789 protein-coding genes, 19 tRNA genes, 2 pseudogenes, 1 CRISPR repeat array and 3 riboswitches (2 of these 814 only partly in view) are annotated in these 922,746 nt (G+C 34.7%); of the genes and pseudogenes, 372 read left to right on the top strand and 438 right to left on the bottom strand.

The window, feature by feature from the left end; all coding sequences use genetic code 11:
- The 17 genes from rpoB to N4T20_RS09875 form a co-directional block, all read right to left on the bottom strand.
- A protein-coding gene (gene rpoB, locus N4T20_RS09955; RefSeq protein WP_260672854.1) for a DNA-directed RNA polymerase subunit beta crosses the window boundary here: on the bottom strand, nt 1-1,338 show its beginning. The gene continues 2,475 nt to the left of window position 1, outside the view; the window shows 1,338 of its 3,813 coding nt (coding positions 1-1,338); its start codon is at nt 1,336-1,338; the stop codon falls past the left edge of the window.
- Between the two features lie 265 nt (nt 1,339-1,603).
- A complete protein-coding gene (gene rplL, locus N4T20_RS09950; RefSeq protein ID WP_008466917.1) occupies nt 1,604-1,975 on the bottom strand; it encodes a 50S ribosomal protein L7/L12 in 372 nt (123 codons plus the stop codon).
- Between the two features lie 89 nt (nt 1,976-2,064).
- The gene (gene rplJ / locus N4T20_RS09945; RefSeq protein ID WP_073410851.1) at nt 2,065-2,565 is read right to left on the bottom strand and encodes a 50S ribosomal protein L10; all 501 of its coding nucleotides are present in this window, start codon (nt 2,563-2,565) and stop codon (nt 2,065-2,067) included.
- 22 nt (nt 2,566-2,587) lie between these two features.
- Nucleotides 2,588-3,277: a 50S ribosomal protein L1 gene (rplA, locus tag N4T20_RS09940; RefSeq protein WP_008466920.1), complete on the bottom strand. Its 690-nt coding sequence runs from the start codon at nt 3,275-3,277 to the stop codon at nt 2,588-2,590.
- A 13-nt stretch (nt 3,278-3,290) separates the two neighbouring features.
- Nucleotides 3,291-3,728, bottom strand: coding sequence for a 50S ribosomal protein L11 (rplK, locus tag N4T20_RS09935; RefSeq protein WP_008466923.1), 438 nt, complete (start codon nt 3,726-3,728; stop codon nt 3,291-3,293).
- A 67-nt stretch (nt 3,729-3,795) separates the two neighbouring features.
- Nucleotides 3,796-4,347: a transcription termination/antitermination protein NusG gene (nusG, locus tag N4T20_RS09930; RefSeq protein WP_008466925.1), complete on the bottom strand. Its 552-nt coding sequence runs from the start codon at nt 4,345-4,347 to the stop codon at nt 3,796-3,798.
- A 10-nt stretch (nt 4,348-4,357) separates the two neighbouring features.
- Nucleotides 4,358-4,555 (bottom strand): preprotein translocase subunit SecE, encoded by a 198-nt coding sequence (secE, locus tag N4T20_RS09925; protein WP_008466927.1) that lies wholly within the window; start codon nt 4,553-4,555, stop codon nt 4,358-4,360.
- Nucleotides 4,556-4,573: 18 nt separating this feature from the next.
- Nucleotides 4,574-4,644: transfer RNA gene (locus N4T20_RS09920), tRNA-Trp, on the bottom strand.
- A 55-nt stretch (nt 4,645-4,699) separates the two neighbouring features.
- A complete protein-coding gene (gene tuf, locus N4T20_RS09915) occupies nt 4,700-5,887 on the bottom strand; it encodes an elongation factor Tu (protein WP_091492765.1) in 1,188 nt (395 codons plus the stop codon).
- Nucleotides 5,888-5,942: 55 nt separating this feature from the next.
- Nucleotides 5,943-6,014 (bottom strand) — tRNA-Thr (locus N4T20_RS09910).
- A gap of 91 nt (nt 6,015-6,105) precedes the next feature.
- Nucleotides 6,106-6,186, bottom strand: a tRNA-Tyr gene (locus N4T20_RS09905).
- A 52-nt stretch (nt 6,187-6,238) separates the two neighbouring features.
- Nucleotides 6,239-6,312 (bottom strand) — tRNA-Thr (locus N4T20_RS09900).
- Between the two features lie 90 nt (nt 6,313-6,402).
- Complete coding sequence (hpf, locus tag N4T20_RS09895) at nt 6,403-6,705, bottom strand: ribosome hibernation-promoting factor, HPF/YfiA family (RefSeq protein WP_008466930.1); 303 nt, start codon at nt 6,703-6,705, stop codon at nt 6,403-6,405.
- Between the two features lie 32 nt (nt 6,706-6,737).
- The gene (locus N4T20_RS09890) at nt 6,738-7,631 is read right to left on the bottom strand and encodes a tyrosine-type recombinase/integrase (protein WP_260672853.1); all 894 of its coding nucleotides are present in this window, start codon (nt 7,629-7,631) and stop codon (nt 6,738-6,740) included.
- An 88-nt stretch (nt 7,632-7,719) separates the two neighbouring features.
- A complete protein-coding gene (rpsU, locus tag N4T20_RS09885) occupies nt 7,720-7,914 on the bottom strand; it encodes a 30S ribosomal protein S21 (protein WP_026730435.1) in 195 nt (64 codons plus the stop codon).
- Between the two features lie 147 nt (nt 7,915-8,061).
- Complete coding sequence (locus N4T20_RS09880) at nt 8,062-9,201, bottom strand: acyl-CoA dehydrogenase family protein (protein WP_260672852.1); 1,140 nt, start codon at nt 9,199-9,201, stop codon at nt 8,062-8,064.
- Between the two features lie 14 nt (nt 9,202-9,215).
- The gene (locus tag N4T20_RS09875) at nt 9,216-10,040 is read right to left on the bottom strand and encodes a helix-hairpin-helix domain-containing protein (RefSeq protein ID WP_313771888.1); all 825 of its coding nucleotides are present in this window, start codon (nt 10,038-10,040) and stop codon (nt 9,216-9,218) included.
- Nucleotides 10,041-10,366: 326 nt separating this feature from the next.
- On the opposite strand from N4T20_RS09875, the gene N4T20_RS09870 reads away from it, so the two are divergent.
- The gene (locus N4T20_RS09870; RefSeq protein ID WP_260672850.1) at nt 10,367-11,839 is read left to right on the top strand and encodes an APC family permease; all 1,473 of its coding nucleotides are present in this window, start codon (nt 10,367-10,369) and stop codon (nt 11,837-11,839) included.
- 53 nt (nt 11,840-11,892) lie between these two features.
- Here N4T20_RS09870 and N4T20_RS09865 read toward each other — a convergent pair whose 3' ends face one another.
- The 7 genes from N4T20_RS09865 to N4T20_RS09835 form a co-directional block, all read right to left on the bottom strand.
- Nucleotides 11,893-12,120, bottom strand: coding sequence for a PspC family transcriptional regulator (locus tag N4T20_RS09865; RefSeq protein WP_008466940.1), 228 nt, complete (start codon nt 12,118-12,120; stop codon nt 11,893-11,895).
- Between the two features lie 77 nt (nt 12,121-12,197).
- Nucleotides 12,198-13,469 carry a DUF2851 family protein gene (locus tag N4T20_RS09860; RefSeq protein WP_260672849.1) on the bottom strand — a complete coding sequence of 424 codons (1,272 nt, stop codon included), beginning with the start codon at nt 13,467-13,469 and terminating at the stop codon, nt 12,198-12,200.
- 72 nt (nt 13,470-13,541) lie between these two features.
- A complete protein-coding gene (locus N4T20_RS09855; RefSeq protein WP_260672848.1) occupies nt 13,542-14,024 on the bottom strand; it encodes a 3'-5' exonuclease in 483 nt (160 codons plus the stop codon).
- Between the two features lie 80 nt (nt 14,025-14,104).
- Nucleotides 14,105-15,466, bottom strand: coding sequence for a pyridoxal-phosphate dependent enzyme (locus N4T20_RS09850; RefSeq protein ID WP_260672847.1), 1,362 nt, complete (start codon nt 15,464-15,466; stop codon nt 14,105-14,107).
- A gap of 49 nt (nt 15,467-15,515) precedes the next feature.
- Nucleotides 15,516-17,501: a putative porin gene (locus N4T20_RS09845; RefSeq protein WP_260672846.1), complete on the bottom strand. Its 1,986-nt coding sequence runs from the start codon at nt 17,499-17,501 to the stop codon at nt 15,516-15,518.
- 236 nt (nt 17,502-17,737) lie between these two features.
- Nucleotides 17,738-19,252 (bottom strand): SusD/RagB family nutrient-binding outer membrane lipoprotein, encoded by a 1,515-nt coding sequence (locus N4T20_RS09840; protein WP_260672845.1) that lies wholly within the window; start codon nt 19,250-19,252, stop codon nt 17,738-17,740.
- A 3-nt stretch (nt 19,253-19,255) separates the two neighbouring features.
- On the bottom strand, nt 19,256-22,543 hold the full coding sequence (locus N4T20_RS09835; protein WP_260672844.1) for a SusC/RagA family TonB-linked outer membrane protein: 3,288 nt from the start codon (nt 22,541-22,543) through the stop codon (nt 19,256-19,258).
- 661 nt (nt 22,544-23,204) lie between these two features.
- On the opposite strand from N4T20_RS09835, the gene N4T20_RS09830 reads away from it, so the two are divergent.
- Entirely contained in the window at nt 23,205-23,867 is a 663-nt protein-coding gene (locus N4T20_RS09830) for a ribonuclease HII (RefSeq protein WP_260672843.1), read from the top strand.
- Nucleotides 23,868-23,916: 49 nt separating this feature from the next.
- On the opposite strand, the gene N4T20_RS09825 is transcribed toward N4T20_RS09830, so the two are convergent.
- The 4 genes from N4T20_RS09825 to N4T20_RS09810 all read right to left on the bottom strand — a co-directional run bounded on the left by N4T20_RS09825 (nt 23,917) and on the right by N4T20_RS09810 (nt 27,383).
- On the bottom strand, nt 23,917-24,768 hold the full coding sequence (locus N4T20_RS09825; protein ID WP_260672842.1) for a nuclear transport factor 2 family protein: 852 nt from the start codon (nt 24,766-24,768) through the stop codon (nt 23,917-23,919).
- 288 nt (nt 24,769-25,056) lie between these two features.
- On the bottom strand, nt 25,057-25,755 hold the full coding sequence (gene lipB / locus N4T20_RS09820; RefSeq protein ID WP_260672841.1) for a lipoyl(octanoyl) transferase LipB: 699 nt from the start codon (nt 25,753-25,755) through the stop codon (nt 25,057-25,059).
- Nucleotides 25,756-25,760: 5 nt separating this feature from the next.
- Nucleotides 25,761-26,513 carry a hypothetical protein gene (locus N4T20_RS09815; protein ID WP_260672840.1) on the bottom strand — a complete coding sequence of 251 codons (753 nt, stop codon included), beginning with the start codon at nt 26,511-26,513 and terminating at the stop codon, nt 25,761-25,763.
- Nucleotides 26,514-26,579: 66 nt separating this feature from the next.
- Nucleotides 26,580-27,383 carry a hypothetical protein gene (locus N4T20_RS09810; RefSeq protein ID WP_260672839.1) on the bottom strand — a complete coding sequence of 268 codons (804 nt, stop codon included), beginning with the start codon at nt 27,381-27,383 and terminating at the stop codon, nt 26,580-26,582.
- Nucleotides 27,384-27,676: 293 nt separating this feature from the next.
- Between N4T20_RS09810 and lysS the strand changes: the two genes are divergently transcribed.
- Both lysS and N4T20_RS09800 read left to right on the top strand, forming a co-directional pair.
- Complete coding sequence (gene lysS, locus N4T20_RS09805; protein ID WP_119789452.1) at nt 27,677-29,380, top strand: lysine--tRNA ligase; 1,704 nt, start codon at nt 27,677-27,679, stop codon at nt 29,378-29,380.
- Between the two features lie 92 nt (nt 29,381-29,472).
- Complete coding sequence (locus N4T20_RS09800) at nt 29,473-29,613, top strand: hypothetical protein (RefSeq protein WP_260672838.1); 141 nt, start codon at nt 29,473-29,475, stop codon at nt 29,611-29,613.
- 58 nt (nt 29,614-29,671) lie between these two features.
- Here N4T20_RS09800 and N4T20_RS09795 read toward each other — a convergent pair whose 3' ends face one another.
- Together N4T20_RS09795 and N4T20_RS09790 are read right to left on the bottom strand one after the other, a co-directional pair.
- Complete coding sequence (locus N4T20_RS09795) at nt 29,672-30,268, bottom strand: hypothetical protein (protein ID WP_260672837.1); 597 nt, start codon at nt 30,266-30,268, stop codon at nt 29,672-29,674.
- Between the two features lie 27 nt (nt 30,269-30,295).
- Complete coding sequence (locus N4T20_RS09790; protein ID WP_260672836.1) at nt 30,296-31,297, bottom strand: 2-hydroxyacid dehydrogenase; 1,002 nt, start codon at nt 31,295-31,297, stop codon at nt 30,296-30,298.
- A 190-nt stretch (nt 31,298-31,487) separates the two neighbouring features.
- On the opposite strand from N4T20_RS09790, the gene N4T20_RS09785 reads away from it, so the two are divergent.
- Nucleotides 31,488-31,928, top strand: a complete 441-nt coding sequence (locus N4T20_RS09785) for a hypothetical protein (RefSeq protein WP_260672835.1) — start codon at nt 31,488-31,490, stop codon at nt 31,926-31,928.
- 45 nt (nt 31,929-31,973) lie between these two features.
- On the opposite strand, the gene hemL is transcribed toward N4T20_RS09785, so the two are convergent.
- From hemL to N4T20_RS09765, 4 genes are all read right to left on the bottom strand, one after another.
- Entirely contained in the window at nt 31,974-33,260 is a 1,287-nt protein-coding gene (hemL, locus tag N4T20_RS09780; RefSeq protein ID WP_260672834.1) for a glutamate-1-semialdehyde 2,1-aminomutase, read from the bottom strand.
- Between the two features lie 75 nt (nt 33,261-33,335).
- Entirely contained in the window at nt 33,336-34,235 is a 900-nt protein-coding gene (locus N4T20_RS09775; RefSeq protein ID WP_260672833.1) for a glucosaminidase domain-containing protein, read from the bottom strand.
- Nucleotides 34,228-35,136 (bottom strand): 1-aminocyclopropane-1-carboxylate deaminase/D-cysteine desulfhydrase, encoded by a 909-nt coding sequence (locus tag N4T20_RS09770; RefSeq protein WP_260672832.1) that lies wholly within the window; start codon nt 35,134-35,136, stop codon nt 34,228-34,230. Before N4T20_RS09770 ends, N4T20_RS09775 begins: the two co-directional genes overlap by 8 nt.
- A 79-nt stretch (nt 35,137-35,215) precedes the next feature.
- Complete coding sequence (locus tag N4T20_RS09765) at nt 35,216-35,557, bottom strand: hypothetical protein (protein ID WP_260672831.1); 342 nt, start codon at nt 35,555-35,557, stop codon at nt 35,216-35,218.
- Between the two features lie 115 nt (nt 35,558-35,672).
- Between N4T20_RS09765 and N4T20_RS09760 the strand changes: the two genes are divergently transcribed.
- From N4T20_RS09760 to ilvA, 4 genes are all read left to right on the top strand, one after another.
- Nucleotides 35,673-35,858, top strand: a complete 186-nt coding sequence (locus N4T20_RS09760) for a DUF5522 domain-containing protein (RefSeq protein ID WP_073418076.1) — start codon at nt 35,673-35,675, stop codon at nt 35,856-35,858.
- A 591-nt stretch (nt 35,859-36,449) separates the two neighbouring features.
- Complete coding sequence (locus N4T20_RS09755; RefSeq protein WP_260672830.1) at nt 36,450-38,426, top strand: urocanate hydratase; 1,977 nt, start codon at nt 36,450-36,452, stop codon at nt 38,424-38,426.
- Nucleotides 38,427-38,538: 112 nt separating this feature from the next.
- Nucleotides 38,539-39,075, top strand: coding sequence for a DUF4136 domain-containing protein (locus N4T20_RS09750; protein ID WP_260672829.1), 537 nt, complete (start codon nt 38,539-38,541; stop codon nt 39,073-39,075).
- Between the two features lie 241 nt (nt 39,076-39,316).
- Nucleotides 39,317-40,561 carry a threonine ammonia-lyase IlvA gene (gene ilvA, locus N4T20_RS09745; protein ID WP_260672828.1) on the top strand — a complete coding sequence of 415 codons (1,245 nt, stop codon included), beginning with the start codon at nt 39,317-39,319 and terminating at the stop codon, nt 40,559-40,561.
- 82 nt (nt 40,562-40,643) lie between these two features.
- On the opposite strand, the gene N4T20_RS09740 is transcribed toward ilvA, so the two are convergent.
- The gene (locus tag N4T20_RS09740) at nt 40,644-43,061 is read right to left on the bottom strand and encodes an RICIN domain-containing protein (protein ID WP_260672827.1); all 2,418 of its coding nucleotides are present in this window, start codon (nt 43,059-43,061) and stop codon (nt 40,644-40,646) included.
- 376 nt (nt 43,062-43,437) lie between these two features.
- On the opposite strand from N4T20_RS09740, the gene N4T20_RS09735 reads away from it, so the two are divergent.
- The 3 genes from N4T20_RS09735 to N4T20_RS09725 all read left to right on the top strand — a co-directional run bounded on the left by N4T20_RS09735 (nt 43,438) and on the right by N4T20_RS09725 (nt 46,263).
- Nucleotides 43,438-43,848, top strand: coding sequence for a group III truncated hemoglobin (locus N4T20_RS09735; RefSeq protein WP_260672826.1), 411 nt, complete (start codon nt 43,438-43,440; stop codon nt 43,846-43,848).
- Nucleotides 43,849-43,923: 75 nt separating this feature from the next.
- A complete protein-coding gene (locus N4T20_RS09730) occupies nt 43,924-44,367 on the top strand; it encodes a hypothetical protein (RefSeq protein WP_260672825.1) in 444 nt (147 codons plus the stop codon).
- Nucleotides 44,368-44,505: 138 nt separating this feature from the next.
- Nucleotides 44,506-46,263 carry an aromatic amino acid hydroxylase gene (locus N4T20_RS09725; RefSeq protein ID WP_260672824.1) on the top strand — a complete coding sequence of 586 codons (1,758 nt, stop codon included), beginning with the start codon at nt 44,506-44,508 and terminating at the stop codon, nt 46,261-46,263.
- Between the two features lie 152 nt (nt 46,264-46,415).
- Here N4T20_RS09725 and N4T20_RS09720 read toward each other — a convergent pair whose 3' ends face one another.
- The 4 genes from N4T20_RS09720 to N4T20_RS09705 form a co-directional block, all read right to left on the bottom strand.
- Nucleotides 46,416-47,045, bottom strand: a complete 630-nt coding sequence (locus N4T20_RS09720; RefSeq protein ID WP_260672823.1) for a DUF4230 domain-containing protein — start codon at nt 47,043-47,045, stop codon at nt 46,416-46,418.
- Between the two features lie 211 nt (nt 47,046-47,256).
- Entirely contained in the window at nt 47,257-49,572 is a 2,316-nt protein-coding gene (locus tag N4T20_RS09715; RefSeq protein ID WP_260672822.1) for a BamA/TamA family outer membrane protein, read from the bottom strand.
- The gene (locus N4T20_RS09710) at nt 49,556-54,667 is read right to left on the bottom strand and encodes a translocation/assembly module TamB domain-containing protein (RefSeq protein WP_260672821.1); all 5,112 of its coding nucleotides are present in this window, start codon (nt 54,665-54,667) and stop codon (nt 49,556-49,558) included. Before N4T20_RS09710 ends, N4T20_RS09715 begins: the two co-directional genes overlap by 17 nt.
- A 185-nt stretch (nt 54,668-54,852) precedes the next feature.
- Nucleotides 54,853-55,815: a GSCFA domain-containing protein gene (locus tag N4T20_RS09705; protein ID WP_260672820.1), complete on the bottom strand. Its 963-nt coding sequence runs from the start codon at nt 55,813-55,815 to the stop codon at nt 54,853-54,855.
- Between the two features lie 299 nt (nt 55,816-56,114).
- Between N4T20_RS09705 and N4T20_RS09700 the strand changes: the two genes are divergently transcribed.
- On the top strand, nt 56,115-57,860 hold the full coding sequence (locus N4T20_RS09700) for an ABC transporter ATP-binding protein (RefSeq protein ID WP_260672819.1): 1,746 nt from the start codon (nt 56,115-56,117) through the stop codon (nt 57,858-57,860).
- A 340-nt stretch (nt 57,861-58,200) separates the two neighbouring features.
- On the opposite strand, the gene alaS is transcribed toward N4T20_RS09700, so the two are convergent.
- Complete coding sequence (gene alaS / locus N4T20_RS09695) at nt 58,201-60,840, bottom strand: alanine--tRNA ligase (RefSeq protein ID WP_260672818.1); 2,640 nt, start codon at nt 60,838-60,840, stop codon at nt 58,201-58,203.
- A gap of 277 nt (nt 60,841-61,117) precedes the next feature.
- Between alaS and N4T20_RS09690 the strand changes: the two genes are divergently transcribed.
- The 8 genes from N4T20_RS09690 (at nt 61,118) to N4T20_RS09655 (ending at nt 68,643) form a co-directional block, all read left to right on the top strand.
- Complete coding sequence (locus tag N4T20_RS09690; RefSeq protein WP_260672817.1) at nt 61,118-62,095, top strand: M23 family metallopeptidase; 978 nt, start codon at nt 61,118-61,120, stop codon at nt 62,093-62,095.
- A 49-nt stretch (nt 62,096-62,144) separates the two neighbouring features.
- Complete coding sequence (locus N4T20_RS09685) at nt 62,145-62,477, top strand: MerR family transcriptional regulator (RefSeq protein ID WP_012023968.1); 333 nt, start codon at nt 62,145-62,147, stop codon at nt 62,475-62,477.
- Nucleotides 62,478-62,511: 34 nt separating this feature from the next.
- Complete coding sequence (locus N4T20_RS09680) at nt 62,512-63,096, top strand: LemA family protein (RefSeq protein WP_260672816.1); 585 nt, start codon at nt 62,512-62,514, stop codon at nt 63,094-63,096.
- A 53-nt stretch (nt 63,097-63,149) separates the two neighbouring features.
- On the top strand, nt 63,150-63,587 hold the full coding sequence (locus N4T20_RS09675) for a TPM domain-containing protein (RefSeq protein WP_260672815.1): 438 nt from the start codon (nt 63,150-63,152) through the stop codon (nt 63,585-63,587).
- A 3-nt stretch (nt 63,588-63,590) separates the two neighbouring features.
- Nucleotides 63,591-64,427 carry a YgcG family protein gene (locus tag N4T20_RS09670; protein WP_260672814.1) on the top strand — a complete coding sequence of 279 codons (837 nt, stop codon included), beginning with the start codon at nt 63,591-63,593 and terminating at the stop codon, nt 64,425-64,427.
- Nucleotides 64,428-64,520: 93 nt separating this feature from the next.
- Nucleotides 64,521-64,934 carry an RrF2 family transcriptional regulator gene (locus N4T20_RS09665; RefSeq protein ID WP_012023964.1) on the top strand — a complete coding sequence of 138 codons (414 nt, stop codon included), beginning with the start codon at nt 64,521-64,523 and terminating at the stop codon, nt 64,932-64,934.
- Between the two features lie 257 nt (nt 64,935-65,191).
- Nucleotides 65,192-67,753, top strand: a complete 2,562-nt coding sequence (locus N4T20_RS09660) for a TonB-dependent receptor (protein ID WP_260672813.1) — start codon at nt 65,192-65,194, stop codon at nt 67,751-67,753.
- 146 nt (nt 67,754-67,899) lie between these two features.
- Nucleotides 67,900-68,643, top strand: a complete 744-nt coding sequence (locus N4T20_RS09655) for a DUF2490 domain-containing protein (RefSeq protein WP_260672812.1) — start codon at nt 67,900-67,902, stop codon at nt 68,641-68,643.
- Nucleotides 68,644-68,831: 188 nt separating this feature from the next.
- Here the strand turns inward: N4T20_RS09655 and N4T20_RS09650 are convergent, their stop codons facing one another.
- The 3 genes from N4T20_RS09650 to era all read right to left on the bottom strand — a co-directional run bounded on the left by N4T20_RS09650 (nt 68,832) and on the right by era (nt 74,130).
- A complete protein-coding gene (locus tag N4T20_RS09650) occupies nt 68,832-71,510 on the bottom strand; it encodes an outer membrane beta-barrel protein (protein ID WP_260672811.1) in 2,679 nt (892 codons plus the stop codon).
- 157 nt (nt 71,511-71,667) lie between these two features.
- A complete protein-coding gene (gene der, locus N4T20_RS09645; RefSeq protein ID WP_260672810.1) occupies nt 71,668-72,981 on the bottom strand; it encodes a ribosome biogenesis GTPase Der in 1,314 nt (437 codons plus the stop codon).
- A 267-nt stretch (nt 72,982-73,248) separates the two neighbouring features.
- Complete coding sequence (era, locus tag N4T20_RS09640; protein ID WP_260672809.1) at nt 73,249-74,130, bottom strand: GTPase Era; 882 nt, start codon at nt 74,128-74,130, stop codon at nt 73,249-73,251.
- A gap of 117 nt (nt 74,131-74,247) precedes the next feature.
- Between era and N4T20_RS09635 the strand changes: the two genes are divergently transcribed.
- Nucleotides 74,248-74,320 (top strand) — tRNA-Met (locus N4T20_RS09635).
- Between the two features lie 64 nt (nt 74,321-74,384).
- On the opposite strand, the gene N4T20_RS09630 is transcribed toward N4T20_RS09635, so the two are convergent.
- From N4T20_RS09630 to N4T20_RS09615, 4 genes are all read right to left on the bottom strand, one after another.
- Nucleotides 74,385-74,885 (bottom strand): DUF1772 domain-containing protein, encoded by a 501-nt coding sequence (locus tag N4T20_RS09630; RefSeq protein ID WP_260672808.1) that lies wholly within the window; start codon nt 74,883-74,885, stop codon nt 74,385-74,387.
- A 2-nt stretch (nt 74,886-74,887) separates the two neighbouring features.
- Complete coding sequence (locus N4T20_RS09625) at nt 74,888-75,514, bottom strand: NAD(P)-dependent oxidoreductase (protein WP_260672807.1); 627 nt, start codon at nt 75,512-75,514, stop codon at nt 74,888-74,890.
- Nucleotides 75,515-75,591: 77 nt separating this feature from the next.
- Nucleotides 75,592-76,362 (bottom strand): helix-turn-helix domain-containing protein, encoded by a 771-nt coding sequence (locus tag N4T20_RS09620; RefSeq protein ID WP_313771887.1) that lies wholly within the window; start codon nt 76,360-76,362, stop codon nt 75,592-75,594.
- A gap of 172 nt (nt 76,363-76,534) precedes the next feature.
- Complete coding sequence (locus N4T20_RS09615) at nt 76,535-77,086, bottom strand: GNAT family N-acetyltransferase (protein ID WP_260672805.1); 552 nt, start codon at nt 77,084-77,086, stop codon at nt 76,535-76,537.
- 331 nt (nt 77,087-77,417) lie between these two features.
- On the opposite strand from N4T20_RS09615, the gene N4T20_RS09610 reads away from it, so the two are divergent.
- The 5 genes from N4T20_RS09610 (at nt 77,418) to N4T20_RS09590 (ending at nt 82,143) form a co-directional block, all read left to right on the top strand.
- Nucleotides 77,418-78,980, top strand: a complete 1,563-nt coding sequence (locus N4T20_RS09610; RefSeq protein WP_260672804.1) for a serine hydrolase — start codon at nt 77,418-77,420, stop codon at nt 78,978-78,980.
- 285 nt (nt 78,981-79,265) lie between these two features.
- Entirely contained in the window at nt 79,266-80,363 is a 1,098-nt protein-coding gene (locus tag N4T20_RS09605) for an exopolyphosphatase (RefSeq protein WP_260672803.1), read from the top strand.
- Nucleotides 80,364-80,863: 500 nt separating this feature from the next.
- Nucleotides 80,864-81,190 carry an ArsR/SmtB family transcription factor gene (locus N4T20_RS09600; RefSeq protein WP_260672802.1) on the top strand — a complete coding sequence of 109 codons (327 nt, stop codon included), beginning with the start codon at nt 80,864-80,866 and terminating at the stop codon, nt 81,188-81,190.
- A 58-nt stretch (nt 81,191-81,248) separates the two neighbouring features.
- Nucleotides 81,249-81,722: a DUF6428 family protein gene (locus N4T20_RS09595; protein ID WP_260672801.1), complete on the top strand. Its 474-nt coding sequence runs from the start codon at nt 81,249-81,251 to the stop codon at nt 81,720-81,722.
- Between the two features lies 1 nt (nt 81,723).
- Nucleotides 81,724-82,143: an arsenate reductase ArsC gene (locus N4T20_RS09590; protein WP_260672800.1), complete on the top strand. Its 420-nt coding sequence runs from the start codon at nt 81,724-81,726 to the stop codon at nt 82,141-82,143.
- A 149-nt stretch (nt 82,144-82,292) separates the two neighbouring features.
- Here the strand turns inward: N4T20_RS09590 and N4T20_RS09585 are convergent, their stop codons facing one another.
- Nucleotides 82,293-82,598: a hypothetical protein gene (locus N4T20_RS09585; protein ID WP_260672799.1), complete on the bottom strand. Its 306-nt coding sequence runs from the start codon at nt 82,596-82,598 to the stop codon at nt 82,293-82,295.
- An 87-nt stretch (nt 82,599-82,685) separates the two neighbouring features.
- On the opposite strand from N4T20_RS09585, the gene N4T20_RS09580 reads away from it, so the two are divergent.
- Complete coding sequence (locus N4T20_RS09580; protein WP_260672798.1) at nt 82,686-82,898, top strand: helix-turn-helix domain-containing protein; 213 nt, start codon at nt 82,686-82,688, stop codon at nt 82,896-82,898.
- A gap of 233 nt (nt 82,899-83,131) precedes the next feature.
- Here the strand turns inward: N4T20_RS09580 and N4T20_RS09575 are convergent, their stop codons facing one another.
- The 6 genes from N4T20_RS09575 to N4T20_RS09550 all read right to left on the bottom strand — a co-directional run bounded on the left by N4T20_RS09575 (nt 83,132) and on the right by N4T20_RS09550 (nt 89,065).
- Nucleotides 83,132-84,196, bottom strand: coding sequence for a hypothetical protein (locus tag N4T20_RS09575; RefSeq protein WP_260672797.1), 1,065 nt, complete (start codon nt 84,194-84,196; stop codon nt 83,132-83,134).
- Between the two features lie 77 nt (nt 84,197-84,273).
- Entirely contained in the window at nt 84,274-84,753 is a 480-nt protein-coding gene (locus N4T20_RS09570; protein WP_260672796.1) for a hypothetical protein, read from the bottom strand.
- A 52-nt stretch (nt 84,754-84,805) separates the two neighbouring features.
- Nucleotides 84,806-85,285, bottom strand: coding sequence for a YybH family protein (locus N4T20_RS09565; protein WP_260672795.1), 480 nt, complete (start codon nt 85,283-85,285; stop codon nt 84,806-84,808).
- Nucleotides 85,286-85,366: 81 nt separating this feature from the next.
- Complete coding sequence (locus N4T20_RS09560; protein ID WP_260672794.1) at nt 85,367-86,434, bottom strand: type II asparaginase; 1,068 nt, start codon at nt 86,432-86,434, stop codon at nt 85,367-85,369.
- A 24-nt stretch (nt 86,435-86,458) separates the two neighbouring features.
- Entirely contained in the window at nt 86,459-87,907 is a 1,449-nt protein-coding gene (locus tag N4T20_RS09555; protein WP_260672793.1) for an aspartate ammonia-lyase, read from the bottom strand.
- A gap of 36 nt (nt 87,908-87,943) precedes the next feature.
- Nucleotides 87,944-89,065, bottom strand: a complete 1,122-nt coding sequence (locus N4T20_RS09550; RefSeq protein ID WP_260672792.1) for a DcaP family trimeric outer membrane transporter — start codon at nt 89,063-89,065, stop codon at nt 87,944-87,946.
- A gap of 538 nt (nt 89,066-89,603) precedes the next feature.
- Between N4T20_RS09550 and N4T20_RS09545 the strand changes: the two genes are divergently transcribed.
- Entirely contained in the window at nt 89,604-91,184 is a 1,581-nt protein-coding gene (locus N4T20_RS09545) for a tetratricopeptide repeat protein (protein ID WP_260672791.1), read from the top strand.
- 24 nt (nt 91,185-91,208) lie between these two features.
- Here the strand turns inward: N4T20_RS09545 and N4T20_RS09540 are convergent, their stop codons facing one another.
- Both N4T20_RS09540 and N4T20_RS09535 read right to left on the bottom strand, forming a co-directional pair.
- Nucleotides 91,209-91,481, bottom strand: coding sequence for a hypothetical protein (locus tag N4T20_RS09540; RefSeq protein WP_260672790.1), 273 nt, complete (start codon nt 91,479-91,481; stop codon nt 91,209-91,211).
- Between the two features lie 187 nt (nt 91,482-91,668).
- Nucleotides 91,669-93,135: a glycoside hydrolase family 130 protein gene (locus N4T20_RS09535; RefSeq protein ID WP_260672789.1), complete on the bottom strand. Its 1,467-nt coding sequence runs from the start codon at nt 93,133-93,135 to the stop codon at nt 91,669-91,671.
- Between the two features lie 189 nt (nt 93,136-93,324).
- Here N4T20_RS09535 and N4T20_RS09530 point away from each other — a divergent pair, with 189 nt between their 5' ends.
- Nucleotides 93,325-93,864: a helix-turn-helix domain-containing protein gene (locus N4T20_RS09530; RefSeq protein ID WP_260672788.1), complete on the top strand. Its 540-nt coding sequence runs from the start codon at nt 93,325-93,327 to the stop codon at nt 93,862-93,864.
- Nucleotides 93,865-93,952: 88 nt separating this feature from the next.
- On the top strand, nt 93,953-94,891 hold the full coding sequence (locus N4T20_RS09525; RefSeq protein ID WP_260672787.1) for a hypothetical protein: 939 nt from the start codon (nt 93,953-93,955) through the stop codon (nt 94,889-94,891).
- Between the two features lie 28 nt (nt 94,892-94,919).
- On the opposite strand, the gene N4T20_RS09520 is transcribed toward N4T20_RS09525, so the two are convergent.
- The gene (locus N4T20_RS09520) at nt 94,920-95,315 is read right to left on the bottom strand and encodes a hypothetical protein (RefSeq protein ID WP_260672786.1); all 396 of its coding nucleotides are present in this window, start codon (nt 95,313-95,315) and stop codon (nt 94,920-94,922) included.
- Between the two features lie 254 nt (nt 95,316-95,569).
- Here N4T20_RS09520 and N4T20_RS09515 point away from each other — a divergent pair, with 254 nt between their 5' ends.
- Nucleotides 95,570-96,115 carry a DUF4494 domain-containing protein gene (locus tag N4T20_RS09515; protein WP_260672785.1) on the top strand — a complete coding sequence of 182 codons (546 nt, stop codon included), beginning with the start codon at nt 95,570-95,572 and terminating at the stop codon, nt 96,113-96,115.
- Nucleotides 96,116-96,203: 88 nt separating this feature from the next.
- Here the strand turns inward: N4T20_RS09515 and N4T20_RS09510 are convergent, their stop codons facing one another.
- Nucleotides 96,204-96,623, bottom strand: coding sequence for a hypothetical protein (locus tag N4T20_RS09510; RefSeq protein WP_260672784.1), 420 nt, complete (start codon nt 96,621-96,623; stop codon nt 96,204-96,206).
- Nucleotides 96,624-96,856: 233 nt separating this feature from the next.
- Between N4T20_RS09510 and N4T20_RS09505 the strand changes: the two genes are divergently transcribed.
- From N4T20_RS09505 to N4T20_RS09495, 3 genes are all read left to right on the top strand, one after another.
- Nucleotides 96,857-98,389 carry a glycosyltransferase family 39 protein gene (locus N4T20_RS09505; protein ID WP_260672783.1) on the top strand — a complete coding sequence of 511 codons (1,533 nt, stop codon included), beginning with the start codon at nt 96,857-96,859 and terminating at the stop codon, nt 98,387-98,389.
- Nucleotides 98,382-98,906: a DUF4269 domain-containing protein gene (locus N4T20_RS09500; protein ID WP_260672782.1), complete on the top strand. Its 525-nt coding sequence runs from the start codon at nt 98,382-98,384 to the stop codon at nt 98,904-98,906. The genes N4T20_RS09505 and N4T20_RS09500 overlap by 8 nt, the downstream gene beginning before the upstream one ends.
- Nucleotides 98,907-98,997: 91 nt before the next feature.
- Nucleotides 98,998-99,070: transfer RNA gene (locus tag N4T20_RS09495), tRNA-Met, on the top strand.
- On the opposite strand, the gene N4T20_RS09490 is transcribed toward N4T20_RS09495, so the two are convergent.
- From N4T20_RS09490 to N4T20_RS09470, 5 genes are all read right to left on the bottom strand, one after another.
- Nucleotides 99,030-100,586, bottom strand: coding sequence for a recombinase family protein (locus N4T20_RS09490; RefSeq protein WP_260673106.1), 1,557 nt, complete (start codon nt 100,584-100,586; stop codon nt 99,030-99,032). The genes N4T20_RS09495 and N4T20_RS09490 overlap by 41 nt on opposite strands.
- Complete coding sequence (locus tag N4T20_RS09485) at nt 100,543-100,752, bottom strand: hypothetical protein (protein ID WP_260672781.1); 210 nt, start codon at nt 100,750-100,752, stop codon at nt 100,543-100,545. The genes N4T20_RS09490 and N4T20_RS09485 overlap by 44 nt, the downstream gene beginning before the upstream one ends.
- 283 nt (nt 100,753-101,035) lie before the next feature.
- Nucleotides 101,036-101,353 carry a hypothetical protein gene (locus tag N4T20_RS09480; protein ID WP_260672780.1) on the bottom strand — a complete coding sequence of 106 codons (318 nt, stop codon included), beginning with the start codon at nt 101,351-101,353 and terminating at the stop codon, nt 101,036-101,038.
- A 28-nt stretch (nt 101,354-101,381) separates the two neighbouring features.
- Nucleotides 101,382-101,720 (bottom strand): hypothetical protein, encoded by a 339-nt coding sequence (locus tag N4T20_RS09475; protein WP_260672779.1) that lies wholly within the window; start codon nt 101,718-101,720, stop codon nt 101,382-101,384.
- Nucleotides 101,721-101,731: 11 nt separating this feature from the next.
- A complete protein-coding gene (locus N4T20_RS09470) occupies nt 101,732-102,589 on the bottom strand; it encodes a hypothetical protein (protein WP_260672778.1) in 858 nt (285 codons plus the stop codon).
- Nucleotides 102,590-102,762: 173 nt separating this feature from the next.
- Here N4T20_RS09470 and N4T20_RS09465 point away from each other — a divergent pair, with 173 nt between their 5' ends.
- A complete protein-coding gene (locus N4T20_RS09465) occupies nt 102,763-103,155 on the top strand; it encodes a helix-turn-helix domain-containing protein (protein ID WP_260672777.1) in 393 nt (130 codons plus the stop codon).
- A gap of 92 nt (nt 103,156-103,247) precedes the next feature.
- On the opposite strand, the gene N4T20_RS09460 is transcribed toward N4T20_RS09465, so the two are convergent.
- On the bottom strand, nt 103,248-104,657 hold the full coding sequence (locus tag N4T20_RS09460; RefSeq protein ID WP_260672776.1) for a HEPN domain-containing protein: 1,410 nt from the start codon (nt 104,655-104,657) through the stop codon (nt 103,248-103,250).
- A gap of 584 nt (nt 104,658-105,241) precedes the next feature.
- Here N4T20_RS09460 and N4T20_RS09455 point away from each other — a divergent pair.
- Complete coding sequence (locus N4T20_RS09455; RefSeq protein ID WP_260672775.1) at nt 105,242-105,634, top strand: MobC family plasmid mobilization relaxosome protein; 393 nt, start codon at nt 105,242-105,244, stop codon at nt 105,632-105,634.
- Nucleotides 105,622-106,866: a relaxase/mobilization nuclease domain-containing protein gene (locus N4T20_RS09450; protein WP_260672774.1), complete on the top strand. Its 1,245-nt coding sequence runs from the start codon at nt 105,622-105,624 to the stop codon at nt 106,864-106,866. The genes N4T20_RS09455 and N4T20_RS09450 overlap by 13 nt, the downstream gene beginning before the upstream one ends.
- Before the next feature lie 310 nt (nt 106,867-107,176).
- On the opposite strand, the gene N4T20_RS09445 is transcribed toward N4T20_RS09450, so the two are convergent.
- From N4T20_RS09445 to N4T20_RS09415, 7 genes are all read right to left on the bottom strand, one after another.
- The gene (locus N4T20_RS09445) at nt 107,177-107,716 is read right to left on the bottom strand and encodes a hypothetical protein (RefSeq protein ID WP_260672773.1); all 540 of its coding nucleotides are present in this window, start codon (nt 107,714-107,716) and stop codon (nt 107,177-107,179) included.
- 12 nt (nt 107,717-107,728) lie between these two features.
- Nucleotides 107,729-108,622, bottom strand: a complete 894-nt coding sequence (locus N4T20_RS09440) for an RHS repeat-associated core domain-containing protein (RefSeq protein WP_260673105.1) — start codon at nt 108,620-108,622, stop codon at nt 107,729-107,731.
- Nucleotides 108,623-108,698: 76 nt separating this feature from the next.
- Nucleotides 108,699-109,376, bottom strand: coding sequence for an IS1 family transposase (locus N4T20_RS09435; RefSeq protein WP_260672772.1), 678 nt, complete (start codon nt 109,374-109,376; stop codon nt 108,699-108,701).
- A gap of 259 nt (nt 109,377-109,635) precedes the next feature.
- The gene (locus N4T20_RS09430) at nt 109,636-110,238 is read right to left on the bottom strand and encodes a hypothetical protein (protein ID WP_260672771.1); all 603 of its coding nucleotides are present in this window, start codon (nt 110,236-110,238) and stop codon (nt 109,636-109,638) included.
- A gap of 8 nt (nt 110,239-110,246) precedes the next feature.
- Nucleotides 110,247-111,101: an RHS repeat-associated core domain-containing protein gene (locus N4T20_RS09425; protein WP_409559630.1), complete on the bottom strand. Its 855-nt coding sequence runs from the start codon at nt 111,099-111,101 to the stop codon at nt 110,247-110,249.
- Between the two features lie 252 nt (nt 111,102-111,353).
- Nucleotides 111,354-111,515, bottom strand: coding sequence for a hypothetical protein (locus N4T20_RS09420; protein ID WP_260672770.1), 162 nt, complete (start codon nt 111,513-111,515; stop codon nt 111,354-111,356).
- Nucleotides 111,467-112,087 (bottom strand): zeta toxin family protein, encoded by a 621-nt coding sequence (locus tag N4T20_RS09415; RefSeq protein ID WP_199174577.1) that lies wholly within the window; start codon nt 112,085-112,087, stop codon nt 111,467-111,469. Before N4T20_RS09415 ends, N4T20_RS09420 begins: the two co-directional genes overlap by 49 nt.
- A gap of 212 nt (nt 112,088-112,299) precedes the next feature.
- Here N4T20_RS09415 and cas1 point away from each other — a divergent pair, with 212 nt between their 5' ends.
- Entirely contained in the window at nt 112,300-113,214 is a 915-nt protein-coding gene (cas1, locus tag N4T20_RS09410) for a type II CRISPR-associated endonuclease Cas1 (protein WP_260672769.1), read from the top strand.
- Nucleotides 113,190-113,519 (top strand): CRISPR-associated endonuclease Cas2, encoded by a 330-nt coding sequence (gene cas2 / locus N4T20_RS09405; protein ID WP_260672768.1) that lies wholly within the window; start codon nt 113,190-113,192, stop codon nt 113,517-113,519. The genes cas1 and cas2 overlap by 25 nt, the downstream gene beginning before the upstream one ends.
- A gap of 134 nt (nt 113,520-113,653) precedes the next feature.
- A CRISPR array of direct repeats spans nt 113,654-115,928; the repeat unit is 36 nt; unit sequence AATATCGTGTTTTCTAATCTTTAATCAAACCACAAC.
- An 85-nt stretch (nt 115,929-116,013) separates the two neighbouring features.
- On the opposite strand, the gene cas9 is transcribed toward cas2, so the two are convergent.
- The 8 genes from cas9 to N4T20_RS09365 form a co-directional block, all read right to left on the bottom strand.
- Nucleotides 116,014-120,378 carry a type II CRISPR RNA-guided endonuclease Cas9 gene (cas9, locus tag N4T20_RS09400; RefSeq protein WP_260672767.1) on the bottom strand — a complete coding sequence of 1,455 codons (4,365 nt, stop codon included), beginning with the start codon at nt 120,376-120,378 and terminating at the stop codon, nt 116,014-116,016.
- A gap of 244 nt (nt 120,379-120,622) precedes the next feature.
- Nucleotides 120,623-121,498 carry a site-specific integrase gene (locus N4T20_RS09395; RefSeq protein ID WP_260672766.1) on the bottom strand — a complete coding sequence of 292 codons (876 nt, stop codon included), beginning with the start codon at nt 121,496-121,498 and terminating at the stop codon, nt 120,623-120,625.
- Nucleotides 121,499-121,509: 11 nt separating this feature from the next.
- Nucleotides 121,510-122,427, bottom strand: a complete 918-nt coding sequence (locus N4T20_RS09390) for a tyrosine-type recombinase/integrase (RefSeq protein ID WP_260672765.1) — start codon at nt 122,425-122,427, stop codon at nt 121,510-121,512.
- 181 nt (nt 122,428-122,608) lie between these two features.
- Nucleotides 122,609-124,279 carry a hypothetical protein gene (locus tag N4T20_RS09385; RefSeq protein ID WP_260672764.1) on the bottom strand — a complete coding sequence of 557 codons (1,671 nt, stop codon included), beginning with the start codon at nt 124,277-124,279 and terminating at the stop codon, nt 122,609-122,611.
- 4 nt (nt 124,280-124,283) lie between these two features.
- Nucleotides 124,284-124,847, bottom strand: a complete 564-nt coding sequence (locus N4T20_RS09380) for a hypothetical protein (RefSeq protein ID WP_260672763.1) — start codon at nt 124,845-124,847, stop codon at nt 124,284-124,286.
- Between the two features lie 381 nt (nt 124,848-125,228).
- Nucleotides 125,229-125,621, bottom strand: coding sequence for a hypothetical protein (locus N4T20_RS09375; RefSeq protein ID WP_260672762.1), 393 nt, complete (start codon nt 125,619-125,621; stop codon nt 125,229-125,231).
- Entirely contained in the window at nt 125,575-125,913 is a 339-nt protein-coding gene (locus N4T20_RS09370; protein WP_260672761.1) for a hypothetical protein, read from the bottom strand. The genes N4T20_RS09375 and N4T20_RS09370 overlap by 47 nt, the downstream gene beginning before the upstream one ends.
- Nucleotides 125,914-125,927: 14 nt before the next feature.
- Nucleotides 125,928-126,785: a hypothetical protein gene (locus N4T20_RS09365; RefSeq protein ID WP_260672760.1), complete on the bottom strand. Its 858-nt coding sequence runs from the start codon at nt 126,783-126,785 to the stop codon at nt 125,928-125,930.
- Between the two features lie 173 nt (nt 126,786-126,958).
- Between N4T20_RS09365 and N4T20_RS09360 the strand changes: the two genes are divergently transcribed.
- Nucleotides 126,959-127,381 (top strand): helix-turn-helix domain-containing protein, encoded by a 423-nt coding sequence (locus tag N4T20_RS09360; RefSeq protein ID WP_260672759.1) that lies wholly within the window; start codon nt 126,959-126,961, stop codon nt 127,379-127,381.
- A 90-nt stretch (nt 127,382-127,471) separates the two neighbouring features.
- On the opposite strand, the gene N4T20_RS09355 is transcribed toward N4T20_RS09360, so the two are convergent.
- From N4T20_RS09355 to N4T20_RS09295, 12 genes are all read right to left on the bottom strand, one after another.
- The gene (locus N4T20_RS09355) at nt 127,472-128,131 is read right to left on the bottom strand and encodes a hypothetical protein (RefSeq protein WP_260672758.1); all 660 of its coding nucleotides are present in this window, start codon (nt 128,129-128,131) and stop codon (nt 127,472-127,474) included.
- A gap of 58 nt (nt 128,132-128,189) precedes the next feature.
- A complete protein-coding gene (locus N4T20_RS09350) occupies nt 128,190-128,813 on the bottom strand; it encodes a hypothetical protein (protein ID WP_260672757.1) in 624 nt (207 codons plus the stop codon).
- Between the two features lie 71 nt (nt 128,814-128,884).
- A complete protein-coding gene (locus N4T20_RS09345; protein ID WP_260672756.1) occupies nt 128,885-129,484 on the bottom strand; it encodes a hypothetical protein in 600 nt (199 codons plus the stop codon).
- A gap of 194 nt (nt 129,485-129,678) precedes the next feature.
- Nucleotides 129,679-130,356, bottom strand: a complete 678-nt coding sequence (locus N4T20_RS09340; RefSeq protein ID WP_260672755.1) for a DUF6904 family protein — start codon at nt 130,354-130,356, stop codon at nt 129,679-129,681.
- Between the two features lie 122 nt (nt 130,357-130,478).
- Nucleotides 130,479-131,090, bottom strand: coding sequence for a hypothetical protein (locus N4T20_RS09335; protein ID WP_260672754.1), 612 nt, complete (start codon nt 131,088-131,090; stop codon nt 130,479-130,481).
- A gap of 347 nt (nt 131,091-131,437) precedes the next feature.
- Nucleotides 131,438-131,560, bottom strand: a complete 123-nt coding sequence (locus tag N4T20_RS09330; protein ID WP_260672753.1) for a hypothetical protein — start codon at nt 131,558-131,560, stop codon at nt 131,438-131,440.
- A 192-nt stretch (nt 131,561-131,752) separates the two neighbouring features.
- Entirely contained in the window at nt 131,753-132,094 is a 342-nt protein-coding gene (locus N4T20_RS09325; RefSeq protein WP_260672752.1) for a hypothetical protein, read from the bottom strand.
- 656 nt (nt 132,095-132,750) lie between these two features.
- Nucleotides 132,751-133,062 carry a hypothetical protein gene (locus tag N4T20_RS09320; RefSeq protein WP_260672751.1) on the bottom strand — a complete coding sequence of 104 codons (312 nt, stop codon included), beginning with the start codon at nt 133,060-133,062 and terminating at the stop codon, nt 132,751-132,753.
- 59 nt (nt 133,063-133,121) lie between these two features.
- Nucleotides 133,122-133,727: an SMI1/KNR4 family protein gene (locus tag N4T20_RS09315; RefSeq protein WP_260672750.1), complete on the bottom strand. Its 606-nt coding sequence runs from the start codon at nt 133,725-133,727 to the stop codon at nt 133,122-133,124.
- Nucleotides 133,728-133,732: 5 nt separating this feature from the next.
- Entirely contained in the window at nt 133,733-134,452 is a 720-nt protein-coding gene (locus tag N4T20_RS09310) for a NucA/NucB deoxyribonuclease domain-containing protein (RefSeq protein ID WP_260672749.1), read from the bottom strand.
- Nucleotides 134,453-134,632: 180 nt separating this feature from the next.
- The gene (locus tag N4T20_RS09300; protein ID WP_166921310.1) at nt 134,633-134,815 is read right to left on the bottom strand and encodes a hypothetical protein; all 183 of its coding nucleotides are present in this window, start codon (nt 134,813-134,815) and stop codon (nt 134,633-134,635) included.
- 372 nt (nt 134,816-135,187) lie between these two features.
- Nucleotides 135,188-135,451 carry a helix-turn-helix domain-containing protein gene (locus N4T20_RS09295; RefSeq protein ID WP_260672748.1) on the bottom strand — a complete coding sequence of 88 codons (264 nt, stop codon included), beginning with the start codon at nt 135,449-135,451 and terminating at the stop codon, nt 135,188-135,190.
- A 112-nt stretch (nt 135,452-135,563) separates the two neighbouring features.
- Between N4T20_RS09295 and N4T20_RS09290 the strand changes: the two genes are divergently transcribed.
- Complete coding sequence (locus N4T20_RS09290) at nt 135,564-135,935, top strand: hypothetical protein (RefSeq protein WP_260672747.1); 372 nt, start codon at nt 135,564-135,566, stop codon at nt 135,933-135,935.
- Nucleotides 135,936-135,958: 23 nt separating this feature from the next.
- Nucleotides 135,959-136,570, top strand: a complete 612-nt coding sequence (locus tag N4T20_RS09285) for a hypothetical protein (RefSeq protein WP_260672746.1) — start codon at nt 135,959-135,961, stop codon at nt 136,568-136,570.
- A 74-nt stretch (nt 136,571-136,644) separates the two neighbouring features.
- Here N4T20_RS09285 and N4T20_RS09280 read toward each other — a convergent pair whose 3' ends face one another.
- The 9 genes from N4T20_RS09280 to N4T20_RS09240 all read right to left on the bottom strand — a co-directional run bounded on the left by N4T20_RS09280 (nt 136,645) and on the right by N4T20_RS09240 (nt 150,934).
- Nucleotides 136,645-137,511 carry a tyrosine-type recombinase/integrase gene (locus tag N4T20_RS09280; RefSeq protein WP_260672745.1) on the bottom strand — a complete coding sequence of 289 codons (867 nt, stop codon included), beginning with the start codon at nt 137,509-137,511 and terminating at the stop codon, nt 136,645-136,647.
- 12 nt (nt 137,512-137,523) lie between these two features.
- Nucleotides 137,524-138,441 (bottom strand): tyrosine-type recombinase/integrase, encoded by a 918-nt coding sequence (locus N4T20_RS09275; protein ID WP_260672744.1) that lies wholly within the window; start codon nt 138,439-138,441, stop codon nt 137,524-137,526.
- Nucleotides 138,442-138,551: 110 nt separating this feature from the next.
- Entirely contained in the window at nt 138,552-140,234 is a 1,683-nt protein-coding gene (locus N4T20_RS09270; RefSeq protein WP_260672743.1) for a hypothetical protein, read from the bottom strand.
- A 4-nt stretch (nt 140,235-140,238) separates the two neighbouring features.
- Nucleotides 140,239-140,805, bottom strand: coding sequence for a hypothetical protein (locus tag N4T20_RS09265; protein ID WP_260672742.1), 567 nt, complete (start codon nt 140,803-140,805; stop codon nt 140,239-140,241).
- 477 nt (nt 140,806-141,282) lie between these two features.
- A complete protein-coding gene (locus N4T20_RS09260; protein WP_260672741.1) occupies nt 141,283-141,858 on the bottom strand; it encodes a tyrosine-type recombinase/integrase in 576 nt (191 codons plus the stop codon).
- A gap of 363 nt (nt 141,859-142,221) precedes the next feature.
- Complete coding sequence (locus N4T20_RS09255; protein ID WP_260672740.1) at nt 142,222-142,866, bottom strand: hypothetical protein; 645 nt, start codon at nt 142,864-142,866, stop codon at nt 142,222-142,224.
- A gap of 497 nt (nt 142,867-143,363) precedes the next feature.
- Nucleotides 143,364-143,882 (bottom strand): immunity 26/phosphotriesterase HocA family protein, encoded by a 519-nt coding sequence (locus N4T20_RS09250; RefSeq protein ID WP_260672739.1) that lies wholly within the window; start codon nt 143,880-143,882, stop codon nt 143,364-143,366.
- A gap of 11 nt (nt 143,883-143,893) precedes the next feature.
- Complete coding sequence (locus tag N4T20_RS09245; RefSeq protein WP_260672738.1) at nt 143,894-149,083, bottom strand: RHS repeat-associated core domain-containing protein; 5,190 nt, start codon at nt 149,081-149,083, stop codon at nt 143,894-143,896.
- Nucleotides 149,084-149,269: 186 nt separating this feature from the next.
- Nucleotides 149,270-150,934 carry a T9SS type A sorting domain-containing protein gene (locus tag N4T20_RS09240; RefSeq protein WP_260672737.1) on the bottom strand — a complete coding sequence of 555 codons (1,665 nt, stop codon included), beginning with the start codon at nt 150,932-150,934 and terminating at the stop codon, nt 149,270-149,272.
- A 484-nt stretch (nt 150,935-151,418) separates the two neighbouring features.
- Between N4T20_RS09240 and N4T20_RS09235 the strand changes: the two genes are divergently transcribed.
- Nucleotides 151,419-154,715, top strand: coding sequence for a hypothetical protein (locus N4T20_RS09235; protein WP_260672736.1), 3,297 nt, complete (start codon nt 151,419-151,421; stop codon nt 154,713-154,715).
- Between the two features lie 234 nt (nt 154,716-154,949).
- Nucleotides 154,950-158,978, top strand: a complete 4,029-nt coding sequence (locus N4T20_RS09230; protein WP_260672735.1) for a T9SS type B sorting domain-containing protein — start codon at nt 154,950-154,952, stop codon at nt 158,976-158,978.
- A gap of 361 nt (nt 158,979-159,339) precedes the next feature.
- On the opposite strand, the gene N4T20_RS09225 is transcribed toward N4T20_RS09230, so the two are convergent.
- From N4T20_RS09225 to N4T20_RS09215, 3 genes are all read right to left on the bottom strand, one after another.
- On the bottom strand, nt 159,340-160,053 hold the full coding sequence (locus tag N4T20_RS09225; protein ID WP_260672734.1) for an XAC2610-related protein: 714 nt from the start codon (nt 160,051-160,053) through the stop codon (nt 159,340-159,342).
- 99 nt (nt 160,054-160,152) lie between these two features.
- A complete protein-coding gene (locus N4T20_RS09220; protein WP_260672733.1) occupies nt 160,153-161,109 on the bottom strand; it encodes a hypothetical protein in 957 nt (318 codons plus the stop codon).
- Between the two features lie 600 nt (nt 161,110-161,709).
- A complete protein-coding gene (locus N4T20_RS09215) occupies nt 161,710-161,922 on the bottom strand; it encodes a hypothetical protein (RefSeq protein ID WP_260673133.1) in 213 nt (70 codons plus the stop codon).
- Between N4T20_RS09215 and N4T20_RS09210 the strand changes: the two are divergent.
- The 5 genes and pseudogenes from N4T20_RS09210 to N4T20_RS09190 form a co-directional block, all read left to right on the top strand.
- Nucleotides 161,879-162,279 (top strand): annotated as a pseudogene (locus N4T20_RS09210) (conjugal transfer protein TraG); the annotation flags it as partial. The gene N4T20_RS09215 and the pseudogene N4T20_RS09210 overlap by 44 nt on opposite strands.
- Before the next feature lie 419 nt (nt 162,280-162,698).
- Entirely contained in the window at nt 162,699-163,397 is a 699-nt protein-coding gene (locus tag N4T20_RS09205) for a hypothetical protein (protein WP_260672732.1), read from the top strand.
- Nucleotides 163,398-164,274: 877 nt separating this feature from the next.
- Nucleotides 164,275-164,778: a hypothetical protein gene (locus N4T20_RS09200; RefSeq protein ID WP_260672731.1), complete on the top strand. Its 504-nt coding sequence runs from the start codon at nt 164,275-164,277 to the stop codon at nt 164,776-164,778.
- A gap of 236 nt (nt 164,779-165,014) precedes the next feature.
- A complete protein-coding gene (locus tag N4T20_RS09195; RefSeq protein ID WP_260672730.1) occupies nt 165,015-165,833 on the top strand; it encodes a LamG domain-containing protein in 819 nt (272 codons plus the stop codon).
- Nucleotides 165,834-166,157: 324 nt separating this feature from the next.
- Nucleotides 166,158-167,495 carry a T9SS type B sorting domain-containing protein gene (locus tag N4T20_RS09190; RefSeq protein WP_260672729.1) on the top strand — a complete coding sequence of 446 codons (1,338 nt, stop codon included), beginning with the start codon at nt 166,158-166,160 and terminating at the stop codon, nt 167,493-167,495.
- Nucleotides 167,496-167,771: 276 nt separating this feature from the next.
- Here the strand turns inward: N4T20_RS09190 and N4T20_RS09185 are convergent, their stop codons facing one another.
- The 5 genes from N4T20_RS09185 to N4T20_RS09165 all read right to left on the bottom strand — a co-directional run bounded on the left by N4T20_RS09185 (nt 167,772) and on the right by N4T20_RS09165 (nt 172,088).
- On the bottom strand, nt 167,772-169,940 hold the full coding sequence (locus N4T20_RS09185; RefSeq protein WP_260672728.1) for a peptidase domain-containing ABC transporter: 2,169 nt from the start codon (nt 169,938-169,940) through the stop codon (nt 167,772-167,774).
- A gap of 8 nt (nt 169,941-169,948) precedes the next feature.
- Nucleotides 169,949-171,091 carry an HlyD family secretion protein gene (locus N4T20_RS09180; RefSeq protein ID WP_260672727.1) on the bottom strand — a complete coding sequence of 381 codons (1,143 nt, stop codon included), beginning with the start codon at nt 171,089-171,091 and terminating at the stop codon, nt 169,949-169,951.
- Between the two features lie 123 nt (nt 171,092-171,214).
- Nucleotides 171,215-171,682, bottom strand: a complete 468-nt coding sequence (locus tag N4T20_RS09175; protein WP_260672726.1) for a CPBP family intramembrane glutamic endopeptidase — start codon at nt 171,680-171,682, stop codon at nt 171,215-171,217.
- A gap of 65 nt (nt 171,683-171,747) precedes the next feature.
- Nucleotides 171,748-171,912 carry a hypothetical protein gene (locus N4T20_RS09170; RefSeq protein ID WP_260672725.1) on the bottom strand — a complete coding sequence of 55 codons (165 nt, stop codon included), beginning with the start codon at nt 171,910-171,912 and terminating at the stop codon, nt 171,748-171,750.
- Nucleotides 171,913-171,929: 17 nt separating this feature from the next.
- Nucleotides 171,930-172,088, bottom strand: a complete 159-nt coding sequence (locus tag N4T20_RS09165) for a hypothetical protein (protein ID WP_260672724.1) — start codon at nt 172,086-172,088, stop codon at nt 171,930-171,932.
- Nucleotides 172,089-172,413: 325 nt separating this feature from the next.
- Here N4T20_RS09165 and N4T20_RS09160 point away from each other — a divergent pair, with 325 nt between their 5' ends.
- From N4T20_RS09160 to N4T20_RS09140, 5 genes are all read left to right on the top strand, one after another.
- Nucleotides 172,414-174,129 carry a helix-turn-helix domain-containing protein gene (locus N4T20_RS09160; RefSeq protein WP_260672723.1) on the top strand — a complete coding sequence of 572 codons (1,716 nt, stop codon included), beginning with the start codon at nt 172,414-172,416 and terminating at the stop codon, nt 174,127-174,129.
- Nucleotides 174,130-174,274: 145 nt separating this feature from the next.
- The gene (locus tag N4T20_RS09155) at nt 174,275-174,445 is read left to right on the top strand and encodes a hypothetical protein (RefSeq protein WP_260672722.1); all 171 of its coding nucleotides are present in this window, start codon (nt 174,275-174,277) and stop codon (nt 174,443-174,445) included.
- A gap of 73 nt (nt 174,446-174,518) precedes the next feature.
- Entirely contained in the window at nt 174,519-176,222 is a 1,704-nt protein-coding gene (locus tag N4T20_RS09150) for a S8 family peptidase (RefSeq protein ID WP_260672721.1), read from the top strand.
- On the top strand, nt 176,219-178,423 hold the full coding sequence (locus tag N4T20_RS09145) for a lantibiotic dehydratase family protein (protein WP_260672720.1): 2,205 nt from the start codon (nt 176,219-176,221) through the stop codon (nt 178,421-178,423). Before N4T20_RS09150 ends, N4T20_RS09145 begins: the two co-directional genes overlap by 4 nt.
- Nucleotides 178,424-179,287 (top strand): thiopeptide-type bacteriocin biosynthesis protein, encoded by an 864-nt coding sequence (locus N4T20_RS09140; protein WP_260672719.1) that lies wholly within the window; start codon nt 178,424-178,426, stop codon nt 179,285-179,287.
- 205 nt (nt 179,288-179,492) lie between these two features.
- Here N4T20_RS09140 and N4T20_RS09135 read toward each other — a convergent pair whose 3' ends face one another.
- Nucleotides 179,493-179,870, bottom strand: coding sequence for a nuclear transport factor 2 family protein (locus tag N4T20_RS09135; protein WP_260672718.1), 378 nt, complete (start codon nt 179,868-179,870; stop codon nt 179,493-179,495).
- A gap of 471 nt (nt 179,871-180,341) precedes the next feature.
- Here N4T20_RS09135 and N4T20_RS09130 point away from each other — a divergent pair.
- Nucleotides 180,342-180,413: transfer RNA gene (locus N4T20_RS09130), tRNA-Glu, on the top strand.
- 107 nt (nt 180,414-180,520) lie between these two features.
- On the top strand, nt 180,521-181,720 hold the full coding sequence (locus N4T20_RS09125; RefSeq protein ID WP_260672717.1) for a PQQ-binding-like beta-propeller repeat protein: 1,200 nt from the start codon (nt 180,521-180,523) through the stop codon (nt 181,718-181,720).
- A gap of 70 nt (nt 181,721-181,790) precedes the next feature.
- On the opposite strand, the gene N4T20_RS09120 is transcribed toward N4T20_RS09125, so the two are convergent.
- Nucleotides 181,791-182,096 carry a hypothetical protein gene (locus N4T20_RS09120; protein ID WP_260672716.1) on the bottom strand — a complete coding sequence of 102 codons (306 nt, stop codon included), beginning with the start codon at nt 182,094-182,096 and terminating at the stop codon, nt 181,791-181,793.
- 259 nt (nt 182,097-182,355) lie between these two features.
- Entirely contained in the window at nt 182,356-183,198 is an 843-nt protein-coding gene (locus tag N4T20_RS09115; RefSeq protein WP_260672715.1) for a Two component regulator three Y domain protein, read from the bottom strand.
- Nucleotides 183,199-183,377: 179 nt separating this feature from the next.
- Between N4T20_RS09115 and N4T20_RS09110 the strand changes: the two genes are divergently transcribed.
- On the top strand, nt 183,378-183,866 hold the full coding sequence (locus N4T20_RS09110; RefSeq protein WP_260672714.1) for a DUF1761 domain-containing protein: 489 nt from the start codon (nt 183,378-183,380) through the stop codon (nt 183,864-183,866).
- Nucleotides 183,867-183,984: 118 nt separating this feature from the next.
- Nucleotides 183,985-185,130, top strand: a complete 1,146-nt coding sequence (locus N4T20_RS09105; protein ID WP_260672713.1) for a GNAT family N-acetyltransferase — start codon at nt 183,985-183,987, stop codon at nt 185,128-185,130.
- 173 nt (nt 185,131-185,303) lie between these two features.
- Here the strand turns inward: N4T20_RS09105 and N4T20_RS09100 are convergent, their stop codons facing one another.
- A complete protein-coding gene (locus tag N4T20_RS09100) occupies nt 185,304-186,173 on the bottom strand; it encodes a diacylglycerol kinase family protein (RefSeq protein WP_260673104.1) in 870 nt (289 codons plus the stop codon).
- 61 nt (nt 186,174-186,234) lie between these two features.
- Here N4T20_RS09100 and N4T20_RS09095 point away from each other — a divergent pair, with 61 nt between their 5' ends.
- Nucleotides 186,235-187,197, top strand: a complete 963-nt coding sequence (locus N4T20_RS09095; protein ID WP_260672712.1) for an App1 family protein — start codon at nt 186,235-186,237, stop codon at nt 187,195-187,197.
- Nucleotides 187,198-187,517: 320 nt separating this feature from the next.
- Here N4T20_RS09095 and N4T20_RS09090 read toward each other — a convergent pair whose 3' ends face one another.
- Nucleotides 187,518-189,440 carry an ABC-F family ATP-binding cassette domain-containing protein gene (locus tag N4T20_RS09090; protein WP_260672711.1) on the bottom strand — a complete coding sequence of 641 codons (1,923 nt, stop codon included), beginning with the start codon at nt 189,438-189,440 and terminating at the stop codon, nt 187,518-187,520.
- Between the two features lie 64 nt (nt 189,441-189,504).
- Between N4T20_RS09090 and N4T20_RS09085 the strand changes: the two genes are divergently transcribed.
- Complete coding sequence (locus tag N4T20_RS09085) at nt 189,505-189,888, top strand: DUF983 domain-containing protein (RefSeq protein WP_260672710.1); 384 nt, start codon at nt 189,505-189,507, stop codon at nt 189,886-189,888.
- On the opposite strand, the gene N4T20_RS09080 is transcribed toward N4T20_RS09085, so the two are convergent.
- From N4T20_RS09080 to topA, 8 genes are all read right to left on the bottom strand, one after another.
- Nucleotides 189,869-190,942, bottom strand: a complete 1,074-nt coding sequence (locus N4T20_RS09080) for an NAD(P)/FAD-dependent oxidoreductase (RefSeq protein ID WP_260672709.1) — start codon at nt 190,940-190,942, stop codon at nt 189,869-189,871. The genes N4T20_RS09085 and N4T20_RS09080 overlap by 20 nt on opposite strands.
- A 77-nt stretch (nt 190,943-191,019) precedes the next feature.
- Entirely contained in the window at nt 191,020-192,009 is a 990-nt protein-coding gene (gene gldN, locus N4T20_RS09075) for a gliding motility protein GldN (protein ID WP_260673103.1), read from the bottom strand.
- A gap of 179 nt (nt 192,010-192,188) precedes the next feature.
- Nucleotides 192,189-193,178 (bottom strand): gliding motility protein GldN, encoded by a 990-nt coding sequence (gene gldN, locus N4T20_RS09070; RefSeq protein ID WP_260672708.1) that lies wholly within the window; start codon nt 193,176-193,178, stop codon nt 192,189-192,191.
- 43 nt (nt 193,179-193,221) lie between these two features.
- Nucleotides 193,222-194,763 carry a gliding motility protein GldM gene (gene gldM, locus N4T20_RS09065; RefSeq protein ID WP_260672707.1) on the bottom strand — a complete coding sequence of 514 codons (1,542 nt, stop codon included), beginning with the start codon at nt 194,761-194,763 and terminating at the stop codon, nt 193,222-193,224.
- A 52-nt stretch (nt 194,764-194,815) separates the two neighbouring features.
- Nucleotides 194,816-195,463 (bottom strand): gliding motility protein GldL, encoded by a 648-nt coding sequence (gene gldL / locus N4T20_RS09060; RefSeq protein ID WP_260672706.1) that lies wholly within the window; start codon nt 195,461-195,463, stop codon nt 194,816-194,818.
- A 56-nt stretch (nt 195,464-195,519) separates the two neighbouring features.
- Nucleotides 195,520-196,914, bottom strand: a complete 1,395-nt coding sequence (gene gldK / locus N4T20_RS09055; RefSeq protein ID WP_095928630.1) for a gliding motility lipoprotein GldK — start codon at nt 196,912-196,914, stop codon at nt 195,520-195,522.
- 262 nt (nt 196,915-197,176) lie between these two features.
- The gene (locus tag N4T20_RS09050) at nt 197,177-198,328 is read right to left on the bottom strand and encodes a formimidoylglutamase (protein WP_260672705.1); all 1,152 of its coding nucleotides are present in this window, start codon (nt 198,326-198,328) and stop codon (nt 197,177-197,179) included.
- 8 nt (nt 198,329-198,336) lie between these two features.
- The gene (gene topA / locus N4T20_RS09045; RefSeq protein WP_260672704.1) at nt 198,337-200,853 is read right to left on the bottom strand and encodes a type I DNA topoisomerase; all 2,517 of its coding nucleotides are present in this window, start codon (nt 200,851-200,853) and stop codon (nt 198,337-198,339) included.
- A 348-nt stretch (nt 200,854-201,201) separates the two neighbouring features.
- Between topA and miaB the strand changes: the two genes are divergently transcribed.
- From miaB to N4T20_RS09000, 9 genes are all read left to right on the top strand, one after another.
- Nucleotides 201,202-202,647 carry a tRNA (N6-isopentenyl adenosine(37)-C2)-methylthiotransferase MiaB gene (miaB, locus tag N4T20_RS09040; protein ID WP_260672703.1) on the top strand — a complete coding sequence of 482 codons (1,446 nt, stop codon included), beginning with the start codon at nt 201,202-201,204 and terminating at the stop codon, nt 202,645-202,647.
- Nucleotides 202,648-202,727: 80 nt separating this feature from the next.
- Nucleotides 202,728-203,099: a GxxExxY protein gene (locus N4T20_RS09035; protein WP_260672702.1), complete on the top strand. Its 372-nt coding sequence runs from the start codon at nt 202,728-202,730 to the stop codon at nt 203,097-203,099.
- A 110-nt stretch (nt 203,100-203,209) separates the two neighbouring features.
- A complete protein-coding gene (locus tag N4T20_RS09030; protein WP_111422832.1) occupies nt 203,210-204,469 on the top strand; it encodes a sigma-54 interaction domain-containing protein in 1,260 nt (419 codons plus the stop codon).
- A gap of 73 nt (nt 204,470-204,542) precedes the next feature.
- Complete coding sequence (locus tag N4T20_RS09025; protein ID WP_260672701.1) at nt 204,543-205,046, top strand: LptE family protein; 504 nt, start codon at nt 204,543-204,545, stop codon at nt 205,044-205,046.
- A gap of 85 nt (nt 205,047-205,131) precedes the next feature.
- Nucleotides 205,132-206,835, top strand: a complete 1,704-nt coding sequence (locus N4T20_RS09020; protein WP_260672700.1) for a tetratricopeptide repeat protein — start codon at nt 205,132-205,134, stop codon at nt 206,833-206,835.
- 3 nt (nt 206,836-206,838) lie between these two features.
- A complete protein-coding gene (gene secG, locus N4T20_RS09015; protein ID WP_260672699.1) occupies nt 206,839-207,180 on the top strand; it encodes a preprotein translocase subunit SecG in 342 nt (113 codons plus the stop codon).
- Between the two features lie 144 nt (nt 207,181-207,324).
- Nucleotides 207,325-207,600 carry a co-chaperone GroES gene (gene groES / locus N4T20_RS09010; RefSeq protein WP_008467105.1) on the top strand — a complete coding sequence of 92 codons (276 nt, stop codon included), beginning with the start codon at nt 207,325-207,327 and terminating at the stop codon, nt 207,598-207,600.
- 84 nt (nt 207,601-207,684) lie between these two features.
- Nucleotides 207,685-209,316 carry a chaperonin GroEL gene (groL, locus tag N4T20_RS09005; RefSeq protein WP_260672698.1) on the top strand — a complete coding sequence of 544 codons (1,632 nt, stop codon included), beginning with the start codon at nt 207,685-207,687 and terminating at the stop codon, nt 209,314-209,316.
- A 336-nt stretch (nt 209,317-209,652) separates the two neighbouring features.
- Nucleotides 209,653-210,858, top strand: a complete 1,206-nt coding sequence (locus N4T20_RS09000; RefSeq protein ID WP_260672697.1) for an ectonucleotide pyrophosphatase/phosphodiesterase — start codon at nt 209,653-209,655, stop codon at nt 210,856-210,858.
- A gap of 259 nt (nt 210,859-211,117) precedes the next feature.
- Here N4T20_RS09000 and N4T20_RS08995 read toward each other — a convergent pair whose 3' ends face one another.
- Entirely contained in the window at nt 211,118-212,647 is a 1,530-nt protein-coding gene (locus N4T20_RS08995; protein WP_260672696.1) for a SulP family inorganic anion transporter, read from the bottom strand.
- Between the two features lie 246 nt (nt 212,648-212,893).
- A complete protein-coding gene (locus N4T20_RS08990; RefSeq protein WP_260672695.1) occupies nt 212,894-213,139 on the bottom strand; it encodes a hypothetical protein in 246 nt (81 codons plus the stop codon).
- Nucleotides 213,140-213,699: 560 nt separating this feature from the next.
- On the opposite strand from N4T20_RS08990, the gene N4T20_RS08985 reads away from it, so the two are divergent.
- From N4T20_RS08985 to N4T20_RS08945, 9 genes are all read left to right on the top strand, one after another.
- A complete protein-coding gene (locus tag N4T20_RS08985) occupies nt 213,700-214,305 on the top strand; it encodes a sensor histidine kinase (RefSeq protein ID WP_260672694.1) in 606 nt (201 codons plus the stop codon).
- Complete coding sequence (locus tag N4T20_RS08980) at nt 214,281-214,994, top strand: LytR/AlgR family response regulator transcription factor (protein WP_260672693.1); 714 nt, start codon at nt 214,281-214,283, stop codon at nt 214,992-214,994. Before N4T20_RS08985 ends, N4T20_RS08980 begins: the two co-directional genes overlap by 25 nt.
- 396 nt (nt 214,995-215,390) lie before the next feature.
- On the top strand, nt 215,391-215,783 hold the full coding sequence (locus N4T20_RS08975; RefSeq protein ID WP_260672692.1) for a hypothetical protein: 393 nt from the start codon (nt 215,391-215,393) through the stop codon (nt 215,781-215,783).
- Between the two features lie 968 nt (nt 215,784-216,751).
- Nucleotides 216,752-217,999, top strand: a complete 1,248-nt coding sequence (locus tag N4T20_RS08970) for a TMEM143 family protein (RefSeq protein WP_260672691.1) — start codon at nt 216,752-216,754, stop codon at nt 217,997-217,999.
- Nucleotides 218,000-218,002: 3 nt separating this feature from the next.
- The gene (locus N4T20_RS08965) at nt 218,003-218,518 is read left to right on the top strand and encodes a DUF2199 domain-containing protein (RefSeq protein ID WP_260672690.1); all 516 of its coding nucleotides are present in this window, start codon (nt 218,003-218,005) and stop codon (nt 218,516-218,518) included.
- Nucleotides 218,519-218,564: 46 nt separating this feature from the next.
- Nucleotides 218,565-219,029 carry a DUF962 domain-containing protein gene (locus N4T20_RS08960; protein WP_260672689.1) on the top strand — a complete coding sequence of 155 codons (465 nt, stop codon included), beginning with the start codon at nt 218,565-218,567 and terminating at the stop codon, nt 219,027-219,029.
- Between the two features lie 137 nt (nt 219,030-219,166).
- The gene (locus N4T20_RS08955) at nt 219,167-220,027 is read left to right on the top strand and encodes a hypothetical protein (RefSeq protein WP_260672688.1); all 861 of its coding nucleotides are present in this window, start codon (nt 219,167-219,169) and stop codon (nt 220,025-220,027) included.
- 30 nt (nt 220,028-220,057) lie between these two features.
- Entirely contained in the window at nt 220,058-220,249 is a 192-nt protein-coding gene (locus N4T20_RS08950) for a hypothetical protein (RefSeq protein ID WP_260672687.1), read from the top strand.
- Nucleotides 220,250-220,297: 48 nt separating this feature from the next.
- Nucleotides 220,298-220,849: a GNAT family N-acetyltransferase gene (locus N4T20_RS08945; RefSeq protein ID WP_260672686.1), complete on the top strand. Its 552-nt coding sequence runs from the start codon at nt 220,298-220,300 to the stop codon at nt 220,847-220,849.
- A gap of 200 nt (nt 220,850-221,049) precedes the next feature.
- Here the strand turns inward: N4T20_RS08945 and N4T20_RS08940 are convergent, their stop codons facing one another.
- A complete protein-coding gene (locus tag N4T20_RS08940; RefSeq protein ID WP_260672685.1) occupies nt 221,050-221,742 on the bottom strand; it encodes a hypothetical protein in 693 nt (230 codons plus the stop codon).
- A 56-nt stretch (nt 221,743-221,798) separates the two neighbouring features.
- Entirely contained in the window at nt 221,799-222,545 is a 747-nt protein-coding gene (locus tag N4T20_RS08935) for a hypothetical protein (protein WP_260672684.1), read from the bottom strand.
- Nucleotides 222,546-222,734: 189 nt separating this feature from the next.
- On the opposite strand from N4T20_RS08935, the gene N4T20_RS08930 reads away from it, so the two are divergent.
- From N4T20_RS08930 to N4T20_RS08915, 4 genes are all read left to right on the top strand, one after another.
- The gene (locus N4T20_RS08930) at nt 222,735-223,832 is read left to right on the top strand and encodes a YbjQ family protein (protein ID WP_260672683.1); all 1,098 of its coding nucleotides are present in this window, start codon (nt 222,735-222,737) and stop codon (nt 223,830-223,832) included.
- A gap of 51 nt (nt 223,833-223,883) precedes the next feature.
- Nucleotides 223,884-224,741, top strand: coding sequence for a hypothetical protein (locus N4T20_RS08925; RefSeq protein ID WP_260672682.1), 858 nt, complete (start codon nt 223,884-223,886; stop codon nt 224,739-224,741).
- Nucleotides 224,742-225,109: 368 nt separating this feature from the next.
- Complete coding sequence (locus tag N4T20_RS08920; protein WP_260672681.1) at nt 225,110-225,613, top strand: hypothetical protein; 504 nt, start codon at nt 225,110-225,112, stop codon at nt 225,611-225,613.
- 216 nt (nt 225,614-225,829) lie between these two features.
- Entirely contained in the window at nt 225,830-226,738 is a 909-nt protein-coding gene (locus tag N4T20_RS08915; RefSeq protein ID WP_260672680.1) for a hypothetical protein, read from the top strand.
- Between the two features lie 96 nt (nt 226,739-226,834).
- Here the strand turns inward: N4T20_RS08915 and N4T20_RS08910 are convergent, their stop codons facing one another.
- The 5 genes from N4T20_RS08910 to N4T20_RS08890 form a co-directional block, all read right to left on the bottom strand.
- Entirely contained in the window at nt 226,835-228,580 is a 1,746-nt protein-coding gene (locus N4T20_RS08910; protein WP_260672679.1) for a hypothetical protein, read from the bottom strand.
- A 4-nt stretch (nt 228,581-228,584) separates the two neighbouring features.
- Nucleotides 228,585-230,447, bottom strand: coding sequence for a hypothetical protein (locus N4T20_RS08905; protein ID WP_260672678.1), 1,863 nt, complete (start codon nt 230,445-230,447; stop codon nt 228,585-228,587).
- A 197-nt stretch (nt 230,448-230,644) separates the two neighbouring features.
- Nucleotides 230,645-231,889 (bottom strand): relaxase/mobilization nuclease domain-containing protein, encoded by a 1,245-nt coding sequence (locus N4T20_RS08900; protein ID WP_260672677.1) that lies wholly within the window; start codon nt 231,887-231,889, stop codon nt 230,645-230,647.
- Nucleotides 231,874-232,269, bottom strand: coding sequence for a MobC family plasmid mobilization relaxosome protein (locus N4T20_RS08895; RefSeq protein ID WP_260672676.1), 396 nt, complete (start codon nt 232,267-232,269; stop codon nt 231,874-231,876). Before N4T20_RS08895 ends, N4T20_RS08900 begins: the two co-directional genes overlap by 16 nt.
- Before the next feature lie 297 nt (nt 232,270-232,566).
- The gene (locus N4T20_RS08890) at nt 232,567-232,710 is read right to left on the bottom strand and encodes a hypothetical protein (RefSeq protein WP_260672675.1); all 144 of its coding nucleotides are present in this window, start codon (nt 232,708-232,710) and stop codon (nt 232,567-232,569) included.
- Between the two features lie 594 nt (nt 232,711-233,304).
- Here N4T20_RS08890 and N4T20_RS08885 point away from each other — a divergent pair.
- Complete coding sequence (locus N4T20_RS08885) at nt 233,305-234,366, top strand: hypothetical protein (protein ID WP_260672674.1); 1,062 nt, start codon at nt 233,305-233,307, stop codon at nt 234,364-234,366.
- Nucleotides 234,367-234,441: 75 nt separating this feature from the next.
- Here N4T20_RS08885 and N4T20_RS08880 read toward each other — a convergent pair whose 3' ends face one another.
- Nucleotides 234,442-234,849: a helix-turn-helix domain-containing protein gene (locus N4T20_RS08880; protein WP_111422510.1), complete on the bottom strand. Its 408-nt coding sequence runs from the start codon at nt 234,847-234,849 to the stop codon at nt 234,442-234,444.
- A gap of 173 nt (nt 234,850-235,022) precedes the next feature.
- Between N4T20_RS08880 and N4T20_RS08875 the strand changes: the two genes are divergently transcribed.
- From N4T20_RS08875 to N4T20_RS08850, 6 genes are all read left to right on the top strand, one after another.
- Entirely contained in the window at nt 235,023-235,871 is an 849-nt protein-coding gene (locus tag N4T20_RS08875) for a hypothetical protein (RefSeq protein ID WP_260672673.1), read from the top strand.
- 71 nt (nt 235,872-235,942) lie between these two features.
- On the top strand, nt 235,943-236,347 hold the full coding sequence (locus N4T20_RS08870) for a hypothetical protein (RefSeq protein ID WP_260672672.1): 405 nt from the start codon (nt 235,943-235,945) through the stop codon (nt 236,345-236,347).
- Nucleotides 236,348-236,545: 198 nt separating this feature from the next.
- Nucleotides 236,546-236,719 carry a hypothetical protein gene (locus N4T20_RS08865; RefSeq protein WP_260672671.1) on the top strand — a complete coding sequence of 58 codons (174 nt, stop codon included), beginning with the start codon at nt 236,546-236,548 and terminating at the stop codon, nt 236,717-236,719.
- The gene (locus tag N4T20_RS08860; protein ID WP_260672670.1) at nt 236,706-237,044 is read left to right on the top strand and encodes a hypothetical protein; all 339 of its coding nucleotides are present in this window, start codon (nt 236,706-236,708) and stop codon (nt 237,042-237,044) included. The genes N4T20_RS08865 and N4T20_RS08860 overlap by 14 nt, the downstream gene beginning before the upstream one ends.
- Before the next feature lie 213 nt (nt 237,045-237,257).
- On the top strand, nt 237,258-237,590 hold the full coding sequence (locus tag N4T20_RS08855) for a hypothetical protein (RefSeq protein WP_260672669.1): 333 nt from the start codon (nt 237,258-237,260) through the stop codon (nt 237,588-237,590).
- Nucleotides 237,487-239,049, top strand: coding sequence for a recombinase family protein (locus N4T20_RS08850; protein ID WP_260673102.1), 1,563 nt, complete (start codon nt 237,487-237,489; stop codon nt 239,047-239,049). The genes N4T20_RS08855 and N4T20_RS08850 overlap by 104 nt, the downstream gene beginning before the upstream one ends.
- Here N4T20_RS08850 and N4T20_RS08845 read toward each other — a convergent pair.
- The 15 genes from N4T20_RS08845 to N4T20_RS08775 all read right to left on the bottom strand — a co-directional run bounded on the left by N4T20_RS08845 (nt 239,003) and on the right by N4T20_RS08775 (nt 255,832).
- Nucleotides 239,003-239,076, bottom strand: a tRNA-Arg gene (locus tag N4T20_RS08845). The two genes, N4T20_RS08850 and N4T20_RS08845, sit on opposite strands and share 47 nt — an antisense overlap.
- 94 nt (nt 239,077-239,170) lie before the next feature.
- On the bottom strand, nt 239,171-239,620 hold the full coding sequence (locus tag N4T20_RS08840; protein ID WP_260672668.1) for a GatB/YqeY domain-containing protein: 450 nt from the start codon (nt 239,618-239,620) through the stop codon (nt 239,171-239,173).
- 198 nt (nt 239,621-239,818) lie between these two features.
- Nucleotides 239,819-241,795, bottom strand: a complete 1,977-nt coding sequence (gene ftsZ / locus N4T20_RS08835) for a cell division protein FtsZ (protein ID WP_260672667.1) — start codon at nt 241,793-241,795, stop codon at nt 239,819-239,821.
- Nucleotides 241,796-241,874: 79 nt separating this feature from the next.
- Entirely contained in the window at nt 241,875-243,281 is a 1,407-nt protein-coding gene (gene ftsA, locus N4T20_RS08830) for a cell division protein FtsA (protein ID WP_260672666.1), read from the bottom strand.
- A 6-nt stretch (nt 243,282-243,287) separates the two neighbouring features.
- Nucleotides 243,288-244,010, bottom strand: coding sequence for a cell division protein FtsQ/DivIB (locus tag N4T20_RS08825; protein ID WP_260672665.1), 723 nt, complete (start codon nt 244,008-244,010; stop codon nt 243,288-243,290).
- On the bottom strand, nt 243,997-245,346 hold the full coding sequence (murC, locus tag N4T20_RS08820) for a UDP-N-acetylmuramate--L-alanine ligase (RefSeq protein ID WP_260672664.1): 1,350 nt from the start codon (nt 245,344-245,346) through the stop codon (nt 243,997-243,999). The genes N4T20_RS08825 and murC overlap by 14 nt, the downstream gene beginning before the upstream one ends.
- Nucleotides 245,347-245,477: 131 nt before the next feature.
- Nucleotides 245,478-246,566: an undecaprenyldiphospho-muramoylpentapeptide beta-N-acetylglucosaminyltransferase gene (murG, locus tag N4T20_RS08815; protein ID WP_260672663.1), complete on the bottom strand. Its 1,089-nt coding sequence runs from the start codon at nt 246,564-246,566 to the stop codon at nt 245,478-245,480.
- A gap of 45 nt (nt 246,567-246,611) precedes the next feature.
- Nucleotides 246,612-247,922 carry an FtsW/RodA/SpoVE family cell cycle protein gene (locus N4T20_RS08810; protein WP_260672662.1) on the bottom strand — a complete coding sequence of 437 codons (1,311 nt, stop codon included), beginning with the start codon at nt 247,920-247,922 and terminating at the stop codon, nt 246,612-246,614.
- Nucleotides 247,923-248,005: 83 nt separating this feature from the next.
- Nucleotides 248,006-249,337, bottom strand: a complete 1,332-nt coding sequence (gene murD / locus N4T20_RS08805; RefSeq protein ID WP_260672661.1) for a UDP-N-acetylmuramoyl-L-alanine--D-glutamate ligase — start codon at nt 249,335-249,337, stop codon at nt 248,006-248,008.
- Nucleotides 249,338-250,570 carry a phospho-N-acetylmuramoyl-pentapeptide-transferase gene (gene mraY / locus N4T20_RS08800; RefSeq protein ID WP_260672660.1) on the bottom strand — a complete coding sequence of 411 codons (1,233 nt, stop codon included), beginning with the start codon at nt 250,568-250,570 and terminating at the stop codon, nt 249,338-249,340.
- A gap of 79 nt (nt 250,571-250,649) precedes the next feature.
- Complete coding sequence (locus tag N4T20_RS08795) at nt 250,650-252,113, bottom strand: UDP-N-acetylmuramoyl-L-alanyl-D-glutamate--2,6-diaminopimelate ligase (RefSeq protein WP_260672659.1); 1,464 nt, start codon at nt 252,111-252,113, stop codon at nt 250,650-250,652.
- On the bottom strand, nt 252,110-254,116 hold the full coding sequence (locus N4T20_RS08790; RefSeq protein ID WP_260672658.1) for a penicillin-binding protein: 2,007 nt from the start codon (nt 254,114-254,116) through the stop codon (nt 252,110-252,112). Before N4T20_RS08790 ends, N4T20_RS08795 begins: the two co-directional genes overlap by 4 nt.
- On the bottom strand, nt 254,107-254,454 hold the full coding sequence (locus N4T20_RS08785) for an FtsL-like putative cell division protein (RefSeq protein WP_260672657.1): 348 nt from the start codon (nt 254,452-254,454) through the stop codon (nt 254,107-254,109). Before N4T20_RS08785 ends, N4T20_RS08790 begins: the two co-directional genes overlap by 10 nt.
- A gap of 21 nt (nt 254,455-254,475) precedes the next feature.
- On the bottom strand, nt 254,476-255,384 hold the full coding sequence (rsmH, locus tag N4T20_RS08780) for a 16S rRNA (cytosine(1402)-N(4))-methyltransferase RsmH (protein ID WP_260672656.1): 909 nt from the start codon (nt 255,382-255,384) through the stop codon (nt 254,476-254,478).
- Nucleotides 255,359-255,832, bottom strand: coding sequence for a division/cell wall cluster transcriptional repressor MraZ (locus tag N4T20_RS08775; protein WP_035691746.1), 474 nt, complete (start codon nt 255,830-255,832; stop codon nt 255,359-255,361). The genes rsmH and N4T20_RS08775 overlap by 26 nt, the downstream gene beginning before the upstream one ends.
- 377 nt (nt 255,833-256,209) lie before the next feature.
- On the opposite strand from N4T20_RS08775, the gene N4T20_RS08770 reads away from it, so the two are divergent.
- The 3 genes from N4T20_RS08770 to N4T20_RS08760 all read left to right on the top strand — a co-directional run bounded on the left by N4T20_RS08770 (nt 256,210) and on the right by N4T20_RS08760 (nt 258,343).
- The gene (locus N4T20_RS08770; protein WP_260672655.1) at nt 256,210-256,974 is read left to right on the top strand and encodes an alpha/beta fold hydrolase; all 765 of its coding nucleotides are present in this window, start codon (nt 256,210-256,212) and stop codon (nt 256,972-256,974) included.
- Between the two features lie 43 nt (nt 256,975-257,017).
- Entirely contained in the window at nt 257,018-257,638 is a 621-nt protein-coding gene (yihA, locus tag N4T20_RS08765) for a ribosome biogenesis GTP-binding protein YihA/YsxC (protein WP_260672654.1), read from the top strand.
- Between the two features lie 549 nt (nt 257,639-258,187).
- Nucleotides 258,188-258,343: a hypothetical protein gene (locus tag N4T20_RS08760; protein WP_260672653.1), complete on the top strand. Its 156-nt coding sequence runs from the start codon at nt 258,188-258,190 to the stop codon at nt 258,341-258,343.
- 151 nt (nt 258,344-258,494) lie between these two features.
- On the opposite strand, the gene gldC is transcribed toward N4T20_RS08760, so the two are convergent.
- Nucleotides 258,495-258,827 (bottom strand): gliding motility protein GldC, encoded by a 333-nt coding sequence (gene gldC, locus N4T20_RS08755; RefSeq protein ID WP_008467164.1) that lies wholly within the window; start codon nt 258,825-258,827, stop codon nt 258,495-258,497.
- Entirely contained in the window at nt 258,827-259,783 is a 957-nt protein-coding gene (gene gldB / locus N4T20_RS08750; RefSeq protein WP_260672652.1) for a gliding motility lipoprotein GldB, read from the bottom strand. The genes gldC and gldB overlap by 1 nt, the downstream gene beginning before the upstream one ends.
- A 99-nt stretch (nt 259,784-259,882) precedes the next feature.
- On the opposite strand from gldB, the gene nadE reads away from it, so the two are divergent.
- Nucleotides 259,883-260,689 (top strand): NAD(+) synthase, encoded by an 807-nt coding sequence (nadE, locus tag N4T20_RS08745; protein ID WP_260672651.1) that lies wholly within the window; start codon nt 259,883-259,885, stop codon nt 260,687-260,689.
- A gap of 92 nt (nt 260,690-260,781) precedes the next feature.
- Nucleotides 260,782-261,411, top strand: coding sequence for a response regulator transcription factor (locus tag N4T20_RS08740; protein WP_008467169.1), 630 nt, complete (start codon nt 260,782-260,784; stop codon nt 261,409-261,411).
- A gap of 92 nt (nt 261,412-261,503) precedes the next feature.
- Here N4T20_RS08740 and dnaG read toward each other — a convergent pair whose 3' ends face one another.
- From dnaG to N4T20_RS08715, 5 genes are all read right to left on the bottom strand, one after another.
- Entirely contained in the window at nt 261,504-263,570 is a 2,067-nt protein-coding gene (dnaG, locus tag N4T20_RS08735) for a DNA primase (RefSeq protein ID WP_260672650.1), read from the bottom strand.
- Nucleotides 263,571-263,697: 127 nt separating this feature from the next.
- Nucleotides 263,698-264,789 carry a hypothetical protein gene (locus N4T20_RS08730; protein WP_260672649.1) on the bottom strand — a complete coding sequence of 364 codons (1,092 nt, stop codon included), beginning with the start codon at nt 264,787-264,789 and terminating at the stop codon, nt 263,698-263,700.
- A gap of 33 nt (nt 264,790-264,822) precedes the next feature.
- The gene (locus N4T20_RS08725) at nt 264,823-265,569 is read right to left on the bottom strand and encodes a hypothetical protein (protein WP_260672648.1); all 747 of its coding nucleotides are present in this window, start codon (nt 265,567-265,569) and stop codon (nt 264,823-264,825) included.
- The gene (locus N4T20_RS08720; protein ID WP_260672647.1) at nt 265,556-266,116 is read right to left on the bottom strand and encodes an RNA polymerase sigma factor; all 561 of its coding nucleotides are present in this window, start codon (nt 266,114-266,116) and stop codon (nt 265,556-265,558) included. The genes N4T20_RS08725 and N4T20_RS08720 overlap by 14 nt, the downstream gene beginning before the upstream one ends.
- Before the next feature lie 199 nt (nt 266,117-266,315).
- Complete coding sequence (locus N4T20_RS08715) at nt 266,316-267,293, bottom strand: polyprenyl synthetase family protein (protein ID WP_260672646.1); 978 nt, start codon at nt 267,291-267,293, stop codon at nt 266,316-266,318.
- 160 nt (nt 267,294-267,453) lie between these two features.
- Between N4T20_RS08715 and N4T20_RS08710 the strand changes: the two genes are divergently transcribed.
- Nucleotides 267,454-268,314 carry a hypothetical protein gene (locus tag N4T20_RS08710; RefSeq protein WP_260672645.1) on the top strand — a complete coding sequence of 287 codons (861 nt, stop codon included), beginning with the start codon at nt 267,454-267,456 and terminating at the stop codon, nt 268,312-268,314.
- Between the two features lie 119 nt (nt 268,315-268,433).
- Here N4T20_RS08710 and N4T20_RS08705 read toward each other — a convergent pair whose 3' ends face one another.
- The 3 genes from N4T20_RS08705 to rlmN are packed head-to-tail and all read right to left on the bottom strand — an operon-like array spanning nt 268,434 to nt 270,902.
- Nucleotides 268,434-269,357 (bottom strand): IS3 family transposase, encoded by a 924-nt coding sequence (locus N4T20_RS08705; protein WP_260673091.1) that lies wholly within the window; start codon nt 269,355-269,357, stop codon nt 268,434-268,436.
- Complete coding sequence (locus N4T20_RS08700) at nt 269,267-269,800, bottom strand: helix-turn-helix domain-containing protein (RefSeq protein WP_260671639.1); 534 nt, start codon at nt 269,798-269,800, stop codon at nt 269,267-269,269. The genes N4T20_RS08705 and N4T20_RS08700 overlap by 91 nt, the downstream gene beginning before the upstream one ends.
- Nucleotides 269,801-269,858: 58 nt before the next feature.
- Nucleotides 269,859-270,902 (bottom strand): 23S rRNA (adenine(2503)-C(2))-methyltransferase RlmN, encoded by a 1,044-nt coding sequence (rlmN, locus tag N4T20_RS08695; protein ID WP_260672644.1) that lies wholly within the window; start codon nt 270,900-270,902, stop codon nt 269,859-269,861.
- A gap of 360 nt (nt 270,903-271,262) precedes the next feature.
- On the opposite strand from rlmN, the gene N4T20_RS08690 reads away from it, so the two are divergent.
- The 7 genes from N4T20_RS08690 to N4T20_RS08660 all read left to right on the top strand — a co-directional run bounded on the left by N4T20_RS08690 (nt 271,263) and on the right by N4T20_RS08660 (nt 276,907).
- Nucleotides 271,263-271,823, top strand: coding sequence for a YceI family protein (locus N4T20_RS08690; protein WP_260672643.1), 561 nt, complete (start codon nt 271,263-271,265; stop codon nt 271,821-271,823).
- A 290-nt stretch (nt 271,824-272,113) separates the two neighbouring features.
- On the top strand, nt 272,114-272,698 hold the full coding sequence (locus N4T20_RS08685; protein ID WP_260672642.1) for a YceI family protein: 585 nt from the start codon (nt 272,114-272,116) through the stop codon (nt 272,696-272,698).
- A 5-nt stretch (nt 272,699-272,703) separates the two neighbouring features.
- Nucleotides 272,704-274,095 (top strand): hypothetical protein, encoded by a 1,392-nt coding sequence (locus tag N4T20_RS08680; protein WP_260672641.1) that lies wholly within the window; start codon nt 272,704-272,706, stop codon nt 274,093-274,095.
- Between the two features lie 6 nt (nt 274,096-274,101).
- Nucleotides 274,102-274,653 carry a hypothetical protein gene (locus N4T20_RS08675; protein WP_260672640.1) on the top strand — a complete coding sequence of 184 codons (552 nt, stop codon included), beginning with the start codon at nt 274,102-274,104 and terminating at the stop codon, nt 274,651-274,653.
- Between the two features lie 175 nt (nt 274,654-274,828).
- Nucleotides 274,829-275,227: a hypothetical protein gene (locus tag N4T20_RS08670; protein WP_260672639.1), complete on the top strand. Its 399-nt coding sequence runs from the start codon at nt 274,829-274,831 to the stop codon at nt 275,225-275,227.
- A gap of 110 nt (nt 275,228-275,337) precedes the next feature.
- Complete coding sequence (locus N4T20_RS08665; RefSeq protein WP_260672638.1) at nt 275,338-275,979, top strand: O-methyltransferase; 642 nt, start codon at nt 275,338-275,340, stop codon at nt 275,977-275,979.
- A gap of 208 nt (nt 275,980-276,187) precedes the next feature.
- Nucleotides 276,188-276,907 carry a phytanoyl-CoA dioxygenase family protein gene (locus N4T20_RS08660; RefSeq protein ID WP_260672637.1) on the top strand — a complete coding sequence of 240 codons (720 nt, stop codon included), beginning with the start codon at nt 276,188-276,190 and terminating at the stop codon, nt 276,905-276,907.
- A 280-nt stretch (nt 276,908-277,187) separates the two neighbouring features.
- Here the strand turns inward: N4T20_RS08660 and N4T20_RS08655 are convergent, their stop codons facing one another.
- The 7 genes from N4T20_RS08655 to N4T20_RS08625 form a co-directional block, all read right to left on the bottom strand.
- Nucleotides 277,188-277,751 carry a phosphatase PAP2 family protein gene (locus tag N4T20_RS08655; protein ID WP_260672636.1) on the bottom strand — a complete coding sequence of 188 codons (564 nt, stop codon included), beginning with the start codon at nt 277,749-277,751 and terminating at the stop codon, nt 277,188-277,190.
- On the bottom strand, nt 277,751-278,098 hold the full coding sequence (locus N4T20_RS08650; RefSeq protein ID WP_260672635.1) for a twin-arginine translocase TatA/TatE family subunit: 348 nt from the start codon (nt 278,096-278,098) through the stop codon (nt 277,751-277,753). The genes N4T20_RS08655 and N4T20_RS08650 overlap by 1 nt, the downstream gene beginning before the upstream one ends.
- Before the next feature lie 153 nt (nt 278,099-278,251).
- Nucleotides 278,252-280,495 carry a M1 family metallopeptidase gene (locus N4T20_RS08645; protein WP_260672634.1) on the bottom strand — a complete coding sequence of 748 codons (2,244 nt, stop codon included), beginning with the start codon at nt 280,493-280,495 and terminating at the stop codon, nt 278,252-278,254.
- Nucleotides 280,496-280,561: 66 nt separating this feature from the next.
- The gene (locus tag N4T20_RS08640) at nt 280,562-281,068 is read right to left on the bottom strand and encodes a DUF6702 family protein (RefSeq protein ID WP_260672633.1); all 507 of its coding nucleotides are present in this window, start codon (nt 281,066-281,068) and stop codon (nt 280,562-280,564) included.
- Nucleotides 281,065-281,820 carry a hypothetical protein gene (locus tag N4T20_RS08635; protein ID WP_260672632.1) on the bottom strand — a complete coding sequence of 252 codons (756 nt, stop codon included), beginning with the start codon at nt 281,818-281,820 and terminating at the stop codon, nt 281,065-281,067. The genes N4T20_RS08640 and N4T20_RS08635 overlap by 4 nt, the downstream gene beginning before the upstream one ends.
- Nucleotides 281,810-282,538: a carboxypeptidase-like regulatory domain-containing protein gene (locus N4T20_RS08630; RefSeq protein WP_260672631.1), complete on the bottom strand. Its 729-nt coding sequence runs from the start codon at nt 282,536-282,538 to the stop codon at nt 281,810-281,812. The genes N4T20_RS08635 and N4T20_RS08630 overlap by 11 nt, the downstream gene beginning before the upstream one ends.
- Nucleotides 282,525-283,292 (bottom strand): carboxypeptidase-like regulatory domain-containing protein, encoded by a 768-nt coding sequence (locus N4T20_RS08625; protein ID WP_260672630.1) that lies wholly within the window; start codon nt 283,290-283,292, stop codon nt 282,525-282,527. The genes N4T20_RS08630 and N4T20_RS08625 overlap by 14 nt, the downstream gene beginning before the upstream one ends.
- Before the next feature lie 164 nt (nt 283,293-283,456).
- Between N4T20_RS08625 and pepE the strand changes: the two genes are divergently transcribed.
- Entirely contained in the window at nt 283,457-284,164 is a 708-nt protein-coding gene (pepE, locus tag N4T20_RS08620; RefSeq protein WP_260672629.1) for a dipeptidase PepE, read from the top strand.
- Between the two features lie 138 nt (nt 284,165-284,302).
- On the opposite strand, the gene N4T20_RS08615 is transcribed toward pepE, so the two are convergent.
- Together N4T20_RS08615 and N4T20_RS08610 are read right to left on the bottom strand one after the other, a co-directional pair.
- Nucleotides 284,303-284,375 (bottom strand) — tRNA-Gly (locus N4T20_RS08615).
- Nucleotides 284,376-284,469: 94 nt separating this feature from the next.
- Nucleotides 284,470-284,542 (bottom strand) — tRNA-Gly (locus N4T20_RS08610).
- A gap of 135 nt (nt 284,543-284,677) precedes the next feature.
- On the opposite strand from N4T20_RS08610, the gene N4T20_RS08605 reads away from it, so the two are divergent.
- Together N4T20_RS08605 and N4T20_RS08600 are read left to right on the top strand one after the other, a co-directional pair.
- Nucleotides 284,678-285,115 (top strand): GNAT family N-acetyltransferase, encoded by a 438-nt coding sequence (locus N4T20_RS08605; RefSeq protein WP_260672628.1) that lies wholly within the window; start codon nt 284,678-284,680, stop codon nt 285,113-285,115.
- A 1-nt stretch (nt 285,116) separates the two neighbouring features.
- The gene (locus N4T20_RS08600; protein ID WP_260672627.1) at nt 285,117-286,700 is read left to right on the top strand and encodes a murein L,D-transpeptidase; all 1,584 of its coding nucleotides are present in this window, start codon (nt 285,117-285,119) and stop codon (nt 286,698-286,700) included.
- Here N4T20_RS08600 and N4T20_RS08595 read toward each other — a convergent pair.
- Nucleotides 286,689-287,414 carry a murein L,D-transpeptidase catalytic domain family protein gene (locus tag N4T20_RS08595; RefSeq protein WP_260672626.1) on the bottom strand — a complete coding sequence of 242 codons (726 nt, stop codon included), beginning with the start codon at nt 287,412-287,414 and terminating at the stop codon, nt 286,689-286,691. The two genes, N4T20_RS08600 and N4T20_RS08595, sit on opposite strands and share 12 nt — an antisense overlap.
- Nucleotides 287,415-287,873: 459 nt before the next feature.
- Here N4T20_RS08595 and gpmI point away from each other — a divergent pair, with 459 nt between their 5' ends.
- Nucleotides 287,874-289,391: a 2,3-bisphosphoglycerate-independent phosphoglycerate mutase gene (gene gpmI / locus N4T20_RS08590; RefSeq protein WP_260672625.1), complete on the top strand. Its 1,518-nt coding sequence runs from the start codon at nt 287,874-287,876 to the stop codon at nt 289,389-289,391.
- A 184-nt stretch (nt 289,392-289,575) separates the two neighbouring features.
- Here gpmI and N4T20_RS08585 read toward each other — a convergent pair whose 3' ends face one another.
- Nucleotides 289,576-290,829, bottom strand: a complete 1,254-nt coding sequence (locus N4T20_RS08585; RefSeq protein ID WP_260672624.1) for a DUF445 domain-containing protein — start codon at nt 290,827-290,829, stop codon at nt 289,576-289,578.
- A 236-nt stretch (nt 290,830-291,065) separates the two neighbouring features.
- Here N4T20_RS08585 and map point away from each other — a divergent pair, with 236 nt between their 5' ends.
- The 9 genes from map to N4T20_RS08540 all read left to right on the top strand — a co-directional run bounded on the left by map (nt 291,066) and on the right by N4T20_RS08540 (nt 302,200).
- Complete coding sequence (gene map / locus N4T20_RS08580) at nt 291,066-291,884, top strand: type I methionyl aminopeptidase (RefSeq protein ID WP_260672623.1); 819 nt, start codon at nt 291,066-291,068, stop codon at nt 291,882-291,884.
- Between the two features lie 133 nt (nt 291,885-292,017).
- Nucleotides 292,018-293,313, top strand: a complete 1,296-nt coding sequence (locus tag N4T20_RS08575) for an ATP-binding protein (RefSeq protein ID WP_260672622.1) — start codon at nt 292,018-292,020, stop codon at nt 293,311-293,313.
- Nucleotides 293,314-293,355: 42 nt separating this feature from the next.
- The gene (locus N4T20_RS08570) at nt 293,356-293,814 is read left to right on the top strand and encodes a hypothetical protein (RefSeq protein WP_260672621.1); all 459 of its coding nucleotides are present in this window, start codon (nt 293,356-293,358) and stop codon (nt 293,812-293,814) included.
- A complete protein-coding gene (locus N4T20_RS08565; RefSeq protein ID WP_119789342.1) occupies nt 293,815-294,588 on the top strand; it encodes a class I SAM-dependent methyltransferase in 774 nt (257 codons plus the stop codon).
- A 123-nt stretch (nt 294,589-294,711) separates the two neighbouring features.
- The gene (locus N4T20_RS08560) at nt 294,712-297,618 is read left to right on the top strand and encodes a DEAD/DEAH box helicase (RefSeq protein ID WP_260672620.1); all 2,907 of its coding nucleotides are present in this window, start codon (nt 294,712-294,714) and stop codon (nt 297,616-297,618) included.
- Between the two features lie 74 nt (nt 297,619-297,692).
- A complete protein-coding gene (locus tag N4T20_RS08555; RefSeq protein WP_260672619.1) occupies nt 297,693-298,946 on the top strand; it encodes a DUF5103 domain-containing protein in 1,254 nt (417 codons plus the stop codon).
- A 79-nt stretch (nt 298,947-299,025) separates the two neighbouring features.
- Nucleotides 299,026-299,412 (top strand): Co2+/Mg2+ efflux protein ApaG, encoded by a 387-nt coding sequence (gene apaG / locus N4T20_RS08550; RefSeq protein WP_008467225.1) that lies wholly within the window; start codon nt 299,026-299,028, stop codon nt 299,410-299,412.
- Between the two features lie 155 nt (nt 299,413-299,567).
- A complete protein-coding gene (gene pruA, locus N4T20_RS08545) occupies nt 299,568-301,193 on the top strand; it encodes an L-glutamate gamma-semialdehyde dehydrogenase (RefSeq protein WP_260672618.1) in 1,626 nt (541 codons plus the stop codon).
- Nucleotides 301,194-301,468: 275 nt separating this feature from the next.
- Entirely contained in the window at nt 301,469-302,200 is a 732-nt protein-coding gene (locus tag N4T20_RS08540; protein ID WP_260672617.1) for a hypothetical protein, read from the top strand.
- Between the two features lie 57 nt (nt 302,201-302,257).
- On the opposite strand, the gene rsmG is transcribed toward N4T20_RS08540, so the two are convergent.
- Nucleotides 302,258-302,887: a 16S rRNA (guanine(527)-N(7))-methyltransferase RsmG gene (rsmG, locus tag N4T20_RS08535; protein ID WP_260672616.1), complete on the bottom strand. Its 630-nt coding sequence runs from the start codon at nt 302,885-302,887 to the stop codon at nt 302,258-302,260.
- A gap of 107 nt (nt 302,888-302,994) precedes the next feature.
- Between rsmG and N4T20_RS08530 the strand changes: the two genes are divergently transcribed.
- From N4T20_RS08530 to N4T20_RS08495, 8 genes are all read left to right on the top strand, one after another.
- Nucleotides 302,995-304,092: a fatty acid desaturase family protein gene (locus tag N4T20_RS08530; protein WP_260672615.1), complete on the top strand. Its 1,098-nt coding sequence runs from the start codon at nt 302,995-302,997 to the stop codon at nt 304,090-304,092.
- Nucleotides 304,093-304,163: 71 nt separating this feature from the next.
- The gene (locus tag N4T20_RS08525) at nt 304,164-305,354 is read left to right on the top strand and encodes a pyridoxal phosphate-dependent aminotransferase (protein WP_260672614.1); all 1,191 of its coding nucleotides are present in this window, start codon (nt 304,164-304,166) and stop codon (nt 305,352-305,354) included.
- Nucleotides 305,355-305,723: 369 nt separating this feature from the next.
- Nucleotides 305,724-306,179 carry a ferritin-like domain-containing protein gene (locus N4T20_RS08520; RefSeq protein ID WP_260672613.1) on the top strand — a complete coding sequence of 152 codons (456 nt, stop codon included), beginning with the start codon at nt 305,724-305,726 and terminating at the stop codon, nt 306,177-306,179.
- Nucleotides 306,180-306,318: 139 nt separating this feature from the next.
- Entirely contained in the window at nt 306,319-306,864 is a 546-nt protein-coding gene (locus tag N4T20_RS08515) for a dihydrofolate reductase family protein (protein WP_260672612.1), read from the top strand.
- 138 nt (nt 306,865-307,002) lie between these two features.
- Nucleotides 307,003-308,871: a peptidase U32 family protein gene (locus N4T20_RS08510; protein WP_260672611.1), complete on the top strand. Its 1,869-nt coding sequence runs from the start codon at nt 307,003-307,005 to the stop codon at nt 308,869-308,871.
- Nucleotides 308,872-309,581: 710 nt separating this feature from the next.
- Nucleotides 309,582-310,742 (top strand): formate-dependent phosphoribosylglycinamide formyltransferase, encoded by a 1,161-nt coding sequence (purT, locus tag N4T20_RS08505; protein WP_260672610.1) that lies wholly within the window; start codon nt 309,582-309,584, stop codon nt 310,740-310,742.
- Between the two features lie 2 nt (nt 310,743-310,744).
- Nucleotides 310,745-311,065, top strand: coding sequence for a DUF6370 family protein (locus N4T20_RS08500; RefSeq protein WP_260672609.1), 321 nt, complete (start codon nt 310,745-310,747; stop codon nt 311,063-311,065).
- A complete protein-coding gene (locus tag N4T20_RS08495; protein ID WP_260672608.1) occupies nt 311,065-311,640 on the top strand; it encodes a Crp/Fnr family transcriptional regulator in 576 nt (191 codons plus the stop codon). Before N4T20_RS08500 ends, N4T20_RS08495 begins: the two co-directional genes overlap by 1 nt.
- A 69-nt stretch (nt 311,641-311,709) precedes the next feature.
- On the opposite strand, the gene aceA is transcribed toward N4T20_RS08495, so the two are convergent.
- Both aceA and aceB read right to left on the bottom strand, forming a co-directional pair.
- Nucleotides 311,710-312,990: an isocitrate lyase gene (gene aceA / locus N4T20_RS08490; RefSeq protein ID WP_260672607.1), complete on the bottom strand. Its 1,281-nt coding sequence runs from the start codon at nt 312,988-312,990 to the stop codon at nt 311,710-311,712.
- Between the two features lie 302 nt (nt 312,991-313,292).
- Complete coding sequence (gene aceB / locus N4T20_RS08485; protein ID WP_260672606.1) at nt 313,293-314,894, bottom strand: malate synthase A; 1,602 nt, start codon at nt 314,892-314,894, stop codon at nt 313,293-313,295.
- Between the two features lie 209 nt (nt 314,895-315,103).
- On the opposite strand from aceB, the gene N4T20_RS08480 reads away from it, so the two are divergent.
- The 6 genes from N4T20_RS08480 (at nt 315,104) to N4T20_RS08455 (ending at nt 319,777) form a co-directional block, all read left to right on the top strand.
- The gene (locus N4T20_RS08480; protein WP_260672605.1) at nt 315,104-316,585 is read left to right on the top strand and encodes a helix-turn-helix domain-containing protein; all 1,482 of its coding nucleotides are present in this window, start codon (nt 315,104-315,106) and stop codon (nt 316,583-316,585) included.
- A gap of 6 nt (nt 316,586-316,591) precedes the next feature.
- Nucleotides 316,592-316,951, top strand: coding sequence for a hypothetical protein (locus N4T20_RS08475; protein WP_260672604.1), 360 nt, complete (start codon nt 316,592-316,594; stop codon nt 316,949-316,951).
- 121 nt (nt 316,952-317,072) lie between these two features.
- Nucleotides 317,073-317,483: a DMP19 family protein gene (locus N4T20_RS08470; protein ID WP_260672603.1), complete on the top strand. Its 411-nt coding sequence runs from the start codon at nt 317,073-317,075 to the stop codon at nt 317,481-317,483.
- Between the two features lie 501 nt (nt 317,484-317,984).
- Nucleotides 317,985-318,701: a pirin family protein gene (locus N4T20_RS08465; RefSeq protein WP_260672602.1), complete on the top strand. Its 717-nt coding sequence runs from the start codon at nt 317,985-317,987 to the stop codon at nt 318,699-318,701.
- Nucleotides 318,702-318,866: 165 nt separating this feature from the next.
- A complete protein-coding gene (locus N4T20_RS08460; RefSeq protein WP_260672601.1) occupies nt 318,867-319,094 on the top strand; it encodes a (4Fe-4S)-binding protein in 228 nt (75 codons plus the stop codon).
- A gap of 149 nt (nt 319,095-319,243) precedes the next feature.
- Entirely contained in the window at nt 319,244-319,777 is a 534-nt protein-coding gene (locus N4T20_RS08455; RefSeq protein WP_260672600.1) for a YceI family protein, read from the top strand.
- A gap of 233 nt (nt 319,778-320,010) precedes the next feature.
- Here the strand turns inward: N4T20_RS08455 and N4T20_RS08450 are convergent, their stop codons facing one another.
- Nucleotides 320,011-320,874: an AraC family transcriptional regulator gene (locus N4T20_RS08450; RefSeq protein ID WP_260672599.1), complete on the bottom strand. Its 864-nt coding sequence runs from the start codon at nt 320,872-320,874 to the stop codon at nt 320,011-320,013.
- A gap of 192 nt (nt 320,875-321,066) precedes the next feature.
- Here N4T20_RS08450 and N4T20_RS08445 point away from each other — a divergent pair, with 192 nt between their 5' ends.
- Both N4T20_RS08445 and fabD read left to right on the top strand, forming a co-directional pair.
- The gene (locus tag N4T20_RS08445) at nt 321,067-321,429 is read left to right on the top strand and encodes a DUF983 domain-containing protein (RefSeq protein ID WP_260672598.1); all 363 of its coding nucleotides are present in this window, start codon (nt 321,067-321,069) and stop codon (nt 321,427-321,429) included.
- A 70-nt stretch (nt 321,430-321,499) separates the two neighbouring features.
- Nucleotides 321,500-322,372 (top strand): ACP S-malonyltransferase, encoded by an 873-nt coding sequence (fabD, locus tag N4T20_RS08440; RefSeq protein ID WP_260672597.1) that lies wholly within the window; start codon nt 321,500-321,502, stop codon nt 322,370-322,372.
- A 95-nt stretch (nt 322,373-322,467) separates the two neighbouring features.
- Here the strand turns inward: fabD and N4T20_RS08435 are convergent, their stop codons facing one another.
- The 5 genes from N4T20_RS08435 to N4T20_RS08415 form a co-directional block, all read right to left on the bottom strand.
- Nucleotides 322,468-322,794 carry a hypothetical protein gene (locus N4T20_RS08435; RefSeq protein ID WP_260672596.1) on the bottom strand — a complete coding sequence of 109 codons (327 nt, stop codon included), beginning with the start codon at nt 322,792-322,794 and terminating at the stop codon, nt 322,468-322,470.
- Nucleotides 322,779-322,973, bottom strand: coding sequence for a hypothetical protein (locus N4T20_RS08430; protein WP_260672595.1), 195 nt, complete (start codon nt 322,971-322,973; stop codon nt 322,779-322,781). Before N4T20_RS08430 ends, N4T20_RS08435 begins: the two co-directional genes overlap by 16 nt.
- A gap of 51 nt (nt 322,974-323,024) precedes the next feature.
- Nucleotides 323,025-323,930 (bottom strand): DMT family transporter, encoded by a 906-nt coding sequence (locus N4T20_RS08425; RefSeq protein ID WP_260672594.1) that lies wholly within the window; start codon nt 323,928-323,930, stop codon nt 323,025-323,027.
- Nucleotides 323,931-324,011: 81 nt separating this feature from the next.
- The gene (gene galE / locus N4T20_RS08420) at nt 324,012-325,028 is read right to left on the bottom strand and encodes a UDP-glucose 4-epimerase GalE (protein WP_260672593.1); all 1,017 of its coding nucleotides are present in this window, start codon (nt 325,026-325,028) and stop codon (nt 324,012-324,014) included.
- 40 nt (nt 325,029-325,068) lie between these two features.
- Entirely contained in the window at nt 325,069-326,202 is a 1,134-nt protein-coding gene (locus N4T20_RS08415; RefSeq protein WP_260672592.1) for a DegT/DnrJ/EryC1/StrS family aminotransferase, read from the bottom strand.
- Nucleotides 326,203-326,341: 139 nt separating this feature from the next.
- On the opposite strand from N4T20_RS08415, the gene N4T20_RS08410 reads away from it, so the two are divergent.
- Nucleotides 326,342-327,571, top strand: coding sequence for a 3-deoxy-D-manno-octulosonic acid transferase (locus N4T20_RS08410; protein ID WP_260672591.1), 1,230 nt, complete (start codon nt 326,342-326,344; stop codon nt 327,569-327,571).
- Between the two features lie 337 nt (nt 327,572-327,908).
- Entirely contained in the window at nt 327,909-328,124 is a 216-nt protein-coding gene (locus tag N4T20_RS08405; RefSeq protein ID WP_008467260.1) for a hypothetical protein, read from the top strand.
- 146 nt (nt 328,125-328,270) lie between these two features.
- Here N4T20_RS08405 and N4T20_RS08400 read toward each other — a convergent pair whose 3' ends face one another.
- From N4T20_RS08400 to mutS, 4 genes are all read right to left on the bottom strand, one after another.
- Complete coding sequence (locus N4T20_RS08400; RefSeq protein WP_260672590.1) at nt 328,271-328,654, bottom strand: DUF1508 domain-containing protein; 384 nt, start codon at nt 328,652-328,654, stop codon at nt 328,271-328,273.
- A gap of 136 nt (nt 328,655-328,790) precedes the next feature.
- Nucleotides 328,791-328,876 (bottom strand) — tRNA-Leu (locus tag N4T20_RS08395).
- A 15-nt stretch (nt 328,877-328,891) separates the two neighbouring features.
- Nucleotides 328,892-328,964 (bottom strand) — tRNA-Gly (locus N4T20_RS08390).
- Nucleotides 328,965-329,126: 162 nt separating this feature from the next.
- Nucleotides 329,127-331,733, bottom strand: a complete 2,607-nt coding sequence (gene mutS, locus N4T20_RS08385) for a DNA mismatch repair protein MutS (RefSeq protein ID WP_260672589.1) — start codon at nt 331,731-331,733, stop codon at nt 329,127-329,129.
- 158 nt (nt 331,734-331,891) lie between these two features.
- Here mutS and N4T20_RS08380 point away from each other — a divergent pair, with 158 nt between their 5' ends.
- The 3 genes from N4T20_RS08380 (at nt 331,892) to N4T20_RS08370 (ending at nt 335,157) form a co-directional block, all read left to right on the top strand.
- Entirely contained in the window at nt 331,892-332,323 is a 432-nt protein-coding gene (locus N4T20_RS08380) for a DUF1573 domain-containing protein (RefSeq protein WP_008467274.1), read from the top strand.
- A gap of 74 nt (nt 332,324-332,397) precedes the next feature.
- Nucleotides 332,398-332,934, top strand: a complete 537-nt coding sequence (locus N4T20_RS08375) for an RNA methyltransferase (RefSeq protein ID WP_260672588.1) — start codon at nt 332,398-332,400, stop codon at nt 332,932-332,934.
- A 42-nt stretch (nt 332,935-332,976) separates the two neighbouring features.
- Nucleotides 332,977-335,157 (top strand): T9SS type B sorting domain-containing protein, encoded by a 2,181-nt coding sequence (locus N4T20_RS08370; RefSeq protein ID WP_260672587.1) that lies wholly within the window; start codon nt 332,977-332,979, stop codon nt 335,155-335,157.
- Nucleotides 335,158-335,237: 80 nt separating this feature from the next.
- Here the strand turns inward: N4T20_RS08370 and folK are convergent, their stop codons facing one another.
- Nucleotides 335,238-336,371, bottom strand: a complete 1,134-nt coding sequence (gene folK / locus N4T20_RS08365) for a 2-amino-4-hydroxy-6-hydroxymethyldihydropteridine diphosphokinase (RefSeq protein WP_260672586.1) — start codon at nt 336,369-336,371, stop codon at nt 335,238-335,240.
- Nucleotides 336,372-336,509: 138 nt separating this feature from the next.
- On the opposite strand from folK, the gene sppA reads away from it, so the two are divergent.
- From sppA to N4T20_RS08350, 3 genes are all read left to right on the top strand, one after another.
- Entirely contained in the window at nt 336,510-338,267 is a 1,758-nt protein-coding gene (gene sppA, locus N4T20_RS08360; protein WP_260672585.1) for a signal peptide peptidase SppA, read from the top strand.
- 12 nt (nt 338,268-338,279) lie between these two features.
- A complete protein-coding gene (locus N4T20_RS08355; RefSeq protein WP_260672584.1) occupies nt 338,280-339,227 on the top strand; it encodes an alpha/beta hydrolase family protein in 948 nt (315 codons plus the stop codon).
- Nucleotides 339,228-339,402: 175 nt separating this feature from the next.
- Nucleotides 339,403-342,006, top strand: coding sequence for an AsmA-like C-terminal region-containing protein (locus tag N4T20_RS08350; protein ID WP_260672583.1), 2,604 nt, complete (start codon nt 339,403-339,405; stop codon nt 342,004-342,006).
- A gap of 125 nt (nt 342,007-342,131) precedes the next feature.
- Here N4T20_RS08350 and N4T20_RS08345 read toward each other — a convergent pair whose 3' ends face one another.
- The gene (locus N4T20_RS08345; protein WP_260672582.1) at nt 342,132-343,214 is read right to left on the bottom strand and encodes a glycosyltransferase family 9 protein; all 1,083 of its coding nucleotides are present in this window, start codon (nt 343,212-343,214) and stop codon (nt 342,132-342,134) included.
- A 257-nt stretch (nt 343,215-343,471) separates the two neighbouring features.
- Nucleotides 343,472-344,266, bottom strand: coding sequence for a DUF2797 domain-containing protein (locus N4T20_RS08340; protein ID WP_260672581.1), 795 nt, complete (start codon nt 344,264-344,266; stop codon nt 343,472-343,474).
- A 242-nt stretch (nt 344,267-344,508) separates the two neighbouring features.
- On the opposite strand from N4T20_RS08340, the gene N4T20_RS08335 reads away from it, so the two are divergent.
- Both N4T20_RS08335 and N4T20_RS08330 read left to right on the top strand, forming a co-directional pair.
- Nucleotides 344,509-346,020 carry a GH3 auxin-responsive promoter family protein gene (locus tag N4T20_RS08335; protein WP_260672580.1) on the top strand — a complete coding sequence of 504 codons (1,512 nt, stop codon included), beginning with the start codon at nt 344,509-344,511 and terminating at the stop codon, nt 346,018-346,020.
- A gap of 21 nt (nt 346,021-346,041) precedes the next feature.
- Nucleotides 346,042-346,284: a redox-active disulfide protein 2 gene (locus tag N4T20_RS08330; RefSeq protein WP_260672579.1), complete on the top strand. Its 243-nt coding sequence runs from the start codon at nt 346,042-346,044 to the stop codon at nt 346,282-346,284.
- 576 nt (nt 346,285-346,860) lie between these two features.
- Here the strand turns inward: N4T20_RS08330 and serB are convergent.
- The 6 genes from serB to N4T20_RS08300 form a co-directional block, all read right to left on the bottom strand.
- Entirely contained in the window at nt 346,861-348,090 is a 1,230-nt protein-coding gene (gene serB, locus N4T20_RS08325; RefSeq protein WP_260672578.1) for a phosphoserine phosphatase SerB, read from the bottom strand.
- A gap of 156 nt (nt 348,091-348,246) precedes the next feature.
- On the bottom strand, nt 348,247-348,684 hold the full coding sequence (locus N4T20_RS08320; protein WP_260672577.1) for a VOC family protein: 438 nt from the start codon (nt 348,682-348,684) through the stop codon (nt 348,247-348,249).
- A 71-nt stretch (nt 348,685-348,755) separates the two neighbouring features.
- Nucleotides 348,756-349,193 carry an SRPBCC domain-containing protein gene (locus tag N4T20_RS08315; RefSeq protein ID WP_260672576.1) on the bottom strand — a complete coding sequence of 146 codons (438 nt, stop codon included), beginning with the start codon at nt 349,191-349,193 and terminating at the stop codon, nt 348,756-348,758.
- Nucleotide 349,194: 1 nt separating this feature from the next.
- The gene (locus N4T20_RS08310; RefSeq protein WP_260672575.1) at nt 349,195-349,605 is read right to left on the bottom strand and encodes a VOC family protein; all 411 of its coding nucleotides are present in this window, start codon (nt 349,603-349,605) and stop codon (nt 349,195-349,197) included.
- Nucleotides 349,606-350,179: 574 nt separating this feature from the next.
- Nucleotides 350,180-350,584 (bottom strand): SRPBCC family protein, encoded by a 405-nt coding sequence (locus tag N4T20_RS08305; RefSeq protein WP_260672574.1) that lies wholly within the window; start codon nt 350,582-350,584, stop codon nt 350,180-350,182.
- A gap of 45 nt (nt 350,585-350,629) precedes the next feature.
- The gene (locus N4T20_RS08300; protein ID WP_260672573.1) at nt 350,630-351,040 is read right to left on the bottom strand and encodes a VOC family protein; all 411 of its coding nucleotides are present in this window, start codon (nt 351,038-351,040) and stop codon (nt 350,630-350,632) included.
- Nucleotides 351,041-351,181: 141 nt separating this feature from the next.
- Here N4T20_RS08300 and N4T20_RS08295 point away from each other — a divergent pair, with 141 nt between their 5' ends.
- Nucleotides 351,182-352,147 carry a GlxA family transcriptional regulator gene (locus tag N4T20_RS08295; protein ID WP_260672572.1) on the top strand — a complete coding sequence of 322 codons (966 nt, stop codon included), beginning with the start codon at nt 351,182-351,184 and terminating at the stop codon, nt 352,145-352,147.
- 237 nt (nt 352,148-352,384) lie between these two features.
- Here the strand turns inward: N4T20_RS08295 and clpX are convergent, their stop codons facing one another.
- From clpX to N4T20_RS08265, 6 genes are all read right to left on the bottom strand, one after another.
- Complete coding sequence (gene clpX, locus N4T20_RS08290) at nt 352,385-353,617, bottom strand: ATP-dependent Clp protease ATP-binding subunit ClpX (RefSeq protein ID WP_008467306.1); 1,233 nt, start codon at nt 353,615-353,617, stop codon at nt 352,385-352,387.
- A gap of 187 nt (nt 353,618-353,804) precedes the next feature.
- A complete protein-coding gene (gene clpP / locus N4T20_RS08285; RefSeq protein ID WP_201998525.1) occupies nt 353,805-354,479 on the bottom strand; it encodes an ATP-dependent Clp endopeptidase proteolytic subunit ClpP in 675 nt (224 codons plus the stop codon).
- Between the two features lie 327 nt (nt 354,480-354,806).
- Entirely contained in the window at nt 354,807-356,129 is a 1,323-nt protein-coding gene (locus N4T20_RS08280) for a trigger factor (protein ID WP_260672571.1), read from the bottom strand.
- 113 nt (nt 356,130-356,242) lie between these two features.
- The gene (locus N4T20_RS08275; protein ID WP_260672570.1) at nt 356,243-356,587 is read right to left on the bottom strand and encodes a phage holin family protein; all 345 of its coding nucleotides are present in this window, start codon (nt 356,585-356,587) and stop codon (nt 356,243-356,245) included.
- Nucleotides 356,588-356,627: 40 nt separating this feature from the next.
- Entirely contained in the window at nt 356,628-357,116 is a 489-nt protein-coding gene (locus N4T20_RS08270) for a YdcF family protein (protein ID WP_260672569.1), read from the bottom strand.
- Between the two features lie 49 nt (nt 357,117-357,165).
- A complete protein-coding gene (locus N4T20_RS08265) occupies nt 357,166-357,930 on the bottom strand; it encodes an alpha/beta fold hydrolase (RefSeq protein ID WP_260672568.1) in 765 nt (254 codons plus the stop codon).
- 213 nt (nt 357,931-358,143) lie between these two features.
- Here N4T20_RS08265 and N4T20_RS08260 point away from each other — a divergent pair, with 213 nt between their 5' ends.
- The gene (locus N4T20_RS08260; protein ID WP_260672567.1) at nt 358,144-359,487 is read left to right on the top strand and encodes a hypothetical protein; all 1,344 of its coding nucleotides are present in this window, start codon (nt 358,144-358,146) and stop codon (nt 359,485-359,487) included.
- A 38-nt stretch (nt 359,488-359,525) separates the two neighbouring features.
- On the opposite strand, the gene N4T20_RS08255 is transcribed toward N4T20_RS08260, so the two are convergent.
- From N4T20_RS08255 to N4T20_RS08235, 5 genes are all read right to left on the bottom strand, one after another.
- Nucleotides 359,526-360,389: a DUF4249 domain-containing protein gene (locus N4T20_RS08255; RefSeq protein WP_260672566.1), complete on the bottom strand. Its 864-nt coding sequence runs from the start codon at nt 360,387-360,389 to the stop codon at nt 359,526-359,528.
- Nucleotides 360,390-360,393: 4 nt separating this feature from the next.
- Entirely contained in the window at nt 360,394-362,667 is a 2,274-nt protein-coding gene (locus N4T20_RS08250; RefSeq protein WP_260672565.1) for a TonB-dependent receptor domain-containing protein, read from the bottom strand.
- A gap of 81 nt (nt 362,668-362,748) precedes the next feature.
- Nucleotides 362,749-363,315 (bottom strand): DUF1016 domain-containing protein, encoded by a 567-nt coding sequence (locus N4T20_RS08245; RefSeq protein ID WP_260672564.1) that lies wholly within the window; start codon nt 363,313-363,315, stop codon nt 362,749-362,751.
- A 56-nt stretch (nt 363,316-363,371) separates the two neighbouring features.
- Nucleotides 363,372-363,734, bottom strand: coding sequence for a DUF1016 N-terminal domain-containing protein (locus tag N4T20_RS08240; RefSeq protein ID WP_260672563.1), 363 nt, complete (start codon nt 363,732-363,734; stop codon nt 363,372-363,374).
- Nucleotides 363,735-363,765: 31 nt separating this feature from the next.
- A complete protein-coding gene (locus N4T20_RS08235) occupies nt 363,766-364,479 on the bottom strand; it encodes a pyridoxine 5'-phosphate synthase (RefSeq protein ID WP_260672562.1) in 714 nt (237 codons plus the stop codon).
- Between the two features lie 115 nt (nt 364,480-364,594).
- On the opposite strand from N4T20_RS08235, the gene N4T20_RS08230 reads away from it, so the two are divergent.
- The 8 genes from N4T20_RS08230 to murI all read left to right on the top strand — a co-directional run bounded on the left by N4T20_RS08230 (nt 364,595) and on the right by murI (nt 373,045).
- On the top strand, nt 364,595-365,254 hold the full coding sequence (locus tag N4T20_RS08230) for a CBS domain-containing protein (RefSeq protein WP_260672561.1): 660 nt from the start codon (nt 364,595-364,597) through the stop codon (nt 365,252-365,254).
- Between the two features lie 99 nt (nt 365,255-365,353).
- On the top strand, nt 365,354-366,238 hold the full coding sequence (locus tag N4T20_RS08225; protein ID WP_260672560.1) for an NAD kinase: 885 nt from the start codon (nt 365,354-365,356) through the stop codon (nt 366,236-366,238).
- 173 nt (nt 366,239-366,411) lie between these two features.
- Nucleotides 366,412-367,104: a DUF6089 family protein gene (locus N4T20_RS08220; protein ID WP_260672559.1), complete on the top strand. Its 693-nt coding sequence runs from the start codon at nt 366,412-366,414 to the stop codon at nt 367,102-367,104.
- A gap of 3 nt (nt 367,105-367,107) precedes the next feature.
- Nucleotides 367,108-367,848, top strand: coding sequence for an isoprenyl transferase (locus N4T20_RS08215; protein WP_260672558.1), 741 nt, complete (start codon nt 367,108-367,110; stop codon nt 367,846-367,848).
- On the top strand, nt 367,781-370,519 hold the full coding sequence (gene bamA, locus N4T20_RS08210; RefSeq protein ID WP_260672557.1) for an outer membrane protein assembly factor BamA: 2,739 nt from the start codon (nt 367,781-367,783) through the stop codon (nt 370,517-370,519). The genes N4T20_RS08215 and bamA overlap by 68 nt, the downstream gene beginning before the upstream one ends.
- A gap of 42 nt (nt 370,520-370,561) precedes the next feature.
- A complete protein-coding gene (locus N4T20_RS08205) occupies nt 370,562-371,602 on the top strand; it encodes an OmpH family outer membrane protein (protein WP_260672556.1) in 1,041 nt (346 codons plus the stop codon).
- A 14-nt stretch (nt 371,603-371,616) separates the two neighbouring features.
- Nucleotides 371,617-372,120, top strand: coding sequence for an OmpH family outer membrane protein (locus N4T20_RS08200; protein WP_170830271.1), 504 nt, complete (start codon nt 371,617-371,619; stop codon nt 372,118-372,120).
- Between the two features lie 148 nt (nt 372,121-372,268).
- Nucleotides 372,269-373,045, top strand: a complete 777-nt coding sequence (murI, locus tag N4T20_RS08195; RefSeq protein ID WP_260672555.1) for a glutamate racemase — start codon at nt 372,269-372,271, stop codon at nt 373,043-373,045.
- 4 nt (nt 373,046-373,049) lie between these two features.
- On the opposite strand, the gene N4T20_RS08190 is transcribed toward murI, so the two are convergent.
- Together N4T20_RS08190 and N4T20_RS08185 are read right to left on the bottom strand one after the other, a co-directional pair.
- On the bottom strand, nt 373,050-374,285 hold the full coding sequence (locus tag N4T20_RS08190) for an aromatic hydrocarbon degradation protein (RefSeq protein WP_260672554.1): 1,236 nt from the start codon (nt 374,283-374,285) through the stop codon (nt 373,050-373,052).
- On the bottom strand, nt 374,286-375,611 hold the full coding sequence (locus tag N4T20_RS08185; protein ID WP_260672553.1) for a DUF4270 domain-containing protein: 1,326 nt from the start codon (nt 375,609-375,611) through the stop codon (nt 374,286-374,288). It abuts the gene before it with no gap.
- A 231-nt stretch (nt 375,612-375,842) separates the two neighbouring features.
- Between N4T20_RS08185 and N4T20_RS08180 the strand changes: the two genes are divergently transcribed.
- From N4T20_RS08180 to N4T20_RS08160, 5 genes are all read left to right on the top strand, one after another.
- Nucleotides 375,843-376,685, top strand: coding sequence for a DUF6268 family outer membrane beta-barrel protein (locus N4T20_RS08180; RefSeq protein WP_260672552.1), 843 nt, complete (start codon nt 375,843-375,845; stop codon nt 376,683-376,685).
- A gap of 14 nt (nt 376,686-376,699) precedes the next feature.
- Nucleotides 376,700-377,707 (top strand): Kelch repeat-containing protein, encoded by a 1,008-nt coding sequence (locus N4T20_RS08175; protein WP_260672551.1) that lies wholly within the window; start codon nt 376,700-376,702, stop codon nt 377,705-377,707.
- Nucleotides 377,694-378,026 carry a DUF4907 domain-containing protein gene (locus N4T20_RS08170; protein ID WP_260672550.1) on the top strand — a complete coding sequence of 111 codons (333 nt, stop codon included), beginning with the start codon at nt 377,694-377,696 and terminating at the stop codon, nt 378,024-378,026. The genes N4T20_RS08175 and N4T20_RS08170 overlap by 14 nt, the downstream gene beginning before the upstream one ends.
- Entirely contained in the window at nt 378,027-379,142 is a 1,116-nt protein-coding gene (locus tag N4T20_RS08165; protein WP_260672549.1) for a sensor histidine kinase, read from the top strand.
- Between the two features lie 132 nt (nt 379,143-379,274).
- The gene (locus tag N4T20_RS08160; RefSeq protein WP_260672548.1) at nt 379,275-379,988 is read left to right on the top strand and encodes a LytR/AlgR family response regulator transcription factor; all 714 of its coding nucleotides are present in this window, start codon (nt 379,275-379,277) and stop codon (nt 379,986-379,988) included.
- An 84-nt stretch (nt 379,989-380,072) separates the two neighbouring features.
- On the opposite strand, the gene N4T20_RS08155 is transcribed toward N4T20_RS08160, so the two are convergent.
- Together N4T20_RS08155 and N4T20_RS08150 are read right to left on the bottom strand one after the other, a co-directional pair.
- Nucleotides 380,073-380,591 (bottom strand): gamma carbonic anhydrase family protein, encoded by a 519-nt coding sequence (locus N4T20_RS08155; protein WP_260672547.1) that lies wholly within the window; start codon nt 380,589-380,591, stop codon nt 380,073-380,075.
- 10 nt (nt 380,592-380,601) lie between these two features.
- A complete protein-coding gene (locus tag N4T20_RS08150) occupies nt 380,602-381,591 on the bottom strand; it encodes a type IX secretion system membrane protein PorP/SprF (protein WP_260672546.1) in 990 nt (329 codons plus the stop codon).
- Nucleotides 381,592-381,734: 143 nt separating this feature from the next.
- Between N4T20_RS08150 and N4T20_RS08145 the strand changes: the two genes are divergently transcribed.
- Nucleotides 381,735-382,634 carry a NifU family protein gene (locus N4T20_RS08145; RefSeq protein WP_260672545.1) on the top strand — a complete coding sequence of 300 codons (900 nt, stop codon included), beginning with the start codon at nt 381,735-381,737 and terminating at the stop codon, nt 382,632-382,634.
- Between the two features lie 184 nt (nt 382,635-382,818).
- Here N4T20_RS08145 and N4T20_RS08140 read toward each other — a convergent pair whose 3' ends face one another.
- The 7 genes from N4T20_RS08140 to N4T20_RS08110 form a co-directional block, all read right to left on the bottom strand.
- Nucleotides 382,819-383,469, bottom strand: coding sequence for a hypothetical protein (locus tag N4T20_RS08140; RefSeq protein ID WP_260672544.1), 651 nt, complete (start codon nt 383,467-383,469; stop codon nt 382,819-382,821).
- Between the two features lie 11 nt (nt 383,470-383,480).
- Nucleotides 383,481-384,479: a hypothetical protein gene (locus N4T20_RS08135; protein WP_260672543.1), complete on the bottom strand. Its 999-nt coding sequence runs from the start codon at nt 384,477-384,479 to the stop codon at nt 383,481-383,483.
- Nucleotides 384,480-384,481: 2 nt separating this feature from the next.
- Nucleotides 384,482-385,156 carry a phage baseplate assembly protein V gene (locus N4T20_RS08130; RefSeq protein ID WP_409559629.1) on the bottom strand — a complete coding sequence of 225 codons (675 nt, stop codon included), beginning with the start codon at nt 385,154-385,156 and terminating at the stop codon, nt 384,482-384,484.
- 308 nt (nt 385,157-385,464) lie between these two features.
- Complete coding sequence (locus tag N4T20_RS08125; protein ID WP_260672542.1) at nt 385,465-386,418, bottom strand: hypothetical protein; 954 nt, start codon at nt 386,416-386,418, stop codon at nt 385,465-385,467.
- Nucleotides 386,418-387,542, bottom strand: coding sequence for a hypothetical protein (locus N4T20_RS08120; RefSeq protein WP_260672541.1), 1,125 nt, complete (start codon nt 387,540-387,542; stop codon nt 386,418-386,420). The genes N4T20_RS08125 and N4T20_RS08120 overlap by 1 nt, the downstream gene beginning before the upstream one ends.
- Nucleotides 387,543-387,548: 6 nt before the next feature.
- Complete coding sequence (locus N4T20_RS08115) at nt 387,549-387,890, bottom strand: hypothetical protein (protein ID WP_260672540.1); 342 nt, start codon at nt 387,888-387,890, stop codon at nt 387,549-387,551.
- Between the two features lie 6 nt (nt 387,891-387,896).
- Nucleotides 387,897-389,705 (bottom strand): type VI secretion system Vgr family protein, encoded by a 1,809-nt coding sequence (locus N4T20_RS08110; RefSeq protein WP_260672539.1) that lies wholly within the window; start codon nt 389,703-389,705, stop codon nt 387,897-387,899.
- Between the two features lie 219 nt (nt 389,706-389,924).
- On the opposite strand from N4T20_RS08110, the gene N4T20_RS08105 reads away from it, so the two are divergent.
- Both N4T20_RS08105 and N4T20_RS08100 read left to right on the top strand, forming a co-directional pair.
- Nucleotides 389,925-390,332: a YtxH domain-containing protein gene (locus N4T20_RS08105; protein ID WP_260672538.1), complete on the top strand. Its 408-nt coding sequence runs from the start codon at nt 389,925-389,927 to the stop codon at nt 390,330-390,332.
- 85 nt (nt 390,333-390,417) lie between these two features.
- Complete coding sequence (locus N4T20_RS08100) at nt 390,418-391,230, top strand: mechanosensitive ion channel family protein (protein WP_260672537.1); 813 nt, start codon at nt 390,418-390,420, stop codon at nt 391,228-391,230.
- 4 nt (nt 391,231-391,234) lie between these two features.
- Here N4T20_RS08100 and tsaB read toward each other — a convergent pair whose 3' ends face one another.
- From tsaB to N4T20_RS08065, 7 genes are all read right to left on the bottom strand, one after another.
- The gene (gene tsaB, locus N4T20_RS08095; protein ID WP_260672536.1) at nt 391,235-391,909 is read right to left on the bottom strand and encodes a tRNA (adenosine(37)-N6)-threonylcarbamoyltransferase complex dimerization subunit type 1 TsaB; all 675 of its coding nucleotides are present in this window, start codon (nt 391,907-391,909) and stop codon (nt 391,235-391,237) included.
- Nucleotides 391,910-392,017: 108 nt separating this feature from the next.
- The gene (locus N4T20_RS08090; RefSeq protein ID WP_260672535.1) at nt 392,018-393,310 is read right to left on the bottom strand and encodes an efflux RND transporter periplasmic adaptor subunit; all 1,293 of its coding nucleotides are present in this window, start codon (nt 393,308-393,310) and stop codon (nt 392,018-392,020) included.
- A gap of 6 nt (nt 393,311-393,316) precedes the next feature.
- Nucleotides 393,317-394,768, bottom strand: coding sequence for a TolC family protein (locus N4T20_RS08085; protein WP_260672534.1), 1,452 nt, complete (start codon nt 394,766-394,768; stop codon nt 393,317-393,319).
- Between the two features lie 84 nt (nt 394,769-394,852).
- Nucleotides 394,853-395,974, bottom strand: a complete 1,122-nt coding sequence (locus N4T20_RS08080; protein ID WP_260672533.1) for an efflux RND transporter periplasmic adaptor subunit — start codon at nt 395,972-395,974, stop codon at nt 394,853-394,855.
- Nucleotides 395,975-396,012: 38 nt separating this feature from the next.
- Nucleotides 396,013-397,278 carry an ABC transporter permease gene (locus tag N4T20_RS08075; RefSeq protein WP_260672532.1) on the bottom strand — a complete coding sequence of 422 codons (1,266 nt, stop codon included), beginning with the start codon at nt 397,276-397,278 and terminating at the stop codon, nt 396,013-396,015.
- Between the two features lie 2 nt (nt 397,279-397,280).
- Complete coding sequence (locus N4T20_RS08070) at nt 397,281-398,525, bottom strand: ABC transporter permease (RefSeq protein ID WP_260672531.1); 1,245 nt, start codon at nt 398,523-398,525, stop codon at nt 397,281-397,283.
- Nucleotides 398,518-399,219 (bottom strand): ABC transporter ATP-binding protein, encoded by a 702-nt coding sequence (locus N4T20_RS08065; protein ID WP_260672530.1) that lies wholly within the window; start codon nt 399,217-399,219, stop codon nt 398,518-398,520. Before N4T20_RS08065 ends, N4T20_RS08070 begins: the two co-directional genes overlap by 8 nt.
- Nucleotides 399,220-399,395: 176 nt before the next feature.
- Between N4T20_RS08065 and N4T20_RS08060 the strand changes: the two genes are divergently transcribed.
- Nucleotides 399,396-400,802 (top strand): DUF4403 family protein, encoded by a 1,407-nt coding sequence (locus N4T20_RS08060; protein WP_260672529.1) that lies wholly within the window; start codon nt 399,396-399,398, stop codon nt 400,800-400,802.
- Between the two features lie 14 nt (nt 400,803-400,816).
- On the opposite strand, the gene N4T20_RS08055 is transcribed toward N4T20_RS08060, so the two are convergent.
- The 30 genes from N4T20_RS08055 to N4T20_RS07910 all read right to left on the bottom strand — a co-directional run bounded on the left by N4T20_RS08055 (nt 400,817) and on the right by N4T20_RS07910 (nt 449,824).
- Nucleotides 400,817-401,077 carry a hypothetical protein gene (locus tag N4T20_RS08055; RefSeq protein ID WP_260672528.1) on the bottom strand — a complete coding sequence of 87 codons (261 nt, stop codon included), beginning with the start codon at nt 401,075-401,077 and terminating at the stop codon, nt 400,817-400,819.
- On the bottom strand, nt 401,067-401,609 hold the full coding sequence (locus tag N4T20_RS08050) for a DUF420 domain-containing protein (protein WP_260672527.1): 543 nt from the start codon (nt 401,607-401,609) through the stop codon (nt 401,067-401,069). Before N4T20_RS08050 ends, N4T20_RS08055 begins: the two co-directional genes overlap by 11 nt.
- Nucleotides 401,610-401,611: 2 nt before the next feature.
- On the bottom strand, nt 401,612-402,298 hold the full coding sequence (locus N4T20_RS08045) for an SCO family protein (protein WP_260672526.1): 687 nt from the start codon (nt 402,296-402,298) through the stop codon (nt 401,612-401,614).
- Nucleotides 402,299-402,309: 11 nt separating this feature from the next.
- Nucleotides 402,310-402,951, bottom strand: a complete 642-nt coding sequence (locus tag N4T20_RS08040; RefSeq protein ID WP_260672525.1) for a hypothetical protein — start codon at nt 402,949-402,951, stop codon at nt 402,310-402,312.
- A 79-nt stretch (nt 402,952-403,030) separates the two neighbouring features.
- A complete protein-coding gene (locus N4T20_RS08035) occupies nt 403,031-403,381 on the bottom strand; it encodes a cytochrome C oxidase subunit IV family protein (protein ID WP_260672524.1) in 351 nt (116 codons plus the stop codon).
- Nucleotides 403,382-403,399: 18 nt separating this feature from the next.
- Nucleotides 403,400-404,383 (bottom strand): cytochrome c oxidase subunit 3, encoded by a 984-nt coding sequence (locus tag N4T20_RS08030; protein ID WP_008467364.1) that lies wholly within the window; start codon nt 404,381-404,383, stop codon nt 403,400-403,402.
- A 42-nt stretch (nt 404,384-404,425) separates the two neighbouring features.
- Nucleotides 404,426-405,013 carry a heme-copper oxidase subunit III gene (locus N4T20_RS08025; RefSeq protein ID WP_260672523.1) on the bottom strand — a complete coding sequence of 196 codons (588 nt, stop codon included), beginning with the start codon at nt 405,011-405,013 and terminating at the stop codon, nt 404,426-404,428.
- A gap of 2 nt (nt 405,014-405,015) precedes the next feature.
- Entirely contained in the window at nt 405,016-405,918 is a 903-nt protein-coding gene (gene cyoE / locus N4T20_RS08020; RefSeq protein ID WP_260672522.1) for a heme o synthase, read from the bottom strand.
- Nucleotides 405,919-406,077: 159 nt separating this feature from the next.
- Nucleotides 406,078-408,201 carry a gliding motility protein RemB gene (locus N4T20_RS08015; RefSeq protein ID WP_260672521.1) on the bottom strand — a complete coding sequence of 708 codons (2,124 nt, stop codon included), beginning with the start codon at nt 408,199-408,201 and terminating at the stop codon, nt 406,078-406,080.
- Between the two features lie 19 nt (nt 408,202-408,220).
- Nucleotides 408,221-408,964: a deoxyribose-phosphate aldolase gene (gene deoC / locus N4T20_RS08010; RefSeq protein ID WP_260672520.1), complete on the bottom strand. Its 744-nt coding sequence runs from the start codon at nt 408,962-408,964 to the stop codon at nt 408,221-408,223.
- 115 nt (nt 408,965-409,079) lie between these two features.
- Nucleotides 409,080-409,463, bottom strand: coding sequence for a VanZ family protein (locus tag N4T20_RS08005; RefSeq protein WP_260672519.1), 384 nt, complete (start codon nt 409,461-409,463; stop codon nt 409,080-409,082).
- On the bottom strand, nt 409,456-409,836 hold the full coding sequence (gcvH, locus tag N4T20_RS08000) for a glycine cleavage system protein GcvH (RefSeq protein ID WP_260672518.1): 381 nt from the start codon (nt 409,834-409,836) through the stop codon (nt 409,456-409,458). The genes N4T20_RS08005 and gcvH overlap by 8 nt, the downstream gene beginning before the upstream one ends.
- Nucleotides 409,837-409,922: 86 nt before the next feature.
- A complete protein-coding gene (gene sprA, locus N4T20_RS07995) occupies nt 409,923-417,134 on the bottom strand; it encodes a cell surface protein SprA (protein ID WP_260672517.1) in 7,212 nt (2,403 codons plus the stop codon).
- Between the two features lie 24 nt (nt 417,135-417,158).
- Nucleotides 417,159-417,740 (bottom strand): Holliday junction branch migration protein RuvA, encoded by a 582-nt coding sequence (ruvA, locus tag N4T20_RS07990; protein WP_260672516.1) that lies wholly within the window; start codon nt 417,738-417,740, stop codon nt 417,159-417,161.
- A gap of 78 nt (nt 417,741-417,818) precedes the next feature.
- Entirely contained in the window at nt 417,819-420,110 is a 2,292-nt protein-coding gene (locus N4T20_RS07985) for an NADP-dependent malic enzyme (RefSeq protein WP_260672515.1), read from the bottom strand.
- A gap of 155 nt (nt 420,111-420,265) precedes the next feature.
- Nucleotides 420,266-420,691: a CBS domain-containing protein gene (locus N4T20_RS07980; RefSeq protein WP_250834132.1), complete on the bottom strand. Its 426-nt coding sequence runs from the start codon at nt 420,689-420,691 to the stop codon at nt 420,266-420,268.
- Between the two features lie 376 nt (nt 420,692-421,067).
- Nucleotides 421,068-423,080, bottom strand: a complete 2,013-nt coding sequence (locus N4T20_RS07975) for an OmpA family protein (protein ID WP_260672514.1) — start codon at nt 423,078-423,080, stop codon at nt 421,068-421,070.
- Nucleotides 423,081-423,088: 8 nt separating this feature from the next.
- Entirely contained in the window at nt 423,089-424,000 is a 912-nt protein-coding gene (locus N4T20_RS07970; protein ID WP_260672513.1) for a type IX secretion system membrane protein PorP/SprF, read from the bottom strand.
- A gap of 48 nt (nt 424,001-424,048) precedes the next feature.
- On the bottom strand, nt 424,049-434,512 hold the full coding sequence (locus tag N4T20_RS07965; protein ID WP_313771886.1) for a gliding motility-associated C-terminal domain-containing protein: 10,464 nt from the start codon (nt 434,510-434,512) through the stop codon (nt 424,049-424,051).
- Nucleotides 434,513-435,022: 510 nt separating this feature from the next.
- Nucleotides 435,023-435,946, bottom strand: a complete 924-nt coding sequence (queG, locus tag N4T20_RS07960) for a tRNA epoxyqueuosine(34) reductase QueG (RefSeq protein WP_260672512.1) — start codon at nt 435,944-435,946, stop codon at nt 435,023-435,025.
- Nucleotides 435,946-437,292: a cytochrome P450 gene (locus tag N4T20_RS07955; protein WP_260672511.1), complete on the bottom strand. Its 1,347-nt coding sequence runs from the start codon at nt 437,290-437,292 to the stop codon at nt 435,946-435,948. The genes queG and N4T20_RS07955 overlap by 1 nt, the downstream gene beginning before the upstream one ends.
- Before the next feature lie 11 nt (nt 437,293-437,303).
- Complete coding sequence (ruvB, locus tag N4T20_RS07950; RefSeq protein WP_260672510.1) at nt 437,304-438,326, bottom strand: Holliday junction branch migration DNA helicase RuvB; 1,023 nt, start codon at nt 438,324-438,326, stop codon at nt 437,304-437,306.
- Between the two features lie 106 nt (nt 438,327-438,432).
- Nucleotides 438,433-440,235: a cbb3-type cytochrome c oxidase subunit I gene (locus tag N4T20_RS07945; protein WP_260672509.1), complete on the bottom strand. Its 1,803-nt coding sequence runs from the start codon at nt 440,233-440,235 to the stop codon at nt 438,433-438,435.
- Nucleotides 440,236-440,265: 30 nt separating this feature from the next.
- Nucleotides 440,266-441,456, bottom strand: coding sequence for a cytochrome c oxidase subunit II (locus tag N4T20_RS07940; RefSeq protein ID WP_260672508.1), 1,191 nt, complete (start codon nt 441,454-441,456; stop codon nt 440,266-440,268).
- Nucleotides 441,457-441,475: 19 nt separating this feature from the next.
- Nucleotides 441,476-442,870, bottom strand: a complete 1,395-nt coding sequence (locus N4T20_RS07935; RefSeq protein ID WP_260672507.1) for a quinol:cytochrome C oxidoreductase — start codon at nt 442,868-442,870, stop codon at nt 441,476-441,478.
- 27 nt (nt 442,871-442,897) lie between these two features.
- Complete coding sequence (locus tag N4T20_RS07930) at nt 442,898-443,443, bottom strand: c-type cytochrome (RefSeq protein WP_111379237.1); 546 nt, start codon at nt 443,441-443,443, stop codon at nt 442,898-442,900.
- 8 nt (nt 443,444-443,451) lie between these two features.
- Nucleotides 443,452-443,976 (bottom strand): DUF3341 domain-containing protein, encoded by a 525-nt coding sequence (locus tag N4T20_RS07925; protein ID WP_008466841.1) that lies wholly within the window; start codon nt 443,974-443,976, stop codon nt 443,452-443,454.
- Nucleotides 443,969-445,372, bottom strand: a complete 1,404-nt coding sequence (nrfD, locus tag N4T20_RS07920; RefSeq protein ID WP_008466839.1) for an NrfD/PsrC family molybdoenzyme membrane anchor subunit — start codon at nt 445,370-445,372, stop codon at nt 443,969-443,971. Before nrfD ends, N4T20_RS07925 begins: the two co-directional genes overlap by 8 nt.
- A 34-nt stretch (nt 445,373-445,406) precedes the next feature.
- Nucleotides 445,407-448,457, bottom strand: coding sequence for a TAT-variant-translocated molybdopterin oxidoreductase (locus tag N4T20_RS07915; RefSeq protein WP_260672506.1), 3,051 nt, complete (start codon nt 448,455-448,457; stop codon nt 445,407-445,409).
- A 32-nt stretch (nt 448,458-448,489) separates the two neighbouring features.
- A complete protein-coding gene (locus tag N4T20_RS07910; RefSeq protein ID WP_260673099.1) occupies nt 448,490-449,824 on the bottom strand; it encodes a c-type cytochrome in 1,335 nt (444 codons plus the stop codon).
- Nucleotides 449,825-450,044: 220 nt separating this feature from the next.
- On the opposite strand from N4T20_RS07910, the gene N4T20_RS07905 reads away from it, so the two are divergent.
- Entirely contained in the window at nt 450,045-450,434 is a 390-nt protein-coding gene (locus tag N4T20_RS07905; protein WP_111379241.1) for an SPOR domain-containing protein, read from the top strand.
- Between the two features lie 87 nt (nt 450,435-450,521).
- Here the strand turns inward: N4T20_RS07905 and N4T20_RS07900 are convergent, their stop codons facing one another.
- The 5 genes from N4T20_RS07900 to rimP all read right to left on the bottom strand — a co-directional run bounded on the left by N4T20_RS07900 (nt 450,522) and on the right by rimP (nt 456,780).
- On the bottom strand, nt 450,522-451,034 hold the full coding sequence (locus tag N4T20_RS07900) for a DUF4920 domain-containing protein (protein ID WP_260672505.1): 513 nt from the start codon (nt 451,032-451,034) through the stop codon (nt 450,522-450,524).
- 72 nt (nt 451,035-451,106) lie between these two features.
- Nucleotides 451,107-451,883: a phosphatase PAP2 family protein gene (locus tag N4T20_RS07895; protein WP_260672504.1), complete on the bottom strand. Its 777-nt coding sequence runs from the start codon at nt 451,881-451,883 to the stop codon at nt 451,107-451,109.
- 226 nt (nt 451,884-452,109) lie between these two features.
- The gene (gene infB, locus N4T20_RS07890) at nt 452,110-454,983 is read right to left on the bottom strand and encodes a translation initiation factor IF-2 (RefSeq protein ID WP_260672503.1); all 2,874 of its coding nucleotides are present in this window, start codon (nt 454,981-454,983) and stop codon (nt 452,110-452,112) included.
- Nucleotides 454,984-455,042: 59 nt separating this feature from the next.
- Nucleotides 455,043-456,296, bottom strand: coding sequence for a transcription termination factor NusA (gene nusA, locus N4T20_RS07885; protein WP_125722262.1), 1,254 nt, complete (start codon nt 456,294-456,296; stop codon nt 455,043-455,045).
- A gap of 19 nt (nt 456,297-456,315) precedes the next feature.
- Complete coding sequence (gene rimP / locus N4T20_RS07880) at nt 456,316-456,780, bottom strand: ribosome assembly cofactor RimP (RefSeq protein WP_260672502.1); 465 nt, start codon at nt 456,778-456,780, stop codon at nt 456,316-456,318.
- Between the two features lie 175 nt (nt 456,781-456,955).
- On the opposite strand from rimP, the gene N4T20_RS07875 reads away from it, so the two are divergent.
- From N4T20_RS07875 to N4T20_RS07865, 3 genes are all read left to right on the top strand, one after another.
- Nucleotides 456,956-457,780, top strand: coding sequence for a universal stress protein (locus N4T20_RS07875; protein WP_260672501.1), 825 nt, complete (start codon nt 456,956-456,958; stop codon nt 457,778-457,780).
- 157 nt (nt 457,781-457,937) lie between these two features.
- Nucleotides 457,938-459,359, top strand: a complete 1,422-nt coding sequence (locus tag N4T20_RS07870; RefSeq protein WP_260672500.1) for an aldehyde dehydrogenase family protein — start codon at nt 457,938-457,940, stop codon at nt 459,357-459,359.
- A gap of 62 nt (nt 459,360-459,421) precedes the next feature.
- Nucleotides 459,422-460,228 carry a helix-turn-helix domain-containing protein gene (locus N4T20_RS07865; protein ID WP_260672499.1) on the top strand — a complete coding sequence of 269 codons (807 nt, stop codon included), beginning with the start codon at nt 459,422-459,424 and terminating at the stop codon, nt 460,226-460,228.
- Between the two features lie 254 nt (nt 460,229-460,482).
- Here N4T20_RS07865 and N4T20_RS07860 read toward each other — a convergent pair.
- Nucleotides 460,483-460,553 (bottom strand) — tRNA-Gln (locus tag N4T20_RS07860).
- 109 nt (nt 460,554-460,662) lie between these two features.
- Nucleotides 460,663-460,733, bottom strand: a tRNA-Gln gene (locus N4T20_RS07855).
- Between the two features lie 246 nt (nt 460,734-460,979).
- On the opposite strand from N4T20_RS07855, the gene N4T20_RS07850 reads away from it, so the two are divergent.
- On the top strand, nt 460,980-464,258 hold the full coding sequence (locus N4T20_RS07850; protein ID WP_260672498.1) for a DUF2723 domain-containing protein: 3,279 nt from the start codon (nt 460,980-460,982) through the stop codon (nt 464,256-464,258).
- Nucleotides 464,259-464,359: 101 nt separating this feature from the next.
- A complete protein-coding gene (locus N4T20_RS07845; protein ID WP_111368015.1) occupies nt 464,360-465,001 on the top strand; it encodes a polysaccharide deacetylase family protein in 642 nt (213 codons plus the stop codon).
- A gap of 21 nt (nt 465,002-465,022) precedes the next feature.
- On the opposite strand, the gene N4T20_RS07840 is transcribed toward N4T20_RS07845, so the two are convergent.
- From N4T20_RS07840 to N4T20_RS07815, 6 genes are all read right to left on the bottom strand, one after another.
- Nucleotides 465,023-465,325: a thioredoxin family protein gene (locus tag N4T20_RS07840; RefSeq protein WP_008466807.1), complete on the bottom strand. Its 303-nt coding sequence runs from the start codon at nt 465,323-465,325 to the stop codon at nt 465,023-465,025.
- Between the two features lie 73 nt (nt 465,326-465,398).
- Nucleotides 465,399-466,634, bottom strand: coding sequence for a metallophosphoesterase (locus N4T20_RS07835; RefSeq protein WP_260672497.1), 1,236 nt, complete (start codon nt 466,632-466,634; stop codon nt 465,399-465,401).
- 162 nt (nt 466,635-466,796) lie between these two features.
- Entirely contained in the window at nt 466,797-466,985 is a 189-nt protein-coding gene (locus N4T20_RS07830) for a hypothetical protein (RefSeq protein WP_260672496.1), read from the bottom strand.
- Between the two features lie 104 nt (nt 466,986-467,089).
- Complete coding sequence (locus N4T20_RS07825; RefSeq protein ID WP_260672495.1) at nt 467,090-468,418, bottom strand: sensor histidine kinase; 1,329 nt, start codon at nt 468,416-468,418, stop codon at nt 467,090-467,092.
- Between the two features lie 10 nt (nt 468,419-468,428).
- A complete protein-coding gene (locus N4T20_RS07820) occupies nt 468,429-469,103 on the bottom strand; it encodes a response regulator transcription factor (RefSeq protein ID WP_260672494.1) in 675 nt (224 codons plus the stop codon).
- A 185-nt stretch (nt 469,104-469,288) separates the two neighbouring features.
- Nucleotides 469,289-469,501, bottom strand: coding sequence for a hypothetical protein (locus N4T20_RS07815; RefSeq protein ID WP_260672493.1), 213 nt, complete (start codon nt 469,499-469,501; stop codon nt 469,289-469,291).
- Nucleotides 469,502-469,825: 324 nt separating this feature from the next.
- On the opposite strand from N4T20_RS07815, the gene polA reads away from it, so the two are divergent.
- Together polA and N4T20_RS07805 are read left to right on the top strand one after the other, a co-directional pair.
- Entirely contained in the window at nt 469,826-472,663 is a 2,838-nt protein-coding gene (gene polA / locus N4T20_RS07810; protein ID WP_260672492.1) for a DNA polymerase I, read from the top strand.
- Between the two features lie 139 nt (nt 472,664-472,802).
- On the top strand, nt 472,803-473,915 hold the full coding sequence (locus tag N4T20_RS07805) for a hypothetical protein (protein ID WP_260672491.1): 1,113 nt from the start codon (nt 472,803-472,805) through the stop codon (nt 473,913-473,915).
- A gap of 41 nt (nt 473,916-473,956) precedes the next feature.
- Here the strand turns inward: N4T20_RS07805 and N4T20_RS07800 are convergent, their stop codons facing one another.
- Entirely contained in the window at nt 473,957-474,982 is a 1,026-nt protein-coding gene (locus N4T20_RS07800; RefSeq protein ID WP_260672490.1) for a LacI family DNA-binding transcriptional regulator, read from the bottom strand.
- 207 nt (nt 474,983-475,189) lie between these two features.
- Here N4T20_RS07800 and N4T20_RS07795 point away from each other — a divergent pair, with 207 nt between their 5' ends.
- The 6 genes from N4T20_RS07795 to tsf all read left to right on the top strand — a co-directional run bounded on the left by N4T20_RS07795 (nt 475,190) and on the right by tsf (nt 479,913).
- Entirely contained in the window at nt 475,190-475,936 is a 747-nt protein-coding gene (locus tag N4T20_RS07795; protein WP_260672489.1) for a ferritin-like domain-containing protein, read from the top strand.
- A 25-nt stretch (nt 475,937-475,961) separates the two neighbouring features.
- A complete protein-coding gene (locus N4T20_RS07790; protein ID WP_260672488.1) occupies nt 475,962-476,774 on the top strand; it encodes a ferritin-like domain-containing protein in 813 nt (270 codons plus the stop codon).
- 194 nt (nt 476,775-476,968) lie between these two features.
- Nucleotides 476,969-477,424 (top strand): 50S ribosomal protein L13, encoded by a 456-nt coding sequence (gene rplM, locus N4T20_RS07785; RefSeq protein WP_008466793.1) that lies wholly within the window; start codon nt 476,969-476,971, stop codon nt 477,422-477,424.
- A complete protein-coding gene (rpsI, locus tag N4T20_RS07780) occupies nt 477,424-477,810 on the top strand; it encodes a 30S ribosomal protein S9 (protein ID WP_008466792.1) in 387 nt (128 codons plus the stop codon). The genes rplM and rpsI overlap by 1 nt, the downstream gene beginning before the upstream one ends.
- A 229-nt stretch (nt 477,811-478,039) precedes the next feature.
- Complete coding sequence (rpsB, locus tag N4T20_RS07775; RefSeq protein WP_111367996.1) at nt 478,040-478,807, top strand: 30S ribosomal protein S2; 768 nt, start codon at nt 478,040-478,042, stop codon at nt 478,805-478,807.
- A 143-nt stretch (nt 478,808-478,950) separates the two neighbouring features.
- Entirely contained in the window at nt 478,951-479,913 is a 963-nt protein-coding gene (gene tsf / locus N4T20_RS07770) for a translation elongation factor Ts (RefSeq protein WP_260672487.1), read from the top strand.
- A gap of 57 nt (nt 479,914-479,970) precedes the next feature.
- Here tsf and N4T20_RS07765 read toward each other — a convergent pair whose 3' ends face one another.
- Nucleotides 479,971-482,034 carry a M3 family metallopeptidase gene (locus N4T20_RS07765; RefSeq protein WP_260672486.1) on the bottom strand — a complete coding sequence of 688 codons (2,064 nt, stop codon included), beginning with the start codon at nt 482,032-482,034 and terminating at the stop codon, nt 479,971-479,973.
- A 162-nt stretch (nt 482,035-482,196) separates the two neighbouring features.
- Between N4T20_RS07765 and N4T20_RS07760 the strand changes: the two genes are divergently transcribed.
- The 11 genes from N4T20_RS07760 (at nt 482,197) to N4T20_RS07710 (ending at nt 491,427) form a co-directional block, all read left to right on the top strand.
- Nucleotides 482,197-482,859: a queuosine precursor transporter gene (locus N4T20_RS07760; RefSeq protein WP_260672485.1), complete on the top strand. Its 663-nt coding sequence runs from the start codon at nt 482,197-482,199 to the stop codon at nt 482,857-482,859.
- Between the two features lie 30 nt (nt 482,860-482,889).
- A complete protein-coding gene (locus tag N4T20_RS07755; protein ID WP_260672484.1) occupies nt 482,890-483,570 on the top strand; it encodes a hypothetical protein in 681 nt (226 codons plus the stop codon).
- Nucleotides 483,570-484,142 carry a DNA-3-methyladenine glycosylase I gene (locus N4T20_RS07750; RefSeq protein WP_260672483.1) on the top strand — a complete coding sequence of 191 codons (573 nt, stop codon included), beginning with the start codon at nt 483,570-483,572 and terminating at the stop codon, nt 484,140-484,142. The genes N4T20_RS07755 and N4T20_RS07750 overlap by 1 nt, the downstream gene beginning before the upstream one ends.
- 85 nt (nt 484,143-484,227) lie before the next feature.
- Nucleotides 484,228-484,324: riboswitch (TPP riboswitch) on the top strand.
- 66 nt (nt 484,325-484,390) lie between these two features.
- Nucleotides 484,391-484,597 carry a sulfur carrier protein ThiS gene (gene thiS / locus N4T20_RS07745; protein WP_260672482.1) on the top strand — a complete coding sequence of 69 codons (207 nt, stop codon included), beginning with the start codon at nt 484,391-484,393 and terminating at the stop codon, nt 484,595-484,597.
- Between the two features lie 146 nt (nt 484,598-484,743).
- On the top strand, nt 484,744-486,567 hold the full coding sequence (gene thiC / locus N4T20_RS07740; protein WP_260672481.1) for a phosphomethylpyrimidine synthase ThiC: 1,824 nt from the start codon (nt 484,744-484,746) through the stop codon (nt 486,565-486,567).
- A gap of 73 nt (nt 486,568-486,640) precedes the next feature.
- Entirely contained in the window at nt 486,641-487,252 is a 612-nt protein-coding gene (locus N4T20_RS07735) for a thiamine phosphate synthase (protein ID WP_260672480.1), read from the top strand.
- Complete coding sequence (locus N4T20_RS07730) at nt 487,210-487,962, top strand: hydroxymethylpyrimidine/phosphomethylpyrimidine kinase (RefSeq protein WP_260672479.1); 753 nt, start codon at nt 487,210-487,212, stop codon at nt 487,960-487,962. The genes N4T20_RS07735 and N4T20_RS07730 overlap by 43 nt, the downstream gene beginning before the upstream one ends.
- Nucleotides 487,955-488,593 (top strand): thiamine phosphate synthase, encoded by a 639-nt coding sequence (locus tag N4T20_RS07725; protein ID WP_260672478.1) that lies wholly within the window; start codon nt 487,955-487,957, stop codon nt 488,591-488,593. The genes N4T20_RS07730 and N4T20_RS07725 overlap by 8 nt, the downstream gene beginning before the upstream one ends.
- A complete protein-coding gene (locus tag N4T20_RS07720; RefSeq protein WP_313771885.1) occupies nt 488,574-489,350 on the top strand; it encodes a thiazole synthase in 777 nt (258 codons plus the stop codon). The genes N4T20_RS07725 and N4T20_RS07720 overlap by 20 nt, the downstream gene beginning before the upstream one ends.
- Nucleotides 489,351-489,498: 148 nt before the next feature.
- The gene (thiH, locus tag N4T20_RS07715; RefSeq protein ID WP_260672477.1) at nt 489,499-490,614 is read left to right on the top strand and encodes a 2-iminoacetate synthase ThiH; all 1,116 of its coding nucleotides are present in this window, start codon (nt 489,499-489,501) and stop codon (nt 490,612-490,614) included.
- A 102-nt stretch (nt 490,615-490,716) separates the two neighbouring features.
- The gene (locus tag N4T20_RS07710) at nt 490,717-491,427 is read left to right on the top strand and encodes a HesA/MoeB/ThiF family protein (RefSeq protein ID WP_260672476.1); all 711 of its coding nucleotides are present in this window, start codon (nt 490,717-490,719) and stop codon (nt 491,425-491,427) included.
- On the opposite strand, the gene N4T20_RS07705 is transcribed toward N4T20_RS07710, so the two are convergent.
- From N4T20_RS07705 to N4T20_RS07690, 4 genes are all read right to left on the bottom strand, one after another.
- Nucleotides 491,424-492,218, bottom strand: coding sequence for an MOSC domain-containing protein (locus N4T20_RS07705; RefSeq protein ID WP_260672475.1), 795 nt, complete (start codon nt 492,216-492,218; stop codon nt 491,424-491,426). The two genes, N4T20_RS07710 and N4T20_RS07705, sit on opposite strands and share 4 nt — an antisense overlap.
- A gap of 3 nt (nt 492,219-492,221) precedes the next feature.
- On the bottom strand, nt 492,222-492,860 hold the full coding sequence (gene aat / locus N4T20_RS07700) for a leucyl/phenylalanyl-tRNA--protein transferase (RefSeq protein ID WP_260672474.1): 639 nt from the start codon (nt 492,858-492,860) through the stop codon (nt 492,222-492,224).
- A 156-nt stretch (nt 492,861-493,016) separates the two neighbouring features.
- Complete coding sequence (locus tag N4T20_RS07695) at nt 493,017-493,388, bottom strand: DUF3127 domain-containing protein (protein ID WP_260672473.1); 372 nt, start codon at nt 493,386-493,388, stop codon at nt 493,017-493,019.
- A 34-nt stretch (nt 493,389-493,422) separates the two neighbouring features.
- Nucleotides 493,423-494,298 (bottom strand): flavin reductase family protein, encoded by an 876-nt coding sequence (locus N4T20_RS07690; protein ID WP_260672472.1) that lies wholly within the window; start codon nt 494,296-494,298, stop codon nt 493,423-493,425.
- Between the two features lie 160 nt (nt 494,299-494,458).
- Between N4T20_RS07690 and N4T20_RS07685 the strand changes: the two genes are divergently transcribed.
- The gene (locus N4T20_RS07685) at nt 494,459-495,610 is read left to right on the top strand and encodes a sensor histidine kinase (protein WP_260672471.1); all 1,152 of its coding nucleotides are present in this window, start codon (nt 494,459-494,461) and stop codon (nt 495,608-495,610) included.
- A 94-nt stretch (nt 495,611-495,704) separates the two neighbouring features.
- Here the strand turns inward: N4T20_RS07685 and N4T20_RS07680 are convergent, their stop codons facing one another.
- Nucleotides 495,705-496,094, bottom strand: coding sequence for an HIT family protein (locus tag N4T20_RS07680; protein WP_260672470.1), 390 nt, complete (start codon nt 496,092-496,094; stop codon nt 495,705-495,707).
- 49 nt (nt 496,095-496,143) lie between these two features.
- The gene (gene greA, locus N4T20_RS07675; protein WP_008466743.1) at nt 496,144-496,620 is read right to left on the bottom strand and encodes a transcription elongation factor GreA; all 477 of its coding nucleotides are present in this window, start codon (nt 496,618-496,620) and stop codon (nt 496,144-496,146) included.
- 157 nt (nt 496,621-496,777) lie between these two features.
- Here greA and N4T20_RS07670 point away from each other — a divergent pair, with 157 nt between their 5' ends.
- Nucleotides 496,778-497,194 carry a Rieske (2Fe-2S) protein gene (locus N4T20_RS07670; RefSeq protein WP_260672469.1) on the top strand — a complete coding sequence of 139 codons (417 nt, stop codon included), beginning with the start codon at nt 496,778-496,780 and terminating at the stop codon, nt 497,192-497,194.
- A gap of 48 nt (nt 497,195-497,242) precedes the next feature.
- Here N4T20_RS07670 and N4T20_RS07665 read toward each other — a convergent pair whose 3' ends face one another.
- The 5 genes from N4T20_RS07665 to N4T20_RS07645 form a co-directional block, all read right to left on the bottom strand.
- Nucleotides 497,243-499,426 carry a TonB-dependent receptor gene (locus N4T20_RS07665; RefSeq protein ID WP_260672468.1) on the bottom strand — a complete coding sequence of 728 codons (2,184 nt, stop codon included), beginning with the start codon at nt 499,424-499,426 and terminating at the stop codon, nt 497,243-497,245.
- A 270-nt stretch (nt 499,427-499,696) separates the two neighbouring features.
- Complete coding sequence (gene arfB, locus N4T20_RS07660; RefSeq protein ID WP_260672467.1) at nt 499,697-500,101, bottom strand: alternative ribosome rescue aminoacyl-tRNA hydrolase ArfB; 405 nt, start codon at nt 500,099-500,101, stop codon at nt 499,697-499,699.
- 1 nt (nt 500,102) lies between these two features.
- On the bottom strand, nt 500,103-502,217 hold the full coding sequence (locus tag N4T20_RS07655) for a DUF4301 family protein (RefSeq protein ID WP_260672466.1): 2,115 nt from the start codon (nt 502,215-502,217) through the stop codon (nt 500,103-500,105).
- On the bottom strand, nt 502,178-502,801 hold the full coding sequence (pnuC, locus tag N4T20_RS07650; RefSeq protein ID WP_260672465.1) for a nicotinamide riboside transporter PnuC: 624 nt from the start codon (nt 502,799-502,801) through the stop codon (nt 502,178-502,180). Before pnuC ends, N4T20_RS07655 begins: the two co-directional genes overlap by 40 nt.
- Nucleotides 502,802-502,821: 20 nt before the next feature.
- A complete protein-coding gene (locus tag N4T20_RS07645; RefSeq protein ID WP_260672464.1) occupies nt 502,822-503,550 on the bottom strand; it encodes a geranylgeranylglyceryl/heptaprenylglyceryl phosphate synthase in 729 nt (242 codons plus the stop codon).
- Nucleotides 503,551-503,644: 94 nt separating this feature from the next.
- Here N4T20_RS07645 and N4T20_RS07640 point away from each other — a divergent pair, with 94 nt between their 5' ends.
- From N4T20_RS07640 to N4T20_RS07630, 3 genes are all read left to right on the top strand, one after another.
- Nucleotides 503,645-504,241, top strand: a complete 597-nt coding sequence (locus N4T20_RS07640) for a Crp/Fnr family transcriptional regulator (RefSeq protein WP_260672463.1) — start codon at nt 503,645-503,647, stop codon at nt 504,239-504,241.
- A gap of 82 nt (nt 504,242-504,323) precedes the next feature.
- Nucleotides 504,324-504,611, top strand: coding sequence for a hypothetical protein (locus tag N4T20_RS07635; protein WP_260672462.1), 288 nt, complete (start codon nt 504,324-504,326; stop codon nt 504,609-504,611).
- Entirely contained in the window at nt 504,608-505,006 is a 399-nt protein-coding gene (locus tag N4T20_RS07630; protein ID WP_260672461.1) for a group III truncated hemoglobin, read from the top strand. Before N4T20_RS07635 ends, N4T20_RS07630 begins: the two co-directional genes overlap by 4 nt.
- A gap of 38 nt (nt 505,007-505,044) precedes the next feature.
- Here the strand turns inward: N4T20_RS07630 and N4T20_RS07625 are convergent, their stop codons facing one another.
- On the bottom strand, nt 505,045-505,695 hold the full coding sequence (locus N4T20_RS07625; protein ID WP_260672460.1) for a 4'-phosphopantetheinyl transferase superfamily protein: 651 nt from the start codon (nt 505,693-505,695) through the stop codon (nt 505,045-505,047).
- An 18-nt stretch (nt 505,696-505,713) separates the two neighbouring features.
- Between N4T20_RS07625 and N4T20_RS07620 the strand changes: the two genes are divergently transcribed.
- The 12 genes from N4T20_RS07620 to N4T20_RS07565 all read left to right on the top strand — a co-directional run bounded on the left by N4T20_RS07620 (nt 505,714) and on the right by N4T20_RS07565 (nt 516,128).
- Entirely contained in the window at nt 505,714-505,839 is a 126-nt protein-coding gene (locus tag N4T20_RS07620) for a hypothetical protein (protein ID WP_260672459.1), read from the top strand.
- Between the two features lie 134 nt (nt 505,840-505,973).
- Nucleotides 505,974-507,290: an adenosylhomocysteinase gene (ahcY, locus tag N4T20_RS07615; protein ID WP_111367939.1), complete on the top strand. Its 1,317-nt coding sequence runs from the start codon at nt 505,974-505,976 to the stop codon at nt 507,288-507,290.
- A gap of 186 nt (nt 507,291-507,476) precedes the next feature.
- The gene (locus tag N4T20_RS07610; protein WP_260672458.1) at nt 507,477-509,795 is read left to right on the top strand and encodes a patatin-like phospholipase family protein; all 2,319 of its coding nucleotides are present in this window, start codon (nt 507,477-507,479) and stop codon (nt 509,793-509,795) included.
- A gap of 258 nt (nt 509,796-510,053) precedes the next feature.
- Complete coding sequence (locus N4T20_RS07605; RefSeq protein ID WP_260672457.1) at nt 510,054-510,338, top strand: hypothetical protein; 285 nt, start codon at nt 510,054-510,056, stop codon at nt 510,336-510,338.
- A 52-nt stretch (nt 510,339-510,390) separates the two neighbouring features.
- Nucleotides 510,391-510,723 carry a DMT family transporter gene (locus tag N4T20_RS07600; RefSeq protein ID WP_129748497.1) on the top strand — a complete coding sequence of 111 codons (333 nt, stop codon included), beginning with the start codon at nt 510,391-510,393 and terminating at the stop codon, nt 510,721-510,723.
- A 41-nt stretch (nt 510,724-510,764) separates the two neighbouring features.
- Entirely contained in the window at nt 510,765-511,724 is a 960-nt protein-coding gene (locus N4T20_RS07595; RefSeq protein WP_260673097.1) for a Fic family protein, read from the top strand.
- A gap of 26 nt (nt 511,725-511,750) precedes the next feature.
- Entirely contained in the window at nt 511,751-512,212 is a 462-nt protein-coding gene (locus N4T20_RS07590) for a GNAT family N-acetyltransferase (protein WP_260672456.1), read from the top strand.
- A 158-nt stretch (nt 512,213-512,370) separates the two neighbouring features.
- The gene (locus N4T20_RS07585; RefSeq protein WP_260672455.1) at nt 512,371-513,213 is read left to right on the top strand and encodes a methylated-DNA--[protein]-cysteine S-methyltransferase; all 843 of its coding nucleotides are present in this window, start codon (nt 512,371-512,373) and stop codon (nt 513,211-513,213) included.
- Between the two features lie 159 nt (nt 513,214-513,372).
- Complete coding sequence (locus N4T20_RS07580) at nt 513,373-514,128, top strand: SDR family oxidoreductase (RefSeq protein WP_260672454.1); 756 nt, start codon at nt 513,373-513,375, stop codon at nt 514,126-514,128.
- Nucleotides 514,125-514,829: a 2OG-Fe(II) oxygenase gene (locus tag N4T20_RS07575; RefSeq protein WP_260672453.1), complete on the top strand. Its 705-nt coding sequence runs from the start codon at nt 514,125-514,127 to the stop codon at nt 514,827-514,829. Before N4T20_RS07580 ends, N4T20_RS07575 begins: the two co-directional genes overlap by 4 nt.
- A 458-nt stretch (nt 514,830-515,287) precedes the next feature.
- Nucleotides 515,288-515,533 (top strand): Ada metal-binding domain-containing protein, encoded by a 246-nt coding sequence (locus tag N4T20_RS07570; protein ID WP_260672452.1) that lies wholly within the window; start codon nt 515,288-515,290, stop codon nt 515,531-515,533.
- On the top strand, nt 515,520-516,128 hold the full coding sequence (locus tag N4T20_RS07565) for an alpha-ketoglutarate-dependent dioxygenase AlkB family protein (protein WP_260672451.1): 609 nt from the start codon (nt 515,520-515,522) through the stop codon (nt 516,126-516,128). The genes N4T20_RS07570 and N4T20_RS07565 overlap by 14 nt, the downstream gene beginning before the upstream one ends.
- 5 nt (nt 516,129-516,133) lie before the next feature.
- Here the strand turns inward: N4T20_RS07565 and N4T20_RS07560 are convergent, their stop codons facing one another.
- Together N4T20_RS07560 and N4T20_RS07555 are read right to left on the bottom strand one after the other, a co-directional pair.
- Nucleotides 516,134-516,451: an MmcQ/YjbR family DNA-binding protein gene (locus N4T20_RS07560; RefSeq protein ID WP_260672450.1), complete on the bottom strand. Its 318-nt coding sequence runs from the start codon at nt 516,449-516,451 to the stop codon at nt 516,134-516,136.
- Between the two features lie 30 nt (nt 516,452-516,481).
- Entirely contained in the window at nt 516,482-517,237 is a 756-nt protein-coding gene (locus N4T20_RS07555) for an NrtR DNA-binding winged helix domain-containing protein (RefSeq protein WP_260672449.1), read from the bottom strand.
- A 280-nt stretch (nt 517,238-517,517) separates the two neighbouring features.
- On the opposite strand from N4T20_RS07555, the gene N4T20_RS07550 reads away from it, so the two are divergent.
- On the top strand, nt 517,518-517,775 hold the full coding sequence (locus N4T20_RS07550) for a hypothetical protein (RefSeq protein ID WP_260672448.1): 258 nt from the start codon (nt 517,518-517,520) through the stop codon (nt 517,773-517,775).
- Nucleotides 517,776-517,924: 149 nt separating this feature from the next.
- Nucleotides 517,925-519,946 carry a hypothetical protein gene (locus N4T20_RS07545; protein ID WP_260672447.1) on the top strand — a complete coding sequence of 674 codons (2,022 nt, stop codon included), beginning with the start codon at nt 517,925-517,927 and terminating at the stop codon, nt 519,944-519,946.
- A gap of 179 nt (nt 519,947-520,125) precedes the next feature.
- On the opposite strand, the gene N4T20_RS07540 is transcribed toward N4T20_RS07545, so the two are convergent.
- From N4T20_RS07540 to N4T20_RS07500, 9 genes are all read right to left on the bottom strand, one after another.
- Nucleotides 520,126-522,354 carry a glycoside hydrolase family 3 N-terminal domain-containing protein gene (locus N4T20_RS07540; RefSeq protein WP_260672446.1) on the bottom strand — a complete coding sequence of 743 codons (2,229 nt, stop codon included), beginning with the start codon at nt 522,352-522,354 and terminating at the stop codon, nt 520,126-520,128.
- Nucleotides 522,355-522,365: 11 nt separating this feature from the next.
- Entirely contained in the window at nt 522,366-523,790 is a 1,425-nt protein-coding gene (locus N4T20_RS07535; RefSeq protein WP_260672445.1) for a glycoside hydrolase family 30 beta sandwich domain-containing protein, read from the bottom strand.
- 2 nt (nt 523,791-523,792) lie between these two features.
- On the bottom strand, nt 523,793-524,632 hold the full coding sequence (locus tag N4T20_RS07530) for an endonuclease/exonuclease/phosphatase family protein (RefSeq protein ID WP_260672444.1): 840 nt from the start codon (nt 524,630-524,632) through the stop codon (nt 523,793-523,795).
- A gap of 72 nt (nt 524,633-524,704) precedes the next feature.
- Nucleotides 524,705-525,778 (bottom strand): glycoside hydrolase family 16 protein, encoded by a 1,074-nt coding sequence (locus tag N4T20_RS07525; RefSeq protein WP_260672443.1) that lies wholly within the window; start codon nt 525,776-525,778, stop codon nt 524,705-524,707.
- Between the two features lie 135 nt (nt 525,779-525,913).
- A complete protein-coding gene (locus N4T20_RS07520) occupies nt 525,914-527,383 on the bottom strand; it encodes a glycoside hydrolase family 30 protein (RefSeq protein WP_260672442.1) in 1,470 nt (489 codons plus the stop codon).
- 28 nt (nt 527,384-527,411) lie between these two features.
- The gene (locus N4T20_RS07515; protein ID WP_260672441.1) at nt 527,412-528,863 is read right to left on the bottom strand and encodes a glycoside hydrolase family 30 protein; all 1,452 of its coding nucleotides are present in this window, start codon (nt 528,861-528,863) and stop codon (nt 527,412-527,414) included.
- Between the two features lie 93 nt (nt 528,864-528,956).
- On the bottom strand, nt 528,957-530,411 hold the full coding sequence (locus N4T20_RS07510) for a glycoside hydrolase family 30 protein (RefSeq protein ID WP_260672440.1): 1,455 nt from the start codon (nt 530,409-530,411) through the stop codon (nt 528,957-528,959).
- Nucleotides 530,412-530,580: 169 nt separating this feature from the next.
- Nucleotides 530,581-532,089: a RagB/SusD family nutrient uptake outer membrane protein gene (locus N4T20_RS07505; protein WP_260672439.1), complete on the bottom strand. Its 1,509-nt coding sequence runs from the start codon at nt 532,087-532,089 to the stop codon at nt 530,581-530,583.
- 15 nt (nt 532,090-532,104) lie between these two features.
- A complete protein-coding gene (locus N4T20_RS07500) occupies nt 532,105-535,215 on the bottom strand; it encodes a SusC/RagA family TonB-linked outer membrane protein (RefSeq protein WP_260672438.1) in 3,111 nt (1,036 codons plus the stop codon).
- A gap of 469 nt (nt 535,216-535,684) precedes the next feature.
- On the opposite strand from N4T20_RS07500, the gene N4T20_RS07495 reads away from it, so the two are divergent.
- Nucleotides 535,685-535,861, top strand: coding sequence for a hypothetical protein (locus N4T20_RS07495; RefSeq protein ID WP_260672437.1), 177 nt, complete (start codon nt 535,685-535,687; stop codon nt 535,859-535,861).
- Between the two features lie 352 nt (nt 535,862-536,213).
- On the opposite strand, the gene N4T20_RS07490 is transcribed toward N4T20_RS07495, so the two are convergent.
- The 3 genes from N4T20_RS07490 to N4T20_RS07480 are packed head-to-tail and all read right to left on the bottom strand — an operon-like array spanning nt 536,214 to nt 541,987.
- Complete coding sequence (locus tag N4T20_RS07490; protein ID WP_260672436.1) at nt 536,214-537,005, bottom strand: hypothetical protein; 792 nt, start codon at nt 537,003-537,005, stop codon at nt 536,214-536,216.
- Nucleotides 537,006-537,033: 28 nt separating this feature from the next.
- On the bottom strand, nt 537,034-538,740 hold the full coding sequence (locus N4T20_RS07485; RefSeq protein WP_260672435.1) for a RagB/SusD family nutrient uptake outer membrane protein: 1,707 nt from the start codon (nt 538,738-538,740) through the stop codon (nt 537,034-537,036).
- 16 nt (nt 538,741-538,756) lie between these two features.
- Nucleotides 538,757-541,987: a SusC/RagA family TonB-linked outer membrane protein gene (locus N4T20_RS07480; RefSeq protein ID WP_260672434.1), complete on the bottom strand. Its 3,231-nt coding sequence runs from the start codon at nt 541,985-541,987 to the stop codon at nt 538,757-538,759.
- A gap of 345 nt (nt 541,988-542,332) precedes the next feature.
- Here N4T20_RS07480 and N4T20_RS07475 point away from each other — a divergent pair, with 345 nt between their 5' ends.
- Nucleotides 542,333-545,212, top strand: a complete 2,880-nt coding sequence (locus N4T20_RS07475; RefSeq protein ID WP_260672433.1) for a triple tyrosine motif-containing protein — start codon at nt 542,333-542,335, stop codon at nt 545,210-545,212.
- Nucleotides 545,213-545,247: 35 nt separating this feature from the next.
- Here N4T20_RS07475 and murF read toward each other — a convergent pair whose 3' ends face one another.
- Together murF and gldJ are read right to left on the bottom strand one after the other, a co-directional pair.
- Entirely contained in the window at nt 545,248-546,531 is a 1,284-nt protein-coding gene (murF, locus tag N4T20_RS07470; RefSeq protein ID WP_260672432.1) for a UDP-N-acetylmuramoyl-tripeptide--D-alanyl-D-alanine ligase, read from the bottom strand.
- A 118-nt stretch (nt 546,532-546,649) separates the two neighbouring features.
- Nucleotides 546,650-548,335, bottom strand: coding sequence for a gliding motility lipoprotein GldJ (gene gldJ / locus N4T20_RS07465; RefSeq protein ID WP_260672431.1), 1,686 nt, complete (start codon nt 548,333-548,335; stop codon nt 546,650-546,652).
- Between the two features lie 212 nt (nt 548,336-548,547).
- On the opposite strand from gldJ, the gene porU reads away from it, so the two are divergent.
- The 8 genes from porU (at nt 548,548) to N4T20_RS07425 (ending at nt 561,009) form a co-directional block, all read left to right on the top strand.
- Nucleotides 548,548-552,381, top strand: a complete 3,834-nt coding sequence (gene porU, locus N4T20_RS07460; RefSeq protein WP_260672430.1) for a type IX secretion system sortase PorU — start codon at nt 548,548-548,550, stop codon at nt 552,379-552,381.
- Nucleotides 552,382-552,429: 48 nt separating this feature from the next.
- Entirely contained in the window at nt 552,430-553,635 is a 1,206-nt protein-coding gene (gene porV, locus N4T20_RS07455) for a type IX secretion system outer membrane channel protein PorV (RefSeq protein ID WP_260672429.1), read from the top strand.
- A gap of 78 nt (nt 553,636-553,713) precedes the next feature.
- Nucleotides 553,714-554,196 (top strand): cytidine deaminase, encoded by a 483-nt coding sequence (gene cdd / locus N4T20_RS07450; RefSeq protein ID WP_260672428.1) that lies wholly within the window; start codon nt 553,714-553,716, stop codon nt 554,194-554,196.
- A gap of 159 nt (nt 554,197-554,355) precedes the next feature.
- Entirely contained in the window at nt 554,356-555,354 is a 999-nt protein-coding gene (gene pdhA, locus N4T20_RS07445) for a pyruvate dehydrogenase (acetyl-transferring) E1 component subunit alpha (RefSeq protein WP_260672427.1), read from the top strand.
- Between the two features lie 5 nt (nt 555,355-555,359).
- Nucleotides 555,360-557,006 carry a pyruvate dehydrogenase complex dihydrolipoamide acetyltransferase gene (locus tag N4T20_RS07440; protein WP_260672426.1) on the top strand — a complete coding sequence of 549 codons (1,647 nt, stop codon included), beginning with the start codon at nt 555,360-555,362 and terminating at the stop codon, nt 557,004-557,006.
- 124 nt (nt 557,007-557,130) lie between these two features.
- Nucleotides 557,131-558,978 (top strand): hydrolase/aminopeptidase, encoded by a 1,848-nt coding sequence (locus N4T20_RS07435; RefSeq protein ID WP_260672425.1) that lies wholly within the window; start codon nt 557,131-557,133, stop codon nt 558,976-558,978.
- 522 nt (nt 558,979-559,500) lie between these two features.
- A complete protein-coding gene (locus tag N4T20_RS07430; RefSeq protein WP_260672424.1) occupies nt 559,501-560,031 on the top strand; it encodes a carboxymuconolactone decarboxylase family protein in 531 nt (176 codons plus the stop codon).
- Nucleotides 560,032-560,130: 99 nt separating this feature from the next.
- Entirely contained in the window at nt 560,131-561,009 is an 879-nt protein-coding gene (locus N4T20_RS07425) for a helix-turn-helix domain-containing protein (protein WP_260672423.1), read from the top strand.
- On the opposite strand, the gene N4T20_RS07420 is transcribed toward N4T20_RS07425, so the two are convergent.
- Entirely contained in the window at nt 561,006-562,250 is a 1,245-nt protein-coding gene (locus tag N4T20_RS07420; RefSeq protein ID WP_260672422.1) for a glycosyltransferase family 4 protein, read from the bottom strand. The genes N4T20_RS07425 and N4T20_RS07420 overlap by 4 nt on opposite strands.
- A 113-nt stretch (nt 562,251-562,363) precedes the next feature.
- On the opposite strand from N4T20_RS07420, the gene N4T20_RS07415 reads away from it, so the two are divergent.
- Together N4T20_RS07415 and N4T20_RS07410 are read left to right on the top strand one after the other, a co-directional pair.
- On the top strand, nt 562,364-562,945 hold the full coding sequence (locus tag N4T20_RS07415; RefSeq protein WP_066032854.1) for a tRNA-(ms[2]io[6]A)-hydroxylase: 582 nt from the start codon (nt 562,364-562,366) through the stop codon (nt 562,943-562,945).
- Nucleotides 562,946-562,996: 51 nt separating this feature from the next.
- Complete coding sequence (locus N4T20_RS07410) at nt 562,997-565,759, top strand: AsmA-like C-terminal region-containing protein (RefSeq protein ID WP_260672421.1); 2,763 nt, start codon at nt 562,997-562,999, stop codon at nt 565,757-565,759.
- 87 nt (nt 565,760-565,846) lie between these two features.
- Here N4T20_RS07410 and N4T20_RS07405 read toward each other — a convergent pair whose 3' ends face one another.
- The 3 genes from N4T20_RS07405 to rplU form a co-directional block, all read right to left on the bottom strand.
- On the bottom strand, nt 565,847-567,142 hold the full coding sequence (locus tag N4T20_RS07405) for a hypothetical protein (RefSeq protein WP_260672420.1): 1,296 nt from the start codon (nt 567,140-567,142) through the stop codon (nt 565,847-565,849).
- Between the two features lie 137 nt (nt 567,143-567,279).
- Complete coding sequence (rpmA, locus tag N4T20_RS07400; RefSeq protein ID WP_008466657.1) at nt 567,280-567,540, bottom strand: 50S ribosomal protein L27; 261 nt, start codon at nt 567,538-567,540, stop codon at nt 567,280-567,282.
- 24 nt (nt 567,541-567,564) lie between these two features.
- On the bottom strand, nt 567,565-568,002 hold the full coding sequence (gene rplU, locus N4T20_RS07395) for a 50S ribosomal protein L21 (RefSeq protein WP_026728576.1): 438 nt from the start codon (nt 568,000-568,002) through the stop codon (nt 567,565-567,567).
- Between the two features lie 273 nt (nt 568,003-568,275).
- Here rplU and N4T20_RS07390 point away from each other — a divergent pair, with 273 nt between their 5' ends.
- Nucleotides 568,276-569,598, top strand: coding sequence for a M16 family metallopeptidase (locus N4T20_RS07390; RefSeq protein WP_260672419.1), 1,323 nt, complete (start codon nt 568,276-568,278; stop codon nt 569,596-569,598).
- Nucleotides 569,599-569,610: 12 nt separating this feature from the next.
- On the top strand, nt 569,611-571,659 hold the full coding sequence (locus N4T20_RS07385; protein ID WP_260672418.1) for a pitrilysin family protein: 2,049 nt from the start codon (nt 569,611-569,613) through the stop codon (nt 571,657-571,659).
- A gap of 261 nt (nt 571,660-571,920) precedes the next feature.
- Here the strand turns inward: N4T20_RS07385 and N4T20_RS07380 are convergent, their stop codons facing one another.
- Nucleotides 571,921-572,787: a DMT family transporter gene (locus tag N4T20_RS07380; protein WP_260672417.1), complete on the bottom strand. Its 867-nt coding sequence runs from the start codon at nt 572,785-572,787 to the stop codon at nt 571,921-571,923.
- 101 nt (nt 572,788-572,888) lie between these two features.
- Between N4T20_RS07380 and N4T20_RS07375 the strand changes: the two genes are divergently transcribed.
- Nucleotides 572,889-573,266, top strand: a complete 378-nt coding sequence (locus tag N4T20_RS07375) for a heavy-metal-associated domain-containing protein (RefSeq protein WP_260672416.1) — start codon at nt 572,889-572,891, stop codon at nt 573,264-573,266.
- 290 nt (nt 573,267-573,556) lie between these two features.
- Here N4T20_RS07375 and gldD read toward each other — a convergent pair whose 3' ends face one another.
- Genes gldD through mutY form a run of 4 tightly spaced genes read right to left on the bottom strand, consistent with a single transcriptional unit; the run spans nt 573,557 to nt 576,964 of the window.
- Nucleotides 573,557-574,117, bottom strand: a complete 561-nt coding sequence (gldD, locus tag N4T20_RS07370; protein ID WP_066032864.1) for a gliding motility lipoprotein GldD — start codon at nt 574,115-574,117, stop codon at nt 573,557-573,559.
- A 1-nt stretch (nt 574,118) separates the two neighbouring features.
- Nucleotides 574,119-575,414, bottom strand: a complete 1,296-nt coding sequence (locus N4T20_RS07365) for a gliding motility-associated protein GldE (RefSeq protein ID WP_260672415.1) — start codon at nt 575,412-575,414, stop codon at nt 574,119-574,121.
- Nucleotides 575,415-575,440: 26 nt separating this feature from the next.
- Nucleotides 575,441-575,881: a single-stranded DNA-binding protein gene (locus N4T20_RS07360; RefSeq protein ID WP_260673096.1), complete on the bottom strand. Its 441-nt coding sequence runs from the start codon at nt 575,879-575,881 to the stop codon at nt 575,441-575,443.
- A 36-nt stretch (nt 575,882-575,917) separates the two neighbouring features.
- The gene (mutY, locus tag N4T20_RS07355) at nt 575,918-576,964 is read right to left on the bottom strand and encodes an A/G-specific adenine glycosylase (RefSeq protein WP_260672414.1); all 1,047 of its coding nucleotides are present in this window, start codon (nt 576,962-576,964) and stop codon (nt 575,918-575,920) included.
- A gap of 140 nt (nt 576,965-577,104) precedes the next feature.
- On the opposite strand from mutY, the gene N4T20_RS07350 reads away from it, so the two are divergent.
- Nucleotides 577,105-577,395 (top strand): HU family DNA-binding protein, encoded by a 291-nt coding sequence (locus N4T20_RS07350; protein ID WP_007805026.1) that lies wholly within the window; start codon nt 577,105-577,107, stop codon nt 577,393-577,395.
- 413 nt (nt 577,396-577,808) lie between these two features.
- Nucleotides 577,809-579,353, top strand: a complete 1,545-nt coding sequence (locus N4T20_RS07345) for a ribonuclease E/G (RefSeq protein WP_066032867.1) — start codon at nt 577,809-577,811, stop codon at nt 579,351-579,353.
- Nucleotides 579,354-579,524: 171 nt separating this feature from the next.
- Here N4T20_RS07345 and pbpC read toward each other — a convergent pair whose 3' ends face one another.
- From pbpC to N4T20_RS07325, 4 genes are all read right to left on the bottom strand, one after another.
- Entirely contained in the window at nt 579,525-581,900 is a 2,376-nt protein-coding gene (gene pbpC, locus N4T20_RS07340; RefSeq protein WP_260672413.1) for a penicillin-binding protein 1C, read from the bottom strand.
- Between the two features lie 144 nt (nt 581,901-582,044).
- Complete coding sequence (locus tag N4T20_RS07335) at nt 582,045-582,635, bottom strand: transposase (RefSeq protein ID WP_260672412.1); 591 nt, start codon at nt 582,633-582,635, stop codon at nt 582,045-582,047.
- A gap of 123 nt (nt 582,636-582,758) precedes the next feature.
- On the bottom strand, nt 582,759-588,446 hold the full coding sequence (locus N4T20_RS07330) for an alpha-2-macroglobulin family protein (protein WP_260672411.1): 5,688 nt from the start codon (nt 588,444-588,446) through the stop codon (nt 582,759-582,761).
- Between the two features lie 192 nt (nt 588,447-588,638).
- Entirely contained in the window at nt 588,639-589,082 is a 444-nt protein-coding gene (locus N4T20_RS07325; RefSeq protein ID WP_260672410.1) for a nucleoside deaminase, read from the bottom strand.
- A 60-nt stretch (nt 589,083-589,142) separates the two neighbouring features.
- On the opposite strand from N4T20_RS07325, the gene N4T20_RS07320 reads away from it, so the two are divergent.
- Genes N4T20_RS07320 through N4T20_RS07305 form a run of 4 tightly spaced genes read left to right on the top strand, consistent with a single transcriptional unit; the run spans nt 589,143 to nt 593,459 of the window.
- Nucleotides 589,143-589,949, top strand: a complete 807-nt coding sequence (locus N4T20_RS07320) for an energy transducer TonB (RefSeq protein ID WP_260672409.1) — start codon at nt 589,143-589,145, stop codon at nt 589,947-589,949.
- Nucleotides 589,949-590,584 carry a hypothetical protein gene (locus N4T20_RS07315; RefSeq protein WP_260672408.1) on the top strand — a complete coding sequence of 212 codons (636 nt, stop codon included), beginning with the start codon at nt 589,949-589,951 and terminating at the stop codon, nt 590,582-590,584. Before N4T20_RS07320 ends, N4T20_RS07315 begins: the two co-directional genes overlap by 1 nt.
- A 53-nt stretch (nt 590,585-590,637) precedes the next feature.
- Complete coding sequence (locus N4T20_RS07310) at nt 590,638-592,425, top strand: 1-deoxy-D-xylulose-5-phosphate synthase (protein ID WP_260672407.1); 1,788 nt, start codon at nt 590,638-590,640, stop codon at nt 592,423-592,425.
- Between the two features lie 32 nt (nt 592,426-592,457).
- A complete protein-coding gene (locus N4T20_RS07305; protein ID WP_260672406.1) occupies nt 592,458-593,459 on the top strand; it encodes a DUF3078 domain-containing protein in 1,002 nt (333 codons plus the stop codon).
- A 72-nt stretch (nt 593,460-593,531) separates the two neighbouring features.
- On the opposite strand, the gene N4T20_RS07300 is transcribed toward N4T20_RS07305, so the two are convergent.
- Together N4T20_RS07300 and N4T20_RS07295 are read right to left on the bottom strand one after the other, a co-directional pair.
- The gene (locus N4T20_RS07300) at nt 593,532-594,878 is read right to left on the bottom strand and encodes a deoxyguanosinetriphosphate triphosphohydrolase (RefSeq protein ID WP_260672405.1); all 1,347 of its coding nucleotides are present in this window, start codon (nt 594,876-594,878) and stop codon (nt 593,532-593,534) included.
- A 228-nt stretch (nt 594,879-595,106) separates the two neighbouring features.
- Nucleotides 595,107-595,568, bottom strand: a complete 462-nt coding sequence (locus N4T20_RS07295) for an Lrp/AsnC family transcriptional regulator (RefSeq protein ID WP_260672404.1) — start codon at nt 595,566-595,568, stop codon at nt 595,107-595,109.
- Between the two features lie 157 nt (nt 595,569-595,725).
- On the opposite strand from N4T20_RS07295, the gene metE reads away from it, so the two are divergent.
- The gene (gene metE / locus N4T20_RS07290) at nt 595,726-598,047 is read left to right on the top strand and encodes a 5-methyltetrahydropteroyltriglutamate--homocysteine S-methyltransferase (protein ID WP_260672403.1); all 2,322 of its coding nucleotides are present in this window, start codon (nt 595,726-595,728) and stop codon (nt 598,045-598,047) included.
- 481 nt (nt 598,048-598,528) lie between these two features.
- On the opposite strand, the gene N4T20_RS07285 is transcribed toward metE, so the two are convergent.
- Nucleotides 598,529-599,116, bottom strand: coding sequence for a porin family protein (locus N4T20_RS07285; protein ID WP_260672402.1), 588 nt, complete (start codon nt 599,114-599,116; stop codon nt 598,529-598,531).
- A gap of 193 nt (nt 599,117-599,309) precedes the next feature.
- On the bottom strand, nt 599,310-599,888 hold the full coding sequence (locus N4T20_RS07280; RefSeq protein WP_066032877.1) for an outer membrane beta-barrel protein: 579 nt from the start codon (nt 599,886-599,888) through the stop codon (nt 599,310-599,312).
- A gap of 148 nt (nt 599,889-600,036) precedes the next feature.
- Between N4T20_RS07280 and gldA the strand changes: the two genes are divergently transcribed.
- Entirely contained in the window at nt 600,037-600,933 is an 897-nt protein-coding gene (gene gldA, locus N4T20_RS07275) for a gliding motility-associated ABC transporter ATP-binding subunit GldA (protein ID WP_260672401.1), read from the top strand.
- A gap of 371 nt (nt 600,934-601,304) precedes the next feature.
- Entirely contained in the window at nt 601,305-603,425 is a 2,121-nt protein-coding gene (locus N4T20_RS07270; RefSeq protein ID WP_260672400.1) for a TonB-dependent receptor domain-containing protein, read from the top strand.
- Nucleotides 603,426-603,516: 91 nt separating this feature from the next.
- Here the strand turns inward: N4T20_RS07270 and N4T20_RS07265 are convergent, their stop codons facing one another.
- The 14 genes from N4T20_RS07265 to N4T20_RS07200 form a co-directional block, all read right to left on the bottom strand.
- Complete coding sequence (locus tag N4T20_RS07265; RefSeq protein WP_260672399.1) at nt 603,517-604,917, bottom strand: pyridoxal phosphate-dependent decarboxylase family protein; 1,401 nt, start codon at nt 604,915-604,917, stop codon at nt 603,517-603,519.
- A gap of 81 nt (nt 604,918-604,998) precedes the next feature.
- Nucleotides 604,999-606,222: a dicarboxylate/amino acid:cation symporter gene (locus N4T20_RS07260; protein ID WP_260672398.1), complete on the bottom strand. Its 1,224-nt coding sequence runs from the start codon at nt 606,220-606,222 to the stop codon at nt 604,999-605,001.
- Nucleotides 606,223-606,360: 138 nt separating this feature from the next.
- Nucleotides 606,361-607,014: a class I SAM-dependent methyltransferase gene (locus N4T20_RS07255; RefSeq protein WP_260672397.1), complete on the bottom strand. Its 654-nt coding sequence runs from the start codon at nt 607,012-607,014 to the stop codon at nt 606,361-606,363.
- Nucleotides 607,015-607,153: 139 nt separating this feature from the next.
- Nucleotides 607,154-608,110: a methylenetetrahydrofolate reductase [NAD(P)H] gene (metF, locus tag N4T20_RS07250; protein WP_260672396.1), complete on the bottom strand. Its 957-nt coding sequence runs from the start codon at nt 608,108-608,110 to the stop codon at nt 607,154-607,156.
- 173 nt (nt 608,111-608,283) lie between these two features.
- The gene (gene metH, locus N4T20_RS07245; protein WP_260672395.1) at nt 608,284-610,959 is read right to left on the bottom strand and encodes a methionine synthase; all 2,676 of its coding nucleotides are present in this window, start codon (nt 610,957-610,959) and stop codon (nt 608,284-608,286) included.
- Between the two features lie 141 nt (nt 610,960-611,100).
- Nucleotides 611,101-612,105 (bottom strand): homocysteine S-methyltransferase family protein, encoded by a 1,005-nt coding sequence (locus tag N4T20_RS07240; protein WP_260672394.1) that lies wholly within the window; start codon nt 612,103-612,105, stop codon nt 611,101-611,103.
- A 326-nt stretch (nt 612,106-612,431) separates the two neighbouring features.
- Nucleotides 612,432-612,547: riboswitch (SAM riboswitch) on the bottom strand.
- A 341-nt stretch (nt 612,548-612,888) separates the two neighbouring features.
- Entirely contained in the window at nt 612,889-613,941 is a 1,053-nt protein-coding gene (locus N4T20_RS07235) for an NAD(P)/FAD-dependent oxidoreductase (RefSeq protein WP_260672393.1), read from the bottom strand.
- A gap of 186 nt (nt 613,942-614,127) precedes the next feature.
- Nucleotides 614,128-614,709 (bottom strand): bifunctional precorrin-2 dehydrogenase/sirohydrochlorin ferrochelatase, encoded by a 582-nt coding sequence (locus N4T20_RS07230; RefSeq protein ID WP_260672392.1) that lies wholly within the window; start codon nt 614,707-614,709, stop codon nt 614,128-614,130.
- 156 nt (nt 614,710-614,865) lie between these two features.
- Nucleotides 614,866-615,639 carry a uroporphyrinogen-III C-methyltransferase gene (gene cobA, locus N4T20_RS07225; protein ID WP_260672391.1) on the bottom strand — a complete coding sequence of 258 codons (774 nt, stop codon included), beginning with the start codon at nt 615,637-615,639 and terminating at the stop codon, nt 614,866-614,868.
- Nucleotides 615,632-617,722, bottom strand: a complete 2,091-nt coding sequence (locus tag N4T20_RS07220; RefSeq protein ID WP_260672390.1) for a HEPN domain-containing protein — start codon at nt 617,720-617,722, stop codon at nt 615,632-615,634. Before N4T20_RS07220 ends, cobA begins: the two co-directional genes overlap by 8 nt.
- Before the next feature lie 168 nt (nt 617,723-617,890).
- Nucleotides 617,891-619,135 (bottom strand): sulfate adenylyltransferase subunit 1, encoded by a 1,245-nt coding sequence (locus N4T20_RS07215; RefSeq protein ID WP_260672389.1) that lies wholly within the window; start codon nt 619,133-619,135, stop codon nt 617,891-617,893.
- A gap of 145 nt (nt 619,136-619,280) precedes the next feature.
- Nucleotides 619,281-620,180, bottom strand: a complete 900-nt coding sequence (gene cysD / locus N4T20_RS07210; protein WP_008466601.1) for a sulfate adenylyltransferase subunit CysD — start codon at nt 620,178-620,180, stop codon at nt 619,281-619,283.
- 182 nt (nt 620,181-620,362) lie between these two features.
- Nucleotides 620,363-621,073 (bottom strand): phosphoadenylyl-sulfate reductase, encoded by a 711-nt coding sequence (locus N4T20_RS07205; RefSeq protein WP_260672388.1) that lies wholly within the window; start codon nt 621,071-621,073, stop codon nt 620,363-620,365.
- A gap of 25 nt (nt 621,074-621,098) precedes the next feature.
- Nucleotides 621,099-621,986, bottom strand: coding sequence for a sulfite exporter TauE/SafE family protein (locus N4T20_RS07200; RefSeq protein ID WP_260672387.1), 888 nt, complete (start codon nt 621,984-621,986; stop codon nt 621,099-621,101).
- 312 nt (nt 621,987-622,298) lie between these two features.
- Between N4T20_RS07200 and N4T20_RS07195 the strand changes: the two genes are divergently transcribed.
- Entirely contained in the window at nt 622,299-623,081 is a 783-nt protein-coding gene (locus tag N4T20_RS07195; RefSeq protein WP_260672386.1) for a sulfite exporter TauE/SafE family protein, read from the top strand.
- 89 nt (nt 623,082-623,170) lie between these two features.
- On the opposite strand, the gene N4T20_RS07190 is transcribed toward N4T20_RS07195, so the two are convergent.
- The 10 genes and pseudogenes from N4T20_RS07190 to N4T20_RS21810 form a co-directional block, all read right to left on the bottom strand.
- Nucleotides 623,171-623,581 carry an RrF2 family transcriptional regulator gene (locus N4T20_RS07190; protein ID WP_008466594.1) on the bottom strand — a complete coding sequence of 137 codons (411 nt, stop codon included), beginning with the start codon at nt 623,579-623,581 and terminating at the stop codon, nt 623,171-623,173.
- 258 nt (nt 623,582-623,839) lie between these two features.
- Complete coding sequence (locus tag N4T20_RS07185; RefSeq protein ID WP_260672385.1) at nt 623,840-625,012, bottom strand: trans-sulfuration enzyme family protein; 1,173 nt, start codon at nt 625,010-625,012, stop codon at nt 623,840-623,842.
- A 134-nt stretch (nt 625,013-625,146) separates the two neighbouring features.
- Nucleotides 625,147-625,572, bottom strand: a complete 426-nt coding sequence (locus tag N4T20_RS07180; protein ID WP_026728534.1) for an OsmC family protein — start codon at nt 625,570-625,572, stop codon at nt 625,147-625,149.
- A 128-nt stretch (nt 625,573-625,700) separates the two neighbouring features.
- Nucleotides 625,701-628,115 carry a bifunctional aspartate kinase/homoserine dehydrogenase I gene (gene thrA / locus N4T20_RS07175; RefSeq protein ID WP_260672384.1) on the bottom strand — a complete coding sequence of 805 codons (2,415 nt, stop codon included), beginning with the start codon at nt 628,113-628,115 and terminating at the stop codon, nt 625,701-625,703.
- A gap of 1 nt (nt 628,116) precedes the next feature.
- Entirely contained in the window at nt 628,117-629,100 is a 984-nt protein-coding gene (locus N4T20_RS07170) for an alpha/beta fold hydrolase (RefSeq protein ID WP_260672383.1), read from the bottom strand.
- Nucleotides 629,101-629,177: 77 nt separating this feature from the next.
- Nucleotides 629,178-629,285, bottom strand: a riboswitch (SAM riboswitch).
- A 189-nt stretch (nt 629,286-629,474) separates the two neighbouring features.
- On the bottom strand, nt 629,475-629,690 hold the full coding sequence (locus N4T20_RS07165; RefSeq protein ID WP_260672382.1) for a hypothetical protein: 216 nt from the start codon (nt 629,688-629,690) through the stop codon (nt 629,475-629,477).
- 651 nt (nt 629,691-630,341) lie between these two features.
- A complete protein-coding gene (locus tag N4T20_RS07160; protein WP_260672381.1) occupies nt 630,342-631,430 on the bottom strand; it encodes an aspartate kinase in 1,089 nt (362 codons plus the stop codon).
- 237 nt (nt 631,431-631,667) lie between these two features.
- Nucleotides 631,668-632,972, bottom strand: coding sequence for an O-acetylhomoserine aminocarboxypropyltransferase/cysteine synthase family protein (locus tag N4T20_RS07155; RefSeq protein ID WP_260672380.1), 1,305 nt, complete (start codon nt 632,970-632,972; stop codon nt 631,668-631,670).
- A 68-nt stretch (nt 632,973-633,040) separates the two neighbouring features.
- On the bottom strand, nt 633,041-633,217 hold the full coding sequence (locus N4T20_RS07150; protein WP_260672379.1) for a hypothetical protein: 177 nt from the start codon (nt 633,215-633,217) through the stop codon (nt 633,041-633,043).
- Between the two features lie 337 nt (nt 633,218-633,554).
- Nucleotides 633,555-636,402, bottom strand: a pseudogene (locus N4T20_RS21810) (TonB-dependent receptor plug domain-containing protein).
- A 550-nt stretch (nt 636,403-636,952) separates the two neighbouring features.
- Here N4T20_RS21810 and metK point away from each other — a divergent pair.
- Nucleotides 636,953-638,203 (top strand): methionine adenosyltransferase, encoded by a 1,251-nt coding sequence (gene metK / locus N4T20_RS07135; RefSeq protein ID WP_260672376.1) that lies wholly within the window; start codon nt 636,953-636,955, stop codon nt 638,201-638,203.
- A 127-nt stretch (nt 638,204-638,330) separates the two neighbouring features.
- On the opposite strand, the gene N4T20_RS07130 is transcribed toward metK, so the two are convergent.
- The 3 genes from N4T20_RS07130 to N4T20_RS07120 all read right to left on the bottom strand — a co-directional run bounded on the left by N4T20_RS07130 (nt 638,331) and on the right by N4T20_RS07120 (nt 644,314).
- Entirely contained in the window at nt 638,331-640,592 is a 2,262-nt protein-coding gene (locus tag N4T20_RS07130) for a CDC27 family protein (protein ID WP_260672375.1), read from the bottom strand.
- A 94-nt stretch (nt 640,593-640,686) separates the two neighbouring features.
- Nucleotides 640,687-643,374 carry a carboxypeptidase-like regulatory domain-containing protein gene (locus tag N4T20_RS07125; protein ID WP_260672374.1) on the bottom strand — a complete coding sequence of 896 codons (2,688 nt, stop codon included), beginning with the start codon at nt 643,372-643,374 and terminating at the stop codon, nt 640,687-640,689.
- A gap of 49 nt (nt 643,375-643,423) precedes the next feature.
- Complete coding sequence (locus tag N4T20_RS07120) at nt 643,424-644,314, bottom strand: GLPGLI family protein (protein WP_260672373.1); 891 nt, start codon at nt 644,312-644,314, stop codon at nt 643,424-643,426.
- Nucleotides 644,315-644,535: 221 nt separating this feature from the next.
- On the opposite strand from N4T20_RS07120, the gene N4T20_RS07115 reads away from it, so the two are divergent.
- A complete protein-coding gene (locus N4T20_RS07115) occupies nt 644,536-645,342 on the top strand; it encodes a hypothetical protein (protein ID WP_260672372.1) in 807 nt (268 codons plus the stop codon).
- A complete protein-coding gene (locus N4T20_RS07110; RefSeq protein ID WP_260672371.1) occupies nt 645,342-645,956 on the top strand; it encodes a deoxynucleoside kinase in 615 nt (204 codons plus the stop codon). Before N4T20_RS07115 ends, N4T20_RS07110 begins: the two co-directional genes overlap by 1 nt.
- 184 nt (nt 645,957-646,140) lie before the next feature.
- Here N4T20_RS07110 and N4T20_RS07105 read toward each other — a convergent pair whose 3' ends face one another.
- The 5 genes from N4T20_RS07105 to N4T20_RS07085 form a co-directional block, all read right to left on the bottom strand.
- Nucleotides 646,141-648,660 carry a sodium-translocating pyrophosphatase gene (locus tag N4T20_RS07105; protein WP_260672370.1) on the bottom strand — a complete coding sequence of 840 codons (2,520 nt, stop codon included), beginning with the start codon at nt 648,658-648,660 and terminating at the stop codon, nt 646,141-646,143.
- A gap of 113 nt (nt 648,661-648,773) precedes the next feature.
- Nucleotides 648,774-649,304 (bottom strand): inorganic diphosphatase, encoded by a 531-nt coding sequence (locus tag N4T20_RS07100; protein WP_111288276.1) that lies wholly within the window; start codon nt 649,302-649,304, stop codon nt 648,774-648,776.
- A gap of 111 nt (nt 649,305-649,415) precedes the next feature.
- Nucleotides 649,416-650,015, bottom strand: a complete 600-nt coding sequence (locus N4T20_RS07095; RefSeq protein ID WP_260672369.1) for a DNA-3-methyladenine glycosylase family protein — start codon at nt 650,013-650,015, stop codon at nt 649,416-649,418.
- Nucleotides 650,016-650,223: 208 nt separating this feature from the next.
- Nucleotides 650,224-652,725, bottom strand: a complete 2,502-nt coding sequence (locus N4T20_RS07090) for a DUF5686 and carboxypeptidase-like regulatory domain-containing protein (RefSeq protein ID WP_260672368.1) — start codon at nt 652,723-652,725, stop codon at nt 650,224-650,226.
- Nucleotides 652,726-652,794: 69 nt separating this feature from the next.
- Complete coding sequence (locus N4T20_RS07085) at nt 652,795-653,772, bottom strand: pyruvate dehydrogenase complex E1 component subunit beta (protein ID WP_008466560.1); 978 nt, start codon at nt 653,770-653,772, stop codon at nt 652,795-652,797.
- Nucleotides 653,773-654,274: 502 nt separating this feature from the next.
- Between N4T20_RS07085 and N4T20_RS07080 the strand changes: the two genes are divergently transcribed.
- The 4 genes from N4T20_RS07080 (at nt 654,275) to N4T20_RS07065 (ending at nt 657,892) form a co-directional block, all read left to right on the top strand.
- Nucleotides 654,275-655,021, top strand: a complete 747-nt coding sequence (locus N4T20_RS07080; RefSeq protein ID WP_008466558.1) for an electron transfer flavoprotein subunit beta/FixA family protein — start codon at nt 654,275-654,277, stop codon at nt 655,019-655,021.
- Nucleotides 655,022-655,166: 145 nt separating this feature from the next.
- A complete protein-coding gene (locus N4T20_RS07075) occupies nt 655,167-656,135 on the top strand; it encodes an electron transfer flavoprotein subunit alpha/FixB family protein (RefSeq protein WP_260672367.1) in 969 nt (322 codons plus the stop codon).
- A 165-nt stretch (nt 656,136-656,300) separates the two neighbouring features.
- The gene (locus tag N4T20_RS07070) at nt 656,301-656,924 is read left to right on the top strand and encodes a bifunctional nuclease family protein (RefSeq protein WP_008466556.1); all 624 of its coding nucleotides are present in this window, start codon (nt 656,301-656,303) and stop codon (nt 656,922-656,924) included.
- 116 nt (nt 656,925-657,040) lie between these two features.
- Nucleotides 657,041-657,892 carry a thymidylate synthase gene (locus N4T20_RS07065; RefSeq protein WP_260672366.1) on the top strand — a complete coding sequence of 284 codons (852 nt, stop codon included), beginning with the start codon at nt 657,041-657,043 and terminating at the stop codon, nt 657,890-657,892.
- A 36-nt stretch (nt 657,893-657,928) separates the two neighbouring features.
- Here the strand turns inward: N4T20_RS07065 and N4T20_RS07060 are convergent, their stop codons facing one another.
- Nucleotides 657,929-658,225, bottom strand: coding sequence for an isoamylase early set domain-containing protein (locus tag N4T20_RS07060; RefSeq protein ID WP_260672365.1), 297 nt, complete (start codon nt 658,223-658,225; stop codon nt 657,929-657,931).
- Nucleotides 658,226-658,464: 239 nt separating this feature from the next.
- On the opposite strand from N4T20_RS07060, the gene N4T20_RS07055 reads away from it, so the two are divergent.
- From N4T20_RS07055 to N4T20_RS07040, 4 genes are all read left to right on the top strand, one after another.
- Complete coding sequence (locus N4T20_RS07055) at nt 658,465-658,809, top strand: 2TM domain-containing protein (RefSeq protein ID WP_260672364.1); 345 nt, start codon at nt 658,465-658,467, stop codon at nt 658,807-658,809.
- 11 nt (nt 658,810-658,820) lie between these two features.
- A complete protein-coding gene (locus N4T20_RS07050) occupies nt 658,821-659,303 on the top strand; it encodes a dihydrofolate reductase (protein ID WP_260672363.1) in 483 nt (160 codons plus the stop codon).
- A gap of 579 nt (nt 659,304-659,882) precedes the next feature.
- Complete coding sequence (gene ubiE, locus N4T20_RS07045) at nt 659,883-660,614, top strand: bifunctional demethylmenaquinone methyltransferase/2-methoxy-6-polyprenyl-1,4-benzoquinol methylase UbiE (RefSeq protein ID WP_008466549.1); 732 nt, start codon at nt 659,883-659,885, stop codon at nt 660,612-660,614.
- A 1-nt stretch (nt 660,615) separates the two neighbouring features.
- Nucleotides 660,616-661,326 (top strand): porin family protein, encoded by a 711-nt coding sequence (locus N4T20_RS07040; protein WP_260672362.1) that lies wholly within the window; start codon nt 660,616-660,618, stop codon nt 661,324-661,326.
- Between the two features lie 9 nt (nt 661,327-661,335).
- On the opposite strand, the gene N4T20_RS07035 is transcribed toward N4T20_RS07040, so the two are convergent.
- Nucleotides 661,336-662,064 carry a TrmH family RNA methyltransferase gene (locus N4T20_RS07035; protein WP_260672361.1) on the bottom strand — a complete coding sequence of 243 codons (729 nt, stop codon included), beginning with the start codon at nt 662,062-662,064 and terminating at the stop codon, nt 661,336-661,338.
- Between the two features lie 37 nt (nt 662,065-662,101).
- On the opposite strand from N4T20_RS07035, the gene N4T20_RS07030 reads away from it, so the two are divergent.
- The 3 genes from N4T20_RS07030 to accD all read left to right on the top strand — a co-directional run bounded on the left by N4T20_RS07030 (nt 662,102) and on the right by accD (nt 666,770).
- On the top strand, nt 662,102-664,675 hold the full coding sequence (locus tag N4T20_RS07030; RefSeq protein ID WP_260672360.1) for an outer membrane protein assembly factor: 2,574 nt from the start codon (nt 662,102-662,104) through the stop codon (nt 664,673-664,675).
- 61 nt (nt 664,676-664,736) lie between these two features.
- Nucleotides 664,737-665,804, top strand: coding sequence for a class II fructose-bisphosphate aldolase (fbaA, locus tag N4T20_RS07025; RefSeq protein WP_008466540.1), 1,068 nt, complete (start codon nt 664,737-664,739; stop codon nt 665,802-665,804).
- Nucleotides 665,805-665,915: 111 nt separating this feature from the next.
- Complete coding sequence (gene accD, locus N4T20_RS07020) at nt 665,916-666,770, top strand: acetyl-CoA carboxylase, carboxyltransferase subunit beta (RefSeq protein ID WP_111367748.1); 855 nt, start codon at nt 665,916-665,918, stop codon at nt 666,768-666,770.
- 143 nt (nt 666,771-666,913) lie between these two features.
- Here accD and N4T20_RS07015 read toward each other — a convergent pair whose 3' ends face one another.
- Nucleotides 666,914-667,801 (bottom strand): cupin-like domain-containing protein, encoded by an 888-nt coding sequence (locus N4T20_RS07015; protein ID WP_260672359.1) that lies wholly within the window; start codon nt 667,799-667,801, stop codon nt 666,914-666,916.
- An 88-nt stretch (nt 667,802-667,889) separates the two neighbouring features.
- Nucleotides 667,890-669,137, bottom strand: coding sequence for an ABC transporter permease (locus N4T20_RS07010; RefSeq protein ID WP_260672358.1), 1,248 nt, complete (start codon nt 669,135-669,137; stop codon nt 667,890-667,892).
- Nucleotides 669,138-669,302: 165 nt separating this feature from the next.
- On the opposite strand from N4T20_RS07010, the gene purH reads away from it, so the two are divergent.
- The 6 genes from purH (at nt 669,303) to rodA (ending at nt 676,570) form a co-directional block, all read left to right on the top strand.
- Complete coding sequence (gene purH / locus N4T20_RS07005) at nt 669,303-670,829, top strand: bifunctional phosphoribosylaminoimidazolecarboxamide formyltransferase/IMP cyclohydrolase (protein ID WP_260672357.1); 1,527 nt, start codon at nt 669,303-669,305, stop codon at nt 670,827-670,829.
- Between the two features lie 56 nt (nt 670,830-670,885).
- On the top strand, nt 670,886-671,914 hold the full coding sequence (locus N4T20_RS07000; protein ID WP_008466528.1) for a rod shape-determining protein: 1,029 nt from the start codon (nt 670,886-670,888) through the stop codon (nt 671,912-671,914).
- A 108-nt stretch (nt 671,915-672,022) separates the two neighbouring features.
- The gene (gene mreC / locus N4T20_RS06995; protein WP_260672356.1) at nt 672,023-672,847 is read left to right on the top strand and encodes a rod shape-determining protein MreC; all 825 of its coding nucleotides are present in this window, start codon (nt 672,023-672,025) and stop codon (nt 672,845-672,847) included.
- On the top strand, nt 672,840-673,346 hold the full coding sequence (locus N4T20_RS06990) for a rod shape-determining protein MreD (RefSeq protein WP_260672355.1): 507 nt from the start codon (nt 672,840-672,842) through the stop codon (nt 673,344-673,346). Before mreC ends, N4T20_RS06990 begins: the two co-directional genes overlap by 8 nt.
- Entirely contained in the window at nt 673,343-675,319 is a 1,977-nt protein-coding gene (mrdA, locus tag N4T20_RS06985) for a penicillin-binding protein 2 (RefSeq protein WP_260672354.1), read from the top strand. The genes N4T20_RS06990 and mrdA overlap by 4 nt, the downstream gene beginning before the upstream one ends.
- A 15-nt stretch (nt 675,320-675,334) precedes the next feature.
- The gene (gene rodA / locus N4T20_RS06980; RefSeq protein ID WP_260672353.1) at nt 675,335-676,570 is read left to right on the top strand and encodes a rod shape-determining protein RodA; all 1,236 of its coding nucleotides are present in this window, start codon (nt 675,335-675,337) and stop codon (nt 676,568-676,570) included.
- Nucleotides 676,571-676,831: 261 nt separating this feature from the next.
- On the opposite strand, the gene N4T20_RS06975 is transcribed toward rodA, so the two are convergent.
- The 6 genes from N4T20_RS06975 to xrtF form a co-directional block, all read right to left on the bottom strand.
- Entirely contained in the window at nt 676,832-677,512 is a 681-nt protein-coding gene (locus N4T20_RS06975; protein WP_260672352.1) for a DedA family protein, read from the bottom strand.
- A 134-nt stretch (nt 677,513-677,646) separates the two neighbouring features.
- Entirely contained in the window at nt 677,647-677,988 is a 342-nt protein-coding gene (locus tag N4T20_RS06970) for a heavy-metal-associated domain-containing protein (protein ID WP_260672351.1), read from the bottom strand.
- Nucleotides 677,989-678,018: 30 nt separating this feature from the next.
- The gene (locus tag N4T20_RS06965; RefSeq protein WP_260672350.1) at nt 678,019-680,025 is read right to left on the bottom strand and encodes a TonB-dependent receptor plug domain-containing protein; all 2,007 of its coding nucleotides are present in this window, start codon (nt 680,023-680,025) and stop codon (nt 678,019-678,021) included.
- 120 nt (nt 680,026-680,145) lie between these two features.
- Nucleotides 680,146-680,544, bottom strand: a complete 399-nt coding sequence (locus N4T20_RS06960) for an HYC_CC_PP family protein (RefSeq protein ID WP_260672349.1) — start codon at nt 680,542-680,544, stop codon at nt 680,146-680,148.
- Between the two features lie 46 nt (nt 680,545-680,590).
- Complete coding sequence (locus tag N4T20_RS06955; protein ID WP_260672348.1) at nt 680,591-681,037, bottom strand: exosortase F system-associated membrane protein; 447 nt, start codon at nt 681,035-681,037, stop codon at nt 680,591-680,593.
- Nucleotides 681,027-681,563 carry an exosortase family protein XrtF gene (xrtF, locus tag N4T20_RS06950; protein ID WP_260672347.1) on the bottom strand — a complete coding sequence of 179 codons (537 nt, stop codon included), beginning with the start codon at nt 681,561-681,563 and terminating at the stop codon, nt 681,027-681,029. The genes N4T20_RS06955 and xrtF overlap by 11 nt, the downstream gene beginning before the upstream one ends.
- Before the next feature lie 70 nt (nt 681,564-681,633).
- Here xrtF and N4T20_RS06945 point away from each other — a divergent pair, with 70 nt between their 5' ends.
- The 14 genes from N4T20_RS06945 (at nt 681,634) to rpe (ending at nt 701,206) form a co-directional block, all read left to right on the top strand.
- The gene (locus tag N4T20_RS06945) at nt 681,634-682,089 is read left to right on the top strand and encodes a GAF domain-containing protein (protein ID WP_260672346.1); all 456 of its coding nucleotides are present in this window, start codon (nt 681,634-681,636) and stop codon (nt 682,087-682,089) included.
- Between the two features lie 33 nt (nt 682,090-682,122).
- On the top strand, nt 682,123-682,818 hold the full coding sequence (locus tag N4T20_RS06940; protein ID WP_260672345.1) for a hypothetical protein: 696 nt from the start codon (nt 682,123-682,125) through the stop codon (nt 682,816-682,818).
- A gap of 176 nt (nt 682,819-682,994) precedes the next feature.
- Entirely contained in the window at nt 682,995-683,261 is a 267-nt protein-coding gene (gene rpsO, locus N4T20_RS06935) for a 30S ribosomal protein S15 (RefSeq protein WP_012023524.1), read from the top strand.
- Nucleotides 683,262-683,440: 179 nt separating this feature from the next.
- Entirely contained in the window at nt 683,441-685,585 is a 2,145-nt protein-coding gene (locus N4T20_RS06930) for a polyribonucleotide nucleotidyltransferase (protein ID WP_260672344.1), read from the top strand.
- A gap of 264 nt (nt 685,586-685,849) precedes the next feature.
- Nucleotides 685,850-686,650, top strand: coding sequence for a hypothetical protein (locus tag N4T20_RS06925; RefSeq protein WP_260672343.1), 801 nt, complete (start codon nt 685,850-685,852; stop codon nt 686,648-686,650).
- 19 nt (nt 686,651-686,669) lie between these two features.
- Nucleotides 686,670-689,432 carry a TonB-dependent receptor gene (locus tag N4T20_RS06920; protein ID WP_260672342.1) on the top strand — a complete coding sequence of 921 codons (2,763 nt, stop codon included), beginning with the start codon at nt 686,670-686,672 and terminating at the stop codon, nt 689,430-689,432.
- 42 nt (nt 689,433-689,474) lie between these two features.
- Nucleotides 689,475-690,623 carry a DUF4249 domain-containing protein gene (locus tag N4T20_RS06915; RefSeq protein ID WP_260672341.1) on the top strand — a complete coding sequence of 383 codons (1,149 nt, stop codon included), beginning with the start codon at nt 689,475-689,477 and terminating at the stop codon, nt 690,621-690,623.
- Nucleotides 690,611-692,287, top strand: coding sequence for a hypothetical protein (locus tag N4T20_RS06910; protein ID WP_260672340.1), 1,677 nt, complete (start codon nt 690,611-690,613; stop codon nt 692,285-692,287). The genes N4T20_RS06915 and N4T20_RS06910 overlap by 13 nt, the downstream gene beginning before the upstream one ends.
- A 285-nt stretch (nt 692,288-692,572) precedes the next feature.
- Nucleotides 692,573-693,316, top strand: a complete 744-nt coding sequence (locus N4T20_RS06905) for a hypothetical protein (protein WP_260672339.1) — start codon at nt 692,573-692,575, stop codon at nt 693,314-693,316.
- On the top strand, nt 693,317-696,100 hold the full coding sequence (locus tag N4T20_RS06900; RefSeq protein ID WP_260672338.1) for a TonB-dependent receptor: 2,784 nt from the start codon (nt 693,317-693,319) through the stop codon (nt 696,098-696,100).
- A 4-nt stretch (nt 696,101-696,104) separates the two neighbouring features.
- Nucleotides 696,105-697,334, top strand: coding sequence for a DUF4249 domain-containing protein (locus N4T20_RS06895; protein ID WP_260672337.1), 1,230 nt, complete (start codon nt 696,105-696,107; stop codon nt 697,332-697,334).
- Nucleotides 697,335-697,351: 17 nt separating this feature from the next.
- Entirely contained in the window at nt 697,352-699,142 is a 1,791-nt protein-coding gene (locus N4T20_RS06890; RefSeq protein ID WP_260672336.1) for a hypothetical protein, read from the top strand.
- A 174-nt stretch (nt 699,143-699,316) separates the two neighbouring features.
- On the top strand, nt 699,317-700,180 hold the full coding sequence (locus tag N4T20_RS06885) for an RNA polymerase sigma factor RpoD/SigA (RefSeq protein WP_007804760.1): 864 nt from the start codon (nt 699,317-699,319) through the stop codon (nt 700,178-700,180).
- Between the two features lie 363 nt (nt 700,181-700,543).
- Nucleotides 700,544-701,206 carry a ribulose-phosphate 3-epimerase gene (gene rpe, locus N4T20_RS06880; protein WP_260672335.1) on the top strand — a complete coding sequence of 221 codons (663 nt, stop codon included), beginning with the start codon at nt 700,544-700,546 and terminating at the stop codon, nt 701,204-701,206.
- A 66-nt stretch (nt 701,207-701,272) separates the two neighbouring features.
- On the opposite strand, the gene glsA is transcribed toward rpe, so the two are convergent.
- From glsA to N4T20_RS06865, 3 genes are all read right to left on the bottom strand, one after another.
- Nucleotides 701,273-702,283: a glutaminase A gene (glsA, locus tag N4T20_RS06875; RefSeq protein WP_260672334.1), complete on the bottom strand. Its 1,011-nt coding sequence runs from the start codon at nt 702,281-702,283 to the stop codon at nt 701,273-701,275.
- A 59-nt stretch (nt 702,284-702,342) separates the two neighbouring features.
- Nucleotides 702,343-703,128: a DNA/RNA non-specific endonuclease gene (locus N4T20_RS06870; protein ID WP_260672333.1), complete on the bottom strand. Its 786-nt coding sequence runs from the start codon at nt 703,126-703,128 to the stop codon at nt 702,343-702,345.
- Nucleotides 703,129-703,224: 96 nt separating this feature from the next.
- Complete coding sequence (locus tag N4T20_RS06865) at nt 703,225-705,408, bottom strand: carboxy terminal-processing peptidase (protein WP_260672332.1); 2,184 nt, start codon at nt 705,406-705,408, stop codon at nt 703,225-703,227.
- Nucleotides 705,409-705,621: 213 nt separating this feature from the next.
- Between N4T20_RS06865 and surE the strand changes: the two genes are divergently transcribed.
- The 5 genes from surE to N4T20_RS06840 all read left to right on the top strand — a co-directional run bounded on the left by surE (nt 705,622) and on the right by N4T20_RS06840 (nt 710,422).
- A complete protein-coding gene (gene surE / locus N4T20_RS06860; RefSeq protein ID WP_260672331.1) occupies nt 705,622-706,401 on the top strand; it encodes a 5'/3'-nucleotidase SurE in 780 nt (259 codons plus the stop codon).
- Nucleotides 706,394-706,663: a hypothetical protein gene (locus tag N4T20_RS06855; RefSeq protein WP_260672330.1), complete on the top strand. Its 270-nt coding sequence runs from the start codon at nt 706,394-706,396 to the stop codon at nt 706,661-706,663. The genes surE and N4T20_RS06855 overlap by 8 nt, the downstream gene beginning before the upstream one ends.
- Nucleotides 706,664-706,726: 63 nt before the next feature.
- Nucleotides 706,727-707,848, top strand: coding sequence for a lipid-A-disaccharide synthase (lpxB, locus tag N4T20_RS06850; RefSeq protein WP_260672329.1), 1,122 nt, complete (start codon nt 706,727-706,729; stop codon nt 707,846-707,848).
- Between the two features lie 6 nt (nt 707,849-707,854).
- On the top strand, nt 707,855-708,340 hold the full coding sequence (locus tag N4T20_RS06845) for a C40 family peptidase (RefSeq protein WP_260672328.1): 486 nt from the start codon (nt 707,855-707,857) through the stop codon (nt 708,338-708,340).
- 51 nt (nt 708,341-708,391) lie between these two features.
- A complete protein-coding gene (locus tag N4T20_RS06840; RefSeq protein WP_260672327.1) occupies nt 708,392-710,422 on the top strand; it encodes a ComEC/Rec2 family competence protein in 2,031 nt (676 codons plus the stop codon).
- A 2-nt stretch (nt 710,423-710,424) separates the two neighbouring features.
- On the opposite strand, the gene N4T20_RS06835 is transcribed toward N4T20_RS06840, so the two are convergent.
- From N4T20_RS06835 to N4T20_RS06810, 6 genes are all read right to left on the bottom strand, one after another.
- A complete protein-coding gene (locus tag N4T20_RS06835) occupies nt 710,425-710,874 on the bottom strand; it encodes a thioredoxin family protein (protein ID WP_260672326.1) in 450 nt (149 codons plus the stop codon).
- Between the two features lie 262 nt (nt 710,875-711,136).
- On the bottom strand, nt 711,137-711,589 hold the full coding sequence (locus N4T20_RS06830) for a thioredoxin family protein (RefSeq protein ID WP_260672325.1): 453 nt from the start codon (nt 711,587-711,589) through the stop codon (nt 711,137-711,139).
- Between the two features lie 213 nt (nt 711,590-711,802).
- A complete protein-coding gene (locus N4T20_RS06825; RefSeq protein WP_260672324.1) occupies nt 711,803-712,270 on the bottom strand; it encodes a thioredoxin family protein in 468 nt (155 codons plus the stop codon).
- A gap of 46 nt (nt 712,271-712,316) precedes the next feature.
- A complete protein-coding gene (locus tag N4T20_RS06820) occupies nt 712,317-713,801 on the bottom strand; it encodes a peptide MFS transporter (RefSeq protein WP_260672323.1) in 1,485 nt (494 codons plus the stop codon).
- Nucleotides 713,802-713,806: 5 nt separating this feature from the next.
- Complete coding sequence (locus N4T20_RS06815; protein WP_260672322.1) at nt 713,807-715,483, bottom strand: peptide MFS transporter; 1,677 nt, start codon at nt 715,481-715,483, stop codon at nt 713,807-713,809.
- Nucleotides 715,484-715,519: 36 nt separating this feature from the next.
- Complete coding sequence (locus tag N4T20_RS06810; protein ID WP_260672321.1) at nt 715,520-717,691, bottom strand: S9 family peptidase; 2,172 nt, start codon at nt 717,689-717,691, stop codon at nt 715,520-715,522.
- Between the two features lie 180 nt (nt 717,692-717,871).
- On the opposite strand from N4T20_RS06810, the gene N4T20_RS06805 reads away from it, so the two are divergent.
- Both N4T20_RS06805 and N4T20_RS06800 read left to right on the top strand, forming a co-directional pair.
- Complete coding sequence (locus N4T20_RS06805; RefSeq protein ID WP_260672320.1) at nt 717,872-719,185, top strand: hydroxymethylglutaryl-CoA reductase, degradative; 1,314 nt, start codon at nt 717,872-717,874, stop codon at nt 719,183-719,185.
- A 112-nt stretch (nt 719,186-719,297) separates the two neighbouring features.
- Nucleotides 719,298-720,206, top strand: coding sequence for a GYDIA family GHMP kinase (locus tag N4T20_RS06800; protein ID WP_260672319.1), 909 nt, complete (start codon nt 719,298-719,300; stop codon nt 720,204-720,206).
- 18 nt (nt 720,207-720,224) lie between these two features.
- Here N4T20_RS06800 and N4T20_RS06795 read toward each other — a convergent pair whose 3' ends face one another.
- The 7 genes from N4T20_RS06795 to N4T20_RS06765 all read right to left on the bottom strand — a co-directional run bounded on the left by N4T20_RS06795 (nt 720,225) and on the right by N4T20_RS06765 (nt 727,176).
- On the bottom strand, nt 720,225-720,626 hold the full coding sequence (locus tag N4T20_RS06795; protein ID WP_260672318.1) for a hypothetical protein: 402 nt from the start codon (nt 720,624-720,626) through the stop codon (nt 720,225-720,227).
- A gap of 318 nt (nt 720,627-720,944) precedes the next feature.
- Nucleotides 720,945-723,044, bottom strand: a complete 2,100-nt coding sequence (locus N4T20_RS06790) for a peptidylprolyl isomerase (RefSeq protein ID WP_260672317.1) — start codon at nt 723,042-723,044, stop codon at nt 720,945-720,947.
- Nucleotides 723,045-723,151: 107 nt separating this feature from the next.
- A complete protein-coding gene (locus N4T20_RS06785) occupies nt 723,152-724,408 on the bottom strand; it encodes a hemolysin family protein (RefSeq protein ID WP_260672316.1) in 1,257 nt (418 codons plus the stop codon).
- A 3-nt stretch (nt 724,409-724,411) separates the two neighbouring features.
- Nucleotides 724,412-724,606 (bottom strand): hypothetical protein, encoded by a 195-nt coding sequence (locus tag N4T20_RS06780; RefSeq protein ID WP_260672315.1) that lies wholly within the window; start codon nt 724,604-724,606, stop codon nt 724,412-724,414.
- Between the two features lie 4 nt (nt 724,607-724,610).
- The gene (lptC, locus tag N4T20_RS06775) at nt 724,611-725,168 is read right to left on the bottom strand and encodes an LPS export ABC transporter periplasmic protein LptC (RefSeq protein WP_260672314.1); all 558 of its coding nucleotides are present in this window, start codon (nt 725,166-725,168) and stop codon (nt 724,611-724,613) included.
- A gap of 51 nt (nt 725,169-725,219) precedes the next feature.
- A complete protein-coding gene (locus tag N4T20_RS06770) occupies nt 725,220-726,449 on the bottom strand; it encodes a hypothetical protein (RefSeq protein ID WP_260672313.1) in 1,230 nt (409 codons plus the stop codon).
- The gene (locus N4T20_RS06765) at nt 726,442-727,176 is read right to left on the bottom strand and encodes a type III pantothenate kinase (protein WP_260672312.1); all 735 of its coding nucleotides are present in this window, start codon (nt 727,174-727,176) and stop codon (nt 726,442-726,444) included. The genes N4T20_RS06770 and N4T20_RS06765 overlap by 8 nt, the downstream gene beginning before the upstream one ends.
- A 99-nt stretch (nt 727,177-727,275) precedes the next feature.
- Between N4T20_RS06765 and N4T20_RS06760 the strand changes: the two genes are divergently transcribed.
- The 3 genes from N4T20_RS06760 (at nt 727,276) to N4T20_RS06750 (ending at nt 729,489) form a co-directional block, all read left to right on the top strand.
- Nucleotides 727,276-727,348: transfer RNA gene (locus N4T20_RS06760), tRNA-Phe, on the top strand.
- A gap of 397 nt (nt 727,349-727,745) precedes the next feature.
- Nucleotides 727,746-729,239, top strand: coding sequence for an MFS transporter (locus N4T20_RS06755; RefSeq protein ID WP_260672311.1), 1,494 nt, complete (start codon nt 727,746-727,748; stop codon nt 729,237-729,239).
- A gap of 16 nt (nt 729,240-729,255) precedes the next feature.
- Complete coding sequence (locus N4T20_RS06750; RefSeq protein ID WP_260672310.1) at nt 729,256-729,489, top strand: DUF6814 family protein; 234 nt, start codon at nt 729,256-729,258, stop codon at nt 729,487-729,489.
- Between the two features lie 141 nt (nt 729,490-729,630).
- Here N4T20_RS06750 and N4T20_RS06745 read toward each other — a convergent pair whose 3' ends face one another.
- The 4 genes from N4T20_RS06745 to N4T20_RS06730 all read right to left on the bottom strand — a co-directional run bounded on the left by N4T20_RS06745 (nt 729,631) and on the right by N4T20_RS06730 (nt 738,328).
- Nucleotides 729,631-732,507, bottom strand: a complete 2,877-nt coding sequence (locus tag N4T20_RS06745; RefSeq protein ID WP_260672309.1) for an alpha-amylase family glycosyl hydrolase — start codon at nt 732,505-732,507, stop codon at nt 729,631-729,633.
- Nucleotides 732,508-732,590: 83 nt separating this feature from the next.
- Nucleotides 732,591-733,688 (bottom strand): SusE domain-containing protein, encoded by a 1,098-nt coding sequence (locus N4T20_RS06740; RefSeq protein WP_260672308.1) that lies wholly within the window; start codon nt 733,686-733,688, stop codon nt 732,591-732,593.
- Nucleotides 733,689-733,706: 18 nt separating this feature from the next.
- Nucleotides 733,707-735,311: a RagB/SusD family nutrient uptake outer membrane protein gene (locus N4T20_RS06735; RefSeq protein ID WP_260672307.1), complete on the bottom strand. Its 1,605-nt coding sequence runs from the start codon at nt 735,309-735,311 to the stop codon at nt 733,707-733,709.
- Nucleotides 735,312-735,346: 35 nt separating this feature from the next.
- On the bottom strand, nt 735,347-738,328 hold the full coding sequence (locus tag N4T20_RS06730; RefSeq protein WP_260672306.1) for a TonB-dependent receptor: 2,982 nt from the start codon (nt 738,326-738,328) through the stop codon (nt 735,347-735,349).
- A 236-nt stretch (nt 738,329-738,564) separates the two neighbouring features.
- On the opposite strand from N4T20_RS06730, the gene N4T20_RS06725 reads away from it, so the two are divergent.
- The 14 genes from N4T20_RS06725 (at nt 738,565) to N4T20_RS06660 (ending at nt 756,382) form a co-directional block, all read left to right on the top strand.
- Nucleotides 738,565-739,596: a LacI family DNA-binding transcriptional regulator gene (locus N4T20_RS06725; protein ID WP_260672305.1), complete on the top strand. Its 1,032-nt coding sequence runs from the start codon at nt 738,565-738,567 to the stop codon at nt 739,594-739,596.
- 174 nt (nt 739,597-739,770) lie between these two features.
- Complete coding sequence (locus N4T20_RS06720; RefSeq protein ID WP_260672304.1) at nt 739,771-741,126, top strand: MFS transporter; 1,356 nt, start codon at nt 739,771-739,773, stop codon at nt 741,124-741,126.
- 19 nt (nt 741,127-741,145) lie between these two features.
- Nucleotides 741,146-741,799: a beta-phosphoglucomutase gene (gene pgmB / locus N4T20_RS06715; RefSeq protein ID WP_260672303.1), complete on the top strand. Its 654-nt coding sequence runs from the start codon at nt 741,146-741,148 to the stop codon at nt 741,797-741,799.
- Nucleotides 741,800-741,996: 197 nt separating this feature from the next.
- Nucleotides 741,997-744,300 (top strand): glycoside hydrolase family 65 protein, encoded by a 2,304-nt coding sequence (locus N4T20_RS06710; RefSeq protein ID WP_260672302.1) that lies wholly within the window; start codon nt 741,997-741,999, stop codon nt 744,298-744,300.
- A 25-nt stretch (nt 744,301-744,325) separates the two neighbouring features.
- A complete protein-coding gene (locus N4T20_RS06705) occupies nt 744,326-746,440 on the top strand; it encodes a glycoside hydrolase family 97 protein (protein ID WP_260672301.1) in 2,115 nt (704 codons plus the stop codon).
- A 126-nt stretch (nt 746,441-746,566) separates the two neighbouring features.
- Nucleotides 746,567-748,426 (top strand): glycoside hydrolase family 13 protein, encoded by a 1,860-nt coding sequence (locus N4T20_RS06700; RefSeq protein ID WP_260672300.1) that lies wholly within the window; start codon nt 746,567-746,569, stop codon nt 748,424-748,426.
- 526 nt (nt 748,427-748,952) lie between these two features.
- Nucleotides 748,953-749,630, top strand: coding sequence for a glycerophosphodiester phosphodiesterase (locus tag N4T20_RS06695; protein WP_260672299.1), 678 nt, complete (start codon nt 748,953-748,955; stop codon nt 749,628-749,630).
- Between the two features lie 77 nt (nt 749,631-749,707).
- The gene (locus N4T20_RS06690) at nt 749,708-750,916 is read left to right on the top strand and encodes an NAD(P)/FAD-dependent oxidoreductase (protein ID WP_260672298.1); all 1,209 of its coding nucleotides are present in this window, start codon (nt 749,708-749,710) and stop codon (nt 750,914-750,916) included.
- Nucleotides 750,917-750,921: 5 nt separating this feature from the next.
- Nucleotides 750,922-751,569 (top strand): HAD family hydrolase, encoded by a 648-nt coding sequence (locus N4T20_RS06685; protein WP_260672297.1) that lies wholly within the window; start codon nt 750,922-750,924, stop codon nt 751,567-751,569.
- A gap of 95 nt (nt 751,570-751,664) precedes the next feature.
- Nucleotides 751,665-752,738 (top strand): hypothetical protein, encoded by a 1,074-nt coding sequence (locus tag N4T20_RS06680; protein WP_260672296.1) that lies wholly within the window; start codon nt 751,665-751,667, stop codon nt 752,736-752,738.
- Between the two features lie 100 nt (nt 752,739-752,838).
- Entirely contained in the window at nt 752,839-754,209 is a 1,371-nt protein-coding gene (locus N4T20_RS06675) for a hypothetical protein (protein WP_260672295.1), read from the top strand.
- Nucleotides 754,210-754,231: 22 nt separating this feature from the next.
- Nucleotides 754,232-754,813, top strand: coding sequence for a Crp/Fnr family transcriptional regulator (locus N4T20_RS06670; protein ID WP_260672294.1), 582 nt, complete (start codon nt 754,232-754,234; stop codon nt 754,811-754,813).
- A 61-nt stretch (nt 754,814-754,874) separates the two neighbouring features.
- Nucleotides 754,875-755,549: an MBL fold metallo-hydrolase gene (locus N4T20_RS06665; protein WP_260672293.1), complete on the top strand. Its 675-nt coding sequence runs from the start codon at nt 754,875-754,877 to the stop codon at nt 755,547-755,549.
- Between the two features lie 77 nt (nt 755,550-755,626).
- Entirely contained in the window at nt 755,627-756,382 is a 756-nt protein-coding gene (locus tag N4T20_RS06660; protein WP_260672292.1) for a hypothetical protein, read from the top strand.
- 5 nt (nt 756,383-756,387) lie between these two features.
- Here the strand turns inward: N4T20_RS06660 and N4T20_RS06655 are convergent, their stop codons facing one another.
- The gene (locus tag N4T20_RS06655) at nt 756,388-756,864 is read right to left on the bottom strand and encodes a TspO/MBR family protein (protein ID WP_260672291.1); all 477 of its coding nucleotides are present in this window, start codon (nt 756,862-756,864) and stop codon (nt 756,388-756,390) included.
- Between the two features lie 458 nt (nt 756,865-757,322).
- On the opposite strand from N4T20_RS06655, the gene N4T20_RS06650 reads away from it, so the two are divergent.
- From N4T20_RS06650 to N4T20_RS06620, 7 genes are all read left to right on the top strand, one after another.
- Nucleotides 757,323-758,405, top strand: coding sequence for a diphosphomevalonate/mevalonate 3,5-bisphosphate decarboxylase family protein (locus N4T20_RS06650; protein WP_260672290.1), 1,083 nt, complete (start codon nt 757,323-757,325; stop codon nt 758,403-758,405).
- A 30-nt stretch (nt 758,406-758,435) separates the two neighbouring features.
- Entirely contained in the window at nt 758,436-758,654 is a 219-nt protein-coding gene (locus tag N4T20_RS06645; protein ID WP_260672289.1) for a hypothetical protein, read from the top strand.
- Nucleotides 758,654-758,824, top strand: coding sequence for a type II toxin-antitoxin system RelE/ParE family toxin (locus tag N4T20_RS06640; RefSeq protein ID WP_260672288.1), 171 nt, complete (start codon nt 758,654-758,656; stop codon nt 758,822-758,824). The genes N4T20_RS06645 and N4T20_RS06640 overlap by 1 nt, the downstream gene beginning before the upstream one ends.
- A 137-nt stretch (nt 758,825-758,961) precedes the next feature.
- On the top strand, nt 758,962-759,900 hold the full coding sequence (locus N4T20_RS06635; protein WP_111367624.1) for a mevalonate kinase: 939 nt from the start codon (nt 758,962-758,964) through the stop codon (nt 759,898-759,900).
- Nucleotides 759,901-759,964: 64 nt separating this feature from the next.
- Nucleotides 759,965-760,555: a DUF502 domain-containing protein gene (locus N4T20_RS06630; protein WP_260672287.1), complete on the top strand. Its 591-nt coding sequence runs from the start codon at nt 759,965-759,967 to the stop codon at nt 760,553-760,555.
- Nucleotides 760,556-760,613: 58 nt separating this feature from the next.
- Nucleotides 760,614-761,570, top strand: coding sequence for a geranylgeranylglycerol-phosphate geranylgeranyltransferase (locus tag N4T20_RS06625; protein WP_260672286.1), 957 nt, complete (start codon nt 760,614-760,616; stop codon nt 761,568-761,570).
- Nucleotides 761,571-761,907: 337 nt separating this feature from the next.
- Nucleotides 761,908-762,816 carry a pseudouridine synthase gene (locus N4T20_RS06620; RefSeq protein WP_260672285.1) on the top strand — a complete coding sequence of 303 codons (909 nt, stop codon included), beginning with the start codon at nt 761,908-761,910 and terminating at the stop codon, nt 762,814-762,816.
- A gap of 60 nt (nt 762,817-762,876) precedes the next feature.
- Here N4T20_RS06620 and N4T20_RS06615 read toward each other — a convergent pair whose 3' ends face one another.
- Entirely contained in the window at nt 762,877-763,479 is a 603-nt protein-coding gene (locus N4T20_RS06615; RefSeq protein ID WP_260672284.1) for a DUF937 domain-containing protein, read from the bottom strand.
- Between the two features lie 277 nt (nt 763,480-763,756).
- A complete protein-coding gene (locus N4T20_RS06610) occupies nt 763,757-764,263 on the bottom strand; it encodes a DUF456 domain-containing protein (RefSeq protein ID WP_260672283.1) in 507 nt (168 codons plus the stop codon).
- Nucleotides 764,264-764,309: 46 nt separating this feature from the next.
- On the opposite strand from N4T20_RS06610, the gene N4T20_RS06605 reads away from it, so the two are divergent.
- Complete coding sequence (locus tag N4T20_RS06605; protein ID WP_260672282.1) at nt 764,310-764,693, top strand: hypothetical protein; 384 nt, start codon at nt 764,310-764,312, stop codon at nt 764,691-764,693.
- A gap of 34 nt (nt 764,694-764,727) precedes the next feature.
- Entirely contained in the window at nt 764,728-765,213 is a 486-nt protein-coding gene (locus N4T20_RS06600; protein ID WP_260672281.1) for a hypothetical protein, read from the top strand.
- Between the two features lie 568 nt (nt 765,214-765,781).
- Here N4T20_RS06600 and N4T20_RS06595 read toward each other — a convergent pair.
- Nucleotides 765,782-766,885 carry a glycosyltransferase family 2 protein gene (locus N4T20_RS06595; protein ID WP_260672280.1) on the bottom strand — a complete coding sequence of 368 codons (1,104 nt, stop codon included), beginning with the start codon at nt 766,883-766,885 and terminating at the stop codon, nt 765,782-765,784.
- The gene (locus tag N4T20_RS06590; RefSeq protein ID WP_260672279.1) at nt 766,882-767,826 is read right to left on the bottom strand and encodes a flippase-like domain-containing protein; all 945 of its coding nucleotides are present in this window, start codon (nt 767,824-767,826) and stop codon (nt 766,882-766,884) included. Before N4T20_RS06590 ends, N4T20_RS06595 begins: the two co-directional genes overlap by 4 nt.
- Before the next feature lie 90 nt (nt 767,827-767,916).
- Between N4T20_RS06590 and ruvC the strand changes: the two genes are divergently transcribed.
- The 8 genes from ruvC to N4T20_RS06550 all read left to right on the top strand — a co-directional run bounded on the left by ruvC (nt 767,917) and on the right by N4T20_RS06550 (nt 772,988).
- On the top strand, nt 767,917-768,471 hold the full coding sequence (gene ruvC / locus N4T20_RS06585) for a crossover junction endodeoxyribonuclease RuvC (RefSeq protein WP_125723175.1): 555 nt from the start codon (nt 767,917-767,919) through the stop codon (nt 768,469-768,471).
- An 89-nt stretch (nt 768,472-768,560) separates the two neighbouring features.
- The gene (hemW, locus tag N4T20_RS06580) at nt 768,561-769,706 is read left to right on the top strand and encodes a radical SAM family heme chaperone HemW (RefSeq protein WP_260672278.1); all 1,146 of its coding nucleotides are present in this window, start codon (nt 768,561-768,563) and stop codon (nt 769,704-769,706) included.
- A 108-nt stretch (nt 769,707-769,814) separates the two neighbouring features.
- On the top strand, nt 769,815-770,192 hold the full coding sequence (locus tag N4T20_RS06575) for a GxxExxY protein (protein WP_260672277.1): 378 nt from the start codon (nt 769,815-769,817) through the stop codon (nt 770,190-770,192).
- 51 nt (nt 770,193-770,243) lie between these two features.
- Nucleotides 770,244-771,035, top strand: a complete 792-nt coding sequence (locus N4T20_RS06570; RefSeq protein WP_260672276.1) for a cyclase family protein — start codon at nt 770,244-770,246, stop codon at nt 771,033-771,035.
- Nucleotides 771,036-771,087: 52 nt separating this feature from the next.
- Nucleotides 771,088-771,489 (top strand): GNAT family N-acetyltransferase, encoded by a 402-nt coding sequence (locus tag N4T20_RS06565; RefSeq protein ID WP_260672275.1) that lies wholly within the window; start codon nt 771,088-771,090, stop codon nt 771,487-771,489.
- Nucleotides 771,486-771,836: a DUF4260 domain-containing protein gene (locus N4T20_RS06560; RefSeq protein WP_260672274.1), complete on the top strand. Its 351-nt coding sequence runs from the start codon at nt 771,486-771,488 to the stop codon at nt 771,834-771,836. Before N4T20_RS06565 ends, N4T20_RS06560 begins: the two co-directional genes overlap by 4 nt.
- A 6-nt stretch (nt 771,837-771,842) precedes the next feature.
- Nucleotides 771,843-772,214: an MmcQ/YjbR family DNA-binding protein gene (locus N4T20_RS06555; RefSeq protein ID WP_260672273.1), complete on the top strand. Its 372-nt coding sequence runs from the start codon at nt 771,843-771,845 to the stop codon at nt 772,212-772,214.
- A 72-nt stretch (nt 772,215-772,286) separates the two neighbouring features.
- Nucleotides 772,287-772,988 carry a PH domain-containing protein gene (locus N4T20_RS06550; protein WP_260672272.1) on the top strand — a complete coding sequence of 234 codons (702 nt, stop codon included), beginning with the start codon at nt 772,287-772,289 and terminating at the stop codon, nt 772,986-772,988.
- A 177-nt stretch (nt 772,989-773,165) separates the two neighbouring features.
- Here N4T20_RS06550 and N4T20_RS06545 read toward each other — a convergent pair whose 3' ends face one another.
- Nucleotides 773,166-774,266 carry a DUF4407 domain-containing protein gene (locus N4T20_RS06545; protein WP_260672271.1) on the bottom strand — a complete coding sequence of 367 codons (1,101 nt, stop codon included), beginning with the start codon at nt 774,264-774,266 and terminating at the stop codon, nt 773,166-773,168.
- Nucleotides 774,267-774,502: 236 nt separating this feature from the next.
- On the opposite strand from N4T20_RS06545, the gene N4T20_RS06540 reads away from it, so the two are divergent.
- Both N4T20_RS06540 and N4T20_RS06535 read left to right on the top strand, forming a co-directional pair.
- Nucleotides 774,503-777,313, top strand: coding sequence for a TonB-dependent receptor (locus tag N4T20_RS06540; RefSeq protein WP_260672270.1), 2,811 nt, complete (start codon nt 774,503-774,505; stop codon nt 777,311-777,313).
- 73 nt (nt 777,314-777,386) lie between these two features.
- Nucleotides 777,387-778,445, top strand: coding sequence for a phytase (locus tag N4T20_RS06535; RefSeq protein WP_260672269.1), 1,059 nt, complete (start codon nt 777,387-777,389; stop codon nt 778,443-778,445).
- Nucleotides 778,446-778,568: 123 nt separating this feature from the next.
- Here the strand turns inward: N4T20_RS06535 and pckA are convergent, their stop codons facing one another.
- Both pckA and N4T20_RS06525 read right to left on the bottom strand, forming a co-directional pair.
- Nucleotides 778,569-780,173, bottom strand: a complete 1,605-nt coding sequence (gene pckA, locus N4T20_RS06530; protein ID WP_260672268.1) for a phosphoenolpyruvate carboxykinase (ATP) — start codon at nt 780,171-780,173, stop codon at nt 778,569-778,571.
- A 301-nt stretch (nt 780,174-780,474) separates the two neighbouring features.
- On the bottom strand, nt 780,475-780,861 hold the full coding sequence (locus N4T20_RS06525) for a DUF423 domain-containing protein (RefSeq protein ID WP_260672267.1): 387 nt from the start codon (nt 780,859-780,861) through the stop codon (nt 780,475-780,477).
- Between the two features lie 188 nt (nt 780,862-781,049).
- Between N4T20_RS06525 and N4T20_RS06520 the strand changes: the two genes are divergently transcribed.
- Nucleotides 781,050-782,414, top strand: coding sequence for a saccharopine dehydrogenase family protein (locus tag N4T20_RS06520; protein WP_260672266.1), 1,365 nt, complete (start codon nt 781,050-781,052; stop codon nt 782,412-782,414).
- A 217-nt stretch (nt 782,415-782,631) separates the two neighbouring features.
- On the opposite strand, the gene N4T20_RS06515 is transcribed toward N4T20_RS06520, so the two are convergent.
- From N4T20_RS06515 to N4T20_RS06495, 5 genes are all read right to left on the bottom strand, one after another.
- Nucleotides 782,632-783,855, bottom strand: coding sequence for a M56 family metallopeptidase (locus tag N4T20_RS06515; RefSeq protein ID WP_260672265.1), 1,224 nt, complete (start codon nt 783,853-783,855; stop codon nt 782,632-782,634).
- Nucleotides 783,852-784,226: a BlaI/MecI/CopY family transcriptional regulator gene (locus N4T20_RS06510; protein WP_260672264.1), complete on the bottom strand. Its 375-nt coding sequence runs from the start codon at nt 784,224-784,226 to the stop codon at nt 783,852-783,854. Before N4T20_RS06510 ends, N4T20_RS06515 begins: the two co-directional genes overlap by 4 nt.
- Nucleotides 784,223-785,185 carry a DUF6624 domain-containing protein gene (locus N4T20_RS06505; RefSeq protein ID WP_260672263.1) on the bottom strand — a complete coding sequence of 321 codons (963 nt, stop codon included), beginning with the start codon at nt 785,183-785,185 and terminating at the stop codon, nt 784,223-784,225. The genes N4T20_RS06510 and N4T20_RS06505 overlap by 4 nt, the downstream gene beginning before the upstream one ends.
- An 18-nt stretch (nt 785,186-785,203) precedes the next feature.
- Nucleotides 785,204-785,632 (bottom strand): hypothetical protein, encoded by a 429-nt coding sequence (locus tag N4T20_RS06500; RefSeq protein ID WP_260672262.1) that lies wholly within the window; start codon nt 785,630-785,632, stop codon nt 785,204-785,206.
- Between the two features lie 291 nt (nt 785,633-785,923).
- Nucleotides 785,924-787,312: a dipeptidase gene (locus tag N4T20_RS06495; protein WP_260672261.1), complete on the bottom strand. Its 1,389-nt coding sequence runs from the start codon at nt 787,310-787,312 to the stop codon at nt 785,924-785,926.
- A gap of 110 nt (nt 787,313-787,422) precedes the next feature.
- Between N4T20_RS06495 and N4T20_RS06490 the strand changes: the two genes are divergently transcribed.
- The 4 genes from N4T20_RS06490 to N4T20_RS06475 all read left to right on the top strand — a co-directional run bounded on the left by N4T20_RS06490 (nt 787,423) and on the right by N4T20_RS06475 (nt 790,355).
- Nucleotides 787,423-787,504: transfer RNA gene (locus tag N4T20_RS06490), tRNA-Leu, on the top strand.
- Between the two features lie 254 nt (nt 787,505-787,758).
- Nucleotides 787,759-787,998, top strand: a complete 240-nt coding sequence (locus tag N4T20_RS06485; RefSeq protein ID WP_260672260.1) for a helix-turn-helix domain-containing protein — start codon at nt 787,759-787,761, stop codon at nt 787,996-787,998.
- A complete protein-coding gene (locus tag N4T20_RS06480) occupies nt 787,982-788,944 on the top strand; it encodes a hypothetical protein (RefSeq protein ID WP_260672259.1) in 963 nt (320 codons plus the stop codon). Before N4T20_RS06485 ends, N4T20_RS06480 begins: the two co-directional genes overlap by 17 nt.
- A 43-nt stretch (nt 788,945-788,987) precedes the next feature.
- Entirely contained in the window at nt 788,988-790,355 is a 1,368-nt protein-coding gene (locus N4T20_RS06475) for a DNA cytosine methyltransferase (RefSeq protein ID WP_260672258.1), read from the top strand.
- Nucleotides 790,356-790,641: 286 nt separating this feature from the next.
- Here the strand turns inward: N4T20_RS06475 and N4T20_RS06470 are convergent, their stop codons facing one another.
- From N4T20_RS06470 to N4T20_RS06425, 10 genes are all read right to left on the bottom strand, one after another.
- Nucleotides 790,642-791,301, bottom strand: a complete 660-nt coding sequence (locus N4T20_RS06470) for an HAD family hydrolase (RefSeq protein WP_260672257.1) — start codon at nt 791,299-791,301, stop codon at nt 790,642-790,644.
- A gap of 117 nt (nt 791,302-791,418) precedes the next feature.
- Nucleotides 791,419-792,411: a hypothetical protein gene (locus N4T20_RS06465; RefSeq protein WP_260672256.1), complete on the bottom strand. Its 993-nt coding sequence runs from the start codon at nt 792,409-792,411 to the stop codon at nt 791,419-791,421.
- Between the two features lie 105 nt (nt 792,412-792,516).
- Entirely contained in the window at nt 792,517-794,100 is a 1,584-nt protein-coding gene (locus tag N4T20_RS06460) for an MFS transporter (RefSeq protein WP_260672255.1), read from the bottom strand.
- 1 nt (nt 794,101) lies between these two features.
- Nucleotides 794,102-795,151: an HlyD family secretion protein gene (locus N4T20_RS06455; protein WP_260672254.1), complete on the bottom strand. Its 1,050-nt coding sequence runs from the start codon at nt 795,149-795,151 to the stop codon at nt 794,102-794,104.
- 161 nt (nt 795,152-795,312) lie between these two features.
- Complete coding sequence (locus N4T20_RS06450) at nt 795,313-796,602, bottom strand: TolC family protein (protein ID WP_260672253.1); 1,290 nt, start codon at nt 796,600-796,602, stop codon at nt 795,313-795,315.
- A gap of 325 nt (nt 796,603-796,927) precedes the next feature.
- A complete protein-coding gene (locus N4T20_RS06445) occupies nt 796,928-797,749 on the bottom strand; it encodes an AraC family transcriptional regulator (protein ID WP_260672252.1) in 822 nt (273 codons plus the stop codon).
- A 169-nt stretch (nt 797,750-797,918) separates the two neighbouring features.
- Nucleotides 797,919-797,992: transfer RNA gene (locus N4T20_RS06440), tRNA-Asp, on the bottom strand.
- 631 nt (nt 797,993-798,623) lie between these two features.
- Nucleotides 798,624-798,697: transfer RNA gene (locus N4T20_RS06435), tRNA-Asp, on the bottom strand.
- A gap of 86 nt (nt 798,698-798,783) precedes the next feature.
- The gene (locus N4T20_RS06430; protein ID WP_260672251.1) at nt 798,784-799,710 is read right to left on the bottom strand and encodes a DUF58 domain-containing protein; all 927 of its coding nucleotides are present in this window, start codon (nt 799,708-799,710) and stop codon (nt 798,784-798,786) included.
- Nucleotides 799,707-802,283 (bottom strand): M1 family aminopeptidase, encoded by a 2,577-nt coding sequence (locus N4T20_RS06425; RefSeq protein ID WP_260672250.1) that lies wholly within the window; start codon nt 802,281-802,283, stop codon nt 799,707-799,709. The genes N4T20_RS06430 and N4T20_RS06425 overlap by 4 nt, the downstream gene beginning before the upstream one ends.
- 157 nt (nt 802,284-802,440) lie before the next feature.
- Here N4T20_RS06425 and N4T20_RS06420 point away from each other — a divergent pair, with 157 nt between their 5' ends.
- The 5 genes from N4T20_RS06420 to N4T20_RS06400 all read left to right on the top strand — a co-directional run bounded on the left by N4T20_RS06420 (nt 802,441) and on the right by N4T20_RS06400 (nt 807,604).
- Entirely contained in the window at nt 802,441-802,791 is a 351-nt protein-coding gene (locus N4T20_RS06420; RefSeq protein WP_260672249.1) for a hypothetical protein, read from the top strand.
- A gap of 428 nt (nt 802,792-803,219) precedes the next feature.
- Nucleotides 803,220-803,651: a DUF4625 domain-containing protein gene (locus N4T20_RS06415; RefSeq protein ID WP_260672248.1), complete on the top strand. Its 432-nt coding sequence runs from the start codon at nt 803,220-803,222 to the stop codon at nt 803,649-803,651.
- Nucleotides 803,648-804,115 (top strand): DUF4625 domain-containing protein, encoded by a 468-nt coding sequence (locus tag N4T20_RS06410; RefSeq protein WP_260672247.1) that lies wholly within the window; start codon nt 803,648-803,650, stop codon nt 804,113-804,115. Before N4T20_RS06415 ends, N4T20_RS06410 begins: the two co-directional genes overlap by 4 nt.
- Nucleotides 804,116-804,125: 10 nt before the next feature.
- Entirely contained in the window at nt 804,126-806,330 is a 2,205-nt protein-coding gene (locus N4T20_RS06405) for a TonB-dependent receptor (RefSeq protein ID WP_260672246.1), read from the top strand.
- 50 nt (nt 806,331-806,380) lie between these two features.
- Entirely contained in the window at nt 806,381-807,604 is a 1,224-nt protein-coding gene (locus N4T20_RS06400; RefSeq protein WP_260672245.1) for a hypothetical protein, read from the top strand.
- Nucleotides 807,605-807,765: 161 nt separating this feature from the next.
- Here N4T20_RS06400 and trxA read toward each other — a convergent pair whose 3' ends face one another.
- Nucleotides 807,766-808,083: a thioredoxin gene (gene trxA, locus N4T20_RS06395; protein WP_008466289.1), complete on the bottom strand. Its 318-nt coding sequence runs from the start codon at nt 808,081-808,083 to the stop codon at nt 807,766-807,768.
- Nucleotides 808,084-808,315: 232 nt separating this feature from the next.
- Between trxA and N4T20_RS06390 the strand changes: the two genes are divergently transcribed.
- The 4 genes from N4T20_RS06390 to N4T20_RS06375 all read left to right on the top strand — a co-directional run bounded on the left by N4T20_RS06390 (nt 808,316) and on the right by N4T20_RS06375 (nt 813,715).
- Nucleotides 808,316-810,787, top strand: a complete 2,472-nt coding sequence (locus N4T20_RS06390; RefSeq protein WP_260672244.1) for an AsmA-like C-terminal region-containing protein — start codon at nt 808,316-808,318, stop codon at nt 810,785-810,787.
- A 95-nt stretch (nt 810,788-810,882) separates the two neighbouring features.
- Entirely contained in the window at nt 810,883-812,118 is a 1,236-nt protein-coding gene (locus N4T20_RS06385) for a DNA cytosine methyltransferase (RefSeq protein ID WP_260672243.1), read from the top strand.
- On the top strand, nt 812,115-813,428 hold the full coding sequence (locus tag N4T20_RS06380; RefSeq protein WP_260672242.1) for a restriction endonuclease PLD domain-containing protein: 1,314 nt from the start codon (nt 812,115-812,117) through the stop codon (nt 813,426-813,428). Before N4T20_RS06385 ends, N4T20_RS06380 begins: the two co-directional genes overlap by 4 nt.
- A gap of 20 nt (nt 813,429-813,448) precedes the next feature.
- Nucleotides 813,449-813,715, top strand: a complete 267-nt coding sequence (locus tag N4T20_RS06375; RefSeq protein WP_260672241.1) for a hypothetical protein — start codon at nt 813,449-813,451, stop codon at nt 813,713-813,715.
- A gap of 49 nt (nt 813,716-813,764) precedes the next feature.
- Here the strand turns inward: N4T20_RS06375 and N4T20_RS06370 are convergent, their stop codons facing one another.
- Nucleotides 813,765-813,998 carry a hypothetical protein gene (locus tag N4T20_RS06370; protein ID WP_260672240.1) on the bottom strand — a complete coding sequence of 78 codons (234 nt, stop codon included), beginning with the start codon at nt 813,996-813,998 and terminating at the stop codon, nt 813,765-813,767.
- 341 nt (nt 813,999-814,339) lie between these two features.
- Between N4T20_RS06370 and N4T20_RS06365 the strand changes: the two genes are divergently transcribed.
- Nucleotides 814,340-814,654 carry an HPF/RaiA family ribosome-associated protein gene (locus N4T20_RS06365; RefSeq protein ID WP_260672239.1) on the top strand — a complete coding sequence of 105 codons (315 nt, stop codon included), beginning with the start codon at nt 814,340-814,342 and terminating at the stop codon, nt 814,652-814,654.
- 226 nt (nt 814,655-814,880) lie between these two features.
- On the opposite strand, the gene N4T20_RS06360 is transcribed toward N4T20_RS06365, so the two are convergent.
- Nucleotides 814,881-815,540, bottom strand: coding sequence for a hypothetical protein (locus tag N4T20_RS06360; protein WP_260672238.1), 660 nt, complete (start codon nt 815,538-815,540; stop codon nt 814,881-814,883).
- A gap of 230 nt (nt 815,541-815,770) precedes the next feature.
- Between N4T20_RS06360 and N4T20_RS06355 the strand changes: the two genes are divergently transcribed.
- The 5 genes from N4T20_RS06355 (at nt 815,771) to N4T20_RS06335 (ending at nt 819,864) form a co-directional block, all read left to right on the top strand.
- Nucleotides 815,771-816,259 carry a nuclear transport factor 2 family protein gene (locus tag N4T20_RS06355; protein ID WP_260672237.1) on the top strand — a complete coding sequence of 163 codons (489 nt, stop codon included), beginning with the start codon at nt 815,771-815,773 and terminating at the stop codon, nt 816,257-816,259.
- A 263-nt stretch (nt 816,260-816,522) separates the two neighbouring features.
- Nucleotides 816,523-817,905 carry an ammonium transporter gene (locus N4T20_RS06350; RefSeq protein ID WP_260672236.1) on the top strand — a complete coding sequence of 461 codons (1,383 nt, stop codon included), beginning with the start codon at nt 816,523-816,525 and terminating at the stop codon, nt 817,903-817,905.
- Between the two features lie 139 nt (nt 817,906-818,044).
- A complete protein-coding gene (gene trmB / locus N4T20_RS06345) occupies nt 818,045-818,722 on the top strand; it encodes a tRNA (guanosine(46)-N7)-methyltransferase TrmB (RefSeq protein WP_260673095.1) in 678 nt (225 codons plus the stop codon).
- A 41-nt stretch (nt 818,723-818,763) separates the two neighbouring features.
- The gene (locus tag N4T20_RS06340) at nt 818,764-819,402 is read left to right on the top strand and encodes a LysE family transporter (protein WP_260672235.1); all 639 of its coding nucleotides are present in this window, start codon (nt 818,764-818,766) and stop codon (nt 819,400-819,402) included.
- 135 nt (nt 819,403-819,537) lie between these two features.
- Entirely contained in the window at nt 819,538-819,864 is a 327-nt protein-coding gene (locus N4T20_RS06335; RefSeq protein ID WP_260672234.1) for an MGMT family protein, read from the top strand.
- A gap of 106 nt (nt 819,865-819,970) precedes the next feature.
- Here the strand turns inward: N4T20_RS06335 and N4T20_RS06330 are convergent, their stop codons facing one another.
- Together N4T20_RS06330 and N4T20_RS06325 are read right to left on the bottom strand one after the other, a co-directional pair.
- Nucleotides 819,971-821,296 (bottom strand): PAS domain-containing sensor histidine kinase, encoded by a 1,326-nt coding sequence (locus tag N4T20_RS06330; RefSeq protein WP_260672233.1) that lies wholly within the window; start codon nt 821,294-821,296, stop codon nt 819,971-819,973.
- Between the two features lie 145 nt (nt 821,297-821,441).
- Nucleotides 821,442-822,806 (bottom strand): sigma-54-dependent transcriptional regulator, encoded by a 1,365-nt coding sequence (locus N4T20_RS06325; RefSeq protein ID WP_260672232.1) that lies wholly within the window; start codon nt 822,804-822,806, stop codon nt 821,442-821,444.
- Between the two features lie 159 nt (nt 822,807-822,965).
- Between N4T20_RS06325 and N4T20_RS06320 the strand changes: the two genes are divergently transcribed.
- The 3 genes from N4T20_RS06320 to N4T20_RS06310 all read left to right on the top strand — a co-directional run bounded on the left by N4T20_RS06320 (nt 822,966) and on the right by N4T20_RS06310 (nt 827,651).
- Nucleotides 822,966-824,210, top strand: a complete 1,245-nt coding sequence (locus N4T20_RS06320) for an efflux RND transporter periplasmic adaptor subunit (protein WP_260672231.1) — start codon at nt 822,966-822,968, stop codon at nt 824,208-824,210.
- A 172-nt stretch (nt 824,211-824,382) separates the two neighbouring features.
- The gene (locus N4T20_RS06315) at nt 824,383-825,090 is read left to right on the top strand and encodes an ABC transporter ATP-binding protein (RefSeq protein WP_260672230.1); all 708 of its coding nucleotides are present in this window, start codon (nt 824,383-824,385) and stop codon (nt 825,088-825,090) included.
- 134 nt (nt 825,091-825,224) lie between these two features.
- Nucleotides 825,225-827,651 carry an ABC transporter permease gene (locus N4T20_RS06310; RefSeq protein ID WP_260672229.1) on the top strand — a complete coding sequence of 809 codons (2,427 nt, stop codon included), beginning with the start codon at nt 825,225-825,227 and terminating at the stop codon, nt 827,649-827,651.
- A 66-nt stretch (nt 827,652-827,717) separates the two neighbouring features.
- Here N4T20_RS06310 and N4T20_RS06305 read toward each other — a convergent pair whose 3' ends face one another.
- Nucleotides 827,718-829,319, bottom strand: coding sequence for a murein L,D-transpeptidase (locus N4T20_RS06305; protein WP_260672228.1), 1,602 nt, complete (start codon nt 829,317-829,319; stop codon nt 827,718-827,720).
- A gap of 418 nt (nt 829,320-829,737) precedes the next feature.
- Here N4T20_RS06305 and N4T20_RS06300 point away from each other — a divergent pair, with 418 nt between their 5' ends.
- From N4T20_RS06300 to N4T20_RS06285, 4 genes are all read left to right on the top strand, one after another.
- Nucleotides 829,738-830,868 carry an Mrp/NBP35 family ATP-binding protein gene (locus N4T20_RS06300; RefSeq protein WP_260672227.1) on the top strand — a complete coding sequence of 377 codons (1,131 nt, stop codon included), beginning with the start codon at nt 829,738-829,740 and terminating at the stop codon, nt 830,866-830,868.
- Nucleotides 830,869-830,945: 77 nt separating this feature from the next.
- Nucleotides 830,946-831,185: a NifU family protein gene (locus N4T20_RS06295; RefSeq protein ID WP_095929732.1), complete on the top strand. Its 240-nt coding sequence runs from the start codon at nt 830,946-830,948 to the stop codon at nt 831,183-831,185.
- Nucleotides 831,186-831,400: 215 nt separating this feature from the next.
- The gene (locus N4T20_RS06290) at nt 831,401-831,880 is read left to right on the top strand and encodes a hypothetical protein (RefSeq protein ID WP_260672226.1); all 480 of its coding nucleotides are present in this window, start codon (nt 831,401-831,403) and stop codon (nt 831,878-831,880) included.
- A 60-nt stretch (nt 831,881-831,940) separates the two neighbouring features.
- Nucleotides 831,941-832,258, top strand: a complete 318-nt coding sequence (locus N4T20_RS06285; protein ID WP_091490641.1) for a 2Fe-2S iron-sulfur cluster-binding protein — start codon at nt 831,941-831,943, stop codon at nt 832,256-832,258.
- Between the two features lie 66 nt (nt 832,259-832,324).
- Here the strand turns inward: N4T20_RS06285 and N4T20_RS06280 are convergent, their stop codons facing one another.
- The 4 genes from N4T20_RS06280 to N4T20_RS06265 form a co-directional block, all read right to left on the bottom strand.
- The gene (locus N4T20_RS06280) at nt 832,325-832,831 is read right to left on the bottom strand and encodes an SMI1/KNR4 family protein (RefSeq protein ID WP_260672225.1); all 507 of its coding nucleotides are present in this window, start codon (nt 832,829-832,831) and stop codon (nt 832,325-832,327) included.
- A gap of 119 nt (nt 832,832-832,950) precedes the next feature.
- Nucleotides 832,951-833,940, bottom strand: a complete 990-nt coding sequence (locus N4T20_RS06275; RefSeq protein ID WP_260672224.1) for an aspartate-semialdehyde dehydrogenase — start codon at nt 833,938-833,940, stop codon at nt 832,951-832,953.
- A gap of 177 nt (nt 833,941-834,117) precedes the next feature.
- Entirely contained in the window at nt 834,118-834,495 is a 378-nt protein-coding gene (gene mscL, locus N4T20_RS06270; protein ID WP_260672223.1) for a large conductance mechanosensitive channel protein MscL, read from the bottom strand.
- Between the two features lie 204 nt (nt 834,496-834,699).
- Nucleotides 834,700-837,171, bottom strand: a complete 2,472-nt coding sequence (locus tag N4T20_RS06265) for a bifunctional UDP-N-acetylmuramoyl-tripeptide:D-alanyl-D-alanine ligase/alanine racemase (protein ID WP_260672222.1) — start codon at nt 837,169-837,171, stop codon at nt 834,700-834,702.
- A 449-nt stretch (nt 837,172-837,620) separates the two neighbouring features.
- On the opposite strand from N4T20_RS06265, the gene N4T20_RS06260 reads away from it, so the two are divergent.
- Nucleotides 837,621-838,226 carry a hypothetical protein gene (locus N4T20_RS06260; RefSeq protein WP_260672221.1) on the top strand — a complete coding sequence of 202 codons (606 nt, stop codon included), beginning with the start codon at nt 837,621-837,623 and terminating at the stop codon, nt 838,224-838,226.
- On the opposite strand, the gene N4T20_RS06255 is transcribed toward N4T20_RS06260, so the two are convergent.
- Nucleotides 838,221-838,925, bottom strand: coding sequence for a porin family protein (locus N4T20_RS06255; protein ID WP_260672220.1), 705 nt, complete (start codon nt 838,923-838,925; stop codon nt 838,221-838,223). The two genes, N4T20_RS06260 and N4T20_RS06255, sit on opposite strands and share 6 nt — an antisense overlap.
- 224 nt (nt 838,926-839,149) lie before the next feature.
- On the opposite strand from N4T20_RS06255, the gene N4T20_RS06250 reads away from it, so the two are divergent.
- The 4 genes from N4T20_RS06250 to N4T20_RS06235 all read left to right on the top strand — a co-directional run bounded on the left by N4T20_RS06250 (nt 839,150) and on the right by N4T20_RS06235 (nt 845,527).
- A complete protein-coding gene (locus N4T20_RS06250) occupies nt 839,150-839,503 on the top strand; it encodes a hypothetical protein (protein ID WP_260672219.1) in 354 nt (117 codons plus the stop codon).
- A gap of 162 nt (nt 839,504-839,665) precedes the next feature.
- Complete coding sequence (locus N4T20_RS06245) at nt 839,666-841,873, top strand: TonB-dependent receptor (protein ID WP_260672218.1); 2,208 nt, start codon at nt 839,666-839,668, stop codon at nt 841,871-841,873.
- Nucleotides 841,874-842,003: 130 nt separating this feature from the next.
- Nucleotides 842,004-844,112, top strand: coding sequence for a prolyl oligopeptidase family serine peptidase (locus N4T20_RS06240; protein WP_260672217.1), 2,109 nt, complete (start codon nt 842,004-842,006; stop codon nt 844,110-844,112).
- A gap of 422 nt (nt 844,113-844,534) precedes the next feature.
- Nucleotides 844,535-845,527, top strand: a complete 993-nt coding sequence (locus N4T20_RS06235; RefSeq protein ID WP_260672216.1) for a Gfo/Idh/MocA family protein — start codon at nt 844,535-844,537, stop codon at nt 845,525-845,527.
- Nucleotides 845,528-845,668: 141 nt separating this feature from the next.
- On the opposite strand, the gene N4T20_RS06230 is transcribed toward N4T20_RS06235, so the two are convergent.
- Both N4T20_RS06230 and dnaE read right to left on the bottom strand, forming a co-directional pair.
- Nucleotides 845,669-846,640 (bottom strand): outer membrane beta-barrel protein, encoded by a 972-nt coding sequence (locus tag N4T20_RS06230; protein WP_260672215.1) that lies wholly within the window; start codon nt 846,638-846,640, stop codon nt 845,669-845,671.
- Nucleotides 846,641-846,817: 177 nt separating this feature from the next.
- On the bottom strand, nt 846,818-851,353 hold the full coding sequence (gene dnaE / locus N4T20_RS06225) for a DNA polymerase III subunit alpha (RefSeq protein WP_260672214.1): 4,536 nt from the start codon (nt 851,351-851,353) through the stop codon (nt 846,818-846,820).
- 334 nt (nt 851,354-851,687) lie between these two features.
- Here dnaE and N4T20_RS06220 point away from each other — a divergent pair, with 334 nt between their 5' ends.
- The 6 genes from N4T20_RS06220 to leuB all read left to right on the top strand — a co-directional run bounded on the left by N4T20_RS06220 (nt 851,688) and on the right by leuB (nt 859,261).
- Nucleotides 851,688-852,491 carry an SDR family oxidoreductase gene (locus N4T20_RS06220; RefSeq protein WP_260672213.1) on the top strand — a complete coding sequence of 268 codons (804 nt, stop codon included), beginning with the start codon at nt 851,688-851,690 and terminating at the stop codon, nt 852,489-852,491.
- Between the two features lie 240 nt (nt 852,492-852,731).
- On the top strand, nt 852,732-853,652 hold the full coding sequence (locus N4T20_RS06215) for an AraC family transcriptional regulator (protein ID WP_260672212.1): 921 nt from the start codon (nt 852,732-852,734) through the stop codon (nt 853,650-853,652).
- A 519-nt stretch (nt 853,653-854,171) separates the two neighbouring features.
- Nucleotides 854,172-855,566 (top strand): 3-isopropylmalate dehydratase large subunit, encoded by a 1,395-nt coding sequence (leuC, locus tag N4T20_RS06210; RefSeq protein ID WP_260672211.1) that lies wholly within the window; start codon nt 854,172-854,174, stop codon nt 855,564-855,566.
- 175 nt (nt 855,567-855,741) lie between these two features.
- Nucleotides 855,742-856,338 carry a 3-isopropylmalate dehydratase small subunit gene (leuD, locus tag N4T20_RS06205; RefSeq protein WP_091490627.1) on the top strand — a complete coding sequence of 199 codons (597 nt, stop codon included), beginning with the start codon at nt 855,742-855,744 and terminating at the stop codon, nt 856,336-856,338.
- 234 nt (nt 856,339-856,572) lie between these two features.
- Nucleotides 856,573-858,096, top strand: coding sequence for an alpha-isopropylmalate synthase regulatory domain-containing protein (locus N4T20_RS06200; RefSeq protein WP_260672210.1), 1,524 nt, complete (start codon nt 856,573-856,575; stop codon nt 858,094-858,096).
- Between the two features lie 109 nt (nt 858,097-858,205).
- A complete protein-coding gene (gene leuB / locus N4T20_RS06195; protein WP_111425943.1) occupies nt 858,206-859,261 on the top strand; it encodes a 3-isopropylmalate dehydrogenase in 1,056 nt (351 codons plus the stop codon).
- 208 nt (nt 859,262-859,469) lie between these two features.
- Here the strand turns inward: leuB and N4T20_RS06190 are convergent, their stop codons facing one another.
- Nucleotides 859,470-859,817, bottom strand: coding sequence for an RNA recognition motif domain-containing protein (locus N4T20_RS06190; RefSeq protein ID WP_260672209.1), 348 nt, complete (start codon nt 859,815-859,817; stop codon nt 859,470-859,472).
- A gap of 114 nt (nt 859,818-859,931) precedes the next feature.
- Nucleotides 859,932-860,426 carry a DUF6252 family protein gene (locus N4T20_RS06185; protein WP_260672208.1) on the bottom strand — a complete coding sequence of 165 codons (495 nt, stop codon included), beginning with the start codon at nt 860,424-860,426 and terminating at the stop codon, nt 859,932-859,934.
- Nucleotides 860,427-860,615: 189 nt separating this feature from the next.
- On the opposite strand from N4T20_RS06185, the gene N4T20_RS06180 reads away from it, so the two are divergent.
- The 3 genes from N4T20_RS06180 (at nt 860,616) to N4T20_RS06170 (ending at nt 862,779) form a co-directional block, all read left to right on the top strand.
- Nucleotides 860,616-861,176: a 30S ribosomal protein S16 gene (locus N4T20_RS06180; protein WP_260672207.1), complete on the top strand. Its 561-nt coding sequence runs from the start codon at nt 860,616-860,618 to the stop codon at nt 861,174-861,176.
- A gap of 16 nt (nt 861,177-861,192) precedes the next feature.
- Nucleotides 861,193-861,717 carry a ribosome maturation factor RimM gene (rimM, locus tag N4T20_RS06175; protein ID WP_260672206.1) on the top strand — a complete coding sequence of 175 codons (525 nt, stop codon included), beginning with the start codon at nt 861,193-861,195 and terminating at the stop codon, nt 861,715-861,717.
- A gap of 354 nt (nt 861,718-862,071) precedes the next feature.
- On the top strand, nt 862,072-862,779 hold the full coding sequence (locus N4T20_RS06170) for a tRNA1(Val) (adenine(37)-N6)-methyltransferase (RefSeq protein WP_260672205.1): 708 nt from the start codon (nt 862,072-862,074) through the stop codon (nt 862,777-862,779).
- Nucleotides 862,780-862,834: 55 nt separating this feature from the next.
- On the opposite strand, the gene N4T20_RS06165 is transcribed toward N4T20_RS06170, so the two are convergent.
- From N4T20_RS06165 to N4T20_RS06140, 6 genes are all read right to left on the bottom strand, one after another.
- Nucleotides 862,835-864,130, bottom strand: coding sequence for an HlyD family secretion protein (locus N4T20_RS06165; RefSeq protein ID WP_260672204.1), 1,296 nt, complete (start codon nt 864,128-864,130; stop codon nt 862,835-862,837).
- 2 nt (nt 864,131-864,132) lie between these two features.
- Nucleotides 864,133-866,325, bottom strand: coding sequence for a peptidase domain-containing ABC transporter (locus N4T20_RS06160; protein WP_260672203.1), 2,193 nt, complete (start codon nt 866,323-866,325; stop codon nt 864,133-864,135).
- A gap of 316 nt (nt 866,326-866,641) precedes the next feature.
- Nucleotides 866,642-866,833 (bottom strand): hypothetical protein, encoded by a 192-nt coding sequence (locus N4T20_RS06155; protein WP_260672202.1) that lies wholly within the window; start codon nt 866,831-866,833, stop codon nt 866,642-866,644.
- Nucleotides 866,834-866,898: 65 nt separating this feature from the next.
- On the bottom strand, nt 866,899-867,039 hold the full coding sequence (locus tag N4T20_RS06150; protein ID WP_260672201.1) for a hypothetical protein: 141 nt from the start codon (nt 867,037-867,039) through the stop codon (nt 866,899-866,901).
- 69 nt (nt 867,040-867,108) lie between these two features.
- Nucleotides 867,109-867,291 (bottom strand): hypothetical protein, encoded by a 183-nt coding sequence (locus tag N4T20_RS06145; RefSeq protein WP_260672200.1) that lies wholly within the window; start codon nt 867,289-867,291, stop codon nt 867,109-867,111.
- Between the two features lie 64 nt (nt 867,292-867,355).
- Entirely contained in the window at nt 867,356-868,912 is a 1,557-nt protein-coding gene (locus tag N4T20_RS06140) for a vitamin K epoxide reductase family protein (RefSeq protein ID WP_260672199.1), read from the bottom strand.
- Between the two features lie 587 nt (nt 868,913-869,499).
- Here N4T20_RS06140 and N4T20_RS06135 point away from each other — a divergent pair.
- The 5 genes from N4T20_RS06135 (at nt 869,500) to N4T20_RS06115 (ending at nt 870,464) form a co-directional block, all read left to right on the top strand.
- Nucleotides 869,500-869,640 carry an rSAM-modified peptide gene (locus N4T20_RS06135; RefSeq protein ID WP_260672198.1) on the top strand — a complete coding sequence of 47 codons (141 nt, stop codon included), beginning with the start codon at nt 869,500-869,502 and terminating at the stop codon, nt 869,638-869,640.
- Between the two features lie 69 nt (nt 869,641-869,709).
- Nucleotides 869,710-869,859, top strand: coding sequence for an rSAM-modified peptide (locus N4T20_RS06130; protein WP_260672197.1), 150 nt, complete (start codon nt 869,710-869,712; stop codon nt 869,857-869,859).
- 53 nt (nt 869,860-869,912) lie between these two features.
- Nucleotides 869,913-870,062 (top strand): hypothetical protein, encoded by a 150-nt coding sequence (locus N4T20_RS06125; protein ID WP_260672196.1) that lies wholly within the window; start codon nt 869,913-869,915, stop codon nt 870,060-870,062.
- A gap of 53 nt (nt 870,063-870,115) precedes the next feature.
- Nucleotides 870,116-870,265 (top strand): hypothetical protein, encoded by a 150-nt coding sequence (locus N4T20_RS06120; RefSeq protein ID WP_260672195.1) that lies wholly within the window; start codon nt 870,116-870,118, stop codon nt 870,263-870,265.
- Between the two features lie 52 nt (nt 870,266-870,317).
- A complete protein-coding gene (locus tag N4T20_RS06115) occupies nt 870,318-870,464 on the top strand; it encodes a hypothetical protein (protein WP_260672194.1) in 147 nt (48 codons plus the stop codon).
- Between the two features lie 10 nt (nt 870,465-870,474).
- Here the strand turns inward: N4T20_RS06115 and N4T20_RS06110 are convergent, their stop codons facing one another.
- Complete coding sequence (locus N4T20_RS06110; protein ID WP_260672193.1) at nt 870,475-872,256, bottom strand: AraC family transcriptional regulator; 1,782 nt, start codon at nt 872,254-872,256, stop codon at nt 870,475-870,477.
- A gap of 166 nt (nt 872,257-872,422) precedes the next feature.
- On the opposite strand from N4T20_RS06110, the gene N4T20_RS06105 reads away from it, so the two are divergent.
- The 6 genes from N4T20_RS06105 to N4T20_RS06080 all read left to right on the top strand — a co-directional run bounded on the left by N4T20_RS06105 (nt 872,423) and on the right by N4T20_RS06080 (nt 877,830).
- Nucleotides 872,423-873,601, top strand: coding sequence for an acyl-CoA dehydrogenase family protein (locus N4T20_RS06105; protein WP_260672192.1), 1,179 nt, complete (start codon nt 872,423-872,425; stop codon nt 873,599-873,601).
- 91 nt (nt 873,602-873,692) lie between these two features.
- Nucleotides 873,693-874,475: a DUF3050 domain-containing protein gene (locus tag N4T20_RS06100; RefSeq protein WP_260672191.1), complete on the top strand. Its 783-nt coding sequence runs from the start codon at nt 873,693-873,695 to the stop codon at nt 874,473-874,475.
- Between the two features lie 69 nt (nt 874,476-874,544).
- Complete coding sequence (locus N4T20_RS06095; protein ID WP_260672190.1) at nt 874,545-875,309, top strand: SGNH/GDSL hydrolase family protein; 765 nt, start codon at nt 874,545-874,547, stop codon at nt 875,307-875,309.
- 81 nt (nt 875,310-875,390) lie between these two features.
- Nucleotides 875,391-876,215, top strand: coding sequence for a helix-turn-helix domain-containing protein (locus N4T20_RS06090; RefSeq protein ID WP_260672189.1), 825 nt, complete (start codon nt 875,391-875,393; stop codon nt 876,213-876,215).
- A 69-nt stretch (nt 876,216-876,284) separates the two neighbouring features.
- On the top strand, nt 876,285-877,250 hold the full coding sequence (locus tag N4T20_RS06085; RefSeq protein WP_260672188.1) for a nitrilase family protein: 966 nt from the start codon (nt 876,285-876,287) through the stop codon (nt 877,248-877,250).
- Nucleotides 877,251-877,323: 73 nt separating this feature from the next.
- On the top strand, nt 877,324-877,830 hold the full coding sequence (locus N4T20_RS06080; RefSeq protein WP_260672187.1) for a GNAT family N-acetyltransferase: 507 nt from the start codon (nt 877,324-877,326) through the stop codon (nt 877,828-877,830).
- Nucleotides 877,831-877,832: 2 nt separating this feature from the next.
- Here the strand turns inward: N4T20_RS06080 and N4T20_RS06075 are convergent, their stop codons facing one another.
- The 10 genes from N4T20_RS06075 to N4T20_RS06030 form a co-directional block, all read right to left on the bottom strand.
- Nucleotides 877,833-878,852, bottom strand: coding sequence for a hypothetical protein (locus N4T20_RS06075; RefSeq protein ID WP_260672186.1), 1,020 nt, complete (start codon nt 878,850-878,852; stop codon nt 877,833-877,835).
- Nucleotides 878,830-880,458, bottom strand: a complete 1,629-nt coding sequence (locus N4T20_RS06070) for an NAD(P)/FAD-dependent oxidoreductase (protein ID WP_260672185.1) — start codon at nt 880,456-880,458, stop codon at nt 878,830-878,832. Before N4T20_RS06070 ends, N4T20_RS06075 begins: the two co-directional genes overlap by 23 nt.
- Nucleotides 880,433-881,953: a polyamine aminopropyltransferase gene (locus tag N4T20_RS06065; RefSeq protein ID WP_260672184.1), complete on the bottom strand. Its 1,521-nt coding sequence runs from the start codon at nt 881,951-881,953 to the stop codon at nt 880,433-880,435. Before N4T20_RS06065 ends, N4T20_RS06070 begins: the two co-directional genes overlap by 26 nt.
- Nucleotides 881,946-882,161 (bottom strand): DUF350 domain-containing protein, encoded by a 216-nt coding sequence (locus N4T20_RS06060; protein WP_260672183.1) that lies wholly within the window; start codon nt 882,159-882,161, stop codon nt 881,946-881,948. Before N4T20_RS06060 ends, N4T20_RS06065 begins: the two co-directional genes overlap by 8 nt.
- Before the next feature lie 13 nt (nt 882,162-882,174).
- Nucleotides 882,175-882,354, bottom strand: a complete 180-nt coding sequence (locus N4T20_RS06055; RefSeq protein WP_260672182.1) for a hypothetical protein — start codon at nt 882,352-882,354, stop codon at nt 882,175-882,177.
- A gap of 1 nt (nt 882,355) precedes the next feature.
- Nucleotides 882,356-883,585 carry a DUF4178 domain-containing protein gene (locus N4T20_RS06050; protein ID WP_260672181.1) on the bottom strand — a complete coding sequence of 410 codons (1,230 nt, stop codon included), beginning with the start codon at nt 883,583-883,585 and terminating at the stop codon, nt 882,356-882,358.
- A 3-nt stretch (nt 883,586-883,588) separates the two neighbouring features.
- Nucleotides 883,589-883,951 carry an S-adenosylmethionine decarboxylase family protein gene (locus N4T20_RS06045; protein WP_260672180.1) on the bottom strand — a complete coding sequence of 121 codons (363 nt, stop codon included), beginning with the start codon at nt 883,949-883,951 and terminating at the stop codon, nt 883,589-883,591.
- A 345-nt stretch (nt 883,952-884,296) separates the two neighbouring features.
- Complete coding sequence (locus tag N4T20_RS06040; protein WP_260672179.1) at nt 884,297-884,863, bottom strand: transposase; 567 nt, start codon at nt 884,861-884,863, stop codon at nt 884,297-884,299.
- A gap of 221 nt (nt 884,864-885,084) precedes the next feature.
- Nucleotides 885,085-885,171, bottom strand: a tRNA-Ser gene (locus N4T20_RS06035).
- Between the two features lie 48 nt (nt 885,172-885,219).
- Complete coding sequence (locus tag N4T20_RS06030; RefSeq protein ID WP_260672178.1) at nt 885,220-886,101, bottom strand: LysR substrate-binding domain-containing protein; 882 nt, start codon at nt 886,099-886,101, stop codon at nt 885,220-885,222.
- 90 nt (nt 886,102-886,191) lie between these two features.
- On the opposite strand from N4T20_RS06030, the gene N4T20_RS06025 reads away from it, so the two are divergent.
- On the top strand, nt 886,192-887,433 hold the full coding sequence (locus N4T20_RS06025) for an MFS transporter (RefSeq protein WP_260672177.1): 1,242 nt from the start codon (nt 886,192-886,194) through the stop codon (nt 887,431-887,433).
- 414 nt (nt 887,434-887,847) lie between these two features.
- On the opposite strand, the gene N4T20_RS06020 is transcribed toward N4T20_RS06025, so the two are convergent.
- From N4T20_RS06020 to N4T20_RS05995, 6 genes are all read right to left on the bottom strand, one after another.
- Nucleotides 887,848-888,876 carry an asparaginase gene (locus N4T20_RS06020; protein ID WP_260672176.1) on the bottom strand — a complete coding sequence of 343 codons (1,029 nt, stop codon included), beginning with the start codon at nt 888,874-888,876 and terminating at the stop codon, nt 887,848-887,850.
- Nucleotides 888,866-890,002 carry a 1-acyl-sn-glycerol-3-phosphate acyltransferase gene (locus tag N4T20_RS06015; protein ID WP_260672175.1) on the bottom strand — a complete coding sequence of 379 codons (1,137 nt, stop codon included), beginning with the start codon at nt 890,000-890,002 and terminating at the stop codon, nt 888,866-888,868. The genes N4T20_RS06020 and N4T20_RS06015 overlap by 11 nt, the downstream gene beginning before the upstream one ends.
- A 64-nt stretch (nt 890,003-890,066) precedes the next feature.
- A complete protein-coding gene (locus tag N4T20_RS06010) occupies nt 890,067-890,846 on the bottom strand; it encodes a TatD family hydrolase (protein ID WP_260672174.1) in 780 nt (259 codons plus the stop codon).
- 401 nt (nt 890,847-891,247) lie between these two features.
- Nucleotides 891,248-892,897, bottom strand: coding sequence for a S41 family peptidase (locus tag N4T20_RS06005; RefSeq protein ID WP_260672173.1), 1,650 nt, complete (start codon nt 892,895-892,897; stop codon nt 891,248-891,250).
- A gap of 131 nt (nt 892,898-893,028) precedes the next feature.
- Nucleotides 893,029-893,754 (bottom strand): tol-pal system YbgF family protein, encoded by a 726-nt coding sequence (locus tag N4T20_RS06000; RefSeq protein ID WP_260672172.1) that lies wholly within the window; start codon nt 893,752-893,754, stop codon nt 893,029-893,031.
- Nucleotides 893,755-893,756: 2 nt separating this feature from the next.
- Nucleotides 893,757-894,341: an RNA polymerase sigma factor gene (locus N4T20_RS05995; RefSeq protein ID WP_260672171.1), complete on the bottom strand. Its 585-nt coding sequence runs from the start codon at nt 894,339-894,341 to the stop codon at nt 893,757-893,759.
- A 131-nt stretch (nt 894,342-894,472) separates the two neighbouring features.
- Between N4T20_RS05995 and N4T20_RS05990 the strand changes: the two genes are divergently transcribed.
- The 5 genes from N4T20_RS05990 (at nt 894,473) to N4T20_RS05970 (ending at nt 901,113) form a co-directional block, all read left to right on the top strand.
- On the top strand, nt 894,473-894,772 hold the full coding sequence (locus N4T20_RS05990) for a hypothetical protein (RefSeq protein ID WP_260672170.1): 300 nt from the start codon (nt 894,473-894,475) through the stop codon (nt 894,770-894,772).
- A 185-nt stretch (nt 894,773-894,957) separates the two neighbouring features.
- Nucleotides 894,958-895,941: a hypothetical protein gene (locus N4T20_RS05985; RefSeq protein ID WP_260672169.1), complete on the top strand. Its 984-nt coding sequence runs from the start codon at nt 894,958-894,960 to the stop codon at nt 895,939-895,941.
- A gap of 112 nt (nt 895,942-896,053) precedes the next feature.
- Nucleotides 896,054-898,006: a PKD domain-containing protein gene (locus tag N4T20_RS05980; protein WP_260672168.1), complete on the top strand. Its 1,953-nt coding sequence runs from the start codon at nt 896,054-896,056 to the stop codon at nt 898,004-898,006.
- Between the two features lie 97 nt (nt 898,007-898,103).
- A complete protein-coding gene (locus tag N4T20_RS05975; protein ID WP_260672167.1) occupies nt 898,104-900,731 on the top strand; it encodes a CHAT domain-containing protein in 2,628 nt (875 codons plus the stop codon).
- A complete protein-coding gene (locus tag N4T20_RS05970) occupies nt 900,676-901,113 on the top strand; it encodes a retropepsin-like aspartic protease (protein ID WP_260672166.1) in 438 nt (145 codons plus the stop codon). The genes N4T20_RS05975 and N4T20_RS05970 overlap by 56 nt, the downstream gene beginning before the upstream one ends.
- Before the next feature lie 153 nt (nt 901,114-901,266).
- On the opposite strand, the gene N4T20_RS05965 is transcribed toward N4T20_RS05970, so the two are convergent.
- The 6 genes from N4T20_RS05965 to N4T20_RS05940 all read right to left on the bottom strand — a co-directional run bounded on the left by N4T20_RS05965 (nt 901,267) and on the right by N4T20_RS05940 (nt 909,678).
- Nucleotides 901,267-902,517: a TCR/Tet family MFS transporter gene (locus N4T20_RS05965; RefSeq protein WP_260672165.1), complete on the bottom strand. Its 1,251-nt coding sequence runs from the start codon at nt 902,515-902,517 to the stop codon at nt 901,267-901,269.
- 156 nt (nt 902,518-902,673) lie between these two features.
- Complete coding sequence (locus N4T20_RS05960; RefSeq protein WP_260672164.1) at nt 902,674-905,850, bottom strand: efflux RND transporter permease subunit; 3,177 nt, start codon at nt 905,848-905,850, stop codon at nt 902,674-902,676.
- A 96-nt stretch (nt 905,851-905,946) separates the two neighbouring features.
- A complete protein-coding gene (locus N4T20_RS05955; RefSeq protein WP_260672163.1) occupies nt 905,947-907,014 on the bottom strand; it encodes an efflux RND transporter periplasmic adaptor subunit in 1,068 nt (355 codons plus the stop codon).
- Nucleotides 907,015-907,026: 12 nt separating this feature from the next.
- On the bottom strand, nt 907,027-908,358 hold the full coding sequence (locus N4T20_RS05950; RefSeq protein WP_260672162.1) for a TolC family protein: 1,332 nt from the start codon (nt 908,356-908,358) through the stop codon (nt 907,027-907,029).
- Nucleotides 908,359-908,448: 90 nt separating this feature from the next.
- Nucleotides 908,449-909,048: a TetR/AcrR family transcriptional regulator gene (locus N4T20_RS05945; protein ID WP_260672161.1), complete on the bottom strand. Its 600-nt coding sequence runs from the start codon at nt 909,046-909,048 to the stop codon at nt 908,449-908,451.
- Between the two features lie 108 nt (nt 909,049-909,156).
- The gene (locus tag N4T20_RS05940) at nt 909,157-909,678 is read right to left on the bottom strand and encodes a YceI family protein (RefSeq protein WP_260672160.1); all 522 of its coding nucleotides are present in this window, start codon (nt 909,676-909,678) and stop codon (nt 909,157-909,159) included.
- A 266-nt stretch (nt 909,679-909,944) separates the two neighbouring features.
- On the opposite strand from N4T20_RS05940, the gene N4T20_RS05935 reads away from it, so the two are divergent.
- Both N4T20_RS05935 and N4T20_RS05930 read left to right on the top strand, forming a co-directional pair.
- Entirely contained in the window at nt 909,945-910,919 is a 975-nt protein-coding gene (locus tag N4T20_RS05935; RefSeq protein ID WP_260672159.1) for a polyprenyl synthetase family protein, read from the top strand.
- A 39-nt stretch (nt 910,920-910,958) separates the two neighbouring features.
- A complete protein-coding gene (locus N4T20_RS05930) occupies nt 910,959-911,312 on the top strand; it encodes a hypothetical protein (protein ID WP_260672158.1) in 354 nt (117 codons plus the stop codon).
- Between the two features lie 107 nt (nt 911,313-911,419).
- Here the strand turns inward: N4T20_RS05930 and N4T20_RS05925 are convergent, their stop codons facing one another.
- Nucleotides 911,420-911,971 carry a hypothetical protein gene (locus tag N4T20_RS05925; protein ID WP_260672157.1) on the bottom strand — a complete coding sequence of 184 codons (552 nt, stop codon included), beginning with the start codon at nt 911,969-911,971 and terminating at the stop codon, nt 911,420-911,422.
- 117 nt (nt 911,972-912,088) lie between these two features.
- On the opposite strand from N4T20_RS05925, the gene N4T20_RS05920 reads away from it, so the two are divergent.
- From N4T20_RS05920 to N4T20_RS05900, 5 genes are all read left to right on the top strand, one after another.
- Entirely contained in the window at nt 912,089-914,866 is a 2,778-nt protein-coding gene (locus N4T20_RS05920) for a 2-oxoglutarate dehydrogenase E1 component (RefSeq protein WP_260672156.1), read from the top strand.
- Between the two features lie 93 nt (nt 914,867-914,959).
- Nucleotides 914,960-916,198, top strand: coding sequence for a 2-oxoglutarate dehydrogenase complex dihydrolipoyllysine-residue succinyltransferase (gene odhB, locus N4T20_RS05915; RefSeq protein ID WP_260672155.1), 1,239 nt, complete (start codon nt 914,960-914,962; stop codon nt 916,196-916,198).
- 189 nt (nt 916,199-916,387) lie between these two features.
- Nucleotides 916,388-919,021, top strand: coding sequence for a L,D-transpeptidase family protein (locus tag N4T20_RS05910; protein WP_260672154.1), 2,634 nt, complete (start codon nt 916,388-916,390; stop codon nt 919,019-919,021).
- A gap of 4 nt (nt 919,022-919,025) precedes the next feature.
- Nucleotides 919,026-920,180, top strand: coding sequence for an SH3 domain-containing protein (locus N4T20_RS05905; protein WP_260672153.1), 1,155 nt, complete (start codon nt 919,026-919,028; stop codon nt 920,178-920,180).
- Between the two features lie 338 nt (nt 920,181-920,518).
- A protein-coding gene (locus tag N4T20_RS05900; protein ID WP_260672152.1) for a TonB-dependent receptor crosses the window boundary here: on the top strand, nt 920,519-922,746 show its 5' portion. 262 nt of this gene lie beyond the right edge of the window; 2,228 of the gene's 2,490 nt are visible here — the first part of the coding sequence; it begins with the start codon at nt 920,519-920,521; its stop codon lies beyond the right edge, outside the window.

Raw genomic sequence — 922,746 nt, 5'->3', positions numbered from 1 at the left:
CACCTCGTTATCTCTAACGTTCATTCTCTCACGAATAGTTCTAGCCATACGTGCTAAACCAACACCGAATTGTTGAGACAATTGTTCACCAACTGTTCTAACACGACGGTTTGATAAGTGGTCGATATCATCAATCTCTGCTTTAGAGTTGATCAATTCAATCAAATATTTAACGATTGTAATGATATCCTCTTTAGTAAGCACTTGCTTATCCATAGGGATATCTAAATCTAATTTTTTGTTCATTCTGTAACGACCTACCTCACCTAAATTGTAACGTTGATCAGAGAAGAACAATTTATCTATAATACCACGAGCAGTTTCCTCGTCAGGCGGTTCAGCGTTACGCAACTGACGGTAAATGTGCTCTACAGCTTCTTTTTCAGAGTTAGTTGGATCTTTTTGTAATGTGTTATGGATAATAGCATAATCTGCTTGGTTATTATCCTCTTTGTGTAACAAAATAGATTTAACGTTAGAATCGATGATCTCCTCAACATTATCTTTGTCGATAATTGTATCACGATCAAGGATGATTTCGTTACGTTCGATAGAAACTACCTCTCCAGTATCCTCATCAACGAAATCCTCGTGCCATGTGTTCAATACACGCGCAGCAAGTCTTCTTCCAATATATTTCTTAATTCCTGTTTTAGAAACTTTAATTTCCTCAGCTAAGTCGAAAATTTCAAGGATATCCTTATCTCTTTCGAAACCGATAGCACGGAATAAAGTTGTAACAGGTAATTTTTTCTTTCTATCGATATACGCGTACATTACGCTGTTAATATCAGTAGAAAATTCTATCCAAGATCCTTTAAAAGGAATTACTCTCGCAGAATAAAGTTTAGTTCCATTTGCGTGGAATGACTGTCCAAAGAAAACCCCTGGAGAACGGTGTAATTGTGATACTACAACACGCTCGGCACCATTAATAACAAAAGTACCACTAGGAGTCATGTAAGGAATTGTTCCAAGATAAACATCTTGTACAATAGTTTCAAAATCTTCGTGTTCTGGATCTGTACAGTATAGTTTTAACCTAGCTTTTAAAGGCACACTATAAGTAAGACCTCTCTCTATACATTCTTGAATTGTATAACGTGGCGGATCAACAAAATAATCTAGGAATTCCAATACAAAGTTATTTCTTGTATCTGTGATTGGGAAGTTTTCCATGAAGGTGTTGTATAACCCTTCGTTGCCTCTTTCGTCAGATTTCGTTTCTAATTGAAAGAAATCTTTAAAAGATTTAACCTGAACATCCAAGAAGTCTGGATAGTCAGGAATATTTTTTGTAGAGGCAAAATTCAATCTTTCAGTCTGATTTGTTATCATCAATGGACAAAATTTTGATTAAAAAAAAGTAATTTATTTTTGTGTAAAAACACACTGTTTAATCTATACTTTCTTATTATAATCAATACATCTTTAAAAATAGAACATAAATAGAGCTCCATTTTCTTTCTTCGTATTGATCAAAAACTTTTTCGTATTTTAAACTATGGGATAATAAAATTTGATATATTTTATTATACGAAAAATGGTTTAGGCCTTTGAGTGTTAACTCAAGACCTAAACCTAGTTCTTAAACTGAGTTTAATTATTTAAGCTCAACAGTAGCTCCAGCCTCTTCTAAAGATTTTTTAAGACCTTCAGCCTCTTCTTTAGAAACACCTTCTTTAACGTTGCTTGGAGCACCGTCAACTACATCTTTAGCTTCTTTAAGACCTAAACCAGTTAATTCTTTAACTAATTTTACAACAGCTAATTTAGAAGCTCCTGCATCTTTCAATACAACTGTAAATTCAGTTTGTGCTTCTTCAGCAGCACCATCTCCTCCACCAGCAGCAACTACTACAGCAGCAGCAGCAGGCTCGATTCCGTACTCATCTTTTAATATTGTTGCTAATTCGTTAACTTCTTTAACTGTTAAGTTAACTAATTGTTCTGCGAATTGTTTCAAATCTGCCATTTTTTCTATCGTTTAAAATGATTTGTAAAAATATAATTTAATTATTGTGCGCTAATTAAGCAGCAAGGAAGCAAGCTCCCTTACATTTATTACTCTGCTCCTTCTTCGCTTCCTGCGAATTTGTTTTGTAAAGCAGAAATAATTCTTTGAGCTGGAGATTGTAATAATCCAATGATTTCTCCAATAAGCTCTTCTTTAGATTTAATTGTAGCTAATGCATCTAATTGATTATCTCCAATATATACTTCAGAATTGATGTAAGCTCCTTTTAAAACTGGCTTATCAGATTTCTTACGGAAATCTTTGATAATTTTTCCAGGTGCGTTTGCAACATCAGAAATGAAGATAGCACTGTTACCTGATAAAACAGTTGGTAAATCACCATAATCATTAGAAGAAGCTTCCATTGCTTTTGCAAGCAAAGTGTTCTTTACAACCTCTAATTTGATACCTGCTTTAAAACAAGCTCTACGTAAGTTTGAAGTTGTCTCTGCGTTTAAACCAGAAATATCAGAAATGTAAATGATATTTGTACCAGCTAACTGCGCAGTTAAATTTTCAATCGCGATTGATTTTTCTTCTCTAGTCATACTAAAAATTTTTAACTACCAATTATACTGCTTTTGGGTCTAATGCAATAGCAGGACTCATTGTGCTTGTAAGGTGAATACCTTTGATGTATGTACCTTTAGCAGCAGTTGGTTTAAGTTTTATTAATGTTTGAATAATTTCGTGTGCGTTCTCAACGATTTGCTCAGCTCCGAAAGAAACTTTACCAATACCAGCGTGAACGATACCAGTTTTATCAACTTTAAAGTCAATTTTACCAGCTTTAACTTCTTGAACAGCTTTAGCAACATCCATAGTTACTGTACCTGTCTTAGGGTTTGGCATTAAACCTCTAGGTCCTAAAATACGACCTAATGGGCCTAATTTACCCATAACAGCAGGCATAGTAATGATTACATCAACATCTGTCCAACCGTCTTTAATTTTTTGTAAGTAATCGTCAAGACCAACGTGATCTGCTCCAGCTTCTCTTGCTTCAGCTTCTTTATCTGGAGTAACCAATGCTAATACTTTAACGTCTTTTCCTGTTCCGTGAGGTAAAGTAACTACACCTCTAACCATTTGATTCGCTTTTCTTGGATCAACACCCAAACGAACTGCGATATCAACAGACTCATCAAATTTTGCAGAAGCAACAACTTTAATTAATGCAGCAGCATCTTTTAAAGAGTATAATTTGTTCTTTTCAATTTTTGAAGCAGCCTCTTTTTGCTTTTTTGTTAATTTTGCCATTTCTTTTTCTTAATTAAAAAGGAGCATCTCCTGATACAGTTATACCCATAGATCTAGCTGTTCCAGCAACCATACTCATAGCTTTTTCAATTGTAAAAGCATTTAAGTCTGGCATTTTGTCTTCAGCAATAGTTCTAATTTGTTCCCAAGTAACGCTAGCTACTTTTTTACGATTAGGCTCACCAGAACCAGATTTTAGCTTTGCAGCTTCCATTAACTGAACTGCTGCCGGAGGAGTCTTAACAACAAAATCAAATGATTTGTCTTTGTACACAGTGATTTGCACTGGACAAATTTTGCCAGGTTTATCTTGAGTTCTAGCATTAAATTGCTTACAAAACTCCATGATGTTAACCCCAGCAGCTCCTAAAGCAGGTCCAACCGGTGGCGACGGGTTCGCAGCACCTCCCTTAACTTGTAGTTTAACTACCTTACTAATTTCTTTAGCCATTTTTAAAAAATTTAACATTGCAATCAATGGAAGCGATTACAATGGTTTATTATAGTGTAACAAAAAATTATACTTTTTCTACTTGCATAAAGCTTAATTCTAATGGAGTTTTTCTTCCGAAAATCTTAACCATTACCTCAAGCTTACGCTTCTCTTCATTGATTTTCTCAACAGATCCATTAAATCCATTGAAAGGACCATCAATAACTTTAACCGTTTCACCAACACTAAATGGAATAGAACGAGTGTCTGTATTAACAGCCAATTCATCCACTTTTCCTAACATACGGTTCACTTCAGAAAGTCTCAAAGGAACAGGTTCACCACCTTTAGTCTCTCCTAAAAATCCAATAACACTAGTAATTGACTTAATAATATGAGGAATCTCACCAACTAAATTAGCTTCGATCATAACATATCCAGGAAAATACACTTTATCCTTAGATGATTTTTTCCCATCTTTTACAGTAACCACTTTTTCAGTAGGTACTAAAACCTGAGAAACATAATCCTCCATACCTAATCTCGCAATCTCAGTCTCGATATAAGCTTTCACTTTATTCTCTTGGCCACTAACTGCTCTAACTACGTACCATTTTTTCACATTATTATCTGCCATCACAAAAAAATTATCCTTTTAACCAGTTAAAAAATCCAGCCAAAGCTTTTGCAAAAAATTCGTCTACTCCCCAAGTTGCCAAAGCGAATAAAATCGAAAATACAGCCACAACAATTGTCAATTTCTGTACTTCAGCCCAAGCTGGCCAAGTAACATTTGACTTTAACTCTTCGAAAGCCTCTGATAAATAATTAGTAACTTTTGTCATTTGATATATTTTTTATTGCACGGGCGGAGGGATTCGAACCCCCATCAACGGTTTTGGAGACCGCTATTCTACCCTTGAACTACGCCCGTAATTAAAGCCAGTGATTAAAAAATAATCACTGGCTTTTTATTTATTTTAATAGAATTACTCTACGATTTCAGTAACCTGACCAGCACCAACTGTTCTACCACCTTCACGGATAGCGAAACGTAAACCTACGTTCATAGCGATTGGGCTTAATAAAGCAACTTCAATAGTTAAGTTATCACCTGGCATTACCATCTCTACACCTGCTGGTAAAGAAATAACTCCTGTTACGTCAGTTGTACGTACGTAGAACTGTGGACGGTAGTTATTGTGGAATGGAGTGTGACGTCCACCTTCTTCTTTTTTCAAGATATAAACCTCAGCTTTGAATTTAGAGTGTGGTTTTACTGAACCTGGCTTAATGATAACCATACCTCTTTTGATGTCTGATTTATCAATACCTCTTAACAATAAACCTACGTTATCTCCAGCTTCACCTCTATCAAGGATTTTACGGAACATCTCAACTCCTGTAATAGTAGAAGTTAATTTTTCAGCTCCCATACCAATGATTTCAACAGGATCTCCAGTGTTAGCAACTCCAGTTTCGATACGACCTGTAGCAACAGTTCCACGACCTGTAATTGTAAATACGTCCTCAACTGGCATCAAGAATGGTTTAGCAACGTCACGCACTGGCTCTTCGATCCAGTTATCAACAGCTTCCATTAATTCGATAATTTTAGGTACCCAGTTTGGATCATTGTTTAATCCTCCTAAAGCAGAACCTTGAACTACAGGACCATTATCTCCATCATACTCGTAGAAAGATAATAAATCTCTAATTTCCATTTCAACAAGCTCTAATAACTCAGCATCATCAACCATATCCACTTTGTTCATGAAAACAACGATTCTTGGAATACCAACCTGACGTCCTAAAAGGATGTGCTCACGAGTTTGTGGCATTGGACCATCTGTAGCAGCAACTACTAAGATAGCTCCGTCCATTTGAGCAGCTCCAGTAACCATGTTCTTTACGTAATCCGCGTGACCTGGACAGTCAACGTGAGCGTAGTGACGGTTAGCTGTTTCATACTCTACGTGAGATGTATTGATAGTAATACCTCTTTCTTTCTCCTCTGGAGCGTTATCGATTTGATCAAACGATTTTGCTTGACAGTAACCAGCATCTGACAATACTTTTGTAATTGCAGCAGTTAATGTAGTTTTTCCGTGATCTACGTGTCCAATTGTACCTATGTTTAAGTGCGGTTTGGAACGATTAAAATTCTCCTTTGCCATTTTACTTAATTTTTAATCTTAGTTATATATTAATTTTCAATTTCCTACTTACTTGAGCCAATGTCGGGATTTGAACCCGAGACCTCTTCCTTACCAAGGAAGCACTCTACCCCTGAGCTACACCGGCAGAGAGTTCTGATTTTAGATTTTTGAATTCAGATTTTAGTTTTTTTTTCAAACCTAAGACCTTAAATCCCAAATCTTAACTTCTTTTTTTGTGGGGAGAGCAGGATTCGAACCTGCGAAGTTCACACAGCAGATTTACAGTCTGCCCTCGTTGGCCGCTTGAGTATCTCCCCTATTCCCTTTATTTTAAAGAACTTAATTTCAAATCGCATTTGAAATTTCTTGAGCCGATAGAGGGACTCGAACCCACGACCTGCTGATTACAAATCAGCTGCTCTAGCCAGCTGAGCTACATCGGCGAATACATTAAAAAAGTCCGCTATTTCTAACGGACTGCAAATGTAGCTATTTTATCTTTTAATCAAAACATTTTTTGAAAAAAATTTCAATTAAATGTGCGCTCTAATTTTTTCCTTCCTTTTTACAAGCAAACGTTCTAATGACTCTGCAGAAAGCTCAACTGCCTCTTCAAATGTTTTACACTGTTTTTTAACCAAAAAATCATCACCAGGAACATTAATCTTTATCTCCACCACCTTATTCTCTTTATCACTTGTTCTTTCTACTTTTAAAAAAACATCTGATGAAACCACTCGATCGTAGTATTTCTCTAGCTTACCCATTCTTTCTTGGATAAAATCGACCAATTTTCTGTCGACAGTAAAATTAACTGCATGAACATCTACCTTCATAATAAAAATTTTAGGATTAACATTGAGAACCATTATTTACTTCTTGGATGCGCACCTCCATATACTTTTTTAAGCTCCGCAAGACTATTATGAGTATAAACTTGTGTAGACGCCAAACTAGAATGCCCTAACAGTTCTTTAACTGAATTCAAATCTGCCCCATTATTTAAAAGGTGAGTTGCAAAAGTATGACGAAGCACATGCGGACTTTTTTTCACCTTTTCTGAGACCCTACTAAAGTATGAATTTATTAAACGATAAACAAAAGATTCGCTCAATTTTAACCCTTTTTTCGAAACAAAAAAATAGCCCGAATCAACTAGATTCTCCAAACCCCCTCTCTCCTTTATATACAAATCAATTTGATCTGCAATAATTGGCAAAATAGGAATAATGCGTTCTTTGTTTCTTTTTCCTAAAACCTTTATTACACCGCCCGACCGATCCACATTTTTAACCATCAAATGAATTAATTCTGCCCGACGCATTCCCGTTACATAAAACATTTCCACAATAAGCTTATCTCGAATTTCTTCAAAGCCAACAGGAACTTCTATCAGATCCAGCAAATCCTTTAATTCTTTTTCCGAAAAAGGAACTTGAACCACTTTCGGCGTTTTCAAAGATTTATGCTTCAGCATCGGATTAACTTCAATCTGCTTTGCCTTCAAAAGAAACTTATAAAAAGCTTTTAAAGAAGCCATCTTTCTATTAATCGAAACATTTGAAATTTCCCGATCAACCAAAAAAACGATCCAGCTTCTCACTTGGCTATAATTTACCAAATCAATACTTTCCTGACCAAAAGACTCCTTTATAAAGGACTCAAAAGACATTATATCATTTAAGTATGCTCCGACAGTATGCGAAGAATATTTTTTTTCCAATAAAAGATAATCCGAAAAAGCTTCTTTATTCGTTTTCATAAATCAAAATATTAAGCATAAAAAAACCGTTAGCATCAAAATTAAAACATTTTGACCACTAACGGTAATTATTTTCGAAAAGCTAATACTAACTTTCTAAACTATCTTTCAAGCCTTGAATGTAAGCCGCTTTTTGGATTTGAGCTCTTTTGATAACAGAAGGCTTAATAAAAGCAGTACGTGCTCTTAATTGACGAACAGTTCCTGTTTTATCAAATTTTCTTTTATAGCGCTTTAATGCTCTATCGATATTTTCTCCGTCTTTAATTGGTATAATTAACATAATATAGACACCTCCTTTCGTTAAGGCTGCAAATGTATATATTAATTATGGATTATGAGCCATAAATTTTGAATTATTTTTTGACTTAAGGCTTAAAATCAGAAAGAAGACTATTCTTCATGTGCTTCATTTGCCTTTTAAACGCTATTATTTCAACAAATTTCTAGAGATAACCAGCTTTTGAATCTCAGTTGTTCCTTCTCCTATTGTGCATAATTTAGAATCTCTATAGAATTTTTCTACCGGAAAATCTTTAGTATACCCATATCCGCCATGAATTTGAACGGCATCATTAGCAATTTTAACGCAAGCTTCAGAGGCATACATTTTTGCCATTGCTCCAGATGTTGTTACAGGTTTGTGTTTTTGCTTTAAGAAAGCCGCTTTATGCAATAATAGTTCAGATGCTTCAATTTCTGTTGCCATATCAGCCAATTTAAAAGAAATTCCTTGAAAGTTACTAATTGGCTGTCCAAATTGATGTCTTTCTTTTGAATACTTCAATGCTGCTTCATACGCGCCTTTTGCAATTCCTAATGATAATGCCCCAATAGAGATTCTTCCTCCGTCAAGAATTTTCATCGCCTGAACAAAACCTTCACCAATTTCTCCCAATCTATTTTCATCAGGCACTCGACAACCATCAAAAACCAATTCGGCTGTTTCACTAGCTCTCATTCCTAATTTATTCTCTTTTTTGCCAGACGAAAAACCTTTCATGCCTTTTTCAAACACAAAAGCAGTCATTCCTTTAGAATCACCTTTTTCTCCCGTGCGGACTATCACAACAGCTATATCTCCAGAAATACCATGCGTAATAAAGTTTTTTGCACCATTTACAATCCAATGATCGCCATCTCTAACAGCGGTTGTATTCATTCCTCCTGCATCAGAACCTGTATTGTGCTCAGTCAATCCCCAAGCACCTATAAACTCGGCCGTTGCTAGTTTTGGAAGCCACTTTTTCTTTTGCTCTTCATTTCCGAAGGTTAAAATATGATTTGTACATAATGAATTATGCGCCGCAACAGATAGCCCAATTGAAGGATCCACTTTTGAGATTTCTTCTATTACTGTTATATACTCGTGATAACCTAAACCTGAACCTCCATATTCTTCTGGAACTAAAACCCCCATGAAGCCCATTTCGCCAAGCTGCTTAAACAATGGAATTGGAAAAATTTGCGCTTCATCCCATTCCATTATATAAGGTCTAATATTTTTTTCTGCAAAGTCTTTTATAGACTGAGCAATCATTATCTGCGTTTCGTTGTAATCAAAGTTCATGAGTTAGTTTCTTTTTAGAACTCCAAATATAAACTAATTATTTTTGCTTTTTCAACAGGAAAATCTTTAATTTTTATCAAATCCTCAATATTCTTAAAATTTCCGTTCATACTTCTATAGGTTACAATTTGTTTTGCTAGGCCATATTTGAAATACGTAAATTGCGCCAATTCTTTTAACGATGCTTCATTTATATCTATTTTCTTCAAATTTGGCGGAATTACAGCTTTAAAATGATCGTTCAATTCATTTATAACTTCTGGAGAAAGTCCCCATATATCTTTCATTTGCTCCATTGATACAAACGAACCCAAGATTTCTTTCTGATTTAATATTCTAGAAGACAATCCTTCTCCAATTCCATAAATTTTCATTAAATCTTCTTTGGTTGCCTGATTGATATCTAATACTACAAGCTTTTCTTTTTTTGAAAAACTTTTTACACTGAAATCTTTTGCATAAGCGCTATGATTTGTTTTGTATTGTTTCCAATCCGGAAATTTAAATAAAGGGGCAATCTTATTTAATAGGGAATCTGAAATTCCTGTAACTTTCTGAAATTCTTCTGCTGAGTTTACATATTTATTTTCTCTGCGAAATGCCATCAAACGATCAATCTCTTCAACGGACATTCCAAGTTTGTATCCTTTATAATCGGAAATAAAATTAGGATTAAAAAGATATCTGATTGGCTTTTCGCTTTTTGCAATCAATTTCTTCTGATCAATTTCGGATTGAAGCGCAAGCCATTGTTCTTTTTCTGCACTTTTGTTTTCTGAAATATTAAAATCGGATAGCAAATAAAACAGCTCTAATCCTATCATTATAATAAAGAGCATAAAAATACCTATTCGCTGTTGTTTTGTAAAATGTAAATATTGACTTAAAAACTTAAAATTCATATGCGAAAATATAACTCAAAAAATAAAGATAAGAAAAACCTTTCAAGTTTATTAAAAAAACAGCAAAAAAAGGTTTTTTAAAAAATTATTGAATCTATTATAAAAGGCCAATTAATTTAATGAATGTCAATACTTAGAGAATGTTTCTTACGACAATTGTAAAAAAATCAAAGATTTTATAACTTAAAAGATGATAATTGTTTTTATTTTTTACAAAAAACAATACATTTGGCACTTAATAACAAATAAACCAATAAAATAATATGTCAATTTGGAGAGTTAAACCTATATCAGCCTTTGAGGCCGATATGAAAAAAAGTGATTTAAAGAGAGTCCTAGGTAAATGGAGTCTTACCGCGATTGGTGTCGGTGCCATTATCGGTGGGGGAATTTTTGTACTTACGGGTACTGGGGCTTATTACCATGCAGGTCCAGCATTAGCAATTTCGTTTATCATCGCAGGTATTGCTTGTGTTTTTGCGGCACTTTGCTATTCTGAATTTGCTTCTATTTTGCCTGTCGAAGGATCTGCTTACGCATATGCTTATGGTACGATTGGAGAAGTTTTTGCATGGATTATTGGATGGGGATTAATTCTCGAATATGCAATGGGATCTATGACGGTAGCGGTTTCCTGGTCCGGGTACTTTAACAAATTGCTAAAATTATTTCATATAAAACTCCCTGAATGGCTCACAACCGATCCTGCAAGTTATACTGGAGAGGGTTTCTCTATGAATCTTCCTGCTTTCTTGATCGTTATTTTAGTTATTTCATTGCTTATTAAAGGTACAAAAAGTGCAGCAAAAGCAAATAATGCTATTGTAATTCTTAAAGTTTCTGCAGTTATTTTCGTAATTATTGCTGGTCTTTTCTTCATAAACACAGCAAACTGGAGCCCTTTTATTCCTGAAGCGACGCAGATTGTTGAAAAAGAAACTACTCACAATGCGTATGGAATTGGAGGTATCATTTCTGGAGCTGCCGCAATTTTCTTTGCTTATGTTGGTTTTGATGCTGTTTCTACACAAGCTGGAGAAGCTATTAACCCTAAAAAAGATGTTCCGTTTGCGATCATTGCTTCTTTATTAATCTGTACTACTTTATATATTCTTGTTTCTTTAGTATTAACAGGAATGATGAATTACCAAGACTTTAACCCACTAGGAAAATATCCTGAAGCTATTAAAGCTCCTGTTGCTTACGCTTTTGATATTGCTGGGCAAGGTTGGGCAGGCTTTATTATTACTGTTGCCGCTACTATTGGTTTAGTTTCGGTATTAATGGTTATGATTATGGGACAATCTAGAATTTTCCTTGGAATGTCTAAAGATGGTTTAATTCCATCTGTTTTCTCTAAAGTAAACCCTATTTCTGGAACTCCTAAAACAAACTTGATGATTCTTGGCGTTATTATCGCAACTGTTGCTGCTTTTACTCCAATCAACAAATTGGCAGATATGACGAGTTTTGGTACTTTGTTTGCCTTTACTATGGTTTGTATTGCTGTTTGGATTTTAAGAGTAAAACAACCAGGATTGACCAGAACATTTAAAGTTCCTGCTTTACCAGTTATTGCGGTATTAGGAATCGCAATCAATTCTTATTTAATTTTTAATTTAAGTAAGGATGCACAGTTGTTATCTTTTGGATGGCTTCTTCTTGGTATAATTGTATACTTTGGGTATAGCAAGAAAAGATCTAGACTTAATAATACAGATGCGGATATTGAATAGTTTTCAATTGTAATCATATAAAAAAAGCTCCAAAGTAAAATTTGGAGCTTTTTTTATAAATCAAATACTGATGTTCTTTTTGAACGGATTAAGTCTTTCAATCTAATCCAGAAAGCAAGAGTTAAATAGACTCCAAATCCTAAACCGGCTGTAACAAAGGAAATGTAGATAAAAAACAATCGCACACTCGTTACGCGCATTCCGAGTTTATCTGCTAGTCTCGAAGAAACATGAAAACCGTATTTTTCAAAAAAGAATTTAAGTTTTAGAATTGCTGACATCTTTAATATTAGGTTTTAGATTTCCTTTACTTCATGGCAAAAGTACAAATTATCTCATTATCACATTTTCCATTTATTTAATTATTTTTTAGAAGCTCAATACCCAAAGCACATTTTAAGCAAGCTTTCTGATTGCAATATTCATTTTTAAGTTCTATTAACGTTTGAGTTTCAAATGCATTCTTAGATTTTATTCCAAAGAAATCGAACTTGTCGATAATAGCATTTTTCTCTGGCGCAACTTCATTCATAAAATCAATTAAACTTTCGACGATTGATTCTCCTATTATATTAGAATAGGCAAATTGAAGGGGTATTATAGTATTGATAATCACTAAATCTATAAATGCCTTAGAAAGCACTTTAGATTTCTTAGGGCTTTCTTTATCAAACTGATAATGGTTTTGCCAATACAAGCTTGCAGAGACGTTCAGCAAACGATATACTTGATCGGCAGATTTTAAATCGATTATTTTTGAAAACAGGTTTTGCTGCTCATGATATAAAGACGCTAACTGAGAAAGCCTGATTGTCGGGAAATTATCTGGACGAAGTTTGAAAAACTGGACAGGGTCTATATAAGTACGTTCTATTTGATATTTATGCAGCAAAAAGAAATAGCGAAACTTTAAATCTTTATAATACACATCCTCTTTATCTGCTTCTAGCAAACCAGAAGTTCCCAAAAGCAATGCCTCTAGATTTTCGACTTCAAAACTTTCTTTTCTAATTATTGAAAACGGAATTGCCTTTGACAGCTGTAAAAAGGAACTTCCGTTGATGTTTAAGCCAAAATTCTTTGCCAGGAGACAAAATAAGACTGCTTCCCAGTCTTGATTGGTTTCTTCCAGCAATTGGTAAATAAACTTGGATTTTCGCTCTAAACGCTCAAAAAACAGTCTTTCCTGCCAGTTTGTAAGAAGAAATTTTTCAATCTCTTTCAATTGCTTTTCGCAAGAAATCCAAGTTTTGGGAGAAACGAGCGCATGATAACTTTCAATTATTTCTTTTGAAACATAGTCTTTAAGAACCAATACGGGAATTTCGGTATTATTTTCTCTAAAAATTGCCGTATCGTTTTCCCATACAACATGAAGAATCACATTTTTATAAGCAGCATCTTTTTCATGGTTATGCAAATACCAGTCTGAAGATTTTACATGAATCTCTACATTGCCAGCCCACTTTTGATTTCCGATTTCAATATGAGCATTAAAGAAATCAGGCCCCGAAAGCTCTAGATAATCGCCTGTTTTAATAATAGTTATTTCTTCTCCTTGAGCAGATTTCAAATTCAAGCTTTCAAATTTCTTGAATTTCCAGAGATAATGAAGGAAGTCTTCTTTCATTTTAGATTTTATAATGGAGTTACAAAATCTAAAAGTAATTAAATTTTAATATTATTCTTACAAAATTTAAAACTATTTAAGCAGATATAATTTAGCGCAGGCTCTAGCATCTGATAATGCTTCATGGTGGTTGAGCTGAATATCCATTTCACGGCAGCAGTCACTCAATTTAGTAGGTTTTACACCTTTTGCTTTGTATATTTTTACTGTGCATTCCCATTTTGCAGCAATATTCAAATCATCGTAATTTAAACCATGAAGCAGCATTGTTTTCATTAAAACATTACGGTCGAAACTTTCGTTGTGCGCTACGACAACCCTATTTTTAAGCCTCTTTTCTATCTCAGGATAGATTTGAAAGAAAGACTTTGCGTTGACGGTATCTTTGGGATAAATTCCGTGAACGCGAATTGTAAAGGGATTATACTCATTATTTGGAGGTTTTATCAAGGATACAAATTCATCAACAATAATTCCGTTTTCTACTGTAACAATCCCAACAGAACAAGGATGATATCCTGTCGCGGTTTCAAAATCAATAGCTGTAAAATTCATTTTCTATTTTTTAAAAAGACAAATCCATAAACCTTATCGCAAAACAATTAGGTTTATGGATTATCATTATTTGTAAAGGCTTATTTTATTGAGCCGATAATATCATATTTTGTAATAATGTGGTGGTGCCCGTTTCCTAAATCGACCAACACAGCGTCATTTTCTTTTGTAAAAAGTTTAGAAACTTCTTCAATTGGTGTTCCTAATTTTACAATTGGGAAAGGTTTGCCCATCACTTCTTTTATTGGTTTTTCGGCAACGTTTTTATCGGCAACATAGCTTCTAAATAAATCGGTTTCGTCTACAGAACCAACAAAGCCATTGATGTCAACAACTGGAATCTGCGAAATTTTATATTTTCGCATACGCTCGATCGCATGAGAAACCAATTCTTCTGTACGCACTACGATCAGTTCTTTATCGATATGATCTTTGATAACATCTTCGGCTTTGGTTACATTTTCTTCTAAGAATCCGCGCTCACGCATCCAATCATCGTTAAACATTTTTCCAACATAACGACTTCCAGAATCGTGAAATAGGACTACTACAACATCATCTGGTTTAAAATGCTCTTTTAACTGCAATAACCCTTTTATGCAGGCTCCTGCAGAGTTTCCGACAAAAATACCTTCTTCAAGAGCAATCTTTCTGGTATAAACTGCAGCGTCTTTATCGGTTACTTTTGTAAAGCCGTCAATTAACGAGAAATCAACATTTTTAGGAAGAATATCTTCTCCAATACCTTCAGTTATATATGAGTAAATTTCGTTTTCGTCGAAGATTCCTGTTTCATGGTATTTTTTGAAAACAGAACCATAAGTATCAATTCCCCAGATTTTAATATTTGGATTTTTCTCTTTCAAGTATTTTCCAACTCCAGAAATAGTTCCTCCTGTTCCTACTCCGACAACAAAATGTGTAATTTTTCCATCTGTCTGTTTCCAGATTTCAGGTCCCGTCTGTTCGTAATGTGCTAAGGAATTAGAAAGATTATCATATTGATTTACGTACCAAGAATTTGGCGTTTCTTCTGCCAAACGTCTTGAAACTGAATAATAGGAACGTGGATCTGTAGGTTCAACATCTGTAGGACAGACAACAACTTTTGCTCCTACAGCACGAAGAATATCCATTTTTTCTTTAGACTGCTTGTCTGAGATCACACAAATTAATTTGTACCCTTTTACGATTGCAACAAGTGCAAGTCCCATTCCTGTGTTTCCAGAAGTTCCTTCAATGATAGTTCCTCCAGGTTTTAGTCGGCCATCTGCCTCCGCATCTTCAATCATTTTCACAGCCATTCTGTCTTTTACAGAATTACCTGGATTAAAGGTTTCGACTTTTGCCAATACTAACGCATCAATTTCAGCAACAATTTTGTTGAGTTTTACCAATGGCGTGTTACCAATTGTTTCTAAAATATTATTTGAAAAGTCCATTTTTATTTAAGTTTTATTAAGTGGTTCTAAATAAAAAATAAGCCAGTTTTTATTGGAAGAAATTCCAAACCAGACCAAAACGCAATACAAAATCACGGTACGGATTATGTGGCGCTGCATAGTAGTTGCTTTGCGCAAATAAAGCATTAAAATGTTCCGCTTTTAAATAAAAACGGGTCTGGCGTATTCTGGCATTCACAAAGAAATCGAATGTAGCAAAGCCACCGATTTTTTTATCCTGCTGCACAAAAAATTCAGCAATAACAGGGTTATAATCATCTCCATAATATTTTGTGAGATAATTAAATACAAGTCCTGTTTGCATAAATAGTGCTTTTTTAAAGAAATGATTTGAATAATAAAATGTATTTCTAGTCACAAAATCAGGCACATTTAAAATTAAATCTGACTGATCTACCTTCTGATATAAGAGTGTATTATCTAGAGCAAAAGGCCCAAATTTAAACTCTCGGCTTGCTTTAATTTCTAAATAATTAATAGCATTTCCGTATTGAAATGGTTTAACAATCTGTTCAGAATTTGCTTTCTGTTGAGCATTTGCATCATCAGCAAAATACAAATGGTCTTTTAATACTGTGTACTGAACCTGTCCTGTCAGCCAAGGAGTTGTAATTTCTGCGCTTAACGAATTAATTTTTTCATTTTTAAAATTATTCGACCAATTGTATGAAACCCAGCTACTTTGATACAAATTATAATTATTGTTAGGCAGTTTATTGATGTTGCGATATCTGAAATCAAACTTAATTTTTTCATTCATATCATAACGCAACTTAGCATCTAAATCTGAAAGCGATTCGTTGGTTATAGATCTTGAATACAAAAATCTACCGTTCCATTTGTTTTTCTGGTATTCATATTGAGCACCGAAATTATTAAACTGCATAAACAAATTATCTGGCACCGCACTTCCATCAGCATCAACAATAATTCGGTTATACTTATAGTTCGATCTATAGTCGTCCACAAAAAATAAAAATTTACCTAACAGCGAATTTTCGTAAGCCGCTCCTACCTTATTATATAGTCTTTCGTATTTGGTCTGATCGTTAATATTGCTTGCGGCGTAAGACTCACCAAATCGCTGTATACGTGTGGTTGATCCGTCGTTGGCAGTTATTGTCGAGATGACAGTAGGCTGCTTATATTCATAATCTTTATATTCGTAGTTAAACTGGTGCGTTATATACAGATTGTTGCTCCCATCGGTTGGGTTTACTCTAAAAGCATGATCAAAAAATAATCTTCTTCCTTTTAAAAAGGATTCTGCATCAGTCAAATAAACCTGTAATCTTTGTCTATTTTTATAATCTTTATTATCACCTTCAAAATCAGCATCATTTGTAATACCTCCGTTTTCTTCATTTAGAATATCCTGATTTGTAAAATGTGCGTTTATTGCATATCGCTTGTTGGTTGTCGCATAACTGGTTGTAATTCTTAAATTTCCAGCACTAACCAATTGGTTATTATAATCTCCTTCAGATCTAAGCCCTTTGTAAGCAATAGAGAAGTTAAGATTTTTAGAAGCATTTAGTGTTATAAAAGAATCTACATTTTGCCCTTTTTTTATAGTAGTATTAAAAAACAATTCCGTTAAGGGTGTCGCAACAGAATAATATCTAATTTGGTCTGCTTGCATATAAAGAGAATGCTTTCCGCTAAAACCAATTTCAGGATAAGGAGAAAAACTCGTCAAACTATATTGCAGCGTGTTTAATGGCTGGCCAATATTAGAAAACTCCTGAAGTCCGAAAAGATCTTTTCTAAGGTGATTTTGCCTGTAGGCACTTTTAATCGTTAGCGAAGTATCTGCATAAATAGTATCATGTTCTAAAGTGACAATTCTATACTGATCTATTGTCGCTATTTTCTGCTTTTTCTTTTTTACAGTATCTGTAACGCTTGAATATTCTGTATTCATATCTAAATTACTTTTAGAAGCAGGTTTTTTTTCTTGCGAAAACAATAAAGTTGGAACAACTAATAGATATAGAAAAATGAATATTCTCATTTGATGGCTTTGTATAAATTTATTTTGACAAAATTTGCTAGGCAAAGGTAAGATAAAAAGGTATAAACGAAAAAACATAATGTTTAATATGAAACTGGAATCGTTTCGGCCTTTTGGAAACGAAAACCCCGTACACAAAAGTATACGGGGCTCTCAAAAAAAATCAAAATATTTATTTTTCTTATTCCCAAATTGGGTATAATTGACTTTTAATCATCAACTTATTGTTCAAAAAATTAGAATTTATCCCAGAACAATTTAGTATTTAATAAATCTCCACCAATATCAGAAGCAGCTTTAGTATAATTTGCTTTATTGATACTTGCTTCTACACCTGGATAAGTATATCTAACAGGCACAGTGAAAATAAGTTTGTTTATAGCAGCCTGAGGTGCTTTTAACACTGGAAAATCTAATCTTCTGTAAGATGTCCATGCTTCGTATCCTCTGTTGTAAAGAGCAAACCATGCTTGGTTACCAATTTTTTCTTTATACGTTGCTCCACTTAAAGGATTGTTGTAATCTACTTTTGGGCTAGCAATATAAGCTGAAATAACAGCAGCATCAGTTACTCCCCAGTCTGCCATAGAAGCTTTGATACCAGCATCGTAGTATACTTTTGCTTGAGCAGATCCTCCTGGAATTAAGCTTTTCTCAGCAGCTTCCGCTAATAAGAAATTTAACTCAGCGAAATCAAAGATAGTTCCAGGGAAAGCTGGATTGTTTAATGTTGACGATATTTGTGAGTAAGATGTATAAACGTTTCCTGCACCATAAGTTCCACCAACAAATGTTCTTCCTGCCGGAATAGCTGGAGCTGGAGAAGTAAGGTTAGTAAAATATTTAGGCATTCTTGGGTCACCTCCAGGAACAACAGCATCCATTGCAGAAACAAAAGGTTCAGCAGGGATGAAATCAAATCTCTGGCTTGTTACTAAATCAGCATACAATGGATTTTGATTTCCTGATGTAGTCAAATAGGTCAATTTTGTATTATCTGCATTACCAGTCAAAGCACCAGAAGCAAGAGCCGCTTGAACTTGAGCAGCTGCATAAGTCGGATCAATATCAGACATATTAACTGCCATTCTAATAATTAATGAGTTAGCAAATTTTGCCCATTTTGCATTACTTGCAGCATTTCCTGAATAGATAATATCTGCAGCACCAAAGTTAGCAACGGTACTATTCGCTTTTAAAACAGCAACATCTGCACTTAATCTTTTAATAAGATCTTGGTAAATAGTTTTTGCATCATCATAAGCTGGCAAAGGATATTTCTGAATATCAATTGCTTGTGTGTAAGGAACGTTTCCAAAAGTATCTACCAATACACTGTAAGCATAAGCTTCTAAAACATCTATAAGCGCTAATTTATTTTTCTTAATTGCCTCATCTGCAGGAGTCGCAGGAGTTGTTGCTTCAATCATAACTCTTGAATCATGAAAATCGGCTAGAACATCTCTGTACAAAACCAAAAAGTGCGTATCAGGAATTTTTCTGTTTGTAATGTTATACTGGCTTTCATCTGGATAAGTAGTCTCTGTCCATTGCTGTGCAAATAATCTGAAAACATTATTATTTACACTAGTACTAACCATTTGATCTACTAATTTTTTCTCAGCATTTGTAAACAAATATTCTGCTTTGGTAGTTGTTGGTCTTTTCGGATCAACATTCATATCTGTAATGTCTTGGCTGCACGAAACCATCATACCTACCACCGACATTAATAAAAGTACTTTTTTCATGATTTAAAATTTTAATGTTAGGTTACAACCAATATTTCTTGTTGTCGGAAGTGAACCTCCTGAATAACCTGATGATAAGTTACCTGAACTTATACCACTTTCTGGATCTGCATCTGGAAGATTTTTACTGATGATCCATAAGTTAGAACCTATTAAAGAAAGACGTAAATCATTCAAACCTGCTTTAGCTACAAATTGTTTAGGGAAGCTATAAGTGATGCTTACCTCTCTTAATTTCACATAACTTGCATCGTAAACAAATGCTTTTTGCGGATTGTTGTTGTAACCATAAATACTTCCAGCTACTTCAGGACTTGGTGTTCTTGTAGTGTTAGTAGTTCCGTCTTCATTTACTCCTGGTAAAATAACACCTCCACCATTAGCTAATGTATTTCTTACAGGATTTCCAAGTTCGTTGTTTCCTGCAGTAGAAGTATACAAACCAGAGCTTTGTCCATAATATTGGTCAAGAGAGAAAATATCTCCTCCTTTTTGAACATCAATTAAGAAACCTAGAGAAACTTGTTTGTAAGTAAATTTATTACGAACACCACCAATCCAATCTGGAGTAATGTTACCAATTACATTATTAGTAGTCGCAGTTTGCAAATACACTCCATTTTTAGTCACTCTTTGTCCGTCTGCACTGTAGATATAATCTTTTCCAAGAATGTCTCCATAAGCGTGTCCTTTTGTACCTACGATACTAACACCACCTTGGAATGTACCAATTGTTAAAACATCAACACCTGGTGCTAAAGCTACAACTGTATTCTCGTTTTTAGACCAGTTTACGTTAATATCCCATTGGAAATCTTTTGTTCTAAAAGGAGTTGCATTGAATACTACCTCAATACCTTTATTTTCTACTGATCCTGCGTTTACGTATCTAGCAGAGTTACCTGTTGCAGTAGAATAATCTACCGGGAAAATTTGATCTTCACTTAAACTTTTATAAACACTTACATCAAAACCTAATCTTCTTTCAAAGAATTGCATCTCTAAACCAAGCTCTTTAGATGTAGTTTTTACAGGGTGTAAATCTGGGTTATTAGCAGTATTCGGTCTTGAATAAAGCTGGTTTGAACCAAATGGATTAAATTTAGTAAATACATCTTGCAATGCATAAAGATCTACACTTCCTTGTGGGTTCTCAGCATAACTTGCTCTTAATTTACCGAAACTTAACCACGGTCTATTGATATGACTTGTGAAAACATAACTTCCAGAAACAGAGTATGTATTAACATCATTATTGTCTTTTGGCAACATAGAGAATGCATCATTACGTACCGTTCCTTCTACATAAAGGAAATCTCTGAATCCTAATGAAGCAGACGCATAAATACTGTTTACTGCTGAATTATCTTCAGTCTCAACTGGAAATGGAGAAGGATTCACAGAATTTGACAATGCATAGATTCCAGGAATAATAAGTCCTCCATCTGTAGAAGCTAATGTAGAAATACGTCTTGTTCTTAAAGCATTATAACCTGCTAAACCTGTCAATGTAAAATCTTCAGTAATTTTTTTATTGAAGTTTAATGTTAACTGATAGTTTTGCTCAGAAAACATACCTGTATATTTTTGGTATCCTGATCCAACTGCCAAACGGTTAATTCCGAACGTTCCAGCCAAAGATCCTACCGCTTTTCTCTCTTCACGCAATTCTGAATAAGAATCTGTACTTATTTTTCCAGTGGCGTTTAACCAATCTGTAAATTTATAATCTAACTGACCATAACCGATGAAACGATTTCTTTCGTCTGTTTGATAATTTTTATATCTTGTAAAATATGGGTTATCCCAATATTTAGGATTTGTATTTCCATTAGCAGGATCTGCCATATTCCATGAAATATTTTGTCCTCCTGAATTGTTAAAAGCTTCTTTTTGAGATTGAATATCAACGTTTGTTCCCCACCATTGACGGAATAAACCTGCAACGTTATCACCACCGTAACCAGTAGTATTTCTACCCATTGTAGTTTGTGCTAAATAATTTGCAAAAACACTTGCAGATAATTTATCCGTTAATTTGTGGTTGAATTTAATACTTGCATTATTTTTCTTCAATTCACTATTTGGCAAAATACCATTCTCTTTATAGTTGTTGTAATTGATAACAAAGTTGCTCTTATCTGTACCACCTTCAAAAGAGATTGAGTTATTGAATGTTTGAGCTGTTTGAAAAAATGTAATTGGACCATTTTTAGCAGCTACCCATGGAGATTTTTGTCCAAATTTTGAAGAATATGGAGTATAAGATTCCCAAGTATAAACAGAAAGATTCGGGTCAAACGCAACACCATAAGAAGCATCGTCTGTAGTGCTTACTACTTGGTTACCATTTTTATCTATAACAAAAAATGCACCTGTTGGCCCAACTGGAGTCCCTTTTGGGTTACCATTGGCATCGTAAGTTGGTCCATAACCTTGTCCATATTTGTTTTGGTAAACAGGGAAAGTCTTTTTATCAACTGATCCAACTCCAAACTCACTAGATATAGTAATTCCCATACCTTGTTGAGCTTTTCCTTTTTTAGTAGTAATCATAATTACACCATTACCAGCTTGGAACCCGTATAAAGCAGATGCAGCAGCACCTTTCAATATATTCAATGATTCAATATCATCAGGATTAATATCCATACCAGCATTACCGTAATCATAAGTATTACGAGCTCCAGTTGTTTGCGAACCTTGGCTCGAATTCACGTTTGAGTTATTAATAGGCATACCATCAATAACGATAAGCATTTGGTTATTTCCAGTAAGGTTTTTAACACCTCTTGAAACTACGTTTGTAGATCCACCAAAGTTTGTATTTTTTCTAATGTATACCCCGGCAGCTTTACCAGAAAGATCGTTAAGGAAGTTTGCACTTGTAGTTCCCCCAACTAAATCGGCTCCTTTTATTTCCTGAGTAGAATACCCCAGAGCTTTTTTCTCTCTCTTAATACCTAATGCAGTTACTACTACACCTTCTAGCTCAAGAGATGAACTTGTTAATTTTGCATTTACTGAAGTTGAACTTGCTGCAATTTCTTGGCTTTTCATTCCAATGTAAGTAAATACCAAGATTTGATTTGGGGATGCTTTGATAGAATATTTTCCATCAAAATCTGTTTGTGTTCCATTTTTTGTCCCCTTAACTAAAACACTTACACCTGGCAAAGGCAGTCCATCGTTATCGGAAACAATTCCTGAAACAGCTCTTTCTTGCGCAAAGGTAAGTTGCGCTACAAGCACTAATAATAGCACTAAGAATCCATTAAACTTTAGTTTCATTTTATAAATTTTGAATTAGTAAGTCGCAAACATCTTAATATTTTCTTAAAACAACAATGCGGTTTTCAGGTACAGCTTAACCATTTTTTAATATTTCTTTAACATCTGTTTTTTTAAAAATATTTAATTAGCAGAAAATTAACACTATACATAATTTTATGCGTAAAATACTGTATTTTTGTTAATCAAAATATTAACATTTAATTAACATTTAAAATAAGAATAACCTTAAAAAAATGAAGAATTTTTTAAAAAAAAGACAGGAATAATCCTATAAAAAAACACAGAAAATAAAACATTTTCAATTGAGAATGTTTTATTCATGCTTTTTTTACATTTGCAGCTCATTAATTTAACATAAGAAATTGTAAATCAATTCTTCTAAGTTCTACAAATACTTGTTTTTTGCCCTTTATCTTCCATTTTTAGAAAATTCATAATTGAATATCTTTCAAAAAAAATCATAAAACTTAAGAGTTTCTCTTGTTTTTACAAGGAATCACAGATTTAAACTCATTTTAAAAATCAACAAAATATACACCAATTTGACTCGTCAAATAGGACAGTTTCAAAAACGCAACACACCTCTTTATTCCTTTTATATTTGCTCATGATTTTTAGAAAAAAAAGTAGCATATTTGCTTTTTTTAAAACCTAAAAAATGCTCGAAAAAAATTTCTCCGGATTTATTTTAGAAACTGGAACCGATGAAGCTGGAAGAGGATGTCTGGCTGGTCCGGTTACTGCCGCAGCAATAATTTTACCCGAACATTTTGAGAATAAAATTCTAAACGACAGTAAACAATTGTCTGAAAAAACGAGAGCGCTTTTAAGGCCTGTTCTTGAAAAAGAAGCTGTATGTTTTGCTGTCGCGCATTTGTTTCCAGACGAAATTGACGAAATAAACATTTTAAACGCTTCAATGAAAGGAATGCAGGAATGCATTTTGAAACTGAAACACGTTCCCGAATATATCATAGTTGACGGAAATCGCTCTTTAAATGCTAAACTTGGCCTTAAAAATACTTTTGGGAAACAATTCTCTCAAGACGAAATTGCGCTTTTAAAATCGATCCCGAATCAAAGTATCATAAAAGGCGATGGGAAATACTTAAGCATTGCCGCCGCATCTGTTTTAGCTAAGACGTATCGCGACGAATATATGGATAAAATTCATGAAGAGTTTCCGATGTATAACTGGAAACAAAATAAAGGATATCCAACCAAGGAACATCGCGAAGCGATTAAAGAATTCGGAACTACAAAATATCACAGAATGAGTTTTAGGCTTTTGCCTGAACAATTGGAACTCGATTTATTTTAATAAAAAAAAACGACCCATCAGGTCGTTTTTCGCTTTTCACTTTTATTTCTTACTTCTTACTTTTTAAAAACTCTGCAAATTGTTTTGTGTCGTAATAAAAAGGTCTTACCGCTATAATTTTCCCGTCTTTCAAATCGAAATGTTCTGAAATTGGAACTGACATTGTTTTGCCAGATTTTTTAGATTTGCAGCTCATTGTAAAATAAATGATTACTTCATTTTTAGAAGCATCGCTGAAATAAGTTGGTTCTTTCTCTATCTGAAGATCAAAAAATTCTGCTGATTTTGCAAACATTTTTGTCCATTCGCTAAAACCAGTATAAGTTCCCCCATAAGGTAAACCAGCTGCCTGATTGTAAACAGCCCCGTCTGCAACTACGCCAGCCAAAGCATCAAAATCTTTTGTTTTAAAAAGGCTTTCGTAATATTTTGCTACAACTTTTAAATTCTCTGCTTCCAAGTTTTTCAAAATATCAGCTTCAGACAAAGTTACTCCTTTATCCCAGAAACCAATAATTTTGCTCACCTGTCCTTTGCCATTTAAACGCGCAAAATCACGCCCTGCCATGATAAGGTTATTTTTGGAATCTAGAACTTTCCATTCCCAGGTTACGTAGTTGTCTTTTACAATTTTTGGCCCTGATGTTAATACTGCATCTGGATTTTTCTTGTAAAATTCGTTGATAACATTGTTAAATGCCGCAATTCCTTTTATTGAAGCCGAAGGATCTTCAAAAGTGCTGTCTTCCAACCAAATTGATTTAATCATCTTTAATCTGGTATCGCTATTTTTCTCCTGCCATACTTTTTCATAAACTTCAACAGGATATAGTTTGTCTTTCTTTTGAGCAAAAAGGCTATTAAGCACAAAAAGGAAACAGAATAAGTAGATTTTTCTCATAAGCAATCTGAAATTAAAATGAATTTTAAATTTTAATGTACAAAACCAAATTTAGCATAAATAGCTAAGAGAATTACAAGCAGTCTTGAATTTGCCATCCCAACAAAATCTTAACTTTTGCGGAATGGTTTTTCAGATTTTTCAATATAAATTTAAGAAAAAAACGCTTTCTATTAAAAAAACAGCCCCTATTTCCTTATTCAAGACTGTGGCGAAAATCATATTCAAACAAAAAACCCGTTTCAAACGAATGCTTGAAACGGGATATTTTTTATTAGTTTTTTCTTTTTAAACAAACTCAGCTTCAAACAGCTCAGTTAAATGTTTGATGATTTTAGATTTTACTTCGTCTTCATCTACTTTCTCTACACCAAGTTCTACATTTAAAGATGTAACGCCTTTTCCTCGAATACCGCAAGGAATAATATTATCAAAATAACCTAAATCGACATTGACATTTAAGGCAAAACCGTGCATGGTCACCCAACGTGAAGCGCGAACACCCATTGCACAAATTTTACGGGCAAACGGAGTTCCCACACCAAGCCAAACGCCTGTTTCTCCATCACTTCTTCCCGATTCTAAACCATATTCAGCCAAAGTCAGAATAATAGATTCTTCCAGCAAACGCAGGTATTTATGAATATCAGTAAAAAAATTCTCCAAATCCAAAATCGGATATCCCACAATCTGTCCTGGTCCGTGATAGGTAATATCGCCTCCGCGATTAATTTTGTAAAATGTAGCTCCTTTAGCCTCGAGCTGTTTTTCGTTTAATAATAAGTTTTCAAGATCACCGCTTTTCCCTAATGTATACACGTGAGGGTGTTCTACAAAAAGCAAATAATTTGGCGTTGGCAGATCTAGCTCTTCTCTTCTGTTCTTGATTTTTAAATCGACTATATCTTTAAAAATTTCTTCCTGATATTCCCAAGTCGATTTATAGTCTTTTTTGCCCAGATCCTGAAGTTGGATTTTTTTATTCATTTTAATTATTTTTCAAACTCAACATCAAAGTTCAGTTTGTCAGGATTCTCCATATAATCCGTAAAAGAGTATTGAATTGTAATTGATTTTCGATCGTCGCTAAACAATGCGCTTGGATTAGAAACTTTCTTTATTTTTTTTGGAAAATGATAATTTACAACATAACTAGACGAAGCAAACATCATTTTAGTCATATCAGCAGCCGTATCTTTAGCCTTAGCAGCCTGCAGTTTCTGCTGATCGACTACTGCTTTTCTTGTAAATTTCTTTCCGTCATAAGTATAGCTTAATTTACTTTTATTATCTCCAAAACCATTTCCAAGTGGAGTTGCATTTGCTCCGCCTTCTAATTTTTGAAATGTGCTTAAAGTCTGTAAAACATCTTGAAGTTCATTGACATTTTTAAAATCAGTTGCCAATGTCATTAAAAACTGCTTTTTCTCAGAGCTCATTTTGGTAGATACCACAAAATTCTCAAGCTTTTTAAGCTCTTTCTGACTTTCTGGCGATAGCTTTGCAATACTGTCTTTTTTTTCTTCAAACATTTTTTTGAAAGTAAAAGTAGTATCTAACTCTTTTTTAGCATCTCCCATTTGACCCGCAATCTGATCGCCGGCCATTTCCATTAAAGCAGAACCATCCATATCAACCGAAAATTTTCCAGTTCCGTTATCATTGATGTAAATGTTTTCTGTAAAAGTGCAGCTAGTTAACGTTGCTATTAAAAAAGAAAGACTCAGTAATTTATATAATTTCATCGCAGTATATTTTTATCAAAGATACAAAGACTATTTTTAAAAAAGCATTTTATTGAAAACCTTCAATTATTGTTCAAATTCTACTTTGAAGCCAAAATCTACACTGCTTTCCTGCATATTGCCTAACGGAATTTCGGCTGTAAAGCTTTTTCTATCTGCTGCTATTACAGCATTTTTTATCGACAGGGTTTTAATCTTTTTAGGAAAATGATATTCGGCTATATATTTACACTCCTTCATCATTTCTTCTATTTTTTTTGAAAATGGATCATCACCGTTTTCTTTCTTAGCCACTTTCTTCTTTTTAGCTTTTTTATCATTTGCAGAAGGAGTAATTGTTTTAATAAAAACCTTGCCATCATAAAAAATAGTTGAGGTTGATTTTTCTTCTGGCTTTGGAGCAGCACTTAGAGCTCCTAATCTTTTTTTGTCAGCCGCCGCCAGCGCTTCTAAACTTTCGGCAGGTGTTGCAATCGTTTTAAAATCTGTTCCGCTAGGAAAATCAATTGCCATACTATATTCAAATTGCTTTTTTTCGTCGTTAACTTTTATGCTTACTGTAAAATTCTCTAGAAGTTCAAGTTTCTCTTTTTCTTTCTCCAGCTGTTCTATTTTTTCTTTATCAGCATCTGGCAATTTAGAAATACTGTCTTTTATTTTGGCCAACACGTCTTTGAAAGTAAAAGTAGTGTCTAAGACTTTATTGACTTTAGCAGAATCTGCTTTTTTCATACCTAGTTTATACATCGGAGACATATCAAAGCCATAAGACAAAGTTCCAGATCCATCTTCATTCAAGATCATCTTTTCCTTAAGCGTGCAGCTTGCAATACAAAATACAATAAAAAAGCAAAGTAAAATTCTTTTCATAATTGAGGTTTAAGTTGTTTAAGCGAAGATACCTTCTTTTGATAATTATTTTAGTCCTATTTAAAACAAGTTCAAATTCGTTATTTAAGATTTCGCACAAAAACCTACATATCAAAACATTAACCTTTAAGCATATTCCATATTTGCCAAAAACTAATCGTTTCCAACAACGATCAATGCTGCTAAAGATGATTGAAACCCAATAAATTGATGTCACAAAAAATCTAAAAACTGCATTCTAAAATCTGCATTCTTTTCTTTATCTTTGCACACTTAAAAAAAATAGCGCAAAAATGGCATTATCAGAACAAGAAATCATCAGAAGAGAAAAACTTCAAAACTTACGCAATCTGGGAATCAATCCTTATCCAGCTAATCTTTTTCCTGTAAATCACACTTCGAAGCAGATAAAGGAAACTTTTGAGGAAGGTAAGAAGGTTATCGTTGCAGGACGTTTGATGAGTGTTCGTGATCAAGGTAAAGCTTGTTTTGCTGAACTGCAAGACAGCGAAGGGCGTATTCAATTGTACGTGAATCGTGATGTTTTGTGCGAAGGTGACGATAAAACTTTATACAACCAAGTATTCAAAAAACTAACCGATTTAGGAGATTTTATTGGTATTGAAGGTGAATTGTTTACTACACAAGTTGGTGCAAAATGTATTCGTGTAACTGGTTTTACTTTCTTGAGTAAAACATTGCGTCCGTTGCCTTTACCAAAGGTTGACGAAGACGGAAAAGTTCACGATGCTTTCAACGACGCTGAATTGCGTTATAGAATGCGTTATGTAGATCTAACTGTAAATCCGCAGGTTAAAGAAACTTTCCTTAAAAGAACTAAACTGTTCACTGCAATGAGAGAGTATTTTAACAATGCAGGATATCTTGAAGTGGATACTCCAGTTTTACAGTCAATTCCTGGTGGAGCTTCGGCAAGACCATTTATTACGCACCACAACTCGCTTGATATTCCGCTTTATATGCGCATTGCGAATGAGTTATACTTAAAAAGATTAATTGTTGGTGGATTTGAAGGTGTTTATGAGTTCTCTAGAAACTTCCGTAACGAAGGAATGGACAGAACGCATAATCCTGAGTTTACTGCAATGGAAATATATGTAGCTTACAAAGACTACAACTGGATGATGGATTTTGCTGAAGGTTTATTGGAGCACTGTGCAATTGCTGTAAATGGCACAAGCGAAGTTACTTTTGGCGAGCACAAAATCAACTTTAAAGCGCCTTATGCACGTGTTACAATGACCGATTCTATCAAACATTTTACTGGTTTTGATATTTCTGGCAAAACAGAGCAGGAATTGTTTGAAGCTGCAAGAGGAATGGGAATCGAGGTTGACGAAACAATGGGTAAAGGAAAATTAATCGATGAGATTTTCGGAGCAAAATGTGAAGGAAATTATATTCAGCCAACTTTCATTACAGATTATCCTAAAGAAATGTCTCCGCTTTGTAAAGAACACCGCGACAATCCAGATTTGACTGAGCGTTTTGAATTAATGGTTTGCGGTAAAGAAATTGCAAATGCTTATTCTGAATTAAACGACCCAATCGACCAAAGAGAGCGTTTTGAAGATCAAATGCGTCTTTCTGAAAAAGGTGATGATGAAGCAAACGGAATTATCGACGAAGATTTCTTAAGAGCTCTTGAGTACGGTATGCCTCCAACTTCTGGTATGGGAATTGGAATGGATCGTTTGATTATGTATTTGACAAACAATGCTTCTATTCAGGAAGTTTTATTGTTCCCACAAATGCGTCCGGAGAAAAAACAAGCTCAGATCGAATTGACAGAAGAAGAAAAAGTAATCGTGACTTTATTGAAAGGAAACGAAAATAAAATGGATTTGTCTCAGCTAAAAGTTTCAGCTAACTTAAGCGGTAAAAAATGGGATGCGTCTATGAAAAACTTATCTAAACACGGTTTGACTAAAGTTGTCGTTGACGGCGAGTTTAAATTTGTGGAATTGGTGGGGTAATTTTTTGTCTTATCTTATTATAAATACAGCTCAGTAGGTTTAAAACTGCTGAGCTTTTTTATTTAAATTACCTAAACAAAAATAACTTAACCATGAACAATCAAGAAATTTATCAATTAGATGAACATGAATTAGATATGCTTAAAGAAAGTGAAGACGATATAAAGCATGGAAGAGTTATTTCTCAAGAAGATTTAGATAAAGAAGATCTTGAATGGCTTTCTGAAGTCTGATGTTCAAACCCGACAGGTTTTAAAAACCTGTCGGGTTTTCTATTTAAAGACAATCTGTTTAAAACGAATACTTCTCCAATTTTCCCCCTTGAATATCCAAAACCTTTGTGCTTTCTTTTGGAACATCGCTTTTTATAACTTGCTGAACAGACGGATTGGACGGGTATTTTCCACTTTTCATTTTTAGGAGATGAAACTTCCCTCCGCTTTCAAATATCAAATCATAAAATTTTTCTGTTGATGAAGTGGTTACATAAATCGGAAAATCGGTTACTGTGAAATGATTGATCACACTTCCGTCGTTATTTAAAATATAACCCGAACAGCCTCCGCTTCCGCAGAAATAAGAATTTGAGAACCCAACCAAATATTCGTTCTTCTGATCATTATTTAAATCGAAAGCATCATAATAAAAGTAACGATTATCTTTGGTCATAGCTGGAATATCCTTTTTCAACAGCACGTTCAATTGCTTTCGAATGAGTTCTATGGCTTTGTCTTCTTTTGGAGTAGCTTCACTCAAATCTGCTGTTCCGCCAAGTGTTTTTGATAATGTGTCTTGAACAACCGTTTTTACAATATTTTTCGAATTATCTTTATTCTGACAAGAACTTAATGCCAAAATGCTAACTAGGATTAAAATTTTATTTTTCATACTTTAATATTTTAAATTCGTTATAATTTACACTAGTAAAGCTGCTTTATTTTCAATATCATTCTGCTTTAGCAATGATTTTATATTGTTAAAAGTCACCAAAGCAATCTGTGTCAGAGCCTCATTGGTAAAAAATGCCTGATGAGCAGTTACCAAAACATTTGGAAAACTCATCAAACGCTGAATCGCATCATCTTGTATAATATCTGCAGAAAGATCTCTAAAAAATAGTTTTTCTTCCTGTTCGTAAACATCAATCCCTAAATAACCTATTTTACCTTCTTTTAAACCTTCAATTACCGAAGAAGTTTCGATCAATCCTCCACGGCTTGTATTGATAATCATAACACTATCTTTCATAAAAGAAATTGAAGTTGTATTAATGACGTGTTTGGTCTGTTCGTTCAACGGGCAATGAAGCGAAATAATATCACTCGATTTAAAAATTTCTTCTAAACCTACGAAAGAAACGCCATCCTTTTTCATTTCTTCATTTTCCATAATATCATAAGCCAAAACTTTACAGCCAAAGCCTAGCGCAATTTTAGAAAATGCTTTTCCAATATTTCCAGTTCCAATAATTCCTATTGTCTTTCCGAATAAATCGAAACCCAACAAGCCATTTAAAGAAAAATTTTGCTCGCGAACCCTGTTATAAGCTTTGTGCGTTTTTCTATTTAATGTCAAAATCATCGCCATAGCGTGTTCAGCAACTGCCTGTGGCGAATATGCGGGAACACGGCAGACTTTTATGTTGTATTTTTTTGCCGTTTCTAAATCAACATTATTAAATCCGGCGCAACGCAAAGCAATTATTTTCACCTTTTTTTCTGCCAATTGCTTGATGACCGTTTCGTTTACAATATCATTTACAAAAACACAAACAATCTCGCATTCTTCAATTAAAGCCACAGTTTGCGGATTCAATTGCGTTTCAAAAAAATCCAACTGAAAACCAAAATCTTCGTTGTATTTGTTGAAAAACGTTTTATCGTAAGGCTGAGTAGAGAAAAAGGCAATTTTATTCATGGTTTTGGAATTGATTATTTCAAATTTCTTAATCCATTAAAAATAAGAAAATATTTTCAATGAACACTTAACAAAGCCACTAATCAACTACTCTTCAAATTGTTAAATAAAATATAATTTTTCAAAATCCAATTAAACCTGCTTTATTTAAAAAAGTCTAATCCCTATAAACAATTAAAAAACGTAAGACATGAAAAAATTATTTATCGCTGCTATGTTATTTGTTGGAATAGCAAGTTTTGCACAAGACATGAATCAAAAACCGACTCGTGAACAAAGAGAAAGAATGACTCCTGAGCAACGCAATGAGAAACAGCTTCAAAAACTGACTAAAGAATTAAGTTTAGATGCCAATCAACAAGCACAGGTGAAACAGCTTTTGGCAGATAGAAGCGCCAAAGCCGAAAAACTAAGAGATGCTCGCCAAGAGCAAAAAGAAAGTGGTACAAAACCACCTGCTGAAGAAAAAGCGGCTTTCAAAAAACAAATGGAAGACGAAATCGCAGCAAATGACGCCAAAATGAAATCGATCTTAAAAGCCGACCAATACACCAAATGGAAAGCGCTGCAAGAGGAGAGAAAAGACAAAATGAGAGAGAAAATGAAAGAGCGCAAAAATGACAAAATATAAATTTGACGCATAAAAAAAGAGGCTTTAGAAGCCTCTTTTTTTTATTTAAAATGTTTTTGAAACCTTATCAATCGCATTGATTGTAAAATCTAAATCTTCATAAGTCAATGCATCTGTAATAAACCACGTTTCGTATGCAGATGGCGCTATATAAACGCCTTCTTGCAGTAATCCGTGGAAGAATTTCTTAAACGTTTCGTTATCTCCTTTTGCAGCAGTTTGAAAATCGGTAACTGGATCTGCGTCAAAGTGAACAGAAATCATAGAGCCCACTCTATTGATTGTAAATACAACATTATTAGCTTTTAAAACCCTATCAATTCCTGCTTCTAAATAAGCTGTTTTTTCTTCTAAACGAGTAAAAATTTCTCTGTCTGAATCAAGCGCTTTCAACATTGCATATCCAGCAGCCATTGCCAACGGATTTCCTGACAATGTTCCTGCTTGATAAACTGGTCCAAGAGGCGCTAAATAATTCATGATTTCTTCTCTCGCAGCAAAAGCTCCAACCGGAAGTCCTCCGCCGATAACTTTTCCAAAAGTCACGATATCAGCATCAATTCCATACAATTCCTGAACTCCACCGCGAGCTAAACGGAAACCTGTCATAACCTCATCAAAAATCAATAAGATTCCGTTTGCTGTACACAATTCTCTCAAACCTTCTAAGAAACCTTTTGCAGGTGGAATACATCCCATATTTCCAGCAACTGCTTCAATAATAATCGCAGCAATTTCTCCTTTATTAGCTTCAACTAATGTTTTTACATTTTCTAAATCATTGTATTTTGCCAACAAAGTATCTTTTGCCGTTCCCTGCGTAACGCCTGGGCTATTTGGCGAACCAAAAGTTACAGCCCCGCTTCCAGCCTGAATCAAAAATGAATCTGAATGTCCGTGGTAGCAGCCTGCAAATTTGATGATTTTATCTCTTTTTGTAAATCCGCGAGCCAGACGAATTGCACTCATGCAAGCTTCTGTACCAGAATTTACAAAACGTATTTTATCAATATTCGGAACCATAGAAACGGCCAAAGCAGCAATTTCTGTTTCCAATTCTGTTGGCATTCCAAACGACGTTCCTAATTTTGCTTTTTCGATTACAGCATCTACAACCGGCTCATACGCGTGGCCTAAAACCATTGGCCCCCAAGAGTTGATATAATCGATTAATTTGTTTCCGTCTTCATCATATAAATAAGCGCCCTTAGCACTTTTTACAAAAATCGGAGTTCCGCCAACCGCTTTAAACGCTCTTACTGGCGAATTTACTCCTCCCGGAATTACTTTTTCTGCTTCAGCAAAAAGCTGACTACTTCTTTTATATAACATTTAATTTTAGATTTCTGATATTAGATTTTAGATTGTTTGAAACCTGAGACTGAACACTAAAAACCTGAATACTGATTACTTAACCTTAAGCCTCTGCCCGATTGAAATCGCATTATCAGTCAGATTATTTTTTCTCTTTAAATCTTCAACCAATAAATTGAATTTCTTTGAAATTGAATACAAAGTATCTCCTTTTTGAACCTCATATAAATTCGGATCGTATTGATTCATATTGATCTTCGGATCAGAAGCAACATCATACGATGCTTTTTTTTGTGGAGCCGAAGTATTAATTGGCACATAATTTCTTCCTGTAACCTGACAATCATATTGATGCAGATTGTAGCGCTCAATATAACTGATTAATTTATCAGGATATTTAGGATCTGTTGCGTAACCCGCTGCCCTTAAGCCTTTTGCCCAAGCTTTATAATCATCTTTTTCGTAAGTGAATAATGTCTCATATCTCTTTTTTCCAACCAAAAATAACGCGTGATCTCTATACGATTCTGAAGCCTGCGGATACTTTCTAAAGCATTCCTGAGCCGAATCATCGTCATGGCGGACACTTTCTCCCAGCCAATCTTTATGGCATTTTATTCCGAAATGATTATTGGCCTCAATAGCTAAATCGCCTTTTCCAGCACCCGACTCCAAAATTCCTTGCGCAAGAATAATACTCGCAGGAATTCCGTAAGTCTTCATATTTCCCATCGCAATATCTTTGTATTGCAGTATATAGTTGTTGATTAAATCGCTTGTAACAACTGTTTTTGATGTAGATTGAATAACCTCAGTTGTATTATTCGTGGAAGGGTAATTTTTACCAATTGGCTTAACAGGAGTATTTCTTTTTGCTGAAGCCGTTCGAGTTTGAACTGCTGCCGCTTTTTTAGTCGTCGCGATGGCAGGCTTACTAGAAGAGCAGCTTGCTAAAGCCAATATTACGAGAAGTAATACAATTTTTTTAATCATTGGTTTTAAGTATTGGTAATTTCTTCTGCTTCAACTTTATATTCATTCCGTCAATTCCCTGCAATCCGCCTGTGTGAATGAGTAGAATTTTTGAATTTGCAGGAAAATATTTTTTGCCGATTAAATCTATAACGCCAAAAACCATCTTCCCCGTATAAATTGGATCTAAAGGCACTTTTGTTTTTTCAAAAAAAGCATTAATAAATTCAATTAATTCTAAATTTATCTTGCCATAACCTCCAAAATGATAGTCAGAAATTAAATTCCAGTTATCTTTTTTTGCAAAAATACGAATTTCATCCTTTAAAAAGTCACCTTTTAAAGCTGGAAAACCCAAAATTTTCTGATTTAACAGCGAACTATTAATTAATCCCGAAATCGTGCCACCTGTTCCAACCGCACAGCAAACGTAATCGTAAGCCGAGTCCTCATCTGTCAAAATCTCTTCACAGCCCTTTACAGCTAATTCGTTTGTACCGCCTTCTGGAACCAAATAAAAATCGCCAAACTTGTTTTTAAGGTTTTCAACAAAAGATTCTTCACTCTTTAAACGATAATCTTCTCTCGAAATAAATTCAAATTGCATTCCGTTTTCCTGAGCAAATTTAAGCGTCGGATTTTCTTCGATTTTCTCCAAAAGTTCGTCTCCGCGAATGATTCCGATCGTTTTAAAACCCTGCTCTTTTCCTGCATAAGCCACCGCTGCAATATGATTGGAAAAAGCGCCGCCAAAAGTCAGTAAAGTGTCTTTATTTTCGGCTTTCGCCTGAAGCAAATTATATTTCAGCTTTCTGAATTTATTTCCCGAAACAAATGGATGAATTAAATCTTCGCGTTTAATTGTCAAAGAAATCGCATTCGGAAACTGAATATTTATGGATTGATTGAAAACTGGATTCATTTTTTTTAAGTTGAAAGTCAAAAGTCGAAAGTCAAAAGTTACAATTCATATCTGTTTTTTTATGCTTAAAGCTTATTGCCTATTGCTTATTGCTTTTCAGGTAATTCAAAAACTGAAAAAATGATCTTTTTTTGAGATAATTCAAATCGGTTTCGTTTGTATAGGCTTCCCTTTCAAAGCTGATGTTTCGGTAGGCCAAATCTTTGTTTTTGTATTGGATTAAACGAATTGAAAATTCCAAAACATACCAAATGAAAAATGGCAGAATCAGCATTTCCAGTTGTTGCCGCAAATGTATTTTTTCATGATTAACAAAAACTCCATTTGCTTTATCAAAATCATATTTCACCAAAACAAATGGAAATACAGCCATTCCTCGATATCCTTTTGGAATTAAATATTTGGCAACAATCAGAAACATTGGCTGTAAAATTTATAAATTTGTAGCTATAAAATTGTTCGATTTCAATAAAATCATAATCAAATATTTTTATTTTTGATTTTTAATTATTCGAAAAGGAACGCGAAGCAGATTTATGAAAGAGCAAAGTAATGAAAATAAATTAATCGAAGGAGAAGATTTTTACTATACGCCCGAAGGTTACAAATGCTTTACTGAAAAACATCATTTAAAACGCGGCTACTGCTGTAAAAGCGGCTGCAGGCATTGTCCTTACGGATTTGATAAGAGAACAGGAGAAATAAGAAAGAAAGCGAATTAGAAAATTTGAAAATGTGCCAATTCGATAATTTAAATAAATTCCAATCTAAAATCAATAATCTAAAATTATAAAATGGATATCCATTCACGAAAATTCAGGATCAAAATCCACAAGTCCTATCATAGGTCGGATATCCGCTATCCTTAGCTTTTTTTAATTAAAAAATGTGACAATTTGCCAATGAGTCAATTTGAAAATGAGATAATTAAAATAAAATCCAAATTTTTAAATTCCAAATTCCAATTTAAAATTAGAAAATGTGACAATTTCATAAATATCTTAGATAATATTCATTTCCTCCTATTTCGCTCCGCTGGAGCTTTTGTATTAGGTGATTATTATTTTCTATAAATATTACGCCTTTCCAAGGCTTTTAAATTGGTGACTAAAATTTTTTCTAAATATTTTGCCTTTCCAAGGCTTATTTCATTAGCTCCGTTAGGAGCAACATATTTATAGAAATTATTTAAACGTTGGTCACATTCAAGCCCCAGCGGGGCGATACAATTAAAACAAAAAATTAATCTGTTGTTAATCTAACTGCAATACCTTAGCATCTTAGATCCTCAGCACCTTAGAATCTTAAAAAAAATGACTTTCAAAGAACAAATACAACAAGGAATACCTTCTATATTGCCACCAAAGCAAGCTTACGATCTAGCGATTAATCATGCTCCGAAGCGAAAAGAAATCCTTTCGGCAGAAGAAAAAAAGCTGGCGCTGAAAAATGCTTTGCGCTACTTTGATCCAAAACACCACGCTGAATTGCTTCCTGAGTTTTCGGAAGAATTAGAAACTTACGGGCGTATTTATATGTATCGTCTTCGTCCAGATTATAAAATGTACGCAAGACCAATTGATGAATATCCAGGAAAATCATTGCAGGCAAAAGCGATTATGCACATGATCCAGAACAATTTGGATTATGCGGTGGCACAGCATCCTCACGAATTAATTACGTATGGCGGAAATGGGGCTGTTTTCCAAAACTGGGCGCAGTATTTATTGACCATGCAATATTTGTCTGAAATGACAGATGAGCAGACTTTAACGATGTATTCTGGTCACCCGATGGGATTATTTCCTTCTCATAAAGAAGCGCCAAGAGTTGTAGTTACAAACGGAATGGTAATCCCGAATTATTCTAAACCTGACGATTGGGAAAGAATGAACGCTTTAGGAGTTTCGCAATACGGTCAAATGACCGCGGGAAGCTATATGTACATTGGCCCTCAGGGAATTGTTCACGGAACTACGATTACGGTTTTGAATGGTTTCAGAAAAATAAAACTAAATCCTGAAGGAAACTTATTTGTTACTTCTGGCCTTGGCGGTATGTCTGGCGCTCAGCCAAAAGCCGGAAATATTGCTGGCTGCATTACGGTTTGCGCTGAGGTAAATCCGAAGATTACTAAAATTCGTCACGATCAGGGATGGATTAATGAAGTGGTAACCTCTACAGACGAATTGGTTGCCAGAGTAAATTTGGCAAAAGCCAACAAAGAAACCGTTTCGATTGCTTATTTAGGAAATGTGGTTGATGTATGGGAACGTTTTGATCAGGAAAACATAAAAATTGATTTAGGTTCAGACCAGACTTCACTTCACAATCCGTGGGCTGGCGGTTATTATCCCGCAGGTACTTCGTTTGAAGATGCAAATCAGATGATGGCCGAAAATCCCGAATTATTCAAAGAAAAAGTTCAGGAAAGTTTACGCCGACAAGCCGATGCAATCAACAAACATACTGCAAAAGGAACGTATTTCTTTGATTACGGAAATGCCTTTTTATTAGAGGCTTCTCGCGCTGGTGCAGATGTAATGGCAGAAAATAATATCGATTTTAAGTATCCAAGTTACGTTCAGGATATTATGGGACCAATGTGTTTTGATTACGGTTTTGGACCTTTCCGTTGGGTTTGTACTTCTGGAAAACCCGAAGATTTACTAAAAACAGATGCCATTGCTTGTGAAGTTTTAGAAAAAATGGCCGAAACTGCTCCAAATGAAATTCAGCAGCAAATGCAGGATAACATTAAATGGATTAAAGGCGCACAAGAAAACAAACTGGTTGTAGGTTCGCAAGCCCGAATCTTGTATGCTGATGCCGAAGGAAGAATCAAAATTGCGGAAGCCTTCAATCAAGCCATTGCAAAAGGCGAAATTGGCGCTGTAGTTTTAGGACGCGACCATCATGACGTTTCTGGAACGGATTCTCCTTATAGAGAAACATCGAATATTTACGACGGATCACGTTTTACGGCCGATATGGCGATTCATAATGTTATTGGAGACAGCTTTAGAGGTGCAACTTGGGTTTCTATTCATAATGGCGGCGGCGTTGGCTGGGGAGAAGTTATAAATGGTGGCTTTGGTATGGTTCTTGATGGTTCTACAGAGGCTTCAAAACGTTTAGCATCAATGCTTTTCTGGGATGTGAATAACGGAATTTCAAGAAGAAGCTGGGCTCGAAATGAAGGTGCTGTTTTTGCTATAAAAAGAGCTATGGAAGTTGAGCCGCTACTAAAAGTTACTTTGCCAAATTTAGTTGACGAAAGTTTACTTTAATTTAAGTTCATAAATTACAATGTCATGTCATCCTGAGCGAAGTCGAAGGCTTATAGAACGGGTTTCGACTTCGCTCAACCTGACAAAACAAGAACAACTAATTTCTTTTAATATGAAAACACTAAAGTTAATTCCGTTTTTACTGCTGTTTGTATTTGCTTCATGCAGCACTGTGACCGTTTATTCTGATTATGACAAAACTGTCGATTTTACGCCTTATAAAACATACGCCTATTTCAAGCCCGGAATTGACAAGGTCGAGATATCAGATTTAGACAAAAGAAGAATCCTACGCGCGATTGATGATCAAATGCAGGCTAAAGGCTTTACCAAAAGCGAAAATCCTGACTTACTGGTAAATATTTTTACTAAGTCAAGAGAACAAGTAGATGTAAACCAATTTACTGCTGGCTGGGGTTATGGCTGGGGCTGGGGCTGGAATCCTTACATGATGTATGGAGGACAAACTACAGTTTCTACTTCTACTGAAGGTACTTTGTATATTGATTTAATCGATGCTAAAAAGAAAGAAATGATCTGGCAAGGTGAAGGCGTTGGGACTTTGACAAGAAACATCGATAAAAAGGATGAAAAAATTGCTGAGTTTGTAGGCAAAATTTTAGCTCAATATCCTCCAGTAAAAAAATAATTATTTACATTTGCTATTCAATTAGTATAAAAAATGAAAAACTTTAACAACATTATTATCGCTATTATCAGCATTATTGCAATTCAGCAATAATGGCGAGGTGTTATATAAGTTTGTGAAATATAATGTATAAGAACCTCCCAATTGGGAGGTTTTTTATTTTAAGAATAATTAAAAAGCCGCCACGAATTATACAAATTAGCATGAATCTGTATAATTCGCGGCAAAAAAACAAAACATCATGAGTTTATTTGAAGAAGTACTTAATGCAAAGAAGCATCTCGAAAATGTAGTTGCCGCCACGCCTTTAACCCAAAATTTGAATCTTTCAGACGAATTTGAATCGACTATTTTACTAAAAAGAGAAGATTTGCAAATCGTTCGTTCCTATAAAATTAGAGGCGCTTATAATAAAATTTCTTCGTTAAACGAAAAAGAAAAAGCAAACGGAACAGTATGCGCCAGCGCAGGCAATCATGCTCAAGGTGTTGCCTATTCGTGCAATCTTTTAAAGATTCATGGTAAAATCTATATGCCCAAAACCACTCCAAAACAAAAAGTAAAGCAGGTTCAATTGTTTGGAAAATCGTTTGTCGAAATTGTTTTAACTGGAGATACTTTTGATGATGCTTATGCTTCGGCAACTGCTGATGCCATCAAAAATCATAAAACTTTTATCCATCCTTTTGATGATGAAAAAGTAATCGCTGGACAAGGAACTGTCGGATTAGAAATTTTAGAAAGTTTTAAAGAGCCAATCGACTATGTTTTTGTTCCAATTGGCGGTGGCGGATTAGCTTCTGGCCTATCAGAAGTTTTTAAGCATTTAAGTCCGCACACAAAAATAATCGGTGTTGAGCCAAAAGGTGCTCCTTCGATGAAAACTTCAATTGAAGAAAACAAAAATACGCCATTAAAAACAATCGATAAGTTTGTAGATGGTGCAGCCGTAAAACAAGTTGGGGACAAGACTTTTGAAATCTGCCGCTACAATTTGGAAGATATTATTCTGGTTCCAGAAGGCAAAGTCTGCACTACAATTTTAAGATTATACAATGAAGAAGCAATGGTGGTAGAACCTGCAGGAGCTCTAACAATTGCTGCTCTGGATTTTTATAAGGATAAAATTAAAGGCAAAAATGTAGTCTGCATTGTAAGCGGAAGCAATAACGACATTGAAAGAACTGCCGAAATAAAAGAGCGCTCTTTGCTTTATGAAGGTTTAATGCATTATTTTATGATTCAGTTTCCGCAGCGCCCAGGAGCTTTAAAAGAATTTGTCAATAATATTTTAGGTCCCGACGATGACATCACGTATTTTCAATTTGCTAAGAAAAACAGTCGCGAAGTAGGTTCTGTTGTGGTTGGTTTAGAATTGAAAAACAAAAATGATATTATGCCAATCAAGCTGAAAATGACCGAAAATGGCTTTGAATTTCAATATCTGAATGACAATCAGGATTTGTTTACGCAATTGATCGGATAAAATTAAAACAAAGGCTGTCAGATGGGATGACAGCCTTTTCAAATTCAATACAAATTACTAATTGAATGAATTGTGGATGTAATTATTGCTTCAAGATTTTTTTCGAATACGAACCTTTACTATCGTTAACTTTTACAATATAAACGCCTTTTGGCAATCGAGAAATCTCTACTTCAGCTTGATTTCCTTTTACAAATTTTACATTTTTCTTCAAAACTGGCTGTCCCGTAATATTAAAAATCTGCACCTCAGCATCTCCTTCATGATTCGTGTCAATTTTTAAAGAATCATCTGCTTCATTTACAAAAATGGTCATATCATTTAAACTTGTATTTTCAACTGCCGCTGCCGGCACTGCTAAAGCGCTTTTTGCTGTAGAAGACTCCACTTGCACCAACTGCCACTGCTGATTTAAGCCTCCAGTATAAGCCCAAACCTGAATATTGGCGCCATTTGCTGTAGAAACATTTTCAACATCAAGCGATTTACCGCTGTTTACATTTATAATTTTATAATATCCAGTTCCTAAACTCGTTACCGTCCATTTAAATTCATTAGAAGATGAAAAAGTTTTCTGCTGCACTTTTAATCCATCAGCTGTGCCATTGTTTTCAACAGCCAGATACATTCCTGTCGATTTTACGATGATGTAGTAATTACCGCCTCCGTCAGAAACAAACTTCCAACGCTGGTTGCTTCCCCCTCCATTTGTTATATCATATTGCTGAATTCTGCTTCCGCTTGCAGTGGCATTATCGGCAACATCTAAACCTTTATTACTATTTCTTGAAATAATATTGTAGTATCCTGGAAAACCAGTTGAGCCGGCTGTTACTGTAATGGCGCTCGTTGCTGTTTTTGCCCCATCAACAGTAGTCGCAGTAATTGTGGCGTTTCCTGCAGCAATGGCTAAAACCAACCCGTTTGAGTTTACTGTTGCTACGGCAGTGTTGCTAGAACTCCAATTTACAGTCGTATTTGTAGCATTGCTCGGAGCAACCGTCGCTGTCAATTGCTGAGTCTGACCTGCTGTTATTGTAGCCGAAGTTGGGCTTACGCTAACTCCTGTAACCGCAACAGGATTTGATGCGCCCCAAGTAAAAGTAACCGCCGAAGATGCTGGAACTGCATAATTAAACGCTGACGATCCTGAAACTACTTTTATCGTATTGGATGATCCTCCCGAATTATAAATTACAAGTGCCGTTGAACCATCTGGATTTTTAAAACCAACTGAAGAAATAGTGCCGCTTGTACTTGAAGAAGCAATTCGTACTGCGCCTGGCTTGACGTATTTAGAAATCTGGCCAATAATATAATACGCTACATTTTTAGTATAACTTGTGCTATTGTTAACTGTAATCGCGCCTAGACACGTGGTGCATCCGCCAGGAGTACGAGGCCCTAAACTTGAATTGTTTGCCGCATTCCATTCTAAAACTGTTTTAGACCAGTTATTTGTGCTTCCAATCACTACGTTTTGCATATGCCAGCCAAAATCTCCGCTAAAGCTTCCGCCCGAACCCGTGTATTGTTCTGTAAAATAAACGTTTTTATTGGTTTGAGTTTTTACCGTTGACATTGCGGAGATATTTCCTAAATACAAGTGAAATGCAGCTCCATCAACATAAGAACTATTATTTAAAACATCAATTGGGTATGCCGTATTATCACAATTGTGATCAAAAGCAATAATTTTAATGTTTCCATAACCGGCTGCTGCCATTTGAGGCCCAAGCTGTTGATTGATGAAATTCTTCTGCTCTGTAGAATTCATCAGCATACTTGGTTCGTTGTTTGGATTTTCTGGCTCGTTTTGCGGTGTAATTGCCCAAATATTAATACCTTGTGCTTTCATCGCATCAAAATATTTTACGAAGTATTTCGCATAGGCTGCATAATATTGCGTCTGTAGAGAGCCTCCAACCCAAGAACCATTAGTTTTCATCCATCTTGGTGCAGACCAAGGTGTTGCCAGGATTTTGATGTTAGGATTAATCAGTAAGATTTTTTTAATGATTGGAACTAAATAAGTTAAATCAGGTCCGTTCAAACTAAAATTATTCATATTGGTGTCTCTCGAAGTTTCGTTATAGCTGTAAGAAGAACTGCTTAAATCTGAAGCTCCAATACTGATACGAACAACACTTGCATTTAATCCCGTCGTTGGATTGTACAAATCATTCAGCAGTTGGTTTTGCTGCGTTGCTGCCATTCCGGAAATAACTTCGCAGCTTCCTTCGGTAAGAGTATAACCGAATCCGTCCATAGTCTGATAGGTTGTTCCAGCATTTACTGTTACAGTGGAAGGATTGGTTCCCGAATTGGTTCCGAAACTTACAGTTGCCTGCTGCTGCAACAATTTAGTTTGATCTCCAGTGGTCATCCAAGGAGTTACCGTCTGAGCATTTAAGCTGTTCATGAATAAAAGCGTACTGCAACATAATAGTTTCAACGCTTTACTTACCCGAATTGTAGGTGTTTGAGTAGTTTTGTGCATTCTTTTGTGGTTTTGGTTTGATAATTAGTTTTTTCTTATTTATTCAGTTTTATTTTACTAAAACAGCACAATATTATGAGTATTTTTACAACATTCTCATTTTTTTAACTTTACAAATACACATCAAATTAAAAAAATCGATATAACAAAAACTCATCTTATTGTTTTTCAAATCACTGAAAAACAATATTTTAAAAAATTAAAAATCATAAAAAACTTACCTATTAAAACCGAAATAACTTATCATAAAATAAAAAATCTATACAATTCCTTACAAAATGCGATTTTGCCGAGCAACTAAAGGGCATATGACAATTATCAGGAAGGTAAAAGAAAGATATATTGTATTTTTGCAGTTTACTTAAAATTCAATAAAATGACAGCTTTAAAAGATATTTCGACAATAGAAGACATTCAGCAAATGGTTAACAGCTTTTATGCAAATGTTAGAAAAGACGATTTAATCGGGCCGATATTTAATGATAAATTGCAAGATCGCTGGGAACCTCATCTGCAAAAAATGTACAATTTCTGGCAAACCATTCTATTTGATGTCCGCGCTTATTCTGGAACACCTTTTCCTCCGCATAAACAGCTACCTGTAGACAAAACCCACTTTGACCGTTGGATTGCTATTTTTAATTCAACAATCGATTCGCAATTTGCGGGACCCATAACTGAAGAAGCTAAAATGCGCGCTACCAATATGGCATTTATGTTTAGCCATAAAATTGAATATTTTAGAAATGCAGAAAATGAGATGAGAAATGCAGTAAAAAAATCTTAAAAAATTTCTTTCAAATAAAAAGCAGAATTTTATATTTGATTCAATGAATTAAACCAAATCTATATTCTTTTATTTATGAAAAAAGTAATTTTCTTTATTGCAATCTGTTTCTCCTTTTTAAATCAATTAGCAGCGCAATCTCAAACGTCGGCTTCTAATTTATACAAAGGAACTGTTGATGGAAAAACTCCTGTAACCATTTACATTAAGACGCAAGAAAATCAATGCACTGCCGATTTAGACTATATTGCAATGTATCGCTATAAGTCGAACAAATGGATTCAGCTTTATCCTACCCAAAATAAGAAGGTTGAAAATGAATTTGTCATGGTTGAACATGGTTTTAGCGGTGTTTTAATTTTAAAGAAATTAGGAAATACTTTTTCTGGTTTATGGATTAGCCCAGATGCTAAAAAGCAGCTAAAAATAGAAGTAAAAGAAACTTCAATGACCAAAAAAGAGATGGAAAACTATGAACAAACGATGGAAAAAGTAAGTTTCGAAAATAACGACTGCTAAAATTCTATTTCATTTCAGCTCTTTAAAAATCTACAAAAATGCAATAAAACTCAATTTCGAATAAAAATTTTGTGATGGATGATAAAAAATCGAGTCGCAAATTCGTAATTTTACATTTTAATCTACAACGTTTTCGAAATGAATCCAAATATTGAAACCAATCCGTTATTAGAGCGATTGCCTAAACATTTACAGCAATTTATTAAACCTCAAGATTATAGTGATTACACTCCTATCAATCAGGCGGTTTGGCGATATGTAATGCGCAAAAACGTAGATTATCTTTCTAAAGTTGCGCACGATTCTTATCTGGAAGGCTTGCGCAAAACCGGTATCGAAATAGACTCTATTCCGAGTATGTACGGCATGAACCGAATCCTTAGCGAAATTGGCTGGGCAGCGGTTGCTGTTGACGGTTTTATTCCGCCAAATGCTTTTATGGAGTTTCAGGCCTATAATGTTTTGGTTATTGCTTCAGACATTCGTCAATTGGAACATATTGAATATACTCCTGCCCCAGACATCATTCACGAAGGTGCAGGCCACGCTCCTATTATTGCCAATCCAGAATATGCTGAATATTTAAGACGTTTTGGCGAAATTGGGTGCAAAGCCATTTCTTCTCATAAAGATTATCAAATGTATGAAGCAATTCGTCTGCTTTCAATTTTAAAGGAAGCCGAAGACACGCCGCAAGAAAAAATCGATGAAGCCGAAAAAGCTGTTGCCGATTTACAAAATGATATGGGCGAATTGTCTGAAATGGCTCAAATCAGAAATTTGCATTGGTGGACTGTCGAGTACGGTTTGATTGGAACTGTTGAAAACCCAAAAATATATGGCGCGGGACTGCTTTCTTCGATTGGCGAAAGCGCCCACTGTATGACCGATAATGTAAAGAAAATACCTTATGATATTTCGGCTGCTAATCAGAATTTCGATATTACGCAGTTGCAGCCCCAGCTTTATGTAACGCCAACTTTTTCGCATTTGAGTTTGATCTTAGAAGAGTTTGCCAACAAAATGGCTTTACGAACAGGAGGCCTTTCTGGAATTCAAAAACTGATTCATTCAAATGCTTTGGGAACTATTGAATTAAGCACTGGTCTTCAGATTTCTGGAGTTTTTACCAATGTTATCGAAGAAGAAGGAAAACCAGTTTACATCCAGACTACAGGTAAAACTGCTTTGGCTTACCGCGAAAAAGAATTGGTCGGACACGGAACTTTAACGCATCCGCACGGGTTTGGCAGCCCGATTGGGAAACTGAAAGGGTTTAATCTGGCAATTGAAGATATGAGTCCGAAAGACTTACAGGCTTACAGCATTGTAGAAAATGAAACTGTAAAACTGGAATTTGAAGGCAACATTATTGTTGAAGGCGAAATCATTACGGGATCTAGAAATCTTCACGGAGAAATTATTTTAATCAGTTTTAGAAATTGCACCGTAACTCATGGCGAGACTGTTTTGTTTCAGCCTGAATGGGGCAATTATGATATGGCAATTGGCAAAAAAGTGATTTCTGCTTTCTCAGGCCCAGCTGACGTGAATAGTTTTGACTTAATTAATATTGTTCCTTCAACAAAAACAATCAAAGCGAAACATACTGAAGAGCGTGACGAATTAGAAAATTTATACGTAGCCGTTAGAGCTATTAGAATAAATAAAAGTGATAAAACAGCACTAAAATCTGTTTTTGAAAAACTAAAAAACAATCATTCAAACGATTGGCTTTTAGCTGTCGAAATCACAGAACTTCTGAAGGATTCTGACGAAAAACAGCTTTTGCAGGAAGTTTTGGTTTATCTGGATCAATTGAAAGAAAGACGTCCTGAGGTTGCGCATTTAATTTCTGGCGGATTGGATTTGATTTTTGACAGTTCTTTTGCCTAATTTGCCACAAAGGCACTAAGACACAAAGTTTTTTTTTTTGAATAGCCTCCAGCTAAAGCAGGAGGCTATTCAAAAAATCATTTTAATCCTTTAATCTCTGGCAAAAAACCTATGCCACTTTGAACCTCTGCCACTTTGAACCTTAAAAAAAACTACAGCTTCAAATCCTGAGTCAATTCAGTTTCAGATTCAATAGTTTTTCCATTGTATTGCAGTTTCCATCCCATTGAATTGGTCATGATTAAAATCTTAGACAATTCGCTTATCAGTCTATTTTGAGCGTTGGTTTTTAGGGTAGACTTCTCGATTTTCTTTGCCAGATTGGCTTTTACCGATTTATTGATTTTATTGTAATCGTCTCCCGTAAACGGATTCAGTTTACTTTGCTCAACATCGTAAAACTGAATATCTGGGTTTATCGTGATTTCTTCTTTTGGAATATTTAAAATCGTGATGGTTTTGTTTTTCTCATCAATATCATATTTCATTTGATGCAAATCGTAAGCAACAGTCACATTTGCGTTGACAACGATTAGCGCTTTTTTCTCAAAAGAAATCATGTCCATCAAATATTTCTGCTGATTTTTGTAGGTAATGACCTCTGAGAAATGCCCTTCGGTAACGACCAATTTACCAACATTAAGAATCTGCTGCTGAATTAAATTGGTATTATATTGAATATCTGTGTCATCGTCTTTTTTGAACTGGCAATATTTAAATCCCAGAACAATTATTAAAACAATAACTCCAATACCTATAATTCTTTTGATCAAGTTTTGCATTCTAATAAAATATTTTAGACCAATTTACTTCATTTTTTTCTTTTTTTAGCCATGAAATTATTTCTTTTTTTAGCCACGAATTCACGAATTTTCAATATTCTCGTTGTCTATTATTTTTTTCTTTTTCACAAATTTAATTTGTGAATTCAAATTAAAAGTATCTGCATTGATTAGCGAAAATTCGTGAATTCGTAGCTAGAAAAAACAAAAACTAGAACGGATAACCTATAGCAATATTCAAAATCAGGTTGTCTTTTCTCCAAGAACTGCTTCCGAAATTAATATCGTCAATTACCCATCTTTGTCCGTCTGGCAATGCAGGATTTCGAAGCGGAATGGCTAAATCGGTTCTTAAAACTAAAAAGGATAAATCGAAGCGCAAACCTACTCCCGCACCAACGGCAATTTCTTTCATAAAATCTTTTGAAATCTCTGCTCCAGGTTTGTTAGGATCGGCGTGCAAAAGCCAAATATTTCCCGCATCTAAAAACACAGCACCTCTTACAATACTAAAAAGTTTAGCGCGATACTCGGTATTGAATTCTAATTTTAAGTCGGCAGATTGGTCTGGCGTATAATTATCACTAGTTTCTGTCGGAACAACATAACTACCTGGCCCTAAAGTTCTCGCTCTAAAAGCCCTAATACTGTTCGTTCCTCCTACTACAAACTGCTTAGATGCTGGAAGTGTTCTCGAATTTCCATAAGCAAAACCGGCACCGACAATCAATCTGCTGGCTAACTCGCTTTCTTTACCTAATTTTAAATAATGCCTAAAATCGGATCTGATTTTTACATATTGGCTAAAGGGAACATCGAAGATTTTTATGGTGTCGTTTTTCTTGATATTTGCTCCTGTAAGCAGTCCTGTTAGGTTTCCGGCCAAATCTAATTCGCCATTAAAATAGATCGTATTCTTTTTACGCTTCTGCATCGTGTTGGTATACGTGTAATTGTACGTTGGACCAAAAACAAGTTGCTTTTCGATTACTTTTCCTAAGGCTGGATCTTTATCAACATCTGCTAAATATTCTGGCGTAACATGATTTGGGCTTACATAAGTCACATCAATTACATTCAATTGATGTTCTTTGCGAATGTTTTCTTTCCACATATAACCGAAAGAAGTATTAAAAGAGTTTAAAGCATACAATTGTGTCCTTTTTTGGTATTCGTAACGCAAAGTTGCTCTAGTTCTTGGCACATATTCGCTATTTCCTTCAATATGAAAAGGGGTTATAAATCTTGGCCAAGTTAAACTTACTTCGCCTCCTAGTTTGTAAATATTTTTTCCTCTATTTACTCCGCCCAGCTGAAAATCGGCTCCTCCAAAAATTGACGCTGTAAACAATTCTGCACCGCGCAAAAAGTTTCGGTTATTCCAATTCAGATTTAATTCTGTACCAGTATAACTTGCTGAGTTCGTTTTTCCGATAACTTCAACTCTTATGAATTTCTTTGACAAAAGAGTCAAATAGTAATACGAATCTAAAGCATTCGGAATAGAATCTGACGGTTTAAATTCGTTCTTCACAAAACTGAAAGTCCCCAAATTCACAAATCGGTTTAAGGTCAAATTATGGTCTTTCCTGTTGTAAACATCTCCTTTTTTGAAATAAATGGTTCGATCGTAAATTCTTGGTTTAAAGGTATCTGCTGTATCAATTATAGTAAAATCTTTATACTGCACTATATCTCTTTTTCTATAAACCGCACTATCATTGGCAAGCGAATAATTTGGGTACACAAAGATTTTATCTATTTTGTATGAAGTTAAGGCTTTTACAGGCGTATCGTCTTTTATCACCAATCTGATTCGCACTTCGTGATCTCCTTTGCTGCTGTCTACTTTTGCCAAAATATAATCTGGATTAAAATAGAAATAACCTTTTTCTTTTAATCTGGCATCGATTCTTTCTCTTTCTGCTTTAATGATGTCCAAATCGTATGGATTTCCAACTTTAAGAAGACTTCTTTTATGGCTTCTGGCAATAATTTTTGACATTTTTAAGGAGTCGTCTGGAAAAGTAACGCTTTTTATGATGTACTGTTTTCTTGGCGTAACAATATATTCTGCCGTAACCCTTTTATTTCGAACAGTCGAATCGGCGCTGACACGAGTTTTAAAATAACCTCTATTTTCTGTAAAATTTCGTAAAACCGAAGCATTATAATCCAAATCAACTTGGCTGAAAAGCACTGGCGGTTCTCCAACTTTGTTGCGCAGCCAGTATCGTGTTCCTTTATCTTTTTTAGGCTCTCCTGCAAGATTGTATATCAGCAATTTAGGTCGAAGCCCCAAAAACTGTTTGTTCGGTTTTGGACGCAACAGTCCTTCCAATTCTGCTTCCAGCGCTTTTCGATCTTTCTTTTTCATGATCGAATCTTTTACTGTAACAGAACCGCCAGTATAAAGCAATTCGCCCTCAGGAAGATATTTCGTGTTGCTGCATCCTAAAACAAAAAATAAGGAAAGCAGCGCGATATACTTTAAATAAATATTTCTATGATTATGTCTTTTGCTCATTTCCTTCAATCGTTTTTTCGTCTTCGTTCTCTTGCAGTTTACCCTTTTCTTTATCCTCTTTCTTTTTTTGCTTTTCTTTTTCCTTGCGAATTTTTTCTTCTCTAATTAGCTGTTTTTCTTCTTCTGTACGATGAAATAATTCTCTGAATTTATTGTAGCTCATTGTAATTACAAAGGCGACTCCTGTCTCTATTACCTGACCTTCTACTGCAACCTGATATTGGTTTTTGCGATACGCACGAATCATGTAACGGCCATCTTTTGTCAGTTGATAATCTAAAGCGACATCGCCAGCAATATTGGTTGATTCTTCGTTGGCACGTTCCTGCCCTTCTACTCCAAAACTGCTTCCAACCGTAATTTTTAATCGATCGTCTAGCAATTTTTTAGAAACTTCAACATTCAGATCGGTTCTGTTCTGCATGGTTCCTGTCGTATAATCTTCTGTCGATTCTAAATCAAAATTGACTTCAAATCCTTCAATAAGATCTCCTGCCAGATTATTCAATTGCTGCGAAAGTATCTTGCTCACACTCTGTCTCGCAAAAGATTCTGCATTTATGCCACCGCTTTCGCTCGCAAAAGGATTTTCGCCCACAAATCTGTTCAATAATAAAAGGGCAAAAACTTGTTTATTAAGTTCGGCGGGATCTTGTTCCAGCTGTTTTAATTTTGCCTGTGTCATATCTACAACATCTGTAGAAACATTATAATTTCCTTTGGGAAGGACAATTCCAAACGAAATTTCGGGTTTCAGCAATTCTCCATTCATTTTCAATAAAGTCTGAAAAGGAAGTTTTTGTTTGTAGGTGTTTTGAACCGATGGAGATAGATTTTTCAACTGACTCCCCAATAAATCAATTGGCGCTGTGTTGACTTTATAAATGGCTGTAATATTTAAAGTTGCCATTGTCGGTTCGCCATTCCAGGTGATGAAACTTCCTTTCTGAATATCAAATTTTCTTTTAATTCCGTTGAAATTCATTTGATAAGAACCATCCGAAAATTCATATTTTCCAGTCAAAGTTGTTTTTCCCGATTGATCGATTCCTCCAACTAATTCTGCTTCTCCTTTCAAATTCAAATAATCGCCATTAGATTTATCGATTAGCAAAGTCAATTCGGCTTCTTTATTGATCGAAATAGCCACATTAACATCCATTCCTTTCAATTCCGACTGATTCAGTTTGTTCTGCATATCAACCGTTTGCTTCAAGTACAGATTATCTTCGTCAACAAATTCTACAATTCCTTCGCGATCGGCAATCGAAGGGTCTGACTGCGGCATTACGACCGTAAACTTCGTTTCTTTATTTATTTTAATAGTTCCATCAACAACGGGACTATCCAAATTTCCTTTGATATTCAGTTTTGTATCTAAAAATAAATCGCCATAAAACAAATCATTGTCTTTTGCTTGCGAATGGATGGCTCTAAAATCGTCGGCTTCAACAAGCAAATTGAAATTGTATTTGACAAAATCTGGAGACTGAATGGTTCCATTTACAAACAATTCGTTATCATTTTCATCAAAAAGAGAGAATTTATCAAATGAAATCATCTCATTGCTGAACGTGATTTTTTCATTTTTTGTTTTAAAATACGAATTGAGCTGCGTGACTCTAAAACCAGCATCATTAAAAACCAATTCTCCATTAATTTGGGGAGCCGAAGCATTTCCTGTCAGCTTAAAATTTCCCGACAAAAAGCCTTGCCCTTCAGTAATGTTTCCCATGCTAAAACCTTGAATGCTTTTGATATAAAGCTTATTAATGGCTACATCAAAATCAAATGTTCCTGCATCTAACTGATAATTTCCTGTTAGCTTCAAGTCATTTCCTTCGTCGCTCAAGGCTACATTTGCGGCAAGTGTATTGGCTGTTTTATTATCTACTTTTATTTCTAAATCTCCGACTTTTGAACCTTTAAAAGTAAAATCATCAATTTTTAAATCGGATGTAAAAGTTGGGTTCGTCATCACATTTTCTACCAATGCATTTCCGTTTATCAAACCTTGCATCAATAACTCATCTTTTTTAACCATGTTCATAATGGTTTCGATTTTGAAGTTGACAAAATCTACTTGCAAAGGCGCATTGTTTTGATTCCCTTGCGATTGCACTTTTAACTCATTTCCGTTATTGCTCAAATTGAATTTATTGACATAAAGCCTTTTTTCTCCAAACTCAATCGCATTCTCAGGATCAACATTCCATTTATCATAATTTAAAATGAAGTTTTCAGCGTCAAGTTTTACAATATTTTTAGACCCTTCTGCTTTAAATTCGCCCGCGATAAAATATTGCTGTTTTTGTTTCGCATCCTGAACTTCAAGTGCATAAGTCAAAATATTGTTTTGCACTTGTCCGCTCAAACTCGTAAACGGAATTTTTAAAGAACCGCTTTCAATTGTTGCCACAGAAACTGAATATTCCAACGCATTTTCTTTGGCTTCGATATTGATTTTCCCATCCGAAATGGTATTGCCTCCGTAAACAATTCTCGGAATAGTTCCTTTTACCGTTAAAGAATCGGTATGATTATTATAATTTCCATTTATCGTAAAAGGCTCTAATCCAGTTAATTTTGGCAACAATTTAAAAAGAACAGGATCATTGTCTACTTTCAGCATAAAAGCCAATCTCTGTTCGTCTGATTCTGCGTTGACTTTCGGATTTTGAAGGTCAATATATTTAGATAATGATTTTTGAAGTGAATTTGCCAAAGTCGTCAATTTGTATTTTCCGGTTACTTCGGCTTTTAGAAATTGAGACGAAATTTTAATGGAATTGCTGTCTTTATCCGCAAAAGCCAGTACACGAATCGAATCTAAAACAATCGGTTCTGCATCTTGCAAAACTTGAATGTTCGAAAGAAACACTTTTCCATTCAGAAAATCAGGATTACTATTGGCAATATCAGCATCAACATTTCCGCGAAGCTTCATCGGCCCTGCGTGCAAATTCAGTTTTTCTAAATCGGCAATATCTAAGTTCAGCTTTAATTTTATGGTCGGATATTTATCTTTTGTGTCGCCAGAAGCTATTAAATCGAAATTGAGGTTTGGGTCTTTCATCCCCGATTTTACTGCAAAAGAACCATTTTCAATATTTCCTTTTAATGCTAAATCTCTATAAGTGTATCGATTAAAAACTGCTTTTTGCACCAAACCGTCAACCACAGCATTTGCTGTTTTTGGATCTAAACCGTTTCCTTTAACTTTTGCTTTAAGCGTAATTTTTCCGATGGAATCATTTTTAATAAAACGTCCCAAATCAAAATCCAACAGATAAACTTGCGCATCGTATTTTTCTCTTTTTTTAACGCGCTGATCAAATAAAGCATCAATTTTTGCATTTCCAAAACTGCTCGCTAGAGTCATATTGATTTTAAAATTCTGAACAGAACCTTTAAATTTCCCTTGCAAACTTAATTGAGACGGCAGCTGGATATTTTTCGGAATTGTTCCCGCTGGCACCAGCATATTAATGTCTTTTGAAGTCGTCGAAGCTTTTTTAATATCCAAATCGTAATATGCTTTTTGCGCATCAGGCAATCCGGCAATTTTCCCCGAAAGAGAAACTTTTGTAGAACCAATTCCGCTCATTTCAAACTTCGAAATATTCAAATCTTTTACTTTTCCGCTCATACGGCTGTCCACATACAAAATCGCATTTGGATTACTTTTGAATGGATTTGTATTTTGAAGGTCGGGAACAAACAGCAAGATGTCTTTGAAACCAATTTTAGATTGTTTTAAATTGGCGTCAAGGGCAAGATTTCCTAAATCCTTCTGAAGTGATTCTAATGATTTATATTGGGCTTTAACTTTGTCTTGAAGAAGAGTTTGCGGTGTTTTCAAATACAGATTTTCCAACGAAGCATTTTTAGGTCCGTAAAAGAAATCGGTTTTGAAAGACTGGATCTGCAAGCCGCTTTTTTCATTTACCGTTAGCGTTTTTATATTTCCTGAAATCGTATCATTTCCGTAATATAATTTCTCGGCTTTAAAATTGAATTTATCCAAATCCAAGTGTGCATAGTCAATTCCTTTCGTTTTAGGTTTTGACTGCATATCATCAAATCTGAAAGCTATATTTTCCAGATTGGCATCGTTGAGTTTTACTTTCCAGCCTGCTTGTTTTATGGCTGTTGTATCTAAATCTGGAGTTTCAATTTGTTTGTCTTTTGCACCTAATCGCAGATTTCCGCTAAGGTTTTTTACTTCGAAAGTATCAAAATCTAGAAGCTGCTTATTCAGATCGATTTCATTTACCGCCAAATTTAAATTCTCCAAACGAATGCCCGAATTGAGTTTGGAATCTTTATTATCGTATAAAATATCGATTTTAGACAAAGTGATTTTATTCAATGCCAATTTAAAATCTGGCCGTTTCGAAACCGTATCAACTGTTTTAACTGAAACTTCAGCAATTTTCTCGACAACATCCTGATCTAAAACTACTTTTAAGCCATTTAAATTGATGGTCGGAATATTAAAATCCATTTTATCAAGATCGAACTTTTTGAATTTGGTATCAAAATGGGTCAGATTTACTCTGATATCATTCTTCGAAAAATCATCTTTAAAATTAAATTTAACCTGATCGAGATTTACTTTTACAACAGAAATTTTAAAAGGTTTAGCATCAGGATCTTCTGCTTTTGGTTCCTTAGACTCAAATGCTTTTATGATATAATCAAAATTGAAAACGCCGTCTTTGTTTCTGGAAATATTGGCTTTGACATTTTCCAATGAAACAGAATTGATTTCGAGTTCGCTGCTTACGAGTTTAAAAAGATCGACATCGACTTCTAATCGTTTACCAGCCAGCAAAGTGTCCTTTTTTTGGTCTTCAAAATAAAAACCTTCCAGAACTACATCTTTGGGAAATTTAATTAGAATTTTATCGAGAGAAACTTTGGTTTTGATTTTACCTTCTAGATAAGTAATCGCTTTATCTTTAACGAAATTTTGAACTGACGGAACCTGAATTAAGATAATTACAACTAATAAAAGTGCCACTATAGAAACCACGCACCACATTAAGATACGAAGTGTTTTTTTAAGAAAATAAACGGGTTTCTTATTCATACGTCAATAAAATCACTAAGATTAGAATTGCTTCTGAAAAAAGCAGGGTTACACATTTTACAAAAATGTAAAATTTAAACCTTAACAATTTACATAATTCTAAGCAATTATTCTAAAATTTTATTGTTTAATGACAGGTTTTGCTTGTGAAGACGCTCAGGCCCGAAGTTTTTTCGCTAAGTCTATTAAAATTTGATGTGAGGCTGCTTTTTTCCTAAGGCATCCATCTTTTGCTGGAGCTTTGCCAAAAACTTTTGGTGCTGTTCTGATTCTGGATTAAAACTGCGGTGACGAAGGCTTTTTTGAATTTCGTCTACTTCTTTCATCACAGGAACGCTTTCTTCTGAAACATAATTTTCGCTAAAAAGCTTCCAAATATAATCTATCGCAATTTGATTTGGATGCAGCATATCTTCAGAATAAAAACGATAATCGCGAAGTTCATCCATCATGATTTCGTAGGAAGGAAAATAGTCAAAAGCCAATCCCGAAGCCTCGGGACTTAAATCAAGAGTCTGATGTAAAGCTGTAAACAAATGCGATTTGCTCAATTGGTTTTCTACAAATCCGTCTTTGATGTGGCGTACTGGAGAAATTGTAAAAATGAAATTTATATTAGGATTCAAAACCTGAATGGCTTCAATTGTATTTTGAATGCTTTTTTGGATTGCTTCTGCCGACAGTAATTCTTTTGAAAATTGTTTTTGAGGCACTTTATGGCAATTGGCTACAATTTCGCCTTTTTCGAGATTTCTATAAATCCAAGAAGTTCCAAAAGTGATGATAATATGAGTGGCTTCTCTGAGCTGTTTGTTCGTTTCTGCTACTGCTTTATTGAGCGATTCTAACAATTCCTGACGGTCAGAATTGCTTAAATCCGAATGCGCCTCAAAGCTCTGCCAGCGCTCATTATGAAAAAAGACATCTTTTTCTTCAAACCATTCTTGTCTAGAAATTCGGTTAAATAATTTCTCAATTGAAGCGGGATTAAAAATTATTCCAAACGGATTGGTTTCGTTCTGAAATTTAAAATAATCAAATTTCTCTGCCATGTTTTCAGCAAAACAAGAACCAATAGAAAGTATTTTCGAATTATAATCGATCGGATTACTGCTTCTTGAAATTGGAATTTGGGTTCTGAATTGCATGATGTATAGTTTGAAACAAAGTTAAAGATTACTAGCCACTCTTTTGACACCTAATTGATAATTGGCACGATTAAATTTAGACAAAAAAACTGCACTCAGAATCACGAAGTTTGCTACAGCAAAGATTCAGTTTAATTTAAAAAAAATATAGGTTTAAAAACTTTGCGCCTCTGCGCCTTTGCGTGAATTTACCGAAACCAACCAGTTATGAAAAAAATTACATTTTTAATAACAAAAACCAACTCTAGAAACTAAAACAATTCCTTATTTTTGCATCTTCCACTTTTTTAAAATCTTATATGAAATTACTATATACCTACATTATCAGACATAAAATGCTTTTGTTTTTTGCTTTGATAATGGCTACTATCAACATTTGTTTCAGTTTATCAGACTCTGTAATTACCGGAAAATTAATGCAGGACTGCGGTGTTGGAATTGCAAAATACAAAGGAAACGAAATCGGATTCATAAAATCTTTAGCTTTCTGGCTCGGGCTTTCGCTGGGTGCGGCCATGATTTCCAGAATTACCAAAAACTTTCAGGATTATTTTACCAATGTGGTTATTCAGCGTACGGGTGCTCAAATGTATACAGACGGAATCAAAAAATCGCTTGATCTTCCTTATGCAGAATTTGAGGATCAGCGAAGCGGTGAAACTTTAAGCAAACTGACCAAAGTTAGAATCGATTCAGAAAAACTGATTACGCTTTCTATTTCTTTAATCTTCCAGACTATCATCGGTTTTATTTTCGTAATCGTATATGTTGCCAGAATCGATTTTAGAATTTCGATTATCTTCTTAATTACAGCACCAATTATTGCTTTGGTAAGTTTGTATTTAGGCAAGAAAATCAAAATCGTGTCAAGAAAAATTGTGAATCAGACCAATGCACTGGCTGGTTCTACGACAGAAAGTTTGCGCAATATCGAATTGGTAAAAAGTCTTGGTTTAACGTATCAGGAAGAAAAGCGTCTAAACTTAAACACTTTTAAGATTCTTCAATTAGAACTGCAGAAAATCCGTTTTATCAGAAGTTTGAGTTTTATTCAAGGAACCACTGTTCACTTTTTAAGAACCTGCGTTGTTTTTGCTTTGTATTACTTTTTATTTGGAGGAAAAATTATCGTTGGAGATTTATTGACAATGGTCTTTTTTACTTTCTTTATTTTTGGCCCTTTACAGGAATTAGGAAACTTTATTATCGCTCTAAATGAAACTAAAGTTTCTATGGAGAATTTCAGAAACTTGTTAAATGCGCCAAAAGAATTTCGTCCTAAAACTCCAAAACACGTTGGTGCAATTCAGAAACTGTTATTCTCAAATGTGAGTTTTCAGCATAAAACGGCCAAATTTAAAGCGGTTGAAAACATCAATTTCGAAATCAAACAAGGCCAGACTGTTGCGTTTGTAGGGCCTTCTGGATCAGGAAAAACGACTTTGGTCAAATTATTAGTCGGATTGTATACTCCTGAAGAGGGTGAGATTCTGTACAATGATATCGATTCGACCGAAATTGATTTATTGGATTTAAGGAAGCAGCTCGGATTTGTCACACAAGATGCTCAATTGTTCTCAGGAACAATTCGCGAAAACTTATTGTTTGTTAAACCAAATGCAACCGACGAGGAATTATATGATGCGTTAAAACGCGCTAGCTGCGATAAACTTCTAAAACGTGCAGAAGATGGTTTAAACACCACAATTGGTGAAGGCGGAATCAAAGTTTCGGGCGGTGAAAAACAGCGTTTATCTATTGCAAGAGCTATTCTTAGAAACCCAAATTTATTGATTTTTGATGAAGCAACTTCTGCCTTAGATTCTATTACCGAGGAAGAAATCAATGATACGATTAGGAATATCTCTGACAAAAATAGAATTACGGTTTTAATTGCTCACCGTTTGTCAACCGTAATGCACGCTGATAGAATTTTTGTTTTAGAGCAAGGTAAAATCATCGAACAAGGCAAACACGAAGATTTGATTGTTGAGAAAGGGCTGTATTATGCCATGTGGCGCCAGCAGATTGGGGAAAGAAAATAGTTTTTCTAAAGGTTCTGAGGTGCTAAGGAACTAAGGTTCTAAGGGACCATCCCAAAGCTCCGAGACTAAGTTTTTTTTCTGAATAGTGTCCAGCTAAAGCTGGATGGATATGATATAATAAATTAAAGTTGAAGGGCTTTAGCCAAACTATCATGTTTGGCTAAAGCCCTTTTTAATTCCTATTTTCTCATCCAGCTAAAGCCGGACGCAATTCAATCCATATTAAACACAAAACCCGACAGGTTTTAAAAACCTGCCGGGTTTGCTTTTAAAATATTGTAAAAAAACTTAGTCCCGAAGCTTCGGGATAGTCCCTTAGCATCTCAGAATCTTAAAATCTCTATTTAACAAAATCAACCGCTTTAGCTAAAGCCTCTCCAATTCCGTCAACATTTTTACCTCCTGCAGTTGCGAAGAAAGGCTGCCCTCCTCCTCCTCCTTGGATGTATTTTCCTAATTCGCGAACAACTTGCCCAGCGTTTAAGTTTTTCTCTGCTACAATTTCTTTAGAAATGTAACAAGTCAGCATCGGTTTTCCTTCGTGAGCAGTTGCGAAAACCACAAATAAGTTGTTGTAAGAACCGCCCAATTCGTAAGCTAAATCTTTAGCGCCTTCAGGGTTTAAATCTACTTGTTTTGCTAAGAACTGAACTCCATTGATTTCTTGCAATTCTTTAGCCAAATCAGCTTTCATATTTTTTGCCTTATCTTTTAATAAAGCCTCCAATTGTTTTTTCAATTGCGCATTTTCGTCTTGCAGTGCCAAAATCGATTTTACTGGATCTTGAGCATTTTTAAGCGCTTCTTTAATTTCAGCTAAAGAAACAGCTTGCGACTCAAAGTATTCTTTTGCCGCTTCGCTTGTAATCGCTTCAATCCTTCTGATTCCTGCTGCAACAGCTCCCTCAGAAACAATTTTAAAATGCCAGATATCAGATGTGTTTGCAACGTGAGTTCCTCCGCATAATTCGACAGAATCTCCAAATTTAATGGTGCGAACTAAATCTCCATATTTCTCACCAAACAAAGCAATTGCACCATCTTCAAGAGCCTGCTCTTTCGGAATCGCTCTTTTTTCGATCAATGGCAAACTCTCACGAATCCTTGCATTTACGAAGTTTTCTACCTCTACTAATTCCTCATCGGTAACTTTAGAGAAATGAGAAAAGTCAAAACGCAATGAAGCATTTCTTACCATCGAACCTTTCTGCTCAATATGAGTTCCTAAAATCTTACGTAAAGCCTGGTGCAGCAAGTGTGTAGCAGAGTGGTTTGATGAAGTTTTAGCTCTCTGATTAGCATCAACAACCGCGTTAAAAGTTCCTGTAAGGTTTTCTGGTAACGATTTTGCTAAATGTATTGTTTGGTTATTTTCTTTTTTAGTATCGACAATATAAACAATATCACCGTTTTGAGCTTCTAAATACCCTTTGTCTCCCGTTTGTCCTCCGCTTTCTCCATAAAATGGCGTTGCATTGAAAACCAATTGGAAAACCTCTCCATCTTTTGCGCTTTCAACTCTACGGTATTTCGTGATTTTCACTTGTTGCGATAATCTGTCATATCCAACAAATTCCTGAATATCATCTTCAATAATTACATTCCAATCTCCAGCCGTAACTTTTGATGCAGCACGAGATCTTTCTTTCTGCAATTGCAATTGCTCTTGAAATCCTTCTTCGTCTAATTTTAATCCTTTTTCAGAAAGGATCAAAGCAGTTAAATCAATTGGAAAACCGTATGTATCGTACAATTCGAAAGCTTTTTTACCGTCGATTGTATCTCCTGTATTATTTAAAATTACAGCATCTAAAAGAATTAATCCTTGATCTAATGTTTTTAGGAATGAATTTTCTTCTTCACGAATAACATTTGAACAAAGTGCTTTCTGCGTTCTGATTTCTGGGAAAGAATCTCCCATCTGCTCGCTTAAAGTCTCTACCAATTTATAGATAAACGGCTCTTTTGTTCCTAAGAAAGTAAATCCGTAACGGATAGCACGACGCAAAATCCTACGAATTACATATCCCGCTCCGGTGTTAGAAGGCAATTGTCCGTCAGCAATAGCAAAAGCTACAGCACGCACGTGATCTGCAACCACACGAATAGCGATATTCATTTTATTTTGTTCTTCACTAATGTTTGTTACTTCATTAGGTGTATATTTTGCTCCTGTAATCGTTTCTATTTCTCTAATTAAAGGCATAAAAACATCAGTATCATAATTAGATGTTTTTCCCTGCAAAGCCATACACAAACGCTCAAATCCCATACCTGTGTCTACGTGTTGAGCAGGAAGTTTTTCTAAGGAACCATCAGCTTTTCGATTGAATTCCATAAATACGTTATTCCATATTTCAACCACCTGAGGGTTATCGCCATTTACTTCACCTTTTCCTGGTTTCAGCGCTTTTTCTTCTTCAGAACGCAAATCAACGTGAATTTCAGAACAAGGTCCGCATGGTCCTTGATCTCCCATTTCCCAGAAATTGTCTTTTTTATTTCCTAGAACAATTCGGTCTTCGTCAATTAATGTTTTCCAAATATCCCAAGCCTCTTGGTCAAACGGAACGTTATCTTCTTTGCTTCCTTCAAAAACAGAAACATAAAGGTTCTCTTTAGGAATTTTGTACACTTCTGTCAGTAATTCCCAAGCCCAAGTGATTGCTTCTTTTTTGAAATAATCGCCAAAAGACCAGTTTCCTAACATTTCGAACATAGTGTGGTGGTATGTATCAATACCTACTTCTTCAAGATCGTTATGTTTTCCTGAAACACGAAGACATTTTTGCGTATCGGCTATTCTTGGACTTTTTGGAGTTCCGTTTCCTAAGAAAAATTCTTTAAACTGGGCCATCCCCGAGTTATTGAACATTAGGGTTGGGTCGTCTTTAAGAACAATAGGAGCTGAAGGAACAATAGTATGCCCTTTACTCTCAAAAAAATCTAAAAATTGTTTACGTACGTCTTGTGATTTCATATTTAAATTAGAAAAATGTGTCAATTTATTGTGTCAATTTGAAAACTAGATCATTAGCTAATATATTCATTTGATGATGCGTTAAGTTTTTTATAATGTAATCAAAAAACTTATAATTTAAACAATAAATTGCCTATTTTGCGCATTATCTAATGATAAAATAGCCCCAATATCTAATCATTAATTCTTGTAAAAAAAGTATCTAACAGCTGAAACATTTAGCAGTTTTATGCGACTAACTTATTTTACAGGGAGCAAAAATAGCGTATTTTAAAATATGGCGAAAGTAAAATATTATTACGACCCAGAAAATCTGGCTTATACGAAAATAAAAACCAGAAAAAGAATTAAAATTGGTTACGCCTTACTGTTTTTATTAGCCTCGGCATTGTTTGGCTTTTTAGTTTTTGTCCTTTTAATTAATACGCCTTATTTTGAAACTCCCAAAGATCGTTTGCAGGCGCGCGAAATTGAAAATTTAAAGCTTCAATATTCGATTTTGAATAAAAAACTGGACGAAATTGACGAAGCCGCAGACGCATTAGAAGAACGTGACAATAATATTTATCGCGTTTATTTTAACAAAACTGAAATTCCAGATTCAATTCGGAAAGCCGGTTTTAGAAATTCTGACAAGTATAAAGCTCTAGAGGGATATAACAATTCTCAATTGGTTTTGAATGCGACAAAAAGAGTTGACAAACTTTCGAAACAATTGGCGATTCAGTCCAAATCTTTAGATGAAATTTTAAAATTGGCTGGAGCCAAAGAAAATTTATTGCTAGCGATTCCTGCCATTCAGCCAGTTCGAAATGAAAATTTAAAACGAGTCGCGTCAGGTTTTGGATATCGCATTGACCCTTTCACGAAAGTGCGAAAAATGCATAACGGAATGGATTTCACCGCCAATACGGGAGCGCCCATTTATGCAACAGGCGATGGAGTGGTCGAAAGAGCTGACAATACTGCATCTGGATACGGAAACCATATCGTGATCAGGCACGGTTTTGGATATGAAAGTTTGTATGCGCATTTAAGCAAATACAACTGCCGTCCGGGACAAAGGGTAAAACGTGGAGATGTTATCGGCTATGTAGGAAGCACTGGAAGATCTGAAGGCCCGCACTGCCATTATGAAGTGCATAAAGATGGAAAAGTGGTCAATCCGCTGAATTTTTATTACGGAAATATTTCAGCTGTCGAATATGTGGCGATTTCGCAAATGGCAAACCAAGAAAATCAATCATTAGATTAATAGTACAAAAAATAGTATTTTTGAAATAAAAATAGAAAAAAATCGAACCATGCATATTGAACTTTCTAAAGATAAAAGATATTACAGTATTGGCGAAGTAGCCAAAGCTTTTAATGTCAATGCTTCTTTGATACGATTTTGGGACAGCGAATTTGACATTCTAAAACCTAAAAAAAATGCCAAAGGAAATAGAATGTTCACCCCAGAAGATATTACGAATCTCCAATTGATTTATCACTTAGTAAAAGAAAGGGGATTTACGCTTGAAGGCGCCAAAACACACTTAAAAGAAGGTCAGAAGAAAACGTTAGATAAATTCGAAATAATACGTAAATTAGAGTCGATAAAAACGCAACTGAACGATATAAAAAACGAATTGTAATTAAAAATAGAAATAAACTTAAATCAAAACAAATATGAAAAAGTGGTTAATCCCTGTAGGAATTATTGTAGCGCTTATTGCTATTATCGCATTTTGGTCGATTGGTATTAAAAATACCGCTTTACAACACAGCCAGGCTGTAAATAAAGAGTGGGGAAATGTTCAGACGGCTTACCAAAGACGTAATGATCTTATCGGGAATTTAGTAAACACTGTAAAAGGTGCCGCAGATTTTGAAAAAGGAACTTTAACTGCTGTAATTGAAGCTCGTGCAAAAGCTACTTCGGTAACAATTGATCCAAGCAATGTAACTCCAGAACAGTTAGCGCAATTCAACCAAGTTCAAAGCGGGGTAACTTCATCTCTATCAAAATTATTGGTTTCTGTTGAACAGTATCCAACTTTAAAAGCTAATGAGAACTTCTTGAAACTGCAAGACGAATTGGCAAGTACTGAAAACCAGATTTTAACAGCTAGAACACGTTTTAACGAAGCTGTACAGGTTTACAACGGCTACATCTTGTCTATTCCTAACAAATGGTTCTTGAGCGAATACAAAGAAAAACCATACTTTGAAGCTTCTACTGGCGCAGATAAACCTGTTGAAGTAAAATTCTAAGGAGTTTTAGACCACAATCTAAAATCTAAAATCAGCAATCTAAAATTACTCAAATGTCAAAAGTAGAAGATTTTTTAAGCAAAGAAGAAGAGCAGGAAATTGTTGAAGCTATTCGCATGGCCGAAAATAATACTTCTGGCGAAATTAGAGTACATATAGAAAAAACAACTTCTAAAGTCCATTTTGATCGGGCTTTAGAAGTTTTTCACGAATTGCGAATGGATGAAACTAAATTGAAAAATGGAGTGCTGCTCTATTTTGCAGTTGAAGACAAAAACTTTGTGATTTGCGGCGACAAAGGAATTAATGATTTGGTATCTAATGATTTTTGGGATTGCACCAAAGACATTATGGTAAATCATTTTAAAGCCGGCAATTTTAAACAAGGAATTGTTGACGGCATTCTGAATGCCGGAGAACAGCTCAAAAAATACTTTCCTTCTCAGGAAGACGATATCAACGAATTATCTAACGAAATCTCAAAAGGATAAATAATGAAAAATTCCATAAATAAAATCTCAAATCAAAATAGAATTTTTCAGATTACTCTTTTGTTTATCGCATTTTTTATCAGCAATACGATTTTTGCACAATTTGAGATTCCGCCAAAACCTAGTTTTCAGACTTCTGTTTACGATTATGCCAACATTTTAAGTTCGACCGAAAAAGCGCAATTGGAAGAAAAACTAATCCGCTACTCGGATTCTACCACTACTCAAATTGTTGTTATTACTATTGAAAGCCTAAAAGGCGAAGATGTAAGCCAGCTGGCAACTAAGTGGGGTCAGACTTGGGGAATTGGAGGAACAAAAGAAGATGATAACGGAGTTGTAATTCTTTTGGCAAAAAATGAAAAAAAGATTGCAATTAATCCTGGTTATGGATTAGAAGATCGTCTAACGGCGGGAATTGGAGGTACAATCATCAGAAATATTATCATACCAGAATTTAAAGCGGGAAGCTTTTATAATGGCCTTGATAAAGGAACTGATGCTATTATTGATGTTTTTAAAGGAAAATACAAAGGCGAACGCAAACAAGCAAAAGGGCAAGACTTTCCTATTTTCCCTTTTATAGCAATTGTTGTAATTGTTTTAATCTTACTGTCTCGAAATAAAAGAGGCGGCGGAGGAAATTCTGGCAACAATGGCGGTGGAGGCCCTAGCCTGCTCGATGTTATTATTCTAAGCAATCTTGGAAGAAGTGGCGGAGGCGGATTTGGAGGCTTCGGAGGCGGATCATCTGGCGGAGGTTTCGGCGGTGGCGGAGGCTTCGGAGGCGGATTTGGCGGTGGAGGTTTCTCTGGCGGCGGATCTAGCGGAGGCTGGTAATTTATTCTGGTTCTAATTTTCTTTGTTTCAAGTTTCAAGTCTAGGTTTCCATATTAAAAAATCATACATTTACATTTTACAATTTATTAATAGATGTTATCACATAAAGCAAAATACGCCCTTAAGGCCTTACTTTATTTAGCAGAACAAGACGAAAATCACATTTCTAGAACTGTAGAAATTGCTGATGGCGCTAACATTCCCAAAAAGTTTTTAGAGCAGATTTTGTTAGATCTAAAACGCGGACGTTTTGTAAGCAGTAAGCAGGGAAAATTTGGAGGATACTATCTAATTAAATCAAAAAATGACATCACTTTGGCAGAAATTCACCGATTATTTGACGGTGCAATTGCACTTTTGCCATGCGCTTCTTTAAATTTTTACGAGCCTTGCTCGGATTGCAAAACCGAGTCTGAATGCAGTCTGCGTCACGGTTTAATGCTGATTAGAGACAAAACTTTGAAGGCTATGGAAGGCATCACAATCGCCTCACTAGTAAAAAAATAAAAAAATATCTCATAAAGTCTAGTAAATCGATAGAATTAATTATATATATTTGCCAAAAATAATTAACTAATCATTTACAAAATTTTAACTCTTAACTCATGAAAGTACATTCTAGTCAATCAGGTGGAAAAAATCTTTTGCAAAAAAATTATAATAATAAATTCACAGCTGCAAATGCTGTTTCATCTATGATGTGTATGTGTTGGTAAAAAAAATTTAATTTTAAATTCTACTAATCACATATACTTAATATAAAAATGAAAACATCCCTAAAAAATATCTTTACATTACTTGCAGTTTTAACTTTCTCAATCTCTTTCGCCCAAAAAATTGAAGGAGTTGTAACTACTGATCAAAATACGCCTTTAGAAGCAGCCAATGTGGTCATTAAAGGAACAACTTTTAGCACAATTACAGATTCTGAAGGTCGATTTTCAATAGAATCTCAAGGAAAATTACCTGTTACACTTTTAGTTCAATATATTGGCTATAATACTGCCGAACTTGAAATCACTGCCATTCCAGCTTCGCCAATATTGGTTACTTTACGCGAAGAAAACAAACTTGTTGAGGTTGTAGTTTCTTCCAGAAGAAGAATAGAAAAAGTGCAAGATGTGCCAATTGCCGTTTCTGTCGTTACAGGAAAACAAGCAGAAGCAGCAGGAGCATTTAATGTTAACCGCATTAAAGAATTGGTTCCATCGGTGCAATTATATTCATCTAACCCAAGAAATACTGGAATCAACATTAGAAGTTTAGGTTCTCCATTTGGACTTACAAATGATGGTATCGATCCAGGAGTTGGTTTTTATGTTGACGGCGTTTACTATGCCCGCCCAGCAGCGACTACTTTAGATTTTATTGATGTAGAGCAAATTGAAGTATTGCGAGGTCCTCAAGGTTCTTTATTTGGAAAAAATACGACTTCAGGTGCTTTTAATATTACATCTCGCAAACCAAGTTTTACAACTGGTGCCAATTTTGAATTGAGTTATGGTAATTATGCTTTTTTACAAGCTAAAGCTTCTATAACAGGCGCACTAGGAAAAAAAGTGGCAGGACGCTTATCTTTTTCAGGAACTCAGCGTGATGGTTTAATTGACAATATTGTTACAGGAAGATCAACAAACACTTTAAACAATCAAGGTTTTAGAGGACAATTATTATGGACTCCTACAGAAAATACAAATGTTACTTTTGCAGGAGATCTTACGACACAGCGTCCTGACGGATATGCACAGGTTGTTGCTGGTGTTGCTCCGACTCAAAGAGCTGCATACCGTCAGTTTGATGCTATCATTAAAGATTTAAATTATCAATTGCCAAGTTTAAATGCTTTTGACCGCAAGATAGATCATGACACTCCTTGGCGTTCTGGACAAGATTTAGGAGGAGTTTCGTTAAACATTGACACCAAAATTGGTGGCGGAACGCTTACTTCTACAACAGCTTGGCGTTTTTGGAACTGGGATCCTTCAAACGACAGGGATTTTACAGGATTGCAGGTTTTAGCTAAATCTCAGAATCCAACAAGACAAACTCAGGTTACGCAAGAGGTTCGTTATGCCGGACAACTGACTTCAAAAATTAGTGGTGTTGCAGGGGTATTCTTTATCGATCAGACTTCTCAGACAAATGGTACAGAAGAATCAGGAAATGCTCAATGGAGATTCTCTCAAAGCTCAACTAGCCCTCTATGGAAAACTCCAGGTCTTTTTGAAGGCTACGGAATTCATACAGATGCGAGAATTAGAGCTTCTAGTGCTGCGGTATTTGGTCAAATTGACTGGGCTTTAACTGAGCGCTTCCATATTTTACCGGGTTTAAGATATAATTTTGACAAAAAAGATGCTCATTATGCCCGTAAAACTTATGGGGGGCTTCAAACTACAGATCCTGCCCTATTGGCTTTGAAAAAATCAGTATACTCAGATCAGGCATTTGATTCTGATACAGATAACACAGACTTTTCTGGAAACATAACGCTTACTTATAAAGCATCTGACAAGATTAACGTTTATGGAACATTCGCGAAAAGCTACAAACCTGTTGGGGTAAATGTCGCTGGACTTCCATCAAATTCTGCTGGACAGCCGATGACTGAACTTGCGGTGATTAAACCTGAAAAAGTGTATCATTATGAATTTGGCGTAAAAACTTCTCCGTTTAAAAATTCAATATTCAACCTTACGTTCTTCAATACAGACATTAAAGATTTCCAAACCAATGTACAAGCGGCTGAATTAGGCGTAAATCGCGGATATCTTGCAAATGCAGATAAGGTGCGTGTGAGAGGTGCAGAATTGGATGCTAGTTTTGTTATCAACTCGCATTTGACTATCAATGGTGCGGCAACTTATACAGATGGCAAATATGTTAAATTTACAAATGCTCCACTTCCACTAGAAGAAACAGGACTTGTTGTGAATGGAGTTCAAGTAGCTTATAAAGATGTTTCTGGAACAGAATTGCCAGGCGCTTCAAGATGGGCAGGTTCACTTGGAGGTGAGCTTTCTGATAATGCAAGATTCTTTGGTAATGCTGGAAAAATTTTCTTAGCTGCTGATGGATATGCTCGTTCTGAATTTTCTTCAAGCCCTTCGGCTTCAAAATATTTGGTTGTACAAGGCTATGCGATCTTTAATGCCCGTTTAGGTTTCCGTGCTTCTCAAGGTTTATCTATTCAAATTTGGGGAAGAAACCTTTTCAATAAAGATTACTATGAGCAATTATTGCCTGCAAGTGGTAACACAGGTCAATATGCTGGGGTTCTTGGCGATCAAAGAACTTACGGAGTTACATTTAGGTATTCGCTGTAACATGGTTAGTTAATTTTAGTATTAAATAAGAGATGCATTCTAAAAATGTGTCTCTTTTTTATTTCACAAAAAAAACTTCAAAACAAATTTTAAAATAGAAAGAAATAAGATCATTTGTATAAATTCGCAGCCTGAATTTATAGCTTTTGAACAGATTTTTTAAATTATTTTTCATAATACTCTTTGTATGCCAGTTTGTTACAGGGCAAAACCAAAGAAATATCGACCATCAGACTTTGACTTGGATTCGATACTACAATATTTTTCCGCTATCCGAAAAATGGGCTATTCATTCTGAATTTGACAATCGAAGCTTTGTAAATCCCGTTCATGAAAACCTTTTTGTTATAAGGTCACAAGCTCGGTACAGAGCGACTAAAATGATGGATTTTGGCGCTGGATTTGCTTTTTTCAGCGTGAATACTCAGAACCCAAACATTGATCCTGATTATTCTGTTCCCGAATATCGTGCACAACAAGACCTTACTTTAATTAATGATATTGCTAAAATCACTTTTCATAACCGTTTTCAGCTGGAAGAACGATTTATTCAAAAAGCAGATAAAAACGGACTGAAAGATGAATTTTCATTTGCTTACCGATTCAGGTACCGTTTGCAATCCATGTTTACGATTTGGGAAAAAGAAGGCAGAAGCATAAAAGGCACCATTTCTGATGAAATCTTATTCAATTTCGGAAAAGACAACCGCAGAAACACATTCGATCAAAATCGGTTTTATGTTGCTTTACGTTATCATTTCAATCCAAATCTTGGTTTAGAATTGGGCTATTTAAAAAACTTTCAAAGACGCGCCAGCGGTGTAGATTTCTATGATCGCGATATTATCAGATTTACGGTTTATCATAGGATTAATCGGAAAAAGCTATGAGTTATGAGTTGTGAATTGTGAATTGTGAATTACAAAAAAAGCCTGTCAAATTAATTTGACAGGCTTTTTTTGTAACCTCTGAACCTTTGTTCCTCAAGACCTTTGTTCCTTAAAAAACTAAGATCCTCTCTGTTTTCTTCCTTTTTTGCTTTCGGCAAAATTTCCAATTTTGTAAGCCAAAGAAAACATTACGTAACGTTTAAAACTGTATTTTCTTCATCTCGGATCGAAGTTGGTGAAATGGTTCGTGTTGCACTTTGATTCTGATTCAAAACATCGTACACTTTTACTTTTGCATATAATTTTTTATCTAAAAATCCGTAAGAGAGACTGGTATTCCAAAGGAAAAAGTCCTTTTTGAAATCGTCTGAAATATTCGAATTATAAGTATATCCAAAGTCATTTCCAAAAATTAAATTTGCTGGCCAATAAGACGTTGTCTGCATATTAATTCTGTGAATCACATTTGAAGTGGCATCTCTTGAATAATTTTCATAACGCGTTTCGTTATACGATAAACTATACGACGGCGCAATCGAAAGCACTTCTCCGTAATCATAAGAAGCATAAATGCTTGGCGTTACTACAACCGATTTTGCATAATACAAAACAGCGTTGGTAAATCCTTTATCAAAATTATAATTACCGCTTAAACGCAAACCGTATCTTATGGTATGGGCATCTTTTTTAATCTGCTGGTTCCAGTTTCCTCCAAGCGAAGCTGAGTAAGTTCCTGAAATATTTACATAAGTCGTGTTTCTTTTTCCACTATCATCATAAATCGAAGTAGAAACAACATCATTGTTGTAATAATCTCCCTTAAGAAATAAACTGTAACCGGAGCGTGTTCTAAAGTCAAAGTTTTTAAAATCTATCCCCGCGGTACTTTTCTCAATCGGATTCAGATTTGGATTTCCTATCACACTATTCAATGGATTATTTAAATCTGCAACCGGCATTAATTGCGTTGCTGACGGAAGCGCATTAGAATAATCGTATTTGAAGGTTAAGTTTTTAGAACGGTTGAATTTGTATCGAAGCTGTGCCGTGCCATAAGGCAGCATATATCTCTTATTCAAGTCTGTAGCTTGATTTAAGTAAAAAGAATGGTTATCAAACTCCACAATTGATGTTCTCGAATTTACATTCAGCGTAAATTTACTTTTCTGCCACGTAATACCCACTTTTGGCGTAATCGAATTTTGCTTTGATGTGGTATAGTTGGTCAGCGATAAATTTAAATCTGAATATTCTTGCGATGTTTCATCAAAATTAAATGTCTTTTGATCGCTCATAGAACTTTGCCAATTAAAATCGGTTCCGAAACGCAGTCTCAGTGAATCTGTTACTGGTTCTGTATATTCTAGATCAAGCGAATATGCATCACTTTTTGAGGTGTTTTTTGCATTCTGATTTCTTTCATCATTTGGCTTATTATCCTGATAAAAAATAGTCTCTGAAATGTTAATTCCGTTCGAATCGTTTTTAGTGTTATTGTTATTAAAAACCACACTTAAATTTCTCGATTGCTTGTTGAAAGTTTTATTGAAATTAATACTATTTGCAAAACTGGTATTTGAACTTTCTGAGTGTGATGTGGCTGTACTTTCGTTCAATGCATCGCCATTTTCATTTTCAGAAAAAGTCGAAGAAGAAGAGTTATTATTTGATTGAGACAAATTCAATTTAGGAGCAAAAACAATCTGCATAGTAGGATTGATTTTGTATTCCAACTCAAAATTGGCTTTGTTTCCTGTATTTTCATTTCTGGTTTTAGAATCGGCTTCGGTTAAAATATTTCCTGTCGGCAATAGACTAAGCTGATTGGATTTGCTTTCGTTTTTAGTTACTGCATTTGTAAAATTGTAACTGCTCATAAACTCCAAATCTTTTGTCCAGTCATCAGAATAATTAATTCCGGCCAAAGTAGATTGCGTAATTCCTTTTCCTCCACTGCTCGCGCCTTGGCTGCCGCCCTTAGCATTTCGTCCGCCTCCCATATTATCAAAAACCTCATCCATAGAAAATCCGGTTGAGTTGATATTGTTTGAAGAAGCCAATACGCTTATTTTCTGTTTATTTTTGAAAAAGTTCATCATTAAACTGCTCTCGTAGCGTTCGTCTGAACCATATCCGCCAAGAACTTTACCAAAATATCCTTTATTTTTCTTTTCGTCAATTGTGATATTTATACTCGAATAATCTGAAGTCGATTCTTGTTTGGACAATTCTTCTTTTTTGGTTTTAAAATCAGAAACCTGAACTTTTTTAATAATATCAGCCGGAAGGTTTTTAATGGCAATAGCTCCATCTTTATCAAAAAATGCTTTACCGTTGACTAAAACCTGATTGACTTCTCGTCCATTTACTGTAATTTTTCCTGTGTTATCAACATCAAATCCTGGCAGCTGCTTCAGCAAAGTCTCAACATTCGCATCTGGGCGCACTTTATACGAACCAGCATTAAACTCTAAAGTATCTTTTTTAATAGTAATAGGTGGTGCTTCGCTTTTAATTATCACTTCATTTAAAACATTTGCGTTTTCAAGCATATACAGTTTGCCAAAGTCTTTGCTTTCTGTAAGCCCCTTTTGTTCTTCGTAATAAGCTTGGTATCCCGTATAATTTACTTTTAAGAAAACTGGCTTGTCATACTTTTTAGTGTTAATAATAAAATTTCCGTTTTTATCGGTCGTAGCATATTCAATGATAGTTGAATCTTTTACTGCGGTAAAATAAACGGTGGCAAGTTCAAGCGGAAGCTGTGAGTTAATATCAACTACAGTTCCTTTAATAATGATATTGTTTTGGGCGTTTGCAGAATAAACAAAAGCTAAAAACAATAAAAGTGAATAAATTCTGGTCATAAAATTAGGTTAGTTAGAACAGTAAGACTTAAAAAAACGCAAAAGGTTTAATTGTAATTTTTACATTTATTCAAATATAATGCCAATAAAAAATTGATTTTGTAATTATATAGACACCAAACATAAAAAAATCCCCTATTCAAGGGGATTCTTTTTTTTATTTTTCTCTGATGTAAATATCGATTGGAACTCCTGCAAAATCCCATTTTTCACGAATTTTATTCTCAAGGTATCGCTTATACGGTTCTTTTACATATTGCGGTAAATTGGCAAAAAATACAAACTGAGGAGTTTGAGTTGGCAATTGCATACAATATTTAATTTTCACATACTTTCCTTTCATTGCTGGCGGCGGGTAAGCTTCGATTACCTTCAGCATATATTCGTTGAATTTTGAAGTCGAAATTCTTTGTTTTCTATTTTCGTAAACTTGAACTGTTGCTTCAAGAGCTTTCAATAAACGTTGTTTTGTTAAAGCAGAAACAAATAGAATAGGCACATCTGTAAATGGCATTAGTTCTTTTTTGATTTTCTCTTCGTAATCACGTGTAGACATAGTATCTTTTTCTACCAAATCCCATTTGTTTACCAAGATTACAACACCTTTACGGTTTTTCTCTGCCAGCCAAAAAATACTCTGATCCTGACCTTCAAATCCACGTGTTGCATCAATCACCAAAATACAAATATCAGCGTGTTCGATTGCACGCACAGAACGCATTACAGAATAAAACTCTAAATCTTCCTTAACTTTTGCTTTACGGCGAATTCCGGCTGTATCAACCAAATTAAATTCGAAACCAAAACGGTCAAATTTAGTGTCAATAGCATCGCGAGTTGTTCCAGCAATATCTGTAACAATATAACGGTCTTTACCAATCAAGGCGTTAATGAAACTAGATTTTCCAGCATTCGGACGTCCTACAACAGCAAAACGAGGCAATTCTGTTTCAGGTGCAACAGGCTCTGGTTTTTCAGGGAAAGCTTCGATCAAAGCATCCAATAAATCACCTGTTCCGCTTCCCGAAATACTCGCGAAAGTATAATATTCTCCTAAACCAAGGTTATAAAACTCTACTGCGTCTTTTTCGCGCATAGCGTTATCCACCTTATTTACAGCCAATAAAACTGGTTTTGTTACTTTACGAAGCAATTTTGCAACAGTTTCATCCATTGGCGTAATCCCTTCTTCAACATCAACCACAAAAATGATAACATCAGCTTCGTCAATAGCAAGCTCTACCTGCTTACGGATTTCACCCTCGAAGACGTCATCAGACCCTCGAACATATCCACCTGTATCAATGACAGAAAACTCTTTTCCGTTCCACTCGCTTTTACCATAGTTTCTATCACGGGTAACCCCAGATACTGAATCTACAATAGCTTCTCTTCTTTGTATCAGCCTATTAAACAGGGTCGATTTCCCCACATTAGGTCTTCCTACTATCGCAACAATGTTATTACTCATTTTTTTGTTTTTTAGTCCCGAGGCTTCGGGGTTAGACTTTAGATTTCAGACTCTTAGCTTCCTAAAAACCTAATCACTTATAATCCAAAATGCCTTATTTAAATTTTTTGCAAAGGTAGTTAAAAAAAATTGCTATCCCGAAGCCTCGGGACTAAGTTTCTTCGTACCTAAGTTTTTATTACTTTTTGTTTCAAGTTTCAGGTTTCAAGTTAAACGTCAAGTATAAAACTTGTCTCTTGAAACCTGAAACTTGAAACAATTAAAACTTTATTGATTATACCCGAAACGTTTCAGCATATTAGCGTTGCTTCTCCAGTTTTTGTTCACTTTTACATAAAGCTCAATGTGAATTTGCTTTCCGAAGAATTTCTCTAAATCGGCGCGGGCATCTGTTCCCACTTTTTTCAAAGCGGCGCCTTTATGCCCAATAATGATTCCTTTTTGCGTATCGCGTTCCACCATAATCACCGAACGAATTCTGATAATATTCTCTGTTTCATGAAATTCTTCTGTTACGATTTCTACTGCATATGGAATTTCTTTAGCATAATTCAATAAGATTTTCTCACGAATAGTTTCATTAACAAAAAAACGTTCTGGTTTGTCTGTCAATTGGTCTTTAGGATAATAGGCTGGTGATTCTGGCAGCAACTCGATAATTCTTCCGAAAACTTCTGGAACGTTGAAATTCTGCAAAGCCGAAATCGGGAAAATTTCTGCATTTGGCACTTTCTCTTTCCAAAAAGAAACTTGCTGTTCCAATTGTTCTTGATTTGAATTATCAATTTTATTTAAAAGCAATAAAACCGGAATCTTGGCATGAATGATTTTCTTGAAGAAGTCTTCATCTTTTAGGTCCTGCTCGCCTATTTCGACCATGTAGATTAAAATGTCAGCATCTTCAAAAGCCGATTTTACAAAGTTCATCATCGATTCCTGCATTTCATAGGCAGGCTTAATGATTCCTGGAGTATCAGACAAAACCAATTGAAAGTCTTCTCCGTTTACAATTCCAAGAATTCTATGACGTGTAGTTTGTGCTTTTGATGTAATGATTGACAATCGTTCTCCAACGAAAGCGTTCATCAATGTTGATTTTCCAACATTTGGATTTCCGATAATATTTACGAAACCTGCTTTATGTGACATTTTTTGCTTTATTTATTTTGCAAAGGTAGTCATATCAACTCAATACAGAAAATAAAACATTTTTTTAAGTTTTCGTTGGATTTTTAAAAAATCGACGTATCTTTGCACCCGAAACATCGCGGGATAGAGCAGTAGGCAGCTCGTCGGGCTCATAACCCGAAGGTCACAGGTTCGAGTCCTGTTCCCGCTACTAAAAGAAAACACCACTTACTACAAGTGGTGTTTTTTTTGTTTATACCAATTTATATTTCGTATCAATTACTTTTTAGCTTATACCCATTATAAACACAGGCTAGAATAATAAAAAACACGCTGCATAAGGATGATAGGGATCTTATGTTGTTCCAAAAATTCCAAGGGTCTTCGAAGATATTTCTCATTTGTCTTGCGCTTGCGCTTGAGGCATTTGTAATTTCAAACAGCTCCAGCTTATTATTTAGAGGAACGTTTATAAACGCCGTTACGGCAAACACACCTACTGAATAAAATAGAGTAGCTATAATGAGCAACAGAAATGATTGCTTCTTGTAGTGCAGAAAACTGGTAATGGGAAGCATAATCAAGGTTCCGAAAAAACAAATGAAAAATGGTATATTCTGAATCTCTCGATTGATGTTCTGCATGGCATTTAGAAATTCCTTATCGCTTAGTTTTCCCAATCCCAAACTCACCGAAATTGAGTATGAAAAGAAAAGTCCAGCCATGAATGCTGTTATCGTTGCCGTAATAATTAATAAAATATTTGACGCTCTCATTTTTAATTGGAAATACTAACTGTTCTTTTTAAATATTCATTGCTATTTAGTTGACGTATCATAAAATCTGCAACTTCCTTACGGGCAATTTTCAGATTGAGTTTTTTATAACTTCCATCAAAACCAATGCGATAAGTATTGGTAATTTGATCATCCGTAAAAGCACTAGGCCTAACAATTGTATAATCCAAACTACTGTCCAAAATATATTTTTCTTGTAATTTATGGTCTTGAAATGCTCTTTTTAGCAACATTCCGAACATAATATGTTTCCAAATAAAATTAAGATTTTCATAGCTTTCGCCCAAGCCGAGCGTCGTTTGGCAAATCAGTCTATTTAATCCTTTTTTTCTCATCGCCTCAATAATGTTTTTTGTTCCTTCTGCACGTATTTTACCTTTTCTGCCATCGCCTAAGGCACAAAAAACCGCTTCTTGATTCTGCACCGCGTTTTCAACATCATTCAAACTCAAAACATCGCCTACATGAATATGAAGGTTAGGATGAGAAATGTTTTGCATTTTTTGGGGATCACGAACAAAAGCTGTTACTACATCTCCATTTTTTAATGCTTGTTTTACGATTTCAATGCCAACTGTACCTGTGGCTCCAAAGATTATTACTTTCATTTTGTATCAATATTTAAGATTAGTGATACAAAATTGCAACAGATAAATGTTCTAAAATAGAATAAAAGCGACAGTGATTATTTCTCAAATGATTTTGGCGTTTTGCCAGTAAAAGCTTTAAAAACTTTTATAAAATGAGATTGGTCTGAAAATCCATTTTGATATACAATATCGGTATGTTTTTCATAATCTTTAACGGTCAATTGGTCCAATGAGGCTTGAAATTGGATAATCTTAGCAAACTGCTTAGGAGTAAGACCTGTTTCTGCCAGAAATCTTCGCTCAAAGGTGCGAATATTGAACTTTAATTTACCGGCAATTGAGCGGATATTTTCCTGACCTTTTGTTTGCAAGATGTATTCTATACCTTGTCGTATTTCAAAATCAAGATTTTCTTTTTTCTTTTCAAAATATCGTAAAAGCAATTTCGATATAATTTCAATTTTATCTTTTACGATTTCACTCAATTCTAGATGCTTTTTAAGCCACCTTATATCTTCTTCAGCATCATCAAAATAATAGCAATTATCATTTATGCTCTGGGGCTGTATATCGAAAAATGTCTTCAAAACATAGGGATACAACTGAAAGACGATAATAAGAAATGCGCCCGAAATCTCAAGCTCAATTGGTAGAATTGTTTGGCCGTAGAGAAAGACTTCTGGCATCTTTTTATCATGAGGCTTTACGATCAATCCGTGATCAGTTTGCTGAAACATCAAACCTGGACAGCCATCTGCAAAAAAAGGCAATGTCGTATGTATATTTTTATCTTCATTTTCAAACACCCAGATGTTTTTCACAAAAAGCGAAATAGAGTCTTCGGGAACAATATTTTGATAGTTCATATTCTTATGATTACCGTTTATAAAATAATTGTCAATGAGATTTTATACATTAAATATCTGAAAATTATTCAAAACAAAGTTAGAGACATTTATAAAAGATATGTTAATTCAAATGATCTAATACTAAAACAAAAGCTTCAGATTTCTCTGAAGCTTTTGTCTACTTGATCTCTTACTCAATCTTTATTAAATTATCTTTTAGTTTAGCATAAATTTCAAGGCTTATAAACTTGCCATTTTTAATTTCGCAGTTTTTCATAGTCCCTTCGTATTGAAAATCAAGTTTAGCCATCACACTTTTGCAATTCTTATTTTCCGACTCCACAAATGCTTCAATTCTGTTAAGTCCTAAACTGCCAAATCCATACTTACAAATTAACGGTATTGCTTCTTTGATAATTCCTTGTCCCCAAAAATTTGGAATTAACCAAAAACCGATTTCTGCTTTTTTATGTTCTTTACTTAAATTATTCAAGCCGCCTGCTCCGTAGAATGTTTTATTATCAGCAGAGCAAATAGCAAACCAAATTCCCGAATCGTTTTTTTCAAGGTTAGCAAAAAAAGACATTTGTTCTTTAGTTGATTCCAATGTTTGAAAATTCACTCCATAATATTTAATAACTTCTGGATGCGAAAGTCCTTTGAAAACATTTTCAAGATCACTATCAGCAAATTGTCGCAGCAAAAGTCTTTCGGTTTTTATAGCTGGAAATTCTTTCTTCATGATTTTTTGTTGGTTTCTGATCATCAATTTTCGTAGTCAAGGACTAACCGCTAACTTATTTTTGTATTCGCTAATTACAGCAACTCTTTTAATACTTTTTTTCCATTTTCGTTATTTGGATTTTTCAAGTATTCTTCAATCAACTGATTTGTTTTTTCATTTTGATTGATTTGATTGAAGATTGATTTTTAAACGAAAATAATGAAATATTATTACTACAATTAAAGATATTTCTTATATTGGTTATTCATGAATTTCAATTACAAACCAAATTATTTCTTATTTAAAAATTCTATTTAACTATTTACCACAAGTCCAAAATCAAACTAATATGAAAAAAGGGAGAATCCGTTTAGCTTTATCACTTTTTATTTGTTTTGCCTCTTCAACATCATTTGCTCAATTATCATCTGCTAAAATCGATTCTTTAATGCAAAATGCTCTCCAAAAGTTTAAAGTTTCTGGAGCATCAATTGCAGTAGTAAAAGATGGAAAAATAATTCACTCAAAAGGATATGGAGTTAGCTCTATTGAAACCCAAAAAGCAGTAGACGAATACACTAATTTTCAAATTGCATCCAATACTAAAGCTTTTACAACAGCTGCATTATCGATTTTAGAAGACGAAGGCAAATTGAAATGGACTGACAGAGTTAAAGATCATTTGCCTGAATTTAAAATGTATAATGATTATGTTACAGAGAATTTTAATATTCAGGATTTAGTAACGCATAGAAGCGGACTTGGATTAGGCGTTGGTGATTTGATGTTTTTTCCTGACGAATCTAACTTTACAGCGCAAGATGTGATAAAAAGTTTTCAGCATTTCAAACCTGTTTCTGCCTTTAGAACCAAGTTTGATTATGATAATTTACTTTATATAGTTGCTGGGGAAATAATAGCAAAAGTTAGCGGAATGAGTTATGAACAATTTGTACAACAAAGAATTATCACTCCTTTACAAATGAATCATACTTTCGTTGGAAGTTTACTGACTGACAAAACAAATCTTGCTGTACCTCATTCTTCAACATCTGGAACCATAAAAAACATTGACGCCTATGATATAGGAATAGCAAATGCTGCAGGAGGCATTTACTCTAACGTTGCTGATATGGCAAAATGGATGATGGTACGCTTAAATAAGGGTAAATATGGAGATGATCTAAAGTCGTCGCTATTTTCTTTAAAAAATCATGAAGAAATGTGGCGTTTGCACACCATCATGCCTACAGATTCTGACCCGAGATACAATTCTCATTTTAATGGTTATGGTTTAGGATGGTTTATATCAGACTCAAAAGGGAATCTTAAGGTCGAACATACGGGAGGCTTGCCAGGAATGCTATCAAAAGTGACGCTGTTTCCTGATCTGAACTTGGGAATTGTGATTCTAACGAATACTGAAAATGGCGGTGGCGGACTTTTTACTGCGGTATCAAATACTATTGAAGACAGTTATTTAGGCCTTGACGATTATGGCTGGACAGATAAATTAGTCCAATGGATGAGTGAAGACAAGAATAAAAGTGATGACGTAACCAAAAATGTGTGGAAAAAAGTAGCTTCTGTAAAAAATGTCAAAATAAAAAATGAAGACTTTATTGGTATTTATGAAGATAGCTGGTTTGGAAAAGCAGAAGTATTTTTAAAAAACAAACAATTGTGGATCAAATGCCTACGATCTCCAAAGTTAAACGGTCCAATGGCTTTTTACAATGCCAACACATTTGCTGTAAAATGGGAATACCAAGCCATGAATTGTGATGCTCTTGTCATGTTCTCCCTTGACGAAACTGGTAAAGCCCAATCTATTAAAATAAAAGGCATTTCTCCAGATATCGATTTTAGTTTTGATTTTCAAGATTTGGATTTCAAAAGGGTAGAAAAATAAAAACGTCTTTTTTATCGAACTTAAATTTAAGTACAGCTTCAGATTTCTCTGAAGCTTTTTTTATAAATATACTTTATCGACATAAAACCCGTTATTTCTTTACAATAATTTAATGTCATGTTTTCTCGACAACTGATTTTATATTATTAAATGTTTTCTTAAATTCGCAATTCCGTAACGAAAGCTTTTGTTTTCATTCTAAAATTATGATTTTCACATCAATACCACAAAAAAGAATTTTAAAATCTCTAAAAACAAATTATACTATAATTACAATTCAACACAATGCTTAAAAAACACAACCCCAAATTTTTATTTTTTACCCTTTTAACTTTATTTTTTTCTGTCACTGCATTTTCTCAAAAAAGTGTTTACGCTGGAATCGAAATTGGACGTAGAGCCATAAAAGTTTCTGTTATTGATGTAAGCAACATCAGAAAAGCAGATTACAAAATCCTTTCTTTCTGGACTGAAAGAATTCCTTTTGCTGATCATATTACTGCTAATGGCGAACTTACTCAAGAAGATATCACTAAAACTACTGTAACGGTTACCAACCAATTGCAAAAAATTAGAACTGAAAATAAACTTCTTGAAGAAAACATCTTTATCGTAGCGGCTCCTGTTTTTGCATCTGCCCGTAACTTAGATGTTCTTAAAAATAAAATTGCTCTTTTAACTGGAAAACAATTAGAGGTATTAGATGTTAACGAAGAAGCAAAAACACTTGTAAAAGGTGCTATTCCTCCAGTTGATTTTGCTAATGCTTTCCTTCTTGACATTGGTGCTCAAACTACAAAAGGAGGTTATATCGATGAACTTAAAGATGGTAAATTAGAGTTTATTCCATTAGAACTTAATTTCGGAACCATGACGCTTACTGATGCTGTAGAAAAAACAGTGGTAAACAAAAGTCAGGTAAACGATATGTCGACTTATCAGGAAAAATCTTTTGACTATAATGTAATTCTACGTAAAAAAACTAAAGAGTTATTTGATGCAAATCCTCCTTTAGCAAAAAAGAATAAATTATACTTATCTGGCGGAGCTGTTTGGGCATTTTCTACTCTTTTCTATGACGAAACTGTTAATAAAGATCATTATGTGGCTTTAACTCTTCAGGATGTTATTGATTATGATGCGGTTCTTAAAAACAACTTCGGAAAGTTTACAAACCTTGCAAAAACAAACAAAGAAGCTGCCAGAGTTTTAAGCACTTACGACCAAAAATATTTGATTTCTGCAAACAACATCCTTGTAACTTGTCTTGAAAGTATTCCAGATTATTCAACTAAGAAAATTTACTTTGTAAAAGAAGGACAAGTAATTTGGTTAATCTCTTATATTGCTGATCGTTCAAAAAAAATCAACACTAATTTTTAAGGATTTACTTTCCTAAATATTATTATCAAAAAGCTCCAGAAAAATCTGGAGCTTTTTTTATTAGAGAGTATTAACAACAAATATTTAATATTCCGTAGAAATATCACATCGGCAGAGAAAACATTGCCTCGGATTACCCCTATCGCGACATAGAAATAGACATAGCCCGTGGTTTCAACCACGGGAATACAATCAAAAAAAACAATACGTAACCAACAATACGTAACCAACAATATGCAAATCAATAATATGTACTCTCTGGTTTGAAACCACGGGAACACAATCAAGAAACAATGCGTAACCAATAATACAAACCAATAAAACGTACCCGTGGTTGAAACCACGGGCTATGTTTAAAAATTTTTATGGAAAATATTATTTTGAAAAAGCATAAAAAATACCACTACGAAATAAATTGTTTTTTTACGCCTAAATTAATCAGCTAATAATTCATCATTCAAAAAAAATATCGTAATATTGCAATATTAATATAAAACAAAATGGGAGCAACTAAAACGGAACATTTTACAGATGCGCAAAATCAAATTGCCACGATTGCAAAGGCGTTAGGACATCCTGCAAGAATTGCCATAATAGAATATTTATTAAAAGTGAATGAATGTATTTGCGGTAATATTGTAAACGAACTGCCTCTAGCCCAGCCTACAGTTTCTCAGCATCTTAAAGAACTAAAAAATGCCGGAATCATTAAAGGGAATATTTCTGGAAACGCTATTTGCTATTGCATTGATGAAAAAACAATTGACATTTTAAACTCTTATTTTTTAAACATCACACAAACCATTTCAAAATCAAAATGTTGCTAAAACATTTTTTTTGACAAAGTAAATCGCAATATTGCAATTAACAAATAAATAAAACGAGATGAAATTATCAGAAGTAAAACAGATTTTATCAACATTAGACAATGTTGAATTTCAATTGGAAAACGGATCTTTTGTGCCAGAACATTTTCATGTGACAGAAGTTGGAGTCGTTACTAAAAACTTTATTGATTGTGGCGGAGTCATCAGAAATGAAAAAGCGGTAAACTTTCAGCTTTGGGATGCCAACGATTTTGAGCATCGTCTAAAGCCGAATAAATTATTGCACATCATTCAACTGTCTGAAGATAAGCTAAACATCGAAGACTTAGAAATTGAAGTAGAATATCAAAATGATACCATCGGAAAATATGATTTAGAATTTAACGGAAAAACTTTTGTTCTAAAAAACAAAACAACAGCCTGTTTGGCACAAGATTCTTGCGGTATTCCAGCAGAGAAACAAAAGATCAGTCTCACTCAATTAACCAATGATAATGCTACCTGCTGTACGCCAAATTCAGGATGCTGCTAAAATGAAAAAGAAAATATTAATACTTTGTACTGGAAACAGCTGCAGAAGCCAGATTGCAGAAGGCTATATGAGATTTTTTGCAGGAAATAAAGCCGAGGTTTACAGCGCGGGTGTAGAAACTCATGGAGTAAACCCAAAAGCTGTTTCGATAATGAAAGAGGACGGAATAGACATTTCGAATCACACCTCTAATCATATTGATGAATACGCTCATATTGATTTTGATTTTGTCATTACGGTTTGCGACAATGCAAAAGAGCGCTGCCCGTTTTTTCCAACCAAAGCAATTAAGTTTCATTATAATTTCCCTGATCCGGCAAAAGCAACAGGAACAGATTCTGAAATAATGGAACAGTTTAAAAATGTACGCGAGCTGATAAAAGATTATTGCAAAAACTTTGTGGCAGAAAATTTAGCATAATGTTATGTCGCTCCTCTGGAGCTTTTTTGATAATGAAATTTAGATTTTCTACAAATATTTTGCTCCGCTGGAGCACATAATCCAAATTCAGTTTCTGCCAATGAAACATTTCTGCGGAATAAATTGCTCCAAATTTCTTTGGAGCTTTTTTATTTAACCTCAACACTAGATTTTTTGATTTGCATTTCATTAATAATATCCAAAAGCTCCATCTCATCGGTTGGAAATAATTGAAGCACTTGCTCCAAAACTAAACCCACATCTATAGAAGTTCCTTTATTGCTTTCATTTTCTAATGCCAAAATGCAAAGCTTTAACATATTTGCTATTACACAGCCAAGTTCTGAGTAATTTAAAACATTGATTTGTGCATTGTAACCTTTATCAGTGGGTTTTAGAATACTTAAATATTGAGCTGATTGTTTTTTGATGTAATCTACTTCACTTATTTCCATAATATTATTATTTAAAGTTATCTTTTATGATAACCAAGTAAGGCAAATATATAACAAAATTTGAATTATCATAAAAGATAATTGATTTTGAAAGAGACCATACAACAAAAAGTCGGAAAACGAATTCAGGAAATTAGAATTGAGAAAAACATTTCACAACAAGATTTAGCTTCAAAATGTAATTTTGAGAAAAGTAATATGTCCAGATTAGAAAAAGGAAATTCTAATGCAACACTTTCAACGTTAGAAAAAGTTTGCGACGCGTTACAGGTCGATTTAATTGAATTGTTTAAATTCTAATTTTTATTCGAGCAGAAAATTTAGCATAATGCTATGTCGCTCCGCTGGAGCTTTTTTGATAATGAATTTTAGATTTTCTACAAATATTTTGCTCCGCTGGAGCACATAATCCAAATTCAGTTTCTGTCAATGAGACATTTCTGCGGAATGTTTGAGTATATATAAAAGCAAAAAATGCGTAAGACCAAGACTCTTACGCATTTTCTCCGATGAAACATTATAAAAAACGCCTTTTACCTTCTTCTTCCGCCGCCGCCTCCGAAGCCACCGCCACCGCCCATACCGCGGGAACCGCCGCCCATTTGTCCGGCACTTGGTCGTGATGAAGAGCCTCCTCTATTAAAATTGGAGTTGGAAGAACTGCCTCTATTAAAATTGGAATTTGAGGAACTTCCTCTATTATTCAAGTTTGAGGTGCCTGCACTTGGCGACGCGCTTTGGCGAGTTCTGCCAGATGCATTGGTATTTCCTGCTGATGGACGCGAGCTACCGCGATTGCTACTATATCTATTATTTGTAGAATTGTCTCGTACTGTAGTCGATCTTGACCTATTATTATTGTAATTATTAAAACTGTTTCTGTTATTAATATATACATTATTATGACCGCCATGATAGTGGCCTCCGTGATAACCATGATGGTGATAATAATGGTTATGACGATAAATACCTACTGCCATTACTGTAAAAGCGGCAAAGTACGGCGGATAAAAGCCATAATAATAGGGAGGATAATATGGTACATAAGCTGGTGAATAGACATATTGCACTATTGGTACGGTTTCTACCACAACTGCTGTTACAGCTGGCGAACTTTCTACGGGATCGTTTCCGGTATACGCAGGATTTGAAGTTTTGGCTGGCGAAGATTTGGCTACGGGTTCAATGACATAATCTTTTCCATACAGCAATTCATCGCCTACGATCTGCATTTTTACTTTGCCATTTTTGTCTTTATCAACCAAAATAACGGCAACGTCTTGATTTTCTTTCTTATTGACAGCAACCTGAAGAATAAAAGTAAATGAATCACCATTTTTCTTTGTGACTACTTTTATAAAGTCTACTTTTTTATCCAGATTCAAATCTAAGTTATTGATTCCTGTTTTCTCCAAATTCAGATTTTTTTCAAATTCCTCGATAGTTTTTGATTTCTGAAAAAGCGTCATCACGGCGTACAAATCTAGATTGTCTCCCGGAAGCCCAAGTTCTTTGCCGTCTCCATCAGATTGGCAAAAAGCTAGCTGGGCAGACAATAGCAATGCCACTGTCAAATATTTTGTAAATTTCTTTATCATAGCAAGAGTATAAAATATTAATAAGAGGAGTAGAAAATGATTTTTTCTATACTTTCTACTCTTTACCCAGAAATCGTTTAGTGCTTTTTGGTTTTATCCAATTCGTCTATAAAAGGAATTGCGTCCTGAATTTCGGCTCTTATGGTTACTTGAAGATATACCTCAAGCTGTACAAACTTTGCCGCATTGATTCCGCCAATGGCTTTTACCAGTTTTGAATGCGTTTTGCTAAGGAGTTTTTGAGAATCCTGATCGTATTTTAAATTCTTGGCGGTCAATTCTGTGGCTTTTGCATCGCTTAAAGTCGCATAATTCTTTGCGTAATCCTCTAAAATCATAATCTTCTGTTGGCTCAACGCTTTACGCTCTGCTTCGTATTTATCGTAAATAGGCTTAAATGCCGCTGCTTGCGTATCTGATAAGCTTAAATATTCTTCGACTACATCTGCTTTCGATTTTCCGTAAAGGTCTTGAATTAAAAGAATCTCATCAACACTCGTTTGCGCCACCGCATTCAATCCAAGAATCGAGAAAAGTATAAATAGTATTTTTTTCATAATATCAATTTTATAGGTTTAATGTACAGAATGCTATTTTCTTAAAGACTGCTTACTCTACCAATCCATCAGAAGCGCTCATGTCTCTTACGCATACATATTTGCCATCTCTTTTTTCGAAAAAGCTCATATAGTTTCCTGTATTAATTGGCGTTTTAGTAGAATCTGTCACTTTATAATAACCTAGTTCTACTACCATATTACCATCATGAGAAACAAAAACCTCTTTGGTTTCAAATGATATGATATTGGTATTATTAGCCAAATCTGATTTTAAAAATTCATATCTCGCCTCTTTGCCAATAATTGGAGGTCTGTTCTGATAAAAAGTTATAGCATCATCTGCATAATATCCTATCTCTTTCAGCTGTCCAGCATTGTAGGTTGCCGCATATTCATTTTCTTTTGCCTGAATTTGCTTCTTAACTTCTTTTAAGTCAATTACAGTATTTTCGTCCTTTTTTGTATTGCAAGAAATCAATAAAACGCAGAACCCTGCAAGAACCCCTCTTGTAATTATTTTATTTTTCATATACATTTAATTTTCAAGTTGATATAAAACTATTTCCTTTTACAAACAGGTTCAAAAATTTGTTCGTAAACGCAGGTCTTTTTAATATTCTTCGAATATCTTTTGAAGTTCTGCTAAACTTCTCTGTTTTAGCAATGCCACCGACAATAAGATTCTAGATTTCTGCGGATTCAAAGCGTATGAAGCAATAAGTCCAAGTTCATCATCATTGCATTCCACATTACGGCTTACAAGTCCAGTCGCAACGCGTGTGCTTCGAACGACGATAATTCCTTTTTTGCTGGCTCTTGCACAAGCATCTAGAGAAGCTTTGTTCATATTTCCGTTTCCTACTCCAGCAATTACAATTCCTTTGGCACCGCGTTCTATAGAGGCATCAATTAAATCTGGTTTCATATCTGCATCGGCGTAAATAATATCGACACGAGGAAAAGAGCTTACTCCTTTCACATCAAAATCTGAGTTTTTCCCAAACTTTTGACTAGGATAATTAAAGAAATCGTTTGTTCCGTAAGATGTAATGCCAATAAGCCCTCGAAGCGGAGACATAAAAGTCTGAACAGCGGTTGTGCTCACTTTTGTTAAAGATTGAGCCGAATGTATCCAGTCGTTCATTACCAAAAGCACTCCGCGTCCTTTTGCTTTAGGATCGCCAGCTACGGCAATCGCATTATAAAGATTTAAAGGCCCATCTGCACTAATTGCCGTTGATGGACGCATAGATCCCACAAGCACTACTGGCTTATCTGTTTTTGCGGTTAGATTTAAAAAAAAGGCCGTTTCTTCCATCGTATCGGTTCCGTGTGTAATTACAAAACCGTCTACATCATTGCTATTGGCCAATTCATTAATTCTGTTGGCTACTTTCAGCATAATTTCAAATGACATATCCTGAGATCCGACATTTGCAATTTGCTCTCCTTTTATATCTGCTACTTTTAAAGCATCGGGAATTGCATTTACCATTGCATCAATCGTAACTTGTCCAGAAGTATACCCCGACTGCACACCGGTTTTAGCAGAACCGGCAATGGTTCCGCCAGTTGCTAATATTAGAATTTTAGGCTTTGTCTGTCCAAATATGCTGATGCTTACAGACAGCACCACTAATAGAATTATTCTTTTGCTGAAGTTTATATCTAATTTCATAATTTATTTTGTTTAAGGTTGAGGTTATTTTTGGCCCGTTAAAGTTGCTGGATCGAGAAGTTTTTTAATCTGATCTTCTGTCAGCAGTTTCTTTTCGCGTATCAGCTCGAGAATTCCTTTGTTGGTAGCCAAAGCTTCCTTGGCCAGTTCGGTTGTTTTTTCGTAACCCAAAATCGGATTTAGAGCCGTTACAACACCAACGCTTCTGTCCATATAATGGGCCAAAATGTCTTTGTTTACGGTAATACCATCGATACAGTTTTTTCTAAACAATGGCATGGCTTTAAAAAACAATCCTTGCGACTCCATCATGGCAATGGCCTGAACAGGTTCAAAGGCGTTTAACTGCAATAAACCAGACTGTGCGGCAACGGTTACGGTCAAATCATTACCCATAACTTTAAAACACAATTGGTTCATAAGTTCTGGCATAACCGGATTTACTTTTCCTGGCATAATTGAAGATCCTGGCTGAAGTGCCGGAAGATTGATTTCAAAAAGCCCTGTGCGCGGGCCAGAAGCCAAGATGATTAAATCGCTGCTTATTTTTGCCATCGCAACAGCCATACTCTTAAGCGTTGAGGAATACATTACAAACCCTTGCTGGCTAGTTGTAGCCGCAATAAGGTCTTTGCTCATTACGATTGGTTTTCCTGTAATTTTTGCAAGATGTGCCGCTACTTTTTCAGCATAACCCGGAGAGGCTGTAATTCCTGTCCCGATAGCCGTTGCTCCCATATTTTGTTCGCATAGATAAACTTCTGCTCTTTTTAAAGCACTAATCTCTGCATCAAGCTGGTTCCCGAAAGCATGAAATTCCTGTCCAACAGTCATTGGAACAGCATCCTGTCCTTCAGTTCGTCCCATTTTTAACACGTCTTTAAATTCTTCGCCTTTTTTATGGAATGCTTTCGCCAAAAGATCGGCCTCTTGAACCAGTTTGTCATTATGAAGCAGCAAAGCCACTTTTATAGCAGTTGGATACACATCGTTTGTTGATTGTCCCATATTAAGATCATCATGAGGTTCAATGTACTGATATTCTCCTTTTTTATGTCCGCTCAGCTCCAATGCGATATTGGCAAGCACTTCGTTCACATTCATATTGGCAGAAGTACCCGCACCACCTTGATACAAATCAACAAGAAATTGATCATGATATTTGCCATCAATTACAGCCTGACACGCTTTTTCTATGGCAGCCAGCCTATCTTTTTTAAGTCGCCCTACATCAGCATTGGCACGTGCCGCAGCAAGTTTTACCATTGCAAAAGCCTTTACATAATCAGGATACGATTGAGTCGAAAGACCGCTAATTTGAAAGTTTTCTAATGCGCGGGCTGTCTGCACACCGTAGTATGCGTTTGCTGGAATTTGTTTTTCTCCTAAGAGGTCTTTTTCGGTTCGGGTTTGGGCATAAAGAGAGCCTAAAGAAAGTCCGAACAATAGCAGATATTGTACAGTTTTAAACATATTTTCTTTTTTTAGTGATTAAAATAACGGAAGGCTTTACTGATTCTTTTTATAAAATGATTGTGAGAAGTTGTATCTAAAAGAAAACTGCAATTTGTTTATAGAAGTACTCCATCCGTCGTTAAAATTTTCGCGGTTACCCCACTGAAATTCTACTCCAACCATACAATTTTTCACAGGAGTATATAAAAGATTTCCTAAAATGTATTGCCCTTTTTTAAAAGCGGCATCTGTCTGTCCGTCTGAGTTATCGATATCAATCATTGAATATCCTATCGCGGTACTAAACTTATCACTCCAGTTATGATCTAAAAAGGCTACAACACCCACTAAAGGAAGCGCAACACCTTTTACCGGGGTTATCGGATTGCCTGGATTATTTTTGATGCCTACATCGACAGGAGCGTCGTTCATGTAGTTTTGTATTCCTTCTCCATATACAACCTGTCCTCTAAAAACATCGTTTTTACTAAAATTGATGTTGGTACTAAGGTTAAGTCCCCATCCTACTGCATCGCCAGACAAATCATACTGGTCATTATTTTGGTCTTTCCACTCAATTTTTCGCAAGATCCCAGCCAGCTCGATATATCCCCATTTTGTTCCCATGTGATATTCTGCTGAAAGATCTGGCAGCGGAAATCTCGCTTTTACGCCTTGCAGTTCTACACGATTAGCATAATCTCCCTGATCGGCACTTGCTCCAGGTCTTTCTAAAGCAATGGTTAAACGGGTATCGCCTTGAATTGGCATATAACGTATTTGGATGTTTCTAAAAAACACCATTCCAGTTGGCCCCCAGTATTCTAACGAATTCGGGAATACCCCAATATCCATAAAGGGGCTCCAAGTTTGCCCTGCACCAAATTTTCCTAATTCGGCATAAGCATGGCGAAGACGAAAAGTAGTCTGTCCAGCATCGACACCCGTGCCAAACAATTCGAACTCAAAATGTGTTTTTAGTTCGCCAATTCCAGTATCAAAGTAATTTTTAAATCCTAATCTGGTCTGGCGCACAGAAGCGTAGTAACTGCCATCTGGCCCATACTCGTTCTTGAAAGCTGGCAGTTTTGTTGGTCTTACCACATCGTACCAATCTGATTGTATCTGATTGAAATTATAACCAACATCAGTCATAATAAAACCATAGATTTCCATGCTTTTATTTCCCTCGTCTTGAGCTTGAACAAAAGCGGAAATGAGAAAACAAATTATAATGGCCCGATGCCTCATCGTGACCATCTGTAAAAACCTTTTTTTCATAATGATTATAGTTTGTTTATTGTGGGATACTACTATTTCATCTGCTTTTTACAATCTTGGCTTAAAATAAAATGGGGTTTATTTTAAAAAATCTGCATTTCTCAGTCCGGTTTTATACCTAGATAATCTACGACATTATTGCTTAAAAGTTTTTTTGTTAGGGGAGACAAAAAATCTTGCTTCCTAAGGGGCATTTTCTGTTAAAAAACACACAAAACGAGGTATTTTCAACTGACTATCAAACAAATATAATCAATGCTAGCGCACCATTAGAGTTATTAACCGTTACATTTAACGGTTAAACCATAAGATAAATAATACTAAATATGTTAAATATTCACATATTTTTATAACTTTGTTAGTATAAGGTTTTAACATTTTATACGCCCCATTGACTTTTTTTTGACGTTAATAATTTTCAACTAATTTTATTATGGAGTCTATAAAAAAAATCCCCCCGGATACAGTCTATAATGAACTGGAAAATGTTTTAAAGTTTTATTCTTTTAAAAACTCAATGCTGCTAAGTAATTTTCTGCGATACATTGTTACAGAAACCTTAGACCAAAGGCAGCAGCACATTAAAGAATATTCTATAGCTGTAAATGCTTTGAGCAGGCCTTCCCATTTTAATCCGCATGATGATGCAATGGTTCGCATTCACGCAGGAAGGTTAAGAAAATTACTTAACGAATATTATTCTACTGACGGAAAAGATAATTCTGTCATCATTCATGTCCCAAAGGGCGGTTATGTCCCAGAATTTATTCATAACAGTAAAATGAGGCACGTTGATTTGCCTGCCACCATCAATAAAACAAATCCTGTGATTGCTGTTTTTCCTCTTAAATCGATGGTTCACCGACCAGATTTAGAGGCTTTTTCGCAGATTCTTGCTGAAGAAATAAGTGCAGAACTCTCTCGTTTTCAAGACATTTCTGTAATAGGGCATTTCTCTTCTGATCTTATTTCAAAAATTAATGAGAATGTTCTGGAAGCGGCCAATCTGCTCGGAGCAGATTTTATTATTACAGGGCATATTCAAATTATCGATAACAAGCTGCAGATCAGAATAAATCTGATAAACTCGTCTTCAGGAAAGTTTGTATTGACAAAGCTGTTTACTCCTGCTACAATAGATGACGGCATTAGAATTCAGAATGAAATTGTAAAAGATATTGTTGCTTCTATGGGCGGTTATTATGGTATCATTTTTAAAGAAATGGTAAAGACCGCACCCTCAAAAATATCCAACAATTCTATTATTTTAAGGGCAATCTGCAGTTATAACGAATACCAATCTTCTTATTCTGTAGAAAATTATGCTAATGCTTTATCGAACTTGAATGAAGCTGTAGAATCAGACCCCAACCATGCAATTGCTTGGGCAATGCTAGGCGAAATTCATTTGGCTTCTATTGCCTTGGGACTAGACAATTGCAAAAAAACAATCGAAAAAAGTAGCCATTGCATTGCAAAGGCCTTAAATATTGATCCCAACTGTCAGCAGGCTTGGTATGCCTTAACACTTATAAGCTGTTTTAAAAAAGATCAGGACAGCTGCCTTTCTGCCGCAGAACAATGCATAAAAATAAATCCTAATTCATCTGGAATTACTTCAGGAATTGGCTGTATGCTCATATTTGCAGGCTATTTTGAAAAAGGCTTTAATCTATTAGAAAATGCAATCCGTATAAATCCTTCACATCCTTGGTGGACTACTATTGGATATTGCTGCTATTACATTCATAAAAAAGATTATCAGAAGTCTCTGTATTGGGCAGAAAAAATGGATTTTAGCGAAACCATCTGGGATTCTTTACTAAAAGCCGCTTCTTTATCACTCTTAAATGAAGATGTAAAAGCAAAGATACAACTGCATAACCTTCTAGAACTACAAACTCTAACGGCAACAGAAATCAAAGAAATTCTTTCTAGTTTTATGCTGTCCGATGAAATTATTTTTAGAATCGTAAACAGTTTAAAAAGAATCGGGCTAAAAGATGACATCTAACTCTTAAAATGAAAACTACAAGAACTATTTACCTGGCTGATGTTCGGAATATGAAAAAGCTTTCTTTGCCGTTCGCTTTTTCTTTTCCAATAATTTAAGATGGTTTTCGGCACAAAGAATTTTCTCGCTCGTGCCGCTTTTTTGTATTTCTATGAGATAATGAAAATCTCTTTCTTTTGAAGTCGATTTTATTATTAACCCTTTTTTAAAGTCCATTTTTCTTTCGATTATGGTCGCCTTATAAGATCTTCCACTTATTGCCGTGTAGAAAACCTCCTGTCCTTTTACAAATTTCATTGTTTTAGCCGTTTATTTTTTAATCGCTGCTAATACTTCTAAATATGAAAAGCTAATATTAAGGGGGTTAATTAGTTTTTCTGTTGGGCGAATGTATAAAGTTTGGAGAATTTACCACCCCGTATTTATACCTGTTTTCGTCTTAGGATTTGATTAATTTGACTTTAAACCCTTGAAAAGTCAAGCTTTACTTACTTTTCTTAAGGGCGTCCAGCAATTCAATTAAATCTACGGCAGCATAAGTTGAACAATAATCAGATACGGCATAAGGCAGAATCAGACTGTTGTTATGAATAATTGCTCCGCAAGAATACACCACATTTGGCACATAACCTTCTCGTTCATCTTCTAAAGGAGAAAGCAGCGGTTCTGTCAATCTTCCTATTTCTTTTGAAGGATCATCGAGATCAAATAATGATGCTCCTATACAATAGCGTCTCATTGTACCTACACCATGCGTAATGACAAGCCAGCCTTCTTCTGTCCATAACGGAGAACCGCAGTTTCCTATCTGAGTCAGCTCCCAAGTAAATTTAGGCTTTTGCAAAAGAATTGGCGTGTTCCATTGTGTTACTCTGTCAGAATACATAATGTAATTGTTAACGCCGTCAATTCGGGCAAGCATGGCATATTTGCCTTTTATTTTTCGAGGAAACAAAGCCAGATTTTTATTCTGTGCTCCTTCTCCATGAAGAGGCATCACTCTAAAACTATAAAAATCTTCCGTAGAAATTAACTTTGGCAGAATCGTATGCCCGTTGTAAGCGGTATACGTCGCCATTACCCGAGTCGAACCATTATCATCTGTAAAACGCACAAAACGAGCATCTTCTATTCCTCGGCTCTCCGAATCAGAAATCGGAAAGATGACACGTTCTGTAATGTCAGAATCATGTTTGAACTGCAAATCGTAAAAAGAGTTTGCCAGCCACAATATCTCCTCCAGCGCCACTTTTCTCTCTTCGCGAATCAAAGGATCTTTTAAAGCCTCTATCAGCATATTTTTCAGAACGGCAAATTCAAATTCTTCTGGAAGATCCTGCATAATCTGACCAATGTATTTATCCGTTGTATGCATCTCATACAGTTTGGTCAAAAATCGCTCTTTATTAAACAGGGTTTTATGTTCGATTTCTGCCTGATCAATATGATTTCCTATTTTCATGATATGCAGATTGTTCTCGCGATCCAAAATGGCTCTTCTAAAAACAATCGACGAAATATGGCCTTCACCCGTTGCGCGAAAGGAAATAATAACTCGTTTCTCACCTGCTTCCAACCCCGTCTGATCAAAATCTTCTACAATTGAAGGATTAAAAATCGCAGCCGATTCTATGGCATATTCCATTGTGCAATAAGACCCAATAAGCATTTTACGGTCCAAAGACATGGCTTCGTAATCAATCTGCATTCCTTCTATTATAGGACGAATTCTTTCGCAGTGCCTGAAAAATACTGCCGAAATATTTCGGTGCCTCCTTGCAAACTCGCGAAGGGTCTGCTCCAAAGTCTGGAGAACTTGTTTTTCGTCGAGCATCATTATCCGAAGCACCATTTGCTGGGTCCTTTCCTGCCCATTCATAAAATATCGGGCAACAACTCTTTTGGAATCTGGTAACAACTTTACATTTTTTCGGACAACGGATACTCGCATAACTGGAAATTTTATGATAACATCATTAAAGGAATTATTTATTACACAACAAGTTAGTAATTTTTGTTAAAGAAAAAAACTTAATTTTTTATTAAAACTTTGGTTTACCTTATAATTGAAGGTTTTGTTTGTGTCCATTTCATCAAAAGTTTTTTCATAATTTCGTCTTTAGACCAGCAGCTTAAAACCATGAAGAATACAGTTAAATTTTTGAGGGAAGAAAAAAACATGACTCAAAATGAACTTGCCGAAAAATCGGGGCTTTCTCTACGGACTATCCAGAGAATTGAAGCTGGAAATATTCTTAAAGGCTTTACTTTAAAAACCATCGCTGAGGCATTGGAAACGCTTCCTGAAAATCTCATTATTAAAAAGGAAAATATTCAAATTGAAAGAGCCAAACTTATCAATCTTTCTGTTTTATCAGGGCTTATTATTCCGTTTGGAAGCGTTATTTTTCCTTTAATTTTAACTTACAAAACCCAAGATGCGACAAATAAAGAGTTGGGAAAACAAATTGCAAGCCTTCAAATTGTTTTAAGCCTTATACTTTCCGTTTTAATGATTGCAAGCCCGTTTGTGCAAAATTCATTTACCTTAAAATTTCCCCTTTTTATTATTCCTTTAATTGCTATTCTTTGCTTAAAACTCATTATCGTGATCTTAAACGGAATCAGTTTAAACCAAAAACAAGACTTAGCTATAAAACTGAAAAACAACTTCTTATAAACACAGTCATAAAATTGACGTAAAACTGTCGCATTGTTTTTGCACGAAAATCGAAATTGAAACCCGAATCTTGCAGAAAAAATAGACCATGAAATTATTTAAGAAAATTGCAACCGTATTTTTAGTTATTATCGTTTTATTCTTGCTCGGAGGATATTTGTATTTTCAAAAGAAATTTACTCCGCCAGAGAACTATTTGAAGGTTTTGGGAATTGCAGAAAATATTCCGACAAAATGGATTTCAAGTAGCGAAAACGCCCATTCTGCTCTACTTTTGCCTATAAAAATAAAAGGAATCGATCGAACATTTTATATGCAGTTCGATTCGGGTTCGCCCGTTACTGTTTTCTACAAAAAACCACTAGAATCTATTGCTGAAAAATTTCAAAATCAGTTAAAAATCGATACTAAAAACAATACCATTTCAACTGCCTTTAGAATCGGAAAAATGGATGTGGTTTCAAATGATTTTGAAGTTTTAAATTATGGCGAAAAGATCAGCTTTGACAATTCAAATGCTGTCAATATTATTGGCACAATCGGAACCGATTTATTAGAAAAGCGAATCGCCATTTTAGATTTCAAAAACAATCAATGTTCTTTTATTGAAAAAACTAAAGAAGATGATTTTGCCGATTTTGAATTCAAAAAACGCAAGATTCTTATTCCTTCCATAATCGAAAAAGAAAATCTGAAACTGCTATATGATTCTGGAACCAGCGGCTATGAACTGATTACGACAAAAGAAATCTGGCAGCAATACCGCAATAAAAACAGTAAGATAAAAACCGAAAAAGGAAATTCGTGGGGCAATATTCTGACTGTTTATTCCGCTTCCGCGAAAAAGAAAATACAATTTGAAAAGTCGATATTGAATCTATCTGAAGTGACTTACATTGAAGGCACATCAGAACTGCAAAAATTCTTAATGAAGCGTTCTGGAATGCAGGGAATGGTTGGCAATAAATTATTCCTGAATCATAAATTGATTCTGGATTGCCAAAACGAAAAATTCAAATTGGAGTAAAAGTAAAATGCTACAATACGAAACTATTTTAAGAGTTGATTTTGATGATGTTTTTGACGTTTTCAATAAAAGTTTCAGTGTCTTTTATTTCTTCTTTAATCAATTGATGATGATCAGACAAATGGTGCTGTTCCATCATATCTTTCTTTAAATATTTAATCATCGATTCCAGACTTCGCGTATCCTCCTGATTTTGTCTTTTTAATTCGCGCTGTTTGCTTTCCAGATATTTTAAAGTCTCGTTTAACTTTTGAACATTTAATTTTCCCAAACTTTCTTTTTTAATATTTATAAAAACAATAGCTGGAAATGTTATACTATTCAATATGCTCCAAAAACCAATACCACTTGAATACGCCCCGCTCCCAGCCATTGTTATTGGTACATACGTACAAATTGAATCTTTGGATCTCAGAAAATTCATATTTTTTCTATAACGTTTCGCTCAAAAAAATAAACTTTTGTCTTACAGCATTTTATGCTCAAAACATAGCTTCGTGATTTCTCTTTTTTGATGAAAAGAAAAAAAGGATAAGCCAATTCATTTAGTAAAAACACAACTTTCAGATTCTCAAAACATTACCTAAAATATCCTAAAATTGTGAATATCTATTTGAAGATTTAACTATTATTTCTGCAGCAAGATTTATCTTTGGCATCCTTAAAATTTAAAAAGAGATGAGCGCAATTTGGTACGAATGCAAAGTAAAATATAGAAAGACAGATGAAACTGGAGGACAAAAAGTTTTAACCGAGCCTTACTTGGTTGATGCTTTGTCTTATACAGAAGCTGAGAAAAGAATGACTGAAGAAATGGCCGCTTATACTAGTGAAGAATTTAAAATCACAGCTATTAAAGTGGCAAATTATGCCGAAATACATCCTTTTGAAAATGCAGACAGATGGTTTAAATCTAAAATCACTTTGATTGCTTATGATGAAGAAAGCGGCAAGGAAAGAAAAACAAGTATGTATATGCTCGTTCAGGCAAATGATGTTCGCGAAGCTTATGACAACACGCTTCACATAATGAAAAATACAATGGGCGAATATTCTATTCCGGCTATTACAGAAACACCAATTATGGATGTTTTCCCTTATTTCAGCGGTGAAGAAGGCGAAACAGAAATGCTGGAAAGATTTAATGCTCTAAAAGCTTCTAAACCAGAGAAGCCAGAAGCAGAAATAATCGACCACATGGAATTTGAAACTGTCGAGGAATAAGACCTTTCGATCGAAGATTTTTTCTGAAAAATTGAGAATAAAAAAAGCAAAATAGAATCCTATTTTGCTTTTTTTGTTTTAAGTTCATTTAAAAAAGCATTTTTGCCAATGGCGTTACTGCCGAAGCAGATTTTGGCAATAAAGCTGTAAGTGCATCAAATTGCGTCGGACTAATATTTTTTTTCATTTTGGAAATAAAAGACTCTCTTGTGGTCGTCATTTTAGAAGTATAACCTGCCTTATCAGTAGCCATTGTAGGCAGAATATTTTTCTTTTTGTTTAGAGTTTCGTTTACCAATGAATTTACCACCGGTATTTGGGCATCGGTTAATTTCAATTTTGGAGATAGCACCCCCATAACCTGATTTGAGATACTCGCAACATCAAACGCAGGCACTGCTGTTGTAGATGCCTTAGTGGCCGCTTTTGTAACGTCTCCTATACTTTGTGCATTTGCAAATGAAATTGTCCCTAAAAAGACAGCTAAAATCAATAATTTCTTTTTCATGATATTTACTTTTAAAGTTATTTGCTTGATACTAAAGGTAATAAAAATGTTAATTCGATTCACATTTCAAAACCATAATCGTCTAAAAACCCGCGCTTTAGACTATTTTATTAAAAAACATTCCAAATATTTAAAAATCAAAATAAGTCCTATCTTAGCTACAGAATTAAGCGTTGCTTGAAAAACCACTTACAACACAAAAAACGAAACAAACCTAAGAAACCGAAATCTACATGAATAAAAAAACATTTATTTTAATTGGGTTTATCATTTTAAAATTCATTCTTCAATATGTTTTAATTAGTCCAGAATACGATTTACAGCGTGACGAATATCTTCATCTCGACCAGGCAAATCATTTGGCTTGGGGATATTTATCTGTTCCTCCTGTCACTTCCTGGTTTTCGTATCTAATTTCGCTTCTTGGAAATTCGATTTTCTGGGTCAAATTCTTCCCTGCCCTTTTTGGCGCACTAACGCTCTTGATTGTCTGGAAAACTATAGAACTCTTAAAAGGAAACCTTTACGCCTTAATTCTTGGTGCTTTATGCGTATTGCTTTCGTGTTTGCTGCGTCTAAATACGCTGTATCAGCCCAACTCTCTTGATGTTTTGTGCTGGACTGCATTTTATTATATTTTGATACAATATATTACTTCGGAAAATACAAAATGGCTTTATTTTGGCGGAATCATTTTTGCTTTCGGTTTCTTGAATAAGTACAACATCGTATTTTTGTTTCTCGGATTAGTTCCTGCCATTTTACTTTCTAAACAGCGAAAAATACTCGCAAAAAAAGAGTTTTATTTTGCCTTGATTTTAGGATTAGCACTAATTCTGCCAAATCTTTACTGGCAATACAGCAATCATTTTCCTATTGTGCATCATATGAAAGAATTGGCCGAAACCCAATTGGTTAATGTAGATCGAGCCGATTTTCTGAAAGAGCAGATTCTCTTTTTTATCGGCGGATTGCTGGTGATTTTAGCCGGACTTTATGCCGTTTTATTTTATCAGCCTTACAAAAAGTATCAGCTCTTTTTTGCAGCGTTTGTTTTCACACTTTTAATTTTTATGTACTTCAAAGCAAAAGCGTACTATGCCATTGGGCTGTATCCTATTTACATTGCTTTTGGAGCTGTATTTTTATCGGAGATCTTAAACAGCAGATGGAAACGTTTTCTGAAACCTATTTTTATCCTAATTCCGTTATTGTTTTTTATTCCGATGTACAATATTGCTTTTCCAAATAAAAATCCTGAATATATGGTGGCGCATTCTGAGAAATATAAAAAAATGGGAATGCTTCGCTGGGAAGACGGAAAAGACCACCAGTTACCTCAAGATTTTGCCGATATGCTGGGTTGGAAAGAATTGGCTAGAAAAACAGATTCGCTTTACGCATTACTGCCCAACCAAAAAGAGACCATCATCCTCTGCGATAATTACGGACAAGCGGGAGCCATTAATTTTTATTCGAAAAAAGGAATCAAAGCCGTTTCTTTCAACGCTGATTATTTGAATTGGTTTGATCTTAGCATTTCGTACAAAAATCTAATTCGCGTTAAGGAATTTGACGAAAATAATGAAGAGCATAAAGAAACTAGTCCGTATTTTGAAACGGCTGCTATTGGCGGTCAAATAACAAATCAATATGCACGGGAATACGGAACTACAATTTTTGTTTTCACGAATGCTAAAATTGATATTCGCAAAAGATTGGAACAAGAAATCAACGAAGAAAAAAATGATATTATCAATGATTAATTTCAAAGACATATCTTATTTAAAAACAGGATTCCCCAAACAGCAGGCAGGCTTTCATATTTTGACCAAATATAAAGTTTTAGAAAATCTTGCCGAGTTTGACCCTATTCTGGTTGGCACAATTCCGATAAATATCGATATTGAAAACAGCGATTTGGATATTGTCTGCTGTTGGAACAACAAAGCCGCATTTATAGAAAGAATTAAATATCTATTTGAAAAAGAAAACCAATTTTCGATTCGCGAAACCGTAATTGATCATCAGGAATCGGTTGTTGCAAACTTCTTTATTGAAACTTTCGAAATAGAAATCTTCGGGCAAAATATTCCGACAGAACGTCAAAATGGCTACAGACATATGGTTATTGAAGACCAAATTCTTCGTTCTAAAGATGAAAACTTTAGGTTAGAGATTATAAAACTGAAAGAAAGCGGTATAAAAACAGAACCTGCATTTGGCTTGCTATTAGGCTTAAAGGGAAACGTTTACCAAGAATTACTGGATTATAAAATTTAAGAAAAATCGTCTTTTGTAAAAATTTTAAAAAATAAATTCCTAAAATAACTTGCATAACCGTATTTAGTGTGTATCTTTGCACCCGAAACATCGCGGGATAGAGCAGTAGGCAGCTCGTCGGGCTCATAACCCGAAGGTCACAGGTTCGAGTCCTGTTCCCGCTACTAATTGGGACAAAGAAGAAAATTTCTTCTTTGTCCCTTTTTTATTTAGCCCTATAAGCCTGTTAATACTGTAGATGAGATGCACCACTTCGTTTACTCTAGCGGTTCGAAACCCGTTTTCAGAGATCGTAAAATTCTCAGGAAAAATCGAACCTAATAAATCTCTCGATTCAATCCAGTTGCCATTTTCATAATATTCGTTAAGTTTCATTAGGTTCTCTACTCCCGCTTTTAAAAGCTCTTGAATATCTTTATTCTCATCATCGATGCCAGATAATTTTAATTCAAGCCTTCTTACCATCTCTCCGTAATCTGACTTCATATCTCGGTAGTCCGAAGCTTCAATCTGTTTTGTTGCAAGTAGATCTCTTGCATTTGAGATTCTGGCTTCATAATCTTTGATCTGGCTTATAATTTTATTTTTTTCTTCTAAGACATCCTTAATCTGCTCTTTATAACAGTCGCCTATGACATTGGCATAGATATTTTTAATTTCAGGAATCGGCATATACTTTTTCAGGTTTTGTATAAATATCTCATTGGCTGTTTCCGAATTTATCCTGTATCTGCAACCTGCACTGCAATGGTAATAAGGATAATATTTATGTCGTCCTTTAGATATACTACCCGTGAGTATTTTTCCGCAGTCGGGACAGATAAAAAAACCTCTCAGCGGAAAAGGCTTGGCTGAAAGAGCTTTTGGAAGATATTTGCGGGATCTTCCGTCAAGCACGTCTTGAACTTTATAGAAAAGCATTTCCGATATTAATGCTTCATGCTGTCCTCTCACTAATGTGCGTTCCTCATCCTTGTATTTAGGAACTTCGATCTTTCCGCAGTAAAGCGGGTTGCGGATCGCTCTCCAGAAATGGTTCTTGCCTGCCTTAAGCCCCTTTTCTTTTGCCATGTGAAGCACCTGTTCCGTATTAAAGATTCCTTTGGAAAGTTCTTCAAAAGCCCATTTTAAAATAGATGCTTCTGGCTGGTCGAATGCAATATATTTTGTGCCGTCTTCTTTAACTCGGTTAACATATCCAATGGGAGCAATTCCCATGTATCTTCCCTCTTTTCTAGCTCTTCTCATTCCGTGAAAGGTATTCAGGGCTCTTCTATCATTCTCCACCTCGGGAGCAGCCAGATAAAAAGCCAGCATCATTTTGTTCTCGGGTATTGAAAGATCCAAAGGCTGTTCTATAGCCTGAGGCTCAACTCCCAATTTTCTCAGCGTACTGATCATCTGGTAGGCATCTCCCGCATTTCTGCTGAACCTGTCCCATTTGGTAAACAGGAGAAGATCGGTTTTATTCTTATGCTTCTTTAAATCCGCAAGCAGTTTCTTCCACTGCGGACGGTTGAATGTCTTTGCCGAATGGTCTTCGTAAATAACATATCTTATTTCAACTGCATTTATTTCGCAATACTTGCGAAGCATTTCTTCCTGATTTCTCTGCGAGTAGCCCCTGTCTGCCTGTTCATCGGTACTCACTCTCACGTATAGGTCTGCTATTTTTCTCATCTTTTTTCTTTAAATAGTTTGAAACTGCCATGTTTCCCAGTTTTCTTAAAAATTCTAAAATCATTACCGCCTGTTCCAGCGTCACTTCCACTCCTTCATCTTTCAGCATTTTTCTGGTCTTTTCTGCCGTCATTTTTCCTCTTTCTTCTCTTCCATCCTTCTCCATTTGAAATTCCTCTTCATTAAAAAAAGACCGAATCTCGGTCTTTTTTGTTCCACAATCACTGTCCGCTCTAAAGTTAAAAAACTTTTTTCATTTTATCCTGATCAAAATATGGTGGGGATAATACAAATATAAAACCTAATCAACTGAGGATCATAAGTAAAACTTACCTATCATCACTCAATACAATGTTATGATTTCAACAAAGATAAAATGCTTTTCTCTCAATGTCATGGACATAATATGTTCATGAAAACGGTACTTAAACCATTGATATGCCCAGTATTCATTTATCTTCTTTCTTTTCATTGAGCATTCTGTATATTTCATCCAGAACCTCTATTTCCGCACTTGGAATCAGCTGAAGGGCAAGTTCCAGAACAGAGCCTATATAAATCTCCCTGTTATCCAGTTCATCCGAATAAACAACATTCAGGCACATTCTAATCAGATTCACTCCAAGACAAGTCATATCTGCATAACCGTAAAATCTTATCTCACGTATTGATTCCCCGTCTTTGTCCTTGGCAGGTTTCAGAAGCTTAAAATGATAAGATGCAAAATCTTTAAATTCTTCCAGCGTTTTTATTTTATCAGTTTCCATAATTTTAAATATTAAAACTTTATGTCGGCTATTCTGTTTCTTCTTTATTTTCTGAAAACAGATCCGTAATCTCATTTAAAAATTCAAGTTCGTCAACTGGAAATAACTGCAGTGCAATACCCAGTATAAGCCCAACATCAATGTATTGGTTTTGAATCGTAGGCGGAACTTCTGCGCTGTCATGATCTAAAGCGATAATGCACAGCTTCATCAGGTTTCTGACAACAGAACCGAGTTCGCAATAGCCATATACCCTGATCTCTGCATTATACATCCCTCTTTTATCCTCTGCTTTTTTCAGGGTATTAAGCAGTTTTCCGTTTAACACCCTGATGTATTCCAGTTTTTTGATTTCATCGGTTTCCATAACTTCGGCTTTTATGCTGATAAAGCTTCATCCTGATGAATTCCTTCAAGCCTCTCCAGTTCTTTCTGAATCAGAACTTCTGCCTCTTTCATAAAATCACGGCATCTGTCTTCCATCAGCCCATAGTACAGATAATCAAAACTGTTCCTTCTGCTGAATCGAAGCGTGTTTGGGTTCTTTTTCAAAAGCTTGAACATATTTTTTTCATCCCTGCTGTTTCGGGGAAAATATTCAGAAGTCAAACTCGTGAAGTATTCGCAAAGCTCAAATAAGTAGCCCAGAGAAAAATGGTTAGGCGTATATCCCAGAAATACCCTTATAAGGGAAAGGCAGGTCTGTTCAACTATCTGATGAAGGGAGCACATTCTGACTTCATAGGAAAAATACTGGTCGTTATTATAGATAAGATCCCAGATCGATGCAGTAACACTTCTTCTGTCTCCTGCGTATGCTGAAGTGCTTTTTACATATCTCTTTTCTGGATTCTTAGCCCAGATTATCGGCGATCTGTATGCATCTATATGGATTCTCTGCGCATTCTTAAAAATATTCCAGAAGAAATACTGCTGGTCTCCATATAATTTGACGATGTTTCTCAGGCTGTGCATGAGAATGGTTACCGTGATCTGTCCTCTTGATCTGCTCTTTATTTTATCGGTGAGGTCATTGCCTATGTTATCCTCAAACTCTTCCGCTATGACCAGCAGATAAAGATGGACATGCTTTTCTTTTTGGACGGGCTTCTGAAAAGGCTCATTAAAAGTATAACTGCTTTTCTTCTCTGCAAAACAGTAAATGCCTATCGGATCGATGCTCTGTGAAATAACTCGATAAATCAAGTCGGATGCGGTGTTTTGAATTGCTTTCATAATTTTACTCATTTTAGTTAATACTTGTCTGAAAAATTGTATTTTTGTTTAACACACAGGCAAGTAAGCAATTACTTGTACGGTACGGCATCAAATTTTACCGTACCGTACATGAGATTTTTTGTATCATACATGAATCCCACTTTTTTATTCTTAATTATTATCTTTGAGCTATGAGTACATTAACAAAACCAAATCACATGGGGCGCAAGATCAGCCGTATCCGTGAACTGAAAGACATGAAACAGGAAGCGCTCGCACAGGCTATGGGAACAAACCAGCAGACTGTTTCTATTTTGGAAAACAGCGAAACCATTGATGATGAAAAATTAAAAGAAGTGGCAAAAGCTTTAGATGTAAGTGTGGAGGCCATTAAAAACTTTTCTGATGAAGGCGTAATTAATTATTTCAACACTTTTAATGAAGCTGTTGCAAATAATAATTTTGGGCGACAAGACACTATTAACTTTAATCCGCTAGATAAGGTTGTTGAGCTTTATGAACGTTTGGTTCAAGCAGAAAAAGACAAAGTCGAATATTTGGAAAAATTACTGAAAGCCAAATAAGCTTTTAAAATATATATTAATTCAAAAAAATAAAGAGACTGATGAGTCTCTTTATTTTTTTGAATAATTGCTATTCTATGTTTATGTCCATATCAAGGAACTAAATGCCTAAATAAGTTAGGACTAGCACTTTTGAATAGTATACTTGACAATTCTTTAGGAATACCAATTTCAAATAAAAATCCACTTACTAGTAACATTTTTAATCTTTCAGATAAAAACAGTAAATCTCTTTCAGGAATTACTTTTTTTTCTAGGGATGTGCTATAGTGAGTGTAATAATTTCGTAGATTTTTTACTTGCTTAACAAAATCAGCTTTTTCTGGAATAATCTTATCTATTACGTCATTAGAATATTTCTCAGTTAATTCTGTTAGTCTTTGTGATAAATCTAGATGATTACCAAAGTGTAGCTGTTCTTTCATCCAGTTATGATACTGTGGTAATTTTTCTAATATTTCTTTTTTCATTGCCTCATATTCTTCCTTCGGTATTTTTGTATGATCATAAATTCTTGAATGCAAAGTTTCTGCTGATTGTGCAAGATTGAGGAATGTATTTTCATTGAATACTGCTCCATTATAAAATTGATCAAACAAAAGATTAAAAGCAGGGCTTAATCGATCATACTTTTCAAACCAGTTTTTTATAATTGACGGAAAAACATCTTTAATTTTCGTATAATTAAAAAGCATCTCAAATGAATGTCTTTCTTTTTTATTTTTTCTTTGACGGCTACTTGAATAATAAAATTTAATTGGTTTTCTATATTTTCCAGCCATACCAAAATCGTTTTTTAAATTATTATTATAAAGAATAATTTTATAAGGGTAAACGCTTTGGTATATCCCCATAGTCAGAAAATTTTGAAAACGGTTTAACAATTGACGCATTTCTTGTAAACCGATTTCGTTTTTAGAATTAAGCTCTAACCATGCTTCTTGAATGATATATTCATGTTTTTGAGAATAAACATGAGGTCTCGAAACATGAAAAGTAAATTTCCCGCTATGGTTTTCATGAAGATCAAACTGAATGTCTTTTGGTTTTATATAATTTATGCTATATGAATTTTCAATCGTTGTTTCATTATCAATCTGAAAACCTGAGATATCGAGCCACTCATCAAAATTTTGTAGTGAACTCGCAATAGTATTAAATTTAAAAGATTCTTCATTTTCAAAATGGTAGCCATTTAAAATGAAGTTAACGAAAAACGTTTCCTTTATTGGCCCAGCTATTTCATTACGTACTGATTTTATTTCTCTAGAGCTCAAATAACAATGATAAAGTGTGATTGATTCACTGTCAACAGAAGTTCCTAAAATTATAGCACCATTGTCTAACGAATTAAAATCCTGAAGACTTATATTCTCGTCTAAAGCCCCTATTAATTCTAGATAAGAACCTTCGACAGGATCAAATCTCAATACACCTGAAACTTTTTTGTCTTTGTTACTCGGTAAAAACCATAAACCTTTTATCTCAAATCTTTCTGTCATAAATATTGTCCGATTTTAATATTATACTTCCTTATTTCGAATCAAAAATATAAAAGTTGTACGCAATAATTTTGCGTAGATAAAATGACGGTTTACAAAAGTTTATTTTTAGCTTAAAGCCGTTTACACTATAATTCAAAAATCTATATCTGCTAATATAGTAGATACAATCTTAAAATTTAAAAATTATTGTTAAAAGAAAAAAAGCAAAGCAAGGTATTGGACACAGTCAGAGAAGTGCGCATAACATTTTTCTTCGTTCCTCAAAAAATGCCCTTCGGGACTTATAGCACTTCAACTGTCTGACTGTCCAATTAAAGACTGCTTTCTTTTTTTCCTTTTTCTTTTTTAAGTATTTCATTGTAACATTCTACAGCCATCATGCACATATTTTACGCATGATCGATTCAAATATTTTATTTAAATTAGAAGCCTGCTTTTAAAAATCTCCAAAGATCACCTCGTTCCTGTGATCAGCAAGATGAACGGTTGTTTAACAACCGCCTATCTTGCCACCCATTGCCTCGGAACTCGGCGGTGGAGAAACTTAAAAGCAAAGAGTTTGATAATAATGAAAATGAAAGATGATGAAAAGAGAAAATTCAAACAGAACACGAATCGTGGGACTGCGATTCACTCCTTTGGAGTATGCCGAACTGGAAAAAAGATTCAAAGCAAGCACCTGCCGAAAATTAAGTGACCACATCAGAAGACACTTATTTGACAAACCCATTGTTGCCACTTACAGAAACCAGTCTTTAGACGATTTGATGGAAGAAACAGCTATACTTACTTCCGAATTGCGGGCAATCGGCAATAATATCAATCAGATTGCCAGAAAGATAAACACGCTCAACACAGTTTCCGATTTTAAAGGGCATCTTTATCTGTTCGAAATCCAGAGAAAAAGACTTTTTGATAAAATGGAAGAGGTCTCAGGCCACACCCAGAAAATAGCAGAAAAATGGTTGCAGTGATAAAAACAAGCTCGTCCATAAGAGGCATTCTGAATTACAATGAAAATAAAGTTGAGCTCGGAAAAGCTGAATGCATAAGTGCTGTGAATTATCCGCTGGAGCTGGAAAAACTGAATTTCACTTCAAAATTAAACCGCTTTCTAAAACTGGCAGAACTCAATACCAATACGAAGCGGAATTCGGTGCATATCTCGCTCAACTTTGATCCCTCGGAGAATCATTCGAAAGAAAAACTGGCTGAAATTGCAGACACCTATATGGAAAAACTGGGATTCGGCAGACAGCCATATCTTGTGTATCAGCATTATGATGCAGGGCATCCGCACTGCCATATCGTGACAAACAACATTCAGAGAGACGGAAAAAGAATCGATCTGCATTTATTAGGGATCAGAAAATCAGAACCTGCCCGAAAAGAAATTGAAGAAATTTTCGGGCTTGTAAAAGCCGAAGGAAGAAAACAGAAAGAAAACTTTTCATTAAATCCGATAGATGTTGACAGAGTCCAATACGGAAAAGCAGAGTCCAGAAAGGCGATCAATTCAGTTTTAAACAAGGTTTTATTTGACTATAAATATTCAAGCCTGCCTGAACTCAATGCCATTTTGAACCTCTATAATGTTCATGCTGACAGAGGGAGCGAAGAATCGAGAGTTTTTAAAAACAATGGACTGCTTTACAAGATACTTGACCAGAATTCGAAACCGATAGGCGTGCCGATAAAAGCCAGCGAATTCTACAGCAGACCAACTTTAAAATTTCTGGAGGAAAAATTCAGGGTAAATGAATCAAAGAAGCAATATTGCAAAAGCCGTGTAAAAAATGCTTTGAGACAGGCTTTTTTTGATAAAAGAATAACTTCGGTCGAGAGATTATCCGAAAAGCTCAAAGATGAATCCATTCATACTGTTTTAAGAAAAAGCAGTGAGGGAAAACTTTATGGAATTACTTTTATCGACTTTAAAACACAGTCAGTTTTCAATGGAAGCAGTCTGGGAAAAGAATTCACTGCACAGGGAATTCAGAAAAGCTGTGCATTGAACATTCTTGCACTTGAGAGAAAACATCAAAGCGGTCTTTCAACTGCTTCTGAAAATTTTCAAAATATTGAATTAAAAGAATATGTGAAAGAAAATCTGGCCGATATATTGCTAAGAGGAGAAAAAATAATAGATTATGTTTCGAAACAATTTAAACAAAAAAAGAAAAAGAGACTTTATAAGGGAATTTAGAATAGTTAAGAGTGTAAAAATGGCGTCAACTTTACCTCCAATTTTCATTAGTCTATCCATATTTTTTTCATGACCTAATTTGAAACAATATGGCAAAGCAAAAGCATTTAAATGCTTATTAGAAGATAAAAAATGAAATAGACGACCAGCTGGTCGTCTATTTTTCTATTTAATAATTACAAATTTATATTCTCTCTCAGTTAGTTAAATTACTAACATATAAAAACACCTAATCTGATACACTACCACTGCCATAAAAGCAAAAACCACTCCGTTATGGAATGGCTTCTTTGCTTTTGTGAAATGTGAATTATCTAACGTTTTTATTGCCAATTTCAATAATTATACTATCTCCAAATTGTTTCAATATTCCATAAGTATTGAAGACAATTTTTTCTCTAGTAAAACTTGCTTCTTTTATTGGAGGATTACTATAAAACGTACGATTATTTATCATAGAAGTAAAGCTATCAGCTTTGTCATCGGTCTGACAAATATAAATATCTTTTTCTTTTAGTGACTTTGCATGATTAACTAATCCTATTACTTTTAAATCAGGCACAATAACAAGATATTTATATAACTTTTCATCACCAGACACGTTCAGTTTATTTGATATAAGTGCATCGTTAAAACATAGAATAAACTCATTAATAATTTTTTCATTACCATCAATATTAGATTTGACAATCCTCGAATATAATTTTGCAGGTATTATTGTTCCAGTATTACTGACAATATTATAGTTTGATAGTTCAGGTAGTTTTCGATTGCATCTTAAAACAAACATATAAAGTATTAAAAGTATTGTAATAAGACTAATAATGATAATTGTAATTTTGTATTTCATGATAAATTATTTTTAAGGATATTGTTTGTATGCTGGATTCATGTATGTATTTGGCATTGTACCGCCCGCACCTCCAACGTATCTTCTATAAACATAACCTTTGTTGCCAGGGAAATTATCGTAATGGCTTTTATTAGAACCAAAATCAGTGACATGAACTTCATTGTGTCCAGCACCTATTGATTCTGTACTTGAAATCATAATCGCAACATGCCCTGTCGCATTAGAAAAATTACCTGTTATAGCAACAATATCACCTGCCTCTGGTGAACTAACTATTATCCAACCTGGGATTTGATATTTTGGGTCAGCCCATTGACCCGCAGTTACAGGTGAGCCCAGTCCAATTAATCTTTTTAAGAAATGTCCATTTCTAAGAGATGGTGCGACACCAGTCTTTTTTAATATATCATACACAAATTTATTACATTTATTTGTCTCTTCAGCAAAATCATCTTTACTACCTTCGTATGAATAACTAGTCGACTTATCTTTACTTTTGGCATTTTTAACAATTTCTTGCTTTTTTTTATCATCTCCAGGTCCATCATCACCAGAATCAGAACCATCAACTTCTTCATTGGCATCAACAACATCATTTCCATGTGTAAAAGTTCCATTTCCACTATTTGTCCATTTGGTATCTTTATTTTCATCTGACTTACTCCACAGTTCATTAATAACATCTTGTGAGAGCATACCATCTGGGTCAATAAATCTAGTTGGATTGTTATAAGCATAATTGTATGGTGACCATCGTCTTGACATTTCTGCCATTGGATCAATGTTCATCCATCTACCAAGTGCAGGGTCATAATTTCTTCCACCATAGTCATAAGTGTTAAGCTGTAGCTCATCCTGAAGCTCTTTTCCATTGTACTTATACTTATAAGGGTTTGCAACTATTTTTACAAGGTTTTGCCTGTTAAATACAAAAATTTTAAGAACATGATTTTGCAGGATAAACTTACTATTTTACTGCTCAAATCCAAAAATAAATCTTTAAAATAGCATTAAAAACAGCTAAACTTCTGCTAAAACATATTGTACGTCTGTTGAGTCTTTTCAGATGGGTTCTGAGCGTCAAATTTTTTCTTTCAATATGGTTTGTTCCAAAACGCTTTACAGAATGCATTTTCTCATTAATTAGATACTTGTAGTTTTTTAATCTGTCAGTAAATATCTTTTTTGCTTCTGATAATTTAAGAGTTTCCAAAACACGATTCAGAGTTTTATTGGTTCGTTTGCCTACATTAAAACTCACCACATTTTTAGAATTCTTTTCCAAAGCATAAACCAGCCAGATATAATTTTTCTTGTGTCTGATATAAGTACACAGCTCGTCGACTTCATACGTTTTGCCTTTGCTGATAATCGGCTTGGTAATATTTCGGGCGATAAAAACGATTCTTTTCAATAATGTTGTGGCTGATATTTTCAGTATTCTTGCCGTGCTTCTTATTCCTAAACCTTCTTTGGTTAATTGGATAATATTCTGGTTCATCTCTTCCCTATAAGCTTGATAATTATATTTTTCAACTCTAGTTTTCCCACATATTCTGCAAATATATCTTTGACTGCCAGACTTTGTCTTTCCATACTTTATCATCTTTCGAATATCACCAACACATCTGTAACACCTAGTCTGGTTTGACTCCATTTTTTTCGATTTAAGGCATTATAAAATAAAAAAACAGCCCAAAGGCTGTCTTATTTTTTATGCTATATTAATATAAATATCTGATTTTCTGTAAATGTTAGAGGCATTAATTAACCACCAACACATCTGATACATTACCTAAAATAAAAAAAAACAGCCCGAAGGCTGTTTTAATTTTTATGCGATATTACTATAAATATCTGATTTCCTGCAAATGTTAGAGGCATTAATTAACCACCAACACATCTGATACACCTACCTACGACTCAGCTAAAACTTCTCTTTTGTAAATTTTCCATATACCATTCTCTTTTAGTAGAAATACAATCTCTGTGGTTCCGTAATGTCCAACTGATTTGGATAATAACAATACAGCTTTATTTTTATATATTTTAAAGTTCTCTATATCGATTCTTCCAGCATATTTCATGGTTTTGTCTTGTTCATTCTCATTAAAGAAAAAGTAATATTTACCTATACTTTTCGGAAAATTAGAATCTAAAGTGACTATTGAATAAGATTTTTTATTTATAACATCTTTAAAAACTATTCCTAAATCTTTATTCTCTTTAAAATAAGCAGTTGTCGATTCTTCCAATCCTTTAAGATATTTTGTTTTTTGAAATAATTTTACTGATAATCTAGGATATGAAATAGAATCGCTTGAAGTAGTTATGAATGCTCCCCTACTGTATGCAATTGTATCTACTATTTTTAAAAAATTATCTTCAATAAACTTCTGCCCATAATTAACCTTAACATTTTGCTGTTCAACAATAACTTCTTTTTTACATGAAATCACTAATAACAAGCAACAAAAATTCGCTAAGTAAATGCATTTTTTTCTCATATTTTTTATCATATTTTTTTTTAGAAAAGTGGTGGTAATTTATATGAATCTTTAAAACTCCATTTGTATTTTTTAACTAGTCCTTTATTTTCAGTGAAATAATTATAAGCATCATTATCGATTAACCCAGGATTGATTACATGTCCTCCAAATGTATCTCTTTCCCATCCCCAACCCATTTCATCAGTATCAAATTTTCTTAAATTATTTACTCTTCTTCCAACATGAATAAATTCATGTAATATGGTAACTGCAATAAAAAAAGAATACACTTGTAATTCATCATTTTTTTTAATGGTTTCGAACATTTCAGCGTTCTCAATATTAAGGTAAAAAAATTTGCTGCTTTCGGTATAGCCAGGAGGATTATATTGGTTCTTACTTTCTAATTCGCTAATTTCCATCAATATACTACTATTTGAATATTTTAATTTTTCCAAAACCTCCATAGTTGAATAACCTGACCACTTAGATAATTTCTTTAGTATTTCTGGATTTGCTTTTACATATCCTCTTAATTGTCTAAGGACTGCCATCGTACGAGGATATTTTTTTTCATAACCAAAAGCATCTTTAGGGTTAATATTTGCTGGTGAAGTTGTACTCTCAGATGTACTCTCAGTTGAATCAGTTTTTTTACTACCATCCGTATTTAAACCATAACTTCCCATTGCTTCTGAAAAAGAAATACTTTGCCCTGAACCGTTTTCATAACCACCTGTATTCCAATTATAATGTGCACCAGCCATTCCACTCGGGTCAGCCCAATAAATTGGATTTCCATTAAATCCACTATAAGGAGATTGGCTATAATGAACAATTGGGTCGTGAACAACCCATCTAGCAATTGCTGGGTCATATTGTCTAGCATCCATATCATACATGTTAAGCCCCAGCTCGTCTTGAAGCTCTTTCCCGTTGTACTTATACTTATAAGGGTCGGTAAAATTTTTCTATACAATGAATGACCACTTGCAAAAAATCTCTATATAAAAGAAAGTCCTTCAAACATTTCCCAGCTTATGCGAAAGTAGATTTAGTTTAATTATTTTCCTAATAATTTTTTAGTCTGCAAATAAAAAAAGCTCCCATTTCTGAGAGCTTTGCGCTGTTATTGAAATAATATTTTACAAAGAGCTGGCTTTAATTCTTACGATTTTACCGTCCTGCATTACAACGAGATCGCTGTTATTTTTCTTTTTAAACTCAATTAATTTTTCAGAAACTTTATCCATTGCCTCTATAATCTTCTTCTGAGTCGGTGTCGTTGTTGTTTTGTGTTCTCCCATGATTGGTCATTTTTGAGTTTATCGAACTTGATTTCGTTTATAATTTCAATGTCATTGCCTAAAGTTTTTTGAGCTAATAATTCAGCTTTTACAGCTGTATTGTCAAAAATCAATGCCTCATTAACTATAGGCAAATATATATCAAATAAATTGGCTATTCCGTTTTTATATCTGCGTTTAATAACATCGGTTTCAATATTATGTCCACCTTCCTGAACCCTCGTCTTGACCCTCTCGATTGCCAGATCAACACTGTCGAGCCAAAAAAATAAAAGAACCACTTTATAGCCTTTTTCCTGAGCCGAAATCACTTTCTGCTTATAGCTTTTTGTGGCCAAAGTCGTTTCGAAAGCAAAGACTTCATTGTTGGCTAATAATTCATTGATTCGGTGAAGCATTATCCTTCCCGATTCAAAGGCAGCTTTTTCAGGCTGGAAAGGAGAAAGTCCTTTGGCAATTTCGTCCGCATTTACAAACTCCTTACAGTTTAATATTTCGGGAAGTATTGTAAATGAGGCTGTAGTCTTGCCAGCACCATTACAGCCTGCAATTATGTAAAGATTTTTATTCATCACTACAAAGATAATAAATTACAGTTTTAGTGTACATTATTTACACTTTTAGTTTATTAAATGTTGGCAAACAAGTAAGGTATAATATTAATAAACTTTCATCTTGCTTTATTCCTAAATTATGGAAAACCGTAAAAGCAACATTACTTTAAAGCCGAAATTTACCATCCTTATGTGCAGTCTACAGCTATTAGTAATTTTAAATTAATCTTATGCTAAAACGAACTATTTTAATTGAAAACAAAATTTCAATAACGACAAAAAATAATCAGCTAGTACTAAAATCAGAAATGAAAGATAGTAGTGTCCCAATTGAAGATATCGGTTTTCTTGTTCTCGATCATAATGAAATCTACCTAAGCATCCCTGCTATGAATTTACTCGTTGAAAACAACATCTCAATTATTATCTGTGGAAAGAATCATCTACCCAACGGAATGCTGTTAAACCTTAATAGTCATCATATCCAGCAGGAAATATTCAAAAATCAAATCGAAGCCTCTATACCATTAAAAAAACAACTATGGCAACAAACAATAATTGAAAAAATTAAAAACCAAGGGCAATTGCTTGAAAAAATAACAGACTCTAAAAATAGTTTTGCATTTCTAGCCAGCAAAGTGTTAAGCGGAGATTCATCTAATATGGAAGGAGTAGCTGCACAGCAATATTGGAAATATTTTCCACAACCTAATTTAGAATTTGATGGAATTAAAAGAGAACGTTATGGAAACTATCCTAATAATTTCCTGAATTATGGATATGCAATTTTAAGAGCTGCAACTGCAAGAGCTCTTTCCGGAAGTGGCTTACTTAATACATTGGGAATTCATCATAAAAGTAAATACAATGCTTTTGCACTTGCTGATGACATTATGGAACCATTTCGTCCCATTGTGGATGAAAAAGTCTTTGAAATTATGCAAAATTTTAAGGAGCAAGAACTAAACACTGCTATTAAGGCGGAATTATTACAAATACTAACTAGGACAGTTTATTTTAAAGATGAGAAAAGCCCTTTAATGATAGGTTTGCAAAAAACTGCAAGTTCACTCCAACAATGCTTCACAGGAAATCGAAAAAAAATTAAATATCCAGCCTTATGGAGCTTAACGGATATAGAATAATGTGGCTTTTTGTTTTTTTTGATCTGCCCACGGAAACAAAAAAAGATAGACGAAATGCATCTGGATTTAGAAACAATCTATTAAAAGATGGCTTTTCGATGATGCAATATTCTGTATATGTAAGACATTGCGCAAGCGGTGAGAGTGCAGACGTTCATGAAAAAAGAATCCATAAACTTCTTCCTCCTTCAGGAAAGGTGAGCATATTGCGAATAACCGACAAACAGTTCGGAAATATTTTAAACTTCTGGGGAAAAGAAACCTTGCCCTCAGCACCGCAGCCCACCCAATTAGAATTATTTTAAAGCGTATTAGTCCAAAAACTAAACATAGAAATAAAAAAATGCCTCAATCATGGGGTATCAATCCATAAAAGAAGCATTTTTTTAAACGATATTTCAGCTTAAAAACCTATATATCAACAGAAAAGACATCAACTAATATCGTGTTTTCTAATCTTTAATCAAACCACAACACTGCTTACACGCGCCTTATCCAGTACATAAATATCGTGTTTTCTAATCTTTAATCAAACCACAACCTTGCCTGTCAAATGATTGTATAACGCAACAATATCGTGTTTTCTAATCTTTAATCAAACCACAACCTAATATGGAGATACTTATAACCGATATAGAATATCGTGTTTTCTAATCTTTAATCAAACCACAACATACTCTGCTAAAATATTGATTGAGAACTTAATATCGTGTTTTCTAATCTTTAATCAAACCACAACTTACCTTCCATGATCTAAAAATCTGAGTCAAATATCGTGTTTTCTAATCTTTAATCAAACCACAACCGGTCTCGCTAGTATGTTTGACGCAGGACTAATATCGTGTTTTCTAATCTTTAATCAAACCACAACATTTTTCCGCCTTTATGTTTTTGGCTTAGTAATATCGTGTTTTCTAATCTTTAATCAAACCACAACCCTGTATCGGGTACGATATTACGTTTTCCAAATATCGTGTTTTCTAATCTTTAATCAAACCACAACCATTTTCTTCTGCTGTATTAACGATCTGATAATATCGTGTTTTCTAATCTTTAATCAAACCACAACCCAATTTCGTTCATTTGTCCATATAATTCCAATATCGTGTTTTCTAATCTTTAATCAAACCACAACCTGCACCGTGCTGAGCGGATTTGATGCCCAAATATCGTGTTTTCTAATCTTTAATCAAACCACAACCCAAATTGATGGTTTATGGCTCCCCATTGGAATATCGTGTTTTCTAATCTTTAATCAAACCACAACTGATGTTATCTATAATAAGATACCATCGAAATATCGTGTTTTCTAATCTTTAATCAAACCACAACCTGACGGTCCTACTGACCCGACTATGTCTTAATATCGTGTTTTCTAATCTTTAATCAAACCACAACTGTGCTTTGCACTAAAAATCGTTAATTATGAATATCGTGTTTTCTAATCTTTAATCAAACCACAACGGCAATCGTGGTTATTTGTCGTTTAGTGAAAATATCGTGTTTTCTAATCTTTAATCAAACCACAACCTGACGGTCCTACTGACCCGACTATGTCTAATATCGTGTTTTCTAATCTTTAATCAAACCACAACGTCAGGTTCTGTAATAAGAGTTCTGTCTGCAATATCGTGTTTTCTAATCTTTAATCAAACCACAACTGTATCCTGCTCAATATTAGGAACTCTAGCAATATCGTGTTTTCTAATCTTTAATCAAACCACAACTAATCGCCAGCAACTGTATATGTGTGTGTAATATCGTGTTTTCTAATCTTTAATCAAACCACAACATACTGTACCTTGTGGTAGGTGTCCGCATTAATATCGTGTTTTCTAATCTTTAATCAAACCACAACTTTCCTATTTCTGCTCAGTTTCTTATATGGAATATCGTGTTTTCTAATCTTTAATCAAACCACAACCATTTTTCTTGATATACCGCGCTGTCCTGAATATCGTGTTTTCTAATCTTTAATCAAACCACAACGATAATTGCTCCGTCAATTCCTTTAAGACGAATATCGTGTTTTCTAATCTTTAATCAAACCACAACTTTAATAGCCATTTTAGAATGCTTTTATTTAATATCGTGTTTTCTAATCTTTAATCAAACCACAACCATTAAAGTCCTGTGTATCTTTGCAGAATGAATATCGTGTTTTCTAATCTTTAATCAAACCACAACTCTGCTTTTTTAGATGCTGTATCTGCTTCTAATATCGTGTTTTCTAATCTTTAATCAAACCACAACCTCCAATTTTTTTCATCGTTTCCATATCCTAATATCGTGTTTTCTAATCTTTAATCAAACCACAACTTATCAAGATTGTCTAAATCAAAAATTTCAAATATCGTGTTTTCTAATCTTTAATCAAACCACAACCGTAAGAAGATTTTAAGCTCGGGTCAGCCCAATATCGTGTTTTCTAATCTTTAATCAAACCACAACTTTGCCGTCTAAACCTTTGCCTAAGAGTAAAATATCGTGTTTTCTAATCTTTAATCAAACCACAACTTCGCGCTAGATGAGATAGAGACCAGACAAATATCGTGTTTTCTAATCTTTAATCAAACCACAACTTTCTGCGCTGTTCGTCAGTAGTAGCCAGTAATATCGTGTTTTCTAATCTTTAATCAAACCACAACTTTCTGCGCTGTTCGTCAGTAGTAGCCAGTAGTATCGTGTTTTCTAATCTTTAATCAAACCACAACGGAAATCGTTGAAACAAAAAACGAAAGTCGATTTCCGTTGTGGTTTGGATGTTTGATATTAAATATATGAATGCAATTAAACAAGTTAGATTTTTTCCAATTTGCCTGATGGCAAAACTTTAAAATCAATTCCTTCAATAAATGCAGAAAACTGGCTATGATTCATCTTTCTTGTCGGCTTATTTTCACCTAACTTAAAAACTCCGTCTGGCTTAAAATTATCTTTTTTAATTTCATCAGATTTTCTAGCCTCATTAAAAAAGCGAAAAGTTAGTACACCGTATTCAAACTCATTATTCCCTGATTTAATTCTTTGAATGGTCAATCCTTCAATAATATATTTCCTCCCTGCAAAATCAATTATTTCTGTTATATCTTTCGGCTTTTCATTTTCCTTGTCATAGAAAACAACCTGCTGTCCTCTTCTTAAAACTACATCCCTACTATTACTTTTTGCAATTGGAATCTGTATTTTCTTCCCTTTAGCATCTTTCTCTTTAAACAGAGGATAATAACCTTGCCCTTGTTTTATTAGTTTTGCCAAGTTAAAATTATTAATTAACTCAAATTCTCTTTTACCATCTAGGTCATAAATTGCCATTGCATAATTCTCGTCATTTTGCCCATACACTTTTTGTTTATGTTCGTGACGTGATTTGGATAATTGATTATGTTCCTTGATCTCCAACGGGTTTTTAACTGAATTAGCATACAATCTCACTTTATTAATTGCAATCTGCTTTTCTTCATTCATCCAAACTTTTTTACCTTCAGCTAATTTATTTTTTTGCTGTGGATTGGACGAAATCACCAAAACCTTATTTTCAATGGCTTCTTTTACCTTTTCTTTTACAACCTCATCAACAATATTTTCCACATCAGAAGCTTTGATATTTTCTAGATCTTTTCGAATGACGTAACGGATTTCTTCATTATTCAAAGGATTTTTAATTGCCCCATAGATACTGTCTTGATGTAAAGACCCCCGAATAGTATCACCTTGCTGCAACCTTGGAATTTTCTTTCCGTCTTTATCTATCTTGTAAATTATCTTTTGATTTGCATCTTTTTTTAAAATAGTTTTACCATTAGTGTCTGTTTCCGTTTCTGCAACATATTGTTTTTTACCTCTAATTCTGACAATCTTTTTTGACTGTTTTTTTATATTATCTGGCATATAATGTGAAACCAAAATCTCTTCTTCTATTTTCTTTAAATCTTCCTTAAAAGTTTTCCAAGGCTTAGAATCAGCTAATAACTTTCGTGCGGCGTTAACTTGCTCTTTATCTTCCAAAACCCAAGCTTTAGCTAATACATCATACTTCTCTTTGGTCATACAGGCAATTGTAATAGCATCAATTGCATGATGGGTATGTTTACTTCTGTCTTTTTCAAAAAAGTATTTTTTATCATTTTCTTGATAGCTTTCTTGGATACCCCAAATTTTTCTGAATTCCGCAACCATTCCGCCTTTTACACTTTCCACTCTATTAAAATACGATTTTAGATAAGCTTGAGCGTATTTAGTTATAATTCCTGTGTCTGGAATCTGACTGTTCTTAAAGCCTACTTTAGGTTCTTCCCAAATAAATCGCTCATATTTTCCCTTTATATAATCTCTCTTTAGTGTTAAATAGTGTCTTCGTCTTATTTTTCTATCCTTTACGTCCTTTGTTGCTGCAGCTTTTATAGAGCGTGTAATTATTTCAATCTCTCTGCTTAAATTGTCGGCTTCTTCTCTCCAATGAGCTATCCTCGGAATGATTTCAAGATGGTTATATAATTCAATAGGCATTTTATTTCCTTTAATATCTCTGTTGAATCTTTGACTGCAAAGTGTTTTGTTCATTTGAGAATTATCTTGAGAAATACTTCTTGGAATAGTATGTTCGATATCATACTTTGGATTGCTTCCGATTATATCACAAATACTTATATTTTTACCCTGTTCATATATTTCCGCTCTATTTTGCTCAAGCCACAGCTGATAACGCAGTAAATCATCTTCGGTCGGCTCAATCTCTTTTCCGCATTCTTCTAAATAAAGCTTCCTTATTTCTGAAGCTGCTTCTTTTCGGTTCTTCTCTAATTCATTTTGATAGTCCTGAATACCTTTTCTTTTATTAGCATCGTTGAGTTCACGAGCCATTTCTATATGAATTTTTGTTTTTTCATCAATATCCCCTTCAAAAATTAAAGTATTCAACACTTTTCGTAATTGATGTAAGGCTCGCATCGCCATCGGATTTTTTATAGAAGCAGTCAAAGGACTGCCTAGCACTAATTTTTCATTTCCAAATTCATCTTTGATGATTTTCTTTTTGAAAATCTCAATATCTGATGGATGATAAAGTTTTTTCAAACGCCTTTCATTACTGCACAATACTTGCCCATCTTCATTTTCACCATTTAAGAATTCTAAAACCTTTTCGTCCAAGCGTTTAATTTTTACAAATTCATGGGTTTTTAGCTGCTCAATAAATATTGGAAATAATTTATCCAACACAGCTTGTTTATCTTCAACGAAATTATAATTGAAAAATGGGAGCAGTTTTTTATTCAAATCATTTTTATAAGTATCTTCTGCTTCCTTCGAATAATAGCAATTATCCGTTTTGCAGTCTTTTATCAAAGAGTTCACTACTTCTAATAGACTATTTTCATACGTATGATTTTGTATAATTAAGGCTATCTTATCTTGAATATATTTTCTTTGTATTTCATCACTCCAAATTTCCTCATCAATAATATTTTCAACATTTGCCATAAATACTGCATGGGAATATAACAGACCTTCTTTGACATATGGCAGAATCTTATTAATGGCATTTAAACTCAAACTTGCATAGTCTTTTTTCAGACGAATTCTGCTAAAAGCCTTTGCATTTTTATCACTTAAACCAAGTTTATTCTTTGCATATCCATATAAATAAATATCTGAAGTTGATACTGATAGTAGGTGCCATAAATCTTTATAATCAACAGTTCTAGAAACTTCTTTTTGCTTTGAATTTAATGTTTTATAAGTAAATGTTTTTGTTTCCCAATCTTCTCCAATTGTGTTTTTTAAAGATGCAGAAAGGGGACAGCCTGTAACTGTATCTGTTGATTTATAATTAAACCAGTAATGAAATTCATCCTTTCTAGATGATTTATAAAATCCAAAAGTAGCTCCTTTGGGAATCAACTCTTTTGCTAAATCTTCAAAATTGAAATTATCTTTCTTTCTTAAAAATTTAGGTATCAGACTTAACTTTTCATCTTGAGATAGAAATCTTAGCGTCTTTTCTGATTGAGTTCCAAATTTAATTGTATTCAAATAAGTCCACATTCTGTACTGTTCAAAATCGGGATGGGAAATAGAACAACGAGATTTGCTTTTTTCAAAAGAACATTTTCCAATCAATCCCTTTTGTGATTTTAAAGGACGCTGAAAGAAAATAGCTTTGTATAAATCTTTAGCCAATGCAAAATATCTTTTTTCTGGCAACGCCTCATTTTCATTGACACCTTGAATTCCTTGAATCTTACAAACTATTTCAAACTCTTTTAAATAATGTTCTTCTCTTGCAGTATATTTATTTCTTATTTTATCTCTATTATATAAACTAAATAAATATTGTCCTAATGTTGAAAAATTACCATTTTTAATTGCCTGGGAAATTTCTCCAATTTCCCTTTTTACCGCTCCTAAATCTTCTTTTCTGTTTAATCTGGCAATTATCTCTTCTTTTGCTTTAACAATATCATTCCCATTTTTTATAGCAATAGCTTTCAGCGCGTTATACAATGTTTTGAGTTTAGACTCTCCATCGTCTAGATCTTTTTTAAATCCGCCTTTGATATTTTCATCAATAATTCCGGTATTAAAAAAATAGTCTTTTAATTCAATAATTACTTCATCCGTAGAACCTAAATCTTCAATTATTGTTTGAATAATTGGACAATGTTCTTCTAATATTCCCTCAGCTGATTGATCTAGTCTATTGCTGAGGAATCCACGTCTCTGCGCAATATGATATAATGCTCTTCCAAATTCGAAGGCAGTAACCTTTCCTCTGCTGGCTTTATCTCTTAAAGCATAAGGATTGATATTTTTATCTTCATCTGTTCGAAGCCATTTTAAGAATTCAGGGTTAAGCGGATATTTTTTAAATCCTGATTTTTTCCATTCTTCCACTTCATCAATAGATAACGGACACATTCCATTTATTGAAAGAACTTTTAATGTTTGATACTTTCGCAGTTTTCTTCGGTATTTTATTTTCCTAGCGCTTCTATAATTGGTACGTTCACTGGCACGTGAACTTTCAATTCCTTTTTCAGATTTTACCCCTTCAGAAAAAATTCTGACTCCTTTATCAACTAGAGAAAAATCATCCCCATCTTTGTCCACAATTGCCCATCCAATACTATTTGTTCCTAAATCTAAACCTAATATTTTTGCCATGATAAAATCGTTTTTTAAACAACTTCGAAAGATAAATAAAAAACAATTTACCGCTTTACGGTTTTCCTTTTTATATATAATTTCTTTTTATATATATTTGTAACTGATTAAAAATTCTAATCTTTAATCTTATCACAATAAGGCTATATGCCGTAGATGAAAATCTTTAGTCCTGCTTCGGTGGGACTTTTTTTATTTTTAATCATGTAATTAAAAATAAAAAAAGCTCCTATTATTAGGAGCTTTAAATATTAGGAAAATATCGATTAATCATTTCCCGTTGCTGGGTACTGTTTACTTTAATATACTTCTCAGTCGTTCCCGGCCACTTATGTCCTGCAAGTTCCTGAACTCTTTCTAATGGAATGTTTTTCTCATTAAGCCAGTTGCAGATCACGCTCATTCTGATAGTCTGGGGATTTAATTTCCTGTCAGGAAATAATGCTCTTAAAGGCTCTATCATGGCATGAATGCTATTTACAACAATAGGCTGTCCAAGCTTTGTCAATATGAATTTATCACTGCTCCCGCGAAGCAGAGCAGGTCGGGTTTCATTTATGTAATTATGAAACAGTATCATCTGTTTTGGCACAAGCTCCAGCGTTCTTTTATTGAGATTGGCAGAGCTTTTAATGTAAACTGTGCCGTTATCAAGATCAATATCTTTTAAAGCCAGTATGGCAATCTCATCGCTGGCAAGTCCCTGATAGATTAAAAGGGAAATCAGAACACTGTTTCTCATGTCAAGATGTTTGTAGCGGTTCTCCCGTTCCATTAAAAGCTGTAGTTCCGCACTGTTGAATAGATCCTGCACCTGAATAGTCTGGTTACCTTTTATCTTGATATTAAGCTTTCTGCAGGGATGGTCATTTCTATAGCCGTACAGCACCAGATAGTCATAATATTTTTTTATTGCTGAGAGTATTCTGATTCGGTACTGCACGTTGGACTGCTTCTGGCTGACTTTATCCATGTGTTTGACTATATCATTGTACTGGTATCTCTTAGCCTTTGGATTGGTCTTTAAAAAGTGATTGATTGTATAGAGGTAGCTCTCCGCTGTTTTTTCTGTTACTATTCCTCTGAGGTAATTTTTCAAATCAGGTTTCTTGTTTTCCATTGGTTACGTTTTTAGAAGTTTACTACTGGTTTTCTTTTCTTGTTCTGAATCGCATAGATGTAGGTGGTATTGATCTGCGTATGTCCCAGAAAACTCCGTATAAAGTCAATTCCCGCATTATTCTCTGCCAGATGATAGGCAATGCTGTGGCGCAGGCAGTGAAGCGTTATTTCTTTCTGGACAAGCTCGAATTTTCCCGTCTGCTCAATCATCTTGTTTAAAATCTCATTAAGGTTTTCGCCTGTCGATCTTCTGCCTCTGCTGTTGATGAAAAAGGCTTCCTCATTCTGGTTTCTCCCAGTCAGCCTTTCAGGCCTTTCATCCCTGACATACTTTGTCAGATAGTTCAGAACAGTATCGCTCATTGGAACTTCACGCCTTTTGTTTCCTTTTCCCTTCCTTACAACCAGCATTCCTTTATTAAGGTTCACATCTTTTAAATCAAGATTAGCTATTTCAGATCTTCTCAGTCCGCATCCGTAGGCAATGGAAAGCAGGGCTTTTTCCATTTCATTTTCCGCATGATGGTACACCAGTTTTATTTCTTCAATCGTTAGAATGTTTCTCGGTTTCTGCGTTCCGCCTGTGATCGATGGGATATAATAGGTATTCTGGATTTCTTTATTTTCAAGCAGATAAACCTGAAAAAGCCCCTGCACAAAAAGATGCAGTTTTATTGTTTTTTCAGCCAGAATGCCGTTTCCTCTTTTCTTTGGTCTTGAACTCAGATAATCCAAATACTTCACCGATTCTTTTGAGGTTACATTCTCGATTCTGCTGATTCCTGCCTGTTCCAGCCAGATCAGAAATTCCGTTATGATGTTTTTATAAAGATTTGATCTTCCCTGCTTGTAGTTCCTGACTTTTACAAATTCTCCGAATGCTACTGCAAGTCTTAGAAATTCTCTGCTCTGTATCGTTTTTTTCATTTGATCTTATATTTTTTAATGTAGATTTTGCTGTTCATTTTCTGCTTTAAAAAAGTGTGCGCTTGCACACTCCGCGGAACGCGGAACACCAGTATCGTATTGCCAGTATTTTCAAGGCTTCCAGTGTTCCGCTGGCGTTCCGTGGTGTTCCACTTTTGAGTTTTTAGTTTCCTTGATTTCTCTAAAATTCTTCAAGCTGTCTGTGCAGTTCTTTTCTGATCCTGCTTTTGAGTTTTTCCATATCATCCCAGTAGGAGATCATGAATTTAAAGCCCCTGTTAAAAGAGCCTTCAACAGGCTGGATATATTCAAGTTCCTGTAGTAACTGCATATATCTGAAAGCGGATGTTTTGCTGATATTGAGTCCCTGTCTTATCTCTCTTGCCGTGAACTTTTTTGACGTTCCTTCTTTCTGCTTTTTTATAAAATCTTTCAGGTTCTCAAAGAACTGTCGGGTGCTTTTATCAAGCTCGTCCACTTTGATTATAATCGAACTGAAGAAAACATCAACGGCTGATTTAATATCTGCTTTATCGGTTATAAGCCTGCCCTTAGAATCGGTTTTTCTCTGGTGCTGGTGGAGAATTGTAATCTGGCAGACAAAGTTTTGGAACTGCGAGTTCAGTCTTCTGAGCATTCTGGCTTCCAGCGGAAGACTGAGCTTATCGGCAAAGGGATTTACAACCTCATAGGATTTAAGCACCCGCATTACATTTCTTAGAAGCTGTTTTGCCTGCTCTTCCTTTTCGCTGTCTGCCTGTCCTGCTGTTTTCAGGTTCTGTTTTTTAATGATTCTCAGCGTCTGCTGTTGGCTTTCATCAACTCCCAAAATCACCGAACGGCTCATATTGTCATAATATACCTCGGCTTTAGTGGTTGTGGTAAGGCTGGCAAAATGCGCCTGAACCTGTTTGATCTTTCCCCTGTTGTTTCCGAATATGTCTTTTACCACAGTGGAGCTTGTCAGGAATTTGGCAGACTGCATTTCCCTGAAGGCATACTGCGCCTCTTCATCAAGCCCGTCAAAATCCTGAATGATAATCAGCTTGTTGATCAGCTCCTTATCCCTGTAGTGATAGAGCGATTTGCTTGTAATTCGTGTCATATTCATCACATCCTCCTGAGGCATGCATCCTGCAATCCCGTTTATCAGATGGCTTTTTCCCTCACCGCTTGATCCCTGAACAAGCCCGTGCATCAGATAGGGCATTTTGTAGCTCGATGCCAGAATGAAAAGCACAATTCTGTTTTCTTCTTCGCCCACAATGCCGTTCTGCTCCAAAAGCCTGTCTATATTTTCAAGCAGTCTGGGTTTTCCGAGAAATGCGACCGCATTTTCTTGCGCCTGAGGCGTAAGCTCCTTTTCGGCAAAACGTTCCGCAATCGGGTTTATTTCAGCCTCAAAAAGCGATTCCCTGTGCTGTTCCAGAAGATCGGTAAGCGTTACCAGATCTTTTTCAAGGCTCTCATAATCAAATCCCTGCTTTTCGGATAAGTCCGTGCACTGGGTCTGAACGCCTGCAAAATCGAACAGGTCGATTTTAAGCCTGTGTTTTTTGTTTGTATTGTATTCCACAATCTGAAGCGAAATCCTGAGATTCCCCAAGTCCATCGGCAGGTTTCCCAGAACAAAGAAAATCCCCGAGAGGCCTTTGTAGCTGATTTTGTAGCCGTTTACAATCTGCAGTCCTTCGCCTGCTTTTTCTGTTTTTGCGCTTTTTAAAAGATTCGATATCCCTTCCGCTCCATAATTGACCCACATGTCATTCAGACTGTGCCCCTCGGGAAGTTCCGCTATCGAAAGCGGAACGTCTGGTCTTGCCTCCTGCATTTGTAATCTGATCTTCTCCATTTTCTCACCGCTTAAAGATTACTATTGATTCCAGTCCATTCAATGATTTGATAATTTCAATATGCTCATCGAGCAGTTCCCCGTCATGAAGCGCTATGACCGCTTCTCTCTGATCCAGTATTCTGCTCTGCATCAGGCTGGCGCAGTCAATAACAGTAGGCGCCAGATAAAGCTTTTTAGTCAATGGATGAGGATATGCAGGATAGATTCCCTTCTGGTTTAGATATTCCTCCTTAGGGCTTTCCAGATCAAAACGGAGTGCAAAATAATTTACAATCGCATTCTCTCTGTCCAGCAGGGGGAATATAAGCCCATAGCGCCCGAAGACGGTATAGGCAGTCAGAGAATCATCCCGCACTCCTGCATCACTCTTGGTTATTACTCCAAGCTCCTCAAACCTTTCTTTGGATTTAAGGGTCTTGCGGTGGTGGAACTGTCCCGAATTAAAGCCTATTCTCAGGTCTGAATATTCCAGTCCGATGCTTTTCAGGTACGCTTTAGGCTTTACGGCCTTTGAGCTTCTGATGCCTGTTTCAAATGAACGGAACAGTGATTCTAAACTTTCCATATGCTTTAATTTTTTAAATTGATTTCTGTGTTAATATAAACACAGCGATGCCCTGCCTGAAATCATTTTTCAGGCGGAAGTGCGGTATGTGCGTTAATTTTAAAGGCCGTCTGTGACAGGGACAGCCGTTTATGAGAATAGAAATCTATATATAGATTTCTACCGCAAAGATAAACCAGAATTCGATACGCATCCTGCCCAAAATTTGGGCAGGATCATGTAAAGATAATCGGTATTGCTTTCTTTTTCAATGGTAAAATATACCTGTGAAAGCCGTAGAACGTAGTTTTTTATTCGGTAAAGATAACATGCATTTATGTCAATGTCATGGACATAATATATCCATGAAGACGGTTATGGCATTATTGGGAAACGCCATGTTTATTTATCGACACTCTTCTCATTGAGCATTCTGTATATTTCATCCAGAACCTCAATTTCTGCACTTGGAATCAGCTGAAGGGCAAGCTCCAGAACAGAGCCTAGGTATATTTCCCTATTATCAAGTTCATCCGAATAAATGATATTCAGGCACATTCTAATGAGATTCACTCCCAGACACGTCATATCCGAGTAGCCGTAAAATCTTATCTCGCGTATTGATTCTCCGTCTTTATCTTTGGCAGGTTTAAGCAGTTTAAAATGATAAGATGCAAAATCTTTAAATTCTTCCAGTGTTTTTATTTTATCAGTTTCCATAATTCTAAATATTAAAACTTTATGCTGGCTATTCTGTTTCTTCTTTATTCTCTGAAAACAGATCCGTAATCTCATTTAAAAATTCAAGTTCATCAACTGGAAATAATTGCAGTGCAATTCCCAGTATAAGCCCAACATCAATGTTTTGGTTTTGAATCGTAGACGGAACTTCTACGCTGTCCTGATCTAAAGCGATAATGCAGAGCTTCATTAGGTTTCTAACAACTGAACCAAGTTCGCAATAGCCATAAACCCTGATCTCCGCATTATACATCCCTCTTTTGTCCTCTGCTTTTTTCAGGGCATTAAGCAGTTTTCCGCTTAACCTCCTTATGTCTTCCAGTTTTTTGATTTTATTGGTTTCCATAACTTTATTTTTTTTTATGCAGATAAAACTTCCTGCTGATGGATTCCCTCAAGCCTCTCAAGTTCCTTCTGGATCATGGCTTCCGCTCCTTTCATAAAATCACGGCATCTGCCTTCCATTATTCCATAGTAATCGTAACCATAACTATTGCTTCTGCTGAAACGAAGCGTGTTTGGATTCTTTTTCAAAATCTTGAACATGTTTTTTTCATCACTGCTGTTTCGGGGAAAGTATTCAGAAGTCAAGCTCGTGAAATATTCGCACAGCTCAAATAAGTAGCCCAGTGAGAAGTGATTCGGGGTATATCCCAGAAATACCCTTATAAGGGAAAGGCAGGTCTGTTCCACTATCTGGTGAAGTGAACACATTCTTACCTCATATGAAAAATACTGGTCGTTATTATAGATAAGATCCCAGATTGATTCACTAACATTTCTTCTGTCTCCTGCGTATGCTGAAGTGCTTTTCACATATCTCTTTTCTGGATTATTAGCCCAGATTATAGGCGATCTGTATGCATCTATATGAATCCTCTGCGCATTCTTAAAAATATTCCAGAAGAAATACTGCTGGTCTCCATATAATTTGACGATATTTCTCAGGCTGTGCATGAGAATAGTTACCGTTATCTGTCCTCTTGATCTGCTTTTTATTTTATCGGTAAGGTCATTGCCGATATTATCCTCAAACTCTTCTGCTATGACCAGCAGATAAAGATGGACATGCTTTACTTTCTGAACAGATTTCTGGAAAGGCTCATTAAAAGTATAACTGCTTTTCTTCTCTGCAAAACAGTAGATGCCTATTGGATCGATGTTCTGTGAAATAACTCGATAAATCAAGTCGGATGCGGTGTTTTGAATTGCTTTCATAATTTTACTCATTTTAGTTAATACTTGTCTGAAAAATTGTATTTTTGCTAAACACACTGGCAAGTAAGCGATTACCTGTATGGTACGCTATCAAAATGTCCCGTACCATACATGAGAAAATATGTATCATACATAAATCTGGCTTTTTTATTCTTAATTATTACCTTTGAGCTATGAGCACACTAACAAAACCAAACCACATGGGGCGCAAGATCAGCCGTATCCGTGAACTGAAAGACATGAAGCAGGAAGCACTCGCACAGGCTATGGGCACAAACCAGCAGGCTGTTTCTATTTTGGAAAATAGCGAAAACATTGATGATGAAAAATTAAAAGAAGTGGCAAAAGCCCTAGGAGTAAGCGTGGAAGCAATTAAAAATTTTTCTGATGAAGGCGTGATTAATTATTTTAACAATATATACGATAACGACATTACTGGTGGTATTGTTAATGCACCGTATTCTAATCACTGTTCGTTTAATCCATTAGATAAACTAATAGAAGCTCATGAACAGCAGATCAAACTATATGAACGTTTGGTTCAAGCCGAAAAAGACAAAGTCGAATATTTGGAAAAACTTTTAAAAGCCAAATAAGCTTTTATAAAAGATATATTAATTCGCACAAAAAGAGACTTTAAAGTCTCTTTTTTGTTTAACAAAATTACAATTAAATATTCCGTCGCATTATTTAATTCTTTCTGCGATAAATTCTTCTGCAATTATATATGGCTGTCTAAGATTAAAATCATTAGGACTAACATCTTCATTGCCAAAAATTAGAATTTTAGCATTTGGTTTATCTGCATACCCTTTTTTTTCACCAACGAGTTCACTTTTTATTTGAAAGCCTAAATTATTCTTTTCACAAACTTTCAGTATGGAATTCCCTAGAGACTTAGGCATCATGATTGTTCTCTTTGCATAATTTTGGTAGAATTCCTCATTATTCCAAAAGTATTCATTTACAGTAATCCAATTTCCTGTTTCTCTCTCCAGAGCATTACTGATATCTCCAATAAATTCATTTACATTAGCTGGCCTGCCTGTGATTTCACATTCAATTTCGCTTTCATGAAAGATTAACAATAGAGGATGATGCTGCAAAATTTTCATTTTAACATAAGGCAAGGTTAAGCTCCAAAAAAAGCCGTCAAATTTTTCAGTATTTCTGCATGATAATTTCCACTCTTCATATTCAACAGGTATATCATAACTGTTCTGATTAATTGAAAGTATCATTTCCAAAGAACTAGTTGAAGTTTCAAATCTATAAGATTCAAGCTTCAAATCGCAATCATTATAAAACTTTTTATCGTTAGTTTTTTTAAGTAGTTCTTCTATCATGTCATTTTATTTTTAGTAAGTATATGAGCTTTCTGTTATTATAAAGATTAAAGATTTCTTAGTAAACCTTATAAATTTCTTTATCTATTAGTTTTCTTAGTTCTAAAATTGTAATTCCATTTTTTACAGTTTTTCCATCTTCAAGATTAAAAAAATCAACGTAGCCAATTTTAGTAATTGAATTAAACTCTCCCAATATATTATCAAGATATAACCATGCAATTGTCTGATATTTCTGTTCATCAAAATGCATGTTTCTTATAAAAATCTGCAAGTCGAATTTTTCTTTTTCAGGATTTAATTCAGCAAATATTTCTATGTCTGAACTAGGAAACTCTAATCCATCATATTTAAAATGAATTTTGTCTCTAGGCTGTCTAAATTTTTCAATAATCCAATTATCTATTTCAGGTCTTGAATCAAATAATTTTTGAGTATCTTTTATACCCTCAAATTTTCCATCAGGAGTTAAAATTAACACATATTTCTCGTCAGAATGCTTCGTTACTTCAGCAAAAAGCAAACTTGAAAATTTCCTGATTTCATCAGTCAGTTTGTTATATACTGTGTAATCCGTTAAATCGGAATCTATGAAACTCTCCAGCTCTTTCCTGTTATTTAAAAAATAATTCCAGAATTTCTTTTCAGGGGATAATTTAATATTCTTTAAAAAATTTAACATTCTTGTTTTATAAATTTTACACGCTCATTTTTCAAATACTTGAACTTAAACCAGATAAATTAACAATACGTTTACAGGTCGCTAAATGCCTTAACTACCGATTCTCGGTAATCACGATCTTTCTCTAGAAGTTCAATTGTTTTTTCTTTAGTATTTACATTGAAGTATAATTCACAATAATCTTCCTCTTTATCATTTTCACCATCTCTAAAAAACAGTTTAAATTTATAACAGCCTAAATTTTCAGCTTTGAATACTGTTTTGTTTAATGAAAATGCCGTTGGAGATAACGTTATAATAGTGAACTTTTTATCAGTTGGGAATTTATAAAGTCTAGAAATAGATTTTAAAAATTCATCACTTTCTTTACCTATAGACGAAATTTTTATTGCATTATAAATGAAACCATTTTTCGCGTCAAGATTTCCATGACTATCTATTCCACTCGGCAAATCCGACTTAATCTCAAATTTTAATCCCGCGACCTTTGAACCAGACAATCCTTTAGCTACATACACAAAGGAATCTTCTCTTTTTTCTTCAGAAACTATTTTAAGAAAAACATCTTTAAAACCTTCTTCTTGTTCATCTGCTCTGGTAATTTGTTCGAGATTGATTGATTCTGATTTTAATGATTTATTACACCCAAAAAATAAAGAAAATAAACTCAAGATAATTATTTTTTAAAATTGTTTCATAATGTATTTTTATTTTCAGTCTCGCTTTCAGAGACTAAGTCTAAGATTTAAGCTAGTCCTGTTTTAGAATTCCCAGCCAATTTTCTTTTCCCATTACCAGACCTGTTAATTTATCTAACACCATGGATCCTCCGTAGATCATTTATATCAGCAATAAAAAATCATTTTTACCATTTCAAATTTTTATAGTCGAAATCATCATCATTTATTTCAAGTTCAGATATTTCACAGTTTAGCTTCTTAGCGTCTGTTTCTAAAAACGTTAGATAACTTTTATATTCCTCTGTATAAAACACACCTCTTTTTAATAAATCAGGTAGTTTTCTGAAAGCTCGCTTTCCACCTCCTAAAAGAAAGAAATCAAGGTTAATGCTTCTCATAAATTGATATATATAATCATTACCTCCATAAAGCCCATCTTCTATAAAACCAATTAAATTCTTAGCTCCAATTTCATCATAATCCTTCATTGCTTTTTCGAGCCAAAATTCAATTAAAAGAATTTGTGAAATGTCAAGTTTATTAGTTTCACTATATCTCATATTAAATTTCAATGAAGCCAGTGAAAATAAAAAATGAACCCAAGATATTTGAGCACCATAATGAATTTGTTGAGTAAATGAAAAATGACTGTTGTCTCGTTTTAATCTATCTCCGTCCTTTGCCTTACGAATTTCATAAGAAAACCCACTAATTAAATCATCTCTATTCTTAAATCCTTTTTTGTTTAATTTGTTTTCATCATTCCAAAACTTGCTGATAATTTCATAAAAATTATTTAAATCTTCAGATGTCCCCCAAATTTCAACTCCTAAACCTCCTCTTGTCGGAATTATATATATCATTATTCTGTTCTCTTTAAAATTGTTGTTATAGACTTGGACTTTTGCGTTGGTAAACTTTTAATATTTCCACTAAATGTCCGTCTACTATCGCAAAACCGATTTTGGTGAACAAGATTTCTTGTTTATCGTCTTAATGATATATTTTCATGAACCCATTTTGCTTCTTCCTCTGCTGTTATATTATTCAATGTGCTATTTATTCTACTAAATGTTGCATGAGGAAAGTCGTATGGTTTACTGTCGTCAAAATATGGTCCAACAACTCCTAAAAACCAACCGTCTTTTGCAGCCCAATGTGGCTCATTAACTCTGCATTTGAAAACTTCATAATGGACAAAATTGTTTTGTCCATCAAAGTCATAAGTCACCCGTTTCAAGTGTTCTATTTCATCAGGGCAAGCATTAAGTTCCGTTGGAAATTCCAACCAATTTGCAAGATTACTTTCTGCACCTTTTACAATCGTATAATATTCTTTCGGAAAAATATCGGTCTTATTTCGGTCTCTTAAAAGTTCGTATGATGATTCTCTTGTCAAAAGATTTTGAGCAAACGGCAAAACATCTTTTTCTGTTAAGTTTTGTCCGCTTTCAAGTTTGTTGTAAAGTTCTTTTACTCTTTCAAATCGTTCTGCGTTCAGTTTACTATTTTGTCGTTTTACCGTTACAAGTCTGTAAAGACCAAAAATTGCAATTACTAAAATTATCAGTCCTAGTATTATTAAAAACGTTTTCATTTTTCTCGTTAATTATTCTTTATTATGTAAGTTAACTGTCTTTATCTCCAACATCTAATAGGCAATTTACTTCGAATGTCTATACAGATGTTCACGAGGTACAAAGTAGTGTTTAACCACAATACTACATAAAAAAAAGAGAGAAACTTTACGGTTTTCCACAAAACCAAAATTCTTTTCTATGACATCAAAATTACGCTCTACAGTAAATTATATTTCAGACAGTTATTAAAAATCCTAATACGTAAAAATGTTTTGAAAGAAAAAAAGCAAAGCAAGGTATTGGACACAGCCAGAGAAGTGCACATAACATTTTTCTTCGTTCCTCAAAAAATGCCCTTCGGGACTTATAGCACTTCAGCTGTCTGACTGTCCAATGGAAGACTGCTTTCTTTTTTCCCTTTTTCTTTTTTAAATATTTCATTGTAACATTCTACAGCCATCATGACCATATTTTGCGCATGATACATTCAAATATTTTCTTTAAATTAGAAGCCTGCTTTTAAAAATCTCCAAAGATTGCCACGTTCCTGCAATCAGCAAGATGAACGGTTGTTTAACAACCGCCTATCTTGCCACCCATAGCCTCGGAACTCGGCGGTGGAGAAACTTAAAAGGAAAGAGATTGCAAGAGTTATTATATGATGCCAAAAATTCTTTTATTATTCCGTTTTAATCTTTAATAAAAGTTTCAGTAATTTTCTAAAAGCATTTTTCTGCTCTTTTACTTCATCGGTTTCCAGCAATACATTCATAATTTCCAGATCCCTTTCATAATCCCAGACAAAAATTCCAAGAAATCCAGACCCCCAGAAGTCAATATTCCCACCAATTTTTCTTGAATTAAATTCTACTTGATTAAGACTTCCAAAATCGCCTTCTTCCCAGTATTTATGTTCGGTTTTAAAACCTGTCATTTTTGGTTCAACAAAATCTTTAAACCAAAAAGAATCTTTTGCTGGATAATCCAGCAGTTCATTTAAAAATAATTTGGAAACACTCATAAAATTTCAGACGTAAATTGCCTACTAAAGTACTTTATTATAATCATATCAAACAAGACTTCAAGCTGTAGATAGATTACATTAATTTCATTTACTTTTTTGGGTTCTAAATTTTCAAGAATCTCTGCCAGCGAGTTCCGAGCAAAAAAGGCAGCAAGATTTGTGGTTGTGATACAACCAGACATCTTGCAGATCGCAAAAACACCGCGATCTTGAAGCTGTTTTTTAATCAGTAAAACAAAAAATAAGTCTCAGAAAATTAAAAACCGATCAAGTTTTATATGCTGTAAAAGGTCAAAAAAAAGCCGTTTATTTAACTCAAATTAAAATTTATGAAAAGAAAAAAGAGAAAAAGAAAGCCCTTAAAAATAGGATTTCAGACAGATAAAATGCTATAAGTCCCGAAGGGTTTCATGATGAGGAACGAGGCATGAAATTATGCGCATTTTCTTAGTCTGAAATCCTATAAATTTGCTTGCTTTTTGTCTTTTTACACACTTTAATTTGAAACTAAAGCAAAAAAATAAGGGTGCAGAAATACACCCTTAACTATGTCTCCAATATTTGTTAGTACATTCACATCTTTAATTTAATCAAAATCTTTATAAAATTAAAGGATGAACAAATTGCTCATCCTTTTTTATTTAAAAAACTAATTAGTTTCTTTGACTTATGATTGAGTCTATTTTTCTTCGATCCCATAAAAGCAATGACATCTTTCCTATTTTGAATAGCCTATCAGGGTTAACGTGATTATCTAATGCCCATCTTATCCATTTCTTGATCATAAATTCCCAATATATCCAACCAATTACACCTCCAATAATGGCACTTACTTTCCCATTTATTTCAAGATAAGCAGTTAATCCAAACCACACTGCAATTATGATTATGATCGAGGGTATATTAACCAATAAATATCCTCTGTTTATTAGCTCTAATTTGGATAATTCTTTATTTTTTTTCATATATATTTAATTAAATTAGATGAAAGACTTTTAATCTCTACTTAACTAACTTCTTACATTCAGACAATTTTAATTTCAAAGTCGCTTCCATCTGGTAAATCTTTTATCTGATGATAAATAGATGAAGAAAATTCAAGATTTTCTGTATATGTCTTTAAAACAAGATTTTCAGATGAATATTCTCCCCCTAATATGAATGGTAACTTTGGACAATATCTGTATCCTAATGAAAGATTAGCTATATTTTCAATTTTCTCAGTTAGAAGACCTTCTCCTGTAAAATAATCGGAATCTTCCTTAAGCTGGTTTATAAAATCTTCAAAGCCAAATGCTAATTCAGTTAGCTCTCCCGATTCTATATTAAACATAAAAAAATAATTATGTATGTTATAACAGAATTGATTTCCAAAAACGTCCTCAGCTATAAATGTTAGGTCTTTACAAATTTCACCATATAATTTTCTAATTAATTCATTCATAAATACCAACGAATGAAAAGAAAATTCATTAGAATTTCCGTAAAAATGAAGAGCATCTTTAAAGTAAAATCCAGCATTACCGTTTCTTATAAAATCTTTATATCTATCATCTGAAATGTAAAAACTTAAATCAGTTTCCTCACTATTTAGCGTTTTCGTTTTATACTCAATTAATACATTTTTCATTCAATTTATTTTTTTGGTAGATTAATTGGAATTATTCTAACTGGCGTACCATCTGGAACATCTTTTAATTGGTGTCCGATAGAAGCACCTGCACCTCTATTATCTGATGGGTCTATTTTTCTAACACTCGCTTTTTCTCCTGTATTAATAACAGCAGGAGGAGCTTCGTCTCTATCTTTTCCTTTTTCAGCTTTTGTCCCTTTCAAATTTTCACCTCTTCTTGTTGATGCACCCTTTCTATCAACTTTTCCAACATTGCTTTTTCCTTCTTTTATAGCATCTCCAAGATGTTTTGCAGATTCAGGATGTTTATCAGCATCAATAACCACCGTTTTAACTTTATCTTCAGTGGAATTACTTAAAAGACTTTTAGCAATGGTTCTAGTTCCACCAGCTAAAACGGCACTTGATACAAGTGTTTTATTAGACTTAGAGGCATTATAATTTCTTGTATCAACTTTAGCGTTCCCAGTTGGAGCATTTGCAAACTCAGAAAAAACTAATGCTGCTACAACAAAAACACATATCGGACATCTTCCGTCTGGGTCTTCAAATCTAACAGGATCATTATAACCATAAGAATATGGATTTAGATTATCTGTATTAAAAATTCCTCCGCCATTACCTAAAGTCGTCTTCATTGCGAAAGCAACTTCATCTTCATCGTCTTGATCAATATCATTAGGATCAAATTTAAAGTCAAGATCATTTAATAATGGATCCATCGTTGTCCATCTGCCTATTGCTGGATCATAAAATCTATGTCCATAAGCGTAGAAGTTAAGCCCCAGCTCGTCTTGGAGCTCCTTACCATTGTACTTATACTTATAAGGATTTACAAAACTGCTATTATGTAGTAAGAACGTACATTTCTCTATTTCCTAGAGGCTCAAATGTAATATTTTTCATTTTAAATCATTCTTTTTTTGATTGAAATAAGCTGTCATTGCGTTAAAAGCTTTACTCATCGGTAAAGAACCTAACAATAGAGTATCGCATTTAGTAGCTTTTCTGCCTCTTTTTGGAAAAGTCATATTCATTGCATGTCTTATAAGAAAAAATGCCAAAACAATTATTAGGTTATCCATAGGTCTTGATTTTATATTTTCGTTTACAAATTGAAATAATGATTTCTTGATTGATGGTTACAACATGTAACTTTCTTTGCGAAGGTAATTTCGAGGTCTGAAATAAAATAGGACACTACATTTTCACAATAAAAGGCATCATGTTAATCATTTACAAATTGAAGAATGATTTTCTAAAATATTGGTAATCATTGGTAACATTCTTCTTTGCGAAGGTAATTTTGTGTGATGAAATAAAATAGGACACTAAATTTGGATTATTTCAAAACCAAAAAACTCCAAATCAAACAGTTATGATTTAGAGTTTTATTGTAATTTTTAGAATTCCCAGTATTGACAAGGGATACAAGTAGGACAGTTTTATAATTTTTTTTAGCTTTTTATTTTTGAATTTGGCAAATCAATTCCTTTAAAAAACTCTTCAAGACTAATTTCCAACACTCTACAGATTTTAATAAGTGTCTTTAACTCAAAATTAGCTCCAGTTTCTAATCTCCAGTAAGCGGAACGGCTCATCTCCAAAGCAAACGCAATATGCTCATAGTTGGAGAATCCTTTTGCTTTTCTCAGTTCTTTAAGTCTCAACGCTATCGCATTAAGTTCTTCCATATTGTTGGTTTGGGTAGAATCTTTCATACTCCAAATCTCAATATTTTGTCTTTTTTGTGGTACTCTACAATTTAGTACACTATAAAATAGAATTTTTAATATATTTGCCTGAATTTTAACACATCTTAAAAACCAAAAAATGAACAATCCATTAAAAATTATCGTGAGAGTTTCCGCTATCGTTTTTGCACTTCTCTGCTTTGCGGGCTACATGTTCAGTCTTCATGTCCACAATGAATACGTAAAAGAGCATCCAAAAACAAAAAGCCTAGAAGACCTGAAAGCATGGGCGCAGAGAGAAATCGTTCAAGACTACTGCAAAAGATACTCTTATGTGAAAACCATCAACAATGAAACAAGCCACCAGCGTGAGCTTAGCCGTGTCGATAACAGCAGATATCTGTACGTTCCGCAGTTGGTTCGAAATGTCGTTGAGGATAATGATTTGCCTGACAGCTACGCAGACGAATTATTCCACTACGTCAACAAAGAGATAGATAAATGCCAATAAATAACCTAATTAATTTAAAACACATGAGAAAAATTGTACTTTTTGCATTGCTAAGCGTCCTATTCACGAACTGCCAGTCTGATGACTCCGAGCAGGAAAATACGGATAATTCAAAATCATCCATCAGCTTCACGTTGAACGATAAAACACAGTATGTGACCGCTACTGATGTTTCTGGTTCTGCAATTGACGTTACATGGTCGAAAAGCGAGGCAACTGCGAACGCTGAGAATGAATACAGCATTTACGGCAGTTTCATCATCAAAAATCCTGCATCAAATGACAATCCTGATTCTGGAGACATGTATTTCCAAATCGTGACTTCTGATGCAAAGCCGACTGCGGGAAAAACATACGACATTTCGTTCAGCTATCTTAATTCTGGCGTGAATGGCATTCCTCTGGCTTATGACCCAACGGTCTGCTACACCAGCACTGATTTGTTTGAAGGAACTAAAACAGCAGGCAAAATCAAGATAATCAGTTTTGACGGAACTACTCTTAAAGCTGAATTTTCAATTCATAATCTGACCAACAAGAATCCGTATTCCGATTTTGGATTCTGCAACGGAAGCAGGATAACCGAAAAGTCATTCAGCATTTCAAAAGGCACTCTGACAGCTGTGATTGAGTAGAAAGAGTTTTCTAAGTTTGAAAAAGAGGGATTTATCTCTCTTTTTTTATGCTCTTAAATCAGGCTATCACATTATCATAGCGGAAAATACCTGTTTATCAGTTCTCTCTGTTGCTGGCTGTCCGCTTTGAAATACTTCTCGGTCGTTCCAGGCCACTTATGTCCTGCGAGTTCCTGAACATGCTCCAAAGGCAGTTCCTGTTCATTGAGCCAGTTGCAGATAACGCTCATTCTAATGGTCTTCGGGTTGAGGTTCTTATCTGGATACAACGGTTTTAACGGCTCAATCATGGCATGGATGCTGTTCACTGCGATGGGTTTTCCCAGCTTTGTAATAATCAGCTTATCGGTTGCGCCTCTGAGCATTCTGGGTCTCACTTCATTGATGTACTTGGAGAACAGCAGTATCTGCTTCGCCAGAAGTTGGAGTTTTCTGCTGTTGAGGTTGCTGGATGCTTTGACGTAGACTGTTCCCGCATCCAAATCAATATCCCGAACATTGAGCCGAATTATCTCATCGCTGGTCAATCCCTGATAAATCAGCAGATTCAAAAGAACGCTGTTTCGTGTATCAAGATTCTCATATCTGTTTTCTCTGGTCAGAAGCAGTTGAAGTTCCTCTGAGCTGAACAAGTCCTGAACCTGTACCGCCTGATTGCTGTTGACCTTGATATTGAGCTTCGTGCACGGGTGGTCTTCTCTGTAACCGCTCATAACCAGATAGTCGTAGTACTTCTTGATAGCCGAGAGGATAACGACCCGATATTTGGCATTGGGCTGTTGTTTTCCGATTTCTTCCATATACTCAACGATATTCCTGTATTTGTATCGTTTGGCTTTCGGATTCATTGCCAAGAAATGATTAATCGCAAACATGTAGCTCTTTACGGTCTGCACGCTGTAGTTCTGGAGCAGGAAATTTTCAATTGTCGGTTTAGTCATAGGCATTTTGGTTTAAAAGGTGGTTACTGGTTTTCTTCTCTTGTTCTTGACAGCATAGATGTATGTGGTATTGATTTGCGAATGACCGAGAAATCCACGTATAAAATCAATGCCTGCATTCTTTTCCATCAGATGGCTGGCAATGCTGTGCCTGAGGCAGTGGAGCGTTATGTCTTTCTGGATTAGCTCATAACTGCTGGTCTGCTCGGTCATTTTCTTCAATGTATCGTTGAGGTATTCGCCATTCATCCGTTTACCGCTGTCATGGATGAAAAATGCATCTTCATTTTGATTTGTGCCTTTCAGCTTTTCATGGCGTTCCTCGGCTATGTATCTTTTGATGTGACCTGCAACCATATCGCTCATAGGAACTTCACGCCTCTTGCTTCCTTTTCCTTCCCTGACAATGAGCATTCCTCTGGAGAGCTGGACATCTCTAGTGTTCAGAGCTTCAATCTCAGACCTTCGAAGTCCGCAACCGTAAGCCACTGACAGCAGAGCCCGCTGTAAATCGCTCTGGCAGTGCTGGTAAAGGAGTCTGATTTCTTCAACGCTCAGGGCATTTCTGGAATTTCCGCTGTCGCCTGAATAGCTTGGAATGTAGAACGCTTTTTCAATCTGCCTGTTCTCTAAAAGATTCAGAACAAAAAGACCGAGAGCAAACAGATGGAATTTTATGGTCTTTCCTGCCAGAGTTCCGTTTCCTCTGTGTTTGGGTCTGCTTATCAGATGTTCGTAATAGCTTACCGATTCTCTGCCTGTTACGTTTTTTATTTTGGCAATTCCTGCATCTTCAAGCCAGATAAGAAATTCAGATACGGCTTTCTGGTACATTGTGCCTTTTCCCTGTTTGTAGTTCTTCACTTTTACATAGCTGTCAAAATCACTCAGAAGATTTTGGAATGCTGTATTTTTTATAGTTTTTATCATTTGTCTATTCTTTTTTTAATCATCATTTGAAAACTTTCCTTATGCATATTTTCCAATTTGAGGAACACCAGTGTTATATTGACAGTAATTGCTGGTGCTGGCGTGTTCTTTTAGGCGGTTTTCAGCTGGTCTAACTGTCTGCTGAGGTCTTCCTTAATCTTGGCTTTCATCTTCTCCAGATTGTCCCAATAGCTGATTACATACTTGAATCCTTTGTTTGGCGAGCCTTCAACTGCCTGCACGTATTCCAGCTCCTGCAAGGTCTGCATGTACTTGAAGGCTGAGGTCTTGCTGATATTGAGTTCCTGTCTTATCTCACGGGTCGTAAATTTGTGCGTTGTTCCGTTGGTTTGGCTTTTAACATATCCTTTCATCTTTTCAAAGAACTGTCTTGTGCTTTTGTCGAGCTCGTCCACTTTTATGATAATTGAGCTGAAAAATATCTCAACGGCTTTTCTCACATCTTCTTCGGTGGCTATCAGTCTTCCTTTATCATCCTTTTTTCGCTGGTACTGGTTCAGGATTGCAATCTGAGCGACAAAATTCTGAAAATGGGCGTTGAGCCTTCTGAGCATTTTGGCTTCCAGCGGGAGCATAAGCTTATCGGCAAACGGATTCACTACGTCGTAGCTCTTTAGGACTCTCATGCAGTTTCTCAGGAGCTGTCTGGCTTCCTGTTCACGTTCCGTGTTGCTGATGCCTGCATTTTTCTGGTTCTGCACTTGTATGATTCTCAGGGTCTGTTGAAGGCTTTCATCCACTCCCAAGACTACCGAACGGCTCATGTTGTCATAGTAGACCTCTGCTTTTGTCGTGGCGGTCAGGCTTGCAAAGTGGGCTTCAACCTTTTTTACTTTTGCCCTGCTGTTGCCAAGCGGGTCTTTCACTACCGTTGAACTGCTCAGAAGTCCAGCAGACTGCATTTCCCTGAACGCAAACTGCGCATCTTCATCCAGTCCGTCAAAATCCTGTATCAGTATCAGCTTGTTGATTAGCTCCTTATCCCTGTAGTGGTACAGGGATTTGCTTGTGATTCTGGTCATATTAAGAACGTCTTCCTGAGGCATGCACTGGGCAATTCCGTTGATGAGGTGTGATTTTCCTTCTCCAGAACTTCCCTGAATGAGTCCGTGCAGGGTATTGGGCATTTTGTAGCTTGAAGCAAGCGTAAACAGCAGAATCCTGTTTTCTTCTTCTCCAACAATCCCGCTCTGTCCAAGCAGTTTGTCGATATTCTCAAAAAGCTTCGGCTTTGAAAGGAACTGCACTGCTTTTTCACTGGCTTGCGGTGTGAGTTCCTTTTCGGAATACTGGTCGGTTACTGGATTCATTTCATCGTCGAAAAGCTTTTCCCTGTAGTCTTCCAGAAGGTCAGTGAACTGCAAGAGGTCAGCTTCCAAAAGCGTGCTGTCAAATCCGTGCTTCTCGCTCAGCTCCCTGCACTGGCTCTCTACGCTGGTAAAGTCAAACAAATCAATCTTAACACGCAGTCTTTTCTGGCTGTCGGCTGGAATTATCTGGATGGTAAGCCTCAGGTTTCCCAAATCCATCGGCAGGCTTCCAATCACAAAGAAAGTTCCTGTTTTTCCTTTGAAACTGATTTTGTAATCGCTTAGAATCTCCAGTGTTGGGATTGTCTTTTCTTTTACTGGACTCTGCAACATATCGGCAATTCCGCTTGTTCCGTAATTCAGCCACATATCGTTGATGCTGTGTCCGTCTGGGAGCTGAATCATGCTTACTGGCAGTTCTGGTCTGATGTTCTGTATCTGGGTTTTTATGCTGTTGTTCATTGTCTTAGTTTTTTATGATTATGATTTCTTCAAGTTCGTAGAGTGATTTTAAGGCTTCTGTATGCTGTGGCAATAGCTCTCCGTTGTGCATCGCCATGACGGCATCCCTGTTCTGGAGTGCTTTGGACTGCAACAGGCTGGCGCAGTCGATGACTGTTGGAGCGAGATAGAGCCTTTTGGTGTTTGCACTCGGATAGGCTGGATAGATTCCTTCGCTGTTGAGGTATTCCTCCTTAGGCGTTTCGAGATTGAAGCGTACGGCAAAGTAATTTACGATTCTGTTCTCTCTGTCCACCAGCGGAAAAATCACTCCGTATCTTCCAAATGCTGTATAGGCTGTCAGGTCTTGCTGTCTTACGCCTGCATCGCTCTTTTTAAGCATTCCTAATGCTTCAAATTCATCTTTTGACTCTTGGGTTTCTCCATGATGGAATTGTCCTGAATTGAAGCCGATTCTAAGCTCTGCATAGTCCAGACCGATGCTTTTTAGATAGTCTTTCGGTTTTATTGCTTTGGTGCTTCTGATGCCAGTTTCAAATGACTGGAAAAGTGTATCTAATGTATTTTTCATAAGCTTTCTCTTTTAGTTTTTTAGGTAATTTTTGGGCATAAAAATCCCGCTTCGATTATTAGGTCGAATATTCAATTGAAACATGTTTGTGATTTTTAGAGCTTGCTGTTCAGCTTTACAGCTTGCTCTTATTCCATTCTTTAGCTGTCAGAATGGCGAAAAGATTCTTGCAATAATCTTTTCCTTTTGTTTTGTTTGACAAAGTTAAGTGATATTTTTGAGATAATTTTTTGGGTAACTCAATCACGTTATGTAAAACGGCTTAACTTAATTGACTTAAGTCTTTCTAAAAAACAAAACACTGATTTTAAATAAGTTGGTTTTTCATAATTTTTATATTTGTTAAAATAGCTTAAAAATAATTAACATATTTTAACAAATAATCAACACAATTAAATAACTTAATTTTAAATTTAATTACGTATAGCCTAACTCAATTTAGTTAGGCATACTCGAAAAGACATTTATTTCTTACATTTAAACACTCAAATACAGATTGCTGATTTCCTGTTCTCGGATTCCAAGATAGATTTTAGTGGTCGATACGCTCGAATGGTTGAATAATTGAGACAACAACAGCAAAGCTTGGTCACTGTACTTGTTCACTTCCCAGACTCTCCTTCCTAAGGTTTTTCTCATAAAGTGGCTTGAATACTGACCACGCACTTTGTATTTGGCAAAAATGTCTTTCAGCTTGCTGTTCACGTATTGGATGCTGAACGGCTTATCTCCCGTGCGGTTGGCGAACATCAAATCGCTTTCGCTGGCTTTGAGCTGGACAAACAGACGGCTCAGGATGGTCTGCAGTTCTGGGTTGATGGTCACTTTTCTGGTCTTTTTGGTCTTCTTCTCGGTTATCGTGAAGTAATCCTGATTCAAAACCTGATTCCAACGAAGCTGGAGCAGGTCAGAAATTCTCAGACCAATGTAAGAGCCTGTTGCAATGAGTAGCGCAAATTTCAGGTCGTTATCACGCTCCAGCTTCAAAACTATGCTCTGCATCTTTTCCCACTCTAAAAAATCGCTTGTTGTCTTTTGTCCTTTTAATGCCATAATTCTTGATTTTAGTTTCACTTTTCTACCTTAATATATGTATCTGAAAGCGGTCGATTATTCATGCTCTGTAAACCGTTGATTTCATTGGTTTTACATGGTCGCTTTCACTTATATCAAAAAGTGAAACAAATGTCCAGGTCTATTTTGGATTGTGCAAGAAAAATCCTGGATTTCCTGGGCTCACAGCTTTTTGGGTCGTTTCAGGGCACAAAAAAACGAGGTTGTTAGCCTCGTTCTTTGGATTGTATCAATCGTGAAAACTCTAAAAATTCTTGGTCGGTAAAATTACCTCTTTTAAAACTTATTGGCAGTTTGAGCGGTTGCGACTTCAATACCTCTTTGAGCTGAGAAAGTGTAAGCTTAATTCTCATCGTCTGTAGTATTTGCGCTCTTACTGATAAAATCCCAATCTTCTCCGCTCAGACCGTCTTTGGACATGTAGAACAATCCAGCTTTATATCGGTCATAAACACTTACATCGGTTCTGTCGTAGTTGAAGTAGTCCTGAATATCCGTTACAATCTGCTCATGAAGTTTCTTATCAGCAATGTAGACCACAAAATGATTGTGACATCCTTTTCTGTTTGGGAACTGTTCAGTTGTAAAGAACACTCTGATTTCTGTTGATGCTCCGTATTTTTGGTTCAGATAATCATACAGACCGTGCATCTGCTTAAAACAGCTGGTCTTATTGCGGTCTGCTCTGTACGCTACCGTGAAGAAGAAACTCCAATCCATCTGCCAGAAGGTATGTTGCAGGCTCTGTTTATCTGCCAGACAGTCAATGAGGTTTCTCATCGATTGGTTTTCCTGTCTCAGGGCTTTGTTCTCATCGAACATGATTTCACTGTCAAAGTATCTGGCATGGTCAGCAGGGAACATTCTCTTTCCGCTTCTTAGGCTGGTTTCAGCAAATAGGTCTTCATTCTTTTTGTAGAATCTGTAAATCGTGCTTTTGCTTGATTTGGTGCTGATTATAAATTTCTTCAAATTTTCATATTTCATTTCTTAGGTTCGTTACTATCTCGTTATTGGTTAGATACAGGAAGTCCATACAAGGAGGTTAGTCAAGCATCTTTACAATAAATACTAACGAATCTTGAAAAGTGTAGCTTTTTGGCACTTTTTTTTCAAAAATATTTTTCTGGATGGAAAAATAAGCGTTCCAAAATGACACACTGGTCAGTAGAGTTTGAAAAACTGTAGAGTTTCACTTGGAACACGGATGGTAACGGTTGGTATAAGTACACAATTTTATAGTACGGGGAGGTAATTTGAGGTTTAAATCGTGGAATTTAGTACTTAAACAGCCGATACAGGGAGGGAGGGTGCTCTGAGTGCTATTTTTCAAATCCATTGAGATTGCCTAGCAGTTGCAGGCTAACATGAATTCTATTTTAACAGTTTGGTACACTTTAAAGTGCTATAAAAGCAAAAGCCACTCCGTAATGGAATGGCTTTTTTAGTATACTCCTTTATTTATTCTATACTACTCAAAATGCTTACCACCACTTTTTCTTATTGGCAGTTTGACTATTTTCAATTAAATCTATGCTTTTTATCACATTAGAATATAACATCTCATCATATGCGTCGTTCCATTCAATAATTTTGTAATATGCTTTCATTGCTAACTCGAATCCTACTGGTGCATTATATGATTTATAAAACAATATTTGTTCTTCTTCTGAATTTGCTTTTCTTATTTTATTATCAAAAAAATCTTGAATGTAAACTGGCTCTGTTCCTATTTTATAGTACGGTAACTTAATTTTATCCAGATTTGATTTCACATTGTCAATTACAATCCATTGTTTATGATAAAATTTTGCATCAAAGGTATTTCCAAAAAGAAGGATATTATCGTTTAATAATTCTTCAATCTCAGGTCTGGAACGATACGAACCTTCAAAAATTACAATACTAAAAGCATCTTTTTTGTAAAAATTTACAATCTGTCCATAGCATTTTGAATTTTCACTGATGGAAAACTCAAATATATCTCCTTCTTTTAATTTCATATAAATAATTATTATTTCCGAATTATATTTTTTTTGTTCGATGCTCCTCCTTTCGGATTCGCTTTATTTGTTGGTCCTCCTAACTTATCTAAAGCTTTTTGTTCTTTAAGGTCTAATGAAGTAGGGAAACTTCCATTAGCACTTCCTTTATCAATTACCGTAAACTTGAAATGAGAATCAGGATACGCACGTGCATGTTCCGCTTGTCTTGCTAAATATCTAGCTTCATTTTTCGCTTGTCCAACATATGGCTTCAAAGCACCTGTTAAATCTTCTCTCAAATAAATTACGCCATTAGCACTAGGTCTAAATGCTAACACAGAAGCCGCTGCTAATACTTGCTGGGGGTCAGTCCATTGGCTTAACGCCTCACTAAACGCCATCATCATTGCATTAGCCCCTGTAGGATTTTGCAAATAATTAATAGCATTTTGCCTTGACCATTGTGTCGTGAATCCATCTAACAATGCATTCATTTCATTTGGATTCTTTATTCCTAAGAATTCAGATTTAAAATGGTCATTCCAGTCTTTTGAATTGTAAAGATTTGGGTCAGTATATTTTATCAGCTCTTTAAAATCTTTCAATTTTGCATCTGGAACAATAACAATATCATCACTTCCATCATCTGTATCAAGAACTACATTACCTTTTGTATCTTTATATACTGTTTCAAAATTATTATTAGATGATTTTTCCGCACTCAAACCATCTGGGTCAGTATATACAATTGGATTATCATTAGCGTAATGATACGGTGTTAAATCATCTGCCAATTCAGATAGTGGGTCAACATTCATCCATCTTCCAAGCGCAGGGTCATAATTTCTAGCACCAAAATCGTACATGTTAAGTCCTAGCTCGTCTTGTAGTTCTTTTCCGCTGAACTTATACTTATTCGCTGTCGGCAGATAATCATTATACCCTTTGTGCTTTAATCCAAAAGGATAATAGTTATTCTCTTCAATAATTTCAAGAACCTGCGTTGTCGGGTTTTTAGCGTAGGTTATGCGCATGTTTCCTAAATGGTCTTTGTACTGGAAAACATACGAAAGCGCTCCTGCCGTATTTTTTACATACCCCTCTGCCGTCGGGAAAAACTCCAGAACATTGTCCTTGTACTGGTAGCCTCCCAAATAATCAGTAACGGCAGTAACAGTGCCTTCGGTAACCGCTTTTTTCAGTTTCTGCCCAGAGGCATTGTAAAAGTACTCAATGCTTCCTGTTGTTCCAAATGTTATTTTCTTCGGCAGATTTAAATGATTGTAACTTATGTCAGTGATATTTTTGTTCTTATCGGCAATCATATTTCCGTTATCATCATAACTGTAATCATCCCCAATTTTATTGGCATCGTTAAATCCGCTGGTGTTATTGGAATTATCTTCAACTTTAGACAGCTGGTTTGAGTTTGCCGGATAAGTATAAACCAAATCGTCCATATCAAGATTGCCTACTTCAGGGTCGTAATCTCCCTTGCGGATCAGCTTCATTATATTTCCGTTTTTGTCATAAGACAGATTTTCGTCATAGGCGCTTGTAGCCATACCGTTCTTTTCATAAACGGCATTGGTAAGACGGTTCAGATTATCATATTTATAGCCATAAGCCCTTTCGTTTAAATCTGAAGCCGTTTTCCAGAATGTTTCTGAGATGTTTCCATTGTAGAGTGCCCTTACATCTGATATATCTGTCTGTGTGGTTTCGTAATTAATCTTGAAGGCAAATAAATCGACAGGGTCTGTATCCTGCTGCAGATTGCCCGTTTTATTAATTTCTTTCAGCCAGCCCCTAATGTTATACTTATAGTCCACTTTCTGAAGCGGGTTTCCAACGCTGCTACCGGTTTTCTTGCTAATCAGCTGCCCTAAGGCATCGTAAGTATTGTCAGCCAAAAGTTCTACTATTCCGCCATTTACCTGATGTGTATGGGTAAGCAGTCGGTCTTGAGGAGAATAGCTGAATTCTTCTCTTACCGCAATCTCTGGATTGCCAGAAGTTCTTTTGTGTTTTGTTACTGTATAGAGTGTTTTTCCTGTAAAATCAAGTTTGCTTTCGCTTGAAGCATAACCTCCTAAATAGTTTTGAAGGTAGTTTTTTACCGGTCTTGCCTTATCATCATAAAATATTGTGCTGGTTTCGCCTGCTGTTGAAGAAGATGTAGTCACCGCTCTTGTCCAGCTTCCTGAAGCCATGCCTTTCACATTTTGCAAAATAGACTGGCCTTCTATTGAAGTCGGAGGCGTCTGTGCATTTGGAAAAGTATAATCATCATAATAATTAACAGTTAAAAGCTTAAAGCTTGTCGGTGCTATAACATTGCTGTAATATGCTTCGATTCCGTCAATTGTTCCGGAAGTCTGTTTTGTTTCAAATAGAACCGTCGCTGCATTTTGCGCATCCTGCAAAGATTTACGCGTCGCTGCATTTGAGGTCTGGCTGCTCCAGCCTGTGTAAATTGGTCTATTAAAAGCATCATATTTAGTGATCATCCATCCCGATGCGGTCTCATCTTTAAAAGGAGATAATGCAGGTCCTGTTGCAACGGGCCTATCAAGTTTATCGTAAACAATAAATTCCCATTGTTTTCCCGGCAGTTTTTTCTCTACCAGACGGTTTTTACTGTCGTATTTGTATTGATAGCACAAACTATTTAAAACATTGAAATCTACGGCGCCTTCTGCTTTTGGCGGAATCACGTAAGTGAGATTTCCATAGATGTCATAGACATAATAAGTATCGTGTCTGTCTCCTGCATTGTAGGTTCTTTTCAACACAATCTGGCCTTCTTTATTCTTAAATTCTTCTGTGCCCGCATTAGATCCAGGTGCAGTGTTTTCATCATAGGTAACGCTTTTATACAAGGCATTTTCCCCATATGTTCCGTCTTCTGAAATGGAAATATCATAGAGTCCTGAACCTTCATTCCAAGAGGCTGCTGCCTGATACATTTTTACGGCATCTGCTGTCAGATTGCTCTGATATTCCATTTTTATTTCATGCCCGCTGCCCATTGCCCATGGATTTCCAGGGGCAGCCTGCTTTAAAACTCTGTTTAGCGGAGAAGACTCCAGTTCTTTTTGCGAATATGGATTAGAAGTATTACCATATTTATCTACATTGTAAAAAGCTAATGTATTATCTTTCGCATTGGTTTCAAACGCCATATTAGCCGAAGATGATTCATAAGGCAAATAATCCTGAAAATCTCTGCCTAAATTATCATAGCCAATATGAGTGACAATATCCTTACCGGCAGTGGATTGCCTATTGGCAATTTTTTGCACAGGTCTTCCCAGCCCATCAAAATAAGTTATGCTGGTTTGTGCCTGTTCCAATGAGGGAGATTCTAAAACAGTGTCGATTGGCTCTTTGTAAATTTTACTGATAACATAATTCTGGTCGGAAGGGGCAATGATATTATTGCAATCTGAACTGCTGCCCGAGATAAGAGGACAATTATCTGTATTGTTTCGCACATATTTCCCAGCTGGCATTGTGCATTGCTGAACATAATTTGACGGATCTCCTAAACCATCTGAATCATTGTCGGCATACCATTTTGTATCTGGATTTAAGGTATTATCACCGTCATGACAGTCTAAATTGTTAGTTACATAACCATCTGGAACTTTACTGTAGAACACACTTGAAGCAGGATTTCCAAAACCATCCTTATCTACATCCCGATAGAATGTTTGCGGAGCTATGTTAGTAATATTTCCGGTGCTATCATCATAATCTGCTGCATTAGATACGTAGCCTATCGGCTGCGTGCAGCTGATAACTGTTGATGAAACCGATCCAAATCCATCTCCATCTGTATCTCGATACCAAACTGAATTTGGATTAAGCAAATTAACAGCATCATTACAGTCCGCATTGTTGCCAACATATCCATCTGGCTGCAGACAGCTCAACAGCACTACACTATTATCTCCAAAACCATCTTTATCAAAATCGCGATACCATTTTGTTTCGGGATTAATCATTTTATTGAAGTCATTGCAATCTAAATTATTAGCAACATAACCTGCCGGCATATTGCTATAATATACATAATTTGCGGGATCTCCAAAAGTATCAGTGTCATAATCTTTGTAAAAATACTGTGGAGCAATATTGGTTATATTGCCTGTGGAATCATCATAATCAGATGCATTGTCCACGTAGCCATCCGGTTTTTGACAACTTTGCGTCGTTACGGAGGCAACTCCATAACTATCCCTATCTACATCACGATACCAAATTTTGTTGGGATTAACTGTCGCATCAAAGTCATTGCAATCAAGAGCATTATCGATATATCCTGCCGGAGCTATACTATAATACACAGTGTTAAGCGGATCCCCAAAACCATCACGGTCAAAATCTCGGGAATAATATCGAGGGGGAATATTGGTAATGTTTGCTGTGCCATCATCTTGATCTTCATAATTGAGAACATACCCCTCTGGCTGAACACACGTTTTTACATAGATTTCTCCCGACCCGAAAGTATCTCCATCTCCATCACGATACCAATAGGTGTTAGGATTAATTTCCCCACGACCATCGTTGCAATCTAAGTTATTGGTAACATATCCAGCAGGCATATAACTATAGTACACCGCTACTGAAGGATTGCCAAAACTATCTCCATCTCTATCCTGATAAAAATATTGTGGAGCAATATTGATAATATTTCCTGTAGAATCATCATAATCAGATGCATTCCTGACATATCCAGTTGGCTGCAAGCATTGGGTCAGAACAATAGCTGGATTTCCGTAAGTATCTCCATCTGAATCACGATACCATTTTGTATTAGGATTAATCGTTCCATCGTTATCGTTACAGTCCGTATTATTTGTAACGTAATATATGCTGGGCCTAACACTATAGAGGCGGCCTTGAGTGCTTCCAAAAGTATCGCGATCCTGATCCAGATAATACATAATCGGAGGGATATTGGTGATATAACGGTCATTATCGTCCAAATCAACATTATTATCTACATAACCTTCGGGCTGATTAACGCTTTTAATAGGCTGGTATTCTAGCCCCTTCTCCCCAAATCCATCTCCATCAAAATCCATATACCAATATGTTGCAACTCCTCCTCCAGCCCCAGCCATAGTAGTAATTCCCGATTTTGCATCTTGCCCAAAGCAAAAATTTGCAATAATTAATAATATTATTGAGAATAGTTTTCTTTTCATAAAAATTTATCTTAAGCTTTACAATTATAAAACCATCCAATCCCTAAAATATATGCAGATAAAGAATTGCTGTTTGAAAAAGCTTTGGTGTTGTATGTTTGATTCTTTGATTGCTTCAAATCTATCTATTTACTGAACTGTAGCAAGCCAGCTAAATGTATTGGATCTGTGAAGTTTTTTCACCTATTATCTGCCCGTTATTCTTTTTATTACTTTAACCGAGTCAGTTCTAACATCCGTTTTTACATTGATAATATATACCCCTTCAGCATATCGGCTTAAGTCTACCGGGACTGTCCTGCCTGAAATTGAAAAATACTGCAGCGTGCGGCCTGCCATATCCACTACAGCTGCTGTCCCTTCTTTAAAATCATATCCGATTATAACATTTGTATAAGTGGAAACAGGATTAGGAATTGCTTCAATGCTTGATTTCACTTTTTCTATTTTGGCTTTATCCTTAAGCTTGACAACCCAGAAATCGCTAGATCCTATATTAGAATTTTTATCTTTTGAAGAACCCGAATTTGAAGTTCCGGCCATTAAATATCCCCCATCTCTGGTTTCAATCAGTTTGCGAAGAATGTCTTCGCCGCCGCTTCCGACGCTTTTATTCCAGACTTCATCTCCATCTCCATTGATTTTCAAAGCTATGTAATCGTTTATGCCGTCTTTTTCTTTGGCAGCCATTCCGACTGCTTTTGACACTAAACTGCCGCCTCCAGATTTAGGGCGTGAATTGCGTGCATGACCTCCAATTAAATAGGTATTATCTTCATTTTCAACTAGCGAGGTTAAAATATCTACCTTACCAAAATCAAAAGTTTTGCTCCATAGCACTCCCCCGTCCTTATCTAGTTTAAGAATCCAGTAATCTGTTCCGTTGGCAACGATTCCTCCTTCTGTTGTCAATGCATTGGAGCTGTTAGAATTTCCTCCTAAAATATATCCCTCGTCCTTAGTCTGATGGATCACGTAAGGCTGGTCATCGCCATCTCCTCCATACGTTTTCTGCCACTGTATTGCTCCTGTGTCATTTATTTTTAAAATCCAATAATCGCCAACGCCTTTATTTGCTTCTGTTTTATCGCCAGAAATGGGAGAATTAGAGTATCCGGCAAGAATATAACCGTTATCAGAGGTCTGTTCCATACTTCTCAAAATATCAGAATATTGGCCTCCATAAGTTTTCTGCCATTGGATAACGCCTTCTCTGTCTAATTTGACAACCCAGTAATCCATGCTTCCTCTGCTCTTTTCAGATTTAGAATAGATATCTGCCGCAAAAGAGTTTTCATCCAATTTTGAAGCAGAAATCGAATTTGGGCTCGAACTTGACGATCCCCCAAGAATGTAACCTCCGTCTCTTGTCTGAAAAGCGCATAACAGTTCATCCTGACCGCTTCCTCCAATTGTTCGCTGCCATTGTTCCTCTCCTGCAGCATTTAGCTTTATCACCCAGAAATCGGCAAGGCCCCTACAGGGGTCTTTTTTCTGAAAACCTTTTGAAGAACTGGAAGTTCCAGCAAGAATAAACCCGCCGTCTCTAGTATTTTTAATGCTCTGAAGAAAATCAAAGCCAGTGCCTCCGAAACTTTTCTGCCAATCCTGTTCGCCATTCTCTTTCATCTTCCAAACCCAAAAATCTAAGTCCCCATGATTGTCATCATCTTTATTGCCTGTTTTATTTGAGAGCGAACTTCCGGCTAAAATGAAGCCATAATCAGCTGTCGGTTGGGCATCAAAAAGGTAGTCAGCATGCGTGCCGCCGTAAGATTTCTCCCAAAGTATATCTTGAGAACGGGCAAAAAAAGACACAAAAAAAAGTAATGGAAAGTAAAGTCCCTTCATATTCATTTCGTAGGATTTGTATTTGCTTTTTTAAAATTCGGAGGCGAAACTAATAGTTTTTTTGTAAAATTCTATAAGAAATTCCGTAATTTTTTAACTAGTGTCTAAATATAAAACCACAGATTAAAAAAACATCTTAAAAAAACACAGTCTAGGCAAGCAATAAAACACAAAATCCTATGCAAAAATAAACGATGGCCAATTTTCGCGAATAATAAAAAAAATAGCCATTAACACTAAAAAAACCGCAAACATCATTTCCAAAAAAAGATGACTGGACACTAATTTTAACATTTCATCATTACTGTTTAGATATTTGCCAAAATGAATCAATTCTCCATCAATGCACTAATTCTGTCAGCAAACATGGGGATCAAATAAAAAAAAGAAAAAATATTTTAAAAAAAACATTGAACAGTAGTTAAAAAAATTAAATTTGTCGGATTTTTACCAAACATATTTATCCTAAAAAACATTGGAGATTTTGAATTATAAAATTAAAGCCGAGAAAAAACTTTTTGATAAAAACACATTAAACAGAATTGCAACTGCGTTTACGGCGTTAATCTGCTGTAATTTGCTATCAGCCCAGACTGGCGAAAAAGATAGCTGGACCACAATCTCTGATTTCATGCCTAAATCGCCCGAAGCGCAGGCATTCCAAAAATACGGTGACTATAATGTTAATTTCGCTAAAGGGCTTGCCAACATTTCAGTGCCACTACACACTTTAGAAGCAGGCGATTACAAGCTTCCCATCTCGCTTAGCTACAATCCTTCAGGCATCAAAGTTAACCAGGAAGCCACTTGGGTCGGATTAGGATGGACCCTGCAGGCAGGAGCTCAAATAACCCTTGATGCTAGGGATAGCCCCGACGAAACAGTAGATGAAAATATGCCTGATTTAGATGCAGTGTCCAACTTGTTAAACCAGACACCGCCATGGGACTATTGCAATTATGAAATATCGCTTCTTAGAAATAATTCCTGGATCAAAGATGTATATCATTTCAGCTCGCCAACCGCACAGGGAAAGTTTATTATCGGAGATGTTCAAGATGCAAACAGAATATTAATCTATCCTCCTGATGCTTTTAAGGTTGAAACTTCAGAAAACAAACATAATCGACAATTCAAAATTACCGATCCGCAGGGCAACGTATATCTGTTCAATAACACCAGAGAAACTTCAAGATCAGTTGGTGTGGAACATGACACCAATTATTATACTACTGCATGGTATGTTGATCAGATAAAAACACCGTCCAATAATACCATCGATTTTGCCTATACAAATGACGGCTGGCATTCCAATACCAACACAAATGATCAGATCATCGTTTCAAAAACTTACAGTGACTGTAGTCCTGGAGCTCCGCAAACAGAAATAATGACTGGCTCCATAAAACGAAATTCCATTAATTCTACCAAAACATTCAAACTTAGTTCTATAACTTATAAAGATTTTAGGATTTTGTTTATTGCACAATCAGGAAGATTAGATTTAGCGTCTCCAAGTTTATTGGATCAGGCTCGTTTTCCTACTGAAAATATAGTTCCTGCGTATCTAAAATTCATAAAAATTCAAAACAAAGTCAATGATGCTTTTGCTGACAGCAAAGGATACGAACTAACCTACAGCTATTTCGATCCTGGGGGAACAGAATTAGAATATGTTCGCAAAAGATTAAAGCTTTTAGCGGTAAATGATCTAATCGACGACAACATAGCTACAAAATTTACATATTCTGACATCAATCCCCCGTCAAAAAATTCTAAAGAAATGGATGCTTGGGGCTATTACAATGGAGCAAGCAACAACCTGACTCTAGTGCCGCGACAACATATTTGGCTTAACAACGGAAAAGTAACTTTAGGTTCTGCAAATCGCGATGTGAACACAAATGCCGCACAAGCAGGAATCCTCACCGAAATACAATATCCCACTAAAGGCAAAACAAAATTCATTTATGAATCCAATTCCTATTTCGGCGTAGATGAACTCAATAGGAACAGAGAAGTTATCGAAAACTCGCATATAGTTCAGGGCAAAGGCTCTCCGCTGAGCACTTTAGAAGAAGATTGCGACAGCTGTTTTGTTTATAATGAAATTAAATATGACCTTATCGACGCAAGTGCCAGACTTGCTTTTAAAATTAACTATACAGGAAATTTAACCATAAACAAATATCAATATGCCAGAGTTAGAGTTTATAAAAATGGCAGCAGCGCCCCTATTTTTGACAGTTCAAAAGTCCGCTCCTCTATGGCTTTTGATGAATCCGTTAATCTAAGCGGTTCAGGTTCTGTTTATATAGAGGCTTTTGGACAAGAAATGAGTGTCCGCGATCTTCAATTGATTTACATTAAACTAGATGATATTCCAAAAAACGTATCAGGTCCTGGGTTAAGAATCGCAGCAATAGAAAATTATGCCGATGATTTAACGCTTGCAAGCAAAAAAAAATATTCATATGCAATTCCGGACCAAGGCAGCAAAAGCAGCGGAAGGCTGGTTTTTGATGCTGTTCGAAAATTTGACCCTGAAACCTTTAGAACCTATGAGAAAATAAGATGCGGAAGTCAGTTTGGAACGTTCTGGAAAATTGACTACAACACGATATACAGTGGCCAATCCCCTTATTTTTTAATGAACGAAGTATACTATACGGATGTAAAAGAAGAAAATATTGATTATACAAATGTTCTCAAAAATGGATATACTGCATATAATTATGACTTTACCCCTTCTTACAATAGCCAGGATGGCTCCATAAATATAGAATTTGACTGGCTGCGAGGCAACCTTTTAAGCAAAAAAGTGTACAATTCAAACAATAAAATACTGCAGGAAGAACAGAACGCCTATTTTGAAGACACCTCAAAAACTACAACTATTTCAGGAATAAAAATTTTCACAAGAGAAAAATTCATAACCTGCCCAAATGTTAATGGGCCACCCCCAAACATAGTCCCTTTCCAAAATATGGGATACAGATATGTAATCTCTTGGCATTATTTAAAATCAAAAACTGTTACCGAAACATTCTATGATGCGTCTAACAATGTCAAGAGCACAGTGGTTAGCAGCACCAGTTTTAACTATAATAATCCAATGCATATGCAGTTAAGCAGCCAAAAAACCACTTCGTCAAAAGGAGAAACCTTGGAAATCAAGCACTTCTATCCAGGAGACAGTGAGTTGGATGCCGAACCCTTAATGAGCAATTTGGTTGCGGCTAACAGATTGATCCCTATTAAAACCCAAAACTTTGTCAAATCGAATAAAATTTCAGAAAGCAAAAAAATATTCAAAGATTGGGGAAACCAATTGATTCAGCCTGAAATTATCCAGAGTTCTAAAGGAAACGCTCCATTAGAAAACCGTATTAGAATAGTGGAGCTTGACAATACCAATGGCAATCTGCTGCAGCAGAAACAGGAAAATGGAATTGACATCACCTATATCTGGGGATACAATGGAATATATCCAATTGCAAAAATAGAAAATATGTCCTACCAGCAGGTTAAAACTGCCTTAGGCATGAATGATGAAGCGATAAGGTCTCTAACTGAAGTGCCTTCGGGATTCAGAGCGCTTCTGCCTGCCAATTCATTTGCAACCACCTATACCTATAAGCTCGGCATAGGGGTAAGTTCAATTATTGATCCGAAAGGCATAACAACAAAATTTGAATACGACAGGCTTGGACGTTTAGTGCTTACAAGAAATCAAGACAATAAAATTGTCTCGGAAAACAAGTACAATTACAGATATTAACATTAGATTATTCGCTGCTAATCATCTGAAATTCATTTAAAAAATTCACAAAAAGCCTGAAATATATTTTTTCAGGCTTTTTTAAATTGCATTCAGTAAAGAAGTCCGTTAAAAAACTTAAAATCCGTTAAGTTCCAATACTTGATTTATTACATAAAGAATATAATACCACTCAATACCATTGTTAATTCCTGTAAACTTTTAACTACATTTACACTTCCCTTAAATCTAACCATGAAGCAAATTTTATTTATAACAGCAATTCTTTTTTATTGCTCTGCCATGTCTCAGCATATAAATCAGTCCAAAGGTTTTAAAGAAAACAAAGGCCAGATCCTGAATCAGGATGGCAAACCAAACAATGAAGTTAAATTTTTATTGACGCATAATGGGTTAAACATTCAATTGCGCAAAAATGGTTTTTCATATGACGTTTACGAAAAAAGAAGAGCCAATCAAATGTCTCCATTGTCAGATATGAAAAATATCGCAGCATCAGAATCTAACACAGATTACCAGCTCCACAGAATTGATGTTGATTTTATAAATGCTGCTCCCAATGCAAAACTTATTGCCTCCCACAAATCAAGAGACTTCAGCAATTACTACAATGTGCCGGGCAATGCAAATGGAGTTATTGGAGTGCATGAATACGGGAATGTCATATATAAAAATATCTATCCACATATCGATATTGTTTTTACCGTGCCTGAAGATGCAAAAAAAGCAGTCGAATATAACTTTATTATACATCCTAAAGGAAAAATTTCAGATATAAAATTAAAGTTTAAGGGTGCTCGGACTAATTTAAAAAACAATAAAATTCAAATCAATACTGCATTTGGAATCATGGAAGAAATACTCCCTGAAAGCTGGATAGAAGAAAAGAATCGTAAAAGAAAAATAGACGTTACTTATGATCAGGTTGGCAACAATATGTATGGTTTTAACGCTAAAGGCAGGATTCTCAATAAAACTGTGATTATTGACCCTGTGCCTGTCCGTTTGTGGGGAACCTATCATGGAGGGGAAGGGGCTGATTTTGTCGCATCAGTTTTTACAAAAAATAACTTCAGCTACATTGGCGGCAATACTTTCAGCAAATTAAACATGGCATCAAATGGAGCCCATCAAAACACTTTTGGATCATTAAACGCCTCTTATGATAGCTTTTTTGCAAAATTTAATGCCGATGGAACAAGGTTATGGGCAACATATTACGGAGGCAGCAAATCAGAAGATATATTCAAAATTGTCGTTTCGGATAATGATAATGTATATGTTGGCGGCTCGACAATGAGCGATAATAATATAGCAACTCCCGGCAGCCATCAGCAGGCGCACGGAAACTATTGGGATGGTTTTTTAGCCAAATTTGACAAAGACGGAGTTAGGCAATGGGGCACTTATTATGGCGGGCTATCGAATGATGATGTTAAAAGCATCACTCTTGACTCCAATGAAAACATATACATTGTAGGCGCCACTTACAGTAAAGAAAACATCGCAGACATTTCCTCATTCAAAAGCAGTTTAGACAGCTTCAATACGGGAGATGGCTTTATCGCCAAATTTAATAGGGACGGACGCAGAGAATGGGGAACCTATTATGGAGGAACAGGCCAGGACATCATTTATGATTCTAAAGTGGATACTAATGGCAATATCATCCTTATAGGTTCAACATTCAGCAAAAATGGCATTGCTACGGCTAATTCATTTCAGGAAACGCATACCACTTCCGATCGGGAAGGATTTTTAGCAAAATTTACCAGCAATGGAAATCTGGTCTGGGGGACTTATTTTGGTGGGGAAAAAACAGACTTCTTTCACGATCTGGGAATAGATTCCCATAATAATCTGTATTGTCTTGGCCAAACCAATAGCATCACAGGAATCGCAACGGCTGGCATTTTTCAGGAAAATTTTATTGCTAATGGTTCCGGCAATAACGGAGCCATTCTGAAATTCGATCCGAACGGTTTTAAAATATGGGGGTCTTATTTTTACCCAGAAGCTTTAGGGCTTTCAGTTACTAAAAATGGAACAATATACTTTACCGGACGTACAAAAGCCGGTTTCTCCGCTACGCCAAACGCTTACATGGAAAACCCTTACAGCAATGCTTCAGGCACCGACTCTTTTTTAGTAAAATTCAGTACAGACGGGGAAAGAAAATGGTCTACCTATTTTAGCGGAGAGGCTGCTGATGATGCTCTTTCAACTGCTGCAGATGAAAATGGAAATCTATATTTGGCTGGCAGCACCCAGAGCTTGCTGAACATAGCAACACCAGGCACACATCAGAACACCAATTACACCAATCTCGCATTTAATTCTGGAGATGCATTTCTGGTAAAGTTTAACGACTGCGAATCTAATTCCCATATTTCAAGCAATTCCCCCATTTGTATTGGACAAACTCTAGAACTTGCTGCTTCAGGAGGAACCGCTTACAATTGGAGCGGGCCAAACGGCTTCACGTCACAAGACCAAAATCCAGCAATAGCCAATGCTGCAGCAATAAACAGTGGCGAGTATAATTGTATAATATCAGGGGCGCCTGGAAGCTGTCCAAGCACTTTATCTTTAAAGGTCGCTATTGGAGATAACATTGCTCCTATTCCAACTATTGCAGTTTTAGCAGATGTGAGGGGCAGCTGCCAAACCATAATAAACACAATTCCGACAGCAACAGATAATTGTGCAGGATTAATAACTGCTACAACTGAAAATTCGTTGGATTTTACTTTGCCGGGAATCTATACTGTCACATGGAATTATAATGATGGAAATGGGAATATTTCCAAACAAAATCAAAAAATTATCATTGAAGAACAGCCTCTGCCAATTGCGAATTCTCAACAAACATTCTGCTTCAATGATCACTTAAATATAGAAAACATAGAAATTACAGGCATCAATATCAAATGGTACGATGATGAAATTCAAGGCAATATTATTCAAAAAACAACAGCTCTTGCAGATAATCAGATCTATTATGCATCTCAAACCTTAAATGGTTGCGAAAGCAGAAGAATTCCTATTCATATAAAAATTGTTCATCCAAACAAACCTTCAACTGAATCTAATCAGTCTTTCTGTTCAGATCAGAATCCGATTATTTCAGATCTCAAAATTACAGGCGAGATTACAAAATGGTATGACTCAGAAACGGCAGGGACTCTTTTGCCAAAGACAGCAATACTTGAAAACAATAAAATATATTATGCATCTCAAACCGTATTCGGTTGCGAAAGCGAAAGAACTCCTGTTCGCGTAAATATTACAGGTAAGCCTTTAGCTCCGACAGGAGACACTAATCCGATATTTTGCAAAAGTAAGAATGCTACCTTAAACAATATAAGCATTAACGGCCAAAATTTAAAGTGGTATGATGCCAATACTGCAATAACTGCACTTTCCCCTAATACTGTTTTACAAAATGGGACAACTTATTATGCATCACAAACGATTGCCTGCGAAAGTGAAAGACTCCCAGTCTCAGTTACTGTCCTTCAAGATGATGCCCCAGTAGCGGAAAGCCCTCAGTTTTTTTGCGCTAGCCAAAATGCTGTTTTGAAAAATATTGCAATTATGGGGCAAAATATAATGTGGTTTGACTCTCCAACAGGTGGAAATATTTTAAATGAAACAACGAAGCTTAATAATACAATATATTATGCAAGTCAAAATTTGAATGGCTGTGAGAGCCCAAGAAAAGCAATACTCGTCAAAATTATAGAAGAGCAAACTCCTGATGCTGATCCTGAGCAAAATTTCTGTTCAAACCAAAATGCAAACATTAGCTTCATTAAAGTTTACGGACAAAACATAAGATGGTACTCTTCCCTATTAGACGAAACAAATCTTTCTGAATCAACGCTAATTGAAGATGGAAAAACATATTATGCTTCCCAGACAATACATAATTGTGAGAGCATGAGAACTCCAGTAAAAATAAATATAAAAAATGCGGCCGTTGACTGCCCTGATCCCAGTAATGAAATTTCTTTTCCAAAATTTTTCACTCCTAATGATGATGGATATAATGATACATGGATAATCAATTCAGAATATTTAGCAACAGGCTCTGCTATTAGAATTTTTGATCGATTTGGAAGATTGATTGCAGTACTAACAGCTAATAATTTTTGGGATGGAACTTATAAAGGACTTGATATGCCATCCTCTGATTATTGGTTTGTGGCAACAGCTGCAAATGGAAATGAATTCAAAGGCCACTTTAGTTTAAAGAGATAAAAAAAACATTAAACAATTACCTGAATTTATCCACTTTACAAATAATGAGACGAAAAATAAAATTAGAAATACACTTTTAAAATTTCATATTAATAAAAAATCTAGATAACCAATCAATAGACAGCTTCTAAATCGGACTTAAAATTTTCAAATCACTATGAAAATGGTTCGAGAATTGTCCTTTTGGGGCTACTAAGAAAAACACCACTTGAAAAAGCTGGTGTTTTTTTGTTTTCATCTTTTTTCTGGGTTGTTTTAATTTTTACAGCTATAACACTATAAACAATTGATTATCTGAAATATTAGAAAGAATAATTGGCTACCAACACATCTGATACATCACCCTTTTTATTCACTCAACTTATTTTTCGGAAGTGATTATAGAATCTTTCTTTGTTTGCACCACTTTTCCGTTAATTATTTTCTCATAAGTTCTATATTCAACAGGAATTGTATCTAAATATTCAGTGGTAACAGTAACTATTTCTGTATATTTTACTTTTCCAAGTTTATCAAAATAATACGATTCTGCTTTCTCACTATCTTTATCAAAACTGGTCGTAATGAGTTTTCTATTAATAGCATCTATTTCAATACCATTCCCTGATAAATTCGATGATACGAATCGTTTTGTTTTATTGTCGAACAAAAAAACATATGTTGTCTCAAAAGCAGCCATACTTCCATAGCTTCTAATTAGAAAATCTTCAAAACCATCAAAATTAACATCCTTAAAATTATCAGGAGAATAAAAATCAAACCCATATTTTAAACAACATTCGGTATCATAAATTAAAACTCGGTTTGTTTTATAGTCTCTTAATTTTATTAAATCCATAGACCCTTCTTTTGTCAAAGTATCAGTATGTTCCCAATAACATTCTATTCCGTTTATTTTGAACTGCTTACTTTTTATGATTATACCATACTTATGAGCAGGAATATCGCCAGCTGCTTTTGCTGCTGTATCTGCGGCAATAGCGTTTTTAGTAGATGAATCCCTAATCGTTGATTTTTTGCAACTTGTTAAAATTGCGATTTGAACTAAAACTAACAGTTTGAAAGTATTTTTCATATTAAGGAATTATTATTTTTAGTTACAACCCGAGTTCTGAATGGTAATCACGAAGAGTCAAAGAAACAGCTAAATAAAATTGTTGAATTACAGAGAACTTTATTTTGGTATTTTGTTGTATTCTATTTTTATTTTTTCTCTTAGTGCTCCACCATATCCTTGCAGTTTTATAGCAGATTGATAATCTTCTTCTACTTGTTGTTTTTTTAATGAGGCAGCCAATTTCTCTGTAATTATTACTTCATCAACAAAATATAATTTATAAACTCCATAAGTATCTTTATTTAAATCTGCATAGCTTTTTTTGATTAAAGCATATAAAGTATTTTCTTTTGCATAAAGTGATAAAATATCATAACCTATAATTTTACTGCCCCAAAATGTAGTTTCCTCTATATTTTTTATTTCATAGATGTAACGCTTATTGTCCCAATGGTTGTTACTGTCATATCCATCGTGATCTTTAATGATATAATTCTTTTTGAAAATATAGGATGTTGAAGACTTCCATCCCATGGTATTAACACTATTTGGAGCAAGCAAAGGAGCACTTATCATGTCTAGATCTTCTACCTTTTCGATGTAGCATTTATACACTTCTTTTTTCGTAGAAAATAAATCCCAGTTACCTTTTATATCAGGAATGTATTCATAATTAGGTTCGCTTTTTATCAAATCTTTTAAGTCATATAAAAAAGTTGGGATTTTAAAAACTCCTTTTTTAAAGGCTATACTATCAAAGGTTACGGTTCGCAAACCTATAGATGGGGTATAAATACGCATAGTATCTTTTTTAAATACAATATCTACAAACAAATTTTCTCTACCATCACCACCTTCTACGTTTATTTTGTAATAATCAGGGTATTTATAACCGTGAGTTGGAAAGAAATTTGAAGTATTATAAGTGATGACTTTCCAATTATCACTAGATAAATCTACCATTTTTTTATCATTGAATATTTTAAACTCAAAAGAACCATAATATCCTGGTTGTCCAAAAACAAATCCATTTATAAAAAACATTAAGGTTAAAAAAATAATTGGATTTTTCATTTTCACTTCATTTTTCGTTTTTAACGAGCATTGGCTATAACTTATTTATATGTGTTACAAAGCCATCCAAATTTGGGCAGATATGTTTGATAAATTTCACATATTATTTATTTATAAATATATAATTTTTCCACAACAAACTACTAAAGGAGCTTTTAATTTGATTGATGTTTTTTGATAATTATATGAGTAGACATGCAAACAAAAAGCAGATAAAAATTAAGATGCATATGCTAAAATATTGTAATAATCCAAGATGATCTGGTTAGATAATTTAATGCTTCCCGCTACTAAGAAAAACACCACTTAAAAAAGATGGTGTTTTTTTTTGTTTAAAACATTAACCGCTAAACAGGCTCATATCCGCCACGGCGGACACAGGTTCGAGTCCTGTTCCCGATACTAAAACAAAAGCTTCAGATTTCTCTGAAGCTTTTTGTTATTATATCTCATTCTGTTCAAAATGGTATGCTCTTAAGGGAATCAAAAAACATTGAAAGACTTTATTCCTTCTCTACTGCAATTATATTGGATGATTTATTATAAAATCAAGATATTCCATGCAAAGCATTATATCTATTAGTTTAAATTCTGTTTTTCCTATAAATTATAATATTCTGTTTTTTGCTTCAACAATTCCGAATGACCTCCAGATTCTACAATTGCACCATTTTTCATTACTAGAATCTGATCTGCATTTGCAATTGTGCTTAGACGATGAGCAATTACGATTACAGTTTTTCCTTTCTTTTTAAAATCTTCTATAGCCAGTTTAACAATCAACCGCAATGATACCTCTACATCAATTTCCATGCAATTGGACAGTCTCATTCCTTTATCTAAAATCTCTACACTGACCCAAGGTATTTTTGTGGGGCTGTATCTGACAATTTTGACGAACGCATCGAGCAGAAAATTTTTCACGCTGAAATTGTTGTGGATAACTATAATGTTGCATCTGAAACCAAAGCATATCAAAAAACACCTGATATTTTATCCTTTGCAGATATACATGGTCAGGATAACATGAAAAAGGAAATAGTTCTTAATTATCGACAAATAAAAATGGATATTGTTCAGATTATTGAAATTGAAATTGAGCGTATTAAAAATGACCCGAACTTAGAACATTTAGTAAAGAAAAAGGTTTACCTCAAAAAGGATGTATAAATACCTAAAAAACATTATTATTTCAGTCTTTAAACTACATTTTATCAGATAAAAACCTTTTTAATGATTAATAAAAAACAGATTAATCCAAGAACAACAAGTGGAGTTACATTTTAAACAAATCTGCTAACTAGCAACTTTAATTAATTTTAAAAAACTTAATTATTTTAGTCTTATAATGATGTTTTTACGACATATTAAGACATTTAAATTATTGATGTGAATTTATCTTTGTCATCTTATTTTATTAGTAATTAAGCTAACTTTATTTTGTACTTAAACCTCAATTAAACAAATCTCTTAATATAGTAACTTGAATTAATTTAAAAAAACTCAAATTATTTTAGTCTTATATCAGCGTTTTTGGTGTTGGCGAATTTGTATTGTAAGAACACCTTAAAAAAAATAATACAATAAAAATGATTACAAAAAAACATATACTATCACTAATTGCAATATTCATTGCTTTTTTATCATTCGGTCAGGAAAGGGCATTTCCGTTAGGAAATTATACAATTGGTCAATCAACTTTTACTGATTTTAAAAAGAGCTTGGGAAAACAAAAACTCAAATTGAAAATAATTTCAGATAATAATGAAACAGAAAGTAATTCCAAGCAAACAAAAGTGTTTCTGTTTTCAACAAGAAAAGAAAATGTTAAATATAGAACACCTCCTTTTGGTCCGCCATATAACTCTAGAGTAAAATGTGTCATTTTATTAAATTATATGATAAAAAATGTAGTTTTTGATAAGATTGAAATGTATTTTTTTGATGATACACTTAGCTCGGTTAAAGGAGAAAAAAGAGGATACTTTTCTGAAGCTTTTCTAAATTTAGATAAAACAATGGATGAAATTAATAAAGTTAATGAACCCAAAAAGACGGTTTGTAATAATTTGTCTGTTGAATTAAAGAACATAATTATTCGCTTTTCCAATCAGTATGAAAAAGGAAATTATTACTTATATGAAACAATTAATAATGAATGTAAACCAGTGAATAATTGTCAATTTTCAGTTGAAAACAGTAGCAGGATTAGAAGAATTTCAGCACTAGAAATAAATGGTCTCGAATCTGATAAAACAATTGAAAGGAAAGATAGTTATAAGAATTAGAATTATGATTTTAGGAAATATTTTTTAATATCTAGAATTACGAGCTTTTATTAACGAATTAAAGAAGATATTAATAAAAGTATGGAAATGACGATGTTGAAATTAAGAATTATTGGAATATACTTTTGTGTTTTGTTTTCGGTTTTGGGACAAAATGATGCAGTAAAATTTGAAATTAATTCATTACAATCCAGTTTCTTTCTAAGCTCTTTTTCTTAAATAAATTCTATGCTTCTATATGTTGAATATAAAAAGCACGAATTACTCCCAATGGGTTGTTTTTAATAATTCAAGATTTTGTAGAAGAAACCTAAAGAGTAAAAAATGATAAATAAACGATTTAAAAATGATATTTTTTAATTTAAAGAAATCTGGAAGCATTTTTCTGCCGGTTCTACCGTTGATTTTGATTTTTATTTTTGTTTTAGGACATGCCTATACATCTTGACTCCTTTCTCCTCTAATAAATCATGAAACCAATCCAGTACTGGTTTATTTAGGGTTAAATTGGTGGAGTATATTATTTGTCTTATTATTTGATCTTTCATGTAGATTAATAATTGGCCTTTATTGTCTCAATTATTTGATAAGAAAAATTAAAACCGTATCACGATTAAAAGTGTTTTTATGCTTTTTAGGAATTTGTTGTTTCTATCAGTATATGTTATATTCTTTTTTTTGGATAGTTAATAATTCCCTTATTTATATAGATATGTGTACTGTGTACAGCGAATATGTAGGTTTTTTTATATATGTTGCGACGGAAAAGATTCAGTTTTTTGTCAAAACAATCACTTGGATTGTTGCGAACTATGTGGCTTACAAACAAATTAAATTAATAAAACAAAAATTGGCTAAATAATAAGAGAAAAAGAAAATGGAGTTAACTACAAATCAAAAAGAAAAAATCCAAACGGCTTTTCAAAATGGAAGTTTTGATTTTAATAAAGAAATTCAAAATTTGGTAGATGAGGGTTTTTCTAAAGAGGAAGCTGCTTCTACAATAAAAGTTGAAATAGATAAATATAAACAGGAACTTTTTGAACAGAAAATGAGATCGGAATCTCAGGAAGAAAAACAAAAAATCGCTGTAATAATTGTAGCATTGATAGGAGTTATCAAACCCATTTCTAATATAACTTCACCAGTCTGGCTTATAATTTCAATTATTCTTGCTGGATTTGTAGGTTATTGGGCATATGAAGAGAAGCCATTTACTGGAATAACAGGAAGTATTTGTATGGTAACAACATTGCCTGTTACTTATAATTGGTATACTTCTGGGAGGGAAAGTATCATTAATATCGAACTTTTAATACCATTAGCTATTTCCATGGGACTATCCTTTTTGATTGGCTGGATAATTGTTAAGTTGACATAATTTTTCTCAAAAAAGTTTATAAAAACAGTCTGAATAAGCCGAAAAAAGACTTTAAAAGTAGTAAGCGAATAAATTAAAATATGACTATACGTAGCGTGTATAGAGCTAAAAATTAAATATAGATTTTCAATAATTAATTCTTTAAAAAATAAAGAAGTTATTTGTTGGAATTTGTGAAATCTGTATTGTTTTTTTTAATCCGCTTAGCGAACAGTCATATAAACTAATTCAATGCGATGAAACGAATTTTTTTAATGTTTTTGACTATAATAAGTTGTATAGTAGGGCATTCTCAACGTAAAGCAGGTTATAAATTTGATAAAGATTTAATTTTGTATCTGCCTTTAAATGGAAATTTAACGGATGAAAGTAATTTGCAAAACACTTGTTTTTCTCTTGGAGTTCAGCCAGAAAAAGATAAAAATGATAATATAAACGGTGCTTTATCATTTGAAGATAATGCTTCAATAAGTGTTGATAACGTTGAAAATTTTAATGAATTAGCCTCTTTCACATTAAGCAGCTGGGTTTATCTAAATGAATATGCTCAGCATAATAATATTATTTCTAAAGTAAATCCAGGTCGGGATTTTAATCTGCAGATTACAGCAGACGGGACTGTTGATTTTCACACTTATTATAATGGATACATACATTTTCTTTCCAGTTATAAAGTACGTTTGAATAGATGGACTCATATTGCTTTTACATTTGATGGGATTTTTTTTAAAATATACATCAATGGAAAACTCGATAGATTGGCTAAGATGGTAATTGATCCAGAAATTGCTCATATAAAACTTCCCGTAAAAATTCTTTGGACTGGAAGAAATTTGACAATTGGAAATTTAGATGCTAATGCAGGAGAAAATTTTAGAGGACGACTGGATGAGATAAGAATATATAAAAAAGCACTAACCGTTAATGATATAGCACTTTTGTATAACGAAAAAGCAAAAAAACAAGGAGCGATCTATCCTCTTGAATATACTGACAGAAGTAGTTTAGAGCCACTTTTTAAATCAGTAATCATTGATGATGGAGGAATTAAATAAATTAAGGAAGCTTAAGAATTCTAATTATTTCTATAGTACCTATTGACTAAATTTTTCAAATGTGATTATCCGAAATCTTTGCCTTTTCAATATTGGATGCCTTGCCTTGAATTAATGAAATTCCCCAAAAAAAAGTTTATAAAAACAGTCTGAATAAGCCGAAAAAAGACTTTAAAAGTAGTAAGCGAATAATTAATAATATAAATATGATAGTTTGGTCTGGTAGAGGATTTCTCTCGATTTTGGTTTTAGTTTTATCAATGTTTCTTTGTGTCTCAATTTTTCCGGTTTCATTTTCAGAATATTGTTTTATAATCTCCTTTTTTGTTGCAGTACGATGATGAAATTCAAGGCAATATTATTCAAAAAACAACAGCTCTTGTAGATAATCAGATCTATTATGCATCTCAAACCTTAAATGGTTGCGAAAGCAGAAGAATTCCTATTCATATAAAAATTGTTCATCCAAACAAACCTTCAACTGAATCTAATCAGTCTTTCTGTTCAGATCAGAATCCGATTATTTCAGATCTCAAAATTACAGGCGAGAATACAAAATGGTATGACTCAGAAACGGCAGGGACTCTTTTGCCAAAGACAGCAATACTTGAAAACAATAAAATATATTATGCATCTCTAACCGTATTCGGTTGCGAAAGCGAAAGAATTCCTGTTCGCGTAAATATTACAGGTAAGCCTTTAGCTCCAACAGGAGACACTAATCCTATATTTTGCAAAACTAAGAATGCTACCTTAAACAATATAAGCATTAACGGCCAAAATTTAAAGTGGTATGATGCCAATACTGCAATAACTGCACTTTCCCCTAATACTGTTTTACAAAATGGGACAACTTATTATGTATCACAAACGATTGCCTGCGAAAGTGAAAAACTGCCAGTCTCCGTTACTGTCCTTCAAAACGATGCGCCAATAGCTGAAAGCCCTCAGTTTTTTTGTGCTAGCCAAAATGCTATTTTGAAAAATATTGTAATTATGGGGCAAAATATAATGTGGTTTGACTCTACAACAGGTGGAAATATTTTAAATGAAACAACGAAGCTTAATAATACAATATATTATGCAAGTCAAAATTTGAATGGCTGTGAGGGCCCAAGAAAAGCAATACTCGTCAAAATTATAGAAGAGCAAACTCCTGATGCTGATCCTGAGCAAAATTTCTGTTCGAACCAAAATGCAAACATTAGCTTCATTAAAGTTTACGGACAAAACATAAGATGGTACTCTTCCCTATTAGACGAAACAAATCTTTCTGAATCAACGCTAATTGAAGATGGAAAAACATATTATGCTTCCCAGACAATAGATAATTGTGAGAGCATGAGAACTCCAGTAAAAATAAATATAAAAAATGCGGCCGTTGACTGCCCTGATCCCAGTAATGAAATTTCTTTTCCAAAATTTTTCACTCCTAATGATGATGGATATAATGATACATGGATAATCAATTCAGAATATTTAGCAACAGGCTCTGCTATTAGAATTTTTGATCGATTTGGAAGATTAATTACAGCACTAACGGCTAATAATTCTTGGGATGGAACTTATAAAGGACTGGATATGCCGTCCTCTGATTATTGGTTTGTGGCAACAGATGCAAATGGAAATGAATTCAAGGGCCACTTTAGTTTAAAGAGGTAAAAGAATGTTAAACAGTTATCTGCTTTACAAATAATCAGATGAAAAATAAAATTCAGAAATACACTTTTAAAATTTCATAATAATAAAAAAGCTACATAACCGATCAATAAACAGTTCCTAAATCGGATTTAAAATTTTCAAATCACCGTGAAAATGGTTCGAGAATTGTCCTGTTAGGGCTACTAAAGAAAAAAAAGCTTCAGAGAAATCTGGAGCTTTTTTATTTATTTTATTTATTTATATAATCAAGCAATTCCCTGAAAAACGATATGCTTATTAGTTTAAATTCTGTTTTTCCCATAAATTATAATATTCTGTTTTTTGCTCCAACAATTCAAAATGGCCGCCAGATTCTACAATTGCTCCATTTTTCATTACTAGAATCTGATCTGCATTTGCAATTGTACTTAGACGATGAGCAATAACAATTACGGTTCTGCCTTTCTTTTTAAAATCTTCTATCGCTTGTTTAACAATCATTTCAGAACCTGTATCTAAAGCTGAAGTGGCTTCGTCCATTAATAATATTTCAGGGTCTTTATATAAAGCTCTTGCAATCGCAATTCTTTGCTTCTGCCCTCCCGAAAGCATCGCTCCGTTCTCACCAATTTGGGTTTCAAAACCATTAGGCAATTTCTCAACAAATTCAAGAATTCCTAATTGCTTTGACAAATCTAATATTTTCTGAATGTTAGGAAAAGAATCGCCTAATGCAATATTTTCTATAATATTCCCCGAGAATAAATTCAGCTGTTGCGGAATAACTCCAATAAGCTGCCTCAAACTTTTATAATGTATAAATTGAGTGTCATAATCACCAAGGTATATTTTCCCTTCATTTATTGGATATAGGTTTTGCAACAGTGAAATCAATGTTGTTTTTCCGCTGCCGCTTTCTCCCACAATTGCTGTCGTTTCATTTTTTCTAAATACAGCGTTAAAGTTTTTAAAAACCTCCATTCTGGAACCATATCTAAAACTGACATTTTCAAACTTTATATCACCAATATTCTCCCTTTGCATTTCAATTTTATTCTCTGTTTTTTCACGTTCCAAATCCATGATTTCAAAAAGCCTATCAGCTGCAATAAGAGCATTTTGTGCTGTTTTATTCATCCCTATTAAAGAGGCGACAGGTGATGTAAAATAGCTTATTAAAGCATAAAATGAGAATAGTTCGCCTGGCGTAATGGCACGATCAATCACATAGCCTGATCCTACCCACATAAGAATTACTGTAAATAAAGAAGCTAAAAATTGCGTGGAAGTTCCTGAAAAAATACTGTTCAATCCTGATTTATAAGCTGTAAACAAGAGTTTGACAAATTTATTTTCAGTTTTTAGATTCGAAAATTCTTCTATTCCAAATTCTTTAACTGTTCGCACATGCGTAACGCTTTCAACCAATTGAGTCTGAAGCTCGGCTGCATTCTCCATTATATTTCTTTCAACTTTCTTATTGAATTTATTAAGAATGAAATAAATCAAACCGTAAAAAGGCACTACCATTAAAATAATTAAAGCTAATTTCCAATGATAGGTAAACATCAATACAAATGAGAAAATAACAATGAAAACATTTACAATCATATCAATTGCCACTTCATTAATAAATGATCTGATTTTGACGGCATCATTTATTCGTGATGTAATTTCACCTATCTGCATGGTATCAAAAAAGCGCTGAGGCAAATGCAGTAAGTGCTTATAATACCCGAGAATTAATTTAGCATCAATCAACTGCCCAGTTTTCAAAACAAAAATACTCTTTTGAGTGCCGATAAATCCTTGCAGCAAAATCACACCAATCATACAGACACTTAGCAAATTAAGAAGTTTTCGATTGCCTTCTACCAAAACATAATCTGTAATCTTCTGGACATAAATAGACATTGCCAATCCTAAAACCGTAAAGATAATTGCACCAAACAATGCCTGAATTAAAATGGTCTTGTGAGGTTGAATCAAATGCCAAAAGCGCGTCAGCGGTGACGTTTTTTCATTGTACGCTTTAAAGCTATCATTTTGAGCAAAAAGTATTAATACGCCAGACCAGATTTTCTGAAACTCTTCAAAAGTATATACTTCCATTTTACCTAGACCTGGATCCATTACCGTAATTTTGGACTGATTTTCAACTTTAGCCTTTTCAATCTTATATATTACCACATAATGCTGCAGCTGCTGTTTTACAAAAATATGTGCAATTGCAGGCAATGGTATTTTATCTAGAGAATCTAGCCCACCTTTAACTCCTTTGGCGGTAAAACCCATTTTTTCGGCTGCTTCAATAATGCCAAGAACATTCGTGCCTCGTTTATCTGTATGGGCATATTGACGAATTCTTGCTATTGGGAGGTTAACCTTGTAATGATTTCCAATAGATGCCAAACAAGCAGCACCACAATCTTTAATATCATGTTGTTTTATTTTTATAGATGCCATTTTTTATATTAATTATCGATTGATAATTGTTTCGGATTTAACCAGTCATCTATTTTATCAAATAGCAGGTCGAAGAGACTTCTTCTGGTTAAGATGTAACGGGTTGTGAGTGTCATACCTTTTGACACATTGGTTTGGTATCCCGACTTTAATCTCATTTTGGTCGTGCTTAATTCACTTCGAACTTTAAAGAAAGTTTGATTTTCTTGAAAAGAGACATTATGGTCAATATCAATAACTTTTCCTTCAAGCAATCCCCATTGATTATAATTGAAAGCATCTAATTGAAATTTTACTTTCTGGTTTTTATGAATAAGCCCAATATCGCTAGGAGAAACCATACTTTCTACTATTAAATGATCTACTGCTGAAATATTTAATATCGTTTGACCGGCATTTAAAAATGAGCCCTCCTGAAGACCTGAAAAACTTTCGATTGTTCCTGAAATTGGAGCTGTAACAACATAGTTGTTTTCTTCAACTTTAATTTTTTCTATGCTCCCACTCAAAGTTTTCATTCTCTCTTCAAGGTCTCTTTTTTGATTTTCCCAAGCAGATTTTTGTTCGCTTATATAACTTTTCAGCGCTTCATTGGCCGAACGCAATTCATATTCATATTTTTCAAACTCTACTTTAGCAATAATACTTTTATCATATAAGCCCTTATTACGGTCATAGTTAATTTGTGCCTGCGAAACCTTGCTCTGCAATTCATTTTTACGGGATTGAAATTTTAAAAAATCTTCTTGCGCAGTCGACGTTTTTAAAGATCCCTTTTTTCCAGATAAAATTGAATTTACATCCTGCAAAAGCGATGCGACAGAATTTGACACTTCTTTTTGAGTTTTTTTTTCGGTTTCCAGATTCTGCATCGCAATTCTGAGTAAAGTATCTCCTTTTTGCACTATAGCATTATTTTTAATATTTAGCGAAATAATTCGGCCGCTGACAATAACCGGAATAGGGACATTATCTGTTGTGCTTCTTATAATTCCACGGCTCTGGCTTGAAATGTCAACTTTTATTACAGGTAATAGAAGTATAAAAATTGTGACAAATAAAACAAGAATTAAATAAATGGATATATTTTTTGTCTTGTTTTTAGTTATAAGATTCTCGATTGTGTTTATTGGATCAGAACTAAAATTCATCTCTCTTAAGTTTAAAAATTATCATCAAGAAGATATATTGTATTTAAAGATTAAAAACCAAGTAAAAACTTTTAGTTACACTAAATTTATTGGGTAGCTAAAAAATTCTTGTGATAAATTACTTTAAGGAAAATAATACTTAATAATAAAAACAATTCCGTTATACAAAGTGTGGGCTACTAACGGCAATAATATTGCATTCTTTTGATTTTTACCTCTTAGATATAAAAACGCAAATAATAAACCACCAGCAAAGGTGTACAAAAAATAAAAAACATTGTAGAGATGAAATGATGCAAAAACAAGGGCTGAAATAAAACAGCAGTATCTTAATCTCATCTTTATGGTTTTACAAATTTCGATAACAAGATATTGAAATAGCAAGGTTTCAATTAAAGGAGCAACGATAACAAACAAAACTATTTTTTCCTTAAAAGTGTAGTGGTCATTAAACCCCTTGCTCAAAGGAATATCAAAAAAATCTGAAACAACCGAGAACATATAATTATTAAAAAAATTTAGAACAACGATAAGCACTATCAGCTCCCACTGTCTAAAACCAAATACAATATTTTTTACTTTTGTGATCATATATACTAATTTCAATAAAGAGGCATTAATGCCTCTTTATCTTATAACTTATTGGATTATAAAATTTACCATCTTTGATATACTTCCGGCTGAATATTTCTGTACGCTTTATACATCGCCCCAGCAGCATAACCAACGGCATAGGCTAAATCTTCCCAAATTCCACCATCAATTGTCAATAATTCTTCTGAATTTAATTCATTCACATTCAATTCGTTTAAATTTTTCATTTTTAATTATTTTTTAATTATCTACTACCTGCTTTAAAGCCGTCACTAACTCCTTTTTTTATTTCATCCCAATGATCTACAATTTGGGTAGCGAACCATTCTGCCCATCCCCCACCATCAATAGAAGCGCTTTGCTCTCTGCTAAGCTCAACTAAATTTAAATTTTCTAAATTCATAATTGATTTTTTAAAATGATTAAACATTTGAATTAATTTATTCTTGTAATGGCCAATTACATGACAGAAAAGAAATTTGTTTCTTGCAGCGACGTCCTACTGTAAAAAATGCCTCACTTTTCTGAAACCAAAACTAGACAAACCTCATTATGCTCACAAATGTTGCCTATCGAAATTCAGGAATGTCGATAGGCAATTCATGAATTTTACAAAAAACAAAACACAAATAAATGAATATCAATAACTTAATAAAGCAACAAAAAACATACACTTTATTAAGATAATTCTATAAAGATCATATATTTTTGTAAGAAATTCTAAATACATGTTTTCGCATAAATTTCTAAGAGCCTTATTTTTACTACTAGTTTCTTACTTGTTGACTGCTCAAGCTGCAAAAAGAGACCTTACAAAATTGTCGTATGATGAATTACATGACTTATATTTTGACAATGTAGGCAACCCTAAAAAACAGATACTATATACAAATGCCTATATGGCTAAGGCAATACAAGAAAATAGTAATATTAGAAAGGCTAAAGCCAATTATCAAATTGCTCTATTTTATTATAGATCTGACAAAGTCAAAGCAATTCAATATCTTGATAGTGTTATTAAATATTCTGAAGGAAGTAATGATAAATTTTTTCCAGCTGCCGCTTATTGCGAAAAAGCTGATTTTCTAAAATCTCAATTTAAGTTTAAGGAAGCAATGCTTAATTATAACAAAGCTGAAAAAGTGTCACTCCAGACTAATTTGGACTACTATTACGTAGTAAGAGAATATATAGGAATTACTAAATCTGAAGACTTAGAGGAATATAAAGAAGCTTTAGAAATCTATAAAGAATGCTATAACTATTACAGAACCAAAGATTTTAGAACAGGAAAATGTGCTGGCGATTATCAAAGTGTCATCTTTGGCATTGCAGATTGTTTTAAATCTTTGCATAATAAAGACTCTACTTCTTTTTATAATAAATTAGGATATAAAGAGGCTACTATAACTAAAAATGATTTTTTTAAATATCTTTTTATACTAAATGAGGGAGCAAACCAAGTATTAAAAAAGAACTATAATGCGGCGCTAGATAGTATTAACAAATCATTACCAAAAATTATTGCTCATAAAGATACGGGTAATGAACTTGCAGCTTATTATTATTTAGGTAAAGCTTATGATGGACTGGGTAAAAAAGAAAAAGCTGCTGAAAATTTTATTAAAGTAGATTCTATTTACAATGCCACAAAAGAAATTAGTAAAGAGTTTGTAGATGGCTACCCTTATTTGATTAATTATTATAAAAACTTAGGAGAAAAAGAAAAACAATTAAAATATATCACTATTTATATGACTATAGATAGTATTTTACAGAAAAATTATCGGGAATTAAATAAGTTAGTCTATAAAGAATATGATATACCACGTTTAATTTCTGAAAAAGAAAATCTAATTAATTCACTAAATAGTGATAAAATAAAAAATCGCTGGGGGCTTGGATTTTTATTTTTGTCAACTCTTGCTATAGGCGGCTTTGCGTTTCATCAATATCGTACAAAAAAGCAATACAGATTAAGATTTGAAAAATTAATCGGAGAAACAAATACTACCGAAAATAAAAAACTTATAAATGAAAATGAACACAAAATTGATCAGAATAAACTTGAAGGGATCGGCATAGCTGAAGAAGTGGTAAATCAAATTTTGAAAAAACTAAACCAATTTGAAAAACAAAAAGAATATCTAACACCTAATATAACAGTACAAACATTATCTGGCACATTTGAAACCAATAGTAAATATGTATCAAAAATTGTTAATGTATACAAAGAAAAAACATTTACTCAGTATTTGAATGATCTGAGAATTGAGTTTGCCATTAATCAATTGCAAGAAAATAACAAGCTAAGAAAATATACTGTTCAAGCACTTGCCTTAGAGTTTGGTTTTAACAATGCAGAATCTTTTTCGACTGCTTTTTATAAAAAAACAGGTATTAAACCGACTTATTTCATTAAAGAATTGGATTTAGCAACATAAAAACAAAACACTAATTATTAATAAATTAACCCAATGCTAAGCTCGAAATTCAGGAATTTCGACAAGTATGCTAACTTATTTTTCCACTATGCAAATTGGAGCTCCTATATTTGCAGTAATAACAGCAATTTAAAATTTTATAATAATGAAATCTAAAAAAGAAAAAAAGCAAGTAAAAAAATTTGGTCTTGAAAAATTCGAAATCGCTAAACTAAAAAACTTACATTTAATTGTTGGCGGAGGCGATGATCCTATAGATACCAACCATAAAAATCAAAATAGGACAGATGGATCTTCAATCAATTGTAATAAATAAAATTTAGCTAGGAAAATATTCTTTTTACGCATTTATTCCTAAGTTATAAAAAATATCAAATATTCTGCAGGACATGAGGCCATTTTTCATAATTGTTTTTCTTCTATTCTTTTTTTTAAGTTGCTCAACTGTTAAGGAGTCGAGTACTTTTAAATCAATTAGTATCTCAAAAAAAGAATTTACTACTTTACAATCACAAGACTGGTATCAAAAAGATTTTCTTGAAGACACTATTCCAGGAATCTCATTAGAAAAATGGTATCGTTTAAATAAAAAAAAGATAAAAGATAAAAATGTAATTATTGCAGTCATTGACACTCAAATTGATCTCAAACATGAAGATTTACAAGGCATAATATGGTCCAATTTAAAAGAGATACCAAACAATGGAATCGATGATGACCAAAATGGTTACATAGATGATATTAATGGCTGGAGTTTTACTGGAACTAAAAGCGGAAGTTATGTCGTTTGGAACAGATATGAATATGTTCGAATAGTACAAGAATGGGGTAAATTGTTTAGAGACAAAACTGAAACTCAAATTGCCTCTAAAGATTTGTGGAAATTTAAGGAATATCAAAGAGCGCTTAAGGCTTTTGAGGAAAAGAATAAATACTATCGAAGATGGTTTAAATCCTTAAATTATAAAGCCAAACTTTATCCTTTAGCTAAAGATACATTAAAATATTTCTTCCCGAAAGAAAACTATACATACGAACAATTAGACAGTTTATATAAAAAATATAAAAACAATGATAAGGAGTTTTGGCAAAGACGGGATGATGACGATAAAGATCTTGGAGCATTAATTGGCTCCATGATAGCTAATATAGATATGCACCAAAGTACTTTAGAAAAGTTACGAGATCAACAAACCCAGTTAGATTCAATTGTCAATAAAAATTTAAATTTAAGCTATAACGAACGCCTTTCTATTGGTGACAACCCAAATATTTTAGAAAAAGGTTATGGTAATAATAAGATTAGCAATACCATTGAAGGTGTCAGAACCATTCAAGATCATAATACTATGGTTTCGGGAATTATTGCCGCTAATAGAAAAAATAATATTGGCATAAAAGGAATCACTGATGTAAAAATTATGCCTCTAAATATTTCTCCTTCTGGAGACGAACATGATAAAGATATTGCAATGGCAGTTCGTTATGCCGTTGATAATGGAGCCAAAATAATTAATATGTCTTTTGGAAAAGAATTTTCAATGCATAAAGATTGGGTATCTGATGCTTTTAAATATGCCGAAGAACATAATGTCCTTTTGGTTCACAGTGCAGGGAACGATAGTGAAGATTTAGACAAAGTAATTCACTACCCTAATGACCAAAACTATGAAGGCATTAGAGGGATCTGCAATAATTTTATTAATGTCGGTTCAACTACTAAAAATTTAGGAGAAAAATTAGTCTCTGATTACTCTAATTACGGTAAGGAAAATGTAGACTTATTTGCACCAGGAGAAGACATTTATACTACTGGTGCTGGCAATATATACAAAATAGATTCTGGAACTTCATTTTCAGCCCCTATGGTATCAGGAACTGCTGCTATAATTTGGTCTTATTACCCGAATCTTACCGCAAAAGAAGTCAAACAAATCATTATGGATTCAGGGACTGCTTATTCAATAGATGTAATATTGCCAGGAACTGAAGACAAAAAAGTTCCGTTTTCTGAATTATCTAAATCAGGAAAAGTTCTAAATGTTTACAATGCGATGCAACTTGCAGAAAAGGTTAGCAAGAAAAAGAAATGAAATCACAGTTTAAAATTTCATCCTTTTCACAATTTGTACTGAGAACACCTCTGTTTCCTATTTCATTTTATTTGGATCTTCTCAAAAATTACAATTGTGAAAAGGCAACTGCTGTTTACAAAAATGCATTGGTCAAAGAAGCTTTAAGTCTAGCATCGCCCGAACTAGTAAATGAGTTAAACAAATGGGAAACTTTTAAAGCTGATTCTTTTAATGAAAAAAAATCAGCTTTAGAATTTACTTTACTCAAATACATTGCAAGAATGTCTTCAAGATGCACGCCTTTTGGACTGTTTGCTGGATGTTCTGTTGGAAAAATTGATACTGAAACTAATGTAATATTAGATTTGCCTGAAAAACACAAACGGCTTACTCAATTTGATATGCAATTCTGGGTAGCATTATTGCAAAATATTGCCAAACGAGAAACAACAATTTTTAACTTAAAATATTACCCTAATTCTTCTATTTATGAATTTGGTGATTTTTACAGGTATATTGAATACAAATACATAAAAACTAAACGTGAACATAGTATTATATCTTTACGGAAATCTGATGCATTAAAAGAAATAGTATTAAAAGCGAAATCAGGCTTAACTTTAAATGAAATGGCTTCTATTTTAGCAAACAATGATTCTGAAAAAGAAGAAGCGTATGAGTTTATTATGCACCTTATAAACTTCCAATTTTTAGTAAGCGAAATAGAAGCCACTGTAACCAGTAATAATGAATTAGAAAGAGTTTTATCAATTTTAAAAAACATTCGAGATCTAAAAAAAGAATATCAATTTTTAAAAAACATAAATAAACAAGTTTTAAATTTAGATACTTCTTTAATTCCATCTGAAAACCAATACAAAAAAATCAAAAAAAATATCTTGGAAGAAGGATTCGGATATGATGAAAAATATCTCTTTCAAACCGATTTAACTACAGCCACTCTATCAAATAGTTTAAATTCAGGTATTACAAAAAAAGTAACCAAAGGACTTCGTTTTTTAAATGGCATACAGCCTAAAAAAGAATCAAATCATTTTAAGCAATTTATTAAAGAATTCTCTAAAAGATATGAATCTCAAGAAATGCCACTTATGACGATTTTGGATACAGAATCTGGATTAGGTTATCCAATAAATCATGGCATGAATGATTCGCACGAAATACTGGAGGCTTTCTCTTTTAAACAAAAAAAAGATAAAAACGAAAATCAAGTTTGGACCTCCTATGATTTTATTTTAGAGAAAAAACTTCAAGAATGTCTTTCAAAAAATCAAATAAAAATAGAATTATCAGAAAGCGATTTCCCTGATTTTGATGCTAATTTTGATTATGCTCCCGTCACATTTTCAGCACTGATCGAAATTTATAATAATAAAAAATTAGCCATTGAATCTTCAGGGAATATAAGCGCCGCGAAATTTTTGGGGCGATTTTGCAATGGGAATTCTGAGATTCATAAGCTAACCCAAGAGATTATTCAAAAAGAACTAAACTATTACCATGATAAAATCTTAGCTGAAATTGTTCATATTCCGCAATCCAGAACTGGAAATATTTTGCGAAGACCTGTTTTAAGAAATTATGAGATTGCCTATTTAGCAAATTCAGGTGTTGAAAAGAAAAACATTATAGATTTAAATGATTTATTTGTGTCTATTAGAAACGATAAAATTATACTACGTTCTAAAAAACATGATAAAGAAGTTATTCCTTGTCTCTCAAACGCTCACAACTTTTATAATAATTCTTTACCTGTATATCATTTTTTATGCGATTTACAGTCACAAAATACAAAGCCAATATATAACTTTAATTGGGGAATTTTAGAATCACATTATAATTACTTTCCGAGAGTTGAATACAACGAAATTATACTGTCAAAAGCAAAATGGACTATTACGAAAGAAGAAATAGCTTCCTTTTTAAAATTAAGTGGCAAAGATTTGTTAGAAGTATTTTCAAATTGGAGAACCAGTAAAGATATTCCATGTCTCGTTAATTGGGTTAATTCTGATAATACTTTGTTATTAGATTTTCAAACAGAAATTGGAATTCAATTGTTTTTACAGTCAGTTAGAAATAGAGACAAAATTGTTTTAGAAGAATTTCTATTTGCTGGCGAATCTATTGTAAAAAACAGTGCTGGAGAAGGCTTTAGCAATCAATTTATAGTATCCTTTTTCAAACAACAATCATAGATGCAAAGAAATTTTTGTTTAGGAAGTGAATGGTTGTATTATAAAATTTATACAGGAGTTCAAACAACTGATTTGGTTTTGCTTGAAAAACTATATCCTGTTATTTTACAATTAAAAAAGAAAAAAATCATCCAAAAATGGTTCTTCATTCGATATAAGGATACTGACACACATTTTAGAATTCGATTTCTAGTCGAAAACAGAAAGGATTTAGCAAAAGTAATTCAAATGCTTTATCATCCGACAAATGTTTTACTTCAAGAAAATTTGGCATGGCAAATTCAAACTGATACTTATAAAAGAGAACTGGAAAGATACGGTGAAACCACTATTGAAGATTCTGAATTTTTGTTTTGGAAGGATAGCGAGTTAGCTATTCAATATCTTTCGCTAAAAAAAACATTTGCCAAAAAAGAAATGGAACTGTTGTTCAGTTTTTGTTCCATTGATTCTTTTTTAAATTCTTTTTCTTTATCGCTTTTAGATAAGTACAATTTAATGGATAGGTTACAGCAATCTTTTAAAGAAGAATTTGCTGCAGATAAAATATTAAAAAAAGAACTTGATAAAAAATACAGAGAACTAGATGACGAACTTGGATGCTTTTTAAGAGGAGAAACAAAAAAAAATTTTCCTGATTTTTTCGAAATCATTGAAGAAAAACAAAATCAAATCGCAAAAAAAATATTGGAAATAAAAAATGTAATCCAAATAGATCTTTATGACTTTTTAGCAAGCCATGTTCATATGATGATTAATAGACAATATACTTCTAAACAAAGAATGTACGAGCTCATTATTTATGATCATCTATACAGATATTACAAAACATTAAATTATCAAAAAACAAATTTCCTTATATAAATGATATTTTTTAAGGTTTACTTGCTATTTATACTTTTTAAATCACCATAAAAACGATTCGAGAATTGTCCCATTAGGGCTACAACGACAAAAGCCTCAGATTTCTCCGAAGCTTTTCTGTTTTTCTATACTTTTTCTGAAATTTTCACATTCGTTGCGCTCACTAGAAGAGTGATCGCGCTATCAAGGAAAAAATATCAGATCATTATTTTTTTTCTAATTCTGTTTCGGTATGCATCACGCACGCCCACTTATTATTTTCTCTAATCCAAGTTGAAGTACAGACACACTTTATAGGTGCTTTTTGAACGTCATCTACGATCTCAAAATCGAGATGATACCCCACTACGGCAGTATTTTCGGCAATAAGCTTTTCTTTTACAGCATAGATGTCCAGTACTTTTATTTTATTGGTCTGTCCAGAATCGAACATATTTTTGAACTCTGCCTCACTGATGCTCTGAACACCGTTTTTTCCAGCAACTATGCAAGGAAACAGCGTCAGATTTTTTACAGTTTCATAATCATTGTTTTCAACTCCCTGCCAGTATTTTTTTTCCAATTCTATGATTTGTCCTTCCATATCATCTTGTTGTTAATTAGACATTTCACAAATTTCAACTTAATATTGTAATAAAATCGCTCTTTTAACATAGATTTAATTTTCATAAGAAAAACGTCTTACACTAAATCTTCTTTACTTATTAAAAACAGTACGCTTTACCATAAATTCAGGTCTACTTTTCAAAAAAATATTTTCCTAACCCTTTTTTAACTTGCAATAACTTTTTATCACTTGCAAAAATATTCTTTCAAAAATAAAATTTGTTCATATTTCTAAAAATTATTTTTCTCTTAAAAACAACAATAACTCCTCCTCGCAAACATAAAACAACCATTTATTAATCAAACAAATACAACCGAATTAACTTCGAAAAACAACAAATATTGATGTTCCAAAATATTTTTCCATCAAAAAAATCAAAAAGTTTTTTGCAAAATGCTTTGGATATCTCAAAAATAATCGCACTTTTGCACCCGCAATAGCAAAGCAGGTCCGTTCGTCTATCGGTTAGGACGCCAGGTTTTCATCCTGGTAAGGGGGGTTCGATTCCCCCACGGACTACTTACTAAGACAAAAGCTTCAGAGAAATCTGGAGCTTTTTTTGTTTATATTTACCTTGTCAAATGTTTTAGAAAAGACAATCAAAAAAAATCAACCCAAATCTTAAAATGAAACACAAATTAATAGCCCTTTTATTTGTATTCGCCTTTGCAAATATGTCTGGACAAGCGCCCGCCAGCAAAACTAATTCTTCCAACAGCAAATTACCCGCTGAAGAAGCCGTAACCAACAAGTCTTTAAAACCGCTTAAAAAGATTTCTTTAGACGATTCCTCTATTTTAATTTACGATTACGACGGTTCTCTTTTTTCATGGGACCTAGAAGTCGAAAGCATTGTCTGGACGATAAAAGCTTCTGACGCTCACACAGAGATGTGCGCGAACAAAATAACCATTCATGATGGAGTTGTTTATATCCCGTTTATCAATGGTGAAATTTATGCTGTCGATAATGGAACAGGGACTATTTTTTGGAAATCTAGACTAGGAAACATTACAGACCAAATTGTTCTAAAAGATCAGACTCCGATTATAGCCAACGGAAAGCTTTTTATAACTGCGCAAAATCAAAATCAGAGCAGCAATTTGTATGCTTTGGATTTAAAAGATGGAAGCTTGGCTTGGAATTACAAATTAGACACTCCAAACAACGATATTGAGCCATTGTTTTTCGATAATAAGATTTTCACCCAAAGCGGGACAAATGTTTATTGTTTTGAAGCTAATACAGGAAAATTGCTTTACCAAAAAAGCTTTGACGAAACAATGAATGGAAAGCCAGTTACAGATGGCGAAAATATTTTTATTGCTGGCGATAAAAACTGGCTATACGCTTTAAAACCAAACAGCTTAGATGTTTTATGGCAGTTTAAAATAGACGAAAACCAAAACAATGTGAAGGAACGCATAGTGTGCCATGACAAAAAACTCTATTTTGCCGCACAAGGCACAGAAGTCTCTTCTATTTACGCTGTTGATTCTAAAACAGGAACTCAGCTTTGGAAAACAGATTTTAAAGGCGATAATGTCGAGTATATCGTTAAAGAAGTTGATAATCTTTGGGGCTACACCCGCAACAAGAAACTTTTTGAATTGGATCTATCAAACGGCGAAATAGCTTTTGAAGAAAAACTAACTACCCTGCCTGTTTCTAACATTGAATTTCCTGCTGATGACAACCTGCTTTATTATTATTGCGATGCCGGCTTAATTCAATTTGATTTAAAAGAAAAAGACGAGAACGTATTCTATATGCGTACTTCTCTTAAAGATGATGTTTATAGCGCTTACTTAAAAATCATTCGATAAAACACAAAAAAAAGAAGCTTTTTCATGAACCGAAAAAGCTTCTTTTTTTTTTTACTCTTTTGAGAAAAATTTATGCTCTAAATAAAGCATATTTATTATAATTGAACAAAACCCTATCATAAGCAACATAAAGCGAAATGATCTTCTCTGTTGACTCATCAAACTTGATTCCGTTATGTTTTCTAAACAAATAAATTTCTTTTAAGCAATTAGAAAGACTTTGGTGAATTTCACTTGTAAAAGTTGGCAGTTTTTTATCTCCCACCAAAAGATCGATCTGGTAGTTTGAACTGCTTTTTGATAAGTTATTACCAATAATTCTAAGTGTAAAAGTGGTCTGTTTTCCGTATTGTTCTCCCTGATATTGCAGTGTCATGATTTCTTTTTATTAAGTGATTAGTAATACCGCCGGTTTATTGGCTTTTGGTTCTCCGGATACTTTTATTAAAGTTATAAAAATTTAAGCAAACATAAAAAATTCCATTCTAAATTAAATGTTATTTTTTAAAGAACGTAACCTCTAGAAACCATAAAACCGTAACGAATTACGGTTTTGGCAATTAACTAAATATATTTAATCAACTTGTTTAACGAGTGTAAAATTCATTCATAAGCATCGATTAATTTTGGGTAAACTATTGTAATTTATTTTCTTGGTTTATTTCTAATAAAAATGGATTTCCGTTTTCATCCATCATGGTCATATTTAATGCATCTAACAAAGCGGTCTTTTTTGAAACTTCGCCTTTAAATTTATTGTATGAAAGATTTAATTCTTCCAAATTGGTCAGCTTTTCAATTTCCAAAGGGACAGCTCCTGTAAAATCATTGTCGAACAAGCTAAAATTCTGAAGTGCGTTCCAATTAATGACTTCATTGGTCAAATTTCCTGAGAGCTTATTATTGTTTAACAACAGTACTTTCAGTCCAGAAATTTTATAAATCGAAACAGGCAGTTTTCCGTTAATTTGATTACTAAAAACAGCCAAAACTTCCAGCTGATTCAGCTTTCCAATTTCTGACGGAAGCTCTCCTGAAATATTATTCATAAAAAGCTCTAAATCTTTCAGTTTTGCCAATTGGCAAATTGAAGCTGGAATCGCACCCGATAATTTATTATCAGCAATATTGAGCAATTCTAACTCTTTCAAATTAAAGATTGACGAAGACAATTTTCCTTCAATCTTATTCTTTTCCAGATTTAGCGATTCTAAATTTGTAAGATCGTAAAGCGCTTCAGGCAATTCTCCTTTCAGATTATTATCTGCCAGATTCAGTGCCACTACTTTTCCATTTTCAGCTTTAACACCGTACCATGTAGAAACAGACAGACTTAAGTCCCACTTGTTTTTCCATTGCAAACCATTTGTTGCGTGATACAGTTTTATAAGCGCCTCTTTTTCTTTATCCGAAACAGTATCTGCCAAAACGTTTAGCGAAAAGGCAAATAATAAAGAAAAAGTAATTAAAATTCTCATAACAGATTTGGGATTTGTTATTAGCGTAAAATTATACAATTCATAGCTATAATACACTAAATATCGCCAAACTGTTGAAAAAAATTTTATTTGAAAGATTTATACTACTTTTGATTATTTTCTAAAACCTGCATTTTTTTTGATTACATTTGATCAACTAATTCTAAAAACCTCACATTATGCAAATTAACTTCGCCTCTTTATTTATTGCTGCAATTGTTACGCTCGTAACTGGTTTTATCTGGTACAGCCCAAAAGTATTTGGAACGATCTGGATGAAGGAAAATAATCTTACTCAAGAAGAGTTAAAAAAAGGAAATATGCTTAAAATCTTCGGACTTACGTATGTTTTCTCTTTAATGATTACGATGACTTTAATGTCGCTAACCATTCACCAGTCTGGCGCAATCGGAATGGTTGGCGGGCCACCTTTGATGGATAGCGCAAAACCTTCATTCGCGGCTTTTATGGCCGATTACGGCATGGCTTACAGAACTTTTAAACATGGCGCGCTTCACGGTTTTATGTCAGGTTTATTTTTTGCTTTTCCTTTAATCGGAATCAACGGCTTATTTGAAAGAAAATCTTGGAAATATATCTTTATCCATAGCGGATACTGGATTCTTACTTTAACCCTTATGGGCGGAATCATTTGTGGATTTGCTTAATTAAGGACTTAAAAACCCGTTTGAGAAACTGATCTCAAACGGGTTTTTCTTAATAATAACTTAAAGCAGATCAGTTATTCTAAATATTATCTAATTTTGAAGAAATTAGCTCACTCTTTTGAATACAACCTATTCTTTCCAGATTTACAAAAGCGCATCTTTATTGCCTTTAGAATGGAACTCGCTTGCTGAAAACAACATTTTTTTGACACGAGAATATCTCGAAGTACTGGAAAATTCTTCTCCAGTCAATATGACTTGCCATTTTATCGGTCTCTTTGAAGAAAAAAAACTAATCGGAATTGTACTCACGCAGTTTTTATTTGCAGAAAAACTCGAATCTTTTGGAGAGCGCGACAAATGTCTAAAAACTTCGGTGCGCAATTTTGCTTTAAAGAATTTTGCTTCGCACGTTTTGTTTGTTGGAAACAATATGCTTACTGGACAAAATGCCTTTATTTTTGACAAAAGCATCAAAGCATCAAAGGCTATAAAAACGCTTCACAAGGCCATTAATCAATTAAAAAAAGATCTAAAAGAAAGCGGAAAAAAAGTTCACATTACGAGCATAAAAGATTTTACTGCAAAAGAAATTGAACCACTTCAGGCTGAATTCAAAAATAACTACACCTTTTCGACCCAGCCAAATATGATTTTTAATATCAAAGAAAACTGGAAAACAGAACAGGATTACATTGACGCTTTGTCCAAAAAATATCGCGATCAATACAAACGCGCGCGAAAAAAATCAGAAGGAATTGAAAAACGTCAAATGTCGCTTTCTGACATCAGACAGTATGAAGACATTCTTTATGACCTCTATTTTCATGTGGCCAAAAATGCTCCTTTTAATACCTTTTTTCTAGCTCGAAACCATTTTAGTTTTTTCAAGGAAATAATAGGAGAAAATTTTCTTCTTTATGGTTATTTCTTAGACGAAAAACTGATAGGCTTCAACACTTTAATTAAAAATGGAGACGTAATGGACACCTATTTTTTAGGTTATGATGAAAGCGTGCAGCGCGAAAAAATGCTGTATTTAAATATGCTTTACGATATGATTGCTTATTCTATCAAAAAAGGCTTTCGTGAAATTGTCTTTGCCAGGACAGCTCTTGAAATCAAAAGTTCTGTTGGAGCAAAACCCATAAAAATGTACGGCTTAATTACACACAGCAACACTTTAATCAATCACAACATTTCGAGATTCTTCAATTATTTGGAACCCAAAACAGAATGGCAAGAGCGCAATCCTTTTAAATAAATTAATTGTGTCGCTCCGCTGGAGCTTTTGAGACTTGTGAATCAAACATTTTCTATAAATATTTCGATCCTAATAGAGCTTTTTTTTTAGCTTTGGAATAACGAAATATCTATAGCAAATTAGCCCCAAAACTAAAAAGCTCTAGCGAAGCGACTCGATTAAATAAATCAAAATTACGGAACGGCAATTTTCATTTGTTTATGCAGAATATCAATTTCTAACGAAGTTTGCGCTCCGCAATATTCTCCATCAATTTGAAAATTAACGGGGTAATCTGTTTTTATTTGAGCTTTATCAGTCGAAATAATCACAATATCATCAGAATCAATTGGCATATTTCCGGTAATTATTTTTCCAATTAAAAGCAGGTCGAGGCTTTTTAAAATCACCAATTCAAACTTTCCGTCATTCATAGCGCCATTTGGATTGATAATTACTCCTGTTCCATATTTCTGCGAATTGGCAATGACAATCATCCTTGCGATATGCTGAACCGTTTTATTATTAGCCGAAATAGTTGCTACAAAGGGCTCTTCAGATTCTTTGAGCGTCGTAAAGGCCTGTAGTGCATATCCCCAAAATCCGCGAACATCACTTTGCTCATAGTTTTTAACCAGATTTGCATTTAAACCAAGATCGCTCAGATGAATGCTTTTTTTGCCGTTAATGCAAATCATATCCATTTCGATATAATGGTGCAAAAAGGCAATTTTAAGATTCTCCTCTACTCCAGCAGGAAGATTCAGGTCTACTGAAAGTCCGTTTGCAGAACCCGCAGGCAAAATTCCGATTATGACATCTTGTTCTTCCATTGCTTCGGCTACCATTTTTATCGTTCCGTCGCCTCCAGCAACAATAATACGTTCTGGAGCAGTTTCATCATATAAAGATTGTATTGCTCTTAAATCATTTTTTCCAGTTGTTTCATACACTTCCAAATCAAAATGATTCGTTGCCGCAAACTCTTCTACAGCAGCAATCAGATCCGATTTATCCAAGTCTCCAGAAATAGGATTTACAACAAACAGAATATTCTTTTTCAACATTTTATTTTTAATACCAATTAAATTGAGTAAATTACAGTTACATAAATATACATAATTAATGAAACCAATTCTACAATTATATCGAGGTTATGCAAATGAACAAGAGCTAATTGTAATGGGGCACGTTTTAAAAAGGGAAAACAAATACAATTTTGAAAAGAGGAAATTAAAAAATGCCACTTCGATTCTCCGATTGTTCAGAATAAAAACCATTAAGAATTTTGATGTTTACCTACACTACAACAACGAAGTAATCCATACCAAAACGCTAGACGATGGATACTTTAAGTTTTGCATTCCGCTTGAAAAGGAAACTCATTTTGGATGGATGCCTTACAAAGTCAGCTTAAAATATCGCAACGAAACCACAATCTGCAAAGGCAGCTTTATAAGACCTCATAAAGGAAAACTAGGAATCATATCAGATATTGACGATACTTTCTTGATTTCACACACGAATAACTTCTTTCGAAAGCTTTATATTTTATTATTTAAAAACGTAAACGACCGAAAAGTTTTCAAAGATGTTGTACCTCACTATCAAGCTTTAAGCTCAGCAGGAAGAGATAATGTAGAAGAAGTAAATGCTTTTTTTTACATTTCGAGCAGTGAATGGAATTTGTATCGGTTTATTGCCAAATTCACGAGAATTAACAAATTGCCAAAAGCGGTTTTTCTGCTAAAAGATATCAAACGGGGAATTACAGATTTTTTCATGAGCGGAAGAGGAAACCACGATCATAAATTTGAAAAAATAAAACACGTTGTGGAGTTCTACCCAACACTAAAATATGTTTTAATGGGCGACGATTCGCAGCACGACCCTAAACTTTATGAAAGAATCTGCAAAATATTTCCTGTTACTGTAGTTGCTGTTTATATTCGACAAACTGGAAAATCTCCTAAAAAGGAAGTTCAAAAGATTCTAAAAAATCTGGAAAGTATAAATGTTTCGGTTTGTTATTTTAAAGAAAGTAGCAAAGCGATTGAGCATTCTAGATCTATTGGGATTATTAAGTAGTTTGTTTCAGGTTTCAGGTTTCAGGTTTCAGGTTTCAGGTTTCAGGTTTCAGGTTTCATGTTTCATGTTTCATGTTTCATGCTTCAAGTTTCATGTTTCAAGTTTCAAGTTTTGTTGGAACGGTAAAGTTTTACCGCAAAGCACTTACGTTTTTTTTGATCTTTGAGGTTTTATAAAACGCAAAGTTCGCAAAGCTATCTTCTGATAAAACTTTGCGAACTTTGTAGATTTAAACTATAAAAATTTAGTGTGTTTTGCTGTAAAATTTACGCATCAGGTAAGAACTTGAAACCTGAAACCTGAAACTTGAAACAAAAAAACTAAGCATTAAAACTATCAATCTCTTCTGAAACTACTTCCCAGTCGATTAATAATTGCTCTAAATCTTGTTTCTTTTTATTGTAAGCCGTAAAAAAGGAAGCGTCTTCAATATGTTTGTCATAATTGGTTTCTAACATCTTATCGTCATGCTGGATCTGTTTTTCTAACTGCTGAATCTGGCTTTCAATTTTACTTAATTTGTTCTGAAGTGCTTTTCCTTTCTTCTGATCTTCGTACGATAATTTACTTGCTTCTTTTTCTTTCGGAGCTGGTGCATTTTTTACCACATCTTTTTTCTCTACTTCACGCATATTTTCTAGATTGCGTTGTTCTAAGAAATAGTTGATGTCTCCTAAATATTCTTTAATCTTTTGATCTTTAAACTCATAAACAATATTAGACATTCCTTGAAGAAAGTCCCTGTCGTGAGAAACTAACAATAAAGTTCCTCCGAATTTTTGAAGTGCCGCCTTTAAAACGTTTTTAGATTTAATATCCAAGTGGTTCGTCGGCTCATCCATCAGCAAAACGTTAATTGGTTGTAACAACAATTTACAAAGCGCCAAACGGTTGCGTTCTCCTCCAGAAAGCACTTTTACTTTTTTCTCCACATCATCACCACGGAATAAAAACGACCCCAACATATCACGTACTTTCATACGGTTGGTGTCTGTTGCCGCGTCTTCCATAGTTTGAAGCAAAGTAATCTCGCCATCCAAATATTCAGCCTGATTTTGAGCAAAATACCCCAATTGCACATTGTGCCCTAATTTGATATTTCCTTCGTATTCAAACTCGTTTACTAACGCTTTAATAAAAGTAGATTTTCCTTGTCCGTTTTGTCCAACAAAAGCAATTTTACTTCCTCTTTCTACCAATAAACTAATATCTTTTAGAATCGTTTTGTCGCCATAAGCTTTTGTAACGTGTTCCGCTTCAATAACAACCTTTCCAGGCTCTTTAGAAACTGGAAACGAAATATTCATTACTGAATTATCATCTTCATCAACTTCGATTCTTTCTACTTTATCTAATTTTTTAATCAACGATTGCGCCATCGAAGCCTTTGAAGCTTTTGCACGGAATTTCTCGATTAATTTTTCTGTTTCTTCAATCTTTTTCTGCTGATTTTTTTGAGTTGCCAATTGCTTTTCGCGAATCTCATGACGCAACTCCAAATATTGAGAATAAGGTTTATTGAAATCGTATGCTTTTCCTAACGAAATTTCGATCGTTCTATTGGTTACATTATCCAAGAACATTTTATCGTGCGATACAATTACCACAACTCCAGGATAATTGCGAAGGAAATTCTCTAACCAAATGATACTTTCAATATCTAAGTGGTTGGTTGGCTCATCCAGAAGCAATACATCATTAGATTGCAATAAAAGTTTCGCAAGTTCGATACGCATTCTCCATCCTCCAGAAAAAGTTTCAGTTTGGTTATTAAAAACTTCTCTTTTAAAACCTAAACCTAAAAGAATTTTTTCTGTATCTCCAACATAATTGTATCCTCCAAGAAGATCAAAACGATGGGTGTAATCTGACAGGTCCTCAATAATCTTAGCATACTCTTCGCTTTCATAATCAGTTCTCGTCACCAACTGATGATTGATTTCTTCTAGTTTTTTTTCAACAACTTTAATTTCTGTAAAAGCCTCATATGCTTCTTCCAAAACGGTTCTGCCTTGCTCGAAATCAATATCCTGACGCAAGAATCCCATTTTAATATCTTTCTCTTGAGAAATTACTCCTGAATCAGGTTTAAAATCGCCTGCTAGCATTTTTAGCATTGTAGATTTACCTGCCCCGTTTTTACCAACAAGACCTACGCGGTCGCCGGCACCCAAACGAAAAGTAACTTCTTCAAATAAATAGGTTCCTCCAAAAGAAACGGAAAGATTGTGTATATTAAGCATAATTTGTGACTGTTGTTACAAGAAATAAAGGCGTAAAAATGTACCTTTGATAAAATTTTTGCAAATGTTAAAAAAAGGATCGAAACTAAATAGCATTTTAACAGGAAGTTGTCCAAAATGCCAAAAAGAAAGCATGTATGAAGACAAAAATCCCCTTCATTTGAGTAAAGTTCTCAAAATGAACGATCATTGCAGCCACTGCGGATTTAAATACCAGATTGAACCTTCTTTTTTTTATGGCGCCATGTATGTTAGTTATGCGCTAAACGTAGCTGTAGGTGTTGCTGCTTTTATCGTTTCGTTTGTATTTTTTAACACCACAATCGAGCAGTCATTTTTGGCAATTATTATAACACTGGTTATTTTATTCCCATTCGTTTTGCGTCTTTCAAGAAACTTATACATTAATATGTTTGTTTCTTACGATCCTAAGGCTGGCCAAAAGTAGTCCCTTTCAAATATCTTTTATGGAAACGCTTAATGTCTGCCTCTCTGTCTAGCGGCACATTATTTTCAATATGATCGTACAATGCTTTTGCCATTGCAGGCCCAAGCATTACCCCACGCGTTCCTAATCCGTTAAGAATGTGGAGAGACTGATGTTTTTCATGCGTTCCAAGCAAAGGTCGTCGGTCTGCAACTGTTGGACGGACACCTGCAAAGTGTTCTACTATTTTGAACTCGCAGTTAATGATTTCTTTAATGCGCTCTAAAAGCTCTTGTTTTCCTTCTTCTGTAGGCTCGGCAGTTTTATCGTGCCAATTGTAAGTTGCTCCCACTTTGAACAGATCGTCGCCTAGAGGCAAGATAAAAACGCTAGTATTTACAATTACATCAAGATTTAAATCTGGGGCTTTTATAATAAACAGCTCTCCTTTTGTCCCATCTAATGGAAGATAATTAAAAAAAGGATTTTTATGCATCCCAAAACCTTCAGCAAAAATGAGATGACGAGCCTGAATATTTTTATATTGAATTCCTGAATCTAAAAATTCTATATCGCTAAAATCAAAAGATTCTTCTCTCAACAAATTATTCTTTAACAAATATTGCCTGTAGGCATCTAGCAATAAAGCCGTATCGACATAACCTGTATGCAAAACTTCTCCATAGTCAAATGGAGAATCAATACTGTTATATTTTTTCGAAATTAATTTAGTCGACAAAAAAGGCGAAAGATTGATTTTATCAGAAGCGGCAAACCAATTGTTCTGCTCTTCAATTGAGAAGAACTTTCTTAAAACTGGCATTTTAAAATTGAACTTTTTATTTAACTTTTCTTCTACTTTATCATAAAAGTTATTCATCAATACAAGCTGCTCTTTTGCATTCCAGACTTCACTAAAACGCTTTAAGATTACAGGATTATACAAACCGCCAGCAACTCTAGAAGAATTCTGAGATTTGTCATCTAGAAGTAAAATTGTTTTATTGTTCTTAAGGGCGACTTCGGCAAAAGAAATTCCAGCCAATCCAGATCCGACGATTAAATAATCAAGCATTGTGAAGTGTATAGATAAAATAAAAAAACTCTTACTACAAAGGTAGCAAGAGTTTTTCTTATTATGAGTTTATGAACTTAGTAATTCCACATATCTTCTTCAAAATTACGAATCTTCTCTTTAACCCTTTCCGATTCTAACAATTGACTTTGTGCATTATCTTTAATGTAATCTTTGATTTCGCGATCTCCATAAACATTTTCTTCTTTATATATTATGGAATTAAAACGTCTTGAGTTTAAAATTTGATCAAATGAAATTGGCATAGCCGAGTTCTTGTCATTGAAAGCTTTTCCTTCATGCAATACTTCTCGCGCATTAGGGAAGAAGACCCAGAACAGCTCAATATAATCCTTTTCATCACTATTCATAGTGTAAACGTCAGGTGTTACAGGGCAAATTCCAAGCAAACGATATTTCAAATCACTTTGCCTTTTATCAAAATACCAAAAACCTTTAATTTTATACTGAGTCACATCGGCGGCCGTAAGATCTTGCTTCAAAATATATTCAGCAGGAACTGTTCTTGTAGGCCCGACAGTTTGGTCAACATATGTAACCTTCTTGTTCTTTCCTGTACCCGTAACTACCTTTTTCTTCACAACACGTGTTCTATAATCATCCGGATATTGATTGATAAGCTCACGACCAGCATCTGTGGTATCAACTCGAGATAACGCGCCTTGAATATCTTTTAAGCTCTTTTTTGTATTAAAATAACTATCTGCATAAACCTCTGTAATTCGGCCCTCTCTGATACCCTTAGTTAAAATATCGTACAGCGAACGTCTATCAGGCCCAATATTGGCTGTGTCGACAGGAAAATATAATGGAAAATTGATTTTTTCATTTAAATCAATTATTTCCCAAACCATTTTTCCCATCAAGATATCTCGATCATCAACATAACCATATGCAAGAGGCTTATCGTTATCAGATATCATTTGAGCTGGTGTCTTAATCCCAATCTGATCGGCAGTTTTGGCATTAAGTAAATTAGACTGAGCATAAGAAGATAAGCTTCCAAGAACAGCAACAATAGCAATTAATAAATTTCTTACTTTCATCATGATAATTTTTACAGAACATTAAACGAAATTTTATTATAAATATTGTTATTTTTCTTACGTGTGCAAAAGAAGATTAAATACTATTCTACGTCATATCGCTTCCAACTTTTTGACATAAAAAAAACTCTTACTACAAAGGTAGTAAGAGTTTTTTAATTATTATGCTATGTATCAACTTAGTAGTTCCACATATCTTGTTCGAAATTACGAATCTTCTCTTTTACTCTTTCAGATTCTAACAACTGATTTTGCGCGTTATCTTTCATATAATCGCTAATTGCTCTGTCTCCGTAAAGGTTTTCTTCTTTGTAAACAACAGCATTAAAACGTCTTGAATTTAAAATCTGATCAAATGAGATTGGAAGAGCAGAGTTGTTGTCATTGAATGCTTTTGCTTCATGCAGTGCTTCTCTGGCATTTGGGAAGAATACCCAAAACAATTCGATATAATCCTTTTCATCACTATTCATAGTATAAACGTCTGGAGTTACTGGGCAAATTCCTAGTAAACGATATTTCAATTCACTTTGACGTTTATCAAAATACCAATATCCTTTAATTTTATACTGGCTAACATCAGCAGCAGTAAGGTCTTGTTTCAAGATGTATTCAGCAGGAACCGTTCTTGTCGGTCCAACTGTTTCTTCTACGTAAGAAACTGACTTGTTTTTACCTTTACCAGTAACTACTTTTTTCTTCACAACACGTGATTTATAGTCATCTGGATATTGGTTAATTAACTCTCTACCTGCATCTGTTGTATCAATACGAGATAAAGACCCCTCGATATCTTTCATAGATTTTTTAGTATTGAAATAACTATCAGTATACACTTCAGTTATTTTTCCATTTTTGATAGCTTTAGTTAAAACATCATAAAGGGAACGTCTGTTAGGACCAATATTAGCTGTATCTACTGGAAAGTACATTGGAAAGTTGATTTTTTCATTTAAATCAATGATTTCCCATGTTGTTTTTCCCATCAAGATATCTCTATCATCCACATAACCATAAGCCAAAGGCTTATCATTGTCAGATATTAATTGAGCAGGAGTTTTAAGTCCAATCTGAGCAGGAGTTTTAGCATTTAGCAAATTAGATTGCGCATTAGAAGCAAAACCTCCAGCGATAGAAATAATAGCTATTAAAAAATTTCTTACTTTCATCGTGGTTCGTTATAAGATATTGAACGTAGTTAACACTACTTTATTATTGTATTTCGTAAATTACAGGAGCAGTTCTTGGCAATAAATAACTACCAGCTCCAACAAGTTTAGTTTTAATTTCAGAAATAGTAACTTGGTCTCCTTTACCTGCTCTTGAAAGTACTTGTTTGCATTGCGCATTCATTTTGTTTCCTGTAACAACAACCGTAGGCTGTCCAGCAATCTTCATATTGAATCCAACAACATCTAAACCAACTTCAAAATCAAAATCAAGAAGTTTAGCTCCAATAGTAGCAATCTCTAAGTTAGATTTAGGACCTTTAACAACTCCCATCTCACCTCTAATTGTTCCTGTTGGACCAGGAATACCTTTAATTCTGAATGTTTTCTTATCAGTTACTTTGTCACCGTTTGGTAAAGTACCTGTTACAGAAATTGTAGTTTCAGTACCTTGACCTGGGCTCATGTTATATTTTCCTGGTTTTCCAGCTGAAGATAAACCTGGCGCGCTAGCAACAATTTTGTTAGCATCAACACCAGCAAAAGATACAGAGATTGGGTTAACAACTCCTCTATATACTACGTTCATTTTATCAGCAGAAATTGTAGCAGCGTTTGGTCTTGGAACTACAACATATTTTCCAGAGAATTTTAAAGGAATATTTTTTCCATCCTCTAAGAAAGTAAATTGTCCGTTGATATCTTGTTCTCCAACTCCACCAGCAGTTAAAGAGATAACAGCTTGTCCGTTTACGATTTGTCCAGGACCTTGGAAAGAAGTTGGTGTAGTGTTTTCATCATAACGACCTAAAACAACTTTACCAGTAACTTTTTCACCTTGGAAATAAGCATTTTTATCTAAAACAACAATTGCTTGGTAGTTGCTGTAAGAAGCAGCAGCAACTGCAGCTTTACCTAACGCACTGTTGTAAACGTCTGTTTCAGTTTTTTTAACATCATTCTGCCAAGCTGAAAGTTTAGCAGCAGATGCAATAGCTGGGAATCCTTTAAAGTGGTACGCTAAGTATTTTTCTTTAAGACCTTCTTTATTTTTTACATCAGAAACATCAAATTTCTTTTCAACCTCAGCAATAATAGCTGCGTATTTTTTATCTGTTCCTAAAGCAGCTTTGATATCAGCTTTATATTTTTCGATTTTAGCGATAATTTCGTTACCTTTTTTAGTGTAACCGTCTCCTGTAAACCAGTCGTCGATATTATCACCTCTATCCATAGACTCATAAGGCATTTTTCCTGTTGCTTTATCAACTTCAAAACCTTTTACAGCCTGAGCTTTTAGAGTACCTATATAATCATAAAATTCTTTTGTAATTGTCTCAACTTTGTGAGCTGTTACTGCAGCAATCGCAAATTCTCCTTTTGCTTCAGCAGCTTTTTGATCCAAAGAAGTTAATAAACCTGCATTTGTCTCTGTTGATGTTTTATTTGCACCTTCAAATTTTTCATTCATCAAACCAAAAGCAGAAATAACTTCTTTTGATACGTTCATTGCTAACATTGCGATGAAAACCAGATACATCAGGTTAATCATCTTCTGTCTAGGGGTTAATTTTCCTCCTGCCATTTTTTTCTAATTAGTTCTTTATTAATAAATTTAATATTTAGTTAAAAACTAATTATCCTTTGTTACTCATTGCAGAAAGCATACCACCGTAAACGCTGTTTAAAGAAGCAATGTTTGCAGTCATAGATGCCATTTGCTCTTTCAATTTAGAAGCGTTTTCAGCAATTTCTTTGTTAGCTTCAGCGTTTCTAGAAGCACTTTCTAATTGTACTTTATATAAACTGTTTAATGATTCCATTTGAGCAGCAGCAACAGATAATTCTTCAGAATATTTCTTTTGTCCAGCGATTGAATCTACAGTTGGAGCAATTCCTTTAGCAGCAGATTCGAAGTTTTTGATGCTGTTTCCTAAACTTGACATTAATTCACCGTCAATTTTAGCTTCTTTTAATAATGTGTCTAATTTTTGAGATAATAATCCTTGAGCATCAGCTTGAGATTCAGCTTTAGGTTTTCTTTCTCTAGCTTGTCCGTTAGCTAATTCTGGGTAAACTAGAGTCCAATCTAGTTCTTCTTCAACTGGTTCGAAAGCAGAAAGTGCAAAAATTAACGCCTCAGTCACCAATCCTACTGAAAGCATAACTGTACCTGTTAATGGTCCAATCTCAAAGTGAGTAATTTTGAATAAAGCTCCAACGATTACCACTGCCGCTCCCATACCATAAGCGAAATTCATTGCTTTTTTACTTAATAATGCCATAATACTTTTTTTTTTAGGTTTAAAATAGATTTGTTGGATATTGAATTAATTATAAATTACTTTTTTCTGTTTCCTGTAACTTGAGTACCCATGTAATCTTGTACAGTTCTGAATCCGATATAACTTCTAGCAGAATCAGCATATTCGTGATCACGTGTGCTTACCTGTAGGAAATAAGCAACGTCTTTCCAAGAACCTCCACGAACTACTTTTCTTTGGTTTTTACCATCGATTACGTTCGGGTTCATTGTAGACACATATTCGTAAGCGTTTGGATTATAAGCTGAATCTGTCCACTCAGAAACGTTTCCTGCCATATTGTATAATCCGTAACCATTTACATCGTATGATTTAGCTTCAACCGTGTAAAGAGCCTCATCAGCAGCATAATCTCCTCTACTTGGTTTGAAGTTTGCTAAGAAACAACCTCTATCACTCTTCGTATAAGGACCTCCCCATGGGTAAGTTGCAGACTCCAGACCTCCTCTAGCAGCATACTCCCACTCTGCCTCAGTTGGCAATCTGAAAGAGTTTACTAAATCACGTCCTTTTTTCTTAGATTTAATGTAGCTGTTTTTGTTCAAAGTTCTCCAAGCGCAGAATGCTTTAGCTTGTTTCCAAGTCACACCCACTACTGGATAATCTCCGTAAGCCTTGTGCCAAAAATAATCATTGTGCATTGGCTCATTATATGAATAAGCGAAATCTTTAATCCAAACTGCAGTGTCAGGATAAACATTTACCTGCTCAGTTTTTACGAAGTCACTTCTTTTTCCAACTTTTGCTTTTGCAGCAGCTTGAATATCCATCCAAGAATAACGGAATTTCAATTTATTTACATCAATTGTTCTTAAACCATTGTATGATTCTTCAATTGGCAAATACATAGAATCCATTACTTCAGCGTAATACTCATCTGGATATGCTTTTGTATCTTTAATTAACTTAACTTTTCTATTTAATTTTCTTCCAGCATACGGATCATCTTTTGTACCTACACTATAGTAGTTATCGTACATATATTTATCATAAGCTGTCATTTTTTCTGGATCAGAATCATTAAAAGCGTAATCAGCAATACTTCCGCCTTTTTTACCTTTTCCATCAGTAGCTTTTTGCCCTGTCTCGTCTGCTAAGATGGCTAAACGAACTCTCATTGTAGAGTCTTTTACCCACTCCACAAATTGACGATATTCACTATTTGTAATCTCAGTTTCATCCATATAAAATGAACGAACAGTTACAGTTTTAGTTGGAGCATCTTCTACGTTAGCTAAATCAGCGTCTGATTTACCCATAATAAAAGACCCACCAGGAACTAATGTCATTCCATAAGGCTTCTCAGGATGCCATTTCCCTCCTGTAACACCGACTAACTCACCTTTGTCACCTGACTTACCACAGCCGATTACTAGTGTTAACATTGCTGCAAATGCAATAAACTTCTTCATATAAATTTGGGATTATCTATTCATTATTAAAAGTCCGTAAACGTATTTATTATTTATCTAAAAAACAATACTACTTGCGAATTTATTTTACCGTTCAAAAATAATGTTAAATAAAATAAAAAAAAAATATTTTATCGATAAACTGCTTCAAAAAATCGATGTAAAACGTTAATTTTTATATATTATATATATTTTCCTACTAATTAATTTTAACCTTTTTTAGGAGGTTTTAAAAATTTAAGATTTCACTTAAATTTTCGATCTATAAAGCATTTTTTCGTTGCGCTTTCCACCATCTTTCTGGCAATTCTTGATTGCAAGCCGACAAATATTCATCATAAGAACACGGTAATAACGTATTTCTTTTCAGTTTATTGTGACCATTTGATTCATATGGAATTTCTATCCACCAACGGTCAGTTTTATCGCTTTTATAAAATATCAACTCTTCATCATCCAACGGCACTATATACTTTAAGTAGTTTGCCCTGCTTCCAAATGGATATTCTTTTGAACGATAATGATATCCTTCAATAAAATACCACACAATCTGAGCAATAATAACCGATTCGGCCAATGTGCTATTGTGATTAAAAACTCCAAAAGCAGAAACTTTATCGCTAATGCCAGCATATCTAGCCAAAGCACAAATCTCTTTTCCGTTGAATCCGTTTGGCTCAAAACTAACCATATTCCCTGAAGCAGAAGACTTTACAGAATTCAAATCGATACTCACCAAGTCGGCATCTCTAAAAACTGGCTCAGCCAAAGTAATTTTGTTTGAAATTTCACCTAATCTATAAGCATCAAAAAACAATTTTTCGATCAAATCGATTTCTTCTTGCGAATTATAATAAGTCTGATATCCTATATTACAGAAGTTGAAAAGGTTATTAGGTTCATCAATAATAATTTTAGTCAGATAGGAATTAGCAGAAACTGACTCATTTTCTTTACCAAAATCAAATTTATTATCGACGGCAACCAAATTTACCATTTGCTCTAAATCATCGTAAGCACGGTACAAAGCATAGGTCAAATCCTGAGAACCTCCCAGGACTATAGGAATGACTTTATTCTTAATTAATGCAGCCGTAACCTTCTTTAATGCGAAATAAGTATCCTCTACAGAAGCCCCTGCAAGTATATCTCCTAAGTCTGCAATTGAAGCATCCCAATTACCCGGAAACATACCATAAAGCTTTTTACGCACAGCAGAAAGATTAACTTCGTTAATCATATTGATGTTTGTACGATCTTCTAAAACACCAATGATAGCGATATTAATCTGCTCAATATCAGGAAACTGATCTTGGGTATGAAAAACAACTTTACTCCCAAGCTCTTGTGAAGACAGTGCACCGACGAATTTTATAATTCCGTCATTAACTGGTTCTAGAAAATCAAATTCCATTTATATACTTATTTCTTTTTAGCAGCTGTTTTTTTAGCTGGAGCTTTTTTAGCCGTTGTTGTTTTTTTAGCAGCAGTTTTCTTTGCTGGCGTTTTTGCTTCGATCATTTCTTGAACCTGCGCCAATGTTAATTTTGTTGCATCAACATCTTTACCTAATTCAATTTTAATTTTCCCTTTCAGGATTACAGAGCGCCCCCAACGAGCTTTTTCTACTACTATTCCTTCTTCTTCCCAATTATGAATAACTTTATCGATGTTTTTCTGAAGTTTTTCTTCAATTAACTCCTCAACATCAGCTTGAGAAAGATTATCAAAATTGTATTTCTTGTTTACATTCACAAAAAGTCCGTTCCATTTAATGAATGGTCCAAAACGTCCCACTCCTTTTTGAACAGCTTCTCCTTTGTAAACTGCAATTGGCGCATCAGCAAGTGCTTTTTCATCAATTAATTCTTGTGCTCTTTCTTTAGAAACATTAAGCGGATCTTCTCCTCTCGGCAATGAAATAAAAACGCTTCCGTGACGAACATAAGGACCGTAACGGCCATTATTCACTTCAACTTCTTCTCCTTTATATTCCCCTAAACTTTTCGGAAGCAAGAACAAATTCAAAGCCTCTTCAAGTGTAATGTTTCCAATATTTTGATCAGCCATTAAACTGGCAAACTTTTTATCTTCATCATCTGCTTCTCCAATCTGAGCCATTGGCCCGAACTTCCCTAAACGAACAGAAACTTGTCTTCCATCAGCATCTTTTCCTAAAATTCTTTCCCCACTTTCGCGTTCAGCATTAGCTTCAACTTCTTTTACGTTTGGATGGAATTGGTTGTAGAAATCTTGCATCATTTTTGCCCAATCTATATTTCCTTCGGCAATTTCGTCAAAATCCTGCTCAACTTTCGCAGTAAAATTATAATCTAAGATGTTTCCAAAATTCTTTACTAAGAAGTCGGTAACAATTGTTCCGATATCTGTTGGAACTAATTTTCCTTTATCAGAACCTGTATTTTCTTTAAGCAACTTCTCACCTACTTTATTATTCTGCAAAGTAAGCTGCGTATAATTGCGCTCTACGCCTTCAAGAGTTCCTTTTTCAACATAATTTCTATTGATAATTGTCGAAATAGTTGGCGCGTAAGTCGAAGGACGGCCAATTCCAAGCTCCTCTAATTTTTTAACTAAAGACGCCTCTGTATAACGTGCTGGCGGCCTTGAATATCGTTTTGTGGCTGTAATATAGTTATTGTCCAGTTTTTCGTTCACTTTTAAAGCCGGAAGCATCCCTTCTTGCTCTTCTTCATCGTCATCGTGACCTTCTAAATACACTTTTAAGAAACCTTCAAAAAGCAATACTTCTCCAGAAGCTGTAAAAATTTCGTCGTGATTATCTGCCTCAATTTTTACATTCGTTCTTTCTAGCTGCGCATCGCTCATTTGCGAAGCCAAAGTTCTTTTCCAGATCAAATCGTACAAACGAGCTTGATCGCGATCGATATTCACCGAATGGCGCGACATATCCGTAGGACGAATTGCCTCGTGCGCTTCTTGCGCCCCTTTATTTTTATTGGCAAAAATTCTCGGTTTAGAGAATTCCTTTCCGTATGACTTTATGATTTCAGCTTCAGCCGCATCCATTGCCTCTTTTGAAAGATTCACCGAGTCAGTTCTCATATAAGTAATAAGTCCCGCTTCGTACAAACGCTGCGCTAATTGCATTGTAATTCCAACAGGCAAGTATAATTTTCTTGCCGCTTCCTGCTGTAACGTAGATGTTGTAAAAGGTGCTGTTGGAGATTTTTTGGTAGGTTTAGTTTCTAAATCGGCTACCTTATATTTAGAACCGATATTTTGATTTAAGAAATCTTCGGCTTCTTTTTTAGTATTGAAGTTTTTAGGCAATTTTGCCTTGAAAGCTTTTCCTGCTTCGTTTACAAATTCTGCAACAATTGAATAAGTTGCTACTGCGTTGAAATTTTGAATCTCGCGCTCTCTTTCTACAATCAGACGTACAGAAACTGACTGCACACGACCAGCAGAAAGACCTCCTTTGATTTTTCTCCATAAAACAGGAGATAATTCGTAACCTACCAAACGATCTAAAACACGACGTGCCTGCTGTGCGTTTACCAAGTTATAATCTATTTCTCTTGGATTGTCTATTGCTTTAAGAATCGCAGATTTTGTAATCTCATGAAAAACAATACGTTTAGTCTTTTTTCTATCCAGTTTCAGTTCTTCCGCCAAGTGCCATGAAATAGCCTCTCCCTCGCGGTCCTCATCGCTCGCTAACCAAACCGTTTCGGCATTCTTAGAAAGTGATTTTAGTTTTGTTACCAAGGCTTTTTTATCGGGAGAAACTTCATATTTTGGTTTAAAACCATTTTCTACATCTACTCCTATTTCCTTTGATGGTAAGTCGGCTATGTGTCCATAACTTGACTCCACCTGAAAATCGTTTCCAAGAAATTTCTCGATCGTTTTCGCCTTTGCAGGTGACTCCACTATTACTAAATTCTTTGCCATTGCTCTATTTTTCTGCAACAAAAGTATCTATTTTTTTTAAATATTAACCTTACGAATGAATTTTTGAGGTATTTTGATATTATGAAACTTAAAATTGCAGATTTATCTGTAATAATCTCGATAATATATATAGGTATAACTTTTAATGATTTCTGACAGAGAAATTCCTTTATTTTAGATTGCAAATTTAGATTTTCGATTTTTTCGCCACTTATATCAATTGAAAAACATCCAAAATGTACAATCTAAAATATGCAATCTAAATTTTTTAAAACATTGTTAATTCTTTATCTGACATCTTGTCATATTCGTTTCAATTACGCTATCTTTGCACTTTGAATTTTTACAATGGAAAAGATTATTGAAGAAAGCAAACAAGGCGAAAGTCTTGTTCTAGAAAATAAACCTGAGAATACTAAAAAACTTTTTATAGAAAGCTATGGCTGTGCGATGAACTTTTCAGACAGTGAAGTCGTGGCTTCCATTTTGTCTGACGGAGGATATAATACAACTTCGGTTCTTGAAGAAGCCGATTTGGTTTTGGTGAACACTTGCTCTATTAGAGACAAAGCCGAACAGACTATTCGTAAACGTCTTGAAAAATACAACGCTGTTAAACGTACAAATCCAAAAATGAAAGTTGGTGTTTTGGGATGTATGGCAGAGCGTTTGAAAAGCCAGTTTTTAGAAGAAGAAAAAATCGTTGATCTTGTTGTTGGTCCTGATGCTTACAAAGATCTTCCGAATTTATTGGCCGAAGTGGAAGAAGGACGTGATGCCATTAATGTAATTTTATCAAAAGAAGAAACTTACGGAGATATTTCGCCTGTTCGTTTAATGAGCAACGGAATCACGGCATTAGTTTCAATTACTCGCGGATGTGATAATATGTGCACGTTCTGCGTTGTACCTTTTACACGCGGACGCGAGCGTAGCCGTGAGCCGCAAAGCATTATGGCTGAAATTCAGGATTTATGGAGCAAAGGCTATAAAGAAGTTACACTTTTGGGGCAAAACGTTGACAGCTATCTTTGGTATGGCGGCGGTTTGAAAAAAGATTTTGTGAACGCTTCTGAAATGCAAAAAGCCACTGCTGTTGATTTTGACCAATTATTAGAAATGGTTGCAGCTGGTTTCCCTAAAATGCGTATTCGGTTTTCAACATCAAATCCACAGGATATGCACGAAAGCATTTTGCACGTTATTGCAAAATATCCAAACATTTGCAAACACATTCACTTACCAGTTCAATCTGGAAGCAATAGAATTTTAAAAGAAATGAATCGTCTTCACAGCCGTGAAGAATATATGGCTTTGATCGACAAAATTAGAGCAATTGTTCCAGACGCTTCTATTTCGCAAGATATGATTGCCGGCTTCCCAACAGAAACCGAAGAAGATCATCAAGACACTTTGAGCTTAATGGAATATGTAAAATACAACTTCGGTTATATGTATTCGTATTCTGAACGCCCTGGGACTTTGGCCGGAAGAAAAATGAAAGACGATGTTGAAGAAGAAACTAAGGCTCGAAGATTACAGGAAATTGTCGATTTGCAGCAAAAACACGCTTGGTTTAGAAGCGAAGAATTTGTTGGAAAAACAGTGGAAGTTTTAGTTGAAAAAGTTTCTAAGAAATCGAAAGATGAATTCTCTGGAAGAAATTCTCAAAGCATAACGGTAGTTTTCCCAAAAGAAAATTACAAAATTGGAGATTTCGTCAACGTAAAAATTACAAGCTGTACGAGCGGAACTTTAAAGGGTGAAGCTATTGGTTTGAGCAGCATGAATTAAGTTTTTTTTAGCCACGAATTTCACGAATTTACACGAATTTTCTTTCAAAATTTTCTATAGATTTGTTTCAAAAAACAAACATGGAATTGTATAGAAAAGAAGAATACTATAAAATTGTCGGAATTTGCATGGAAGTTCATAGAATATTGGGCGGCGGGCTTTTAGAAGTTGTTTACAAAGACGCCTTAGAATATGAATTTAGAAAACACAATATTCCCTATGAACGCGAAAAAGAATACGATATTCAATATAAAGAAATTGTTTTAGCGCATAAATTTTATGCCGATTTTGTAGTCTATAACGAAATCATCCTAGAAGTGAAAGCATCAAAAGAAATAGTTGATGAACATACCGCTCAAACAATAAATTATTTAAGATTAGCTGATAGCGATTTAGGAATTATCGTTAATTTTAATAAAAAAACTTTACAACATAAAAGAGTTATACATTAACACGATTTCAAAAAATTAGTGAAATTCGAGAAATTCGTGGCAGACAAAAAATACAAGCCAAAGTTTTAGGTGAAACCTGAAACAAATAAAAACTTGAAACAAAATCTAATATGGAAACAGTTCAAGCAATAAAACAGCGATTTGAGATTATTGGTAATGATCCAAAATTGAATCGCGCTATCGAAAAAGCCATTCAGGTTGCTCCAACTGATATTTCGGTTATGGTAACTGGGGAAAGTGGTGTTGGTAAAGAAAACATTCCTAGAATTATACATTCGCTTTCGCACAGAAAGCATGGCAAATATATTGCCGTAAACTGTGGAGCTATTCCAGAAGGAACTATCGACAGTGAACTTTTTGGACACGAAAAAGGAGCTTTTACAGGCGCAACAAGCACGCGTGAAGGTTATTTTGAAGTGGCTGATGGCGGAACAATCTTCTTAGATGAAGTTGGAGAATTGCCATTGACAACTCAAGTAAGATTGCTTCGTGTTTTAGAAAACGGAGAGTTTATAAAAGTAGGTTCTTCACAAGTTCAGAAAACCAACGTCCGTATCGTTGCTGCAACAAACGTGAATTTATTTAATGCTATTGAAAAAGGCAAATTCCGTGAAGATTTATACTATCGTTTAAGCACAGTCGAAATTACACTGCCTCCTTTACGCGAAAGAAACGACGATATTCATTTGCTATTCAGAAAATTTGTGGCCGATTTTGCGCATAAATACAAAATGCCGCCTTTAAGACTGGATGATGATGCTGTTCAGCTTTTACAAAAATTCAGATGGAGCGGAAATATTCGTCAGCTTCGAAATGTGGCAGAACAAATTTCTGTTTTAGAAACTAATCGCGACATCAGTTTAGCTACTCTACAATCTTATTTGCCTGCCGAAGGAAGCAATCTGCCTTCTGTTATTAACGACAGCAAAAAAGAAAGCGATTTTAGCACTGAAAGAGACATTCTGTACAAAGTGCTTTTTGACATGAGAAGCGACCTGAACGATTTGAAGAAACTGACTTTAGAATTGATGAAAAATGGAACTTCTAAAGTGCAGGATATTAATCCGAATCTGATTCAGAAAATATACGGAAACCAGCAAAACGACAGCGAAATTGATTTTGAAGAAGAACCAAGAACTGCTGTTATGACAACTCCTGCTGTTCGTGAAGATAATTACCAAATGCAAGACGATAATTATCTATTTGCTGAAACTATTGAGGAAGAAGAAATTTTGCGTTTGGAGCAAAAAGAAATCGAAATGATCAAAAAATCATTAGAAAAAAACAAAGGAAAACGTAAAGCCGCAGCAGACGAATTAGGTATTTCTGAAAGAACATTATACCGCAAAATCAAGCAATTCGACTTATAATAAATCTCAATTTTTAAATTCCAAATCCCAAATTAGTATATTTGGCGAAATTTGGAATTTGACTACTATAATTATGAAAAAAATATATTCTCTTTTCGCATTATTAAGCCTTTTTATGTTAAGCGGCTGCTCTGTTTATAACTTTACTGGGACTGGAAAAATTGACGCCAAAACATTTCAAGTCAACTTCTTTCAGAATAATGCCGATTTAATTGAGCCTGGGATCGATAGAACTTTCACCTTGGCTTTACAGGATTTAATTATGAATCAAACCAATTTAAACTTGGTTAGCAACGGCGGCGATTTGGTTTATGAAGGTGAAATTACAGATTACCGAATCACTCCAATGACAGCAACCGCGGACCAGCAGGCGGCTCAAAACCGTTTATCGATTCGTGTTAATGTCCGTTTTATGAATAAAAAGAAAGAAACAGATGATTTTGAAAAGTCTTTTGAATTCTATTATGATTTCCCTGGAAGAGATTTGCCAACAGGATCTGTTTTAAATGAAGCGATCAGAGTTATTTTTGAAAGAATCACGCAGGACATTTTTAATGCATCATTGGCAAAATGGTAGTTTTGCCGTTTGTTGAATCGTTTAATCGATTAAACAGCTAAAAATAAATCAACAATTAACTGATTAAACCCAAAAAAAACAAATAATGAACGTCAGCGATTATACCTACTTAATGAACAAACCCGATGCTATTACAGAAAAGCAGGCGGATGCATTAGGCAGTGTTTTGAATGAATTTCCATATTTTCAAAGTGCTCGCGCATTACGATTAAAAGGACTTTACAACCAAAACAGTTTTAAGTATAATTATGCTTTAAAAGTAACCGCTGCACATACATTAGACCGTTCTGTTTTATTTGATTTTATTACTTCTGAAGCTTTTACTTCTATTCAAAATGATTTCTATGAGCAGAAACTGAGAGATCTTCTTGAAATTACCGTTTTTGATAGTGAGATAATTTCACCAGAGCAAATTCAGAAAGCTATTGAAATAAAAACAGATCTTGAAGAACAGCCTGCTTCAGATACAGTTAAAGAAACTGCAAGTTCTCCTATTGAAACTCCTTCGATTACAGAAATCGAAGAACCAATACAAGCTCAGGAACCAATAAAAGCAGAAGAGCCCTTAATTATTGAAGAGCCTAAAACAGTTCCTGAAATCGACCCTTCTATTTTCCTAGCAATAAAAGAAGCGCATTCAATTACTTTCGAAAAACCTGTAACAGAAGAGCCTAAAAAACTTCCAGAAATAGATCCTTCTATTTTTCTTGCTATAAAAGAAGCGCATTCAGTTACTTTTGAAAAACCTGTAATCGAAACGGAAAACAAAATTGACGTTGCAGATTCAATCTCAAACATAGAAGAAGAAACAGCGATTTTAACCGAAGAAGCAGAAGTAGTAAAAACGGAAGAACCTAAATTTGATCGTGTTGAAAATTCTATTTTAAGTTCAATCAAAGTTTCTGAAACAGTTTCTGCACCCGAACCAGAAAAAGAAATTGAAGAGCCAAAATTTGACCGTATTGAAAATTCTATTTTAAGTTCAATTAAAGAAGCAGAAGCAGTAAGCACTGAGCAATCTGTGGAAACTGAAGAAGCAAAAGCCGATACTATAATAGAAGAACCTCTTTTTAATTCGGTTGAAGAAGATGAAGACGACAGTGTTATTGAAGAAATGGTCATTCCGGAATTTAAGATGAATACCATTGAACGATCTATTCTTTCTTCAATTAAAGAAGCAGAAGCAAAAGCACCCGAACAACCAAAAGAAGAAATTCTAGAAGTTCTGCAATCTGAGGATAAAGACGAGGAGGAAATTCAAGAAGAAAATGAAGAACCGATTGAAGAAATAATTGAGGAAGAACCTAATGAACCTGCAAAAACAGCTGCAGAACATTTAGAAATCGGGAAGCCTTTGGATTTTTCTCTTAGCGAAAAACATTCGTTCCAAGAATGGCTGCAGTTATCTCGAACTGAACCTATTGACCGTTCAGACGAACTGTCTCCAGAGGAAAAAGCGGAGAAAGAAGCTGAAGAAAAAGCAAAACTAGAAGAAGAGAGACAAAAAAAGGCTGAAATTATCGATAAGTTTATTGAAAGCAATCCGAAAATCTCTCCTATTAAGCCAGGAAACAGCTCTCCAGCAGTACAAATTGAAAGCAATATAGAGGATAATTCATATCTAATGACCGAGACTTTGGCGAGAGTTTATCTGGAACAAAAGAAATATACAAAGGCAATTCAGGCATATGAAATATTAATTTTGAAATATCCAGAAAAAATTACTTTCTTTGCAGACCGCATATCGGATATAAAGATTTTACAACAAAATAACAATAACAATAATTAAGTAATGAGCACATTTTCAATTTTTTTAGTTTTAATCACAATAGTTTGTTTTCTATTGATCGTAGTTATCATGGTACAGAACCCTAAAGGAGGCGGATTGTCTTCTACTATCAGCGGAACGCAGATGTTAGGTGGAGTACAAAAAACAACTGACTTTTTAGATAAAAGTACTTGGACTTTAGCTACTGTTTTAATTGTGCTAATTTTACTTTCTAGCTTAAGTTTCTCAGGATCTTTAAGTGATACAGAATCTAAAATCATTGACAAAACTGAAGCTCCTGTAAATGCTCCTGCAGCTCCAGCACAAGGAAATACTCCTGCTCCTGCAGCACCAGCTACTAAATAATTTTAGCTCGATATAAAAATCTAATGCCAGCCTGTCAAAGCTGGCATTTTTTTTAAGAAATAATGTCAGTTTTTCTAGCATGGCATAGTTTCTGAAAGTTTATAGAACAGAAAAAAATCGTATAACTTATAATAATATAAAATCATGGCTTTAAACATTAAACCGCTTTCAGACCGCGTACTTATTGAGCCTGTTGCAGCTGAAACTAAAACTGCCTCAGGTATTTTTATTCCAGATACTGCCAAAGAGAAACCACAAAAAGGTACTGTAGTAGCAGTAGGAAACGGAACTAAAGATCACACAATGACTGTAAAAGTTGGCGATACTGTTCTTTACGGAAAATATGCAGGAACAGAGTTAAAACTGGAAGGCACTGATTATCTAATCATGCGCGAGGATGATATTTTAGCGATTATCTAAAAAATATTGTATTAAGTACGAAGTATTAAAAAATTAAGAACTTCATTTAACTTGAAACAAATCAAACATTAAACAAAAATTAAAATGGCAAAAGATATAAAATTTGATATTGAAGCACGTGACGGTTTAAAACGTGGTGTTGATGCATTAGCAAATGCTGTAAAAGTAACTCTTGGACCAAAAGGTCGTAACGTAATTATCGGAAAATCATTTGGTGGGCCAACTGTTACCAAAGATGGTGTTTCTGTTGCAAAAGAAATCGAATTAAAAGACGCATTAGAAAATATGGGTGCGCAAATGGTGAAAGAAGTTGCTTCTAAAACCAATGACTTAGCGGGTGACGGAACTACAACTGCTACAGTTTTAGCTCAGGCTATCGTAAAAGAAGGTTTGAAAAACGTTGCTGCTGGTGCAAATCCAATGGACTTGAAACGCGGTATCGACAAAGCTGTTGAAACTATCGTAGCTGACTTGGCAAAACAAGCTAAAGTTGTTGGAAGCGATTCTGATAAAATTAAGCAAATTGCTTCTATCTCTGCTAACAATGACGAAGTTATTGGTGAATTAATCGCTACAGCTTTCGCTAAAGTTGGAAAAGAAGGTGTTATCACTGTTGAAGAAGCTAAAGGAACGGATACTTTCGTTGACGTTGTTGAAGGAATGCAGTTTGACAGAGGATACCTTTCTCCTTACTTCGTAACAAACCCTGAGAAAATGGAAGTTGAATTAGACTCTCCATACATCTTGTTATATGACAAAAAAGTTTCTTCTTTAAAAGAATTACTTCCAGTTTTAGAGCCAGTTGCACAATCAGGAAAACCATTATTGATTATTGCTGAAGATGTTGACGGTGAAGCTCTTTCTACTTTAGTAGTAAACAAATTAAGAGGTGCTCTTAAAATTGCTGCTGTAAAAGCTCCAGGTTTTGGAGACAGAAGAAAAGCAATGTTAGAAGATATCGCAATCTTAACTGGAGGTACTGTTATCTCTGAAGAAAGAGGATATACTCTTGAAAATACAACTATCGAAATGTTAGGAAACGCAAAAAGAGTTTCTATCGATAAAGACAATACAACTATCGTAAGCGGTGCTGGTGAAGCTGATATCATCAAAAATCGTGTAAACCAAATCAAAGGTCAGATGGAAACTACTACATCTGATTACGATAAAGAAAAATTACAAGAGCGTTTGGCTAAATTAGCTGGAGGTGTTGCAGTTCTTTACGTTGGTGCAGCTTCTGAAGTTGAAATGAAAGAGAAAAAAGACAGAGTTGATGATGCTTTACACGCAACTCGCGCTGCTGTAGAAGAAGGAATAGTTGCTGGTGGTGGTGTTGCTTTATTAAGAGCTAAAATTGCTTTGGCTGACTTAAAAGCTGACAATGCTGACGAAGCTACTGGAATCCAAATCGTTTCTCGCGCTGTTGAAGCTCCATTAAGAACTATCGTTGAAAACGCTGGTCTTGAAGGTTCTGTTGTTGTGGCCAAAGTTTCTGAAGGAAAAGGTGATTTCGGATACAACGCAAAAACTGACGAATATGTAGATATGCTTACTGCTGGAATTATCGATCCTAAAAAAGTTACTCGTGTAGCATTAGAAAATGCAGCATCTGTTTCTGGAATGATCTTAACTACAGAATGTGCATTAATTGATATTAAAGAAGAAAATGCCGGAGGCGGAATGCCAATGGGAGGCGGAATGCCAGGAATGATGTAATCGTTCTCTTCTTAAAAATTAAAAGCGCTGGATTTACTTCTGGCGCTTTTTTTTAGCCACAACTCAACCGAAGAGAATAGCCACGAATTCACGAATTATTTTCAAATCTCTGTGTTTATTTTTTGCCACAGATTAAAAAGATTATCACAGATTATAATCCTTTTAATCTGTGTAATCCGTAGCTAATAAAAATATAGATAAAGATTATAAAAAAATAATTCGTGAATTCGTGGCTATTCTCCTTGGTCAATTCGTGGCCATCCCTTTATTTAACATTCTCTTTTTCTTTAAAAAATCTGTTATCAATACCTTTGCGGTTCTATTTAAAATTGCACAATGAGAAAATTCACAACTCACTTTTTATCTTTTACATTTTTACTTCTTACTACTTTTTTACAAGCCCAAAGCAATAAAGACAATTACGTAGTTTTAATTTCTATGGATGGCTTTCGCTGGGATTATGGCAAAATGTATAATCTTCCAAATCTGAAGCAAATTGAAAAAGAAGGCGTTCATGCCAAATCAATGAAACCGTCTTACCCAAGTAAAACTTTTCCAAATCATTATTCTATTGTCACGGGACTTTATCCAGATCATCACGGAATCATCAACAATGTTTTCTTTGATTCTTCTTTGAATCAGTCTTTTTCATTATCAAGCAATGCTAAAAATGATTCGAGATTTTATGGCGGAAATCCGATTTGGAATTTAGCTGAGCAACAGGGTATAAAAACAGCTTCTTTCTTCTGGCCTGGTTCTGATATTGATAAACGAAATCCAACTTACTTTAAAAATTATGACGGTAAAATTCCATATGGAGCCAGAATTGATACCGTTATGAAATGGCTGCAGCTTCCAGAAAAACAGCGCCCTCATTTGATAACTTTATATTTTGACGAACCAGATCATACTGGTCATAATTTTGGTCCGCTTTCGCCAAAAACCGAAAAAATGGTGATTAAAATGGATTCGATTATGGGAGAAATATCTAAAAGATTAGATCAACTGCCTATTGGAAAACAAATCAATTTGATAATCGTTTCAGACCACGGAATGGCCACTATCAGCAATGATAAAAAAATAGCCGTTTTAGATTATTTAAAACCAGAATGGCTGGGCTATAAAGATGTTGTGAACCCAATTATGAGTTTACAGGCAAAATCTGGCTATCAGGATTCTATTGCTAATGCTTTGAAAAAAGTTCCACATATTAAATTCTGGAAATCGACTGAAGTTCCAAAAAGATTGCACTACGGATCAAATCCTCGTGTTCATGATTTTGTCATTGAAGCCGATAAAGGTTGGAGCTTAGTAAGCAAAGAAAGTACTCATATAAATGGCGGAACGCACGGTTATGACAATAACGAAAAAGATATGCACGCTATTTTTTATGCAAAAGGCCCTGCGTTTAAAATCAATAAAAAAGTAAAAACGTTTCAGAATGTTTCTGTATATCCTTTAATTGCTCATATTCTGGGTTTACAGATTGGTGAGATTGATGGAAAACTGAGTGATGTTGAGGGTACGCTACGCAAAAATTAGAAAATGTGTCAATTTGATAATTAGATAATTTGACGATGATTGTCACCCTGAGCGGAGTCGAAGGGCGCTCCAATTGGTACGTGGGCTTCGACTTCGCTCAGCCTGACAAACAAAAACAAACCCGACAGATTCTTTAAAATCTGTCGGGTTTGCTGTTTTTTGATATACTTATGCGTAGAGGCACTGCAGTGCGTCTACGCTACAGATTTACGCTACTAATTTCATTATCTAATTATCAAATCGACACATTATCTTATTTTCAAGATACCACTTTATAAGTTGGATCTTCAATAACATTCACTTTAATAACAGCATCAGCATTTTTGAGCAGTTGCCTGCAGTCGGCGCTTAAATGTTCCAGCTCTACGGTTTTATTGAGCTGATTGTACTTTTTAGTAATATTATTCAAAGCTTCAATGGCGGACATATCAGCAACTCGGCTTTCTCTAAAATCTATTATAATATGATTAGGATCGTTCTGGATATCAAATTTTTCTAAAAACGCAGTAGTAGAGCCAAAGAATAATGGGCCAAAAATTTCATAATGCTTTATTCCGTTTGCGTCAATATAATGTCTTGCGCGAATTCTTTTGGCACTTTCCCAAGCAAAAACCAGAGCAGAAATAATCACACCAATTAAAACTGCCAATGCCAGATTATGCAGTACAATGGTAATTAAAGCCACTAGAATTCCAACAAAAATATCATGTTTCGGCATTTTATTAATGATCTTAAAACTTGCCCATTCAAAAGTGGTTATAGCCACCATCATCATAACGCCTACCAAAGCCGCCATTGGCAATTTCCCTATTACTGGAGCTCCAAAAAGTATGATCATTAAAATAGTCAAGGCACCAATAATTCCAGCAAGTCTTGCTCTCGAACCTGCTCCGAGATTTACCAAAGTCTGCGCAATCATTGGACAACCGCCCATTCCGTAGAAGAAACCATTTAGAATATTTGAGCTTCCTTGTGCAATACATTCTCTGTTGCTGTTTCCTCTGGTTCCTGTAATTTCGTCAACTAAATTCAGCGTAAGCAAACCTTCAGTCAAACCAACAGCGGCAACAATTACCGAATATGGAAATATCACTTTAAAAGTTTCGAAAGAAAATGGAATATTCGGAATATGAAAAGGAGGAAATCCGCCTTGAACCGAAGCAATATCTTCTACCGTTTTGGTTTCAATATTAAAAATAATCACAATTGCAAAAACAACCATAATGGCTACTAAAGATGCAGGAACTGCTTTTGTAATCTTCGGAAAAATTAAAACAATGGCAATTGTCAAAGCAACTAAGCCAAGCATAATATACAAAGGAGTGCCTTGAAGCCACGAAACTTGTCCATTAACAACCGTTTTAAACTGTTCTAGCTGCGACATAAAAATCACAACGGCCAGACCATTTACAAAACCAAACATAACAGGCTGGGGAACTAATCGAATAAATTTTCCTAATTTAAAAAGTCCGATACAGATCTGAACAACACCTCCAAGGGCAACTGCAGCAAAAACATATTCTATTCCGTGCGATTTCATCAAAGCGATTAAAACAATCACGGTTGCTCCTGCACCGCCCGAAATCATTCCTGGCCTTCCTCCAAAAATAGCTGTTACTAGTCCAGCAATAAAAGCCGCATACAAACCTACCAACGGCGGAAATCCAGCCAAAATAGCAAACGACAACGATTCTGGAATCATGGTCATCGCAACAGTTAAACCTGCTAAAATTTCGTTTTTGTAATTGACTTTCTGATTAAAATCGAAGAGTTGGAACTTTTTTTTCATGGCGTAAAATTAGAAAAATAATACGCAAATGAAGACACCTTTTATACTGATAAAAAGTTAGTGGAAAAGCAACTAAAAAAAACAGTTAAATCAGATTAGCTGTTCGAGAAGAAAAAGAAAAATAGAAAGTATAAAACTTAGCATTTAAGATTTATTTTAAAATTAGAAGATTACACAAAATACTTAAAAAAAACACAAATACGTTAGCGTATTTACACCTGTTTTTCAGAAATAGAAAATATAAATTTATTCTAATCGCACACAAGTAAAACCTAAACCGCACACATGACTCACAACATTATCACATTGCAAATCAACACCTTCTACTCTCAAAATCTTATCACAGTCTTCCAAATCAAAATTAATTTTATAATCTGGGAACTGATTTTGCATAACTGTTATGATATAATCTCGATCAGATTCTTTTTGGACATTTGTTTTAAAAACTTCCACAATGACCTCTGCTTCTTGTAATTCTTTAAACTGGTACATTTTATTTTTTTATTAAAAAGATTATAGAAACTCAAGATCAAAAATAATAGAGAAGTCCATACTTTAACAGCAATTTTATACCAATGGCGTATGATTTATACGAATGGCGTTAGTATAAATTATTCTTTATAAATGCTTACAAACTATACGATTATATTATTTTTGCCGCTATGACAATTGCAAAAATCTACCAGAATTTTTTTCTACGAAATTTAATCGTTAATACTCTTGTTTATTTGGTCATTTTGGCCTGTATTTATGATGAAGTGAGACTCGACGGACACAGCTGGTCTTATATTCTCAGCAAAATTGCCATGGGTTATTTCCCTTGCATAGTCTGGATTACGGTTTTTAACATCTGCATTATCAATCCTTTTTTATTCCACAAAAGGTTTAAAATCTTTTTCACGCTTCTCGCAATTTATTGGACTGGCTTTTACTTTTTTATGAATTGGTTTTTTCCGCTTGTCGGGTTGGGGAATTTAAAAACGCTTCAGATTGTATCACTGATTATAAACGGCTGTTTTTTTTATTTTCTGCATATTGTAATCAGTAAAAAAATGAGCCAGGCCGACAAAGACATCATTAATTTCAAATCGGAGCTTTCATTTTTAAAACAACAGCTGAATCCGCATTTTTTATTGAATGCTATGAATAATCTTTACGGAGAAGCCTTGGCCGAGCCAGAAAAAGTTCCAGATCGAATACTAAATCTTTCAGACTTGCTGCGCTATCAGATAGAGGCTTCAAAAAAAGATTTTGTTTTAATGCAGGAAGAAATTGCTTTTATTAAAAAATATATTGAATATTACACCTTTCGAAACGAAAGACTATCTGTAAAACAAAACATTGAAGGTGTGCATGACCAAATAGAAATTCCGCCTTTGTTCTTTTTGCCTTTGGTAGAAAATGCGGTGAAGTTTTCTGCCGAAACTGCCGAACCGTTTATTAATCTTGACTTGAAAGTACAGTGCCGAAGTGTATGCTTTACTCTTAAAAACAATTGTTTGGATACAGAATCAAGGCTTTCGAGCACTGGAATCGGAATAGAAAACTTAAAAAGAAGATTGGAAGTATATGGCTTAAAACATACTTTATGCTGTAGAAAAGAAAAAAACACATTTATCGTAAAATTGAGCATATGGCACTTACCTACCGCTGTCTGATAATTGATGACGAATCGCCGGCACACAAAGCCTTGATTTCGCATATTTCCAAATTTGACGAACTTGAGCATTCTGGAAGTGCATTTAATGGCATGGAAGCCATAAAACTGCTCAACGAGAATCAATATGATATTATTTTTCTTGACATTAATATGCCTGTTATTTCTGGTGTAGAATTGATGGAATTACAACCCAAGCGCCCACTCACAATTGTAACAACCGCTTATTCTGACTTTGCGCTTTCTGCCTATCAAAACGATGCCATCGATTATCTTTTAAAGCCTATTTCGCTTGATAAGTTTTCTAAGGCAATAGAAAAAGCCAAAACGTATCATTCAGGAAATAACATAAAAAAAGAAAACAGCAGCGACGAAAAAACACTTTCTTATCGCTCCAACGGACAGGCAATTGAAACGCCTCTTTCGGATATTTTATATATTGAAAGTCTCGGCAACTACATGAAATTGTACAATTGTAAATTAAAATCTCCTATTGTTATTTACGGCTCACTTGCCAGTATAAGCGCCGAGATTGACTGCGCGCATTTCGTACAAGTCCATCGGTCCTATATTGTAAATACAGACAAAATTTCTGCCGTTACAGCCAAAAACCTTACGATGGCAAATGGCGACATTGTTCCTGTGGGAAGGAAGTATCAGATTTTATTAAACAATTTGTCTATTAAATAATCTTTTTTAATGAGATAATTTGCCAATTATGATCATTAGATAATTTTTTAAAAGCTCGCCTCTGTTAGTTGGGCTTTTTGTTTTGAACAATTTAGAAACCATTTTTTACTAAATTTTATCAGACAAAAATTCGCTGCATTATAATGATCGCAAAGATTTCAAATTTCATCTGCTACTATTTTTATTTGTTTTAAATCTATAGTAATTATCCGAATTCGCGATTTTGTTCATTATTTTCTTAAAAAAAATAGCGAATCAAGCTACTTTTCTTACTTAATTCTTTAAATTCGCCGCACAACCAAACCACTAAGCGTTTATAAACCAATGAACATTTTTAATTTTTTTAAGCGATCCACTATTAAATGCCCCAGATGTCTTGGTAAAAGATTTGTTGACTTGGAAGATATTATTCGTTTAAACCGACAATTGAAATGGACTCCTGCTCCATGCGCCTACTGCGATGCAACGGGAAGGGTCCCCAAAGAACTGCCTAATATAGTTGCTGTTGACTGTATGTACCTTACCATCGATTTGCCAGAATCTGTAATAGAAAAAATAAAAGAAGGTGATCATGAAACGATTGAAAAAGGAAAACAGCGTGAACTTTTTATAGATCATCTAATAGAATTCGCAGAACATCATTACCTCACTCAAAATCTCGATGCAGAAAGTATTGCCAATCTATACTTGAACACCGAAGCAGAAAAAGCTCCTTATGCAGTAAGGAAAGAAGAATTAATAAAATATATTCAAGGTGTAATTGAACTTAAAAAAACGGTATCGCAATAACCTTTACACCCCAATTACTCAAAATCTTCTGCCATTTACAAAAACAGGTATAAACACCTATAGCCACCATATTATTTTGTGCTAATATTGTACTGAATAATTTTTAGTTTAGGCAAGGTTTTCTACTAGAAAGCTTTTTAATTTTTTGTCACTTTTTTTTTGGAACAGAAAGTGGGATTTCAAATCGCTGGTACCGATTGGAAATTTCACTTTTTTTGTTTTACCTATCTAATCGCTTATTTTACCACAAAGAGCGCAAAGAATTACGCAAAGTTCACTAAGTTTTTTTTGAGAAGTTTGTGAGACCACTACGCTTTATCTAGATAAAGCTTTGCGAACTTAGCGATTTTATTAAATCTCGCATTAAAAAATCTTAGTGCACTTTGCGTTAAAAAAGGGAATATTTTTACCGCAAAGAGCGCAAAGAATTACGCAAAGTTCACAAAGCTAAATCAATATTTTTTTTGCGAATTCTATAACAGAGCCCGTGGTTTCAATCACGAGGACACAATCCATATTGCTGAGCATCCCGCGGTTGAAACCGCGGGCTATATTTGAATATTGCACAGCAATTAGAAATCTTTTTTAAAACACAAAGTTCGCAAAGTATATTTCTGTCTAGCTTTGCGAACTTAGCGATTTTATTAAGTCTTGCATTAAAAAATCTTAGTGCACTTTGCGTTAAAAAAGGGAATATTTTTAACGCAAAGAGCGCAAAGAATTACGCAAAGTTCACAAAGCTAAATCAATATTTTTTTTGCGAATTCTATAACATAGCTCGTGGTTTCAACCACGAGGACACAATCCATATCGCTGAGTATCCCGCGGTTGAAACCGCGGGCTATATTTGAATATTGCATTAAAAATTCTTAGCGTGCTTTGCGTTAAAAAAACATCACAATTAAAGTCTAAAATCAAATTTCAGGCAGTATTTTTGCGTTCTGTAAAAGCCACGAAATTAAGTCCACATGACTAGAGAACATTATATTCCGTTTAACAAAGAATTTTTACTGGAACAGCAAATTGCTGCCTTCGCTGAAAACTCGCAGAAGATTGATGATTTCAAGAAACTGTTCGAAATTATCGAACATTATTACCATTACGAATCTTTTAATCTTAACCGAAATCTAAAACAGCATTATGCGCTCTATGATCCAGATTTAAGCGAAAAAGAGCGCGAACAGTTTATCAATAAAAGCAATTTCCCTATTTTTAAAGAAACGCTGCTCAAAGTTCTCGAACGTGGCAATTATTACAAAATCAATCAGAAAGCCCTAAACGACGCTTTTAATGAATCTGACTTGATTGGACTGAATCTTTCTATCGATTTTAATGCTTTTAAAGATTTCGAACTTTATGCGCGTGGGCATCATAAAGCAAAAGAAAAAGTCAAAAAATATTTTTTCTGGACCAAAGAGGTCGAAATTGAATATTATGATCGTGTCTTGATTTACCTCAATTACAGTGAAGCCGATTATCTAAAAGAAAAGAAAGTCAAATTAGGGAAAATGCCAATCGATCCAGGTTCTATTGCGCTGAAAATCTTTAAACGTGTTCCTAAAAACGATATTGAAACTATTTTTCCAAATGCCATTCCGAAAATGTCTCTTAAGGACAAATTGCTGCTTTGGGTTCCTGGTGTTTTTGGAGGACTTTCTCTATTAAGCGCCAAGGTGATTCCGGCCTTGATTAATATGTATGAAGCTTATCAAACGGGTGAAACAATCGATTTGCTAAACAGTAAAACTTCGTTAAATCAAGGTTTAATAGCACTTGGAATTTTAGGAGCTTATTGTTTTCGTCAATACAATAATTTCATAAATAAGAAAATCAGATATTCTAAAACGCTTTCAGACAGTTTATACTTTAAAAATGTTGGGAATAACAGTGGTGCATTTTATTCTTTATTAAATTCTTCTGAAGAAGAGGCTTTAAAAGAAACTATTCTCGCTTATACTTTTTTACACGAGAGCGAGGATCCTTTAACCGCCGAAGAATTAGACCATCAGATTGAGTTTTGGTTTAAAAACAAACTAAATACCGATTTAGATTTTGATGTGAATGATGCTTTATTAAAATTAAAAAGCATCGGTCTAGGAATAGAAACTAATGGAAAATGGGAAGTGATTCCGCTTAATGAAGCGCTTATTAAGATTGATGAACTTTGGGATAATGTTTTTCAGTACAATCAGAAAGCTGACGCTCTAAATAATTAAAAAATGTATACTTACAAATGTTCTTGCTGCGGAGAAGTTTTTGAGCAAATGCCCTTATGCTTTGGGAATGAATTCCCTGCTTATTATTTTACCATTCCGCCCGAAGAAAGAGAGCAAAGAATAGAATATGGAGGAAGTTGGTGTTATGTCGATGAAGAGCATTTTTTTCATCGCGGCAGATTAACCATTCCTATTATTGATTATCACGAAGATTTAGTTTTTAATGTATGGACTACGATAAGCGAAGATAATTTCTGCCTAAGAATGGATTTATGGGAAGATCCAAACCGAGTAAACCAAGAGCCTTATTTTGGTTGGATGCAGACCAATGTGCCTACTTACGGCGAAACTTTATCTTTAAAATCTATTGCTATTGAACAAGGCTTAGGTTTAATTCCGGAAATAAAAATGATTGAGGAAAATCATCTCCTAACTTTAGATCAAGAAAACGGGATTACACTCGAAAAAGCTATTTCTATTGTAGATGAAATAATGAAAATGCAGCACGGTAAAAGCTAAAAGAAATTTTACTAGATTTACGCATCTAACCTTAAAACCACAAAAAATGAGAACATTAGACCAATGGTTTGCAGAATATGCCGTAAGTCATCAGAACCCCACAAACAAAGCGATACATTATATTTGTGTGCCTGCCATTTTCTTTTCTATAGTTGGTTTGCTAATGAGCATTCCGAGTGCGATCATCGCCAATACGCTGCAATTGAATGCGCCTGTTATTGAAAATTGGGCATTTTTAATTCTACTTTTTGTCTTGGTTTTCTATATCAGATTATCAATTTCTATGGCGCTAAAAATTGCTATATTTTCTGGAATCTGCTTAGTTATCAATTATTATATCGGACAAATTGTTCCGTTATGGATATTCTCCATTGGCGTTTTCGTTATTGCTTGGATCGGACAGTTTTACGGCCACAATATTGAAGGCAAAAAACCTTCTTTCTTAAAAGATCTTCAGTTTTTACTGATTGGTCCTGCTTGGGTCGTTGAGAATTTGTTTTCGAAGAAATAAAATTAAGCTCTTAATTATTTACACCATATCAATTTTAGAAATATAAACTAAAGGACAAATTTTATTTTGTCCTTTTTTTATGACTAAAATATACTCTGAATATTTTTCTATATTAGCCTAATAAACCAAATCCTAAAATGAGAAAATTATCTGTCTTATTAGTTTTCGGAATTTTGCTTTCAGCCTGCAAGAAAAATGACGACAAAACGATTTCTGACATCAGTAAAACAAAAAGTGATACTATTCAAACAAAATCTGTTACATCAACAGAAACTGGCCATTCAGAATCGCTTTTAGAACAATTTTCTAAAAACAAAAATGAAGTTGTTCTCAAATTAAAAACACTTTCTAATAAAGAAGCCAATGCCTTGTACGAAAAATATTCTGAAGAAAACAGCTCTTTATTGCAGCAGATTGCCGAAAAAGAATCAGCAGTATTAGATAAATTTTACCATGAAGATGAGACTGATAAAAAAGCGGTAAAACTTTTGGGCGAAAAACTTTCGAAGCACCAATTAGAGTTTTGGGAAATTGGAGAAGGATATGTTGAAATAGAACCGTTACATGATTTTTATTATACCATTTTCAAAGATTACGTCACAAGCGATTACAAAGAATATTTGCACCTAAAAAGCGAAGAAAACAAAACACTTTATTCGGCAGATGCCGGACTTGTAATATCTTTTAAAGATTTGGGAGACAGAATAATTTCATGGGAAAATTTTATGACGAAATATCCTGATTCAAAATTGATTGTGTCTGTAAAAGAAGAATACAAAAATTATCAGATGGATTATCTAGTCGGTCAAGACAATACGCCAACAGCTGAGCGAGCAACAGATGAGAAATATATTTATCCAGAAAACATTCAAGAATTTAACCGATTCATGAAAAAATATCCAAAAAGCCCCACAGTTCCTCTAATTAATTTGTTTATGGAGAACTTTAAGAGCGAGAGTATTTTTGATTTATTAAGAGCCGAACAGGACAAACTATAAATATGATATTTAACAACCAACAATCTAAATATGGAAAATAAAAACCAACCTATAACATTTGTTTTTTGGATAGTTGCAATCATTTTGGGCGCAACTTTATTCAAGCAATTTGACTTTAAGAATCTAAAATTTGAGAACCCAGCAATGGCAGTTATTTATGGCATTGTCTTTCTGTTTTCGGTTTACTATATTTTTAAAAATTCTAAAAAGCAGCCAAAGTGAGCGAAAGCCAAAATTCCGCATAAAAAAATTAATCAAAAAAGTACAGACATGGAATTAAATTTCAAAGATTTCCCTAAACTAATTACTGAAAGATTAATATTAAGAAACATTGAAAACAGTGATGTTATTTTAATCCATAAATTACATTCTGATGCAACTGTAAATGCTTTTGTTGGAAGAGAGAATTCATCAAGCTTACAAAAAGCAGAAGAGTATATAATTAAAATGCAAAATTTAATTGCGAGAAATGAATGCATTTATTGGGTTATAACTGAAAAAGAAAACAACGATCTAATTGGTTCAATTTGTTTATGGAATTTTGATGTTGAAAATGAAATTGTAGAAATAGGATATGAAATGTTGAGTGAATTTCAAGGCAAAGGAATAATGACGGAAGCAATCAAAAAAGTGATAGAATATGCGTTTGAAAAAATAAAAGCAAAAATAATAACTGCTTTTCCGTCATCTGACAATATTAATTCTGTATCAATATTAAAAAAAATGAACTTTAAATTGGAGAATGAAAAATATAACAACACCCATCAGAATATAAAAAATCTGGTAACTTATACTTTAAGAAATAATCAAATTAAAAACTAGAAGAAAATATTAAAAATTTTCGAACCATAAAAAAGCCTGCAAAGTTTATATTTTGCAGGCTTTCATTTTTTTTTGTGACCTTGACGGTACAGAATTCGAACCTTTTATTGAAAGATCTAATTATTTTGAGTGAAATATCAATCTAAAAAGTAAACTCTATTTTAAGTATAAAATTTAAATTAAAGCTTATTGGGTAATAATTACTGATACTCTTTTATTTTTTCAATGTTTGTTTCAATATCTTGTAAGTGAATAACATTTTTACTTTTCTTACTCCAATCATTCTTTATCGAATCCCATTCTCTAGTTGAAATTTCTTGAATTAGTGGTGTAATTTGATAATATTTTGTCTCCCTCTCTCGTAATGCATTAGTATATGATATTTCAATGAAACTTTTTATTTGGCTATAGCCATAATCCCATATTCCTTGTCTTATTAGTAATTCATTTTTACTGCAGTTCTTGTTGTCAAATACATATACTACACCTTCATTTTGTCCAGTTAATTTTCCATCACTATTAATATATTCCATCAACGGAATATCTATTTCTACACTATTTGTTCTTTTAGCAATATTTAAATACGCGTATTCTTTCTCAATTTCAAAGTTTGATATGATGCTGTTATTATTGATTACAGTCCATTTACTAACATTATCGATTCCAGAGGAATCGCTCATTATTTGTGTCCTTCGTATTTCTATACTTGGTGTATTTTCCATTTTCATGATTCCTGTTTGAGTACTGGAAATGATATTGGCTTGGTTTGCAATGTTGTTTGCCTGAAAAGAAACAAAAATGCTTGTACTAGTTAACACAATAGCTGTTAAAACTTCTAAAAATATTTTGTTTCTTTCCAGAAACTCTCTAAAACTGATAACTTTGTTTCTCATGATTTAGTTAAATTAGGAAAACAATCGTGTTTTTTATTGGCAAAAAATCATGAAATTTAAAAATTTAAAAACTTCTTGAAACTTATTGCATCTGTTTCATAATAAGTTTTTGCTTTTGTTTCTTCTGAGTCTTCATAAAGCGAATCATCGAAATATAAATTGGCATCGTAAAAATAAAATTGAACTATATTTTTTGCTTTAAAATAGTATAAGTTAAGCCCTAAATGGTGACTTACTAGGCTTTGATGATCCAAATAGGTTTTGTCATTTATTTTAGACAAAATGTCCTTTGAAATAGTAGTATTATTAAACGTCTTTGTGTTTATGAATAATAAGTTTCCTTCGTAAATTATTTTAAACAATATTTTATTTAAATTGTCATTTTCAATCTCTTTAATTTTGTTGAGCTCACCTTTTGAAAATACATAATATTTGCAACTTATTTTATTATTCCAACCCTTCTGAATGGAACTGTAAGTATAAAATCCATCTCTATATTTTTTAATTAAAACGGCATATGTACTATCAGCAATAGTAACATCTTTTATTTCTAGTGAAATGAAATTATCTGAACCAAGGCCATACGCTTCATAATTACCTAATAATTTCTGATTTTCTCCTAAATCTTGCGGAATCTTGTTTTTACCACTAATCCATTGTCCAGCTTCACTTTTATACCAACCATTTGCAAGAATTAATGCTTCATTTTTTTTTGTAATAACGGGAAGCTTGTCATTTATCCTTTCCTGCGCTTGACAGAAGGAAATCACAATTAGGAAAAAAGAAAGTAATTTTTTCTGCATATTTATGATGTTTAAGGTTTCTGATTTTAATTAGGTTAAAAAAGGAAATAAAGAATTTTCCCTTTGATAGTTTAGTTAAAATGTGATAGTCAAAATAACAAATAAAAAGTGTATTCTAATTACGGAAAACCATAAAGATTGACTAATTTAATTAATTAGGTTTGTATATAAATATTAAAATTTAACGTTATGGGAAATCCAAAAGATGTTTTAGTGTTGACAACTTCTTCAATAGAAGGAATAAAAATTAAAAAGCCTCTCAAACCTGTTACCGCGCATGTTGTTGCTGGTACTAATTTCTTCAGTGATTTTATGGGAGGGTTAACTGATGTTTTTGGAGGTCGATCTAATGCATATCAAAAGCAATTATCTTCAATATATAATGAAGCAATCGAAAAAATAAAACTTGCAACACACGAAATTGGTGGAAATTGTATCATAGGATTAAGTATTGATCTAGACGAAATTTCAGGTAAAGGAAAATCTATGTTTATGATTACGGCCATTGGTACTGCAGTTATTATTGAAAAAGAGAATGCGACTAACACCCTTTCGGATCGAGATGACAAGGTTGAAATTGTAAGTATTGAAAAAATAAATATTTTACGTAAAAAGCAGGAGTTAATTAAAGAAGCTCAATCAGGAATTTTGACAACAGATGAAGATTTTTGGAACTTTGTAATCGAAAATCAAATAGAAGAAGTTTTTCCCAATATACTTAAACGATATTCAGATATAATTACAACTCCTCAGAATTACGGAGAGGCTTATAATTCTTTTAATAAAAGATTTATTAACTATGTTGGTGTTTTAAAAGAAGATCAAAAAATAAGTCTTTTATATGCTAATATTAAAAGAACCGAAAATACTTCAGTAGCAGAATATCTATCAAAAGTTATAAAGGATTTAAATTTATTCAATTATGACGAAATAATAAAACTATTGAACGATGATAATTTTAATGTACAAAAGATAGCACTAAAAATGGCTACCTATGATAAGCCATTTTACGATCAAACGGACAAGAAAAATTTAGATACTATACTAGAGTATATCAAAAGTAATTTTTTTGAAAGAGGAACGAAAACAATGAAAAAGCAAATGCTGTCTTCGAAAGAAAAAGAGGTTTGGAATTGTGAATGTTCTAAAATAAATGAAATAGGAGAATATTGTAGTAGCTGTCATAAGGATATAAAAGGATTTAAACCAAATGAATTAAAGCCTTCCGAAGCAGAAAAACAAATCGAGCAAAAAATTGATTTAATAAAAGAATATCTTGCAATATAAATTATTAGAGATTAAGATATTCCATATATGTAATAGATTTTCAATTTTATTATGACACTAATAATTGCAAAAATATGTCACGGAGGTGTCAGAGTAGAAAGTGACTCCACGATTTCCGACCCGAATGTTGTATCCAACAGAAATAGTATTTTTAGTGGTGTGCTAAAAAGCATTATACTAAATCCCAGTATTGCTGTGTCATTTGCTGGAGATGTGGAAGTTGCGCAGAGTGCCATAGAGAAACTGTTTAAAGAAAATATTTTCGACATCACGAATGTCAAAAAAGTTCTTTTGAGTTTTAATATTGAAAGTAATTATACTACGGATTTTTTAGTTACATCATTAGAAAATCAGCCACTGCTATATAAGGTGCAGAATGGTAAAATAGATGTAACTAATCAGTCTTTTTGGATTGGCGATATTGAAGGCTTCAACGAATTTCAACGAGAGTTTGTACCAAACTTAAAAAGTTTAGAGCCTAATAAAATATTAGAAAGTCAAACCAAAGCATTTGATAAAGTTATAGAGAAAGGAATTCCAGGTATCGGAGGTTTTAGAATTACGTTCCATAGGACGGAATATGGTCTGCAATATCTGCTTCAATTATCTACTTATAGTGGAAGACCGGTAACTATAAGAACAAGTCAAAATCAATCAGGCAATGTGATTTTACCAATACCATTTGGTGACGCTTCTACAGGTGCGTATTCACAAAATTATCTAATTTCAAAGGATCCTTATAAATCAGCTATTGGTATTCATTTTCATTATGGAAATTTTGGTGCGCTATTTTGTCCAAGAGTCAGTCGAAAAATAATCGTTGTTTCCAACGTAAATGATAGAGAGTTTATAGATACGATTAAAAGAAACTATGGTGTAGAGCTAACGGGTATGATTTTTAAGGGTTAAAAAATACTTACCCTTCCTATGGCCTATTTCTACTCGGATTTGATATTTTCTATAATTAAACCTAAAATGTATAAAATGATATAGCCATTTGTAAAGATTTTTAAATATTCTTCTCTTTTTCCGTTTGTTAAATTCTTTCGGTACATTATTATTTATCTTTCGCCACGAAACAGAATTTCTGCTAGATTTTCTTTAATGCATCCTTTTGAGTGAAAGCAAGGATTACAAATCCGCGCGATTGATTAAGAATATTCATGAGAAATTATATTTTTCACTACGCAAAATCACCGCGCACTAAAGAAGTATTTTTGATAAAATAAATAGCAAAATAGATAATTACTGATTTTAATCAAAAAAAAGCTTCAGTTATGAAAAAAAATGTTACAAAAATACAGGCCAACAACAATGAAATTAATTTGTATTGTTTTGTTGGAGAAGCTGTATTGAAAACCCAAATGGTCGAACAAGCACTTAGTTATTCAATTACTCTTAAAATGAATCCCACAGAAACAAAAGAGCGTGCGGATGAATTTTTAAAACAAAACCAGAGTTATACTTTAGGAAAGGCTATTAAAATTGCAATTAAAGAGGAACTCTATAATTTCTCATTGCAAGATGAATTAAATGCTTTTTTAATGCAAAGGAATTGGTTGATTCACAAAGTTATCAGTGAAAACGAAGAAGATTTAAATACTGGAAAAATAAAAGAGGAATTGTTAGATAAAATTAAATATATTTCAGATAAAGCAGAAAGTATTCAACGTGTAATAGAATATGATTTGATAGACTTTTGTTCCTCTAAAGGGAAAGATATGGCAGAAACCTTAGCATTATTAAAATTACAAGAACAAGGAACAAGAATCCGAAAATAGTATTTAAAATTCCGATCCTCCGCTTATGCTAGCGCCACAATCTTGACTAGACGAGATGTTCAAAATTAAATCTAAAGCTTTTTTCATTTTGTTGAGCTGTTAAGCAATTCATATATGAGTTTATCATGGAAGATTAAACTTTCCTTAAATAAATTAATATATTTAAAACAAAATTATAGCTAAGTATTTTCAAATCACTCCTAAGTCTAAAAAGAAATGATTGATTTTATAATAAAACATGGACTTGTTAATTTAATAAAGTCAGTAAGTATTTTAATTACTGCTTTTATTGCAGTATTTTATGCCATATCTGATTTCAAAAAAGAAAATTCAAAAGGACTAAAACCTATTGGGTGGCTAATTATAATTTTAGTAATAATTTCTATAACAATAACATTATTAGATTTTGCGGTCACTAATAAGTTACAAGCTGATTCTGAGACGAAATTGGATAATAAATTTATAAAAACGGAATTATCTATAATTAAAGCGAGTAATAACAATACAAAGAAGCTTCAAGAGTCGAATGCTCTTCTTAGAAGTGAAAATGATAAATTAAGACATGAATTATCTGAAAATATCTATAAGCTATCTAAAAACGTAAAGGGAGCTGATTATAAAGATTTAGCGTTTGAAATGTATAAAATTGACGGAAAAAACTCAGTCATTATGGCTGAGAACAAAAGTAAATACCCTTATATTGATGGTGCTTTTATACATCGTGATTACAATAAATTTATAAATTGCGCTATTACAACTAAAAAGGACACTATTTTTACTAGCAGAGATTGTTTTAACAGTTCGCAAGTTGGTTATGATCCTCATGTAATGCTCTATCCTAATTCATTATTTGAACTAAAGGGAATTTATGAGTATTCAAATAAAGATATTAATGTAGCAATTACCATTGGCGCAAAGAATTCTTCTGTAACTAGATTTTCGGTGTTTCGTAAAACTAAGGGGAATAAATTTTTGCAATCATATCGAATTTACGGTGTAAAAAGTAATGATAAATATTATCTTATTGAAAAGGGAAAAAATGAACTGAATCTAAATGATGAATACTGGAATAAATATTTTCGATTAAAATATATAAGTCGATTTGAAGAATTCACAACAGAATAATTGTTTAAAATTCAATTGCAGAAATTTAAAAAAGAGGTTCGAAAACCTCTTTTTGTTTTGTATGATATTTTTAGATTATAAAGTAATAAAATGGTATTAGTTTTCAGGAATAAACCTATTAAAATACTTCCTCCATTTATCTGGAAAGTAAGGAGTTAGAAAGTAAGTGTGTGCCAATTCCGTTAAAAATGGAAAACCAGCTTCTGCAGCTCTATATTGATAAGTAAACTCTTTATCCTTCCTTAAAGTTTTTTCCTTAAACTCAGCAAAGCTTAGATTTTTTGAAGGACTTCTTTCTGTTATACGAATTTCGGACTGGTATCCATCGGTAAATGATTTGGAGAAGAGCTGTTCTTCTAGATCGTTATTTTTATCAGAAATAAGCTTTGTGTTTTTTGAGCCTACTCCGTGAAATGGTATAAAAATGCCTAAGTCAATTTCATGCTTTTTTATAAAATCTCTCAACTCATTGTAAGATTGTTCCATGTCAAAAATTACAATATATTCCAGAATCATTGTTATTAATAGTGATGTACTGTCGGAATAGTACACAGGCTTTGTACCTGTTACAAGAAATTTAATTACGTTTTCTATGCTGTTATTACAGTCTGGTAAAAAGTCAAAATTTTCTTTTGAGTAAATGATTTGGCGAACAACCAGAAATAAATAATTCTTTGCATTTTGAGCTTGATTAAGCTCGATAAATAAATTCAAGATATTACTTATTGTGATGGAGTTAATGTCTAGGAGTGGTCTTGTGCAAACATTATTATTATTTATAATCTTAACCAGTAAGTTATTAAAAAGTTCGTCATTGTTTTTACCATTGAAGAATCTATCAATATTAGTTCTTAAACAAAAGTACTCTAAATATTCGAACGTTCGATTTGTGTATCCAATCTGCTCATATCTTCCGCCATCTTCAGAATATAGTCCGTCTTTTAAACAGGCAATATCTATTGTTCTTGAAAAATATTCAGTTAAAACTTGGTAATAAAATTGTAATACTTGCTCAAAATAAACGATAACTTTTTTGTCTCTTTCAAGTTTATTTTTTAATATCCAATGCCAAAATGCCAATGTTAAATGTGTAAGGTATCTTTTTGCAATTTCAAGATTATTATATTCTTTACACTCTGTATAAATAATGAAACCAATCAATTTTAAGCTTTCAAAAAGTAGTACCCATTTTCTGGCAAGTTTTTTATTTTTCTTCCATTCATTTTTCTCTAACAATATTTTTATTAGTTGAGTATAATCTTTTGAGATTCCATCTGATGCATTTAGATTAACGAGAATCCTATTAAATAATTTTGTTGTTATTGGGTCTGTAAGCAGGTAGGCTCCAAATAGTTTCTCTGAAAACATAATCGTTAAACGAGAAATATCCCATCTGTCAAATGTTGTGTTTTTGAGATTTTCTTCCAAACCCTTAATCATGCTTTCAAATGTTGACTGTACTGCCCCTTTTATTATCCCGTTATGAACTATTATAATTTTTAAGGGTAATGTGTCAAATTCTGGGAATGCTGATACAAACTTATTATAAGAAGCCTGTGTAAGAGAGTCTGCAATGCCATCTTTACCATAAAAGTTTTCATTTGTAATGTCCCTTTCGTTACCTCCTTTTAACTCAAAGTAGAATCTTTTTTTTACATTATCTAAATCTACACCAACAGCAACAATGTCTTTGCCATATTCTTGCAATCCTATATACTCGGTTGGTTTAGATAGTATTGTGAATCCCATTACTTCTAAAAGAATTGGAAATATCCTATTTAACTCATTTTTTTCTGTTAACGATTCTAGATACTCTTTTACAATAATGTTTTTTATATCCATTTACTTAAAAATTTTCAAGTTCGTTCTCATAATTGTTTGGATTTTTATATGCTCTGCTGTTGATTAATAAACTAGATTTAAATGCTTGTAATGGCAAAGCCTCATCTTGGTCTTCTAATTTCCATGCTTTACCTCGCACAATAATTGTACCTTTCGTCATAGATAAAAACGATTCTTTAGCTGGGAAGTTCTTCGAGATTTTTGCGTTATTCTCATGTTCTAGGCGGTAATATAAATCAAGTAAATCCTTCTCATTCTCCCATGGACTGAGATCTTTAATTTTTGATTTTTGTTCTTTTAGGTTTTTATAATCTGTTATTGCATTTTTTAATGATTTTATAAGCTTTCTATCTTTTATTCCATTAAGATGGGGAATTACTAGTTCATAAAGTGACTCGTGGTATGTTTCAAATACTAGATTTTCTAATTCTTTTGATAGATGTGTGCGTACATTGATAAATTTTGATTCTTTTAGTTTTAAAATAAGAGGTATTAATTTATCAATTGAGTACGGGAAAATACTAAAAGCATCTATCGCATTTTTTTGAGCTTCTTCAGTTTTAATATCTAAGAAATTAATTGGATAAGGAAAATCACTATTACTGCTTAATATTATTTTTAAAGCCAAGAGAGAGTACCTTCTTTGACTGAACATGTTTAGAATTATTAATTCAACTTCTTTTTTACTTTCATTCCAAAAATGAGAAATTGTATCGTCAAAAATATCAGCAGAATTTCTGAAACCTTTTGCGTCAAAATCTTTCATTATGAAATCGAAAAGATAATTTGGCGTTTTAAAAGTGTAGAAAAAATCGTTTATAATTTTAAAATTTTTAGTATTGTTTAAATAAATGAATAATAATTGATATCTCTGGGTTTCGTAATTTTCAAGACAGTAAGTAATATTGTGAAACGTAGCATTCGCGATTTCTAAGTTTTCTGATTTTAAGTGTATAACAATTTTGTTGAAACACTCATTTCTGATTTCATGTGAGATATTAATGTTTTCAATCAATTTGCAAAATAAAAAAGTTTGTTGATCAATTTCATTTACGGTTCTACAATCTAAATCTTTTGTTAGATTAAAAATATTCTCTACTTCTTCTTTACAAGTTATGTTAAAATGAGAAAAAGTTTTAAAAGCTTCGGCTCTATCAATCTCTAATAACTTTTTGGAATATTCAATAGCCTGCGAATCTGATAAATTATACATTTCAGAAATTAAAGTTGGAGCAAATCCTGGATATTGCTGGATATTATTTTCCAAACCATATTCATATAATTGTTTAGATAATAAAATCTTTAAGGTAACAAGTTTTTTGACGTATGAAAAAATATGCCTTGACTGATACTTGCTTTTCTTGTAAGTTTCTGTACAAGAGCTATAAATTGTTTTTATATCATATTTTGAATGAAACAAAAAATGGAAATAAATTTCCTCAAAAGAGTTAAGATGTCTTGGACGATTATCCTTACTATTTAGTAGATTAAGTAGAAAATTAAAGACTTCTAAACTATTAAAATTATATAATAAAAAGTATATTTTTAAATTTTTGGTCAATCTTAAAACTGGAATTCTATTATTTTCTGCAGAATATTTTTTAATAAGGAAATTTGCAAATTCATCAATATATTTTATCGTATTGGATATATTTTTACTTAGTTTAATGCCAAGAGAAATCTCTAACATGTTAATAAGTTCTTTATTTAAAAGTTCAGATTCAAAATTTAAAACAAGTTTTTCATGCTCATCAATTAATAATTTTTCACTTTTAAAATAATCTATATCTGTATTCTTTACAATACCTGATAAATCATCTGGGTTTTTAAAATAATAAAATAATAAATTATCAATTTCCTTTTCCATTAATGACTTTTTTTAATACTTTAAATATAAGAATTTATTAAAATATGCTTCTTTCTCAAAGGCTCAATTTTCAAAAGAAAACAAAAAAGCAAATTAAAATAGTTAGATTTATGTATACAACACAAATAGACTCGAAAGTGGGATATAATTACAACAATTGGCGCTAACCTAAAAGGTGCATAATGCACCTTACTATTTTATATCCCATTGTAAAGTCTTCTTTTCTTTTTTTGTTTAAATTGTTTCGAAACGTAGTCATTTATTTTTTCTCCACGTAGAAGTATATCTGCCAGATTTTCTTTCACATACTCTTTTAATTCCAAATTTTGAAAGTTTTCTGGAGCAGTTGAAATGGACTTTTGATATTTCCTTTCAAGTGCAAGAATGTTCATGGCACAGCTTTCCTGAATTCCTTTTGCGCTGAATTCTTTTCCCAGACTGCTTCCATTGACAACTGTCTGTGTTTTAAAGTCGATAAAAGTAATTCCATAAAGCTTTCCCTCATTGCTTTTTCTTAAAACAGTATGAATCGCTTCATTTTCGAGCCTTTCGGATAATCTCTTGACAGTAGTTATTCTTTCATCAAAAAAAGCCTTTCTCACAGCATTTTTAACATGGCTTTTGCCGTATTGTTTCTTTGTTTCGTTTACCCTGAATTTTTCCTCCAGAAATTTTAAGGTAGGTCTGCTGTAGAATTCGCTGGCTTTTATCGGCACGCCTATCGGTTTTGAATTCTGGTCAAGTATCTTGTAAAGCAGTCCGTTGTTTTTAAAAACTCTCGATCCCTCGCTTCCTCTGTCAGCATGGACATTATAGAGGTTTAAAACCGCGTTGAGTTCAGGCAGGCTTGAATATTTATAGTCAAGCAACACCTGATTTAAAACTGAGTTGATTGCCTTTCTGGACTCTGTCTTTCCGTATTGGACTCTGCCGACATCTATTGGATTTAACGAAAATTGTTCTTTCTGTTTTCTTCCTTCGGCTTTTACAAGTCCGAACATTTCTTCAATTTCTTTTCGGGCTGGTTCTGATTTTCTGACTCCCAGTAAATGCAGATCGATTCTTTTTCCGTCCCTCTGAATGTTGTTTGTCACGATATGGCAGTGAGGGTGTCCTGCATCATAATGCTGATACACCAGATAAGGCTGTCTGCCGAATCCCAGTTTTTCCATATATACATCCGCAATTTCAGCCAGTTTTTCTTTCGAATGATTCTCCGAGGGATCAAAGTTGAGCGAAATATGCACCGAATTCCTCTTCGCATTGGTATTGAGTTCTGCCAGTTTTAGAAAGCGGTTTAATTTTGAAGTGAAAGTCAGTTTTCCCAGCTCCAGTGGATAATTTACAGCACTTATACATTCCGCTTTTCCAATCTCAACTTTATTTTCGTTGTAATTCAGAATGCCTCTTATGGACGAGCTTGTTTTTATGACTGCAACCATTTTTCTGCTATTTTTTGGGTGTGGTCTGAGACCTCTTCCATTTTATCAAAAAGCCTTTTTCTCTGGATCTCGAACAGATAAAGATGTCCTTTAAATTCAGGAACTGTTTTGAGCGTGTTTATCTTTCTGGCAATCTGATTGATATTATTGCCTATTGCCCTTAATTCGGAAGTAAGTACAGCTGTCTCTTCCATCAGATCGTCTAACGACTGATTTCTGTAAGTGGCTACAATCGGTTTGTTGAATAAGTGGCTTCTGATGTGGTCGCTTAATTTTCGGCATGTGCTTGCTCTGAATCTTTTTTCCAGTTCGGCAAACTCCAAAGGAGTGAATCGCAGTCCCACGATTCGTGTTCTGTTTGAATTTTCTCTTTTCATCATCTATCATTTTCATTGTTATCAAACTCTCTTCTTTTAGGTTTCTCCACCGCCGAGTTCCGAGGCAATGGGTGGCAAGATAGGCGGTTGTTAAACAACCGTTCATCTTGCTGATGTCAGGAACGTGGACATCTTTGGAGATTTTTTAAAAGCAGGATTCTAATTTAGAAAAAATATTTGAATGTATCATGCGCAAAATATGGTCATGATGGCTGTAGGATGTTATCTTTTAACTATTTACTAAATAACTCTATAAAAATTGAATGCTCTTGGAAAGAGATTTTGAGAATCATAAAAATATCATTTAATTGAGAGCTCTGCTTTTAGTTGGTCAGTCTGCTTTTTATGTTTCTTTTCCAGCTCTTCAAACTCTTTCACTTTCTTTTTGTAGTAGACCTCTTTTAAATAAAGTTCTTTATCAATGCGGGAAAGCTCCTTTTCCAAAATCTTGTTTTTTTCATAGCGATATAAAAAAGATATAAGTGTGAAGAATAAAAGGCTTAAAAGAATTATAAAAAGAATTTTGGGACGATTCATAAGTAAATGAATTATTGAATTAGAAATCGTTTGTTTTTTATTAGTGATAAATATATAGTAAAATTTTTAATTTACTGTAATACACGTGGTTAGAAGTAGGTTGTCTCGATTGAAAATTTTTTAAAAGAAAAGGGAAAAAAGAAAGTAGTCTTCAATTGGACAAGCAGACAGGTGAAGTGCTATAAGTCCCGAAGGGCATTTTTTGAGGAACGAAAAAAAATGTTATGCGCACTTCTCTGGCTGTGTCCAATATTTTGCTTTGCTTTTTTTTCTTTTGGGAAGTTTCATTTTGTCTTTGCCTTGTATAGAATAATCCTTTGGACACTAAAATAATCAACAAAAAGGTTTTTCAGGCATATGTAGATTTTACATGTCGAATAAAAGAGCATAAAGCCTGTTTAGATTTTTTCAGATGAATAACTCTTTATTTTTATGAATTATGGTTTTCCGTAAATAATATGAATTGATATTAAATAGATTTGGCTTTAAAACCTATAGATTATGGACACAGCCTTACAAAATGACTTTTTAAATCAGTCTCTTATTTCACATCAGATTGTTTTCACAGTTGGTAAACGCACCGAAACAGACAGAGTTAGTAGCTTAGATGAATCAAAATTTCAGGAAGCAAAGAATAAGGGACGAGAACTGGGAAATGATATTTTAAAACAGCTTTTTGATAAAGTAGAATATGGCAAAATTGAAAGCCATTTTAATACTGAAAGGTTAAATTCTAAAAATCTTAGCAGTGTCAGGGAAAAAATTATAAATCTTTACTACCAAAGAGAAATAATTACAGATGAAGTAGCAAAACTTTCAGAAAAACACAAGACGCTTAATGGGCAATATCTAAAAACAAAAAACTCAATTTTTAGATTTTTATATAAAAAGAAATTACTGAGACTTACAGAAGAATTAGAAGAGAGCCGAATTGCTCTTGAGACCGTAAAGCGGGCTCAAACTGAATCGTATTTAAATATTAGATATGAATTTGAAACGGTCGAGTTTAAAGATAAATATTCTGATCTTGTAAGTGCATTTACTTCATTAAAAAATTCGGATAAAATCTGGGATATGACTTATTCAGAAGCTAATACAGATACGAAAGCTGCAGCACAGACTTCAATGCATCGAAATGAGGTAGCATTTTCAATAGAATCAATTCCCGCAATTAAAACAGATGAAAAAAGTTTCTATTTTGAAAATTATAACGGTGGGGATTTTTATTTTTATCCAAGTTTCATAATATATTTTAAAACCAAAGATGATATTGCTGTTCTTGATTATTCTGATCTCCAATTATACTATTCAGAAGCTCGATTTTTAGAGGAAAGTAAAAATATACAGACGGATACTGAAATTGTTGGTGAAACTTGGTATAGAGTAAACAGAGACGGCTCGCCTGATAAAAGGTTTGTTAATAATTATAAGATCCCAATAGTTTTATATGGATCTATTCATATAAAAACCGAGTCAGGGATCAATGAATTATATTATATAAGCAATTTTCAAAATGCTAAACACTTTTGTGAACAATATAAACTTTATCAGTCTATGCTATAGTTTTTGTCAGATATTCAAAAAAAAAGAGACTGTAGAGTCTCTTTTTTTTTGAATTAATATATCTTTTATAAAAGCTTATTTAGCTTTTAGTAATTTTTCCAAATATTCAATTTTGTCTTGTTCAGATTTCAATAATCTTTCGTAAAGTTTTTTATTCTCATCTACAGATTCCATTAATTTATCCAGTGGGTTAAAAGTGCATTGGCTATTTAATGACGAATTATCGTTAAAATTATTAAAGCTGTTGAAGTAATTAATTACGCCTTCATCAGAAAAATTTTTAATTGCTTCCACGCTTATTCCTAGGGCTTTTGCCACTTCTTTTAATTTTTCATCGTCTATTTCTTCACTATTTTCTAATATCGAAACAGTCTGCTGGTTTGTTCCCATAGCCTGCGCCAGTGCTTCCTGCTTCATGTCTTTCAGTTCACGGATGCGGCTGATTTTACGCCCCATGTGGTTTTGTTTTGTTAATGTACTCATAGCTCAAAGATAATAATTAAGAATAAAAATGTGAGATTCATGTATGATACAAAAAATCCCATGTACGGTACGGTAAAATTTGATACGGTACGGTACCAGTAATTGCTTACTTGCCTGTGTGTTAAACAAAAATACAATTTTTCACACAAGTATTAACTAAAATAAGCAAAATTATGAAAACAATTGACAACTTAGGATTGCAGACAGTGAGCGGTATTATTACTGACTGCATAAGTACAGGCAGTATATACTGCTTTGGAGAAAAAAAGCACTTTGACGCAGTTGAAAACCCTTTTCAAGAATCTGTTTCTGGAGAAAAAGCGCATACTCACTATTATCTGCTGGTTTTAACGGATGAATATATTATAAATGCCGTTGCAGATATCAGCGATATAATAAAACACAAAACTGAAGGCCGTTACACAGTAACACTATTATTTCATAAAACAAAATTCAAGCATTCTCTCACACACAACCAACTGTATTTTTATCATCAGGTTGTGACAAGAGGCTATAAGGCGTATGAACGTGAAAATTTGCCTTTAAATATCTCCTTTGAGGGGTCTCCAGAATTTAAAATCAAAAGTATAAAGTCTTATTGGAAAAATAGAAATATAATCGCTGAGACCTATTTGGCAAGCGTAAGCCAGCTTGATTACACTACTACTGGATTTGTTCAGGAATCTATGTATCATATCGCTGTAGAGCAAATATGCTTGGGACTTATTAGTGTGTTTTTAGGATATTATCCCGATCATTTTTCACTGCCGTATTTATTTGAAATATGTGAAATATTTACTCCTTTAACTTCGGATATTTTTCCACGAACTACTAGTGAGGATAAAGCGATGTTTGATCTGTTAAAAGCAAATCCAGCTTCGCTACGCTGGAGCAATGTGAAAAAATCCTGTTTAGTGGATATAGAACTTCTAGAGAAAAGATGCGATGTTTTTTATGCAAAAGCTACTGAGATTGCCGAGGCGGAATTACTGCGACAAGAAAGCTTGTGTACTGTTGAATAGTAAAAGCAGAAGTTATGTATTGTAATATTCTAACCCATAAAGAACATCCCAGATATAGGGCTGTAAAGAAAATGGCAAAACTTCTTTTGGAATTTGTCGAAGCTGACTGCATTTATTTTACGGAATCAGATTTAGAATCAAAAATCGGGATTATGTCTTTAGTGATAAGCAGAGAAAGCGAACATTATTATGACGATGTCAATGACCATTTATGGAAAGTAATCCAGAATCATACTGAGTTTGTATTCTGTTTTTTTAACAGGGACTACATAAAAGATGAATTGAAAGGAGGAAATCTCTTTTTTATTCTAAACTGCGGAGAAACGGATCTTATATATATAAATGATAGGCAGAAGCCCGTTATGGATATAAAAAGTATAAAACTAAAGCGTCTTAATAAAGCAGACAAAGAAGAGATACCAAATGTGGAGATCGGAAGCAGTTACAATCGGCAGAGATTTCAAGTATCATCATAATAACGATAATCTCTTAATGGCATTTTATGTTCTTCATCAGCAGTTCAGGTATATGTTCATAAATGTTTCATGGCTTTTGACAGGGGAATGGATCCCTCATGAAGACATAGCTGACCAGCAGGAACATGTCGGTGCATTTAAAAGCTCATTCGGAAATGTATTTGATGTATTGAAAAAGAAAAGGATGCATTAGAGAAGATGGAATACGCCCGTAAGGCTGTGCAATGGGGAGAACATGCTGAGCCTTTTGATATTGAGAGTGTAGATTATGCAAATGAGAAACTGCAATGGATGAAAAAAGAAGTTGAGACAGTTTTTCTGGAGAAGATAGAAAAAGCTAAAGAAATATTTAATAATCATGGAAACAGATGAAATTGTAAAACTGAAAAAAATCGAAATGTTAAGCAATAGACTGCTTAATACTTTAAAACCAGCACAGGATAAAAGAGGCATGTATAATGCAGAGATCAGAATATATGATTATTGTGAACTTCTTTCAATTATAAGAAACCTGATGAAGCTCTGTATAATCGCTTTGGACAACGACAGTGCAGAAGTTCCACCTACGGTTCTAAACCAGAATATTGATGTAGGGCTTATATTGGGAGTAACGCTTCAGCTGTTCCCGATCGATGAATTTGAGCTTATAAATGAAATAAGTTATTTGTGTAAGGATATGAAAGATGAAGGTAATTAGATTCTAATTCATGATTTGCGTTTTGATGTACATATTATGTCCATGACATTGACAAAAAAGGGACTTATCTTTATAATAATCTAAAAAATAATTGAGTGATGACAAGTAAATTTTACTTATGATCCTCAATGAATTAGGTTTTATATTTGTATTATCCCCACCATATTTTGATCAGGATAAAATGAAAAAAGTGTCATAACTTTATAGCGATGAATGATTGTGGAACAAAAAAGACCGAGACTCGGTCTTTTTTTAATGAAGAGGAATTGTGAAATGAGAAATGAAGAGGAGAATGAAAGAGGAAAAATGACGGCAGAGCAAGCCATGAAAATGCTGAAAGATGAAAATGTAGATGTAACGCTTGAACAGGCAGGTAAAGTATTGGATTTTTTACGACTGCTTGCCAAAGTAACGGTTTTGAATTATTTAAAGAAAAAGAGGGATGAAAAAGACAGCGGATTTATATGTGAGAGTGAGTACAGACGAACAGGCGGAAAAAGGTTACTCACAAAGAAATCAAGAGGAAATGCTAAAAAAGTACTGTGAGATTAATTCTATTGCTGTAAGGGATGTTATTTATGAAGACCATTCTGCAAAAACGTTTAATAGACCCAAATGGAAACTTTATCTGGCAACAATTAAAAGGTATAAAAATAAAACGGATTTAATCTTATTTACCAAATGGGATAGGTTCAGCAGAAATGCTGGCGATGCATACCAGATGATCAATACTCTACGAAGAGTGGGTGTTGAGCCACAAGCAATAGAACAGCCTTTAGATTTGTCTATTCCAGAAAACAAAATGATGCTTGCTTTTTATCTGGCAGCTCCTGAAGTAGAAAATGACAGACGGGCATTAAATACTTTTCACGGTATGAGAAGAGCTAGAAAAGAGGGGCGATATATGGGACTGGCTCCTTCAGGTTACATAAATAAAATAACCGAGGATGGTAAGAAGTATATAACTTTTGACGAGCCTGAGGCATCCATATTAAAATGGTGTTTTGAAGAAATTGCAAAAGATATTTTCAATACAGAACAGATTTTTCTTCAGGCAAAAAGAAAAGGACTTAAAACAAGTAAAAATAATTTCTGGAGACAAATCCGCAATCCTCTTTATTGTGGAAAAATTTTAATTCCGAAATTTAGAGACGAGGAAGCAAAATACGTAATGGGCACACACGAGCCATTAATTTCTGAGGCGCTGTTTTATCTTGTTCAAGACGTTTTAGAAGGACGAAGAAAGAATTTCAGAACTAAATCTGCAATCTCCGAACCATTTCCCCTTAAAGGCTTATTTAAGTGCCCTCTATGCGACAAAATTTTAACTGCAAGTATATCTAAGGGGAGAAACAGCCATTACTCGTATTATCATTGCTATAAGGGCTGTAATTACAGAATCAGATCGTGTGAGGTTAACCACATTTTCTACGAAGAATTACAAAAGTATATTCCAAAACCTCAAACGGAAAAGATTTACATAACAGCTGTTAAAGAATATTTTAATGATTTCAACAAGGAATCAATTGCAGAAAAGAACAGAGTCATTTCTCAGCTGAAAGAATTTGAACAGAAAATTTCTTACATCAGAGATTTGCTCGCTTCAAGAAAGATTGAAGTTAAAGATTACACTGAGATGAAAACAGATTATGACAATAAAATTCATCGTCTTGAAATTAAATTAGCAGATTTAGCTGGAGACAACATTAGTATTTCCGATTTATTAAAAACAGGAATTAAAAATTTGATGAAACTTAACGAATGCTGTAGCGAAGCGGATTTAACTCACTTTCGGAGTATTATCGGTTCAATATATCCTGAAAAATTCACAATCGAAGAAAAGCAGTTTCGAACCGCAAGAATAAATGAGGTTGTTCAAATAGTTTACTTAATTAATGAGGAATTAGCCCTAAAGAATAACGGGACAAAGAAGAAAAAATCTTCTTTGTCCCGTCAAGTGACCCCGGAGGGGTTCGAACCCCCAACCCTCAGAGCCGAAATCTGATATTCTATCCAGTTGAACTACGAGGTCAGTTTATTTATGATTTTAGATTATAGATTTTAGATTGCTGATTGAAATCTAAAATCTATAATCTAATCCCGAAATTTCGGGGCTAAAATTATATTTACGAAAGTAATTTTTTTACAATTGTAGAAATAGTTTTTCCTTCAGCAGTTCCGCCTAATTGAGCAGATGCTAATCCCATTACTTTACCCATTGAAGCAATTCCAGAAGCTCCTGTTTCAGCAATGATTTTTGCTACTACAGCTTCTACTTCTTCTTCGCTTAATTGAGCTGGCAAAAACTTCTCGATTACAGCAACTTGACCCAATTCTGGTTCTGCTAAATCTGGGCGGTTTTGCTCTGTAAAGATTCTTGCGCTTTCTTTACGGGTTTTAACCAATCTCTGAAGTAATTTGATTTCATCTTCTTCAGATAAATCTTCTTTAGATCCAGAAGCAGTTGAAGCCAACAATAATTCTGATTTAACAGCTCTTAAAGCTTCTAAAGCTACTGTATCTTTTGCTTTCATGGCGTTTTTAATTTCGTCCATGATTTGTGTTTGTAAACTCATGTTTATATTTTATTTGAATAAGCTATTGCCTATTAATTGATCTATTATTTTGATCCTTCGACTTCGCTCAGGGTGACAATAAAATTCACTTTAAAAACCTATTTAGGAAGTCAAATTTTGAAATTCTGTGCGAAGATAAAAAAAATAACCCGAAAATTAAATCCAATTTTCGGGTTACCAAATATTATGATTTTAAAATTAATCTACGTTATCGTGCAAAAATGAATTGTTTGAACGCAGTTGCAGATCATTATTACTATCTGTTCCAACAGAAATTCTAGAATTTGTGTTATTAGACTGTGAATTAGACAAATCTATTCCTAATCTTTTGTAAGCAGGCTCTTTTTCCAACTCATCAATTCTAGAAACATTGTTATGGAATTTATAGTTAAATTCTTTTAGTTTCTTTCTTCTTTCTTCAGCTCTTAACCGTAATGTTTCTTCAATAGTTAATTCTAAAGGAGAAACTTCAGAAGTTGTTGTGATATCAGGCTGGCTAGCAAAATCTACTCTTGGTTTCAAAGTAATGTTTAATTCTTCAGGAATTGTATCTTCAATTACTTTTTCTACAGGTTTAGAAGCCAATAAATCATTTTCAACTTCCATATATTCTTCTAGAGAATATTTGATGATGCCATTGTCTGAAACTTCAGTTACAGGAACAAATTGAACTGGATCGTTTACTTTGATATCACGAGTTTCATTTGTTAATTCAAACAAAACTCTATTATCTTCAACAACTGGTTCTCTTCTCGCAGGCTCTTGTTTAAACAGCGGAAGATCAAAAGAAAAAGTTGTTTGCTCTTCTCTTTCAAAAACTCTTTGCTGCTGCACTGGCGGCTGCTGTACTTGCTGAACCGGCGTTTCAGGTGCAGAGATTGTAAAATCGATATCTGTAATTGGCGAAACAATTTCGAAAGTCACATCTAAGTTTTTAATAAACTCAGACATCACCACTAACTCCTCCTGATTGATTGCTGGAGCAACAGCTTGAACTGGAGTCGGAGTAAATGTTTCATCATCATCCATCAAATCAAAAACAACTTTATCTTCAACTTTTGCTGTAGGCGTATCAACAGTTAAGTCGAAAGAAGCAAGTGGTTTGTTTGTTAAATTATGAACACTTCTCTGCTCATCTTCTAACGTATGAATTATTTTTTTTGGTTCTGTATTTACAATTTCATTTTGCTGTTCTACATCAAAACCTGTAGCAATAATAGTTACCGCAATTGCCTCACCAAGAGTTTCGTCTTCACCAACTCCCATGATAATATTTGCGTTGTAACCAGCTTCGGCTTGAATGTGGTCGTTGATTTCTCCAATTTCATCAAGAGTAATCTCATTAGTTCCAGAAACGATAAGCAACAATACGTTTTTGGCACCCGTAATTTTATTGTCATTTAACAATGGAGAATCTAACGCAGAAACAATAGCATCTTTAGCTCTGTTGTCTCCTTCAGCCACAGAAGATCCCATGATCGCAGTACCGCTGTTAGCCAAAACAGTTTTTGCGTCACGTAAATCGATATTTTGAGTATAATGGTGCGTAATTACTTCAGCAATACCTCTAGAGGCTGTTGCCAAAACTTCATCCGCTTTAGAGAATCCTGCTTTAAAACCAAGATTTCCGTATACTTCTCTTAATTTATTATTGTTGATTACAATTAAAGAATCGACTTGCTTACGCAATTTCTCAATTCCAATTATTGCCTGCTCCTGACGCACTTTCCCTTCAAATTGAAACGGAATTGTCACGATACCAACTGTTAATATTTCTCTTTCTTTTGCCAATTGAGCAATTACCGGAGCTGCACCAGTTCCAGTTCCTCCACCCATACCAGCAGTAATGAATACCATCTTAGTATTTTTATCCAACATTTTTTCAATATCCGAAATACTTTCGATAGCCGACTGCTGTCCAACGTCTGGATTTGCTCCTGCTCCCAATCCTTCAGTTAAATTAACTCCTAACTGAATCTTATTCGGTACTGAACTATTTTGAAGCGCTTGCGAATCGGTATTACAAACGATAAAATCTACGCCTTTAATACCTTGTTTGAACATGTGGTTAATAGCGTTACTTCCGCCCCCACCTACACCTATTACTTTGATTACATTTGATTGATTTTTTGGTAAATCAAATGAAATACTTCCAAATTCTGAGTTGCTCATCATCTTTTTGGTTTTTTGAAATTCTTATTAAGTACATTTTTTACTTCTTGACTTGGGGCAAGAAATAATCCTTCTCTTTTTATTATTCTGCGTTGTCTAAAAATTCTTTGATTTTGTCGACATATCGATCAAAAAATGATCTTCTTATTTTAGTTTCAGTAGATTCATTTTTAGGCACCTTTTGACTTACGGTTTCTCTAGGTTCTTCAATGGTTTCTACTTTCTCAACGTAGTTTTCTTCAACTTCGTATCGCTGTACTGGAGGAGCTGTTCTGTAAACAATTTTTGGCTGTTCTTGAACCATTTCCATTCTAACGGCACTTTGCGAACTGTTTTCGATACTGTTCATTACTAATCCCACAGCAGTTGCAAATAATGGGCTAGAGATTTCTTCACTAGAGTTACCTGCCAAATGCTCGTTCGGATAACCAATTCTAGTATCCATTCCTGTAATGTATTCTACCAGCTGTTTAATGTGTTTTAATTGAGCACCACCACCTGTCAATACGATTCCGGCAATAAGCTTTTTACGAGGGTCTTCGTGTCCATAAGCTTTAATTTCTGCAAAAACCTGCTCTACAATCTCCACTACTCTCGCGTGAATAATTTTTGATAGGTTTTTAAGCGAAATTTCTTTTGGCTCTCTTCCTCTTAAACCAGGAATAGAAACAATTTCATTGTCTTTATTTTCTCCTGGCCAAGCAGATCCGAATTTTATTTTTAAAAGCTCAGCTTGTTTTTCGATAATCGAACATCCTTCTTTAATATCATCTGTAATTACATTTCCTCCAAAAGGAATTACGGCAGTATGACGAATGATGCCATCTTTGAAAATAGCCAAATCTGTTGTTCCGCCTCCAATATCGATAAGCGCAACACCAGCTTCTTTTTCTTCCTGACTTAAAACTGCATCAGCCGAAGCTAATGGCTCTAATGTTAAACCAGACAATTCTATTCCTGAACTCTGAATACATCTTCCAACATTTCTGATTGAAGATGCTTGTCCAACCACCACGTGAAAACTAGATTCTAGTCTTCCGCCATACATTCCGATTGGCTCTTTAATTTCAGATTGCCCATCGATTTTGAATTCTTGCGGTAAAACGTGTATAATTTCTTCTCCCGGTAGCATCGCCAGTTTGTTTACCTGATCGATTAGGAGCTGAATATCTTTTTCGCCTATTACTTCCTCAGGATTATTTCTGCTAATGTAATCGGTATGCTGAATACTTCTGATGTGCTGTCCGGCAATACCCACAACAACATCTTTTATTTTGTATCCTGAATTATTTTCTGCTTCGATTATCGCTTGTTGTATCGATTGAATCGTCTGCGTAATGTTGTTTACTACTCCTCTGGCAACACCCAAACTTTTGGATTTACCAATGCCCAAAATCTCCAACTTACCATATTCATTTTTTTTGCCAATCATGGCAACGATTTTGGTTGTTCCAATATCTAGACCTACTGCAATGTTATCTTTTTCCATTTTCTATTATTTAGTGCAAACTACTTGTTCCGTAAACCTAAGGTCAATTTTTTTGTATTTGTATAACGAACTATCTAAAACTGCTTTTTGAAAGAAGGCTTTATAGTTTCTAAATTTCTTATCAACATTCATCGTTCTTCCAAAATCTATGAAGTAATCATAGTTACGATTAAACATTTTTAAGCTTCCATTCGGCATAATCTCTATAGCAATGATGTTTTTTTTCAAAAACGCATCGTCATAAATTGTGCGAAATAAAGCTGCTAAATCTTCGTTATTTTTTTCATTTATTGCCCCTGAAACAAGAGGAACTCGCGCAGTGAAATTGTCTGACAAAGGCATTTTATTACCCTCATAGTCAATATAAAAAGAAGCGCCGCCATCATAAACTCTTGCTATGGGCGTCTTCTGTTTTACTACTGCTTTTAGAACTCCATCAATACTTACAAAAACATTTGACTTCTCAATCATCTCTTGCGTATCGAGGGTTTTCTCTATCTTATTCAAATCTACTTCATCTTTTCTAATACTGGAAGCGTCTCTTTTATTTTCTATCAACAATTTATTAACCGTTTCCGGCTTCACAAAAAGCGTATTTTCTCCTACAAAAACGACCATAGATTTTTTCAATTTTCGATCGCCATTTCGATGCTGCGCGAAAGAATACAAAAACAAAACCAGTCCGAAAATAAGTACTAATCTAATATTTGTCCAATTAAATATTTTCATTTAAAATCTTTTTAATTGAAGGAACCATTTCTCCCAGATCACCAGCTCCAATTGTTACAATAATAGGCGCATCACTGGCTTTGATTTCACCTAATAAATCTTCTTTTGCAACAATTTTTTTATTCGAATTTGTCATTTTACCCAAAAGCCACTCAGAAGTCACTCCTTCCATAGGAAGCTCTCTTGCAGGGTAAATATCCATCAAAAACACTTCATCAAACCGCGATAAGCTTTCTGCAAATCCGTCAACAAAATCTCTCGTTCTGCTAAATAAATGCGGCTGGAAAATTGCCAATACCTTACGTCCAGGATACAACTCTCTAACTGCCTGATGAACAGCATTTATCTCTGTCGGATGATGTGCATAATCATCAATATATACTAAATTTTCGCTCTTAATCTGATACGAAAAACGTCTTCTGATTCCGTTGAATGAAGCAATGGCTTTTGCAATAGAATCGGTCGGGGTGCCGAAAGTTTTTGCCATCGCAATAGCCATCAATCCATTCATTAAATTGTGCTTTCCAGGCAGTCCGAAACGTAAATCCTTCATGATTTCTGATGGTGTCTGAACATCAAAAACATAGGCCCCATCTTCAATACGAACGTTATATGCCTTGTATACAGCATCCTCATTTATAGCACATTGAACACCATCTAAAGGCAATTCTTTGGTTATAAAGAGATTATTTTTATCTTCTACTTTTGAAGCAAATTCTCTAAATGAAGCTTGAATAGCATCGCTAGTCCCATAGATATCCAAATGATCTGCATCCATAGAAGTTACACAAGCAATATTTGGGTGTAAATGCAAGAATGATCTATCAAATTCATCAGCCTCCACCACTGTCACGGTTTTACCGCTTCCTATCAGATTTGAATTATAGTTCTCTACAATTCCTCCAATAAACGCAGTTACATCGGCACCACTCTGAAACAGAATATGACCAAGAATACTTGACGTTGTCGTTTTTCCGTGCGTTCCCGCGACAGCAAAACAGAAAGTATCTTTGGTAATGATTCCAAGAACTTCAGCACGTTTTTTTACTTCGTAATTTCTTTCAATAAAATAATTCCACTCAGAATGTGTTTTTGGAACTGCCGGCGTATAGATTACAAGCGTATTTTCAACGTAATAATCACTTGGAATCAAATTAATATTGTCTTCAAAATGAATATCTATACCACTTTCAATCAATTCATTAGTCAGCATAGAAGGCGTCTTATCGTAGCCTGAAACTTGTTTTCCAATAAACTTGAAATAACGAGCCAGAGCACTCATTCCGATACCTCCGATACCAATAAAATAAACGTTTTGTATTTGATTTAAATTCATTTCTTTTTCTTTTTTTGCTTTAAGCTGTAGGCCTTAAGCTTTAGGCTTTTCCTACCTTTGCCTTTATCTCTATTGTATTTTTATTCTTTTTTTTGCTTTAAGCTTATAGCCTATTGCTTACTGCTTAAAGCTTAACGAATTAACTTCACAATTTCCGCTACAATATCTTGCGTAGCTTTTGGTTTGGCCAGTTTTTTAATATTATCACTTAACTGTTTCTGTTTTCCAGAATCTTTCAGCAGCGCTTCAAAAACAATGCTAAACTGACTGTCAAGATCAGATTCTTTCAACAAAATCGCTCCTTTTTCATCTACAATCGCCTGAGCATTTTTAGTTTGGTGATCCTCAGCTACATTGGGTGACGGAATAAAAATCACTGGTTTTCCAACAATGCATAATTCTGACACTGATGAAGCACCTGCACGTGAAATTATGACATCTGATGCTGCGTAAACAAAATCCATTCTTTCAATAAAATCGACCACTTTCACGTTTGGCTGATTGTATTTTTTATATTCTTCAAAATATAATTTTCCGCATTGCCAGATTACCTGCACGTCTTGCGAAAGAAAATTTTGCAGTTCTTTCTCGATTAACTGATTGATTCTTCTCGCTCCTAAACTTCCCCCAAGAACCAACAATGTTTTCTTATTCGGATCCAAACCATAGAAAGCAATTGCTTCATCACGCTTGCTTTCAATATCAATTAAATCCTGACGAACCGGATTTCCAGTTAAAACAATTTTTTCTTTCGGAAAAAAACGCTCTAGATTTTGATATGCCACACAAATTGCATTGGCTTTTTTACTCAACAATTTATTTGTAATTCCTGGATACGAATTTTGCTCTTGCACTACTGTCGGAATTCCTGCCGAACCTGCCGCTTGCAACAAAGGTCCGCTGGCAAAACCACCCGTTCCAATTACTACATTTGGCTTAAACTTCTTAATAATTCTTTTTGACTCCAATAAACTGCTTGCCAGTTTAAGCGGAAACATTAAATTTTGTAAAGTCAGTTTTCGCTGCAAACCTGCAATCCAAAGACCTTTTATTTCATAACCTGCCTGAGGCACTTTTTGCATTTCCATTTTATCTTTGGCACCCACAAAAAGAAATTCTGCATCAGGAAATTGTAATTTTAATTCATTTGCAATTGCAATCGCAGGATAGATATGTCCTCCTGTTCCTCCTCCGCTAAGTATGAATTTATACTTTGTCATCTCTCTAAAAATTACAACTTTTTAAAAAATTATTATATTTTAAATTTATTTGTTCAAAACCGCATTCATTGGGTTTCTCGAATTATCTTCTATCGAATAGGCTGGCTCTTCATCATATATCTCTTCAGGAATCACATCATCTTCTGCCAATTCTTTATCAATCAATCGCTGTAAAGCTTCTTTTCGTTTTTCTTTTTCTAATTTTTCTTCAGCGATTTCTTCTTCTTTTTTCGTCACGCTAATGATAATTCCAAGCCCAAGACAAGTCATCCAAATTGAACTTCCCCCACTACTAATCAGCGGAAGCGTTTGTCCTGTTACTGGCAATAATTCTACAGCAACCGCCATATTGATCATTGCCTGAAATATCATCGGAAATCCTACGCCAACGACGACTAATTTTCCAAATAAAGTAGGCGCTTTATGAGAAGCAATTACAAATCGGAACAAAAGCAATAAATAAAGAATCACTATCGAAACACCACCTACCAAACCATATTCTTCCACAATAATGGCATAAATAAAATCGGAAGAAGATTGTGGCAAAAAGTTCTTCTGAACACTTTTTCCCGGTCCCAAACCGCCTAGTTTTCCAGAGGCAATTGCAATTTTTGCTTTTTCAATCTGATAATCATCTTCATCGGGCTTATCCGTTGTAAAGTTCGTAATACGGCTTTCCCAAGTTGAAACCCTGCTAAAAAATCTTGACTCTGGAAAAGCTTTTGCCACCAAAAGGAAAAATGCCAACATTGCAATTCCTGAACCAATGATAAAAGCAATATATTTTAATGGATATTTTCCAATAAATGTCAACATTAAAACCATTGAAAAAATCAACGCTGTCGTCGAAAAGTTCGCTGGCAATATCAGCACTAATGTTATAAATACTGGAATCCAAAGCTGAATTAATGAAGTCTGAAAAGGCTCATTTTCTTCTTTTGTTTTTGATAAATAACGTGCCACATAAATAAACAAAACAATTGCTGCCAACGTGGAAGTCTGAAATGTGATCCCGATAAAGGGAACTTGAATCCAACGGCTTGCATTTGCTCCTGCAATTACGGTTCCTTTTAAAAGTGTGTAGATCAATAAAATCCAAACTACTGGAAGCGCAATTTTAGAAATTGCTCTAAAATAGTGATACGGAACGCGATGAACCCAATAAATAATCAAGAATCCGATACATATATGAGCCAAGTGTTTTACCAAATACCCCAACGTGTTCCCTGTACCATGACCTATATAAGCCAAATTACTACTCGCACTAAAAACAGGCATAAACGAAAACAAAGCCAATAAAGCCACAAATGACCATATTACTCTATCTCCTTTTAATTTGTTAACCAGCTCTTTCATAATTCTTTCAGTTTTGTTTCAGGTTTTCTTTGTTTCAAGTTTCAAGTTCCTCCTAACGTGAAACTTGAAACCTGAAACTATTTTTACAGGTTGTGAACCGCTTGTTTAAATTGTTTTCCACGATCTTCGTAGTTTTCGAATAAATCGAAACTCGCGCAAGCTGGAGACAATAAAACTACATCGCCTTTTTCTGTTAATCTTTGGGCAGTTTTTACTGCGTCATTCATATTGTTTACTTCAACCATAATATCAACAACGTTTCCAAAAGCATCGATAATTTTGCGGTTATCGATTCCTAGACAGATAATGGCTTTTACTTTTTCGCGAACCAATGACATCAATTCGTTGTAATCGTTTCCTTTATCTACACCTCCAACAATCCATACTGTTGGTGCATTCATACTATCTAAAGCAAAGAAAGTAGCGTTTACGTTTGTCGCTTTTGAATCGTTGATATATTGAACGTTTTGTATTTTTAATACTTTTTCTAAACGGTGCTCAACACCTTGGAAATTAGATAAACTTTCGCGGATTGTTGCATTTCTAATCTGCATCAATTTCGCCACAGAGCTTGCTGCCATCGCGTTTTTCATATTATGTTTTCCTTCTAACGCAATGTGTTCTGTATCCATTGTAAACTCTTCTTGGTTAATCTTTATTTCCATTTTGTTGTTATTTATAGAAGCCCCTTCATCAAATTTTTTCGTCAATGAAAAAGGAATTAGTTTTGCTTTTGTTTTGTTCTTTTTTAACCATTCTGTACTTGCTTCATCATCTGCATCGTAAATGAGATAATCATTTTCAGTCTGGTTCATCGTTATTCGGAACTTCGAATTGATATAATTTTCATATTTATATTCATATCGATCTAAATGGTCTGGACTAATATTGGTTATTATGGCAATATCGGGTCGATAATTTATTATTCCGTCTAACTGAAAACTGCTTAATTCAAGAACGTATGCATCGTATTTATTTTCTGCCACCTGCCAGGCAAAGCTTTTTCCGATATTTCCACCCAATCCTACATTCAATCCTGCGTATTTTAGCAAGTGGTGCGTCAGCATTGTGGTGGTTGTTTTACCATTACTTCCTGTAATTCCGATGGTCATTGCTTCTGTGTAAGGCATCGCAAATTCGATTTCCGAAATTACCTTTACTCCTGCCGCAACCAGCTTTTTTACTATCGGAGATTTATCTGGAATTCCTGGGCTTTTCATCACCACATCTGCATTTAGAATCAAATCTTCTGTATGCTGCTCCTCTTCCCAAGCTATTTTATTAATGATAAGAACTTCTTTATAACTTTCCTTTATTTTTCCAAAATCGGATACAAAAACATCATATCCTTGTTTCTTACCGAGAATCGCAGTTCCAACTCCGCTTTCTCCTCCTCCAAGTACAACTAGCCTCATCTATCTTAGTTTTAAAGTAATGATTGATAATATGGCTAACATTACAGCAACAATCCAGAAACGGGTTACGATTTTACTTTCGTGGTATCCTTTTTTCTGATAATGATGGTGAAGCGGCGACATCAGAAAAATTCTTCGTCCTTCACCAAAACGTTTTTTGGTATATTTAAAATAAGTTACCTGAATGATTACTGAGGCGCTTTCTGCCAAGAAAATTCCGCAGAAAAGAACAATTAATATTTCTTTACGAACCGCAATTGCCAGTACCGCAATGATTCCTCCAATGGTTAAACTTCCAGTATCTCCCATAAAAACAGAAGCCGGGTACGAATTATACCAAAGGAATCCGATAAGAGCTCCCACAAAGGCCGATATAAAGACCGTCATTTCTCCCGAATTGGGGATATACATGATGTTCAGATAATTTGAAAAAATAATATTACCAGAAACAAATGTGAATATCCCGAGCGCGAGGACGGATATTGCGGAGGTTCCCGCTGCGAGTCCATCGATCCCATCTGTTAAATTGGCTCCATTTGATACTGCAGTAATAATGAAAATTACCACTGGAATAAATATCAACCACGCCCATTTTTCATATCCATCACCCATAAAAGACAATACTTCGGCGTAATCAAATTCGTTGTTTTTCACGAAAGGAATTGTAGTTGCTGTAGATTTTTCTTCAACTCCCGCAGGCACAATAACTGTTGAATTTGCCGCAGTCTTAAATACATCTGTACGACCTGTATCTGTTCTAACGGTAACGGCAGGATTAAAATAAAGAACTGCGCCAACAATGATCCCAAGACCAACTTGACCAATAACTTTAAAAATCCCTTTTAACCCTTGCTTATCTTTTTTGAATATTTTGATGTAATCGTCAACAAAACCAATTGTTCCCATCCATAATGTCGTTACAATCAGCAAAACAATGTAAATATTATGCAGTCTAGCGAATAATAAAACTGGAACCAAAGTGGCAAAAATGATAATCAGTCCTCCCATTGTTGGCGTACCAGCTTTCTCATTCTGACCCGCAAGACCAAGTTCACGAACTGTTTCCCCTACTTGCTGGCGACGCAAAAAGTTAATTACCCTTTTACCATAAATAGTCGACAAAAGCAACGAAAGCATAAATGCCAAAGCTGATCTAAATGTGATGTACTGGAAAACCCCTGTTCCAGGAATGTCCAATGTTTTATCAAAATATTCAAATAAATAGTACAGCATATTTCTCTATTTTTAAATTCCAATTTTGAAATTCCAAATTCCAATCATTTTGGTGGTATTTGAACTTAATAATTGATTGTTATTTGTTTAATTGTTCTAAAATTTCTTTTACTGTTTCCATATCATCAAAATGATGACGAACACCATTTATCTCCTGATAAGTTTCGTGCCCTTTGCCTGCAATTAGAATAATATCTTTTGCTTGAGCCAATTGACAAGCGGTTTTGATGGCCTGCTTTCGATCAGTAATTCTTAGCATTTTTTTATAGTTGTGCGGCTCAACTCCTTGTTCCATTTCGTCCAAAATAACTTCTGGATCTTCATTTCTTGGATTATCCGATGTCAAGAGTGCTTTATCGCTTAAATCTGAAGCAATCTTAGCCATAATCGGGCGTTTTGTTTTATCACGATTTCCTCCGCAGCCAACAACAGTAATTAACTGCTCATTTTTGGTGCGAATATCGTTTATCGTTTTCAAAACATTTTCCAATGCATCTGGCGTATGCGCATAATCTACAACAGCTGTGATTCCACCATCTGACACGATATACTGAAAACGTCCCGAAACACTTTCTAAATCAGACAGTAAGCGCAACGCTTCAAGGCTATCAATTCCTAGTTCTACTGCCGTTCCGTAAATAGCTAAAACATTGTATGCGTTGAAGGTACCGATCAGCTTTACCCAAACTTCATTATCGTTAATTTTCAATAGCAGTCCAGACAATTGGCTTTCTAAAATCTGAGCTCTATAATCTGCGTAACATTTTAACGCATAAGTCAGCTTTTTTGCCACCGTATTCTGAAGCATTACAGAACCATTTTTGTCATCAATATTAGACAACACAAATGCTGATTTTGGAAGTGAGTCAAAAAACGATTTTTTAACATCTCTATATTCTGCAAATGTTGGGTGATAGTCTAAATGGTCATGAGAAAGATTCGTGAAAATTCCACCAACAAAATGCAAAGCTTCCGTACGCTTCTGATGAATTCCATGCGAGCTTACTTCCATAAAGCAATGTGTCACCCCTGCTTTAGCCATTTCATTTAAATAATGATTAATAGTCAAAGAATCTGGCGTTGTATGTGTTGCAGAATATTCCGTTTTATCTACTACGATTTTTACAGTAGACAATAACCCAACTTTAAAGCCTGCTTTTTCAAACAATTGGAACAATAATGAAGCAATCGTCGTTTTTCCATTCGTTCCCGTTACGCCAACTAATTTCAGTTTTGCAGATGGATCTCCAAAATAATTAGCCGCCATAAAAGCCAAAGCCGTGTTGGTATCTTTTACTTGAATATAGGTTACACCATCAATTGTATTTGCCGGAAGCGTATCGCAAATAATTGCTTTTGCCCCAAGCTGAATTGCTTTCTCAATATAATCATGTCCATCTGAAAGCGAACCTCGAATGGCTACAAAAACATCATTTGCTTCAATTTTACGTGAATCAAACTCGATTTTCTGAATAGCCGCATCTGTTGAACCTTTTACAGACTCAATAGCTACTTTATATAATATGTCTTTTAATACTTTCACGATAATTCTAATACAATTGTTGTGTTTTTTCTTATACTGGTTCCAGCTTGAATCGATTGATTTTTCACTTTCCCCATTCCATTTACTTTTACTTTCAAACCTAAGTTTTCCAGCAAAGCAATCGCGTCCATTCCAGGCATTCCTTTCAAATTAGGAATCTGATTAAGCTTTTTATTAGCTTCAGCTGTATATTTATCATAACTAGCATCCTGCTTTGGAATTCTAGTGTCTAATTTTTTAATTTTATTTGTCGAAGGCGCATCTGTAAAAATCTTTTGCGCAATTCTTTTAAAAACTGGTCCTGCAACGTCGGCTCCATAATAGTTATTCTTAGCCGTATTTGGTTTATGAACCACTACAATACAAGAATATTTTGGGTGGTCAGCTGGAAAATATCCCGCAAAAGAAGATGCATAATACATTCCCGCTCTTCCTGCATTCCCATAATTTACCATCGCCGTTCCAGTTTTTCCTGCCATAGAAAAATCTTTTGAATACAACTTAGAACCCGTCCCTTTTTTTACCACGTTTGCCAAAACCGCTTTCACTTTTTTAAGTGTTTCTGGCGAACAAACTTTTGGATTAATCACCTCTGTATCAAACTTTTTAATAGTTTTATTCCACTCTTTAATTTCTGATACAAATTGCGGTTTTACCATTACGCCATTATTTGCCACTGCGTTATACAGGGTTAGAGTCTGCATTGGCGTAACCGAAACGTTATATCCAAATGCCATCCACGGAAGCGTTGTCCCTGACCAATGTTTATCTCCTGGCTGCGGAATATAGGGCCTTCCTTCTCCTTTAAAATGCAATCCCAATGGCTTATTCAAGCCTAAGTCGTTAATATGATTTACAAATTTGGAAGGGTTGCTTTTGTAATTATCGTAAACCGCCTGAACCATTACTGTATTAGAAGAAAGCTCAAATCCGCGCGCTAAAGAAACTTTACCGTAACCCCCTTTATGCGAGTCACGAACGGCTCTTCCATAATATCTGATTTCCCCTCCTTGACTATTGTAAACTGTACTTGTATCTGCTACTTTATCTTCCAAAATCGCCATTAAATCGACCAATTTAAAAGTCGATCCCGGTTCGTGAGATTCAGCAACCGCGTAATTTGTCGTTTCGTAATAAGAACCATCTTCTGCTCTTCCTAAGTTTGAAATCGCTTTTATATAACCTGTTTCCGTTTCCATTACTACGACACAACCGTGGTCTGCTTGATAATCTTCCAACTGTTTCAGCAAAGCATGGTGCGCGATATCTTGAATAAAAACATCTATAGTCGAAATCACATCGTAACCATCAATAGGATCAACTTCGTTTACATCACGAATTGGCTTCCACTGTCCTTTTGCTATTTTTTGCTTTAAAATTTTACCGTCTTTTCCGTTCAGATAACTTTTAAAAGCCCATTCAATTCCTTTTCCTACTTCTATTCCAGTTGCTGGATCAATTCGGTCATAACCAATAGTTCTTTCAGCAATTTTTCCGATAGGGTGTTTTCTAACCGTTTCCTGCTCAATGATAATTCCGCCCTTAAAAGCTCCTAAATTGAACAATGGAAAACCTTTAATTTTCACATATTCAGTATAACTTAAATTGCGCGCAATCAAATAGTAACGATTTTTGTTTTCGCGCGCTTTTCGCAATTCTTTCTGAAAATAACTGCTTGGCTTATTTAAAACAGTTGCCAGAGAATCTGACAATGGTTTTACGTATTTCTCAAACGTTTCTGTTTTTGGCGCTTTAGCATCAAAACGAATCTCGTAATTCGGAATTGATGTTGCCAATAAACTGCCGTCAGCAGAATAAATGTTTCCTTTATTGGCCGGAATTACAAAGTTTCTTACGGTACGCTGTTTCGCCAGTTTTCTGTAATAATCACCCTGAACCCACTGAATATTGGTTAATTTAACGACAATAGCAATTGCCATCAAAAAGATGAAAACTGCTACGAGGTAAATTCTGTAGGATATATGTTTATCTTCTACTGCCATATTCTTTTAAAGAAACTTTTTTCTTCTTCTTTTTCAACTTCTATCTTCACTGGAGGAACTGTCGACGGGAAAATTTGTTTTTCTAACATTTTATCCGAAATAGTTGACTCCATTTTTAACTTCATCAATTCTGAACGTCGGTCAACAAATTCGGATCTCAGTTCTTTTACATCATTATTTAATTTCGCGATCTCAAAAACCTTCTGTTCGTATCGCTGTGTATTGGCAATCATCAAAATGGCCAGCAGAATTATAAAGACAATAAATCGCCAGTTTTTTACTGCATCTTCATGAATCAGGAATCTTGCTTTTAATATGCTAAATACGCCACTTTTCATTATTTCCTACCTTAATATATATTATAGCTTTTCTGCGACTCTTAATTTGGCACTTCTTGCCCTATTATTAATTTTGATTTCTTCATCATCTGGAACAATCAGTTTTCCGATAGTTTTGAACGGAACTGAAAAGTTTCCGTAGAAATCTCTTTCTGGCTCTCCTTCAAACATTCCGTTTTTAATGAACCTTTTCACCAAACGGTCTTCTAAAGAATGATAAGAGATTACTGAGAACCTTCCTCCTGGCTTTAAAACCTCCAATGACTGCTCAATAAATTCTTTTAGAACGTCCATTTCTTGGTTAACCTCAATTCTGATCGCTTGATAAATTTGAGCCAATACTTTGTTTCGAACTTTCTCTGGCAAAAACTTTTTCAGAACTTCTTTCAATTCTTCTGTTGTTTTGATCGGATAATCTCTTCTCGCTTCCACAATTGTTCTAGCCAGAACCGGCGCGTTTTTCAACTCCCCATAATCAAAAAAAACACGACGCAAATCCTGTTCTTCATATTCGTTAACCACCCGATAAGCATTTAAATCATTTCTTTGACTCATCCGCATATCCAACTCGGCATCAAATCTTGTTGAAAAACCTCTTTCAGGAACATCAAACTGATGTGATGAAACCCCTAAATCTGCCAAGATTCCATCTACCGATTTTACTCCGTGAAAACGTAAAAATCTTTTTATGAACCTAAAATTCTCATTTATCAGCGTAAACCTTTCATCTGGCAGTGCATTGGCAAGCGCGTCTTCGTCTTGATCAAATGCAAATAGCCTTCCGTTTGGCCCTAATCTTCTTAAAATCTCTTTTGAATGACCACCGCCTCCAAACGTAACATCTACATACACCCCGTCTGGCTTAATATTTAAACCATCTACTGTTGGATGAAGCAAAACCGGATTATGATATTCCATCTTCGTCGTCATTAATATTTCCCATTACTTCTTCGGCTAAATCTGCAAAATCCATATCTTCGCCGCTAATTGATTTCTCGTATAAATCTTTATCCCAAATCTCCACAATATTAACCGCAGATGAAAAAACCACATCTTTAGAAATGCTTGCAAACGTTACCAAATCTTTTGGAACAAGCAATCTCCCTAATGCATCAACCTCAACTACTTTAACACCAGCAGTAAACCTTCTAATGAAATCGTTGTTCTTTTTTACAAAGCGATTTAGCTTGTTGATTTTTTTCATCATCGCATCCCATTCTACCATAGGATACAATTCTAAACACGGCTGAAAAACAGAACGCTTCAAAACAAATCCGTCTTGAAGAGAGGCTGTCAACTGCTTTTTCAAAGGGGCAGGCATCATTAGCCTTCCTTTAGCATCGACTTTACACTCATATGTTCCAACAATTGTGTTCAAAAAAACTAGTTAACATGTTATACAGCAAAAATATAAAAAATATTACCACATTTTACCACTTTATACCACTTTGTTAATAAGTTTAACCACTTTACTACCACTTTCTATAATTCACATTCAATCAATACCTTAACTATTAATTAACAGAATCTTAAATACATTATTCATTCAAAAAAATTATGCTATAATTTTCTTAAAAAATTGATTATTATGCATATTTATTAACATTTGAATATTTCCGCAAAAAACCGTTTAATTACTGATTTTTAACGATTTACAAGTTCTACTCAAATTATCTAGTTAAAAAATGGCATCAAAAATTCATTTTTGTTTAATTAACCCTATATTTGTCGAAATTGAAATTGGCATTACATTAGATGGACAAACACTATAAAAAAGAAGGCAAATACAGCTATTTTGAAGCTGGCGAAGGAACTCCAATCGTTATTCTACACGGTTTAATGGGAGGTCTAAGTAACTTTGATGGTGTAGCACAATATTTCCCAACAAAAGGATATAAAGTTGTTATTCCAGATTTGCCAATATATACTCAAAGTATTTTAAAAACGAACGTAAAAAGTTTTGCGAAATACGTAAAAGACTTTATCACTTTTAAAGGGTTTGACAAAGTTATTCTTCTTGGAAATTCTCTTGGAGGACATATTGCTTTATACCACACAAAACTTTATCCTGAAAAAGTTGCCGGACTTGTAATTACCGGAAGCTCTGGGCTTTACGAAAGCGCAATGGGAGACAGCTACCCAAGAAGAGGCGATTATGAATACATTAAAAAGAAAGCCGAAGATGTATTTTATGACCCAAAAATTGCAACTCCCGAATTGATTGATGAAGTGTACGCAACAGCTAACGACCGCATCAAATTAATTAAAACTTTGACTATTGCAAAAAGTGCGATTCGCCATAATATGGCTAAAGATTTGCCAAAAATGGACGTTCAAACTTGCATTATTTGGGGTAAAAATGATTCTGTAACGCCTCCAAATGTAGCAGAAGAATTCCATAAATTACTGCCAAACTCTGATTTGTATTGGATTGACAAATGCGGACACGCAGCAATGATGGAACACCCTCAGGAATTTAATGAGGTCCTTGAAAAATGGCTTACTGAAAAGAATTTATAGCCATGAAAAATTTACTTTTTAGGAGGTTTTAAAACGAAGGAATATGAAAATTAACACCGCCGAATTTATTGTCAGCAATTCTGACGCATCAAAATGTCCGAAGGAATTTTTGCCGGAATATGCTTTTATAGGAAGATCAAACGTAGGCAAGTCGTCTTTGATCAATATGCTTACCAACAATAAAAATTTAGCCAAAACATCTGGAAAACCAGGAAAAACTCAATTAATAAATCACTTTAAAATCAACAACAATTGGTTTTTGGTCGATTTACCGGGTTACGGTTACGCTAAAGTTTCAAAGAAAACAAAATCAATTTTTCAAAAGTTCATTACAGATTATTTCGAGAACAGAGAACAATTAGTTTGCGCTTTTGTTTTAATTGATATTCGCCACGAAGCACAAAATATCGACATCGAATTTATGTCTTATATGGGCGAAAGCGAAATTCCGTTCTGCATTATTTTTACAAAAGCAGATAAAATAAGCAAAACAAAAATAGATTCGCATATAGCAGCTTACAAAAAACAGATGTTTGCGAACAACTGGGCCGAAATGCCACAGTATTTCATAACCTCATCTACAGAAGCAATCGGAAAAGAAGAGCTTTTGTCTTATATCGATCAAGTGAATCAGGAAGTTTTTAAAAACAATTCAGAATTTTAAAATTTAAATTCTAACTTTAAAAACACATAATAACTTAAATCCCAAATTCCAGCAACAAACTTGGAATTTGGGATTTTTTTATTGAAATTTCTCATTGATCCTTTTCTTGCTTTTTCTCCTGAAATTTAAGGATCTCCATTCTTTATAAATCAAAAATTGATACAGAATATAGAAAAGAGAATTAAAAAACCAGAAATCGAGCACAAATGGCTCTGTAAAAATTATCGACTCGCTATTGCCCGACAAAAAAATGCCCGCACTGCTTGTCACATAAATAATGAGTCCGTTGCAGAAATAGAAATAATTATGTTTATCGGTTTTTAAATTAGACACAATAAAATAGACCGCATAAAACAGCAAAGGGACAGAAGTTATAGTTATTTCCACCAGATTAAACTCCCAATAAAGCACAGGCTCCATATAGTATTGATACCCTAAAAAAAGTAATACCGAAATAAATACAGCCAATATAATCTGCTTTAATATTTTACTTGAAAAGCTTTTATAAAAAAAGACGCTAAGCGTAATAAACTGAAAAATAAAATAATAATGCGAAAGGAAGAAATTGGAATTGGGATAAAGAAATCCGATAATATGGCAAAGCAATTCTACACCAAACAGCAAAACCAAATAAACCGTAACAATTTGATACAATTCATCTCTGTTCCTGCAGGTAACAGCAAATCTTATCGCATTGGCAAGTAAAAAAAATAATCCGACAAGACTTACAACAAAAGGAAACAGCATATCACTTGGTTTACCTAGACAATTTACAATAAAAAACAAAGAATCCCAAACTCCTTCCGAAGTCTCGGAATTAAGATTGGGATTTAAAATTTTTATATTGAAGTTCCTCTTACTTTGTAAGCTCGAGTTTTTCTGCAAAGTAATCACAGAAATCTTTCATCGTATCAGACATCTTTTCGTCATCTGTTGCACGTTTAAAAGTATCTGACATCGCCACTAAAGTCTGGTGGAAGAAAATTTTCATTTCGTCTACCGGCATATCTTTGGTCCACAAATCAATACGCATGGTTTCTTTTGCTTTGCTGTCCCAAATTGACAGCATAATCGCTTTTGCTTCTTCAGCTTGAACTCCACCATCTTGCGCGCTCCATGTTAATTTTTCAGGAACACGGTTTTCGTCCAATTCTATATTAAATTTAATCTCTGAGTTTATATTTGCCATTATTTCTTAGGTTTATATTTTGATTTTTCGAAGATTTCTTTTGGCTCAAGTTTAAACAATTCAGCCAAAGAAACATCACTATTATTTTTCATATAAGAACGCACCATCTGCCAGCCAATCCAAGCTCCCACTCGCCCTGGCGAATCGTTATCTATTTCTAAAAAGAATTTAGAAAAAGGTGCTGGAGCTATAAATCGCGCTCTCAACTTTGGGTCGTCGCTATAAAGCATTTCATTTTCTATAAAATAACGCCACATATAGGCTTCATTTTCTTCACACCATTTGATCTGCTCTGGAGTATATCCTATTTTTTCGGCATCGGTGTATTCTGGAATCAACAAATCTTTTGCATAAAGCTGTTTTCCTTCAAAAACCATTTGAGCAACTAAACTTTTGTCTATCGAATTTGGAATATTTCTATAAGAAAAACTTGAAACCACATCTGGCATAATCTGTCTTTCTTCAAAATTCTGCTTCAAATAATTTGGAAACTCATAAAATTTATGCTCTTTTCCTAAATACAATTCTAAAGCCACAACTACAAGACTATCTGCATAAATCGATTTTGCATTATAGTCCATCTCTCCAATAACTGTAATTACTTTAGGAATCTTAGTTTTAGGAAAATAATATTTTACGTGCTGAAAAAGTTCATTAAACTCTTTACGAACAGGCTCAAAGTTGCTGTATTTTTTCTGAACTTCTTCATAAACTTCTCTCCAGATCGGATCATTCATTTTCTGAATCCAGACATTATCATCGTTACCAGGAAAGAAAAACGGATATTGTTTTTTTACTTTTGCAAGATCTTGGGGCTTGGTTTCAAAAAACACTTTATCAAATCGTTCTACTTTAATATCAACAAGAATTTCTTCGACTTCTTTTTCAACCTTACTTTTTTGGTTGCAAGACAAAAAAAACAGGCATAGAACCACTGCAAAGCGATATATTTTCATTTTATTTTAATTAGATTTGTGTTATCAGAATTTTAAGCAGTTGCATACTCAAAATAATTCTGCAAATATACATCCCTGCATCTTAAAACTTAAACTATTATGGCTAAAAAAAGCACAATTCAGACAGAAAAAGTAAATACGCACATTGTAGAGTGGTTAAAAAATTATGCTACTAATGCAAAAGTAAATGGTTTTGTAATTGGAATCTCTGGCGGTGTAGATTCTGCAGTAACTTCGACTTTATGCGCACAGACCGGACTGAAAGTTTTATGTGTAGAAATGCCTATTCATCAGGCAGAAAGCCAAGTTTCGAGAGGAAGAGAGCATATTGACCAGCTTAAAAAACGCTTTCCAAATGTTGCTGATGTTAAGACCGATTTGACAGAAACTTTTGAATCTTTTAAAAGTGCCGTACCTGCAACAGACGATGCTGCGAAAGTAAATTTAGCTTTAGCCAACACGCGTGCACGCATTAGAATGACTTCTTTATATTATTTGGCCGGAATTCATGGTTTGCTTGTTGCCGGAACTGGAAATAAAGTTGAAGATTTTGGCGTAGGTTTTTACACAAAATATGGAGATGGCGGCGTAGATTTAAGTCCGATTGCCGATTTAATGAAATCTGACGTATACGCTTTAGGAGAATTTTTGCAAATTCCACAATCTATTTTAACAGCTGCTCCTACCGACGGATTATTTGGCGACAATCGTACCGATGAAGACCAATTGGGCGCAAGTTATGATGAATTGGAATGGGCGATGTTAGCCGCGGAGTCAGGAAATACGGCATCTGACTTTGAAGGGAGAGAAAAATCTGTCTTTGAAATTTATAAAAGACTAAACACCAACAACAAGCATAAAATGGACCCAATTCCAGTCTGTTTAATACCAAAAACGTTAAAATAACACATTTTAACATTCTCTGCGAGTTATTACAGAATTTATTTATTAATTTTACCGTTCCAAAAACATGAACAATTCTAAAAAAGGTAAAAATTATGATTAAAGTATGTCTAGCAGACAATCATCCTGTGACGCACTTTGGCGTTAAGTCTTATTTCAAAGACCACGATCAAATTTCAATTGTTGCCAATGTCGGCAATTTTTCAATGGTTAGAGATATTCTTCAAACGAAGGAGATCGATATTTTAATTCTAGATTTAGAGTTAGAAGGTCTTTCGAGCATCTTTGAAATTAAATCTATCCTGAAAAACTTCCCAAAAACAAAAATTGTTATTTTCAGTGATCTTGCAGAGCAAATGTATGCTCCAAATGCAATTAAAGCAGGAGTTTCTGGGTATGTGCACAAAACAGAAAAACTTGAAACATTAGGTCATTCTATTATTAAAGTACACGAAGGAAAAATTATCATCAACGAAACAGTACGTAAAAACATGGCACTTATTGCTAAACAAAGCAAAAGTGAGCGTCTGTACAGAAAACTTTCTAACCGCGAAATCGAAGTTTTACGTTATTTAAGTGATGGTAAGAAAAACAACGAAATCTCTAAAATCTTAAATCTGAACGAAAAAACGATCAGTACCTACAAACTAAGATTATTAACTAAATTAAATGTTACTAATTTAGTTGACTTAGTAAACAAAGCTAAGACTTTAGAAATTATCTAATTACCGATCGACTACTTAGTTTAAGTACATCGAAACCTTATAAAAACTCTATCTTTTTTGATTTATCAGAATTAGATAGAGTTTTTCTCTTTTTAGTGATAAGGCACCACCACTCGGCCTAATTTCCTAGAAAAATTATTCAGCAGCTTATAATAATCGATAACCATACTCAGAATTTCCGAATTGTCCTCTTGCGGATTGGTTAAAAGAGAATTCTTTAATTCTGCAATAATTCTAGACACCAGATACCATCTCATGGAAAATATCGTTTCTGAGACATTCTGCTCTATAGTTTCACTTTTTTGCTTTGGAAAAATATTTTGTCCTTCCCAATTATGAATGGTCAATCTCTCGTCTTCCATTAAAATATTTGTCACTTCCTGAGCAAATTCTGGCTCTAAATGCATTAAATATTTATCGAGGCTAAAAGTTTCGTTTTGATTGTAAAAATTAATAATGTTATTGTAAATATTTTGAAACAAAACGTTTGACAGCTCTATTTCATCTTCCTGCAGACTTAAATATATTTTTTCAAATACTTTGTATTGTCTTCTTTCCGAAACTTCTTTTACATTTCCTTCTTCATCTGCCCTTAAGAAAACATCTTCAAAACTTTCGACAACGCCTCCATACAAAAGCAATACCTCAATAACCTTCCTTTCGAAACCATACAAAATATCTACTTTCTGATTTTGCTCCTGCGGATAATATCCCGGATCTCCTGGATAATCATCTGGCGGTCCTGTTCTCGGATCTTCTGGATCTCCACCCGAAAAAGTACCCGCTTGCGGAGGCTGGTTTCTAACCACCTCAAAAGGTTTTTGCTCCTGTTTTAGCTTTTTATTAGCATCGGCTATATCTTTTTGGATTAGCTGTGCCAAGGTACTCGTCAAAACCTGCTCCGAAATATCCATGATTCGGGCACATTCCTGAATATATACTTCACGCTGGATTCGATCCGGTATTTTAGAAATACTCGAGACCATATCACGAATCAAGTCAGCTTTTTTTATAGGGTCATTTTTAGCTTCGCCCATTAAAATCGAAGCTTTAAACTGTATAAAATCTTTGCTGTTGTTTTCTAGATACGCAACTAAATCATCATGCGAATTTTTTCGCGCAAAACTGTCAGGGTCTTCTCCATCAGGAAAAGAACAAACACGCACATTCATTCCTTCCTCTAGAATTAAATCAATTCCTCGAATAGAGGCGCGCAAACCAGCCGCATCTCCATCAAAAAGAACGGTGATATTTCGCGTCAGACGATTGATCAAACGAATTTGATCTGGGGTTAAAGCAGTTCCAGACGAAGCCACAACATTTTCGATTCCGGCTTGACTAAACTGGATCACATCGGTATAACCTTCTACTAAATAACAGTTGTTTTGCTTCGCTATAGATTGCTTGGCGTGATAAATTCCGTAAAGAACTTTACTTTTATGGTAAATGTCACTTTCTGGCGAATTCAGGTATTTCGCCGCTTTTTTATCATTGGTCAAAATACGTCCTCCAAAACCCAAAACGCGCCCCGACATACTTTGAATCGGAAACATTACTCTCCCTTTAAAACGGTCAAAAGGACGGTCTTCTCTTGGAATTGTCAGACCTGTGCTTTCCAGAAATTCTAGTTTGTATCCTTTTCCTAATGCTTCTTTGGTGAAAGCATCCCAAGTTTCTGGAGAATATCCTAAACTGAATTTTTTGATGGTTTCGTTGGTAAATCCTCTTTCTTTAAAGTAAGACAAACCAATTGCTTTACCTTCTTCAGAATTCACCAAGACATCCTGAAAATATTTGGCTGCAAATTCAGAAACCAAATACATACTTTCGCGAATGTCTGTATTTGCTTTTTCTGCTTCTGTCTGTTCGGTCTCTTCAATTTCGATATTGTATTTTTTAGCTAAATACCGAATGGCCTCTGGATAGGTAAACTGAGAATGCTCCATTAAAAATTTAACAGAGTTTCCTCCTTTTCCTGTACTAAAGTCTTTCCAAATTCCTTTTGCGGGCGATACCATGAACGATGGCGAGCGCTCATCTGAGAATGGACTCAATCCTTTAAAATTACTTCCTGCGCGTTTTAAATTGACAAAATCGCCAATAACCTCCTCTACTCGAGCAGTTTCAAAAACAGCATCAATGGTGGTTTGTGAAATCAAAGTGTATTAAATTTAAAAAGTTGAGAGCTTGCAAAAATACGCAAATCTTGTTGGAATTTTTATCATTTTAAATCAAAAAAAGCACCTCTCTCGAGATGCCCTTTACTAACTAAACTTAATTTTATTTTTAATTGAAATCAAAACGAATACCTAATGAAATATTGTTCTCGTCGATTGTATTATTTTTAAATATCGGATTCAAATCATATTTCAGATACAGACTTATTTCCTTGTACCCCACATATGAACTTAATCCGTAAATGAAATTATTTACATTATAATCTCCTTTTGTTTTTTGTGTGGTTTTATAGTCATTGTCTTCAAATTTTAAAATCTGTTTCGATTTTACATTTATTCCGGCATAACCCCCAAATCCCATTCTGAATCCTTTGTGCGTTCTAAAATATGGTTTCCCATCGTAATTCCCGTCTTTCGAAAAATCAAATTCTAAATGGACAGGAACTACTAAATATACATTTCTAAAACGAGATTCTTTTAAATGTATCGGATTTGTAATTAAATCTGTCTGATTGCCATTTACAACAAAACTGCGATTATCTGTCGGCCGAAGATTATTATACATCAATGAAAGTCCATATTTAGCGTGCAGCAAATTATTATCGTTTAGAATTCTTGAATTCAGAGTCAAACCCCACTCGTAAAAATGCGAACCTATAAAATCATAATTAGAATCTTGCAGTTTGCCATCAATCATTGTACTGTTTAAGCCCATTGCAAATACAAATTGAGAAGTTGTTCTTTTAGATTCTCTTTTCACTTTGTCATCTTGTCCGTTGTAAACTTTCATTGCAGGAATTTTTATTTCTGTCTGATGCGGTCTGATGGAATCATTGCTGCCGCCAATCAACAATATAGTCCCTCCTTTGTCTTTGTTGTAATCTACTTTTCCGTCAACTTTTTCCTGAACCAATTCCTGCAGCTTTTCCTGTTCAAGAGCTACTCTATTTTCAATATTGCGAGCCCTTTTTTCTGCAAAATCTTTCTTTTTCTTCTCTGCTTCTTCTTTAGTGATTGTTCCTTCTACCAATTGATTATTGACTTCATCGACTTCTTTCTTTAATGCCGCTTTCTCTTCATTTGTTATGTTCTCGATATTAACTGCAATTGCTTTTGCTTTCTTCTCGAAAGTTTCTTGCCCTACCATTTTTGTAACGAGCAGGAACACCAAGAGAAATAGATAAATTGTAAAATTTTTCATGATTACTTTTTTTTGATTGATTTGATTGATGATTTAATTTTTAACGTTTCGATTTTCAACGGCAACTTTAACCGTGTGATAACTTTTATTGATTTTTGCAATCATTTTTTCCCTAAAAGAAAGTTCCAATTCGCCGTCAACCTGATCTAACAAATCGTTAGAATTAATTTTGATTTTTGATTTTGGCTTCGTTCCATTTTCGGCTAGAATTTTATTTTCGGCTGTTTCTAATAATTGATCGACATTTTCATTTTTTGAAGTTTCTGCAATTTGAGTTTGATTGTTTACTGATTGTTTTTCGTGATTGTTTTTGATGATGATTGAAGACTCCGCTACTAGATTAGTTTTATTATGAATGGTTTTGTTTGAAATTTGCTCCGAAGCTTTGACATTAGCTCTTTCCTTTTTATTTACTGTCTCTTCTAAAGTCGTTTCAACTATTGAAGTTTCTGTTTTTACTGAGTCGATAGCCTTTAAGACAGGTTCTGCAACTGATTCTTTTTTTGTTTCAGTTTCTTTTTCTACAATTACCGTTTCTGGCGCTTTAACTGTTTTTTTATTTTGATTGAAAAACAAAGTTCCCACCAATAAAAATCCAATGAAGCTTGCAGCGATATACAGCCATTTTCTTTTAGATTTTTTAGAATTAAGCTTAATTGGCTCATTTTCTTCAGCTACAGCCAACATTGCATCCAATCGATCCCAGGCTTTGCTGCTTGGCTCAATTTTGCGTTGATTTAGTTTTTCACGGAAATCCTTTTCAAAATTATTCGGTTCCATTATCTTGTTTTTTTAAAATAGTAATTTGTGTTTGCAGCATTTTTCTAGCGTGCGATAATTGCGATTTTGATGTTCCTTCATTAATTCCAAGCATCTTGGCAATTTCATTGTGTTTGTAACCTTCAATCGCATATAAATTGAAAATCATTTTGTAGCCGTCTGGCAAAGCATCAATTAAATACTGAATCTGTTCTACCGTAAATTGGCTATCGATTTCATTAAAGCTTTCTTCTACAAAAAACTCGTCTTCGGCAAATTTTACTTTTTTCTGAACTCTTAAATACGAAATGCATTCGTTAACCATAATCCGTCGAATCCAGCCTTCAAAACTTCCTTTGTGTTCAAAGTTTTTCAGATTGGTAAATACCTTCATAAAAGCCGTTATCATTACATCTTCGGCCAACTGAATGTCTTTTATATATTGCCGACACACGCTTAACATTTTAGAAGAAAACTTACTGTAAATCTGCTGCTGTGCCTGACGATTATTCTCGACAGCCAGCTTTATGATTTTGGTTTCTTCTTGATGTAATGGTATAATTTTCATTAATAAGCGTTCGGTTTTGGTTTTAGAAACAGACTTCTATTAGCATAGACGATTGTCGATTTAAAATGGTTGCATGAGGTTATGAAAAATTTCAAAAAAAAAATCCAAATTCCAACAGCAAGAAATATATGACTGATTTACAATAGAGTAAATCAATCATCGAATTAAAAATTTTTACGATTGTCTAATTAAAAAAAGATTATTTTTTTCTTTCAATAACATAATTTACCATTAAGGTAAGCGCTGCTTTGAACTCAGAATCTGGATAATTTTCTAGAAGAGAAAGTGCTTCCTGCTGGAATTGCACCATTTTGTTTTCGGCGTAAGCCAATCCATTATTATTTTTTACAAAAGCAATAACTTCTTTTACTCGTTTTTTGTCTTTGTTGTGGTTTTTGATGGAGTTTATCAGCCACTTTTTTTCTTGTGGAGTACAAGTATTTAAAACATGAATTAAAGGCAGCGTCATTTTCTGTTCCTTAATATCGATTCCTGTTGGTTTTCCGATCGCTTCTTCGCTGTAATCAAATAAATCATCTTTGATTTGAAACGCCATACCGATCAATTCGCCAAACTTGCGCATATTTTCTACCTGAACATCATCTTCTATTACAGCTTTCGCGCCAAGCGCACAACAGGCCGCAATAAGTGTCGCTGTTTTCTTTCTGATGATTTCGTAGTAAACGTCTTCAGTAATATCAAGCCGTCTTGCTTTTTCTATTTGAAGCAATTCGCCTTCACTCATTTCACGAACAGCAACAGAGATGATTCTTAGCAGATCGAAATCGCCATTGTCAATAGAAAGCAACAAACCTTTAGACAATAAATAGTCTCCAACCAAGACTGCAATTTTGTTTTTCCAAAGCGCATTGATAGAGAAAAATCCGCGGCGGCGATTACTATCGTCTACGACGTCATCGTGCACTAAAGTTGCGGTGTGAATAAGCTCAATTACCGAAGCTCCTCGATACGTTCTCTCGTTTACAGTACCGCCAGAAACCATTTTTGCAGTGAGAAAAACAAACATCGGACGCATCTGTTTTCCCTTACGGTTTACAATATAATAAGTGATTCTGTTTAATAACGCAACCTTAGAGGTCATCGATTCATGGAACTTTTTCTCGAAAAGTTCCATCTCGTTAAAAATAGGCTGCTTTATTTGAGACGTAATATTCATTTAGACTCCAAATATACTATTTTAAATAAAAATACGTTGTGTATTTTAGGTTAGGATTGTAATATTTTATGTCTTGCCTTGAAAAAAAACACCAAAAATACCTCTAACTAATACTAATTTGAATTCATTAACTAGAAAAAGAACCTAAAACTATTTATTTATGAAAGCAAAATTTTTATTAATTAGTACTTGTATTAGTATGTCTTTTTTCATCGGCTGTAGTTCTGATGAAAAAACAAATGACGGATCAGGAGCTGCGATTACCAACCAAGAAATTATAGCCAATTCGAAAATCGATGCTTCTGTAGAGGATGTAACCAACATTGCTGAAGATCAGTTTAGCTCTCAGCTTAATGTAAATTCAAAACCAGGCGGACCAATAAAAAATTTTCTCCCAAGCTGCGCCACGATTACTACAGTTCTAACCAATAACACTTGGACAAAGACAGTAGATTTTGGTGCTGAAGGCTGTACGCTTAACAACGGAAATACAGTAAAAGGAAAAATGGTTGTTTCTTTTTCAAATGATTTCACTTCTTCCACACAAACCATCAGCTATACTTTTGAAGGATTTTATCATAATGGCAAAAAAATCCAAGGAAGCAAAACTATCGTAAGAACTATTAAAGAAACTGATTTATTGGTAACACCGCATCCTGTTTTGACAGCTTCAATTGACCTGACAATTACTTTTGATGATGGCGGAGTTTATACTAGAAAAGGAACTTTGACTAAAGAAATGACTTCTGGTTATGACACTTGGTTTGACTGGGATGATAATGTTTTTGTGGTTACTGGAAGCGGTTCTACAACTTTCCCTAACGGAGATACTTTTTCAGCAGAAATCACTACACCTTTAGAATTTAAAGCTGCATGTAAAAAATCTATTGCAGTAAAAGGAATTGTTTCTATTACTAAAAATGGCGCTACGGCTACTATAGATTATGGAAACGGAGAATGCGACACTCTTGCAACAGTAACAAAAGACGGAGTTACAGAAGAAATAGATTTGAAAAAATAGCATCCTTTTTGTCCAAGAAAAAAGCATTAGAAACAAGGCTTATACCTTGCTTTTAATGCTTTTTTTATTTTCCGATTCCCTAAAATAGACTGCACCCAAAAGTTTAGACGAATTTATAATTAAATTTGATAATAATGAGCTCGATATTGTATCGGGCTCATTCCTTTTAGATTAAGTTTGATTCTTTCGTTATTATAATATTTTATATATTCTTCGATCTCTTTTTTTAATTGATTTACAGAGATGTATTTCTTAAGATAAAAGAGCTCTGATTTTAAAATTCCAAAGAAATTTTCGATCACTGCATTATCTAGGCAATTTCCTTTTCTGGACATACTTTGTTTGATTCCTTTCTCTTTAAGCAGCGATTGATACTTTTTCATTTGGTACTGCCAACCCTGATCTGAGTGCAATATCAGATTTGTATTTTTGGGTATCCTTCTAAAAGACTTTTTAAGCATGGCTGTTATTTGTTCAAAATGCGGCCTTTCAGATAATTCATAACTTATAATTTCTCCATTAAATAAATCAATAATCGGAGAAAGGTATAATTTGCTACCCGATACATTAAATTCCGTTATGTCAGTTGCCCATTTCTCATTAGGCCTGCAGGCCTTAAAGTTGCGCTGAAGCAAATTAGGAGCTATTTTTCCCTGGTCTCCTTTGTATGATTTGTATTTTTTGACGCGGATTAAACTTTTCAGTCCTAAAGCCTTCATCAATCTCAGTATTGTTTTATGATTAATTAAGATTCCTTTTTGTTTGATTAACAAAGTAATGCGCCTGTAGCCTAACCGCCCTTTGTGATGATTATAAATATCTTTGATTAACTGCTTTATTTCTTGATATTTATCTATTGCCTGCTTCTTTTTTTCATAGTAATAATAAGTGCTTCTAACCATGTCCATACAATTTAGCAAAACATCTAAATCGTATTTATGCCTTAATTCCATTATGGTTTGAGCCTTTTGTTTTGTTTGGCTTGTTCGGCTTGAACTAAGGCATTGAACTTTTTTAAAATTTCGTTCTCTGCTCGTAAATATTCCAGTTCCTTTAAAAGTTCTTCTTCTCGAGTTAAGGGCTGGTTTGTTTTGCGTGGTTTTCTTTTAAAATTCATAGCTGGAGTTCTGCCTTTGGGTTTAAGCTTCAAACCTTTTAAACCATCTCTTTTATATTCTTGCTGCCAACTAAGTATTGTGGATTTTGCAGGAATATTGAATGCTAAACAGGCTTTGCCCAAAGATAAGGCCTTATTGTCAATAGAATGCAATACTTTTAACTTAAAATTTAAGCTGTATTTTGTATTTCTTGATTTTGGAAGCAGTCCTTCACTGCCAAATTTCATATAGAAACTAATCCATCTTTTTAGGCTGGTGTTGGATATGTCATACTTTGAAGCAGTGGGCTCTAATCCTTTGTGATTTTTTAAAACTTCTTCTACACAGTGAAGTTTAAATTCATAATTGTACTTGACTTTTCTTTCCATAAAAATGCCCCCATATAGTGTCTAACTTTTTGGGGGCAGTTCAAAAGGAGTATTTTTTTTATGCTTCTTTATTAGCCAATTGCCCGCAGGCGGCGTCAATGTCTTTGCCTCGGCTTCTTCTCACTTTTACGACTACTCCAATATTTTCAAGCGCTTTTATGTACGCCATAATTGATTCTTCTGAAGCCTGCTGAAATTCGCCATCATCAATCGGATTATATTCGATCAAATTGACCTTGCACGGCACATATTTACAGAATTTAACCAATGCATCGACAGAAGCTTTATCATCGTTAATTCCTTTCCAAACCACATATTCGTAAGAAACCTTGCTTTTTGTTTTTCTATACCAATATTCTAATGCTTCTCGCAAATCTTTTAAAGGAAAATTTTTACTGAAGGGCATAATGCGCGCACGAGTTTCATCTATCGCAGAGTGCAAAGAAACTGCCAATTTGAACTTCACATCATCGTCTGCCATTTTCTTGATCATTTTCGGAATCCCCGAAGTCGAAACCATGATTCGTTTAGGAGACATTCCCAGTCCTTCTTCAGAAGTAATCATGTCTATTGCTTTAATGACATTATTGTAATTCATTAAAGGCTCTCCCATTCCCATGAAAACGATGTTTGAAAGCGGATGATTATAATACAGACGGCTTTCTTTATCGATTGCCAGAACCTGATCGTAGATTTCGCCAGGTTCTAGATTTCGCATTCTTTTTAATCTTGCTGTTGCACAGAAATTGCAATCTAAACTGCAGCCCACCTGACTAGAGACGCAGGCAGTAGTTCTTGTCTCTGTCGGAATCAAAACCGATTCAACCACAAGACCATCATGAAGGCGCACAGCATTTTTTACTGTTCCATCACTGCTTTTCTGCATTGTATCGACCTTAATGTGGTTGATTACAAAATTGTTTTCAAGCATAGACCTAGTAGTTTTTGCTACGTTTGTCATATCTTCAAAACTATGAGCACCTTTGCTCCATAACCACTCATAAACCTGATTTCCTCGAAAAGCTTTATCTCCATTTTCAACAAAAAAATCGCGAAGCTGTTCTTTTGATAAGGCTCTTATGTCTTTTTTCTCCATTTGCATACTGCAAAGTTAATCACTTTTGTCATTTTTTGCTTGGTTTTTACATTCATTCTTAGCTAAAGCTCAAAAAAAGCCAGTCAAAAATTAACACTGACATTTTTCACAGAAGAACACAACACATTAATAAGCAAACAGTTAAACCGTGTTTTTATTTTATAAAAATGAAGACCCAAGCAATAACAACGGGCAGTACCTTACTACTATACTAATTTAATAAAACTTTCGCCATGATTTTTATCATTTCTTTTTCTTCACGCGCGCGATAATTTTGGTCTAAGAAATCAGGATAGCTCTTCAATTTTTTAACACTAACTGAATTTAAGCTTCCTCATTTGAATGATTAACCTATACTTTATCAACATGAAAACAATTCAATCATTTTTTCTGACAATTATTTTTACAGCAATTTCATTACAGACAAATGCGCAAAGAAATTTTACTGTAGCTGCAAACTCCACTTTTGAAGTAGCAGGAACGTCTACAGTACACGATTGGGTAATGAAATCTACAGAAGGAACAGGAAATGCTACCTTAATAATCAAAGATTCTAAACTTGCCGGCATAAATAGCCTATCTATTTCCTTACTAGCCGAAAGTTTAAAAAGCTACAAAGCAAGCATGGATAAAGTGGCATATGAAGCAATGGATACTGAAACACATAAATACATTGAGTATGTTTTAAAATCTGCTGAAAAAGTTGATGAAACCACTTGGAACCTAACAGGCGTGTACACTATTGCAGGTGTAAGCAAAGAATACAAAACTCAGGTAAAAGTAACTTCAAGCAAAGGAAGCATTATTTTGCAGGGTTCTAATCAAATCACTTTTGGCGATTTTGAAATGACACCTCCTAAAGCGGCTATGGGAGTTGTAAAGGCAGGAAAAGACTTAACTGTAATTTTCAATATTATTCTTAGCTAAATAATTTCACTCATAATGTTAAAAATGGTATCCTTTTTAAGTCTTTCAATTTTTAACCAAATGTTAAAATTATCAATTTAATAAAATTCACCCCCTTTATTATCGATTGCTCAAAAAATGAAAACGTTGTAGTTATTAAATACCAATTTAATAAAATTTTAACAATGACTTTTATCATGCACTAAACTGATTTATAGACAGATCTTTGGTACAAGTTAAAACAACATTATACACTTAAAGATAGAATTGGCCGAGTTTATCTACTTTTTTAAAATCAAATCACAATAAAAATGAAAACCAATAAAATGAAAACCAATAAAATGAAATTATTCGCCCTTGTTATAGCAATTTTCGGAATCACATCATTTGCATCAGCACAAAAATCATATGCCTTAGATAATAAACCAACTTTCTCTGTCGCGGGTACTTCTACGCTTCACGATTGGGAAATGAAATCGGCTTCTGGAACTGGAACAGCAACTTTAAACATTGCTAACGGAAAACTAACTGACATTGAAGCTTTGACTGTAACGCTTTTGGCTGAAAGTGTTAAAAGCGAGAAAAAAAGCATGGATAAAGTGGCTTATGAAACTTTGAAAACAGATAAAAACAAAAACATTAAATATGTTCTTAAATCTGCTGAAAAAGTAAATGAAACAACTTGGGAACTTACAGGAACCTACACTATTGCTGGAGTTAGCAAAGTTTACAAAACTTCTGTAAAAACAACGGTTACAAAAGACGGATTAAACCTTCAGGGAACTAATAAAATCACTTTTACCGATTTTGGAATGAAGGCACCAACAGCAATGCTTGGAACAATAAAAACAGGTCAAGACCTGACAATAAAATTCAATTTAAACTTTAATTTATAAACGCCATGAAGAAAATTTATATTCTATTCGTCACATTAATCAGCACATTTGCTGTTCAGGCGCAGGTAAGCTTTGGACATATCCAAAATCAAATTCCAAGAGACCAGAGAGGCATCAATCAATTTGATGTAAAAAAAGATACCGTTGCTTATAAAGGTCTAAGTGTAGACATCGGCGCTGCATTTGCACTTCAATTTCAAGCTGTAAATTCGTTTAATGACCAAAAGGATTTAGCTACAGCACCCGGCTATAGATTAAATAATCTATCTAACAATTTTAACCTTCCAAATGCCAACTTCACTATTGGAGCTCAGTTATATGATGGGGTTCGCGTAAATTTAGATGTCTATTTGGCATCTAGGCACCATAACGAAACTTGGGTAAAAGGCGGTTATTTGCAAATTGACAAATTAGATTTCATTAAAAAAGATTTCTTAGCCGATTTCATGAAATATGCTACCATTAAAATTGGTCAGATGGAGAACAACTATGGTGATGCCCACTTTAGAAGATCTGATAACGGAAATGCTCTTATGAACCCTTTTGTTGGAAACAATATCATGGATGCCTTCATCACCGAAATGGGAGCTGAACTTTACTATAACAGATCAGGTTTTGTGAGTATGATTGGAATTACAAACTCTAAACTAAACCAAAAAGTAGACGAATATGTTGTTACGCCTGCTACACCTGCAAAACCAGATCAGAATACAACCATCAGCCCTACAATTCTTGCTAAATTAGGATGGGACAAACAAATTAATGAAGATTTAAGAATTAGATTAACAGGTTCTTATTACCACACAGCAAATTCTAGCGGAAATCTTTACGCTTCAGATAGAGCCGGAAGCCGTTTTTATGGTGTAATGACTCACGCTGATTATAATATTATCAATCCTGCTACTGGAGCTGTAGTCAGTACCGTTGCAAACAATTTTGATCCAACTGCAAACAAAGACACAGGAAGATTTAACCCTGGATATGGAAACTGGGCAACTTCATACATGATAAATCCATTTATCAAATATAAAGGTCTTGAATTTTTCGGAACATTAGAATTTACTTCTGGAGGCGATTACAAGGGAACTGATGATACACGAAAAGTAAATCAGTACGTAGGAGATATTGTGTACCGTTTTGGCCAAAATGAAAGATTCTATGTAGGCGGTAAATACAACCTAGTTGATGGAAAACTAGCAAATGCTAATACTCAAAACATTCAGATCAACAGATTTGAAGCTGCAGCTGGATGGTTTATGACTAAAAATATTCTAGCAAAATTAGAATACGTTGATCAAAATTATAAAAACTTCGCTCAATTTAATGGAGCAGTTCCAAATGACCTTTACGGTGGAGACTTCAAAGGAATGATGTTCGAAGCGGTAATCACATTCTAACACAAAATGTTAAACAGAATACAAATATTAATTATGGGTTTAGTCGTTTTCTTTTTCTTAGGAAGTGCTAAACCCACTTTTTTTACAGACGATACAGCTGTACCTATAAATAAAATAAAAATTGAGATCACAGGCCTATCAACCGTTGGCAAATACAATTGTTCTAACATCTTTACCATTAAAGATACTGTTTATGTAAATTCTGCTAAAAAAAACACTTTTAATACCGATATTAAAATGTCGAACTTTGATTGTGGCAACAAAATAATGACGAAAGATTTACAAGGAACAGTAAAAGCAAAAAAATTCCCAAACAGCACGGTCTCTATATGCGACATAAAACCAATGGGGAAAAATTACAAATGCAGACTAAATTTTTTCATAACCGATAAAACGCTCAAGTACAAAGATTTTATACTATACAATACCGAAGATAAAATTCAAGGAACACTTAGTTTAAAATTCTCCGATATTGAGCTGGAGCCGCCTGTAAAGATGGCTGGATTAATTAAAGTTAAAGATGACATTGTAATTAATTTCAGCCTCTATAAAAACTAGTCTTTCCCTCTAAAAAAAATAATGCAAGCAACATAATTTTTAAATTTTGGCACGAGAATTGTCTTGCTCTCAAAAGAAAAATAATCTTACAAAGAGCTCAATCATTTTAAAATTTGTACTTTTATTTTTCAGCCATTTAACCTTTAAGTTTTATCAACCTAAAAAAAATGAAATTATGAAAAAACAAATTTTAAGTTTAGCTGTTATTGCCTTGTTGGCATTTGCTGTTCAATCATGCGAGAAAAAAGAAAACAAAACTGCAGAAGATGAATTAACGCTTGGAAACAAAGTTGATTCTTTAACAACAGATATCAAAGAAGTAAAAGACAGTGCAGTCAGCAAAGCTGAAAATGCTGCAGCTAAAGCTAAAGATGCTACAGAAAATGCAGCTCAAGACGTAAAAGATGCAACTAAAAAAGCAGCTGATGATGTTGAGAATGCCGCTAAAAAAACAGCAACTGACGTAAAAGATGCGACTAAAAAAGGCGCTGAAAAAGTAGAAAATGCTGCAAAAGCCGCGAAAGACGGAACGGTAAAAACAGCAAAAGATGTAAATGAAGCTTTGAAAAAATAAATTTCATTCTAACTCAACCAGAAACCATTCGTTTTGCGAATGGTTTTTTTATGCCAAATCGCAAGCAGATATTTTTGTATTTTTGTCTTCAAATTACAAGATACTACACCATGCATTTTATCTCTCAAGAATTAGAAGATTATATCGAACAGCATTCTGAAAATGAACCAGAATTATTAGCAAAACTGAACAAAGAAACCTACCAAAAAATACTTCTGCCAAGAATGCTAAGCGGTCATTTTCAAGGCCGTGTTTTAAGTATGCTTTCAAAATTGATTCGTCCAGTCAACATTCTTGAAATTGGAACCTACACTGGGTATGCAGCTTTGTGCCTGTGCGAAGGAATGCAAGAAAGCGGACAATTGCACACAATTGACATTAAAGAAGAACTGGTAGATTTTCAGCGAAAATATTTTGATGCATCTCCTTGGGGAAAACAGATTTTTCAACATTTAGGAGAGGCCGTTAATATCATCCCAGATTTAGACATAAAATTTGATTTGGTTTTTATTGATGCTGACAAAGAAAACTACTTGAATTACTGGGAAATGATTGTGCCAAAAATGAATAAAGGCGGCATCATTTTATCAGATAATGTGTTGTGGAGCGGAAAAATTCTAGAACCAGTTCATCCAAATGATGTTAGCACAAAAGTGCTTTTAGAATACAATCAGCTTTTAAAAGACGACCCTAGAGTAGAGACTGTTTTACTGCCAATTCGCGATGGATTGACAGTTTCGAGAGTATTGTAAAATTTAGCTTCTAAGGTTCTGAGATACTGAGATGCTAAGCTTTTAAGCTGAAAACACACTATTGACTTGCCTCCAGCTTTAGCTGGAGGAGCATAATTTAGTTTCAAAGGCTTTAGCCAAAATACTTCGCAATATTTGGCTAAAGCCTTTTCTTTTCAATCCTATTTTACCTCCAGCTAAAGCTGTAGGCAATTCAACAATTACTAAGATGAATTATAGTGCCGAAATAAACTCTGCAGGTTTTGCAATAATAAATAATGTTTTTACAGAAAATGAAATTGAAAATCTAATTTCGTTGATTGAAAACAAAACTGTGAATAATCAAGAAAATGCTACTTTCAGAAAGTCTCAAGATTTATTTGCAATTAGACAATTTCATAAAGAAGCACCAGAAACTCTTCCTTTCATTTTTAATAAAAAACTACAAGACATTATAGAATCTACTTTCGGCAAGGGCTTCTTTATAACGAAATCTATTTATTTTGATAAACCCGAAAAATCAAATTGGTTTGTAGCTTATCATCAGGATTTAACTATTTCTGTAGATCAAAAAATTGAAGTAGAAAATTTTGAAAACTGGACTGTAAAACAAAATCAATTTGCAGTGCAGCCGCCTACAGAGATATTAGAAAATAATTTCACAGTCAGAATTCATATTGACAAAACCACTAAAGATAATGGAGCTTTAAAAGTAATCCATAATTCACATTCTAAAGGAATTTTGAGAATTGAAAATCTTGATTTCGAAAAAGAAAAAGAAACAATTTGCGAAGTCGAAAAAGGCGGCATTATGATTATGAAGCCTTTATTATTTCACGCATCAAATAAAACAACGAACAACGAACGCAGAAGAGTCATTCATATTGAATTTAGCAAACAGCCACTGCCGAAAGGGTTGGAATGGAGTGAAAAAACGATTATTAACTAAGGTGCTGAGTTGCTAAGGTTCTGAGATACCGAGATACTGAGTTGCTAAGTTTTTAAGTTTTTTAAATAGAAAACACACTATTGACTTGCCTCCAGCTTTAGCTGGAAGAGCATAATTTAGTTTCAAAAGCTTTAGCCAAAATACTTCGCAATATTTTGGCTAAAGCCTTTTGTTTTACTCCATAAAAAAACCTCCAGCTTTAGCTGGAGGCAATTATAAAAATAATATATTTTCAGTTTGAAAGCTTAGAAACTCAGCAGCTTAGAAGCTTAAAAAAAATCTATCCCGGGAAATACTGCGGTTTCAGCTTTCTGTAAACTAAATACAATAAAAATCCGAAGAGGGCACCAAAGAAATATCCTGTAAGGATGTCGCCTGGAAAATGCAGTCCTAAATAAATTCTACTGTAAGCAAAAATTAAAGGCCACAGAAATATGAAGCCGAAATATTTAAAGTAACGTTTTAAAATTAGATATAAAAAAGTTGCAACCGCCATTGTATTGGCTGCGTGTCCAGAGAAGAAACTAAACGATTTTCTAACCTGAACCACTCGAATAATTGAGTTTACTTCAGGATCATTGCATGGTCGCAAACGCTGAAAAGTATGTTTGAATAAATTACAAGTCTGATCTGTAAAAGCAATCAGAACTGCAATAAAAAGCAGTAAATACAAAGTTTGTTTCCCTCCTATTTTTTTATAAATAAGATAGAATAGCAATAAGAAAAATGGCGTCCAATACAGCTGGTTGGTAATAATAAGCCACAACTTATCATATGTCTCAGAACCTAATCCGTTAAGAAATATTAAAAGATCTTTATCTAATTCCTGTATTTTTTCAAGCATTACATTTGGCGTTTTATAGGTCCTGAAAGAGTGTCAATATCTTCTTTTACTTTTTCGATTTCAGTGGCAGTATCTCCTAAAAGATTTCCTGTATCTCCAAGCAAATTTGATTTTGCATTATTAATTTCTGCATTGATATTTCCGGTAATATCGTTCAGAGATTTTGTGTCAAGGCCATTAGCCTCAGCTCCTTTCTGAATTTCACTTTTAATATCATTGGTTGCATTTTTTAATTGAGCCATAGCTTTTCCCATTGTACGCGCGATTTCCGGCACTTTATCTGAACCAAAAAGCATTAGTACTATAAACAGTATAAAAACTAATTCTCCTCCTCCTATACCAAACATAACTTTTAATTTTGTTGTCGCAAAGATATTAAATTTTGCAGCTTAGAGTTTTAAAATTAACTTAAAAAGTCCTTGAAAATGCATTTAATTAAAATAAAAAAGCTCATCAAGCATTTGGAAACCTGATGAGCTTTTTTTAAGTTTTTAATTTATTTAGTCAAATTTTGACTTTGCTTCTACTTTTGGCCAAGAGTTATTAGTTACATCAATATCTGCCGTTAACAATTGAGGGTCAATCTGAATGCTCTTAATTGCTTTTGTTGTAGCATACACTTTTCTTGCCGTTTCATTACTTTTTCTCCAGATTTGCGCTGGGTATTTGTAACTATCTTTAGAACCATCTTCGTAAGTAATCTCAACCAATATAGGCATAATCATTCCGCCTGGCTTATTAAATTCTACTTCGTAGAAATATTTAGGAGATTTAATGCTCGCTTTTTCTTCAGCAGTAAAAGTCTGGTCTACATAATCTGCTAAAGGTTTGAAATCTTCTACTTTTAAAGCTTTTTTCTTAGAATCGCTTACTTCTGCATTATCTCCAGACACTAGGTAAACAAAAGGTCCCTTTTCGTATCCGAAACGTCCTTTTCTAACTTTTACATCTTTTATATCTGCCGTTGGAGTATCTGAAACGTAATATTGTTTTACTTCTTTAATTCCGATATCAACAAAATCTGTTGAGTAGAACCAACCTCTCCAGAACCAATCTAAATCTACAGCCGAAGCATCTTCCATTGTTCTAAAGAAATCTTCTGGGGTCGGATGTTTAAACTTCCATCTGTTAGCATATGTTTTGAATGCATGATCGAATAATTCTCTTCCCATAACCACCTCTCTTAAAATATTAAGACCTGTAGCTGGTTTTCCGTACGCATTGTTTCCAAATTGGTGAATTGTTTCAGAGTTTGACATAATTGGCTCTAAAAACTTCTGGTCACCGCTCATGTAAGGCACAATATTTTTTGCAGGCCCTCTCCTTGAAGGAAAAGTCGGATCTAATTCCTGCTCAGCTAAATATTCTAAAAATGAATTCAAACCTTCATCCATCCAAGTCCATTGACGCTCATCTGAATTTACAATCATTGGAAAGAAGTTATGTCCCACTTCGTGGATAACAACTCCAATCATTCCATTTTTAACTTCTCTGCTGGTTACGCCATTTTCGTCTGGACGTCCATAATTCCAGCAGATCATAGGATATTCCATTCCTTGGTCTTCTGCAGAAACAGAAACCGCTTTAGGATAAGGATAATCAAAAGTATGTGCAGAATAGCTTTTCAAAGTATGGGCAACTGTCATAGTAGAAGTCTCTCCCCAAAGCGGATTTGCTTCTTTTGGATAAACAGATTCTGCCATTACCACTTTGTTATTCAATTTTACAGCCATTGCATCGTAAATGAATTTTCTTGAAGAAGCAATTCCAAAATCACGAACATTCTTAGCACTGAATTTCCAAGTTTTCTTCTTTTCAGAAAAGCCTTTTTCGGCAGCTTCTGCTTCTGCCTGCGTTACAATAACCACAGGTTTATCAAATGACTTCTGTGCTTGCTCGTATCTTTTTACTTGTTCTGGAGTAAATACTTCGCTTCTGTTCATTAATTCTCCTGTTGCATCAATCACGTGATCTGCAGGAACAGTAATGTTTACATCAAAGTTTCCAAAAGGAAGAGCAAACTCACCGCTGCCCCAGAACTGCATATTTTGCCATCCTTCAACATCATTGTAAACCGCCATTCTTGGGTAGAACTGTGCGATTACATATAATTTATTGCCATCTTTCTCAAATAATTCATATCCTGAACGGCCGCCTTCTTTTCTATAGTTGTTGATATTGTACCACCATTTGATTGAGAATGATATTTTTTCTCCTGGTTTTAAAGGCGAAGTCAGATTAATACGCATCATAGTTTCGTTGATCGTATATGACATGGCGCTTCCCTTAGCATCTCTAACTTGTTCAATATTAAAACCGCGCTCTAAATCTTTTTTCAGATATTTAGAAGAAAAGCCTTCAAGCGGCAATACCTGACTAATTTTGTCGCTTTCCGCCAAAGAAGTCTGCGTATTTGCTTTTGCTTGATTTTGATCTAACTGCACCCATAAATACTCCAAACTATCTGGCGAATTATTAGTGTAGGTGATTGTTTCAGATCCGCTTAACCTTGAATTTTTATCATCCAATTCAACATCGATTTTATAATCTGCCTGCTGTTGGTAGTAAGCTGGCCCTGGAGCTCCAGAAGCCGTACGAAACATATTTGGTGTAGCCAGCAAATCGTACATCTGGCTAAACTTATTGGTATCGTATTTTCCCTGTTGTTTTGCAGGAGCGGTTGTTGCTTTGTCTTGCGCTACTAAAATTGCAGGAAAAAGTAGTAAAAATGAAAGTTTTTTCATAAATTCTTAATGGTAATTTCTTTAGGCTGTGAAAATAATAATTAAAATATTAATTTTACCAACACATTAATATTTTAACAATTCGTTCCTTGAAGATTCTGTAAAAAGAACACTTCTTTTTGTATCAAATGCTGAAATATGTGTAATGTTTTGCTGCTCTGAATTCCAATCAACCAAAATCGTATTTGAAATCTCAAGTGTTTTAAATTTATCAACGTCCTTAATTCTGGAGTAACAAACCAAAACATCATCAGCTTCAACTTCTTTAGATAAAAAAGTTATGGCTTTTGACTGCCCATTAACTTTAATCGAAAAATGCTCAGAAAGGTATTTTTTTAATAATTCAATATCTGCCGGAGTTTCTTTGCTTGTGCCAACAAATGTTTTCTTGTGATATTTTTTCTCCATGGCATTATTCAAATCATCAATAAAAATGCGGGAAGTAATCTGCAGCATTTTCTTTTCTGCTGCATAATTTACCTGAAAAACACCTACATAAAATTTATGAAAAGTAAATGCTGAAGACAACACAAACAGAACTCCCAGCAAAGAATAAACTAACTTTTTTTTCATTTTTGAACAGCCTCAGCTTTCTTAAAATCTTTATTCTTATTAATCATAAAATCCATTAGCTGAAACTTTTGGTCTGGGTCTACCAATTGCTTAGAACGCGGATCGTTTGAGCAATACATTAGAAAAAGCTCTACTTCATCGGCTTTAAGATTAAGTGTTTTAGCATAAAAATCTTTGGTGAAATTGTCTTTCGCATATTCGACAAAAGCAATATCGGTAATTTCTTCTTCTTTAACCTCTTCTTTTTTACTTAAAAGCTTTTTGACATCTTTAAAGATTCGAACAAAATCAGTCCCATATTTTATAGTCTGATCTGATAGCATTGCCGTATTTTTTGCAGTAGACTGCTTATCATCTTCAAACTGCATATCCACAATTCCTTGCGAACCGCCTTGCAGTGATTTTACTTTTAATTCTTTGTGAACAACAACTTCTTTAAGCTGATTGTTAACCAAATCTAATTTTACCTTCAAAAGCACCTCAGCACAATCTTTTTCAGTTAAAACTATTTTTTTTGACTGAAATGTCAGTCCAGAAAACAGCAAAGTGTCTTTTGGCTGCGCCATAATATCAAACAATCCGCCAGAACCAATAAATGTTCTAACATTTGCATTGATATTCATTACATAACCGCTTTCTATGGCCAAAAAATCATTTATTATCTGACCGTGCAATGGTTTCCTAAAACCGTTTTGTCCTAATACAAATTGACAAAATAAGCAGACAACGAGTACTCCTAGTTTATTTTTCATTTTCGAGAATTGTTAGATATTTTCTTGCTAGATCTGTGATTAAAAACATACTCATTGTTTTGTTTTTAGTATTCAAAGATACAGCAAAATCAGCATCATCTACACAAAATAATTGAAATCCTTTTATATCATCTACAGGAATTTTCAATCGATCTGTATAATAGTTCTCTTCAAAAAGATACTCAAGCTTGCTAAAAAGAATTTCTTTTTTCTCTACATTCATTTCTTTTTTCAGCATCGCCGTTCTTCCAGAAATCTTATTCAACAGCTTATCAATCGATGTTGAAGTTGCGGTGTAAACCTTTCGTTCTGCAGGCGTATATTTTTTTTGTCCATAAGGAATTATTCCAAGATTTTCGGCAGTTATATTAGCATTTTCATTAACGACAACTTCTTTCAATTCGACTTCTTTGGCTGTCATTTTTACAACCAGAGAACTCTTAGCCAAATCTTCTGAGGTTACCCTAAGCTTAACAGGGTCTAAGTTTACAGCAGAAAAAACCAAAACATCTCCTTCTCTCGCCGCAATCGAAAAATTTCCGTCAGAATCTGAAACCGCAGTCACTTGAGTGGCGTTATTTATAATATTCACTCCTTCAACAGGACTAGATTGCTCCTGCACTTTTCCTGTCAAAAGCTTAACATCTGTTTTTTGCCCAAAGCCAATCTGAACAAAAAAAAGAAAAATAATAATTGATATAATTCTACTTACTCTCACTAGCAATCATTTCTTTATATTTTACAGCCAATTCTCCTAAAAGAAATTCTGTAGAAGTTTTATTTTTAGAATTCAAAATGGCCGTAAACTTATCGTTCTCTATCGCATAATACTCAAACCCTTTCACATAATCGGCTGGAATTTTTAATCGGTCAATAAAATGGTCCAGACTAAACATATTTTCCAAAAGCTTCATAAAAAACTCCTTTTTTTCTACAGCAACCTCTTTTTTAAGCATAGCTGTTCTTCCTGAGAAAAAATTTAGCAATGGATCTGCAGATATAGAACCGCCAGCCATTGTTCCCGCACTTGCTGTAGGATTTAGCGCGGTCGCGGTCTGCAATTTACGCTCTGCAGCGGTGTATTTCTTCTGTCCCATCGGAATTACACCCAAACTTTCAGCATTAATATTATCGTACCGTCTCACAACAACTTCCTGCAATTGATACATTATCATAGTAAGGTTGACGGCAAAATTAAGGTTTGAAAAATCTTCCTGTTTCAGCAAAACTCTTTTTTCCTTAAAACTTATTGAGGAGAAAACCAGAACATCATCTGCCTTTGCCAAAATCGAAAAAGATCCAGATGCATTTGTTGTTACAGTTTCTTCAGTTTGTGCATTGATCACATGAATACCCTCTAAATCTGAGGCATTTGAAACCACTTTCCCGTTAAAAACAGAACGTTCTTGGTTTTGTGACCAGCAAACCTGCCCGGCTACAACAATTAAAAAACAGGTAATTTTCTGAAACAAAATAAAATAATTTAAAAATATTCTTAAAACGGTAAAAATATCTTAAGTCTTTCCAAATTTAATATTAATGACTTGGTAAAAATATGTTAATTAAAACCCTAAAAATTTAGACAAAAACAGAGTTTTTAATATCTTTAACAAACAAAATTTGAGTTTAGAAAATCATGAAAAGCATTATTATTGCAAGCACTTCCACTTTACACGGAGGCAACTATTTAGAATATATTTTACCTACTTTAAAAACACATTTTAAAAACTGCAAAACCATCTTGTTCGTTCCGTATGCGCGCCCCGGCGGAATTTCGCATGACGAGTACACCAAAAAAGCTGCTGAAGCCTTTGCCACAATCAACATTGGCATCAAAGGAATTCATGAATTTGAAAACCCGCAGGATGCCGTAAAAAATGCTGAAGGAATTTTTACGGGAGGCGGCAATACTTTTTTATTAGTTACCCAACTTTATAAAAACAACATCATGCAACTGCTTTCTGAAACCGTAAAAAACGGCACTCCTTATTTAGGATCGAGTGCAGGAAGCAACATCTGCGGCTTGTCAATGCAGACTACCAACGATATGCCTATTATTTATCCTCCAAGTTTTCAGACTCTAGGATTAATCCCATTTAACTTAAATGCACACTATCTAGATGCCGACTTACAATCTAAACATATGGGAGAAACTCGCGAAACGAGAATCAAAGAATTTCACGTCTTTAATTCTATTCCAGTTTTAGGTTTAAGAGAAGGAAGCTGGCTAGAAGTTAAAGGAGAAAAAATTACTTTGAAAGGAGATTTGAAAGCTCGCTTGTTCAGACAAAACCAAGACCAAGTAGAATTAGAAACAGAAAGCGACTTAAGCGATATAAAGTAAAAATTCAATATTTTAAGTTCCAAATTCCAAAATTTAAAACGAGTAAGCGCAAAATTGGAATTTGGAATTTAAACTATTAAGGCTTTACATTTTAGTGCAAAACAAAAAAGCCTCAAACAATGTTTGAGGCTTTTGAAGAGCGAAAGACGAGGCTCGAACTCGCGACAACCAGCTTGGAAGGCTGGAGCTCTACCAACTGAGCTACTTTCGCATTAACCGGGTGCAAATTTAAAAAATTTAATCTTTAAAAAAAATAAAAATCAAAAATTTTATTTTCACTTAAGTAAAACGTGTTTACTTTTTAGAGCGAAAGACGAGGCTCGAACTCGCGACAACCAGCTTGGAAGGCTGGAGCTCTACCAACTGAGCTACTTTCGCATTGGTTGTGCAAATATAGAAAGAAAGTTCAGTTAAAAACAAGCTTTTGGGCAAAAAAAATCAATAAAAATCAACATTTTTTTATAACTTATTTAAAATTAAAAAGTTATAAAATCAATATTTTTTCAAAAAATCATGATTACAATCAGAGAAATTTCACCAAAGGAAACTTATGCCGTTCGCCAACCTGTTTTAAGAAAGAGCAAACCTATCGAAAGTTGCGTCTTTGAAGGCGACGATTTAGAATCCACACATCATTTCGGTTTATTTGATGATAAAAAATTAATAGGAATTATTTCGCTATTTGAAAAAATCAATCCTATATTTGCCGCTCAAAATCAAGCTCAGATTCGAGGGATGGCTGTTTTAGAAACCCATCAGAAAAAAGGATTCGGAGAGGCTTTGGTAAGACATTGCGAGGCTTATTGCAATGAAAACCAAATAGACTTAATTTGGTTCAATGCTAGAACTGCCGCTATAGCCTTTTATCAGAAAATGAACTATCAATCTGTAGGCGAAGCATTTGAAATTAAAGATGTTGGCGAACACTATTTGATGTTTAAAAATTTATAAAATGAAAAAACTTTACTCTTTAGTAGTAATATGCCTTTTTTGGGGATGCAAAAAAGAAGACCCAAAACCTGCACCTATTGTCAAAAAAAAGGTGCCGGCAATTATACTTACTGATGAGAGAACTGTCGAAATAGACACAGCATTAATAGGAATTTATAAAAGCGAAACCTTAAAGCAGTTTTACGCTGCATCTGTAAATCAAACTGTATGGGGAAATCTCAAAAAGAGAACTTTTGTTTTATCGCAATTAGAAAAATCTGAAGAACTAGGCTTAGAACCAGAAGATTATAAAATCTCTCAATTAAAAAAGTTTGAAAATAGAGTCGCTTCTTTAAACGATAAAGATTTGGCTACTTATGATATTTTGCTGACTTATAATTTTGAAAAATACCTAAACCATCTGTATAAAGGAAAATTAGATCCTAGAAAATTATATGGCAATTGGGATTTGGAAGAAAAAACATTTGATGTAAATGCTGTTTTGATTAAAGGCTTCAACAAAAACAAATTAGACAGTATTGTCGAAAATATTCAGCCTAAAACCCAAACCTATAAAGAACTGCTAAAAGCATTAGAAATCATCAATACTTTTCCAGATGACAATATAAAGACTATTGAGGCTGCTGATAAAATTGTTTTAAACGACACCAATCCTGCCCTAATCAACATCAAAAAAAGGCTTTTGTACTGGAATGATATGACAGGAAAAGACAGTCTTACGCAGATTTACAATCAGAAAACTTTTGAAGCGGTTAAAAGATTCCAAGAAAGGCATGGTTTGGCTTCGGACGGAGTTATCGGAACAGGAACTGTCCGCGCTTTAAATTATTCTAAAGAAAACAGAAAGAAACAGATAATTGTCAATTTGGAACGCTGGAGATGGTATCCATCAGAGTTGGCAGAAAACTATTTTATCATCAATATTCCTGATTATAGCTTAAATGTTGTCGAAAATAAAGACACTACCCTAGTCAGAAATATTGTAGTAGGAACCAGCAAAAGAAGAACACCTATTATTACTTCGTTCTTAAAAACAGTTGTTTTTAACCCAACTTGGACTGTTCCACCAACTATCTTAAAAGAAGATGTGGTTCCTGCAATGAAAAGAAACCGAAATTATCTAGCCAATAAGAATATCACTATTTACGATACGGCTGGAAAGGTAGTGTCTCCGATGGCATGGAATGAAAATAAACCGAACAACTATCGTTATGTACAAAGCCCAGGCTATGACAATTCGCTGGGATTAATGAAAATTTTGTTCCCAAATCATCATAGCGTTTATCTGCATGATACCAATCACCGCAACATCTTTGGCCGCAGCAATCGTTCTATGAGTTCGGGATGCGTGCGTGTTGAAAATCCGCTTGAGCTTGCGCAACACATTTTAGATGTTGACGGAAACTGGCCTCAAGATCGAATTGACACGATCATTGCAAGTAAAAAAACCATGAGTTTTAAGATTAGCAAAAAATATGCTTTGTATCAATGGTACTGGACCGCATGGAGCAAAAAAAATCAGCTCCTTTTTAGAGCTGATATTTATGATTTAGATTCGGATTTATATGCCAAATTAAGAAATTAACCTCTCCTCCATCGCAAAACTTCTTGACGGATGGTAGATGTATAAACACGATTTGTCTTTTATTAATTGAATGATTTCGTTTGTCAATTCAACTGGAACAGCAGGACAGCCTTGACTTCTGCCTAATCTTTTATGATTTCTGATGAAAGACTCGGATACGTAATCTGCTCCGTGCATTACAACACCTCTTTCGCGGGCATTGTCATTTACGCCATTTTCTAAACCATCCAAACGCAAAGAAGCACCATGCTTGCCTTGATAAATTTCACCTGTTGCATAAAAACCTAAACTGCTTTTAAATGATGAATTAAGATTTGAAAATGCTGAAGCAAACTCTTCTCCAGTATTTCTGCCATGAGCGACAAGCGAATTAAAGAGAATTGTATTGCTAGCCAAATCAATCACCCACAAACGTTTGGTGTTTGATGACAAACTGAAATCAATCAGCGTCAGGATATCTTTCTTGATCACTCCTCTTTCCTTCAACAAATAAAATCCTTTTAAAGCTTCAGAAAAAGTTTTAAGCTCCGGCATTTTAAAGTTGTTTGAATTTAAAGCGTTATAAACGCTCTCGATTTTAGAATCAACTGTAACTTTTTCGACTTTAGCAATCGCCTTTACAGTCTCATTTTTTTTAAGATGGGCTGTGTTTTTTGAATCTTTTCCAAAAGACAATAGCAAAAACACCAATAACGGATAAATTTTGTAAATCATTGAATTTCTTTAGGTTAAACAAAAATTTGGGTATCGCAAAAGTATAAAAAAATCATTCCTTGCAAAATACAAGCCTGATTTTCAAGGCTTTTTTGCTTAAACTTTAACATTATTAACATAATTTTGCTTTTTCTGTAAGATTTTATCTTACAGGGAAATTCATATCATTTTATCCTCTTTCTTAAAAAATGTAGAACAAGTCCAAATCTTAAAATTTTAGACTCTACTTAAAGAAGCTTTAAAAACAGCTTTTCTATTGGCACAAAATACTTTATTGGCTATAATGCTGTCAAAAATAAAGTCAGAAAAAGAGCTTGGCGTGAATTAATTTTAAAAAATAAAGGCTTCTTCAATTAAATCAATATTTTTTTTTACACTTCATTTTATTAAACATAAATGTAACATCCGTCAGGTTTCAAACTTTATAAATGCCTTATATTTGTAGAAAACAAAAATGCAATGAACAAAAAAGTTATCCTTATGATTTTAGATGGTTGGGGAAAATCTCCTGACCCTAAAGTATCTGCAATAGACAATGCAAATGTTCCTTTTATAAACAGTCTTTATAAAAATTACCCAAGCGCACAACTTAGAACCGACGGATTAAATGTTGGTCTTCCGGAAGGGCAAATGGGAAATAGCGAAGTTGGACACATGAATCTTGGTGCAGGAAGAATTGTATACCAAGATTTAGCCAAAATAAATTTAGCCGTAGAGCACAAAACTTTAGCAAAAGAGCAAGTTCTTATTAACGCTTTTACTTATGCTAAAGACAACAATAAAAAAGTACACTTTTTAGGATTAGTTTCAGATGGCGGTGTTCACTCGCATACGTCACACCTTCGAGGATTAATTGACGCTTCTCAAGAATACGGTTTAGATCAGGTTTATATTCATGCTTTTACAGATGGGCGCGATGTTGACCCAAAATCTGGAGCAAAATACATTCACGATTTAGAAGATTACATTAAAGATACTCCAGTAAAAATCGCTTCTATCGTTGGACGTTATTACGCAATGGATCGCGACAAACGTTGGGAACGCGTAAAATTAGCTTATGACCTTGTTGTAAACGGTGTTGGAACTCCATCAACAAATGCTGTTGCAAGTGTTTTGTCAAGCTATGAAAAAGATGTTACCGACGAATTTATCGAACCAGTTGTTATCGTTGACGATAATGCAAAACCTCTTGCCACTATTGTTGAAGGCGATGTTGTAATCTTCTTTAACTTTAGAACTGACAGAGGACGCGAACTTACCGAAGCGCTTTCGCAACAGGATTTCCACGAGCAGAATATGCATAAACTAAACTTATATTATGTAACATTGACAAACTACGACGAAACGTATCAAAACGTAAAAGTAGTTTACAATAAAGATAATATCACTGAGACGCTTGGTGAAGTTTTAGAAAAAGCGGGCAAAAAACAAATCAGAATTGCTGAAACTGAAAAATATCCGCACGTAACTTTCTTTTTCTCTGGAGGTAGAGAAACTCCTTTTGAAGGCGAATCAAGAATCTTGAGAAATTCTCCAAAAGTGGCCACTTACGATTTAAAACCAGAAATGAGCGCTTACGAATTGGCTGATGCCCTTGTTCCTGAATTAAACAAAGGTGAAGTTGATTTTGTTTGTCTAAACTTCGCAAATGGAGATATGGTTGGACATACTGGAATTATGGAAGCTGCAATTAAAGCTTGTGAAGCTGTAGATGCTTGTGCAAAACAAGTTATCGAAGCTGCTCTTGCTAACAATTATACTACAATCGTAATTGCCGATCACGGAAACTGCGAAACGATGATTAATCCTGATGGTTCTCCAAATACGGCTCACACCACAAACCCAGTGCCGATCATTTTGGTGGATAAAGAATTGAAAAACATTCAAAATGGTGTTTTAGGCGATATTGCCCCAACTATTTTAGAATTAATGGGAGTACAGCAGCCAAATGCAATGACTTGTCATTCACTTCTATAATTATCACCATATAAGTTATATAAGTTCATTAAAAACAGATCTCAAAAAAAGAGGCAAATTTCAACATTTGCCTCTTTTTTGTTTTAAGTCTTGTATGCCAGCCTGAGTGAAGTCGAAGGCGCGTGCAGTAGAGATCACAGGCTTCCGCTCAGGGTGGCAATCGTATAATTTGAAATGTTTTTTATCAAAAAATAAAATAATGATAAATCTGCTCAACGCCATAAATCACGAGCCCGATAACGCCACCAACCAAAGTCCCATTGATTCTTATATATTGAAGATCTTTCCCAATTTCTAGTTCTAGTTTCTCTGAAACCTCTTTCCCGTCCCAACTTTTAACAGTTGACGAAATCAAATCTCCAATTACTTTTTTATTGTTCAAAAGCATTGATAATAGATCATTTTTAATAAATCCGTTGATTTTATCAATCATCACGGCATCTTCCTTAATACCGTTACCGAAAGTCTGAATTAAATCTGCAATATTATTTTTTATTGACGAATCATCTCCGCGGCTTAAATCGTTGGTAATGGAAAGTTTAATTTCGTCCCAAATTCCATTAATGTAATCCTGAACCTCTTTTCTCCCTACAAAACCCAAAATCATATCATTGATTTTGATTCTCATTTCTTCAGAGTTTTTGACTTTTTCCAAGAAATTAAAAATATACTCATCAATTTTTAAACGCACAGCGCTTTCTGGCTTTTTAGCTTCGTTCAGAAAATCCTGCAAACCATTAAAAACACCTTCTGTAATGCTTTTATCAGCCAATCCAAAGCTTAAAAGCGGAGTAGATGCTTTTACTTTCTGTCTGATCAGATCTTTATTATTAGTCAATTCACTGCTCATTACTTCAAGAAGATTCGTCAGCATCTGATTTTTTAAGTTTCCTTTTTGTAAAGGTTCTAATGCCAATGCTACCCATTCTCCAAAATTTATTCCTTCAATTTTTTCCTTAAACTGAACTTGAATAAATCGCTTCACATCTTCATCTTTAATAGTCCTTAGAATTCCGGGTATGACACTTACTGCAACCGCATTGGCAATTTTATTCGCATTTTCTCCCTTCGAAAGCCATTCTGAAGCCTTAGTTGCAAAATTGAATTCGTCCAATTTAATTTCTAATTTTTCGCGGTCGAGAAATTCCTCAGAAACAAAATTTCCTAGGTTCTCCCCAATTTCATTTTTCTTAGTCGGAATAATTGCCGTATGCCAAATTGGAATTCCCATCGGGTGACGAAAAAGCGCCACAACAGCAAACCAATCGGCAATTCCGCCAACCATTGCCGCCTCGCTAAAAGCTTGAAGCATTGGAATTTTAAAATAAATGGCAATTATAAAAAGAAGCACCGCAAAACCCAAAAGCGACAAAGCTGTTGCTTTCATTTTCTTTAATGCCTTTACTTTAGCTATATCTTGATCAGTTGAAATTTCCATAATTATAAACATTTGCACTACTAATTTATGGCTTTTTTCTGAAAGCCTCACGAGTTATTAGCCACGAATTCACGAATTACACCAAAACTTCACCTTTAAATTCTTTATCAATGAAGTTTGTGAAATTCGATTTCTTAGATTTTTATTTAAGATAATTCGTGAATTCGTGGCGAAAAAAAATTACATAAAAAAATGAGATAAAAATTGTACTTTTGCCAACTGAAAATGGGAAAAATATGATTATCCAGAAAACTAGAGAGGAAATCGAATTAATGCGCGAAAGTGCTTTAATCGTATCAAAAACATTAGGAATGATTGCTTCTGAAATTAAAGAAGGAGTTACAACATTATATCTTGACAAATTGGCCGAAGAATTTATTCGTGATCACGGTGCAGTTCCAAGTTTCCTTGGATTGTATGATTTTCCGAATTCGCTTTGCATGAGCCCAAACGCTCAAGTTGTTCACGGTATTCCTAATAATGTTCCTCTTAAAAACGGTGATGTTATTTCGGTTGACTGCGGGGCTTTTAAAAATGGTTTCCACGGAGATCACGCTTACAGTTTCGAAATCGGAGAAGTTGCTCCTGAAGTTAAAAAACTTTTGCGCGTAACTAAAGAATCTCTTTACGTTGGAATTAGAGAATTTAAAGCTGGAAATCGCGTAGAAGATGTCGGAAATGCGATTCAAAAATATACTGAAGCTCACGGTTACGGTGTTGTTCGTGAATTGGTTGGACATGGTGTCGGGCAAAAAATGCACGAAGAGCCAGAAATGCCAAACTACGGAAAACGCGGACGCGGAAAACTTTTTGTTGAAGGAATGGTTGTCGCAATCGAACCTATGATCAATATGGGAACCAGAAATATCAAACAGCTTAAAGACGGCTGGACAATCTTGACCGCTGACGGAAAACCAAGTGCGCATTTCGAACACGATGTTGCTTTAGTTGATGGAAAACCAGAATTGTTATCGACTTTCCAATACATCTATAAAGCTCTTGGAATCGAGAGTAACGAAGAAGATGAATTCAGACAAGTTCCCCTTGTAGTGTAATGTTTATTCCACAGAGATTCACAAAGATATACGCCAAGATTATTAAAATAATATATTAGCCAAAATAATTTTATAACTTAGTATAGAAATTATTTATTAAGTTTAAACCTAACTACTTTATAAAAAGTATCTAATGAAAATTAAACTCCAAAATATTGGAATTATTGAAGAAGCTGACATCAATATTGAGGGAATTACTCTCATTGCCGGTCAAAATGATTCTGGAAAAAGTACCGTCGGTAAAGTTTTATATGCATTAATTAGAGGCGTAAATGGCGACGAAATATCGCATAATGCAAATAAAATCCGATTTGTTTATGACAAAACTAGAGATATTCGAAATCTTTTGTCAAGAACTACTACAACGAATGAAAATGACCAAAATATTCAAAATAAATTTATTTCAGAATTTCTAGAGAAATTAGAAATAAGACCTTCTTTGTTACATTCAAAAAAAGATGTTGAAATTATTAATTCTATAAATAATGCATTGGATGCTGTACTTAACTTATACGATAATTATTCCAACCAACAGATTAAGGAAAAACTTTCTGAATTCATAAATGATTTTAATCATAGAACTTCAATTTCTTTTGATTCTACAGAAGCACTACATTATAGATTAGAATCTTTTTTAAAAAATGAATTTGGCAATCAAATATCCAATTCATTCAATAAAAGTGACTCTTTTATTAAAATTGGAGGAATTGAAGAAAAAAGTATTTATTTCAAAGATAAAATTGAATTCTTAGGACTTGAAAACAGTTCTTCTTTCTATTACGATGAAGTCATTTTTATCGAATCACCATTAAGACTAACGCAAACTTATTTCGTTCGTTTTAATGAAATTATAGACAAGAATGATCATTTAAATAAACTAATATTTTTAAGAGAAAATGAATTGAGTATTTTCTCTGATGATAGTAGCAAAAATAACAATTTACTATCTATGATATCAAAAGTCATAAATGGTGATTTTAATATTGATTCATTAGACGAAATAGTTTTTACAAAAAATGCTACAGAATTCGAATTTGGAAATATTGCTACTGGAATAAAAAGTTTTGGAATTCTGCAATTACTTTTACAAAAAGGGAAATTAAATTCAAACACTTTATTAATTATTGATGAACCTGAAGTTCATTTACATCCAACTTGGCAAGTTAAATTTGCTGAAATTTTAGTTTTATTATCTAAGGAATTAGCCATTCCAATTTTATTGACATCACACAGTCCATACTTCATTGAAGCTTTGGAAGCATATTCTAAAAAATATCAATATGAAAAATCAACAAATTTTTATTTTGCAGAAAAAAAAGAAAATGGATTATGCTCAAAAATAATTGATGTCACAAAAAACATATCCCCGATTTTAAGTTCCATTTCCGAAGCTTTTTATACAATTCAAGACCTGAATGATGAGAATTAATGACATTGAACAATTTTTGAAGATAATGTTCGAAAAAAATCGTTGACAGATATTTCATTCGATAAAGAAAATAAAATTTCAGTAGTTTCGTCTACAAAAGAAGTTTTTGATTTTGATACTATAATTGATGATAGTGATGTAATGGAAGGTACAAAAGAAAAGATAAAGACTTCCGACACCATTTACTTTAAAAATGGAAAAGTTATATTTGTAGAATTCAAAAGAGGAAAGATTTCTGAAACTGATTTTAGACTAAAAGCAACAGAATCTATTATTTCTTTTTACAATTATATATTTGACAAAGGTTTTAAAGAAAACTTATGTTTTCCGAATGATATCTTTCAAATTTACGTAGTTTATGATAAAAGAAATACTTCACTTGCAGCAAGGTTATTATTTTTTAGAAATACTGAGAGGAAACTTCAAATAAAATACAAACATCTCTTTTCGAAATATCAGGTAATTGACAATGACAAATTTCAAAGAATATTTAAAATATAAATGAAAAAACTTTTCAAATTAGTCTTAAATACAATCCCGCGTCCAATATTAATTCGTTTGAGTTATGTGGCGCGTCCAATTTTAGCTTTCTCTTTAAAAGGAGATAAATTTACTGACCCAATTGACGGAAAAAGCTTTAAATCGTTTTTGCCTTACGGATATGGAAAACAGCGTAATAATGTACTTTCTCCAAGCACGCTTTCACTGGAAAGACACCGTTTACTTTGGCTGTATTTAAACGATCAGACTGATTTTTTTACAGCACCAAAAAAAGTATTGCATTTTGCTCCGGAACAAGCTTTTTATAAAAGATTCCGCAAGCAGAAAAACTTAGATTACACAACTACTGATTTACTTTCGCCCTTGGCAGACGTAAAAGCAGACATCTGTAATTTGCCTTTTAAGGATAACGAATATGATGTTATTTTATGCAATCACGTTTTGGAGCACATTCCAGATGACACAAAAGCAATGCAGGAATTATACAGAGTCCTAAAACCAGGCGGAATGGCGATTCTTCAAATTCCTCAGGATTTATCCCGCGAAGTTACTTTTGCAGATGATTCGATTACAGACCAGAAAGAGCGTGCTAAAATATTCGGACAATACGACCACGTTCGTGTTTATGGCCGAGATTATTTTGATAAATTAAGAAGCATTGGTTTTATTGTGATTGAAGAAGATTACACCAACAAAATTGCACCAGAATTGGTTGAAAAATACTGTTTGGCAAAAGGCGAGATTATTCCGCTTTGCTTTAAACAGGAAAACTAATTTTTTCACCATATAAGCGATATAAGTTCATTTAAAAGGAGTTTTCAAATTATTACTATTTTGAAAACTCCTTTTATTTTTTTGCCTAAACCTAAATTACAAGCCTAACCAAATCCCTAAATCTTGGAACCTACAAAATCATTTCAGTTCTGTTTTGACATCAGTTTGGAAAAAAATCTGAACACCTATCTTCCAACCGCATACATTGTTGAGAATACTAGCGACATCAAATATTTAGACAAAAAAGCAAGTCCCGATGTGCTTGAAAGTTTCGGAATCACTTTTGACAATTTAGATTCCAATTCAAAAAGAATATTAACCGCTTGCGACTCTTTAAAACCCGAGTTTATTTTTAAGAAATTTGGCGCAAAAATTAAATCAGCCAAAACAATTGCCGATTTGCAGAAAGATTCAAAAATTGAATTTGCGATTCGTCAGCATTTAAAATTCAATTTAGGTTCGTTTTATGATTTAATTGTAAAAGAGCAATTTCCGCTGTCTTTAAACCTCGGGCCTGAAAAAGATTTTTATCGTTCAAGAGTGAGTATTGAACCGCTTGATTTTGAACCGCAGATTCAGTTTGACAAACATTCAGAAGGCATTACCTATACTTTATCTTTAAAGGAAAATGAAACTGTTTTTCCTCCAATGGACAGTAAAGTAGATATTCTTTTAGATGAACCAGGCTGGCTTATTATCAATAAAAAATTGGGGCAGTTAAAAGAGTTGAACTCCAAAAAACTAATGCCTTTTCTAAAGAAAAAATCTATTGAAATACCATCAAAATTAGTTGATGATTACTTCAAGAGCTTTATTCCGCAAATTGCAAAGAAAATTGATATTGAAGCAACCGGTTTTGAAATTGAGCTTCGTGACAAAATTATTTCCTGCACGATTCAGCCTATTCATGATTTTTTCAAAAACTGCTATTATCTTAATCTTTATTTTGATTATAACGGATATTCATTTGATGCGAGCAAAATTAAAAAAACACATTCTTTTGTCGATTTCAGCATTGCCAACGAACCTAAAATAATTCAGTTTAAAAGAAATCCTAACGAAAGTTTATACATCGAAAAATTGAATGAAATTGGTTTAACCAAAATCAAAAACGAATTATTTGGATTAAACTCAGAGGCCGAAAACACAGATCCTTTTATCAATATTCAGCTGATTATTGATCATAAAGAAGAACTTAAAAACTTAGGTTTTACTATTGAAAATCTAAAACTGGAAAGCAAAGAAATCATTACGGAAAACTATACCATTTCTGCTTCAAAAGAAACGGCTGGCGATTGGTTTGACATTAAAATAATAATTACAGTTGGAAATTATAAAATCAATTTCAGTGAAATTATTCCAAACATAAAAAGCAAGGAAAGGCTTTTTGCATTGCCAGACGGAAATTACTTTTTGATTCCCCTAGAATGGTTTAGCAAATATGGTTCGCTGGCAAAATTGGCCAAAACAGAAAATGGCGTCCTTTTGTTGCGTAAAAGCAATTTTACCGCTTTAGACGGAATTTCAGAAATCGAAAGTGATTTAGACCAAATTCATCAAGCTGAGTTTACAGCTTCAGATTTAATAAAAGCAACTTTAAGACCTTATCAAATTGATGGCGTGAAATGGCTTTTGGGACATTTCAATTCCAATATGGGCGCGTGTCTGGCCGATGATATGGGACTTGGAAAAACGTTGCAAACTTTATCTGTTTTAGTTTCTGTACAAGAACAATTGGGTTTTACAACCAAAACCACCAATTTTGATTTGTTTGCCAACGAAACCACAATTGAAAGAGAACCGCTTAAAGCTTTGATTGTTCTTCCGTCTTCACTGGTTTTTAACTGGTTTAATGAAGCCGGCAAATTCACACCTCATTTTTCAAAAATGCAATATGTGGGCAATGACAGAAAAATGCTCGCGAGCAGAATCAATTCAACCGATTTGATTTTTACAAGCTACAGCATTATTCATCGTGATATTTCTATTTTAGAAAAATACGATTTCCGCTATCTGATTTTGGATGAAAGCCAATACATTAAAAATAAAAATTCGAAGATTTTTAAAGCCATCAACAAAATCAGCACAGGGCATAAAATTGCGCTAAGCGGTACACCAATCGAAAATTCGCTTGACGATTTATGGTCGCAAATGCAATTTATCAATCCGGATATTTTGGGCAGTTATGCTTTTTTTATGGAAAATTTCAAAAATCCTATTGAGAAAAAGCAGAACGAAGAAGTTTTGGCAGAATTAAAAAATCTAATCGCTCCTTATATTTTAAGAAGAACCAAAGAACAGGTTTTAAAAGATCTGCCCGAATTGACTGAGCAGATTTATTACTGCGACATGGATCCTGAGCAAGAAAAACTATATGAAAAAGAAAAATCTAAAGCTCGTAATTTTTTGCTTAAAACTGATGGATCTGGTCCAGACAAAATCAATATCATTAATACTTTGATGAAATTGAGACAGCTCAGCAATCACCCCAAAATGGTTGATCAGGATTCTGAAATTGATTCGGGTAAATATATTGCGGTCACCAATTATTTGGAAAGTTTAGTTAAAGGAAAACAGAAGGCAATTATTTTCAGCTCTTTTGTTACGAATCTAAATTTTTATACCGATTGGTGTAAGGAAAACAAAATTGAGTTTTGTGAAATTACGGGCGAAACGCCTGCCGATAAAAGAGAACAACAGGTCAAAATGTTTCAGGAAAAAGAAAATCCGCTGTTATTCTTTATTTCGCTTAAAGCAGGTGGAGTTGGTTTAAATATTACTAAAGCTTCTTATGTTTTATTTTTAGATCCGTGGTGGAATCCTTTTGCAGAAAAACAAGGTGTTGCTCGTGCGCATAGAATTGGGCAATTGAATAAGGTAAATGTCATTCGTTTTATTTCTAAAAATACAGTCGAAGAAAAAATCATTAAACTGCAGGAAAACAAAAAATTATTATCTGATTCTCTTTTGGAAGAAAGTTACATTAATGATGAAATAGAGGGCAACTTAGAATACATTTTAGGCGCCTAATCGTTAAATCCAATAGATCGGCATCTTTTTCGTTATATAAAATTGCTATATTTACAATCTTACAACGTTTTAAGATGCCGAAATTTTTATATACAAGCTTTATTTTTCTTTTCATTTTCGCTTTAGCGAAAGCTCAGGAAAAAGAAATCGACCCTCCATACAATATTAAAACTGCTTCTTTTATCCAGAACGGCAGTAATGTTCCGCCAATTTTTGAATTAGGTTCTGCCTTTACATTCCAATTTGATGATCTGTTTGGCAATGAAGCCAATTATTACTTTGAAGTGATTCATTGCGATTATAACTGGATTCCAACAGCCATTCCAAAAACGGACTATATTATGGGGATGGATAACCAAAGAATTACAGATTTTTCCAATTCGTTTAATACGCTACAGGTCTACACACATTATAGACTTTCTTTTCCTAATCAGTTTACACAGCTGTTAAAGCTTTCGGGCAATTATATGCTGCGAATTCTTAATGAGGACAGAGAAGTTGTTTTTTCGAGAAAATTCATTTTGTTTGAAGATCATTGCACTGTTGGAGTTCAAGTAAAAAGAAGCCGTAACCTTAGCAATATTGATTACAAACAGAATCTTGATTTTGCTATTTTATCTAATGATATCGCTTTTCAAACTCCGCTGCAAAATGTAAAAGTGCTTTTACTGCAAAACGGAAATTTTCATACCGAAATCAAAAACATTATACCTCAATATACAATTGGCAACCAGCTGGTCTATAAATATGATAAAGAAACCCAATTTTGGGGCGGAAATGAGTTTTTGTATTTTGAAAACAAAGACATTAGAGCGGCCAGTAATAATATAGCCAAAGTAGGTTCGAACAATGATATTTACAATTCGTTTTTGTATACCAACGCCGCAAGAGGAAATCAGATTTACACTAATTATGAAGACGTAAACGGAAATTTTGTAGTTAAAAACATCAACGGCTCCAACAATGATATTGAAGCCGATTATGCTTGGGTTTATTTCACTCTCTCTGCTCCTGCTTTTAGAATGAACAAAGACATTTACATTACAGGAATGTTTAACAACTACAGCCTTTCGCCAGAATACAAAATGGACTACAATACCGACAAAGGAGTTTTTGAAAAAGCCATTATGATTAAGCAAGGTTTTACAAATTTTCAGTACACCGTTGCAGACAAAAAAGGAGTTGTTGATTTTGAAAATGCCATTGACGGAAACTTTTACCAGACTGAAAACGAGTACACCATCTTGGTCTATTACAAAGAAGCCACAGACCGTTATCAGCGCGTAATCGGAAAAGGAAATGCAAACTCTATCAATATAGTCAATTAAAACAATGTTAAGGTTTTAGTTTAAACGATTTTTTTTCGTAGCTTTGCCTCTATAACACTCACATATATACGGCGTTAGTATGGTTTCTCAAATTACACGAGGCATAAAAATATCTGTTTTGACTAGTTTTGAAGGTACATACTTCAAAAACTACAAGATTCATTTTGCTTTTAGCTACGTAGTTACCATAGAAAATCATAGTAAAGATTCTGTACAATTAACTTCTCGCCATTGGGAAATTTTTGATTCTCTAAATGATCTAGAAGTTGTAGATGGTGAAGGTGTAATTGGCAAAAAACCAGTTCTAAAACCTGGCGAAAACCATACTTACAGCTCTGGCTGTTTATTGTCGTCTCCTTACGGCGCTATGAAAGGTCATTTTAATATGATCAATTTTACTACAACAAAGACATTCAAAGTAATTGTTCCTACTTTTAGAATGTGTGCTCCTTTTGCATTAAATTAAGATATAGTTTACATCTATAGCTTTTTATCGTTATCTTAATCATAAAATTGTCAATTTATTAATTTATCCTTTGTACTTTTGTGCAGCGTTAGATTATTCGTAACAAAACAAAACGTCTAATTTTAAATTGTCTAATTCACAAAATTTTAAATAACATGCTTAAAGGATTTTTTCATGTACCAAAAGCGGTAAACGAGCCTGTAAAGAGCTACGCGCCAAACTCACCAGAAAAAGCTGCTGTTCAAGCTGCTTATACCACAATGTGGAATTCTCAAATTGACGTTCCTTTATATATTGGAAACGAAGAAATTAGAACTGGAAACACAAGAAACATTACAGCTCCTCATGATCACCAGCACGTAGTTGGAAAATATCATTTAGCTGAAAAACAACATATCGAAAAAGCAATCGCCAATGCACTAGAATCAAGAAAAGCATGGGCAAACTTGGCATGGGAACAGCGTGCTGCTATTTTCTTAAAAGCTGCCGAACTTATCGCTGGACCATACAGAGCTCGCATTAACGCAGCTACAATGATTGGACAGTCAAAAAATATTCACCAAGCTGAAATTGACGCTGCTTGCGAATTAATCGACTTTTTACGTTACAATGTTGAGTTCATGACTCAAATCTACAACGATCAGCCAAAATCAGATTCTTCTGTTTGGAACCGTGTAGAATACAGACCATTAGAAGGTTTTGTTTACGCAATTACTCCATTCAACTTTACTGCAATCGCTGCAAATCTTCCGGCAAGTGCCGCAATGATGGGTAACGTTGTAGTTTGGAAACCAAGCGATAGCCAAGTATTTTCTACAAAAATCATTTTAGAAGTTTTCAAAGAAGCTGGAGTTCCTGACGGAGTTATTAACGTAGTTTTTGGAGACGCTTTAATGATTACTGATACTGTTTTAGCAAGCCGCGATTTTGCTGGTGTTCACTTTACAGGATCAACTCATGTATTTAAAGATATTTGGGCTAAAATTGGCGCAAATATCCACAACTACAAAACTTATCCAAGAATCGTTGGAGAAACTGGAGGTAAAGATTTTATCATTGCTCACCCAAGTGCAAACGTAAAACAAGTGGTTACAGGAATCACTCGTGGAGCTTTTGAATTCCAAGGGCAAAAATGTTCTGCCGCTTCTAGAGCTTACATTCCGCAAAGTTTATGGCCAGCTGTAAAAGAACAGTTAATTGCTGATGTAAAATCTATGAAAATGGGTTCTCCAGAAGATTTCGGAAACTTCATTACAGCAGTTATTCACGAAGGTTCTTTTGATAAATTAGCAAGTTATATCGATCAAGCTAAAAAAGATGCTGACGCAGAAATCATCGTTGGAGGAAATTACGATAAATCTGTCGGATACTTTATTGAGCCAACAGTTATTGTAACTACAAATCCAAAATACACTACAATGGAAACTGAGTTGTTCGGACCAGTTATCACTATTTATGTTTACGAAGATGCGAAATGGGAAGAAACTCTTGAATTAGTAGACACTACTTCTGAGTACGCTTTAACAGGAGCTGTATTTAGCCAAGACCGTTACGCTATTGAAGTAGCTACAACTAAACTGCAAAATTCTGCTGGTAACTTCTACATCAACGATAAGCCAACTGGAGCTGTTGTAGGAATGCAGCCATTTGGTGGAGCAAGAGCATCTGGAACTAATGACAAAGCAGGTTCTGCATTGAACTTATTGCGTTGGGCTTCTCCAAGAACTATCAAAGAAACTTTTGTAACTCCAGAAGATTACAGATATCCTTTCTTAGGTTAATTTTAAAACTGAATGATATAAACAAAGCCAATTCTCTCAAGGAATTGGCTTTTCGCTTTTTTTATCTTGTCCTTATTTATATTTTAAATAGCTTTTAAATGCTACTCTTTTTAAAATTGTAGTATTTTTCTTATTATATAAAAATCAATTGTTTAGACATTATAAAAAGCTTATTTTGAGATTTTTTAAGCTTCTTTCTCAGCTCTTAAAAAATTCATACTCATAATTTTGTCTCATAATTCAAACATCAAATAAACAATATAAAAATTAGTATTATGAGAAATCTAAACAATGTTCCAAAAGCGATAATAAAATCAGAATGCATTGGCCATCCTATTGATTACAAATGGACAAAAAAGAAAATAAACAAGCTTTTAGATGCCGTAGAAGGAAATGAACAATTGGAAAATACTTTAATGCAAATAAACCATAAAGGTTCTATTGGTTTAACGGCAGCGCTGTTAGAATGGGTGTACTGGCGTTTTACTGGTTACAGCCAATCAACCAATGATACACAAAAACGTATTGAAGCTCTTTGGTGTTCTATCGATAACCCCGGACAGACCAATCCGCTATTATTTGACACCGATTTTGAAATTTCAGCAGCTGGATCAATAAATGGCGCATTATGGATTGCATTAATGAATGTGGCAATGATAGATGCAAGATACCGCAAAGGCTCTTACTTTTTGCAAAATGACCTTGTCGGATTGGTACTTTTAGTGCGGCATATTACGCCAAAACAGAAAAACTTCGATAAATGGTTTGCTAAAACTATTGTCAACTTGATCCAGACCCACCCAAATCCTTATAAAAATGATGAGTTGGATGAAAGCGATGAAGCAATCTACGATTCATCAAGTGAACCCGTGATTTGCAGAGAGTTTTTCTTTGACGATCAATTTGAATATTCAATTGAAGCATTGGAAAATGGGATTCACGGCCTTATAAATAATTTAGATCATAAAGCAAACAGCTTTTTAAATTTCCCTAAAAAAGCTTCTTAATTTATACTCAGTTCAAAAAACAACCCGTTTAGTTTTTCTAAACGGGTTGTTTTTTACTTAAGGTTTAAATTTTAAAGGAAGATGCACCACTTTTTTAGTCTCAAAAAACTCATCCTCAAACATTTCTGACAAGTCATACAAAGTAGCATTTGGAAAATCTTTTAATTCTTCGGTTAAATCACCGCCTTTTAAATACAGAATTCCATTTTTTAAAGTATGCTTATGCTGTTTTTTTATTTTGTCTTTTATCCACGAAACAAAATCAGGCATATTGGTAACGGCGCGGCTTACAATAAAATCGAAGTCGCCTTTTACCAGCTCAGCACGTTTTTGTTCTGCTTTTACGTTCTTTAATTCTAATGCATCAACAACACCTTGAACCACTCTGATTTTTTTGGCAATAACATCAATCAAATAAAAACGGGTTTCCGGAAAAAGAATCGCTAACGGAATTCCAGGAAAACCTCCTCCTGTTCCAACATCTAGAACTGTTGCTCCTGGTTCAAATTTCATCACTTTGGCAATTCCTAATGAATGTAAAATGTGTTTTGTATATAATGAATCGATGTCTTTACGAGAAATAACATTGATTTTTTCATTCCAATCGTGGTATAAAAAGTCTAATTTTTGAAATTGTTCAATCTGAAGATCGGTCAAATTGGGAAAATATTTCAATATCTCATCCATTGCTATAATTTTTTAACAAAAGTACTACTTTACGATTGAAATATTTAACTCAATTTTGCAAATTGAAAATTTATAATAATTACCTTTGAAATCTATTTAAATTAATTATGAATAACACCGCTCCAACTTTTGCACGGCAAGACAATTTAAAGTTTTTTAGAACGCTTAACTCTCGCGTTAACAATTACTTTAAAGAAAATAATATCAAAAAAACCGGAAACTGGCAATTACATTTAAAAGCTGTTATTCTATTCGCTGTTTTTTTAACTCCATACTTTTTAATCCTTACGCTTAATATGCCGTTTTGGGTCATGCTGCTTTTATCAATCGTCATCGGAATTGGAATGGCAGGCGTTGGAATGAACGTAATGCATGATGGAAATCATGGTTCTTATTCGACTAAAAATTGGATTAATAAATTCATGGGCGGTACCATTTATGTTCTGGCAGGAAATGTATACAACTGGCAGGTGCAGCATAATGTCCTTCATCATACTTATACCAACATTCCAGGACATGACGAAGATTTAGATGCAGGCCGTATTATTCGTTTTACAAAACACGCTGAGTGGCATCGTTTTCACCGTTTTCAACATTATTATTCTGTTTTCTTATACGGATTATTAACTTTCAATTGGGCGCTTACAACAGACTTTAAGCAGATGCGCAATTACCTGAAAAGAAAATTATCTTACGGTGAACCAAAAAGCCCCAAAATTCTTTGGACAACTTTAATTATCACTAAAATGATATATCTTTCTATCTGGATTGTTCTTCCAATTCTTATTGGAATCACTTGGTGGAAAGTGCTTATTGGATTTTTCGTTATGCATTATACCGCTGGATTAATCCTAAGCATCGTGTTTCAATTGGCTCACGTAGTGGATCATACTACAAATCCAACTCCAAATGAATTAGGGGAAATGGATAACACTTGGGCTATCCACCAATTATACACAACAACTAATTTCGCACCTAAAAACGCAATCGTAAATTGGTATACAGGCGGATTAAACCACCAGATTGAACACCATATTTTTCCAAATATCAGTCATATTCATTACGGTAAAATTGCAAAGATTGTAAAAGAAACGGCCAAAGAATGCAATTTGCCTTACTACGAATATAAAACAATGCGAAGTGCTGTTATTGCTCACTTCAAGCATTTACGTGAATTGGGAATGAAACCGGAATTAGCAGTTTAAACTAAAAGAAATCTATTAATAATTAACCTTCCTTAATCGACAGCAAATTAAGGACATTCAAAAATTTTATAATGAATCATATTCTTTCGGACAGAATCAACAACTTAGCGACATCGCAAACATTAGCAATGGCTGCATTGGCACGCGAATTAAAAGCACAAGGAAAAGACATTATTAGTTTAAGTTTAGGCGAACCTGACTTCAACACGCCTGACTTCATTAAAGAAGCCGTAAAAAAAGCCGTAGACGAAAATTATAGCACATACTCTCCAGTAGAAGGTTACTTAGAATTGAGAGAAGCAATTTGCAGAAAATTCAAAAGAGATAACGATTTAGAGTACAAACCAACTCAAATTGTAGTTTCTACAGGAGCAAAACAATCATTATACAACATTGCGCAAGTAATGTTAAACGACGGTGACGAGGTAATTTTACCAGCACCTTACTGGGTTTCTTATTTCGAAATCGTAAAACTTTCTGGCGGAGTTCCGGTTGAAGTTCCAACATCTGTAGAAACAGATTTCAAAATGACACCAGAACAATTGGAAGCGGCTATCACACCAAAAACAAAAATGATGTGGTTCTCTTCTCCTTGTAACCCTTCAGGTTCTGTTTACAGCAGAGAAGAGTTAACTGCTCTTGCAAAAGTTTTAGAAAAACACCCTAATATTTACGTTGTTTCAGATGAAATTTACGAGCACATCAATTTCTCTGGAACTTTCTGCAGCATCGGATCTATTCCTGGAATGTTAGAAAAAACAATTACAGTAAACGGAGTTGCAAAAGCATTTGCGATGACTGGATACAGAATTGGTTATATTGGAGCGCCTGAGTTTATTGCAAAAGCCTGTACAAAAATTCAAGGGCAAGTAACTTCTGGTGCAAATTCTGTAGCACAACGCGCTACAATTACTGCAGTAGATGCTGATCCAAGCGCTTTAAACCATATGGTTGAAGCTTTCCACGGTCGTAGAGATTTAGTGGTTGGATTATTAAAAGAAATTCCAGGAGTAAAAATCAATGTTCCGGAAGGCGCGTTCTACGTTTTCCCAGACGTTTCTTCTTTCTTCGGAAAAACTTTAAAAGGACACGAAATTAAAGATGCAAACGATGTTTCTATGTATCTTTTAGCAGAAGCAAACGTGGCGACAGTAACTGGAGATGCTTTCGGAAATCCAAACTGTATTCGTTTCTCTTATGCGACTAGCAACGATATTTTAACAGAAGCATTACGCAGAATCAAAGAAGCTTTGACTGCATAACAATATTCTAAGTTTTATAAAAACGGCTTAAGGTTCAAAAGTTTCATCACTTTTATACTTTAAGCTGTTTTTTTATGCGATTATTTTGGGCGTGCCCCTCCGGGTCGGGCTATTCGTTACAAGTCCTCGCACTTCCTTCGTCAGGCTGTGGGCTTTTCACTGCTATCCCTCACGCAAAACGGTGAACGAGATAATCCATTTTCAAAAAGAAAAAAAATCCCCAAGATCTGCTAAATCTGCGAGAAACACCAAATAGACCTTTCAAAATTCCCATTCCACAATATTATAAAATCCCGAATGTAATCCTGTAAAACAAAGCATATTATAATTGCAAACTTTGTAACCTATTAATTTCAAAAATTATATGTCATGATACATACAGATGAAACCACACAAGAAACCATTAAAACCTTAGAAGGATTAATTTCAATTCTTGAAGATGGAAAACTAGGATATACAAATGCTGCCGAACACGTAGAAAACCAAGCAATAAAAACTGATTTTCTAGAATATGCCCGCGAAAGAGCCTTATTTATTGTAGAACTGCAGGACGAAATCAATAAATTAGGAAAATCTACCGATACTTCTGGCGGCGGCCCGCTTGGCGCTTTACACCGAACTTGGATTGATATAAAATCGGCCTTTACAGGAGGCGATACTGAAGCTATCATAAATGCTTGCGTTACCGGCGAAGAAGCCGCAATCGAAAAATATAAAATGGCTCTAGAAGAAAATCATTTGGAACATGATCAGGTGTACATTGTTTCCAAACAACTAAATAGTATTCAAAATACTTTATCACAAATTAAAATGAGAGCAAATTAATCGATTCATGCTTTTTTTTTTGAGAACTGCTCGATCTTCGGATCGGGTGGTTTTTTATTTTTTATCAGCACTAAAAACAAATTAGTTCTATAAAAAAACTATCTTACATTCCTCAATCAAACATATAATAGTACAACAAATGAAAAAAGTAATTCTAGATTTAGCTGTAACCCTAGATGGCTTTATTGAAGGCCCAAATGGAGAAATTGACTGGTGCATTATGGATGAAGAAATGGATTTTGACGAATTCTTAGCAAGCATAGATACTATTTTTTATGGCAGAGTAAGTTATGATTCTTGGGGTAATTTTCAACCTGACGCAAATGTCGATAATGCTGAAAAAAAACTTTGGGAAGGCGTACACTCAAAAAAGAAATATGTTTTTTCTAATCAAAGCAGACAAGACAACAATGCTACATTTATAAATACTGACATTGCCACTAAAGTAAATGAGATTAAAAAACAATCGGGAGGAGATATTTGGCTATATGGCGGCGCAAGTATTATTAAAACCTTCATACAATTAAATCTTATTGACACGTACAGAATTTCGGTTCACCCAATAGCTTTAGGAAGCGGAAAACCTCTATTTGAAGACTTAAAAAAACGACTTCAATTAAGATTGCTCAAAACTAATATTTTCAAATCAGGAGTTGTACAACTTATTTACGAACCTATCAAATAAACAGAACTACATTTATCTTTATTCCATATTAAGTTAACAAATTCAAAAAAATCGCTCCATCACTAGCAAACTCAAATAATTTATTAGACCTTTGCACACTTTTTTTCGGGAATACCACAAAAGTCTAAAGTTTTAGAAATGAAGAAGAAAATCGAAATATTAGCTCCTGCTAAAGATTTAATTGGAGGAATGGCTGCCATAAATAGCGGAGCCGATGCCGTATATATTGGTGCTCCTCAATTTGGAGCGCGCTCAAACGCCAACAACTCTATTGAAGATGTCGCTGAGTTGGTAAAATACGCGCATCTATTTAACGCACAGGTCTTTGTAGTTATCAATACTATTTTGTATGACAACGAACTAGAAACCTGCCGTGCCATGATCTGGGAATTATACGATATTGGTGTCGATGCCCTGATTATTCAGGATATGGCAATTATGGAAATGGACTTGCCTCCTATCGTTCTTCACGCCAGTACGCAGGCCAACAATCGCGATGCTGATAAAATCAAATTCTTAAAAGACGCTGGCATTAAACGTGTGGTTCTAGCACGCGAACTAAATCTGCATCAAATTAAAACAATATACGACCACGCTGATGTCGAATTAGAGTTTTTCGTAACCGGTGCATTATGTGTATCTTTCAGCGGAAACTGTTATATGAGTGTCGCAAACGGAGAACGTAGCGCGAACCGCGGTTCATGCGCACAAAACTGCCGTTTACCTTATAACTTAATCGACGGAAACGGAGATACTTTAATCAGAAACAGTCACTTGCTTTCGATTAAAGATTTAGACGTTTCAGATCAAATTCCGAATCTAATTGAAGCAGGAATCGTTTCTTTCAAAATCGAGGGACGATTAAAAGATGTGGCTTACGTAAAAAACAACGTATCTTATCTGCGCCAAAAATTAGACAGCTATTTAGAAGGAAGCGACAAATACATCAAAGCTTCTTCTGGAAAATGCACGTATACTTTCGATTCTGCTTTAAACAGAACTTTCAACCGTGGTTATACCGATTATTTTGTAAACGAAAGACACAGCTCTATTGGTTCTTGGGAAAGCCCAAAATCAAAAGGACAATATATTGGTAAATTGATTAGAACTGTTGGCGGTGCTTACGAAATCGAAAACGGCGAACTGTTAAACAATGGTGACGGACTTTGCTTCATCAACGAAAATAACGAAGCCGACGGAATCTACGTAAACAAAGCCGAAAACGGAAAAGTATATCCAAACGTTTTAAAAGAAATCAAAGACGGAACTTTCATCTATAGAAATAACGACGCTGCTTTCATCAAAATTGTTGAAAGAGAAGACAGCGCCATCCGTAAAATTGGAACTACTTTATTGCTTACCGAAAATGAAAACGGTTTTGAATTAATCGCAACCGATGAAGACGGAAACGTAAGCACAGTAAAATTAGAACACCCGAAAGAACAAACGAAAACAGGCGAATCTATCGAAGAAAACATTAAAGTTCAATTGGCAAAGACTGGATTTACACCTTACAGCGCTGATGAAATCAATGTGATGTTCTCTCAAAACTGGTTCCTTCCTATTTCAAAAATCAACGAAATGAGAAGAAATGTTTTTGAACAATTATCAGAAATTCGTCTGGCAAATTACGTTCGCGAAGAACATCAATTGGTAAAAACGTCACATCCTTATCCAGAAACCAAACTGGATTTCATGTACAACGTTTCCAACAAAACCGCTCGTAAATTCTACGAACGTCATGGTGTTACCGAAATCGAAAAAGCATTCGAATTACAATGGGATCCAGGTAAATCTCGTGTAATGACAACCAAATATTGCATCAAATACGAATTGAAAAAATGCCCGATACACCAAAAAGATATCGTTGGTGTCAAGGTAAAAGAACCATTGGTATTAAAACAGGGCGAGCTTGAATATAAACTAAAATTCAACTGCAAACCCTGCGAAATGGAAATCTGGGAAAAAGATGCTGAATTCGAAATTGAAGAGGATCAGTTTCATTAAGATTACTATTTAACCGCAAAGTTTTTTTACCGCAAAGAGCACAAAGAATTACGCAAAGGTTCGCAAAGATTTTTATAATTTTTGCGAACTTTTTGCTTTTTACTTTTTGCTTTTCCTCAATATTGTCATTTCGACGAAGGAGAAATCTCCACAAGCAACTCCATTCCTATAAGCAAATTTTTGTCGAGCTACTCGCGGAGATTTCTCCTTCGTCGAAATGACAAACTGCATGGTCACTTTGCTTTAAAATCAAAAAATTTCAATTAAATTAAATCCGCCGAATCTGCAAAATCTGCGTGAAAAATTCTTTGCGAGCTTTTGCTTTCCCTCAATCTTGTCATTTCGACGAAGGAGAAATCTCCACAAGCAACTCCGTTCCTATAAGCAAATTTTTGTCGAGCTACTCGCGGAGATTTCTCCTTCGTCGAAATGACAAACTGTATGGTCACTTTGCTTTAAAATCAAAAAAACTCAATTAAATTAAATCCGCCGAATCTGCAAAATCTTTGTAAAAAATTCTTCGCGAGCTTTTTAATCTTAAAAACAAAAACCTAGCGACCTTTGCGTATTCCTTCGCGCTCTTTGCGGTAAAAAAACTTTGCGGTTAGACGCACTGCAGTGCGCCTCTACGCTAACACAAACCAATAGAACTTTGTGGTTAAAAACATTTTTCCCTACTTTTACTACTCTAAACATTACAACTTTCCAAAATGAAAATACTACTCCTAGGTTCAGGCGAATTAGGCAAAGAATTTGTCATTGCCGCACAACGGATCGGACAAACCATAATTGCAGTTGACAGTTACGAAAACGCACCCGCAATGCAGGTTGCTCACGGTTTTGAAGTCATCAATATGCTTGATGGCGAGGCGCTTGACCGAATCGTAGCCAAACACCAACCAGACTTTATCGTTCCAGAAATAGAAGCCATTCGCACCGAACGTTTTTACGATTACGAAAAACAAGGAATCACCGTTGTTCCTTCAGCGAAAGCGGCCAACTTTACTATGAATCGTAAAGCCATTCGTGATTTGGCAGCAAAAGAACTTGGACTAAGAACAGCCAAATACCAATACGCAACTTCGGCTGAAGAATTGCAAAAAGCCGTTCAGGAAGTTGGTATTCCGTGTGTGGTAAAACCTCTAATGTCTTCATCAGGAAAAGGGCAATCGACAATAAAAACAGAAAGCGATATTGAAAAAGCATGGCAATATGCCGTTGCTGGTTCTCGTGGTGATGTTATCGAAGTTATTGTAGAAGCTTTTGTAGATTTTAATTCAGAAATTACACTTTTGACCATAACTCAAAATAATAATCCAACTTTGTTTTGTGCTCCAATTGGCCACAGACAAGAGCGTGGCGACTATCAGGAAAGCTGGCAACCGGCTTTAGTTTCAGAAAAAGATTTATATGAAGCTCAAGATATGGCCGAAAAAATCACAGAAGCTCTTGGTGGCGCAGGACTTTTTGGTGTTGAATTTTTCTTAACGAATGAAGGCGTTTATTTCTCTGAACTTTCTCCTCGTCCTCACGATACCGGAATGGTAACTTTGGCGGGAACGCAGAATTTCAACGAATTCGAATTGCATTTAAGAGCCATTTTAAGTCTCCCAATTTTCGAAATCACTTTAGAAAAAGCCGGAGCAAGTGCTGTAATTTTAGCATCAGAGGATTCTGCAAATCCAACTTTTAGCGGAATCGAGAAAGTCGCTGCTTTACCCAAAACCGATTTCAGAATTTTTGGTAAACCAACTTCCAGACCTTACCGCCGAATGGGAGTTGTTTTAAGTCACGATACACTTTCGACTCCAATTAACGAAATAACCGAACGAGCCAAAGGAACGGCAAAATTAATAACTATAAATTCTTAAATATGAAAAATATACTTTTAGCAACATTCCTATTCATCGGAATCGCAGTACAGGCACAAGACAAAAAAAAGTTTGATAAACCAACAGTCGTTGAAGCTTCTTGCGGAGAATGCCAATTTGGTATGAAAGGCAAAAGTTGTGATTTAGCCGTTCGTATTGACGGAAAATCATATTTCGTTGATGGAACAACCATTCACGATCACGGAGATGCCCACGCTGAAAAAGGTTTCTGCAATGCCATAAGCAAAGCTTTAGTTACGGGAGAAATCAAAGGAGACAGATTCAAAGCAACTTCATTTACTTTAATAGACGAGAAAAAATAATGGCATTAATTCTTGAAAATATTGCCAAACACGTTTCTCTGACGCCGGAAGAACAAGCACTTTTTTTATCTAAACTGGAAACAAACACCTACAAAGCCAAAACGCTTTTATTGAACGCTGGAGAAGTCTGCAAACATTCGTACTTTGTAAATTCAGGGATTTTAAGAAGTTTCAATATCAATGATAATATTGTTGAACACGTGCTTTCTTTCGCCTGCGAAGGCTGGTGGATGAGCGATATGTACAGTTATTTTTCGCAAAAACCGGGAGAGCTTTTTATTGAAGTTTTGGAGGACGCAGAAGTCGTTTCGCTATCCAAAGAAAATCAGGAGCAATTGTATCTTGAAATTCCGAAACTGGAACGCTTTTTCAGAATTCTGATTGAAAATTCATTAGTTGCCAATCAGCAAAGATTGATGGACAATTTAAGTTTACCTGCCGAAGAACGTTTCGAAAAGTTTACTAAAAAATACGGAACCTTAGTGCACAAAGTTCCTCAAAAACAAATCGCTTCTTTTATAGGCGTAACACCAGAATTTTTCAGCAAAATGAAAGCTCGCCTTTTGAAAAAGTAAAGTTTTCCGCCACAAATTCACGAATTTTTATTAAAAAAATAATTCGTGAATTTGTGGCGGAAAAAAAAATTAAAATTGCTCAACCTCTGTAGAGTGCTCCATTGCTGTTATGGCAGATTTGCCTAACATTACCGTGTTTTGAACCGCATCAAAATAAGAAGTTCCAACGAAAGCCTGATGTTTTACCGCTCTGAAGCCGTTTTTCTGCAGAGCAAATTCTCTTTCCTGCAATTCAGAATATCCTGCCATTCCGCGTTCTTTATACGCTCTTGACAGTTCGAACATACTTGTATTTAAAGCATGGAAACCTGCTAAAGTGATGAACTGAAAACTATATCCCATTGCAGCCAAATCTTCTCTGAACGTTTCCATTTCAGCAACCGTTAATTTCGCCGCCCAGTTGAAAGAGGGAGAACAATTGTACGCCAGCATTTTGTCTGGAAATTCTTTTTTCATTGCTTTCGCAAATTTTCTGGCGTAATCTAAATCGGGATTACTGGTTTCCATCCAAATTAAATCGGCATAAGGCGCGTAACTCAAACCTCTTGCAATTCCCTGCTCGATTCCGTTTTTTACGTAAAAGAAACCTTCGGCTGTTTTTTCTCCCGTTAAAAATTTTCTGTCTCTTGGGTCTGCGTCGCTTGTCAATAAATTGGCTGCATCAGCATCTGTTCGGGCAACAATCAACGTTGAAACACCCATAACATCTGAAGCTAATCTAGCAGCAATTAATTTATTGATCGCTTCCTGAGTCGGAACCAAAACCTTCCCGCCCAAGTGTCCACACTTTTTAGCAGAACTCAGCTGATCTTCAAAATGAACACCTGACGCTCCTGCTTCAATCATCGATTTCATTAATTCGAAAGCATTTAAGTTACCGCCAAAACCTGCTTCGGCATCAGCCACAATCGGAACCAAATAATCTTTTTTATCTTCAATATTGTTTACTGTCTGAATCTGATCAGCACGCAACAAGGCATTATTAATTTTTTTAACCACCATCGGAACGCTGTTTACCGGATAAAGTGATTGGTCAGGATACATTTCGCCCGCCAAATTTGCATCAGCAGCAACTTGCCATCCGCTTAAATAAATCGCTTCTAACCCCGCATCGACTTCCTGAATCGCCTGATTTCCAGTCAACGCTCCCAAACCTGCAACATAATCCTGACTTTTTAACTTTCTCCATAATTTCTCAGCACCCATTTTGGCAATAGAATGCTCAATTTTATATGACCCTTGAAGCGTTACTACTTCACTCGCAGTGTAAGGACGCTCAACTCCTTTCCATCTTGGGTTCGTAATCCAATCGTTAATCAATTCCTGAATTCTGTCTTCTGTTGTTTTCATAAATAGTATAGTTAAAGTGGTTAGTATTTTAGTGTTCAGTCACAGTTTTAAGTGTTCAGTTTTTAACTGGAACATTTTTTTTTCAAACACATAGAAACATAGCTTTCCTTTGTGAGCAAAGGCGTTTCACTTGTTGTAATGCATCCCGATAGCTATCGGGACTATGTGTGAAAAACTAGTTTTTTTCTTTTACCTTTTTATTTAAAATCTAAAATCTATGTTTCTATGTGTTTAAATTATTTAAGCTTAAGTTTTAATCTGCGTAAAAAAAAATTAATTTTTAATTCTCAATTTTTAATTTTTCATAAATATTTATAGCAAGGAATCGTCAAGAAATCCACAAAATGTAGGTTTACAACCAATCTTTCCAACAATTTTTCAGCTAATGGAAACTGCTGTTTTTCATGATTTTCTTCTCCTAATTCTTCCTTGATTTTTCTAAATTCATCTAAGGCCAATTGATGATAATAAGCCAAATCAAGTTTTTGGCCATTATCCAAAACCACTTTATTCTGAAGCCATTGCCACAATTGTGATCTTGAAATTTCAGCTGTTGCAGCATCTTCCATCAAATTATGCAAAGCCGCGGCACCTTGTCCGTTTAACCATGAAGCCAGATATAAAACGGCTACATTGATATTTTTTCGAACGCCATTTTCCGAGATTAATCCAATTGGCGGTTCGATCAAATCGGCTTCTGTGATTTTTCGATGTTCTCTTTTGATATGAATCTGATTTGGAGTTGGCATTCCTTTATCAAAAATTTCTTTTGCTACAGCAACCAAATCCGGATGTGCTACCCAGGTTCCGTCGTGGCCGTTGCGAACTTCGCGCTCTTTATCGGTTTTCACTTTCGTGAAAGCGATGGCATTGGCTTCTTCATTATTTCGAATCGGAATCTGAGCCGCCATTCCGCCAATCGCATGAATGCCTCGTTTGTGACATCTTTGAATTACCAGATTCGAATACGCATTCATAAAAGGCGAAGTCATATTTACCTGATCTCGATCGGGAACGATGAATTTTGGATTTTTTCTGAACTTTTTGATGTAGGAGAAAATATAATCCCAACGCCCGCAGTTCAAGCCCACGATATGTTCTCTGAGTTCGTAAATGATTTCATCCAACTGAAAACTTGCCGTTATCGTTTCAATTAAAACCGTCACTTTTATGGTTCCTCTTTTCAGATCCAGATAATCTTCTGTAAAATCAATTACACTGTTCCACCAGCGCGCTTCCAGATAATGCTCCAATTTCGGAATGTAGAAATATGGCCCAGAATTACTTTCTAAAAGTCGTTTATGATTATGAAACACGTACAAACCAAAATCTACCAAAGAACCCGAAGCTTCTTTTCCTTCAATCAGAATGTGTTTTTCCGGCAGATGCAAACCTCTCGGGCGCACAATCAGCGTTGCGATTTTTTCGTTTAAATGATAGGATTTCTGCTTAACCAAATCGGTAAACGTGATCGTTTTGTTAACCGCGTCGATTAAATTCAACTGCCCATCCATCAGGTTTTGCCAGGTTGGCGAAGTGCTGTCTTCAAAATCGGCCATAAAAGTTTTGGCACCGGAATTCAACGCATTGATAATCATTTTGCGGTCAACTGGTCCGGTAATTTCTACTCTCCTATCCAATAAATCGTTCGGAATTTCTCCAGCTGTCCAATTACTTTCTCTGATGCTTTTGGTTTCCGGAATAAAAACCGGCAGGATTCCCTGATCAAAAGTGACTTGTTTCTGTTCTCTCTGTAAAAGCAGTAATTTTCTTTGCGATTCGAATTTTTTATGCAATTCGATAATAAACGCAGTGGCTTCTTCTGTCCAGATTTTTGGATAAGCAAGCTTTTTGTCGGCCAGGAATTCTATAGCCATTTCAGTGATCTCTAATTGGTTTTTCATAGCTGCAGATTTTAATTTTTAATTTTTAAAAACAGATTTTCTGTTTATTGTTTTTATTTCGCCAAAACAACTCAATCATAACTAATTCATAATTAACAAGTTTCAACGATACAATGTTATAAAAAAGTTTTTTACAAAACAAGCGAACGTTCGCTAAATTTTAAAAATATTTTTTTGGCGATTATTTTTAGATTACTTACATTTGAATTATGGATATCGAAAAAGACTATATAAAGCTGATTTTTGGGCTAAAAATGAAACAGGTTCGTACTCAAAAAAACCTATCACTTTTTGGCTTAGCCAAACTGACCAATCTTTCAAAATCATATTTAAACGAGATTGAAAAAGGAAAAAAATATCCGAAAGCGGATAAAGTTTTGCTTTTATGCAAACATTTGGACGTGACTTATGACCAAATGGTTTCTTTAAAACTCGATAACAACCTTGCTCCAATTGGTGAAATCTTAAAATCAGGTATTTTAAAAGAAATTCCGCTAGAGCTTTTCGGGATTCAGGAGGCTGATTTAATTGATATTATTGCCAATGCTCCCGCAAAAGTCAATGCGTTTATCAGCACGATTATCGAAATTGCACAGCATTATAATTTAAGCCGCGAAAGTTTCTTTTTGGCCGCTTTGCGTTCGTATCAGGAAGCGCACAGCAATTATTTTGAAGATTTAGAAGAAAAAGTAATTGCGTTTTCGAAGTCGTTTCAAATCAATTTGGACTCAAAAATAAGCATTGAAGAACTGGAAGCGATTTTAAAAGAGGAATACGAATACAACATAAAAGAAATCGCTTTTACAGATCAGGAAGCTTTGGGCGATCTGCGTTCTATTTATGTCCCTAAAAGCCGAACTTTATTGCTTTCAACCGAACTGGATGATCCGCAAAAAGCTTTTATTTTAGCTAAAGAAATAGCCTATAATTATCTAAAAATTTCTGATCGATTGCTGACTTTCAGCTGGATTAAGTTTGAAAATTTCGATCAGGTTCTGAATAATTTTTACGCTTCTTACTTTGCCGGTGCTTTACTGTTGCCGAGAAAATTGGTTGTAGATAAAATCAATTCTTTTTTAGAAAATGAAAATCCAAAACCGGAAGAATTTGTTCAATTAATTGAAAGTTTTGAAGTTTCGCCTGAATCATTTTATCAGCGATTGACCAATTTATTGCCGAAAGATTTTCAGTTGAAAAACTTATTCTTTTTAAGATTATCTCACAAAATTGGTTCTGATTTTTATCAGATAAATAAAGAACTTCACATTACGCATCAGCAGGAACCGCACGCGAATGAAACCAATGAGCATTATTGCAGAAGATGGGTTTCGATGAAAACAATTGACGAGGCGATCAAACAAAACAAACCTCATTTTTTTGATGCGCAGATATCCAGTTATGCCAATAGCGGCAACGAATATTTGGTTTTTTCATCGGCTACGAAAGATCCTTTTCTGCATGATACTATTCGAAGTATTTCTGTTGGAATTTTGATCAATCCGACCATGAAAAAGAAATTCAAGCTCATTGACGGAAAACCTTTGGTGAAACGAATTGTTGGCGTAACTTGCGAAACTTGCGCCGTAAAAGACTGTTTAGAAAGAGCAGCCCCGCCGATTGTCCTGGAAAGAAAAAAACGAAATGAGAACACAGATGCAGTTGTACAGCAGTTCATGAATCAATACAGTTAAACCATTATGAAATATTTTGCTTTACTAATAACCTTGTTTTTTATCGGTTTCAACCAGCAAACAAGCCATCTTAATGGTCGGTACCATTATTTGATTGAAGAGGATGGCGCTTATATTCAAAAAGATAAAATCACTTTTAAGGATAGTGTTTTTGCTTTTGACAACAAATATTTACCAAAAGGAAAAATCTCTTATGGCAATGTAATATTACTGGATAACTTTATTAATACGGATTTGATTATCAGTATTCAAAAAGATCAGATTACAAAAGATACGATTCCTTTTTTCATGCATAATAAAAATAGTTCGTCTGCGAATTACTTGGATGAAATTGTTGGAAAAGGGAGATTGGTTAGGATTAAATAATAGACCTCTTTAATAATATCGTTAAGTCGTAAAGTTTTATTTTTAAACACAATCTTGTCATCTCGACGAAGGAGAGATCTCCGCAAGTAGCTCGACAAAGTAAAATTCACAACTATAAACAATGAAATTATTCAATTCAATTTTACTCCTATTATTAATGACATTTTCAAGTTGTTTAAGCCAAATTGCGTCAGATAAAGAGCAAACTAATATTTCAAGTCCTACAGCTTATATTGAAGAATTAGAGGCAGAAGTAAATAATGGCGGATTTAATCAATACTTTTTTAATTCTAGTGGGCAAAATTGCTTTGAAACATTAAAAGCATTGAAGAAAAATAAAAAATTTAAAACCGCAAAAATTCTTGAATCGGCAATTAATTTAATTAATCCGAAAAAACTACCTAGCGAAGATTTGATTAAAAAACTCCAAAATCGAGAAGTTGAAGAACTTAACGATGAAAAAATAAATGCAAAATTAGAACTCTTGGATTTAGAGTTTTATAAATATCCTGATGGAAACTTAGAAGAATAGTACACCAATCTTTGTCGAGTTACTTGTGGAGATTCCTCGTTCCTCGGAATGACAAACTGTGTGGTTCTTTCTCTAAAATTTACCTCTTTGTCGAGCTTCATACGTAGGATGGATTAAAATCCATCCCTACAATATGTTTGGCTCCTTCGGAACTTCCTTGTAAAAATCCCGTAGGGATGATTTATTTTGTAGCAACGGATTGAAATCCGTTGCAAAGGTTAGATTGGAAATATATGTTTCTTGTAAAAATGAAACTTCTAATTTAGCCCCGATAGAAGTGAAAATCCTTTTGTGGTGGGGTTCACCACAAAAGATTGAAACGGATAGCGGGACTAGACGTCTTTTGAAAACCAAATTTTCTGCTTCAAAAAAACATCAGTGCAGAAGCTTCGGGATAGCCGCTCAAAAACTCAGCACTTTAAAGAACTTAATCTACATTAAGTGCTTTTCCTCTACATCGACCGTATCTTTGTACTATCAAAATCAATAAAAGACAAAATCATGGAAAATATAGTATTGCACAAAGCAGAATCAAGAGGAAACGCAAATCATGGATGGTTGAACGCTTATCACAGTTTTAGTTTTGCGAGCTGGTACAATCCGGATCGAATTCAGTTTGGGGCGCTTCGCGTATTGAATGACGATACGATTGCGGCCGGAATGGGTTTTGGAACGCATCCTCATGATAATATGGAAATTATTACAATTCCGCTTGAAGGTGATTTGGCTCATAAAGACAGCATGGGAAATACTGAAATCATTAAAAATGGAGACATTCAGGTGATGAGCGCCGGAACTGGAATTCAGCATAGTGAGTTTAACCCGAATGCGGATCAGCAGACTAAATTGTTGCAAATCTGGTTGTTTCCTAACAAAAGAAACGTGACACCACGTTATCAGCAAATTACTTTGGATGTTGCCGACAGACATAATAAATTGTCTCAGGTTTTATCTCCAAATGCAGATGATGACGGAGTTTGGATTCATCAGGATGCTTGGTTCAATATGGGGAATTTTGATGCCGGAATAGCAACTGAGTATAAAATCAAAAAAGAAGGAAACGGCGTTTATGCTTTCGTTTTGAAAGGAAATGTAACCATCAACGGTCAGGAATTGAACACTCGTGACGCGGTTGGAATTTCAGGAACTGACACTTTAAACATTAAAGCCAATACAGATGCTGAGTTTTTATTAATGGACATTCCGATGAATTATTAATTCAAACAAAAACAATTAATACCTGTACTTTGAAACGATAACAAATCTGGAAATCAGATTATTATCGTTTCTTTTTTTATTCCATTTCAAAAAAGAAAGACTAATTTTATAAGTAAAAAAATTGGCCTAATTTTCAAATTAAACTAACTCTTAAAATTTCAAACCATGAATCCAAATAACCTCACTAAAGAATACACAAACGGCGAAGTAACGATTGTATGGCAATCTGGAAAATGCATTCATTCTGCCAATTGCGTAAAAAATAATCCGGATGTTTTTCGCCCAAAAGAAAAACCGTGGATTACTCCGAATCAATCTACAACGGAGAAAATAATTTCGGCTGTTAATAAATGTCCGTCGGGAGCGCTGACATTTTATATGAATAAAAAATAATGCGAGAGACCTAACAGGTTTTATCCCGAAGCTTCGGGACTGTTAGGTCTTTTACATTTCTTAATCTAGGTTAAGTGCTCCAGGACAACTGTCACCGTAACTTTGTCCTATCAAAATGAAACAAATTAATTATTTAAAAAAATAAAATTATGGCAACTACAAAATGGTCAATTGACCCAACACACTCAGAAATTGGTTTTAAAGTTAAACACATGATGTTTACAAATGTTTCAGGTAAATTTGGAACTTACGAAGCTTCTGCAAGCACAGAAGGAGAAAGTTTTGATAATGCAGATTTCAGTTTTTCTGCTGATATCGCTTCAATTGACACTGCAAACGCTGATCGTGACGGACATTTAAGAAGTGGTGATTTCTTTGACGCTGAGAATCATCCGAAATTAACTTTCAAATCTTCTGCTTTCAAAAAAATTAATGATGGTGAATTTGAATTAACTGGAGATTTAGACATTAAAGGTGTTTCTAAAACAGTAAAATTCCCAGTTGAATTTAGCGGAATCATGACTGATCCTTGGGGAAATACAAAAGTAGGTTTAAGCATAGAAGGAAAAATCAATCGTAAAGATTGGGGTTTGAACTGGAACTCAGCTCTTGAAACAGGTGGTGTTTTAGTAGGTGAAGAGGTTCGTTTGAACATTGAATTACAATTTGTAAAACAAGCTTAATCTATTGGTTTTAGATTTAATTGGTTGGTTAAAAGCCCTGCGTTTACTCGCAGGGCTTTTTGTTTTTTCCGCCACGAATTCACGAATTATTTTTTATTTCAGGCAGATTTAAAATGATTTTAGCAAATTTGCGCAAATTTATTTTAATCTGCACAAATTTGCTAAATCTGCGTGAAACCAAAAAAATATCCAACGATTAATAAAAATAATTCGTGAATTCGTGGCGGAAAAAATCAACGCACGGTATTTCTAAATTCTGTTGGCGACATTCCGGTTTGTTTTTTGAAGAATCTTGAGAAGTACGAGTAATCTTCGTAACCTACTTTAAAAGCTACTTCGTTTACTGCCAATTGCTTGTCGATCAGCATTCTTTTTATTTCGAGAACAACTCTGTCTATGACTACTTGTGTAGCCGTTTTTTGAAGAATTTCATTGCAAATTCTATTTAAATGTTTCAATGTGATATTTAGTTTTTCTGCATAAAACGACGGCAGTTTTTGTGTTCTGAAATGTTCTTCTAAAAGCGATTCAAACTTGTTGATTTTGATATTGTACGAATGGGTTTGATGCGAGTAGGTTTCGCTATATTTTCTGGCTACTTCGATATGAATGCAATCCAATAAATTCAACAATTTGTCTAAATGATATTTATTGCTTTGCCTATTTTCCTGAATCAGCAGATCAAAATACGGAAGGATTTTTGGAATTTCCTTTTCTTCAAAAACCATTTCTGGTCGGTTTTGAATGGAATGATAAAAATTATAATCGTTGATTTTCTTTTGTCCGAAATACAGATTGTACACCTCTTGAGAAAAAATAATGACAAAACCTTCAATATCTTCAGACAGATTCCAATGATGCATTTGCCCAGGCTGTAATACAAACAGGCTTCCTCTTTTAATTTCGAATTGATCAAAATCGACTTCATGCAATCCTGAGCCTTTGGTAAAAAAAACCATCAAATACGAATCATGCCGATGCGGTTCTTCGACAAAACTGTGGCTTTTTAAATGTTCTTTGAAAGTATTTACATAAAAATCACGGTGAATATCGTTGCAACTGAAATTCTGAACACTATAAATGGGGTATTTCTTCATAACAAATACTATTTCTTATTTTCTGATTACAAAATACCACTCTACGATTTGGATTTTGGAATTTGGGATTTGGAATTTATTTTTTTAGAATTTAACTCAAAATGTCTTTATTGTGCTACAATAAGCGAAGATACTAAAAAGACTTTCATTATGCTCTGAATTACCTTTGTATAAACAAAAATTAACAATATCATGTCAAGCGCATTAACTCATATTTTAAAAAACGAATGTCCTGTTTGTCATAAAGGAAAAGTTTTTACCGATAAAAATATCTTTCTGAATTTCAGTTTTCCTAAAATGAATGAATATTGTAGCCATTGCAATTATAAATTCCAAAAAGAGCCTGGTTATTTCTTTGGCGCGATGTACGTAAACTACGGACTGACTGTTGCTCAAGGAATTGCAACGTATTGTATTGCACAGTTTTTCTTTGAGAAAAATTTCGATTTAAGAATCCTCCCGATTATTGCTGTTTCTATCACTTTACTCACACCTTTTAACCTCCGATTTTCTAGATTAGCATGGATTTATATGTTTAAGGATTATACGAAGTAAAAAAGTATTATTTTTGCCTTTCAATTGAAGCTAATTTTCAATTCAAAAAAATAAAAAACAAATTAGACAAATGAAAGCATACGTATTTCCGGGTCAGGGCGCGCAGTTCACAGGAATGGGCAAAGACCTTTATGAAAATTCGGCTTTAGCCAAAGAATTATTCGAAAAAGCTAATGAAATTCTAGGTTTTAGAATTACAGATATCATGTTTGAAGGCACTGCCGAAGAACTAAAAGAAACTAAAGTAACTCAGCCAGCAGTATTTTTACACTCTGTTATTTTAGCTAAAACTTTAGAAGATTTCAAACCAGAAATGGTTGCAGGACATTCATTAGGAGAATTTTCGGCTTTGGTTGCTAACGGAACTTTATCTTTTGAAGATGGTCTTAAATTAGTTTCTCAACGTGCTTTGGCAATGCAAAAAGCCTGCGAAATTACTCCATCAACAATGGCTGCGGTTTTAGGCTTGGCTGATAATGTTGTCGAAGAAGTTTGTACTTCTATCGATGGTATTGTGGTTGCTGCTAATTACAACTGCCCTGGGCAATTGGTAATTTCTGGCGAAACTTCAGCAGTTGAAAAAGCTTGCGAAGCGATGAAAGCTGCAGGAGCAAAACGTGCTTTAATTTTGCCTGTTGGTGGTGCTTTCCACTCCCCAATGATGGAACCAGCAAGAGAAGAATTGGCTGCTGCAATTGAGGCAACTACGTTCTCTACTCCAAGCTGTCCTGTTTACCAAAACGTAACTGCAAACGCGGTTTCTGATGCAAACGAAATTAAAAAGAACTTAATCATTCAGTTGACAGCTCCGGTAAAATGGACACAATCTGTACAGCAAATGATCGCTGACGGCGCTACTTTATTTACTGAAGTTGGTCCAGGAAAAGTTTTAACTGGTTTGATTAACAAAATTGATAAAGAAGCCGCTGTTGCTAATGCTTAATTTTAAGTGTTCAGTATTCAGTTTTTAGTGATCAGTTATTGACTGTATAAATAAAAAATCCTCATAGACTTTGGTTAGTTTATGAGGATTTTGTTTTATAAATCTTTTACTTCTTCGCTGTAATTATTTAGAATTCCAGTAATCAGATAATTTTGATTGCTTTTTTCAAAAAATACATACCAAGTTGTCCTGGCATTTGTTTTATAAAAAATATAATTAGCTCCTAAATATTGCAGTGAATGCGGGGTTTTCTTTTGAGGAAATCTCTTTATTCTTTCCGTAACAGCATCGTAAATATTAGAAACATATTCTTCCGCAGATTCTATGAAGCCAAAATATTCTTCTTTATATAAAGCTACAACCAAATCGTCTAAATATCGTATTACTTCTGGCGTATAAATAATTCCTATTTTCCCCACCATTCTCTAATTCTTCTAATCGATTCTGCTTTTGCTTGTTCAGGAGTCAATCCTTTTGCAAACTCTGCATCAAAATCAAAAGTTTCAGGGTCTATTCCTTTGAATTTTGGTTTTTGAACTTCGTATTCTACACTTGGCTCTTCAACCTTATCATTTTTTTTATTTTTTTTATCCAAGCTCATTATTCCTACATTTTTATTCTTACAAATTTACAAAATAAATTGAACTAAAATTTATTTAGCTTTCTTTTCTTTCTTCTTATAATTCACAATAAAAACTCCGAGAATTATCAGAGCTGTCGCAATAATAAAATCGATTGTAATGACTTCATCTAAAAGCAACCAACCCAAAAAAACCGCAATTATAGTATTTACATAGGACAAAATAGAAACCTGAACTGCCGTAACGTGTTTTAGCGCATAATTATAACAGAAAAAAGCAATCACCGAACCAAAAATGGACAGGTACAAAGCTGCACCAATGCTTCTCAGACTCCATGAACTGAAATCTGGATTGGGTGAAAAAATGCAAGCCAAAACCAGCTGGATGCTAGATGCCATTGTAAACTGATAAAATAAATTAAGGATAATGTTATTCGATTTATTAGCGTGCGTTTTGGTATAAATCGTCCCGGCTGCCCAAGCCAGAATTGCAAATCCCATAAACATCATTCCGGTTCTGTAATCAGCATCTAAAAAGGATGCCAGTCCGTCTTTGAATATGAAAACAACTCCAGAAAATCCAATTATGACACCCATAAAACCTCTAAAACTCATTTTTTGCAGTCCAAATAAAATACTGCCCAGAAAAATAAGAATTGGAGACAAAGCACTAATCACTGATGCTAATCCGCTTGGTATGGTCTGCTCTGCAATTGTGGTAAAACCATTCGCAATTACTATCATCAAAACTGACGGAATAAGCTGCTGTTTCAAATTCTCCCAGCCAATCCATTTCAATTCACTTTTAAACAATAAAATAGTCATCATGATCAATCCCGCTAATCCCTGACGAATTGAAGTTACAAACCAGGGCGGAATAGTCTCGACTGCAACGCGAATTCCTAAAAACGTTGTGCCCCATACAATTCCAACCGCTGCAAGGGCAAAAATTAATTTATAATCTAAAGTTTGTTTCATAAATAAAGTACCGTAAAAAAAAAATCCCAAACTATATTACTATAATCTGGGATTTTAAAAATTTATAATTTTTAATAAAAATTACTTATTCCTAACTTTTTGTTCCCATTTCCAGGCACTTGCCATTGCTTCGTCCAGACTTAGTTCAGCCTTCCATCCTAAAACATTATTTGCCTTATCTGTATTTGCGTAAGCTTCCGTAATATCTCCTTCACGACGAGGCATCATCTTATAAGGCAAGTTTTTACCGCTGACTTTTTCAAAACTATGAATGACTTCCAAAACAGAACTTCCTTTTCCTGTTCCTAAATTGAAAGTTTCAACTTTCGCTAAATTCTTTTTATTCAATAAACGCTGTAAAGCAATTACGTGCGCTTTTGCCAAATCTACAACGTGAATATAATCACGAACAGCAGTTCCGTCCGGAGTTGGATAATCGTTTCCAAAAACCGATAATTCTTTACGTAAACCAACACCTGTTTGCGTAATAAATGGCACTAAATTTTGAGGAACTCCCAATGGCAATTCTCCAATTTCTACTGATTCGTGCGCTCCAACAGGGTTAAAATAACGCAACAAAATAGCGTTGATATTAGTGACTTTAGCTGTATCAGTAATAATCTCTTCTCCGATCTGTTTTGTATTTCCATAAGGAGACATTGCAGTCTGAACCGGAGCGTCTTCTGTAATCGGCATTTTTTCGGCTTGACCATAAACCGTACAAGAAGAACTGAAAATAAAACTTGCTTCAGGTTTTTGCTGTAATTCCTGTAAAAGATAAACCAAACTGCTAATGTTGTTTTCATAGTACAGCAAAGGCTGTTCAACACTTTCGCCAACTGCTTTTGAAGCTGCAAAATGAATTACTCCAGTAACATCGTTATGTTTTTTAAAGAAATCCCGAACGTCGCTTTTTTCTCTTAAATCAATTTTTTCGAATAAAGGCGTTTTTCCTGTAATGGCTGTAATTCCTTTTAAAACATCTTCTGAAGAATTCGAAAGATTATCAATAATCACAACTTCGAAGCCTTCATTCTGCAATTCGACTACGGTGTGAGAACCGATAAATCCTAATCCTCCTGTTACTAATACTTTCATTTTGCGGTTGTTTTTCTAGTGGTTATTTAGTTTAAGCTTTTTATTTATTTAAAAATTCTAAAACAGAATCGGTAATAAATTTAATTTGTTCGTCATCAAGTTCAGTATGCATTGGCAAAGCAATTACTTCTTGCACCAATTGATTTGTAACTGGGAACTGCTCCTCTTTATAACGAGGATCCAAATATGCTTTTTGAGAATGAAGCGGAATTGGGTAATAAATTGCACAAGGAATTCCTTTATTCAATAAATGCTGCATTAAAGCATTACGATCAGCATCTAGAATCCTCAACACATATTGATGAAAAACGTGATCATTTTCGTTTGCATCAAAATCTGGCGTAATGATTTTTGCATTTCCAGCGAAAGCTGCATTGTATTTTGTTGCCGCCAAACGACGTGCTTTATTATATTCGTCAAGCAAAGGCAATTTTGCATTTAAAACCCCAGCCTGAATACTGTCTAAACGTGAATTTACACCTACAACATCGTGGTGGTAACGCTCGTACATTCCGTGGTTTACGATTCCGCGGATGATGTGCGCCAGTTTATCGTCGTTTGTAAAAATTGCTCCTCCGTCTCCATAGCATCCTAAGTTTTTAGACGGGAAGAATGAAGTTGCCGCAACATGACCAATTGTACCCACTTTAACTTTTGAACCCGATTTTGAAATATAATCAGCTCCAATTGCCTGTGCGTTATCTTCGATTACGTATAAATTGTGCTCTGCAGCAATTTCCATAATAGCATCCATATTAGCAGCACGACCAAATAAATGTACCGGAACAATTGCTTTTGTTTTTGGTGTAATTGCTTTTTTAATCGCCTCGATATCAATATTCATATTATGCAAATCAACATCAACAAGTACTGGAGTTAACTGCAACAAAGCAATAACCTCAACTGTAGCTGCGAAAGTAAAATCGGCCGTAATTACCTCATCACCTGGCTTTAAATCCAAGCCCATCATCGCAATCTGCAACGCATCCGTACCATTTGCACATGGAATCACGTGCTTTACCCCTAAATAATCCTCCAGATTCTTCTGAAACTGATGAACCAAAGGTCCGTTGATGTAAGTATTGGTATCCAAAACTTCCTGAATTGAAGCATCTACAGTAGATTTTATTTTTTCGTATTGACTTTTTAAGTCAACCATTTGTATTTTTTTCATTTTTGAATGTATTTAAAAAAATTAAAGACGCTGTATTTTAGGCAGAAATCTCTAAAAGGAGGAACAAAAATAGTTATTAATAGCTTCAAACCAATGAAAATAGTCGAAAGAAATGTAATTTAGCCTCAAAAATTATTACATGCTTTTTTTATACAATTTAGCCGTTTCTTTAGCAGGTTTTTTCCTTAAAATCATAGCATTATTTAGTCCGAAAATTAAGCTTTTTGTTGAGGGTCGAAAAAATGTTTTTTCAATTTTAGAAGAAAAAATAAACCCTCAAGACAAAACGATCTGGTTTCATTCTGCTTCTCTAGGAGAATATGAGCAAGGACTTCCTGTTATCGAAAAAATCAAAGAAAAATATCCTAACCATAAAATAATTGTAACCTTTTTTTCACCATCTGGATACGAAGTGCGTAAAAACAACACAGTTGCTGATGCTACCATTTATTTACCGCTTGACACAAAAAGCAATGCAAAAAGATTTTTAAAACTAGCTCATCCTGAACTCGCTTTTTTCATTAAGTACGAATTTTGGCTAAACTATTTAAAGGAATTAGAAAAAAGCAAAACTCCGACTTATTTGATTTCGGGAATCTTCAGAGATAATCAAATGTTTTTTAAATGGTACGGAGGATTTTATAGAAAAGCGCTGAATGCTTTCACTTATTTCTTTGTTCAAAACGAAAAATCGAAACAAAAAGTAGAAAGTCTTGGCTTTAAAAATGTAATTGTTTCCGGTGATACTCGTTTTGATCGTGTAAACGCCATTTTAGAGCGAGATAATCGATTGGATTATGTTGAAAATTTCAAAAACAACCAACCCACGATTGTCATTGGAAGTTCTTGGCCAAAAGATGAAGCTTTAATTGCGGAATACATCAACCAAGCACCTGATAATGTAAAATTTATAATTGCACCGCACAATATCAAGCCTGATCAAATTTCAGATCTTCTATCAAAAATCACAAAATCGACAGTTTTATTCTCAGAAAAAGAAAATAAAAACCTGTCTAATTACAATGTTTTTATAATTGACACTATTGGAATCCTAACTAAAATATATAGTTACGGAACCATCGCGTATGTAGGCGGCGGATTTGGAAATCCTGGAATACATAATATATTGGAGCCTGCCACTTTCGGCATTCCAATTGTAATAGGTCCAAATTATTCAAATTTCGCAGAAGCAATTGATTTAGTCGACATTGGCGGCTGTATGCCAATTTCAACTATCGCAGAGCTAAAAGAAATTCTTGACCGATTATTAAATGACAACAGCTTTCTAGAAGAAAAAAGCAAAATCTGCAGATCTTTTATCCAAAACAACAAGGGAGCTACTGAGACAATTATGAAACGCATATCGTAGTCTTTTGCACAGATTTAAAGCATTAAATTATAAAAACAAACAATAAGGACTCATTTTCGCTTTTAAAAAATTAAAACAAATAGTCTTAAAAAACAAAACAAACCGTAAGCCAGAGAAACAAAACAGCTCGTTTTTATAAGGAATTTTCAATAAAAAAATATTTAAGCGATAAATTAGATAATTTAAGAAAATTTTATAATTTTGGCATATTCTTTGATAAATAAGATAAACGTGAGCAAGGAAAATATTTTAAAAAAAAAGTGAAAAAATATTTTACATATTAAAAAATTTATATCTTTGCCACGAATTAATAATTAACCTTTTATAATAAAGTAAGATGAAAAAAGTATTTTTAAGTTTAGCTGTTGTTGCTGTATTAACTGTTGTATCTTGTAAAAAAGCTGACGCTGCTGCTGAAGCTCCTGCTGTAGATTCTACTGCTGTTGCTGTTGATTCAGCTGCTGCTGTTGTTGATTCTGCTGCTGCAACTGTTGATTCTGCTGCTGCTAAAGTTGATTCTGCTGCTGCTAAAGTAGAAGAAGTAAAAAAATAATTAGAACCTAAATTCTAACGATTTTAAAACCATCTTTTTAGATGGTTTTTTTTTTGTGATTATTTTTTTTTTAATTAATCCATTTCAAACAAAAAAAGCGCTTGCACTTGCAAACGCTTTTTTTATTCATTACTACTACCCCTTTCTTACTCCGCCGCCTCTTCCAACTCTTCCTCCAACCCCTCATCGCCAAAAATCGATTCACTGGAAGAAAAATCCAAAATCTCCGATCTAGAAGAATATGTGACAATTTCTTTTATTCCCTTCTGCAAAAGCAATTCTGTACTGTATTTTCGACTTGTAGCAAAATGAACATCACCCAACATCAATTTAAAAAAATACTTCCCTCCAGAGCCTTTAAATTTCAAAAATTTCGCAAGTTCAATATTCGCTTTAAACTTCTCAATATCCTCTTCACACTCAAACCTCAATTCATAACTTAAACTTGTAAAAATTACTTTTCCTTTTCGAGAAGTAAATGTAAACTTATACTCATCATTAAATCGTTTGCTAATTACAAAAGCACCCATTTATAAATTTTAGATTTTAAAGATTGTTGATTTTAGATTTTTCTTGAGATTCTGAGATTCTGATAAATTTACTGCGTAAATTTATTACCTGCAAGTCTGCAAATAAAAAAAGCCTCTTCAAAAGAAGAGGCTTTCGTACTCAGAGCGGGACTTGAACCCGCACGAACATTGCTGTTCACTGGATTTTAAGTCCAGCGTGTCTACCAATTTCACCATCCGAGCATTGTATGGTTTTAGAGCGAAAAACGGGGCTCGAACCCGCGACCTCGACCTTGGCAAGGTCGCGCTCTACCAACTGAGCTATTTTCGCATTTTCAAATTTTATTAAGAACTGCAACACTTGATTTGTTTCGTATTGCGAGTGCAAATTTAGGACATTTATTCAATTACACAAGCGTTTTTTCAAAAAAAAATCGACTTATTTTATAACGTTCTGATAACCTAAAGTTTAAAATTGAAAAAATTTTGAATTTTATTTTTTAATCAGCATTCTTTTGATCTCATTCAGCTTCATTAACGCTTCGACTGGTGTTATTGCATTAATGTCGAGATTCAGAATCTCTTCTTTTATTTCTTCCAGCAAAGGATCATCCAAATTAAAGAAACTCATCTGCATTTCCTCGTTTGCCGATTTTATTCCGTTCAAAGCATCGCTTGAATGATTTTTTTCTAATTTCTTTAAAAGCTTTTGTGCTTTTGAAATAACCAGTTGAGGCATTCCGGCCATTTTTGCAACGTGAATTCCAAAACTATGGGCACTCCCTCCTTTCACTAGCTTTCTAACAAACAAGACAGTATCCTTAAGCTCTTTTACCGCAACATTGAAATTTTGGATTCTCGGCATCGATTCTGTCATTTCGTTCAATTCATGATAATGCGTAGCAAAAAGCGTTTTTGCTCTTCCTGGATGCTCGTGCAGGAATTCTGCAATTGCCCATGCAATCGAGATTCCGTCATAGGTGCTTGTTCCTCTTCCAATCTCATCCAACAACACCAAACTTCTGTCTGAAATATTATTCAAAATAGAAGCCGTTTCATTCATTTCGACCATAAAAGTAGATTCGCCCATCGAAATATTATCTGATGCACCAACTCTGGTAAAAATCTTATCCACGATTCCCATTCTAACACTATCAGCAGGCACAAAACTTCCCATTTGAGCCAAAAGCACAATTAGAGCCGTTTGCCTCAAGATAGCCGACTTACCCGACATATTTGGTCCAGTAATCATAATAATCTGCTGCGTTTCTCGATCTAAGAAAACATCATTGGCAATATAAGGGGTACCAACAGGCAATTGTTTTTCAATTACAGGGTGTCTTCCGTTTTTAATATCCAATTCGAATGTTTCATCAATTTCAGGCTGCACATATTGATTTTCGACAGCCATTTGTGTAAACGAACATAAACAATCCAGCTGCGCAACCAAATACGCATTCATCTGAACAGGCTTGATATAAGTAGAAATCCAAGCTACTAATTGCTCAAAAAGCTCGCTTTCGATTTTATAGATTTTTTCTTCTGCTCCTAAAATTTTGGTTTCGTATTCTTTTAACTCTTCAGTTATATAACGCTCTGCATTTACCAAGGTCTGCTTACGAATCCATTCTTCCGGAACTTTATCTTTATGGGTATTTCTAACCTCGATATAATATCCGAAAACATTATTAAAAGAAATTTTCAATGAAGAAATTCCAGTTCTTTCAGATTCTCTTTTTTCGATTCCTTCCAAGAATTCTTTTCCTGAAGTTGAAATCGCGCGCAGCTCATCCAGCTCTTCATTAATTCCGCTTGCAATTGCATTTCCTTTCGAAATTGCAACTGGCGCGTCTTGATTTAAGGTAGTTTTAATTTTTTCGCGCAGCAGATCACACGCGTGCAAACTATCTCCAATTACCTTAACCGCTTCTTGCGGACTTTCGAGCGCAAGGGTTTTAATTGGAATAATAGCATCCAGAGATTCCTTGAGATACACAATCTCTCTTGGAGACACTTTTCCTGCAGCGATTTTAGAAATTAAACGCTCTAAATCTGAAATCTGTTTAATCTGATATTGGATATTATGCAGGATTTCAGGATTCGATTTTAAATATGCTACGACTTCATGTCGGCTTTTTACTTTGTTGGCATCTTTCAAAGGCAATGCCAGCCAACGCTTTAACAAACGTCCTCCCATTGGAGAAAGCGTTTTATCGATCACATCCAAAAGCGTCACTGCATTTGGATTATAGCTGTGATACAGTTCCAGGTTTCGAATCGTAAAACGATCCATCCAAACGTATGCATCTTCTGCAATACGCTGAATCGCCGTAATATGCTGCACGCGATTGTGCTGCGTCTCCGACAAATAATACAAAATCGCTCCAGAAGCAATAATTCCTTCTTTTAGTTCTTCAACACCAAATCCTTTTAAGGAATTGGTCTGAAAATGCTTTGTCAATGTTTCTAAAGCATAATCTTCTTTATAAATCCAATCTTCTAAGAAAAAGCTATGAAAATCTTCCCCAAAAGCAGTTTTAAAATCATTTTTATTATGCTTCGGAACTAAAACCTCGCTCGGATTAAAGTTCTGCAACAGTTTATCAATATATTCTGCATTTCCCTGAGCCGTTAAGAACTCTCCTGTCGAAACATCCAAAAATGAAATTCCGATATTTTTATTAGCAAAATAAACAGACGCTAAGAAGTTATTTGATTTTGACTGTAAAACCTCATCATTCAAAGAAACGCCAGGAGTCACAAGCTCCGTAACACCTCTTTTTACAATAGTTTTAGTCATTTTCGGATCTTCCAACTGATCGCAAATCGCTACGCGAAGTCCTGCTTTTACGAGCTTTGGCAGATATGTATTTACAGAATGATGCGGAAACCCAGCCAATGCTGTTTCGGTATCAGACCCTGCTCCTCTTTTAGTTAAAGTAATCCCTAAAATTTTAGAAGCTCTAATGGCGTCTTCTCCGAAGGTTTCATAAAAATCTCCTACTCTGAAAAGCAGACAGGCATCAGGATATTTACTCTTGATCTCGTTGTACTGTTTCATTAAAGGTGTTTCCTTCACCACTTTCTCTTTAGCTGCCAAATTATTATATTTTAAATGAAAAAATTAAGACAGCGAATTTATGATTTTTTAGTGGCATATCGAAAGCTTCAAAAATTAAAATATTTTAAGATATTTTTAGTTACTGATTTAAGAATTTTATATAGCTTTGTTTATCATTAAAAAAAAGACCCTTAAAGATGAAAAAAATAATTTTATTCGCTATGTTGGCTGTTGCTGGTATCACGGCTACAAATGCACAAACAACTAAGAAAGCTAAAGCTGCTAAAGTAGCTAAAGTAGAAGGAGCAGGAATGCTTTTTGAAACTGAAACTATTGACTACGGAACTATCGCTCACAATGCTGATGGAAAACGCGAGTTTGTTTTTGTTAACAACGGAACTAAACCATTAATCATTACAAACACTCAAGGATCTTGCGGATGTACTGTTCCAACTACTCCAAAAGAACCAATCGCTCCAGGAGCTAAAGGTGTTATTGGCGTAAAATATGCTACTGACAGAGTTGGTGCTTTTACAAAAACAGTAACTGTTACTTCTAACGCTGAAGGGCAGCCAACAAAAATCCTTACTATTAAAGGTACTGTTTTACCAGATCCAGTAAAAAGCTAATCTGAAAAACATTTAAAATAATGAAAAAGCTTCCTTATCTTTGGAAGCTTTTTTTATGACTTGAATTTAAAACAATGAGAAAACTCGAAAACAGCGAACTAGACCGTAAATCAATTGAAGATTTTAAAAAATCGGAGAAAACCCCTTTAATATTAGTTTTAGACGATATTCGAAGTCTGCACAATATTGGTTCTGTTTTTAGAACAGCTGATGCGTTTTTGATTGAAAAAATCATTTTATGCGGCATTACCGCAACTCCTCCAAACAAAGAAATTCATAAAACCGCTCTTGGCGCTACCGAAACTGTTGCTTGGGAGCATCATGAGAATGTTTTGGAAGCCATTGAAAATTTGAAGAAGAAAAATGTGCTTACAATGGCTATTGAGCAAGTTGAAAGTTCGGTATTTCTTCAGGATTTCAAAATCGAAAAAGGCCAAAAATATGCTTTAGTTTTTGGCAACGAAGTTTATGGCGTGTCTCAGGAGGCTGTCGCAATATGTGATGGCTGCATTGAAATTCCTCAGCTTGGAACAAAGCACTCTCTAAATATTTCTGTAAGTGCCGGAATTGTGGTTTGGGATTTGTTTCAAAAAATAAATTGGCCTGAATAAAAATTTATTTTTTTATTGTTAATTAATTGATATTTTTAGCGAATGAAGAATATCAAATTAACACTCTTTTCTGTTTTATTTTCCGTTTTAAGTTTTAATTTTTCTAATTCAAATGAAAATACAAAAACTTTTAACAAAAAGAATGTACACTTCTCAAAACCTGGCACACATTCAAAAACACAACAAAAGAAAAGCAGTTTCGTAATTGATCCTCCAAAACTTATTGCACAGGGAGACCAATTTTACTGTCCACAGACATCAATTAACATTGTAACAGATTTTAGAATTGATCATGATCTTTCGGAAACAGGAACAGAAGCCATATATATTCAAATTTCTTCTGGTTATTCTAGCGGTCTTGACAAACTAGAACTTTCAAATCCCGCTGCACACTCAACTATTACTACAAATTGGGATGCAACAGCTGGCAAACTAACACTAACCAGTCCTACTGGAGCTGATGTTTTATATTCTGATTTTGTTGCTGCCATTAAAGACGTCGTCTTTACAAATTCTTCTGCAACAGCTTCTGGAATCAGGACATTTTCTATAACAATGGGCAAAGCTAATTACCTGCCTTCTACACAGCATTATTACGAATATGTTCCAAGCATCGGAATAACATGGACATCTGCGAAAGATGCAGCGGCAGCCCGCACCTATTATGGACTCCAAGGATATTTAGCCACAATATTATCTGCTGATGAAGCCAAATTAATTGGTGAGCAAGCTTCTGGAACGGGATGGATTGGAGGAAGCGATGCCGAAACTGAAGGCATTTGGAAATGGGTTACGGGTCCTGAATCTGGAACGGTTTTTTGGAACGGAAATGCAAATGGTTCGACACCGAATTATGCTTTTTGGAATACTGGCGAACCTAACCAGCAAGGCGATGAAGATTACGCCCACATCACTCAGCCGGGTTTTGGAATAAGAGGCTCTTGGAACGATTTATCAAATACAGGAGACAACAGTGGTAATTATCAGCCAAAGGGGTATGTGGTAGAATATGGAGGAATGCCAGGCGAACCTACTTTGCAAATTGCTGCCAGCACAAAAATTACTATTCCTGTAGCGACTCCTGCTATTGACCCAACCCCAGTTTGTGTCTCTGGAAGTTTCACTTTCAATGCAACTGCAACTGCCGGAGCAGCAATTAGATGGTTTGATGCCACTATTGGAGGAAATTTATTAGCAAATGGTCCAACTTATACAACGCCAACAATAAACACAACTACCACTTATTATGTTGATGCTGGCTGCGAATCTAACCGCAAATCTGTAAAAGCAACTGTATACGAAACTCCCGCAGTTCCTATTGCAGAACAAGAAACTTATACTAAATGCGGTTCGGGATCTTTAACGATTAAAGCAACTTCAAATATTGGAACTATAAACTGGTATGCTTCGGCAACCGACCAAACAATTATATCTCAAGGAACGACTTTTACAACCCCAACAATCTCTTCCAATACAACTTATTATGCCGAAGCATCAAATAATGGATGCACAAATCCGACCAGGACTCCTGTAAACATTGTAATTTATACCCCGCCAGCTGTTACAGACGAGACTTTGCCTTTATGCCAGTTCCAATCGATCATGTTAGATGCAGGAATTTCCGGAATGAGCTACTCATGGTCAAATGCCAATGAAACTTCCCAACAAATTACAGTTAGCAAAGGAGGCACATATACCGTTCTTGTTACAAGTCCCGAAGGCTGTCAAAGTACAAAAAAAATTACAGTAGAAGAACACAAGATTCCGCAGATTGCGCGCGTAGATGTTGAAGGAACAAGAGCTATTATTTATCCTGTAACAGCAGAAGACTATTTTGAGTATTCTGTTGATGGCGTTAATTATCAAGATTCAACTGTTTTTTACGATGTCCCAGGCGGATTGCAAACTGCTTATGCGCGAGAAAAAAGTGGATGCGGGGGAACTACTAAACAATTTGTAGTCCTTGTTTTTCCTCCATTCTTTACTCCCAACAATGATACCTACAACGATGTTTGGGAAGTAACAGGAATGGAAAACTATCCTCAGGCTGTCGTTACAATTTTTGATCGCTACGGAAAATTAATAGTACAATTAAGCCGTTTCAAAATGAGCTGGGATGGCACTTTAAATCAAGTTCCGCTTCCTGCATCTGATTATTGGTATGCTTTAAAAGTAGACGATTCAATGCCTGTTTTAAGAGGACATTTTACATTAAAAAGATAATCTCAATTAGAAAATGTGCCAATTAGATAATTTAAAAACAAGATGCTTAGATCTAATTGACACATTTTCTAATTATCTCATTAAACTAACTTTTTCTTAATTTCATTCAGAATATAAAGATAATCTTCGTGTTTTTTCACAAAATCACGGTCAGAAACATCAATAATTAAAACATTCAAATCGGTTTGGGATTTTATGTATTCCAAATAGCCAATATTGATTTTTTCTAAATATCCAGCTTCAATATTCTGTTCGTAAACACGTCCGCGTTTTTTGATATTATGAAGAAGACGATCCGTATTTTGATACAAATAAATGTACAAATCTGGTTTTGGCATTTCTTTGTAAATAATATCGAATAGATTTCTATACAAACGATATTCATCTTCTGCAAGCGTTATTTTTGCAAAAATCAGCGATTTAAAAATATGATAATCTGCAACTATAAAATCTTTAAACAAATCAAACTGCGCCAAATCATCGGCTAACTGCTGATACCGATCGGCTAGAAAAGACATTTCCAAAGGAAACGCATATCGGCTTTGATCTTTGTAAAACTTTGGCAGAAACGGATTGTCTGCAAATCTTTCTAAAACCATTTTCCCGTTAAAATCTTCTGCAATTTTATGTACAAGAGTCGTTTTTCCAGCCCCAATATTGCCTTCAAAAGCAACATAATTAAATTGGTTTAACGGAATTTCAACAATCGGACTTTTCAGATCCTGAACCACTGTACACACACTATCGTCTGGAGTGATGGCAATTAGCTCTGAAACCGTTTTCTGCAAAATAGGATGCTTCCAATTTAGCTTTAAATCCTGCATTGGCAATAAAACAAAATTCCTATTCTGCATTAGCGGATGCGGAACTTGTAGTTTTTCTGTATCAATTATTTCAGCATCAAAAGCAATCAAATCAATATCAATAATTCTAGATTGATATCCTTCTTGATTCAAACGGATTCTTCCTAGTTCTTTTTCGACTTTTAAAACCTGATTGAGTATTTTTTGCGCAGACGAATACGTATGCAAAAGAAGTGCGCAATTATAAAAAGCATCGCTCTCAAAGCCCCACGCAGGAGTTTCGTAAAGCTTTGAAACCTGAATGACAGTTCCCACATTTTGGTGTATTAAATCAATACATTTCTGAATGTTTTCTAGTCTGCTGCCTTGGTTGCTGCCTATCGATAAAACGACTTGATGCTGTAATTTCATAATTAATGCAAATTAACTAAAACTATTTTAGAATTAACCAATATATTTGTGAAACGACGCCTCAAATTCAATCATAAATTTAGAGTCCTTATTTGTAACATTTTGCCCTTTTTCGCTACTTATTAAAAAAATATACATATGAAGTTTTTAGGAAATGTAATTGCCACAGTAATTGGCATTTTTGTATTTATTATGCTCTTCTTTTTTGGAGTAATCTTTATTGGAGCCATTTTTGGCGGAGACGACAGCGTTTCTGTTAAATCTGATTCGGTTATTGAATTGAATTTAAAAGAAATTAAAAACGACTACGCTGGAAAATACAAAGACCCTTGGGTAACTGTCTTTTCAGACAAAAAAGGCATTGGTCTGACTGATGTCATCAACGCTATTGAAGCCGCAAAAACAGATGACAACATCAAAGGAATTTCAATCTTAAATGATGAGTCTTCTCTTGGTCTTGCTCAATATAAAGATTTGAGAAATGCGTTGGAAAGCTTTAAAAAATCTGGAAAATTTGTTTGGGCTTATGCCAACACTTATTCTCAAAAAGAATATTATTTAAATTCTGTTGCCAACACCGTTTATTTAAATCCTGCGGGAGATCTTGATTTTAAAGGTCTTTCTTCTGAAATTATGTTTTTCAAAGATTTTCAGGACAAATCAGGAATTCACATGGAAGTTATTCGTCACGGAAAATATAAAAGTGCCGTCGAACCTTTCTTGGAAAATAAAATGAGCGACGCCAATAGAGAACAGATTACTGCGCTTTTGAATTCTATTTGGGCGACTGTTTCTGCTGATATTGCAAAAAGCAGAAATATTCCGCTGCCTAAACTAAATGAAATTGCAAACGGACTTCTGGCAAGAACGCCTGAAATGGCCAAACAGCAGCATTTAGTAGACATCGTGGCTTACGAAGATGTTTATCATGATGCGATTAGAAAAGCGCTGAAAGTAGACAAAGACGAAGACTACAATAAAATTTCGATTGCAGATTATACTCAAAATAATATAACAACAGCTTTAGCCAATAGTGCAACAGATCAGATCGCCATTATTTATGCTCAAGGCGAAATTGGAAGCGGCGAAGGAGATGTAAATACTATTGGAGAAGGCTCTATGCGTCGTTCTTTGCAGGAAGCACGAAAAAATGATGACGTTAAAGCTATTGTTCTTAGAATCGACAGTCCAGGCGGAAGCGCACTGACTTCTGATTTAATTTGGAGAGAAATCGAAATTACCAAAAAAGTAAAACCGGTCGTGGTTTCTATGGGGAATTATGCTGCTTCTGGCGGTTATTATATTGCCTGCAACGCCAATAAAATATTTGCCGAAAACAATACCATTACAGGATCTATTGGAGTTTTCGGAATGCTGCCAAACTTTAGTCCATTGGCCAACAAATTAGGAATCAATTCTGAGCAGGTTAAAACGCATGAGAATGCTGCAAACTACAGTCCGTTTTTACCAGTCGATGACAAATTTAAAGCCTTTACTTTAGAAGGCGTTGAAAAAATCTACAATACTTTCGTGACCCATGTTGCCGAAGGCCGTAAAATGACTTTTGCACAGGTTGATTCGATTGCTCAAGGTAGAGTTTGGTCTGGAACTGAGGCTTTAAAAATTGGTTTGGTTGATAAAATTGGCGGATTGAATGATGCGATTGCTGAAGCTGCCAAAATAGCTAAAGTAAAAAAATACAGCACTCAGAATTATCCTGAATACGAAAAAACCTTAAATGATCTGTTGGGCAATCTTCCTTTTGCAAGATCGAAAGAAGCTTTTATAAAAGAAGAAATCGGGGAAGAAAATTATCTTCTTCTTGAACAGGTTAAGAAATTCCAGAAACAAAAAGGAGTGCAAGCCATGTTGCCTTACGGAATCAATATTTATTAATTGAATTAAAAGATGAATAAAGCAATTCTTTTTTTAACGGTTTTGTTTTGGAGTTTTTTAAACGCCCAGAACAAAAAGGAAATCACCTTTAAGGAAACGCCAGCAATCTTAAAAATAAATAACGATCAGATTTTTGGGACGCTGACAACGCCAGATTTGACCAAAAAATTTCCAGTTGCGTTAATCATTGCGGGTTCTGGCCCAACGGACAGAAACGGAAATAATCCGATGATGAAAAATAATTCGTTGAAAATGCTGGCAGAAGCTTTAGCAAAGAATGGAATTGCATCTTTGCGTTACGATAAAAGAGCTATCGGCGAAAGCAAAGCGGCCGGAGGATCTGAAAGCAGTCTGGTGTTTGAAAATTATATTCAAGACGCAAAAAGCTGGATTAATTATTTAAAACAGGACAAACGCTTTTCTAAAATAATTATAATTGGCCATAGCGAAGGTTCTCTGATTGGAATGGCTGCCAGCGCAAAAGCAGATAAATTTGTTTCTATCGCGGGTGCAGGCGAACCAGCAGATCAAATACTAAAAACGCAGATTGGCGCAAAATCAATGAAACAGCTTAGCGATATGACTTTTCCGATTATCGACAGTTTAAAAAACGGATTTGAAGTAAAAAAAGTTGATCCAATGCTGAATTCTCTTTTCAGACCAAGCATACAGCCTTATCTGATTTCTTGGTTCAAATATAATCCGCAGACCGAAATACAAAAGCTTACTATTCCTATTTTAATATTGCAGGGAAATAATGACATCCAGATTGCTGTAAAAGATGCCGAAAATTTAAAACAAGCCAACAAAAATGCTGATTTACAGATTATTGACAAAATGAATCATATTATGAAAATCGTCGATGGCAGCCAAGAAGCAAATTTGGCCAGTTACAATAACGAAACACTTCCTATTTCTGAGGCCTTGGTTGAGAAAATCGTCTCTTTTATTGAGAAATAATAAAATAAATACCCTAAAAAATCCGTTTTGAAAATAGTTCTCAACGGATTTTTTTTATTTATACATTTTAATAAAATTCCTACATAATTAAGAAAACTTTATCTTCAAACTCTAGTAAAAAAAACTATTTTTGCAGGAGTCGATTTTAACACGTTAAACCCTCAAATCTATTTATATGCTAAAAAAAGTTTTAAAAATAAGTGCCATAATTCTTGTGGTATTTGTTGCTGCATTATTTGCCATTCCATTTTTATTTAAAGACCAAATCAAGTCTAAAATCGTCGAAGCTATCAACGAAAGTGTTGATGCGAAAGTAAGTTTTACAGATGCTGATTTAAGTTTATTTAAGAATTTTCCAAACGCAACAGTTGGAATCGAGAAATTAGTTATCATCAACAAAGCTCCTTTTGAAGGCGACACTTTGGTTTCGTTAGGAGAATTGAATTTAAAAATGAGCATTAAAGAACTTTTCAAAGGAAAAGAAGAACCTTTAAGCATTCAGGGAATTAGTTCGACAAACGGATTAGTAAACATCATTTTCAATAAAGATGGTGTCGGAAACTTCGATATCGCTTTGAAAGACAAAAAAGAAGACAAGAAAGACGAAGCAAGCAAACCGCTTGCATTGAAAATCCAAAACTATAAAATTGAGAATTTTACTTTTAGATACATCGATCAAGGTTCTAAAATTAAAATGGTAATTGACAGTTTAAACCACGAAGGAACTGGAGATTTCACCAATTCAAAATTAGATTTGGCTACAAAATCTACTGCAAAAGTTTCATTGGACATGGATAAAATAAATTACATGAAAAATGTGAAACTAACTCTTGACGCTGTTCTTGGAATCGATTTAGAGAAAAGCAAATATACTTTCAAAGAAAACAAAGCTTTAATCAATCAATTGCCATTAGAATTTGACGGATTCATTCAAATGGCTGAGAAAGCTCAGATATACGATTTAAAATTTAAAACCCCTACTTCATCTTTCACCAATTTCTTAGGCTTAATTCCTTCTGCTTATGCTGCGGGCTTAGACGGCGTAAAAACAACTGGAGATTTTACAGTAAATGGTTTTGCAAAAGGAGAACTGACAGACACAACGGTTCCTAAGTTTAATATTGAAATTGCGTCTAACAATGCTTCGTTCCAATATCCGAACTTGCCAAAATCGGTTCAAAATATTGTAATTGACACGAAAATCATCAACGAAACTGGTATCTTAAACGATACTTATGTGAATTTAGACAAACTATCTTTTAGAATTGATCAGGACGTTTTTAACGCTAAAGCGAATATCAAAAACATTACTGTAAATCCTATTATCGATGCGGCTTTAAAAGGAACAATCAACTTAGCGAATCTTTCAAAAGCGTATCCTATTAAAATGGATAAACCTCTTGCAGGTATTTTAAAAGCAGATGTTACAACTAATTTTGATATGGCTTCTGTAGAAAAAAGCCAATACCAAAATATCAAAAATGCTGGTACAATGAGTTTGTCAGGATTTAAATATACTGACGAAAACAATAAATCGATGAACATCAGCACAGCGATGGTTGAATTCAATCCAAGCAAAATCAACTTAAAACAGTTTGATGCAACGACTGGAAAAAGTGACATCAGCATTAACGGAGTTTTAGAGAATTTCTATGGTTTTATGTTTAAAAAACAAGAGCTGAAAGGAAACTTCAATATGAGTTCGAACCAATTGGCTGTTGATGATTTCATGACTGCTGGCGAACCTGCAAAAGAGGAAACCAAAACTCCGGCGAAACCAGCTGATGCAATGAAGATTCCTGCTTTCTTAAACTGTACATTAAACGCAAAAGCAACCACGGTTTTATACGACAATCTGAAATTAAAAGATGTTTCTGGAAGATTGCTTATTAAGGATGAAAAAGCCACTCTTGAAAATTTTAAAACAAATATTTTCGGAGGATCTATTGGACTTAACGGAGCTGTTTCGACAAAAGAAAAAGTGCCAACTTTTGATATGAACTTAGGCTTTAATCAAGTTGATATTGCACAGACTTTCACGCAATTGGACATGATGAAAAAAATTGCGCCAATTGCTGGAATCATTAATGGAAAATTAAACTCTACCATTAAATTGAACGGTAATTTGGATGCAAAAGAGCTGACGCCAGATCTAAAATCGATTTCAGGAGATTTAATCGGCCAATTGCTGTCTACTACAGTAAATTCAAAAAATTCTACTTTGCTTACAGCATTAAGCTCAAATGTAAAATTTATTGATTTAAATAAAGTAAACCTAAATGATATCAAAGCGGCATTGACTTTTGACAACGGAAAAGTAAATGTTAAACCTTTTGATATTAAATACCAAGATATTAAAGTAACTGTTGGAGGAACCCATGGCTTTGATCAGACCATGAATTACAATCTAAAATTTGATGTTCCTGCTAAATATTTAGGAACGGAAGCCAACAACTTAATTGCAAAAATGTCTCCTGCCGATGCTGCCAAACTGGATAATATTCCAATTAATGCTTCTTTGACGGGCAACTTTTCAAATCCTAAAGTTAGCACAGATATGAAAGCCGCTGTGAGCAATTTAACAACACAGCTAGTAAACCAACAGAAGGAAAAACTGACTCAAAAAGGAACTTCTGCACTGACTGATTTGATAAATAAAAACACTAAAGCAAAGGATACGACTCAGGCTGCTAAAACTGAAAAAGAGCAAAAAACGCAAGAAGTAACCAAAAAGGCAAGTGATTTATTGAACGGATTATTTAAGAAAAAGAATCCTTAATTAAAGGTACTAAGATGCTAAGCTACTAAGGCACTGAGTTTCTCTAAAACTTAAAACCTTAGTAGCTTAGTAGCTTAGTAGCTTAAACAAAAAAACCTGTTCAAATGAACAGGTTTTTTTTGTTTCTATATTGCTTTTGACAAACTGCTTAATCTGCCATTATTCAAAATTGAGTTTATCGTTTTTATGTATTGTTTTTTCGTGTACAGATTGACGTCTATGCCGATGCTGCAATTATCATAAGGCTCATATTTTTTCAAATTGGAAACAGAAAATAATCCAATAGTTGGCGTATGCACCGCGCTTGACAAATGCATAATGCCGCTATCGGCACCAATAAAAAGCTCTGCATTTGCAATAACCGATCCTATCTCGCGAATATCTTTACTATAAAATGTTGGTGCTTTAAACCCAATTTGAGATACATTTTCTACAGGCAGAATTTCAATAATGTTATAATCTTTATACTCCGCAGTAAGCTGAGAATAAAATTTTTCCCACCACTCTTCTGAAAGACATTTCGCCCCTGTTGCGTAAGTAAAAATGCAAATCGTTTTTTTATCGTTATTTGTCAGTTCTTTTAGTATTTTTCTGCCTTCAGTAATTTCAGAAGCCGATAATTTGAGTTCTAAGGGAGCAATTATTTTATTGCTGTTTGTTGGCAATCTAAGTTTTGACAAATAATTTCGGAAATTATAAACAGGGTATTTTGCAATGTGGTCAAAGCCTTTTTGTAGTTCTGTCTGCTCCTCGGCAGAATCGCCAAAAAACTTGTATTTTGCATTTGAAAATTGGACTGCTAATCGTCCTGAAGAGGAGTTTTGATCGACATTGATTGCCAAATCATAGTTTGTTCTTTTTAATGAGATCCAAACCTTTGAATATTCTACCAAACTCTTAAAAGGTTTTTTAGGCAAATGGATTATTTTGTCGACAGCATCGTATTTTTCAAAAATAATTGGGGCCAATGTGCCTTTAACAAATAAATCGATTTTACAATTTGGAAACATCTCGGAGACTTCCTGAACAAGTGGCGTTATCAGTAAAAGATTGCCTAACCTTCCATTTGGCCTACAGATAAGAACTTTTTTAATTTCGTTCCTATCGACCAAAATAAAATCGTCCTGCATCTTTGCTTTTCCAACATTCTTTGTCAGGTTCCGCATTATGCTTCGTCTGTGTACATTTATTTTGCTTAAAACACTCATTTATGGAATAATTTATGATTTATAAATCTCAAACTTAATTTTAGAAAATTAGCGTCAAGAGACATTCTCAAATCTAATTTCTTTTGTCTTCTAAAAATAAATTCTTCCAATAAGCATTTGTTACAAAATTGTAACGAAATGTATCAATATTTACATCTTTCTGTCTTTGGAATTGATATAAATTTACAATAAATTATCACGTAATCAACAAACTAATAGACACTTAACTAAAAAACATCGACGGTTTCCCAATAAATCTAGACGTCTATTGTGACTACATAACCTTCGGAACCGCGAACATTAAAGACTGTTCCATTTTCAAATAACAGATACTGCCCTTTAATTCCAGTTAATTTTCCGCTGAAAGAAGGGGTTTTGTCTAAGTTTAAGCTGTTCACTTTTGCAGGATAGCTCAAAACGGGATATTGAAGTTCGTAAACATCATTTTTTTGAGCATAAAAATAGTCTTTGACTTCTTCCGGAATCAAACTTTCTATTTTGGCTTTTTCAGCAATCAAATCAAAAGACTCAACCGAATTCTGGAGCATTTTTCTCCAATTTGTCTTGTCTGTATAATGATCTTTTAACGCCACCTCTGTTATTCCTGCCAGATATCGGTTGGGAACCTCGACAACGGCAATAGCTTGCGAAGCGCCCTGATCGATCCAACGGGTTGGAACCTGAGATTTGCGCGTTACACCAACTTTTATTTCACACGCCGAAGCCAAATAAACAATATGCGGCTGCAATTGCGCTTTTGATTCATATTCTAAATCTCTGTCTGCAATTCCTAAATGTGCCGTGCTCAATTCAGGCCTCATAATCCAATCTCCAACAGCTGGGCTCGAATAAAAGCATTCGTAACAAAAACCTTGTCGGTATATTTTTTTCTTTTTACCGCAGTTCAAGCATTGGCAGCCCACAAAATTGATTTCAATTTCTTTATCTAATAATTGGTTAACGTTGAGAAAACTATCTTCAAAAACCAAATAATATTGAATTGGACTTCCAAGTTCGGTTTGCATTTTTGTCAGTACACCTTGATATTGCATTCGTATTTTTATTTATAATTGCTGATTTAGACCTATCAAAAAATTTCATTTTTTTTTGTGTTAAAATTCGACTTATTAGGTAGAATCTTTACCACAAAGCGAATTGTTTTTTACAAAAAAATACTATTTTTGATATGAAGACAAAGTTACTATTTGTCTCTCGATATTCAAATTTTAAGTTTTTTGTTTTACACAGAAAGTATAATTCAAAACTTAAAACCAGTTAACTTAAACTCAGATTCATGCCTTTATCTATTATCAATTCGTTTGCATCTTGGGTCCTAAAACAAAGGATTCATCAAATAGAGCTTTTTTTAAAATATCCTAATGAAGTTCAGGAAGAATTATTGCACAACTTATTGACGGCGTCTGAAAATACGATTATTGGAAAAAAATACGACTTCTCGAGCATTAACTCTTATCAGACTTTTGCAGAAAGGGTCCCGATTGCAACTTACGAAGAACTACAGCCGCTTATCGAACGTACGCGTCTGGGTGAACAAAACGTTTTTTGGGAAACACCAATCAAATGGTTTGCCAAATCAAGCGGGACTACAAATGCTAAAAGCAAATTTATACCGGTAAGCAACGAAGCGCTGGAAGACTGTCATTATAAAGGAAGTAAAGATCTTTTGTGCCTTTATTTGAATAATAATGAAGATTCAGAATTGTTTTTAGGAAAAAGCCTTCGCTTAGGTGGAAGTTCTCAAATCTATGAAAACAATAATACTTTCTTTGGCGATTTATCGGCAATTTTGATTGAAAATATGCCAATTTGGGCTGAGTTTAGCAGTACGCCAAGCAGCAAAACATCGCTGATGAGCGAATGGGAAACGAAAATCGCTGCGATTATCAACGAAACCAAAAATGAGAACGTAACCAGTTTTGCTGGAGTTCCTTCTTGGATGCTCGTTTTGATGAATAAAGTTCTAGAAAATACTGGAAAACAAAGCTTATTGGAACTTTGGCCTAATCTTGAAGTGTATTTTCATGGAGGCGTAAGTTTTTCTCCGTACAGAGAGCAATACAAAAAACTATTGCCAAGCAAGGATTTTAGATACTACGAAATATACAATGCTTCTGAAGGCTTTTTTGCGATTCAGGATTTGAATAATTCAAGTGATTTGCTATTGATGCTGGATTATGGAATTTTCTATGAATTTATTCCGATGGATACCTTTGGCACTCCAAATCAAAAAGTGGTTCGCCTGGCAGATGTAGAACTGCATAAAAACTATGCGATTGTTATTACTACAAATTCTGGTTTATGGCGCTATTTAATTGGTGATACTGTACGTTTTACTTCTTTAAATCCGTACAGAATTAGAGTTACCGGAAGAACAAAGCACCACATTAATGTTTTTGGCGAAGAATTAATGGTCGAAAATACCGATCAGGCCATTGCAAAAGCGTGTCAGGTTACACAAACCGAAGTTATTGACTATACGGTTGCTCCTATTTTTATGCAGGACAAAGAAAAGGGCGCACACGAATGGATGATCGAATTCAAGAAACATCCTGCCGACGTGGGGCTTTTCCAAAAAGTTCTAGATGAGACTTTACAAACCTTAAATTCGGACTACGAAGCAAAACGCTACAACAATATGACATTAAATCCTTTAGTGGTAAATGTTGCCCGCGAAAATCTTTTTTATGACTGGCTAAAAGAAAGAGACAAATTGGGTGGACAGCATAAGATTCCGAGACTTTCAAATCAGAGAGATTATTTGGAGCAATTGAAGGAAATGTGTTAAACCAATTTTATTTAATAGAAAATGAAAAATACAAAGTTCAGCGAAATGAGCACTGATGAACTGATTAAAAATCAGAAAACACTAAAGACCGTGAATACGATTTTCTGCGTCGTCCTGTTTATGCTGTTCATTCTAAATGTATTCATTGTCCTCATGAAAGGTTTTAGCGCCATGAATATCATTCCTGTTGCCTTATTGCCTATTCTTTTCCTAAATCTGAAAAATTTAAAGGAAATGAAGAAAGAATTGGAATCGAGAGAATAAATAGAAAAGCATTTTCTTTATTTATCAAATTATCATCCCGAAACTTTTCAAAAAACCTTTTTTGAATTACCACTGACTTTAGTTAGCGGTCAAAAAAAGCATATGCTATTGGCTTTAGCCAGATATTCGATTGCTACTAAATTTGGCTAAAGCCTGTCAGCACTTCACCCTCTATTCCTCCAGCTAAAGCTGGAGGCAATTTATATAGTTATTTTAAAAACATTTCCCTTCATTAATATTGCTAATTCCACTAAACCCGCATGAGGGAAAGAAGTGGAAATCCTTTTGTGTCTCGTTTCTTTAACGGGACACAAAAGATTACTTCGTCAGTTCGCTATCGCTCGTGTGTAACGGATAGCCCGACCCGCCTTTTCTGGCAGGGTATGCCCATATAAAAAACCTCAGCCTTTTATTGCAAAGACTGAGGTTTGTTTTTATTTTGATTGTCGAGTTCCTTGCGGAGATCTCTCGTTATGACAAAAGAATGAATGAATTTACTTTGTCAGGCTGAACGAAGTCGAAGCTCTTTTTACATGAAAGCCCTTCCATTTCGCTCAGGGTGACAAACATTGCAAATTACATCATATCGATATATCTGTCGTGATATCCTAATAAGTACAAAACACCATCAAGACCTAAACTTGATATTGAGGTTGAAGCACTTTCTTTTACTTTTGGTTTGGCGTGAAAAGCAATTCCAAGACCAGCTAAGTTTAGCATAGGCAAGTCGTTGGCTCCGTCACCCACCGCGATTGTTTGGTTGATGTGAATTCCTTCTTTTTCGGCGATTGCTTTTAGATATTCAGCTTTTTTCTGTCCGTCTACAATATCGCCTAGATATTTACCTGTCAGTTTACCATCTTTTATTTCTAATTGATTGGCGTGAACGTAATCTATTCCTAATTCTTTTTGAAGGTATTCGCCAAAATAAGTAAAACCTCCTGAAAGGATTGCGGTTTTATAGCCATAATATTTTAAGGCTTTCATCAATCGATGTGCCCCTTGTGTTATTGGCAGATTAACGGCAACGTTTTGCAAAACTTCTTCGCTCAAACCTTCTAAAAGAGCCATACGTTTTTTGAAGCTTTCGTTGAAATCAATTTCACCATTCATAGCCGATTCTGTTATGGCACGAACTTGATCTCCCACTCCATTCAATTCTGCCAGCTCATCAATCACTTCAGTCTGAATTAAAGTTGAATCCATATCGAAACAAACCAAACGGCGGTTTCTTCTGTAAATATTATCTTCTTGGAAAGAGATATCAACATTAAGCGTTCTGGATATTTCCATAAAACTTGCCGTCATGATGATCTTGTTTACAATTTCGCCCGTTACAGACAATTGAATGCAAGAACGCGGATATTCTTCTTTTTCCACAACAGAAGTTCTTCCTGTTAAGCGGATGATGGAGTCGATATTTAAATTTTGATCTGACAATATTTGAGTCACGGCAGACAATTGCGATGCTGCCAGTTTTTCTCCCAAAATATTGATGATATAGCGCTGTTTTGATTGTGATTTTACCCACTGCTCATAATCTTCGATAGAAATTGGAATAAATTTTACTTTGATTTCCAATTCATATGCCTTGAACAAAAGATCTTTTAAAACTGGTGCAGACGAAGACCCTGCTGCAATTTCGAACAAAATTCCTAAAGAAAGCGTATCATGAATATCAGCCTGTCCAATATCTAAAATATTGGCATCATATGTTGCCAATACAGCTGTTAAACCTGCTGTAACTCCAATTTTATCGTGTCCAGAAACTTTTAATAAAATTATTTCTTTGTCTTCTGCTGCCATTTTTCTTTCTTGATTTTGAAGCGACAAAAATCGGCAATCTCTCGTTGATAAAAAAGAATAATCTTTGTTTTTTTGAAAAGAAAAAGCACATTTTCATGTGCTTTTTTGAGTAATTTAACAATTATGCTCCGCTATTAAAATAACGTAACTTTTATGTTATTTCATTCCTTCGTTTTTGTCAAAACTCACCATCCAATTAATGCCGAATTTGTCTTTAAACATTCCAAAGTAAGATCCCCAGAAAGTGTCATTCATAGGCATTTCTACTTTTCCTCCAGCCGAAAGTCCGTTAAAGATTTTATCTGCCTCTTCTCTGCTTTCTGCATTAATAGAAACAGAAAAGTTATCGCCAACACTGACATCTCCGTATCTTGGATGCGTGTCGCTTCCCATCAAAATACTATTTCCAATTGGAAGCGATACGTGCATAATTCGATTTAAAGCTTCTTCAGAAAGCACTTCGCCTTCTTCTGCCGGAGCATCTTTAAATTTTCCGATATACGGAAAATCTCCGCCAAAAACTGATTTATAAAACAGAAATGCTGCTTCGCAAGTTCCGTTAAACATTAAATATGGGTTTACTGCTGTTGCCATGATATTTTTTTTTAAAATTGTTAATTATTCTTTTTCTCTATTATCATTCTTCAATCCTTTTTCTTCTAGCACTACTTCTCGGACAGTTCTTTAATTAATTTCACCGCTTTTGGAAAGGCATCTTTGAAATAATCAATATGTTTTTCGATTACATCTACCTCAACATGAAGATCTACGGTATCTCCTTTTTGAGTAAGCTTATAAGTTTCCATTGCACCGCTCCATTTTTCTGTCTCTTCATTTGGCGGAACTTCTTTAAAATCTTTGATTTCGCCAAGATGCTTAAAAGCCATATACTCATTCGGAATTTTAGTCTCTATAAGGCTATTCATTCCTGCACCTCCAGGGCCTAAAAAATAAATTTTGTCGCCTTCGTTCCAATTCGATTCGGCGTAGCTTCCTTCCGCAAAAACGTTTGTCCACTTTCTGTACGTTTCATCGTCCCATAAGACTTTCCAAATTTTTTCTTTAGAAGCCTTTATTTCAGTATTAAACACTAATTTTTCCATCTTAATCTGGTAATTTGCTAAAATCCATAAATAAAACATTCCAACGATGACCATCCAAATCGGTAAAGCCGCAGCCATACATCCAACCTTGGCTTTCCGCAGGGGGAGCAAAAACATTTCCACCAGCTTCTTTGACTTTTTCAGCTAATTCATCTACTTCTTCTCTGCTTTCTGCGTCAATCGAAATCAAGACTTCCGAACTTGATTTCGTATCAGTAATACTGTTTTTAGAAAAACTTGAAAAAAGCATTTCTTCAAAAAGCATTATCACAAAATGTCCTTCACCTACAACCATGCACGTCGAACTTGGCGTATCATGCTGTTCATTAAACGAAAAACCAATTTTCCAGAAAAAATCTTTCGCTTTTGCCACATCCTTTACAGGAAGATTCAACCATATTTGTTTTGTCATTTTTTGTTTTTTTTGTTGGGTTAGATATTTCTTTTAAACCATATCAGTAATGTAAGCTAATTTAAGTGTGTAATCTTTGAACCTTTGTCTCTCTAAGCCTTTGAAACTAAAAATTAGACCTTTTTAAACCATATAAGTAATATAAGCCAATTTAAGCGTGCAATCTTTAAACCTTTGTCTCTCTGAGCCTTTGAAACTAGAAATTAGACCTTTTTAAACCATATAAGTAATGTAAGCTAATTTAAGTGTGTAATCTTTGAACCTTTGTCTCTCTGAGCCTTTGAAACTAAAAATCAGACCTTTTAAACCATATAAGTAATATAAGTCAATTAAGTTTGCATTCTTTAAACCTTTGTCTCTCTGAGCCTTCGAACCTAAAAAACCATATAAGTAATATAAGCCAATTTAAGCGTGCAATCTTTGAACCTTTGTCACTCTGAGCCTTTGAACCTAAAAAACCATATAAGTAATATAAGCCAATTTAAGCGTGCAATCTTTGAACCTTTGTCACTCTGAGCCTTTGAACCTTTTGTTGCTTTGAACCTTTGTCTCTCTGAGCCTTTGAAACTAAAAACTAATTAGCCTCAACGTAACTTTTAAAATTGTCCAAAATGGCCTGCCAGCCTGCGCGCTGCATTTCTTCTGGATTTTGAGTTTCTGGATCGAAACTTTCAATTATTTCAACACCATCTGCCGTTTCTGTAAAAGTAATTTCAACTTTTCTTCCGTCGCCCATAACATATGAAAGTGCTTGGTTTGGTTTTACTAACGTAAATTCTCCCCCAAAGTCAAAACTCATGCTTCCGTCTTTTGCTGCCATAGTCGATTTGAATTTTCCCCCTTCTCTCAAATCGGTTTCTGCGTAAGGCGTATGCCAATCAGGAGAAGCAAAGCTCCATTTTGTAATATGTTCTGGAGTATTCCAAAAATTCCAAACTTTGTCAAGAGATGCATTCACGGTGTTTTTAATTGTTATCATTTTTATAGTTTTTAATAATTTATTTTTATTTGATTTGTTCTTTTATTACATATTGTCTGGAATCTGACTTTCATCCATAAAGAAAACTTCCCAATGATGCCCGTCCACATCTAAAAAAGTTCTTTGATACATCCAGCCATAATCTTGCGATTGCTGGTAATCTGTTCCTCCAGCTTTAACAGCCTTCTCCATCATTTCATCTACTTGTTCTCGCGTTTCTACAGAAAGCGCCATAAGGGCTTCACTAGTTGTTGTAGAATCGCAAATTTGCTTCTTAGTAAATGTCTGATAAAACTCTTTTATCAAAAGCATCAAGAAGATGCTTTCGCTTATAACGATACAAGCTCCTTTGTCATTAGTAAATTTTGGATTGGTAGGAAAACCAAGTTCGTTAAAAAAAGATATTGCGCGATTTAAATCTTTTACAGCAAGATTTAAGAAGATTTTTGTTTTCATCTTGATAAAATTACGAATTAATTAAAACAAATTTAATTTTTTAAGATTACTTAAAAATGCTAATAAAAGTCATTTTTAGGGGCATTTAAGACATTTTGATTATTTTTGTAGGATATTGAAATTCCAAAAAACCACAATATCATGAGCAAGAAACTAGGATTAATCGTACCTCACGACTATAAGTTATTAAGTATCGCGGCGATATTAGAAGTATTCGAAACCACAAATAAACTTACTCCTGGAGACGAGAAACCATTTGAAATTATAATTTTTCAATCGAAAGAGCAAAGCGATCAAGGTATTTTTTTTGGTTATAAAAGCAATGCAATTGAAACTTCTGATAGCATTCTAGACTTAATTTTGATTCCCGCTTTTACTACCGACAATATGAGCGAGATGATTAAAAAAAATAAAAGTTTTATTCCGTGGCTGCAAAAACAGCATAAGGCAGGAGCCGAATTAGCGAGTTTTTGCACTGGAGCTTTTTTGTTTGCAGCATCAGGTTTATTGAATGAAAAATTGGCTACAACACACGTTGACGCCTGCAGTGCTTTTACAAAAGCTTTTCCGATGGTAAAATTAAAACCCGACGAAACCCTAACAGCCGATGGCAGTTTATACACCAGCGGAGGATCGACCTCAACTTTTCATTTATTGATTCTTTTGGTTCAGAAATTCTGCGGCAACGAGATGGCCGTCAATATCGCTAAAATATTTTCGATCGATTTAAACCGATACAAGCAAAGCTACTTCAGCACCTTTAGACCCAACCACTTGCACAATGATTCTCTTGTCGCTATGCTGCAGCAAAAAATCGAAAGCCAGTACCATTCTATCGAAAAACTGGAAGAAATTACAAAAGATATTCCAACCAGTGCCAGAAACATGACACGCCGTTTTAAACAAGTGACGGGAATTCCTCCAATTGAATATTTACAGAATATCAGAGTAGAAAGCTCAAAGAAATACTTAGAGCAAACGCAACTTTCGATTTCTGAAATTATTGAAAAAACAGGCTATAACGACCCTAAAGCGTTTAGAAAAGTATTTTATAAAATGGTTGGCATGAAACCTATTGAATATCGAGAGAAGTTTAGAGTTCAATAATTCTTATCATATAGACGCACTGCTGTGCGTCTAACAATTAATTTAAAAATAATCCGAAACTTTAATACAGATGCACTGCAATTCATCTCTACAATAAAAAAATTCAAAAATCCGTTTCGATCAGAGCCAAAATAGAAGTTTAGTTTCCGTAAAATCGAACGAAAAAGACAATAAAAAAACCTGCTCAAAAAATGAACAGGTTTTATAATTGAACTTTGTTAAAGTTTATTTTAGAGTTTAAGAAGCAATTTCCATACGCTTCAATAAGTTTTTACTTAACGTATGTTCTGCATATTCTTTATCGATTGTCAAACTAATATCATCAGATGTTGGCAGTTCGTACATAGCATCTGTCAAGATAGCTTCACATAAAGAACGCAATCCGCGAGCACCTAATTTATACTCTAAAGCTTTATCTACAATAAAATCTAAAGCTTCATCTGTAATTGTAAACTCAACATCATCCATCAAGAATAACTTCTGATATTGCTTAATTAATGCATTTTTAGGTTGTGTCAAAATTGCGCGAAGCGTTGCTTTATCCAAAGGATCCATGTGCGTTAAAACTGGTAAACGCCCAATAATCTCAGGAATCAAACCAAAATCTTTAATATCTTTTGGAATGATGTATTGCAACAAATTATCTTTATCTATATTGTCAGTGTTTTTAGAAGTTGAGTAACCAACTGCCTGACGGTTTAAACGTTTTGAAATAATACGCTCTACTCCATCAAAAGCTCCGCCAGCAATAAATAAGATATTTTGAGTATTTACCTCAACAAATTTCTGGTCTGGGTGTTTACGTCCTCCTTTTGGCGGTACGTTTACAACTGTTCCTTCCAATAATTTCAATAAAGCTTGTTGCACACCTTCTCCAGAAACGTCACGAGTTATGGATGGATTATCGCTTTTACGGGCAATTTTATCAATCTCGTCAATAAATACGATTCCTCTTTCTGCTTTTGCCACATCATAATCTGCAGCCTGAAGCAAACGAGTCAGAATACTTTCAACGTCTTCTCCAACATAACCAGCTTCTGTCAATACCGTAGCATCAACAATAGCCAACGGAACGTCTAACATTTTAGCAATCGTTTTTGCTACTAATGTTTTTCCTGTTCCTGTCTGGCCAACCATAATGATGTTGCTTTTTTCAATCTCAACTTCGTCGTCTAATTGCTGCTGCATTAGACGTTTGTAGTGATTGTAAACTGCAACCGACATTACTTTTTTAGTCTGATCCTGACCAATAACATATTGATCCAGGAAAGCTCTAATTTCTTTTGGTTTCTTTAAAATTAAGTCCCCAACCAATTTTGCGCTTCCGCTAGATTTTAATTCTTCTAAAACAATTCCGTGTGCCTGTTCAATACACTTATCACAAATATGTGCATTGATACCAGCTATTAATAAATTAGTTTCTGGCTTTTTTCTTCCACAAAACGAACATTCTAATACTACTTTTGCCATTCTATTTAAGTTACTAAGCTGCAAAGATACTAAGTTTCTAAGCTTTTTGACCTAAAACTTAAAAACTTAGCTCCTTACAGCTTAATATTTTTATTTTTTGTTTCAAGTTTCAAGTTTCAGGTTTCAAGTTGACACATTCTCTGCGAAACTTGAAACCTGAAACTTGAAACAATTTAAACCTTAAAAATTATCCTCTTCTTAATACTTCGTCAATCATTCCGTACTCTTTTGCTTCGTCTGCTTTCATCCAGTAATCACGCTCACTGTCTTTGTGCACTTTGTCAAAAGTTTGTCCTGAATGTTGCGAAATAATATTGTATAATTCGTCTTTTAATTTCAGCATCTCACGTAAGTTGATTTCCATATCTGTTGCAACACCTTGTGCTCCTCCAGATGGCTGGTGAATCATTACTCTTGAGTGAGGCAATGCAGAACGTTTTCCTGCTGCTCCTGCACATAACAAAACAGCTCCCATAGAAGCGGCCATTCCTGTACAGATTGTAGCTACATCTGGTTTGATGTACTGCATGGTATCGTAAATTCCTAAACCTGCATAAACACTTCCTCCTGGAGAGTTTAAGTAAATTTGAATATCTTTTGAAGCATCAGCGCTTTCTAAAAACAACAACTGAGCCTGAACGATATTGGCGATCTGATCGTCAATACCAGTTCCTAAAAAGATAATTCTGTCCATCATTAATCGTGAGAAAACGTCTAATTGAGAAATATTCAACTGACGCTCTTCAATAATATATGGAGTCATGTTTGTTGGAGTCATTGCTGCTACGATTTTATCGTAATACATTGCGTTTACTCCTTGGTGCTTTGTAGCAAATTTTTTGAATTCTTTACCGTAGTTCATATTTTTAGTTTAAAGTTGAAAAGTCTAAAGTCAGAAAATGACTAAAACGAATTAAACAAAGTTCGTACCTTTTTATAAAGGATGCCAATTTGTCTGAAAACGTTTCTTTTGTTTCTGGCTTAAAGTTTCAAGTTAATTGGGGAGAACGTGAAACCTTAAACTTGAAACAAAAAAAGAACGTCAATAGAAGAAAAACTTCCATTGACGTTCAAATATAATTATTTTTAGCTTTCAGTTTCTGTAATAAAATCTTAATTTTTAAAATCGAGTTAATAAAGCAGGTTCATCAACTTTAGACTTTACAACTTTAGACTTTCAGACTGAAATTTATTCTCCGTAAGAAGCTGCAATAAATTCTTCGTAAGTAACCTCTTTTGTTGTTGGGTTAGCTTTTTCTTTGAAGATATCTAACATTTTAGTTGCTACAACTTGCTCAGAAAGTCTTTTCACTTCGTCTTGGTTAGATAAAACTCTAGCCACGATTCCTTGAACCTCTTCGTCAGTTGGGTTTGTTTGACCAAATTGAGCCATTTGCTGTCTGATAGCGTTTGATGTAAACTCTTTCAAATCTTCAAATGTAATTTGGATATTGCTTTGAGCTAAAGCTTTTCCTTCGATTAATTGGAAACGTAAACCTTTTTCAGATCTTGCGTATTCAACTTCTGCTTCTTCTGCAGTTAATTTTTTCTCACCTACAGTTTGCAACCATTTTTTAAGGAATTCAGCTGGCAAATCGAATTTTGTGTTTTCGATTAAGAAATCTTGAACATCCAATAATAGTTTTTGCTCTGATTGCTGTGCGAATTGCGCTTCAGCATCTTCTTTAATTTTAGCTTTTAAATCTTCTAGAGAAGCTACTTTTCCTTCTCCAAAAAGTTTATCAAACAATTCTTGGTTTAATTCAGCTGGCTCAGAACCATTGATAGCTGAAATAGTAAAGTTTACTTCAACATCTAAACCGTGAACACCTTCGTGACCAACTTTTAAGTAATCCATTAATTGGTGATCGTCTTCAAATAAACCTTTTGTGCTTACTGTAACAACATCTCCAACTTTTTTACCTGTGAATTGCTTTTGAGCTTTTTTGCTGAATGCATCAACAGAAATTGTAGTTGTATTATTGATTCCGTTTTCTTCATTTGAGAAAGTTCCAGTCAAATCAGATTTTGCATCAGATACTTCTTGAGGAATTGCTTTTCCAAATTGTTTTTGGATACGCTCAACTTGTCCGTCAATTAATTTATCATCAGCTGTAACGATATATTTTACGATATTGTTTTTAGCTTCTAAATCAATTTCAAAGTTAGGCACTAAACCAATTTCGTATTCGAAAGTTAATTCTTCAGCATCCCAGTTAAAATCTTCTCCGAATTTTGGAAGCGGAGTTCCTAAAAGATTTAATCTTTCAGATTGAATATAACGCTCTAAAGCCAAATCAACTACTTTTTTGATCTCTTCTTGCTTAATAGCTTTTCCGTATTGTTTTTCAACAAGATCTTTAGGAACTTGTCCTTTTCTAAATCCTTTTACTTGCGCTAAAGGCATTTTTTCGTTGATTCTTTTTGCTACTTGACCTTTATAATCCATATGAACAACGTTCATAACAATCGTCTCGTTTACAGCGTCTATTGCTACTCTTTTAATATCCATCTTCTTCTTTAATTTACGTAATAAAATTGGGTTGCAAAATTATAAAATTTTTGCAACCCAACCAAGTTTTTAATCTATTGTATTTGAAGCAGTTTTAATCTGCACGATTTGTTTTATTTATCGTCTCCCAGTATTTTATAAGTAAGCGATTGAAGTATAGACAAAATAATACTGAATATTAATGCTGTCCAAAATGAGTTTACTGCAAAACCGCCTACAATATTAGTGCACAACAGAATAATTATTGCATTGATCACCAGTAAAAACAAGCCTAGCGTAACAAACGTAACCGGCAGAGTTAAAATCACTAAAATTGGTTTTATAAAAACATTCAGCAATCCTAAAACTACTGCAACAATTACAGCTGTACCAAAGCTTGCAACGTGCACTCCAGTCAAAATATTAGACAACAGTAAAACTAAAGCTGCGGTAACAAGGAGTCTAAGTAATAATTTCATAGTTCTTGAGGTTTAAAATTTATTTAAAAGTACTAAAATTTTAATAATATAGACCTTTATTTAAAATTCCATTGATCGCTTTTTTCTCATGTTCAATTAGCTTCTCTCTTTCAAAATCAGAAATATCATGTTTTACACCAATATATTCTATGGCAAATAATGCTAAAATTTCATCAAAAATAAGTTTTACCCTTTCCAGGTGATAATCAGAAGTAATAACTACAGCCGAAAGTAAATTGTGATTTTCTAATATTTTTTTTGAAAACACAGCATCTTCTACCGTATTGGCAGACAAAGCAAATTCTAAAAAACTTTTTTCACTTACCCCGTTGTTCATCAAATAGTTCATTGCATAAGATGCATGCGGATTAGAAGTGCTATTAAAATGTGCCCCAAAACCACCTGTACAAAGAATGCAATATTCTTTCGGGTTAAATATTTTCAGACAAGAATTGAGTCGGTCTAAAGCAGTCGCTCCTAACTCTCCATTGTCTGAATTTGGAGAACCTAAAACAATTAAAACTTTCATCTTTTAAAATTTTACATCGAAGTGAAAACAATTAAAGCACTGAAAATTTTTATTCTTTTAAAAATTCAGTTGTTAACTCAAAAAACATTTTTGGATTTTCAGCATGAAGCCAATGCCCCGCATTTGGAATCGTTTCCAATTTTAAATTAGGGAAATGCTGACGGATTTCGTCAAGATCTTCGTCCTGAATGTATCCAGAATTTCCTCCGCGTATAAATAAGGTTGGCTTAACAAATACCAGTTCTTCCCCTAAAGGCTTTCCAATTGCATCGAGATTATTGTTGAAAGCTTCTAAATTAAATCGGAAAGCCAACTGCCCCGGTTCTTTCCAATATAAATTTTTCAGCAGAAATTGTCTCGTCCCAAAATCTGGAACGTATTGCGATACGATTTCTTCTACATCACTTCTGCTAGGTTGTACTGAAAAATCAACAGCATTTAATCCTGCTAAAATATCCTGATGATGCTGTTTGTAAAATCTCGGGCCAATATCTGCTACAATCAATTTGTCAACAATTTCAGGGTGAGTCGTTGCAAAAAGCATTGCTACTTTTCCTCCCATTGAATGTCCTAAAATATCAATTTGCGTTAGATTATTTGCCTGACAATATTCATAAACATCCTGAACCATAGCCTCATAACTCCATTCGTCTGAGTGAAAACTGCGCCCATGGTTTCTTAAATCTAAAATATGAACTTGAAATCCGGCTTCTACATATTGTCCAGCAAGGGTTTTCCAATTATCGGACATTCCTAGAAATCCGTGCATGATGATAAATGGCTTTCCCTCTCCTTCTATTTTTGAGTATAACATTTGCATTTGGTATTAATATCTTTTACAAAGGTAAAAAAGTTATTGAGCAAAAAATATTCAAAAACCCAGCAATGACAACCTGTAAGATATTTAATACAAAAATATTTTGCATTTTTACGGTTTTCCGTAAGGGAATTCGTTTTAAATACCTTACTTTCGCACCAAAATCAAGAAATAAAACCTTGATTTATCACCTAATTTAAACACCAAATCATGATTAAAAAATTCATTTTGTTATCATTGGTTGCTTCTCAACTTATGATTTCTTGTTCTAGTGACGACAGCCCGACAAATGAGCCAACTAAAGAACTAACTTTAGAAGAACAAATTGCAGAACTAGTAAAACAGCCTTATTCAAAACTTACTCCAACTGAACAAAAAGCAAAATTAGAAGTTGAAGCTAATGATATGCTAGTTCAATTAGACAAATCAAAAAGCTCTAGCGCTATTGAAGCAACAGAAAACTTAAACCGTTTATTAGACATTAGCACTGTTGATATTTTTAGCGGAAAAAATGACAACGAAGTAGAAGATATTTTAAACATTTCTGGCGCTTATGGTATTTATACTTGGAATAACGCTAAAAAAATCTGGGATAAAACAGAATCGAAAACAGAATTAAAATTTGTTTTCCCTGCGAAAGAATCTCTAACTGCAAACAATGCGGTTTTTTCTTCAAAAGGAGTTTCTTCTGATGTGAAAGTTAAATTTTATGACGGTTACAACAACACTAAAGATGCAGAAGTATATGATAATCTTTACCTTCCTAGTTCATCTGATGCAACTTTAACAATAGACAATAAAGAAGCAGCTACATTTACTCAAACTGCTAAATATTCGTCTAAAAACCAATCTCCAGACGAGTTTGCTTACAAGATGTCTTTAAACGATGGCTATGTTTGGGAAATGAGCGGTAAAAAAGGTACTGCTAACACTTCTACAGCTAAGCTTACTTACAATGGAAAAAACTTAGTTTCTTTTAATGCTGGAAGCAGCGCTGAAATTGACAAATTAATTGAAAATGACGCGCTTGTTCAATACAGAGGAAAAGCTAATGGTTTATTTACTTTGATGGATAATTTTGTAATTATTGCTGATATGGATTTAGCTACTGAAGCTGCAGACCAAGCTGCTTTAGATAATATTGCACGTCCAAAAGAACCTATGTATAATGATCCTAAAGCTGATTACAAAGCTTATTACACTGCTTTGAATGCATACGAGAAAAAAATCTCTGAAGGAAATGCAGCTAATGCTAACAAAAACATGAAATTAATCTTAGTTTCTAAAAAAGACGGAACTAAAATTGCTGACATCGTTCAACATTCAGAAAAAGATGGTGAGTACACATTTAAATTACCAGTTTGGGATGCGCAGTACAAGATGTGGGACTGGAACGATACTGGCGAATCTTTCACTCAGCCGTATCTTTACGAAGCTTATTACTTAAAATTCAGCGACAAAACTGAAGTTGAAATGAGCGCTTATTTCTCTACTGGATTTGAGAAATTACAAACTAAATTTGATGACTTTATTGCTGCTTTCAACAAGCAATAATTCTTTAATACAATAGAAAAAAATGCCGATTTGAAAATTCAAATCGGCTTTTCTTTTTTAGGTGGGGTACTTACAATTATAGTACTCTGCCCGTATCCCGACCAAATTCCTATCCCTCCTTTAATATTCGATTTTAAACTTATATTGGCCGGATAAATTGGGTTCTGGCTGTTTACAATTTCATTCTGCCAGCTGTTCCAAAAATCTAAAGATTCTCTTGTCTGAGTCCTTAATTTTACATGAATTAAATCTCCATCTGCAAAATAAGGCGTAAACTTAGTTTTAGGAAACAATATCACGCCTCGGTTGATTTGCACAGAAACAGCTGAAGTTTCAAAATTTTTATCATCTAAATTTCCGTAGAAAGCAGGAACAAAAATCGGCTCTTCACCTTCAATTTTAGTTGCAATCTGATAATAGTTTTTCTCATTAATAGGATCATCAAATTTTACAAAGACATATCCTGTCGTATCGGTTGGGTTTCTTTTTATATATTCTGCATTTTTCAAAGCAACGGTTTTTGGAATAGTCGTTACTGCTTCTACCACACGATTCAAATATTCAATTTTCAACGAATATTCCTTCCCTGCTTCTCCTTTTAACGTCGAACCAAAATACACAAAAGGCGGAATCCTATTTTTATCATTTTTAACCCTCAAAACTTCAGATGTAACACCATCAGAAACGGTAATCTTTGCAGACCTAATAACATGATTCAATACATTTGTCGAATCAATCACATCTGTCACCGGAATACTGGTTGACAGTAAAACGTTCGCAAAATCGCCTTCTTCAATCCAGCCTTCCACGACTATTTTAGATTCTAGACTTTTCTCTATTTTATCGTCATTAGAACAGCTTATTCCAATCAAACCTAAAAGCAAGAACAAATACTTTTTCATATGCTTAAAATTTAAATCTCCAGCTAACAGACGGCAATATTCTGTACAGCACTTTATCTTTCTGAGTTACTACTACTTTATCTTTATTTTCGTTTACTTCCACATCCAAAACCACATAAATCGGATTAGCAATATTAAAAGTATTGTAAATTGAAAAATTCAAAGCGCTTTCTTTTTTTGCTGTCCGTATAAAATAATAATTAACAGCAAGGTCAGTTCGTATATAATTTGGCATTTGCGCATTATTATATCCCGAATATTCTTTAACTGGATTATTATTAATGAAATACCATGAGGTTGGCATAGTAAACCTGTTTCCAGAACTAAATAATTGCGTAATTCCAAAGTTCCATTTCGAATTCAAATCATACATTCCAACAAGAGAAAGATTATGTCTCCTGTCATATTTAGCAAAATAAGTTTTACCGTTATTGAGTTCATCAAAATTTCTGTCAGACCAGCTTAAAGTATAACTCAACCAGCCACTAAACTTTCCGTTGCTTTTTTTGAGCATCACTTCAAGTCCGTAAGCCTTCCCCTTGCCCACATACAAATCGTTTTTGAATGTGGTGATTTCATTAAACTGGGTAATTCCATACGGATACTCCAATAAATTTTTCATTGAACGATAAAAGCCGCCCAAAGAAGAACTCCAGTTTCTTGTTATATTTTGATTGGAGCCAATAGAAAACTCATCCGAAGATTGCGGTTTTATTCCATTAGAACTGGCAATCCAAAAATCAGTCGGAATTCCGACACTTGATGTTGTTATTAAACTTAAATATTGATATTGCTTATTATAAGAAGCATAAAATGAATACTTTTCATTAGCCATATAGTTTAACACCACACGAGGCTGAAAATGCAAATATGAATCTTTACCTGATGCATAATAATTAATGCGAAGCCCCAAATCTGCCGTAAGGTTTTCAAATATCCTAGGTTTTGCAGTAGTAAAAACTGCCGCTTCATTGGCATTTATAATATCTTGCGAATTATTGTTTATGGTTGTAAAATTTTCCACATTTACTTTTTGCGGTTGCAAATTGTGGTACGCATATTGAAATCCTGATTCAAAAGGAATGTTTTTAAAGGAATATCGAACTGAATTCGTAAATCCAAAATCTTTTACAAACGACGAAACTTTAAACTGAATTGTCGCCTGTTCCATATTTAAGTCATTAGAATACTGACTAAAATAGACGGCATTTGACATACTTACTTTAGAAGAAAGCGTTGTTATAAGAGAGGGAGACACAGTAAAATTGCTCCATTTCAGACTAGTTCGGAGTGCTAGGTTTCCATCTTTAATTTTTAATTCATCTCCACTGGCAAAAGCATCAACAACAAATAAATTATTTTTAGAAATTTGTGATAGAAAGGTAAAATTACCATCCGAAAAACCGTATTTCATATCCTGAACATCATTGTTTTTTGACCCCGATTTTAAAATCGGCCCCATAATCTCATCGATATAAGTTTTTCTTCCAGAAATATAAAATCCTGTTTTATTGCTAAGAGGTGCGACAATAGTCAATTGTGATGCTAAAATTCCAACATTTCCCTGAATGCCAAATTCAGACGGGAGTTTTTTGCTTGAATTCAATAAGGTTGTAGAACTCAATCTGCCCCCATATTTTGCGTTCGAACTTGACTTATCAAATTCGACATCCTTAATATGGTCTGCATTATAAAAAGGAAAAATCCCTAATAAATGAGACATCCCATAAATAGGAGTATTATTGTATAATATTGCATTATGCCCTGGATCGCCACCTCTTACATAAAAATAACCATTGGCATCGCCCGAATTCTGCACGCCAGGTGTCAACTGCAAAATTTTCAGAATATCAGTTGCTCCTAAAATACTTGGCACCGCAGACAATTCTTTCACATTAAAAACAAGCTTGCCTCCCGAAAGATTTTTTACAGGATTTTTTTTGTCATTTTCAATTACCACTTCTTTTAAAAGCGAAATATCTTTTTCTAAAACAATTGAAAGCAAAGTGTCTTTTTGCAAATCGACCCCAAAATCTTTTGTAAGATAACCTGCTTGGCTGACTTTAATTTTTATATGTCCTAAAGGTACACTTACAGAAAAATTCCCAAAAGCATCGGTTGAAGAAAAATTTTGAAAATCTTTTGCAGTAAAAGAGATGCTTGCTCCGATTAGATTTTCATTTTCAGAAGATTTTATATTACCGGAAATAATTGCTTTTGACTGTGCAAACACACCAGAAAAGCAAAGAAGACAAAAGAAAGTAATGATTTTCGACACTTGATTTTAATAAGAAAAGTGCGAAAATAATGAATTATACAATCTTTTCTTGAGCTAACAAAGTTTTTATTTTATTAAGAATCAAATTTCGTTTTCCAAATTAAATTTCTGAATATCACTCTCTACAAGCGCCTTCAAATCTTCTTCTTTTGGCATATACAATAAATACTGGCTTGCAAAAACACTTTTCTTATCAGCAAGTACAGAATATTTCACAATTGTTTCGTCTTTCTCCGAACAGAGCAAAATTCCTACTGTCGGCTGATCAGATTCTCCTTTTTTCAAATCATCGTACATACGCACATACATATCGATCTGACCAATATCCTGATGAGATAAAGCACCTGTCTTTAAATCAATGATAACAAAACATTTTAAAATATAATTATAGAATACTAAATCAATATAAAAATCAGAAGTGTCAGTAACGATATGCTGCTGTCTTGCCACAAAAGCAAACCCTTTTCCAAATTCTAATAAAAATTGCTGTAAATGATCTATTATCGAACTTTCTATACTTCGCTCAGAATTTTTTGTCTCAGCAGACAAACCGAGAAACTCAAAAATATAAGGATCTTTTATTAAATTTTGTATAGTATCTGCTTTTGTATCAACACTCTTATGTTCCAAAACACGTTCAAATGCCAACGAATTTATTTGCCGTTGAAGTATTCTGCTATTCCAATTATTCTCAAGACTTTCGTTTAAATAATAAATTCTTTTTGTTCAGAATTTAATCTTGAAAGCAATCTATAATGCGTCCAACTCAATTCAGTACGCAATGCGTTCCAAATTGGAAAAGCTCGGTAAAAAGCTCGCATATTATTCAAATTTCTCTCGTCAAAACCTTTTCCAAACTCAAATGCAAGCTGATTTGCAAGATTCTTCAGAGTCGATTTTCCATAATCAGCCCGATCTTTTCCTTTTTGTTCGTCTTCTACGATTACTCTACCTATTTCCCAGTACGTCTCCAATAAAACAGAGTTTGCCATTCTAAAAACACGTTGACGAGACTGAAGAATAATTTCTTTAATCTCAGAAAATAATGGCATTTGATTCGTAATCATATCAACTAATTAAATTATAACTAAAAAAATCTTACTTCAATTTATTCAGATACATATTCACAGTATTATCCAAACCTAAATAAAGTGCCTCTGAAATTAAAGCGTGCCCGATAGAAACCTCTAATAGACCAGGAATATTTTGTTTGAAAAATTTGATATTGTCTAAACTCAAATCGTGTCCGGCATTAATTCCTAAACCTAATTCATTTGCCAATTCGGCAGCTTTAGTGTAAGGCTCAATTCCTTTTTCGTTTCCTAAACTATATTGGTGCGCAAAAGATTCAGTGTACAATTCGATTCTATCGGTTCCCGTTTTTTTTGCCCCTTCAATCATTTCCAAAATCGGATCGACAAAAATAGAGGTTCTAATTCCGTTTCTTTGAAATTCCTGAATAACCTCAGTTAAATAGTCTTGATTTTTGACTGTGTCCCAACCTGCAGACGAAGTTATTGCTCCAATTGCATCTGGAACCAAGGTTACCTGATCTGGTTTGCATTCTAAAACCAAATCAATAAAATTATGCTGCGGATTTCCTTCAATATTATATTCTGTCGTAACAACCGCTTTTAAATCGCGTGCGTCTTGGTAACGAATATGGCGCTCGTCTGGACGAGGATGAATTGTAATTCCCTGCCCCCCAAAACGTTGAATATCTGCAGCTACTTTTAATAAATCGGGCACATTTCCGCCTCGCGCATTTCGAAGCGTTGCTATTTTATTGATATTTACACTTAATTTTGTCATATAAATAGATATTAATTCTAGTAACGTTATATTTGTTACGACAAAAATACAAAGTAAAACAGAGCAGTTTTCCGTATTTTTTGATTATTTTGCATCAAATATCTTCAATTGATTTATGACAGAAATTACAAACTATATCACAAATGATTTCAGAGCGATTGACAGTCAGGAAACGATAGCCTCGATTCAGGACTTTTTTGTCGATGTAAATTTTTCTCATTTTCCGATTTTAGAAGACGGTGTTTTTATTGGAAGCATCTCTTCTGACGATGTTGAAACATTTGACATTGAAAAAAAAGCTATTGACTACAAATATACTTTAGAACGTTTTTTTGCCAGAAAATCGATGATTTGGCTGGATGTTCTAGAAGTTTTTGCAAAAAACCACACCAATCTCCTCCCAATTCTTGATGAGAACAATAACTACATAGGTTATTATGAAATGGAAGACATCATGAAGTTTTTTCAGGAAACTCCATTTTTAAAAGAGCCTGGCGCCATTATCATTGTTCAAAAAGGTCTTTTGGATTATTCTATGAGCGAGGTTACCCAAATTGTAGAAAGCAATAATGGTAAAGTCTTAGGATCTTTTGTTTCTGAAGCTGACACAGAAAATGTTCAGATTACTGTAAAAATTGGCCTAGGGGCCATTAATGAAATCATTCAAACTTACAGAAGGTATGGTTATGAAATCATCTCAGAACATCAAGAAGACACCTATATTAACAGCCTAAAAGAACGATCAGATTATTTAGACAAATACCTTAATATATAAGTTATGAATGTGCCAATGAGAAAATTAGTTAATTAGATAATTTTCGCATTTTCCAATTATCTAGTTGACACATTGACAAATTCTCTAATTTAACAAAGAATGAAAATAGCCATTTACGGACAATATTATCAGAACAGTACAGAACCTATTATAAAAGACATTTTCAATTTCTTCAACGCCAATAATGTCGAAATGGTAATTGAAGAAAATTTCTTGAATATGCTTTATGAAAAGCAGCTTGTAAAAAAAGAATACAAAACTTTTTCTCCAAGCACAGCTTTGGACAATAGTTTTGAAATGCTGATTAGTATTGGCGGCGACGGAACGATTTTAAGAGCCGCTGCTTTTGTTCGCAATTCAGGCGTTCCCTTATTAGGAATCAATGCTGGCAGATTGGGTTTCTTGGCTAAAGTTCAAAAAGAAAATATTGACATTTTACTCCAATATGTTATCGACCAGAATTACACTACTTCTGAAAGAACATTATTGGGATTAACTTGCGATCCGCATAACGAGGCTTTTGAAGAACTTAATTTTGCCATGAATGAAGTTACAGTAAGCAGAAAAGACACAACTTCGATGATTACTGTAGAAACTTATCTAAACAGCGAATATCTAAATTCGTATTGGGCAGACGGATTAATCATTTCAACACCAACCGGATCTACTGGATATTCTTTGAGCTGCGGCGGACCAATTTTAACACCAGATGTAAAAAGCTTAGTTATTACGCCAATTGCTCCGCATAATTTAACCGCCAGACCACTTGTTATTCCTGACGATACTGAAATTACACTTCGTGTATCGGGAAGAGAAGACCAATATTTGGTTTCTCTAGACTCAAGAACGTCTTCAGTAAAAAACGAGTCTATTTTAAAAATTAAAAAAACAGATTACAAAATTAAAATGGTTGAAATACCAGGCGAAACTTTCTTGAAAACCTTAAGAAACAAACTGCTCTGGGGAGAAGATAAAAGAAATTAAACTCTTTTCTGATTCTTCACTATACTATAATACCACATTTTCTCGTTCTGCATCTAGCGAATCATCATTAAATGGCTCAAAATCATTACGTAATTTGAAAAAAAAGCACATTTAACTAAAGGAACTTTGATTCGTATTGATAATTATTATATTTGCACGCAATTTTGAATTAAATGAAGAAAATTTTTAATTTATTGTTATGTTTTTTCCCTCTTATTACACTTAATGCTCAAATTAATGAGATTGGTGTTTTTCTAGGCGGAAGCAACTTTGTAGGCGATGTTGGAAAAACAACTTATATCGCTCCAGAAAAACTAGCTTTTGGTGTCCTATACAAATGGAATAGAAGTCCGAGGCATTCTTGGAGATTTTCTTACACACAATCAAACATTAGCGGAAATGACTTGCAGTCTGAAGAAACAGGAAGAAATCAGAGAGGTTATCGTTTTGACAATGATGTTAAAGAGTTTTCTGCAGGACTAGAATTTAATTTCTTTGACTTCAATCTGCATGACGATCATACAAAAATAACCCCTTATGTTTTTACCGGCCTAAATTACATTCTTTATGACAACTTGTATCGATACAGTACAAGTCCAAACGTAATATACTCTCAAAAAAACCGCGGTTCGGTAGCAATACCTATAACATTAGGCATAAAATCAAATATAACGCCTCGCTTTATCTTAGCAGCCGAAGTTGGAGCACGTTACACTTTTACAGACAACATAGACGGAAGCAATCCTAATACAAGCAGTACTGCTATCCTCAAATTTGGAAATTTAAATAATAATGACTGGTATGTTTTTTCAGGCCTTACCTTAACGTATACCTTTGGAAAAAAACCATGCTATTGCGCATACTAAAAAATGAATTTAATCGAATCAATAGATCACAAAAACTTACCTAAACACCTTGCCATTATTATGGACGGCAACGGGCGATGGGCAAAACAACAAGGCTATTTACGCGCGTTTGGCCATGAAAACGGAACAAAATCTGTAAAAGAAATCATCAAAACCTCGGCTAAGCTTGGAATTGAGTATCTAACCTTATATGCTTTTTCTACCGAAAACTGGAATCGACCTAAATTGGAAGTTCAGGCACTGATGAAAATATTGATTAATTCATTAAAAAAAGAGCTTGTTACCCTTCAAGAAAACAATATCAGACTTAATGCAATTGGAAATCTTGATAAATTACCAAAAACAGCCCAAAAAGAACTTTTGGATGTTATGGAAAAAACTAAAAATAACACTCGCTTAACCCTTACCCTTGCTTTAAGTTATGGCTCCAGAGAGGAGCTGGTAAATGCCGTAAAGTCAATTAGTGATAAAGTTAAAAATAATATAATTTCAATAGACACTATTGACGATTCAATTATAAATGAGCATCTTTACACGCAAAATTTACCAGACGTAGATTTATTAATACGAACAAGTGGAGAACATAGAATAAGTAATTTTTTGCTATGGCAGATTGCCTACGCAGAATTGTATTTTACTAATGTCTTGTGGCCAGACTTTAAAGACCAAGATTTATATGAGGCTATTATTAGTTATCAAAAAAGAGAACGTAGATTTGGAAAAACCAGTGAACAAATTAAATAATTTTTTAGTGTTGCAAAAAAAAATACAAATAGTCTTTACCCTTTTGCTATTGGGTAGTTTTTCACAAATTAAAGCACAAGAAAGAGTTCCTTTTGATCAAGGAAAAAAATATATTCTAGCTAAAGTTTCTGTTGTTGGTAAAATAAGCTTCAATGAACAGACTGTTGTTACCTTTTCAGGACTTCAAAAAGGCCAGGAAATTACTGTGCCTGGAGAAGAAATAAGCAGCGCTATTAAAAAATTAGGAAAACTAGGACTTTTTGATGAGATCGCTTTCTATGTTAATAAAGTAGAAAATGACAGCATCTATCTAGACTTAGATATTGTCGAGCTTCCTAAATTAAATGAGGTTAAAATTGTTGGTGTCAAGAAAAGCAAAGTCGAAGCTCTAATTAAGGATAACAACCTGACAAAGAACAAAATTGTCAACGAAAACTTAATTACAACCACTAAAAATTATATCGAAAACAAATACAAAAAAGAAGGTTTTTATAACACAAAAGTTACTATTACCAATACTCCAGATACTATCAACGGACATCAAGTTAATATGCTTGTCAGGATAGACAAAGGAGACAAAGTTAAAATCAGCAGCATTGATTTTACAGGAAACAAACAGCTTACTGGCAATCAATTGCGTGCTGCAATGAAGGATACAAAGCAGAAAAATTTTATTCGCGTATTTAAAGCTTCTAAATTTATTCCTGAGAAATACAAAACTGACTTAGAAAAAGTAATTGCAGCCTATAAAGAAAAAGGATACCGCGATGCCCGTATTATTTATGATTCTGTACAATATAGCAAGCAGAAAAATACTCTTGCAATTAAAATTAATGTAGAAGAAGGAAACAAATACTACTTCGGAAACATTAAATTCATAGGAAATACCGTTTATTCTGACCAGCTTTTAAGCCGTTATTTAGGAATCAAAAAAGGAGAAACTTATAATGGTGTTTTACTAGAAAAAAGAATTGCTGACAAGACAAAACCAGACGCAGAAGACATTACCAATCTGTACCAAAACAACGGTTATTTATTCTCAAACATTAATGCTGTAGAGGTAAAAACAGTTAATGACACTATCGATTTTGAGATTAGAGTTACAGAAGGTCCAATTGCATATTTTAACAAAATTACGGTTGTTGGAAACGACAAAACGAATGACCACGTTATTTATCGTGAGTTAAGAACAAAACCAGGCGAAAAATACAGTAAAGAACAATTAGTTAGAACAATTCGTGAGATCGGACAATTAGGTTTCTTTGATCCTGAAGCAATCGATCCGAAATTTAAAAACGTAGACGCCGGAGCAGGAACTGTTGATATTGAATACCACGTAGTTGAAAAAGGATCTAGCCAGGTCGAACTTCAAGGAGGTTATGGTGGTGGAGGTTTCATTGGGACATTGGGACTTTCGTTTAATAACTTCTCGGCACGTAAAATATTCGATAAAGAAGCCTATAAGCCTTTACCAATGGGAGATGGACAAAAAGTAGCTCTTCGTTTGCAAGGAAGTACTTATTTCCAAACCTATAGCTTATCTTTCTCAGAACCATGGTTTGGAGGAAAAAAACCTGTACAGTTTAGTTCATCTATTTCATACAGTAAGCAATTTCTTAACAATTACATCACTCGAACTGTCGATAAAAGCAAAAGTTTTAATATTTTTACAGTTCAAGTTGGTTTAGCAAAAAGATTAACAGTGCCAGATGACTATTTTGTATTATCACAATCTTTGAGCTATCAGCATTATGACTTGAACAATTATAATACAGGTTTGTTTACTTTTGGTAATGGTGCATCAAGAAACCTAGCATATACTATCGGACTTTCAAGAAGCAATAAAGGGGTAAACCCGATATTCCCAACGTATGGTTCTGAATTTAGTATTTCTGCAAAAGTTACACCTCCGTATTCTTTGTTTAATGGTATAGATTATGGCGATTTAAAAAATCAGAAAGAATACAAAACACAATATACTGGAGAAAACAGATCAGATGATTATGGCCAACCTCTTAACAAAGGCGACTATTACAAAACTGATAGTTCAGGAAAAATTACAAGCGTTGGGTCAGATTATGCAAGCGCCGATACAGACGTAGCAAAAGTCGATCAGAAAAAATACAATTGGTTAGAATATTATAAAGTTAAATTTAAAGGAGACTGGTACACTAAAGTATATGGAAAATTAGTCTTAAGAACCCTAACAGAGTTTGGTTTCTTAGGAGCGTATAACCAAGAAAGAGGTGTAATTCCGTTTGAACGTTTTTACTTAGGAGGTGATGGTATGGCGAACTACTCAATGGATGGTAGAGAGACTATTCAGTTGAGAGGTTATCCAAACAACTCTTTGACTCCTGTAAATATTAATGGGGATGCGATTGGAGCAACGATTTACAACAAATTCTCTATGGAATTGCGTTACCCAATTACATTAAAAGCGTCGGCTTCTATTTTTGCCTTAACGTTTTTAGAAGCAGGTGCATCGTATCCGACGTTTAAAGATTACAACCCATTCGATTTAAGTCGTTCTGCTGGTGCTGGTTTACGTGTATTCATGCCTGCATTTGGATTATTGGGTATCGACTTTGGTTACGGATTTGACGCCCTTCCAGGACAAACAAAAGCAAATGGATGGGAAACACACTTTATCATTGGACAACAATTTTAGTGAAATAACGTTTGGTTAAAAATCATCAAATAAAGTTATGTTATGAGAAAACAATTTTTATTTATATTTTTAGCCTTGATTGTAGCAAATACAAGTCAGGCGCAAGGAAAGACTACTCGAATTGGCTACATCGACATGGAATATATTTTAGAAAATGTTTCCGATTATAAAGAAGCCAAATCACAATTGGAGCAAAAAGCCCAAAAGTGGAAACAGGAAGTTGAGGCTAAAAAATTAAATATAAACAACTTGAAGGAAAGCTTAAAAACAGAAAAAGCTTTGCTTACAAAGGAATTAATAGAAGAAAGAGAAACAGAAATTAAGTTTCTTGAACAGGAAATGATGGATTATCAGCAGAAACAGTTTGGTTCTGACGGAAATCTAATGAGACAGAAAGCAGCCTTGGCTAAACCTATCCAAGATCAGGTTTTTACAGCTGTGCAAGATATAGCAGAAGCAAAAAATTACGATTTTGTTTTTGATAAATCATCAGATCTTACCATGCTTTTCAGCAATAAAAGATTTGATATCAGCGATCAGGTTTTAAGAATTTTAAACCGTACTGAAAAACGTGAACAGCTGACAAAAAAACAATTGAAAGAGCAAGAGGCTAAAGAAAATATTGAAAATGCAATTGACGAAAATCCAGCAATGGCAGATCGCCAGAAAGCACTTGACGAAAAAAGAGCAGCCAGAGAAAAGCTAATTCAAGACCGAAAATTAGAGCAGGAAGCTAAGAGAAAAGAGTACGAGGACAGAAGAAAAGCTTTACAGGAAGAAAGAGAAGCTAAAAAAAATGGCACGGTTTCTGGAACAGCTCCAGCAGCAGCAGTACCTGCCGCAGCAACAGATGCTGCTAAGACAAGCTCAACTGCTAAAACTGCAACGCCCGCACCTGCCGCTACAGGAGAAAAACCTGCCGGTGAACAGCCTGCAATGACAAAAGCAGAAGAAAGACAATTGCTTTACGAACAGCGTAAAAAAGAATTGGAAGAAAGAAGAAAGAAAATTTTAGAAGAAAGAGAAGCGGCTAAAAAAGCGAAAGAGGCCGAAACGCAAAAAACAAATACGACCAATAATTAATTAATATTTTAAAAATGATGAAACAAATCAAAACTTTACTAATTGCTGCAATTCTTATTTTAGGAGCAAGTAACACAATGAACGCGCAAGCGAAGGTAGCTCATGTTGATGTAAGCGAGATCATGTCGAAAATGCCTGCTATGCTAGATGCTCAAAATCAACTGCAAAAATTAAGTGGTACATACGATGCTGAATACAAAAAAATGGTTGACGAATATCAAGTGAAAATCAAAAAGTACGAAGCTGAAGCAGCAACTGTAACTGATGCTGTAAACGGTGAGCGTTCTAAAGAGGTTCAAGATATGCAAAAGAGAATTGTTGATTACAGAGACAATGCTCAAAAAGAATTGCAACAAAAAGAAACTGATATAGTAAAACCATTAATGGAAAAAGTTAGAGCTTCTATCCAAAAAGTTGGAAAAGCTAAAGGTTTCCAATATGTTTTAGACGGTTCTACTTTATTATTAGCTGATGGTCCAAACATCACTGCTGACGTTAAAAAAGATTTAGGATTCTAAGAAATTAAATCTCGATAATCAAGCTGCTCAATAGTACAATTTGAGCAGCTTTTTTTTTACAAAAATTTTAAGCTGATCTTTGGCATTATTTCAAGATTTCACTTAACTTAGAATAATAAATTATATTAAAAAATATTAAATTTGCTTTATGATAAACAATAATCCTATAGGCGTTTTTGATTCTGGCATTGGCGGAACTTCCATTTGGAACGCCATTCATGACTTGCTTCCAAATGAAAAAACCATTTATCTGGCGGACAGTAAAAATGCTCCCTATGGTCAAAGAAGCAAAGAAGAGATTGTTGCATTGAGTAAAAAAAACGTCGAATTTTTACTAGAAAACAACTGCAAACTAATTGTTGTGGCCTGCAATACTGCTACAACAAATGCTATAGTTGAACTACGTGCAGATTATGATATTCCGTTTGTTGGAATCGAGCCTGCCATTAAACCTGCTGCAAACAACTCGCAAACGCAGGTTATTGGTATTCTTGCTACACAAGGAACACTAAACAGTGAGCTGTTTAACAAAACTGCCGAAATGTTTCAAAACACCAAAATTATTGAGCAGGTTGGGCACGGACTTGTACAGCTTATTGAAGATGGCAACTTGCATTCTCCAGAAATGACGCAATTGTTAGAATCATATCTTCAGCCAATGATTGAAGCTAATATTGATTATCTGGTTTTAGGATGCAGCCACTACCCTTATCTAATTCCTCAGATAAAAAAAATTCTCCCAGATCATATTAAAATAATAGATTCAGGAGAAGCTGTTGCGCGCCAAACTAAAAATCTGCTTAGAGATAAAGTTGGTTTTTCTGAAAGTACAGATACCGATCCTATATTTTATGTCAATTCTGATCCTAAGGTTTTAGAATCTATATTGGAATACAAATATCCTGTAATCAAAAAAGACTTTTAGTTTGCTATTCAAATTTTCGCTTGACGAACCAAATTCCGTCCAACGATAAATTGAGCGATATTTTATGGTAGTTTTCTTTTATTAAATCATTTGCAATCCTGCCCTTTTGTCCGTAAGAGTAAGAAATATTGAGTGACGAAAATGTATTTTCAATGGGCAGGTTTAGTCCAATAGAAATCGACGCACTGTTAACACGCTGTTTGTCTACTTCTAGATAACCGTTGTCAAAATTTACACCTGCCGCATACCCCACTCTATCCCAATATCTTCTCACATTTTTTTGGGCACTGTAAGTAAACCCGAGTGCAAAACGATCTTGATTGACAAATTCTCCATAAAGTTCAGACTGGTTTGTGTTTCTCCAAAAGCTTTTTTCATAATCTAAAGTCACATTCAGATTATTTTTAAATCGCTTGCTAGCTCCAAAACCAATTTCTAATGGCATATAATAATCGTCTGTATCTGAAGCTTTATCGGTTTCTATAGACGACTCCACCTCATCTGCTATACTTGTTACCGACTGCACTTTTGAAGCATTAACTCTAGTTGGAACTTTAAAAGTTGTTCCAATTGTAAATGTAGAATCTATTTTAAATTGAGCTCCTAAAGTAGCACGAACTCCTCTGTAATCGGTTTTCTTGTGTATTGTTGTAATTGCATTCGAAATTAGAAAAGCACGATCATCTACCGTATTTCCAAAAAGGAATGTCCCAGTCGCTCCTACTGTCAATTTTTTTCCAAATCTATATCCGTACGAAAAATCCAAATTATTCAAACCGCCCGATCCTTGCGCTGTAACATAATAATATTCCTGACTGTCGGCAATTGGAAGTTTTAAATTTGAGATTTTAAACACCGAACTCGAATACGGACGCAGCGCTAAACTAAACCCTGAATTTTTAGAAACAGGAAAAGCAAAGGCCAAATGAGAGAATTGAAAATTATTTCGCTTTTCTGTACGGTTGCTGCTCTGATAAGTTGTTGCAATTGCTTTCCCTCCAATATCAAAAAGAAAATGATTCTGATACATAAATCCTAAAGACGCTGGATTTAGATTGTTTATAAAAGTATCTGAGGGCAATGCAATTCCAGAACCACCAATTGAAGGCAGATAACCAAAATCTGAATCATACAAACTTCCTACCCCATAAAGCGAATACGGAGAGCTTGAAATACTTTGAGAAAACGAAGTCAGCGACATTAAAAGGAAGCAGCTCCATAAAACAATTTTATTTTTCATTTAGTAAGAGATGTAATAAATTTTCAGCTGGATTTTATTGTTCAGATGCTTTTGATCGCCTAAAACGATTCTATTAACAGATTGTGCAATTCCTGGCAAGGTTAAAATAAGCGATGATCTGGAATCAGATTGTTTGAGCATTTCTTTTTGAAGAAAGCTTCCGACTGAGATTGAATACCCAACATTTTCATTAAACTCATCACTGCTTTTACTCAGCTTTCCATAGACAGAGGCACCGGCAGCATTCAAAAGATTGCCGCTTATTCTATTTAAATTGTCTCCTACATACACGGTTAGCGAGTCTGCTAGAGGATATTTCTCCGAATACGTATTATTAACAGGTTTAAGAATTAATTGTGCATCTACAATAGCGCCGTTTGCCGAAATATTCTTAAACTGCTTTATGTTTGGAAAATCAATCCGGCAGGCAACACCTGTTCCAGATTGCACAAACCCCTGATTATTGAGTAGTGCGCTGGATAACGTCTCCGTGGAAGCAGGCAGATTTTGCAATATCGTTCCTGTTTTATCAAGCGAAATAGAATTAAACTGTTTTGATGTGTCCAAAATTGAAAAATCAATTCTAAAAGGGGTTTCAATATCTGTTTGATACTTAGAGTAATATAATCGAAGCTTACTTTCAGAAACACTAAATCCGATGACATTGGAAGAGCTTGAATTTTCAGGAACCAATACAAATCCTTTCAGGTATTCTGTAAAACTGTCAAAATCTGTAACCTCTCTTTTCTTTATTTTTTGAAAAAGAGCTTCTCCAAATTCTTTACTCATTTGCACATTGATTGAATCTTTTTCCTTAGGTCTCGGTTTATACGATATCGTACCTAAACTTTCAGGACTGTAGGTTAGGGTCGAATTATTATAGAAATTATTATCTTCTTTATTTGGCTTCACTTTTTGAGTCAGCCTGTGGATATTAAACGTCTGGACTTTTGTGGTATCTCCATAATAATACCTGTCATACTTCAGAATCATAGAAATAGAATCGAAAACATAATTTGTAGACTCGGTGTCAGATCCAATGCTATTTAACGCATAAATATCTGTGGAAAGCTGAAAATAACTATCCGATTTTACTTTTCCGAAAATAGGATCATCATAGTTTCCAATCAGAATTCTTCCTCGGCTTGAGGTTGCCAGTGAATCAAAATTAATCGTCGACATATTGACTGTAACCGTATCGATCAAAATCACTTTATTACTCAAAGCCAAATAATCTGACCCTACAGTAAACTCCCCCGTATCTGTATCTGTACCGCATGAAAATAAGCTTAATACAAAAAGCAGTATCAATATAAACTTGTGCATAATTAATTTTTTGGGCAAATATAAATTGCCCGCTTTGGCAACACACTATAACATATACTACCATGCTTTTTTAAGCTACAAATCGCATAAAATAATCTATAATTGAAATTCTATCCGCAAATTTTGATTCGACCCGAAAAACAGCGATTTTGTCTATCAAAACCCGTCATATATATATCTTCTTTTTTTTAAGAGCTCCATCCCTCTAATTTTGAGCCAATAAAATAAATAATGGAAGTAAGATTTTTAATATGTTCTCTTTTTTTGATTTCATTTTTAGGTTTAAAAGCTCAGGAAAATTTTAGCGCTTCTATAAATTTCAAAACTGAGCCAACAGAAAAGATAAATTTTAGCGAAACAGACATTGCTCTTTTTTATCAAAAGAAACTTGGAGCAAAAAGCAAAATAGCGAACACGTTAGAATATGTGAATTGGAGGGTGAATTACGAATTGAATCCTTATAATTTTTATGCAGATCAAGATAAATTCAACCAAGTGCAAAACAAATTTGAATATTCATCTGAAATAGCAGAAAAAACCAAATGGAAGCTTTCTGTTATTCCGACGGCAAATTTTCAAAGCAAATTGGATTTTTCAGATGTTACTGTTTTGGGGAGTTTAGAAATCACCCAACAAATTGGTTTAAAACTGAATATAATTGCCGGAGCTGGCAGAACATCCGTTTTTGGAGCGCCAAAAATTACGCCTATTATTGCTTTTGATTATAAAATGAATGAGAAAACCGATTTCAGAATCGGACTCCCAGATTCGAGAATTTCTTATTCTAATAATGACCGAAACAAATTTAGTCTGACAAATAGCTTTAATGGAAATTTTTACCATTTGGATGAAACATCCAAAACAGATAACAATGCCGAAAAAGCCGTTTTATCGCAAATGACAACAGCTTTAGAATACGAAAGAAATGTTGGAGGCAATTGGTTTTTACATTTTAAAGCCGGTTATGATTTCAACAAAAAATACAATTTACTAGATAATAGCGACCATAAAATTTACGACTACAGCACAGGAAACGGCTGCATTTTGGGAATAGGGATCAAATACAAACAATAAATATTAAATACACTATGATTAATCTAAAAAAAGGAATTTTATTCACAGCGCTTTTTTCGAGCCTCTTTTTTATAAGCTGCAGCAATGATAATGACGATGATGATTTGGTAGGAAACTGGATTAAAAAATCTGCCTTTGACGGCCCTGCAAGATCTAGTGCTACAAGTTTCGTTATCGGAGATTATGCTTATGTCGTAGGCGGCTACACTGGCGATGTTTATTTAAAAGATTTGTGGGTGTACAACTCAAACGGAGATTATTGGGAACAGAAAGCAGATTTTAGCGGTGTTGGAAGAAGTTCTGCTTCAAGTTTTGCGCTAAACGAAAAAGGCTACGTAGGTTTAGGCTATGACGGAACAAATAAATTGAAGGACTTTTACCAATATGATCCTGCTGCAAACAGCTGGACTCAAAAAACAGACTTTGCCGGAACGGCTCGTTATGCTGCTGTTGGCTTTCAAGTTGGCGGTAAAGCATACTTTGGAACTGGTTATGACGGAAACTACTTAAAAGATTTTTATCAGTACGATGACCAAGCAAATACGTGGACTCTTGTAAACGGCTTCAGCGGTAACAAAAGACGTAATGCGACTGTTTTTACAATTGCAGATAAAGCTTACCTCGTAACTGGCGTAAACAATGGTGTTTATCAAGAAGATTTTTGGGAGTTTGATCCATCAACAGATGTTTGGACAAGAAAGCGAGATATTGATAAAGATACAGATGACGATTACAGCTATAACGACGATTATGCTATTGTACGTTCTAACGCATCGAGCTTTTCTATGAATGGTTTAGGGTATGTTGTAGGAGGCGAAAACATTAAAACGGTTTGGGAATACAATCCTGCAACTGATTTATGGACAGAAAGAACTCCAATGGAAGGCGCTACAAGAACAGATGCTGTTGGTTTTGCCATCAATAACCGCGGATTCTATATGTTGGGCAGAGTTGGTTCTACTTACTTTGATGATGCTTGGGAATTTAAACCGTTAGACGAGCAAAGCGATGATGATAACTAATACTCAACAATTCTTCTGGAGTACTATCCAGAAGAATTTAATAATTTTTATTCTCCTTTTGCTTTTTGCCTCGTGCGCAAAAAAAGAAGCCTTAACAGCGGCATCTTTTAAAACAAATTCTGGATGGGGATATACAATTGTCTACAAAGAAAAAATTTTAATTAAACAATCCATCATTCCTGTAGTAAGTAATGCTAAAAGCTTTGAAACAGAAAGTGATGCCTTAAAAGTTGCCGCACTTGTAAAGCAGAAACTCAAACAAAACTTATCTCCGACGGTAACCAAAAATGAACTAATTTTATTAAAAATAAAATTGTAAATGCAGATAGATACCATTAAAAATAGCGGTTATAGCAAAATATTGTTCCATTGCACAATATGGATTTTCTTTATTTTAACATCTTTAATTCAGTTTTATGAAAGTCCATTTAAAATTGGCAGTGACTTTTACGCCCAATGGTTTACTGGAATTTTACTGTTCTATCTGAACTATTTTTATTTGGTTCCTAATTATCTGTTGCAAAAAAAATATTGGACCTATTTTGCGTTTGCCTTTGTTCTGATTGTGTTGTTTATGGCGATACGCTTAAATTATTTTATTCCTGAGTCAAGGCATCTAAGGCCCGAAAATTTAATGCTTCGCAAGACAATGCCTCCTAATCCTAATTTTTTTCCAAGAAATGACAAAATGCATCACAGAATAGAAATAAGACAGCCACTTTTCTTTAAAATTGCCCCATCTTTTTTCTATATTTTGATTATTACCATTTCAGCCATTATTAGAACGCTAACTGAATTTTATAATAATCAGCAAAATAAACTGATTGCCGAAACGCATCGAACAAATACAGAATTAATCTACCTGCGCAAACAAACTAATCCGCATTTTTTATTTAATTCTTTAAACAGTATTTATTCATTGGCACACAAAAAATCTGATTTGGTCCCTGACGCCATCGTGACTTTGTCTGAACTAATGCGGTATATGCTGTATGAAACAGACAACAAAACGGTGGCTTTAGAAAAAGAGGTCAATTATATCCAGAATTACATCGAATTGCAAAAACTGCGATTAAACAATATTGAAGACATTGTAATTAATGTGCATGGCGATACCAAAAACAAATTTATCGAGCCTTTGCTATTGATTTCTTTTGTAGAAAATGCTTTTAAATACGGAACAGATTATAAAGGTGCTGCTCACGTAAAAATCAAAATTCTCATTACCGATCATAATCTTGACTTTTGGATCGAAAATACAATAGAAAACTATGTGAAAGATCCCGAAAATTCAGGAATCGGATTAGTCAACATTCAAAGCCGTCTTGATCTTCTCTATCCAAACGCACACCAACTAACCATTACTCAGGATAATGACTATTACCGAGTTCATTTGAATTTAAAATTAGACGAAATTAAAACCGCAATAGATTAAAGAAACAATAACAGTCAACGCATAATTTTGATTTGCAAAAACCAGTATTTTATGAAAATTTTAAAACTTAATTTACTGGTTTAAAATTACTTTTGAATCCAAAATAAATTTTTAAACCCTAATTCAGATAAGATGAAATGTGTAATTATTGATGACGAACCTTTAGCTGTAGAATTACTGCAGGATTTTGTCAAAAAAGTAGATACTCTTGAGCTCATCAGCACTTTCAATAATGCTATTGATGCCGTTTCATTTATCAATCAGAATAATGTCGATTTGATTTTTCTGGATATTCAGATGCCGCATTTTTCTGGAATTGATTTTTTAAATACAATAGAAAAAAAGCCTCTGGTTATTTTTACGACCGCATATTCTGATTATGCTGTCGAAGGGTTTAATCTTGGCGCAGTCGATTATTTAGTCAAACCAATTCCGTTTCATCGATTTTTAAAAGCGGTGGTAAGGGCACAGCAAGTTTTACAGCCTGCAACAGCTCCAACTCTTACGGAAAACAATAATGCCCCAGAAATAGAACAGGATTTTATGTTTGTTCGAGCTGAATATGAAAACGTAAAATTGAATTTTGCTGATATTCTTTTTATTGAAGGCCTTAAAGATTATGTCAAAATTTACACCACCGACAATAAATTTACGCTAACATTAATCAGTTTAATAAAACTTGAAAATTTACTTTCGAGCAAAGGTTTTGCGAGAATTCACAGATCATACATTATTAATATCAAGCACGTAAAATCGATTCAGAAAAACAAGGTTTTAATAAGCGACAAAAGAATTCCAATCAGCGAAAGCTACAAAAACACTTTCTTCGAAAAGATCAACCTTTAGTTTTTCTAAATTCCAATAAAAAAATCCAAATTTCAAAAAGCTTAAACTCTTGGAATTTGGATTTTTTTTTGAGATTTTTAACGTTTAATCTTCGTTTTTAAACCAGCTCGAATACATCACGTAATTATTCGAAATGCGTTCAATTTCGCCTGCAAAATCAGACTGGTCAATGTCTTTTACTTTTTTGGCAGGAACACCGGCATAGATACTTCCAGAAGTCACAACCGTATTTTGGGTCACTACAGCCCCGGCAGCAATTATGGCATTGCTTTCTACCACGCAATTATCCATTACAATTGCCCCCATTCCGATCAGAACATTATCATGAATCGTACAGCCGTGAACAATTGCATTATGGCCAATTGAAACATTATTTCCTATAACGGTAGGATGTTTTTGATAGGTACAGTGAATGACAGCACCATCTTGAATGTTTACTTTGTTTCCGATTTTAATAAAATGAACATCACCACGAACCACAGCATTAAACCAAACGCTGCAAGATTCTCCAAAAGTAACATCTCCAACAATAGTAGCATTTTCGGCAACATAACAATCCTCTGGAATAAGAGGCGATTTTCCGTTTACAGATTTAATCAGCATAAAAATAAATTTAGTTAATGGCAGGACAATTACAATCGTAACGTTCTTTTTTACAGAATAAATTAATCCCTAAAGTAATTTGGTGATAACCGCCAGTGTCAAACTTAACATTTCCCATTACCTGAGAATAGGTGTAAGCAAACATAAAATTCTTGAAGTTAACTCCAATAATTGGCGTAAAGTATTGCAATTTCTGAGAAGCTACCCCGTTTCCTCCTATATATTGCGCTCCATCAAAACCAGCTCTATAAGATAATGCAGCCCACAGACTTCCAAAATCCATGTTTTTGTAGGCTTTCATATTCAAGTCAAGTGTTTTTTCTTTGGTCTGGTCAAACAGCTGAAAAAGAATCGAAGGCTCCCAAGTCCAATTATCGTTTTTACCAAATACATAACCTGCACTGAATAAAAACTTTCTCAAATTATCGCTTTCATAATCTGTGTAAAGCTCTCTTCGCGTTTCAAGCAATCCCTGAACTGTTGCGTGCGCGTAAAAATTCAGATAATTGTAAGAGGCTCCAACATCAATATTAAAGTAAGAATCTTTCTGAATGGAACCATAAACGATCGGATCAAAAGTTCCTCCAAATTTTGTTTCGTCTAATTGATTTTGTATTAAACCTCCGCTGATTCCAAAAGAAAGCTGATTCAAATCCAGCTCATCTCTTGAAAACATAATATGGTGCGCATAAGTCAGTTTTACACCTTTTTCAGAATGATATCCGTTTTTGTCATTAAAAACAATAATCCCAGCTCCAGAACGTTCTCCTATTCTTCCATTAAAACTCAAAGTCTGCAGTGATGGTGCGTCCTCTTCTCCAAACCATTGTTTTCTTGCTGTTAGTCTTATTTTAGCACAGTTCGCTGCACCAGCCATTGACGGGTGAATAAGGTAGTAATTATCAGACAAATAATCCGAGTAAACAGGTATTCCCTCTTGAGAGTAAGAGTAAAAAGAAGTGATGAGAAAAATTAATAAAACCTTGATTTTTAATTTCATAAAGACAAAATTGTTTCTTTATAATTTTCACTCTCGCAATTTAACACGATTTATTTGAAAAGAGTCTTAATTATTTCATTAAAAAATCAAATATAGCCATTAGTAGAAAATAACTTTAGTAAATTTGCAAAAAATATATTACCATGACTAAAATCACTATAAAAGAAACTCAAAATCCAACTATTTTAAAGTTCGAATTTGATGATTTTATTACTCAGAATCAAAACTTTGAGTTCAAAAATATTGATGAAGCACAGGCTTCTCCCCTGGCAAAGCAATTATTCTATTTACCGTTTGTTAAAACTGTTTATATTTCTGGAAATTTTATCGCTATCGAAAGATATAGCATCGTGGATTGGGATGATGTAAAGGATGCAGTTGCAGAGCAAATCAGTGCTTTTGTAGACAAAGGAGGCGTTATCATTAATATTGATGAAACAAAACCAAAAAAACAGCCTATTACAGTTTATGGAGAAACTACTCCAAATCCTTCTGCATTAAAATTTGTTGTGAGCAGAATGCTTACCCGCACAGCTGTAGAGTATAAAAATATTGATCAGACCGCTTCTTCTCCATTAGCTCAGGAATTATTTAAATTCCCTTATGTTAAAGAAGTTTTTATTGACGAAAATTATATTTCGGTTACCAAATATGAAATCAATAACTGGGATGAAATCACTTTAGAATTGAGAACATTCATCAAACAGTTTATAGAAAACGGCGGAACTGTTTTAGACGAAAGTTTAATCCAGACTACAGCTAAAAATGAAGCATCCAAAGATGAGGCCTTTGACAAATTGGACGTTACTTCACAGCAAATCATTAACATCTTAGAAGAATATGTAAAACCAGCAGTAGCTGCCGATGGAGGAAATATTGCTTTTGAATCTTACAATGAAGATGACAAAACAGTAAAAGTATTGCTACAAGGTGCTTGCAGCGGCTGTCCTTCTTCTACTTTTACTCTAAAAAGCGGAATCGAAAATATGCTGAAAAGTATGTTAAATGATGAAGCTATTAAAGTGGAAGCTGTAAATGCTTAATCTTATTTAAAATTATATCGAAAAGCGTCTCGTTGAGGCGCTTTTTTTATTATTAAATACTAGATAGTCTCTCTGCTGTGTTGAGCTATTTTTAAAACTAAATGAAATTGATTTATAGTTAATGGTTAAGCCAAAATCTCCTTTAAAGAAGGTAACTTATTATAGTTACTAGAAAAATCATTGTTTATTTATCGAGAATTGTCCTAATAGAATCAATATCTGTTCGTTTATATCTTGACAATGCAAAAGCTTTATTTTTATATTTAAGCGTTTTCTGATATTGATGAAATCCCCAAGATTCAACGCTTATACTATCAACATAAAAATCATTGCTTTTAAATGAAACATAAGTTTTGGTATAAAAACCATTATTCCCTGTAATATCTTTAGAAATAACAAACCCATTACTATCAATGACTATCTTTTCATAATAGTTTGCTTCATTATTTTGTAAAACATTTTTGTATATTTTATAAAAATCACTTCTATTCTTTATTGTTTTAGCAATTATCAGAATTGGAAAATCAGAATCAGAATTTTTAGGGTAACAATCACCTATTCCGTTTTTATAAAAGGGTTTTAAAATAGCAAGTGTATCAATTGTTTTATTATTATCAAAATCAAAACTTAAAGGTTCGTCTTGATAATAGTTCGAGAATATAATTCCATATCTGTCTTCATAACCCTGAATTTGCTCTAAACAATTTTTTTCTATAGAACTACTTTTGGGTATCTTGATAGTGTCTTTTGGATTATCACTTGTGCTATTATTTGCAATTTTAGAGCAAGAAATAAAGAATAAAATGATTGTAAACATGTACAACGTTAATTTCATAGTTTCTAAATTTAAAATGTTGTCCAAAACATTGTTCCAGATTTGAATCCTGTTGATTTTAAACTTTCATGCACCACACTATTATTTTGAGAATTTGTTCTTGCTCCTGAAAAAACTCCATTTTCATTTAAAATTGAACCATCAGCTACATTTTTAAGTCTATATTCTTCTTTTGAAAAAATTGAATTAATTATAGCATTCCTATTGACTTTAGCTTTGTTCGAATCTACATTCCAAAAGTCGATAGCTAAATCTAAATGTTTTTTTATAATCGTCACACTTTTGTATTGTTTAAATTTAGGATGATCTAATTCTCCGCTTCGCGTAAAAAAATCTAAACCATCCCAAAAATATGAATCACTGGTTGGATCATTCTGACCACTTAAAACGCTAATCATCGCTGATCTGGCAAAACAATGATTTTCTGCATTTGAAGTTACAGGTATAGTTTTAATCTTATCAGACTCTTTTACAGAAGAATAACCTGTTTTAAATAATTCATTAAAAGTATTCTTGCCTCTTTTATATTTAGAATTCAAAGCATTATTTACTGTATGTGCAATCCACAAAGCCGTATCTTTATTTCCTGTTAACGAAGCTTCGTGCCAAATTAAATAGGAATTGTTTATAAATTTGTCATGTGTAATATTAATATTATTCTCTTTCAAAATCTTTGTATTGTTGTATGTAACAAAATCATCCCCATTTTTATTTTTTTGAGTAGATTTACCATCGCATACATACACATCATCAACACTTCCCTCAAAATCCGGTTCATCTATTTTTCCTTCAAAAGCTCCGTCTTTATTATAAAAATGCCCATTTACATACACTATTCTGTCATCAAGTCTTAAAGGAGGTGCTTCAATAGGGTCTCCATAAGAATAACTCTCCGCCGTTTCATTTATAAAACCTTGAGCATTAAAGGTGATATTGCCTTCCGAATACATATAATGGTTTCCTTTGGTATATATTGTTGTTGTTCCCTCAACTATTCTTATTCTGCTCATTATTAATTATGTCTGGTGTTTTCTCCACTGTTATTTTGTATCTGTTTTTGGGCGTTCTTATTCAAATCGCCTTCGGTATAATGATTTAAACCTTCCTTGCTATTGTCATGTCTGTCCTTTTCGGTTCTAGATTCAAAATTCCCTTTAATATGTTCAGAGTATTTTCCATTAATAATGGCACTAAAATCAGTTCCAACATCAAGTCCTTTTGTTCCTCCAATACTTTCACTATGATTTAATCCGATCATATCGGTTTTGTTTATTGTAACATTCGTTGACATATTATTTCCCACATTAATGACAAGGTCTTTACAGTTAAGAGTTAAAGTGCCTGGAGTTGTTAATGTCATATCTTTATTCTTCTCATTCAAATAAATTTCATTCCCGCTAGGGTCTGAAAGCCTGATGCCAATTTTTTCTATGAACTTAAGCATCTGTCCAAATCTAAATTTCCAGCCCTTGATGCTGTTTTTCGGGTCAAAAAACTCCGGTTTTGCCTGCCCGTTGTAATGCGAGCCTGACACATACGGTCTCTCGACATTGCCGCCTTCAAAACTCACCAATACTTCGTCGCCAATTTCGGGCCTGTGATACGTGCCTCTTGACGGACCTGCGTAATGCTGCACCACACGCATCCAGTCGCTATCGTTTCCCCAGCCGTTCCAGTAAAATTCCACTTTTACGCGTCCCAGACCTTCGAGGTCGTTGTTGTCTGTTACTTTTGCGGGTTGGGTTTCGGCTTCGGCAAAGGCTTTTACTTCTGTATAATGCGGCGCCGCAACATCTGAAGGGATCGCCCTGAACTCGCAACTATAGTTTCCATTTACTTCTGAGTGATGGACAACCTCTATGGCAACCTGCTATCACTAGTATCTTACTCTTACCCGTATAATTTTTAAAATTGATTAGGATTGCGTTCACTAGCGGGACGCTTGCTCTAGCGCGGGAAATGTTATGCTTGTTCCAACAGATAAAATCATTTTTTTCAATCCAAATTCTTTTTGTTTAAATCCAATAGTTTTAAAATATCTCGAAGATTTGAAGGCTTTGTTGCAATATTGATAGTTTTTAAAATAGATTGAAATTTTTTGTAATGATAAGTTGTTGCATCGGAATAACGGATTCTACTTCCAACAATTGAATCAAGGAAAGTTTTTTTGTTTTTGTATAAATATTCTTGGACTAAAGCTCTCTCATTTACTGATCTATCTGTCACATATACAAGATATTTATTATTCTCTTCAATCTTTTTTTTTGTAAAGCTGTTTTGCCCCAAAATATTTTCTACAATTCCTCTCTTAGTATATTTATAAGTAAATTCATAGCTAAAAAACTGATCATCCGTTTGATAATTTTTATTTTTTATTTTCGCTTTAATGATTTTAAATCTATTATCTTCTTTTTGATTTCTCCAGTTTTTATTTAATGGCTCCAAAGATTCTTCATAATCACCATAACCATCTTTTAAGAAAAAAGCTAAATCTAAAACTGATTTTTCAATAAGTATTTTTTGTTTTAAAAAAGTATAATATTCTTTATTTACCTCATATGTATCGTTATTAATAATGATATTGTTTTGATTACCAAAAGTGATTTTTATATCATCTCCCATTGAACAATAAAACGTTATTGTTTGGTTATTTTTCTTTTTTGACCAAAAAGAAAATTTTTCAGGCTTTTCATTTAAATCCTTATTTAATTTATAAATTGCAACAGTATCATTTTCTTTTGGAAAAACACCTATAAAATTTTCAGTTCTTTCTCCTTCTCCTTTTGTATAGACACTATCGTTTGAACCATTAAACGTATAATTTCCTTCATCAATATATACATCCTTTATAAAAGCAAGTGTATAACTAGAATCGTCTTTTTTAGCTTTCGAATTGCCAAGAAATAGTAAGAAACAAATAACAGAAAGGATATTAATTATTATTTTCATTATTTGACAGGTGTTTCACTTGTTAACCTAGTTTTTGTAATTTTCCAAAAAATACTTTTTCCTGCACTTACTGTACCAGAAATTCCGTTAGTCACTTTAACTCCAGTTTCATAATAGAAATTTCCTGAAATCCAATAATCTTTATTTTCAAAATCGGATGCAGGTATTATGTATTTTATTTTTGAAGGCACTTCTACTTCTTCGTACGTTGGTTTTCCATCCTTATCTAAAATAGCTTTTCCATCTTTTCCTTTAATAATTTGTTTTATTTTCTTTTTTATGTGTTCATGAGTTCCTTGGTCACTTTTTTCTTTATGATTTCCTTTATCCCCATATCTAGTTGAAGAGCCATTTGCAGATATAAATGAATCGTATATATCTTTTGGAATTTCTATAAATTTATATTCATCAAATTTATTCTGCCCTAGTTTATTATAAGGATTAGTTTCTGAATTACCCCAAGCCAGAAAATCAGTTCCATCCCAAAGTTCAGCTCCATTTGTTAAGTCATCTTCTTCATTTAAAACATAAAAAACTGCTTTTCTTGTCATTTTTGATTTTTCATCGACTAACGATGAATCCATCTCTTTTTTATTTCCGACAGAAGAATAACTTGTTGATAGCAATTTTTTCCAAGTTGATTTTGTGTTTTTCGATCTATTAAAACTTGCATATGCGATACACTTTAATTCTTTAAGATCGTTAGCTCCTGCTTCCATTTTTATAACATACGATATATAACAAAAGTCCGAATGTGTTATATTTTTTTTGTTTTCCTGCAGTATTTTTATATCATTATATGTTATAATATCTTCACCTTTCTCATTTTTAACTTTAGTTTTTCCAGTACAAGTATATACATCTTCGAAATTTCCTTCATTATCTGATTCGTTTACTTTCCCTTCAAAAGTTCCATCTTCATTGTAAAAATGCCCATTCACATATAAAATCTTGGAAAGAAACCTTGATAATGGCGGATCTTCAGGCTCTCCATAGCTATAACTCTCTGCAAAATATTCAATTTTACCATTAGAATTAATTTCAACCCCTTCTTTGGCATAAATTCTTGTCGTTCCGCCAACATTAATCGTTAGATTACCTTTTACTCTTAAATTGTATGTCATGGTAAATTATTTTTCTTCGGTGATTATAAATGTTAAAAAGTCTATCGCATGAAATTGTCCTTCTTCATAAAATGTTTTACTGGCAATTTCCTGAATTTCTTCTTTTGGCAGCATGACCATCATTGTCCCATCTGGTTTTCTAATTCTGTCTCCTATTTTTTCCAATTTAAAGGGTTCGAAATTGATTCTTATATTATGTGGAGAACTTGTCATATAGTTCCCAAACGGATCATTATAGCTCACATTTCCATCATTAATGGTAAAGTGTGCCATGTTTTTGGAATTATGAAAGCTATAATTATCACTATTTCCCATTATAGTTATACCGCTAATTGTTTTTATTGCCATCTTAAATTAGTTTTGACTTGTGTTTTCTGAACTATTATTTTGTATATCTTTTTTTGAATGTATTTGATGACCGTTTTCACTATTTGATCTTACTTTTCCATTGCTCATTACATTACGATCTTTTTTATGATCTAAATTGCAATCTCCTTCAATATTTGCATCATAAATTCCCCCAACATGCAAAATTTTGTCTCCAGTTACACTTGTATTTAAAATTCCTCCAACACTAGTGGTTTTATTAATTGTCGCTGTTTCAGAAATATTTGTTCCTGCCGTAAATGTGATACTTTCAGCCGCTTCAAAAACAATATTCTTTGCTCGTATGGTAAAGGTTTCGGGAGTTATGACGTTTATATTTTTACCCTGCTCATCCAAATGAATTTCATTCCCGCTAGGGTCAGAAAGCCAAATGCCAATTTTTTCTATGAACTTCAGCATCTGTCCAAATCTAAATTTCCAGCCCTTGATGCTGTTTTTCGGGTCAAAAAACTCCGGTTTTGCCTGTCCGTTATAATGCGAACCTGATACGTATGGTCTCTCGACATTGCCGCCTTCAAAACTTACCAGCACTTCATCGCCAATTTCGGGCCTGTAATACGTGCCTCTTGACGGGCCTGCGTAATGCTGCACCACGCGCATCCAGTCGCTATCGTTTCCCCAACCGTTCCAGTAAAATTCCACTTTTACGCGCCCCAGACCTTCGGGGTCGTTGTTGTCTGTTACTTTTGCGGGTTGGGTTTCGGCTTCGGCAAAAGCTTTTACATCTGTATAATGCGGCGCCGCAACATCTGAAGGGATTGCCCTGAACTCGCAGCGGTAGTTTCCGTTTACTTCTGAGTGGTGCACAACTTCTATGGCCACCAAATCATGTCTGATTTCTTTGTTATGAATCACGAAAACCTGTCCCAAACCAATAGGATAATAGGAAATCCCGCTGTAAAAAATTCTGTTGGCATCGCTTCCCGCTGTCTGAAGCCTGACCATTTCTTCGATTTCTTCCTTATTCTGGGCATTATTGGTGTAGGCGCCAACGCTTAAATCTGAATTGGTTATGGCGTCCTGATTCCACCCCATAGAAATGGCGAACCTATCTCGGCTTCCCGCTGCGGTTTTGAGCGATGAATTTCGAATATTTGACGCTGAACTGTAATCATACCCTCCTAATGAAATTTTACTCGAAACCAGATTTGCCTCATAGGTGAATCCATGGAGCGAAGATCCTGCAATGAGTTCGACCCTGCTGGATTTCAGCTGCCCGAACTGCATCCGCATTCCGTCAAAATAAAACCATTCTCCATAGCGCGCCGAAAGCCTTTTCATGAATTCGAAACCCGTTTCATTGTACTGCGGCTTGCAGCCAAAAGTTTTAGTGAGTGTGGGTTTGATGGCTTCTCTTTGGTAAAACTCTCCCGAACTTTCTTCCGCAAAAATTTCCAACGCAATCTGCTGCAGGGTTTTGTTCAGAAAAATTCTTGACTTTTTCATATCGCTCAGGACCACGGTATGGCTGATTCCCGTAACGTGCAGTCCCGCTGGGCTGCCATGCAGATCAACCGATTTCAGGCTTTTAATAATCCCTTTGGACATTAATTTAATATCATTAACCTTAAAGGTGAAAATCACTTCGCTCCCTATATGCTCTGCAACCGCTTTTGCCTGATCTTCTGGAGCAATCACAGCCCTTCCGCTGTATTGCCATACAAAAGAAAAATAATGGTGATCGGCCATTTTTTGCGACAGCTTCAAATCTGAATAGATGATATTCTGGCTAAAGGAATTGATGGTTATATGGACCTGTTCGCTGAATTTTGACATAAAATAGTTTTAAGTTTTTGTTTAAATAAATTCTTACAATTTAAAGCGCTTTATTTACAGGTGCAATACCTACATTTAGGGATTTTTTGGAAAAAAACTAAAATTTTAAAACTTTCATAAAGAACATACACTTTTAATAATCAACATTTTACATCAACTTTAGTTTGAAATATTCTAAAAAAGTTTAATATTGCATTCTTAACCAATTAATTTAAAACCATGGGATTATCTTCATTTTTTAAAAATTTATTTGGCTCAACCAAAGAGTCTGTAACTGAATTGGCAAATAATGCCGAAGAGACTTTTGAGCAAGCAAAAGAAGCCGCAGCTCCTTATATAGAGAAAGCAGAAGCTTTTGCAGAAGAAACAATTGAAAAAGTAAAAGAGGTTTCGGAACCTATTATTGACCAAGCGTCAGATTATGCTGAAAAAGCAAAAGATACCGTAAGCGAATATGCCGACAAAGCCGCTAAAGTGGTAAATGATGTGGTGGATTCTGTTAAAGAAAAAACTGCTTCTCTGGCCGTTGAGACGCCAGAAACGATTTCTGAAACAGTTGTTGATTCAAGCGAAAAATCTACGGAAGAGATAGAAGAAATAGCCGACGACGCTACAGAGAAAGCATAAATGCACTTTAGAATAACGTAAATATTTTTATATTTGCACTGCTAATACACCTTCTCATTTGAGAAGGTTTTTTTATTTTAAAATCATGAATCTTAGTCCAGAACAAGTTAGTAAATACATCAGCCGTTTTATTGACATTTTAGTTGATTATTCCCCAAAATTGATTTCCGCATTTTTAATCTTATTTGTTGGTTTATATGCCATCAGATTGATTAATCGTATCATCAAGAAAATAATGATTCAGCGAAATCTCGACCCAACATTAACAAAATTCTTATCCGATATTTTATTGTGGGCACTGCGAATATTATTGTTTGTAACCTTTATTTCTAAATTAGGAATAGAAACTTCTTCGTTTGTAGCTATTTTAGGAGCAATGGGTCTTGCAATTGGTTTGTCGTTACAAGGATCGCTGTCTAACTTTGCTGGCGGGATGCTGATTATTGTTTTCAAACCATTTAAAGTTGGAGATACTATCGAAGCGCAAGGCGTTATTGCGACTGTCCTTGAAATCCAGATTTTTGTAACCAAAATGCTTACTGCAAATAACCAGACTGTATTTGTTCCTAATGGTTCTTTGTCTAATGGAAATATCATCAATTATTCGATGCAGGGAGAAAGAAGAGCCGATTTGACTTTTGCTATTTCTTATGATTCAGATATCAAAAAAGCCAAAGAAATTCTTTTGGATGTTCTGATTCAAAATCCTAAAGTATTGAAGAAACCTGCGCCAGAAGTTTTTGTAAAAAATCTATCGGCAAGTTCTATTGATTTTGCCGTTCGCCCTTGGGCAAAAAACGCCAATTATGGAGCTGTTTTTTCTGAAACTCTAGAAAACTGCAAAATAGCTTTAGACGAAGCTGGAATTTCAGTACAGCCTTACACAATACAGAAATAAAGTATTATTCCTTTTTTGAAGGAGCAGTAATAATAAAATCTTTTAAATAATAAGGTTCAAAATAAGCGACATCTACCGTGTCGCTTTTTTGATACTTATCAAAACTGAATTTACTCATGGCTTGTGCAGAAGGGTATTTTATGTTTTCTAAAAACACAAAATTGTCTTTAGTCAAAACGGCTTTACACTTATCGGCACAATCGCCAACAAAATAAAGTTTGTCTGTATATTCCTGAAATGAATTTTCGTCAATAATTTCAGCTTTAATAGCTCTTTCAACAGTCAAATCAGGATTGAAAACGGCGCTATAAACTTCCATACGGCGCGCATCTAGCATAGGTATAATTTTTCCGTCTGTAACCGCTGCCTGTGATGCTAAGGTCTGCATCGTATCAACAGCAATCAATGGAATATTTAAAGCGTAACACAAGCCTTTTGCTGCCGACACACCGATTCTCAAACCTGTATAAGATCCAGGTCCTTGACTAATTGCAATCGCCGCTAATTCATGCACAGAGATTCCTGCTTTTGCAATTGCTTCTTCAATAAAAACATGAAGTTTTTCGGCGTGAGAATATCCTTCATCTGCCAATTCGCTGCAAACAATGGTTTGGCCATCTTTTGCGATAGATACTGAACAATTTTTGGTAGCCGTTTCGATATTGAGAATAAAAGACAAGGTATTATGTTTTAAAAATTAGTTATTTATGTCAGGCTGAGCGAAGTCGAAGTCTTTCTTGCTTTAAAGCCTTCGACTTCGCTCAGGATGAAATATGTTTAGATATTATTATTTCTTTGGAGCTTCGGCTTTCTTAACTTTTACCTTATCTCCAGAATTTAGTTCTTTAGAAACTGTTGTATAAGGACCTGTAATAACTACATCCCCAGATTTTAAGCCAGACATTACTTCAATATTAGTATCGTCCTGAATTCCAGTTTTAATGATTCTAATCTTAGCTTTATCTCCAACTTTTACAAAAACGCATTCGAATTTTTTATCGCTTTTTGGAGCCGCTTTTTTATCTTCATTAGGATCTTCAACCTTAAAATCTTTTACGGCTGTAGTATCCGATTTTACTACAACAGAACTAATTGGCACTGCCAAAACATTAGTTTTTGTTGTTGTAATAATATCAACCGTAGCCGTCATCCCAGGTCTAAAAGGAGAATATGTGCTTGGTTTTCCTTCTAATAAGTCTTGATACGAATCTTTTAAAATTCGAACTTTAACTTTAAAATTCGTAACCTGATCTGAAGTTAATGTAGTGCTCGCAGAATTAGAAATGCTGGTTACCACTCCCTTAAATTTCTTTTTCAGATAGGCATCAACTTCAACGTTTGCTTCGTCTCCTATTTTAATTTTTACAATGTCATTTTCATTAACATCAACTTCAACCTCCATATTGTTCAAATTGGCAACACGCAAAAGCTCAGTTCCAGCCATTTGCTGCGTTCCTAAAACTCTTTCTCCCAATTCTACATTCAATACCGAAATTGTTCCATCAGCAGGAGAATAGATCGTTGTACGTCCTAAGTTATCTTTGGCCTCAGTAACAGATGCCGAAGCGCTTTGAACATTGTAGTAAGCACTTTGTTTTGTTGCTTTTGCAACTTCAAAAGTAGAAATGGCTTTATCCCAATCCGATTTTGAGATTACGCCTTTATCATACAATATTTTATTGCGCTCATAGTTTGCTTTTGCTTCTTTAAAACTGGCGTCAGATTGAGTAAGGCTTGCTTTTGTTCCAGCTAAATTTGCAACAGATCTTTCTAATCCTGAGGTATATAAATCGGGATTTATTTTTACCAGTAAATCGCCTTTTTTAACAACCTGTCCTTCTTTGACATTTAATGCAATGATCTCGCCTGAAACCATCGAAGCAATTTTAATTTCAATTTCGGGTTGGATTTTACCTGTTGCAGAAACTGTTTCAACGATTGTTGACGCTGACACCTTTGCAATTTCCACTTCTTTTCCTTCGTCTTTACTTCCTATTATTCCACCATTTTTAAGAGCCACTAAAGCTCCGATAAGCACTATTGCACCGCCTAATAAGAAATAAACTGTTTTTTTCTGCATAATAAATTATTTTGTAATAATTGGAACAATTGGAATTCCGAAATAAAACTCTAATATTTTAATTTTGAACATATAATCGTATTTTGTTCTGATAACATCAGACTGCGCATTGGTCAATAATGTTTGAGCTTGAGTAAAATCAAATGAATTCATCAAACCTACATCATATTTTTCTTTTGCGTAATTGTATGCCTGCTGTCTTGCTTCTAACGTTACGGTAGATGATTCGTACGTATTTAAAGCTCCTCTCGCATCTGTAAATGCCGTATACACGTTACGTTGCAAATCTAAACTTTTTTGCTCTAAATCTATTTTAGATTTTTCTAAACTTACTTTGCTACGCTCTACATTATTTCTAACTGAGAAACCATTAAAGATAGGCACAGAAAGCTGAAATCCAAAAGATTGTCCTTTATTATCACTAAACTGGTCCAATATTGGATCTGCTTTACCTAAAACTGGTGTATAATTATCTTGAAGAACCGGTTGATTGGTCCCTTGAACATATCCAATCTGTGAAGTTGGGTTTGCTAGATTTGGCGTAGTGCCTCTTATTACATCGCTGTAACTTGCTCTAGTATTAAAGTTGTAGAAAGCACTCAAAGTTGGCTGATAAGCTCCTTTGGCAATAGCGACATTTTTCTCTGCAATCTCCAGATTTGCCTGCGCTAATTTTAGCTCTGTTCTCGTTTCTTTAGCTTTATTATAGATTTCGATCGGACTTTGAGCTAAGATATTGTTTTCGTCCATCACATTTGTATCATCAACAACATCAAAATCTGCAAATTCTTTTAATTGTAAAAGCTGAGCCAAACTTAATTTAGAAATCAGCAAATTGTTTTCAGAAACGGCTATGTTCTGTTTGTCTGTCGCAACAGTAGCTTTCAAATCAAACAGATCTCCACGCGGAATAGTTCCTGCATTTACCATTTCTTCAGAACGGGCATAGCGTTTTTCATCAATTGCCAACTGCTCTTTTTTAACTTTCAAATCCTCTTTGTTTGATAAAATCTGCAAAAATGCACTAGCCACATTCAACGAAATATCTTCTTGCATTTTTAGCAATTGGTATTGCGAGGCAATTATGGATAGTTTTGATTTTCTAAGCGTATTCTGATTCTGCAGACCTTTGTAAATATCTACTCCAGCATTTAATCCTACTGAAGAATATTGTGTAGTCTGATTACGTAAAATACCTGTTGTAACATCCTGGTTCAAACCGATGTTCCAAGAGTGAGAAGCATTCCCGTTTACAGATGGAAGATAATTGCCCAATGCTGCTTTTTTATCAATAGTAGCATTTTTTAAATCCAACTCCGATTGTTTGATCGTGATATTGTTTTCAAGTGCGTATCTCACACACTCTTCTAATGTCCATTTCTTTGATTGCGCCTGTCCAGTTAATCCGAAACCGAATAACATTGCAAAAACCAGACTACTATATTTATTTATTTTCATATACTTTTAATGAAGGCGCAGTAAACCGAACTACGCAAATTTAACATTTTTAAAACCAAAAAGACCTTGACCTTTCAAATTAGCTTATTTTTTTTCTTTGTCTCCTTCGTTAATCAAGCCCTGATTCCAGATTTTAATTTTATCCGTATCATTTACGCCGCTTTTAATTTGAACATAGATTCCGTCGCTTACCCCGAGAACCAAATCTCTTCTTTCAAATTTCTGCGGAGCGGTTTCAACTTCTACATAAGGCTTTTGAGTTTTCTTGTCAAATTGCACTAAAGATTCTTTTATTGCCAAAACCTTTTCTGCTTTTTCTAAAATAATAGAAGCATTTGCGCTTAGACCAGCTCTAATAAAAGTATCGTCTCTATTAATCATTTGCGCTTTTATTTCAAACTGGATTGCCCCATTTTCTGTAACTCCTTTTGGAGCAATATAATTTAAAACTGCATCAAACTTTTTATTTTCGATGGCACCAATTGTAATTTCAATTGGCATTTTTTCTTTAATTTTTCCAACCTCAGACTCATCAATTTTTCCAATAAAAATCATTCGTCCAACATCGGCTACACTTGCAATAGTAGTCCCTTCGTTAAAATTATTGCTTTCGATTACTTGGTTACCCACTTTTACTGGAACGTCTAAAACCATTCCGTTAACAGTAGAACGGATTAATGTATTAGCATAATTTCCCAAAGAAGAAGTTGTTCCTGTTTTAACGATATCTAATCCTTGTTTTGCAGCCAAATAATTTTGTTTTGCCTGATTGTAAGCCAAGAGAGCAGCATCATAGTCATTTGCAGAAATAACATCTTTCTCGAATAATGTTTTCTGTCTTTTATAGATTTTTTCCTGATTGTCTAATGCTATTTTAGCTGTCTGCACCTGATTTTGAGAGCTGCTTACATTAGAAACATTAGCTACAACTCTAATTTTAGCAATCATATCGCCGGCTTTGATTTTTTCACCTGCTTTAATGTACACTTCTTCAATAATACCTGAGATATTTGGTTTGATTAGAACCTCTTCATCAGGCTGAATATTACCTGTCGCAATAGTATTTTTTACGATAGTTTTAATTTCTGCTTTTTCCGTTTTAAATACAATCGGCGATTCTTGGTTTTTAGCATACAAATAGTATAGCGCGCCAAAAAAAACAACTGCGATAAATATTAAAATGGTTACGGTTACTCCTTTTTTCATTTTGTCTAGGGTTTAATCGATTTATTTTGATTGATAATTTATTCTGTCCTTAATGCATCTACGGGCTTTACATTGATTGCTGTCTGCGCTGGAATAAATCCGGCGAGTAAACCAGATCCGACCAATATAACCAATGCAACGAATACAACTCCTAAATCTACAGTCGGATTTGCAAACATCGTATTCTCTCCCGGTGGCATAGAATCTAATGCCATATTTAAAAGTGCAATGATTCCTGTTGCGACAGCAATTCCGAGCATACCCGAAATAATTGTTAAAAATATAGACTCAGTTAGTATTTGCGTTCTAATTGCTCCCGGAGTTGCGCCTAAAGCTCTTCTAATTCCGATTTCTTTTGTACGTTCTTTAACCACAATAAGCATAATATTCGAAATTCCGATTACGCCCGAAATCAAAACCAATGTTCCTACGAAATACGCAATTACTTTTAAAATATTAAATAAGCTTTGCACTTTATTAAATTGCTCGTACAAGTCAAAATTTCCAACCGCTCTATCATCTGTCGGGTTTATAGAATGCAATGATTTTATGATCTCTAGAATTTTTGGCTTCAAATCGGTTATAGAAGTTTCATCTTTTGCGGTAAGCGCCATCCATCCCACTTTATCTCCGTAATTAAAGGCCTGCTGAAAAGTTGTAAAAGGAATAAAAATATTTTTTTGCTCCTGTTCTGCGTTTCCTCCCTGCTGTTTAGATTTATAAACGCCAACAACCATAAAATTGATGCTGTTAATTTTTATATAAGTTCCAACCGCTTCTTCTTCTTTGCCATAAAGTTCGCTGATAACTCCTTTTCCAATTACACAGACTTTTCTTCTTTGTTCAATGTCCTGCTGGTTTACAAATCTCCCTTTAATGATATCCATCGGCTGCTGTTTAATCAGTTCTGGATAATCTCCATAAATGGTAAAAGCAGAAGTTTTTGTGCCTCTTACCACGTTATTTGTTCCATTAAAATCACCTAATTGATTTCTCGGAGATACATACAATAAATCAGGCAATGCGGCTTTTAAAGCTGTCACATCACTATTTCTAAAGTCATAACGTCTTGTTTTTGGCAAACCTTTATAAGCCTTAGAGGTAGTCTGGCTCCACATAAACATGGTGTTGGTCGCAATTCCATCAAAACCTTTTTTAATACCGTTTTCTAGGCCATTACCTGCAGCAAGCAAAATTACCAAGATAAAAATACCCCAAAAAACACCAAAAGCCGTCAGGATAGTCCTGAAAGGATTGGCGGTTAAGGCCTGTAAAATCTCGTCCCAATTATCTTTTTTAAACATGATTATTCGTCTCTAAGTGCTACAATAGGTTTAATTTTGGCTGCTCTATAGGCTGGAAAAAATCCTGCCATTGCTCCCGCAAAAACAAGTAATACCAAAGTAGTTAAAGCTACACTAAAATCTACTTCAGGATTTCTGAAATATTCACTCTGAACCATAGGCCCAACAAATTCCAATAATGCAAGACTGGCCAACAATCCGACAAAACCTGCAATGGTCGTGATAAAGATCGATTCATGAAGAATCATGGTAATAATTGAAAAAGGCGAAGCTCCCAATGCTTTTCTAATCCCGATTTCTTTTGTGCGCTCCTTCACAATGATAAGCATAATATTACTCACACCAACCACTCCGGCTATGATGGTACATATACCCACCCACCAGAAAAAGAGCCTGATGTATAAATTTAAGTCATAAAACTGTTTGGCATCTTTAACCGAATTATAAACTCCCACGCCACCATCATCTTCAGGAGCTACTACATTTTTACTTTTTAATAAGTCTTTTAAATCTTGGGTAAACTTTTCTGACTGAGCCAATGCTTCATCATAATCGCTTGTCTTTTTTAAGGTAAAAAACAAATTGGAGATTTTATCGCCCCCACCAAATGTTTTCTGAACCGTAGTCAATGGCAGATATGCGCGAGTCTCTTCTCTCTCTCCACCCGGATCGGTAAAGACTCCGACTATTTTGAAGTTGATATTGTTAATCAGGATTTCTTCTCCTATCGCCTCTTTATCTTTAAGCATATCGGTTTTTAATTTCATCCCGATAACCGCCACTTTTGCATTGCTTTCTAAATCTTTGGCATTGATATAACGCCCCTGAACTATGGTTAAATTTTCTATTCCTCCATAATCTGGATTTACTCCTCTAAACTGATAACTTCCAGATTCTTTACCATAAGAAAAAGATTGCCCCCAATAATTATTAGTCGACGCTCTCAGGTCTAATTTGTCTTCAAATTTCTGTACGGATTGATTGTAATCGCTATTGCGAAATTGAATTTGTCTTCCAGGATTTAGTCCTTTATATTCTTTAGTAGTTGTTCCAGACCAAACCTCAATGATTCCAGCAGCATCACGTTCAAATTGCTTTTCAATTCCGTTTTGCAAACCTTTACCTGCCCCAAGCAGGATTACCAAAATAAAAATTCCGGAAGCCACAGAAACTCCAGTTAAGAATGTTCTTAAACGATTTTTGGAGATGGCTTCAAATATTTCCTGCCAGCGTTCAATATTAAACATAAGACGAAGCTCTAACTTGTTCTACTTTTTTGTCGTCGATAATTAATCCATCTTTTAGGACTACATTTCTTTTGCACATTGCTGCAATATCAGGTTCGTGTGTAACAATCAAAATTGTTTTTCCCTCATCATTAATACCTTGAATAAGTTCCATAACCTCATAAGAAGTTTTAGTATCCAACGCTCCTGTAGGCTCATCGGCAAGCAAAACCTTCGGATTAGAAGCTAATGCTCTTGCAATAGCCACACGCTGTTTCTGCCCTCCAGAAAGTTCGTTTGGCAAGTGGTTAACATGAGAACCTAAACCTACTTTTTCCAAATATTTCATTGCGATTTCGTAACGTTCCTTTCTTTTAATACCTTGATAATACAATGGCATTGCCACATTGTCTAATGCTGTTTTGTAATTAATTAAATTAAAAGACTGAAAAACAAAACCTAAAAACTTATTACGGTATTTTGAAGCAATTGTTTCGTTTAGTTTTTTTATTGGCGTTTTATCTAAAATATAACTTCCAGAATCGGCTTCATCCAGAATTCCCAAAATGTTAAGAAGCGTCGATTTACCTGAACCAGATGACCCCATGATCGCAACTAATTCACCTTCTTCTATATTAAAATTAATGCCTTTTAATACGTGCAATTCTGAACTTCCCATCTTATAGGATTTGTGCAAATCTTTGATTTCAATCATGGTATTGTTAATTTTTTTAGACAATAATAACGTAATTATTAAGTAATTTATGATAATAAAAAGTTAATAATTATGTTACCTATTTTGTATTAGACTGCAATTTTTAGTTATTGTTACACTTTTTCAATAAAATATGATTGTTTTTGTAATTTTACCTCGTCTTAAAATCATCTTAAATGAAGCTTAGTTCTATTATTTCAATGTTTATAGTACTTGCAGTACTATCGGGCTGTTCATCGGCTCAAAAATTAGAAACATTAAAACCTGAACCAGACGATGCCAGTCCGTTAATTTATGACAGCAGCCCTTCCTTTATAAACCTTCCTATTACAATCAAATTGAGCGATATTGAAAATCAGACCAATTCTTTATTAAATGGATTGATCTACGAAGACAATAATATCGAAGATGATGATATTGAAATGAAAATATGGAAACAGGCTCCAATCAAAATTCAAAATGACCCTTCAAATCTGGATAAAAGAATTAGAACCGTTTTACCGCTTAAAGCGAATATTAAATATCGAATTGGTACCAAAAAACTGGGAGTAGAATTATACGATGTAAGAGAGTTTAACCTAAATGGAGTTATAACGCTTTCTAGCGAAACTGCTTTAACCAACTGGAAACTTAGCACAAAAACAGAATTCAAATCTCTGGATTGGAACGAGAGCCCAACCATGACAATATTTGGCAAAAATATGCCGATTACTTATTTAATAAACCCTGCGATTTCTATTTTTAAAAGCAAACTAGAAAAGAAAATAGACGAAGCAATTGAAAAATCAATGGATTTTAAACCTAATGTTCTTCAAGCGGTCGAAAAAATCTGCACTCCTTTTCAAATGAGCGATACATATGAAAGCTGGCTTCGCATTGTTCCTATCGAAATATATTCTACAAACGCTAAACTTAAAAACGACTCGTTCCTGCTTGATATGGGCATGAAATGCAACATGGAAACTATCGTTGGCAAACAGCCTGAATCGAAATATAGCGCCAGCAAAATTGTTCTGAAACCTGTAGCCAAAATACCAAATCAGATTTCTGCCAATATTGCAGCGATTTCAAGCTATGTCGATGCTTCTAAGATTATGACTAAAAATTTTGCGGGTCAGGAATTTGGTTCCGGAAGCAAAAAAGTAACTGTAAAAAATGTTTCAATCTGGCATAAAGACGGCAAAATGGTAATTGCACTAGACGTTTTAGGATCTATAAATGGAACTCTTTATTTGAATGGTTTCCCTTCATATAATGCTCAGACAAAGGAAATTTACTTCGAGAAATTAGATTACGTTTTAGATACCAAAAGCAAATTGATGCGTACAGCAAACTGGCTTGCGCAAGGGTATATTCTTAGAAAAATGGAAGAAAGCTGTCGCTATTCGATTCAGCCTAACTTGGAGGAAGGCAAAAAAAGCATGGCAGGATACCTAAAAAATTATTCGCCTATGCCAGGGGTATTTGTCAACGGAAAAATGGAAGACATTCAGTTTGATAAAATACAGCTAACCAATCAGGCCATCATAGCTTTCATCAAAATAAACGGAACGGTAAATGTCTCGGTCAACGGACTTAAATAAAAAAAGCAGTGTGATTACACTGCTTTTTTCTTTTTAGAGTACATTCGATAAATCAAATATCCTATTATTAATACCAGTAAATACGGAATAACCATTAAATAAACAATTCCGTCATTTACTGCTTCAGCTTTTTTGATATTGGAATCTCCCGATAATGCAGCGCGGCACATGGCACATTGAGCATTTGCTGAAATTCCAATTAAAAAAATACAAATTCCAAGAAACATATTTTGAAACTTGGCGCTTGCTTTTTGGATTTTATTTTTAGTGTGCATAATATGGAGAAATCATTAAGTAAACTATAACTCCCGTAACGGCAACATACAACCAAAGTGGAAAAGTGATTTTAGCAATTTTTCTGTGTCGGTCAAAACGTTTTGCAAGCGCTCTTACATACGTAATCAATACAAGCGGAATAATTACAATTGACAATAAAATATGCGTTATAAGAATGAAGAAATACACATAACGCATTGCCCCTTCTCCTCCGTATTTTGTAGAATCTGAAGTCATATGATACGCTACATACATAACCAAAAACGCAACCGACAATGCAATAGCAAAAGTCATCAGTCTTTCGTGCAATTTTTGATTTCCTTTCTTAATTGCCAAAACAGCCCAAACTAAAACAATTGCTGTAATACCATTTGTTGTTGCATAAATTGGAGGCAAAAACGATAAAGGCTCTACAGCAATACCAAAATCTTTTAATTTAACCCCAAACAAAATTGCCACAACAACCGGAATTATAATCGAAACCGCAACAATGAATTTGCTAAATTTTTTCTCTAAAGTATTATCTTCCATTTTTATTCTTCTAATAAAATTTTAATGTCTTCTTGAATATCTCTTACTCCTTTTTTGTCTAAACCATCATAATAAATATTCGGGTTTCCGTATTCATCTTTTCTGCAGCGAATGTTTCCATCTTTATCTATCAGAGCAAATAGGCCAGAATGCTCAAAACCTCCGCTCACCTTATCATTTTCTCCTGCATAAAGATTAAATCCTTTATTAGACAAATCCATAATTACATTTCTGTCTCCAGTCAAGAAATTCCAATTAGATGATTTTACACCAAGCAATTTTGCATGATCTTTTAAAACCTGCGGAGTATCATGTTTTGGATCAATTGTAATTGAAACAATTCCAAAGTTTGGATTTCCAAAAAAGGTCTTTTCTATCTCCAACATACTCATGTTCATCTTTGGGCAGATAGAAGGACAAGTTGTAAAGAAGAATTCCAGAACATATACTTTCCCTTTATACGTCTCATTTGAAACCTTTACATTGTCTTGATTTGTCAATTCAAATTTTGGCGCTGGACCAATTGTCAAAAGTTTGGTTTCTTTTGAAGATTTTGCTCCAACATTATCCAAACGATTTCCTTTTACAACGTCACCGTTTTTAACTCGATCAACAATTTTAGGAATGGCGTAAATCCCAAAAATCAAAATGATAAAAGAGATTCCAATATATGATTTGTTCTTAAACATTATAAATGATATTAAAGTTGCTTTGTAGCGTTATGATTCTTCTTTAAAGCTGCGCGGTATTCGTAAAGAATAATCTTGAAATCATCCAGCATTTCATTGCTCAATTCAGACGGATGAAAAGTATCGTATCCTTCCTTATACTCTTTTGGATCTTTTCTTCCTCTCAGATTACGCTCTTTATCGATGATATAAACATTTGAAGTTCCAAGATTATCATTCAGCTTTTCTTTTAAATACAGTCCATCATAAAATTTCTGAATTTCTTCTTTTGAAGCAAAAACAAAGTTCCAGTTTTTAACATCTGTGAAAGGAGATAAAGCATCAACAATTTTTTGGGCTTCTGCTTCAGTTCCAGTCGGACACAGCACTACAAACTGAAGATCTTCAAAACCATTATAACGTTTATAGATCTTTTCGTTTAAATTAAAATAATTGCCTCTGTTTTCAAGAATATTTGTACCGGAAAAACCCAATACCGTAATTTTTTTATCAAGGGAGATTTTTTTTCCGTTTAATGAATTCCAATTCCCAAAATCGGCCACTTTAGGTGTTATTACAGGAAGAGTCGTAAAACTATTTACACCAGAAGCAAAAAACAAATACGCTACAATTGGCAATACAAAAAGTACAAAGAGAACTATATTTTTTTTCATTATATTAACGGAGAATTATTGAGGTACAAAAATAAAAAAATCCCGATGTTATCGGGACTCTTTTCGAATTAATATCATGTTAAAAATTCCATTTAATAGTAGAATCTTTAAAAACCCCATAAATATAATGTCCTTCTGTCAACAGAATAAACAATAAATATAAAACTAGGAAGATAACAGGAGAAACTACAGACCATCTAAGGCTGCTTTTTTCACCTTCCATGTGCATAAATGCCCATACAATATAATATGCTTTGAAAACTGTAAGGATATAGAAAATCCAGTTTAACAAATTCAAACCAATAAAATGAGTAAATTCTAATGATGCAGGTTTGTAGATACCTAAGATAACCTCAACTGTAGTTACTACTGAAAGCAATCCGAAAACAAACCAGATTCTTTTTGTATTTGATACGTGCTCGTGTGACATAATAATTAAATTCTAAAATTAAACTAGGTAGAAAACTGTAAATACAAATACCCAAACTAAATCTACGAAGTGCCAGTATAATCCAACTTTTTCTACCATTTCGTAGCTTCTTCTTTTCTCGTAAGTACCTAATAATACATTAAAGAAAATAATGATATTGATGATTACTCCAGAGAATACGTGGAATCCGTGGAAACCTGTAATGAAGAAGAAGAAATCAGCAAATAATTTATTACCGTACTCGTTTCTGATCAAGTTAGCTCCTTCTACAACATATTTAGCAGTAGCTAAATGTTTTTCAGATTCTTCTCTTGATAAGATTGTCTTTTTCTTTTTATCTGTAAGTTTTTCTGTTCTAATTAAAATTTCAGGGTGAGCTTTAAAACCAGCCTGAACTTCAGCAACTGTGTAAGTAGGAAGCGTCTGAGCATCTTCCATAAACCAAGTCGATTTGCTTCTTGTTAAAGCTTCTCTCTGTTCTGGCAATTTAACAGCAAAATCAGCTAAAGCTACTCTTTTACCATCTTTATCCACAAATTGAAGCAAGCTACCTCCAACAGTTTCAACCGCTCCGTACTCTCCTTTAATGAAGTTTTTCCATTCCCAAGCTTGAGAACCAACGAAAATTAAACCTCCAATAATAGTTAAGAACATATAGATAGCAACTTTTGTCTTTTTCAATTGGTGTCCTGCATCAACAGCCAAAACCATTGTTACAGAAGAAAAAATCAAAATAAAAGTCATTAATGCTACATAATACATTGGAGCCGCAACACCATGCATAAATGGGAAGTGAGTGAACACTTCATCAGCCAAAGGCCATGTTTCAATAAATTTAAATCTAGAAAAACCATAAGCTCCTAGAAATCCAGAGAATGTTAAGGCATCTGATACGATAAAAAACCACATCATCATTTTACCATAACTTGCTCCTAAAGGCTCATTGTGACCGCCTCCCCAAGTTTTTTCGTCGTTGTTTGCAGTAGTAACTGTCGCTCCCATAAAAGATATTCGTTAAAAAGTTCCCAAATTTACGTTTTTTTCTTATTTAAAGAAATATAAAAATAAAAATAAATATACCCATAATAAATCCAAAAAGTGCCAATACATCGCACCTAGTTCTATACCAAGAGTTTGAGTCGAATTGTATTTTTGTTTAAAATGATTATAAATTATAATTAAAAGTGAAATTAATCCGCCAGCTAAGTGCAACAAGTGTGTAACTGTCACCACATAAAGAAAAGTTGTAGTAATTGAACTACCTTCTCCTGTAAAGTAATACCCTTCAGCAACGATTTGTCCAAATCCTTTGAATTGTAATACCACAAATAGAACTCCTAAAGCTAAAGTTCCAAGAAGCAATCCTGTAACAGCGCTTCTATTGTCTTTTTGAATGGCTTTTTTTGCCAAGTAAAAAGTAACGCTGCACGCAATAATTACTGCTGTACTCCAATAGAAAGCTGAAGGAAGCTCAAAATTCTTCAACCAGTCTGCTCTCGATTTACTTACTACAAATGCACTTGTTAAACCAGCAAACATCATGGTCATACTAACCATTGCGAAAAGCAGAATCAGTTTTGCTGATTTTGATTTTCTTACTTGTTCTTCATTTGTTTTTAATGTCATTTCCATAACTATCTTAAAAATTTATCTACTATAAATACAATTTGCAAAAGCGAGATATAGGAAACACTTACCAGCATTAATGTTCTCGCCGCCTTCGCAGTTCTTAGCTTATACAAACGAACGGCATAAAAAAGCATCCAAACCCCCAATAAAAACACTAAAACTGCCGCAATTGGAGAAATAAATAATTGTCCTGTAAAGCCTAACACAGGCAATAACGATGCTATTATAAGCCAAATTGTATACAATATAATCTGCAATGCAGTTCCTTTATCTTTTTTGCCTGTCGGAAGCATGAAGATTCCGGCTTTCTCATAGTCTTCATACAAAAACCATCCGATTGCCCAAAAATGTGGAAACTGCCAAAAAAATTGAATTAAAAATAAAGTCCCCGCTTCAATACCAAATTCGCCTGTTGCCGCTACCCAGCCTAACATAAACGGAATCGCACCAGGAAAAGCTCCAACAAAAACAGATAAAGAAGTAACTGTTTTTAATGGCGTATAAACACTTGTATACAAAAATATAGAAATCGCCGCAAACATTGCCGACTTTGCGTTTATCGTATAAAGAAGCGATATTCCAACAATTGTAAGCAGACTCGCTACCAGCAAAGCTACTTTTGGAGACATACGCCCAGAAGGAACCGGACGATTTTTGGTACGATCCATTAAAGAATCGATATCTTTTTCAATTACTTGGTTAAAAGCATTTGATGCCCCAACCATACAGTAGCCCCCAATTGCCAAAACAGCCAAAACACTCCATTTAAAAGGATGATCAGAATCTACTCCTAATAAATATCCAGCGATAGAAGAAAACAACACACTAATAGCCAGACCAGCTTTAGTAATCTCTTTAAAATCTAGAAATATTGATTTGATTGATAATGTATTTTTTGCAGCGTTCAATACCGTTGTATTTTGTGTATTTTTTTTGAGTGGTGCAAATGTACAAATTAGATTGTAGAATATTAACCTATAAAAATAGATTTTTTTCAATAAAACCTTTACAAATTAAGATCTCAGCATTCTTTAACACTATTATTTCGAAAAATCTTATTAAAAAGACTAGTAATCAAAATACCAATTAAAAATATCTGAACGCAAACCAATGCTAAACCAAGTCGTGCTTTGTTTAAAAGTTGTTGCTGTTTCTTGAGTCGGATCAAAGTTTCTGTAAATTAAACTTCCAAACAATTTCAAGTTCGTCATCGGATTAATCAAATATCCTCCTTGAACATCAGCAATAAAAACATTCGTTTTATTTCCCTGACCTATTTTTACTCCCGTATTGTAAGGGCGTTTTTCATCATAGCTTTTATAAATATTTCCTCCGTAATTATAAGAGTCTGCAGCGGTATCAAAATCCAAACCTCTAGTTCCAACTGTCAGCTTAGCATCGGCAAGCCAACGCCCTTTGTGGTATCGTGCAATTGCAATAAGTTCTTTGAAATTTCCTCCCCATTGGTGCCCAACACTCTGATTGTTGTGTCCGTAGTTTGTAATAACGGCACTATGTGAGTACACATAGGGACGCACACGATTTAGTTCCACTTGCAATAATAAATCTTTTACGTTGAAGGCATTGAAATATTTTGCTCCAAACTGAAAGCCAAATTTATTTTTCCAGCTTTGATTTCCAGCTCCAACATCAGAAACAGAAAATTCATCAATCAAAAATTGCGAATAAAGGTTTATACTGTTATTCCATTTATATTTACCAGTAATTCCTAAAAGAGCGTTTCCACTTCTAGATGAAGAACCAAATTCTACCGCACGGTAAAAAATAATAGGATTAACAAAATTAGCATCAAAACCTCTGTTGTTAGTATTAGTCCAAACTACAGATTCAAAAAAACCTAAGTTTACTCTATTCGAAACATTCCAGCTCAAATAGTGATTGGCCATGAATTTTGTCGCGTATGTCTTTTCAGCTGTTACTTCTGGACGAACATCTTTCATCCACATATACGTATTGGTATATTTAATTTTCCAGAATTTAGTGTTTAGTTTAAAATATGGATACGGACTTGCTCCATCGCTTTCCAACAAAGAACGATAACCGTCTCCAATAAAATTTCTGCCATAACCTAATTGAAAATCAAATATTTTTCCTGGCGCGAAAGTAATATTCGCTTCCGCTAAAGGAAAATCGTAAGCATCTGTTTTGAATCGTTTTGCAATTCCAACTCCAGGAATGATAGCTGGATTTCCTCCAGATGGCTTAATAGATTCTGCATAATCGTTAAAGTATCCTGCAAATCTTCCTTGGCTTTCAAAAAATGTAGTCGTAAAGTTGATTTGTTTTCCTAAACCTCCTCTGAAATTTAGCGCTCTAGTATTCACATAGGTGTAAGACGCATCAAGATCTGAAGCCTTACCCATTTGCAAATCGACAATTGGATTTAAGGCAAACCAATAATCTTCTCCTTGAATCTGCACTAGGTTTTCATTCCACCATTTTCTTCCCAACCAAGTCGATGTTTTTTTCTGAAGCGACTCATTTACCGCTCTCAAATTATAATATTTTGAAACCTCAGCGTAGGTAAAAGGCTTAGATGCCGTATGGTTATTGCTCCCAACTTGATTCATTTCAGCATCAAATTGCGCATAATAACTGTGTGAAAATGGAATATTTAAATGGCTTTCAAATTCTGGATTATTGTATTTTTTATACACAATGCTATCCAGTTCTGTCATAGGTTTTTCAATTGGCTTTAAAATTTCTGCTGCGGCCAGAGCTTCTGCTTCAAGTTGTGCAGAACTTTTTAAAGGAATATCAATAGAAATTGTATATTTAGAATACGTTGGTTTTCCGCTATATGTTGATGGTTTTATTTTTGGAAATGTCCCGAATACTCTTTTTGCTTCTTCCGACAATTCTTCGTTTTCTGCAGAAACATAAATCACCTTAAATTCGCCTTCTGCATTTACTTCAAAAAGCAATTTCACCGCTCCTTTATAATTATTGTTTTTTAATTTTTGAGGAACTTGAAAGTTATTAAACACAAAATCCTGAACTTCCTTATAAAAACAATTTTCTAATTTTTTTCCTTCTAAATTTTCGCAGTTAGGAAAAACTGGAAATTTTTCTGCCGAGAAGCCTGGCTGAACTGAAGAACTACCATTTTGCTGAGAAGAAACAATAAAGAACGAAAAACTTAAAACAAGGGATAAAAAAAACTTATTCACTTAAAATTGGGGGATTTATTTAATATTGATTTGGGGAAATTTCTCCGTTGGCAATTGCTTTTGCAGCCGAAGTGCCGATGCGTTTTACTCCTAAACGAATCATTTCTGCCGCTTCTTCAAATGAACGGACACCGCCAGCCGCTTTTACTGAAAGTGGCGAAGCATTTTCGAGCATCATAATTATTGCCGGAACTGTTGCTCCATTTGGAAGATTATTATCTGTTTTGTAGAAACCTGTAGAAGATTTTACAAAAACAGATTCAAAATCATCTTCTTTAAAATTAGACACCACAATATGTTTTATTAAGGCAGAGAGCTGAATAATTTCTTTATCTGTTAGGGCTGCAACTTCAATAATCCATTTTACGGTTTTATCATTTGCCAATCCGATTTGTGTTCCAATTAAGACTTCCTTTTTCACCAAATCGAAATCACCATTTTTAAATGCTTCGTAGTTACAGACAAAATCCAAATCATCAGCTCCATTTGCAATGGCTTCATTTGCTTCTTTTATCTTGTCTTCCAGACTTGACTTTCCTTCTGGAAAATCGATGACCGTTCCAACCAATAAAACAGAATTGGCTTCTAGAATCATTTTTTTTGCTAGAGCGACATATTCTGGGCGAATCATTATCAGCTTGAAACCTTCATGAATTGCTTCGGCAATTGCATTTTTGACCACAACAGTGTTTTCTGCTTCCGAAAGACCAGCTTGCGATGCAGTTTTTAAATACGTAGAGTCCAAATATTGCTTTACATTCATTTTGATAGAAGTTGCAGAAAACCAGCACAAAAGTACATTTTAAATTGAAAAAACATAGCTTTTTAAACGCTTGATTTTCTTGTAATAAAAAACCCACCGAAGTGGGTTTCTAAAATTATATTTTATCGATTTGCCTTTTAAATCCTATTGCAGAAAAAACTGCTACTACCGCTCCAAGCGCATTGGCTAGAACATCTGCAACATCTGAAGCTCTTGTTACCGTAAGGGCACTCTGTAGAATTTCGATTGTTATTCCAAAAAAAACAGAAAATATAAAAGAAATCAAATATGCTTTATAATCATCAGCCTCTTTTCCTTTTAATTCTTTCTTGAAAAATAAAATCCAAGAAATAGTGAATCCAAAGTGAAAACAGAAATGTATAATTTTATCAATACTTGGGAAATTGACTACTGGAATATTACTAGAATCTGTCAGACAAAAATAAAAAATGATTCCAGAGCAGATAATTGCCCAAATTAATAAGAGTTGTTTAGGCACCGATTAATTGTTTATAAGCTTCATCAGATAGTAATGAATCGATTTCTGATGCATCAGCGATTTTTATTTTAATCATCCATCCTGCTCCATAAGGATCAGAATTTACTGTTTCAGGAGCACTTTCTAAGTCATCATTAAAAGCGATGATCTCACCTGTTAATGGTAAAAATAAATCTGAAACTGTTTTTACAGCCTCAACAGTTCCAAAAACCTCATCTTTTGAAAGTGTCTGATCTAAAGTTTCTACTTCAACATACACGATATCTCCTAACTCTTTTTGTGCAAAATGAGTAATTCCTACTGTTGCAACATCTCCTTCGATGCTAACCCATTCGTGATCTTTTGTGTACTTTAAATTTGCTGGTATGCTCATAATAGTTGTGTTTGAAAATTGATTGTTTAAAATTTAAGCCACAAATGTAATAATCTTCTAATAAAATCTAGTTTAGAAACTAAAATTTAATTTCCAAAATTATAACGAAGCGTGAAACCTGATCTGATATTCGTTAAAGGGAAAGAAGTCGAAATAACTGCTTTCGAGAACGAATGGTCATAATAGAATATCGCTGTTAAGTTTTTACTGAAAGCATAATCTGCCGTCAATTTCAACGTCCAGATATTCTGTCCCGCTGCCAGCTGATTGTTATCGTAATCTAAATAGCGAACTAGAGTTTCGTTATTTCTATATGAAAAATCAGCTTTAATGTTGATATCACTTTTAATAATTCCAGTTGGATTATCTGCTAATCTAGATGAAATAATTACATCTTTAAAACGATATCCTACTCCTACAACATATTCTACTCCTCTTACTTCTGTCAATAAATTATTGTCAAAACTCATAGACAAAGCACGGTCTTTTTTAACTTCTGTCAATAAGCGGAATGAATTTTTCAGCTCAAAATCAACTCTAAGCAGTGGGCTAAACTGCTCAACTAAATTGACATTTGACATAATTGTCTTATTGAAGAAGTTCGTGTTTACGTCCTGCCCTGTTGGATTTTCGAAATAATCAAAATTTGATCTAAACTGGCTAATCGTATACGATGCTCTATAATTATGCTGTAAAGAAAAACGTCTAAAATGATCTTTAAAATATTTGTAACGCATTAATCCATTATATTTCACATTCCAGTTCGGAATAGGGAAACTTCTAAAAATACTAGTTGAGCTTTTTGAAGCATCTGCCCCTGTATACGCCGCCATAAATGAAGGCAATAACACGGCTTGGTTACTTTTTGAAAAACCGATCGGATAACCTTCGTTAGCTACATAAATTTTATAATTAGGATCTGTTTCAGCTGGAATTGGATTGTTCGCATCTCCGTATCTAGGAATTTCTCCTCCTCCATAATGGTCTGCAGCCAAACGGTTTGCAATAACCAGACGATTGCTTCTAAAATCATCAAATGCAGCCGACTCTGTTTCTGTACTTGTTGAAAAAGAGGTCTTAATTAACACCGTTGAAATAGAAAACATTCCATAAGTATAAGGAGACAAAGGCTGATATTCCTTTGTTGTAGGATCAACGCTATATTGTTCTGATGAATTTTCAGAATAAGCTCGATCCATCGCCAAATCAATTTTTAAATCTGGCAGCAAATCTACGTTTGCAGTAACTTTCAACAGTTTATTGCTTACTTGCGTAAAGTTTTGGTTAAAATTCTGATAGCTCGTCAGCCATCCGTTTTTAGCGGCTTCATAACGCACATCATCCTGGCTACCAAATACAAACCCTAAAGAAGGTTTTGACGAACCAAAGAAACCAACACCAGGAATATAACCCGGTAAAACTGTTCCGCTATTTTTTGTATAGTTAATCTGAACGTTTTTAATACTGGTCAAAACTCCAATTAAACCATCATAAAACGGGTTACTGCTTGTAACTGGTTTAGCCGTGTTTACAATTTTCTCTCCTGGTTTTGGAGGTGCAGCAGGTTTTGTTGTTTTTGCTGGCTTTGATCCTGGTGTAAGACCTAAATATTTATACAGCGTATTCATATTTAATGTCGTAGAAAAGGTATTCGAATTGGCATTCTGAACCGTATTTCCTAAATCCCAAGGCATTCCATTTTCATCAATATACTGAGACATTGCCGTTGATGATCTCTGCCAGTTATAATCGGCTGTGTACGAATAAGTAGCTTTTACAAAACTAAATATTGGAATTTTATTGATTGGAATATCGTAATTCAAGACGAATTGCTGCAAATGCTGATTTGGTATCCCTGTATCAAAATAATCATCCCAGATATTAAAATCCTCTTTTGGAGTATTATCATCATTTAAGAAGTTTCTAACAATATTATTAGACGCCGCCGTATAGTTCAGCTTTAACGATTTTGTCAAGTTAAAACCAAAACCGTACTGATAATTAAATGCAAAGTTTCTTCTGTAAAGCGGATCAAGTCCGATACCCTGAACGTCTTCAACTTGTCTATATTGCTGACGGTTGCTTTGTCTCAAAATATTAGTATTGAACGTAATATTTGAAGGCAGATAATTAAAGTTAAAATCGCTCAGCATTTTCCAATAATCGCTTTTTTTCATGAATTTGGTCTGCTTAAACGGAACCACCTCTTTGGGCTGGAATGTATAAGCATAATTTACAGCTGTATTCGATTGTTCGTCATTATAATTTTCAACTTCATAATCGTGTCTTTCCACCTGATTGTAGGATTGAGAAAAAGTAAAGTTTTCCACATCATAAACATGAGGTTTCTTTTCTGGTGCTCTATCTTTTCTTACCCCAATAAAATTGATGCTTTTACGCTTAGTATAATCAACTGCACGTGTTCTAATATTTTCTTTTTCTGCCGGATCTGTAGTTTCTTTAATCAATTGATCTAACTTGATATCTTGATTAAACGGATCGTATTCTGGTGTAATAACTTCTTCTCCAATAGCATAATTGAACGGAAGATTAATTCCCCATTTCTGAGGCATCAACTTTCCTAAATTTATATTGGTTACAATATTATACTGTTGAATATCTTCACGATCTCTCTCGTTGGCTCCTTGTTCTAAAGAACCAAAACCAATCGTACTCTTTTTACCTGAGGCAGATAATGTCATTAAATCGGCCATATTGGTATCTACATTTAGCAACGCAGCCATACCGCCTTTGTTCTCCAAATCAGACATACGAAGTTCGTTAAACCAAACTTCACCCATAATGTCTTTATGATTTGCAGCACTTTTTACTCCGACCATCAAATTTCGGACTAAACCAAAATTCGGATTTCCTTTAATACCCAACCTCAATTTACTGTCACCATCACCTCCTGATGGAATTAAATCAGGATCATCGTCTGGATAATATATTCCATTAATATCTCTCTTAGGCGAAGTAGGATCCAAAGGCATAGCCTTAATTTTCATTGCTGTCAATAAAGACAGAACTAGGTCAATATTGTTTTCTTCAAGCCAAACCTGATCTGGACTAATTGTACAAGAACCGCCTGTTCTTGTTACTTTCAATGGAATCTCAACTTGATAAAAGTTTTGCGTAAAATCGTTACCAAAACGAATAAATCCGATCATCTCATCGTCTAAAAGCGGATTTTCATTTGGAAGCGATTCTGCGTGAAGGAACATTTTCAATTTTTTGTACTGACGCATATCAACACTTACGTTCTTGAAAACCGCTCTAGAATCTTGATATTCTAATCCTGTGCCTGCAATTCGAACTGCCAAAGACTGCTCATTTTGATTAATGATTGTATTGTTATTGTACAGCTGTTCTCTTTGTACTCCTGGAGGAATAACGTAGTTAACCGGACATTTTGTACCGTTTTCTTGGATATTTACAGCTGCAACATCAAATTGAGTGCCGTCATCGTCAGGATTCACATCATTTGCATCTAACGTTCCTGCGTACTTTCTCCACTCTCCTCTAACTAAATCTAAGGCTCCAAAACGAACTGTCATCTGTTCATTAAATCCAGTCATAAACATACGCATGAAACGGATTGATCTAAAATCAGTAATATTTCCAATTGTATTTTGAGGTTTCGAAACAGGAATTTTAAACTGAATCCATCTTGCATTGGTTGAACCCCCATTCGGAAGTTCCACATTTTGAACCTCTCTAATATCTGTAATATAATTTTCGCCAACCTGCATACCCGGTTTTAAATCAATACTGTATTCATAATATGCATTGATTGTACTCATGGTATTGTCACGATTGATATCTTCAACATCTGGAAGCGTTGTAGAACCACGGTTTGGATCATCAACACTTACTGCCGAGTTTCCTTCTGTTCCGTTGTATTTTTTATAGCGTTCCAAAACATTTCCTTCTGTATTTAAGAAGTACTTATAGTTATCTGCTGCAGGGTCTTCTTCTCCTGCATAATTGTTATAAATCGAAGCTTCTTTTGCGTCTGGCAAACCGTCTAAACCGACGTCCTGATTTTTACGATTATCTGGATTGGTGTCAAATGCGTAAATCAAAGATTGTGATGCTGGCACATCTCCCCAGATAGGCTGCGGATTTACCATGATTTGATCTGGACCTAAACCGTTCTCATATTGTTTTCTTCCGTCTTTTAAAACGTCCTCAGAAACTTCTCCTAAATTGAAATAAATTTTTCCATTATTCGTTGGCTGAGCTTGTCCTGTACCAACATAAGGATCCAACACCCAAAACTGGATATATTCGACATTACCCTGCTCAAAGTTGGTAGAGTTTAATGCACGCATAATTCCACCAAAATTAGCTTTTGGATCGCTCGAAGCAAAATTAGGGTTATTGTTATATGGCCCTCTATCTGACGGATAGTATGTTAGATCCAACGTATTAATTACTTGAATCTGCCCTTGTGCGATATCTGTATTTGGATAAAGCTCTTTACTGTAAATCCTTCTTGTTGAATTTAAAGATAAATCATCATTTGAAATTCCAGATGGTTTTGAAGTAAAGAAAATCGGGTCAATTGTATACCAAGACAGTTTAGCGCGTTTATAGCCATACTCTAGTGTATTGGAGCTAGCATTGAAGGTATTGTCTGTAGCAGAATTTATAAATGGTGTTGAAGCCAAACTCCATGCATAAGCCGATCTCATATCAATTGTAGTCTGAGTACCTTCAAAATCGTCGATATAAATAGTAGCTTCGCCTTCAAAATCACTTGCTTTTGGAGCATCTGGCTTCAAAAATGCCACTTCCCCACGAATCGAAAGATTAGAAGGAACATCTGTATCTATATTTGGCAATTTATTGGCCAATCTTGTTAAAAATGGAACCTCTGTTGAGTAATTTCCGTTAAAACCAAAAATGGTGTTATTTACAGATTCTTGCCCGTAGCTTGATTTTTGAGTAAAAGGACGTTCTGTCATTTTTAAGAACGTTCCGCCCACAACAAATTTTTCAGAGATTTTATGCTCAACATTGAATCCCATGAATCTTCTGGTCTGCTGTCCGAAAATTGAATTGTTTTCCAATGATACTTCAATCGGGGTATTAGAAGCCTGCAATGAAGGATCTAATATCTGCACTCTTCCTAATTGATAATCTACGCTATAATCTATCCCTTCTACCAAAACTCGTCCTGCAGCCGTTACAACTACAGATCCCTGCGGCACGTTGAAGGCTCCAATAGGAATACCATTATTTCCAGAAGATTTATATTTTCCTCTCAGTAAGAATTTGTTTTTATCACTATCCTGCAAAGCGCCAGCCTGAGTGTTCTTGTACATATTTCTAAATACATATTTCTTCTGGTTCGGATTGTAGGTGGTTGGATCATTGTAGCTCTCGCCAGAATTAGTATTTAATTTTCTAAATAAAAGTTCTCCAAAAGGCTCCTTAGTCGTGAAAATAATTCGCGCATTCTGTACGTCAACGGTTACTCCAGGAACGTAATCAAAGAATCCGTCTCCTCCTGTCTGCGGGTCATTGTTATAATTTAAACGGTCAAGATTAAAAACATTCAATAATGGTGTTTGATCTACTTTATCATCTGGCCCAGGATTTGGCGGAAAAGAACTTCCTTGAACCGGTGTAATATAATTTATTGGCGAAGGATCTGTATAAAGAATGTTAAGCCTGAAATCTTCCTGTTTAATTTGATACGCTTGCGGAATTTGATACACGTTTTTCATCATCAGGTTCCAAACCGGATTCTGTACGTTTGTCAAACTGCTTTTCAGCATTTTCAGTACCAAACTCTGTGTTACAATTGCCTGATTGCCATTATTGTTTCCTGTAACTACGGTTCCGTCTACACCGTCACTACCGAATTCTCCAACTTGGTACACTTTTCCTCCAACTGTATATTCAAATGCAACCGCCAAAATTTCGTCATTAGCCAAACGCTGCTGTAATGAGATATAACCTAACTGCGGATTAAAAGTATATTCTTGTGTTGTTAATTTTCTAGCATTTTCAAGAACAGAGTAATCTGTACCTTCATTTACATTGGTATTGTTAAATCCTGATTTTGCTGTTACGATTTCTCTAATATTTGGGTTTAAGTAACTGCCCGGTTTTCCTATTGCCGCAGGATCATATTTATTGTTCGTGTTGTCTGTTGGAGAGTCTATAGGGTTATTAAAGAAACCTGTTGGGTCTGTAATTACAACCACTTCGTTGTCTGGAACACCAGAAACCTGGCCTTCTCCTAAATCCTGAAGCGCAATAATATTTCTTAAGTTATTATTTCCAGTTGTAATTCTATTCTGCTTATTGGTTACCCAAACTTCAATCCTTGTAACTTGAACACGGCTGTCTATTAATGGATAATTCTTTAATGAAGCGTCATACTTATTTCTAAAGTATTGCGATAAGAAGAAATGTCGATCATTATCGTAATCTAAAGCGAACAAATCAAAGTTTTGTACGGTCCCGCCACCTTCTGCGACTATACTTTTGGTTTGCGACTTTTGTTCTGAGAAAACTCCTGTAATGGTTGTTTTGCCAAATTGCAGCTGTGCTTTGACCCCAAACAAACTTTGTGCGCCTCGAATAAGGGTACTGTTTAAAGGCATACTAACGTTACCCACCTCAACTTTCTGAACAATATCATCTTCTGAAGGCGTATAAGCCAGTTTGAATAAATTCTGAAAAGCAAAGGTTGATTGCGTATCGTAATTGGCATTTACCTCAAGACGGGTTCCAATTTTCCCCATCAAACTCATACTGATTCTTTGGTCAAAATCAAAAGTCAGAGAGGATCTATTTCTTGGTGAAAATGAAGGGTTATCCTGTTTGGTATAACGCAAGCCCAAATCCATTTCTACTGATCCAGTGGGCTTTACATCTATGGTATTGCTTCCAAAAATGCTTTCAAACAAACTCGAATTGATATAATATCTTGGCAACAAGTCTTTTTTTGCTGCTTCGGCTCCTGCTTTTTTGCCATCGATGGCATCAGATTTTTTTCTAAAATAATCTCTTCTTGCTTCTTTTAGAACTAAATCTTCGTATTCTTTTGGAGTTAAAATTAAAGGGTAATTGATGGAGAAGCCATCGACAGAGTTGGTATAAATATAACGATCTGTAATAGGATCATATCGATAAGCTGAAAGTACGCTTGGCGGATCTTCGAGCTCTATTTTACCAACTGAAAATTGTGTTTTAGTTGTATCTTGAGTTACCGGTGTAACCTGCGCGCGCAAAACATTACCGCAGAGTAATACCAGCAACAAAATACAAATTTTACGCATAGAATTCTTTTTATAAGATGAAATTTATAAGCTTTTTAAAGCCTTTTTGATAATTGTTTCAACAGTAGCTTCAGGATCTTCTTTTACGATTCTTTCGACTACTTTTTCAGAAGCTTTTCGTACAAAACCTAAAACTTCTAGAGCAGATAACGCTTCATCTCGGTTTCTATTGTTTTGAACAGCAAAAACTTCATCAATATTATACAATTTAACAACTTTTTCTTTTAAATCTAATATAACTCTTTGTGCTGTTTTGTTTCCAATTCCTTTGATAGATTGGATTATGCCTACATCTCCAGATGCAATGGCATTTATAATTTGCTTTGGCTCTATAGACGAAAGCATTGTTCTTGCGATTCCAGCTCCAATTCCTGAAACAGAAATCAGCATTCTAAAAATTTCGCGTTCCGATTTTTCGGCAAAGCCATATAAAGTATGCGCATCTTCTTTGATTTGAAGATGCGTATACAATTTTATATTTTCAGAATTTGGAATTAAGGAGAAGGTGTGCAGCGATATATTCACCTGATAACCTACTCCTCCACAATCAATTACAACTTCTGTAGGATTTTTTTCTACTAATCTCCCTTGCAAATGTGCTATCATAAATATAGTTTGTTAGTATCAAATATAACAAAAATGCCATAAAACTACGACAAATTTGTTTAATCCTTGTAAGAACGTTTATTGTGTTATTTTATTCTTTTTAATTTCTTTTTCCTGTGCATCAATAACAGCAATTGCTGACATATTCACCATTTCCTCAACGCTTGCACCTAATTGGAAGATGTGAGCTGGTTTGCCCATACCCATCATGATAGGCCCAATTGAATTCACTTTATACAATTCTTTTAATAATTTATAAGTGATATTTGCTGATTCTAAATTAGGGAAAACCAATGTATTGACTTTTTTTCCTGCTAATTTAGAGAATGGAAACTTCTCTTGAAGCATTTCTGGATTTAAAGCAAAGTCTGCCTGAATTTCTCCGTCAACAATTAATTCTGGATGGTTTTTATGCAAATAAGCTACTGCTTCTCTAACTTTTGAAGCACTCTCGCTAGTTGAAGATCCAAAGTTTGAGAACGAAACCATTGCAATAACAGGCTCAATTCCGAACATTCTTGCTGTTTTTGCAGTCATAATCGCAATATTAATCAAATCTTGTGCAGATGGATTAATATTTATTGCAGTGTCTGATAAAAACATTGGTCCGCGAGAAGTAAGCATCATGTTTGCAGTTGCAATAAGTGAAGCATTTTGTGCTTTTGGAATTAACTGCATCATAGGTTTTACAACTGAAGGATAGCTTCTTGAGTAGCCTGTTACCAATGCATCTGCTTCTCCTTCATTGACCATCATTGCTGCAAAATAGTTTCTTTCGCGCATGAATTTTTCTGCATCCAATTTAGAAACGCCTCTTCGTCCTCTTGCTTCCCAAAATGATTTTGCAAATTTGTTGCGTCTTTCTGCTTCTTCGTCTGTTTTAGGGTCAATGATTTCGAGATCGGCATCAAAACCAAGTTCTGCCTTCAGCTCCAAAATCTGTTCTTTGTTTCCTAACAAAATTGGGAATCCGATTCCGTCTTCATAAACAATTTGAGCTGCTTTTAAAACGTTTAATTGGTCTGCCTCTGCAAAAACAATTCTTTTTGGATCTACTTTGGCGCGGTTTGTAATCAAACGCACCATTTTGTTATCGTTACCCATACGTTCGCGAAGCACATCTTCGTAAGCGGCCCAGTCTGTAATAGGATTTTTTGCTACTCCAGATTCCATTGCCGCTCTTGCTACTGCAGGCGCCACAACAGTGATCAATCTAGGATCGAATGGTTTAGGAATGATATATTCTTGGCCAAAACCTAGCTTTGTCGCACCGTAAGCTACGTTTACCTGCTCTGGAACCGGTTCTTTTGCCAAAATAGCTAAGGCTTTTACAGCCGCCATTTTCATTTCTTCGTTAATTTTTGTCGCTCTTACGTCTAAAGCTCCTCTAAAGATATAAGGAAAACCTAAAACGTTGTTTACCTGATTAGGAAAATCTGAACGTCCTGTCGCCATAATAACATCTTTTCTCGTCTCTACGGCCAAATTATAGTCGATTTCCGGATTTGGATTTGCCATTGCAAAAACAATCGGATTATGTGACATTGTCAATAACATTTCTGGACTCAAAATGTCTCCTGAAGACAATCCGATGAAAACATCAGCACCTTTTACGGCTTCGTCCAATGGAATTTTAGCGCCATCAATAGCATACTTTAACTGTAAATCTGATAACGATGGGTTATCTTTAGTTAAAAGTCCTTTACTGTTGTACATTAAAATGTTCTCTACTTTTACTCCAAGCGAAACATATAAGTCTGTACAAGCAATTGCAGCAGATCCTGCACCTGAAACTACCATTTTTACATCTTCAGCTTTTTTACCTGCCAATTCAAGCGCATTAATTAAAGCTGCAGAAGATATAATTGCTGTTCCGTGCTGGTCGTCGTGCATTACTGGGATATCCAATTCTTCAATCAGTCTTCTTTCTATTTCAAAAGATTCTGGAGCTTTGATATCTTCAAGATTAATACCTCCAAATGTTGGAGCAATATTTTTTACGGTCTGAATAAATTCTTCAACATTTTCTGTGTCGATTTCGATATCAAAAACATCAATGTCAGAGAAAATTTTAAACAATAAACCTTTTCCTTCCATTACAGGTTTTCCCGCTTCTGGTCCAATATTTCCAAGTCCTAAAACAGCTGTACCATTTGAAATTACGGCTACTAGATTTCCTTTTGCAGTGTATTTATAAACATCTTCTTTGTTTGCTGCGATTTCTAAACAAGGTTCTGCAACTCCTGGCGAATAGGCCAATGATAAGTCTCTCTGGGTTGCATATTTTTTTGTTGGAACTACCTGAATTTTTCCTGGAGTTGGTTCTGCATGATACAGTAACGCTTCTCTTCTTTTACTCTCTTTGTTCATTGTTTTTTAGCTTTTATTCTAGCTTACAAAGATATAAGTCTTGTTTTAAAAAGGCGTCTTTTTAGGATTTTCTTTTATTAAAATCTATCCTAATAAATAAAAAAAGCCCAATAGAATTGGACTCATTTTAAATTTTTATCGTTTTTAGGTATGCTTTATTGAGAAATATAAGAATTCAAATGGTTGATGGTGTCTTTCTGAATTTCTATAATTGCCTTCACTACATCGCTTATAGAAATGACTCCAACCACAGTTCCTTCTTCCAGAACAGGCAGGTGTCTTATTCTCTTTTCGCTCATAAGTTCCATACAATCTTCAAGATTATCTGAAAGTTTTACTGTAAAAACATGACTTTCCATAATCTCATGAACAAAAGTTTCTTTTGAAGATTTATCTTTCAGTACAATTTTTCGGGCGTAATCTCTCTCGGATAATATTCCTTTTAAAATATTATCATCCATAACCAAAATTGCCCCAATGTTTTTTTCTCCCATAACTTTTAACGCATCATAAACCGTTAAATTGGAGAAAATAGAATAAACATTTCTTCCTTTTGCTTTAAGTATTTGATCTACAGTCATAATGAAAAATTTTTAGATTTATAAAGTTAAAACAAAAACCAACACAATTTGCAACGAAATCGATTTTTTAAAAACATAACCAATTCATTTTAAACATTATACATCAAAATTTACATTTTCAAAATTATAGTGCAAATAATGAATTTGTTTGGAATTGTTTTTTGAGGAAAATTAGATTTTTTAACGTTACCAATATGTAACTCCTAACGGAGTTATTTCATAAATTATGTTTAATTCAAAAGCAACTCCGTTAGGAGCTACATACTTGGCAGAAAAAAATACACCACAAAATAGTATCCCGTAGGGATTATTTCAAAACGAAAACCCCTTCTCTAAAATTTAGAAAAGGGGATTTATAATTTATAATGAAGTTGTTTTACATCGATACAATGATAAACTCGCTTCGTCGATTTTTCATGTGTTCTTTTTCGGAGCATTTTACTCCGTCAGCGCATTTATTTACTAATTGGGTTTCTCCATAACCTTTGGCGGTCAATCTGTCTGTACCGATTCCTTTTTGAATCAGCCAATTTTTGGTTGACTGTGCTCTTTTTTCTGAAAGAATCTGATTGCTTTCTGAAGAAGAACGGCTATCTGTGTGCGAACGAATATCTAGCTTCATAGTTGGATATTCATTTAAAAGATTTACCACTTTCATTAATTGCGGTTCTGATGTTTTTTTGATTGTTGCTTTACCCAAATCAAAGAAGTTCATAGGCAGATTTAACAGTTTTGCAATATCTACTCCTACTCTTATCGAACCAACTTTTACTGGACTTATAGTTACTTTTTTGATTGCTACAGTTTTTGCCGTAAGTGGTTTAAACACTTTGTTTAATGCAATCATTTGAGTCGTTTCGCCTTTTTCTTTAAGGATAGCTACTACAACTTCTTTAGCATTATAATCTGTTCTAGCAGTTCTGATGGTGTATTTTTTACCACATCTTAAATCGGGAAAAATATAACTTCCTTTTTCATCTGTAGTGATTGTTCCAACTGGATCAAATTTTTCATTAAACAAAGTCAGTGCGGTATTGGCTAATATCTCGTTTGTTTCTGCGTCGGTAACTGTTCCTGACAAATTTTGTTCGCAGATTAATCTTTTTGTCTCTGTAAATCTGTAAATATCATCTAAACCTTGTCCGTTTTCTCTATTTGAAGAAAAATAACCGCTTCTGCTTTTACTGTCAATACTAAAAGCAAAATCGTCTTGTTTGCTGTTTACAGGTTCGCCGACATTTAAAACTTCATCATAGGTTCCGTTTACTTTTATACGGGAAGCAAAAATATCCAATCCGCCCAAGCCTGGACGTCCGTCAGACGCAAAATACAGTTCGTTATCTTCAGAAATGAACGGAAAGGTTTCTCTTGCTTCTGTATTAATTGCTGGCCCAAGATTTTGGGGCGCTCCGAAAGTTCCGTCTTCATTGATTGCAACTTTGTAAATATCCGACTGCCCTAACGTTCCTGGCATATCTGATGCAAAATACAATGTTTTTTCGTCAGGGCTTAGAGCTGGATGCGCAGTGCTGTATTGGTCACTGTTGAATGGAAGTTCTTTTACATTTTGCCATTCATTATCTATAAGTTCTGCTTTGTATAATTTTAGAAGCGTTACATTTTTATCGTTGCTTCGTCGTTTACCATCTGTAAAATTATTACGGGTAAAGTACATCGTGCGTCCATCTTTTGTAAAAATCGGACTTGATTCATTAAAATTATCTTTTTTTCTTTTTACTAAAAGCTGTGGGATTCCAACGCTTCCATCTGGCATTAAATCGGCTGTGTACAGTCTTGAAAACGATCTGTTTGTCCATTGAAAATTGGCTTTCACAACCCCGCCCGTATCGCGCGCAGAAGTAAAAACTATTTTGTTGTTGTAAACAACGCTTCCGTAATCTGAATATCTAGAATTAACTCCCGCATCGGCTATTTGAAATCGGCCTGAGTTTTCTTTTATGTCTTCTAAATAGTTTTTATCATTTCTGATTAGATCTGCTCTTTTTTCTGATGTTGCTTTTTGATTGAATTTCTGCAAAATCTCATCCGACTTGCGATAATCTCCCGCTGATTTTAATGATTGCGCATATCGATACAAATATTCAGCTTCTTGGTTTTCGTTTATTACAAATAATTGTTCGTACCATTTTAGTGCGCTTTTTAATTCGCCATTAAAGTAATATGAATTTGCCAAACGCTGAATTATTCCTTGGTCGGTAGTCTGGTCATTTACTAAATTCTCGTAAACTTTTATTGCATCCGCGTAAGCGTACTCTTCGTATTTTTTGTCTGCGTATTTTATGTTCATCGTTGTGAATGGATTTTGCGCAGTCACATTTGAAATAAAACTAGACAGTAAAAAGATTAAAATTAATTTTATAGCTTTCATAGGTTGTATTAAAAGAATCTTGGGGATATCATTTTATTATAATTATTAAAGAATTCGAATCTTAAGAAAATCTCGTGCGATCCAGAATTGTATTTTCTTAATTGTGTAGTTTCATGATCGTAACCATACCCTATGTACATTCCTTTTGTGACTTGAAATCCTGCCATTGCGCTGACAGATGCGCTCCAACGGTAAGCAAGTCCCAAAACAAATTTGTCATTAAACATGAAATTTCCTGAAACATCAACTTGCAAAGGTGCTCCTTCTACCATTTTGGCCATTAAAGCTGGTTTGAATTTGATGTATTCTAAACGATCGAGATTAAATACATAACCTGCTATTAAATAATAATTGATTTTTTCTTTGAAAATTGCCACATCGTCTGAATCATATCGGTTTGTTTCTATGAAATTAGGAACCGATAATCCGATGTAAGCTCTATCTGAATGATAATAAATTCCAGCTCCTACATTTGGCGAAAATTTATTTTTAAGATTCTGGAACTGCGGATCATCCTGATCTTCATAGCTTAATTTATTAATATCGATATTGAAAAGATTGGCAGTTCCTTTTATTCCAAAAGATAATTTCCATGATTCTGACGTTGGAATGGTATACGACAAATCTGCCGATAAAGTATTTTCTACAGTTGGCCCGATTTTATCATTTACCAAAGACACTCCAAGTCCTAAATCGCTATTTCGCAAAGGTGTATTAACAGAAAATGTACTCGTTTCTGGCGCTCCGTCTAATCCAATCCATTGTGTACGATACAAACCAAAAACGCTTAAAGCTCCACGTGAACCTGCATACGCTGGATTGACTTCGATTGTGTTGTACATATATTGTGTGTACTGCGCATCTTGCTGCGCGTTTGACACAATCGAAAAAAACATAAAAACTAAAATTAATTTTTTCATTTATTAAGCTTTAAAACGGCTTAGCTTGAACTAAGCCGCAGTCTATTTTTATTTATTAAGGTATAAGTATCCAGATTCTTGGTGAGACTGCTGAGCGTTGTCTTTGTATTTCAAGATATAGTAGTAAGTTCCAACCGGAAGACCATCTGCTTGCTTGATTGTAGAACGTCCGTTAGAATATCCAATAAAAACCCGATCATTATTGTTATACTGATCAATATTGAAAACTAAAACTCCCCAACGGTTATAAATTTCAACTGTATTATCTGGGTAACATTCTATTCCTCTTATATAAAATCTTGCATTCTTATTGTCTCCATTTGGAGAGAAAGCATTCATTACTTTGATAGAACAGCCGTTTAAGTCTAAGACTGTTGGATTGTCTCCGCTATTGCTTGCATCGTCTGACTGATCTTCGACTACAACCCCTCTTGCACTGCTTCCTTTTACAGTTGCCTGATTGCTCACACTGCCTCGGTTAATATCTTCTTGAGTGATTTTGTAAACTGCCGTGAAATTCGTTTCGTTAGATTCATTTACACCCAAATTAATTGCCTGTCCTGAGACTACAACTCCTGGCAATGGATCATTTATTGTGATTCCAGCAAGAGGCACATTCCCTGTATTGGTTACTGTAAATTTGTATGTAATGGTTTCTCCTGCATTTGCAAAACCGCTCTTATTTTCGTCATTGAAAACTGCTGTTTTGATAACTGAAATAACTGGCACTTCAACAAAAACATTTAATACTGCTATTGAACAGTTTGTTCCATTCGCTTTTTCGCAAACCTGATAAGTTAACGGATAATTTCCTCCTGGTGTGTTTGGCTTAACGCTTACTGTTCCGTCTGCATTCCATTCAAAATATGGGCTTTCTGTTAAAGGTTTAACCACAACATCTGCCGGATTTATTGGCTGTCCGTTTATCAAATCATTATCTAAAACATTTACAAATTCTAATGAACCATTAACTCCGTCGACGCTAACATCATTGTCGTTGTTTAGTGTGATTTTGTTTTCAGTTGGCACAATTGGATCTACAACATTGTTAACCGTAATCTTAATTACCGCCTGACTGCAATTTGATGTATTTGCAGCTTCACAAATCTGATATGTCAATTCGTAAACTCCATCTGCAGTATTTGCTGCAATGTTGATTGAACCGTCTGCATTCAACGTAATATTTGGATGAACAACTGGAACCGATAAAATAACATCTGAAGCCTTCAATTTTGCTCCATTTAATAAGTCATTTTCAAAAATATTAATCGCAGCATTTGCTCCTTTTTTCACATTTATAGGTCCTGCTTCGTCGTTATTGGCTTTTATGTTAAATGTTGGACGCGCATTACAATCTGGCGTCGCAGGCGGATAAGCAACAGCAACAGTAACGGTTGGATTTAATGAAAACTCCATTTTTACTCCATTTCTGGTAGCCTCAAATCCGTCCGCCCCTTCTGACCATATTCCGTTATTTAAAATCCATCCTGGCCAATCTGTTCCATTTTGTTTAGTGTCGATTTCTGCTCCAGGCCATAAAATATTGCCGCTTAATGGCAGATTAACCTGTGTTGCCACAACATTATTATTGCTATCAATCCATTTAACTGTCAATAGATTGTTTGTTGTAAAATTATCTGGCGTAACCGTATAGTTTACATAAGGAACGTTGTTTGAACAATAACTGTTTGCTATTACTGTCATTTTTGGTTCTGTTACCGTAACTTTTACAGCATTTGAACTGCAATTATCTGGATTTAATTTTTCACAGATTGTGTATGTCAATTCATAATCTCCTGCAGGAGCATTAGGTGCTAGCACAACATTTCCGTCTACGTCTACAGTCAAATATCCTTTTGGATCTGCTTGGGTCACTTTAAGATCTACATCTGATGGCACTAATTTATTTCCGTTTTTAGTATCATTTTCAAAAACGTTGATCACTTTTTGCGGAATGTTTACTCCAACTACTGATGGCACAAGATCTTCATTCGCCACAAGGTTTCCTGCTGTTACTGGCACAGTCACAATTACTGAATCGCAGTTTGTTGGATTCGTATTTTCGCAGATTTTATATTCTACATTATAATTTCCTTTTGGCGTATTTGGCGCAACAGTAATCGTATGGTCTGCATTTAGCGTAAGTCCCGATGGAAGGGTTCCGATAATTTCAAACTTAACTTCTCCCGCTGCTGTTCCAACTGTTATTGAACTTCCGTTTAATTTGTCATTTGCTGCCAATGAAATTGTTGTGCCTCCGATGTTTCCGTTTATCGAAGCGATCACATCTTCAACTGCATCGATTATTGGCGTTCCGACTGTTACTTTCACTTTATTTGAACTGCAGTTGTCCGGATTTAATTTCTCGCAGATTTCATAAGTCAGCTCATAATCTCCCGCTGGCGGATTTGCTCCCAGAACAATGTTTCCATTTGCATCAAGAGTCAAATATCCTTTTAGATCTGCCGCTGTCGTTTTCAGCGTTACATCTGAAGGATTTAACGGCTGCGAGTTTTTTGTGTCATTATCAAAAACGTTTTTGCCTAATGTCTGAGGGATATTCGATCCTAAAACTGAAGGTACGACATCTTCATTCGCCACAAGATTTCCTCCTGTTACTGGCACAGTCACAATTACTGAATCGCAGTTTGTTGGATTCGTATTTTCGCAGATTTTATATTCTACATTATAATTTCCTTTTGGCGTATTTGGCGCAACAGTAATTGTATGGTCTGCATTTAGCGTAAGTCCTGATGGAAGAGTTCCGATGATTTCAAACTTAACTTCTCCCGCTGCTGTTCCAACTGTTATTGGACTTCCGTTTAATTTGTCATTTGCTGCCAATGAAATTGTTGTGCCTCCAATATTTCCATTTATAGAAGCGATCACATCTTCAACTGCATCGATTATTGGCGTGCCAACTGTTACTTTCACTTTATTTGAACTGCAGTTGTCAGGATTTAATTTCTCGCAGATTTCATAAGTCAGCTCATAATCTCCCGCTGGCGGATTTGCTCCCAGAACAATGTTTCCATTTGCATCAAGAGTCAAATATCCTTTTGGATCTGCCGCTGTAGTTTTCAGCGTTACATCTGAAGGATTTAACGGCTGCGAGTTTTTTGTGTCATTGTCAAAAACGTTTTTGCCTAATGTCTGAGGAACATTCGATCCTAAAACTGAAGGTATGACATCTTCGTTTGCCACAAGGTTTCCTGCTGTTACTGGCACAGTCACAATTACTGAATCGCAGTTTGTTGGAACTGCTCCGACCTCGCAAATTATATATTCTACACTATAATTTCCTTTTGGAGTTCCTTGAGCTACTGTAATAGTTCCAGATGGATTTAATGTTAGTCCAGATGGTAAAGTGCCGACAATATTTATCGTCACTTCTCCTGAATTAGTTCCAATTGTTACTTTATCACCATTTAGCGTATCATTTTCTACTAATGATATTGTTGTTCCTCCAATATTTCCGTTTACTGGAGTAATAATATCTTCTACTGCCTCTATTGCGTTTACAACTTTAACCTCTGCTGTTGCTGTTTTGCAGTTCGCAGGATTTGCATTTTTCTCGCAGATTACGTAGGCAATACTATATGTTCCGCTTGGCGTGTTGGCTGCGAGAGTAACATCTCCGTTTGCATCAACGCTCAATGGGCCTGATGAATTTGCGGTAACAACTGTATTTCCAGAAGTAACAAATGCTCCGTCTAAAGTATCGTTGCTTTTTACATTTCCGATAATCGTCGCTGACGTTCCTGAAGATTTTGTTCCAAAATTATCATTAACGGCAATTAAATCATTCACTATTTTAATTGTTACAGTCGCCGAATTACAATTTCCGCTATTAGCAATTTCACAAATTGAATAATCAAAAGTATAAGTGCCAGTTGGTGTATTTGGCTTAACTGAAACTGCACCATCTGCATTGTTGAAATTTAATACTGAAGGTAAAGAACCAGTTAATGCTACATCAATATCGCTTATGTTTACTTTATTGCAATTTAAAATATCATTATCAAAAATATTAGCAATAACAGTTCCTCCAAGGGCTCCATTAGATGAAGATATTGTATCATCATTTGCTTCAATAGACCCGATTACTTTAACCGTTTGGGTACAAGTCTCTGTATTTCCGCCAGCATCTGTGGCTGTCCAAGTAACTGTTGTATTTCCGATTGAAAAACTTGACGGCGCATCATTTGTTACCGTTACAGTTCCTGTACAGTTATCCGATACTGTCGGCGCCCCTAAAGCAACTCCTGTCGCTGAACATGAATTTGCATCAGCTGAAACCACAACTAATGAAGGGCAATTAATTGAAGGTTTTTGGGTGTCTTTAACGATTACCGTTTGGACAGCGGTTTCGGTATTTCCGTTGCCGTCATTAAAAGTCCAGTTGATAGTATACGTTCCCTGAGCGTTATAAGTCAAAGGATCTGTTGTTGTTCCAGTCACCGTTCCCGCGCAGTTGTCTGTAGTTGTTGGAGCTGTTACCGTTGCAGAGCATTCTCCTGTAACATCAGCCAATACTGGTTTTACAGGCTTTTGGGTGTCTTTTATAATTACTTTTTGAGTCGCTGTTTCCGTATTTCCGTTGCCGTCATTAAAAGTCCAGTTGATGGTATATGTTCCCTGAGCGTTATACGCCAAAGGATCTGTCGTTGTTCCAGTCACCGTTCCTGCGCAATTGTCTGTTGTTGTTGGAGCTGTTGCCGTTGCAGAACATTCTCCCGTAACATCAGCCAATACTGGTTTTGCAGGCTTTTGGTTGTCTTTTATAATTACTTTTTGAGTCGCTGTTTCCGTATTTCCGTTGCCGTCATTAAAAGTCCAGTTGATGGTATATGTTCCCTGAGCGTTATACGCCAAAGGATCTGTCGTTGTTCCAGTCACCGTTCCTGCGCAATTGTCTGTTGTTGTTGGAGCTGTTGCCGTTGCAGAACATTCTCCCGTAACATCAGCCAATACTGGTTTTGCAGGCTTTTGGTTGTCTTTTATAATTACTTTTTGAGTCGCTGTTTCCGTATTTCCGTTGCCGTCATTAAAAGTCCAATTGATGGTATATGTTCCCTGAGCGTTATAAGTCAAAGGATCTGCCGTCGTTCCAGTCACCGTTCCTGCGCAGCTGTCTGTTGTTGTTGGACGCGTAACTGTTGCAGAGCATTCTCCCGTAATGTCTGTTAATGTTGGTTTTACAGGCTTTTGGGTGTCTTTAACGATTACCTTCTGAACTGCGGTTTCGGTATTTCCGTTGCCGTCATTAAAAGTCCAGTTGATAGTATACGTTCCTTGCGCTGAATAAGTCAAAGGATCTGTCGTTGTTCCAGTCACCGTTCCTGTACAGCTGTCTGTTGTTGTTGGAGCTGTTACCGTTGCAGAGCATTCTCCCATAACATCCGCTAATACTGGTTTTGCAGGCTTTTGGTTATCTTTTATAATTACTTTTTGAGTCGCTGTTTCCGTATTTCCGTTGCCGTCATTAAAAGTCCAGTTGATAGTATACGTTCCTTGCGCTGAATAAGTCAAAGGATCTGTCGTTGTTCCAGTCACCGTTCCTGTACAGCTGTCTGTTGTTGTTGGAGCTGTTACCGTTGCAGAGCATTCTCCCATAACATCCGCTAATACTGGTTTTGCAGGCTTTTGGTTATCTTTTATAATTACTTTTTGAGTCGCTGTTTCCGTATTTCCGTTGCCGTCATTAAAAGTCCAGTTGATAGTATACGTTCCTTGCGCTGAATAAGTCAAAGGATCTGTCGTTGTTCCAGTCACCGTTCCTGTACAGCTGTCTGTTGTTGTTGGAGCTGTTACCGTTGCAGAGCATTCTCCCATAACATCCGCTAATACTGGTTTTGCAGGCTTTTGGGTATCTTTTATAATTACTTTTTGAGTCGCTGTTTCCGTATTTCCGTTGCCGTCATTAAAAGTCCAGTTGATGGTATATGTTCCCTGAGCGTTATAAGTCAAAGGATCTGACGTTGTTCCAGTTACAGTTCCAGCACAGTTGTCTGTAGTTGTTGGAGCTGTTACCGTTGCAGAGCATTCTCCCGTAATGTCTGTTAATGTTGGTTTTACAGGCTTTTCTGTATCACTAACTTTAACTGTTGAAACAGCCGATGTTTGCTCGCAGCTTGTTGCTGTATTTCTCACTTTCACTTTATAATCTCCATCAGAATTTACAACTAATGAAGAAGAAGTTTGTCCAGAAATTACAACATTATTTTTATACCAAACATAAGTTGGTGAACTTGCATTTGAAACCGCTGTCAATGTTGTGGTTAAACATGCTGTTAAATTTCCAGTTATAGTCGCCGTAGGCAATGCGTTTACAGTTACGGTATGGGTAGTAGTGGCAGGTCCGTTACATCCCGCAGCACTTGCTGTGATTGTAGTTGTTCCTGACCAGCCTGCCGCATATGTAACCACTCCCGTAGTCGCATTGATAGTGTTACCACCTGCGATACTTGCAGCATCGAGACTATAAGTAATACTTGTTGAATTACTTGCTGTCGTAGTTCTTGTATCGGTTCCTGCCCCTTGGCAACGAGATGATGTTGCCGGAGAGAATGGCGAAATCGTCACATTAGGTGTTAAGGCAACAGTTCCTTGAATTGTTGCTTCTGTACAAGGTGCAGTATGGCCAACCGTTGTAATTGTATAAGTGCCTGCAGCTGTTGGGTTTCCTGAAATTGTAACTGTTTTTGCATTAGTATCAACCGCAGCAGATAATCCTGCAGGCAAGTTAGATACTGTCGCATTTGTAGCACTGCCTCCAAAAGTATACACTGCACTAGGAACTGGTGCTCCAGAACAAACCGTTGGATTTCGAGTACCACTTGTAAATACAATGCTAGAAGGTGTATTTATAACTGCCGCAACAGCAATTCTAGATGTTGAAGTACAGCCTGCAGCTGTTACTGCACCCACATAGTAAGTTGTAGTCGCTGATAAAGTTGGAGTGTTAAAAGTTGCTCCTGTTCCTAATACTGTCGAAGTCGTAGGATCTGCATACCAATTAATAGTGGCTCCAGTTGATGCAGTTGCTTTTAATTGTAATGATCCTGCACCACAATTTGAAGCTTCTGTTGTCGAATTTATTGTTGGTATTGTATTTATAGTTGCTTTAACTTCTGTTCTTGTTGGAGTTGTACAGCTATTGTCTGTTGCTTCAACATAATAAGAAGTTGTTGTAGACAAACTTGGTGTTGTAAAACTCTCTCCTGTCCCTAATGATAATCCTCCTGTTGGTGCAGCAAACCAATTGATAGTTCCTGCTGATGCTTCAGCCCCCAAAGTTACTTCTCCAGTACCGCATCTTGAGGCAGGAGAACTTCCTGTTATTGTTGGTTTTGCATTAATAACAAAATTTACAGCAGCTCTACAGTTTGAATTACCTGGACAGGCTGCATAGTAAGTTTTTGTTCCTGCTGTAGCAGTGTTTGTCAATCCTGATCCTGCAACTCCTACTGGATTAAATGAAGAACCAGTATAAATCGATGAACCTCCAGTAGATGTGGTATACCATTCAATTCCTCCTATTGTATAATTTACAGTAATCTGCATATAATCTACATAGGCAGTAATGTCATTATTTGTTGTTCTACTAATACTTGCAGATAAAGCAATTCCAAAATTTGCATTATTAATATCTGTAGGAGTCCAAGTCGTATTCCATAAATCTGATGATCCACCATAATTAGCTGCAGAAGTAGAACTTGTTGACCAATTAGATGCTGTGATACTTTTATTTTCACCAATAACATTTCCTGCTTTGATCAGACTTACAATATTATCTTTAACATTCACATTAGAGCTGGCAGTACTACTGTAACGACCAATTGTAACTTGAATTCCAGTAATTGCAGCATTTGCAGGAATATTAAAATCAAAATCTGTTCCTTGAAGATATCTTGTCACAACAGTAGTATTTCCTCCACTGTTAACAGTTGCAGATGCGTAGCTTGAATCATTAGAAGTTACTCTCGAAGGATTAGACCAAGAAAGTGATCCAGTATTGTTTACACTATTACCTGCTCTTGCAATTTTTGCTCCTGAGCTATTAGATGTTCCACAAGGAGAAGAAGCTGTCAATGACCCAGTTCCATCTTGACAAATAGCTACACCTGTAGCTGTTGGCGCTCCTGCAACAGAATTGACAACAATTCCAGCATTAGGTGCAGAAGTACACCCTTGTGCGTTTGTTGTAGTTACAGAATAAGTTCCCGGTACCAATCCAGAAAAGGTACCATTTGTATTAGTTATCGGTGCAGATACAGGATTTGTTCCTGTTAATGTATAGCTTATTCCTGAACCATTTGCTGGTGTATTAACCGTTATAGTTCCCGTTGGAGATGCACAAGTAGTTTGCGTTACAGTTACTGTCGGAGCTGCAGGCAAAGCTAAAATTGAAATATCATCAACCGCGGTACTAGTTCCATTAAAATTTACACCTGGAACATTTGATTGTCCAGTTCCTTCGTAGGTTTTATTTGCAGTGCCATAAGCATTTGTAAATGCAGTTATTCTTCTAGTAGAATTGGCAGTTGTACGTGTTGGATCAAGATATAAAGCTTGTGCATTTGAACTATAAGTTCCCGTTGCCATAGAAGCTGCCACTTTTCCAACTAAAGTTATCGTTACAACTCCGTTTTGTGCAATATTAAATCCTCCAAAAACAGGATTATTAGCCGTAGCAGTTGCCGAATTGGCTAAAGTTCCTGCTGGTCCCGAAGCTCCTGTAGAATAGGCTGCAGTAGCCGAATCAAATTCGATGCCTGTTGGGAAACTAAAATCCAACATCACTCCAGCTGCATTTCCTGCTCCCGTATTTTTTATTTCGATTTCATAAGAAACTTTTTCATCGATCGAATTACAAACCGCAGTAGTCGATAATGTCTTTACTTTTGTTTCAAGAACTGGAAAACAGTTTGCATTAACCTGCAAATTTGGCGGCACGTCTGCTACTGTAAAAGTCGATACATAACCAGCTGTTCCTGCTATGGCTCCATGAGTAATTCCGTTTCCGGCATTAGATTTACCAGCCGCTCCACCAAGTACACTAGTTGTAATGGTTACTGTACTTGAAACATTATGGCAGATAATTCCACCACCTCCACCACCACCTGGTCCGTGTTCGTTATTATTATCATTTTCAGTATTTCCTCCTGCTCCTCCATTAGCTTGAATTTGAATGTTGGCAGTACTATTATTAGAAACATTCAACAAAACTGTCCCTCCAGCTCCTCCACCTCCAGCACCATCAGGTGAGTTAGCATAAGTTCCTGGCGCTCCTTTTCCTCCATTAGCATAAATAGTTCCGCTTCCTAAAACATTTCCAGCATTAATAAGAATAATTGCTCCCCCAACGCCTCCTTTTACACCTGTAGAAGCGTCATTGGCGTCACCGGCACCTCCGCCTCCCCCCATAATAAGTCTAGGGAATGTTGTAGTCGTGACAAAAGATTTTGATCCTGGCCTCCCTGCTCCTGTAAGATTATTAGAAAAGAGATCTCCTCCTCCTCCTTGCCAGCCAGCTCCTCCAAGACCACCAAATCCACCATTACCACCGCCACCGCCACCAGTGTTGTGGTCATTACCACCTCCTCCTGCATTGGCAGGAGCACCTCTTCCAGAAGAGCCTCCCGGCATCCCTTCCACTGTATTGGCTACCTGATTAAAGCCATCCCACATATATTTAGGCGTGCCAGCTATTCCCTCTCCTTTTCCAGAAATAGTACTTTTTGAAGAGTCATCAACATAAGTTTTAGAATCGTTAACACCCGAATTTGCTTTTGGACTATATCCTCCTCTAAATCCTCTTGCACTACCATCAATACTAAAACCATTAAAGTTGAATGTTCCAGAAACATTAAAAGCAATAATACCACCGGCAACTCCATTAAAAGGTGGTGTAGTAATATTGGCTGTAAGGGTTAAATTAGAGTATTGTGGCACTCGAACCACTTGAAAAGTTCTCTTTCCTCTCGAGGCAGTTGGATCTGCATTATAAAAACTATTTAAGACACCTCCATTAGTGCCAGTGCCTTTAAATGTTAAATTCCCTCCTGTCAGGGGCACGCTGTTTGTTGCAATTACATACTCAAAAATTCCACTATTCCCCAAAGATGTAAATCCTGTGCCTCCTAAGTTATCTGGACCGCTATTAGATGTTCCAGAACCATAACTAGTTGTATTTGTATAATTTATCGTTGCATCCTGCATTTGAATAATTAAAATTAAGTCTCCAGCTGAAATTGGAGTTGTACCAAAATTATTCGAATATTGATCTGTTGCAGGTACCCCTGCCAACAGAATAGATTGAGCTCCTGCATTTAAAGTAATATTTCCTGAAATTGGAAAGTACGTATTTACAGAACTTGACACTGCAACAGGGCCATCAACACCAGGAGTTCCGCATACTTGTGCGAATGAAGCTATTGGTAATGTGGCAAATAAGATAAAAAGAATTAGCCTAGAAAATCTAGACTTGCAAAAAGTAGAGTTACGCATAGACAGCTTGGGTTTGTGGAACAGAAATTTCGTATGCCGAAAAACAGATGATTGTTTTTTGCATATTGATGAGATACGAGAAAAAATATAAAATGGATTTAAAAAAACTTAGAACAGTTTTTTTAAGACTTACATATAAAAAAGGCATTATGTAGACCATTGTCATATAGTAAAATAAAAGACTTTAAAAGTCTCCTTGGTTTTAAATTAAGTAGATTTGGAAAGTGCGAAAGTATATCGAGGAATGAAATCAATCCTCATTATTTCGACAAAATGCAGATAAACTCGTCAAACAGCAGTTTTTAACAAATGTTTATCGCTTTAAAATTTAAAAAATGTAAACATTTGATAATGAAGCAACCCAATTTTCTTAAATAATTGCCATAATTTTAAATTCTTACAGAATTTATTGACAAATAAGTAATATAACGTAGGAATTAAAAAGTGCAAAAAAACAAGAATAAAAAACACAAAGCACTGAATATCAATAAAATAAATAAAAAATATCTTTTATTGCAGAAACTTGATATTACGCTTTAAGCCGTCAAACTTTGTTCTTTTGATAGGTGAATTTTTAAAAACTGTTCGAAAAGTTTCCTCCGTAATCTCTAACCAGTCTTTTTTGCTAAAAGAAAGCAAATCTGGATTTGGATTAAACAATGGTTCTGAGTGAGGTTTTGAAAATCGATTCCATGGACAAACATCTTGGCAAGTATCGCAGCCAAACATCCATTCATCAAACTTCCCTTTCATTTCTTCTGGAAGATTTTCTTTCAATTCGATGGTGTAATAAGAGATGCATTTGCTTCCATCAACAATGTAGGGAGCTACAATTGCCTGCGTGGGACAGGCATCAATACAGGCAGTACAAGAGCCACAATGATCTGTGACAGCATGATCATATTCTAATTCTAAATCAATAATGAGTTCGGCTATAAAGTAAAAAGAGCCAACTTTTTGGGTAAGCAAATTACTGTTTTTTCCAATCCAGCCTAAACCGCTTTTGGCCGCCCAAGCTTTATCTAAAACTGGCGCAGAATCGACAAAAGCACGTCCTGAAACGTCCCCGATGTTTTCTTGAATAGAATGAAGAAGCTCTTTCAATTTATCTTTTATTACAAAATGATAATCTTGTCCGTAAGCATATTTAGAGATCTTAAAACTTTCATTGTTTTGAAATGAATCCGGATAGTAATTAAGCAAAAGAGATACGACACTTTTACCATCATCAACTAATAAAGTCGGATCTAAACGTTTGTCAAAATGGTTTTCCATATAGGCCATTTGACCATTGCGGTTATTTTTTAACCAATTTTCAAGTCGAGGCGCTTCTTGCTCCAAAAAACCTGCTTTTGATATGCCACAAGAAAGAAAACCAAGTCTTTTGGCTTCTTCTTTTATAAATTTCGAATATTTTTCTTTAGAATTAATCATTATCTATCAGAAAAAACAACTTCAATACCAATAGGTTTTAAGGTTATCAACGGATTAAAATTGACAGTATTTCCTACTGAAACAACTTTATATTTTTTAATAATGTAAGAAATAGCCAAGCACATTTCATACATAGCAAAACCGGCTCCTATGCACATTCTTGGTCCAGCCCCAAAGGGATAAAAATATTGCATAGAATGTTTTTTCTGTTCTCCTAAAAAACGGTCTGGATCGAATTTGTCAGGATTATTCCAATATTTAGGATTTCGATGCAATTCATAAAAAGAAACGCCTATAAGAGTACCTTTCTTTATGCTAAATTTTCCTAAAACATCATCTTCGACGTTTTGTCGATCAGTAATCCAAGCAGGAGGATACAAACGCATAGACTCATTCAAAACCGCATTTATATAAGTCATTTTTTGCAATTGTTCTACTGCATCAGCACTTTCCGATTCAACCTTAAGAATTTCTTCAAATACTTTTTGTTGAATGTCCAAATGACTTCCAAGCAGTTGCAATGTAAAAGTCAGAGCATTAGCCGTTGTTTCATGTCCAGCAATAAAAAGAATTTTAATTTCATCTATTAACTGCTCAACAGACATTCCTTCCCCAGTATCTTCATAACGAGTTTCCAAAAGCATATTAAGCAAATCATTCACTTCATTTTTTGAGGCAACTCGTTCTTCAATAATACTTCGAATGATTGCGTTATTTTCTTCTGCCAATAAAAGGTGTTTTTTTACCTGTCCGCTAACAGAGAACCACCATCCTTTGTGCGGCAATCTAATTTCCTTAATTAGAAAATTCTGAACTGCCTCAATAATATATTTAATCCGATCTAATTTTTCTTCTGCAATAGAAAACTGAAATAATGATTTTGCAACAACATTAAAAGCAACTTCACTCATTACAGGAAAAAGAGCAATTGTTTTATCTTTTACTAGTACATCCAACTCTGAAATAACTGTAAGCCTCATATTTTCAACCAGCTGATTCATTTTTTGCTTATGAAAAGCAGGCTGAATAAGTCTTCGTTGTTTTAACCAAAATTCTCCATCAACAGTTAAAAGACCTTTGCCTAAATATTTAGAAAGGTAAACAGACTGGAATTTGGACTTATAATAATTCTTCTGATTTTTCTGTAGTATATATTGCGCCACTTCATTATCCCTCGACAAAATAATGTGTCTTGATTTTCCAATTCTTATAGAAAATGAATCTCCAAAACGTTCAAAATATTTTTCATGATAAGGTATCGGGTTTCTACGAACTCCTTCTGCATCAATAAAAAACCTTAAAATAGATAACTTAGGCGGATAATTATATTTTTTACTTATAGACATTTCTATCAGTATTAAAACAATTCACCTTGAGTATTTGTATTTACTTTTCCAAGATGTTTATAAGCTTTATCCGTAACTTCTCTACCTCGAGGTGTCCTCATAATAAACCCTTCTTGAATTAAAAAAGGTTCATATACTTCTTCGATGGTTTCACTGCTTTCACTAACTGCAGTTGCCAAAGTTGAAAGACCGACTGGGCCTCCTTTGAATTTATTGATGATGGTTAACAATATTTTATTATCCATTTCATCCAAACCATGAGCATCAACATTTAGAGCTTTTAAGGCATATCTTGAAATTTCAATATCAATTCTTCCGTTACCTTTAATTTGGGCAAAATCACGAACTCGTCTCAATAAAGCATTTGCGATACGAGGAGTACCACGGCTTCTTCCAGCAATTTCTATCGCCGCTTCTAAATCGATAGGCATTTTTAATATAGAAGCACTTCTTTCAACAATAGTCGTTAAAAGTTCAGTGGTGTAATATTGTAATCGAGAAGATATACCGAAACGGGCACGCATAGGAGCAGTCAGCAATCCTGATCGAGTTGTCGCCCCAATTAAAGTAAAAGGATTTAAATTAATTTGAACCGTTCTTGCATTTGGTCCCGATTCAATCATAATATCAATCTTGAAATCCTCCATTGCTGAGTACAAATACTCTTCAACAACAGGACTTAATCGGTGAATTTCATCTATAAACAAAACGTCTCTTTCGTCTAAGTTAGTCAGCAAACCAGCCAAATCACCTGGCTTATCCAAAACAGGTCCAGAAGTAATCTTAATGCCGACCTGCAACTCATTGGCTAAGATATTTGCCAAAGTAGTTTTTCCTAGACCTGGAGGCCCATGAAAAAGAGCATGATCAAGCGCTTCTCCACGTTGATTTGCGGCAGCAACAAAGACTTTCAAATTTTCCAAAACTTGATCTTGTCCTGCGAAATCATCAAATGACAGCGGACGCAATCTTTTCTCAAGATCTAACTCTTCTGAGTTATATCCTTTGGTAGTAGGATCTAGATTTTCATTCATCCCACAAAGATATATAAACTAATCAGTTTCTAAAATAGTTAAAACTGAACGATTAAAACTTTAACTAAACAAAAAGGCTGTCATTACTGACAGCCTTTGATTATTTCTAGTGGTGTAAAACTTCTTCACCTTCTTTCATTGGTACATTTTGAGGAACAAAATCTACATCGTAATTAGGGTTACTGTAGTCATACGGCCAACGATATACGTGAGGAATTTCTCCTGGCCAGTTTCCGTGAATATGCTCAACTGGTGTAGTCCACTCTAAAGTTGTAGATTTCCATGGGTTTTGAACTGCTTTCTTACCGTAGAAAATACTGCTAAAGAAGTTGTATAAGAATACTAATTGGAACGCACCTCCTACAAGAGCAAATGTTGTAATTAAAACATTCACATTTTGTAAATCATCAAATAATGGGAAGTTTGTATTAGTATAGTAACGTCTTGGCAAACCAGCTAATCCAATAAAGTGCATTGGGAAGAAAACTCCGTAAGCACAAACTGCAGTTACCCAGAAGTGGATATAACCTAAGTTTTTGTTTAACATTCTTCCGTACATTTTAGGGAACCAGTGGTAAATACCAGCAAACATTCCGTAAAGTGCAGAGATACCCATTACTAAGTGAAAGTGAGCAATTACGAAGTAAGTATCGTGAACGTTAATATCTAATGTACTATCTCCTAAAATGATTCCTGTTAAACCTCCAGTGATGAAAGTAGAAACCATTCCGATAGAAAATAACATCGCTGGGTTGAATTGTAAATTACCTTTCCATAAAGTTGTAATCCAGTTAAATGCTTTTACAGCAGATGGAATTGCAATCAATAAAGTTGTGAAAGTAAATACAGATCCTAAGAAAGGATTCATACCAGAAATAAACATATGGTGACCCCAAACGATAGTTGATAAGAATGCAATTGCAAGAACTGACATAATCATCGCTCTATAACCGAAAATTGGTTTACGAGCATTTGTAGCCATAATTTCTGAAACAAGACCCATCGCTGGTAAGATTACGATGTAAACCTCAGGGTGACCTAAGAACCAGAATAAGTGCTCGAACAATACAGGAGAACCACCTTGGTAGTGTAAAACTTCTCCCGCAATATAAATATCAGATAAGAAGAATGAAGTACCAAAACTTCTATCGAAGATCAATAATAAAGCTGCAGATAATAAAACTGGAAATGAAATAACACCAATAATTGCTGTTACGAAAAATGTCCAGATTGTTAGCGGAAGTCTAGTCATAGACATCCCTTTAGTTCTTAAGTTAAGTACAGTAACAATGTAATTTAAAGATCCCATCAATGAAGACGCGATGAAAATAGCCATAGATACTAACCATAATGTCATACCTGTTCCAGATCCAGGAATTGCTTGTGGCAATGCACTTAATGGAGGGTAAATTGTCCATCCTGCAGAAGCTGGTCCAGCTTCAACAAATAAAGAACATAACATTACAACTGCTGATAAGAAAAACAACCAGTATGAAATCATATTCATAAATCCAGAAGCCATATCTCTTGCTCCAATTTGAAGCGGAATCAATAAGTTACTGAATGTTCCACTCAAACCTGCCGTCAGTACAAAGAATACCATGATGGTACCGTGAATTGTAACTAAAGCCAGATAAATATCATTTGCCATTACACCATCAGGTGCAAATTTATCTCCTAATAAAACATTAAATATTTTGAAAGACTCCTCTGGCCACGCTAATTGCATTCTGAAAAGCAAGGACATTGCAATCCCAATTACTCCCATAACAATACCAGTAATCAAGTATTGTTTAGCAATCATTTTGTGATCAATACTAAAAATATATTTAGTAATGAACGTGTCTTTATGATGATGTTCGTGCTCGTGATCGTGTCCGTGATCGTGACCGTGCGCTTCTGCTGACATATATTTGTACTTTAAATTTTCTTAATAATATTATTTCATCGCAACTTTAGCTACAGCTGCTTTTACAGTATCAACAGCCGCTTTAACAGTGTCAATAACTTTTGCAGTAGTGTCTGTAGTTGGTGCAGCTCCTTCAGCTGGTTTTTCAGCAGCAGCCGCTGCTTTAATATCCTGAGCTAAAGTAGTCTTCTCGCTTAACCATTTTTTATAATCCTCTGGAGAATCAACTACAACTTTCATTTGCATATTGTAGTGAGAAGCTCCACAAATTTTATTACATAATAATAAATAATCAAATGTGTAAGGATCTAAAGCTGTTCCTCCTTTTGCAACTAATTCAGCGCTTTTTTCAGCTCTAAGTTTGTTGATGTGTGCTACTTTTTCAACCATAAATGGCAATTCTCTATATTCTGCAGTAGTATAAGTTGGAACGAATGCAAATTCAGTAACCATACCTGGAACACAGTTCATTTGTGCTCTAAAGTGAGGGAAGTAAGCCGAGTGCAACACATCCTGAGAACGCATTTTGAAATGAACTTTTTTACCTTTAGGGATGTGTAATTCTGAAACTACAATATCATCTTGAGCATTAGGATCTGACATATCAACCCCTAATGTATTAACACCTTCAATTAAACGTACGTTAGCTTTACCTAAAACATTATCTTGTCCAGCATATCTAGCTGTCCATTTAAATTGCTGAGCATATAATTCGATTTCGATTACATCTTCATCTTTATCAACGAACATAATGTTATTCCAAGCATATAATCCATAAAGAATCAAACAAGCTAAAACAACAGACGGGATGATACTCCAGATTGCTTCTAGTTTATTACTATCAGCAAAGAACAAAGCTTTTCTATCTTTATTTCCTCTATTTTTAAAAGAAAACCAGTAAAGCAAACCTTGCGTTATAACTTGAACTGTAAAGATTAAAACCCAAGTAATATTCATTAAATTATCTACTAAACCACCGTGCTCAGAAGCAGGAGTATGAAGTACCAAATTACCCCATTTTAGCAAACCATAAATCGTAAATATATAAATGAAAGCTAAAAAGCCAAACATAATATATCCCTGAACGTTATTGTCATTATCTGATGCAACCTGAGAATCATCAGAAGAAGATCCTACCTGAGTAAGATCAAATATCTTCGTCAATTGCCATAATGCAACCGCTAATAAAACTAAAACTATAATTACCAACAAACTTGTCATCTGTTTACTTCTTTAAATATTAATAATGAAAATGTTTACTTTCTTCGATGAAAGGATTTCTTTTTGCAAGCAAAGGAGATTTAGTTAATGCAGTAAATACAACAAATATAAATAAACCTAAGAAGAAAAGAATCGATGCAATTTCAGGAACTCCAATAAACCATTTGTCTCCTACTGTACCAGGCATAATCATATTAAAGAAATCAACATAATGACCTAATAATATTACAATACCTGCCATTACAACAACCCAGTTAAGACGTTTGAAGTCAGTATTGATTAATATTAATAATGGGAAAACAAAGTTCATAACAACCGCTCCAAAGAAAGGAAGGTTATACAATTGAATTCTTGTTACAAAATAAGTTACCTCCTCTGGAATGTTAGCGTACCAAATCAACATGAATTGAGAGAACCATAAATAAGTCCAAAATACACTAATACCAAACATAAACTTAGCTAAATCATGGATATGGCTAGTATTTACATACTCTAAATATCCTTTTGATTTTAAATAAATCGTTACTAATGCAATAGTTGTAATACCGCTTACAAAGAAAGAAGCAAATACATACCAAGCAAATAATGTACTAAACCAGTGCGGATCAAAAGACATAATCCAATCCCAAGCCATGATAGACTCAGATACGATGAAGAATACTAAGAATCCAGCAGAAGCTTTGAAGTTCTTTTTGTAGTAAAGATCATCATTTGCCTCATCTTGTGCCAAACAGTTTTTTCTAGAAAAATGACGGTATAAATTCCATCCTAATAAGAAGATAGCTGCTCTTACAATCCAGAAAGGAAAGTTCAAATACCCAGATTTTCCAGCAATAATTGCATCATAATTAGCGTTTTTAGGATCTGTTACACCTTCACCTAGCCAAACGAAGATATGGTTAAAGTGTAATCCACATAAAACTAAGATGATAAAAAAGATAACAGAACCAGCTGGCAAATAAGCCGTTATACCTTGCATTACTCTAAACAAAACTGGAGACCAACCTGCTTGAGCAACTTGCTGAATAGCATAAAAAGCTAAAACCCCCATTGAAAGCAGTAAAAAGAAAATACAAGCTACATATACAGCAGACCAAGGCTTGTTCTGCAATTGGTGCAATACGTGCTCTAAATGTTTTTCGTGCTCATTTGCACCAGAAACTTCAGCGTGCGCAGCTCCTTTATGAGAGTCATGTGCAGCTTCAGCAGCCTCATGATGACCTGCTTCTTTGTGAGATGCCTCCGCTTTTTCTTCATGTGCAGCACCATGAGAACCATGTTCATCTGCAGCTAGTATTTTTTCAACTTCTTGAATATCTTTTGGTGCACTTAAAAAACCATACCCAATTCCTAATAAACCAACGGCCATTAAGATGATAGAAAAAGTTTTTAATTTACTTGAAAATGTATACATATCTATTACGATCAGTTTGTTCAACAATTATAATTGGCTTCTTAGTTTCAGAACATAGTCAGCAACTAACCAACGTTCGTGAGCACTTAATTGATTTGCATGTGAACCCATTGCATTTAAACCATAAGTCTCAACATGAAAAATACTTCCTTCAGTGATCTCTCTGTCTTTATAGCTAGGCACTCCAAGAAATTTCTCTCTTTCAACCAATTTACCTTTACCGTTACCAGTAGCACCATGGCAGCTGATACAGTAAATTTCGAAAAGTTCTTTCCCTTTACCAGAGTTTTTCTCTTCTTCTGTCAATGGTGATTTCAAATTAGCTTTTGCTAATTCATAACCAGCAGTTGAATTTTCATATTCATAAGGTTCAAAACCTCTATTGATAGTTCCTGCTACAGGAAGCTGTCCTTCTTTTCCTCCCTTAAATATTTTTGCTTCTGAATATGGCTCGTAAGCAACAGACTCATACATATTTGGGAAATACTGATAGTTCGGTGCCGAATTATTGTGGCAAGATGAAACTAAAATAGTTATACCAACTAAAAGTGTTATTTTATATATCCTTTTCATAGCTACAATTAATTCTTTTCTATTACTTTAACTTCAACAGCTCCAGTTCCTTCGAAGAAAGAAACCAATTCAGCTTCGTTATCATTTACAGCAACCTCCATTAAAAAGTGGTCATCAGTTGTTCTTACATCTGGGTTTTCAGCTTCTTTAAAAGGCCATAATCTACTTCTCATGTAGAAAGTAATTACCATTAAGTGAGCTGCAAAGAATACAGTCATCTCAAACATAATTGGCACAAAAGATGGCATATTTTGGATGAAACTAAAACTTGGTTTACCTCCAATATCCTGTGGCCAATCATGAATCATGATGTAACCCATCATAGTTGTTGCAACAGAGATACCAACACAACCATATAAAAAAGCACATATTGCTAATCTTGTTGGTGCTAATCCCATGGCTTTATCCAATCCGTGAACTGGGAATGGAGTAAAAACCTCTTCAATATGATGATGAGCAGCTCTAGTTTTCTTTACTGCATTCATCAAAACGTCATCGTCATTATAAATGGCGTATATAACTTTATTACTCATGATGTGAATCTTTACTGTTTGCTCTTTCTCTAATATAATTATCTCCTGTTCCTTTCAAAATTGTTTTAACCTCTGCCTGAGCAATTACAGGGAATGTTCTAGAGTATAATAAAAACAATACGAAGAAGAAACCAATTGTTCCAATGAAAATTCCAATATCAACGAATGTTGGTGAGAACATTGTCCAAGAAGATGGAAGGTAATCTCTATGTAAAGAAGTAACTATAATTACGAATCTTTCAAACCACATACCGATGTTTACTACAATCGAAATGATGAATGAGAACATGATACTTGTTCTTAATTTTTTGAACCACATGAACTGCGGAGAGAACACGTTACAAGTCATCATTGACCAATATGCCCACCAGTAAGGTCCAGTAGCTCTGTTTAAGAATGCATATTGCTCATACTCTACACCTGAATACCAAGCTACGAATAACTCAGTAATGTAAGCCACACCTACAATAGATCCAGTAATCATGATAATGATGTTCATTAACTCGATATGCTGTAATGTGATGTATGCTTCAAGGTTAGATACTTTTCTCATAACGATAAGCAATGTGTTTACCATCGCGAATCCAGAGAAAACCGCTCCAGCAACGAAGTACGGAGGGAAAATTGTTGTATGCCATCCAGGAATTACAGAAGTAGCAAAGTCCATAGATACAATTGTGTGTACAGAAAGTACAAGTGGAGTAGCTAAACCAGCTAATACCAAAGATACCTCTTCAAAACGTTGCCAATCTTTTGCTCTACCGCTCCATCCAAAACTTAAGATAGAATAAACTCTTTTGTTAAAAGGAGTAATTGCTCTATCACGAAGCATTGCAAAGTCAGGTAATAAACCAGTCCACCAGAAAACTAATGATACTGAAAGATACGTTGAAATCGCGAATACGTCCCAAAGTAAAGGTGAGTTAAAGTTTACCCATAAAGATCCGAATTGGTTTGGAATAGGTAATACCCAGTATGCTAACCATGGACGTCCCATGTGAATGATTGGGAAAAGACCTGCTTGAACTACAGAGAAAATAGTCATAGCTTCAGCAGAACGGTTGATGGCCATTCTCCAACGTTGACGGAAAAGTAATAATACCGCAGAAATTAATGTTCCAGCGTGACCAATACCAACCCACCAAACGAAGTTAGTAATATCCCAAGCCCAGCCAACTGTTTTATTTAATCCCCATGTTCCGATACCGGTAGATACGGTGTAAATTATACAACCTAACCCCCAAAGGAAGGCTATTAATGCGATTGAAAATACAATCCACCATTGCTTGTTTGCAGGCCCCTCAACAGGTGCTGCTACATCTACAGTTACATCGTGATAAGATTTATCACCAATAACTAAAGGTTTTCTAATGGGTGCTTCGTAGTGAGACGACATAATCCTTTATATTGTTTCTTAATTAATAATTTTACTAAGTATTTCTAACTTTAACATGGTAAACCACATTAGGTTTTGTACCTACGTGCTCTAATAAGTGGTATGATCTTTCGTCAGCAGCTAATTTAGCAACTTTACTTTCTTTATCATTTACATCACCAAATATCATCGCTCCTGAAGAACAAGCACTAGAACAAGCTGTTTGGAATTCACCATCTCTAACTGGACGGCCTTCGTTTTTAGCTTTTAATTTAGTTGCTTGTGTCATTTGGATACACATAGAACATTTCTCCATAACACCACGAGAACGTACGTTAACGTCTGGATTAAGAACCATACGTCCTAAATCATCGTTCATATGATAATCGAACTCGCTATTTTTGTTGTATAAGAACCAGTTAAAACGACGTACTTTATACGGACAGTTGTTTGCACAGTAACGAGTACCAACACATCTGTTGTAAGCCATATGGTTTTGGCCTTCACGACCGTGAGAAGTTGCAGCAACAGGACAAACTGTCTCACAAGGTGCATGGTTACAGTGTTGACACATTACAGGCTGGAATGCAACTTGAGGATTATCTCCTGCTTTTTCCATTTCATTAAATGTAGATAATGAACTAGATAAACCTGCAATTCCTTCTTTTCTCTCATTATCACCTTCAAAAGTACTTTCAGAAGAGTAGTATCTGTCGATACGCAACCAGTGCATATCACGGCTTCTTCTCACCTCTGCTTTACCAACAACAGGAACGTTGTTTTCAGCGTGACAAGCAATAACGCAAGCTCCACAACCAGTACAAGCATTTAAGTCAATTGAAAGATTGAAGTGGTGACCAGTTGTACGATCAAATGATTCCCAAAGATCCACAGTAGTAGCCTCAACTTCTTGGTGATCTAAAGATACCATTGGTTTTTCATTCCAATGTTCAGCATCTTTAGTATTGAATATTTCTAAAGTCGTTTCTTTAATAATATCACCTCTACCCATTAAAGTTTTCTGACCTTGAACACAAGCAAACTCGTGTACTCCTCCAGCTTTAGCGATAGAAACTGATTGAACATTATTGAAACCTTTATATAAAGCGTAAGCATTTAAACCTACTTGCATTTCTTCTTTAAGAGCAGCTTTACGTCCGTAACCAAGAGCTAGACCTAAAGTACCAACTGCCTGACCTGGCTGAACGATAACAGGAACATTTTCTAATTTAGTTCCGTCTACAGTAATAGTAGCATAACTACCATTTAAACCTCCGTTTGCAACAATTTCGTTAGTCAAACCAAGTTTTTTAGCATCTACATTAGAAACTGTTACATAGTTATCCCAAGAAACTCTTGTGATTGGATCTGGAAACTCTTGCAACCAAGGGTTATTAGCGTGCTGTCCATCTCCTAATCCTGTTTTAGTATATAATACCAATTCAAAGTCACCAGCAGATTTAGATCTTGCAACTGCATTTGCAGCAGTAGCAGCATCAATAGCGCCTCCAGATAAAGCTGAACCTCCAACAACAGCAACACCATCATGTAATACTTTGTTCCAAGAAGCACCTGCAGTGTAAGCTCCAGAATTTGCTTTTAAGTAGTCATAAAAAGTACCAGCTGTACCGTTTACTGACAATAAAACATCTTGAAATTGTTTTGTATTGAAAATAGGACGAATTGTAGGCTGAGTTAAGCTATATGTTCCGCTTGAAAGCTCAAGATCTCCCCAAGACTCTAAATAGTGAGGAGCTGGTGCAGCAATTGAAACAATAGATGCAGTTTCATCTTCTTTTAATGAAAATGCAACTGATGTTTTAACTTTTTTCAATCCAGATACAAAAGAAGCTGAATCAGCTAAAGTGTAAACTGGATTAACTCCACTCATAATTAAAGTATGAACACTTCCTGCATTCAAATCTTTAATTAATTGTGCAACTGCAGCATTAGAACCTTTTCTAATTTGTCTTGCTCCAGCAGTACTAAAAGCTTCACTAGCCAATACTTGATTGATAGCTAAAACTAATAATTGAGCATTTTTATCTTCAATTCCAGATACTAAAACTCCTTTTGAACCAGCAGCTTTAAGCTGTTGCGCAGCTTTTACTACTTCAGCTTTAAAGTTTCCTTCTAAAGCCACAGGAACAGAAGCACCTACAACAATATTATAAATTTGAACTAAAGCTTGCTTTTGAGCAGCTACAGTCATTGGAACACGCTTATCAGCAGCTGCCCCAGATAATGTCATGTTTGATTCAAACTGAAAATGACGAGACATTTTTCCGTTTTGAGGAATACGTCCTTGCGCATATCCAGCATCATATCCTCCACCTTGCCAGTCTCCTAAGAAATCAGCACCAACAGATACAATTAAAGAAGCTTTTGAAAAATCGTAATCAACTAAAGCTCTTTGACCATAAACAGCTTCAAAAGCATCTAAAGCCTCAGATGATGAAACCGCATCATACACAACGTGCTTAGCGTTTGGATTTTTTGCAATAAACTCACCAATTAATTTTTCTGTAGATGGACTTGCTAAAGTATTAGTCAATAATACAACTTGCCCGCCTTTCGCTTTTGCATCCGCTAAGCTTGATTTGATTTTCAAATCAACAGCTGACCAAGAAGAATTTTGTCCGTCTACTTTTGGCTCTTTCAAACGAGCGCTATCATACAGACCTAAGATAGATGCATGAATTCTAGCATTCGCAGAAAATTTTGCTCCAGCAATTGTATTGTTTTCAATTTTAATTGGACGACCTTCACGAGTTTTCACCAAAAGATTAGCAAAATCAAATCCATCAAAAACTGTAGTTGCATAATAATCTGCAACACCAGGAATGATTTGCTCTGGTTGCAATACATAAGGGATAGACTTGTGAACCGGACCTTCGCAAGCAGCTAATGTTACAGCCGCCGTACTAAACCCTACGTACTTTAAAAAGTCACGACGTGAAGTTCCTGAAGTAGATAAAGCCTCAGCGTTACCTAAAAACTCATCAGTAGGAATTTCTTCAACAAATTCGTTATTTCTAAGCGCCTCAACAATAGAGCTATTTTCTAGCTCTTCAACACTTTTCCAGTATTTTTTGTTTGATGACATTGTATATATATATTAAAATCTTAATAAATCGATTAATAGTGGCATTTACCACACTCTAAACCTCCCATTTGCGCTGCAGTTAATTTCTCTACACCGTATTTTTTAGAAAGCTCAGCATGAATTTTGTCATAGTAAGCATTACCTTCCATCTTAACATCAGTTTTTCTATGGCAATCAACACACCATCCCATTGTTAATTTAGAATACTGCTTCATGATTTCAAATTCTTGCACTGGACCGTGACAAGTTTGACATTCAATACCTGCAACAGAAACGTGTTGAGAGTGGTTGAAGTAAACGAAGTCAGGTAAGTTATGAATACGAACCCATTTTACAGGCATTGTTTTTCCAGTATAAGCTTGCTTAGTCTTATCCCATCCAACAGCATCATATAATTTTTGGATTTGAGCATCGTAGAACGCTTTGCTGTACTCAGGAGTAGCAGTAGTTTCAGCAACCTCTGAAATATTTTTATGACAGTTCATACAAACATTTAAAGAAGGAATACCAGCTGTTTTACTTACACGAGCAGCAGAGTGGCAATACTTACAATTGATTTCGTTATCACCAGCGTGAATTTTGTGAGAGTAGTGTATTGGCTGAATTGGCTCATAATTTTGATCTACACCTACTTGCATTAAGTAACCATAAACAAAATAACCACTAGCCAAAAGCAAGAAGATTGCAGTTACTAAAACCAAAAATTGGTTTTTAGCGAAAGCTTTCCAAATCGGAAGTCTTTCTTCTTTTGGAGCAACCTCAATACCGTTTTTATTAGCAACTTTAGTTAAAACTTTGTTTACCATAAACAACATCACAACTAAAATAGCCATTACAAGAGCAAGAGCTCCTAAAATAATGTTATTTGAAATAGCGCCATCCTGAACATTTGTTCCCGGAGGAGTCGCAGCGCCTCCAACAGCAGCAGCAGGCTCAGCCTTAGGCTCAGAAGTATAAGCTATAATATTATCAATATCTCCTTCAGACAATTGAGGAAACGAAGTCATAACAGCTTTGTTATTTTCCTCAAAAAGTTTAACTGCAACAGGATCACCTGACTTAATCATGTCAGAACTGTTATGCACCCACTTGTAAATCCAAGCCATATCATGCTTAGAAGCAACCCCCCTTAAAGCAGGACCAGTTGATTTAGCATCTAATTTGTGACATGCAGCGCAATTTGCATTAAAAAGTTCTTTCCCTTTTACTGGATCACCGCCTCCTGCAGCTGGTGCCGCAGCAGCAGCCTCAGGCGCCGCCGGAGCAGCAGCATCTTGAGCAAATGAAGTTAGGGAGAAAATTAACGTTAGCGATAAGCCAAACAGCAATTTTCTTGAGATCGAATTATGGTTACCCACCTTTTTCATATAGTATAAATAATTGTCTACTAATTTTTGGTATGATTTTTTCTGTACTAAATCCAGCAAAAACCTATACCCTCTTTTAAAACTTGCACAAAAATACGACTTATGAGCTATTCTCAAAACCTTAAAATAGTCTTAATTATCAATTTATATCAATTCTAAATAATATTAAAATTTTACACTCAAACTTTAAATAGTATTTTTGCATAAAAACCATCACATTATGAGAATTTTAAGTCCTTCAAAAAGCCTTTTATTAACAATTACAACGATTGCTTTTGCGCACAATATTAATGCTCAAGACCAAAATTTAACACTAAATCAAGATCCTAAATTTGAGCAACTGCTAAACGAGAAGCGCAAAATTAACACGTCAATAAATACAAACGACACATACAGAATCCAAATCTTTAGCGGCAAAAGCGATGAGGCAAAAAAAACGCTATCGGATTTCAAAAGAGAAAACTCAAACATTGACGGAACCATTATTTTCAGCACTCCGAACTACAAAGTGATTGTTGGCAATTTTAAAACCAGAATAGAAGCCGAAAGAAATTTGGCAGAAATCAAGAAAAGATACAAAAGTGTTTTCCTACTTAAACCCGGAAAATAATTTCTACAGAGATAAAAAAAGCGAGATGTGAAAATCTCGCTTTTTTTATCTCAAATTTAAAACTAATTAAATCAAAATGTTCTAAATCTAGTTTACAACCTTTATCGCACTAGCTACAAATCGTATTTCTTCTTTTGGCATTTTAATAGCATCTATTTCCGCCTTTGTCTTCTTAGCATCTTTTGCATAATGCTTGAGCTCTTCAACAGACGTTACCTTCTTTTCAGCATCCCCTTCTAAAACTACATTTTTACCTTTTAATGCCGTAGGTACAAAAAATGCATAATTTTTCATTTTAACAAAAAAAGAAGTTCCTTCCTCTGTTTTAAGAGTTATCCAACACCCCCTTTTTTCACAAACATTAACCACTTCTCCTTTCACGGCAACAGTTTCCATTTTTTTAGCACTGTTTAATTCGCTTTCAAGTTTTTCAACAGAAATTGCTTTATTTAAAACACTCTCAGAAATATCTGCTCCATAATAATCTCCGATTAAAGCATTTCCTGCTGGCGGAGCAGGCTTCTCGACATTCTCTTGTGAAAAAGATATTGTTGAAAAACTCATAAAAAACAAGGTTACATATATTAAAACTCTTTTCATATTTAGATCATTTTATATCCAAAAATAACATTAAAATTTAAAATACCTCTCCAAACTCAGAACCACTTTATTTTATTCTGAATTAGAATCTAAATTTTTTTGCACTTCCTTTTCAACACTCTTCCAATCAGCCAAAAAATCTGAATTACCCCATAGACATTCAACTGCCGCTTCACCCATAACCCTACCCATCCTTACATCACTATCCCAATGCGCATTACAAACAACACGACTTTCACCAAAATCATGCCCGCGTTTCAAGATTTCTTTCTCCTTTTCTGGAAAAAGCTTCATTAAAACCAATGCCCATGCCCAGCCTACAGCAGCATGACCAGAAGGAAACGAACCTACTTTATACAATATGTTTTCCTGATCTGGAGTACACGTCTTTTGATTATTAACCATAAACGGCCGCTCACGTTTGTAATGATTTTTCGCCGCATAAGTAGACAACCCTGCATCTGTCATGACTCTTCGCAACAATATATAAAGTTTAGGTGTTTTCGACTCATTAATTTCCATACCTATAATTGGCACGAATGATTTTACTGCAAAAGGAAAGGACAAATCTGCATCTCTCGCCGCCTGCAAAAAACGTTTGCTATCTTTTGATTCTAAAGCATTTTTAGCGCATTCTAGATCCATTTCAAAAAGACTTGAGCCATGTTCTGGTGGAGGCGATAAAAGAAGAAGACTGTTTGGCATTTCTGCCTCAGACAAATACCCATCTAACAATGCTGGCATTATCTCTCTTAACTGCTGAACATTTGTAAAATTACTAACAGAATTCTCTGCTTTAAAACGTCTCCTAAAAATTGCATTTACAAAATGATTTATCCTTATCCTCATATCAACACAAATATTTTATTCAACAAACTTATTTTTATTAAAAGAAGAGAAAATTACTACACAAAGAAACAAACAATCCCTAAACCTAAACATTACCAAATCCTTCATTTATGTTTCACATTATAAAATGAAACATATTTATAATAATTGACTTCTTAACATCAAATCTTTAAACAAAAAAAAAGTCCCAATTTGCATTGGGACTTTTAAATATATTAATTGAATTTTATTTCAATTTCTTTTTGATTGCTACTTCGTGGTAAGCTTCAATAACATCATTAATTTCGATATCATTAAATCCTTTTATCTGGATACCACAATCATAACCTTTCGTTACTTCTTTAACATCATCTTTGAAACGTTTCAAGGCAACTAACTCACCTGTGTGAACCACAACTCCATCTCTAATAACTCTAATTTTAGAAGTTCTCAAGATTTTACCATCAGTTACCATACATCCAGCAATTGAACCCACTTTAGAAATTTTGAAAATCTCACGAATTTCAGCATTACCTAAAACTTCTTCTTTCATTTCTGGCGCCAACATTCCTTCCATCGCATCTTTCAAGTCGTCAATTGCCGCATAAATGATAGAGTAGTAACGGATATCAATTTCTTCTTTATCGGCAAGCTGTCTAGCATTTCCAGCAGGACGAACATTAAATCCGATGATGATTGCATCTGATGCAGAAGCCAAGTTAACATCGGTTTCTGTAATCGCACCAACACCTTTGTGAATAATATTGATTTGAACTTCTTCTGTAGAAAGTTTAGAGAACGAATCTGATAATGCTTCAACAGAACCATCCACGTCTCCTTTAAGAATTACATTTAATTCTTTAAACTGACCAAGAGCAATACGACGTCCAATTTCGTCAAGGGTAATATGTCTTTGCGTACGAACAGATTGTTCACGCATTAATTGAGAACGTTTAGATGCAATTTGTTTTGCTTCTTTTTCGTCTTCAAACACATTGAACTTATCACCAGCTGTTGGAGCCCCATCTAAACCTAAAACTGATACAGGAGTCGAAGGACCAGCTGATAAAACTGTATGCCCTCTTTCGTCATGCATTGCTTTCACTTTACCATGATGCTTACCAGCAAGCATATAATCTCCAATTTTCAAAGTACCTTGTTGTACTAAAATTGTAGAAACATATCCTTTTCCTTTATCTAAATAAGCCTCAACAACAGTTCCTTGAGCCGCTTTATTTGGATTTGCTTTTAGATCTAAAATCTCCGCTTCTAATAAAACTTTCTCCAATAATTCTTTAACCCCTGTTCCGACTTTCGCAGAAATATCATGCGACTGAATTTTTCCACCCCAATCTTCAACAAGTAAATTCATACCAGCCAAACGTTCTTTAATCTTATCAACGTTTGCGTTTGGTTTATCAATTTTATTGATTGCAAATATAATTGGCACTCCCGCAGCTTGTGCGTGAGAAATTGCCTCTTTTGTCTGTGGCATGATATCATCATCTGCCGCAACTACAATAATTGCAATATCTGTAACTTGAGCTCCACGTGCACGCATCGCTGTAAACGCCTCGTGACCTGGAGTATCCAAGAATGCAATTTTTTGTCCGTTATCCAATGTAACTCCATACGCTCCAATGTGCTGAGTAATACCTCCTGACTCACCTGCAATTACATTTTCTTTACGGATATAATCCAGTAAAGATGTTTTACCGTGGTCAACGTGCCCCATTACCGTCACAATTGGCGCTCTTGTTACTAAATCTTCTTCTTTATCTTCTACAACCTCTATTGCTTCTTCAATATCTACCGTAATGAATTCAACATCATAACCAAACTCGTCAGCTACAATAGTTAATGTTTCAGCATCTAGACGCTGGTTCATGGTAACCATGATACCAAGAGACATACAAGTTCCAATTACTTTAGTAATCGGCACATCCATCATGATAGCAATTTCACCTACAGTAACAAATTCGGTAACTTTAATCGTTTTACTTCCTTCGTCAAGAGCTCTTTGCTCATCGTCAGATTTTTGACGGTGTGTTTCTCTTTTATCTCTTCTATATTTTGCCGCTTTAGATTTTCCTCCTTTACCTTGAAGTTTTTCAAGAGTTTCTCTAATTTGGTTTTTTACTTCTTCTTCTGTTGGCTCCACTTTAGCCACAATTGCAGGGCGGTTTCCTTTTACAAAACCAGGTCTTTGGCTTCTGTTAGCATTAAAACCTCCTCCATTGTTATTTTGAGCTGGCTTATTTGGATTTGGAGTTCCAGGCGCATTACCTGTTGCAGGTTTTGGCGCACCAGGCGTACCTGGTTTAGGACCAATTCTTTTACGCTTATTTTTATTTGCGTTATTATTATTCCCGACTCCAGGAGCTCCAGGTTTATTCTGAGCAGCTTTAGGATCTTCTTTCTTTTTCTTAGGTTTATTAAACTGAGATAAATCAATTGTCTGACCTGTAAGAGTAGTTCCTGTAAGCTTTTGATATTGAGTCGTAATAGTTTCCTCTGAAGTTGTTGGATCAGTAGACACGATAGGCTCCTGAGCAACTTTAGACTCTGCTTTAACTTCTTTTTTCTCAGTAATAATAGGTTCTTCTTTTTTTGTTTCAGAAACAGGAGTTGAAACAACTGGTTCAGATTTTACTGTTTCATTTTGAACAGGTTTTTCTGGCTGCACTGGAGCAGCAGCAACTTTTGGCTCTTCAACCTTGGCTGCTTCCTCAGAAGGAGTAATCGCAGGTTTTTTTGGATTCAAGTCAATTTTACCAACTTGTACAGGTCCCGAAACAACTGCTCTTGCTTTAATTATTTCTTGCTGTTTTTGACGCTCTTCTTCTTGTCTGCGTTTGTCTTCAATTTCTTTCTCACGCTCTACACGCAATGCTTCTTTTTCCTTTCTTTTTTCTTCTCCAACCTCTTTAGAAGCCTCCTTATTCCCCTTATCGCCCGCAAATTGGCTTTGAAGGATATTAAACTCGCTATCAGAAATTTTTGCATTAGGATTTGCATCAATAGCAATTCCTTTATCTTTTAGATAATCTACAGCTCTTTCTAACGAAATATTTAATTCCCTTAAAACCTTGTTTATTCTTATTACTCTCTCTTCAGACATATAACCTTTTTATTATTACCTTTTTCGTTGTGTTGTTAGAGCAGATGCAAGCCTATTGCTTAACTATCAAACTCTTCTTTTAGTATCTTCATAACATCTAGAATTGTTTCCTCTTCTAAGTCTGTTCTTCTTACTAAATCTTCTACGTCGTGTTTCAAGATACTTTTTGCAGTATCTAAACCTATTTTTGCAAACTCTTCAATTACCCACTCTTCGATTTCATCTGAGAACTCTGTCAATTCAACATCGTCTTCATCTGCAACGGTTCCGGCAACATCTCCTTCACGGATAACATCTAATTCATAACCTGTCAACTGACCTGCCAATTTAATGTTGTGACCACCTCTACCAATTGCTTTAGAAACTTCTTCCAATTTCAAGAAAACTTCAGCTCTTTTGCTCTCTTCGTCAATTTTAATAGAAGAAACTTTTGCAGGGCTTAATGCTCTTGTAATAAATAATTGAATATTGTTTGTATAATTGATTACATCAATATTTTCATTTCCTAGCTCACGAACAATTCCATGAATACGAGAACCTTTCATTCCCACGCAAGCTCCAACTGGATCAATTCTGTCATCATAAGAATCAACAGCAACTTTTGCTTTTTCTCCTGGAATACGAACTACATTTTTCACTGTAATTAGTCCGTCGAAAACTTCTGGAATTTCTTGCTCAAATAATTTTTCTAAGAACTTTTCTGAAGTTCTAGACATAATAATCTGAGGTTTGTTCCCTTTTAATTCTACGCTTTCAATAATTCCACGAACATTATCCCCTTTACGGAAGAAATCTGATGGAATTTGTTTTTCTTTTGGAAGCACAATTTCATTTCCTTCATCATCAACTAAGATAACTACTCTTGGACGTACGTGATGCACTTCAGCTGTATAAATATCACCGATAATATCTTTAAATTGTTTGTAAAGATTGGTATTATCGTGTTCGTGAATTTTAGATATTAAATTCTGACGAAGCGCTAAGATAGCTCTTCTTCCTAAATCAATCAATTTTACTTCTTCAGAAACTTCTTCACCAATTTCAAAATCCGCCTCAATTTTTCTTGCTTCAGTCAATGTAATTTCCTCATTTTCAAAATCAAGATCCTCATCAGCAACAATTACTCTTCTTCTCCAGATTTCCATATCGCCTTTATCAGGATTTATAATGATATCGAAATTTTCATCTGAACCGTATTTTTTCTTTAATGCATTTCTAAATACGTCCTCTAAAATTGCCATAAGCGTTACACGATCAATAAGTTTATTATCTTTAAACTCTGAGAATGAATCGATTAATGCTAAATTTTCCATGCGAATTTTTTAATTAAAATTAAAATGTTACCGTAACAACTGCCTCTTTAATTTCTGTATAAGGTATTTGTTGCTCTTTTTGAACTGTTTCTTTTCCTTTTCCTACTTTTTTCGGTTCTCTTGCTTTCCAAGACAAAATTATGAAAACATCATTAGCTTCTACCAATTCTGCTTCTATTTTTTCTGTATTTGTGGTAACAATCAACGTTCTACCAACATTTTTCTTGTATTGTCTTACCATTTTCAGAGGTGTCCCTACTCCAACCGATGCTACTTCAAGCGAAAAATCCTGTTCTTCACGATCCAGATTATTTTCGATTGCACGACTAATATCGATACAGTCTTGCAGCGCCACTCCATTATCTCCGTCTAAACCGACACTAATTTTAAAAGAATCCGAAACAGCCAGATCAACCAAAAAGATTGATGGTTTTTCCAGAAGGGCTTCCGTAATTAATCCGTTTACTTTTTCTTTGAATGTCATAATTTTATAAAAAGAGGGGACACTTAGTCCCCTCATTATTTAGATTTTAATAAATAACAGTGCAAATATAGTGTTTTTTTTATAAATCAAATATAATTGATTGCTCTAAAATAATTTCTTATCTTTATATAGCATTAAAATGCAGACTTATTCATAATTTTTAACCCTCAAAATCATGAAACGAATTTTAGTACCTACCGACTTCTCAGAACACGCAGAAGACGCTCTAAGAGTTGCGGCCCAAATCGCAAAAAAGAACAATTCTGAAATCATTCTTCTTCATATGCTCGAATTGCCACAGCAATCGAATGATGCTATAATGGGCGGAACCAGCATTCCTGAAACTATGCTTTTTATGAAGAAAGCAAACGAAACACTAGACGAAGTTGCCTCTAGAGAATATCTAGAAGGAATTCCGGTAACTGAAATTGTAAAAATGGACAAGCCTATACACGGCATTACGCAAATAAGCAAAGATTATGACATTAACCTAATTGTCATGGGATCTCATGGCTCTTCTGGGGTTGAAGAATTACTATTAGGCTCTAACACAGAAAAAGTGGTCAGAAACTCAGAAATACCTGTTTTAGTCATCAAGAAAAATATTCCAAATTTTAATGCATCCAACATTGTTTTTGCATCTGATTTTTCAGAAGAAGCAAAAAAACCATTTGTAAAACTTTTAAACTTCACCAAATTATTTGATTCAAAACTACATTTAGTAACCATTTGCACGCCTAACAGCTTTAAACCAACTCACGTAAGCGAAAAAGCAATGAGCGATTTTGTTAGCGAATTCAATATCACCAATTACACCACGCAAATCTATAACGACACCAATATTGAAAAAGGAATTATTAATTTCTCTAATAAAATAGACGCAGATGTAATTGGAATGTGCACACATGGCAGAACTGGTTTTGCTCACTTTTTTAACGGAAGCATAAGCGAAGGACTGGTTAATCACGCTGTCAAACCTGTTATTACATTAAAAATCTAACATAATCCATTTATTCTTCTAAAGCCTCTCGTCTGGGAGGCTTTTTTTTTGCAAAAAAAATGAGCTTCTCAACAAAGCACAACTGAGCTTTACAACAAAACCTCCAAGGTATTTAATGCAGAAATTTGTCAAATAGAAATTCATTAAAAACAACAACATGAAAATAATAGACAAAATTTACATTAATGGAGAATTTGTTACTCCAAATGGAACTGAACACTTCGATTTAATCAGCCCTACGACAAACGAAAAATTAGGAAAAGTCCGCTTAGGCAACACGGAAGACACTCAAAAAGCAATCGAAGCGGCCCAAAATGCTTTCAAAACTTTCTCAAAAACAACAACCACAGAAAGAATCCAATATCTTAAAAACATCAGATCTTCTGTTGAAAAAAGAAAAGACGACTTTATCAATATAATGACAGAAGAATACGGAGGAACATTTCAGTTTGCAAGCGTAAGCTATGATTATATGCTAAAAAGTTTTGATTCTGCAATCAATCTTCTTAACTCTTACAGCTTTATCAAAACAATGGGAGAATCTGAAGTTCAAATGACACCAATTGGCGTAGTCGGAATCATCATTCCGTGGAATTCAAGCAACGGCTTCATCTGCAGCAAATTATCTACAGCAATCGCAGCAGGATGCACGACTGTAATTAAACCTAGCGAAATGAGCGCTCAACAGACTCAACTGATCACCGAATGCCTTCACGAAGCAAATCTTCCAAAAGGCGTATTCAATATTGTAAACGGATTAGGAGAAATTGTCGGCGCCGAAATAAGCAGAAACCCTGACATCGCCAAAATATCTTTTACAGGATCTACAAACGTTGGAAAAATAATTGCAAAAGAAGCGGTCAACACCATGAAAAGAGTTACTCTTGAACTTGGCGGAAAATCTCCAAACATCATTCTAGACGATGCTGATTTTTCAAAAGCTATTCCACTTGCCATTGGCGCAGCATTTATGAACAGCGGACAAGCCTGTATTGCCGGAACCAGATTACTAATTCCAGAAGACAGATTAGAAGAAGCTAAACTTCTCATCAAAGAAACGATTCCAAGCTTTATTGTTGGCGACCCTAAAAATCCAAATACCGCAGTCGGGCCAATGGTCAGCACAAAACAATACAATCGCGTTCAAGATTATATTCAGACTGGAATCAATGAAGGCGCAGAGATATTAGCTGGCGGACTTGGAAAACCTGAAGGGCTAGAAAACGGAAATTTTGTCAAGCCAACTGTTTTCATCAATGTAAATAACCAAATGCGAATTGCAAGAGAGGAAATATTCGGACCTGTTTTATCCATCATCACTTACAAAACTGAAGAAGAAGCCATTGAAATCGCAAACGACACCACTTACGGACTACAGGCTTACATAAGCTCATCCGACTCAGAAAGAGCTTATCATGTCGCTTCGCAAATTAATGCAGGCCGTGTTCAGATTAATGGAATTAGCCACGATCCAATGGCTCCTTTTGGCGGATTTAAGCAATCTGGAATTGGGCGCGAGTTTGGAACCATTGGATTAGAAGCTTATCTGGAACCAAGAGCATTAATTCAGCCAAAATAACTTTCATCAATCTGGAAATCTTTAAACCAAAGATTTCCAGATCTTTTATTATTTTTACAAATATGAGCATCAAACCAAATACAAAGCCAAAAATTCTCTACTCGTGCTATTATTCACGCAGTCGAGAAGGCGAGCATTTTATACCTGAACACGTTTTTAGCTATCAAATTTCTGGCGAAATGATCGCTTCAGACAGTAAAAGCACCTTTCATTCCAAACCGGGAGATTTCCGCTTCAGCAGAAGAAACCATTTGGCAAAATTCACCAAAATACCGCCAGAAGGAGGCGAATTTAGAACCGTTTCACTTTTTTTGGATCAAGAAATCTTAAGAGAAATCAGCAAGGACTACAATTTGAAAGCCGACAAAAAAGCCGATACAGATGCTATGTTTTCACTAGCTCCTAATCCGCTCTACAAATCTTTCATGGAATCGCTCATATCTTATCTTGAAGTTGAAGAAGAAAACAATGAGGCTTTGTTCAATTTAAAAATCAAAGAAGCCATCCATCTCTTATTGAAAATAAATCCAGAATTAAAAGATATTTTATTTGATTTTAACGAGCCTGGCAAAATTGACTTGGAAGCTTTTATGAACAAAAATTTCCATTTCAATGTCCAAATGCACCGATTTGCCTATCTTACAGGAAGAAGCTTAGCAACATTTAAGAGAGATTTTCAGAAAATTTTCCAGCAGACTCCCGGAAAATGGCTTTTAAACAAAAGGCTTCAAGAAGCTTATTATTTAATCAGCCAAGGAAATCCGCCATCAGAAGTATATATTGGTGTTGGCTTTGAAGATCTTTCGCATTTTTCATTTTCATTTAAAAAGAAATTCGGAATCGTCCCTTCTTCTTTAAATCACAAATAGATCTTCCGAAATAAACCTTTTGCAATAAGTCCCCACGGCTGAAACCACGGGCTATGTCAAAATAAAACTAGGAAAATCTTACCAATAAAGCTTTGCAAACCCTACATTCTTAAAAAGATATTCCTTGCGCACTTTGCGTATACCTTAGCGCACTTTGCGTATACCTTAGCGCGCTTTGCGTTAAAAAAACACCCAGAAAAACACTCTAAATTTAAAGCATAAAAAAGCCTCTCATTTCTGAGAGGCTTTTTCTGTTGGTCTACTAGGACTCGAACCTAGAAAGACGGCACCAAAAACCGTAGTGTTACCATTACACCATAGACCAGCAGTGCGGTTAAGCGGGTGCAAAATTAAAACTTTATTTAATTTATGCAAATTTTAAAGCAAACTTTTTTCAAATAAAAAAGCCTCTCATTTCTGAGAGGCTTTTTCTGTTGGTCTACTAGGACTCGAACCTAGAAAGACGGCACCAAAAACCGTAGTGTTACCATTACACCATAGACCAGCAGTGCTGTAAAGCGAGTGCAAATTTAAGTCTTTATTTAGTTTGTGCAAACTTTTTGAGCAAAAAAAATCATTTTTTTTGATTTTTTTCACATTCAAATTCGCTTCAATATCAAAAACTCCTCATAAACAACACATTACTTATTACGTATAGTTTTATAGAATTTTTTGTTAATGCTCGTTTCTTTACGTAAAAAAACATTTTCTTTGTAGGATAGAAAAACATTCAAATTTTTAACACCTAAATATGGCACAATTCAATTTCAATAAATGGAATACAATTATTGGTTGGTTTGCATTTGCAATCGCTTTAATCACTTATACATTAACAGTTGAACCTACAATGAGCTTTTGGGATTGCGGAGAATATATTGCTACCGCAGCCAAACTTGAAGTAGGCCACCCACCGGGAGCACCGCTTTTCCAGATGATGGGTGCATTTTTTGCCATGTTTGCAATAGATGCTCAGCACGTGGCTCTAATGGTTAACATGATGTCTGTTTTTTCTAGCGCATTTACCATATTATTTATGTTCTGGTCATCGTCTATGATTTTGAAAAAGATCGTTGGACGTTTTACAGAAATTGACCAAAACAATTCGATCGTTATTTTAGGAAGTTCTTTTGTAGGCGCATTGGCTTATACATTTTCTGACAGTTTCTGGTTTAATGCGGTTGAAGCCGAAGTTTATGCGATGGCTTCATTACTAATTGCTTTGCTTTTCTGGTTAGGTTTACGCTGGGAGCAAGACATGGACAAACCAAAAGGAAACAAATGGCTTTTAATCATTTCATTGGTTGTTGGTCTTTCGTTTGGAGTTCACTTCATGGCTCTTTTAACTATTCCATCCATTGGATTCTTATACTATTTCAAACACTACGAAAAAGTTACAATTAAAAACTTCCTTATTGCCAATGTAGTTGTTATTGGAATTTTATTGTTCATTTTCAAATTACTTCTTCCTCTTACTATGGCATTTTTCGGAAAAACCGAAATTTTCATGGTAAACAGCATGGGACTTCCGTTTAACTCAGGAACTATCTTTGTTGCATTATTGTTTGTTGCTTTTTTCTATTTTGGATTAAAATACACCAAACAAAAAGGTTTGATATTTTACAACACTATTATATTGTGCATTTTATTTATCTTAATTGGTTTCTCAACTTGGCTGATGCTTCCTGTTCGTGCAAATGCCAATACGGTAATCAATGAAAACAAACCTTCAGATGCCACAGAGGTTTTGGCTTATTACAATCGTGAACAATATGGTGTAAATCCTTTATTTTATGGGCCTCAATACACAGAACTTTTTGCTGGTCTTGATGCTAAAACACCTTATTTAGACAAAAAGCCAAACTACGAAAGAGATTATAAAACAGGAAAATATATCATTACCAATAATTATAAAAATGCAGAACAAAATTCTGATGACAACCAGAAAGCAATTCTACCAAGAATGTGGAGCACAGAAACAGGACACATTCAAAACTATATCAACTTTACAAATCCTCCAAAATTCCGAATCAATCCTAATTATAATTATGATGAAGATTTGGCAAAATACGGAATTGATGCGAGCCAATTAAGCGAAGATGAATACAACAAAGCTACTGCTCAATTGCGCAATGAGGTTGAAAAAACAGTTTCTGAGTTTAGAAGAGCTTATGCTCAAAAACAGATTGACAACGAAGGTTACGTAAAATTCTTAAGAAGTTACGGAGAATATTTAATTATTGAGAAGCCTTCTACAGCTGACAACTTCAGTTTTATGTTTGAATATCAATTTGGATATATGTACTGGAGATATTTGATGTGGAATTTTGTTGGGCGCCAAAATGATGTTCAGGGCAAATATGATAATTTGGACGGTAACTGGATTAGCGGCATCAAACCTTTAGATTCTGTTCATTTAGGTTCTCAAGACAATCTGCCAACAGATGTATTAAACAACAAAGGGCGCAATGCTTATTATTTTATTCCTTTTATTTTAGGGCTAATTGGTATCATGTACCATGCCAACAAAGATTTAAAGAGCTTTTATGTTCTTTTGGCTTTATTCTTATTTACAGGAATTGCACTAAAAATATATTTGAATGAAAGACCTTTTGAACCTCGCGAAAGAGATTATGCACTAGTAGGTTCATTCTACGTCTTTGCCATCTGGATCGGATTTGGAGTTTACTCACTTTATGAAAGCCTCCAGAAATATCTTGCTCCAAAAATTGCGGGACCAGTGCTTATTGCCGGAAGTTTATTGGCTGCACCTGTTTTAATGGCAGCTCAAAACTGGGATGATCACGATAGATCTGGAAGATACACAGCGGTTGCAATGGCAAAAGCTTACTTAAGTTCTTGCGACAAAGATGCAATCTTATTTACAATTGGAGATAACGACACCTTCCCTCTTTGGTACGCGCAGGAAATTGAGCACTTCAGAACCGATGTGAAGATTGTAAACACAAGTTTATTCATGACAGACTGGTACATTGACCAAATGAAGGCGAAGTCTTATGAATCAAATCCACTGCCGATTTCTTTTGTGCATAGCCAGTATGTGGGAGACAACTTGGATTACACAGCTTATATTCAAAAAATTGATACTCGTTGGAACATTAAAGATTTTATCGATTTTATCAAAAACCCTAAATCGACTGTTGGATTACAAAACGGACAAACCATTCATTTTTATCCAACAAACAAGATTAGAGTAAATGTGGATAAAAATGTTATCATTCAAAATAAAGTGGTTAATCCTAAGTATTACGACTCTATTGTTCCTTACTTAGATATTGATATTAAAGGAAGCGCATTGTACAAAAACCGTTTAATGATGCTTGACATTTTAGCCAATAACAACTGGAAGAGGCCGATTTACTTTAGCGGTGGCGCTTTTGATGATGAAGATTATTTATGGTTAAAAGATTATCTGCAATTGGATGGAATGGTGTATAAATTGGTTCCAATAAAAAACACTCCTTCAAAAGATGGCGGACCATTAGACATGGGCCAAATTGATGCAGATAAAATGTACGATATTGTAATGAAATGGGATTGGGGCAATAGCAATGGAAACATCTATCACGATCCTGAAACCAGAAGAAACAGCATTACCTACCGTACCAATCTTTCTAGATTAATGAACCAGCTTATTGAAGAAGGTAAGATTGACAAAGCTAAAAATGTAATCAATTTAGCAATGACCCAAATGCCTTTAGACAAATTTGGATATTACTCATTGGTTGAAGGTTTTGCTGACGGTTATTACAAAGTGGGAGAAAAAGCCAAAGCGCAGGATCTTTTAAACAAATTGGTTCAAAAGTATAAAGAGAATCTAAACTATTACAGCACATTAACTCCTTCAGACCAAACTGATTTGGCTGTAGATATCATTACAGATATTGAGCGTTACAGAAGTCTGCTGCACGTAATGGATGACAATAAAGACACTGCTTTTTACAACCAGCACAAAACAACGTTTAATACTTACGTGAATGTTTTTGAGCGTTTTGGACGTGAAAAAGAATAAATAATATACGAAAATCTTACTTATTAAAAAAATGCAGCGCTGTTTGATAAATAGCGCTGCATTTTTTAATTTTATACATACTAATACAATTTTAATTCAAAATGAGCTTCTATTGGGTAAAAACTAACGCATTTATAAAAAAGGTGTTTTCTAAATATTGCTGGGACATTCCTAACAACGAAAAGAAAATATACCTTACTTTTGATGATGGTCCTACTCCAGAAATTACAGACTGGGTCTTGTCTGAATTAAAAAAATTTGACGCAAAGGCTACCTTTTTCTGCATCGGAAAAAACATAAAAGCCAACTTAGCTCTATTTGAAAAGCTAATTACAGACGGGCATTCAATTGGCAACCATACCATGAACCATGTGAATGGCTGGAAAATCCATACCAATGAATACATCGAAAATGTAAAAAACTGTGCGGCTGTTTTAGATGAACAAGAAAAAGCTCCTCACCGCTTATTATTTCGTCCTCCTTATGGAAAAATCAAAAAAGCGCAATCTAAAATCCTAAGAAGTTTAGGCTATAAAATAGTAATGTGGGATGTTTTAAGCGCCGATTTCGATCAAAGCATTACTCCAGAAAAATGCCTTGAAAACGTAACAAAAAATGTAAAATCGGGTAGCGTAATTGTTTTTCATGACAGTATTAAAGCTTCTCCAAATTTAAGATTTGCTTTGCCTCGAACACTGCATTTTTTAAAAGAAAACGGATATAAGTTTGACATTATTCACTAAATAACATCAAAAAAGGGAGGTTTAGACGTTAAATTGTTCCTGGACAATTCCGATAATAGTATTGGCATCAAGTTCTCCAGATTGTCTCCAGATCATTTGCCCTTCTTTATAAATCATTAAAGTTGGAAGCCCTTTAATACGAAGCGCTTCTGCTAGTTCCTGATTTTTATCTACATCAATTTTGATTACTTTGGCTTTATCGCCAAGCGCAGCCGCTACGTCCTTAATAACAGGATGCATAGAAACTGAAGATTCATTCCAATCTGTGTAAAAGTCAATTAACACTGGAACTTGAGCATTTATTAATTCTCCAAATTTTGACATAAAACCAAAAATTTAAGTTTTTTAAATCTTCTAAAAGAAATAAATATTATACAAATGTAGCATTTTTAACGAATTAACCGACATTACGGCCTTTTTTTAGTTCAATTACCGTTATTTCAGGCATAATTCCAACTCGCCCGGGATATGCGTGAAAACCAAATCCGCGGTTAACATAAACGTATCTTCCGACATTTTCGTACAATCCTGCCCACTGTTTATAAATGTATTGTGCCAAACTCCATTTAAAATATCCCGGAATCTCAATTCCGAACTGCATACCGTGAGTATGGCCTGCAAATGTCAGATGGAAATTCTTTGGATGATCTTTAATTTCGGCATCCCAATGGCTTGGATCATGACTCATTAAAACTTTAAAATCGTCTTGATTCACATTTTCAGAAGCTTTATTTAAATCGCCTGCTTTCTTAAAATTAACTCCCCAATTTTCTACCCCGATCAAGGCAATTTTATCATCGCCTTTTTGAATGTAAGTATGTTCGTTTAGCATTAATTTAAAACCGATTTGACCATACAAATTTTTAATTGCCTTAAAATTCTCGTCTTTTTCTTTCTCAGATGGCCATGTTACATATTCTCCATAATCATGGTTTCCTAAAACCGCAAACTTCCCGTATTTATAATCTTTAATGCGGCTAAAAGTTTCCAGCCACGGATGCATTTCTTTGGCATGGGTATTTACAATATCACCCGTAAACAAAATCAAGTCAGATTCTTGTGCATTAATCAAATCAATCGCATAATTAATTTTCTCTGGATTATCAAAACTTCCGCTATGAACATCTGAAATCTGAGTTATTTTAAAGCCATCGAAAGCATCTGGAAGATCTGGGAAAAATATAGTCTGTTTGATTACTTTAAAATTATATTTGCCTTCAAAAATTCCGTAAATAATAGAGAGAAAAGGTATTGCCGCGAGACCCAACGCGAGCTGACTGACAAATTTTCTTCTGTCTGGCATCATTTCCTTACGCGGAGTATTGTAAACAAAATAATTTAAGATACTGGCTCCTATTCTAAAAATATCTTCGCCAAACATGATTAGCGTAAGCAAAATTTTAGGCACATAGACCGTCAGCATCAAACCTGTGGTAAACATAAACTGCCTAGTCTGCCCAACAGAACGATCTACTTGCGAAAAAGAATAAATAATAAAGATTAAAACCAGTAGGCTAATAATTTGATAACTTATCAAAACCCAGCGTGTTTTGATTAAAGTTCGAAAAGCCTGATATGAATAGAACTCAATAAATAATAAAAGAGCGCATAGAAATATAAAACGAAAGATCATCTAATTTATAGTTTTAAACAAAGTAACAAAGAATGAGAATTCTATTTCTTTTTATTATAAAAAATTTAACGCTGTAAAACATAAAAAAGCTGAAAGATGACTCCTTCAGCTTTAACCTACCAACCTTTAAAACTATTTAATCTTAAGACTTAAAATGTCGTTTTATTTTGCTTTTGGAGTTTCTGTTTTTGCAGCTTCTGCTTTTTTCTCTCCTTTAGCTTTTTTGTTTGCTTTTTTATCTTGTTTTTCAGTTTTCACTTCTTTTGTTTTTGTTTGCGCTGGAGTTGTTTGTGCATTTACCATTGCGAATGTTCCGAAAACTGCTACTGCTAAAATTGCTAATTTTTTCATGACTTTTAAATTTTTGATTTGTTATTTTTATTATTTACAAGTCAAAGGTATAATCGCAACATGAAGACAAAATGAAGAAAAAGTCCTACAATAAATTTTAACTTTTAATTAGCTTTTGGAAACCATAATTTGAAAGTAGTCCCCACGCCCAATGCAGATTCTACTGTCATTTCTATATGATGGAAAGCTGCAATACTTTTAGCAATTGCAAGTCCCAAGCCCTGCCCTTCCTGATCTGAACTGATTCTGGCAAAACGGCTAAATATTTTTTCCAACTGCGATTCATCCATTCCTATTCCAGAATCTTTCACTGACATAAAATAATGATTATCTGCAAAACCATCCTCAATACTAATCTTTCCTTGCAGTTTATTATATTTAATGGCGTTGGTTACTAAATTATAAATGAGAATATGAATTAAGGTTTTGTTCCCAGTAAAAACAAAGCTGCTTTTCATCTCATCGATGAATTGAATTTCTTTATCCTCAATGCGGTCTTGAAGGTCTTCGTACAAGTCCAAAACGATTTCTCGAAGATTAATTTCTTCATTGGCCACATACTGATTATTATCTATTCTTGAGATCAGCAATAAATTATTGATGATTTTTTTTAGCATATCCAGTGTCTTTAGAGAACCTGCAATTTTATCGACTGCATTATCGTCTAAAGATTCATTTTGAAGCAAATTTTCGAGCTTGTTTTTAAGCAGCGCAATTGGCGTTAAAAGTTCGTGCGAAACATTGGAGATAAACTGCTTTTCTTTTTTAAAAACCTCCGCAATACGATCCATCATTTGGTTTAAAACAAAATCTAACTCCCTAAAATCTCTTGAAGCAGCTTTTATCGGAGTATGATCAAATGTTTCTGGCTCATTTACTCGCCTTATTTTAGTGTCAATAATTTTATAAAATGGCTTTAAAAGATATTCGATATAAAATGTATCTGCCAAAAAAGTGATAAACAGAATCACCACAAAGACAATGATAATGAACAGCCTGATGACAAAAGTCAAATCGTTGACCTCACTCAGACTGCTCCCAATTTCAAGCTGATAATCAACTCCCTCATAAGTAAAGTGATGCTGCAATATTCGATATTCGCTTTCTTCATTTTCAATCTTGCGATAGTCATTTGTAAAAGTTGTTTTTTTCTCATGCGGTTTTATAGGAACTCGAGACAATACCAAAAACTCGCTATGAAGCGTTGAAAATTCTGAAAAAGTTTCGGTCGAATCATCTGGATTTTCTATAAAATCATTTATTTCATCTTGATTAAGATGCTCGATAAATTTTTTCTTTTTCTCCAGCAGACTATTGTTAATATGATGATAGACCACATTTTCTACCAAAATAGGAAGCATCAGCCATAAAATCAAAATGACCAGCAGTCTGGTCATGGCATTAAAAATGGCTAATTGATGTTTTATTTTCACAAGAATAAATTTATTCGTTTATACGATAACCAACATTTCGAACCGTTTCAAACCAGTCAATAGCAGTATGCTTGTCCAGTTTTTTGCGAAGATTTCGAACATGAACATCAATAAAATTAGAATCTGAATTTACTTCTAAAATGTCTCCCCAAATATGCTCTGTCAATTGCAGTCTTGTAATGACCCTGTTTTTATTTAGAACTAAATACTGAAAAATATCAAACTCTTTTTTGGTAAGACTTAGCGGAACTTCATTAAAACTTACTTTATAATCCTGAAGCTGCAGCAAAAAACCATGAATGCTTAAATTATTTAAAGTAAATCCATGAATTCTGCGAATCACTGCAAACAATCTCGCAGCCAGCTCTGTCAAAGCAAAAGGTTTTGTCAAATAATCGTCGGCTCCAAGATGAAGTCCATTAATCCTATCATCCAATTCTCCTCGGGCAGTAAGCACAATAACCGCAATCTTAGATTTAGTTTTTCGAATCGTCTGCAAAACCTCAAAACCATCGCCGTCTGGCAGACCCAAATCGAGCAGCATAGCATCATAGTCATTGCTTCCAAATTCTTCCAGCGCATCTGCACAATTATTAGCAATCTTACAAATATAACCTGCGTTGCATAAAAAATCGTAAACTTCTACAGCAAGCTCTTTATTATCTTCAACAATTAAAACATTCATAAACAAGATCTTTTAGCACAACTAAAATTAATGAATTATCAAAAGTCTAGCTGCACATTATTAAAAAATTAACTAACGAAAAAAGCTGACAAATTTCTTCATCAGCCTTTTCAATCGCATTCTCATAATCATTATTCCTGTTTTGCCTCCGTTACAATGCTTCGAAAACAAAACGAGAGCAATTCTTATTTTTTCATTTTTGCAGTTTCTGGTTTCGCAGCTTCTGTTTTTGGCGCTTCAGTTTTTACTGATTTTGCTTTTTTATCAGATTTGTGTTTAGGATGTTTGGTTGCTTTAACTTCTTTTGCTGGAGCTACTTTTCTATCTTTTGCAGGAAATGCGTGAACCATTGCACTTGTTCCTAAAACTGCTACTAGTAACATTAATAAATTTCTCATGATTTCTAAGATTTAAGAATTAATAACCTTTTATTTTCAAATCAAAATTACCTCGAGAAAATGAAGCCAAAATGAAGAAACCGCTCCATAGAAAAATTTAACTTGACATTAACGCTTCGCGGTTTTTTCACCATATAAGTTATATAAGCTCATTTAATTGTTTAACCGTTTTCAGCCTTATTTTACCGACCGAGGAGATGCACTTCGGTGCGTCTCCACTAAAATGGTCTTATATGACTTATATGGTGAAACAGAATTAATTTTCGAAAAGTAAATCGTTTTTTAAAACCCAAATGTTTATTTTTACAGACTAATATTTTTAATATGTCAACTCAAAAACGCCTTTTTCTTCTAGATGCCTACGCACTAATTTTTCGTGGTTATTATGCTTTTATAAAAAACCCGAGAATCAATTCAAAAGGAATGGATACATCTGCAATTATGGGTTTTATGAACTCGCTTTTGGATGTTATCAAAAGAGAAAAACCAGATCATTTGGCAGTTGCTTTTGATAAAGGAGGAAGCCATGTAAGAACCGAAATGTTTGTAGACTACAAAGCAAACCGAGACGAAACTCCAGAAGCAATCAAAATTGCTGTTCCCTATATTCAGGAATTATTAAGAGCCATGCATATTCCAATTATCGAACTTGCAGGATGTGAGGCCGATGATTTGATTGGAACAATTGCAAAACAAGCCGAAAAACAGAACTATCAGGTATTTATGGTAACGCCCGATAAAGATTTTGCACAATTGGTTTCTGAAAATATCTTTATGTATAAACCAGCCCGAATGGGTAACGGAATCGAAATTTGGGGAGTTCCTGAGGTTTTAGCAAAATTTGAAGTAGAAAGACCAGAACAAGTCATTGATTTTCTTGGAATGATGGGCGACGCCGTCGATAATATTCCAGGATTGCCTGGTGTTGGCGAAGTAACGGCAAAAAAATTCCTGAAAGAGTTTGGCTCTATGGAAAATCTTTTGGCTAATACAGATAAGCTAAAAGGTAAAATGAAAGAAAATATCGAAGCGAATAAAGAAAAAGGAATTCTTTCTAAAAAACTGGCCGCAATTATTACAGATTGTGATGTTACTTTTAATGAGGAAGATTACGAACTTTCTCGTCCTGATATCGAAAAAACAGATGCTATTTTTCAAGAATTAGAATTCAGAAGAATGGCAGAACAGTTTGATAATTTATTTAGAACAGATGGCGCTCAGACTGCGGCTCCAGCTTCAGATGCAAAACCAGCTAAAAAAGCTGCGGCTAAAAACGAAGACCAATTTGATCTTTTTGGAGGCTCTGCTGAAGATGAAGACACAGATGCTCCAAGAACTTCTTTCTATAATACTTTAGAAAACACAGAACATTCCTATCAAACCATTCAAGGCGATCTAGGAATTAAATTGCTTTTGCAAAATCTGCAAAAACAGCCTGCAGTTTGTTTTGATACTGAAACCACAGGAATTGATGCTCTGCACGCAGAATTGGTCGGAATGTCATTTTCTTATGAAAAAGGAAAAGCATTTTATGTTCCGTTTCCAGAAAATCAGGAAGAAGCAAAAGCTTTGATCGAAAAATTTGTTCCATTTTTTGAAAATGAAAATATTGAAAAAATTGGACAGAATTTAAAGTACGATTTAAAAATCCTTTCTAACTACGGAGTTACAGTAAAAGGAAAACTTTTCGACACCATGATTGCGCATTATCTAATCAATCCGGATATGCGTCATAATATGGATATTTTGGCGGAAACGTATTTAAAATATTCTCCAAAATCTATTGAAACCTTAATTGGCAAAAAAGGAAAAAATCAGCTTAATATGCGTGACGTTCCTTTGGAAGACATTAAAGAATATGCCGCCGAAGATGCCGATATTACTTTACAATTAAAAGAAATATTTACAACCCAATTAGACAAAACCGAAACCAAAAAACTATTTGATGAAATCGAAATTCCTCTAGTTAGCGTTTTGGCCGATATGGAAATGGAAGGCATTCGCTTAGATGTTGATTTCTTAAAAGATATGTCTAAGGAAATGGATGTTGAAATCAAATCTTTGGAACAAAAAATATACGAAACAGCTGGCGAAAAATTTAATCTTGCTTCTCCAAAACAATTAGGCGATATTTTATTCGACAAACTTAAAATTGGAGGGGCTAAGCAAAAGAAAACCAAAACCGGGCAATATGCAACTGGCGAGGAAGTTTTGACTTATTTGGCAAATGACAACCCAATTGTAAAAGATATTTTAGATTGGCGCCAGATGGTAAAACTGCAAAGCACTTATATTTTAGCTTTACCCGAACAGGTTGATAAAAAGACATTACGCGTTCATACCGATTATATGCAGGCAGTTGCCGCAACGGGCCGTTTGAGTTCTAATAACCCGAACTTGCAGAATATTCCAATTCGTACCGAGAGAGGACGTCAGATTCGTAAAGCTTTTGTTGCGCGTGACGAAAACCATACTTTAATCTCTGCCGATTATTCTCAAATTGAATTAAGAATCATTGCAGCTCTGAGCGGCGAAGAAAATATGATTAAAGCTTTCCAAAACGGAGAAGATATTCACAGAGCCACAGCGGCAAAAGTTTTTGATGTCGCTTTAGAAGAAGTTTCGCGCGAGCAAAGAAGCAATGCCAAGACGGTAAACTTTGGAATCATTTATGGGGTTTCTGCTTTTGGATTAAGCAATCAGACGTCGCTTTCAAGAAGCGAAAGCGCCGCTTTGATCGATGCGTATTACAAAACATATCCGCGCCTTAAATCTTATATTTCAGAACAAATTGATTTTGCAAGAGAAAAAGGTTATGTGCAAACTATTTTAGGCCGCCGCAGATATTTAAAAGACATCAATTCTGCCAATGCTGTTGTAAGAAGTGCTGCAGAACGAAATGCTGTAAACGCTCCAATTCAAGGAAGTGCAGCCGATGTGATTAAAATTGCGATGATTAATATTCACAAAAAACTTCGTGACGAAAACTGGAAATCTAAAATGCTGCTTCAGGTGCATGATGAGCTTGTGTTTGATGTTCACAACGATGAGCTCGAAAAAATTCAGCCAATGATTAAGCATGAAATGGAAAATGCCTTCAAAATGTCGGTTCCTTTAGAAGTGGAGCTTGGTTTAGGCAAAGACTGGTTAGAAGCGCACTAAAAAATAAATATTTGTCACACTTAAAAGCCGTTCAATTTTGAATGGCTTTTTTATTCGCCACAAACTATATTGTAAGAATTTTGGTTTTGCTACATTTACATTTTTATAAAAACCTTTAAAGATTAAAAAGAAAAGTAAAATGAAGAAACATCTTTTATGCCTATTCCTATTTTATTCAACGATTTCATTTTGCCAAAACAAAATTTATTATCTGGAAGGAACTCTCGGAAAAAGCACCATTTTTATGACTGTTCAGGTCTATAATTCAGATCAGGAAGCCAGTCTAAACGTTGTTTATTTTTATAAGAATTCATTAAAAGACATTAAACTCGAAGCAAAATTAAAAGACAATAATTACACTTTCTATTTTAAACCTGGCGATGTAATAACTGAAAAATTCTATTTAAAGAAATCAGGCAATAATTTTGATGGCTTTTGGTATGATGCCAAAGACAAGCAGTTAGCCGTACATCTTGAACCTGTAAATTTTGATAATTACAAATCAAATATCAAAATTAGATTTGATGACGAACGCTTAAATCTGGTAAAATATAAATTCCTTGAATTTAAAAAACAGAAGACCACACTTTACAATAACAAAGAATTTGTATGGTATTCTGAAAAACATTGTGATTCAGATTTTTTTAGATTAGGAAATAACTTTTCAGAGAAAAACAAAGCTTTAATTAACCCCATTTTAGAAGAAATACATATTCAAAATACATTAAGCCAACTTAATTGCTCTTCGAGTTTTGAATACAGTAATGGTCAGGGAATAGAAAGCACAACGACAATAAACTTCCTAAATGCTAATTTATTAGGCTTTGAAACCTTTAACTCTTGGTTCTGCGGTGGTGCTCATCCAGATTTTGGAGGCAGCGGTTATCTGATTGATTTAAATAATGGAAAACAATATGAAATTGATGATATTTTAGCTTTCGATAAAAGTGTCACAGGTGACAGAGAAAATAATTTCGATGCTTTTTCAAAATATAGAAATGATTATTTTGCTCCAAAATTATTAGAAGTTATTACTTCGATAGAGCATTTTAAGAAACCTGATAATGACGATGACTGCGATTACACCAATGAAGAATATTGGGACTTTCCATCTTGGAGCTATACTGACAAAGGAATACAATTTACTCCAAGTTTCTACAGAGCGGCTAGAAATTGCGAAGAACCTTTTTTAGTTCCGTTTGAGAAATTAAAAAAATACAAGAATCCTAAATTCCCTTATGAGCTTAAATAAAAAAAATCCATTCGTTATGCGAATGGATTTTTTTTTAGTTTTTATTTTTTTCGAGTTGATTCTCTTTCTTTCAATTTTGTTTTGATGACAATTGTTTCGTAATCTGAAACTGTGCCTTCTGGCTCTTCCAACCTTTCGATTAATCTTTTTGCAGCAACCTCTCCAATTTCAACTCCATGCTGGCTTACTGTAGTCAAACTTGGCGACAAACGTCTCGAAGCCAAAATACCATCTGCAAAACCAATAATCGAAATATCTTCAGGAACTCTGTACCCTTTTTTCAAACTCACTCTTAAAGCTGCAACCGAATCATTTTCATCCAAAGCAAAAATTCCGTCAATTTTATTGTCAAAAAGTGCGTCAATTTTAGCTTTCATATCTTCCTCAGAGTCGGTACGAAGGATAATTTTTTCATTAATTGGAATATTATTGTCTTTTAAAGCTTTTAAATAACCATCAGCTCTCAATTTTCCAACACTTAAATTATCTACAGAAGAAATCAAAGCAATGTTTTTGCATCCTAAATTAATCAAATGCTGTGTTGAGTTTAATGCCGAATCAAAATCGTCTACAACAACTTTATCGCAATCTACTTCATCAGCAATACGGTCAAACATCACGATTGGCGTTCCGTCGTTAATTATTTCTGAGAAATGATTATAATCTTGAAGTTTTTGCGCTTCTTCAGAAACCGAAAGGATAAACCCATCAATAGTTCCGTTGCTCAACATTTCAAGCGTATGGATTTCTTTTTCTAAAGATTCGTTAGAAATACAAGTAATTACATTATACCCTTTTTTATCGGCCACTTTCTCAATACCGCTAAAAACTTTCGCAAAGAAAGAATTTAAAATATTTGGGATAATCACCCCAATCGTTTTGGTTTTACGGTTCTTTAAATTTAGACCAATAACATTCGGCTTATAATTTTTGAGTTTGGCATACTCTTTAATCTTAACCTTCGTTTGCTCACTAATTTCCGGACTGTCATTCAGCGCTTTAGACACTGTTGACACAGAAACTCCTAGTTCTTTCGCAATTTGTTTTAGAGTTGCTTTAGCTTTCATCTATAAAAGTTTATGTAATTAATACAAATATAGTAGAATTACCGAAAATAAAACAAAAAACAACCATTTGTCTTTCAAATTATACTATCTATTCGAAAAAAAACCATAAAAGCAGATTTTTCTGAAACCGCATCTCCTAAAATTTTGTTAATACTTAAATACCTAATAACTAAAACCAATGTTGTTAACCTAATAAAAAACTTGATTATGAAAAACGAAGTTAAAATTCACGAAGTTGATCCTTCACTGAATAGCAGAAGGAGCTTTCTTAAGCTCAGCGGATTAACATTAGTAACCACAGGTTTGGTTCTGGCTGGCTGCAGCGACAATGACAATGACAATAATATGGAAGACACTTCCTTGCCGGGAGTCAGAAATGGCGTTTTTGACTTAGGCTCTGGCGACTTTGGCGTTCTAACATACGCCTATGCTCTAGAGCAGCTAGAAGCAGATTTTTACACCAAGGTTGTAAATTCCTCAAACTTTAATGCTGTATTTAATGACACTGAACGACAAGTCCTCACCGATTTGTATCATCATGAAGTTGTTCACAGAGATTTTTTCAAAGCCGCTTTGACTGGTGCTCTGCCAGATCCTAGCTCACAATTGCTTCCTACTCTAGCCTTTAATTATGGCTCTTTAAACTTTAATAGCCGCAGCGAAGTTTTAGCCACCGCAAAAGCCCTTGAAGATACAGGAGTTGCTGCTTATAATGGAGCTGGAAGATTAATTAAGACTGCAGATTACTTATTATTAGCAGGAAAAATCGTTTCTGTTGAAGCCAGACACGCATCTGCAATAAGAAGCTTGATCAATCCGAATTCTAAAGATTTTGCCGGAGACGATATTGTAAATATGTCAACAGGACTAGATGACGCTAAAGATCCGTCTAAAATCCTTCCTATCGCTGCTAATTTTATTACTACAAAATTTACAGCCAAATACTTGCCTTAATCTTAACCGCTAAAACTTAGAAATTATGAACATTTTAAAATTTATAGAATCCTTTACTGACGACAATTTAATGAACAGTACAGGTTCCCGCAGAGATAGTTTTTCGCACTTTGGAAATATTGGAAAAAATTTAGCTATGGCATCCATTCCTTTCGGATTGTCGGCTCTTGCCAATAAAGCTTTCGCTAAAGATATTACGGCAACGCCAGCAACTCCGATCGGAGCATTGCAGTTTGCTTTGACCTTAGAATATCTTGAGAATGAATTCTATTCGATGGCATTAGACTCAGGTGTCATTCCCGCTTTGGAAAATGGAGGAAGAGATCTAAAAGTATTTCAGCAGATTGCAGATCATGAATCTGATCACGTCAAATTTTTAATCGCTGGTTTGGGTGGTACTGCAAGCCCTAACTTTGTTCCAAAACCAACTTTTGACTTTACGGTTGGCGGAACATTTGACCCTTTTCATGATTATCCAACTTTTTTAACTTTGGCACAAGCCTTTGAAGATACAGGAGTTAGAGCATACAAAGGACAGGCTGCAAATTTGATAACCACACCAGATTTATTGACCGCAGCTCTGCAGATTCATTCAGTCGAAGCACGCCACGCCTCTGAAGTTAGAAGATTAAGAGGCTTGAAAGGATGGATTTCTAATGCTGACAGAGGTGCAGGAATGCCTTCTGCAACGCAAGCCGTTTATGATGGCGAAGGCGTAACTATGCAGGCAGGATTTAATACGGCAGCCGCTTTTGGTGCCGCAGCAGGCTCAGAAGCTTATGATGAGCCACTTACAACACAACAAGTCGTTGATATTGCCAATATATTTATTGTATAATCATTTTTCTTTCTAAATATTTAACCGTCTTCACTTTATTGTGGAGACGGTTTTTTTATTCGCTAATTAATTAAAAAACTGAGCCCCTGATTTTCAGGAGATAAAATATTCTTTCAGGTATTTGGTTTTAAAATAATTAATTGTACTTTTGCATCCCCTTTATTGGGGATGGAATGTTTAATTAAAATAATATTATGGACGCATTAAGCTACAAAACAGTTTCAGCTAGCAAAGCCACTGTAACTAAAGAGTGGATTGTTGTTGACGCTGAAGGTCATAACTTAGGACGTCTTGCTTCTAAGGTTGCTATGATCTTAAGAGGGAAGTACAAGCCAAGTTACACACCGCACGTTGACTGTGGAGATAACGTAATTGTTATCAACTCGGAAAAAATTAACCTTACAGGTACAAAAATGAATGACAAAATTTACATGCGTCATACAGGTTACCCAGGAGGACAAAGAACTTTAACTGCTAAAGTATTGCAAGCTAAAAATCCAGCTGCATTAGTAGAAAAAGCTGTAAAAGGTATGTTACCTAAGAACAAATTAGGTGCTGAACTTTTTAGAAATCTAAATGTTGTTGTAGGATCTGAGCACAAACACGGAGCTCAAAAACCTAGAACTGTTAACCTAAATGATCTTAAGTAATGGGAGTTATTCACAAAATCGGCAGAAGAAAAACCGCTGTTGCACGTGTATACGTTTCTGAAGGAACTGGAAACATCACTGTAAACAAAAAAGAATTCGCAACTTACTTTCCAACTGCAACTTTACAATACAAAGTTTTACAACCGCTTTCTATGACAGAAAACGCTAGTAACTTTGACGTAAAAGTAAACGTTTACGGAGGTGGTACAACTGGTCAGGCAGAAGCTGTAAGAATGGCATTAGCACGCGTAATGTGTGAAGTTAACGCTGAAAACAGAGCTATTCTTAAACCAGAAGGTTTATTAACAAGAGACCCAAGAATGGTTGAACGTAAGAAATTCGGTCAGAAGAAAGCTCGTAAGAGATTCCAATTCTCTAAACGTTAATATTACCTGTCTTGTTCAGATGGGACAAGACATTATCAATTATTTATTGAAATTAAAAAACACAGTTATTGTTGCTCTCCTATCGAGGTAGGATATAGTTTAGCATCTAAATGGGTTGAGTCTGAAAGTCGAAAGTCTTAAAGTCATAAAGCTTAAAGCATAAAGCATATTGCCTAAAGCCAAAGTTCAAAACACATTGCTAATCAACAGAACGTAAACTAGTACAAAAATGGCAAACAAAATAGAAGTAAAAGAATTACTAGAAGCAGGTGTTCACTTCGGACACATGACTAGAAAATGGGATCCAAACATGGCTCCTTACATTTATATGGAGCGTAATGGTATTCACATTATCAATCTATATAAAACTGCAGCTAAAATTGAAGAAGCTAACGAAGCTTTGAAAAAAATCGCTGCATCAGGTAGAAAAATCTTATTCGTAGCTACCAAAAAACAAGCAAAAGACATCGTTGCTGATAAAGCAAAAGCTGCAAATATGCCTTACATCACTGAAAGATGGCCAGGTGGAATGTTGACTAACTTCGTAACTATCAGAAAGGCAGTTAAAAAAATGTCTTCTATCGATAAAATGAAGAAAGATGGTACTTTCAACACTTTATCTAAAAAAGAGCGTTTACAAGTTGATCGTCTACGTGCTAAATTAGAGAAAAACTTAGGTTCAATTGCTGATATGTCTAGACTACCTGCAGCATTGTTCGTAGTAGATATCAAAGCTGAACACATCGCAATAAAAGAAGCTCAAAAATTAAACATTCCAGTTTTCGCAATGGTTGATACGAATTCTGACCCAAGAGAGGTTGATTACGTGATTCCTGCAAATGATGACGCTTCTAAATCAATTGACAAAATTTTATCTTTAGTAACTACTGCAGTAATCGAAGGTCTTTCTGACAGAGGTGCTGAGAAAGAAGTTGAAGCTGCTGAAGAAGCTCCTGCTGTTGAAGCTGAAGCTCCTGCAACTGAAACTGAAGAATAAATCAAAATTTAAATTCCAAATTTTAAATTCCAAAATCCAAGACAAAATTAAAAACGTTATGTTGATAATTTATTAAAATTGGAGTTTGGGATTTAAAAGCTGGAATTTTTTACTTTTAAAAACATATTAAAACTTAAAATATTATGGCAACAATTACTGCTGCAGACGTAAATAAATTAAGACAATCTACAGGTGCCGGAATGATGGACTGTAAAAAAGCTTTAGTTGAAGCTGAAGGAGATTTCGATAAAGCTATACAAATTCTTAGAGAAAAAGGACAAAAAGTTGCTGCTAACCGTTCTGACCGTGAGTCTGCTGAAGGAGCTGCTGTTTCTTTTATCAATGCTGACAACACTAAAGGAGCTATCATCACTTTAAACTGCGAAACTGACTTCGTAGGTAAAAATGAAGCTTTCGTTGCTTTAGCTAAAGATTTAGTAGAAAGAGCAATCAACTTCTCTTCTAAAGAAGAATTATTAGCTTCTGATTTCAACGGAATCACTGTTGCTGAGAAATTAATCGAGCAAACTGGTGTTATCGGTGAAAAAATCGAAATCGGTGGTTTCGAAATTTTAGAAGGCGCTTACGTTGGATCTTATGTTCACGTTAACAAAATCGCTGCTTTAACTGCAATTTCTGCTCCAGTAGCTAATGCTGAGACTTTAACAAAAGATATCTCTATGCAAGTTGCTTCTATGGGAGCTGACACATTATCTTACAAAGATTTTGATCCTGCTTTCGTTGAATCTGAACTTGCTGCTCGTATTGCTGTAATCGAAAAAGACAACGAAGAAGCAAAACGTTTAGGAAAAACTTTAAAAAATGTTCCTAAATACATCTCTTTCTCTCAATTAACTCCTGAAGTTATCAAACAAGCTGAAGAAGATGCTAAAGCTGAATTAAAAGCTGAAGGAAAACCAGAGCAAATCTGGGACAAAATCCTTCCAGGAAAAGTTCAACGTTTTATCTCTGACAACACTACTTTAGATCAAGAAAAAGCTCTTTTAGATCAAAACTTCATCAAAGATGACAGTAAAAAAGTTGGTGATTACGTAAAAGGATTCAATGTTGAAATCACTGGTTTCAAAAGAGTAACTTTAGGTTAATATATTATTTTCAATATTAAAAAGCCCGAATATTTATTTATTCGGGCTTTTTTATTTTTAACTTTCAACTGGAAAATTTCTTGCTCGCATTAACGCATCCGATTTCGGAGCGTGCCCTCTGAAATTCTCGTACATTTCTTCGTTATCAATCGTATTTCCAACACTTAAAACTGTTTTATACAGACGTTCAGAGACACTCTTATCAAAAGGTCCTCCAGCTTCTAAAAAAGCTTCATAAGCATCTGCATTGATAACATCTGCCCACAAATAACTGTAATATCCTGCCGCATACCCGTCACTTGAAAATATATGTGCAAATTGCGGAATTCTGTGTCTCATTACAATTTCAGATGGCATATTGATTTCTTCCAAAATTCTGCTTTCAAATTCGTGAGGATTTACTGTTTCTGTAGTTAGATGCAATTTCATATCCACAAAAGAACTCGAAATCGTTTCTACAGTTGCAAAACCTTCATTAAAATTGGCTGCCTTCCCTATTCTTTCAACTAATGATTGAGACAAAGGTTCGTTGGTTTTATAATGAAGAGCAAACTTATTTAAAACCTCAGGAGTTGCCAGCCAGTGTTCTAACAGCTGAGACGGAAACTCGACATAATCTCTTGCAACCGAAGTGCCAGAAAGACTCGGGTATGTAACATTAGAGCATAAACCATGAAGTGCGTGTCCAAATTCATGAAACAAAGTCGTAGCATCATCCCACGAAATCAAAACAGGCTCGTCACTATTTCCTTTTATAAAATTGCAATTGTTTGACACGATAGGAAGCACATTACCTTTTATTTTCTGCTGGTCTCTATGCGAATTCATCCAAGCCCCCGAACGTTTTCCCGTGCGAGCGTAAGGATCAAAATACCAAAGACCAATTGCTTCTCCTGTATTTTTATTATTCACTTCCCAAACTCGAACATCTGGATGATAAACCGGAACATCGAATAATTGCTTAAAACCTAAATCAAACAATTCGCCTGCAGTCCAAAACATTCCTTCACGCAAATTTTCAAGCTGCAGATACTGCTTAATTTCGTTCTGATCTAAATCGTATTTTGCTTTACGCACTTTTTCCGCATAATAGCGGTAATCCCAAGGCTGAATTTTAAAATCTGCCCCTTCTTTAATTGCCATCTCCTGCATAGCCGAAACATCATTTTTTACTTTTTCCACAGCAGGTTTCCATACAGAATGCATCAAGTCCAGCGTTTTCTGCGGATCTTTTGCCATTTTGTTCGACAAGCTCCACTCAGCAAAATTCGCAAAGCCCAAAATTTTTGCTTTTTCAGCTCTTAATTTTAAAATAGACACAAGTATTTCATTCGTATCATTTTCGTTCTGATTATCGCCTCGTTTTACAAAAATATCAAAAGCTTTTTCTCTTAAATTTCTTTTCTCGGAGAAAGTCAAAAAAGGCTCGATTGAAGATCTTGTATTTCCAATGCAGCCCAAAATATTCAAATTTCTTTCTCTTGCTTCGGCAATTGCAGCATTCTTAAATTCTTCAGGCAAACCCTCAAAATCATCTTCTGCTTTTAATTCTATATATTGATTATTTTCTTCTGCCAGCAGTTTTTGGCTGAAAGCTGTAAAAAGTGTTGCCAATTGCTGATTGATCATAGCTACTTTCTCTTTATCCTGATCGTTTAACTCCGCTCCTTCTCTAACAAAATCTGTATAATAAAGCCAAAGCACACGCTGCTGTTCTTTGGTTAAATTCTTTTTTTCATCTGATTTGTACAGGGTTTCAATTCTAGAAAACAATTTCTCATTTTGATACAGCTTGTCATTAATCTCTGCTAATTTTGGAGACATTTCGGTATCTACCGCATTAAATTCTGGAGTGCTGAGATTGGATCTGTATATGCCATAAACAGCATGAATTCGATCCAGCTTTTCACCAGAAAGCTCCAAAGCCTCAATTGTATTTTCAAAATTTGGCTTTTCCGGATTATTGGCAATTGCATCAATTTCTTCTAATTTTTCCTTAATCGCAAATTCTATTGCAGGCTTAAAATCTGAAACTTTGTAGGCTGTAAAATCTGGAACGCCCCCATAAGGCCCAAACCAGTCTTTTAATAATGGATTATCTAATTCTATCGGTGTTTTCATAACAAATGCATTAATTAATTCTGCACATAAATTTGACTGGCAAAAAATGCAACAGATTCTCAAAATTAACCAATCGAAAGCAAACTTCATACGCTAACGAATTATAGTTTCTAAGATTTAAAAGAAATAGTTTATTTTTGAAATATCAATATCAAAAATCAGATGTTTAGAACCAGAAAAGAAATTGTTTTTGTAATTTTAGCAGGAATATTTATAACCAATGCTGTTGTTGCTGAGTTAATTGGAGGAAAGTTAATTCAAATTGGGCCTTTTGTCATGAGTATCGGAATTTTACCATGGCCCGTTGTATTTCTAACTACCGATTTGATTAATGAATATTTTGGCGAAAAAGGCGTGAAAAAGCTTTCGTTCATAACTGCGTGCTTGATTGCTTATGCTTTTTTAATACTTTTTATGGCAATTACAATTCCTGCCGCAAAAGGAATTAGTCCCGTAAATGACGAGCAGTTCCAGGCGGTATTTGGACAGAGTATGTGGATTATTATAGGAAGTTTAATAGCTTTCATGGCATCGCAGCTTATTGATGTTTGGATATTTTGGTTTTTTAAAAACAGAACCGGCGAAAAGAAAATATGGCTGAGAACAACTGGTTCTACTGTTATTTCTCAATTATTTGATTCATTTATTGTTTTAGGAATTGCTTTTTGGCTACCTGGAAAAATTGATTTCGACACCTTTATATCTTCAGGATTAATAGGATATACTTTTAAATTGGCAATAGCTATTTTATTAACTCCTGCAATTTATTTGGGGCATCATCTGATTAAAAAATATTTGGAAGAAGATCCTGCTCATAAAGGATAAAGGATAAAGAATAAAAAACATATTTAGGTCATGAAAAAAATTCACTTGCTTATTTTATTCTCTGTTACCTATTTCTTTTTAAGCTGTGGCAATAACGAAAAAAAACAGCCTAAAAAAGCCATTCAATCTGTTAACAAACTAAAACCGGTTGATGTAAAAGTAAATTCTAAAATTTCTTTAAAAAGCATTGCTGCCCCAAAAGAGTTCGGTTCGAAAAAAACTGTAACTGAGAAAAATCCTTTTTCAGTAAAAAATCCAATAGAAATTAAGCCATTAAGTTTGCAAACGGAAAACAATACGTACAAAGCGCCAGCTTCCATAAAACAGGAAGTTAACGACAAACTATTAAGTTTTGTCAATGTCCATAAAATATTAGACAAATGCAAAATGGGCCAAACCATGACGCAAAAGCAATTGACAGAAAACTTTGAAATTCCCGAAGAAGCTATCAAACTAGTAAAAAGTGTAACTAAAACGGCCGAAAATGAATTGGCGGTAAAATGGCAGTCTACTTGGCTTGTTGAGAGAGTCTCTGATGCAGAATTGGAAGACGGTAAAATGAAAGTTGTCTTTAAGGCCAATAAAATGTATACTTCTGGAAATGCAATTGGTATTAAATACAATAAAAAAATTTACAATAACTTAGTTATAGTGGGGCGTTCAGCATATATTCCTAGCGTGAAAGGATATAGCTGGCAAATTGGAAGATAATGGAAAACACTAATATTATTAGATGCGGCTGGTGTTCGGCAAGTGATTTATACAAAAAATATCATGACGAAGAATGGGGAACTCCCGTTTACGACGATCCGACGATTTTTGAATTTTTAATACTCGAAACCTTTCAGGCTGGTTTAAGCTGGATTACCATTTTAAACAAAAGGGAAAACTTCAAAACCGCTTTTGACCATTTTGATTATAAAAAAATAGCCAATTACTCTGAAGACAAGATTGAAGAATTGATGCAGAATACAGGAATCATCCGCAATAAACTCAAAATTAAATCTGCGGTTTCCAATGCTCAGGCTTTTATGAAAATTCAAGAAGAATTTGGAACTTTTTCTGACTACATCTGGAAATTCACCAATGGAAAACCAATTGACAATAAGCCAAAAACCTTAAAAGATGTTCCTGCAACCACTCCCATCTCTGATGCTATCAGCAAAGATTTAAAAAAACGCGGTTTCAAATTTGTAGGGTCAACCGTTATTTATGCCCATATGCAAGCCACTGGAATGGTCAATGATCATATCGAAGACTGCTTTACCCGAAAAGATAAATAGGCTTAGTTTTAAGTCTCCGTTTTCAGTTTTTTTGAACTTGAGGCCTAAAACTTGGAACTTTCAAACAAAATTTCATTACATTTGCTTCACACTTTAGGGGTGTCTGCATCGCGCAGGCTGAGATTTTACCCTCTGAACCTGATCTAGTTCATACTAGCGTAGGGAAAAGTAAGATGACTTCTTAAACGCATTTCTATGCGTTATTGCAGCCATTCCTAACGTGTATCTATACACTAAACTCAAAAGGAATGGAACTAAAAATCAATCAACAAACTAAACATTTCAATGCTGAATCGCTAAGCGTTCAATCATTGCTCGATCTCGAAATTCCGCATAAACAAAACGGAATTGCTGTTGCTGTCAACAATACCGTCGTTCCAAAACTCAAATGGAACGAATTCCTCGTACAAGAAACTGACGAAATTTTAATTATTTCTGCTACGCAGGGAGGTTAATTTTTAAAATTCCAAAAAAACCAACGCTTCGGAACACCAAGTCGTCAATCACACGTAGACGCACTGCAGTGCGTCTCTACAGAAAAATATTGCGATTAAACGCAATCAGAATCAACTTTAAACTTCAAACTTGAAACAAAAATATTATGACAAACGAAGAACAAATATCCAGAACCCCATTTCCGAATTCTAAAAAAGTTTATATCGATGGAGAAATTCATCCTATAAAAGTAGCCATGCGCGAAATTGCTTTGAGCGACACCAAACTTTCAAATGGCGGAGTAGAAAAAAATCCTCCTGTAACTGTTTACGACACTTCGGGACCTTATACAGATCCAAATGTTGAAATTGATGTTCGAAAAGGCCTTCCGCGTCTGAGAGAACAATGGATTTTAGACCGAAATGATGTTGAAATTTTAGACGAAATCACTTCAGATTACGGTCAAAGCCGATTGAAAGATGAAAGCCTAAATCATCTTCGCTTTGAATATCTTCATCAGCCAAAACGTGCAAAAAAAGGCGCAAACGTAACGCAGTTATATTACGCCAAACAAGGCATTATCACTCCAGAAATGGAATACATCGCAATACGCGAAAATCAGCGTATTGAACTTTTAAACGAACAGACCAAGGCGATGCAATGCCAGCATGGCGGGAATAGTTTTGGTGCAAACACTCCAAAAAACAAAATCACTCCAGAATTTGTACGATCTGAAGTTGCTTGCGGAAGAGCCATTATTCCAAACAACATTAATCACCCAGAAAGCGAACCGATGATTGTGGGGCGCAATTTCTTAGTCAAAATTAATGCTAATATTGGAAACAGCGCAGTGACTTCGAGCATTGAAGAAGAAGTCGAAAAAGCGGTTTGGGCTTGCCGTTGGGGAGCTGATACGATTATGGATTTGTCTACTGGAAAAAACATTCACGAAACCAGAGAATGGATTATTCGAAATTCACCTGTTCCAATTGGAACTGTGCCGATTTATCAGGCTCTTGAAAAAGTGAAAGGAATCGCAGAAGATTTAACTTGGGAAATTTTCCGAGATACGCTAATTGAGCAGGCAGAACAAGGTGTTTCCTATTTCACGATTCATGCCGGAGTTTTGCTTCGCTACATTCATTTAACTGCCGATCGTGTTACCGGAATCGTTTCTCGAGGTGGATCAATTATGGCTAAATGGTGCTTATTTCATCATAAAGAAAACTTCCTGTACACTCATTTTGAAGAGATTTGCGAAATCATGAAGCAGTATGATGTTGCTTTTTCTCTTGGCGATGGTTTACGCCCAGGCTCTATTGCAGATGCCAACGATGCCGCACAGTTTGCAGAATTAGAAACTTTGGGCGAATTGACAAAAATAGCTTGGAAACACGATGTTCAAGTTTTCATTGAAGGTCCGGGTCACGTACCAATGCACATGATTAAAGAAAACATGGACAAGCAATTGGAGCATTGCCACGAAGCGCCGTTTTATACTTTAGGCCCATTAACAACTGATATTGCACCGGGTTATGACCATATCACATCAGCCATAGGCGCTGCGATGATTGGCTGGTACGGTTGTGCTATGTTGTGTTATGTAACTCCAAAAGAACATCTTGGCTTGCCAAATAAAAAAGATGTGAAAGATGGTGTAATCACCTATAAAATCTCTGCTCATGCTGCCGATTTGGCCAAAGGCCATCCGGGAGCTCAATATCGCGACAATGCTTTGAGTAAAGCTCGCTTTGAATTCCGTTGGGAAGACCAATTTAACTTGGCTTTAGACCCTGATACAGCGCGAGAATTCCATGACGAAACGCTCCCTGCCGATGGCGCAAAAGTGGCGCATTTTTGCTCAATGTGCGGACCGAAATTCTGCTCTATGAAAATATCACAGGAAATTAGAGATGTCGCCGCCGCTGAAAAAGGAATGCAGGAGAAATCGGAAGAGTTTATCGAGCAAGGAAAAGAAATTTATATATAACGAAATGAAACTTGTAAAATGTGAAATACTTTGATTTTTACATTTTACATCTCACAAAAAACATTTTACAAATATGATTGTGATTACAAATCCTTTTTTTATTAAAGATGAAATTCAAATTCTTCATTCTTTATTGGAAGAAGGATTGTCGTTGCTTCATATCAGGAAACCTGATTTTTCAGAAGCAGAAATGGCTCAGTTCATTCATCAGATAAAACTAGAATTTCGAAATAAACTGGTTCTGCACAATCATTATGATTTGGCAGAAGATTTTGGCATAAACCGATTTCATTTATCCGAAAAAGAAAGGGACGTCCTTAATCAGTTTCATGCAAGATTTTCAAAACGTTGTAAGTTTCTATCAACATCAACACATTCTATCGAAGATTTTAATTCGTTAGAAAATGAATTTGATTATGCGTTCTTAAGCCCAGTTTTTAAAAGTATTTCAAAGGAAAATTATCAACCCAAAACGGATCTTTTTGAAGCATTAAAATTGCGAAAAAATTATACAACGAAAGTTATCGCTTTAGGCGGAATCGATTCGCAGAACATTCAAAAATCACTTGAAAATGGTTTTAATGATGTTGCCCTTTTAGGAAGCATTTGGAATAATGAAAACCCTATTAAACAATTTAAATTATGTCAGAAAATCGCCCTTTCGCACTCACAATCGCCGGTTTAGACCCTACGGGAGGCGCTGGGATTTTGGCAGATATTAAAACATTTGAACTGCATAAAGTTTCTGGTTTTGCTATAGCAACAGCTAATACCATTCAGACTGAAAATGAATTTCATAAAATTGAATGGATCAATATCAATTTTGTCATCAGGTCTATTGAAACTTTATTTGAAAATTATAAAATCAATGCTGTCAAAATCGGAATTGTGCCTTCTTTGTCTTATTTAAATCGGATTCTCTCTAGCATAAAATTGGTTTCACCAAATACAAAAATTGTTTGGGATCCTGTTTTAAAATCGACAACAGAGTTTGATTTTCTAAGCATTGAAGATCGTTCGGACTTAAACCAAATACTTTCTAAAATCGATCTAATTACGCCCAACTATATAGAAATTGAACAATTGCTTCCTGGTTTTATAAAAGATCACCTTTGGATTGAGAATGAAATCTCAACTGCAATCCTGCTCAAAGGAGGCCATAATTCAAATGAAATTGGCAAAGACCAATTGTTTTTGAAAAATAAGATTATCGATTTATTTCCAACAGAAAAAAAATGCTCCGAAAAACATGGTTCAGGCTGTGTGCTTTCTTCGGCAATCGCTTCCAATTTAGCCCTAAATCAAACTCTGGAGTCGTCTTGCCAAAATGCTAAAACCTACATAGAAAAATACCTGAGTTCAACATCAACATTAATCGGATATCATTATGTTTAACAAACTGCAATACATCTCGCAAGGCGAAACAATCGACAAACAATTGTACAACATTCATCAAGCGCTAGATGCTGGGTGCAAATGGGTGCAAATGCGATTTAAAAACCAAACCCAAAAAGACACTTTTACATTGGCGGAAGCAGTAAAACCTTTGTGCGAAGAATATCTTGCAAACTTTATTGTAAACGACGATTTACATCTCGCGGAACAAATTGCGGCTGACGGCGTTCATTTAGGATTAACCGACACAAAAATTGAGGAAGCCAGAGCAATTTTGGGTGCAGCCAAAATTATTGGAGGAACCGCCAACACTTTCGAGGACATCGAAAATCATGTAAAAAACGGCTGCGATTATATTGGCTTGGGGCCATTTCGATTTACAGCTACAAAAGAAAAACTGAGTCCGATTTTGGGTTTATCGGGTTATTACGAGATTCTTCAAAAACTAAAAAAAAATAAAATCGGCATTCCTGTTTACGCCATTGGAGGCATCACATTACGCGATGTAAGTCCGTTAATTGAAACTGGAATTTTCGGCATTGCCGTATCTGGAATTATTACTGAAAGTGATGAAAAAGAAAAATTAATTCAACAATTAAACGAAAAACTATATGCAAAAATCATTGTTTAATATAGGAGATAAAACCTTCCTGTCGCGTTTGTTTCTCGGAACGGGAAAATTTGGTTCGAACGAAGAAATGGAGCAGGCAATTTTAGCTTCAGAAAGCGAATTGGTTACTGTTGCATTGAAAAGAATTGACCTTGAAACTGATACCGATGCTATTCTATCACATTTAAAACATCCGAATATCAATTTATTGCCCAATACTTCTGGAGCAAGAAATGCAAAGGAGGCTGTTTTTGCAGCAGAATTGGCTCGAGAAGCTTTAGAAACCAATTGGGTAAAACTAGAAATTCATCCTGATCCGAAATATTTAATGCCCGATCCGATCGAGACTTTAAAAGCGACTGAAGAGTTGGCAAAATTGGGTTTTATTGTGCTTCCGTACATACACGCTGACCCTGTTTTGTGTAAACATCTAGAAAATGCAGGAACTGCGGCCGTAATGCCTTTGGGTTCGCCAATTGGAAGCAATAAAGGCTTAAAGACAATTGATTTTTTGGAAATTATCATTGAACAAAGCAATGTTCCTGTTATTGTTGACGCTGGAATCGGAGCGCCTTCTGATGCCGCAAAAGCAATGGAAATTGGGGCTGATGCTGTTTTGGTGAATACTGCTATTGCCGTTGCAGGAAATCCAAAATTAATGGCGGAGGCTTTTAAAGAAGCGGTTATTGCCGGAAGAAAAGCTTTTGAAGCTAAAGTTGCTCATCAGCAGAATTTTGCTTCGGCTTCTAGCCCTTTGACCTCTTTTCTTTACGAGTAATTTTAACGCAAAGTTCGCAAGTTTTTTTCGCAAAGTTCGCCAAGCTTTGCGGACTTTTTATCAAAGACAAGAACTCTAAGCTTAGCGATCTTTGCGTATTCTTAGCGCGCTTTGCGTTAAAAAACTTTTACAGTAAAACTACATTCTTATGAATAACTTTAAATCTATTTTTGAGCAATACAATTGGGATGAAATTCAATCCAAAATTTACAAAACCACATCAAAAGATGTCGAACGAACTTTGGCTAAAGCCAAATACAATCTCGATGATTTTCTGGCTTTAATTTCACCTATTGCTCAGAATTACTTAGAGCAAATGGCACAAAAATGCCATGAAATCACCAAGAAACGTTTTGGAAAAACCATCCAGATGTATGCTCCGTTATATTTGAGCAACGAATGCCAAAACATTTGCACCTATTGCGGGTTTAGTTTAGACAATAAAATCAAAAGGAAAACCCTTTCCGATACTGAAATAAAACTTGAAGTTGAAGCCTTAAAAAATACTGGTTTTGACCACGTTCTATTGGTTACTGGCGAAGCAAATTACACTGTAAATATCAATTACTTTCTGAATGCAATCAATTTAATAAAAAAAGATTTTTCGATTATTTCTGTTGAAGTGCAGCCGCTTTCTACAGAAGATTATCACCGTTTGCATGAGGCTGGAGTTTATTCGGTTTTAGTTTATCAGGAAACCTATCATCAGGAAGTTTACAAAAAGTATCACACCAAAGGAAAAAAATCAAACTTCGATTATCGATTGGAAACGCCAGACCGAATTGGTACTGCAGGAATTCATAAAATTGGTTTAGGGGTTTTATTAGGTTTGGAAGACTGGCGAACAGACAGTTTTTTTAATGCTCTGCATTTAGATTATCTTCAAAAAAAATATTGGCAGACTAAATATTCGGTTTCTTTTCCGCGTCTGCGTCCAGCCGAAGGCATTATCGAACCTAATTTCATTATGGATGATAAAGATTTGACGCAATTAATCTGCGCTTATAGATTATGGAATGAGGATCTAGAAATTTCGATTTCAACTCGAGAAAACGAGAAATTCAGAAACCATATTATTCCTATTGGAGTTACGAGTATGAGCGCTGGCTCTAAAACAAATCCGGGCGGTTATGTTGTCGATCCTCAATCTTTGGAACAATTTGAAATCAGCGATGAACGTTCTGCTGAAGAAATTTCAAAAATCATTAAAAATGCTGGTTACGAGCCCGTTTGGAAAGATTGGGACAAAGCTTATAGCTTATAATTGAAATGTTTCAAGTTTCAAGTTTCAGGTTTCAGGTTTCAAGTTTAAAAAACTAACATTTTACAATTTACAATTCACATTTTACAATTCACAATTAAAATAATGAGCATTATACAAGAATTCCTTCGTTACAACAGACAAACTATCCTTCCTGAAATTGGCGATGAAGGTCAGGAAAAATTAAAAAAAGCTAGAGTTTTGGTGATTGGCGCAGGCGGTTTGGGCTGTCCGATTTTACAATATATTGCCACCGCAGGAGTTGGTTTTATTGGAATTATAGATTTTGATGTAATCGAGATCCACAATCTCCACAGACAGATTTTATATACTGAAAATGAAATTGGCCAAAATAAATCTATTGTTGCCAAGGAAATGGTTTCTAAACTAAATCCGCTAATTAAGCCTGTGGCAATCAATGAGAAATTAACTGCTGAGAATGCATCAGAAATCATTCAGCAATACGATATTATTGTCGATGGTTCTGACAATTTCTCCACTCGATATTTAGTGAATGATACCTGTGTTGAACTTAATAAACCTTTGGTTTACGGAAGCATTTTAAAATTTGAAGGCCAGATTGCGGTTTTCAATCATAACGGAAGTAAAAATCTCCGTGATTTATTTCCAGAAATGCCCGATCCAAAAGATGTTCCGAATTGCAATTTGAATGGCGTTTTAGGAACATTGCCTGGAATTATTGGGAACATGATGGCTCATGAAACTCTGAAATTAATTCTCGAATTGCCAACGTTACACAATGAATTGATAATTTTTAATACTTTGAACTGGAATTTTACCAAGTTGAATTTCTAAAAAACAACCTCATCGCCTACGCTGATAATTCCTGAATTCAGGCTCACAATATTGGTTCCGAACAAAACAGAGTTATCTACGTTTCTGTATTTGCTTAAAGTTTTTAAAGGTTCTTTTTTTAAACGCCCATTTTCCGGATCATTGTTTACCATGACACATCTTCCGCAGGGTTTTATATTTTTAAATTGGACTTCTCCTATCGTAAAAGTCTTAAAATCATCTTCTTCATGAGGATTTTCAGTACTTACCACAAGGTTTGGACGAAATCTTTTTACGGTAATTTTTTCATCCAATTTATCATTTAAAAAGTCTAGGCTCTCCGTTCCAATTAATAAATATGGATAGCCATCAGCCAAACTTACATTAAATGTTTCTTTTAATTTGGAGCTTTCGTGCTTACGATCTCCATTTTTTATTATTTTGACCAATCTGCATTCAAAACCTAAATGCTGGCTAAACCATCTTGATGTTTCAAGATTTACCTCAACAACTTCGCTTTTATCATCCCAAACATTTACTTCAATTGCATTTTCTAAATGTTCGCCAATAGAAAATTCATGCTTTTGATCCTGAAAAGCAATGCTGATTTTTCCATCTGAAATCTGCGGATAAAACTGACTCATGATGCGATGTTCTCTCTGCGTCAGCATTTGATTTTCTGCATCAATAAGCATCCAACGGCGATCGTTTTCAAATCCCATTTCTTCAGCTTTTGCAGACTCCAAACTAATTCCTGCCAAACTTTTTATCGGATAAATATAAATTTCTTTTACGCTGTAAATTGCACTCATTTTCTATTTGCTTTTTAAAATGGACATAAATTCTTCGCGATCAATTTCGCGGCAACCTAAACTTTCCAAATGCGGATTATAAACCTGACAATCCAATAATTTATAATTTTCTTTTTTCAAATATAAAGCTAAAGCAATAAAAGCTGTTTTTGAGGCATTTGAAACCTTAGAAAACATACTTTCTCCACAAAAAATGTTGCCCAAATCAATTCCGTACAAACCGCCCACTAAGGCATCATCCTGCCAAACCTCAACTGATTTTGCCACTCCTTCTTCATTTAACTTGCAGTACGCTTCAATCATTTCATCAGAAATCCAAGTTCCGTCCTGTCCTTCTCGCTTTATCTGCTGGCAATTAGAAATTACTTCTCTAAAGTTTTTATTGTAAGTTACCTTAAATACTTTCTTATTGAGAATTTTTTTCATGCTTTTGGAGATCACCAACTCATCAAAAAAAAGTACCATTCTCGGATCTGGAGCCCACCAAAGAATAGGCTCACCTTCATTAAACCACGGAAAAATACCGCTTTTGTAAGCCAACTGCAAACGTTCTGAACTTAGATCGCCTCCTATTGCCAAAACTCCTTCTTCATCAGCTTCTGTAACTGGCGGAAAAAATAAATCGTTGAATAAATAATACATTCTTTTAAAATTTCAATAATGAAAATTTCAAATTCCAAAGTTCCAGAGTAATGTCGTTTATTTAAATAAAATAACGCTCTAAACTAAAATTCCAAATCCCAAAATCACGTGAATGAATTGGAATTTGGAATTTATAATTTTGGAATTTAAACGTTTTTAGAACGGTAAATCGTCTGGTTCGTCGTCGTTTACGTTTGTTGCTGGAGCAAAAGTTTCTGCTGCTGGCATTGCAGGAGCCTGTCCTGGAGTTTCTGCCGCTAATCTTTCGATTCTCCAACCTTGAATACTATTGAAATATCTAGTTTCTCCTTGCGGATTAACCCATTCTCTTCCTCTTAAATTGATAGAAACTTTTACTGCATCTCCTTGTTTATAGCTACTCAACAAATCGCATTTATCTTGCGTAAATTCGATTAAAATATGCTGTGGATACTGCTCCTCAGTAGTAACAACTAACTCTCTTTTTTTGAATGAGGCACTAACTTGCTGCTCTGGGTTAACCACTTTTACTTTTCCTGTAACTTCCATCTTCGTCTATATTAATTATTGTTTCTATTTCTTTTTATTTTTTAGCTAAAAGCACTTTCCAAGCCGATTCTACATCGCCATTATCCAAGTATTTTTTGGCTTCTAAATGTACTTTTTTCTGGTCGTCAGAGCTTAAAACTCCTTTGACTGCGAAATTTTCCTTCACAAATATACTAACTTCTTCTTTTGTAGGCAAGGCTTCTATATTGCCAAGTTTGCCTAAATCATTCCCATCGAAAACGGGGCTTTCTTTTACAAAATCTGGTATCGCGTCTACGCCAACCCCCAGTGTTGTCAAGGGTTTTGCGACTTCAAAGAGCCCTTGGTTAGATCTTGAATACCAATTATTTCCAAGTCTTGAAACCAAATCAATTTTATGCTGATCGATTGCTCCATTTTCATCTAAAATAGATTCGTGAATATGGATTTTTACCACTTCGCACAAAATCAAATTTCCTGCCCCACCTTCTGTTCCTAACGGAATAATCTGCGTAACCCTGCATTCAAATTGAACAGGCGACTCTTTTACACGATATGGTTTTACTAAATCTGACGGAATCTGCGTTAACCCTGCTTTGATAAATTCGTTTACGCCGTCTGCATATTCTGTACTTGCCAATGAAGTCTGCTGCACCAAATCGTAATTGACAACATTTATGACCACTTCACGAGTTGCTTCGGCATTAATCAGTGTATGTTTAATCGTATTGTCTCGAACACGTCTTGAAGGCGAAAAAACCAAAATTGGCGGGTTGGCACTAAACACATTAAAAAAACTAAACGGAGATAAATTCGGAATCCCTGCTTCGCTTATTGTGCTTGCAAATGCAATAGGTCTAGGTCCAATTGAACTCTGCAGATAGCCTTGCAATTTGGCCGTTGGAATCTCTTTTGGGTTAATGCTGATCATACTTTAAAATTTAGACAGAATCTCATTTTAGCAGCTACAAAAGTATTGAAATGGTTTAATTAGATGAAATAGTTTTACAGATAAAATCGAAAAATCTTTCAGTATCGGCAAAATATAAAATGTGTATATTTCGTTATATTTATACCTCAAAAAAACTGATATGTCTTTTTCTGAAAGAACAAATACAACCCGCTGGATTATTATTTCTGTTTGTTTTATAATCATTTCTCTAATTCTTTGGAACACATACACTTTCTTCCAAATTTTTAAAAACGAGGAACGCTTAAAAATGAACCTTTTTGTGAAGGCTCAAATTACAATTGTAAATGCAGATGAAAATACCGATGTAGAGCTTCCGCTTCAGATTTTCAACAATAATACTTCAATTCCGGGTATAATCATGCTGTATGATAAAGTGGTAAGTGCCGTAAATGTTCCTGACGAAATTCTTAACGATAAGAAAAAAAGAACCGCTTTCTTGAATAAGCTGAAAAACGAAAATGAGCCTATCACTTTTGAGTATGCTCCAGGAAAATATCAGACGTTATATTATGGAAACTCTTCATTACTGAATAAACTCAAGTATTATCCAATTGCCCTGCTTTTGATTATATTTTTATGCATTGCATTGATTTACAATTTTTACAAAAGCACTAAAATGGCAACCCAAAACAAACTTTGGGCGGGAATGGCAAAAGAAACGGCACATCAGATTGGAACACCGCTTTCTTCATTAATTGGCTGGGTAGAAATATTAAAAACCGAAGATATTGATCCTTCTATTAGCATTGAAATAGAGAAAGATATTGAACGCCTGCAGACCATTACAGATCGTTTTTCTAAAATCGGTTCTGTGCCTGTTTTAGAACTTCATGATATTGTAGAAGAAACAAAAACGGCTTATGAATATTTACAATCTCGTTTTTCGAAGCAAGTTGCCTTTTCATTTAACGCTCCAAATTCTCCAATATTAGGCATGATAAACCCAACTTTGCATAGTTGGACTATCGAAAATTTGGTTAAAAATGCGATTGATGCCATGAAGGGAAAAGGAACTTTAGACCTTCAAATTGAACAAGACGCACATCATATAAAAATTAACATTAAAGATTCTGGAACTGGAATTCCTAAAAAACAATTTAAAACCATTTTTGAGACTGGTTATACAACCAAAAAACGCGGCTGGGGTCTTGGGCTTTCTTTAACCAAAAGAATTGTAGAAGAATATCACAACGGAAAAATCAAAGTTTTACATTCTGAAATTGGAAAAGGAACTACTTTTCAAATTGCTTTAAATAAAAAAGTGCAGTAAATTTATCATTACTGCACTTTTATTTTCTATATAATTTTCAAACTTTATATGTCTTCGACTCCACTCAGCCTGACAAGCTTATTCTATTTGAATCTTACAAATTTGATTGAATATCTTTCGCTAAAGCTTCAAACTCTTCTTTTGAAAGCGAAACTTTATCAATAAAACGCATCTCATCCATATGGTTTAACGGAATCAAATGTACGTGTGCGTGAGGCACTTCAAGTCCTACAACTGCAATTCCGACTCTTTTGCATGGAACTGTTTTTTCTAAAGCTGCCGCCACTTTTTTAGAAAACTTCATTAATCCTAAATACAGTTCTTCATCCATATCAAAAATCTTATCGATTTCTTGTTTCGGAATACAAAGCGTATGTCCTTTTGCGTTTGGATTTACATCTAAAAATGCTAAATAATTATCGTCTTCAGCAATTTTGTATGCAGGAATTTCTCCGTTTACTATTTTAGTGAATATTGATGCCATTGTTTATTTTTAAGTCTTAATAGGTGATTGCTTCGTTCCTCGCAATAATTTAGTCTCTTGTGATCTCAAGAATTTCAAATTTCAAAACTCCGTTTGGAACTGTAATTTCTGCTACTTCTCCAACAGATTTTCCCAATAAACCTTTTCCGATAGGAGATGTCACAGAGATTTTACCTGTTTTTAAATCTGCTTCGCTTTCAGCAACAAGAGTATATTTCATTTCCATTCCGTTGCTTTGATTTTTGATTTTCACATTTGATAAAACCAAAACTTTAGAAACGTCTAGTTGAGATTCGTCTATTAATCTTGCGTTTGCATATACTTCTTCAAGTTTAGCAATTCTCATTTCTAATAAACCCTGTGCTTCTTTTGCTGCATCATATTCTGCATTTTCAGACAAGTCACCTTTATCTCTTGCATCTGCAATATCTTGAGATGCCTTTGGACGCATTACACTTTTTAAATGCTCCAATTCATCTTTTAATTTTTTTAATCCTTCTGCTGTATAATAAGATACTTTACTCATAACTTCATCGTTTATATAAATACAAAAAATCCCATCGCGACGGGATTTTCTTACCACAAATATACTATAATTTTTAATAGTACATAATTATATGTTAATCATATAGATTTCAAATCTAAATAAATTATTTTTGTTTTAACTAATTCTTATTCAAATAATGAAAAAAATCTGGTTCTTTATCGCATTTACCGCAGTTTTATTTGCTTGCAGTGACAACAACAGAAGCAATAACAATCCGTACATTCCTAATTATTCGATAAACGCTTATCTGGACACTAATCTTCCCACCTATAACAAATTAATATATCCGAGCAATCCTGTATATGTTGCCAATTTTGGCGCAAAAGGAATTATCGTAATGAAAACTGGAGAAGGAACTTATACAGCTTTTGATGCTGCCTGCCCAAACCAAGCTTTAACTTCGTGCACAGCAATGACAATTGAAGGAATTTACGCTGTATGCCCTTGCGATAAAACTCAATATAACCTGTTTACGGGACTAGGCGGAAAGGAATATCCGATGAAACAATATCGCGTCGAATCTTCTGGAACAGTAATTCATGTATACAATTAAAACAAAAAGCCTGAAAATAGTTTCAGGCTTTTTTGTGTCTTGGCTTCATTAGAATTTTAAATTCAAACCAACTAAGAAATTTGTTCCCGCTTGCGGATAATAGTAAGGGTAAACATCCCACATATATCCATTTGAAACATATTTTTTATCGAAAATATTATTCACCAAAGCTGTGATTGTTATAGATTGAAAAATCGTTTTTGGTTTAATTTCGTAAGATGCATTAAAATCGTTTACAAAGTAATCTGCCAATTTTGCTGCCGGAAGTTCAATATTGTTCATGTATTGCTCTCCCACATATTTTTGCAGTAATGAAAGATATAATCTCTCTATCGGTTTATATACAATCACGTTTCCTGCAATAACTTCTGGAGAATAGGCGATTTTGGTTGTACCATAATATTCGCCATCAACTGCTAAATCAACATTTTTGTTGCTGCTTAAAGTAAAGTTTGGCCTTAAAGTAAATTTCTCAGAAAGTGCAATTGTCGCATCAAATTCGAAACCTAAACGGTAGCTTTTCTCTGTATTAGCACGAATTGGGTTTCCTACATCGTCCAATCTTCCTGTTAAGATTAATTGATCTTTGTATCCCATATAATATACATTTGAATTCAATTGAAACTTCTCTGTGTTGAATCTCCAGCCTAATTCAAAATCATTCAGTTTTTCAGGCTTCACATTTCCGCCTTCGTAATCGGTTCTATTTGGTTCACGATTAGCTCTTGCGTAAGAAAAATATAAAGTGCTATTTTGATTAAAAGCGTAATTTAAACCTGCTTTCGGATTGAAGAAATTGAAAGTATCATCTACCAGACCAGTTTCTGCGCTATTGGCTTTGTAACGAACTCTTCTATATTGCAGATCGCCATAGAAACTTAACTTTTCTGTAAATTGATAATTTGCTTTCGCGAAAACATTACCATCTGTTTTTGATGAATAATCATCGTAATAATGAGCCCCCAATGCTGATTGATCCGAGTATTGAGCCCAGATCACTTTTCCGAAATGATCTCCTTCATATTTATTCCAGCCTCCTCCTAAAATAACATTTAGTTTTTCGGTCACATATTTAGCAGAAAAAGTAGTTCCGTAGAAATCATTATCCAACCATTTTTGGCGAATCAAATCGGTTACTGGAACTAAATCTCCATTGTCGTCTTCAAGTGTTTTTGTTGGTTGAATTGGTCCATATCCTGCAACAGGCTCATCTTCTTTATAGTTTTCGTAATAGCCTTTTCCTTTTGTATAATGAAATGCCAAGTTTGTACTCCATTTATCAGAAATCGATTCACTCCAGTGCAATTGATAATGATCCTGATTGTAATTATCGGTTTCGTTATCATAGAAATGTACATTTCCTGCATCGTCTGTGTACATTCCTGCCGAGTTAAAAGTACGATTTGTGTTTAACGTCTCTCCATCGATTCCATTCCAAGATTGATACGTTTTTTGAGTTCCTCCAAAAACCAATGCTTTAATTAAAGTCGTTTTACCAACGTAAGTTCCCTGCAAGAAATATGATTTTAAATCTGCGCTTCCACGGTCAATATATCCGTGAGATTTTATTGCAGACAAACGTCCAGCAATTTCAAAATGGTCATTTAATAAACCCGTACTAAATTTTACCGTGTTTTTAAAAGTATTGAAAGATCCAGCAGAACTTGAAATTTCACCTGTCGCTTTTCTTGCATAACTATCCGTCAGCATATTTAAGCTTGCTCCAAATGCTCCTGCTCCATTTGTTGATGTTCCAACACCGCGCTGCAATTGTAGACTTTCTACAGAAGAAGCAAAATCGGGCATATTTACCCAAAAAGTTCCTTGACTTTCAGCATCATTGTACGGAATTCCGTTTATGGTTACGTTTACACGCGTAGCGTCACTTCCACGTACTCTAATTCCGGTATAACCAACACCGTTACCAGCATCTGAAGTTGTTACTACCGAAGGAAGATAGTTCATCAAGACTGGAATATCCTGACCTAAATTTCTAAACTTAATCTCCTTTTTATCCATATTGCTAAAACTCACAGGAGTCTTTGACGTAACACGAACCGCAGAAACTAAAACATCATCCAGCTGATTCACTTTTGTAGAATCTTGCTGCTGTGAAAAAGATAAAAGAGTAAAAAGAAAAGAAAATGTAGAAAAGATAAATTTGGTTTTGTTTGCAAAAACCTCTGTGCCTTTGTACCTCTGTGCCTTAGCACCTTGAAAAATAGTTTTCATTCGTAAAGAATTACGAATAAAAGGGGGAATTATTCTTTTGTTAAATTAATAAATGTGTTTCACGACAAAATAAAGTGTGCACGCTCGATAGTGTCGTTTTTCCCTTAGCAACATTACTCGCTCAGGTTCTTTGGGTATGATCTCAGCTCGTTATTTGGAGCACCCCTTTGAGACAGTGCAAATGTAATGTTAAAAATTCCAAAAATCAAATTCCAAATTCCAAAAGCCTTAGAGGTCTTCTTTTAGAATTTGGAATTTTAAAATTGATATTTAATCTAAATTCGGTCTTCTTCGAGATTGCTTTAAATCAGAAAGAGTCTTCTTGTCTTTAATTCTTTTCTTAATTACAGCTTTCGGGACTTTTGTTGCCTTTCTGACTTTTGGAACATACAATCCTTTTTTGATAATTTCCAGAAATCGTTTGGTTACAATTTCTTTGTTTTTAAGTTGGCTTCGGTCTTCGTCGCAATTTAAAATTAAGATATTTTCAGAAGTCAATCTTGATGCAATATTTTCTTGCAGAAGTAATTTTTCTTCATCAGACAAAGTTTGAGAAGCATTCAAATCAAAACTCAGAACTACTTTTGACGAAACTTTATTCACGTTTTGCCCGCCAGAACCGCTGCTGCGAACGGCCTTAAAATTTAATTCTGATATGATTTTTTCTGAATCCATATTATTGTGGCTGATGCGCTGCTTTCAACAAATCGTTTACCGTTTTTACTGGGTTAAAAGTAATCAGAGGGACGGCAACAAAAACGGTCAGCCAATTGGCCATTGATCCATTCCATAACCCTGGCAATTCGTAACTTTTCACTGTTTTTCCATCGACACTTTTCTCTACAATAAAACCTGCTTTTCGATCGACAAATTGCAATAGGTCAAATTTCTCTTTTTTATAGTTCTTAATACCGCAAACCAAATCTACTGGATTAAAATGTGTCGATTCTGCTAAAATTGTCTGCTGTTTCTTATTAGTCAAATCTACTTGAGAAGTTTCAACAATTTGAAGAGAGCTTACTCCTTTATCATTCATTACCCAAAATGGGCCACCTCCAGGTTCTCCTTCATTTTTCACCATTCCGCAAACACGAATTGGCCTATCTAAAAGTTCTTTTATTTTGCTTATTTTATTTTCAAAAGTAAATTTACCGAAATCAGCATTCATCTCAACATTGAGTTTTTCCTTTAAAAACAAGATAATTTCTGCCAAATGATTTTCTTCAATCTCTTTCTGGTCAATTAATTTTAAATACGAAAAAATTTTTTGCTGTACTTCAATTAAAACACCTGCTAGTGCTTTTTTGTACAAGGTAATTTTATCAATATGATTCTGAATTACGTTGTCTATATTTTTAATAAAAATTACATCTGCCTCTAGGTTATTCAAATTTTCGATTAAGGCACCATGTCCTCCTGGCCTAAAGACTAAATTATCATTCTTATCCTTAACTAATTTTTTTTCTTCATCAATAGTAATGGAATCTGTGCTTTTATTTTGGTATGAATACCCAATATTAATTTTAACACCAGAAGGCTCTTCAATCTTTTCTATAACTTCATTAACTCCTTTATAAAACAAGTTTTGGTGAATTTCTGAAACTGTAAAATGCAAATTGGAAACATTTTTTGAAGTAGCATAATGTACGCATTCATTTAAATGCTCTTCAATCGGATTCGCTATATGTGTTTCATACAAATGAAATGGCAATACTGCTTTTGGTTTATTGGCAAAATCAAAATAGTCAGGAGACAATAACAATTTTATAAAATAATAATTTTTGTAATCTCTCTCAAGGGTTTCAAAATCAGGATAAACTTCTCTTAATTTTTGATCTATTGCTTCAAAAAAAGGAAACTTTTCCATTCCGATAATAAAAATAGCAAGCTCTTTATCTTTTTTTCTGTTAATGTAAGCGTTTATAGTTTCTTTTTGAATATCAAAATCATTTAGAAAAGTGTTCAAAAATTTGAACATTCTCGATGCGGCACCAGAGGCAGGAACAAACTTTTTAATTTTTAAATTTTCTTTCTGTTTATCAAAAAAGATTGCTTTTTCTTCAAAATCTTTTTCAGATAAGCTCAAAATACCATTATCAATTCTCGCTGGGCTTAGTAAATTACTCTTAGCAATTCCATTGTCAAAAATTTCGAGCTGTTTTATAACGTTCGCAAAAGGAATTCCTCTTTCATAAATTTGAACAAAATCTGAAGAAGAAAAGCCTTTTTCTTTCGCAATAGTCAAATTATCAATAATAGCCGTTGCTTTTGCCAAGCGCGTTTCTTTGTCACCAGATAAGGTTATGAAAGGCTTTTTAGTGTCTATCAAAGTTTGTTTAAAAACAGAAAAGACAGTTTCGCGCCCTTCAGGAGTATCGCGAATATCGTCTTTCTCCCACGGCACATCAATGTCAGTCAGGAAAAACAAATCGTATTCGTGTTTAAGCGCCGCTTCATTTAAAAGCGGATCGCAAAAACCATAATACATTTCAGAAAAGACTTTGGTCACCATCAAATTCGTATCGCAGAACAAGTATTTATTTGCGCTTGCCAATTTTTCGTTTTCCAACGCTGTTTGTCCATACGCAATAGGCATCATATCATCGGCTACGCAAATGTGCTTATTCTCCTCCCATTTTTCTTGCAGATAGTCACGTGCAAACTCGGGAACCCATTCGGTTTCGTAGTAATCTGCAAGCTGTTTTGCTAAGGTTGTTTTTCCTGTACTTTCAGGTCCAAACAAAGCAATTTTTATGATACTTGTTTTTTGCTGTCTAAGATCTTTCTCCATTCTAAATAAGCTGAAATAGCCAAAATTGTAAAAATTATATATTGAAGTGACAGCATCCCTAAACCGCGATAAGCGTAGAGAGGCACAACAACAATATCACCAATAATCCAAAGTGTCCAGTTTTCTATTTTTTTTCTGGCCATATACCACATTCCTGCGAAAAATATTCCAGACGAAATCATATCGACATAATTGTCTGGATGTATTGTATAATCGAAATATTTATAAATCCCGAAAACTACAAAAACAGTCACTATAAACAGTAAGATTCCGATTATTTTTTCATTAAAATTGGTACGGGTAATTGGCAGATTTTCTTCAACAGTTCCTCCTTTTGCCCATACATACCAGCCGTAAATGCTCATTATTGAAAAATAAGCATTAATAATCATGTCTCCTATATAACCTGCAATATAAAGCAGATAAACTGATATAACCGTCGCTATCAAGCCTGTTGGATACACCCAAATATTTTCTTTTTTTGCAAACCAAACACTTAAAATTCCGCATACAAAAACTAAAAACTCTAGGGCAATATGCCATAGAGGTGCATTTTTGTAACTATCTAGAAAAAAATCTATCATCTAAATGTGGTGTTTGACATTTATAACTCAAAAAAATGACTGTTATTTTCAAAGGCAGTTCCAATGACAACCAAATCTGCACCAGCTTTATATGCTTTTTGAATTCCGTGCAAATCTACAATTCCTCCACCAACAATAACAGGAATTTGAATATTTTGAGAAATCAGTTCAATCATTTCTGTCGGAACAGGCTGTTTTGCACCGCTTCCCGCTTCTAAATAAATGAGTTGATTTCCTAACATTTCTCCTGCCTGAGCTGTCGCCAAAACCAAATTAAGATTTTCACGGCTTAGCGGCTTTGTTTTGCTTACACGCGCCACAGCAGTTTCGTTGCCGCTTTCTATCAAAATATATCCTGTAGAAATAACTTCAAGATTTGTTTTTTTAAGAATTGGAGCCGCTTGAACCTGATACTCAATCAAATAATCTGGATTTCTTCCAGACAGCAAAGACAAAAACAAAATACCGTCTGCCTTTGGTGAAATCTGCGAAGGGTCTCCTGGGAATAAAACAACTGGCAAGTTTGTTTTTTCTTTTAATGCCGCAATTAATTCTTCCAAAATAGCATTCTGCACAATACTTCCTCCCACAAAAATATGGGTTGCAGGCGACTGGTTAATTTTCTCAATCAAATGGCTTAAATTTTCCAGTACGATTTTATCAGGATCCAAAAGCACTGCCAATAATTTTTGACCATTGCTTTTTGCTTCTAAAATCTGTTGTCTAATTGTGAGAATCTGTTCTTGCATACGGGGTGTAAAAGTAAAAGATTTTTAATGCAGAAGAACTATTTTGAATGAATTATATTTGTTGAACGTCTTTTGATAACGTAAACAACACATTATGATTACAGTTGAATTGCTAGAAAAATACGGAGTTATAACAAAATCATTTGATAAAAATGATATCATTTTTGAAGAAGGGAATCTGCCATCACATTATTATCAAATTATTTCTGGCGAAGTAAAAATGAGCAATTATAATGATGATGGCCGCGAATTTATACAAGGCATTTTTTATAATAAACAATCTTTTGGTGAACCTCCGTTATTTCTAAATCAAAAATATCCAGCAAACGCAATAGCTGTTGAAGATACCGAGATTTATATTCTTCCAAAAGAAAACTTCATGAAGCTTTTAGAAGAAAATCCAAAAATAAGCCTTAAGATAATAGAAAATCTAGCCCAGAGATTGTATTATAAATCGGTCATGGCTGCCGAAATTTCGACGCATGAACCAGAGCATCGCGTTTTAAAATTGATCGACCACGGAATCGCGTATTTTAATTTTCAAAAGGACGAAAATGGCTATCTCATTAACTTTACCAGACAGCAAATTGGAGATTTAACTGGTTTGCGGGTAGAAACTGTCATCAGGACCATTAAAACATTGGAGAAAAAAGGTGAATTGAAGATCATTAACCGAAAAGTATACAGATAAAAAAATTCTCGTTTTATGATTTTAATCATAAAATGGAGTGCTATTGCGGTTGTAATTTTGTTGATATAAAAAACTGAATATCATGACACTATATCAAACAACATTCGACATTTTCAATAGAAATTATATGGGTTCTGCTGCCATGGCAGTAATTGGACAAAGCTGCTTAGGAGGCGCTGCAGCCATGTACGTTTTAGCCAACGGAACTTCTATCCCGCAAATGATTCAGCTGGCAATTATAGTTTTGGCCTGTGTTTTTGCAAATACTTCTATATTGGCGCAAATGAAACATAAAGTAGTTTTCAATCTTATTATGCTAAGTGGAGCTTTAAGTTTGTTTTTTATACTTTTAAATAGTTTTATTCTATGAAAAAACAAATAGAAAATAGAACCGATGTTTCCTTTTTGGTTCATCAGTTTTATGCTAAAATAAGAGCCGACCAAGAAATCGGCTCTTATTTTAATGAAATGATTTCTGATTGGAATGCGCATCTCGAAAAACTGACTGATTTTTGGGAAACCAATCTATTTGGTGTTCGCAAATACAAAGGAAATCCCCATGCTGTGCACAATGAAGTCGATGCTCATTTTGATGAAAAAATCACTGTGAACGAATTCGGAATCTGGCTCAATCATTGGTTTCAGACCATTGACGAGCATTTTGAAGGAGAAAACGCCGAAACATTAAAAAGACGCGCTCGTAAAATGAGCACATTTTTATACATGAGTATGTTTCAGCACAGGCAAAAAGAAAGTGAAATTTAATTACCCTGCAAAGTCATTGCTAGGAAAGAACTTTGTGATTACTTCTCAAAAGTATAAACCAAAGTAAATGTTCCTTCAAAATTATCCGATTTGATTTCCTGATAATGCACATCAAAATCCTTAATCAAATTATCAAAATGAAGACTTGCCTTGGTTTGGGATTCTCCTAGAGAAAAGTTGCTCACATTAATATGATCTTTAAAACTTATCCCTTTTTCATTTCTAATTTTAAAAATTGCCTCTTTGGCTCCCCAGATAACGGTAAGTTTTTTTATGTATTCTTCTGTAACATTAGACTCTAAGTAATCACATTCAAAATCGGTAAATTTATCTGCAATCCTCTGTATTTTCTCTCGCTGCAGTTCCATGTCAATTCCCACAGTTTCATGACTTATAATTATAGCAGCAAAATGATAGGAATGTGTTATCGATATGTAATTATGACAATCAAAATACGGTTTTCCAAACTCATCATAATGCAGGTCTTTATCTGTAAAGCCCATCTCCTGAATAAGCATTCGCACACTTAAGAAAGCACGCTGATGCATCTGCGATTTCATTCCGTCAAGCCTGCGCTGTGTCTTTTCTTTCAAGGTTACTCTGCTATACAATTCCTCAAAAGATTCGGTTATTTCCCAAATTAATATTTTAGTATTTTCATTGAATTGTATGGTCTGAAATAAAGGCATTACGTTTTAATTATGATTATGAATTATTTTTCTTTTGAAAATGAAATTTCTAATCGAATGTCTGATCTTTTTAGCCCTGATGGAAGCGGCATCCTTTTTCTGGCTTCTTTAGCCAGGAAAAGATATAGCGGACAGCAGGATTAGCTCCTAAAGACCTTTATAACTAACATTCTAGAGATTAAGAAATTAAAGATTTCACAAATCTTACAGAAAATAGTAAAATTCAAAAGGTATTATGTAAATTTGCAAAAATTTTACAATATACAAATATACTATAAATGAGTACTACAACTACGCCTTATGTGGCTTATAAAGTAAAAGACATTTCTCTAGCGGCTTGGGGAAGAAAAGAAATTGAACTAGCTGAAGCTGAAATGCCAGGTTTAATGGCACTTCGTGCTGAATACAAAGACGAACAACCATTAAAAGGTGCTCGTATTGCTGGATGTTTGCACATGACGATTCAAACTGCTGTTTTGATCGAAACTTTAATTGCTCTTGGTGCAGAAGTTACTTGGTCTTCTTGTAACATTTTCTCTACTCAGGATCAGGCTGCTGCTGCTATTGCTGCTGCTGGAATTTCTGTGTATGCTTGGAAAGGTTTAAATGAAGAAGAATTTGACTGGTGTATTGAGCAGACTTTATTCTTTGGTGAAGACAGAAAACCATTAAACATGATTCTTGATGACGGTGGAGATTTAACTAACATGGTTATTGACCGTTACCCAGAATTGGTTCCTGGAATTAAAGGTCTTTCTGAGGAAACTACAACTGGTGTTCACAGACTTTACGAAAGAGTAAAAGCGGGAACTTTACCAATGCCTGCTATCAACATTAACGACTCTGTTACTAAATCTAAATTTGATAACAAATACGGTTGTAAAGAATCTGCAGTAGACGCTATTCGTCGTGCAACTGACTTAATGTTGGCTGGAAAAAGAGTAATTGTTTGCGGATATGGTGACGTAGGAAAAGGAACTGCTGCTTCTTTTAGAGGTGCTGGTTCTATTGTAACAGTTACTGAAATCGATCCGATTTGTGCTCTGCAAGCTGCAATGGACGGTTACGAAGTTAAAAAATTAGATACTGTAATTGCTAATGCTGATATTATCATTACAACTACAGGAAATAAAGATATCGTGGTGGGAAGTCATTTCGAAAAAATGAAAGACAAAACAGTTGTTTGTAACATCGGACACTTTGATAATGAAATCGATATGGCTTGGTTAAACAAAAACCACGGTGCTTCTAAAATCGAAATCAAACCTCAGGTTGACAAATATACTATCGCTGGAAAAGATATCATTATCTTAGCAGAAGGTCGTTTAGTAAACCTTGGTTGTGCTACAGGTCACCCAAGTTTTGTAATGAGTAACTCATTTACAAACCAGACTTTAGCTCAAATCGAATTATGGAACAATAGCGCAGCTTACAAAAATGAAGTTTATATGTTACCAAAACATTTAGATGAAAAAGTTGCTGCTTTACACTTAGCTAAATTAGGCGTTGAATTAGAAACTTTACGTGAAGATCAAGCTGCTTACATTGGTGTAGAAGTTCAAGGTCCATTCAAACCAGAGTACTACAGATACTAATTGATTTTAGATTGTAAATCTTAGATTTAATCACATATTCAAACCCGACAGGTTTTATAAACTTGTCGGGTTTTATTTTTAACAGACAAAAAAGATTTCTATAAAAAAGATACTTTTTAAAGAATATCTCTTAATTTTAGTAATTAAAATAAGTTACTATTTCTCAACTACATAAATACTGTAATCTTGAAAAAAACATCTTATTTATTCGTCTTCTTATTTTTACTAGCCCTCCCGCACTTTCTTTTTTCTCAAGAAAAAAAGCCTAAAGTCGTATTAGTTTTAAGCGGTGGCGGTGCAAAAGGAATTGCACATATTCCTCTTTTGCAAAAACTGGATTCGCTGCATATTGTTCCAGATCTTATTGTCGGAAACAGTATGGGAAGTATTATAGGCGGTTTGTATGCAATGGGATATTCTGGTGATAGCATAGAAAAAATCACTAAAGACATTTATTGGGATAAGCTCTTGGGCGGCGGACAATCTCTACGATCTGTAAGTGCTGAAGAGAAACGAGAATTTCAACGATATTTAGTAGGCATCGGCGTTAAAGACGGAAAACTCAACAGTATTGGCTCTCTATTAAATGACCAAAATCTAAGAGAATACCTTTCCGAATTAACTTTTCCGGTATATAATGTCAAAGATTTTGACAGTCTCCCGATTCCCTTTAGGGCTATGGCTACAGACTTGGTAGAAGGAAAAGAAGTTATTTTAAGCAAAGGAAGTTTATCCTACGCCATGCGTGCCAGTATGTCGCTGCCTGCTATCTTCAAACCGATGCCTTACGGAAAAACAGTTTTGGTAGATGGTGGAGTTTTGAATAATTTCCCGACAGATGTTGCCAAACAAATGGGTGCCGATATTATCATTGGAAGCGACGTTGGAGGTGGAATGGAACCTGTCGATAAGCTGAATAATCTTATGACTATATTAATGCAGACCAGTATGTTTCCGAGTAACATTAAAAATCCTGCAAATCGCGATTTATGTACAATACTGGTTGATCATTTACCTAATCTGCGTTTCTCTACTGCCGATTTTGCCAATAGCAACGAAATCTACAAGGATGGTAAAATTGCTACCAATCAAAATCTTCCCGCTCTAATTGCTCTATCAGAAAAGTTAAAGAGATTTCAGCAACGAACTCATAAACTGCCAGATATGCCAAATGAGTTTATTCTAGATACGATTGTGTACAAGAAAATAAGTCCTGAAAACCTTCCTTTAGTGATTGGTAGGGCAAACCTGAAAACTCATGTAAAATATACCACCAAAGATTTGATAGCTGGGATTAACAGAGCAATGGGGACAAATCTTTTTGATGAGATTACGTATAGTTATTTCATTAAAGACGAAGATAAATTAGGCATCACACTATTCGGATTTGAACGTGCTAAAAATCAGTTAAATACTTCAATTCACTATGATACTTACAGAGGTGTCGGAATAATTTTTAACTACACAGGAAGAAATGTGCTTGCAGATGCATCAAGGCTTCTTTTAACGGTGGACATTGCCGAACAGCCAAAAGCGAGAATCAATTACCAGAAAAATTTTGGAGGCCACAGAGAATGGTGGTGGGCATCAGAAGCATATGGCGCTTTGCTGAGACAGGAAATTTATATTAACGGTAAAGCTTCAGACAATATACTTTATAACGCTTTCGAATTCAACAATGAAATAAACAGAAATCTGAATTCTCTGAAAAGTTATTTTGGTTTTGGACTAAACTATCATTACACTAATTTAAAACCAAAATACGACAGAGAATACAATCCAAACTCAATTTCATTGACTAATTACGACTTTAATAACATCGAATTCAATATGCATTATTCTTATAATGGCATGGATAAAGTTTTTTTTGCGACAAATGGAACAATCATAAAATCAAATGTAGCCCGATCATTTCTTACCAATATTAACTCTTCGTTTTCTGATCCAGATATTACAAACATCTCTGGCTCAACAAATGGCTACACAAAATTTGGCTTTAGTTTTGAAAAAAGAGCACTTCTCAAAAAGAAAATTACTGGAATAGTAGGATTCGATTCTTATTTTATTTTTCAAGACAAGCTCAAACATAATGATATTCCGTTTTCAAATTTTGGTTATGCATCAAAATACTTCATAGGCGGCATCATACCAAGTTCAGGAAGTAATCGTTTTTCATTCGCAGGTTTGAACGAAGACGAACTTAATGTAACCCAATATATGGGGCTTAGACTTGGCTCTCAGATAAATCTAACCGGGAAAATTTATCTGACGCCTCATTTTAATATCGCAACCGTTGGTTTTGGCACTTTTAACGAGTATATAGATCATGCCTTTAGCCCAAAAGGAAACTGGGATGATAATTTTGACCCTAGTCTAGTAATCTCTGGAGGAGCCGCAATTTCCTATCAGTCCATTTTAGGCCCAATCCATTTTGATACCTCTTGGATCAATAATATAGACAAAGTAAGAGTATTTTTTAGCGTAGGATTATCGCTAAACCCATAAAAGAAATAGTCAAATCTAAAATCGCATATCAGAAATCTAAAATTAATCTGGACGTGCCATAATTTAAGAAAAGGCCTAATATGCTTTGCCTGCATTAGGCCTTTTCTTAAATCATGTCGGGCTATCCGCGCTACTTCGGTAGCTAGCTCCTATCCCTCACGCAAACCAGAAATCATAAAAAGCATTATTATTTATGACTCCAAAAATTATAAATTTAAATTTGAAAACTCTTAACTTATAAAAAGGCAAAAGAAAATTATGATCGAAAAAGTTTTATGCGAAATACATGGTACAAAAGAAATGACTTTTGGCTGCATTCACATTGCAATGGCAATAGATTCAAAAGAAAAAGTAGGCTTTTACTATTCAGAAGCCGAAGAAGATCTTCCTCAAATTGCTTGGTGTGGAGAATGCGAACAATGGCTTCTCGACAATGGTGAAGAGTGGACAGATGTTTTTCAAGCCAGAGCCGATTTTAAAATGTTATGCATGGATTGTTATAATGAGGTAAAAAACAATGAAACAGAAATTCATATTCGATAAATAAATTACTTCCCGTCTGGCACAAAACTTAACTTTGTAAAAAACAGAAATCATGAAAAATTTTTTATTCCTATTTATTGCTATTGTTTTCGAAATCATTGCCACCTCAGCATTAAAAAAGTCTGAAGAATTCACCAAACTCATCCCAAGCATCATTACTATTATTGGCTATTGCGGTGCATTTTATTGTTTAAGTTTTGCCATTAGAACCATTCCCGTTGGTTTTGCCTATGCAATCTGGTCTGGGGTCGGCATCGTTTTAATCACGATAATTGGCGCTATTTTCTTCAAAGAAATTCCCGATTTACCAGCTATCATTGGCTTAGCTTTAATCATAATTGGGGTTGTTGTAATTAATGTTTTTTCTAAAACCGTAGCGCATTAAATCAAAAAATATTATTTTTGATAGTATCAAATGATACTATCATGAAACCTCCTTATGACATCACACCTAACATATTAAAACTAATAAGTTCCATTTCTGAAAAAATTGGAGCCTTAAATGCCGTATACCTTGACAAACAGTCTCCAAAACTAAGAAAACAGAATAGAATTAAAACGATACATTCTTCATTACAAATTGAAGGGAACACTTTATCAGAAGAACAAATAACTGCATTAATTGAAAATAAAAGAGTAATTGGTCCTCAAAAAGATGTACTAGAAGTCTTAAATGCAATTAGAGTTTATGATGATTTAGAGAAATATAAATCGACTTCTTCTAAAAGCTTTCTAAGTGCCCATCAATTATTGATGAAAGACCTAATTCTAGATGCTGGAAAATATCGAAAACAAGGAGTGGGAATTGTGAAGGGAACAAAGGTTGCGCACATAGCTCCTCCTTACGAGAATGTTCCTTTTTTAATGAATGATTTATTTGAGTATTTAAAAAATAAAGATGAACTAACTTTAATAAAAAGCTGTGTCTTCCATTATGAGATGGAATTCATTCATCCTTTTCTAGATGGAAACGGAAGAATGGGAAGATTGTGGCAAACCATTATTCTGATGGAAGAATATCCTGTTTTCGAATTTTTACCTTTTGAGACATTGATAAGTAAAACACAGGATAGTTATTACAAATCTTTAGCTATGAGTGACAGCAGCGGTAAATCAACTTATTTTATTGAGTATATGCTAGATGTGATAAATAAATCATTAGAAAATCTACTTAATTACGATAATAGAATAATAAAAGACATTGACAGACTAGAATACTTCCATTCTCTTGGAATTAAAGAATTTACCAGAAAAGATTATATGCACGTTTTTAAAGATATTTCGCCAGCTACTGCAAGCCGTGATTTAAAAAAAGGATTGAAACTCAAACTTTTTGAGATTACAGGAAATCAAAACACTGCCAAATATACTTTAATTAAATCTTAATATTTCATCAGCCAATATCATAAAAGATGAACATCCGTAGAGCCACACTTTCAAATCTTACTGAAATGCAAAAAATGTATGCCGAAACCATTCAATCTATTTGTAAAAGCGATTATACTCCAGAACAAATCGAAGCTTGGATTTCTGGCGTTAAAAACAAAGAACGATGGATTGAAGTTATCGAAAAACAATTTGTTTTATTAGCCATTATTGAAAATCAAATTACTGGATTCGGAACCTTAAAAGACGGAAACTATATTGATTTCTTTTACATTCACAAAGATTTCCAAAGACAAGGAATTGCAGATAAAATTTTAAATGAATTGGAAATCGAGGCTAAAAAGCATCATTCAAAAATTATAACTTCAGACATCAGCATCACTGCAAAACCATTTTTTGAAAAAAAAGGTTTTACTGCAAAAGCCGAGCAAAAAAATATTCGTTTGGGTGTTGAATTAATTAATTTTAAGATGGAAAAAGAATTGTAAAAAATTTTGTTTCAAGTTTCAAGTTTCAAGTTTCAAGTTTCAAGTTAAGTTGGAACGTGAAACGTTAAACCTGAAACTTGAAACAAAAAAACAAAGCAAGTTTCGGATTTTATACCTGCCAAAACCAATCGATCTTTGTATTATAAAATGGAAAGAAAATGAACACACAGGAAACCATTAATTATAATCGTATTGCCGAAGCCATAGATTATATCAAAGCAAATTTTAAAGATCAGCCTAATCTGGATGAGGTTGCAGAGAAAGTACATTTAAGCCCGTTTCACTTTCAGAGGCTTTTTAGCGAATGGGCAGGAACAAGTCCGAAGAAGTTTTTACAATACACAAGCATCGAGCACGCCAAAAAATTACTGAAAGAAAATCAGGCAACCGTTTCTGAAACCGCTTTTGAAACAGGACTATCCGGAACAAGCCGCCTTCACGATTTATTCGTAAATATTGAAGGAATGACTCCAGCAGAATATAAAAACGGCGGAAAAAATCTAGCGATCAACTACAGCTTTGCCGAAAGCCCATTTGGAAATATTATCGTTGCATCTACCTCAAAAGGTGTTTGTTTTATGGCTTTTGCCGAAGACGAAGCAGCAGGGTTTATTGCCCTAAAAGATAAATTCCCAAATGCTCAATTCTCGAAAAAGCTAGATTTATCGCAGCAAAATGCACTATTTATTTTCCAAAACGATTGGAGTAAATTATCTGAAATCAAACTGCATTTAAAAGGAACCGATTTTCAGCTGAAAGTTTGGGAAGCTTTATTAAAAATCCCGATGGGACAGCTTTCCACTTATGGTTCTATTGCACAACAAATTCAAAAACCAAACGCTTCCCGAGCTGTAGGAACTGCAATTGGCAGCAATCCTGTTGCCTTTTTAATTCCGTGCCATCGCGTGATTCAATCTTCTGGAACATTTGGAGGCTATATGTGGGGAAATACCCGAAAAACAGCAATAATTGGCTGGGAAGGCGCGCACATCAATCTTTAATTTTTTTTAACCACTAATTCACGAATTATTTTTTAAATCTATGCGAATAGAATTAGTTTAATTCGTGAATTTGTGTCTAAAAACTAATCCCAAAACCGCAAGTTTCGGATTTTTTACCCTTTCCGATTTTAGAAACTTTGCATTCTAAAATCATAAGAAATGGAAAAATTACAAAACAAAACTGCTTTTATTACAGGGGGCACCAACGGAATGGGATTTGCAACTGCTCAAGAATTTATCAATAATGGCGCAAAAGTAATTATTACGGGACGCAGTGAAAAAACGGTAAATAAAGCTGTTGGGGAATTAGGAAAAAATGCATTCGGAATCGTATCAAATGCCGGGCAATTATCAGATATTTTCGAACTTCAAAATCAAATAAAAAAGCATACCAGCAAGATAGATGTTTTGTTTGTAAATGCTGGATACGGAAAGTTCAATTCTATTGAAAACGTAACAATCGAAGAATTTAATGAGGTTTTTGATATGCTGGTCAAAGGAACTTTTTTTACCGTACAGCAGATTTTGCCATTAATGCCAGAAGGGAGCTCGATTATTTTAAATACTACTTTTTTAACAGATATCGGCCAGCCCAATATGTCAATTTATACAGCGGCAAAAGCTGCGGTTCAGTCTTTTATCAAAACTTTTGCTGCCGAATGCACTTCAAAAAAAATACGTGTAAACGGAATCAGCCCGGGTTATATTGCCACAAATATTTTTAATAATACAGGCATGAGCCAGGAAAATATTCAAAATACAATTGATGCTGTTACTCCTACCCTGCCATTTCAACGTTTTGGAGAAGCATCTGAAATTGCTAAAACAGCACTTTTTCTAGCCTCAGATGATGCTTCTTACATTCACGGAATTGAGATAAGAGTTGACGGCGGCCTATCAAAAACAAAATCATGAAAACAAATATAGAATCTTTAAACTGGGAAAACATAACGGAATTAATGCACGAAAACGGATTTGCTGTTCTTGAGAATATGCTAAGCAACGAAGAATGTGAATCTTTAAAAGCCAATTATCCAAATCCCGATTTATACAGAAAAACGGTTGTAATGGAACGCTACCGATTTGGTTTAGGCGAATACAAATATTTTGATTATCCGCTTCCAGATTTAATTCAGAACATTAGATCTGCAATCTATCCCAAATTGGCACCGATTGCCAATTCCTGGATGAAAGCTCTAAATATTAATACCGTTTTTCCGAACCAGCATCAAGAACTATTAAAACAATGCCACGACAATAATCAACTGAAAGCTACAGTTTTAATTCTAAAATATGGCAAAAGCGGTTTTAATACTTTGCATCAGGATTTGTATGGCGATGTTTACTTTCCTCTTCAAATTGTGCTTTTTCTTTCAGAACCTGACGAAGATTTTACAGGCGGCGAATTTGTTCTTACCCAACAAACGCCAAGAGCGCAATCTAAAGCGATTGTTTTGAAACCCAAAAAGGGAGATATTCTTGTTTTTACGACCAATTTCAGACCTGTAAAAGGCACTAAAGGTTATTATCGTGTGAATATGAAACATGGCGTGAGCGAAGTGCATTCGGGCGAAAGATATACGCTGGGAATCATTTTTCATGATGCATTAAATTAAGGTACAAAGGTGCAAAGGTTCAGAGGTTCAGAGGATCAAAGGTTTTGAACCATCGCATATCTGTAGAGACGCACTGCAGTGCGTCTACGTAACGCAAATCTGTAAAGGCATTTTCCTCACAGATACCGTAGATTTAAACAGACTTTTAATAATAATTCTTTTAATCTGTGGCAAATTAAAAACCAATCTTTGCATAGACGCTGCAGTGCGTCTCTACCATAAAATTAAGAAAAAAAGGTGCAAAGGTTTAGAGGATCAAAGGTTTCGGAACCATCGCATATCTGTAGAGACGCACTGCAGTGCGTCTGACGCAAATCTGTAAAGGCATTTTCCTCACAGATACCGTAGATTTAAACAGATTTTTAATAATAATTCTTTTAATCTGTGGCAAATTAAAAACCAATCTTTGCGTAAACGCCGCAGTGCGTCTCTACCATAAAAAAATCTAAAAAAAACAAATGCTTCAACACAATAAAATAACCGATTCGGATCTTCGAAATAAAATTAAAAAAGGCGAAATTTGTTTCGGTGGCAACCAAAAATTAAAAATCTACGGAACGCTTCAATGTTCTTCGGGAAAAAGAATGAAACGAGAGAATCGCGTCTTTTTTTCTTCTGAAAAAGAAGCAAAACAAAACGGCTTCAGACCTTGCGGACATTGTATGAAATTGGAATATCAAAAATGGAAAAATGGACTTATTTAACCCTCAAATAGACGAAACAACTAATCTGCTTCCAAAAGATGGAACGGTGCATTATTACGGAAAATTATTTTCTAGACAGCAAGCTGATTTCTATCGTGATATTTTATTAAACACAATCGAATGGAAAAATGATGAAGCCGTCATCTTTGGGAAATTAATCCTAACCAAAAGAAAAGTCGCGTGGTACGGCGATCAGGAATTTGAATACACGTATTCGAATACTACCAAAAAAGCTTTGCCTTGGACTCCCGAACTTTTAGAGTTAAAAAAAATCATTGAAGAAAAAACGGGAGAAACTTTCAATTCCTGTCTGCTGAACTTATATCATACCGGAGAAGAAGGAATGGCTTGGCATAGCGATGCCGAAAAAGATTTAAAGAAAAATGGCGCAATCGGATCTGTGAGTTTTGGTGCCGAACGAAAATTTGCCTTCAAGCATAAAGAATCAAAAGAAACGGTTTCTCTGATTTTGGAACATGGAAGCTTGCTCGTGATGAAAGATGAAACGCAAACCCACTGGCTTCATCGTCTTCCTCCAACAAAGACTACTCAAAAGCCAAGGGTTAACTTGACTTTTAGAACTATTGTGAGATAGAACGATTACTTTTTAGAAGCCACATTTTCGTACGAGCGAATTAAAGCATCTTCAAACATTTCAGGTCTTACTCTTGACAGCTCGACAATTGTCCAGCCTTGTTTTCCCCATTTGTTTGGAATTGGATAAAAAATCTTTTCGCTAGACGCACAAAAGACCGACTGATCGATTTCAGTTAATTTTAAAACGGCATGATCATTTTTTTTGTCAAAAGTGGCAAAAATCTTCTTTTTAATGCGAAAAGAGTTTTTCTCAAAATGAGGTTCTTCTGTTGCATCTGGAAATGACATTGCTAATTTTCTAAATTCTTCAATTGAAACCATAATATCATTTTTAAAGATTAAAACTTACATTTACCACCCCTGATTCAGCCCATTTTTAAGAATTTCATCGTATTTTTCTTTATCAAAAGAATATAGGTTTGGGGCTTTGTGTGCGACATTGCTTTTCTTTTCGTCTAGTTTGGTCAGGATTCCGATATTGGTGATTTTGCGTAAAAAATTACGGCGGTCAAGCTTTTTATCCAAAATCGTTTCGTACAATTTCTGCAATTCCGGAATTGTAAATTTCTCTGGCAGCAAATTGTACCCAATTGGCATTAAATTCAGTTCTGTCCTTAAAGTATCCAGAGCTTTATCCAAAATCTCCCTATGGTCCAAAATAAGTTCAGGGACTTCTTTATGGTCAATCCATTCTACAACTTCATGCCTGCCTGCAGGGTTTGGAAGAATTTTCGAAAAATCTACCAAAGCATAATATCCAATTGTCACAAAACGGCGTGTGAGCCACTTCCCTTTTTCTTCTTCAATCTGAAGATATTCCAATGTTTTTTTATCAAAATGCTGCTTGTTGCGATTCACTTTTCCAAAAGTTGCAAATTGCCTTAAAAAAACGCCATCAACACCAGTTCTGCCATTCAATATCGTTATGGCGGCAGTATCAATATCCTGATCTACAGGGATAAAACCGCCAGGCAAAGACCATTTATTGGCTCGTTCCACTTTAATCAATAACACTTTTAGCTGATTATCGTGAAAACCAAAAATGACACAATCTATAGAAAGTCCTGGCTGATAGTTTTCGTTATTATCTATAATGTCTTTTAACATCAAAATCTGTATAAATTCTTCTTTTAATAACTCTGCAATTTACTTCATTTTTATAAAACTGACGTCTTTTTTCTAAAGAGATGATTTTCAACCCAAACAGAAGTGTCGAAATCACAATTTTAACGAAAATTTAAAATCAAATTTAAAAAAAATAAGTACATTGCGTCATAATAACACATTAGTGGTTTTAATTGTTAAAATTCCAATCAAAAACAAAAAAATAATACAAACAGCTACCATTTATCTTCAAAGTGAGTGTAGAAATTAAATGTAGAACGTTATGAATGCCAATACTTTAAAAAATTTTAATCAAAAGATTAGAAGCAAAATTCTAGATTCTTTTGGTTTTGTCTCTAAAACCTATCTTTTAGAAGCTTCATTAAAATATAGTGAAGAACAGGAAAGGATTTTCAACGAAATGATTGTTGAAACCGATGCAAAGAACAAAAAAGCAAAACAAGAAGCATTTGACAAAGCTTTGTATGCTTCTTATAAAGGAATTGGCGCAATGGATTTTGTGAATACTGTTATAAAATAACCTTGTCCCTGTTTATAATTTATAATGCTGCCTCGCTTTTTAGTGAGGCTTTTTTATTATAAATTTAAAATCTTTATGAAAGAAAATAGTTATTTATTAGCTATTTTAGCTGTTTTTAAAAGTAAGAATATATCCCTACAAGAAGAATCATGGAAAATATCATTGAAACAGAAAGTTACAAAATTCAAAAACCAGAAAACTGGGCTCCTACAATTACTGATGATCAGCTTATCGAATCTATAAAAGAGTCGGATTTCTCTACTAAACAAGTTGACGAAGGACGTGATTTCTGCTATTTCTTAGACAAAATCTATTATACAAACGATACCGAAAACAGCGAATATGCCTGCGTTGCTTATACGCTTAACGAACCGTCAAATCTTGAAAGCGCTTCGGTAAGAGATGTTGTTGTAGAAGAAAATGAGACTTATATCATACACCGAATCAGTGTTTTGAGAGATGGCGTTTTGATTGATAAAATTGCCGATACGAAAATTAAAGTTTTGGACAGCGAAAATCAAAGTGATGGAGGCGTTTTGAGCAGCAACAAAAAGGTAAACATTACCATTAAGGATTTGCGCCTTTATGATGTTTTAATTACCGAAGATTCTCGTACAAAGGTTTTTACCGATCGAGATTTTATGCGAAAAGAATTTCTTAAATATGTGTACGTAACGCCGAGCACGTATTGGGCTTACGGAAAATATAAGTTTTCATTTATCAATGATAGAAAAGAAACAATTGCATACAAAAAAACGTTTTTTAGAGACGAAGAAGGAAATGTTTTAGAACCAGAAATCAATTATCTTAAAAAAGGCGAACAATTTGCAATTGAAAAAGAAAACTACATTAACTCTTTTGATGCCAACAGAGAAATTGCTCCTTTTATTGATTTTGCGACAGACCGCAACTGGATTGATTTGTCTAATTACATTTCTCCTCTTTATGAAGAAATATACAGCAAAGCTTCTCTAAAAGATTTTGCTCCAAACCTTGTTGAAAAACTGGATGCCATTGCAGATCAAGACGAGAAACTGCAGTTTGCTATTGATTATGTACAGAGCCATGTCTATTATATTTTTAATGCTGATGAAATGAACGGCCACAAACCGCAAGAACCATCAGTAACTTATGAAAATAAACAGGGTGACTGTAAAGCAAAATCGGTTTTATTAAAAGTGGTTTTAGATTACATCAATGTTGATTCTTCTGTGGTATTGGTAAACTTTAATTCAGATCATTACATTAAATATTATCTTCCGTCTTTATTGACTTTTAATCATGTTATTGTAAAAATCAATTACAAAGGCGAAACTTATTTTGTCGATGCAACTTCGAGAGATGAATTTGGTTTGATCGAAAACCGAGGCTATATCTATTTTATGCATTATTTGGAGGTTAAGCCAAATCAGGAATTGGAAATAAAAGAGCCTCATAAATTTTCTTACTACGGTATCAATGAGAAAGTAGATTTTAGCGTTCAAAACAATACCGGACAGCTAAAATTGGTTACGACTTACAAAGGAAATCGCGCCAATTATATGCGTAAATATTTCAAAAACACAAACAAAAGAGAAATAATTGACAGCTGGAATAATTTCCTTTTCTATGCTTTAAATTATTCTGGCGATAGAAACGGAACTGATGTCAGAACCATTTTTAAAGATGCAGCGATTGAGATTTTAAGCGATGATAAAAAGCTGAATGAGTTTACCATTCAGTACAACACTTTAATCGAGAATCCTTATTTTACAGATCCTGAAAAGAATCGCTTTTTAATGTATTTTGACCGAAACGTAGTTAAAAACTCAGCACGCGATTTTATACACAGCGACCTTTCTTTCTGGCATAATTTTGATAACGAGAAATACGAAATCAATTTAACGACAGATCAGAAAATAGATACTCAGGAAAAATACACTATTCAGGAAAGTACTATTGCAAATCCGTATTTTGATTATACGAGCCGTAAAAAAGTGACTAAAAATGGTGCTTCTATACTTGTCGATTTTAAACCGTTGATCAATCTAGAAATTCCAAGTGAAGATTTTGAAGATTTTAGAAATGCGCATCATGAAGTTGCCGACAGCAATTTCGGAATTGGAATCGATATTATCGAGGAAGGCTTATTGAATATGCTGAAATACAGTTTCAAGAAACGTCTTAAATAATAAAATTTGATATACAAAAAACGGGGCCTTTAAGACCCCGTTTTTATTTAATAAATTGTGCTTAATTATTTTCAACACATAAAAACATATTTTTTGCTATGTGTGGAAACTTGTTTCCTTTGGTCTTTTTTTACAACATTTAAATCTATGTTTCTATGTGTTTAATTTCACCCAATTGATTAATTTACTAATTCAAAATCAGATTTTAATTTAATATCTGCTGATGAGGTTCCGATCATTACTTCAAAATCTCCTGGTTCAGCAACCCATTCTAACTTATTATTGTAGAAAGAAAGTCTCTCTTTATCAATTGTAAATTCGATTGTTTTAGATTCTCCCGCATTTAATTTCACTTTTTGGAAATCTTTCAACTCTAAAACCGGTCTCACAACAGATCCGAATTTATCTTTCAAATACAGCTGAACTACTTCTTCTCCAGTTACTTTTCCGCTATTTTTCAATTGGAAAGAAACTTTAATCGTTTCACTGCTTTTTATTTTCGCTGAAGATAATTTCAATCCTGAATAATCAAATGTTGTATAGCTCAAACCGTATCCAAAAGGATATTTTGGAGAATTTTTCAAATCGATGTAAGCCGAAACATAGTTTATTGAATTTTCGTCTTTAGCTGGTCTTCCCGTGCTGAAGTGATTGTAATAAATTGGCACTTGCCCTACTTCTCTCGGGAAAGTCATTGGCAATTTCCCAGATGGATTATAATCTCCAAATAAAACATTCGCAATTGCATTTCCAGCTTCGCTTCCTAGCCACCATGTGTACATAATTGCAGGAACATTGTCTGCGGTCCAATTGAAAACAAGAGGCCTTCCTGCATTTATTAAAACTACAACTGGTTTTCCTGTAGCCATAACTGCTTTTATCAAATCTTCCTGAACGCCTGGCAAATGAATATCACTTCGGCTTTTTGCCTCACCGCTCATATCATGTCTTTCGCCAACACTCAAAATAACAACATCTGCTTGTTTGGCAGTTGCAACAGCTTCTGCAAAACCATCTTTATTGTCACCTGTAACTTCACAGCCTTTTGCATACAATAATTTGGTGTTTTTGCCTACTTTACTTTGCAGACCATCCCATTGCGAAACGACCCATTTATCATAATTCACTTCTGGCAATTCTACAGCCCAAAATCCCATATTGGCCTTATACTCTTTTACCATTGGTCCGATGAAAGCAATTGTTTTGGTGCTTTTTGAAATTGGCAAGGTCTGGTTTTCATTCTTTAATAAAACGATACTTTTCTCAGCCATTTCAAGAGCCGCTTTTCTATGCTCAGGATTTGCCAAAGCTTTTTCTTCTCTCTTTGGATCTGAATATTTGTAAGGATCATCAAACAATCCTAGTTCAAATTTCTTGCGAAGAATGCGTCTTACAGCGTCATCAACCAGATCAATAGAAACTCTGCCTTCTTTTACTAACTCTGCCAAATTTTTACGGTATGCATTACTTTCCATATCCATATCGCTTCCTGCGGTAATGGCTGAGTATGCCGCTTCTTTAAGATCTTTAGAATATCCATGAGCTACCATCTCTCCAATTGACCCCCAGTCTGATACTACGAATCCTTGAAAATTCCATTTTCCTTTTAAAATATCTCTTTGCAGATGTGCATTTCCTGTTGCTGGGATTCCGTTAATATCATTGAAAGAATTCATAAATGTCGCAGCACCTGCGTCTAAAGCAGCTTTGAAAGGCGGCAAATACGTTTCCAAAAGCATTCTTTCGCTCATATCAACAGAATTGTAATCTCTTCCTCCAACACCTGCTCCATAAGCAGCAAAGTGTTTTACGCAGGCCATAACTGAGTTTAAATCTCCCAATTTGTTTCCTTGAAAACCCTTTACTCTGGCATAAGCAATTTTAGATCCTAAATAAGTGTCTTCTCCAGCGCCTTCCATTACACGCCCCCAACGCGGATCACGGCCAATATCTACCATTGGAGCAAATGTCCAATGAATTCCGCTGGCCGATGCTTCAGTTGCGGCAACTCTTGCTGCCAATTCGATTGCTTGCAAATCCCAGCTCGCTGCTTCGGCTAAAGGAAGGGGAAAAGTGGTTTTATAGCCGTGAATAACGTCCTGACCAAACAGCAACGGAATTTTAAGTCTTGACTGCATTGCCAATTCCTGATACCCTCTGGTATATTTTGTTCCAATAACATTTAGCATCGAACCAATTAAACCTTGTTTGATTTCGGCTTGTTTGTTCGGATTTATGGTAATGGGCCCTGTTGCCTGATTATCGCCAGTATATTGATTCAGCTGGCCGACCTTTTCTTCAATTGTCATTTTTTTCAACAGATCGTTGACTTTCTGATCTATTGTCTGCTGCTGTGCCGACGCAAAAAGCGAAAGCATAAACAGCGTAATTGTGGTTACTTTTTTCATAGTTTAAGTTTTTACCAAACGAAAGTAGCTACTGCCCCAGCGTTTAGTGTGGTTGCGGTTTGTTTTTGGTTGTATTTAATATTGAATGTTTCTGCCGAAGCTCCATCATTTTCTACAATTAAAACGGTTTGTCCCGATGGAGTTTTGAAAGCCACGTTATATAAGTTTCCTGCAATATTACTTCCAATTCTTACTGAACCTTCTGGAACAAATTTAGAAGCGTGCCCGATGATATAATATCCTACTTCTCTCTTAATGTTCTGATTCTGATCGATCATTAAAGCTCCTTTGCAAGTGGAGCATCCTCCTGGCGTGAAAGGTTTGTAGAATTCATCATTTGCCAATCCCCATGAAAGGGCATTTTTACTCCAATTTCTCATTGAACCGATTACTACATTTTTTACGCTCCATTTCAAATCGGTTTCAAAATTAGTTCCTGAACCTGTATATTGTTCTGTAAAATACAAATCTTTGTTTGGAAAAGCATTATGAACAGTAGTTAAAGCACTAATATCTCCTTCGTACAAATGAAAAGCTGATCCTGCTACAAACGGATTTGCTTTTGGATCTTTTAAAATTGTTAAAGGATATTCTGGCTTGTTGCAGTTGTGGTCGTAAACAATAATTTTGGTTTTGATTCCTGCTTTCGCGAAAGCGGGGCCTAAATGATTCCCAATAAAATCTGCCTGCTGTTCTGCCAGCATTAACAAACTCGGATTGTTTCCTGGATGCAATGGCTCATTTTGAGGCGTTATGGCATCGATAACAATTCCGTGCGATTTCATGGCTTGAATATATTTTACAAAATACTGCGCATAAACTCCATAATATTTTGGCTGTAAGCTTCCTCCTTTTGAGCTTCCGTTGTCTTTCATCCAAACTGGCGGAGACCACGGAGATCCCATTATTTTTATTTTAGGTTTTATAGCTAATATTTCTTTTAAAACCGGAATTACATCGTCTAAATCTGGACCAAGATTAAAGTGCTCCAAATTCAGATCTGTTTGTCCTTCTGGCATATCATCATACGAAAAAACTTTTTCATTCAAATCTGATGCCCCAATACTTATTCTTAAATAACTTAGACCGATTGCGTCATTTTTTCTTGAAAATAATTCCTGAAGCAAGGCATCTCTTTTTGGTTTATCCAATTTTTTAATAGCCTGAGCGCTTCCTCCTGTTAATGAAAATCCAAATCCTTCGATGGTTTGAAATTTTTCAGCTGGATTTACTTCAATCGTCTGATTTGAATTGCTTTCTGAGCCAAAAACTAAATCTGTCTGCTTTTTAAGTTTTGAAGTTTCATCTGTAGTAGTAATCCAAGATTCTACTTTTCCAGAATTGGCAGTAACACTTTTTGAAGATCCGCAGTTTAACTGCATTGCAATTAGCGGCAGCAAAACTAGGATTTGAAGTTTTTTGTTGATGTTTTTCATTTTTAATCTATTTCTATTAGGACAGGCAAATGATCTGACGGATATTTTAAATCTTTAGAATCACTTAGCACTGCGTGTTTTTGAATTTTTAAACCACTATTTTTTGAAATAAAAATATAGTCTAATAATAATGTTACGGGCTCGTTGTGTTTGAAATCGTTGAAAGTTCCTGAAGGCCCGAAAGGTTTTTCTATTGAAACATCTCTAGTGTCATCCATTACTTTTTTGATTTCGCCAATTTGCGTTGTATTTGGTTCAGAATTAAAATCACCCATTAAAAAAGCTGGATAATTTTTGGTGTTTAATTCCTTAATTTTAGCAAGAACAAGCTGTACGCCTTTTATTCTTGCTTCTTCACCCATATGGTCCAAATGCAAATTGAAAACCCAAAATATTTTTTTAGTTTTTAAATCTTTAAAAAGTCCGTAAGTGCAAACTCTGTTGCAAGCTGCATCCCAACCTCTTGAAACCACATTTGGAGTTTCGGACAGCCAGAAAGTGCTAGATTGTTCGACTTTAAAACGATCTTTTTTATAGTAAATCGTACAGGCTTCTCCCAGTCCGTCTTCTTCTCTTCCTACTCCAAATCTGTTATAATTTGGCAGAGCCGATGCAATATCTAAAACTTGATTTGGCGTTGCTTCCTGAACTCCAAAAATTTCCGGGCTATAAAACCCAATTTGGGCTGTGAAATAATCCTTTCGTTTTAGCCATGCATTTTCTCCATCTGAGGCAACATCCAAACGGATATTATAAGTCATAATTTTTAAATTCTGACCATAAAATGAGTTCACGGCTAAAAGCAGCATTACTGCAAAAACAAGTTTGTTTATCTTTTTCATGTTAAAAAATTTTAATCTTGTAAAGCTAGTGTTTACAAGGCTTACAAGAAAAAAATCTATTTAAAAGTTATGTTAATTATAGACTCTTACGTAATCAATTTCGTAAGTTGCTGTTTTGAAATTTGGATCTACAGTTCCACCAAAATTTCCTCCCATTGCTAAATTTAGAATCACAAAGAATTTGGCATTAAATGGAGTTGTGCTCGAGTTTTTATATGTGTAAAATAAATTATCGTCTACATAAAATTTGATGTTTTCGGCATCCCATTCGGCCGCATATATATGAAACTCGGTTGTTGAATTTGGCGCTGTAGTTGTTTTTGTATCTGGCGTGTTGCCTGAACGCCCTGGAGAATGCAGTGACGAATGAATCACATTTGGATTGTTTCCAACTGATTCTAAAATATCTATTTCTCCGCACAAAGGCCATCCTGCTGTGTCAATATTGTCGCCTAACAGCCAGAAAGCTGGCCAAGTACCGCCGCCAACTGGCAATTTTGCGCGAACTTCTGCTCTTCCGTATTTAAATGAAAATTTGCCTTTTGTCAGCATTCTTGTAGAAGTGTATTGGCTTCCTTGATAATTTTCTTTGATTGCTGTAATTTTCAAAAGGCCTCCTTCTATTTTTACATTTTCAGAACGGTTTGTATAATATTGCAATTCGTTGTTCCCAAAACCGTTTCCATTTCCTAAATCATAGCCCCATTTTGAAGTATCTGGTGCTCCATCTGTATTAAATTCGTCTGACCAGATTAATTTTCTGGTTACGAAAATATTTATTGTTGTAGAAGCATTAGTATACTTTATTCCGTTAAATGCCGTAACATCAATCGTATAGCTTTTTGTTCCTGGTTGGGTAAACTCATATGAAAAATTGCTGGTTGTAAACTCTTTTGTTTCATTGTTTACCACTATTTTATATGATTTTGCATTAGGGGCATCGATCTTTAAATTAATTTTTCCGCTTCCGTCTCCATTTGGCATTTCGGCAGTTTTACCGACAATATCAACTTGTACAGAAATTTTATCAGGTGCTGTCTCTACAGGGTTATCTGTGGTATCGTTGTTACTGCTGCATGACTGAAATACAAATAATAGGATTAAAGTAAATATTCCTGCTCTATTTGCGAGATTGATTATTTTCATCTTTTTATTATTTAAATGGTTTAGTTAATAAATTGAATATCAAGATAAATATTATTTTTTCTATTTCTTGGTTTTACCGCTAACAAAAAAAATTTAAACTAAAAGCGAGTTTCAAAATTGAAATGCTTATTTAGGTCATTTCCAAGTATAAGTTCCAACTGATCCCGCATCTAGCGAAGTTGTTACCCATTTTCCATTAAATTTAATATTGAAAGTTTCGGTTGCATTGCCATCATTTTCTACAATCAGTACTTTAGATCCTGAAGGCGTTATAAAAGCGACATTCTGCAAACTGCCTCCTGAATTGCTTTCAATTCTAGTAGATCCCATAGGGACAAATTTTGAAGCATGGGCAATAATATAATAGGCAACATTACGCTCAAAACGGTCAGCAGAGGTTATGGTTATAGCACCTTTACACATTTCGCATCCCCCATCTGTGTGGGGTCCAAAATTTGCATTGTTGGCCAGATTCCATTCTAATGCATTTTTACTGTAATTTCTCATCGCCCCGATAATTACATTTCGAAGATGCCATTTTAAATCACCCCCAAATTGTCCGTCAGATGATGTCCATTGTTCTGTAAAATATACATTCTTTGTCGGATAGGAATTGAACACATCGCTTAGGGCGCTGATATCTCCTGCGTATAAATGGAAGGCTGATCCGTCTACAAAAGGAAATGCATCTGCATCTGCCAAAATCGCTTTAGGATAATTTGGATTGTCGCAATTGTGATCGTAAGCAATAATTTTTACATTTAGGTTTGCTGCTTTAAATGCTGGCCCTAAACTATTTTTTATAAACTTTGCCTGATCTGCTGCAGACATATACATACTTGGGTTGTTTCCGTCGTGCAAGGGCTCATTTTGAGGAGTTACAGCATCGATTGTGATGCCTTCTGCCTTCATCTGCTGAATGTATTTTACAAAATATTTTGCGTAGACATCATAATATTCTGTTTTCAGTTTTCCACCTTTAAAACTAGCAAGATCTTTCATCCAAAGAGGTGCCGACCAAGGAGTTGCCAAGATTAAAATTTTCGGATTAATTGCCAAAATTTCTTTTAGCATGGCAATTAGATTTTTGTCTTTTTCTAAACTAAATTTTTCTAGATTTAAATCTGTTTCTCCAGCTACAAGATCGTTATAAGTAAAAGGAGCTGCATTTAAATCTGAAGCTCCAATGCTGATTCTGATATAACTTACTCCTATTGAGTTTTCGCCAGAACCAAATAGCTCTTGCAAAAGAGCAGTTCTTTTTACAGCATTTAACTGGTTTATAACTTCTACGCTTCCTCCTGTCAGGGTATATCCAAAACCGTCAATTGTCTGATATTTTTGAGCCGCATTCACTTCAATATTGGCATAAGCATTTGCTGTAGTGCCGAAACCTAATACTGCTGTCTGTTTTTCAAATAAAACGCTTTGATTTCCTTTTGTCAGCCAAAAATTAACATCGTTTGTAACTGCTGGAGGATTTACAACTGGCGGGTCTACAGGCGGATTTTCTACAGGATCACTCGAAGAAGAGCATTTTACCTGAGCCAAAACGACGGCCATGCAGCAAAACGCTTTTATGGTATTTTTAAAATTAAATTTCATTTTTGTGGTTTTTTAGTTAGCTTGACAATTAATATACAATACTCTGTATGGCATGAGCCGGAATTGTAATTGTCGTTTTTTCTTTTTGATTTTCTAAAGAATAAACCATCTCTTTTTCAGATTGATTCATTACAATGGTAATCAATTGTCCATCAGGATTTTTAAAAGAAGTACTTAATAAGGATTTGTCGCTTATGGTTTCAAGCACTCTTTTTGCATTTGGTCTTATGAATTTTGAGAAATGCCCAATATAGTAATACATTGGTGTATAAATCAGCTCGTCTTTTGTTGTATCGGCATGAATAGGTGCAAAACAGAAGTTTCCGACATGATTTGGCCCTCCGTTTTGGTCTAAAAGAATATTCCAGTCTGTCCATCCCACAGTGCCATTATTAAAATCATGAATCATATTGATTCCGTAACGTTCTGCATTTCCCCAAAACTGATATTTTGAAGCGTCAAATTTTTCGATACAGCCTTCTGTAAAAAGCAGTTTTTTGTTTGGAAATGCTTCATGAACTTTTGCTACAGACTCAAATTGAGGCGGGCCTCCGTTCCAAGTTTCATACCAATGAAATCCGATTCCCCAAGCATATTTAGCAACTTCAGGATCTGAAAAAACAAGATTGGCTCTTTTGGTTAGCATATCTCCACGATTATGATCCCAAATAATAACATTTTTAGAGCCTAGCCCCTCTTTTTCTAAAGTTGGCCCAAGATGATTTTTAAGAAAGTCTCTTTCTGCTTCTGGCGTGTAGATGCAAGATTCCCATCTTTGTTTGGCCATTGGTTCGTTTTGAACTGTTAATCCCCAGATTGGAATTCCTTCTTTTTCGTATTCTTTTATGAATTTGGCATAGTACAATGCCCATGCTGGTGCAAATTCGGGCAATAAAACGCCGCCGTGCAAAATATCATTATTGTCTTTCATGAAAGCTGGGGGACTCCATGGGCTGACAAATAAAGTTAGTTTTCCGCCGGCTGTTTCAATTGCTTTTTTAATTAAAGGGATTCTGTATTTTCGATCATGATCTATATTAAAAGTCTTTAGATCTTTGTCTCCTTCAGAAATATAAGTATAGCTGTCGCTGCTAAAATCGCAGCTGTGAATGTTTGTTCTTGCCAAAGTGTACCCAATACCTTTCTTTTTATCGTAATAAGCAGTCAAGAATTCCTGCTGTTTTTTTGGCGATAATTTTGCAAAAACTTCTGCGCTTGCATCTGTAATTGCTCCTCCGATTCCGAGGAAGGTTTGGTCTGTTTTTTCAGCATTTACAGTAATAGATACTGTTGCTGTTTTTTGTTGTGTAGTGCTGTTTTTTGAAATCAGATCATTTGACAATGATAATTTCAAGTTTGTTTTTTCGGCGGTAGTATAAACCTTTATTTTATTATTTTTTTGAGCTGTTAGTTTTGAAGTAAAACAACTTAATTGCAGTAAGACAAAGGCCGATAAAAATATTTGAGAGGTAATTTTCATATTGCTTAAAAAATCGTTTTAAAAATTAAAAGCAAAGAGAAGACTAAATTGGTTGATTCAAATTAGTCCTCTTCATTACTTCATTGCAAAATATTAATAAACAAGTGTTTGTATAGCGTGTGCTGGAATTTTCACTTCTGCCTTCTGATCACCAATAATTAAATTGTAAGTAAGATCATTAGCTGATTGGTTCATGACAATAGTAGCCATAGTCCCGTCAGCATTTAAAAAAGAGGTGCTTAATACAGCGCTTTTGCTTGTTGCAGAGCTAACTCGCACTGCGTTTAGACGGATAAACTTTGAAAAGTGTCCAATGTAATAATAAGATGGAGTGTAAATTAACTCTCCTGTGGTAGTATCTGCATGAATTGGCGCAAAACAGAAATTTCCAACATGATTTGGACCACCGTTCTGGTCTAGAAGAATATTCCAATCTGTCCAAGCAACTGTTCCGTTGTTAAAATCATGAATCATGTTAATTCCGTAACGCTCTGCATTACCCCAAAATTGATATTTTGCTGCGTCAAATTTTTCAATGCATCCTTCTGTAAACATCAGCTTTTTATCTGGATACGCTTCATTTACTTTCCCTACATTATCAAACATCGGCGCACCGCCAGACCACGTTTCGTACCAGTGAAATCCCATTCCCCAAACATATTTTGATGCTTCTGGATCTGAGTAAATTACGTTAGCGCGATAATTCATCAAATCGCGGTTGTGATCCCAAACAATGATTTTTTTATCTCCAAGATTTTCTTTTTTCAAAGTTGGCCCAAGATAATTTTTGATAAAATCTCTTTCTGCTTCTGCTGTGTAAATGCAAGATTCCCAAGTTTGAACAGCCATTGGCTCATTTTGTGTTGAAGTTCCCCAAATCGGGATTCCTTCTTTTTCATAAGCTTTAATAAATTTCACGTAAAAATTTGCCCAAGTCTGATAGTATTCAGGAAGCAAGGTTCCTCCTTTTAGCACATTTTTGTTGCTTTTCATAAAAGCATTTGGCGACCAAGGTGCTGCGTACGTTGTAAGCTTTCCTCCTGCTTTTTGGATGGCTTGTTTTATTAGAGGAATACGATATTGCCTGTCATGGTCAATAGAAAAAGTCTTAAGTTCCTTGTCTCCTTCTTCGATATAAGAGTAGCTTCCGCTGCTAAAATCAGAACTTTGAATGGTTGTTCTTAGCAAAGAATAGCCAATTCCTTTTTGCTGATCGTAGTAAGCATTTAAAAATTCTGCTTGTTTTTCTTTTGAAAGTTTAGCAAATATTTCGGCACTGGCATCTGTAATAGCCCCTCCGATTCCCATAAAAGTCTGAAACTTTTTGGCTGGTTCTACAAAAACAGAGGTTTCTGTTTCTAGAGGCTGTTTTGCAGCAGAAAAAGTCAAATTATCTGTAGTAGTCAGTCGTAACTTTGAATTTTCTGCAGTGGTATAAACGGTTATTTTTTTGCCGTTGGTTGTAAACTCTTTTTTTGTTTTGGGCTGTTGTGCAAAAGCTGCTGCGGCAAACAAAAGGCATAAAATTTTTAGGCTATTTTTTTTCATTCGCTTCCAATTATTATATTTTAAATTGAAGTTTAGAAGAAATCAAAAAATCGAGTTCTACCCTTTGAGGATTTAAAAAATAGCCCATACTCATAATGATTATGGGCTATTTACAACCAAACTTAAACTTAAACTTAACTTAACTTTTTATTTTTTTCGGAATTCAATCTTATTGGTAGTTAGGATTTTGTTTCAATTTAGTACCGTTAAGTTCTGTGTACGGAATTGGGAAAATCTCATCTGTTCCAGCATCAAAGCCTCTGTCAGATAATGCAGCTGCCGCATCTCCCCATCTTACTAAATCAAAGAATCTATGTCCTTCACCTGCTAATTCCATTCTTCTTTCGTGCTTAATAGCAGCTAATGTTACAGGTACTGAACCTAATCCAGCTCTTTTTCTTACTGCATCAAGCAATGCTTGCGCTCTAGCTCCAGATCCTAAAGCTTCTGCTTCCATCAAGTAAGTATCTGCAAGTCTGATTACATAAGAGTTTTGCTTGTAGTTCAACTCTGAGTTACCTCCACCTGTACTAACATCTGACTGTCTTGGAAGGTATTTGTTCAAGAAATATCCTGTATCTTGGTAAGCTGGAATATAATTTGCTTTGCCTGCTGCTTTTAGGGCTTTTAAATCAAGAATTGTAGCATCTTTACGTGGATCGCCTTGCATTGCATCATATAATTTTTGAGTTGCAACGTTGAAAGCCCATCCTGAAGGAAGATTTGGTGCTGTAGAACCTGCTGGTCTAGAATATCCTCTAGGTCCAACCATAATGTTTAAAGAGTTTCCTTCGTCTCTACCAGATCCCCAGAATGTCCAGTCAGAGTTACCTGCACTACTATGAGATACCTCTATTAAAGATTCTGCATTGAATTTATTAGATGTTACCCATAGGTCGCTAAAATTATCCAACAATTTATTTCCGTATTGGTTTGTCTCGCCTGGAGTACCATTTACTTCTGCTAATACTGCAGCTGCTTCGGTCTTTTTACCTTCGTACAAATATACTTTTCCTAAAAGTGCTTGAGCCGCTCCTTTATTAAATCTTCCTGCTTCAGTATCCTTAGCCACATTATTTGGCAAAACCGCAATAGCCTCAGTTAAATCTTTCTCGATTTGAGCATAAATAACTTCTGGCGCAACTTGCTCAGGAGTGTAGATTGTTTCTGTAGATAATGGCTCTAAAACTAATGCAAGGTTTTTGAACATTCGTACTAAATTAAAATAGTAAAGTGCACGTAGTGTTTTAGCTTCTGCTGCAAATCTATTTCGTACCGCATCATTCATTGAAGCTGCTGGCAACTTAATTAACAACTGATTTGCTCTAGAAATACCTTGATAGTGATCATTCCAGTAACTTCCCGGAATAGTAACTGAAGATAGTGAGTGTGTTGAGAAGTTTTGGATTCCTGTTCCATCTGTAGAGCTACCTCCACCAGCATAAAAATCATCCGAACCAGCATTCAGCATGGCTACCATGTTTTCAAAACCTCCAGTGTTTTTTCTCATCGGATCGTAAACTCCAATTAAAGCCGCATAACATTGCTGCTCATTAGAAAAATACGTATTTGTATCAAATTTACCTTCTGGGTTGATGGTCACAAAATCTTCAGAGCAAGATCCTAAAACCGCCATTGCCACGGCTACATATATATATTTAAATTTTATCGTTTTCATGATTCTTTAATTTTTTTAAAATTGAACGTTAGCTCCAAATAGAATAGATCTTGCTTGCGGATAAACTCCTTTATCTACACCATAAACTTGACCTCCAATTTCTGGATCATATCCAGTGTACTTTGTAAAAGTGACTAAGTTTTCTCCTGTTAGGTAAAAACGAACTTTATCTGCTCCAATTTTTGACGACAAATTAGTTGGCATTGTGTATCCAACAGTAACCACTTTTAAGCGTAGATAATTTCCTTTTTCAAGATAAAAATCAGACATATTTGTGTAATTTTTATTTGGATCGTCATTTGTCAATCTTGGATAATCATTTGAAGTTCCTTCTCCTGTCCAACGATCTAAAGCTTTTGTCTGATAGTTTGCGTTTAATACGTCTAGCCTTCTTAAACCTTGGAAAATTTTGCTTCCGGCTGCTCCTTGAGTAAATGCCATAAAGTCAAAGTTTTTATAATCTAAGTTTATTGTAAGACCAAAAGTATATTTAGGCACGTTTGTTCCTAAGAATTGTTTATCGTCTTCTGTAATCTTCCCATCATTATTAGAATCTACCCAACGGAAATCTCCAGGTCTAGCATTTGGCTGAATTAGACCTCCTGATGCATTTTTGTATGCTGCAACTTCTGCAGCATTTTGAAAAATTCCAGCTGTTTTATAACCGTAAAATTCGTTAAATGAGTGTCCAACTTGTGTTCTAGTTACAGGTCCCATAGATTGGAAAGTAGCATCTCCAACAATAAAGTTTGTAGATGAACCTACATACGTAATTTCGTTTTTCAAGTAAGCAACGTTACCATTAACACCTAAATTAAATTCTCCAAGCCTTTTCTTGTATCCTAATTCTACCTCAAAACCGCTGTTGTCCATATCAGCAATATTTGCAGAAGGCGCTTCAGCTACTCCAACATATCCAGGAATTACAACGTTTCTTAAGATTCCTGTTGTTGTTTTTTTGTAGTAATCAAGCGTAAGAGAAAAATCATTAAACAACTTCGCATCAAGACCAACAGTCGTTTGAGATGTTTCCTCCCATCCTAAGTTTGCATTTGGAAGCGTAGAGTTTCCGTATCCCGTTGTAATTCCTCCTGTAGTTCCTACAGCATAGTTATAACCTCCAACAACTGTAGCTCTATATTTAAATTCATCAATGTTATCATTACCTACAACTCCGTAACCTCCGCGTAGTTTTAAAGTATTAACTACATTGTTTTCTTTCCAGAAACCTTCTTTAGAAAGTACCCATCCTAGAGAGAATGAAGGGAAAACTCCCCATTTTTTGTTTTCACCAAAACGAGTTGAACCATCACGACGAACAATACCTGTAAAAAGATATTTTTCCATGTAATCGTAGTTAGCACGTAAAAACAATGAAGATAATTTGTGCTCTACAAAATCGCTTGCTCTGTTAACTCTATCAGATTGCGGAATATCGAAGTTAAAAGAAGCATCTTTGTAGCTTGTAATTGGCAATCCGAACATTGTTACTCCAATAGAACCTCCAATGTTTTCAACATAAGCTCCTTGTCCAGCTAAAACACTCACGTTGTGATCTCCAAATTTATTAGCATAACTTAAAGTATTCTCTAATGTCCATGCTAAAGATTTATTGTTGTTTTGGCTGTAGTTATTTCTATCCGCTTTCATGTTTGGGTTTAAGAAGAAAACTGGAGTAAACATTTCATCTCCCCAATAAGCTAATTTACCACCAAGTGTCGTTCTAAACTTTAAGTGGCTTGTAATGTTAGCCTCTAAATAAGCATTCCCAACAAAATCGTCTGACCAGTTGTATCCTCCTAATCTAGTTTGAATATATCCAAGAGGATTTGTCATCTCTTGCTGTACTAAAGAAGAAATTCCGTAAGGATTACCATTTGCATCTCTAACAACATTTGGATTAGTATAAAATCCTGTATTTGCTTCAGTAGGGTCCGTAACTACTAGTGGAGTAAGCGGATCTAAGTTGATTGCAGAACTTAAAGGTCCTCCGAACTCACTGTTTGTGTTTCCAATACCTTTTGTTTTTTGGTGTGTATATCCAAAAGTCTGTCCAAAAGTAAAGTAATCAGAAATTTTGTGAGTAGAGTTTAATCTAAAGTTTTTCTTTGTATAGTTAGAAATATCTGTCGTAACAATACCTTCTTGATCTTGAATTCCGAAAGAAGCGTAGAAAGTAGATTTTTCACCACCACCGCTAATGCTTAATTCGTGTGTGTATCTGAAAGCAGAATCATTAAAGATTGCATCTTGCCAATTTGTACCTTTTCCAAAAGATGCTGGATTTTGATATTTAATTGCACCACCATCATTTACAGATTTTTCATTCATTAAAGTTGCATACTGAGTCGCATTCAACATATCTAATTTTTTTGCTGGTGCTGATATACCTGCAAAACCATTATAGTTTACAGAAATTTTTCCTGCTTTACCTTTTTTAGTAGTAACTAAGATAACCCCTGTAGCCGCACGAGTACCATAGATTGCAGCAGACGCAGCATCTTTAAGCACCTCGATAGACTCAATATCGCTTTGATTGATAAAACCAATTGCATTTGCATCTACAGCAATACCGTCAACAACCCATAGAGGGTCATTTCCTCCTTCTCTAAATGTAGTGATACCTCTAACGCGAACTTTTGACTTTTCACCTGGCTGTCCAGAAACTGCAGCAACAGAAACCCCTGCTACTCTACCCTGTAAAGCCTGCTCAACTCTTCCGTTTGGCACTTTTTCAAGATCAGCCGATTTTACGCTAGAGATTGCCCCAGTTACAACAGATTTCTTTTGAGTCCCGTATCCAACCACTACAACCTCATTTAAAGATTGTGATTCTGGCTTTAATTGAATAGTAAGTTTTGTTCTTCCATTTACAGCTTCTGATACTGTAGAATAACCAATAAAGGTAATTGTTAATGTTCCGTTTGAAGGTGCTTGAATCTGAAATTTTCCGTCAAAGTCTGACGCAGTAGATTTTGTAGTACCTTTTAATAAAACTGTTGCACCTGGAACAGGTAAACCATTTTCATCATTAATTATTCCATTTACTGTGACATCCTGAGCCACAGCTATAACCGAGAATAACAAAGATGAAATACAAAAAACAAGTAATTTTGTTAATTTCATTTTTCTAAAAATTTTGGTTAATTAATTAGTAATTTGATGCAATACTAAAACTTAAATTTTACTTTTCACAGCTAACAATCATTACAAAAACACATCAAAAAGAAAAAAATAATATTATAAAAACACATCAAAAAAATTATAAATAATTGATTTTTAGATATTTGAAAAAACAAAAAATAGTACTAAAGAAAAGTTAATTTTAAAAAAGAACACTACATCAATATTTTACTGCATTATATTGTCAAAAATTATCTAAACTACAACGTGGTAGTAGCCTTAAAAACAATATAAACAACTACTATACAAACATTTACATAATAATAGGGTGTCATTTTAGCCAAAAAAGAGAAATAAAGAATATGATATTTTTACCCTACTTTTTTTACATTATCAACAATTATTTTTAGAGAAAGAAAATTCTTATTTTACATATTTTTATAAGAATTTATTTATTTTTCATTACTTAAAAATGAAAAGAAAAGCAGAGTTAGCATGGCTGAAAACTAAAAAAAAAGACATTTTTCAATTCAACTTTGATGCAGAAGGGAATTTTGCGATGATTCTCAAATTCAGAGTTGGGTTAGGCTTCGAGAATTCCAAAGAAATTTTAACAGTTTACACAATCAAAATACAAGAAATGGATTAAAGAAGATTAGAAAGGTCGTTAGGCAAGCTGGCTTATTATATTTTTGACACCTCATGAAAGAGCTAAATAAAGAAGAATTTTGCCAGAATATTCGATAGAGAATAAAAAAAGATGTTTTTTAGGCAATAAACTCCTCATTGCGACACACAATAAATTCTTTAACATTGAAGCAAAAAAATAGCCCATAATCGAAATTATGGGCTACCCAGGCAATAAACTTAACTTAAACTAACCATAGTTTAAACCTTAAAATACGCTTACATTTATTTAAGGAAGCATAAAATGTTTGAAAATTCGAAAAAGGAATTTTTTAGTCTTCCTTTTTCGAAATAACTAACACAAAACATTATCGTTATTCAGGTCTGTAAACAAATGTCCAGCCTGTTGTAGCATCTTTTAAGCTTCTCGGAACATACAGTACTAATTTGTCTTCTGTAAGTGTAATAATACTGTACTCGTTAGCGGCATTTCCAGCTTCGTACCCTAAAATTTTCGAATTAATAATGTATAGCTTTTTATTCGCAATATCCATCACAAAACTTCCTTTTTCGGCTGCTGCAGTAGCAGTTTGATAGTGATTGTAATTTGCCGCGCCATTTAAGTCGAAGTGCATTTTACCGCTTACGTCCAACGGAGGACAGCAGTCTCCTGCATTCCACCATGCACTCATAGCTGAATCTGGATTATCTGGGGGAGACATAAACCAATACTGATCGCCTGTACCAGCAACGCCATCAAAAACCCATGTTTTACCAGCGGCAGTGTTGTTGCTCACCAAGTCATACCAATCTTGATCTAATGGGGTATCTAGCCTATCAACTTGCACGTCAATTGTTTTAGTAAAGAATTCAGCTCCAAGTGTTCCCACAAATGTAAAAGTCGATTTCCCTGGAATAGGATAAACAATAGTCACTTCGTTTGTCAGCGCTTTTCCTAAATTATAGTCCCAATAGCCTGTAACTCCAGGCGTATTCATACTTAAGGTAATCTTGTTTCCCCCGGGAGGTGTTTGTTTGGTTGTTAATTCAACTCCGGCAACGTCTGTCGAATTCTCCAAATGCTGTTCGTCTACAATTGGGTCACATGCCGAAATGACCAGCATACACACAGCAATTAGTAAATATTTTATATTATGAATTTTCATCTTTCTAATTATTAATAGTTATTAAATATTACCAACCTGGATTCTGATTGTAAACTCCATTTAATAGTCTTACTTCTGCTTCTGGAATAGGCACTAAACCTTTTGTTTCAGATCTGTATTTGACACTGTAATTTGCATCAACTCCAGAGTTTCTCACTTGAATTACATCATTAAATGCGGTATCAACATCTCCCCAACGAACAAGGTCAAACCAGTGCAGCCCTTCAAAAGCTAATTCGTGCAGACGCTCAGTTTTAATATTATCAAGAGAATAAGCAACTGGGCCTAAGTGCGCTCTCAATCTTACCGCATTCATACCGTCTGCTGTTTTTGTAATTTCAGAATGCATTAATAGTACATCTGCAAAACGCATGAAAATAAAATCCTGAGCATGCATTAACTGCATATCTGCATTTGACCAAGCATACATCTGAACAAACATACCTACGTTTGATCCTTTGCCATTATCATGCTGCAACGAAGTATATTTTTTATTGAAATATCCTGTTTCATGATCTCCTTTGTCTTTTGCATAACCATCTGTTCCTTGATCGGCTCTGCCTACTTCTAGTATAGAACCACGTTTTCTTGGATCTGCATCATCCCAACCGCTATACAATTTAGGGTTTACAGTACACCATCCCCATCCTTCTCCAAAAGGAACTAGTGAATTACCGCGCAGCGAATTGAACAAGGCTAATCTGTTGGTATAAATATTACCATTTGCCCAGCCCCAGTCACCAAAAGAGAATCTTTGCACAAACATAGTCTCATAGTTTCCTGTTCCAAATGTCGGAGTGACTCCGTCTTGACCTACCCATGCTAAGCCTTCTGTTGTTGCCCAAGGCAATACATTCTTTCCTGCACTTTTATTTACATAAGAATAAGCCCAAAGATTTCTAAAATCAGATGCTAATTTATGTCCGCTATTATTGATGCAATCCTCTAGGTATGCAGCCACTTGCGCTCCTGTCAAAGAACCGCCTCCAACAAGTGGCAAGTCTGTAGTTGCCTTCTTTTCAATATTACTCATGTATCCAGTGTAAAATAAAAATACGCGACCTAAGTATGCTTCAGCAACCCATTTATTTGCATGACCGTATCTCGAAGTCGGAATACTTGGAAATGGCGTAGCAGGCATAGTTTCGATAGCCAATTTTAAATCGGATGCGATTTGCGCAAATGTTTCGGTATAAGTTGATCTCGCTACCAATCGATCTCCATCATATTTTATGATCATTGGCACTCCTCCAAAGAATTTAGCCAATCTGAAGTAAAAGAAAGCTCTCATAAATAAGGCTTCACCAACAGCCTGTTTTTTAAAATCTTCTGCTTCTTGAGGCGTATTAAAATACTTAGAAAAATCTGCCAACGATGCTTTTTCTATGATAGCATTCGCTCTCGAAATCCCATTATAAGATTGTTTCCACATATCACGATAGGTATCTTCTGCAGGGTCTTCAAAATTATCAACCCATTTAGCCGATTTATCATCAGGACCTCCCCCGCCAAACATCATATTATCCATCAAATTGGCCGCCACTTGTTCTTCGCTATGAACATTTGCTGTATAGATGGCATTATAAACCCCAGCCATTGCTTCATTTATATCTGTTGGAGTTCTATAAAAATTATCTAAGCTCTTTTCTGAAAGGTTCTCCGTATCTAGCTCATCATTACAGCTAGATGCCACAAAAATTGCCGAGATTGCTATTATATATCTTAGTTTTTTCATTGTCAATGTTTTAATATTAAAAATCTGCACTTAATCCAAACATTACTGTTCTAGATTGCGGATATAGGCCAAGATCTATTCCAGAAGCCCATGGAGCTTTATCATTATCTCCTGACCAGCGAACCTCTGGATCCATACCGTCATATTTTGTAAATGTGTACAAATTATTTACAGCAACGTAGAATTTAAGATTTGAAATAAATTTAAAATCTTTCAATAATTCATTAAAGTTGTAACCTAGAGTTAAATTATTAATTCTTAGATAATCAGCATTTTGCATATAGATATCTGAAATATAATTTGAGTTTCTATTTGACACTGAACTTAAACGAGGCATTTTGTTTGAAGTTCCTTCTCCGTGCCAGCGATCAAAGACATCTGAAGTATAATTCTGTTTTGGCATATCAGCAAATGATCTGTACGATTGCATCACTTGCATTCCGTACTTACCTGCCATTGTAGTATTCAGATAAACATTTTTGTACTCAAGGTTTAATTGGATACCCAATTGGAAGTTTGCATTTGGATCTCCTAAAATCACTTTATCTTTTTCATCAATTACTCCGTCATTATTTTGATCCACAAAACGAACATCCCCAGGGCGCTGATCATTAAAATAAGGCTGACCAGTAGGTCCTACGTAAGCATCAACTTCTTGCTGATTCTGTAAAATTCCAGCTGTTTTAAAGCCATAGAAAGCTCCTATCGGATAACCTACTTGCGCTCTTGAAATTTCGGATGTTCCTTGCGATAAGACATTAGTAGGCCCATTAATTATACCGTTTGCGTTAGCAATTCTTGTAACTTCATTTTTATTAAAGGCGCCACTCACAGTTAAACCGTATTTAAAATCGCCTACTTTATCTTTCCAGCTTACAGAAAATTCAACTCCTTTATTTTCAATATCTCCACCATTTTTATAAGGATAATCAGCACCTGCAGTTCCAGGCAATTCAGCTAAAACAAGCCAGTCTTTAGTTTTTTTCTTATACCAGTCAAATGTGATTCCTAATCTAGAATTGAATAAACTTGCATCTAATCCGAAATCTAACTGTTCAGAAGTTTCCCAAGTAACATCTGCGTTAGTCACTTTTGCCGGATAGGCAGTCTGGCCAGAAACCGGTTTGGTGTCTCCAAAAAAGTAACCTGGGAAGGCATATTTTATATTTGAAGAGTAGTAGAAAGCATAATCTGTGTACTGATTACCATTCTGACCCCAGCTAGCTCTTAACTTCAAGAAATCAAGATATTTTGATGTACTGGCCATAAAATCTTCTTTGGTAATAACCCAACCCGCAGATACTGATGGAAAATTACCGTACTTATGACCATCGCCAAAGTTAGAAGATCCGTCACGACGAATAATAGCTGAAAGCAGGTATTTTTCTTTATAATCATACTGTGCACGAGCAAAATACGACATAACAGCGCCTCCTCCTGCTGCTTTATCAAAACCTGATGTATTGATATCTGCAACCGAACCTGGGCTTTTTGTATTGTCTAAATAAGCATATTTTGGATCATTAGGAAATGTCAAACCGTTTCTTGAACCATAGACGTTATTCTCAACAATTCTTTTCCATAATTCAGTACCAATAACGGCGTTAATATTATGATTCCCAAATTGTTTTTGATAAGCAACTGTATTCGTCCAAGTTGAATTAGCTCCAAAATATTGAGACTGAGTCGCCCCATCAACTGCATCATCATAAAGCACACCTAAATGATAAGTTGGATTCATTGTTCTATTGTAGCCAAACCAGGAATCAATTCCGTAAACCGATTTAAATCTAAGATTAGAGATAGGCTCAACTTCTAAAAACACATTTCCAATAATTTTATGATCTTTTGGATAATTGTAATTGCTTCTGTAGTACATAACAGCCAAAGGATTGGTCTGATTTGTACTTAAGCCGTCTAACGTAGGAGTAAATCCAAATTCGTTAATATTTCTATCAATCGCAGTCTGCCAATAAGCGGGCTGCAATGGATTTTGCGTTATCGCATTATGCAAGTCATTGCCATAAATATTGCCGCTAGAAACGTCTCTTTTTTGAATGTTTGTATATGTCAAATTTTCTCCAACTGTAATGATGTTATGGCTCTCATTTTTTTTCAAAACCATTTGAGTATTCAATCTTGTAGTCAATCTTTTAAATCCAGCGTCTATAATATTTCCTCCCAAGATACCGTCTTGATCAAAATAAGAAACCCCTAAAGAGTAAGTGATATCTTCTGATCCGCCTGTAATATTAATAGCATGGTTTACTACAGGAGCATCTTTTTTAGACATTTCATTGATCCAATTGGTTCCTGTCCAGCCGTTTTGCAATTTATTCCAAATATCTTCTCCAAGCTGTTTTCCTGCACCAGGATAATTACGCTCCAACCAATCGTTGCTGGTTAACATCTTTTTCCAGTCGTTTGGCGCAAGCCCGTCATTAACCCTTCCTTCATCCATGATGTACATATATTCCTGCGCGTTTAAAGGATCCAGATTTTTGTAGATGTTTTGAATTCCAAAGTAACTATCATAAGAAATTCTAGCTGGTTTTCCTTTACGTCCTTTCACCGTAGTTACCAGAACAACCCCATTTGCTGCTCTAGAACCATAAATTGCTGCCGAAGCCGCATCTTTTAGAACATCAATAGATTCAATATCCGAAGGGTTCAGGTAATCGATATCCCCTACAGCGACACCATCTACAATGTATAAAGGATTTGAATTTCCGATTGTACCAATACCACGAATAACAACTTTAGTACCAGCTCCTGGCGCACCGCTATTTCTTGTAATACTAATACCCGGCGCAATACCTTGAAGGGCTTCCATTGCAGATCCAGTATTCAATTCCTGCAGCGTTTCCCCTTTTAAGTTTGTAGAGGCTCCAGTAATCAAAGCTTTCTTTTGTGTACCGTATCCGATAACTACAACTTCATTTAAACTTTGAGATACTGCTTTTAGAGCAATAGTGAGCTTGGTTTTTCCTCCTATTGCTTCGTTTACAGTTTCAAAACCAACGAAACTGATTGTCAAAGTTCCGTTAGAGGGAGCACTAATCTGAAATTTCCCATCAAAGTCAGAGGCAGTTGCTTTATTGGTTCCCTTTACTAAAACCGTCGCTCCTGGGACGGGCAATCCACTTTCATCATTAATGATTCCATTTATTGTCACATCCTGAGCAAATGCAACAACCGAAAACAGTAAAGACGAAACACAAAAAATCAATAATTTTGTCAATTTCATTTTTCTAAAAATTTTGGTTAATTAATTAGTAATTTGATGCAATTATAATGTTAAATTTTAATAAGTATTAGATTAAATTTCTTTACAAAAACACTTCAAATTAAATTTTAACACACTACAAAAACACAACATTTATTTTATAATAAATTAATTTACAGTATTTTAGTTTTGAAAAAAAAATGTTACAAAAATGTTAATTAAAAAAAACGTATATTACATTAGTTTAACAGTAACCAATGCGTTATAAATTAAAAATAATTTAAAAAACGAGATTTATTCTGATTGATAAATCAACAATTTAAACTTAAAATAAAGCATTTATAATAAAAATATATTTAAAATTTTATGAAATCAATAGTCAGATCTTTTACCCTAATTTCACTATTTTTCTTACAATTTAAAAGCCTTTCACAAGTAAAAAACATCGGAATTCCAGATATAAAAAATTATAAACGATCAGAGTATAAAGGTGGCACTCAAAACTGGAGCATTGATCAGGACAAAAACGGAAACATCTATTTTGCAAACAATAGCGGTCTGATCCAATTTGACGGATCAAACTGGCATAAATACTCCTTACCAAACAAATCGGAGATCAGAAGCTTGAAAATTGACGCTTTAGGAAGGATATTTGTAGGCGGCAATAACGAATTTGGGTATTTCAAATATGACGAAAAAGGAATTTTAAAATACCACTCTTTATACAATCTATTAAGCCCAATAGACAAAGAAAACATTAATCTGATCTGGAGAATTCACATTTTTAATGGCGAAGTCATTTTTCAGTCTTTTAGCAAAGTGTTTTTTCTAAAAAATGAAAAAGTAACTACTCTAACTGCTCCTCATAAATTTCAATTTTCGTTTTTGGTGAACAACCGACTGTATTTTCAAGATAAAACCTTAGGCGTGCTTGAATACAAAAACAGAAAACTTACGGCAATAAAAGGCACCACTGTTTTTAATGACAAAGAGATATGGTCTCTCTTTCCATTGCCAAATAACAAATTATTATACGCCACCTTAGAAAAAGGTCTTTTTGTATCAGAAAACGGCATTATAAAACCGTGGGCAACAGAAGCCAACGAATTTATTAAGAAAAACACTTCTCTTGGGGGATCTATCATCAAAAACAAGTTTATCATACTTAATTCGGTATTAGACGGAGCCATTATATGTGATTTAAATGGAAAAATAATTCAGCATTTAAACCGTCAAAAAGGAATCCAGAACAATACTATATTAGCATCATTTGTTGACAAGAAAAGCAATATCTGGCTTGGACTTGATAATGGTATCACTTTCATAAATGAAAACTCACCTTTCTCCTACTTTGATTACAGCTATAATATAGGTACAGTATATGCCTCAACAACATATAACGGAAATCTTTATGTAGCCACCAACCAAGGGCTATTCTACCACACATGGGGCAGTTCATTTAAAGACAGCCCTTTTACTAGAGTTGAAGGAACAATTTCGCAAGTTTGGAATATTCAGGTTTTAAACAATGTATTAATTTGCGCCAGCAATAGCGGGGCATTAATTATTGAAAACAACAGGGTATCAAAAATACTTGACAATAAAGGTTATTTCGGGTTTAAAAAGATTCCAGAGCATGAAAACTATATCATAGGTGAAAGCTATAACGGATTTTCGGTTTTCAAACGATCTGCTACTGGATATGATTATCTGCATCAAGTAAAAGGATTTGACGAAACAACCAACAATTTTTCTGTAGAAATAGACGCAAACTACTTATGGCTCAAGAAAAATCCTTTTCTGTATCAAGTAAAACTGTCTGAAGATTTGCAAAGATTTGATTTCATCAAAAAACACGTTAACATATCAGAAAAATTTAAGGGAATAAACAGTCTTCAAAGCATCAACAATAAAGTTTATTTTCAAGTAAAAAATCATTTCTACAGATATTCTGTTGAGCAAGAAGCCTTTTTTGAAGATAAAAAAATCACAAACTTATTTAATGGAATTCCGACTATTAACACCTTAATTGAAGACCCTGCCGGAAACCTTTGGTATGCGTTTAATGAATCGCTTGGCGTTTTGGTAAAAAACAAAAACGGAACTTTTACCAAAAAACAAGCCATATTCTCCAACTTGACAGGTAATCTGGTAAACAATTACATCTCAGTAAATGCTATAGATCCTCAAAACATTTTTATAGGATTAACAGATCGTCTGGCTCATTACAACTCGACGATTCCAAACACATTTATGACGAAACCAAAAGCTTTTATTGAGAGCTTTTCGAATCCTGGTGACACTATTTTAACGGGCAATTTGACCACTAAATTAGAGTCATACAGCATTCCGTACAAGTATAATCGTGTCAAATTTACTTTTGCGTCTCCAACATACGAAAATCAGGAAAACGTAATGTACTCCTATAAATTAGAGCCTTTCGAAGAAAACTGGCGTGGCTGGTCGTCTACAGCAATAAAGGAATATACCAATTTAAGAGAAGGCAATTATGTAATGAAATTAAAAGCTAGAAATAGTTATGGCATAGAGTCAAATATTACAGAATTCGAATTTACAGTATCACCACCTTGGTATAGACATTTTTTGGCTTATTTATTTTACCTGATGCTCATTTTACTTGGCGCCTATTTAATCTCTGTTAGAATCAAACTGAAAATTAGAAAAAATAGGTATTACGAAACTATAGAACAAAGAAGATTATACCTTGAAAAAGAATCTAAAATCAGGCATGAACAGCATGATTTGGAAAAGGAAATTGAAAAACTGAAAAACGACAAGCTCCAAATTAAAATCTTAGCAAAAGATAAAGAACTCGTAAACAACTCTTTGCAAGTTGTAAAAAAGAACAAAGTCTTAAATGGAATCATTCATAAACTGAAAGACATTGATACTGGAATTCTAGACGAAACCACTAAGGCAGAGTTTAGCAAACTGCACAAAAGCATTGTAAAAGAAGTAAACACAGATAAGAGCTGGAAAGACCTCGAAAAACACATTAAAAACGTTCATTTTGAGTTTTTAAAGCGTTTAAAAGGACAATACCCAACTATTTCTCCAAGAGAATTAGATTTATCCACTTATCTATTAATGAATATGTCGACGAAAGAAATAGCAGAAATTATGAATATTTCTACAGGCGGAGTCGAATTGGCCCGTTATCGTTTAAGGAAAAAACTAGGACTGAACAAAAAAGAAAATCTAATCGGATTTTTAATGAGCATTTAAAAGAAGAAGCCATTCAGTAGTGAATGGCTTCTTTTTTAAATATAATCTAGTGTTCGCTCTAAGGCCATGCCTCGCGAACCTTTTATTAATATCATATTTGAATCAAACTTGAAGGCTTTTAGAAATTCGGCAAAAGCATCAAATGTCTCAAAAAACTGAATATGTTCATTCGAAATTTTATTGGCAAAAAAAGATTTTCCAATGAGAAAACATAAAGCATCTTTTTGATTGGCTAATGAATCGACTATAGCTTTATGCTCCTGAAGACTTTCATCTCCCAATTCGAACATATCTCCAAGAATCATAATTTTGTTTTTCTTGTCCAATTGCAGGAAATTCGCAATAGCGACAGCCATACTGCTTGGGTTAGCATTATAAGCATCTAAAATAATCTCGTTTGAGCCTTTCTGCATCATTTGAGACCTATTATTTGCTGGGATATAATTTTCAATAGCGCTTTTTATATCGCTTTCTTTTACATCAAAGTATTTTCCAATTGCAGCAGCTGCATTGATATTATTAGCATTGTAAAGTCCAATCAGATGCGACTCTATGGCAAAATCATTATACTCAATAGCAACAAAAGGATTTGCCGTAATATTCTGAATATTTAAATCTGCTTTTTCCTTTTTTACTCCAAAAGTAAATGATTTAATCCCTTTCGATTTTTCAATCTGAATTGGGTCTTCCAGATTTACAAAAACCGTTTTTTGGTTTGCCGCAAGATATTGATACATTTCGCTTTTACCTGCAATCACACCTTCCACTCCTCCAAAACCTTCTAAATGCGCTTTCCCGAAATTGGTTATATATCCAAAATCTGGCTGTGCAATCTGGCACAGAAATTCAATTTCTTTTTGATGGTTGGCTCCCATTTCAACAATTCCGACTTCTGTTTCTTTTGTAAAAGAAAGTAGAGTCAAAGGCACCCCGATATGATTATTTAAATTGCCAATAGTAGCTTTTGTTTTAAACTTTTTTGACAGCACAACATTGATCAATTCTTTTGTCGTTGTTTTTCCATTACTGCCTGTTAAAGCAACAATTGGAAGAGCCAAATAAGCCCTATGAAATTTTGCCAATTCTTGAAGCGTTTCCAGACTGTTTTTTACTAAGATAGTTCTATCGTCAATAAAATAAGATTCATTGTCAATAACGACAAATAAAGCCCCTAAATCTAATGCTTCTTTAGCAAATGTATTAGCATCAAAATTCTCTCCTTTAATAGCAAAAAACATCGAATTCTTTTCAATCTTTCTGGTATCAATAGACAAAGAACTGCACTGTAAAAACAAGTTATGAATGTCTTGAATATTCATTTATATATTTTTTAATAGATCATAAAAGTAGAAAAAAAACAATAAAAAAATTCCAAATTCCAGACTGAATATTCAGCTTTTGGAATTTGGAATTTTTATTATTTTGAATTCCTAAATATTAGTTTCTAGGAGATTTTCTTTTTTCAGATTTAGAACCTACTCTAGACATTGCGCATCTGAAACCAATGTAATCAGTTGCCATATCTTGAGGGAAGTATCTTCTTTGAGCTGGATCTAACCAGTAAGCTCTATCTCTCCAAGATCCTCCTTTGTAAACTCTTACTTTATCATCGATTAAAGTTGTACGTTTACTAGAGTTATCATATTTTCTGATCATTTTTCCTAAACTGTCAGTTGTAACATTGTGTTTAGGAGAGTTGTACATTGCCTGATCTGCTTTAGGCCCAGACTCTGAATCACCAAAATCAAAAAATCTAGAAGATTGCTTATCACCATCTCTGTAGTTGATGTTGTCGCTTGTACTGAAATTTTGTCTTAAATAAGTCTCTTGTTCGTCAACTGGCACTTGAGCAATTTCTCCTGGAAGGTTTCTTGCAATAACTTTACCGTTGCTTAAAGTATCATACTTAATAGTAGATGTTGTAACAATTTCAATTTTACCGTCTTTACCAATTTTGTTTTTAGCGTATTGGTTACCTCTGTAATAGTTGAAGTCATTTGCTTCGTTATCAATAATAGGTCTGTAAACGTCAGCTACCCATTCTGCAACGTTTCCTGCCATATCATATAGACCGAAATCGTTTGGTGCATAGCTTTTCACAGCGTTTGTGATATCTGCTCCATCATCTGACCAACCTGCAATTCCACCGTAATCACCATTTCCTTGTTTAAAGTTAGCCAATTGGTCACCTTTGTTTTTACGTTTGTTAGAACGTGTATAATCTCCAGACCAAGGATATTTCTTTTGTCCTTTGTAGATATTGTATTCTCTTTGTCCAACATCTGCAGCCGCTGCATATTCCCATTCTGCTTCAGTAGGAAGTCTATATTCAGGTAAAATAATTCCTGATGAACGTTGTGCGTAAACATTTTTCTCTTCTGGAACAACACCATCTTTACCAGCTTTAGGTCTTCTTCCTGTTGGGTTTTTCTTTAAAACGATTTCTTCGCTTGCACCACGCGATGTGCTAGGAGACATTAAGTATCCTTCAGTATTAAATGCATTTTCAGCATTAACATCATTTGTTTTAGCTCCTTTTTTAAGATATCCGTTTTTCTCTAAAACAGCCTCGTTTACACGGTCTGTTCTCCATTTACTAAATTCAACTGCTTGAATCCAGTTTACACCAACTACAGGATAGTTAGCATAAGATGGGTGTCTTAAATAGTTGTTAGTCATCGTTTCGTTGTATCCTAAACGATTTCTCCATACTAATGTATCAGGAGATGCTCCTTCGTAAATATTCTTGTAATTTTCTTCTGTTGGTGGAAAAACTTTCTTTAACCACTCTAGGTATTCTAAGTACATACCGTTCGTAACTTCGGTTTCATCCATATAGAATGATTGAACGTGTTGTTGAGTTGGTGTGTTATTCCAATCGTGCATAACATCATCCTGTACTTTACCCATAGTAAACGTACCTCCTTCAACAAAAACCAAACCAGGACCAGCCTGCTGTTTTTTACCTGCATTTCTGGCAGCAGTTCCATTCTGACTATCTACATCCCAGCCAGTAGCTCTAGAAGCGTGAGTGGAACTCGATTTTTTGCTACAACTAGCCGTGCCCAACATCAATACCATTGACATCATTAACTGCAAGACTACAATTTTGTTTACTTTCATACTCATTCTTAGGTGATAAATTTAGGTGCTGCAATATAATAATTAACATTTAATTGGCAACATCTGTTCTAATAATTTTATTTAGCTGTTTTTTACCAGAAAATAACCTTTAGTTACGAACGCAAAAATATACTTTTTATTATTACTATAACATGAAATACTATATTTTTACTTACTAATTATTTTTTAATTAAATTTCGCCTTTTTAACCGATGAAGCAAGCATTTCTTATCTACATTTTTTTAATTCCAATCCTCTCGTTTTCACAGGTAAATGGGACTATAACGATCGATTGGCAAAATAAAAAAGAGGTAAATTACGGCGAGGACAAAATCATAATTCCATACTTCACAGGAAACAGTTTCCGCTTCGACATTACAAAAAAAAGCATAACATTGCTTCAAAACCTAAATCAATCTGGCGTTTCAAGCGGCAGTTCAGCACAAATCAGCAACGTGATTTATGAGTCGATTTCGAGAGCAGATTTAGGCGATTTAGCACCTGAAAATATCCCCGAAAAACCAAACGAATCGGTAATAGTTACAAACGCAAGAGACACAAAATATTCTTTTCTTTCTTTGTCTCCTATAATTAAGGAAGGCAATAGCTACAAACGCATAAAATCGTTTTCCTACTTTTTCAGCAACACAAGCGCGCGAACAGCATCTTCTACTTTTCAAAAATCGGCCGCGATTGTAAATTCTGTCCTAGCCTCTGGAGACTGGTATCGGTTTTATATCCAGAAATCGGGCGTTTACAGAATCAACAGATCATTTTTGCAAAGTCTTGGGTTTGATGTTTCTAAAGTCGATCCTCGAAGAATAAAAATCTATGGAAACGGCGGGAGAATGCTCCCTCTAGCCAATAACGCGTATTACCCTAATGATTTAACAGAAAACGCAATACAGATAACTGGCGAAGATGACGGCGTTTTTAACAATGAAGACTATATCCTTTTTTATGCCGAAGGAATTGACAATTGGAATTCGGAAAGCCAAACCAACTTAAACTTATACGACACCAAATCTTACTATTATATTACAGCTTCAGGAGGTGATGGAAAAAGAATTCAAAAGCTAACCCAGCCATCGGCAAACAGCAGCTTAGAACTAAACACGTTTGATGACTATCAATACCATGAAATTGACCAAACAAACATCGTACACCTAGGACGTCAATGGCTCGGAGAATCGTTTGAAATCAATCAGGAACAGGAATTTTCGTTTAATTTCCCAAACCTTGACACTTCTGCGCCTGTAAAAATAGAGGTAAGCGCAGCTTCTGCCTCCTTAACCACTACTTCTTTTGCAATAACGGCAAACGGACAAAGCGCAGGCACGATAAGCTTCCCTCCTTTAATAAGTAATACGGACACCAAATACACAACAGGAAAACTGCCTGCAAATACCCAATTTACAGGAGCAGACAATATTAAAATCAAACTTACCTATAATAACAATGGCGTTCCGGGATCAAAAGGTTATTTGGACTACATCAATTTAACTGCAAAACGAAAACTTTTAGGAACTGGAAAACAATTTCATTTTCAATACAACGCTGCAAGCGGTACAGCTGGAATTGCCAATTACACAATTGGGAACGCATCAGCGATAACACAAATTTGGGATGTTACAGACCTATATAATGTATCTAAAATAGAAAATGCCAATCAAGCCTCTTTTAGCTTTAAAGCAACTTTGGGTGAGATCAGAAAATATATAGCAATAGATCCATCCGATTACTATGTTCCTTTAAAAGAAAATCAATCAAAAATTGCCAACCAGAATTTAAAAGGAACCTTGTTTAAAAATAACCAAAACGCTTTTCAAGATATTGATTATATTATAGTGACTCCAAAATCTTTAGTCTCACAAGCCGAAAGATTAGCCAGCTTCCACAGAACAAACTCCAATTTAAATGTAAAAGTTATTGCATTAGAAAACATCTATCAAGAATTTTCTTCTGGCAAACAAGATATTGCCGCGATTAGAAATTGTGTCAAATATATTTACGACAATGCTTCTTCTCCAGAAAAAAAAGTGCGCTATTTAAATTTATTCGGAGACGCTTCATATGATTATAAAGACAGAATTTCGAATAATACCAATATTATACCTATATACCAATCCTTAATAAGCAATACTGTAGGCGAAGCTTCATTTGCTTCTGACGATTTTTACGGATTGATGGATCTTAATGAAGGCGTTATTATTCCTTCTCTTGCCGGCATCGATATCGCCATAGGAAGAATGCTGGTTTCGGACAATGCGCAAGCTCAAGAAATGGTCAATAAAGTTCTAGAATATCACGACAAAAAATCGTACGGAAATTGGAGAAACAATATGGTTCTCATTAGCGACGATTCTGACAGACCCGGCGACCAGACTCTGCAAGCCAACCAAAATGCACTTGCAGATCAAATTGCAGCAGAGAAACCTTTTTTCAATATCGATAAAATATTTTTAGACGCGTATACGCAAGAGGCCTCTGCAGGGGGTGCGCGATACCCAAAAGCTAGAACCGATTTTTTTAATGCTTTCGAAAAAGGCGCTTTAATATTTAATTATTTAGGTCATGGCGGCGAGGACGGATTAGCTAGCGAAAGAATCTGGGAGAAATCGGATGGGCAAAACCTTAGCAATCAGTACAAATATCCTTTATTTATTACTATTACCTGCGAATTTTCCCGTTTTGATGACCCTACAAGACCCACAGCTGGCGAATATGTCTACTGGAATCCAAAAGGAGGCGCTATTTCAATGCTGACAACAATTCGTGAAATTGGGCAGGCAAACGCAGAAGAATTCAACAGAACAATTAGCAAAAACCTTCTCTCATACGGCTCAAATCAATACAATACTATTGCGGAGTCTTTAAGAATATCCAAAAATGAGAATCCGAGCTCTTCCAGCAATGTTGTCTTCTATATAGGTGACCCCGCTTTGATGCTTGCCATTCCGAAACCGCGAATAAATCTAACAAAAGTGAATGATATTGTGATTTCGCAAGCAATTCCTGATTTAAAATCGCTATCAAAAATTAAAATCTCAGGAGAAATCACAGACGAAAACAATACTCTTTTAAGCAATTATAATGGAGAATTGGCCACTGCTATTTTTGACAAGCTAATCGCAAACACTACTTTAAATAATGATGGTTTTAGCCCTCCGATGCAATTTAAAACTCTTGGCGAAACGATTTTTAGAGGAAATGCATCTGTAACCAACGGCCAATTTGAATTTAGCTTTGTTGTCCCTCGAGATATCAGAATCCCTGTCGACAATGGAAGAATCAGCTTTTATTCGAAAAAAAACGAATCGTTAGAGAATCAAACTGGCTACAATAACACCATTAAAATTGGAGGAATAAACGAAAATGCACCTCAGGACAATATAAGTCCAAAAGTGAAGTTATATATGAACGATGAAACTTTTGTATCTGGCGGAATTACAAACGAATCGCCATTCCTTTTAGCATTTTTAGAAGATGAAAACGGAATTAATACAGCAAGCGGAATCGGGCACGATATTGTCGCTATTTTAGATGGAGACGTAAGCAATCCTTATATTTTGAATGATTATTATCAGACAAAATTAGATGATTACACTAACGGAAATTTACGGTTTCCATTCCGAAATCTAGCTCCTGGACTGCATACCATAAGTTTTACCGCTTGGGATGTTTACAACAATCCTGTTACGAGCGAAATTCAATTTACGGTTGTAGGAGACGATTCACTGACATTATCGCACGTTCTTAATTATCCAAATCCATTTTCAACTTATACACAATTTTGGTTTTCTCATAATAGACCTTATGAACCGCTAGACGTGCAGGTTCAAGTAATGACTATTACAGGAAAAGTAGTCTGGACAAAAAATCAAACCGTTACAACTGAAGGATTTTTATCACGAGAGATAACATGGGACGGACGAGATGATTTTGGTGACAGAATCGGAAAAGGAGTGTATATTTACAAACTGACAGTAAAATCTAATTTAACAAATAAAAAAGCAGAAAAATACGAAAAACTTGTCATACTATAATTCCTATAATATTATATATTTGCACTACCAAAAACACTAGTCCCATAAATGAAAAAACTATCACTCTTACTAATTTGTATTTTTAGCATTTACACTTCAAAGGCTCAGGAATCAAGGCCTATTGTTACTGGAGTGCCCTTTTTATTAGTCGCTGCTGATGCTAGAGCAGCAGGTTTGGCAGACCAAGGTGTCGCTACTTCTGCAGACGTTTTCTCTCAACAATGGAACCCTGCAAAGTATGCATTTTCTGAAGATGCACAAGGCCTTTCCATCAGTTACACTCCTTATTTGACAGATCTTGCCAATGATATTTCGTTAGGTCAGATTACATATTACAACAAAATTAACGAACGAAGCGCATTTGCAGGAAGTTTTCGCTATTTTGGTTTTGGAGGAATTGAATTAAGATACACCGGAGACCCAAATGAAGCCGTTAGAGAAGTAAATCCGAACGAGTTTGCCTTAGACGGATCATATTCGCTTAAATTAAGCGACAAATTCTCCATGGCTGTTGCCGCACGTTTTATCAATTCAAATTTAAAAGTTGCTTCAGAAGAAGTTGACGCTACGTCTGCAAGTTCATTTGCTGTTGATGTTGCTGCTTTTTACCAATCGGAAGAAATTGCTTATCAAGATTTCAACGGAAGATGGAGAGCTGGTGTCAATCTTCAAAATATGGGACCAAAAATCAGCTACGATAACGACGATGTAAGCTCAAACTTCTTACCTGCCAATTTACGATTAGGCGGAGGATTCGATTTTATCTTTGACGATTACAACAAGTTTACTTTAAGCGCTGAACTTACTAAACTTTTAGTTCCAACTCCTCCAGGAATTGGAACACCGGTAGATGTAAATGGCGACGGAGACTACGATGATCCTGAAGATATTTCGCAACAAGAAGCAACAGATATCGGCTATAGAAACTATAATGATATCGGATGGTTCCAAGGAATCTTTAAATCTTTTGGAGATGCTCCAGGCGGATTTAAAGAAGAAATGAAAGAGGTAACTTACAGCATTGCTGGAGAATATATGTATCAAGATGCTTTTGCTTTCCGTTTAGGATATTATCACGAAAGCCCAGAGAAAGGCGCCAAGCAATTTTTCTCTTTAGGAGCAGGTTTTAAATACAACATCATGAAAATTGATGTTTCATACTTATTCTCTGCATCTAAAATAAAAAATCCTTTGGAAAACACGCTTCGTTTCTCTTTAACGTTTAACTTTGGAGACAAATACGAAACTTATTAAAGAAAAAGTTTAAAATAAAAATAACTCAATCCAAATTCCGGCATTTTAGGAATTTGGATTTTTTTTCCCTTATAAAGAATGAAAGAAATCAACATAACCTCTTCATTTACAATATTTGATAATTTAAATGAACTTCCAGCCGAAATTCAGGACTTGATGAATCAAGCTGTAGAAATCAGAAAAAAAGCCTACGCTCCTTATTCAAAGTTTAAAGTTGGCGCTGCTCTCCTTCTAGACAACGGAAAAGTGATTTTAGGTTCTAATCAAGAAAATGCGGCTTATCCGTCTGGACTTTGCGCAGAACGAACTGCAATTTTTTATGCAGGAAGCACCTACCCAGAAGCAAAAATTCTAAAAATGGCAATTACAGCAGCTTCAGACACCAATCAGACCGCTGCCCCTATTCCGCCTTGCGGATCTTGCCGACAATCAATAGCTGAATACGAGATAAAACAAGACACTCCGATTGAAATCTATTTTATGGGAGAAATTGGTGAAGTTTACAAATCTTCGTCTTTAAAAAATCTGCTCCCATTGATGTTCGACAAAAAGTTCTTGTAAAAAAAAGCCAAAAAGTAGTCATTAAATTTTAGTTCTTAAATGTAATGTCTTATTTTTGCATCCCGACCTTTCGGGCGCAAATTTGTGGGAGGAAACTATTTTGCGTTACAGGCACAATAATCGATAACACAAACAACTTTAGCAAAAGAAAGAATTCAGATGAAAGAAGTTACAAAAGAGGTATATTTAAAGTGGTATGAAGACATGCTGCTTTGGAGAAAGTTTGAAGACAAACTTGCAGCGTTATACATCCAACAAAAAGTTAGAGGTTTTCTACACTTATATAATGGTCAGGAAGCTGTATTAGCGGGTGCACTGCACGCTATGGATTTGACCAAAGATAAAATGATTACTGCTTACAGAAACCACGTTCAGCCAATCGGTATGGGAGTTGATCCTAGAAACGTAATGGCAGAACTTTTAGGAAAAGCAACAGGAACTTCTAAAGGTATGGGAGGTTCTATGCACATTTTCTCTAAAGAACACGGTTTTTATGGCGGGCACGGAATTGTAGGTGCTCAAATTCCTGTTGGAGCTGGTATTGCTTTTGCAGACAAATATTTTAACACTGGCGGTGTTACTATGACTTATTTTGGTGACGGAGCTGCTAGACAAGGTTCTCTTCATGAAGCTTTTAATATGGCTATGTTATGGAAATTGCCAGTTGTATTTATCGTTGAAAACAACGGTTATGCAATGGGAACTTCTGTAGAAAGAACTGCAAACCACACTGACATCTGGAAATTAGGTTTAGGTTACGAAATGCCTTGCGGACCTGTTGACGGAATGAATCCTGTAAAAGTTGCTGAAGCTATGCACGAAGCTATCGAAAGAGCTCGCCGTGGTGACGGACCAACTTTCCTTGAAATGAAAACGTACCGTTACAGAGGACACTCTATGTCTGACGCACAATTATACCGTTCTAAAGAAGAGGTAGAAGAGTACAAAAAAATCGACCCGATTACTCAAGTTCTTGATGTAATTATGGATCAAAAATATGCTACTGAAGAAGAAATTGAAGTAATTGACCAAAGAGTTAAAGACTTAGTTGAAGAGTGTGCGAAATTTGCTGAAGAATCTCCATACCCAGACTTGCAACAATTGTACGATGTAGTATACGCACAAGAAGACTATCCATTTACACCTCATAAATTATAAGAATTATGGCAATTAAAGTAACAATGCCTCGTTTGAGCGATACTATGACGGAAGGAACGGTAGCAACTTGGCTTAAAAAAGTAGGCGACAAAGTAAGCGAAGGCGATATCTTAGCTGAAATCGAAACAGACAAAGCAACTATGGAGTTCGAATCTTTTAACGAAGGAACTCTTTTACATATTGGAATTCAAGCTGGAGAAACTGCTCCGGTTGATTCATTATTAGCGATCATCGGTAAAGAAGGAGAAGATATTTCTGCTCTTTTAGCTGGTGGTGACGCTCCTGCAGCCGAAGCTCCTAAAGCGGATACTCCTGCTACAGAAGCAAAAACTGAAGCTCCTGCTCCGGCTAAAGCTGCAACTGAATTACCAAAAGGTGTTATTGTTGTAACTATGCCACGTTTGAGCGATACTATGACTGAAGGTACAGTAGCAACCTGGTTGAAAAAAGTAGGTGATACTGTTGCTGAAGGTGATATTTTAGCAGAAATTGAAACAGACAAAGCTACTATGGAGTTTGAGTCTTTCAATGCTGGAACATTATTATACATCGGAATCCAAGAAGGAAACACAGCTCCTGTTGACAGTTTATTAGCTATCATCGGGCCTGCTGGGACTGATATTTCTGGAATTGCTGATAACTTTACTGCCGGAGGCGCTGCAACTGCTCCCGCTCCTGCTACTGAAGAAACAAAAGCTGCCGCTCCTGCTGCCGAAAAAGCACCAGAAGCTGTTGCTGAAACTTCAAACGGAGGAAGAATTTTAGCTTCACCATTAGCTAAAAAAATCGCTTCTGACAAAGGAATTCAATTAAGCCAAGTTAAAGGATCTGGAGAAAATGGACGTATCGTAAAAAGCGATATCGAGAACTTTACTCCATCTGCTCAGGCTCAAACTGCTGCTTCAGCACCTGCTGCTAAACAAGAAGCATCTGCTCCTGCTGCACCAAAAGTATTTGTTCCTGCTGGTGAAGTTTACACAGAAGAGATCAAAAACTCTCAAATGCGTAAAATCATTGCAAAACGTCTTTCCGAATCTCTATTCACTGCGCCTCACTACAACTTAGTGATCGAAGTAAGCATGGACGAAGCTATGCAGGCAAGAGCTGCTATCAACAGCGTTCCAGATACAAAAGTATCTTTCAACGATATGGTAATCAAAGCTTGTGCTTTAGCATTGAAAAAACACCCAAAAATCAACTCTACTTGGAAAGAAGATGCAATCATCATCAATCACCACGTAAACATTGGTGTTGCCGTAGCTGTTGAAGACGGATTAGTAGTTCCTGTATTGAAATTTACTGACGCTATGAGTTTATCTCAAATTGGCGGTTCAGTAAGAGATCTTGCTGGAAGAGCTAAAAACAAAAAATTAGGACCACAAGAAATGGAAGGAAGTACTTTTACAGTATCTAACCTTGGTATGTTTGGTATCACTGAATTCAATTCAATCATCAACCAGCCAAACTCTGCTATCCTTTCTGTAGGTGCAATTGTTGAGAAACCAGTAGTTAAAAACGGTCAGATCGTAGTTGGAAACACAATGATGTTATCATTAGCTTGCGACCACAGAACAATTGACGGTGCAACTGGAGCTCAGTTCTTACAAACATTAAAACAATACATCGAAAGCCCAGTTACAATGTTGGCGTAATTCTATATGTCAGCCTGAGCGTCCCGACGATTCGGGAGAAGGTTTATAATTAAATCCCGTCCCGAAGTTTTTCGGGACGGGATTTTTTGTTTAATTTTCATCCTCAAATTCAAAATCTCACAAAATGAAGAAACTAATTCTTGTCACTTTATTTCTGACCGCAATAGCCTGCCAGAAAAAAGAGCAAACAGAAAAAACAGCTGCAGTCACAGACGAACACAGCTACTCTAAACCCGAACTGGCTGTTGTAAAACATCTTGATCTTGACATCAAAGTTGATTTTGACACACAAACTATTTCAGGAAAAGCATCTTGGACAATTGACAACATCAGCAAAGGAAACGAAATCATCTTTGACGAAAACACTTTAAACATTACAAAAGTAACTTTAGGTGACGAAGAAAAAGAAACCAAATTTGAACTTGGTGCAGCCACAGAATTTCACGGAAAACCGCTTCATATTACAATTGAGCCAAACACCACCAAAGTAAATATTTACTACAACACAACTAAAGATGGTGTTGCATTACAATGGCTAAAACCAGAACAGACTGCAGACAAAAAGAAACCTTTTGTTTTCTCACAAGGTGAAAGCGTTTGGTCAAGAACTTGGATTCCGTGTCAGGATTCGCCAGGAATTCGTTTTACCTATAATGCTAAAGTTACCGTTCCTAAAGATTTATTAGCCGTTATGAGTGCCGTAAATCCGCAGAAGAAAAATGATACTGGTATTTATACTTTTAAGCAAGACAAAGCAATTCCGTCTTACCTAATGGCAATAGCAGTTGGAGATATCGAATTTCAAGCGATTGACAATAGAACTGGAGTCTATGCAGAACCATCGATGCTGAAAAAATCAGCTTATGAATTTGCTGAACTGGGCAAAATGGTTGATGCTGCCGAAAAATTATACGGACCATATCGTTGGGGACGTTACGATGTTTTGGTGTTGCCTCCAAGTTTCCCTTATGGCGGAATGGAAAATCCAAACTTGACTTTTTTAACTCCGGGAGTAATTGCCGGAGATCGTTCGCTTACAAGCTTATTGGCGCATGAATTAGGCCACAGCTGGAGCGGAAACTTAGTTACAAATGCTACATGGGATGATATTTGGCTAAACGAAGGTTTTACTACTTATGTAGAACACAGAATTGGTGAAGCCATTTTTGGGAAGAAAGAATTTGAAATGCAAAACGTTATCACCAACAAAGAATTAACTGACAATGTTGCTGAATATGGGAACACAAGTCCTGACACAAGATTAAAAGTTAGCTTAACAGGAAGAAATCCAGACGATGGAATCAGCATGATCCCTTATGTAAAAGGATATGCTTTTTTAAGAGTTATTGAAAATGCTGTTGGGCGCGATAAATTCGATCCGTTTATCAAAAACTATTTCGATTCTCATGCTTTCAAATCTATTACAACCGAGGATTTTGTAAAATATTTAAATGACAATCTTATCAAAGGAGACAAAGCTCTAGCTGACAAAATCAAATTAGACGATTGGATCTACAAGCCGGGAATTCCATCAAACATTGTTCCTGTTAGCTCTGCTGATTTTGACGCAATTGATAAAATCCAAAAAAGCTGGAGAGAAACTGGCGTTGCAGGATTAAGCAAAAAAATCACAACTACTGCCGAAAAGCAGCATTTTATAGACCATCTTCCTGCTGATATTACAGCAAAAGAAATGGAAGCGATTGATAATGAATTCAACTTCACAAAAGACGGCAATTTCATTATTAAGCGCCAATGGTTTGTGCAGGCATTAATTCATCAATACAAACCAGCATATCCTGCAATCGAACAGTTTTTAATTGGAATCAGCAGAACGGGTTCTGTTATGATGCTTTATAAAGAAATGGTTAAAACTCCCGAAGGAAAAGCATGGGCTAAACAGGTTTTTGACAAAGCAAAATCTGGCTATCATGCAACGACCATTCAGGCTGTTGAAGGTATTTTGAAGTAATTTTTTTCTAAAATATAATTTTAAAAAGAGGCTGTTCCTAAAAACAATTGGACAGCCTCTTTTTGTTTTATATGACTATTTATACCCCAGCGGGGTAAAATATTTATAGAAATTAAATGATGTAAACAAAAAAAGCTCCAGCGGAGCGAAATATATGAAATTGTACAAAATACATTTCGCTCCGCTGGAGCTTATCTTCGACAATAAATATGATTTCTACAAATATTTCGCTTCTCCGAAGCTAAACAAAAACACCTATGAAAACGCGTGCCCTAGCCCCGATAGAAGTGGAAATCCTTTTGTGGCGGGGTTCGCCACAAAAGATTGGAACGGATAGCGGGATTAGCTCCTGAAAAACTTTATTATAGAAATGGGGATGCCAAGATAATTCCTCATGAAAAAAAACTCAGGGAAAATTATCCATCACATAGCGTACATTCTCCATGTTTTAAAATCTGCCATCGTCGCAACTTTGTAATGTCAAAAGACAACAACAAATAACAACTTTAAAAATTAAATAAAATGGCACGATTAACAGCTTTAAACCCAGAAGAAGTAACAGGAAAAACTAAAGATTTATTCAACGCAGTTCAAGCAAAATTAGGCGTTGTACCAAACATGATGAGAACAATGGGAAATTCTCCAGCGGTTTTGGAAGGATATTTAAATTTAAGCGGCGCTTTGAGCCACGGAAAACTAAGCGCAAAAACTGGCGAATTAATCGCTTTGGCCGCTTCAGAAAGCAACTCTTGCGATTACTGTTTGGCAGCCCACACTTTTATTGGAGAAAAATTAGTAAAAGCAGATCCAGCAGTTTTAAAAGCGGCAAGATCAGGAAATTCTGCTGATGCGAAAACGGAAGCTATTTTACAATTGGCCAAAACATTAATCAGCAAAGGCGGTTTAGTAAATGATGAGGATGTAAACAAAGCGAAAAATGCAGGTGTTTCTGATGCTGAAATTGCAGAAATTATTGGCCATGTAGCCTTAAATGTTTTAACAAACTACTTCAATAATGTAGCCAATACAGAAATAGACTTTCCAACAGTTTAATCGATAAATTCCACATTAGGTATAACAAAAAACAATTTATAAAGATAGCTGCGGATTTATTTCATGGCTATCTTTATGCTTTCAAAAACAAAACAGGTCATGAGTTCTCAAAATGTTTTTACTTTAATCAATCCGCAAAACGGCAATTTGGCTTTCAAAATTCTTCCTTTTGATGATAACAGCCATTTTGATCATTTACAGCGAAACAATTATTACTCTCTCATTTGGGTTACAAAAGGAAAAGGCAAAGTAAAAGCCGATTTTGCAGAACATCAATTTGAAGAAAACTCGCTTCTGGCTTTTTCTCCGTATCAGCCTTTTATGCTTTGCGTAAACGAACCCATTGAAGGAATTGCCATTCATTTTCATCCTGACTTCTATTGCATTCATATGCATCAAAAAGAAGTTTCGTGCAATGGCGTTTTATTCAACAATATCTATCAGCCTCCTTATGTTCAGGTGACAGAGCAAGCATCGCAGACTTTCAATATGGTGATTAGCCAAATGAAAGCCGAAATTCAAAATGCTGAATTGGCGCAATACGAATTGCTGATCTCGTATTTGAAGATTTTTCTAATTACGGCTTCAAGATTAAAAACAGAACAATTGGAAGAAATGAAATCGGTTCCAGATTCTAAAGAACCTTTTATTCTTCAAAATTTGAAAGATGCGATCGAACTGAATTTTAAAACCAAACATTCAGCTGGAAATTATGCCGAATTGCTGAATATTTCTCCAAAAGCGCTGGCTAAATTGCCTAAGAATTATTTCAATAAAACCTTAACCGATTTAATTTCCGAAAGAATCATTATTGAAGCTAAGAGAGAGCTTTATCTGACCAACAAAACCGTAAAAGAAATAGCCTACGAATTGGGTTATGAGGACGAACATTATTTTAGCCGTTTCTTTAAAACCAATGCTGATGTTTCGCCTCAAATTTATCGCGAAACTGTCGGATTCGGAAAAATGGAAGCTTAATTTTTGTTCTTCGCTTCAATCCATTTTGACATATACATAGTGCTTTTATAGGCGTGGTGCTGCAGCAGATTCCCCATAAAATTATGAAGGCGATGGCTTTTATAATCGATCAGAAGTGAATTTACAGATAAAATCAATTGAGACAAATAATTATTTTTTTGATAACATTTATTAATGATTTCAATTCCGCTTTTTTGAGCTTCTTTCCAAAGATTTTCATTTTTATAAAGCTCAATTGCTTTCTTAGCAAATTCTTCAGGATTATTTTCTATAAAACCATTCCAAGGCAAACCGCCGTGCATAGCTTCAGACCCAACAGATGTTGTGATGCTTGGCGTTCCGCATTGCATAGCTTCTAATAATTTTCCTTTCAATCCTGCTCCAAAACGAATTGGCGCTAAAACTACTTTTGCATTTTTTACAATTTCATTGGCATCTTCTGCCCTTCCCATAATAAAAAAACCATTTTTAGGCTGATGCAATTGCAATACTTTTTGCGAAGGATACGCTCCGTAAACTCTTAAAACAGCTTCTGGAAAATCTTTTTTTATGGAAGGCCAAATCGCTTCTTTTAAATATTGCACAGTATTCCAATTGGGCTCGTGAAGAAAATTTCCGATGAAAACAAAATCATTTCGGTTTTCAAAAGAAGGCAATTTTAATAATTCTTCTTCTTTCATTTCATCAACCAAAAAAGGAAGATAAAAAAGCAAATCTTCATTAATTCTAAAAACATCTTTTAGAACATTCATTTCAAACTCAGAAATAATAAGAGACAAATCGCATCTTAAAACACTGGCAATTTCACGCTTTGCCACTTCCTCAGACAATAAATCAGGAAGCTCAAAAGCCCTCTTTTCCTTAAAAGCTTTTTGTCTCGCTGTTCGCAGACAATGCAGATCTTCTGTATCTAGAACTCTAATCGCTTCTGGACAATTTTCAATCACTCTCCATCCAAATTGCTCTTCAATCATGAATCGGTCAAATAGGACAACATCGGGATTTAAATCGCTTACAAAATCATCAAAACTAGAAGAATTGAGTTCTATGCTTTTTTTTATTACTCCAAATTCAGATAAATCAACCATAAAATCGCTGTCCTGAGCTGCGCTTGCAAATGTAATTTCAAATCCATTTTCCTTAAAAATAGAGATCAATTGCATCATTCGCCCTCCTGCCGCAGAAGACTTTGGCTCAGGCCAGACAAATCCAATAATTAAAAGTTTTTTAATCTGATCCATAATATTTGTTTCACATTACAAAATAATGCTTTTTTCCGCGGATTTGCACCCAATTTCCAGATATTCGGTCGTAAAAAATCACTAATTTTGCAAAATCTAAATGCTGGGAAATTATGTTGGGACTAAAATTAGCTACAGACCCTCGCTGGGTAAATATCGTAGAGTCTAATATCGAAGAAATTTTAACGGATCACGCCTGGTGCGAACAAAAAGCGGCTTCAAACGCGATTAGCATCGTTACTTACAACTCTGAAATTGAAGAATTGGTAACCGAAATGCTTGAAATTGCAAGAGAAGAACTGGAACATTTTCAGATGGTTCATAACATTATAAAACAACGCGGACTTACACTAGGACGTGAACGAAAAGACCATTATGTAAATGAGCTTTTTAAATTCATGAAAAAAGACGGAAGCCGACGAGATGCTCTTTGCGATAGATTGCTGTTTTCGGCAATGATCGAAGCTAGAAGCTGCGAACGTTTTAAGGTGCTTTCAGAAAATATTAAAGACGAAGAATTGGCTAAGTTTTATCGTGACCTAATGATTTCTGAAGCAGGACATTATACTACTTTTTTAGGATTTGCCAGAAAATATCAAGACAATATTGATATTGATAAACGCTGGAAGGAATGGATTGAATATGAAGGTTCTATTATTACCAATTATGGTAAAAGTGAAACCGTTCACGGATAAATAACGCTCTTTTTTCAACTCTATTTTCATACTTAAATACCACAATCCCTTATGGAGAAAAGTAAATCCAGATCAATCGTTTTTAAAATTGCGAAATATTTCGGAATAACTTTCGCGGTTATTATAGGATTATTATTTTTAACGCCTATCGTCTTTGAGGATCAGATTAAAGAACAAATTAAGAAAACAGCCAACGAAAGATTAAGCGCAGAATTAAATTATTCTGATGTTTCGGTGTCATTTTTCCACCATTTCCCGTCACTTACTTTAACCTTAGACAACTTAAGCCTGAATGGCTCGGCTCCATATACGAACGAAAAATTCATCACAGCAAAAGAGGTTTCTTTTGGAATAAATGTTGCAAGTCTGATTTTTAGCAAATCGGTAAAAATTGATCAGATTTATTTGTCGGATTCTTTTATAAATGTAAAAGTGAATCCGAACGGAGAAGCAAATTACAACATTTATAAATCGCAAGAACAGGCTTCTAAAGCCAAAGACAGTTCTGAAACTGCACTGAAATTAGAGCGAATTGAGATTCTGAACAGTAAAATTGTTTATGATGACAAGTCTACTAAAGTTCATTTTGACGCCTACGGATTTAACTATTTAGGAAAAGGAGATTTAAACAAAGCGGTCTTCGATTTATACTCTAAAGCAAACATCGAAAAGCTAAATATAGTTTATGAAGATGAACCGTATTTGATGAACAAAAAAATCGATGCCGATTTGATTACAAAAGTAAATATCAACTCGCTTTCTTTCTTTTTCCAGCAGAATAACCTTAAAATTAACCAGCTTTTGGTCGATTTCAAAGGCAAATTTGACTTTTTGAAGGATGGCTACAATATGGATTTTGTCATCAAATCGGATAATAGCAAACTTTATGACGTTTTTACGGCTTTACCGCCAAAATACATTACTTGGCTTTCTAAAACAGAACTAAAGGGAAATACAAATCTGCTGCTGACTTTAAAAGGAAAATATATTACTTCTGAAAATATTGCTCCCGATTTAGATTTAGACATAAAAGTAACTGACGGATTTGTCAATTATAACAAAAGCGCATTTCCCGTTTCAAACTTAAATTTAGACGTTAAAACAACTGTACCTTCTCTAAATCCAGATTTGGTAATTGTTGACGCAAAAAACTTATCGCTAAACATTAATCAAGATTATTTAAAATCGAAGTTTTTGGTTAAAGGCGTAAACACGCCAGATGTTAACGCTGATTTTAAAGCCAAAATAGATCTTGAAAAACTAATGAAAGCCCTTGGAATTCCAGATATTGAATTGAAAGGAATTTTGGCAGGAGACGTAAAAGCAAATGGAGTATTTGACCAGAAGAATAAACGTTTCCCTGTTACAAACGGAACGATTAATTTGGAAAACGGATACTTAAAAACACCTTATTATCCGAACCCAATTACAGACATTACCATTAAATCGAAAATCGAAAACCAAAAAGGAACATTTGGAGATTTGAAGATAAGCTTAAAGCCAACTCAATTTACTTTTGAAGGAAAACCTGTTTTTGTTCAGGCTGATTTAAGCAATTTTGACGATTTGAGTTATGATGTCAAAGCAAAAGGCGAGCTGGACATTAGCAGAATTTATAAAGTTTTCTCTCAAAAAGGCCTTGATCTAGACGGTTTTGTAAAAGCCGATCTGTCTTTAAAAGGAAAACAAAGCGATGCCGAAAAAGGAAATTACAGCAAATTAAACAATAAAGGAACGCTTGAATTAAGAAATATCGGAATTGCTTCTGAATATCTCCCAAAGAAATTTATCATCAAAGAAGGAATCTTCAAAATCAATCAGGATAAAATGTCGTTCAACAATTTCCTTGCGGCATACGGACAGTCTGATTTTAAAATGAATGGATATCTACAGAACGTTTTCAATTACGTAACAACCAATACAGGCGTTTTGAGAGGTTCTTTTAAAGTTACTTCGCGATACATCAATGTAGACGAATTCATGTCTAGCGTTGATTCTAATACAGCAGTAACGCAGAGCTCTGCTCCAAAAACAGAAACAAAACAATCTGAAAACACACAGACTGGCGTTATTATTATTCCGAGCAACTTAAATCTGCAATTATTTGCCAATGCTCAAAAAGTATATTTTGACAAATTGAATCTTCAAAATGCAACTGGAAATTTATCCATGAAAAATGGCAAATTAACCATGCAGAATACTGGTTTTAACTTAATTGGATGCAACGTTTCTATGAATGCCAATTACCAAGCCGTAACCCCTCAAAAAGCCAATTTTGACTATGCTATAAAAGCTATTGACTTTGATATTAAAAGAGCCTATAATGAAATCGAAGTTTTTAGAAAAATGGCGAGTGCGGCAGAAAAAGCTCAGGGAATTGTTTCTTTAGATTATCAATTAAAAGGCCGTTTAGACAAAAACATGGATCCTGTTTACCCTTCGCTTGTTGGAGGCGGAACACTTTCTGTAAAAGATGTAAAAGTGAGAGGCTTGAAAATGTTTAATGCCGTAAGCAAGCAAACGAATTCTGAATCGATGAAAAATCCTGATCTTTCTAAAGTTGACATCAAGACAACTGTAAAGAACAATATTATAACCGTAGAACGTTTTAAATTTAAATTTGCAGGCTTTAGACCAAGAATTGAAGGAACAACAAGTCTGGATGGAAAATTAAACTTAAAAATGCGTTTAGGATTACCTCCTTTTGGCATTTTCGGAATTCCGTTAACAGTTACTGGCACTCAAGACAATCCGAAAGTAAAAGTGGGCAAGAAAACCGAAGATCTCGAAGAAACCAAAGATACGGAGGAATAAATAGTTCAAATTACAATTTTTAAAAATACTCAGCAACCTTTGTCAAAGCTTAAAACTTCGGCAAAGGTTTTTTCTTTTACAGATAACTTAAACTGCAAATATTTGGGCAGAAAAAACCAAGATTCCTTTACCTAACAGCCATAACAGCAAAGCTAAACCTAGCAATTTCCAAGCCCAGCCTCGCCCTCTTTTCCAGTCTGAGAAAAAAGAAAAAACCTCCATATACTTTATAATTATAAACAAAGTTGCTCCAATAATAACAAACCAGATCGCTTCGTTTAAGCGAAAATAAAAGCCGTATGCGAAAACAGCACCGAAAAAAAGAAACGTAACAAATTGTATAAAATAATAGTTTCTAGAACTGTGCTTATGATTCATTTTTAATGACAGTATCAAAAATGACAAAATCAACAAACTTATTAAAGCCGAAATAATATTATAAAAGACAGCATTTCTTTGCAGCACAAACACTATTGTGGCAATAACCGCAACAACCGTACAGGCAGCGAGAGAATTTACACTTCTTTCTCTGTAATCTTCTTTATAAAAGGGAAATAAAACAGGATAGATATATTTTTCTAAAGAACGCCAAAACGGCAAAGCATAAACTGTTGCAATTGCCGATAAAACCACTTCATAATTATAAAAAATATCGGCAGGAACTTTATACAATACGTACAAAAGCGCGAGTGTAACAATAAAAGCCGGCAAACAGATTGTTTTTATGGTTTCCCAAGAATCATTGCCCCAAAAGTTATTTTCTATTTCGTACACATATTTCTTAATCCAGTATTCTCTTGTAAATAAAGCCGTAGACTGACTCCATAATAAAAACAATCCTAGATGTACAATTACGGTTCGCAGCACAAATTCCTCAACCATAGAGCCGTAAATAACACAAACTGCTCCAATTAAAAGCAATTCAAGAGTCAGCAGGATAGGCGAAAACAAAATCTTTACTAAGGGAGCCAAACGATCTATTAAAAACCGAATAAGCAGACTCCAATACTTTTTAAATAAAGCAACAACAGCACAAATAGCGATAAATGCAGAAAGATAAAACATCCAGTTGGTAAGCAATTGGGTTTGCATCCATAATTGTACCGCAGAATCTTTTTGCGGCACATAAACAATATCTGAATTTAGAAAAATCTCCTTAGCCAATTCATTGCGTAGATTATCGCTTAAACCAGAGAACTCTTTTTTATGCTTGTTCCAAAATCGGTCTGTATTGAAACCATTTTTTTTAATGGCTTCAAATTCATACAGAACATTCTTCTGCTTATTGTTTAACACATTCAAATGAACAGCAATACTATCTGATGCAACTTTACCGTAAGTGTTTATGCAGAATAAAAGGGCAAATAAGAATATTTTTTTCAACTTATAGTATTTAAAAGTTTGAAGATATCTATTTATCCCCACTCTTGCAAATGCAGTTTTTACTCAACCCTATGAATTAAAAATAAAAAACCCGATCTTTTCAGAACGGGTCTTTTATAAAAAGCAATCTATGATTATTATGCCTCGAATGGGATAATAGATACATAAGATTTGTTATCTCTTTTCTTTTGGAACTTAACAACTCCATCAACTTTAGCGTGTAAAGTGTGATCTTTACTGATGTAAACGTTTTCACCTGGATTATGTTTTGAACCTCTTTGTCTAACGATGATGTTACCAGCAATAGCAGCTTGACCACCATAAATCTTAACGCCTAGACGTTTTGATTCTGATTCTCTACCATTCTTCGAACTACCGACACCTTTCTTGTGAGCCATGACGTATGAGTTTAAATATTGTTATTATTCTTTAGTAGTCTCTTTTTTTGCTTTTGGAGCTGCTTTTTTTGCTTTTGGAGCTTCTACTTCTTCAGTAGCTGCTTCTTCTGCTACAACTGCTTTTTTAGCTGCTGCTTTTTTTGTTCCTCCTGCTGCAGTAATACCTTCAATTACAATTTGAGTAAGATATTGTCTGTGACCATTTCTTTTTTTGTATCCTTTTCTTCTTTTCTTTTTGAAAACGATAACTTTATCTCCTTTTAAGTGTTGTAACACTTTAGCTTCTACTGAAGCACCTTCTATAGCTGGGGCGCCTAAAGTTACATTTCCATTGTCATCTAATAAAAGAACTTTGTCAAAAGAAACTTTTGAACCTTCTTCATTGGCTAAACGGTGAACATAAACCTTTAAGTCTTTGCTTACTTTAAATTGTTGCCCTGCTATCTCTACGATTGCATACATATCAAATTGATTTATTGATTTTTAAGGTTGCAAATATACAACTAATAATTTACTGTGCAATCTATAAAAGCAAAAATATTTTCAACTGAAAAAACCTTGTTTTTCAAGCAGTTTCACAAAGAAAACCGAAATAATTTAAAGTAAAAGATTGTTAAAATAGCATTTATTTAAAAACAAATCTGCAATTCATAACTAAAAAAAACTATTTTTGATGTAACCAAAATCAACTTTTGTCTACCTACTCTTGTTGATATTTTAAAATTATTAATCTTTATGAAAAAATCAATAGTGATGTTAAGTGCTGCATTAATGCTTGGTGGAGTGGCTCATGCCCAAAAAGTAGCTTTTGAAGAATACGATTTAGACAACGGATTGCACGTCATTTTACACAATGACCCGTCAGCACCTGTTGTCATCACTTCCGTAATGTATCATGTGGGGTCAAAAGACGAGCGCCCTGACCGAACAGGATTTGCACACTTCTTTGAGCATTTATTATTTGAAGGAACCCAAAATATAAAACGTGGGGAATGGATGAAAATAGTTACCGCAAATGGCGGGGTAAATAATGCCAATACCTCAGATGACAGAACGTATTATTATGAAGTGTTCCCTTCTAACAGCCTAGAACTTGGTTTATGGATGGAATCTGAAAGATTGATGCATCCTATTATCAATAAAATTGGTGTTGACACCCAAAATGAAGTCGTAAAAGAAGAAAAAAGAATGCGCTACGACAATCAGCCCTACGGGAATATTCTTCCTGAGGTTAAAAAGAATATGTTTAAAAAGCATCCTTACAGATGGACAACCATTGGTTCTATGAAGGATCTGGATGCCGCAACTCTTGAAGAGTTTCAGGCATTCAATAAAAAATTCTATACGCCTAACAATGCTGTTTTGGTCGTAGCTGGCGATTTTGAAAAAACAAAAACAAAAGAATGGATCCAGAAATATTTTGGACCAATTCCGAGAGGCGAAGAAGTTAAAAAACAAACGTATGTTGAAGATCCAATCACGCAGCCAATTACAGCTACTTACGAGGATCCAAACATCCAAATTCCAATGATTGTAGCCTCATACAGAACGCCATCAATGAAAACTAGAGATGCTAGAGTTTTAGACTTGATTTCTTCTTATTTAAGCGATGGAAAAAGCTCTAAGCTTTACAAAAAAATAGTTGACGACAAAAAAATGGCGCTGCAAATTGGCGCTGTCGGATTCAGTCAGGAAGATTACGGAGTTTACATTTTATATGGATTGCCAATGGCTCCTAACACAACCGCAGATATCTTAAAAGAAATGGATGAGGAAATTGTAAAAATTCAAACAGACCTTATTTCTGAGAAAGATTATGAGAAACTACAAAACAAATTCGATAATAACTATGTAAATGCAAATGCCAGCGTAGAAGGAATTGCAGAGAATCTTGCTTCGTACTATTTACTTTACGGCGACGTTAATTTAATCAATACCGAAATTGACATCTATCATTCTATCACAAGAGAGGAGATCAGAGAAGTTGCCAAAAAGTATTTAAACCCTAATCAACGTTTGATTTTAGATTATATTCCGACAGCCAAATCTCAAAACTAAGCATATCGAATCATGAAAAAAATATATCCTTTTTTAATCCTTATTTTCCTAACTGGAATTATGCAAGCACAAGATCGTCCACAACCCAAACCAGGAAATGCCCCAGTAGTCAACATCAAAAAACCGCAGAGCTTCGTTTTATCAAACGGAATGAAGGTTTTGGTTGTTGAAAACCACAAATTGCCTAGAGTTAGCTACACGCTTACTTTAGACAATGCTCCTTTTACTGAAGGCAATAAAAAAGGCGTAGACGAATTGACCAGCAGCCTAATAGGAAACGGAACTAAAAAAACAGCTAAAGAGGCTTTTAACGAAGAAATTGATTTTTATGGAGCCAATATCAATTTCACTTCACAAGGTGCTTATGCAAGTACATTATCAAAATATTCTGGACGTGTTTTAGAGCTTTTGGCAGAAGGTGCCTTACAGCCTAATTTTACTCAGGCAGAATTTGACAAGGAAAAAGCAAAGCTTTTAGAAGGCTTAAAAGCAGATGAAAAAAGTGTTCCAGCCATTTCAAATAGAGTGGTTGATGTTTTAGCTTTCGGAAAAAATCATCCAACAGGCGAATATCTTTCTGAAGAGACTGTAAAAAATGTCACGCTTGCAGATGTTCAAAGCAACTACAATACTTATTTCGTTCCAGAAAATGCCTATTTAGTAGTTATTGGCGATGTTAAATTTAAAGAAGTAAAAACTGCCGTTGAAAAATTATTCAGTGGATGGAAAAAACAAGCGGCACCAAAAAATACTTATCCAAATCCGACGAATGTTTCGAATTTAGAAATAGATTTTGTTGACGTTCCAAACGCCGTTCAATCTGAAATTTCATTGGTAAATACGGTCAATTTAAGAATGAGCGATCCAGATTTTTTCCCAGCTGTTATTGCCAATCAAATCTTAGGAGGCGATTTCAACAGCTATTTAAACATGAATTTACGTGAGCAGCACGCTTGGACGTATGGAGCAAATTCTAGCATTGGAAGCGGAAAATATGTTACAAAATTTAAAGCTTCATCTGCCGTTAGAAATACAGTGACAGATAGTGCTGTTGTTCAATTTGTAAAAGAAATCAAAAGAATCAGAACAGAGAGAGTTGATCCAGAAGTTTTAAGAAACGTAAAAGCAGGATATATCGGAAGATTTGTAATGCAGGTAGAAAAACCTCAAGCTGTTGCACGTTACGCTTTAAACATCGAAACTGAAAAACTTCCTGCCGATTTCTACGAAAAATACATTCAGACCATCAACAATGTTACTGCCGACGATATTTATCGCGTTGCCAACAAATACTTTTTATTGGACAATATGCGAATTGTTATTGTTGGAAAAGGAGCTGATGTTATTCCCGGTTTAGAAAAACTGCAGATTCCGATTTCCTATTTCGACAAATACGGAAATCCTGTTGAAAAACCGTCCGCAAAAAAAGAAGCACCAAAAGATATTAGCGCAAAAACAGTTTTTGAAAACTACATTAATGCAATTGGCGGAGAAAAAGCAGTTACGGCCGTAAAAACATTATTCATGAATGGTTCTACAACAATTCCGCAAGCTCCTACTCCATTAACTTTTACATCTAAATTAGATTCAAAAGGAAAAATGATGGTTTCGCTCTCTATGGGAACTATGAATTTAATGAAACAGGTGGTTAACGAAAAAGGCGCATACGTAGAACAGCAAGGCCAAAGAAAAAACCTTGAAGGAGAAGATTTAGCCGAAATGAAAGCCAATGCCGCTCCTTTTGAAGAACTGCAGCTTGTAAAAAGAACTGACCTAAAAGTGGAAGGAATCGAACCGATTAATGGAAATGATGCTTACGTGATTAAAGACGGCAAAACAAAGTATTATTATGACGTTAAATCAGGTTTAAAAACTGCCGAATCTAAAGTTCGCGAACAAGGAGGAAAATCAGTTGAACAAATCACTAATTTCAATGATTACAAAGAAGTAAAAGGCGTTAAAGTTCCTTTTAACTTAGTTCAGAATGTTGGTTTTGAATTGGATATTAAAATGTCTGATATCAAGATTAACGAGGGAGTTTCTGAGAAAGATTTTTTATAAAAGGTTCAAAGTTGCAAAGGCTCAAAGAGACAAAGGTTCTCTCTCAGTCTTAAAAAATGAGACTCTATAAAGCTTTGTCAAAGTTTCAAACTTTGACAAAGCTTTTTTTATACTCTATTTTGTCAGGCTGAGCGGTCCCGAAACTTCGGGAGAAGTCCATTCCAATTAGCAAGCCCTTCTCCCGAAGTTTCGGGATCATTCAAAAAGGCATACGCTTCAAATTACATTTTACCTTTTACAAGCAGCATTTCACATTGAAATCTACTTCTTAGCCGATAAATAAACTCCAATCAAAATAATAAAAGCGCCAACAGACTGAATTGGCGTGAGGAATTCATTGTCTAGCAATCCCCAGAAGAATGCTACAATCGGAATTAAATATGTCACAGATGTTGCAAAAACGGGCGATGACATCTGAATCAGTTTAAAAAAAAGAATGTTGGCGATTCCAGTTCCCAGAATACCTAAAATAGCAACAAAAAATATAGAATGCTGCGTCTCTGCAAAATGTATTTTCTGGCTAATATCGGTTGTGCTTAAAATGATTAATGCAGGCAAAAGCAAAACCGCAAAATTTCCTGTTGTAATGCTAACTGAATTTAAATCGTGCAAATATTTCTTAATCAGATTAACGTTTATAGCATAACTAAGGGTTGCGATTACAACCAGCAGCACATATAAATAATTTTGAGTTCCACTCGAAGAATCTCCGCTTAAAACCAAAAGCAAACAGCCTACGAGTCCAACAAAAACACCTAAAACTTGTCGTTTTTGAAACTGAATCCCAAATGCTATAATTCCTAAAACCAATGTATTTAAAGGCGTTAGCGAATTTAAAATCGCTACAATCGAGCTATTTACCTGAGTTTCTGCAATGGCAAAAAGATACGCGGGCATGAAAGTTCCAAAAAGAGAGGTTATGGCAACAAATTTCCATTGGCGTCGCGAAATCTTTTTCAAACTATTAAAACCTACAATCAGCAAAAACAAAGCAGCAAAAATAATTCGAAACGATCCTACTTGAACAGCGGTTAAACCAACCAATCCTTTTTTTATCAAAATAAAAGAGCTTCCCCAAATAAGAGAAAGAATCGTTAAGTAAATCCACTTTAACTGTTTTGTTTCCATAAATCGCATTTTACTGCAAATTTGTAATTATTTTACAAACTGACCTCTCTCTTTTTATTAATTTTGCAACAATATAATTCGCAATTTTAAATTTATATATAATGAAAATTTCAAAAATCTTATTCGCTGCAGCAATCGCCGGTTTAGTGTTTGTTGGCTGCAAAAAAGCAGAAGACAAAAGTCTTGAAGTGGTAAACGCAGAAAAAAGCGCTCCAAAAGAACACAAACCGATCGCTGCTGAAAATTTACAAACAGCGAGTTTTACAATTGACGGAATGACTTGCGCTGTTGGATGCGCTAAAACAATCGAAGAAGAATTGGCAAACCTTGACGGAGTTGAAAAAGCAACTGTCGATTTTGATAAAAAAACTGCAACTGTAAGTTTTGACAAAACAATCCAAAACTCAGAATCTTTAACAAAAGTGGTTCAAGAAACTGGAGACGGAAAAACATATAAAGTTTCGAATTTTAAGTCTTAAATTCGAAATTCAACGAAATAAAAATGGCTGTTTCAAAAATAGAAACAGCCATTTTTATTTTACTCTACTTTGTTCCGTAGGAACATTTCGTTGGCGGAAAATTATATTATCATGGATTTTTACGTTCCGTAGGAATGTCTGGTTTTGAGATTTTTTTTCGATTCTGCATATCAAACGTTCCTACGGAACGCAAAATATCTGGCTGTTTTTTTTCTACCAACGAGACATTCCTACGGAATGAAGCCCGAATATAAAATGAAAAAAAAGGATTCAAAATTGAATCCTTTTTTTTACTTCCATTTCAACGTCTCCATCAAACGCTGCATATCGTTTTTAACATAACTTGCGGCAGGCATAATCGAATCAAAATTTGGTTTTGCGTAAAAGTACATCGAACCAATTAAAAAGTGTTTTGTGCTGTCGGTAACGTAAAACTGAGAATTTGTTGCTGCGTTTCCGTCAACCTGGTAAAACATTCCGTAAACCTTTTTCTGCGGATTTAAATACGGCTGTTCCAAAATATCATCAGCTTTTATAACGTGCTCATAAGTCAGTTTTTGAGCATCGCGCAGTAATTTGTCAATATTGCCATTTACTGGCTTATATGTCAAATAAATGGTCGCTTTCATCTTTGGATACGTGATGGCAAAACCGCATTCTTTTTCTCCTTTTATAATGGCATCTTCGTTCATTTGAAAAGTGAACGGACAAGTGTTTTCAAAATTCACATATTTTGCTTCTGGATAATCTAACCGCAGAAAACTAGCCGGTTTTGGCAGAACATCATTTTTACAGCTTATAACCGTTAGCGCAAGCAAAATTGCTGTTATTGAAAGTATTTTGTTAAGCATTTTAATTTATAGTTACTTTTATTTGTTTTACACGCTTTTTATCGACTGTTTCTACGGTGAAAATACAGTTTTCAAAAGGCACTTTTTGATCTTTTTTAGGAAAATTACCCAGAATCTCCAGAATGAATCCGGCCAATGTTTCTGCTTCTCCTTTATGGGCTTCAAAAACATCTTCGTCAACATCTACAATTCTGTAGAAATCTTTCAAGTTTATTTTTCCTTCAAAAAGAAAATTATTTTCATCAATTTGCGAGAAGTTCAGATTTTCATCATCAAATTCATCACTAATATCTCCGACAATTTCCTCAATAACATCTTCTAAAGAAACCAACCCTGAAGTTCCGCCATATTCATCAACCACGATTGCAAGATGGCTTTTTAAGCTCTGAAAATCCTTCAACAGATTATCCAGCTTTTTATTTTCAGGGACAAAAAACGCTTCTCTGATTAAAGCTGTCCAGTCAAATTCTTCTTTATCAATATGTGGCAATAAATCTTTTACGAATAATACGCCTTCAATCTGATCAATATTGTCGCGATAAACTGGGATTCTAGAAAAACCTGTTTCAATTATTTTAGGATAAATCTCTGCGAATGTCTCCGATATTTCCAATGCAAAAATATCAATTCTCGGACTCATCACTTGCTTTGTATCGGTATTTCCGAAAGAAACAATTCCTTCCAAAATCTTTTGTTCTTCTGTCGAAGTTCCTTCAGAATCTGTCAATTCTAAAGCCTGCGAAAGCTGATTGATAGAAAAATTATTCTTTTGTTTGCCTAATTTGTGTTGCAAATATAGGGTAACGGCTCGCATTGGCAAACTGATTGGAGAAAGTACTTTGTCTAAAAATGCCAGCGGATATGCCACCCGTTTAGCAAAACGAACGCTGTTTCTGCTCGCATAAACTTTAGGAAGCACTTCGCCAAATAATAAAATCAGGAAAGTAACCACAATTACTTCTAGGGTGAATTTAAAGGCTGGCGAAGCTACATTGGCAAAAATATTCTGTCCTATATAAGCAAATAGGATTACGACACCAATGTTAAAAAAATTATTTGCAACCAATAAAGTTGCCAAAAGCTTTTTAGGCTTATCTAATAAGTTTGAAATAATTTTACCTTTTGCAAGATTATCGTTTAAAGTCTCATCGATATCTTGCTGCGATAAAGAAAAAAGGGCAACTTCAGCACCAGAAACGATTGCTGAAAGAAATAACAAAATAAATATTCCGACGAAACCAATAATTAGATTGGCGTCAAGATTGGTAGAAAAAAGTAAACTGGGCTCTGGGTCCAAATTGCATAAAATTAGTTAAACATCTCTCAGAAGGGCAGATCATTAATTGGAAGCCCTTCATTAGTAGCATCAAAGTTAGTATTTTTTGACGACTCTACATCTTGGTTCTGCTTTGTATATGCAGTTTCTTTTTTGGTAGTCAGAAAAGTAAACTCTGTAACCTGAATTTCTGTAGTATATTTTGTCGTTCCTTCTTCAGTCTGCCACTGACGAGATTTTATTCTTCCTTCGACATAAATTTTGTCTCCTTTAGAAAGATATTTTTCGCAAATCTCTGCGGCTTTATTACGCACAACCAAATTATGCCATTCTGTAGAGGTTATCTTTTCATTGGTCGTTTTGTTGATATACACTTCATTTGTAGCCAGCTGAAAACGTCCGATGCAATTTCCTCCATCAAAATAATGCATTTTTACATCATCGCCTAAATGGCCAATAAGCATCACTTTATTTAATGTTCCGTTCATAGTTTTTGGTGGTATTTCTCCCAAAGATACATTTTTTTAGCAATTTATTTCTTGCTTTTCTATAAAATTATATATTGCAATTGGAAAAGGAAAAGTTTTTAATTTTTGGGAATCTATTCCGTTTTCAATTTTCTCCTGCACTTTGATTTTCCAGAACTGTATATGCAGGTGCTGATGCGAAAGCTTATGTATAATCGTCGATTCGCTGCAATCTTCTATACTTATAATAGTGTATTCTGGAAATATTTCTTCGCTAACCTTTTTAGAAACTAAATCAAAATCAACAATCGATTCTGTCTCCAGCAGCGGAAACTCGTATAAATTGTGCCAGATTCCTTTTTGGGTCCTTTTCTGGATTAATGTGTTTCCTAAAGCATCTTCCAAAATCAAATAATTAAAATATCGGTTGGTCACTTTAAGCTTTTTAGACTTCACGGGAAGCGCAGTAACTTTTCCTTTTTGCAATGCGGCGCAGCTTGCATTAAAAACACAAACCGAACAATCAGGGCTTTTAGGGACGCACTGCAGCGCACCAAATTCCATAATTGCCTGATTAAAGATAGCAGGATTGTCTTTTGGCATTAATTCTTGCGCCAGAGCCGCAAACTCTTTTTTAGTTGCCGGAAGTGCAATATCGGATTCAATATCAAAATAGCGAGCCAATACCCGAAATACATTTCCATCTACAACAGGAACCGATTCATTATAAGAGAAAGAAGCTATTGCCGCAGCAGTATACTCTCCTACTCCTTTAAGTTTTAAAAGCTCTTTATAAGAATCTGGAAAAACTCCGTTTAAATCATTACTTATATATTGGGCCGTTTTATGAAGATTTCGAGCACGAGAATAATATCCTAATCCTTGCCAAAGCTTCAAAACCTTCTCTTCTGAAGCGTCAGCCAGATGTTTTACGGTAGGAAATTCCTTTATAAATGAAAAAAAGTAAGGCATTCCTTGCGCAACTCTCGTCTGCTGAAGCATAATTTCTGAGAGCCAAATTTGGTACGGATCGGCCGTTTTTCGCCACGGCAAATCACGTCTGTGCTGTAAATACCATTTTATCAATATGTTATGAAAATCCATTGCAAAATACTTAGATTGCAAAAGTAAATGTTTATGTAATTAAAATTTAACGAATTAGCTTGATTAATTATTTTTTTAATTCCTATATTTGCAAACTCAAAAAAATAGTACACCATTTATAAAATAAAATAGGAAAGAAAATGACGAAAGCAGATATCGTAGCGAAGATTTCAGAGAAACTAGGTCTTGAAAAAGGAGACGTTCAAGCAACAGTAGAAACTTTTATGGAAGAAGTTAAGACTTCTTTAGAAACTGGAGACAATGTATACTTAAGAGGTTTCGGTAGTTTTATCGTTAAAACTAGAGCTGAAAAGACTGGAAGAAACATTTCTAAAAACACTACTATTAAAATTCCAGCACACAATATTCCTGCGTTTAAACCTGCAAAAGTTTTTGTAGAGGGAGTTAAAACTAACAACGAAGCAAAATAATATTAATTAACATAAATCTGACACAATATGCCAAGTGGTAAAAAAAGAAAGAGACATAAGGTAGCTACTCACAAACGTAAGAAAAGAGCGAGAGCTAACCGCCACAAAAAGAAAAAGTAGTTTTAAACTACTTTTTTCTTTTTAAACGTTCATTGAAATTTGGGAAATTTCAAAAATTCCAAAAAAGAAAATCCAAAATCCAAAAATTAAGGCTTCAATGCCAATTTTGATTGGAATTTGGAATTTAAAAATTGAAATATAACTTTTCCCAACCGGGTTAATACCTGTTAAAAATATTGTTTAATCCATCCTTACAATTCAGTTATGAGTTATAAGTTATGAGTTGTGAGTTGTAAAACTTGAAACTTAGAGCTTAAAACCTGAAACTAAAAGTCTGGATAAAAATTTACAGTGTGAATAAAGAATTAATCATTAGATCTAGTTCTGATGCAGTAGATTTTGCCTTATTAAAAGATGGAAAACTAATTGAATTACACAAAGAAGAAGAAAAAAGCAACTTTCAGGTTGGCGATATTTTTATTGCCAAAATCAGAAAACCAGTTGCTGGACTTAATGCTGCTTTTGTAAATGTAGGTTTCGAAAAAGATGCCTTTTTACATTATCACGATTTGGGTCCAAATCTAGCTTCTCAACTGAAATTCATAAAACTTGTAAGCGCAGGTAAATTAAAAGATTTCTCCCTAAAAACCTTTCAGTTTGAAAAAGAGATTGACAAAGATGGCATCATTACTGATATTTTAAGTGCCAATCAATCTGTCTTAGTTCAAGTAGTTAAAGAACCTATATCAACCAAAGGGCCAAGAATAAGCGCTGAGCTTTCTCTTGCCGGAAGATTTATCGTTCTAGTTCCTTTTTCTGATCGCGTTTCTATTTCTCAAAAAATAGAAGACAAAAAAGAAAAGGATCGTCTAAAAAAACTTGTTCTATCGATCAAACCTAAAGGATTTGGTGTTATTGTTCGTACAGTAGCAGAAGGCAAAAACGTAGCCGAATTAGAAAAAGATTTGCAGAACCTGCTTGGCAGATGGTCTGCAATGTGTAAAAAATTACCAACTGCTCATCATCCATCAAAAGTATTAGGAGAGCTTAACAGAGCTTCTTCGATATTAAGAGATGTATTCAATGATACCTTCAGCGGTATTCAAATAGATGATGAAGAGTTGTACCATCAAACGAAGGAATATCTGCAAGAAATTGCCCCTTCAAAACAATCGATTGTTAAGTTTTATCAATCAAATGACACCCCAATTTTTGAGAAATACAATATAGAGAGACAAATCAAAACTTCATTTGGCCGAACTGTTTCCATGAGTAAAGGTGCTTATCTTATCATAGAACACACCGAAGCGCTGCACGTTATTGACGTAAACAGCGGAAACCGTTCTAATAAAGCGACCAACCAAGAAGACACAGCCATGGAAGTTAATATGATTGCCGCCGCAGAAATTGCCAGACAGCTTCGTCTGCGTGATATGGGCGGAATAATCGTAGTTGATTTTATCGATATGTCTAATCCAGAAAACAGGAAAGTTTTGTTCGACTTCTTGCGAGAAGAAATGAGCGACGATAAAGCAAAACATAAAATATTACCGCCGAGTAAATTTGGTTTGGTCCAGATTACAAGACAGCGAGTAAGACCAGAAGTGAATATCAAAACCAGAGAGGAAGATCCTAACAAACATAATGGCGAAATTGAAGCTCCAATTTTGATCATTGATAAGATCACCGCTGATTTAGAAAGACTTTTAAAAACCCACAATAAAGTTGTGCTCAACACACACCCATTTGTGGCTGCATACCTCAGTAAAGGTTTTCCATCATTACGTTCAAAATGGTTTTTTGAACATAAGAAATGGGTGAAAATCATACCTCGTGACGCTTACACGTATTTAGAATACCATTTCTACGACAAAAAAGGAAATGTTATTACAGAATAAAAAATAAAAACCGCCTTTCGAAAGATTGGCGGTTTTTTTGTGGCTTTTTTTCCGCCACGAATTCACGAATTTTTTCCAATACTTCCGCAAACGGATGTCACCCTGAGCGGAGTCGAAGGGCGCTCCAATTGGCGCGTGGGCTTCGACTTCGCTCAGCCTGACAATCTGTTACTATTCTCTCACAATCTCAATTTTCCTCCTAATTTCATTTCCTGAAGCATCTACAACCGTAATGTAATGCGTTCCTGATGTTGGAGTAATAGGCAGTTCATGAAATGTTTTAGTTGTAGCTTTGTACACATCATCGACATACCAAAATAACTCTTTGTCTCTTTCAGAATACGCCACTTTTAAAATTACGGGCTGCACATTGCTGTTAAAATCTTTTGTCAAGTAGATTTTACTATTTGCTTTTGGATAAATAAAATCCATAGTTGTGGTTTGTGTTCCTTCGCAGCCTTCTTTAAATGGCGGCAAAGGCAAATATTCGATATGCTGGCTTTTGTAATACCAAGCCATAACGGGAGGCAGCACAAACCAATTTTTAGTCACAATATTATCGATACTTTCGCAACTGCTGTTTACCTGAAACTGTTCTGTTTTGTCTAAATGGACAGTTTTGTGATACGGACAAACCTTTGTCGATTTTCCTTTTTTAGGAACCCATTGTTTAATTTTCGGACAATTATCTTTTGCCAAATAACCGCTTAAACGGCAGACCTCAACTTCGGCTAAATCAGCGTACGGAGTATCAAACCATTTTTGCCTTGGCAGCAAATTAAACACATCAAACAAAATTGGCGCTGCACTGGTAACTCCAGTTAATGTTGGACGCCCCTCTCCTGTAGCATTTCCGACCCAAATTCCAACTACATATCTCGAATTGGTGCCAATTGCCCAAGCATCGCGATTCCCGAAACTTGTTCCTGTTTTCCAAGCAATTTTAAGCGAACTATCATAAAACTTCCAAGCTTCGTCTCCTTCTGGCCTATTAACCTCTTCCATTGCGTTGTACGTTAACCAAATTGATCCAGCACCCAAAATATTCTTCTGGTTGGTTTCTGAGCCAAAATCGGGCTTAAAATCGTTTTTATAATTGAGTTCTGTAAATTCGTTGGTTCGGTATTGCCCTTTATTTTTTGTGTAATAATTGACCGTAGAAGAAAGATTGGCATAAGTTCGGCACAAATCCCACAAATTACTTTCAGCTCCTCCTAGAATAAGCGATAAACCGTAATGATCGGGTGTTTTATTAATGTTCTTTAATTTAAATTTCTGCAGTTCTTCGTAAAATTTATTTACGCTAAATTCCTGAAGCATTAAAACGGCCGGAATATTTAATGATCGTGACAAAGCTCGATGTGCAGGCACTGCTCCGTCAAAAGTCAAATTGAAATTCTGAGGCGTATAACCCGAAATCTGCGTTGGAATATCTGCCACTAAAGTATTTGGCAATAATTCGCCATCATCGAGCATAGCACCGTACAAAAGCGGTTTTAAGATGCTTCCTGTACTTCTTGGCGCATCAATTATGTCTACATCTTTTTGATGATCTGCATCGGCTGGAGAATTTCCTACATAACTCATTACGTTTCTGCTCTGCACATCGACAACCAAAATAGCCAGATTATGCACTTCATTTTGTTTGTACTGGTTGTAATAATATCTAGCAATTTGATTGACACGATTTTGCAGGGCAAAATCAATGGTAGTTTTTACCCTTGTCCCTTCTTCATTTTTAGCCACTCTTTGCAGCAAATGCGGGGCAATTTGAGGAAGATCATACGGTTTCTGAGGCAATGGCTCATCTATCGAAAGTTCGTAGGTCTGCTTGTCGATTATGCCTTCCTGATGTAATTTTAGTAAAAGTCGGTTTCGTTTGTTTAATAATTTTATCTGATTTTTCCCCGGATAAATTAAACTCGGCGCGTTTGGCAAAACTGCCAAAATCGCGTTTTCTGCCCAAGAGAGTTGATTGGCCTGAACGCCAAAATAACGCCATGAAGCCATTTCCAATCCCACAACATTTCCTCCAAATGGCGCATGGGCAGCATACATTTCGAGTATTTCATTTTTAGAATAACCTAATTCTAATCTCGTTGCGAGAATGATTTCTATTATTTTTTCAAAATAGGTTCTCTTTTTTCCTTTCCGAGATAATCGAATGACTTGTTGCGTCAAAGTGCTTCCTCCTCTAACCACTTTTCCTGCTTTTCTATTTTGCTTAAAAGCATTGATCATCGCACCGGGATTGAATCCAGGATGTTTATAGAAGTATTCGTCTTCAAAATAAACAATGCATTTCTTAAACTTATCGGGAACGCTGTCTTGCGCAGGAAAACGCCATTGTCCGTCGCTGGCAATTTTAGCTCCTAGAAGTTCTCCTTCTCTACTTTCTATTACAGTTGAATAAGGCTCTTTGAATAGCGTTCGAGGTATCGAAAAACAGTAAATCAGCAAGAGCAGAAATGCAATTGCTGATTTTATTTTGTTGCTTTTAATCCAATTTATGATGCGTTGATAGAACGCCTTAAATTTATTTTTCAAAATTACATTGCTGTTTTGTATCCTAACAGGTTTCTAAAACCTGTTAGGTATTCCTTATCCATTTCTCCAAAAAAACTAAACTTGTCTTGTCGCTATAAACACCTAGTAGGTTAAAAAACCTATTAGGATAAACGAATACAATTTCTATTCATCCTGTACATTAATTTCATTTATTATACCCTCATAAATCAATCCTCTTTCATCATGACAAAATATAAAATTTTCTAAATCACCAAACAAGCCAACAACAAATCTTCTATCAATACTTCTTTCTCTATCTGATAAATAAGAACGATAAGAAGAATGCCTATAAGATTGAAAATCTTTTGAAAACTTGTGCTTTACAGGGTTTAAATGAACATACAAGATTAACTGTTTCAAATATTCTTCATTTTCAATTCTGTTTCTCTGTAAATGTTCCTGAAATAAACTTCCAGTTCGACTATAGGCTTTGTTTATACTTTTTGAATAAGAATTAAATAAGTTTGAGAATGGTAAATGAATTTTTTCTTTAAACTTTTCTGGCAAATCAGTTGTGTTTTTAATTCGCAGAACAATATGAAAATGATTTTTGAGCAAACAATAGGCATAAACATCTGCAATAGGCAAAACATATTTTTTGACTTTTTCTAAAAAGTAATTGTAGTTTTTCTCCTCAATAAAAAGATTCTCACTATTATTTCCTCGATTATAAACGTGATAATATTGCCCCGCCTCAAAAACATCTTTCTCCAAAATATTATTCTTTTTATTATTCTAACCGATTTCTAAAACCTGCTAAATACATTTTTTCTCTCTAAAAATAAATATAAATACCTAACAGGTTTTAGAAACCTGTTAGGATACTTCTAGATAAATTTACTTCACTACCTCAACCCAGAATCCTTTTGTTCTCGCTAGGAATGTGTTATCGTACATTGCTTCACATTGCAATCCAGGCAGGTAATAATTTCCTAAATAAGATGCATTTAACAGAATTCTGAAAACTTTAGTTTCTCTGGCTTTCATTCCGAAATAGAAATTGGTTCTATCATCGCGAATGTCAATATAGTCTGCAATATTATTTACAGCGTCTCCGTAATCTGTAAAACGAGTGTTTACGATTTCGAATCCAGAAGGCAAAATTTGAGATAGCGCTACGTTTTGAACGCTTTCTCCTCTTTGGTTTTTAACGGTAACTTCAGCAACAAATTCAGTTCCTTGATTGATTCTTGAAACATTAATGACACTTCCCTTTCTATTTTTGAAAACAATAGAAGCCGTGACATCACTTTGAACCGCATTTTCTTGTCCGATTGGCAGTATTCCTGTATTCAATACACGAACATACACAGTATTGGCTTTATTGTTTTTCAATGTAATGCTATTTGCTCCAGAAGCAACAGACAAACTGCGATCTGCAACTGATTTACCAGTGTTTATCGTTTCTCCTTTTCCATTTTTACTAAACTGAATATTGATTCCTTTTGGACCGTTGCTCACCGCAAATTTCGACATTGCATACAAGCAGTAAGCCGTTGTCTGCGTGCTCATCCACTGGTTTGCTGACATTTCTTTGGCTAGTTTCGCTGCCGTTACAAATGCTTTTTGTTTTTGGTCTAAAAGCAGCATGGTTTCTAAGGCCATAGCTCTGTTCCTTTCGCTTGATCCATAATAGTAATAGCTGTATCCATCAGAACTTCCGTCAATGCTTGTTCTTAAAAACAAACTTTGTCCGGCTGATTTCTGACCGGCTAAAACATAAGCCGCTGCCAAACGAAGCATACTTTCATTCGAAATCCCTTTTGTTTCACGAAGTCTATTCATCGAAGACAAATCGGCGTTTCCTGCTAAAGCTAAGGTATATAAACGATATGCTTGAGCTAAATCATTTCCGTATTTCGGCTCAAAACGCCATTGTTTTGCTTCTTTTTGTTGGTAAGACAGCCATTTTGATTTGAAATTGATTGGCAGCATATATCCTTTTTTCTCTGCTTCAATCAAGAAATGTCCTGCGTAAGAAGTTCCCCAATCATCGGCAATTGCATTTCCTTGCCAATACGGCATTCCGCCATTTGATAATTGGAAGTTACCCAATCTCGCAATTCCAGCCGCAATATTTTTTTGAATTAAATCTTTGCGTTTCGCATCAATATCGGCCACATCACCCAAATACAATTGAGGGAAAACTGATGAAGTTGTCTGTTCCACACATCCATGCGGATACTGAATTAAGAACTGCAATCTTCCATTCAAATTCATTGAAGGCATAGACGAAACTTCTAGCCTTGCTTTGTTGCTTCCTGCGATTCCAAATGTTTTCCATGAAATTGTTTTTGTACTATTTGGCGTTAAAACAACATCGGTAAATGTGCTCGTAACTGGGTTAGGATTGGTCATATCGATTTCAACATCATAAACTGATTTTTCGCTTCCTGATGTTGCAATTACCTGAACTTTTGCAATTCCTGTAGCCGAACCGACAACCAAATTAAAATACGCCATTTTTTCATCTGGCTGCGCAAAACTCAGCTTTTGAACTGCGCTTCCCATTACTTTCAATCCATTGCTTGTTTTTACCTGAATCGAAACATTTTTGATTTTGCTTTCGGTTGCGAAAACCGTCACTGGCAATGTCACTTTTTCTGATGGCGAAATCTTTCTCGGCAACGAAGCCAACACCATCAATGGACTCTTAACCTGAGTTGCTTTTTCAACGCTTCCGTATGCGCTTGTATTTGCGTCTCCGGCCACCACCATTGTTCGAACTGAACCAATATATTTAGGGAGTTTTAACTGATGCGATTTTGTTTCTCCTTTTCCTAATTTAAACGGTCCGTAGTATAATACGACTGGTTTAAAACGGTTTGCTTTTTTGGCTTTTCCTCCGCCTAAATCCTGGTCACCACCAATACTGAAAATCTGGTTTATTTTTCCGCCGTAAGCGCCAATTACATCATCGTAAACATCCCAAGTTTTTACGCCCAATGCTTCGCGAACATAGAAGCTATCCCATGCATTTGGCGTTTTAAAACGGGTTAAATCCAGAAGTCCTTCATCTACAACGGCAATGGTATACGTCATTTCTTTTCCTGACTTTTCGCCCACTTTTACCGTAAACGGTTGTTCTGGCCTTAATACGTCTGGCATATTGATCGTTGGCGTCAAAATGGTATTTTTATCTACAACTTCAATCGGCACAATTCCGTACATACGAATCGGCGAGTCGTTTTTAGTCGAAGCGTGAGGCTGCAATAATGTGATATTAAAATACACGTTTGGCGCCATTGCTCCTGTAATTGGAACCTCAACTTTTGTCTCTCCGTTTTTGGTTTCTGCCCAAATGGTCTGCACTACTCTCGATCCGTTTTCTATCGAAATTAAAGCACGTCCTCCTTCACTTGAAGGGAAAGAAATCTGTGCCTTTTCTCCAACTGCATAATTTTTCTTATCGGTAGAAAAAACGAGCATATTGGCTGTAGAGGCATCTCTGTTACGTGTTTTTCCGGACCAGATTGGCCAGTCGATATTTACGGTTAAAGATGTTGCGTGACCATCTGCCTGATCAGCAACGCGAATCAAATAACGTCCCCATTCTTCATCCTTTAAAGCAAATTGAAAACTTCCTTTTCCGCTAGAATCTGTATTGATTATAAAGGTTTTGTATGAAGTAGTTGCGTCAGATGAATTGTAATTTGATAAATTATCGCTTGAAGAATCCCACCACCATCTCCAATCAACTTTGTACACTCTTACTTCAAGATTACGAACTGCTTTTGGCCTTCCGTTCTCATCAACTGTAACCACCTCAAAACGATTGTTTGTTCTGGTTTCAAGCATACTGTACTTGTTCAATTCAGGCGTTTTAAGCCCAACGTAAGTTTTGTACGGAGAATAAGTCGTTGACATTACATCTGTGCTGAAATCACCTCCTTCTTCATACACTTTGGTGATGAATGAAGCGCGCAACATTCCTGGTGCCTGACCTTGCAATCTTGGCTGAATGCTTACCGAAGCTTTTCCGTTTTCGTTTAATTTTCCAGAGAAGATATTGATTTCTTCTGTGCTGAATTGACGTGCTAAATCATCAAAAGTATATTTCTCATAACCTTTAAAAGTGGTTGCTTGCTGCGAAAATTTAGCCTGCATTTCTACATTCAGATTTTTGGCAATTGCACCATGAAGCCAAGTCACTTCCAGATTATCGGTATTTGGATAAGAAGCGGAAAGTGTTTTTCTGCTAAATGTATTTTTGATTTTTAAACGATTCGGTTTAATCGTCTCAATCTTTATGCTTTTATAAAATTTGGCTCCGCCAACGCTTACCATTGCTTCCCAGTTTCCTGTTGGAGCATCTTGATTTGTTGGAACAATAAAGGCATAATGATTTAGGTCATTTGTTTTTTGAACGGTTTGATAAACTGTTTTACCATTCGGATCGTTTAAGCGGAACTTGATTGGGTGCGATTTCGGAATTTTATTCGCAGCATCATTCAAAATAAATGATAAATACAGATTATCTCCTGGACGCCAAACGCCTCTTTCTCCGTAAATAAATCCTTTTAGACCTTTTTGCAGCGTTTCTCCGGCAACATCAAAATTACTTACCGATAACGAAAGTCCGTCATCTAGTTTTACGTAAGTAGACTGATCTCCTAAAGTTACAATCGCAAAATAAGCAAATTTGTCCAGCTGGAAAGATGCAATACCCTCACTGCTTGTGGCTTCTGTTGCAATTTTCTGCTGTTGGAAATTATACAAATCTACTCTAGCGTTTGAAACCGGTTCGGTCGTAACGATATTGTTTACGGCAAATAAGTATGATTTATTTTCACCTCTTTTGGCAATTACCCCTAAATCTGAAGCCAAAATATTAGTCGCAATTCTAGCATTGTAATAGTAAGAACCTGTACAAGGATCTTGGCTTTCTCTCCAATCGTAATCATCATAATAGTAATAATCGTCGTAAGAGTTTCCGCTGTAGTTCACATCGTTTTCATCTACTTCTTCTTCCTCAGCTTCGTCGTCATTTCCTTCTGATGTTTCGCATTTATAAAGCGAATATTTCTTTTTATAAACAAATTCAACTCTGTAGATTGCTCCAGGTTCCGGTTTGATGATTTTAGATAAATCTAAAGCATAAGTATTCCACTTCGAAAGATTTACAAGCGTGCTTTCCCTTAAATTTAAAGTGGTTTTGGCAATTGGCTGCGCTACTTTTTTGAGATTCTGCCCTCCATTCAATTCATTGTATTGAAGAAATTGCAGAATATTATTTTTGTAGATTTTGTACACTTTTACATCAACGGCACTTAGATTAACTGCTTCAAAATTTAGTTTTAAATTGTTTGAACTTGGCAGAATCGTTCCGTTTTTAATAAAACGCACATTTGGCTTTATCTGATCAAAAGAGATTTTCTCTGTATAATTGTTTTCCAGTTTTTTGCCGTACTGGCTTTCTATTCCCTGAAAAACTTCCAGCAGCAATTCGCCCGTTACAACTTGTTCTGGTTCTTCGTCTGGCACGTATTCAACTACTTCTTCTGCAACTGTTGCGGCAGAGTCTACTGCAACTGCTGCCGAATCAACCACAACTGCGGCTGAGTCAACAGCGACTGCTGCAGGCTGTTCTGTAACAACTGCTACTGGCTCTTCCTTTTTAGGAGCATTTTGGTTTGAAAAATATACTTTTAGTAAATTTCCTTGAGTTGAAAACTTAAGGTTATTAGTGTTTTGAATAGAAACCAATCCCGCAAAATCCTGACCTTTTTCTAAAGGTTCGGAGAAATTGATTAAAACCTGCTGATTATTTCCGTCTGGAACTTCAACCTTTATAACTTTAAATTCGTTAATGCTGGTAATTGGAAAATCGATTTGGCCTTTCTGATCAATATCAAAATCATTTCCGTCATAGATAATCTCCAAATTGGAAGCTTCTGATTGACGCTGAATGCTGTCAATTATAAAACGAAATACTTTTGCAGGGCCAGCTACTTTCTCAAATTTAATTTTAAGATTATTTCCATTATGCTTGGCTTCAACGAGTTTTTGAGCTGTTTCAAGATCAATATTATCCGCTGTTTTCAAAACACAGTTTAAATATTGGTATTCTTTGCTGTACGACTGAATATCGCCTGTATTGATAGTAAAATCCTGCTTTACTGTTTTTACTGTAAAGTTGAATTTAGACAATTCTTTTTCTTTCTCTTTTGGAATTGCGGTCAGTTTATCTAAGTTTAAAGTAACCTGATATTCTGTTCCCATTTTGAGTTTTTTCTCTGGAATAAAAGCCAAAGTATTGGTTGAAAGCGCTATCACTTTCCCTCTTACATTTGGCGAAATATCAAACAAATCGTCGTCTAATTCCTGATTGGGCTTCCAGTCGTTTTTATTGAATGCCAAAACCACACGAATATCAGAATCGGCTGAAACAATACCGCCAGTAAAACTGGTAATATAATCTTTGAATAACGAAAAATCGGAATTGAAATCGGCTGCTGATTTGCGTCCGCAGGATTGAAAAATAAAAAACACAAAAAATGCGAGAAATAATCCTTTTGCCTTCACTTTTATTTAGAGTTAAATGGTTAACAAACTAGTAATTTAACACGCTTTGCTGTTAAGAGCCATAACTGCAAAGCGAGATTTAAATTATGTTAAAAGTAAAATATTTTTTATTTCTTTAAGAAGAAAATTCTCTAACAATAATTATTTAACTTTTGTTGAAGGATACAAACTATTGTAGAGATGTTCAAAAGATTATTTACGCCTTTCCAGAAAAAAACGTTTCATAAGATCTGCTGCTTCATTTGCCATTACTCCAGAAACAACCGTAGTTTTTGGATGAAGTTTGGTTCCCATATTCAGGAACCCGCGCTGTTCATCGCGTGCGCCAAAAACAATTTTAGAAATCTGGCTCCAATACAAAGCTCCCGCGCACATTTGGCAAGGTTCGAGCGTTACATAAAGCGTACAATCTTTCAAATATTTTCCGCCCAGAAAGTTTGCAGCAGCGGTTATAGACTGCATTTCGGCATGAGCCGTAACATCATTTAGCAATTCGGTCAAATTATGGCTTCTTGCAATAACTTTATCAGCCACAACAATTACAGCTCCAACAGGAATTTCGCCTTTTGCGTAGGCTTCTTCTGCTTCCTGTAAAGCTTTTTTCATGAAATATTCGTCGGTAAAAGGATTTTCCATAGATGCAAAAGTAAAACTTTACTCATTATTTTTACTACATTTAAATTTTGAAATTTGAATATGGAAAGAAATTACAAAATCAGCATTCCTGAACCATGCTCTGAAGACTGGAACAAAATGACGCCAAATGAAAATGGTCGTTTCTGCTTGAGCTGTTCTAAAACGGTTGTTGATTTTACTTCTATGCTTCCGGAAGAAATTCAGCACTATTTTACTCAAAATAAAAATGAAGGGGTTTGTGGGAGATTTAAAAACTCACAACTAGAGACCATCACGATTCAAATTCCAAGTCGGGTTTTACATACGCAAACGCAATACCATAAAATGTTTCTGCTAGCTTTATTTATTGCTATGGGAACAACTTTATTTAGCTGTTCGGACAAAGATGGAAACAAAAACAGAATCGATAAGGTCGAAATTGTGAACACAGAGAAAAATCAAGATGAAAATGAAACTGTTCCAGTATGTTATGGACATCAATTTGAACCTAAAAAAGCAAAATATGTCGGAGAACTTTCTAAAGGATTTACAACTGGAGTACTTGTAATGACTGAAAAACCTTTGAAATATGATGTCGTTTTTAATTCAAATGATTTAGATATAGTACCCTCTCCAAAAGATGGAATGAAAAAATTCTATTCTTATTTTTCAAAAAATTATACTGATTCAAAACAGTTAAAAATGTCAATCTTATTTGTTGTAGAGAAAGATGGCACTTTAAGCAATTTCAAGGTAATGAAAAATACATCATCAGCAAATGAAGCAGAAGTCATTAAAATTTTAGAATCTGGTCCAAAATGGATTCCTGGAAAAATAAACAATCGAATTGTACGGTCAGCTTTAATTTTGCCAATTACATTTAAATAATGAAAATAAAACATAATATAACTCTTCAGACAAACTGCAAATTGATTTTGCCAATGCTGTCTGCGGTTATAACTGTACTTTTTTTCGGCTGCCAAAAAAAAGAAACCAAAAAACAAGAAATTAAAAGTCTTGAAGTGGCAGCAGATTCTTCAACAATAAAATCAGATTCTTTAGATCATAACTTAACTAAAAAGACGTTAGAACAATCGCAGTCGTCTTCGCTCAAGGTTGAACAGATTAAATTAAAAAAGACCGCATCTTCATCATCTGATGAAATTTCCAAAAAAGAAGCTTCGCCATCTGATAAGTCAAAAAAAGACGATGCAGCACTAACTTCAAAACCTCCAGTAAATACTAACGCAGAATTCCCTGGCGGAATAGAACAATTTCATAACTTTTTTATGAAGGAATATAAAAAGCCAGAAGACGTAAATTATTGGAAACTCAATTTCACACTTGCCTTTGCAGTAGAAAAAAATGGTTCTGTATCATTTCTCGAATGTTCGCCAGCTGTTGAGGAGCCACTGCAAAAAGAAATCATCAGGGTTTTAAGCTTATGCCCTAAATGGCAGCCGGGAGAATCAAATGGGAAAAAAGTCAGAATGCAATATTCTGTCCCTATTTTATTGAAGTAAGACTCGACAAGAAAATTAAATTTAAAAACCGTAAATTTGCTTTTTACCTTACAATGAAAAGCGATCTACTTTCCAACATACACAATCCCGCTGATTTACGTCTTTTAAAAGAAGAACAGCTTGCACAAGTGGCCCAAGAACTTCGTCAGTTTATTATTGATATTGTTTCTGTAAAAGAAGGCCATTTAGGAGCTAGTTTAGGCGTTATAGAACTTACAATTGCTTTGCATTATGTTTTTAACACCCCAAATGATTTGTTGGTTTGGGATGTTGGACATCAGGCATACGGGCATAAAATACTCACAGAAAGAAGAGAAATTTTTCATACCAATAGACAGCTCGGAGGAGTTTCTGGTTTTCCGAAAAGAAGCGAAAGCGTTTACGATACTTTTGGCGTTGGGCACTCTTCCACTTCTATTTCTGCAGCCCTCGGAATGGCGATTGCCTCTAAACTAAAAGGTGATTTCGACAAAGAGCATATTGCGGTAATCGGCGATGCTTCTATCGCCAGCGGAATGGCTTTTGAAGGTTTAAACCATGCCGGAGTTACAGATGCCAATATTCTGGTAATTCTAAACGATAATGCCATCGGAATCGATCCTAGCGTTGGCGCTTTGAAGCAATATCTTACCTCGGTTAAAAACGGAAAAAATCCGCGACAGAATAACATCATTAAATCGTTGAATTTTGATTATTCAGGTCCGATTGATGGCCACGATCTTCCGAAATTAATTAAAGAATTAAACCGCCTTAAAAAGATAAAAGGTCCAAAATTCCTTCATATTGTAACTACAAAAGGAAAAGGATTGCAACAGGCCGAAGAAAATCAGGTCAAATACCATGCGCCTGGAAAATTTGACGCTTCGACTGGAGAAATCCATTTAAAGTCGGAAGAAAATCTTCCGCCTAAATTTCAGGATGTTTTTGGCTTGACTATTTTAGATTTGGCTAAAACAAATGAAAAAATAATCGGGATTACACCTGCCATGCCATCTGGAAGTTCATTAAAATTTATGATGGACGAATTCCCAGAACGTGCTTTTGATGTAGGCATTGCCGAGCAGCACGCAGTAACGCTAGCCGCGGGAATGGCGACACAAGGCATGATTGTGTATTGCAATATCTACTCGACATTTTTACAGCGCGCTTACGATCAGGTAATACATGATGTGGCTCTGCAAAACCTGCCAGTTATTTTCTGCCTTGACCGCGCAGGATTAGTCGGCGAAGATGGCGCTACGCATCATGGCGTTTTTGACATCGCTTATCTGCGTTCGATTCCGAATATGGTGATCTATGCTCCGCTGAACGAAATTGAACTGCAAAACATTTTATATACGGTTCAATTAGGAATAGATCATCCTATTGCAATACGATATCCGAGAGGCCGCGGAGTGCTGCCAAATTGGGAAGTAGAAAATTTCGGACATTATGAAAAAATAAAATGGGGTGAAGCAAAATGCTTGAAAGATGGTACGAAAGTTGCTGTGCTATCGGCCGGAACAATTGGAAATAATGTTATAGAGGCCTTAAAAGAATCTGCCAATTCTAACGAAATTGCCCATTACAACTTTAGTTTCATCAAACCACTAGACATCAATGCTTTAAAAATCATTTTCTCAACTTTTGAGCGTATTATTACAATCGAAGAAGGAGTTAAAAATGGTGGTTTTGGAAGCGCAGTTTTAGAGTTTGCAGCATCAAATAATTTCAAAAATTCTATCGAAATTCTGGGTGTCCCAGACGAGTTTATTGAGCATGGAACAGTAAATCAGCTGCAACAACTGTGTAAAATTGACGTTAAAAGTTTGATAAATCTTTTTTCTAACGGTTCAAAATAATTATTTTGCGAAACCAAAAAAAAATTACCTAAATGAAATTATTGCGTTCTACCCTTTTGCTATTATTGCTTTTGTGTACTTCTAATAACTTTGCCCAGATTATACAAACAACTCTAAGCCCAAATCAAGCTCCTAAACCGCCATCCAACTGGTCACAAAAAAATCAGGTTGGTTTTGACATTTCCGAAATTGCTTTTGTCAACTGGAGTGCCGGGGGAACAAGTTCGATCTCAGGATTATTTAAAGGAGAATTTTCCAGAACTTATTTAAAAGGAAATCATAAATGGTTTAATGAGCTTATTACGAAATACGGATTGAACAAACAAGATGAAATCGAATTAAGAAAAACCGATGACGCTATCCAGTTCAACTCCACTTATGGTTTTAGAAAGGACACCGCTTCAAATTGGTATTATTCTGCCAAATTTAATTTCAACACTCAATTTACCAACGGTTACAATTACCCTAATCGAGACGTTCCAATTTCTAGACCATTTGCACCTGCATATGTCTTTCTAGGAGCGGGAGCCGAGAATTCAAATAAAGAAAAAAACAGAACATTTTACTTCTCTCCAATTACTTTAAAGACCACTTTAGTATTAGATCAAAATTTGGCAAACCAAGGTTCTTTTGGTGTTAAAAAAGCAGTTTATGCCCCAGACCCTTCAGATCCTACACAGCAAATATTGATTGAAGAAGGCCAAAAAGTAAAAGCCGAATTTGGTATACTTTTTACGGCTTATATGAAAAATGAAATTTATAAAAATGTTTTTTACGAAAATAGATTAAGCTTATACACCGACTATTTAAACCGATTCGGAAATGTAGATATAGATTATGATACGCGATTGGACTTGGTTGTAAATGCTTATGTTAAAGCAAATATTGGTGTGCACCTTATTTATGACGATGACATTAAAAACAAAGTAGATGTAATTGATCCAGCTACAGGAGCAAAAAGCCAAGTTACCGAAGGCCCAAGAATGCAGTTAAAACAAGTGCTTGGAGTTGGTCTGGTTTATGCTTTCAAATAAATAAAATAGATCCATAAAAAATGCCTCTTTCACATTCACGAAAGAGGCATTTTTTTATTTCAAAAGATTCGTTTAGCGTTTTTTCTGTCCCTGAATGGTTTCATATAGCTCTAACGCATTTCCGTCTGTTAGAAGCGAAACATAATGGCAGATATGCAATAAACGCTCATACAGATTGGTTTTGTCCAAATGATGTTTCTCCGGCAGCATTTTCAAAATCAGCTTATCGTAATTTGAAGCCGTTCCTTCATATTTATTGTTGAATGCTGTAATGAATTTATCCAATAAGGTCTGAATGATTTGATAACCCACAATTTCTTTCTCAATCACCTCGCGGCTTTGGTAGATTTTATCAACGCTCAGTTTGATAATATCGTTCATCTGTGCTTTATACTTGCTTTTGTCTGTTAGCGCATACGGAAAATTTCCAGCAAGAATTGCTTCTTCATTTTCAACAAAAACATTTACAGCATCATTAATTAAAGTTCCGATTGCCAAAGCTCTCAAATAACTGATACGGTCTTCTTTTGTTGTTAAAGATTTGTATTTAGAAACTCCGATATTGTCTTTTACCAGATTAATCAAATATTCTAAAGCAAAATCTTCAGAAACCAAACCTAAATTGATTCCGTCTTCAAAATCGATAATGGTGTAACAGATATCATCTGCAGCTTCGACCAAATAAGCCAAAGGATGTCTTTCAAAACCAATATCTTCACCAGATTTGTTGGCAATCATTCCCATATCTTTGGCCACTTCCTCAAAGAATAATTTATCAGACTGGAAAAAACCATATTTTTTATCGGCAATATTGTTTGTCGGCTTTTTCGGAAGGCTCTCTTTTGGATATTTCATAAAAGCCCCTAAAGTGGCATACGAAATACGAAGCCCGCCTTCAATTCCTGGACGGCTTGCCGTAAGAACCGAAAAACCGTTAGCATTCCCTTCAAAATCAATCAAATCCTGCCATTGTTTATCGGTAAGCTGATTTCTATATTTTTGACCGTTTCCGATAGCAAAATATTCGCCTATTGCTTTTTCTCCAGAATGTCCAAAAGGAGGGTTTCCAATATCATGTGCCAATGACGCTGCAGCAACAATAGCTCCAAAATCATTCATATGATAACCGTGAACTTCTTTCAGATAAGGATACTTTTCGATGATTTTTTTTCCTACCAAACGCCCAAGTGAACGGCCGACAACCGAAACTTCCAAACTATGCGTCAAACGCGTGTGTACGAAATCTGTTTTAGAAAGCGGAATAACCTGTGTTTTATCTTGTAAACTTCTAAAAGCAGCAGAAAATATAATTCGGTCATAATCTACCTCAAATCCTAAACGAGTATCATCTTGCTCTACACGTAATCTTTTGCTTGTATCTCCCTGACGTTTTAATGATAAAAGTTGTTCCCAGTTCATTGTTGAATTTTAGATTTCTGATTTTAGATTTTAGATTATTCATCTGAACGTCAAAAATACGTTTATTTTAGGATAAAAATATGCCACAGATTAATTTGATTTAAAAGATTATATTTTTTTGTTTGCCACTAATTTCACGAATTAACACAAATTATAACGCTTAAATTAATTAGTGGAAATTAGTGAAATTAGTGGCGAAAAAATTATAACAATCTGTGGCGAAAAAAATCAAAACTCCAATGCAGTGCTATGTTTAATTTCTCCCATTACAAAAATACTGTTCGTATTTCCAATGTTTTCAATGGTTGACAGCTTATTCATTACAAAATCCTGATAGCTAGCCATATCTTGCACCAAAATCTTCAGCATAAAATCGTAGTCGCCAGCAATATTATAGCATTCTATAATTTCTGGAAGCGCCACAATATCTTTCACAAAATTGCTCCCAACATTTTTAGCGTGTTCTTTTAAACGGACATTGCAAAAAACAGTCATTCCCCGATTCATTTTATGTTTGTCCAAAAGCGCCACATATTTGGTAATGTAACCGTCTCTTTCCAGTCTTTTAATTCGTTCGTAAACGGGGGTAACCGTCAAGAATAATTTACCAGCAAGGTCTTTTGTATTGATATTGCAGTCTTCCTGAAGGTATTTGAGGATCAACAAATCGGTTTTGTCTAAGTTTTCCATAGTTTTTTTTACGGCTAGAAGTTGATTTTAAACATTTTTAAAGCAATTAAATCTTTAAAAATTGATTTTTAAAACACATTTTACTGAAATAAACCTCAAATATAAGTTATAAAAACCAAGAACGTAAATTTGTTCAGTAAAAAATACTGAATCAAAAATGAAAACAAACAACTTAGGTTACCCAAGAATTGGCAGCAACAGAGAACTGAAAAAAGCCAGCGAATTGTATTGGGCGGGAAAAATTTCGGCAGAAGAACTAATAGATGCTGGAAAAGAAATCCGTCTTAAAAACTGGAAATTACAAGCCGAAGCAGGAGTTGATTTAATTCCTTCAAATGATTTTTCTTTTTATGATCAAGTTTTAGATTTGACTCTAACCCTTGGAGCTATTCCGGCGCGATACCACCAATTGGCAAAAAGCAATTCTTCTCTAGATTTGTATTTTGCAATGGCAAGAGGTTCTCAAAAAGACGGACAAGATGTTGTAGCCATGGAAATGACAAAATGGTTTGACACCAACTATCATTACATTGTTCCTGAATTCACAAAGAATCAAAAGTTTGAATTGTTTTCTGAAAAAATAATCAATGAATTTAAAGAAGCAAATTCGTTAGGAATCAAAACAAAACCGGTTCTAATCGGACCAGTTTCTTATCTTTTATTAGGAAAAGAAAAAGAAGAAGGTTTTAACAGAATTGATCTTATCGATGCTTTATTGCCAGTCTATTTTGAGATTTTAGAGAAACTGCAAGCAGAAAATGCCGAATACATTCAATTAGACGAACCTTTCTTAGCTTTAAATTTATCTGATAAAGAAAGAGGCGTTTTCACGAAAGTGTATAACGAAATCAACAAACGTTTTCCACAACTTAAAATTGTTTTGGCCAACTATTTTGACTGTTTTGGAGAAAATCTGGAAACAGCTTTAGCGCTTCCTGTTGATACTTTCCATTTAGATTTAGTTCGCTGTCCTCTACAGCTTGACGATATTTTAGAATCAGGCAAATTAGCTTCAAACGTAAATCTTTCTCTTGGAGTTGTTGACGGAAGAAATATCTGGAAAAATGACTTCAAAAAATCTTTAGAGGTAATCAAAAAAGCTACAGACGCATTAGGAGCTGACCGAATTTTTATTGCGCCTTCTTGCTCATTAATCCACAGTCCTTGCGATTTAGATTTGGAGACAAACGATCAGACACTTACTCCAGAAATCAAACAATGGCTTGCTTTTGCCAAACAAAAAATTAATGAAATTGTTCTTTTAAAACAATTTGCTTCCAATGAATCAAGCACTGAAAACTCTGATGATTACAAAGAAAATGTTTTGGCAAACGAGAATCGCAAAACGTCAAAGCTAATTCATAATAACGAAGTTAAAGCACGTGTTGCCGGAATTACAGCTGCTGATGATCAACGAAAAAGCACTTTTGCGTCAAGAAGAAAAAGTCAGATTGAAGCTCTAAAACTGCCATTATTCCCAACCACAACAATTGGTTCTTTCCCTCAAACAGCCGAAGTGAGAAGCTGGAGAGCAAGATTCAAAAAAGGAGAATTAACGGCTCAGGAATACAACAATTTGATCGAAAAAGAAACCGAGGCAACCATCCGTTTTCAAGAAGAAACCGGAATTGATGTTCTAGTTCATGGTGAGTTTGAACGCAACGATATGGTAGAATATTTTGGAGAGCAATTATCTGGATTTACTTTTACCAAAAACGGCTGGGTTCAGAGTTACGGAAGCCGTTGCGTAAAACCGCCTGTTATTTACGGAGACGTTTCAAGACCAAACCCGATGACGGTAAAATGGTCGCAATACGCACAGTCTTTAACTCCAAAATGGGTAAAAGGAATGCTTACAGGACCTGTAACTATCCTGCAATGGTCGTTTGTACGAAACGATCAGCCTCGTTCTGAAACTTGCACGCAAATTGCTTTGGCTATTCGCGACGAAGTTGTGGATTTGGAAAAAGCCGGAATCAAAATCATTCAGATTGATGAACCTGCCATTCGTGAAGGCCTTCCGTTAAGAAAAGAAGAATGGGCAAAATATTTAGATTGGGCAGTTCGCGCTTTCAGAATTTCTGCAAGCGGCGTAAACGATGATACGCAAATACACACGCATATGTGCTATAGCGAGTTCAACGACATCATTCAAAACATTGCCGACATGGATGCAGACGTTATCACGATCGAATGTTCGCGCTCGCAAATGGAACTTCTAGACGCTTTCGCAGACTTTAAATATCCAAACGAAATTGGGCCTGGAGTTTATGACATTCACTCTCCACGCGTCCCATCAAGCGCAGAGATGGTTCGACTGCTCGAAAAAGCTTCAGCAGTAATTCCAGTAGATCAATTGTGGGTAAATCCAGATTGCGGTTTAAAAACCCGCCATTGGGACGAGACCAAAAAAGCACTGATCGAAATGGTTGCCGCAGCCCAAGAAATGCGAACAGCTGTAGAAAATCCTGTGACTTAATTTCTTTTAAATATTTTTTGTTTTTATGCCAGCAAATGAGGCCGAATATTAGTTATGATTCGGTTCGGCTTCATTGTGTTGGCATTATTTTTTTTAGAAGCAAGAGAACTAGATTTTCAAAACAACTGCTGTCCCGCTATCCACTATATCTTTTATGGTGAACCCCACCATAAAAGGATAACGTTCCTATCGGGGCTAAGCCACAAGTCTTAATTTTCATAAGCTGCGAGTACAAAAAAATGTAGTTGTCTCAAAAATGATAAATCTTTTGTTTGGTAAGCCTCGGAGGAGCGACATATTTTAAAAATGGAGAAAAAATATGTCGCTCCTCTGGAGCTTCTTTCATTTGTCTCATTACAATTCTATAAATATCTCATCCCGCTGGGATTTTATAAGTAAAATAAATTTTATAAATATTCTATCCCATAAAAAAAGCTGTCCTTTTAAGACAGCCTCTTCTTATTGATATAAAATTTGAAAACTAAAAGTTTTTAGAAATTCCGATACTTACTGTTTTTCCAAAATTGACAAAAAACTTACTGTAATCAACATCGTTGCCGCTTATGTCATAATTTAAGGTCTCGTAACCTAATCCGCCAATACTGAAGTTTAGACCAAAACCTTTTTTCATATTAATAAAAAGAGCTGGAGTTACGCCCGTGTAAATGCCATTGCCATCATTTTTAGAAACAAGTGATCCGTTCTCATAATTTTTATCTTTTTGATTTTGATAGCCAATGCCTAGATCAGCAAAAACTGAGAAAGTTTCGTTTAATGGCATTGTATAACGTACAAATGCACCTGCTTTATATGCAGTATATTTTCCTTCTCCTTCTCCAATAGTAGATTTTGAAGACGCTAAAGAAAATTCGCCTCCCACTGTCCAATTCTCGTGAAATTGATACCCTACTTTTGGAGAAAAAGCAAAAGCATCTGTTTTCGTAGGCGCAACTGCGCGTTCAATTTTTTCAGAGTTATAACTAATATCTCCTCCAACTAAAACTGTTCCCTTTTGGGCATTTGCAAAGCTAACCATAGCTAGTGCAAGAATAAGTAGCATTTTTTTCATAAGTGATATTTATTAAGATTTCACATACAGCAAACAATTAAAATACCAATATAGAATCGTAATTATTTTCTTAACCTTTTATTAAAAACAATTCAGTCTAAACCGATTAAATTTTAAGTTATCGATAAGAAATGATTACAAAAAAAGCGCTCCGATTGGAGCGCTTTCTGAAATTGAATATAAAAACTAAAGATTAGAAGTTTTTAGAAATTCCAATGCTTGCTGTTTTACCAAAGTTGAAATTAAATCTGCTAACATCTGGACCGTTGTTATCGTAATTTAATGTTTCGTATCCTAAACCACCAATGCTGAAGTTAAGACCAAAACCATTTTTCATGTTAATGAAAAGAGCTGGAGTTACACCAATATACATTCCATCTGCTTTATATTTTGTGTAGTTTGATCCAACGTAATCTTTTTCAGTTTGATTTTGGAAACCAGCTCCTAAATCTGCGAATACTGAGAAAGTTTGACTTAATGGCATTGTGTAACGTACAAATGCACCAAATTTAGAGCTATTTGTTTTGTACTCATTTACACCTTGATCATCTTTTGAAGAAGCAACTGTAAACTCACCTCCAACTGTCCAGTTTTCGTGAAATTGGTAACCTACTTTTGGAGAAAAAGCAAATTCGTTTGATTTTCTTTCAGCATTACCGAAATCTCTTGTTTCAGAAGAATAAGAGATGTTACCACCTACTAATACTGTTCCTTTTTGTGCGTTTGCGAAACTGCAGATAGCTAAAGCAGCCATCACTAACATTTTTTTCATAATTTGGGTTTTATTTTAATTTTAGCATTCCCTTAACAATAACGATGCCGTGAATACTGGCCTGCCTGATTTTTTTTCTGATTACTTTCGAAGATAAATTTTAGCAATCGAGACTATTTCTGTTTACTTTTGTAGCAAACAAAAAGTCATGTCGATAGAAGTAAACAGCATATCAAAAAGTTACGGAGAGCAAAAAGCCTTAAATGAAATTTCTTTTAAAATTGAGAAAGGAGAAATCGTAGGATTTCTTGGTCCAAACGGAGCTGGAAAATCTACGTTGATGAAAATTTTGACAACTTATTTGCTTGCCGATAGTGGCTCAGCCCTTGTAAATGGTCACGATGTCATGACAAACGCAAAAGAAGTGCAACGCTCCATTGGGTACTTGCCAGAACATAATCCGTTGTATTTGGATTTGTATGTTCGTGAGTATTTGACATTTAATGCCGACGTTTATAACGTGCCAAAATCAAGAATTGAAGAAGTAATTCAACTGACAGGACTGACACCAGAAAGCCATAAAAAAATTGGACAGCTATCTAAAGGATACCGTCAGCGTGTTGGTTTGGCAAATGCTTTGCTTCACGATCCAGAAGTTTTAATTTTGGATGAACCGACTACTGGACTGGATCCTAATCAGTTAATGGAAATACGTAATGTGATTAAAAATGCAGGGAAAAATAAAACTGTTTTTTTATCCACGCACATCATGCAGGAAGTCGAAGCAATCTGCGATCGTGTCATAATTATTGACAAAGGACAAATTGTTGCAGACAATAAATTAGACCATTTGGTTACTGCCGACAAAGAGCAAGTGATTGAGGTAGAGTTTGATTACAAAGTTGAAGAGCAGCTTTTGGCTAAGCTGGAAAATATTTCTTCGTACGTAAATACTCATGACATGACATGGGAGCTGACTTTTGTTACAGACAAAGATATGCGCCCTGCTATTTTTGACTTCGCCAACGAAAATGGATTAAAAACATTACAATTGAATCAAAAAAATAAAAATCTGGAAGCTGTTTTTAGAGAAATCACAAAGTAGATTTTCAGGTTTTTGATAAAAAAAGCGGTTTGTTTTAAAATAAAGCAAACCGCTTTTTCATTTTTATTCCCCCTATTCTCTCTACAAATCAAGAAATTAAAGTTTTTGTTGCAAAAATATTTATTATTTTTATTTAGACTTATTATAAATAGTATTATATTTGGCAAATCAAATTTTAAATGCCACGGTATGTTACGTATAATCCTTACCCTAAAAAAACTTATTGCTGCTGTTTCAAACCAAGCCATAAATCTTCGAAGAAAGTTTTCAGAAAAATTAGAACAAATTGTACTGCAATAAATTCTGATTTAGAAAAATTACAAAGATTACGTTTCTAAATCTCGGTTTAGAATCGGCCAAATTCAAACAGCATGAAAAAAATTATAACCTCCATTATGCTTGCTTTTTCGGTATATGATGGATATTCTCAAACAGAAAAAGAAACCGATAGTATTGTTGAAACCACTATAAATGCTTTAGATGAAATCGTGATTACTAAAAAGAAAGTACTTTATACTCAAAAATCTGATCGTCTTGTTTTTAATGTAGAAAACAGCATCGTATCTGAAGGCGGGACCGCGCTTGACGTCTTATCACGTGCGCCAGGCGTTGTTGTGTCGCAAGATGGTGACCTTTCAATTCGCGGACAACAGGGCGTTGCAGTCATGATAAACGGAAAATTGACGCAACTTTCGCAAAAAGAATTGGCGAATTATTTAAAAGCGACAACCTCATCAAACATCAAACAAATTGAAGTGATTACAAATCCTTCATCTAAATATGACGCAGCCGGAAAAGCCGGAATCATCAATATTATTTTAAAAAAGCCAAACTCTTCTGGTTTAAAGGGAACTGCTTTTGCGAGTTACGGAAGGGGAAGAAAAAACAGAACCAATTCTGGCTTCAATTTAAATTATAATAAAGATAAATGGGGCGTCTTTGGGAATTACAGCTATACGTTCCGTGGTGAAGAAGAGCATAAAAAATTCAATCAGACGCAATACACTGATCTTTCACATCAAGAAATTGCTTCTACAAATTATCAGACCTCTATTACAGATGAACCTTTGACTTCTAATAATTTTAAAATCGGAACTCAATATGAGGCTTCACCTAAAACGAATTTAGAATTTTATGTAGATGCCAAAATCGGGCGATATGAAAATAGAGCTGACGGAACAAACACGGTGTTTAACGCATCAAATCAAGCTATTTTTGACGCTTTGACCTACAATGACAGCAAAGAAAAATGGTTTGATTATACGTATGCTCTTTCTGGTACGCACAAATTTAATGATGAAGGAAAAAATATGTCTTTTGATTTTGAATACGAAACCTCAAAGTTTAGATCCAATCAATTTCAAAGTGCAGATAATACCGCAAATGCCACTGTTGTAAACGACCGTCGCGGTTATATTCCTTCTCAATTAAAGGTTTTTACAGGGAAAATTGATTTTATAAATCCGTTAAAGGAAAAACAATCTATTGAATGGGGCTTCAAAACGAGTCTTAAAAACAATGATAATCCTTCAGTTTATGAATATTACGAAAACAACGAGTGGCTTATCGATTTTAATTCTACCAATCATTTTGAATACAGCGAACAGATTTATGCCGCTTACGCGAATTACAAATATCAGTTAGAAAAATTAAATATTCAGGCGGGTCTAAGAACAGAATATACTGCGATAAATATTGACCAAAAAACGTTGAACGAGCAGCATAAAGATGATTATTTGAAATGGTTTCCGAGCCTTTCTCTAAAATACGAATTTACAAGCAACCATTCGGCACACGCCTCTTACAGTAAAAGAATCAACAGGCCAAGCCAGTTTGACTTGAATCCGTTTCGTTTTTACGATGACTCATTCAATTATTCGCAAGGAAACCCCAACTTGATTCCAGAGATCACGCACGCTATGGAAGTTGGCTATGCGTGGAAAAGCAATTTTATGGCTTCGGTTTATTTTAACAGCACCAAAGACGTTTTCACAGAAGTTTACAACTATAATCCAGACAACAATACGACCGTTACAACTCAGATTAACGTTGACAAATCATATAATTATGGCGTTAATGTTACCAATACTGCTGAGCTAAACAAATGGTGGTCTGTAAATACGCTGTTCAATGTTTTTGAAAATAAATTTATGGCTGACATTTTGAACAGCTCTACAATTGATCCTATTGTAACATTGAATCTAAGTGTCCAGAATTCTTTTGCCATAACCGAAACCTTAAAGGTAGAGGGAAATGCCCAATATCAGTCAAAATCTAATCTTGGCATTTATGAGCGAGATGGCTTCTTTGATTTCAGCATCGGAATTTCAAAACAAGTTTTGGCCAAAAGAGGAAACATTAAACTCAATTTTACTGATGTTTTCAATACCAATAATTTTACTATCAAATCTGCAGTCGCGCAAACTGGCATTGACAAAAGATATGAGCTTGACAATCGTATCGCGACAATTGCATTTACATACCGCATATAAAAGTTTCGTTCTTTAAATACCTTGTTTTTTGTTTTTTTTGTGTTAGTCAAGAGCCTGTTCCTTCAAACAGGCTCTTCTACTTTTGTACAGTTTATATTTCTGAAAGCACTTCTTTCATTTCATCAATTACAAGTCTCAGATCATTTTCGGTTGTTCGCCAATTCACAAAAGAAGCTCTGATTCCTTTTTTATTTTGATATACCGTTGGTGTCATAAACACTTTTCCTCTATCATTCAAAGCAGATAAAAACTGGCTTACTTTTTCCTGATTGTGATCTCCTTTGAGCGTAAAGCAGACATTATTTAAACGGATTGGCGCTAACAGCTCAAAATCATTTTCTATCAAAGCATTTCCAAAATGCAATGCCAAGGCAGCACTGTCTTCAATAATATCTCTGTAACCTTCTTTTCCGTACGCTTTAAGCGAAAACCAAGCAGGCAGCGCACGCAAACGGCGTGAATTTTCCGGAAGCACATTTAGATAATTAAAATTTTCCAGCGGATTTCCTAAATAAGGCGCATTCGAATTCTGAAATGTTTCAATCTGCAGATTTATATGGTCTTTTTTAGTCAGAAAGAAAGCACTTTCGTAAGGCACGTTTAGCCATTTATGGCAATCGATCGCAATACTGTCTGCTCCTTCCCAACCCTTTACTAAATGTTTGTATTTATCTGAAACCGCTGCAAATCCACCAAATGCACCGTCAATATGCCACCAGAAATTGTATTTCCCTTTTAGTTCTGCAATAGCTTCAAAATCGTCAAAATCGGCCGTATTTACAGTTCCTGCACTCGAAATCAGAATAAAAGGCTTTCCGTTTAAAGTTTTAATTTTTTCCTCTAAATCAGTAATATCCAAAGCCTCACGATTGCCTTCAATTGTTTTTACAACCGTATAATTCTGGCTTCCAATTCCTAAAAGCGACAAACATTTTACAGAAGAAGAATGCGGAGTTGCGGTTAGAATATTAACCGTTTCTGAAATTCCGTTTTTAGCAAAATCTTTTCCGAACTGATGGCCAAACCATTGTCTGGCAACGCCAAGCGAAGTAAAGTTTGACATTGTAGCACCTGTAACAAATCCGCCTAAAAATGAGTCCGGAAGATCTAACAGCTGCAATAATAAATTGATGGTTTCAAATTCTATTAATGCCGATGCTCCTCCTTGCGCTTTTACTGCTTGGGTATTTTGATCATAAACAGAAGCCAGCCAATCGCCCACGATAGATGCGGGTGTAGAACCGCCTGTTACAAACCCCCAATATCTAGGACCAGGCGAAGAAACCATCAAGGGAGCCAGTCTTTCATTAAATTCTTTTAAGGCTTCAATTGATCCTAAACCTAACTCGTTTAATACCGTTTTAGGATCAATAGAATAGGTATTAGACGTTGGAACGCTTTCAATCGCATTCAAAAAATCAACTCCCTGCTGTTTTGTTTCTTCTAAGATGTTCTCAAAATTGTTTAAATCGTGCTGTAGTATTGAATTCATAAGTTTATTGTATTGGTTATGTTGCGCAGATTGCGCATATAAGATTATATTTATAAAAAAATTGCTTGTTTTAAAGAAAAGCTACCATTTGGTTTTCTCCGAAAATCGGGAAACCATCATAGAACTGATTACGTCTCCGTTTGCATTTAATAAAGTCGCTATCGGATCTACTAAAGTTCCTAAAATCATCGCGACAGGAAGTGCCTGCTCCATCGGGAAGCCATAAACCGTAATGGCTAAGATTTCGCCAATGTATCCCCCATTCGGAATTCCTCCTTCAACAATTGAAACTACAACTGTAATTCCGAGTGCCAAAAGAATCGTCATCGGATCTGAAAAATTTTTACCGAACATGGCAAACAAAAAGGTTATTTTTAAAATAGATGACATACTGGAACCGTCCTTGTGCAGAGGTGCGCCTAACGGAATAACTAAATTTCGCACATGGGCTGGAATTCCCATTTTTTCTGCTGCCGCTAAGTTGGCCGGAATGGTTGCAATACTGCTGCAGGTCCCGACTGCCGTTAATGACGGCTCTATATTGTTGCTCCAAAAAACTTTAAAAGCTCTTTTTCCGCCAGCGACTAATGCATACAAACTAAAGAACACAAAAAAGTAGAAAACACAAGCTGCATAATAAACTGCCATAGGTTTTGCATAAACTCCTAGCAGTTGCGGTCCAAAAACACCAACCTGATATGCAAAATACGCTCCCAAACCAATTGGTGCAAACTTCATGATGATGTTCAAAAGCTGTTTCATTACCTCGTTTCCTGAATCTAAAAAACTTTTGAAAGCTTTTCCCTTTTCACCAGATTGCAAAGTTGCAAAGCCTACTAAGAAAGAAAAAATTATTAGCGCTAGCATACTTTTTCGAGAAAGCAATTCGAAGAAATCATTTGCTGTAAGCAGTTTTGCAATCTGGTCTCCTGCCGATCCAGACGCTACTTCTTCAAAAGGGACTTTGGCGATAGCAATATCTTCATGAATTGGAAAAAGATAAACCGCACAAATCATAACAATTGCAGAAATTAAAATTGTAGCGAGAAAAACGAGCAACATAATCACAAACAATTTTCCCAGTTTTTCTGTCCGCTCCAAATTGGCAATCGAAGAACCGATCGTAAAAAAGATAAGCGGAATAATGGCTGTAAAAAGTAGGTTGAGAAATATATCTCCAAGCGGTTTTATGATTAAAACCTCTTCTCCAAACACCAATCCGAAAATACTTCCTGCTACAATACCGCCAAGAAGCCATAAAATACTGCTGTAACTCTGCAAAAAATTGATTTTCTTAACTTCCATAATTGTAGAAGATTATAATTCAGTCTGGTTAATAATAAAGAATGAAAGCACTCAAAAAATGCAAGGATTAATTGTTTTTTGCTACAGATTAAAAAATTTAAAAGGATTATTTAATCCGTACAATCTTTGGCAAAAAAACTATTTCTCCAGAACTATGGTGGTAAAAGCTCTGTCAACCAATTCGCCAGTTTTACTTTTTACTTTCTCGGTCTGCGTTTCGGTATATACGATTTTAAAATCTGATTTTCTGATTAATTTCTGCGCTTTTTCGGTGCTGTACAATTCAAATTCGAATTGGGTAAAAGGCAATTTTTTCATAAAATCTTCTTCGGCAAACGTCAGACAGAAATTCCCGCCTGGTTTTAAAACCCTATAGATTTCTGCTAGCAATTCTTCGGGCTTCTGCCAAAAATAAAGGGTATTTACTGTGAATATTTTATCGAATAATCCATCTTCAAACGGAACTGCGTTTCCGTCATAAAGCGAAAAGAAAGCCTGTTTTTGAGAAACAAAATTTCGATTGATCTGGCGCGCTTCCTGAAACATCAGTTCTGACATTTCTAATCCGTAGTATTTTAATTTTTCAGCTTGTTCAAAAAGAAATTCAACATGGCCCGCGTTTCCGTGGCCTAGTTCCAGAATTCTGTTTTCGCTTGAAATATTCAGATTCTGAATCGAATGTTTGGTCATATTGATGTTCGTTTCGTTCATCATATTGGCCATTTCGATTCCTTTTTCTCCCGATGGATGTTTTAATTGAGAGGCTATGGCTTGTAATTCTTCTGGTTTCATGCTGTGAAAATTTAAATATCTAAATTAAACAAAATCCAAATTCGAAGATTATATTTTTTGTCATTCTAAGAAATTACAAACTAGACTTCAACAACTTTGTCAAAGTTTAAAACTTTGACAAAGTTCATGTCGCCAACGATTAAAAAACCTGGCTTGCAATCTGTCGGATGTTCTCAGATTTACCCATTGAATAATAGTGTAAAAACGGAACTCCGGCAGCTTTCAATTCTAATGACTGCTGAATCGCCCATTCGATTCCGACTTGTTTGATTTCAGCGTTGTTTTTGCATTTGTCTACGGCATCGATCAAATCTTCTGGCAAATCGATTCTGAAAATTTGCGGCAGAACTTGTAAATGCCTTTGAACAGCAATTGGCTTGATTCCGGGAATAATCGGAATTGTGATGCCCATTTCTCTTGCTTTTTCTACGAAAGCAAAATATTTCGCATTGTCAAAAAACATTTGTGTCACGACGTAATCTGCTCCCGCATCGACCTTTTCTTTTAATCTTTTTAAATCAGATTGTAAAGATGGTGATTCTAAATGTTTCTCTGGATAACCAGCAACTCCAATGCAGAAATCGGCTTTGTTGTCGGCATCCATTACCTCATGCAGATATTTTCCGCAATTCAAATCATTAATTTGTTTCACCAAATCAATTGCGTAATGATTTCCTCCAACTTTTGGCGTAAAAGACTGTTCATCTTTCATAGCGTCTCCGCGAAGCGCCATTACGTTGTTGATTCCTAAATAATGACAGTCAACAAGCATATACTCAGTCTCTTCTTTGGTAAAACCGCCGCAAAGCAAATGCGGAACCGTATCAACATTGTATTTATGTTTTATAGAAGCGCAAATTCCAAGCGTTCCCGGACGCATACGAGTCAATTTTTTATCCAAAAGTCCGTTACCGCGGTCAATGTAAATGTACTCCTCGCGAGAGGTCGTCACATCAATAAACGGCGGATTAAACTCCATCAACGGATCGATATTATCGTATAATTCCTGAATGCTTTTCCCCTTCTGAGGCGGAATAATTTCAAATGAGAATAATGTTTTTCCTTTGGCGTTTTCTATATGTTCTGTTACTTTCATTTCTGAGTTATGAGTTATGAATTATGAATTTTGAGTTTTAGTCTGTGTAAAAAATCTGAAATCAAAAAACGTAAATCAACAATTTAGTTTAAAGTCTGAAAGTCGAAAGTCGAAAGTCGAAAGTCGAAAGCCACATTCTTTGAGACTTTATGACTTTTGCCTTTAGACTATATTTAATCTGCTATATTAGGGTTTAACCATTTCATTGCGTAATCAAGCGGTACATTTCGGCGTTTAGCGTAATCTGTAACCTGATCTTCTTTTATTTTTCCGAGTCCGAAATAGCGGCTTTTTGGGTTTCCGAAATAATATCCTGAAACCGATGAAGCTGGCCACATTGCCATACTTTCTGTCAATTTCACTCCTATTTGCTTTTCAACATCTAAAAGTTTCCAAATCGTTGGTTTCTCTAAGTGATCTGGACAAGCCGGATAACCTGGCGCAGGACGGATTCCTTTATAATTTTCTTTGATCAATTCTTCGTTGGTTAAAGATTCTTCGCTGTCGTAACCCCAGAAATCTTTACGCACTCGCTCGTGAAGATATTCGGCGAAAGCCTCAGCAAAACGATCCGCAAGTGCTTTTACCATAATCGAATTGTAATCGTCTAAATTCTTTTCGTATTCAGCAGCCCATTCATCAACACCAAAACCTGTGGTTACGCAAAAAGCTCCCATATAATCTTCTACTCCGCTTTCTTTTGGCAAAATAAAATCGGCTAACGCAATATTTGGAGCGCCTTTTGTTTTTTGCGACTGCTGACGAAGCGTTAAGAATTTCTCCAAAACTTTTCCGTTTTCATCACGCAATTCGATATCGTCATCATTTACCTGATTTGCAGGGAAAATTCCGTAAATACCTTTTGCTTTTAATTTTTTCTCTTCTAAAATCACTTTCAGCATCGCCTGAGCATCGTTAAAAACAGATGTCGCTTGCTCGCCCACAACCTCATCCGTTAAAATTGCCGGATATTTTCCGTACAATTCCCAAGTCTGGAAAAATGGTGTCCAGTCGATATACGGAACCAAAACATCCAATTCGACTTCGATGGTTTGCGCGCCAATTACTTTTGGTTTAACTGGCGTATATTCAGACCAATCCAACGGCAATTTGTTTTTACGGGCATCTTCAATCGTCAAGAAGTTTTTGTCTCTTGAACGGTTTAAAAACGTTTCTCTGAACGAATCGTATTCTGCGCGAATATCTGCTGCGTATATTTTTCTATTATGATCCAACAGGTTTCCTGCAACGGTAACGGCTCTTGAAGCATCGTTTACGTGAATTACGGTTTCTCTGTATTGAGGTGCAATTTTCACGGCCGTATGCGCACGCGAAGTGGTTGCTCCACCAATCATAATTGGAATTTTAATATCTTGTTTGTCTAATTCTTTGGCCAAATACACCATTTCGTCAAGCGAAGGTGTGATCAGTCCGCTTAATCCAATAATGTCAACTTCATGTTCAATCGCAGCCGAAATAATTTTTTCAGGAGGAACCATTACTCCTAAGTCAACAATCTCATAATTATTACAAGCCAAAACTACCGAAACGATGTTTTTTCCAATATCATGAACATCACCTTTTACGGTTGCCATCAGGATTTTTCCGTTTCCTTGTTTGTCTCCCGCCTGTTTGCTTTCTTCAATAAACGGCAATAAATAAGCCACCGCTTTTTTCATTACACGAGCCGATTTTACTACCTGTGGCAGGAACATTTTCCCGCTTCCGAATAAATCTCCAACCACATTCATTCCGGCCATCAAATTGATTTCGATAACCTCGATTGGTTTTGTTGCGGCCAGACGCGCTTCTTCAACATCTTCTTCAATAAAAGCATCAATTCCTTTTACCAATGAATGCGTAATACGATCCTGAACCGATCCTAAACGCCATTCCTGAACAGCTTTTTCATCGCTTTTTGCTTCGCCTTTTACATTTTCTGCAAAATCTAAAAGTCGTTCTGTAGCATCGTCGCGTCTGTCTAAAATTACGTCTTCAACGTGTTCTAATAAATCTTTCGGAATATCATCGTAAATCGTCAACATTTCTGGGTTTACGATTCCCATTGTCATTCCGTTTTTAATCGCGTGGTATAGGAATACCGAGTGCATCGCTTCACGAACCACATCGTTTCCTCTAAATGAGAACGAAACGTTACTCACACCACCGCTGATGTGCGCGTGCGGAAGATTCTCGCGAACCCATTTTGTTCCTCTAAAGAAGTCCAAAGCGTTCAATCTATGCTCTTCCATTCCGGTTGCAACCGGAAAAATATTCAAATCGAAAATAATATCCTGAGGAGGAAAATCTACTTTATTGACCAAAATATCATACGAACGCTGACAAATCTCAACTCTACGATCGTAATTATCGGCCTGCCCCACTTCGTCAAAAGCCATAACAATTGCTGCCGCTCCGTAACGTTTGATTAATTTGGCGTGATGAATAAAGGCTTCTTCTCCTTCTTTCAGCGAAATCGAGTTTACGACACTTTTTCCCTGTACTACCTTTAGACCTGCTTCGATGATTTCCCATTTCGAACTGTCAATCATAATTGGCACTCTCGAAATGTCTGGTTCTGCAGCAATTAAATTCAAAAATTTAGTCATTGCCGTAACTCCGTCAAGCATTCCTTCATCCATATTAATATCGATGATTTGTGCTCCACCTTCTACCTGCTGTCTTGCAATATCAAGTGCCTCGTCGTATTTCTCTTCCTTGATTAGTCTCAGGAATTTTCTTGAACCTGTTACGTTTGTACGCTCACCAACATTCACAAAAACACTTTCCGGCGTAATAATCAACGGTTCTAATCCTGATAATACAAGGTCTCTTCTTTTTTCTGTCATTTTCTACCAATCATTGTTCCTATGGAACATTTTATTCTCAATTCAACCTGCAAGGTTTTCAAAACCTTGTAGGTTTCTATTTTTTTAACTCTCAATAAATCACACCTACAAGGTTTTGAAAACCTTGCAGGAATGCGAATATTATTCAAAAACCGGCGCCACGCGTGGTTTATAATCCTTCGCAACCTCAGCAATCAATCGAATATGATCTGGAGTTGTTCCGCAACAACCGCCAATTATGTTGATTAAATTATCTTCTAAATATTCTTTGATTAACGCCTGAGTTTGTTCTGGTGTTTCATCGTATTGTCCGAATGCATTTGGTAATCCTGCATTTGGATGTGCTGAAACATTAAAGCTTGTATTGTGTGCTAATGTTTTTAAATATGGTTTTAGCAAATCGGCACCAAGAGCGCAATTGAATCCTACACTTAACAACGGAATATGCGAGACTGAAATCAGAAACGCTTCAACGGTCTGTCCAGAAAGTGTTCTTCCTGAAGCATCGGTAATCGTTCCCGAAACCATGATTGGAATATCCAGATTGCGTTCTTCCTTAACTTCTTCGATCGCAAAAAGCGCTGCTTTTGCATTTAAAGTATCGAAAATTGTTTCTACTAAAAGCAAATCGCAACCACCGTCCATAAGAGCTTCTACCTGTTCTTTGTAAGCAATTCGTAAATCGTCAAACGTTACGGCTCTGTAACCCGGATCGTTTACATCTGGCGACATACTTGCCGTACGGTTCGTTGGTCCAATTGAACCAGCTACAAAACGTGGTTTGTCTGGATTTTTTGCTGTGAATTCATCCGCAACTTCTCTGGCGATTTTTGCCGATTCGTAGTTTAACTCGTAAACCAAATCTTCCATATGATAATCGGCCATACCAATTGTTGTTCCTGAAAAGGTATTGGTTTCTACGATGTCTGCACCTGCTTCGTAATATGCGGCGTGCACAGCACGAATCGCTTGCGGTTGTGTTAGGGATAGTAAATCGTTGTTTCCTTTTAACGGATGCGGGAAATCCTTGAAACGCTCTCCTCTGAAATCTTCTTCTGAGAAATTATAGCGTTGCAGCATTGTTCCCATTGCTCCGTCGAGGATTAGGATATTTTTTTTTATTGCTTCTTGAATTGTTATTGCCATATTCTTTTGCCGCAAAGACGCTAAGGCGCCAAGCTTTTTTTATTCTATTATTAAAATACCTAACAGTCCCGAAGCCTCGGGATTAAAACCTGTTAGAATACGTGTTTTGATTCAAATTAATTCCAAAAGTGCACTATTGCTGGCTCTTAGCCCCGATTGAAGTGGAAATCCTTTTGCTTTTTTCTTTAAAAAGCAAAAGATTGCAACGAAAAGCGGGAACTATTGACTGCAAAAATGCGCCAATGATTCGCTCCTGATACAGAATCTGTTTCAGTAAATATTGTATGTTGTCTGGAAAAGTTTTGAGAAATACTTGTAATGTATTTGTGTTATCTATCTTTAATACTTGAAAATTAGTAAAAAGTAGAATTTAGCACCTTCTTTATGGTAAAGGGTTGCTAAGGTTTCATTGGGTCTGTCCCTCCGCCTTTCGTGATAACTGACAATAATTTTAAGAACAGTGCAAAGGTATGAAATGGCAATTCTATTTGCAAATGTTTTTTTTCTAAGGTTCTGAGGTTCTAAGGGACTGAGGCTCTAAGGTTTTATCTTTTGCGTGATTTAGCTCCGAAGGAGCATAATATTTATAGAAAAACGACAAGCGCAACACAAAAGCTCCAGCGGAGCGACATATATTTCGCTCTGCTGGAGCTTTTACAAACGGAATTATTTCTTTTTCTATAAATATATCATTCCTCTGGGATTAATAAAAAAGCCCAAACTAAAAGTTTGAGCTTTGTATATAAAAATCTTAGCGCCTCAGTTCCTTAGAACCTTAACAACTTAAACTATCGCCTTCACAACCGCTTTTGGTGCTTCTTTACGTGTTCCGTCGAAACCGTCTACTCCTGATACTGTTGTATATTTTAATACGTATTTTTTACCTGGGTTGATGATTGAATAAGCAGCCTGACACATTAAAGTCGCTTCGTGGAATCCGCAAAGAATCAACTTTAATTTCCCTGGATAGGTGTTTACGTCTCCAATGGCAAAGATTCCAGGAATGTTTGTCTGGTAATCTAAGGCATTATTTACTTTAATGGCGTTTTTCTCGATTTCTAGTCCCCAATCGCCGATTGGACCTAATTTTGGCGTTAATCCAAAAAGTGGAATAAAATAATCGGTTTCGATTTTGCGGTGTGCTCCGTTTTCTTCGATGTCTAATGACTCAACGTGCTCTGCTCCATTGATTCCAACTACTTCTGCTGGAGTGATTAATTTGATTTTTCCCGCTGATTTTAGTTCCTGTACTTTTTCTACTGAGTCTAAAGCTCCTCTAAATTCGTTTCTACGGTGAATTAAAGTTACTTCTGAAGCTACATTTGCTAAGAAAATTGACCAGTCTAATGCTGAATCTCCTCCTCCTGCAATTACAACTCTTTTATCTCTGAATTTCTCCGGATTTTTGATGAAGTATTTTACTCCTTTATCTTCATAAAACTCGATATCTTCGATAAGTGGTTTACGAGGCTCGAAACTTCCTAAACCTCCAGCGATTGCGATAACCGGCGCGTGAAATTTAGTTCCTTTGTTTGATGTTACAATAAAAGTTCCGTCTTCTTGCTTTTCAACTGTTTCAGCACGTTCTCCTAAAGTAAATCCTGGTTCAAATTGCTTGATTTGCTCCATTAACCCGTCAACTAAATCTCCGGCTAATACTTCTGGGAATCCAGGAATATCGTAAATTGGTTTTTTTGGATATAACTCTGATAGTTGTCCTCCTGGTTGTGGAAGCGCATCTAAAATGTGGCATTTTAATTTTAACAATCCTGCCTCGAATACGGCAAATAAACCTGTTGGTCCTGCTCCAATTATAAGTATATCTGTTTTAATCATTATGTTGTTGTTTATAATCATTCTTAATAACGCAAAGAAACGAATAAATCCTTGTACTTTCAATGATTTTTATCATTAATTTCTTTCCGAAACTTTTTTACTCTCTATTTTTTAATGAAGAGGTAATCTCATTCATTTTTTTACATCGGGTTAAAACCAATATTATCGTTCCTCTGGAACTTTTTGTTATTCTTTACTTTTCAAAGAAGCAGTTATTTCATTCATCTTCTTTACTTTATCTTCAAAATTACCTTTTAAGGTTTTTCGATATTCATTCAGATTCTCAACCATTTGATTGATGTCTTCTGGAATTACGTCTTCAAAAAACTCTCGAAGCCTTTTGGCTGTCGTTGGCGATTTTCCGTTTGTAGAAATAGCGATTTTGACATTTCCTTTCGTTACGATTCCGCCCAAATAATAATCGCATAAATCTGGCGTATCGGCGATGTTGCAAATCAGATAGCGTTTTCTTGCTAAATCGTAAACCTTTTTATTTACTTTCAAATCGTCTGTACAGGCAATTACCATGTGACGTTTTTTGAGCATTTTCTTTTTGAACTTCGATCTTGTTAATGTTATCGAAGGGTGTTTTTCGGCCAAAACTTTTATTTCTAAATGAAATTCTTTTGCCACTACCTCAACATTTGCATTCGGACTTGACTTTAGCAAGAATGAAAGCTTTTCCAGACCTACATTTCCTCCGCCTACAATCAAGACATTTAAATTGTGAAGCTTTAGAAATATTGGATATAATTCGTTTTGTTCCATATTACCAATATGTTGTTCCTAACGGAACAATTAATAATGCAAACTTCGGGTTAAAACCTGACGCTACAAAATCGGTGTCAATCAGATGTTCCTAACGGAACATTTTTTGAAACCGTTTATTTTCTACCGATGAGATGTTCCTAACGGAACATTATTCTACCGAATTTCTTCTTTTGATAGAAATTCTTCGTAAAATCCTTTCAGTTTATTGCTTTCGCGGACAACTTCTCCTAAAACAATAATGGCTGGCGAACTCAATTCTTTTTCTTTTACAACTTCTAAAATCGAATCTACAGTTCCAACACCCACTTTTTCGTCTGCAGTTGTTCCGTTTTGGATAATGGCTACGGGCAAATTTCCTTTATCTTCTTTTTGAAACAAATTGATTATTTGAGGCAACTTGTGCATTCCCATCAGTATTACCACTGTTGCAGAAGATTGTGCTGCCAAAGCCACATCTGAAGATAATTTTCTATCAGAAGTTGTTCCTGTAATTGCCCAAAAACTTTCTGAAATTCCTCTTTTTGTAATCGAAATTCCTTGACTTGCGGGAACAGCAACTACTGATGAAATACCTGGAACTACTATCGTTTCGATTCCGAAACTTTCGGCAAAATCTACTTCTTCTCCACCTCTTCCAAAAATAAACGGATCCCCGCCCTTTAATCGAACTACGTTTCCGTACGTCAAAGCATTATCTACAATCAGCTGATTGATTTGATCCTGCGTATAAGCGTGATTGCCAATTCTTTTTCCAACAAAAATTTTGATGGCGTTTTTTGGTGCGTAATCTAGAATTTCTTCGTTAGCCAAGGCGTCGTATAAAACCACATTTGCTTCAGCCAATGCTTTTACAGCTTTCAGCGTCAGTAAATCGGGATCGCCCGGACCTGCACCGACTAAAGTTATTTTGGGTTTTATGTTATGCATTTGCCAATTCTTGTGCTCTGAAAGTTTCAATTTTATCAAAGAAAACAGTCGCTTGTGCAATGTAATCTTTAGCGAAAGCTTCAGACGGTTCATTTTTATTGATTTGGTAAACCAAGTCTTTAAAAGTTGCGTTTAATTCAATTTTATTGGTTTCGATAAAAACAGTATCAAACAAGTCAACGATTCCTGCGTGGTGGTTTGTTTTTTGGTTTTCTGCCAATAGCAATGCTTTTGCACCGTTTACAAATCCTGCATAAACATGGTAAATTGCATCTGACCATTTTTTCTCGTCGAAAGATTCTTGAGCCAAAATCAATTTCTCTTTAGCTTCAAACAATAAGGTTGCTACTAAATCGATCACTACTCCGGCGCATTCTCCAACTCCAACTGCTTTTACGTAATTGTCTGCATTGCCCCAATCCACAAAATCGGCTTCTGTTAAATTGGTAACATCAGATAGCGGCTTTAAGATTTCGTAGAAGTATTTCTCTCCTTTTGCATCATAATAATTCAGGAATTTTTCTCCATTCGCATTAGCGTCAAAATCATTTAAGATCGTACGCAATGCATCTGGTCCTCTACGGCTTGGAATTTTGATTACTTTATCGGCAAAACGTCCTTCTCCATTTCCTAATCTTCCTCCACCCAATAAAACTTGTAAAGCAGGAGCTACCAGTTTTCCCGAGTTGATAGACATTCCTTGAAATCCGATTGCAGACATATTATGCTGTCCGCACGCATTCATACAGCCCGAAATCTTAATTTCAATTTCACGGTTGTTTAAATACTGTGGATATTCTGCACTTAAAACTCTTTCTAATTCTTCTGCAATACCGGTACTACTTGCAATCCCCAAGTTGCAAGTATCAGTACCCGGACATGCCGTAATATCTCCAACCGAATTATATCCTAAATGAACAAAGTCAAGTTTGGCTAATTCTTGATAAAAGAAAGGAAGATTCTCTTCTTTTACGTGACGTATTACAATATTTTGACGCAATGAAAAACGTAATTCGTTTGCAGCGTAATTTTTAATTAAATCAGCTAATAATCTCGCTTTATCTGTGTAAAAATCTCCTAATAAAACTTTGATTCCAATGGCATAATAACCGTCTTGCTTCTGCTTGATTACATTCGATTTTTTCCAAGCTTCGTATGCTTCCGCATCTTCGATTGCAACTTGCGGAACTTCTAAAACTGGCTCTGGAATTGGACCGTCAAAAGCAGTGGTGTCAATTTCATAGGTTTCAAAAGCGATTGCTTTTTTCTCTTTTTCAACCAAATCAAGGAAAACATCTTTCCCCATTTCCTTGATTAAGAATTTCATACGTGCTTTCATTCTTTTTGCACGTTCTCCGTGTCTGTCGAAAATACGAATGATTCCTTCTGCAGTTGGGATAATTTCGTTTACAGGAACAAACTCCGAAAGCAATTCAGCGTGTGCTGGTTGAGATCCTAAACCTCCTCCAAACATGATTTTAAATCCTTTTTGTCCGTCTTTAATTTTCGGAATAAATCCTAAATCGTGCAAATAGCTCAAGGCAGTATCTTCGTCTGAAGAGGAGAACGAAATTTTAAATTTACGTCCCATTTCCTGACAAATCGGGTTTCTTAACAAATATTGAAAAAGTCCGTGCGCATAAGGCGAAACATCAAATGGCTCGTTTACATCTACACCTGCCAATTCACTTCCTGTAATGTTTCTTACTGTATTTCCGCAAGCTTCACGAAGCGTAATATCGTCTTTGGCCAAATCTGCCCAAAGCTCAGGAGTTCTGTCTAAACTTACGTAGTGAATCTGAATATCTTGACGTGTCGTAATATGCAGACGGCCTGTAGAATATTTATCAGACACTTCTGTAATTCTTCTTAACTGCTCGCTGGTCACTTTTCCATAAGGCAATTTGATACGAATCATCTGAACGCCTTCCTGACGCTGACCGTAGATTCCGCGAGCCAAACGAAGACTGCGAAAACGCTCATCATCAATTTTTCCTCCACGGAATAAGTGAATCTTTTTTTCTAATTCGATAATCTCCTTCTGAACTACCGGATTTTCTATTTCTGTTCTAAAACTTTCCATTTCTTTTTACGCTTTAGGCTTTAAGCTTTAGGCTATAAGCTTTATTAACTTTGTGTTTTTTTTGATGCTGTAGGCTTTAGGCAATAAGCTGTAGGCTTTCTTGCGTAACTTGTTATACATTCTTGCAAAAAGCTTAAAGCCTAAAGCTTAAAGCTTAAAGCAGCGAAGCTACCTAATGAATCCTACTCCTGCTGTTGTGTTTGTTGCTGTATCGATTAAGATGAAAGCACCGTTTGATTTGTTTTCGTTGTATGAATCAAAATATAACGGTTTGCTTAATTTGATCGTTACTTCTCCAATTTCGTTGATGGCTAATTGTGAAGCCTCTGTCGTACCTGAGTAATCTGTAGCAATTGTATTTTTAATGCTTTCTACTTTTGCTAAAACTCTGTTTGTATTGTGCTGTACCAAATATTTTGTTCCCGGAACGAGTTTTTTACTGTCCATCCAGCAAACTGTTGTCGAGATATCTTTTTCAATTTTTGGAAGCTCGTCAGATTTTACAATCATATCGCCTCTCGTTACATTGATATCATTTTCTAATTCGATTGTGATTGAAGAACCTGCTGAAGCTTCATCAAACGATTTGTCGAAAAAGTGAATCTTAGAAACTTTTGATTCTGTTAAAGAAGGAAGAACTGTTACCGCATCTCCAACTTTAATTGAGTTTCCGTATAATTTTCCTGCATAACCTCTAAAATCATGGTATTCTTCTGTTTTTGGACGAATAACGGTCTGAACCGGGAAACGTGCTTTTCCTGATTCAAAAACATCTGAAGAATGCAATCCTTCTAAATGTTCCAAAACTGTTTGCCCCTCGTACCAAGGCATATTTTCAGATTTATCTACCACGTTTCCGCCGTTGATGGCGCTTAACGGAATGTAGCTTACATTTTGCTCTTTGTAAGTGCTTTTTGCATTTAAAGCCTCAAAATCAGCTTTGATTTTATTGAAAACTTCTTCTGAGTAATCTACCAGATCCATTTTGTTGATGGCAACAATTACCTCTTTTACTCTCAATAAATTATTGATGAAAAAGTGACGGTAAGTCTGCTCGATAACACCTTTTCTCGCATCAATCAAAATAATAGAAACCTGAGAAGTCGAAGCTCCTGTAACCATGTTTCTTGTATATTCTACGTGCCCCGGAGTATCGGCAATAATGTAACTTTTCTTTGCAGTCGAAAAATAAATATGCGCAACGTCAATCGTGATTCCTTGCTCTCTTTCTGCCACCAATCCGTCAGTAGCCAATGAAAAATCAAGGTAATCATATCCTTTTTGCTTACTGCTTTTTTCAATTGCTTCTATTTTATCTGTAGTCAATGATTTTGTATCGTACAATAATCTTCCGATCAAAGTACTTTTCCCGTCATCTACACTTCCTGCTGTTGCTATTTTTAAAACGTCCATTCTAATTTATGTTGTTTCAGGTTTAAAGTTTCAGGTTTCATATTCTCTCGAAACTTATAATCTGTATGTTTTTGTTTTCTTGATTCTAACTTTTAAATTTCGTTTGGAATTACACTCATAATTCAAAACTCATAACTCATAATTATTAAAAGTATCCTTGTTGTTTTCTTTTTTCCATTGCAGCTTCAGAACGTTTATCATCGATTCTGGCTCCTCTTTCAGAAATGGTTGATGATCTGATTTCACCTACAACTTCTTCGATTGTTGCTGCGTAAGATTCAACTGCTGCTGTACAGCTCATGTCTCCAACGGTTCTGAAGCGAACAATTCTTTCTTCGATTTGTTCGTCTTCTTCCTGATACACAAAAGGAGAATGTGACCAGATTAAACCGTCTCTCAAAAAAACTTTTCTTTTATGTGAGAAGTAGATTGAAGGAATTTCGATTTTTTCTTTTTCGATATAACTCCAAACATCTAATTCTGTCCAGTTTGAAATTGGGAAAACACGAACGTTTTGACCGTTTTCAATTTTTCCATTCAAAATATCAAACAACTCCGGTCTCTGATTTTTTTCGTCCCATTGTCCGAAATCGTCACGAACCGAGAAAATACGTTCTTTTGCTCTCGCTTTTTCCTCATCACGACGTGCACCACCAATACAAGCATCAAATTTGAATTCTTCAATTGCATCCAAAAGTGTTGTAGTCTGCAAGCTGTTACGGCTTGAATATTTTCCAGTTTCTTCAACTACTTTTCCTTCATCAATAGCATCCTGAACATTACGAACGATTAGCTCTAAACCTAATTCTTCTACCAATTTATCTCTGAAAGCAATTGTCTCAGGGAAATTGTGCCCCGTATCAACGTGTAATAGAGGAAACGGAATCTTAGCAGGGAAAAATGCTTTTTGCGCCAAACGCACCAATGTAATAGAATCTTTTCCTCCTGAGAAAAGTAAAACCGGTTTGTCAAACTGTGAAATTACTTCTCTGAAAATGTATATCGCTTCACTCTCTAAAGCGTTTGTTTTTAATACTGAACTCATTGTTTTTTTGTTTGATATTTTTGTTGTGAAAATTTTGTTTGCTTCGCCTGTTCGAGCTAAAGCTCTCGAGTCAGGTTTAAAGTTTCAAGTTTTTCTCCTGATTTAAAATCTCCACTCTTTATTCTATAATCTATATTCTCTCTAGAAAGTCTTGCCTCTAGCTTCTTGCTTCTATAAAATCTTTACTCTTTCTTAGCACTATGCAATCCGCACTCTTTATGGCTTGATTCCCACCACCATCTTCCGGCTCTGATGTCTTCTCCAGGGAAAATGGCTCTCGTACAAGGCGCACATCCAATACTTACGAAACCTTGTTTGTGTAAAGCATTTTGAGGAACATTGTTTTCTGAAAGATATGCTTCAACTTCTTCTAATGTCCATTTTAATAGCGGATTGAATTTGATGATTTCAAAGTTTCCGTCGTATTCAAACAAACTTAAATCGTTTCTGTTTTCTGACTGCTCTGCTCTTAAACCTGTTATCCAAACTGCATTTCCTGCCAAAGCTTTTCTCAATGGAACCACTTTTCGAATAAAACAACATTCTTTTCTGTTTTCTACCGAATCGTAAAAGCTGTTTGGTCCTTTTTCCTGCAATAGTTTTTCTACTGAAGCAGCTTCTGGGAAATAAACTTCGATTGGTCTTTTGTATTTTTTTAATGTTTTATGAAAAACATCATACGTTTCCTGAAATAATCTTCCGGTATCTAAAGTAAACACCTTTATATCAGTGTTACTTTTTGCAATAAAATCAGTAATTACCTGATCTTCCTGACCGAAAGAAGTTGAAAAAATTACTTTTCCCGGAAATTCTTTCGCTAAAAAAACTAAGGTTTCGTCAAGCGAAAAATTTTTAGTTTTTTCTAATAATTCTTGTACAATACTCGCACTCATAATCTCTCCTTTCTAAAATTATCTTTTACAATAATTTAGATAATGTTTTTAAACTCAATACTATAATTAGAACTCCAACCGCAACCATCATTGGTTTTCTTTTGATTTTGTTTACCAAATAAGCTGCTAATGGCGCTGAAACGACTCCTCCTAAAATCAGTCCGATAATAACCTGCCAACCGTGGATTCCTCCAAAAAGCATGAACGTGATACCGCTTGCAAATGAAATCGCAAACTCCGCTGCATTTACTGAACCAATCGTATATCTCGGATTTCTTCCTCTTCCTAATAATGTTGACGTTACTATCGGTCCCCAGCCTCCGCCTCCAACAGAATCCATGAATCCGCCGAAAACAGCTAGAGCGCCTAATTTTTTTGTTTTCTTTTTTATAATATTCTTTTTTAGCGCTTTTCTGATAATGATAACCGCTAAAATGATCATATAAACTGCAATAAATGGCTTTATAACGTCTCCATCAATAACATCTGCCAACAAGTAAGCTCCTGTAATAGAACCTAAAACTCCTGGAATCAACAAATGCTTTACCAATTTTTTATTGATGTTTCCAAAACGATGGTGAGAAAGCGCTGAAGCCCCCGTAGTAAACATTTCTGAAACGTGAACTGCTGTACTGCTTACAACTGGCGGAACTCCATAAGCCAATAAAAATGACGTTGAAGTCGCTCCGTAACCCATTCCTAAAGTCCCATCAACCAATTGAGCAAAAACTCCAATGGCTAAAAACACTAAGAACTCCACATTAAAACCATTTACAAATCCATCCCACGTAAATTCAGCGTGATGATTATATATTAAAACAGATAATAAACCTACTAGTAAAACAACAGGAATTCCAATCCAAAGCTTTTCTTTTAAAGAATCAGCACTATTTATTTTCAGTTCTTTCTCCATATTTAACAACTATAAATTTGTTCAAAAATCTATTACCCTATCGGGTTAGTAGATTACTTTGCAAAAATACTACTTATTTCTAAATTACAAAGCAATATTATTATTTTTTTAAACCCTCAATTAACCTTTTATGACATTATAAAAGAGCGCTTTAAGGATTTTTCGCTATAATTTCACAAATAACCCTGCATTGCAAGATATTCCAACATTTTATGCGCTTAAAATATTTGCTTATTAAATACCTTTTTTAATCTCTATAAAATCGATAGGATTATTATAAAATTGTTGTATTTTAGCGGCAAATATTTTTTCATGGATTTTCAGATTGGTCTTGTAATTGCAGGTTTGGTAGTTGGTTTTATTGTCGGATTAACAGGTGTAGGCGGCGGTTCTTTAATGACTCCTATTTTATTATACTTTAATATCCCGCCAACAACGGCAGTAGGAACCGATTTGCTTTACGCCGCTTTTACTAAAGCTGGAGGCGTATTTGTTCACAACAAAAAAGGCAACATCAACTGGAAGATTACGGGCTGGCTGACTCTAGGCAGTGTTCCCGCAGCCCTCGTAACACTTTGGATTTTAAACAGCATCAAAACTGATATTGAAACCATAAATGGCGTTATTAAATACAGTTTAGGATGGGCTTTGCTATTTACTTCCGTTGCAATTATTTTCAAAAAAAGACTTTTGAAATTCTCACAGAAACACGCTGGAGACAAATTTCATAGTGAAAGCACGACCCAAAATATGCTCACCATTGGAATAGGAATATTACTAGGAGCAACGGTTACTTTAACTTCTATTGGAGCAGGCGCTTTGGGAACTGTAACTTTATTTTTTCTTTATCCTTTATTGCCGACACCAAGATTAGTGGGAACTGAAATTGCACACGCTGTTCCCTTGACATTGGTTGCCGGAATAGGACACGCTTCAATGGGGAATTTAGATATTGGCTTACTTGGACAACTGTTAATGGGATCTCTCCCAGGCATATACATGGGAAGTATGCTAAGCGGAAAAGTCCCAGATCAGTTTCTTAGAAATGCTATTGCAGTAATGCTTTTTCTCGCTGGATACAAATTGATTTTTTAAAGAATAAACCATATAAGTTATATAAGTTCATTTAATAAAACTTTATCGCAAAGTCTAAAATGAACTTATATAACTTATATGGTTCAAAACTAAAATGCAATATCTGCCAAAGAATTGCTTTCTAATATTTTGAGTGTATTATCACGAACCTCAGTCATCAATCTTCGCGCTGCGCAGGTTGACTCATCGTCGCAGTCGTCGCATCTTTCGTAGAAATTATGGCTTGCGCAAGGCAGTAAAGCAATTGGCCCTTCAAGAATTCGGTACACTTTTGCCATGCTGATGTCTTTCGGGTCTTTTATCAAGTAATAACCTCCTCCTTTTCCTTTTTTAGCGCCAAGAAATCCAGAGTTTCTCAATAGAAGTAAAATACTCTCTAAAAATTTAATCGAAATATGTTCGCTTTTGGCAATTTCGGCAATTTGAACTGGTTCGTTATTTTCCCGTCTTGCTAAATAAGTCAAAGCTTTTATTCCGTATTTTGTCTTTTTTGAAAGCATCTTTATGTTTTAGATTGCAGCTTCAATCGTTATCTGATTGCCGCAAATTATTAAACAACAAAAATATGCTTTTTGTTTGAACTATCACAAAAGAATAAAGTTAAATTCTACTAATTCTATCAAATTACTTCGTTTATTCACTTTAAAGCATCCAAAAATAAACTTTTTGTGAAAACTCTGAATTAAAAAAGACGATTTTCAGCTGCATTAAATTTACAGCTAAAAATCGTCTTATAAATCGAAAATTGAAATATATAATTAAGAAAGTGCTTGTTTCAAATCTGCAATTACATCTTCTACAGTTTCTAAACCTACAGAAACACGAACAAGTCCTTGTGTGATTCCAACCGCCAATTGATCTTCTTCGGATAATTTGCTATGTGTTGTTGAAGCCGGATGCGTGACAATTGTTCTTGTATCTCCAATATTTGCAGATAACGAGCAAAGTTTAATGCTGTTCAAGAATTTTCTTCCCGCTTCGATTCCGCCTTTAATTTCAAATGCAATGATGTTTCCGCCAGCTTTCATCTGTTTTTTGGCAATTTCATATTGCGGATGCGATTTCAAAAACGGATATTTTACGCTGTTTACATTTGGATGGCTTTCTAAAAACTCAGCGACTTTTAAAGCATTTTCGCAATGTCTGTCTACACGAACAGCCAAAGTTTCTAAACTTTTAGATAAAACCCATGCATTAAATGGCGATAAAGCTGGCCCTGTATTTCTTGAAAACAAATAAATCTGTCTGATTAACTCAGCATCTCCAACCGTTACTCCACCTAGAACACGTCCTTGTCCGTCTATTAATTTTGTTGCTGAATGGATCACCAGATGCGCTCCAAATTTAATTGGCTGCTGTAAATAAGGCGTTGCAAAACAGTTGTCGATTATTAAAATCAAGTTGTGTTTTTTGGCAATATTTCCCAACAATTCTAAATCGATAACATCTACTCCAGGATTTGTAGGAGATTCGGCGTATAATATTTTGGTGTTTGGTTTAATGAAGCTCTCGATCGTTTCTGGCTTACTGATTTCGAAATAAGAAGTTTCGATATTCCATTTTGGAAAATAAGTCATAAACAAAGCGTGAGTCGAACCGAAAACACTACTTGCAGAAACAATATGATCTCCAGAATTCAACAAAGCTGCAAAAGTAGAATAAACTGCCGCCATTCCTGTTGCGAAAGCGTAACCAGAATCGGCACCTTCCATTTTGCAGATCTTGTCTACAAACTCTGACGTGTTTGGATTGCTGAAACGGCTGTAAATATTTCTTTCTTTTTCTTCTGTAAATGAAGCTCGCATATCTTCTGCATCTTCAAAAACAAAGCTTGACGAAAGGTACAAAGGCACCGAGTGTTCTAAATATTGAGATCTTTCTAATTGTGTTCTGATGGCTTGTGTTTCAAAACCAAATTCTTCTGTATTCATTGTGTTGTTTTTTTGTTTTTTTTGTTTCAAGTTTCAGGTTTCAGGTTGTTAAACCGAAATCTAAACTTAAACAAGTCAATTATTTATGTACAATCTGAGCATTTTCAAATTCTCAAATTGACTAATTTTCTAATTTATAACGCTTCGTTGTTTAAAACCACTTTGTATTTAATTGTCGCTGTTGGCTCAACTGTTTTAGCAACTGAACAGTATTTCTCAAAAGAAAGCTGTGCCGCTTTTTTTGCTTTTTCAGGATTGATTTCTCCTTCTAAATAAAAAACCACATCGATTTCCTTGAAAGGTTTTGCCTCTTCGATCTGAACTCGTGTTCCTTCAACCTCAGCATTAAAAGAAGTGATTTCTTGACGCTGTTTTTTCAAAATTGAAATCATATCGATAGCGCTGCATCCTGCAACTCCCATTAATACCAATTCCATTGGACTTGCACCTAAATCGCTTCCGCCAAATTCGGCTCTGCTATCAACGTCAACTACGTGTCCGCGTTCATTTTTTACTTTAAAATGAAATGCGTCATTTACTCTGTTTAAAGTTACTTTCATTGTGTTGTTATTTTTTTTGTTTTTATTATTGTCATTGCGAGGAACGAAGCAATCGCACTAAACAATTCCACAAAGCTTGATTTTGCAAATGTGATTGCTTCGTTCCTCGCAATGACAAACTAGACTTTTTACCCTTTATCAGACAATCTCAAAATATCTCCGAAAACTCCTCTTGCTGTTACCGCAGAACCTGCACCAGCTCCTTGAATAACAATTGGACGGTCTCCGTAAGATTCTGTGTAAATTTCGAAGAAAGAATCAGAACCTTTTAATCCGCCCAGAGCAGTATCTTTTGGCACTGAAACTAATTTTACTTCCAAATTTCCTTTATCATTCTGCAAATCACCAGACAATTCGCCAATGTATCTTAATACGTGATTTGGCTGTTGATCTGCTTTTATTTTAGCATAAATTGGGTCAAATTCTTTTAATTTCATCAAGAAATCAGCAGCGCTTCCTTCACGCAAGTGCTCTGGAATTAAATTCTGAATTGAGATTTCTTCAAACTCATTCTGCAAATCCAATTCTCTAGCTAAAATTAATAATTTTCTACCAACGTCATTTCCGCATAAATCTTCACGCGGATCTGGTTCTGTATATCCGTTATCAATTGCTTCCTGTAGAATTTCGCTGAAAGGCGCATCTTTCGCAGAGAAATTATTGAATAAATAACTCAATGTTCCAGAGAAAACACCTTTAATTTTTGTGATATTTTCTCCCGAAAGGTGCAATAATTTAATTGTGTCAATTAACGGTAAACCTGCACCAACATTGGTTTCGTACAAATAATTCTTTTGATTTTCTGCCAAAGCTTTTCTCAATTCTTTGTAAAAGCCATAGCTTAATGTATTGGCTACTTTATTAGAAGAAATCAAATCGAAACTGCTCTCTACAAGCGGAATATAATTTTCAACGAAAGGCGCACTTGCAGTATTGTCAATCGCAATTAAGTTTTCTAAATGATGTTCATTAGCGAAAGCAATAATATCTTTAATTGTATATGCTTCACCTTTAGTTTCAATATCACTTTTCCAGTTGCTGGTAACACCGTATTGGTTTAAAAGCAATTTTTTAGAATTTGCTATAGCAAAAACATTCAGCTTAATATCTTTACGTTTTTCAATTGCCGCAGCCGATTCTAAAATCTGGTTGATTAAAGTTCCTCCAACTAATCCGTGACCGAAAATAGCAATGTTGATTTTTTTAGAAACTCCAAAAATCTCTCCGTGAATTACGTTCAGCGCTTTGTTTAATTCTTCTTTCTTAACAACCAAACTCACGTTTTTACCTGTTACGGTGTTGTTAAACAAAATCGGAACAATTTTATTTTTGATTAAAGCGGTGTAAGGTTTATGGAAAGTGCTCAAATCCTGCCCTATAATCGAAATTACCGATACATTGTCTGTTACTGTAATTTGGTTTACGTCTTTAGAATAAAAGTCATTTTCGAACTCTTTTTCTAATTCGACCATTGCAAGCGTAGCTTTTTCAGTAGCAACCACAAGTCCGATTCCTCTTTCTGAAGAACCTTGAGAGATAATGCTCACACTGATATTGTGATCTCCCATTACTTTAAAAATTCGGGCATCGACTCCAGCTTTTCCAAGCAATCCTCGTCCTTCAAGATTTACAAGAGAAACATTTTCCAAAACAGAAAGCGTTTTAATTCCTTCTTTAGAAGAATCTGAGGTGATTAAAGTTCCGCGGTTTTCGTGGTTGAACGTATTTAAGATTCGTAACGGAATATTTTTTTCTAACAACGGAATAATCGTTTTGGCGTGCAAAATGGTTGCTCCAAAATTTGCCAGCTCATTTGCTTCGTTGAATGATAAATATTCAATTTTCTTCGCATCGGCAACCAAGTCTGGGTTTGCTGTGTAGATTCCGTCTACGTGCGTGAAGTTTTGCAGTTCTTCGGCATTCAAATAATTTGCGATTAACGAAGCGGTATAGTTACTGCCATTTCTACCTAAAGTAGTTGTGTCGTTGTTGTTGTTTGAGCCAATGAAGCCTGTAACTATATTAACCGTTTCGCCGTTATGTTCTTTAAAGTAGTTTACTACGTTTTTCTTTGAAAGCTGCTCTAATGGCTGTGCATCACCAAATTTAGAATCGGTTTTCAATAAATCTCTTGTATCTACAAAATTGGCAGGAATTCCTTTTTCCAATAAAATAGCCGTCAATAATTTAGCCGAAAGCAATTCTCCTTTTGACAAAATCTGATCTTTGATTTTTTTGCTGTAATCGCCAATTAGACTTACTCCCTCAAAAAGTTTATCTAAAACACTAAATTCTTCAGACAAATCTACTTGTGGGTAATCTGATATTTGATATTTTTTAAAATTCTCTAATAATTCTTTGTAACTGCCATTTTTAGCAGCAATTGTTAAGATAAATTCCAATTCATCAGTAGCATTTCCGCGTGCAGATACTACAACGGCGATTTTTTCACCTTGATTTACTTTATCTGAAATGATTGAAACAACTTTGTTAAGTCCTTCTCCGTTTGCTAATGATTTACCTCCAAATTTTAATACTTTCATTTTATTTCTTTATTGTTTCTGCCTTAAAAATGTCGGCAAGTAAATGATCTAATTGTTTGTACTCGATTAAAAAAGCGTCATGTCCGTGAACCGAATCAATTTCGCTGTAGAAAACATTGTCTTTAAATTTCTTCAATTCTTCGTAGGTTTCTACGTTTTCTTTTGCTGTAAAAAACAAATCTGAATTGATCCCGATGATATGAATTGAAGCTTCTGTTTTAGACAATAGACTTTCAAAGCTTTCACTATTTCTAGTGATATCAATTGTTTTAAGCAATTGATTCATTAATTTATAAGAAGACAGCTGATATCTTTTCTGCAATTTTTTTCCGTGATGTGCCAGCCAGCTTTCGATGTTAAAAATCAAAAGATCCTGATTGATTGTTCTCTGAAATTTTTCTTTGAATGATTCTGGCGAACGGTAGCAAAGCATTGCGTGTATTCTGGCATCTTCAATTGGTTTTGAAGAATTGTTTAAAATCTGCTCTTGCAGAAAACAATTGGCGATAAGCCAGTCGGTAGATTTCCAGTCGCTCGCAATCGGGATAAGGTTTTCTGTAATGTTTGGCGCCAAAGCAATGATTTCCCATGCAATTCCGCCGCCTACAGAACCTCCAATAACTGCAAAAAGCTTTTTAATATTTAAAGCTTTTACGCCTTCAACAAAGATTCTTGCAATATCTCTTGCTGTAAAGTCAAGATAATTTTCGATTAGGAAAGAATTGCTTCCATTTCCAGGAATATCAAAGGCTAAAATGGTGTAAACAGCAGTATCGATGGTTTTACCTTCGCCAATCAAGTCATTCCACCAGCCATTTTCGCCAGTCACCTGCGCATTTCCTGTTAGGGCATGGTTAACCAAAACAATAGGCGCACTGTGCAATGGCTGTCCTGACAGTGTAAAACTTAATGGTATAGAATGATAAGCTGCACCACTTTCTGTGATGAAATCTTGAATTATGATGGGACTTGGTATATTTTCCAATTTCAAATCTGTTGTATTATTGATTTGTATATGGAAATATTAGAAAGAAAAACTAGGTTTAACTAGAAAAAATCTTGTTGTTATCTTTCCACGTTTGGCGTGGTAGAATGTAGCACCTTCTTCGTTTTACCGAAGGGTTGCTAAGGCTTCATCGGGTCTAATCCCTCGTCCTTTCTTTATAACATTTCAATACGTGTTTGAACTTAACGGTGCAAATTAACTACTATTTTCTCTAACAAACAAATTTTATCTAAAAGTGTTTGTTAAATTTCTGAGACTTACTTTAGCAAAAACTATTATACGCAAAAATTTACCGAACAAAAATGCCCAGTAAAATTAAGCAGGTTTTACCCTAGTTTATGATGCTTTTCCGTTTAGATAAAAAGCGTTTCATTTTCTTTTGAATACATCAAAAACAATAAAGAGTTTGGTGCTTTTTTCTCTGCCCCTTTTCCTTCTTCTGTTATTCCAGCCTCAGTTATTCCGAATCTTGGGTGAGCCAATTCGTTTATTGGTGGCGGATTATTTTTTCTTGTCCTTCTGTTTTTCAAATTTGAAATTTTTTCTGCTAAGTAGTTCAATGTGCTCATGATATTAAGTTTTAGTTAAGTTGCGTTTTATAATCTTTATTTCTCGTTTATCTTTTTGTTAAATCGGTTTCTGGAATAAAAAAAACCCTTTTGGATTTTTTAGATACCAAAAGGGTTTAAGTTTTTACACTCGTGTATGCTTTTAGTATCAACAGACGTATGCGCAAATAAGCGCGACAGTAAACATCTTGTTCATCTGTAAGGATTTATTCATCTGTGATTTATATTGTATTTTATTTAAATTCTGCATTTGTATTAAATTAAAAAGCCTCCCAAAATTTTTCGGGAGGCTTTTACTATATTATTATTGTATTCTTACAATTTTTTTAAGCAATAGACACCCCACCTTCGGTCTTAACCGAAATGGCACAAAACATTTTATTGACTTTTAAGTTCATTTGATTTCTAGTAGTTTTTGGGTATAACAAATATGCAAATATTTTTTTTATTACACAAATTAAATTCAGGAATTTAATTACAAAAATCGTTAAAAATCAGTTTTTTATCGTCGAAAAACATCTTACAAAAACGAAAACGAAATAATAAAGGTAAAAACCTTACAAAAACCACCTTCTTTTCTTCATAATTCCATTTGACAAATCAATTTATCAAAGAACCTTTTGTGTTTTTTTTTCTTTTAGAGCCAAAAAATTACAGCCAAACGGCTTCTTTTGTTCTAATTCGCTCAGCAATTTTCAGAATATCAGTGATAATTCCTCTTGAAATTGCCTGTTTGCATGGCGGAGCGCTCTGAATTACGATTGGAATATCGGCGTAAGATTTGGTATAAATTTCAAAAATGGTATCCGAACCTTTTAATTGTCCGATTGGAGAATCTGCCGATTCCGAAATCAATTTGGCTTCTAAAGTTCCTTTTTCCACATCAAACTCTCCTACATACCTTAGCAAGTGATTTTCTGCTTGGGTAATTTTGGCAATTTTAAAAGATTTATCGACTGCTTCTTTGTTAAGCACTCCATTTTTTTCCAAGTGCTCTTCGGTTATAAATGGTTTGATTTTAATATCTGAAAATTCAAAATCTTTTCCGATTTCTCTCGCCAATATCAGCAGCTTTCTTGCGGTATCGTTTCCTGAAAGATCTTCTTTAAAATTTGACTTCATTAAACCTAAAAGGCTCGCATCTTTTAAAACAGAGGAAAACGAAATGTCTTCAGATGAAAATCTATTAAAGACATAACTCAGATTGTCCGAAAAAACGCCTCTAATCTTCGTGATTTTTTCTCCCGAATAGTACAAATCTCTTAAGGTCTGCAAAACAGGAATTCCCGTTTCGACTGAGGTTTCATAAAGAAACTCTTTGTCGTGCTTTTTAAGATTTGTTCGTAATTCTTTGTACAAATCTATCGGTAGCGTATTGGCTTTTTTGTTTACCGCAACAATATTGAATCCGTTTTTGATTAGCGTATTATAATGCTTCACCAATTCATCGCTATCTGTTGCATCGACGGCAATCAAATTTTCAAATTCGTTTTCATGCGCAAATTCGACAATATCTTCTACTTTAAAAGGAACTGCCAATTGTCTGAAATTGGTTTCCCAAGAATACCCTACGCCTTCTTTCTCAAAAAAAGCAACCGTCGAATTGGTTATAATTGGAAAATGAAAATCGATATTTTTGCTTTCAAGGAAAAACTCTTGACTTTCGATAATCTGATTAATCAAAGTGCTTCCGATATTCCCTATTCCAAAAAGGATAATGTTTATTTTAAGCTTTGACATAATTTCTAATTTTTTATTTAGCCATATAAGTGATGTAAGTTCATTTAGCACCATCAATGTTATTAAAATTAGACGCACTGCAGTGCGTCTCTACGGTGCGTTTCTACAGTACGATTCTTCTAAAATGCACTTATATTTCTTATATGATTTAAATTTTATAATGGTGTTTTTCATAAAAAATTACCTTTAGCAAAACCACTCGCTAAAGGCAATTTTTCAAACAAAAAACAAAAAAACCTAATTTTTATTGATGCTGAATTGAGAAAGCGAAACGCTTTCAAAAACAGCCTGAAGATCTGCAATTAAATCTTCAATATCTTCTATTCCCACAGACAAACGAATCAAATCTTTAGAAACTCCCGTTTCTATTTGTTCTGCTTCTGTTAGCTGCTGGTGCGTAGTACTTGCAGGGTGAATAATAAGTGATTTTGTATCACCGATATTGGCCAGCAGTGAGAATAGTTTTGTGTCGTCTACTACTTTTTTGGCAGCATCAAAACCTCCTTTTAATCCGAAAGTGATAATGCCGCTTTGCCCTTCTGGCAGATATTCTTTAGCCAGATCATAATATTTGTTCGATTTTAAGCCTGGATAATTTACCCAAACCACCTCATCTTGTTTTTCTAACCATTCGGCTAGCGCCAAAGCATTTTCACTATGTTTTTTAATTCGGATTGGAAGTGTTTCTAGTCCCTGAATAATTTGAAAAGCATTAAATGGACTCAAAGCAGCACCAAAATCACGCAGCCCTTCTATTCGCGCTTTTGCAATAAAAGCCGCATTTCCTAAAGCTTCATGATATACTAATCCGTGGTATCCTGCAGATGGCTCGGTAAATTCAGGGAATTTTCCGTTTGCCCAGTCAAAGTTTCCAGCATCAATGATAACGCCTCCTAACGAAGTTCCGTTTCCTGCGATATATTTGGTTAAGGAATGAATTACAATATCGGCGCCATACTTAATTGGGTTTAATAAATAAGGTGTCGCAACTGTATTATCTACTATAAATGGCACTTTGAATGCTTTGGCTTCTGCCGAAATTGCTTTTAAATCTAATACATCTAATTTTGGGTTCCCAAGAGATTCAACAAAGAAAGTTCGTGTGTTTTCTTTAGCTGCTTTGGTAAAGTTTTCAGGTTTTGAAGGATCAACAAAAGTGGTTGTGATTCCTAATCTTGGCAGCGTCACTTTTAAAAGATTATACGTCCCGCCGTATAAACTGTTTGATGCTACGATATGATCTCCTGCTTTTAGCAAAGTCAATAAAGTTGTTGAAATTGCCGATGCTCCAGAAGCCGTTACAACAGCTCCAATTCCGCCTTCTAGCGCTGCCAGACGCTGTTCTAGAATATCGTTTGTCGGGTTATTTAATCTCGTATAAATGAATCCAGCTTCGGCAAGGCCAAATAAATTGGCAGCATGATCTGCATTGTTAAATACATATGATGATGTCTGATAAATAGGCACTGCTCTAGTTCCTGCGTTTTTAGTTACGTCGTGTCCTGCGTGTAATGCGTTTGTTGCAAATTTTTGTGTACTCATGATTTCTTAGTTTTTAGGTATTTTTAATACGTTATATATTGTAATTGATATTGATTTTTGAAATTGATTTAAGCTAAAATATCTTCTGCTTCTTCTTCAAGATCGTATAGATGAAACAGTAACGATTTTTGCGTTTTTATTTGCTGTTCGGGATCATATTTTAGAACTTCTGCTGGTGATTCTTCCAAATTATCATTTCTTAATAGGTATTGAAATGCGATTGTATTTATATCTAGCGTATTCATAATTTAAGGCTTAAAATGTTGGAAATAAAAAAGCCCTTTCGGATGGCGACCAAAAGGGCTTATAGCTTAACTATAACAAAGATTGTCTCTTTCACTTTTGGCAACAGCAAATTGGGATGCACATTTGCATCATCTTACAACACATCATATTTCTTTTTGCTATTGTTTTCATTTTATTTTAAAATTGAATTTGACTATTTTTTAAATTCGACTAATTCGATAGGATAAGTGTAGTAAGTATTTTTTTAACGACCAAATTAAAATGGAAGTTTTATATGTTTTTTTTTGAAATTTCTTTCAAGCCTTTATTTATAAGGCTTGAAAGAAATTATTTCAATTAAAATTTAAAGCTTAAACGGGCAAAACCAAATCTTCCGTTCAATCCAAATTGAGAAACGGCTCTTGAATACGCAAACTGATTCGCATTTGTCAAATCTGTACTTGGCGCTGGCGACAAAGTTGGAGTTGTGTTTGTAAATGCAGGTGTTGCAGGATTGTTTCTGTCCGGATAAACGTCTCCTATATTATTAACTCCAATTGTAGCTCTCAAATGCTTGTTGATCTGATAGCCTAAAGATAAATCGGTAACCAATTTTGCGCTATATTCTGGATGTTCGTACACTGAAGAAAATCCATCTAGATTAACATCTGTCGCTCCTGGATCTGTAACTTTGCCGAAATAGCTGTTTCTTAAATAAATATCCAGTTTTTTAATGCTAAAAGTAGTCATCAAATTGGCTTTCACTTTCGGAATGGCTTCTTCTAAATATACTCGGCTCGATTCTGGAAAGAATGAATAGATATAAGGTTCTCCTCCTGCATCAACAATAGATTTTGGTATATGCAAATCGCCTACCCTTTTGGTTTCATTAAAACTAAATGCAAAATCATTTCTGATTGCAAAATCTTGAATGACATCATATTTCTGAGAAATTACCAAATCAATTCCTTTGGTTTCAGAATCGATTCCGTTTGTCCAGAATGAAGCTCTTTCTACTCCTTTCAAATCAAATGCCTGCTGAAACAAAGTCAATGCCTCTGCCTGTTCTGGCGAAGTTGCCGCTGCAATCTGCGCATCTGTTGGTCTTGAATATTGTCCAGACAATACAATTCTGTCGTAGATTCTTGTAAAATAAGCATCGGTTGCAATGGTTATGTTAGCTTCAGGAATTTTGAATGTAAATCCTGTACTGATGCTTTTTGATTTTTCTGGTTTTAAACTTTCAATTCCAATACTTTTTGCCGCTTGAGAATCGTTTGTAAAATATCCTACTTGGTAAGGGGCACCATTTATAAACTGCGTTGAGCTTGACTCGAAATATCTTTGCTGTAAAGAAGGCGCTCTAAAACCAGTCTGTCCAGAAATTCTCCAATTGATATTATCATTTAATTTTAAAAGAGAAGCCAGTTTAAACGTAACGGTATTTCCAAAATCTGAATAGTTTTCGTAACGCGCAGCTCCATTTACAAGCCATTTTTCAGTGGCATTCAATTCTAAATCGATATAAGCCGCACCACTTGTCCTATTTTTTTTCTTTAGCATCTGAAGGCTGGAATCCTGAAAATCCCTGCGCTCCTGCTCCACGTTTGTTTCCGAAAAAGTCAGTTACAATTAATGGCGAATTGCTTGGAAGAATTCCCGAAACTAAATTTCCGTTTACATCATACAATCCGTAAGAAGCTTCTTCTCCTGCTTTAATTTGGTAATTTTCATATCTGAATTCGCCCCCAAAAGCAACGTTTAACCCAGCAAGGACATCATATTTTCTGCTAAAATCCAAATTGGTCGTACTTTGCAAAAACGAAACTTTTCCGGCATCAAAACTAAAAGGAGAATTTGTGCCTAAAGTTGCATTGATGGTATTATTCACATCATAATTAAAAGAGTTTGTTCCTAAGTTGGTGCTTAAATCGGTATCAAAACCGAATAATTGCGTATTTACGCCCACAGCCGCAGAGGCATCTAAAATTTTTGATTCAATTTCTGGCAAGAACCCGTTTTGGTATACTTGCGTGAAAGTTCCAGAACCATTTGGCAATCTGTTAAAGGCATACGATTTACCTCCTCTATATGAAACGCCTCCAAAAGAATACAATGAAGTGGTTTCGCTCAAAGGATACTTTGCATTAAAATATAATTGTCCCGCAGCCAATTCTGACTGTCCGACACTCATGTTATAATCGCTTCTCTGCTGACCTCTGTAAGCTAGTTCATTATTAGTCACATCAAAGTTTAAAGCCGTCTGCATTTGCGCAATCGTCGAAGCCGATGCAATAGCATTTTGCTGTGCTGTTGTAAAATAACTTACTTGCGGCGCATATTGTTTTAATGACGATAAAATCTGAGCCGAGTTTGTAGTCGTATTAATGTTGCTAAATAGCGAGTTAATCTCTACTCCATCTTGCGCCGCTCTGTTTTCAACTGCGTTATAAGCATTAAAAATAGGATTGCTTCTTATTCCTGCTCTGCTTGTCGCTTGCCTTGTCACGGCAGTTCCTGTAACGTTTAAGAAACTTCCCGGTTTGCCCAATGAGGTTCCGTAATTTAAATCAATTTGGGCTGTCTGTCCGTCTGCCCCTCCTTCAAAATTATTTGATCCCGAAGATAGATTTGCTCCGTATTGAATCCCTCCTGTCAGATAATCAGCATTCTTCTTTAGCACAATATTGATTACTCCAGCAATTGCATCAGAACCATATTGGGCGGCGGCTCCGTCTCTTAAAACTTCTATTCTTTCTATGGCAAAAGACGGAATTGCATTTAAGTCTGTTCCCACAGATCCTCTTCCTGGCGATCCGTTTATGTTTACCAGAGCACTTGTGTGCCTTCTTTTTCCGTTTACCAAAATTAAAACCTGATCTGGCCCTAATCCTCTTAATTGCGCAGGATCAACGTGGTCTGTTGCATCTGCTGTAGATGTCGGATTACTCGTAAACGACGGAGCAACATAATTTAAAATTTGAGTAACGCTGGTCTGCGGTGCTCCTTTTGTTATTTCAGATACGTTAAAAACATCAACCGGAACGGGCACGTCTGTTTTAACTCTATTTTTACTTCTTGATCCAATAATAGTAACTTCAGACAGCTCGTTGTTTTTTAAACTGTCCTGCTCTTTTTTATTGTCTTGAGCATAAAGTCCTGAAAATGTCACAAGACCTAAAACGATTAGTACATTTTTCTTCATTTTCTTCTTTACTGATTAATTTAGTGTTTTTGGCTTAAAAAAAATCTTACAGGTTTCATTTTGACATAAAAAAAACCTCTGCGTTTCGGCAGAGGTTCTATTTATATATTTTCTTGAAAAATAATTACAATAGTGTCTCTGCGGAGAACTCCGGCATCTTACAAGACATCATATTGCAAACTGTAAATTTCATTTGTTTCTTTTGTTTTAACGGGGCAAAATTGCGAACTATTTTTTAATTGACCAAACAAAAAACAAAATATTTTCTATTACCCTATCAAAATAGTATGCTACTGTTAAATTTCTGCCATAAAAAATAAAAAAAGTTGAACTTTAATTTGCAAATCAAAATGGTTTCATACCTTTGCACCCGAAACAGAGGAAAAATTTGAACTGATTGCAACCTCTTCATAATGAAATGGTTTCGTTATGAATGCTGAAAGATTCGTTTCAGCAGTAAAAAATGCTAAAGCAGAAACTCTCCTTTAGCCCTTTTTAGCAATTATTTTTCCCGCTTAATTTTAAATTAAAACATTATTATTACATTATTATGGCTTATTTATTTACGTCAGAATCTGTTAGTGAAGGGCATCCAGACAAAGTTGCAGATCAAATTTCGGATGCATTAATTGACAACTTTTTGGCATTTGACGCTGACTCAAAAGTAGCTTGCGAAACATTAGTTACAACAGGTCAGGTGATTTTAGCAGGTGAAGTAAAATCGAATACTTATCTTGATGTTCAGCAAATCGCTCGCGATGTAATCAAAAGAATTGGATACACTAAAAGTGAATATATGTTTGAAGCCAATTCTTGTGGAATTCTTTCAGCTATTCACGAGCAGTCTGCAGATATTAACCAAGGTGTTGACAGAGCTAAGCCAGAAGAACAAGGTGCAGGAGATCAAGGAATGATGTTTGGTTACGCTACAAACGAAACTGAAAACTATATGCCATTGGCACTTGATTTATCTCATAAATTATTACAAGAATTAGCCATCTTAAGACGTGAAAATAACGAAATTACATATTTACGTCCAGATGCTAAATCTCAAGTAACTTTAGAATATAGCGACGACAATAAACCAACTCGTATTGATGCGATTGTAATTTCAACTCAACACGATGATTTTGATACAGAAGCTGAGATGTTGGCTAAAATCAAAAAAGATATTATCGAAATCTTGATTCCTAGAATTATCGCTAAAAACCCAGAGCACGCTCACTTATTTAACGATAAAATCAACTACCACATTAACCCAACAGGAAAATTCGTTATTGGAGGACCTCACGGAGATACTGGTTTAACAGGAAGAAAAATTATTGTTGATACTTACGGTGGAAAAGGTGCTCACGGTGGTGGTGCATTCTCTGGAAAAGATCCAAGTAAAGTAGACAGAAGTGCTGCTTATGCAACGCGTCATATCGCTAAAAACTTAGTTGCTGCTGGTGTTGCTGACGAAATCTTAGTTCAGGTTTCTTACGCAATTGGAGTTGCTGAGCCAATGGGAATTTTCATTGAAACTTACGGAACTTCTAAAGTAAACTTAACGAACGGTGAAATCGCTAAAAAAGTTGAAGCTATCTTTGATATGCGTCCTTACTTTATCGAGCAACGTTTAAAATTAAGAAATCCAATCTATAGCGAAACGGCTGCTTACGGACACATGGGACGCAAACCTGAAACTGTAACTAAAACTTTCTCTGCTCCAGGAGGAAACGAAAAAACGGTTACTGTTGAGTTATTTACATGGGAAAAACTTGATTTTGTTGACCAAGTAAAAGCTGCATTTGGATTATAATTCAGATTTATAGACTAACTTAGATTATTAGACATCTTAGATTAGCCAAACATAATAAAGCCGATTTCTAGAATTAGAAATCGGCTTTTATTTTTTCTTATTTAAAAAAACCTGTGGTATATTAAACTTAGTAAGTTCCGTTACTCATTTTAGTCAAAACTTCCTTCATTTGATTTGCAGTTTCTTCATCAACATCACTAGTAATAAATTTTACTGCTAAAACTTGTGTTTCTATAGCTTTTTGTGCCTGTCCATTTTTATAATACAATTGTGCCAAAGTGTCTAAATAATATGGATTGTTTTTAGATATCACCAAGCTATATTCAGACCATTTAATAGCCTCTTTTAAAAAGTTTGAATTCTGTGGTTTTAATACAACTGTCCATGCTGCATTGTTGCAAATATCTGAATGGTAAAGTTTAAATGAACTCCATCCGTCATAAGAATAGCTTGAGCTGGAATCTAAACCTCCAAAAATAGCATCTAGTTTTTCTATCGGGCTTGCTCCTGCTAATGTATTATCAAAATAAGTGCTGAATTCTTTCAAATAAGTCGCATTAGAACCGTCCTGATCTTCAAGCTGGCTTAAATAGTAAAAATAATTTCTGTAGGCATCAAAATTTCCTTTTCCAGATGCGATGATCTCTTTGTAAACAGAATTGATTTTCTCTTTATTCATTTCACCTGTAAGTCCGTCCTGAGAAGCATATAGGTTTTGCTGCAATGCGTTAGAAACTTCAGAAACAGCATTTCCTACATTATGAATTTCTGGCGCACTGCTATTGAATGCAGCTTTATTGTTCTCAATATCGTCAGAATGTTTTAACAAATAATCTATTGCTAGAAAATCAGTATCATTAAGAATTTTTTCTTGATTAAAAAGCTGTTTTGTAAAACCTTGATTTTTAATTTCTTTTATAATGGTCTCAGCCAAATACATATTTACGGCTTTATCTTTTTGGTGTGCTTCAATCAATTTTTTCCATGTTTGAGCTACTGCTTTTTGGTCTAAGACCGTTTTTGTAAGTACAAAATCAGTAGAATTAGGATCGCTTACTGTATATTCTGAATCATAATCGTAAGAAGGTTCTAATGAGGCCACTTTATTAAAAGCTGCAATTAGATCTGCATCTGAAGCTTTTTTGTTCTTTAATACTTTATCTATGGCCAAAAAAGCATTTGCTTTTTGAAGTTTTCTGTTAAGATCACCATAATAGCTAAACTGATATTGCTGCGTTGTCAAATCTGATTTTGCAATCGCTAGCAGATCGCCGTTTCCGTTTAAAACCAATAGGCTTGGATCATTCGTAATTTTATTATTTTTCAGCCATTTTTTATCATCGGCACCAGCCAAATAAAAGTTGTATGTATCATATAGAGCATTATACGAATCATACATATTGTATCCGGTCTGCGTTTCTTGTTCTTTTACAAAAGCATCAAAATTTTCCTTTGCCGCTTTATTTTTGCTGTCAACCACAACGACCAAAAATTTATTGCTAGCGGCTGTTTTGGTAGATTCTATTGCTTTTTTTAGATTGTCTTCTATTTTTAGTTTAAAATCATATTTGGTATAAGCCGTTGGAGGATCAATAGGATATGCCGTTCCAGCTACAGCAGCAGTATCTACTATTACACTATCTACGGCAGCGCCATAAGCATCTCCATAATCGGGTTCTTTACCTGGATAAGTCCAGTTTGTTATGCTTTGAGTTTCTACTGGAACCACTGTTGGAATCTTTGCAGGTTTCTCGTCTTTTTCGTTTACAAATACCAAAGGATCCTTTCCATGTTCATCAGAAACTTTCAACTCTTTTGTATTCTTATCAAAAAATCCGACAAGGTTTAAATCGCTTAAAACTGCCAAATCATAATTGATCGTTACTTCTGAAACATCTTTTGGCAATGCATATTTATTAACATCACTTTTTCCGTTATAATCTTCGTACACCAAATAAAGAAAATCGGTCTTGTCTATTTCAAACTCCAAATCGGTTTTAACCCATTCAGGATCTTCTTTTGTTTTAATATCTGAAACTTTTTGGTATTGTACTGTTTCTGTTCCTTTTTGAGTTCCTATGTAAAAAGAATAGTAAGACGGATTCAAAAACTTAATCTTAATTTTTTTTGCTTTTTTATCCTTGACAAAAGAAAGATCAAATCTATTAACGGTGTTTTTACTTTTTAAGAAAACCAGCGAATCGCCTTTAATTTCGTAACCTCCAGAATAAAAAACCAATTCATACTTATTATCATCCAATAAATTTAATTTGATTTTCCCTCCTTTATTTGTAGACAAATAAGTTCCTTTTTCTATTCCATTGGTTTGGGCAGAAGAGATGGAAATTCCAGCAAACAGGAGCGATAAACTCCAAATAAAATTGCGCATAACTACATATTTTGTTGTTAATAATATAGCGCAAAGATATCTGATTCTGCCTTTAAACAAATCACAAAAAATCGTGATTTTTACAATTAAAATACTACAAATTATATTTCATTGAAAATATGATGTAACGTGGCTGCACAGTGTATTGAGAAACTCTTGTCGAGAATTGCGAGAAGCTGTCGTCGTTAAGATATTTTGTATTCAATAAATTGGTTGCCGAGATTTTATACTCCCATTTGCTGTTCTTTTTTTGGTAAATCAAACTGGCGCTTAAAAAATCGTATTCGTTGTCAACCGTTTTATCTCCATTGTAGTAATGGTAAAATTCATACTCCGAAACAAAAGAAAAGCTGTCTAAGAAATAGTAATCTAATCTTGCAAACGGTTTATCGGTGTAAAAGGTTGAACCGCTGTATTTATTCACCAAAAGATTATAGCCAAATTCAATATTTGGGAGATTTTTATAATTTGTTGAAGCTCGAACAGTATAACTTTGACTGAAACTTTCTGTAGTTGACAATTGATTGTTTTGAATATTATTGAATTTTGACCAGTTAAATGTAGCATTTGCCGAGGCCTTATAATTCTTTAAAAACGAACGTCCGTAATTTCCCATTCCTGTAAAAGTTTCATCGGCTAAATTGGAGTTATAAGGAACCGAGGACTGGTTAATTCCGTCAAAATTGGCTTTGGTTTTAATAGCATCTACTTTTCTGGTGTATGTTGCATTGGCAAAAATGTTCTCAAAATTGAACATATTGTACTTAAAATAACGAAGCGAGTGCACTTGCGAAGTGGCATTTTCTAAAAAACGATTTCCGCGGAACAAGCTGCTGTAATTAGACAAAACATAACCTTGCGCTAATTGATTAATATCTGTAAAATCATTTGTGAGCGAGAAATTATAAGTCAGCGTTTCAGATTTTTTGATCTGATATAAAGCGAAGAAATCTGGAAGCACTTTCACAAAATTCTGAGAATAATCGGTTCCCAATTGGCCATTTGTCATTTGATACGTGTGCACGCTTACTCCCGGTGTAAACGTAAACTTACCTGTTAGAATTTTATAATGAAACCCTAAAAAAACATCATTAAAACTATAATCTACGTCGTTATTATTTTCGGGATCATTAAGATCGTTTTTGGTCCCATTATCCAGCATTTGAAAAATGTGAGAGTTGAAGTTTTGATACGAATACGTATTTCCTAATGTAATATTGATATTGCTTTTTGGCGTTACCATATAATAGTAATCCAATTTGGCATCCAACTTATTTGTTTTCACGAAACGATTCTGATTGTAATCATTTCTTGATTGCGTAGCATCATATCCTGACAAAGCAAAAGGAAGCGTTTGTAAATTGGCATTATAAAACGGATTTTCGTCTTGATATAAATGCTGCATTTCAAAAGCAAAAATATTTTTGGCACTTTGCGTATAATACAAACTCAAATTCTGATTAATCGAAGTTGGATCTTGTTTTTTTGTTGTAAAAATATCTTCTGAAGTTGGAACGTTTTGAACGATTTGTTCTCTAAACAAATCTGAGTATTCTTCTTGTTTAGTAAGCTTGGTTAAGATATCATAATCAAACTGAAATTTATCATTTGGTTTATAAGTCGAACTTAATTTAAAGAGCCCCAAATTATTCTTCTGATTAGTATTTTCATCCCGTTTCTCCTGATCTCCAGAATCTAAAATCGTTGTCTGCGATTTGGTTTCTAATTCTGTTTTTGAAGTCGAAAGAATTCCGAAACCGCTTATATTCCATGATTTTGTCGCTGAGTAAGCAAAATTTGTTGCGCCAAATTTGGTTTCAATTTCTTTAGCTCTGTTATTTCTTAAAAGTGAAATTCCCAAATCATTGGAAGAAACATTAAAACTGCTTCCTCCTTTTTTCATCATGTTTTTGAATCCGCCCGTAAACTTAAAGTAATCTTGTGCCGTTAAAGGCAATTCGCCAATATTATTAAAATTGGTAATCAAATTAATGCTGTATTTCGGACTGTAATAGAAAAGTTTTGGATTAATAATATAGCGGCTGTCAAGCTCAGCAACTCCAATTCCAGCGGTCACATCTCCAAACCAAAAGTTCTTTTTTCCTTCTTTCAGTTTGATATTCATTGCCACATTTTCCTGATCGTTTTCCAAACCTTTTAATTGACTTATTTCATTATAATTTCGCAAAACCTGAACTTTATCAATAGCATCGGCTGGAATATTTTTGACGCCCAATTTTGTATCTCCGTCAAAAAAATCTTTTCCCTCTACCATCAGTTTGCTCACTTTTTTTCCTTCTACTTCAATTTCTCCATCAGCATTTACCTCAACACCCGGAAGTTTCTTCAAGACGTCTTCCAGCTTTTTTTCGGTGCCAGATTTAAAAGAATCTGCATTGTAAACAATTGTGTCTCCTTTTATCGAAACAGGCATTTCACGAACAATTTCAACTCCCTCCAACTCTATTCCAGCGCCATCCAAAACAATATTCTGGTTCATGTTTTCAGACTTGGTAGAGACTGCAATCTCTTTAGATTTCATTCCTAAATAGCTTATTTTAATGGTATAAGCCGTATTTGGCTTTAAAGTCAGCTGAAACTTTCCTTTGTCATTGGTTATCCCGTAAGAATCCATTGCCTTTGTGCCATTGTTAATAGCCATAATATTGGCCATTTCCAACGGGTTTTTCTGTTCATCCTGAATAACACCATCAAAACGGACACTTTGAGAAAAGCATATAGAAGTAAAAAGTAAGGCAAATAGAAGGAGTGTCTTATTCATTATAAGGATATTGAAAGTTCGGAATTTAAGATTCGAAATGTTATAAATTTTATCTTCCCATTGGAGGTGGAGGTCCGCCAGCTCTGCCGCGGTTCATCTCTCTAAATTCTTCCATCTTTTTAATCACCGTTTCGTCATATTCTTTTTGAGAAATTACTTTTCCTTTTTTAGAAGGTTTTATTTCCACTTTATCTTTGGCATTCAAAACAATTTTTGAACACAAAATTGTAGTTGTTCCATCGTTGATTTCTAAGATTAATCCCGGAAGTCCCCAATAATTTTCTGGTCCTTGATTGATCGGAATTTCTGGCGTATACCAAGCCGTCACGACAATTTCTTTTGGCATTTCAAAATTATCGGCAAAATTGGTTTTTGTATCTCCCGAAGTTTTTTTTGCTTCGTCTTTTTTATCATCATTGTTTTTAGGTCTGAAATTCCTAAAATCGGTTTTACTCGTCTGTTTTACGGCTGTCGCTTTGTAGCAGTTATAACCTCCAATTTGTTTGGTTTCCTGTTCTAATTTCCAGTTTAATTTTGGCAGCGAATCGACAACAAGAAACTCCTTGCCCATAAATTCTTTATCTACGGTATATGTCTTTGTTTTTACATCTTTATAAAAAGTGCCTCCGCCTCCTGTCAAAGAGCTAAACATTACTCGAAAACCGCCCTGCTGCTGGCCTGGTGCTTCCAGTTTTTCTTCTTCTTTATAAATTGAAGCTGCTTTATCGAAATTTAAAATAAATGTTTTTTCGAGCATTTTTTTCATACGCTCTTCCATATTTTTCTGCATTTCTGGCGTAATATCTCTATTTCCGCGCATTCCTTCAAATTTTGGAGCCTGTGTTTTGGACTCGTAAACGGCCATTCCTTGAAAATCTTTTTGAGCTTGAATTTGACTAGAAACAAGCAATAAAGCCATATAAAAAAATATCTTTTTCATTTTATTTTCTTTTAGTGAGTAAATCCGACAAAACTTACATTCAAATGTATTATTAATTTTAAAATTCAGAAAACTAAATATATTAACGGCATTATGACATAGATAGAACCCCTTATTTTTTAGACTATTAGATTAAAAAAAGGTTTAAGTCTTAAAATTGAAATTTAAAAGAGAGTTTTTTGTAATTTGGTACTCTTGTAAAATAACTTCTAATGCGTAAAATGGTGCAAAAAATTATATTTTCTCTATTTCTTTTCTGCACTTTTCATGCGCTTTCAGCTCAAGATTTGAGCATCAGTCCGACTTTAATTTCACAATATAAAAATACTTCTGATACTTTTTTAGGATATGATGCGTTTGGATATTCGTATCAGATAACCAATAATGTTTTCAGTAAAATTAAAGGAAAAGAAATCTTCGAATACAAGAATGTTTCTTTGGGAAAAATTACAAAAGTCGATCTTCAGAATCCGTTAAAGATTGTTTTGTTTTACGAAAACTTTAATAGCGCTGTTTTATTGGACAACCAATTAAATAAAATAACAGAAATTAATTTTTCGCAAAATGCAACGCCAATTGTAGTAACTGCAATCGGAATGTCGACACAAAACCAACTATGGATTTACAATGCGTTAAATCAGCAGATTGGTCTTTTTGATTATTTAAAAAATGAATATAAAACAATTTCAATTCCGCTGACTGAGCCAATTCAATATTATCAAACAGACTTTAATGCTTTCTATTGGATTGACAAAAAAAGCAACTGGTTTTCTTGTGACATTTTTGGAAAGATAACTTCGCTGGGAAAAATTGGTGCTTTTGACAGAATCGCTATAATTAATTCTTCGCAATATCTTTTCAGCAAGGATAATTTATTGTATTTTAAAGGAATGAATAAGCAGAATCCTGAGGTAATTTCTGAGATCAAAATTTTGGGAAAAACCTTTGACAATTTTTATTACAAAGACCAAATTTTATCTATTTTTACAACTACAGATATATCAAATTATAAAATCGTAACACCGTAATGCACATAGCAATAGCAGGAAACATAGGCGCAGGAAAAACAACTCTGACCAAATTATTGGCGAAACATTTCAAATGGGAACCTCATTATGAAGATGTAGTTGATAATCCGTATTTGGATGATTTCTACCATCAGATGGAGCGCTGGTCCTTTAATCTTCAGATTTATTTCCTTAATAGCCGTTTTCGTCAAGTGCAGCAAATTCGCGAAAGCGGAAAGAAAATCATTCAGGACAGAACGATTTATGAAGATGCCCATATTTTTGCTCCTAACTTATATGCAATGGGATTAATGACGAGCCGTGATTTTGAAAATTACACGTCTTTGTTTGAATTAATGGAATCTTTGGTTAAAGCTCCAGATTTATTGATTTATTTAAGAAGCTCGATTCCGAACTTAGTAGGACAGATTCACAAACGCGGGCGCGAATATGAAAACTCTATTTCGATCGATTATTTAAGCCGTTTGAATGAAAGATATGAAGCTTGGATTCAGACTTATACTAAAGGAAAACTTCTAATCATTGACGTTGACAACATCAATTTTGTTGACAATCCTGAAGATTTAGGAAACATCATTAATAAAATTGATGCTGAATTAAACGGATTATTCTAAGATTAGAATCTCGATTTATACGAAATAAAAAAAGCCTCTAAAATTCATTTAGAGGCTTTTTCTTTTATTATCCTAACAGGTTTCCAAAACCTGTTAGGTGTTTTTTTTACTCTAGAGTATTTTTACTTTCTAATTTCAACTAGATACCTAACAGGTTTTGAAAACCTGCTAGGATAGATCGTAATTATTTCGCAGCTTCAACTTTTGCCAAAACTTCTTCTTCAGTTCCTTCAAAAACTTCGGTTGTTGTTTTTCCGTCTACTGTTTTGGTAACGGTTCCTGTAGTTTTTCCGTTAATATTTTTAACCTCAACACGAACCGATTGGCTTTCTGTGTGAGCGTATTTTCCGTTTGCATCAAAATGAGCCAGACATTTTGCAGTTTCCTCCTCAGAGCAGCCTTTTTCTTTACACATTTTAATGCATTCTTCTTTTGTCATTCCAGACATATCGCCGCATTTTGACATCCTTGCGTGCATTTCTGTTTTAGCACAGCAAGAAGCTTTACCAGCCATATCTGACGGAGCATGGCCTTCGCCTAAAATTGGAGCAATTACCAATCCTATCAGACAAGTTAATTTGATCAAGATGTTCATTGAAGGTCCAGAAGTGTCTTTAAACGGATCTCCAACTGTATCTCCAGTAACTGCCGCTTTGTGCGCATCAGAACCTTTATAAGTCATTTCTCCGTTGATCATAACTCCAGCTTCAAAAGATTTTTTTGCATTATCCCAAGCACCTCCAGCATTGTTCTGGAAAACGGCCCAAAGCACACCTGAAACTGTAACTCCTGCCATATATCCTCCTAACATTTCAGCAATTAACTGGTTGTTGTCTGAGTAAACCAATTTTCCTAAAAGAACAATTAAAATAGGGAAACCAATTGTTAAGATTCCAGGGAGCATCATTTCGCGTAAAGCGGCTTTTGTAGAAATTTCAACGCATTTTCCGTATTCTGGTTTTCCTGTTCCTTCCATAATTCCAGCAATTTCTTTGAACTGGCGACGAACCTCGTATACCATATCCATCGCAGCTTTTCCAACTGAATTCATTGCTAAAGCAGAGAAAACAACTGGAATCATGCCTCCGACAAATAACATGGCCAAAACTGGCGCTTTAAAAATATTAATTCCGTCTATTCCTGTAAAGGTTACATACGCAGCAAACAAAGCCAATGAAGTCAAGGCCGCGGAAGCAATAGCAAATCCTTTTCCTGTTGCTGCTGTTGTGTTTCCTACTGAGTCTAAAATGTCTGTTCTAGTACGGACTTCTTTTGGCAATTCGCTCATTTCTGCGATACCACCAGCGTTATCAGAAATTGGTCCGAAAGCATCGATAGCCAATTGCATTGCTGTTGTTGCCATCATTGCCGAAGCGGCTAGCGCCACTCCATAAAATCCAGCCAAAACATAAGAAATCCAAATTGCGATGGCAAATAATAATACGGTTGGAAAAGTAGAAATCATTCCCGTTGCTAGACCTGCAATTACGTTTGTTCCTGCTCCTGTAGAAGATTTTTGAACGATTGCCAAAACTGGTTTTGTTCCTAATCCTGTATAATATTCTGTTACTGAAGAAATAGCTCCTCCAACCACTAATCCGACTAAAGTTGCGTAGAAAACACGCATTGATGAAATGGCTTTTGATCCTTCACCAAAGAAAGTCATTTGCATGGTTTCTGGCAGCATATGCTGTACCAAAAAGAAACAAGCTACAGCTGTTAAAACAATAGAAACCCAGTTTCCTATATTTAATGCTTTTTGCACTTGAGCTTCTTTAGCATTGTCGTCTGATATTTTTACTAACGTCGTTCCAATAATAGAAAATAAAATTCCGAAACCGGCAATTGCCATTGGAAGCAAAATTGGCCCAATTCCGCCGAAAGCATCATTAATGCTTCCTCCCATATCTTTTATTACATAATTCCCAAGAACCATTGCGGCAAGAACTGTTGCTACATACGATCCAAATAAATCGGCTCCCATACCCGCAACGTCTCCCACATTATCTCCCACGTTGTCTGCAATTGTTGCCGGGTTACGAGGATCATCTTCTGGAATTCCTGCTTCGACTTTACCAACTAAATCTGCTCCAACATCGGCTGCTTTTGTGTAGATTCCGCCACCAACTCTGGCAAATAAAGCGATCGATTCTGCTCCAAGAGAAAACCCTGCAAGAGTTTCTAAAACAACCGTCATTGTATCGGTATCTTTCCAAACTCCGCCAGAAAAAAGATTAAAGAAAATGATAAAAAAAGACGTTAAACCTAAAACAGCCAAACCCGCTACACCCAGTCCCATTACGGTTCCGCCTCCAAAAGAAACTTTTAATGCTTGCGGCAAACTTGTACGTGCAGCTTGAGTGGTTCTTACGTTTGTTTTAGTTGCTATTTTCATTCCGATATTTCCAGCATAAGCAGAAAATAAAGCTCCAAAAATAAATGCTATTACGATTAATAAATGTGTTTTTACTCCTGGAATAAAAGTAATTCCTGCCAAAGCTAAACTGGCAATAATTACAAATATGGTTAATAGTTTGTATTCGGCTTTTAGAAAGGCTAAGGCTCCTTCGTAGATGTAATCTGAAATCTCTTTCATCTTACCGTCTCCCGCATCTTGTTTTAAAACCCAAGTCCTTTTTATTCCCATGAAAAGTAATCCTAAAACTGCCATTATAATAGGCAGGTAAATCATAAATGCATTCATAATATTTTAATGGTTTTGGTTAATAGTCAACAATCTAACTAAAACGAATTTAAACAAAAAAGCAATACTCCTGACGGCAGTATTGCTTTTTTTATATTAGAATGCGGTTAAAATTATTTAATGCTAAATAATCCAGCCGGTTTATTTTCAATGTCATCAAAACGTTTTGTACACTCTGCGATAATGTCATAAGCTTCTTTAACGTCTCCCCATCCTTCTACATCTACCTTTTTGTTTTCAAGATCTTTATAAACTTGGAAAAAGTGCTCGATTTCTTTTACTAAGTGAGGGTTAATATCAGAAAGATCATTTAATGAATTCCAGATTGGATCTGAAACTGGTACACAAATAATTTTCTCGTCTGGTCCTTTGTCATCTGCCATGTGGAATACACCGATTGGTTTAACTTCCATAACACATCCAGGAAAAGTTGGCTCGTTTACTAAAACCAATACGTCAAGAGGATCACCGTCTAAAGCTAAAGTTTCTGGAATAAATCCGTAATCTGCTGGGTACATCATTGAAGAGAATAACATTCTGTCGAAACGCATTCTTTTAATTTCAAAATCGTACTCGTATTTATTTCTGCTTCCTCTTGGTATTTCGATCAATACATCGAAAGTCGTTAATTTGTCTGCGGTCATTTTCGTTTTTTATTGTTTCTAAAATTTCGATTGCAAAAATAACTAAAGAATCTAGTTTTACAATAAAAAACAAGGTTAAATTATCTTCATTAGAGTTTAAAATACAAGCATTTAATAGCTAATATTCCTGTTTCTTTTCTTTAGGTAATAATGCCACAGCAGATAAGTCGCATAAGATCGGTAAGGACTCCATTGTTCTGCATGAATTTCCATTTCTTCTCTGTCATGAATATTCAATAATTCTTTGATCGTATTTATGACAGCAATATCCCCGAGCGGAATCAAATCGGGTTCTTCTAGACAGAACATCAGATAAATATCTATTGTCCAATTTCCGATTCCTTTTAATTTAATAAGCTCTTCCCGAACTTGTTTCGCAGATTTTGAACCCAAACTTTCGATATCCAATTCTTTGTTTAAAACTGCTTCCGCTAAAATCTTAATGTATTTTGTTTTCTGACGGCTTACTCCCAAACTTCTAAATTCTTCGTCTGACAAAATCGCCATGTTTTCAGGATTACAAGTTGTAAAAGATTTAATTTTAAAAAATGTGGCTTTCGCCGAATCGATAGAAACTTGCTGTTCGAGTATTAATAAAACCAAAGTTTCAAATCCAGGCGGGCGCCTTGGAATGGGCGGCAATCCGTACTTTTCAATGATTTCTTGAAATATTGGATTTTTATTGGTTAGAAAATCGATGGCTTCTTGCATGATGATTCTTTTATGTCTAATCTCAAAAATAAGTAAAAAATAATCTCGCGAAAACGCCAAGTTGCTAAGTTTTCTTTCTCTCACAGATTTTGCAGATTAAGGGGATAAAAAATCTGCTCGATCGGCAAAATCTGCGTGAAACAAAAAAGTCGCAAAGATTTTAAACCTCTGCGACTCTGTAACTTTGAACCTTTGTAACTTTTTAAAACTAGAAATAAAACCCAAAAGATCCTTTAATTGCAAATTTATGCGCGTCTGGCATATCTAGATAATTTCCTCTCCAAGAAAAATCGAGACGGAAAACTTTAAAGATGTTTCCAATTCCTGCATTATATTCCCAGTATACTTTTTCAGGAGCATTATACGGTAATCCCGAAGCATTAATGGCACGGTTTGCATCAGAAATAGTTCCATGAACCGCTCTAATTCCTATAAACTCTCTCCAATTTAATTTTCTCATGAATGGGATTCTAGCAAACAATCTTCCTCCAAAATCATGATTCCACTGCAAGGTTGTATACTGATCTGTAACAAATTCATAAAAATTTAGGTTACTGAATGTATTCTCTATTGTAAAATAAGTCTGGTTACCCGGAATTACACTCATTAAACCTAACGGAATTGTTCCAAATGTTTTTCCTGTTTCAACTGTAATATTTGTTCTTCCTAAAGGCCCAATAATGATAGGCTGCCTATAGAAAATCTGTATCTTTTCATAAGCAAAATCACTGTCAAAAACGCCTTTTAATCCATAACTGAAATTGACAAAGAAATGACTGTACGGACTGTCTACCAAATCTCTTTCCACTCCATAGCCAATTGTTTTTCTGTTTGGCATAAACTCAAACTGAATATTGGCTTCTGATTGTTTTACCATGCTTTCAACAACACCTGCTGGATTTTCGGGAGTTGGCAAAGTAGTATAATAATCTAAACTAAATGTTTTGGAAGCCGATTCAAGTGTTCGATACGAAAGCCCTGCCTGAACAATAAAATTCTTTTTAGGCTCCATTTCTATAGAAACGTTACTCAAATTAATATTGGTCAGTTTTCCATTGCTTCCAGTCGTAAACAACGCTGAAGATGCAAAACTTCGTCCTAAAACGTCATTTGTAGTCGTTAGACTCGCACCAATCTGCTCAATATCGCGCCTATTCCCACCAGAGATAATCAGTCGGTTTTTCTTGTCAAGCATCCATTTTCCAGAAACACCGTATTTGAATTTATTATCATCAAATCCGTAAGCCGTATAAGCTTGAATACGCCATGGGTCGTTTGGCCCAAAATACGTTCTACCACCCACTCTTAACCTTATGCCTTCGACTTCATTATATCCAAAGGTTGAGAAGATTGGCCCATAATCAAAATTCTTAAATTCGATGTAACCGCTTCCTAAAATAGAGACCAGATTGTACAGCTGCTTAAATCGTTTGACAGTTTGCAGCGTGTCAAGCATTTTATAAATTCCCTGTTCATCTTTATTTAGTTTCTCAAAACGATTTTCTTCCCAAAACTCAGGCGGTCTATCGTAAACGGCATTATCGATAAAATTGACTTCTTCTTTATAAAATTTCTCTGGTTTCTGAATATTGAATTTATGATTTCGGTACAAAGTTGTTCTTTTACCATAAACCCCTTTTGATTTTTCTTTTTTATTTAAAGCAAAATCAGACATCATATAATCACGTGTCAAAAGGAAAACAGAATCATTTTCCACTTCAAATTCCTGTTCGATATAAATATCTTTTACCCAGTTAATATTGGCGCTTTTCGTTACGCCCATATTAATTTTTTTGATCGCAAAAGTGGTATCGTTTACCCAAAAATCTCCTTTAAAAGTCAATTCGTTTTTACGTCTCGGATAAAAAACAATATTGTAGCACCATTTCTTATCGATATAAGCACTGTCTTTTAAGACATAATTGTAAACATCGATTCCTGTTCTTGAAAGCGGACTTGTAAAACTCTTATCAAAAAATTTCAGGTGATTGTCATAAATATTATAATCCGAATAAAGATCTTTCACGAAAGATAAAATCTGCTGGTTTCCATTAAAACCAGACATTTTATTTCCCGTAAGGTTTTCTTTTACTTTCTTCAATCTGTTGTCTCCGTAAACATCATAAACCGACTCGTTAATAAAAATTGGCAGATAGGTTTTTCCTGTAACTTCAGAAGTGTCAACATGATTAAAGACAAATTCCATTCCTTTAAAAAGTTTGTTTTTCATGAATGCACTATCAATCGTATTCATGTCAAACTCAACCTTTTCGTACTTCTGCATCTGGTATTGATTAAACTGGTACAATCCGTTTTTACGTTTTCTTGCCCAGATTTTTCTCAAAATATCCAATGCGGGGTTATTCTTTTTAGAAGTTTTACCCGTATAAATTACAACTTCGTTAAGCACTTGTTCTTCGAACAAAACAATTTTGAAATTATAATTAACTGCTTTATCTAAAGGAACTTCCTTGTCTGAAAATCCTGCAGAACTAACCAAAAGCGCGGTATAGGTATTTGGCGATTCTAAATAAAAACGACCGTCTTCATTAGAAACGATTCCAATATTAGAACCTTTAAAAACCACATTTGCAAAAGGTATCGGCTGATTGGCTTTGTCCAAAACAACCCCACTCACTTTAGTTTGTGCAGCAACAAAATTTGCAAATGCAAATACAATATATAAGAGAAGTCGAGTTAATTTGTTCATTATAAAGTAAAAAAAAACTTCACCAATCCATTCTGTCTGATGAAGTTTTATGAGTATTTTAAATTTGTATTATTTGTATAATACTTTTTTAACTGCTTTTACTACATCACCTGCATTTGGCAACCAGTCTTTTAGCAGTACTGGAGAATACGGTGCAGGAGTATCTGCAGTTGTAATACGTTGAATTGGCGCATCAAGGAAGTCAAATGCTTGCTCTTGAACGATATAAGAGATTTCAGAAGAAAGGCTGGCAACTGGCCATGCTTCTTCTAAAATTACTAAACGGTTTGTTTTTTTAACCGATTTTAAGATGGCATCTTTGTCCATTGGACGAACTGTTCTTAAATCGATAATCTCACAAGAGATTCCTTCTTTTGCTAATTCATCAGCAGCGATAAAAGCTTCTTTGATGATTTTTCCGAATGAAACGATTGTTACATCTGTTCCTTCACGTTTAACATCAGCAACACCTAGAGGAATTGTGTATTCTCCGTCTGGCACTTCACCTTTGTCTCCGTACATTTGCTCAGATTCCATGAAAATAACTGGATCGTTATCACGAATAGCAGATTTCAATAATCCTTTTGCATCATAAGGAGTTGAAGGAACAACAACTTTAAGACCTGGAGTGTTTGCAAACCAGTTTTCTAAAGCTTGAGAGTGAGTAGCTCCTAATTGACCAGCAGAAGCTGTCGGTCCGCGGAAAACGATAGGCACATTAAACTGTCCTCCTGTCATTTGACGCATTTTAGCAGCGTTATTTATAATTTGATCAATACCAACTAAACAGAAGTTGAATGTCATATATTCTACAATAGGACGGTTTCCATTCATTGCAGAACCTACTGCAATTCCTGAAAATCCAAGTTCAGCAATCGGAGTATCAATTACTCTTTTTTCACCAAACTCAGCTAGCATTCCTTTAGAAGCTTTGTAAGCTCCATTGTATTCTGCAACCTCTTCTCCCATTAAATATATGGATTCATCGCGACGCATTTCTTCGCTCATTGCTTCACAAATGGCCTCTCTAAATTGTATTGTTCTCATATTTTTTATTGTATGTTGAATTTTCTGAAGAGCAAAAATAAATATTTTAAATAACTTAAAGGCAAAAATTGAATTTAAAATCGCATCAACTTCTATCCGTCCTCAGGTTTTAACTTTTTAAACTTTATTGCGATAGGTAACGAAATCGATATAATAACGTACAATCCACACTTAATCCTTCTTTAAAACATTTTTTAGACAAACTTGTAGTTATTTGTTTAATTCTTCTCTCCAAAATTCATTCATGTAAACGCAAAAAAACAAAAATTAGTATTTCTGAGACAAACCATAATCTTCACAGGGAGCATCTATTATTACAAAATTCCTAACAATCAAACAAAATCAATGCTTTTTTATTTTTATATTTCGATGAAATTCATTCAAAACTGCATAATCAGCGAAATCGTAATAGTTTTAAAAAATATTATGCGTGCATAGTATAATTATTCCAAATTAAATTCTAAATTTGTAAAAGCATATTATAAATTCAAAATATATACTTATGAAAATACTAGTTTGCATCAGCCATGTTCCTGATACTACTTCAAAAATCAACTTTACCAACGGTGACTCAGAATTTGACACTAATGGTGTACAATATGTAATTAACCCTAATGACGAATTTGGTCTTACACGCGCTATATGGTTCCAAGAACAACAAGGTGCGAATGTAACAGTTGTAAACGTCGGAGGTCCTGATACTGAACCAACTTTACGTAAAGCTTTGGCTATTGGAGCAAACGAAGCGATTCGTGTTAACGCAAATCCTACAGATGGCTTTTTCGTTGCAAAACAATTGGCAGAAGTAATTAAAAATGGCGGTTATGATTTAGTAATTGCCGGTAAAGAATCTTTAGATTATAACGGAGGAATGGTTCCAGGAATGATTGCTGGAATTTTAGGATACAACTTCTTAAACTCTTGTACAGCTTTAACTGTTGACGGAAACAATGTGAAAGCGGTTCGTGAAATCGACGGCGGAAAAGAAACGGTAAGCACTACTCTTCCTTTAATTATTGGAGGTCAGAAAGGTCTTGTTGAGGAAAAAGATTTACGTATCCCGAACATGAGAGGAATTATGACTGCAAGAACAAAAGCGCTTACTATTCTTGAGCCAGTTGATGCAGCTGTAAATACAAAAGCGGTGAAATTTGAAAAACCAGCTCCAAAATCAGCAGTAAAACTAGTTTCTGCAGATAATTTAGATGAGTTAATCAATTTATTACACAACGAAGCAAAGGTGATTTAAGATTGTAGAGTTTAGATTATAGATTGCAGAACGCAATACTAAATCTAAAACCAACATTTGATTCACTTCAAAATCTAAAATCAATAATCATTTTAGGTTTCATTTTCAAGAATCTGAAATCTAAAATCTAAAATCTAAAATTGTTATGTCAATATTAATATATGCAGAATCTGCAGAAGGAAAATTTAAAAAAGTTGCTTTCGAATTAGCTTCTTACGCTAAAAAAGTGGCCGAATCATTAGGAACAACTGTTACAGCTTTAACAGTAAACATCAGCGATGTAAGCGAATTAGGCAAATACGGAGTTGATAAAGTTTTAAAAGTAAGCAATGATAAATTAGCTGGTTTCAACGCAAAAGCTTACGCTGATGTCATCAAACAAGCTGCTGAAAAAGAAGGTACAAAAGTAGTATTGCTTTCTTCTACAACAGACAGCATTTATCTTTCACCACTAGTTGCCGTGGCTTTAAACGCAGGTTTTGCTTCAAACGTGGTTGGATTGCCAGTTAGCACTTCTCCATTTCAAGTAAAAAGAAATGCTTTCTCAAACAAAGCCTTCAACATTACACAAATCGATACAGATGTAAAAGTTCTTGGTTTAGCCAAAAACTCTTACGGGCTTTTTGAAAGCACAGGAGCTGCTGCTGCAGAAGATTTTAACCCAACTGTTGGCGACAATGACTTTGGAGTAAAAGTAGAATCTGTAGAAAAAGTATCTGGAAAAGTTTCTATCGCTGACGCAGATATCGTAGTTTCTGGCGGACGCGGATTAAAAGGACCAGAAAACTGGGGATTGGTAGAAGACCTTGCTGCTGTTCTTGGTGCTGCAACTGCTTGTTCTAAACCAGTTTCAGATTTAGGATGGAGACCTCACAGCGAGCACGTTGGACAAACAGGAAAACCGGTTGCAACAAACTTATATATTGCCATAGGTATTTCTGGAGCAATTCAGCACATTGCAGGTATCAACTCTTCTAAAGTAAAAGTAGTTATCAATAACGATCCAGAAGCTCCTTTCTTTAAAGTTGCTGACTACGGTGTAGTTGGAGATGCTTTTGAAATTGTACCACAATTAACAGAGAAATTAAAAGCTTTTAAAGCTCAGCATTCTTAATACAGAGAATTCTCTTTAAAAATATTGCTGCCTAAAAACAAGATGTTGTATCTTTGTTTATAGGCAGCTTTTTTGTTCCATATTTTTTGATTAAAATTGCAGCTTTATTTTTTAAACCAAAATAGTATTAAAATAAGGCGCTAAGTGCCTTTTTTACAAACATATATGAGTCTAGTAAAATTATCCATAAAAGGAATTTCATACAGTCAAACTCAAAATGGCGCTTATGCCTTAATTTTGAATGAAGTCGATGGCGAAAGAAAATTACCTATAGTTATTGGCGCTTTTGAAGCCCAGTCGATCGCTATTGCTTTAGAGAAAGAAATAAAACCGCCTCGTCCCTTAACACACGATTTATTTAAAAATTTTGCTGAAAGATTTGATATTGTCGTAAAACAAGTTATCATTCACAAATTAGTTGACGGCGTTTTTTATTCAAGCTTAATCTGCGAAAGAGATAAAATCGAAGAAATTATCGACGCAAGAACTTCTGACGCTATTGCTTTGGCGCTGCGTTTCAATGCTCCTATTTTTACTTATAAAAACATTTTGGATAAAGCTGGAATTTATTTAAAATCCAATACTGCTGAAACAGATTCTGGTGCTCAAGAAATAGATGATGTTCTTTCGAATCCTGAAACTTTTGGACACGAAGAAGAAAGCAACCAATCTGGAGATGTGTATGCAAAACATTCTTTACAAGAGCTAAACGAGCTTTTGGATCAAGCCGTTTCTCAAGAAGATTACGAAAAAGCAGCAAAAATTAGAGACGAAATCTCTAGAAGATAATTTTAAGGCTGTAAGCCATAAGCTTTAGGCTATAAACTTAAAGCGCAAAACATAAAAACCAGCTTGAAGTATTTAGGAAAAAGCCTAAAGCCTAAAGCTTAAAGCCTAAAGCAATAATGAAACAATACTTAGATTTAGTAAAACACGTTTTAGAAAACGGCAATCAAAAAGGAGACCGTACCGGAACAGGAACTAAAAGCGTTTTTGGCTACCAGATGCGTTTTGATTTAAGTGAAGGTTTCCCAATGGTTACGACCAAAAAATTACATTTAAAATCCATCATTTACGAATTGCTTTGGTTTTTAAAAGGCGATACAAACATCAAATACCTTCAAGAAAACGGAGTTAAAATCTGGGATGAATGGGCAGATTCCAATGGCGATTTGGGGCCTGTTTACGGACACCAATGGCGCAACTGGAACAGCGAAGAGATTGATCAGATTTCTGAATTAATTGCCGAATTAAAAACAAATCCAAACAGCAGAAGAATGCTGGTTTCTGCATGGAACCCTTCGGTTCTGCCAGATACTAAAAAATCTTTTGAGGAAAATGTAGCCAATAACAAAGCCGCTTTACCTCCTTGCCATGCCTTTTTTCAATTTTATGTAGCAAGCCCAGATCCTGAAAAAGGTGAAACAAAAGGAAAGCTTTCCTGCCAATTATACCAGCGAAGCGCCGATATCTTTTTAGGAGTACCTTTCAACATTGCTTCTTATGCACTATTGACCATGATGATTGCCCAAGTATGCGACTTAGAACCTGGAGAATTTATTCACACTTTTGGCGACGCGCATATTTATAACAATCATTTTGAGCAATTGGAACTGCAATTAACGCGTGAACCGAAACCATTGCCAAAAATGATTTTAAATCCAGAGATTAAAAACATTTTTGATTTTGATTATAATGATTTCACACTTGTAGATTACGATCCGCATCCTGCCATTAAAGGGAGTGTTGCTGTATAGAAATAAAAAAAATCCGCTTTTTCAAGCGGATTTTTTTTATACAATTAAAACACTGTTTTCACTTCCAGCAAAATCATTCCATTTATAAGAATCGGCTTCCGGATCATTTACATAATTTCCGTCAATTAGATACTTAAATTCGTAAATAGCATCTTTAACCAAGTCATAAGTTGCTTTGAAAGTACCATTTTTCAATTTACTCAAAGCCCCTTCTTCGGCATTCCAATTATTGAAATCTCCAACAACAGCAGCTGTATTTGCATCTTTAGCGTCTATTGAAAACGTAACTTTACATACCGGCTTCGTTTTCACAAATTGTTTCTTTAAAGACATAACTATTTCGTTTTTAGATTTATACATCTAAAATTAATTAAATTCAACGAAACACTAACTACCTCCGGAACCGATTTATGATAATACCAAAAACAGTATATTTTTTTCGCTTTATTGGTAATTTAAAGCAGTTAAAATTTTGTTTTTCAAATTATTGAGTCATTCAAAAGCAAATATTCTACACCCAAAATATTGTCTTTCGAAAATAAATTTTAACTTTATGATCTCATTTTTATCTTATGGAAAAAGAAGTGCACGAACAATACGAATACGCCAGACGCCGATTAAGACAAAAAAAAGTCTTATATTTTCATTTTGTACTTTTCCTGCTTGGAAGTTTATTTCTATTCATTGCCAATAAATTTTTTGGATTTGGAGACGGCACAACTCAAAATTGGTGCATCTGGGGAATTACAATTTGGCTTTTTCTTTTTATTCTGCATTTTATAAAAGTGTATATAACTGACCGTTTTATGAATAAGAAATGGGAAAGAGAACAAATTGACCGATTAGTTGCTTTACAGCAAAAAAGAATCAGTCAGCTTGAATCTTCTATTAACGAAGAGAATGAAAATAAAATTTAGTTAAGCATACCATGATTATAATGATAGCGGCGGCTGCCGAAAATAATGCGCTTGGAAAAAACAACGAATTAGTATGGCATCTGCCAAATGATTTCAAAAGATTTAAATCGCTTACGACTGGTCATCATATTATTATGGGAAGAAAAACTTTTGAGAGCTTCCCAAAACCATTGCCAAACCGCGTTCATATAGTAATTTCTCGTCAAGAAAATTATAAACCAGAAGGATGCATTGTAGTCGACAGCATTGAAAAAGCTATTGCATTATGCCCTGAAAATGACGACAGTTATATTATAGGTGGCGGAGAAATTTACAGTCTTGCCCTTCCATATACTGACATCATTGAATTGACCAAAGTTCATCATTCTTTTGATGCAGATGCTTTTTTCCCTAAAATCAATAAAAGCGAATGGGTTTTGGTAGAATCTGAAGAAAATTATAAAGACGAAAAACATCTTTATGATTATACTTATGAAACTTACATTAGAAAATAAATAAAAAACATCCTCTTTTCAGGGAGGATGTTTTTAAATAATTGATTTTTGAAGCCTAACTTGCTCAAGAAAAAGTTTTGTTTTAAAAAAAATACAAATGTCGAGAAACATCCGCAAAATTGAATAACATCTAATGTTATTTGAGACCTAAATCTCAAACGCCTTTAATAACAAATACCACTAAGATATTAAAGGCAGAAAATTAAAATTTCCAAAAACAAATTTAATCCTAAGAACGTACTTTGCGCTTAAATATAGTATTTCCCCCCAAGAACAATACTTTCAAAACTTTTTCAAGAATAAATGAATTACCCGCACAAAAAAAGTAATCATCTGTTTAAGTCATAGCGACATTATCAATCATTAAACTTTAATCATTTTTACTTGAACAAAGTTGCTCATAATAGCGCTATTAGACAATACCAAGATTTGGGGATTTTGTCAAAATACCTAGATTTAGGGATGGCAAAACACCTCTATAACCTGTTTCGAAATAAATCCTTCAAAACATTTATTTTACAAATTAAAAAACTCAATTACAGTTAAACTAGATTGTTTATATTTGCCTAAATAAAAAAAATGTCTGAAAAAATAACTCCGTATAAAGACTCTTCTTTAGGTAAAAAAGAGCAAGTAACCCAAATGTTCGATACCATTTCTGGTAATTACGATAATTTGAATCGTGTAATTTCATTTGGAATCGACGTTAAATGGCGTAAAAAAGTATTAAAAATAGTATCAGACAAAAAACCAAAAGTTATTCTTGATATAGCAACCGGAACTGGCGATTTAGCCATTTTGCTTGCACAAACCAATGCTGAAAAAATTATTGGATTAGACATTTCGGCCGGAATGCTAGAAGTAGGGAAAAAGAAGGTGGAAGAAAAAAAACTTTCAAATGTTATTGAACTGGTTTTAGGCGATTCTGAAAATATGCCGTTTGAGGACAACTATTTTGATGCTATCACAGTTGGTTTTGGGGTAAGAAATTTTGAAAACTTAGAAAAAGGTTTTGCAGAAATCTTAAGAGTCTTAAAACCAAATGGAGTTTTTGTTATATTAGAAACTTCTGTTCCAGATAAATTTCCTTATAAACAAGGCTACAATTTCTATAGCAAAAACATACTTCCGCTAATCGGAAAATTGTTTTCTAAAGACAATGATGCCTATGGCTACCTATCTGAATCGGCCGCTGCTTTTCCTTATGGAGAGGCCTTAAACAATATTTTGAGAAAAACTGGGTTTATAGATGTTGTGGCAATGCCTCAAACTTTTGGCGTCGCAACAATTTATTCTGCATCTAAAAAATAGTATGAAAAAAATTGTAATCTTATTTTTATTGGTCTTAACGACAAAAGGACATTCTCAATTTGCTAAAAATATGTTTAGCAAAGATCCTATCATTAATCTTGAAAACTGGCAAAAACAGCGCGTTTACTTTGGCTATTATTTAGGTTTTAACAGTTTTGACTTTAAATTTGATTATAAAACCCCTGTACAGGAAGATATTCAGGTAAAAAAAACAACTGGTTTTAATGTGGGGGTCGTTGCCGATTTAAGGCTTCAGGAATATATCAACCTGCGTTTTGAACCAGGTTTGTATTATACTAAACGTGATCTTTATTTTCCAGGCATAAGCAATAAAGAAAGCGATTATCTGAGAGAAGTAAACAGTACTTACATTCACTTCCCTTTATTGCTTAAATTTTCTGCTAAGCGTACAGGAAACATACGCCCATATCTGGTTGGAGGTATGTCTACAACTTTAAATCTATCGAGTAATGCAAAATCTAAAGATGATAACTTTGAGCAGAAATTTAGAGTAAAACAATGGACGGCTGCCTACGAATTAGGTTTAGGAATTGATATTTTTACCGAATACTTTATTTTTTCTCCTTCTGTCAGAGGAATGTTTGGCATAACCGACGAACTTATTAGGGATAAAACTCCAGACAGCCCGTGGACAGGAAATATTGATTCGATGAAATCTAGAGCGCTTTTAATAAATTTCACATTCCATTAAAACAAAACATCAACTATTTCGTTTAAATTCACTAAGAATAATTGCTGTTGCAGTAGCTACATTTAAACTTTCTGTTTTTTGTAGTTCTCCAAATCTAGGAATTGTGAGACGGCTGGTTACCATTTTTTCAATCTCTTCTGAAATCCCGTTGGCTTCATTACCCATAATAATGATGCCGCTCTGAGGTAATTTTGATTGATAAATATTTTTTCCGTCCATAAAGGTTCCAAAAATTGGCAGTTTAGTTTGAGCAAGAAAAAGTTTTAAATCAACATAACTTACATTTACTCTGGTAATAGAACCCATTGTAGCCTGTACCACTTTCGGATTATAAATATCCACTGTTTCTTTAGAACAGACAATCTGCTTAATGCCAAACCAATCGCATAGACGCAAAATAGTGCCTAGATTTCCTGGGTCTCTAATATCGTCTAAGACTAAAATTAAATCCGAATCGATTATTTTCTTTTCGGCTGGAATTTTAAAAACCGCCAAGCAAGAATTTGGAGTCGACAAAGCACTTATTTTTTTCAGTTCTTGGTCATTAATAGGCGTTCGTTTTGAAGCATCAACCGTTTCAAAATCATTCAATGTGGTGTATAAATGTTCTAATTCAAAATTGGATTGCAGCAATTCTTGAATTACTTTTACTCCTTCAGCAAAGAATAATTGATTGGCGAAACGCTGCTTTTTTTGATGCAAGCCTGATATTAGTTTTATTTGGTTTTTACTAACCATAAAATAATGTACTTTTGAATTAAATATTAAAAAACACTTGAAAAAGAATTCTACAAAAATAACAGCATTTCTTCTAATTGCAACATTAATTTGTGCTTGTAATGCCGTAAAAAGAGTTCCCGATGGAAAAAGCCTTCTTGTAAAAAATAATATTATAGTTAACGGAAAATCGACAAACGATGAAACGGCTTCTAACCAGATGTACCAAAAACCAAATGGTAAATTATTAGGCTATAAGCTTCGATTAAATCTATACAATTTAGCCAATTTAGATCCAGATTCTACTTATCAGGCTAAATTTAAAAATAATCCTGGAAAGTATGAGCGCATGTCTAAGATATTCTCTGCAAAACAGGTAGACCGTCTTGGACAATCTTTTTATTATAAAGGAATTCATGAATTTCTAAAAAACACCGGTGAACCTCCAGTAATAATTGACACTTCTAAAACTAAAAAATCATTGCTTCGATTAAAATACTATTATTTCAATAATGGTTTTTTTAATGTTCAAACCGATTATACTATTGATACGGTCGGAAAAAAGAGAGCAGCAATTAATTACAATATCACGACAGGACCAGCTTACAAATTGGACACTATCAAAACCAAAATATTAACTCCTGCGTTAGACTCCTTATACAGAACCAATACTGAAGCTTCTTTATTAAAATCTGGAAACCAATACAAAACTACCGATTTTGAAGAGGAAAAAAACCGTATAACAACTTATTTTAGAAATCACGGAGCTTACTATTTTCAACCTACTTACGTGACTTTCGACATCGATACTATTGGCAAAAAAGCCAAAGCCGATGTAACGCTGATAATAAACAACAATACAATACAAGAAAGAGATTCTAGCCGTACAGAACCTTTTAAGCTGTATAAAATTAGCGATGTAAATATTTATACCGATTATTCTGCTGCAAATGCTAAGAAAAAACCAACAGACAGTGTAACGTACAACAACTTTAATCTATACAGCTACAAGACATTAAAATACAAGCCACGTGCCATCACTGATGCTATTTTTATTACAAAAGGAAGCACTTTTGCTGATTTTAGAACAACTCTTTCTTCTCGATATTTAAATAATTTAAGGATTTTCAATTATCCGTCAATCCAATATGAAGTAGATAAAAGAGATTCTACTGCTCAATCTCTTATTGCCAATGTTTATTTGACTCCGAGAAAAAAATACAGTTTTGGAGCCACTCTTGACGTAACGCATTCTAACATACAAGATTTCGGAATTGGAGCCAGCATTTCAGAAACTATCCGAAATGTGTTTAACCGTGCAGAAACCCTTGAAATTTCGGCTCGTTTAAATGTTGGATCTTCTAGAGATATGGCCAATCCGAACGATAATTTCTTTAATGTTTCGGAATATGGTTTGGATATGAAATTGAACTTTCCGAGAATCCTCCTCCCATTTGGAACTGAAAAGATTATTCCAAAAAGTATGATCCCCTATACCTCTATTACTTCTGGTTTTTCGAAACAGCGAAATATTGGTTTGGACAAAGAAAACTTTACAGGAGGTATTTCGTACAACTGGACACCAAAACGTCATAATACAGCAAAATTCGAATTGCTAAATGCTCAGTTCGTGCGTAACCTAAATCCAGATAATTACTTTAATGTATACACCTCTTCTTATGATGATTTGAATTTTATCGGAAAAGATTACAATGTTGACCCTCTCAACTGGGGAAATACAACAGAGGAACAGGCAAGAAAAGATCTTACCATACCGAAAGGAACCACAGGATTTACAAATGACGTGTTGACTGGAAAAACAGCCTTGACTCCAGGGAGTTCACAATATCAGGAAGTTGAAAGTATTGAGGAAAGAAGGGTTCGTTTGACTGAAAATGATTTCATTCTGGCAACAAGTTTTTCTTTTACCAAAACCACCAAAAAAGATCTAGCCGACAATAATTTCTATCAATTCAGAACCAAAATTGAGTCTGCCGGAACATTGCTTTCGCTAATTTCAGAAATTGGAAATCTTCAAAAAAACACAAAAGGCAATTACGAAATCTTTAATCTGGAGTATTCAGAATACATAAAGACTGAATTTGACTATATTAAACACTGGGATTTTGGAAAAGAAAAGGTTCTTGCTGTTAGAAGTTTCTTCGGAATTGCAATACCGTTCGGAAACTCAAACTATATTCCGTTTTCACGAAGTTATTATGGCGGAGGTTCCAATGACAACCGTGCTTGGCAACCTTACGCTTTAGGACCGGGAAGCACCAATGCTGTAAACGACTTTAATGAGGCAAATATGAAAATCGCTGCCAGTATCGAATACCGTTTCAAAATTTTTGGAGATGTTAAGGGAGCTCTCTTTGCAGATGCCGGAAATATCTGGAATGTGCTCGATAATGTTATAGATCCGAAAGCAAGATTTGACAACTTAAACGATTTAGAAGAAATTGCTTTGGGCACAGGATTCGGTTTAAGATACGATTTAAGCTTTTTTGTGATTCGTTTAGATTTAGGCTTTAAGACTTATAATCCAGCACATGACAAGGGGGATCGATGGTTTAAAGAATACAATTTTGGACACTCGGTTTTAAATTTTGGTATAAATTATCCATTCTAATGCTAATTAATTCTTATTTTTGCAACCTAAAAACTAAAAACAACTATAAAAAAAAATTAAAATGGCACACAACATTAAACCAGGAGTAGCTACAGGAGATCAAGTTCAAGAGATCTTTAATTATGCGAAAGAGAAGGGTTTTGCTCTTCCAGCAGTAAACGTTACTGGATCAAGCACAATTAACGGAGTTCTTGAAACTGCAGCAAAACTAAACGCGCCAGTTATCATTCAATTTTCTAACGGTGGAGCACAATTCAACGCTGGAAAAGGATTATCAAATGCAGGTGAAAAAGCAGCAATCGCAGGAGGAATCGCAGGAGCAAAACACATTCATACTTTGGCAGAAGCTTATGGTGCAACTGTAATCTTACACACTGACCACTGTGCAAAAAAACTTTTACCTTGGATTGATGGTTTATTAGATGCTTCTGAAAAACACTTCGCAGAAACAGGAAAACCATTATTCAGTTCTCACATGATCGATTTGTCTGAGGAGCCAATCGAAGAGAACATCGAAATCTGCAAAGAATATTTAGCTAGAATGAGCAAAATGGGAATGACATTAGAAATCGAACTTGGTATTACAGGTGGAGAAGAAGATGGCGTTGACAACTCAGATGTAGACAGCTCAAAATTATATACTCAACCAGAAGAAGTAGCTTACGCTTACGAAGAATTATCTAAAGTAAGCCCTAAATTTACAATTGCCGCTGCTTTCGGAAACGTTCACGGTGTTTACAAACCAGGAAACGTAAAATTAACTCCAAAAATCTTAAAAAATTCTCAAGATTTCGTACAAAGCAAATTCAACACTGGCCACAACCCAGTTGATTTCGTTTTCCACGGAGGTTCAGGTTCTACACTTGAAGAAATTAGAGAAGCTATCGGTTACGGAGTTATCAAAATGAATATTGATACAGATTTACAATTTGCATACACTGAAGGAATCCGTGACTATATGGTAAACAATATTGAGTACTTAAAAACTCAAATTGGTAACCCAGAAGGTCCAGATGCTCCAAACAAAAAATACTACGATCCAAGAAAATGGGTTCGTGAAAGTGAAGTGACATTCAATGCAAGACTTGAACAAGCTTTCGCTGATTTAAATAACGTAAACACACTTTAAATTTTAGATTTTTGAATTTAGATTTCAGATTTCTAATGAAGCCTGAAATTTAAATTTTGAATTCAGATTGAAAAATCTAAAATTTAAAATCTACATTCTAAAATTAAAAAAATGGCTTGGTTTAAAAGACAAGAAAAAGGGATTACGACCGCGACAGAAGACAAGATGGACGTTCCGAAAGGATTGTGGTACAAATCTCCTACTGGAAAAATTATTGATGCTGACGAATTGGCGAGAAATTTATTCGTTAGCCCTGAAGATGATTTTCACGTTCGAATTGGAAGCGCAACCTATTTTGAAATTTTATTCGACAACAACGAATTTGTTGAGTTAGATAAAAACATGACTTCTAAAGACCCTCTGCATTTTGTGGATACAAAAAAATATGCAGACAGATTGAAAGATGTAATGGAAAAAACTCATCTTAAAGACGCTGTACGTACGGGAGTTGGAAAATCTAAAGGAAGAGAACTTGTAATCTGCTGTATGGATTTTGCATTCATCGGCGGATCTATGGGAGCTGTTGTAGGTGAGAAAATCGCAAGAGGTATTGATCACGCTATTAAAAACAAACTTCCATTTGTAATGATTTCTAAATCTGGTGGTGCTCGTATGATGGAAGCTGCTTATTCTTTAATGCAATTAGCAAAAACTTCTGTAAAATTAGCTCAATTAGCTGAAGCTAAACTACCTTACATCTCTCTTTGTACAGACCCAACAACAGGAGGAACAACTGCATCTTACGCAATGTTAGGAGACATCAATATCTCTGAACCAGGCGCTTTGATTGGTTTTGCTGGTCCGCGTGTTGTACGCGACACTACAGGAAAAGATTTGCCAGAAGGTTTCCAAACTGCTGAGTTCTTATTAGAGCACGGTTTCTTAGACTTTATCACGCCAAGAAAAGAATTGAAAGATAAGATCAACTTATATATCGATTTGATTCAAAACAATGATATTCGATAGTTTTTAAACTATTTAAAATAGAAATCCCAAGAAATTGCTTCTTGGGATTTTTTTGTTTAAACCATATAAGTTATATAAGTATAATTAAACCTCTCGCGCAAGGTTTTCTAAACCTTGTAGGAACACATATGAAAATTCTATTCTCAACTCGCCTTCCTTAAATCCTTCTTTAATTCTTTTTCAGCAATTTTAAAAGCCAGTTTCTCGCGCCATATAGCATAACGCTCTCTAAAAATCACTTTTATACCGCTGTCTACTGCACCGTGCATAAATAAACTCCAAACACTGGCTATTTTTCGTGACCATGATGCGTCCCATGCGCGAAGTGTGAGAGAAAAAGAACCATCAACGTAGCGCATCCAATGCCACATTCCTGTTGGCATAAATAATGTGTCTCCGTGTTCTAAGAAAACCTCATAGCCTTCTACTCCTTTTAGAGCTGGAAATTTTTCAAAATCAGGATTGGCTACATCATAATCTTCCAATGCATACGTGGTATTCGGAATGCAATAAAGCCTTTTCTTCCATTTGTAGTCAAATAATATAATATGTTTCCTTCCTCCAAAATGCGTATGAAACAAATGAGGCAAATCGATATCATAATGTAAAAACGTAACCGCTTTTGAACCTCCAAAAAACATGGCTGGCATACTTTCTATAAAACCTCCCATTAATTCTTTTGGGACTTTCACATCATGAACCAATTCTGGCCTGTGCTTAAAAAGATTAAAGAAAAAAATACGCAGTTGTGTTGGCTCGCGTTTTATCAAATCCAGATATTCGCCAAACTTCATGCTAGCGATAGAAGCATTAATTACTTTTGACGGATCTGCTTTAGAATTATCAACTAATTTAACCTCAATATCTCCCGCAATTTCCTTAAAATATTCCGTCGACCATTTATCCTTTGCAGGCCAATCATTTGTGAGCCCCTTTATAATCAAAGGCTTTTTTTTATCTAAATAATTCTTTTTGAAATCTTCTCTAGAAATAGACTCAACAATATCGACAGATCTAAGGTTAAAGCTCATTGTGTTAAGGTTTTAGTTCTTGGCCTATCAAAAATATCTAATTATTTCGAGCCATCAAAATTTACAGTAAAATAACACAAAAGCAATATTACATTCCTGTTCGAATGGCTTCTACAGGATCTAAATTTGCTGCCGAAACCGCTGGCAGAATACCCGAAACCAAACCAATGAAAGCTGCTAAACTTGTTCCTAAAACGATATTTCCAAAACTTAAAACAAATTCAAAATCCAGCATTTTTGTCAAAACAAGGGCAATACCCCAAACCATCAAAAGACCGATGATTCCGCCAATAACTGATAAAATAATGGCTTCAAACAAAAATTGGAATAAGATAAATTTATTTTTAGCTCCCAGTGATTTCTGAATTCCGATAAGATTTGTTCTTTCTTTAACCGAAACAAACATAATATTTGCAATTCCGAAACCTCCAACTAATAGAGAAAACCCACTGATAATCCAGCCTACAAAATTCATCTGGCCTAAAATTCCATCGATAAAATCAGTAAAACCAGAAAGGACATTAATAAAAAAATTGTCCATTTCGCCTGCTTTCATTCCGCGGATTGCTCGAAGCTTCTGAGCGATTTCAGCTTTGTACGCGTCCATGTCAACCCCTTTTTCAGGTTTTAAAACAATTACTGGCGTCATAGCATCGCTATCTCCGTACATTCTTCTTAAAAAATTAGCAGGAAGATAAACTGAAGTATCATTGCTATCTCCAAAAAAACCAGCTCCTTGTTTTGCCATTACGCCGATAACCGTAAAACGCTGTCCGTACAAGCGAATATTTTTCCCGATTGGGTCGCTTGTGCCAAAAAGCCCGTCAGCAATATCGTAACCAAGGACAATAACAGGAGTTCCTGAATTAGATTCAGACTCATTGTAAAACCTCCCTTTATCAAAACTCAATCCGTCAATATCGACCATTTCGCTTGACGACGGAATAATATTTACATCGCTAACTGTTTTAGAATCGTATTTTAAACTTTCTCTATTTACAAAAAGCTGATATGCCACTTGATCGGTATTATTCATTGAGTTTTTCAGCCCAACATATTCGTCGTATTTTACATTTGGAAACTGTTCTCTCTTCCATTGCGGAATTTCAGACGGCCCAAAGCAATATTTCATTAAATAAATTGTATTTTTATCTAAACTGCTCAAATCCTTAGAAATTTTTTTGTCTAAAGAATCAACGGCAGCCAAAACAGCAATAATCGAAAAAATACCAATCGTCACGCCTAAAAGCGACAACAAAGTGCGCAATTTATTATTTCGCAAAGCATTGATGGCAAAGCTTAGACTTTCTTTCAATAATCTTAGATAAACGATCATATTTTTGTGTTTTTCAATAAAGTAAAATTCAATAATTTAAATTCAAAAACCTAATAAAAGTTAACTTACTCATCAGTAGATTTTTTTAGCATTTTGTTACACTAATTTTTTTTAATATAATATATAAAAAAACTACTTTTGCAGTCTCAAAATCATAACTACACAATGAGCACAACTAAAAAAATACAATCGGCATTAATTTCTGTTTTTTCTAAAGATGGATTAGAACCAATTGTTAGAAAATTACACGAACAAAATGTAACACTTTATTCAACTGGCGGAACTGAGGATTTCATCAAAAACCTTGGCATTCCAGTAGTTCCTGTTGAAGATATTACTTCTTTCCCAGAAATTCTTGGCGGAAGAGTAAAAACTTTACACCCAAAAATTTTTGGAGGTATCTTGAATCGTCAAGACAACGAAAGCGATGTTCAGCAAATGAAGGAATTTGACATTCCTCAAATCGATTTGGTAATTGTTGATTTGTATCCTTTTGAAAAAACAGTTGCTTCTGGAGCAAGTGAGCAAGATATTATTGAAAAAATTGATATCGGCGGTATTTCATTAATTCGTGCTGGTGCAAAAAATTTCAAAGACACTGTAATTGTAGCTTCTGTTAACGAGTACAGCTTACTTTTAGATTTGATTACAGAGCAAGACGGAGCAACAACTTTGGAGAACAGAAGATTGTTTGCTACTAAAGCATTCCACGTTTCATCTCACTATGATGGAGCTATTTTTAATTATTTCAATACAGACGAAACTATTTACAAAGAAAGCATTGCAAATGGTCAAGTTTTAAGATATGGTGAAAACCCACATCAAAAAGGGTTTTTCTTTGGAGATTTTGACGCGATGTTCAATAAACTTCACGGAAAAGAATTATCATACAACAACTTATTAGATGTTGATGCAGCGGTCAATTTGATTGCAGAATTTAAAACTGACGGACCAACGTTCGCGATTTTAAAACACAATAATGCTTGCGGTTTGGCTTCAAGAAAAACAATCAGCGAAGCTTATTTGGCTGCTTTAGCTTGCGATCCGACTTCAGCTTTTGGAGGAGTGTTAATTGCTAATACTAAAATTGATTTAGAAACTGCACAGGAAATCAACAAACTATTCTGCGAAGTAGTAATCGCTCCTGCTTATGATGATGAGGCTGTTACAGTTTTACAAGAGAAGAAAAACAGAATCATATTAGTGCAAAACGATGTTGAATTGCCAGCTCGTCAAGTAAGAACTTGTCTTAACGGATTGTTAATTCAGGATAGAAATAATATTACGGATAATAAAGAGCATTTAAAAACCGTTACCATTACAGAACCTACTGCTCAAGAGATCGAAGATTTGATCTTTGCTTCTAAAATCTGCAAGAATACAAAATCAAACACTATTGTATTTGCTAAAAACGGAACATTGATTTCATCAGGTACAGGTCAGACTTCAAGAGTTGACGCTTTAATTCAAGCAGTTGACAAAGCAAAAGCTTTTGGATTTGATTTAAATGGAGCTTCGATGGCAAGTGATGCATTTTTCCCATTTCCGGATTGTGTAGAATTAGCTAAAAAAGCAGGAATAACTGCTGTAATTCAGCCAGGAGGTTCGATAAAAGACGAATTAAGTATAAATTATTGCAATGAAAATAATCTTGCAATGGTATTTACAGGAACGCGTCATTTTAAACATTAATTTGTTTAACTTTGTTCGATAAATAATTTATAACATTTTAAACCCCTAAAAAACTTATGGGATTTTTTGATTTCATGACCGAGGATATTGCGATAGACCTTGGAACCGCAAACACTTTAATCATTCATAATGATAAAGTTGTCATTGATAGTCCGTCTATCGTTGCACGTGATAGAGTATCAGGCAAAATCATTGCTGTTGGTAAAGAAGCCAACATGATGCAAGGTAAAACACATGAAAACATCAAAACTATAAGGCCTTTGAAAGATGGTGTAATCGCTGATTTTGATGCTTCGGAAAAAATGATCAATATGTTCATTAAAAGTATTCCTGCATTGAAAAAAAGAATGTTTACTCCAGCTTTACGTATGGTTGTATGTATTCCTTCTGGTATTACTGAAGTGGAGATGAGAGCGGTGAAGGAATCTTGTGAGAGAGTAAACGGAAAAGAAGTTTACTTGATTCATGAGCCAATGGCAGCGGCAATTGGTATTGGTATTGACATTATGCAACCAAAAGGAAACATGATTGTAGATATTGGAGGTGGTACAACAGAAATTGCTGTTATCGCTTTGGGCGGAATTGTATGTGACAAATCTGTAAAAATTGCAGGTGACGTTTTCACAAACGATATCGTGTATTATATGCGTACACAGCACAACTTATTTGTTGGAGAAAGTACTGCTGAAAAAATTAAAATTCAAATCGGTGCGGCTATCGAAGATTTAGATGGTCCGCCAGAAGATATGTCTGTTCAAGGTAGAGATTTGCTTACAGGTAAACCAAAACAAGTAGATGTTTCTTACCGTGAAATTGCAAAAGCATTAGACAAATCTATTCAGCGTATTGAAGATGCGGTAATGGAAACATTATCTCAAACTCCTCCTGAGTTAGCAGCAGATATCTACAACACTGGTATCTATTTAGCTGGTGGAGGATCTATGTTAAGAGGTCTTGACAAACGTATCTCTCAAAAAACAGATCTGCCAGTTTATATTGCTGAAGATCCGTTAAGAGCTGTTGTTCGCGGTACAGGAATGGCTCTTAAAAACATTGCTAAATTTAAAAGCATCTTAATCAAATAAGATTCATTATAATCAATTTACTTTTATAAGGGTCGAATTTCTTCTATTTGACCCTTGTAAAAACTGAAACCTTTAAGCATATCCTGAAACAAAATAACCAGACAAGAAATGCAGCAAATATTTAATTTCCTTATAAGAAACAGTAATCGATTGCTGTTTTTGCTGCTTTTAGGTATTTCGTTAGGACTCACTATTCAATCTCATTCTTACCACAGAAGCAAAATAATCAGCTCTGCCAATTTTTTAAGCGGAGGTGTTTATGAAAAAATCAATCGTGTTAATGAGTATTTGAATTTAAGAGCTGAAAACGACGAACTTGTACTTGAGAACGCAAGATTAAAAAGTCTTTTATTCAATAAAGAAGACACATCAAAATTACCTTTGCCAGATACTATTAAAGGAGTAAAACCTGCTGATATAATTGTATCAAAAGTAATTCATAACACTTACAGCACACACGAAAACTTTCTTACTTTGAACTCTGGATCCAATGAAGGCGTAAAACCAGATATGGGAGTAATAAACAGTTTAGGAATTGTTGGTATTGTAGACGATACATCACCAAGATATTCTACAGTTGTGAGTATTTTGAACATGAAATCTCAGATAAATGCCAAGCTAAAAAAATCAAACCACTTTGGTTCATTAACATGGGACGGAAAAAGCACAGGTTTTGTACAATTGCGAGATGTGCCAAGATTAGCTTCGGTTAGAAAAGGAGACACAATTGTAACGGGAGGTCAATCTGTAATTTTCCCAGAAGGAATTAATATCGGAACCGTTGAAACAATTTATAAAGAGACTCAAACAAGTTTTTATGTTATAAAAGTTAAGCTATTTAATGACATGACAAACTTAGGGCACGTTTATATCATCAAAAGCAAGGACAGAGAGGAACTTATTAATTTAGAAAACAAAGAAAAAAATGAATAGCGCTCTGTTAGTCAATATTTTTCGATTTATTATGTTGCTGGCAATTCAGATTGTTATTTTCAACAATATGAATTTCTTAGGATATATAAGTCCTTTTCCGTACATCTTGTATATCATTCTATACCCAGTAAATAGCAATAAAGCAGGATTAATCGCTTCTAGCTTTTTCCTTGGATTAATAATGGATATGTTTTGCAATTCGGGAGGAATACACGCAACTGCTTGTGTTATTTTAGCGTATTACAGGCCTTACATTTTTAAATTTTCTTTTGGTTTAAGCTACGAATACCAAACCATTAAACTAAACGAATCTTTAACACCAGAACGTTTTTCATTCATACTAGTTTCGGTTCTAATGCACCATATTGTATTATTTGTTTTAGAAGCATTTCAATTCAAATTTATCTGGGACATTTTGCTCCGAACCTTATTTAGTTCTATCTTTACTATAATCACTTCAATAATAATAATTTATCTTATTAAGCCCAATAAACGATGAGAAAAGTCTTGCTGCCCACTATAATTATTATTGCAGCGTCTTTGCTACTGATTAGGATTTTTTACCTGCAGATTATTGATGATTCTTTTAAATTGAAATCGGAAAATAATGCGATAAAAAAAGTATATGACTATCCTGAAAGAGGTTACATCTATGATCGTAACGGAAAACTTCTTGTTGCGAATCAGGCTTCTTATGATATCATGGTTATTCCGAGAGATATAAAAAAGGATCTTAATATCCCTGAGTTCTGTGCTCTTCTAAATATTACTGAAGAAGAATACCATAAGCGTATTGAAAAAGCAAAGGTTTATAGTCCGCGACTTCCATCTGTGTTTTTATCGCAGCTGAATAAAAACGAATTTGCCGCTTTTCAGGAAAAAATCAGAAAATATGATGGTTTTTATTTCCAAAAAAGATCACTTCGCGATTACGAAGTAGATTACGGCGCCAATATATTTGGTTTTATTACTCAGGTAAATGAAAAACAAATTGAGAAGAATCCGTACTATAACAGTGGAGATTTAATTGGTAAGCAAGGTGTAGAACAAAGCTACGAAGAAATCTTACGCGGAATAAAAGGGGTAAAATACATTCAAAAAGATAAATACAATCGAGAAATTGGCCCTTATAAAGAAGGAAAATACGATACTATCGCCGTAGCTGGAGAAGATATCAATTTAACTATTGATGCCGAACTTCAAAAATATGGCGAGGAATTAATGATTAATAAGCGCGGAGGAATCGTTGCTATTGAACCTAAATCTGGAGAAATTCTAGCATTGGTTACAGCTCCTTCTTATGATCCAGGTATTTTAGTAGGACGTCAAAGATCTAAAAATTATACACTTTTATATCACGATTCTATTGCAAAGCCTTTATACGACAGAGGACTTTTAGCAGAATATCCTCCTGGTTCTCCATTCAAAATCCTGACTGGTTTGGTTGCGCTTCAAGAGGGCGTGGTAAATGAGCAGACGACATTTATGTGTCATCACGGATTTAGTTATGGTGGAGGCCGATTTATGAAATGCCACGGTTTTGGTCCGCATCAATTGCATAATGGAATTTACAACTCTTGCAACACTTATTTTGGTCAAGCCTATATGCTTACAATCAATAAGTACAAAGACCCTGGCCACGCTGTCGACGTTTGGAGCAGTCATATAAAAAGTTTTGGTTTAGGACAATTTATGGGATATGACTTACCTATTGGAAAACGAGGAAATATCCCAACTTCAAAAACGTATAAAAGAATTTATCCTAACGGAGGATGGAGAAGCTCAACCATCGTATCGAATGCTATTGGACAAGGAGAGGTTTTAATGACACCTATTCAATTGGCCAACATGATGGCGACTGTAGCAAATCAGGGTTATTATTATACGCCTCACATCATTAAAAAAATTGAGGGAGAAAAAATAGACGAAAAGTTCACTACAAAACACGTGACTACGATCGATCAAAAATATTTCCCGCCAGTTATCAGCGGATTGTTTGATGTATATAACAAAGGTACTGCTTATGCCCTTAGGGTAGAAGGAATCGATATTTGCGGAAAAACAGGTACTGCTGAGAACTTTGCCAAAATAAACGGTAAAAGAACACAGCTTAAAGACCACTCTATATTTGTGGCCTTTGCTCCAAAAGACAATCCAAAAATCGCTATTGCGGTTATGATTGAAAATGGAGGTTTTGGAGCAACCGTTGCGGGTCCGATTGCGAGTTTAATGATTGAAAAATATCTAAGAAAGAAAATTACAAGAACAGACTTAGAAGTAAGAGTATTAAACAAAAGCTTACTTTCAGAATATGCTAAAGTTGGCGGAATAAGCGATGCTCTTAAAATCGAATCTGTGCCAAAAGATTCTGTCTTGCAAGCAAAAATTATAAAACCAAAAGCACCAGCAGCCGTAACAGCAACTAAAGCGGAAGTTAAAAAAACAGCAGTAGACACAACTAAGAAAAACTAAGAAAGAGTATTTCAAATGAAAAATCAAAGTGTAAAAAATAATATTGATTGGATAAGTGTCTTTATCTACATTGCGCTGGTAACTTTGGGTTGGCTTAATATTTACTCGTCTTCTTTGTTATCAACTGATGGAACGTATCAAAAACAGCTTATTTTTATCTGCTGTACTATTCCGTTGATATTTGTAGTGCTTTTTGTTGATGGTAAATTTTACGAAAAATATGCCAGTATCATATTTGGAGTTTCCCTATTATCTCTTGCCGGATTATTTCTTTTTGGAAAAACCATCGCAGGACAGCGATGCTGGTACGCCATAGGAAGTTTCACTTTACAGCCATCTGAGTTTGCAAAAGCCGCAACTTCTCTTGCATTGGCCAAATATTTGAGCGACACGCAAATCAACTTAAAAGAAACCAATAGACAAATTCAAGCTCTGGCTATTATGCTTTTGCCTGTAATATTGATTTTACCGCAGCCAGACCCTGGAAGTGCCTTAATCTACAGCGCGTTCATCCTTGTTCTTTACAGAGAAGGTTTGCCTTCTTGGTATGTGTGGACAGCATTTATAACCATTGTTCTTTTCGTTCTTACTTTAGTTCTAGAACCATATGCCGTGATTGGAATGGCTTTTATCGTATTAGCCATTATACACTTCAAAGGCAGAGTTGTTGACAGAAATATCATTTTAAGCGGAATTTTATTAGTCCTAATCTCTGGATTCGTTTTCTCTGTAGATTATGTATTTGACAACGTTTTTAAACAGCACCACAGAGACCGTTTTAATATTTTACTTGGTAAAACCGTAGATATGAAAGGTATTGGATACAATACCAACCAATCTGAAATTGCAATTGGTTCTGGCGGATGGATTGGAAAAGGTTTTCTTGAAGGAACACAAACCAAAGGAGGATTCGTACCTGAACAGCACACCGATTATATCTTTACTACTGTTGGTGAAGAATGGGGTTTTGCAGGATCACTGGTAGTAATTTTACTTTTTACTGGCCTGCTGCTTAGAGTTATTTATTTGGCAGAAAGACAGAAAACAAAATTCAGCCGGGTTTACGGATATTGCGTAGCCGCAATTCTCTTTATCCATTTCTTTGTAAACATTGCCATGGTAATTGGAATTTTCCCAACAATCGGGGTTCCTCTACCCTTCTTTTCGTATGGAGGCTCTGGACTCTGGGGATTCACCATTTTGCTGTTTATTTTCCTTAAAATGGATGCCAATAAAGTGAATGAATGGTAATGGCTTATAAATATCCAATTTTTATCCCGAAGCCTCGGAATAAATTCCAAATAGAAATTACTTTGTGTCAACAACTAAAATAATTTAACCTAAAAGCTGTAATTACGTTTTAAAAACTGATTACAGCTTTTTTTGGTTTCTATTATGATTTATCTGCTAAGAAAAACTATAGTATTAATGGAAATGGTTACACTCAGCTTTAATAACAAGCATAAAAAAATCCGAAGGTAAAACTTCGGATTTCTTAATTATATTCTTTAATTAAATTTCTTCACTTGGTCTCTTTTTCAAAAGCTTCAATATAACTGGGAAAGTTGAGATTATAATGATAATAATGATGATATATTCAATATGTTTCTTTAAATCTATTCCTTGTTTCAAGAAAACGCCATATAAGTAATGTCCTGCGAAAATTAATATAAATGACCAAAGAAAAGAACTCAAAACATTATAAAACATAAACTTCTTTCTGTCCATCGAAACGATCCCGGCAACAATAGGTGCGAACGTTCTGAAAATTGGCAGGAAGCGCGCATATATGATTGCCTTTCCTCCGTATTTTTCAAAAAAATCTTTTGATTGAAGCAGGTATTTTTTCTTAAACCAGAATGTATCCTCTTTTTTAAACAGATAATAACCGCTTTTTGCTCCAAACCAATAACCAGTCATATTACCCAAAACTCCCATTATAGCAACTGCTGTAGCAAGCAGAAACACATTTACAAAATCATTTGGAATATAAGCAACATTTTCAATTAGATCACGACTGTAAATACCTGCTAAAAAAAGCAAACTATCTCCAGGCAGAAAAAAACCTGCAAAAAGTCCTGTCTCAGCAAAAACTATAAACAGAACAATAAACAACCCAATTTGAAAACCGCCGACACTTAAAGTAATATAAAATTCAGGGTTTAGTAACTGGGTCCATTCAAAATTATTCATAAAACGAGATTGGTTATCTTTATAGTTCGTGAAAGTAACAATAATTTACTTTAACCACAATAAAATGCGGGATTTTAAACATAAATTAACTATTAAAAAAAGCCCAGACTTATTTGTCTGGGCTACTTTTTACACTATTCTCTTACATACTTGCAACAGCTGTGAAGGTTGTCATAATCTTCAGTTGTCGCTTTAACTTCCTTAGTATCATGACCTGCCTTTGCAATTGCTTTGTTTAAATCTGAAGGAGAACATTTCTCTTCGTTTAAAATAACCGAAAGCTGATGCGAACCTACATCCCAGGTTGCCGTTTTTACGCCCGGAACAGCATAAGCCGCTTTTTCTATTCGTTTCTTGCATTGTTCGCAGTTACCGTTTACCTCTGTTGTGTATTTTAAATTCTTATTTTTTTTAGTTTGAGCCTGAGCCGAAAAACCTAAAAAAACCATCATTGCGATTAAAACTATTTTGTTCATTGTATTTAATTTTTATTGTTGTTGAAATTTTTATTTAATTTTAAATCTAAGTCCTGCATAATACATCTGCCCAAAAATAGGAGCGTATGCGATTGATGCATCAAAATTAGGTCCAAAAGGATCATTTGCTCCTAAAATTGCTTTTTGCTGTTTATAATTTCCAATATTTTCTCCTCCCACATACACTTCAAAAACCGATGAAAAAACTCGAGTCACCTGAGCATTCATCACCGCATACGAAGGCGAAAAATCCGGAAACTGATCTTCAGCAGGATTTGATGCCGTGTAAGGAAGCTGCTGTTTTCCTGACCAATTATAAGTAAAATCAAACTTCCATTGTTTGTCGTTGTTCAAAGGTGTTTCATATTCTAAATTTCCTAAGAAACGATGTTTTGCTTGAAGCGGACGTTGGAATGCTCCTCTTAAATAATCGGTTTGAATGTCGTAATATTTATAAGCTGTTCTTAAATTCAAATTATGGATCAATTCGTAATTAAACTCAACTTGAAGACTGTTTGCAAAAGAACTTCCTTTCAAATCGTAAAACAAAACTTGCTGCGGGCTCTGCATCACATCTACAATAGCCTGATTTTGGAAATCTGTTCGGTACAGATCAAAACCTGCATCGGCATTTCTATTGAAAAGACGGAATTTTTGAGAAAAACTCACGCCATAATTCCATGCAATTTCAGGATTCAAACCGTATACTTTTCCGCTAGAATCTAAAACCGAAAAAGTTCTTGAACTGGCAAAAAGCTGCTGATTCTCGGCAAAAATATTTGCAGAACGCTTTCCTCTTCCTGCAGAAAAACGAACTACTCCATTCTTCCAAGGATTATATCTCATGTGTAGTCTTGGCGTAACAAAAAGCCCTAATCGGTTATGGTTATCAACCCTTCCTCCTAGAATTAAACTAAAATTGTCTGTATTATCATAAGTATATTCAAAGAAAGCTCCTACCGAATTATCAATTCTGCTAACGTCTGCCAGATTTACAAACTCCTGATATTGATCGTACGTAAAATTCAGACCCGTTGAAAATTTATGCATCGTATTATTGATGATGGAATTGAAGATCAAATTAGAATAAAAGCTATTTTGCTTAATATCATACTGATTTAAACCATAATAAGAGTCTTGCTTATGGCTATTAAAAGCATTTTGAAAACCAATGCTCTGATATGGCATATCTTTGAATACATATCCAATTTTTGTTGAAACATCAAAACGTTCAGTATTGATTTCTGACCCCCAATGATTGGTAGTTCCGCGATCACGATCTTTATCAAAATCTAATTCTCCAGTTTGTTTTTTATCATTCATATACCTGAAATTGATAAAACTCACCAAACCGCTTTCTGGATTATAATACTGATAACGATTTAAAACATTGATTTGTTTCCCTAACGGATTATCCAGAAAACCATCTTTATTCATATCGTTTTTTGCTACACGCGCATTTCCGTGAACAAATAAGCTGGTCACCCATTTATCTGATAGTTTTTTATTGAAATGAGTATTTAACTCAAAACGAGAATCTGTCGATCCGTAAGCATTCAAAAAGAAAGGAATATCGCTTAACGGTTTTAAAAGTTCTGTGTTAATCTGGCCCGAAATACTTTCGTAGCCGTTTACAACACTCCCTGCGCCTTTTGTAATCTGAACACTTTCGATCCAAGTTCCTGGCGTAAATGACAATCCATAAGCTTGAGACGCTCCTCGAACAGAAGGAATATTTTCTTCTGTAATCATTAAATATGGACTCGTCAGACCTAGCATTTTAATCTGCTTAGTTCCTGTCAAGGCATCAGAAAAATTGACATCGATTGATGGATTGGTTTCAAAACTTTCGGCCAGATTACAGCAAGCCGCTTTAAGCAGTTCTTTACTGGTGATTACAGATGTATTGGCTGTTACGGAAAAGGATTTTTTAATTCCCTTTTGCTTTTTCGTGATTTTTACTTCTTGCAGATCTTCTTGCGAAAAGGCAGAAAAAGAAAGCAAAACCATTGCAAAAAGCATTATATTTTTTTGCATATAAAATTGATTTTAATGTTGAAATAGAATTACATTTCTGTTTTCCTCGCAAAGCGAAAGACATCAAAAATGTAAGCGCAAAGCCTTAATCAAGACTTGCGGTGCATCTTAACATTAAAATCAGGAATAGAAAATATACTGATGGTATAATTTAAATAAGGGGGGCGCATTCGCATCAGCGTAATACGAAAGAACTTCTTTCTTTTTAAAATTTGGAACTTCTAAAAAGACTAAAGGTTTATAATCTTGTATAACTGCTGGGAAAGCAAATTGGAAAAAGAAGAATTTGATTGTTGCATTGTCTGATTTCTTTTCGAAATGAACAACTTTGTCTTTGCAGCAAGAGTTCTTTTTCTCTTTAGAACCGCAACATTTCTTTTCAACAACAGGTTCTGCTGTCGTTTTTAAAGAAACTGAAGCAATTTCTCCGCCACAATAATGCACATCAAAAGCAAACCCTATATTGGAAACCAATAAAAGGAGCGCTAAAAATAAACCTGTGCACTTTTTCAAATTCATACTGCAAAGCTATTTAAAAACTGCCGATAAAAAACTAAAACAAATGTTATTTTTTAGTTTTTTGAAGCTGATAGTAGAATCCTGGAATAAACAAAAGGGCTAAAATGGGCTGAATTAAAAATCTGCGCACATAAAAAAGAAGCCAGCTGCCATCTGGAAAACATTCCAAAATGATATAAAATGCTATTAGAAAAATCACTAAAAACACGCTGTAAACCAGAAGGCTGAATTTAAAAATATCACGATCCTCAAACAAAGCATAAATTAGCCAAAGGCATAAAGCTGAATTTAAAGAATAGCGAAAAAATAGCCCTGCAAAAAGTTTCAGGTTTTCTACTGGCGGGTATGGGATGGATTGGAAATCGGCATTAAAATACACCAGAAAAGGATCATAAAACAATTTCTTTTCAAATGTTCTAATTAAGGCCAAACCTATTACCACAACAATTGCAGTAAAGATTTTAAATTTATTCTCTTTTAATTTATTTAGCATATTTTGAAAATCTATTGACCCAGAAAATCCATAAAATAAAAACATATCCGTAAATCATCAATGGAAAAAAAGTTCCATGCAGAAAATGGGTGTATTGCGGAAAGTGATATACAAGCAAAATCAAAAGCGAAATCCTAATGACATTCAAAATATAAATCGATATAAGCCCAAACACTATAAACAGCAATGTCTTTTTAAAGTTTCCTGAAAAAGCAGCTACAAAAGAGACAAAAAGTATCATAACGCTTACGGCATTGCAACCTTCGGTAATGAGCGCTATAAATCTCCCATTTAAAATAATTTCCTGCCACGGATTTTGAGAACTTTTCTGAATGATTACATCGTAATTTAAAAGCTTTAGCAATTGTTCAGAATTTCTGCCTGCCATCATTGTTACACCATCAAGATCTTCTGCCTGATAGCTATTTAAATAAAACTTATAAAGCAGCGTAAAGACAATGTAGGTCAGAAAAAAGATGCTTATAAAAATCAGGAATGGCTTAAACTGGACTAAATATTTTTTCAAGAGATTTTTTTTTCAAATTTATATATTTTTTGAGTTCAGCTTTAAATACTTTTGTATAAAATTAAATATCATGACATTTCAAGAATTACAACCGCAAATAAGCAGTATTATTACTGACAATCAAAAAAATAGAGACGAAAAATTATTAGCAATCTGCAAGCTTTTAAACGAAAATATAGAGTACTACAATTGGGTTGGCTTTTATTTTGCCAATCATGACACTAAAACTTTACACTTGGGACCTTATATTGGTGCAGAAACAGACCACACCGTTATTCCGTTTGGAAAAGGAATCTGCGGTCAAGTTGCCGAAAGCAATGCTAATTTTGTAGTGCCAGATGTTAAAGCACAGGATAATTATATTGCTTGCAGTTTGACTGTTAAATCAGAAATTGTAGTGCCGCTTTTTGTTAATGGCGTAAATATAGGTCAAATCGATATTGACAGCCACGTTATTGATCCCTTCACAGAAGCTGACGAAAGATTTTTAGAATTTGTAAATCAAGAAGTTGCTAAATTATTCTAGAAGCGCTATTTTTAAGATAAAAAATAGAACTGAATGAAAAGGAACGTTTTACTCTTACTGCTTCTGATAATTTCAGTCAACCTTTCTGCACAAATTAGCATGGTCTCCAAAAAAATCTTTTTAGACTCCCTAAATCATGAATGCACGCCTGAAAATTATGCTTACACAAGGGTAATTACCAATTATTCTCAGAAAAGCACCCGTTATGTGGTAACTGATTTCTACAAAAACGGAAGAAAAAAAATGACAGGATCAACCTTAGATCGCGATGTTCTAAAAAAAGACGGAGAGTTTATTTACTACTATAAAAATGGCGCGAAAGAATCTGTTATAAATTATTCGGAAGATCATAAAACGGGCAAAGAGATTTGCTGGTACGAGAATCAGAGTAAAAAATGTGAAAAACAGAATGTCTGGGATCCGAAGGCAAAAAAACTTCAGATTCTGATCCTTAATTATTGGGATGAGAATAAAAATCAAACGGTAACAGACGGAAACGGAGATTATAAAGAAACAGATCTATTTGTAATGCAGAAAGGAACTCTGAAAGACGGATTAAAGCAAGGCGTCTGGGAAGGAAACGACAGTTCGCGAAAAATTACGTTTGTTGACCATTATGATAAAGGGGTTTTAATTTCGGGGGTGAGCACCGATGCAGAGAATGTCAAATTTTCTTATTCTTCTTTAAGCGAAAAACAAACTGGCAAAAAAAATCAGAAGCTAAAGTAGAAATCGTATTAAATTAAGCCAAAAAAAATGGTCGTAAATCTTTAAAAACAAATTTCTTAGGCGTAATTTTTAGATTCTTTTATTTTTTTTTGATTTTTCTGTTTTTTTAATCTAATTTTGCACCCGTCTTACAAAAGTTGTATGACATACATAAAAATCATTAAAACAATATTGGAATGTATTTAACTAAAGAAAAGAAAGAAGAAATCTTCGCACAACACGGTGATGCAAAAAACACTGGAAAAGCTGAAGGTCAAATCGCGTTGTTCACTTACAGAATTTCTCACTTAACTGAACACTTGAAAAAAAATCGTCACGATTACAACACTGAGCGTTCTCTTGTACTATTAGTAGGTAAAAGAAGAGCTTTGTTGGACTACTTGAAAAAGAAAGATATCAACAGATATCGTGAGATTATCAAAGTATTGAATATCAGAAAATAATCAATATAGAAAAGAGGTGCGAGAGTGCCTCTTTTTGTTTTTACATCATAGCTATTTATAATAAGCATATTACAAGAAAAAAAGTTTGGTTTTTCATTGGGTTTTAGATAACAACAACTACACACAACAACAACTACAACACAACTAAAACCCATTGTATAATCAAAAAGGAAAAATTTATGATTCCACAAGTTTCACAAGAAATTATCGATTTAGGAGATGGAAGAAGCATCTCAATCGAAACTGGTAAATTAGCAAAACAAGCCGATGGTTCAGTTGTTGTACGTTTAGGAAACTGTATGCTTTTGGCAACAGCAGTTTCTGCAAGAACATCTAACCCAGGTGTTGACTTTTTACCATTAACGGTAGATTACCGCGAAAAATTTGCTGCTGCAGGACGTTTCCCAGGAGGATTTTTCAAAAGAGAAGCTAGACCTAGCGACAGCGAAGTATTAACAATGAGATTAGTAGACCGTGTATTGCGTCCGCTTTTCCCAGACGATTACCATGCTGAAACTCAGGTTATGATTCAATTAATGTCTCACGATGACAATGTTATGCCAGACGCATTAGCTGGTTTAGCAGCATCTGCAGCATTAGCTGTTTCTGACATTCCATTTTACAACTTGATTTCTGAAGTGCGTGTTGCGCGTATCGACGGGAAATTGGTAATCAATCCAAGCAGAGAAGAATTAGAAAAATCTGATATCGATATGATGATTGGAGCTTCTATGGATTCTGTTGCCATGGTTGAAGGTGAGATGAAAGAAATCTCTGAAGCCGAAATGGTTGAAGCGATTAAATTTGCTCACGAAGCTATTAAAGTTCAAATTGTTGCACAGCAAAAATTAAGAGCAAAATTAAGCTCTCAAGAATACAGAACATACGAAGGTGAAGTTGAAGACGAGGCTGTTTACGCTAAAGTAAAGACTGCCGCTTACGACAAATGCTACGCAATTGCTCAAGAAGCTTCTGGAAAAGCAGAAAGAGGCGAAAAATTTGCAGCAGTAAAAGAAGAAGCAAAAGCTTTATTTACTGAAGAAGAATATGCTGAAAATGCAGACCTTGCAGGTTTAGTTGGAAAATACTTCTACAAAACAAACAAAGAAGCAGTTCGTAACGTAATTCTTGAAAAAGGAATCCGTCTAGACGGTAGAAAAACTACAGAAATTAGACCTATCTGGTGCGAAACTGATTACTTGCCATCTGTACACGGATCTTCTTTATTTACTCGTGGAGAAACTCAAGCTTTGGCTACTGTAACTTTAGGAACTTCTAAAGAAGCTAACCAAATCGATTCTCCATCTGAGCAAGGTGAAGAAAAATTCTACTTACACTATAACTTCCCTCCTTTCTCTACTGGTGAAGCAAAACCATTAAGAGGAACTTCAAGAAGAGAAGTTGGTCACGGTAACTTAGCTCAAAGAGCTCTTAAAAATATGATTCCTGCAGATTGCCCTTACACAATTCGTGTTGTTTCTGAGGTACTAGAATCTAACGGTTCTTCTTCTATGGCAACGGTTTGCGCTGGAACAATGGCTCTTATGGATGCTGGTGTGCAAATGACAAAACCAGTTTCTGGTATCGCTATGGGATTAATTACTGATGGTGAGAAATTTGCTGTATTGTCTGATATTTTAGGAGACGAAGATCACTTAGGAGATATGGACTTTAAAGTAACTGGAACTGCTGATGGTATCACGGCTTGCCAAATGGATATCAAAATCGAAGGATTGCGTTATGACATTATGGAACAAGCTTTAGCACAAGCTCGTGACGGACGTTTGCATATTTTAGGAAAATTAACTGAAACTATCGCAGCGCCAAGAGCAGAAGTTAAAGCTCATGCACCAAAAATCATTACCAGAACTATCCCTGGAAACTTTATTGGAGCGTTAATCGGACCTGGCGGAAAAGTAATTCAAGAATTACAAAAAGCTACTGGAACTACTATCGTAATCAATGAAGTGGACGAGCAAGGTGTAGTTGAAATCTTAGGAACTGATCCAGATGGCATTAAAGCTGTATTGGCTAAAATCGATGCATTGACTTTCAAACCACAAGTTGGCGAGGCTTACGAAGTTAAAGTAATCAAAATGCTTGATTTTGGAGCTGTAGTAGAATATACTGCTGCACCAGGAAACGAAGTATTGCTTCACGTATCTGAGCTGGCTTGGGAGCGTACAGAAAACGTTGCTGACGTAGTTAAGATGGGAGACGTTTTCCAAGTGAAATACCTAGGAGTTGACCCTAAAACTAAAAAAGAAAAAGTGTCTAAAAAAGCACTTGTTCCAAGACCTCCACGTGAGGATAAAAAAGAGTAATCAGATCTTAGTTTACTAAAGGTTTATTTATAGAAAACCCCGTTTCATGATTATGAAACGGGGTTTTTCGATTTTTGCATTTACTTTCCATTCTAAAAATCAAACGGTTAAAATATTAAGCTACAACGTTTTCAGCAAACACATTATTGATTAAATAGTGCTGTTGGTTTAAAAATCGATGCTGTTGGTTTAATTTATTTTTTAACAAAACCTCATTAACATAGTTTTATATGGAAAATAGCCACATAAAAAACTAAAATATTGATGAGAAAGGATATTGAAAGGTTAAGAATTAAAACAATACTATTTATTATTATCTCTTTTAAATTCAAGCTAAACTGTAAAAATCAATTATTAAAGAATACAAATTACTCAACAGTAATTTTCATCCTGCTCCTTTCAATTAACAGTTTTTCTCAAACTAATGCCAAAAAAGAAGTTTCCAATTATTTTGACAAAGCAATTGGCAAAGCAATTTTAAATATCAATAATGGCAAAATCCATATTGATCCTTACAATTTAAAAAATAGCCACAACTACTATTTAAATAAAAACTTTGTTAACGGATCTGTTTTTTATGACAATCAATTGTACGAAAATGTTTTAATAAAGTACGACATATACAAAGACGAGCTTGTCAAATCATTTGAGAATAATAATGCATTCGGAATAACTCTCATAAATGAAAGAACAGATTATTTTTTAATTGATGATAAAAAATTTGTCAATATTGACAATAAATATAAATATCCTAAAGGCGTTACAGGATTTTTTGAAGAAAAATACTTAGGCAAAAATATCTCCTTATACATTAAGTATTTTAAAACTGCTAAAGAAGTCATTATTGAAAATACTTTATATTCCGAATTCAAAGAATATAGTGATTATCAGCTTTTTTACAATTCGAAATTTTCACCTGTAAACACGCAAAAAGAAATTCTCAACATATTTCCTGAACTAAAAAAAGAAATAAAAGAATATTACAAAAAAAACAGACTTCTAGAAGAAACAAACAGGTATCAGTTCAAAGCAGATTTAATAAAATTTATTGATAACAATTTATAAGCTCTATTCGTAAATCTAAATGAAAAAACAATTTATCTTCTGTTTATTTTTGTTACTGCCAATCTTTCTTTTTTCTCAGGAAAAAAATGTTTCTATAGAATATTCAAATGTAACGCGAAGAAAAGCTATTGAAATACTCGAAAAAAACACTTCTTTCCATTTTTATTTTAAGAACCAATGGCTATCAAACAATGAGCTTATTTCTGGCGAATTCAAGAACACCTCTATTTCAGTAGTTTTAGACGCTATTTTGGTTAACACAACCATAAATTATATTATTGATAACAACAATATTATTCTAAGTGATGGTCTTTTAATCTCAAACAACATAACTGAAAGTTATTTTGAAAACACTGACGACAAAAGCAGTATTAAGGCCGCTAATTCACAAATTGTCCCTATCTATAATAAGCAATATTTAAATGATTCTAAGAAAGATTCGGACTCTATTATTTCTCTTGGAAAACAATCTTTAATAAATGCGGCTCAGACCTATACCCTATCTGGCTACATTAAAGACAGGGTTTCAGGAAAACCAGAATACAATATCACCATTAAAGTAAAAGACAAAGACATAAGCACAACCACTGATGCAAATGGCTATTACAGTTTTAGAGTTCCAGCAGGCATTAATATAATCGAAACGCAATCTATCAGTCATCAGCCAAAGACTAAAAAGATTGTACTTTACAACAATGGAAAAGTTGATTTTAATTTAGACGAAAACGTAAATGCTCTTAAAGAAGTTGTCATCGAAAACAAAAAAACTAGAAGTGTAACCTCAGCAGTTACTGGCCTCACAAGCATTGATATCGAAAACATTAAAAATGTGCCTCTGATTTTGGGCGAAAGAGATATTTTTAAAGTTGCCACAACTCTTCCGGGGATAAAAACAGCAGGAGAAGGCTCTGCCGGTTTTAATGTGCGTGGAGGAAAAGACGATCAAAACTTATTTTTATTAGACAATGCTTCTTTATACAATCCTTCTCACTTTTTGGGCTTCTTTTCTTCGGTAAATCCATTTACTACTAAAACAGCCGATATTTACAAAGGAAGCATTCCTGCCGAATTTGGAGGGCGCCTTTCTTCTGTTTTTGATATTAAATCTAAAAGCGGAAATGCCGAAAAAGTTTCTGGGGAAGCCGGCATTGGCCCTGTAATGAGCAATGTTACACTTGAAATTCCGATCGTAAAAGGAAAATCGAGCTTATTATTTGGCGGCAGAGCCAGTTATTCTGACTGGATTCTGAAAGCTATTAAAGATCCCGAATTAGACAATAGTCAGGCTTCTTTTTATGATTTGCTTTTAAAATACAATCACAAAATTACCCAAAAAGACGAATTGGAAACCTCTGTATATTATAGTCATGACAAATACAGCATCAATTCAGATTCCATCTACAAATACAGCAACTTATTGGCAACCGTAAAATGGGATCATGATTTCAGCACAAAAAACAAATCTTCATTAATTGTTACGAATAGCCAGTATAAGTTCAACATCGACTATGATTCTCAACCTGAAAAATCATTTGATTACGGCTATAAAATCAATGAAACTCAGTTTGTTTTTAAAATGAGGTACAATCTGAATGAAAAGCATTTGTTTAATTATGGCATTAGCAGCAAGTTATACAATGTTAATCCTGGTTTTCTGAAGCCAACAGGAGACAACTCTCTAATTAAAAATATTACACTTGAAAAGGAAAAAGCTTTAGAATCGGCTTTATTTTTTACCGAAAATTACAAAGTCAATGATCAATTTTTAATTAATATCGGTTTACGTTATTCTTTTTATGCTGCACTTGGCCCTTCTACGCAAAACATTTATCAGGATGACCGTCCTAAATCTGACAGAACTGTTATCGATGCCAAGACCTACACCAACAATGAGTCCGTAAAGACTTATAGCGGTTTTGAACCTAGAGTTTCAGCCCGTTATTTTATACTTCCGGACTTATCCGTAAAAGCAAGTTTTGACAGAACCTATCAATATATGCATTTGCTGTCAACAAATACCACGCAATCTCCAATGGATGTATGGAAACTTTCAGATTTAAATACTGAGCCGCAATCTTCCAATCAATTCTCATTGGGGCTTTTCAAAAATATAATTGACAAATCGTTAGAACTAAGCGTCGAAGGTTATTATAAACGCTCTAAAAACATTTTAGACTATAAAGTCGGCGCTGAATTATTCTTGAATCAAAATATAGAAACCGAGCTTCTTCAAGGTGAAGGAAAAGCTTATGGAGTTGAATTTTTAATCAAGAAAGAAAAAGGGAATTTTAATGGATGGTTAAGCTATACGTATTCGAGAGCCCTTATAAAACTTGACAGCAGGTTTGATGCAGAAAAAATAAACAACGGAGATTATTTCCCTACCAATTATGACAAGCCACATGATTTTAGCGCTATTTTGAACTATAAATTCACAAAGAGATACAGTTTGTCGACGAATTTTGTTTACCAAACCGGCAGGCCCGTCACTTTTCCAATCGGATCTTATGATTTGACAGGAGAGCAATTTACCTTATACAGTAATCGCAACCAGTATAGAATTCCAGATTATTACAGATTGGATATTGGTCTCAATTTTGAAGGAAATCACAAAATAAAAAAACTCGCACATAGTTTCTGGAATCTTTCAGTCTACAATGTTCTGGGAAGAAACAACCCTTATAATGTTTATTTTGTTACTGAAGACAGAAAAATCAAAGCTTATAAAACATCTATTTTTTCTGTTCCGATTCCGACAATAACATATAACATCAAATTTTAATTCATTTATCTTATCAATATGAATTTATCCATAATCAAAAAAATGACGTTGACCTTTTTTGCATTTGCTGTTTTGTCAAGTTGCACGGAACAATACGTATATCAGGATCAAGATTTTGAAGATGCTCTGACTGTTGAAGCCACATTAACGAATGAATTAAAATTTCAGGAAATAAATATTTCGCGAACAAGACCCGTTAATGATACCGTAAAAATAATCGAATCTGGAGCTAATGTTACTGTTGTTGATAGCGATGGAAATGTGTTTGCGTTTGATGAAAAAGATGGAAAGTATGTTTCTGCAGATGAATTTAAAGCTGAACCAAATAAGACCTATCAATTAAAAATAACAACCAGTTCCGGAAAATCATATATTTCTTCCACTGAAGCTTTGCCTACGCAAAACACTATTGATCTGGAAACAGCAATCGCAAACAAGGATGGAGTTAGGGGCGTTCAGGTAAACGTGAAAAGTTTTGACCCTACCAATACTTCCAAATATTATCGCTATGAATATGACGAAACTTATAAAATAATATCTCGATATGCGATCGATGAACGCATCAAATTAGTGCAACAAAACGGCCACTACATTTACCAGAAAGTTCCTGTTGAAACAAATATTAAAGTTTGCTATACAACAAAACATTCTACAGGAATAAGACAAACTAATACAGTCGATTTAGCTGAAGATCGTGTAAACTACGCTGTTCGTTTCATTAAAGATACAGACTATATGCTAACAAATCGGTACAGCATTTTGGTTTCTCAATTTACTCAGAACCAATCTGCTTACGATTATTATTATAAATCAAAAAAAATAATTGATTCAGGAGAATTATTATCTCCAAATCAGCCTGGATATGTTGTGGGAAACATAAAATCGACAACAGATTTTCGCGAAAAAGTTGTTGGCTATTTTGAAGTTGCATCTGTCTCTAAAAAAAGAATCTTTTTTAGTTTCAAAGATTTTTTTCCTTCAGAAAAACCAACCGAGTATTTCACAACTTGCGATGCCAGATTCTATGGCTTTGATGAAATACAAAGTAATAATTATGACATACTTAAAACACATGAATATATTGGAGATGGTCCCGGAATGACACCAACAGGATTCTACATGGTTGAAAAAGTATGCGGAGATTGCACATCATTTTCTTCTAACGTAATACCTTCATTTTGGGAAAATTAAACATCAAAATCGCTTTTCTGCTGCTATTAGTAAATTTTGCTTATAAAAGCAGTGCTCAAAATAATATTGTTTTGGGCACAGAATCATTATTAGTTAAAACTAATACCTCGACAGTCTTAACCGGAGAAACATTATACTATCAATTATTCTGTTTGAATAAAACGAATGTGTTTTCTGACATCAGTGAAATTGCCTATATAGAAATAATTAACAATAAAAAAGAAAGTGTATTTAAAAATAAAATCAGTCTGAAAAACGGAATTGGATCTGGCGATTATTTTATCCCAACGACACTGCCAACCGGAAACTATAAACTTATAGCATATACGAGCTGGATGTTAAACAATAGTCAAAATAACTTTTTCGAAAAAGACTTTACTATCATAAACCCATTTCAGGAACGCATTAGTATGACAATTGACACGACTTCTAAAAAACCTGATGTTTATAAAAACCTATCCAACAACATTCTTTTGAGCCTTAATAAAGAAAAATATTCTAAAAGAGAAAAAGCTACTCTTGTAATACCAAAAATACTGGACAGGGGAAATTACTTTTTAAATATCAGAAAAATAGATTTTATGTCTACAAACACAAATAGCGAAACTATTAGCACTGATTTAAATTTAAAACAAGAAATAAAAGTGCTTCCAGAAACAAGAGGCGAAATTATAACCGGATATATTACTCCGAAAGCCGCAAACTCTAATTTAGATTCTAAAATAGTTACATTATCTGTTCCGGGAAAAAATTTCATTTTCAAAACAACTAAAACAGATAACAGCGGAAAATTCGTTTTTCTAATCGACAAACAAACCAGTACATCAGACTGTTATGTGCAGTTATCAGAACCTGATAAAGAAAATTACGCTATTGCAATAGACAAAACACCAAGTCCTGATTTGTCAAATTTAATGTTCTCCAATAAGACATCTATTTCTGGTAAAAATTTAAAAGCGATTCAGGAGCGCTCATTGGCAACTCAGATAGAAAACGTTTATTTTTCTGAGAAAAAAGACAGCATTATTGAAGCCGCTCGTACAGATTTCTTTTTTCAGCCTACCGAAAAAAAATATAATCTTGATGATTTCGAAAGATTTAGAACGTTTAAAGAAACAATAATAGAAATTGTTATCGAACTTAATTTTAAAGATTACAATCAGATTCCAGCACTATACTTAAGCGATTCCAAATACAACATCATACAATCTCCTGAACCTTGTCTGGTTTTGGTTGACGGATTACAAATTCAGGATATTAATGCCTTGTTAAATTACAATGCCTATCAAATTCAAAGCATTAGCGTTGTTAACAGACCATACTGCTATGGGCCAAAAATATTTAACGGAATTGTGAGTATCATTACAAAAAATAACGATTTTGCCACTGTTTATACTGATAAAAATATTTTCAAAACATCTATCTTAAGACCAGAACCTGCAAAAGATTATTTTGAACCAAAATACGAAACCTCCAATACGCTTAACAGAATTCCCGACTATAGATATCAACTGCTTTGGAAACCCAATATAATTTTTGAAAATAGTGACATGAAAATCCCTTTTTATACCTCTGATATTTCCGGAGATTATGAGATCATCTTAGAAGGAATTACTAATGAAGGCAAGTATGTTCATTTTTATAAAACATTCAAAACGGAATAATCTCAGTTTGCTAAAGGTTTATTTATAAAAAACTGCAATACTTAATCGAATTGGGCTTTTCAATTTAAAGAAAAATTATTTTGTAAGATTTAATCGTTAAATCTAAAAAATGGCTACAAATGTCATTTAAGCCGAAATTTTGGTTAAAAAATATACCATGAATATATTTTAAAACAAATTCCATAGCATTTTTATTACATTTTAACAATATTACGTGATTTTTGTAACATTTTTTTAATACTTTTGGAACCAATCAATCCAAAAACAAAAAAAATCACATTTCCTTTGAAAAATTACAAAAAAAAAGCGATTTCCCTATCGCTATTTGCAAGCCTGTTAAACATATCGTATGCGCAATCACAATCTGCTGAAAAATCCTCACTATACGATTACTTCGACGAAACCGTCGGAAAAGACAATTTAAATATCAATAATGGAATCGTTCACAGCGAACCATTTCGTCCGATAGCTGGAAAAAACAGATATTACACAGAAGAGTTTAATATTGGCGATATCAGTTTTGAGGGCCAGATTTATTCTAATGTCAATCTTAAATATGACATTCTTCTTGATCAGGTCATTTATAAGCAGAATGGCTCTTCAGAAAATTTACCCATAAACCTAATTACCGAAAAAGTCGATTATTTTTTCATAAAGAACAAAAAATTTGTCAACCTTAAAGAAGAGTCGATAAAATTCCCTTCTATCATAAAAGGATTTTATGAGGAAACATACATTGGAGACAATGTTTCTCTTTACATCAAACATACTAAAGAAAAAGTAAAGTCCCTTCAGGCAGATGTAATCTATTATAATTTCATTTATAAAATCGACTACGTTTTAAAATACAACAACTACTTCTATAAGGTTGAAACAGAGAAGGATTTCAAGAAAATTTTTCCAAATATTAAAAAAGAAATAAATAATATTTATAATACCGATAAAAAATTAGAACGCTCCAACAAGCCTCAATTCATGGAAAATCTAACGAAACAAATCAATGGTCTTTTAAAAAAAAGTTCTAATTAAATGAAAAAAATTACTCTTATTCTATTTTTACTATCCTTTCAACAAATTATATACTCCCAAGTAATTAGCGACAAAATAACGGTTGAATTTAAGAATGCAAATATAAAAACTGCTATACAGGACATTGAAAAAGTATCCTATTACAAATTTTATTTTGATGAAAAATGGTTTGAAAACGATAGCGTTTCTATAACTAAACAATTTAAAGAAGTTAAAATCGGCGAAGTTCTTGAAGACGTTTTTCAGAACACAAGCTTTAACTTTTATATTTCTGAAAACAAAGTTATAGTAACCAATAACAGCATTATTTACAATCAATTAGCTGACGATTACTTTGGCATCCCGATTGAAAGAGACGAAAACGGGCAGATTACGCCTATATTTTATCAGCAGTACGACTCGATAAAAAAGACAAACTCTCGAAATCCAAACAAAAATATTCGAGATCTTGTCCTTATTGGTAAAGAAGTCAAAAACCAAAAAAAGAAATCTACGTATACATTATCTGGATTTATAAAGGGCGGAAAAAACAATTCTGGCCTTGCCAATATAGTTGTAAAAATTCCTAATTCTGAATTCTCAGCCGTAACGGATAAAAAAGGATACTATAGCCTGCAAGTTCCTGGAGGGCTAAACGTTATTGAGACAGAAAGTTTTTCCTACAACAAGGTAACCAAAAACATAATGGTTTATAATGACGGCGCATTAAATCTTTCGTTGACAGACAACATCAACCAGCTTGATGAAGTGCTTATCAAAACCAATAAAAGCAAAAGTGCAAAATCTGCCATAACAGGCGTAACAACTATTGATTCTGAAGGAATTAAAAATGTTCCTTTAGTTCTGGGAGAACGTGATATCCTTAAAGTTGCCCTCACTATGCCTGGAATAAAAAGCGCAGGAGAAGGCTCTGCAGGATTTAACGTTAGAGGTGGTAAAGAGGATCAAAATTTATTTTTGCTAGATCATGCTACTTTGTACAATCCGTCGCATTTCTTTGGTTTTTTTACAGCACTAAATCCTTATACAACAAAAAAAGTAGACATTTACAAAGGAAGTATTCCTGCCGAATTTGGAGGAAGATTATCATCTGTTTTTGACATCTCATCAAAAAGCGGAAATGTAAACGAATTTCAAGGCGAAGGCGGTATTGGCCCAGTTACCAGCAATTTAATGCTCTCAACTCCAATTGTAAAAGGAAAATCTAGTTTAATTGCAGGAGGAAGAGCAACATATTCAGATTATATTTTAAAAAGTCTAGATGACGAAAATTTAAAAAATAGCCAAGCTTCGTTTTATGATTTAATCCTAAAATACAATCATAAAATAAACGCTAATAATGATATTGAGTCTACCTTATATTACAGTCACGATAAATTTAGCGTCTCTTCAGATTCTTTGTACAAATACAGCAATCGTTTAGCAACGCTAAAATGGAATCATACTTTTAATGAAAAAAACAAAGGTTCGCTGATTGTTACAAATAGCGAATACAAATTTAACATTGATTACCAGTCTGAAGGAGTAAATAATTTTGATTTTGGCTACAAAATCAATGAGACTCAGGCAATGCTGAAAATGAATTACCTGTATAGCAATAAACACAAAATCAGCTATGGTCTTTCAACAAAATTATATGCTGTCGATCCAGGGTATTTAAATCCAAAAAATCCGCAATCTACACTGATTCCAATTGATGTTGAAACAGAAAAAGGTTTAGAATCTGCCGCATATATTGGCGACAATTTTAAAATAAGTGATAAATTCCTTCTGGATTTCGGTTTGCGCTATTCTACTTTTGCTGCCTTAGGTAAATCTGATCAGCGAATTTACGAAGACAATCAGCCTATAAGCGATGCCACGGTAATTGAAACAAAAACGTATGGCAATAATGAAGTAATTAAAAGATATGGCGGGCTAGAGCCAAGGCTTGCCGCGAGATATTTCCTTACAGACGATTTTTCTGTACGCGCAAGCTATGACAAAACATATCAATACATTCATTTATTATCTAACAACACCACACAGTCTCCAACCGATATTTGGAAACTGTCAGATTTGAATGTTAAACCAGAAAGCGCTCAACAAGTGTCTTTAGGCTTCTATAAAAACTTAAAAAATGGCGACGTTGAACTTAGTTTAGAAGGATATTATAAAAGATCTAAAAACATTCTAGATTACAAAGTTGGAGCAGAATTACTGCTTAATGAGAATATTGAAACCGAACTGTTACAAGGAGAAGGAAAAGCGTACGGCGTAGAATTTTTAATTAAAAAACAGGTTGGAAAGTTAAACGGATGGCTTGGCTATACGTATTCAAGATCATTAATAAAACTTGACAGCCAATTTCAGCAGGAAAAGGTAAATGACGGAAAATATTTTGCCTCTAATTTTGACAAGCCACACGACTTCAGTGCTGTTTTAAACTACAGAATTACAAAACGTTATAGTTTTTCTAGTAACTTTATCTATCAAACGGGAAGACCAATTACCTATCCGATTGGAAGATATGACTACGGAAACGAACAGTATACAGTATATAGCGACCGCAACAAGTTTAGAATTCCAGATTATTTCAGACTTGATATTGGTTTGAACATTGAAGGAAATCATAAAATAAAAAAATTAGCTCATAGTTTTTGGAATATTTCAGTTTATAATGTTTTAGGACGCAACAATCCGTATTCTGTATTCTTTGTTACGAAAGAAGGACAAATCAAAGCGTACAAAACATCTATTTTCTCAATTCCAATTCCAAGTATTACCTATAATTTCAAGTTTTAAAATCATGAAAAAATATCTATATAAAATATCATTACTATTACTTCTATCAGCTACTATTAGCAGCTGTACGGAGCAATATGTTTTTCAAAATACCGATTTTGAAAGCGCCCTTGTTGTTGAGGGAACTATAACAAACGAACTTAAAAATCAAACCATAAGACTTTCGCAAGTTTATCAGCTTGAAGAAAGCGGCCCAAGGCTTGAAAAAGGAGCAAATGTCTTTGTTACTGACGATAAAGGCAACGAATACCAATTTGAGGAAAAAGATACGATCTACTCTTCTATAACCCCTTTTAAAGCAGAACCTGGAAGAAAGTACCAATTAAAAATTAAGACAAGAGAAGGCAAAAACTATACGTCTGACGAACAGGTTTTGACAACTGAAACGAAAATTGATAATGTAACTGCTACAGCCGAAACTGTAAACGGACAAAGAGGAGTTCAAATTAATGTAAACAGTTTTGAGCCAACTAATACTTCAAAATACTATCGTTACGAATACACCGAAACTTACAAAATTCTTGCACCAGTATGGAGTAGCCAAGAAACTGTGATGGTTAGCATTCCCGCAATTCCTGCAAACCCAGATCAAGATTTTCCAGGTTCTCCTGCACGTGAAGACATCGTGCTAAGACTGAGAAACCGAGAAACCAGAACCTGTTTTTCTACTAAAAAATCAAGCGATATTATTTTGCATAACACAAACAGCCTTAGCGAAGATCGCGTGCATTTTCCTGTACGTTTTATTAGCAACCAAAACTATATCATTTCTCATCGCTATTCAATCTTCGTAAAACAGTATGTTCAAAATCTAGCCGCATACACTTATTACAAAACCTTGAAAGATTTATCGACATCAGGCGGAATTCTATCTCCAAAACAGCCTGGATTCTTTTACGGAAACATAAAATCTGTAGAAAATCCATCTGAAAAGGTTATTGGTTTTTTTGAAGTTTCTTCTGTCTCTTCAGAAAGAATCTTCTTTAATTATGCAGACTTGTTTCCAAAAGAGCCTTTACCTCCTTATTATGAAAGTGACTGTACAGTAAAAGAATTTGTAGATTGCGAAGGTCTTCCTCCTTGCAGCGGAATACAGCTGCGCGGAGCAATTAGGTCAAAAGAATTGGTTTTTGTATCAACTGATTATAATGGTAATTACGGAATGGTAAAACCAGCTTGTGGAGATTGCACATCATTTTCTTCTAATATTGTTCCTCCTTTTTGGGTAGATTAATCTTTTTTAAAAAATTCATGAAACACCTTTCTATACATAGCCAGAATAATATTTCAATTAGAATTAAGCAATTGCTTTTTTTGATGTTTTTGTTTATTCAAATCGAATTTACTTTTGCCCAGAGCTTACAAAACAAAAATTCATTGCCTAATATTACAGCTCAGGAAACCGTTTTTATCCATTCAAATACAACAACTTTTTTGACTGGTGAGACATTATATTTCAAATTGTATTGTCTAAATCCGTTAAACAATACAACTAGCTTAATAAGCAAAATTGCTTACGTTGAATTGATTGACAGCGAAAAAAAATCGCTTCAAAAAAACAAAATATACTTGGATAAAGGAATTGGAAATGGAGACTACTTTATTCCTACAACTTTAAAAACAGGAAATTATAAAATTGTAGCGTATACGAAATGGATGCTAAACAATGTCAATTCTCAAAAGTATGAAATTGATATTTTTATCATCAACCCATTTCAGACTCAAGAGCAGAATGAAAATATCACATTTGATATTACTAATCCAGCCAAATCGAATACTGCAATTCAAACTTCAAATTACAACGCTGCAAATGATAAAAGAATCGATTTTGAATTTGATAAGGAAAGTTATTACACAAGAGAAAAAGTCAACTTAAAATTAAAGTATTTGACCGAAACAATCGAAAAAGGAAACTATTCTGTTTCTATTCGAAAAACAGATCAGATTCCGACACTAAAACAATTAACAGCATCAGAGTTTGCCAAAAAAACTACTGAGAACTACGTTAATACTCCGAACAGTTTAAATTATGTTCCAGAAATTAGATCTGAATTAATCACAGGAAATCTAACTTCAAAAAACAATCGTGACATCGCCAACAAATCGATTGCATTATCACTGCCAGGGAAAGAATATGTTTTAAAAATTGTGAAAACAAATGCTCAGGGAAAATTTGCCTTTTTATTGGATCAATTTCCAAATTTCCCAAATGCAATACTTCAGGTAATTGATGAAAACCGAAATGACTACACTATCAATTTAGACCCATTTCCAAAATTTGACGCTTCTTCATTGCAATTCACGTCGAAACTGAATTTATCGCCAGAATTAAAAAACGATATTGAAGAAAGATCTACAGCAAGCCAGATTCAAAATGCTTACTATCAGATTAAAAAAGATAGCTTGGTAACAGAAGCTGTTATGAATCCTTTTTTTACTACGGTTGAAAAATCATACGTTTTAGACGATTACACTCGATTCCCAACTTTAAAAGAAAATATCGTTGAAGTCATTGTGGAGCTTTATTACAGAAAGAACAACGGCAAATATCAGCTTCATATAAGAAACAATCAAAAAGATTTAGAATTATATGGTCCGCCATTGGTAATTGTTGATGGACTTCTAATTCAAGATCCAAGTGATCTTTTTGAATACAACATGGCCAATGTTAACAGGGTAAGCTTAATAACAGAACCTTACGTGTATGGTCCAAATCTGTATGGAGGATTAATTAGTTTTGAAACTAAAAACAATGAGTTTTCTGAAAATTATGCGAAGAAGTACCTACAAACAATGGAAATCCAGCGCCCTAATTCTGAAAAAGTATACAACAACCCAGATTATTCAGCTGGAAACAAATTGCAAAGAATTCCTGATTACAGATACCAATTGTTATGGAAACCAGATATCAAACTAGACGCAAAGGAAGAAAATTTATCTTTTTACACTTCTGATATCAAAGGAAATTTTGAAGTTGTCCTAGAAGGTTTTACTGAAAATGGGCATCCTGTATACGTTTCAAAAAATATTACGGTAAAATAATTACATAAAAAATAAAGCCGACAAAAGCCTTGATTGAGTTGTTAATCAGGGCTTTTGCTATTTTATACAATTAAAAATGAAAATTCTAAAAAAAAATAAAATAATTTTTTGTAACTTTTTCGATACTCTATACGTATAACCATTTGTACACTTTAAAAATAGGGAGACAACAACATGAGACAACTTAAAATCACCAAGCAGGTAACTAATCGTGAAACTGCATCGTTAGATAAATATCTACAAGAAATTGGAAAAGTTGACCTAATTACCGCTGATGAAGAGGTAGAATTAGCACAAAGAATAAAGGCTGGTGATCAAAGAGCTTTAGAAAAACTAACAAAAGCCAACCTACGTTTCGTAGTATCTGTGGCTAAACAATATCAAAATCAAGGATTAACTCTTCCGGATTTAATTAATGAAGGAAACTTAGGTTTAATTAAAGCGGCTCAACGTTTTGATGAAACTCGTGGTTTTAAATTCATTTCTTACGCTGTATGGTGGATTCGTCAATCGATTCTTCAAGCTTTAGCTGAACAATCTCGTATTGTACGTTTACCATTAAATAAAATTGGTTCTATCAATAAAATCAACAAAATGTATGCTTTATTAGAGCAATCTAACGAGCGTCCGCCTTCTGCTGAGGAAATTGCAAAAGAACTTGACATGACTGTAAACGACGTAAAAGAGTCTATGAAAAACTCTGGACGTCACCTATCAATGGATGCTCCTCTTGTTGAAGGAGAAGATTCTAACCTTTACGACGTATTGCGTTCTGGAGAATCTCCAAATCCAGATAGAGAATTAATTCACGAATCTCTTCGTACTGAAATTGAGCGTTCATTAGAAACATTAACTCCAAGAGAGGCAGATGTTGTGCGTTTGTATTTTGGTCTTGGCGATCAGCACCCAATGACTCTTGAAGAAATTGGAGAAACTTTCGACTTAACTCGTGAGCGTGTTCGTCAGATTAAAGAAAAAGCAATCCGCAGATTGAAACACACTTCTAGAAGTAAAATCCTTAAAACTTATTTAGGATAAACAATATTAAATTTCAATATTTAAAATCCCAAATTCCAATCTAATTGGGATTTGGAATTTATAACTTGGAATTTTACCCCAAACAACAGTTTGATTGACTGTTCGTTTTTTGATTGATGATTGAAACTCCGGCTGATTACCGGAGTTTTTTATTTTGTCTTTGTTTCTTTAACCGAAAAAAAATTTAAAGAATCTCGCAAAGTCGCAGAGTCGCAAAGAATAATAAACTTTGCGACTCTGCGACTTTGCGAGCATTTCCATAAATAGAGAACTTTGCGTAAATCTTAGCGCACTTTGCGGTTAAATTTCAATCCAAATCATAAAAAATTTATCTTTGCAATAAAACAACACACAACAAATACAATGAAAAATACATTTATTGCTCCTTCAGTTCTTGCTGCCGATTTTGGTAATTTACAGCGTGATGTCGAAATGATTAACAACAGTCAAGCTGATTGGTTTCATATCGATATTATGGATGGAGTCTTTGTTCCGAATATCTCATTCGGGATGCCGGTTTTAGAAGCTATTTCAAAACACGCCAAAAAATACATCGATGTACATTTAATGATTATCGATCCAGATCGTTACATTAAAACTTTTGCAGATTTAGGCGCAAATGGACTAACCGTGCATTACGAAGCCTGCACACACTTGCACAGAACATTGCAGGCTATTAAGACCGAGGGCATGAAAGCTGGAGTTGCCATGAATCCGCATACCAATGTTGATTTGCTGGAAGACGTTATTAATGATATTGATGTAGTCTGCATTATGAGTGTAAACCCAGGGTTTGGCGGACAATCATTCATCGAAAAAACTTATGACAAAGTAAAAAAACTAAAAGCACTGATAACTCGTAAAAATGCTTCAACATTAATTGAGATTGATGGTGGTGTGACGAGCAAAAATGCCAAACAATTGGCAGAAGCCGGTGCAGATGTTTTGGTGGCTGGAAGCTTCGTTTTTAAAGCCGAAAATCCAACAGAAACTATAGCAGATTTGAAAAGCCTTACTGCATTTTAAATTTTCAAAAAAAAGCAAAAAAAAGTCCAAAAAATAATTTTGGACTTTTCTTTTTTTACCCTAAACCTATTTAGGCTCAATCCAATAAGGATTAACTTTAAGCTGTTCTACAACATATTGGATAACCTTCTGAGCTTTTAAACTATTTCCAGTCTTATCTAATGGCGGCGAAATGACAGCAATTCCAAACTTGCCCGGACACACTGCCAATATCCCTCCTCCGACACCACTCTTTGCTGGAAGTCCCGAATTAAACAGCCAAATTCCAGAGTTGTCATAAAGACCTGCAGTTGCCATGACAGGCAAAGTATACATCACTGTCGACTGACTGACAACTTTATTCTTTGTAACAGGATTAACGCCTCCGTTTGCCAACGTTGCAGCCATTGTAGCAAGATCCTTTACATTTACGTTCAATGCACATTGTTTCGTGTAAAGATCTGTTGATTGTACTGGATCAAAATATATTCTGTTATAAGCCAATAACAAATGTGCAATGGCCTGATTTCGCAAATTATCACCAGCCTCACTTATATAAACAGGACGATTTATAGAAAGCTGTCTTCCCGCAAAATCACTTTGAATTTTCTGAATTTCTTTCCATTTTGCTATAGAATCATTACCACGAATAAGGCTTGTGGCCGCAATAGCGCCTGGATTCACAAGAGGATTTATTTTATCTCCTTTATTCATTTCTATTGCAACAATAGAATTAAATGGCAACCCTGTGGCATTCACTCCTATTTTGTCCTCCAAAAACTGGGGGCCTTCTTCTTCAATTACTTTTGCCATCGTAAATACTTTCGATATACTCTGAATTGAAACCATTGAGGTTATATCGCCTTTTGTATATATGGCTCCGTCTGCAGTAACAAGTGCAATACCAAAAATATTGGGATCAACGTTGGCTAATTCTTTAATATAGTCTGCATTTTTTCCTTCTTTTAAATCTTTAAATTTATTAAAGGCATCGTTAAGCGTATTTTCTATATTTTTTTTATTCAGTATTGTTTGGCTATAGCCTTGGTTTATGACAAAAACAATCATTAAACCAACAAAAATCATTTGCTTCTTCATTCTAAAAAAATGCATTCTTATTTGTATTCTGTATTAATTTGTGAGTAAATATTGTTTACTTAAAAATCCTTACTGCTTTTTAGATTTTTAAGATTTGGGAAGAAATCAATTCCAGTCATTTTTTCTAAAGTTTCAATTGGAACAACAAAATCATAAATCGATTTGTCACTTTTCTCGTTTGGAACCAAAAAAGCAATTGCTTTGTGTTCTTTACCATTTTTGGCCAAAACAATTTTATAAAAATACTTAGGAACAGCCACTTTTTCTAGTCCTATTTTTTTATCTGAATCTTTCGCAATTCCGCCAGTTACTACGTAAATATCATTGTATTTTCCTGCCCAATAGCGAGTCTTCTGCTCAATTCTATTCCAAATTCCCGCATTAAATTCTTTTTTCTGAGGAGAAATATTCGAAGTATAAAAAGTATCATTATACGCATCTTTGCTAAATTCCATATCCCCCGCAGGGCAAAGATGTCCTTTATCGTAACCAGAGTTTTTATAATTTCTCCAGTCTGCAGAGCCTGTAGTTACTTTTGGGTCTTCGATAAAGTAAGGCCTTTTATAATCATTATTTTTCAAGTATTCTTTTTTCAATTCATAAGCGACCCATTCAGCTTGCTCAAATTTTTCATTATAAGAAAGCGTGTAATATTGGTGCTTTACAATCTGTTTTGTTGTCGAGGTCGGAAGGTACGAAACGGTGTATGCAGAATCTCCGTAAGTGTTATTGCCTTTAAAAGAGACAACTTCATTACTTTTTATTTCTTCATTATTTTTTATATTTTCTTTTTTACAAGATAGCAATGCAAAACTCAGCAAAACTAAACCTAAACAGCCTTTCATATTTTTTATTTATTTTAGAGGATAAACTTACAAAAAAACGCTCCATAAATTCAAAATTTATAGAGCGTTTTTAAACAAACTAAATTCTTTTCGAACTTAAGATTTCACCAGTTTATCCTTTTTCATTTTAGGAGTAACTGTATTTTTTACCAAACTTTTGGTTTGCAAGTCATCTAAAACATTTAAGGCTTCTTCTACATAAACGTCTTTAGACAAAGCTTGGTGCCAAGCATCTCTTTTTTCCTTTAACGAAGCATCAGCCTTCATTTCTTCTTCTTCGTAAGGAAGCGATTTAAAAATCAGATCATTTTTGTAATCAGAAATTGGCTTATATTTTTTCCCTTCGTTTTCAACTTGCTCTTGAGTTTCTTTGAAGCTCTTAATATTCAAGCTATATACATTCTCTTTGTTTTTAACATCGATCCATTTGGCATTGTCATCGATTAATTTAAACTGAGCATTTTGAGCTATTCTATTTTTACTATTATTAATCGCTTTTGTAAAATTCTCATTAGAAGTCCAAGTGCTATAATCAGCTGGATCTATTTTATCCCAAGGCATTGCATTATCAATATCTCTCTCGCCCATTTTTAGGTACGCATATCGATCTGGCATTACCACATCGCTATGAACTCCTTCTAATTGAGTTGAGCCTCCATTAATTCTATAAAACTTCTGCCCTGTAATTTTTAGTGCTCCAAGATCTCCATAATTTGCGTTACGCACAAACTGATTTAAATCTAGTACATTCTGCACGGTTCCTTTACCATAAGTTTGTTTGCTTCCGATAATTACACCACGTTTGTAATCTTGAATTGCAGCCGCCAAAATTTCAGACGCCGAAGCAGAAAAACTATTTACCATGATAACCAATGGGCCATCCCATTCGATTTTTTTATCTTTATCGTATAAAACTTCTTTCTTTTTACCAGCAGATTTTACTTGTACAATCGGTCCTTCTTCGATAAACAAACCAGCAATATCAACAACTGTAGAAAGAGATCCTCCGCCATCATCTCGAACGTCTAGAACAATACCATTGATATTTTCTTTTTTCAATCTTTCTACTTCACGAGCAATATCTTTTCCAGCATCACGCCCATCTTTATTTTCAAAGTCGATATAAAATTTTGGAAGGTAAATCACTCCGTATTTTAAACCGTTTTTCTCAACAACACTAGATTTAGCGTAGGTTTCTTCAATTTCAACAACATCACGAATGATAGAAATAACCTTGATAGAACCGTCAACTTTTTTAACTGTCAGTTTTACCTCAGTTCCTTTGTGACCTTTGATTTTTTTCACAACATCATCCAAACGCATTCCAACAACATCTACAGGCTCCTCATTTCCTTGAGCAACTTTCAAGATTAAATCTCCAGCTTCAAGCTGTTTTCCTTTCCAAGCTGGACCGCCAGAAATTAATTCGTCAATTTGAGTAAAATCGTTTTTCTTAGTCAAACGAGCTCCGATACCTTCTAGTTTTCCACTGATGTTTACGTCAAAACGATCTTTTTCTTCTGGTGCAAAATAGCTTGTATGCGGATCAAAACGAGCCATAATAGAATTCAAATACACAGAAAACCAATATTCTCTATTCAAATCTTTAATCACACTAAAATTATCATCTAGAGATTTTAAAGAGCTTTCGCGAGTTTCTTTTTCTAAAGTTTCAAAAGATTTCTCTTTGTAAGCTGGATCTTTTTTCTTCTTTTCTTCTTCAATTTTTTGTTTTGTAACTAAAGAAGAAAGAGTTGATAATTTAATTTGTTTTCTCCATCTCTCGTTAATCTCCGTTAAGTTTTTTGCATACGGAATCTTTTCATAATCAGCGTCAAAAGTCTCATCCACATTGTAGTTGAATGGCTGAGCTAAAATCGTTTTGTAACGTTTTTTACTTTCTTCCATACGTTTCATAAGCCTTGTATAAGTAAGGTTGAAGAACGTAATATCTTTATTCAAAAATTGATCATCCAGCATTAATTCGTACTGCTTGAACTCGTCAATATCTGACTGAAGGAAGAATCTTTTTGATGGGTCTAAAGCATCTATATAATCTTTAAAAATACCTTTTGAGAATTCATCATTTATTTCTGCCGGACTATAATGTCCTTTCTCAATAACAAATGCTAATAATTCTAAAAGTGTCTTGTCTCTGTTCGGATCTGGATCGATTGTCCTATCAGCATTCATCTTAAATGCAAATAATGTAAGCGATAAGCACAATACGGCTATGAGTATCTTATAATTTCTTTTCATAAACTTTATAATAGCATTCATCAATTTTTTTATCTAAGTTACGTTAAAAACTATGCCACGAGAGCTAACGCTTCGATAATTTTTTGTTAAAGATATAAAAATGTTTAATTCGTAAAAAAGTTCTTTACCTTAGTTGACAAATTTTGCAGTATTTGTGGCTTATCCTAAAGAATCTGTGACTAAATTTGTTTTTAAAATCTTACAATTGTTAAAATTACACATAATATTTATTATATGAAAGCTGAAAAACCACTTATATTAGTGACCAACGATGATGGTATTTTGGCTCCCGGAATTAGAGCCCTCATCAGCGTCATGGAAACGATTGGCGATGTCATTGTCGTTGCGCCAGACAAACCCCAAAGCGCGATGGGGCACGCGATTACAGTCAACAACACTTTATTCATCGATAAAATTTCTAAAGAAAATGACACAATTGCAGAGTACAGCTGTTCTGGAACTCCTGTAGATTGTGTAAAACTGGCAGTAAACGAAATCTTAAAGCGCAAACCCGATTTATGCGTTTCGGGAATCAACCACGGATCTAATTCTTCTATCAATGTTATTTACTCCGGAACCATGAGTGCGGCAGTAGAGGCAGGAATCGAGGGCATTCAGGCAATTGGTTTTTCTCTTTTGGATTTTGATTGGAATGCTGATTTTGAACAGATTAAATCTTTCGTAAAAAAAATCACATTAGAAACTCTGGCCAATAAACTGCCGCCGGGGGTTGTTTTAAACGTGAATTTTCCAAAATTAAAAGAATCTGAAATTAAAGGAATTAAAGTTTGCCGTCAAGCGAAAGCTTACTACGCACAGAAATTTGATAAAAGACAAACCCCTTTTGGAAAAGATTATTACTGGCTTGCAGGAAAATTTGTAAACGAAGATAAAGGAGAAGATACCGACGAATGGGCTCTGGCAAACGGATACATTTCTGTAGTTCCCGTGCAATTTGACTTGACTGCCCACCATTCTATCCAACAACTTAATACTTGGAAATTAAATGACTAAAGAAATACTAATTGGTTTTTTAATCGGAATTTTTACAGCTCTCCTAGGAAGCTATCTGTTTATCACCTTTTTTACCACATTTGACATTTCATCTGGATTTAAAATGATTCGGGAATACGGTTATCTTGGAAAAATAATTACCATAGGCACACTTTTAGATCTTGGTGTATTTGCTATTCTTTTAAAAAGAAACAAAGAATTCATGGCTCGAGGCGTAATTTTGGCCGTGATTGTACTGGCCATTTCTACATTAGTTATTTAAATCTTATCTTTGCTAAGTTCCCTTTAGTAGTTACAACTTTAGCACATTTACAAAAAAACCAACATGAAGTATTACATAATTGCAGGAGAAGCCTCTGGAGATTTACACGGTTCCAACTTAATGAAGGCATTATATATTGAAGATCCAGAAGCAGAAATTAGATTTTGGGGCGGAGACTTAATGCAGAAAGCAGGCGGAACTCTCGTAAAACACTATCGCGACTTGGCTTTTATGGGCTTTATTGAAGTGGTTTTCAACTTAAAAACCATTTTAAACAATATTAAAATCTGTAAAAAAGACATCACGGAGTTTCAGCCAGATGTGATTATTTTTATTGATTATCCGGGTTTTAATATGCGAATTGCTAAATGGGCAAAAGAACTGGGCTATAAAACACATTATTACATTTCTCCTCAAATTTGGGCTTGGAAAGAAAATCGAATTAAAGCGATCAAACAAGACGTTGATAAAATGTATGTGATTCTGCCTTTTGAAAAAAGTTTTTACGAGGACAAGCATCATTTCCCTGTCGATTTTGTTGGACATCCGCTTATTGATGCCATTCAGAATCAGCCTGCTTTTGACGAAGCATTATTTAGAAAAGAAAATAATCTTGGCGAAAAACCAATTATCGCTGTCCTGCCTGGAAGCCGCAAACAGGAAATTACTAAAATGCTAAGCGTAATGCTGAGTGTTGTTGATGATTTTCAGGATTACGAATTTGTAATTGCAGGTGCTCCAAGTCAGGAATACGAATTCTATCAGCAATTTTTAAAAAATAAAAACGTCGCATTTGTTTCGAATAAAACGTACGATTTATTGCGTTCTTCGACAGCTGCACTAGTAACTTCTGGAACGGCAACTCTTGAAACTGCGCTTTTTAAAGTGCCCGAAGTGGTTTGCTATAAAGGAAGCGAAGTTTCGTATCAGATTGCTAAACGAATTATTACCCTAAAATACATTTCTCTTGTAAATTTAATCATGGATCAAGAAGTGGTAACCGAATTGATTCAGGGTGATTGCAATAAAAAAAGAATTAAAGAAGAACTTCAAAAATTATTAGAGCCTAGTCATCGCAATAAAGTGCTGCAAAATTACGATATATTAGAACAAAAGTTAGGCGGAGTGGGCGCGAGTAAAAACACCGCGAAACTTATTGTTGCCGATTTAAAACAAACTAATTAATCTATTTTGAAAAGAATACTCCTTTTTTTGCTTGTAGCCATTGCTTTTACTTCTTGTAAGTCAACTTCTTCTGTTGCAAACAAAAACGAATCTAAAAGAGAAAGCAAAACTTTGGTTAACCATCTTGTCGAAAAAGCAACTGACAATATTGGGGTTCGCTATAAAGCAGGAGGAACTACAAAAAGCGGTTTTGACTGTTCTGGATTGGTTTACACTACTTTTGAAAGTGAAAATATCTCACTTCCAAGAAGCTCTTATGAACAAGCAAAAATTGGAAAAGTCATTCCGTTAACCGATGCAAAAAAAGGCGATTTAATTTTCTTTAAAACTAACAAAAGCAGACAAATTAATCATGTCGGATTAATCACAGAAGTCAATTCTGATGAAATAAAATTTGTGCATTCGTCTACATCAAAAGGAGTAATCATTTCTTCTACCAAAGAGCCTTACTATAAAAACTCTTTCGAACAAGTCAATAGAGTTATTCCGTAAAATAATATTTTTTTTATTATTTTTCTTACAAATATTTAATACTTTTAAACCATGAAAGTATTAGATTTTCCGTTAGCAAAAATTACAATTGCCTTTATACTCGGGGTAATTGCTTCGTATTATCTGCATTTTTCTGATCATGTCATTGCCATTTCAGTTTTGGTTAGCTTTATAGCATTCTGCGCAGACTTTTTTTGGAGCTTAAAGCACAGTAAAAAATCAATCTTATTTGGAAGTTTGAGTTATATTCTGTCTTTCTGCATTGGAGCATTAACACTTTTATGCCATACCGAAAGCCTTCAAAAAAGCAACTACACACATTGCAAAATAGCTTTTAAAAATCCTCAATCAGTAATATTAATTTTAAGGGAAAAACTAAAAAGCAACGATTATAGCGACCGATATATTGGTCTGGTAAAAACGATATCAGGAAAGTCCTATTCGGGAAAAATTATCATAAACATTCAGAAAGACAGCATAAAAAACCACTTGATAATAGGAAACAGACTTAAAATTAAAACGATTTTACAGCAAAACAAACCTAGTAAAAATCCCAATCAATTTGATTACGGCAAATATTTGGCAAACAAGCAGATTTATGCGCAGATTTATTGCCAGAAAAAGGAAATTTCGGTAAGTAAAACCATTCAAAAAGACATTTGGTATTATTGTGCTCAATTGCATTCGAGAATAATTTCCAATCTTGAAAAATCAAAATTCAATAAAGCCGAAATGAATGTTGCCCTAGCATTAATTTTAGGACAGCAGCAGGAGATTTCGCAAGATATTATTCAGGATTATCAATATTCTGGAGCAACGCACATTTTATCTGTTTCAGGTCTTCATGTTGGCTTTATAATGTTTTTTATAACCTTTATACTGAAGCCAATTCCAAATACAAGAAAAGGCTCTTTTTTAAAACTAGCATCAATTCTAATTTCCTTGGCTGGTTTCGCCATAATTTCTGGCCTATCCCCATCGGTTTTGAGATCTGTGGTTATGTTTTCATTTCTTGCAATCGGAAATCATTTACGTCGAAATGGCAATATATATCACACTTTATTGGTTTCAATTTTACTGATATTACTTTTTGAACCGTATTTTTTATTTGATGTTGGTTTTCAATTAAGCTACGTCGCATTATTTTTTATTCTTTGGCTGCAACCGATTTTAAAAAACATCTATAAGCCAAAATACAAGTTAACAGTTTATATTTGGGAAGCCCTTACGGTTTCTTTTGCCGCACAAATTGGCACTTTGCCTTTATGCCTTTACTATTTCCATCAATTTCCGGGCTTATTTTTTGTCACAAATATTATTATACTTCCTGTTTTATCCTTTATTATGATTGCTGGCATTGTGATCATAATTATTGCAATTTTTGCCAGCCCTCCATTACTTCTTACAATGGTTTTTGAAAAAAGCATTTATTTGCTAAATCTTATGGTTCATGCAGTTGCTTCTGCAGATGCTTTCGTTATACGAGACATAAGCTTTAATTTTTATCATTTAGTTGCCTTCACATTCTTTATTATTGACTCTATAATTTGGATTAAAAAACCAAGCTTCAACAAATTAATATTGGTATTGGTCTCAATTATTACAATTCAGCTTGCTTTTATTTTAAGTAAAATTGAAACTGAAAATGAAGAAGAGCTGATTGTTTACAATGAAAAAAACAGCACGCTTATTTCTGAGCGATTAGGAAGAAACTTTATACTTTACAGCAGAGACAGCAATCATAAAGAAGTCAATAAAAAGAATATAAATTCGTATCTTGTTGGAAATTCAATCACCTTGTCTGCAATTAAAGAGGTTAAAAATGTGCTTTACTTTAAAAACACCAAAATTTTAATCATTGACAGTACGAAAACTTTTTCCAAGAAAATCAAGCCAGACATTTTAATTCTTACGCAGACTTCAAAAATAAATCTGGATCGGGTACTGCAAGATATTCATCCAAAAATTGTCATAGCTGATGGCTCTAATTCCAATTCTATACAGAAATGCTGGAAAAACAGCTGTCTCAAAAAAAACATCCCCTTTCATTCGACAAAAGAAAAGGGATACTATCAATTATAATTTTATTCTGGGTTTAAAATTGAATTGGATTCAGAAATCCAGGTTTTAACGCCAGAACTTGTGTAGGCAATAAGCCCTAATTTATTAAAATTGGTTTTCCCTTTTCTGACGGTTACCTCAGAAAAACATACCTGAGGAATGTCCTCTATACCAAAAGCATTCTTTAACATTAGATTTTGCTCTTTAGCAGCATCAGAAATGGAAGAATCAGAAAGATCAAGTTTCACCAAAATAACATTTTTGCGCGACCATTCTTCAAACTCGCGAGTAGCAAAAATTTCATTTTGCAGCTGAGAGCTTACGCCTTGAGCTGTAAAGAAAATCAATAAAGGCTTTCTTTTTTCTGCACTTGCAGTTACAGCATCATTGATATCGGTTTTCCAGATTATATTTTGGGAGTTCATATAAAATGGGCTAAAAAAAAGCAATAGGATAAGTAGATTTTTTGGCATATAATTTTGGTTTTGATTATGTTAATAAAACTAAAATAATACAAAAAAAGAATCAAATAAAAATTTTAAGCAATTAAAAATCAACTTATAAGCATTAAAATCAAATTGACAATATATGGGCCTTTTTTTAATAAATGCAAAACAAACATTATTTAAAATAATCAAATTCTTGATAGCCTTCTTAAGAATAAAAAAATCCCCTCCTATTAGAAATAGAAGAGGACTAAAAAAAATTAAAATAAAAGTCGAATGAAATCGTTTACTATTCTGCTGGATGTAAAATTGCATTTGATTCTGCAATCCAAGCTTTTGCTCCTCCAGGTTTGTAGGCTATTTTTCCTAAAGCGCTAAATGTCGTTTTGTTTTTTCTTACCGACGCCATTGCAAAACATACTTCTGGAAGATCTTGAACACCAAATGCATTTTTCAATTTCACATTTTGTTCTCGATCGCTATCTGAAGCATTCATATCAGACAAATCTAATTTTACTAAGACCACGTTGTCTCGTGACCAAACAGCAAAATCGGGCGTTTTAAAGATTTCGTTTTGAAGATTTTCTGGTACACCTGAGGCAGTGAATAAAATCAACATTGGTTTTTTTTGGTCATTGCTTATAGCAATAGCATCTGTCATGTTTGTTCTCCATGCTAAGTTTTGTGCTTGCGTCATAAATGAACCTAAAAAAAACAGTAGGAAAAGTAATTTTTTAGTCATATAAATTGGTTTTGGTTAGATTAGCGAGACGAAATTAACATTATATTTTAATTATCCAAATTATATTAATACAAAAAATAAATTATGTGTTTTTTTATCCGCAATAAAATACAAAATATTCAATTTAAAAGAACATTTATAAAGAATTTTTCCTACTAAACAAAAAAAAGCCCCTTACTATGTAAGAGGCTTTTCAATTTATTATCTAAAAATTTATATTTTTTTTGGATGCACGATACTTTCAGCCACCGTTAGCCAAGCTGAGGGACCACCCGCAACATATCCTGTTTTACCGAGACCTTTAAAATTCACTTTACCATCCTTAGTTTCTGCACTTGTAAAATAAACCGTTGGAAATCCCTGAATACCAAAAGCTTGCTGTAATTCGTTATTCTGATTTTTAAGCTCAGGAGTCTGTGCAACAGCTCTTGGATAATCTAATTCGACTAAAACAACATTATCTGTCGCCCATTTCTTAAACTCCGCAGTTTTCAAAACTTCATTTTGCAGACGAATACACCATCCACACCAATCACTGCCTGTGAAAAACATCAGCAAAGGCTTCTGTTCCTTATTACTCACCGTAATTGCTTCTCTAACATCTGTATACCATTTCAACTCTTGTGCCTGCATATTTGCCGCACCGATTAAAAACAAAGCAATAAGTATTATTTTTTTCATAATGGGAATTTTATACAAATTTATGCAAAAACTAATTACGATATAATTATTTAACTTCTTGCATTAATCTTCTGATTAACGGAGTTGCAACAATTAGAATGATACCAGCAATTAGAGAATAAACGGCCAATTGATAATATCCATCAGTATAGGCAATAAGCTTAGACATTAATGTAGTTCCAGTATTGGCATCAGATATTTCAGCTCCTAATTTTCCTGCCGCAAACTGACCGAAGGCACTTGACAAGAACCATAATCCCATCATCATCCCGAACAATCTTTTCGGTGATAATTTAGTGATTACCGACATCCCAATCGGACCGATACACAATTCTCCAAGTGTATATACAAGATATCCTAAAGCAAAAACGTCAAGAGAACTCAACCCGTCTTTGTTTACAAAAAATCTAGCTGTATAAAAAATAAAGAAACCTGCTGCAAGCAAAACAAATGATAAACCAAACTTAATAACAGTATTCGGTTCAATTTTTCGCTTTGCCATAAATATCCACAACAATCCTACTAATGGACTAAAAATAACAACATATAATGAGTTGATACTATTGTTTACCACATTTGGATCAATATGAAAAAATAGCAATTTGTTTGATAGATTATCTTTTGCAAACAATGATAGCGAACCTCCTGATTGCTCAGAAATTGCCATAAACATAAAATAGCCAAAAATGAATACAAATGCGGCCAAAAGTTTTCGCTGCTGCTTTCCATCCTTTAACATTATCAGTTCATATGCAAAATACGCCAATGCTACTATTCCCATAGTATACATAAAGTACTCTGTAAAATCAGAATTGATAACCATTATATACACTAACGGAATAACAACAAAGGATCCTACATAAACTGCTATCTCGTAAAGATTACGTTTTTTAGGCGCATGATTTTCTAACGGAGAATTTCCAATTGGCGCTAAATGTTTTTTAGTCAGAAGGAAAGTTATAACCCCTATAATCATAACAATTGCAGCTGAAAGAAAACAAAGGCTCCAAGAATAGTTTTTACCTAAATAAATAGGAATTGCTCCACCAAGCATTCCTCCTATATTAATTCCGGCATAAAACAATCCGTAACCCGCATCTCGGCGACCGTCATTTTCATGATACAGCTCCCCTACCATTGAAGATACATTTGGCTTAAAAAAACCTGTACCGATAATGGAAAGCGTTATTCCATAATAAAAGAAATCATGGGGAGAAGCTGCAATAAGCAAATTTCCAAGAATCATGACAATCCCTCCAAAAAGAAGTGATTTTTTAAATCCTAAAATTTTATCTGCAAAAATTCCTCCGATAAATGTAAAAGCATAAACAAACGCCTGAATCGCTCCGTATTGTAAATTTGCTTTCCCTTCAACGAGACCTAGTTGGTCTACCATAAAAAAAGCTAAAACTCCTCTCATTCCGTAGAAACAAAAACGCTCCCACATTTCAACCAAAAATAAGTACCACAATTGTTTTGGGTACTTACCCTCAAAATTTTGAATTTCTTCTAAAGTAATATTGTTTTCCATTCTAATTATCTAACACCGTGCATTAATTTTTTCAATAGTGGCGTTAAAGCAAACAATAAAATTGCAGCAATACCAGTCAGAACAACAAACACCATAAAGAATTCATATAAGTTATGGATTTCAAATCCTGCAAAAATTGGATTTTGAGCACTAATCTGATGGTGATCTAACAAAGCCAATTGGTCTGCCGAAAGGGTTATTTTTTTATCTAAAACTGCCTGAAGATCGATTCCTAGTTCTTTTGCTTTGGCAAATTTATCGCCTGTTGCCGGCAAGATAGAACCTAAAGTTCCTCCTAAAGCATATCCTGATGCATTCGATAAAAAGAAAACTCCGTATAATAATGATGCAAAACGTTTTGGAGATAATTTACCAACCAATGACAATCCAATTGGAGACAAACACAATTCTGCACACGTATTTAAGAAATATAATAAAATAAGCCATTTAACTAATAAAAGCCCCGAAGTTCCGATGTAAGAAACTTGAGTTGCGATCATAAAGAAACTAATAGAAATCACAACTAAACCAACTGCTAATTTTACTGGCGAAATTGGCTCTTTTCCTTTAGCTCTTAAAGTATCCCATAAAATACTAAAAGGAACTGCTAAAACCACAACGAATAATCCGTTAAAAATTTGAACCATTGAAGGCGGCATTGCCCACCCAAAGAAATGTCTGTCTGTCTGGTTATCTGCAATAAAAGTCAATGACGAACCTGCTTGCTCAAACGCAGCCCAAAAGAAAATAATAAAGAATGATACGATATAAATCACATAAATTCTATCTCTTTCAATTTTAGTTAGAGAAGTATCCGAGATAATTAATCCTGCTAATGCCAAACCGCTCGAATAAATCAACGTGTAAATTAAGTTCTGACCTACCACATAATGGAAAAAGAATCCTAAAGCAATAAATGCAATTCCCGCACCAATAAGAGCTTTAGTCGAGAAGTTTGCTTGCTGTGCTTCTCCTTCTTCAAAATCTGAAGCTTCATTTTTAGATGGCAATCCTCCTAATGGTTTTCCTTCTGGAGAAACTACATATTTGTTTTTTAAGAAGTAAAAAAGAATTGTACCTAACAACATTGCAGTAGAAGCCGCTAAGAACCCCCATCTGAAAGCATGAATATCTCTAATTCCTCCTGCATCCTTAACATCGCCTAATAATGGACAGATTGACTGACCAAGAAATGCTCCGATGTTAATTCCCATATAGAAAATAGTAAAAGCACTATCTAATTTTGTTTTTTCTTGTTTTGGATACAAACTTCCAACCATACTAGAAATATTCGGTTTAAAGAATCCATTACCAAAAACAATTACTCCTAATGCAGAGTACATAATAATTTTAGCTAGCGGTATATTATTTTCAAAAACACTTCCGCTTGTAAACAAAAGCAATTGCCCTATTGCCATTAATAATCCTCCCAGTAGAATACAATTTCTGTTTCCTAAATAGCGGTCAGCAACAAAACCACCTAGCATTGGGGTCAAATAACAAAGTCCAAGGAAACCTCCATAAATTAATGATGCTTCTTCTTCCTTCATTAATAATGAATTCACAAGAAATAAAGTCAATAAAGCGCGCATTCCATAAAAATTGAATCGCTCCCACATCTCCGTTCCAAATAATACCCAAAGACCTTTTGGATGCGCTGTTTTTACTTGAGTTTCTCCCATACTATTCTGTTTAATTAGGTTTAATATATTTCTAGATTATAAATTTTCTTTGATAAAATTGGTCATTTTGGTATAAAGCTGCACTCTGGTTTTTCCGCCATAAATACCGTGATCTTTATCTGGGTAAATTTGAGAATCAAATTGTTTATTTGCCTGAATTAAAGCTTCCATCATCTGCATGGTATTTTGAACATGAACATTATCATCTGCAGAACCATGTATCAGCAAGAACTTTCCTTTCAATTTATCAACGTGGTTTATAGGAGAGTTTTGGTCGTATCCGCTTGCATTTTCTTGCGGAGTCTGCATATATCTTTCTGTGTAGACGCTGTCATAAAATCTCCAGTTCGTAACTGGCGCAACAGCAATTGCCATTTTGAAAACATCATTTCCTTGGAAAATACAATTAGAAGCCATAAATCCACCGTAGCTCCATCCGAAGATTCCAATTCTTGAAGCATCAACATAAGGATAAGCTCCAATTACTTTTGCGGCACCAATCTGGTCTTCAACTTCGTATTTTCCTAATTCTTTCTGAGTCACTTTTTTGAAATCAGCACCTTTGTATCCTGTACCTCTTCCGTCAACACAAGCTACGATGTAACCTTGCTGTGTTAATGAAGCGAACCAGTAATCATTAGAATTATTCCATTGGTTTGCTACCTGCTGAGATCCTGGACCAGAATATTGGAACATGAAAACAGGGTATTTTTTTGAAGGATCAAAATCTTTTGGTTTTAAAATCCACGCATTCAATTCATTTCCTTTTGCTGTTTTTAAAACAAAATATTCTTTTGAAGGAAGATCATATGCTTTCAATTTATCAGCAAGAGCCTGGTTATTTTCGATAACCTGAATTTCTTTTCCTGATTTAGCCTCGTTTAAAGTATAAGTTGTAGGCTGTGTACTACTTGAGAACGTTGTAATGAAGTATTGGAAATTTGGACTGAAAGTCGCTGCACTTGTTCCAGTTTTTGAAGACAAACGCACTTTGTTTTTTCCATCTAAACCAATTCTGTAAAGATCTCTGTTGATAGAACCATTTTCTGTAGATTGGTAGAAAATAGTTTTTGTTTTTTCATCAAAACCGTAGTATGAAACCACTTCCCAGTTCCCTTTAGTAACTTGATTTTTAAGTTTTCCGTTTTTATCATACACATAAATATGATTAAAACCGTCTTTTTCGCTTGTCCAAATAAAACTGTTATCTTTCAAGAAAGTTAAATTATCAGTTATATCTACGTAAGCTTTATCTTTTTCATTTAAAACCACTTTTGCAGTTGCAGTATTACCATCAATAAATAATATATCTAAATTGTCTTGATGGCGGTTTAAAACCTGTGCAGAAAGTACATTTGCATCATTTGTCCATTGCATTCTAGCAATGTAGAAATCATTATAATTTCCTAAATCGACTTTTTTTGTTGCTCCTGCTGCTACATCATAGATATGCAATGAAACTTCTGAATTTTTCTCTCCTGCTTTAGGATATTTAAAAGTTTCAGTTTTCGGATATAAATCTTTATGGAAAATTGACATTGAAAATTCAGGAACTTGGCTTTCGTCAAAACGAATGTAAGCTACTTTTTTACTGTCTTTGCTCCAGTCGAAAGCGCGTACAAAAGCAAATTCTTCTTCGTAAACCCAGTCAGTAATACCGTTTATAACAGCATTTTTCTTTCCGTCTGTTGTAATTGGAGTAGATTTTTTTGATGCTACGTCGTATACATATAAATTGTTTTCTCTTGCGTAAGCGATTTTAGTTCCGTCTGGTGAGAAAGTTGGTTCTTGAATCTGGAAATCAACAAGTTTAATCAGAGATTTTGCTGCGATATCGTAGAGAAAATAATCTGCAGTAAAAGAGTGACGGAATATTTTAGAAGAATTACAAGCAATTAAGATCTTTTTTTCAGAAGCATCAAAAGTATAGCTGTTGATTCCGTTGGCAAGTTCTTTAAAATTTTTAGTATCAATAAGATTCGATACTTTTTTCAGGGTCGCAAAATCGTATAAATCAATCTGCATACTTCTGCTCGCCTGATCAACATTTAAAACAGTATATTGATTTGTATTTTTTAGCGATTGCAGTTCATCCATTCCTTTAGCCCGGAAAATACCGCTAAAAACATTTTCGACAGTTATTTTCTGCTGCCCAAAAACAACCGCAGTTAAAAATAAAAGTACTGCAGTAAATTTACTTGTATTCATTAGAATTATTTTAAATATAAAAAGAGCCCAATTTTAGTAAAAAAAATAAACATAATACACATTTTAAGTGTTAAATGTTAAAAAAAATAACGATTGCGTACTTTCATGTCTGAAATAGATTGCAATCAAAACTCTTAAAATAGTATCTTTGCCGCAACATTATTATTTAATACCTTGAGAATGAACAACGCTGTCGCCGGATTTTCTAAATTATCCAAAAAAGAAAAAATCAACTGGATTGCAAATGAATATTTTTCAAATCCCGAAGAGGCGCAAAATATTATAAGAAATTACTGGAATTCAGACGAAAAGCTTCAGCAGCTTCATGATGAATTTATAGAAAACACTATTACAAATCTTTATATCCCACTTGGAGTTGCTCCTAACTTTTTAATCAACGGAAAATACAAAACGATTCCGATGGCTATTGAAGAGAGCTCTGTCGTTGCAGCAGCTTCTAAAGCAGCAAAATACTGGTCGACAAGAGGAGGTTTTAAAGCTACAATTATCAATACCGAAAAAATTGGCCAAGTTCATTTTACTTATAGCGGAGATTCCGAAAAATTAAGTCACTTTTTTGACGAGATTAAACCAAAATTCTTCTCGGAAACGCAAAGCATTACCAAAAATATGCAGCAGCGTGGCGGAGGTATTTTAGATATTAAATTAAAAGACAAAAGAAGTTTACTAGAGAACTACTATCAGCTTCATGCTACTTTTGAAACCAAAGATAGCATGGGAGCCAATTTTATCAATTCTTGTTTAGAGCAATTTGCTTCTACTTTAAAAGAAGAGGCTCAAAATTCTGACTTATGCCAAAATGGAGAAAAGCTGGAAGTTATAATGAGCATTCTTTCCAACTATGTTCCGCATTGCCTTGTTAGAGCCGAAGTTTCCTGCCCAATTGAAGATTTAGCAGAAAAACATATTGCCAATCCGCAAGAATTTGCAGAACGTTTTGTTCAAGCAGTACAAATAGCAGAAGTTGAGCCTTTTAGAGCGGTTACACACAATAAAGGCATTATGAATGGCGTAGATGCTGTGATTCTCGCAACAGGAAATGATTTTAGAGCTGTAGAAGCGGGAGTTCATGCTTATGCATCGAGAAATGGACAATATTCCAGTTTATCTCATGCCAAAATTGAGAATGGAATTTTTACTTTTTGGCTTGAAATTCCTCTAGCAGTTGGCACTGTTGGCGGCTTAACCTCTTTACATCCTCTAGTAAAATTGTGCTTAGAGATTTTAGAAAAACCATCAGCTCCAGAATTAATGGAAATTGTAGCGGTTGCGGGTTTAGCACAAAATTTTGCCGCATTGCGCTCGCTAACCACAACAGGCATCCAGGAAGGGCACATGAAAATGCATCTTAACAACATTATCAATCAATTTGAAGCTACCGATGAAGAGCGACATTTAATTAAAACGCATTTCAAAAAAACAGCCGTTTCTCATAGTGCTGTGGTAGAATTCATTGAGAGTTTAAGAAAATAAATAAAATTCCAAAAATTATAACTTCCAAATAAAATCCCAAATTCCAACGCTAATTGGGATTTGGGATTTATCCCGACCTTTTGGGATTTGGAATTTATTTTAAAATTGAAGTATGTCAACAACCTTTTATAGCAACGGAAAACTTTTTATCGCTGGAGAATATCTTGTTTTAGATGGAGCAGATGCTTTTGCTCTGCCTACAAAATTTGGCCAAGATTTAGTCATTGAGGATTTTGAAGATAAACAAATTGAATGGAAAAGTTATGATTACGACAAACACTTATGGTTTGAAGAAACAATCTCATTTGACGAAGTTATAAAAGGTTCAGATCCGCAAATTGATACTGTTAAATCAACTCTTGTCAATATTTTGCATGAAGCATATGCCTTAAACCCAAAGTTTATTGATAATGCTAACGGATATAAAGTAAGCACCCATTTGAGTTTTCCAAGAAATTGGGGATTAGGAACTTCGTCAACCCTTATCAATAATATTGCACAATGGGCAGAAATTAATGCTTTTACGTTACTAAAAAATAGTTTTGGCGGAAGCGGTTACGATATTGCTTGTGCCCAAAATAACACACCCGTTTTGTATCGAATAAAAGACAATTTTGTGCAACAAGTTGAGTTTAATCCAGACTTTAAAGAGCACCTTTATTTTGTTTACTTAAATAAAAAACAAAATAGCAAATCTGCCATCTATTCATACAACAATCACAAAAACAATCATTTGGCAGATAAAGTTGCCGAAAACAACAAAATCACAAATGCAATCCTTCATGCCAAAACATTAAAAGAATTTGCTTCAGCGATTCAGAAACACGAAATCCATTTGAGCAATGTTTTAGAAATGCAGACTATAAAAGAGGCTGTTTTTCCAGATTTTAATGGTGTAATTAAGAGTCTTGGGGCTTGGGGCGGAGATTTTATTCTGGTGGTTTCTAAAGAAAACCCGAAAGAATATTTCTTTGATAAAGGATATGAAACGATTTTGACTTATGAAGAAATGATTCTATAATTCATTTCAAAAAAAAGCTTAGTTTGCTTTTTTACTGTTTTTAATCTCCTTTGTTTCCAAACGGCGAACTGATTTGTCCTGCTCATTTGACTCTATAAGTCTATTGTGCAGACGTTCTGCCATTTTTTCGATGCTGTTTGTAATTGAATCATAAACTACCTCCATCCGTCGGTGTTTTTCTTCTTTTACGGCTTTCAAAACATCTTCGACAAAAACTTTATCATATTTTTCAGCAACAGAATCATGCGTATTAGTCAATCTGATCACATAATCGTTACTCAAAATGGTAACTTTAAAATGCTGCTCTTCGTTACTCAAATAGTACTTTCCACCCAATTCATCAACATTGATGTCGGTGCTGCCCACTTTTAAAAGCTCAGTAATAATACCATAAATATGACTTTCTATTTTGGTATACACTCTTGGCTTCTTTCTAAAAAATTTAAAAGTAAAAAACATTAAATAATTTATTATTAAAGCTTTTGTTCTTGAATATTTATTCTTCTTTATTTTTATTGTGAGGCAAAAGCCAAAAATATGTTAAAATTAAAAACCGAGCAAATTAACTGTAATATTTTGAATATCACAAGTTTTTTAAATTAAATTTCGATAATTCCTATATACTTTTAGAAAATTAACAGTAAAAATTTACAAACATAATTACTGATATATTAAAAAAAGAAAAACCCGAAACACTTAAAGCGTTTCGGGTTTTCTATGAGATGAATTACTTTTTAATTAGTAATTAAATTGCAATCTGTTATCTTCAATTTTAGCATTGTTTTTCAACGCTGGCAATACTCTGTTCACATCAGATGCGCTTTGAGCTTTTACTTTCTCTACATAAGCAGCGTGATTAGCAATTGCAGGAGCTTTTACAGTTTTGATGTTTTTAACTACATAAACACCTGTATTTCCTTCAATTGGTGCAGAAATTTTGTTTGCTGTTAAAGCAAATGCATTACCTACAACTCTTGGCTCTTGTCCAACTCCACCTGGAAGAACTGGGTTATCAAGAGTTACATCAGCAGCTTGCTGAACCGCAACTCCTGCCGCTTTAGCGATAGCTTCAAGGCTTGAACCTTGCATTTTAGCTTTTAACAATTCTGCTTTTTTCTTGTTTTTCAAGATTGGCTCTACGTAAGGTCTTGCCATATCAACAGAAACTAAACCAGATTTGTTCTCACCTTTATATTGCGCAATAACGTGTCCGATGTTAGCAATTTCAAAACGTTTCACGTCTCCTTTGCTTGTTTCTTTATCAAACGCCCATCTTACAATGTTACGTTGGTTTCCTAATGGTCCAAACGCTTCATCCATAGCTTTTGCATTAACAGGCTGAGCCACTTTTAAACCTAATTCTTTAGCTGCAGCATTGAAGTCTTTATCAGCAGCATCCATTTCGAATTTAGTTGCTAATGTAAATACTTTATCAGAAGTAGCTTCAGATGGTTCAATTTTTTGAGCAATTGTCGCTAAACGAATTCCGTCTTGTTTGTCTGTAATTTTGATAATGTGAAATCCGAAAGGAGTTTCTACTAAACCAACTTTACCAATTCCGTTGCTGAATACAAAATCATTGAAAGGTTTTACCATTTGGTTTGGCCCAAAATATCCTAAATCACCACCTTGCTGTGCAGATGAATCATCAGAACTTGTAAAAGCCAACATCATAAAACTATCTGGATTAGCTTGAACTTGCGCTAAAATTTCTTCAGCTTTAGCTTTAGCTTCTTCTTTAGTTCTTTTCTCTTTTGGGTTTGGAGTTTGAGATCCTTCATAACCAATTAAGATATGACTTGCTTTTGCATTAACGCCAGCTTTAAATCCTTGAGATTTAGAAATTGCATAGTATCTTCCGTAAACGTATGGTCCGTAGATTGCTCCAGCAGGCAAGCTGAATAGTTTGTCAGCATCAACAGCTGGCAATGCATTTTTAGGAACATAAGTAGAATCGTAAGGAACATCAGAATTTGCATTTACAAATTCAGCAATGTTTGTAGCGTTTTTGAATCCTGGCAATGTATCATTTTTACCAGTTTTTGCGTTGTAAACAACACTTCCTGATAATAATGCAGTCAATTTCGCTTTAATTTCAGCTTCATCTTCTTTAGAAGCTTTATCTTCAACTAAAACGTATTGAATTTCGCGAGTTGCATCTGCTTTGAATTTTTTCTCGTTTTTCTTCATGTAAGCTACGATCTCATCATCAGAGATTTTTACTTCACTATCTTTAATAGAAGAATAAGGAGCAGCTGCAAAAGCAAAACTTACTTTATTAGTTTCCATTTCATACTTTAATTTCCCTTCACTAGCAGTTGTGTAAAGTCCTGATTTAATTAAAGTATTATAGATTTGAAATTTTGCGTTCAATTCAGCATCTTTCTCTTTTTGAGCGATGTATTGTGCTGCTTCTGGATTTGATTTGAAATAATCTTTAAACTTAACCACATCAAACATTCCTGCTGCGTTTAAGAACATTGGGTTTTTACCAATATTTGGATCTGATTTCAAAACCTCTAAAATGTGTTTTTCACCAACTCTCAATCCTAATTTATCAAATTGTGATGACAATAAAGCGATTGAAACTTCTTGATCCCAAACTCTGTTTGCAGCTTCAGTGGAAGTTATGCCTTGCCCACTTTTTTCAACATTACTAACTTTAACTCTAAAGTCTTCAAATGAAATATCTTTTCCATCGATGCTTCCTACATCTTTTGAACTTTGACCAAATGTTCCTCTTGTGAATAGATCTTGTATTATAAATGCAAATAATGCAAGTGCAATAACTCCTATCAATAAAGCGGAACGCTGTCTAATTTTTGCTAAAACTGCCATTTTATTATCGTTAATTTTATATTCAGTTTGCGAAAATACAATTATCTAGTTAATAACAATACAACTAGCGTTTTATTTTCAACATTTTTTTTTATTAATTTAAAAAATCAGTCTTTAATTGTCAATTTGACTAGTTCTATTTTCTTATTTGAAGCCTCTACAATAGAAAAATGAAACTTGTCTATTACGATTTTATCCCCTTTTTGCGGGATTTCTTTTGTATGATTAACAATAAAACCGCCTAATGTTCCATAAGAATCCTCCTCTGGGATCATTAATTTATAAGTCTCATTCAGATATTCGACATCCAATCGTGTTGAGAACAAATATTTGCCTTCTCCCATTTCTTCTTCAACTAATTCTTCGTCTAAATCATGTTCGTCTTCAATTTCTCCAAAAAGCTCTTCTACGATATCCTCAATTGTTACAATTCCAGAAGTTCCTCCGTACTCATCTAAAACAACTGCAACGTTTTTTCGCTTTTTGATCAATAAATTCAAAACATCTTTAATTAAGATTGTTTCAGGAACAAACTCAACTGTCATTAAAACCGATTTGATAGTAGCTGGTTTTTTAAACAAATCGAATGAATGAACGTAACCCACAATATCATCCAAAGAATTCTGGCTTACGATGATCTTAGAATATCCTGTTTCTATAAATAACGCTTTAAGATCCTCGACAGTATCAAACAAATCGATATCTACAATTTCTGTTCGGGGCGTCATAATATCACGCGCCTTTACATTTGAAAACTCTAAAGCATTCTGAAAAATCTGAATTTCAGAATCTACTTCTTCATCTTCTTCAACAGTGCTCATTTGTTCTGTAATGTAATTTCCGAGTTCAATTCGGCTAAACAAATGAATTTGACTTCCTTCTGTCTTAAAAAATTTACTTAACACAAAATCGGCAATCCAAATAAAGAAAGTGGAAATGTAATAGAATAATCGGTAAAAAAAATAAGCCGGAAGAGCCAAAATTTTAATCAAAGAATTGGCATAAATCTGGAAAAAAACTTTCGGAAAAAATTCTGAAGTCAGTAAAACTATAAATGCGGCAAGAAGCGTCTGAATAAGAATATTCCACCAATCGGAAAAAACAAAACCAAAATATGCCATCCAACCCAAGATTAGATCGCCCATAAAAAAACCGTAAATCACCAACGCTACATTGTTGCCAATAAGCATGGCGGCAATAAACTTAGACGGATTTTCGGTTAGTTTTGTTAAGATTCGAGACAAGAAATCGTCTTGTTTCTTTTCAATTTCGAGATAAATTTTATTAGCGGATGTGAAAGCGATTTCCATCCCAGAGAAAAAGGCAGCTAGTATTAAACATATGATTATAATACTAATTTCCATTTTTTATTGTTTTTTGTTTCGGTCATTATGCCTGTTAAGAAATCTTCTCCTAAAGAAAAACATAAAAACAGCCATTCCTGCAATTACGAAATAAAAAGGATAGCTCTCATCTCCTGCATTTAGTTTCACAATTCCATCATAAGTAAAGAAAAGTGCAAAAAGGATGTAAACGTATTGTGTATATTTTAAATAACCCATAATATTATAATTCTTCGTCGGATTCTATTTCGCCACTTATTCGCTGCGAATTAATCACTTTAAAATCTTTGCTAAAATCTATTCCCTGACCATGGGAAACTCCTTTTGTATCGGTCAATTTAAATTTTCTTTCGGTATAGAACCACTCGTTTTTCTGATCGAAATACAATTGTTCTGTTTCCAAAACCTGTCCTGCTTCTGAAGTAATTTTTACTTTTCCAATCAAATCAATAATTCCTGTATTTTTATACGAAACCGCATAATTGCCTTTTATAAAGGTACGCTTTTGATTTTTATCGTATAATGTAACATCAATTCCTTTAGGAAATTCTGTAAAAGGAAAATCAAGATTAGAATAATCTAACATTTTTGGACTAATCAAAACACCTGTAATGCGTCCAGAATCTGTGTATTTAATATTTACAGTATCAGCATCGCTGGCAGGAACAAATTCTGAGAAATTGATTTTTTGAACTTCTTTAAAATTACTTTCGCATCCAAAAAATAGTGTCACAGCAAGAACTGTGACAGCTAGGATACTATATCTTTTTGGTAAATTCATTTGCCAAATGTAGTAAATTGTAATGAGCTTCGAAAAGATAATGTGTTTTGATTATTGGAATTTGCTCTTCACAAACCATTTATCGTTGAAAGAGAAACTCAAACTGAAATTAACATAATTTTCTTGCACTAAATCAGCAGAAGTTGTACCGCGTTTACCAAATTCAATCCCAAAATTAACATTTGAAAATGACCCTGGAATTGGTATACCAGCTCCCAATGACATTCCAATATCTTTAATTGATTCGTTATTTACGATTAAACCAATTTTTTCATATTTCAAACCAGCTCTATATGTAATCCTGCTCATGTAACTTGTAAAAGAAGTGTAGTTTGGAAGGTAATATCCTCCCACAGCATATTTAGAATAGCTTTCGTATCTTACATTCTCAGCTGCATTATAATAATTTGCTAACTGCCCATCTCCTTGAAAAGTCATATTTGCTCCTACAAGCCACTTTCTGGCTTCACCAACCCCCAAACCAATACTTAATTTATTAGGAAGTTTTAATTTTGTTGACTGCGTTGGCACCACATAAGGTGCAGGATCTCCCTGAACTGAAATAACTCGCGTATTATCTGAATTGATATTGCTTGCAAAAGAATAACTTAAACTAGAAAATATGCTCGTTTTTTTGTTTATCTTTTTCTGATACATTGTTCCAAAACTAAATGCCATACCTGAAAGCTCAGAAGTATTAACTTCGGCTGTTCCGTTTTGAACTCCTGTAACAGCTTCAAGGCTTGTTGTTGTAATTTTTCCAAAATTATATTGTGCATCTGCTCCAATATTCCAATTCGGCATTATTTTGTATGCCAAGCCAAAATAAACTTTGTTTACGCCACCTTTTCCGTCAAGCTGAGAACTTGTTGCTCCTTCTGTTGCAGAATTGTCGTCACGAATTTTATACCCTACTGAAGTCACAGGAATTAAACCAAATGAAGCACCAAATTTCCCCATCGGGATTCCTAATGCCAAATAATCAAAAGTAGATCGCTGTGCTTTTTCTGATGCAGAAGTCGTTTTTAAATTTGAAGTGGCAAATGTTCCTCCAACTGTAAAAGTTGTCTGTATTAAGCTGGCATAACTTGCCGGATTTTCTAAATTTAAGTGAATCGTATCTTGTTCTACTGCAACTCCTGCCATAGATCTGTTTTCAAGTGTTCCCTTGAATCTCACATCTCCTATCCCGAAAAAAGAATAAGGTGAAGCAGTACCTTGTTGAGCGAATGAAACGAACGATATAAGCAAACAAGCGCTTAGTATTACTTTTTTAATCATTGTCGATTTTATATTGATATGTTTGGCTCAAACTCTCCAGAAGGAAATTTGAATTGGCAAATATGGTATTTTTTAATCGTTTAGCCAAAAAATCTGCATCGCCTCCCGTTAAAATTATGATAAAATTTGAAAACTCTTTGCGATATTCATCGATAAAACCGTCAATCTCATAGACGAAACCATTGACAACGCCAGAATGTATGGCTTGTGCAGTCGAATTTCCTATGTAAGAATCGGGCGTTTCTAAGCTTAATAACGGCAGTCTGGCCGTAAAATTATGCAGCGACTCATATCTTAAACGGAGACCAGGAGAGATGGCTCCTCCTAAATAATTATCGTTTTCGTCGATAAAATCGTAGGTAATGCAAGTTCCAGCATCTATAACCAAACGATTTTGTTTTGGAAATTGAAGCGTTGCTCCTGCCGCCAAAATCATTCTATCTATACCCAAGGTTTTTGGGGTTGCATACTTATTATGGAAAGGAAAAACATCTTCGTGGGTAAAAAAATGAACTTTCAGTCTATTTTCGAAAGTTAAAAAGGATTGTTTTTCGATACTTCCGACCGAAGCGACGACCAAATCGGAGCATTTTGAATATTTTTCTAAAATTTTTTCAATTTTTTTTTCGAGTTCATTTTTCTCAAAAACAAAATTTTCAAGAGCAGTATTATCCTCAAAGACAGACGCTTTAATTCTTGTATTCCCTACATCGACCGTTAAAATCATATTTCCTTTTTTGCTTTTGCGAAGATACGAATTGATTTTTTCTAAAAAATGTTTTGCACAAACCAAAAATGATTATATATTTGCACCCGCAACAAGCACGGTACCTTAGCTCAGATGGTAGAGCAATGGACTGAAAATCCATGTGTCCCTGGTTCGATCCCTGGAGGTACCACGAAACCCGAATAGAAATATTCGGGTTTTTTGTTTTTTATACTTTTCTTTTTTTTTACTTCCTACAATAGACACTAATATTTAAACATCGTCGTGTTTTTTAACCGCAAGCATATAATTATCACCTCAATCCCTATCCCCGTGGTTGAAACCACGGGCTATGTCTAACAAAATATAAATGTTAATTTTATGCAAACTCCCAACTAAAGCTGGAGCCAATTCAACCAAAACTTTGCGAACCTTTGCGGTTTTTCTTTGTGCTCTTTGCGGTTAAACCTAAAAGTAAACAAATAAATAGTTTTTGTTAAAAAAGTATTGACTGAATAAAAAAATATCTTATATATTCGTAAAACTGTATTTTTATATTTCTTTCACTAATAAGATCTCAAAACAGTTTTATGAGCAAAACTTCTACTAAGGGCATTTGGAAAGTAATTTCGGCGTCTTCTATGGGCACCATGATCGAGTGGTACGATTTTTACATTTTTGGCAGTTTGGCTGTCGTTATTTCAACAAAATTTTTCCCTAGTGACAATCCAACTGCAGCGTTTTTATCTACTTTGGCCACATTCGCCGCCGGATTTGTAGTTCGCCCATTTGGAGCTTTGTTTTTTGGAAGGCTTGGTGATATTATTGGACGCAAGTATACTTTCATGGCTACCTTACTATTAATGGGGGGCTCAACCTTTTTAATAGGCTGCATTCCAAGTTATGAAACAATTGGTTTTCTGGCTCCTTTATTAGTTTTGATTTTACGTCTGCTTCAAGGGCTTGCTCTTGGGGGCGAATATGGGGGCGCAGCTACGTATGTTGCCGAACATTCTCCAGCAGGAGAAAAAGGATACTGGACTTCTTGGATTCAAACTACTGCTACTGTTGGTTTATTTATTTCGCTGATGGTTATTTTGGCAACCAAAAGTATACTTTCTGCAGAAGCTTTTGATTCATGGGGATGGCGAGTTCCTTTTTGGGTCTCGATTGCCATGGTTGGCGTTTCGTACTTAATTAGAAAAAACATGGATGAATCTCCTGTTTTCGCGAAAGCCAAAAAAGAAGGAACAACAAGCACAAATCCGCTGAAGGAAAGTTTTGGGAACAGATACAACTTAAAGTTTGTTCTTTTGGCGTTGTTTGGAGCTACAATGGGGCAAGGTGTTGTATGGTACACAGGACAGTTCTATGCCATGAGCTTTATGAAAACAGTAATGAATGTTGATTCCTCTCAAGTGGATGAACTGTTAGGAGTTGCTCTTTTAATCGGCACTCCATTTTTTATTGTTTTTGGATGGCTAAGCGACAAAATTGGCCGCAAATATATTATGATGTTCGGAATGCTGGTGGCTATACTATCGTACAGACCTATTTACAAAATGATGTACGACACGACAGATATAAGCAAGAAAACAGAGATTCTTGAAAATCCGAGAATCACGACCGAAAATAAGGCTGATGGAACTTCGATTACAATTACAGAAAAAAAATATACAGACGGAACATCCGTTGTGGAGAAAAAAACGTATGTGGATAAAAAAGACACTCAAACTAGTGTATCAATATCAATCAATTCAAGCAATAAATGGACTTTAACCTTTTTAGTTTTTATTCAAGTGCTATTTGTAACAATGGTTTATGGTCCGATTGCGGCCTTTTTAGTCGAAATGTTTCCAACTAAAATCAGATATACTTCTATGTCATTGCCTTATCATGTTGGAAACGGAATTTTTGGAGGGTTGCTTCCTGCTATTTCCACTTACTTTGTATCACACGCCAAAACAGCAGGCAAAGCCGATTTTTATTTGGATGGATTATGGTATCCTATAATTATTGCTGGAATCTGCTTTGTTATTGGAATGATTTATATTGACAACAAAAACAAAATTACTCACCTTTAAAATTTACAAAAAAAAAATGAATGCGATTAAACAAGTTTTAGGGGCTTTATGGATTGCTTTGGCGGCGGCGGCGGCTTATTTTTGCGTGTTTGAATTTGGTTTGCCTAAACTTCTTTCAGACCAGCAGGACGATTTAGTATTTGGCGTAATTATTCTATTTATACTAACGCCTCTTATTGTTATGGGCTTAGGAACATTTGGATATTATTCTTTAATTGGAGAGTATAATGATCCTAAAAAGAAAAAATAAGTAAAAGCGATTACGATTAAATCATAGAACTTCTACCAACTTATTTAATTATCTCAAAAAAACACATTTATATTACAAAAAACTACTTTTAAAAAAAAGGCTGTCCATTTCTAGACAGCCCTTTTTCATTACTAACCAAACCTAATTTTTAATAAACTTCACAGCGCGAACTTTATTATTCTCGTCAAACGTTTTTACGAGATACAATCCCGAAGCTAAGCCGCTTACTGAGAATTGGTATTCTGTATTTCCGTTTGCATTAAATGTTTTTACTAATTGCCCTGCAACAGAATAGATATCTACTTTTGAAGTTTTAAAACCTAAAGTAAAATAATCTGCAACAGGATTTGGGTACAAGCTAACCTGATTTCCTTTTTCAAAATCTTCTATTGCAAGATTGGCCTGTTTATTACCATAGATTCTGTATTCTCCTGGAGCTAAATTTATTGGAGCATTTACATCTGCAACGTTAATTGTTGAATTATCCATTAAATTGTACCATGCACCAGTATATTGGAATCCTGGAATCATATTTTGTGCTGATGTTTCAAAATTGGCCAAAATCACAACATCTTTAAGCTGAGCCGAAGCCAGACTGTTATTCGAAATTTTAACATTTACTGTCAAAGTTGCCGTATTAGCCATTGTTGCTGTACCTAAAAATACAGGCTCTGTTTTTTTAAGGGTGATCATCTTAGCCCAATCATTGTAAATTTTGTTTCGATTAGAATCGCCCAACCAATTTTCTGTCCACTGCGGCTGCGGTTTTGTATCTAATTTACAATCTCCCGGAGTGGTTGACGTTTCATCATTTACAGTTCCGTTGTTGCAGCTAAAAATAGAATCGTCCATTCCCAGTTCTCCAAAATGCCAAATCATTTTTGGCCCTGGAATGAGCAAAGAAACTGCTCCAATGGCAGACATTCTGGATAATGCCGTATTTAATGTTTTCACATTATAACTTCCGTTAGAAGCTCCGTATTGCACATTTTTATACATCAAGCGTTCTTCATCATGACTTTCAGCATAACCCATTAAACGGTTGGCAGTGAATCCGCGATTTGCACTATTCATTCTAAAAATGTTACTTTCAGAAGCATACCCCATAGACAATTGATTGTATTCTTTTGTCATTTTTCCCCACATCATTACACCCTTGCTTGGCGTTTCACCCACTCTATAATTGGCCCATTCCTTTTCTTCAGCATCAGTCCCTAAGTGTTCAAAAATGGTATAATGTGTTGGATCAATTGCCCAAGAAAAATCAGCATATTTTTTGAGGATATCTACTCGATCTTGTTGGTACGAATCGGTACAAGCATTATCGCTTGACGTGCATGATTGCGTAAATCCTTTGGTTAAATCCCAGCGAAAACCATCAATTTTATATTCTTCAATCCATTGTTTAATTACTCTATTTACGTAATACTGCGTTTTTAAAGACTGATGATTAAAATCTTCACCTACACTGTAACTATGCTTTGCAACGGTATTAAAATATGGATTTTCTGCAGTTGGAGAACCAAAACCGTCTCCATCAGGATCGTTCATCCACATTCTTACCATTGGATTTCTTCCAAAAGCGTGATTTAAAGCTACATCAAGAATTACTGCAATTCCGTTTTGGTGGCACAAATCGATAAACTCTTTTAACTTATCCGAAGTTCCGTAAAACTTATCTAAAGCCATATGAAATGAGATATTATACCCCCAACTTTCATTACCTTCAAATTCCATAACAGGCATTAATTCGATTGCATTGATTTTTAGATTTTTAAAATAATCTATTCTATCAATCAAACTTTGATAGCTTCTTGATGCATCAAAATCGCGAACCAAAACTTCATAAACTACCAGTTTTTCCTTTTCCGGTTTTACAAAATTAGTCACTTGCCAATTGTATGGAGTCTGCCCTGTTTTTAAGACTGTAACTTCAAAATTTTGCCCCACAGGATAAGCAGGCATATTTGGATATTTAGCTGCCGGAATCGAAGGATCATCATAAGGAGACAATACTAAAGTAGAATACGGATCTGCAGTTTTTACCATAGCAGGCGAATTTGCCAGCGGCGTTGCATCACCAACCCAATACTGATAGGTATTATTAACTCCTGATACTAATCCGGTTAGTTCTAACCAAAATTTTCCCGAAGAGGGATCTTTTTTCATGGCATAAGCCGATGTTGGCAGCCAGTTATTGAAACTTCCCGCAACATAAACAAAATCTTTCAACGGGGCGTCTAAGACCAAAGTTGCTTTTGTAAAATCTGCAGTGTTATAATTTATTCCATCAACTAAACCTGCAGGCATAGCTTCTGAAACAGTATTCGGGTTTACAACAACCGAGAATTTCTTAGAAACTGTAGTTGCTCCCTGCGTTGCAACTAATTCATAACTCTGATTTCCTGTGATATTGGTATGCGTATAAGAATAATTTGAAGTGCTACCATTTGTGTTAATTGTTGTTCCGTTTGATTTCAACGTATAACTTCCTGCTCCACCTGTGTTTGTAGCAATAACAATAAAACTCGAACCAGAATTGATAATTGTCGTGCTATTTTCAGCAGGAGAAGTCAGTGTTACCTGAAAAGATCCTACATTAAGAAAAAAATCGGAGCATGAAGGCGCCAATTTTAAAGTTTGAGAACCATTAGCACTTCTAAATACAATCCCCATTTTTGTCGCAGCCGTTTGCTGAGCTGATGTTAATCCAAAATAGGCGCTTGGCGTAATTGTAATGCTCCAAGTTCCGTTTGCATTTTTAGTCATTAACCCAACACCATCATCAGCCCCCCAATTTCCTTTTGTGGTTTGCCAGGGGCTTGCATCTGTACCTATTCCGGAATGCATATATACTTTTGTCGGATTGGCTCCCATTGTATTACAGGTACTCGATGTAAATGAAGCTGTAATTGTAATAGGCTCATTCACTTGAAATACAGCCGGTGATACTGAAATCTGTTGAGCATGAATAGCAATCGATACTAAAAAAAGAATAAAAAGTAATGTTTTTTTCATAATCTGGTGGTTTGTGTGGTTAGTTAGCTTGATTAAAAAAGGGCTATCTGAGATAGCCCTTTTTCAGTTATTAACTGAAGTTTTTATTGATTAGGAATCATAAGATAACTTCCGTCTAGATCATTGAAATAAATAACATACTTAGATTTTGCAACTGGTATGTTTTCTCCGTTTCCACCTCCAGAAAAAGGAGTAGTTCCGCCCCATGAAACATCCCATGCATCATTTGCTCTGAATTTCATTCCTCCATCATTTAGAGAAGTTACACCCAAAGTCCAAGCGTGTGCATTAAAAGTCGATCTCACCATTGGTGTAGATGCATCCCATCCTTTAGCAGTTGCATCTCCAATAATACCTACCTTGTCCTTATCATAAATTGGCGCTGTAGCTCCCGCTGCATAAGCTTTTAAAGTATAAACTAGAGTTGTAGTATTAAACTCAAAAGTATAATACCCATCTGCTGGAATTGTAAATTCTCCTGCATTATCTTTAATCTCAATTGAAGTATCGCTAGCTTTACCTAATTGAGAAGCCCAGCTTCCTTTTTCAGAAATTAATTTAAAGTTACCTGCTTTAAAATATCCTACAAACTTATATACATCGGCTTTTTTTCCGTCTCTAAACATTGGTTGGTGATTGGTATCAACATTGTTATCCCATCCTCCCACTACAGCTGCACCAATTAAATACCAATCAGTAAAGTCATAAGTAACTTTTCCTATATAAGGAGTAATACTAATTGTGATTAAATTTTTTCCAACTTGAGCAAAAGAACCAGCCACAGTTGAAGCTATTCTTACATCATACATTGCAGAAACTTCTGGTTTTCCTCCAAGATCAATAGCTGCTTGGTTTAAACCTTTAACAAGTATTGAAGCTTCTGTAGCATTATTTACAACTGCAAGAGTTCTTGCAGCTGTAAAATCGCCTCCTTTTTTATCTATCAACAAAGTATATTTTACTGCAACGTCAGTCGAATATTCTGCAGCCGACCAAGTAAATTTAGCAGCTTCTTTGTCTGCATCATTAACATCCAAAATATAATTTTGTCCTGTTGCTGGTGCAGTAATTTCAGGAGCGCTAGTAGTACTAAGAATTGGTCTCTCGTCTACTGAGTCAGCATTACATGATACTGCCAATACCCCAACAAATGCGATTAAAATTTTATATATATTTTTCATTTTAAGTTCTATTAGATATTAGTATCCTGGATTTTGCTTCAATGTAGGATTGGCTTGAATCGTTTTAGAAGGGATTGGCATTAAATCTCTGTATGAATCTGTTGCCATACCATCTTTTACACCACCTTTCCATTGCCAAATTTTGCTTCCTCCTGTGAATTTTCCAAAACGAATCAAATCTGTTCTTCTATGGCATTCCCAATATAATTCTCTTCCTCTTTCTGCCAAAATAAAATCAAGAGTCAAATCTGAATTTGAAATTGTACTCGCTTCTGCTCTTCCTCTTATTTTATTGATATAACCTACTGCAGTAGCAATATTTCCTGTAGTTGCTCCTCTTACAACAGCTTCAGCATACATTAAATAAGCATCAGATAAACGGAATACTGGGAAATCTGTATCAGGTATTTCAGTTCTTTGAGCTGGTGAACCATCAGATTTTTTGTTGATATATTTAGTTACAGCATATCCATCCGTAAATGTTGATATGTTAGTAATATCTAAAGCTTGACCATCAGTATGGAACATTCCTCTTTTATCGCCAGTAGCAGTTGCATCAGGAAAAAGAGCTACAAACTCTTTACGAGTTCTTGTACCATACCATCCTCCATCCATACCTCTAGAGGCAGCATCAATACTTCCTCCAATAGCAGCGTGAATAATAAAACTCATTCCCCCACCAGTTGCACGAATAGCATTTCCATCACTGATAATTGGGAAGATAAATTCATTTTGAGCTCCATTTTTATCATTATCCGCAGAGAACAAGTAAGCATAAGGAACGTTTGCAAACGTATAACCTGAATTAATAATTTCAGTACACAAAGTTGCTACTTCATTATTTCTTTCTGTTCCTGTATATACTTTCGAGTTAAGATAAATTTGAGCTAACAAAAATTTAGCAGCTACTTTATCAACTCTACCATATTCATTTGATCTAGCATTTTTCAAACTACTATCTAAATCTTTTAATTCAGACTCTACAAAAGCAAAAACTTCTGCTCTTGTTTTTTGTACCGGATAATAAAATCCAACAGGATCTTTCTCTGTAGTAATTGGCACATTACCAAATAAATCCATTAAGTTTACATAAGAATACGCTCTTAAAAAACGTGCTTCTGCTCTAAAAGTCTCAATCTCAGCTTTTAAATTCGCGTCAACACCTCTTGCTTGCAATTTCTCGTCTGTAGTCTGTCTTAAAAATTCATTTGCCAAACTAATATGATAAGACGCTCTAGAATAAGTTCCATACAAAAACTCATTTACAGGAGACCATGTTTGTGTATTCAATGTTGGCAAAGTTCCATCAGACCAAGCAATAACAGCCTCATCTGTCGGTAATTCTTGCGTTACAAAAAGCAAACGCAAGTAACTACTAAAATCTCCACTTAGACCAGAAATATCTGCCTGTCCATCACCATCATTACCTCCAACATATAAACCAGCATATAGTTTTGCTAGAACTTGCTTATAAGAGGCTGGGTCTTGAAAAAAAGTTTCTGATAAAAACTCATCGTCATCTTTTGGAGTCACGTTTAAATCGTCAGTACACGAAGTAAGCGTCATACTTATTCCTAAAACAAATAGGAAGAAATAAGATATATGTTTAAATGATATTTTCATTTTTTATGTTTTAAAATTTGTTTTTCAATGTACTATTAGAAACTTGCATTTACTCCAAACAAGAATGTTCTTGCTCTTGGATAAACGTTACCATCAATTCCGTTGAATTTCTCTGGATCTAATCCATCATATTTTGTAAGTACAAAAACGTTTTGAACACCCGCAGAGAATCTTAATGAAGCTGCTTTTAATAAAGATTTATCTAAAGTATATCCTAGAGTTATATTGTCCAATTTGATGAAAGAAGCATCTTTCACATAATAATTAGACAAATAACGCTGTGTTCCGTTGTCTTCAAAAACAAATCCAGTATTTAAGTAATCTGAACTTACGTTTGATAAGTCAGTTTGTCTTCTTAAACCAGCATCTGAATACCCCATGTTAGAATTTACGTTATCAAAAATGTAATTTCCTAAACTCGCTCTCCAGTTCATTGTAAAATCAAACTTTTTGTAGTTTAAAGTTGAGAATAAACCAAATGTATAATCTGCGGTCGGTTTTTTATATTTGTAACGATCATTAGCATCAATTTTACCATCTCCATTTCTGTCAACATAAGCGCCTGCAATAGGTTTTTTGTTCGCATCGTATAACTGTTCGTATACAAAGAATGAGTTTGGAGCAGATCCAACTGTATTAATCAATACTTTGTTCCCATTTCCTCCTTTAATGTTATCTCCTACCTCGTAACCTTGAAAACCTTCAACGGTCTGACCTAAATTTTCAATTTTTTGATCTAAGTAAGTAGCATTAACAGCAACATTCCATGTCAAGTTATCTTTTTTAATAATATCAGATTGAAGGCTAAATTCAAGTCCTTTAGTTCTTAAATCTCCAATATTATTATATCCTTGATTTCTCAAGTTAGCTCCATCTGGAACCAATACATCAGCTAATAAGTCAGATGATTTCTTATCAAAATAGTTAATAGTACCTGTAATTCTATCATTTAAGAATCCGAAATCAACACCAATATTCATCTCTGCCAACTCTTCCCATTTGATATTTGGGTTGTATCCTTCTGGTCTAGCTGTTCTGTAAACAACACCATTAAATATATATTGAGTGTTAACAGTACCTAGAGTTACCCTTCTTAAGTAATCATACTGTGGCGGAATATCTTGTTGTCCTGTAGTACCATAACCAGCTCTTAATTTTAAACTAGAAAGCGTTTCATTATCTTTTAAGAAAGATTCCTCAGCAATATTCCATGCAAAAGCACCTCCCATAAAGTTACCCCATCTATTTTCTTTAGAAAAACGTGAAGTTCCATCTCTTCTGTAATTTAAAGTCAATAAGTATCTGCTATCCCATCCTAAGTTTAAACGGCCAAAGAAAGATTGCAAGTTGATATCTGGATCAGTAATAACATCTTCATTTCTACTAGACGCTGGTTGAGTAAGTTCTCCAGACTGATATTTTTCTTTTTGGAACAACTGGTAGTTATAACCTGCAGTAGCATCCAATTTAAGTTTTCCTAAATTTTTACTGTAAACAAAGTACGTATTCAAGTTTTTATTTTGAAGATCGTCCGTATACGTATTATTGTTTCCTAAATTTACCCAATTTCCAGTACTGAAAGGGTTCGGCTGATATCCTAAAGCACTTTCTGTACTTTGTCTGTTGTATCCGCTGCTATCAAATCTGTCAATACCAGCTTCAGCAACAACTCTTAAGTCTTCGAAAAAGTGGAATTTATAGTCAACGCTAATGTTTCCCCATTTTCTAGTAGATTTAGATCTTTTATCTTCTTGATTTATTCTTGCAACCGGATTTTTAGCAGGTAATAATGCTAAGTTTCCGTTTGGCTCCAACCATTCGAAATATCCTCCATAACGAGAACCTGCTTGGTAAGGAGATTGCGTTGGATCAAAGCTAATTGCAGAACCAATTACAGCATCCTCATCTTGAAATTGATTTTTGCTGAAAGATAAGTTTCCGCTAATGTCAATTTTTAAGTGATTGTCAAATAAAACTGGATTTAACGATATCGATGTCGTTGTTCTTTCAAAAGAAGTATTTCTTAAAATTCCAGGATTATCAACATTTCCAACAGATAAACGCACAGGCAATTTATCAAATAAAGCACCACTTACAGAGATATTATTGTTTGTTGTTAAAGCCGTATGGAAAATTTCATCCTGCCAGTTTGTACTAGCCTTACCCATTAATGCTTTTTGAGCATCTGATCCTTTTGTGTTTACAAAATTACGGAATTGATCTGCACTTAAAACATCAACTGTATTGGCAACTGTATTGATACCTACTTGAGAACTGAAATTTACTTTTACACCACCTTTTGTTCCTTTTTTAGTAGTAATTACAATTACCCCATTTGCTGCACGAGAACCATAAATAGCTGCCGCAGAAGCATCTTTAAGAACTGTAAAAGATTCAATATCATTTGGATCAATAGTAGACAAAATACTTGTAGCACCACTTGGAACAGCATTGCTCAAAGGAAGTCCGTCTAAAATAATCAATGGGTCGTTAGAAGCGCTTAATGAAGATCCTCCACGAATTCTAATATCTGCTTTTGCTCCAGGCGCCCCACCTCCAACAACATTAACACCAGCAATACGTCCACCAATTAAACTTTCTGGTGTTACGTTAATACCTTTGTTAAATTCTTTTGCTGAGATTTGAGAAACCGAACCTGTAGCATCTTTTTTCTTAACAGTACCATAACCTACTTGTACAACAACTTCTTGTAATTGATTTGTATCTTCGTTTAAAGAAACAGCTAAGTTTTTCTGACCATTAAATACAATAGTCTCTGTTTTGTATCCGATAAATGAAACTAAAATTTTGTCTCCATTTTTCAGATTAGGCAATTGGAATTTACCATCAAAATCAGTAGAGGTACCTCCTGCAGCACCTTGAACATTTACATTTACTCCCGGTATTGGCTGACCTGTGGTATGATCAGTTACCGTACCATTTAAAGTGTTCTGAGCCAACACTGTAAAAGGCAACAATAGGAATAAAAATAACAACTTTTTGTAAATTGTTTTCATACTTTTTGTTTAAATTAGTTTTGAGTTTTTGATTGTTAGTTAAGTTTTTAATTTTACTTCGAATTTCAAAATTATGAATTTATTAACATGCTCAACAGCAGGCCTTTTTTATTGCTTTACGAAAACGTGGTAGTGTTGAAAACTTTCTATTTTTTGTAATCTTTTAGCGTTAAAATTGCAAATACAAAAAATATTACACACCTTTATTATTAATTAGATTTTTTTGAATTAATTCCATGAAACGCAAAATAACCCTAAAACAGATCGCAAAGGAACTTGATGTATCTATTTCAACTGTCTCAAAATCACTTAGAAACAGTCTCGAAATTGGTGAAGAAACACGTCTAAAAGTTCAGGCTTTTGCGAAGTTTTACAACTATAAGCCAAACAATATTGCTCTTAGTTTAAAAAACCGAAAAACCAAGAGTATCGGCATCATTATTCCAGAAATTGTACACTACTTTTTCTCTACTGTAATCAACGGAATTGAACAGGTTGCAAACGAGTATGGCTACAGTGTTGTAATCTGTGTATCTGATGATTCGTTCGATAAAGAAGTCTTAAATATGGAGATGCTAGCCAACGGAAGCATCGACGGTTTTATCATGTCTCTTTCTAAAGAAACCCAGTTTAAAGGAGACTTCCATCACATTACAGAAGTTATCAATCAAGGAATGCCAGTTGTAATGTTTGACCGCGTTACCAACGACATTTTATGCGACAAAGTAATTATTGATGATAAATCTGCAGCGTATGAAGCAGTTCAGAGTTTAATTGACAGCGGACGCAAAAAAATTGCTTTAGTTACAACTGTCGATTATGTAAGCGTTGGAAAACTGAGAACAGACGGTTACGAAAAAGCGTTACTTGATAACGGACTGCCTTTTAATGAAGATTTAATCATAAAAATTGAAGATGTAGATACTTGCGAAATTACAATAAGCCAGCTTTTGCATGATCGTGCTTTTGATGCAGTTTTTGCTGTAAATGAGCTTTTTGCAGTAACAATTATCAAAACTGCTTCAAAAATGGGATTGAAAGTTCCTGAAGATTTAGCTGTCATTGCTTTTACAGACGGGATTATTTCAAAATACTCAACGCCAAGTATTACAACTGTAAGCCAAAGCGGTGAAAAAATGGGAAACAAAGCCGCCAAAATGCTGATCGAAAGACTAGAAGCCGAAGAAGATGAAGACGAAGAGCACACCGAAAATTACACGACAGAAGTTATAGAAACTCACCTGATAAAAAGAGAATCTACTGACTAAAATTCTTAAAATCAATACTTTCTAAAGCCATAAAAAATATTTATGGCTTTTTTATTAGCATATATAAAAAAATAATTTATAATTTTACGCCCGTCAAGGCTTTTTAGTTTTACTTCGAAAGAAACAAAGTTTTGATAAGCAAAGCGCTTATCGTATAATTTTCAAATTACGATAATGGAAAAGCGTAAATTAAGTTTCTGGGAAATCTGGAACATGAGTTTCGGATTCTTAGGAATCCAAATGGGGTTTGCACTTCAGAATGCAAATGCCAGCAGAATTCTTCAAATTTTTGGTGCCGACGTACATGAACTCTCATGGTTTTGGATTATTGCTCCCCTAATGGGATTAATAGTGCAACCCATTATTGGCCATTACAGCGATAAAACTTGGGGAAGATTCGGCAGACGAAAGCCTTTCTTTTTAGTAGGAGCCATTTTAGCCTCGGTAGGATTAATTTTAATGCCGCAAGCTAACATTTTCATCTCTGTTCTTCCAGCCTTATGGGTCGGAGCAGGAATGCTAATGATTATGGATGCCTCTTTCAACATTGCTATGGAGCCTTTCAGAGCGCTTGTTGGAGACAATTTAAGGACAGATCAGCGTACTGCGGGATTTAGCATTCAAACTTCTCTAATTGGTTTTGGAGCGGTAATCGGTTCTGCATTGCCATACATTTTGACGAAATATTTTGGTGTTTCAAACAGCACAGTTCCAGGAAGCGTTCCATTAAACCTAACCTTGTCATTTATTATTGGTGCAGCGGTTTTAATTGGTTCAATCTTAGTTACGCTATTCACAACCAAAGAATATTCGCCAGAAGAATTAGCAAAATTTGAAGATCCGCAAAATGATGCGATTTCTGATTCTGAAGAGAAATCGAAAATTACAGACATCTTTTCTGACTTTGCAAAAATGCCTATAACCATGCGCCAATTAAGCTGGGTACAGTTTTTCTCTTGGTTTGGACTATTCGGAATGTGGGTTTTTACAACCCCTGCAATTGCGCATCACATTTACAGATTGCCATTAGAAGACACATCAAGCCAGCAATATCAAGATGCTGGTGATTGGGTCGGAATTCTGTTTGGTGTTTACAACTTGGTTTCGGCTATTGTCGCTTTGTTTTTCTTGCCTTATATCGCTAAAAAAATCGGAAGAAAAGCAACACATTCACTTTCATTAGTTATTGGAGGAATTGGTTTAATCTCCATTTATTTCATGCCAAATGAAGACTGGGTTGTGCTTCCAATGATTCTAATCGGAATTGCTTGGGCGAGTATCTTGGCAATGCCATACGCTATTCTTGCAGGTTCTATTACGCCTAAAAAAATGGGCGTATATATGGGAATCTTCAACTTCTTTGTCGTTATTCCGCAAATCGTAAACGCTTTAATTGGCGGTCCAATTGTAAAATACCTTTACAACGGAGATGCAATTTATGCCCTAGTCACAAGTGGAGTTAGTTTTCTAATTGCCGCAGCTTTAGTTTCTAAAGTAAAAGACGTAGACGACTTTACTCAAAAATCATAATTAAGAATTTTCCATAACAATGAGCAAAAAAGCATTCATATTCGATCTTGATGGAGTGATCGTTGATACCGCTAAATACCACTTTTTGGCTTGGCAGAAAATCGCCAAATCGTTAAACATAAATTTTACGCTTGAAGACAACGAACTTCTAAAGGGCGTTAGTCGTGTGCGTTCGCTAGACATTATACTTGGATTAGGAAATGTTCAGGCTACTCAAGAACAAAAAGATCAATGGTTAATTCAAAAAAATGAAGATTACCTATCTTATTTAGTTGACATGGATGAAAGTGAGGTTCTTCCTGGAGTTTTTAAAATTCTACAACTATTAAAAGATAAAAATCAGGGAATTGCATTGGGCTCTGCGAGCAAAAATGCAAGACCAATTTTAGAAAAAACAGGAATTCTGTCTTACTTCGATGTTATTGTTGACGGAAATGACGTCAGCAATGCAAAACCAGATCCGGAAGTTTTCTTAAAAGCGGCTCAATTATTAAACATTGATCCAAAAAATTCAATTGTATTTGAAGATTCTGTTGCCGGAATTCAGGCAGCAAATATCGCAGAAATGGTAAGTGTGGGAATTGGTGAGGAAACAATTTTACATGAAGCTGATCATATTTTTAAGGATTTTACCCAAATCACAACAAGCTTTATTGAGAAACTAATTAGTTAATGTGGTAATGTGTCAATTAGATAATGCAACAAAAAAATCAATTATCTAATTTTCTAATTAACTCATTTTCTAGTTAAAAAATGAAAACGTAGAACAACCAAGCAATTAAAAGATAAAACAGTCAAAAAATAATTATCAAATTATCCAATTGGCACATTATCTCATTAGCTAATTGCCCAATTATCTAATTAAAAAAGATGAACCAAGATTATATAAAACCAGACAATTGGTCTATTATCGAAGAAGGATTTGATGTCGAAAGAGTAAAATCGTCTGAAAGTCTATTTAGCATCGGAAACGGTGCTATGGGACAACGTGCTAATTTTGAAGAAAGCTATTCTGGAGAAACTTTCCAAGGAAGCTACATCGCAGGAATTTATTATCCAGACAAAACGAAAGTGGGCTGGTGGAAAAACGGTTATCCAAAATATTTCGCGAAAGTTCTAAATGCTCCAAACTGGATCGGAATTGATATTGAAATCAACGAAGAAAACCTTGATTTGAATACTTGTACCGAAGTTAGAAACTTTCGCAGAGAACTGAACATGAAAGAAGGATGGTACAATCGTTCTTTTGAAGCAGTTTTGAAGAACGGAACTGAAATCGCAGTAAACATTCGTCGTTTCCTTTCATTGGATCTAGACGAAGCGGGAGTTATCAAATACGATATCACGCCATTAAACAAAGATGCAAAAATTGTTTACAAACCGTATATCGATGCTGGTGTAACGAATGAAGATGCCAACTGGGAAGAAAAATTCTGGGAACCTCTTGAAGTTAAAAAAGGAACAAACGAAGCTTTTGTAACGGCTCAAACCTTCAAAACGCATTTTAAAGTTACGACTTTCATGCACAATACGATTTTGGCAAATGGAGAAAATGCAAATATTTCACCTTCAACAATCGATTCAACTGTGGATAAAGTTCAATATACGTACGGAACTATTATCGCAAAAGGACAAACCTCAACAATTCAGAAAATTGGAGGCTATACCGTTTCTTTAAACCACGAGAATACTTTGGCTGGAGCCGAAAAAGTAATCAAATCTGCTGTTGCTTTAGGTTACGATGTCTTGCTTCAAAATCAAATTGAGGCTTGGGCTAAAATTTGGGAAATGTCAGATATTACCATTGAAGGTGATGTAAAAGCACAACAAGGAATCCGTTTTAACATTTTCCAATTAAACCAAACCTATTCAGGAAAAGACAGCCGATTGAATATTGGACCAAAAGGTTTTACAGGAGAAAAATACGGAGGATCTACTTATTGGGATACCGAAGCATATTGCATTCCGTTTTACATGGCTACAAAAGATCAGCAGGTTGCGAGAAACTTACTGACGTATCGCTACAATCAATTAGACAAAGCGATTGAAAATGCGAAAGATAATTTAGGTTTCAAAAATGGCGCAGCTTTGTACCCGATGGTTACCATGAATGGCGAAGAATGCCACAACGAATGGGAAATCACACACGAAGAAATTCACAGAAATGGTGCGATTGCTTTTGCGATTTACAACTATTACCGTTACACCGGCGATTACTCTTATATTCCGGAAAAAGGTTTAGAAGTTTTAATCGGAATTGCACGTTTCTGGCACCAGAGAGCTTCTTTCTCAAAAGATAAAAACCTATATGTAATTTTGGGAGTTACAGGTCCGAACGAATACGAAAACAACATCAACAATAATTTCTATACCAATTATATCGCAAAATGGTGTATCGATTTTGCTGCTGAACAAATCGAAAAAGTAGCTTTAGAATATCCTGCAGATCACAAACGTGTTTTGGAAAAAGTTAGCCTTTCGGCGAATGAAATTCAGGAATGGAAAAAAGTGGCAGACGATATGTACTTCCCTATTTCTGAAGAACTTGGAATCTACTTACAGCAAGACGGTTTCTTAGATAAAGAATTGATTCCAGTAAAAGATTTAGATAAATCGCAACGCCCTATCAACCAAAAATGGTCTTGGGATCGCGTGCTGCGTTCACCATACATCAAACAAGCTGACGTTTTACAAGGTTTTTATTTCTTCGAAGATCATTTTTCTAAAGAAGAATTAAAGCGTAATTTCGAGTTTTACGAATCATTTACCGTTCATGAAAGTTCGCTATCGCCTTGCGTGCACTCGATTCAGGCTGCTGCTTTAGACAAAATGGATATGGCGTACACTTTCTATTTAAGAACTTCGCGTCTGGATTTGGACGATTACAACAAAGAGGTTGAAGAAGGCTGCCACATCACATCAATGGCCGGAACTTGGATGAGTATCGTGGAAGGATTTGGAGGAATGCGTGTGAAAAATAACCAGCTTCATTTCTCACCAAAAATCCCAAAAGAGTGGAAAGGATATTCGTTTAAAATCAATTTCAGAAACCAGATTTTAAAAGTTTCTGTAAATCACAACGAAACAACTTTTACTGTAGATGGCGATCAGGATTTAACAATTGTAGTTAACGGAAATCCCATAACTGCAAGTAAATTTGTACAAATAAATTAAATTACAATACTAAAAATCTAAAAACATGAAAAACTTATTTTTCGCAAGTTTAATTTTGTTTGCGTTTAGCACCGTTGCAAAAGCGCAGCAGTTAAAATCACCCGAAGGCAAGTTCGTAATGGAATTTTCTCTTCAAAACGACGGAACTCCAGTTTACAATTTAAAATACAAAAACAAAGAAGTTGTAAAAACCAGTAAACTAGGTCTTGAACTTAAAGATGATAAAAAATCTTTATTGAATGACTTTACAATTGCTGACACAAAAACTTCGACTTTTGATGAAACTTGGAAACCAGTTTGGGGAGAAGTAGATCACATCAGAAATCATTATAATGAACTGGCGGTTACTTTAAACCAAAAAGGAACTGACAGACAAATCGTAATCCGTTTCCGTTTATTCGATGACGGTTTAGGATTCAGATATGAATTTCCAGCGCAAAAAAACCTTACTTACTTTGTAATCAAAGAAGAAAGATCTCAATTTGCCATGACTGGAGACCACACTGCTTTCTGGATTCCAGGCGATTATGACACTCAGGAATACGACTACACAAAATCGAAATTATCTGAAATTAGAGGTTTATCTCAAAAAGCGTATACGGCTAACGTTTCTCAAAAATCTTTTTCGCCAACAGGTGTTCAGACTTCTTTGATGCTAAAAACTGCTGACGGAATCTACATCAACTTACACGAAGCGGCTTTGATTGACTATTCTTGTATGCATTTGAATTTAGATGATAAAAACCTAATTTTCGAATCTTGGCTGACTCCAGATGCTAAAGGAGATAAAGGCCATATGCAGGCACCGAATCACTCGCCTTGGAGAACGATTATGGTGAGTGATGACGCTAGAGAAATCTTAGCTTCAAAAATGACGTATAACTTAAACGATCCTTCAAAAATTGATGATACTTCATGGATTAAACCCGTAAAATACGTTGGGGTTTGGTGGGAAATGATTACAGGAAAAAGTTCTTGGTCGTACACCAATGATTTTCCAACGGTTCAATTAGGCGTTTCTGATTTTTCAAAAGCAAAACCAAACGGAACACACGGTGCAAACAATGCTAACGTAAAAAAATACATTGACTTTGCTGCTGCAAATGGTTTCGACGCTGTTTTGGTTGAAGGATGGAACGAAGGCTGGGAAGACTGGTTTGGCCACTCAAAAGATTATGTTTTTGATTTCTTAACACCTTATCCAGATTTTGATGTAAAAGGTCTGCACGAATATGCAAAATCTAAAGGTGTAAAAATCATCATGCACCACGAAACTTCAGGATCTGTTCGCAACTACGAGCGTCATATGGATGCAGCTTACAAGTTCATGAAAGACAACGGATACGATGCTGTAAAAAGCGGTTACGTAGGTGACATTTTGCCTCGCGGTGAAAATCACTACGATCAATGGATTGTAAACCATTATCAATATGCGATTGAAAAAGCAGCTGATTACAAAATTATGGTAAACGCTCACGAAGCGGTTCGTCCAACGGGAATTGCGAGAACATACCCAAATTTAATTGGAAACGAAGCAGCCAGAGGAACAGAATACCAAGCTTTTGGAGGTTCTAAACCAAATCACGTTACGGTATTGCCATTTACACGTTTAATCGGTGGTCCAATGGATTACACGCCGGGAATCTTCGAAATGGATATCAGCAAAATGAATCCGGATAACAAATCGCATGTAAACAGCACCATTTGCAATCAATTGGCTTTATACGTTACGATGTACAGCCCGTTGCAAATGGCGGCGGATACTCCTGAGAACTATAATCGTTTTCCAGATGCATTCCAATTTATTAAAGATGTAGCGGTTGACTGGTCTGAAAGTAAATATATCGAGGCTGAACCAGGAGATTTTATCACCGTTGCCCGTAAAGCGAAAGGAACAAATAACTGGTTCGTTGGAAACGTAAATGGAGAAACTCCGCGTACCTCAAACATTGATTTCAGCTTCCTTGAAAAAGGAAAAAAGTATACGGCAACCATTTATGCTGATGCAAAAGATGCGCATTACAAAACTAATCCGCAAGCTTATACGATCAAGAAAATTGCTGTAACGAATAAATCAAAATTATCTCAGTTTTCTGCTCCAGGCGGAGGATATGCGATAAGCATTATCGAAAACAAATAATTTTTAAAGACAAGTAGTTCCCCCCAAGATTACTTGTCTTTTTTTTAATCAATCTCTTTTTGTCAGTTCGAGCGTCCCGAAGCTTGGGGACGCTCGAACTGACAATGAGAATAATTTCTTATTACTATGAAAAACCAAAAAACATCACTTATCTATAAATTAATTCTAATGGTTTTGTTGTTTTCCGCTTCCGCGAAAGCGCAAATCCAAAAAGTAGAACCACCATTTTGGTACGCTGGAATGAAAAATCCGGAACTGCAGATTATGTTCTACGGAAAAAATATTGCACAATACGAAACTTCTGTTTCGAACAATGTTGTGATTAAAAATATAGAAAAAACAGAAAATCCAAATTACCTTTTCGTAACAATCGATACCAAAAACGTAAAAGCTTCTGAATTGGTTTTCTCTTTCAAAAACAAAAATAAAATTGCTTTCACTCAAAAATATTCGCTTAAAGAAAGAAGAGCAAATTCGGCAGACAGAAAAAGTTACGATGCATCGGATTTGATTTACTTAATCATGCCCGATCGTTTTGCAAACGGAAATCCTAAAAACGACAGCGACGCTACTTTAACTGAAAAAGGAAATCGTCAGGATCCAAGCGGGCGTCACGGTGGCGATATCGAAGGAATCATCAAAAACTTAGATTATATTTCGTCTCTTGGAGCGACTACAATCTGGAGCACGCCTTTATGCGAAGACAACGACAAACAGCATTCGTATCATACTTACGGGCAATCTGATGTTTATAAAATTGATCCGCGTTACGGAACTAATGACGATTATGCACGTCTTTCTGCAGAAATGCACAAAAAGAACATGAAACTGGTTATGGATTATGTAACGAATCACTGGGGAATTACGCACTGGATGATGAAAGATATCCCAACCAAAACCTGGTTCAATCAATTTGAAACTTTCACACAAACGCACCACAGACGTGAGGTAATTACAGATATTCACGCTTCAAAAATCGATCAGGAAGTTTGTATCGATGGCTGGTTTGTGCCTTCTATGCCCGATTTGAATTTAAGAAAACCGATTGTTGCAAAATACTTGACGCAAAACGCCATTTGGTGGATAGAATTTGCGAATCTGGACGGTTTTAGAGTTGATACTTATAATTATTCGGATAAAACAGCAATGGCAAATTGGGCAAAATCAATTACAGATGAATATCCGAATTTTAATATCGTGGGTGAAATCTGGATGCACAATCAGGCGAATTTGGCTTTTTGGCAAAAAGACAGTAAAATTGGTGCGATTGAAAACTATAATTCGAATTTGCCAAGTGTAATGGATTTTACGCTTCAAAGTCAGGTTATATCTGCGTTCAACGAAGATCAACCAAATTGGGACAGCGGATTGATTAAATTCTACAACAATTTTGCAATGGATTTTTTATATCCAGACACCAATAACATTTTGGTTTTTGCCGAAAATCATGACACCGATCGCATGAACGATAAGTTCAAATATGATTTGCCAAAATATAAACTGGCCATGACTTTATTGGCTACAGTTCGCGGAATCCCGCAGATTTACTACGGTTCAGAAATTGGAATGGGCGGTGACAAAAGCAAAGGCGATGCCGATATTCGTCAGGATTTTCCGGGCGGATGGGCTGGCGATAAAAACAATGCTTTTACGCCAGCAGGAAGAACAGCACAACAAGCGCAATATTTTGATTTTACTTCAAAATTATTCAATTGGAGAAAAACAAACGAAGCAGTTCATTTCGGAAAAATGACACATTACATTCCGGAGAATAACACTTATGTATATTTCAGATATACTGATAATAAAACTGTAATGGTCGTTTTCAATAACAATGCAAAAGAGCAGGTTGTAAAAACAAATCGCTTTAAAGAAAACATCAAAACCTTTAAATCAGGGAAAGATGTAATTACAGGAAAAACATTCGATTTAGCTTCTGAAATTACATTGGAACCAAAATCAGCATTAATTTTAGAATTGCAATAAATTTTTTTCCGCCACGAATTCACGAATTATTTTTTGACAATCTTTGAGAATAAAAATTCGTGAATTCGTGGCTATTTTTTTTTAGCACAAAGCATTTCTCGAATTATTTTTGACAATCTTTGAGAATAAAATTCGTGAATTAGTCGCTATTTTTTTTTAGCACAAAGCATTTCTCGAATTATTTTTGACAATCTTTGAGAATAAAAATTCGTGAGTTCGTGGCTGTTTTTTTTAAGCACAAAGCATTTCACAAATTATTTCTGACAATCTTTGAGAATAATAATTCGTGAATTCGTGCCTATTTTTTTTTAGCACAAAGCATTTCATGAATTATTTTTGACAATCTTTGAGAATAAAAATTCGTGAATTCGTGGCTATTTTTTTAGCACAAAGCATTTCACGAATTATTTTTGACAATCTTTGAGAATGAAATTCGTGAATTCGCGCCTGTTTAATTTTTAATAAATTCCTTGCCACCTTTGCGCAAAACTTTGCGACCTTTGCGGTTAGAAAAAAACATTGCAAAATGCTAAAAATTGCACATCGTGGCGCCAAAGCCTACGAACCTGAAAATACTTTACAAGCTTTTCAGAAAGCATTAGACCTACATTCAGACGGAATTGAACTCGATGTTCATTTAAGCTCTGATGGACATATCATCGTAATTCATGATGAAACCATCGACAGAACCACTAATGGAACAGGTTTAGTAAATAATTTCTCTTTAGCCGAATTAAAATTATTTTTGATTGATGAAAAATATCAAATCCCAACCTTAAACGAAATTTTTGATTTAGTAGATAAAAAATGCCTCATCAATATTGAATTAAAAGGTTTAGGAACTGCTCCTAAAGTTGTGGCATTAATTGAACAATATATTTCAGAAAAAAACTGGAAATACGAGCATTTTATCGTTTCAAGCTTTGATTGGAATATGCTGGAGGAAACATCAAATTTAAACTCAAATATCCCGATTGGCATTTTAACAGAAGAAAATATCGATATTGCTTTGGCTTTCGCCGAAAAAATAAAAGCAAAAGCCATTCATCCCGATTTTCAATTACTAAATGAAAAGAATGTTCATCAAATGCAAGAAAAAGGATTTCTAGTTTTGCCTTGGACGGTAAACTCGGAAGAAGACATTCAAAAAGTAAAAAGTTACAACGTAAACGGAATTATCTCTGATAATCCAGATAAAATATAAGATAGCCACGAATTCACGAATTTTTACTTCAAAGATTGTCAAAAAATAATTCGTGAATTCGTGGCTAACCAAAAAATATGATCAAAAATTTCGACATAATCATCGTTGGCGGAGGAGCTGCAGGATTTTTTACCGCGATTAATATTGCAGAGAAAAATCCGAAACTGAAAATCGCCATTTTAGAAAGAGGAAAAGAAGTTCTTTCCAAAGTTCGTGTGTCTGGTGGCGGACGATGCAATGTAACGCACGCTTGTTTTGAACCAAACGAATTGGTTAAATTTTATCCGCGTGGAGAAAAAGAACTTCGCGGGCCTTTTCATCAATTCTGCTCTGGAGATACCATCGAATGGTTTGAAAAACATGGTGTCGAATTGAAAATTGAAGAGGACGGAAGAATATTTCCGGTTTCAAACTCATCACAAACCATTATCGACTGCTTTTTAAAAGCCACCGAAAAATTAGGTATCAAAGTTTTGACAGGACAAAGCGTTCAGTCGATTTTCAAAAAAGAAAATCACTGGAAAATTGACACGCAAACAGATAATTATGCTGCCGAAAAATTGATTATGGCAACGGGAAGCAATCCTAAAATTTGGGAAATGCTTCAGGAACACGGACACGCAATCGTGAGCCCTGTCCCTTCCCTATTTACTTTCAACATCAAAGATTCCCGAATTAAAGAATTACCGGGAGTTGCGGCACAAGTCACTGTGAACGTAAAAGATACCAAACTAGAATCTACAGGACCTTTGTTAATCACACATTGGGGAATGAGCGGTCCAGCGATCTTAAAACTTTCGGCTTGGGGTGCACGCATTTTACACGATAAAAATTATCAGTTTACCATTTTTGTGAATTGGCTAAATGATGTCGATTACGAAGATGCCGAAAAAATATTGAAAGACCTAAAACAGGAACACGCTAAAAAAGCCGTTTCGAAGAAATCTCCTTTTGACTTTCCGAATCGTTTGTGGGAAAGTCTGGTTCTGGCTTCTGGAATTGATTCGGAAACCAAATGGGCAGATTTATCTAAGAATCAATTGCAGAATTTGGCTTCTCAACTCACAAAAGCCGAATTTAAAGTCAATGGAAAAAGTACTTTCAAAGAAGAATTTGTAACAGCTGGCGGAATCGATTTAAAGGAAATCAACTTCAAGACCATGGAAAGTAAAATTCACGAAAACCTTTATTTTGCTGGTGAAATTGTAAATATAGACGCCATAACAGGAGGTTTCAATTTTCAAAATGCTTGGACAAGCGGATTTATTTTGGCTCAAAATATTTAATAAAAATGAAATTTAAAGGAATTATTTTTGATTTAGACGGGACATTAGTCAATTCATTAGAAGACATCTCAGATGCAATGAATAAAGTGCTTACCGCTTTAAATTATCCTACACATACTTACGACACATATCAATATTTTATTGGAAGCGGTTTACGAAATCTGGTGAGTAAAGCTTTACCCGCGACAAACAGTTCTGATGATGAAATCGAAAGCTGTTTTGAATGTATGGTTGATGAATATACTAAAATCTGTACGCTGAAAACGAAACCTTACGATGGAATCGTTGAATTATTAGAAAACCTGACTTCTCAAAACATTAAAATGGCGGTTTTCTCGAACAAGGCTGATGAGTTGACGAAGAAAATAGCATCAGAAATATTTCCAGAACAATTTGATACAGCAGTTGGTCTAAGCACAGAAGAACTTAAAAAGCCGAATCCGTTTGAAGCTGTTGAAATCAGCAAAAAATGGAATTTAAACCCAGAAGAGATCCTTTTTGTAGGCGATTCTGACATTGATATGAAAACTGCGGTTAACGCCAATATGTTTCCTGTTGGCGTTACTTGGGGCTACAGAACTGAAGATGAGTTAAAATCTAGCGGAGCAAAACTGGTTATTAATCATGCTTCAGAATTAATTGGAATATTGTAGTTAATGAGCTTTTCCGTAAAGATTCTTATAAATATTTTTCTATATTTGCCGCAAAAAATAAGCAATAGCTTACAAAATAAATTATAAATATATTGATGAAAAAAATACTCTCGGCAACCATTTTACTTTTTGTATTCCTTGCCTGTGATTCTAATGATTCTGAAGATCTTAAAGAAGATAAAATCCTTTTAAATACAAATGTAATTGACGCTGAATATTCAAAGCAAACTGATCAGTTAGTATATATATCTTCAAATCCTGCTCAAGTAAATATTTTTAATTCTAATACAGAATCATTACAAAAAATCAGTTTAGCTTACGCTCCTAAATGCATTTCAATTTCACAAAATGGCAACACCGCTGTTGTAGGTCACGATGGTCATATCACATATGTCAATCTAAAAAACCCATCCATAATTCAAACTTACAATATTTCTTGTTCCGCGCTTGATATTGTTCTTGGAAATAATAAATGGGCGTATGTTTTCCCAGAAAAGGATTCATGGACGTACGTAAAAAGTGTTAATATGAATTTGGAATATAATTATGAAATGCCCATAAGCATATACAATCAATTACACGCTGGCACTAAAGGAAGACTACATCCTTCGGGCAAATACATTTATATGCAAAGCCCATTATCAAGCGCTAAAATTCAACGTCTTACAATTAAAAATGGAAATATTGACGATAGATACGAATCTAACTTTGTAGAAGAAAATTATACTATTCCTGGCATATGGTTTTCAGAAGACGGAAACAGACTCTTCACTGGAGCAGGGAGTGTTTTAAAAACCTCTGAGCTTAATGATTTAGATGCTATCTATAATGGTAAAATTACTTCCGAAAACAATTATAAGATTGATTGGCTAGATCATTCTGCTTCAAAAGGGAAATTATATGTAATCTTTTCAAGTGAAGACCTATGGAATGCAGTAAAATCAAACAATCTTTATGTTTTGAATGATTCTGATCTTAGCTATGTAAATAAATTCGATTTAGAAAAATATTTTAATCAAACAACAAGAAACAGTCAAGAAACTTATGATGCTGTTCCATATTTTGTTTTTAGCAACTCTACTGGAAACAATTTGTTTGTAATTACAAAAGCTCTTAATTCTAATTTAGCTAATGAATGGGCAATTCAAAAAATCAATATCAACAAATAAATATTTATTTCAACTAAAACTACTAATATTTCATGCTTCTTTTTTTAATATAGTTATGATAGATTATTAAAAGCAATGAAATGCAAAATGAATTAATAAAATGAAAAAAATTGTATTAACATTAATAACATTATTAACGCTTATTGGCTGTTCTAGCAATGATTCTAATGATTCAACCGAACAAGTAAAAGAGACCAATTACTCCATCCCAGACACCTTAAATTTTACTATTTTCAACAACAACCTTGTTCTTAATATTGAAAATCAAGGAAAAACATCATTAAATTATTCCATAACAAGTTCAAAGGATTATGTCAATCTTTCTAAAAAAGAAGGGGTTATAACTTCTTTAAATCATGATGAAATTAAGGTTGCTGTTGATAAAAAAAACTTGCCAAACGGTAAATCTTATTCAAAATTATATCTAAACATCAACAATAAAAAAGATTCAATAGTTGTAAGTGTAACCAATTTTGTAGAACAAAAAGTAGTTTTAAATTCTGATGTTGTCGATGCGGAGTTTTCTAAAGCTACCAATCAGCTTGTTTATGTTTCTTCAAGCCCTGCAGCACTCAATATTCTATCAGCAAATACAGGAACAATAGAAAGTATACCGTTACAATATATTCCAACTTGCGTATCGATTTCACTAGACGGAAAGACCGCAGCCGTTGGACATGATGCACACATCTCTTATATCAATTTAACGAACAAAAGCATCATAAACACCTACTCTGTATCTTGCTACGCTCTCGATATTGTATTAGCAAACAATAAATGGGCTTATGTTTTTCCACAAAAAGATCAATGGACTCAGTTAAGATGTGTCAATATGAACTTGCAGGATGATAACGAAATTCTTCAATCTGGCAGGCAAATATATGCAGGCACAAAAGGAAGATTGCATCCATCTGGAAAGTATTTATATGGAGCAAATAATGGACTTAGCCCTTCTGACCTAGAAAAATACGGCATTCTAAATGGAAGTGCAGAATATCTTTATGATTCTCCTTATCATGGAGATTATCCGATGAATGGAAATCTATGGTTTTCTGAAGATGGGAATAGAATATTTACCAGAGGTAAAACTGTATTAAAAGCTTCTGAACTAAAAAATCAGGATATGGTATATAATGGTACAATTAGCACTACCGATTCATACTCATCAATTGAATGGTTAGATCACTCATCAGCAAAAAACAATCTCTATCTATTAATCTCTGCTGGAGATTGGATGATAAAGAGACTTCCTTATGTATATGTATATAATGATACAAATCTTGCTTTTAAAAAGAAAATATCACTAGAGCAATTTCTAGTTTCTAAAAATGAATCAGAAAAAGTATTTTATGATGCCGAACCATTTTTTGTATTTAGTAATTCTACTGGAAGTAATTTATTTGTAATAGTAAAAGCAACGGGAGCAGGTTTAAACAAAGAATGGGCTATAGAAAAAATAAGTATCGAATAAAACCTATTATTATCTATTCCGATTGATAAAAAAATATTCTTCATTACAAAAACAAATCACAGCAATTGCCTCTTTTTCTGAAAATGAAATCGAGACAATTGCTTCTTGTTTTGAATATGAAAAGTTTGCGGCTAAAGAATATCTTTCGTCGATGGGAAAAATCAGCAATAAGATTTTCTTCATTGCAGAAGGTTTAGCGCGAGTTTATTATCTGAAGGACGGAAAAGAAATCACGACTTATTTAAGCTGTGAAGATGGCTTTATTGCTTCCTATTCCAGTTTTATAAACCAATCTGTTTCTTTTGAAGACATTCAATGCATAGAAGATTGTGAAGTACTTTCGATCACTTTTGAAAAAATGCAGTTTCTGTATAACGAAATTCCAAATTGGGAACGTGTCGGAAGAATTCTCGCCGAGCAGAACTATCTTTGTATGGCAGATCGCGTCTTAAAACTGCAAATGATTCCTGCCAAAGAAAAGTACCAGACTTTTTTAGCATCGGCACCAGCCAAAATAGTTCAGCGGACTCCTTTAATCTATATTGCCTCCTTTCTCGGAATTACGCCAGAATCGTTGAGCAGAATCCGTCAGGACATTTCTTAACATTTATCAAGTGGATTGAAAAACCGAATTCGAATCTTTGCCAAAATAAAATTTGAAAAAGATGAAGAATATTGCCAAAGACGTTTATCAAATTCCGCTATTTCCTCGAAATTCCATTAATTGTTATTTGATCGAAGATATTTTAATTGATGCAGGAATCAGAAGTTCTGCAAATACAATTTTAAAAGCCATAAAAAACAAAACGGTAAACAAGCACGCCTTAACGCACGCCCACGCCGATCATCAGGGAAGCACTAAAGTTATCTGTGAAACGCTTAACATTCCGCTTTTATGCAGTGAACCCGAAAAAGAATTTGCTGAAAACGGAAATGTAACTTCAGAATATCCAAACCCTAACCATCTCATTTCACAATTTCAGAAAAACTTCTGGGCGGGAAAAGGAAATCCTGTTTCTGAAACTTTAAAAGAAGGCGATCAAATTGGCGGATTCACTGTCATAGAAACTCCGGGGCATTCGAGAGGACATTTATCGTTTTTTAGAGAAAAAGACGGTGTTTTGATTGTGGGAGATGCTATGGTGAATATGAATTTATTAACTACAAAAGTCGGGTTGCACGAACCTCCTAACTTATTTACCACGGATAAAGAGACCAACAGAAAATCAATATTAAAACTTGCGTCTTTAAAACCCAAAATATTGTGTTTCGGACATGGTCCCGTTTTGTTTAATAAGGGTGAATTCGAAAAATTTATTCAAAAAAGCAACATCTTTTAATTAACAAGAATTTACAGATTCTGTAAGTTTTCGTTAAGACTATTCTAATAATTTTACTCTCAACTAATTAATCCTATATGAGAGTAAAATTACTTACAACAATTTCTGTTTTCACTTATCAGATCACCGTATCTCAAACGGAAAAAGTATTGAACGGAAAAGTTCTTTCACAGAATATTCCGCTTAACAAAGTGGAAGTAATTAATAAAACTTCGAAGACCAGCACAAGAACAAATGAACTTGGCGAATTCGCGATTTTAGTCCGCCCAAAAGACAGTCTGCTCTTTTTCTCTCAAGATTATTTCTTCAAAAGACTGAAAATCTCTCAGGAGAATATCGATCAGAATAATATTGTTGTGAATATGATTTTGAAACCAGAAGAACTGGATGAAGTCTTAATTACAAACATAAAATTTCCTCATGTAGGCCTGACTCAAGAAGTTTCAGATTCGATTGCATTAATGAAAGCTTCTAGCAATTTAAGCAAATATACGGGCGTTTATGATGGCACCATTTCTAACGGAATGAATTTTGGCGCTATGGGAGCAGGCCTCTTAAGTTTGTTTAAAAAAGAGGATAATACCAATAAAAAATCTAAAAAGAAAACTCCTGAATTGGATTTTAAAACATTCGCAGAATCAACTTGTCCCGTAGATTTCTTTACAAAAGATTTAAAATTAAATCCTGATGAAAAAGCTCTTTTTTTAGAATTTTGCACAGCCGATCCGCAATCTGAAATTATTCTAAAACAGAAAAATTTACTTTACACAATGGATTTTCTATATGCTAAAAATGAAGAATTTAAGAAGCTGAAAACTGAGATTAAAAACTAAAAAAACTACTTATTCAACCACCAAATACTAGCGTTTAAAACTGTTGCAAACCCAACCCAAGCTAAATATGGAATTAATAAATAACCTGCCGTTTTATTGATTTTGATGAATTTCAAATACGTTTCATAAATCATCAGCCATAAAAGGATAATTTCGATTAAAGCCAACATCGGATTTTTTAATCCGAAGAATAAATACGACCAAATTGAATTTAAAATCAGTTGAATAATAAAGAAAAGCAATGCCTTTTTAACTTCTTCGGTCTCTACTTTAATTTTGTCCCAAACCAAAGCTGCTGCAACAGCCATTAAAATATAAAGCACTGTCCAAACTGGCATAAAAATCCAATTGGGTGGATTAAAAACTGGTTTTTCTAGCGTTACATACCAAGTTTCAATGCTTGGTTTTGTAACCACTCCTGCAGAATATCCTACTGTTAAACAAATTACTAAAGCTATTGCGATTTTTACGAACTTATTCATGACATCAAATTTTGAATTCAAAAATAGGCAAAAGAAAATTTTAAACCATATAAGTTATATAAGTTCATTTTACTTAAGCTACTTACATTTTCTTATATTACTTATAAGGTAAAAAAATTTAAACCATATAAGCTATACATTTTTAGCAAGTACTGCTTATAATTTCTTAAATGACTTATATGGTGGAAAAATTTAAACCATATAAGTGATGCAAGTTCATTTTACTTAAGCTAACTTACATTTTCTTATATTACTTATGTGGTAAAAAAATTTAAACCAAATAAGCTATACATTTTTAGCAAGTACTGCTTATAATTTCTTAAATGACTTATATGGTGGAAAAATTTAAAGCTTATAAGCGATCTAACTTCATTTTTACTTAAGCCTGCTTACATTTTCTTATATTACTTATATGGTGAAAAAATTTAAAAACTATCTTTGCCAAAACTTTATAATTCATGTTTACAGCTGCCGATTTTATACCAAATCCATATACTTCAACGATCGAAAACGGAAACTTTGAGTGGAGTGCTCCAAGTAACATTGCCTTAGTGAAATACTGGGGAAAAAAAAACAACCAGATTCCGGCAAATCCTTCTGTTAGTTTTACTTTAAACAATTGTAAAACAATCACAAAACTTGCCTTCTCTAAAAAAGAGAATCAAGAAAATTTTTCTTTTGATCTCCTTTTTGAAGGAAAGCCAAAAGAAGATTTTAAGCCAAAAATTCAGAAGTTTTTGGAAAGAGTTGAAGTTTATCTGCCATTTTTAAAGAATTATCATTTTACAATTGATACTCAGAACACGTTTCCGCACAGTTCGGGAATTGCTTCTTCGGCTTCTGGAATGGCGGCTTTGGCTATGAATTTCATGAGTTTGGAAAAAATCCTAAATCCAGAAATGACAGAGGATTATTTCTATCAAAAAGCTTCATTCTTGGCTCGTTTAGGTTCAGGAAGCGCTTGCCGAAGCGTAAAAGGAAATGTAGTCGTTTGGGGAAATCAGGCTAATATTGAAGGAAGCACTGACTTGTTTGGAGTAGAATTTCCATACACTATTCACGAAAACTTCAAGAATTATCAAGATACCATTTTATTGGTTGACAAAGGCGAAAAGCAGGTTTCGAGTACCGTTGGGCACGATTTAATGCACAATCATCCGTACGCAGAAAGACGTTTTGCTCAGGCGCATGAAAACCTGGATAAATTAATCGCCATTTTTGAGAGCGGAAATTTAGAAGAATTCATCAAAGTTGTAGAAAGCGAAGCATTAACTCTTCACGCTATGATGATGACCTCAATGCCCTATTTTATTTTGATGAAGCCAAACACATTGCAAATCATAAATGCGATATGGAAATTCAGAAATGAAACACAAATACCAGTATGTTTTACACTTGACGCTGGCGCCAATGTGCATATATTGTATCCAGAAAATGTTAGCGAAAAAGTACTTCAATTTATTCAGGACGAATTAGTTGTATTTTGTCAGAATCGTCAGTACATTTGCGACAAAATTGGAAGCGGTGCAATTGCATTATAATTTTCCGTATCTTTAATTAAATTTTTGGTTATGGACATTCAATTAGAAAAATTAGAACTGATAAAGCTTTTAGCTGAAACAGAAAATCCTAACATTATAAGATCTATTCGAAAAATTTTTAAAAAAGAACAGAAAGATTGGTGGGATGATTTGACTGACGACCAAAAAGCAGAAATTGAAGAAGGAGAAAGACAAATTGAACGTGGTGAATTTGTTGAATATGAACAAATGATGAAAAAATTTCGTTAATGAAAAGAACAATAGTCTTTTCAAAAAATGCCGAAAAAAGTTTAGTTGAACTATTTGAATATTTAGAAAATCAGTGGTCTGAAGGAATAAAAAATAAATTCATATCAAATCTCGATGAAGTAATTTATTTAATACAAATTGAACCTGAAATTTTCCCTAAATCGAATTAAATAAAAATTATAGAAAATGCGTCTTGTCAAAACAAACAACAATTTATTACAAATTCAACACGAAAAGAATTGAAATAATTGCATTTTTCGACACTAGACAAAACCCAAATAAAATTAAGAAAGACATAAAATAAATCATGAAAGGACCACTATTTTACTCAAAAATATTACTCTTTGGAGAATACGGAATTATCCGCGACTCTAAAGGACTTTCTATTCCATATAATTTTTACAATGGCGCTTTGAAAAAAAGCGAAGAACCAACAGAAGAGGCAATTGCTTCTAACAGAAGCCTAAGAAGTTTTGCCTCTTATCTTGAAGTCTTGCACACGCAACAGCCAGAATTGGTTACTTTTGATTTAGAGACGCTTAAGAATGATGTTGAAACTGGAATGTATTTCGATTCTAGCATTCCGCAGGGATACGGCGTTGGAAGCAGCGGTGCGCTTGTTGCAGCCATTTATGATAAATACGCTACAAACAAAATCACTGTTCTAGAGAATCTGACTCGCGAAAAATTATTACACTTAAAAAATATATTTTCTCAAATGGAAAGCTTTTTTCACGGAAAAAGCTCTGGTTTAGACCCTCTAAATAGCTATTTAAGCATTCCAATCCTGATTAATTCAAAAGATAATATTGAAGCAACTGGAATTCCGACACAAAGTTTTGACGGAAAAGGTGCTGTATTTTTGTTAGACTCAGGAATTGTTGGGGAAACAGCTCCAATGGTTAGCATTTTTATGGAAAACCTAAAAGATAAAGGTTTCCGCGCTATGCTTAAAAATCAGTTTGTAAAATATACAGATGCCTGCGTAGAAAACTTCTTGCATGGCGATATGAAATCTTTGTTTACCAATACCAAAAAACTTTCTAAAGTTGTTCTGAATCATTTCAAACCAATGATTCCAGAGCAGTTTCACGGAATCTGGCAGCACGGAATTGACTCTAACGACTATTATCTAAAACTATGCGGTTCTGGAGGTGGCGGTTATATCCTTGGATTTACTGAAGATTTGGAACGTGCAAAAGCAGCTTTAAAAGACTATAAATTAGAAGTTGTTTACCAATTTTAATGCTTTAAACCCAGAAATTATTTGAGTAGATTTCCATAAGTTTCATCCTAAAAAGTTATTTATTATGAAAAGTATTTTTAAAATAATTAAAGCAACTTTTTTAGGAGGAATTCTCTTTTTAGCACCATTGGTGGTATTGCTTATCATTCTGGAGAAAGGATATGGCATTATCCAAAAGATTACGCTTCCGTTTGCAAATCATCTTCCTAGAATTCATGTTTTAGGAATTGCGCTTCAAGAACTTGTTGGAATAATAATCATAATTCTCATCTGCTTTCTCGCAGGTTTATTGGCCAAATCTGCTCAAGCTAAAAGACTTATTCAGAGATTAGAAGATGGAATTTTGAGTTTTGTCCCGGGATATTCATTTATGAAAAACATGAATGAAAATATTATGGGTCTTGAATCTAAAGAGGATTTAAAAGTAATCTTGGTTCCAACAGATGCTGGATTGCAATTTGCTTTTTTAATTGAAGAGATAAACGAAAACAAGTTTGCTGTTTTCATCCCAGATGCCCCAAATCCTTGGAGCGGTTCTGTAGTTTTTGTTGAAAAGAAAGACATTACAGATGTTGATATTTCTCAAAAACAGGCTTTGGCCTGCATTAGAAAATTAGGATTCGGTTCTAAAATTTTATTAAAAAACAAACTTTAATTCTTCTAAAAAAAATAATAGCCTTAAATTACCACTCTAAAACTATAACCCATCAGAAATGCTAAGCAGACAAAATAAACTTTTAATAATGAAAATTGTTAGTTTGTTCTCTGTGGTTAGAGGTTATAACATTCCAATAATAGTTTTAGCGCAATATTTATCGGCAATTTTTATTTTGGCGCCAGAAATTCGAGCGCTGGATATTCTTCTAGATTTTTATCTGTTTCTGATTGTTTTTGCTTCGGCTATTACAATTGCATCAGGCTATATTATCAATAATTTTTACGACAGCCAGAAAGACTTAATAAATAGACCTAACAAATCGATGCTGGATCGTTTGGTGAGCCAGAAAACAAAACTGAATGTTTATTTCAGCTTAAACTTTCTTGCGGTTTTAATGGCTTCTATAGTCTCTTGGCGCGCTTTTTTATTCTTTTCTGTGTACATCTTCCTGATTTGGTTTTACTCGCATAAAATTAAAAAGTATCCAATTATTGGCAATCTGATGTCGGCATTGCTTGCTGTAACTCCATTTTTTGCCATTTTGCTGTATTTCTACAATAAAATTTCTTTTGAAGAAATCGAAAATCATATGAGCCATTTTGTGGTGATTTCTGCTCATGCAGTTTTCTTATTTTTACTTTTACTAATTCGTGAAATGATTAAAGATTTAGAAAATCTGAAAGGCGATTTGGTGACAGATTACAGAACAATCCCTGTTTTGTATGGCGAAAAGATCTCGAAACAAATCATTACAGCTTTGACTATTTTGACCATTTTGCCTGTTTACGTCTTGGTCAATATTTATGATGTTGGCTATATGGACATCTATTTTTATATCTGTTTTGGCATTTTACTTTTTTTCTTGATTTATTTATGGAAATCAAATTCTAAAGAGCAGTTTTTAAGACTTCATAATGTTTTAAAATTCCTGATTGTTTCTGGTGTTTTCTGCATTGTTCTGATTAATCCTAGTGTTTTATGGCACGGAAAGGAATTGATTTCTAATTATTAAGCTATATTCCACAGAGCCACATAAAGAATTTCACTGAGACTCACCAATTTTTTTTTGCGCACTATTTGATAATTTTCTGAATATCTGCAAAATACCATTTTTAAAAGGAGCCAATTGCTTGGATTTAGCCCCGATTGTCCCGAAGCTTCGGGAGAAATCTTTTTATTTTTTGCATCAAAAAGTAAAAAATTGAAACGGAAAGCTGAAAACCATATGTAAAAAAAATGCCAATTGCATTGCTTCTGAGCATCTTAAAATAAAATGCTATTAATCTAAGAACAATGAACTTAAGATTTATTAGCAGGAAAAAACTATCTTTGCACAAATTAATGATTCTATGAACAATAAGGAAGGCAACAATAAAAGAGGCGGATCGAGACCAAACAGCTCACGATCAAACTCTAACAAGCCAAAACCTGCTTTACCAAAACGCGCGCAGGGACCGAAAAAAGTAAAACCTGAAGTAAAAGCAGCACAGGAGGCAGCAGCCGAAAAATTCAGAAAACAAAATCAGCCGGCAAAGAGACAAAAGGCTTCAGATGAAATTCGTCTGAACAAATACATCTCAAATTCTGGTGTTTGTTCTCGTCGTGATGCTGACATTTATATTCAGTCTGGTAACGTAAAAGTTAACGGTACGGTGGTTACTGAAATGGGGTATTTGGTAAAACTGAATGATGTTGTAAACTTTGACGGTGTTACGCTAACTCCAGAAAAGAAAGAATATATTTTACTGAATAAGCCCAAAAACTTTACAACTGCTCTTGACGAAGGCCAGGAATATCGTAACGTTCTAGAACTTGTTCGCGGCGCTACAAATGCAAAAATTGCTCCTGTCGGAAGAATGGACAAGAATACGACTGGTTTGCTTTTGTTTACAAACGACACCGACATGATTCGTAAATTTACACTTCCGAATCAAAAATCGTCTAAGATTTACCAAGTTTCTTTAGACAAAAACTTAAAATTTGAAGATTTAGAAAAAATCAGCAAAGGCCTTTTTCTTGACGGGCACCGCGTTTTTGTTGAAGAAGTAAGCTATATAGATGGTGAGCCAAAAAACGAAGTCGGCCTTAAATTGCGTACTGCTAACGTAAAAGTGGTGCGTGCTATTTTTGAATCTTTCGAATATAATGTATTGCGTATTGACCGTGTTTCATTTGCTGGACTGACCAAAAAGAATCTTCCTCGCGGAAACTGGCGCTTTTTGACCGATCAAGAAATTATCAATTTGAAAAATATGTAATTACTTTTCAAATTAACCTATAAATAAATCCTGTTTTCTTTGAGAACGGGATTTTTTGTTTTAGAAACTAAAGAAATTATGTCCGAAAAGAGTAAAAATAGATCTTCCGATTGATTGATTTTTGTCTTCGACTGTTTCGTAAGATGAAAAACCTAGGATGATTTTGATTCCGGGAGGAATGCTGTTTAAAATATCTCTTTTTTGATCGTCTAAAAGAAGTTTTAAACTTTCTATTAATTGAAGATTGTATCTTAAGTAAGACATTACAAGTAATGCTGAAAAGTTAAGTATTTCGCGGGCTGTTTCGCTTTTTATACCCACTTCGTTTGAAACCATTTCTGAAATTCTGCCTTTTTTATTAGAAAATAATTCTTTCAGCAATATATTTCCTTCTAAGCGGTAACAGTCGTCGACTGATAAAATTCTGCCTGCATTAAAATCTACTTCTTGGTAAAAAGTGGAATCTTCTTGGATTAGGGAAACAATTTCGGAGTAAAAATCAGATTCTTCGGCTTTGTTGTAGAGTCCCATTAAAATTGTGCCAATCGAGACGTCTATTCCCTTTATTAAAAGTGCATCATTCTCAAAATAAAACTTGTTTAACTTGGAGACAACATTAGAAGAAATAAAGCGTCTAAGTTCAATTTGTAGGTTTGGGGTCATACTCATAACTTAAAAAATGATTATTTATACTTATTTAAAATAACCGACAAAGTGAGGCTTTTTATCGATTATCGTGATAAAAATATAAAATATTTTAACATTTCCAAAAATTAAGTTAAAAATTTAGGTCGTATATTTTCAAGCATTTAGCCTCAAAAAAACAGGAAATGAGCAAACATAAAGCTTGGCGCAAGTCCTACAATACAAAAATTATATTTAAAATTTTAAGAGTTTTTTTCAAAAAATTAAAAATATAGGAAAAAGCTTAAGGTCAAAATTACCATTTAGAAAATAAGCCTCTATTTTGCCAGAGGATAGTCAGAAAAATCCCGAGATAAATTACTGAAAAAAAGAAGTTCACAAAACTAGAAGCCAAGAATCCGAGGACAGAACCTGTTGCTGCTTTTAAAGCGCGCTTATGATTTTGAGAATCGTACAACAGTTCGCCAACAAGCGCCCCAACAAACGGACCAATAATGACTCCAAACGGAATGGGTGCCAGAATCCCGACAATCAAACCAATATTAGTTCCCCAAACCCCATAAGAGCTTCCTCCAAACTTTTTGGTTCCTTTAGATGGAATTACGTAATCCAAAATTGTGATTGTTACCATTACAACAAATGTGATTCCAAGAATCCAGTAATTATTTTCTACTGCTTTTGTCAGATACAGCAGCAGCAGCCCTACCCAACAGCTTGACAATCCGGGCAAAACAGGCAGAAAACTGCCAAAAACACCTACAATTACACATATAAAGCCCAACAGCACTAAAAGTAAATCCATAATTTTTTTGTAAATTTGTGCTTACAATTTAAGATATTTTAATAATATGCAAACTTTTGTTAAAATAGTTTTTATTCTTTTTTTCGCATTCTCCATTTGCGAAAATACGTTAGCTCAATCTAAGAAACTTTCTGCAGACGACCGAGTGCTGCAAGACAGTCTTTACAACAATAATAAGAAAAAAGTAGTAAATTTTTCTCTGAAAGACTTTGATAACTTGTTTTTCGAATTTTTCAATAAAAAAAACGATCCTGATATTATTTTAACAAAATCGGAGTTTTATACTTATACTGTTCAAATAGCAGCTTTCTCAGACAGACTTGTCAAATTATATCCTGATCAAAAGGAAGTTGCAGAAAAAAATAAACAAAATTGGCTATCTGAAAACTATGAAGATTATTTAGAATACAAAGCATCCCAAAAAAAATAATCGTATTTTTGTTCATTCATTCAATTCTAAAACTTTGAGGCAGTTTTTCCCTTTTTTTATTTGCATTCTTTTCAATTCTTGTCAATATTTTGAGAAGCAGGTTCCCTCTGAAAAAGAATTACTTCAAAAAGAGTTAAAATCGATCAATTGGAAAGAAGTTGACGAATATCCTTCTGTTCCTAACTGCGAAAAAATTGCTGATAAAAAACTTCGCCAGCAGTGCTTTTTTGAAGTCATGTCAAACCTAATAGAAGAAAAACTAAATGTCGATACATTGTCTATATTGTATCCAGAATTGGATACAATTGAGGTAAAAGTTACTGTTTTTCCAAATTCGACTATGAAATTTGAACCGCAGTTCCCTAAAGATTCCGTAGCTTATGACACCATAAAAATTGACAGTATTCTGCACGCCCGCTTAGTCGATTTCCCGAAAGTAAATCCGGCCATAAAACGAGGTATTCCAGTAAAAACACAATTTATTCTGCCAGTAATTATAAAAGCAAAAGACGAGAAATAGTTTTTTCTAACCATATAAGTGATGTAAGTTCATTTAAATTGGAATGTATTACTGATTCGCTTAACTCAAATCTATTATACTTACATAGTTTAATAGATTTCACCATATAAGTGATGTAAATTCATTCAAATTGGAGTGTATTACTGATTCGCTTAACTCAATCTCCTATATTAGCTTATACAGTTTATATATTTCACCATATAAGTGATGTAAGTTCATTTAAATTGGAGTGTATTACTGTTCGCTTAACTCAAATCTATTATACTTACATAGTTTAACATATTTCACCATATAAGTGATGCAAGTTCACTTAAATGGGGATGTGTTAGTGATTCGCTTAATTCAAATCTATTATATTAGCTTATACAATTTAATATATTGCACCACAATAAGTGATGTAAGTTCGTTTAAATGGGGATGTTTAGTGATTCGCTTAACTCAAATCTCTTATATTGACTGATAAAGTTTAATATATTTTCATCATATCAGTGAGGTAAATTCATTCAGAATTAGAATGCTGAAGTGATACGTCCGACTTAAATCTCTTATATAACTTATATGGTTTAATTTACTGAGAAAAACGTCGGTCCTTCCACTCATAAGAACCAAACAAACTGTACAAAGCGACTGTCGAGCTAAAAAACGGATACAGCAGACTGCTTAGCAAAAGACTTTTTATTCTCGTTTTAGTCAAAAACTGATTTGTCATTGAAAGCAAAACATAATCGATTGCAAACTTAAAAAAAGCGAAAAGCACAAAAATCGGATACGCCCAAATTCCGAAAAGAAGAAGAAAAAATCCAATTACAAAACTCAAATTTCCAAAGAAAACAATCAGACCCAGAAATTTACCAAAAGCGCTTTTATATGAGCTTGTTTTTGCCGCCCAGCGCACTCGCTGATGAAATAATGCTTTCCAGTTTTCGGTTGGTTTTGTAGAGACAATGGCCTTATCAGCTTTTAAATAATGAACTGTATCAGGAAACTTTTCGACTGCTTTCTGCAATAAAAAAACATCATCTCCGCTGGCAATTTTATTGTTTCCATCAAAACCATTCAGTTTTTCAAACAATGATTTTGTGTACGCAAAATTGGCTCCGTTGCACATAAAACCTTTATTCAAACCAAAACTCCCAATCGTCGCGCCTTGCAGACTCGTTAAATCTAATTGCTGAAAATGATCTAAAAATGAGTTTTCGCACCTGTATGTAACCGCACCCGCTAGCATTGAAACTTTGTTTTCCTGAATATAATTATCAAAATTCAAAAGCCAGTTCACAGGAACGACACAATCGGCATCGGTCGTGATGACCCAATCGGTATTTACGTGCTGTATTGCGGCTGTAATGGCATCTTTTTTAGGAGAATTCGAAACCCTAATGTTATCTATTATCGAAACTTGAAAGCTGAAACTTGAAAGCTGAAACTCCTCATTTGAAGAATCATCAACCAAAATCACTTCAAACAAATCTGTCGGATAATTTAAATTTGAAAAACTTTCTAAAAGTATCGGCAGATTTTCTTCTTCATTTCGAAACGGAACTATAATCGTAAAACTCGTCTGCGGTTTTAAATCTGTTTTCTGATATTGTCGCACTTTAAAAAAACCATAAATCAGCAAAGAAATGCTCACAATATAAATGGCTAATATGCTGAATAATATCAAAATCATTCTGTCGTTTTGGTTTTAAAATTCAACACAAAATAGCTTCCTAAAACTACTGGCAGAACGACGTTCAAAAACCACATTAAAGTGCTGATGAAAATTACAATCCATTCGTTTACCCCTAAAATTCCGAAGAAATATATTGCTACGCTTCCCTTTACAGCAAAATCTAAAAACTGAAAAGTGGGTAAAGACGAAGCCAAAAAGTAAACCGATGTAATCGCGGCCATTAAGGTTAAATAAGGCAAATCGACATCAAAGCCTAAAAACAAAAAATAATACTGATGCGAAAAAACCAGATAACGGCAGATTCCTAAAAAGATATTTTTCTGATGAACCGATTTCGGAATTTCGTTGATTTTATGAATCAATTTTTCAATCGAATAGCCTTTTACTTTTATTTTTTTAATTGAAAATAAAAGAATCAAAATCATCATAAATCCGCCAAAAAGAATCAGAACTGTTTTAGTTGTAATTACATTGAATTCAGCGTTAAAATACAATAATCCGAAAATTCCAAAAATGATGGTTAGAATCATTTGGATTCCGTTGCAGATCAAATTCAAGAAAACAACTTTTTTGGCTTCAGATTTAGAATAATACAATGCTTTTCCTGCGTACTCTCCTACTCCATTTGGCGTAAAAATTCCAGCGGTCAGAGCGGCTAGAACCTGTTTTGTAGCTTCGTAAACCGATATTTTATGAATAACCTGCGCCAGATTCTGCCATTTTAAAATCTCGAAATAACGATTCAAAACACTCAAAAGAAGAATAAACGAAATCCCTAAAACCGACTGATTTTTCTTGAACAAAACAATAAACTTATTCCAGTCTAATTTGTCATTGTTAGCCAGCTGATTGTAGATAAAATAAAATGCTCCGCCAACAATCAAAAGTTTGGCCAGAAGAACTAGGAATTGCTTAGCTTTGTGAGGAATTGAAATCATGCCGCAAAAGTAATCAAATGTGGCAATTAGAAAATTAGAAAATGAGTCAATTTTCTAAACTTGAAACCTTAAACTTGAAACCACAATCTCTTGACACAAGAACGCATCATATTAGGCATTGACCCTGGAACCACAATTATGGGTTTTGGATTGATTAAAGTAACCAATAAAAAAATGGAATTTCTGCAATTGAACGAATTACAGCTTTCCAAATACGATAATCATTACCAAAAACTAAGAATCATTTTTGAAAGAACCATCGAATTAATCGAAACGCATTGTCCAGACGAAATTGCGATTGAAGCGCCTTTCTTTGGCAAGAACGTGCAATCGATGTTAAAACTTGGTCGTGCACAAGGGGTTGCGATGGCAGCAGGACTTTCAAGAGGCATTCCGATTACTGAATACGAACCTAAAAAGATAAAAATGGCCATTACCGGAAACGGAAATGCAAGCAAAGAACAGGTTGCCAAAATGCTGCAACAGCTTTTAGGATTAAAAGAATTGCCCAAAAATCTCGATTCAACAGACGGTTTGGCGGCTGCCGTTTGCCATCACTTCAATTCTGGAAAAGTCGTCGCTGGAAAGAGTTATTCAGGCTGGGATGCTTTTGTGAAACAAAATGAGGATCGGGTTAAAAAATGAGTCAAATATGGCAATTTGATAATTAGATAATTCTGTAGACAACGAATAAATTATCTAATTGACTAATTATCTAAATTATCTAATTAAAAATGTCGGGAATCTATATTCACATACCATTCTGCAAACAGGCTTGCCATTACTGCGATTTTCATTTTTCGACTTCGATGAAAAAGAAAGATGAAATGGTTTTAGCATTAGCCAAAGAAATTGCTATGCGTAAACCCTTCGACTCCGCTCAGGATGACAATATCATTGAAACTATTTATTTTGGTGGTGGAACTCCTTCGGTTTTATCAAATGACGAAATAAACTTTTTAATTTCAGAAGTTTATAAAAATTATAATGTTGTCGAAAATCCAGAAATTACGCTTGAAGCCAATCCAGATGATTTGTCTGTCGAAAGAATTTTAGAATTATCTAAAAGTCCGATAAATCGTCTGAGTATCGGAATTCAGTCTTTTTATGAAGATGATTTGAAGATGATGAATCGCGCTCATAATTCGGCGGAAGCCAAAAAATGTTTGGAAGAAGCAACCAAATATTTCGACAATATTTCACTCGATTTGATTTACGGAATTCCGGGAATGAGCGACGAAATGTGGAGACAGAATATTCAGACTGCTTTAGATTTTGGCGTTCCTCATATTTCGAGTTACGCTTTGACGGTTGAACCAAAAACCGCTTTAAGCAAATTAATTCAAACAGGAAAAATTGCTGAACCTCAAGACGAAGCAGCTTCCAACCATTTTATGATTTTGGTTGAAATGCTTCAGAAAAACGGGTTTATTCACTATGAATTGTCAAATTTTGGAAAAGAGAATTATTTCTCCAAAAACAATTCTGCTTATTGGTTAGGGAAAAAATATATCGGAATCGGGCCTTCGGCTCACAGTTATGACGGCGAAAAAAGAGGCTGGAATATTGCCAATAATTCGTTGTATTTAAAAGCAATTCAAAACGATGAACTCCCAATTGAAACTGAGATTCTAACCATTTCAGATCGTTATAACGAATATATCATGACGGGATTGCGAACCATTTGGGGCGTTTCTCTAAACCGAATTGAAAATGAATTTGGGACAGAATATTTGAATTATTTATTAGAACAATCTAAAAAATTCTTAAACGACGATCTTCTTTCTATTGAAAACAACATTCTGAAACCAACCATTAAAGGAAAATTTTTAACGGATGGAATTGCGAGTGATTTGTTTTATGTAGATGCTGAGATTTAACCGCAAGGTTCGCTAAGGTTTACGCAAAGAACGCTATTTTATTTTTTGTAAGAATAAAATTATGTTTTAAGATTTCAAATATTATATTTGAGACTTAATATTGATTTTATGACAGAGAATGATTTATCCCGAATTGTATTTAATTCTGCACTAAAAGTTCATCAAACTTTAGGCCCAGGACTTTTAGAAAGTGCTTATGAAGAATGCTTATTTTATGAATTAAGGAAATTGGGACTTTCAGTTGAAAAACAAAAGGCCTTACCGTTAGTTTATGAAGAAGTAAAATTAGATATTGGCTATCGACTAGATATTTTAGTAGAAAATAAACTAATTTTGGAAATAAAGTCTGTAGATTGCTTAAATGAAGTTCACTTTGCGCAACTATTGACTTATTTAAAATTAACAAATTGCAAACTAGGATTATTAATAAATTTTAATGTTGCCCTACTAAAACATGGAGTTAAAAGAATAGCAAATAATCTTTAATAAAATCCTTGCGCCCTTTGCGTAAACCTTAGCGAACCTTGCGGTTAAATTATGATAGCAAAAATCAACAACTTCGAAATCGACTTATCAAAACCTATTGATATTTCCATTCCATTGACAAATACCGACGAAAACCCGATTGCGTGGTATATTGAAAAACCTGAAATCGAGCCTGTTGTTTTTGGCGACTGGATTGGAAAAGTTTCGGAAGGAAAATCATCTACGAATTTTAATAATATTTTCTTCAATCCGCATGGGCATGGTACGCATACGGAATGCTTAGGGCATATTACAAATGATTTTTACAGTATTAATCAATCGTTGAAACAGTTTTTCTTTTTTGCTAAATTGATTACGGTTGAGCCTGAGAAGATTGATGATGATTTTGTGATTACGAAAGAGCAAGTTCAGAAAGCGTTGAGCGCTTCTCCCCAAACTTCGGGATCGCTGAGCGTGACAAACGGAGCTTTGATTATTAGAACACTTCCAAATCAGCTGGAAAAAAAGTCTCGAAAATATTCGAATACCAATCCGCCATATTTAGCTGAAGACGCTGCGATTTTCATCCGCGAAAGCGAAATTCAGCATTTGTTGATTGATCTTCCGAGTGTTGATCGAGAACATGACGAAGGGAAATTATTGGCTCACAAAGCATTTTGGAACGTAAAAGACACGCATAATCTAAATCCTGATGCAAGATTAAACGCCACAATTACAGAAATGATTTATGTTTCAGACGAAATTGAAGATGGAGATTACATACTAAATCTTCAAATTGCTTCGTTTGAAAATGATGCAAGTCCGAGCAAACCTTTATTATTTAAGATTTTAAATAGGGTTTAGATTTCTATTCCTGCAAAAAATCTTAAATCTGAACTCTAAAATCTAAAACTAAATGATTACCGTTTCTACAGATAAAACCAAGCTCGATGTTCCATTTATACAGCACTTTTTAAAAGACATATATTGGGCTGCGGGGCGAACTATAGAAGAAGTCCAACGCACGATTGACGCTTCGGTTTGTTTTGGGATTTATTCGGATGGCAACCAAATTGGGTTTGCGCGCGTGATAACCGATTATGTCGTTTTTGCTTATTTAATGGATGTTTTTATTGCCGAAGAACATCGCGGAAAAGGATATTCGTCGATTTTAATAGATGCCATGATGAAGGAACCGCAATTGCAAGAAGTCAAAATTTGGCGACTGGCTACAACTGATGCACACTTTTTATACGAGAAATTCGGATTTACAAAACTGAATCATCCTGAAAAGATGATGGAAAAAATAGTAAAATGAAAACAATCATAAAACTCGAAGAAGCGGCTTTATTTATTCTCGGAATATTTCTTTTTAACCGTTTAAATTATGAATGGTGGTGGTTTCCGGTTTTAATTTTGGCTCCTGATTTATCGATGATCGGATATGTTTTCGGAAACAAAATTGGTGCTTTTGCTTATAATTTATTTCATCATAAAGGAATTGCACTTTTAATTTATGCAATTGGATATTATTTAAGCATTGAAAACATTCAATTAACAGGAATTATTTTATTTTCGCATTCGGCAATGGATAGAATTTTCGGTTACGGACTGAAATACGAGAAAGGCTTTAAATACACACATTTAGGTGAAATTGGAAAATAAACAGTTATGAATTTAGAAACGTTTTACGAATATTGTCTTTCTAAAAAAGGGGTCAGCGAGCATTTCCCTTTTGATGAGAATACGCTCGTTTTTAAAGTGGGCGGAAAAATGTTTGCTTTGTCTTCTCTCTCTCAATGGGAAAAAAATGAGCAGTCTGTCAATTTAAAATGCGATCCAGACCGCGCGCAAGAACTCAGGGCAGAATATGACGAAATTCAACCTGGATATCACATGAGCAAAGTGCATTGGAACACGGTGGCATTAAATGGAAATTTACCCGTAAAATTTGTCAAAGAATTGATCGACCATTCGTATGAATTGGTTTTCAAAAGTTTGACAAAGAAAATTCAAAATGAAATTACTCAATTAGAAAATTAGGCATTACATTTGCAGGGTAAGATCAAAACTTAAAAACCCGAATCAGTTTGCAAATTAGCAATTTATAGAATCATGAAAGAACAATTTAAAAAATTTCTGAACGAAGAACAAGATCCAAAAGCGATTGAAAAAATCACTTCGAAACTTAACGATTTATTGATGAAAGGCGAAGAAGTTGGATACATCGCAGTGCAAAAAAAACCTGCCATCACTGTTTTTCCAGACAGCATTGTATTGACTAACAAACGTATTATTATCTGTAAGCCTAAAAATTTAGGTCTTTCTATGGATTTTACCGATTATACTTGGGATGATATTGCAAGTACTTTTGTAAAAGAGAATATTTTAGGTTCTGAATTCTCATTTGGAACAAAAACTGATTTAGCTATTTCTATTGATTATATTCCGAAAATTCAAGCTAGAAAAATTTATACTTACGCTAAAGAGCAATTAGATATATTGAAGAATCCTGTTCAGACAGCAACACCAGTTCAAGAAGCTGCTGAGCCTGTTTTTGAAGAAGAAGCTGAAGAAGTTGAAGAAGTTGAAACAGAAGAAGTAACAAGCTTTGCAGAAATTTTACCAGCTGCCCCAGCTGTTACCGAAACTTATGAACCGCTTCCAGCCCAGCCAGCAGGAGAGCGCAAATTAAGCGATCTATCTAAAGAAGAGCTTTTTGATAAATTACAGAACTACAAAAAACTTCTTGATAATGGTTTGATCATGCAAGGAGAATATGATGCTTATAAAAAAGAGATTTTAAGTTATATGTAAGTCGTAAAGTCGAAAGTCGTAAAGTCAAAAGTCAAAAGTCGAAAGTCATAAAGTCGATTATAGAGACTTAAAAAAAAGCCTGAAATAGAAATTTTCTATTTCAGGCTTTTATTATTTAGACAAAGTCAAAAACTTTAAGACTTTCGACTTTTGACTTTTGACTTTCCAACTTTAAGACTAAAGCGTAGCTTTCTGTTTTTCTACAAATTTATGCGATTGCAATTCCAACAATTCCTTCGCGTTTTTTCGCTGCAGATCAAAAAGCCCTCTATCTTCTGCAATCTCAGCGTAGACTTTATCGTGCATTTCGGCGCTTGTTTTAACCAATAATTCTCTTTGGTATTTATTTTGTGCCAAAGTGGCTTTCATTGCCGTTTCGGCTTCTTCTTGTTTGAAATCAAATTCCCCTTTTGGAGCTAATAATTTGGCAATAATTGGCGATGTTTCGATTGCTAAAAACAACAGCATAATAAAAAATGACGGCAGCCAAGGCAATTTGTTCAATGCATTAATACGAGCCATTAATCCGTCGAAACCTTCAATGATGGGTTGTGTCTGCGAAACTTTTTTGTCTAAATCGGCTTGAAGCTGCACCCCTGCTTTTTCTTTTTCAGCAATTTTAGCTTCGTTTGTTTTTTTAAGCGTTTCAAATTCTTTTAAAGCTGCATCATGTTTTTCTCGCTTCTCTTTATAAACTGGACCTTTTCCTAGTTTTTTAGTACCGGCAGTTCCTTCGGCTTCGGTAATGTACACCGAATACAAATCGTTTACTTCTTTCTCTTTCTTTACAATATCAGCTTTTAGCGCGGCAATTTCTGCTTTATTTTTATCTAAATCTGTTTTGAAATAAGTTCCAATTTGTTTTTTATTGGCCAATTCCATTTCGTTTTTCTCTTTCAATAAAACGGTATTGATTTCTTTTTCGAAGATTTTAATTTCCAAAGGCTTCGAAATTACAATTGCTATAATAATTGCCAATGCAATACGAGGAGTTGCCTGCAGGAATTCGTCCAGAAAACGATCTCTTTTCTTAATCGTAGAAACGATAAATCGGTCTAAATTAAAAATCAATAAACTCCATACAAATCCAAAAATCAAAGCGGGATAAATAGAATCAAAAACGGTGAAAAGTGCGTAGGCGCTGGCCAAGAAAGCCATAACTGCTGTAAAAAATACTGTGGCTCCAATACCTGCGTATTTGGTTTGTTCGCCTTCTGAACAGTCTTTCAGGATGTCTCGGTCGACTCCTGAACATAGGATAAAAAATTGTTTTAACATGATTGATGATTTTTGATTGATTGATACGGCAAATTTAGCGCCAAATTTTCAAATACGGTCAAATTATTCTTTTTCTTTTTAATTGTGAATCAATTATTTGTCTGCTTAAGTGTTATTTAAACATTAATAGATTTCAAATTTTAAGAGACAATCATAACACTATGTTAATTTTTTTTCAAGGCTGTAGTAATATATGGGTTTTAGTTTCGCAACCAAAATCAAACTAAACACACACAATGAAGAAATTTTATCTATTAACAGCATTCTTTTTATTCGCCTTTACAGGTTTTGCTCAGAAAGCGATTATATCAGGAAAGATATTAGACGCCGATGACAAACTGCCACTTCCTGGAGCTATGGTTCAAATTGTGGGAGAAAAAAAATACACCGTTTCTGACTATAATGGTCGTTTCGAACTATTAAATATTAACGAAGGAACTTACAAAGTTGAAGTAAAATATATTGGATATACTGCATTAACTCAAGAAATAAAAGTTGAACAGGGAAAAAACAACGTAATTGATTTTGCTCTTAAAGCTTCTGAAAATGAACTGAAAGAGGTTGTTGTTGGAGACATCTTAAAAGGTCAGGCAAAAGCATTGAACCAACAGAAAAACAATAAAAACATCGGAAACGTAATTTCATCAGACCAAATGGGACGTTTTCCAGATGCTAACGTAGGAGACGCTTTAAAACGTGTTCCGGGTATCACGATGCAGAATGATCAAGGTGAAGCTCGTAACATTATTATTAGAGGTTTGGCGCCATCTTTAAACTCTGTTACTTTAAATGGCGATAGAATTCCTTCTGCTGAAGGAGACAACAGAAACGTACAAATGGACTTAATTCCTTCTGATATGATTTCTACAATCGAAGTAAACAAAACCCTTACATCAGACATGGATGCCGATGCAATTGGAGGTTCTGTGAACTTAATTACAAGAGCAACTCCAAATGGAGAAAGAATTTCGGCAACTCTTGCAGGAGGATATTTGCCAATTCGTGACCACGCTTCTTACACTGCTGGTTTGGTTTATGGTAACCGTTTTGCTAATGATAAATTGGGAGTAGTTTTCAGCGGATCTTACAACAACGTCGATTATGGTTCTGATAACATCGAAAACGAATGGGTAAAAGATGATTTTGGAAATGAATATTTACAAGCATCTGAAATTAGAAAATACGACGTACAACGTATTCGCCGAAGTGCATCTGTTGCTTTAGATTATAAATTTAATGACAACAATACCATTTTTGCTAATGCAATTTACAACTGGAGAGATGACAGAGAAAACCGTTTTAGAACAACTTACGATGATATCGAACCGCTTTATAATGGTGAAGAAATTGTTGGTTTTGAAGGCCGTGTTAAACGTCAGACAAAAGGCGGTTTAGACAATAATAGAAACAAAAACAGAAGGTTAGAAGATCAGAGAGTGCAAAACTATTCTATTCGCGGAGAGCACTTAATCAACTCGACATTAGATTTAGACTGGTCTGCCAACTATGCAAAAGCAAGAGAATACCGCCCAGGTGAGCGTTACATCGAATACCGCCAGAAAGGTTTAGAAATGTTTGAAGATTTATCAGACATCAGATTTCCTTTGATGACAACTGTTGGCGAGTCTGTTGACAAATTTAAATTTAACTCGGTTACTGAAAATACAGACGAAACTAGCGAAAGCGAATTTGGCGCAAAAGTAAATATCCGTTTTCCATTCTCTGTAATTGCAGGCGAAAAAGGAAGATTGAGAACTGGTCTTAGACTTCGTTTAAAAGAAAAAGAAAGAAACAATAATTTCTATTCTTACACTCCGCTTAACGATGATATGGAATTATTATCTCAGGTTCCGACCTCTTATTTCGACGGAAAAGATTTCAATCCAGGAAGCAAATATGTGCCAGGAACTTTTGCTTCAGCTTCTTTCTTAGGAAGTTTAGACTTAAATAATCCTACTTTATTTGAAAAAGAGGCTGACCCGGCAGAATATTTAGCAGTAAACTATAATGCTAAAGAAAGAATTACTGCTGCGTATGTAAGATGGGATCAGGATTTTAATGATAAACTTTCTATGGTTTTAGGTTTTCGTGTTGAGAATACGCACATCGATTATACAGGAAACCGCGTGTTAGACGAAGAAGAATTAGAAAGCAAAATCAACAACACCAACTCTTACACTAATTTATTGCCGAGTATTTCATTGCAATACAATGCTACAAAAGATTTGATTTTGAGAGCCGCTGCTACAACAGCTTTGGCAAGACCAAACTATTACGCATTGGCACCTTATGTAAACAACATTGCTGCCGATAAAGAAATTACAGCTGGAAATCCAGATCTTAACGCTACTTATTCATACAACTATGATTTCATGGCAGAGAATTATTTCAAATCTGTTGGTTTAATTTCTGGAGGCGTTTTCTACAAAAGATTAAACGATTTCATTTATAATTATAGCGATAACCAATATACTGCTGAAAAATTTGCTGCCGATTTCCCAAATCAGGCAAATCCAATTCCAGCGGGAGAAAACTGGTCATTTTTACAGTCTAGAAACGGAGACAATGTTGATGTTTACGGGTTTGAAGTGGCGTTTCAGCGTCAGTTAGATTTCCTGCCTGGTAAATTCTTAAAAGGTTTTGGCATTTATTTGAACTATACTTACACAAAATCTAAAGCAAGCGGAATTGCTGACGAAGACGGAAATGAAAGAAATGACATTAGCCTCCCAGGAACAACTCCTCATATGTTTAACGGATCTTTATCTTGGGAAAACAAACGTTTCTCTGCTAGAATCTCAACCAACTTTACATCTGATTATTTAGATGAATTAGGTTCTGAATCTTACAAAGACAGCTACTATGACAAGCAGTTCTTCTTAGATGCAAATGCTTCTTATAAAATCACGAAACAATTGCGTGTTTTTGCTGAAGCAAATAACTTGACAAACCAGCCGTTGCGCTACTACCAAGGAGTTGCTGCTCATACAAAACAGGCTGAATATTATCAGCCGCGTTACAATTTCGGATTGAAATTAGACTTGTAACCTGAACTTTTTTAAAATTCTTAAATTAGACAGAGTTTAGCGCTCTGTCTAATTGCATTAAAATATAACACAAATGAAAAATAAATCTTTAGTCGTTTTTTTACTTTTAAACCTTGCCTTTACCTCTTGCAAAGACGATAAATTAGCGCCGATTCAGCCAAATGCCTTAAAACCAACAGCAGTTACAGAAGCGCTGCCTCACGACACAGACGATCCTTCTATCTGGATTAACCCAACCGATGCTTCCAAAAGCATTATTGTAGGCACAGATAAAGACACCGACGGAGGTTTATATGCTTTTGATTTGAATGGAAAAATCCTTAAAAAATCAATTCCGTTAAAACGTCCAAACAATGTCGATATCGCTTACGGATTGATTATAGACGGAAAAAAAGTAGACGTTGCAGTTACAACAGAACGTGAAGAAAATAAAATCAGAATTTTTAGTTTACCTGATTTAGAACCAATTGACAATGGGGGAATTCCTGTTTTTGAAGGAGAATCTCAACGCGATCCTATGGGCGTAGCTTTATATACGCGCCCAAGCGACGGAAAGATTTTTGCTATTGTGGGAAGAAAAACAGGCCCATCTGGAAGTTATTTATGGCAGTATGAACTTTTTGGAAACGGAAAATTTGCTGCAGCAAAAGTGGTTCGCAAATTCGGAACTTATAGCGGAAAGAAAGAAATCGAAGCCATTGCTGTCGATAACGAATTAGGTTTTGTTTACTATTGCGACGAACAGGCCGGAATTAGAAAATACAAAGCAGATCCTGCTTTAAATGACAATAAAGAATTGGCTTTCTTTGGTCAGAAAGATTTCAAAGCAGATCATGAAGGAATTGCGATCTACAAAAAAACAGATTCTACTGGATATATTTTAGTATCAAACCAGCAGGCAAATTCTTTTATGGTTTACCCAAGAGAAGGTGCAAACGGAAACCCAAACAATCATCCATTGTTAGCTGAAGTTCCAACTTCTACAATTGAATGTGATGGCGCAGATGTGACAAGTGTAAACTTAGGTCCAAAATATAAAAACGGACTTTTTGTAGCAATGAGCAACGGAATGACTTTCCACTATTACGCTTGGGATCTAATCCAGAAACGTATAGACGAGTCTAAAAAATAAAGTCTCAAGGTTTTCAGTCGCAGTTTGTGTTCAGTGTCTATTTTTTTACTGCGATTGGAAACCAACTAAAAAAAGCTGTTCATCTCTGAACAGCTTTTTTATTTTTGAATCAAATAATTCCTTTTATTCTGTAATCGGTGCGCCTGCTAAGATTTCAGCATTTGCAAACTCTTCAAATTTGGCAAAATTAGCTTTGAATTTATGTGCCAATTCTAACGCTTTTTTATCGTATAAATCTTTGTCTTCCCAAGTATTTCTAGGATTTAAAATTTCCACAGGAACATTTGGACAATCTTGAGGAATTTCAATTCCAAATACTTCATGGTTTTTAAACGCTACATCATTCAATTCTCCTTTTAATGCAGCAGTAATCATAGCACGAGTATATTTAAGCTTCATACGGCTTCCTGTTCCGTAAGCTCCTCCAGTCCATCCTGTATTGATCAGCCAAACTTTTACTCCTGCATCTTTCATTTTTTTGCTTAACATTTCAGCATAACGCGTTGGATGCAAAGGCATAAATGGAGCTCCAAAACAAGCAGAGAAATTAGGTTGCGGTTCTGTTACACCAGCTTCTGTACCAGCAACTTTTGCCGTATATCCAGAAATAAAGTGGTAAGCTGCCTGACCTGGAGTCAATCTTGAGATTGGAGGCAAAATTCCGAAAGAATCTGCCGTTAAGAAAAATATATTTTTAGGATTGTGTCCAATCAAACCTGGCTGTACATTATCAATATGTGTAATAGGATAACTTACACGAGTATTTTGAGTAATAGAAACATCGTCAAAATCAACAACATTTGTTCCAGCTTTGAAAACCACATTTTCTAAAAGCGCTCCTTTTTTGATCGCTCTAAAAATGTCTGGTTCATTTTCTTCTGTTAAATTGATCACTTTTGCATAACATCCGCCTTCAAAATTGAAAACAGTATTTTCGTTTGTCCAGCCGTGCTCATCGTCTCCGATTAATTTACGCTCTGGATCTGCAGATAAAGTCGTTTTTCCAGTACCAGACAACCCGAAAAAGATTGCTGTATCTCCTGCCTCACCAACATTGGCGCTACAGTGCATTGGAAGTGTATTTTTGAAAACTGGAAGAATAAAGTTTAATGCAGAAAAAATTCCTTTTTTCATTTCTCCTGTGTAACCAGTTCCTCCAATTAAAGCAATTTTTTTAGTAAAATCTAAGATAGCAAAATTAGACTGGCGTGTTCCATCTACAGCAGGATCTGCCATAAAACTCGGAGCACAAACTACTGTCCATTCTGGAGTAAAATTAGCCAGTTCTGAAGCTTCTGGACGTAAGAACATATTGTAGCAAAACAAGTTTGACCAAGCAGTTTCTGTTACAACACGAACATTTAATCTATAATTTGGATCAGAACACACATAAGAATCACGAACAAAAACTTCTTTGTTTGATAAAAATGCTGTTACCTTATTATAAAGCTTTTCAAAAGCTTGGGGCTCAAATGGGATATTTACATTTCCCCACCAAATTTGATCTTTTGTAATATCGTCTTTTACGATAAAACGATCTTGCGGAGAACGACCTGTAAATTCTCCTGTATTAATCGCTAATGCTCCAGTAGAATTCTCAACACCTTGACCTGACTGCAAAGTAATCTCATGTAACTCATTTGCAGATAGTTGATAACGAACTTTTGCATTTTCAATCCCTAACTCCTTTAACGAAATCGATTGCGCCAAAACTGTATTAGTGTCCATAAATTTTTAAGTTGTGTGTGATTTTTTGTTTAAAGCAAAATTACAGATTAATTTTTATTTCTTTCAAAATACTTAAATTTCACTTTGATTTATGCGAAAAAAGAGAAATTTTACTTTTAAAAGTACAAAAAGAAAAAAATAACCGCTTCTAATTTGTTTATTTACAACCTTATACGCGAATTTGTTATATTATTTTTGTTTAACAATAGAAAATACAAAAAAGTCACACAAATAAAGTTATATGTTATTTATGTGACAAAATTAAAGATTAATTCTTAGACAGAATTTTTTTTTCGGGATTTTATGATTTTTTCCTCAAAATCGTAAAGAATAACAGCATCCAAGCAATAATTAATAAGAAACCACCCAAAGGTGTTGCGAATACGATAATTTTAGATTCGAAAAGTGTGTAGTCTTTTGTTGCCAATAAATAGATTGAACCGCTGAAAAGCAGAACACCTGCAACTACTAAATTGTAGATCGTTTTTAAGGTCTTTTCTGCAATATCTTTTTGCGTCGATAAAAAAAGAAGAAATAGAGCGTGATACATTTGATAACGAACACCAACTTCAAAAGTATTTAATTGATCAACCGAAAGATATTTTTTTAATAAATGAGCACCAAAAGCACCCAAAATAATAGCCAGCATACCAATAAAAGCTCCCGTTAGAACGATTCTTCTTTTCATAATGTATTCTCTTTTGAAATTTGAAACAAAAATACTTCAAACGAACCGAAAAATCGCTTTACTTTTTAGATTATTTAGAACAAAATCAAATTATTTTTCGGGTTTTGCGAAAAAAATAATTTAATTTTCTTTAATTTGAATTGTTATATTTATAACATTTAAATATATTTGTGTTAAATATTTAAGACATGAGAAACATTTTAATATTTGGAGCAGGAAGATCTGCATCTTCTTTGATCCGTTATTTATTATCAAAATCTAATGAGGAAAAACTGCATTTAACTGTAGCTGATCTTTCGTTGAATCTTGCAAAAGCAAAAACACAAGATCATCCAAATGCCACTCCGCTTGCCTTAGATATTTTTAATGCTGACGAAAGAAAAAAAGCCATTGCAAATGCGTCGATAGTAATTTCTATGCTTCCCGCGCATCTGCATATCGAAATTGCAAAAGATTGTCTTGAATTTAAAAAACATCTCGTTACAGCCTCTTACATCAGTGATGCAATGCAGGCATTGAATGCAGAAGCAGTAAAAAACAATCTGATTTTTATGAACGAAATTGGTCTTGATCCAGGCATCGACCACATGAGTGCCATGAAAGTCATTGACGAAATCAGGTCAAAAGGCGGAAAAATGCTTTTGTTTGAGTCTTTTTGCGGCGGATTAGTAGCTCCTGAATCTGACAATAATTTATGGAATTACAAATTTACTTGGGCACCACGAAATGTAGTTTTGGCCGGGCAAGGCGGCGCTGCAAAATTTATTCAGGAAGGCACTTACAAATACATTCCGTACAGCGCTTTATTTCGCAGAACCGAATTCTTAGAAGTAGAAGGCTACGGAAAGTTTGAGGCGTATTCTAATCGTGATTCTCTTAAATATCGTTCAGTGTATGGTTTAGATGATGTTCTTACCTTATATAGAGGCACAATAAGAAGAGTTGGCTTTTCGAGAGCATGGAATATGTTTGTACAGCTCGGAATGACTGATGACAGTTACATTATCGAGGGCTCTGAAGACATGAGCTATCGCCAGTTTATCAATTCTTTCCTTCCGTATCATCCAACCGATTCTGCTGAAATCAAAACCCGACTGCTTTTAAAAATTGATCAAGACGATATTATGTGGGATAAGCTTTTGGAACTGGATTTATTTAACCCAAACAAAAAGGTAAATCTGCCAAACGCTACTCCAGCACAAATTTTAGAAAAAATCTTGACCGATAGCTGGGCTCTAGAACCAGATGACAAAGATATGATTGTAATGTATCACAAGTTTGGCTATGAATTGAACGGAGAAAAGAAACAGATCGATTCTAAAATGGTTTGCATTGGCGAAGACCAAACTTATACAGCTATGGCAAAAACAGTCGGACTTCCGGTCGCGATTGCTACTTTATTAATCTTAAATGGAAAAATCACCACTCCAGGCGTTCAGCTTCCAATTAAAAAAGAAGTCTACGAGCCTATTTTAAAAGAGTTAGAAGAGTACGGGGTCATTTTTAACGAACAGAATGTACCTTATTTTGGATACAATCCAGACTTGTTTTAGTCTGGGTCTGCATGTTTTTAGAATTTTTTTTAATTAGTTTTTAATTTTATCCGCTTCTCCCATCAAGAAGCGGATTTTTTTTTCTTTTGAGGTGCAAAGATGCAAACTCAAAGGGACAAAGGTTTCTGCGCAAATTCAATCTTTGTCAAAGTTTAAAACTTTGACAAAGAAAAAAGCTTAGAAACTAAGCATCTTAGAAGCTTAGAAGAAAAAAACTTTACTTATCACTTTTAAGCGTAATTGGTAAGCTGTACAGCACTCTCACGGGTTTTCCGTTTTCTGTGGCTGGAATCCATTTTGGCGAAAGTTTTAAAACTCTTATTGCTTCATCTGCGGCTCCATATCCTAAATCTTTCACTACGTTAAACTCTGAAAGGCTTCCATCTTTTTCGACCATAAACTCAATAAAAAGCTTCCCTTCTATTTTCTGTTTAGAAAATTCTTCTGGCATCTTAAAATTCTGGCCAACAAACATATAGAACTTTTCTATTCCGCCAGGAAACTGCGGTTCTTTTGTATTAGCAGATACGTAATTAATAGGATTGCCGTTTTGGCCTCTCAAATTAGCATTTGGCTGCGATGCTGCCTCTGCATTAAAAGCAAATAATAACAAACTGCAAATCGCTTCAACAATAAATACTTTGCCAATTTCTTTTGCAATAGATTCTTTTTTTGTCATCATAAGTAAACGTTTTTTGGTTATTGAATAATTGATATTGCTTGCCAATGCAACTGTATGTTGGTTTGATGCAAAATCCAACAGCAAATTCTGGTAGTTTTTTATTTCTCCAAATTGCTTATTTACTGCTTCATCTGCCAAAAATTCGTGATTGAGTTTTATAGCTTTTTCGAACAAAACAAATAAAGGATTAAACCAAAATAGGATTTGCAGCACCTCAGCAAAAAGTATATCCAAAGTATGTTTTTGCTGTAAATGCGCTTTTTCATGAGCGATTAATTCAGAAGGAATTCTTCCGTTTGCAAAATCTTCTTTAGAGATAAAAATAGCATTCCAGAAAGAGTGCGGTAAAATTGTTTCTTTCATTAAAACAAATTTTTGATCTTCTACAAATGCTACCGAATTCTTTTTCATTTTCAAGAAAAAAGAAGATACATTTAAAATAAATCGAATGAGTAAAATTGCCGCAATAAGAACATAAACTGTGGCTAAAAAGAAAAACAAAATCTCATAATATGAAACTTCATTTAAGATTGATTCATTAGTCACAATCATAATTTCATCTAATTGAATCGTTTTAATTTTTGCCGGAAAAAGCGGCGCAATAGAAAACAATTGCAGCGGAATTAGTAAACTAAAAACAATACTTCCGAGAAGATACGCGCGGTTAAAACGAAACATTCTTTCGTTTTCCAACAGCAATTTATATACTGCATAAAAAACAGCCAGCAGTAACCCTGATTTTAAAAGATACGCTATCATTTTTTCTTTTTTTGAATTTCTGAATCGATTATTTTCTTAAGATCTTCCAATTCTGAAGCCGACAAGTTAGTTTCGGTCGTAAAAAAAGAAGCAAACTGTGAAGCCGAATTATTAAAAAAATTGCTGATAAGCCCTTTTACGTGCTTAGAAAAATAATCTGTTTTTTTTACCAAAGGGTAATATTCCCTTGAATTTCCGAATTCGTTGTACGCTACAAATTTCTTGTCGATCATGCGTTTCAAAAGTGTCGCAACAGTTGTTGTTGCTGGTTTTGGCTCCGAATACGCTTCGAGCAAATCTTTCATAAAAGCTCTTTCAAGCTTCCATAAATGCTCCATTAACTGTTCTTCTGCGTTTGATAATTGTGTCATTGCTTAGTGTTTTCAAGTTTTTCTGTTTCAGCTAATTCCTTTTTATATTCCTCCAAATTCCATTCGATGTTCAATTTGACTGCATATTCAGCCATAGTCCCCAATCCTACTTCCGCACGTCTTTTATCGACATTATCTGGATCTATCATCGGCGCTATGCAAATTTTATTGGTCTTTTTGTTCTTCGAACTCTGACTGCCATAAATTTGTTTTTTTCCTTCCCTCAAAGCCACCCTATCTTCCAAATACGCAAGATTTGCTGGACTTGCATTGCCATTTTTAGCGGCCTCTCGCATCATAGGCAAATATTTTTGCTGATACTTTAAATCGGCATGCTGAATCACCAGAAACAAAGTCTGATTTCCTTGCGTACCTACTACATTTTTTCCTAGCCAGCCTCTTTCGTCCAGTATTTTCATAATCTTAATGAGATTGATACTGTCTTTTCTTTGCATAATTTTACCAATGCTGTCTATCTTCTTTTTATCAGGTTTTGAGGCTCTATAAACATTCATGAATTCCCCTCTAATCTCTTGATCATCGGTATAAATTGCTGCAAGTTCTTTCTCCAGCACCTTATCATAATTTGCTCCAATAATATCTAATTTCTTCTGCAGTTTTTCAATTGTTTTATTCCATTCTTTTTCTGAGTGCAAAGGCTTCAAATCGTTGTCAATTTTTATATGAGCAATATTTTCGTAACCGTTATCGATAGACAGATTCAGCCATTTAAATGCTTTTTTATTCATTTTTGCCATAGATGCAGAACAGCCAGCATCATATAAATCTCGGTAATCTTTCTGTTCAATTTTAAAAGCTTTTTCATAATACGAAACAGACAATTCATAATTTTTTGCCGTATAGCAAGAGTCTGCTTTACGAACCCATTCTTTATAGGTTTGCGCTTGCAGAAAAAAACAGTTCATTACAATAAAACTGAAAGCAATTATTTTTTTCATAGTTTTAGGTTGGTTACTTTATTTAATAGTATGTTCTGAGATTAATTCGCCTTTGTCGTAATTTTTGATATTTTTCAGCTTTCCATTTTCTAAAAAGAATTTCCATTCGCCATAATAAAACCAATGCGACTGAATCGAATCAGTTTCAAATTTAGTTTTTCCTTTCGATTCTAATTTTCCGTTTTCGTAATAGCTTTTTACAATACAGATTCCGTTTTTATATTTTTCTGTTTTATAGATTTTTCCATTAATATACATTTTCCACTTTTTTACCGGAAGATCATTTTTATAATATTCATACGACTTGTAATTGGTTCCGTCTTGCGAATATGCATCGATCCAAACGCCTTCTTTTTTCTTATCGATCTTCTGATTAATCGGTTTGCTCTTGCAGTTTAAAAGCATTGATCCGCAAAACAATAACAAAAAAAGGTTTTTTAAATTCATTTGCTCTACAATTATAGATTTATTTCTACAAATGTAGAGTTAAATTTTAAATATGCAAGAAAAAGCGTTCTTTTTTTTGATGTAAAGGTTCAGAGGTACAAAGTGACAAAGGTTTTTCTTTTGAATCTTAAAACATGGTGAACAAAAAAATCCGCTCATATCTGAACGGATTTGTATCTGAATTAACTTTGTCAAAGTTTAAAACTTTGGTAAAGTATCAAAAAATCTTTGCGTCTTTGCGAGTAAAACACAACAAAACTTAGTGTCTTAGCGCCTTCGTGGCAAAACACCTTATTTGCTTAATTCCACAAAATACTTGTAAAACAAAGGAATAGTCTCAATACCTTTCAAGTAATTAAAAATTCCGAAATGTTCATTTGGCGAGTGAATCGCATCGCTGTCCAAACCAAATCCCATTAGGATGGTTTTGCTTTTTAATTCTTTTTCGAACAAAGCTACAATCGGAATACTTCCTCCAGAACGAACCGGAATTGCAGGAACTCCAAACGTTTCTGTATATGCTTTATTGGCAGCCTGATAACCAATACTGTCAATTGGCGTTACATAACCTTGACCACCGTGGTGAGGCGTAACTTTTACCGTAACTCCAGCTGGAGCAAGGCTTGTAAAATGTTTGGTGAAAAGTTCTGTAATCTCTTCCCATTCCTGATTTGGAACCAAACGCATCGAAATTTTAGCGAAAGCTTTGCTCGCAATAACCGTTTTAGCACCTTCGCCAGTATAACCGCCCCAGATTCCGTTTACGTCTAAAGTCGGACGGATGGAGTTGCGCTCGTTGGTCACATATCCTTTTTCGCCGTAAACATCAGCAATATTCAAAGCATTTTTATATTTTTCTAAGCTGAAAGGCGCTTTTGCCATTTCTGCTCTTTCTTCTGCAGATAATTCTTCTACTTTATCATAAAATCCCGGAATTGTAATATGATTGTTTTCGTCGTGAAGTGAAGCAATCATTTTAGCCAAAATATTAATTGGATTCGCCACAGCTCCTCCGTATAAACCTGAATGCAAATCGCGATTTGGGCCTGTAACCTCTACCTCAACATAGCTCAAACCTCTTAAACCTGTTGTGATAGATGGCTGCTGGTTTGAAATCATTCCTGTATCTGAAATCAAGATCACGTCGTTTTTCAGTTTTTCCTGATTGCGCTCTACGAACCAAGCCAAACTTGCCGAACCAACTTCTTCTTCACCTTCAATCATGAATTTTACATTACAAGGCAACGTATTGCTTTGCACCATTAATTCAAGCGCTTTTACGTGCATATACATCTGACCTTTGTCGTCACACGCTCCACGCGCGAAGATAGCTCCTTCTGGGTGAATCTCTGTTGTTTTAATAACGGGTTCAAAAGGTGGCGAAGTCCATAATTCTAATGGATCTGGCGGCTGTACGTCGTAGTGGCCGTAAACTAAAACCGTTGGAAGATTTGGATCTATAATTTTTTCTCCGTAGATAATTGGGTAACCTGGAGTGTCGCAAGTTTCGACATAATCGCACCCTGCTTTTGATAAACTTTCTTTTACAGCCTCTGCTGTGTCAATAACATCTTGAGAATATGCAGTGTCGGCACTAACCGACGGAATCTTTAATAATTCGATCAATTCGTTGATAAACCGATCTTTATGTTGTTGAACGTAGGACTTAATATTTTCCATTTAAATTATTTTTATAGAAATCCAAAAGTACAAAAAAGAGAATTAAAAAAAATTTTCAAAAAATGCTTTGATAATTCAAAAGTATGCCTATCTTTGCACCCACAATTACCGCGGATATGGCGAAATTGGTAGACGTGCCAGACTTAGGATCTGGTGCCGCAAGGCGTGTAGGTTCGAGTCCTATTATCCGCACTTAACAAAAGCTTCTGAAGATTTTTCAGAAGCTTTTTTGTTTTTCAAGCTTACTAATGATTTCTTAAAGAATTACAATAAGCTAACTTCTTTTTACTACTCTGAAAAATATTTTATCGCATTACTTACATTATTAACAATATGACTTTTTAAGAAAAATACAGAACCAACAAGAGGTTTTAACAGAAATGCTAATTATAGTCTGTAGCGCAAACTGTATACTAAAATTAGCTTTGTGAAGACTTTAGTTAGCAATGATTTCAAAACACAACATATTAAATATTTTTGGAGAGAACGTTAGAAAACATAGACGGCATCTCAATATTTCCCAAGAAGAGCTGGCACACCGTGCGGACCTTCACAGAACATATATCGGCATGATTGAACGAGCAGAAAAAAATATCACGCTCATTAATATGGAAAAAATTGCTAACGCTTTACGGGTCAACATTGAAGATCTTTTAAAAATCAGCAATAATGGAAATAACAATTGAAGCATTTAATGAATTACTTAACAACAAATATATAATTGTTGAAGGCTTTAGAAACCATTCAAAAGCATCTGAAAAATATATTGACGTAACTATTGTACAAAACGATGGTTATTCTTGGAAAGGCTCAATTCCTTATTTTTATAGAAGAACAGGTTTATTTATTGAAACTCCTGAAGATTTAATTGATTATCTAAACACCATTTATCCTTTTTTTTCAAAAAAAGCAATTGATGATTTTGTTGCAACTGAAAAGAAAAGATGGAATGATGAAATGAGCGGTAAAGAAACTACAAAAGGTTTTTTTGACCAACTTCTAAATCTCGAATGGAATAGCGTACAACATGATTTACCACTTAATAGAAATTTTGCACGTAGAATTCAAGATATAAAAGAATTCGGATACACTCTAGCTACTAACACAAGAAGAATTGTTAAGGATAAGTCCGAAACTGATACACACATTCAGTTGATTCCTTTACCAAAAGGAGGCGTAAGAGGCTATGAAGTCATGTCGCCTACCTTTAAAGCAAAAGCAATAGTTGCATTGAAAGCAGTAAATGTTTATGAATTAAGCTCTGCCAACAAAAATGGCTTATTACCTGACCATAAATTTCCTGAAATTCGATGGGACGAAGCAACAAGAGCTGAAAATCCAGATGAGATGTCTGAAATTGAAATAAAAGAAAAATTTCAACTTATAGACAACCAAAGAAACCAGCAAAAGAGAGAAGTTTGTAGAAAATGCTTTCAAACAGGACAAAGAGGAAAACTATATGGGATAAATTTTTATTACCACGGCAATGAGAATTGGTCTGCTGAATTTCCTCGTGTCGGAAAAGATGCAGAAAAAGGATGTATTGGCTGTGGCTGGTATGACATTCAAAAATGGAGAGATTGTTTAAATGAATTTATGAGCAAAAACACTAAAGAAATCCATACTCTATAATTATCATTAAGTATCTTTGCAAAAAGAGAAAAAATAAATAGCGATGAAAAAAAAATTAACTTTTGGCAGCGTTTGCTCAGGCATCGAAGCTTCTCAATTAGCTTTTTCTCCTTTTGGATATCAGCAATTGTGGAGTTCCGAAATTGCGGAATTTCCATCAAAAGTTTTAAATCATCACTACCCTAATATTCCCAATTTAGGGAATATGACCGAGCTTCCTGAAATGATATTGCAAGGAAAAGTACAAGCACCAGATCTATTTTGCGGCGGCACACCATGCCAAGCTTTTTCACTTGCAGGCTGGAAAAATGGCTTAGAAGACAAAAGAGGACAACTTACTATTACATTTATTGAAATTGCTAATGCAATTGATGAAATAAGAAAAAAGGAAAAAAAAGATCGCTCTATAGTTCTTTGGGAGAACGTAGAAGGGGTTTTAAACGATAAGACAAATGCATTTGGGAATTTTATTGCAGGACTTGCTGGCTTTGATGATGAAATTAAAGTTAATAAATGGACCAAATCAGGTTATTTAGAAGGAAAAAGCAGAAATGTTGCTTGGAGAGTTATTGACGCGAAATATTTCGGCTTACCGCAGCAAAGAAAACGATTATATGTGCTTGCAGGCGGCAAAGACTTTAGACCTGACCAAGTTTTATTTGAATTTGACACTCAAAATATTGTAAAGGAAATTAAAGCTAATAAACAAGAAAAATCAAACGAAAATGTTTTTAATTTATTCTCTGAAAGCAATCCAAAAAAAGAAAAACTTGTTGAAAATGTATTTTACAAAAACAACAATAAGTTTGAATTTTTCAGAGAATATACAGACTGTCTTTATGCCGCATATGGTACAAAATGGAATGGCAACGCAGCCGCATATAATGGCTCTTTATATATCGCACAAGAAGACAGAATTAGAAGACTTACACCTTTAGAATGTGAGAGATTAATGGGGTTTCCTGACAATTACACTTCAGTAAATGGCAATAGCAACACAAATCGTTATCAAGCAATTGGAAACTCTTGGGCTATACCAGTTATAAAATGGATAGGCAGTCAAATAAACAACTTTTTAAACCAAAAATCAAATCAAGAAATAACTTGTTGGTACAAATCAACCAAAAAGGCATTTAATAATTTAGATGCAGACCTATTTCTTCTTGAAAATGTGATTTCAATAAATCAAAAACTATATCTAAACAGCTCGGCAATTCCAAATACTCCTATTGAAAGCTCAATTAAAGACATTATTCAAGTTGATAATGTTCCCGAAAAATTTTATTTAAGCCCTCAAGCTTGCAAAGGAATTTTAAGACGCAAAGCCGAAAGAAACATTAAAATGAACATCCAACTTGAAAAATTAATGACTGAAATTAGCTTGTCAGAAAAAACATTAAAACAGGCATAAGAACCCTAACCGATAATGGGTTTATAATTAATTTGAAATGCGTTTTTACCATTAAATTTAAACCGTTCAAAAAATTCGTTTTTTCTTTCACTGACTTCATAATAGCATCGAAATCTGAAATACAAATTAAAGAGAATTAAATTACACGCAAAACATTACAAATCAAAAACTTACTCAGACCTTCCTCCTTTTTAAACATAAAAAAACCTCCAGCGAAAGCCGGAGGCAAATCAAATTATGCTCATTTATCTAAATGAACTTATATCTCTTATATGGTTTAAAAATTTTAGTTGTTTAATAGTTCCAAAACTTTGTCGACGTTAATCTCACTATAATCATTAATATAAAAATCGCATGGCGGAAGCTCTTCTTTTGTATGCGTGCTCAAAACACCTACGACTTTCATTCCGGCGCTTAACCCTGCTGTAATGCCTGAAAAAGAATCTTCGAAAACCACACAATCAGACGGAGAAACTCCAACTCGTTCTGCCGATTTTAGATATACTTCTGGATTTGGCTTATGAAATGTAACGTCTTCTGATGACATCATCGAATCCATTTTTTCTCCTAGTTTTAGGGAATTGACAATTAAATCCAAATTCGCGCGAGGCGCAGATGTAGCAACAGCCGTTTTAAACCCGCAAGATTTTAATTCGTTTAAAAAGTCCATATAATGCGGAATCGTTTCGACTTTGTCTTTATAGATCTCACGGAACATTCCTTCTTTTTCGTCTTCTAATTTTATCAGTTCCTCTCCCGCAATCGGACGTTTGAAAAAATGTGTCATGATATAACTATTGTGTTTTCCGTACATATGCTCTTCGAAGTCTTCTTGCGTGTACGGAATATTGTATTTTTTAAAAAACTCCTCAAAAGCGACTACATGATGCGGATTGGTGTGGCAAATCACGCCGTCCATATCAAAAATTACACATTGCTGGCTCATAATTTTATTATTGTTTTACAGCTCGCAAGATACTGATAAGTGTTGTGTACCGCAAAGTTTAATTGACCTCCTCCGAAACTATCAGAAGAAAATATTTCTATTGAACTTCTGCATTTATTATTTTCGAGATATTTTACGAATGTTAATGCCATTTGCTCTGTTTTCTATAAATACGAGGTCTTCATTTTTATCAAATTCTATTCTGCCAATTCCATTGATTAAAGCATCTTTAATAGGACCATCTTTATAACCTCTTTCATTTCCAAACATAGTAGTTCCTTTTCCGTCTGGTGTAATTTGCAAAATATTGTTTTCTTCGGTTGACACATAAATATTGTCATTTTTGTCAATAGCAATACCTTGCGCATCTTCTAAATTAGTATAGATTTCATCTACCCCATCTTTTTTTACAGTAACCGTAAGTGTTGTCACTACTCCATCGGGTGTTACTTTTCGAATTCCTTTGGCGCCCATATTTTCTTTCACATACAAAACACCTTTACTATCCATAGCCATAAACGCCGCAGAGCTGAATCGAGCCTCTTTTCCTTTACCATCACGCGCGCCTGAAGCATCAATAGGATCACCTGCCAAAAGGGTTAGCACTCCTGCAGGGGTACGTTTTAATATTCCTGGACCTGTAGAAAGATACATATTGTCATTTTTATCAATAAAAATTCCCATCGTACCATAACCAATATCAGATTTTTTTAAAAATGTACTCACAACACCTTTTGGAGTTATTTTTCGTACGGCTCCATCATTATTCCCCATAACATAAACATTGCCTTGAGAATCTGTTGAAAGGGCAGAAATTGTTGTAAAAGAAGCCGTCTCGCCTACACCGTCTGAATCTTCATATTTGCCAGAACCGGCAAAAGTAGTCACTATACCATTTTTATCTGTTTTTTTAATGATTCGAGATTCAAAACTCGCAACATAAATGTTACCGTTTGCATCCATAGTTAATGCCGAAGGAAACTGCATGGTAGCAAAAACATTTGTTGCAATTGTGCTGACTGTTCCGTATGTGGTATAATTACTTCCTTCTGAGTCACTCGAACAGGAAACACCTGCAACAGCCAATAAAAGTAAGATCATTTTTTTCATAGGTTCTTAAGATTTTGGATTTGATTTTGAATTAGTTAAAACAAAACTAATAGAATAATCTTTCAAAAAACATTAATTCCAATAAAAAACTACAATTTAACTTTTTTACCCAATCCAAATTTTACTTTTAACCAACGTCATTGTCTGTCTCAAATGCTGATTGCACGCAATTAGAACAATCAAAACCAAAAGACCATACCCTACAATGGTATAAATTTCCATATCGGCCAGTAAAGTCGATTGTTTAGCAATGCTTCCAAAAATCTTTTTCATAGCTAAAACATTGGCATTATCTACAGAATAGCCTTTGGCGACAAAACTCTGTGCTGTGCTGGCGATGTTTTGCTGCGCTTCTGGATTTTCGCCAGTTACAAATTGGCTGAGTTTTAAAAAGTGTTTTTTGTTTAAAAATACGGTTGCATTCTGCATCACGCAAAAACCAATCGTGCTCCCCCAAAAACGACCAGAAACACCGACAATTCCCGAAGAAACCGCCATATTTGCAGGAACCGAAGAGGTGGTAAAGAGAATTAACGGAACAAATAACAATCCAACTCCGATACCCTGCAAAAAGTACGGAACAATAATATCTGATAAAGCCACATCGGGCACAAAAAGAAACGTAAACCAAAAATGATATAAAGCAATTAGCGAAAAGCCAATTAGAAAAATGATTTTTGTCGAAAGCGATTTCATTAGGAAGTAAGCAGCCAAAATTAGTCCAATTACATTTCCGAGTCCGTTAATGTACTGCACGCCCGCAACTCTAGACGGATCCCAGTTCCAAATCGAATACATCGCCGAATGGCAAAGACTCAAAGTTGCTCTGCTGATGTAAAACAGGAAGAACAATAGAAATCCGATTCTCAGATTAGCGTATTTAAAGACTTCAAAATCAAAAGTGGGTCTTTTGACCAAAAGTTCTTTAAAGATGAACAAACCTCCCGTAACGAGCGCTAGAATAAGCATTAAAACCATTTGAGAAGACTCGAACCAATATTTTTTCTCGGCATACACAAAAAAGTAGGCACCGCAAAGAATAGCTGTTAAAACCAAAAAATAGCTCACCCAGTCGATTTGATACAACGGAATCTTCTTTGTGATTCGGTGCCCACGAAAAGTAACCAAGATTAAAAAGACATTTAAAACTTGCAGTCCGCCTGAAACATAAAGCATATATTTCCAGTCGTAATGATCCAGAAACCAAACTGCAATATTCATAATAAAAGGCGTTGACAGCAGTAACGAACCGTAATAAAAGGAAAAACCAATTATAATGGCGTTTTTAGAATCAAACTGCTCAATAAGCAATTGTCTTATGGTAATGGCAGGAAGCGCCATTAAGATTCCTTCGGCAACTCTCAACAGCAAGAAAACCGCAAAATTATCGACATAACCTGACGCCACAATCGTAACTCCAATTAAGGAATAAACACCCATAAGGTAATTTTTGGCGGGAAAAAAACTCGAAAAACGGCTTTCTATGAGAATCGTTGCCAGCAGAGTTCCGTACGTTACGCACATCGCATACTGCAAATCTTCGGGCTCAATGTCCAGAAAACTTGCCGCGTACGTTACATTTGACGTATAAACCCCCAATAAAATCATGGAATGCAGCAGACAGACAAACAAAATTGTAATGGTTGCCCATTTTGGAACCCATGATTTAAAAATACTTTTATCTTCCATTTTAGTGTGCTGCGATCACAGTAATATTCATTCCCGCTCTCAAAAAGTCGGCTTGCCTGTCGCTATCTTTTAACTGAATTCTAACTGGGATTCTTTGTTCGATTTTCACAAAGTTACCCGTTGCATTGTCAGGAGGAAGCAATGAGAATCTTGCCCCGCTCGCAGGAGAAAGAGAAGCAATTGTTCCCGTAAAAGTCTTATCGCTCAAAGCATCTGCTTTAATTTCGACATCTTGTCCAACGGTTAAATATTGCAATTGCGTTTCTTTGAAATTGGCCGTAATCCATTTTTCTTTGCTAACAATAGAAAGCAACGACTGACCTTCTTTTACCAATTGTCCTGGCTGTAAAGTTCGTTTTCCAACCCAGCCGTCATAAGGTGCTGTAATTATTGTGTATGAAAGAAATAAAGCTGCATTATCGGCAACAGCTTGTTTAGACGCGATATTTGTCTGCGTTGTCGGAACATTTGCTTCAGCAACAGAAGTGCTCAAAGCTGAAGTACGGATTCTGTTTTTCATCTCCTGAAAATGCGCCTGCGCTGATTCGTAATCTGCTTTCACTTTTTCTAATTGCTGAGACGTTGCCGCCTCTTCACTTACCAAAGCTTTGTATCTTTCGTATTCCAGTTTGGTTTTCCAAAGATTCGATTTTGAAGCCTCTAACTGCGCTTCGTTTATCGCTGTTGCACTTGCGGTGTTTATCGCATTTTTTTGAGCCACAACACTATTTTGCTGCGCGTTTTGAACATCGGCAAGAGCCACATTCAGTTTTGACTGATATTCTCTATTATCAATTACAACCAAAGTATCACCTTTATGCACAAACTGGTTTTCGTTGAAACGAACTTCCTGCACATAACCCGTAATTCTCGACATAATTGGCGTTACATACTGCTCCACCTGAGCGTCATTGGTCTCTTCGTGATTTCGGTTAAATACGTAAAACCAAATTCCCAAAATAACACCGCTTATCACAAGCGTACACGCAATAATCGTTATTAGTATATGAAACGTTTTGTTTCTTCTAGTTTCATTTTTAATCTTAACCATCTCTTTTCTAATCTCTTTAACTTAGTTCTTTCTAAAAATCTTTTTCTTCAAGTATCTTTCTTCTAGCTTCTTCCTTCTAGCTTCTTTCTTCTAGCTTCTTTCTTCTAGCTTCTTTCTTCTAGCTTCTTTCTTCTTAAGGCTTCAGCCTAATCTCTCACCACCTAACTTTGAGGAAGCATTCCCGCTGTATGAAGCAGTTCGTAATGTTTTAAAACCGCATCCAGTCGGGTAGAAATTTTGTTGTATTTAGCTTGAAGCAAAGCATTATCTGCATCGACCATTTCGGTAATTAAAACCAACTGATTTAAATATTTGAGTTTTACGATTCGGTAATTTTCATTGGCCAAATCCAACGCTTTGTCAACAACTACAAACTTTTCAAGGATTTCCTGATACTGAGTATGTTCTTTATACAACTTGTCCTGAATTTCTTCTTTTACAATTTCATTCTGCATTTCCTGCCATTTGATTTTGGTATTCGCCTGTTCCATTTTGGTCTTATTTTTATACAAAGACGAAAGGTCAAAAGTAGCTTCAATTCCGACTTGCCCTAAGGTGTACAAATACGGATTTGGCGGAAAGAATTTATAGTTTGGATAATAAAAACCGTAATTCCCAAAGAAATGAACACTTGGCAGATAATTTCCTTTAACCAACTTAAGTTCCGTTTTGCTGATGTTTAATTCCTGGCTTGCAATACGCATTTCTTCATTCTGCAATGCTTTAGCCATATAAAAATCATACGGATCTAAACCGTTCATTTCGTCAAGACTTGACGTCGTATCGATCTCAATTTCTTGGTTTTCCGGAATTTGAATCAGCGTTTTCAGATCGTGAAGTGCGATTTTAATGTTTTTGGAGTTAGTTAACGCATTCAATTCGCGATCTGAAAGCTGTAATTCGGCACGAATAACCTCGTTTTTCGTAACCGTTCCATGTTTTTGAAGCGATTGGACTTCTTTCAGTCGGCTTTTTTCTTCTTTGATATTTTCTTCAAAAATCTTCTGAAGCTCCATCATTTTGTAAATCGCCAGATAATTGGCTACAACTTCAAGTTCGATATCATTTTCAGCCTTTTCGGTTTTTATTTTAGCGATTTCGTTTTCCTGATTCGCAATTTTGATGGCGTTATTAATTTTATTACCAGCATAAATTGGCATTTTAAAGGTAGAATTAACCTCATAAATTTCAGGAATTGCAGGTGTAACTTCTTTGTCTTTCAAAAATCCGCTTCCTTTGAATTCGGTAATGTTCGTTATTCGCGAATACATTCCGTTTAGCTGCACATCTGGCAGTCGGAGTTCTTTTCTTTCTTTAATGTTTTGCTCTGCGAGCGTGACCTCCAATTGAGATCTAAGAATTTTTTTATTGTTTTCTTTGGCCAGTTTCAAAGCCTCTTTTAATGAAACCGTATGAACTTCCTGCGCTTGTAAGCCATTGAATGCTAACATTATTAAGATTAACAGCAGGATTCTGGGAAAACAATCGTCTGTAGAATTTGTTGTTTTAAGGAACATGAATACATTAATATTTGATGCTGCAAAGTTCCTTCATTTTTCTCGTGACTGATAATTCTAAAAAGCCAACAACATATTCATTTCGGACAAACGTTAAAATTTCATTTTCCGAAAACGTTATATTAAAATATTGAAAAACAATTTATTACAAAACAGATTTGTATTATGATTATTTTTTAAATTCTCTCGTAGATTTCGCAGATTGTGCAGATTTTTACTTTAATACACTAATTACCTGCTCAATCTGTGAGAAAATAGATTATCTTCTTTCCAAAATCTCTTCGCCATTTAGATAATCAGAAGGCCGTTGGCCTAAAATCTTGAAGAATGTGTTACTGAAAGTCGGTACGCTATTATAACCAACTTCTTCGGCTACCTCTTTTACCGAAAGTTTTCTTTCCAACAAAAGTTCAATTGCTTTTAAGATTCTTCTAATGGTATAATATTGAATAAAAGACATATTGAGATCTTTTTGAAACAAGCGATACAGGGAGCGTTCGCTGAAACCGAATTGATGCGCAACATTGGCAAATAGAATTGTTTCTCCAAGATTGTTTTCAATATGGCGCAGAATTTTACCGAGACGTTTGTCTTTGGGCTGCGGCAGTTCTAAAGGCAAATTATTGGTGCAAATTTGAGGCAGTATCGCTTTTATCGCTTTGGCAATGGCAAAATTTGGAGTCCCCTTTTTAAGATCACCATTCCATCGATTGGTAAAAAGCATCATTTGCAGGAGTAAATTATTGACAGGATAAATCCCTTCTGCTTTATAAAAGTCGTCTTCGTCTTTTTCAACCGGAAAATACAAATTTCGCATCGTCACGCTTTCCGATTTCGGCTCAATGCTGTGCTCCACGCCACTCGGAATCCAAATAAAGTGCCTTGCTGGCAAAAAGTAAGTCTTGGTTTCTGTGGTTACAAAAACAACATCACCTTCGGCGTATAAAAGCTGTGCTTTCTGGTGCCTGTGTGGCGGAATAAACAGCTCTCCCATCAAATCGTGGTGGCAATAAATGCTTTTTTTATCAGCATCTACTTTTTTGATGTAATATTTATCGAGTTTTTGACCAGAATGTTCCATAATATAAAGATAGGAAGAAATTTAACCGCAAAGCACGCAAGGTAAAAGCACAAAGTTCGCAAAGATTAAATAAAACCTTTGCGAACTTTGCGTAAAATCTTAGCGCCTTTGCGGTAAAATTTAAAAACAAAAAAGCCTTTCCGTTAAGAAAGGCTTTTAACAACTTAGGCGGTCTGGACGGGACTCGAACCCGCGACCCCATGCGTGACAGGCATGTATTCTAACCAACTGAACTACCAAACCCTGCGTTATTGCGAGTGCAAAAGTACAACAGATTTTCGTTTCTGCAAGCATTTTTTTAAAATAAAATTTGAAAAATTTTTAATTGATTAAATTCCAATATTTTAAAAATTGACAAGAATTTTAAAAAAGAAGAAGTTTCTTTCTTTTTAACAGAGAAGAGCAATAAGCTTTACGTTTTTTATTAAATATAACCCGTGGTTTCAGCCACGGGAACACAATATAATAGGTCTCCCGTGGTTGAAACCACGGACTATATTTTAATGTACGACGAAAAATCTTTTTGGAACTACTTACGGAGATTTGCTTCGCCTATTCCCTATCGCTCGAGTCTCCTTTGTCGAAATTGACAAACTGTTCATTGGAATCAGAATTTAAAAAACAAAAAAGCCCGCAAAGCTTAAAAAACTTTGCGGACTTTGCGTAAATCTTTGCGTGCTTTGCGGTTAAAATAATTGCAAAACCAAACAGTCTTAAATCAAAAAAGCCATCCACAAAAGTGGAAAGCTTTTCATTGGTCTAACTACTAAACCAGCTACGAGTTACAAAGTCGTAGCAAAACAACACAACTAATCTTAGATACCGTTTTTGGGCAAAAAAGCCTTTCTGTTAAGAAAGGCTTTTCCCAATATTGCGGTCTGGACGGGACTCGAACCCGCGACCCCATGCGTGACAGGCATGTATTCTAACCAACTGAACTACCAAACCTCTGCGTTATTGCGGTTGCAAAGATATAACAGAATTTCATTTCTGCAAGCGTTTTTATAAAAAAAATGAAATTATTTTTTAAAATATTATCCAAAGTTTTGTTTTTCAACTAAATATGTAGTCAATATTTTTTCAAAATTATCGCCCACATTTACCGAAACGTACTTAATTTGGTTCTTCGCACAGGTTAAAGCTAGGTTTTTAAAATAAGCTTCCACCCTCTTTTCGTATTCCTCTTTTACGTTATCTGCAAAAATAGAAACCTCATCCCCCGATTCTAAATCGATGAATTTTCGAGGCGAATTATCAAAATCAAATTTCAATTCGGTTTCATTATCAACTACATGAAACAAAACTACCTTGTGTTTATTGTGCTTAAGATGCTGCAGCGCGCTGAATAGTTTCTCATCGTCTTCAGTCTGAAACATATCTGTAAACAAAATAATCATCGAACGGCGGTGCATTTTCTCGGCAATCTGATGCAGGTACGTAATCGTATCTGTCGTTTTTTTGACTTTTGGCTGAACCAATAATTCTTCCAATTTGTTTAAAAGCATTCTGTGATGACGGTCGCTCCCCTTTTCTGGAGCGTAGTATTCGTATTTATCTGAAAAAACGCTCAGCCCAACGGCATCACGCTGCTTCTTTAAAATATTCATCAAAACTGCCGAAGCCAAAACTGCAAAACCAATCTTCTTTTCATAAAAAGGCTGATTCGATTTTAATTCAGGATAATGCATCGATGACGAATTATCTACAATCAAATGGCAGCGCAGATTGGTTTCTTCTTCAAAACGTTTGGTATACAAACGATCTGTTTTAGCAAATAATTTCCAGTCGATATGTTTGGTGCTTTCTCCTGCGTTATAGACTTTATGCTCGGCAAATTCCGCCGAAAATCCATGAAAGGGACTCTTGTGCATTCCAGATATAAAACCTTCCACAACCTGATTCGCCAGCATTTCAAGATGCTGAAAACTGGAGACTTTCTCTATTTCCGATTCAATTTTCATTCGGTTTCTTTTTTAATATTTTGCGCTTTATAAAGCAAATCTGTCGCCATAAATAATTTGCGCTTCAAGATCGGACTAAAATTAGGGTTTTCTTTTAAGAATCGCTGCACTTCATCAAAAGCAAATTTAGAAGAATACTTCCCAATCGTATTGTCCAGCCAATCTTTCGGAAAGAAAATATCTCCTGTGCGCTGGATTTCTTCTACCAAATCTAATGAAAATCTGATATACTTTTGTGCACTTTCCTGACGAAGCGGATGATTTACATTGGCCAAACCAACAGAAACCCAAGATTCTTTTTCGCGATTTGCATCGTCTTTTAAAGATTCTATAAAAGCATTTCGCACCGATTCTTCTTTAGACAAGGATGGAAGCAAAAATTCAAAACGCTTTTGTTTGTCTGGATTTGAGATTGACGTTCTGGTTTTCTCCAAAATCTCATCGGCTTTTGGATGTTTGAAAATAGCCAGATTCATAGCAATATTGGTATAATCGTCTTCGTTTAATTTCAAATTCGGAATCGAAATTTCTCGGTTCCAGACTTTATACAAAGTGGCTTTTGCCGAATCTGAATACGCAACCGAACTAAACAATCCAAACAATGTCTTTTTAATATTGGAAGATAAATTAGCCTGCAAACGTTCATACAAAATCCCTACAAGCTGTTTTTGAACTTTATTTTGCTGTTTTTCAGTCAAGAACCTCCAATAAATAGCATTTAAACTTCCGGCCGCCATTCTCAAAACCAGTTCATTTTCTTCTAGTTGAATTCCTCTGAAATAACATCTAAATGCATCATCGGGCGAAATTTTTCCAATAAGCATATTTTCGTAAAGATTGCTGTACGCCGAAGCTCTTGCCACTTCATCTTTTAATCCTCCTATATAATTTAAATTATTGCCGTCAAGCGGAAAAACACCGTATCCAAAACCATTGTAATTATAAATGATTGTCAACGGTTTTTCAAGTCCGATTGCTTCCTTAATGACTAAGTTTTTATCGGTAATATTTGCCATGATCACTTTTACATCATTGGCATAAACTAGCCCAATCTGAAAAACCTGAGGCCAAACATTATTAGATTTATCTTCTGCTTTTTGTTGAATTTCAAAACTTTTAATTCGGTTTTGAGCGTCATACTCGATTTTATCTGAGAAAATAGCTCTTCCAGATTTATTAACCCAAACTTCGCTCCATTTTTTCATGTCGAACGGCGTTTCGGCATCCAGAAGTTCTACGAGATTATTCCAATCTGCATTGTCATTGGCGTATTTCTGAATGTATTTTTGGATTCCTTTTTGGAAAGGCTCTTTTCCCATTGAAGCTTCTAACTGACGCATCATAATTGGCGCTTTGTTGTAAATCATTGCGCCATAAAGCGATCCTGCATCTTTCAAATTTGCCAAATGCTGTCTGATGGGATGCGTCCCTAAAGATCGATCTTCCGCGTAAGCGCTCGGATAATGCGCGGTGAAAAACTGCAGATTATGATTGACTTTCGGAAAAATCGGATTCATGATTTTATCGGCCATGAAATTGGCAAAAACCTCTTTCATCCAAACATCATCAAACCATTTCATCGTTACCAAATCGCCAAACCACATATGCGAAGTTTCGTGAGCAATCAATTTGGCGCGGTTTAATTTCTCGCTGTCGGTCGCGCTGTTGTCCAAAAACAAAGTCGATTCTCTGTACTGAATGGCACCCACGTGCTCCATTCCGCCGTATTGAAAAACGGGAATTGAAGCGAAATCTAATTTTTGAAATGGGAATTTATAATTGGTATATTTTTCTAAAAATTTTAACGACTGCTGATGTAAATTGAAAATTGTATCGACACTTGCTTTTATTTTATCAGCGCCATTTTCACGATAAAGCATTGTCATTTCCATATCTTCTGGCTTTTGCGTCACACTGTTGAATTTTCCCGCTACAAACGAAAACAAATACGTGCTCATTTTATCAGATTCTCCGAAAGCATACCAAGTAAAATCGGCTTTTTCAATTTTCTCTTTCACATCGGCTCCAGCCAAAACTTTCCAATCTTTAGGAACAGAAAGACGAAGTTTATAGGTTGCTTTCAAATCTGGCTGATCAAAACACGGAAACAAAGTACTTGCCCGATCTGGAACTAAAAGCGTGTACAGAAAATCATCGTTTCTATTTAAAGATAAATTTCCGGCAATGAATGAAATCCCGATTGTATTTTTTCCTAAAATCAAATCTTCAGCGGGAATTACGATGTGTCCTTTTTCATGAACAATGGCACTATTTTTTCCGTTTGCTTCAATTGTTTTGATGTTTTGGGATTTCTCTTTAAAATCTAAATACAAAGGCTGGCTTATATCTAATAAAGTCGCTTCTAAAACCAATTTAGAAACAATATCTTCGTTTTTCTGCTTTGGGATCTCAAATGAAAGCTCGTAATTGACAGCAGAGATCTGGTGTTTTCTAAACTGAGCCAATTGCTCTGAAACACCATCTTCCAACACAAGATTTCCTTTTGGTTTTGATTGCGAAAATCCTATCGCAATCATCATAAAAAAAGCAAGAAAGGTGTAGAGAATTTTCATTTTTTGAAGGGATATATGATTCGCTAAAATAACAAATGCGTCGATTTTTTACAAACAATTACTGCAACAATATTGCATTTAAGAATAAGATTTCTATATTTGCAACACTATTGCATTAACCTGTAAAAAAATCTCATCTAGAAGTCAATCTTCACGAATGAAAAAGAAACTTAAATTTATAAATCTCTTGATGCCTTTGATCGTATTGTTCGCAATACTTTTTCCGGCTGTCCATTCGTATGAGCATATTCTGGATACTCACAATTCAAAAGAGAAAATTGAATTCTCGGTTTCAGAAAAGCCACAATTCAAAGCAAAACTTCATTCTTTTCATAAATGTTCGATTTGCGATTTTAAATTTAGCGCGGTTGGTACATTTGAATTCAATGCTTTTCAGTTTTTCAAGAATAATCCTGTTGTAAAACACGTTAGCTTTTATAGCAAACCGCATTTTGCGTTTTTTAAGGGCTCTTTATTTTCTCTTCGAGCGCCACCTTTTTCACTTTAATTTTTTTGTGTTTCCGATTGTTTTGCAATTCGGCTATTTAATTGTTTTTATGATTTCAAATCTAAAAACATTCAAAAGCTATTTCATTTATTTTAGGCATTTAATGCAACATATTAATATTGAAATAACTTTTTCTACACAAAAAAACTTCCAAATTTTTATCGATTAACACATTCAGCACTAAATCCTTATTCAGGTTTCTAGTTATTGCTATGCTGTTTGGCTAGAGAAAAGATATATGTCGCCTCTCTGAGGCTTTTGTATAGCTCATAAATTCTTTTCTATAAACATTTAGTCCATCTGGTACTTAGCCAAATGCCGAATTTCCCACCAATATTCTGTCTTGCTGGCAGTTGAATATTGAAATCACGATACCCTTTCGTAACCCAAATACCCTTTATAAAATGATCAAAATCAAATCAGAAAAAATGAAAACAACAAAACTCATTCTGGCTTCGCTCTTTGCTGCAATTGCTTTTACAAGCTGCAGTAATGACGACTCAGAACAAAAACAAACTACTCCTAAGGTTGATAAAATTGAACTGGGTCTTAGCAACAGCGAAACGGCAACTATTGGCGCAGATTTTCACTTTAATGCTGAAGTAACTGCTGCTGACAAAATCGAAAATGTACAAGTAAAAATTGTGCAGAAAAGCACCGAAACATATTCTAAAAACTGGTCACACGAAATTACCTGGACGCAATATGCAGGTGCAAAAAACGCAACGGTTCACAAACATTTTGACATTCCAGAAGATGCTGCCGAAGGAAAATACGACTTCATTATTATCGTAAACGATCAGAACGGAAGTAAGCTAGAAGTAAAGAAAAACCTAACGATTATAAATCAGAAAATATGAAAAATCTAAAGTTTCTATTAGGCGTTTTGACTCTTGCCTTTATAACATCTTGCTCAAGCGATAATGCAGAAATCGACACTGAATATCCTGTAATTGACATAACACAAAATGCTTTTCCTATCCAATGCAGCACAATTAAACGCGGACAGACCTCTACTTTCAAAGCTACTTTTAATGACAATGCCGAATTGGGTTCTTATAGTTTAGACATTCACCACAATTTCGACCATCACACGCATAGCACAGAAGTCAATACCTGCGAAACCGAAGCGGTAAAAACCCCAGTAAAACCAATGCTTTTCATCAGCAATTACACTATTCCAAACGGCTTGAAAAGTTATGAGGCTACGGCACAAATCACTATTCCGACCGATGTTGATCCCGGAGATTATCATTTTATGATCCGCTTGACGGATAAAGAAGGCTGGCAAACGCTGAAAGGCTTAAGTATTAAAATTTTATAAGATCAGATTAATGAAGAATGCCCTATCCATGTATTGGAAATATTGTTTTTTACTCCTCAGTTTATTGATTCCAGCAGAAGCTTTTTCGCAAAATAAGTCTTCAGAAAAGAAACCAGAAATTAAAGAACTTGATGAAGTTTTAGTCCGCGGAAATTCTGGTGAAAAACGCAAAAAAGAAGAGTCGCTGAATATTGAAACAGTCAACAGCAGTTTTATTCAGCGCAATCTTGGCGGAAGTTTAATGCAGTCTTTGCAGAAATTGCCTGGCGTTAAAACCATTTCGATTGGCTCTGGAGGCTCAAAACCGCTTATTCGAGGTTTGAGTTTCAATCAGGTTATTGTGGTCGAAAACGGCTTGAAACATGAAGGCCAGCAATGGGGTGCCGATCACGGACTGGAAATCGATCAATATGCTGTCAATCGGGTAGAAATTATAAAAGGCCCTTCTTCATTCATCTACGGATCTGATGCTGTAGGCGGTGCGATAAATATTAAACCGCTGCCGCTTCCATCTCAAAATTTTGGCGGAAGCGTTGATCTTACTGGAAAAAGCAACAATGCGCTGTTTGGAAGTTCGATTAATTTATTTGGAAGAAACGAAAACTGGTTCTTTGATTCTCGCGTTACCACAATGGATTACGGCGATTATCGCGTTCCGACCGATGTGGTTCATGTGTATAGTTATGCTGTTCCACTGTACAAAAATCATTTGCGAAATACGGCTGGACGCGAACTTGATTTTCATTTGAGTACAGGCTATTCGGGAGAAAAGCTAAAATCTGTTTTTTATTTCAGCAATGTGCATACAAAAAGTGGCTTTTTCGCGAATGCGCACGGACTTGAACCCCGAAATGTTGATCTGGAATTGCACGACAAATCGAATCGTGATATTTTGATGCCCTATCAGCAAGTCAATCATTTGAAAATTAGCAACACAACTTCTTTTCCGTTGGGAAATCATGCTTTTGAAACGCAGATTGGTTTTCAAAACAACTTTAGAAGAGAATGGAGCCATTATGTAAATCACGGCTATATGCCTCCTATTTATCCTGAAGATATGTATGCCCCAAAAGATTTGGAACGCCAATACGATAAAAATGTTTGGTCATTTTCTGCAAAAGATGAATTTCGATTGAATCGCCATCTGATTACCGTAGGAACCAATATTGTTGGGCAGGAAAATGCCATTGGCGGATGGAGTTTCTTGATTCCAGCTTTCGCGCAATTCAACGCTGGTTTATTTGCTTACGATAAAATGGAACTGAATGAAAAATGGTTCCTGCATGGCGCTATTCGTTACGATTACGGAAAAATTAAAATGAAATCGTATTACGATTGGTTTCAAAGTCCCGTTACTGAAAACAATCAGACGGAATTGGAATATTTACAGCGTTCGCAAGATTTAACCAAAACTTTTAACAGTTTTACGTGGTCTGCAGGAATCAATTATAATCTTGGAAATCTTTTGTTAAAAGCCAATTTGGGTTCAAGTTTCAGAATGCCGATTGCCAAAGAACTGGCGTCAAATGGTGTAAATTATCATTATTTCAGATTCGAAAAAGGAAATCCGAATTTGGATGCTGAGCGTTCGTATCAATTGGATTTGGGAGTGGAATGGAATCAGCAAAACTGGTCTTTTCAGCTGACGCCGTTTGTGAATTATTTTCCAAATTTCATTTATCTGAATCCAACCTCAGCTCATGACATTTATTACGGAGCAGGAAATCAGGTTTTTGAGTATGAGCAAAGCAAAGTCTTTCGCTATGGCGCAGAATTGCAGACACGTTATTATTTCCTGAAATCTTTAAGTGCAGAAATTGGTGCCGAATATCTTTATTCGGAACAAAAATCAGGAAGCAAAAAAGGCTATACGCTTCCGTTTTCTCCACCGCCTTCTGTTTTGTTCGGATTGAATTATGAACCTCAAATTCTTTTTCTGAAAAATCCTTATTTCTCTGTTGATTATCGTTTTACGGCGCAGCAAAGTAATATTGTTCCGCCTGAGAAAAAAACGGCTGAAAGCCATGTTTTTAATCTGGCTTTTGGCTCAAAAGTAAAAACGGGAAAGCAGGATATCAGCATCAATATTCAGATTCAGAATTTATTCAATACGAAATATTTAAATCACACCAGCTTTTACCGGCTTATCGAACTTCCTGAAGCGGGACGCAATATTATTGTTTCTATGAAAATTCCGTTTTTGATTTCACGATAAGCAAACCATTCAAAAATCAATTATTTACAAATTTTAAATCCTTTATTACAATGAAAAACAAATTTTACAAACTGCTATTTTTATTTGCTTTATCGCTTTTTGCGGTTTCGTGCAGCAACGACGATGACAACCACGACGATCACGATCATGATCACGACACTACCGAAGAACATACATTTGTTCGAGTATTGCTTTCTGACGAAAAAACTACAGAGTTAACGCTTTTTGATCCGCACGAAGATAAAATCAGTTCTTTTACGGCAAAATTTGCTAAAGCCTCTTTGTACACAACAGAATCTGGCCGTTATGCAGGAATTGTCCATAGAGACAATAATTTTGTAGAAACTTTTGACAGCGGATTGGAATTGCACGGCGATCACATCGATATTGATAATGTTCCGAAATTTGGAATTTTAGCGACAAGCGCATTAAAACCGACCCATTTTAAAAGCAAAATTGGCGAAATCCTAACTTTTAATGATGGCGATGGAACTCTTTCTGTTGGTAAAGAAGCCGATGTAAACAAAGCTGGAGCAACTTTCAAAACGATAAATGCAGGCTTATTGGCGCATCACGGCGCAATGGCCACATTTGCAAACGGAACTTATGCGATTACGGTAAAAGATAATTCTGTTGCGGGAACGCTTCCTGAAAAAGTAAAAATTATTGACAATACCGGAAAAACGCTTTTTGATGCTAAAATTGCAACAAAAGGAATCCACGGAAATGCTTCAGACGGCGTTTATGCTGTTTTTGGTTCGTCAAGCGGAATTTTGGTTGTAGAAAGTAACGGAAACCAAAAACTAATCGATCATCCAGAAGATTTTGGAACAGCTTGGTTTGGGACTATTTTAGAAACGGCTTCGGCTGGAAAATTTATTGGATACACAGCTGCAAAAGGCGCTTATTTAATTGATGTTGTGGCTAATACCGTAAAACCAATTATTGCGAATACAACCATTATGCAATGCAAAACGAGTTACGATCGTAAAAAACTGGCTGTTTTGTTGCATTCTGGAGAGTTCAAACTTTATGACATCAATAGTTTGCAAGCGGTGAAAGAAACTAAAGCAACTGCAGAAACAGCTACAGACGCTACATTAAAACCTCAAATGGCAGTTACAGATCGTTTTGCATACATTACTTCGCCAACTACGGGAGAATTAGTACTGGTAAACCTTGCTACATTAGCGATCAAAAAGACCAAAGTTTCAAGCACGCCTTATATGATTACCGTTTTGGGTTATGAAAATAGCGAAACTCACAGCCACTAATTGATTTTAAAACAAAATAAAAAGGTTTTCTGCCACAAATTTCACGAATTAACACGAATTAAATTTGTGAAAATTTGTGAAATTCGTGGCAGAAAAAAACAAACCCAATAAAAAAGGTCCAACTTTCGTCGGACCTTTTTTATATTAATCGTAATCTAAGATTACAATAAAGCGTCTAAACTATCTGCGTAGGCTTGTTTCGGAGCTACTCCTACTTGTTTTCCTACTACTTCACCATTTTGAAACACCAAAACGGTTGGTATGTTACGCACACCATATTTTGCAGCAAATTCTTGGTTAGCATCTACATCTACTTTACCAACAACTACTTTACCAGCGTACTCTTCGCTTAATTGGTCAATGATTGGACCAACCATTCTACAAGGACCACACCATGCTGCCCAAAAATCTACCATTACTGGTTTATCTGATTTTAAAACTACTTCATCAAAAGTAGCATCTGTTATTGCTAATGCCATAATATATTAAGATTAAAATTAGGTCTGAAATATTAACTCTCAAACTACAGTACAAATTTAAAAATTTAAAATAAATCAAACACCATTACTAAATTAGTTTTCATTATAAATGTATTGTCAATAATTATAAACTGTATAACGCTAAATTTACAATTTATTTACTTGAAAATCAAACCAATAAACTTTTTAGCATTTTTTTAGTATCTTTAGTATATCCAAAAATACGATTAACATGAAAGAAACTTTATCTAAAACAAAATCCTTTCTGCAATCTGATTCTTTTAAAAAATATGCCAAACGCTTTGGTTATTTTATTCTTGGCTTAATCGCGATTCTTCTACTTGCCTGCGGAGGTCTGTCGATATATTTCAACCGAAATAAAACCGAAATTATTGCTAAAGTCAATACCAAAATCAACGAGAATATAAATGGCAAATTTCATATTGGCGATTTTCATTATAAATTTCTAACGGGTTTCCCAAACTTTACTTTGGCGCTGAATGATGTCGAAATAAAAGACAATCAATGGCAGAGCCATAAACATACTTTACTGAGAGCCAAAGAAATAGAAGCGCGTTTGAACATTTTGAGTTTATTGAAACATGAAATCAATATTCATAAAATCTTAATTAACGACGCCGATATTTATATTTATAAAGCCGAAAACGGTTATTCTAATGCCAATATTTTTAAACCTAAAAAAAAGAAGCCTCAAACCGATAAAGAAAAACCCGAGACTACAATTGACGAAGTAAATCTCAACAAAGTTCATGTTATTATTGACAATCATCTGGGACATAAATTATTTGATTTTGATGTGGCGAGTTTAGACTCAAAAGTAAATTATGAAGATGACAGCTGGCAAACCAATCTCTATTTGAAAACCAAAATAAATAGTCTCGCTTTTAATACCGTACATGGAAGTTTTGCCAAAGAAAAAATTCTTGAAGGCAATTTTGATATTTCTTATGCCGAAGCCAATCAGAAAATAGATATTAAAACCAAAGGGCTTAAAATTGGTTCTGATACTTTTGATATTATCGCTTTCTTTAATATCGGAAAAAACAATTCGCTGTTCGGAATCAATATCGGAACGGATATTTTATGGCGAAATGCTTCCAATTTATTATCGGCAAATATCAGTTCGAAACTCAACCAATTCGACATCAAAAAACCGATTAAGGTAAACTGCGACATCAAAGGCGATTTGAATGTTGAAGGCGATCCGAAAATTGTGGTGCAGGCGGATATCCGTGATAACGAATTAACGATACCTGATGGTTTGTTTACGAATTGCAGTTTTAAAGGAATTTTTACTAACACTTTTAAACCCGAAAAGGAATCCAGCGATCCGAACTCCGCTATTATTCTGAACAATTTTAAAGCCGAATATCAAAGCATTCCGCTGACAATTGCTCAGGCCGTTATCAATAATCTAGAAAAACCCATTGCTACGGGAGTTGTAAATGCCGATTTTGACATTTCGAAACTGAACGGACTGATGAATGAAAAAATGCTTCATTTTGAAAGCGGTCATGCACAAGCCAATTTAAAATTTCAGTTTGATATTGTCGATCTGTACATCAATAAACCCAAATTTACAGGCGATGTTGATATTGCTGATGCTACATTCGATTATATCCCGAAAAGCATTCATGCCGAAAAAACTGCCGTACAATTGTCTTTTACGCAAGAGGCACTTTACATTAAAAAAATAGCTTACAAACACAAAAAGAACATTATTCGCATTGACGGAAAAATCGATAATTTCTTGAATCTCTATTACGATGCACCAGAAAAAATGGTCGTAAATTGGAATATTTATTGCCCAAATATTGACGTAAAACAGTTTTTGGGGGTTCTAAAAAATTCTCCGAAGCAAAAAGTCGCAATGAAAAAACCAGTTAAACAGAATGTCAATTTTACGAACCAATTAAGATCAGTAATTGAAAAATGTACGGCAGTAATTAATCTTAAAGCTGATAAAATCACGTATGGCGCGCTTACGGCAACCAATACGCAGGCTACACTGCAAATGCTAAATTCTAAGATTCTGCTTAAAAACGGAACACTGCAAACTTCTGGCGGAAGCATAAACTTTAGCGGTTCTGTTGAGCCAAGTGGCAATCGGTATGTTTTTACTTCAAACGCACAGGTAAACCGTGTAGATATTGCGAGCTTTTTAAGATCTTTCAATAACTTCGGAATCAAATCTTTTAGTCCGAAAAACATTCGAGGGCGATTAACCAGTAATGCCAATGTTGCTGGTTTAATGAGCAGCACGGGCGATTTAATCATGAATTCGATGAAAGGAAAACTCGATTTTAATGTTAATCAAGGTGCTTTACTCAATTTTGAACCGATTATGAAAGTCGGCAAATTTGCTTTTCCGTTTCGCGATGTAGAAAATATTACTTTCAGCGATTTATCGGGTTCGCTCAATCTCCGCGGAGAACTGGTCGATGTCAATAAACTCACCATAAGTTCCAGCGTTCTTAACCTAGACGCTGAAGGCGTTTATTCTTTCGGCCGAGGCACCAATCTCGCACTTACAGTTCCGCTAAGAAATTCTAAAAACGACGCCAAACTCGCCACCAAAGAAGAACGAAAAGCCGTTCGAGAAAAAGGAATCGTCCTGCATTTGATTGCTTATGATAACGAAGGAAAAATGAAGGTTAAGTGGGGGAAGAAGGATAAATCGTAAGCAAATAATCGTCTTAGTCGAATCCTGCTTGTGGAAAACTTAATTCCTTGTTTTGGATTATTATTCATAAATTGCACTACTAATTTTAGCGCAAAATGACGGGAGAAGAAAAGATCAACATTGATGAATTTGACAATAAAAAATTTAAAAATCGCTTTACAGAAGAAGACGATAATAGAAAAGCCGTTGTTACACATTATCTGCACAATTATCACAATGGCGTTAAAGATCATTTTGAAGAAGAAGCTGCCCAATACATAAAACAAATCGTTGAATATAAAAACGAAGAAGAAAAATTAGACATACTTGAAGATACTGCTGTACAGCAATTACTTTTTGAAGTGGAAGATGTCCCGTTTCCTACTCCCGAAAATTACACTTTTAAATTTATCGACCTTTTTGCAGGAATTGGTGGTTTTAGAATTGCGTTGCAGAACGTAGGGGGAAAATGTGTTTATACAAGCGAATGGAATGTAGATTCACAAAAAACATATCGTACTAATTTTGGAGAAGTTCCATTTGGAGATATTACTAAAGAAGTTACCAAGAATTACATTCCTGAGGATATTCAAATTTTATGTGCGGGATTCCCTTGTCAAGCTTTTTCTATTGCTGGAAATAGAAAAGGATTTCAAGATACCAGAGGCACTTTATTTTTTGATGTAGAAAAAATTATTGAAGCCAAAAGACCGAAAGTAGTTTTCTTAGAAAATGTAAAAAATTTAGTTTCTCATGATAAGGGTAATACTTTTAAAGTAATCTTAGAAATATTAGAAGAAAAACTTGGCTACAAAGCATATACTAAAGTTTTAAATTCTTCTACGCACGCTAATGTTCCGCAAAATAGAGAGCGTATTTTTATTGTAGCATTTGACAAAGAGCAAGTACCAAATCATGGAGATTTTAAATTTCCTGAGCCTATTCCTTTAACTAGAACAATCCATGATATTTTAGAAAAAGGAAAGCAGGCAGATAATCTTTATTACAAAAAAGATCACCAATATTATCCTGAATTAGAAAAAACAATAACTTCAAAAGATACAATATATCAATGGAGGAGAGTTTATGTTAGAGAAAACAAAAACCAAGTTTGTCCAACTTTAACAGCTAATATGGGAACAGGAGGACATAATGTGCCTTTAATTCTAGATGATTATGGTATTAGAAAATTAACACCTAAAGAATGTTTTGCTTTTCAAGGATATCCAATGGATAAATATATTTTACCAAATATTGCCAATAGTAAATTATATATGCAGGCTGGGAATTCAGTAACTACGCCTTTAATTGAAAGAATTAGTCAAGAAATTATAAAGATTTTACGCCCATGAGTATTTGGGAGAAATATTCCATCGAACAACAAAATGAGTACATAAAGTTTTTACAAGTTTATGGAGCATTATCAAACCTCTTTCGCCAAAAGCAAGGAGATTTGATTCCGTATCTTGATTCTAAATTTCAGGAAACTGTCTTTACAAAAATTTTTAATAGTCAAAATGTTGATATTGGAAATACTCCGCATGACGTACTTTCAGTATTTGGTGATGAACGTATCGGAATTGGCTTAAAGACCTGGATGGGAAGTAAGCCATCTTTTCAGAAAGTTATGCAACTTAAGCGTTATCAAAATGATATTAATGAATATCGTAGCGACTTACATTCCTTAGCATATAAAATTTCTGAGATTAAAAATCAGAGAATGCAAAGTGATTACGAACGATTAGGACTATCTGAAGACAAAAACATATATCATTACATAACACGTGATCAAGGTGTTTTTACTATTAATGAATGTGCATATCCTTTAATTGATGTACATAAAATTAAAGATTTTAATGCAACATCATCCGCTTTATCTTGGTCTGATGGAAACAAAGATTATAGATATACATTTGCTGATTCTCAAATATGGCAAAAATTTGACTCTGACAAATACAATACTATAACACTCAATAAATTTGATGTCAAAATTATTGAGGATCCATTTTCATTTTTATTGCAAGCATATTTCAATCTTATTGAAACGACAAAAGTTGCAGAGCCAGATATAATTGAAGCTTACTTACCATTATATTCTTATCAATCTAAAGAAGTAGAAGAAAAATCTGGATTAAATGCTTGGAACGCCGCGCCTAAAAGCAAAGGAAGTAATATTCCTAGACCTTTAAATGAAATTTACGTCCCTATTCCAAGAGAATTTCATAAAAAGCACCCTGACTTTTTTACATCCAATATTTTTGAATTTGAAAGAATTAAAGAAAACTACAAAGGTCCTTCTGATGAAAAACCTGAAGTACGTTTTTCATTAAAACTTCCAAATGGAAAAATAATTCCTGCTTTAGTTACCCAAGACAACATGAAAGGTTTGCAATCTGGAAGCAACACTTTAAAAGATGAAAATGGAAAAAGATTTGGACAATCTGCATTAGGCCAATGGCTACTTGTAGATGTTTTAGGCCTTAAAGAAAGAGAACCTGTTACTCGCAAATGGTTAGAAAAGAAAGGAACAGATTCTGTTCGTTTGTGGCGAAACAAAAATGATTATACCGTAATTAATATTGACTTCGCTCCTATTGGCTCTTTTGAATTGTTTATGAAAGACGAACCTGTTCCGATGGATGAAGATAACTTTATGGGATAAAAACGCAATAATCTAAAAAAATGGAATGTCTAGAAAAGAAAGAAAAAGATCAATTTAACTACTGGGCTTTTATAGAGAAATATTATCCCGAATACTCCAGCTGTAATAATGTTTTACTAAGTGATATTTTAACCAGAAAACTTGAAGGAGAAGAAATTTGCATTGAAGATGAAGAGTATATTAAAGATTGGGATGTTAGAAACAAATTATTAGAAATTGATAAAGAATTGCTTTCGAAAGCTTTCGAAAACTATTTTAACACCATTCGTCAAAAAAGTAATCCATAAAATATAATCAAACAAAAAAGCCACTTTCCCAGTGGCTTTTTCTCATTTCTTACTCAATCCCCAAATAAGGATCAAGAATTTCTGCTAATTTATTCAACCAATAGAAACTATCTTCAAGGCTTATGTTTTCTGGTTGCAAAAATCCATCTTCTCTTATGGCATTTAATGCAATTAGGAAATTTACTTGCCTAATGGTTTTTGCCATACTTTTAGAATCGATTGAATTGTTGAAGAATTCAGTTAACCTCAATTCGGTTTCTTTGGAAAGGGTGTTTGTACTCATAAGTCTGAAAGTTTAGAGAGTATAAAACCCGCATGGGTTAGCTGCTCTACGCCTTTCAGAGCGTTGCGGCTGTTTCCAATACCGCCAGCATACCGTGCGGGCAGAAGTTTTGTTTTGTTCATAATCTGAAAGTTTAGAATTACAAACATACGAAACAAAACATTAAATTGTAAGTTTTTTCTTTATTTTAAAAATAAAATACTATAAGTATATTTTCTCCAAATCGAAATTACGAAATTGAAAAATAAATCGTTTAAAATTTCATAATATTTCCTTAACTCACTTGTCTTTTTCCTCTAAAATGGATAAGTTTGAGAATGAATCATTAAATTTTATTTGTTATGAAAGTACAAATCAACACCGACAAAAACATTGAAGGAAGTGCAAGATTAGAAAGCTATTTTTCTGGAGAAATAGAGAAAAGCTTAGATCGTTTTCAAGATAAAATTACTCGCGTAGAAGTTCACTTTGGAGACGAGAATGGAGAAAAGTTTAGCTTGCATGACAAAAAATGTGTGATTGAAGTCCGTCCTGTAAAATTACAGCCAATTACTGTTACAGAACACGCCGAAACACTTGAAAAAGCTTTTAGCGGTGCATTGGCCAAAGTCAAAAAATCGTTGACAAACACTTTCGAAAAAATAAAAGCACATTAATTTTTTTTTAAACCATATAAGTGATGTAAGTTCATTTTAAGTTACTGATAAACTTGATATCACAAAAAAAAGCGAAGCACTTTTAGTACTTCGCTTTTTTTGTGTGAAAATCTTAAATTAACTTATATCACTTATATTTTAAAGAGTGACAAAAGGTGCAAAGTGACAAAGTGACAAAGGAAAAAACTTAGAACCTTTGCTACTTTGCACCTTTGTCACTTTTCTATTATTTTGGTAAAGGTGCTCCAACTGCAATATCGCAGCGGTGACCCGGTTTTCCGTGCGGCGGATTCATTCCGTCGGCAACTGTGGCCTCATTTCCTTCTGTGCTTAACAATGCAGGAACTGGGTTTGATGCTGGAGGAGAAACCGTAAAGTTTTGGGTAACTGTTCCGCTTTGAGCCGTATTTGTCGTTGTTGCAGTTGTTGTCGCTTTAGGCGAATTTAAAGGCGCTCCAACAGGAATATCGCATCTATGACCTGGCTGTCCATGTGGCGGATTCATTCCTTTTGCCACCTTAACTGGCGCAACAGTTGTAGTCGTAACCATTTTCTGCTGAGGCTGATTTACCTGTACTGTTTGCCCTTGAGTTGCTTGCACCTGCTGTGTTGGCGCAGAATTTAATGGCGCTCCAACTGCAATATCGCAACGGTGTCCCGGCTGTCCGTGAGCAGGGTTAATTCCTTTTGTATCGCTTAAAACTGTATTTGGGTTTGTCGCAGGGGCTTGCGCCACTGGCGCAGCGGGTTTAGTCGTATCTTTTGCAAGTCCTAACCTTACTAATTCTGAAGTTGCTGTACTTTCTTGTGGTTCTAATTCCTTTTTACAGGAAACGAACAATAGAGAAGTTACAGCTAGTGAACTTATAAGTAATTTTGCCTTCATGAATGGGGTATTTGTATTGATGAATCAAATATAGTGGTTTTTTGAGAGATTAAATGACATGAATATTGTTAATGATAATTTAATGAGGAACAAAGGTACATAGTCATTAGGCATCTTAAAATAAACTTTGCGCCTTGGTGCCTTTGTGGCAATAATTGGGTTTTCTTTAGTTTTCTTATATCGCTTATGGTTCAAAAAAATTATACCTTTAAAGTCAAATAACATATCTTATGAAAAAAACACTTTTACTTCTTCTATTTGTGGCATCTTTTGCAAATGCACAAACCGACAAAAACAAAATTAATCAGACTCTTGATGCTTGGCATAAAGCTGCTGGCGAAGTAAAATATGACGCTTACTTTAATGTATTGGCAGACGACGCAATCTACATTGGAACCGATGCAACCGAAAATTGGACAAAAAAAGAATTTGCCATTTGGGCAAAACCTTTTTTCGATAAAGGAACTACATGGAATTTTAAAGCCTTAGAACGTCATATCTTTTTTGATAAAAGCGGAAAAATTGCTTGGTTTGATGAATTGCTAGACACACAAATGAAAATTTGTCGTGGTTCTGGAGTTTTAGTTAAAGTAGGAAAAGAATGGAAAATTCAGCATTATGTTCTATCAATGACAATTCCGAATGACGAAGTTGATGCTGTAACCAAGATAAAAGCGCCAATCGAAGACGCTTTGATTGCAAAACTTCAGAAAAAATAAAACATTTTACTGTTTTCTTATTATAAACATAACTTTTTGAGCACATTAGAAGCGCTGTTCGCAGATTAATTTTAATTAATTCGGCAAAAACAGCGCTTTTTTGCAACTTTAGAATAAGATACTGTCAAAAAAACAAGCTGTATTTTACAAAATCAATCAAAATAAAACACACACCTCTATTTTAACAGCCTTTAAAACAAGAATCTTTATTTTTTTCTAACTTTGACCCCAAAAAAAATAGGGTTAAACAAAGTATTTTAAAAATGAAAATAGAAAAACGCTGGATTATCTCCTTTATCATAATAAGCGTCGTATGTACGATAGGGGCATTTTGGCCAACAGTTACAGAAAATAGTTATGTTTTATCAGAATTTGGAACTACAGATCATATTGTTCCTGCCGATGTTGCTTGGATGCTTACTTCGAGCTGTCTGGTTTTAATCATGACGCCGGGATTGTCTTTCTTTTATGGCGGAATGGTGGGCAAGAAAAACGTTATTTCGACCATGCTTCAAAGTTTTATCTGTCTAGGTGTAGTTACGCTTTTATGGGTTGTAGTAGCTTTTAGTTTGGCTTTTGGAGAACCAGTTGGGTTTGGTTCGGGCGATCATTTTTACAGCTTTTTCGGGAATCCGACTACTTTTGCTTTTATGGATTATGTTGGCGTTCTGCCTCATAAACAATTGGCCAATACGATTCCGTTTATGCTTTTTGCTTTGTTTCAAATGAAATTTGCCATCATTTGTCCTGCCATTATTACGGGTTCATTTGCAGAACGCGTTCGCTTTATTTCTTATTTAGTATTCATTAGTTTATTTACGATATTCATTTATGCTCCTTTATGCCACGCGGTTTGGTACCCAACAGGTATTTTAGGCAGCTATTTTGGCGTTAAAGATTTTGCTGGAGGAACTGTGGTGCACATGAGTTCTGGTTTTGCTGCTTTGGCTGGAGTTATTGTTTTAGGAAAAAGAAAAAACAGCCAGCATATCCCGACCAATATTCCTTTTGTATTGTTAGGAACGGGAATGCTTTGGTTCGGTTGGTTCGGATTCAACGCTGGATCTGCGCTTGCTGCCAACGGAACTGCTGCAATGGCTTTTGCAACAACTACAACCTCATCTGCCGCAGCTATGCTAACTTGGATTTTCTTTGATAGAATGAACGGAAGAAAAGTTTCTGCTCTTGGGGCTTGTATTGGAGCTGTTGTTGGTCTTGTTGCCATTACGCCTGCCGCAGGATTTGTTTCAGTGCCAGAAAGTATGTTTTTCGGTTTCATCACGGCTTTGGTTTCTAACACGGCTGTAAACTGCAAATATTCTAAAAAATTCGACGATACGCTTGATGTTTTTGCTTGCCACGGTGTTGGAGGAATTATGGGAATGATTCTAACAGCTATTTTCGCTCATGGCGAAGATGCAAGTTTGCTTCACGGCGGATGGAATGTTTTCGGACATCACATGATGGCGTTGGTTTTGGTTTCAATCTTTACTTTCTTCGGAGCTTATTTCTTGTTTAAAGTAACCAATTTCATTATTCCGCTGAGAGTTTCAGAAGAGTCAGAACACATCGGATTGGATTTGTCTCAGCACGATGAATCTCTTGATCCGAAAGCACAGCCAATTACCGAGCCTCATTACGGTTAAAGAATATTTTATTTCGCCACGAATTCACAAACTATTTTTAAAATAAAATTCGTGAATTCGTGGCGGAAAACTTTTTAAATCTAATTACGCTATTTTCATTCGTTTATATTCCTTAATTTTGCCGAAAATTTTTGTAAAAGTGGGAAGTAAAAATAAACTAAAAAGATTCAGAGAAAACGAAACATTTCAAAACGTTTTTCAGCCAACTAGAGAAGAAGTTGTAGGTGATTTAATGCCTTTAAAAGGAAAATGGAATGCTGATTTCTTTAAAAATGACAATCCATTAGTTTTAGAATTAGGATGCGGAAAGGGAGAATACTCTGTTGGATTAGCAGAGAAATACCCAGACAAAAATTTTATCGGAATTGACATTAAAGGTGCCCGTTTCTGGCGTGGAGCTAAAACTGCGGTAGAAAACGGACTTCATAATGTGGCTTTCGTTCGTACTCAAATCGAATTGATCAATCATATTTTTGCTGAAGGCGAAGTAGACGAAATCTGGATTACTTTCCCAGATCCGCAAATCAAATACAAAAGAACCAAACATAGAATGACTAATTCTGAGTTCTTAAAACTGTACAAAAAAATCCTGAAAAAAGACGGTGTTGTAAACCTTAAAACCGATAGCGAATTCATGCACGGCTACACACTTGGATTGCTTCATGGTGAAGGTCACGAAGTTTTGTACGCAAATCATAATGTTTATAAAAACGAAGGAAGCCCTGAAGTTGTAACTTCTATTCAGACTTTTTACGAAAAACAATATTTAGAAATTAATAAGGCAATTACGTATATTCGTTTCAAAATTAAAGACTAACTTTAATTTTGGAACCTTTATCTAACCGATTTAATAGCTAAATGACCTACCTTACTCCTTTACTTTCGGGCTTTATTGCCGCAGCCATCGGGACTATTCCGCCAGGATTACTCAATATGACAGCTGCTAAAATAAAAATGAAAGAAGGAAAAAAGAACGCATTATGGTTTGTAATCGGTGCTGTTTTGATTATTTTTTTTCAGGCTTATGTCGCAGTGTTATTTGCACGTGTAATAGACAATCGTCCAGATGTTGTAACGCTATTGCGCGAAGTTGGCTTTGTCATTTTTTCGATCTTAACCATTTATTTTTTGTTTTTTGCTAAAGATCCGATAGCAAAGAAAAAAACGAAAATCAAAAAGAGCAGCAAAAAAAGCCGTTTCTTCCTCGGAATGCTGCTTTCTGGATTGAATTTCTTTCCAATTCCGTACTATGTTGTCGTAAGCGTAACATTGGCTTCGTACAAACTGTTTATATTCGAAAACTCCATTATCTTAACATTTGTATTAGGCTCTGTTCTAGGCGCTTTTGGAATTTTGTACAGTTACATCGCTTTTTTTGGAAGAATAGAAAAGAAAACCGATTACTTCATGCGAAACATGAATACTATTATCGGGACAATTACCGGTTTAGTTGCCGTTGCAACACTTTTCAATATTTTAAACTACTATTTCGGTTAATTTTTTTTCAGCCACTGATTAAAAGGATTCTTTCCCTGTGGCTCTTAAATTTTTTCATGCAGATTCCGCAGATTTTAGCAGATAAATAGTAATTTTAAAATCCTCATAATTCAATTAATTTGCGTCAAAATAATCATGGCAGAAGAGAATTTTTTTGAAAAAGTTTATGCAATCGCCAGACAAATTCCGTTTGGAAAAGTAACTTCTTATGGTGCTATTGCAAAAGCATTGGGCACAGCTCGTTCTGCAAGAATGGTGGGCTGGGCAATGAATGCGTGCCATAATATGGATGATGTTCCTGCGCATAGGGTGGTAAATCAAAAAGGGCTCTTGACAGGCAAACATCATTTTGATGGAACCAATTTAATGCAGCAGCTTTTAGAAAACGAAGGCATAAAAGTCGTCAACAATCAGATTGTGGATTTTGAAAAGCATTTTTGGAAACCTGAAGTTGAAATTTAAAAACAGTCATGTCTCATTTGTCAGGCTGAGCGGAGTCGAAGCCCACTCAAGTAATAAGCCCTTCGACTTCGCTCAGGGTGACAACGTTTTTTCATTACCCATCTAGTTAAATCAAACAAATCACAAAACTCGTCTTATCTTCGTCGGTTTGATAGCTTAGATAACCTCCATGAGCTTCGATAATATTTTTAGAAAGCGTTAATCCAATACCCGCACCGTCTTTTCTGGTGGTGAAAAACGGAAGAAAAACTTTATCTCGAATCTCGGCATCAACTCCTTTTCCGTTATCAGCAATCACAATAAAAAAGCGGTTATTTTCGGTATAACTGGAGATTAACAATTTCTTCTCTGCTTTTTCTTTTAAAGCATGAATACTATTGGTAATCAAATTGATAATCACTTGTTCCATCTGATTTTTATCGATCAAAATAGAACGGGAACTATGAATTTCATTAATCAATTCTATTCTTTCTTCTTTCAAGATTGGACTCATAATTCGCAGACAATCTTCAAACAAAGCATTGATTGGCGTCATTTGCTTGTTTGGCGTTGGAAGCATTGCTAGCTTACGATAATTCTCTACAAAAAACTGTAAATGATCACTTCTATTTATGATTGTCGAAATACTGCTTTTGATGTCTTCAAAATCATCTTCCTCCAATTCTTCCTGATCTACAATATGAAGCAGATTCTGCGAAAGCGCGCGAATGGGCGTTAACGAATTCATCAATTCATGCGAAATAATCTTCATTAAATTAATCCATGCTTCTTTTTCTTTTTTCTCGATTACACGCTGAATGCTGTCCAGCAAAATGATAAAATACTCTTTATTGTAAGTTTGAGTATGCGAAGTCTGCAGCATAAAAGTCTGCAGGTCTTGATCTTCAATTTTAATAGAAATAGCTGTTTTGAGCTCTGTAAAACCAACCCTTTCAATTTCACTGCACAAACTCGGAAGATAGTTTTTAAGGTACTGCCAATGGCTTACTTTGGGCACTTTGAAAAGCTTCGAAAAACAGTCATTCATTATAAAAACAGACCAATTATCATTTTCTTTTTCTAAGATTAAAGCAGCGGTGTCAATACTGTTCAAAATCGAACGGTAGATTAACTCTTTGGAAATCTGCTCTTGTTTCTGAACCTTTAAAGTGTCATACAAAAGATACAGACTATTAAAATTATCTCTTTTATGTTCTTCCGGAAAGTGAGCAGAAAAATCGTTGTGCAAAATGGAGTTTATGGTTTTATCATAAAATAGCAATTGATTTTTGACAAAAAAATACATTTCGAAGAGAAAAATCAAAACAAAAACCCCTGCCAGAATACCATTGAATCGAAATCCTTTGTAAAACAATAACACACTGCAAAGAAAGAGCGCCATTACAAACACAACTCTTATGAACAGCGCATTATAAAACTTCCAATTCTTCATTATTTTTTTGAATTGCCTTCAGCTTTAGCTGAAGAGATAAATTATTTATAGAAATAGGCTTTATCCAAAATTTTATGTTTGGCTAAAGCCGAAAACCTCATTTCAATATGGTCATCCAGCTAAAGCTGGACGCTATTCATTTTCTCTAATTTTTCAAATCGTATTTTTCTATCCTCCTGTACAACGCAGCGCGCGACAAGCCAAGTTCTTCTGCAGTTTTACTGATGTTTCCATTATGTTTGAAAAGCGCCTTTTCGATTGCACCTTTTTCCATTTCCGATAACGGATTTTCATCATTTTCCTGAATTTCTTCAAAGTCCAAAATATCCAAATCCATAACAGAGATAGTATTGTTTTCAGCCAAAATTAAAGCGCGTTCAATTTTGTTTTCCATTTCGCGGACATTCCCCTTCCAAGGATATTTTTCCAGATACGATGCCGCATTATCTTCAAAATGCCATCCCAAATTTTCGGAACCATGATTGTATTTTTCAGCAATCTGTTCTAAAATAAAATTTGCCATTGGGACAATATCCTCTTTTCTTTCGCGAAGAGACGGAAGATTTATTTCCATTGTATTAATTCTGTACAATAAATCTTCACGGAAAGTCTTATTTTTTACTTCGGTTTTAATATCGCTATTTGTTGCTGCAATAACGCGAACATTGAGTGGCCTTGGTTTGCTTTCGCCCAAACGCGTTACCGTTTTAGTCTGTAAAACATGAAGCAGTTTGGCTTGAAGATGCAACGGAATATTTCCTATTTCGTCTAAGAAAATAGTTCCGTTCGATGCATTTTCAAAACGCCCAGGAGTATCTATTTTAGCATCTGTAAAAGCACCTTTGACGTAACCAAAAAGCTCGCTTTCAAACAGATTATCGCTTAGAGAACCTAAATCGACGTGCACAAAAGGCTGATTTTTTCTATCTGAATGCTGATGAATAAATGCTGCAAAAACATATTTTCCTGTTCCGTTTTCGCCTAAAATCAAAACATTAGCATCTGTTCGGGCTACTTTTTCGGCAACAGAGTAGGCTTGTTTTATTTTTGGTGAAGTCCCGACAAAATATTTCTTCTCGGTCTTCTCTGCTTTTTCTGAAATTGCTTTTTTACTATTTTTTCTGCTTTCAGCAACAGCTTTATCTATTGTTTCCAACAATTTTTCGTTGTTCCAAGGCTTTAGGACATAATCAAAAGCTCCAATTTTAATGCCTTCTACAGCGGTTTCAATTTTGCCAAAAGCCGTCATCAAAATTACAATGGTCTGTGGCGAAAGCGTTTTGATTTCTTTCAGCCAATGAATTCCTTCGCGTCCGTCTTCAAAACCAATTCGGTAATTCATATCCAGCAAAACCACATTTATTTCATTTTCGCTTAAAATTGAAATGATTTTTTTAGGGCTATTAGTTGTAAAAATGGTTTCAAAATGCTTTTTGAGAATCATTTTTGCAGAAAAAAGAATTTCTTCCTGATCGTCGACAACTAATATTTGGGCTAGTTTTTTTCTCATGTGGTATTTTTTCTGTCCGCTTCCGAACGGTCAACTGTTCATTATCGGACACTGCTTTTTTTGATGTTTTTTAAAGCCTCTTTAAAATCAATGCTTTACAGAAAATAAATTTTATGGCACAGTATTTACCTATTGATTATCAGTAAAATATTTAAAAAAATGGACACGATAATTCCTCGTAAAAATAAAAAATTTAGATATCTCGCAATAGCAATTGCTGTTTTTTTAGTTTTGCTGACGATCTCGGTTTTTGCTTTTAATACCAAAAGAACTTTAAATGTAAAAGCAGACGAATTGGTAATTCAAAAAGCAGAAAAAGCTTTTTTTGAAGACTTTGTAGTATTTCAAGCAAAAGTAGAACCTTTGAATGTTATGCTGGTAAATGTTACCGAAGGCGGTTCTGTAAAAGAGATTTTTGTAGAAAATGGCGCAATGGTGACCAAAGGGCAATCGCTGGCTCGTTTGTATAATCCGAATACAGAATTAAATTACCTGACTCAGGAGACTGCTATTATTGAGCAAATCAACAATTTGAATACGGGGAAATTAAACATCAGAAATCAGGAACTAAACTTAAACAAAGATTTAGTTTTGATCGAACATGATTACAACGATGCAAAAAGATTGTACGACATGAATGCGAAGCTGTACGAGAAAGATGTAATTTCTAAAAATGACTGGAATACTTTTAAGGAAAGCCTTCGTTTTCAAGAAGAACGCAAAAGAACAATTCAGCAGAGCATTCAAAAAGAAAAACAAAGCAATCAGGTTCAGATTTCGCAAATAAACCGTTCGATTCAGACTATGGAAAAGAGTTTGGATATTCTTAGAAACAACAAAAAGAACTTTTTAATCACAGCGCCCGAAACAGGACGATTGACTTCTTTTGAACCTGTTTTAGGAAAAACTTTCCAGGCAGGCGCAAGCATCGGAAAAATCGATTCTAACAAAGGATACAAATTGACAGCAGAAGTTGATGAGTTTTATCTGGAAAAACTGAGAGAAGGCTTAAAAGGTCAAGTAGAATTTAAAGGCAAAAATCTTGAAGTTATCGTGACTAAAGTGATTCCTGAGGTTAAAGGAGGACGTTTTACTGTAGAATTGGCTTTTGCTTCTAAAGAAAATATTGTGCTTCAGGACGGGCTTAGTTTTGGCGTAAAACTTATTTTATCTGAAAAGAATAAAACTTTAGTTATTCCAAGAGGGGCTTTTAATCAGGAAGCGGCAGGAAAATGGATTTTTGTAGTAAACGGAAACAAAGCCGTGAGAAGAAATATCAAATTAGGACGAGAGAATCCTTCTTATTATGAAGTCTTAGATGGCTTGCAGGAAGGTGAATCTGTAATTACTTCTTCTTACACAGATTATAAAGACATTGAAGAGCTTGCACTAAATAAAGAATAATTTGTTTTGTTTCAGGTTTCAGGTTTCAAGTTTCAGGTTTCAGGTTAATGCAAACGAAAAAAAACATGAAACTTGAAACCTGAAACAAACAAAAACAAAAACAAAACACAATCATCATTTCAATCATCAATCAAAAAACGTATTTAACAACATTTCAAAACCTTAAAAAATTATGATCGCAATTCAGAATTTAACCAAAGTTTTTAGAACTGAAGAAATCGAAACTGCTGCTTTGAGCGGTATCAACCTAGAAATAAAAAAAGGAGATTTTCTAACCATCATGGGGCCTTCGGGTTGTGGAAAATCAACTTTACTAAACATCATCGGTCTTCTTGACGGTGCTAGTGGCGGAAGCTATACCTTATTGGGTCAGGAAATGATTGGGCTGAAAGAAAAAGGAAGAGCGCAGGTAAGAAAAGAAAACATTGGTTTCATCTTTCAAAACTTCAACCTAATCGACGAGCTTTCTGTTTATGACAATATCGAACTGCCATTGCTTTACAACAACGTAAAAGCTTCTGAAAGAAAACAGAAAATTGAGGCTATTGCCGAGAAGCTAAATATTTCTCATCGTCTGAAACATTTTCCGCAACAGCTTTCTGGAGGACAGCAGCAGAGAGTTGCCGTTGCAAGAGCTTTGGTAAATGATCCAAAAATAATTTTGGCCGATGAGCCAACAGGAAACTTAGATAGTAAAAATGGTAATGAAGTAATGGAACTTTTAACCGATTTACACGCTAAAGGCGCTACCATTTTGATGGTTACCCACTCTGATTATGATGCTTCTTTTTCTCAAAGAACTATTCATATGAAAGATGGAGTTATATTTTCTGAAAAGTTAAATCAACGAAATGTTGATGTTTTTATGGACGCTAAATAATAAAGTGATGATTAAAATTATTGTTACTGCACTTGTAGTTCTGGTAGAACTGGTTTGCAAAATATTTACTACGATTTAAGACCGAAAGGTTTTCGAAAAAACTGCCATATCAACTATAAAAAATATACATCAAAATGATTTTTAACTGGTTTAAAATATTTATATATCATTTAAAGCAAAGCAAATTGTTTTCGTTTTTAAATGTTCTGGGGCTAAGCATCGGAATTGCTGCTGTCATTTTTGCCATCCTTTATTGGAATAATGAGCACTCTTACGATCAATGGAATCCGGAAAAAGAAAATTCTTATCTGGTTCTTAACAAAATTGGTTCGGGAGACATTTGGGCTTCCAACTCGATTCCGTTTGGAGAAACCTGCAAAGCCAGCATACCAGAAATTGACAAAGTATGCTTCATGAACAACTGGTACGACGAAGAAGTGATCAAATATAAAGATCAAAAATTGCTAACTAAAAACATTTTAGTTTCTGACGAAAATTTCTTCGATTTTTTTCCTTTCGAAATTGTAAAAGGCGCTAAACAGAATATTTTAAAAGAAAAAAACAGCGTAGCCATTTCTACTGCACAAGCCGAACTGCTTTTTAAGAATGAAGATCCTATCGGGAAATCTATTTCATACAAGAACAACATTTATACTGTTAAGTCGGTTTATCGCTTAATTAAGCCTTCATCTATTGAGCCTACCTACGTTTTTAGCGGCGTAAAAAGAGAAGGAGACCTAAACAGCTGGGGAAATTTCAATTATGGCTTGATGGTCAAAATTAAAAAAGGTGTAGATCCTGCTCTTGTTGTAAAAAAAATGCAAAATGTCGTTTTTGTAAACAGAACAGTAAAAGATGCTAAAGAAAGCGGACAAAGTGTTGAGCAATACGTAAAAGAAAATGGCGAAGTAAAAGTGATTTTAGATCAGCTGAAAACATCTCGTTTGCATGGCACAAAAAGTTCTGGCGGTAAAAACTTCCCTGAGGGCTATGGCAATCTAAAACTGCTTTACATCATGCTAGGTTTGTCTGTTTTAATTTTAGTTTTATCACTCGTAAATTACATCAATTTAGCAACGGCATCGGCTATAAAACGCGCAAAAGAAGTTGGAGTGCGAAAAATTGTAGGCGCTTCTAAAAATCAGATTATTGCTCAATTTATTTTTGAAACGGCTATAATTGTAACGCTGGCTATTTTATTTGCTTTGGCAATTGTGGAGCTTTCATTGCCGTACTATAACAATTTCCTAAACAAAACACTGACTATAAATGGCGGCGAATTTTACCTGCAGCTTGTTTTAATATTTGGATTAGTAATCATTTTTGCGGGTATCTTCCCTGCCATTTATATTTCAAATTTTGAAACTTTAAAAGTTTTGAAGGGAAATTTTTCACGAAGCAAAAGCGGCATCTGGATTCGAAATTCCATGCTTATTTTTCAATTCGGAATTGCGGCATTCTTTATTATCGGAGCTCTAATTGTCAATTCTCAAGTCAATTACATGATGGAAAAAGATTTAGGTTTCAGTGGAGATCAGGTAATTTCAATTCCATTTAACAGTCTTGACAGGTTTAAACGAACAGACGACTATCTAACTGCCAAACAGGAAATCAAAAAAATACCTGGCGTTTTGGATGTTTCTGCCTTTGCGGGTTCCTTCGGAGGAAGCACCAACTCGAGTTCTGGATTTAAACACAATGATATTTTTGTACAGCCAAGAAATGTCGAAATGGACTTCGGTTTCCTCGAAATGATGAAAATCAAAATCGTAAAAGGACGCGACTTGTCTCCTCAATATGCTTCAGACACCATTAGCAGTATGCTTATGAATGAAACTTTAGTGAAAACGCTTAATATTAAAGATCCGATAAATACAATCATATCATCTGGATGGGGGAATGAAAAAGGCAACTTGAAGTTTAAAATTGTAGGGGTTGTAAAAGATTTCAATATTACGGGGCTTCAGGACAAAGTGCCTCCAATGGTATTCATCAACTTAAAAACTTTAAAATGGAACAACTTTAATAACGTACTTGTAAAGGTTTCTCCAAATAATTTAACAGAAACGTTAGAAAAATTGAAATTATATTGGGAGAAAAACGTAAACCCAGACTATCCATTTGACTACGAATTTGTTAACAAAGGATTCGCTAGAACTTATGAGCAACAGGTGAAGCAAAAAAACCTGTTTTTTATCCTAAATTTGGTTGTAATTGTAATTGCTGTATTTGGATTGTTTGCTTTGGCATCATTTTCGATGGAGAGAAGATTGAAAGAAATCGCCATTCGAAAAACATTAGGAGCTGAAACCGATATACTCTTAAAAGAATTATCGAAACAATATATTGTTTTCTGTTTAATAGGATTTGGAATCGGAATTGTTCCTGCTTATATATTATTGCAGAAATGGCTTGAGGATTTTGCTTTTAGAATTGGAATATCGACCATTCCGTTTGTAATTGCCCTGATTTCTCTTTTGATTTTAACTTTAATAATTGTTTTAACAAAAGCATTTCAGGTTACTAGAATAGACGTTTTAAAATATCTAAAATACGAATAAGCTTGTAGACCATTTTTTTTAAAGAAGCCCGACAGATTTCAGTAAAATCCGTCGGGCTTTTATTTTTTAATCTTTCATCGTTACCGCATCATTATAAATCAGCTTATCCAAACTTTGGTCGCGGTCATATACGTCTGGAAAAAAATTGACTTCTCCATTGTCCTGAACCCAGCAGGTAAAATAACCTATATAAACCGGAATTTTGCGTTTAAGCATACAGGTTGTTTCTTTCTCACCGCTCATTGCGCTCTCAATTTTATCTACTGGCCAGTCTGGATCATCTTTTAAAATATGCAATGCAAGCTGTTTGGCTTCTTTCACATTTATGCAGCCATGGCTAAAAGTACGTTTTTCAAATTCGAACAAACTTTTTGCAGGCGTATCATGCATATAAATATCGTTCGGATTTGGAAACATAAATTTTACTAATCCCAAAGAATTTTTTGGTCCAGGTTTTTGTCGCACTTTCCCCCCATTCCATTCCATATTATGTTCTGCCAGATAATTTTTATCATTTGCAATCTGAAGTTTCAATTCATTTTGGATAATGCTTGTCGGCACATACCAATAAGGGCTAAAAACGATTCGATCCATATTGCCGCTAAAAATTACAGTCTCGCTAAGCCTATTCCCAACAAAAATATCCGAAACAAGATCATACTTTCCGTCCTTAACATAAAACAGCCTAAATGAAGGAATATTAACCATAATATATTCATCTGCTTTAGCCAATTTGGTCGGAATCCATCGGCATCTTTCCATATTCAGCATGATGGTTCTGATTCTTTTGCCAATCGGTTCATTCATCTGATTGATATGGTCTCTCGTTATAGCATAATTTATTTTTAGATTATATCTTTTTTTATAATTTAAAACTCCCGCCATCAGCTCCTCATCATAAATATCGCTTCCAGAATCTCTTTTTAAGTCCCCAACCACAAACAAACGATTTCTAATCTGTTTTATCGCAATTGCAGTATCATCTGGTCTTAAATCTTTAAAAGTGGCGCTATCAATTGTAATTTTCTGCCATAGATTATCGGTTTCAATTTTACGATACTTTTTCAGAGCATCTTTCAGTCTGTAGTATTGGCTGAATAAGAGATTGTCATCTTTATCTAATCGATCTGAATCAACCATCAACGAATCTAAAATGTGTGCATACGAAATAGATTTTGCAGGCAGGTACCATCCTATTTTTTTTAATGTCGCAGGGTCAACGCCAGAATACACATTGCTCGCATAAAACACATACATACTCGTGAGTAGCAATTCGGTATCAAGCTGCGATGGCTTATTGGCAGCACTCTCATTAAAAGCCTCATCAATGTCTTCCTTATAAGGCATTTTGCTTTCAATTCCCTGATCTTTCAGAACGTTGACTTTCTGATACAATAATGATCCAAATTCGGTGATGCTTTTATCATCATACCAAATAGATTTATAGTCTTTGGCTTTATAAATCCCCTCAACATCTTTCTGATATTTTTTAAGTTTGGGATATTTTTTAAAAAAGGCATTAATCGAAGCCGCATCGAGAGTAATGACCGCAACAGCTTTTCGATTTGTTACATCAGCCTTGCTTTTGGCATTGTCTGAAAATGAATTGAATGAAAATGCAAAAAAACTGACTGTAACAATAATTAAAGAAAAAGTAAAATTTCGCATATTTTTAAAGTTTTAAATTGGTAGAAATAACTTTAAAAAAAATACCGAAAACCCAATAAATACTTTAAAAAAACTTAGTTTTCACATATTTTTTTTCATGTCTGGCAATCATCGATTTGGGTAATCAAATATAGCGAAGTTTTGTGAGAATTTTATTTAATCGAGAGAAAACTTACGTAAAAAAATATTCATTTAAATCGGGAAACTTTTCTCTTCAGCATTATTGCGGCTATCATTCTTAATTATGATTTTCAATAAAAATTAATATTGAATAATTTTGAATAATCTCAATATCAATAATTACAATTCAAAAACGCTTAATTTCCGAACTTAATCTGTTATCTTTGCACCCTGAAATCAGTTTAAATAAATATAATCTTATAAGATTGATTTTGGAGAATAAAAAAAGCCCATTATAATGAAACTAGATAGAAAAGAAATTCTAAAAGCTTTAGAGACCATCACTATTGCTGGAGAAGGAAAAAATATGGTTGAAAGCGGTGCTGTAACCAATGTGATTACATTTGGAGACGAAGCTGTTGTGGACCTTGTATTGCATACGCCTGCTATGCACATCAAAAAAAGAGCAGAAGACGATATTAGAAAAACAATTCACGATTTAATATCTCCTGATGCAAAAGTAAAAGTAAACATTAAAGTAGAAACTCCAGAGAAGCCAGAAATTAAAGGCCGTGCTATTCCTGGAATCAAAAATATTATTGCAGTTGCTTCTGGTAAAGGAGGAGTAGGAAAATCTACTGTAACCGCAAACTTAGCTGTTACACTGGCAAAAATGGGCTTTAAAGTTGGAGTTTTGGATGCTGATATTTACGGTCCTTCAATGCCAATTATGTTTGATGTTGAGAACGAAAAACCAGTTTCTGTAACAGTAGACGGAAAGTCAAAAATGAAACCAATTGAAAGCTACGAAATCAAAATGCTTTCTATCGGATTTTTTACAGCGCCAAGCCAAGCTGTAATCTGGAGAGGGCCAATGGCGGCAAAAGCATTAAACCAAATGATTTTTGATGCCGATTGGGGAGAATTAGATTTCATGCTTCTTGATTTGCCTCCTGGAACGGGAGATATCCACCTTTCTATCATGCAATCGCTTCCAATTACTGGAGCTGTTGTAGTAAGTACTCCACAAGCAGTGGCACTTGCCGACGCTAAAAAAGGGGTGGCAATGTTTATGCAAGATAACATCAATGTTCCTGTTTTAGGAATTATTGAAAACATGGCTTACTTTACACCAGAAGAATTGCCAGAAAACAAATATTACATCTTTGGACAGGAAGGCGCTAAAAACCTTGCTGAAGATTTAGGTGTTCCGTTTTTAGGAGAAGTTCCTATTGTACAATCTATTCGCGAAGCAGGAGATTATGGCCGCCCAGCAGCATTGCAGACCGCTTCTCCAATAGAAAAAGTCTTTGAAGGAATTACTAGAAATGTTGTACAAGAAACAGTAAACAGAAACGAAAGTCTGCCTGCAACTGAAGCTATCAAAATTACAACAATGGCAGGCTGCTCTGCAGTAAAGAAAAATTAGATAATGAGATAATTTGCCAATTAGATAATGTTTAAACTCTCTAATTGGCACTTTTTCATAATTGACACATAAATATTATGACAACAGAAGAGTTAACAAGTAATGTTCTATTGGCCTTAGATGAGATAAGACCATTCTTAAAATCTGACGGTGGAGATATTTCATTAATCTCTATTGAAGACGACAAACACGTAAAAGTTCGTTTGGAAGGAGCTTGCATTAGCTGCAGTGTTAATCAAATGACATTAAAAGCAGGTGTTGAAACAACAATAAAAAAATATGCGCCACAGATCGAAACCGTGGTAAATGTAATGTAACAAAAAACGATGTTTTCTTGAAAATAGAACCTTTGCAGTTTAACAAGAATAATACGTGTTTTGTTGTTTAATTAAGAAAACATCAAAATAACGCTAAAAAAAAGACGTTTTTTGCAACATTCTCAAAAAACAACGCAAAGATTTAAGAGTTTTTGTTAAGGAATTGTTACAATTTTAACTTAAATTTGTCAACATAACCCTTAAATCTTAAACTTATGAGAAACTTTTACGCTCTTTTTTTATTATTTTTTATAAGCGCTGTAAATGCACAACAGGGCCAAACACTTTTTGCTGACAAAGCTTGGGTAAATGAATCTGAAGAATGGTCAGATTTCCAATATTCTGGACAAATTATTTTTTCTACGAATGGGAAAACTGAAGAAGGCGCTCTAAGAATTGGCAATTATGATTTTTTGTATGACCTTTGCGAAGGAAAAGCAAAGTTTTCAAATAAAGCAACTTATAGTTCTGCCGATTTTTCGCATCCGAGAAAAATTAGCGCGCAGACAGACAAGCAAGGAATTTTAAACTCTACATACGAAGGAACATTAATTTTCCAGTCTGATAAAGATTACTACTCTGTAATATCTATGATCACGATATTAGAAAAAGGAGGAAATATAATTGGCGTAAAAATGCGTCTTAAAGACGGCAATCGAAAAGAATATGCTTTTAGCTTAAAAGAAAAAAGTTAAAATTAAACAACAGATCTGAACACGTTTTTCAGGTTCTGCAATAAAATTCCAATCATTAAAATGGATGTATTAATTAAAATTAAAGATCGCGAAGGAGTTATACATGAATTGCAAGCTCCAACCGATATGGCAATGAATATAATGGAGTTATGCAAAGCATACGAACTTCCTGTTGAAGGAACCTGCGGAGGAATGGCCATGTGCGCTTCTTGCCAGTGTTATGTTCTAAATGATGTTGCATTACCAGAAATGGGTGACGATGAGGAAGCCATGCTTTCAGAAGCATTTTATGTTAAGTCTAATAGCCGTTTAGGCTGCCAGATTCCAATTACTGAAGACTTAGAAGGTTTAGAACTGGAATTAGCTCCTGAATACTAAAAATAAAATTCCAAATATTTAAAATTCCAAATTCCAACAAAACAGTTTGCTGGAATTTGGAATTTTTTAATTTTCCCCCAAACCACTTGGATCAAACGGTTCAAATTCTCTTTCAGAAAAAGCTTCTGTCAAAATTCCAGAGGAGCACAGCCAAGAAATGGCTTCTTCCAATGTATTTCCTGCTTTATAAATCATTTCGCTATATCTTGGCAGAATATAATACTGATTGTTTAGAAAAATAATTTCATCGCCATCAAAAGTATCTCCAATTCGAATGGAATTAAGCACTTCTTCTTTCGTTAAAACTTCTTTTCCTTCGTCCCAAAACCAATATTCCGTAATGCGATTTTTCCATTCTTCGAGAGTTAAAACAATAGTTTCAGGGAGATAGATCCTTACGTAAGTTCCTCCAAGAATCCCGCTTCCATATTCTTGGACATATTCTTTATAATCGTTATCAAAAGTTATGTTTAATGTTTTTTCGCAAGCCAATATATCTTCTTCATCAGCTGTAAAAAGATCTGTTTTATTGGTTTTGTAATTAGGGATTATTTTATAGTTATCGAAATTCATAGCGTTTAAATTTTAACCGCTAAGTTACTATTTATTGAAAACATTTCTCACAAAAAAACCGTAATTACATTACTGCAATCACGGTTTTTCCTTTATAACAATTTTATTTAATCTCTCGATTATACCAAACCGGCTTTAATTAAGTATTCAGCGATTTGGATGGTGTTTGTTGCAGCTCCTTTTCTTAAGTTATCAGCAACAATCCACATATTTAAAGTATTTGGCTGGCTTTCGTCACGACGGATTCTTCCAACAAATACTTCATTTTTACCTTCAGCGTATAACGGCATTGGGTACGTAAATGTATCTAAATTATCTTGAACCACTACTCCATCTGTATGGTGCAAAATTTCGCGAACTTCGTTTACATCAAAATCATTTGTAAACTCAACGTTTACAGCTTCACTGTGCCCACCTACAACTGGCACACGAACAGCAGTTGCCGTAACTCTGATGGTATTGTCACCTAAGATTTTTTGCGTTTCGCGAACTAATTTCATTTCTTCTTTAGTGTACCCGTTTTCTTCAAAACTGTCGCAGTGTGGAATTGCATTTCTATGGATTGGATATTTGTAAGCCATATCGCCTTGAACTCCAGCGTACTCGTTTTCTAATTGTTTTACTGCTTTTACACCAGTTCCTGTGATAGATTGGTACGTAGAAACAATAATTCTTTTAATGTTGTATTTTTTGTGCAAAGGAGACAGAGCCAAAACCATCTGGATAGTAGAACAGTTTGGGTTTGCAATAATTTTATCTTCTTTAGTCAAAACATCAGCATTGATTTCTGGAACTACCAATTTTTTAGTAGGATCCATTCTCCATGCAGAAGAGTTGTCGATAACAGTTGTTCCAGCAGCAGCAAATTTTGGAGCCCATTCTAATGAAGTATCTCCTCCAGCAGAGAAAACAGCGATATCAGCTTTCATATCAACAGCTGTCTGTAATCCTACTACTTTATATTTGGTTCCTTTGTATTCGATTTCTTTCCCTACTGATCTTTCTGATGCAACAGGAATTAATTCTGTAACAGGAAAATTTCTTTCTGCTAATACTTTAAGCATTACTTCGCCTACCATTCCAGTAGCGCCTACAACTGCAATTCTCATTTTTATATTTTTAAATAAGTCAATTAATCTAATTTTGTAACGCAAAAGTAAGTATAATAAAAGTCTCGACAAGGCTATTCACAAAAAATAACAAATTGTTACAAAATAAACATTTTGTAAAAAAAACCGCCTCATTAAAAGGCGGTTAAATTAGACTTAGTGTAGCGGTATTATTTCTTATTTATTTTTCAATAAATCTCTAATCTGTGTCAATAATTCTTCTTGAGTTGGTCCAGCTGGAGGTGGTGGCGCAACATCTTTCTTTTTAGCATGGTTCATTCCCTTAATTATCAAGAATAAAACAAAAGCCACAATTACGAAGTTAATTACTGCCGATATAAAGACACCATACTTTACACCTCCAAAAGCTGTTAATTGCTCAATAGTCGATAAATGCGCAGCATCTAAAGCTGGTTTCAACAATAATGGCGTAATTACATCTTCAATAAATGAGCTTACAATTTTACCAAAAGCAGCTCCAATGATCACACCGACAGCCAAATCGACTACGTTGCCTTTCATTGCAAATTCCTTAAATTCTGAAAAAAATCCCATATTTGACCTGTTTAGTTGAATATTAAATGAATATCGAAAATACGCATTTTTCCTTAAAAAAACCTTATTTCCCGCTCATTTTTAAACCATATAAGCCATATAAGAAATTATAAACGTTACGAAATTGATTAACGTAAGGTTAGCAAAAAAGAAAACTTGTCTTTTAAAATGAACTTATATCCCTTATATGATTCAGAAATAATATTATCTAAAAAACACTCTCTTAACGCGCTGCGAAATGCTCGTCATTATTTCATACGGAATTGTTTTTAAGGCTGCAGCCATCTCTATCACAGTTGGGCTTTCCCCAAAAATAATTACCGAATCGCCTTCTTTGCAATCGATATGGCTTACATTAACCATCAGCATATCCATACAGACACTGCCTACTATTTTTGCCTTTTGATTTTTGATCGTAACATATCCCACTTCATTTCCCCATAATCTCGAAATACCGTCTGCGTACCCAATCGGGATTGTAGCAATTTTGGTTTCTCTATCGGCCATAAAACGACGTCCGTAGCCTACGCTATCGCCAGCAGGAATGGTTCTGATTTGAGAAATTATGGATTTTAGAGTTCCTACATTTTCTAAATATTTCTGTTCGGCAGGATCATTTGAAACTCCATACAATCCAATTCCCAAACGCACCATGCTGTATTGCGCATCAGGAAAATTACTAATTCCTGAAGTATTCAAAGTATGTCGGATTGGGTTAATATTTAATTCTGACATTAATTGTGAAGAGAGCTTTTCAAACAATGCAATCTGCTGTCTCACAAAATCAAAATGATTAGGATCATCACTTGTTGCCAAATGAGACAAAATGCTCTGAACACGAACCGTAGAGTTGCCTTTTAAAGTTGCAATCAGCTCATCGATTGTATTGTTTTCAAAACCTAAACGATGCATTCCTGTATCCATTTTGATGTGAATTGGATAATCTTTCAGGTTCTTTTCGCGAGCAATTTTCAAAAAGGCATTCAGTCCTTTCAAGCTGTAAATTTCGGGTTCCAACCCATATTGAATCATAGATGGAAAACTTGTCGATTCTGGATTCAAAACCATAATCGGAACTTTTATGCCACCGTTTTTTAGCGATATTCCTTCATCGGCAAAAGCCACACCCAAATAATCTACTTTATGATGTTCCAGCAATTTAGCAATTTCCAAACCGCCATTTCCGTAGCCAAATGCTTTTACCATAACCATCATTTTGACACTTGGCGCCAATTTTGATTTATAATAATTGAAGTTATGGCTAATGGCATCGAGATTAATCTCTAGAATGGTCTCATGCGTTTTTTCTTCTAAAAGCGAAACGATTTCTTCAAATGCAAAAGATCTTGCTCCTTTTATCAGAATCGTTTCATTGTTGAAATTAAAATTATCGATTGACACAATAAAATCAGCTGTATTTTCAAACATGGCACTATTTGGAAATTTAGCGGCGAAAGAAGATATCGTTGGTCCAATTCCAATTACACGATTTATCTTATTGTCTGAAATTAATTGGGCCACTTTAGAATACAATTCTTCATTTGTAAACCCGCTTTGAAAAATATCTGATAAAATAACAGTTTTTGAAGCTCCTTTTTTCTTCTGGCTTTCTAAGAAATCCAAAGCAATTTTAAGCGACTGAAAATCTGAACTATAGCTATCGTCAATAATACTGCAATTGTTAATTCCGTTTTTTACTTCCAAACGCATTCGAACTGGATAAAGCATCTGAATTCTATTCTGAATCGTTTCCTGATCATAATTAAAATGCAGCAAAACCAGCAGACATGAAATAGCATTTTCAACAGAAGCCGAATCGTTAAACGGAATTTCTAAATTGAAAATCTCGTTTTTATATTGGTATTGAATAAAAGTATGGTCGTGCTTATTTTCTTTTTTTTCAATAAAAACAGTTGCGCTTTTATCTGTAAAACTCCAAGAAAAAAGCTTTCGAGGATGCATCATATATTCTGCTGCAAATTGAGTCAGACATGATTCTACAATTTCCGTTTTTTGATAGATTATAATCGGACAATCTTTAAACAAAAGCAATTTTTCGTCAATCTTCTGCACTAAATTCAAAAACCCCTCATCATGTGCGCTTCCGATATTGGTGAGCACGCCTATTGTAGGTTTAATTATTTTTTCCAGATGAATCATTTCGTTAACTGTCGAAATTCCAGCTTCAAAAATTCCTAAATTGTGTTTTTCATTAATGCCGATTACTGAGAGCGGAACTCCAACTTGCGAATTATAACTTTTCGGGCTTCTAATAATATTATAATCAGGACTTAGCAAGAAATTAAGCCATTCTTTCACAATTGTTTTGCCATTGCTTCCCGTTACTCCGATAACTGGAAAATGAAACAGATTTCTATAATATGCCGCAAAACCTTGAAGTGCATGAAGCGTGTTTTCGACAACCAAAAAATTAGCCTTATCCTGGTAACCTTCTGCAATATGCTGTACAACAAAATTCTGAACTCCGTTTTCTATTAAATCTGGAATAAATAAATGAGCATCGTTATTGACGCCAGCCAAAGCAAAAAATAAAGTTTTCGAGCCGTTTTGAAGCGAACGGCTGTCAATTGAGATATGATCGATTAAAACAGCTTCATTTGAGCCAATCCATTTGGCGTTAAGAACTGAAACTAGGCTTTTTAAATTTATGCTCATTTAGAAATTTCTTTTTTTCAAATTTAAAAAAAGGTTTGCCACAAATTTCCCAAATTTTCACTAATTATTCCGTTTACTCGAAAGTGCAGAAAAAGTTAGGTTTACCACGAATTGCACCAATTCAAACGAATTAATTTTTAAAAAAAATCTGCCAGATCTGCCAAATCTGCGTGAAAATTTTAGCCAAAGATTAAAAAGACTATCACTGATTTCTTAAAAAAAAAGTTAGCCACGAATTGCACGAATTCACACCAATTAATTTTAAAAAAAATCTGCCAGATCTGCCAAATCAGCGTGAAAATTTTAAGCCAAAGATTAAAAAGACTATAACTGATTATAGCACTAAAACCCGTGAAAAAAATAATTCGTGTAATTCGTGGCAGAAAAACATTTCGTGGCAGAAAACATTTATTGAGTATATTTGTTTTTAGACCACAAATTTGCATATTTTGAAAAAAGCACTTCCAATCTTCTCTTATATACTGCATCCGATTTTTATATCGCTGTATGCTACCTTGTTTTACTTATTTTACAAAGACGATATTTTCAGCACAAACGAAAAATATTTTGTTCTAATCCAGATTTTGGTCATTAATATTATTGTGCCTGTCTTATTTTATTTACTCCTAAAATCGACTGGCCATGTAAAATCAATCATGCTGAGCCAGACTTCAGAACGAACCATTCCGCTTATTTTACAATGCTTTTTATATATTTTATTAGTCAAAAGAAGTATTGTCATTACTCGTTATCCAGAGCTTCATTTCTTTTTTCTCGCCGCATTGTTCAGTACCATTTTAGCATTGGTCTGCGTGCTTTTTAAGACAAAAGCAAGTCTGCATATGGTCGCTATTTCGGGTTTAACGATTTTTGTTATCGGGTTAAACATCCATCTTCAGCTGCATAATCCGTACTGGCCGGCTTTGCTTATTTTATTGTCGGGAATTGTGGCTTCATCGCGCTTAGAAATGAACGCGCATACTTCTAGAGAAATTTTAATTGGATTGTTTATCGGAATAATGCCCCAGCTTTTATTTTTATACCTGTGGCTATAAAATATAAAAGATCAATCCAGCATTTAAGGTTTTCATATTGATTTTTTCTCCATTTACAGTTGTTGCCGATTTAAACAAAGGGCTTAAACCATAATACACGTAAAGGTTCCATGTGTTGTATCCTGCTGCAAGATATGGCCCGTACTGAAATTTGTTAATACTTGGATTATTCTTGATTTTATATGTTTTTTCACCATCATCAAGAGTCGATGCATTCGAAAAAACATAGCTCAACTTTACACCACCATAAATGCGCCAAAATTTAGTGCTTTCATAAGTCGAATTACGCCATCTGAATTCGATTGGAAGGTCTACAGAATACTGTCGGTAACGATTGGAAACAAACTGACCATAATCGTTAACTCCGTATATTATCGATCCTGATCCGTCATTAGAAATAGTAAGATTCTGGTAATAGTTTTGATAGCTTAAGCCTAGACCTGCAGCAATAGCAACAGTTCTGGATTTATTGACTGGCATATCGCGCAAGAAACCTCCAGAAAGTCCTAAAGAAAATTTATTCTGTTTAAAATCAACAGGAATATCGGTAAACATATTATAGGTAACCGAAAAATAAAACTGATCTTCTCGATATAGAGAATCAATTTTTATAACTGGTTTTATCTCAGGCTTAACATCTTCTTGTGCAAAAGAGTTAAAGAAGGTGAGTAAAAATAAACAGCTAAAAATAATTCGCATATCGTGGTTTGGGTTTTAAAGGATAATTACAAATAAACGCTTTTTGAAGCACATTTATTTCACATACAAATATAATATAATGCTTTCTGCGGTAAAGCTATGAAGCAAAAATATTCTCATTTTGACTGCGAATAAAATTAATTGCTGCATTATTTCTAATAAATCAATTCGGTGAGACAAAAAATTAATCAATTTTCTTTTTATCTTTTATACCTTTGCAGAGCATGAAGAGAAAGCAGCTCATATTAAGTTTATCGTTTGCTGTCACAATATTGTTTTCGATATTGTTTCAGTCAATACATAGCTATGAGCATATTGTAAGACAGCTTTCAGAAAAACAATGCCATCATAACTATAATGATCCAAGTGGCGAAATAACACACCAGCATCATGATTATGAGGTTTGTTTTGTTTGTAATTTTGCCTTTGGAAGTTACATTGTCCCTGAAAGTTTTAGCTTTCAGTTCCATTCTTTTGATAAAGAAATCCCTTATTTCTTTTCGTTTACAGAGAAAATCTTTTCTGTTTCTGTTCATCCGTATTTCTTACGAGGCCCTCCTGCTGCTATAGTTTCTTAAGGTTCAATCTTGCGAAAAAAACATTTCTTTTAATTTAAAATTCAAAAAAAAACATTGAGTTTCCTAATCCTATTTTACATCAATTAGGATCAGAATGCTTTGCTGTTTGTTTTGGTTTTCATTCAAAGAAAAAATCAATTTAACTATAGCATCATTTTCAAAATGAAAAAACTTATAATTGCCCTTATTTTAGGGTTCTCGAGCATACTTACTGCTCAAAATTCGGTTTCGGGAACTGTAACCGACAATCAAAATCAGCCATTGCCTGGGGTTTCCGTTTATGCGCCCGAGTTGCATAAAGGAACAACAACAGATGCCAACGGAAAATATGAATTGAATAATCTCCCAAATGGAAGTCTGCGCATTGCTTTTACATATGTTGGATATGCCAATCAAAATAAAACCATCGTAAAACTGCTAAAGCAAAATACGCTGGACATTATTCTTGAAGAATCTGTTTTAGAAATGGACGAAGTAGTGGTTTCAACTCCTTTCAACAAATTGCAATCGCAAAACGTCATGAAAATTGAGCATGAAAGCATTAAAACATTGCAGCAAAAAGGAACCTCAACTTTAATTGAAGGTTTAGCGACAATTCCTGGAGTTTCTCAGATTTCAACAGGAACTTCTATTGGAAAACCAGTAATTCGCGGACTTAGCGGTAATCGTGTTTTGGTTTATTCTCAAGGAGTTCGCATTGAAAATCAGCAGTTTGGAGACGAACATGGTTTAGGCTTAAATGATGCCGGGATTGAAAGTGTCGAAGTAATTAAAGGCCCTGCATCTTTATTGTACGGCTCTGATGCTTTAGGAGGCGTTTTATATTTCAACCCTGAAAAATTTGCTGACGCGGGCGATTTTAAAGCCAATTTCAGCCAAAAATATTTCACCAATACAGAAGGAAGCAATTCTTCCATCGGATTAAAAACTTCTACCGAGAACTGGAAGTTTTTAGCACGAGGAAGCTACAACACGCATTCTGACTACAAAATAGCTGGCGGAGATCGAGTAACAAACTCACGTTACAACGAAACTGATTTTAAAACTGGAATTGGGTACAGCAATTCGAGTTTCTCAAGTGTTTTACGATACAACTACAACAAATTAGACATCGGAATTCCAGAAGATGGAATTGCGGCACAATCTTCAAGCAAAGACACTCAATTTCCGAGACAAGGAATTTTCAATCATTTATTGAGCTTAAACAATGTGATCTTTTTTGAAAATTCAAAATTGGATGTCGATTTAGGCTATATTGCTAATGACCGAAGCGAATTTGAAGACAGCAATGAGGCTTCTCTACACATGAAATTGAACACTTTCAATTATAATGCAAAATACCATTTCCCGAAATTCGGAAAAATCGAAACTATTTTAGGAATTCAGGGAATGCATCAGACGAATAAAAATTCTGGCGAAGAATATTTAATTCCAGATGCCACAACCAACGATTTTGGAGTTTTTGGAACGGCAAATTACGAGTGGGACAACAGTGTCATTCAAGCAGGATTGCGTTTTGACAATAGGAACATTACTTCTATCGCTCACGGAACTGAAGGTGAAGAAGGATATTTTCAGGCTTTAGACCGTTCTTTTGACAGCTTTAATGCTTCTTTGGGCTACAAAACTAAATTGGCAGAACCATTAACGCTTCGTTTAAATGTTGCCACTGGATTTAGAGCGCCAAACTTGGCCGAATTAACTTCAAACGGGGTTCACGAAGGAACGAATCGCTACGAAATTGGAAATGCAAATCTAAAAACAGAACAAAATGTTCAGACCGATTTAAACTTAGAATACAAAAATACCCATTTCGAGTTTTTCATAAACGGATTCTATAATCACGTAAACAATTACATCTACACTTCGCCAACTGGAGAAGTTTTAGATGATAATGATGTTTTTGCCTATGTTCAGGACAATGCGCAATTGTACGGAGGTGAGGTTGGCTTGCACTTTCATCCTCACCCGTTAGATTGGCTGCATTTTGAAACCAGTTTTGAAACGGTTACAGGCAAAAAAGAAAATAAAGATTATTTGCCTCTAATTCCCGCAAACAATTGGAATAACACGCTTAGAACTGAATTTAACATCAAAAATTGGCTAAGCGAAGGTTTTGCTTCTTTGAATGTTTCCTCAACTTTCAGTCAAGACAATGTGAGCGGTTTCGAAACGGCTTCTAAAGGATATACTTTGGTAAATTTAGGTTTTGGAGGAACAGTAAAACTTGGAAAAACGGCTTTTGACATTAACCTAAACGGAAACAATTTATTTGATAAAAAATATATTGCACACCTTTCTCGATTAAAAACAGACGGCATTCCTAATATTGGAAGAAATATCGTTTTGGGAGTTAACTTCAACTTATAATTTTTTAACCATATAAGTTATCTAAGTTCATTTAGTTTCCATTTAACTAATATTTACTTATATGGCTTGTATGGTTTATTTTTTTCACAACAAAAAATGCTATTTTTGTTATAACAGATAAAAACTAACTATGAAAAAAACATTTTTATTAATGGCAATTACAACCGTAGGAATATCATTTGGGCAAGGCAAAATGCAATATCCGCAAACTAAAAAAGGAGAAACTGTCGATGTTTACTTTGATTCCAAAATAAGCGATCCTTACCGTTGGTTAGAAGATGACAAATCTGCCGAAACTGGTGCGTGGGTAAAAGCTCAAAACGAAGTTACTTATGCTTATTTAGATAAAATTCCGTTTCGCAACGAACTTAAAAAGCGAATGGAAGAACTTTGGAACTACGAAAAAATTGGAGCTCCATCCAAAGAAGGAAAATTTACTTATTATTCAAAAAATAACGGCCTTCAAAATCAATCTGTTGTTTATAGAAAAGATGAAAATGGCAAAGAAGAGATTTTCTTAGACCCTAATACCTTCTCAAAAGACGGGACAACTTCTCTTGGCGGACTTGATTTTTCTGAGGACGGAAGCAAAGCTGCTTATGCAATCTCAGAAGGTGGAAGTGACTGGAGAAAAGTAATCATCATTGATGCACTTTCTAAAAAAGTTTTAGAAGATACTTTGGTTGACATAAAATTCAGCGGTATCTCTTGGCACGGAAATGAAGGTTTTTACTACTCTAGTTATGATAAGCCAAAAGGAAGTGAATTGTCTGCAAAAACAGATCAGCACAAATTATATTTTCACAAATTGGGAACTTCTCAAAAAGACGATAAAGTGATTTTTGGCGCTGACCAGAAAAGAAGATACGTGGGCGGATATGTTACTGAAGACAACCGTTACTTGGTAATTACAGCTGCGAACTCGACTTACGGGAATGAATTATACATCAAAGACCTGACTAAAGCCAATAGCCCGATTGTTACAATCGTTGACAACTTTAACAGCGACAGTAATATTATCGACAACCAAGGCAGCAAATTGTTTATAGAAACCGATTTTAATGCTCCCAACAAACGTATTGTAACTGTTGATGCTGCAAATCCGAAACCTGAAAACTGGAAAGATTTTATTAAAGAAACCAAAGACATTTTATCGCCTTCAACTGGTGCCGGCTATTTCTTTGCTAATTACACCAAAGATGCAGTGTCATTTGTACAGCAATATGATTACAACGGGAAATTAGTGCGTGAAATTAAACTTCCTGCTGTTGGAACTGCAGGCGGATTTAGCGGTAAAAAAGCAGATAAAATTTTGTACTACAGCTTTGCCAATTATACAACTCCAGGAAGCATTTATTCTTTGGAACCAAAAACTGGGAAATCTGAAATCTATCAAAAACCAAAAGTAGATTTCAAAAGTGAAGATTACGAGTCTAAACAAGTTTTCTACACTTCAAAAGACGGCACAAAAGTTCCGATGATTATTACCTATAAAAAAGGAACAAAATTAGACGGGAAAAACCCAACTATTCTTTACGGATATGGCGGATTCAATATTAGCTTAACGCCAAGTTTCAGCATTGCTAATGCTGTTTGGATGGAAAACGGCGGAGTTTACGCAGTTGCTAACTTAAGAGGCGGCGGCGAATACGGAAAAAAATGGCACGATGCAGGAACAAAAATGCAAAAACAAAATGTATTTGACGATTTTATCGCTGCAGCAGAATATTTAATTGCTCAAAAATATACATCTTCTGATTATTTGGCTATTCGCGGAGGATCTAACGGAGGCTTATTGGTTGGCGCAACTATGACTCAGCGTCCAGATTTAATGAAAGTGGCATTACCTGCAGTTGGCGTTATGGATATGCTTCGTTACAATGCGTTCACAGCAGGCGCAGGATGGGCTTTTGATTACGGAACAGCTCAAGACAGCAAAGAAATGTTCGAATACTTAAAAGGATATTCTCCTGTTCACAATGTAAAAAAAGGAACACATTATCCTGCAACAATGGTAACTACAGGAGATCACGACGATCGTGTAGTTCCTGCACACAGTTTTAAATTCGCATCTGAATTGCAGGAAAAACAAACAGGAGAAAACCCTGTTTTAATTAGAATTGATGTAAAAGCTGGACATGGAGCAGGAAAATCTGTTGCGGCTACCATTCAAGAAAATGTAGACATTCAGGCTTTCACGCTTTACAATATGGGTTTTAAAGCTTTACCGAAAAAGTAAGACTTTAAGCTGAAAATTTTTTAAGCCACGAATTCACGAATTATTCTGTGAATATCGTGGCTTTTATTTTATCATAAATTACACGAAACAATCTCTCACGCAGATTTTGCAGATTACGCTGATTTAAAATTAAACTCCATTCCATATACTAAAATCTTTTGTCCTGATAGCTATTGGCAACGTGAAATAAATTCGCACAATTCGATACAGAATTTTTAACCATGCAGATTAAAATAAATTCGTGAATTCGTAGCTAACTTTTTTCTGTTTATCATTTGTCTCTCGCAGATTTTGTAGATTACGCTGATTCTATTTGTAAAAATCTGCTTTATCTGCACAATCTGCGTGAAAAAATAATTCGTGGAAATTCGTGCAATTCGTGGCAAACCTTTTTTAAATTTGAAAAACCTAAAACTTACACAATGGAAATTATAAAATGGGGAATTATTGGCTGCGGGAATGTGACCGAAGTAAAAAGCGGTCCAGCGTTTCAAAAAGCGCCAAATTCTGCTCTAGTGGCCGTTATGCGAAGAGATGCGACTCTTGCTGAAGATTACGCAAAACGCCACAACGTTCCGAAATGGTATTCAAATGCCGAAGATCTAATAAATGATCCAGAAGTTAACGCTGTTTATATTGCCACTCCTCCATCTTCTCATAAAGAATATACCATTTTATGCGCTAAAGCCGGAAAACCAGTTTATGTTGAAAAACCGATGGCCTTAACTTTTGAAGAATGCAACGAAATGATCAATGCCTGCAAAGAGCATAATGTTCCGTTATTTGTGGCTTATTACAGAAGAGCTTTGCCTCGTTTTTTAAAAATAAAAGAAATTATTGACCAAGGACAATTGGGAAACATCAGACACGTTAATTGTGTTTTATATCATCCTTTTGAAGCCCGTTACGATGATGAAATTAATCTCCCGTGGACTGTTTTACCGCATATTTCAGGAGGTGGAATTTTCGTTGATTTGGCTTGCCATACTCTAGATTTTCTTGATTTTGTTTTAGGTCCGATAAAATCTGTTCGCGGACACGCAACTTCTCAATTAATGGCTTACCCAGCCGAAGATGCCGTTTCGATGTCATTTTTATTTGAAAACGGAATTCACGGTTCGGGAATTTGGAATTTTGCAAGTTTTGAACGTTACGATAATACAGAAATTGTGGGAGATAAAGGAAAAATCTCCTTTTCTACTTTTGGAAATGATCCGTTGCATATTCAATATGCAAATGGAGAAAAAGAAACCATTACCATAGAAAATCCATTACATATTCAGCAGCCGTTTATAGAAACTGTTATTGCTGAATTATTAGGAAAAGAAGATGCTTCTCCTTCTAAAGGAATTTCTGGCGCCAGAACGACTTGGGTTATTGATCAAGTTTTGAAAGAATTTAGAGATTCTAAATAAAGTATTGTCACTCTGAGCGAAGTTGAAGAGCGAGTACTATTTACACAATATTGTCATTCCGAGGAACGAAACAAAAAAAAGAGGATATTCTTTCGAATATCCTCTTTTTGTAAACTATAAACTATAAAAAAAATCGGAAAATTATAGGCTGTATTTTACACCTAATGTTAATCCTAAACCAGAAATACCAACATAAGAGCTTAACTCATCCATTTTATCATTTGGTCTAGTTGTATCTGCTGTATCTGGTGTTGCAGTGTTTGGATTAAACAACACATTATTAGAATTTACATCTAATTTCTTGTGATAGTTTGTATATCTCTGTGATGTATTTCTAGTTGCTAATGCATCTTGCCCATTTACTGTATATTCTGTAGTTTCTTTTGTCTTACCATGAACAGTAAAGTTACGGTATTCTAACTCTGCAAAAGCAGAAATGTGTTTTCCTAATTTATAAGATGTTCCTAACGCTGCCATAAATCCAATTGTTGGATTTGGTTTTACCACATCTTTTGAATAAATATTGTTTTTAGCTACTTGATTAGCACCCACATAAGTTAAAAGCTCTCTATCTGTTTTAATATCTAATGTACCGTGAATTGGCACAATAACTCCAACTTTAGTATACGGTTCAAAACCATGGGCATCACCTAAAAACATTACAACAGAAGGCGCTAAATCAAATGCCTTGATTTGTCCGTCAGCTGTAAAACTAATATATGTAGCAGCAGTAGTAGCTGGATCGTATCCATAAAGTCTATTTGTTGTTTGTGCCATTGTTTTACTATTACTGATATAATAGTTTGCAGACATCTCAACTCCTAAACGAGTAGAAAAACGGTAACCAGCAGTAATACCACTTCTGAAACCTTGTCCAAAAGATCCTGTAATACTTTCTCTTGAAACCAATTTATTGTTAGTTAAAGCACCTGAATAAACATCTCTGTTTGGTGCCTGTCCTCCCACTTCTGGAAACTCAGTAGAAGCAGTTTGGTTAAAATACGATCCTCCTAGTTTAAAATACCAGCTCTCTGGTTTTTCAGCTTTTTCTGTCTGCGCCACTGTCGCCATTGAGCAAACTAACAATCCTAATAAAAATAGGTTCTTTTTCATAATTTTGATTTATTGATTAGTACAAACATAGAATATTTTAACACATTCTTATCGTTTGTAAAGTTAGACTTGGAACGAAAACGTTGTAATTTTGGGCAATATTACTAAAAAAGTATTATGCACGCATATTTTTAACATAAAAAATTAACATCTGTTTAAATTTTAACTGTTAAATTTTTAGTTCAATTTAAAATTAATCTGCATTTTCTCCAGTTCCTGCAATAATTCAGCTGAAATTTTAACCTTCAAGCGGCGGCTAGGCATGGTTAATTTGGTCACCACTTTTATTTCTTCAACCTCATTTACCTGTTGTATTTTTGTATCCTCAGTCGCACCATCTTCATTTTCATTTTCTCCTTCAAAAACCGCATCATCGGCTTCAAAATCTGTTGGAGTTTCCACCTCAACCAATCGTTTTATTTTTTCTAGTTCCATGATTTCAAAAGTCACAGAATTCTCTCCTTTATTTTCAGCAAATAAACGACTCAGTTTATGAATAAATTCAGGATGAAGATCTTTAATATTCAGCAAAAGAATTAGCTTTTTAGCGAAAGCTTCCAGAATATCCTGCAATTGGCGAATCTCGACAAACTGCATTCTAGGATCTGATTTTTTACCTGTATCATGATTTACCCAACCATCTTTAATCATTATTTTCAAAAAGGCAAAATTGTTCTGAATTAAGAAATGGCGGAATTTTAAATATTCCTCACCAAAAATCTTAAACTCATAACTCTCATCATACCCTTCTAAATTGAATGCCGCCCATCCTTTTCCATTTTTGGCCACACGATGCTGAACGTTATTGATAATTCCTGCAAACATTAAGTTTTTCCCAACATATTCGTTCATGCTTTTCAGCGATTCTAGACGAGAATTGCAGAAATATTTCATCTCGAACCTAAAATCATCAAGCGGATGTCCAGAAATATAGATTCCGACAACTTCTTTTTCTTTGGCTAGTTTTTCCATGGTGCTCCAGTCTTCGCAAGGCGGAACAACCGGTTCTGCAATTTGAACTTCACTGGTTTCTCCAAATAAACTTACCTGAGACGAGTTTTCATTTTCCTGAAACTTCGACCCGTAGCGCATTGCCTTTTCGTAGAAAGTAATTCCGTCGCCATCATCGTGGAAATATTGTGCTCTTGTAGTTCCTTCAAAAGAATCAAAACCTCCCGCTAATGCTAAATTCTCTATCGCTTTTTTGTTAGCTGCACGCAAATCAATTCGCTTCGCTAGATCAAAAATTGATTTATATCTTCCGTCTTTTCTGTTTTCTACAATGGTTTCAACAGCTCCCGAACCAACGCCTTTAATCGCCCCCATTCCAAAACGAACGGCATAATCGTCATTTACAGTAAATTTATAGTACGATTCATTTACACATGGTCCTAGAACCTGTAAGCCCATACGTTTACATTCTTCCATGAAGAACGAAACCTGTTTGATATCGTTCATGTTATTTGAAAGAACCGCTGCCATATATTCAGCAGGATAGTGCGCTTTCAAGTAAGCCGTTTGATACGCAATCCAAGCATAGCAAGTCGAGTGCGATTTGTTGAAGGCGTAACTCGCAAAGGCTTCCCAGTCTTTCCAGATTTTCTCTAGAATCTTGGCATCGTGACCTTTTGCTGCGGCTTGTTCAACAAACTTCGGCTTCATTTTGTCTAGTACGTCTTTTTGTTTCTTACCCATCGCTTTACGCAAGACGTCGGCCTCACCCTTTGTAAATCCTGCCAAAGACTGAGACAAAAGCATTACCTGCTCTTGGTAAACCGTAATTCCGTAGGTTTCTGACAAATACTCAGCGCAGGCATCTAAATCGTATTTGATTTCTTCGTCGCCATTTTTTCTTCGAACGAAAGATGGAATATACTCCAAAGGCCCCGGACGATAAAGTGCGTTCATGGCAATTAAATCTCCAAAAACCGTTGGCTTCAGATCTTTCATGTATTTCTGCATTCCGGGCGACTCGTATTGGAAGATTCCAACCGTTTCACCTCTTTGGAAAAGAGCATACGTTTCTTCATCATCGATTGGAAAAGTATCTGGATTCAGTTCAATTCCTGTTCTATATTTTACCAGTTTTACGGTATCTTTTATCAGCGTAAGGGTCTTTAAACCCAAGAAGTCCATTTTCAGCAATCCGGCACTTTCTGCAACCGAGTTGTCAAACTGTGTTACATATAAATCCGAATCTTTTGCTGTTGTTACGGGAACGTAATTCGTAATATCCGATGGCGTAATGATTACCCCGCAGGCATGAATTCCCGTGTTACGCATCGATCCTTCTAGGATTTTTGCTTGCTGAATAGTTTCTCCTGCCAAATCATCTTCGTTGGCAATCGCGATTAATTCTTTTACATTGTCAAATTCGTCAGAACGAAGCGCTTTTTTAACCTCTTCTTCGCTTTCAGAAATAAAACGAGCCAGATTCCATTTTGACGGCATCATACCCGGAATCAGTTTGGCAATTCTATCGGCTTCAAATAACGGCAAATCCAGTACACGAGCCGTATCACGAATCGCCGATTTGGTTGCCATTTTACCATAAGTGATAATCTGTGCTACCTGTTTTTGACCGTATTTATTGATTACGTATTCCATTACACGTCCACGACCCTCATCATCAAAGTCAATATCAATATCGGGCATCGATACACGGTCTGGGTTTAGGAAACGCTCAAAAAGCAAGTCATATTTAATAGGGTCAATATTGGTAATTCCGAGACAGTACGCAACGGCTGAACCCGCTGCAGAACCACGCCCTGGCCCTACAGATACGTCCATTTTTCTTGCTTCGGCGATAAAATCCTGTACAATTAAGAAATAACCTGGATAACCGGAGTTCGAAATTGTCATTAACTCAAAATCAAGTCGCTCCTGAATCGATTCGGTAATTTCGCCATATCTTCTTTTGGCACCTTCCATTGTAAGGTAACGCAAATAAGCATTTTCACCACGAACTCCATTGTCTTTTTCATCTTCAGGGTCAACAAATTCGTCAGGAATTTCGAATTTCGGAAGCAATACATCTCGGTAAAGCGAATATCCTTCAACCTTATCAATAATTTCCTGAATATTGATAATGGCTTCTGGCAAATCAGCAAAGAGTTTTTTCATCTCATCTTGCGACTTGAAATAATACTCCTGATTTGGAAGTCCGTAACGGTAACCGCGTCCGCGACCAATTGGTGTTGCCTGTTTCTCACCATCTTTTACACACAATAAAATGTCGTGTGCGTTGGCATCTTCTTTATTTAAATAGTAAGTATTATTAGTTGCAATTAATTTAACGTTGTGTTTTTTCGAAAACTCAATCAGTGTTTTGTTGACACGATTTTCATCTTCCTGATTGTGGCGCATAACTTCTAGATAGAAATCTTCGCCAAATTGTTCCTTCCACCAAATCAACGCTTCTTCTGCTTGGTTTTCACCAATATTCAGAATTTTACTCGGAATTTCTCCGTATAAATTCCCAGACAAAACCATAATGTCGCCTTTGTATTGCTCCACAATCTTGCGGTCAATTCTCGGCACATAGTAGAATCCATCTGTATAAGCAATCGAAGCCATTTTGGCCAAGTTATGATAACCTGCTTTATTTTTAGCCATCAAAACAACCTGATAACCGTTGTCTTTTTTACTTTTATCTAAGTGATTGTCACAGATATTAAATTCACAGCCTACGATTGGTTTAACTTCAGTTTCTGTTGGTTCTTCTCCAGCTTCAACCAGAGCTTTGTTTTTTCCAGACGCTGCTTTATTGTGATTCATAACGGCGCTCACAAAATGGAAAGCTCCCATCATGTTTCCAGTATCTGTCATAGCAACGGCCGGCATTCCGTTTTTGGCTGCAGCAGCTACAATATTTCCAATTCCGATAGTCGATTGAAGTACCGAAAACTGCGTATGATTGTGCAAATGTGCAAATTTTGCCGCTTTAAAATCAGCTTTATCTTCTTCTGAAACAACATTTTGCGTATCTTCTCCAGCTAAAGCTTTAAGCTGTTCTCTGATTTTATCCGAAGCCGCTTTTAAATTGATGTGTTTTAAACCAATAAGCTTAAATGGCTCTGGGTTTCTCTCCTGAAAATCTTTGAAATATTCTTTCGGAACATCCAGCTCTTCTTTGGTGAAAACTTCTCTTCTAACCAATTCAAGGAAACAACGTGTAGTTGCCTCAACGTCGGCAGTTGCGTTGTGCGCTTCCGCGAATGGCTGATCGAAAAGATAGCTGTGCAACTCTGTCAATGTTGGAAGTTTGAATTTTCCTCCACGACCTCCCGGAAGCTGCAATAATGAAGCCGTAACTTCGGTACAGGTATCCAAAACTGGAATTGAAGCCATCGTAGAATCTACTCCCATTCTATGGAATTCGGCTCCCATAATATTAACGTCGAAACCTAAATTCTGTCCAACGATGAATTTGGTTTTGCTTAAAGCAATATTGAATTTCTCTAAAACTTCGGCCAAAGTGATTCCATCGGCTTCAGCCAATTCTGTCGAAATTCCGTGAATACGCTCGGCATCGTACGGAATGTTAAATCCGTCAGGCTTAACCAAATAATCCTGATGTTCGACAAGCTGTCCCATTTCGTCATGCAATTGCCAAGCAATTTGTATACAACGGGGCCAGTTGTCAGAATCGGTAATCGGGGCGTCCCAGCGTTTTGGTAATCCGGTTGTTTCGGTATCGAATATTAAATACATAGAATTGTAAAAGTCAAATTTTAAAGCTCCAAATTTCATATCTTTTACATCGTAAACTACTGACAACATGAAACATAGCAAAATACATAATGAAAAATGGAAGGAATTCAAATTTACACTTTTTTTAGGGAAATAATAAAGTGAAGTTGTTAACAAAAAGCACAATTAACATCGTTGTTCTTTAAACGTAAAAACAGCCAAATTTCATTCATTTTTTCTTAAAAAAATTCAATTCTTCATTTTGGATACTCATTGCTCCAAAATGAACACTTTTAAGCTGCAGTGTATCGTGAACTTTGCTTCATCAAATTATAACAATTAAAAAACAATAATCATGAAAACAATTTTTATCACAGGCGCATCATCAGGTTTAGGAAAAGCAACAGCAAAATTATTCCATGAAAAAGGATGGAATGTTATTGCAACCATGAGAAACCCTGAAAAAGAAACAGAACTTTCTCAATTAAAAAACATCACGCTATTGCCATTAGATGTCACCAATTATGATCAAATACAGGCAACAGTTCAAAAAGCGCTTGAAATCAGTGACATTGATATCGTTTTTAACAATGCCGGTTATGGCCTGATTGGTCCTTTGGAAAGCCTTTCTGATTCTCAAATCACCAAACAATTGGACACCAACTTATTGGGAGTAATTCGCGTTACAAATGCATTTATACCGTATTTCAGAGAAAGAAAAAATGGCTCGTTTATTTCAACGACTTCTATCGGCGGATTGATTGCTTTTCCTTTAGGATCAATCTATCACGCGACAAAATGGGGATTAGAAGGCTGGAGCGAAAGTATGGCCTACGAATTAAATCCGTTTGGAATAAATATTAAAACGGTTTCTCCAGGAGCAATCAAAACAGAATTCCTACACGGTTCTCTTGACACAAGCACTTTGCCCGAGTACAAAACAATGACCAATAAAATGTTTGGAAACGTTGATGTTATGTTTGAGATGGCATCGACTCCGGAACAAATTGCCGATGTCGTTTATGAAGCAGCAACAGATGGAAAAAACCAATTAAGATATGTTGCCGGTGAAGATGCAAAAGCGCTTTACAAACAAAGACTAGAAGTTGGTGATGAAGTTTTTCGTTCTGAATTTGGCAAACAATTTTTTGGAGAATAATAATTTCTGATGAAGCTATCCAAAAAGCATTTAACGCTTTTTTATTATGCTCCAGCAGAGCAAAATAGGTATAGAAATTCAATCATACGGATGGAAAAAAGCTCAAGCGGAGCGACATATTTATTGTAATGAATATGTCACTCTGCTGGAACTCCACTCTCGATAATAATTGCAATTTCTATACCTATTTCGCTTCTCCGAAGCTTTTTTTAGTCTCTCAAAATTTCATACTTTTATATAATGGAAAAGAAAAACTATAATCCGGCAAAAATCTCTTCTATATCGCAGTTTCACGATCTGCTTCGACTGCCAAAACCGCTTCATCCGATGGTGAGCTTGGTAGACAATACGCAGTTAATCATCAATGAAGATATTGCAAACCATGCCTTTTTACTCGATTTTTATAAAATCTCCTATAAGTTTTCTACCAAAGGAAAAATGGGATATGGCCAGGGTTATTATGATTTCACTGAAGGCGGACTCATGTTTGCTTCTCCCAGCCAATTAATTTTTACCGAAAATGAAGAAGGCGCTGAATACGGCGGTTATACACTTTTATTTCATCCCGATTTTATCCGAAATTATCCTTTAGGAAAAAGCATCAAAAAATACGGCTTCTTTTCTTATGACACCAATGAAGCTCTGCATCTTTCAGACAGCGAGAAAACAATTATTGTCGGATTATTGCAAAGCATCGACAACGAACTCAATACCGCTATACACGAAATGAGTCAGGATGTGATTGTTTCGTATATAGATGTTCTGCTGAATTATAGCAATCGTTTTTACAAACGCCAGTTCATTACCAGAAAAACGATCAGCCACGATTTATTATTGAAAGTTGAAAATACTCTGGACAACTATATCAGCAATGCAGAAACCTTAAAAAAAGGATTGCCTACCGTAGAATTTCTGGCTTCACAGATTAATGTTTCAAGCCATTATCTAAGCGATATGCTTCGGAACTTAACGGGACAAAACGCCCAACAGCATATTCATTCAAAATTAATTGAAAAGTCAAAAGATTTTCTGATTACGACCAATCTTTCGGTAGCAGAAATTGCTTATCAATTAGGTTTCGAATATCCTCAATCATTTAGCAAATTATTCAAAAAGAAAACTAGTCTGACTCCATTAGAGTTTAAAAATTCCCTGAATTAACTTTCAAAAACACTGTCTTCTAAAAATCAGTTTTTGCTTCAAAAAAACATAAAATTTCATAAAAATACACTTCTTGGATGTCGTAGTATTTTGGTATTTTATTGAATCTAAATAGCACCTGAAAAACTCCCAAAAAAGCTTCTAAAAATCTAAGAAACGCACTTTTTGAAAAGAAATCAAAACTAACAATTATTACTATTTTTATTCATTTTGTTAGATTTTTTTTCATCAAATACTTATATTTTATATTGATTTTGAGATAAATTTGCAAACTATTAAAACAAAAAACAAACTGGTAAAATTAAAGCCGAAAAAGGAAAAGCAAATACGTTTCTTTATCATTTTTCTTTCAAATTTCAGTCTGCAAAAGCCGTTTGGCAATTTGTAAATTAGTTTGGGTATCGTATATAATGAAATATCGAAATTGACGCTTTTTTATCTTTTTTTACTTTTGTTTTGCTATTATAATGAACAGGAAATTGCTGTGGTTATAGAAATTACAATTTAAAAAAATAAAAAATGAGTAAGACATTATTTGACAAAGTATGGGATTCACATGTTGTGCGTAAAATTGAAGATGGGCCAGATGTGTTTTTTATTGACCGCCATTTCATTCATGAGGTTACAAGTCCTGTTGCTTTTTTAGGATTAAAATCAAGAGGCGTTAATGTATTATATCCAGAACGTACTTTTGCAACTGCCGACCACAATACACCAACCATAAACCAACATTTACCAGTTCAAGATCCGCTTTCTGCAAACCAACTTAAAGCTCTTGAAGACAATGCAAACGAATACGGAATTTCGCACTGGGGATTAGGCCACCAAAAAAACGGAATTGTACACGTAGTTGGTCCTGAAAACGGAATTACTTTGCCAGGCGCTACTATTGTATGCGGTGATTCGCATACGTCTACTCACGGTGCTTTTGGAGCTATCGCTTTCGGTATCGGAACTTCTGAGGTTGAGATGGTGCTTTCTACTCAATGTATCATGCAGCCTAAACCAAAGAAAATGCGTATTAACGTAAACGGTCAATTAAGCAAAGGTGTTGGCCCAAAAGATGTTGCACTTTATATCATCTCTAAATTAACTACCTCTGGAGGAACTGGTTACTTCGTAGAGTACGCGGGTGATGTTTTTGAAAACATGACTATGGAAGGTCGTATGACTGTTTGTAATTTAAGTATCGAAATGGGTGCTCGTGGAGGAATGATTGCCCCTGACCAAACTACTTTCGATTTCCTTGAAGGAAGATTGTATGCTCCAAAAGGAGAAGCTTGGACAAAAGCTGTTGAATATTGGAAAACTTTAAAAACGGATGCTGATGCTGTGTTTGATGCGGAATTAAACATCAAAGCTGAAGACATCGAACCAATGATTACTTACGGTACAAACCCAGGAATGGGAATTGGTATCACAAAACATATTCCAAGTGCAAAAGAAGTTGAAGGCGGTGAAGAAACTTACAAAAAATCATTGGCTTACATGGGCTTCAATGAAGATGACGTAATGATCGGAAAACAAATCGACTACGTTTTCTTGGGAAGCTGCACAAACGGACGTATTGAAGATTTTAGAGCTTTCGCCGAAATTGTAAAAGGAAGAAAAAAAGCTGATAATGTTACCGCTTGGCTCGTTCCGGGTTCTCACGTTGTTGAAGCACAAATTAAAGAAGAAGGAATTTTAGACATTTTAACCGAAGCTGGTTTTGTATTACGCCAGCCTGGATGTTCTGCTTGTTTAGCAATGAACGACGATAAAGTTCCTGCTGGAAAATATGCAGTAAGTACGTCAAACAGAAACTTTGAAGGTCGTCAAGGTCCTGGCTCAAGAACGCTACTTGCTAGTCCAATTATGGCAGCAGCGGCAGCAGTTACAGGAAAACTAACAGATCCGCGCGAGCTATTTTAGATTGGAGATTTTAGATTTTAGATTTCTCACTTCGCGTAATCTTCATCTAAATTTCTTCAAATAAAATTGATTAACATTATTTAATACAAAACTATTTTAGATTCTAAGTTTAAGTTTTTCAAAAAGAAAATCTAAAATCTAATAATCTAAAATCTAAAATCTAAAATTCCAAAAAATGGCATACGATAAATTTAATATACTTACAAGCAGCGGTGTACCGTTGCCAATTGAGAACGTCGATACAGATCAAATCATTCCAGCTCGTTTCTTAAAAGCTACAAAACGTGAAGGTTTTGGAGACAATCTTTTCAGAGACTGGAGATACAATGGAGACGATACTCCAAAAGCAGATTTCGTTTTAAACAATCCTACATACAGCGGAAAAATCCTTGTGGGAGGAAAAAACTTCGGTTCTGGATCTTCTAGAGAGCACGCTGCTTGGGCAGTTTACGATTACGGATTCCGCGCTGTAGTTTCTAGCTTCTTTGCAGATATCTTCAAAGGAAACTGTTTGAATATTGGTGTTTTACCAGTACAAATCAGCCCTGAATTTTTAGCTAATATTTTCAAAGCTATTGAAGCTGATCCAAAAACAGAATTAGAAATCAATCTTCCAAACCAAACCATTACTTTGCTGTCAACTGGCGAGCAAGAATCTTTTGCTATTAACGGCTACAAAAAGAACAATTTAATTAATGGTTTTGATGACATTGATTATTTGCAAGACATGAAGGAAGACATTAAAGCTTTTGCTGATAAACTTCCTTACTAATAGAAATATCATTCAGTCTATTAGACCCGACAGGCTTCAAAACCTCTCGGGTCTTTCTAGAATAAATAGGGCGCGGATAAAACTGATTTGCTTTGCAAAGACGCAGAAAAAAAACAGATTTCTTTTTTTAGGCTAAAACAAAAATCCGCGTTTTCGCAAGGCGAATCCGTAAAATCAGCGTCAAAAATTAAAATCGGACATCAAATCCAACCCGTTAGAAATTAGAATATCAATATGGAAAAAAGAAAAATTGAAATAATGGATACGACGCTCCGTGATGGTGAACAAACCTCAGGGGTATCATTTTCTGCTGCAGAAAAACTGACCATTGCGCAATTGTTGCTGGAGGAATTAAATATTGATAGAATCGAAATTGCTTCTGCACGTGTGAGCGAAGGAGAATTTCAGGCCGTAAACGGCATTACTTCTTGGGCCGAGGAAAAAGGATATATCAACAGAATTGAAGTTTTGACGTTTGTTGATGGCGGAGTTTCAATTGACTGGATGAAAAAAGCCGGTGCCAAAGTGCAGAATTTGCTGACCAAGGGCTCAATGAACCATTTAACGCATCAATTAAAAAAAACTCCAGAACAGCATTTTTCTGAAATTGCTCAAATCATTGCTTTAGCAAAAGAAAATAATATTGAAACCAATGTTTATTTGGAAGACTGGAGCAACGGAATGCGAAATTCTCCCGATTATGTTTTTCAATTCCTAGATTTTTTAGCAACTCAGCCAATTAAAAGAGTTTTACTTCCTGATACTTTAGGCGTTTTAATTCCGTCTCTAACTTTTGAATTTATTTCGAAAATTAGAGCAAAATATCCCAGCATTCATTTTGATTTCCATGCTCATAACGATTACGACTTAAGTGTTGCCAATGTTATGGAAGCGATAAAAGCGGGAATCAACGGACTTCACGTAACAGTAAACGGAATGGGAGAACGCGCTGGAAACGCACCGCTTGAAAGTACTGTGGCGGTTATCAATGATTATATGCCAGAAGTAAATATCGGTATTAAAGAAACTTCATTATACTCTGTAAGCAAATTGGTTGAAACTTTTACGGGCTACAGAATTCCTGCAAACAAGCCAATTGTGGGCGACAACGTTTTTACGCAAACAGCCGGAATCCACGCTGATGGCGACAATAAAAACAATCTTTATTTTAATGACTTGCTTCCAGAACGTTTTGGAAGAAAAAGAAAATACGCTCTAGGAAAAACTTCAGGAAAAGCCAATATCGAGAAGAATCTTCAGGAATTAGGCTTAAAACTAAACAACGAAGATTTAAAATTGGTAACCCAAAGAATTATAGAATTGGGCGACAAAAAAGAAACAGTTACAAAAGAAGATCTTCCATACATTATTTCTGATGTTTTGGATAGCCATACTTACGAAGAAAAAATTACGATAAACTCTTATATGCTGGTGCATTCTAAAGGAATGCGCCCATCTACGACTTTATCTTTAAATTTAAACGGAGAAATAATCGAAGAAAATGCTCAGGGAGATGGTCAGTTTGATGCTTTTATGAATGCTTTATCCAAAATTTACAAAAGCAAAAAACTTACGCTTCCAAAATTGATCGATTATGCCGTGAGAATCCCGCCAGGAAGTAGTTCTGATGCGTTGTGCGAAACCATTATTACATGGGTCAACAACGGAAAAGAATTCAAAACCCGCGGTTTAGATTCGGACCAGACCGTTGCAGCGATTATTGCAACGCAGAAAATGTTAAACGTGATTACCGATTAGAGTTACAAAGGTTCAAAGCGGCAAAGGCGCAAAGGTTTTTACCTGCTTTTAAAACTTTGAACCTTTGAACCTTTGCCACTTTGAACCTTAAAATAATAAATACTTAAAAATGAAATTAAACATAGCCCTTTTAGCCGGAGACGGAATCGGACCAGAAGTAATAAATGAAGCTGTAAAAGTATCTGATGCTGTTGCAAAAAAGTTTGGACATGAAATCACTTGGAAACCAGCTTTAACTGGAGCTGCCGCAATTGATGCTGTAGGAGAACCTTATCCAGATTCAACACACGAAGTTTGTAAAAATGCTGATGCGGTTCTTTTTGGAGCAATCGGCCACCCTAAATATGATAACGATCCTTCTGCACCAGTACGTCCAGAACAGGGTTTATTAAAAATGCGTAAAGCATTAGGTTTGTTCGCAAACGTAAGACCAACTTTCACATTCCCATCTTTATTAGATAAATCTCCATTAAAAAGAGAAAGAATCGAAGGAACTGACTTAGTTTTCTTAAGAGAATTAACCGGCGGAATTTATTTCGGTGAAAAAGGAAGAAAAGACAACGGAGATACAGCTTACGACAACTGCGTTTACACAAGAGCTGAAGTGCAGCGTTTAGCTAAAAAAGGTTTTGAATTGGCCATGACCCGTTCTAAAAAATTATGCTGTGTTGATAAAGCAAACGTTTTGGAAACTTCTCGTTTATGGAGAGAAACTGTTCAAGCGATGGAAAAAGATTATCCAGAAGTTGAAGTGAGCTACGAGTTTGTTGACGCTGTAGCAATGCGCTTGGTTCAATGGCCAAACTCTTATGATGTATTGATTACTGAAAACTTATTTGGAGATATCTTAACAGATGAAGCTTCTGTCATTTCAGGCTCAATGGGACTAATGCCTTCTGCATCTATGGGAGCTGAAGTATCTTTATTTGAACCTATTCACGGCTCTTACCCACAAGCTACAGGATTAAACATTGCCAATCCGATGGCTACAATTTTATCTGCCGCTATGATGTTCGAAAACTTCGGATTGATGGAAGAAGGAAAAGCAATGAGAGACGCTGTAAACAAAGCTTTAGAAGCTGGAGTAGTTACAGAAGATTTAGCTAATGGAGGCAAAGCATACGGCACTAAGGAAGTTGGCGATTGGTTGGCTGCGAATGTATAATTTTGTTTCAAGTTTTATTTGTTTCAAGTTTCAGGTTTCACGCTGCTGAAAATAAAAACTTCTGATGTCACCCTGCGCGGAGTCGAAAGGCACAACACATAAGGCTTCGACTTCGCTCAGCCTGACAATCCTTATAGAGGATAAAAAACAACATAAAAAAAGGGATCAACTTTCTCGTTGATCCCTTTTATATTTTAGAAAAAAAACATTAATATTCTCTTCTGTTTCCGCGATCTCCGCCACGGTTGTTGTTTCCGTAACCACCACGATCGTTTCCTCCGCGGTTGTTATTAAAACTTCTTCTTTCGCCCTCCGGTTTTGGCTCAGATTTATTTACAACAATTGTACGACCTGAAACCACAGCACCGTTCAATTCGTCGATAGCTTTCTGAGCTTCGCTATCATTTGGCATTTCAACAAAACCAAAGCCTTTACTTCTTCCAGTAAATTTATCAGTAATAATTTTAACAGAGTCAACTGTTCCATAAGCCTCAAAAGACTCTCTTAAATCTGCTTCCTCAATACTGAATGGAAGGCTTCCAACGAAAATATTCATAGATATTTATTTATAATAAGAAGCAAATGTAGTCTTATTTACATCTAATCTACCATGTTATGAATTTATTTAAGTTTTTATTTTGATTTGATAAAAAATACCCAAACCAAAAACTTAATCATTTACAGGAACAAAGTTGCCTTCTGACGTTACTGGAATTTTATAAAAAACACCTTCTGTAAAATGCATTTGCTGTTTTTCAGCTCCAGAATCGACATTGACTGCTGTAAATTTAAACGTCCCGGAAATGGTTTTATCAACGGTATTGTACTCTGTAACAACAACTTCCCCACTTCCTTTACCTGTTCCAGTCGTAAATTCTGCTTCTTGTCCTTTATACGTATTTTTAAAAGTGGCTTTTACATCATCATTTACTCCTAAGACATATGTTTTTTCGGCTGGTTCAGAAATCTGAAATTTTATCTGTTCGTAACCTAAAGAACCTTCAACAGTAAAAAACCCATTTGCTTCTATTCCGGCTTTATAAACTTGTGCCCTCCAAAAAGCATTATCTTTTAAGGTCTGAAAAGCAGGATTATTAAATCTTACATCCTCTGTACAAGATACAAGCAGCAGTAAAAGTGATAAAAAGTAAAAGTATTTTTTCATATTTAAAATGAATTTGATGCAAAAGTATCGCATTAAGAGCTAAATACTTAAATTAAAAAGTCAAAAAAATGCTAAAAAAACAACTCAAATATATTTAATCTTTTTTAAAACGCATTTTTCGTAAAAAAATTATATCTTTGCGCCCTTAATTAACAGAGGTCGAGTACCTCAAAATTTAATCACTAGATTATGTCAGTAAAAATTAGATTACAAAGACACGGTAAAAAAGGAAAACCTTTTTACTGGGTAGTAGCTGCAGATGCACGCTCAAAAAGAGATGGTAAATACTTAGAGAAAATCGGTACTTACAATCCAAACACTAACCCAGCAACTGTTGAGTTAAACCTTGACAGCGCAGTTAAATGGTTACACGATGGTGCTCAACCAACTGATACTGCAAGAGCTATCCTTTCTTACAAAGGTGCTTTATTGAAACACCACCTTGATGGAGGAGTTCGTAAAGGTGCTTTAACTCAAGAGCAAGCAGATGCTAAATTAACTGCTTGGTTAGAAGCAAAAGCTGGAAAAGTTGATGCTAAAAAAGAAGGTTTATCTAAAGCTAAAGCTGATGTGAAAGCAAAAGCTTTAAAAGCTGAGCAAGAAGTTAACGCTAAACGTGTTGCTGATGCTGCTGCTGCACAAGCTGAAGCTGCTGCCGCTGCACAAGCTGAAGAGGCTACAGAAGAAGTTGCTGAAGCCGCTGAAGAAGCTCCTGCTGCTGAAGAGAATAACGAAACAACTGAAGCATAATTTTTACTTGGCGATAATGCGTAAAGAAGACTGTTTTTATTTAGGTAAAATCGCTAAAAAATTTAGTTTCAAGGGTGAAGTTCTGATCTATCTAGATACAGACGAGCCTGAGTTATACGAAAATCTGGAATCAGTGTTTGTTGAACACAACAAACACTTGATTCCTTTTTTTATTGAAAAAAGCGCTTTACATAAAAATGACTTTTTAAGAGTTAGTTTTGAAGACGTAAATACAGAAGAAGATGCAGACGCATTGATCGGCAACGGTATTTACCTTCCTTTAACCATGCTGCCAAAACTTACCGGCAACAAATTCTACTTCCACGAAGTTATTGGTTTTGAAATTGAAGACAAACGTTTAGGCGTTTTTGGAAAAATCACTTCTATTAACGATTCTTCAGCCCAACCTCTTTTTGAAGTTTTAAATGGCGAAGTCGAAATTTTGGTCCCTATGATTGACCAGTTTCTTGTAAAAATCGATCGCGAAAACAAAAAAGTAATTATGGATCTTCCTGAAGGTCTTATCGAGATGTACCTTTAGTTTAAAATTCCAATTTTTTAAATCCCAAATTCCAAGCTTTAGTGGAGTTAAATTTTCAATTTTTTAAATTTCAAATTCTTTAAAGGGGATTTTTTTTGAAAGAAAAAACTTATTTGTATGTGGTTTCTTTATATATTCACACTTTAAAAAATTGGAATTTAACCAAATGAAACCATACAATTTAGAAGAAAGAACGTTTTTGTTTGCAAAAGAATGCAGAATCTATATTTAATGGTATTTTTGCAATTCTAAAATTAATCTACTCCGCATTACAATTGGGATTTGGAACTTCTTTATTGATTTTTCTTATTCAGATTTGGAATTTGGAATTTAAAAAATTGCGATTTCACATTTATGTTTCAGTTTAAACAATTTTCTATCAAACAAGATAAAACCGCTATGAAAGTTGGTACCGATGGCGTATTGCTTGGCTCTTGGGCTCCAATTGACCATAATCCGTTTAGTGTATTAGACATTGGTGCAGGGACAGGGATTATTGCTTTGATGCTTGCACAAAGAACTCATGCTGAACAAATTGATGCTCTTGAAATTGATGAAGATGCTTACGAACAGGCTGTAGAAAATTTTGATGCTTCTCCTTGGGGCGATAGATTGTTTTGTTTTCATGCTGGCTTAGACGAATTTATTGACGAACCTGAAGATGAATATGATCTGATTGTTTCAAATCCGCCTTTTTATGCCGAAGATTATAAAACAGAAAACGAACAGCGCGATTTAGCCCGCTTTCAAGATGCAATGCCTTTTGAAGAATTGGTCGAAGCTGCCGATTTATTACTCTCAGAAAACGGAATATTTGCTTTAATTATTCCTTTCAAAGAAGAAGAAAAATTTATTGCGCTGGCAAAAGAGGCTGAACTATATCCTCTTAAAATTACTCGAGTAAAAGGAAATCCAAAATCTGAAATTAAACGCAGTTTATTGGCTTTTAGCCGAAATGAAGTTGCTGAAATCGAGACTAATGAATTAGTTATCGAAATCGACAGGCACGTTTATACTCCTGAATATATTGAACTTACTAAAGATTTTTACTTAAAGATGTAAAAAGAACATCTTTATCAAAACTTAAAGCTCTAACAAAGAACAACATATCATCATTTTATGCTTGTTCAAAAATGCTTTTGAACTGATAAAGGATTCTTTCTATTAAACGCAGATCTTCGGTTACAATCTCTGCACTCCCCTTCATTTCTTGCTGAAACGTAATCTGTTTATTATAGGATGTTTTTAATCCGTTAGGAAGAGCGACGTCTATAAGGAGATTTCCGTCTTTATCGGGCACGAGCGAAATATTTTTGATTTCGCCTTTCAGAACGCCAAATTCTCTATCGGGATAATTGGCCAGACGGATATTGACACGCTGCCCTACTTTGATTTTGCCTGAATTTAATGCCGGAGCTTTCACTTTACCGATAAAACTATTTTTGGCATCTGGGATTATAGAAAACACATTATCCCCAACATTTATGGTCTGATTTTCATTCCAAACCTGCAGGAAAGTCACTTTACCGCTGATGGAAGATTTTAATGCATAAGCAAGTTCCCAATCGCGTATCACTTTTTTCAGCTGATAAAAAGATTGTGAAACATTGCGCCCAAGGTTAACTTCTTCTCTGGTGCTGTTTATCTGCGAATTCTGGCTTGATTTTGTGTTGTCAATAAGAGAAGACCTCAATTGGGAAATCGACGACAATAGGCTTCTGTAATTCTTTTGCGCCTGAAGGAAACTGAGTTTTTTTGCTTCCATTTCCTGAGCAGAAATAATTCCTTTATTGAATAAAGTTTCAAAGCGCGCCACTTCATTCTTCTGAAGTTCTAATTCGCGCTCATTAATCGTTTTCTGCTGCTGCAGAATTTCTATTCTTTCTGTTATTTGGATTTTTTCAGAATGCTGCGCCCTGCTCTCCACCTGAAAAGGATGCAGGTCTTTATTTAATTCTTGAGCCTGATAATCTTTCTGGAATACTGCAAATGCGCTTTCTATTTCGCCAAGCTGCGTATTCTGCAACAGCTCAAAAGGAAACTCTTTTTTTGAGCTGTTTATATCATAGCCGTCTACAATCTTTTTCAGCAGAAAAACATCTTTATAATTGGCAGTATTTTCAATAATGGCCAGCGTGCTATTTTTTCCAACCAGCATTTTATTTCTGACCAGAATAGCTTCTATTCGTCCAGAAGATTTTGACACAATTTTCTCTGGCGGAATATTAGTCGTTATTACAATTTCTGTTTTTACAACATCTGGATATTTGACAAACCATGAAACAAAAAAAAGCATAACTATTATGGCAAATATCAAAACGGTGCCCCAGCGTATCATCCAATGCGGCACTTTGGTCAGGATGTCCTGAACCTCTTCACTTCTCAATTCAAATGTATCGTTGTTTTCTGCCATAATTAATTTCCTAGCTGCAGCTGATTTTTAACCAATTCAAAATAATTTCCTTTCTGCTCAACCAGCGCGGTATGGTTTCCTACTTCTATAATCCTGCCTTTATCCAAAACCACAATCTGATCGGCATTCATTACTGTGCTTAACCGGTGCGCAATTACAATTACTGTTTTGTTTTTAAAGAAAATATCGAGCTTCTGCATAATTTCTTTTTCATTATTAGCATCCAGAGCCGATGTTGCCTCGTCAAAGAACAGAATCTCTGGATTTTTGTATACCGCTCTGGCTATCAGCAGCCGCTGTTTCTGTCCGGTGCTCATTCCTACTCCTTCTGCCCCTATTTTGGTATTGTAGCCCAGCGGGAGCTCGCTTATATACTGCTGGATATTTGCTACATCAGCCGCATAGACTAATCGCTTCTTGTCAATTTTATCTGCTCCAAAAGCAATATTATTGGCAATGGTGTCGCTAAAAATAAATCCTTCCTGCATTACAGCTCCGATGCTGGATCTCCAGGCGTGCTGCGATATGTTTTTAAGCTGTGCATTCCCAATTAAGACTTCTCCTTTTTCGGGTTCATAAAATTTAAGAAGCAGCTTCATCAGCGTTGTTTTTCCGCTTCCGCTCACTCCTACTATCGCAGTTACTTTATTGGCCGGAATTTTTAAACTTAAACTGTCTAAAACAGGCATATCAGAACCTAAATAGCGATAAGAGACATTTTTTAATTCGATATCTGAATCATAGGGAACATCATTGGACTGATGCTGCTCCTGCTGCATTTCGTCTTCTTTTTCGTGAATTTCAGAAAGTCTTGCCAATGAAATTTTAGCATCTTGAAGCTCTCTCACAAATTGGATGAGCTGTGTAATGGGCCCATTTAAACTGCCCACGATCGAATTAATGGCCAGCATCATCCCCAAAGTGATCGATCCGTCGATGACCAGTTTTGCAGATAAGAAAGTGATGAAAATATTTTTCAATTCATTTATTACTGATGAGCCAATGGTTTGCGACTGTTCTAAAACCAAACCTTTTATCGAAACCCTGAAAAGTCTTGCCTGAACATATTCCCATCCCCAGCGCTTCTGTTTTTCTGCATTATGAAGCTTAATTTCCTGCATTCCGTTAATAAGCTCCATCACTTTCCCTTGTTCATTGGATACTTCTGCAAAACGTTTGTAGTCTAAGGCTTCTCTTCGTTTTAAAAATAGGCTTATCCAGCCAAAATAAAGAAGGCTTCCGACAAAAAACACCAGAAATATCTTGAGGTTAAAATAAGCCAGAACTCCTCCCAATACAAACATATTGATGACAGAAAAAAGTACATTTAAAGAGGATGTCGTAAGTATTTTTTCGATTCTATGGTGGTCATTTATACGCTGCATGATATCACCGGTCATTCTCACATCAAAAAAAGAAATCGGCAGATTCATCAGTTTGATAAAAAAATCGGAAATCAGTGAAATATTGATGCGCGTGGAAAGATGTAAAAGTATCCAGCTTCTTATGAGCTCCAGACCTGTCCGTCCTGCAAAAAGAAACAGCTGGGCAAAAAGAATCAGGTAAATAAAATGAATATTCTGGTTCTGAATTCCCACATCGACGATGCTCTGAGTCAGAAATGGAAATATCAGCTGCAGCAAACTGCCTGCCAATAGCCCGATGCTTAACTGAAAAAGAAAGGATTTGTATCGAAATACATATTGCGAGAGAATTCCAAACCCTAACCCTTTACGGTCTTCTTTATCAAAATCAGCCTGGAAAAAACTAGGAGTTGCCTCAATCAGCAGTGCAATTCCTTCCTTTGTTTCATCGTCGGCATTGCTGCCAATCCAGAATTTTAGAAAATCTTCTTTATTGTATTCAATCAGGCCGAAAGCAGGATCTGAAACATAATAAATCCCCTTTTTTATTTTATAGAGTACAACATAATGGTTTTTATTCCAATGCAGAATGCACGGAAGAGGAGCCTCTTCCAGCCTTTCTAAGCTCAATTTTACTCCCAAAGTCCGAAAACCGATTTTCTCGGCTGCATCACTCAAGAAAAGCAGATTGCTCCCCTCTCGGGTAGTTTCGCTAAATTCTCTTAGATCCTGAATATGAATTGTCTTGCCATAATGTTTGGCTATAATTTTCAGACAAGTAGGGCCGCAATCTTTGTAATCAGCTTGTTTATAATGAGTAAATTTTTTCAATTTATTCTGATTTATTCCTGACCAAATTAAGAAAAAAAAATCTTGTTAAACCATAAAAAAAACAGAGAAGATTTAAATCTTCTCTGTTTCAGTATTTAAAAACAAATTTTTAGCAACACAATTTCTTTAGGACATGGCCGCGGTTACCCTAACCAAATAAAAACAACCCAGCGGCCAACTCCTAAGAATCTCAGTACCAATCATCAATACTGAGAATTTGCTCAATGTTCCACGATCGAGCGCCTATACATTCAAAAAAAACATGACTAAATTCTAAATAAGGCTATATCGTATTACTTTTAAAAAAAGTTAAAAATCAACAACAAAGACGACTTGTATCACAAATACCCGATGATGTATTTAGCGGACAAGTTTCGCCTGGCGGTATTAAAAAGCATCCTGCTTCTAAAGCATGAATCCAGCATTCCGGAATTCCTCCTTTCATGGTTTTCTGCTCAAATTTGTTAATATATTGAGCGCCTTCAAGCTTTAAAATCTTCTTCAACATAATTAATACCTTTTTTTAAACAGCAACAGAGCTTTTTCTTCTCTGTCACCATTTAAATATTAAAATTAGCAAGCATAATGTTTTTCGAAAGCAACATCATCATGGCAATTGATTTCTTGCGAATATTCATCATTTCCCAAAATGTTTTTTTGCTCTTTTTTTGTCAGCTTTTTTGTGTCTTTGCTTTTTAAAATCTTTTCTAACATAACTGGCTATTTACGTTTTTTGGTTTAAGCCTCAAATATTCTATAACTTGATGCTTAAAAAAATCTTCTTTAGCAGCTTCCGAAGTAACTATTTGGTATGCAGTTCCAATATGCTGGCACAGTTCCAAATTCTGTACATCTTTTAGCTTTAAATCCGTCTTCACAAATAGGAGCATGATCTCCGTTTATTGTTTTCAGCTCATTCGCAGTCAATTCTACTGCACCTTTCAATTTCAAAATGTTCTTTAACATCGCTGCAGGTTTTTAAATTGGGGTTATTTGTTCCTATTTTAACAGTCGAAACTTCTGTATTTTCTTAAGCTATTTTTTCTAAAACTTGAACTTCTTCTACATAATCGTTTAAGAAATACTTCAATTCGTTCAATTCATATTCGTTTGGAAATAGCCTTTCGTTGACAATTTTAATTGGTGTGTAATTAAAATTGTTCATAGAGCACCAATCATATTGTTTCTGAATTTCCTGATTTATCATCATGCTTACAGAATCAACATTCCATTTTTTAAGCCATTTTTTATGTGGCATTCTTTTAATATACCAATCTGAAATCGCTTCAACAGTTTTTCCAGGTGTAGTTCTGTTAATCGTTAGAAGCCGCTCGACAACTGCCTTATAAGGATTGTCGTTATTTTCTGGATTAATATTAAAAAGAACATTCAAAAATATTTTGTCTGGAAACTTCAATACTAAATCGAAAGCTTCTTGAAAAGTTTTATAACAATGTCCGCAGCTTGGGCTCAGAATTACAGAGAGTCTAACTCCTGCATTTTTATTGCCAAATGTCAAGCCTCTCAAATCTTCAAATCCTTTGTTATATTTTACTTTTTTGGACAAGAAGTTTAGTAGCGAGTAATTTCTCTTAAATTTTTTAAGTTCTTTCAGAGAGTTTTCATTATCAAGCGATTTCTTAATCATTACTTTAACTGATGCCCAAATTGGTATTAAAAGCAATAAAGAAAATACATAAGGGAAAATAGCATTGAAACTAAAACTCAGTGTAAAAAGATCTGATGAGAACCAAACAACGCTTTGCACCAATATTAAAAATGATACGGCTAAGCACATTATGCACCATTTTTGAATCTCAAATTTTTGAATCCAGATCGAGCAAACGATTACTGGAATAGCAAGCAGACTTAAAAATCCAACAAAAATGGTTGAACTTAAAGGCTGAACCAATATTGCTATAATGCTAGAGCCAAAGAAAAGCAGTGGCAAATCTGAAAAACTCAACCATCTATTTGCAATATCATCATTGAAACTTATTACAGAATGACAAGAAGAATTAGAACTTAAATTACAGAATTTTGAAATCACGGTGTTTTTAACTCCCCATCTTTCCTGCACAATGAATATGCTTACGACTAAACCAAGAACCGATGTTATTAAAAAAGAAGCTGTAAACCAGTCAAAACGGTTGTAGTAGAAAGATAATCCTGCTACAAGTGCAAGAGGCAGAAAATATTTTAGCCAATTGTATTCTATTTTTAGATTATCTCTTGCTACGACATTGTTTGGTTCAATGGCAACAATAACACCATTCCAATCTAAAAGGAATTTATCATAAGACAATTTCTGCATTCCTTTTTTTGGAGTTGTAATTCTAACGCCGCTTTTAAATTTTTCGACTAATACCAACTCATCTTTAAAATACGCCAAAAAGTTCGAAGGCAAATCTTCAATCTGCTCTTTCGAAACTCTTACAGCTGCGTTCTCTACAGAAAGCAAATCAAACGAGTCTGTAATGGCAAACAAACTCGGATAATTCGGATGAGACAAAAACAGATCCTTGAACTCATTTTTTATGTCTGAGTATCGATTGATTTGTAGAAATTTTTGGACCAGTTTTAACATCGTTTTTGATCGTTTTTAAATCATAATTACACTGCAAATATTGGGGTTTTTATTCATAAAAATCACATAAACACATACATTTTATTAATTATACCACATACAATTTATAAATTATACCAAGTATAGTAATTACAGCAACATATTGCAAAACAAGGAATTAAGATCGTTTTTTTTCAATAAAAAGCGCACAAAAGCTATTTTCGATTAACGGTTTCGCTTTTTATCTAGTTTTGGATAAGCAATAATCGAAACTTTAAAAAACATGAAAATAAGGACACGAAAATCATATGATTTTGAAGATATAAAATCATAAAAAAGAGGTCTAAAAAACGCCATCAAATCGTCAAGAAAAAACCTCAAATCGGTAGCAAAAAACTCCCTCTGAAAAGCAAAAAGCGAGTACAAATTTAGAAGTTTTGCCTTACAAATATAAAACTCAGCTTTAATGCTTTTAACCAATAAAACTCAAAAAAAAAACTTAGCGTAAACCAATTTTTAGCGCTCTTATTTGCCGCTTTTGACAAAGTTGCAAAAAAATGCATATGAAAGATTAATAGTACAAAAATATAAACTAAAAATTCAACAACATGAAAAATACAACATTTAAATTATCAGATTTCGAAGCAGAAAAAATGAATAAAGAAGCTCAAAAAATTATCCGAGGCGGAGGCAGCGATTCTAACGATCCGTCTGATCCTCTAAAAACTAATGGTGGAGGAAACGGTTAATTCACATCTTAAAAAAGTAAAAGTCCAAATAAAACAACCCAAACAAAACACTTAAAAAAAAAGAGAGCCATGAAAACTAAAATATTAACATTCAAAGATTTTGAATCAGAAAAAATAGACCGAAAAGCGCAAAGAATTGTTAGAGGAGGTGAAAACGACTCTATTGACCCGCCTGTTGTGAGCTATCCTATAAAAACTAATGGAGGAGGAAACGGTTAATTCGCAGCTTAAAAAATAAAAGTCCAAATAAAACAATCCAAAAAAAGAGAATCATGAAAACTAAAATATTGACATTCAAAGATTTTGAATCAGAAAAAATAGACCGAAAAGCGCAAAGAATTATTAGAGGAGGAGAAAACGACTCTATTGACCCGCCTGTTGTGAGCTATCCAATTAAAACTAATGGAGGAGGAAACGGTTAATTCGCAGCTTAAAAAATAAAAGTCCATATAAAACAACCCTAAAAAAGAATACCATGAAAACTAAAATATTGACATTCAAAGATTTTGAATCAGAAAAAATAGACCGAAAAGCGCAAAGAATTATTAGAGGAGGAGAAAACGGCTCTATTGACCCGCCTGTTGTGAGCTATCCTATAAAAACTAATGGAGGAGGAAACGGTTAATCCATATCTTAAAAGTAAAAAATCCAAAAAAATTAATCCAAAAAAAAGAGCCATGAAAACTAAAATACTGACATTCAAAGATTTCGAATCAGAAAAAATAGACCGAAAAGCGCAAAGAATTATTAGAGGAGGAGATGAACCTATTGATCCGCCTGTTGTGAGCTATCCTATAAAAACTAACGGAGGAGGAAATGGCTAATAATGCAGTTTTAAATATTGTTCGCAAATTGAGCTGGAGACACTCCAGTTCTTTTGCGAAACGATTTTGCAAATGAAACTGCATTTTTAAAACCAACACTTTCTGCAATTGCCTGAGTGGAGTATTTACGATAGAGATGATTTGTAATCATTTGATTAATAACATAATTAATCTTCAATTCATTCGAATATTCTCCAAAAGATTTCCCAAATCTTTTATTGACAACATAAGATAAATAGGTGGTATTGGTTTTAATTTTTTTAGCTACATACGAAAGCGTAAAATCTGCATTTAAGTATTCTAATTTTTCTTCTAATGCCAGTAATTTTTCTACAATTTTATTTTCTTTCGCCTCATCAATACTAAGATTTGCATTTTCTTTTTTAAGCTGAGCGTCTTCTAGTTCTGGAGACTCTTCTAAAACCACAATTTTTTCGGCAGCCGCTTTTTCGATGCCTGCTTTTTCTATTTCTTTTTTCTCAAGATTCGTTTTAAACTCTTCAATTAGAGCGTTCATTTTTTTCTGCGCTTTATTTTTATCTCGAATATTCTTAATCAAGAAAAACACAATGCCAACAACCAAAATAACGTAGAAGACTTTTAGGGCTTTATTCCATAAAACCTCATATTTATACTTCTCCTGAATGCTCACCATCTCATCGCTTAGATTCGCGGTGCCCAATTTGTAATTAACTTCTAAAGCTTCTTCTCGCAATTGTCCCTGATATTTTTCATAAGAATCTAAATAAATTTTAGAATGCTTGAAAGCCAATTCAGGTTCGTTTTGAATATTGTAAATTTTTGCCTGAATATAATTGGATTGAAAATAACTCATGTCTATTTTCTTTTCCTTAAGATATAGAGAATCAACTTTTTTTAAGAAGATTAAAGCTTTGTCGTATTTTTTTTGAGAATAGTAGAGATCTCCTAAGTTATAATTTGCAGTCTTGTAATAACTTTCATCGTTATTTTGTTTCGCGTATACCGAAATATCAAAATAAGCTTTCTCTGCATTTTTAAAATCTTTTTTTAACAAATAGATATTTCCGAGACTTAAAGTAGCCGTCATTTTATTATCTATATAGTTTTGCGAATAAGTTATCGCTCTTTTATAATAGTATTCGGCCGAATCAAGCAAAACCGATTTGTTGCGGTTTTTCATATAATAGCCTTCGTAGACATTTCCTAAATTGGTATAAATATTACTTTTACTATTTTGAAATTGGTCTTTTTCGTAAAGACTTTCATTCTTATCCAAGAAATCGCTATTCTGTCTAAGGTTTTTCACAGCAAGTTCATAATTGCCTACTGCTTCATTAACCAAGGCAATGTTGCTTTTAAACTTTACAGTCTGTATAACATCGTTAGTTTTAATAGAAAGCTTAATTCCTTCCTGATAATTGCTAAGCGCATTGCTAAAATTTCGCCTTTTCCATTCTGTCAATCCTCTATAATTGTATAGATATGCTCTAAGATTTATTTTTTGGACCGACTCTGGGAGTTTATTATAGTATGTTAATGCCTTGGCAAACCATTCATCAGATTTAGCTCTATTATTTTTTAACTGATAAAGGTAAGATCCCGCGCCATAAGCAAAAGAGATGTGCTCATTGTTGTTAGATTTCTTTAATTCAGCGGCGTACTTAAGACCTTGGTCAAAGTTACCATTCATGCTGAAACGGATTTTATCCTGTAATTCTATGTACTTTTGTTCCGTGAGCTCCCCATTGGTTTGGGCAGTCCCACTGGAAAATAGTAATAGTAAAAAGAAAAAAGAGATGATCAGCCTCATTAAGTTTGTTTTTGGTATTCAAAAATAGTCTATAAATTATCAATAAACTACAATTAATTTGCCAAATTCCTATTAATTTTATTTTTGCCTTAAAAAAATATAACAATTTTACCTGTATTTGTTATATTTTTATTATGTAAATTTGCTTTGCTAAAAATTAAAAAACATGAAACCAGACCTATTTCAATCTCCGGATTATTTTAACCTTGACGATTTATTATCAGACGAACATAAATTGGTTCGCGAATCTGCTCGCGCTTGGGTTAAAAAAGAAGTTTCTCCTATTATAGAAGAATATGCTCAAAAAGCAGAATTTCCTAAACAACTTATTAAAGGTCTTGGAGAAATCGGCGGTTTCGGACCTTATATTCCTGTAGAATACGGCGGCGCAGGATTAGACCAGATCTCTTACGGTTTAATTATGCAGGAAATCGAAAGAGGCGATTCTGGCGTAAGATCTACCTCATCTGTTCAATCATCTTTGGTAATGTACCCTATTTGGAAATACGGAAATGAAGAGCAAAGAATGAAATACCTGCCAAAACTGGCTACAGGAGAATATATTGGATGTTTCGGATTAACTGAACCTGATCACGGTTCTGATCCTGGAAGCATGATTACCAATTTTAAAGATATGGGAGATCATTATCTTCTAAATGGTGCTAAAATGTGGATTTCTAATGCTCCTTTTGCAGATATTGCAATTGTTTGGGCTAAAAACGAAGAAGGCCGAATTCATGGTTTAATTGTTGAGCGCGGCATGGAAGGCTTCACTACACCAGAAACTCATAATAAATGGTCGCTTCGCGCTTCTGCGACGGGAGAATTAATTTTTGATAATGTAAAAGTTCCAAAAGAAAACCTTTTGCCAAATAAATCTGGTCTTGGCGCTCCTCTTGGCTGTTTAGATTCTGCTCGTTACGGAATTGCTTGGGGTGCAATTGGGGCTGCAATGGATTGCTATGATACTGCTTTAAGATATTCAAAAGAAAGAATTCAATTCGGAAAACCAATTGGAGGAACTCAATTACAGCAGAAAAAATTGGCTGAAATGATTACCGAAATTACAAAAGCGCAATTATTAACTTGGCGTTTAGGGGTTTTAAGAAATGAAGGCAGAGCGACAACTGCACAAATTTCTATGGCAAAACGCAATAACGTAAATATGGCGATCAACATTGCGAGAGAAGCCAGACAAATGCTCGGAGGTATGGGAATTACTGGCGAATACTCTATTATGCGCCATATGATGAACCTTGAAAGTGTGATCACTTACGAAGGAACTCACGACATACATTTATTGATAACTGGAATGGATGTGACTGGAATTCCAGCATTTAAATAAACGCCAATTATTAAAATATACATAAAATCAATGCGAAAAGCTTCTTCTTGACGGAGAAGCTTTTTATCTTTGCATCAAAATTTTTTCAAAAATGAATATCGAAACGATAAACAAAAGCATTCAACCTCAAAAAGACCAACTTTTAAACCATTCTTTATACAATAAGATTCAAAATATAAATGACCTGCACAGTTTTCTAGAAACTCACGTTTTTGCTGTTTGGGATTTCATGTCTTTGTTAAAAGCATTACAAGCCAAACTTACTTGTACAACAACGCCTTGGTTTGCTACCAAAAATCCAGAAACTCGCTATTTAATCAATGAAATTGTTCTTGCAGAAGAAACCGATTTAACGCTTGACGGAAGAAGGCAAAGCCATTACGAAATGTATTTGGAGGCAATGGAAGCTTGTGGCGCAGACACTACTGGCATTTTAAACTTTTTATCAGAAGTAAATTCGCTTCAAAACATATTTGTTGCCATCAAACAAAGCCAGTTGCATCCTAATGTAAAATCTTTCTTGGATTTTACTTTTAGAGTTATTGAAGAAGGCAAACCTCACGAAATTGCCGCAGCCTTTACCTTTGGAAGAGAAGACTTGATTCCGAGTATGTTTACCGAAATTTTGAAAAACTTCCAGAAAAACCTTCCGGAAACCGATTTAACAAAATTGCTGTACTATTTTGAAAGACATATCGAATTGGATGCCGATGAACACGGACCAATGGCTATGACCATGATTACAGAGTTGTGTGAGAACGATGCTCAAAAATGGAAAGAAGTTGAAGAAGTTTCGATCTTAGCTCTAGAAAAACGCATCGGTCTTTGGAATGCCATCGAAGAAGAAATTTTGATGAAAGCCGAAATGGTTTAAAAAAACCGAACTCATATATTTAACGTAACTATTTGTTTAAGATGTTCACAAACCTAATTTGCCAAAATTATGAAACCGCATTTCAAACAAATAGTTATTGTTATACTCAGCATATTTTTATTAAGCTGCAGCGCTGAGCAATCAGATTCTGAGAACATTTCGGTTCCTCCCGCAACAACTCCGCCAACCGCAGAAGTTCCCACAGCTCCAATTTCAAAATCTATAAATTATCTTGCTTTAGGCGACAGTTATACCATTGGACAAAGCGTGTGCGAAACCTGCCGCTATCCGGAACAGCTCAAAGCTAAATTGCAGACAATTTATCCCGAAACCGCTTTTTCATTAAAAGTCATTGCGACAACAGGATGGACAACGGCAAATTTAATTTCCGCAATCAATTCCCAAAATCCAGAATCCAATTATGATTTGGTCACCCTTTTAATTGGCGTCAACAATCAATACCAGCATTTAGATTTTTCGGTTTACGAAAAAGAATTTCCACAATTGCTCGATAAGGCAATCGCATTGGCCAAAGGCAACAATAAAAAAGTGATTGTGCTATCGATTCCAGATTATGCCTATACTCCATTTGCTGCCAACTATACCGATTCAAACCGAATGAAAATTTCGAACGAAATAAACCAGTACAACAGTTTTGCTGAGCGTTGCTGCATCTCCAGAAATGTTGCGTTTATTTCCATTACCGATATTACGAGACAAGGTCTTAACAATCCGAGCCTTGTTGCTTCAGACGGACTGCATCCTTCTGAAACTGCGTATAAAATGTTTGTCGACAAAATGCTGCCGCAGGTTAAAACTGCTTTGCAGAAATAAATTAGTCTTACAATTGCATTTAGCAAAACATTTTGAAACAAAATAAAGGTACCTTTGTATGTTGCTATAAACTAATTTGCCATGCAGGCTTCTGTTACAAAAGATCTATTACCCTATATCAAGCATTATCTATTTTTAGATGATCCCGAAACTGCTCTGCAAAAATTCCGCTTATTTTCAGACGGCAATACTGGTCTTGTTTTCTCTATAAAAAGTAAACTTATTGCTGGAATAAATAAATACGACGTAAAGAATTATCTGCCTGCTTCATTTGTATACGGGCAATTGAGCAGCTACAAAGATCTTTATTCTGAAAATGAAATTAAGCTGATCATTGTCGTTTTTCAGCCCAACGGAATAAATAAATTATTAGGTGTGCCCGCCGATGAATTTCACGATTCTATAATTCCTGTTGAAGATCTATTTGGCAAAAAAACCTCAACCCTTCTCGAGAAATTGTCTGAAGAAAACAATCAAACGCGCATTGATCTTTTAAATCATTTTTTTAGACCCCTAATCGCAGTAAGACCGAACTCAAATCAGCTGCTGGTAAATAGTTCGCTAAATTTTATTATCGGCAATAAAGGACATTTCTCCATGAAACAATTGGTCGAGTACACAGGTTATACCGAAAGGCATCTTGAAAGAAAATTTAAAGAATGTATCGGGTTAAATCCGAAAAAATTTGGGAATATTATAAGATTGCATCATTTTCTAAAATTATTAAAAGACAAAACTGATAATATAAATCTGACCGCAATCTGCTACGATGCAGGATTTTCAGATCAGTCTCATCTAATAAAAGAATTTAGAAAACATACTGGAATTACTCCAACCGAATATATGTCCAGCAGTGAGAAACTAACCAACAATCTTATCAAAACACTGCCTCCTCTATTATACTAAAATGTCGGTTTTATACAATTTATAAAATAACGGCAATGCTATTTTTGGATAAAATTAATAGCAAACAAAATGAAAAATCTAAAAATAGCTGCAGCCCAGTTTGAAAACAAGAGCGGCGATAAAAACTATAATCTATCTGTAATCGAAAACTTATCGCGAAAAGCATCAGAAGAAGGCTGTGATGTGATTTCGTTTCATGAATGCTCTATAACAGGGTATACATTTGCAAGAAATTTATCAACAGAACAAATGCTGGACTTGGCAGAATTAATTCCGAACGGAGAAAGCATTTTAAAACTGGTTGAAATTGCCCAAAAAAATAATATTGTAATACTGGCCGGGCTCTTCGAAAAAGATGAGAACAACAACCTTTTTAAAGCATATGTTTGCGTAGATAAAAACGGCCTAGTGGCGAAGTACCGAAAATTGCATCCGTTTATAAATCCATATTTGACAGCGGGAGACCGTTATTGCATTTTTGAAATTGAGGGCTGGAAATGCGGTATTTTAATCTGTTATGACAATAATATTATAGAAAATGTTCGTGCTACAAAACTTTTAGGTGCCGACATTATTTTTATGCCGCACGTAACCATGTGCACGCCTTCTACCCGACCTGGAGCTGGTTTTGTATCCTCAGATCTTTGGAAAAACCGAGAAACCGATCCAACTTCTTTACGCTTAGAATTTAACGGAATGAAAGGCAGAGATTGGCTGATGAAATGGCTGCCGGCAAGAGCTTACGACAATGCTATTTATGCCATATTTTCGAATCCAATTGGCATGGATGACGATCAATTAAAAAACGGCTGTTCTATGATTATAGATCCTTTTGGAGATATTCTGGCAGAATGCAACACTTTTGACGATTCTTTTGCAACAGCAATAATTACCCCTGAAAAGTGCAATCTTGCAGGCGGAAGCAGGTACATAAAAGCTAGAAGACCAGAATTGTACAGAGATATTATTGGTCAAAACCATCAATCAGAACAGAATGTGGTTTGGTTAGACTCTGATAAAAAAAGCATAAATTAAGTATTTCGAACCTTTAAGACTTTGGAAAAATTTATCTTTGAAGATTCATGAATTTATAGAACAAAACCATATAATGGAATTTTTTAAAACTAGAAATGAAGATATCGACGCCGTTTTCAATATTTACAACGAAGCTACAGCTTATCAAAAAACAGTCAACAATAAAAGCTGGAGAGGTTTTGAAAGAACATTAATTGAAAAAGAAATTGCCGAAAATCGTCATTTTATAATCAAAGAAGGAAACGAAGTTGCTTGTACATTTGTACTCACTTTTAATGATTTAATTATCTGGAAAGAAGCCAGTAAAGATTCTGCAGTTTATTTACATCGCATTGCCACAAATCCAAAATTTAGAGGGCAGTCTTATGTCAAAAAAATTATAGAATGGACTAAAGAATATGCCAAAGAAAATGGTAAAGAATACATTAGACTAGACACACACAGCGGCAACGAAAGAATAAATAAGTACTACACGAGTTGTGGTTTCACCTACAAAGGAATAAGTACAATCGAATGGACAAATGAATTGCCAGAACATTACAAAGAAGGTTCTTTTAGTTTGTTTGAGATAAAGCTTTAGATTTATTTTTTTGACTTCCAAATAAAGCCATCCAATAAATAATGCGTAAACTGAGGCACCGTCAATAGCGGAACTAACAAAATCTGCCAGCTTGAAAAATCAAAATTTGTGACGCTGATGTTTTCATTCCAAACAAAAAGTTCCCAGAGAAATTCTTCGGAAAAGGCAATTAAAAGCAAAATTCCAATGTAAATCAAAAGGCCTTTGTATTGTTTTAAGAAAGACAAACGCCCCAATTCTGCTTCCGATTTTCCGTCGATTTCTTTAAAATAAACCAAAGCCATGTACGGAATTCCGTGCGAAACGACATTCAATAAAGTAAAAATCAAATCGTCATTAAAATATACAATTCCGAAATACCAAGACAAAGCCGTTCCTAGAATAATACTGTTTTTCGGGATATTAAAAAACTGATTCTGAATAGATTTTACAACAGTATACAGGATATACAAAATCAAAATTGCAATATAAACTCCCAACAGGATTTCGAGAATTCTTTGGTTTTCAAACCTAAAAAATTCATTTTCTACAAACCAGTTGAACTTTCGCTTAGACGAAAAAAACCAATACAGCATTGGGTAGCCAGTTGAAGCATAAATCGCCAGATTGTCAATCCAAACTGAAATCCTCGTTTTTGTTTCTTTTCTCGCGTACAGTCGCATGAAGCCGTATTGCTGCCTAATAAAATGAAAAACAGCCACATAAGCCAAAAATGACCAAAAAACTAAACTCCCGAAAGAGAAAAGCACAATTCCCGTTGCCAAACAAATAATGGGCAGTAAAATCAATCTTCTTTTTTGCTTTTGAAATTCAGCTGCAACAAAATAAGTTTTAAATAATGTCGCATAAACGTGCGCTACGTCTATAAAAACAATCAGGAAAAGCCAAGTGTAAAAAGAATAATTTTCCTCGATCTGGGCTATATAATCCTGAAAAATGAAAATGATCGCCAAGACAAAAAATGACGGTCCAATAATAAATGCCCAATCGGTTTTGGCTTTATGAATCCACGGTTGTTCCATCTACAATTTCATTTACAACATTAATTCCTTGGTGAAAAGCTTCTTCAAAAATCGAGATTCCAGATAAATCGCTATGCGCAAAATAAATAGAATTTTGAATATTCTGTTTGGCCTGTTTTTTTGATTCTCCAAAAATAAAACCTGGCGCCGGCGAAATCATTCCGTGACCTAAAATAAAAACTTCCAGATCTTCTGTACACTCTTCAATATTGGGGTGAGCCAATTTTAAGTCATCAAGAACAAACTGTTTCCAATATTCTTTGTCTTTTTTGTAAAGCTCTTTTCTCGTTTTCTTTAAATCGGCAGACGAAAAACTATAATAATACGTAATGACCTTTTTGTCCTGAACCTGATTCACGGTCTGATGCTGATCGTAAACATATCCTAAACCTTTTGCATCATAAATCACATTGTCCCAAGAAAGCGGAAAACTAAAATCATCTGATAAATCATTTACAATCAGCGTTGCCAAAAGCCAAGGCGTATAATGAAAGTCTTTGGTAAATGTTTTTCTGTCTTTTATTAAATACTGATTTACAAACTGCGGAGAGGCCATTATGGCTTTATCGGCAATAATTTCAACTGAGGTTTTGTTTACAGCATCAAAAACTTTTGCAATAACTTTATTATTGGCTACTTTGACTTCATAAACCAAATGATTTTTTAACGATTGGCCTTTCGTATATTTTTTCAAATGATGGGCTAAACGCGAATTTCCTTCGGCCCACGTTAAAACGCTGTCCTGTTTTTCGGGCGTACTATTTTGCTTTCTTCCAGCAAAATAATGTATTCCTGCCCAAGCCGAAACATAGTCGATTCCCAAACCAAAATCGTCTTTACAGCAATAATCGATATAATTAAACAAAGGTTCTGAAGTAAAATGGTTGTCTTTGAACCATTGCTTCATGGTAATTTTATCCAAAGCTCTGGTCTTTGAATCTGATGAAGAAAGGTAAAGCGGAATATCAAACAAATACTTCTGATCTTGGCCTTTGGCAGTTCTAAAAGCATCCATTTTTTTGAAGAATTGCTCAAATTCCAAATCGTCTGAAACTAAATTTCCTTCTTTTGGAACTACGCCTTCCTGCCAATTATTTTTGTAAAACAAACGTTCGTCTGGAGCAAAAGTCAATTGCAATTCATCAAAAATTGGGAAACCTTTTTCGTTATAACCCAAAATTATTTTTTCTTCTTCCAGAAAACGAAGCAATTCTTTATCCTCAAAATTGGGCAATGGCAAATAATGCGCTCCCAAAGGATATTTGGAATATTTGTTTTCTCCGTTGGAAGAATTTCCGCCCAAATGATTTTCTAATTCCACCATCAGAAAATCTGAAATTCCTTTTTTATGAAATTGGCGTGCCGCGCTTAAACCTGAAATTCCGCCGCCGACAATTAAATATGGAATCTGGATTTGTTTTATCGGTTTTGGAAAATCTTTTATCCATAAACGATGGCCAAGAATATGTTTTGTACCTGATAAACGAATCATCATTACCGCAATCTTATCGGAACAAAACTGCAGAAATGGAACCGCAATTAAAGCTGCACCAACTACTTTTAAAAAACTCCTTCTGGATTTATTGCAGTTTTCCCCACTCTTCATCAAAATAGCGCACTAAAATCTGGTTGTCTAAACGATTGATTTCGATTTGGTTCGAAATCATATCATTTGTAAAATAATTGAATCGGTCGAATTGATAATTATAAAATTTCAATCCTTCTGCTTTTCGGTTTACCGTATTAAAAGTGGTTCCAAAACCATTTATGGCAATCGTGTAGCCCCATTCTCCAAACGAAGGAACGTACGCGTGATACGCATCTACCTGCGGAAAAACCTGCATGACAGTTTTGTTGATGCACCAAAAGGATTTAGGCGCAAAATAAGGCGAAGTAGTTTGTATGACCACCGCTGCATCTGGCTGTAAAATGGTTTTTATGGTTTGATAAAAATTAAGCGAATACAATTTCCCCAAACTATAATTGGACGGATCTGGGAAATCGATGATTGCCACATCGTATTTCTCTTTATTATTTTTCGCCCAAATATAAGCATCAGTATTGATTACGGTAACTTTAGGATTGTTCAAAGAGTTTTGATTAAAATTGGTCAGAACCGAATTGGTTTTGAACAGCTTCGTCATTCCGGCGTCCAAATCGACCAAAGTCACTTTCTGAACGTCTTTGTATTTCAAGATTTCGCGAACTGCCAAACCGTCTCCTCCACCCAAAACCAAAACGTTTTTGACGCTTTTTGCCATCGACATGACGGGATGCACAAGAGCTTCGTGATAACGGTATTCGTCTGCAGAACTGAATTGCAGGTTATTGTTTAAATAAAGCCTGTAATCGCTCTTATTATGCGTTAAAACGATACGCTGGTAAGGTGTCGAATTGGTGTAAATAATATTTTCTCCGTACAATTTCCCTTCCGAATAGGCGAGAATATCATTCGAAAAAATAAAAACTGCCAGTAGCAGCACAAAAGAGAAGATGGCTTTTGCTCTAAGTAAAGAAGGTTTTCTTAATTCTCTCTTTAACAAAAAACATAAAGCAATAGCAATGCTCACGTTAATCATTCCGAAGAAAAGAGAAGTTCCCATAATGCCCAATTTTGGCACTAAAACCAACGGAAACAAAATAGAAGCCAAAAGCGCTCCGATATAATCAAAGGTAAAAACATTCGAAACCAGATCTTTAAACTCAACTCTATCTTTTAAAATATTCATTAAAAGCGGAATCTCCAAACCGACCAAAAATCCAGTTACGAAAACAAATAGGTATAAAATGAATTGAAACGAACCTACACTTTCAAACAGCAGAAACAAAACTACCGAACTCAGACCTCCAATAAGTCCAACCAGAATTTCGATTTCTACAAAAGTATTAAGCAGATTCTTATTGAAAAACTTCGAAAAAAACGAGCCTATACCCATCGAAAACAGGTATACGCCAATAATAAATGAAAATTGTTTTACCGAATCGCCCAATAAATAACTCGCCAAAGTTCCCGCAACCAACTCATAAATAAGTCCGCAGGTAGCAATTATAAATACGGCAAAGAGTAAAAGAAATTCAAACCTAAGAAACTTTTTACCCATGAATTGCGGCACTAATAATCATGGAAATTCCAATGATAAATGCTGCCAAAACAATGGCAACAGCAACATTATTTTTTTCTACAACTTCTTTCCAAGTATTCTCAGGAGTCAGTTTTTCGATAATATAATAACCGATTAATAAAATAACAATTCCTAAAAAAGAATAAAGAATTGAGTTTACTACTGGCTGTGCGTGAAATAATTCCATATTGATTATTTTTTTATTTGTGATAAAAACGGCTATATGATGTTCGGCTTCCTGCCGTACTATATTTTTCTGTGGTTTCGCAATCGCAGATTCTATTTCCTGCTAGCGCAAAATAGAGGTAAACGCCAAAGCAAAAGAATCCAATTGCTAGTGGCGCCCAATTATTGGCAAAGAAATCTGAAATTCTTTTCATATTATTCATAGGTCGAGTAGGAACTGTCTGCCCATCTCTCTTTTTCAAATTGATTTCTAAAATATCTTATAATGAAATAAATTATAACCATAGCTAAGATAACTAACCCTAGATTTCGACTCGAAGGCTGGTTCCAGACCACATTGACATTCATTTCGCTATTGGTAAGATCTTCTGGAGCTTTCATTGGCGTAATCAAAAGATGGTATTTTCCTCCTTTTACACCACAGATATTAAACTTTTCATACTGGCTGCCTTCTGTCCAAGATTCTCCATCAGAATAGCCATGATAGTATTCTATGTCTTTATTTGCATAAATTTCATCGCCATTATCTTCATTAATTAAAGCGATGTTTATATTGGCCCATGAATTACTAACTTCAGTCGAAACACTAATCGTCATAGGAGCCGAAGCGCCTTTGAGCACAAAAGACGGACTGGTAATTTCTTTATTATCAAATTCGCTGAACTTAATTTTACTGTTAAAAACATTTTGCTCAACCTGATCTTTATAAATGTACCAATTTGCGGTTATGATCAATAAAGCGAAAAGACAGAAAATAATGGCAGTATTTCTAAGGTCAAAACGAGACGGCTGAATCATGTTTACACCAAACTGATAAGGCATAGTCCTTTTTGGAAAGGCTTTCTGAATAACGCTTTTTGGTACATACTCGCCATGAAAAGCCGATTGCACATTGTTCATCCTTTCTATAGAGATGATGTTTGGCGGATTTATAAATTCAGCCAGATGAATGTATTTGTTTTGAGGAAGTTCAAAATCAAAAAAACCTTGCGCGTCTATAATCTCAGCATCCGAATGTTCAAACAAATCGTAATCTATGCCATCGTGGTCTAAAATTGTAACTCCTCCTTTTAATTCCGCAATATTCTCCATTTCGGTAAGCATCATCCAATGCCCATTGGAAAGCGAAAGATACAGAAACTCTTTGGCTTCATTCTGCAGAATAAACTCTGTCCAAGTAAAATTAGGATGCACTTTTTTCTTTAGCAAACCTGTAACTTTATAGTTGCTGCCTTTCAGAAATCCGATATCGCCAATTTCTAGCGGATAATCTCTAAGTACATTTTTATACTTTGATCTTCTTCTAAATTGCCCCTCTTTATCACGAACGTATAAACTCTGACAAACCGGGCAAACAAAATTGATAACTTCAAAACCAACCTCTAACTCGGTTTCTGTATTACAATCGTAACAAGGAATCTTCATATCTTATCGGTTAATTTCAAAATCTTTAATAATTTCTGCTTCAAAATAATCAACGTAATCGGCCATAACCGCGCGTACCTTATGCGAGTTATCCTGAAGGTAATTACACAAATAAACATCCAAAGTCAACTGATTGTATTCTGGCCAAGTGTGTATACAAATATGAGATTCTTTCAGGCAGTACGAAATTGTAAAACTTTCGTTCTCGAAATCATGCACCACAACGCCAACCTTCTCAAGTTCATATTTTTCTAAAATAGAATTGGTAACTGCGACAAAGCCTTTGCTATTGGTAAGCTTAGAAATTTCGTCGACATATAGCGTAACCAGTTTATGCAATCCTGGCGAATAAGGAGGTAAATCCATTAAGTTATTTATATTACACAGGAGCCAAATATATAATATTTCTAGAATAAAAAAATGCGGGAAACCGTATTTTGAAAATAACTTTTTAGGGCTATGTGTTTATGATTTTTTCTTTTTTTAGATTTTTTGCAAGATCTGATGAATCAAGATTTTTTGATTTATAAATCATCAAACTCTTTTTGTTCTGAATCATTATTTTAAAACTGATTCTATTTTTAATTGAATAATCCCTCTAAAAATAGAGACGCGATTAATTTCTCTAAAAAAATAGAGACGCGATTAATCTCTCTAAAAAATAGAGACGCGATTAATCGCGTCTCTACGGTTATTTCGATTGTTTTTGTTTTATTTTCCATAAAATTTGTCTTTATCCCAATTCAACGGATTGTTCTGTATATAATTTTGTATGGTTTCAAAAGATTTTTCATTTCTAATGATATGATCATGAAAACGCGGTTGCCAACCAAAATCTGCATATATTTTTTTCATCTCAAAAGAACATCTTCCTTTATACCATCTTATAATTCTCGAAATATTATCCTGCAACATAGGATTTTTATCCCCAGCAAAACCACCTGTTTTATATATTGTTTCGGGTAGAGACGCAATTAATTGCGTCTCTACGGAAACCGATGCGTTTTTATCGATAATTAAAATCCCATGAACGTGATTTGGCATAATTACAAAATTACCCAATTCGACATACGGAAAATGTTCTGGAATATCTAACCAATATTTTTCTGCCAATATTCCCAATTCCGATGCCTCCAATTTAGAATCAATAATATCTCCAAAATAACATTCCCTATTTTTAGTACAAATAGTTATAAAATAGGCTCCATTTGCACCATAATCCCAATTTTGCAATCGCGAAGATGGAATTCGATATTTATTTTTAAACTTTTGAGACATTGGTCGACAGATTTTTTGAAAGGTGTTCGTAATATAATCCTGAAATTAATTGCCGCTGATTTTCCCATGCAAATATTGTAAAATCGCAATTGCCAAAGTTTTTGTTCAATAAGTTTTTTTGGACGTTTGATGTGTAATTTATAATTTGGCAATAGAAACAATTAATAAAAAAACCTCGAAATATACATTTCGAGGTTTGGTATTATTTTATTAAAAATTTGCAGAAAGGAAGGGATTCGAACCCTCGATACAGTTACCCATATACTAGCTTTCCAGGCTAGCTCCTTAAACCACTCGGACACCTTTCTATTTTGGTCTGCAAATAACACAAAAAAAATTGAGTTTAAAAAGTAAAATTAAGATTCGTTTATACTTTTTCGAAATTCTTCCATGAAAAGTTTTACGGCCTTCTTCTGGTAACCTCCCATTGTCAACATATATGAATCTCTTTTGGTTGAAACTCCTGTAATCTGAATGGCTTTAAGGCTATGCTCCCAGCCTTTCAAAGCTTTTTCTGCCACAATGGTTGCCCAGTCGCTGTTTTCTACCATTTGCAGTAAGGCATGAATCGAATTTAACTCTATCGAAATTTTCGGTTTCATGTTGTGCTTTACAAACAATGCTTCGACATATTCACGCGAATTGGAACCTTTTCCGGGAAGGATCAACGGAACTTCTTCTATTTTCTTAAATGGCATTTTTTCTAATGCAGCCAAAGAATGCGATTTTGAAACTGCCATAACCATATTGGACGTAAACAGAGGCACTTTCTGTATCGGAGGCCCAATTTCGTGCGACGAAATCACTAAAACCAAATCCAATTCATTATTAATCAGTTTTTGTTCTAAAGCTTCTGTTGTTCCATATTCTACCACTATCCTCAAATTCTGGTATCTTTTGGCAAATGCATTTACGACAGGCAGAATCAATAATCCGAAAATGTAGGTTACTCCAATTCGGAGTTCTCCGCCAATCATTTCGTTCAAATCTTCTATGGCCTGCTTTCCGTTTTCTACATTTTCAACGACTTTTTTAGCATGAATTAAAAATACGGCACCAGCTTCTGTCAGCTGCACTTTTTTTCCAATTCGCTTAAACAATAGCATTCCAAGTTCTTCTTCCAGCTTTTTTATTTGCTGAGAAAGTCCCGATTGTGTAACAAAACACAGCTCTGCAGCCTTGGTAAAATGCAAAACCTCAGCAGTTTTGATAAAATATTGCAGTTGATAAATTTCCATATTGATAAGTTTTACTACTTATTATAAGTAAAATTATTAATTTTTCTAATGCTATCATAATCCCGACCTTTGTATTAAATATTTAGGATTATGTTTAAGGCGTTAAAATCAAAAAATTTCAAGTTATTTTTCTACGGTCAATCCGTATCAGTTATCGGAACCTGGATGCAGAAGACAGCCGTAAGCTGGATGGTTTACAGCATCACGGGATCGGTATTTTTATTAGGTTTGGCCACATTTTTAAGCATGATTCCGTCTTTGTTTCTAGCGCCTCTTGCAGGAAGCATTATCGGACGTTACGACAGACACCGCGCCATGATGGTATTGCAATCTTTAGCCATGCTGCAGGCTGGAACTTTGGCTCTGCTTATTTATCTCAAAATTTATAATATCAATTTTATTCTGGCATTAAGCCTTATTCAGGGAATCATAAATGCCTTTGATATGACGTGCCGTCAAACCATGATGATTGACATTGTTGACCGTAAAGAAGATCTTCCAAATGCCGTTGCGCTTAACTCTACCATGAATAATTTTGCCCGAATTGCAGGTCCTGCGCTTGCCGGAATTATTCTGCACCAATATGGAGAGGATATTTGTTTCATCGGGAATTTTGTGAGTTATGTTCCTGTTTTGATTTCACTCTTGATGATGAAGATTACACCGCATATTAAAGCCGAAAACAAATTGAATATGCTGGACGATCTTATTGAAGGTTTAGATTATGTAAAGAAAGAAACCGAAATGGCAAGAATGCTCTTAATGTTAACCTGCAGCAGTTTGTTTGTAATTTCTTTTAATACTTTGATGCCTGTTTTTGCGAAAGATATTTTTAGCGGAAACGCTGAAACTTTCAGCTGGTTTGAAAGCGCTGCAGGAATTGGCTCTGTTCTCTCTGCTATTTATTTGGCCAATCTAAAATCGGCTGAAAATATGGGGAAATTGATGATTGCTGCCAGTCTATTGCTAGGGTTCAGCATTATTATTCTGGCAGTTTCGAGCAGCATTACCATTGCACTAATCTGCATGACTCTCAGCGGAATCGGAATGATGGGACAAACTTCATCAATCAACATTTACATTCAGACGCACAGTATTGTCAGTATGCGTTCTAGAAGCATCAGCTACTATATGATGGCCTATCAAGGAATGATTCCTGTGGGAAGTTTGATCATTGGATATGTTTCCCACTCGCTAGGCGTAAGAGCAACAGTTGCTATTCAAGGAATTATCTGTATTCTTTCTGTTTTGGTTTATGTGTATTACAAAAAACACAAAGCTTCTGATGAATTGGAAAGCTGCCCGGTTACGTATAAAAATTCTAAGTTTTAAGTTCCAAAAGGCTTGCTGTTTAAACCATATAAGTGATATAAGGAATTATTAGCAACTATAATTGCTCACATAGTTTATCATGAATAACAAACTGAGACGTTTAATTTATTAAAAAACGACCCGACAGGTTTTAAAAACCTGTCAGGTTTCGTTATGTTAACGTTGTCAACTTTGTCAAAGTTTAAAACTTTGACAAAGTTCTTTAACGCAAAGTATTGAAATTTAATTTTAATATACTTCCCCGCGAAGAGTAATTCCGTATACTGATAAACCAATCTTTGTCGAGTTTCTTGTGTGATCCTTCCTTCGTCAGGATGACAAACTGCGTGGTTAAGCGAAAATTTCAATAAAAAAATCCCAAATCCCAACTTTAGATTTTGGGATTTGGGATTTGTTTTTTATTGGAATTTAATCTTAGGATATTTCCCCGCGAAGTGCCGTTTCAAAAATATCTTTAAACTCGTTTTGCGGGATATTATGTCCAAGCAGATACATCAATTTGGTAATTGCGGCTTCTGTTGTAATGTCTTTTCCAGAAATAACTCCTAACGATTTCAAAGCAGTGCTGGTCTCATATTGTCCCATGTTTACGCTTCCGCCAGAACACTGGGTTACATTCACTACGTGCATTCCCGATTTGATGGCTTTTTCGATTAAGTTTAAAAACCAATCTTCTGTTGGGGCATTTCCAGAACCATAGGTTTCCAGAATAATTCCTCTTAAACCTTTCGTTTCAAGGATTGAAGCCAAAACAATTTCGCTCATTCCAGGAAACATTTTGATGATAGCAACGTGATTGTTCAAATTTTTATGAACGATCAATTCTGCATCTTTATTTACAGGAAGAAATAAGTGTCTGTTTAATTTTAAATGAACTCCCGATTCTACTAATTCTGGGTAGTTTGGCGCTGTAAAAGCTCTAAAATGTTCTGCATTTACTTTTGAAGTTCGGTTTCCGCGATACAATTTGTATTCAAAATATAGGCAGACTTCTGTAATAACAGGTTTTCCGTCTTCTAAAAGTGAGGCGATCTGAATTGCTGTAATCAGGTTTTCTTTGGCATCGGTGCGCAAATCTCCAATTGGCAATTGCGAACCTGTAAATACAACTGGTTTTGCTAAATTCTCGAGCATAAAACTCAATGCCGAAGCCGAATATGACATGGTATCTGATCCATGCAGCACGACAAACCCATCGTAAGCGTTATAGTTTTCCTCGATAATAGTGGCAATCCTCGTCCACATTTCGGGATTCATATTGGAAGAATCTATTGGATGTTCGAACGAAATGGATTCGATTTCACAATCCAATTGTTTGATTTCGGGAATCTTCTGTATGAGTTTGCCAAAATTGAAGGCTTTAAGCGCTCCCGTTTCAAAATCTTTGCTCATACCGATGGTTCCTCCGGTATAAACCAATAATATTTTTGCTTTAGATGACATCGTGGTATTTTAATTTGTTGACAACAGGATTTGCATACATGGCTAAAAATCCTTGTCTTGTCACAGGATTATCACTTCCGATTCTCATTTCTAAACGACGCTCAAAAAGCTGTTTTTCGCTCTCTTTATATTTGTGAGCAAATTTATCTGTTTCGTTTAAAATATCGTAAGCAATAAAATTTGTCGGCCACAATTGATAATTAGTCAAAATGGCATCATCAATTGTTTGAGCCAGAGCCTGAACCTGTTTGTTTACATTATCATTTTCTGCTACAATCTGATCGATTTCTTTGTCTAAAACATCTCCGACAGAGATATGTATTCTTTTTTTAGTTCCCATGATACCACTTAAAATGGTCATGAAATCTTCGTTTTTATCTTTTACATACACTTCGTTGTTTGCTTCTGCCATTAATTGCGGCATTTTCAAAACATCAGTTGGATCGTATTCGTACGAAATAGAAACAGGAACGATTTTTAATTTCTTAAAATAATCCATTAAATTTTCTTCATCAGAACCCATTCCAATCATTTTTAAAACTCCTGGATTGGTTTCGTCGTTTCCGTCTTTTGTTCTTCCTTCTCTTTGTGCAATCCAAACCGAACGATTTTCGCGAAGCAATAATTGTCCCATATATTCAGACAATAATTTTGAGCTTTGAAGCATTTCTCTAGGCGACAAACCTCTCAAAACCAAAAAGTTTCGGTTTAATTTGGCCAAAGTTGCCAAAAAAGCTTTTTTTACCAAATTGTCTCCAATTGCAGAAGCTGTCATTACTAAACCATGCTCAAATAAGCAAACGTTAAGCAATGTCGTATCCAGAAGAATATCTCTATGATTTGAGATAAATAGATAAGAAGTGTTTGGTTCTAGTTTTTCAAAACCTGAAGTCGTTAATCCTTCAGAGCTTTTTTCTAAAACTTTTTGAATCGTGTTATAAATAAAATTGCACTGAAAATCTCGTATAGAGTGTGTTTTCTTTAATTGTTCCTTCCAAACCTCATCTTCCACATCCGGAAAAGTAAAGTTCATCATGGTTTTCATCATAGGATGATTGACCACCGCATGAAGTGCTTCATTTATTTCGGAATCATAAAACGGTCGAATGGCATCAAATCTCTGCATTATTTATAATTGTTTAAAGTGGGCAAAAGAACAAAAAAAAAATTAAAGTTTTGTAAGGCTCAGGTTAAATCCCAAAAACATCCTTAGAGTTTTGGGTTGTAATTGCTGCAATTTCTTCTGCAGAAACACCATATACATCGCTTAATTTAGCTATAACGTTGATTAAATAGCTGCTTTCATTTCTTTTTCCTCTATACGGAATTGGCGCTAAATATGGAGAATCTGTCTCAAGAACGATATGTTTCAGATCGATTTGATTCAAAAATTGATCTATTTTTCCGTTTTTAAAAGTCACGACACCTCCAATTCCCAACTTCATATTGTAAGAAATTGCCTGTTTTGCTTGTTCTAAAGTTCCGGAAAAACAATGAAAAATCCCAAACAAATCTTCAGATTTTTCTTCTTCTAAGACTTCAAAGATTTCATCAAAAGCTTCTCTGCAATGAATTACGATGGGCAATTTGTACTGTTTTGCCAGCTGAATCTGTTTCTTAAAAGCAATCTGCTGTTCTTTTAAATGCGTTTTATCCCAATACAAATCAATTCCAATCTCGCCTACAGCATAGAATTTTCTTTTAGACAATTCATTTTCTACGTGCTGCAATTCTTCCAGATAATTATCTTTCACGTAAGTGGGATGCAAACCCATCATTAGAAATATATTTTCAGGATAGTTTTTCTCTAAATCATACATCGATTGTGTAGCTGCAGCATCGATTGCAGGAATAAAGAAACGAGTTATTCCAGCATCTATAGCGCGCTGAATCATTTCGTCACGATCCTGATCAAATTCTTCAGAATATAAGTGCGTGTGGGTATCAGTAATAATGGGTGTTGAATTCAAGGCTGTAATTTTAAAGTGCCAAAATTACGACAATATTAAAAGAATAGCAATTCTGCGCGATTGAGGTACGCGGATGAAACGGATTCACTTTGTGAAAACGCGGATGTGAGCGGATTTTCACTCCCGTTTTGTCGGGCTGAGCGTCCCGAAACTTCGGGAGAAGTCTATCAACCAATCGCTAATCTTTTGTCGACTCTCAACACGATCCTTCGACTTCGCTCAGGATGACAAAAAAACCTTTGTCAGAGTTTAAAACTTTGACAAAGGTTTGAATAATAATAACCTATTTTTTTATCATTCTGATGAACAAAGGATCTCACAAGAAGCTTCGAGGAGAAAACCCCCATTTTTTCTCTCGATCAGCTAGTGCGATCCCTCGTTCTTCAGTACGATATACAGGGTTATTTTCCTGTTTCTATATATAGCAAAGCGCGTTCCAAAACTTCGTCTTTGCCTTGTTGAACCCCTAAAATTGTTGGTTTCACTACAATATCGGGTACAATTCCTACACGCTGGGTTTCTCTTCCATCTGGGTAATAAACTCCAATACCCGAAAAGCCCGTATGAAATCCGCTAAAATCAAATTCAAATACATTGCCATCAGCTCCTGCGGTCTGGCTTCCTATTATTGTGGTATTTCCTGCTGTTTGAAAACACATTGCTGTCCATTCTGACTGGCTTATCGAATTCTCATCCAATAATACAATCGTTTTTCCTTTATAATGGTCTTTATTGTCAAATCCTGCATTTCTTCCATCCGTCCAATAAAACTTGCCTGGATAATTTAAATAGGGATACGTATAAATCACAAATTTCTCTTCCTTAGCATTTAGAAAATTTGAAATATCCTTGTAAGTGCCTAGCGGATAATTTCTCATATCAAAAACAATTGCTTTTGTATTTTTAAGCGCTTCGGCCATATCTGCAACATTTTTAGGTTTTATTACCCCCATATTAACATAGCCGATATTGTTTTCGAGAAGCTTAAACTTTTCTTTCTTTTTCTGAGCTCCTTTTTTATACTCATTTCGATGTGAATCATGGTAGTTAAACCAAACCATAGATTTTGTTTCGTATTTTCCGTCTTTCAAAAATTCTACTTTAACCTTTTCAGATTCGCTTAACAGGATGGTGCCAACAACTTTATCCAGAAAAGAAACTTCATTTGAAGCAGCAATCATTTCTCTTTTCTCTTCTATAAGTTCTTTGATGCTCTTATCATTTATTTTAGTGATCACTGTCCCAATTTTAATGCCATCTGCCTCAGCAAGACTGTCTCCTAAAATCTCTGTGATTACAAGTTTTTCTTCTATTATTCTGCCTGTTGCCGGAAAAAAATAATAGTTCTTTTTTTCTGTTGCTGCAGACGGATATATATGAAACTCAACATGGCTATCATCTAGTTTTGCCGCTGTTTTTCTTAATACTTTAAAAAAATCTTCTGGAGTATTAGACTGAACAACAGAAGGAATCACTTCATTTAAAGTTTCGTCCCATTTCTGATCCATTATGTATTTGTACGGAAAATAATATTCCACTACATTCCAGTATGCATACAGCATTAAAAGCTTTGCATTTTTGTCTGTGTAATCTAGATTAAAATAATTTTTCAAATTTTTAAAACCGTCAAAACTGGGTCCAAATTCCTCGGTGCTTTGAAACCTATTTTCTTCAATAAATTTTAATTTTTTAGAAAGTTTTTTAGAAAACAGTTTATTATTAAACCAGCTTAAATCAAAATTCTTATCAAAAAGTTTAACGTCTTTCGGCGTAACAATCGGCGCGATTTCTTTTACTGGCCCCAAATCATCAATCCAATTTTCTAAGATTAATGAAAACTCTTCTTTCGTTTGCGCTTTTTCTATTTTAGGCAATTTCTCCAAAAGCTGGCTGTCCCAATCTAATTCTCCGCCGGCCACATTTGGATGATAATATTTTAAGAATCCCCATACTTTGCAAGTTGCTGCCAATTTTTCGGTTTGAGAAATCTTATCTAACGCAAAAATGGCTTGAGAAAAAACAAGAAGAAAAATAAGCGCAACTCTTTTCATTTGGTTTTAGTGGTTAGTTCAAAATGTTTTTGGGCCAATTCTTTTAAAAAGAAAATCGAATTTAGAATTAAAATTCCAAATTCGATTGAGGTTTCCCGTAAAGAGATAAAATTTTTCTTAATAATTAGGATTTAGTCCAATTCTTCCAAGAGCTGTTCTACTTCATCATAATCTTCATAATCTTGCGAAATAGTCTGTAAAATGGCTTTACAGTCGTCATATTTTCCTTGTTTTAGCTTAGATAAAGCCAAATTCCATTTTGCTTTTTCTTTGTACACAGAATTTCCTGCTTCTAATTCTTTAAAAATAGTTTCTGCTTTCACATATTTGCTTACCTGCAATAATGAAACTGCGTAGAAATATTTGATTTCGTCTGAATTGTTTTCTTTTAAAATCATTTCGAAAATCGGAATAGCTGTTTCGTATCTTTTTCCGTTAAAATTATTCTCTGCTTGCTTTAAAATGGCTTCAGACACGCCTCTTTCTGTAAAATAAGCGCTTTCAGGATGGTTATAATCTTCAAAGTTTGGATAATGTTTATAATCAAAGAAAAACAATCCGAACATAATAACGGCCGATGCTGCTGCAGCAAAATACCACGGTTTAAGCGAAACCACTTTGTTAGCGTTTTTATTGAAATATTTATCTGAAATTCGAGTCAGGTTTTCTTTAAAGATTTCTCTTTCCTCTACTTGTCCGAATTTATTCTCCAACTGAAAATGCATTTCTTTGAAACTTTCAAATTCCGAAGCCAATTCGGCATCTTCGGATAATTGCTTCTCAAAATTGTTTTTTTCATCAACGGTCAGTTCGCCTTGAAGATATTGGTCAAATAATATATAGCGTTCTTCGTTCATGATTAATTGTTTTTTAAAGAGTTAAATTTTTTTGCTTCCTGAATCCATTGAGTTAACTGTCCAACGCACAATGATTTCTTTTTACGGACATAACCGTACGTCACATCGAGTTTTTGGGCAACTTCTTCCATTGATTTTAGAGAAAAGCTGAGTTTTAAAACTTCTTGGCATTTCTCTCCCAGTTTTTGGAACATCGTTTCGAAAAGCTTCTGTTTTTCATCAAATTCTTCTGCCTGTGCAACCAGTTCGTGTGCAGATTCATTGATAGATACCACATTCTCATAAATTGTTACCCCTTTATTAGCAGAATTTTTCAATTCATTCAGCCAGCGCCTTTTGCAGAGCAGGAAAAAATAGGCGTCAAACGGACAAGTCAGCTGCAATTTTTTAGCTTTCGCCTGATTAAAAAGCAAAATCATGACTTCCTGAATCACATCTTGCGCCTGATCTTTATCTCCTGAATTATTGGTGATAAACAAGACTACTTTGGGCGCAAATTTTTTATATATCATTTCGATAATTACAGAATCATTTGCTGCAAGTCCGTCAATATATTTTTGGTCAGGATGAATTTTATTTTGATCCATAAAAAAACATTTTACAGCTAATTTAAAAAAAAGAATCTTAAAAATTTTCAAAAATAAGAGGTAACAATATTACAGTCAATTGTATATATCGAAATAAAAGTCTTTTAAAAACCTTTAAAAAATTAAAAGAAATGGAAAGTTATCAATTTATAGATGAAAAAAACCTAGATCGGTTTTATGAAATAATTGCCGCCAAAACACGCAGCGGTTTTGTAATTACAGAACAGAATGAGAAACTGCCTTATGTGGTTTTGTCCAAAGAAAAGAAAACCATAAATCATACTTTTCATCTCTTCCTGAGCGTGCTCACTTTTGGCTTCTGGCTCATGATCTGGATTTATCTCTTTATTAAATTTTCCCGCAAAAAAGACATTTTGGTTGCTGTAGACGAAGACGGAAATCTGTTTGAAGACAAATGCATTTCCGTTTAAAAAATAAAACTGGGGTAACAAATTTCCAAACCAATTGATATAACGATATAAAAACCTTTAGAAAAATATTTTCTGAAAGAGGGGTAACAAAATAAAACCCGAATTGATTTAACATTAAAATTAATTAACCAAATCTGAAAAACCACTTGAAAACAATCAAGCCAGATTTATAAAAACTAGAAATTATGAAAACAAATTTTAAAAAGATCGGACTTTTAATACTAGCAATGACAGCATTTGCAAGCTGCGACAATAGCGACGGAGAAGATATTAAAATTTCGCCTCCTACTTCGGGCGCGTTTAAAAGCATCAGCGAAAAAGGAGTAAAAAGAAATACGCAAAATTTTACCATAAACGCAGGGAACGGCGTTGTTACCTTGACTTCAGCAAAGGGCGTAAAGCTTTACATTAACGGAGATTGTTTAACCAAAAACGGAAATCCGGTAACAGGACAAGTCGATATCGAATACATCGAACTTTTTGACAAAGGAAATATGCTCGTAACCAACAAACCAACTATGGGAATTACAGCAGACGGAAAGAAAAATCTTTTAATTTCCGGAGGAGAATTCTTCATCAAAGCAACTCAGGGGGGAGTCGAATTAAAAACTTCTTGCACTATGAACATGATTGTTCCGACTGCATTGACAAATGGTTTTGATAATTTAATGACTTTATGGACTGGAGTTATTGATGAAGATGGCGAATTGGCTTGGAGAGAAGCAAAAGCAAATGCTGACGGAACTGGCGGAAAAGGCGGTGTGCAAGGCGAAGGAAACAATTATTATGTTACTTTCGGGAATTTTGGATGGACAAACGTTGACCGTTTTTACAGCGACCCAAGACCAAAAACAACTCTTTTGGTTGATGTTCCTGACGGTTACAATAATACAAACAGTGCGGTTTATCTTTCTTATGATGGAGAAGGAACAAACGCACTTGCCAAACTCGATACTTTTACCGCTGAGGGATTGTTTAGCGAACATTACGGGCAAATTCCAATTGGATTAGCGTGCCATATCATTTTTGCAACTGAAGATAATGGCAACTGGCGATATGCCATAAAAGGAGTGACCATCTCTGCAAATGCAGTTTACCAATTCAATTTATCCGAAACAACAGTCGGTACAGAAGCTCAGCTGGTTGCGGCAATAAATGCCATACAATAACCTACAAATGCTTTTTTTGAGAAAAAGTGGTGATTTGCTCATCACTTTTTTTTACATTTAATCTTGTTTGAGATTTCATTCAGAAATTTTTAAACCTCAAAACTATCTAGTTATGAAACCACAACTGTCTATTTTCTTTATTTTATTTTCTATTTTCTCAATAGGGCAAACCAAAGTGAAAGACACCATAACACGAAGAGCCAATATAGGTTTTATTCAAAACGGGAATCAGGTTAGCTTTAAACCCGAAACGCCGCCTTTGATTCCGATTGCGGGTGCGCCAAAGCCAAGTTATTCTTATTTATGGGAACTGGGAGACGGGCATTACAGCAAAGAAGCCGAACCTAAACACGTTTATAAAAACAAAGGCACTTATACTGCCAGACTTGCTGTAACAAACAATTACGATAACGGAAAACCTCCCGCAACGCGTCCGAAGAAAGTGGCTGTAAACGATATTACAGACACCAATTATAAAGACATTGCTTCTATCGCCGATCAAAACGGTTTTGCAATGATAAAAAACTGTGACCCAATTCCAGAACAGGAAATGGTAGTTGTAGTAAGTTATCAGAATCTTGAAAATTATGTTTCTAGCGGCAAGCTTTATTTGTTTTATAATGAAAAGCAATTCAAACACAATAATTTCGAATTAAGCGATTTCAGAACGTATGCAGGCGAGCGCGAAGTGAAAGAAAATTTAGTCGCTTCTGTTGATGATCTTAACGATTCGAATACTTTTTTGGCTTCCGCCGAAGGAAATTTCAAAACCAAAAAGTACAGGAATACCACAACAGAAGAAGATTTGGATGCTTCTCTTTTAGATGCCAATAAAACGTATCACAATGTCTCTATCTTAGAATTTGATGATGCGAATCCAGGAGAAACCCGAAATGTTTTTTACACTTTCAAAACGACTCCCGAAATGATAAAAGACACCAGCGCAACGGTTACCATGCGAGGAATTTTTGTCCCGAATAGGAGCTACAAGAACCACAAAGTGAAAAATCTGGAAATGGAAATCGTAACGTCTCATGATCCAAACAAAATGGGTTCTAACGGAAGTTTTATGAATTACAGGCTAGTGCGTTTTAAACGAGTAAATTTTAAAACCCGTTTTCAGAATAACGGTGAAGGTCCAGCGAGAAAAATTCGTTTAGAAACCGATGTCCCTGATATGTTTGACAAAAAAACTTTTCAGATTGAAAGTATGTATCCCGAATGCCCGATTTGTCCAAAAGGAGAAGAACCAACCGTAAGCTGCCTCGATACCATCATCAAACAGAAACAAATCATTTTTACTTTCAAAAACATCTATCTGCCGGGAAGCGAGCAAAAAAATGTGCATGAAAAAGACTCTACCAAAGGTTTTGTAAAATATTCCATGAAGTTTGGCGAAGATTTTCATAAAGTGAAAACCAAAAGCCGAACTGCCATTATTTTTGATAAAAACGAACCCATAATTACCAATTACGCCACTACCCGATTCTTGCCCGGAATTTCGATTGGCGCAAAAGCGGGTTATAATTTTTACTCAGATTTAGATAAATCGACCAGTTATTTTGCGGGTGCGACAATTTCTCCTTTCAAATCCTATCGCTTTTATTGGCAGGTAGAATGGGTCAATGCTTTAAACCGATATGATAGCGAAACGACTATTACTGAAGAGTTTTTGACCAATGCCAACGGAACAAGACAGCTGCAGCGCACTACCACAAGTACTGAAAACAAAAATATCAATTGGGAAGTGCCTGTTTTAATTCGGTATAACATAAATAATTATATTGGAGTCGGCGCTGGAATTCAGGCCAATATCAACGTTGCTTCAGAGCAGAATCAAAACATACAGGTCGATCTTTATGAAGGCGATAAAGGAAATTTCTTAATTAGTTCGACAACAAGTTCTAATACGATAAAAAATAATTTTTCGGGCTTTAAAACGGGGCTTTTATTTGATTTAACAGCTGGTTTTGCTAGAATCGGCCCTAGTTTGGGCGCACGTTATGTGATTAATTTTGAAAAGAATTTTAATTATTTTCAGGTTTATGGAATCTGGAAGTTTTAAAACACGAATGTCATCCTGAGCGAAGTCGAAGGCTTTATAGCAAAAATGTCTTCGACTTCGCTCAGACTGACACTCATAATACAAAGCAGCTTTACGTATGAAATTATACCAATTATATATTTTATCTTTCCTTTTCCTGAGCCTGAATATTTTTGGGCAAAATCAGGAGAATAAAATCTATAATGCTGTTGATCGTTTTACTGCAAATCCTTCCGCGGAAGCGTTAGAAAATTTAAGAAACATCGAAAATGATTTTTGGAAAAGTGCTAAGCCAAAAACCAAAGACGAGCTGCTCGCAATTGTTATTTTAAACTGCAATAAAGCATATTATGAAAATCAGTTTGGACAAAATTTGGATGCCATAAAAAGCTACGAAAAAGCTTGGATGATTTATCAGAAAAATAAACTGAAGAATTACGATATAATTGAATTTTGCCTAAAGCCTTTGGGCAACTTGTATACCGTTTTGGGCGATTATGAAAATGCCGAAAACACGATCAAACAATATTATTTTATTGCCAGCCAGCAGAAAAACAAGAGCCAAAAAACTGCCGCGATTCTTAATCTTTCCAATGTGTATCAAAATACTGGAAACGTTTATAAAGCGATAGATTTAATTGAAAAAACAATTCAGACCGAAAAACTTTCTGCTGCCGAAAAAGGTGTTTTGCTGAATAATTTAGGAACCAACTATGTTTTGTCTTCCAAAAAAACTGAAGCTGAAACTGCATTTTTAAAAGCCGTTTCTCTTCTAAAAAATGATAAAACACAAACTGAAACTTTGGCAAATGCGTATCGAAATCTAGCGCAGTTAAAAGTAGATCAAAACGATTTTAAAAAAGCTTCTGATTTTTTCGAAAAAGCAAAAACCGAATTCAATAAAAATCCAAAACGAGAACCTCGAAAAATAGGACAATTTTACTATGAAGCCGCTTTTACTTCTTTTTCTGAAGGCAATATAATTGGCGCTCAGCAAAATCTGGAGATTGTTTTTAAAACACTTCTTCCTAACTATTCGGCTTCAAAAAATAGGCTTCCGAATGTGAATTCGCTTTATGCGGAAACGGTTTTATTAGATGCTTTAGATTTACAGGCTTTAATTTATTTAACCGAAAATCAGCCTAAAAATGCCTTGAAAAGCTTCGGACTTTCTTTTAAAATTGAAGAAATGATTCAGTCGCTTTTGGTTTACGAAAATTCTAAAATTGTAACACAAGTAAGAAACCGACACAGAACTGAAAAATGCATTGAAATTTATCTTTCTTTATTCGAAAGAGAACAAAAAATAAGTTATATCGAAAGTGCTTTTCTGCTTTCGGAACGTACAAAATCAGTTGTTTTAAAAAAGCATCTCAAAAATATTGAAACAATCTCAAGGGAAGAAAAACTGATTTTGCAGCAGCTTCAAAACTGGAATACCATCATTCTGAAAGAACAGCAAAAATTAGAAGCCGCCAACATTTCTAAAATCAATGAAGCTGTTAAAAAGCAAAATGAGCTGATGCTGCTTTTGAAAACGAAACAAAGCAAAACCGATCAGAAAAAGAGTTCTGAACTGGATTTGGCTAAGTTATACGACAAATTGGAAAAAGACAACGCGGTACTGGTTGAATACTTTTTTGGAAGCCATTGCATCTATAATTTCACTCTTGAAAACAAAAAAATCACACTCCATAAGATTGAAACAGATGGCAAAGAATTGCTTTCATTCATTGGTCTTTTTAAAGATCCTTCGGCCATTGCCAACAATCCAAAAAAATATAATTTGCTTGGAAATAAAGTCTATCAGCAACTTCAAATTCCAAAAATTGAAAAGCATAAAAATTTGATTCTCGTTCCAGATGGAGTACTGTCTTTTCTGCCTTTCGAAGCTTTAATAAGCGAAATTTCAAACACGTCAAATTTTACCAAAATGCATTATCTGCTGGATCGATTTGATGTTGCCTATAACAATTCTGCCGCATTATATCTCAATGCAAACACGCTTTCAAATGGCAAAAAAAATATTTTAGGCCTTTTTCCTATTTTCGAAAAAACCAATTACGAACTTCCTTTTTCAAGAAATGAACTGCAATCTATAAAGCATAATTTTGACGGACAATTTTTTGAGAATAAAGATGCTAATTTCTCAAACTTTAAAAACAATGCAATAGGAAAGTCAATTGTACATCTCAGCACGCACGCGTCTTCGGGCGATCTTGAAACTCCTGCGAGCATCAAATTCTACGATCAAGAAGTTTTATTTTCTGAACTGTACACTTTACAGCTCAGCCCTGATTTGGTTGTGCTGAGTGCCTGCGAAACAGGAATTGGAAAATTGTATAAAGGCGAAGGCGCTATGAGTGTGGCAAGGGGTTTTCAGTTTGCAGGAGCACAAAATCTATTGTTTTCTTTATGGAATGTCAACGATTATACGACTTCTGTTTTTATGGATTATTTTTATAAAGAAGTAAAACACAGTTCGTCTTTTGTACACGCCGCGGCAAATGCAAAAAGAGCATTTTTAAAGGATGAAAATATTCCGAATGCAAAAAAATCACCTTATTATTGGAGTGCTTTTGTATATTACGGCACGCTTGAAAAACCTGAAAAGCAAACCAATTATATCTTATACATCATTAGTATTTTGGCTGTAATTGCCTTATTTTTGGGTTTCAATCATTACAGGAATGGAAAATCTTCACAAAATTCTCAAAATAGAGAAATACAAAAAAATAAAGTTTAAAATAACCAAAACACAGCATTTACAGATTAAAGCTAAAATAAATGGCATTTCTGGCAATTTCATTTTAGACACAGGTGCATCTAACACTTGCGTAGGTTTTGAGTGCATTGAACGTTTTGAATTGTCTGCCAAAAACTCTAAAACAAAAGCTTCTGGCGCAGGAGGAACTGGAATGACAACACAAATTTCCTCTCAAAATAAACTGCAGTTAGGAAACTGGAAAAGCAAAGATTTTAGCATCGTAATTTTTGACCTTTCACACGTAAACGAGGCTTTAGAATCTTTTAAAGCCAAACCTGTAGACGGCATTATCGGCGCTGATGTTTTATTGGAAGGAAAAGCGATTATTGATTATTTTAACCATTACTTGTACCTTAAATAGAAAAACTTCCAAATTCTCATAATAAAAACAAGGCTGACTCATTTTGAGTCAGCCTTGTTTTTTGAAACGGCTCCAGCGGAGCGGCATCTTTTTTATAATGACTAAATATTTCGCTTCTCCAAAGCTGATTATTATTTGTCTAATGCCTAATTTTTATATGGTTTCTTGATTATCAATTTCTGCTTTTGGAACTGCGTGTTTTTTCAATGAAAAATAAGCTACAACTGTACTCAGCAGCATCAAAATTCCTCCAAGAATAAAAGGCGCTCCAGCAAATTTAAATGGTGCATCATTATGGGTAAAAAAGTAAAAAGTATTGGCCATCATTGGCGGACCAATAATCGAAGAAGCACTCATCAAACTGGTTAAAGTTCCCTGAATTTCTCCTTGCTCGCTTGGCGCTACTTTACTTGCTACGACAGACTGCAAAGCTGGACCGGCAATTCCGCCGAGACAATATGGAATTAAGAACACAAACATCATCCAACTTTCTGTTGCAAAAGCAAACAATAACATTCCGATTGTGTATAAAGCCAAACCAATGTAAATGCTTTTCTCGTTTCCGATTTTTGGATTGATGTAACGAACTAATCCTCCTTGCACCACTCCCACCAATAAACCGATAATTCCTAATGAGATTCCGATCATTCTTTCGTCCCAATTAAATTGGTAGATGGTAAAAAAACTCCAATTGCTTTGTACGGCATGAGAACCTACGTACAAAAGAAATATCGCTACAATTAAACCGATTAAAGTTGGGTGTTTTCTTAATCCTAAAATAGCTCCAATTGGATTTGCTCGTTTCCAATCGAATTCTCTTCTGTTTTCCTTTTTTAATGATTCTGGCAAAATGAAAAATCCGTAAAGGAAATTCAGCATACACAAAACCGCAGCGGCATAAAAAGGAACTCTCGAGCCATATTGTCCTAAAAGTCCTCCAATAACAGGTCCGATGATGAATCCTAATCCGAAAGCGGCACCTACCAATCCGAAGTTTTTGGCTCTGTTTTCAGCCGTGCTAACGTCGGCAATGTAGGCAGAGGCGGTTGTAATACTCGCGCCCGTTATACCCGCGATAATCCTTCCGACAAAAAGCCAGATAATAGTTGGCGAAAATGCCAATAAAAGATAATCTAACGAAAATCCGAAAAGGGATATTAAAATAATTGGCCTTCTTCCGAATTTATCACTCAAATTACCAATTACAGGAGCAAACACAAACTGGGTTATCGCATACGCGAAGGTTAACCAGCCTCCTATTTTTGCGGCTTCGCTGATGTCTCCATGAATCAGTTCTTCGATTAATTTTGGTATTACAGGAATAATAATTCCCCATCCTGTAATATCTATTAACATGGTTATAAAAATAAAACCAATAGCTGCTGACTTGTCTTTTTGTAGCATAATATTTTTTGTAAGGTGATGCAAATAAACATATTTTTCAATTAACAATAAAAAAATCCCAAATTCCTCCCGATGCTTCGGGATTTGGAACCTGGGATTTTTCATTGTGAAATTCCGAATTCGGGCTCGGAATTTCACTATCAAAAATTAAAACTATTAATGAGTGTGTTTAGGATTAAAACCGTCTTCGCTTAATTCAGTTGGCGTATAATCCGCGTGCATTTCAGCTTCGTAGTCGATTTTTTCTCCTTTAGAGAATTTTTTAATGATTTTCTCCATAATATCATAGATTACAGGAACCACGATCAAGGTAAGGAATAATGAAGAAATTAAACCTCCAATAATTACCCAAGCCAATCCGTTTTTCCATTCAGCCCCTGCTCCAGATGCCAAAGCAATCGGGAACATACCAAATACCATCGCAATTGTCGTCATCAAGATCGGACGTAAACGCGCGTGGTTTGCCTGAATCAAGGCATTTCTGATTGATTCTCCAGCTGCTCTTCGCTGGTTCGTATAATCGACAAGCATGATCGCGTTCTTACACACCAGACCAATCAACATGATTACCCCTAAGATCGTAAAGATGTTTAAGGTATTGTTTGTTAATGCCAGTGCAAATAAAACCCCAATGAACGAAAGCGGAATGGCAAATAATACGACAAACGGGTGAACGAAACTGTCATATAATCCAACCATTACAAGGTAAACCAAAATAATAGCGGCTAATAATGCGATTCCTAAAGTACCAAATCCTTCTGATTGGTTTTCTTGGTCACCACCCCAGATGTAGTTAACTCCAGTTGGTTTTTGCAATTTATCCAGTTTTGCCTGCCATTGCTGAACGATTGTTCCTGCTGGCACCCCAACATTCTGACCTTGTACGGTTACAGAAGCTGTTTTATCTCTTCGCTCCAATTTACTTGGTCCAGAACCTTCTGTAATGGTTGCGAATTGGTTTAATTTAATCTGCTGGCCTGCATTGTTGATGAAAATCAAGTTACTTACGTCTGTGATATTTTTTCTATCAAATTCGTTGTATTTGATGTTGATGTCATATTCGTATTCTCCAGCTCTAAATTTACCGTCTGTATTACCGCTATACGCCGTCTGCATGGTTAAACCAACTGTTTGAAGTGTTAATCCTAATGCAGCCATTTTATCTCTATCAACCTGAACGTTAATCTCAGGGTTTCCATCCTCAACTGTCAATTTGATCTCTGTTGTTCCAGGAATGGTGCGTAACTCAGCTTCAGCCATTTTTGCAAATTTCATGGCGCTTTCTACGTTTGGACCTGTTACGATCAAACCTAAAGTTGCATCCTCAGCAGTACCTAAGATACCTACCGGAACTGTTTTTACTTTTGCACCAACCAAAACTTTTTCCAGTTTACGTTTTACTTTTGCAGCATATACGTTGGCGTCATCTGTACGATCTTTTTGATCGATCATTTTTACGTCAATCTCTGCTTTGTATGCAGTTGCCTGAGCAGCTCCTAGACCTTCACTGGTTTGACCAACTGTTGTAATCTGGCTGAAAACATATTTTTCTCCTTTTAAGAATGCCTCTGCTTTTTGAGTCATAAAGTTTGTCTGCTCTAACGAAGCATCTTTTGGCATCTCAATTTGCACTAAGAACTCCCCACTATCAGATGATGCGAAGAACTCCCCTCCGATGTATCCACCTCCCATTAACCAGAAGATAGTTCCAAAGAACATTACCACAATGGCAACCATTGTTTTAATGTAGTGATCTAAACACCAGTTTAACAAGTGAGATACCCAGTCAGTAAAACGAGTTAAGTAGCTTTCAAATCCAAGGATAATTTTTCCAAAAAGATTTTTACCTTCAATATGCTCTAATTTACCAAAACGAGAAGACAACCACGGAATAATTGTAAACGAAGCCAATAACGAGAACATCGTAGAGATAATTACCGTAACACAGAATTGTGTAATAATATTTGATACTAATCCTGTACTCATCGCAATCGGCAAGAACACCACCACAATTACTAAGGTAATCGAAGTTACGGTTGCACCAATTTCGGCAGTACCATCGTAAGCGGCACGAATTCGGCTTTTACCCATCTCCATGTGTCGGTAAATGTTCTCCAATACCACAATCGCGTCATCCACAAGAATACCAACAACAAGAGATAAACCAAGTAAAGACATTAAGTTAAGCGTATAGCCTAATAAATAGATTCCGATAAATGTAGCAATCAAAGATGCCGGAATAGATACCATTACGATCAATGAGTTTCTAATACTGTGTAAGAAGAACAACATTACAAATGCTACCAGAATAACCGCAATTAACAAGTCATGCACAACAGAATCTGCTGCTTCAAGCGTAAAGACTGTACTGTCTTTTGCCACTTCTAATTTTAATTGAGCCGATTTATAATCGTTTTCTAACGTTTTAATTGTCTTAATCAACTGCTCACTTACCGCAACGGCATTGGCATCTGATTGTTTTACAATTTGAAGTACAATCGCACTTTTTTGATCTACACGCGCAATTTTCTCGGCAATTTTCTGTGTATCCTGAACATCTGCAATTTCTCCTAAACGAATTTGAATTCCGTTTTGAGAAGAAACCACTAAGTTTCTTAATTCGTCAACATTTTTATATTTACCCGCTAAACGGATTAAGATTTTTTGATTACGAGTTTGGATGTTACCTGTAGGGAAATCCAAGTTTGAACTCAAAATTGTCTGCTGCACTTGCGGAACTGAAAGTCCGTAACCTTGCATTTTTACTGCGTCAAGGTTTACCTGAATCTCACGCTCCTGACCACCAATAATGTTTACCTGAGCAACCCCTTGCACACGAGATAAAACTGGAGCAATCTTTTTATCGATCAAATCGTAAAACGCTGCTTCGTCCATTTTACCATTCGCACCAAGTGTCATAATTGGCAAATCACTCAGAGAGAATTTAGTTAGTGATGGCGGATCTGCATCGTCTGGCAAGTCGCTCAAAATCGCGTTGATTTTACGCTGCGCATCATTCATCGAAATATCAACATTCGCATTTGAAGTCAATGTGATCGATACAATCGAAAGACTCTCATAAGATTTCGAGTCGATTTTTTTGATATTTTCAAGAGACGCAATCGCATCTTCAATTTTCTTTGTTACTGTATTTTCAACCTCACTTGGAGAAGCTCCAGGATATACAGTTGAAACCGTAATTACGTTGGTTTCGAATTTTGGGATCAGCTCGTAGCCTAACTGGCTGTAACTGAACAATCCACCTAATGTCAGAATTGTAAACAATACAATTACCAACGACGGACGTTTTATGGATATTTCGGCTAATTTCATTTTTTTTCGCTTTAGGCTTTAGGCTTTGGGCTATATGCTTTATGCCTTAGACAAAGTATGTCTAATGCTTAAAGCTTACTGCTTATAGCCTATTGCTTATTTAATAATTTCTACTGTATTTCCGTCTTGTAGGTTGATTTGACCTGTAACAATAACAGTTTCTCCGTCATTTAAACCGCTGATGATTTCAACTTTATCTCCTAAAATTCTTCCAGCTACTACTTTTTTCAATTTAGCAATGCCGTTTTCTACAACAAAAATTTCGTTACTGCTCACACTACCAACAAATGCATTTCTAGGAACCACTTTTAAGTTTTGTTTTTGGTTTGTAGAACCGAAAGTTGCAGTTCCGTACATACCCGCTTTTAAGTCGTTGCTCGCATTATTTGTAATTTCAATTTCTACAGGGAAATTTAAAGACGCATCTGCTTTTGCAGCGATGAAAGTAATTTTTCCTGAGAAAGTTTTGTCAGGATAAACGCTTGCAGTAATATTTACTGTACTTCCTAATTTTAAGCTTGCTACTTGAGTTTCGTTTACAGTAACATTCAATTTTAATTTAGAAACATTTACAATATCAAATAATGCTGTTGCAGGCATTCCGGCTAAAATAGAACCTGGTTCGATATATTTTTTATTGATGTATCCGTTAATTGGCGCTTTTACTCTTGTATCTCCAACATTGATTTTTGCTTGAGTATAATTAGATTGAGCATTAGTCAAAGCCAATTTTGCCTGATCTAATTGCTGTTTTGTAACACCGCCTGTTTTAAAAGCATTTTCGTATCTAGCATAATCTGATTTTGCATTTTGATATGCTGCTTCAGCTGCCTGAGCGTTTACGTTGATAACGTCTCCTCTTACCGTTAAAAGAGTCTGCCCTACTTTTACATAGTCACCTTCTTTTACTAAAACACTAATTACTTTTCCAGATTTTTCAGCAGAGAAAGTCAATTCCTGAATTGGCACAAAGTTTCCGTTAGCAGTAAAAGCCAAGTTTACGTCTTCTGTTTTTACTGTTGCTACTTTTACAGAAACTGCTGCATTTTTTTCTGCTACAATGGCAGTTTTTGCTTCATTTTCTGCTTTGTTCTTATTTAGAATGTAGTTAATCCCGACAAAAGCCACGACTATGATTACGATTGTTATAATTATTTTCTTCATTGTAATAATTTGTTATTTAGTAAGAGATTTTAGTTCGCCTTTCGATTTGATTAGAGATATTTCGGCAATTTTATAATTTAAAACTGCTCTGGTAAAGTTATTCTGAGCTTCAAGCGATGCATTTTCTGCGTCAAGCAAATCTGTTAAAGATGCTAACCCCTGAAGATAATTGTTTTTGGTATTGCTTAGAATTTCTAATGCTAAACGCATATTTTCTCTCTGATTTTCAATAGTAACAAGGTTATTATTAATCTGGGTCATTGCATTTCTATAATCCAAATCAAGAGAAAGTTTAGTGTCTTTGATATCTTCTTGCAATTCTCTAATTTGAACATCGGCCTGTCTAACTTTTGCACGAGTTCCGAAACCTGTAAAAATTGGCACGTGCAAGTTTAAAGCGATAGCTGAGAAATCTGACCAATAAACTCCTTTTTCTGGTTTTGCAAACCAAGGCATTTCTGGTCCTTGTCCGATATAATTATAACCTGCAGACAATGAAAGTGTAGGATAATAACCTGCTTCGACAGCTTTTTTATTGAATACTAAAAGCTCTTCTTGTTTTTTCAAAAGCAAATATTCTGTTCTATTTTCAATATTTGGCTCTTGTGTTAAAGCTGCTGGTACAACTTCAAACTCTTCTTTTGGCATAGAGATTTGAGTTTCTATAGGCATACCCATATAAAACTTTAATGCATTTTCCTGTAACTCAATCTGGTTTTTAACCTGCTGACGATCTGTATCAATGTTAGACATTTTTACGATAATACGGTCTAAGTCAATTTTTTTAGCCAAACCGTTATCAAACTGACCTTGAACAATATCACGAACTTTTTGCGTATTTACGTAGTTGCTGTCCAAAAGAATAAGTCTTTCTTTTTGCACATAAACAGAATAGTAATTATTTGCAACTCTCTCAATAACTTGTTCTTCTGTCAATTGGTCATTTATTTGATAAAACTCGCGAGTAGTTTTTGCTGCTCTTAAACCTGTAAAAACAGATTGGTCAAATAATGCTTGAGTCAAAGAAATCCCTCCTGTTGAAGTCCATTTTTGACCAAATGCAGCCTGAATTGTAGTTCCAGGCGCGCCAAATGCAGCTCCATCAATAACCGTTGTCTGGATTACGGGATTATACGTTAAACTTCCGTTGGCACTAATTTGAGGTAAAGCTCTCGAACGTATTTCCTGAATCTGATACTCACTATTTTCTACCTGAAGTTTAGCTTTTTTAGCGTCAGCTTTATTTTGAAGCGCATAATTGACAGCGTCTTTCAGGGTTAAAGTGGTTTGTGCGTTGACAGACAAGCCAATGGTGCACAAAACTATAAGAAGGATTCTTTTCATAAGTAGTTAATATTTATTTTAAAAATTTGAGATGGCATCGTCATTTCATCCTTTACAACTCTCACAGAAAAATGACGACAATTTGGATAATTAATTGCTAATTTTTTTTAATTGTTTTTCTAATTCCTCTACTCCTTTTTCAGTTGCCATTGCACGAGTATGATACTCTAAGGCTTCCAACTCTATTCTTTGCGCTTCACTTTCAGAAACCGTATTTTCGTTTATATGAAAAATCAGAGTGTAATAAAATCTAACGTAAACCTCTACATTTAAATCACTTCTATAAAGGCCTTCACGAATTCCTTTCTCTATATTATCTCTAAAACATTGTGTGCATTGGTCAATTTCAATAGACAAAATGTTCTGATAAATCTCCGGATAGTGTTTTTTTAACTGATAAATTGGCGATGTATCTATGTTGTTTTTAAACATATCGCGAAACATTTCTCTAATCTCAAAATTTTCATGAATAGCATTAAAATTCTTTGCGATAATGGTATCCATAATTTCGTGAACTTGTCTGTGAACCATCGAAGTGCTTTCTTCAATCAGAACTTCCTTATTGCAGAAATATTTGTAAATCGTTTTTTTCGAAATACACATTTCACCTGCAATATCATCCATTGTAACACTCTTAAAACCAAGCTTTAAAAACAACTCGCTTGCTTTTGCTATAATCTTCTCTTTCATTTTAAATTCTCGAATTGCCTTACAAATATACTTTGGAAACTAAAATCAAAAAAATAGTTTCCGATTTATTTGTAATAATTTTACATTAATTTATTCTTTTAGTAAGATTTATATGCTAAATTCTAAATTTGCTATAAGTTTAATGTCTTTGCCTAAAGCTGCACCAGAATTATGATTGAAGGAACTGTAATCTAGACCAAAATCTTCACGCTTGATATTGCCTTTTATTTCAAAAGCAACTTTCTTTTCTCCGTTATAAATATTCTCGCCTAGAAATTCAGCATCCAATTCAACTACTCTAGTAATGTCTTTTATAGTTAAATCTCCTTTAAAGAAATTAATGTTCTGATTTACTTTTTGAAATGAAGTCGATTTGAAACTGATAATAGGGTGCTCATCTTCTTCAAAAAAGTCCTGAAGCTGCAAATAAGCATCTATAGATTGGAAACTCTCATTTTTATTGTTGATATCTAATGAGAATTCTACCGAAGCATCTTCAATTTCATTGTCTTCAATATTCACATACCCATCAAATTTATTTGAGTCTCCTCCCAAATAAGCAGTTCTTGATCGTCTCATTTTTAATAAAACATCTGACTGACTAGAATCTAAGGTCCATTTTGTTTTCATAAATACTTGATTTAATTGATTTTACAAATCATTAAAACTTCTTACGGAAACTTTTACAGTGTTATAAGTTTCCATTTCAACGCTGCAAATATAGACAGGAAACTCTGAATACCAAAAAAGTTTCCAAGTTTTTTGGATTTTTTTTTAACATATTAAAAATGAGAAAGGTGAAACCTCCTTTTTAAAAGGCCTTTACGCTTTTAACATTTCATCCGTAGAAATTCATATTTGAATTGTATCTTTGGGGCACGAAATCAGAATTTATTATGCACGATATAAGTCAGTACCAAGATTTTTTTATCAATTATCTACAAAGCCAAAACATACATAAAGAACCTAAAAATCTTTACGAACCTATAGAATACATTTTAGGACTTGGCGGAAAACGCATCCGTCCCGTTTTAACTTTAATGGCTGCAGAGGTTTTTGACACTGATTATACGATTGCACTTCCGGCAGCAATGGCGGTTGAAGTTTTTCATAACTTTTCGCTGGTTCACGACGATATTATGGACGATGCGCCCCTAAGAAGAGGACAAATTACCGTGCATGAAAAATGGAATTTAAACACTGGTATTCTCTCTGGAGATGCCATGCTGATTTTGGCTTATCAGTATTTTGAACAATATGAGCCAATTGTTTTTAGAAATCTTGCCAAATTATTCAGCAAAACAGCACTTGAAGTTTGCGAAGGACAGCAATGGGATGTAGATTTTGAGACTCGTAAAGATGTTACGATTCCGCAATATCTTAAAATGATTGAATACAAAACAGCTGTTTTGGTCGCGGCTGCCATGAAAATGGGCGCAATTGTAGCTAAAACTTCTGAAAAAGAAGCTGATTTAATTTATGATTTCGGACTTAATTTAGGATTGGCTTTCCAGCTTCAAGACGATTATCTAGATGCTTTTGGCGACCCAGAAACTTTTGGAAAACAAGTTGGAGGAGATATTATAGAAAACAAAAAAACCTATTTGTATCTAAAAGCCTTAGAATTTTCTACTGAGGAAAAAGCTTCAGAATTAGAAAAATTATTTACGCTACAATTAGAAGACAATTCAGAAAAAATAGAAACTGCTAAAACCATTTTTAACGAATCTGGAGCATCAAAAGCTACTCAAGAGGCTATCGAAATGTATACTTTTAAAGCTTTCGAAACGTTAGAAAAAATGGAAATCAGCGATGAAAAGAAAAACGTTTTGAGAACTTTCGGAGAAAATTTAATGGGACGTAAAGTTTAGTTTTCAGTAAAAAGTATTCAGTAAAAAATCTAAAATCTCATGTTTGTAGCACCAGCAAATACCGAATCACTATTAGCGCAAGCGCAGGCAGAGACTTTGTATCTGAGCCTTATTGAACAGCTTAATAAAGATTTTAATCTGGCCAATGAAGGAATCGATTTTCCGTTAAGCATCTCGCCAGACGAATTAAAAATCCAGCTTCACGAAAAAATCTACCGAATGATTCAGTACAAATTTGCTGAATATTTAAATCTACTCTACATCATTGACGTTCCCGAAAATGAAATCAAACAATTAGACGGTTCAGATTTGGTAATTCTGACCGAACAGGTTTCCTTTTTGATTTTAAAAAGAGAATGGCAGAAGGTTTGGTTTAGGAATTATTATAAGTAGAGGTACAGAGTTACAAAGTTGCAAAGCGACAAAGCCTTTATAATTTCGCGTACAAATTCATTCTATTTTCAACCTTTGAACCTTTGCTACTATGAGCCTTTGAACCTTTAGAAATAAACCCTCACAAAAGGCATAAATCCAGAGCCGTAGAGACTTTTATTAGGATTATACAAAACATCGTAACGGGCTCCAATTGTAACGCTTCCGGTTCTGTAACCTGCTCCTAGATATAGAGCTGTATTCCAGTAAGCATCTGAAAAACCTGGATGATAGTAGTTTTCTTCATAATCGGTATCCACTCTAACCTGCTCTAATTCTGCAGATAATTGCAGTTGCGGAATCGGATTTACAAGTGTGATAAAACTCCCTCCATAAACAAACGATTCGTAATAATTTTTTTGATATAAATAACCAAATTGAAGACCTGCTCCAACTGCTACAATTTCGTTAACATTATAAATGGCGCTTGGCATTACTGAGATATTCGTATATCCAGAACCAAATCCGAGACCTAGACCGCCTCCAAATTGAACTTTATCCCAAAAGTGGTTACTATTGTCTATGACATATTTTTGTTGCGCAATACTATAACTTGAAAACAAGACCGCCAAAATCACAAAAAAATATCTGAAATCGATTGAAAATTGAATTTTATTCATAGTTAACGTTTATTTTAACAAATTTTTACGTAAAAGTACGTAAAAAAAAGATTTAAATAAATGCGATTGTTGTACTTTTGCCTTTCTATATAACAAAAAAGTATATTCACTCATATTATGGATAGGTTTTCATTTTTAAACGCAGCGCATACTGAGTTTTTTGCACAATTATACGATCAATATTTAGTTAACCCAGACAGCGTAGAGCCTAGCTGGAGAAGTTTTTTTCAAGGTTTTGACTTTGGACAAACGACTTATAATGACGAAAATCCTGTGCAAACGATCGTTGAGTACGTGACTAGCGATAACACAGATTACAGTCAGATTTCTGAAAAACTAAAGAAAGAATTTAATGTTCTTAAATTAATTGACGGATACCGTACGCGCGGGCATTTATTCACGAAAACAAATCCTGTTCGTGACCGTAGAACTTCATCTCCAACTTTGGATATTGAAAACTTCGGATTATCTACAGCAGATCTTTCAACAGTTTTTGATGCAGCTCAAACAATCGGCATGGCTCCTTCTTCATTGCAGGATATCGTAAATCGTCTAAAAGCTATTTACTGCCAGCATATTGGTATTGAGTATATGTACATCAGAAATCCTAATGTTGTAAAATGGATTCAGGACAAATTATCTGTAAATACAAATCAGCCTAATTTCTCTTCAGACGAAAAGAAAACAATCTTAAATAAATTAAACGAAGCTGTTTCTTTTGAGAATTTCCTTCATACTAAATATGTTGGACAAAAACGTTTCTCATTAGAAGGTGGAGAATCTATCATCCCAGCTCTTGACGCTTTGATCGAGCAAGCTGCTGATAAAGGTGTTGAACAATTCGTAATGGGAATGGCTCACCGTGGGCGTTTGAACGTTTTGGCAAACATCTTCGGAAAATCAACTCAAGACATCTTTGGTGAGTTTGACGGAAAAGACTACGATCAAGAGTATTTTGACGGTGACGTAAAATACCACTTAGGTCTTACTGCGGACAGAAAAACAAGATCTGGAAAAAGCATCAACATCAATTTAGCACCAAACCCTTCTCACTTAGAAACTGTTGGAGCTGTAATTGAAGGTATCACAAGAGCAAAACAAGAAAGACATTTCCCAGAAAACATTTCAAAAGTATTGCCAATTGCTGTTCACGGTGATGCTGCTATTGCCGGTCAAGGTATTTTGTATGAAATCATTCAAATGTCTTTATTGGACGGATACAAAACTGGCGGTACAATCCATATCGTAATCAATAACCAGGTTGGATTTACAACAAACTACTTAGACGCTCGTTCTTCTACTTACTGTACAGACGTTGCCAAAGTAACGCTTTCTCCAGTATTACACGTAAATGCTGACGATGCTGAGGCTGTTGTCCATGCTGTATCTTTTGCATTAGACTACAGAATGCAATTTGGACGTGACGTTTTTATCGATTTATTAGGATATAGAAAATACGGACACAACGAAGGTGATGAGCCACGTTTTACTCAGCCTGTTTTATACAAAATCATTGCTAAACATAAAAACCCAAGAGACATCTACGCTGAGAAATTACTTTCTGACGGTGTAATCGATGCTTCTTATGTAAATGCTTTAGAAAAACAATACAAATCTAAATTAGAGGAGAATTTAGAAGCTTCTCGCAAAAAAGATTTGACCATCATTACTCCATTCATGAAAAACGAATGGGAAGGTTTTGTTCAGGTTACAGACACGCAAATGCTTCAAAAAGTTGATACTTCTTATCCAAAAGAAAAATTAACTCAAATTGCAAATGCTATTTCTAATTTACCTGAAGACAAAAAATTCATCAGTAAAATTCAAAAATTAATCAACGACAGAAAAACAATGTTCTTCGAAACTAATCTTTTAGATTGGGGAATGGCTGAACATTTAGCATACGGATCTTTATTGCAAGAAGGTTTTGATGTTCGTATTTCTGGACAAGACGTAGAAAGAGGAACTTTCTCTCACCGTCACGCTGTTGTTAAAGTTGAAGATTCTGAAGAAGAAGTAATCTTAATCAACAGCCTTGAAGACAAAAAAGGAAACTTTAATGTTTACAACTCTCACTTATCTGAGTACGGCGTTTTAGGTTTTGATTACGGATATGCATTGGCAAGTCCAAAAGCTTTGACTATTTGGGAAGCACAATTTGGAGACTTCTCTAACGGAGCTCAAATTATGATTGACCAATACATTTCTTGTGGTGAAGACAAATGGAACAACCAAAACGGTATCGTTCTTTTATTGCCTCACGGATACGAAGGGCAAGGTGCCGAGCACTCTTCTGCAAGAATGGAGCGTTACTTGCAGCTTTGTGCTAGACATAATATGTATGTTGCAGACTGTACAACTCCTGCTAACTTCTTCCACTTATTAAGAAGACAATTAAAAACAAATTTCCGTAAACCGCTTGTTGTATTTACTCCAAAAAGTTTACTGCGCGATCCAAGATGCGTGTCTCCAGTTGAAGATTTAGTAAACGGAAGCTTCCAAGAAACAATTGATGATACTACGGTAAACAAAAAAGATGTTAAAACTTTAGTTTTCGTTACAGGTAAATTCTACTATGATATTACTGCAGAAAGAGAAAACAACGGAAGAAAAGACGTTGCAGTTGTTCGTATCGAGCAATTATTCCCTTTCCCTGTTGAACAGATTAAAGCCATCATTGCACAATATCCAAATGCCGACGATTATGTTTGGGCTCAAGAAGAACCTAAAAACATGGGGGCTTACAGCTATATGCTAATGAACTTTGATCTAGTTAAATGGAGATTAGCTTCATTAAAAGCATACTCTGCTCCTGCATCTGGAAGTTACACACGTGCTAAACGCCGTCATGCAGATGCAATTAGAATGGTATTCGACAAAAATTTATTTAGATAATTAAAAAATGTTTCAAGTTTCATGTTTCAAGTTTCAAGTGTAACAACCTGAAACTTGAAACTTGAAACCATAAAAACCTTAAACAAAAACAAGATGATTTTAGAAATGAAAGTCCCATCACCAGGGGAATCAATAAAAGAAGTTGAAATTGCAACTTGGTTAGTAAAAGACGGAGATTATGTAGAGAAAGATCAGGCTATTGCTGAAGTTGATTCAGATAAAGCTACTCTTGAATTGCCTGCTGAAATGAGCGGTGTAATTACATTAAAAGCTGAAGAAGGTGATACAGTTGCAGTAGGTGCTGTAGTTTGTTTAATTGATACAGATGCTGCTAAACCAGCAGGAAGCGCTCCAGCAGCTGAAGCTCCTAAAGCTGAAGCACCAAAAGCAGAGGCTCCAAAGGCTGAAGCTCCTAAAGCAGAACCAACTCCAGCCGCTACAAGTTATGCAGCAGGAACTCCATCTCCAGCAGCAAGAAAAATATTAGACGAGAAAAATATTGCTCCAGCTTCTGTAACAGGAACTGGTAAAGGTGGCAGAATTACTAAAGATGATGCTGTAAATGCAACAGCTGTAGCTTCAATGGGAACTCCAACTGGAGGAAACCGTGGAACTGAGCGTACAAAATTATCTATGTTGCGTCGTAAAGTAGCAGAAAGACTAGTTTCAGCTAAAAATGAAACAGCTATGCTTACTACTTTCAACGAAGTAAACATGACTCCAATCAACAATATCCGTAACGAATATAAAGACGCTTTCAAAGCTAAACATGGTGGTTTAGGTTTAGGTTTCATGTCATTCTTTACTAAAGCAGTTACAAGAGCACTTCAATTATATCCAGATGTAAACTCTATGATCGATGGAGATTACAAAGTAGGATACGATTTCTGTGATATCTCTATTGCAGTTTCTGGACCAAAAGGTTTAATGGTTCCTGTTGTTCGTAATGCTGAGAACTTAACTTTCCGTGGAATTGAGGCTGAAATCAAAAGATTAGCTTTAAGAGCTCGTGACGGTCAAATTACAGTTGACGATATGACTGGAGGAACTTTCACCATTACAAACGGTGGGGTTTTCGGAAGTATGCTATCAACTCCAATTATCAACCCTCCACAATCAGGAATCTTAGGAATGCACAACATCATCGAGCGTCCGATTGCTGTAAACGGAAAAGTTGAAATTCACCCAATGATGTATGTGGCTCTTTCTTACGATCACAGAATCATCGACGGACGTGAGTCTGTTGGTTTCTTAGTGGCTGTAAAAGAAGCTTTAGAAAATCCATTAGAATTATTGATGAATGGCGATGCTAAACGTGCTTTAGAATTGTAATCATTCATTTTTAAATAAATCAAAAGCCTGTTCATTTAGTTGGACAGGCTTTTTTTTATTCTTGTGGTGGCGTTTCCTAATTTGATAAGGACAGTAAATTAATTGTAAGAAATTTACCTTTGTTTAAATAATCTGTTTATTTTTGCTTAAAGTAAGATTTTATTTACGTTTAAAAATCGCTATAGTAATATGTCAGATTTTAAGATAATAGGAAATGCTAATCCAGTTGTAGGGGTGGTAGAACTTTATACGGTAAACAATCTGTTTCCGAAGATTTCTGTCAACCCTAGCTTTAATGTCATAAACAATACACCATCTAACCATCAAATTAAATGGGAGGTCTATGTATTTGAATTGGGAAAATGGCGCAAGACAAAAGAAAACGATAAAACGGGAAATCAGGTAACCTACAAGTTTCGTCATGGAAGCCTGACTAGAGCTGGCATTCGCATTGTGGCAATAAAAGGCGATGAAATAGCCCGCCTTGATATAAAACCTCTTCCTGCCCAACCAAAAATTGACGATGTACGGTTATTGGATAAAAGCGGAAAAAAAATTGTAGGACATCTCTCGTACGGGCAAACCGTAAAAGCGCGGGTGCATTGTCTGCATATGGAAAAACGCAGAGTATTTGTAACGCTTTGGGAAGACGATGTAAATGGCGCTGGACATGATAAAGCAAATGAAAAAAACTTAGTCGAAACCCGTTCAGGAATTGTAAAGGGCGGAATTGCTGATATTGATTTTCTTTTGATGCCCAGTTTTGCAAAAATTGCTGCCAAGGGAGGTCCTGAGGATGATAAAATACACGAATATTATGTAACGGCCGAATATAATCGCGAAAAGATACCGAGCAATAACGTAAACATTAATGCAGGCGAAACATCTGTAGCGCCCTACAAAGGCAAGACAACTCCTAAAGAGCCGGTCAGGATAAATGCGCCCGTACAGCACCCAAAACCCGCTGCGCCAGCACCTGTTCCTGCGGCTAGAGGAAAAATTAATTCTGTGAATATTACAGATACGGCAGGGCATAAAATAACAGGCACTTTCAAAGAGAAGCAAATCAAGGTTTGGATAAATTCGACAGGATTGGTGGGGAAAGAAATTCGTTTGAAGCTTTTTGAGCACGATAACGGAAGCCCAAATGATTTATTGATAGATCAAAATTATGTTTTGCGAGGAGATTTACATCCTATAGTTATACTTCTTGATACAATACCAAGAAGCCTTGGGGGAAATTATTTGCAGGAAGGAGCCGAGCAGGAGCTTTTTGCAGAGGTCGAAGTAATACAGACGCACGCTTTTACCAAAAGTGCCATTGTCGATGTAGATGCAACCGTGTTTAAACAAGACCCAATTGAGGCTGCCAATACTTTTTTTAAGGTTGGCGGGGACGAGAAAAAGGTGGAGAAGAAAGCGGAGGAAAAAAGTAATTGTCCTAATTGTGATAAAGCAGTAACTGCTGCTGAATTGAAACAAATATTTACGCAAGCTGATGATTTAACTTTGACTAAAGTAGCTAATGTATACACAAAATACATGAAAGAATTAGGAATGAATACTTGTTGGAATAAAGCACATTTATTTGCTCAGGCAAGAATTGAATCAGGTTTAAGTTTAGAATTAAAAGAGGGAGAAGGATTTAATTATTATTATGAGAGTTTATCAATTTTTAAAGCATTTCAATCCACAGAAGGAAAAGAAAAAGCAAAATTATGGGGTAGACCCACAGTCAAACCTAAAAAACCTGGAGTTTCCTTAGAGAATCAGAAGAAAATAGCTAATTGGGCATATTCACCACCTGCAAAAAAAGCAAAAGAAATTGGAAACACTGAAGCAAATGATGGCTGGGATTATAGAGGTAGAGGACTAATTCAAGTAACAGGAAAAGATTTTTATAAGTATTGTAATTTATATACAAAAAAAGACAATTTAGATGTTGTTAAAAATCCAGACTTAATAACCGAAAGCATTGAGTTATCTATATTGAGTTCTATGATTTTCTTTAAGTGGAAGAATTTAAACATAATCGCGAATAAAACACATGATGTGATAAACAAAATTTGCCCTAAAGTTGGTGCTGATGTTCCTGTTAAAGATGAAAAAGGTAATTCTTCTTTCAATTGGAAAGAAAAGCAAAAAACTTTTAATGATATTACATCAAAAGCTTTTAAAATTAATAATTGTAAATGGGGAGAAAAAGTTGAAGTTCCTAAAACAAAAAGTAAATTTTCAACATATGATAATCAATACTCAGCAGATTCAAAAACTGCATATATTAATGTTATAGTTCCTAAAGATAGAAGAACTGAAGGATTATTTGTATTATTTGATGATACAGAAATAGTACTGAAAGGGTATGCACTAGCAATGGGAACAGTTAATAATAACTTCTTTGAAAGAAATGGAAAAGGAAGCACGCCTACTGGACTCTGGTCTTCTTCTTATTCAAAAACTCACATTGGTGAAGCGAGTTATGGAGATCACGGTTTAATTCACATAAATGGAATAACTGGAGATGCAAAAAAAGCTACTGCACCAGGAAAAAGAGATGGAATAGCTATTCATTGTGGGCATACGACCAAGATTGGAATAAATGATAATGGCCCTTTAATGGTTACTTATGGATGCGTTAGAGTATATAATGCTGATATGAAAAAATTAGTTGAAAATTATAATACAATTAAAGGAAAAGGAAAAACAATTTATGTCTATGTTGAAGAAGTAGATTCTATGGATGATGTATATAAAGATTATGACATAATTGCTGATCCAAAAGATAATATACAAAGGACTTATAAGAAAGATGCAAAACAATAATATAATGAAAAAAACAATTATTTTATTTATAGTAACTATGCTGGTTGCCAGTTGTAATTCACAAACAAAAGAAACAAAAATGAAAATTCAAGAGCCTATAAGAAAAAATCAAGACACACTTTATACAAGATATTTACCACTTATGGAAAAGTTATTAAAATCTAATAACTATAAAGTTTTAGAACACGATGATTTTAAAAATAAAATTCAGGAATATTTTGGAGTTGATATTGATAAGTCAAAATATAATGATGTTTTTTTAGGCGGTGAAGGATATGGATATACCGCAATGAATAATGAAAGATTTATTGACACATATACAGAAGGAGATAGAGGCGATATTGAAGGAGCAGGTGATGCTTTTGGTGATGGCCTTAAGGAAAGAATTGAAGATGATTACTATAATTTTATTTTCGTATATTTTAATAAAATTTTATTAAATGATGACTTAAGTGCAATATTTAAAATAAATTCAGATTCAAATGCAACGGAAAAAATTGTAGTAAATCTAGATTATGAAAAGAACAATATCCTAGAAAATACTTTCATAAAAAATTTAAAAGAATTAGATGCTTATAACGATGATTTTAAATTTCATTTGTTGTGGTATAATGATAGGAGTAAATCAGAAATAATTAGGAAAAAGTTACTAGGAGATGTTCTTAATAAAAAACTCGATTTTATTTTTGATTTAACACTTTTTTTATATACTAATTCTAATAATATTAAAGATAAGGCTGATATTCGGTTAATTAATGAAACATTGGCTTACTTAATTGAAATTCAGCTACAACATTATGATGATAAGGATTTAAGTGATAATAAAGGCTACACATTATTAAATCATTTTTATCTCGAAACTCCTAAATTACTAGATAACTTTAAATCTGAAAAATATTATGGATATCCTCTAATTGACATTTATACTAAAAAGTATTTGTTAATGTCAGAAGAGAATGAGATTTCTTATGGTAAAGTTATCGATTCTGATGGTTACACCAATTTAAGAAAAGAAAAAAATGCGCAATCTACTATTTTACAAAAAATAACTACCGGTTCACAAGTTGAAGTTTTAGACAATTCTGGAGATTGGTGGTTAGTAAAAACAAAAGAAGGTAAAAAAGGTTATGTTTTTAAAACTAAAATAAAGGCGAACTAATTTTTTCCTGCTCTACAAAGTTAACGTCTCTGTTCGAAATCAGAAGCTTTGAGTAGTGATTTCAACTTTAACAATGAGCATTTCTTAGAAACAAAGACACTAAACATCCCTTAGAGTTATAATTTTAAGTAATTTTTGACAATACAAAAGCCTGTTCTTTCATCAGAACAGGCTTTTTTTGCTTAAAATTAACTTAAGATTGGCTTAAGATGTTAATTTTTTGAATTATTGAAAATTTTAACCTTTAAAAAATAATTTATTTAGAATAAATAAAAACAACTTGTTTGGTTGCTCTCCAGCAATTAAATTTGCACTATCAAAATTAATTCTAAATAAAAATGAAATTAAAATTTACGATTTCGCTCTTAACTTTATGCTTTGTTCTACTTACAGGAACGTCTGTTTGGGCACAGGAAAAAGCGACAATAAAAGGTCAGATTAGTTCAGATAGTGGAACAGCAGATAATATATCGGTTACTCTAAAAGGAACAAAAATCGGAACAAACACAGATACCAGAGGTAATTATGAAATAAAAAACCTTAAACCAGGAACTTATATTGTTAGGGTTTCGGCTGTTGGTTTTACATCTAAAGAAAAAAGCATTACTCTTAATAGCGGAGACGAATTAATTGAAAATTTCAGCATTACATCAAACTCTGAGCAGTTAAGCGAAATTGTAATTAGCGGAAACGGCAGAAAAAATCCTCTTGCTCGTAAAGAAACACAGCAAGTATCAAGATTACCTCTTAAAAATCTTGAAAATCCACAGGTTTATACCACAATTACAAGCGAACTTTTGAAAGAGCAGGTAGTTACAAACCTTGATGACGCCCTTAAAAATGCTCCTGGATTAAGTCCATTATGGGCTTCTACAGGCCGTGGAGGCGATGGAGCGGGATACTTCTCTCTAAGAGGGTTTGCTGTACAGCCAACTATGATTAACGGTTTGCCAGGTTTAACAAACGGAAGTTTAGATCCTGCAAACATCGATAAAATTGAAGTAATCAAAGGGCCTTCTGGAACTTTGTTTGGAAGTAGCCTTATTTCTTATGGTGGTTTAATCAATATGACTACCAAAAAACCTTACGATCGTTTTGGAGGCGAGGTAACATATACAGCTGGAAGCTACGGATTAAACCGCGTTACTGCTGATGTTAATACTCCGGTAGACGAAGAACACAAAATTAACTTCCGCCTTAACACAGCTTACCACACCGAAAACAGTTTTCAAGATGCTGGGTACAGAAAATCTTTCTTCTTTGCTCCTTCCTTATCTTATGAGGTAAATGAAAGACTATCGTTTTTCATCAATACCGAATTCATGAAAAATGAAGCAACTAACCCAACTATGCTTTTCTTAGACAGAGCTGCACCGTTAAGAGTTCATAATATTGATGAGTTAGGTTATGATAACAAACGTTCTTACACAAGTAACGAACTTTCGATCCAAACACCTTCTTACAGTCTTCAAGGGCAAATGAATTACAAAATTTCTGACCAATGGACTTCTCAGACAGTAGTTTCTCGAGGTTCATCAAAATCAGAAGGATATTATACTTATTTATATGAAGGAACAAAATCAATTCCTCAAATCACTCAAGGAATTGTTTTAGGACGTTCTATGAATTACCAAAACTCTACAACTTTAACAACAGATATTCAGCAAAACTTCATTGGAGATTTCAAAATTGGAAGTTTAAGAAATCGTATTGTTGCTGGTTTGGATTATTTCAACAGAGGACAAATCGATAACAGCTCCGGATATGTAAGAAATGGAAACGTATATATCGGAAACATGGATTTAGCAACTGTTAACGAATATGTGTTTAAAATTACAGATCCAAAAAAATACATTACAGACGGAGATAGTGGTAATTTAACAAAAGCAGGTTCAGACAAACTTTTAGCCGAGGCTGCAGCAAATAACAACAAAACTAAACAAGAAGTTTTTAGTGCTTATGTTTCTGATGTTATCAATATTACTCCAGAATTATCTGCAATGGGAAGTTTGCGTGTAGACCGTTTTATGACAGCTGGTGATGTAACTACTAGTGATGATGATTACAACCAAACTGCTTTTTCTCCAAAATTTGGTTTAGTGTACCAGCCAATTATCGATAAGGTTTCGATTTTTGCCAACTACATGGATGGTTTTGCCAACTCTGCTCCAACAAGCGACATTTTAGCTGACGGAAGTTCTAGCCCAAGAACTTTTAAACCAGAGCACGCTAACCAATTTGAAATTGGAACAAAATTAAATGTTCTTAAAGACAAAATATACGCAACATTCAGCTACTACGACATTCAGGTAAAAGATCAAGTTTACACTGTATATGGAACTAACGGTTCTGTTGTTACTCAAACGTCTTACCAAAACGGCGCTCAAAGAAACAAAGGTTTTGAAGCAGAAATCGTGGCAAGTCCAATTGCCGGTTTAAACATTGTAGCAGGATATAGCTACGTAGATGCAATCTTAAACGCAGGAGATCCAGATTTCGTAGGACACAGACCAGAAAGTTCTGGACCAAGAAATTCAGCAAACTTCTGGGCAAGCTATAAATTCTT

Source organism: Flavobacterium sp. TR2, from assembly GCF_025252405.1.
GTDB lineage: Bacteria > Bacteroidota > Bacteroidia > Flavobacteriales > Flavobacteriaceae > Flavobacterium.
This window is presented reverse-complemented; position numbering and strand designations above follow the sequence as displayed.

Coding starts and splice junctions, on each gene's coding strand:
- rplL (WP_008466917.1), bottom strand. CDS start 1,975: ATGGCAGATTTGAAACAATTCGCAGAACAATTAGTTAACTTAACAGTT.
- rplJ (WP_073410851.1), bottom strand. CDS start 2,565: ATGACTAGAGAAGAAAAATCAATCGCGATTGAAAATTTAACTGCGCAG.
- rplA (WP_008466920.1), bottom strand. CDS start 3,277: ATGGCAAAATTAACAAAAAAGCAAAAAGAGGCTGCTTCAAAAATTGAA.
- rplK (WP_008466923.1), bottom strand. CDS start 3,728: ATGGCTAAAGAAATTAGTAAGGTAGTTAAACTACAAGTTAAGGGAGGT.
- nusG (WP_008466925.1), bottom strand. CDS start 4,347: ATGGCAGATAATAATGTGAAAAAATGGTACGTAGTTAGAGCAGTTAGT.
- secE (WP_008466927.1), bottom strand. CDS start 4,555: ATGACAAAAGTTACTAATTATTTATCAGAGGCTTTCGAAGAGTTAAAG.
- tuf (WP_091492765.1), bottom strand. CDS start 5,887: ATGGCAAAGGAGAATTTTAATCGTTCCAAACCGCACTTAAACATAGGT.
- hpf (WP_008466930.1), bottom strand. CDS start 6,705: ATGAAGGTAGATGTTCATGCAGTTAATTTTACTGTCGACAGAAAATTG.
- N4T20_RS09890 (WP_260672853.1), bottom strand. CDS start 7,631: ATGAAAACGAATAAAGAAGCTTTTTCGGATTATCTTTTATTGGAAAAA.
- rpsU (WP_026730435.1), bottom strand. CDS start 7,914: ATGTTAATTATACCAATTAAAGACGGAGAAAATATCGATAGAGCATTA.
- N4T20_RS09880 (WP_260672852.1), bottom strand. CDS start 9,201: ATGAACTTTGATTACAACGAAACGCAGATAATGATTGCTCAGTCTATA.
- N4T20_RS09875 (WP_313771888.1), bottom strand. CDS start 10,040: ATGCTCTTTATTATAATGATAGGATTAGAGCTGTTTTATTTGCTATCC.
- N4T20_RS09870 (WP_260672850.1), top strand. CDS start 10,367: ATGTCAATTTGGAGAGTTAAACCTATATCAGCCTTTGAGGCCGATATG.
- N4T20_RS09865 (WP_008466940.1), bottom strand. CDS start 12,120: ATGTCAGCAATTCTAAAACTTAAATTCTTTTTTGAAAAATACGGTTTT.
- N4T20_RS09860 (WP_260672849.1), bottom strand. CDS start 13,469: ATGAAAGAAGACTTCCTTCATTATCTCTGGAAATTCAAGAAATTTGAA.
- N4T20_RS09855 (WP_260672848.1), bottom strand. CDS start 14,024: ATGAATTTTACAGCTATTGATTTTGAAACCGCGACAGGATATCATCCT.
- N4T20_RS09850 (WP_260672847.1), bottom strand. CDS start 15,466: ATGGACTTTTCAAATAATATTTTAGAAACAATTGGTAACACGCCATTG.
- N4T20_RS09845 (WP_260672846.1), bottom strand. CDS start 17,501: ATGAGAATATTCATTTTTCTATATCTATTAGTTGTTCCAACTTTATTG.
- N4T20_RS09840 (WP_260672845.1), bottom strand. CDS start 19,252: ATGAAAAAAGTACTTTTATTAATGTCGGTGGTAGGTATGATGGTTTCG.
- N4T20_RS09835 (WP_260672844.1), bottom strand. CDS start 22,543: ATGAAACTAAAGTTTAATGGATTCTTAGTGCTATTATTAGTGCTTGTA.
- N4T20_RS09830 (WP_260672843.1), top strand. CDS start 23,205: ATGCTCGAAAAAAATTTCTCCGGATTTATTTTAGAAACTGGAACCGAT.
- N4T20_RS09825 (WP_260672842.1), bottom strand. CDS start 24,768: ATGAGAAAAATCTACTTATTCTGTTTCCTTTTTGTGCTTAATAGCCTT.
- lipB (WP_260672841.1), bottom strand. CDS start 25,755: ATGAATAAAAAAATCCAACTTCAGGATCTGGGCAAAAAAGACTATAAA.
- N4T20_RS09815 (WP_260672840.1), bottom strand. CDS start 26,513: ATGAAATTATATAAATTACTGAGTCTTTCTTTTTTAATAGCAACGTTA.
- N4T20_RS09810 (WP_260672839.1), bottom strand. CDS start 27,383: ATGAAAAGAATTTTACTTTGCTTTTTTATTGTATTTTGTATTGCAAGC.
- lysS (WP_119789452.1), top strand. CDS start 27,677: ATGGCATTATCAGAACAAGAAATCATCAGAAGAGAAAAACTTCAAAAC.
- N4T20_RS09800 (WP_260672838.1), top strand. CDS start 29,473: ATGAACAATCAAGAAATTTATCAATTAGATGAACATGAATTAGATATG.
- N4T20_RS09795 (WP_260672837.1), bottom strand. CDS start 30,268: ATGAAAAATAAAATTTTAATCCTAGTTAGCATTTTGGCATTAAGTTCT.
- N4T20_RS09790 (WP_260672836.1), bottom strand. CDS start 31,297: ATGAATAAAATTGCCTTTTTCTCTACTCAGCCTTACGATAAAACGTTT.
- N4T20_RS09785 (WP_260672835.1), top strand. CDS start 31,488: ATGAAAAAATTATTTATCGCTGCTATGTTATTTGTTGGAATAGCAAGT.
- hemL (WP_260672834.1), bottom strand. CDS start 33,260: ATGTTATATAAAAGAAGTAGTCAGCTTTTTGCTGAAGCAGAAAAAGTA.
- N4T20_RS09775 (WP_260672833.1), bottom strand. CDS start 34,235: ATGATTAAAAAAATTGTATTACTTCTCGTAATATTGGCTTTAGCAAGC.
- N4T20_RS09770 (WP_260672832.1), bottom strand. CDS start 35,136: ATGAATCCAGTTTTCAATCAATCCATAAATATTCAGTTTCCGAATGCG.
- N4T20_RS09765 (WP_260672831.1), bottom strand. CDS start 35,557: ATGTTTCTGATTGTTGCCAAATATTTAATTCCAAAAGGATATCGAGGA.
- N4T20_RS09760 (WP_073418076.1), top strand. CDS start 35,673: ATGAAAGAGCAAAGTAATGAAAATAAATTAATCGAAGGAGAAGATTTT.
- N4T20_RS09755 (WP_260672830.1), top strand. CDS start 36,450: ATGACTTTCAAAGAACAAATACAACAAGGAATACCTTCTATATTGCCA.
- N4T20_RS09750 (WP_260672829.1), top strand. CDS start 38,539: ATGAAAACACTAAAGTTAATTCCGTTTTTACTGCTGTTTGTATTTGCT.
- ilvA (WP_260672828.1), top strand. CDS start 39,317: ATGAGTTTATTTGAAGAAGTACTTAATGCAAAGAAGCATCTCGAAAAT.
- N4T20_RS09740 (WP_260672827.1), bottom strand. CDS start 43,061: ATGCACAAAACTACTCAAACACCTACAATTCGGGTAAGTAAAGCGTTG.
- N4T20_RS09735 (WP_260672826.1), top strand. CDS start 43,438: ATGACAGCTTTAAAAGATATTTCGACAATAGAAGACATTCAGCAAATG.
- N4T20_RS09730 (WP_260672825.1), top strand. CDS start 43,924: ATGAAAAAAGTAATTTTCTTTATTGCAATCTGTTTCTCCTTTTTAAAT.
- N4T20_RS09725 (WP_260672824.1), top strand. CDS start 44,506: ATGAATCCAAATATTGAAACCAATCCGTTATTAGAGCGATTGCCTAAA.
- N4T20_RS09720 (WP_260672823.1), bottom strand. CDS start 47,045: ATGCAAAACTTGATCAAAAGAATTATAGGTATTGGAGTTATTGTTTTA.
- N4T20_RS09715 (WP_260672822.1), bottom strand. CDS start 49,572: ATGAGCAAAAGACATAATCATAGAAATATTTATTTAAAGTATATCGCG.
- N4T20_RS09710 (WP_260672821.1), bottom strand. CDS start 54,667: ATGAATAAGAAACCCGTTTATTTTCTTAAAAAAACACTTCGTATCTTA.
- N4T20_RS09705 (WP_260672820.1), bottom strand. CDS start 55,815: ATGCAATTCAGAACCCAAATTCCAATTTCAAGAAGCAGTAATCCGATC.
- N4T20_RS09700 (WP_260672819.1), top strand. CDS start 56,115: ATGAAATTACTATATACCTACATTATCAGACATAAAATGCTTTTGTTT.
- alaS (WP_260672818.1), bottom strand. CDS start 60,840: ATGAAATCACAAGACGTACGTAAACAATTTTTAGATTTTTTTGAGAGT.
- N4T20_RS09690 (WP_260672817.1), top strand. CDS start 61,118: ATGGCGAAAGTAAAATATTATTACGACCCAGAAAATCTGGCTTATACG.
- N4T20_RS09685 (WP_012023968.1), top strand. CDS start 62,145: ATGCATATTGAACTTTCTAAAGATAAAAGATATTACAGTATTGGCGAA.
- N4T20_RS09680 (WP_260672816.1), top strand. CDS start 62,512: ATGAAAAAGTGGTTAATCCCTGTAGGAATTATTGTAGCGCTTATTGCT.
- N4T20_RS09675 (WP_260672815.1), top strand. CDS start 63,150: ATGTCAAAAGTAGAAGATTTTTTAAGCAAAGAAGAAGAGCAGGAAATT.
- N4T20_RS09670 (WP_260672814.1), top strand. CDS start 63,591: ATGAAAAATTCCATAAATAAAATCTCAAATCAAAATAGAATTTTTCAG.
- N4T20_RS09665 (WP_012023964.1), top strand. CDS start 64,521: ATGTTATCACATAAAGCAAAATACGCCCTTAAGGCCTTACTTTATTTA.
- N4T20_RS09660 (WP_260672813.1), top strand. CDS start 65,192: ATGAAAACATCCCTAAAAAATATCTTTACATTACTTGCAGTTTTAACT.
- N4T20_RS09650 (WP_260672811.1), bottom strand. CDS start 71,510: ATGACCAGAATTTATTCACTTTTATTGTTTTTAGCTTTTGTTTATTCT.
- der (WP_260672810.1), bottom strand. CDS start 72,981: ATGAGTAATAACATTGTTGCGATAGTAGGAAGACCTAATGTGGGGAAA.
- era (WP_260672809.1), bottom strand. CDS start 74,130: ATGTCACATAAAGCAGGTTTCGTAAATATTATCGGAAATCCAAATGTT.
- N4T20_RS09630 (WP_260672808.1), bottom strand. CDS start 74,885: ATGAGAGCGTCAAATATTTTATTAATTATTACGGCAACGATAACAGCA.
- N4T20_RS09625 (WP_260672807.1), bottom strand. CDS start 75,514: ATGAAAGTAATAATCTTTGGAGCCACAGGTACAGTTGGCATTGAAATC.
- N4T20_RS09620 (WP_313771887.1), bottom strand. CDS start 76,362: ATGAACTATCAAAATATTGTTCCCGAAGACTCTATTTCGCTTTTTGTG.
- N4T20_RS09615 (WP_260672805.1), bottom strand. CDS start 77,086: ATGAAGAAAGAATTTCCAGCTATAAAAACCGAAAGACTTTTGCTGCGA.
- N4T20_RS09610 (WP_260672804.1), top strand. CDS start 77,418: ATGAAAAAAGGGAGAATCCGTTTAGCTTTATCACTTTTTATTTGTTTT.
- N4T20_RS09605 (WP_260672803.1), top strand. CDS start 79,266: ATGCTTAAAAAACACAACCCCAAATTTTTATTTTTTACCCTTTTAACT.
- N4T20_RS09600 (WP_260672802.1), top strand. CDS start 80,864: ATGGGAGCAACTAAAACGGAACATTTTACAGATGCGCAAAATCAAATT.
- N4T20_RS09595 (WP_260672801.1), top strand. CDS start 81,249: ATGAAATTATCAGAAGTAAAACAGATTTTATCAACATTAGACAATGTT.
- N4T20_RS09590 (WP_260672800.1), top strand. CDS start 81,724: ATGAAAAAGAAAATATTAATACTTTGTACTGGAAACAGCTGCAGAAGC.
- N4T20_RS09585 (WP_260672799.1), bottom strand. CDS start 82,598: ATGGAAATAAGTGAAGTAGATTACATCAAAAAACAATCAGCTCAATAT.
- N4T20_RS09575 (WP_260672797.1), bottom strand. CDS start 84,196: ATGATAAAGAAATTTACAAAATATTTGACAGTGGCATTGCTATTGTCT.
- N4T20_RS09570 (WP_260672796.1), bottom strand. CDS start 84,753: ATGAAAAAAATACTATTTATACTTTTCTCGATTCTTGGATTGAATGCG.
- N4T20_RS09565 (WP_260672795.1), bottom strand. CDS start 85,285: ATGAAAAATAAAATAATTACAAGAGGGGTTCTTGCAGGGTTCTGCGTT.
- N4T20_RS09560 (WP_260672794.1), bottom strand. CDS start 86,434: ATGAAATTAGATATAAACTTCAGCAAAAGAATAATTCTATTAGTGGTG.
- N4T20_RS09555 (WP_260672793.1), bottom strand. CDS start 87,907: ATGTTTAAAACTGTACAATATCTGCTATTGTTCGGACTTTCTTTAGGC.
- N4T20_RS09550 (WP_260672792.1), bottom strand. CDS start 89,065: ATGGAAATCTATGGTTTTATTATGACTGATGTTGGTTATAATTTCAAT.
- N4T20_RS09545 (WP_260672791.1), top strand. CDS start 89,604: ATGGAGTCTATAAAAAAAATCCCCCCGGATACAGTCTATAATGAACTG.
- N4T20_RS09540 (WP_260672790.1), bottom strand. CDS start 91,481: ATGAAATTTGTAAAAGGACAGGAGGTTTTCTACACGGCAATAAGTGGA.
- N4T20_RS09535 (WP_260672789.1), bottom strand. CDS start 93,135: ATGCGAGTATCCGTTGTCCGAAAAAATGTAAAGTTGTTACCAGATTCC.
- N4T20_RS09530 (WP_260672788.1), top strand. CDS start 93,325: ATGAAGAATACAGTTAAATTTTTGAGGGAAGAAAAAAACATGACTCAA.
- N4T20_RS09525 (WP_260672787.1), top strand. CDS start 93,953: ATGAAATTATTTAAGAAAATTGCAACCGTATTTTTAGTTATTATCGTT.
- N4T20_RS09520 (WP_260672786.1), bottom strand. CDS start 95,315: ATGAATTTTCTGAGATCCAAAGATTCAATTTGTACGTATGTACCAATA.
- N4T20_RS09515 (WP_260672785.1), top strand. CDS start 95,570: ATGAGCGCAATTTGGTACGAATGCAAAGTAAAATATAGAAAGACAGAT.
- N4T20_RS09510 (WP_260672784.1), bottom strand. CDS start 96,623: ATGAAAAAGAAATTATTGATTTTAGCTGTCTTTTTAGGGACAATTTCA.
- N4T20_RS09505 (WP_260672783.1), top strand. CDS start 96,857: ATGAATAAAAAAACATTTATTTTAATTGGGTTTATCATTTTAAAATTC.
- N4T20_RS09500 (WP_260672782.1), top strand. CDS start 98,382: ATGATTAATTTCAAAGACATATCTTATTTAAAAACAGGATTCCCCAAA.
- N4T20_RS09490 (WP_260673106.1), bottom strand. CDS start 100,586: ATGAGAAAAATAGCAGACCTATACGTGAGAGTGAGTACCGATGAACAG.
- N4T20_RS09485 (WP_260672781.1), bottom strand. CDS start 100,752: ATGGAGAAGGATGGAAGAGAAGAAAGAGGAAAAATGACGGCAGAAAAG.
- N4T20_RS09480 (WP_260672780.1), bottom strand. CDS start 101,353: ATGGAAACTGATAAAATAAAAACGCTGGAAGAATTTAAAGATTTTGCA.
- N4T20_RS09475 (WP_260672779.1), bottom strand. CDS start 101,720: ATGGAAACCGATGAAATCAAAAAACTGGAATACATCAGGGTGTTAAAC.
- N4T20_RS09470 (WP_260672778.1), bottom strand. CDS start 102,589: ATGAAAGCAATTCAAAACACCGCATCCGACTTGATTTATCGAGTTATT.
- N4T20_RS09465 (WP_260672777.1), top strand. CDS start 102,763: ATGAGTACATTAACAAAACCAAATCACATGGGGCGCAAGATCAGCCGT.
- N4T20_RS09460 (WP_260672776.1), bottom strand. CDS start 104,657: ATGACAGAAAGATTTGAGATAAAAGGTTTATGGTTTTTACCGAGTAAC.
- N4T20_RS09455 (WP_260672775.1), top strand. CDS start 105,242: ATGATGAAAAGAGAAAATTCAAACAGAACACGAATCGTGGGACTGCGA.
- N4T20_RS09450 (WP_260672774.1), top strand. CDS start 105,622: ATGGTTGCAGTGATAAAAACAAGCTCGTCCATAAGAGGCATTCTGAAT.
- N4T20_RS09445 (WP_260672773.1), bottom strand. CDS start 107,716: ATGAAATACAAAATTACAATTATCATTATTAGTCTTATTACAATACTT.
- N4T20_RS09435 (WP_260672772.1), bottom strand. CDS start 109,376: ATGGAGTCAAACCAGACTAGGTGTTACAGATGTGTTGGTGATATTCGA.
- N4T20_RS09430 (WP_260672771.1), bottom strand. CDS start 110,238: ATGATAAAAAATATGAGAAAAAAATGCATTTACTTAGCGAATTTTTGT.
- N4T20_RS09425 (WP_409559630.1), bottom strand. CDS start 111,101: ATGGATGCTAGACAATATGACCCAGCAATTGCTAGATGGGTTGTTCAC.
- N4T20_RS09420 (WP_260672770.1), bottom strand. CDS start 111,515: ATGGGAGAACACAAAACAACAACGACACCGACTCAGAAGAAGATTATA.
- N4T20_RS09415 (WP_199174577.1), bottom strand. CDS start 112,087: ATGAATAAAAATCTTTACATAATTGCAGGCTGTAATGGTGCTGGCAAG.
- cas1 (WP_260672769.1), top strand. CDS start 112,300: ATGCTAAAACGAACTATTTTAATTGAAAACAAAATTTCAATAACGACA.
- cas2 (WP_260672768.1), top strand. CDS start 113,190: ATGGAGCTTAACGGATATAGAATAATGTGGCTTTTTGTTTTTTTTGAT.
- cas9 (WP_260672767.1), bottom strand. CDS start 120,378: ATGGCAAAAATATTAGGTTTAGATTTAGGAACAAATAGTATTGGATGG.
- N4T20_RS09395 (WP_260672766.1), bottom strand. CDS start 121,498: ATGGAAAACAAGAAACCTGATTTGAAAAATTACCTCAGAGGAATAGTA.
- N4T20_RS09390 (WP_260672765.1), bottom strand. CDS start 122,427: ATGAAAAAAACGATACAGAGCAGAGAATTTCTAAGACTTGCAGTAGCA.
- N4T20_RS09385 (WP_260672764.1), bottom strand. CDS start 124,279: ATGGAGAAGATCAGATTACAAATGCAGGAGGCAAGACCAGACGTTCCG.
- N4T20_RS09380 (WP_260672763.1), bottom strand. CDS start 124,847: ATGGAAAGTTTAGAATCACTGTTCCGTTCATTTGAAACAGGCATCAGA.
- N4T20_RS09375 (WP_260672762.1), bottom strand. CDS start 125,621: ATGAGATTACGGATCTGTTTTCAGAGAATAAAGAAGAAACAGAATAGC.
- N4T20_RS09370 (WP_260672761.1), bottom strand. CDS start 125,913: ATGGAAACCAATAAAATCAAAAAACTGGAAGACATAAGGAGGTTAAGC.
- N4T20_RS09365 (WP_260672760.1), bottom strand. CDS start 126,785: ATGAAAGCAATTCAAAACACCGCATCCGACTTGATTTATCGAGTTATT.
- N4T20_RS09360 (WP_260672759.1), top strand. CDS start 126,959: ATGAGCACACTAACAAAACCAAACCACATGGGGCGCAAGATCAGCCGT.
- N4T20_RS09355 (WP_260672758.1), bottom strand. CDS start 128,131: ATGATAGAAGAACTACTTAAAAAAACTAACGATAAAAAGTTTTATAAT.
- N4T20_RS09350 (WP_260672757.1), bottom strand. CDS start 128,813: ATGTTAAATTTTTTAAAGAATATTAAATTATCCCCTGAAAAGAAATTC.
- N4T20_RS09340 (WP_260672755.1), bottom strand. CDS start 130,356: ATGATATATATAATTCCGACAAGAGGAGGTTTAGGAGTTGAAATTTGG.
- N4T20_RS09335 (WP_260672754.1), bottom strand. CDS start 131,090: ATGAAAACGTTTTTAATAATACTAGGACTGATAATTTTAGTAATTGCA.
- N4T20_RS09330 (WP_260672753.1), bottom strand. CDS start 131,560: ATGTATCATGCGCAAAATATGGTCATGATGGCTGTAGAATGTTACAAT.
- N4T20_RS09325 (WP_260672752.1), bottom strand. CDS start 132,094: ATGAGTGTTTCCAAATTATTTTTAAATGAACTGCTGGATTATCCAGCA.
- N4T20_RS09320 (WP_260672751.1), bottom strand. CDS start 133,062: ATGAAAAAAAATAAAGAATTATCCAAATTAGAGCTAATAAACAGAGGA.
- N4T20_RS09315 (WP_260672750.1), bottom strand. CDS start 133,727: ATGAAAAATGTATTAATTGAGTATAAAACGAAAACGCTAAATAGTGAG.
- N4T20_RS09310 (WP_260672749.1), bottom strand. CDS start 134,452: ATGGATCCATTATTAAATGATCTTGACTTTAAATTTGATCCTAATGAT.
- N4T20_RS09300 (WP_166921310.1), bottom strand. CDS start 134,815: ATGGATAACCTAATAATTGTTTTGGCATTTTTTCTTATAAGACATGCA.
- N4T20_RS09295 (WP_260672748.1), bottom strand. CDS start 135,451: ATGAAAGATTCTACCCAAACCAACAATATGGAAGAACTTAATGCGATA.
- N4T20_RS09290 (WP_260672747.1), top strand. CDS start 135,564: ATGAACAATCCATTAAAAATTATCGTGAGAGTTTCCGCTATCGTTTTT.
- N4T20_RS09285 (WP_260672746.1), top strand. CDS start 135,959: ATGAGAAAAATTGTACTTTTTGCATTGCTAAGCGTCCTATTCACGAAC.
- N4T20_RS09280 (WP_260672745.1), bottom strand. CDS start 137,511: ATGACTAAACCGACAATTGAAAATTTCCTGCTCCAGAACTACAGCGTG.
- N4T20_RS09275 (WP_260672744.1), bottom strand. CDS start 138,441: ATGATAAAAACTATAAAAAATACAGCATTCCAAAATCTTCTGAGTGAT.
- N4T20_RS09270 (WP_260672743.1), bottom strand. CDS start 140,234: ATGAACAACAGCATAAAAACCCAGATACAGAACATCAGACCAGAACTG.
- N4T20_RS09265 (WP_260672742.1), bottom strand. CDS start 140,805: ATGAAAAATACATTAGATACACTTTTCCAGTCATTTGAAACTGGCATC.
- N4T20_RS09260 (WP_260672741.1), bottom strand. CDS start 141,858: ATGGCATTAAAAGGACAAAAGACAACAAGCGATTTTTTAGAGTGGGAA.
- N4T20_RS09255 (WP_260672740.1), bottom strand. CDS start 142,866: ATGAAATATGAAAATTTGAAGAAATTTATAATCAGCACCAAATCAAGC.
- N4T20_RS09250 (WP_260672739.1), bottom strand. CDS start 143,882: ATGAAATTAAAAGAAGGAGATATATTTGAGTTTTCCATCAGTGAAAAT.
- N4T20_RS09245 (WP_260672738.1), bottom strand. CDS start 149,083: ATGAAAAGAAAACTATTCTCAATAATATTATTAATTATTGCAAATTTT.
- N4T20_RS09240 (WP_260672737.1), bottom strand. CDS start 150,934: ATGAAGGGACTTTACTTTCCATTACTTTTTTTTGTGTCTTTTTTTGCC.
- N4T20_RS09230 (WP_260672735.1), top strand. CDS start 154,950: ATGAAGCAAATTTTATTTATAACAGCAATTCTTTTTTATTGCTCTGCC.
- N4T20_RS09225 (WP_260672734.1), bottom strand. CDS start 160,053: ATGAAAAATACTTTCAAACTGTTAGTTTTAGTTCAAATCGCAATTTTA.
- N4T20_RS09220 (WP_260672733.1), bottom strand. CDS start 161,109: ATGAAAAATCCAATTATTTTTTTAACCTTAATGTTTTTTATAAATGGA.
- N4T20_RS09215 (WP_260673133.1), bottom strand. CDS start 161,922: ATGGAAATTGATGTAGAGGTATCATTGCGGTTGATTGTTAAACTGGCT.
- N4T20_RS09205 (WP_260672732.1), top strand. CDS start 162,699: ATGATTACAAAAAAACATATACTATCACTAATTGCAATATTCATTGCT.
- N4T20_RS09200 (WP_260672731.1), top strand. CDS start 164,275: ATGGAGTTAACTACAAATCAAAAAGAAAAAATCCAAACGGCTTTTCAA.
- N4T20_RS09195 (WP_260672730.1), top strand. CDS start 165,015: ATGAAACGAATTTTTTTAATGTTTTTGACTATAATAAGTTGTATAGTA.
- N4T20_RS09185 (WP_260672728.1), bottom strand. CDS start 169,940: ATGGCATCTATAAAAATAAAACAACATGATATTAAAGATTGTGGTGCT.
- N4T20_RS09180 (WP_260672727.1), bottom strand. CDS start 171,091: ATGAATTTTAGTTCTGATCCAATAAACACAATCGAGAATCTTATAACT.
- N4T20_RS09175 (WP_260672726.1), bottom strand. CDS start 171,682: ATGATCACAAAAGTAAAAAATATTGTATTTGGTTTTAGACAGTGGGAG.
- N4T20_RS09170 (WP_260672725.1), bottom strand. CDS start 171,912: ATGAAAAATTTAAACGAATTGAATGTGAATGAATTAAATTCAGAAGAA.
- N4T20_RS09165 (WP_260672724.1), bottom strand. CDS start 172,088: ATGAATTTAGAAAATTTAAATTTAGTTGAGCTTAGCAGAGAGCAAAGC.
- N4T20_RS09160 (WP_260672723.1), top strand. CDS start 172,414: ATGTTTTCGCATAAATTTCTAAGAGCCTTATTTTTACTACTAGTTTCT.
- N4T20_RS09155 (WP_260672722.1), top strand. CDS start 174,275: ATGAAATCTAAAAAAGAAAAAAAGCAAGTAAAAAAATTTGGTCTTGAA.
- N4T20_RS09150 (WP_260672721.1), top strand. CDS start 174,519: ATGAGGCCATTTTTCATAATTGTTTTTCTTCTATTCTTTTTTTTAAGT.
- N4T20_RS09145 (WP_260672720.1), top strand. CDS start 176,219: ATGAAATCACAGTTTAAAATTTCATCCTTTTCACAATTTGTACTGAGA.
- N4T20_RS09140 (WP_260672719.1), top strand. CDS start 178,424: ATGCAAAGAAATTTTTGTTTAGGAAGTGAATGGTTGTATTATAAAATT.
- N4T20_RS09135 (WP_260672718.1), bottom strand. CDS start 179,870: ATGGAAGGACAAATCATAGAATTGGAAAAAAAATACTGGCAGGGAGTT.
- N4T20_RS09125 (WP_260672717.1), top strand. CDS start 180,521: ATGAAACACAAATTAATAGCCCTTTTATTTGTATTCGCCTTTGCAAAT.
- N4T20_RS09120 (WP_260672716.1), bottom strand. CDS start 182,096: ATGACACTGCAATATCAGGGAGAACAATACGGAAAACAGACCACTTTT.
- N4T20_RS09115 (WP_260672715.1), bottom strand. CDS start 183,198: ATGAGAATTTTAATTACTTTTTCTTTATTATTTGCCTTTTCGCTAAAC.
- N4T20_RS09110 (WP_260672714.1), top strand. CDS start 183,378: ATGCAAATTAACTTCGCCTCTTTATTTATTGCTGCAATTGTTACGCTC.
- N4T20_RS09095 (WP_260672712.1), top strand. CDS start 186,235: ATGAAACCAATTCTACAATTATATCGAGGTTATGCAAATGAACAAGAG.
- N4T20_RS09090 (WP_260672711.1), bottom strand. CDS start 189,440: ATGCTTAATATACACAATCTTTCCGTTTCTTTTGGAGGAACCTATTTA.
- N4T20_RS09085 (WP_260672710.1), top strand. CDS start 189,505: ATGTTAAAAAAAGGATCGAAACTAAATAGCATTTTAACAGGAAGTTGT.
- N4T20_RS09080 (WP_260672709.1), bottom strand. CDS start 190,942: ATGCTTGATTATTTAATCGTCGGATCTGGATTGGCTGGAATTTCTTTT.
- gldN (WP_260673103.1), bottom strand. CDS start 192,009: ATGAAAGTAAGAAATTTATTAATTGCTATTGTTGCTGTTCTTGGAAGC.
- gldN (WP_260672708.1), bottom strand. CDS start 193,178: ATGAAAGTAAGAAATTTTTTAATAGCTATTATTTCTATCGCTGGAGGT.
- gldM (WP_260672707.1), bottom strand. CDS start 194,763: ATGGCAGGAGGAAAATTAACCCCTAGACAGAAGATGATTAACCTGATG.
- gldL (WP_260672706.1), bottom strand. CDS start 195,463: ATGGCATTATTAAGTAAAAAAGCAATGAATTTCGCTTATGGTATGGGA.
- gldK (WP_095928630.1), bottom strand. CDS start 196,914: ATGAAGAAGTTTATTGCATTTGCAGCAATGTTAACACTAGTAATCGGC.
- N4T20_RS09050 (WP_260672705.1), bottom strand. CDS start 198,328: ATGGAATTTGATTTTCTAGAACCAGTTAATGACGGAATTATAAAATTC.
- topA (WP_260672704.1), bottom strand. CDS start 200,853: ATGGCAAAGAATTTAGTAATAGTGGAGTCACCTGCAAAGGCGAAAACG.
- miaB (WP_260672703.1), top strand. CDS start 201,202: ATGGAAAAGATTATTGAAGAAAGCAAACAAGGCGAAAGTCTTGTTCTA.
- N4T20_RS09035 (WP_260672702.1), top strand. CDS start 202,728: ATGGAATTGTATAGAAAAGAAGAATACTATAAAATTGTCGGAATTTGC.
- N4T20_RS09030 (WP_111422832.1), top strand. CDS start 203,210: ATGGAAACAGTTCAAGCAATAAAACAGCGATTTGAGATTATTGGTAAT.
- N4T20_RS09025 (WP_260672701.1), top strand. CDS start 204,543: ATGAAAAAAATATATTCTCTTTTCGCATTATTAAGCCTTTTTATGTTA.
- N4T20_RS09020 (WP_260672700.1), top strand. CDS start 205,132: ATGAACGTCAGCGATTATACCTACTTAATGAACAAACCCGATGCTATT.
- secG (WP_260672699.1), top strand. CDS start 206,839: ATGAGCACATTTTCAATTTTTTTAGTTTTAATCACAATAGTTTGTTTT.
- groES (WP_008467105.1), top strand. CDS start 207,325: ATGGCTTTAAACATTAAACCGCTTTCAGACCGCGTACTTATTGAGCCT.
- groL (WP_260672698.1), top strand. CDS start 207,685: ATGGCAAAAGATATAAAATTTGATATTGAAGCACGTGACGGTTTAAAA.
- N4T20_RS09000 (WP_260672697.1), top strand. CDS start 209,653: ATGAGAAAATTCACAACTCACTTTTTATCTTTTACATTTTTACTTCTT.
- N4T20_RS08995 (WP_260672696.1), bottom strand. CDS start 212,647: ATGAAAAAAAAGTTCCAACTCTTCGATTTTAATCAGAAAGTCAATTAC.
- N4T20_RS08990 (WP_260672695.1), bottom strand. CDS start 213,139: ATGTACCAGTTTAAAGAATTACAAGAAGCAGAGGTCATTGTGGAAGTT.
- N4T20_RS08985 (WP_260672694.1), top strand. CDS start 213,700: ATGAGCCAGGCCGACAAAGACATCATTAATTTCAAATCGGAGCTTTCA.
- N4T20_RS08980 (WP_260672693.1), top strand. CDS start 214,281: ATGGCACTTACCTACCGCTGTCTGATAATTGATGACGAATCGCCGGCA.
- N4T20_RS08970 (WP_260672691.1), top strand. CDS start 216,752: ATGACTAGAGAACATTATATTCCGTTTAACAAAGAATTTTTACTGGAA.
- N4T20_RS08965 (WP_260672690.1), top strand. CDS start 218,003: ATGTATACTTACAAATGTTCTTGCTGCGGAGAAGTTTTTGAGCAAATG.
- N4T20_RS08960 (WP_260672689.1), top strand. CDS start 218,565: ATGAGAACATTAGACCAATGGTTTGCAGAATATGCCGTAAGTCATCAG.
- N4T20_RS08955 (WP_260672688.1), top strand. CDS start 219,167: ATGAGAAAATTATCTGTCTTATTAGTTTTCGGAATTTTGCTTTCAGCC.
- N4T20_RS08950 (WP_260672687.1), top strand. CDS start 220,058: ATGGAAAATAAAAACCAACCTATAACATTTGTTTTTTGGATAGTTGCA.
- N4T20_RS08945 (WP_260672686.1), top strand. CDS start 220,298: ATGGAATTAAATTTCAAAGATTTCCCTAAACTAATTACTGAAAGATTA.
- N4T20_RS08940 (WP_260672685.1), bottom strand. CDS start 221,742: ATGAGAAACAAAGTTATCAGTTTTAGAGAGTTTCTGGAAAGAAACAAA.
- N4T20_RS08935 (WP_260672684.1), bottom strand. CDS start 222,545: ATGCAGAAAAAATTACTTTCTTTTTTCCTAATTGTGATTTCCTTCTGT.
- N4T20_RS08930 (WP_260672683.1), top strand. CDS start 222,735: ATGGGAAATCCAAAAGATGTTTTAGTGTTGACAACTTCTTCAATAGAA.
- N4T20_RS08925 (WP_260672682.1), top strand. CDS start 223,884: ATGACACTAATAATTGCAAAAATATGTCACGGAGGTGTCAGAGTAGAA.
- N4T20_RS08920 (WP_260672681.1), top strand. CDS start 225,110: ATGAAAAAAAATGTTACAAAAATACAGGCCAACAACAATGAAATTAAT.
- N4T20_RS08915 (WP_260672680.1), top strand. CDS start 225,830: ATGATTGATTTTATAATAAAACATGGACTTGTTAATTTAATAAAGTCA.
- N4T20_RS08910 (WP_260672679.1), bottom strand. CDS start 228,580: ATGGATATAAAAAACATTATTGTAAAAGAGTATCTAGAATCGTTAACA.
- N4T20_RS08905 (WP_260672678.1), bottom strand. CDS start 230,447: ATGGAAAAGGAAATTGATAATTTATTATTTTATTATTTTAAAAACCCA.
- N4T20_RS08900 (WP_260672677.1), bottom strand. CDS start 231,889: ATGGTTGCAGTCATAAAAACAAGCTCGTCCATAAGAGGCATTCTGAAT.
- N4T20_RS08895 (WP_260672676.1), bottom strand. CDS start 232,269: ATGATGAAAAGAGAAAATTCAAACAGAACACGAATCGTGGGACTGCGA.
- N4T20_RS08885 (WP_260672674.1), top strand. CDS start 233,305: ATGGACACAGCCTTACAAAATGACTTTTTAAATCAGTCTCTTATTTCA.
- N4T20_RS08880 (WP_111422510.1), bottom strand. CDS start 234,849: ATGAGTACATTAACAAAACAAAACCACATGGGGCGTAAAATCAGCCGC.
- N4T20_RS08875 (WP_260672673.1), top strand. CDS start 235,023: ATGAAAACAATTGACAACTTAGGATTGCAGACAGTGAGCGGTATTATT.
- N4T20_RS08870 (WP_260672672.1), top strand. CDS start 235,943: ATGGCAAAACTTCTTTTGGAATTTGTCGAAGCTGACTGCATTTATTTT.
- N4T20_RS08865 (WP_260672671.1), top strand. CDS start 236,546: ATGGAATACGCCCGTAAGGCTGTGCAATGGGGAGAACATGCTGAGCCT.
- N4T20_RS08860 (WP_260672670.1), top strand. CDS start 236,706: ATGGAAACAGATGAAATTGTAAAACTGAAAAAAATCGAAATGTTAAGC.
- N4T20_RS08855 (WP_260672669.1), top strand. CDS start 237,258: ATGATTGTGGAACAAAAAAGACCGAGACTCGGTCTTTTTTTAATGAAG.
- N4T20_RS08850 (WP_260673102.1), top strand. CDS start 237,487: ATGAAAAAGACAGCGGATTTATATGTGAGAGTGAGTACAGACGAACAG.
- N4T20_RS08840 (WP_260672668.1), bottom strand. CDS start 239,620: ATGAGTTTACAAACACAAATCATGGACGAAATTAAAAACGCCATGAAA.
- ftsZ (WP_260672667.1), bottom strand. CDS start 241,795: ATGATGAGCAACTCAGAATTTGGAAGTATTTCATTTGATTTACCAAAA.
- ftsA (WP_260672666.1), bottom strand. CDS start 243,281: ATGGAAAAAGATAACATTGCAGTAGGTCTAGATATTGGAACAACCAAA.
- N4T20_RS08825 (WP_260672665.1), bottom strand. CDS start 244,010: ATGAAAATATTTAATTGGACAAATATTAGATTAGTACTTATTTTCGGA.
- murC (WP_260672664.1), bottom strand. CDS start 245,346: ATGAATTTAAATCAAATACAAAACGTTTATTTTATTGGTATCGGAGGT.
- murG (WP_260672663.1), bottom strand. CDS start 246,566: ATGACAAAGTATAAATTCATACTTAGCGGAGGAGGAACAGGAGGACAT.
- N4T20_RS08810 (WP_260672662.1), bottom strand. CDS start 247,922: ATGAAAGAGCTGGTTAACAAATTAAAAGGAGATAGAGTAATATGGTCA.
- murD (WP_260672661.1), bottom strand. CDS start 249,337: ATGAGGCTAGTTGTACTTGGAGGAGGAGAAAGCGGAGTTGGAACTGCG.
- mraY (WP_260672660.1), bottom strand. CDS start 250,570: ATGCTGTACTATTTATTTGAATATTTTGATAAAACATTGGACATTCCT.
- N4T20_RS08790 (WP_260672658.1), bottom strand. CDS start 254,116: ATGGCAGTAGAAGATAAACATATATCCTACAGAATTTACCTCGTAGCA.
- N4T20_RS08785 (WP_260672657.1), bottom strand. CDS start 254,454: ATGAAAAGTGGCGTATTTAGCATATTAAAAGCAAGATTCCTGATTCAT.
- rsmH (WP_260672656.1), bottom strand. CDS start 255,384: ATGACGACGAAGATGGAATATCATAATCCGGTTTTGCTTCATCCAACA.
- N4T20_RS08770 (WP_260672655.1), top strand. CDS start 256,210: ATGGACAAACACTATAAAAAAGAAGGCAAATACAGCTATTTTGAAGCT.
- yihA (WP_260672654.1), top strand. CDS start 257,018: ATGAAAATTAACACCGCCGAATTTATTGTCAGCAATTCTGACGCATCA.
- N4T20_RS08760 (WP_260672653.1), top strand. CDS start 258,188: ATGCGAAAGGAAGAAATTGGAATTGGGATAAAGAAATCCGATAATATG.
- gldC (WP_008467164.1), bottom strand. CDS start 258,827: ATGGCAAATATAAACTCAGAGATTAAATTTAATATAGAATTGGACGAA.
- gldB (WP_260672652.1), bottom strand. CDS start 259,783: ATGAAAATATATCGCTTTGCAGTGGTTCTATGCCTGTTTTTTTTGTCT.
- nadE (WP_260672651.1), top strand. CDS start 259,883: ATGGCTAAAAAAAGCACAATTCAGACAGAAAAAGTAAATACGCACATT.
- N4T20_RS08740 (WP_008467169.1), top strand. CDS start 260,782: ATGATTAAAGTATGTCTAGCAGACAATCATCCTGTGACGCACTTTGGC.
- N4T20_RS08730 (WP_260672649.1), bottom strand. CDS start 264,789: ATGAAAAATTTTACAATTTATCTATTTCTCTTGGTGTTCCTGCTCGTT.
- N4T20_RS08725 (WP_260672648.1), bottom strand. CDS start 265,569: ATGGAACCGAATAATTTTGAAAAGGATTTCCGTGAAAAACTAAATCAA.
- N4T20_RS08720 (WP_260672647.1), bottom strand. CDS start 266,116: ATGAAAATTATACCATTACATCAAGAAGAAACCAAAATCATAAAGCTG.
- N4T20_RS08715 (WP_260672646.1), bottom strand. CDS start 267,293: ATGAATATTACGTCTCAAATAAAGCAGCCTATTTTTAACGAGATGGAA.
- N4T20_RS08710 (WP_260672645.1), top strand. CDS start 267,454: ATGAAAGCAAAATTTTTATTAATTAGTACTTGTATTAGTATGTCTTTT.
- N4T20_RS08700 (WP_260671639.1), bottom strand. CDS start 269,800: ATGGAAAGAAAAGTCAAGTACAATTATGAATTTAAACTTCACTGTGTA.
- rlmN (WP_260672644.1), bottom strand. CDS start 270,902: ATGCAAATGGAGAAAAAAGACATAAGAGCCTTATCAAAAGAACAGCTT.
- N4T20_RS08690 (WP_260672643.1), top strand. CDS start 271,263: ATGAAAACAATTCAATCATTTTTTCTGACAATTATTTTTACAGCAATT.
- N4T20_RS08685 (WP_260672642.1), top strand. CDS start 272,114: ATGAAAACCAATAAAATGAAAACCAATAAAATGAAATTATTCGCCCTT.
- N4T20_RS08680 (WP_260672641.1), top strand. CDS start 272,704: ATGAAGAAAATTTATATTCTATTCGTCACATTAATCAGCACATTTGCT.
- N4T20_RS08675 (WP_260672640.1), top strand. CDS start 274,102: ATGTTAAACAGAATACAAATATTAATTATGGGTTTAGTCGTTTTCTTT.
- N4T20_RS08670 (WP_260672639.1), top strand. CDS start 274,829: ATGAAAAAACAAATTTTAAGTTTAGCTGTTATTGCCTTGTTGGCATTT.
- N4T20_RS08665 (WP_260672638.1), top strand. CDS start 275,338: ATGCATTTTATCTCTCAAGAATTAGAAGATTATATCGAACAGCATTCT.
- N4T20_RS08660 (WP_260672637.1), top strand. CDS start 276,188: ATGAATTATAGTGCCGAAATAAACTCTGCAGGTTTTGCAATAATAAAT.
- N4T20_RS08655 (WP_260672636.1), bottom strand. CDS start 277,751: ATGCTTGAAAAAATACAGGAATTAGATAAAGATCTTTTAATATTTCTT.
- N4T20_RS08650 (WP_260672635.1), bottom strand. CDS start 278,098: ATGTTTGGTATAGGAGGAGGAGAATTAGTTTTTATACTGTTTATAGTA.
- N4T20_RS08645 (WP_260672634.1), bottom strand. CDS start 280,495: ATGAAAAAACTTTCATTTTTACTACTTTTTCCTGCAATTTTAGTAGCG.
- N4T20_RS08640 (WP_260672633.1), bottom strand. CDS start 281,068: ATGAAAAAAAAGTTAGTTTATTCTTTGCTGGGAGTTCTGTTTGTGTTG.
- N4T20_RS08635 (WP_260672632.1), bottom strand. CDS start 281,820: ATGAAAAATAAACTAGGAGTACTCGTTGTCTGCTTATTTTGTCAATTT.
- pepE (WP_260672629.1), top strand. CDS start 283,457: ATGAAAAGCATTATTATTGCAAGCACTTCCACTTTACACGGAGGCAAC.
- N4T20_RS08605 (WP_260672628.1), top strand. CDS start 284,678: ATGATTACAATCAGAGAAATTTCACCAAAGGAAACTTATGCCGTTCGC.
- N4T20_RS08600 (WP_260672627.1), top strand. CDS start 285,117: ATGAAAAAACTTTACTCTTTAGTAGTAATATGCCTTTTTTGGGGATGC.
- N4T20_RS08595 (WP_260672626.1), bottom strand. CDS start 287,414: ATGATTTACAAAATTTATCCGTTATTGGTGTTTTTGCTATTGTCTTTT.
- gpmI (WP_260672625.1), top strand. CDS start 287,874: ATGAACAAAAAAGTTATCCTTATGATTTTAGATGGTTGGGGAAAATCT.
- N4T20_RS08585 (WP_260672624.1), bottom strand. CDS start 290,829: ATGGAAATTTCAACTGATCAAGATATAGCTAAAGTAAAGGCATTAAAG.
- map (WP_260672623.1), top strand. CDS start 291,066: ATGATTATCCAGAAAACTAGAGAGGAAATCGAATTAATGCGCGAAAGT.
- N4T20_RS08575 (WP_260672622.1), top strand. CDS start 292,018: ATGAAAATTAAACTCCAAAATATTGGAATTATTGAAGAAGCTGACATC.
- N4T20_RS08565 (WP_119789342.1), top strand. CDS start 293,815: ATGAAAAAACTTTTCAAATTAGTCTTAAATACAATCCCGCGTCCAATA.
- N4T20_RS08555 (WP_260672619.1), top strand. CDS start 297,693: ATGCCGAAATTTTTATATACAAGCTTTATTTTTCTTTTCATTTTCGCT.
- apaG (WP_008467225.1), top strand. CDS start 299,026: ATGGTTTCTCAAATTACACGAGGCATAAAAATATCTGTTTTGACTAGT.
- pruA (WP_260672618.1), top strand. CDS start 299,568: ATGCTTAAAGGATTTTTTCATGTACCAAAAGCGGTAAACGAGCCTGTA.
- N4T20_RS08540 (WP_260672617.1), top strand. CDS start 301,469: ATGAGAAATCTAAACAATGTTCCAAAAGCGATAATAAAATCAGAATGC.
- rsmG (WP_260672616.1), bottom strand. CDS start 302,887: ATGGATGAGATATTGAAATATTTTCCCAATTTGACCGATCTTCAGATT.
- N4T20_RS08530 (WP_260672615.1), top strand. CDS start 302,995: ATGAATAACACCGCTCCAACTTTTGCACGGCAAGACAATTTAAAGTTT.
- N4T20_RS08525 (WP_260672614.1), top strand. CDS start 304,164: ATGAATCATATTCTTTCGGACAGAATCAACAACTTAGCGACATCGCAA.
- N4T20_RS08520 (WP_260672613.1), top strand. CDS start 305,724: ATGATACATACAGATGAAACCACACAAGAAACCATTAAAACCTTAGAA.
- N4T20_RS08515 (WP_260672612.1), top strand. CDS start 306,319: ATGAAAAAAGTAATTCTAGATTTAGCTGTAACCCTAGATGGCTTTATT.
- N4T20_RS08510 (WP_260672611.1), top strand. CDS start 307,003: ATGAAGAAGAAAATCGAAATATTAGCTCCTGCTAAAGATTTAATTGGA.
- purT (WP_260672610.1), top strand. CDS start 309,582: ATGAAAATACTACTCCTAGGTTCAGGCGAATTAGGCAAAGAATTTGTC.
- N4T20_RS08500 (WP_260672609.1), top strand. CDS start 310,745: ATGAAAAATATACTTTTAGCAACATTCCTATTCATCGGAATCGCAGTA.
- N4T20_RS08495 (WP_260672608.1), top strand. CDS start 311,065: ATGGCATTAATTCTTGAAAATATTGCCAAACACGTTTCTCTGACGCCG.
- aceA (WP_260672607.1), bottom strand. CDS start 312,990: ATGAAAACAACAGAAGACAGAATTCAGGAATTGATTAACGATTGGATT.
- aceB (WP_260672606.1), bottom strand. CDS start 314,894: ATGAAAAACCAATTAGAGATCACTGAAATGGCTATAGAATTCCTGGCC.
- N4T20_RS08480 (WP_260672605.1), top strand. CDS start 315,104: ATGGATATCGAAAAAGACTATATAAAGCTGATTTTTGGGCTAAAAATG.
- N4T20_RS08475 (WP_260672604.1), top strand. CDS start 316,592: ATGAAATATTTTGCTTTACTAATAACCTTGTTTTTTATCGGTTTCAAC.
- N4T20_RS08470 (WP_260672603.1), top strand. CDS start 317,073: ATGAAATTATTCAATTCAATTTTACTCCTATTATTAATGACATTTTCA.
- N4T20_RS08465 (WP_260672602.1), top strand. CDS start 317,985: ATGGAAAATATAGTATTGCACAAAGCAGAATCAAGAGGAAACGCAAAT.
- N4T20_RS08460 (WP_260672601.1), top strand. CDS start 318,867: ATGAATCCAAATAACCTCACTAAAGAATACACAAACGGCGAAGTAACG.
- N4T20_RS08455 (WP_260672600.1), top strand. CDS start 319,244: ATGGCAACTACAAAATGGTCAATTGACCCAACACACTCAGAAATTGGT.
- N4T20_RS08450 (WP_260672599.1), bottom strand. CDS start 320,874: ATGAAGAAATACCCCATTTATAGTGTTCAGAATTTCAGTTGCAACGAT.
- N4T20_RS08445 (WP_260672598.1), top strand. CDS start 321,067: ATGTCAAGCGCATTAACTCATATTTTAAAAAACGAATGTCCTGTTTGT.
- fabD (WP_260672597.1), top strand. CDS start 321,500: ATGAAAGCATACGTATTTCCGGGTCAGGGCGCGCAGTTCACAGGAATG.
- N4T20_RS08435 (WP_260672596.1), bottom strand. CDS start 322,794: ATGGTGGGGAAAATAGGAATTATTTATACGCCAGAAGTAATACGATAT.
- N4T20_RS08430 (WP_260672595.1), bottom strand. CDS start 322,973: ATGAGCTTGGATAAAAAAAATAAAAAAAATGATAAGGTTGAAGAGCCA.
- N4T20_RS08425 (WP_260672594.1), bottom strand. CDS start 323,930: ATGAAACAAACTTTAGATTATAAATTAATTTTTGCCCTTGCAGCGGTT.
- galE (WP_260672593.1), bottom strand. CDS start 325,028: ATGAAAGTATTAGTAACAGGAGGATTAGGATTTATCGGTTCTCACACC.
- N4T20_RS08415 (WP_260672592.1), bottom strand. CDS start 326,202: ATGAAAAAAATACAAATGGTTGACTTAAAAAGTCAATACGAAAAAATA.
- N4T20_RS08410 (WP_260672591.1), top strand. CDS start 326,342: ATGCTTTTTTTATACAATTTAGCCGTTTCTTTAGCAGGTTTTTTCCTT.
- N4T20_RS08405 (WP_008467260.1), top strand. CDS start 327,909: ATGAAAAAAGTATTTTTAAGTTTAGCTGTTGTTGCTGTATTAACTGTT.
- N4T20_RS08400 (WP_260672590.1), bottom strand. CDS start 328,654: ATGGGTGCTTTTGTAATTAGCAAACGATTTAATGATGAGTATAAGTTT.
- N4T20_RS08380 (WP_008467274.1), top strand. CDS start 331,892: ATGAAAAAAATAATTTTATTCGCTATGTTGGCTGTTGCTGGTATCACG.
- N4T20_RS08375 (WP_260672588.1), top strand. CDS start 332,398: ATGAGAAAACTCGAAAACAGCGAACTAGACCGTAAATCAATTGAAGAT.
- N4T20_RS08370 (WP_260672587.1), top strand. CDS start 332,977: ATGAAGAATATCAAATTAACACTCTTTTCTGTTTTATTTTCCGTTTTA.
- folK (WP_260672586.1), bottom strand. CDS start 336,371: ATGAAATTACAGCATCAAGTCGTTTTATCGATAGGCAGCAACCAAGGC.
- sppA (WP_260672585.1), top strand. CDS start 336,510: ATGAAGTTTTTAGGAAATGTAATTGCCACAGTAATTGGCATTTTTGTA.
- N4T20_RS08355 (WP_260672584.1), top strand. CDS start 338,280: ATGAATAAAGCAATTCTTTTTTTAACGGTTTTGTTTTGGAGTTTTTTA.
- N4T20_RS08350 (WP_260672583.1), top strand. CDS start 339,403: ATGCTAAAAAAAGTTTTAAAAATAAGTGCCATAATTCTTGTGGTATTT.
- N4T20_RS08345 (WP_260672582.1), bottom strand. CDS start 343,214: ATGAGTGTTTTAAGCAAAATAAATGTACACAGACGAAGCATAATGCGG.
- N4T20_RS08340 (WP_260672581.1), bottom strand. CDS start 344,266: ATGCAATATCAAGGTGTACTGACAAAAATGCAAACCGAACTTGGAAGT.
- N4T20_RS08335 (WP_260672580.1), top strand. CDS start 344,509: ATGCCTTTATCTATTATCAATTCGTTTGCATCTTGGGTCCTAAAACAA.
- N4T20_RS08330 (WP_260672579.1), top strand. CDS start 346,042: ATGAAAAATACAAAGTTCAGCGAAATGAGCACTGATGAACTGATTAAA.
- serB (WP_260672578.1), bottom strand. CDS start 348,090: ATGGCAGCAGAAGACAAAGAAATAATTTTATTAAAAGTTTCTGGACAC.
- N4T20_RS08320 (WP_260672577.1), bottom strand. CDS start 348,684: ATGGCAACAGCAGTAAACCCATATTTAATGTTTAACGGAACTTGCGAA.
- N4T20_RS08315 (WP_260672576.1), bottom strand. CDS start 349,193: ATGGAAAAATTAGTGTTTAATACTGAAATAAAGGCTTCTAAAGAAAAA.
- N4T20_RS08310 (WP_260672575.1), bottom strand. CDS start 349,605: ATGACAAAACAAATATGGTTGAATCTTCCTGTAAAGGATGTGGCAAAA.
- N4T20_RS08305 (WP_260672574.1), bottom strand. CDS start 350,584: ATGATAACAATTAAAAACACCGTGAATGCATCTCTTGACAAAGTTTGG.
- N4T20_RS08300 (WP_260672573.1), bottom strand. CDS start 351,040: ATGAAAACAAAAATCTTCTTAAATCTTGCTGTAAAAGATTTAAATCGC.
- N4T20_RS08295 (WP_260672572.1), top strand. CDS start 351,182: ATGAGCAAGAAACTAGGATTAATCGTACCTCACGACTATAAGTTATTA.
- clpX (WP_008467306.1), bottom strand. CDS start 353,617: ATGGCAAAAGTAGTATTAGAATGTTCGTTTTGTGGAAGAAAAAAGCCA.
- clpP (WP_201998525.1), bottom strand. CDS start 354,479: ATGAACTACGGTAAAGAATTCAAAAAATTTGCTACAAAGCACCAAGGA.
- N4T20_RS08280 (WP_260672571.1), bottom strand. CDS start 356,129: ATGGATATTAAAAGAGTAGCAATAGACGCTGTAAACGAGACGATTGTT.
- N4T20_RS08275 (WP_260672570.1), bottom strand. CDS start 356,587: ATGAAATTATTACTTAGACTCCTTGTTACCGCAGCTTTAGTTTTACTG.
- N4T20_RS08270 (WP_260672569.1), bottom strand. CDS start 357,116: ATGAAAGTTTTAATTGTTTTAGGTTCTCCAAATTCAGACAATGGAGAG.
- N4T20_RS08265 (WP_260672568.1), bottom strand. CDS start 357,930: ATGTTATACTCAAAAATAGAAGGAGAGGGAAAGCCATTTATCATCATG.
- N4T20_RS08260 (WP_260672567.1), top strand. CDS start 358,144: ATGATTAAAAAATTCATTTTGTTATCATTGGTTGCTTCTCAACTTATG.
- N4T20_RS08255 (WP_260672566.1), bottom strand. CDS start 360,389: ATGAAAAAGTATTTGTTCTTGCTTTTAGGTTTGATTGGAATAAGCTGT.
- N4T20_RS08240 (WP_260672563.1), bottom strand. CDS start 363,734: ATGATTACGAATCAAATGCCATTATTTTCTGAGATTAAAGAAATTATT.
- N4T20_RS08235 (WP_260672562.1), bottom strand. CDS start 364,479: ATGACAAAATTAAGTGTAAATATCAATAAAATAGCAACGCTTCGAAAT.
- N4T20_RS08230 (WP_260672561.1), top strand. CDS start 364,595: ATGACAGAAATTACAAACTATATCACAAATGATTTCAGAGCGATTGAC.
- N4T20_RS08225 (WP_260672560.1), top strand. CDS start 365,354: ATGAAAATAGCCATTTACGGACAATATTATCAGAACAGTACAGAACCT.
- N4T20_RS08220 (WP_260672559.1), top strand. CDS start 366,412: ATGAAGAAAATTTTTAATTTATTGTTATGTTTTTTCCCTCTTATTACA.
- N4T20_RS08215 (WP_260672558.1), top strand. CDS start 367,108: ATGAATTTAATCGAATCAATAGATCACAAAAACTTACCTAAACACCTT.
- bamA (WP_260672557.1), top strand. CDS start 367,781: ATGAGGCTATTATTAGTTATCAAAAAAGAGAACGTAGATTTGGAAAAA.
- N4T20_RS08205 (WP_260672556.1), top strand. CDS start 370,562: ATGAGAAAACAATTTTTATTTATATTTTTAGCCTTGATTGTAGCAAAT.
- N4T20_RS08200 (WP_170830271.1), top strand. CDS start 371,617: ATGATGAAACAAATCAAAACTTTACTAATTGCTGCAATTCTTATTTTA.
- murI (WP_260672555.1), top strand. CDS start 372,269: ATGATAAACAATAATCCTATAGGCGTTTTTGATTCTGGCATTGGCGGA.
- N4T20_RS08190 (WP_260672554.1), bottom strand. CDS start 374,285: ATGAAAAATAAAATTGTTTTATGGAGCTGCTTCCTTTTAATGTCGCTG.
- N4T20_RS08185 (WP_260672553.1), bottom strand. CDS start 375,611: ATGCACAAGTTTATATTGATACTGCTTTTTGTATTAAGCTTATTTTCA.
- N4T20_RS08180 (WP_260672552.1), top strand. CDS start 375,843: ATGGAAGTAAGATTTTTAATATGTTCTCTTTTTTTGATTTCATTTTTA.
- N4T20_RS08175 (WP_260672551.1), top strand. CDS start 376,700: ATGATTAATCTAAAAAAAGGAATTTTATTCACAGCGCTTTTTTCGAGC.
- N4T20_RS08170 (WP_260672550.1), top strand. CDS start 377,694: ATGATGATAACTAATACTCAACAATTCTTCTGGAGTACTATCCAGAAG.
- N4T20_RS08165 (WP_260672549.1), top strand. CDS start 378,027: ATGCAGATAGATACCATTAAAAATAGCGGTTATAGCAAAATATTGTTC.
- N4T20_RS08160 (WP_260672548.1), top strand. CDS start 379,275: ATGAAATGTGTAATTATTGATGACGAACCTTTAGCTGTAGAATTACTG.
- N4T20_RS08155 (WP_260672547.1), bottom strand. CDS start 380,591: ATGCTGATTAAATCTGTAAACGGAAAATCGCCTCTTATTCCAGAGGAT.
- N4T20_RS08150 (WP_260672546.1), bottom strand. CDS start 381,591: ATGAAATTAAAAATCAAGGTTTTATTAATTTTTCTCATCACTTCTTTT.
- N4T20_RS08145 (WP_260672545.1), top strand. CDS start 381,735: ATGACTAAAATCACTATAAAAGAAACTCAAAATCCAACTATTTTAAAG.
- N4T20_RS08140 (WP_260672544.1), bottom strand. CDS start 383,469: ATGAAATTAACGTTGTACATGTTTACAATCATTTTATTCTTTATTTCT.
- N4T20_RS08135 (WP_260672543.1), bottom strand. CDS start 384,479: ATGAGCAGAATAAGAATAGTTGAGGGAACAACAACAATATATACCAAA.
- N4T20_RS08125 (WP_260672542.1), bottom strand. CDS start 386,418: ATGAAAATAATAATTAATATCCTTTCTGTTATTTGTTTCTTACTATTT.
- N4T20_RS08120 (WP_260672541.1), bottom strand. CDS start 387,542: ATGACATACAATTTAAGAGTAAAAGGTAATCTAACGATTAATGTTGGC.
- N4T20_RS08115 (WP_260672540.1), bottom strand. CDS start 387,890: ATGGCAATAAAAACAATTAGCGGTATAACTATAATGGGAAATAGTGAT.
- N4T20_RS08110 (WP_260672539.1), bottom strand. CDS start 389,705: ATGTCAAAATTCAGCGAACAGGTCCATATAACCATCAATTCCTTTAGC.
- N4T20_RS08105 (WP_260672538.1), top strand. CDS start 389,925: ATGGGATTATCTTCATTTTTTAAAAATTTATTTGGCTCAACCAAAGAG.
- N4T20_RS08100 (WP_260672537.1), top strand. CDS start 390,418: ATGAATCTTAGTCCAGAACAAGTTAGTAAATACATCAGCCGTTTTATT.
- N4T20_RS08090 (WP_260672535.1), bottom strand. CDS start 393,310: ATGCAGAAAAAAACAGTTTATTTCTTATTAGGCGGTGCAATAGTGCTT.
- N4T20_RS08085 (WP_260672534.1), bottom strand. CDS start 394,768: ATGAAAATAAATAAATATAGTAGTCTGGTTTTTGCAATGTTATTCGGT.
- N4T20_RS08080 (WP_260672533.1), bottom strand. CDS start 395,974: ATGAAAAAAGGAGTAACCGTAACCATTTTAATATTTATCGCAGTTGTT.
- N4T20_RS08075 (WP_260672532.1), bottom strand. CDS start 397,278: ATGTTTAAAAAAGATAATTGGGACGAGATTTTACAGGCCTTAACCGCC.
- N4T20_RS08070 (WP_260672531.1), bottom strand. CDS start 398,525: ATGTTTAATATTGAACGCTGGCAGGAAATATTTGAAGCCATCTCCAAA.
- N4T20_RS08065 (WP_260672530.1), bottom strand. CDS start 399,219: ATGATTGAAATCAAAGATTTGCACAAATCCTATAAGATGGGAAGTTCA.
- N4T20_RS08060 (WP_260672529.1), top strand. CDS start 399,396: ATGAAGCTTAGTTCTATTATTTCAATGTTTATAGTACTTGCAGTACTA.
- N4T20_RS08055 (WP_260672528.1), bottom strand. CDS start 401,077: ATGCACACTAAAAATAAAATCCAAAAAGCAAGCGCCAAGTTTCAAAAT.
- N4T20_RS08050 (WP_260672527.1), bottom strand. CDS start 401,609: ATGGAAGATAATACTTTAGAGAAAAAATTTAGCAAATTCATTGTTGCG.
- N4T20_RS08045 (WP_260672526.1), bottom strand. CDS start 402,298: ATGTTTAAGAACAAATCATATATTGGAATCTCTTTTATCATTTTGATT.
- N4T20_RS08040 (WP_260672525.1), bottom strand. CDS start 402,951: ATGAAAAAAAATATAGTTCTCTTTGTACTTTTTGTATTGCCAATTGTA.
- N4T20_RS08035 (WP_260672524.1), bottom strand. CDS start 403,381: ATGTCACACGAGCACGTATCAAATACAAAAAGAATCTGGTTTGTTTTC.
- N4T20_RS08030 (WP_008467364.1), bottom strand. CDS start 404,383: ATGGGAGCGACAGTTACTACTGCAAACAACGACGAAAAAACTTGGGGA.
- N4T20_RS08025 (WP_260672523.1), bottom strand. CDS start 405,013: ATGGAAATGACATTAAAAACAAATGAAGAACAAGTAAGAAAATCAAAA.
- deoC (WP_260672520.1), bottom strand. CDS start 408,964: ATGAATGTAAAGCAATATTTGGACTCTACGTATTTAAAAACTGCATCG.
- gcvH (WP_260672518.1), bottom strand. CDS start 409,836: ATGAGCATACCAGCAAATTTAAAGTACACAAAAGATCACGAATGGGTT.
- sprA (WP_260672517.1), bottom strand. CDS start 417,134: ATGCGTAAAATTTGTATTTTGTTGCTGGTATTACTCTGCGGTAATGTT.
- ruvA (WP_260672516.1), bottom strand. CDS start 417,740: ATGATAGCACATTTGCAAGGGAGATTAGTAGAAAAAAATCCTACAGAA.
- N4T20_RS07985 (WP_260672515.1), bottom strand. CDS start 420,110: ATGAACAAAGAGAGTAAAAGAAGAGAAGCGTTACTGTATCATGCAGAA.
- N4T20_RS07980 (WP_250834132.1), bottom strand. CDS start 420,691: ATGACTGTAGATCAAATACTTAAAGCAAAAGGAAGAAATGTTTATTCT.
- N4T20_RS07975 (WP_260672514.1), bottom strand. CDS start 423,080: ATGAAAGCTATAAAATTAATTTTAATCTTTTTACTGTCTAGTTTTATT.
- N4T20_RS07970 (WP_260672513.1), bottom strand. CDS start 424,000: ATGAAAAAATTAATTTTAGTTTTTATGTTTTTTTCGATTGTGTCAAAC.
- N4T20_RS07965 (WP_313771886.1), bottom strand. CDS start 434,512: ATGCGTAACTCTACTTTTTGCAAGTCTAGATTTTCTAGGCTAATTCTT.
- queG (WP_260672512.1), bottom strand. CDS start 435,946: ATGATTAATTCTAAAGAAAAATATTCGAAATTTATAAAAGAAGAAGCC.
- N4T20_RS07955 (WP_260672511.1), bottom strand. CDS start 437,292: ATGTCTATAAGTAAAAAATATAATTATCCGCCTAAGTTATCTATTTTA.
- ruvB (WP_260672510.1), bottom strand. CDS start 438,326: ATGAATGAAAATCTAGATCCTACTACCAAAGGATATAACTCAGAAGAG.
- N4T20_RS07945 (WP_260672509.1), bottom strand. CDS start 440,235: ATGTCAGCAGAAGCGCACGGTCACGATCACGGACACGATCACGAGCAC.
- N4T20_RS07940 (WP_260672508.1), bottom strand. CDS start 441,456: ATGACAAGTTTGTTGGTAATTATAGTTTTAGTTTTATTAGCGGTTGCA.
- N4T20_RS07935 (WP_260672507.1), bottom strand. CDS start 442,870: ATGTATACATTTTCAAGTAAATTAAAAACTTTTTCTATCATCTTAATG.
- N4T20_RS07930 (WP_111379237.1), bottom strand. CDS start 443,443: ATGAAAAGGATATATAAAATAACACTTTTAGTTGGTATAACTATTTTA.
- N4T20_RS07925 (WP_008466841.1), bottom strand. CDS start 443,976: ATGAGTAATAAAGTTATATACGCCATTTATAATGACGATGACGTTTTG.
- nrfD (WP_008466839.1), bottom strand. CDS start 445,372: ATGTCGTCTCACTACGAAGCACCCATTAGAAAACCTTTAGTTATTGGT.
- N4T20_RS07915 (WP_260672506.1), bottom strand. CDS start 448,457: ATGTCATCAAACAAAAAATACTGGAAAAGTGTTGAAGAGCTAGAAAAT.
- N4T20_RS07910 (WP_260673099.1), bottom strand. CDS start 449,824: ATGAAAAAGGTGGGTAACCATAATTCGATCTCAAGAAAATTGCTGTTT.
- N4T20_RS07905 (WP_111379241.1), top strand. CDS start 450,045: ATGAGAATTTTAAGTCCTTCAAAAAGCCTTTTATTAACAATTACAACG.
- N4T20_RS07900 (WP_260672505.1), bottom strand. CDS start 451,034: ATGAAAAGAGTTTTAATATATGTAACCTTGTTTTTTATGAGTTTTTCA.
- N4T20_RS07895 (WP_260672504.1), bottom strand. CDS start 451,883: ATGAGGATAAGGATAAATCATTTTGTAAATGCAATTTTTAGGAGACGT.
- infB (WP_260672503.1), bottom strand. CDS start 454,983: ATGTCTGAAGAGAGAGTAATAAGAATAAACAAGGTTTTAAGGGAATTA.
- nusA (WP_125722262.1), bottom strand. CDS start 456,296: ATGGAAAATTTAGCATTAATCGATTCATTCTCAGAGTTTAAAGATAAT.
- rimP (WP_260672502.1), bottom strand. CDS start 456,780: ATGACATTCAAAGAAAAAGTAAACGGATTAATTACGGAAGCCCTTCTG.
- N4T20_RS07875 (WP_260672501.1), top strand. CDS start 456,956: ATGAAACGAATTTTAGTACCTACCGACTTCTCAGAACACGCAGAAGAC.
- N4T20_RS07870 (WP_260672500.1), top strand. CDS start 457,938: ATGAAAATAATAGACAAAATTTACATTAATGGAGAATTTGTTACTCCA.
- N4T20_RS07865 (WP_260672499.1), top strand. CDS start 459,422: ATGAGCATCAAACCAAATACAAAGCCAAAAATTCTCTACTCGTGCTAT.
- N4T20_RS07850 (WP_260672498.1), top strand. CDS start 460,980: ATGGCACAATTCAATTTCAATAAATGGAATACAATTATTGGTTGGTTT.
- N4T20_RS07845 (WP_111368015.1), top strand. CDS start 464,360: ATGAGCTTCTATTGGGTAAAAACTAACGCATTTATAAAAAAGGTGTTT.
- N4T20_RS07840 (WP_008466807.1), bottom strand. CDS start 465,325: ATGTCAAAATTTGGAGAATTAATAAATGCTCAAGTTCCAGTGTTAATT.
- N4T20_RS07835 (WP_260672497.1), bottom strand. CDS start 466,634: ATGATCTTTCGTTTTATATTTCTATGCGCTCTTTTATTATTTATTGAG.
- N4T20_RS07830 (WP_260672496.1), bottom strand. CDS start 466,985: ATGAAAAAATTAGCAATTTTAGCAGTAGCAGTTTTCGGAACATTCGCA.
- N4T20_RS07820 (WP_260672494.1), bottom strand. CDS start 469,103: ATGAATGTTTTAATTGTTGAAGATAATAAAGAGCTTGCTGTAGAAGTT.
- N4T20_RS07815 (WP_260672493.1), bottom strand. CDS start 469,501: ATGAGAAATTTATTAATGTTACTAGTAGCAGTTTTAGGAACAAGTGCA.
- polA (WP_260672492.1), top strand. CDS start 469,826: ATGTCAACTCAAAAACGCCTTTTTCTTCTAGATGCCTACGCACTAATT.
- N4T20_RS07805 (WP_260672491.1), top strand. CDS start 472,803: ATGAAGAAACATCTTTTATGCCTATTCCTATTTTATTCAACGATTTCA.
- N4T20_RS07800 (WP_260672490.1), bottom strand. CDS start 474,982: ATGAAAGCTAAAGCAACTCTAAAACAAATTGCGAAAGAACTAGGAGTT.
- N4T20_RS07795 (WP_260672489.1), top strand. CDS start 475,190: ATGAAAAACGAAGTTAAAATTCACGAAGTTGATCCTTCACTGAATAGC.
- N4T20_RS07790 (WP_260672488.1), top strand. CDS start 475,962: ATGAACATTTTAAAATTTATAGAATCCTTTACTGACGACAATTTAATG.
- rplM (WP_008466793.1), top strand. CDS start 476,969: ATGGACGCATTAAGCTACAAAACAGTTTCAGCTAGCAAAGCCACTGTA.
- rpsI (WP_008466792.1), top strand. CDS start 477,424: ATGGGAGTTATTCACAAAATCGGCAGAAGAAAAACCGCTGTTGCACGT.
- rpsB (WP_111367996.1), top strand. CDS start 478,040: ATGGCAAACAAAATAGAAGTAAAAGAATTACTAGAAGCAGGTGTTCAC.
- tsf (WP_260672487.1), top strand. CDS start 478,951: ATGGCAACAATTACTGCTGCAGACGTAAATAAATTAAGACAATCTACA.
- N4T20_RS07765 (WP_260672486.1), bottom strand. CDS start 482,034: ATGAAAACACCGATAGAATTAGATAATCCATTATTAAAAGACTGGTTT.
- N4T20_RS07760 (WP_260672485.1), top strand. CDS start 482,197: ATGTTTAGAACCAGAAAAGAAATTGTTTTTGTAATTTTAGCAGGAATA.
- N4T20_RS07755 (WP_260672484.1), top strand. CDS start 482,890: ATGAAAAAAATTCACTTGCTTATTTTATTCTCTGTTACCTATTTCTTT.
- N4T20_RS07750 (WP_260672483.1), top strand. CDS start 483,570: ATGGAAAACACTAATATTATTAGATGCGGCTGGTGTTCGGCAAGTGAT.
- thiS (WP_260672482.1), top strand. CDS start 484,391: ATGGAACTAAAAATCAATCAACAAACTAAACATTTCAATGCTGAATCG.
- thiC (WP_260672481.1), top strand. CDS start 484,744: ATGACAAACGAAGAACAAATATCCAGAACCCCATTTCCGAATTCTAAA.
- N4T20_RS07735 (WP_260672480.1), top strand. CDS start 486,641: ATGATTGTGATTACAAATCCTTTTTTTATTAAAGATGAAATTCAAATT.
- N4T20_RS07730 (WP_260672479.1), top strand. CDS start 487,210: ATGTCAGAAAATCGCCCTTTCGCACTCACAATCGCCGGTTTAGACCCT.
- N4T20_RS07725 (WP_260672478.1), top strand. CDS start 487,955: ATGTTTAACAAACTGCAATACATCTCGCAAGGCGAAACAATCGACAAA.
- N4T20_RS07720 (WP_313771885.1), top strand. CDS start 488,574: ATGCAAAAATCATTGTTTAATATAGGAGATAAAACCTTCCTGTCGCGT.
- thiH (WP_260672477.1), top strand. CDS start 489,499: ATGAATAACTTTAAATCTATTTTTGAGCAATACAATTGGGATGAAATT.
- N4T20_RS07710 (WP_260672476.1), top strand. CDS start 490,717: ATGAGCATTATACAAGAATTCCTTCGTTACAACAGACAAACTATCCTT.
- N4T20_RS07705 (WP_260672475.1), bottom strand. CDS start 492,218: ATGAGTGCAATTTACAGCGTAAAAGAAATTTATATTTATCCGATAAAA.
- aat (WP_260672474.1), bottom strand. CDS start 492,860: ATGTATTATTTATTCAACGATTTATTTTTTCCGCCAGTTACAGAAGCT.
- N4T20_RS07695 (WP_260672473.1), bottom strand. CDS start 493,388: ATGGAAGTTACAGGAAAAGTAAAAGTGGTTAACCCAGAGCAGCAAGTT.
- N4T20_RS07690 (WP_260672472.1), bottom strand. CDS start 494,298: ATGATCAGCATTAACCCAAAAGAGATTCCAACGGCCAAATTGCAAGGC.
- N4T20_RS07685 (WP_260672471.1), top strand. CDS start 494,459: ATGTCTTTTTCTGAAAGAACAAATACAACCCGCTGGATTATTATTTCT.
- N4T20_RS07680 (WP_260672470.1), bottom strand. CDS start 496,094: ATGGCATCAATATTCACTAAAATAGTAAACGGAGAAATTCCTGCATAC.
- greA (WP_008466743.1), bottom strand. CDS start 496,620: ATGAGTAAAGTATCTTATTATACAGCAGAAGGATTAAAAAAATTAAAA.
- N4T20_RS07670 (WP_260672469.1), top strand. CDS start 496,778: ATGAAAAAAATCTGGTTCTTTATCGCATTTACCGCAGTTTTATTTGCT.
- N4T20_RS07665 (WP_260672468.1), bottom strand. CDS start 499,426: ATGAAAACTATTTTTCAAGGTGCTAAGGCACAGAGGTACAAAGGCACA.
- arfB (WP_260672467.1), bottom strand. CDS start 500,101: ATGGATTCAGAAAAAATCATATCAGAATTAAATTTTAAGGCCGTTCGC.
- N4T20_RS07655 (WP_260672466.1), bottom strand. CDS start 502,217: ATGGAGAAAGATCTTAGACAGCAAAAAACAAGTATCATAAAAATTGCT.
- pnuC (WP_260672465.1), bottom strand. CDS start 502,801: ATGATAGATTTTTTTCTAGATAGTTACAAAAATGCACCTCTATGGCAT.
- N4T20_RS07645 (WP_260672464.1), bottom strand. CDS start 503,550: ATGCAAGAACAGATTCTCACAATTAGACAACAGATTTTAGAAGCAAAA.
- N4T20_RS07640 (WP_260672463.1), top strand. CDS start 503,645: ATGATTACAGTTGAATTGCTAGAAAAATACGGAGTTATAACAAAATCA.
- N4T20_RS07635 (WP_260672462.1), top strand. CDS start 504,324: ATGACACTATATCAAACAACATTCGACATTTTCAATAGAAATTATATG.
- N4T20_RS07630 (WP_260672461.1), top strand. CDS start 504,608: ATGAAAAAACAAATAGAAAATAGAACCGATGTTTCCTTTTTGGTTCAT.
- N4T20_RS07625 (WP_260672460.1), bottom strand. CDS start 505,695: ATGCCTTTATTTCAGACCATACAATTCAATGAAAATACTAAAATATTA.
- N4T20_RS07620 (WP_260672459.1), top strand. CDS start 505,714: ATGAATTATTTTTCTTTTGAAAATGAAATTTCTAATCGAATGTCTGAT.
- ahcY (WP_111367939.1), top strand. CDS start 505,974: ATGAGTACTACAACTACGCCTTATGTGGCTTATAAAGTAAAAGACATT.
- N4T20_RS07605 (WP_260672457.1), top strand. CDS start 510,054: ATGATCGAAAAAGTTTTATGCGAAATACATGGTACAAAAGAAATGACT.
- N4T20_RS07600 (WP_129748497.1), top strand. CDS start 510,391: ATGAAAAATTTTTTATTCCTATTTATTGCTATTGTTTTCGAAATCATT.
- N4T20_RS07595 (WP_260673097.1), top strand. CDS start 510,765: ATGAAACCTCCTTATGACATCACACCTAACATATTAAAACTAATAAGT.
- N4T20_RS07590 (WP_260672456.1), top strand. CDS start 511,751: ATGAACATCCGTAGAGCCACACTTTCAAATCTTACTGAAATGCAAAAA.
- N4T20_RS07585 (WP_260672455.1), top strand. CDS start 512,371: ATGAACACACAGGAAACCATTAATTATAATCGTATTGCCGAAGCCATA.
- N4T20_RS07580 (WP_260672454.1), top strand. CDS start 513,373: ATGGAAAAATTACAAAACAAAACTGCTTTTATTACAGGGGGCACCAAC.
- N4T20_RS07575 (WP_260672453.1), top strand. CDS start 514,125: ATGAAAACAAATATAGAATCTTTAAACTGGGAAAACATAACGGAATTA.
- N4T20_RS07570 (WP_260672452.1), top strand. CDS start 515,288: ATGCTTCAACACAATAAAATAACCGATTCGGATCTTCGAAATAAAATT.
- N4T20_RS07565 (WP_260672451.1), top strand. CDS start 515,520: ATGGACTTATTTAACCCTCAAATAGACGAAACAACTAATCTGCTTCCA.
- N4T20_RS07560 (WP_260672450.1), bottom strand. CDS start 516,451: ATGGTTTCAATTGAAGAATTTAGAAAATTAGCAATGTCATTTCCAGAT.
- N4T20_RS07555 (WP_260672449.1), bottom strand. CDS start 517,237: ATGTTAAAAGACATTATAGATAATAACGAAAACTATCAGCCAGGACTT.
- N4T20_RS07550 (WP_260672448.1), top strand. CDS start 517,518: ATGAATGCCAATACTTTAAAAAATTTTAATCAAAAGATTAGAAGCAAA.
- N4T20_RS07545 (WP_260672447.1), top strand. CDS start 517,925: ATGGAAAATATCATTGAAACAGAAAGTTACAAAATTCAAAAACCAGAA.
- N4T20_RS07540 (WP_260672446.1), bottom strand. CDS start 522,354: ATGAAAAAAGTAACCACAATTACGCTGTTTATGCTTTCGCTTTTTGCG.
- N4T20_RS07535 (WP_260672445.1), bottom strand. CDS start 523,790: ATGAAAAACATCAACAAAAAACTTCAAATCCTAGTTTTGCTGCCGCTA.
- N4T20_RS07530 (WP_260672444.1), bottom strand. CDS start 524,632: ATGAAAAAGATAAACAAACTTGTTTTTGCAGTAATGCTGCTTTTAGCC.
- N4T20_RS07525 (WP_260672443.1), bottom strand. CDS start 525,778: ATGAAAATAATCAATCTCGCAAATAGAGCAGGAATATTTACTTTAATC.
- N4T20_RS07520 (WP_260672442.1), bottom strand. CDS start 527,383: ATGAAATTTAATTTTAAAAATACCATAAAAGCGTTTTGCTGCATGGCC.
- N4T20_RS07515 (WP_260672441.1), bottom strand. CDS start 528,863: ATGAAAATTACCTCTCAAATATTTTTATCGGCCTTTGTCTTACTGCAA.
- N4T20_RS07510 (WP_260672440.1), bottom strand. CDS start 530,411: ATGAAAAAAAATAGCCTAAAAATTTTATGCCTTTTGTTTGCCGCAGCA.
- N4T20_RS07505 (WP_260672439.1), bottom strand. CDS start 532,089: ATGAAAACGATAAAATTTAAATATATATATGTAGCCGTGGCAATGGCG.
- N4T20_RS07500 (WP_260672438.1), bottom strand. CDS start 535,215: ATGAAATTAACAAAATTACTTGTTTTTTGTATTTCATCTTTGTTATTC.
- N4T20_RS07495 (WP_260672437.1), top strand. CDS start 535,685: ATGAAAAGAAAAGCAGAGTTAGCATGGCTGAAAACTAAAAAAAAAGAC.
- N4T20_RS07490 (WP_260672436.1), bottom strand. CDS start 537,005: ATGAAAATTCATAATATAAAATATTTACTAATTGCTGTGTGTATGCTG.
- N4T20_RS07485 (WP_260672435.1), bottom strand. CDS start 538,740: ATGAAAAAACTAAGATATATAATAGCAATCTCGGCAATTTTTGTGGCA.
- N4T20_RS07480 (WP_260672434.1), bottom strand. CDS start 541,987: ATGAAATTGACAAAATTATTGATTTTTTGTGTTTCGTCTTTACTGTTT.
- N4T20_RS07475 (WP_260672433.1), top strand. CDS start 542,333: ATGAAATCAATAGTCAGATCTTTTACCCTAATTTCACTATTTTTCTTA.
- murF (WP_260672432.1), bottom strand. CDS start 546,531: ATGAATATTCAAGACATTCATAACTTGTTTTTACAGTGCAGTTCTTTG.
- gldJ (WP_260672431.1), bottom strand. CDS start 548,335: ATGAAAGTAAACAAAATTGTAGTCTTGCAGTTAATGATGTCAATGGTA.
- porU (WP_260672430.1), top strand. CDS start 548,548: ATGAAGCAAGCATTTCTTATCTACATTTTTTTAATTCCAATCCTCTCG.
- porV (WP_260672429.1), top strand. CDS start 552,430: ATGAAAAAACTATCACTCTTACTAATTTGTATTTTTAGCATTTACACT.
- cdd (WP_260672428.1), top strand. CDS start 553,714: ATGAAAGAAATCAACATAACCTCTTCATTTACAATATTTGATAATTTA.
- pdhA (WP_260672427.1), top strand. CDS start 554,356: ATGAAAGAAGTTACAAAAGAGGTATATTTAAAGTGGTATGAAGACATG.
- N4T20_RS07440 (WP_260672426.1), top strand. CDS start 555,360: ATGGCAATTAAAGTAACAATGCCTCGTTTGAGCGATACTATGACGGAA.
- N4T20_RS07435 (WP_260672425.1), top strand. CDS start 557,131: ATGAAGAAACTAATTCTTGTCACTTTATTTCTGACCGCAATAGCCTGC.
- N4T20_RS07430 (WP_260672424.1), top strand. CDS start 559,501: ATGGCACGATTAACAGCTTTAAACCCAGAAGAAGTAACAGGAAAAACT.
- N4T20_RS07425 (WP_260672423.1), top strand. CDS start 560,131: ATGAGTTCTCAAAATGTTTTTACTTTAATCAATCCGCAAAACGGCAAT.
- N4T20_RS07420 (WP_260672422.1), bottom strand. CDS start 562,250: ATGGATCAGATTAAAAAACTTTTAATTATTGGATTTGTCTGGCCTGAG.
- N4T20_RS07415 (WP_066032854.1), top strand. CDS start 562,364: ATGTTGGGACTAAAATTAGCTACAGACCCTCGCTGGGTAAATATCGTA.
- N4T20_RS07410 (WP_260672421.1), top strand. CDS start 562,997: ATGGAGAAAAGTAAATCCAGATCAATCGTTTTTAAAATTGCGAAATAT.
- rpmA (WP_008466657.1), bottom strand. CDS start 567,540: ATGGCTCACAAGAAAGGTGTCGGTAGTTCGAAGAATGGTAGAGAATCA.
- rplU (WP_026728576.1), bottom strand. CDS start 568,002: ATGTATGCAATCGTAGAGATAGCAGGGCAACAATTTAAAGTAAGCAAA.
- N4T20_RS07390 (WP_260672419.1), top strand. CDS start 568,276: ATGAAAAAATCAATAGTGATGTTAAGTGCTGCATTAATGCTTGGTGGA.
- N4T20_RS07385 (WP_260672418.1), top strand. CDS start 569,611: ATGAAAAAAATATATCCTTTTTTAATCCTTATTTTCCTAACTGGAATT.
- N4T20_RS07380 (WP_260672417.1), bottom strand. CDS start 572,787: ATGGAAACAAAACAGTTAAAGTGGATTTACTTAACGATTCTTTCTCTT.
- N4T20_RS07375 (WP_260672416.1), top strand. CDS start 572,889: ATGAAAATTTCAAAAATCTTATTCGCTGCAGCAATCGCCGGTTTAGTG.
- gldD (WP_066032864.1), bottom strand. CDS start 574,117: ATGCTTAACAAAATACTTTCAATAACAGCAATTTTGCTTGCGCTAACG.
- N4T20_RS07360 (WP_260673096.1), bottom strand. CDS start 575,881: ATGAACGGAACATTAAATAAAGTGATGCTTATTGGCCATTTAGGCGAT.
- mutY (WP_260672414.1), bottom strand. CDS start 576,964: ATGGATTTTCATAACATATTGATAAAATGGTATTTACAGCACAGACGT.
- N4T20_RS07350 (WP_007805026.1), top strand. CDS start 577,105: ATGACGAAAGCAGATATCGTAGCGAAGATTTCAGAGAAACTAGGTCTT.
- N4T20_RS07325 (WP_260672410.1), bottom strand. CDS start 589,082: ATGGAAAATCCTTTTACCGACGAATATTTCATGAAAAAAGCTTTACAG.
- N4T20_RS07320 (WP_260672409.1), top strand. CDS start 589,143: ATGGAAAGAAATTACAAAATCAGCATTCCTGAACCATGCTCTGAAGAC.
- N4T20_RS07315 (WP_260672408.1), top strand. CDS start 589,949: ATGAAAATAAAACATAATATAACTCTTCAGACAAACTGCAAATTGATT.
- N4T20_RS07310 (WP_260672407.1), top strand. CDS start 590,638: ATGAAAAGCGATCTACTTTCCAACATACACAATCCCGCTGATTTACGT.
- N4T20_RS07305 (WP_260672406.1), top strand. CDS start 592,458: ATGAAATTATTGCGTTCTACCCTTTTGCTATTATTGCTTTTGTGTACT.
- N4T20_RS07300 (WP_260672405.1), bottom strand. CDS start 594,878: ATGAACTGGGAACAACTTTTATCATTAAAACGTCAGGGAGATACAAGC.
- N4T20_RS07295 (WP_260672404.1), bottom strand. CDS start 595,568: ATGGAAAACTTAGACAAAACCGATTTGTTGATCCTCAAATACCTTCAG.
- metE (WP_260672403.1), top strand. CDS start 595,726: ATGAAAACAAACAACTTAGGTTACCCAAGAATTGGCAGCAACAGAGAA.
- N4T20_RS07285 (WP_260672402.1), bottom strand. CDS start 599,116: ATGAAAAAAATGCTACTTATTCTTGCACTAGCTATGGTTAGCTTTGCA.
- N4T20_RS07280 (WP_066032877.1), bottom strand. CDS start 599,888: ATGAAAAAAATGTTAGTGATGGCTGCTTTAGCTATCTGCAGTTTCGCA.
- gldA (WP_260672401.1), top strand. CDS start 600,037: ATGTCGATAGAAGTAAACAGCATATCAAAAAGTTACGGAGAGCAAAAA.
- N4T20_RS07270 (WP_260672400.1), top strand. CDS start 601,305: ATGAAAAAAATTATAACCTCCATTATGCTTGCTTTTTCGGTATATGAT.
- N4T20_RS07265 (WP_260672399.1), bottom strand. CDS start 604,917: ATGAATTCAATACTACAGCACGATTTAAACAATTTTGAGAACATCTTA.
- N4T20_RS07260 (WP_260672398.1), bottom strand. CDS start 606,222: ATGGAAGTTAAGAAAATCAATTTTTTGCAGAGTTACAGCAGTATTTTA.
- N4T20_RS07255 (WP_260672397.1), bottom strand. CDS start 607,014: ATGAAACCAGAAGAATTACAAGCCATAGCCTCTCAATTAAAACATCCA.
- metF (WP_260672396.1), bottom strand. CDS start 608,110: ATGAAAGTAACAGAACATATAGAAAACGCCAAAGGAAAAACATTATTC.
- metH (WP_260672395.1), bottom strand. CDS start 610,959: ATGACAGAAAAAAGAAGAGACCTTGTATTATCAGGATTAGAACCGTTG.
- N4T20_RS07240 (WP_260672394.1), bottom strand. CDS start 612,105: ATGGCAATAACAATTCAAGAAGCAATAAAAAAAAATATCCTAATCCTC.
- N4T20_RS07235 (WP_260672393.1), bottom strand. CDS start 613,941: ATGATTAAAACAGATATACTTATAATTGGAGCAGGACCAACAGGTTTA.
- N4T20_RS07230 (WP_260672392.1), bottom strand. CDS start 614,709: ATGGAACAAAACGAATTATATCCAATATTTCTAAAGCTTCACAATTTA.
- cobA (WP_260672391.1), bottom strand. CDS start 615,639: ATGCATAACATAAAACCCAAAATAACTTTAGTCGGTGCAGGTCCGGGC.
- N4T20_RS07220 (WP_260672390.1), bottom strand. CDS start 617,722: ATGGAAAGTTTTAGAACAGAAATAGAAAATCCGGTAGTTCAGAAGGAG.
- N4T20_RS07215 (WP_260672389.1), bottom strand. CDS start 619,135: ATGGACGTTTTAAAAATAGCAACAGCAGGAAGTGTAGATGACGGGAAA.
- cysD (WP_008466601.1), bottom strand. CDS start 620,180: ATGAGTTCAGTATTAAAAACAAACGCTTTAGAGAGTGAAGCGATATAC.
- N4T20_RS07205 (WP_260672388.1), bottom strand. CDS start 621,073: ATGAGTGCGAGTATTGTACAAGAATTATTAGAAAAAACTAAAAATTTT.
- N4T20_RS07200 (WP_260672387.1), bottom strand. CDS start 621,986: ATGGAGAAAGAACTGAAAATAAATAGTGCTGATTCTTTAAAAGAAAAG.
- N4T20_RS07195 (WP_260672386.1), top strand. CDS start 622,299: ATGGATTTTCAGATTGGTCTTGTAATTGCAGGTTTGGTAGTTGGTTTT.
- N4T20_RS07190 (WP_008466594.1), bottom strand. CDS start 623,581: ATGCTTTCAAAAAAGACAAAATACGGAATAAAAGCTTTGACTTATTTA.
- N4T20_RS07185 (WP_260672385.1), bottom strand. CDS start 625,012: ATGAATACAGAAGAATTTGGTTTTGAAACACAAGCCATCAGAACACAA.
- N4T20_RS07180 (WP_026728534.1), bottom strand. CDS start 625,572: ATGAAAGTAACTTTAAACAGAGTAAATGACGCATTTCATTTTAAAGTA.
- thrA (WP_260672384.1), bottom strand. CDS start 628,115: ATGAAAGTATTAAAATTTGGAGGTAAATCATTAGCAAACGGAGAAGGA.
- N4T20_RS07165 (WP_260672382.1), bottom strand. CDS start 629,690: ATGAGCACATTGAACTACTTAGCAGAAAAAATTTCAAATTTGAAAAAC.
- N4T20_RS07160 (WP_260672381.1), bottom strand. CDS start 631,430: ATGTCAAAGCTTAAAATAAACATTATCCTTTTTGGAATAGGGAATATC.
- N4T20_RS07155 (WP_260672380.1), bottom strand. CDS start 632,972: ATGAGTACACAAAAATTTGCAACAAACGCATTACACGCAGGACACGAC.
- N4T20_RS07150 (WP_260672379.1), bottom strand. CDS start 633,217: ATGAATACGCTAGATATAAATACAATCGCATTTCAATACCTATTAAGA.
- metK (WP_260672376.1), top strand. CDS start 636,953: ATGGCTTATTTATTTACGTCAGAATCTGTTAGTGAAGGGCATCCAGAC.
- N4T20_RS07130 (WP_260672375.1), bottom strand. CDS start 640,592: ATGCGCAATTTTATTTGGAGTTTATCGCTCCTGTTTGCTGGAATTTCC.
- N4T20_RS07125 (WP_260672374.1), bottom strand. CDS start 643,374: ATGAATAAGACACTCCTTCTATTTGCCTTACTTTTTACTTCTATATGC.
- N4T20_RS07120 (WP_260672373.1), bottom strand. CDS start 644,314: ATGAAAAAGATATTTTTTTATATGGCTTTATTGCTTGTTTCTAGTCAA.
- N4T20_RS07115 (WP_260672372.1), top strand. CDS start 644,536: ATGGTGCAAAAAATTATATTTTCTCTATTTCTTTTCTGCACTTTTCAT.
- N4T20_RS07110 (WP_260672371.1), top strand. CDS start 645,342: ATGCACATAGCAATAGCAGGAAACATAGGCGCAGGAAAAACAACTCTG.
- N4T20_RS07105 (WP_260672370.1), bottom strand. CDS start 648,660: ATGAATGCATTTATGATTTACCTGCCTATTATAATGGCAGTTTTAGGA.
- N4T20_RS07100 (WP_111288276.1), bottom strand. CDS start 649,304: ATGACCGCAGACAAATTAACGACTTTCGATGTATTGATCGAAATACCA.
- N4T20_RS07095 (WP_260672369.1), bottom strand. CDS start 650,015: ATGCAAGAAGCCATCGATTTTCTAACCAATAAAAATCCAATATTTCAA.
- N4T20_RS07090 (WP_260672368.1), bottom strand. CDS start 652,725: ATGAACAAATTAACTCGACTTCTCTTATATATTGTATTTGCATTTGCA.
- N4T20_RS07085 (WP_008466560.1), bottom strand. CDS start 653,772: ATGAGAACAATACAATTTAGAGAGGCCATTTGTGAAGCAATGAGCGAA.
- N4T20_RS07080 (WP_008466558.1), top strand. CDS start 654,275: ATGAAAATACTAGTTTGCATCAGCCATGTTCCTGATACTACTTCAAAA.
- N4T20_RS07075 (WP_260672367.1), top strand. CDS start 655,167: ATGTCAATATTAATATATGCAGAATCTGCAGAAGGAAAATTTAAAAAA.
- N4T20_RS07070 (WP_008466556.1), top strand. CDS start 656,301: ATGAGTCTAGTAAAATTATCCATAAAAGGAATTTCATACAGTCAAACT.
- N4T20_RS07065 (WP_260672366.1), top strand. CDS start 657,041: ATGAAACAATACTTAGATTTAGTAAAACACGTTTTAGAAAACGGCAAT.
- N4T20_RS07060 (WP_260672365.1), bottom strand. CDS start 658,225: ATGTCTTTAAAGAAACAATTTGTGAAAACGAAGCCGGTATGTAAAGTT.
- N4T20_RS07055 (WP_260672364.1), top strand. CDS start 658,465: ATGGAAAAAGAAGTGCACGAACAATACGAATACGCCAGACGCCGATTA.
- N4T20_RS07050 (WP_260672363.1), top strand. CDS start 658,821: ATGATTATAATGATAGCGGCGGCTGCCGAAAATAATGCGCTTGGAAAA.
- ubiE (WP_008466549.1), top strand. CDS start 659,883: ATGTCTGAAAAAATAACTCCGTATAAAGACTCTTCTTTAGGTAAAAAA.
- N4T20_RS07040 (WP_260672362.1), top strand. CDS start 660,616: ATGAAAAAAATTGTAATCTTATTTTTATTGGTCTTAACGACAAAAGGA.
- N4T20_RS07035 (WP_260672361.1), bottom strand. CDS start 662,064: ATGGTTAGTAAAAACCAAATAAAACTAATATCAGGCTTGCATCAAAAA.
- fbaA (WP_008466540.1), top strand. CDS start 664,737: ATGGCACACAACATTAAACCAGGAGTAGCTACAGGAGATCAAGTTCAA.
- accD (WP_111367748.1), top strand. CDS start 665,916: ATGGCTTGGTTTAAAAGACAAGAAAAAGGGATTACGACCGCGACAGAA.
- N4T20_RS07015 (WP_260672359.1), bottom strand. CDS start 667,801: ATGAGCTTTAACCTTAGATCTGTCGATATTGTTGAGTCTATTTCTAGA.
- N4T20_RS07010 (WP_260672358.1), bottom strand. CDS start 669,137: ATGATCGTTTATCTAAGATTATTGAAAGAAAGTCTAAGCTTTGCCATC.
- purH (WP_260672357.1), top strand. CDS start 669,303: ATGAGCACAACTAAAAAAATACAATCGGCATTAATTTCTGTTTTTTCT.
- N4T20_RS07000 (WP_008466528.1), top strand. CDS start 670,886: ATGGGATTTTTTGATTTCATGACCGAGGATATTGCGATAGACCTTGGA.
- mreC (WP_260672356.1), top strand. CDS start 672,023: ATGCAGCAAATATTTAATTTCCTTATAAGAAACAGTAATCGATTGCTG.
- N4T20_RS06990 (WP_260672355.1), top strand. CDS start 672,840: ATGAATAGCGCTCTGTTAGTCAATATTTTTCGATTTATTATGTTGCTG.
- mrdA (WP_260672354.1), top strand. CDS start 673,343: ATGAGAAAAGTCTTGCTGCCCACTATAATTATTATTGCAGCGTCTTTG.
- rodA (WP_260672353.1), top strand. CDS start 675,335: ATGAAAAATCAAAGTGTAAAAAATAATATTGATTGGATAAGTGTCTTT.
- N4T20_RS06975 (WP_260672352.1), bottom strand. CDS start 677,512: ATGAATAATTTTGAATGGACCCAGTTACTAAACCCTGAATTTTATATT.
- N4T20_RS06970 (WP_260672351.1), bottom strand. CDS start 677,988: ATGAACAAAATAGTTTTAATCGCAATGATGGTTTTTTTAGGTTTTTCG.
- N4T20_RS06965 (WP_260672350.1), bottom strand. CDS start 680,025: ATGCAAAAAAATATAATGCTTTTTGCAATGGTTTTGCTTTCTTTTTCT.
- N4T20_RS06960 (WP_260672349.1), bottom strand. CDS start 680,544: ATGAATTTGAAAAAGTGCACAGGTTTATTTTTAGCGCTCCTTTTATTG.
- N4T20_RS06955 (WP_260672348.1), bottom strand. CDS start 681,037: ATGCTAAATAAATTAAAAGAGAATAAATTTAAAATCTTTACTGCAATT.
- N4T20_RS06945 (WP_260672346.1), top strand. CDS start 681,634: ATGACATTTCAAGAATTACAACCGCAAATAAGCAGTATTATTACTGAC.
- N4T20_RS06940 (WP_260672345.1), top strand. CDS start 682,123: ATGAAAAGGAACGTTTTACTCTTACTGCTTCTGATAATTTCAGTCAAC.
- rpsO (WP_012023524.1), top strand. CDS start 682,995: ATGTATTTAACTAAAGAAAAGAAAGAAGAAATCTTCGCACAACACGGT.
- N4T20_RS06930 (WP_260672344.1), top strand. CDS start 683,441: ATGATTCCACAAGTTTCACAAGAAATTATCGATTTAGGAGATGGAAGA.
- N4T20_RS06925 (WP_260672343.1), top strand. CDS start 685,850: ATGAGAAAGGATATTGAAAGGTTAAGAATTAAAACAATACTATTTATT.
- N4T20_RS06920 (WP_260672342.1), top strand. CDS start 686,670: ATGAAAAAACAATTTATCTTCTGTTTATTTTTGTTACTGCCAATCTTT.
- N4T20_RS06915 (WP_260672341.1), top strand. CDS start 689,475: ATGACGTTGACCTTTTTTGCATTTGCTGTTTTGTCAAGTTGCACGGAA.
- N4T20_RS06900 (WP_260672338.1), top strand. CDS start 693,317: ATGAAAAAAATTACTCTTATTCTATTTTTACTATCCTTTCAACAAATT.
- N4T20_RS06895 (WP_260672337.1), top strand. CDS start 696,105: ATGAAAAAATATCTATATAAAATATCATTACTATTACTTCTATCAGCT.
- N4T20_RS06890 (WP_260672336.1), top strand. CDS start 697,352: ATGAAACACCTTTCTATACATAGCCAGAATAATATTTCAATTAGAATT.
- N4T20_RS06885 (WP_007804760.1), top strand. CDS start 699,317: ATGAGACAACTTAAAATCACCAAGCAGGTAACTAATCGTGAAACTGCA.
- rpe (WP_260672335.1), top strand. CDS start 700,544: ATGAAAAATACATTTATTGCTCCTTCAGTTCTTGCTGCCGATTTTGGT.
- glsA (WP_260672334.1), bottom strand. CDS start 702,283: ATGAAGAAGCAAATGATTTTTGTTGGTTTAATGATTGTTTTTGTCATA.
- N4T20_RS06870 (WP_260672333.1), bottom strand. CDS start 703,128: ATGAAAGGCTGTTTAGGTTTAGTTTTGCTGAGTTTTGCATTGCTATCT.
- N4T20_RS06865 (WP_260672332.1), bottom strand. CDS start 705,408: ATGAATGCTATTATAAAGTTTATGAAAAGAAATTATAAGATACTCATA.
- surE (WP_260672331.1), top strand. CDS start 705,622: ATGAAAGCTGAAAAACCACTTATATTAGTGACCAACGATGATGGTATT.
- N4T20_RS06855 (WP_260672330.1), top strand. CDS start 706,394: ATGACTAAAGAAATACTAATTGGTTTTTTAATCGGAATTTTTACAGCT.
- lpxB (WP_260672329.1), top strand. CDS start 706,727: ATGAAGTATTACATAATTGCAGGAGAAGCCTCTGGAGATTTACACGGT.
- N4T20_RS06840 (WP_260672327.1), top strand. CDS start 708,392: ATGAAAGTATTAGATTTTCCGTTAGCAAAAATTACAATTGCCTTTATA.
- N4T20_RS06835 (WP_260672326.1), bottom strand. CDS start 710,874: ATGCCAAAAAATCTACTTATCCTATTGCTTTTTTTTAGCCCATTTTAT.
- N4T20_RS06830 (WP_260672325.1), bottom strand. CDS start 711,589: ATGACTAAAAAATTACTTTTCCTACTGTTTTTTTTAGGTTCATTTATG.
- N4T20_RS06825 (WP_260672324.1), bottom strand. CDS start 712,270: ATGAAAAAAATAATACTTATTGCTTTGTTTTTAATCGGTGCGGCAAAT.
- N4T20_RS06820 (WP_260672323.1), bottom strand. CDS start 713,801: ATGGAAAACAATATTACTTTAGAAGAAATTCAAAATTTTGAGGGTAAG.
- N4T20_RS06815 (WP_260672322.1), bottom strand. CDS start 715,483: ATGGGAGAAACTCAAGTAAAAACAGCGCATCCAAAAGGTCTTTGGGTA.
- N4T20_RS06810 (WP_260672321.1), bottom strand. CDS start 717,691: ATGAATACAAGTAAATTTACTGCAGTACTTTTATTTTTAACTGCGGTT.
- N4T20_RS06805 (WP_260672320.1), top strand. CDS start 717,872: ATGAACAACGCTGTCGCCGGATTTTCTAAATTATCCAAAAAAGAAAAA.
- N4T20_RS06800 (WP_260672319.1), top strand. CDS start 719,298: ATGTCAACAACCTTTTATAGCAACGGAAAACTTTTTATCGCTGGAGAA.
- N4T20_RS06790 (WP_260672317.1), bottom strand. CDS start 723,044: ATGGCAGTTTTAGCAAAAATTAGACAGCGTTCCGCTTTATTGATAGGA.
- N4T20_RS06785 (WP_260672316.1), bottom strand. CDS start 724,408: ATGGAAATTAGTATTATAATCATATGTTTAATACTAGCTGCCTTTTTC.
- N4T20_RS06780 (WP_260672315.1), bottom strand. CDS start 724,606: ATGGGTTATTTAAAATATACACAATACGTTTACATCCTTTTTGCACTT.
- lptC (WP_260672314.1), bottom strand. CDS start 725,168: ATGAATTTACCAAAAAGATATAGTATCCTAGCTGTCACAGTTCTTGCT.
- N4T20_RS06770 (WP_260672313.1), bottom strand. CDS start 726,449: ATGATTAAAAAAGTAATACTAAGCGCTTGTTTGCTTATATCGTTCGTT.
- N4T20_RS06765 (WP_260672312.1), bottom strand. CDS start 727,176: ATGATTTTAACGGTCGATGTAGGGAATACAAGAATTAAAGCGTCTGTC.
- N4T20_RS06755 (WP_260672311.1), top strand. CDS start 727,746: ATGAGCAAAACTTCTACTAAGGGCATTTGGAAAGTAATTTCGGCGTCT.
- N4T20_RS06750 (WP_260672310.1), top strand. CDS start 729,256: ATGAATGCGATTAAACAAGTTTTAGGGGCTTTATGGATTGCTTTGGCG.
- N4T20_RS06745 (WP_260672309.1), bottom strand. CDS start 732,507: ATGAAAAAAACATTACTTTTTATTCTTTTTTTAGTATCGATTGCTATT.
- N4T20_RS06740 (WP_260672308.1), bottom strand. CDS start 733,688: ATGAAAAATATATATAAAATTTTAATCGCATTTGTTGGGGTATTGGCA.
- N4T20_RS06735 (WP_260672307.1), bottom strand. CDS start 735,311: ATGAAAATATCATTTAAACATATATCTTATTTCTTCCTATTTGTTTTA.
- N4T20_RS06730 (WP_260672306.1), bottom strand. CDS start 738,328: ATGAAAACAATTTACAAAAAGTTGTTATTTTTATTCCTATTGTTGCCT.
- N4T20_RS06725 (WP_260672305.1), top strand. CDS start 738,565: ATGAAACGCAAAATAACCCTAAAACAGATCGCAAAGGAACTTGATGTA.
- N4T20_RS06720 (WP_260672304.1), top strand. CDS start 739,771: ATGGAAAAGCGTAAATTAAGTTTCTGGGAAATCTGGAACATGAGTTTC.
- pgmB (WP_260672303.1), top strand. CDS start 741,146: ATGAGCAAAAAAGCATTCATATTCGATCTTGATGGAGTGATCGTTGAT.
- N4T20_RS06710 (WP_260672302.1), top strand. CDS start 741,997: ATGAACCAAGATTATATAAAACCAGACAATTGGTCTATTATCGAAGAA.
- N4T20_RS06705 (WP_260672301.1), top strand. CDS start 744,326: ATGAAAAACTTATTTTTCGCAAGTTTAATTTTGTTTGCGTTTAGCACC.
- N4T20_RS06700 (WP_260672300.1), top strand. CDS start 746,567: ATGAAAAACCAAAAAACATCACTTATCTATAAATTAATTCTAATGGTT.
- N4T20_RS06695 (WP_260672299.1), top strand. CDS start 748,953: ATGCTAAAAATTGCACATCGTGGCGCCAAAGCCTACGAACCTGAAAAT.
- N4T20_RS06690 (WP_260672298.1), top strand. CDS start 749,708: ATGATCAAAAATTTCGACATAATCATCGTTGGCGGAGGAGCTGCAGGA.
- N4T20_RS06685 (WP_260672297.1), top strand. CDS start 750,922: ATGAAATTTAAAGGAATTATTTTTGATTTAGACGGGACATTAGTCAAT.
- N4T20_RS06680 (WP_260672296.1), top strand. CDS start 751,665: ATGAAAAAAATACTCTCGGCAACCATTTTACTTTTTGTATTCCTTGCC.
- N4T20_RS06675 (WP_260672295.1), top strand. CDS start 752,839: ATGAAAAAAATTGTATTAACATTAATAACATTATTAACGCTTATTGGC.
- N4T20_RS06665 (WP_260672293.1), top strand. CDS start 754,875: ATGAAGAATATTGCCAAAGACGTTTATCAAATTCCGCTATTTCCTCGA.
- N4T20_RS06660 (WP_260672292.1), top strand. CDS start 755,627: ATGAGAGTAAAATTACTTACAACAATTTCTGTTTTCACTTATCAGATC.
- N4T20_RS06655 (WP_260672291.1), bottom strand. CDS start 756,864: ATGAATAAGTTCGTAAAAATCGCAATAGCTTTAGTAATTTGTTTAACA.
- N4T20_RS06650 (WP_260672290.1), top strand. CDS start 757,323: ATGTTTACAGCTGCCGATTTTATACCAAATCCATATACTTCAACGATC.
- N4T20_RS06645 (WP_260672289.1), top strand. CDS start 758,436: ATGGACATTCAATTAGAAAAATTAGAACTGATAAAGCTTTTAGCTGAA.
- N4T20_RS06640 (WP_260672288.1), top strand. CDS start 758,654: ATGAAAAGAACAATAGTCTTTTCAAAAAATGCCGAAAAAAGTTTAGTT.
- N4T20_RS06635 (WP_111367624.1), top strand. CDS start 758,962: ATGAAAGGACCACTATTTTACTCAAAAATATTACTCTTTGGAGAATAC.
- N4T20_RS06630 (WP_260672287.1), top strand. CDS start 759,965: ATGAAAAGTATTTTTAAAATAATTAAAGCAACTTTTTTAGGAGGAATT.
- N4T20_RS06625 (WP_260672286.1), top strand. CDS start 760,614: ATGCTAAGCAGACAAAATAAACTTTTAATAATGAAAATTGTTAGTTTG.
- N4T20_RS06620 (WP_260672285.1), top strand. CDS start 761,908: ATGAACAATAAGGAAGGCAACAATAAAAGAGGCGGATCGAGACCAAAC.
- N4T20_RS06615 (WP_260672284.1), bottom strand. CDS start 763,479: ATGACCCCAAACCTACAAATTGAACTTAGACGCTTTATTTCTTCTAAT.
- N4T20_RS06610 (WP_260672283.1), bottom strand. CDS start 764,263: ATGGATTTACTTTTAGTGCTGTTGGGCTTTATATGTGTAATTGTAGGT.
- N4T20_RS06605 (WP_260672282.1), top strand. CDS start 764,310: ATGCAAACTTTTGTTAAAATAGTTTTTATTCTTTTTTTCGCATTCTCC.
- N4T20_RS06595 (WP_260672280.1), bottom strand. CDS start 766,885: ATGATTTTGATATTATTCAGCATATTAGCCATTTATATTGTGAGCATT.
- N4T20_RS06590 (WP_260672279.1), bottom strand. CDS start 767,826: ATGATTTCAATTCCTCACAAAGCTAAGCAATTCCTAGTTCTTCTGGCC.
- hemW (WP_260672278.1), top strand. CDS start 768,561: ATGTCGGGAATCTATATTCACATACCATTCTGCAAACAGGCTTGCCAT.
- N4T20_RS06575 (WP_260672277.1), top strand. CDS start 769,815: ATGACAGAGAATGATTTATCCCGAATTGTATTTAATTCTGCACTAAAA.
- N4T20_RS06570 (WP_260672276.1), top strand. CDS start 770,244: ATGATAGCAAAAATCAACAACTTCGAAATCGACTTATCAAAACCTATT.
- N4T20_RS06565 (WP_260672275.1), top strand. CDS start 771,088: ATGATTACCGTTTCTACAGATAAAACCAAGCTCGATGTTCCATTTATA.
- N4T20_RS06560 (WP_260672274.1), top strand. CDS start 771,486: ATGAAAACAATCATAAAACTCGAAGAAGCGGCTTTATTTATTCTCGGA.
- N4T20_RS06555 (WP_260672273.1), top strand. CDS start 771,843: ATGAATTTAGAAACGTTTTACGAATATTGTCTTTCTAAAAAAGGGGTC.
- N4T20_RS06550 (WP_260672272.1), top strand. CDS start 772,287: ATGAAAGAACAATTTAAAAAATTTCTGAACGAAGAACAAGATCCAAAA.
- N4T20_RS06545 (WP_260672271.1), bottom strand. CDS start 774,266: ATGTTAAAACAATTTTTTATCCTATGTTCAGGAGTCGACCGAGACATC.
- N4T20_RS06540 (WP_260672270.1), top strand. CDS start 774,503: ATGAAGAAATTTTATCTATTAACAGCATTCTTTTTATTCGCCTTTACA.
- N4T20_RS06535 (WP_260672269.1), top strand. CDS start 777,387: ATGAAAAATAAATCTTTAGTCGTTTTTTTACTTTTAAACCTTGCCTTT.
- pckA (WP_260672268.1), bottom strand. CDS start 780,173: ATGGACACTAATACAGTTTTGGCGCAATCGATTTCGTTAAAGGAGTTA.
- N4T20_RS06525 (WP_260672267.1), bottom strand. CDS start 780,861: ATGAAAAGAAGAATCGTTCTAACGGGAGCTTTTATTGGTATGCTGGCT.
- N4T20_RS06520 (WP_260672266.1), top strand. CDS start 781,050: ATGAGAAACATTTTAATATTTGGAGCAGGAAGATCTGCATCTTCTTTG.
- N4T20_RS06515 (WP_260672265.1), bottom strand. CDS start 783,855: ATGATAGCGTATCTTTTAAAATCAGGGTTACTGCTGGCTGTTTTTTAT.
- N4T20_RS06510 (WP_260672264.1), bottom strand. CDS start 784,226: ATGACACAATTATCAAACGCAGAAGAACAGTTAATGGAGCATTTATGG.
- N4T20_RS06505 (WP_260672263.1), bottom strand. CDS start 785,185: ATGAAAAAAATAATTGCTTTCAGTTTTATTGTAATGAACTGTTTTTTT.
- N4T20_RS06500 (WP_260672262.1), bottom strand. CDS start 785,632: ATGAATTTAAAAAACCTTTTTTTGTTATTGTTTTGCGGATCAATGCTT.
- N4T20_RS06495 (WP_260672261.1), bottom strand. CDS start 787,312: ATGGAAAATATTAAGTCCTACGTTCAACAACATAAAGATCGGTTTATC.
- N4T20_RS06485 (WP_260672260.1), top strand. CDS start 787,759: ATGATTTCAAAACACAACATATTAAATATTTTTGGAGAGAACGTTAGA.
- N4T20_RS06480 (WP_260672259.1), top strand. CDS start 787,982: ATGGAAATAACAATTGAAGCATTTAATGAATTACTTAACAACAAATAT.
- N4T20_RS06475 (WP_260672258.1), top strand. CDS start 788,988: ATGAAAAAAAAATTAACTTTTGGCAGCGTTTGCTCAGGCATCGAAGCT.
- N4T20_RS06470 (WP_260672257.1), bottom strand. CDS start 791,301: ATGAGCCAGCAATGTGTAATTTTTGATATGGACGGCGTGATTTGCCAC.
- N4T20_RS06465 (WP_260672256.1), bottom strand. CDS start 792,411: ATGAAAAAAATGATCTTACTTTTATTGGCTGTTGCAGGTGTTTCCTGT.
- N4T20_RS06460 (WP_260672255.1), bottom strand. CDS start 794,100: ATGGAAGATAAAAGTATTTTTAAATCATGGGTTCCAAAATGGGCAACC.
- N4T20_RS06455 (WP_260672254.1), bottom strand. CDS start 795,151: ATGGTTAAGATTAAAAATGAAACTAGAAGAAACAAAACGTTTCATATA.
- N4T20_RS06450 (WP_260672253.1), bottom strand. CDS start 796,602: ATGTTAGCATTCAATGGCTTACAAGCGCAGGAAGTTCATACGGTTTCA.
- N4T20_RS06445 (WP_260672252.1), bottom strand. CDS start 797,749: ATGGAACATTCTGGTCAAAAACTCGATAAATATTACATCAAAAAAGTA.
- N4T20_RS06430 (WP_260672251.1), bottom strand. CDS start 799,710: ATGAAAATTGAATCGGAAATAGAGAAAGTCTCCAGTTTTCAGCATCTT.
- N4T20_RS06425 (WP_260672250.1), bottom strand. CDS start 802,283: ATGAAAATTCTCTACACCTTTCTTGCTTTTTTTATGATGATTGCGATA.
- N4T20_RS06420 (WP_260672249.1), top strand. CDS start 802,441: ATGAAAAAGAAACTTAAATTTATAAATCTCTTGATGCCTTTGATCGTA.
- N4T20_RS06415 (WP_260672248.1), top strand. CDS start 803,220: ATGAAAACAACAAAACTCATTCTGGCTTCGCTCTTTGCTGCAATTGCT.
- N4T20_RS06410 (WP_260672247.1), top strand. CDS start 803,648: ATGAAAAATCTAAAGTTTCTATTAGGCGTTTTGACTCTTGCCTTTATA.
- N4T20_RS06405 (WP_260672246.1), top strand. CDS start 804,126: ATGAAGAATGCCCTATCCATGTATTGGAAATATTGTTTTTTACTCCTC.
- N4T20_RS06400 (WP_260672245.1), top strand. CDS start 806,381: ATGAAAAACAAATTTTACAAACTGCTATTTTTATTTGCTTTATCGCTT.
- trxA (WP_008466289.1), bottom strand. CDS start 808,083: ATGGCATTAGCAATAACAGATGCTACTTTTGATGAAGTAGTTTTAAAA.
- N4T20_RS06390 (WP_260672244.1), top strand. CDS start 808,316: ATGAAAGAAACTTTATCTAAAACAAAATCCTTTCTGCAATCTGATTCT.
- N4T20_RS06385 (WP_260672243.1), top strand. CDS start 810,883: ATGACGGGAGAAGAAAAGATCAACATTGATGAATTTGACAATAAAAAA.
- N4T20_RS06380 (WP_260672242.1), top strand. CDS start 812,115: ATGAGTATTTGGGAGAAATATTCCATCGAACAACAAAATGAGTACATA.
- N4T20_RS06375 (WP_260672241.1), top strand. CDS start 813,449: ATGGAATGTCTAGAAAAGAAAGAAAAAGATCAATTTAACTACTGGGCT.
- N4T20_RS06370 (WP_260672240.1), bottom strand. CDS start 813,998: ATGAGTACAAACACCCTTTCCAAAGAAACCGAATTGAGGTTAACTGAA.
- N4T20_RS06365 (WP_260672239.1), top strand. CDS start 814,340: ATGAAAGTACAAATCAACACCGACAAAAACATTGAAGGAAGTGCAAGA.
- N4T20_RS06360 (WP_260672238.1), bottom strand. CDS start 815,540: ATGAAGGCAAAATTACTTATAAGTTCACTAGCTGTAACTTCTCTATTG.
- N4T20_RS06355 (WP_260672237.1), top strand. CDS start 815,771: ATGAAAAAAACACTTTTACTTCTTCTATTTGTGGCATCTTTTGCAAAT.
- N4T20_RS06350 (WP_260672236.1), top strand. CDS start 816,523: ATGAAAATAGAAAAACGCTGGATTATCTCCTTTATCATAATAAGCGTC.
- N4T20_RS06340 (WP_260672235.1), top strand. CDS start 818,764: ATGACCTACCTTACTCCTTTACTTTCGGGCTTTATTGCCGCAGCCATC.
- N4T20_RS06335 (WP_260672234.1), top strand. CDS start 819,538: ATGGCAGAAGAGAATTTTTTTGAAAAAGTTTATGCAATCGCCAGACAA.
- N4T20_RS06330 (WP_260672233.1), bottom strand. CDS start 821,296: ATGAAGAATTGGAAGTTTTATAATGCGCTGTTCATAAGAGTTGTGTTT.
- N4T20_RS06325 (WP_260672232.1), bottom strand. CDS start 822,806: ATGAGAAAAAAACTAGCCCAAATATTAGTTGTCGACGATCAGGAAGAA.
- N4T20_RS06320 (WP_260672231.1), top strand. CDS start 822,966: ATGGACACGATAATTCCTCGTAAAAATAAAAAATTTAGATATCTCGCA.
- N4T20_RS06315 (WP_260672230.1), top strand. CDS start 824,383: ATGATCGCAATTCAGAATTTAACCAAAGTTTTTAGAACTGAAGAAATC.
- N4T20_RS06310 (WP_260672229.1), top strand. CDS start 825,225: ATGATTTTTAACTGGTTTAAAATATTTATATATCATTTAAAGCAAAGC.
- N4T20_RS06305 (WP_260672228.1), bottom strand. CDS start 829,319: ATGCGAAATTTTACTTTTTCTTTAATTATTGTTACAGTCAGTTTTTTT.
- N4T20_RS06300 (WP_260672227.1), top strand. CDS start 829,738: ATGAAACTAGATAGAAAAGAAATTCTAAAAGCTTTAGAGACCATCACT.
- N4T20_RS06295 (WP_095929732.1), top strand. CDS start 830,946: ATGACAACAGAAGAGTTAACAAGTAATGTTCTATTGGCCTTAGATGAG.
- N4T20_RS06290 (WP_260672226.1), top strand. CDS start 831,401: ATGAGAAACTTTTACGCTCTTTTTTTATTATTTTTTATAAGCGCTGTA.
- N4T20_RS06285 (WP_091490641.1), top strand. CDS start 831,941: ATGGATGTATTAATTAAAATTAAAGATCGCGAAGGAGTTATACATGAA.
- N4T20_RS06280 (WP_260672225.1), bottom strand. CDS start 832,831: ATGAATTTCGATAACTATAAAATAATCCCTAATTACAAAACCAATAAA.
- N4T20_RS06275 (WP_260672224.1), bottom strand. CDS start 833,940: ATGAGAATTGCAGTTGTAGGCGCTACTGGAATGGTAGGCGAAGTAATG.
- mscL (WP_260672223.1), bottom strand. CDS start 834,495: ATGGGATTTTTTTCAGAATTTAAGGAATTTGCAATGAAAGGCAACGTA.
- N4T20_RS06265 (WP_260672222.1), bottom strand. CDS start 837,171: ATGAGCATAAATTTAAAAAGCCTAGTTTCAGTTCTTAACGCCAAATGG.
- N4T20_RS06255 (WP_260672220.1), bottom strand. CDS start 838,925: ATGCGAATTATTTTTAGCTGTTTATTTTTACTCACCTTCTTTAACTCT.
- N4T20_RS06250 (WP_260672219.1), top strand. CDS start 839,150: ATGAAGAGAAAGCAGCTCATATTAAGTTTATCGTTTGCTGTCACAATA.
- N4T20_RS06245 (WP_260672218.1), top strand. CDS start 839,666: ATGAAAAAACTTATAATTGCCCTTATTTTAGGGTTCTCGAGCATACTT.
- N4T20_RS06240 (WP_260672217.1), top strand. CDS start 842,004: ATGAAAAAAACATTTTTATTAATGGCAATTACAACCGTAGGAATATCA.
- N4T20_RS06235 (WP_260672216.1), top strand. CDS start 844,535: ATGGAAATTATAAAATGGGGAATTATTGGCTGCGGGAATGTGACCGAA.
- N4T20_RS06230 (WP_260672215.1), bottom strand. CDS start 846,640: ATGAAAAAGAACCTATTTTTATTAGGATTGTTAGTTTGCTCAATGGCG.
- dnaE (WP_260672214.1), bottom strand. CDS start 851,353: ATGTATTTAATATTCGATACCGAAACAACCGGATTACCAAAACGCTGG.
- N4T20_RS06220 (WP_260672213.1), top strand. CDS start 851,688: ATGAAAACAATTTTTATCACAGGCGCATCATCAGGTTTAGGAAAAGCA.
- N4T20_RS06215 (WP_260672212.1), top strand. CDS start 852,732: ATGGAAAAGAAAAACTATAATCCGGCAAAAATCTCTTCTATATCGCAG.
- leuC (WP_260672211.1), top strand. CDS start 854,172: ATGAGTAAGACATTATTTGACAAAGTATGGGATTCACATGTTGTGCGT.
- leuD (WP_091490627.1), top strand. CDS start 855,742: ATGGCATACGATAAATTTAATATACTTACAAGCAGCGGTGTACCGTTG.
- N4T20_RS06200 (WP_260672210.1), top strand. CDS start 856,573: ATGGAAAAAAGAAAAATTGAAATAATGGATACGACGCTCCGTGATGGT.
- leuB (WP_111425943.1), top strand. CDS start 858,206: ATGAAATTAAACATAGCCCTTTTAGCCGGAGACGGAATCGGACCAGAA.
- N4T20_RS06190 (WP_260672209.1), bottom strand. CDS start 859,817: ATGAATATTTTCGTTGGAAGCCTTCCATTCAGTATTGAGGAAGCAGAT.
- N4T20_RS06185 (WP_260672208.1), bottom strand. CDS start 860,426: ATGAAAAAATACTTTTACTTTTTATCACTTTTACTGCTGCTTGTATCT.
- N4T20_RS06180 (WP_260672207.1), top strand. CDS start 860,616: ATGTCAGTAAAAATTAGATTACAAAGACACGGTAAAAAAGGAAAACCT.
- rimM (WP_260672206.1), top strand. CDS start 861,193: ATGCGTAAAGAAGACTGTTTTTATTTAGGTAAAATCGCTAAAAAATTT.
- N4T20_RS06170 (WP_260672205.1), top strand. CDS start 862,072: ATGTTTCAGTTTAAACAATTTTCTATCAAACAAGATAAAACCGCTATG.
- N4T20_RS06165 (WP_260672204.1), bottom strand. CDS start 864,130: ATGGCAGAAAACAACGATACATTTGAATTGAGAAGTGAAGAGGTTCAG.
- N4T20_RS06155 (WP_260672202.1), bottom strand. CDS start 866,833: ATGTTGAAGAAGATTTTAAAGCTTGAAGGCGCTCAATATATTAACAAA.
- N4T20_RS06150 (WP_260672201.1), bottom strand. CDS start 867,039: ATGTTAGAAAAGATTTTAAAAAGCAAAGACACAAAAAAGCTGACAAAA.
- N4T20_RS06145 (WP_260672200.1), bottom strand. CDS start 867,291: ATGTTAAAGAACATTTTGAAATTGAAAGGTGCAGTAGAATTGACTGCG.
- N4T20_RS06140 (WP_260672199.1), bottom strand. CDS start 868,912: ATGTTAAAACTGGTCCAAAAATTTCTACAAATCAATCGATACTCAGAC.
- N4T20_RS06135 (WP_260672198.1), top strand. CDS start 869,500: ATGAAAAATACAACATTTAAATTATCAGATTTCGAAGCAGAAAAAATG.
- N4T20_RS06130 (WP_260672197.1), top strand. CDS start 869,710: ATGAAAACTAAAATATTAACATTCAAAGATTTTGAATCAGAAAAAATA.
- N4T20_RS06125 (WP_260672196.1), top strand. CDS start 869,913: ATGAAAACTAAAATATTGACATTCAAAGATTTTGAATCAGAAAAAATA.
- N4T20_RS06120 (WP_260672195.1), top strand. CDS start 870,116: ATGAAAACTAAAATATTGACATTCAAAGATTTTGAATCAGAAAAAATA.
- N4T20_RS06115 (WP_260672194.1), top strand. CDS start 870,318: ATGAAAACTAAAATACTGACATTCAAAGATTTCGAATCAGAAAAAATA.
- N4T20_RS06110 (WP_260672193.1), bottom strand. CDS start 872,256: ATGAGGCTGATCATCTCTTTTTTCTTTTTACTATTACTATTTTCCAGT.
- N4T20_RS06105 (WP_260672192.1), top strand. CDS start 872,423: ATGAAACCAGACCTATTTCAATCTCCGGATTATTTTAACCTTGACGAT.
- N4T20_RS06100 (WP_260672191.1), top strand. CDS start 873,693: ATGAATATCGAAACGATAAACAAAAGCATTCAACCTCAAAAAGACCAA.
- N4T20_RS06095 (WP_260672190.1), top strand. CDS start 874,545: ATGAAACCGCATTTCAAACAAATAGTTATTGTTATACTCAGCATATTT.
- N4T20_RS06090 (WP_260672189.1), top strand. CDS start 875,391: ATGCAGGCTTCTGTTACAAAAGATCTATTACCCTATATCAAGCATTAT.
- N4T20_RS06085 (WP_260672188.1), top strand. CDS start 876,285: ATGAAAAATCTAAAAATAGCTGCAGCCCAGTTTGAAAACAAGAGCGGC.
- N4T20_RS06080 (WP_260672187.1), top strand. CDS start 877,324: ATGGAATTTTTTAAAACTAGAAATGAAGATATCGACGCCGTTTTCAAT.
- N4T20_RS06075 (WP_260672186.1), bottom strand. CDS start 878,852: ATGGAACAACCGTGGATTCATAAAGCCAAAACCGATTGGGCATTTATT.
- N4T20_RS06070 (WP_260672185.1), bottom strand. CDS start 880,458: ATGAAGAGTGGGGAAAACTGCAATAAATCCAGAAGGAGTTTTTTAAAA.
- N4T20_RS06065 (WP_260672184.1), bottom strand. CDS start 881,953: ATGGGTAAAAAGTTTCTTAGGTTTGAATTTCTTTTACTCTTTGCCGTA.
- N4T20_RS06060 (WP_260672183.1), bottom strand. CDS start 882,161: ATGGAATTATTTCACGCACAGCCAGTAGTAAACTCAATTCTTTATTCT.
- N4T20_RS06055 (WP_260672182.1), bottom strand. CDS start 882,354: ATGAAAAGAATTTCAGATTTCTTTGCCAATAATTGGGCGCCACTAGCA.
- N4T20_RS06050 (WP_260672181.1), bottom strand. CDS start 883,585: ATGAAGATTCCTTGTTACGATTGTAATACAGAAACCGAGTTAGAGGTT.
- N4T20_RS06045 (WP_260672180.1), bottom strand. CDS start 883,951: ATGGATTTACCTCCTTATTCGCCAGGATTGCATAAACTGGTTACGCTA.
- N4T20_RS06040 (WP_260672179.1), bottom strand. CDS start 884,863: ATGTCTCAAAAGTTTAAAAATAAATATCGAATTCCATCTTCGCGATTG.
- N4T20_RS06030 (WP_260672178.1), bottom strand. CDS start 886,101: ATGGAAATTTATCAACTGCAATATTTTATCAAAACTGCTGAGGTTTTG.
- N4T20_RS06025 (WP_260672177.1), top strand. CDS start 886,192: ATGTTTAAGGCGTTAAAATCAAAAAATTTCAAGTTATTTTTCTACGGT.
- N4T20_RS06020 (WP_260672176.1), bottom strand. CDS start 888,876: ATGTCATCTAAAGCAAAAATATTATTGGTTTATACCGGAGGAACCATC.
- N4T20_RS06015 (WP_260672175.1), bottom strand. CDS start 890,002: ATGCAGAGATTTGATGCCATTCGACCGTTTTATGATTCCGAAATAAAT.
- N4T20_RS06005 (WP_260672173.1), bottom strand. CDS start 892,897: ATGAAAAGAGTTGCGCTTATTTTTCTTCTTGTTTTTTCTCAAGCCATT.
- N4T20_RS06000 (WP_260672172.1), bottom strand. CDS start 893,754: ATGAACGAAGAACGCTATATATTATTTGACCAATATCTTCAAGGCGAA.
- N4T20_RS05995 (WP_260672171.1), bottom strand. CDS start 894,341: ATGGATCAAAATAAAATTCATCCTGACCAAAAATATATTGACGGACTT.
- N4T20_RS05990 (WP_260672170.1), top strand. CDS start 894,473: ATGGAAAGTTATCAATTTATAGATGAAAAAAACCTAGATCGGTTTTAT.
- N4T20_RS05985 (WP_260672169.1), top strand. CDS start 894,958: ATGAAAACAAATTTTAAAAAGATCGGACTTTTAATACTAGCAATGACA.
- N4T20_RS05980 (WP_260672168.1), top strand. CDS start 896,054: ATGAAACCACAACTGTCTATTTTCTTTATTTTATTTTCTATTTTCTCA.
- N4T20_RS05975 (WP_260672167.1), top strand. CDS start 898,104: ATGAAATTATACCAATTATATATTTTATCTTTCCTTTTCCTGAGCCTG.
- N4T20_RS05970 (WP_260672166.1), top strand. CDS start 900,676: ATGGAAAATCTTCACAAAATTCTCAAAATAGAGAAATACAAAAAAATA.
- N4T20_RS05965 (WP_260672165.1), bottom strand. CDS start 902,517: ATGCTACAAAAAGACAAGTCAGCAGCTATTGGTTTTATTTTTATAACC.
- N4T20_RS05960 (WP_260672164.1), bottom strand. CDS start 905,850: ATGAAATTAGCCGAAATATCCATAAAACGTCCGTCGTTGGTAATTGTA.
- N4T20_RS05955 (WP_260672163.1), bottom strand. CDS start 907,014: ATGAAGAAAATAATTATAACAATCGTAATCATAGTCGTGGCTTTTGTC.
- N4T20_RS05950 (WP_260672162.1), bottom strand. CDS start 908,358: ATGAAAAGAATCCTTCTTATAGTTTTGTGCACCATTGGCTTGTCTGTC.
- N4T20_RS05945 (WP_260672161.1), bottom strand. CDS start 909,048: ATGAAAGAGAAGATTATAGCAAAAGCAAGCGAGTTGTTTTTAAAGCTT.
- N4T20_RS05940 (WP_260672160.1), bottom strand. CDS start 909,678: ATGAAAACAAAATGGACCTTAGATTCTAGTCAGTCAGATGTTTTATTA.
- N4T20_RS05935 (WP_260672159.1), top strand. CDS start 909,945: ATGCACGATATAAGTCAGTACCAAGATTTTTTTATCAATTATCTACAA.
- N4T20_RS05930 (WP_260672158.1), top strand. CDS start 910,959: ATGTTTGTAGCACCAGCAAATACCGAATCACTATTAGCGCAAGCGCAG.
- N4T20_RS05925 (WP_260672157.1), bottom strand. CDS start 911,971: ATGAATAAAATTCAATTTTCAATCGATTTCAGATATTTTTTTGTGATT.
- N4T20_RS05920 (WP_260672156.1), top strand. CDS start 912,089: ATGGATAGGTTTTCATTTTTAAACGCAGCGCATACTGAGTTTTTTGCA.
- odhB (WP_260672155.1), top strand. CDS start 914,960: ATGATTTTAGAAATGAAAGTCCCATCACCAGGGGAATCAATAAAAGAA.
- N4T20_RS05910 (WP_260672154.1), top strand. CDS start 916,388: ATGTCAGATTTTAAGATAATAGGAAATGCTAATCCAGTTGTAGGGGTG.
- N4T20_RS05905 (WP_260672153.1), top strand. CDS start 919,026: ATGAAAAAAACAATTATTTTATTTATAGTAACTATGCTGGTTGCCAGT.